This is a genomic window from Pseudonocardia alni, from assembly GCF_002813375.1.
Lineage (GTDB): Bacteria > Actinomycetota > Actinomycetes > Mycobacteriales > Pseudonocardiaceae > Pseudonocardia > Pseudonocardia alni.
The window spans coordinates 2,575,544-3,485,748 of the sequence record NZ_PHUJ01000003.1 but is presented as its reverse complement, the minus strand read 5'-3'; the positions used below and the strand labels follow the sequence as shown (position 1 = coordinate 3,485,748).

The following is a 910,205-nucleotide window of genomic DNA, read 5'->3' as shown; positions in this document are numbered from 1 at the left end:
GTGGCCGACGACCGGGAGAAGCCGTGGGACCCGTACCTGCGGACGTTGCCGGCGCCGCCGTCGGCCCGGGTCCTGGGGCGACTCGCGGTCGGGGCGCTGTTCGCGCTGCTCGGGATGCTGCCGGTGGTCGTGCTGGGGGCACTGCTCACGCCGGCGTACGTGGAACCGGCGCGGCTGCCGTTCGCGTTCGTGACGCTCCTGGTGGCCGGGCTGCCGTTCCTGTTCGGCGGGCTCGCGATCGGCTACTCGCTGCCGACCAAGGCAGCGCTGCCGGTGACCCAGCTGGCGTTCTTCCCGATGGCCTTCGGTGGCGGGCTGCTGCTGCCGCCGGAGCTGTTCCCCGGCTGGCTGGCCCGCGCGACCGAGGTGCTGCCCACCCGCGGGGCGCGTGACCTGCTGCTGTGGTCGCTCGGCGGGCCGGTCCCGAGCAGTCTGGCGCTGGGCGCGTTCGCGGCGTGGACGGTCGGGCTGGCGCTGCTGGTGGGCTGGGCGTACCGCCGCGACGAGGGGCGCCGCTTCCGGTGAGCCCCGGGCCGGCACTCAGAAGTGGCGGCCGGCAAAGGTGTAGCGGGTCCGCACCGTGACCGAGCCGGCGGCCGTCCGGCCGTAGACGCGGAAGTGCGGGCGGCCGTGGACGGCGCGGCTGGGCATCTTCGAGCGGACCGAGCCGTACTGGGAGACGAGGCCGTCGACGTCGGCGGTGGCGTTCTCCGGGACCAGCAGCCGGGCCGACCCGGCGCCGAGCTCCAGCTCCACCTCGACGACGGGCATGGGCAGCTGCGCGTCGCAGAAGTCCAGCAGGACCGCGCCGAGCGAGGTCTGCACCCGCAGCCGGGCCGGGACCGCCCAGTCGCCGCGGCGCTTGACCCCGCCGACGCCGCCACGCAGCACCGTGGGCGGACCGACCGGGGTGGCCAGGACGTCCGCGGACAGGTCCAGCGGGTCCCCGGGCAGGTCGGACAGCACGGGGAGCAGCTCGGAGCCGAACCGGGCGCCGTAGACGACCGACAGCCGCTCCTGCAGCTCCTCGACCGAGATCCGGCCCTCGGCCATCGCACGGTTGAGCCGCGTCGCGGCGCGCTCGCGGTCGGCGTCGGAGATCCTGATCTCCCGACCCTCTCCGGGTAGCCGCGCACCGGTCACCCCACCAGGGTAAACACCTATCCGACGGGTGCGGCGTCCGGCAGCCGGAACAGCCACACCCCGCCGTCGAACCGACCGGGGTCGCCGGTGACCCGCCGGGTCCAGGCCAGCGCACGGGCCTCGTCGCCGCCGGCGAACCCGGGGACGAACGCGACGGCGGTGATCCCCAGGTCGCGCAGCTCGCGGTGGGCGGCGGCGGTGTAGTCGTCGCTGGGGTCGTTCTTGCCGTCGGCGACCCACTGCGCCCCGATCTGGTAGCGGTTCCAGCGGGACTGGATCGCGACGTCGTCCTCCGGGTCGGAGGCGATGAAGTAGCCGCCGCGGATGCGGAACGCGGGGCCGGAGGCGGCCTGCCAGCGCAGGCCCTGCGCGCCGTCGTCCCAGGCCGCGGTGATCCGCGGGTAGATCTCGACGACGTCGGCCGGGCCCAGCGGCGCAGCCCCGGCCGCGAAGAAGGCGGGCACCGGCGCGGGCCGGACCTCCTGGGCGTCGGCGGGCAGCCAGGACACCACCGCCAGCGCGGTCAGGGCGACGGCACCGACCGCCGTCGCCGGGGTGTCGAGCGGCATCCGGTCCACCCACAGCGCGACGACGACGGCGACGCACAGCGCGGTCACCACCTGGATCCGGACCGGCTCGACCTCCGACAGCAACGGGACCTCGGCGAACCCGAGCCAGGGCAGCGGGATCCCCGTGTAGTCGCCCAGCAGCACGACACTCGTGCCGAGCGAGGCGACCCAGGACAGGAACCCGACCGCGGCGACGACCCGCAGCGTCGTCGACCGGACGACCAGCACCGCGACGACGACCAGCGCCAGCACGGCGACGCCGACGTAGCCGCCCTGTTCGCCGATGTGGCCGCCGAGCTCGGTGTCGACGCCGTCGGGCACCGCCCGGACGGCGGTCAGCCACGTCGGGACGAGCAGGTTCGCCAGATCCGCGCCGGTGGCGTGCACGTTGCGGATCGCGCCGCGCGGGCGGTTCGGCCCGGCCAGCACCAGGTACAGCGGGTAGGCGCCGAGCACCACGAACACCCCGACGCAGGCCAGGCCGGCCCGGAGCAGCCCCGGCAGGTGCGCGCGGACCCGTCGTGGGAACCGCAGCGCGAGCACCACCGCGGTGACGACCAGGAGGATCACGCCGATGGCGAGGGTCTGGGTGTAGAGGACGAGCTGCCCGACCAGCGCGAGTCCGGTGAGCGCCCCCACGAGCCACGGGCGACGCAGCGGGCCGCGCGCGAACAGGTGGTGCGCGACGAGCAGCAGCAGCGGCGGCAGCAGCGACCACGTGAGGTTGAGGTGCCCGGCGATCGCGTGCGCCAGATGGAACGGGGAGAACGCGTACAGCGCACCGGCGATCCCGCGGGCGCCCCAGCCACGGGTGCCCGCGCCGACGTAGGGGCCGAGCGCGGCGACCAGGACCAGTCCGGACACGACCGGGCCGAGGACCAGCCCGACGTTGAACGCGGTCACCGAGCCCGCGACCAGGGTCACCGGGGCGAGCGCCAGTGCCAGCAGCGGCACCGCGGTGTTCCACAGCGCGTTGAGCCCGTGAGGCCAGTGCATCCAGTCGGTGACCAGGGGGTTCTCCCCGTGCGCCACGGCGAACGGGAACCGGTGGAGCCACCAGGCGAACATGTCGGCGTCGGCGGTGACGTGCCCGATCAGCAGACCGCCCGGGTCGGCGAGCACCCGGCGCTGCAGCCACAGCGAGACCAGCAGGTAGCCGAGCCCGAGCAGCACGTACAGCCCCGCGGTCGCGCCCCGGCGCCGTGCCGGGGGCAGCGGGAGGCGGACCTGCCGCTCGTCGAGCACCCGCCCAGGGTCGCACCCGTCGTCGTCGGTGGCCCTCGCTACCCTGGCGACGATGACGGACACGACCGTTCCCAGCAGCACCAGGACCGACGCCCCGGCGCGACGGACCGCCTCCCTGCACGGCTGGGGACGGACCGCACCGACGGTCGCCCAGCTCGTCACCCCGCGCGACGCCGAGGACGTGGCCGAGGCCGTCCGCACGGCGGGCGAGCGCGGCGTGATCGCCCGCGGGCTCGGCCGGTCCTACGGCGACCCGGCGCAGAACGCGGGCGGTGTCGTCCTCGACATGCCGGGCCTGAGCCGGATCCACGCCATCGACCCGGACACCGGCGTCGCGGACGTGGACGCGGGCGTCAGCCTGGACCAGCTCATGCGCGCCGCGCTGCCGCTCGGGCTGTGGGTCCCGGTGCTGCCGGGCACCCGCCAGGTCACGATCGGCGGGGCGATCGGCGCCGACGTGCACGGTAAGAACCACCACACCAAGGGCAGCTTCGGCAACCACGTCGAGTGGTTGGCGCTGGTGACCGCGGACGGCTCGGTCCGCGAGCTGACCCCGTCCGGACCGGACTCGGAGCTGTTCTGGGCGACCGTCGGCGGGATGGGCCTGACCGGCGTCATCGTGCGGGCCAGGGTGCGGCTGCACCGGACCGAGTCGGCGTACTTCGTGGTCGACACCGACCGCACCGACGACCTCGACGGCCTGCTGGAGCTGCTCACCGACGGCTCCGACGACACCTACGGCTACTCGGCCGCCTGGTTCGACACCACCGCGACCGGCGCCCGGATGGGCCGATCGGTGCTGACCCGCGGCTCGCTCGCGACCGTCGACCAGCTCCCCGCGAAGCTGCGCTCCGAGCCGCTGAAGTTCGACGCGCCGCAGCTGCTGACCTTCCCGGACGTCTTCCCGAACGGGCTGGCCAACAAGCTGTCGCTGACCGCGTTCTCCGAGCTGTGGTTCCGCAAGGCACCGAAGCACCAGCGCGGCTCGGTGCAGAACATCACGGCCTTCTACCAGGTGCTCGACGTGTTCGGGGACTGGAACCGGGTCTACGGCTCGAAGGGCTTCCTGCAGTACCAGTTCGTCGTCCCGATGGGGGCGGAGACCGAGCTGCGCCGCATCCTCGAGAAGATCGCGGCCTCGCCGCACAAGTCCGGGCTGAACGTGTTCAAGCGCTTCGGCGCGGGCAACGACGCACCGCTGTCGTTCCCGACCGAGGGCTGGACGATCACCGTCGACTTCCCGATCGCGACCGGGCTGTCCCGGTTCTGCACGGAGCTCGACGAGATGGTGCTGGCCGCAGGCGGGCGGCTGTATCTGGCGAAGGAGTCGCGCACGTCGCCGGAGGCCTTCGCCGCCGGCTACCCGCGGTTCGCCGAGTGGAAGGCGATCCGCGACGGCGTCGACCCGGCCGGCGTCTTCGCCTCCGACATGTCCCGCCGCCTCGCACTGACCCTCTGACGTCCGGAGCCAGCACCATCATGATCGACGCAGTCGGCAATCCGCAGAGCATCCTGCTCCTCGGCGGCACCTCCGAGATCGGCCTGGCCACCGTGCGCGCGTTCGCCGCGGACCGCCCGTTGCGGATCGTGCTCGCCGCCCGACCCGGCCCCCGGCTCGACGCCGCCCGCGCCGAGCTCGAGGCGCTCGGGTGCGGCGTGGAGACCATCGAGTTCGACGCCAGGCGCATCGAGACCCACCCCGAGGTCGTGAAGAAGGCCTTCGCGGGCGGGGACATCGACGTCGCCGTCGTCGCGTTCGGGCTGCTCGGCGACAACGAGAAGGCCTGGACCGACGTCGACCACGCCGTCGAGCTGGCGCAGGTCAACTACACCGCGACCGTCTCCACCGGGGTCGCGCTGGCCGAGCGGTTCCGCGAGCAGGGCCACGGCTCGCTCGTCGCGATCTCCTCGGTCGCCGGGGAGCGGGCCCGCCGCTCGAACTTCGTCTACGGCTCCACCAAGGCCGGGATGGACGCGTTCTACACCGGGCTGACCGAGGCGCTGCGCGAGTTCGGCGTGACCGTGACGATCGTCCGGCCCGGCTTCGTGCACTCGAAGATGACCGAGGGCCTCGACGCCGCACCGCTCGCGACCACCCCGCAGGCCGTCGCCGACGTCATCGTCGACGCGGTGCGGACGGGCAAGGAGCTGGTGTGGGCACCGGCGCCGATGCGCTTCGTGATGAGCGCCCTGCGCCACGTGCCCCGGCCGATCTTCCGCAGGCTCCCGATCTGATCCGGGGGCGGCCTACCAGCCGTCGACGTGCAGGACGGTGTCGAGCGGCTGGCGCTTCGCGGGCTTGAACGTGTCGCCGGTGTAGTACGCGACCGGCAGCAGGACGCCCTGCCGCACGTTCTCCGGGATGCCCAGCAGCTCGGCGATCTCCTTCTCGTACTGCAGGTGCAGCGTCGTCCAGGCGCTGCCCAGGCCGCGGGCGCGCAGCGCGAGCTGCAGGCTCCACGCGGCCGGGAGGAGCGACCCCCACATCCCGGCCTGGTTCGACGCCGGCAGCTCGGCCTTCGCGTTCATCGCGCCGATGACCAGCACCGGGACCTCCCCCATCCGGTCCGCGAGGTACTGCGCGCTGTCCGCGACGCGGAGCTGGGTGGCGTCGCGGTCGGCGTCGCCGTGGGAGCGGGTCGTCGGGTACTGCGAGGAGTTCCGGTAGGCGGTGAACGCCTTCCGGTAGTACTCGCCGACGGCCTTGCGCTTCTCGGCGTCGGTGAGCACCAGCCAGTGCCAGCCCTGCTGGTTGGAGCCGCTCGGGGCCTGCAGAGCGACCTCGAGGCTCTCCCGGACCACCTCCAGCGGGACCGGACGCTCCAGGTCCAGGCGCTTGCGGACCGATCGGGTGGTGGTGAGCAGCTCGTCGGGCCCGAGGGGCAGCACATCGCTCATGCCCTGCACGCTACGGCGCCGCCGGTCTCCTCGCGATGATCACCGCGCGCTCCCCCGCGCCCGCCTCGCACGTGAGGCGTCCCGCGGACCGCTGCGCACGGGTCGCGGCCAGACGCGGGTCGGCCCAGGTGGGGACACCGCCGTAGGGGCCGCGGGTCAGCCCGTCGGAGCCCTCCCGGACGATCTCGAACCCGGCGTCGACGAGGATCTCCCGGATCCGCAGGTGCCCGCGCGGGACGCGGGGCGGCACCCAGCGGGCACCGGCCAACTCCCGGCCGCGGCCCTCGGCGTCGGCGGCGACGACGAGTGCGCGCCCGCCCGGCTCGAGCGCCCGGAACCAGCCGCCCGGGCCGAGGTCACCGGCCAGCGCCGCGTCGGGGAGCCGGTCGAGCACCTCCACCGCGGTCAGCGACGCGACCGCCCCCGGCAGGGCATCCGGGGTCAGGTGCACGGGGCATCCCGGCGCGCCCGCACGCATCGCCCCGGCCTCGTCCTCCGAGCCGGCCAGCCCCGAGACCGGGCCGAGCCGGGCCAGGCCGGCGAGCAGGACCCCGCCGGCACCCGCGACGTCGAGGTAGGGGCCGCGGCCCAGGTGGTGGCGGGCCAGGCGCAGGTACCAGTGCAGTGCGGCCCGCTCCGGCGGTGTGGCACCGGCGGGCTCGGGCAGGTCGGCGAGGGGCGGGGTCGTGGGGATCATCGGTCCATCGCGTCGGTGGGCGGGGCCCGTCCTGGTCGCGACGGGCGGGCCCGTCCATTGTCACCGACGCGGCGGGCCGCGGTGTCCGGGCACCTGCGTCACGTCCCGGGCACCGGGATGCGGCGGCACCGGACCACTCCCCGGTGCGTGGACCACCGCAGGGCGGGCACCGCCGGTCTCCCCGTCCCGCGGGACCGGATCCCGCGCGGGTCGGCGGACGCGACCGTGCCCCCGGACCATGGTGGTGGCCCGGGGGCACGGCCGTGTCACCCGCTCCCCAGCGCAGGCTCAGGCCCCGTGAGCCGGCTTCTTCCGGCGGCGACGGGCCGCGGCGGCACCGGAGGCGGCGACGATCGGTGTCGCGGCGCTGGCGTGTGCGTCGTCGCGACGACGGCCGGCCCGCCCGCAGTTCTCGGCGCCGGTCCGCGTGCCGGGCAGCGCCGACGCGGAGCGCATCGCCCGCGGTGCCGGGACGACACCGCGGTCGTCGGCGAGCCCGCGGGCCGCGATGTGCAGCGACCGCAGCCGCTCCATCCGGTCGACACCGGTGGTGGTGCCGGTGCCCTCGACGACCGGGGTGAACAGGTCCCCGCCGGTGCCGGCGCCGCCGCTGCGCATCCGGGCGACGGCGACGAGGTCGGCGGACAGGTCGCTGTGCCCGGCGCCGTCGAAGTCGGCGGCGCGGGCCGCGGCCAGGCGCTCGAGCACCCAGCGGGCCGAACCGGCCGGGGCCGGGACGCCGATCTCGGCCGCGGCGGGCACGTCGGCGGGGTCGGCCTCGGGGCGTCGCGGTGCCCGGGTGGGCAGCGCGGGCGCCGGGACGACGATCGGGTCGGCAGGGGCCGGCTCGGACGCCGGGGCGGTGGGCTCGGGCTCGGCGACCGGCGCGGACGGGGCCGCGACGGGCGGGACGACCGGCATGGCGGCGGTCCGCGCGTCGTCGGCCGGGGCCTGCTCCGGCGCCGTGGTGGGGGTCCAGCCCGACGTCGTGGCGACGGCGGGGCCCGCCGAGCGACGGCGGACCACCGGAAGCGCCTCCGTCACCGAGGGCACGTCGCCCTGCTGGGCCGGCGCGAACGGCTGCGCCGGGGCCGACGGCTGCGACGGCACGGACCGCCGCGCCACCCGCCGGGCGGACACGGCCGCAGCCGCTGCGGCGGGATCGGCGGTGGCCGGGGCGGCGGACACGACCGGCAGCACCGAGGTCACCGGCTCGTCGGTGATCATCGGCAGCACGGAGGTCTCCGGGTCACGGCGCGCCTCGTCGTTGGCCACGACGCGGCGGGCGGGCGGGACCGGGTCGGGGGCGACGACCGCCTCGACGGCCTCGGGGGTGGGCCGGGCCCGGCCCCGCATCCACCGGCGCGCGGGACGTTCGACGAGCGAGTACAGCAGGTGTGCCACGGGCAGAGTCCCCACGAAGACGGTGAGCGCGATCAGGTGCCCCGTTTCCCCGCCGCGGGGGAGGACACCGGAGTCGCTCAGGAACCAGAAGATCTCGAACATCGGGATGTGGACCAGGTAGAGGGCGTAGGAGATCCGCCCTCCGTGCACCATCGGGCCACGGGTCAGCAGGTGGTGCACCGGTCCGCGGTCGGCGAGCGCGAGGGCTCCGACCAGGACCGGGAAGGCGACGACGGCCAGGCCGTGGAGGCCGCCGCCGACGACGGACCCCGCCAGCAGGACGAACGGCACCGCGGCGACGGTGGACGTCGCCGTCGCCGAGGCCGCGGAGCGGACCCGCTCGGTGGCGCGCAGCCGCCGCACGGCCAGCATCGCCAGGACACCGGCGGAGAACCCGCCGAGGATCCGGACCAGCCAGCTGTACGGGTAATACGGCGAGCCGACTACCAGGAACGCGGCCGCCATCGGCGCGGTGCACAGCAGCGACCCCGCCGCCAGCACCGCGAACGGCAGGTTCCGCAGCCGGAAGAATCCGAGCGCCAGCAGCGGGAACAGCAGGTACGCCAGCCACTCGGCGCTGATCGACCACGTCGGGCCGACCCAGGACGCGCCGTCGAGGTACTGCTCGTCCCACATCTGCACCAGGAACAGCTGCTCGAGCCACGCACCGACGCCGAACGACGGCTGCACCGCCTGGTAGGCGACGTCGGTCGTCGACCCGAACAGCAGCCGCGCCACCAGCCACACGCCGAAGAGGTGGAACACCACCGCGTAGGCGGGCCACATCCGCGCCGCTCGGGCCCACACGAACCCGCCCGCGTCCCGGAGTCGGAGCCGCGGACCGAGCTGGTCGAGGTAGGTCCAGGCGATGACGAAGCCGCTGAGGACGAAGAACAGGTCGACGCCCAGCGCACCCTGTGTGATCAGCGGTCCGAGCCACCCGTTCACCGTCTCCACACCCGCCATCGGGGTGAAGTGGAAGTGGAACGCGACGACCCAGAGCGCGGCGACGATACGCAGCCCCGTCAGCGCGAGCACCTCACCGCCACCGTCTCCTCCACATCGGACAGACGAACCCCCCTGTCCGGGAGTGGTTCCGCCGACGGCGGACGCGGCGGTGGCCGGGTCGTCGGCCGTCGCTCGCGAATCGGTGCAGATGCTCACACCGGGACCAACGAGGCGAGATCACCACCGTCACCGGTGACACCCGAACAGTGCCCGAATGTCGCAGCTGATCACTTACCGTGATCGAAACCCGGAGTGACCGACCTTGAGACCCCAGGTGGGTGGACTACGCCGGACGGGTGGACGGTCGGGGTCACGGGGTGATCACAGTTGATCACCGGGTGGCGTCTAGCCTCGGTCGTGTGCTGACCGCCGACACGGAGGCGGATCCCCGTCCGGGATCCGGCCCCACCGACCGCCGGTCGCGTCCGACCGACCGCCTGCTCGCCGCCGCGCTGGGCCTGCTCTCGGCGGTGCTGGCGCTGGCGATCCCGTTCCTGCCGGTCGTGCAGAACACGGCAACCGTCAGCTGGCCGAACGCCACGACCGGCACCGCGCCGCTGAACGCACCCCTGGTCGCGTACCGGCCGGAGAGCCTGACCGCGACGATCGACTGCGACGCGATCCGCAGCCTCGACGACCGCGGGGCCGGCCGCGCGACCGTGCTGTCCACGACACCCACCGGCGCCCCGGACGGCGGCACGGTCGGGCTGCGCATCGCCGTCGCCGACGGGGTGGTCACCCTCGACAACCGCGGTCAGCGCATCGCCACCGCGCCGCTGCCCCCGCCGGGCGCGCCCTGCGCGCTCACGTTCACCTCGGACTTCGACGCGACGACGGCGACCCTGGGCGGGGCCACGCTCTACGAGTTCGCCGGCGACGGCCGTCCGCAGCTCACCGGGATCCACTCCGACCTCGACGCGGCCCGCGACCCGATGGGTGGCACGAGCGTCCGGTTCGACACCGACAACCGCTACGACACCGACGCCTCGACGCTCAAGCTCGTCGCGGGCGGTGTCGCGATCGTCGCGCTGTTCGGCTCGCTGTTCTTCCTGCGCCGGATCGACGACGCCGACGCCCGCCGCGTCGTGCACGGCCGCCGGCTGGCGCGCCGGCTGCGCGGGCAGGACGACCTGCGCGACGCCGTCGTCGTCGGCGTGCTGGTCGTGTGGGCCCTCATCGGGTCGATGACCAGCGACGACGGCTACATCCTCGACATCTCCCGGGGCAACGACACCGCCGGCTACATCGGCAACTACCACCGCTGGTTCGACGTCCCCGAGGCGCCGTTCGGCTGGTTCTACCAGCTGTACTCGCTGTGGAGCGGGGTCTCGGAGTCGGTGCTGTGGCTGCGCGTCCCGGCGCTGGCGATGGGCGTCGCGTCGTGGTTCCTGATCAGCCGGGCGCTGCTGCCGCGCCTCGGCACCCGGGTCCGGCGCAGCCGCTCCGCGAGCTGGGCCGCGGCCGGGGTGTTCCTGTGCTTCTGGCTGCCGTTCAACAACGGGCTCCGCCCGGAGACCGTTGTCGTGATCGCGGCGCTGGTGTCGTTCGTGATGCTGGAGCGCGCCCTGGCCACCCGGCGACTGCTGCCGGTCGCGGGGGCACTCGTCGCGGGGGCGTTCGCCGTCGCGGCGACGCCGACCGGTCTCATCGCGCTGGCACCGTTCCTGGCCGCGGCCCGGCCGCTTCTGCGGCTGTTCACCGAGCGGATCCGCACCACCGGGTGGACCGCCACCCTCGGCCCGCTGCTCGCGGCCGGGCTGATCGTGCTCACCGCCGTCTTCGGCGACCAGACCCTCGCCACCGTCGCCGAGGCCACCCGGGTCCGCCAGGACATCGGCCCGAACCTGCCCTGGTACCAGGAGCTCGCCCGCTACGACCTGCTGTTCAGCGACAGCCGCGACGGCTCGCTGCAACGCCGCTTCCCGGTCCTGCTGCTGTGGCTGTGCATGATCGTCTCGACGATCGTGCTGCTGCGCCGCGGCCGCATCCCGGGCGCCGCGCTCGGGTTCTCCCGACGACTGCTCACCAGCACCGCGCTGTCGTTCGCGGTGCTGGCCCTGACCCCCACGAAGTGGACGCACCACTTCGGCGCGTTCGCCGCGCTCGCCTCGGGCGTCGCGGCGCTGGCCGCGCTGGCGACGAGCACCGGTGTGCTGCGCTCGCGACGCAACCAGGCGCTGTTCCTCGGCGCGGTACTCGCGGTGACCGGTCTGGCGTTCCGCGGCCCGAACACCTGGTGGTACGTCTCGAACTGGGGCGTGCCGTGGTTCGACAAGCCGGTGTCGGTCAGCGGGATCCAGGCGACGACGGTGCTGCTGGTCCTGGCGTTCCTGTCGCTCGTCGTCGCCGGGGTGGAGCACCTGCGCTCGACCTCCGGGGTGCCGCGCCCGGTCCGGCGGACCCTCGGGCGTCGGCGCGGCCGGATCGGGACCGTCCAGGCCGTCCGGCTCGGGTCGGCGCCGATCGCGGTGATCTGCGCGTTCATGGTGCTGTTCCAGGTCGCCTCCCTGGCCAAGGGCATGGAGAAGCAGGCGGGCTCCTACTCCCTGGGCGCCGACGTCCTGACCGACCCGACCGGGTCGCGCTGCGGGCTCGCCGGGCGCATCCAGGTCGAGACCGACCCGGCCGCGAACGTGCTGCCCGTCGCGCCGGAACCGGCCGGTGTCCCCGACCCCGGTCCCCTGGCCGAGGGCGTCACGCCCGACGGCCTGCCCCCCACCGGACCGGGGTCGCTGCGCGACAACAGCGGCGACGGCGACGACCGGCCCGGCGTCACCGGTACCGGCCCGCTGGGTGGGCCGGTCATGGGCAGCTGGTCGCCGGACCCGGAGAACGTCGGCGACTACCGCTCGGTGTGGCACGCGCTGCCCGCCGCGGCCCGCGACGGCTCCGCGCCGCTGGTGCTCGGCGTCGCCGGGACGATCGGCGGCGGCAACACCGTGACCCTGCAGTTCGCCCGCGACGGCGCGGTCGTCGACGAGATCGAGCCCGGTGGGGCCGTCAGCAGCACGTCGGACTACTCCGGCGGCGCCTCGGGCGGCCAGGCGTGGCGGGACCTGCGCGTCGACCTGGCGGGCCGTCCGGCCGCCGACGCCGACCGGGTGCGGGTGATCGTGTCCGACCGCGGCATCGGGGCCGGGTCGTGGATCGCCGTCGCCCAGCCCCGGGTCCCGCGGCTGACCCCGCTGACCACGATCGCCGCCCGCGGCACCGCGTACCTGGACTGGGCGACGTCGTTCGTGCACCCCTGCGTGCAGCGCTTCGGCGTGCACCGGGGCATCGCCGACGTGCCGGTGTTCCGGATGCTCGCCGACCCGCAGCAGCGCACCGTCGCCGACGAGTGGGGCCGCAGCCGGTTCGGCGGCCCCCAGGGCTGGCTGCTCCGGACCGCCGCCCAGCGCTACGTCCCGACCTACCTGCCCGGTGCCTGGGACTTCGACTGGGGCCAGGTCCGGCTCGTCGAGCCCTACGACCCGCGGGCGGTCCCGGCCCCGGTGCAGGAGGGCGACCGGACCCTGTGGGGCTGGCAGCAGGTCGGGCAGGCCGGGGCCCCGTCGCCGGACCCGACGCCGATGCCGGGCTGAGGCCCCGGCAGACTCCGTGAAGCCCGATCCGAGAAGTGAGGCGAGAGCGAGAGCCATGCTGGACACCGCCCGGCCCCTCCGCGGGGGCGAGCCCGCCCCGGCCGACGACCCCGCCGGCGGGACCCGCCCCGGACGGCTGGTCGTGCAGCGTGGCCCCTTCACCGGGCCGACGCACCTGGTGCCCGAGGACCTCTACGCCGAGGTCCTGCGCGGCGCCGCCCGCCGTGAACGGGACCTGATCGAGCTGGTCCCGGCCACCCACGTCACCACCAACACCTACTGGGGGCGGCTGCACGCCACCTACTGGCAGCGCTGGACCGCGGTGCCCGAGGTCCGGGTGACGCTGCGCGCCGCGGGCCGCGGCCGGGTGTGGCTGATGGCCTCGGACACGAACAAGGTCGCCCGTGCCGTCGCCACCACCGGGGTCGACGCCACCGGGAGCACCACGGTCGAGCTGACCGGGGCGATCGACCGTTTCGTCGACGGCGGCGGGCTCTGGCTGGAGTTCGCGACCGACACCGGCACGCTGACCGTGTCCGACGTCGAGTGGACCGTCGCGGTGCCCCGCCCGCCGCGGCCCACCTCGATCACGATCTGCACCTACAACCGCGTCGAGGACTGCCTGAACACGCTGCAGGCGCTGCTCGACGACCCGGCCGCACTGGCCCGCGTCGGATGCGTCCGCGTGGTCGACCAGGGCAGCGACCCGTTGGAGTCGCGCGACCGGTTCGCGACGCTGGCGGCCGCGTTCGGCGACCGGCTCGCCTACCAGCGCCAGCCGAACCTGGGCGGCGCGGGCGGCTTCACCCGCGGCCTGTACGAGGCGACCGCGGGCGACCCGGCCGACGACCACGACGTCCTGCTCATGGACGACGACGTGCTGCTCGACCCGGAGATCGTCGTCCGGCTGACCGGGTTCGCCGCCTGTACCACCGCGCCGACGATCGTCGGTGGGCAGATGCTGAACCTGCTGCACCCGGGCCACGTCCACATCACCGCCGAGTACGCCGAGCCCGAGAAGCTCCGCGTCGGCAGGCCCGTGCCCGGTGCACTGGAGGAGGGCTTCCTCCTCGGCCGCGACGAGCGGCTGCTGCCGATCGTGCAGGAGCAGCGGGTCGACACCGAGTACAACGGCTGGTGGTCCTGCCTGATCCCCGCACCGATCGTGCGGGCCATCGGGTACCCGCTGCCGCTGTTCTTCCAGTGGGACGACGTCGAGTTCGGGTACCGCGCCCGCGAGCGCGGCTTCGCCACGGTGTCGCTGCCCGGGGCCGGCGTGTGGCACGCCGACTTCGGCTGGAAGGACTGGGACGAGTGGCACCGCTACTTCAACCAGCGCAACGGCCTGATCACCGCCGCCCTGCGGACCGGCTTCGACCGGCGCACGGTGTCCGCGACGGTCGTCGAGCTGCTGGCCCAGTACCTGGTCGCGATGCAGTACGGGCTGGCCGCGACGCTGCTGACGGCGGTCGAGGACTTCCTGCGCGGCCCCTCGGTCCTCGACGACGGCTCCGCCTCCGCGGCGGCGGAGATCCGCCGGATCCGCGCCGCCTACCCCGAGACGACAGCCGTGCCGTTGGCGGAGGCCGGGCTCGACGTGCGCGAGTCCGTGGTGCGCCTCGCCGGGGGCAAGCCGTCGAAGATCGTGCGGACCTGGGTGAAGCGCGCCCTGCTGCAGGCCACCGGGCGGGTGCCGTTCCGTTCCGGGATGGTCCCGGCCGGTGAGGCGCACTGGTGGCACGTGTCGCTGTTCGAGCGCGCGATCGTCACCGACATGGCCGAGAACGGCGTCCGCATCCGGACCCGCGACCAGGAGCGGCTGCGCGAGCTCACCACCCGCGGGGTGCACACGGTGCGCCGGCTGTGGAACGAGGGGCCGCAGGTCGCCCGGGAGTGGAAGGCCGCGGAGCCGCGGCTCACCTCCCGCGAGACGTGGGCCCGGCTCTACGACGCGGGCTGAGCGGACTCCGGGAACGTGGCCCACCGAGGGCCCGACATCGGCCGGTAGCCGGGCGGGGTGCGGCCCTCCAACCGGACCAGCAGCCGCAGATGTGACGGGGCCTCCGGTCCGTTCACGTGTTCCACCACCAGCGACGGATCAGCCCTGCGCTGCAGCGCCTCGACGTGCTCGAGCAGCATGTCCGGGATGTAGCCGAGGTCGAGCCCGTCGCCGGTCCGCACGAGCTGAGCCCGTGGATTCCTCGGGTTGCCCGGCTCCGGCCGTGTCCACAGGACCTCGCCGGCCGTCAGCGGCGGCAACGCGCCACCGGTCACATGACGGATGCCGTGGACGAGGAAGGTGCACCGGCTCAGGCCCTCGTCGTCGACGGTCGGCATCGGGAAGACCTGCACGGTGTCCCCGGTGCGGCGCCCCTCCGACCGGGCGAGCTGCTCCCACGGTGTGGCGTCGCTGTCGAGGTGTAGCTGGCGGAGGAACTCGGCGAAGTCCGCCCTACGCGGGCTCATCACACGCTGCGAGAAGAGGGGGAACAGTCGTTCCGAGCGGTAGTCGCGCTCCCAGTCCGGGAAGGTGAGGAACGGGTGGAAGCCCGCCACCTCCGGGGCGGACCGCAGGTAGCGGAACCGGTACTCGGTGCCCGGACCGTGGTCGAGACGCCCGACGGGGCTGATCAGACGGACATCCGGGTGCTGCCAGGCGACGATCAGCGCACCCGGTGACCTGCCCGCCGCGATCGACGGCGCCGGAGCCAGCACGGGCCTGGGGTCAACCGACATCGAGCAGCCTCCTCCGGTTGATCAGCAGCAGTTCCGTCGCGAATGTAGCTGCCGGCGCCGACATTCCCGGTGCCGCGGCGACGACGGCGGCGATCCGGTCCGTGCCGACCGACTCCAGGCGCTCCCACCAGTACGCTGCCGCGGGACGCCCTCGCAGGATCCCACGACAGACGTCGACCAGTGTCGGGATTTCGGACCGGGAGGCCCCCGGGGAGTGCTCGAACCGGTGGGCACGGGCGGCCGCGGCATACGCGGCGACCCCGTTCGTGATCAGTGCCTGCCGACGGGTGTCGCGGAGGTTGAACCCGAGCGAGCTGGCGTGGTCGTACGATGGCGCCATCCTGATCCGTCCGGGATCGGCGGTCTCCCTCAGCACCGCCCAGTTCTGGTCGTGCCGGTCCTGGTTGCCGACCCAGGCGTCCAGCAGCAGATAGCCCGCGAACGTGGTGCCGGCGTCGGGAAGTGCGGTCCCCGGTGGCGCGTCGATTCCGTCCAGCGCCCGGAGAATGGCCTCGGGGCTGTGCCCGGGACGGCCCGGTGGTCGTAGTTCCCCGTCGAGATAGTCGGGGGAACTCGCTCCGAGCAGGAGCGATCCCAGAACGAGGTTCCAGCCGTCCGGGGCCACATTGCGGGAGACGGACCCGGCCCGGCCGTTCCGCACCGCCATCTGGACCTCGGCGCACGGGACTCCGAGCAGCTCCCCGAGCTCGCAGACGATCTTCTCGGCCCAGTCCTCACCCTGCCTGTTCCCGTTCGCCGGGACGATCACGGGCTTGAAGAGCCAGTCGCGCTCCCGGCTGTGCACCGGAGCACCGGGTTCCCGCAGCCAGAGCTTCTCCTCCCGGCCGATGGTCTCCGGCCGCGCGGGCTCCCAACCGGAGACGTCGACGACCGGATACAGCACGGCGGCACCGTAGCGCCGAGTACCGACAGCGAGCGGTCAGCCCAGGAAGTCCCGTCCCGTGTAGGTCCTGTCGGCCAGGGTCGGCAGCCGCTCCCAGCCCCACCGTCGCTGCGTCCCGACGGTGAGGTCCCAGCCGTCGGTCGGGTGCTCGTAGCGCACCCGCTCGACGTGCGCGGGCGCGAACATCGCGCGCCCGCCGGGCGGATCGAGCCGCGAGGGCAGCTCGTCGAAGGTCGCGGTGCGGCCGATCCCGGCGAGCGTCCCGCCGTTCGCCGGGAAGAACGCGGTGGCCTCGGTCGCGCCCTCCAGGTCGTCGCCGGTGCGCAGCCGCCACTGCGGGGCCTGCGCGATGCCGTGGCGCACCGCGATCTGGTCCTGGCAGGGCCACAGCACCGCCGAGGCCTGGTCGGCGAACACCGGGGCGTCGCCGAGCACCGTGCGGGCGGGCAGGTCGCGGGCGGGCCGCGGGGCGCCGACGGCGAGCCAGGTGTCGGGCCCGTCGATCCGGTCGTCCACGACGACCCGGACCCGGTCGGCGGGGCCGGGCAGGGTCACCGCCACGTCCCGCCAGTCGGCGACCTTCGTCCCCGGCAGGTCGACCGTGGCCGTGCCGGCGCCGGACTCGACCCGCACGGCCTGGTCGCCGCGCAGGTCCCCGGTGAGGGGCAGGATCAGCCGGGTGGTCCCGGCCGGGACGGGGAACCAGCCGGCGTCGAGGGTGCCGGTGCCGGCGTCCTCGGTGTGCCAGACGGGGCCGGGGATCGACGGGCGGTCGGGCGGCGGGCCGTCCCGCATCACCCCGGTGAGGCGGGGCGGGTCACTCGGGAGCGCGGGCGTCGCGTCACCGGGGACGGTGACGGTCAGCGCGTCGGCCAGCCCGCAGCCGTCGCCGGTCAGCATGGCGAGGTTCATCGAGGCCACCGACGCGCCGGGGGCCTGTTGCACCGGGGCGACGACGAACACGGCGAGCATCAGCGCGACGCCGCCGGCCGTGGCGACGCGCAGCACCGCCCGGTCCGGCCGGGGCGCGCTCCCCCGCCGCCGGGCCCACCACAGCGCGGCGGCGACCACGAGCAGCCACAGCAGCGGGCTGCGCAGGTACAGCGGCCCGAGGTGCGGGGCGAGGACCTGCTGGTGGATCGGGGCGTCGACGACCGAGTGGTTCCCGAACGGCTGCCCCCAGTCGGAGAACGGACGCCACAGGTTCGGGCCGGCGTAGATCACCGCGGCGACGACGCCGAGCACGGCCGTCCCCACCGCGACGAGCCGGGCCGGGGCGCGCCGCGGCAGCGGGCCGCGGGCGAGCGCGATGCCGAGCAGCAGCGTCGCGGGGGCGGCGACGACGCCGAAGTGGTTGACCCACTTCGTCGGGCTGACGGCGACGGCGACGAGGCCGAGGGCGGTGGCGGCGAGCGCGAACCCGAGCGCCGAGCCGAGCGGGCCGCCGGTGCCGCGGCGCGTCGCGAGCCGCACCGCGCCCAGCGCGACGACGGCGACGGTCAGCAGGACCGGCAGGCGTCGTCCCCAGGTGCCCTGGTCGTCGGGGCCGAGGAGGTTGGCGTAGTGCACGAACTCCTGCCACCACTGGTACTGGAAGTAGTACCAGCGGTGCACGGCGACGGACTCGCGCACGTCGGCGAGGGTCTGGTCGGCCAGCCCGAGCGGCACGACCACGCTGGCGGCGGCGAACGCGACGGCGGCCGTCGCGAGCCGGGTGGCCCACGGCGCGTGCGCGAGGTGCCACCACACCAGCGGTAGCGCGAGCAGCAGCGGCATCGCGGCGACCAGCGCGGTCGGCGCGGTCGTCACCCCCACCACCGCGACGACGACGGCCGGCGCGAGCAGCCCGACCGCCCCGGTGCGGCGGGCGGCGGCGGCGAGCAGCAGCACCCCGGCGGCGGCCGCGGTCCCGGCGGGCTCGGGGCGCAGCGCGATGCCGTAGGGCAGGAACCAGGCCAGGTGCGCGACGGCGAGCGCGGCGACCACCCCGGGCCGGACGCCGGCCCGGCCCGCGAGCGCGGCGAGGGTGTACCGCAGCAGCACCCAGGTCAGCAGACCCAGCACGACCGGCACCACACGCAGCGGCCCGAGGCCCCAGCCGACGAGGCTCCCCCACCACTGCAGCAGGTACTGGCTGGTCGCGAACGGCGCCTCGGTGACGTCGAACTGGTAGATCGCGTTGCCGATCGTCCCCGTCCGCGCCCCCTGGCGGGCCATCAGCGCGTACCAGGAGTCGTCGATGTTGAGCGGCCCGAGCACCGCCCAGGCGCAGCTCACGACCAGCACCACGAGGTCGGCCGGACCGGGGCGGACGGGCGCGTCCAACACCCGGCGGGTGCCGGTCCAGGTCCGCACGGCGACGGCGAGGGTGGCGGCCAGCGCGAGCAGGTGCGCGACGAGCAGCGCGACCTTCAGCGGCGACGGCGACGACGCGTAGCGCGCGTCGGTGTGCAGCGTGACCGCGAGCCCGGCCGCGGCGGACCCGGTGACGTCGGTGGCGAGTTCGGCGACCTGCGGCGGTGCGACGTCGAGGCGCTCGGCGAGGATCGCGCCGTCGCGGGCGACGACGGTGCCCCCGTCCGCGGAGGTCACCTCGAGCACGCAGCCCGACCCGGCGGGCGCGGTGGCGAGCACCCGGTCGCCGGTGCGCAGCGTGAGCGTCCCGCCGGCCACGCTCGCGACGAAGCCCGGCGCGGTCACCGGGTTCTCCTCGGCGGCGGGCATCGTCCGCAGCACGTCGCCCTCGCCCAGGGCGGCCGCCGCGGCGCACGGGACGGTCGCGGAGAACTCCAGCGGCCGGTACGGCGAGAGCGGCAGCACCGTGCTCGCCGGTGCCTGTCCCGCCCGGGGCCAGGTGACGACCGGGTCCTCGGCGTCGACGGGGGCGATCGCGGCGGCGAGACCGAGCAGGCAGGTGACGACGCCGAGCAGGAGCAGCAGCGGCCCCCGGCGGGCGGGACTCACTCGAAGATCTGCTTCCAACCGTCCTTGCCGGTCAGCACGGGCGCCGCCGCCCGGTAGCGGGCACGCAGTCCGTCCCAGTCCGCCGCGACGGCGCGGTGCAGCCGGAACGACTCCGCGACCATCTCCTTGAACATCGCCGGGTCACGACGGCGGAAGGTCACCCCGCGGCCGTCCGGGGTGGACACCGTCGCGGAGTCCAGGCCGGCCAGCACGAACCACTGGGCGTTCTTCCACGGCACGTTGCGCTGCGGGCGCTCGCGCAGCGCCGGGTCCGGGGTGCGCAGGTTGCGCAGCACCCCGCGGGCGAGCCCGACCGCGGCCTTCGCCCGGCCCACCGGGGGCTTCGGGAACAGCTGGGCGCCCAGCGCGTCGAGGTCGGCGAGCGGCACCTCGGTCGCGGAGTCGAGCGGGCGGCCGTCGTCGTACTGCGCCCGCAGGGCCCGGATCTCGTCGAGCACCACGGGCAGCTTCGGGAACAGCGCCTCGGGGCCCGCCAGGAAGTCGGTGAAGCCCTTGATCTGCAGCGCGACCGCCGAGTACTCCATGAGCATCAGGTGGCGCAGGGTCCGCTTGAAGGTCTCCTTCAGCATCGCGCGCGGGTCGTCGGGGCCGTGCAGGGCCGCGGCGACGAGCCGGTTGCGGTAGTGGAAGTAGGCCTGCCAGTCCGAGGAGTCGTCCTTCTCGATGAAGGACATGTGCCAGATCGCGACGCCTGGGACGGTCGCGGTGCGGAACCCGGCGGCGCGGGCGCGCAGGCCGTACTCGGCGTCGTCCCACTTGATGAACAGCGGCAGCGGCAGCCCGAGCTGCTCCGCGGCCCGGCGCGGGATCAGGCACATCCACCAGGCGTTGTAGTCGACGTCGACGCGGCGGTGCAGCCAGCGGGTCTGGCGCAGGGTGCGCGCGGCGAGGTCGTGGTGGGCCTCGGTGTCCGGGGCGGGGCGCCACAGGAACTGGTTGCGGTCGACGACCTCGCCCATGGTGGACAGCTGCGAGCGCGCCTGCAGCGACAACATCTGCCCGCCGACGAGCATCGGCTCGCGGGAGAACCGGCTGAACGCGATCGCGCGGAGCACCGACTCGGGCTCGAGCAGGATGTCGTCGTCCATGTAGAGGACCTGCTCGCAGTCGATCCCGCCCGCGTGCGGGCCGGTGCCGTGCAGGACCTCGTACATGATCCGGGCGTAGCCGCCGGAGCCGCCCAGGTTGGGCTGGTCGATGATCCGCAGCCGGTCCCCGAGCGCGGCCGCGGCCTGCTCGTAGCCGGCCTCGTCGCGGACCTTGCGGGTGCCCTGGTCGGGGAGGATCACCGCGGTGATCGCCTCGAGGACCTGCGGGTCGGAGCCGAGCGCGGTGAGTGTGGCGACGCAGTCGGCCGGGCGGTTGAACGTCGGCATCCCGACGACGACGGCCGCGCGGCCGGGGGCGTCGTGCGGGGCGTGCCAGCCGCCGCCGTGCAGGGTGAGATCGGCATCGTCGGTGGACAGGTCGAACCAGTACCAGCCGCCGTCCTCGAAGGGGCGCAGGTCCAGTTCCAGGGTGACCCGGCGGCGGCCCTCGACCACCTCACCGGCGACGACGATCTGCGACCCGTCGGCCTTGGTGCGGTAGACGTCGACGCGGCCGGAGCCCTCCAGGTCCAGGCGCAGCTCGATGCTGGTGAGCGTCGACCAGGCCCGCCAGTAGCCGGCGGCGAAGGCGTTGAAGTAGGCGCCGAAGGAGACCTCGGTGGCCGCGGGGACGGTCGCGCTGGTGCGGTCGAGGATCCGGGTGCGGCGGCCGCCGATGGTCGAGACGGTCAGCGAGAGCGGGCGCGCGTCCTCGTCGGCCAGCGGCTCGACCGGGGCGAGCGTGGTGCCGGGGCGCTCGTCGAGGTAGAGCGCGCGGACGGCGGTCGGGTCGGCGGGCCGGGGCAGGACCACCCGCTGCAGCAGCGTCTCGCCGCTGGTCGTGGCCGGGGTGGTGGAGGACACCTGACCTCGCTGGTCCGTCGTGGTCATCGCAGGAGCTGCCTCTGTCGTCGCGGGGGCGCGGGGGCCCGGGCGGCGGCGCTGCCGGTCCGCCCGGGTCCGGGTGGAGTCGTGCGCGAGCGTAGCCGCGGGCGGTGCGGGAGCCGGGAGGCGGGCGGGCGCGGCGGGGAAGCGGTGTGGATCGTCCGGTTCCCCGCCGCATCGCGTGCCAGACTGGCGCCATGGACGAACCGGCCCGGCGCGCGGAGGTCGCGGCGGTGCTGCGCGGCGCCGGGGCGCGGTTCGCGTTCATCCACGGCAGCCGGGCGGCCGGTGGCCGCCCGCGAGCGGCCTCCGACCTCGACGTGGCGGCCTGGTGGCGGGACGACGCCCCGGCGTCGTTCGAGGTCGACCTCCCCGACGACGTGGACCTGCTCGTCCTGAACTCCGCACCCCTGGAGCTCGCCGGTCGGGTGGCGATGGACGGCGAGCTGCTCCTCGACGACGACCCGCCCGCACGGGTGCGCTGGGTGGCGACCACCCGCAAGATCTACGCCGACGAGCTGCCGCGGATCACCCGCGCGCACCGGGAGTTCCTCGATGCCGTGCGGGGCGGGCATGGTCGATGAGGCACGGGTGGCCCGGCTGCTCCGGTCGGTCACCGACGACCTGGCCGTCCTGCGGGCGGAGTCGGCCGCGGACCCCGACCGGCGGGCCGACCGGCTGTGGCTCAGCGGGGTCAAGTACCTGTTCGTGACGGCGATCGAGGGCTGCGTCGACGTCGCCCAGCACGTCTGCTCGTCCGAGGGGTGGGGCCCGCCCGCGACGAACGCCGATGCGGTGCGGCTGCTCGGCCGGCACGGTTTCGTCGACGAGGACGTCGCGCAGCGGGTCGCCCGGGCGGTCGGCTTCCGCAACGTGCTCGTGCACGACTACGTGGACGTCGACGACGACATCGTCGTCGCCCGGCTCGCGGACCTGTCGGACCTGGACGCGTTCGTCGCCGCGGTCGCCGCCCGGCTCTGAGGCGCTACCAGGCCGCCTCGAGGATCTCCCGCACGTCGTCCTCGGTGGGGGTGCGCGGCGCGTTGGCCGTCACCGGGTCGACGACGGCGGCGGCCGCCAGCACCGGAAGCAGCCCCCGGTCCACGCCGAGCTCGTGCAGCGGGCGCCGGACGCGGATGCCCTCGACGAGCGCGGCGATCCCGGCGACGGCGTCGGCGGTCCCCAGCGCGGCCCCGGCGCGGGCGTACGCCTCCGCCGCCGCGTCGGCGTTCCAGTGCATGACCTGCTCGTTCACCGACGCGAGCGCGACACCGTGCGGGGTGCCCGTGTGCGCGGTGACCGCGTGCGCGATGCCGTGGACCAGGCCCAGCCCGGACACGGTCAGCGCCTGGCCCGCCAGGTGCGCGCCCAGCAGCAGCTGCGCGCGGGCCTCCAGGTCGGTGCCGTCGTCGACGGCGACCGGCAGCCACCGGCCCACCAGCGCGACGGCCTGGGCGGCGGCGGCCTCGGAGACCGGGTTCGCGCCGCGGGAGGCGAGCGACTCGACGCCGTGGACGAGCGCGTCGAAGCCGGTGGCGGCCGTCGCCGCGGGCGGCAGGCCGACGGTCAGCTCCGGGTCGAGGACGGCGACGCGCGGCCGGACCGAGGCGTGGCCCAGGTAGACCTTCCGCTTGGCGCAGGTGTCCTCGACGACGCCGAACCCGTTGGTCTCCGCGCCGGTCCCGGCGGTGGTGGGGACCGCGATCAGCGGCAGCCCCGCGACGGGGGAGGACCACAGGTCGTCGGTCGCGCGGGCGCCGTGGTGGGTGGCGAGCAGCGCGATGCCCTTGGCCGCGTCGAGCACCGAGCCGCCGCCGATCGCGACGACCACGCAGGAGCCGAACGCGCGCAGCGCCGTCGCGCCGTGCTCGACGGCCGTCGTCGACGGGTTGGCGCCGATCCCGTCGAACACCTCGGTCCACAGACCGGCCGCGGTGAGGTCGCCGACGACCCGGTCGACGATGCCGGTGGCGCGCAGCCCGGCGTCGGTGACGACGAACGCCGCCGCCCGACCGAGGCCGTCGACCAGCGCGGGGACCCGGGCGACCGCGCCGGGACCGAACTCCAGGGCGCAGGTCGCCTCGACCGTGAACCCGTTCACCGGACCCGCCACCGTGCGATCGCCTCCTCGTCGAGGGTGAACCCGAGGCCGGGGGCGCTCGGGACCGCCAGCATGCCGTCGTCGCCGACGGTCAGGGGCTGCGCCAGCGGGAAGTCGCGACGCGCCGGGGTCCAGTCCGGCGGGTCGTAGGGGAACTCGAAGAACGGGCCGCCGCCGACGCCGGCGGAGACGTGCAGGTTCGCGAGCACGCCGATGCCGTTCGTCCAGCTGTGCGGGGTGAACGCGCGGTGGCGCAACAGGGCGAGCTCGGCGAGGGTGCGGACCCGGCTCATCCCGGCCGCGAGGACGACGTCGGGCTGGTGGACGTCGAGGACGTCGTCGTCGAGCAGGCGCAGCAGGTCGCCGAACGAGCGCTGCATCTCCCCCGCGGCGATCCGCAGCCCGGGGTTGTCGGCACGCAGGGTGCGCATGCCGTCGGCGTCGGCGTAGGGCAGCGGCTCCTCGACCCAGAAGACCCCCAGGTCGGCGAGTCGCCGGACGAGGCGCCGGGTCGCGGCGAGGTCGGTGGCGGGGGCGACGTCGCCGGCCATCCGCCACGCCTGGTTGAGATCCACCATGATCGCGAAGTCCTCGCCGAGCGCCTCCCGGACGGCCGCGACCGCGCCGATCCCCTCCTCGACCCGGTCCCGGTCGATCCGGATCTTGACCGCACGGAAGCCCTCCTCCGCGACCCGGTGCGCCACCTCGGCACGCTCCGCGGGCGGGCGCAGCACGCAGAACGACGCGTAGGCGGGCACCGCGTCGAACGTGCCGCCGAACAAGGTCGCGGCGGGCAGCCCGGCGACCGTGCCGGCGAGGTCCCACAGGGCCGCCTCCAGCGGCCAGTAGTGGCCACCGTGCAGGGCACAGGTCTCGATGACGCGCACGTGCCGGGCGATCGCGAGCGGATCGGTGCCGACGAACAGGTGCCGGTAGGCGTCGAAGCCGTCCATGGTGTCGCCGGAGCCGATGCCGACGACGCCGTCGTCGGTGTGGACGCGCACGATCGTCGCGTCGAACACGGTGCGGGGCTCGGGGTCCCAGGCGGCGCGCAGCGGCGGGTCGAGCGGCAGGCGCACCCGGTCCAGCGTGATGTCGGTGATCTTCATCGGGTCCGGGGTGGTGTCGGGAGCTCGTTCCGGCTCGGGGTGCGATCGGGGGCGGTGCACCCCGAGCCGGTTGGTCCCCGAATCTAGGAAGTCGGCACGGCCGCGGCCAGGGGCCACCGGGAATCGAGATCATCGTTGCGCTGAGGGCAACCGGGACTAGCGTCACCGGTGTGCACAACGGCTACGGGCTCGGCCGCGACGTCGCGCTGCTGGAGGCGCTCGCCTCGGACGAGGCCGGGCGCACCGACGGGCTGGGCGTCGCCGCGGTCGCGCGGCTGACCGGGCGGGAGAAGAGCCAGGTCTCGCGCGCGCTGCGGGCCCTCGCCGACGCCGGGCTCGTCGAGCGCGACGAGGACACACTCGTCTACCGCCTGGGGTGGCGGCTGTTCTCGCTCGCCGCTCGGGGCACGGGCGGCCGGCTGACGGCCGTCGCCGAGCCGGTGCTGCACCGGCTGGCCGCCGAGACCGAGGAGACCGTGCACCTGTGCGTGCTCCGCGACGACGCGCTGCTGACCGCGCGGACGGTGTCCGGGCACTCGTTCCGCACGACCGGCTGGGAGGGCAGGCGCGCGCCGCTGCCGTGCACGTCGGCGGGCCGGGTGCTGCTCTCCGACGCGACCCCCGACGAGCTGTTCGTGCGCTTCGGCGCGGTCGAGGACCTGGTGCCGGACTACCCGCACTCCCGGGTCCGGACGGTCCCGCAGCTGTGGCAGGCGATCCAGGAGGCCGCCGAACGCGGCTGGGCGGTGTCCCACGAGGAGTTCGAGCCCGGCGTGGCCGGGGTCTCCGCACCGGTGCGCGACTTCCGCGGCCGGGTCGTCGCGGCGCTCAACGTCTCGGGGCCGACCGCCCGGCTGGACGGCCGGTTCGACGAGACGGGTCGGGCGACGGCGGCCGCCGCGGCCGCGGTGTCGGCGGAGCTGGGGTGGACGCCGGGGCGTTCCGTCCCATGATCCGTGATCAGTCCTCGGCCTCGGTGCCCGACAGCGGGCGCCCCTCGGTGAAGTGCGGGACGAGGCGGTTCTCGTACATCGTCAGCGCCGACCCGATGGCCATGTGCATGTCGAGGTACTTGTAGGTCCCCAGCCGCCCGCCGAACAGCACGTTCCGGTTCGCGGTCTCCTTGCGGGCCAGCTCGCGGTAGCGGTCCAGCTTCGCCCGGTCGTCGGGGGTGTTGATCGGGTAGTACGGCTCGTCCCCGGACTCGGCGAAGCGCGAGTACTCCCGCACGATCACCGTCCTGTCCTTCGGGTAGTCCCGCTCGGGGTGCATGTGGCGGAACTCGAGGATCCGGGTGAAGGGGACCTCGGCGTCGTTGTAGTTGATCACCGAGGTGCCCTGGAAGTCGCCGGTCGGCTCGACCGACATCTCGAAGTCCAGGGTGCGCCAGCCCAGCTCGCCCTCGGCGTGGTCGAAGTAGCGGTCCAGCGGTCCGGTGTAGACGACCGGCGCGTCGGCGGGCAGCTGCTCGCGCACCGCGAAGTAGTCGGTGTCGAGGACGACGTCGATGTTCTCGTGGTCCGCCATCCGCTCCAGCCACGCGGTGTACCCGTCGGTCGGCAGACCCTCGTGGGTGTCGTTGAAGTAGCGGTTGTCGTAGGTGTAGCGGACCGGGAGCCGGGTGATGATCGAGGCGTCCAGCTCGGTGGGGTCGGTCTGCCACTGCTTGGCGGTGTAGCCCTTGACGAAGGCCTCGTAGAGGGGGCGCCCGACCAGCGAGATCGCCTTCTCCTCGAGGTTCGCGGCCTGCCCGGTCTCGACCTCCGCGGACTGCTCGGCGATCAGCGAGCGCGCCTCGTCGGGGGTGTGGGCCTTCCCGAAGAACTGGTTGATCAGCGCGAGGTTCATCGGGAACGCGTAGACCTGCTCGCCGACCCGGGCGAACACGCGGTGCTGGTAGTTCGTGAAGCTCGTGAACCGGTTGACATAGGCCCACACGCGCTCGTTCGAGGTGTGGAACAGGTGCGCGCCGTACCGGTGGATCTCGATCCCGGTCTCCGGCTCGGCCTCGGAGTAGGCGTTGCCGCCGATGTGGTTCCGGCGCTCCAGGACCAGGACGCGCTTCCCGAGGCCGTCGGCGACGCGCTCGGCCACGGTGAGTCCGAAGAACCCGGACCCGACGACGATCAGGTCGTAGCTGCTCAGGTCGTAACCGTTCAGGTCGGCACTGTCGACGCTCACGGCCATCGAGGGTAGGGCAGGCGTGATCCGGGGCACCCGGCGGCTTCGGTACCCTCGCAGGCAGGTCGGAGAAGCGGACGTATCCGGCACCGTCGTGGCCCGAGGAGAAGATGGCGTGAGCTGGCTGTCCGCCGTCCCCCTCGTGCTGCTGGCCGCTGCCTGGGTCACGCTCCCGGGGCTGGTCGTCGGCCTCGCCGCCGGCCTGCGCGGGATCGCCGCCTGGGGCGCCGCCCCGATGCTGTCGGTCGGCGTGATCGCCGGGTCCGCCGTCGGCGCGAGCATGCTCGGCGTGCCCTGGAGCGGGGCCGCACCGGTCACCGCGGCGGCCGCGTTCGCGCTGCTCGTGGTGGGTGTGCGACGGCTGGTGCTGCGCCGCCCGCTGCTGCCGCGGCCCACCGTGGTGCGGGACGCCGCCGGGGAGTCGGTCCGGACACTGCTCCGCGGCGGACCCGACCGGCGCTGGACCGGGCTCGCCGCGCTCGGTGGGCTGACGATCGCCGCGGTGCTGGGCCTGCGGGCCGTGCTGCGCGGGATGGACCGTCCCGACGCGCTGTCCCAGACCTTCGACGCGAACTTCCACTACAACGCCGTCGCCCGGATCCTCGGGACGCACGACGCGTCGTCGCTCACCGTCGGCGGCCTGGTCAACTCCCCCGGTTTCTACCCCGCGGCCTGGCACGACGTCGTCTCGCTGGTGGCGCCGCTGGCCACCGGGCCGGGCGGGATCGTCGTCGCGTCGAACGTGGTCGCGCTGGTCACCACGCTGCTGGTGTGGCCGCTGTCGGTGCTCTTCCTGGTCCGCACCCTGGTCGGGCGCTCGGCCGGTGCCGCGCTGGCCGCGCCGGTGCTCGCGCTCGGGTTCGTCGCGTTCCCGTGGACGCTGGTCACCTACGGCGCGCTGTGGCCGAACCTGCTGGGCGTCTCGCTGGTGCCGGCCGCGCTGGCCGCGACAGCGCTCGCCGCGCGGCCGGGTCTCGGGCCGGACCCGGTGTCACCCGCCCGGCCGGGCCCGTACCCCCCGGGACGGGTGGCGCGCTGGTTCCCGGCGGGGGCCGCCGTCGTCGCGCTGGGGTTCGCGCACCCGAACGCGCTGTTCGGCGCCGTGGTCGTCGCGGTGCCGCCGATCCTGTGGGGCCTCGCGGGCGCGGTGCGCCGCGGGCTGCGCGGCGGCGTGTGGCCCACGGCGCGCGCGGTCGTCGCGGTACCGGTCGTGCTCGCCGCGCTCGGCGGCGTCGCCTGGTTCATGTTCGTCTCCCCCGCCCTCGACGGGATCCGCGGCTACTACTGGGAGCCGGAGGTCTCGGTCACCGACGCCGTGTGGAACGCGGTGCTGCACAACCCCGAGGACAACGCCCCGGCCTGGTCGATCGCGGTCCTCACGGTGGCCGGGGCGGTGTGGGCGCTGCGCCGGGCCCGCACGTCCTGGCTGGTCCCGGCGCACCTGCTCGTCTGCACGCTCTACGTCGTCGGCGCCACCACGTGGTCCTCGGTGTGGACCGGGGTCTGGTACAACGACTCGCCCCGGATCGCCGCGCTCGTCCCGGTGACCGCGGCCCCGCTGGCCGCGCTCGGCCTGGTGGCGCTGTGCTCGCTGGCCCGCACCCTCGCCTGCCTGGTCCGCGACCGCCTCACCCGGGCCGCGCCCGCCGTCGCCGGGCTGCCCCGGCCCCGGGCCGCGGTACTCGTCGCGATCGGGGTGATCGCCGTCGTCGTCACCTCGGGCGGGCTCTACCAGCGCTCGCACATCGACTCGCTCGCCGCGATCTACCAGACCCCGGAGGAGGTGCTGGTCGGCCCGGAGCAGGCCCGATTCCTGCGCGAGGCGGGCGACCTGCTGCCGTCGGACGCGGTGGTGGCGCAGAACCCGTGGGCCGGCACCGCGATGCTGTGGCCGCTCACCGACCGGCAGGTGCTGTTCCCGCACCTCACCGGGGTGTGGTCCCCGGACCAGCGGATCATCGCCGAGCGGCTGCGGGACGCCTCGAACGACCCGGCGGTCTGTGCGGCCGTCGCCGAGACCGGCACCGGCTACGTGATCACGGCGCCGCCCACGTTCTGGCAGCCCGACCCGCTGGCCACGCAGTGGCCGGGGCTTGACGACCTCGCCGACGCCGACGGGTTCGAGCTGCTCGCCCGCGACGGCGACAACGCGTTGTGGCGCATCACCGCCTGCGACGCGGGCCGGGTCGTCGGGTCCTGATCACCCGGTCGGGCACGGGACCGGCGGGGCCGTACGACCGCCGGTAGTCTCCGAGACCGGCCAGCGCCGGGGAATCGGGTCCGGTGGGTCGTCGACGGCTCCGGGTTCGGCGCCGGGAGAGGAGCGCGACCTCGATGGCCGGACCCACCTGGCTGTCCGCGCTGCCCACCGCACTCGTCGCGGTGTTCTGGGTGGTCGGGCCCGGTCTGCTCGTGCTGCGGGCGTGCGGGGTCCGCGGGATCACCGCCGGGGGCCTGTCCCCGCTGGTGTCGACCGCGGTCGTCTCGTCCTCGGCCGTGCTCGCGCCGCTCGTGGGGGTGCGCTGGGGGCCGTGGGTGCCGCTCGGCGTCGCGGTCGTGCTCGCGCTGCTCGGCGGCTTGTTCCGGGCCTTCGTCGCCCGCCGCCCGGCCGGCAGCGCGCTGCACCGGGGCTGGCGGACGGCGCTGCGGTCGTGGACCCCGGGCCGGCGGATCCGGGCCTCGCTGGCCCGCGTCCGCGCCCCGAGGGGCCGGTTCGCGAAGCGCCCCGAACCGATGACGACCGCGATGCCCCAGGTGTGGCGGACCTCCGCCCAGCGCGCGGGCACCGACGGCCGCCGGGCCGGGGTGGCCGCCGCGGCCGGCGTCGTCGTCGCCGCCGGGCTGGCGTGGTGGACGGTGGTGCTGGGGTTCGGCCCGGTGGACGCCCTGTCCTCGACCTACGACGGCGTCTTCCACTACAACGCCGTCGCCCACATCCTGCAGTCCGGCGACGCGTCGTCGCTGACGCTGGGCTCGCTGACGAACCCGTCCTCGGCGGTGGCGCTGTACCCGGCGGGCTGGCACGACCTCGTGTCGCTGGTCGCGATGCTGTCCGGCAGCGGGGTCCCGGTCGCCACCAACCTGACGGCCTGGGTCGTGGCGGGGGTGGTGTTCCCGCTGTCCGTGGCGGCGCTGAGCCGCCAGGTCATGGGCCCCTCGCCCGGTGCCGCCCTGGTCGCGCCGGTGCTGGCCACCGGGTTCACCGCCCTGCCGTGGGCGCTCATGTCGTTCGGGGTGCTGTGGCCGAACCTGCTCGGGGTGGCACTGCTGCCCGGGTACCTGACGTTGCTGCTGGCCGTCGTCGGGGTGGCCGAGCGCAGCGTCATCGGCGCGGCCGGCGCGGCGACCACCCTGGTCCTGACCCTGCCCGCGCTCGGTCTCGCCCACCCGAACGCGCTGTTCAGCCTCGCGGTGCTCGGCCTGTTCCCGGTGCTGTGGGGCATCGGCGTGCTGGCCCGGCGACGGCTGCTCACCCGCCGGTTCTGGCAGCCGGTGCTGGCCACGGTCGGCGTCGCCGGGATCGTCGCCGCCGTCCTGTGGTTCATGACGGCCTCACCGCTGACCGCCGGCGTGCGCAGCTTCGACTGGCCCGCGTTCACCGACGTGCCGACGGCGATCGGTCAGGTGCTGTTCAACTCCTCCAACGGCCGTCCCGACCTCGTCGTGCTGTCGGCTCTGGTCGTGATCGGCGCGGTGGCCGCGCTGCGGCACGTCGCGACGTCGTGGCTGGTTCCCGCGCACGTCGCCTCCGGCGCGCTGTACGTGCTGGCCGCGGCCGACGACGGCACGACCTCCGCCGCCCTCACCGGTGCCTGGTACAACGACTCCTACCGGCTGGCGGCGATGGTGCCCGTCACCGGGGCCGTGCTGGCCGTGGTCGGGCTGTGCGCCGTCGCGTCGGTCCTGCGCCACGTGCTGCTGCGGATCCCGCCCACCGCGGCGCCGGCCCGTCGGCAGGTGGTCGCGCCCGCGCTCGCGGCGGTGCTGCTCGCGGTGGTCGTCGCCACGACCGGCGGGATGTCGGTGGCGACGCACGCCGACGTCCTGGCCGGGCCGTACCAGCGGCCGTCGGACGCCATCCTCGAACCGGGGCAGCGCGAGTTCCTCGACGAGGTCGGGCGGATCGTCGGCCCCGACGACGTCGTGGCCGCGGACCCGTTCACCGGCAACTCCCTGCTGTTCCCGCTCACCGGGCGCCGGGTGCTGTTCCCGCATCTGATCGGGAACTGGACCCCGGAGCAGATCCTGCTGGCCACCCGGTTCCGCGACGTCGGGACCGACCCGACGATCTGCACGGCGGCCGCCGACCTCGGCGTCGACTGGCTCCTGACGGGGCCGATCACGTTCTGGCCGAGCCACGGGGGCGCCCGCTGGTACCCGGGGCTGCACGACATCGCGCCGGTGCCCGGGTTCGAGCTCGTCGCGACGGGCGGGGGCCAGGAGCTGTGGCGGCTCACCGCCTGCGCCCCGGGCGCGCCGGTGCCCCCCGGAGCGCAGGCGTTCGCCCCGCCCGGTCCGGACGGTGCGCCCCCGTCCCCGTACGGTGGGTGACCCCCCGACGCCCTCGACGGAGACCACGTGACCGACCTCCCCGAGTACGAACGCTCCCTGCGCATGGTGGAGCGGCGGACGCTCGCCACCGGGTTCGCCCGGCAGATCGCGATCACCACCGAACCCTTCCTCGACCTGCCGTTCCGTGACGCACGGGTGGTCGATCTCGGCTGCGGCTACGGCTACACCGCACTGGAGCTCGCAGGTCTGTGCCGGGAGGTCGTCGGCATCGAGCCGAACGGTGCGCTGGCCGCCGAGGCGACCCGGCTGGCCGCCGAGGGCGGGGCCGACAACTTCACGTTCCGTGTCCAGGGCATCGGCGAGTTCGGGCACGGCGACGACGCCGGCTCCTTCGACGTCGCCGTGCTCGACAACGTCCTGGAGCACCTCGACGACCAGCCCGACGCGCTGGAGCGGATCGCGTCCTGCCTGCGGCCCGGCGGCGTCGCCTACATCCTGGTGCCGAACCGGTGGTGGCCGATCGAGGCGCACTACGCGCTGCCGTTCCTGGCGTGGCTGCCGCTGCCGCTCGCGACCCGCTACCTGCGCTGGTCCGGGCGCGGCAGCGACTACACCGACGCCAGCTACGCCCCGAGCTACCTGCGGATGCGCCGGCTCCTCGCGCGCCGCCCCGACCTCGACGCCCGGTTCACCGTGCCCGGCGACGTCAGCCTGGCCGAGGGCGGCGGGTCGCGGCTGTACTCGCTGGGCGTCTCGGCGCTGCGCCGCTTCCCGGCGCTGTGGGCGATCTCGAAGGCGTTCCTCGTCGTCGCCGTGAAGAAGCAGCCCTGACCGTGGCGCGACGGCTCCTCGCCGCGGCCGACCTGGTCGTCGGCCCGGTCGTCGCCGTCGGGGTCGTCGCCGCGGGGCTGCTGCTCGCGGACCGGATCACGGTCCCGGCCGGGTCGAACGTCGGGCTGGCCCTCACCGCGACCGGTGGTGCGCTCGTCGCCGCGGTGCTGGCCGCCGCCGCGTGGAACCGGTCGCCGCTCGTCGCCGCGCCGCTGGCGTGGGTGGGGCTGGCGGCGCTGCCCGCGCTGCCGCTCACGCTGTTCCTGGCGAACACCCCGCACTACCTGTTCGGGGTCGGCGGCGACCAGCAGTTCCGGGTCGCGTTCCTGACCCGGTTCGCGGACTCGGCGCGCCTCGCGGACTTCGCCTACGCGGACATGCCGCCGTACTACCCGGCCGCGTGGTTCTGGCTCGGTGGGCGGGCCGCGGCGCTGCTGGGTGTCGACGCCTGGGCGTTCCACAAGCCGTTCTCGATCGCGACGCTGGCGGTCACCGCCGTCCTGACCTACGCCCTGTGGGCACTGGTGACGTCCCGCCCGCGGGCCGTCGGGGCCGCCGTGGCGACCACCCTCGCCGGGTTCGTGACACTCGCCGCGTACTCGCCGTACTCCTGGCTGACCGCGGCGCTCGTCCCGCCGCTGGCCGTGCTCGGGCTGCGGCTGGTGCGCCGGAACGGCGGCTCGTGGGTCCGGACGGCGCTGCTCGTCGGTCTCGTCCTCGGGCTGGCCGCGGTCACCCACACCCAGATCCTGGTGTTCGCCGGGTTCGTGCTCACGGTGCTGGCCGTCGACGGCCTGGTGACGCGGACGACCCGGCCCGCGACGCTCGCCGTGACGATCGTCGTGGTCGTCGCCGCGGCACTACCGACGGCCCTGGTGCACTGGCTGCCGTACCTGCTGGCCTCGGCCGGGCGGCCCACCTACAGCGCGGGCCAGCACTTCCTCGCCGAGGCGGGGTCGCGCTGGCCGCTGCCGATGCTGGAGGCGACCCCGGTCGGGGCGCTGTGCCTGCTGGGCACGGTGTGGATCGTGGCGCGGTTCCGCTCCTCGCCGGTCGCCCGCGGCCTCGGGATCACCGTGGCCTGCGGCTACGCCTGGTACCTGCTGTCGACGGCGGCGCTGGCGTTCGGCAGCACGCTGCTGGCGTTCCGCATCCAGCCGATCCTCACCGCGGCACTGGCCTGTGGTGCGGTGTGGGCGGTCGCCTCACTGGCCGGCGTCCTGCGCGACCGGGGTGTCCGTGCCGGGACCTGCGCGGCCGTGGCAACGGCGCTGGCCGCGGCGGTCGTCGTCGGGCAGGTGCAGTCCGTCCCGCAGGACTACGGGTGGACCGGGACGGCCCAGGACTACCGGCCCGACGGGACGCGGCCCGACGGCTCGCGGGACCCGGCGGACGCGAACGCCTGGCTCGGGGACCTGCGCAGCACGATCGACGGTCTGACCGGCCGTCCGCCGCGGGAGGTCGTCGTCGCGAGCGCGAACGCGACCCTGCTCAGCTACGTGCCGTACTTCGCGTTCCAGGCGTCGCAGCCGCAGTACGCGAACCCGCTCGCGGACTACCCGGCCCGCACCGACGAGGCCCGTCGCTGGGCGGCCGCGGCCGGACCGGCGCAGCTGCTCGACGCGCTGGACCGGGCCCCGGAGCGGGCACCGTCGGTGTTCGTGCTGGACCGGGCCGCCGACGGGACCCTGCGGCTGCCGCTGTCGCAGGACCGGTTCCCCGACCCGCGCCAGGGCGCCGAGCCCGCGGTGTTCGCCCCGCAGCTGTTCGACGACCCGGCCTGGCAGCGACGCGACGTCGGCCCCTACGCGGTGCTGGTCCGGGCCGGGGTGCCCCCGGTGCCCTGACGGCTCAGACCTCGACGACGGTGATCACGTTGCCGTCCGGGTCGCGGAGCATGAACAGTCGCGGCGCGCCGGGGGTGTCCTCGGTGGGCAGCGGCTCCATGTCCGCGACGAGCTCGGCCAGCCGGGCGTGCTCGGCGGCCAGGTCCGGGGTCTCGACACCGATGGCGCTGCCACCGGGCTCGTCGAACATCGGCGGGTTGAGCGCGAGCCGCGCGGTCGAGCCGGGCGGGGCGACCTCCAGCCAGCGGTACTCGTCGTTCTCGCCGAACCGGGTGTCGCCGCGGACCTCGAACCCGAGCACACGGGTGTAGAAGTCCAGGGCGGTGTCCTGGTCGGCGACGGTGAACATGACGACGCCGATGTTGTTCAGGGTGGTGGGGCGCTGCGTGGGTGTGCTCATGCCCGGTACGACCGCGGCGCGGGACGGAACTCATCGGTGCAGGCCACGACCCACGTCCGCGCGTGACTGTGACCGATTCGGGCCACGGCCCGACGCGGTTCGCGGAACACTGGCGGCCATGCTGCGCGCGCGCCGACAGGCTGCGGACCGCGGCCAGGACACGGGCCGGCTCTCCCCGGACCGCAGGATCCTCCTGGCCGCTGCCCTCGCGTCCCTGGCCGTCGGGGTGTGGGCGTGCTGGTCGGTGACCGTCGACGACGCCTACATCACCTACCGGTACAGCGCGAACCTCGCGCACGGGTTCGGGCCGATCTGGAACCCGGGCCGGACTCCGGTGGAGGGTTTCACCAACTTCGCGTGGATGGTGTGGCACGCGCCGTGGGTGTGGCTCGGTGTACCGCTGCCGGTGGTGTCGAAGCTGACCGCCGCCGCCTGTGCGGCGGCGATCGTGTGGGTGCTCGTCACCGAGCCTCGCACCCGCAGCGGCGCCGTGGTGGCCGCGGGGAGCTTCGTGCTGTTCCTCCCGACCTGGGTCCACGTCGACGCGGGGCTGGAGACCGCACCCTTCGCGCTGGTCGTGCTGCGGGCCGTCGTCCTCGCCGCGCGGCTGCTGCGCGACCCGGACGTCGTGGTCAGTTCCTGGGAGATGCCGGCGTTGCTGCTGCTCGCGGGAACCCTCCGCCCCGACGGAGTCCTCGGCGTGGGCCCCGCGCTGCTGGTGTGGCTGTGGCTGCGCCGTTCCCGGAGGTCGACCTGGCTGTGGACCGCGGGGGGCGGCGCACTGGGCGCCGGCTACGTGGCCGCGCGATGGGCTTACTACGGCCATCCGCTGCCGAACACCTTCTACGTGAAGGTCGGGGTGGAGGCCACGACCGACGGCCGGTGGATCGAGCTGACAGCCGCGACCCTGCTGCCGTTGCTCGCGTTCGCAGTCGCCGCGTTGTTCCGGTCGCGCACCGCGGGCCCGGCCGCGCTGGTGCTGGCGAGCTGCACCGCGCTGTGGATCATCCCGGCCCTGTCCGCACCGGCGATGGACTACCTGTCCCGGTTCGCCTGGCACGGGTTCCCGCTGGTGTGCCTGGCCGCGGCGTGGGCGCTGGACACGGTCGACCTGCGCCGGGTCGCAGCCGGAGCGGCGGTGGTCGCCGTCGGTTGGACGACGGTTGCAGGCCTCCTCGCACCGGACGGCCCCAGCATGGTCAACTACGGGGACGACCTCCGGCGCGCGCACATCGCCGTCGGTCTCGCCCTGGCCGACACCGACCTGCCGGCAGACCGACGGACCGTCGCGGTGTCCGATGCCGGGGCCATCCCGTACTTCTCCGGATGGACCGCCACCGACTACATCGGCCTCAACGACGGACGGATCGCGCACGGCGCCGACCCGACCGAGGTCCTGCAGGCCGACGACCCGTCCGTGGTGGTCGTCACCAGTTCCTCGCCCAGGCCGCCGGCCGCGTCGTGGCGGACGGATCTGACTCCGGTCCTCGCCGGCCGCGAGCTCGTCGGCGTCGCGCAGATGCGCCCGGAGTACTTCCAGCTCGTGTTCGCGACGCCGGACGTCGCCCCGCAGGTCCGGACGGCGCTGGACCGGCGCCTCGCCGAGGGCCGCGCGGTCACCGACGCCCGGCTCGACCCCGGCTACTCCCGCTGGCTGGAGCGGGTCCTCGGGCTCAGCTGAGGCGCCCCAGCACGTGCCCGCCGAGGGCGCGCAGCGCGGCGGCGTCGCGACGCAGGACCGCGCCGGGCAGCTGGACGGCGGCGTTGAGCCGCGACGACACATGCGCCCGGGCGGCGCGGGCGGCCCGGGGCAGCCCCCGGGCGTTCATACGGTCCGCCTCCGCCGCGAAGTAGCGGCGCTCCTCGGCGAAGCGATTCCCGGCGACCGCGCCCGACCCCGAGTCGCTGGAGCGGTGGCGCCGGTAGCGGAAGCAGACGTGGTCGTCGACGACCATCGTGCCGCCGTCGGCGATCACCGCGACCGGCAGCGCCAGGTCGAACACGTCCGCGGACTCCGGCATCGCGACCCGCGCCACCGCGTCGGTCCGCCAGCACAGCGACGGGTTGTACAGCCAGTTCCCCCGCAGCAGGCTCACCAGCAGGTCCTCGCCACCGACCGGGCGCGGGCCCGACCCGGACGGTGCGAGCAGCGCCTTGACCCGGTCGGCGAGCGGGCGGACCGGGCGGTCGTCGGCGTCCATCACGGCGACGCCCGGCTGCACCACCGCGGCGTCCGGCCAGCGCTCGTGCAGCGCGAGGACGGTGTCGAGGTAGTCGGGCTCCATGAGGTCGTCGGCGCCCATCATCACGAAGTACGGCAGCTCGACCGCCTCGATGCAGTACCGGTTGTTCGGCTGCGCGCCGAGCCGCTCGGGGTTGCGGTGGTACCGGATCCGGTCGTCGCCCAGGCCCGCGAACCAGGGGCCGATCGTGTCGTCGGGGTAGCCGTCGTCGACGACGGTGAGCCGCCAGTCGGTACGGCGCTGGTCCTGGACGCTGCGGACCGCACGGCGCAGGAGCTCCGGGTCGCCGTAGAAGGGGAGCATCACGTCGACGGGCACGCACCCGACGGTAGCGAGGCGGCCCCTGGCTAGGATCACCCGGCCTCACCAGCCACGACACCAGCCACGACCCGGAGCACGGCGATGGACATCCAGAACCACTACTACGGCCACTCGGCCGTCCTCGCCGCCTACGCCGGACTGTCCCGGCCCCGGCACATCGCCGGTCTGCTGCAGCACGGCTGGACCGCGGTCTCGCCCGTCGCCGCGCACTTCGCGGACTTCCCGAAGGTCGGCACCGACCCCCGGCAGCGACGTCTGCTGGTGTGGTCGCACGGCTGCCGCGGTTGGTCCCCCGCGGACGAGGACCGCACGACCACCCCGGTCGGCGCCCCGGTGCTCTACCTGGAGGCGCTGCTGCGCGCGCAGGGGTGGACGCCGTCGGAGCGGCTCGGGCCGGTGTTCGTCCCGTTCCACGGCACCCGGCTGGTCCGGGTGACCGGCGCGCACGCCGACCTGGCCCGTCAGGTCGCGAAGGTCGACGGCCCGTCGACGGTGTGCCTGCACCACGAGGACATGACCGACCCGGAGATCACCACGGCCTGGCGCGACGCCGGGCACACGCTGGTCACCGCCGGTCGGCGCGACGACCCGCACTTCCTGCTGCGGATCATGCACCTGGTCGGGAACGCGAGCCGGGTCTCGTCGAACCGGCTGTCGACGGCCGTGCTGTACGCGGCCGCCGTCGGCACCCCGGCCGCGGTGTGGGGGGACCCGCTGACGTTCGGGGCCCAGTCGTCGTCGGCGGTGGACGAGCTGCGCGCGACCTGGCCGGAGTTCCACACGGTCGATCCCACCGACGGGGCCCGCCCGGAGACCGGCGCCGCGGAGGCCGACGTCGCCGCGACCGCGCTGGCCCGCCGTGAGCTCGGCGCCGAGCACCTGCTCGACCCCGCTGCGCTGCGCTCCGTGCTCGGCTGGGGCCGCACCCCGGGCGTCGGGCCGGGTCTGCAGTACTACGCGGCGTCGCCGCTGGCGAAGGCCGCGATGGTGCTGGGGCTGACGAAGCGTTCCAAGGCCAGCACGCAGGCCATGTCGGCCGGCAGCTCGAACCCGCTGCTGTGGCTGCGTCACCCGCTGGCCGCGCTGCCGAAGCCGTTGCCGGGCGGTCTGCCCACGCCGGTCACGACCGAGGAGCCCCTCGACGCCTGACCACGCCGGTCAGGCCGGCCGGAAGATCCGGCGCACCAGCACCAGCAGCGCCACCCCGAGCAGCGCGGCCAGCACGAACCGCACCGACAGCCACAGGACGCCCTCGGACGGCAGCAGCACGCCGGCCCCGCACACGACGACGCCGACGGCCAGCGGCCCGGCCAGCACCGCCTCCCGCCAGCGGGTCGGCGACACCCTGCGACGCAGCAGCGACGTCCCGGCCGCCAGGGCCAGATAGATCAGCGGGAACCCGGCGGCGACGGCGGTCAGCGACCCGGTCCGGGCGAGCAGCACCGCCGCGACCACCCCGAGCACCAGGCTGACCGGGCTCGCGAAGGCCAGCCCGCCGCTGCGCCCGGACGCGAACACCAGGTGCACGTTGGCCAGGTAGACGACGCTGACCACGGCGCCGAGCGTCGCGACCGCGGTGACCGGCACCAGCTGCTCGGGGGCGAACGAGGCCGGGGCGAGGATGCGCAGCAGGAACGGCGCGAGCAGCGCGACCCCACCGGCCAGGGCGGCGGTGACGACGCCGACGTCGCGGGCGGTGCGTTCCAGGGCGGCGCCGCGGGCCTCGGGCGGCGTCCGGTAGATCACCGGCGCCCAGGCGTTGTTCAACGCCGAGACGATCATGGCGGGGGCGGAGCCGAGCAGCAGCGCGATCTGCATGCGGCCGCCGTCGGCGACACCGAAGTACCGGTTCACGATCAGCACGAGCGCGTTCTGCACCAGTAGCAGCGCGACCAGGTGCGGGACGGCGGGCAGCCCGATCCGCAGCGCCCGGCCGAAGTCGCCGCGTGCCGTCCGGGGGCGGCCGCCGCGCAGCGCAAGCACGAGCCCGGTCACCGCGGCGGCGAGGTAGCCGAGCAGCAGGCCGAACAGGTAGTCGTCGGCGTCGCTCGCCCGCCAGGCGACGAGCGCGAGCCCGGCGAGCGGGCCGCCGAGCGTCGCCACCCCGGACATGACCACGAACGGCACCGGCCGGTCCTGCACACGCAGGAACGCCTGGGCGTTGAGCACCACGACGAAACCGGCCGCGGCCAGCCCGGCGAAGACCAGCCCGGCCCGCCACGGCACCGACAGCACCGGTCCGCTCCACCACGGCCCGGCCAGCACCGCGAGCACGACCACGACCAGCGACAATGCGCTGCCCTGCAGCACCAGCGCCCGCGCGCCGTCGGCGCCGGAGCTCTCCAGGATCCCGTGCCGGGTGATCGACGACGCCAGGCCGAACCCGACGACCATCGCGCCGACCTGCACCAGGATCAGCCCGACCGCGACGACGCCGTACTCGGCGTCGCCCAGCAGCCGGGTGACGAACGGCGTGACGACGACGTTCGCCAGGATCGGGGCGACGCTGCCCAGGGTGTAGAGCGAGCCGCGCCCGAGTACCTCCCGGCTGGCGTCCACGCTCACGTCTCCCTCACGCGGAGTGCCCGAAGAACTCCCGGACCAGGGCGGAGACCCGGTCCACGTCGGTATCGGTGAGATCGGGGAACAGCGGCAGCGAGAGCTGCTGCGAGTAGTACTCCTCGGCGTTCGGGCACAGGCCGCGGCGGTAGCCGAGGTCGGCGAACACCGGGTGCCAGTAGGCGGGGATGTAGTTGACCTGCACCCCGATGCCCCGCTCGCGCAGGTGGTCGAACAGCGCGCGGCGGCGGCCGTCGAGCACGCGCAGCGGGTAGAGGTGCCAGGCGGGCTCGGCGCCGTCGCGGCGGACCGGGGTGCGGACCTCGGGCACGTCGGCGAGCGCGGCGTCGTAGCGGGCGTGGATCTCCCTGCGCCGCGCGGTGAACGCGGCCAGCCGCGTGAGCTGCGACGACCCGAGTGCGGCGAGCAGGTCGGGCAGCCGGTAGTTCAGCCCGAACGCGTGCACCTCCTGGTGCCACGGCCCCTCGTCGGGGAAACGCTGCGCGTCCCGGTCGCGGACGAGGCCGTGGTTGCGGAACGACCGGGCGCCCGCGACGAGGTCCGAGCTCGGGGACACGACCGCGCCGCCCTCCGCGGTGGTGAGGTTCTTGGTGGGGAAGAAGCTCAGCGTCGTCAGGTCGGCCAGGTCACCGACCGGGCGCCCGTGCCAGGTGCCGCCCACGGAGTGCGCGGCGTCCTCCAGCAGCAGGGCCCCTGCCTCGTGTGCCAGCGACCGCAGCGGTTCCGCGTCGATCGGGTGGCCCGCGTAGTCGACCCCGGCCACGACGGTGGTGTCCGGGGTGAGCGCGGCCTTCGCCGCGTCCGGGTCGAGGTTGCCGGTGTCGGGGCTGACGTCGGCGAACACGACGTTCGCGCCGAGCAGCGCCGCGGCGCTCGCCGTCGCCACGAATGTCAGCGGGGCGACCACGACGTCCTGGCCGGGGCCGACCCCGGCCGCGGCGTAGGCGACGTGCAGCGCCGCGGTCCCGCTGGTCACGGCCACCGCGGGGTTCCCGCAGACCGCGGCGAGGTCGTCCTCGAACCGGGTTACGGCCGGGCCGGTGGTCAACCAGTCGGTCCCGAGGACCGCCGTGACCGCCTCGACGTCGGACGACGAGATCGACTGCCGGCCGTAGGGGAGCATCAGTCGAGCGCCTCGACCATCGCGCGCAGCTGCTCGGGCGAGAGCCACAGGTCGTTGGTGTCCGACCGGTACGCCTGCCCGTCCGGGACCGGCTCCCCGTCGGCCGGGGAGGTGTAGCCCCAGCCGGCGATGTAGGGCTCGACGACGTAGCGGTCGGCCAGCTTGAGGGTCCGCCGCGAGTCGTCGGCGGCGATCATCTCCTCGTGCAGCTTCTCCCCCGGCCGGATCCCGATCTCGTGGGTCGCGGCGCCGGGGGCGATGGCCTCGGCGAGGTCGGTCATCCGCATCGACGGGATCCGTGGCACGTACAGCTCGCCACCCTGCATCGCGTCGAAGGAGTCGATGACGAACTGCACCGCGTCCGGCAGGGTGATCCAGAACCGGGTCATCCGCTTGTCGGTGATCGGCAGCGACTGGCCCTCGGCGGCGAGGCGCTTGAACAGCGGCACCACCGAGCCGCGGCTGCCGAGCACGTTGCCGTAGCGGACCACGGCGAACCGGGTCTCGTAGGCGGCGGCGTAGTGGTTCGCGCTCACGAACAGCCGGTCGGCGCACAGCTTGGTGGCGCCGTAGAGGTTGATCGGGCTCGACGCCTTGTCCGTCGACAGCGCGACGACCTTCTTCACCCCGGCGTCGATCGCGGCCTCGACGACGTTCTGCGAGCCCTCGACGTTGGTCCGGATGAACTCGAACGGGTTGTACTCGGCGGTGTCCACCTGCTTGAGCGCGGCGGCGTGCACGACGTAGTCGACACCGTGCATCGCGCGGCGCAGGCGCGGCTGGTCCCGGACGTCGCCGAGGAACCAGCGCAGCCGCGGGTCGTTCTCGAACAGCGAGCGGCACTCGTACTGCTTCAGCTCGTCACGCGACAGGATCACCAGCCGCCGCGGCTCGTAGCGGTCGAGCAGGGTGCGGACGAAGGCCTTCCCGAAGGACCCCGTCCCGCCCGTGACCAGGACCGACGAGCCCTTGAGTACCGACATCACGCCTCCAGATCTGCGGAATTTCTTCCGCCCGGCATGATGGCACGCGCTCAACCGGACGAATCGAAGCAGGTACGGGTGCGGGTCAACGCGGTCATCCAGGCGCGGACGGGGTCGACGCGGCTCCCGGGCAAGGTGCTCACCGATCTCGGCGGGACACCGGTGCTCGACCGGGTGGTCGCGGCCGCCCGTGCCGCCGAGGGCGTCGACCGGGTGGTCGTCGCGACCTCGACCGCCGCGGGCGACGACGCCGTGGCCGAGCGGGCCGCGGCGCTCGGCGCCCCGGTGGTGCGCGGCTCCGAGGACGACGTGCTCGCCCGCTTCGTCCAGGCCGCCGACGAGCACCCCTGCGACGCCGTGGTGCGCCTGACCGCGGACTGCCCGCTGCTCGACCCGGCGCTGGTGTCGCTGGTCGCCGCGACCTGGCGGGACGCCCCCGGCCACGACTACGTCGCGACCACCCTGGTGCGCACCCTGCCCCGCGGCCTCGACGTCGAGCTGGCGCGCACCGGTGCGCTGCGCGAGCTGGCCGGCACCGCGACCGGCCACGACCGGATCCACGTGACGTCGGGCCTCTACGGCGCCCCGGAGCGGTTCCGCTGCCTCGGGCTCGTCGTCGCCCCGGCGGCCGACGACCTGCGCGTCACCCTCGACACCGCCGACGACCTGCACGCCCTGCAGGGCCTGGTGGAGGCACTGGGCGGCCGGAGCGACTGGCGGTCGGTGGTGGCGGTGCTGCGGTCACGACCCGACCTGGTGGAGCGCAACGCGCACGTCCGCCAGAAGTCCCTCGCCGAGGGCTGACCGTGCGTCTGCTGCTGCGTTGCGACGCCGGGCCGTCGACGGGGGTGGGGCACGCCGTCCGGTGTGCCGCGGTCGCCGAGGCCGCGGCGCTCTCCGGGCACGAGGTGTCCTGGTCGGGACGGCTCGACGGGCTGGACTGGCTGTGGTCCGGGCTGGTCCGGGAGCCCGGACCCGTCCTGCCCCCGGCCGACACCGCCGGCGGACTCGCTGCGCTGGCCCGTGAGCACCGGATCGACGCCGTGCACGTCGACCACTACCTGCTCGGCGACGACCTGCGTCCGGCCCTGCACGACGCCGGGGTCGTGCTGTCCACGGTGGAGGACTTCGCGACCGGCCGGCGTCCCGGCGACGTCGTGGTCGACCCCAACATGGGTGCCGACGACCACGCCCGCCCCGACGACGGCTCCCCCGTCCTGCTCCGCGGCCCCGGCTACGCCCCGCTGCGGCTGGCGGCCCGCCGTGCCCGCGCCCGGCGGGCCCTGCGCACCGCCGACGCCCCCGGCACCGGGCCGCTCCGCGTACTGGTCGTCATGGGCGGGACCGACGCCGCCGGGCTGCTGCCCCGGGTGGTCACCGCCCTCGCCGCCGCGGACGCCCCCGCCGCGGTCGACGTCGTCGTCCCCGGCGGGCGGCCCCTCGACCTGCCCGCCGGCGGGCCCGCCACGTTCCGCGCCGTCCCGCCGCTGTCCGACCTGCCCGCCGCGATGGCCGAGGCCGACCTCGTCGTCAGCGCGGCCGGGACGACGGTGTGGGAGCTGTGCTGCGTGGGCGTCCCGATGGCGCTGGTCCGGGCCGCGGACAACCAGACCGAGGGCTACCGCACCGTCGTCGACGCCGGTGCCGCCGCCGGGCTGGGCGGGCCCGGGGACCTCACCGACCCGGCTGGAGCCGCAGCCGTGTTGCGCGCCCTGCTGACCGGCCCGGACGCCCGCGCCGCGCTCGCCGGCCGGGCCGCGACCGTCGTCGACGGCCAGGGCGCGGGCCGGGTCGTGGACGCCCTGGCCACCGCGGTGGGCACGTCCTCCGGCCGGGAGGCACGCGTCGCCGCCGAGGAGCGGGTGCTCGCCGGGGTGCTCCGCGCCCGCCCCGCCCGGGCGGGCGACGCCGAGCTCCTCCTGGCCTGGCGCAACGACCCCGGCACCCGGCGCTGGTCGCGCAGCCACGACGAGGTCGACCTCGCGACGCACCGCCGCTGGCTCGCCGGGTCGCTGGACCGCGACGACCGGCTGCTCCTGGTCGTCGACGACGCCCGCGGCCCGGTCGGCACCGTCCGCTGGGACCGCGCGGACGCCGCCTGGGAGGTGTCGATCACGGTCGCGCCGGAGCGCCGTGGGGAGGGTCTCGCCGGGCCGCTGCTGCGGGCCGGGGAGGACGCGCTGCGCGCCCGCACCGGCGCCGGGACCCCGGTGACCGCCGTCGTGCACACCGGCAACGACGCCTCGGCCCGGCTGTTCGCCCGTGCGGGCTACGGCGACCCCACCGGACCCGACGCGGACGGCTTCCGGACCCTGCACCGCGTGCTGTGACCGGTCGGGTGTCGTGACGCAACCCGCACGGCACCCCTCCGGCACACCGATGTGACCTACCCTTCGCGCGTGTCCGGATCCCGTCCCGCGCTCCCCGCGGCCGACCTCGCCCGCGTGGTCGTGTTCGCCGCGTTCATCGCCGTCCTCGGGCTGTTCCCCGGCTTCGCCGGAGTGGCCGGGGTCCCGATCGTCCTGCAGAACGTCGGCCCGATCCTGGCCGGTGTGATCCTCGGGTGGCGGCTCGGCACGGCCTCGGTCGCGCTGCTGCTGGTGCTCACCGCGGTCGGGCTGCCGCTGCTGTCCGGCGGCCGCAACGGCGCCGCGTTCTTCGGCCCCAGCGGCGGGTTCCTCGTCGGCTGGCTGTTGTCCGCGCTGGTCGCGGGCCTGGTCGTGGCGCGGTTCCGGTCGCGGTCGCTGCCCGTGCTGCTGCTCGCCTGCCTGGCCGGGCTGCTCGCCGACTACGTGATCGGCATGCCGTGGCTGGGCGTCTACATCGGCGACGTCACCGGCGGGATCGTGCAGTCCCTGGTCTTCGTGCCCGGTGACCTGATCAAGATCGTGCTGGCCGCGCTGATCGCGTCGCTGGTGCACCGGGCCCTGCCGGACCTGCTGCCGGTCCGCTCCGCGTCGTCCGAGCCCCGGGTCCGGTGAGCGGGGCGGAACGCGAGACCGCCGACGACGCGGCCGCGCCCGTCGTCCCCGCCCCCTGGCTCCCGCGCGGTCTCGCCGACGCCGTCGCCGCGGCCGGGGAGCGCCTCGCCCGGCTCGGGGTGCGGGCCGGGGAACGCGTCGTGCTCGACACCCCCACCCGGGCCCGCTGGGCGGTGCTGCCCTACCTGCTCGCCGCGGACCGGCTGGGCGCGGCGTCGCTGCTGGCCGACGCCGGCTGGACCGGCCGCGAACGCGACGCGGTGCTCGCCGACGCCGCGCCGCACCACGTCGTCGGCACCGACGGCCGGGCCGCGACCGCCGACGGCGGAGCGCGGACGCCCGGGCTGTTCCTGCTCCCGACGACCTCGGGCAGCACCGGTGTCCCCACCGTGCTGGCCCGTGACCGGCGCTCCTGGCGGATCGGGTTCGACATCCTCGGTGCGCTGCCCGGACCGGTCCTCGTGCCGGGACCGCCGTCCTCGACGCTGTACCTGTTCGGGGCGCTGCACGCGCTGCACCACGGTCTGGGCCTGGTCACCCGCGGCCGGCTCGACCCGACCGACCTGCCCGACGGCGGCTCGGTCCACCTCGTCCCCGCCCAGCTCAGCGCCCTGCTCGACGAGCGGGAGCGCCGCCCGGGCGGCCCCGCGCCACGGGTCGTGGTGTGCGGTGGCGCGCACGTCGCGCCGGGGATGCGGGAGCGGGTCGCGCGGCTGCTGCCCGGCACCACGCTGCTCGAGTACTACGGCTCGGCCGAGCACTCGCTGATCGCCACCCGCCGCGACGACGGCCCGCTGCGCCCGGTCGAGGACGTGCACCTCACCGTGCGCGACGACGTGCTGTGGGTGGACAGCCCGCAGTCGGTGCACGGCCGGTTCATCCGTGGCGCACTCCTCCCGGCCGGCCCCGGTCCGACGACCGTCGGCGACCGCGCCGAGCTCACCGACGACGGCGGCCTGACCGTCCTCGGCCGCGCCGCCACCACCATCTCCTCCGGCGGCACGCTGGTCGCCGCCGAGGAGGTCGAGCAGGTGCTGCGCGGCGTCGCGGGCGTCGGGGACGTCGTCGTCGCCGGGACCCCGCACGCGTCGCTGGGGATGGTGGTCACGGCGGTCGTCGAGGCCCGCGACGGTGTCCCGGACCGGCGGGCGCTGCGCGCCGCGGCGCGGGCCGGGCTGTCCCCGGCGAAGCGGCCGCGCCGCTGGCTGGTCACCCGGGCGTTGCCGCGGCTGGGCTCGGGCAAGCCCGCCCGCGCCGCCGTCGACGCCGCACTGCGCGACGGGACCCTCGACGCCGTCCCGCTCGGGGACCCCGAGTGACCGGCCCCGGCGGCGACACCACGGCCGACACCCCGGTCGTCGTCGCCGCGCGGCGCACCCCGATCGGCACCGCGGGCGGCGCGCTGCGCGCGGTGACCGTCGACGCGCTCGCCGCGCCCGTCCTCGCGGCGCTGGCCGGGACCCTCGGCGGCCCGGTCGACGACGTGCTGCTCGGCAACGTCTTCGGCCCCGGCGGCAACCCGGCCCGGGTCGCGGCGCTCGCCGCCGGGCTCGGCGACGACGTGCCCGGCCTGACCGTGGACCGGCAGTGCGCGAGCGGGCTGGCCGCGATCCTTCTCGCCGCCGCGGGCATCCGCGCCGGGGACGGCGCCGGCTACCTCGCCGGGGGCGCCGAGTCGCCGTCGACCGCGCCCACGCGGACCTGGGCCGACGGCACCGTCTACACCCGCGCGCCGTTCGCCCCGGCCGGTCACCCGGACCCGGACATGGGGCCCGCCGCCGACGACGTCGCCACCCGGGCGGGCCTCTCCCGCGCGCGGCTCGACGCGTTCGCCGCCCGCAGCCACGCCCGCGCCGTCGACGCGCAGCGCCTCGGCCGCTTCGACGACGAGCTGGTCCCGGTCGGTGCCGTGCTCACCGACGAGCGTCCCCGCGACCGCTTCGCCCCCGAGCGGCTCGCCCGGTTCCGGCCCGCGTTCACTCCCGGCGGCGTGCACACCGCCGCGAACTCCTGCGGGGTGAACGACGGGGCCGCCGCCGTCGCGCTGGTGCCGGAGTGGCGACGCCGGGAGCTGGGCGTGCCCGGCCTCGCGCTGGTCTCGGCCGCCACCCGGGGCTGCCCCCCGGCCGACCTCGGTCTGGGCGCCGTCCCCGCCCTCGCCGCGCTCCGCGACCGGCCGAAGTCCCCGGACGCCGTCGAGTTCACCGAGGCGTTCGCCGGGCAGGCGCTGGCCTGCCTCGACGCGGCCGGGATCGACGAGCAGCGGGTGAGCCCGGACGGCGGCGCGATCGCGCTCGGCCACCCCTGGGGCGCCTCCGGCGCGGTGCTGGTCGTGCGGCTGTTCCACCGGCTCGTCGTGCAGGACCGCGGCGAGACCGGGATCGCGGCGCTGTCCTCCGGCGGCGGCCTCGGCGTCGCGACGAGCTGGCGGGTGGTCCGGTGATCGAGTTCGAGGCGGTCGGGCACCGCTACGGCGAGCGCACCGTCCTCGACGGCGTCACCCTCACCCTCGCCGAGCCCCGGGTCGCGCTGGTCGGCGCGAACGGCTCCGGCAAGTCCACGCTGGCCCGGACCGTGAACGGGCTCGTCGCACCGAGCTCGGGCAGCGTCCGCGTCGACGGCCGCGACCCCGCCCGCGACGGTGCCGCCGTCCGCCGCCGGGTCGGGTTCGTCTTCAGCGACCCGGACTCCCAGATCGTCATGCCGACCGCCGGTGAGGACGTCGCGTTCTCGCTGCGCCGGACCGTGCGCGACCGGGCCGAGCGCGCCCGGCTCGCCGCGGAGACCCTGGCCGGGTTCGGGCTGGGCGACCACGTCGAGCACCCCGCGCACCAGCTCTCCGGTGGGCAGAAGCAGCTGCTCGCGCTGGCCGCGGTGCTCGTGCTGGATCCGGACGTGCTGGTCTGCGACGAGCCGACCACCCTGCTCGACCTGCGCAACAAGCGCGCCTTCGCCGACCGGCTCGCCGGGCTGCGCCAGCAGGTCCTGCTCGCCACGCACGACCTGGACCTGCTGACGGGCTTCGACCGCGTCGTCGTCCTCGACGGCGGGCGGGTCGTCGCCGACGACGAGCCCGGTCCGGCCGTCGCGTACTACCGCAGGCTCTGCGGCTCGTGACCCCGCTGGGGCTCTACGCGCCCGGTGACAGCCTGCTGCACCGGGCGCCCGCCGGGCCGTCGCTGCTCGTGGTGCTGGCCCTCGCGGTCGGGGCGGTGCTCACCGAGGACCCGCGGGTGCTCGGCGGGCTGTGCCTGGCCGTCGCCGCCGGCTACCTGGTCGCCCGGATCCCGTGGCACCGGGCCCGGCCGGTGCTGCGCACGCTGGTGCTGCTGGCCGTGCTGCTCGGGGCGGTCCAGTGGTGGCTGCTCGGGCCGGAACGGACGCTGGTGATCGTGCTCCGGCTGGTCGCCGCGATGGGCGCGGCGGCCCTGTTCACCCTCACCACCCGGGTGGACGACCTGGTCGGCGCCGTGGAGCGGGGACTCGGCCCGCTGCGCCGGTTCGGTCTCGCACCCGAACGCCTCGGCCTTCTCGTCGGGCTGACGGTGCAGTCGATCGGGACGCTGTCCGGCATCGCAGGGCAGGTCCGGGCCGCGGCGAAGGCGCGCGGGGCGGACCGCTCCCCGACGGCGTTCGCGGTGCCGTTCCTGGTGCGGACGCTGCGGCACGCGGACGCGCTCGGGGAGGCACTCGCCGCGCGCGGGTGGGGCGACGAGGAACCCGACGACCGACCCGGATCCCGAGGGATGGACTAACCTGGACCAGGTCCGACGGACGGAGGCACCGTGACCGCCGAGTTCAACATCCACGAGGCCAAGACCCACCTGTCCCGACTGCTGGAGCGCGTCGCCGCGGGCGAACACATCGTCATCTCGCGCGCCGGCACGCCCGTGGCGGACCTGGTGCCGCACCAGCGCCGGACCGTGCGCCTGGGCGGGCTCCGCGACCGCGTCCGTTACGACGACGCCGACTTCGAGGGCGTCGACCAGGACATCCAGGCCATGTTCTACGGCGACGATGCTGCTCCTCGATAGCCAGGCCCTGCTGTGGGTCCTCACCGACAGCGAACGGCTCGGCCCGAAGGCGCGCGAGATCATCGGGACCGCGACCGCGGTCCACGTCTCGGCGGCATCGGTCTGGGAACTCACCATCAAGGCCATGCTGGGAAAGCTCGACGTCCCGGCCGGGCTCCCGGAGCTGCTGGAGGAGCAGGGGTTGGTCGTCCTGGACGTGACGGCCACCCACGCCGAGGGCCTGCGTGCCTTCCCCGAACTCGTCCGCCACGACCCGTTCGACCGGCTCATCATCGCCCAGGCGGACCAGGACGGCATGCAGCTGCTCACCGCGGACCGGGTACTGCTCGGGCTCGGACGGAGCTTCGTCGTCGACGCGACCCGCTGACCGGGAGGACCCGATGACCGCCCTGCGCGACCACGTGATCCCCCGCCCCGAGGGCGACCTGCACGTCCACCTCGCGGGCGAGTCCGGCCCACCGGTGCTGCTGCTGTCCGGCGCCGGCCTCGACAACGCGCTGCTCAGCTGGCACCACCTGATCCCCGACCTCGCCCGCGACCACCGCGTCATCGCCCCCGACTGGCCGAAGCAGGGGCGCAGCCGGCCGTGGCACGGCCGGGCGACCCACGAGGTGCTGTTGCGCACGGTCGTCGACGTGCTGAACGACCTCGGCGTCGAGCGGGCCGCCGTCGTGGGGCTCTCCCAGGGCGGCGCCCTCGCACTGGCCACCGCGATCGAGCACCCGGAGCGGGTGGAACGCGTGGTGGCGCTCGCTCCGGCCGGGACACTGAGCTTCCCGCCGGGGCTGCACCAGCTGTTGTGGCTGACCGCGCGGGTGCCGCTGCTCTCGCGGACCCTGCCGAACCTGGCGTTCCGGAGCCGGGCGGCGGTCACCGCGTTCACCCGGCGCGCGCTCTTCGGCGACGCAGGCCGCGTGGCCGACCTCGACGGGATCGTCGATCAGATCCTGGGCGAGGCCCGGGCCGGGAACGCGGGCAGCTCCGACTGGCAGAACGACTCGATCGGGCTCCGCCGGATGCGGGTCGACCTGCGCCCCCGGCTCCCGGAGATCCGCTGCCCCGCCCTGTTCGTGCAGGGCGACCGAGACGCGGGCGTCCCCGTCGCGACGACGCGCGCGGCGGCCGCGGCCGTCCCGGGCGCCCGGTTCGTGGTGCTGCCCGGCCGTGGCCACTGGTCCAACCGGGAGTCCCCGGACGAGGTGAACGCGCTGGTCAGGGAGTTCCTCGACGGTTAGGGCGCCGCGCGGTCCAGGCCCCGCATCTCGCGCAGCGCGTCGGCGAGGGTCCGGCACCCCAGCGACTGCAGCACCGCCCCCTCCACCTCGACGGTCAGCCGGGCGAAGTACTCCGCGGCGTTCGTCGTCACCGGGCAGACGTGCTCGCTCTCCGGGCGGCACGCCCAGAGCGGCTTCTCCCCCACCGCGCAGCGATAGATCTCGGCCAGGGTGATCTCCCCGGCCGGCCGGGCGAGCCGGGCACCCCCGCTGCGCCCCCTGCTGGACTCGACGAGGCCGTGCACCCCGAGCGGCACCAGCAGCTTGCGCACCACGCTGGCGTTCGTGCCGAGTGCCTCGGCGAGCCGTCCGGAGCTGACGGTCGGACTGTCGCCCTCAGCCGCGGCGGCGAGGTACAGCATCGCCTGCAGGGCGCTGGAGAACCGGATGTCCAGCACGACCTCACCTCCCGTCCCGGGCCGCCAGCGTACCCGTCGCGCCCGAAAAGGTGGTGGTCACTGTTGCAGTTCGCGGAGCCATATGTATCTTTGATCAGAACCATTTGACGCCTCCGCCCGGACCCGCCGACGTGCCTGGACGGCCCACCCCTCAGGAGTGCCTCGTGTCCACCCGCGCCGCACGGCTTCTCGGCCGCCCGTACACCCTCGGCTCCGCGGAGCTGCCCAACCGCATCGTCATGGCCCCGATGACCCGGGCGTTCTCCCCCGGCGGTGTCCCCGGCACCGACGTGGCGGCCTACTACGCGCGCCGTGCCGCCGCCGGTACCGGCCTGATCATCACCGAGGGCACCTACATCGACGACCCCTCCGCAGGCGACGTCGCCGCCGTCCCGCGCTTCCACGGCGAGGCGTCGCTGGCCGGGTGGGCGGACGTCGTCGAGGCGGTGCACGGGGCGGGTGGCCGGATCATGCCGCAGATCTGGCACGTCGGGATCACCCGCGAGGCCGGGAAGCCGCCGTTCCCCGAGGCGCCGTCGGTCGGCCCGTCCGGCATCGCGCTCGACGGCACCGAGGGCGCCGGCACCGCACTGGACCTCGCCGGGATCGACCGGATCATCGGCGCGTTCGCCGAGGCCGCGGCGCAGGCCGAGCGGATCGGTTTCGACGGTGTCGAGCTGCACGGCGCGCACGGCTACCTGATCGACGAGTTCCTGTGGGAGCGGACCAACCGCCGCACCGACGGCTACGCCGGCGGCGCAGCCGAGCGGGCCCGCTTCGCGGCCGAGATCGTCGCCGCCGTCCGCGAGCGCGTCGCCCCCGACTTCCCGGTCGTGTTCCGGTTCTCCCAGTGGAAGGCCGGCGCCTACGACGCGCAGCTCGCCCGGACCCCCGACGAGCTGGCCGACGTGCTGACCCCGCTCGCTGACGCCGGGGTGACCGCGTTCCACGCGTCCGGGCGCCGCTACTGGGAGCCGGAGTTCCCCGAGGCCGACGCCGAGCTGAACATCGCCGGGTGGACGCGCAAGGTCACCGGCCTGCCGACGATCACCGTCGGCTCGGTCGGCCTGGACCAGGTCTTCGCCCCGGAGATGTTCACCGGCGGCGACGCGCACGCCGACGTCAGCGGCGTCGAGAAGCTCCTCGACCGGCTGGAGGACGACGAGTTCGACCTCGTCGCCGTCGGCCGGGCACTGCTGGCCGACCCCGAGTGGGCACGCAAGGTCCTCGACGGCCGCGAGTCCGAGCTGGTGCCCTTCACCAAGGCGGCACTGGGCACCCTGCACTGAGCGGTTCGCTCAGATCAGGTCCCAGGTCAGCGGGGTGCCGCGGGCGACGTCGCGGGTGAAGGTCCGGCCGAGCACGGTGCCGATCGTGTCGGTGTGCAGGCCACCGGCCGGACGGATCGACCGCACGTTGTCCGCGGTGACCTGCTCCCCCGCGGCGACGTCGGCGACCACCCACAGCGACCGGCGCAGCGCGAGGGTGTCCCGCTCGGACTCGCGCGGGCCGAACCGGGCAGGGCCCATCGCGCGTCGTGCCACGTCGGTCTCGGTGACCAGCGACGCCAGCTCGGCGGGTTCCAGGGAGAAGTCGGAGTCGACGCCGCCGTCGGCGCGCTGCAGCGTCACGTGCTTCTCGATCGCGACCGCGCCGAGCGCCACCGCGGCGACCGGTACCCCGATGCCCGGGGTGTGGTCGGAGAGCCCGATCGGGACGCCGAACGCCTCGCGCAGCGCCGGGATCGTCTGCAGGTTCGCGTCGACCGGGTCCGCCGGGTACGAGGCGGTGCAGGCCAGCAGCACGATCTGCGTCGCACCGCCCTCCCGGGCGGCGGCGACGGCGGCGTCGATCTCGGCCAGCGTCGCCATCCCGGTGGAGATCACCATCGGCTTGCCGGTCGCGGCCATCGCCCGGATCAGCGGGAGGTCGACCAGCTCGGCCGAGGCCACCTTGTACGCCGGCGCGTCGAGGGACTCCAGCAGCTCGATCGCCGTCGGGTCGAACGGCGAGGAGAACGGCACGAGCCCGTGCTCACGGGCCCGGGCGAACAGCGGCTCGTGCCACTCCCACGGCGTGTGCGCCTGCTCGTAGAGCTGGTACAGGTTCCGCCCGCCCCACAGGCCGTGGTCGTCGCGGATGCGGAACGCCGGGCCGTCGGCGTCGATGGTGATCGTGTCGGCGCGGTAGGTCTGGAACTTCACCGCCTGCGCCCCGGTGCCGGCGATCGCGTCGACGATCTCCAGCGCCCGCTCCAGCGAGCCGTTGTGGTTGCCGGAGACCTCGGCGATGACGAACGGTCGCTCGCCGGGGCCCACGCGGTGGCCGCCGATCTCGATCGGGTCCGGGGTGCGCATGCGCGCCACCCTACGAGCGCCGCGCGAGCACCATCACCTCGGACACCGTGCCCTCGGAGTCCTGACCGTAGAGCCCGGCGTCGGAGTCGACGAGCTCGAACCGGTCGAACATCTCCAGGTAGCGGTGGCGCAGCATGGGCTCGCGGACTCCTCGCTTGCCGGTCGGGGAGTTGCGCAGCAGCAGCCAGCGGGCGCCCAGGTCGGTGACCAGGCTCGCGTAGTTCGCGACGACGTCGGGCTCCATCTCCTGGAAGGAGATGAAGTTGGCGAACAGGTCGACGGTCCCGGTGAGCCGGGGCAGCTGCCAGGAGCAGAGCACCGTCGCCGGCTGCTCCAGCTCGTCGATCACGATCTTCTCGCGCTCGCGGGTGGCCGCGTAGTCCAGGACCTTCTCCGGCCCGAGCGCCTCGCGCAGGTAGTGCGTGGCGACGGCGGCGACCGGCGGGATGTCGACGTCGATGTAGCGCAGACCGGGGTTGCCCGACAGCAGGATCTCGCCGAGCGTGCCGAACCCGCCGCCGATCTCCAGGACGGTCGAGACGTCGAGGTCCGGCACGGCACGCTTGAGCATGACCAGCCCGCGCAGGTAGTTCAGTGACGACCGGCTGAACCGGCGGCCGTCGAACACCAGCTGCTCGGCCGGGGCGCCGGCGGCCGACTCGCTGAACCCGGCGAGCGACGGCGACCGGTCGGCGGGATCGAGCGCGGTCACCGTGGCGTGGTGGGCCCGGGCGACGGGCACCTGGTCGATCCGCTCGCGCAGCAGCGTCCCGGGGCCGCCCACCAGACCGAACGCCCGCGACAGAGCGGCCGCCGGACGGGACACCGGCGCGTACTGCGGGGCGTAGAAGTAGGTGGCCGAGGGGTGCCTGCGGAACTCCGCGAACCCGCGTTCCCGCAGGTCGGCGACCACCTTCTCCAGACCGGTCCGCCAGAAGTCCGTCGGCCGGTACAGCTCCGGCGCGCTGTCCAGATCGGCCAGCATCAACTCGAGCAGCGTTCTCGGGTCCATGTCACGAACGGTACGGAACATCACCTTCGCGTCGATCGTGACCCACCGTCGAACGGCCCGGGTCCCCGGACCGATAGCCTCTGCGGTGCGGCGGTGGACGGCCGCCGGTCAGTGACGAGGGAGTGGGACGTGGTCGCCGACACCGGCACCTGGGTGGTGGTCCCCGTGTACAACGAGGACACCGTCATCGCCGACGTCGTCGCGGAGATCCGCACGGCCTTCCCGAACGTCGTGTGCGTCGACGACGGCAGCCGGGACTCCTCCGCCGAACGCATCGCCGGCACCGACGCGCACCTGGTGCGGCACCCGATCAACCTCGGGCAGGGCGCGTCGCTGCAGACCGGGATCGACTACGCGCTCCGTGGCGGCGCCGAGCGGATCGTCACCTTCGACGCCGACGGCCAGCACGACGTCGCCGACGCCGTCCGGATGGCCGCGATCCTGCGCAGCGGCGAGGCCGACGTCGTCCTCGGGTCGCGCTTCCTGGAGTCGACCGAGCCGGTGCCGCCGCTCAAGCGGCTGGTGTTGCGCACCGTCGCGGCGCTGTCCCCGGCCAGCCGCAAGCTCAAGCTCACCGACGCCCACAACGGGCTGCGGGCCATGAACCGGGCGGTCGCCGAGGACCTGCGGATCACCATGAACGGGATGGCGCACGCGTCGGAGATCGTCGCGTCGCTGGCCCGGTCGTCGTGGCGGATCCGCGAGGTGCCGGTCACGATCCGCTACACCGAGTACTCACGATCCAAGGGCCAGTCGCTGTTCAACGGGGTGAACATCCTGTTCGACCTGTCGGTACGACAGCGATGACCCAGGAGGCGAACACCGTGATCCTGCAGATCCTGCTCCTGGCCGCCGCGGTCGGCGCACTCGTCTACTTCGTGCGCAGCGGCCAGAGCGTCGGCGTGCGGGCGAGCAAGCGGATCGCCTTCGGCGCGTTCATCGTGCTGAACATCTATGCGGTCCTGCGCCCCGACGACCTGACCTACCTGGCCCGGGCGGTGGGCATCGGCCGTGGCACGGACCTGCTGGTCTACCTGCTCGTCGTCGCGTTCGTGTTCGGCATGCTGAACACCTACCTGCGGGACCGCGAGATCAGCCAGCACCTGACGAACCTGGCCCGCCAGATCGCCGTCCGGGACGCGGAGCTGACCCGGCGGGAGAACGACCTGGAGCAGCGGCTGACCGCGCTGGAGCAGCAGGCGACGACGAACGGCCACCGGCCCGCCGCCACCGAGCCCGCCGCCACCGCATCCGCCGACGAGCTGGGGACGGCCCGCTCCACCGGGAGCTGAGCGACGATCCGCGCGGGTCACGAATCGGTCGCAGACGGTGACACGTCGGCCGCGCGTCACGGCCTGCGGCACGACGCTCGTAGGGTGCGCCGGATGCGGCTGCCGATCGACGACGCGCGGAGCCGGGGATGACGTGGGCCCAGGCCGTCCCCGTGGCACTGGTGACCGCGGCGTGGTGCGTACTGCCCGGGGCACTCGTCACCCGCGCCGCGGGACTGCGCGGAGCGGTCTGCTGGGGCGCCGGGCCGCTGGTGTCGGTCGCGCTGATCGCGACCACCGCGGTGCTGGCCGGCCGGGCCGGGGTGCCGTGGGGACCGTGGCCGGTGCTGGGCGCCACCGCCGTGCTCGCGCTGCTCTGCGCCGCGGTGAGCGCCACCGTCCGGCGGGTGCGCCGGGACCGGGCCGAGCCCGGCGGGGACCCCGGCGACCGTCCGCCGTTCCTGCTGCGCGCGGGACCCGACGGCCCGCTCGGCGGGATCGCCCTGGCGATCGGGACGGCCGTCACCATCGCGATCGGCTGGCTGACCGTGATGCTCGCGTTCGGGCCCGTCGACGCGATCTCCCCGACCTACGACGCGATCTACCACTACAGCGCGGTCGCCCGGATCGTGCAGACCGGCGACGCGTCGTCGCTGACGCTGGGTGAGCTGAACAGCCCGGGGCGGCCCTCGGCCTACCCCGCCGCCTGGCACGACGTCGTCTCGCTCGTCGTGGCGGGCACCGGCGCGTCGATCCCGGCCGCGTCGAACCTCGCCGCGTTCGCCGCGGCGGCCGTCGTGTGGCCGCTGTCGTGCACGCTGCTCGTCCGCCAGGTCGTCGGGCGCCGGGCCGGGGCCCTGCTCGTCACCCCGGTGCTCGCGACGGCGTTCACCGCGATGCCGTGGCTGCTGCTGAACTGGGGCGTCCTGTGGCCCAACCTGCTCGGGCTGGCGCTGGTGCCCGCCGGGCTGGCCGCCGTCGTCACCGTGCTGGGGCTGACCCGCGACAGCGCGGTCGGCCGGTTCCGGGCGCTGCTGCTCGGGGCCGCGGCCGTCCCCGCTCTGGCGCTGGCGCACCCCAACGCCGCGGTCAGCCTGCTCGTGCTGGGCCTGTCCCCCCTGGTGGTCGCGGCCGCGATCACCACGGTCCGGCAGGTCCGCCGGCGCCGCTTCGCCACGGCGGCCCTGGCCCCCGCGGGCGCGCTGGCCGCGGTCGCCGGCACCGTCTGGCTGCTGGCGTGGTCGCCCTACCTCGACGGCGTGCGGGCGTTCGACTGGCAGGCCTCGATGGGGGCGCGCGAGGCGCTGACCGGCGTGCTGTGGAACGGGACGAACAAGCGGCCCGAGCTGGTCGTGGTGTCGGTGCTGGTCGTGGTCGGCGCCGTCCTGGCTCTGCGGCACGCGCGCACCGCGTGGCTGGTGCCGGCGCACCTGACCTCGGCGCTGCTCTACACCCTCGCCGTGGCCCGCGAGGGCGACCTGGTCACCGCGCTGACCGGGGCCTGGTACAACGACTCGCACCGGCTCGCCGCGATGGTCCCGATCACCGGGGTGCCGCTGGCGACGCTGGGCGTGCTCGGCGCTGCCGGCCTGGTGGTCCGGGCGGTGACCGCGCTGCGGCGGGCGGAGACCACCCCGGAGCGACGACGGCTGCTGACCGTCCCGGCCGTCGCCGTCCTCGCCGCGGCGCTGGTCCTGCTCACCGACGGGTTCCGCATCGGGGTGCACGCCGCCGTGATCGCCGACGCCTACCGCTACGAGACCGGCCGGGTGCTGCAGCCCGGCCAGCGCGAGTTCCTGGAGGCGGCGGGCCGGGCGACCGCACCGGGTGCCGTCGTCGCGGCGAACCCGTGGACCGGCAACGGGCTGCTGTACCCGCTGACCGGGCGCCAGGTGCTCTTCCCGCACCTGTCCGGGACCTGGACGCCCGACCAGGAGCTGGTCCGGATGCGGCTGCACGACGTCGCCCGCGACCCCGTCGTCTGTCCCGCCCTGCGGGCCACCGGCGTCGGCTACGTCATCGACGGCCCGGTCACCTGGTGGCCGTGGGACCCGCGGGCCGACACCTACCCCGGACTGTCCGAGATCGACCGTGCACCCGGGTTCGAGCCCGTCCTCTCCGGGGGCGGCAGCACGCTCTACCGGATCACCGCCTGCGGCGCGGGCCCCGCCCGCTCCACCGGCTGAGGCGCCCCGGGCAGCCGCGGTTACCGTGTGCGCGCAGCCGGGTGCACACACCGTCCGCCCCGGAGGAAGGCAGGTATGCGCGCACTCGTCACCGGTGGAGCCGGCTTCATCGGCTCCACCCTGGTCGAGTCCCTGCTCACCCGCGGCGACGACGTCCTCGTCGTCGACGACCTCTCCGCCGGGACCCGGGACAACCTCGCCCCGGGTGTCACGGTGGCCGAGCTCGACGTCCGCGACACCGCCGCGCTCACCGCGCTGGCCGCGGAGTACCGCCCGGACGCGGTGTTCCACCTGGCCGCCCAGATCGACGTACGCCGCTCGATGGCGGACCCGGTGCACGACGCCTCGGTCAACGTCCTCGGCACGCTGAGCGTGCTGCAGGCGGCCCGGGACGCGGGCGCGGGCGCGGTCGTCGTCTGCTCCACCGGCGGCGCCATCTACGGCGACGGCGCCCCCCTGCCGACGACCGAGGCGGAGCCGGCCGAGCCGGAGTCGCCGTACGGGATGAGCAAGCTCGCCGCGGAGCGCTACACCCGGTTCTTCGTGCGGGCGCACGGCCTCCCGGCGCTGGTGCTGCGCTTCGCGAACGTCTACGGGCCGCGCCAGCACCCGGCGGGCGGGGCCGGGGTCGTCTCGCTGTTCTGCGACCGGGCCCGCACCGGGCTGCGGCCGACCGTGTTCGGCGACGGCGGCCAGACCCGCGACTTCCTCTACGTCGGCGACGTCGCCCGGGCGGCGCTCGCCTCGGCCGACCGGCTCGCGGCCGGGGAACTCGCCGGCGAGGTGTTCAACGTCGGCACCGGAACCGAGTCCACGGTCGTCGAGCTGGCCGCGACGATCGGGGAGATCGCCGGGCTCGCCCCGGAGGCGTTCGCGCCGGAGTTCCTCCCGGCCCGGGCCGGGGAGCTGCGCCGCAGCTGCCTCGACCCGTCGCGCGGGATCGCCGCGCTCGGCCTGCCCGCGCCGACACCGCTCGCCGAGGGCCTCGCGCACACCTGGGCCTGGCACACCGGGCGCTGACACGCCGGGCGCCGACACACCGCGGGCCCGGCCCCCGTGCGGGGAGCCGGGCCCGGGTGGCGGCCGGCGTCAGCTGTAGACGGCCAGGGTGAGCATCGCGATCCAGGCCAGCGCCAGGACCTGCAGCGCGCGGTCGCCGAGCGCGATCTCCTCGGGCTCGCCGCCGGTGCCCCGGTCGACGTCCACCGAGTAGCGCAGCACCGCGATCACGAACGGCACGATCGACAGCACCGACCACACCGAGTTGTGGTCCTCGCGGATCTCGAACGCCCACAGCCCGTACATGACGATCATGACGGTGGCCGAGAGCGACCAGATGTAGCGCAGGTAGGACGCCGTGTAGTTCTCCAGCGACTTGCGGATCTTGGCCCCGGTGCGCTCGGCGAGGTTGATCTCGGCGTAGCGCTTGCCGGCGACCATGAACAGCGAGCCGAACCCGGTGACCAGCAGGAACCACTGCGACAGCGGGATGCCGGTGGCCACGCCACCGGCGATGGAGCGCATCAGGAAGCCGGAGGCGACGATGCAGATGTCGAGCACCGGCTGGTGCTTGAGCCACAGGCAGTAGGACAGCTGCACCGCCACGTAGACGGCGAGCACGATGATCAGCTGCCAGGTCACCGCGAACGACAGCGCGATCGCCCCGGCGAACAGCACGCCCGCGGCGACGAAGGCCAGCGGCACCGGGACGATGCCGGACGCGATCGGGCGGCGGCGCTTGGTCGGGTGCGCCCGGTCGGCCTCGACGTCGAGCGCGTCGTTGACCAGGTACACGCCGGACGCGGCCAGCGAGAACGCGACGAACGCGATCAGGCAGTCGATCAGGATCGGCACGTCGAACAGCTGGCCGCTGACGAACGGCGCGGCGAAGACCAGGACGTTCTTCACCCACTGGCGGGGGCGCATCGTCTTGAGCAGGCCGCGGGCGACCATCGCGGTGGTGCGCTCGGACGGGTCCATCGGCACGTGCGGGGCGTGCTCGGCGGCGGGGGCCGCGTCGGCCTCGTGGCCCTCGGGGGCGCCTGCGTCGTCGGGGGCGTCCGGGACGACGGGGGTCTGCGGGTCGGCGGCCCGGGCGACCTTCTCCTTCTCGGAGTCGTCGCGGTCGACCTTCGTCGGGTCGGTACTGGTCATGCGCTCACCCTCCGGTGGTGGGGTTGCGTGAGATCACGCGACGCGCGGTACCGGCGACGGCCGCGCCGAGCGCGGTGCCGGTGGCGACGTCGGTCGGGTAGTGCACGCCGAGGACCAGGCGCGACAGCGCCATCAGGCCCACACCCGCCGCGGCCACCGGGCGGGAGCGCCTGCCCAGCAGGCCGCCGTAGAGCACGGCGGCGGCGGTGGTGGACGTGGCGTGCGAGGACGGGAAGCTCAGCCGGCTCGGGGTGCCCACCAGGACCCGGACCGCGGGGTGGTCGGGGCGGCGGCGCCGGACGACGCGCTTGATCCCGATCGAGGCGCCGTGCGCGAACGCGACGGCCGCGGCGGAGCCGAGCCACTCACGACGGCGGGGGCGGTCCAGCGCGGCACCCACGACGCCGATCGCGAGCCAGCCCGCGGCGTGCTCGCCGAACAGCGACATCCCGCGGGCGACCCGCACGGTGGTGTCGCCTCCGAGAGCGCCCTGCACGGACGCCAGCACGGCGACCTCGCCGGTGGGCGGGACGTCGGCGGGCGGTTGCGGACCGGAACGGTCCAGGGTGTCTGCCGTGTCAGCCACGGGTGGGGGCCTCCTGGCGCGGGCGCTGGCACCCGGCTCGCGGGCGATGACAGCCGGTGATGGTACGCGCGGGCGGGGTCGTGGGCCGGGTCGGGGCGGCCCGTGGGACCGGGCATGACCGCTCGTCGACGGGCGGGTGAACAGCGCCGGGTGCGCTCAGAACCAGCGCTCCAGGATCTCGGCGAGCCCGTCGTGGGTGTGCGGTGCCGTCACCTCGTCGGCGAGCCCGACCAGGTCCGGGTGGGCGTTGCCCATCGCGACGCCGAGCCCGGCCCAGCGCAGCATCTCCCGGTCGTTGGGCATGTCGCCGAACGCCACGGTGTCCGCCGCGGTCACCCCGAGACGGCGGGCGACCTCGGCGAGGCCGGTCGCCTTGGTGACCCCGGGAGCGGAGGCCTCCAGCAGCCCCGACGGGTGCGAGAACGTCAGGTCGGCCAGCCCGCCGGCCTTCGGTGCGAGCGCGTCCATCATCTGCTCGCTGGTCAGCTCCGGGGAGCGGATCAGCACCTTCGTCGCCGGGCGGCCGAGCAGGTCCTCGCGGCTGGTGGAGCCGCCGTCGTGCTCGCCCCAGGCGTGGACGTAGCCGGGGTCGGTGAGGAACTCGTCGACGATCCCCCGCGGGCCGCCGTCGCCCTCGGCGTTCCCGACGCGCTCGACACCGAACCCGCAGCCGGGGAACAGCTCCGCGGCGAGGCCGGCGAGCTCGCGGATCGTGGCGGGCTCGAGGGTGTGCGCGCCGAGCACGGCGTCGTCGGCGGCGTCGTAGAGCACCGCGCCGTTCGCGCACACGCACAGCCGCACCAGGCCCTCGGGCAGCCGCGCGAGCACCGGCGGGATCCAGCGCGGCGGGCGGCCGGTGACCAGCACGAAGCCGGCGCCGGCGGCGACCGCCCGCTCCAGCACGGCGACGGTGCGCGGGGTGACCGCGCCGCCGCCGTCGAGGAGGGTCCCGTCGACGTCGGTGGCGACGAGCCGGGGCGCGTTCTCGACGATCACACCCAGAGCGTACGGAACCGCGCGGAGACCGCCCCCGGACGACCGCGTGGCGGTTACCCTCGAACGGTGCGCGTTCTGGTGGTGGCGGCCCCGCTGTCGGGGCACCTGACACCGCTGTTGCCGCTCGCCCACGCGCTCTGGGACTCCGGGCACGAGGTGCTGCTCGCCGGCGGGGGCGACGCGCACCCGCTCCCCGGGGCGGACCCGCTGCCGTTCATCGACGTCGCCCGCAGCCTGCGGGTGGGCAGGCTGGCCGCGCGTTCGCTCGTCGCGCACCCGGTGACCGCACGGGCCGAGCTGGCCGGGCGCGGCGGCGACGCCGGGGTGCGCTCGCTGTTCGGCCCGGTGAACGAGGAGTTGACCGACGCGCTGGTGACCGTCGCCGAGCAGTGGCGGCCCGACGTCGTGGTGTACGAGCCCCTCGCGGTCGCGGGGGCGCTCGCGGCCGCCCGGCACGACGTCCCGGCGGTGCTGCACGAGAACGGCCTGCTCGACGGGTTCGCGCTGGTCCGCACGTTGCTGGACTCCCGCCCCCTGCAGCGTGCCCGGCTCCGGCACGGGCTGCGCGGGGTCCCGCCGCCGGCGATCGCGCTGACCATCGCCCCGTCGAGCCTCGTCGGGGCGCGCGACGCGCTGGCCGTGCGGCCGGGGCGGACCCGCGGCTCCGGCCGGTCCTCGCTGCCCGCCTGGCTGAGCGGCCCCTCGGTCCGCCCGCGGGTGCTGGTGCTGCGCGGCGGCGGACCGGTGCGCGGGGACCTGCAGTCCTCCGCGGTGCGCGCGCTGCAGGGCGTCCGCGCCGACGGCACGGACTGCGAGCTCGTGCTCGTCCGTCCCCCGGCGCGGCTGCTGCGCCACCACGGGCCGGGGGTGCGCACCGTCGGGCGGGTCCCGCTGGACGAGCTGCTGCCGGCCTGCGCGGCGGTGCTGCACGACGGCAGCGCCGCGCACGTGCTGGCCGCGCTCGCCGCGGGCGTCCCGCAGCTCGCGCTGCCCGGACCCGGCGACCGGCGTCACAACGCCGAGCTGGTCGCCGCCCGCGGCGCCGGACTGGGTGGCCCGTTCACCGCCGACACGCTGCGCAGGCTGCTGCACGACGGCGAACTCGCGGCCGCCGCCCGCGACGTCCGCACCGAGATCGCCACGATGCCGACGCCACAGGCCAGGGTCGAGGTGCTGACCGCCCTGGCCTGAGCGGCGTCGGGACGGTGGGCCTAGAAGACGGCGACCGCGACGATCAGGCCGAGCGCGACGTGCGCGGCCGCGACGACCTTCGCCACCGCCCGCGGCTCGTCGGACTGGATGACCTCGCCGATGTCGATGCCGGTCACCCACTCCAGCAGCCGCACCGCGGCGACCTGGGCGATGATCCCGATCAGGCCGAACACCAGCGACGACACGACGCCCTGCAGCAGCGAGCCGTACGAGCCGTAGATCGCGGTGACGATGATGAACGCCATCGACAGCATTCCGGCCGAGGTGATCGTGACCGCGTTCGGCAGACCGCCGCGGACCATCGCCGGGAGCTTGCCGGGCGTGGTGAGGTCGATGGCCCAGAAGCCGACCAGCATGAGCAGGGTGCCGATCACGGCGTAGAGCAGGATCGCGCCGACACCGCGGCCGAGGAAGCCCCAGTACGTGGCGTCGAACGCCTGGGCGAGGATCACGGGAGGTACCTCCGGGGAGCGGGGGTGTGCAGGAACTGGTGCAGGAACAGGGTCAGGACTCGGGGATGCGGTGCGGCACGAAGGCCGCGCCGTCGTCGGTGATCAGGCCGGCGGTCTCGCGGATGCCGAGCCCGGCGGCGGTGTCACCGACCAGCCAGGCGCCCAGGCAGGGACGGAACCCGTCGAATTCGGGCAGCGGGTCGAACATCTGATAGACGAAGCCCTCGTCGCCGTAGACGCCGCCGGTCGCGGTCTCGTAGCCGGGGGCGACGATCGCGATGTTGGCGCCCTCGCGGCCCAGCAGGGGCTTGCGGACGTACTCGGTGAGGATGCCGGGGTTGCCGAGCGAGGCGGGCAGCAGGTTCGGGTGCCCGGGGTACATCTCCCACAGCACCGCGAGCAGCGCCTTGTTCGACAGCAGGGTCTTCCACAGCGGTTCGAGCCACAGCGTCTCGGGCAGGCTGCGGGTGACGTGCTTGCCGAACTCGTCCGACAGCATCCACTCCCACGGGTAGAGCTTGAACACCGTCGACATCGGAGCTTCCTCGAGGTCGACGAAGCGGTCCAGTGCGGAGTCCCAGCCGATGTCCTCGATGGACAGTCCGACGGTGTCGAGGCCCGCCTCGGCGGCGGTCTCCTGCAGGTAACCGACGGTGATGTGGTCCTCGCCGGTGGACTCGGCGCCGGACCAGGTGACGTGCACCTCCGACGACGGCAGCAGACCCTTCAGCTCGCCCCAGCGTTCGACGAGCTTCTCGTGCAGGGAGTTCCACTGGTCGTCGCCCGGGTGGACGTCGGACAGCCAGTGCCACTGCAGGATCGAGGCCTCCAGCAGCGAGGTGGGGGTGTCCGCGTTGTACTCGAGCAGCTTGGCCGGGCCGGAGCCGTCGTAGCGCAGGTCGAAGCGGCCGTAGAGGTGCGGGTCCGAGCGGCGCCAGGACTGCGCGACCTGCTCCCAACACCACTCGGGCAGCGCGAAGTCCCGGAACCGCTCGGTGGTGACCACGTGGTCGACCGCCGACAGGCACATCGACTGGAGCACCTCGACGTCGGCCTCGAGGGACAGGACCTCGTCCATCTCGAAGACGTAGTGCACCGACTCGTCCCAGTAGGGCCGCTCGTTGCCCGAGCCGTCCCGGCCGGGGGTGCCGAAGGCGAGCCCCTGCTCGGCGACGGTGCGCTGCCAGTCCGGACGGGGGGTGCCGCGTTCGCGTCGCACGCCTCAGCTCCCGCTGGAGAAGCCGGAGCCGCCCGAGGACGACGACGAGCCGCCGCCGACGCCGAGACCGCCGCGGGAGATGGTGCCGCTGCGGCTGGTCGACCCGAGTGTGGATCCGGAGGTGCCGCTGCGGACCGTGGTGCCGCTCGGCGGCGGGGACACGTTCCCGCCGGTCGCGACCTGGCCGACGCCGCCGCTGCCGCCGTAGTTGTAGTGGTACTGCCGGCCGCCGCCGCCCAGGAAGATCGGGACGAAGGCGAAGCCGCCGCCCCCGTTGGACACCTGGCCCTGGCTCTGGGTGCCGCTGCAGTTCTCGTCCGGCACGACGACGCCCTGGTCGTCGACGCAGCGCGCCTCGACCGACTCGCTGCCGCCACCGGACCCGGCGTAGACGGCCGCGATCAGGGCGACGACGCCGACGGTCGCGCCGGCGCCGATCAGCACCCGCTTCGTGGTCTTGGAGCGGGCCTCCTTGAGCCGCACCGCCTCGCGGTCCGCGCGCAGCTTCTGCTCGCGGGCGCGCTTCTCGGCGAGCGTGGGCTCGCGCGGCGCGGTGCTGCCGTCCTGCTGCCGGATCCGGCCGCGCGGGGCCTCGGCGGGCTGCTCGGCGGGCGTGTTCGCCCACGGCGCCGTCGCCGGTCCGTCGGTCTGCGGTGTCGGCGTCGTCGACTGCGGCTCCGGTGTCGCGCCGCCCGGTGTCGCCCTCGGCGTACCGGCGGGCGGCGTGCTGTCGTCCGGGCCGCCGCCGGCGCGCGGTCCGTCGGTCATCGCTGGTCCCCCATCGTCACTCCCGTCCCCCGCGCGCACCGTACCGGGAGCGGCCGACGACCACCGGCCGTTCCCGGATGACGATTCGGCTGCGTTTCACCCACACCCGCCCGGACGAGTGGTCGCGGCACCCCGTCGCACCGGGCGGACCTGCACGTTCACAGCATCCGGCCGACCGACCGCCGCGCCGGGGCACCGGCCGGGTGAAGCCGGGCCTACCCCGGCTGCATGATGGGGGACGTCATGGATTCCCGCTCCTCCGCCGGCTCCGACCGGCCCGACGCGACCGGCCGCACCGCCGTCCACGCCGGGCAGGGGACCACCTCGGTGCTGTCCCGGCCGTCGGCCACGCCGGTGGCCCCGACCCGTCGGCGACGGTCGTCGGAGGCCTCCGGACGCGCGGGCGCAGGGCGGGGCGGGCTCCTCGGGGCCCGCCGGGTCGGGATCGGGATCCTGGTCGGCGCGGTGTTGATGCTGACCGTCGCGTCGGTCGACTCGCTGCTCGGTGCCGAGGTGCCCGTGCTGGGGTCGTTCGCGTCCTCCGGGGTGCCGAAGGTGGAGGAGCCCCCGCCGCTGCCGCCCCCACCGGACACCCCGGGCACCTGCCTGAACTGGACCCGGTCCGACGCGACCGACACCGCCGCCGTCGACTGCGCCCGGCCGCACCTGTTCGAGCAGGCGGGACGGGTCGCGCTGACCGACCAGCCGACGTTCCCGGCCGACGAGGCCTGGCAGAAGCTCGTCGCCGACCGCTGCACCCCGGTGGTCACCACGTACCTGAACGGCAAGTTCGACCCGGACGGGAAGTTCCGGGTGGGCGCGCTCAAGCCGTCGCAGCAGCGCTGGGACAGCGGCGACAAGGGCATGCGCTGCGGCCTGCAGATGGCCTCGCGCAGCGGGGAGATGTTCCCGATCACCGGCAAGGTCGCGGCTCAGGACCAGTCCGCGGTCCAGCCGGTGGGCACCTGCCTCGCCATCGACGGCCGCACCGTCGGCGACCCGACCGACTGCGCCGGGCCGCACGCCGTCGAGGCGGTCGGGCTGGTCGACCTGGGTACCGAGTTCACGGAGGACTGGCCGGCCATCGAGGACCAGGACAAGTTCCTCCAGCCCGCCTGCACCGACGCCGCGAACACGTTCGCCGGCAACGACCAGGTGATCGGCGCCAAGGGCCTCACCGTCTACTGGGGCAACCTCTCCGAGGAGTCCTGGAAGGCCGGCAGCCGCAAGGTCAACTGCAACATCGGCACCCTGCTGCCGGACAACAGCGGCTTCGCCTCGATCACCGGCTCGGTGAAGGGGAACCTGGTCGTCTCCGGGCAGCCCGCCGCCCCGGCACCGTCCGCGCCCGGTGCGCCCGCTCCGGACGGTGCCCCGGCCGACGGGTCGGCCACCCCGGCCCCCGGCTCGCAGGCCCCGGTCGAGCAGCCCGACGGCGAGCAGCCCGCCGCCCCCGACGGCGGCGCCGGACAGCCGGACCTCGACATCCCACCCGGCCTGCCCGGGCTGTCGGGCAACTGACGTGCCGGTGGCGATGCCCGCCGACCGGTTCGACGAGCTGGTCTGCGAGGCGCTCGACCTCGTGCCCGCCGAGCTCGCCGCGGCGATGGACAACGTCGTCGTGCTGGTCGAGCCGTGCCACCCCGACGAGCCGGACCTGCTCGGGCTCTACGAGGGCGTCGCGCTGACCGAGCGCACCGCGGACTACGCAGGCGAGCTGCCGGACCGGATCACCGTGTACCGCGACGCCGTCCTCGACTTCTGCGAGGACGAGGAGCAGGTCGTCGACGAGGTCGCGATCACCGTCGTCCACGAGATCGCGCACCACTTCGGCATCTCCGAGGAGAAGCTGCACGAGCTCGGCTGGGGCTGACCCCTACCGGTGGGTGGCGCGCCGCCCGCCGGGCATCGCGTCCCACAGCTCCGGGACCCAGCCGCCGGGGTCGCGACGCAGCACGACCCGGCCGGTGTTGGGGACCGGGCGCTCGCGGCCGTAGGTGACGTCGGGGTGGCCGGGTCCGGAGCCGTCGTGCCCGCCGAGCAGCGCCAGCGACAGGATCCGGATCGCCGCCCCGTGGCTGACGACGACGACCGCCCCCTCCGTCACGCCGGAGGTCACCGCGGCGAGGTCGGGCAGCGCCCGGCCCCACACGTCGCGGGCGGACTCGCCGCCGGGCATCGCGCGGTCGACGTCACCGTCCCACCAGGCCTCGAAGACCTCGTCGAACGCGGCGCGGGCGTCGTCGCCCTCCTGGCCCTCGAGGTCCCCGACGAACACCTCGTGCAGGCCCTGGAGCAGCTCCACCTCGCGTCCGAGCGCGCGGCCGATCGGGGCGGCGGTCTCCTGCGCCCGGGTCGCCCGTGACGCGTACAGGCCCTGCACGGGCCATCCGGCGAGTAGCCCGGCGACCTCCTCGGCCTGCGCGTGACCCAGCTCGTCCAGCCCGGGGCCCGGCAGCGCGGTGTCGAGGCGGTGCCGCACGTTCGACGGGGTGCGGCCGTGCCGGACCAGCACCAGGCGCAGCGCGCCGTCGTCCGGCGGGACCTGCGCGATCCGGGTGCCGGTGCCGACGGCCGCGAAGGAGGCGGCGCCGTCGTGCTCGTCGTCGGTCTGGTGGCTCACGTGTCGGCTCCCCGTCGGACCGCGGCGAGCCAGCGCTCGGACGCGGCGTAGTCGTCGGCGGTGGCGACACCGAGCGCCGCCACCGGGCTCCCCACCCCGGCCGCCGGGGCGTCCGGTGCGGGATCGGATCGCGGGAACGACCCGAGATAGATCAGCCGGTCGCAGCGACGGTGCAGTGCGGCCAGGGCCTCTCCCATCGCCGGGTCGGCGACGTGGCCCGAGCAGTCCAGGTGGAACCAGTACTCGGCGTGGCGGCCCTTCACCGGGCGGGACTCGATCCGGGTCAGGTCGATGCCGCGGACGGCGATCTCGGTGAGCAGGCCGAGCAGGGTGCCGGGGCGGTTCGTCGTCGTCGCGGCGAGGGTGGTGCGGTCCCAGCCGGTCGGCGCCGGCGGCGGGCCGGGGCGGGTCAGCAGCACGAAGCGGGTGACGGCGCCCGCGTTGTCGGCGATGTCGTCGGCCAGCACCTCCAGGCCGTGCTGCGTGGCTGCGAGCGGGGCGGCGACGGCGGCATCGACCTCACCCCTGGCGGCCTGGGCCGCGGCCTCCGCGGTGGAGGAGCTGACCCGGACCTCGGCGGCCGGCAGGTGCTCGGCGAGCCAGCCGCGGGTCTGGGCGATGCCGTGGCCGTGGGAGGCGACCGAGCGGATCGCGTCACCCGTGGTGCCCGGGCGGCCCATCAGGCAGAACCGGACCGCGATCCGGGCCTCACGGGCGATCACCAGCGGCGGATCGGCGACGAGCCCGTCGAGCACCGGCGGGACGGCGCCCTCGACGGTGTTCTCGATCGGCACGCAGCCGGCGTCGACGGAGCCGTCGCGGACCGCCGCCAGCACCGCGGGGGCGCCGGGCAGCGGCACGAGCTCCGCGCCACGCGACTCGGGCAGGGTCAGCAGGGCCTGCTCGGTGAACGTGGCGTGCGGCCCCAGGAATCCGATCCGCATCCGATCCGTCCTGATCAGTCCAGCAGTCCGAGGGCGACGAGGTCGGCGATCGGGACCGGCTCCGGGTCGACGCCGCAGCGCGGCAGGACGGTGCGGACCTGCTCGACGGCGGCCTCGGGCAGCTCGTCGAGCTCCCGGGCGAGCTTCTCGCCGTCGGTGCAGGCCAGGGCCTCCTCGGCCGGGTCGGGCGAGGCGCTGACCCCGGTCATCCGCGCGACGGCGGCGATCAGGTTCAGCAGGCCGTGGCGGCCGCGGGGCGTCGACGCGGACGGGTCCTCGCGGACGATCCGGTCGATGCCCTGGGCCGAGATCCCGCCGGTGCCGCTCTCCAGGCCCGCCAGCAGGAACTTGTGCACGTCGACGATCTCCGGCACGTCGGAGGCGCGCGGCCCGCCGAGCCGGATCTTCGGGGTGCAGCCGTGCTCGGCGACCCTGCGGACGGCGGCGAGCCAGGCGAGCGTGCCCTCCTCGTCCCCCTCGACGGGGCGGCGCGGCTCCACGACCGGGGTCACCTCGTCCGGCACGAACTCCGAGACGCGTTCGAGCCAGATGCCGTCGACGTCCGGCGGTGCGGCGCACTCGACGGTGCTCGGGGTGAGCAGGCTGGAGCGGGAGAACACGGTCGACAACGCCTTCGGCACCGCACCCAGCCCGGTGTCGACGACGAGGGCCAGCTCCGCCGGCCGGCTCGGCGCGGAACGGGCGAGCTCGGTGACGACGGCGGGCAGCTGCGACGCGGGGCAGACCAGCCGTCCGACGAGGCCTCCGTAGTGGCCGTCGCGGGCGGCGAGATAGCGCGACACGACGGCGTCGACGCCCGGTGCGACGGTCCTCGGCTGCAGCAGGCTGGTGTCATCGACCAGCGCAGCGAGCAGCGGACGGATCGGCCACGGGTCGGCTGAGGAACCCGAGGGCACGGTCATCACGCCGACAGACGCTAACGGTCGGGTCACGGCGCCCCCGCAGAGGGGGTTGCCCCCCCTGCGTCACAGGGCACTGGACAGGCGACACTGCCTACTGCTTAGGTAAGGGTTACCTAATCGGAGGTGAGAGTGGGAACGACCCGAGTGCGCCGCCCCCCGACGCCCGCCGTCGCCGAGCGAGCCCGCAGCCTCGTCACCCGTGGTGGCCGCGCGGCACTCGTCGGCACCGGCGAGCCGGAACCGTGTGCGCCGCTGATGCACCACACCTGGCCGGACGGCACGACCGACCTGCTGCTGCCCGACGACCACGTGCTCCGCGAGCGCGCCCGGCTCACCCTCGACGGGCTCCCGGTGATGCTCGAGCTGACCGGCAGCACGCCGGTGCCGCTCGACGAGCCGGTCCGGGAGCTGCTGTGGCTGGTCGGGACCCTGCAGGAGCCGGACCCGACGACCGGCCGGGAACGGGCGCTGCGGCTCGCCGAGAAGGCCCCGCACCCCAACCTCCTCGACGCCGGGCGCGGCGCCACCCTGCTGCGGCTGCACCCGTCGTCGGCGGTCTACTCCGACGCCGAGGGCTGCGCGCCGGTCTCGCCGACCGAGCTCGCGGCCGCCGAACCCGACCCGTTCTGCCGGGTCGAGCAGGTGTGGCTGGAGCACCTGGACCGGGCGCACCCGGAGATGCTGTGCGCGCTGCGCCGGCACCTGCCCGACGGGCTGGGGTTCACCGGCGGCCGGGTCCGCCCGGTCGGCGTGGACCGCTTCGGGCTCCGCGTGCGGGTGCCCACCGCGACCGGCACCCAGGACGTGCGGCTGGCGTTCTCCGCACCCGCGGACACGCCCGAGGAGCTGCAGCGCCGGTTCGCCGAGCTGGTGGGCTGCCCGGCGGCCGGGGGCCGCTGAGCCGGGCTCAGGGACCGGCGGGTGCCAGGTGCTCGGCCTGCACCTTCCGGGTCACCTTCCGCTCGGCGACGAACGACGCGACCGGGATGGTTCCCGCGGCCAGGATGACCACGGCGAACACCGGCTTCCACCGGCAGCGCTCGGCCAGGATCAGCGTGCACACGATGTAGATCATGTACAGGAAGCCGTGCACCATCCCGATCAGCGCGACCGGCCGCGGGTCGCCGAACAGGTACTTCGCCGGCATCGCGTAGAAGGTCAGCAGCAGCAGGCCGACGCCGGTGACCCAGGCGGAGACCCGGTAGGCCTTCAGAGCGGTCGCGACGGTCACGGGGTGGACTCCTCCCGGTGCCGGGCCGCCAGGCGGGCCAGCTCCTCGTTGTAGGCCCGCAGCTGCGGGTCGGTGCTGCGGGGCGGGGCGGCGTTCGCCGGGCGGGACGTGAACGGCGACGGTCCGGCCGGGGGTGCCGGGACGGCGGGCTCGGCGGTCGACGTCGAGGCCGACGCAGCGGCCGCGGCCGCGGACGGGACGGTCTCCGCGATCGGCGTCCCCGACCCGGCGACGGGTGCCTCCGTAGCCGACGGCGCCCTGTCCGGCTTCCCCGCGGTCCCGCCGGGTCCGGCCGCGCCCGCCGCCCGCAGGTCGGCGATCTCCATGCTCAGGAAGCGCCACCACATGACGCCGAAGAAGACGGCGAACAGCGGCCACTGCAGGCCGTAGCCCACGTTGAGGGCCGAGCCCATCGCCGATCCCGCCCGCCCCCACTGCCAGATGGCCAGCCAGGTGCAGGCGACCATCGCGCCGAGTGTGAGGACGTGCCAGACCATCCACCTCGGGGACAGCAGCAGCCGCATCACGCCGACCAGGGTACGCACCCCGGCATGGCGACGGCCGGGCCCCGACGAGCGCTCGGTCACTCGCCCCTCCGGTGGTCTCCGACCGCCCGGTGGGCTCACCCCTCCGGCGGTCACGCCCACCCCCGCGCGGTGATCCTCGGTCCGCGCGGTGATCCGCGGACCGCGCGTGTCCGGACGCGCGCGAGCCGCGGATCAGCGCGCGCGATGTGGATCACCGGCCGATGAGCACGCTCGGGCCCCGCAGTCCGCCGCCCGCGACGCGGCCCACGGAGCCCTCCGGCACCCGGTGCGATGATCGGCCCATGACGAGCGGACCGGTCCCGGCACGACCGCGTGGGGCCCTGCGGGACTGGCTGAGCCCGGCGCCCCCGTCCTTCCCGGGCGTCGCCACCGACCCCCGCGAGCGACGGCTGATCGGCCTGGAGATCGCCGTCGTCCTGACCGTGACGCTGGGCCTGTCCGCGGTGCGCAGCGCGCTGTCGCTGCTCGAGGCCCTGCTGAACCCCGCCCCGCTGGCCGACCAGCAGGTCACCCTGAACGCGCCCGCGTCCACCGACGCCTGGATCGACCTCGCGTTCCAGCTGGTCCGCGCGCTGCAGCTGGCCGGATGGGGCGCGCTGGCCGCCTACCTGCTGCTGCGGGCGGGCATCGCGCTGCGCCGCGTCGGGCTCGACGGGCGGCGGCCGTGGCGCGACGCGGCGCACTCCGCGGGCCTGGCCGCGCTGATCGGCCTCCCCGGGCTGGGGCTCTACCTGGTCGGACGGCTCGCGGGGATCACCCCGGACGTCGCGCCCAGCACGCTGACCGACCAGTGGTGGCGGATCCCGGTGCTGGTGCTGTCCGCGGCGGCGAACTCCTGGGCGGAGGAGGTCGTCATGATCGGCTACCTGCTCACCCGGCTGCGGCGGCTCGGCTGGTCGGAGAACCGGTCGGCGTTCGCGGCCGCCGTCCTGCGCGGGTGCTACCACCTCTACCAGGGGATCGGCGCGTTCGTCGGCAACCTCGTCATGGGCCTGGTGTTCGCCCGCTACTGGCAGCGGACGAACCGGCTGTGGCCGCTCGTCGGCGCCCATCTGCTGATCGACGTCGTGGCGTTCGTGGGGTACGCACTGCTCGGCGGCGTACTTCCGATCTGACCCGGGAAAGCGGCCCTCACCAGCGGAAAGGTGACCCTGTCCAACTGAGACGGACACCCTTTCTGGAGCCGTTCCAGGGAACGTCGCCAGTCGCTAACCTGGAGGACATGACCGACGAGTCGAAGTTCCACGCCCTGCTCCGCGACCAGGTCCGGAGCGAGTTCACCGCCGCCCAGCAGTACCTCGCGATCGCCGTCTGGCTCGACGACGCCGACCTCCCGCAGCTGGCCGCGCACTTCTACGCGCAGGCCGTCGAGGAGCGCAACCACGCGATGATGATGGTCCAGTACCAGCTGGACAACGACCTCACGGCGACCATCCCCTCGGTCGGCGAGGTGCAGAACGACTTCGCCTCGGTCGAGGAGCTCGTGCAGCTCGCGCTGACCCAGGAGAAGCAGGTCACCGAGCAGATCACCACGCTGGCCCGCACCGCCCGCGACGAGGACGACTACCTCGGCGAGCAGTTCCTGCAGTGGTTCCTGAAGGAGCAGGTGGAGGAGGTCGCCTCGATGACGACGCTGCTCACCATCGTCCGCCGCGCCGGCGACGACCTGTTCCACGTCGAGGACTTCGTGGCCCGCGAGCTCGCGCGCGGCGACGCCGCCGACGCGACCGCCCCGGCCGCCGCGGGCGGCGCCCTGTAGGAACCCCTCGTCGGTCCGACCCGGGGCCCGGCGCTCCTCGCGGGAGCGCCGGGGCCCGCGGCCGTCTAGCGCAGGGTGATCTGCTTGCCCGCGAGCACGTCGCGCGCCCGGTGCTCGGACTCGGTCAGCGGCGTGGCGTCCAGCCCGGCCACCGCCTCGTCGAGCCGCTTCGCGAACTCCGCGGCGGGACCCGCCCACTCCGAGGAGTGCATCTCCCGGTCGACGTCCCAGACCGGCACGAGCAGCCCGTGCGCCCGGAACGACCCGGCGTAGCGGGAACCCTCGCCCAGCTCCAGGCCGCCCTGGCCGGACAGCCGCGCCAGCGCCGCCATCAGCGTCGTCTCGTCCTCGGTCCGCACCCAGCGCACGTGCGCCTTGGACCCGGTGTCGACCCAGTACGCGCCACGCACGCCGTCGGCGGTGACCGCCTCGGTCGGCATGATCACCGAGTTGGCACGCTCCAGCATCGCCTGGGCCTCGGGGTCCGGGCTCTCCGACGGCAGCCACCACGCGAAGTCGGCGTGCACCGTCGGCTCCAGCGGTGTGCCGGGCTCCAGCACGTCCTGCAGCCGCTCGCCGGTGTGCCGCCCGGCGCCGACGACCGGCAGCGACGATCCCGGCTCGGCCGAGCGCGCCCAGGCGAGCGCCCCGGCCAGGTCGGCCGAGAGGTCCCCGGAGCGGGTCTGGACCTGCATGCCGAGCAGGACCTCGCCGTTGTCGCGCACGATCGCGGCGGACGCGCCCGGCAGCACCGAGGCCAGCGTGACCGGACCGCCGGAGCGGACCGGGAGGGCCGCCGTCGCCGAGGGGAGGAACTCCCGCATGGCGACGAGGTCGGGCTCCGCCGCGAGGCCCTCGAACGGCCGGATGACGATCACGTCGTCACCGGCGCCGTGGCAGGCCTTGTACCGCTTGCCGGAGCCGCAGGGGCACGGCCGGCGCGGGTTGTCCCCCGCGTCGGCGGTGCTGGCACGGTTGCGCGTCTTCTTACCCATCGCCGGGCAAGGTAGCGGGTCGTGCATGTCTTCGATCCGGCCGACCCCGGTTTCCTCGCCGACCCCTACCCCGCCTACGCCGCCCTGCGCGCCGCCGGGCCGGTCCACGACCACCCCGGTCTGGGCGTCCCGGTCGCGGTGACGCACGCGGCCTGCTCGGCCGTGCTGCGCGACCGCGGCCTGGGCCGCATCTGGTCCGACGCCGTGCCCGCAGCCGAGCTGGCCGCGTTCAACCTGCTGCACCGCAACTCGCTGCTGGAACGTGAGGGCGAGCCGCACACCCGGCTGCGACGCCTGGTGGCCTCGGCGTTCGCCCGTGGCCACACCGAGCGGCTGGCCCCGCTGGTGCGGGCGCGGGCCGGGGCCCTGGTGGACGACCTGGTGGCCCGCATCCGCGACGGCGTCCCCGCCGACCTGGTGGAGCTCGTCGCCGCACCGCTGCCGGTCGCCGTGATCGCCGACCTGCTCGGCGTGCCGGAGGACCGCCGGGCGCCGCTGCGGGACTGGTCCGACGCGATCGTGCGGATGTACGAGCCCGACCCCGGCGACGACGGCCGTCGCGCGGCCGAGCGGGCGTCGGCCGACTTCACGGCGCTGCTGCGGGAACTGGTCGACGAGCGCCGGTCCGGCCGCGCCGCCCCCGCCGGGGACACCGGCACGGGACCGGACCTGATCACCGACCTGATCGCCGTCCGGGACGCCGGGTCGCCGTCCGTCCGGCTCGACGAGGACGAGCTCGTCGGCACCGCGGTGCTGCTCCTGATGGCCGGGCACGAGGCGACGGTCAACGTCGTCGGGAACGGCGTGCACGCCCTGCTACGGCACCCGGACCAGTGGCAGCGGCTGCTCGATGACCCCGGACTGGTCGGAACGGCCGTCGAGGAGCTGATCCGCTTCGACGCACCGCTGCAGCTGTTCGAGCGGACCGCCGTCGTCGACACCACGGTGGCCGGCCACCCGGTCCCGGCGGGCACCCGGATCGCGACGCTGCTCGGCGCGGCCGGGCGCGACCCGTCCGTCTTCGGCGACGACGCCGACCGCCTCGACGTCGGCCGCTCCCCCAACCCCCACCTGGGCTTCGGGGCCGGGGTGCACTACTGCCTGGGCGCCCCGCTGGCCCGGCTGGAGATCGCCGAGGTGCTGCGCGCACTGCTGGAACGCCTGCCCGACGCCGTCGTCGACGGCGCGCCGGCCCGGCGGCCACGGTTCGTCATGCGCGGCTGGGCGGAGCTGCGGCTGACCGCCCACACCGGCCGATGAACCGAATGCCGCAATGCCCCGAGAGCCGAACGGTCCATTCCTGGGAGCCGTCGGCGAATTGTCGACGGCGCCGCGCAATCATCGACGGAAAAGGGGCGTCAAGAACGACCGGAACCGACGTCGACGACCATCGGACGACATGGTGGAATCGACGACGATGGAATCGTGGTCGGAACTGCTGCGGACCGTTCTCGCCGTGCCGGGGACGGGGTACACCTGCGTCGCCGACCCCACCACGGGCGAGCTCGTCGCGGACGCCGGCGGGCGTGCCGTGCCCGGCCTCGCCGAGGTGCTCGGCTGGGGCGCCGCGCAGGTCGTCGCCGACGGACCGGTGTTCGAGGACGCGGTGATCGCCACCCGGGAGGGCGACCACCATCTCCTGCGGGCGCTGCCCCGCGACGGCGCGGCCCCGCTGCTCGCCTACGCCCACCTCGACCGGTCCGGCAGCCCGGTCGCGCTCCTCCGGCGGGCACTGCGCCCACCCGCGACAGCCCCGGCACGGACGGATCCGCAGGTCGCGACGCCTGCTGTCGACCCGGCCGCAGCCCCGGCACGTCCGATGATGCGGGCCCGGCCGGCCGCGCCCGTGGTGTCGCCGCCCGGGCCCGCGGACACCGCACCGGCGACGATCGCGGTACCGAGGCCGTCGCCGGTACCAGACGCCGAGCGCACCCCGGGACCGGCCGTCCCGCTCCCCCGACGCGCGCCCGGCCCCGCCGAGCCGTCCGAGCCCCCTGCCGCGGCCGAGGGTGACGACGCGCACGCCGGAGCCGTCCCCGAGGGCGGCCGGTGGGCCGACGACCTGGGCACCATGGCTCGGATCCTCGCCGCGCTGCGCCGTCTGGACCCGTCGTCGACCACAGGGTGACGACGGGGTGTTGACGCTCCGGAATTGCGCGTTATCGTTGTCCGCCCCGGCGCCGTAAAGTACTGAGATCAATTTCCGCGGAATGCGGAACGGGATCGCGGCGCGGACTCCCCGAGATCGTCGCGGCGACTGCCGCGCGGAAGGCTCTTGAGATGAACAACATCGATCGTTCCCTGGACATGGCCGCCAACATCAAGGGCGCGTTCGCGGTCGCGATCGTCGACTTCGACAGCGGCATGACCCTGGGGTCGCGCGGGGGCAGCCCCGAGTTCGACCTCGACGTCGCCGCGCCCGGGAACTCCGAGGTCGTCCGGACCAAGCTCGAGGTCATGCAGAAGCTGGGGCTGCGCGAGAACATCGAGGACATCCTGATCACCCTCGACACCCAGTACCACCTGATCCGGATCATCCGCGGCACCGACGAGCAGCTGTTCTTCTACCTCGTGCTCAACCGCGCCCAGGCCAACCTGGCGATGGCCCGCCGCGACCTGCGCGTCATCGAGCAGCAGTTCGCCATGTCCTCGCCGCAGGCCGGTGCGCCGCAGCAGCAGGGCCAGGCGTTCTTCCCCGCCCAGCAGCGCTGAGGCCCCCGCGACCCACACGACCGATGGGACGTCACCGGCACGCCGTCGCCGTACGCACCGACGGGCTGGCCGCCGTACTGGGGCCGCTGTTCTTCGACCCGCGGATCCGCTCGGCGGCCCTGCTCGACGTGGACAGCGGGATGGTCCTCGACGTCTGCGGGCTCGACACCGCCGTCGGACGGACGGGCCGGGGCGTCCCCGCGGCCCACGACCACCGCGACGAGGTCCGCGGCGCGGCGCACGCCGAGCTCGTCCGGATCGCGCTGGCTCTCGCCCCGAACGCGGGCGGGCGGCTCGGGCTCGTCCTGGAGGCGGGACCGGACCGGCACGTGCTGCGCACCGTCGCCGACCCGCACGGCGGGCGGCTGGCCCTGTCGGTGGTCGTGCGCGGCCCCGACCGGGCCGTGCGGCGGGTCCGCAAGCTGCTGGAGGAGGTCTCCGACGCCGCGCTGACCGCGGGCCCGTCGACGGCGGTCCGCCCCGGCTCGGCGGGCTGGGCGGCCACGCCCGTCGCTCCCGCGCCGCCGCCGGCTCCCCCGACACCCGCACCGGCACCCCCACCGGTGGTGCGGCCGGACGCCCCCCGGGTGCCGGCTCCGCCCGGGTTCAGCCCGCCGGGTCCGCCGCCGTGGTCGGGACCCGTGCCGCCGTCGGCGCTGCCTGCGGGTCCGCCGCTCCCACCGGGACCGCCGGCTCCGCGCCGGCCGTACCCGCCGTCGCCGACACCAGCAGCTGCCGGGGACCCTGCGGCCGCGTCGCCAGCAGAGCGGTGAGCAGGCGGACGACCCGGATCGTGCGCCACGCCGTGACCGCGGCGAGCACGTCGGCCCAGGCGTGCAGGACGACCCCGTCGGCCAGCGCCTGGGTGCCGGTGCGGAACCGCCAGACCAGGACGACCGCGCCGAGGACCACGCACGCCGCCCACAGCGCCCACCAGACCAGCAGCTCCCGCGACGGCGACGGCCGCCGTTCCGGCGGCAGGTCCAGCGCGGCGTGCTCGGTCTCGGCCAGCAGCGAACCGGGCGCGACCAGGTTCCAGCCGGGCACCACCCAGCCCGCGACGACCCACCGGCGGCTTCGCCAGGCGCGCGTGCCCGCGCGGTCCGCGGCGGCCCGGTAGGTCCACAGGCTCCACGAGATCATCAGCACCCCGGCGGCGATCGTCGCCACCACCGAGGACCAGCCGCCGAACCACACCAGCGCGTCGGAGACGCCGACGGCCTCCGGGGACAACGCGTCGGACCGGCTGAACAGCAGGAGCACGTACCGCCACACCTCGGCGACGGCGGCGACCCCCGACACGACGACGACCACCCACAGCACGGGCACGAGCTGCGCGGCCAGCGCGCGGGCCCGGTCGACCGGCCGGAGCGGGCCCTCACCAGGGACCGGCGCGATCCGCCAGGGCCCCACCGGGAGGCCCCAGCGCGGGACGGCGCGGTAGCGGGGCGGGCCGGCGTAGCGGTCCCGCCGGGCCGTGGGCTCGGCGGCCGGCCCACCGGGCGTCGTCGCCACCCAGTCCAGGGCGGCCAGGTACCGGCCGCACCACGGGCAGAACGCACCCCCTCCGGGGGGCGCCGTCCGGCCGCAGCGCGGGCACGGCGGGCCCGGCCGTCGGGACGCCGGCGCGGACACGGGTCAGGCGATCCGGGGGGCGCTGCCGTCGTCGGTCACGACCGTGCGGCCCTGGGCGGCCCAGTCCTGCATGCCGCCCTCGACGTTCACCGCCGGGAAGCCCTGCTGGGCGAGGTAGGCGACGACCCGGGCCGACCGGCCACCGGAGCGGCAGACGACGTAGAGCGGGTCGTCGGTGGGGACCTCGCCCATCCGGCCGGCCAGCTCGGACATCGGCAGGTGACGGGCGTGCGGGGCGTGCCCTGCGGTCCACTCGTCGAGCTCGCGGACGTCCAGCATCGGGGCGTCGGCGGGGAGATCGGACACGCTCACGGCGGGAACCGGGTCGGACATGGCGCCATCCTGCCACGCCGCCCCGTCAACCCGCCGTGAGCGGCGCGGGTCAGCGGCCGTCGTCGCGGTAGAGCGACCCGTGCGGGATCGTCACCTCGTTCGGGTCCAGCGGCGGCTGGACGGCCCGGTATCCGCCGGTGCCCTGCGCGGGGCGGTACCCGCCGGTGCCCTGCGGCCCGGGCCTGCGCCCGGTCCCGAACAGGTCCGGACGCCCGTCGGCCCCGACCGCGGGCTGGGTGCCGGTCAGCCCGGTGTTGCCGAACAGCTCGCCGGCCTGGCGGCTGGTCTGCGGACGCTGCTGCCCCGGGTTCGGCCGGGGCTGCGGGCGCGGCTGCGAGCGGTGCCGACCGGAACCCTCGGCCCCGCGCCGGGGGATCCCGATGAGGTCCTCGGCGGGCACGGCGGTCGGCTTCGGCGCCTCCTTCGGCGCGGTGGTCGCGCGCACCGCACCGGCACCGGTGAGCGAGCGGACCTCCATCTCGGCGTAGCGGGCGGCGTTGAACCGTTCGCGGCCACCGAGGAAGGTGCCGATGATCCCCAGGGCGAAGGACACCGGGATCGACACCAGACCGGGGTTGGACAGCGGGAAGAACGCGAAGTCCGCGTTCGGCACCATCGAGGTCGGGGACCCGGACACGGCCGGGGAGATCACGATGAGGCCCACGCAGACGATCACTCCGCCGTAGATGCTGCACAGCGCGCCGGTCGTGTTGAACCGCTTCCAGAACAGCGAGAACAGGATGGTCGGCAGGTTCGCCGACGCGGCGACGGCGAACGCCAGCGCGACCAGGAAGGCGACGTTCTGGCCGTTGGCGACGATCCCGCCGCCGATCGCGACCAGGCCGATGACCAGCGCGGTCGTCCGGGCGACCTTCACCTCGGACTCCGGCGTCGCGTTGCCGCGGCGGAGCACGTTGGCGTAGACGTCGTGGGCGAACGAGGCCGACGCGGTGATCGTCAGACCGGCGACGACCGCGAGGATCGTCGCGAACGCCACCGCCGAGATGAGGCCGAGCATGATCTCGCCGCCGAGCGCGTAGGCCAGCAGCGGCGCGGCGTCGTTCTGGTTGGCGCGGGTGATCGTCCCCGGCGGCAGCAGCGCCGTCGCGCCGTAGCCGAGCACCAGCGTGAACAGGTAGAAGATGCCGATCAGCCAGATCGCCCAGACCACCGAGCGCCGGGCCTCCTTGGCCGAGGGCACCGTGTAGAAGCGCATCAGGATGTGCGGCAGGCCCGCGGTGCCGAGCACCAGCGCCAGCCCCAGCGAGATGAAGTCGATCTTGTTCGTGTACTGCAGGCCCGGGTTGAGGATGGCCTCGCCGCGCTCGGAGTTCTCGGTGGCCTGCTCCAGCACCGCGGACAGGTTGAACCCGTAGCGGCCCAGCACCCAGGTCGTCATGACCGCGGCGCCGGTGAGCAGCAGCCCGGCCTTGATGATCTGCACCCAGGTGGTGCCCTTCATGCCGCCGAACAGCACGTAGACGACCATCAGGCCGCCGACGACGACGATCACCAGCGCCTGCGACAGCGTGTCGGTCTTCGGGATCTGCAGCAGCAGCGAGATCAGCCCGCCGGCCCCGGCCATCTGCGCGATCAGGTAGAAGAGCGAGACGACCAGCGTCGAGGTCGCCGCGGCCGCGCGGACCGGGCGCTGGCGCATCCGGAACGCCAGGACGTCGCCCATCGTGAAGCGGCCGGTGTTGCGCAGCAGCTCCGCGACGAGCAGGAGCGCCATTAGCCAGCCGACGAGGAAGCCGATGGAGTAGAGGAAGCCGTCGTAGCCGTAGAGCGCGATGGCCCCGGCGATGCCGAGGAACGAGGCCGCGGACAGGAAGTCACCGGCGATCGCGGTGCCGTTCTGCGGGCCGGTGAACGCGTGGCCGCCGGTGTAGTAGTCGGCACGCGTGGCGTTCGTGCGGCTGACCCGCAGCACGATCATCAGGGTCACGATCACGAACAGCAGGAAGAACCCGAGGTTCGCGGCGACCGAGCCGACCGACTCGGCCTGGGCCAGTACCGACGTGGTCATGCGCGGACCTCCGCCTGCTCGACCCGGGCGCGCAGCTCGGCGGTCGGGCCGTCGATCTCACGCTCGGCGAACCGGACGTACAGGGTCGTGATCAGGAACGTGGAGACGAACTGGCCGAGGCCGACGAGCAGCCCGACCGTGATCGTCCCGACGACCCGGATGGACATGAAATCTGGGGCGTAGCTGGCGAGACCGACGTACGCGAGGTACCAGGCGAGGAAGATCGCGGTCATCGGGAACACGTAGCGCCGGAGTCGGCTGCGGTACGCCCGGAACTCGGGACTCGCCTGGATCTGCTGGTAGATCGTGCCGGCCGAGCGCTCTGCGGGGCTGCTCATGGCGCCGGTTCCTTTCGGGTCGTGCTGCGGGGAGCCGGGCCGCGTCGTGGCCGGGGGACCGCGGCGCGCCCCCGGGGGACACACTTCACCCGGAACAACGACGGGGTATCGCATCGGGGAACGTCGTTGCGTGCCGTTACCGACGAAGAACCCCGGTCCGGAGGAATCGACCCGTCCGAACGGTCACGCTGTGTAGACCCATTCGGGGGAGACCCGTCAGGCCCTGTCGTCCAATCGGTCCCGCATGAGACCCAGTCGTTCGGGTGCGTGCAGGCGCAGCAGCACCTGGCCGGCGTCGGCGGGGCGGCGCGCGCGGGTGAAGTTGGAGACCAGCGCCATCGTCGCGAACGCCAGCGGCACGCTGACGATCGCCGGCCGGTACAGCAGGACCCCGATCCAGCCGGCCGACGTGCCGAGCCCGGAGACGTCGGCGCCGGCCAGCGCGGCGACGACCGCCCCGGCCGACACCACCCCGCCGACGACGACCCCGGCGATCGCGCCGACGTCGGTCAGCCCGCGCCACCAGATGCCCAGCACCAGCAGCGGGCAGAACGTGGACGCGGCGACGGCGAACACGAGCGCGACGGCCTCGGCGAAGTTCAGGCCGGTCGGCACGAGCGCGACGACGGTCGGCGGCACCCCGGCGAGCACCGTCGCCAGCGGGAAGCGCCGGGTCATCCGGCCGTGGCGGGGCAGCACGTCGGTGGACACGACGCTGGCCAGGCTGACCAGCAGGCCCGACGCCGTCGACAGGAACGCGGCCCACGCCCCCGCGGCGACGAGGCCGCCCACCAGCGCACCGAGCAGCCCGCTGCCCAGGATCGCGGTCGGGAGCAGCAGCACCGCGGCGTCGGTGCGGCCGGTGACCAGCAGCTGCGGGGTGTAGACCCGCGACAGCACGCCGAGCAGGGTCACCAACAGGTAGAAGCCGCCCAGCATCGCCAGGACGAGTACGGCGCTGCGCCGGGCCGCCCGGCCGTCGGAGTTGGTGTAGAAGCGGCCGAGCACGTGCGGCAGGCCCATGGTCCCGAGGAACGTGGCGAGGATCAGGGAGTAGGTCGCGAGCAGCTGGTGCTGCTCGGAGCCGGTGAACGGGCGCAGCCAGCTCTCGTCGTCGGTGGGGGCGCCGCGGGTGACCGGGACCGGGTCGCCCGCCGCGAAGCGCAGCTCGGTCCCGGCGGTGACCTCGTGGGTGGACCCGGCGACCCAGCGGAGCGGGCCGTCGACGGCCTGCCCGTCGACGGTGCCGCGGGCGACGACGTCGACGGCCAGCCGCGCCTCCAGCGTCACCGGCGTGCCGACCGAGACGGTCGTGGGCTCGCGGAACTCCGGCGGCTCGTCGCGGGCGAAGGTGTGGCCGTCGCCGAGCCACACGGCCAGGCCGATCACGGCGGGCACGGCGAGCGCGGTCAGCTTGAACCAGTACTGGAACGCCTGCACGAACGTCACCGACCGCATCCCGCCGAGCGCGACGGTGGCGACCACGATCACCCCGGCCGCGCCGGAGCCGATCCAGTCGGGCAGACCGGTGACGATGCCGACGGTCAGCCCGGCGCCCTGCAGCTGCGGCAGCAGGTAGAGCCAGCAGATGACGATGACGACGGCCGCACACACCTTGCGCAGCACCGGCGAGGCGAGCCGGGCGTCGGCGAAGTCGGGAACGGTGTAGGCGCCCGACCGGCGCAGCGGCGCGGCGACGAACAGCAGCAGGAACAGGTAGCCGGCGGTGTAGCCGACGGCGTACCAGAGCGCGTCGACGCCCTGGACGAGGATCAGCCCCGCGATGCCGAGGAACGACGCCGCGGACAGGTACTCGCCGGAGATCGCGCCGGCGTTGAGCCGAGACGGCACCGACCGGGACGCGACGAGGAAGTCCGAGGTCAGCCGGGTCCGGTGGGCGACGGAGCCGATCACGGCGGACGCCACCGCCACCAGGACGATCGCGACCAGCGACAGGATCGCGGTCAGGCTCATCGATCGGCCACGTCGTCGGCGAAGTCCTGTTCCGCCGCCTCCGCGGAGCTCACGTACCACCAGCCCAGGCCGAGCAGGAACGGGTAGACGAGCACGCCGAGCAGGAGCCAGGGCAACCGGATGCCGAGCACCTCGACCTGACCGATCACCGGGACCGCGATGAACAGCGCGGGCAGCACGCCCAGCCCGATCAGCGCGACGACGCTGACCCGGAGCGCGAGCAGCAGCTGGGTGCGGACCAGTGAGTTGCGCAGCAGGGTGCCGACGGCGCCGGGGTCCTGCACGTCGGACAGCCCGCGCGAGGACTGCGCGGTCGAGCGGCGTTCGGAGAGCACGACGCGGACGCGCCCGGCGCCGGGCCCCGCGCCGTCGGCGTCGTCGAGCTCCTCGACGGCCGCGGGCGGGTCGGTCGGCTCCGCGGAGAACGGGCGCGGGCGGGCCCCGGTGTAGGGCGCCGCGGCGGCCGGGGCGAACGGCTCCGGACCGGGCTCGGCCGAGGGCTCGGGAGCCGGGGCGACGCTGTCGACCTCGGGGGCGCGCCAGATGACCTCGGTGCGTTCGAGGGGGCCGCCGCGCAGCTCGTCGAGCTCCTCGTCGAGCTCGTCCTCGTCGGGGAGGTCGTCGTCCAGCTCGTCGTCGGCACGGTCGGCGGAGTCCGCGAGGCGGTACGGCACCGGTGCGACGGGGCCGCGCCGTCCCGCCGCGGACCAGCGGGTGGGGACCGGACGGGTCTCGGGGGACTCCTCGGGGCGCGGCCGGTCGGCCGGTGCGACGACGGTCGTGTCCCCGGTCCCGGTACGGGCCGGGATCCCGGCGTGGGCCGTGCCGTGGGTGTCGGCCGTGTCCGGGCCGCGGGCCGTGTCGGTGCGGGTCGCACTGTCCGTGACGCCTGCCGTGCCGGTCGCGCCCGCGGTCCCGGGGGCGCCGGTCGTGTCGGTGGTGCCCGCCAGGAGCGCGCTGCGGTCGGGGGACCAGGTGTTCGACCACGACGTCGCGCCCGGGACGCGCTGGGGCAGGCCGGAGCCGCCGCTCGAGGGGGGCCACTGCTTCCCGCTGTCGGCGACGCCCGGTGCCGGGGTCACGCCCGGGGCGGACGGCCAGCCGTCGCCGGGGCGCACACCCTCCGGGGCGTAGGGATCCGGCACGAGGTTCGCGCGGGTCCGGGCCGGGCGGGAGCGGGTGGGGTGGAGCGGCCGGACGTCGCTCTCACGCGCGTCGGGGTCGTCGGGGGCGTCGGAGTCGCGGGCGTCCGGGTCGCGGACGTCGGGGGTGCGGACGTCGGGGGTGCGGACGTCGGGGGTGCGGACGTCGTCGCGCGGGGCGCCGTCGTGCCGGGTGTCGTCCTGCGGGCGCGGGTCGGCCGGGGCAAGGGCGGCGAACGACGGCGCGGCGGCCCCGGCGGTCCCGGCCGGGTTCGCGACGCCACGGGCGGCCGCACCGCGGGGCGGGTCGCCGTGGTCGGGGGCCGGAGCGTCGTGGTGGTCGGGCTGCCCGCTGTCCCGCGGCCGCGTCCCGGCCGGGTCGACGCGGGCGTGCCGGCCGGTCCCCCCGGCCCGGTCCGCGACGCGACGGGCGATCTCGGCCTGGAGCCAGCCGGCGCCGCTGTCGTCGGCGGGTTCCTCGACCGCGCGGCGGGCCCGGCGGGCGGCGCGGCCCCCGGTCGCTGCGGTCGCGTCCCGGTCGGCGACGGTCCGGTCGCCGGACGTCGGGTCGACGGCGGGTGCAGGCGCGGCCGGAGCAGCACCCCCGCTGCGCGCAACGGCCGCCGCGGGCCCCGGTCCAGCGGTCGGTTCCGGGCGGGCGGTCGGTTCCGGGCGGGCGGTCGGTTCCGGGCGGGCGGTCGGTTCCGGGCGGGCGGTCGGTTCCGGGCGGGCGGTCGGCCGGGGGCCGGTTCCCGGCACGGAGCCGCCACCGGCGCGGCCGGACCCGGACCGCTCGGGGCCGGACGCACCGGCGACCGGCCGAGCCGAGCCGGAGGAGGACCCCGGAGCCGGACGGTCGGACGGGGTGCCACCGGCCTCCGACCGCGCCGGCGCGGGCCGCCCCCGGTCGTCGGGCGCACCGGACCCCGGCACCGGGCCGTGCGGCAACGCGGCGGACGCTCCCCCGGACCCGGGCGCGCCGTACCCGCCGACCGGCCGCGGGTGCGGACCGGACGCGAACGAGCCACGCGGCTGCGCCGGGATGGCGTTCCCGGACGGCTCCGGCGCGAGGGCGACACGGCGGTTGCGGTGCTCGAGCGCCGGGTTCCAGGCGTCGAGACCGGCGACGGCACCGTCGGGGTACGGGCGCGACCGTGCGGGGTCCGGACGCCCCTCGGGCGCGGCGGAGGCCTGGTCCGCTCGGGACCCGGCGGCCGTCGCGTCGGGTTCGGTGCCGGGCCGGTCGGACCCGTCGAGATCGTCCGCGGCCCGGTCGGACTGCGGACGCACCGACGGCGAGACGCCGCCGGTGGACCTGCTCACCTCTGGCTCCACGCCTGCTTGGTCGCGCGGACGAGGCGGTCCTTCAGCTCACGGGTGTGCCGACGGCTGACCGGCAGCTCCGCGGTCTCCGGGCCGGATCCGATGCGCACGACGTAGCCGGACCCGGCCAGCCGCAGCTCGGTGACCAGCGGCAGCGCCACCAGGAACGAGCGGTGGATGCGCACGAAGCCGGCGTCGCGCCAGCGGTCCTCGAGCACCGACAGCGGGATCCGGACGAGGTGACTGCCCTCGGTGGTGTGCAGCCGGGCGTAGTCGCCCTGCGCCTCGACGTAGCGTACGGCGGACCGCGGTACCAGCTTCGTGGTGCCGGCCAGCTCGACGGGGATGACCTCGTCGTCGCCGCCGGTCTCCTCGCGCACGGTCTCGACCGGCCCGCTGCGACGGGTCGACAGGATCCGGTCGAGTGCGGCGGAGAGGCGCTCGGTGCGCAGCGGCTTGAGGAGGTAGTCGATCGCACCGACGTCGTAGGCGTCGACCGCGCGGTCGTCGTGCGCGGTGACGAAGACGATCGCCGGCTGCACGGCCATGTTCTGCAGCACCCGGGCCAGCTCCAGGCCGTCGAGACCGGGCATGCGGATGTCGAGGAACACGGCGTCGATGTCGGTCTGCTCGGCGACGTCCGCGCCGCCCCCCGCGCCGGCTCCCGCGGCCGCCCCGGCCCGGCGGCCGTTCAGGATGCGCAGGGCCTCGGTGGACTCGCCGGCCTTGAGGACCGTCGCGACGCGCGGGTCCTCGTCGAGCAGGAAGGCCATCTCCTCGAGCGCGGGCTGCTCGTCGTCCACCGCGAGAACGACCAGTCCGCGAGTGGTGTCGTTGCTGTCCACGATCTCCTCATCCTGCTTCCGGGCCTGCGCCGGGAAGCCCATCCGCTCGATGATCGCCCGGCGCCGCGACCATGGTGACGTGCCGACGCGCGTGATGCCAGGGCACGAACCGGATCGGTGACCGGCCGGACACGGGGTGCAGCGCGGCCGTGGTACGCACGGTCACCGGTGTCACAGCCCGTAACGGGCCCACGCCGCCCGCGTCTCGAGGGCGGAGAACAGCTCGTGCCCGGCCCCGGCGATGCCGCCGGAGAGGCCGGCCCGGGCCGCGGACCCACCCGCGCCGAGGCGGGCGAGCAGCGGCCTGCGCTGCTCCACCGGGCGCTGCTCGGCGTCGGGGAAACGTTCGGTCAGGACGTCGTGGGCACCGCCGATGCCGTCCACCAGGCCCAGCTCGCGGGCCCGCTCACCCAGCCACACCTCGCCGTCGAACAGCTCGGTGTCGGTCGCGAGCCGGTCGCCACGCCGCTCGCGCACCCATCCGGTGAACCGGTCGTGCAGCTGTTCCTGCAGGCCGGTGAGCCAGGCGACGTCCTCGGACCGCTCGGGCAGGAACGGGTCCAGCCGCGACTTCGACCCGCCCGCGGTGTGCAGCCGCCGGGAGACACCCCACCGCTCGATCAGGCCGTCGAGCCCGAACCCGGCGCTGATCACGCCGATCGAGCCGACGATCGAGGTGGAGCAGGCGTAGATCTCGTCGGCGGCGCAGGCCAGCCAGTAGCCACCGGACGCGGCGACGTCCTCGCAGAACGCGAGCACCGGCACGTCCTTCTCCGCCGCCAGCGAGCGGATGCGGTCCCCTATCAGCTGGGACTGGGTCGGCGAGCCGCCCGGGGAGTTGATCACCAGTGCGACGGCGGCGAGCCGCTCGGGCGCGAACGCCCGTTCCAGCACCTTCTCCATCGAGGAGAGGTTCAGCACCTGCCGCGGTACCGGCGCGGCCTGGGCGCTGATGACGCCCTGCATCCGCACGACCGACACCACCGGAGGGCCGACCGACTCACCCAGCCTGCCGGGCAGACGGGAGGTCACCGCCGCGGGAATACGCAGGACGTCCATGCCGTCCCACCGTACGCGCGAGCACAGGGTGACGTGGTGTGACCGGATCGGCACAGCTCGCGACCACTCATGTCACCCGTACGGCCCAGCGGATCGCCGGAGGGTCCCACGGATGCCCGCCGGTCAGGCCCGGATGCCCGCCCGGAACTTCGGGACGCGCAGCGTGATCTTCATACCGGCGCCGATGTTGGTGTCGACGACGAGGCCGAAGTTGTCGCCGAAGGCCGAGCGCATGCGGTCGTCGACGTTGCCGAGGCCGACGTGCGCGCCGGAGAGGTGGGCGTCGTCGAGATCCTCGTTGAGCCGGGCCGGGTCCATGCCGACGCCGTCGTCCTCGACGACGATCACGCACTCCGACCCGGCGTTCTCCGCCCGGATGGTGACGGTGCCGCCGTTGGGCTTGCCGGACAACCCGTGCCGGACCGCGTTCTCCACCAGCGGCTGCAGCGCGAGGAAGGGCAGGACGACGTTCTGCACCTCCTGGTCGATCTGGAGCTTGATGTTGAGCCGGTTCCCGAAGCGGGCCTTCTCCAGCCGGACGTAGCGCTCGATGTTGTTCAGCTCGTCGAGCAGCGTCGTGTACTCACCGGCCGAGCGGAACAAGTACCGGGTGAAGTCGGCGAACTCGATGAGCAGCTCACGGGCGCGCGCCGGGTCGGTGCGGATGAACGAGGCGATCGTGGTGAGCGCGTTGTAGACGAAGTGCGGCGAGATCTGGGCGCGCAGGGCGCGGACCTCGGCGCGGTTGAGCCGCGCCCGGGAGTCGTCGAGCTCGGCGAGCTCCAGCTGGCTGGACACGTAGCGCGCGACCTCGCCGGTGGCCCGCAGCACCGGGGGACCCGCCGTCGACGGGGTGAGCGCGGCGAGCGTGCCGATGATGGTGCCGTCGCTCTCCAGCGGGACGACGACGATCCCCCGCACCTCGCAGCCGGGCTGGTTGCACTTGATGGAGGTGTGGCTCATCAGCTCCATCCGGCCGGTCCGGACGACCGTGTCGGCGAGCGTCTGCACGTCCTGCTGGTGCTGGTCGGCGGTGCCGTCCCAGCCCAGGACCGTCCCGCGGGAGTCGGTCATCGCCATCGCCGTGGTCTCCAGCAGCTGGCGCAGATACGGCAGCGCCTGCGACGCCGAGCGCGACGACAGCCCCTCGCGCAGCACCGGCGCGGCCAGCGCGACCGTGTGCAGCGCGGAGAACGTGGCCTTGGCCAGCGGCGAGACCATCGTGTTGCGCCGGTTGCGCTGCCACAGGAAGAAGAACACCGCGACCACGCCGACGACGACCGCCACCACGAGCAGCAGCGCCATGGACGGGGTGAGCGTGGTGGATCCGTCCACGACTGCGAGCACCCCCGTTCCCGCGCCCGCCACTAGCGCACCAACCGGGACAGGCGGCGGTCGGCGAGCGGTTTCCCCCCGGTCTGGCAGGTCGGACAGTACTGGAACGATCTCTCCGCGAACGACACCTCGCGCACGGTGTCGCCGCAGACCGGGCAGGGCAGTCCGGTGCGGGCGTGCACCCGCAGCCCCGAGCGCTTCTCCCCCTTGAGCTCCGCGGCACCCTGGCCGACCGAGCGGGCCACCGCGTCGGACAGCACGGCGTGCAGCGACTCGAACAGGGTGTCCCGGGCGGCGGCGTCGAGCCGGGACGCCGTGGCGTAGGGCGACAGGCGCGCGGTGTGCAGGATCTCGTCGGAGTAGGCGTTGCCGATGCCGGCGAGCGTGGACTGGTCGACCAGCAGCGTCTTGAGCCTGCGGTTGTCACCGTCGAGCAGCTCGTCGAGACCGGCCCGGCCCAGCTCCAGCGCGTCCGGCCCCAGCTTCGCGATGCCCGGGACCTGCGCCGGGTCCTCCACCAGGTACACGGCGAGCCGCTTCTGGGTGCCCTGCTCGGTGAGGTCGAAGCCCGGCCCGCCGACCTGGTCGAGGTGAACCCGCAGCTGCAACGGGCCGCGGCCCGGCTTGGGCGGGGTGACGCCCGCCGTGGTGTGCCAGCGCAGCCAGCCGGCCCGGGACAGGTGCGTGACCAGGTGCAGCGGGCCGGTGTCGGGGCGGTCGTCGAAGTCGACCGACAGGAACTTCCCGAACCGCGACGCCCCGGTCACCACCCGGCCCACCAGCGCCGACACCGGTGGGTCGAACGTCTTCAGCGCGCTCATCGAGGCCAGGTCCACCCGGGCCACCGGGCGGTACACGGCGTGCTCACGCAGGTGGTGGGCCAGGGCCTCCACCTCGGGCAGTTCGGGCACCGCGACTCCTAGTTGATCGGCTGCAGCGGGCTGTCCGCGTGGCCGGGCGTCGAGCGGTTCTTGAGGCTGCGCACGACCACCTTGGTCTCCTCGCGTGCGGTGGCGAGCCCGCGCACCATGCCCGTCCACTTCTCCGGGGGCAGGTCGTAGCCGCCCTGGGTCTTCGCGGTGATCGTGAACGGCCTGCGCAGCAGCCAGCGGAACGGGAAGAAACCCAGTCCGACGATGACGACGAGCCAGTAGAACCAGGGGAAGACCACCCCGCCGGGCACCCAGACGACGAGGACCAGCCAGAAGAACACCAGCGTGCCGAGGATCAGCACGACCGCGCCGTTACCCGCGTCGACGTCGTGCTCGAACTCGTCACCGACCGCCGGCGTGGTCCACTCGATCCGCCGGCTCACCTGCCATTCACGGTAGTCCGCCGCGATGACCGTCTTCGTCGTCAAGGTGTCCGCTCCCCTGCCCCGGTACCGCCCACGATGTTCCCACAGGGGGCCGACAGAACCGAGTACCCGCGCGCGGGCCACCCGGCGGTGCGGGGCCGCGCGGGGTCTCAGCAGGCGGGTTCGACGGGCTCGCGTTCGGGGGCGCCGGGGGCCAGCAGCTCCGAGCGGGTCAGCACGACCGGGTCCGGGCCGTCGTTGCGCAGCTCGTTGGGCCTGCCGTCCTCCAGGAAGAACGCCTCCCCCGGGCCGAACGGGCGCGGCTCGCAGGAGTCGGCGCGCTGCACGGTCACCGTGCCGGACCGCACGACGGTGATCACCGTGCCGGGGTGGCGGACCCAGCCGCTCGCCTGGCCCGGCTGCAGCACCTCGGTGCGCACGAGAAGCTCGGCGGGACCGGGCGTGGAGATGTCGACGGGGCGGTCCAGGCGGCCCACCGCGTCGGAACCCGCCTGGGCCGCGGTCACACCGGGAACCTCGGGGCCACCGGGGGCGGCCGCGGAGGTGGTCGGCGCCGCGGACCGGTCGGCCGGGACGATCTCGACGGTCGTCCCGTCGGAGGGTGCGGCGTCGGACTCGTGGCCGAGCTGCCCCGGCTGGGCACACCCCGCGAGCAGGGCGGCGGTCGCGACCAGCAGGGCCGGTCCGAGAAGGTGACGGGCGAGCGGCACGGGCGGTGTCCCTCCGGGCGCGATGCGTGATCGCACCGCACGCTAGTGGCCGATCACCACGCGAGCGGCAGCCGGGTCGTCCCGTTGATGAAGTTGGAGGTCAGCCGGCGCACCTCCCCGTCGAGCCGGGCCGGCGGCAGGCGCAGGAACGCGGCGAGGAAGGCCCGCATCTGCATCCGGGCGAAGTGCGCGCCCAGGCACAGGTGCGGCCCCTGCCCGAACGCCAGGTGCTCGTTCGGGGAGCGGGTGATGTCGACGGTGTCCGGGTCGGCGAAGCGGCGCTCGTCGCGGTGCGCCGAGCAGTGGTAGACGACGACCTTGTCCCCCGCCGCGATCTCCGCCCCGTTCAGGACGTGGTCGCGGGTGGCGGTCCGGCGGAACGTCAGCACCGGCGGGTGCCAGCGCAGGATCTCCTCGATCGCCGACGGCAGCAGACCCGGTTCCGCGCGCAGGCGGGTGTAGGCGTCGGGGTGCCCGACGAGCGCGAGCACCCCGCCCGGCAGCGCGCTGCGCACCGTGTCGTTGCCCGCGATGACCAGCAGGAAGAAGAACATGTGCAGCTCAGGGCCGGTGAGTGCGCGGCCGTCGACCTCGGCGTGCACCAGCGCGGTCATGACGTCGTCGTCGGGCTCGGCGCGCTTGCGCTCGGCGAGGGCGTCGGCGTAGCCGAACATGTCGGCCAGCGCGGCCGGGGAGCGCGGGTTCACCGGCGGACCCTCGGCCGCGTGGTCCGGGTCCTGGTAGCCGATCACCCGGTTCGTCCAGTGCAGCAGCATCGGGCGGTCCTCGACCGGCACGCCGAGCAGGTCGGACAGGTTCTGCAGCGGGAACTCGTCGGTGACCTGCCCGACGAGCTCGCAGCCGCCGTCGTCGCGCACGGCGTCCAGGAGCGCGTCGGCGCGGCGCTGCACCGTGGCGGCGAACCCCTCCAGCCGACGACGCGTGAACGCCCCGGTGACCAGCGTCCGCAGCCGGACCTGCTCCGGCGGGTCCATGTTGAGCACCATCCGGCGCAGGAACGGCAGGTCGGCCGGGTCGGGGTCGCGGATCTGCGTCGCCCCGAGCGACGACGAGTAGTCGGCCGGGCTGCGCAGGACGTGCCGGACGTCGTCGTAGCGGGTGACGGCCCAGAACCCGGGTCCGGCCGGCCACGGGCCGACGGCGTGCTCGTCCTGCCAGGAGACGGGCGCGGCGTCGCGCAGCAGCCGCAGCGCATCGTGCGGCACCCCGCGGGCGAACACGCGCGGGTCGAACACATCGGTGTCGATCTCGTCCGGGTCGACCCCATCGGGGCCGCTCACCGGTTCGCCACCTCGATCAGCGTGTCCGCGTGGCAGGGCACGTCCTCGGCGCACCAGCAGCACAGGTCCTTGCCCGCGAGTTCGACCCGGGCCCGTTCGACCAGGTCGGGGCGCTCGTCGAGCAGCCAGCGGCGGTGCGCGGCGATGGCCGGTGCCCGCCCCATCTCACGCACGTCGAAGGGGTTGCCCCACGGTCCGGGCCGGGTGACGAGCACCGCGCCGTCGGGTTTGCGCCACCCCTTCGTGCGACGCAGCCGGATCCGCTGTGGAGTGCTCACGAACCGCACCGTAATCAGGTGGCGCAGCTCACGGCCAATCGCTTTGCATTGCGCAACGCATCGGCGCATGCTTGCGCGAGTCAACTAGTTGCGTGATACATGCACTACCGAGAGGGGGTCCGCGATGAGCACCGCACACGCTGCCGCCGCCGAGCCCGCCGACGCCGACCTGGAGCTCGCCGACTCGATCGTCCGGGAGCTGTTCCTGCTGGTCCGCCAGGTGAAGCGGTCCGGTGAACGGCACCGCCCCGAGATGATCGTCGACATGGCCGCGTACCACGTGCTGGCCCATCTCCACTTCGGCGGCCCGCAACGGGCCGGCGAGGTCGCCGCCACCTTCCACTCCGACCCCTCCACGATCAGCCGACAGGTGTCCGGCCTGGTCAAGGCGGGTCTCATCGAGCGGCGCGCCGACCCCGGCGACGGGCGCGCCTCCCTCCTCGCCGCGACGGACGAGGGCGTCCGCGTGATCGAGACCGAGCGACGCCGTCGCGCGCACGTCATCGCCACCGTGCTGGCCGCGTGGAGCCCCGACGACCGGCAGGCCCTCACCGGACTGCTCGGCCGCTTCCTCGACGACTACCAGACCTTCGAAGCACAGGAGTCCTGAGAATGTCCACCGCTGCCGCCAGTGCGCAGCGCCCCGTCGCCACCTCCGGCGACGGCGAGCTGACGCACCGGCAGATCCTGACCGTCCTGGGTGGACTGATGCTGGGCATGTTCCTGGCCGCCCTGGACCAGACGGTCGTCTCGACCGCGATCCGCACCATCGCCGACGACCTGTCGGGCCTCAACCTGCAGGCGTGGGCGACGACGGCCTTCCTCATCACCAGCACCATCACCACGCCGCTGTACGGCAAGCTCTCCGACATCTTCGGCCGCAAGCCGCTGTTCATGACCGCGATCACGATCTTCCTGATCGGGTCCGTGGCCTGCACCCTGGCCTGGTCGATGTACTCCCTGGCCGCGTTCCGCGCGCTGCAGGGCCTCGGCGCCGGCGGCCTGATGTCGCTGGCGCTGACGATCCTCGGCGACATCGTGCCGCCGCGCGAACGTGCCCGGTACCAGGGCTTCTTCCTGGCCGTGTTCGGCACCTCGAGCGTGATCGGCCCGGTCATCGGCGGCCTGCTGTCCGGTGTGGACACCATCGTCGGCATCGACGGGTGGCGCTGGATCTTCCTGGTCAACGTGCCCATCGGGCTCGTCGCGCTGGTCGTCGTCCAGCGGGTGCTGAACATCCCGCACGTCCCGCGGCCCGCACGGATCGACTGGCCCGGCGCGCTGGCGCTGGCGCTGTGCCTGGTGCCGCTGCTGATCGTCGCCGAGCAGGGCCGCGAGTGGGGCTGGGGCTCCACCTCGTCGATCGTCTGCTACGTCATCGGTGGCGTCGGCCTGCTGCTGTTCCTGCTGGCCGAGCGTGCCTACGGCGACGCCGCGCTGCTGCCGCTGCGGCTGTTCCGCACCGGCATCTTCTCGCTGTCCGCGGTGCTCAACCTGCTCATCGGTATGGCGATGTTCGGCGGCATCGCGCTGCTGCCGCAGTTCCTGCAGATCGTGCACGGCGCGACGCCCATCGAGGCCGGCTTCATGATGCTGCCGCTGGTCGGCGGGATCATGGTCGCGTCGATCCTCTCCGGCCAGCTGACCTCCCGCACCGGCCGCTACAAGATCTTCCCGGTGATCGGCACCGCGTTCATCACGATCGCGATGGTGCTGCTGTGGCAGACCGTCACGCCGTCGATCCCGATCTGGCAGCTCGACCTGACCATGGCCCTGCTGGGTCTCGGCCTGGGTCTGTGCATGCAGACCCTCGTGCTCGCCGTGCAGAACGCGATGCCCGCCCGCGACATGGGTGTCACCACCTCCTCGGTGACGTTCTTCCGGCAGATGGGCGGCACGCTGGGCACCGCGATCTTCCTGTCGGTGGTGTTCTCCACCGCCGGCGACAAGATCGCCGACGCCATCCGCGCCGCGCTCGGCACGAGCTCGTTCCGGGCCGCGCTGACCGACCCCGCCGTCGCGGCCGACCCGGCCAACGCGCAGGTCGTCGGGGCGCTGCAGTCCGGTCAGGCCGGCGGCCTGTCCACCTCGGTGCTGGCCGACTCCTCCTTCCTGCAGCGGATCGACCCGCGGCTGGCCGCACCGTTCCAGGAGGGCTTCACCAGCGCGATGACGCTGGCGTTCTTCATCGCGGCCTGCGTGATCGCGGTGGCCTTCGTCCTGGTGCTGTTCGTCAAGGAGCTGCCGCTGCGCACCATGTCCGGTGCGCAGGCCGCCCGGGCCGAGGCCGCGGGCGAGGGTGCCGCCGCCGCGTCGGTCCCGACAGAGGCGCTCGGGACGGTCGCCCCGGCCCCCGCCCCGGCCGGGCGGGTCGACGGCGGTGGGCGCGGAGCGGACATCGCGCCGCCCACCACGCCGCTGCCCGTCGTCGCCCGGCAGGAGCCGCCGCACCCGGCGCCCCGGCCGAAGCCCCAGCCGCGTCCGCACAACGGCACCGTCGGTGACGCCGCCGCGGCCGCGGGCCTGGACCACCTGCACTCCACGGGCGGCGACGGCCCGGCCGTCACCGGACGGGTCCAGGGCGGCGCCGGCGCGCCGGTCCCCGGGGCGGTCGTCACCGTCACCCGGCTGTCCGGCGACCAGGTCGGTCGCACCACGACCGACGACGACGGCCACTACCGCATCGCCGTCGACCAGCCCGGACGCTTCCTGGTCGTCGCGGCCTCGTCGACGCTGCCGCCGCACGCCGCGACCGTCTCGGTCGGCACCGAGCCGGTCCGCCACGACGTGCGGCTGTCGGTCAGCAGCGGCATCCGCGGCACCGTGCTCGACGCCGCGGGCACCCCGCTGCCCGGGGTCACCGTCTCGCTGATCGACCACGGCGGCGACGTCGCCGCGGCAGGCCGATCCGGTGAGGGCGGCCGCTGGGCGCTCGACGGCGTCCCGGCCGGGCGCTACACGCTCACCGCCGCCGGCGAGGGCGTCGACCCGGTGGCGGTCGGCGTCGAGGTGCCCGGCTCCGGCACGGCGGTCCAGGACCTGCGGCTGCCGCAGCGCTCCCGGCTCACCGGCCGGGTCACCGCGGCGCCCGACGGGCACCCGGTGGCGCACGCACTGGCCACGCTGATCGACGCCGAGGGCGCCGTCGTCGGGTCGCGGCTGTCCGGCCCGGACGGGACCTTCGCGTTCGAGGGCCTGCCCGCGGGCAGCTACACCCTCGCGACCAGTGGCTACGCCCCGGTCGCGAACGTGGTCGCTCTCGAGCCGGGCCGGGTGACCCACTCCGACGTGGAGTTCCCGCTCCCGCTCGACGGGCAGGCGTCCAGGAACGGCGCCGCGTCCCCGACGGTCGACGGCAACGGGCTGCAGAACGGCCGGCACGTCCGGGAGGGCGAGCAGGGTCTGCGGGGCGAGGCGCACCGCTGACCCACCCGTCCGTGTTCCACGTGGAACGCCCCGGCTCCCCCGTCACGGGAGGGCCGGGGCGTTCGGCGTCTACAGCGCGATCGCCGCGCCCACCCCCGACCGCGGGTCGACCGCGGCGTGCAGCGTCCCCCGCCCGCCGCCGCCCGGGACGGCGACCCCGGTCCCGACCGCGCACATCCGGCCCAGGGCCCAGGCACCCGCGTCCTCCACGACGTGCCCGCGACGGGTCAGCCCGGCGAGGGTGCCGGCCCCGAGCCGCGACTCGACGACGAGCCCGTGCGGCTCCCAGCCGCGCGGCGCGAAGGACGCGGGGAACGCCGTCGAGTGCCAGGTCGGTGCGTCGATCGCGGCCTGCAGGTCCAGCCCGCCGTGCATCAGTGCGAGCAGGAAGGCGAGCTGCCACTGGTCCTGCTGGTCCCCACCGGGCGTCCCGAAGGCGAGTGCCGGCTCGCCGTCGCGCAGCGCCAGCGACGGCGACAGCGTCGTGCGCGGCATCCGCCCGGGCGCCAGCGTGCTCGCGAGCCCCTCCTCCAGCCAGAACATCTGGCCGCGGGTGCCGAGGCAGAAGCCCAGCGCCGGGATCGTCGGCGACGACTGCAGCCAGCCCCCCGACGGCGTCACCGAGATCATGTTCCCGGCGGCGTCGACGACGTCGACGTGCACCGTGTCCCCGCGGGCGACGCCGTCCCGCGACACCGTCGGCTCGCCGGTGCCCGGCCCCTCCGTCCCGGAGCCGCGCCCGGCGCCCGGGGTCGCCGCGTAGTCCCCGATCCGGGGCGTGCGTCCGCCCGGCGCACCGGGTCGCAGCCCGCCGTCCGAGGCCGGGCCGATCAGGCCCCGCCGGTCGTCGGTATAGGCGTCGGAGAGCAGATCGGCGAGCAGGTCGGGGGTCGCACCGTCGCCGTACCAGGCCTCCCGGTCGGCGAAGGCGAGCTTCGCGGCCTCGGCGGCGGCGTGCACCGTGTCGAGGGTCGCGACACCGCCGGGCAGCTCCAGGTCCAGGCCCGCCAGCAGCCGCAGCTGCTGCAGCAGGACCGGTCCCTGCGACCACGGGCCGCACTTCGCGACCGACCAGCCGGACCCGGCGTCGGCGACGAGCGCGTCCTCGTAGTGCGCCGACCAGCCGGCCAGGTCGTCGGCGGTGAGCAGGCCGGTGTGGTCGCGCCCGGTCTCGTCCCGGACCGGGGTCGCGGCGAACCGGCCGATCTCCTCGGCGACGAACCCGCGGTACCAGGCGTCGCGGGCGGCGTCGATCCGCGCCTCCCGGCTCGGGCCGACGGCCTCGTCGAGCAGCCGGCGCCAGGTCGCGGCCAGCACGGGCAGCCGCAGCAGCTCGCCCGCGGCGGGGACCCGTCCGTCGGGCAGCCAGGTCGCCGCCGACGACGGCCAGTGCGTGCGGAAGTGGTCGGCGACCGTGCCGATGGCCGCGGGCACCCGCGGGACCAGCGGGAACCCGCCCGCGGCGTAGCCGAGCGCCGGCGCGAGGACATCGGCGAGCTCCCAGGTGCCGTGGTCACGGAGCAGGGTCAGCCAGCCCTCCCAGGCCCCGGGGACCGTCGCCGGGAGCAGGCCGGTGCCGGGGACGATCGTGCAGCCCAGGTCGCGCAGCCGGTCGGCCGTCGCGGCGGCCGGTGCCACGCCCTGGGCGCACAGCACCCGCGGGACGGGGTCGGTCGCGGTGACGAACACGGCGGGCAGCTCACCTCCCGGCCCGCACAGGTGCGGCTCGACCACCTGCAGCACGAACCCGCAGGCGACGGCGGCGTCGAAGGCGTTCCCGCCCCGCGCCAGCACCGTGGCCGCGGCGGCGGTGCCGAGATGGTGGGTGCTGCTGACCGCGCCGTGCGGCCCGATCCGGTCGTGTCCTCTGGGTGCCACGACCCGGATCCTCACACGCTCGCGTGTGCCCCGCGGACCTCAGGCGAGGTCGCGCAGCTCGCTCACCAGCGGAACCTCCAGCACCCGGTCCGAGGACATCCACTCACGCAGCGCCCGGGTGGCCAGCACGTCGTCGGTGTTGTAGCCGAGCAGCCGCTCCCGCTGGACCGGGTCGGGCTCGCCGCCGTCGAGCGCGACGGCGTCGCGGTACCAGCGCATGGAGTTCTCCCCACCCGCCTCCGGGTCCCGCCAGGAGAACCCGGCGGCGGGAGCGATCTTCTTCAGCCCCTTGCCCTGCGAGCACAGGAACCAGGTGGAGACCACGCCGTAGAGGTCCACCCAGCACGGGTCCGCGACGAACGCGCGCACCTCGGCCTCGGTCGGTACCCCGGGCATCCCGGCGAACCGCTGCGCCGAGGCGATCATCCAGCGGTTCTCGGCCTGCTCGTTGTAGCAGTAGGCGGCGAACGTGCGCCCGGACGCGAGCGTGGCGGCGCGCAGGCCCGCGAACCACGTCCAGAACTCCCCGAACGAGCGCCCCTCGTCGCGGGTGGGCAGCGGGTCCCAGGTCGCGAACGCCCGGTAGCCTGGCTCCGGGTCCCCGTCACGCGCACCGCCGGGCAGCGTCAGCAGCGCACCCCACAGGTAGGCCCCGGACTCGCCGAAGCTCTCCATGTCGACGTCGACCTCGACGTCGGCGCGAGTGACCGGCACCCGCGGCACCCGGCGGGCGACGGCGAGTCCCCGGCGGCGCGCACGGGCCAGCGCCACGAGGTCGGTGAACGGCGGCCCGGGCAGGGGGCCGGTCAGCTCGGCGGGCGGGTCCGCCGGGTCCAGCCCGGCCAGCCCCGCGACGGTCGCGACGCCCGACTCCCGCAGCAGCCGCGCCGTCTCGCCGTGGGCGACCAGGCTGACGTCGTCGACCTGCTCCAGCTCGGCCTCGCACGTCGGCCACCAGGGGCAGCGGCGGCACTCGGTGATCCGCGACGGCGCCGCGAGCGCGGGCCCGCCGGTCGCCGCGGCCCGGGCGACGGCGGCCCGGTCGGTGAACCGCGCGTCGTACTCCTCCAGCGTGGACCGGCCGCCGGGCCAGTGCCCGGCCCGCAGGTCGTGCCAGACGACCACGTCGGCGTCGAGCCCGATCACCCCGCCGAGCCGCGGGGCCGACTCCGGCGGCGCCCAGCCCGCGGCCTCGAGCAGCCGGGTCAGCTGGGCCAGGGCCAGCAGGTCGCGCGGCTGGGAGCGGACCTTGCGGTCCGGGTCGTGCCGGGCGCGCTGCGGCCACGGGTCGGTGACGGCGGTGGTGCGCGCACCCTCACCCGGATCGGTGATCCGGCGGCGCACGACGAGCAGCGGGACGTAGCCCCCGGTGGGCGTGCGCACGAGCAGCTCCGCGGTGCCGCGCCGGTCGCCGTCGACGGGCAGTACCGCACCCCAGACCAGCGGTGCACCGGCCGCGACGAGCTCGGCCGTGCGCTCCGCCCGGGCCGCCCGCGGACCGGCGCCGGTCCCCGTCGGCCCGGCCATGCGGTCCGGCCAGGTACTCGCCCAGTCCGCACCCCAGGTGCGCGCGAGCAGCTCGCCGATCCGCACCCGGTGCGCCGCCGCATCGGCCCGTCGCTGTTCGATCGCCGGGTCCGGCAGCGCCCGCGGCCGCTCCGCCGCCGACGGGTCGTGGTCCAGGTGCACCCGGCGGCGGCACCCGCTCAGCGCCGCCGCGTCCAGCAGGACACGGGGTGCGGTACGCGGTCCGGTCGAGGTGCTCACGGCTCCCGAGGGTAGAGACCACCCCCGACAGGAACGGATCCGCGTGACGCCCCGTTCCCCCACCCGGGTGGTGTCGGTCCTGCGCGTGCGGTGGGCGGGGCCCTAGGCTGCGTCGACACGGCGATCATCTGCCGAGCCGACCCGGGAGGACACGACATGGGACTGCTGCGCAGGAAGCCGAGCGCGGGCGAGCGCGCCGCGGCGGCGACCAGGGAGGCGGCGGTCGACGCGTCGGAACGGGTGCAGTCGGCCACGGTCCAGACCCTCGAGTACACCCGCGAGACCGCCGACAGGGCCGCCGAGAAGCTGCACCAGCGCGCGGTGAGGGCCCGGAAGAAGGCCGAGGCGGCGTCGCGGCGGGCGGAGAAGGCCGGCCGCCGGGCCGCGCGCAGCACGCGTCGCGCCGTCGGCGAGGGCACCGCCACCGCGAACAGCCTGCTGAGCTCGGCCGACCTCAAGGCCCGCTCGGCCGACCGGAAGGTCGCCAAGGCGGCGGCGAAGGCCGACGCGGGCGCCCGCAAGGCCGAGGCGAAGGCCGCGCGCGCCGCGGAGAAGGGCAGGCTCAAGAGCGAGAACCTGGCCGCCAAGCAGGCCGAGCGCGACCGCGTCGCCCGCGAGTGGAACGCCAAGAAGGTGCAGCGCTACCTCGGCGTGGCCAAGATCGTCGCGCCGCTGCTGGCGCCGTACGCGATGGCCGCGGCCGGGTCGCTGCGCCACCGTCTCGACGACCACCGGTCCCGCCGACTCGGCGTGTCCCCGGACGAGCTGGGCGGCTACTCCGGCCCCGGCGGACGGCTGCACGCACGGCTGTCCCGGATCGCGCGCACCATCACCGAGCTGCGCGAGGACGGGACCGTCGAGCGAGACCAGGCCGCGAAGCGGTTCGCCGACGAGACCGAGCCGCGGCTGCACGACCTCGCCGCCGCCGTCCGGGCCGCGGAGAACATGCCGGCCGCCCGCCGCAAGGCCGCGTACCGCACGGTGTCCGCCGACCTGGACCGCATCGAGGTCCGCCTGCTCGACCACCTGGGCGTCCGCTCCTGACCCGTCTCCGTGGGCCCGGCCCCGGGCCCACGGAGACGGTCGGCCCGCGCGGTACCGATGCGCGCTCCGCCTGCGCTACGCGCGGTACCGATGCGCGCTCCGCCTGCGCTACGCGCGGTACCGATGCGCGCTCCGCCTGCGCTCCGCGCGGTACCGATGCGCGCTCCGCCTGCGCTACGCGCGGTACCGATGCGCGCTCCGCCTGCGCTCCGCGCGGTACCGATGCGCGCTCCGCCTGCGCTACGCGCGGTACCGATGCGCGCTCCGCCTGCGCTACGCGCGGTAGGTCTCCAGCAGCCGCAGCCACACCTCGCTGATCGTGGGGAACGCGGGCACGGCGTGCCACAGCCGGGCCAGCGGCACCTCACCGACCACGGCGACCGTCGCCGCGTGCAGCAGCTCGGCGACCCCGGGCCCGACGAACGTGACCCCGAGCAGCACCTCCCGCTGCGGGTCGACGACGGCGACCACCCGGCCGGACCAGTCGTCCGCGGTGAGCGAGGACCCGGCGACGGCGATGTCCATGTCGACCACCCGCACGTCGAGCCCCTCGGCGCGGGCGGCCGCGGCGGTCCGGCCCACCCAGGCGACCTCGGGATCGGTGAACACGACCTGGGGCACCGCGTGGTGGTCGGCGGTCGCCGCGTCCTCGCCCCAGGCGGCGTCGTCGAGCGGGCGGCCCGCGGCGCGTGCGGCGATCGCGTGCGCGGCGATCCGGGCCTGGTACTTGCCCTGGTGGGTGAGCGGGGCCCGCCCGTTGACGTCGCCGACGGCGTAGAGCCAGTCCCCCGCGGCGAGCCCCGAGTCGTCGACGACGATCTCGCCGCGCCGCCCGAGGCCCACCCCGGCCGAGCCGAGGTCGAGCCCGTCGGTGGCCGGACGGCGCCCGGTCGCGACGAGCAGCCGGTCCACCTCGACCTCGTCCCCGCCGCCGACCAGCACCGTCGCGTCCCCGTTCCGGCGCACCTCGTCCAGGCCGGTGCCCAGCCGCAGGTCGACGCCGGCCTCCCGCAGCCCGGCCGCGACACGCTCGGAGGCCTGCGGCTCCGCGCCCGGCAGCACCCGGTCGCCGTGGTTGAACAGCGTGACCTGCGCGCCCAGCCGGGCGTGGGCCAGCGCCATCTCGCAGCCGACGACGCCGCCGCCGAGCACGCCGAGCCGGCGCGGGACCTCCCTCGCCGAGGTCGCCTCGCGCGAGCCCCAGTACTCGACCGTGTCCAGCCCCGCGACGTGCGGGACGACCGGCACGCTGCCGGTCGCGACGACGACGGCGTGGCGCGCGGTCACCACGGTCTCGGTGCCGTCGGCCGCGGTCACGACCACGCGCTTCTCCCCGGCCAACCGGCCCCGGCCACGCAGCACGGCGGCACCGGCGCCCTCGGCCCACCGCACCTGGCCGCTGTCGTCCCAGTCGGAGGTGAACGTCGTGCGGCGTTCGAGGACCTTCGCCGGGTCGAACTCGGCCCGCACGCCGGGCAGCCGCCGGGCGTCGGCGACGGCCTGCGGGGTGCGCAGCAGTGCCTTCGACGGGATGCACGCCCAGTACGAGCACTCCCCGCCGACCAGCTCGGCCTCCACCAGTGCGGCGGACAGGCCGGCGTCCACCGCGTAACCCGCAGCGTTCTCACCGACCGGGCCCGCCCCGATCACGACGACGTCGTAGCTCTGCTCGCTCATGGCACCGAGCTTCCCGCTTCGGGGCCTTCCCATGTCACCCCGGCGCCGGGCTGTCACCCCAGGGCGGCGACCGCGTCCCCCAGCTCGGTGTCGCCACCGCGCAGCTCGAGGGTCAGGCCCGCCGACTGCGGAGCCGTGAGCAGCGCGGCGACGGTCGCGGCGGTGTCGTCGCGGGTCACGTCGCCGTACTCCACCGGCGGCGGGGCCAGCACGACCCGGCCGGTGCCCGGGTCGTTCGTGAGCCTCCCCGGCCGCAGGATCGTCGCGTCGAGCCGGCTGTCGGCGCGGACCGCCTCCTCGGCGGCCTTCTTCGCGCGGATGTAGGCGGCCCAGACCTCGCCGCGCTCGGGGTCCGGCTCGGCGTCCACCCCGGTCGAGGAGATCAGCACGTAGCGGCGGATCCCGGCGGTCGCGGCGGCGTCGGCGAGCAGCACGGCGCCGTCGCGGTCGACGGTCTCCTTGCGCTCCACCCCGCTGCCCGGCCCGGCGCCCGCCGCGAAGACGACGGCGTCGGCGCCGGTCAGGTGCCCCGCGAGGTCCGTCGCGGAGATCTTCTCCAGGTCCGCCACGACCGGGCTCGCCCCGGTGGCCGCCACGTCGTCGGTGTGGTCGGGGTTGCGCACGATCGAGCGCACCGTGTGTCCCTGCCCCGTGAGCAGCGTGGACAGTCGCAGCGCGATCTGTCCGTGTCCTCCGGCGATCACCACGTCCATGCGGCCACGCTAGGCCGGACGGCCGCTCACCGCCTGTTCGGCTTGAGCGTCCAGACGATCGTCATGGCCCCGGTCTGCACACCCTGGGCGTCGGTGATGGTGACGTCGACGGCGAACTCCGGGCGCGTCCCGGCGTCGAGCTCGGCGAGCACCTCACCGGCCGGACGGGTCAGCACCGCCTCGGCGCGGAGGTCGCCCTTGGCGAGCTTGAGGTAGCGGATCTCGGACCGGACGACCAGCGGCACGGCCCGGTCCCCGGCCGAGGCGAACGCGGCCAGGCCGACCGCGCCGGAGGCGGTCTCGCCCAGTCCGAACATGACCGCGGCGTGCGGCCCGCCGACGTGGTTGTGCTGGTCGGACCGGTCGGGGAGGAACGCCTCGACCCGGTCGGTCGTGATCGACCCGAAGGTGATCCCGGCGGTGCCCACCCACGGCACCGCCTGCGTCATCGCGTCGGCCACCCAGCTCGCGTCATCAGCCATGACCCGACCCTACTCGCCGGTAACCTCGTAGGAAAGCGACGCCCGGTTCCTCACGATTATCGCTGTGCGAGAACGAACCCCCTTGTCCGTCGTGCACAACGGGGTTGAGATCGGTGTGACAGCAGGCACACCAAGTCCCACCACCACGATGCGCAACGCCGCGCGTCCGAGGCTCGGAGGTACCGCCAGTGAAGGCCGTGCGGGTGCACGCGTACAAGCAGGACCCCCGGATCGACGACATCCCGGAACCGACGATCCAGGGTCCGCTCGACGTCATCGTCAAGATCGGCGGTGCCGGCGTGTGCCGCACCGACCTCCACATCATCGACGGGGACTGGGCCGACATCCAGAACCCCGACCTGCCGTACGTGATCGGCCACGAGAACGCGGGCTGGGTGCACGCGGTCGGCGACGGCGTCACGAACGTCGCGGTCGGCGACACCGTCATCCTGCACCCGCAGCCGTCGTGCGGGCTGTGCACCATGTGCCGCTACGGGCGCGACATGCAGTGCACCGGGGACGCGTTCTTCCCCGGCCTGTCGAACAACGACGGCGGCATGGCCGAGTACCTGCGCACCACCGCGCGGTCCTGCGTGAAGCTGAACCCGGACACCAACCCGGCCGACGTCGCCGCACTCGCCGATGCGGGCATCACCGCCTACCACGCGGTCCGCAAGGCGGTGCCGTTCCTGTATCCGGGCACCACCGCGGTCGTGCAGGGCGCGGGCGGGCTCGGTCACATCGGCATCCAGGCGCTCGCCGCGCTCACCGCCACCAAGATCATCGTCGTCGACAAGAACCCGGACGCGCTCGAGCTGGCGAAGCAGATCGGCGCGGAGGAGACCGTCGTCGCCGACGGGAACCAGGTCGAGGCCGTCCAGGAGCTCACCGGCGGCGGCGCCACGGTGGTCTTCGACTTCGTCGCCGAGCAGGGCGCGGAGAACGACGCCTGGGCGATGACCGGCCCGGCCGGCTACAACTTCGTCCTCGGCTACGGCGGCAACCTCTCCGCCCCCACCCTGGACTTCGTCGCCGGCGAGAAGAACATCATCGGCAACATCGTCGGCACCTACAACGACCTCGCCGAGCTCATGGTCCTGGCCCAGGCCGGGAAGGTCACGCTGCACACCGTCCAGTACAAGCTCGACCAGGCGCTGGAGGCCCTGCACGACCTGGACGCGGGCAAGGTCCGCGGCCGGGCGATCCTCGTTCCGTGACCCAGTCATACGTACGTACAGGACGAACGTTCTTTCCCTGACCCACCACCGATCAGCAGAGCTGCTGACGCAGGAGGAACCACATGTACGAGAAGGACGGCGAGAAGTACTTCATCGTCGACTCCCACAGCCACTTCTGGGACGCCTCCCGGGAGAACTGGGTCGAGGGTCGCGAGCAGTACGCCAAGGGCTGGATCGACTGCTTCTACGGCTACCACCAGCTCGGCCCGCCCGAGACCCACTGGGACTGGGAGCACTACCTCAAGGTCTCGCAGGACGACTTCGAGCGCGACGTCTTCATCGAGGGCCACGTCGACTACTCGATCTTCCAGTCGACCTACCTCAAGGAGTGGTACAAGAACGGCTTCAACACCGCCGACCAGAACGCGGCGCTGCTGGAGAAGTGGGGCGACCGGATCATCGTCAACGGGCGCTTCGACCCGCGTGACGGCGACGAGGGCATGAAGCAGTTCGAGGCGGACTGCGCGAAGTACAAGCACAAGGGCGTGAAGCTCTACACCGCGGAGTGGAACGGCAGCTCCCGCGGCTTCAAGCTCACCGACCCGGAGTGCTACCGCTTCCTGGAGCGGGCCCAGGAGCTGGGCATCAAGAACGTCCACGTCCACAAGGGCCCGACGATCTGGCCGCTGGACAAGGACGCGTTCGACGTCGCCGACGTCGACCACGCGGCCACCGACTTCCAGGGCCTGAACTTCATCGTCGAGCACGTCGGCCTGCCGCGCATCGAGGACTTCTGCTTCATGGCGGTGCAGGAGCCCAACGTCTACGCCGGCCTGTCGGTCGTCGTCGGCGGCCTGATGCACGCCCGCCCGAAGTTCTTCGCCAAGGTGATGGGCGAGCTGCTGTTCTGGGTCGGCGAGGACAAGATGACCTTCGGCAGCGACTACAACATCTGGACACCGAAGTGGCAGGTCGAAGGCCTGGTCGACTGGCAGATGCCCGACGACGACCAGTTCGCCGACTACCCGCGCCTCACCACCGCGTCGAAGAAGAAGATCCTCGGCCTCAACGCGGCGAAGCTCTACGACCTCGAGGTCCCGGCCGACTGCCGGCTGCCCGACACCACGGCCGACGAGCCCATGGCCCCGGGCGAGGAGCTCGTCGACAACAAGGCCGGGGCGCAGGCGTGACCCCGCGGCCTGCTGAGAGCCCGCTCCGGCAGGCCGTGTGGTCCGCGCTGGGGACGGTGCTCGACCCGGAGCTGGACGAGCCGATCACCGAGCTCGACTTCGTCGAGTCGTGGTCGGTCTCGCCCGCCGGTGAGGTCGTCGTCGGGCTCCGGCTGCCGACGTTCTTCTGCGCTCCGAACTTCTCGTTCCTGATGGTCGCCGACGCCTACGACGCGGTGACCGCGGTACCGGGAGTGACGAGGGCGGAGGTGACGCTGGCCGACCACCACGCCTCCGACGAGATCAACGGTGGGGTCGCGGCGCACGCCGGGTTCGTCAAGTCCTTCGAGGGCTCGATCAACGGGCAGGCCGCGGCCGAGCTCGACGAGCTGCGGCACACGTTCCTGGCCAAGGCCGCGCTGGCCGGCCAGGACCGGGTGGCCCGCCCGCTCGTCGACGCCGGCCGGGGACCCGACGAGCTGGCCGGGCTGACGCTCGGCGAGCTGGTCGGGACCGAGGCCGACACCGAGGAGCTGACCCGGATGCGGACCCGCCGCAGGGCGATCGGCCTGCCCGCCGGCGACGACGCACCGCTGCTGGTCCACTCCGACGGCACCGCGGTGACCGTCGAGCAGGTCCCGCTGCACCTGCGTCGCGCGCGGTTGCAGCGGGTCGGGATCGAGACCAACGGGGAGTACTGCAAGGGCCTGCTGAAGATCCGCTACGAGACCGGCCGGACGGCGGCGACCGCCGGCCGCTGACCACCGCACGCCACCTCCGGGCCGCGCCCCTCACCGAGGGACGCGGCCCGGACGTGTGCACACCCCGAGTCCGCGCGCTGATCCGGAGTCCGCGCGCATCCCCGCAGTCCGCGCGTGTCACGGCACGCGCGAACCGCGGATCAGCGCGCGAACCGCGGATCAGCGCGCGGGAGGACCGGCGTCCAGGACACGCACGGTGTCGGTGAGGCGGTAGCCCGCGCCGTGCGCGAACGGGTCCAGGGCCTCCAGCACGGCCGCGCGGACGGCAGCGGGGCCGGCGTGGCGTGCCGCGTGCCGCCCCGGCCCGGACGCGAGCACCCCGGCGACGAGATCGTCCGGGTCGGGGTGCACCACCGGGACCCGGACGACGGCGACCTCCCGCACCACGAGCCCGGCCAGCTCCGCCAGCCGGGTCAGCCGCCGCGGATCGGTCAGCGGGGGCGCACCGACGCCGCTGCGGTCGGGCCCGGGGTTGTTCTGCGGCGGCGCGGGCGCGGCCCCGGTGAGCGGGGCGAGCGCCGCGCCGATGACGGCGGCGTCGCACTCGTCGGGGGTGCCCCAGACCGTGGCCCGCACCGCGCCGCCCGGCGCGCACACCCGGCCCGCCCCGCGCAGCGCGAGCACCGGGTTCGGGAGGTGCTCCAGTACCTGCACCAGCGTGACCAGGTCGAACGCGTCGTCGGCGAAGGGCAGCTCGTGGGCGTCGGCGACCCGCAGGTCCGCCCCGGGCGCGGCCCGCTCCGCCGCGGCGAGCGCGCGGGGTTCGGTGTCGACGCCGGTGACGGCCAGCCCGGCGGCGGCCGCGTCGGCGAGCAGCCGCCCCGCCCCGCAGCCGACGTCCAGCAGCCGCGAGCCCGGTCCGGCACCCGCCAGGACACGGTCGAACAGCGGGGATGCGGCAGCGGTGCTCACGGCTCCGACGCTAGTCCGGCCCGGCGCCGCGGTCACCGCTTCGGTGGGAGTGTCTCCACGACCGCGATCGCCTCGGCGACCCAGCCGGCGAGCTCCGAGCCGTCGAGGTCGTCGACGTCGGGCTCGCCGGTCACCCACAGCCAGCCGGCCATCTCGCGGCCGCCCATCACCATCCGCTCGGTCCGCGGGCGCTCCAGCAGCTCCGCGGAGCGGTCCGCGGCCACCCGCACGAGCAGCCCGCCACGTCCGCTCGCGGCGACGGCCATGTGCCCGTCGACCAGGAAGGCGAGCCCGCCGAACATCGTCTTCTCGGTCACCGGCCGTTCAGCGAGCAGGCTGCGCAGACGGGCGGCGAGACCCTCGTCGTAGGCCACCCGGGCGAGTATGGCCCTCAGCGGCCCCAGACGTCCTCGGCGACCGAGACGATCAGCTCCAGCTTGCGCTTCTGGTCGTCGACGGTGAGCTCGTTGCCCTCGACGGTGGAGGAGAAACCGCACTGCGGCGACAGGCACAGCTGGTCCAGCGGCACGTACCGCGCCGCCTCGTCGATCCGGCGCTTGAGGGCGTCCGGGTCCTCCAGCGCCCCGGACTTGGTCGTGACCAGCCCGAGCACCACCTGCTTGCCCTTCGGGACGAACCGCAGCGGGGCGAACCCACCGGAGCGCTCGTCGTCGAACTCACAGAAGAAGCCGTCGACGCCCAGCGTGCCGAACAGCGCCTCGGCGACGTGGTCGTAGCCGCCCTCCGCGGCCCACGACGACCGGTAGTTGCCCCGGCACATGTGGGTGGTGACGTACATGTCCGACGGCCGGTCGGCGATCGCGGCGTTGATCTGGCGGATGTAGCGCAGGTGCTGGGTCTCCGGGTCGTCACCCTTCTCGGCCAGCTGCGCGCGGTGCGTCGGGTCGTTCAGGTAGGCCAGCGCGGTGTCGTCGAGCTGCAGGTAGCGGCAGCCGCGGTCGTACATCGCGCGGAGCTGGTCGGCGTAGGCGGTCGACAGGTCGGACCAGAATTCTTCGACGTCGGGGTAGACCTCGCCGGAGATGACCGACCGGCCGCCGCGGGCGTAGACCATGCTCGGCGAGGGGATCGTGAGCTTCGGGGTCGCCGTGGTGACCTGCGCGGCCAGGTACTCGAACGCCGAGGCGAAGACGGGTTCGTCGAGGTGCACCCGGCTGTCGACGGCCATCCCGGCGGAGGTGAAGTTGTTCTGGCCCGCCGCGTTGCGCATCGCGACCTCGACCCGGCCGGAGGTCTTCGTGACGCCGCCCAGGGCGTAGATGAAGTCCATGTGCCAGGAGGTGCGGCGGAACTCGCCGTCGGTGGCCGAGCGCAGGCCGACCGACTCCTGCAGCGCGACGACGTCGGTGATCGCGGCGTCCTCGGCCGCGCGCAGGCCCGCGTCGTCGAGCTCGCCCGCGGCGTGCCGCTCCCGGGCGGCGAGCAGGGCGGGCGGCCGCAGCAGCGAGCCGACGTGGTCGGCCCGGAACGGCGGGACGGTGCGGACGAGCGACTCCACTGTCTTCTCCGGCATCGGGCGAACGTATCGCCGTGTCCGCATGTCCGCCGACGTCACTTCCGGAGAATGGAAGGTCTATCGCGCACGCCAGTGCGGGGACCGCTTCTCCCGGGCCGCGGCGGCACCCTCCGCCGCGTCCTCGGTGGTCGCGACGACCTTCCGCAGCGTCTCGCCGAAGCGGATCGCCTCGGTGGTGCCCATCTCCGGCCCGCGCACCGCCATCTCCTTGATCGCGCGCTGGGCCAGCGGCGCCCCCGCGGTGAGCCGCCGGGCGAGGTCCCGGGCGGCGTCGCCCAGCTCCTCGTGCGGCACGACCCACCCGGCGAGGCCGATCTCGTGCGCCCGCCGCGCGTCGATCGTCTCGCCGGTGAGCAGCAGCTCCATCGCGTACTGCCGGTCGATCATCCGGGGCAGCCGCAGCGCACCGACGATCGTCGGGACGCCCAGCCGGGCCTCCGGGAAGGAGAAGGTGGCGCGATCCGAGGCGATCACGAAGTCGCACCAGGTCAGCAGCGTGACGCCGTAGCCGACGGCGGGTCCGTTCACCGCGGCGACGATCGGCTTGAAGATCTCCCAGCCGCTCTCCAGCGAGTTCACCGTCGGCCGCTCGAAGAAGCTGCCCGGGAAGTCGCCCGCCGGGTGGCCGGTGGTCGAGCGCGTGTCCGCCCCGGCACAGAACGCAGGCCCCTCGCCGGTCACGATCGCGACCCACGCCTCCTCGTCGGTGCGGAAGCGGTCCCAGGCGGCGTTGATCGCGCGCCGCATGTCCCCGTCGATCGCGTTGCGCTTCTCCGGGCGGTCGTAGGTGATCGTGACGACGTGTCCGTCGCGTTCGTAGCGCACCCCGTCGGCCATCGGATCATCCTGGGGGGCTCAGCCGGACGCGGCGACCCCCGGCGCCGCGGCCAGGTGCCGGGCCAGCGGCACCGCGGCCTCGCGCACCGCGCGTTCGAGCTCCCAGCGGCGCCCGGTGAAGTCCGCCCGGCTGACGACGACCGACAGCGCGGACCCGCCGCCCGGGTGCGGCACCGCGACCGCGAGCCCGGCCCGTCCGCGGGCGTGCTCCTCCACCTCCACCGCGACCCCCGCCGAGCGGACCCGCAGCAGGTCGCGGTCGAGCAGCCGCCGGTCGGTGAGGGTGTGCGGGGTCAGCGGCGCCAGCGGCCCGTGCCCGACGCCGAGGACGTCGGCCAGCCGTCCGGGGTCGAGCCCGGCGAGCAGTGCCTTGCCCGGCGCGGTCGCGTGCGCGGGCAGCGGCTCCCCGGTCACCGCGCCCGGCCCCGGGTGCGCCGCACAGGTCTCGGTGTGGGCGACGACGACGTCGTCGGACCGCAGCACGGCCAGCACCACCGCCGCGCGGGCCGTGGTGTGCAGCTCGGCGAGCACCTCCCGGGCCGGGGCGGGCGGCACGATCGGGTCGGTCATCCCCCGGTACAGCCCGACGACGCGGTAGCCCAGCCCGTACCCGCGCTCGGCGTGCAGCCGGACCAGGTAGCCCTCCTCGACGAGCGTCCCCAGCAACCGGTAGGCCGTCGGCAACGGCAACTCCAGCCGGCGGGCGAGAGCCTTCGCGCTGACCCCGTCACCCGCCTCGGCGACCGCCTCGAGGACCCGCAGCGCTCGGCGCAGCACCGCTCCCGCGCCGTCGCCGACCATCCGCCTAGTGTCGCTGCGGGACCGAGGGCACGCCAGGACCGGGAGGACGACATGGCAGGGGCGTTCCGGCCCGTCGACCGGGCGGGGCTCGCGGCACACCTGGCGGAACGCGCCGGGGAACCGTCGGGGCGGGTGCGCGTGCTCGTCGACGGCGCCCCGCCCGCGGCCCCGCTGGAGCTGGCCCGGGCGGTCGCGGAGCGGCTGCGCTCCGGCGGCCGACCGGCCCTGGCGGTGGACGCCGACGACTTCCTGCGACCGGCGTCGGTCCGCCTGGAGCTCGGCCGCACCGACCCGGACATGTTCCTCGACGGCTGGCTCGACGAGCCCGCGCTGCGCCGCGAGGTCCTCGCCCCGATGGGTCCCGGCGGCAGCGGCCTGGTGCTGCCCCGGCTGCGCGACACGGCGCGCGACCGTGCCTACCGCGACGAGCCGGTGCCGCTCGGGCCGGACGGGGTGGTGCTGCTCGCCGGCGGGCGGCTGCTGGGCCGGGGCCTGGCCGCCGAGCTGACCGTGCACCTGCGCGTCGGCGGGGCCGCGCTGCGCCGTCTGCTGCCCCCCGACGATGCCTGGACGGCCGCCGCGTACGGCCGCTACGAGAGCGAGGGAGACCCCGGTTCGTTCGCCGATGTGCTCGTGATGGCCGACCATCCCGACCGCCCGGCGCTGCGGGACGCCTGATCGGCGCACGGGGTCCGGGCACGGAGCGTGGCCGGAACCCGTAGAAACGACAAGCGAGACCGGATCGGGCTACACCCGGAACCGATCTCGCGATGGCGGTGGTGACCGCCGGAGGGGGAGAATCCCCGATGAGAGGAGATGGTGGGCGAGGAGGGAGTTGAACCCTCACGTCCTTTCGGACACACGGACCTGAACCGTGCGCGTCTGCCATTCCGCCACTCGCCCGAGCGACACGAGAAAGTTAGCACCCCGCTCGGCAGCCGTTCGCAGGGGGGTCCCCTGCCCGTCGATCACCAGCTGGAGGGGGTCGTGGCGGGTGGGGCACCGGGATGCGCCGCGGCTCCGGGCCGGGTAGATCGGAGGGGAGCACGTCGGTGGCACTGCGGGGCCGGTCGCCCGCTCGTGCCGGGCCCCGCCGTGCCCGGCGGATAACACAGATACGATCGGTCGCACATCACCGACACGCCGATGCGGATGGAGGAGATCTTTTGGGCCGCGTGGACCGCTTCGAGCGCCGACTTCAGGGGTTCGTGGGCGATGCCTTCGCGCGGGTCTTCGGGGGCAGTGTCGTCCCACAGGAAGTCGCACAGGCACTGCTGAGGGAAGCCGAGGACAACGTCGAGCAGCTCGCCGGAGGTCGCCAGCTGGCGCCCAACCGGTACACCGTTCTGCTCAGCCCCAGCGATCTCGACCGGATGGCGGGCGACGAGGACGGGGTCGTCCGATCCCTCTCGTCGCACGTGGCGAAGGAACTCACCGACCAGGGCTGGGACACCTACGGTGAGGTCGTAGTCTTTCTGGAGCGCTCCGAGGCGCTGCACACGGGACAATTCCGCACCCGCTCCGCTGTCGACCCCGACGCTTCCCGTCGGGCCGCCAACCGAGCACGCACCGCAGGAGAAGCACCCATGAGCCAGCAACCGGGCCACCCCGAGGAGAACGGGCAGTACGGATACGACCGGGGCGCACCCGGCGGGTACGGCCAGCAGACCTACGCGCCTCAGGGGTACGACCAGGAGCAGCAGGGCGGCTACGGCCAGCAGCAGGGCGGGTACGACCAGTACGGGCAGCAGCAGGGCGGCTACGGCCAGCCCGGCTACGACCAGTACGGCCAGCCCCAGCAGGGCTACGGCCAGCAGCCCGGGTACGACCAGCAGCAGCCCGGCTACGACCAGTACGGCCAGCAGCAGGGCGGCTACGGCCAGCCCCAGGGCTACGCCCAGCCCCCGCAGGGCGGCTACGACCAGTACGGCCAGCAGGGCTACGGCCAGCCGCAGCAGGGTGGCTACCCCCAGCAGGGCTACGAGCAGGGCTACGACGGCTACGGCCAGCCGCAGCAGGGTGGCTACGGCCAGCCCCAGGGCTACGCCCAGCCCGGCTACCCGCAGCAGGGTGGCTACGAGCAGGGCTACGACGGCGGCTACGGCCAGCAGCAGGGCTACGCCCAGCCGGGCTACCAGCAGGGCGGCTACGACCAGGGCTACGACGGCCAGGGGTACGGCGGCCAGGGCGGCTGGGGCGCTCCGGCGCAGCTGACCGCGATGCTGATCCTGGACGACGGGTCGAACCGCAACTACCAGCTGGCCGAGGGCACCCACGTCATCGGCCGCGGTCAGGACTCCCAGTTCCGGCTCCCGGACACCGGCGTGTCCCGCCGGCACCTGGAGGTCACCTGGGACGGCCAGGTCGCGACCCTGAACGACCTGGGCTCGACCAACGGCACCACGGTGAACAACTCCCCGGTGCAGTCCTGCCAGCTGACCGACGGCGACGTGATCCGCGTGGGTCACTCCAGCCTGGTGTTCCGCACCCAGGGCTGAGCCACACCCGCGGAGCGGAGTCCGCGCAGCGACAGCGGTGCGTCCCCGCCCGCCCGGTGATCCACCGGGCGGGCGGAGCGTGCAGGAACACGAGAAGGGCGAGTAGGACGACGTGCCGGAACTGGTACTGCAACTGACCCGGGGCGGCTTCCTCGCCCTCCTGTGGCTGTTCGTCCTGCTCGCACTCCAGGTGGTCCGCTCCGACCTCTACGCCGCGTCCGGTCTCCGGGCGGCCGCACCCGGCCGCGCGGGCGGGGGCCGGGCCGCCAGGGTCCGCGGCGGTGGCCGCGGCAAGGTGGCCCGCCAGCTGCTCGTCACCCAGGGTCCGCTGGCCGGCAGCCGTATCACCCTCGACTCCCGGCCGATCCTGATCGGCCGCGCCGACGACTCGACCCTCAAGCTCGACGACGACTACGCCTCCACCCGGCACGCACGCATCTCGCAGCAGGGTGACGACTGGTACGTCGAGGATCTCGGGTCGACGAACGGCACCTATCTGGAACGTAATAAGGTCACCGGGCCCACCCGGGTCCCGCTGGGGACACCGGTCCGCATCGGCAAGACGGTGATCGAGCTGCGATCGTGACGGACACGGACCGACCATGAGGTACCGACCGTGAGCCCGGCGCGACCGACCGCTCCCCCGGTGCCGCGGCCGTCCGACCGGTCCCGCGGCGCGGGATCCGCCCGACGTGCCCCGACCGAAGCCGGAGCCGCCCCGTGACACTGGTGCTGCGTTACTCGGCCCGCAGTGACCGCGGACTGGTCCGGCAGAACAACCAGGACGCCGTCTACGCGGGCCCCCGCCTGCTCGCCCTCGCCGACGGCATGGGCGGTCACGCCGCGGGCGAGGTCGCCTCGTCCCTGGTGATCTCCGCACTGGCCCCGCTCGACGACGACGTGCCCGGTGACGACCTGCTCGCCGAACTCCGCGAGGCGACCCACGACGGCAACGAGGCGATCTCCCGCCACGTCGCCGAGGCCCCCGACCTCGAGGGCATGGGGACCACCCTGACCGCGATCCTGTTCGCGGGCTCGCGCCTGGGCATGGTCCACGTCGGCGACTCGCGCTGCTACCTGCTGCGCGACGGCGAGCTCACCCAGATCACGAAGGACGACACGTTCGTCCAGTCGCTGATCGACGAGGGCCGGATCACCGAGGAGGAGGCGCACACGCACCCGCAGCGGTCGCTGCTGCTGCGCGCCATCACCGGGCAGGACGTCGACCCGTCGCTGTCGATCCGCGAGGCCCGCGCCGGGGACCGCTTCCTGCTGTGCTCCGACGGCCTGTCCGGCCCGGTCAGCGACGAGACACTGCACGACACGCTGACCGACTACGCCGACCCCCGCGAGTGCGCCGACCGCCTGATCGAGCTGGCGCTGCGCGGCGGCGGGCCGGACAACATCACCTGCATCGTGGCCGACGTGGTGGACGTCGACTACGCCGACGACGCCCCGATCATCGGGGGCTCCGCGGGCCGCAACCCGCGCGCCGGCGACGGCGACTACCGCCACGACGAGCGGACCCCGCACTCCTCGGCGCAGCGCGCGGCGGCCACCACGCTGCCCCGCACCGAGCCGGTACGGCTGGAGCCCGCCGCCGCGGAGGAGCCGCGCCGCCGGCGCGGCCTGCGCCCGGTGCTCGCCCTGCTGGGCGTGCTCGTGGTGCTCGTGGCGGGAGTGTTCGTCGCCCGGGCGCTGGTGCTGCAGCAGTACTACGTGGCCGTCGACCAGAACCAGGTCGCGATCTACCAGGGTGTGCGCGGCAACGTGCTCGGTGTCCCGTTGCAACGGGTGGCCGAGTCCACCGACATCGGCCTCGACGACCTGCCGCAGGCGGTCCGCAGCCAGGTCACCGACGGCATCGTCTCCGACGAGGGCGAGACCGGTGCCCGGGAGACCGTCGACCGGCTGCGGGAGCGCATGCTCCCGCTCTGCTCCACGCTGAACCCGCCGCAGCCGCCCGCGGTCGTCCAGGTGCCCGGCGCCCCGCCGGTGACGACGACCCCGCTGCCGACCGCGACCCCCGAGCCGGGCCGGAACTGCCGGCTCGACGGCTGATGGCCACGGGCAGCTCCGCTGCGGAGCCGACCACGCCCACCGGCCGCGGCATCGAGCTGTTGATGCTGGGCCTGGCCGCCGTACTCACGACCGGTGCGCTGGTGCTGGTGGAGGCGAACCAGGAGCAGTCGCTGACGACCGACCTGTTGTGGGTGGGTCTGGCGTATCTCGTGCTGTTCGCGGGTGCGCACGTGGCGGTGCGCTTCCTGGCGCCCTACGCCGACCCGCTGATCCTGCCGTCGGTCGCGCTGCTCAACGGCATCGGCCTGGTGATGATCCACCGGCTCGACCTGGCCAAGGCCGCCCGCGCGGAGGCCACCGGGAGCCCGGTGCCGAGCGGGCTGATCGGCGCCCAGGTCACCTGGACCGTCGCCGGCCTGGCGTTGTTCGCGCTGGTGCTGTTCTTCCTCCGGGATCACCGCACACTGGCCCGCTACGGCTACACCGCGGGCTTCGTCGGCCTGGTCTTCCTGGCGATCCCGGCGTTCCTGCCGTCGTCGATCTCCGAGGTCAACGGGGCCAAGCTCTGGATCCGCATCCCGGGCGGCCCCGGCATCCAGCCCGGCGAGTTCTCCAAGATCCTGCTGATCATCTTCTTCGCTGCCTACCTGGTCCAGAAGCGCAACCTGCTCTCCACCGCGGGCCGCCGCTTCCTGGGCATGGAGCTGCCCCGCGCCCGTGACCTGGCTCCACTGCTCGTCGCCTGGGGGCTGTCGGTCGGCGTGCTCGTGCTCCAGCGCGACCTCGGCAGCTCGTTGCTGATCTTCGGCCTGGTCCTGGTCCTGCTCTACACCGCGACCGAACGCGTGTCGTGGATGGTGATCGGGCTGCTGGCGTTCTCCGGCGGTGCCGTCGTCGCCTACAACCTGTTCGACCACGTCCAGACCCGCGTGCGGATCTGGCTGGACCCGTTCGCCGACTTCAGCGGCGGCGGCTACCAGCTCGCGCAGGCGCTGTTCGGGCTCGGCACCGGCGGCGTCGGCGGGACCGGACTGGGTGCCGGACGGCCGGACATCGTGCCGTTCGCCGAGTCCGACTTCATCTTCTCCTCGCTCGGCGAGGAGCTCGGGCTGATCGGGCTGGCCGCGATCCTGCTGGTGTACCTGGTGCTCATCACCCGTGGGCTGCGGTCGGCGCTGGCCGTGCGCGACTCCTACGGCAAGCTGCTCGCGACCGGGCTGTCGTTCTCGGTGGCGCTGCAGATCTTCGTCGTCATCGGCGGGGTGACGAAGCTGATCCCGCTGACCGGTCTGACGCTGCCGTTCCTGTCCTACGGCGGCTCGTCGCTGCTGGCGAACTACGTGCTGGTGGCGATCCTGCTGCGGATCTCACACGTGGCCAGGGCACCGCTTCCCGTCCGGCCCGCGAAGCCGCGGGCGCCGATCGCCGAGGCCAGCACCGAGCTCGTCCAGCGTCCCGGGACGGGCCGTTCCGACACCCGTGACGACAACCGCGCCGACACCGCCGCCCAGAGGAGCGAGACGTGAACCGCCCGGTCCGCCGCGTGGCACTCGCCGTGATGGTGATGATCGTGGTCCTGCTCGGCAACATCACCTACGTGCAGGTGGTCATGGCCGGCCAGTACCGGGACGACTCCCGCAACCAGCGCTCGCAGATCGACGAGTACTCGCGTCAGCGCGGCCAGATCGTCGCCGGCGGGCAGGTCCTCGCGCAGAGCGTCGAGAGCGACGGCCGGCTGCGGTTCGCCCGCCAGTACCCGCAGGGCGAGATGTTCGCGCCGATCACCGGCTTCCTGTCGACCGTCTACGGCAAGACCGCACTCGAGCGGTCCGCCGACGAGGTGCTCAACGGCACCGACGACCGGCTGTTCGTGCGCAGGCTGTCGGACCTGATCACCGGCCGGGACCCGGCGGGCGGCAACGTGGTGACCACCATCGACCCCGAGGTGCAGCGCGCCGCCTACGACGGGCTGGCCTCCCGCGGGTACACCGGCGCCGTCGTCGCGCTGGTGCCGCAGACCGGGGAGATCCTGGCGATGGCCTCGACGCCGTCGTTCGACCCGAACCCGCTGGCCTCGCCGGACCCGGCGCAGCAGCAGGAGGCGTGGAAGCGCTACGGCGCCGCCGACCCGGACCCGATGACCAACCGGGCGATCAACGAGATCGAGCCGCCCGGCTCGACGTTCAAGCTCGTCACCACCGCGGCCGCCCTGCAGAACGGCTACACCCCGGACAGCCAGCTCACGGCCGCCCGCAACATCCAGCTGGCCGACTCCACGACCACCCTGGAGAACTACAACGGCTCGGCCTGCGGCGGCGGGGCGACGGCGTCGCTGCGCGAGGCGCTGGCACGCTCCTGCAACACCGCGTTCGCCCAGCTCGGCGGCGAGCTCGGGCCGGACAAGCTCCGTGCCCAGGCCGAGGCGTTCGGCATCGGCCGCACCGACCTGCAGATCCCGATGCCGGTCACGGCGTCGCAGGTCGGCCCGATGTCCGACACCCCCTCGACCCAGCAGTCCGCGATCGGTCAGCGCGACGTCCGGCTGACCCCGATGCAGCTGGCGATGATCGGCGCCTCGATCGCCAACGGCGGCCAGACGATGGCCCCGCACCTGGTCAAGGAGATCCAGAGCCAGACCCTGGACGTCGTCGACACCACCGACCCGGACCGGATGTCGCGGTCGATGCCGGCCGACGTGGCCCGCACGATGACCGACCTGATGGTCGGCTCGGAGGAGCGGACCTCGGGCGGCGGCAAGATCACCGGCGTCCAGATCGCGTCGAAGACCGGTACCGCCGAGCACGGCACCGACCCGAAGAACACCCCGCCGCACGCCTGGTACGTGGCGTTCGCACCGGCCGACGACCCCAAGGTCGCGGTGGCGGTGCTCGTCGAGAACGGCGGCGACCGGGCGCTGGAGGCGACCGGTGGCTCGGTCGCGGCCCCGATCGGGCGGGCCGTGATCGCCGAGGCGCTGCGGGACGCCCAGTGAGCCCGCGGGACCCGGCCCGGCGCAGGTCCCCGGCGGCCCCGTGAGCGCCCTGTCGGCCGGGCAGCTGATCTCCGAGCGCTACCAGCTGGACCGGCGGATCGCGGTCGGCGGGATGGGCGAGGTCTGGGAGGCCTCGGACACCCGGCTCGGGCGCAGCGTCGCGGTGAAGGTCCTCAAGGCGGAGCTCTCCGACGACCCGGAGTTCCTGCACCGGTTCCGCATCGAGGCCCGCACCGTCGCCTCGCTCGACCACGCCGGGATCGCCGCCGTGCACGACTACGGCGAGGACGACAGCTCCACCGGCGGCGGGCGCACCGCTTACCTGGTGATGGAGCTCGTCCGGGGTGAGCCGCTGTCGTCGCGGATCGGGCGCGGGCCCATCCCCGCCGACGAGGCGCTCGACATCCTCGAGCAGGCGGGCCGGGCGCTGTTCGCCGCGCACGAGCGCGGGTTCGTCCACCGCGACGTCAAGCCCGGCAACATCCTGCTGCGCACCGACGGCGTCGTGAAGCTGACCGACTTCGGCATCGCCAAGGCCGCCGACGCCGTCCCGGTGACCCGGTCCGGGATGGTCATGGGCACCGCCCACTACATCGCTCCGGAGCAGGCCTCCGGCGAGGAGGCCGGGCCGTCGGGCGACGTCTACTCGCTCGGTATCGTCGGCTACGAGTGCCTGGCCGGGGTGCGGCCGTTCCGCGCCGAGAGCGCGGTCGCGGTCGCGATGATGCAGGTCCGCGACGACCCGCCGCCGCTGCCGGACGAGATCCCCGAGCGGGTGCGCGAGCTGGTCTCCTCGGTGCTGGTCAAGGACCCCGAGCAGCGCTACGCCGACGGCGCCGAGTTCGCCGACGCCGTCGCCGCGGTCCGGCGCGGGCACCGGCCGCCGCCGCCCGGCATCCCCGCCCCCGGCGGGTACGCACCCGACTTCCGCGGCGACGACGGCGCCGGCTCGCGACACGCCCTGCAGGGGACCGTGCAGGGGACCGGCGACGACGGCCCGTCGGCGGGCGGTAGCGACACCGCCGACCGCGGCCCGCGCACCGGTGGCCCCGGCCCCGACGGCGCCCGCCGCACCGGACCGGACCAGGGTGTGTCCCGCCCCGTCACCGGTCCCCCCGGTGGCGCGCCGGGCCGGCCGCAGGGCCCGCGCACCCCGGGCGGCACGCCGTCCTGGTCCGGGCCGGTCCCGGTGCCCCCGGGCTCGCCGCCCTACGGTGCCCCGCTGCGGCCGCCGCACACCGGGCCGCACAGCGGCGGTCTCCCGGGGGGCCGTCGTCCGGGCGGGCCGCCCACCGGCACCGGGGTCCCGGGGCAGCAGCGTTCGGCGCCGACGCGTCCGCCGGTGCGCCGCAACGCCTCCGCCGACCGGATGCCCGAGCAGCATCCGTCCGGCCCGCTCGACCTGGGCCCGAAGCGTTCCGGACGGGCGAAGGCGTGGCTGGCCGCCCTGTTCGTGATCCTGACCCTCGCCGCCGTCCTGCTCGCGGTGATGATCTTGAAGGGCCTCTCGCCCGACGACATGCGGCCCGGGTCGCTCGGCGTCGCGCCCGGTACCGTGGCGACCGCGGCCGGCCCCTCGGCCGGGTCCACGGGACCGGCGGTCCCGGCGGAGCCGTTCGCCGTCCCCCGTGCCCAAGATCGACCGGAGGTGCCCGGTGATGTCCCGGTGATCCCACCGAACGGTCGCTCCGGCGCACATGTCGCCCGTACGGGACCGACCGTGAGCGCCGACCGGCATGATGAGCACGCCTCCGACGGACTCGATGAGTACGGGAATCTGAACCGATGACGACACCACGACTGCTCTCCGAGCGCTACGAGCTGGGCGACCCGCTCGGCTACGGCGGCATGTCCGAGGTCCACCGCGGCCTCGACACCCGGCTCGGCCGGGACGTGGCGGTCAAGGTGCTGCGCGCCGACCTGGCCCGCGACCCCCAGTTCCAGCTGCGCTTCCGCCGCGAGGCGCAGAACTCGGCGTCGCTGAACCACCCGGCGATCGTCGCGGTGTACGACACCGGCGAGGTCGAGTCCGAGTTCGGGCCGCTGCCCTACATCGTCATGGAGTTCGTCGACGGGCAGACGCTGCGCGAGATCGTCAAGACGACCGGTCCGATGACCCAGCAGCGGGTCGTCGAGGTGATGGCCGACGTCTGCGCCGCGCTCGACTTCTCGCACCGGCACAACATCATCCACCGCGACGTGAAGCCCGCGAACGTGATGATCAACGGCGTCGGCGCGGTCAAGGTCATGGACTTCGGCATCGCCCGTGCGCTGGGCGAGGGCCAGAACGTCACCCAGACCGCCGCCGTCATCGGCACGGCGCAGTACCTGTCGCCCGAGCAGGCGCGCGGCGAGGCCGTGGACGCCCGCTCGGACGTCTACGCCGCGGGCTGTGTGCTGTTCGAGCTCCTGACCGGCGAGCCGCCGTTCACCGGGGACACCCCGGTCGCGGTCGCCTACCAGCACGTGCGGGAGGACCCCCGGTCCCCGTCCGAGCTCAACCCGTCGGTGCCCCCGGCGCTCGACGCGGTGGTGCTCAAGGCGCTCAGCAAGAACCCGGCCAACCGCTACCAGTCGGCCGCCGAGATGCGGGCGGACCTGGTCCGCGTGCGCAACGGCGAGCCCGTACACGCGCCGCTGGTCATGAGCGAGCACGAGCGCACGCACATGATGGCCCACGACGGCGCGACCCAGGCCATGGCGACGCGCCGGCTCGACGCGGGCGGCCCGCCCACCGGCCGGCACACGATGCCGCCGCACCACCCCGACTACGCCGACGACGAGGGCCGCGGGGGGCGGCGCAAGGCCCTCCTGTGGGTCGCCGCGCTCGCGGTCATCGGCCTGCTCGGCTTCGTCGGCTTCCAGCTGTTCTCCTCCTCGGGCCCGGACCAGGTGTCGGTGCCCGACGTGCTCGGCCAGTCCCCGGACCAGGCACGACAGACCATCACCCAGGCCGGGCTGCTGTTCTCCCAGCAGGACCAGCCGTCGGACGTCGCCCAGGTCGGCAAGGTCGTACGGACCGACCCCGGCGGTGGCAACCAGGTCGCCGAGAACAGCCGGGTGACGGTCTACGTCGGCAGCGGGCCAGCGCAGGTCACGGTGCCGAGCGTGGAGGGCCTGTCCCCGGACGAGGCCGAGGCCAAGCTCCGGGAGGCCGGCCTGCAGGTCGGCGGCCGCACCGAACGCGACACGAGTGACTCAGGCCAGGTCGGCAAGGTCATCACCTCCGACCCGGGGCCGGGCCAGCAGGTCTCGGGCAACACCGCGGTGTCGCTGGTGGTGGGTCGCAAGCAGCAGACCGTCGCCGTGCCGGACGTGGCGGGCCAGTCGGCCGACGCCGCCCGGGCGACTCTGCAGAACGCCGGCTTCCAGTCGATCTCCACGACCGAGGTCGACAGCAGCGGTTCGGCGGGCCAGGCGGTCGGCACGAACCCGTCGGCCGGGACCCGGGTCGCACCCGACCAGACCATCACGATCCAGATCAGCCGTGGGAACCAGAACCAGGTGCCCAACGTCGTCGGCCAGCGCGTCGACAGCGCGATCAGCACACTGCAGGAGGCGGGGCTGAGCCCGTCGATCCGCCAGGTCGACGTCTCGGACTCCTCGCAGAACGGCGTCGTGCTGCAGCAGAGCCCGTCCGGCGGGTCCGAGGCCTCGAGCGGCCAGACCGTCACCCTCACCGTCGGCAGCTACTCCGGTGACAGCAGCAGCGACGGTGAGAACGGCAGCAACGGCTTCCCGTTCAACTGACGATTTTCCCGGGAGGGACCGTGCGCGTACTCGTCGTCGACAACTACGACAGCTTCGTCTACAACCTGGTCCAGTACCTGGCCCAGCTCGGTGCCGACCCGGTGGTCCGGCGCAACGACGAGGTCGAGCTCGACGAGCTCGACGAGGTCGGTGCCGTCCTGGTCAGCCCCGGTCCGGGGACCCCGGAGCGGGCCGGTCGCAGCGTCGAGGTCATCCGCCACGCCGCGGAGCGCGGCACTCCCCTGCTGGGCGTGTGCCTCGGCCATCAGGCGCTGGCCACCGCCTGGGGCGGGGTCGTGGAGCGCGCCCCCGAGCTGCTGCACGGCAAGACCTCGGAGGTCTTCCACGACGACACCGGCGTGCTCACCGGGCTGCCGTCGCCGTTCACGGCCACCCGCTACCACTCGCTGACGATCGCGCCCGACGGTCTGCCGTCGGAGCTGGAGGCGACCGGACACACCGAGACCGGCCTGATCATGTCCGTGCGGCACCGGGAGCTCCCGATCTCCGGCGTGCAGTTCCACCCGGAGTCCGTGCTGACCGAGGGCGGGCACCGGATGCTGGCGAACTGGCTGCGCCAGGCCGGCTACGACGTGCCGGAGGACCTGGTCGTACGGCTGTCCGACGAGATGGCCGGACTGGTCGCCGGGGTCTGATCCCCGCCCCGCACCACCCGACGTCCCCGTGACGTGTGACGCCTGTGTCGCCGGTATGACCCGGACGGCGAGGCGGTCGCGCTACCGTGGTGGCGGATCTGTCCGGGTCGCCACGTTCCCCGACCACGGTGCCCCGTCGCAGGTCCCGCCCCCGGCCGGCGCACCGGCCGGACCCGTGTCCGACTCCGACAGGCGATGAGGTCAGATGCCGAAGTCGAAGGTCCGCAAGAAGGCGGCCTACACCCCGCCCCCGGTCAGCCGCACCCCGCAGAAGGTCGCGGGACCGACACACCCGGCCTACATCGCCGTCATGGTCGCGATGTGGATCCTCGGCCTGGCCTGGCTTGTGATCAACTATCTGGCCGGGCCGTCCATCCCGTTCATGCTGGCGCTGAACAACTGGAACTTCATCATCGGATTCTCACTCATCGTGATCGGCCTGCTGATGACGATGCGGTGGCGCTGAGCAGCGGAAATACACGGATGTGAGTTGTCCACCATGTGGATGGGGCCTGTGGACAACTTCACATGACCACACAGGGTGATCGCCTTCGGTGGTCGACACCGGTGGGCGCGGTCGTCGTGCTCTGGGTGCTGGCGGTCGCCGCGACCGGCTGGTCGGTCGCGGTGCTCGTGTCCGGCGCGGACGCGGCGGGCGCGGTGGTCGCGGGCGTCGCGGCGCTCGGTCTCACCCTGGCCGCGGCATCGGGGACCCGTGCCCGGCCCCGGCTGGAGGCCGGCCCCGAGGGGCTGACCGTCCGCAGGCTGACCTGGACCCGGCACGTGCCCTGGGGGCGGGTGGACGATCTGCGGCTGCTGCGGACCCGCAGGCTGGGTCGCCAGTCGGTGCTGCTGGAACTGGAGCTGCGCGACGTCGACGACCGCGAGCGGCTCGTGATCCTCGGCCGGGCCGAGCTGGGCGCGGACCCGGTGGATGTGTTCGACGACCTCGCCGCCCTGCGCCCGGGCCACCGCCCCGGCGACCCGGGCCCGCCCGGGCTCTGATCCGCCACCCGCACCTCGGCGAGCACCGGATCGGCCACCGACGGCCCGGGTCGGCGGGCAGCCGCCGACATGCACCTCCGGGTCGTCCTGGCTCGGCGTCGAGAACCCCGAGCTGCATCTCGGCGCACGGGCCCGCGGTCCGGCCCGGCCTGCCTCAGACGCCGGCGGCCGCGAGCAGGCCCGCGGCGCGCACCCCGATCAGTACCAGCGCCAGCACGGCCAGCCCGGAGACCGCCAGCAACTGGGTCCGCCTGCGCTGCGGGGATCCCGTCCCGAGGTGAACCAGCGCAGCGGTGACCGCGGCGCCGAAGACGAGCCCGCCGAGGTGCCCCTGCCAGGAGATCCCCTGGATGCTGAGGCTGATCACGGCGTTGATCGCGATGACGGCGACGACCTGCCCGGTCGGCAGCTTCAGCCGCCGCAGCAGGACGAACAGTGCCCCCATCAGCCCGAACACCGCACCGGAGGCGCCCGCGGTCGCCCCGACCGGGGAGCTGAAGAGCATGACCGCGGCCGCACCGCCGAGCATGGACACGCCGTACACGGCGACGAACCGGGCCCGGCCCAGGACCGTCTCGACCTCACGGCCGATGATCCACAGGGCGTACATGTTGAACGCCAGGTGCAGCGGGCCGATGTGCAGGAAGCCCGAGGTGATGATCCGCCAGTACTCGCCGTCGGCGACCAGGAGCGGGACGAGCCCCCCGGCGTCGAACAGCGGCGAGCGGAAGTTGGACATCACGCTGCCCGCCGTGACCGCGGTGAGCACGTAGACCACCACGTTGGCGACGATCAGACCGGGGACGATCACCGGCTTCCCGGTGCGGCTCGCACCGGCGACGTTGCGCCGGCGCGGGGTCGTCCGCGCGCCCTCGGCGAGACAGTCCACGCAGTGCTGGCCGACCGGGGCCGGCCGCAGGCAGTCGGGGCAGGCGGGCCGGTCGCAGCGCGAGCAGGCCAGCCCGGTGGGCCGGTCGGGGTGCCGGACGCAGACCGCGCCGGCCCCGGACCCGGCCCCCGGGACCCCACCGGGCGGGCGACCACCGTGCGGGATGCCGTGCGTGGCGCCGCCGTCCGCGGCTCCGCCGTACGGCGCGCCGGGACCGGCCCAGGGCGGACCGCCCGGCGCGCCCGGCGGCGGCCACTGGGGCTGCGGGTAGCCGGGCGGCGCCGGGTAGTACGGCGTGCCCGCGGGGCCGGGGGAACCCGGCCCGCCCTCGGGCTCGCCGGGTGTCCCGGATCCGCTGTCGTCGGGTCGTCCGTTCACCACGGCCCGTCCACTCGGTGGTCGGAGACCTGCGGGGTCAGGACCGCTCGATCTCGATCTTCTCGATGACCACGTCGGTCAGCGGCCGGTCGGCCTGGCCGGTGGTGGTCTGGGCGATGGCGTCCACGACGGCCCGCGACTCGGCGTCGGCGACCTCACCGAAGATGGTGTGGCGCCGGTTCAGGTGCGGGGTGTTGCCCACCGTGATGAAGAACTGCGAGCCGTTGGTGCCCGGCCCGGCGTTGGCCATGGCCAGCAGGTAGGGCTTGTCGAACTTGAGGTCCGGGTGGAACTCGTCGCCGAACTGGTAGCCCGGGCCACCGCGACCGGTACCGGTCGGGTCGCCGCCCTGGATCATGAAGCCGCTGATCACCCGGTGGAAGATCGAACCGTCGTAGAACGGTCCGGAGTCGCCGCCGCTCGCGTTCGGGCCCGTGTAGTCCTTGCTGCCCTCCGCGAGGCCGACGAAGTTCGCGACCGTCTTCGGCGCGTGGTCGCCGAACAGCACGACGCGGACGACGCCCTCGGAGGTGTGCAGGACGGCCGTCGTGTTGGCGTTTCCTGGTTCCGTCACGGCTACCATCGTGCCAGTAAGCAGCCGCATCCGTGGGAAGCAGGTCCGGAACATGAGTGCCGAGAGGACGCGGGCCCGTGCCCGCAAGGATGCCGCCGAGGCCGTGCACACCTTCGCCGACGCCGGCCGGATCGCCGGTGGCGCGGTCGCCGACGCCGTGGCGGGAGGGGTCTCGTCCCGCCTGTCCGGCCTGTCCGACGTGGTGTCCGGCTCGGTGCACGACGCCCGCCACGCGCTGGCCGAGGTGGTCGAGCCGACCCCGGCGCGGGTGCGCCGGGCCCCGTGGATCGTGGCCGTCCTGCTGCTGACCGCGGCCGCGGTGTGGGGCTGGGCGACGGTCCTGCAGCGCGAGCGCGAGGTGGACCCGGGGACCCCGGTGCCGACGACCCCGCCGACCGACGACCAGATCCACGGCAAGCCGATCGGCCAGGGCCGGTCGCAGGCGAGCGGTCACTGACCCACGGCCGTCCCGGAGCGGACGGGTCAGGCCGGGCGCAGGGTTCGCAGGAAGCCGGTCACGGCGGCCTCGTAGCCGTCGGGATCGGCGTTCCAGCTGCCGGTGTGCTCGGTGCCGGAGAACTCCCGGTAGGTGACCGGCCAGCGGTGCCCGGGGGCGGTCGCGGCCAGGTCCCGGCTCAGCGTGACCGGCACGGCGGTGTCGGCGTCGCTGTGCAGGACGAGCGTCGGCGGGCGGACCGCGGGCGGGCGCCGGACCAGGTCGAACCGGTCGAGGTCGATCCCGATCCGGCGCGCGGTGAACCGGGCCGCGACCCCGGCGAGGGTCGGCGGGAGACCGCGGTTGCGGGCCTGCCTGCGCAGCGTGCGACGCCAGTCGAGCAGCGGTGCGTCCCAGACCACGGCGTCGACGAGGTCGGCGTGCGGGGACCGGTCGAGGAACGCCCCGCCCACCGCGGCCCCCATCGACCAGCCGACCAGCACCAGCCGGCGCGCACCGTGGACCAGGGCGTAGGCCGCGGCGGCGTCGATGTCGCGCCACTCGGTGTCGCCGAGGTGCGAACGCCCATCCGGTGACTCCGGGGCGGTCCCGTCCCCGCGGTAGCTGACGACGAGCTGGGTCAGCCCGGCCGCGTGCAGCGCGGGCAGGATCCGCAGTGCCTCGCGCCGGGTCCCGCCTCGGCCGTGCACGCACAGCGCCCAGGTGTCCGGGTCACCGCCGTCCGGGGCGGGGATGCGCCAGGCCGGGGCGAGGCCGAGGTCGGTGGGCACCCGGACGTCGTCGAAGGGCAGCCCGCGGGCGGACGGGTCCGGGTCGAACGGGCCGGCGTCGAGCACCGCGGGGCCGGTCGCCGGGACCGGGCCGGCGCGCAGCTCCCGGACGACGGTGCGGCGCCCGCGGTCCAGCACCGGACCGACGACGGCGAGTCCGGCCGGGCCTCGCAGCCCCCAGACACCCGGCTGTGCGGACAGCCTGGTCCGCGCCAGCTCGACGGTGCCGTCCCCGGCGGTGACGACCCGCTCGGGCAGTCCCGGGTGCGGCGACGGGTGCAGCAGGATCGTCGAGTAGTGCCAGCCGATCGCGGCCGCGGCGGCGCCGCCCGCCCCGCCCAGGGCCCCGGCCAGCGCTCCCGCGACGGGCGCCGAACGACGGACGGAGTGGCGGACGGAGGAGCTCGGCGCGCGCACAGACTCATCCTGCTCCCCCGCGTACGTGTGCCGCGAGTGGACCACCTGATGCCTGTTGGAGTGACGAGAAGGGGCCGTACGTGCGAGCCCCCTCTCAGGTTGCCACTCGTACGAGTGAAGATCGCCGCCGAGTGACTGCGGAACGCAACCGACCGATGGGGGTCTCGTTGTCCCCCGGCGAGGGTCGTCCGTCGGCCCTCCGCTCCCCCGCTCCCCCTTTGGAAGGACGTGCGCATGACTCCGCTCGCCCGTACCGCCCTGCGGCTGTCCCTCGCCGGCGCCGGCATCGCCGCGCTCGGCGCCGGCGTCGTCGGCCAGGCCTCGGCCGCCGAACTGCCCGAGGCACCCGACGCCCCGGACACCTCCGCCCTGCCGTCCTACGAGGACGGCACCCTGTCGAACGACGCGAACAGCGTCTCCTTCGGTGAGCTGCAGACCCCGCACGGCGAGACCTCCGGTCTGCCGGAGCTGCCGTCGGCCGACTCGCTCCCCGGCCTGCCGAGCACCGACGCGCTCCCCTCGGCCGACTCCCTGCCGAGCACCGACGCGCTCCCCTCCGCGGACTCGCTGCCGGGCGCGGAGGACCTCTCCACCGCCTCGCTGCAGTCCGCGGACGCGCCCGAGGTCCCCTCCGCTCCGGACGCGCCCGAGCTCCCCTCGGCCGACGACGCTCCCGAGCTCCCCTCCGCGGACGACGTCGACCTCCCGTCGGCCGACGACGCCGGCGCGCTGCCCGTGTTCGAGGTCCCGGGCGTGATGTACATCGAGGCTCCGACCGTCTCCTGACGGCGGACCGACGAGCGCCGGACCCCCGACCGGCGCTCGCGACGTCGCCCGTCCGGTGTCCCCACGACCGGGGCACCGGACGGCCGACGCGAACGGGGTCAGGGCCGGCCGTGCCGCGGACGCGGCGGCGGCGCGGGCACCACCGGCGCGCGGACGAGGAGCTCGTAGCGATCGAAGGACCCCTCGTCGTCGACGACGTGGCGCAGGAATCGGAACCCGGCCCGTCGCGCGACCCCGACCGATGCGGTGTTCTGCGGGTCGACGTCGATCGAGATCCATCGCACGTCACCCCGTTCGCCCAGGTAGCGGGCGGCGAGCCGGACCGCGCGCGTCGCGAGGCCGCGACGGCGGTACGCCGCGTAGACGCCGTAGGACAGACCGGCCCGGTCCCCCGCGGGATCCAGGTCGACGTCGATCGTCCCGGCGAGGACGGCGCCGCCGTCGACCCGGATGCCGAAGCTCAGCTTCGGCCCGTCGTCGGCCCAGCGTTCGATCGCGCGGCGGACGTGGGCGCGGGCGGTCGCCGGGGTCGCGGGTGCGCCACCGAGCCAGCGGACGATCTCGGCGTCCTCACCCGCGAGGTGGGCCGTCACGTCGTCCCAGCCGAGCGGACTGAGGACGACGACGCCGTCCGCCAGCATGTTCGAGGGACGCGACACGGCACCATCCTGCCCCAGACGTCGCCGTGCGTGATCGGGACCTCCCCCTCCGGGGTTCCCCGTCAGGACGACGGCGCCTCGCGCACCCGGTAGCGCATGAGGAGCGTGTCGTCCCCCGTGACGACGCTGACGAGCTCGAGACGCGCGGGGTCCATGCCCGCGCCGCGGGCGATCCGGCCTGCCTCGCCGGAGACCAGGAACGGCGCGAGGGTCAGCCGCAGCTCGTCGACCAGGCCCGCCTCGGCCAGGCTGCCGAACAGCGCGGGTCCGCCCATGCAGTTGATCCGGCGCAGCCCGCGCTCCCCCAGCGCGGCGACGGCGACGGCGAGGTCGACCGACTCGTCGCCGGTGAGCACGACCTCGGCGCCGGCATCGGCCCACCGGCCGCGCAGGTCCGCCGGGACCGACTCGCAGGTGAGCACGATCGTGGGGACCACGGTGTCGGTCAGCACCGGCGCCGACGGGTCGAGCGACTTCCCCGACGAGGTGACGACCGCCGTCGACGGCAGCTCCGACAGCCCGAAGCGGCGGCGCCGGTCGTCCATCCGGTCGTTGTGCTTGACGCCGGTGAACCCCTCGGCGGTGGCCGTCCCGGCCGCGACGAGCACAACGTCGGCGAGGTCGGTCCCCAGGTCCAGCACCGCGCGGTCGGGCGGGGTGGACAGCCCGGCCGAGCTGCCCTCGACCTCGACGGCGCCGTCGGCGCTGGACACGAAGTTGACCGACAGCCGGAGGCGGTCGTCCGGGTAGGCGTAGAGCCCTTCGAGCTGCTCGGTCGACAGCGGTCCGGCGTCGGCCGCCGGGAAGATCTGGTGGATCATGCTCACGCGAGCAGTCTCACCGCCCGCGACGGGTTCCGCTCGCCACGGACGGTGGCGACCATCTCGCAGGTCTCGCGGGTGGCCCGGGCCTGGTGGGCGCGCACCATGGCGACGCCGCGGTCCGCGGCCAGCGCCGTCGCGGCGAGGGTGCCGGTCAGCCGCTCCTCCAGCGGCACGGCCAGGGACTCACCGACGACGGTCTTGTTCGACATCGCCAGCAGCACCGGCCAGCCGGTCGCGACCATCTCGTCGATGCCGCGCAGGACCTGGAGGCTGTGCAGCGTGTTCTTGGAGAAGTCGATCGCCGGGTCGATGAGGATCCCCCCGGCGGGCACGCCCGCGGCGACGGCCTTCTCGGCGAGCGCGACGGTCTGGTCGATGACGCTGCGGAGCACGTCGGCGTAGCGGGGCCGGTGCGGCTCGGTGCGCGGGGTGACGTGGTCGGTGTGGGCGCTGACGTAGCCGGCGCCGTACCGGGCGGCGACGTCGAGGATCGCCCCGTCGGCGGCGGCCCAGTTGTCGTTGACCAGGTCGGCCCCGGCGGCGCAGACGGCGTCGGCGGGCCCGGCGCGGAAGGTGTCGACCGAGATCGCGACGTCGGGGAACGTGTGGCGCGCCCACTCCACGGTCGGCACGACCCGGTCGATCTCCTCCTGCTCGGTGACCTCGGTGCCCGGACTGGCCGGGACGCCGCCGATGTCGATGACGTCGGCACCCTCCCGGACGACCGCGGTGATCCGGTCCCGGGCGGCCTGCTCGGCGAAGGTGACGCCGTGGTCGTAGAACGAGTCGGGGGTCCGGTTCACGATCGCCATGACCATCGCCCGGTCCCGGTTCCAGGTACGTCCACGGAACGTCACGCTCGGCACGTGGTCTCCTCACAGCACGGTCCGGGCCCGCTGCAGGACCCGGTGGGATCCCCATCCTCCCCGGGCCCCCGCGGGCACGCCCACCGGTCACCCGCGGGCGTAGTCCCGCAGGGGCGGCTCGACGGCCACCCGCGGCTCGGTCGCGATGCTGGTCGCGACCTGCCCCAGCAGCCGCACCTCGTTCGCCGGGAGCTGCGTCCGGTCGACGGCGGGCATGACGTCGGCCAGGCAGACGGCGCGGTCGATCCGGCCCGCGTCGGCGGGGCCGTCGTGGTGCAGCGCGTCGGCGACGACGGCGTACCCGACCGGGTCGGTGCTGCCCATGGTCAGGTGCTCGGCGACGTGCACCGGGCAGAGCGACTGGACGGGGATGTTCGCGATCCGGCCCGCGCCGTCGCGACGCAGCTCCGAGCTCGCCGCGGGCGGCAGGTTCGGGACCACGACCTCGTCGGTCACGGTGTAGACGACGGTGTAGTCGATCCCGGCGAACGTCTCCGGCCCGTCGTTGAGTGCGGCGAGGAGCCGGGAGCCGGTCTGCTGCTGCCAGAACGCGGGGACACAGCCGGGTCCGCAGACCGGGTAGGCGTCGAGCGTGCCGTGGTTCGACGGGTCGATCCCGATCATGTCGGTGACCATGCCGCGGGTGTCCGGCCAGTACTTCAGCGCCCAGCGCGGGACCATGCCGCCCTGGCTGAACCCGACGACGGAGATCGGGCCGCCGGCCTCGTCGTGCATGGTGCGGATCGCGTGGACGACGTGCTCGGCCGCGACCTGGATGTCCCCGGTCGCGTGCGCGGGCAGCTGCACGAGGCAGTGGGCCCGGCCCTCCTGCGCGAAGGCGCGCGCGTAGTTCCAGTCGAAGTTGACGTCGGGGTCCAGCGTCGTCCCCGGCACCAGCAGGACCGGGGCGCCCGCGGAGCGGGCGAGGTCGCCGTGGCAGGTGAGGCTCTCGTCCAGGCCGGGCGCGGTGAGCGCGGGCCCGGGGTCGGCGGCGCGCTCCGGGGAGGCCGCCGCCACCCCCGCGACGCCGGTCAGGCAGGCCGCGGTGACGGCCAGCGCGAGCAGGGTGGACCTCGTCGTCCGTGCCATGTCTTCCCCCGTTGTCGATCTTCCTGATCGGTGAACGAGGGCGGCGGCCTGCGGTGACGCGTTCTCGTCGGTCCGACGACGACCGGGTGCGCCTCGGACGGACGGAACGCGGTGCCGGTGGTCACCGGATCCCGCGCCAGGTCGGTGTCGTCGGCACAACCGGAACCTGGGAACCAGGTCTCGCCCCGGCGCGGAACCCGGACGGGTGACAGCACTGCCGGGCGGTCGGCCGTCCCGCTGTGGGCGGTCGGGCCTCCGGCCGCGGTACGACCCGCCGGGCGGGACCGGTCCGCCGACCGTCGCAGCCGACCGGCCGCCGGGGTCACGCCAGGTGCTTCCCGGAGATCGCGCGGGCGATGACGAGCTGCTGGATCTGCTCGGTGCCCTCGAAGATGTCGTAGATCTTCGAGTCGCGGTGCATCCGCTCCACCGGGTGCTCGCGCGAGTAGCCCGCACCGCCGAGGATCTGGATGGCGCGCTCGGTGGCCCACACGGCGACCCGGCCGGCCTTGAGCTTGGACATCGACCCCTCGCCCGCGGTGAACGGGACGTTGTTGCGGCCCATCCACGCGGCCCGGTGCACGAGCAGCCGGGCGGCGTCGATCTCGGTCTTCATGTCCGCGAGCATGAACGAGATCGACTGGTTCGCGATGATCGGACGGCCGAAGGCGACGCGGTCCTTGGCGTACTCCAGCGCGTACTCGTAGGCGGCGCGGGCGATGCCGATCGCCTGCGAGCCGACCGTCGGGCGGGACAGCTCGAAGGTCTGCATCGCGGCCGAGCCCTTCGACTTCTCCCCCGACCGGGCGCGGGCGAGCCGCTCGTCGAGCTTCTCCTTGCCGCCGAGCAGGCAGGAGCCGGGGAGCTTCACGTCGTCGAGGAACACGTCCGCGGTGTGCGACGCGCGCAGACCCATCTTCTTGATCTTGCGGGTGGACTCCAGGCCGGGGGTGTTCGGCGGGACGACGAACGCGGCCTGCCCCTTGCTTCCCAGGCCTGCGTCGACGACGGCCTGCACCACGTGGATGTTCGCGATGCCGCCGTTGGTGGCCCAGGCCTTCTGACCGGTCAGGGTCCACTCGTCCTTCGCCTCGTCGTAGACGGCGCGGGTGCGCATCGCCGAGACGTCGGAGCCGGCCTCGGGCTCGGACGAGCAGAACGCGCCGACCTGCGGCTCGGAGGCATCGCCGTAGCACTGCGGGATGAACTCGACCATCTGCTCGGGCGTGCCGGAGGCGAAGATGCCGGCCACCGCGAGGGTGGTGCCGAAGATCGCCATGCCGATGCCGCCGTCGCCCCAGAAGAGCTCCTCGTTGACCAGCGGCATGGACAGCCCGGTCTCGTCACCCCAGAAGGAGGCGAGGGTCTCGAAGTTGTAGAGCTCGATCTTCGCGGCCTCCTGCAGGATCGGCCACGGGGTCTCCTCGCGCTCGTCCCACTCGGCGGCGGCCGGACGTACGACGTCGGCGGCGAAGCCGTGCACCCACTCCTGCAGCTCGCGGTGCTCCTCGGACAGTTCGAAGGAAGTCATCTCAGCTCTCCGCTGGTCGGTCGCGGTTCTCGTCAGGCAGACGGGATCTGGAACATCTTCTGCAGGGCGGTCGCGAAGCCGACGTCGCCGGAGACCTTGAGCTTGCGCGTCATGAACAGGGTCACCGGGTTGGCGTTGTTCGTGGCGACCTTCAGGAACTCGGTGCCCGGCATGGTCAGCGCGGTCCGGGCGTCCTCGTCGGTGCCCTCGGTGACGGTGCAGGTCCCGTTCTGCAGCACGGTCTGGAAGCTGTCGGTCGTCGAGCCGTCCTTGATGTGCCAGTGCACGACCTGCCGGTTCCCGGAGGCACCCTTCGACGAGTAGAACTCGCTCATCCGGCCGAAGATCGCCTCCAGCACCGGCCGGCGGACCTCGGACGACATCACGGTCGCCAGCTGCTGCTTCGACGCGGTCTTGACCAGGCGGGCGAACAGCGACGGGTCGACGTCCTTCGCGTTCCCGTCACGCAGGGCCGTGCCGAGGGTGGAGATCAGCTGCTCGTCGGACAGGGACTTCGGGTCGACGCTGCGACCCAGCTCGTTGATGTCGACCGTGTCGGCCATCGCTCGCTCCACCTCGCCGTGGTTCACACAAGTGTCCGGTACTCACCGTACCGGCTCGGACGGGGCGTACTTTACGCAGCAGTAGCTAAGCTGTCGAGATGGCACCCCCACCCCGCCGCAGGCTCCCGCCCGCACAGCGCGAGAAGCAGGTCCTCGACGCGGCGGTGCGCGTGTTCTCCCGGGACGGGTTCCACGACGCGTCGATGGACGCCGTCGCCGACGAGGCGGGGCTGTCGAAGCCGATGGTCTACACGCACGGCGGGGGTTCGAAGGAGGAGCTGCTGCGGCGGTGCATCCGCCGCGAGTCCGACCGGCTGCTGGAGTCGGTCTCCGGCGCCGCCGCCGGGGCACCGTCCGACGCCGAGATGCGCCTGCACCGCGGCCTCCGGGCGTTCTTCGCCAGCGTGACCACCCACCGCGACGGCTGGTCGGTGCTCTACCGCCAGGCCCGCACCGGGGCACTCGCGGGCGAGGTGCACGCGGCGCGCACCCGCATCGTCGACCGGGTGGCACAGCTGCTGGCCGCCGAGCTGGTCGTCCCCGAGGGGATCGACCCGGCGACGGTCACCACCCCGATCGCGGCGGCGCTGGCGGGTGCAGCCGAGGGTCTGGCCGACTGGGCCGGCGACGGCGGGGACCCCGACGACCTCGCCTCGACGCTGATGGCGCTGGTGTGGCCGGGGCTGGCACTGCTGCGCTCGTAATTCCTTCCACCAGGAAATCGATCATCGTGCAATTGATCACCGGGTCACGGTCATCACCACACAAGAGAGAAATCGGACCGTAACCCCGCCGTGTCCGCGTGCAACGGAATTCACGCGCGTTGTTCGCAGGGCAGACACGAGTCGGATGTCACTCGAAGGGGTGATATCGCGGATTCAACGTTCCAGCAGCTCAGAGCCAAGTTCGTCGACTAGCCGAGAGACCCGGATCGCTACGTGCGACACATCGTCAACGGTTCACCGAGACGGGTGTCGATGACGTCACCCGGTGTCGGCGCGCATTCCGGGAGAACGCCGGTTATCTTTCTCCGCAGTACGTCCCCCGAATTCCGGGGCGTGCAGTCGACAGCAGTGAACATGAAGGGAACGCATTCCATGCGTCAGTCCGTGCGTACTCTGGCCGCCACCGCCATCGCCGTCCCGATGACCCTCGGTGCGGCCGGGATGGCCTTCGCCGACGACACCGTCGAGCAGGGCCAGGCTTCCGAGGCCACCGCATCGTCCGAGCAGGGTGCCGCCACCGAGCAGGGCAACAGCTCGTTCGCCCCGGTCACCCAGGCGAACCCGGCGCTGAACGTGAGCGACGTCCTCGGCCTGAGCGACTTCGCCAACGAGGACTACGACGGCGGTGAGGGGTCCGGGCAGCAGATCGTCCAGGACAACTCGATCGACTCGTCGAACGAGCAGGGCAACAAGGCCTCCACCGAGCAGGCCCAGAAGACAGTCGTCGAGCAGATCGCCGGCCTCGCGGGCTGATCCGCCGCCGTCCCCGGCCGCCGGGGCACGACCCACCGCTCCGGCGCCGACCGCCCGTGCCGGCCCCGACGACCGGGTCGGCCGGGCCCCTTCCCCGAGAGGATCGTCCCCCATGCGCAAGTCCTTCCGCATCGCCGCCGCCGCGGCGCTCGCCGTCCCCATGACCATCGGTGCGGCCGGCATGGCCTTCGCCGACCACGAGCGCGGCGACCGCAGCGAGACCAGCACCCAGGAGACCGCGGGTTCGGCCACCGGCACCCAGTCGTCGGAGAGCACCCAGGGCAACGCCAACGGCGCCCCGGTGACCCAGGCGAACCCGGCGGCGAACGTCGACGGCATCGCCTCGCTGAGCGACTTCGCGAACGAGGACGTCCGCGGCGGCTCCGGCCAGGAGATCGTGCAGGACAACTCGATCGACTCGTCGGACGAGCAGGGCAACAAGGCCTCCACCGAGCAGGCCCAGAAGACCGTCCTGGACCAGGTCGCCGACCAGTCCTGAGACACCCGAGGTCCGGGGGCACAGCCCGGCTTCTCCGGCGAACGGGCCGGTCCGCGGACGGGCGGGCCGGCCCGTTCGTGTGTCCGGGGCGCGCCTGCCGGCCGGCTGGTGGCGCTCTCAGCCCTCCGTCGCCGGACGGGTGACCAGGCGCCGGGTGCGGTCCGGCAGCCGGTCGACGATGCGGCCGATCCGCTCGGTGGTGCCCTGCAGCGGTGCGAGCGCGTCGGCCAGCACCCCGATCTGCCGGTCGAGCGCGTCGATCCGGGCCGCGACCGACCGCAGGTCCGGGGCGACGGCGGTCAGCTGGCTCGCGGCCTGCGCGAGGTTGACGTCCAGCGCGGCCAGCCGCGGGGTGCCGTCCGCGTCGGCGTCCGCGACGGCCGCGGCGATCCGCCGGACGGCGCCCTGGTCGCCGGTGGCGGAGGCCAGCGTCGCAAGGTCCTCCCGCACGGTGGCGAGCACCCGCAGCGGCTCCACCGCGCCCGCGAGGGCGGCGAGGTCGTCGGGGGTGCGGGCCAGCTCCTGCAGCGGTCCGACCGCCTCGGCGAGCCGTGCGAGGTCGGCCCGGGTCGCGGCCAGCTCGTGCACCGCGGGTACGGCACCGGTCAGGCTCTCCAGGTGCTCGCGGGCCGAGGCCAGCTCCCGCAGCGGCTCGACGGCGCCGGCGAGCTGCGCCAGGTCGGCGCGGGTGGCGGCGAGCTCCTGGAGCGGGGCGACGGCGTCGGCGAGGCGCTGCAGCGAGGTGACCGCCCCGGCCAGCGCGGCCAGGTCGCCCGCCGCGGGGGCCAGCTCGCGCAGCGGCGCCGCGGCACCGGCCAGCTCGTGCAGGTCGTCCCGGACCGCGGCCAGCTCGGACAAGGGACCGACGGCCGCGCTGAGCTCCCGCAGCGACTCCACGGCGCCGGCCAGCTCCGACAACGGACCCACGGCGGTGCTGAGCTCGCGCAGCGGCTCGACGGCCGTGCCCAGCTCGCGCAGCGGCTCGACGGCCGTGCCCAGCTCGCGCAGCGGCTCGACCGCCGTGCCCAGCTCGGTCAGCGGACCGACGGCGGTGGCGAGCTCCCGCAGCGCCTCGACCGCGCCGGCGAGTTCCGACAACGGACCGACGGCCGCGGCCAGCTCCCGCAGCGCCTCGACGGCCCCCGCCAGCTCCTGCAGCGACGCCACCGCCCCGCTCAGCTCCCGCAGCGGCCCGACCGCGGCGGCGAGTTCGTGCAGGTCGCCCCGCACCGCGGCCAGCTCCCGCAGGTCCTCCCGCATCCCCGCCAGCTCGTGCAGGTCCCCGCGCACCGCAGCCAGCTCGTGCAGGTCCTCCCGGACGCCGGCCAGCTCGTGCAGGTCGTCGCGCACGCCGGCCAGGTGGTGCAGGTCCTCGCGCAGCCCGGCGAGCTGGTGCAGGTCGTCGCGGGCACCGGCCAGCTCGCGCAGTGGTCCGGCGGCCCCGGCCAGCTCGACCACGGCCGCGGTCAGGCGGTCGATCCGCTCGACGGTCACCGGGTCGTCCCACAGCGTCACGACCCGGCCGAGCACGTCGTCGAGCACCGGGGCGAGGCCGGTCAGGGCGGCGTCGACACCGGCGATGCGCCGCGGCAGCGCGGCGACGTCGGCCGCGACCGACGGCATCGCCTCGACCGCGCGCGGGGCCTCGGCCAGCCAGCCGGGCAGCCGGCGGCCGATCTCCACGGCCGCGCCGACCGTGCCGAGGGCGGCGCCGATCAGGGTCCCGGTGACGCCCGCGGGCGACCAGGAGCTCGGGAGGGGCTGCTTCGCCATCGGTCTCCTCCGGGGCTCACGGGAACGTGCTCGGGTCAGCTTCGCAGATCCGGCGGCCCGGTGTACCGCTCGGTAGCCCCCTCAGTACGACGCGTCGTCCACCCGGGCCGCGGCGTCGGCGCCGGCGTCGCGGGCCGCGGCGTCGTCGAGGATCGTGGCCGTACCGCTGGTGCCGAAGCGGGTGACGCCCGCGGCGTGGAAGGCCAGCACGGTGTCGAGGTCCCGGACCCCGCCGGAGGCCTTGACCTGCACCTGCGGTCCGACGGTGGCGCGCATGAGCGCAAGGTGCTCGGGCGTGGCGCCGCCGCCGGCGAAGCCGGTGGAGGTCTTCACGAACGCCGCGCCCGCCGACTCGGCGGCCCGGCAGCCGGCGACCACCTCGTCGTCGGACAGCAGCGCGGTCTCCAGGATCACCTTCACGACGCGGCCGTCGGCGGCCCCGACGACGGCCGCGATGTCGGCCTCGACGTCGTCGGTCAGGCCGCTCCGCAGCCGGCCGACGTTCAGCACCACGTCCAGCTCGGCGGCACCGTCGGCGATCGCCTGCCGCGCCTCGGCGACCTTGGCCGCGGTGCTGGTCGTGCCGTGCGGGAAGCCGATCACGGTGCCGACGGCGACGCCGGTCCCCGCGAGCCGGGCGGCGGCGTGCGCGACGTCGGACGGGCGTACGCACACGCTGAAGATGCGGTAGCGGGCGGCGAGGTCGAGCTGGGCGTCGACCTCGGTGCGGGTCAGCTCGGGCTTGAGGATCGCGTGGTCGATCATCCCGGCGATCGCGGCGGCGGAGAGGGTCGTAGCGCTCACGGTGGTCCTTCGGGTCCCGGCGGGAGGATCGCCCCCGCGGGTGGTCGGCGGTCGGGTGCGAAGGCTACGCGCCCGGGGCGCCACCGATCAGCACATGCGGTGACGGCCACCCGCTGCAATGCTGCTCGGACGTACCGGAGATCCCGGTGGCCGAAGGGGGTTCCCGACCATGGCGGACGACGACCGCTCCGTGCCGGATGCCGCGCAGGCCGCCGCTTCCGGGCCGACGCTGCGCTTCGAGCAGTCCAGCCATCCGGCGGGCGCCACCGTGCTGCACGCGATCGGCGCCATCGACGACGACACATCCCCCGACCTGTGGGTCGAGATGGGCATCTGGTCCGAGGCGGGTCCCGAACTCATCCTCGACCTGACCGGCGTGGACTTCCTGGGGACGGCGGGGCTGAACTCGCTGCTCCAGTCGCGCGACATGCTGGGCGCCGAGGGCAAACGACTCCGGGTGTACTGCGGGTCGAGCCGTCCCGCCCGACGCGCACTCCAGGTGACCGGCGCGATGGACCTGTTCGACGTCGTCGACCGGATCCCCGAGGAGCCGGCCTCGTCGCGGAACATGCTGTTCGGCGTACCGGACCCGGACGTCCGCCTGGACGGTCAGCGCCGCTCGAACGACGGGTAGCCCGCGGCGGCCTCGTCGTCGCAGGCGCGTAGTACGCCCGCGACCCCGCCGGGCACCGCGTGGGGCGCGACCGGCTCCGCCGGGCACGACAGCGCCTCGATCGTCGACAGGCCGTCGGCGTCGAGGGCGCCGATCGCCCGGTCGACCCACTCGACCTGCCCCTGCAGGCAGGCCGCGTCGTTGCCGTACCCGAGGGTCGGCGCCAGCGGCGCGAACAGATTCGGGAAGCCGGGGTGCGCCATCCCGAACAGGCCCGGCCCGGTGCCGAGCAGCCGCCCGTCGCGGCCGACGACGTCGATCCCGGCCCGGGTCGCGCCCGTGTCGAACCCGGTGGCCAGCACGATCGCGTCCAGCCCGACGACGGTCCCGTCGGCCAGCCCGACCCCCTCCGGCCGGATCCGCGTGAGCGGGTTCCGGGCGACGGGGAGCACCTCGACGTCGTCGCGGTGGAAGCTCTCCAGCCAGCCCTGGTCGGTCGCGACGGGGCGCAGGCCGTAGTCGTCGCCCTCCGGGACCAGCGCCGCCGCGAGGTGGTCGTCGCCCAGCCGCGCCCGCATCCGGTCCCGGACGACGGCGGCCGCCGCGGCCCGCAGTGCCGGGTCGGACGCGAGCCCGGCGAGCCGGGCCGGGTGCAGCGCCAGCGGGTCCTCGTCGTGGACCGTCCCCAGACTGTGGAGTCCTCTGTGGACAGACGGGTGTCCGGTGCCGGACGGTGTGGACCGGACCGCCTCGCGCATCGCGGGCAACCGGTCGCGGTAGGCCGCGCGCTCCGGCCAGCCGAACATCGGGTTGGCCGCAGGCAGCACGAAACGCGGGGTCCGGGCCAGGACGGTGAGCCGGCCGACCCGCCCGGCCAGGGCCGGGACCAGCTGGACCGCGCTCGGCCCGCAGCCGACGACGCCGACCCGCAGCCCGTCGAGCTCGGGTCCCCTGGCCGGCCACGCTCCGGTGTGGACGACCGGCCCGGTGAAGTCCGACCGGCCGGGGACGGCGTCGGTGCGGGGTGCGGTGAACGACCCCGTGCAGCGGACCAGGAACCGCGCGGACAGCTCGTCGTCGCCGGTGCGGACCCGCCAGCGGCCGCCGTCCCAGCGGGCGGCGGTGACCGGTGTGGACAGTCGCAGGTCGCGGTGCAGGTCGAGCCGGTCGGCGACGAACCGCAGCCAGCGCAGCACCTCGTAGCCGGCCGGGAAGCGCTCGCTCCAGCCCCAGTCGCGGTACAGCTCGTCGGAGAACAGGTACTGGTAGGCGGCACCCTCGGTGTCGATGCGGGCACCCGGGAAACGCTGGTGGTGCCACACCCCGCCGGGCTCTGGCGCGGCGTCGACGCAGGTCACCCGCAGACCGCGCCGGCGCAGCAGGTGCAGCGCGTACAGACCCGCGACCCCGGCGCCGACGACCACGACGTCGTGCTCGTCCTCCACCGGCCCAGCGTGGCCGACCCGGGACGTCGCCGGACCGACCTGTCTCAGATCGACACGCGGCGCCCGGTGGGCGAGGCCGACGAACCTGCTGCTCGTGCTCGGTCTGGGTGCGCTGCTGCGACCGGTCGCGTTCGACCGGCGCACGCTGCGCCACGACCTGCCCGCGCGAGGCCGACGCCGGCGACGATCGCGGTCCCGCCGGACGTCGTCGACGCCGACCTGGTGCTGCTGGTCGTCGCGACCCCGGGGCCGGGGCCGACCGGGTCCCGGCTGTCGCGACCCGGGGGCGGGTTGCTGTGCTGGGCTACGCGGCCTGTCTGACCTGGTCGGTCCTCACACGGGTGTGAACGGGTGTCGCACACTGGGCGCATGACAGCATCCGACGACGCATGGTCCTGGCCCGACGCGACGACCGCGGCGCACGACCTCGCCGCGCACCTGGAGGACGCCGCCCGTGCCCTGCGCGACGGTCGCGCGGAGGTCCGCCGGTCCGCGACCGGCACCGCCTCCGACGGTCACCGGCAGCTGGAGGTCGACCTGACCTGGCGCGAGGACGCGTCCTAGGGGGTCAGCGCGCGGCGAGCTCGGCCCACACCCGCTTGCCGCGGCCCCGGGTGTCACAGCCCCAGGCCTGCGTGACGGCCTCGACGAGCTGCAGGCCGCGCCCACGCGCCGCCCGCAGGTCGAGCGGCTGGAGCAGCGGGCTGCCCGCACCCTCGTCGTCGACCTCGATCCGCAGGGCGTCCCGGCCCCGGACCAGGGTCAGACGGAACGCGGTACGGGCGTGGTCGACGACGTTCGCGACGAGCTCCTCGATGACCAGCATCGCGTCGGCGAGGGTGCCGGGGGCGAGGTCCCAACCGACGAGGACGCGTTCCGCGGAACGCCGTGTCTCCCGGCCGACCCCGGCGTGCGGGACGTGCTCGGTGACGACCCGGTCGACGTCGCCGGTGCCGGGCTCCTCGACCTGCACGACGACCACCCCGGCGTCGTCGCTGAGGTGACCGCCGCAGTGCGCGAGGGCGGCCTCGGTGAGGGCGCGCGCGATCGTGTCGGCGTCGGCGCCCGGGTCGAGCGAGGCCAGCGTGCGCCGGGCGCCCTCCTCCCCCAGCTGCTCCCAGTGCCCGCGCACGTGCGCCTCGGTGATGCCGTCGGTGTAGAGCACCAGGCTGTCGCCCGCGGCGAGGATGACGGCCGCGTCGGCCACCATCGGGGTGGTGCCGATGCCGAGGACCAGCCCGCCGCCGCCGTGGAACTCCGCGGTGCCGTCGGCCCGTCGCACGAGGGCGGGCGGGTGACCGGCCGAGGCGAGATCGGCGTGCCAGGTGCCGGAGGGGCCGCGGCGCAGCGACGCGAGCGCGGCGGTGACGAAGCTGATGCGGCCGTCGAACCAGACGTGCAGGACGTCGTTGACGGTGCGGAGCACGGCGGCCGGGGCGTTCTCGACGTGCGCGGCGGTACGGGTGGCCGAGCGGGCCAGCGCGGTCGTCCGGGCGGCACCGGCGCCCTTGCCCTGGACGTCGCCGATCACCACGGCGACGCCGTCCGGGGTGGGGACGGCGTCGTAGAAGTCTCCCATGACCTCCACCCCGGAGCCGCCGGGCAGGAAGCGGGCCGCGATGTCGACCCCGGGCAGCCGCGGGGGCTGCGCGGGCAGCAGCGACTCCTGCAGCGTCCGGGCCAGCGTCTCGATCTCGGCGGCGTCGCGGGCGGCGGCAGCCGCCTGCCGCTCGGTCTCGCGCAGGACCAGACGCAGCGCGATCTCGCCCTCGACGGCGTCGGCCAGGGTGCGGATCGTCTCGCGGTGCAGCGGGGTCCACTCACGGACGACCACGTCCATCGCGCAGAGGTTGCCCACGACCTGGCCCGCGGGGTCGCGCACCGGCACGCCGAGCCAGGCGGCCGCACCGAAGTCGGTCATCAGCGAGAGGTCGCGCAGCCGTGGGTCGGCCCGCACGTCGCCGGCGCAGATCTCCCCGCCCGACTCGATGACGACCTTGCACCCGCTGTCCTCGACGGGCGCCGACCAGACGCCGTCCGCTCCGACGATCTGCGCGGGCTCGGGCGTGCCCTTGAGGAAGGTCCGGACCTCGTCGACGACGGTCAGCATGACCGCCGGGGTGCCGAGGACCACCGAGACCAGCCGGGTCAGGCGGTTGAACGCCTCGTCCGGCCCGGTGTCCAGCAGCTGGGTGGCCTGGACGGCGGCCAGCCGTGCCGGCGACTCCAGCGGCGACGGTGCCGCGACCGCAACGGGATCCGACACCAGGCTCATTCGCATGATCCTTGCACCGCTGCGCGCCGGCGTCCTGTCTGTGTGCCGCGGAGGCCGGGGGATCGTCAATTGTGACGATGCGGTTCAGCCCGCCGACCCGGCGTGGAGACGGGCGGCGCACCGGGTCAGGTGGTCCCGTTCGGCCGTGGAGGACGCCAGTGCCGCGGCCTCGGCGTAGAGACGCGCGGCCGTGGCCCGCTCCCCCGCCCGTTCGTGCAGGTGGGCGCTGACCGCGGTCCAGCGGGGCAGCGCCGGGTCGAGATCGGCGAGAGCCGCCAGCCCGGCCCGTGGCCCGTCGGCCTCCCCGACGGCGACGGCCCGGTTCAGCCGGGCGACCGGGCTGCCGGTGAGCCGGACCAGCTCGTCGTACCACTCGACGATCTGGGGCCAGTCGGTCTCCCCGGCGACCGGCGCGTCGGCGTGCAGGGCGGCGACGGCCGCCTGGGCCTGGAACTCCCCCAGCCGGTCGCGGGCCAGCGCGGCCTGCAGCAGCGCCACCCCCTCGGTGATCAGCGCGGTGTCCCAGCGGCCGCGGTCCTGCTCGACCAGCGGCACCAGCTCGCCGGCCGGTCCGGTGCGGGCGGCGCGGCGGGCGTGGTGCAGCAGCATCAGGGCGAGCAGGCCCGCGACCTCGGGGTGGTCGACCGACGCCGCGAGGCGCCGGGTCAGCCGGATCGCCTCGGCGGCGAGGTCGACGTCGCCGGAGTAGCCCTCGTTGAACACCAGGTAGAGCACCCGCAGGACGGTCGCGACGTCGGCGGGGCGGTCGAACCGCTCCCCCGCGACGGTGCGTTTGGCGCGGCTGATCCGCTGCGCCATCGTCGCCTCGGGCACCAGGTAGGCCGCGGCGATCTGCCGGGTGGTGAGCCCGCCGACCGCGCGCAGGGTGAGCGCGACCGCCGACGACGGCGACAGCGACGGGTGCGCGCACAGGAAGTACAGCTCGAGCGCGTCGTCGCGGTCCGGCGCCGGGCCGGGCGCCGGCTCGGCCCCGGCCCGTTCCTCCCGGCCACGACGCGCGGTCTCCGACCGGGTGGCGTCGAGGAAGCGGCGCCAGGCCACCGTCACGAGCCAGCCCTTCGGGTCCCGCGGCGGGTCCGCGGGCCAGGTCCGCAGGGCCTCGGTGAGCGCGTCCTGCACGGCGTCCTCGGCCGCCGCGAAGCCCGCACCGCGACGGCCGAGGATCCCCAGTACCTCCGGGACGAGGCCGCGCAGCAGCGCGGCGTCGGCACCGGCCACCTCGCCGCTCACTCGGTGACGGTCGGCCGGGCCTCGAGGAACGGCCGCAGCTCGATCCACTCGTGGATCGGCTCCCCACCGGCGCCGGGGGCCGCCGACAGCCCACCGGTCAGCTCGACGGCCCGCTCGTAGCTGTCGACGTCGATGATCATCCAGCCGGCGACGAGGTCCTTGGTCTCCGCGAACGGACCGTCGGTGACCGGCGGGCGGCCCTCGCCGTCGTAGCGGACGAAGGTGCCCTCCGGCGCCAGCGCCTGGGCGTCGACGAACTCACCGGTCTCCTTCAGGGACTCGGCGAAGTCCTGCATGAAGCGGATGTGCGCGGTGACCTCCTCGGGAGCCCAGCGGTCCATCGGGACGTCGTTCTTCGGGGCCGGGGCGCCGCGATAGTGCTTGAGCAGCAGGTACTTGGCCATGGTGGGTCTCCTCGGTGCTCGTCGCGGCCCATCCTGGCCGCGTTCACCCCGGGGACGGAACCGGACGCGCGTTCTCGACATGTCCGCTCGATTTTTCTTCTACCCGTCAGTAAGTTCCGCACATGATCAGAGCGACGTCCGTCCGCACCGTGTCCGCGACGCCCGAGACGGTGTGGTCGGTGCTGTCCGACCACGAGGGCATGTCGGCGTGGGCGCCGGGCCTGAAGGTGGCCGTGACGCGGGCCGGGACGCCGGAGCCCAACGGTGTCGGTACCGTCCGCAAGGTCGGCATCGGCTCGCCCGGTCCGATCGTCGAGGAGGTCACCGCGTTCGAGCCGGGGCGACGCCTCGGGTACCGCGCGCTGGCCGGTGTGCCGCTGAAGAACTACCGCGGCGAGGTCACGCTGCGCCCGGTCGGCACCGGTACCGAGATCACCTACGCGGTCGAGGCCGACAAGCGGCTGCCGGCGGGCGAGACGCTGCTCGCGAAGGGACTGTCGAAGGTGCTGCTGTCCGGCCTGGTCCGCGGGGTCGGCGCCGGTCCGCGCTGACCGGCCCGCCTTCTCGGGTCAGGTCTCGTCCGGCCGCGGGCCGGCCGGCTCGCCGTGCCGGTACCAGGCGGCGGACGGTGCCCCGATGACCGAGAGCAGCTGCAGCTTCTCGTGGGTCTCACTGCCCGGGACGGCGGTGTAGACCAGCAGCAGGTGGGACTGATCGGGGTCGAGCAGCGTCTGGCAGTGCAGCTCCAGTGCGCCGACCTCGGGGTGGAGGAGGCGTTTGACGTCGTCGGTCCGGACGCCGACCTCGTGGGAGTCCCAGAGCGCGCGGAACTCCTCGTTCTCCGGGTACAGGAGGTCGGCGAGGTGGGCCGCGCGGGATCCCGGGCCGCGCCGGGCCGCGACCGCGCGCAGGCCGGAGACGTAGCGCCGCGACAGGAACGCGTGGTCCTCCTGCGGGTGGCGCAGACGGGCGTCGGGATCGGTGAACCAGCGGTAGCCGATGCTCCGCGACGGGCCGGTGAACCCGGTGGTGTCGCCGGTCAACGCGACCCCCAGTGAGGTCTGGCGCAGCGTCTCCCCGAGCTCGGTGACGATCTCGGCGGGTGTGTCGACGAGGCGGTCGAGGATGCGCAGCAGGCCGGGACCGATGTGGTCGCTGGTCGCGCCCCGGGCGGGCGGATGCTGCCCGGCGAGGCGGAACAGGTGGTCGCGCTCGTCGAGCGAGAGGTGCAGCCCCTGGGCGATCGCGGCGACCATCTGCTCCGACGGCCGCGGGCCACGCTCCCGTTCGAGGCGCGCGTAGTAGTCGGTCGACATGTGGCACAGCGCCGCGGCCTCCTCGCGGCGCAGGCCGCTGGTACGACGGCGCTGCCCCCGCGGCAGCCCCACGTCCTCCGGTTGCAGTACCTCACGGCGCCGCCGCAGGAACTGGGCCAAGCCCACCCGGTCGATCATCCGTACCGCCTCTCGGTCGCCTCCGTCCGTTCCTACCGGGACACACGGCGCGGAGCCACGGACGGTCGATCCGCCCCACCCGGTCGGGGCCGCACGGTCCAGGGGCGGATCGGGAGGTCGTGGTTGCGGGCCGACGGAAGGGTGAACGTGGTCGGCACACGGCCACCGACCCGAGGAGCCCACCGTGCCGAACGATCTCTTCCCGCTCGACCCGACCTCCACCGTGCCGCCGGGCCGCCCGGAGGAGCACCGCACCGGGGAGCCGACCCGGGCCGAGGGTGCCGCCACGCTCTCCGCGGCGATGCGGACCAGCCTGGACCGCTCCGGCGGCGCCGTGGGGATCCTCCTCGCCGCCACGCCCGCCGTCGCCTTCGTGGCGGCCGACGCGGCGGGCGGGCTGACCTGGGCGTTCATCGCGCTCGCCGTCGCCGCGCCGGTGACGTTCGGGGTGCGCCTGGCCCGCCGGGAGTCGCTGCGGGCCGCCGTCGTCGGTCTGGCGGTGGCCGGCGTGTGCGCCGCCGTCGCCGCGTTCTCCGGCGAGGCCCGGGCGTTCTTCCTGCTCCCCACCCTGATCCCGGCCGCACTCGGCGTGCTGTTCCTCGGCTCGGTCCTCGTCCGCCGCCCGGTGACCGGGACCCTGTTCAACCGGCTGGTCGGCGGCCCCGAGGACTGGCGCAGGCACCCCCGGCTGATCCGCGTCTACACCGTCAGCACGCTGGCCGGCGTCGTGCTCCACGCGCTCAACCTCACCCTGCGCGCCGTGGCCTACCTCGCGGACCAGCCCGCCGTCCTGGCCGCGCTCGGCGTCGCCGCCGTACCGGCCTTCGCCGCACTCGCCGCGGGCACTCTCGTCGCCGCCCGCCGCGCGACCGGCCCCCGCGTCGCCACCGCCGCCTGACGACCGCCCGGCCTCGAACACCGCACCCACCAGGGAGACACCATGTCCCGCACCCGCGACATCACCATCGGCGACCTCACCGGCCGGCTCGCCGTCGTCACCGGCGCCAGCGACGGCATCGGGCTCGGTATCGCCACCCGGCTCGCCGCCGCAGGAGCCGAGATCGTGCTGCCCGTCCGCAACCGGCGCAAGGGCGAGGCGGCGGCCGACGCGATCCGCACCCGGGCCCCCGGCGCGACCGTGTCCCTGCGCGAGCTCGACCTGTCGTCGTTGGGCTCCGTCGCCGCGCTCGGCGTCATGCTGCGGGGCGAGGGCCGCCCGATCCACATCCTGGTCAACAACGCCGGCGTCATGACCCCGCCCCGGCGGGCGACGACCGTCGACGGCTTCGAGCTGCAGTTCGGCACCAACCACCTCGGTCACGTGGCCCTCGTCGCGCACCTGCTTCCGCTGCTGCGCGCCGGCCGGGCACGGGTGACCTCCCAGCTCAGCGTCGCCGCGCGCCGCGGCCGGATCGCCTGGGACGACCTCCAGGCGCAGGTCGGCTACGGCAACGGCATGGCCGCCTACGCCCGGTCGAAGATCGCGTTCGGGCTGTTCGCCCTCGAGCTCGACCGCCGCAGCCGCGCCGGGCGCTGGGGCGTCACCAGCAACGTGTCCCACCCCGGGATCGCCCCGACCAGCCTGCTCGCCGCGCGTGCCGAGGTCGGTCGTGAGCAGCCCGCGCGGGGACGACGGGTGATCGGCGCGCTCTCGGCCCGCGGCATCCTCGTCGGGACCGCGCAGAGCGCCGGGCTGCCCGCGCTCTACGCCGCGACCTCCCCGGACGCACACGGTGGGCGGTTCTACGGGCCCGCCGGGTTCGGGGGTCTGGGTGGTGCGCCCGCCGAGCTGGGCCTCTACCGGCCCCTGCGCAGCACCGACGACGCCGAGCGCATCTGGCGCGTCTCGCAGGAGCTCACCGGGGTCTCGTTCGACACCACGGACGCCGCAGCGACCGAGGACACGGTCGTCCTGCACCGCGACGCCCGGTGAGCGCGACGGGTCGGGCCCCGGCGGCGGGCCGGTGAAGTACCGCCATCCCGGGTGACGGGTGCGGGTCGGCTCGCGGAGTCGGTCGCCCACCCGCACCACGGCCCGCAGCCACCGGTACGGGGGCGGCCCGCGGAGCGTCGTGTTCCACGTGGAACAGCAGGGCACCCGGGAGAACGGCAGGTGGTGGGTGATCGCCCGCCGGAACACCGCCGAGGCTCCGTCACAGTGGTGACACGAGCCGTCCGGCGGGTCGCCCGACCACCGGCACCGACGGAACGTGCGGAGAAGTGCGTGTCAGCTGGTGGAGACAAGGGGAATCGAACCCCTAACCCCCGCCTTGCAAAGGCGGTGCTCTGCCAATTGAGCTATGTCCCCTGGTGGGTCCCGATCACGGTACCCCGGGAGGCGGGGTCAGCGGGTGGTGGCCTCGTGCCACAGGTCGTCGGACCCGACACCGCGGAAGCGGGACCAGCCGAAGTACGCGGCACCGGCGGCGACGGCCAGCACGAACAGCTTCTTCATCGCAGGTCTCCTCGCGAGTGACTGTCGGAGGGGGAAGGTGTGGGCCTAGCTGGATTTGAACCAGCGACCTCATCGTTATCAGCGATGCGCTCTAACCAACTGAGCTATAGGCCCGTGCAACAGGAGAAACACTACCGCACGGGGTCGAGCGGGTTACGAGGGGGTCCCCCTCCGCCCGACCCCGTGCGGGGTGCGTGACGACGCTCCGGTCAGTCCCGCTCGGAGAGCGTGACCTCGATGCCGCCGACCAGGTCGGCGGCCACGTTGTAGACGAACGCGACCACGGTGATGGCCACCGCGAACAGCAGGCTGTTCACCGCGCCGACGACGGCGGCGAGCCCGAAGACCCGGCCGACGCTGATCAGCGAGCCCCCGGTCTCCTGCTGCGAGGTGACCAGGTCGGCGTACGTGCCGTTGAGCCGGTCCCAGACGCCCATCCCGCCGAGCACGCCGTAGAGGACGCCCGCGGCGACCATCCACACCAGCCACAGCACGACGGCCAGCGCCAGGGCCATCTTCAGCACCGACCACGGGTCGAGCCGCTTGAGCTGCAGCAGCGCCTGGCGCGGGGGCCGGTTGCGGACCGACGCGCGCGGCGTGTCCGCCGGGGCCGTGCCGTTCTCGCGCTGCTCCGGGTCGCGCACGGCGGTCGTCGCGCCGGCCGCACCTGCGCCGGGGGCGGTCATGAACGCGGTCGGGGCCTCGCTCAGCAGCGAGTCCGCGACCGAGCCGCCGTCGCGGTCGTCATGGGTGTCGGGCACCCGGCGCCACGGGGGCGGCGAGGCCGCGGCCGGGTCGGCCGCGGGCTCGGCGTCGTCGCGCGGGCCGGGGACGTGGTCGGCCGGGGCCGCCGTCGTCGACGGGTCGTGGTCGGCGTCGGTGGCGACGGTGCGGGCCTCGTCCTGCGACGGGGTGCGGTCGTCGGTGCTCACGAGTGGGAGCTCTCCTCGCTGGTCGTCGCTCGGTACTGCCCCGGTCCCACGGCGTGTACCGGGTGGCCAGCCCTGCTGGCCGGCCACCCGACGTGCACTACGCCTGCTGGCCCGGGTCCTCCTCGGTCTCCTCCGCGTTGCGGGCGACGGCCAGCAGCGTGGAGCTCTCGCCCAGGTTCATCAGGCGGACTCCCTTCGTCTGCCGGCCGGCCTTCCGCACCTCGCGGGCGGAGGTCCGGATGACCCCGCCGGTGGAGGTGATCGCGTACAGCTCGTCGTCGATGCCGACGATGAGCGCACCGACCAGCGTGCCACGGCGACGGTCGTACTGGAGGGTCAACACTCCCTTCCCGCCACGGCCCTGAACGGGGTAGTCCTCGATCGGGGTGCGCTTGGCGTAGCCACCGGTGGTGGCGACGAGCAGGTAGGTGTCGGAGCGGATCACGCCGAGGGCCAGCAGCTTGTCGCCCTCGTTGAACCGCATCCCCAGGACGCCGGAGGTGGCGCGGCCCATCGGGCGCAGCGCGTCGTCGGACGCGGTGAACCGGATGGACTGGCCCTCGGCGGACACGAGGAGCAGATCGTCATCACCCGAACAGAGGACGGCGCCGACCAGCTCGTCGTCGTCGCGCAGGTTGATGCCGATGAGGCCGCCGGCCCGGTTGGAGTCGAAGTCGGTCAGGCGCGACTTCTTCACCAGGCCGTTGCGGGTGGCCAGGACCAGGTACGGCCGCGCCGAGTAGTCCTTGATCTGCATGACCTGGGCGATCTCCTCCTCCGGCTGGAGGGCCAGGAGGTTCGCCAGGTGCTGGCCACGCGCGGTGCGGTTGGCCTCGGGCAGCTCGTAGGCCTTGAGCCGGTAGACCCGCCCGCGGTTGGTGAAGAACAGCATCCAGTCGTGCGTGGAGCACACGAAGAAGTGGTTGACGATGTCGTCCTGCTTCAGCTGCGCCCCCTGCACGCCCTTCCCGCCGCGCTTCTGGGCGCGGTACAGGTCGGTCTTCGTGCGCTTGGCGTAGCCGGTACGGGTGATCGTGACGACGACGTCCTCGACCGCGATCAGGTCCTCGTCGGTGACGTCGCCGTCGTAGCCGACGATCCGGGTGCGGCGGTCGTCGCCGTGGGCCTCGACCAGCTCGGCCAGCTCGTCGCGGACGATCTGCCGCTGGCGCTCCGGACGGGCCAGGATGTCCTGGTAGTCCGCGATCTCGCGCTCGATCTCGGCGAGCTCGTCGACGATCTTCTGGCGCTCCAGCGCGGCGAGCCGCCGCAGCTGCATGTCCAGGATGGCCTGGGCCTGGATGTCGTCGACGTCGAGCAGGTCGATCAGGCCGGCCCGGGCGACGTCGACCGTGGCCGACGCCCGGATCAGGGCGATGACCTCGTCGAGCGCGTCCAGCGCCTTGACCAGACCACGCAGGATGTGGGCCCGTTCCTCGGCCTTGCGGAGCCGGTAGCGGGTCCGCCGGACGATGACCTCGATCTGGTGCCGGACGTAGTGCCGGATCATCTGGTCGAGGCGCAGGGTGCGCGGCACGCCGTCGACGATCGACAGCATGTTCACACCGAAGCTGTGCTGCAGCTGGGTGTGCTTGTACAGGTTGTTCAGCACGACCTTGGCGACGGCGTCGCGCTTGAGCGTGACCACGATCCGCATGCCGATGCGGTCCGAGGACTCGTCGACGATCTCGGAGATCCCGGCGATCTTGCCGTCGCGGACCATGCCCGCGATCGACTCGATCAGGTTGTCCGGGTTGACCATGTAGGGCAGCTCGGTGACGACCAGGGTGGTGCGACCCTTGGCGTCCTCCTCGACCTCGACGACGGCCCGCATCCGGACCGAGCCGCGCCCGGTCCGGTAGGCGGACTCGATGCCGTCGCGCCCGACGATGAGGCCGTGGGTCGGGAAGTCCGGCCCCTTGATGCGCTCCATGAGCGCTTCGAGCAGCTCGTCGTCGGTGGCGTCGGGGTTCTCCAGGCACCAGGCGACGCCGGCGCCGACCTCGCGCAGGTTGTGCGGCGGGATGTTCGTCGCCATGCCGACCGCGATGCCGGAGCTGCCGTTGATGAGCAGGTTCGGCACCCGCGACGGCAGGACGACCGGTTCCTGGGTCTTGCCGTCGTAGTTGTCCAGGTAGTCGACGGTCTCCTCGTCGATGTCCTGGAGCATCGCCATCGCCAGCGGCGAGAGCCGGCACTCGGTGTACCGCATGGCCGCGGCCGGATCGTTGCCGCGCGAGCCGAAGTTGCCCTGCCCCTGGATCAGCGGGTAGCGCATCGACCAGGGCTGGGCCAGCCGCACGAGGGCGTCGTAGATCGCCGAGTCGCCGTGCGGGTGGTAGTTGCCCATGACGTCGCCGACGACGCGGGCGCACTTGACCGGGGCGCGGTCGGGCCGGAAGCCGTTCTCCCCCATCGAGTAGAGGACGCGGCGGTGGACCGGCTTGAGACCGTCCTCCACCAGCGGCAGCGCCCGCCCGACGATCACGCTCATCGCGTAGTCGATGTACGAGCGCTGCATCTCCTGCTGGATGTCGACCGGTTCGACCCGGCCCCCACCCTCTCCGCCGCCTGCCGCGGGGGCGGCGGGGTCGATCGTGTCCGTCACGAAGTCTCCTCGTGCGTGTTCATACGTGCGTCTGGATCAGATGTGTGGATCAGACGTCCAGGAAGCGCACGTCCTTGGCGTTGCGGGTGATGAAGGACCGGCGGGACTCGACGTCCTCACCCATCAGCACCGAGAACAGCTCGTCGGCGGTGGCGGCGTCGTCCAGGCTCACCTGCAGCAGCAGCCGGTTCGTCGGGTCCATCGTGGTCTCCCACAGCTCCTTGGCGTCCATCTCGCCGAGACCCTTGTAGCGCTGCACGCCCTGGTCCTTGGGGAGCTTCTTGCCCGCGGCCCGGCCGGCCTCGATCAGACCGTCGCGCTCGCGGTCGGAGTAGGCGTACTCCGGCTCGGCCCCGCGACCGGACCACTTGAGCTTGTACAGCGGCGGCTGCGCCAGGAACACGTGCCCGTTCTCGATCAGCGGGCGCATGAAGCGGAACAGCAGCGTGAGCAGCAGCGTCCGGATGTGCTGGCCGTCGACGTCGGCGTCGGCCATCAGCACCAGCTTGTGGTACCGCAGCTTGGCCAGGTCGAAGTCGTCGTGGATGCCGGTGCCCATCGCGGTGATGATCGACTGAACCTCGGTGTTCTTGAGGACGCGGTCGATCCGGGCCTTCTCGACGTTGATGATCTTGCCGCGGATCGGCAGGATCGCCTGGTGCATCGAGTCGCGGCCGGCCTTCGCCGAGCCGCCCGCGGAGTCACCCTCGACGATGTAGAGCTCGCAGCTCTCCGGGTCGCGCGAGCGGCAGTCCGACAGCTTGCCGGGCAGACCGCCGATGTCGCCGGCGCTCTTGCGCCGCACGAGCTCGCGGGCACGGCGCGCGGCCAGGCGGGCCTGGGCCGAGGAGACCGCCTTGGTGACGATCGTCTTCGCCTCGGTGGGGTTGCGCTCGAACCAGTCGGCCAGCCACTCGTTCGACACGCGCTGGACGAACGACTTGACCTCGGTGTTGCCGAGTTTGGTCTTGGTCTGGCCCTCGAACTGCGGCTCGGAGACCTTGACCGAGACGATCGCCGCGAGGCCCTCGCGGATGTCGTCGCCGGACAGCGCCGGGTCCTTCTCCTTGATGAGCTTCTTGTCGCGCGCGTACTTGTTGACCGTCGCGGTCAGCGCGTGGCGGAAGCCCTCCTCGTGGGTGCCGCCCTCGTGCGTGTTGATCGTGTTCGCGAAGGTGTAGACCGACTCGGAGTAGCCCGAGTTCCACTGCATCGCGACCTCGACCTGGTGGCCGGGGCCCTCGCCGGTGTAGCTGACGATCTTGCGGTGGATCGGGTCCTTCGACTTGTTCAGGTGCGCGACGAAGTCCTCCAGCCCGTTCGGGTAGTGGAAGACGTACTCCTTGGGCTTGGCCACGTAGCCCTCGGCGTCGGGCTCGGCGTCCGCGTCGATCTCCGGGACGGGCGCCTCGATCGGGTTGCCGTCGGAGTCGACCGCGTCGGACGACGGGACACCCGCCGGCTTCTCCGGCCGCCGCTCGTCGCGCAGGACCATCGTGAGGCCCTTGTTCAGGAACGTCTGCTCCTGCAGCCGGCGACGGATCGTCTCCAGCGTGTAGCTGGTCGTCTCGAAGATCTTCGGGTCGGCCCAGTAGGTGATCGTGGTGCCGGTGTCGGACTTCTTCGTGGTGCCGGCCTCGACGAGCTCGCCGGGCACGGCGTACTCGTAGTGCTGGCGCCAGATCTGGCCGTCGCGGCGGACCTCGACGTCGAGCGCGGTGGACAGCGCGTTCACGACCGAGACGCCGACACCGTGCAGACCACCGGACACGGCGTAGGACTTGTCGTCGAACTTCCCGCCGGCATGCAGGCTGGTGAGGACGACCTCGAGGGTCGGCTTCTTCTCCACCGGGTGCATCTCGACGGGGATGCCGCGGCCGTCGTCCTCGACGCGGATGCCGCCGTCGGACTGCAGGGTCACGACGACCTTCGTGGCGTGACCGGCCATCGCCTCGTCGACCGAGTTGTCCACCACCTCCCAGATCAGGTGGTGCAGACCCCGCTCACCGGTCGAGCCGATGTACATGCCGGGCCGCTTGCGGACCGCCTCCAGGCCCTTGAGGACCGTGATGGACGACGCGCCGTAGGCGTTGTTCGCTGCCTTGTCGGAAGCCACGGGTAGCTGCTTCTCCTCGCCACGTGAACCGCCCGCGCCACGCGCGCACCACCGGTGCGACGACGACGGAACGGTTCCACCGACCGGGCGCTCTGGTCATGTCTTGGGGAGCCACCCGGGAAACACCTGTCGATCCTACCCGTCGGGACCGACGGAAAGGCGGGAAGGACCCACCCAGAAGCGTCACAGACGGGCGAACGGCGTCCAGTGCGGGATCGAACGTGCCCCTGCGGGGTCGAGCGGACCGGCGGCCGTGTCATCCCGCGCTCACCGCCGACGAGAGGCACGGGGTCGGTGGGGTGCGGCTCCTCACCCGATCCGGCCCTCCACGGCCCCCGGGGCGACGTGACGCGCCCACAACGTGCACCCCGGCGCCCACCACCCGTTCGGCGGCACCCGCCCCCCTGCCCGGTGCCCCCAGGGGAACTTTCGTGGCTTAGAGCGCTACGAGGGTTCCCCTGGGAGCACGCCGGGGCGGTGCCCGGGCGGAGCGGGAGGCAGGGCGCGGGTCAGCCGTAGGTGTCGCGGGGGCCGCGGCCGCGGACGTGCCGCGGACCGTGCCGCCAGCTCGGCCCGCTCGGCCCGACGACCCGGATCCGGCGCACGACGTCCGGCCCGACCGCGGCGGCGAGCCGGGTCAGCAGCTGACGCTGCAGGGTCCGCAGCTGGGTGGCCCACGCCGTGGACTCGGCCTGCAGGGTCAGCTCGCCGTCGCGCAGCGAGACCGGTGTGCAGTGGTCGGCGACGTCCGGCCCGACCAGCTGCGGCCACCGGCCGAGGACGGTCGCGTCGGTCAGCCGGTTCGACCAGCCGCGGTCCACCGACACCCGCGACACCAGACGTCCGAACGGCTGCGGGTCCCGGTCGTCGGGCCCCGCCCCCGACCAGCGACGACGACGCCCCCGCCCGGAGACCACGCGCAGCTTGGGCCGGTCGGCCCGGGCCCGCTCCTCGGCCTTGCGGGCCGACGCCTCGCGGGCCGCGCGCAGCGCCTCGCGCGCGAGGTCGGCTCCGCGCAGGTTCGCGCGGTCGCCGGCGAGCAGGTCACCCTGCTCCCCCGGGACACCGCCGCCCGGGACGTCCCCGCCCGTGACCGCGTCGTGACCGGGACCGGTGTCGCGTCCGTCCCCAGGCTCGGCGCCGTCGGTGCCCGGGCCCCGGCGCCCTGTCCTCCGGTTTCCGGTTCCGGAACGGCGTCCGTCCCCCGGTGCTCCTGAGTTATCCACAGTATCCACAGCCTTGTCCCCAGAATGCCGTGACACGTTCGAGACCTGACGGGGCGATCACGCGGGCACCTCGCCGTCGCGGCTCACCGTCCGGTAGCCGACGGCGAACCGGACCCCGTCGAGCTCCGCGGGCACGTCCTCGGCCACCGCGGCGGTCACCAGGACCTGCTCCGCGCCGGCCACCAGGCCGGCCAGCGCACGGCGGCGGGCCGAGTCCAGCTCGGCGAAGACGTCGTCCAGCACGAGGACCGGCTCGACGTCGTCGGCGTGCAACAGGCGGTAGGACGCCAGCCGCAGCGCCAGCGCGAACGCCCAGGACTCGCCGTGGCTGGCGTAGCCCTTCGCCGGTCCCTCGCCCAGGGCGAGGTCCAGCTCGTCGCGGTGCGGGCCGACCAGGCAGACCCCGCGTTCGACCTCCTGGGACCGCACCTCGGCCAGCCGGTCGAGCAGCAGCGCCTCCAGGTCCCCGGTCGACGACGGCAGCTCCGCGACCCCGGCCGTCCCGAGGCTGGACCGGTAGTCCAGGCCGATCGGGTCCGACGACGGCGCGATCGCCGCGAACGCCTCGCGGGCGTAGGGCGCCAGCGCGACGACGAGCTCGCGCCGCCCGGCCAGCAGCGCCGCGCCGGAACGGGCGAGATGCCCGTCCCAGACCTCCAGCGTCGCCAGGTCGTCGGGCAGCTCCGGGTCCGCGGCCACCGGCGCCCGGGACCGGCCGCGGGCCCCGCGCAGTGCCGGTTTCGCGGACTTCAGCAGGGCCGAGCGCTGGCGCAGGACCTTGTCGTAGTCGGCGCGGACGCCGGCGTAGCGCGGGAACCGCGCGACGAGCAGCTCGTCGAGGAAACGCCGGCGCTCCGACGGGTCGCCCCGCACCAGGGCCAGGTCCTCCGGCGCGAACAGCACGCTGCGCAGGATCCCCAGGACGTCGCGCGGCCGCGAGACCGGTGAGCGGTTGACCCGCGCCCGGTTCTGCTTCCCGTTGTTGATCTCCAGCTCGACGCCGAGTTTCCGGCCGTGGTGGTGCACCTCGCCGCGGACGACGGCCTGCTCGGCCCCGCGCCGGATCAGCGGCGTGTCGGAGGAGACCCGGTGCGAGCCGAGGGTGGCGAGGTAGCCGATCCCCTCGACCAGGTTGGTCTTGCCGACGCCGTTGGACCCGACCAGCACGGTCACGCCGGGGTCGAGCTCCAGCTCGGCCTCCGGCCAGGACCGGAAGTCGGTGACCGAGAACCGCCTGAGGTACACCGCCTGGTCACCCTTCCCGTCCGGCTCGGCGCCGGGTCACTGCTGCGTCGAACCGCCGCCGGACGACGGTCCCGCCTTGTCGCCCGGGGCACCGGCCGGCCCGGACTTCTTCACCGCGTGCCCACCGAACTGCTGGCGCAGCGCGGCGACGGCCTTCATCGCGGGCGACTCGGCCTGCCGGGAGGAGAACCGGGCGAACAGCGCCGCGGAGATGACCGGCAGCGGCACCGCGTGCGCGATGGCCTCCTCGATGGTCCAGCGGCCCTCGCCGGAGTCGTCCACCCAGCCCTCGAGCTGGTCGAGACGGGGGTCCTCCTTGAGCGCGTCGACCAGCAGGTCGAGCAGCCAGGAACGGACGACGGTGCCGCGCGACCAGGCCTGGATCACCCCGGGCACGTCGGTGATCAGCTCGCTGGCCTCCATCAGCTCGAAGCCCTCGGCGTAGGCCTGCATGAGGCCGTACTCGATGCCGTTGTGGACCATCTTCGCGAAGTGGCCCGCGCCCACCGGCCCGGCGTGCGCGAACCCCTCCTCGCGCACGCCCTCGGGGCGCAGCGCGTCGAAGATCGGCATGGCGCGCTCGATGTGCTCGGGCTCGCCGCCCGCCATCAGGCCGTAGCCGTTGTCCTTGCCCCAGATCCCGCCGGAGACGCCGCAGTCGACGTAGCCGATGCCGTGCGCGTCGAGCAGCGCGGCGTTGGGCTGGTCGTCGGTGTAGCGGGAGTTGCCGCCGTCGATGACCAGGTCACCGGGCTCCAGCGTGGTCGCCAGCGTGGCGACGGTGTTCCGGGTCGGCTCGCCGGAGGGCACCATAACCCACACGACGCGCGGCGCGGCCAGCGCACCCGCGAGCTCTGTGAGCGAGGCCACGTCGCTGACATCCGGGCGGGGGTCGTAGCCGACCACCTCGTGCCCGGCGGCCCGCAGCCGCTCCCGCATGTTGCCGCCCATGCGGCCGAGTCCGATCATGCCGATCTGCACGGCAGTGGCCCCCTTCGCGTCCGTGCCGCCGGCATGCCCGCAGGGCACCGGTGGCCCTCGTCGATCACACCGCGGACGAGTCTTCCCCCTCGCCGGGACGCCCGCCCGGCGGGGGGTCAGCCGGGCAGCCGGACCGGCATCAGCAGGTGCAGGTAGCCGGACTTCTCCGGCGACGGAGCCTCGCCGGCGTCGTCGGTGGCGGGCTTGGGCACCGGGCGGACCAGCGCGGGCCGGTTCGGCGTGGTGAACGTCAGCTGGGCGCGGTCGGTGTGCAGCGCGCCGAGGGCGTCGAGCAGGTAGCCCGGGTTGAACGCGATCGTCAGCGGACTGCCGTCGAGCGCGCAGGGCAGCTCCTCCTCGGCGGACCCGACGTCGTCGCCGCCAGCGGCCAGGCGCAGCCCGTCCTCGCCGAACTCCATCCGGATCTGGGCGACCCGGTCCGCGACGAGCGAGACACGCTTGATCGCCTCGACCAGCAGCGCCACGTCGAGTTCGACCGCGGTGGTGTGCTCGGCCGGGATCAGCTGGCGGAAGCGGGGGAACTCGGCGTCGAGCAGCCGACTGGTGGAGCGGCGGCCGCCGCCGGTGAGCCCGAGCATCCCGTCCCCGGCCGACAGCGCGATCTCCACGGTGCCGGACCCGGCGAGGGTCTTGGCGACCTCGGCCAGGGTCTTGGCCGGGATCAGCACCGCGGTCGAGATCGAGGCGTCCTCCGGGGACCACTCGAGCTCGCGGACGGCGAGCCGGAACCGGTCGGTGGCCGCGAGCGTCAGCTGCGAGCCCTCGATCTCGAGCCGGATGCCGGTCAGCATCGGCAGCGTGTCGTCCCGCCCGGACGCGACGGCGACCTGGGCGACGGCGGCGGCGAGCGCGTCGGCGGCGACCGACCCGGCGCGCTGCGGCATGTCGGGCAGCTGCGGGTAGTCCTCGACCGGCATCGTCGGGAGGCTGAACCGGGAGTTGCCGCAGTTGATCGTGGCGCGGGAGCCGTCGACGGTCAGGTCGACCGGCTTGGACGGGAGCGCCCGGGTGATGTCGGCCAGCAGCCGCCCGGAGACGAGCGTGCGGCCCGGCTCCCCGACCGTCGCGTCGAGCTCGACGCGCGCCGAGGTCTCGTAGTCGAAGCCGGAGACGGTCAGCTTCTCGCCGGACTCGCCGTCGGACTGGATGAGGACCCCGCCGAGCACGGGCACCGGCGGACGAGCCGGGAGGCTGCGCGCCACCCAGGCGGCCGCGTCCGCGAGGACGTCGCGTTCGACCCGGAACTTCATCTGGAGACCTTCCCCGGTAGCGCCCGGCTCGGACCACGGCGCGGGGCCGGGTCGTCGACGGGACGGCGGTGCGGCGGCGGGCCGGTTCGTCCTCCGGGTCCGGCCGGCGCCGTGGCCCGGAGGGGCTGCGGAGCGGAGTGGCCGGAACGGGATCGGAAGCCGGGGTTCGCCGGGACGCTCACGGTAGAGCCTCGCCCCGACAGTTTCCACGCCACCCCGGTGCCCGTTCGGTGTCCCCGTCCGTGACCCCCGTCCGGGGGTCGGTCCACACAGGTGTTCTTGGGAAGAAGAGATAGAGAGAGACAAACAGTCGTAGTACTAAGTCCTGTGCACAGTGTGGATGGAGCGCATCCCCGCTGGTCAGCAGGCCGCGTCGGCTGGGGATGCGGCGGTGGGGGCACCCGTTGACAGGTCGGCGGAGCGGTGGACCGACGGCGTCGACCCCCATCCGTCCCCGGTTCATCCCGGGTTCACCACAGAGTTGTCCACGGATCGCGGGCGATCCGTCCACGGGGCTGCGACGATCCATCCACAGAGTTGTCCCCAGATGTGGGTGGAAACGTGGTGGATCGTGGACCCAGGGTGATGGCGGGCACACGCCGTTCGGCACTCCCGCGTTGCACGATGAACCCACAGACGTCCCACCCGTCACAGGAATGTCGACGGAGCGTCACCGGCGGGTGAGCGCAAGCGATCACCGGGACGAGTGGTGAAGCGCCGAGTGCCCACTACCGGACGACGAACGGGAGCGGTGGGACCGACACGCGGGTGACGCCACGCCGGACCCGATCGGCACCACGCCGGACGGTCCCGGTGTCCCGGGCGTCCGCGGCGGCGGGGGTGCCGATCACCCGGGGACGGCCCGCAACGCGCCGCAGCGGCGATCTGGGGGCCGTGGCCCCTGTGGGTTGCACGGGATCGGTCCCGGTGCGCGCGGTGACCGCCGAGAACGCGTCCTGCCTGGTCACGGTGGGGCCTGCCGGAGCTGTGGAGAAGCGGTGCGACCGGTGGACAACCCGCCTCGGCGGGCCACCGACGAAGGTCAGTGCCGGGCGCGCAGCTTGATCCGCGCGGTCAGCTCCTGCACCTGTTCGAAGGTCTTCCGCCGGAGCGAGATCTCGTTGCGGATCTTCTTGTCGGCGTGCATGACGGTCGTGTGGTCCCGGCCGCCGAAGGTCTGCCCGATGCGCGGCAGCGACAGGTCGGTCAGCTCGCGGCACAGGTACATGGCGATCTGGCGGGCCTGGGCGAGCGCCTTCGTCTTGCCGGGCCCGGACAGCTCGTCGAGCGTGAGGCCGAAGAACTCGGCGGTGACCGCCATGATCGTCGGCGCGGTGATCTCCGAGGCCGCGGAGTCCGGGATCAGGTCGCGCAGCACGATCTCGGCGAGCTGGGTGTCGACGGCCTGACGGTTCAGCGACGCGAACGCCGTGACCCGGATCAGCGCGCCCTCGAGCTCGCGGATGTTGCGCTCGATCCGCTCCGCGATGAACTCCAGGACCTCACCGGGGACGGCGAGCCGGTCCTGCGCGGCCTTCTTCCGCAGGATCGCGATCCGCGTCTCCAGCTCGGGCGGCTGGATGTCGGTGATCAGACCCCACTCGAACCGCGTGCGCATCCGGTCCTCGAGGGTCTCGAGGCGCTTGGGCGGCCGGTCGGAGGAGACGACGATCTGCTTGTTCGCGTTGTGGAGGGTGTTGAAGGTGTGGAAGAACTCCTCCTGCGTCCCCTCCTTGCCCTCCAGGAACTGGATGTCGTCGACCAGCAGCACGTCGACGTCCCGGTAGCGGCGCTGGAAGGCGACCTTGCGGTCGTCGCGCAGGGAGTTGATGAAGTCGTTCGTGAACTCCTCGGTACTGACGTACCGGACCCGCATCCCGGGGAACAGCCGCTGGGCGTAGTGCCCGACGGCGTGCAGCAGGTGGGTCTTGCCCAGCCCGGACTCGCCCCAGATGAACAGCGGGTTGTACGCCCGCGCCGGCGCCTCGGCCACCGCGACCGCGGCGGCGTGGCTGAACCGGTTCGAGGCACCGATGACGAAGGTGTCGAAGGTGTAGCGCTCGTTGAGCCGGGTCTGCGACCGCGGCGCGACCGGGTCGCCCGCCTGCGGCGCGGTGTAGGCCGGCCACGAGGTCTGGCCCTCGCGCGGGCCCGGCTCCGGGCGCCCGGTGGGCTGCGGCGCCCACCCCCCGGACGACGACGGCGCCGGCTCGGCCGACCAGCCGCGGTCGATGCCCGACGGGCCGGCGTCGTCGCGGCGGGCCCCGTCGGCGACGCCGTTGCCGTACCCGCCGTCGACGCCCGCCTGCGGCCCGGTGTCCGGGCCGGTGCCGTCGGCGGGGGCGTGCTCGCGCGCGGGGCGGTAGTGTGCGGGACGGGTGCCGTGGTCCCCGTCGGCCGACGCGGCCGGGTCGTCGCCGGCCCGGTCACCGGTGCCGGTGTCGCGGACGCTGTCCCCCGCGGTGACGCCGCGGTGCATGCCGAACCCGGGCGGGTCGGGGACCTCGGTGCCGCCGGACGCCGCGGAGGCGTCGACGACGACGGCGAGGTTGACCGCGACACCGAGGTGGCGGCCGAGGGCGTCGCTGATCGGCCTGCGCAGGATCCGCTCGATGGCGTCCTTCGCGAACTCGCTCGGCGCGGCGAGCAGTGCGGTGCCGTCGAGCAGGCCGAGGGGACGGGTCAGGCGCAGGAACGCGCGCTGCTGCGGGGAGAGGGCGGGTGTGCCGGACTCGGCCGACGCGCCGGAGAGATCGGCGATGACCCGGTTCCAGACCGCGCCGAGATCGCCCGGCTGGTCGGTCATCCGCGTTTCCCCCTCCCGATCGACCGCCGCCGGCGGTCTGCTCCCCCCGGAGCACTGGCGATGAGCCGTCCGGACACGAGGACTCGGCCTCGGGGGCGATGTATCCCCAGAGTTGTCCACACTTGTGCGTAAAGGTACGCAGCAGGTCCCGGCCGACGCGCATCGGGGCACCGGCCGTCGGTCGTGTGGAGGTCTCGGTCGGGGTGCGGGCGGTCGTTACTCCCGCGCCGGTCCCGGGCGGGGTCGGCGACGCTAGCAGCAGCCGTCGTGGCGGGCGTCCGGCGGGGTCGCGGCGCCCGGTGGGGGCGGTTTGACCCCCTCGAAACGCGCTGCGTACCCTTGACGACCGGACACCTGGTCGGATGGGCGTGTCGCGCCCGTCGAACGCGGCTCCCCGCATCTGTCGTTGTGGAGCGTCGTGTGGCCGGTGGCCCGCGAACCCGAGCCAGTGACCGTAGACATCTCGGCGTCGCAGGACGCCTGCGAACCGCCGACCAGGAGCCGACCGTGAGCAAGCGTACTTTCCAGCCGAACAACCGCCGCCGGGCCAAGACGCACGGCTTCCGGCTGCGCATGCGCACCCGCGCCGGCCGCGCGATCCTCGCCGCGCGCCGTCGCAAGGGGCGCGGCAACCTCTCGGCCTGACGGCCGGCGCCCCCACCGGCCCGCGCCGTGCTGCCGGCACACGCCCGGCTCACCCGCCGGCCCGAGTTCGCCTCGACGATCAGGCGCGGACGACGTGCCGGCCGGTCGAGGCTGGTGGTGCATCTCGACCTGACCCGCCCCGGCGGCGTGCCCGAGCACGCCTCGCCGAGGGCGGGTTTCGTCGTGAGCAAGGCCGTCGGCAACGCCGTGGCCCGGCACCGGGTCTCCCGGCGGCTGCGCCATCTGGTCGCGGACCGTCTGGCGGCGCTGCCCGCCGGCGCGGCACTCGTCGTCCGTGCGTTGCCGCCCGCCGGTGACGCCTCGTCCGCCGAGCTGGCGGCCGACCTCGACTCCGCACTGCGCGCGGCGCAGCGGCCGCGCCGTCCGCGCCCGGCCGCGGACGGCCCGCGATGAGCACGACACACGACGCGGCCCCGACGGGTGAGGAGGCTCCGATGGACGACGGAGAGCTCCCCGGCGCACGGCCCGGTGTCGGCGCGCGGGCCGCGATGGCCGCGGTGCGCTGGTACCAGGTGTGGATCTCCCCGAACCTGATGCCGAGCTGCCGGTTCCACCCGAGCTGCAGCGCGTACTCGGTCGAGGCGTTCCGCGAGCACGGCTTCGTGCGCGGTCTCGGCCTCACCGTGTGGCGGTTGCTGAAGTGTGCCCCGTGGCACCCTGGCGGGTGGGATCCGGTGCCGCCGCGCCGGCGGCGCAGCGACGGGGTCCCGCGCAGCGGCACCGAACCCGATCCCGGGCCGGAGCAGACGTCCACCGACCCGCCCCGGACCGAAGGCCTCTCACGCGGTACGGACCGCTGACCCGCGGGCCCCGCCCGAGACCACGAGGAGCAACGCAGCAGTGCTGGACTTCATCTACTACCCCGTCAGCTGGATCATGTGGGTCTGGCACAAGGTCTTCGGCTTCGTCCTGGGCGACGACAACGGGTTCGCCTGGGCGCTGTCGGTCGTCTTCCTCGTCTTCACGCTGCGCGTCATCCTCTACAAGCCGTTCGTCGTGCAGGTCCGCTCCATGCGCAAGATGCAGGAGATGGCCCCGGAGATGCAGAAGCTCCGGAAGAAGTACGCGAACGACCGCCAGAAGCTCGCCACGGAGATGCAGAAGCTCCAGCAGCAGAACGGCGCCAACCCGCTCATGGGCTGTTTGCCGATCCTGGTGCAGATCCCGGTGTTCATCGGTCTGTTCCACGTGCTGCGCGAGTTCAAGCCGGGCAAGACGGAGAACTACGTCTTCAACGCGGCCGAGAACGCCTCGTTCGTCGACTCGAGCCTGTTCGGCGCGAAGCTGGGCTCGGCCGTCTGGCCGCTGCAGAACACCGCGTCCGTCGCCGAGCTCGGTGGCAACCTGGTCTCGCAGTGGATCGTGATGATCCCGCTGATGATCGCGGCCGGCATCTTCACCCACATCACCGCGCGCCACTCGGTCGCCCGCCAGCAGGCGCAGATCGCCGCCGGCACCGTCGCGGCGAACCCGCAGGCCGAGATCATGCAGAAGCTGATGCTCTACGTGTTCCCGATCGGTGTCGTCGTCGGTGCGCCGTTCCTGCCGCTCGCGGTTCTCTTCTACTGGGTCGCCAACAACCTGTGGACCCTCGGCCAGCAGTACGTCGTCTACCGCAAGATCGACGCCGAGGAGTCGGACAAGGCCGAGAAGGCCACCGAGTCCGCCAAGGCCCGCGCCCCCCGCCCCGGCCAGAAGCCGCTCCGCGACGCCCGTCTCGGCTCCGCCGAGGACGTCCGCGAGATCGCCGACGAGCCGATCCAGCCGGCCGAGGAGGAGGCTGCCGAGGCGGCGTCCGAGACCCGCGCCACCGGATCCGACGGTGCCTCCGCCGACACCGGCACGTCCCCCGGCGGGCAGCGCAACGGCACGGCCCGCAACGGGAACGGCAACGGTTCCGGTAACGGCAACGGCCAGAAGAAACCCGGGGCGAAGCCGGTGCAGAAGCGTCCGGGGGCGAAGGCCCGGCGGGGCAAGCGTCGCTGACCGTCCCACCGCACCACCCCGACAGACCCCGGCGCGCCCCGCCGGCCCCGGCGGACCCCACCGCCGCGCGGGCCCGGGCGCGACGGACCGCGAACCGTTGACGAGAGGAGTTGCGCGTGCCCACCACCGCCAAGGAGCCCGCCGAGGGGCCGGACGTGCAGGACAAGCCGTCCGGCGAGAGCCTGCTGATCCAGGAGGGCGACGTCGCAGGTGACTACCTGGAGCGCCTGCTGGACATCCTCGACTACGACGGCGACATCGACCTCGATGTCGAGGGCGGCCGCGCCATCGTCAGCATCGAGGGCGCCGAGGACGACGCCGACCTGCAGAAGCTCGTCGGCGACAAGGGGTCGGTGCTGGAGAGCCTGCAGGAGCTGGCCCGCCTGGCCGTCCAGCAGCAGCTGGGCAGCCGCAGCCGGCTGATGCTCGACATCGCGGGCTGGCGGCGGCACCGCCGCGACGAGCTCACCGAGCTCGGCCTGGAGACCGCCCAGGAGGTCAAGACCAGCGGCGAGTCCGCCCGGCTGCGACCGATGACGCCGTTCGAGCGCAAGGTCGTGCACGACGCCGTCGCCACCGTGAAGGGCGTCGTCTCCGAGAGCGAGGGCGAGGAGCCGCGTCGCCAGGTCGTGGTCCACAAGAAGTGACCACCTCCCCCATCCCGACCCCGGAGGTCGCGGAGAAGGTCTTCGGCGACCGGACCGGGCTGGCCGTCCGCTACGTCGAGCACCTCGCGACCTCCGGGATCGAGCGCGGGCTGATCGGCCCGCGCGAGCGGGACCGGCTGTGGGACCGGCACGTGCTGAACTGTGCGGTCCTCGGTGAGGTCGTGCCCGCCGACGCCCGGGTCGCCGACGTCGGCTCCGGTGCCGGGCTCCCCGGGATCCCGCTCGCCCTGGCCCGGCCGGACCTGCGGATCGTGCTGATCGAGCCGCTGGCCCGCCGGGTGGAGTGGCTGGACGAGGTGCTGGGCGACCTCGGCCTGGACATCGTCGTCGAACGGGGGCGTGCCGAGGAAAAGCCCGTTCTGCGACGATGGGAGGGGGCCGACGTCGTCACCGCCCGGGCCGTCGGACCGCTGGCCCGGCTCGCGGGCATCTGCCTGCCGCTGCTGCGGCAGGGGGGTGCGATGCTGGTGCTGAAGGGCGCCTCCGCCCCGGACGAGATCGCCCGCGACGCCGCAGCGGTCCGTGCGCTCGGAGGGGGCGAGCCCCGGATCCACGAGACCGGAGCCGGTGTGGTCGATCCGCTGACCACGGTGGTCGAGATCCCGCGGACCGGCGCGCCCCGCCGCAACCGGAGGAAGGAACGGCGATGATGGGTGCCGGAGCGCCGTTTCACGTGAAACACCGACCGGGCACGAACCGTCCAGGAAGCGAGGGTCGCGCATGAGTGCCGGATGGACCCCCATCGCGGACGAGGCCGAGCGGGCCGCACGCGTCCTGCACCCCGACCGGCACGGCATGCCCCGCCCGGCCGCGCGCCGTGTCATGGGCGTCGCGAACCAGAAGGGCGGGGTCGGGAAGACGACCAGCACGGTCAACCTCGCCGCGGGCCTGGCCCTGCACGGCATCCGGGTGCTGGTGATCGACCTCGACCCGCAGGGCAACGCGTCCACCGCACTCGGCGTCGAGCACCGCACCGGCACGCCGTCGGTGTACGAGGTGATGCTCGGCGAGATCCCCCTCGAGGAGGCGGTCGCGGTCAGCACCGCGTCGCCGAACCTGCTCTGCCTGCCCGCCACGATCGACCTGGCCGGCGCCGAGATCGAGCTCGTCAGCATGGTCGCCCGGGAGTCCCGGCTGGCCCAGGCGCTGAACGACGAGACGCTGTCCCGGCTCGACGTCGACTACGTGCTCATCGACTGCCCGCCGTCGCTGGGGCTGCTGACGGTCAACGCGCTCGTCGCGGCGTCCGAGGTGCTCATCCCGATCCAGTGCGAGTACTACGCGCTGGAGGGGCTCGGGCAGCTGCTGTCCAACATCGACCTCGTCCGGTCGCACCTGAACACCTCGCTGCACGTGTCGACCATCCTGCTGACCATGTACGACGGCCGCACCAAGCTCGCCGACCAGGTCACCTCCGAGGTCCGCCAGCACTTCGGCCCGACGGCACTGCGCACGGTCATCCCGCGCAGCGTGAAGGTCTCCGAGGCCCCCGGCTACAGCCAGACCGTGCTCGCCTACGACCCCGGCTCCCGCGGCGCGATGAGCTACATCGACGCGGCCCGGGAGATCGCCGAGCACGGGGCGAGCGGCGCCTACCGCCCGGACGGTCGCTGAGATGGCCGAGCGCAAGGGTGGACTGGGCCGCGGTCTCGCCGCGCTCATCCCCACCGGCCCGTCGGAGTCCGGTGACCGGCCCGGGAACAGCGGGCCCGGCGCACCCCTGCACCGCCCGGCCCCGGCCGTCCGGCGCGACGACCACGAGCCCGAGACCCCGGTCGTCGACGGCGGCGCGGAGTACCGCGAGATCCCGCTGCGGCGGATCGTGCCCAACCCCAAGCAGCCGCGGACCCAGTTCGACGACGACCAGCTCGCCGAGCTGGAGCACTCGATCCGTGAGTTCGGGCTGCTGCAGCCGATCGTGGTCCGCCGGGCCGGTGTCGACTACGAGCTGATCATGGGCGAGCGCCGGTGGCGTGCGGCCCAGCGCGCCGGGCTGGAGACGCTGCCCGCGATCGTCCGGCACACCGCCGACGACGTGATGCTCCGCGACGCGCTCCTGGAGAACATCCACCGCGTCCAGCTCAACCCCCTCGAGGAGGCGGCCGCCTACGAGCAGCTGCTCGCCGAGTTCGGCGTCACCCACTCCGAGCTCGCCGACCGGCTCGGCCGCAGCCGGCCCGTCGTCACCAACATGATCCGGCTGCTGAAGCTGCCGGTGTCGGTGCAGCGCCGGGTCGCCGCCGGCGTGCTGTCGGCCGGGCACGCGCGCGCCCTGCTCGGTCTCGAGGACGCCGGGCAACAGGAGGATCTCGCCACCCGCATCGTCGCGGAGGGCATGTCGGTCCGCGCGACCGAGGAGGCCGTCGTGCTGGCGCGGCACTCGGGACCTCCGCAGGAACGCCGGGTCCGCCGTCGCGGCGATCAGCGCCCGGAGTTCGTCGAGCGCGCCGACCGGCTGGCCGACATGTTCGACACCCGCGTGAAGGTCGAGATGGGTCAGCGCAAGGGCCGCATCGTGGTCGAGTTCGGATCGGTGGAGGACCTCGACCGGATCACCGGGCTGATGGGGATCAGCGAGCGCGACTGACCGGACACCACTCCCCTTCCCCGACGGCCGTCGTCCCCGTGGACGGCGGCCGTCGGTCTGTCCGGGCGTGGGGGTGGCGGCGTGATGTGGCGCGCTGGACGGCTTCTGAGGGCGCCCTCAGACGGCCTCTGAGCCTTCAGATGCGTGGCGGTTTGGTGGGGAGGCCGGGGCGGGTCTCAGGAGCCGTGTGGGACCGCTGAGCCATTGGACCTGCCCGATTGGTCGCCTTTCTCGGTCTGTCGATGGGTGCCGGGGTGCGGACTGGCCGGAACACGCCTGATCAGTCGTACGTATGTCTGAACTGGCCCGTCATCGATGGTGGTCGCGCGTGGATCGGCTCGTGGTGGGTCCCGGGCGACGGTCGTACGGGGTGCCCATCGGCCGGGCTCGGCCGACGAGTGGGACGGGGCGTCCGGCCCGGGGTCGCGTGGCTCGTGCGGAGCTGGGGCCCGCGGCTCTCTCCGGCGGTCTCGGTACTGCAGGTGATCGGGTCCGCGGCGGACGGCGTCGATGTTTCACGTGGAACAGCGACGGAGGTCGTGGCGGGCGTCGGACAACGCGTCGGGCTCGGTCTCGCGAGCGGGTGGCCTGCGGATGCGGCAGCCCCGGGGTGGTCCGCCCACGCTGCGGGATCAGCCGCGTCGCGATCCCGTACGCGCCGCACGGACACGGCGACCGGGTCGAGGTCTCCTCCCGCCGAGGGCGGCCTGGGCGGTGCGGGCCTCGTCGCCGTGTACCGGGTGCGCGCGACGCCGACCCGTGCGCCTCCGCGGCGCTGTGGGGCTCGTCCGAGGTGGCAGCCGGAAGCACCCGGTGGGATCGCCGCACCTCGGCATTCCCGGTGGAGTCCGGCCGGTGTCGCCGTCCGGTGACCGTGTCGGGGACGCCCGGCCCGGATGCGCCGACCCGGTGTGCGGCGGCCGGCATCCGGGATGACCGCGCGTGCCGCGGCGTTGAAGCCGGCCACCGCGTCCGGCCCACCGGCGGCAGGTCCACCGATGCCCGGACCGCCGGCGCCCGGCCCAGGAGAGCTCGCCCAGGAGAGCTCGCCCAGGAGCGCTCGCCCGGGATCGCCCGGCCCACGAGTGCCCGGCGGCCTGCGAGTGCTCGGCGCGGGAGTGCTCGGCCCGCCGGCACGACTCCGGGGCGCGAAACCGGACGCGGCCCGGGCCGTGCGGGACCGGACAGTGCGGGACCGGACAGTGCGGAACCGGACAGTGCGGGACCGGACGGCGCAGAGCGGGGCGACCCACTGCGACAGACTCGGGCGCACACCGAGCGGCTCCGACCCCACCCGCCCGAGCGATCCGACCGGCGTCGCGTGCGTGTGTTTCACGTGGAACACCCCGACGCCCCAGGATGGCCCGGTGCTCACCGCCGCCGAGCTTGCCGCTCGCACCGACCGCGCCGTCGACACCGCGGTGTCCGTCACGCTGGACCACGGCTACCGCCCCGGTACACCCCGCGTCCTGCACGACCTGTTCTCGATCGTCGTCGCGCTGGAGCCGGAGCCGGTCGTGGTGCGTGTCCGCACCGGCCTCCCGCCCGGCCTCGATCCGGCGGGACAGGCGGAGCAGTAGCGGCGCGAGCTCGCGGTCTCCCGATGGGTGTCGGACGTCGGGCACCCCGTGGTCCGGCCCGCACATCCCGCGACCCGTCGCCGCCGGGGGCCTGTCCCTCACCTTCCGGGAGCGCCGGACCGTCCGTCGTCCCCGGACGGCCCGCCCGACGCCGGTGCGAGCGGCGCGACGGTGCCCCGGCTGCACACCGCGCTACGACCGTGTCCGGTCGAGCCGGACGGATGTGCCCACCCGACGACTCGGTCACGCCGATGCCCGACGCGCTGCGGCACGACACCTCCCACGTCTCCCCCACCGACCGCGACCGCGGGCTGCGGGAGTGGGCGACGATCCTCCCGGTGCCCGGTGCCCGGTGCCCGGTGCCCGGTGCCCGGTGCCCGGTGCCCGGTGCCCGGCGACGAGGCGGGGCTGCGCCGACCGGTTGCCCGGTACACCCCCGCAGCCGGTGCACGGGGGTTCGCCGGCCTGCAACGTCCTGCGGACCCCGGACGGACCGTACGACGCCGACCTCGAACACGTCTGCGTCGGACCGGTCGAGTGGGACCTGACCTCGCCGGTCCGGAGGTCGTCGCCGCCTCCGAGCGGGCGGCCGACCGCCTCGTCGATGCCGAGCTGCTCGCTCTCTGCGAGGCGGCCCGGCTCGTGTAGCTCGTCGCCTGCGTCGCGATGGTCCGCAGCAAGCAGGTCTCGGGGACGGGGTGAGCCCGCTCCTGGAGGTGTGGCGGGCTCCCGAGCCCTGGGGCGGTGTGCTCGGCTGATGTTCCACGTGGAACCACACCGCTGTGGTTTCACGTGGAACACCGCTCAGTCCTGCCGGGCCGCCGCGCGCTCGACGAGCGCCAGGTAGACCGTCGCGAGGTCGGAACCGTCCGCGGCCACCGCGGTCGGGAGCAGCGAGGTGTCGGTCAGGCCCGGCGACACGTTCATCTCCAGGACGTGCACGTGACCGTCGGCGTCGACGATCGCGTCGGTGCGCGACACGTCGCGCATCCCCAGCAGCCGGTGTGCGGCCAGGGCGGTGTCGGCCAGCGCGTCCAGCACGTCCGACGGCAGCCGCGCCGGGCAGTGGAACGTGGCCGCACCGGGTGTGTAGCGGGACGTGTAGTCGTAGAACCCGGACGGCACCTCCACCTCCACCGGCGGCAGCGCGCGGGGCTCCTCCCCGTCGTGGACGACCGACACTGCGACCTCGGTCCCGGCGACGAACCGCTCGACGAGCACCGTCTCGGCGTAGGCGAAGCAGCTGACCATCGCGGCCGGCAGGTCCGCCGCGTTCCGGACCACCTGCACACCGAGCGCCGAGCCGCCCTGGTCCGGCTTCAGCACCAGCGGCAGCCCGAGGCGCTCGACGATCGCACCGAGCACGCCCTGCGCGCCCAGCTCACGGAAGGTCGAGTGCGGCAGCGCGACCCAGTCCGGCGTCGAGAGGCCCGCGCGGACGAGTTCGGTCTTCACGCTCGGCTTGTCCCACGCCACCCGGCACGCCCCGGACGGCGTCCCCACGAAGGGGATGCCCAGCAGCTCCAGCACCTGCTGCACGGCGCCGTTCTCCCCCTCGCCCCCGTGCAGCGCGACGGCGACCGCGTCCGGCCGGTCGGTCGACAACCGCTCCAGCAGGCGCGCGTCGACGTCCCACTCGCGGACGTCGACACCGTTCGCGCGCAGCGCACCCGCCAGTCGACGACCGGATCGCAGGGACACCTCACGCTCGTGGGACAGGCCTCCGGCCAGCACGGCCACCGTTCGATCGCTCACGCGGGCATTCTGCGCCATGAACGGGAACGCCCCGGACCGGGAGCCGGTCCGGGGCGTTCCACGTGAAACATCGCCGTCGTCGGACGGCGTCAGGTCGTGTCCGGCGACGGGCTCTGGGTGCCCCGGGTCAGCTCGGGGCGGACCGGTGTCCCGAACGTCCGCACGACCTCCATCTCGGCCTCCAGCACCGCCGCCAGCCGCCGCACGCCCTCGGTGATGCGCTCGGGCGTCGGGAAGCAGAACGACAGCCTCAGCTGGCGGCTGCCGAAACCGTCGGCGTAGAAGCCGGTGCCGGACGCGTACGCGACCCGCGCGGTCACCGCGCGGGGCAGCATCGCCTTCGTGTCGACGCCCTCCGGCACGGTCAGCCACACGAAGAACCCGCCGTCGGGGACGTTCCAGGTGCAGCCCTCGGGCAGGTACGTCTCCAGCGCGGCGAGCATCGCGTCGCGGCGCTCGCGGTAGTTCTCGCTGAACGTCTTGATCTGGCTGCGCCAGTCGTGGTGCGACAGGTAGCGCGACACCAGCATCTGCGTGAACGACGGCGGGCACAGCGTCGCCGACTCCGCGGCCAGCACCAGCCGGTCCCGCACCAGCGGCGGTACCAGCGCCCAGCCCACCCGCAGCCCGGACGCGAACGTCTTCGAGAACGACCCCAGGTACAGCACGTCCGGGTCGTACGAGCGCAGCGCCGGGTGCACCTCGCCGTCGAACCCGAGCATCCCGTAGGGGTTGTCCTCGACGACCATCACGCCGTAGCGGCGGCACAGCTCCAGGATCCGCGGGCGCCGCTCGTGCGCCAGCGTCACGCCGGCCGGGTTGTGGAAGTTCGGGATCGTGTACAGGAACTTCGGGACGATCCCCCGCCGCGCCAGCGACTCCAGCGCCTCGTGCAGCAGCTCCGGGACCAGTCCGTGCTCGTCCATCGCGACGTGCACGACCCGCGCCTGGTAGGCGGCGAAGCTGCCCAGCGCGCCGACGTAGGACGGTCCCTCGGCCAGGACGACGTCGCCGGGGTCGACGAAGATCCGGGTCAGCAGGTCGAGGGCCATCTGCGAGCCGACGGTGACGACGACGTCGTTCGAGTCGGCCTCGATGCCCTCCTCCCGCATGACCTCGCAGATCTGCTCGCGCAGCTGCGGGACGCCCTGGGCGGAGCCGTACTGCAGCGCGGACATGCCGTCCACGTCGACGAGCTCGGCCACCTCACGGGCGAGGGACTGCAGCGGCAGCGCCGCCAGGTTCGGCATGCCACCGGCCAGCGAGACGACCTCGGGACGGCTCGCGACGGCGAACAGGGCCCGGATCTCCGACGCCGTCATCCCGGCGGTACGGGTCGCGAAGCGCTCGGTGGGGGCGAGCGGGACCACGGCCCCCTCCCCTGCCGCCGCTGCCTGCGCGGCCGCCGCGGCCGCGGAACGGCGGACGTCGGGCTGCTGCGGGCGGTCGGGCAGGGTCATCGCGTGCTCCTCTGCGAGGGGAAAAGGCTCGCCGAGTGTAACCGCGACGGGTGATCGGCCCGCCCTTCGTCGTGACGTTCGTACCGGTGGGCCCTCTCGGGGTGACGGGATCGCGAGAATCCACCTAGTCTCGGGCTGCGCGGGGTCACCGGACCCGGGGGCAGCCAGGGGGACGGTTGCTCCGGCGCCGGGGTCGGGACCACGCCCCGGACGGGCCGGGCCGTGCAGCAGCGCGTGCATCGCGCGACGACGACATCCGGAGGTCGGATTCCGTGTCCTGGCACGTTGCCGCGCTCAACCTCGACAACCTCGGCGATCTGCCGAAGCGGTGTCGCAACTGCGTCTACTGGGAGCTCTCGCCCCAGCTCGCCGACCAGACCGAGGGGTACGGCACGACCGACCTGGAGAAAGAGGCCTGGCTGTCGGAGGTGCTCCTCGAGTGGGGCTCCTGCGGCCGGGTCGTCTACGTCGGCGGTGCCCCCGCGGGGTACGTGCTGTTCGCGCCGCCGGCGTCGGTCCCCCGTGCCACCGAGATGCCGACCGGACCGGTCAGCGCCGACGCCGTCCTGCTGACCACGATGCAGGTGGCCCCGGAGTTCGCCGGCGAGGGACTGGGCCGGGCGCTCGCCCAGGCCGTCGTGAAGGACCTGACCCGACGCGGGGTGAAGGCAGTGGAGGCGTTCGGCGACGCGCGTCCCGGCACCGAGTCCGACTGCGTCGTCCCGGCGGACTTCCTCCGCTCGGTCGGATTCAAGACCGTCCGCCCGCACCACCGCTGGCCGCGGCTGCGGATGGAGCTGCGCTCGGGTCTGGAGTGGAAGTCCGACGTCGAGGCCGCGCTCGAACAGCTGTTCAACACGGTGACCATCCCGATGCAGACCGCGGCGCCGCGCCCGACGGCGACACCGGCCCGCGCGGGGTCCTGCCAGCTCTCGTTCGTGCCGCCCGCAGAAACGATCTGAGGGCGCTCTGAGCGGGCCGTGGGCGGCCTCGGTGGCCCGACCCCGGGTGAGGGGGCCGGGCGGGGCACTGCGGGCCGTGACGGGCCTCAGACGGCCCGGATCTCGTCCCTCGCGTACTCGCGGGCCAGCACGTCGTTGAAGGTGAACGTGCCGGTGGGCTGGTCGTCCTGCCCGAGCAGGTACAGCCGTTTGACGGCGACGAGGATGCCCTCCGCGACGACGTCGCGGAAGCCCGGGTCGAGCAGCTTGCGGCGGTCCCCGAGGTGGGTCAGATACCCGACCTCGACGCGGACGGCCGGCATCCGGGTCCGGCGCACGAGCTCCCAGGTGCACGTCTGGCTGCGGCAGTCGAGCATCGAGGTCCGGGTGAGCAGCTCGCGCTGGATCAGCCCGGCGAGCGCCTCGCCGACGTTCGACGTGGTGCCCGACCCGTTGCCGAAGTAGTAGGTCGCCAGACCCTGCGCGTGCGGGCTGAAGCTCGCGTCGGTGTGCAGCGACACGACCATGTCGGCACCGACGTCGTTGGCGAACTGCGCGCGCTCGGTGTCCGGCGGGTTGCCGTTCTCCGGGCGGGAGAGCAGTGCCTCCATACCGGTGGCCGACATGCGGCCGACGACCCGGCGGGCGAGGTCCCACATCAGGTCGGCCTCGGTGACCCCGCCGACGTCGACACCGCGGTCGTGCCCGCCGTGCCCCGGGTCGATGACGATGCGCTTGCCGCGCATCCGCGGGCCGGCCCGGCGCAGCAGCTCCTGCTCGCGCATGAGGTGCGGACGCCCGCCGGTGACCTTGCGGCCGAGCTGGCGCAGCGCGCGCAGCGTCTCCGGGCCGCAGACACCGTCGGGGGTCATGCCGTAGTCACGCTGGAAGCGGATCAGGGCCTGCTCGGTCTGATGGTCGAACAACCCGCTCGGCCGGCCCGGGTTGTACCCGAGCTCGAGCAGGCGTTCCTGCAGGTGGGCGACGTCGTCGCCGGTGGTGGGGGTGGAGAGCGTGAACGACAGCATCCGGTCGCCCAGGCTCCAGCCCGCCTCCCGCAGCGCGCGGGCGGTGTCCGGTCCGACGATGCCGTCGGTGATCAGGCCACGGCCCTGCTGGAACATGCGGACGGCGCGGTCCACGCCGTCGTCGAACATGTCCTGGGCGCGCGAGCCCGGCGGAACCGCCGGGAGCAGACCGAGCTGTCCCAGCGTCGTCCGGATCTCGCGTACGGCCGGACCGCAGTCCCCGCGCCGGAGCAGCTGCATGCACCCCTCGCTCGCAGTCGTGAGGCGCCGTGCGACGCCCGTGATCGGTCGGTTTCGCCCGGTGACCGGACGCGTGCCGGACTCATTGTGCCCTGCCCCGCCCCCGGAGGAGTGCAGCGGGGCGGATACGCGCGTGTCCCGGTTGTGATCAACCGGGACACGCAGCGTTATCTCCGTGCGCTATACGGCGCACGGACAGTGATCAGATGTGGTCGGCGAGATCGGCGAGGAGTGCCGCCTTCGGCTTCGCGCCCACGATCTGCTTCACCGGCTTGCCGCCGGAGAACAGGATCATCGTCGGGACCGACATGACCTGGTAGTCGCGGGCGACCTCCGGGTTGGCGTCGATGTCGAGCTTGGCGACGGTCAGCTTCTCGGAGTTCTCACCGGCGATCTCGTCGAGCACCGGGGCGACCATCTTGCACGGGCCGCACCAGGTGGCCCAGAAGTCGACCAGGACGGGCTTGTCGCTCTTCAGGACGTCCTGGTCGAACGAGCTGCTGGTGACGTCGACGGTGTTGTTGCCCATGGGGTTCTCCTTCGGTCGCGGATGCGGGTCTGTCGGGTGCCGGTGGGCGATCAGTGCGCGGCGTCGGCCACGGCGGCCGCCGGGGCGGTCTCCTCCGAGCCGTAGCCGCCGCCGGCCAGCTCGGAGCTGACCTCGTGGCCGGCCAGCCAGCGCTCGGCGTCGATCGCGGCCGAGCAGCCGGAGCCCGCGGCGGTGATCGCCTGGCGGTAGGTGTGGTCGACGAGGTCGCCACAGGCGAAGACGCCCGGGACGTTCGTGTAGGTGGTACGTCCGTCCACCTGCACGTAGCCCTCGTCGTCGACGTCGACCTGGCCCGCCACCAGCGCGCTGCGCGGGTCGTGGCCGATCGCGACGAACATGCCGGTGACGTCGAGCGTGCTGGTCTCACCGGTCACGGTGTCGCGCAGCTGCAGCTGCCTCACCGAGCCCTCGCCGGTCACCTCGGTGACCTCGGAGTTGGTGCGCCAGCGCATCTTCGGGTCGTTCTGCGCCCGCTCGTACATGATCTTCGAGGCGCGGAACTCGTCCCGACGGTGGATGACCGTGACGGTCTCGGCGAAGCGGGTGAGGAACGTGGCCTCCTCCATCGCCGAGTCGCCGCCGCCGATGACGGCGATGTTCTGGTCCCGGAAGAAGAACCCATCGCAGGTGGCGCACGAGCTGACGCCGCGGCCGAGGAGCTCCTGCTCGCCGGGGACGTGCAGGTAGCGCGGGGCGGCACCCATCGCGAGGATCACGGCGCGGGCCCGGAAGGTCTCCTTGCCGACCCGCACCTCCTTGACGTCGCCGTCGAGCTTCACCTCGTCGACGTCCTGCGGGCGCAGGTCCGCACCGAAGCGCTCCGCTTGGCCCCGCATCTGCTGCATGAGCTCGGGGCCCATGATCCCCTCGGTGAAGCCCGGGTAGTTCTCCACCTCGGTCGTGGTCATCAGGGCGCCGCCGAACTGGCTGCCCTCGAACACGAGCGGGGCGAGCTGGGCCCGCGCGGCATACACCGCAGCGGTGTAGCCGGCCGGCCCGGACCCGATGATGATCAGGTTGTGCACCGTGTCGTCGGTGGTCACCGGTACCGATCCCTCCTGGCGCGCCCGGGCGACGGGCGCGATGACGGGGCCTGCGGGTGCCGGCCCGGGTGGCCGGCTCCTGCGTCGTGGCTGCCGTATGGCTCGAACGCGATCCTAGACACGGGCATTCCCGCTCGTCGGTGCCGCCGGACGTGACCCGGGCGTCGCCGGTGCCCGGCCCGGTCAGCCGGTGGTGGTCTCGGCGAGCACCCGCGCGGTGCCCGGCCCGCAGTCCGGCGGTACGGCGACGAGGCGGTAGCGGCCCCGTTCCGGTCCGCCGAGGACGAGCAGGACCGCCGGGCGGCCGTCGACGGAGTGCGGGCGGGCCGTCAGGAACGGAGCATCCGTTCGCGGGTCGCCCGCGGCCGCGAGGCAGGCGCGGACCCGGGCGGGGTCGTCGAGCGCGCCGACGGGGACGTCCGCACCGGCGGCCGCGGACCGGAGCTCCTCCGGGGCGGTCCCGGCGATCGGGACGACGACCGGTGCGGTGGGCACGAGGGCGGCGAGCCCGACCCCGGCGACCACGAGTGCCGCCGCGCCGACGGCGAGCGCACGCCACGGGGTGCGGCGGGCCGGCGGCGGGCCGCCGGCCGCCGGAGCCTCGACCCGCTCCGGTCCGGGATCCGCTCGCGCCACCTCCGCGGCGAGCCGCGCCCGCATCCGCGCGGCCACGTCGTGCGGCATCGCCGCCGGACCGAGCTCCCGGGCCACCCGCGTCCCGACCTCGGTGAAGTGTTCTTCGTCGACATGACATGAAGCAGCTGAACGGTGGTTGTCGTCGTTCCGACGAGTGCTTTCTGGCGAATTGTCGTCGGATCGGTGAGAACTACTCATCCCTCGTCCTCCCGCAACACGGGGGCCAGCCGGGCCCGCGCACGGGCCCGGCGGCTCTTCACCGTCCCCGGCGCCACCGCCAGCATCTCCGCCGCCTCCGCGACGCCGTAGCCGAGCCCGTCCACGAGCACCAGAGCGGCCCGCTGGTCCACCGGCAGCAGGGCCAGCGCGTCGGAGACGGCGAGCCGCACGACGAGCCCGCCCGCGTGGTCCCGGGCCGCGACGACCGTCTCCAGGGCCCGCAGCCGGTCCCGTCGTCGCCCGGCCGCGCGGAGCCGGTCGACGCAGTCGTTCACGAGGATCCGGTGCAGCCACGTCCCCGTCGCGGCGTCACCGCGGAACCCGGGCGAGCGGAGCGCGGACAGGAACGCCTCCTGCACCGCGTCCTCGGCCTCGGTCCGGTCGCCGAGCATCCGCAGGGCCACCGACCAGAGCCGGTCGGCGTACCTGCGGAACATCTCGTCCAGGTCGGGCGGGGCCCGGTCCGGGATCCGGTCGACGGTCGTCACCCGCGCACGGTAGGCAGCGCCGGGCGGTGCTCACGGACGTTGCCGGGCCGGTCCGTCGCGATCGCGAACGGTGCGGCTCAGGGTGCGGTGCGGCGGAACCCGATGTCGTCGATCCGGGTCTGGTTGTCCGGCCCGAGGTTCGTGATCCACAGGAGCACGTGCTGGGTGGGGCGTCCCGGGTCGAGGCCGACCGTCGTCCGTCCCGAGGACAGGGTGACGGTGTCGAGCAGCGTCGTCTCCGCCAGCGTCGGCTCGGCCGACGGGGCCGAGCGGACCTCCACGACCGCGCCCGCGGTCGGCGAGTCGATGGTGAGCCCGGTGAGCGGCTCGGCGGCGTCGAACGAGGCCAGCACGCCGATCCCGGGCTTGAGCGCCGGGAAGGGCTGGAAGTAGCGGCTCGTCGTCCACACGGTGGAGGGGTCGCCGTCGACGGCGTTGCCGACGGTGCCGGCGTTGTCCGCGTCGCCGACCGGGTCGAACACCGTCGCCGACACGTCCGGCACCGCGGTACCCGTCCCGGACGACGCGGCCGGGGCCGCAGGGGCGGGTATCTGCTGCTGCACCGGGGCGCTCGCCGCGGGCGGGACGACCACCGGCGGGGTGCCGCCGCCGCCGAACAGCATGCCCAGCTGCACGGCGACGTACCCGAGCACGATCAGTACGCCGACGGCCAGCACCCCGAGACCGATCCGCAGGTTGCGGCGGCGCCGGGGGTCGTTGCGGGTGTCGGGCAGCCGGTCGGAGTCCTGCCACACGTCGTCGGGCTCGGCGGGCGCGCCGTCGTGCACCGGCGGGAAGAAGGCCTGGTCGGCGTCCTCGGCGACGACGTCGGCCAGCATCCGGTGCATCGCCGCGGCGGTGTGCACCCGGCTGACGCCGTCGCCCTGGCCGAGCGCACCGCTGCACAGCGTGTCCAGCTCCAGCGGCACCCCGGGACGCAGCTGCGACGCCGGGCGCAGCCGGCCCGCGGGCGTGCGGTCGGCGGCGACGAGCCCGGCGCGGGCGGCGTCGGACACCGACAGCGGCCAGCGCCGGGTGAGTAGGCAGTAGAGGATCCCGCCGAGCCCGCGGACGTCGTCGGCGGCGGACACCGACGGGCGCGGGAGCAGGAACGCCAGCATGGCGCGCCCGTCCGGGGTGATCCGGACGCGCTGCGGGTGGTCGCAGCCGAGGACCAGGCCCTGCTGGTGGGCCTCGGTGGCGGCGGCCGAGAGGGTCTCGACGGCCTTGGCGGCCCGCTGCGCGCGGACCGGGCCCTCGGCGACGGTCTCGGCCAGCGAACGCCCGGGCACCCACTCGGCGACGGCGGCGCCCAGCACGTCGGCCGGCAGGCCGTGCGTGCCCGGGGCCAGTACGTCGAGCAGCCGGGCGCTGCCGGAGTGCTCGAAGCAGCCCGAGCGCAGGGCACGCACGATCATCTCGCCGGCGCGGGCGGTGCCCTCCGGGTCGTCGGAACGGTCGTCGGCGGGGAGCCTGCGCAGCAGCGTGACGCCGACCGGGCGGCGCAGCACGGTGTCCTCGGCGCGCCAGAACTCCGCCCCGGCGGCCGGGTCGGACCCGATCCGCTGACGGAGCACGTAGCGCTCGGTGAGCGGCGAGCCCGCGGTGGTGCCCGCGGTCTCGCGGACGGGCGGGATGCGCTCGGTGGGCCGGGCCTGGGCCGGCACCGCGGGCACGGCGGCCGTCGGCTGCTCGTCGGCGGGTACTCCGGCGGTCCCGGGTGCGTCGGCGGTCGCCGTGGCGTCGGTGGGGTCGAGCGACGGGTGCGGACGGGGGGTCGCGTCGTCCTCGACGGGGTGGGGGCCGGTCCGGGCAGTGCGCTCGCCGATCTGCCCGCTCAACGGCCTCGCCCTCCCCTGGCGCTCGGTGTCGTGTCCGGCGTCAGCCTACGGCACTCGGTCGGATGTGGACGAGCCGAGAACACGCCCCGGATCCGTCTCCCCTGTTTTCGGAGACGGGGGACCATCGGTTTGCCTCCTCGCCCTCCGGATTCGCCGGAAAGCACCTGTGATGCGACGAGCGGTCAATACCGGACGGCGAACGACAGCCGTGTTCCTTGTCTCCCCCGGCTCAAGAGCCGTGGACGCGTCCGGACGGCGCCGGTCCCGGTGGCACGGGGACGTCCGGGGACGTGCCGGGCCCTGACCCGGGGCCGGGCCCGGGGCCACCGGACGGCCCGGCTGCGGCGGCCGGACGCAGCCGGCGCAGCACCCGCCGGACCACCAGGACCACGAGGACACCGCCGGCGATCGCGGTCAGCCAGACCGTGACCGTTCCGTAGACCGTCGACCGCACCCGTAGCCGGGTGTCCGGGCCGAGCGCGACGCCGTCGGGGGTGAGCAGGCCCGCGTCGACGCTGAACACCCCGGAGCGGGTGACCTGGGCGCTCACCCGCACCTGGACGCGGCCGCGCGGGGGGACCGCCTGCACCTCGATCGGGGCGACCCGCAGCCCGGTGGTACTCGACAGCACCACCCGCACGTTCATCGTCACCGGCAGCCCGTTGGCGACGGTGATCAGCAGCGGTGCGTCGCTGGTTCCGAGCGAGTACGGGCTGGGCGGCTCCACCACACGCACCGACGCGCGGATCTCGGCGATCCGGTCGGCGACGACGGTCTCCTCCCGCTCGGCGCGGCCCGGGTCGCCCCGCCACCACGACGACACCGCCCGCAGCGTGCCGGTCACCAGCGGGTCGAACACGTCGGCGGGGCTGGCCCCGACCCCGGTGCGGGCCTCGGCCGCAGCCCGTAGCGCCTCGATCGTCCGGACCTGGTCGGCCACCCCGGACACGACCGTCCCCGGGATCTCCGCGCCGCCGGCCTGCGGTGGGTAGAACAGCTGCGTCCCGCCCGCCTGCACGGCGCCGTCGATGAGGGTGGACAGGCCGGTCGGGGCGATCCGGCCGTCGTCGATCAGCGAGGTCAGGGCGGTCAGCACCCCGGCGGCGGCCGGCCCGTCCGCGGCCCAGCGGTGCGGCGGTGCGACGACCAGCGGGCCGCCGGCGTCCCCGGCCCGGAACGCGAGCGCCCCGGCGAGGTCCTGGCCGGCGAGCCCGCCCACGTCCCCCTCCTGCACCTCGACGCCCGCGGGTCCGGTCGCGGCCTCGGTGAGCAGCGGGTCGGTGAGCAGCGCGGAGTCGTCGCCGTCGCGGCCGGTGGCGTCGGAGCCGCCCACGCGCACCCGGCCGGAGGCCGCCGTGCCGGTCACCCCGTCGGCGGAGAGCAGCAGCCGGGTCCCGCCGCCGAGGGCGTCCAGCGTCGCCTCGTCGACGACGCCGTCGGCGGGCCACACGACGCCGTCGAGGGCCGTGGTCCCCAGCTCGGTGGACAGGGTCCGGCGGCCGCGGTCCAGCGCGGTCCGGGCGAGGTCGGCCCGGCCGCCGCGGACCAGGGCGACGAGGTCGGCGTCCGACGGCGGCAGCGCGATCACGCAGGTCCCGCGCGCGGCGGCGGTCAGCGCCGCGAGCCACTGGCCCGCCGCCTCCGCGCCGCGGCCGGGCACGGACTCGTCGGGGCCGGTGACGACGCCGTAGCCGTCGCGCATGGCGGCCGCGGTGGCGACGAGCTCGGGGTCGATCGCCAGGCAGAGCGCGGCCCGGGTCGGGGACCCGGCGGGCGCGGCCGAGCCCAGCGCCTCGACCAGGCCGCGCAGCCGGCCGCCGTCGGCGAAGGAGGTCGCGAGGTCGTCGTCGGTCAGCAGCGGCGGCTCGCCGGGCAGCGGCGGGACGCGGCGCGGGGCGTCGGTGATCGGGTACAGCATCGTCACCGGCGCGGCGGCGACCGGCGACGACGGCGGCGCGGCCCCCGGCAGCGACGACACCGGCAGCATCGTCCGGACCCCGGCCAGCCGCGACGGCGTGCCGTCGACGGTCCCGTTGAGGTTCACCAGCAGCGGGTAGGTGCCCGGGCCGGGGAGCGCCAGCGTCGACTGCGGGGGCCCCGTGAGCGGGACGGCGTAGCGGAACGGGACCGACGCGCCCGGCGCGAGCGGGCCGAGGTCGGCGAACGGCGGCGTCGCGTCGTCGACCGCGGCCTCCCCGCCCAGCGCGGCCCGCAGCGCCGCCTCACCGGCGAGCACCGGCCCGCGCTGCACCCGGACGGCCAGGTCGTCGACGATCCCCGGGCCGGTGTTGGTGACGGTCCCGGTGACGACCAGCTCGTCCGGCCCCGCCGACGTGACCACCCGCGGGGTCATCGTGCCGACGTCGAGCCGGACCGGGGCGACGGGCTGCTGGGCCGGTTGCTGCGCCGGGCGGTCCCGGGCGGCGGCCTGCGGGGCGCCCGCCGGGAACGCCGCAGGCAGGAGCAGTGCCACCACCGCGGTGAGCACGATCGCGACCAGGGCCGCGACCCGGCTCACGCCGTCTCCTCCAGCAGGTTGGCCGCGTGCCGGATCAGCCGACGCTCGTCGGCGTAGGCGAGGCGGCCCTCGAGCTCGTCGAGCGGCACCCAGGCCACCTCGGAGACCTCGACGTCCTCGTCGCAGAGCTCGCCGCCGAGTGCGCGCATCAGGTAGTGGTGGACCGTCTTGTGGACGCGCCGGTCCTCGGCGACGAACCAGAAGTCGATGGTGCCCAGGGGAGCCAGCACCTCACCGATGATGCCGGTCTCCTCCTGCACCTCGCGCACCGCGGCCTGCTCCGCGGTCTCACCGGCCTCGATGTGGCCCTTCGGGAGCGACCACAGCAGCCTGCCCCGGCGGTCCAGCCGGCCGATCAGCGCGGCGGCGCCGGTCTCGGGGTGCACGACGAGCCCACCGGCGGACGTCTCGTCCACCGTGCGCAGCCGGCGACGGCGGTCCGGGGACCGGTCGGCGCGCCCGGCACGGCCGGCGCGTGCGCTCCGGCCCTCACGGCCGGGTTCCGCGCCGCGCCCTGCCGAGGAGCGGCCGCGGGAGGTGGACATGTGGCGATGGTAACGAGGAGGTGGCTCGAAGGGGGGTCGACGAGCCGCCCGCGGCCGTGGCGTCACCCGGTCGCCCTGCCGTCGATCAGCGGTCGAGCGGTACGGAGTGACCGGAGGACCCGTGCCCACCGGCCGGGCGCGTTGCCTAGACTGGCCCGTCGTGTCCTCGTCGTCCCCGTCCTCCACCGCCCGACAGGTGACCCGGCCGACCCGACCTCCGGCCGGATCCGTCCCGGACCCGGACGAGCTGCAGCGAGCACAGGAGAACGCCGTGGTCGCACTGCTCGACGTCCCGGCCGTCGCCGACGAGCTGGCCGCCCGTTTCGCCGCCCGCGGTCACCTGCTCTACCTCGTCGGCGGCAGCGTCCGCGACGCGGTGCTGCGCGGCACCGGCGCGTCGACCCGGGACTCCGGGGACCTCGACTTCACCACCGACGCCCGCCCCGAGCAGATCCTCGCGATCGTGCGCGGCTGGGCCGAGGCCGTCTGGGACACCGGGATCGCGTTCGGGACCGTCGGGCTGCGCCGCGACGGGCAGACCCTCGAGGTGACGACCTTCCGTGCCGACACCTACGACGGCACCTCCCGCAACCCCGAGGTCCGCTTCGGCGACACCGTCGAGGGCGACCTGGTGCGCCGCGACTTCACGGTCAACGCGATGGCGGTCGAGCTGACCGGGTCGCACCGCCGCTTCGTCGACCCGCACGGCGGGTTCGCCGCGCTGGCCCAGGGTGTCCTGGACACCCCGGACACCCCGGAGCGCTCCTTCTCCGACGACCCGCTGCGGATGCTGCGCGCCGCCCGCTTCGTCTCCCAGCTCGGGTTCACCCCCGCCGCGCGGGTCACCGCCGCGATGACGGCGATGGCCGACGAGCTGACCCGGATCACCGCCGAGCGGGTGCAGGCCGAGTTCACCAAGCTGATGATCGGCGACCACCCGCGGCGCGGCCTGGAGCTGCTCTGCGACACCGGCCTGGCCCGGCACGTCGTCCCCGAGGTCCCGGCTATGCAGCTGGAGACCGACGAGCACATGCAGCACAAGGACGTCTACACCCACTCGCTCGTCGTGATGGAGCAGGCGATCGAGCGTGAGACCGACGGGCCGGACCTCACGCTCCGCCTGGCCGCGCTGCTGCACGACATCGGCAAGCCGGCGACCCGGCGCAAGGAGCCGGACGGGCGGGTCTCGTTCCACCACCACGAGGTGGTCGGGGCGAAGATGACCCGCAAGCGGCTGCGTGCGCTCAAGTACCCGAAGGCCCTGGTCGACGACGTGTGCCAGCTCGTCTACCTGCACCTGCGGTTCCACGGCTACGGCAAGGGCGAGTGGACCGACTCGGCCGTGCGCCGCTACGTCGCCGACGCCGGCCCGCTGCTGGAGCGCCTGCACCGGCTGGTGCGCTCGGACTGCACCACCCGCAACCGGCGCCGGGCCTCGGCCCTGCAGCGCAACTACGACGGGCTGGAGGACCGGATCGCCGAGCTGCGCAAGCAGGAGGAGCTCGACGCGATCCGCCCCGACCTCGACGGCAACCGGATCATGGAGCTGCTGGGCATCCCGCCGGGCCCGGCGGTCGGGAAGGCCTACCGGCACATGCTGGCGCTGCGGATGGAGCAGGGGCCGATGGACGCCGAGCAGGCCGAGGTCGCCCTGCGGGCCTGGGCGGCCGAGAACCTCTGAGCTGCACGGGCGTCCCGTACATACGTACACACTGATGTACGTACGTATTGTACGAACGTATGGACGATCATGTCCGGTGTACGACGATGCGGCGAACGGGTGGCGGCATCGCGTCCGTGCCGGAGGTGCGAACATGGACCCGTGCGGGAACACCGCGCCACGCGAGGCGCCGCTCTTCCCCCGGTCACACCGGGGAGTCTGCTCGTCGCCGCCCCCGGTCTGGGCGACCCGAACTTCTCGCGGACGGTCGTCTACATGATCGAGCACCGTCCGCAGGGCAGCCTCGGGGTCGTGCTCAACCGGCCGGGCCAGGCGGCCGTACGGGACGTGCTCCCGCGGTGGGCCGGGCTCACCAGCGACCCCGGGACCATGTTCGTCGGCGGTCCGGTCGAGGCGCGCACCGCGCTCTGCCTGGCCGCCCTGCGGACCGGGGAGACCGGCCGCGGGCTCGGTGGGCTGATGCCGGTCCGGCCACCGGTGCAGCTGGTCGACCTCGACTCCGACCCGGCTCCGCTCGCGCAGCGGCTGCGCGGCCTGCGGATCTTCGCCGGGTACTCCGGCTGGGACGCGGGCCAGCTGGGCGGCGAGATCGCCCGGGGTGACTGGTACGTCGTCCCCGGCCTGCCCGACGACCTGCTGACCACCGTCTACGACCAGCTGTGGGAACGGGTGCTGCGCCGCCAGGGCGTCCCGCTGGCGCTGCTCGCCACGTTCCCGCGGGATCCCGCCTGGAACTGAATCCCCGCGGGCGGACGTGTCTTCCCGGTCGTCGGCTACGACGGGTTCGACCACGCCACGGCCGGTGCCGCGCCGCGCGAGTGCGCCGCGACCGTGCCCGGGGGCCGCTGACCGGCCTACCGTGGGGGTCGTGCTGTTCGACCGTCGTCCCCAGCCCGATCCCGTCGGCCCCGGGCAGGAGTCGGTGTGGGACTACCCGCGCCCGCCCCGGGCGGAGCAGGTGCCCCGCCGCGCGGAGCTGTGGCACGGCGGGACGCTCGTCGCCGCGTCGGACGACCTCGTCCGGGTGCTGGAGACCAGCCACCCGCCGACCTGGTATCTGCCCCGCACCGCCTTCACCGACGGCGTGCTGGTGCCCGGCGAGCACCGCACGTTCTGCGAGTGGAAGGGCGTCGCCCACTACTGCGATGTGCGTGTCCCCGGCGTGCCGCCGCTGACCGACGTCGCCTGGTGGTACCCGCGGCCGGACGCGCGCTACCCGGAGCTGACCGACCGGGTCGCGGTCTACGTGGCGCCGTTCGAGCGGATCACCCTGGACGGGGAGACGGTCCGCCCGCAGCCCGGCGGGTTCTACGGCGGCTGGGTCACCGACGAGGTCGTCGGCCCGTTCAAGGGCGGGCCGGGCTCCCGCGGCTGGTAGCCCGGGGTTGGGGCCCGCGGACCGGGCCCCGCAGGTCAGGCCTCGCGGGTGAGCCCGGTGCGGGCCCCGGGCTCCGAGCCCGGCTCGGTGCCGGTCGCGTCGCGGCAGCCCGCGACCAGGTCGCAGCCGGCGCAGACCCCGCCGCAGCTCGGGGCCGCGGCCTGCGCGGCGATCACCGCCGCCGCGGCCCGGGCCCCGACCGCGCCCCCGAGTCCGGCGAGCACGACCGTCCCGACCAGCGCGATCGCACCCAGCACCCACGGGGCGGCGCCGGTCCGGTCCAGGACCAGCAGCACCGTCCCGCCGACCAGGGCGATCGCCCCCGCGGCGCCGACCGGCGGCGCGGCCACCCGGTTGGCGATCGCGAACGCGTCGGCGGTCCGCAGGCTGTCCGCGGTGCGGACGCCGGCGAAGCGGTTGCGCGGCAGCCGGCCGGTCGCCCCCAGCACGGCGAGGACGACGAGGACCACCCCGGCCAGCAGGAGCAGGGCGGCGAGGAGCAGGCGGAGCGTCGTGGGCACGTGACCAGGGTAGAACCCGGGGGAACGGGGATGCCCGCCCCGGCTACCCTGGTCACATGTGCACGGCCCGCCGACTTCCCGGCGCGGCGTCGTAGCCACAACACGGCGCCGCGACGGCCCCTCCTGCGTGCTGCGCACGAGGGGCCGCGACGTGTTCCGGGCCCCGAGTCGGGCCGTCACGACAGGCATCCCCGAGGTGAGACGGACATGAGCACCGAGACCACGACCGCGTCCGAGCAGCGTGCGGACCGACCGGCGTACCGCTACGACGCCGAGATGGCCGCCCGGATCGAGCGGAAGTGGCAGGACTTCTGGGAGACCGAGCAGACCTTCCACGCCCCCGACCCGGGGCAGCCCGGCTCGGAGAAGCCGAAGGTCTACCTGATGGACATGTTCCCCTACCCCTCCGGGGCGGGGCTGCACGTCGGGCACCCGCTGGGCTTCATCGGCACCGACGTGCTGGGCCGCTACCTGCGGATGAACGGCCACAACGTGCTGCACCCGATGGGCTTCGACGCCTTCGGGCTGCCCGCCGAGCAGTACGCCGTCCAGACCGGGACGCACCCGCGGACGACGACCGAGGCCAACATCGCCCGCTACCGGCAGCAGCTGCGCCAGCTGGGCCTGGGCCACGACCCGCGTCGCTCGGTGTCCACCACCGACATCGGGTTCTACCGCTGGACCCAGTGGATCTTCCGCGAGATCTTCGAGTCCTGGTACGACACCGACGCCGACCGCGCCCGCCCGATCTCCGAGCTGCGCGCCGAGTTCGAGGCCGGCACCCGTCCGACCCCCGACGGCCGACCCTGGGCCGAGCTGTCCGAGGCCGACCGGCGCGCCGCCGTCGACGGGTACCGGCTGGCCTACATCTCCGAGGCGCCGGTCAACTGGTGCCCCGGCCTGGGCACCGTGCTGGCGAACGAGGAGGTCACCCCCGAGGGACGCTCCGAGCGCGGCAACTTCCCCGTCTTCCGCCGCAACCTGAAGCAGTGGATGATGCGGATCACCGCCTACGCCGACCGGCTGGCCGACGACCTGGACCGGGTCGACTGGCCGGAGTCGGTCAAGGCGATGCAGCGCAACTGGATCGGCCGCTCCGAGGGCGCTCGCGTGCGCTTCGCCGTGCCGGGCTCGGACGCGTCGATCGAGGTCTTCACGACCCGCCCGGACACCCTGTTCGGCGCCACCTACATGGTGCTGGCGCCCGAGCACCCGCTGGTCTCCTCGCTGGTCCCGCAGCAGTGGCCGGCCGGTACCGACGCGCGCTGGACCGGCGGTGCCGCGACGCCGGCCGAGGCCGTCGAGGCGTACCGGGCCGAGGCCGCCCGCAAGTCCGAGCTGGACCGCCAGGAGAACAAGGACAAGACCGGTGTGTTCACCGGCGCGTACGCCACCAACCCGGTGAACGGCGCGGCCGTCCCGGTGTTCGTCGCCGACTACGTGCTGATGGGCTACGGCACCGGCGCGATCATGGCGGTGCCCGCCGAGGACACCCGGGACTGGGACTTCGCGGCCGCGTTCGGGCTGCCGCACGTGCGCACGGTGCAGCCGCCGCCGGACTGGGACGGCGGCGCGTACACCGGCGACGGCCCGACCATCAACTCCGCGAACGACGAGATCAGCCTGGACGGGCTGGGCGTCGACGAGGCCAAGCGCACGATCATCGACTGGCTGGCCGCGAAGGGCGCCGGCGAGGGCGTCGTGCAGTACAAGCTGCGCGACTGGCTGTTCTCCCGGCAGCGCTACTGGGGCGAGCCGTTCCCGGTCGTCTGGGACGAGCACGGCCCGATCGCGCTGCCCGAGGACAAGCTGCCCGTCGTCCTGCCCGACGTCGACGACTACTCGCCCAAGACCTACGCCCCGGACGATGCGAACTCCGAGCCGGAGCCGCCGCTCTCCCGGGCGCACGAGTGGGTGGCCGTCGAGCTGGACCTGGGTGACGGCCCGAAGCAGTACCGCCGCGAGACGAACACGATGCCGCAGTGGGCCGGGTCGTGCTGGTACTACCTGCGCTACCTGGACCCGGAGAACACCGAGCGGTTCGTCTCCGCCGAGGCCGAGAAGTACTGGATCGGCAAGGACGCGGCCCGGTCGGTCGCCGACCCGGGCGGCGTGGACCTGTACGTCGGCGGCGTCGAGCACGCCGTGCTGCACCTGCTGTACTCGCGGTTCTGGCACAAGGTCCTGTTCGACCTGGGCCACGTGAGCAGCGAGGAGCCGTTCCGGAAGCTGTTCAACCAGGGCTACATCCAGGCCTGGGCCTACACCGACGCCCGCGGGACCTACGTGCCCGCGGAGGAGGTCGTCGAGGTCGTCGGCGAGGACGGCACGAGCGCCGGTTTCACGTGGAACGGGCAGCCCGTCACCCGGGAGTACGGGAAGATGGGCAAGTCGCTGAAGAACGTCGTGACGCCCGACGACATGTGCGACCGCTACGGCGCCGACACCTTCCGGCTGTACGAGATGTACACCGGCCCGATGGACGCCTCGCGTCCGTGGTCGACGCGGGACGTCGTCGGCCCGCAGCGGTTCCTGCAGCGGGTGTGGCGCAACCTGGTCGACGAGGGCACCGGAGCGGTGACCGTCGTCGAGGACGCGCCGTCGGAGGAGATCCTGCGGTCGCTGCACAAGGCGATCGCCGGTGTCCGCGAGGACTTCCCGGCGCTGCACTACAACACCGCCGCCGCGAAGCTGATCGAGCTGAACAACGCGCTGACCAAGCGTGGGGCGCCGGTGGAGCGCGAGGTCGCGGAGGCGCTGGTGCTGATGCTGGCGCCACTGGCCCCGCACATCGCCGAGGAGCTGTGGCAGAAGCTGGGGCACGAGGACACGCTGACCTACGCGCCGTTCCCGGTCGCCGACGAGCGCTACCTGGTGGCGGACACCGTCGAGTACCCGATCCAGGTCAACGGCAAGGTCCGCTCGCGGGTCACCGTCGCCGCCGACGCCGCCCAGGAGGACATCCGGGCGGCCGCACTGGCCGACGAGAAGGTCGTCGCCGCGCTGGACGGGGCCGAGCCGAAGAAGGTCATCGTCGTGCCGGGGCGCCTGGTCAACGTCGTCCGGTAGGGAACGCAGGCGACCTCCTGCCCGTTGAGCGGGCAGGAGGTCCGTCATGAGCGCAGTCCTGACCCTGATCGTCGTCCTGGCCGTCGTCGCGGCCGTCGTGTGGCTGGTACGGCGGCACAACGCGGACTCCGCCGCCGCTCTGGCGGACGCCCAGGCCGAGTCCCGGCGCTGGGTGGAGCGCCTCGGCGGCCAGGTCCTGGCCCTGACCGGGACCGACGACCCGAGCCGTCAGGCGCTGGCCGACGCCGCCGAGCGCTACACCGCCGCGGGCTCGCAGATGGAGCAGGCGCACACGGCCGCGCAGTGCCGTCAGGTCACCGAGACCGCCTACGAGGGTCTCTACTACATCCGCGCCGCACGCACGGCGATGGGCATGGACCCCGGGCCCGAGCTGCCGCCGCTGCCGGGCCAGTCCCGCGCCGGTGAGGTCACCGAGGACCGCGAGGTCGAGGTGGAGGGCCGCAGTCTGGGCGCGTCGCCGCAGCCGACCGACCGGAACAGCCATTACTACCCCGGCGGGACCGTCGCCGGGCGTCCGGTGCCGCGCGGCTGGTACTCCGAGCCGTGGTGGAAGCCGGCACTCGTCGCCGGGGCCTGGGGCGTCGGTTCGGCGCTGCTGTTCACCTCGCTGTTCAGCGGGATGGCCGGCGCCGACCAGGCCGCCTACGCCGACGGGGCCGCCCTCGACGACCCGGGCTTCGACGGCGGTGCCGACGGCGGCTTCGACGGCGCCGACCAGGGCGGCTTCGAGGGCGGGGGCCTGTTCGACAACGACTCCGACTTCGGCGGGGACTTCTTCTGACCCGCGCGCCGTAACGGCCGGCCCCCGGGCCGCATCCCCTCGTCCGAGCGACCAGCCCGTGGTCGGACGGCGAGAGGGGCCACGTCATGACGTACCACCTGCAGGCGGTGCGCGGATTCTCCGACTTCCGGGGGCGCGCCCGGCGGGCCGGTCCGGCGGGCCGGTCAGGCGCGGGACCCGCGCCTGACCGGCTTCTCCGGCCGCCGGGTCGCCCCGGTCCCCGGGTCCGGTGGCCCGGACAGGGCCGGCTCGGCGAGCCACGCCTCCACGGCGTCGAGCACGAACGCGGCGTCGTCGAGGGCCGCACGCGCCTCCGCCGCCGGGGCGGTCACGTCCGAGTGGTCGGCCAGCGCCCGCCGGTTGTAGAGCGACCGGAGCAGCCGCCCGGCCCGCGGGTCCAGCGACCGTTCCCGCACCACCCGGCGCACGAACGCGCTGACCACCTCGGAGTGCTCGGCGCGGGTCTCCCCCAGCACCAGCAGCGCGGTCTCGGCGGCCCGGAACGCGGCGTGGAACGCGCGGGAGACCGCGGCGTCGCCGAAGCCGTTCTCGGCCAGCACCCGGGCCCCGCCCAGCTCGACCCGGGCCCGGGCGATCCCGCCGTGCACCCGCCGGGTCACCGGATCCGCACCGCCTCGGCGCGGGCACGCACGACCGTCGGGTCGGCGGCGCGGACGAGTTCGCCCTGGCCGACCGGCAGCACGCTGATCGTCAGCCCGGTCCGCCGGGTGTGCTGCCACAGCACGTCGTCCATCGCGCGGACCTCCTCCCAGGGCAGGATCGGGAACCCGTCGTCGTCGAGGACCACGAGCAGGTCGATCGCGGACTCGACCGAGCCCTCCCCGCTCGCCCAGGACCCGAACAGCAGCACCTGGCGCAGCCGGGGGCCGTAGAGCAGACCCAGGTCGTCGGCGACGGCGGCGGGCACGTCGTCGTTGGACGGGTCCGGATCGGGGTGGCGGGCCCTGAGCCGCTCGCCGTCGTCGGCGCCGATCAGGCCGGCCGCGACCAGCCAGTCCGCCGCGCGCCTGCGGGAACGGGCGTCGCGGAAGCGGTACCACTGGTCACGGACCTCGGGGAACTCGAACAGCGTGTTCTTGAACCGGCGGAACGCGCCCCGGCCGTCGATCGCGCGGTCCAGCAGCGCCGCGGCCCGCCGGTGCTGCACGCCCGCGGTGAAGTCGGACATGTCCCGGTAGGACTCCCGGCTGGTCACCGGCCGGATCTCCACCCAGTCCGGACCGGGCCGGCCGTCGCCGGACACGCCGTGCACCTCGGCGTCGGCCGGGTCGAGGTACCAGGTGACCTCCGGCGTGCGGTCCTCGAGCGCGTCCGCGAGCGCGGACAGGTCGAGGCGGGCGGGGTCGAGCACGGGGCGACTCTATGCCCGGTCCGGTGCGCGTGGCAGCCGCCGCGGGACCCTCAGCCGTCCTCCTTCTCCCCGGAGCCGAAGAAGAAGTGCGCGACGAGGACCGCCCCCCAGATCCCGATCGGGAAGATCGGCCAGAAGAACGGGAGGCCCTCCCCGTCGGAGGACGAGGCGAACGCGGTGACCACCCAGATGCCGGTCAGGACGACCGACGTGCCGGCCCACGAGCGCCACTCGGTGAGGTGCTCACGCCTCGCCTCGGCCTTCTCCACCTGCGCCGTCTCGGCACGCACCGACGGCAGCATCGTGCGTTCCACCGCGGGCAGGTCGGTGACCAGCCGGTCGAGGTCCGCGCGGACGGTCGCCGCGTAGGCCTGCTGCAACCGCTCGTCGTACTCGGTCAGCGACAGCCGGCCCTCGTCGTGCGCCAGCTTCAGCCGTTCCGCGGTCTCGCTGCGGTCGGCGTCCGACACCCGCATCACGGACCGCTCGTCGTCCCTGGACTCCCCCATGCCCGTCGAGCGTAGCGACGGGGAGGGACACGGGGGTCTGTCGTTCGGACGATCCGCGGCCCCGGGGCGGGGCCGAACGGGTGGCGACCGCGACGCCGACGAGGCACAGCAGACCGCCGGCGAGCGCGGCCGGTGCCGGCACCTCCCCGAGCAGTGCCCAGGACAGTCCGACCACCACCGGCGGGATCGCGTACGTGGTGGCGGCCAGCCGGCCCGCGGTCGTGCGGGTCAGTGCGTATCCCCAGGTCAGGAACGCGACTCCGGTCGGGAACACCCCCAGGTAGACGACGCCGGCGACGGCCGTCGGCGGTGCGGTGGCGAGCGCGGCGACCAGCGACGGCAGGAACGGCAGCAGCGCGACGGCCCCGGCGACGGCGCCCGTCCAGGTCATCGTCAGGGCGTCGACCCGGGGCAGCAGCCGCTTCTGTGCGACGGCCGCGCCCGCGTAGACCAGTGCGGCGAGCAGCCCCAGCAGCACCCCGGACAGGTCGGCGCCCCCGGCCGACGACGCCGCCGCGATGAGCACCACCCCGGCGAACGCGACGGCCATCCCGGCCAGCAGCCGTGCCGGGAATCCCTCGCCGAGCAGGAGCCCGGCGAGCACGGCGACGACCACCGGTGCCACGTTCACCAGCAACGCGGTCGTGCCCGCGTCGAGGTGCCGCTCGGCCGCGTTCAGCGCGAGGTTGTAGACGCCGAACCAGGCCGCGCCCCAGATCACGACCGCCGCCAGCAACCGTCCGCGGGGCAGGGGTGGGCCGGGGCTGCGTCTGCGGGCGCGGACCACGGTCAGGATCGCGGTCAGGGTCAGGGCCCCGACCGACATCCGTCCCAGGGCCAGCGCGCCCGGCGACAGGTCGTGGCCGACGGCGCGGATGCCCACGAAGGCCGAGGCCCAGAGCACGACGGTGGTGGCCGCGGCGGCGAGCGGCAGCAGTCCCGGCCGGGTCGCGGCGCTCACAGGGTGGGCCGGCGGGTGTCGTAGCCGGTGCGGACGGGCAACCGTCGCGGTCGTTCCCGGAACAACCGGTACAGCGCAGCGAGGGTGGCGGGGGTGGTGAGGGCGAGCAGTCCCAGGTTCACGGTGGTCATGGAGCCATCGTCGGACCACTCACGGTTCAGCACCAGCGACATGTTCTACCTCTGGATTCAGTTCTGCTGTACGTTTGTCCGCGTGCTCGACGCTCACCGTCTGATGATCTTCCGGTCGGTCGTGGCCGGTGGGTCGGTGCAGTCCGCCGCCGCCAACCTGGGGTACACGCCCTCGGCGGTGAGCCAGCACGTCACCGCGCTCGCCCGGGAGACCGGCCTGGTGCTGTTCGAACGGGTGGGGCGCGGGCTGCGGCCGACCGCGGCCGGGCTCCTGCTGGCCGAACAGGCCGACGCGGTGCTGGCCCGGCTCGGTGAGGCCCAGGTGCTCGTCGAGGATCTGCGCACGGGACGCACCGGGTCGCTGGCGGTGGCCTACTTCGCCTCCGTCGGGTCCGCCTGGATGCCGCGGGTGGTGCGCAGGCTGACCGCCGGTTTCCCGGGGGTCCGGCTCGACCTGGCCCTGCGTGAGTGGCTGCCCGACGACCCGGCCGACCGGTCGGACCTGCAGATCGCCGTCGAACGACCGGAGTTCGAGGCCTGGCCCGGGTTCTCGGTGCACCACCTGCTCGACGACCCCTACGTCGTGGTGGTGCCCGAGGGGCACCCGCTGGCCGGGGCGGAGCAGGTCGACCTGGCGGAGCTGGCCGGGCAGCGGTGGGTGGACAACGACTTCGCCCGCGGGTGGTGCCGGCGCAACCTGGTCGAGGCCTGCGCCGCCGCCGGGTTCCGCCCGCCGTTCCACGTCGAGGCCCACGACTACCGCACGGCGTTGGCCTTCGTCGCCGCCGGCATCGGCGTCACCGTGCTCCCCCGGCTCGGCGCCGTCGACCTGCCGGCCGGGACCTGTGCGGTGCCGGTCGTGCGGCCCACGCCGGTGCGGACGATCCTGGCGGTGGTCCGGGACGCCGCGGCGGCGGCGCCACCGCTGCTGGCGGCCCTCGACGAGCTGCGCGAGCAGTCGGCGCTCAGCCCTGCGGGCGCACCACGATCTCGGTGAGGTGGGCGTCGCGGGTCGCGGTCAGCGCGGCCAGGATCGCGGCACCGACCGACTCGGGGCGCAGGAACCGCGAGCCGTCGTACTCCCCGCCCTCGTGGGCGACGACCCGCTCCTGCATCGCCGTGTCCACCCGGCCCGGGTGCACCGAGGTGACCCGGATGCCGTGCCCGGACTCCTCCGCGCGCAGGGCGTCGCCGAACGCGCGCAGTGCGAACTTGCTCGCCGCGTAGGACCCCCAGCCCGCGCGGGCGGTGAGCCCGGACCCGGAGTTGACGAGCACGACGTCGGCACCGGTGTCGGCGCCCGCCGCGCGCAGTGCGGGCAGCAGCAGCCGGGTCGTCTCGGCGACCGCGACGACGTTGACGTCGAACTGGTGGCGCCAGGTCTGCGCGGTGGTCTCCGCGACGGTGCCCAGCTCCCCGACCCCGGCCGAGTGGACCAGCGCGTCGAGCCGGTCGATGCCGTCGAGGGCCGCGGCCAGCGCGTCGTCGTCGGTGAGCTCGATCGCCACGGTGCGGACCGCGACCGGGCCCGCCTCGGTCAGCTCACCGGCCAGGGTCTCCAGCCGCTTCTCGTCCCGGCCGCCCAGGACCAGGTCGTAGCGCGGCGCGAGAAGCCGGGCGGTGGCGGCGCCGATGCCCCGGGAGGCACCGGTGATCAGGGCGAGCGGGCGGCGGGGAGCGGTCACCCGATGAACCTACGACGACCGGCCCCGTCCTGCGCGAGGACGGGGCCGGTCGTCGTACCGGGGAGCGTGCGCGCTCAGACGCGGCGGGCCGAGTTGAACGGCATCCGGTCGATGTCGGAGATCTTCACCGGCTGACCGCTGGTGGAGGCGTGCACGATCTGGCCGTCGCCGATGTAGATGCCGACGTGGCTGACCGGGCTGTAGAAGAACACCAGGTCGCCGGGCTTGAGGTTCGACTTGGACACCTTGGTGCCCACCTGGGCCTGGGCCCGGCTGGTGCGGGGCAGGTCCTTGCCCGCCTTGTCGAACGCGTAGCTGACCAGGCCGGAGCAGTCGAAGGCGCTCGGACCGGTGGCCCCCCAGCGGTAGGGCTTGCCGAGCTGGGCCATCGCGGTGGCCATCGCACCGCTGCGCGCGGCGGCGGCCTGTGCGGCCGGGGCCGCGGCCTGCGCGGCGGACGAGACCGACATCGCGGCCGGGTTCGCGCCGAGCGCCGGCAGGACGTTCGCGGCCGGGGCGACGTCACGGGTCACGGTCTCCGCGGCGGGTGCGGCGGATGCGGTGGCGTCCGTGGGGGCCGCGGTGGCGGCGGGGAGCACGGACAGAACAGCGGCCGCGGCGGCGGTGGTGGCCACGACGGCGACGCGGAGCGCCGGAGCGGAATGACGCTGGGGCACGGTGGGGTCCTCGGGATGTTGCACCACCGGAGGAGCGGTCGGGGCGGGACCCGTGGGCGCCGGTACGAAGGGGGAGTTCCGGTGGGGACACCGGCGGCACTCACGACCCGCCCGCGTCGTCGCCCGGCGGTGACCCTGCACCCCTCACCCCGGATGGGCGGTGGTCGCGCAAGGCCGGACCGCACATTACGAACAGATATCGCTCAAATAAATGACGCAGGGCACATTCATTGCATGACTGCGCTCACGACGAATAACGAGAACATTCCGGATCGGTAATGTCGTCTTCCGGAACGTCTCCGGTACGGCAACGGCCCGGGGATGACCTGCACGGTCGTCCCCGGGCCGTTGTACCGAGAAACGGATCAGCTGTCGATCTCGCCCCGGATGAACGCCTCGACCTTGTCGCGGGCCTCGGAGTCGCGGTACTGCTCCGGCGGCGACTTCATGAAGTAGCTCGACGCCGACAGGATCGGTCCGCCGATGCCGCGGTCCTTCGCGATCTTGGCCGCCCGCACCGCGTCGATGATGATGCCCGCGGAGTTCGGGGAGTCCCAGACCTCGAGCTTGTACTCCAGGTTCAGCGGGACGTCACCGAACGCGCGGCCCTCGAGCCGGACGTAGGCCCACTTGCGGTCGTCCAGCCAGGACACGTAGTCCGACGGGCCGATGTGCACGTTGCCCTTGCCCATGTCCCGGTCCACCTGCGAGGTGACGGCCTGGGTCTTGGAGACCTTCTTGGACTCCAGCCGCTCGAGCTCCTTCATGTTCAGGAAGTCCATGTTCCCGCCCACGTTGAGCTGCATCGTGCGGTCCAGCTGCACGCCGCGGTCCTCGAACAGCTTCGCCAGCACCCGGTGGGTGATGGTCGCGCCGACCTGGGACTTGATGTCGTCGCCGACGATCGGGACGCCGGCGGCGCGGAACTTCTCCGCCCACTCCGGGTCCGAGGCGATGAACACCGGCAGCGCGTTGACGAACGCGACGCCCGCATCCAGTGCGGCCTGCGCATAGAACCGGTCGGCGTCCTCGCTGCCCACCGGCAGGTAGGACACCAGCACGTCGGCCCCGGTGTCGCGCAGCGCCTGTACGACGTCGACGGGCTCGCCGTCGGCCTCGGTGATGGTCTCCCGGTAGAAGCGGCCGAGACCGTCGAGGGTCGGCCCGCGCTGCACGGTCACCCCGAGCGGCGGCACGTCCGCGATCTTGACCGTGTTGTTCTCGCTGGCCGAGATCGCGTCGGCGAGATCCTGACCGACCTTCTTCGCGTCGACGTCGAACGCGGCCACGAAGGTCACGTCCCGGACGTGGTACCCGCCGAAGTCGACGTGCATCAGGCCGGGGACCTGGGTCGACGGATCGGCGTCCGCGTAGTAGTGAACCCCCTGGACCAGCGACGCCGCGCAGTTGCCCACGCCGACGACCGCCACCCGAACCTGGCTCATGTCAGGCTCCTCCTGTTGTCTCGTCCTGTCGTACCCCGCCGGTCGCGGGCCGGGATGGCCCGCCGCCGGGGAAGGTCCTCTCGTCGCGGCCGTCCGCGGCACCCTGCTCGGCCCGTTCGGTCGCGATCAGCTCGTTCAGCCAGCACACCTCGCGCTCGGAGCACTCCAGCCCGAGCCGGTGCAGCTCGCGGGTGTAGCGGTCGACCCCCTCGCAGGGCCTGCCGAGCGCGGTGCGCAGACCGTCCCGGCGTTCCTCGACGGCCCGTCTGCGGCCCTCCAGGATCCGGATCCTGGTCTCCGCCGGTGTCCGCGCGAAGAACGCCAGGTGCACGTCGAAGCTTCCGTCCTCCCACGCCTGGGGGCCGGCCTCGGCGAGCATGGCCGCGAACCGGTCCTGGCCCGCCGGGGTGATGCGGTAGACCCGCCTGCCCCGTCGCAGCCGTCCCGGAGCGCGTCCGTACTGATCACCCGCCTCGTCGGTGGTCTCGGCGATCGACCCGGCCCGGAGCAGCCGGCGCAGGGCCGGGTACAACGAGCCGTAGGAGAACGCGCGGAAGCCGCCGAGCCTGCGGCCGAGCTGCTTGCGCAGCTCGTACCCGTGCAGCGGACCGTCCTGGAGCAGGCCGAGGACCGCGAAGTCCAGCATCGCGACCTCCTCCGTGCGGACCGCCGACCGGTCATCCTATCGGTCCGATACATCGATCCGTCCCCTCCATGATCGTCGTCACAGGTGGTCGCGGACCGGACGAGTACCCCGACCAGGGACGGAACGGTCGTGTCCGCAGGGGCCCGTGCGGGACGGCGATGGGTCCGCGGGTCCGTCCCGCGTACCCTGGTCGGGTGCTCAGCCCGCGACAGGTGGTGGACTACGCCCTGCAGCGCCGTGCTCTGCTGGCCGACGTCCGGGCCGGCCGGGTCGGACGTGAGGAGGTGTGCGATGCGGGTGCCTACCTGCTCCGCGCCGCGCGCTTCCACGGCACGTCCGCCGGTCGGGCCTGTCCGGTCTGCCGCCACGACGAGCTCGCCCAGGTCTCGTGGGTGTTCGGCGAGAGCCTGCGCCACGTCTCCGGCTCGGCCCGCTCCGCGGCGGACCTCGAGCAGCTCGCGGCACAGGTCGCCGACTTCTCCGTGCACGTCGTCGAGGTGTGCACCGAGTGCCGTTGGAACCACCTGGTCCGCTCGTTCGTCCTCGGCACCGGCCGCCCCCGCCGCGGTCGGCGGAGTGCGGGTGGCTGAGTCCGATGGCACGCTGCCCGACGAGCACGACCACCCGGACCGCGCGCACCGCGCCGGTCCGCTGCCGGATCCCCTCCGCCCCGGGCACCCCCGGCCCGGGCCGCTGCGGATCCGGTCCACCGCATCCCACGGAGCCGCCCGGTGAACGACGAGCGTGACCCCCGGCGCACCCCGCCGCCGCCCCCGCCCCCCGGTCCTCCGCGGTCCCGTCCCCCGATGCCCCCGCCGGCACCCCGACCGGGCGTGGGCCCCCGTCCCCCGATGCCCCCGCCCCCCGGTCGTCCACCGGTGGGCGGTCGTCCCGCACCCGCGGGGCCACCGTCGCGCCCGGTCCCCCAGTCCCCTCCGCCGCTGCTGACCCACGACGACTCCGGGGTCGGCCACTTCGACCCCGTCGTCCGGTCGGCCCAGGCCGGTCCGCGCACGGCCGCCCCGCAGCGCACCGGCCCTCCGCCGGCCCGCGGTGCCGCGGCGGCCGCGGCGGCACCGGCCACGGCCGCCCGTCGTGGCGGCGGTGGCGGCCGCCCGCCCGGACCGCCCGGTCGTCCCGACGGTCGCGGTCCCGGGGACGGCGGTGACGGGCGGAAGAAGCCCGGCCGTCGTCGCCGGCTCCGGCGCTGGGTGATCGGGCTCGCCGCGTTCGCGGTGATCGGCCCGCTCGTCGCGTTCGCGATCGGCTGGCTGGTGTTCCCGGTCCCCAACGCCGACGACATCGCCGTCACCCAGGTGGCGACCTTCACCTACACCGACGGCGCCCCGCTGGCGACGGTCCGGCCGGACAACGTCAACCGGATCAGCGTCGACCTGTCCCAGGTGCCGGTGCCGGTCCAGCAGGCCGTGCTGTCCGCGGAGGACCGCACGTTCTTCTCCAACCCCGGCTTCGACATCACCGGCATCGCGCGGGCGGTGATCAACCAGCTCTCCGGCGGGATCGGCGGCGGCTCGACGATCACCCAGCAGTACATCAAGGTGACCACCGGCAACGACCAGTACTCGCTGTTCCGCAAGTTCCGCGAGGTCGTGCTGGCCGCGAAGATGTCCAAGGAGATGACCAAGGAGCAGATCCTCGGCAACTACCTGAACGCGATCTACCTGGGTCGCGGCGCCTACGGCGTCCAGGCCGCCAGCCAGGCGTACTTCGGGAAGAACGTCCAGGACCTGAACGCCTCCGAGGGCGCGATGATCGCCGGGCTGATCCAGTCGCCGTCGCGCTGGGACCCGGCGAAGAACCTCGAGATGTCCCAGCAGCGGTGGAACTTCGTGCTCGACGGCATGGTCGCCCAGGGCTGGATGACGCAGGCCGACCGGGCGCAGCAGAGGTTCCCGCAGTGGCGCGAGGCCTCCGCGGCCGAGGGCGGTGGTATCCCCGGTGACGACAAGGGCCACATCTACAACGCGGCCCGCGCCGAGCTGGAGAAGCTCGGGATCTCCGAGACCGAGATCAACACCCAGGGTCTGACGGTCACCACGACGATCGATCCGAAGGCCCAGGAGGACGCGGCGACGGCCGTCGAGAAGGTCATGGACGGCCAGCCCGGCAACCTGCGGTCCTCGTTGGTGTCGGTGAACCCGAAGACCGGCGCGGTCATCGCCTACTTCGGCGGGGAGAACGGTGTCGGCCTCGACTACGCCTCGGTGCTCAAGCAGCCCGGCTCGTCGTTCAAGCCGTTCGTGCTCGCGGCGGCGCTGCAGGCGAACCCGCCGGTCGGTCTCGGCACGATCTACGACGGCTCCTCCCCCCAGGAGCTCGCCGGCACCACGGTCACCAACTCCGAGGGCGTCAGCTGCGGCCGGTGCTCGGTGAAGGAGGCCATGACCAAGTCGATCAACACGGTCTTCTACCGGATGGGCCTCGACGTCGGCCCGCAGCGGGTCGCCGACGCCGCGCACCAGGCCGGCATCCCCGCCGACCTGTTGCCGAACCCCACCGGCGGCATCTCGCTGGGTGACCGCGAGGTCCACCCCGAGGACATGGCCGCCGCCTACGGCACGTTCGCGGCCGACGGCATGAAGCGCGACCCGTTCCTGATCGCGAAGGTCACCGCCAGCGACGGGCGGGTCATCTACGACCGCGGCAGCACCGACAACGGCCAGCAGGTCATGCCGGCCGAGGTCGCCCGCAACGTCACCGAGTCCATGACCGACGTCGCGAGCTCGTCGCGGATCGGGCTGGACGGGCGTCCGGTCGCCGCGAAGACCGGCACCGTGCAGAGCAGCGTCCAGGGCCAGAACAACGACGCCTGGACCGTCGGCTACACACCGTCGGTGTCCACCGCGGTGTGGGTCGGCACCGACGACAACACCCCGATCAAGAACTCCGCGGGCCGCCCGGTCTACGGGCGGATGCTGCCCGGCTCGATCTGGCAGTCGTTCATGAACGACGTGCTGCAGGGGACGCCGGTGGAGCAGTTCTCCGACTTCGAGCCGATCGGCCAGGCTCCGGCCCGGGCCGTCTCGAACGACTCCGGGCAGGGCGACGACCAGCAGACGACCACCACCCAGGAGCCCGGCGACAACGGCGACCGCGGCGATCGCGGGGACCGGGGTGACCGCGGGAATCGCGGCGACCGGGGTGACTCCTCGGGCGACGGCTCCGGGGACGGGGCCGGCGACGACAGCGGCGGCGACCCCGGCAGCGACGGCAACAGCGACGGTCCGCCCGGCTCCGACGCGGGCCGGGACCGTCCGGGCCGCGGGGGCGACAACTGACCGCAGGCGGCCGGCCCGGAGCCGCACCGCCCGCCCCCCACGACGCGCCGGGGGCGGGCGTCCGGGACCGGGAGGTCCCGACCTGGACCGAGCCGCTGGCGCGCGCCGCCAGCAGGGTCGTCGGAGGCCCGATGGGTCGGCACGCACTCGTCGGACGGTCGCGCTGGTGGACCCCGCTGCGGGTGGTACTGCTGCTCGCCGTCGTCGTGCTGGCGCTGGGCTGGCTGGGCAAGGCGGCCTGTCTGCAGCAGTACCGCACCCCGGACGGTGCACTCGCGCTGGACTGGCGCAACGACCGTCAGTACGTCGCGATGTGCTACTCCGACACCGTCCCGCTCTACGGGCTGGAAGGTCTCGCCGACGACGCAGTCCCCTACCGCGACGCCTGGTTCGAGACCGCCGCCGACGGCTCCCGCACCGCCCGGTACATGGAGTACCCGGTCGTCACCGGGATGTTCCAGTACCTCAATGCGCAGCTGACCGACGGCTGGCAGTGGCTGGCCGAGCGGCTGCCGTTGCCGACCGCGCTCGACGTCGTCGTCTACTTCGACGTCACCGCGATCTGGCTGGCCATGGCCTGGCTGGTGGTGGTGTGGGCGGTGCTGATGCTCCGCCCGGAACGTCCGTGGGACGCCGCGTTGGTCGCGCTGTCCCCGCTGGTGGCGGTGCACGCGTTCACCAACTTCGACACGCTCACCGTCGCGCTCGCGACCGGGGCGCTGCTCGCGCTGCGCCGGGACCGGCCGGTCTGGGCCGGGGTGTTGCTCGGGATCGGCGGCGCGGCGAAGCTCTACCCGCTGCTGCTCCTGCTGCCGGTGCTGCTCGTCGGCTGGCGGCGCCGCGCCGACGGCGGCCTCCCGCGTGCCGCGTGGACGATCGGTGCCGCGGTCCTCGCCTGGGTGGCGGTGAACCTCCCGGTCGCGCTGGCCTGGCCGCGCGGCTGGGTCGAGTTCTTCCTGCTCAACCGCACGCGCCCGGCCGACCCGGACTCGATCTGGTACTCGCTGTACTGGTTCACCGGCTGGTCCGGCTTCGACGGACCGCTCGGCGACGGGCAGTCCCCCACCGTGCTCAACACCGTCACCGCGGTGCTCATGGTGCTGGCGTTCGCCGCGATCGCCTGGTTCGCGCTGCGCGCGCCGCGCCCGCCCGCGGTCGCCGAGCTGGCCTTCCTGACGGTCTCGGCGTTCCTGCTGGTCAACAAGGTGTGGAGCCCGCAGTACTCGCTGTGGCTGGTCCCGCTCGCGGTGCTCGCCCTGCCACGCTGGCGGCTGCTGCTGGCGTGGATGGTCGTCGACGCGCTGGTCTGGGTGCCGCGGATGTTCCAGTACCTCGGCGTCGCGAACAAGGGGCTGCCGCCGGAGCCGTTCCTGGTGACCGTGCTGGTCCGCGACGCCGTGGTGGTCGCGCTGTGCGTGCTCGTCGTCCGGCAGATCCTGCGGCCCGGCACCGACCCCGGCCGGGACCCGGAGCCCGTGTGGCCGGTCGGCCCGCGGGTCTCCCGGTCCGGCGTGCCCGCCGCGACGGCCTCCGCGTCGGCCGTGCCCGCACGGGGCGGGCGACGGCGGAGGGACGGCGGCGGCCCCGGCCCCACCGGTTCCGTCGGCACGCCCCGGTCCGGTGACGCGGCCGGTTCCGCGGGCTCCGGCCGCGCCGGTCGCTCCGATCGCGCGGCCGCACCCGAACCGTGGCCGTCCCGGGCGGCCCGCCCCCGGCGCGACCCCGCGGACTGAACTGCGGCTGCCCCTCGCGCCGCCGCATGTGTCCCGCCGGTCGCAGCACAGGGTGTGGTGGCGCCGCAGCGGGTGTGACGTGTGCGGCGGCGACGGAACCTGTGCGGCGCCCGGGCGGGTGCGACGATCGGGGCATGGCCGACGACGTGGTGGTCCCGGAACCGGTGCAGCGCCAGCTGCGGGAGCGTGTCGAGGCGGCGCTGGCGACGCTCCCCCCGGCCGAGCGCCGGGCCGCGTCGGAGGCGGACCGGGCGGGGAAGCGGGCCGCCGCCGTTACCCTGACGCTGCTGCCGGTCCCCGGTGCCACCGGCGACGGCCGTCTCGCCGACGAGGTCGCGTTCGTCCTGACCCGGCGCGCCCGGTCGCTGCGGGCGCACTCCGGCCAGTGGGCCCTTCCGGGCGGACGGCTCGACCCGGGTGAGACCGCCGAGCAGGCGGGGCGCCGCGAGGTGTCCGAGGAGATCGGGCTCGAGCTCGGCCCGGACCGCGTGCTCGGTCTGCTCGACGACTACCCGACCCGTTCCGGCTACGTCATCACCCCGGTCGTGCTGTGGGGCGGCGGCGCGGGCGAGCCGACGCCCAACCCGGACGAGGTCGCCGAGCTGCACCGCCCGCCGCTGGCCGAGATCGACCACGAGCCCCGGTTCCTCACGATCCCCGAGTCCGACGCCCCGGTGATCCAGGTGCCGCTGTTCGACCGCTACGTCCACGCCCCCACCGGTGCGGTGCTCCACCAGTTCCGCGAGGTCGTCCTGCACGGGCGCGCGACCCGGGTCGCGCACCTGGAGCAGCCGGTCTTCGCCTGGCGCTGAGGACTCCCGGAACCGGGGTCTCAGGCGCGGACGGGCCCGCCGAACACGCCCTCCGGGTCGACGCGGCGGTTCAGCGTGGCCGGCCGGCGCCGGGTGTCGTCGTCCCGGTACGGGCACCTGGTGCAGCTGCCGCGGACCCGGCTGCGGACGCGCTCCGGGCACCGGGTGGTGGCGCACGCGTCGCCGCTGGCCGGGCCGGACGGGGCCTCGGGGCAGGTTGTCGTGACGATCGAGGAGGCCCGCCCGCCGGAGATCGTCCCGCTGGCCACCGCGTCCGCACCAGGCGCGAGCTCACCGCCCGGGTCTACGTCGACCAGTACGCCCCGCGGCTGCAGATCGGGGCGGGGCTCACGCCGCCCGGCTGGCTCGCCGGTACCGCCTGAGGCCGCCTCAGGTGTGCTCCCGCAGGAACGCGATGTCGCGGGCCTGTCCCTCGGCCGGGGTCTCCACCACGACCGGTGCCCCCGCCGCCGCGACGACGGCGGCCAGCTCGTCCGGCGGGATCGTCCCGTCGTCGATGTTGGCGTGCCGGTCGCGGGCGGAGTCGAACGCGTCGCGCGAGTTGTTCAGGTGGATCAGGTCGATCCGCCCGGTGATCCCCCGGACCCGCTCGACGATCCCGGCCAGCTCCTCGCCACCGGCGAAGGCGTGACAGGTGTCCAGGCAGAACCCGACGCCGAACTCGCCCACCGCGTCCCACAGCCGGCCCAGCGCGTCGAACCGGCGGGCCATGGCGTTGTCCCCGCCCGCGGTGTTCTCGATCAGGACGGGCACGTCGAAGCCGTGCTCCCCGGCCTGGCGCTCGACGAACTTGCGCCAGTTGTCGATCCCGACGGCCGGGTCGTCGTCCTTCGTGACGTGGCCGCCGTGCACGACCAGGCCGAACGCGCCGACCTCGGCCGCCCCGGCCAGGTGCTGCTGCACGATCTTGCGGCTCGGGATGCGGATCCGGTTGTTCGTGGACGCGACGTTCGCGGTGTAAGGCGCGTGCACCACCACCGCGACGTCCGACGCGGCCAGCTCCGCCGCCCGTGGGTGCGGCGGCGGCTTCTTCCAGCCCTGCGGGTCGGACAGGAACAGCTGGATCACCTCGGCGCCGACCTCGGCGGCCGCGGCCAGGGGGTCCTCGGCGTCGCGGACGTGTGCTCCGATCTGCATACGGGCACGGTAGCGAGGACCCCCGACAGCCGTGGGCCGCCGGTCAGGCGTCGGTGACGGCGCCGAGCGGCTCGTCGAGGACGGGGCCGGCGTCGGCGACGAACGACAGCCGTCCGTCGGCCGGCGTCTCCGCGGGCACGGCCCGAACCCGTCCCGGCGATCCGGGGAGCCGCGTACCCGCAGGTCGGGGCCGGAACGGCCGTTGCTAGCCTGTACCGGCATCCCCACGGCTCCCGCGCATCCGCCGGAAACTGTCGGGGTGCACTGAGAACCTCCTGTCACGGCCGTCCGGGCCGTGACCGTTTCGAGTCCATAGGAGGTGAGTGGTTCTCATGCGTCATTACGAGGTCATGGTCATCCTCGACGGCGGCCTGGACGAGCGCACTGTGCAGCCGTCCCTGGAGCAGTTCCTCACCGTCGTGAAGAACGACGGCGGATCGATCGAGAAGATCGAGGTCTGGGGCAAGCGCCGCCTGGCCTACGAGATCAAGAAGCAGGGCGAGGCCATCTACGCGGTCCTCGACATCACCGCCGAGCCGGCCACCGTCACCGAGCTGGACCGCCAGCTGGGTCTGAACGAGTCCGTGCTGCGCACCAAGGTCCTGCGCAAGGACGTCACCCGCACGCCGGCGCCCGCCGCCGGCTGATTGGAGCCGTCATGGCCGGCGAGACCGTCATCACCGTCGTGGGCAACCTGACGGCGGATCCCGAGCTGCGGTTCACCCCGTCCGGCGCCGCGGTCGCCAACTTCACCGTGGCGTCCACCCCGCGCACCTTCGACCGCCAGTCCGGCGAGTGGAAGGACGGCGAGGCACTCTTCCTGCGCTGCAACATCTGGCGCCAGGCGGCGGAGAACGTCGCCGAGTCCCTGACCCGCGGCGCGCGCGTCGTGGTCCAGGGTCGCCTGCGCCAGCGGTCGTTCGAGACCAAGGAAGGCGAGAAGCGCACCGTCGTGGAGATGGAGGTCGACGAGGTCGGCCCGTCACTGCGCTACGCGACCGCCAAGGTCAACAAGGTCAGCCGGGGCGGAGGTTCCGGTGGCTTCGGTGGCGGCGGCGGTGGCTACGACGGTGGCGGCGGCGGTGGCGCCCGACAGGGCGGCGGTTCCGGCGGTGGAGGCAACTCCGGCGGCGGCTATGACGACCCCTGGGGTTCGGCCCCGCCCGCGGGCAGTGGCGCCGCGTCCGACGACGAGCCCCCCTTCTGATCCACGTACCTCTCCGCCCGTGACGGGCGGAGGACGATCTCCAGGAGCACCACCATGGCCAAGGCCATCGTGCGCAAGCCGAAGAAGAAGGTCTGCGCTTTCTGCAAGGACAAGGCCCAGCTGATCGACTACAAGGACACCGGTCTGCTGCGGAAGTTCATCTCCGACCGCGGCAAGATCCGTGCCCGTCGGGTCTCCGGCAACTGCCGGCAGCACCAGCGGGACGTCGCCGTCGCGGTGAAGAACTCCCGTGAGGTCGCCCTGCTGCCGTACACCTCGACCGCTCGCTGAGGAAGGGGAGACACATGAAGCTCATCCTCAACGCCGACGTCCCGAACCTGGGTGCCCCGGGTGACATCGTCGAGGTCAAGGACGGCTACGGTCGCAACTACCTGCTGCCGCGCAAGCTCGCGGTCGTCGCCACCCGTGGCGCCGAGAAGCAGGTCGAGCAGATCCGCCGGGCCCAGAAGACCCGCGAGATCCGCGACCTGGGCCACGCCCAGCAGGTCGACTCGCAGCTGCGCAACATCAACGTGACCGTGTCGGCCAAGGCCGGCGACACCGGCCGCTTGTTCGGATCGATCACGCCGGCCCAGGTCGTCGACGCCGTCAAGGCGGCAGGCGGCCCGCTGCTGGACAAGCGCAGCATCGACGTCCCGGGTCACCTCAAGACCCTGGGCAAGCACCAGGTGCAGGTCCGCCTGCACCCGGAGGTCACCACCGAGCTGCCGATCGCGGTCGTCGCGAGCTGAGCGGTCCGGTGGTCGCACGACCACCGACAGTGAACAGGGCGGTGTCCGGAGCCACGTGCTCCGGGCACCGCCCTGTCGTCTGTCCGGGACCGTCCCGAACGGGCGCCGCACACACGGTCCGCAGTCCCGGATGGACGATCGACACCGATCGGACGACCCCGGACGGGATGTCTTGTCACGCAGCCGACACGCCGTCCGGTGACGCTCCACTCGTCGGGCGGGCTTGTGGACGCGCCGGGCGGCGAACGGCCCGCCGGGCGCTCCGACACGCCCGCACGGGGCGTTCGACGACACGCCAGAGCAAAGTTGTCCACAGCTGTGAACATGCCTGTGACCAGGAAAGACTGCCCGATCCTGTGCGCTGTCCCCAGGTTGTCCCCAGCACGGTCCCGGGACGGGCGGCATCCGTGCACAGTTCATCCCCAGATCGATCACCAGGTCGGTTCGCCAGGCGCCGTCCGGCCGACCTACTGTCGTCGTACCGGGACGCGAGCGCCGTGTCCCGCGGGCCGCGTCCGTCGCGGCCCGTCGGGCACCGGGCCGGCCGGTAGATCACCGACGACGGTCGCGGGTGGGCAGGACGCACCACTCGCGCGTCGAACGTGCGTTCGGTACTGTGTCCACCGGGGGTGACGCTGCGTATGGCTCTGACGGACGATCGTCCCGGCAACAAGCCCCGTGCGGTCCGTGACGGCGAGAAGGCCTCCGGACCGGGCGAGGGTGCGACGTTCGACCGTCAGCCCCCGCAGGACCTCACGGCCGAGCAGTCCGTGCTCGGCGGGATGCTGCTGAGCAAGGACGCGATCGCCGACGTCGTGGAGGTGCTGCAGCCGGAGGACTTCTACCGGCCCGCCCACCAGACCGTCTACGAGACGATCCTGGACCTCTACAGCCGCGGCGAACCCGCCGACGCGGTGACGGTCTCGGCGGAGCTGCAGCGGCGCGGTGAGCTCGTCCGCCTCGGCGGCGCGCCCTACCTGCACACCCTGATCGCGACCGTGCCGACGGCGGCGAACGCGGCCTACTACGCCGAGATCGTGGGCGAGAAGGCGGTCCTGCGACGGCTGGTCGAGGCCGGCACCCGGATCGTGCAGCTGGGCTACCACGGCGCCGACGGCGGCGACGTCGACGACGCGGTGGACCGCGCCCAGGCCGCGGTCTACGAGGTCACCGAGCGCACCACCACCGAGGACTACACGGTGCTGGAGGAGCTCCTCCAGCCCACGATGGACGAGATCGACGCGATCGCCTCCCGGGGCGGCCAGTCCACGGGTGTGCCGACCGGCTTCGCCGACCTCGACCAGGTCACCAACGGTCTGCACCCGGGCCAGATGGTCGTCGTCGCGGCCCGGCCGGGTCTGGGCAAGTCGACCCTGGGGCTGGACTTCGCCCGCTCCTGCTCCATCAAGAACGGCATGACCAGCGCGTTCTTCTCGCTGGAGATGAGCAAGTCCGAGATCGTCATGCGTCTGCTGTCCGCGGAGGCCCGGATCCGGCTGGCCGACATGCGCGCCGGCCGGATGTCGGACGAGGACTGGACGCGGATGGCGCGGCGGATGTCGGAGATCTCCGAGGCGCCCCTCTACATCGACGACTCGCCGAACCTGACGCTGATGGAGATCCGGGCCAAGGCGCGCCGGATGAAGCAGCGCTACGACCTGAAGCTGATCATCCTGGACTACCTGCAGCTGATGACCTCGGGCCGCAAGGTCGAGTCCCGTCAGCAGGAGGTCTCGGAGTTCTCCCGGCAGATCAAGCTGCTGGCCAAGGAGCTCGAGGTCCCGGTGGTGGCGATGAGCCAGCTGAACCGTGGTCCCGAGCAGCGCACCGACAAGCGGCCGATGCTGTCCGACCTGCGTGAGTCCGGCTCGATCGAGCAGGACGCGGACATGGTGGTGCTGCTGCACCGCCCCGACGCGTTCGAGCAGGACGACCCGCGCGCCGGTGAGGCCGACCTGATCCTGGCCAAGCACCGTAACGGCCCGACCACGACGATCACCGTCGCCCACCAGCTGCACTACAGCCGGTTCTCCGACCTCGCCCACGGCTGAGGCGGCCGGTCGCGCGCCACGGCCACGCCGTCCGTCCGGGGCGACACCGGTCGCTGGATGGCCACCGTCCGGGGCGGCACCGCGCGGTGCGGGGGTGGCGGGTCAGGCGGTTCCGGGGTGCGCCTGCGGTCCGGTGGTGGCCGCGACGGCCAGGGCGAGGCCGGCCACGAGGATCCCCGCGACGACGACCGGCACGCTCACCAGCACGGCACCGAGCAGCAGCACGACCAGCGCGGTCCCCAGCAGCATCGTCGGGAACGGGCCGGAGCCGTGCACGGTGCGCCGGTCGCGGGCGAAGCCGGCGAGAAGCCGTCCACCGTGGCGGGCCGGGGCGCGCAGTGCGGTGTTCAGCGCGGAGAACCGGCGGACCAGTCGCGGGTCGGTCAGTCGCAGCTGCACCTCGATCTCGTGCAGTCGACGGTTCTCGCGCTCGCTCAGCACCTCGGCAACCCCTCGTGTCCACGTCCCGGCGGACACGGTCGTGCCGCCGTCCGGCGCGGGGCGTCGTCGATCCGGCCTGGTGACGACGTTACGTGACCGATTCGTGATCTCGCCGACCGGGCCGACCGGCTCACATGCGCCCGTCCTCACACCGGGGACGGCGCCCGGGGTCACCAGAGGGAGACGCGGTCCCGGCGGGGGCCCGCGGGAGCCCCGAGGCGGGCGGTCAGCGCGGCCCAGGAGCGTGCCGTGCCCGGTGTCCGGGCCGGCCGGGGGCGGAGCCAGCGGACCGCCAGGTCCGGGTCGTCCGGGTCGACGTCGAAGCGTTCCCGGCGCGGGAGCCGGGTGGCGCTGCGCAGCTCGACGACGGTCCCGCTCGCGACGGACTGGAGGCCGTAGAGGCAGCCCGGCGGGACGAGCAGTCGCTGCGGGCCCCCGAGCAGCGCGACGGCGAGCCGGCCGAAGGTGTCGGCGTCCGGCCGGGCGTCGATGACGACGGCGTAGCCGCTGCCGCGGGGGACGCCGAGCAGCACCGCGTCGCCGGGATGGCCGAACAGGCCGAGCACGGCGTCCCGGGCCGGGCGGCGCCGTCGTCGCACGGTGAAGGCCGTGAGGTCCGGGCCGGATGTGTCGGCGACGGTCGGGTCGAGCAGCAGCGCGCCGGGCACCACGGTTCGTACGACGTCCACTCGACCTCCCTCGGGTCCGGTCACCGCGTGCGACGGGCGCGCGGTGGGCTGCGGTTGGGGTACCGGAGACGACAACGAGCGGACCCGGTCCCGGTGACGCTGCGCGAGTCCACGTTGCTCTGATCGGGTTCACAGCGGGCTTTCAGCCGCCGTATCTACTATCGGCCCTAGTACTGATGCGACGAGGGGTGGCGCATGACCGACGACCCGACGCCGGGTACCCGGTGCCGTGCCTGTGGCGGTGCCGCGGGCACGGTCGTGCTCGACCTGGGCGAGCAGCCGCCGTGGGACCGGATGCCCGCGCGGGACGCCCCGCTGCCCGACCCGGCGGCCCCGCTGCGCATGTGGCTGTGCGCCGGCTGCGGTCTCGCCCAGCTGCAGACCGATGCCGCGGTCACCGAGGAGCTGCACGGCGTCGAACCGCGGGCGATGACCGAACAGAGCGACCGCTCGGTCGGCCGGCTCGCCCGCGCCGGGCTGGTCCGCCCGGGCGGCCGGGTCGCGGAGTTCGGCAGCCCGCACGGCGGCTCGTGGCTCCCGCGGCTGACCGGGCGCGGCATGGCCGCGCTCGATGCGGACGCGGTGTCCGCGGCCGGGCGGGCCGACCTCGTCGTCGACTTCTACGGGCTGCTGCACGAGCCCGACCAGGCCGATGCGCTCGCCCGGCGGGTCGCGCTGCTCGCCCCCGGCGGCACGCTCGCGCTCCAGCTGCTGTCGCTGGGCACCGTGCTGCGTGACGACCAGTGGTTCGACCTGCGCCACGGCCACTACGGCTACTGGTCGCTGCCCGCCCTGGACGCCGCACTGCGCCGGCACGGCCTGGGCGTGCATCGGGCGTGGTGGTACCCGCTGTCCGGTGGGACCGTGCTGGTCACCGCCCGGGCCGGCGCCGAGCCCGACGCCGGGACCCGCCGCCTCGTCGACGAGGAACGCGCCCTCGCCGTCACCGAGCCGTCCGGGTTCGCCCGGCTGCAGGCGGCCGCCGACGACACCCACCTGCTGCTCGACTGGCTGGTCGCCGAGCGGGCGGCCGGACGCACCGTCGCCGCCTACGGCGCGGCGTCCCGCGCGGTGCCGCTGGTGTGCCGCGCCGGGCTGGACGCGTCGCTGCTGGCCGCCGTCGGTGACGCCTCGCCGGCCAAGCAGGGCCACCGCATGCCGGGCAGCGACGTGCCCGTCGTGTCCCCCGACGAGCTCGCCGGCCTGCGCCCGGACCGTGTCCTGCTGTTCCTGCCCGAACTCCTCGACGAGGTCCGCGCCGCGCTGCCCCAGGTGGAGGCCTCGGGTGGTCGCTGGGTGGTGCTCGGCCCGGGACCGCGTGCGGTGGAGCCCGTGCCCGCACTGTCCGGCTGCTGATCCGACGGCCCACCGACCGGGGGAGCATGGGGGGTTGCGGTTACCCTCGGATCCGGGAGGCAACATGCGTGGTCGACTCGGCGAGCTCGAGGCCGCCGTGATGGACGTGCTGTGGGGCGACGCGGGACCGTGTCGGGTGCGCGACGTCCGCGCCCGCCTGGCCCCGGCCCGTCCGCTGGCGTACACGACCGTCATGACGGTGCTCGACAACCTGCACCGCAAGGGCTGGGTGCAGCGGGAGCTGGACGGTCGCGCCTACCTCTACACGCCGGCCGCGAGCCGCGAGGAGGAGACCGCGCGCGCCCTGCGCGACCTGCTCGACGGCCCCGGCGACACCGAGGCCGTGCTCCTGCACTTCGCGCGCTCGGTGTCCGAGCGCGAGTCCGCCGTGCTGCTCGCCGCCCTCTCGGGCCCCGATCGCGGCTGACGCCGCCGCGCGGGCCACCGTGGTCGGGGGAGCGCCGACCCGGAGGCGGTCAGGCCGCCCGGTCGCGGTGCGACCGGGACCGCAGCCATGCCGGACGGCGGCTCGCCGGGGCGGGGACGTCGCCGTCGCGCTCGGCGGTGCGGGTGATGTTGCGGACCATCCCGCCGAAGACGATCCCGTGGAACGGCGCGACCGACCACCAGTACAGGTAGCCGGGGAGGCCGTGCGGGATGAACACCGCCCGCTGGTGGTAGGTCGACCCGCCCGGACGCGGGCGCACCGACATCTCCAGCCAGGCCCGGCCGGGTACCTTCATCTCCGCGCGCAGCCGCAACAGCCCCTCCTCGGGGTCGCGGTCGCTGCCGGCCGGGCGGGCCCCGCCGGGCTCGACCATCCGCTCCACCCGCCACCAGTCCAGCGCGTCGCCGGTGCGCAGGTCGTGCGGGTCGCGACGGCCGCGGGAGAGCCCGACGCCGCCGACCGCGCGGTCCATCCAGCCGCGCACCGACCAGGCCAGCGGGAACGAGTACCAGCCGCGCTCCCCGCCGATGCCCTCGACGACCGTCCACAGCTGTTCCGGGGTGGCGGCGCAGGCCTGCTCGCGCTCGTCGAGGTAGACGTCGCCACCGGCCCACTCCGGGTCACTGGGCAGCGGGTCGGACGGCACGTTCGCCACCGTCGCGCCCGACCAGCGGGTCTCGACCTCGCCGTCGGTGATGCGGGACAGGGCCAGCTCGACGGCGCGGTCGTAGCCGATCAGCCCGCCCGGCGGGTCGGGGATGCGGGCCTTGATGTCGTCCTCGGAGCAGACGACCTCGTGCACCAGGGACTCGATCAGCGGCTTCGCGATCGACTTCGGGACGGGCGTGACGACGTTGATCCAGTGCGCGGACAACGACGGCGACAGCACCGGCACCGGCAGCACCCGGCGCCGGGACAGGCCGGCGACGCGGGCGTAGCGCTGCATCATCTCGTAGTAGGTGAGGACCTCGGGGCCGCCGATGTCGAAGGTCCGGTTCAGCTCGGCGGCCGGCGCGTCGATCTCCGCGACCCGGATCAGGTAGCGCAGCACGTCGCGCACCGCGATCGGCTGGATCCGGTTGTGCACCCAGCGCGGGGTGACCATCAGCGGGAGCCGCTGGGTCAGGTAGCGCAGCATCTCGAAGCTGGCCGAGCCGGAGCCGAGGATCACCGCGGCCTGCAGCACGACCGTCGGTACCCCGGAGCGCAGCAGGGTCTCCCCCACCTCCACCCGCGACGCCAGGTGGGCCGAGAGCTTCCCGGCCCCGGTGTCCGGGTGCAGACCACCCAGGTAGACGATCCGCTTCACGCCGGCCGCGCGCGCCGCCTCCCCGAGGATCAGCGCGGCCCGCCGGTCGGTGGCGGCGAAGTCGGAGTCCGACAGCGAGTGCACGAGGAAGTAGACGACGTCGACGTCCTCGCAGGCCGCGCGGACGCTGTCCGGGTCCAGCAGGTCGCCCTGCACGATCTCGGCGTCGGCGGCCCACGGCACGTCGGCGAGCTTGTCCGGGTTGCGGACCAGGCAGCGCACGCGGACCGGGCCCGTGGACGGGTCCGGGACGAGGTCGGGCTCGGGACCGTGGCCCAGCAGCCGGGGCGCGAGCCGCCCACCGATGTAGCCGGTCGCACCCGTCACGAGATAACGCACGGCGCGATCGTCCCACCGCAGGCACTGCGCGGCAGGGCGTGCGCTCAGCCCGGCAGGGCGGGCGGCGGGTTCGCCTCGCGCGGGCGCAGCGGGTCCACCGCCCGCGGCGCGACCTCGCGCGACGCGACCAGGGAGCGCACCGCGGCGGTCAGTACGGCCAGCAGCGGGACGGCGAGCAGCGCGCCGGCGATCCCGGCGACGACCACCCCGACCGCGACGCCGAGCGCGACCGCCAGCGGGTGCAGCCGGACGGCCCGGCCCATCAGCACCGGCTGGAGCACGTGGCTCTCCAGCTGCTGCACCGCCAGCACGACACCGAGCACGATCAGCGCGGTCACCGGTCCCTCGGTGGCCAGCGCGACCAGCACCGCGACGGCGCCGGTCAGCACCGCCCCGATGATCGGCACGAACGCACCGAGGAACACCAGCGCGGCCAGCGGCAGCACGAACGGCACACCCGTCGCCCACAGGCCCAGGCCGATCCCGAGGGCGTCGACGATCGCGACCAGCACCGTCGCCCGTACGTAGCCGACGAGCGAGGCGAACGCCCGGCGGGCGGCGACGTCGACCCGCGAGCGCCGGGCCCGCGGGGCGAGCAGCCGGACGAACCCCCAGATGCGGCGGCCGTCGTGGAGCATGAAGATCAACGCGAAGAGGCAGAGCGCGAACCCGGCGAGAATCTCCCCGACGGTCGCGGCGGTCGTCACCGCGCCGGAGGTCAGCGTCTGCTGGTTGTCGCGCACCGCCTGCAGCACCTGGTCGCCGAGCACGCCGACGTCGATCCGGAACGGCGTCGCGTCGGCGAGCCCCTGCAGCGAGCCGACGTTGTCGGTGACCTCCGCCACCACCTGGGACGTGCCGTCGACCAGGGTGCTGACGACGGCGGTCAGCAGCCCCCCGAGCGCGGCCAGACCGCCGACCATCACCAGCGCCGTCGCGATGCCGCGGGGCACCCGCCGCTCGTGCAGCCACCGGACCAGCGGGGCGAGCAGTGCGGACAGCAGTACCGCGATCGCCACCGGGACGACCACGACCCGCAGCTCGATCACGAGGAAGACGAGCAGCGCGAATCCGGCGGCGATGACGAGCATCCGGGCACAGGCCTCGGAGGCGATCCGCAGCGGGCGCGGGATCTCCGCCCGCGGCGACGGGCGGGGGCGCGCCCCGGCGGCCCGCGCCGCGGGGTCCGCGACGTGCGGCCCGGTCCGCTGGCCGGCGCCGCGACGGTGGTCGGTGGTGTCGTCGAGGAGGGGCTCGGTGTCGTCGTGCGGGGCGGGGGTGGCCCGGTGGGCGCCGGCCCCGGGACCGGCCGGCCGCGGGGCGACCACACGTGCGTGCCCGGCGCCGGAGTCCTCGTCCGCGGCCTGCGCCGGTTCCGCGTGGTGCCCGTCCGCGGACGCGCGCCCGCGAAGGGCAGGGTCGTCGTCGTGCCGTGGGTGCGGGATGCCGCTCCCGGAAGGAGCGGCGGGCCGCCCGGTCCGCTCCGTCATGGGACGACGGTACGGCGGATCGGCCGGGGTGGCGCGGTGCACGCAACGGTGACGGCCCGGCCCCCGATCACTGCACCCCGGACGGCCCAGCGCCGGGACGGACGGAGCAGTGCTGACAGCCATTCGTGACTGTCCGTCGAACTACACCCGTGTAGTGGACACTCCGTGGGCCGCACCGGCACGAAGGAGTGGCGATGTGGTCACGCACCGCCGCATGGTGGTCGCGACGTGCCGGATCGTGGTCACCTGGGCCGAGGCGAGGATCCGTCGCCGAGGGCTTCCTACGGGCCGGACTCCGAACCGACGTCACCGACTGCTCCAGGAGGAGGCTGGGTGAACACGCTCCGTAGACAACACGGAGAGTCCCGGACCGGTCACGCCACTCGTACGAGGGGACCTCGCAACCAGAACTGTCACCCCCGTTTCCCCTCTCGTGTGTCACCCGTTGACCGGGTGAGTGGGCCGAACGGCGGTACCGGGTGTACGCGATACGGACCAGGCCGTGGGTCCCCACATGTCAGGCGAGCAGGAGGTACGGCGGGTGTACGAGTTCGACAGCGCTGCGGGTGGCCTCGAGTCGTCGATCCGGGCGCGACGCGCCGCGCAGGAGAGCTGGCCGTTCCCCGGCCGGCACGAGTCGCACGACGAGATCCAGGAGGAGACCCCGATCTTCCACGCCCTCACCGTCGGGGGCTGGCGGGACGGCCGGCGGAGCGGGAGCGCCGGCAACGCCGTGCGCCGCGTCCACCGCGGCACCGTCCGCACGACCCGCCGCGGTGGCGCGGTCCGGCCGACCGGGGACACGGTCGCCGCGTTCCACGCCGAGGTCGCACCGGTCCCGGCGCAGCCGCTCGGCCACGCGCCGCAGGAGCAGGACGACGGCGCCTGGAACACACCGGGCGACGCCGCCATGGTGATGCTGCGCCGTCGTCGCGACGCCGAGCGCGCCGCGGACCGGGCCGCGATCGCCGATCTGCTGGGCGGTGCCGGGCGGCACCGGCTGACCCGCACGGCCTGAGCGGCGTCCGAGCGACCGGACGGGCATCCGGCCCGGTCGCTCCGCCGGCACGGGCGGCGCGGTACGGCCGTTCGGCACCCTTTCGGGACCGGATCGGTACGCGAGGCAACCACGACACCCCCGGAGCGTCCCGGGGAGTAGCCGCACGCCACAGGCGTACGGCCGCACGGCAGGACCGGTGGGGACCGGGAGCGCCGAGGATGCACCAGAACATCCCGCGGACACACCTTGGGACCGCGGGATGAGGTGACGACCGGCTGGGGAGCTGGGTCGTCAGCACGCAAGGCGAGGGCCGGGGCGATGGTCGGAGGGAGCCGACCACCGCACCCGGCCCTCGCGCGTGCGGAGGCCACCGGCGTGGCGCGCGCGACACCGGTGACGCCGTCGGCGCCGACCGGAGCCGTGGGGAGCGCGGTTCCGGGCAGGGCGACGGGGCCGAGTGCGGGACATCCTCGTCCCGGACTCGCGTGGCGACATGATCGCCACGGAGTGTGACCGTATCGGGCGGCCGTCCGGGTCACAAGAGGGCATTCGCTGCATGTTTCGCCGTCCCGTCCGGCACACCCGCCACCACGTTCACCGCCGTCCCACCGGACGGCCGTACGACGCGCCGCGACGCGTGCTCGAATCGTTCCGCACGGTGACCCTCGGCGTTCTACCCTGCGAGGGATGAGCACCGATCCCGCCGCGACCGGCCCCCGGCGCACCGACCGCCCGCTCGACGAGGCCGGCGTCGTGACGGCCGTGCGACGGGCCGCGGAACGGGGCGCCACCGTCCGCCCCACCGGTGCCGGCGGCCGCGCCCCGGGACCCCTCGTCCGGACCGATGACGTACTACTCGACGTGTCCGCGCTGACCGGCGTCGTCGAGATCGCCGAGGACACCGTGCGGGTGCGGGCCGGGGAGACCGTCGCGGACCTCTGCGTCGCCCTCGCCGCCGCCGGCCGGGCGCTGGCCACCGTGCCCGACGCGCCCCGCGCCACCATCGGCGGCGCCACCGGGCTGGGCATGTACGGCGGCGCCCCCGCGGAGGGCTCGCTGTCCGGCCAGGTCCGGGCCGTCCGGTTGGTCGACGGCCGCGGCACAGTCCGCGACGTCACCGGACCCGACCTCGACGCCGCCCGCTGCGGGCTCGGCGCACTGGGCATCGCGACCGCGCTGGAGCTCCGCACCGTCCCGCTCACGCGGCTGCAGGTGCACGAGCGCGCCGTCGGCATCGACGAGGTGCTCGGCGAGGACCTGCTCGGCGAGCACGCCTGGACCGAGTGCGACATCGCGGTCAGCCCGTCGGCGCACGCCGGGTCCGCGGTGCTGCGCTGGGCCGAGCCGGAGCCCGAGGCGACCGGTCCGGTCGAGCGCGCCGGCTGGGGGCAGGCGGTGTCGCGGCTGGCGTCGTCGTGGTGGTCCTCCGGGGTGGGGCTGCGCTCCGGGTGGCCGCCGCCGCAGCGCTGGGCGCCCGGCACGGCCGGGCCGCCGCACGAGGTCCTGCCGGACCCGCAGCCGTGGGACCCGGACCTGTCCGAGTGGGCCGTGCCGCGTGCCGCGCTCGGGACGGTCCTGCGCGAGCTGGGGGCCGCCGTCGCCGCGCGGGGGCGGGAGCTGCGTCCCGTGCGGGTGCGCACCGGACGGGCCGAGACCGGTCTGCTGCACCCGGCGTCCGGTCGGGACACCGCCTACCTGCGGCTGCGGACCCGCGGACCGGCGGAGGAGCCGGTCCGCCGGCTCGCGGGCGCGGTCTGCGAGGACGCCGACGGGCGGCCCTGCTGGACCACCCGGCACGCCTGGGGGCCGGACGAGCTCGCCGTCGCCTACCCGGGGTGGGAGGCGTTCCGCGCCGTCCGCGATCGGTTCGACCCCGACCGCCGCTTCACCGACCCGCACCTCGCGGCCGTACTCGGCCGCTGACGGGCGCGGGACCGCTCAGACCTGCCCGCGCAGCCGCGCCGAGATCGACCGCACCGCGGCGAGTGACGCCCGGCGGTCGGCCCGGGTCGGCTCACCGGCGTCGATGACCTGCTCGCCGCCCACCCACACGTCGTGGACCAGGCGGGAGCCGCCTGCCCACACCAGGTTCGACACGAGCTGCGCGTCGTCCGACGGCGCGACGAACGCGGAGTCGTCGGTCTCGACGTGCACCACGTCCGCCCGCCGTCCGGCCTCCAGCGCGCCGAGGTCGTCGCGGCCGATCGCGTGCGCGGCGTCCGCGGTGCCCATGAGCAGCACGTCGGCGGCGGTGAGGGCGGCGGCGTCGTCGGCCCCGACCCGAGCCATCAGCCCGGCGAGCCGCGCCTGGTGCCAGAGGTCCAGGTCGTCGCAGGAGGCGGGACCGTCGGTGCCCAGACCCACCCGGACCCCGGCCCGGCGCAGGTCCAGCAGCCGGGCGGTGCCCGCCGCGAGCTTCGCGTTCGAGCCGGGACAGTGCGCGACGGCGACGCCGTGCCGGGCGTAGACGGCGATGTCGTCGTCGGACAGGTGGACCGAGTGCGCGGCCAGCACCCGCCCGCCGAGCGCGCCGCCCGCGTCGAGCATCGCCGGGACCGAGCCGTGGGCCTCGCGCACGGCGGCGTCCTCGCCGCGGGACTCCGCGACGTGGGTGTGCACCAGCGCGCCGCGCTCGCGGGCGGCCGCGGCGACCGACTCCAGCGCACCCGACGGCAGCGTGTAGGCCGAGTGCGGGCCGTAGCCCAGCTCGATCCGGCCGTCGTCGTCGGGGACCAGGCCATGGGCGTCGATCCGGGCGGAGACGTCGTCGCGCATCTGCTCCCAGGTCCCGAGCCGGTCCCAGCCGGGCGCGGCGATGATCCCCGGGGTGAGCACGGCCCGCGAGCCCGCGGTGCGGACGGCGTCGGCCAGGGCGTCGGTGAAGAAGTACATCTCGACGCTGGTGGTGCAGCCGGTCCGCAGCAGGTCCAGGCAGCCCGCGAGCATCCCGGCGTGGACGTCCTGTTCGGTCAGCAGGCCCTCCGCGGGCCACATGACCTCGGTCAGCCACGGCATCAGCGGCAGGTCGCCGCCCATCCCGCGCAGCAGCGACATGGGGGTGTGGCAGTGCGTGTTGACCATGCCGGGCATGAGGAGCCCGGGCAGCGGCCGCAGCACGGCGTCGGTCGCCGGCGCGTCGGCGGCCGTGCCGAAGAACGCGATCCGGCCGGTGTCGTCGACGTCGAGGACCGCGTCACGCACGACCGGGAAGCCGGGCGTGCAGGGCAGCGCGACCGGGGCGGTGAGCCGCTGGAGGACCGCCATGTCAGCGGCGGTCGAGCAGCGAGCGCAGCGACCGGAACGGCGGCAGCCAGGCGCCCTCGTCGGGCAGGGTCTCCAGCGAGACGCGCGGCAGCGGCTCGCGGAACACGCCGTCGATGTCCTCGAGGTCGAGGAACGACAGCGTCTCCGAGGCCAGCGCGAACCCGGCGTACTCGCGGAAGCCGATCACCGTGACGTCGGTGCCGACCTCGATGAGCTTCTCCAGCGGCTCCCGGAACGCCCGCCCGTCCCCCGAGGCGACGACGACGTGGCGCAGCCTGCCCTCGGCCGAGCGCATGCCGATGTGGGCGAGCATGTCGTCGTCGACGTCGGAGTCCTCGCTGGTCTTCGGCTTGGCGAAGACGGCGAAACCCACGTTGCGCAGGGCCTCGACCCAGGGCCGGACGATGTCGATGCTGCCCGGGGCGACGTTGGTGAATACACACGCCTCGGCCTCGGCCTCGGGGCCGGCGAGGTCGAGCAGCCAGCGGCCGACGGCGTCGAACCGCGGACGGTAGGCCGAGGTGGGGCGGGCGCCGAGCAGCGAACCGAGGCTCATGTCCATGTTGGGCGCGTCCCACACCAGCAGCACGCGCTCCTGCGGGCCCGTCGGAACGCCGCGTCCGTGTTGCCCCGTCCCGCTGCTCATGCCGGGGAGCCTAGCCGCCGTCGCCCCGCCCGCCCGGCCCGGCGCCCACGCGGGTGAGACTGTCCCCATGGAGAACCCACCGACCGGGCCGGAGCAGCTCGCCACCCGGACCGCCGAGATCATGCGCGACGGCGACCGGGCGAGCCGTGCGGCGGGGGTCGACGTCGTCGCGGTCACCCCCGGACGGGCGACGGCGACCATGACCGTCCGCCCCGAGCAGGTCAACGGGCACGGCGTCTGCCACGGCGGCTACCTGTTCCTGTTCGCCGACACCGCGATGGCCTACGCCAGCAACTCCCACGGCGTCTCCGCCCTGGCCAGCGGCGCGGACATCGCGTTCCTGCGCCCGGCGCACGAGGGCGACGTCCTCACCGCCGAGGCGGTCGAGCGGGCCGCGAGCGGCCGGTCCGGGCTCTACGACGTCACCGTCCGCGCCGACGACGGGACGGTCGTCGCCGAGTTCCGGGGCCGCACCCGGCAGGTGCCGGGCCTGAGCCCGGTCACCGCCCGGCCCTGAACGGCCCTCAGCCCTGGTCGTCGCGGGGCCGCAGCCCGTGCGGCTCCAGGAACGCCGGCCGCAGATCCGGGTCGGGCTCGTCGTAGTAGCGGTGGAAGACCGGGGTCTGCGAGCCCGACATCGGCGGCACGATCCAGCTCCAGTCGGCCGGGCAGCGCCGTCCCGCGGCCTCCTCCTTCGCCAGGAAGGTCATGAACCGCTCGGCCTCGCTGTGGTGGTCGGCCATGGTGACGCCGTCGGCGTCGAAGGAGTAGGTGACCGCGCGGACCAGCTCGACCATCGCCCGGTCCCGCCACATCGTGCGCACCGACCGGGTGTCGAGCCCGAGCCGTTTCGCGATCTCGGGCAGCAGGTCGTAGCGGTCGGTGTCGGCGAGGTTGCGGGCGCCGACCTCGGTGTCGAGGTACCAGCCGTTGAACGGGGCGGCCGGGTACACGACCCCGCCGATCTCCAGCGGCATGTTGCTGATGGCGGGCACCGAGTGCCAGCGCAGCCCGAGCCGGGCGAACCAGGGGTGCTCGGGGTGGCGCAGCGGGACCTCGTGCACGGCGTCCGGCGGGACGTCGAACAGCCGGGACCGCCCGTCCGGGCCGGTGATCAGCAGCGGCAGCACGTCGAACCGGCCCGCCGGCTGCGGTCGCGGCCACCCCATCCCGACGACGTGGTCGGTGAAGTCGGCCTGCCCCGGGTCCCCGGTGACGGTGCCGTCGGGGTTGCGGTGCCCGGCGTAGCGGACGAGCTGGTCGTTACGGATCCGCGGGCCGGGACGCCCCGGGGCGTCCGGCGCGAACACCGTCATCGTCGAACGGATCTTCCCGCCGCGGGTGGCGGCGCGCAGGTGCCCGACGCTCTCCTGCGCGATGTCGGCCGGGTCGTTCAGGTGGCGCAGGTCGCGGACCTGCAGCGACTGCCAGTACAGGCGCCCGATGCAGCGCGCGGAGTTCCGCCAGGCCACCCGGGTGCCGAAGACCAGCTCGTGCGTGGTGTGAGTGTAGGTGCCGACCCGGTCGATCTCGGCGCGGACCTGGCGCAGCCGCTCCGGCAGCGGGACGCCCGGCTCGGTCTCGGCGTACACCTGGCGCAGGAACTCCTCGGCCACGGCCGGGTCGACGGGGGCGGGGTCCCGCTCGTCGGCGACGCCGGGGGGCGGCGGGTGTCCGCCGGAGCGTCCGTGCCCGGTGACCGGGCAGCCACCGGTGGCCTCGGCCGGGGGCGCGGTGCGGCTCCCGGCCGACGGCGCGCCACGGCCCTCCACCGGCCGTGCGGTGCGGTACTCCGCCGGGGGCGCGACGCGGACGACCGCGGTCGCGGCGCCCGGGCCGTCGACCCGGTTGAGGACGTGCTCGCGGCTCCCCGCGGCCGGGCGCTGCGATCCCGGGGCCGGGGTGGTTCCGGAGCCGGGGGTGGTTCCGGGGGCCTGGGCCGTTCCCGGGACCGGGGTCGCGACGGTCGTGCGCTCCGGCAGCGGCGTCGCGACCGTGGCCCGCTCGGCCGGAGCCTGCGGGTCCCGCAGCGGCCCGGACCCGCCCGGCCCCTGTTCCCGCGACGGGCCCTGCTCCCGTGGCGGAGCCTGCCGCACCCGCGACCGGTCGACGACGGTCGTCGTCTCCACCCCGGGCCGCGCCACGGCGGTGGTGGCCTGCACGGGGCCCTCGACCGGACCGACCAGCGGGACCATCGACACCGACCGGCCGGACCGCTCCGCGCCGGACTCCCCGGACACCGGGCCGGGCCCCTGACCCGGACCCGACGGGGCGCCCAGCGGCGGGCCCGTCATCGGGCGGGGCGTCGGGCTCGGCCGGAAGCCGGGCGGTCGGTCGACCGGCCGCTTCGGTGCCGCGGGGGCGGGGTGCGAGTTCTTGCCGTGCTCCACCGTCGTCACGGGCGTCCTTCGGGGGTCACTCGGGTGGGGATCCGGATCGGGGGTGCTCCCGACCGTAGTCGGTCACTCTCCGTGTGTCACCGGTGCCGGGGGCGTGGTCGGCGACGTACAGCAGGTCACGAACCGGTCGTCCCTCCAGCCGGGCCCGGTCCTCGAACTTGGTGACCGGACGCCACGACGGACGGTCCTGCCAGCCGTCCGGACGGAGCGGGAAGTGGTCGTCCGGGCGCAGCGACGGCTCCGCGGAGACCACCCGGCGCATCTGCTCGGCGTAGTGCGGCCAGTCGGTGGCCAGGTGGAGCAGCCCGCCCGGGCGCAGCCGTGACGCCGCCAGAGCGGCGAACTCCGGCTGGATCAACCGGCGCTTGTGGTGGCGCCGCTTGGGCCACGGGTCGGGGAAGAAGATGCGCAGCCCGTCCAGCGACGCGGGCGGGACGACCCGGCTCAGGAGCTCGACGGCGTCGCCGCGCAACAGCCGCTGGTTGGTCAGGCCGCCCTGCTCGATCCGCATGAGCAGCTGGGCCAGGCCGGGCTCGAAGACCTCGACGGCCACGTGGTCGATCCCCGGCTCGGCCGTCGCGAGCGACGCCGTCGTCTCGCCCATGCCGGACCCGATCTCCAGCACGAGCGGCGCGGTCCGGCCGAACATCGCCGCCGGGTCCCAGACCCCGGCCGCCACGACGTCGTCGACCTCGGAACCCCACGTCGACCACAGCCGGTCCCAGGCGGACTGCTGGCCCTCGGAGAGCCGGACACGCTGGTGGACGTAGGAGCGGATCCGGGTGTCGTGCGGGTGCGGGGTCTCCGGGGCGGTGGCCCGGTCAGGCACCGGTGTTCCGGCCCGCGGGCAGCCGCACGTGGGCGGTCGCGCCGGGCAGCCGGCCGCGGACGTAGCCGGCGGCGGTGACGCCGAAGCAGGCGACGATCGCGGCGGCGGAGGCGGCGTTGCGCTCCTTCGCCTCGCGGATCACGCCCGCGGGCAGCACCTTCATCGTGTAGCTGCTCTCGGTGGACAGCGAGTCCCCGGTCCCGACGACCTTGGACACGGCGGCCTTGGAGATGCCCTCGGCCCAGCCGCGGCGCAGCAGGTAGCGCCAGGAGACGCGGTCGTCGGACACCCGGTGGTCGACGGCGGCGCGCGGCTCGAACAGGATGCGCGGGTTCCGGCCGTCGGCGACGTAGGCCTGCCGGGCCCGGATGCAGAGCTCGGTCTCCTCGCAGCCCAGCGGGTTCTTGCCGATCCGGCCCATGTCCTCGGCGAACCCGCCGACGCGGGTGAACACCTCGGCGCGCAGGGACATGTTGCAGCCCATGAGGTTGCGCATCTCGGCACGCTCGGTGGGCTGGCCGGTGTAGGTGCAGCCGACGACCCAGTCGAGCTCACCGGTGGCGTTCGGGTCCCCGGGAGCGGCACCGGGCAGCGTCCGCGGACGCCCGTCGGGCCACTTCGGGTGCGCGACCCCGCCGACGCCGATGACGTCCGGGTCCTCGTACGGGGCGAGGAGCGCGTGCAGCCAGCCGGGGCGGGCCGCGGCGTCGTCGTCGAGGAAGACGACGACCTCACCGGAGGCCAGCTCGACCGCGGTGTTGCGGGCGCCGGACAGGCCCTGCTTCTTGTCGTTCGCGACGACGACCACCCCGAGCGGCCCGAACTCGCGTTCGGCCCGCTCGCGCAGGCGTTCGTTGTGGTCGACGACGACGATCGTCTCCAGCGGGGTCACGTCCTGGTCGAGGACCGAGTCGACGGCGGCCTTGATGTCGAACCAGCGCTTCTCGGTGTAGACGCAGACGACCACGGTGGCGGTCGGCAGGGCGCTCACGTGCAATCGCTCCTCATGGGGCTGCGGACCGGCGGGGGCGGCCGGTGGGAGCAGCGTCAGCGGGCGTAGCCGGACGCCTTGCGGCGCTGCTCCATGCGACGGTGCTCGGCCATCAGGGTACGCAGCACGCGCGTGCCGTCGGCGAAGGTCCGCAGGTTGGTCTCGCCGAACATGCGCTCGCGCTCGACCGACGGCACCTCGGTGATCGTCAGGTCGGCGGCCGCGACGCGGCAGTTGAGCACGGTCTCGATCTCGAAACCGTCGCCCCAGAGCATCGAGCCGTCCTCGGGCTGCGGCGCGGCCGGGTCCGGGAGCTCGAGCTGCGGGAGCAGGTCGGCCCAGAAGGCGTTGTAGCCGTAGCAGAGGTCGGAGTACCGCGTGCCGAACAGCCGGTTCGCGACGGTGTTCAGGCCGGCGTTGCCGGACTTGCGCAGCAGCGTGATGTCGTCCGAGCCGCCGCCCTTGCAGAACCGGCTGCCCTTGGCGAAGTCGGCGCCCTTGACCAGCGCGTTCACGAAGGCCGGGATCTCGTTCGGGTCGGCCGAGCCGTCGGCGTCGAACATGACGATGACGTCACCGGTCGCGGCGGTGAAGCCGCAGGCCATCGCGTTGCCCTTGCCCTTGCGGGTCTGGGTGATGACGCGCGCCCAGGGCAGCGTGCGCCGCGCGACGGCGACCGTGTTGTCGGTCGAGTTGCCGTCGACGACGATGACCTCGTGCACGGCCGGGCGCACCGCGGCGATGGCCGGAAGCACGATCTCCAGGTTCCGGGCCTCGTTGCGGGTCGGCACGATCACCGACACCGCCGGGTTCGCGCTGCGGCGCGGAGCCGGGCGGGGCCGCGGGCGGCGGAAGCCCTCGGGTCCCTCCGGCTGCGGCGCCAGCGGAGCGCGCCCGCCGGGTCGGGCAGGGCTCGCCGGGAACGGCGACTGTCCGGCACCGGCACCGTTCTGACGCCCGGGGCGCGCGGGGGCGCTCGCATCGGGCGTGACGGTCGGGCGGGCGGGCGTAACGGCGCTCACACTTCCTCCATACAGGTCCGCTTACTCGTCCAACGACGCGATCACGGCCCGGTTGCGGTTCTGGTGTCGGGCGTCTTCGGTATTGCCCGATCAGTGGACGTCCCTGGAGCCCGTGGGGTTGCCCCGGTCGGCTGATTCGTCCGTGTCCACGCTGCGGTTCAGCCTTGCCCATGAGAAGGGACGACGATTACCCGGGTCCGCTGCGCAGTCCTACGGATCCACCCGGGAGCGGTCCCTCCGACACTGTCCGGCATGGACCGGGAACCGCTGTCGGGCAGCATCGGACCGCCGCTGCGCACCGCGCTCGACCAGGCCCGCGCCGATCTTCTGGCGACGTTGTCGGTGCAGGTCGACGGCCTGACGGCGGACGCGGCCCGGCGCGCGGGGCGGGCCGGCGACGTCCGGTGGTGGACGGCCGCACTCGACGGTCCCGCCCGCACCCTCGACGACGCCTGGGCGCGCCGCAGCGGGCCGGTCCTGCGCCGCCGTGCGGCCGCAGCCGCACTGCGGCATCCGAGCGCGCACGTGACGCATGTCACTCACGGTCCGTCACCGTCGTGTGGCGGGGCTCTCGTCGCCGCGGCGGGCCGGGTGCTCGCCGTCGCACCGGGCCGGGAACGCGGGGCGTGGTCCGGGGCGGTCCTGTCCGGATCGGCGGTATGGGTGGCGTCGGTCCTCGCGGCCGGCGCCCGGGTGCTCCCGGCCGGGGGTCCCGGGGTGCTGCCCGCCCTCGCGGGGCTCGTCCTGCTGGTGGGTGCGCTCGTCGCGGCCCGGGTGCGGGTGGTCCGCTCCGCCCGGGACCGTGCGCTGGCCCGGCGGGTGCGCGACGCGGTGCTGCTCGCCGCGGACCACGAGCTGCTGCGCCGGATCTCCGACGCCGACCGCGGGCTGCCGGAGGCGTCCCGTGCGTGCTGAGCCGCCGGTACCGGCCGGGAGCACGGTCCTGGCGGGTGCGGTGGTCGCGGCGGCGCTGCCCGTCCCCTGGTGGGTGCGGGTGCCGCGGGCCCGGTCCGGCGTCGCGGGATCGGTCCCGGTGTCCGGGCCCGCCGCCCGCGACGCCGACGGCGACGGCGTGGCGGAGACGCTCGTCGTCGACACGGGACGGGGTCCGGAGTTCTGGACCGACCTCGACGGCGACGGTCTCGCCGACGCGGTGGCCGGCCTGCCCGGAGGCCCCGGTTGAGCCCGGGGTCAGTCCTCCGGCTGGTCGGCGGGGGTGCGGCCCTCGCTGTCGGTGTTCGCGCCGCGCCGGAACCGTCCGACGCCGCGGCGCTGCTCGGCGATGGAGCGGTCGATGTCCGCGGACACCTTCTGCTGGCGGCGCCGCTCGCGGATGCGCAGCAGCACGAGCATCGAGACTCCGTAGGCGATCCCGACGATCAGCAGCACGGCTCCGATCTTGAACACGATCTGCTGCACACCGGTGATGCTCTCGATGTCGATCACCGAGATCATGCCGAGGACGCCGAGGGTCAGCAGGTGGAACAGCACCACCAGCAGCCGGTTGATGGAGTGCGACGTCTCCGTGTTCTGGAAGACGTCCTCCAGGAACGGCTGTCCGGTGCGCAGCAGGATCTGGCCCACGACGACCGTGATCGCCACTCCGACCACGACCAGTGCGAGATAGCCGCCGGTTCCCTCCACAGTGGGCCCCTCCCCGTGCGTGTGCAGGGTTGGAGACTACCCCGCGCGACCGGTTCGACGCGCTCTGCGCGCGATGTGTTCATCCGTTTCAGGAACGGGCGGCGAGCAGCTCCCGCAGTGTGTCGAGCAGCTCGTCGGTCGACACCCCGCCGGTGAGCGGTGCCCCGGTCAGGGTGCGCAGGTAGAGGCCGTCCCCGACGAGCTGCACCAGCCAGGCCACGACCGGGTCGTGGATCTCCTCGCCGAGCGCGGCGAGCCCGTCGGCGTCGACGTCGGCCAGCGCGCTCCGTGCGGCCTCCCCGGAGGTGGTGCCGTCGGCGATGCGCAGGGTGGCGAGGTAGGTGCGGGTCAGCCCGACCGGCGAGGTGTTGCCCGGCATCGAGGTGCGCAGGTAGTAGGCCACGGTGCCCGCCGTGTCCGAGCGCATGAGCTCGGCGTCCCGGGCGCTGCGTTCGCGCAGCCGCTCCAGGAGGCCGCCGACCAGCGACTCCTTGGAGTTGAAGTGGTAGAGCAGCCCGCCCTTGGACACCTCGGCCGCCGCCGCCACCGCGTCGAGGGTGGCGCCACCGGGCCCCTGCTCGATCAGCAGCGTCTCGTACGCGTCGAGGACCCGGTCGCGGGCCGAGCCCGGTCCCCGTGTCCCCGCGTTCCGTCGTTCGGAGTGGGACGCCATGGGCGAAGCCTAGTGCCCGTGCCCCGCCTCACAGTCCCGGCCGGGAATGGACTGTACCGTCTGGACGGTATAAAGATGTACCGTCCGGACGGTAAAGCTGCGTCCGGATCCGGGCACCACGGGACGACGAGCACGAGGGAGAACGGCGATGGCACGGCCGGAGGTCGGCGCAGGGGGCGCGGCGATGGACACGGGCGGGCCGGACGTGGCGCCGCGGCCCGGGCCGCGCGCCTGGCTCGCGCTCGCGGTGCTCGCGATCCCCACGCTGCTGGTGTCGATCGACAACACGGTGCTCGGCGTGGCGCTGCCGGAGCTCTCGGCCGCGCTCCGCCCGGACGCGGCGACGCTGCTGTGGGTCGTCGACGTCTACCCGCTGGTGCTCGCCGGGCTGCTGGTCACCATGGGCACCCTCGGCGACCGGATCGGCCGCCGCAGGTTGCTGATGATCGGTGTCGCCGGCTTCGGTGCGGTCTCGCTGCTCGCCACGTTCGCCACCTCGGCCGCCCAGCTCGTCGCGGCGCGCGCCCTGCTCGGCGTGTTCGGCGCGATGCTGATGCCCTCCACGCTGGCGCTGTTGCGGTCGGTGTTCCTCGACCGGACCCACCGCAGGCTCGCGCTGGCGATCTGGGCGACCGGGTTCGCCGCGGGCGCGGCGCTCGGCCCGATCGTCGGCGGGCTGCTGCTCGAGCACTTCTGGTGGGGCTCGATCTTCGTGATGAGCGTGCCGCCGATGGCGCTGTTGCTCGTCGTCGCGCCGCTGGTGGTGCCCGAGTCGCGGGAGACCGAGCCGGGCCGGCTCGACCTGGTCGGCGTGGTGCTGTCGCTGCTGACGATGGGACCGCTGGTCCTGGCCCTCAAGCTGGCGGGGTCCGCGGGCGGGGTGACCCCCGCCGTCGTCGCGTCGGTGCTGGTGGGTGTCGGCTCCGGGGCCGCGTTCGTCACCCACTACCGGCGACGCGTGCGGCGCGGCCTGGACCCGCTGATCGACCTGGAGCTGTTCGCCCGCCCCGTGCTCCGGCACAGCGCGCTGGCCAACGCCACCACCATGTTCGGGCTCACCGGGCTGCTGTTCTTCTCCGCCCAGTACCTCCAGCTGGTCGTCGGGTACTCGCCGCTGCAGGCGGGCCTGCTCCTGCTACCGGGCTTCGTGGTGACGGTCGTGGCCGGGCTCGCCGCCGCGCGGCTGGCCCGCCGGTTCGCGCTGCACCAGCTCGTCGCGACCGGGCTCGCGCTCGTCCTGACCGGCTACGTGGTCTGCCTGTTCCTGCAGGTGGACTCGGCCGTCGTGCTGCTGATGACGGCCGCGGTGCTGATCGGCGCGGGGATCGGGCTGTCCGAGACCGTCACCAACGACGCGATCCTCGCCGCCGCCCCGCCGGAGAAGGCCGGCGCCGCGGCCGCGGTCTCCGAGACCGCCTACGAGGTCGGTGCGGTGCTCGGCACCGCGCTGGTCGGCGGGGTGCTGTCCGCGGTGTACCGGGCGGGTGTCGTGCTCCCCGGCGGGACGCCGTCCTCGGCCGGGGAGACCCTCGGCGGGGCTGCGGACGTCGCGACGACGATGCCCGCCGACACCGCGGCGGCCCTGCTGGCCTCCGCGCGGGAGGCGTTCGTGCACGGGGTGGACGTCGCGTCCGGGGTGGCGGCGGTCGCCGTCGCGGTGGTGCTGGTGACGGCCGGGCTCGGCCTGCGCCGCGCGCACCGGGACGTCCTGGCGGCCGGTGCCTCCGCGGTGGACGCCGACGCCGGACACGCGGTCGCCCGCCGCTGACCGCTCGTCGCGGGGTGTGAGCGCCGGGTGACCACCCGTGACGGTCACGGGTGACCGTCCGGCCGCCCGGACGGGTGGTTCCGGCGACGCGCGGCCCCGTCGGACGCTCGTTCGGCGGATCCGGTGTGCCCCGGCTGGTTCACTACGGCTCGTCCGCGGCGACCGGTGCCGGTCGCCGGTGCCGACTCCACACGGGAGACAGCCGTGCCGTACGAGGTGGTCAGCGCCTACACCCTGGTGCTCGGGGAGCACCCCGGTGATTCCGTGGACGGCGCCGGGAATCCCGGCACCGAGGACCACGACGTCGTCCCGGGCCGCCCGGAGGTCTCGGTCCACACCACCGCCGAGGACGCCTGGCGCGCGCTCGACGCCGGCGTCCGTGAGCGCTGCGGGATGCGGCCCCGGCCGCGCCGGCGGATCGACCCGGACGCCGTCGTCCGGCTCGCCGACGCCTGGCGGGCCGGCGACCCCGGCACGCGCTACTGGCAGGTGACCGCGCACCGTCTCCCGATCATGGTTCCGGAGCTCGCGCGCGCCGTCGCCGCGGTGCGCTGACCGCTTCCGTTTCTGAAAACCCTAAGTGGGTTCCGAGAATGCGTTGAAACGGTCGCTTCCGGCCTGCGGGTGAATTTCCACGGCGCTTCTCCCGGAATGTGCCTGCCGATGTCACGGATCGTCCCCGAATCGGTCACCGGGAACAGGTTGCGTTCGTGTGACATGCCTGTCACCTGGGCGGACATCGCCGTCGTCCGTCGGCTACTGGATCGATTTACATGATCGGTGCTGTGCCTGACCTCTCAACTCCACCCATGGGTGGCGCACTATTTCGCAGGTAGCCTCGGAATCCACCTTTTCCCGTCTGGGCCCGTCACCGACTCCGGTCGCGGGCCCGTCGTAGTTCCCCCGGTGACGGGCCGGGGCCGGCGAGGAGAACAGGACGACATGACTGCAGCGACCGTTCCGGGCACCGACAAGGCACCGACCACCAACCAGGGCGTCGCGGCCTGGGTCCAGGAGATCGCCGAGCTGACCGCCCCGGACCGCGTCGTGTGGTGCGACGGTTCGGACGAGGAGTGGACCCGGCTCACCGACCAGCTGGTCGAGCAGGGCACCATCGTGCGGCTCGACCCGGAGAAGAAGCCGAACTCCTTCTACGCCGCGTCCGACGCCGGCGACGTCGCCCGCGTCGAGGAGCGGACCTTCATCTGTACCGAGACCGAGCGCGGTGCCGGGCCGACCAACAACTGGGTCGCGCCCGCCGAGATGAAGCGGACGATGACCGAGCTGTACCGCGGCAGCATGAAGGGCCGGACCCTCTACGTGGTCCCGTTCTGCATGGGCCCGACCGACGCCGAGGACCCGAAGCTGGGCGTCGAGATCACCGACTCCGAGTACGTCGTGATTTCCATGAAGATCATGACCCGGATGGGCGCGCACATCCTGCCGCTGCTCGACGAGGCCGGTGACCGCTGGGTCAAGGCCCTGCACTCGATCGGTGCCCCCCTGGCCGAGGGTCAGGCGGACGTCCCGTGGCCGCACAACGAGGACAAGTACATCAGCCACTTCCCGGAGACCCGGGAGATCTGGAGCTACGGCTCCGGCTACGGCGGCAACGCCCTGCTGGGCAAGAAGTGCTACGCGCTGCGCATCGCCTCGGCCATGGCGCACGACGAGGGCTGGCTCGCCGAGCACATGCTGATCCTCAAGCTGATCAGCCCGGAGGAGAAGGCCTACTACGTCGCCGCCGCCTTCCCGAGCGCCTGCGGCAAGACCAACCTCGCGATGCTGCAGCCGACCGTGCCCGGCTGGCGCGCCGAGACCGTCGGCGACGACATCGCCTGGATGAAGTTCGGCGAGGACGGCCGGCTCTACGCCACCAACCCCGAGTTCGGGTTCTTCGGCGTCGCGCCGGGCACCAACTGGAAGACCAACCCGAACGCCATGCGCACCATCGAGGCCGGGAACGCGCTGTTCACCAACGTCGCGCTGACCGACGACGGCGACGTGTGGTGGGAGGACCTCGAGGGCGACCCCCAGCACCTGACGGACTGGAAGGGCAACGACTGGACGCCCGACTCGGGCGTCAAGGCCGCACACCCCAACTCCCGCTACACCGTGCCGATCGACCAGTGCCCGGTCGTCGCCCCGGAGTGGAACGACCCCAACGGCGTGCCGATCTCGGCGATCCTGTTCGGCGGCCGTCGCAAGACCACCGTCCCGCTGGTCACCGAGGCCCGCAGCTGGCAGCACGGCACCTTCATGGGCGCGACCATGTCCTCGGAGAAGACCGCGGCCGCGGCCGGCACGGTCGGTGAGGTCCGCCGCGACCCGATGGCGATGCTGCCGTTCCTCGGTTACAACGTCGGCGACTACTTCGCCCACTGGGTCGCCACCGGCAAGGGCGCGGACGCGGACAAGCTGCCGAAGATCTTCTACGTCAACTGGTTCCGCCGCGGCGAGGACGGCCGCTTCCTGTGGCCCGGTTTCGGTGAGAACAGCCGCGTCCTGAAGTGGTGCATCGAGCGCCTGGAGGGCAAGGCCGCCGCCGTCGACACCCCCATCGGGTTCGTGCCGACCGCCGACCAGCTCGACCTCGACGGCGTCGACGCCGAGCGCTCCGACGTCGAGGCCTCGCTGGCCGTCGACGTCGAGGAGTGGAAGGCCGAGATCCCGCTGATCGAGGAGTGGTTCGCCACGATCGGCGAGGACAACCTCCCGACCTCGATCCGCGACGAGTTCGAGGCCCTGAAGCAGCGCCTCGGCGCCTGACCCACCGCGGCCCCGGCCGCGCGGGACCCACGGAGCCCCCGTACACCGCCCGGTGTGCGGGGGCTCCGTGCTGCGTGCCGACCACACCGGAGTCGCCCCGTCCGCCGCCCCCGCGGACGGGACCCCGGGTCGAGACTCGGTAACGGCGGTCCCACGACCGGTGACAGCGAACGTTGCTCGACGTAACGTGCCCGACCGGGTCGACGCCACGACGGCGTCGGTCACGCACGGTGCAGGAGCAGGGGGCGGCATGGTCACGACGGAGCGGCCGGGAGAGCCAGGGGCCGGGGGGACGGGCACGGCCCGTCGTCGCGACCCGAAGCAGATCGCGATCTGGGTCGCGGTGGCGGTGGTGGGGGCGATCGCCTGGTCGATCGTCGCGTTCACCCGCGGCGAGGAGATCTCCGCGGCCTGGCTGGTGTTCGCCGCGGTCGCCTCCTACGCGATCGCCTACCGCTTCTACTCCCGCTTCATCGCCCACCGCGCGCTGCGCGTGGACGACACCCGTGCCACCCCGGCCGAGCGCCTCGACGACGGGCAGGACTTCCAGCCCACCGACCGCCGGGTGCTGTTCGGCCACCACTTCGCGGCCATCGCCGGTGCGGGCCCGCTGGTCGGTCCGGTGCTCGCGGCGCAGATGGGCTACCTGCCCGGCACGATCTGGATCATCGTCGGCGTCGTGTTCGCGGGCGCGGTCCAGGACATGGTCACGCTGTTCTTCTCCACCCGTCGCAGCGGGCGCAGCCTCGGCCAGATGGCCCGCGAGGAGATCGGGCCGGTCGGCGGGACGGCGGCCATCGTCGCCGTCCTCGCGATCATGGTGATCCTGCTGGCGGTGCTGGCGCTGGTCGTCGTGCAGGCCCTGGCCGACTCGCCGTGGGGCACGTTCTCGCTCGCGATGACGATCCCGATCGCCCTCTTCATGGGCTTCTACCTGCGCTACCTGCGACCGGGGAAGATCATCGAGGTCTCGGTGGTCGGCGTCGCGCTGATGCTGCTGGCCATCGTCGGCGGCGGCTGGGTGCAGAACTCGTCCTGGGGCGAGGTCTTCCACCTGACCGCGAACCAGCTGACCCTCGCGCTGGTGGTCTACGGCTTCGCCGCCTCGGTGCTGCCGGTCTGGATGCTGCTCGCGCCGCGCGACTACCTGTCGTCGTTCATGAAGGTCGGCGTGGTCGTGCTGCTCGCGGCCTCGATCCTGCTGGCCTGGCCGTCGCTGCAGATGGACGCGCTGACCCGGTTCGCCTCCGACGGGCAGGGCCCGGTCGCGGCGGGCTCGCTGTTCCCGTTCGTCTTCATCACCATCGCCTGCGGTGCGCTGTCCGGGTTCCACGCCCTGGTCGCCTCGGGAACGACGCCGAAGCTGATCCAGAAGGAGTCCCAGATCCGGGTCATCGGCTACGGCGCGATGCTCACCGAGTCCTTCGTCGCGATCATGGCGCTGGCCGCGGCCTGCATCCTCGACCCCGGCCTCTACTTCGCGATGAACATGCCCGCGACGGTGCTCGGGCCGACGGTCGAGTCCGCCTCCGCCGCGGTGCAGCAGATCGGGTTCACGATCTCCCCCGCCGACCTGACCGCGGCCGCGCAGGCCGTGGAGGAGCAGACCCTGGTCGGGCGCTCCGGCGGGGCGCCGACGCTGGCCGTCGGACTGTCGACGGTGTTCTCCCAGGTCTTCGGCGGCGACGCGATGCGGGCCTTCTGGTACCACTTCGCGATCATGTTCGAGGCGCTGTTCATCCTCACCACGGTGGACGCCGGCACCCGCGTCGGGCGCTTCATCCTGCAGGACACGGTCGGCAACGTCTGGCCGCGCTTCCGCGACACGGGCTGGCGCCCGGGTGCCTGGATCTGCAGCGCGGTCATCGTCGGGGCCTGGGGCTACCTGCTCTACGCCGGCGTCAACGACCCGCTGGGCGGGATCTACCAGCTCTTCCCGCTGTTCGGCATCGCGAACCAGCTGCTCGCGGCGGTCGCGCTGGCCGTCTGCACGACGCTGCTGATCCGCACCGGCCGGGCCCGCTACGCACCGATCACGCTCGTGCCGCTGGTGTTCGACGCCGTCGTCACGCTGACCGCGAGCTACCAGAAGATCTTCTCCGACAACCCCAAGCTCGGGTTCTGGGCCCAGCGCGACCAGTACCAGGCCGCGCTCGACGCCGGGAAGACCAGCCTGGGCACCGCCACGACCGTCGAGGCGATGCAGAAGGTCGTCGTGAACACGACCGTCGACACCGTGCTCACCGCCCTGTTCGCGGTGCTCATCGTGATCGTCCTGGCCGACTCGGTCCGGGTGTGGGTGGCCGCGCTGCGCGGACGCCCGCTGCCCGGCGGCTCCGAGGACCCGTACGTCGAGTCCCGGATCCAGGCGCCGGCCGGACTCGTCGCCACCCGCGAGGAGCGCGAGCTCGCGCGGACCGGGGGCTCCGGATGAGCCGGGTCCGGGCGTTCTGGACGTTCCTGCGCGAACTCGCCGGGGAGCGCGATTACGAGCGGTACCTCGCCCATCGGGCGGCCCACCATCCGGGTGCCCCGGTGCTGGGCGAGCGCGAGTTCTGGCGGGAGCGGACCGACCGTCAGGACCGCGTCCCGTCCGCCCGCTGCTGCTGACTCGGGCATTTCACTCCGATGGAGCAGTGCCCGGACGAACTCGCTAACCCACTGTGGATGGCAAAGGGTGCTGTGGGGGGCGTCGCTGCACGGTGTCGACGAGATCGGCCCAGCGTGGCGCCCCAGCAGGTAGCCTGTCGCGGGGAACCGGGGCCGTCCGAGTGGACGAACCCGCACCCGCCGTGTGCCCCGAAAGGGACCCGGCTCCGTCGCTCCTCGTGACGGTGGCCGACCGGTCCCGGCCGGAAAGTCGCGGCGGAGGCGGAACACCGGGCCGTCCACGGCGATACACACCGTGAACGTCGTCCCCGGGGCGACGACACAGGTACGGCGGAGGTGTGAGGCGAGATGCTGGACGTCCGGGTGTCCGAGGACACGGACATCGACGCGCTCGTCGCGTTCGTCGAACGGCTGGCGTCGGCCGGCCGCGGCGGAGCGGCACCGCGGACGGCGGCGGCGCGGATCACGGGCGACGTGCGCGCCGGCCGGGTGCCCGCCGGTCTGCGGACCCTGTCGACCGCGCTGGGGGCCGCGGCCCCGCCGCGCCCCGAGGAGGACCCCGCCCACCCGTCGACGTTGCTCGGCGTGGTGGCCGAGGAGCCGCTCGTCGTGCTCTCCGACACCAGCCCCGGCGAGCTCGCCAGGGCGCTGGCCGAGCTGACCGGCTACGGCATGCGCGTCCTGCTGACCGGTGCGCCCGCCGAGCGCGTCGCCGCGGTGCACGACGCGCTGCCGGCGAGCGTCGCGGGCCGCGTCGCCACGTCGTTCCCGGAGCTGCCGGTCCCCGAGCTGCAGCGGCTGCGCCGCCTGCTCGCCCGGGTCGGCGCCGACCGCAACGCCCGGCGCGGCCAGCAGCTCCCCGACGTCGACGGCATGCCCGACCCGGCCGACGTCGCGGGCTGCTGCGAGCGGGCCGGACGGGTCGTGGCCGGGGCCGAGACCGGTGAGGCCCGGATCGTCCCCGGCCTGCTGCGCGACCTCGACGCCGACCGGCGCGGCGCCGTCACCCAGGTCGCCCGCTGCGTGCTGCGCTCGCTGGAGACCATCGCCGCGGCCCCGGACGCCGACCGGCTGCGCGAGGTCGTCGGCCGCCTGGTCCACCAGGGCCTGCGCGCCGAGTTCGAGGCGCTCCAGGGGCACTCCGCCCGCCAGCGCGACGACCGCGCCCGCTACGCCGCAGGCCCCGCGATCGAGATCGTGGAGCCGCTGCCCCAGGGCGGCGCCGACGTGATCCGCCGCTACCTGGACTTCCTCGACTCCGGCGGCCGGACCCGGTCCTACTTCCGCCCGCAGGAGCAGAAGGACGCCGAGCCGCACCTGCGCCGCTTCCGCGTCGCCGGTGAGGCCCCGCAGAACCACGACCACGTGGTCGCGATCGTCCACCACCTCGACCTGACCCGCCGCGACGACGAGATCGCGCGGCTGTGCTCGATGCTGGGGCTGCCGATCCCGCGGGACCCCTCCGAGCTGCCCGCGCTCACCGACACCCTGGACCGGGTGGCGGCGACCGCACGGTCGGTCGGCGCGCTCCGCCACGACGTGCTGTTCCTGCAGCAGGACTCCCCGGTCTCGGTGCCGGACCTGGCCGCCGCGGAGCGGGTCGCCCGCGCGATCGTCGACTACGACGAGCACGGCGACCCCGCCGAGGCCGCCGACGAGCTGGAGCGCCTGGCCGCCACCTGCGCCGACCGGGTGCCCGACGGGGCACGGGCCCCGGAGCACGAGGCCGTCGTCGCGGCGCTGCGGGCGCACGACCCGCAGGCCTACACCGACGCGTGCGAGGAGCTCGACCGCGCCCGGCGCGAGGTCGCCGACCGGGACGAGCTGGACCGGCTGCTCGGCGAGCTCGCCGGGACCCACCCACAGCTCGCCGAGACCTGGGCGGCCGACGCCGGCCGCGGCGTCCCGGGCTTCGGCCTGGTCGTCTCCGAGCCCGTCGACGACGTCCTCGGCACGCTGCCCCCGGCGGACACCGCCGACCTGGTGGTCGTGCTGGGTGCGGGTGCGATGCAGGCCGACGGGCTGCTGCTGACCGCGGCGGCGCCGCGGATGCTCGCCGTCGTCGGGGACGAGCCGCGGGCAGCCTCGTCCGGGACGACCCTGCTCGAGGTGCTGAACCAGGCCTCGGCGCGGTTCCTGCGCGGCACCGGGGACCGCACCGCCGCCGTGCGGCCGGACCCCGCGGTCCCGGTCGTCCCGCCGCTGTCGTCGGTGCCCGCCGCCCGTACGGCCGCGGAGGCACCGGAGGTCCCGGTCGCCGTCCCGGCGCAGGCCGGACCGGTCACCGCCCACGAGGCGGTCGAGACGCCGGTGCCCGCACCGCGCCCGGCCCCGCGCGGGTCGGACACGGCGCCGCGCGACGACGAGCCGTCCCGCCCGTCGACGCCGTCGGCCATGGCCCCGGGCCCGCGCCCGGCCGTCACGGGCGGTCGGGAGGACTGAGCGTCAGCTGCTCGCGCGGATCCCGTCGGCGACCTGCGCGAGCAGCACGAACGGGTCGGTGTCCGGCGGTCCCGCCGGCTGCCAGCGCTGCCCCGAGCCGGGGTCGGCGACGCGGTACAGCGTCCAGCTGCCCGGCCCGGGGTCGTCGGCCCGCAGCTGCGCCAGCGCCGTCGACGACCACGCCGTACCCAGTTCCGGGAACGCGGGCGGCCGGCGGTCGAGGATCGTGACGGTGCTGCCGGCCGTGGTGTAGGCGATCCGGCGCCGGTCGCTCTCGCCGTCGGGTACCTGCTCGGTGCACCAGGTCGCGAGCTGCGTGCGGACCTGCTCCGGGACTCCCATGGCGCGACATGGTCCCCGATGGGGCCTCGCGCGGGGAAGGGCGGCCTCCGTCGGAGGTCGTAGGCCGCAGTGCCGACCCGCGCCCGATGTGCCGGGGACGCGTTCCGGCGAGGCTCGACGGCATGATCACCGCATGCCGGACCGGCGGCCCGCCCCGCCGCGGCCCCGCCGCCGTCGCCCTGCTCGTCGTGCTGGTCGCGGCCCTGGTCGGCGGCTGCGGGTCCCCGGCCGCGCCGGCTCCGGACCCGGCCCCGCGGGCGGCCGTCCCGACCGCTCCGCTCGGCCCCGCCGACGTCGGCGCCTGGCTGGACGGCCTCGTCCCCGCCGCGCTCGACCGGACCGGGATCGCCGGGGCCGCGGTCACCGTCGTCCGCGACGGGCAGGTCCTCGCCACCCGCGGCTACGGCTCGGCCGGGCCGGGCAGACCCGTCGACCCCGACCGGACGCTGTTCCGGGTCGGGTCGGTGTCGAAGGTGGCCACCGCGGTCGCCGTGCTGCAGCTCGCCGACCGCGGCCTGGTCGACCTCGACGCCGACGTCCGCCGCTACCTCGACATCGACGTGCCGATGCCCCGAGGCCCGGTGACCCTGCGGAACCTGCTGAGCCACACCGCGGGCTTCGAGGAGCAGATCCGCGGCCTCATCCGCGCCGCGCCGGGCGGCCCGTCGCTGCGGGAGTTCCTCGCCACCGACCCACCCGAGCAGGTCGGCACCCCCGGCACCGTGCCGTCGTACTCCAACTACGGCTACGGCCTGGCCGGGTACGTCGTCGAGCGGGTCACCGGGGAGCCCTTCGAGCGCTACGTGCAGCGCGAGGTGCTCGACCGTGCCGGCATGACGACCGCGACCTTCGACCAGCCGCTGCCCGCGGCCGCCGCCGGGGCGATGTCGGAGGGCTACACCAGCGTCGACGCCCCGCCGGCACCGTTCGAGTTCGTCAGCCCGGCCCCGGCCGGGTCGCTCAGCGCGTCGGCCACCGACATGGGCCGGTTCGCCTCGGCCCTGCTCGGCGCGCCCGGTTCGACCCCACTGCTCTCCCCCGCCGCGTGGGCGCTGATGCAGCGTCCGGCGCTGGGCCCGGACACCCTCGGCGCGCTCGCCGACGGGCCGCGGATGGCACCCGGCCTGTTCGACGAGAGCCGCAACGGCCACCTCGTCCTCGGCCACGGCGGCGACACCCAGTGGTTCCACTCGCACCTGCAGTTGTATCCGGCCGAGCGGATCGGCGTGTTCGTCACGACGAACAGCAGCGGGCGTGGCGGCGCGGACACGCTGGAGCTGCGGCGCGCGGTGACCGAGGGGTTCACCGACCGCTACCTGCCCGGCACGGCGGGCCCGGCGCCCGCCCCGGACGCCGGCACCCCGGCCCGGGCCGCCGCGATCGCGGGCACCTACGAGTCGGCGCGCCGGTCGGCGAGCACCTTCATGGGCGCGATGAACCTGATGGGGCAGATGCGGGTGGCGGCCCGTCCGGACGGCACGCTGCTGGTCTCCCCCGCCCCGAACGACGTCCGTCCGGCCGCCTACGCCGAGGTCCGGCCCGGGCTGTGGCGGGAGGTCGGCGGCCAGCGGCTGCTGACCGTGCGCACCGACGCCGACGGCCGGGTCACCGCGCTGGGCCACGACGCGGCGTTCACCGAGCTGCCGGTCGGCCCGCTGCGCGACGCGGCGCTGCTCGGCACGGTGCTGGCCGGTTCGGTCGTGGTGCTGCTCGGCGCGCTGGTCGCCTGGCCCGCGGGGGCGCTGTGGCGGCGCCGGTACGGCGTCGTCGTCGCGGCCCGGCCGCGGACCGACCGGGTCCTGCACGGCCTCACCCGGGCGGCGGCGGTGGCCGCGCTCGTCGCGCTCGCGGGCTGGGTGGTCTCGGTGCTCGCGATCGCGTCGCTGGGCGACGTGCCGCTCCCGGTCCTGCGCGGGCTCCAGGTGCTCCAGTGGATCGGGCTGGCGGGCGTGCCCGTCGCGGCGGCCGGGGTGGTCACCGCGCTGCGCGCCCGGGCCGGCGGGTGGCCGGTGACCGGCCGGGTGCTGCTGCTGGTCGCGCTGACCGGCGTCGCGGTGGTGGCGGTCGTGGCGGGCCTGCTGCTGCCGAGCCTCACCTACTGAGCCCTACGATCACCCCACCCGAGGCCGGAGACCCCATGCACCCGCACCCCGAACCGCCGCCCCGCACGGGCGCGGACCGGCTCGACGCCCGGCTCACCGCGCTCGGCCTGGCCGGACCGCGACGCCGCGACGCCGCGCTGGCCGTGCTCGTCGCGGCCGGGACGCTCGCGGTGGTCACCCCGGTGGTACTGGCACCGGGCCCGGCCGCGGAGCTGGGCCTGGCGCCGGGCACGGCGGCGCTGGCCCTGGGGGTGGTGACCGTGCAGAACCTGCTGCTGGCGCTGCGCCGCACCGCCCCGGCGGTCTGCCTGGCGCTGACGGTCGGCCTGGAGCTGGTGAACGTCGTCCTGCTGCCGGTGGGTGCGGCCCTGCGGGGCCCGGCGACAGCGGTCGCGGCCGGCACCTGCGGGTCCCGGCTCCCGACGCGACGGGCCGGTGTCCTGGTCGGCGCGGCGGCGGTCGTCGAGACCACCGTGGTGCTCACCGGGATCGCGGTGCGACCGTCCGACAGTGCGCTGCTCGGCGCGGCCGGGCTGGTCGTCGCCCAGGTGCTGTCGGCGGTCCTGGTCTACGGCGGCCCGCTGCTGCTGGGCGTGTACCTGCGGACCCGGCGTCGCTACGCCGAGCTCGACCGGGTGCACACCGCCGGTGTCGTCGCGGCGTACCGGGAACGGGCGGACGCCGCCGTCGCCCGGGAGCGGGCGCGGATGGCCCGCGAGCTGCACGACGTCGCCGCGCACCACCTGTCGGCGATGGTCGTGCAGGCCGCGGTGGTCGAGCGGCTGGTGGACCGGGACCCGGACGAGGCGCGCCGGACGGCGTCCCGGCTGCGGGAGCAGGGTCGCCGCACCCTGCACGACCTGCGTCTGGTCGTCGGAGCGTTGCGGGAGCCGGGGGCGGGCGGCGCCGAGGCCGACGCCCCGGTCCCCGGTCTCGCCGAGCTCGACGGGCTCGTGGAACAGGCCCGGGAGCTGGGCGGGCCGGTGGAGCTGGTCCGGCGCGGGGACCCGGGCGAGCCGTCCCCGGTCGCCGACGTCACCTGCTACCGGGTGGTGCAGGAGGCACTGGCCAACGCCCGTGAGCACGCCGCCGGCGCCCCGGTCCGGGTGACCGTGACCCACGCCGACGGCCGGGTCGCCGTCGAGGTGGTGAACGGCCCCGCGCGCGGTACCCCGCCGGAGTCCGGCAGCGCGCCGGGCACCCGGGGGTTCGGGCTGGCCGGGATGCGTGAGCGTGCACAGCTGGTCGGGGGTGAGTTCGAGGCGGGCCGGACCGGCGACGACGGCTGGCGGGTCCGCCTGGTCGTCCCGCACGATCCCGGCCCGGAGACCGGAGGGGGACGCGCGTGATCAGGGTGGTGCTGGCCGACGACCAGGCGGTGGTCCGGGCCGGGTTCCGGATGTTCCTGGAGCTGGCCGGTGACGTCGAGGTCGTCGGCGAGGCGTCGAGCGGGCCGGAGGCCGTCGCTCTGGTGCGCGCACACCGGCCCGACGTCGTCTGCATGGACGTCCGGATGCCCGGTGGCAACGGGCTCGTCGCGACCCGGGAGATCACCGGCCTCGACGACCCGGTCCCGGCTGTCCTCGTCGTCACCACCTTCGACCTCGACGACTACGTGTTCGGCGCGCTGGAGGCGGGCGCGAGCGGGTTCGTCCTGAAGGACACCCACCCCGACGACCTCGTCGACGCCGTCCGCCGACTCGCCCGCGGCGACGGGCTGATCGACCAGACCGTCACCCGCCGGGTGATCGCCGAGTTCGCGCGTCGCCGCCCCGCCCCGGACGCTGCGCCCGACGGCGGGGTCGCCCCGCTGACCCCGCGCGAGACCGAGATCGTGCAGATGCTGGCCCGCGGGCTGTCCAACGCCGAGATCGCCGACGAGCTGGTCGTCGAGACGTCCACGGTCAAGTCGCACCTGGGCCGGGCGATGGCGAAGATCGGGACCCGGGACCGGCTGCAGACCGTGGTGTGGGCCTACCGGACCGGCGTCGCCGCTCCCGGCTGACGGCCCGGACGGCTAGCGTCCGCGTCATGGCACAGCACGAGGTGAGCAGGTTCGGGCACGTCGACCCCGACGGGCTCCCGCCGGACCTGGCGGAGCGGATCGGCGCGATCGCGGAGCGGTCGGGGTTCGTCCCGAACGTGTTCCGCGCACTGGGGCGGCGCCCGCGGGAGCTGCGGGCGTTCCTGGACTACCACGACGCGCTGATGGACTCCGACGACGGACTGTCCAAGGCCGAGCGCGAACTGGTCGTCGTCGCCACCTCGGGGGCGAACAACTGCACCTACTGCGTCGTCGCGCACGGCGCGATCCTCCGGGTCCGCTACAAGGACCCGGAGATCGCCGACCGCGTCGCGACCAACCCCTACGCCGTGGAGCTGTCGGAGCGCGAGCGCGCGATCGTCGACCTCGCCCTGCTGGTCGCCCGGAACTCCGAGGCCCTCACCGAGGCCGACCTCGACGACGCCCGCGCCGCGGGGCTGTCCGAGGACGAGATCTGGGACGTCGGCGCGATCACCGCGCTGTTCGCGATGTCGAACCGGCTCGCGCACCTGACCGCGCTGCGCCCCAACCCGGAGTTCTTCCTGATGGGGCGCATCCCCCGCGGCTAGAGCACCTTCGACAGGAACGCGCGGGTGCGCTCCTCCTGCGGGTCGGAGAGCACCGCGCGCGGGTCGCCCGACTCGACGATCCGGCCGTCGTCCATGAACACCAGCGCGTCGCCGACCTCGCGGGCGAAGCCGATCTCGTGGGTCACGACGATCATCGTCATGCCCTCGCGGGCCAGCTCGCGCATCACGTCGAGCACCTCGCCGACCAGCTCCGGGTCGAGCGCCGAGGTCGGCTCGTCGAACAGCATCAGCTTGGGCCGCATGGCCAGCGCCCTGGCGATCGCGACCCGCTGCTGCTGCCCGCCGGACAGCTGCGCGGGGTAGGCGTCGGCGCGGTCGCCGAGCCCGACCCGGGTGAGCAGCTCGACGGCCCGCTCGCGCGCGGCCGCCCGGGACTCGCGGCGCACGACGACCGGCGCCTCCATCACGTTCTCCGCCGCGGTGCGGTGCGGGAACAGGTTGAACCGCTGGAACACCATGCCGACCTCGCGGCGCTGCCTGCCGAGCGCGGAGTCACGGAGCCGGTAGAGCCGCCCGTTCTCCTCGCGCAGCCCCATCAGCTCGCCGTCGACCCACAGCCGTCCGGTGTCGATGGTCTCCAGGTGGTTGATGCAGCGCAGCAGGGTCGACTTGCCCGAGCCCGACGGCCCGATCACGCAGCAGACCTGCCCGGGCTCGACGACGAGGTCGACGCCGCGGAGCACCTCGACGTCGCCGAAGCTCTTGCCGACCGTCTCGGCGCGGACCATCGGGGTCACGAGGTCTTCCCTCCCGTCCGGAACGAGAACAGCCGCACCAGCGGGGTCGCCTCGGTGACGGCACCGGCGACTCCGCGGCCGTAGCGACGTTCGATGACCCGCTGACCGGCGGTGAGCAGCGAGGTCAGCAGCAGGTACCAGGCCGCGGCCACGATGAGCAGCGGGATGGTCTGGAAGTTCGTCGAGTAGATCCGCTGCACCGAGGTGAGCAGGTCGGTGTAGCCGATGACGACGACCAGCGACGTCGTCTTCAGCATGCCGATCGTCTCGTTGCCGGTCGGCGGGATGATCACCCGCATCGCCTGCGGCAGGACGACCCGGCGCAGGGTCTGCGCGCGGGTCATGCCCAGCGCCCCGGCGGCCTCGCTCTGGCCCTGGTCGACCGACTGGATGCCCCCGCGCACGATCTCGGCCATGTAGGCGGCCTCGTTCAGCCCGAGGCCCAGCAGACACGCCAGGAACGGCGTGATCAGCGAGTTCGTGTCGAACACGACGAACTCCGGGCCGAACGGGATGCCGAGCGACAGGTTCGGGTAGAGCGAGGACAGGAAGCTCCAGAACAGCAGCTGCGCGATCAGCGGGGTGCCGCGGAACAGCCACAGGTAGACCCCGGACACCCCGGACAGCACCGGGTTCGGCGACAGCCGCATGACCGCCAGCCCGATCCCGCCGACGATGCCGATCAGCATCGACAGCACGGTCAGGACGAGGGTGTTCGCGAGCCCGTTCAGCACCGGTGCGGCGAACAGGTACTCCGCGACGACCGGCCAGCCGAAGTTCTCGTTGGTCAGCAGCGAGTTGACCAGCATCGCGCCCAGGACGGCGAGCACCGCGATCGCGACCCACCGTCCGGGATGCCGGACTCCGATCGCGTCGCGGGGCTCGGGTCGGGCGCCGGTGGTCGCCGGCTCAGCCACCGTTCACCGAGGAGGTGGGGATCGCGCCGTTCGCGACGTTCCACTTGTCGAGGATCTGCCGGTAGGTGCCGTCGTCGATCAGCGACTGGACCGCACCCTGCACGGCCTGGGCGTACTGGCCGTCGTTCTTCTTGAGCGCGATGCCGTACGGCGCGGTGTCGTAGGGCTGCCCGACGACCTCGACCGTGCCGTTCGTGGTGGTCTGCGCGTAGGCGGCGACCGGGGAGTCGGCGAGCATCGCGACGATCCGGTTCGAGTTCAGCGCGAGCGTCACGTCGGTCTGGGCCTGCAGCTCGGTGATCTGGATGGCCGGCTTGCCCTCCGCGGTGCATGCGGCGTTGCGGGCCTGCACGTCCTCGACCTGCACGGTGCCCTGCTGGACGCCGATCGCCCTGCCGCAGAGGTCGTTCGGATCGACGCCGTCCGGGTTGCCCCTGCGGGTGGCGAGGCTGGTGCCCGCGGAGAAGTAGCCGACCATGTCGAGCACCTGCGTGCGCTCGTCGTTGATGGTGAACGACGAGATGCCGGCCTCGTAGCGGCCGCCGGTGATGCCCGGGATGATCCCGGAGAACTGGCTCTGCTCGAACCTCGCGGTCAGCCCCAGCTTCTGGGCGATCGCGGTGCCGAGGTCGACGTCCATCCCGACGATCGTGGTGCCGTCGGGCGCGGTGAACTCGTTCGGCGGGTAGGTCGGGTCGGTGCCGACGACCCACGTGCCGTCCTGCCGCACCTCGGCCGGCACCATCGCCGCGAGCCGGTCGTCCTTGGCGACGGCCGGGATCGGCGCATCGGTGCCGGTGGCCTCGGCGGAGCCGCCTCCCCCGCTGCCGTCGCCGCCGGCGCCACAGCCGGTCAGGACCAGTGCGGTCAGTGCGGACAGTGCGATCCCGGTCAGGGAGCGGACGCTGCGGGTCCTCGCGGTCGTCATGCGGTTGCCTTCCAGGTGAGGCGGGGTCGAACGGCGGGGATCCTGCCACCTGTCGACGGGTCACCGCCGTGCGCACGGCCGATCCGTTACGTGGTCGTCGCACGCCGGTGGAACGCCGCGCCGGTCCGTGCCCGTTCGCCTACTGTTGGTACGACGACCCAGCGCCGCGGTCCGACGCGGTGCCGCATTCGTCACGGAGGTCCTCGACGATGTCGCTGTTCCGCAGACTCACCGTTCTGGCAGGAGCGGTCGAGGCCGCCCGCCGCTACGCCCGGTCCAACCCGGACAAGGCGGGCAAGGCCCTCGACTCCGCCGCCCAGTTCGTCGACAAGCAGACCAAGGGCAAGTACACGAACCAGATCGCCGGCGCCGCCCGCAAGGCGAAGGACGCGGCGGGCATCCCGCAGCCCGGCTACGGCTACGGCGCGCCGGGCACCACCCCGCCCGCCCCGGGCCGCCCCGCCGCCGGGAACCCGCCGTACCCGGCGGGGGGTGCGGACGCGCCGACGCAGCGCACCCCACAGCAGCCCCCGGCGTTCCCGCCGCCGGACCCGGAGCGCCCGCACGGCGCCTGACCGGCTCCCGCGACGGTCCCGGCCGGGTGCCGGGACCGTCGTCTGTGGACGTCCGACGGTCCGTCGTCCACCCGTCGACCTGCGGGGCACCGGTTCTCCTCGGGGCCGGTGACGTGCCAGGATCGGCGGTGACGCGCCTGCGCGTCCCGGGGCCCGCACCACCCGCACGGGCCCGGAGCCGACGCTCCCGGGCGTGACCCCGCCCGGTGCGACCGAGGAGGTCTGCCGTGGACGAACCCCAGGCGTGGATACCGACCGACCCGCGGTCGCGGCCCAGCCACGACCAGGTCGTCGCCGGGCTGAAGGGCGTCGACGAGGGCGGACCGGAGCTCGTCCAGCTGCTCACCCCCGAGGGCGAGCGGGTGCCCGACGAGCGCTTCGACCGCTACGCCGCCGACATCACCGCCGAGGACCTGCGGTCGCTCTACCGGGACCTCGTCCTGGTCCGGCGGGCCGACCGCGAGGGCAACTCCCTGCAGCGCCAGGGCGAACTCGGCCTCTGGGTGCCGCTGCTCGGCCAGGAGGCCGCGCAGGTCGGCTCCGGCCGCGCGCTCGCACCCGAGGACATGTGCTTCCCCAGCTACCGCGAGCACGGCGTCGCCTGGTGCCGTGGGGTCGACCCGACCGAGCTGCTCGGCATCTTCCGCGGCACCGACCACGGCAGCTGGGACCCGGTCGCGACCCGGTTCCACCCGTACACGATCGTCATCGGCAACCAGTGCCTCAACGCCGCCGGCTACGCGATGGGCCAGCGCTTCGAGTCGAAGGTCGGCGGCAGCGCCGCCGGTGTCGGCACCGCCGACGGTGACACCGGAGAGGCCACCATCTGCTACTTCGGCGACGGCGCCACCAGCCAGGGCGACGTCCACGAGGGCTTCGTCTGGGCCGCCGCCTACGACGCGCCGCTGGTTTTCTTCTGCCAGAACAACCAGTGGGCGATCTCGGTGCCGGCCGAGCGCCAGACCCGGGTGCCGCTCTACCAGCGCGCCCGCGGCTACGGCTTCCCCGGCGTCCGGGTGGACGGCAACGACGTCCTCGCCTGCCTCGCCGTCACCCGCTGGGCGCTCGACGAGTGCCGCACCGGCAACGGCCCGGTGCTGATCGAGGCGTTCACCTACCGGATGGACTCCCACACCACCTCCGACGACGCGACCCGCTACCGGCTCGCCGACGAGGTCGAACTGTGGAAGCTCAAGGACCCGATCGAGCGGGTGCGGGTGCACCTGGCCCGGCGGCACGGCGTCGGTGCCGACTTCTTCGACGCCGTCGAGGCCGAGGCGGACGCGCTGGGCGAGCGGATGCGGGCGTTCTGCCGGGCGATGCCCCAGCCGGGTCCGGAGCGGATGTTCTCCCAGGTCTACGCCGAGGCGTCGCCGACGGTGGAGCGCCAGCGCGAGGAGTTCCTGGCCTACCACGCGTCGTTCGCGGACCAGGAGGGCTGAGCTGTGCCGACCACGATGGCGAAGGCGCTCAACGACGGCCTGCGTGCCGCGATGGAGCGCGACCCCAAGGTGCTGGTCATGGGTGAGGACGTCGGCCGGCTCGGCGGTGTCTTCCGCATCACCGACGGGCTGCAGAAGGACTTCGGCGAGCAGCGCGTGCTCGACACCCCGCTGTCGGAGTCCGGGATCATCGGCGCCGCGATCGGGCTCGCGGTGCGCGGGTTCCGGCCGGTCTGCGAGATCCAGTTCGACGGGTTCGTCTTCCCCGGCTACGACCAGATCGTGTCCCAGCTGGCGAAGCTGCGGTACCGGACGCAGGGCCGGGTGCCGGTGCCGGTCGTCGTCCGGATCCCCTACGGCGGCGGGATCGGTGCCGTCGAGCACCACTCCGAGTCGCCCGAGTCGCTGTTCGCGCACGTCGCGGGCCTGAAGGTGGTCACCTGCTCGACCCCGTCGGACGCGCACTGGATGATCCAGCAGGCCATCCTCTCCGACGACCCGGTGATCTTCTTCGAGCCGAAGCGCCGGTACTGGGAGAAGGGCGGGCTCGACGGCGCCGACCTGGCGTCGGCGTACCCGCTGCACGCGTCGCGGGTGGTGCGGACGGGCTCGGCGCTGACCGTCGCCACCTACGGGCCGATGGTGAAGACCTGCCTCGACGCGGCCGCCGCGGCCGCCGAGGAGGGCCGCGAACTCGAGGTGGTCGACCTGCGGTCGCTGTCCCCGCTCGACCTCGGCCCGGTCGCGGACTCGGTGCGCCGCACCGGACGGCTGGTCGTGGTGTCCGAGGCGCCCGCGGAGTCGTCGGTGACCTCCGAGGTCGCCGCCCGGATCCAGCAGGAGTGCTTCTTCTCGCTGGAGGCGCCGGTGCTCCGCGTGACCGGTTTCGACACGCCCTACCCGCCGTCGCGGCTGGAGGACGAGTACCTGCCGGACCTGGACCGGGTGCTCGACGCCGTCGATCGTTGCCTGGCCTGGTGAGGAGGAGCACATGCGTGAGCACTTCACGCTGCCCGACGTCGGCGAGGGGCTGACCGAGGCCGAGATCATCACCTGGCGGGTGGCGCCCGGGGACACGGTCGCGGTGAACGACGTGATCGTGGAGATCGAGACGGCGAAGGCGGCCGTGGAGCTGCCCTCGCCGTGGGCCGGGACGGTCGGGGAGCTGCTGGCCGAACCGGGCGCGACCGTCGCTGTGGGGACGCCGATCATCGCGATCGACACCGGTGGGACCGCGCCCGACGCCGGCGCCGACACCGGCGCGAAGATCGGTGAGGCGGGCAGGGACGGACGGATCGCGACGCTCGTCGGGTACGGGCCGCGGCAGGGCTCCGCCCGGCGACGGCCCCGGCGCGAGCCTACCGCCTCCGCTGCGCCGGCCGGGTCCGTCGCTGCGGGGGACCCCGTCGCCGGGGGCCCGGACGCCTCGGGGCCGGGTGCGGCCCCCGTCCCGTCGCCCCAGCAGTCGCTCGGGTCGCCCGAGCAGGCCGCTCCCGGGACGTCCACCGGAGCCGACCCGGGAGCCGGGGGCTCCGACGGGCAGACCGGGGGCTCCGACGGCCGGGCCGGGGGCGACGCGGTCGGACCGCGTGCCGCCCAGGTCCCGCTCGCTCCGCCGCCGGTCCGGCTGCTCGCACGGGAGCTGGGCGTCGACCTGCGGGCGGTGACGGGGACCGGGCGGGACGGCCGGATCACCCGGGAGGACGTGCACGCCGCCGCGTCGGGTGCCGGGCTCACGGGTGCCGAGCTCACGGGTGCCGGGCTCACGGGTGCCGGGAACGGCGCTGCGGCCGACGGCCGGGGCGCCGGAGCGGGCGCTGCCGGCACGTCCGCCGGGTCGCCGGTCGCCGGGGGTCTCGCCGCGGGGGGTGCCGCTGCCGGGAGTCTCGCCGGCGCCGCGACCTCGGGTGCCGCGCCGGACGGCTCGGGCCCCGGCGACCCGGGGCTCGCCGCCGGGCCGGGCACCGCCGCCGGGCCGGGCACCGCCGCCGGGCCGGGCACCGCGGCCGGGCCGGGCACCGCGGCCGGACCGGGCACGACCACCGCCCGGCCCACCGAGGACCGGCGTGAGCCCATCCGCGGCGTCCGCAAGGCCACCGCCGCGGCGATGGTCGCGAGCGCGTTCACCGCGCCACACGTCACCGAGTTCCTCGACGTCGACGTCACCGAGATGATGGCCCTGCGCGACCGGCTGCGGGCCTCGCGCGAGTTCGCCGGGGTCAAGCTGACCCCGCTGGCGTTCGTCGCGAAGGCCGCCTGCCTCGCCGCCGCGCGGACCCCGGCGGCCAACGCCGGCTGGGACGAGCGCGCCGGCGAGATCGTCTACTACGCCCGCGTCCAGCTCGGCATCGCCGCCGCGACGCCGCGTGGGCTCGTCGTCCCCAAGATCCGCGACGCGGACACACTCACCCTGCGCGGCATGGCCGACGCGCTCACGACGCTCACCGACACCGCCCGGGCGGGCCGGACCGCCCCGGCCGACCTGGTCGGGGGCACGTTCACGATCACCAACGTCGGCGTGCTCGGCGTCGACACCGGGACGCCGATCATCAACCCCGGCGAGGCCGCGATCCTCGCGGTGGGGTCGATCAAGCCCGCCCCCTGGGTCGTCGACGGCGAGCTGGCCGTGCGCACCGTGTGCCGGCTGGCGCTGTCGTTCGACCACCGCCTCGTCGACGGGGCCGAGGGCTCGCGATTCCTCGCCGACGTCGGCGCGCTGCTGCACGACCCCGGGGTCGCCTTCACCTGGTGACCTGGGGAGATCATCCGAGGGCCCGGGGGATCGATCCGGGGAATTCGGGCGATCCGGGAGCAGAACGGCATGCCCGTGCGTTGTACGGGCATGCCGTTCGTGCTGCTCTACGTCGTGCTCGAGATCGTCGCGCTCGCCGGGCTGATCGCGTGGATCGGACTGGGCTGGACCCTGCTGGTCCTGCTCGCCGGGTCCGTGGTCGGACTCCTGCTCGCCCGCCGGGAGGGCGTCCGCGCCGCCCGCGCGCTCGCCACCGCCGTGCAGCGCGGGAAGCTGGCGCACGAGGAGGCGACCGACGGGCTGCTCGTCGCCGCCGGTGGCATCCTCATCTTCCTGCCGGGCCTGATCACCGATGTGCTCGGTCTCGCCCTGGTGTTCCCCCCGACGCGGGCCCTGGTCCGGCGTCGCATGGTGAACGCCGCCGAGCGGGCCGCACCGAGCCTGCGCACCGCACGGATCCGCTACGGCGCCACCGTGGTCGAGGGGGAGACCGTGACCGAGCCGCGCTCGGCGACCGCGTACCCGCGCATCACCGGACCTGCCGCGGGCACCGGCCCGGTCGTCGACGGCGAGGTCGTGGACGGCCCCGACCGCACCTGACCCGTCACCGGGCCTCGCGATACGTGGACGCCCGGCGCACCCCGCACGCGGTCTCCGCACCCCGTGCGGAGGCTGCGACGGCGGCACCAGGGGTGCGACGGCCGGGCGCGGCAGATCCAGGACCGGGTGGTGGACGGCGGGAGCGTTCGGGGGTCGCCCCCGCCGTCCTTCTCACCAGCCGGGGCGCGCTCCTGCGAGCAGGCTGCGCAGGCTCTCCAGCCGTCGGCGACGCAGCGTGATCGGCTTCATCCGCAGCGTCGAGTGATGCATCCGGTCGGCGCGGTGCCGTCCGCGGTGTCGGCCCACAGCGCTCTCCTCCCGGGCGTAGTCACGTGCGACGGGGTGGTGCACGCCTCAGAGTGTTGCTGGTCAACCGCGGTCGCGGAAGGTCACCGGGCGCGGGCCACCGGATCGTGACGACAGCGCCGGCGTTCCTCGGCCCCGCTCGCACGGTGCGTTCGCGGCGGACCGCACGGGCGATGCCGGAACCGGCCCGGACGGGCATCGCGACCACGCTGGGTGACCGACGTCGTCGCTGGGCCGCCCGGGTGGCGGGGCCGCGACACGCCGTCGTCGTCTACGGAATTCCGAAGAGCGGCGGATACCGTCCTCGCATGGACCCGGTGCGCAACCCGTTCGCCCCCGGCGCCGGGCAGCGCCCGCCGGAGCTGGCCGGCCGGGACCGCGAGGTGGACGCCTTCGAGATCGTCCTGGAGCGGGTCGCCCGCGGTCGCCCGGAGCGGAGCCTGGTGCTCACCGGGCTGCGCGGCGTCGGCAAGACGGTGCTGCTCGGCGAGCTGCGCTCGATGGCGATGCACGCCGGCTGGGGCGCCGGGAAGATCGAGGCCCGCCCGGACGCCGACCTGCGCCGTCCGCTGTCCGCGGCGCTGCACCGCGCGATCCGCGACCTCGCCGTCCGGCACCGGGCCCCCGAGCGCATCGACGAGGTGCTGGGCGTGCTCAAGGCGTTCGCGCTGCGGTCGTCGCCGGAGGGCACGAAGCTGCGGGAGCGCTGGCAGCCCGGCATCGACGTCCCGGTGAAGAACGGGCGCGCGGACTCCGGGGACATCGAGATCGACCTCGTCGAGCTGTTCACCGAGGTCGCGGAGCTGGCCCAGGACGTCGGCTCCGGCATCGCGCTGCTGATCGACGAGATGCAGGACCTGCGGCCCGAGGACGTCTCCGCGCTCTGCGCCGCCTGCCACGAGCTGTCCCAGGCCCGGGTGCCGCTCGTCGTCGTCGGGGCGGGGCTGCCGCACCTGCCCGCCGTGCTGTCGGCGTCGAAGTCCTACTCGGAGCGGTTGTTCAAGTACTCACGGATCGACCGGCTGGACCGCAAGGACGCCGACTTCGCGCTGATCGCCCCGGCCGAGCGCGAGGAGGCGACCTTCGACCAGGAGGCCCTCGACGACCTCTACGTCCGCTCGGGCGGTTACCCCTACTTCGTGCAGGCCTACGGCAAGGCCGCGTGGGACGCCGCACCGACCAGCCCGATCGGCGTGAAGGACGTCGAGATGGCCGCCCCCGAGGCCGAGGCCGAGCTCGCGGTCGGCTTCTTCGGCTCGCGCTTCGAGCGGGCGACGCCGGCGGAGCGCGAGTACCTGCGGGCGATGGCCGAGCTGACCGACGGGGAGGACCACCCCGTCGAGACGTCGCTGGTGGCCAAGCACCTGGACCGGCGCGCGTCGTCGCTGTCCCCGGCGCGCGACAGCCTGCTCAAGAAGGGCCTGGTGTTCTCCGCCCAGCGCGGCCAGATCGCCTTCACCGTGCCGCACTTCGGGCGGTACCTGCTCGCCAACACCTGAGCCCCCGCTGCTCCGGACGAGTGAAAACTGTTTGCGGTGTAACAGGTCCTCGGGTCGGCGCGAAACCCCTGCTGAGCCCCGCGGCGCCACCCGACCCCCGACTCGGTAGCGCCGCGGGGCGTTCCACGTTCGGGGCATGCTCTCGCTTGCGCCGGGCGCCGCCGGGGGCGTCAGGGGTCACCCGTAGCATCGGCCCGGTGGCCGAGCCCAAACTCGAGATCCAGATGCTCCATGACCGGGTCATGATCAAGAGGGTCGAGGGTTCCGGCGAGCGACGGAGCTCGGCCGGAATCGTGATCCCGGCAACCGCACAGGTCGCCAAGCGTCTGGTCTGGGGAGAGGTGGTCGGGGTGGGACAGCACGTGCGCACGGTGAAGGCCGGCGACCGCGTCCTGCTCGCCCCGGAGGACCAGTACGAGGTCGAGATCGCCGGCGTCGGGCACCTGGTCATGCGTGAGCGGGACCTGCACGCGGTGGCCTCCGAGGCCACCCAGCACGGGACCGGTCTCTACCTCTGACCCCCCGGGTCGCGCCGGTCCGCACGGACCCGCGGCCCACCCGGTTCGACAGCGGTGTCGACACAGTCGACGACGCCGGTCGCGATGACAGAGTCGATGGCAGTGCGGAAAGGAAGTCCCACGTCATGCCCGAGCGCCCTCCCTCGTCCGACGACGCGGACGAGCAGCCGGTGACGTCCGCGCCGGAGCCGGGAGACCCGCAGAACGGCGACGCCGCCGGTGCCGGTCGCCCCGTGATGCCCGCCCGCCGTCCCTCGCCCGGCCCCGCCGCCGCCCCCGCCGCGCCGCAGGGAACTCCCGCGCCGCAGGGCGCCACCGAGGTCTCCGCCGCCGAGTCCGGTCCCGCCGACCCGGCCGAGGCCGCCGAGCAGGCGCCGCCGGAGTCCCCCGCGGCCCGCACCGTCGTCGGGCAGGCGACCACCGCGGACGGTCCGGCCGCGCCTGCGTCCGCCCCGCACCAGCAGCCCCCCGCGCCGCAGCGGCCGGACGCCGGTGCCCCGCAGCAGCCCGGGACCCCGCCCCGCCCGGAGTCCGGCACGGCCGCCCCGCAGCCGTCCGGCGGCGCCCCGACGCCCGCGGGTCCCGCCGCGTCGCAGCCCGGCCCCCGGCCGGCCGGTGCGCCGGACGCGACCCGCCCGGTCCCCGCCGCCCCCGAGGGGCAGGACCAGGACACCGTCCGCGTCGCTCCGCTCAGCGAGCAGCGCACCCAGATCCTGCCCCGGGTCACCCCGGCCGCGGCCGCGACGCCGCCCGCGGGCGGCGCCGCCGAGCAGACCGCCCGCATCCACACCGGCGGCCCGGCTGCGGGCACCGCGGTCCTCGGTGCCGGTGCGTTCGGCGCCGCGGGAGCGACCGGTCCGGATGGGCCGGGAGGCCCCGGTGGGCCCGGCGGCCCCGGTGGTGGGGACGGCGACGGGCACGGCGACGGCGAGGGCGGTGACGGCCCGCAGCGCAAGCGCCCGGTCGGACTGATCGTCGCGGCCGCCGCGCTCGGTGTGCTCGTCCTCGGCTACGTCGGCGACCTCGCGCTGAGCTCCGGCAGCGTGCCGCGCGGCGTCGTCGTCGCCGGTCAGCAGATCGGCGGCATGTCGCGCGCCCAGGCCACCGAGACGCTGCAGGCCGCGATCGAGCCCCGCTCCTCCGCGCCGGTGCCGGTCCAGGCCGGTGAGGTCAGCTCCGAGATCGACCCGAAGGCCGCGGGCCTGCAGGTCGACTACGCGCGCACTCTCGACGAGGCGGGCGAGCAGCCGCTGAACCCGATCACCCGGATCTCCTCGTTCTTCACCACCCGCGAGGTCGGGGTGGTCAACTCCGCCGACGACCGCGCCGTGCGCACCGCGCTGGAGCAGATGGCCCCGCTGGTCATGAAGGAGCCCAAGGAGGGCTCGGTCGAGTGGCAGGGAGTCACCCCGACCCCGGTCGCGCCGGAGCCCGGCCAGCAGCTCGACGTCGACGCGGCCGTCGGCGTCGTCGAGGAGCAGTGGGCCTCCGGCGAGCCGGTGCAGCTCCCGCTGATCGTCGAGCAGGCCGTCACGACCCCGGCCGACGTGCAGAAGGCCATCGACGAGGTCGCCAAGCCCGCCGTCGCCGGCCCGCTGACGATCACCGGTGAGGGTGCGAACGCGACCATCACCCCGGAGGACATCACGACCGCGCTCCGCTTCACCGCGGACCCGGAGGGGCCCGTGAAGCTGAAGCCGGTGATCGCGAACAAGACCCTCGAGGACATCGCGCAGCCGCAGCTGGCGAGCACCGAGAAGCCCGGCGTCGACGCCCAGCTCGACTTCGCCGCGACGCCGCCGCGGGTCGTCCCGTCGCAGGACGGGCGCGGCATCGACTACGACGCCACCTTCGCGAACGTGCTGCCCATCCTCACCGGCCAGGGCGAGCGCACGGTCGCGGCGGTCTACGCGAACAAGCCGGCCGAGATCACCACGGCCGACCTGGAGTCGCTGGGCAACGCCACCGAGATCTCGACGTTCACCACCGGCGGGTTCGCCGCCGACTCGGGGCAGAACATCAAGCGCGCCGCCGAGGCCATCAACGGCCAGATCGTGCAGCCCGGCGAGACGTTCAGCCTCAACGGCGTCAGCAACCCCCGCAACGCCGCCAACGGCTACGTCGAGGCCGGCATCATCGAGGACGGCCACCCGGCGCGCGGCGTCGGCGGCGGTGTCTCCCAGCTCGCGACGACGCTGTACAACGCGTCGTACTTCGCCGGCATGACCGACATCGAGCACAAGGAGCACAGCTACTACATCAGCCGCTACCCGGTGGCCCGCGAGGCGACGGTCTTCAACGACCTCATCGACGTCAAGTTCCGCAACGACGGCCCGACCCCGGTGCTGATCCGCACGGCGTGGACGCCCAGCAACGTCACCGTCTCGTTCATCGGGCAGAAGATGTACGAGGTCACCTCGGCGACCGGGCCGCGGACGAACCCGACCCAGCCGCAGGTCGTCAACATCCCGGCCGGCCAGCCGTGCAGCGCCAGCAAGGGCTCTCCCGGCTTCACCGCGACCGACACCCGGACCATGCGCAATGTGCAGACCGGGGAGACGACCAGCAAGACGCGGACGGTCAAGTACAACCCTCAGCCGATCGTGCAGTGCGGCGGCTGATCCGGTGATCGTCCCCGTCAGGGGATGACGAGAGCCAGGTCACATTCGTACCCTGATCCCTCCAGCCGTCGGACAGCGAGGGATCGGGGTACCCCATGCGCATCGCGGACGTTCTGAGGAGCAAGGGCAGCGCGGTCAGCACCGTGGCGCCGGAGGACTCGATGGGCGAGGTGCTGCGCGCGATCGCCGAGCGGAACCTCGGCGCACTGCCCGTCGTCGACGGGGACCGGCTGGTCGGCATCGTCTCCGAGCGGGACGTGGTGCGCCGGCTGCACAGCCACGGCGCCGCGCTGCTCGACGCGCGGGTGGCCGAGGTGATGACCACCGAGGTGGTCACCTGCTCGCCCGACGACGGCGTCGGCGACCTCGCCCGGATCATGACCGACCGCCGGGTGCGGCACCTGCCGGTGATCGTCGACGGGGCGCTGGCCGGGATCGTGTCCATCGGCGACCTGGTCAAGGCCCGGATGGACATGCTGGAGCAGGAACGCGAACAGCTGGAGAGCTACATCGCGCAGTAGGGGCACGACGAGGAAGGGCCCCGGGCGGGGAGTCCGCGCCCGGGGCCCTTCGTCATCGCCGACCGGATCAGAACGAGGCCTCGTCGAGCTCCATGAGTTCGTTGTCGGCGTTCGCGATGATCGCCTTGTCCGAGGTCAGGCGGGGCAGCACGGACTTCGCGAAGAAGGTCGCGACGCCGACCTTGCCCTCGTAGAAGGCCCGGTCCTTCGCGGAGACGCCGTCGGTGCCCAGTGCGGCGAGCGCGACGGTGGCCTGGCGCAGCAGCAGCCAGCCGACGAGCAGGTCGCCGACCGCCATCAGCAGCCGCACGGTGTGCTGGCCGACCTTGTACAGCTCGGTGACGTCCTTGGTGGAGCCGTAGAGGTAGCCGGTCAGCGTGCCGAGCATCCCCTGCACGTCGGTCAGCGCGGTGCGCAGGAGCTCACGCTCCTCCTTGAGCCGGCCGTTGCCCGCGTCGGAGTCGATGAACGCCTGGACCTCGCCCGCGACGTGCGCGAGCGCCTGGCCGTTGTCCCGGACGATCTTGCGGAACAGGAAGTCCTGGGACTGGATCGCGGTGGTGCCCTCGTAGAGGGAGTCGATCTTGGCGTCCCGGATGTACTGCTCGATCGGGTAGTCCTGCAGGAAGCCCGACCCGCCCAGGGTCTGCAGCGACTGCACGAGCTGCTCGGTGGCGCGCTCGGAGCCGACGCCCTTGACGATCGGCAGGAGCAGGTCGTTGACCTTCTCCGCGAGCGCGGCGTCCTCGCCACCGAGGCGCACCTTGTCCTGGAAGGTCGCGGTGTAGATGTAGACGGCGCGCATGCCCTCGGCGTAGGCCTTCTGCAGCATCAGGCTGCGGCGCACGTCCGGGTGGTGGGTGATCGTGACCCGCGGCGCGGTCTTGTCGGTCATCTTCGTCAGGTCCGCGCCCTGCACGCGCTCCTTGGCGAACTCGAGCGCGTTCAGGTAGCCGGTCGACAGGGTGCCGATGGCCTTGGTGCCGACCATCATCCGGGCGTACTCGATGACCTGGAACATCTGGGCGATGCCGTCGTGCACGTCGCCCAGCAGCCACCCGACGGCCGGGGTGCCGTGGGCACCGAAGGTCAGCTCGCAGGTGGTGGAGGCCTTGAGGCCCATCTTGTGCTCGACGTTGGTCACGAAGGCGCCGTTGCGCTCGCCCGGCTCGCCGGTCTCGGCGTCGAAGTGGAACTTCGGCACCAGGAACAGCGACAGGCCCTTGGTGCCCGGCTTTCCGCCCTCGGGGCGGGCCAGCACCAGGTGCATGATGTTCTCGGTGAAGTCCTGCTCGGCCGAGGTGATGAAGCGCTTCACACCCTCGATGTGCCAGGTGCCGTCGTCCTGCCGGATCGCCTTGGTGCGGCCGGCGCCGACGTCGGAGCCCGCGTCCGGCTCGGTCAGCACCATGGTGGCGCCCCAGCCGCGGTCGATCATCAGCTGGGCCCAGCGCTTCTGCTCCTCGTTGCCGTTCGCGTGGAGGATCGAGGCGAAGTTCGGGCCGGCCATGTACATGAAGATGGCCGGGTTGGAGCCGCACATCAGCTCGGCGGCGGCCCACTGCACGGACGGCGGGATGCCCATGCCGCCCAGCTCGTTCGGCAGGCCGAGGCGCCACCACTCGCCGTCCCAGAGGACCTTGTAGGCGTCCTTGAGCTCCTGCGGGGTGGTGACCGTGTGGTCCTCGGGGTGGAAGACCGGCGGGTTGCGGTCGATCGTGGCGTAGTGCTCGGCGAGCGGGCCGGTGCAGACGGTCGACAGCTCCGACAGCACGCCCTTGGCGGTGTCGACGTCGACGTCCTCGAACGGTCCCGTCCCGAGGTGGTCCTGTACCTCGAACACCTCGAAGAGGTTGAACTCGAGGTCGCGCACGTTGCTCTTGTAGTGGCCCATCCGTCCTTCACCGCCGTTCGTGCCAGGGCCGATCGACTTACCGGCCGGTAACTGACTCCAGAGTATTACTGACCGGTAACCGGAGCAAGGTGCAGGTGCGTGTTCGGGGACCGCCCACCCGTGTGACGCGCTCGACCGGCGCGCCCGCGCCGTCCTTTTCCCGTGAACCGAGAGAATGCGGAGTCGCACGGGACGTATGTGGCGTGTGTGACGGAGGCGGTGCCGGCGCGGTGCCGCCGAAGGGGGCAGCAGCGATGGGCGAGCCGGGACAGAGCTGGAGCCGCCGCGGGCTGCTGGTCGGGAGTGCGGTCGCCGGCGCGGGCCTGGTCCTTCCCGGCCGGGCGTTCGCCGGGCCGCCGCCGACCACCGACCCCGCTCCGCCCGCCACGGGTCCGGTGCCCGGCCCGTCGGCGGTCCCGGGGCCGGACGGCATGCCCGGCCCGGCCGGTGCCGGTCCGCTCGCCGAGGGCGTGCCGGTCCCGTATGTCGCGCGCTGCTTCGAGTGGGGCGCGCGCAAGCCGAAGTTCCCGCCGAAGGTCTGGGACCGGCGCCCGATCCGGATCCTGGTGCACCACACGGCCGGGGCGAACACGAACGACTACAGCGTCGGCGCCGCGCACCGGATGGCCAGGGCGATCCAGAACTACCACATGGACCGCAACGGCTGGCTCGACTCGGGGCAGCACTTCACGATCTCGCGCGGCGGGCACGTGATGGAGGGCAGGCTCTGGAGCCTCGGCGAGCTCAACGGGGGCCGCCGCGTCGTCGAGGGGGCGCACTCGCCCGGTCAGAACGTCATCGCGATCGGCATCGAGAACGAGGGCACCTACATGGGGGTCGACCCGACCCCGGCGCTGTGGAACTCGCTGCGCGTCACCTGCGCCTACATCTGCCTGCGCTACGGCATCGCCCCGACCGAGCTCTACGGCCACCGCGACTACCGCAACACCCTCTGCCCGGGTGACCGTCTCTACGCCGCGCTGCCCCGGCTGCGCCGCGAGGTGGCGGGGCTGCTGGGCAGGCGGCTCTCGCGCACCGAGTCGACCAAGGCGAGCTGGCCGCTGCTGCGCACCGGCGATCGCGGCCCGATGGTCGAGGCGGCCCAGTACCTGCTGCGCGACGCCGGGTCGCTGACCGGGAAGCCGGACGGCCGGTTCGACGACCGCACCGCAGCTGCGGTGAGCGAGTTCCAGCGCGCGCACCGCGCCGACGACGTCAACGGCCTGCTCGGCGGGGAGACCTGGCCGGAGCTGGCCCGCACGGTGCGCGCGGGCACCGAGGGCGACGCCGCCCGTGCCGTCGAGGTGCTCGCGGCGGCACGACGGGTGGAGAGCGTGCCCGACGTCGTCGACCACCCGCAGTGGCAGAAGCTGCTCGGGACCTCCGGCAGCGCCGTCCCGGACGCGCAGGACCCGCAGGGCGTGCTGAACCGCTGAGGGCCCGGTCCCGGGCGGAGCGCGCGCACGGACGGGTGACGGCCTGCCGCTAGTCTCGCCCGGTGCTGAACCGCTGCCCCGCGTGCGACGCGCCCGCGAGCGACCCGTTCTTCTCCGCGACCGGGCTGCCGGTGCACGGCACCGCGGTGCTTCCCGACCCGGTCTCGGCGCGTTCCGTGGCCACCGGTGACCAGGTGCTCGTGCTGTGCGAGCGCTGCGGGCTGGTGTTCAACCGCGACTTCGACCCGGGGCTGCTCGACTACACCGGCGACCACGAGGAGTCCCAGCACCACTCCCCCCGCTTCGCCGCCTACGCCGCGGAGGTCACCGCGGACTGGGTGGCGCGGTTCGGGCTGGCCGGGCGGCACGTCGTCGAGGTGGGGTGCGGGTCCGGTGACTTCGCCGCCGAGCTGCTCGGCGCCGGCGTCGGCCGGGTGACCGGGATCGACCCGCACTTCGTGCCGCAGCGGATCCGCCCGGAGCTGGCGGACCGGCTCACCGCCGTCCCCGCGGAGTTCGCGCGTGACCAGGTCGAGCCGGACACCGCCGCCCTGGTCTGCCGGCACACCCTGGAGCACATCCCCGACCTCGCCGTCTTCGGCGCGGAGCTGTACGCCGGGCTGCGTCGCGGCGGCGGCCGGGCGCTGCTCGCCGAGGTGCCCGACCTGGGCCGGATCCTCGACGAGGGCGCCTTCTGGGACCTGCAGTACGAGCACTGCTCCTACTTCACCCCGGCGACCATGCGGACGTTCCTGACCGGGGTCGGCTTCTCCGACCCGCAGGTGCGGCTGACCTACGCCGACCAGTACGTCGTCGCCGAGGCGGGGCCGGACGGGACGCCGGGCGCGCCCGAGCTGGAGCCGCACCTGCGCGAGGCGCTGCGCAGCGCCTGCCGGGACTTCGCGACCCGGGTGTCGGACCAGGTCGGACGGTGGCGGGAGTGGCTCGGCGGCCGGGCCGCGACCGGCGACGAGGTGGTCGTCTGGGGTGGCGGGGCGAAGGGGCTGACCTTCCTCAACGTCGTCGAGGGCGGGGCGGAGGGGACCGGCGCGGTCGGCGCGGTCGTCGACATCAACCCCGGCCTGCAGGGGCGCTTCATGGGCGGGCTCGGTCTGCCGATCCGCGCCCCGAAGGACCTGCTGGACTCGCCCCCGCGGTCGGTGCTGCTGATGAACCCGGTCTACACCGGCGAGGTGCGCGCCACGCTCGACGAGCTGGGGCTCGGGTCGACGGAGCTGCTCGCGGTCTGACCGGCCGGGGCCGGCCGCAGCGCGCGGACGGCCCGGACGAGCTCCGCGCGGGCCGCGGCGGCGTCGTCGATGCCGGTACCGGTCAGCACCAGCGTGCCCGCGAGCAGCAGCCGGGCGGTGCGGCGCGCCTCGCCGGTGAGGTCGTCGCCGCAGACCCGGTCGAACCGCTCCTGGAAGTCGGCGACGACCGAGTCCCGGATCCGGCGCGCGTCCGGGTCGTGGCCGAGGAACACCGACCGCAGCGCGGTGTCGAGGTCGCCGCCGCCGTCGAGGGCGGCGACCAGACCGTCGACGTAGCCGGCGAGGCGCTCCTCGACCGGCAGGTCCGCGGCGGGCTCGGCGCCCGGTGCGCTGCGCAGGTGGGCGAGGAACACCGCGGCGAGCAGGTGCTCCTTCGAGGCGAACACCTTGTACGCGGTGGCCGCGGACAGCCCCGCCCGGCGCGCGACCCGGCGCACGGTCAACGTCGCGGCGCCGCTGTCGGCGAGCTCCTCGGCCCCGGCCGTGAGCAGCCGGTCCCGGGTCGCCGGCGCGACCTCGCTCCGCCGGGAGAATGCTCCGTCCACCGGGCCCAGCCTAGCCGTCGACCGCCCCGGTCCCGGGGCGCCGGGCGGTGCCGCTACCGTGATCGACTACGGGTGGACAGGTGTCCAGTCGGGTGTCTTTCCGAGAGGAGCTCCCCGATGCGCTCGATCAGCCGCAGGTCGGTCCTGCTGGGTGCTGCCGGCGTCGCCGGGCTGGGGGTCCTCGGCGCGGGCACCGCGGTCGCCGCCGCGCCGTCCCGGGTGCGCGTGACCCGGGAGGAGCGTCGGGTGGTCGTCGTCGGCTCCGGGTTCGGCGGCGGCGTCACGGCGCTGCGCCTGGCCGAGGCCGGTGTGGACGTGCTCGTCCTCGAACGCGGACGGCGGTGGGTCACCGGGCCGGACGCCGAGACCTTCCCCCGGGTGACGACGAACCCCGACCGCAGGCTGTTCTGGCTCGACACGGTCGCCGACCCCCTGGACGGGCCGCCGAACCCGCTGTCGGTGCTGCTGGGGCGCCCCACCGCGAGCACCCCGGGCGCCGTGCCGCTGTCCCCCGGCCGGTACACCGGGCTGCTGGAGCGTGTCGGCGGCAACGGGATGGACGCGTTCTGCGCGGCCGGGGTCGGCGGGGGCTCGCTGCTCTACCAGGGGATGACGCTCCAGCCCTCGGCCGAGGTGTTCGCCGCGACGATGCCCCGCGAGCTGGAGTACGACGTGCTCGCCCGCGAGCACTACCCGCGGGTCGCCCGGATGCTGCGCCTGGCCACCGCCCCGGACGAGCTGATCGACTCGCCGACGTACCGCGCCCCGCGGGTCTTCCGCGACCGGGCGGAGGCCGCAGGCTACGAGGTCGAGAAGATCCCGATGCCGATCGACTGGGACTACGCGCTGGCCGAGCTGCGTGGCGAGATGAGGCCCGCCTACACGAACGGCGACGCCGCGTTCGGCGTGAACAACGGCGGCAAGCACACCGTCGACGTCACCTACCTCGCCGCCGCCGAGGCGACCGGGCGGGTCACGGTCGCCCCGTTGCACCAGGTCACCGACGTCGTCCGCGCGGCCGACGGGCGCTGGGAGACGCACGTCGACCGGATCGACGAGACCGGCACCGTGCTCGAGAAGAAGATCATCACTACCCCGGCGCTGGTGCTCGCGGCGGGCACCCAGAACACCAACCGGCTGCTGCTGCGGGCCCGCGCGCACGACACGGTCCCGGACCTGCCCGACGCGCTCGGCGAGAACTGGGGCACCAACGGCGACCGGATCTGCACCTGGAACTCCCTGGTCGAGGACTTCGGCGCGATCCAGGGCGGCCCGGTGGTGTTCGGGACGAAGGACTGGGCGGACCCGGCCACGGCCAACACCGTCATCCAGGCGTCGCTGCCGCCGTTGCCGCTCGGCCTCGGCCGCACCACGACGATGCTCGTCGGCTACGGCGTCAGCGCCGGCCGCGGCCGGATGGGCTGGGACCCGGTCCGGCAGGAGGGTGTCGTCGACTGGCCGCTCGACGGCGACGCCACCCTGACCGCGCGCATCCACGAGAGGATGGGGCGCATCACCGGGGTGCGGGGCACCTTCCTCGACACCACCTACGCGGTGCCGACCACCTGGCACCCGCTGGGCGGGGCCTGCATCGGCACGGTCTGCGACGTGGCGGGCCGGGTGCGGGGCCAGCGCGGCCTCTACGTGCTCGACGGGTCGCTGATGCCCGGTACGACGGCCGCCTGCAACCCGTCGATGACGATCGCCGCCGTCGTCGAACGGGCCACCGACGACCTGGTCGCCCAGGACGTCGGCACGCTCATCTGACCAGGCGCCGGACGACGGCCAGGTCCTCCGGGGTTGCGACGTGCAGGTTCGCCGGGTCCCCCGGCACCGTCACCACGCGGTGGCCGAGCGCGGCGAGCATCCCCGAGTTCTCCACCGGCCGGGGCGCGTCGGCGTGCGCGGCACGCAGCACGTCCGCGCGGAACGCCTGCGGCGACTGCGTGACCACCGCGTCCTGCTTGGGGAGGGTGTCGACGACGACGCCGTCGCGCACCCGCTGCACCACCTCCAGCAGCGGGACCACCGGCACCGCCCCGTCGGCGCCCGCCCGCACGGCCTCGACCACCTCGGTGAAGATCCGGTCGGCGGCGAGCGGGTGCGCCGGGTCGGCGAGAACCAGGACCCCCGCCTCGGCGGGCACGACGGCCAGCCCGGCCCGCAGGGACTCCGACTGGTGGTCCCCGCCGACGGCGAGCGCGTCGACCGGCTCGCCGTCCCAGTCCACCCCGGACGGCAGCACCAGCGCGACCCGGTCACAGGTGCGCCGGGCGGCGGCGACGGTGTGGTCGACCAGCCGGGACCCGGCCAGCTTGTCGAGCTGCTTCAGCCGGCCGTAACGGAGCCCCCGGCCGCCCGCCAGCACGATCGCCCACACGTGGTCACGCACTCCGGTGATCCTGCCGGGTCCGGCGGGGGAACCGGACACCGCACCCGATAGCCTCGGCCGTCCCCGATCGGGCGACCCGATCGGGCGACGGGAGGGGCGGACGAGGATGGCGGCACCGACGACGTCCCCCACGCCCGCCGCGTCGACCGGCCCGCTCGCCGGGGCCCCCGCCGCGGTCGCGCTGGTCCGGGCCGTCGCCGAGGAGCCGGACGCACCGCGCCTGGTGGCCGTCACCGGCCCCGCCGGTGCGGGTAAGTCGACCGTGCTGCGCGAGCTGGACCGGGTGTGGACCGAGGCCGGCGCCGGGCAGGACGTGACGGTCGTCGACGACGCCCACGAGCTCGGCGACGACGAGCTCGCCGACCTGCGCGGGCGCGCGGGCCGTCCGGGCGCCCGGCTGGTCGTCGCGTTCCGTCCGTGGCCGCGCAGCCGCGCGCTGGCCCGGCTCGGCGCGACGCTGGCCGCCGCCGCGCCGCCGCTGGTCCTGGGCGCGCTCGACGCCGCCGGGATCGCCGCCCGGGCCGCCCGCGTCGCCGGGGTCCGGATCTCCGACGAGGCCGTCCGGGTCGTCGCCGAGCGCACCGCCGGGGCCCCGGTGCTGGTCGACCGGCTGCTCGCCCACGGACGGGTCGGCGGTCCGGTGCCGCCGCAGCTCGCCGAGCAGATCGGCTACGCCGTCGACGCCGAGGACCCGCGGGTGGTCGAGCTGGTCACCGCGCTCGCGCTCGGCGCCCCCGTCGACGGCGAGGTGCTCGTCCCGCTGCTCGGGATCTCCGACGCGGCCGGCATCGGCGTCGGCGCCGAGGTCGCCGAGCTCGACGAGCTGTCCGGCCGGGCCGTCGCCGCCGGGCTCTGCACCCCCGACGGGCGGGTCGTGCCGCTGGTCGCCGAGGCGATCCGCACCCGGGTCGCGCCGGCCCGGCGGGCCGAGCTGCGCCGCCACCTCGCCGAGATCGAGCTCGACCGTGGCGGGAGCGTGCTCGCCGTCGCCCGCACCCTGCGCGGGTCCGGGGCCACCGGGGAGCGCGCCGCCGCGGTGTTCCGGGCCGCCGCGGCCGAGGCGGGCCGCGCGGAGAGCCCGGATGCGGTCCGGTTCTACGCCGAGGCCGTCGCCGCGGGGACGCCCCCGCTGACCGTCGCCGCGCACCGCGCGCAGGCCCACCTGGTCGCCGGGGACCTCGACGGCGCGCTCGGGCACGCGGACTCGGTGCTGTCCGCGACCGACGCCGTCGAGGCCGAGGACGCCGTCCGCGCCGGGTCGGTCGCGGCCGCCGTCCTCGCCCGGCGGGGGCTGCTGGCACGCAGCGCCGAGCTGTACCGGTGGACCGCGGCGGTGTCCGGGGAGCGCCCGCCCGCGGCGGCCGTGCCCGTGTTGATCGGGACCGGGGCGCTGGAGGAGGCCCGCGCCGTCGTGGGGGTCGACGGCGACGGTTCCGGGTTCGTCGCCGGCCGCGCGCCCACCCTCGTGGACGGCGCCGACGACCTCACCGCCCGCGGCATGCTCGACTCGGTCGAGGGCTCCCCGACCGCCGCGCTGTCCGGCCTGGCCCGCGCCGCCGGTCTGCTGGAGGCCGCGCACGGCGCCGCGCTGCTGCCCGACACCCCGGCCGCGCTGGCCGCGCTGGTGGCCGTGCACACCGGGGAGTTCGACGTCGCCGCGTCCGTGCTGGACCGCGCCCTGCGGACCGGGCTCGGCGGGGCGCCCGCCCGGGCCCGGCACCGGCTGCTGCTCGGCTGGATCGCGCTGCTGCGCGGCGCGACCGGCCCGGCGTCGGAGCGGCTCGCCGCTGTCGACGCGGGCGACGACCCCCTCGAACCGCGTGACGAGTTCCTCGCCGCCGCGCTGCAGGTCGCGATCGCCCGCCGCCAGTCCGACCTCGGGGCCCTGATGCGGTCCTGGACGCGGGCGCGGCAGGCGATCGTCCGGCACCCGGTCGACCTCTACGTGCTGCAGCCGCTCGGGGAGCTGGTGACCGCGGCGTCGCGGCTGCGGGAGGAGAGCTGGGTGGCCCCGCACCTCGCCGAGGCCGACGCGCTGCTCGACCGGCTCGGCCGGCCCGCGCTGTGGGCCGCCCCGCTGCACTGGGCGCGGCTGCAGGCCGCGGTGCTCACCGACGACGTCGAGGCCGCCCGCGCCCGCTCCGAGGAGCTGCAGAGCGCCGCCTGCGGCAGCCGCTTCGCCCACGCCATGGCGACGGCGGCCCCGCACTGGGTGGGCGTGCTGGAGGACCGGGTCGACGCGGCCGAGGTCGAGGCCGCCGCCCGCGGGCTGCACGCCGTCGGCCTGTCCTTCGACGGCGGTCGCCTCGCCGGGCAGGCGGCACTGCGGACCGGGGACCGGCGCGCGGTGTCCGCCCTGCTGGCCTGCGCGCGGGCGCTGCAGGCGGCGGGGACGGACCTGCGCCAGGGGACCCTCCCGCCCCTCGCGGAGGAGCTCGGCCCGGTCACGGAGGAGCCCGCCGCCGCGGCCCCGGCGCCCGTCGAGGCCGCCCCGGAACCGTCCGGGTCGGGTCTGCTGTCCGAGCGCGAGCTGGAGGTCGCCGAGCTCGTCGTGCAGGGGCGCACCCAGCGCGAGATCGGTGAGGCGCTGTTCATCTCGGCGAAGACCGTCGAGCACCACGTGGCCCGGATGCGTCAGCGTCTCGGGGTGGGCGGCCGCAGCGAGCTGCTCGACGAGCTCCGCCGGATCCTGGGCGACCGCGGCTGACCCGCCCGGTCAGGGCAGGATCGAGCCGACGTAGCCGCCGTCCACATCTTTCAGTGGTGCGCGTGCGTGCGGGACGCCTCGGCGAGCAGTCCCTCGCAGGACCGCACCACGATCCGCGCGGCCTCCGCCGACGCCCGCCCGGTCAGCGGACTCTCCGCCCGCCGCCGCCAGCGCCGCAGCGCCTCGGAGGCGGCGTCGTGGACCTCGCGCGGACCCGCGGCACCGTCGAGCCCGAGCCGGGCCGCCGCCGAGCCGCCCTCGCCGCCGAGCAGTCGTTCGGCGTCGGCGAGCGCCTCGGGCGGGAACACGATCTTGCCGGCGCGCAGGTCGGCCAGCGCCCGCAGCTCGACGAACTCGTGCGCCCCGGCCAGGATCCGCTCCACCTCGGCACGCAGCGCGGCCGTCGCCGGGCGGGGCTCGCGGGTCAGCACGAGGTCGACGGCGAGCAGCGCGGAGCGGGCCTTGAGCAGGTCGCGGCGCTCGGAGAACTGGGTGTCGAGCACTGAGCGCAGCTCGTCGAGGCCGGAGCGGCGCACCAGGTCGTCGGCCAGCGCGGTCGGGTCCTTCACGCCCTGCCGGATCAGCGTCGTCCCCAGTCGGACCCCGAAGAGGCCGAACCGCTCCAGCAGCGCGATCCGGGTGGCGGAGTCGGGCCGGTCGAGCTCGGTGCGCCCGAACCGGTCGGCCGAGAGCAACAGCGCCTCGACGTCGGCCCGCGGCAGCGCCGCGAGCTCGGTGAGCGCGACGTACTCGTCCTGCCGCATGGTGCGGGCGGTCTCGGCGAGCAGTCCGGCGACGGCGACGACGGTCTGGCACAGCCCGCGTAGCTTGTCGTCGCCGCGGTAGCGCCGTGCGATCCGGCGCGCGGAGATCAGCGCGTCGAGCCGGCCGACGCCGATCTCGTCGGCGCGGGACAGCACCGCGATGGTGTTCACGGGGGTCGCGCGGGCGACGCCGCGGTCGTGGAAGGCCTCCAGGAACCGCACGTCACCGGCGTGCAGGTGACGCATCAGGTAGACGACGGCGTCGGCGGGCGACGGCGTGTCCTCCGGCGTCAGGAACTCCCCGGCCCGGCCGGCCGCGTCGGCGGTCAGGGACCCGATGCCGGGGGTGTCGATGAGGTTGGTGCGCCGCAGGTGCTGCGACGGCCAGTCGACGTGCAGCCGGTCGACGTCCTCCACCCGGGCGCCCTGCAGGTCGATCTGCAGCGCGCCGTCGCGCCGGGCCAGGGTGAGGGGGCGGTCCGCGCCGGAGCGCAGGTGCATCCGAACGCCCGGGGCGGGCGCGTCCGCGTACCAGGTGACGATGCGGGTGCACTCGCCCGCGTCGGTGGGGGCGATCCGTTCGCCGACCAGGGCGTTGAGCAGTGTGGACTTGCCGGCCTTGACCTTGCCCGCGATCGCGACGCGCAGCGGCTCGTCGAACCGGTCGAGGTGGTGGCGCAGCCACCCGGCGGCCTGCGGCGAGTCCCCGTAGGCGTCCAGGGTGCGGCGCAGCAGCGCGCGGGTTTGGTCGGTCAGCGCACTCACGCGGACGCCTCCGCCCCGGCCGCCGCGGCCAGCGCGCGGGCCCGCTCGGCGAGGCCGGAGACCCGCTTCAGCTCGGCCTCCAGGTCCGCGACGCGCTTCTGCCGCGAGGCGTCGTCCTTCAGGGCGGTCTGGGCGGCCGAGACCGACTCCTTCAACGCGTCGGACAGCTCGTCGGCGACGGTGGTGAAGTGGTCGCGCAGGTCGCGCTGGATCCGGCGCAGGTTGTCCCGCGAGTCCTTGCCGACCTGGAAGGTGACCTCGTCGATGTGGCGGCGCACCGCGTTCTTCGACTCGGCCTGGCGCCGTTGCTTCATGCGCTTCTTCTCGTCGCGCACGGTCTTGGCGCCGAACAGCAGGCCTGCACCGACCGAGACCGGGTTGAGCAGAGCGAACCCGGCGACGGTCGAGGCCAGGCCGAGCATCAGCATGCCGCCGTAGCCACCGCGGGCGCCGACGAAGAGCTTCTGGCCGACGCCGAACTTCTCGTCCGCGGGCATGTCCAGCGGGTCCACCAGGCCGGCCACCGACCCGCCGGCCACGCGGAGTTCGGGCAGCGTGACGTCGACGGCCTCCGCGAAGTGGTCGGCGACCTGCTCGGCCAGCCAGCGGGCCCGCTCGGTGGTCCACACGAAGTTCTGCGCGACGGCGTGGGCGACCTGCTTGTGGAACCACTCGGCGAACTGTTCCCAGATGTCGGCCGGGTCGGCGTCCTCGAGCAGCTGCTCGGCGTCGCGGGAGACCGCCCGCAGCCGGTCGCGCAGGTCGTAGTCGATGTCGGCGATGAGGTCGGCGACGCCGTCGTTCAGCGTGGTCTGCCAGCGTGCGGACCGCTGTCGCAGCCCGTCGACGCGCGAGCGGGCCGACTCCAGCTCACGGGCGAGCTGCCCGGCCTTCTCCGGGTCGTTCTGCGACATGAGCTCGGCACGCATCGTCGACTCGAGCGCCTGGCAGGTGACCAGAACGTCCTGGCTTGTCGAACGGCGGTCCAGGTCGTCGGCGGCGGAGACGACCTTGCGCAGCAGGAAGCTGGTGAGCGCCTGGAAGCCGGACTCCGCGATGAGGTCGAGGTCCTGGGTACGGGCCGCGTGCAGCCGCAGTGCGGAGGAGACCGGCAGCAGCCGGGCGTCGATCCCGGCGGTCCGCAGGTGACCCTCGTCCAGCTCCACGATGCGGCGCCAGTGCGGGTAGAGGTCGGTCTTGGTGACGACGCAGGCGACGTTGGGGCACAGCTTGCGCGCCGCCTGCAGGAACTCCAGCTCCGGAGCGGTGTACTCCTGGCTGGCGTCGGAGACCAGCAGCACGGCGTCCGCCGTGGGCAGGGCCGACATCGTGGCCGCACCGTGGGCCGACCCGAGGCCACCGACCCCGGGGGTGTCCACGAGTGCCAGCCCGCTCTGCAGGAGCTTGCGGGGCAGCGTCACCTCGGCACGGGTCAGGCCGGCGCGGTTGCCCGGGTTGCCGCCCTCGGACACGTGGTCCGCGAGCTCGTCCAACCCGACGACCGTCCGCTCGGCCTTCTCGGCCACGGCCCCGTCGGCGCCGGCGACCTCCCGGACCAGCGTCACCGACGTCTCCTCGCCGAAGCGGACGAGGGTCGGCACGGCGGTGGCGATGTCGTCGTCGACGGGACAGACGGCGGCGTTCACGAGGGCGTTCACGAGCTGGCTCTTGCCCTGCTTGAACTCGCCCACCACGAGGACCCGGACCACCGGGTCCGACAGCCTGGTCCTGGTCTGGCGCAGCCGGGGAGCGAGGTCGGGACGGTCGTAGGCCGTGACCGCCTTGAGGGCGAGGTCGACCAGCGCGACCGCCTCCGGTACCGCCACGTGCGTTGCGCCCCCCATCGCTCCGGAGCGGTGCGGTCACCGCTCGTCGCGTCGCTGTCATGGATACACCAACGTCATCGGCCCCGGTCACCCACGTGAGGGTGGCCGGGGCCGATGGGCCGTGCAGTCGATCCTACTGCTCGCGGGCGGAGCAGGGACGATTTCTCGTCAGGGTGTCGAGGATCAGAGCAGCGAGGCGTTGACGTCGAGGTCGGCGTCGTTGAGCACGTTGACGTTGCCGCTGTCCTCGGTGACGGTCGAGGTCGAGCTGTCGACGTCGGTGTTGAACGAGTCCTCGAACGACGTGGTGGTCTCGTCGGTGGTGGTGGTCTCCGACGAGTTGTAGGAGTCGTTCACCGAGTCGTCACCGGTGGCGTTGCCGCCGCCGATGGCGACGGCGCCGCCGTCGTCGGCGGTGATGTCGCCGTAGGAGTCGGCCGAGGAGCCGTCGCCGAAGGCGACCTGGTTGTCGTCGCCGTTGACCACGGCGTTGCCGTCGCCGACCGCGTTGCCGTCACCGGTGGTGATGGTCGAGTCGCGGATGTCGTCGCCGGCGGCCACCGCACCGTCGCCGGACGCGACGACGGAGTTGGTGTCGATGTCCTGGCGGAAGTCGCCGCCGCCGGTGTCGATGTTCTGGTTGATCGAGTTGTCGACGATGGTGTCGCGGTCGTCGACGTTGTAGGTGTAGTGGTTGTTGGTCACGTACTTGTCGATGTACTTGACCGGGTCCTCGCCGTGGTGCACGGGCGGCGGCGGCGGGGTGTGGTGGTGGCCGCCGCCGTGGCCGCCGCCGGTGTTGTAGTCGCGGTCGAAGGAGACCTCGTCGTTGTCCTGGGCCAGGACGATCGCGTCGCGGACGTCCTCGGCGGAGACGTCGGACAGGCCGCACTGGGCGAGCATGCCCTGGGGGTCGTCCTTGAACTCGGCCAGGAGCTTCGGGTCCTTCAGCAGGTCCAGGATGAACTGGATCAGGGTCTTCTCGGCGGACATGGCGCTCTCCTCAGGGGGTGCCGTCGCGCTCGGGCGGGCGACGGAAGACGGTGGTGGCGGGGTGAGCGGGCCGGAGCCGGTGTCCGGCCCGCTCGGTTGACGACGGGAGTCGGATCAGGCGATGTCGAGGTCGACGTTCGCCTCGAGGCCGTTGCCGATGTTCGTGTTGCCGCTGTCGGTGGTGGTGTTCTCCACCGAGTCGTCGATGGTGGTGTTGAACGAGTCCTCGAAGCTGGTCTCGTTCGTCGTCGTGGTCGTGGTGGTCTCCTCGTTGAAGGAGCCGTTCACCGAGTTGTCGCCGTTGGCGTTGCCGCCGCCGATGGCGACGGCGCCGCCGTCGTCGGCGGTCATGTCGCCGTAGGAGTCGGCCGAGGAGCCGTCGCCGAAGGCGACCTGGTTGTCGTCGCCGTTGACCACGGCGTTGCCGTTGCCGACCGCGTTGCCGTTGCCGGTGGTGATGGTCGAATCCTCGATGTCGCGGCCGGCGGCCACGGCGCCGTCGCCGGAGGCGGTCACCGAGTTGGTCTCGATCGTCTGGCGGAAGTCGCCGCCGTCGGTGTCGACGTTCTGGTTGATCGAGTTGTCGACGACGGTGTCCCGGTCGTTGACGTGGTACTCGTAGAAGTTGTCCTTGACGTGGACCTTCTCGTGCTCCGCGCCGTGCTTGTGGCCGCCCTCGTGGTGGCCCTCGGAGCCGGCCTTCCAGGCCCAGCCGGCGTTGCCGTGGTCCCAGTCGAAGCCGGTGTCGTAGCTGCGGTCGAACGACACGGTGTCGTTGTCCTGGAGCAGGACGGCGGCGTCGCGGACGTCCTCGGCGGTCAGGTTGCCGAGACCGTGGTACTCGAGCGCGGCGTCGGGGTCCTTCAGGAACCAGTCGCGCAGTTCGATGTTCTCGTCCTTGTCCGGGCCGAGCCCGAGGATGATCTTGACGAACTCGACGAGTGAGAGATCGCGGCCGGCCATGGTTGCCTCCGGGGCTGTCAGGTGGGTACCGGTCGCGGTGTCGGCCGGTGATGACGAGAAAGCTAGGGGTGCCGCTGGATCCGGCCATCGGGGATCGCTCCGGGTCCGTAGGGGGGCCGTTAGGGGATCGGTCCCCAACCTCGAACTGCTGCGCCGCACGGGCTAACACCGGGGCGGCCCCCGTCGATGGGTCTCGGAGAGGACCACGCCGGCGTGCCGGTTCGACGAGGGGGGAGCAGTGATGTCGTACCTGCTCGGGATCGACCTGGGGGCGACCTCGGTGACCGCTGCCGTGCTGCGCACGGGCGGTGCCGCGGAGCCCGTGCGGCTGGGGGGCCGCGACGGGAGCGACGTGCTCCCGGCGGTGCTCGTCGCGACGCCCGGGGGTGACCTGCTGTGCGGTGAGCCCGCCCGTCGCCGGGCCCCGGCCGAGCCGGACCGCGTCGCACGCGGCTTCCTCGACCGGGTCGGGGACCCGACCCCGCTGTCGCTGGGCGGCTACGCCTACGCGGCCGAGGACCTGTGCGCCCGGCTGGTGCGTGTCCTGGTCGACGAGGTGTCCACCCGGCACGGCGGCCCGCCGTCGCGGATCGGGGTCACCTGCCCGGTGGGCTGGGGCCGCCACAAGCGCGACCTGCTGGCCGCCGCACTGCGTCGCCGCGGGCTGACCGTCTCCCTGGTGACCGCGCCGCAGGCCGTCGCGCTCGCCCACCGCGCCGTCGTGCCGGCCGGGGGGCCGCTCGCCGTCGTCGACCTGGGGGGCAACGGGACCACCGCGACCGTACTGGCCGCGGCCGCACCCGGGGTGCTGCCCGACGCCGTCGGTCGCACGCTGAGCTGCCGGACCGGTGGCGCCGACGTCGACGACGCGGTGTTCGCCTTCGTCCGGTCCTCCTCCCCGGCCACGGCTGCCGCGTTCGACGCGCTCGACCCCGACGACCCGCGGACCGTCGCCGCTCTGACCGCCCTGCGGGACGAGTGCCGCGCCGCCAAGCAGCTGTTGTCCCGGGACACCGTCGCGACCGTCCGGGTGGAGATGCCCGGCCTGCTGACCGCGGTGAGGATCCATCGCTCCGACCTCGACGAGCTCACCCGCCCGCTGCTCGAGCCGGTCGCCGACCTGGTGCAGGACGTCGTCGCCGCCGCCCCCGACGCCGAGGTGCTGCTCGCCGGCGGTGCCGCGCGGATGCCGGTCGTGGTGCAGGCGGTCTCGGCGGCGCTGGGCCGCCCGGTCGCCGTCGTCGCGGACCCGGTGGCCGACGCCGCCCGCGGTGCCGCACTGGCCGTCGCACCGGGGGCCGGGACCTCCTGGCCCGGTGTGCGGATGGCACCGCTGACCGGTGTCCCCGCGCCCCGCGAGCCCGTCGACCCGGCCGGGCGCAGCCCGTGGGACCGGCCCGGGCCGGAGGCCACCGAGCGCACCGACCGCACCGGCATGACCGACCGCAACGCGCCGGCGTGGCCGACCCGCGGTGAGCGGGAGCGGACCGCGCGGACCGAGCGGCCCGCCGCGGCCGCCACGGCCGTCGCGCTGCTCGACCCGGAGCCGCCGACCGGCCCGCTGACCGCGGTCCCCCGCCCCCGTACGGCGCCGCCCCCCGCCCCCGCACGGACCTCGGTCCTCGGGGCCGGACAGCCGCCCGCGCCGTCCGCCGTCCGCCCGGAGCGGCCCGCCCCGGACACCCTGGTCACCCGGGACGCCCCGGCCACCGCCCGTCGCGCCACGGTCACCCGGCAGCGCCTGGTGGTCGGTGCCGGTGGTCTCGCCGGTGCCGCTGCCATCGCGGGTGCGCTGCTGTTCTGGCCCACGACGAGCCCCGGGATCGGTGAGCTGAGCGCGGCGCCCGTGCTGAGCTCACCCGCCGTCGCGCCGGCCCCGGTCGCCCCGGGCGCCGCCCCGGCCGCCGGCGTCGCCGCCGGTCCGGCCGCGGGCGCCCCCGTGGGCGGGAGGCACGCCGCCGCCGGTGGCGCCGGTGCCTCGGGTGGCGCGGCCACCGGGGGTACGGCGGCCCGCCCCGCCGCCGGTGCCGCCGCTCCGGTCGCGGCCGTCCCCCCGGCTCCCGCTCCGGTGGCTCCGGGCCCGGCTCCGGTTCCGGCGCCGACGACCCCGGTGAAGCCGACCACCCCGGCGCCGACGACCCCGGCGAAGGAGGGCTCGACCAGCACCCCGCCGGTCACCACGCCGCCGGTCACCACCCCGCCCGCCACCGACCCGACCACCCCGGTCCCGGACCCGACGACCACGGCCCCCGCGCCGACGTCGACCACCCCGGCCGCGGGTGCGGTTGCGTGATCTTCCTGTGGGACAGGGAATCGGTCACCGATCACCCTCTGCGCTGCGACGACAGCGCCGAGTGACCCCCACCCCGTCCCGCCCGGACCCCGGGGCGGGATGATTCGGACCGCCGGGCCGGCGTGGACACGGGAGCCCCCACGCCGGCTCGGCCCCATGCACCATGCGATACGGCCGTGCCCGAAGGTGTGACCACCACCGCGTCGCGTCGCCCCTGTCCACCCCCTCCGACGTGGTAAAACACTGGTCGTCCCGGTTCGGGCACGGTGTGAGAGGGGCGCGTGGTGACGCGGTTGGCGGGGGCGGTCATCGGCATGGCGGCGGGTGCATTGGTGCTCGCCTATGTCGTGGTGGGCTGGCCCATCCTGGTGGTCGGAGGGCCGCTGCTGGTGGGGGTGGCCCTCACGGTCGGCATCCTTGTCCTCACCGAGCGCCCGCGGGCCCTGCTGGCGCAGCGCCGTGCGACCCAGGGCGGCACGTCCCCCTGGCAGGCCGCCGCCGGTACACGTGACGAGCAGCCCGGCAGCGGGCTGATGAGCGGCTTCTTCGAGATGCCCGCGGCGCTGCCCGAGCAGCGGCCCGCTCCGTCGGACGCCCGCCCGGCCGGCACCCGGTAGCGGTACGTCACAATCGGCCGGTGTCGATCACCCCGCATGCCGCCCGTGCCCTGACCCGGGCTCGCCCGTGCTGATCGGCATGCTCTTCGCGGTGTTCGCGATGCTCTGCAGCACCGTCGCCGCCATCCTCCAGGCCGACGCGGCCGACCAGGGCGGGCGCACCAGCGCCGTCCTGGCCCGCCCCCGGTTCCTCGGCGGGATCGCGATGGACATCGTCACCTGGCTCTGCATGGTCGTCGCGCTGCAGTTCATCCCCATCTTCGCGGTGCAGGCGACGCTCGCCGGGGCCATCGCGATGACCGCCCTGTACGCCCGCTACTTCCGCGGCGAGTGGCTGCGGCCGGTGCACCGGCTCGCCATCGGCGCCAGCATGCTCGGGCTCGCGTTCGTCGCCGGCAGCGCGGGGACCGAGCGCAAGCAGGCCCTGACCGGCCACGGTACGACCGTCGCCGTCCTGATCGCGGCGCTCGTCGCGATCATGGGGGTGACGCTGGCGATCGCGAACTCGACCAAGCCGTGGCCGTCGGCGGTGCTCGCCGGGCTCGGGCTGGGCGGCGGCTCGGTCTGCATCCGCGCGATGCACGTCTCCGACGGTGTGGACCTGGGGAGCCTGCTGCGCGAGCCGCTCGTGTACATCCTGGTCGGGATGGCCCTGACCGGCCTGTACAACTACGCCCGCGCGCTGCAGCTCGGCGACGTCTCCACGGTCACCGCGCTGTACATGGTCACCCAGGTCGTCGTTCCCGGTCTGGTCGGCATCACCCTGCTCGACGACACCGTCCGCCCCGGTCTGTGGTGGCTGCTGCTGCTCGGGCTGGCACTCGTCGTCTACGGCACCTCGATCCTGGCGCGGCGCCGTCCGGAGAAGCGGACTCCCCCGCGGGTGGCCTAGTTTCGGGCCATGCCCTCCTTCGAGCGCCCCGGTGTGACCCTGCACTACGAGGAGCACGGCACGGGGTTCCCGGTCCTGCTGCTGGCGCCGGGCGGCATGAACTCGACGATCGCGGCCTGGGGCAACGCCCCCTGGGACCCGGTCACCCACCTCGCGCAGCGGTACCGCGTCATCGCGATGGACCAGCGCAACGCCGGGTCCTCGGTCGCCGAGGTCCACGGCAGCGACGGCTGGGACACCTACACCGCCGACCAGCTCGCCCTGCTCGACCACCTCGGCGTCGACGAGTGCGCGGTGCTCGGCATGTGCATCGGCGGCGCCTTCATCGCGAACCTGCTGGTCACCGCGCCGCAACGCGTCCGGGCCGCGGTCGCGCTGCAGCCCATCGGCCGCGCCGACAACCAGCACCTGTTCGAGGGGAAGTTCGACGAGTGGCGCGCCGGGATCGAGGCCGACCACCCCGGGGTCCCCGACGACGACTGGGCCGCGTTCCGCACGAACATGTGGGGCGGCGGCGGGATGCTGTACTCCGTTCCCGACGAGGCGCTCGCCCACGTCGCGACGCCGTGGCTGGTGCTGATGGGGATCGACGACTTCCACCCGGAACCCGTGTCGCGCCGTCTCGCCGGGCTCGCGCCGGGCGCGGAGCTGGTCGAGCAGTGGAAGGTCGAGCCGCACGTCGCCGACGGCCGGGCCGCCGTCGACCGGTTCCTCGCGGCCCACCTGGTCTGATTCCTCCACGACGGGCAGCGCCCGCCGCGGGCACCATGGCCCCATGCCGAGCTGGGACGACGTGGTGCGGATCGGGTCCGGGCTGCCGGAGGTCGAGGAGTCGACCTGGTACCGGACGCCGTCGTTGAAGGTCCGTGGCACGGGCTTCGCCCGGCTGCGCACCGAGGCCGAGGGCGGGCTGGTGCTGATGTGCTCGCTCGAGGAGAAGGAGGCGCTGCTCGCGTCGGGCGACCCGGCGTACTTCACGACCCCGCACTACGACGGCCACGGCTCGATCCTCGTCGACCTCGACCGGGTCGACGCGGGGCAGCTCGCTGAGCTCGTCGAGGAGGCGTGGCGGCGGAAGGCCCCGCCGTCGGTCGTGCGCCGGCGTGACGGCTGAGCCACCATCGTCGTCGTGCGCTACGTGGTGATCGGGGCAGGGGCCGTCGGCGGGACGATCGCGGCGCGACTCCACGCGGCCGGGCGGGAGGTCGTGGTCGTCGCCCGGGGCGCGCACCTCGACGCGATCCGCGAGCGCGGGCTGCGCCTCGACACCCCGGACGGGTCGACCACCCATCCGGTGGAGGCCGTGGGCACGGTCGGCGAGGCCCGGCCCACCCCCGACGACGTCGCTATCCTCGCCGTGAAGTCGCAGGACACCCCGCCGCCGTTGGCCGCGCTGCTCGAGGCGGCCCCCGGTATCACCGTGGTGTGCGCGCAGAACGGCGTCGCCAACGAGCGGCTCGCCGCCCGCCGCACGGACCGGGTGCAGGCGATGCTGGTGATCCTGCCCGCCGAGCACTACGAGCCGGGGGTGGTCGTCGCGTCGTCGTCGCCGGTCCCCGGCGTGCTCGACGTCGGCCGGTTCCCCTCCGGTGTCGACGCCACCACGGAGGCGATCGTCGCCGATCTCACCGTGGCCGGGTTCTCCTCCCGCGCCGACCCGGACGTGATGGCCGCGAAGTACGGCAAGCTGCTCACGAACCTGGCCAACGCCGTCGACGCGGTCTGCGGGCTCGACGACCCCGACGCGCCCCGCCTCGTCGAGGCCGTGACCGCGGAGGGCCGCGCCGTCCTGGACGCGGCCGGGATCACCGCCCGGACCGGCGACGACGACCGCGTCCGCCGGGAGGGCACCATCACCGAGCGGCCGGTCGCAGGGGCGACGCGACGGGGCTCGTCGTCGTGGCAGAGCCTGCAGCGCGGGACCGGCTCCATCGAGGCCCGCTACCTCAACGGCGAGATCGTGGCCCTGGGCGCGGCGCACCGGATCGCGACCCCGGTCAACACCGAGCTGATGCGGGTGGCCGAGGAGATGGCCGCGGCCGGGGAGCAGCCGGCGTCGCGGTCCGGTGCGGACCTGCTGTGACGGCCTACCCGCTCGACGTGGCGCGCCCGGCGTTCCTCGCCGCGCTCGACGGGCTGTCCGCGTTGCTCGACCACGTCGACGACACCGACCTGCACGCCCGCAGCCGCTGTCACGGCTGGCTCGCCGCGGACGTCCTCGCGCACCTGCACCTGGGCCTGGTCGAGATGCTCGCCGGGTTCCCCGCCCGCACCGACCGGCCCGCCGACGCCGACCTCGCGACCTACTGGACCGCGTTTCCCGGGCCCGAGCTGCCGGGCTGGGCGCACGAGCGCTTCGCCCGCGCCGTCGCGGCCGCCTACGCCCGCCCGACCGGGCAGATCGCGCACGTCGCGATGACGCTGCGCGGCCTGCGCCGGCTCGTCGCGGACCTGGACGGGCCGTACCGGCTGGAGTTCCAGGGGCACGTCCTCGACGTCGGGGACTTCGTCGGCACCTGGGTCGTCGAGGTCGTGGTGCACCACCTGGACATGACCGTCGCGTTGCCGCACGCACCGGCCCCGCCCGCGTCGGGGCTCGCGGTGGTGCGGGAGACGGTGACCCGGCTGGCCGGTCCCGACGTCGTCGCGGGGTGGGGGGACGACGCCGCCCTCGCACTCGCCGCCACCGGGCGGGAGCCGGGGATGACGCCCGTCCTGGGTTGGCAGGTGATGCTGACGGGCCCGTCCTCCAGCTGGGCGCGGGAGAACGGCACGCCGCCGGTCGCGCCGCTGCCCACAGCGATCCGGTAGAAGTCGTCCCGGGCGGCGACGTCGTCGATCGAGAACGAGAATGTGCACGTCGAGGAGTAGCCCGACCAGCTCGTCCCCGCGCCGGACGTCCCGTCGCCGAGGACGCCCGCGCCGACGATCTCGCCGTTCGCATCGGTGATCGTCACGGGTGTACCGCCCACGCCGGCGGGCGCCTGCGGCACGCGCAGTGGCGGCCCACCCCACCACGGCTGCTCCGGCCCGATGTTTCCCCGCTCGACGGTGCTGGTCATGTCCCCACGTCCCCGCGACGGCGGGCCCTCGGTGCGCCCACGACGCCCTCCCGTCGGGCCGGTGGGCTGCTCCGTTTCGCCCCGTCATCACAAGAGATGAAGTGCGCCGTTCGGACCAAGATCATCGATAACGACAGGGTGTCGCGTGCGATGAGCAGGCAACACGGTCGGACGGATCCGGCCGCCGTCGTCGGGGAGGGTCGTCATGGTGGAGCGGTGCCGGTGCGGGGCGGAGCTGCTGGGCTCGCTGCACTTCTGCGTGGGGTGCGGACGGCCGCGGGCGCAGGCGCTCGTCCCCCGGCCGCGGACCGGGGCGGTGCCGGTCGGCGCCGGGGCCCGGGCGCCGCAGGGACGGACCGCCGTGCAGCACCCGTCGGCGGCGCAGTACCGCCCCGCCGACCGGTACCGCCCCGCCGCGCCGGCGTCGGCCCCGTCGGCCTGGGCCGGCCCGCAGCCGACCGGCTACGCGCCGGGCTGGGGCGCCCCGGCCGGGTGGGGTCCGGTGGCGCCCGCCCCGTCGCGGACGCCGTGGGTCGTCGCCTCGCTGGTGCTGGTGACGCTGCTGCTGGCGGGGGCGGCGCTGCTCGTCCTGCGCCCCGACCTGCTCCCCGGCACCGCGCCCACCGTGACCCCGGCGGCCGCGCCGGTGCCGGTGGTGGTCGCCCCGGCCGCGGCACCGGTCGTGATTCCGCCGACCACCTACGTGCCGGGCTACAGCCCGTCGCCGACGACGTCGCTCACCGAGCAGGCCGCCGCCGACAGCCCGCGCGTCGCCGCCACGGCCGGCTACTGGGTCCCGCAGCTGTCCTCCAAGCGCGCCGGCACCAGCGACGGCGGCATCACCTACGACGAGCAGGGCATCCTCGACCACTACCGCGGCCTCGCCGCGCAGTACCCGGGCGCCGCGCTGGTCTGGTCCGGCGACTGGCCGGTCTTCCGCAACAGCGACTACTGGGTCGTGGTCGTCGCCCAGCCCTTCACCACCGCGGCCGGCGCGAACGCCTGGTGCGATGCCCAGGGCTTCGGCTCCGACGACTGCTTCGCCAAGAAGATCTCCTGGAGCGACGGCCCCCAGGGATCGACGGTGCACCGGTGAACGCGCCGTACGCGCCGCGTCAGCGGACGCCGCTGCCGGACGGGCCCGTCCTGTTGCGTGGCGGGCGTGGGCGCTGCCCGTCGTCGGACGCCCGTGACCGGAATCCACTCGGCCCCGCCCGCGTCCGCGCCTACCGTCGACCCATGACCTCCGACGCGCACGGCACCGAGATCCGTACCCTCGCCGAGCTGCAGGGGATCACCGGGCAGCCCATCGCGCCCGCGCTGGCGAAGGAACGCGACCACCTCGTGGACGTGCACCGCGCCTGGCTGGCGGCGTCCCGGTTCCTGCTGCTGGCGACGTCGGGCCGCGACGGCACCTGCGACGTCTCGCCGAAGGGTGACCCGGCCGGTTTCGTGCACGTCGTCGACAACCGCACGGTCGCGATCCCCGAGCGCCCCGGCAACGGCCGCGTCGACGGCTGGCGCAACGTCCTGGAGAACCCGCACGTCGGTGTGATCCTCCTGGTGCCGGGCCGCAACGACACGCTGCGCATCAACGGCCGGGCCCGGCTCGTCCGGGACGCGCCGTACTTCGACGAGCTCGCCGTGAAGGGCCGCCGGCCGCTGCTCGCCTGCGAGGTCGCGATCGACCAGATCTACTTCCACTGTCCCAAGGCGTTCCTGCGCTCCGAGCTGTGGGTGACGACGAGCTGGCCCGAGCCGGACGCGCTGCCCTCCACCGCGCAGCTCGCCAAGCGGCTCGCCCGTCCCGACGAGCCACTGGAGAAGATCGAGGAGTACTACGGTGCCGGCTACGCGGCCCGGCTCTATTGAGGGTCGCGCAGGTTACATCGAAACCGCAGGTCAGACCCTGCACAATAGGGAGACGTGACACCCCCCGTACCGCCGCTGCGGCGGTCCCTGCGTGCCCTGCTGTCCGCCGTCCTCACCGCGCTCGCGATCCCGGTCGTGCTCGCGGCGGGTGCTGCGCTGCCACCTGCCGCGGTGGTCGTGGGGATCGTGCTGGCGGTGGTCGTCGCCGGGGTGGCCCGCACGCTGTCCTGGGTGGCCGGGGAGCCGATCGGCGAGCGGGCGACGGCGCTGGCCGTGGCCAGCGGCCTCGGCGCGGGGACCGCGGCGATCGCGCTGGGCGTGGTCGCGGTGTTCGCCGGCCCCGCGGTGCTGGTGCTCGTCCCGTTGCTCACCGGGGCCGGGGTCGCGACCTGGTGGGCCGCCCGCCGGGACGTACCGCCCGCGCTCTGACTCCATGATCACCGGTTGTGGAGTCCGGAGTGCACTCCACGGCCCCCGCGCTCCACAAACGGTGATCATGAGGCCGCACGGCGACTGCCACGCGCCACCGGTCGCGGACCGTCGTCGCACGGAATGGCACGAGGGACTGTTCCCGGAGACGACGAAGGCCCAGGCTCGGGCGGGAAACCTGCCGCTGACCTGGGCCTTCGTGTTCTGAGCGGATGACGGGAATCGAACCCGCGTATTCAGCTTGGGAAGCTGATGTTCTACCATTGAACTACATCCGCATGGCGTGAGATCACCCTAGCACCACGATCCGCGTACCTGTCACGGACCTCCCCTGCCCGGTCGTCGCACGATCCGACCACCGGGCGCGCGTGTCTCGACCCGGCCGCCCGGTCCGCGCACACTCGTCACCGTCGGTCAGACCTCGGCCGGAAGGCGACTGCGATGACGGTGTTCGACCCGACGTCGGGCGACGTGTCCGGGTTCCCCCCGGACCACGAGCACGACGTCCTGCTCATCGCCGGCAGCCGTCCCGAGGTCGCCCGGCTCGCCCCGGTCGCCGGGGCCGTCGCGGCAGCGGACCGCATCCGTGGGATCACCGTCGCCACCGGGCCGGACCCGATGTCCGTCCACGAGGCGTTCGAGGCACTCGGTGTCCCCACCGACATCACGATCCTGCTGCCGCTGGAGACCGGGCCCGGCATGGCCGACGTCGCCGCAGCGCTGTTCACCCGGCTCGACCAGCTGCTCGTCGACCAGGACCCGTCCGCGGTGCTGGTGCACGGTGGTGGGCTGGCGGCCGAGGTCGCGGCGACGGTCGCGTTCTGGCGGCGGATCCCGATCGTGCACATGCAGGCCGGCATGGGTACCGACGACCTGTTGTGCCCGTTCCCGCAGGAGGCGCACCGGCGGGTCATCGGCCAGCTCGCGTCGCTGTTCCTCACCACCAGCGGCTCCGCGCTGGGCAGTCCGCTCGGCCCGAACGTGCTGACGATCGGCGACACGATCAACTCGCTGCCCGGCCCCCGGCACCAGGGCTGTGTCGACGCGCTGGAGCGGATGCACGACCAGCACCGCAGGCTGATCGTCGTCGACCTGGCGAGGGCCTCGTCGTCGCCGGTCCTGCGTGGGATCGCGGACCTGCTGGAGCGGTACCCGCGGATCGAGATCGTGCTGTTCGGCGCACTCGCCGCGGGGGAGGCGGCGCAGTCGCTCGGGACCCACCCGCGGGTGACGGTCGTGGCCGAGCCGGCGCTGCCCGACCAGCTGGCCGTGCTCACCGCGGCGACCGTCCTGGTCAGCGACGACCACGAGCTCGTCGTCGACGCACCGGGTCTCGGTACCCTCGCGGTCCTGGTCGACGGGCCGAACGTGCCGCAGCCCGGCGACTCGATCCGCAGCATCGCCGCGCACGACGCGGCCGCCGCCGTGGCGCAGGTGCTCGACGGCGACCACGGGCGCCGCGCCGCCGCGTCGGACGGGTTCGAGGCCGCCCGCGCAGAGCAGGCCGTCGCCTGGATGTTCGGGCTGACCCGCTCGCCGCAGCTGCCCGACGACCTCGGCGGCGGCGGCCGGCACAGCCCCGGTGAGGTGGAGTCGGACTCCGAGGAGTCCTCCGAGGCGTGACCGGGGGCCCTGGATAGGGTGTCGGCGTGCTGCTCTCCGACGGTGACCTGCGCAAGGACATCGACTCCGGCCGGCTCGTGCTCGACCCGTGGGACGTCGAGATGCTCCAGCCGTCCAGTGTCGACGTCCGGCTGGACCGGTACTTCCGCGTCTTCCAGAACTCGCGCTACACCCACATCGACCCCGCACAGCAGCAGGACGAGCTGACGACCCCGGTGGAGACGCCGGACGGCGAGTCGTTCGTGCTGCACCCCGGCGAGTTCGTGCTGGGCTCCACGTTCGAGCGCGTCGGGCTGCCCGACGACCTGGCCGGACGCCTGGAGGGCAAGAGTTCGCTCGGCCGTCTGGGTCTGCTGACCCACTCCACCGCCGGGTTCATCGATCCGGGCTTCACCGGCCACATCACCCTCGAGCTGTCCAACGTGGCGAACCTGCCGATCACCCTGTGGCCGGGGATGAAGATCGGGCAGCTGTGCCTCTTCCGGCTGTCCAGTCCGGCCGAACGGCCCTACGGCACCGAGGGCGTCGGGTCGCGCTACCAGGGGCAGCGGGGCCCGACGCCGTCGCGCGCGTTCCGCAACTTCCACCGCACCGACACCCGGCGGGCCTGAGCTCGTCGCGCCGTCGGGGGTGACGGCGTCGCTACCCTGGGCGGTGATGGACGCCGACCGCAGCTCCCCGGACCCGTGGGCCACCGGCCGCCGTCGGAGTGGCCGCCCCGACCGCGGCGTCCGCCGCGCCACCCCGCCCCGGTACGACGACGCCGCTCCCGACCCGATCGGGCGTGGCGTCCCCGCCTCCGGCACACCCGCGCCCGGCGCCGCCGGCGAGACCGCGGCCGGTGAGGGCACGGGCCGTTCCGAGCCCGCCACCCCGCCGGACCCCGGTACCGAGCTCGTCGTGTCCCCCGTGGCCCCCCCGGAACCCGACCCCGGCTCACGCGCCCTCACCCGCCGGCCCGCACCCGCCCCCGCGGACCCGCCACAGGCGGACCGCGGGACGGCGGACCGGGACCCCTGGGCCCCGTGGCGCCGCCTGCGCCCCCGCACCGTCCGCGGTGCCACCGCGCTCGGTCTCGCGGGTGCCGCGATCCTGCTCCTGCCCTTCCTCGACGACCCGGGCCGCTGGTGGGTCCCGGTCGGCCTCGGGTTCGGCACCCTGGTCCTGCTGGCCCTGCTGCGGCTGGACCGGCTGCTTCAGGGGTGGGCACCGCACGTCGCCGGGGTCGTGCTCGTCGCGGCCCTGGTGAACGGCACCCGGGAGAACCCGTGGGCGTGGGCGCTGGCCCTGTCGGTGGGGGTGATCGTCGCCGGAGCGCTGCTGCTGCCGCGCTGGACGGTGCTCGCCGCCGGCGTGGTGCTCCTGGTGGTGTCCGGGGTCGGCTACTCGTTCCGCTCGGCCGAGATCCGGCAGGACCAGGCCCGCGTCGACGCGCAGGCCGGCGCGCAGTTCCGCACCGACCTCGGCGTCGCCCGCCCGCAGCTCGCGCTCGTCTCGCTGGACACCGGGGTCGCCTCGCCGAACCCGGCCCGCGTCTGCCGGCTCGTCCAACCCGCCGCGCTCGACCAGCTCCGCGCCGCGACGGGTGCGGCGGGCTGCGAGGACGCCGTCGCCGTCCTGCACGGGCGGATGCCCGCCGGGGCACAGGTCACCGTCCCGGACCGGCGTCCGGACCCGGAGGTGGCGGTCGGCGCCACCACCACCGTCGACGCCTGCCGCTCCGCCTGGGGGGCCGCCGCGCCGCAGCTGGGCCGGGTCGTGCTCACCCGGACCACGCCGTCGACGTTCCAGGTCAGCTCCTTCACCCCCTGCTGACCCCCGTTCCCACGACGACGGCCGGGCACCCCGCGGGGTGCCCGGCCGTCGTGCGTGCGTGCGGTCAGTTCTCGTTCGAGCGCTGTTGCTCGGCCTGCTCCGGCGACGACCCGTTGGTCGAGCCGTTGCCGCTCCCGTTCCCCGACGACGCCGGGGTGCCGGTGCTCGACGCACCGTCCGACCCGGCCGGGGTGGCCGGGTCCTGCTTCGCCGACTCCTCGGCCACCTCGGTCTCCGGAGTGGCGACGGCCGGGGTCTCGGTCGTCGGCGCCTCCTCGGCGGTGGTCTCGGCCGCGACGGGCTCCGGGGCCGGGTCGCCCCGCTTCACCGCGGCGAGCAGCATCTGCGAGACGTCCTGGACCTGAACGGCCTCACCGGCGGTCTGGTTCACGCCGTCGGTCATCATCGTGCGGCAGAACGGGCAGCCGACCGCCAGCGTGCCGGACGGCTCCGAGCCGCCACCGGCCTCGGTGAGGGTCTCGGCGGCCTCCTCGGCGCGGGTGAAGTTGATGCGCTTGCCGATGCGCTCCTCCATCCACATCCGGGCGCCACCGGCACCGCAGCACATCGACCGGTCGCCGTGCCGCGGCATCTCGGTGAGCGTGGTCGTTCCGGCCGCTCCGGTCGCGTTGATCAGCGCGCGGGGCTCCTCGTAGACCTCGTTGTGCCGCCCGAGGTAGCAGGGGTCGTGGTAGGTGACCGGGCCGGTCTCCTCGCCCGCCGGGGCCGACACCGGGACCAGCTTCTTGTCCCGCACCAGCTTGTTGAGCAGCTGGGTGTGGTGCACGACCTCGTAGTGCCCGTCGAGCTGGGGGTACTCCCGGCCCAGGGTGTTGAGGCAGTGCGGGCAGGTCGTGACGATCTTGCGGGTGCCGGCCTCGCGGCCCTCGAACACGGTGTTGAGGGTCTCGACGTTCTGCTGGGCGAGCATCTGGAACACGAACTCGTTGCCCGAGCGGCGCGCGGGGTCACCGGTGCAGGTCTCCCCCGAGCCGAGGACGGCGAAGTTCACCCCGGCGCGGTGCAGCAGCTCCGCGGTGGCCCGGACGGTCTTCTTCTGGCCGTCGTCGAACGCGCCGGCGCAGCCGATCCAGAACAAGTACTCGGTCTCGGCGTCCAGCTCGCTCTCGACGACCGGGACCTCGAAGTCGAGGCCCTTGGTCCACTCGAGGCGGTCCTTGGCGTTCTGGCCCCAGGGGTTGCCCTTGTTCTCCAGGTTCTTGAACAGCGAGTTGAGCTCGGTGGGGAACTCGGTCTCGATGAGGACCTGGTAGCGGCGCATGTCGATGATGTGGTCGACGTGCTCGATGTCGACCGGGCACTGCTCGACGCACGCGCCGCAGGTGGTGCAGGACCACAGGATGTCGGGGTCGATGACTCCGAGGACGTCCTCACCGCCGACCAGCGGCCGGCCCGCGGCCTCCAGGGCGTCGACCGGGATGGCCTTGAGCCGCTCCTCGGCGCCCTCGCCGGTGATGCCGACCTCGTCGCCCGCCATGTCGCGGCTGCCGCCGGCGAGCAGGTAGGGGGCCTTCTCGTAGGCGTGGTCGCGCAGGGCGTTGACCAGCAGCTTCGGCGACAGCGGCTTCTCGGTGTTCCAGGCCGGGCACTGCGACTGGCAGCGCCCGCACTCGGTGCAGGTGGTGAAGTCGAGCAGGCCCTTCCAGGTAAAATCCTCGACCTTGCCGACGCCGAAGGTGTCGGTGTCGGGGTCGGCCTCCTCCAGGTCCAGCGGCTTGCCGTTCGACATCATCGGCCGGGTCGCGCCGAGGGCCTTGTAGCCGTCGTCGTTGCGCTTGAAGTAGATGTTCGGGAACGCGGTGAACCGGTGCCAGGCCACACCCATCGTCGGGGTGAGCGCGATGACGATCAGCCAGACCGTCGCGGACAGCACCTTCACCGCGGCGAAGACGGTGACCAGCGTGGTCGAGGCGGGCAGGACCGCGGACAGCGCGTAGGAGACGGGGGCGGACCAGACCGGCACGTCGAACGCGCCCAGGGAGATCTTCGCGCCGCGCACCACCAGGATGCCCAGCCCCTCGAGGAACACGATCGCCTCGACGAAGTAGGCGCGGCCCATGTTCGAGCCGTAGAACCGCGACATCCGGCCCTGCCGGTTCGGGTTGTTCGCCTGGCGGATGACGATCAGCGCGGCGATGCCGACGACCGTGCCGACGCCGAGGATCTCGACGAACAGCGAGTACACCGACCACTGCCCGATCAGCGGCAGGTGGAAGGTCGGGTTCCAGACCTCGACGAAGGCCTCGACCAGCGCCAGGAACAGGCCGCCGAAGCCGACCATGACCAGCCAGTGGACGATGCCCACCTTGGTCCACTTGAGCATCCTGGTGTGACCCAGGGTCTCCTTGAGCATCGTCGCGAACCGCGGCCCGAACGGGCCGGTGCGCGTCGGGTCGGACTCACCGAGCCGGATGATCTTCACCATCCGGGTCACGGTCATCGCGACGAGGGCCACGGCGACGATCGCCGACAGCACGGTGACGATGCCGAGCGTGTACTGCACCCAGGTCATCTGGAGGAACCTCCCTGTTGAACACCCAGCGGTCCCTGCCGGAGCGTGGTGCTGCCGTGACGGATCGGGACGGGAAACGATGAACCGGTCCGGGGGCGCGCGTCGGCGGGGGCGCGGTCGGCCGCGCACGGAGTACCGTGCCGCCGGGACCGGGCGGGCCTCTCCATCGCAGTGCCTCCTCGGACCTCGTCGCCGCACTGGTGTGGTGGGGTGCGACGACGGTCGGGCGAAGGGTAGTGCGCCCGGCCTGGGGTCGCCCGACCCCGTCATGGTCGGGTCATGCTTGTTACCGAACAGTAGCCAAGTACGACCATGACATCTCGGACCGGGGGCGGTCCTGCGGGGAGACACGAGTCACGCCCGATCGGCGCTGGTCCGACCGTGTCGACCCGATCGCGCAGCGTGGCGCACCCGTGGGCCGGGTGGCTCAGCCCCTAGGATCCCGGACGGGTCTCGTGGTCTACTCGCCTGCGGGAGCGACCGGGACAAGCGGACTGCCGCAAGGAGGAGCTGTGAAGACCTCGTACGAGGCGATCCAGCTGGTACTCGCCCAGGGCGGACAGCTGACCACGGTCAACCTCCGCGACTGGATCACGAACAACATCGTGCCGCTGATCCTGCTCGCGATCGCCGTCATCCTGCTGTGGATCGGTGGTCGTGGTGACAACGCCGGCGTGGCCCGGCGCAGCATCGGGCTGCTGGTGGGTCTGATCGCACTGGGCATCGCCGTGACCGGCAGCGGTCCGGCCATCGGACAGGCGCTGGCCAACCTGCTCGTGACCCCGGGCTGATCCGTGCTCGTTCGCACGGACGACGAGGTCTACCGCGTCGACGCCGTCTGGCTCGGGCCGCCGCGGGCCACCTTCCCCTGGCGTGCCCGCTACGTCAGCTACGGCGTCGGACTCCTCGTCATGATGCTGATCATGTTCGTCCAGCGCCGGCTCGGTATCGGCCTGGACTTCTTCTCCGTGGCCTGGGCGCTCGTCGGCACCGTCGCGATCACCCGCCTGCTCGGCAAGAAGATCGACTATGAGCGGCCGCTGGGTCAGGTCCTCGGCCAGTTCTGGGCCGAGGTGACCGGGCCGCGGGCCGGCCGGAAGGCCGCGGGCGGCTCGGTCCGCGCGGGTCACGTCCGCGTCCACACCACCCGTGCCCACCCCGGCGTCCCGTCGACGGGTGGCCGGTCCCCCGCGCTGTCCACCGCGCAGCGCACCCGGATCGACGCCGCGGGGACGCGGCCGCCGGTCACCGTGGACGCCGTCGTGGACACGCCCGCCACCACCGCCACGGTGGTCCCGGGGCTCGAGGCGCCGGTCGCCGCACCCGCGCGCGTGGTCCCGCCGCTGCCGGAGCCGGGCAGCGCGCCGCGCCGGAGCCGTTTCCGCCGTGCCCGCGGCGGTGGCAGCGGTCGCGGCGCGAGCGTGCCCGCGCGCACCCCCCGTCCCGACCCGTGGCGCCGGAGTGGCCACCGTGGCCGCACCTGAGCGGACCCCCCGGCCGAAGGCCCGGCGCGGCCGGGCCCGTGCCGGCGAGGGCGGTTCGGACTACACCCCGTCGATCGCGCTGCGCTCGATCGACGGGCACATCACGCGTACCAACGGACAGGTCATGGCCTGGTACCGGCTCGCGGCGCAGGCGTGGAGCTTCCGCAGCGACAACCAGCGCGAGGTCCTGATCCGCCAGATCGCCGCGCAGCTCGGCGAGCTGCAGGGGCGCTGGTTGCACCTGCGCGTCACGACCCGGCCCTACCCGGTGCACATGTGGGCGGAGTCGTTCGACCAGAACGCGATCGGCCGCATGCCCGACGTGCCCGGCGCCCTGGGCTGGGACGGCTTCCTGGAGGGCGAGCAGCGCCACCTGATGGGCCTGTCGATGGCCGACAAGGAGGTCTTCCTCGGCATCGAGGTCTCCGGCCGCGGGCTGATCGACCGCTGGGTGGAGCGCGCCGCGCCCGTCCTGGACCGGCTCGTGCCGTCCGCGGTCAAGGCCGAGCTCGCCGCGCTGGAGACCGAGATCAACCACCTGGACGTGCTCGTCGCCGGGTCCGGTCTCGACGCCGTCCCCGCGAGCGCGGAGGACATGGCCTGGCTGATGCACCGCTCGGTCGCCCTCGGGCTGCCCGCCCCGCGCGGGCTGTCCTCGGTGCCGCGCGGGGTGTCGACCTGGGAGCCGGAGGATCTCGCCGCGTTCACCGAGGGCGTCGACCTGCACCAGGAGCCGTACGCGCCGACGGTGCAGGTCGTCGGGCGGATGCGCAGCCAGACCGTCACCCGCAACGTCGCGGTGCTGAGCGTCGGGCTGATGGAGGGTCTGCGGATCCCCGAGATCGACGACCCGTGGATGCAGCACTCCGACCGGCTGCCGTTCCCGGTGGAGTGGTCCGCGCGGATCTACGTGCGCCGCCCGGAGGACGTCACCGGCGAGCTGCAGCGCCAGATGGGCAAGGTGCGCAGCCAGATCCGCCACTACACCCACGACCACGACCTCGACCCGCCCATGTCGCTCGCGCGGCAGGCCGACCGGGTCCTGGAGGTCGAGGACGAGCTCACCACCGGTCTCACCCAGCTCAACACCCGGCTCTACGGCTGGTGGCGGATCGCCGTGTCGGGCCGTGACGAGGCCGAGGCCACCACCCGCGCCCAGCAGGTCGTCGACCTGTACCGGCCCAAGGTGCAGATCGAGCACCCCGAGGCGCAGTACCGCTACGCCCGCGAGTTCATCCCCGGCGAGCCGCTGGCCTCGACGGCCTACCGGCGACGCGGGTCGGTCACCTGGGCGGCCGCCGCGGTCCCGGCCGCGACGGCCAGTGTCGGCGATCGCCGCGGGATCATGCTCGGCGAGACCTGCACCGCGACCCGCCGCCCGGTCGCCTGGGACCCGTGGCTGGCCCAGGAGGTCCGACGCGCCTCCGGCCTCACCGCGATCGTCGGCGGCCTGGGCTCGGGCAAGTCGTTCCTCACCGGGCTGGTCGTCTACAAGACGCTGCGCGCCGGGGCCCGCTGGACGGTGCTCGACCCGTCCGGCCCGCTGGCCGAGCTGACCCGGCTGCCGGAGCTGGCGCCGTTCTCCCGGCACATCAACCTGCTCCGCGCCGACCCCGGCATCCTCAACCCGTACCGGGTGGTCGCCGAGCCGCGGCCGGACCACTTCCTCGACGACGAGGACCCCGAGCGCGCCTGGAAGCGGGAGCGCTCGCTGGCCGCGGCCACCCGCCGCCGGCTGGTGCTCGACGTGCTGTCCGGTCTGCTGCCCTACGAGATCGCCCGCCAGCCGCACACCCGGATCGTGCTGCTCCGCGCGGTCCGCGAGGTCGGCGGCTCGCCCGACCGGCACCCCGGCATGGTCATCGACGCGCTGCGCCGGCACGCCGGTGAGGGCGAGGACCACGCCGGCGTCGTCGCGGACTTCCTCGACGAGCGGCGCGAGCTGCCGCAGGCCGCGCTGCTGTTCCCCGACGAGACCCGCGCCGACCCCTGGCAAGCCGACCGCGACTACCGGCTCACCGTGCTGACGATGCAGGGACTGTCGCTGCCGCGCCCGGGCAGCCCGCGCGAGGAGTGGACCGACAACGAGTCGCTCGGCGTCGAGCTGCTGAACCTGGCGTCCTGGCTGACCCAGCGCACGATCTACGACGCCGACCGCAACCTGCGTAAGGGCGTCGCGCTCGACGAGACGCACTTCCTGTCCCAGGTGCCCACCGGCAAGGTGCTCATCGACCGCCTCGCCCGCGACTCCCGCAAGTTCAACGTCCGCGCCCTGTTCGCCTCCCAGCTGGCCGGTGACCTGCTGCGGGTCTCGGGCTTCGCGTCGCTGGTCAACGCCGTGTTCGTCGGCCGGACCGACGACGAGGAGGCCCAGTCCGAGGCGCTGCGGCTGCTGCGCGTGCCCACCGACGTCGGCTACGAGGAGATGCTCGGGACCCTGTCCCCGCGCCCCCGCCACGACGACCGGCCCGACGACGCGCCCCGCCAGTTCGTCTTCGCCGACGGCCACGGCGGGGTGGAGAAGGTCCGCATCGACCTGGAGGCGCCGCACCTGGAGCACGTCCGCGAGGCGCTCGACACTAACCCCGACGCCGCCCGCGTCGTCGCCCCGCGTCCGCCGGGTGGCCCGGCGATCACCGCACCCGGGCATCCCGAGATGAGCGCACCCGACGAGCCGAGCCCGCTGCCCGCCCGGCGCGCCCCGGCCCCCGTGGTGCTGCCCGACCTCGACGGCGACGAGATCGACCTGCGTACCGACACCCGGATCGGCCCCGGCGACGACGACCCGGTCCTGGCCGGCGGGATCCGTGCCGGTGGGGTGCAGGTCGTGTCGGTCGCCGCGACCGACGCCGCCGTCGGCCGCGCGGAGCTCTACGACGACGAGCAGCTCGACCTGCTCGACGAGCTCGACGACGACTGGGTGGTCGACGAGCCCGCCCCCGCGGACGGCACCGCCTCCACGGACGGCACCGCCTCCACGGACGGCACCGCCTCCACGGACGGCACCGCCCCCGCGGACGGCACCGACCCGTCGAACGGCGCCGGCCCGTCGAATGGGACGGCGGCCACGAACGGCCACCCCACGGCCGCTCCCCCCGACGGGGACGGACGGTGACGGCGGGCCTCGACCCGTCCGGCGGCGCAGGCGTCTGGGTCGTCCTGGGCGTGCTGCTCGCGGCCGTCGTCGTGTCGGTGCGGAAGACCCGCCGCCGTACGCCGCAGACGCTCGCAGTGACCCGCCGCCGTCGTCGTCGGACGGCGGTCCTGGTGGTCACCGCGATCGCCGGCGGCACGCTGCTGCTCGGCTCGCCGGCCATGGCGCAGGCGCTGGACTGCAAGTCCCCGCCGGAACCGGACCGCCCCGGCACCGGGCTGGTCGGCTCGCTGGACCGGCCCTCGGCGCTGCACGGGGAGGCCGGCAGCGTCTACGAGGAGGTCGGCTACGCCGGTCTCGTCTGGCACAACTACGACCTGGGCTGCGCCACGTCGGGGGTGCTGAACCCGTCGGTCACCACCGACACATGGCTGGGCAACCAGGTCTTCAACCTGGCGAAGCTGACCGTCGGTGGGGTGAACTGGGCGCACTACCTCATCGCCGACGGCGGGTCGCTGTTCGCGCCGCTCGACCAGGTCATCACCACCGCGACCCGGGCGATGTACGAGACCGTGTTCACCACCTGGGTGGGCCTCGGCCTGCTCGGGTTCGCGATCATCGTGCTGCTGCTGGCGATGCGCGGGGAGCTCGCGCGCCAGGCCCAGCGCACCGGCATCGCCGTACTCGCGCTGATGCTCGGCTCCGCCGCCTACCTCGCACCGGTCGACTGGTCCCGTGCCGCGGACAACCTGCTGCTCGACGGCGTCACGCAGATGCAGGAGGGCTTCCTCGGTCAGGTCGGGCTGGGCACCCGCGACACCCTCCCGACAGTGCTCGTCGACCAGGTCGCCTACCAGAACTGGCTGCGCGGCACGTTCGGCGCGCCGGACGTCCCGCAGGCCCAGGAGCTGGGCCGGGACCTGCTGCGGGCGCAGGCGTTCACCATCGACGAGATCGACCAGGGACAGGACACGTCCGAGACGGCGGAGCGCAAGAAGGGCGAGTACGCCGCGCTCGCCGATCGCATGGGGGACCGCTACCCGTACTTCACCGGGGCCTCCGGCAGCCGGATCGGGGCCGGGACGCTCGCGCTGATCCAGGCCGCGTGCATCGCGCTGTTCCAGCTGCTGTCCAAGGTCCTGGTGCTGGTCGCACTGCTGGTCATCCGGCTGATGGTGGTGACGGCGCCGGCGATCGCCGTCGTCGCGCTGCTGAAACCGGACGTCATCCCGGCGATCCTGCGCATCGGCGGCGCCGCGATCGTGAACACGCTCGTCGTCGGAGCGCTGGCCGGGCTGCACGCGCTGCTGGTCGTGTCGCTGTTCGCCCCCGGGTCCGGGGTCGACCTGTGGCTCGCGCTGCTGGTCACCGGCGTGGTCACGCTCGTGCTGTGGGCGGTCGCGCGGCCGTTCCGGCGGCTGGTGTCGATGGTGACACTGACTCGTGAGCAGTTCGGCGGGATCGTCCCCGGCATCAACGGCGGCCCGGTGTCGCGGGTGTGGAACCGGATGCGCGGCCCGGACGACGCCGACGAGCGCCAGTCCCGCTGGTGGTCCGAGCGCGGCGGCCCCGGCGGGTCCGGCGACCCGGGTGCGGCGCGACCGGAGGCCGAGACCGCGGCCGGGCCGGGGGCCCGGGTCCGTCGTCGCGCGGCACCGGACGTGTCCTCGCCCCAGGCGGCCAGGATCGCCGAGCCGCGCCGCGGGGCGCTGCCGGTCGGGGCGACCGGGCGGCCCGACACCGGGTTCGGCACGCGGGTCGACCCCGGCGAGGTCGACGACCGCTCCATCTACCGCCGCGACGACGCGGGGCCCCGCCGCCCCGGCGATCCGACCCCGGTGACCCCGGAGCTCGTCGACGGCGTGCCCGTCTACAAGATCTACCGCCCGCGGGCGGCCCGCACCGGCGGTGACCGTGCCGATTAGGTCCTCCCGCGGCCGCGCCGGCGCCTACCGCGCGGTGTGGCAGTGGCCGCTGCGCTCCCCCGCCCGGCTCGCCGTGACGGTGGTGGTCCTGGGTGGGCTCGTGTTCGGACTGGTCTCGCTCGGCGGTTCCGGCGGGGCGGCGTCCGGCGGCCTGATCGCCGGGGGCGGCTCCGGCGGCAACCGGTGGGACAGCGGATCGTCCGGCGTCTCCGCGACGCCCACCCCGACGCTGCTGCCGCCGGTGCCCGAGCTGACGCCCGAGGCGCTGCCGGTGTCGCAGGCCCCGGGGCAGGCGCTGGAGACGGCGCGGGTGTGGGCGGCGGCCTGGGTGAACCACCCCGACGGGATGACCTCCCAGCAGTGGGTCGCCGGGCTGCGGCCGTACACGACCGACGAGTTCCTCGGCGTGCTCGCGGGCGTCGACCCGTCGAACGTGCCCGCCTCCCGGGTCACCGGGCCCGCGACCCCGACCCGGGTCGCGCCGAAGAGCATCGAGGTCACTGTGCCGACCGACACGCTGACCCTGCGGATCCTGGTCGTCGACACCGAGGCGGGCTGGAAGGTGTCCCGCTACGACCGGGCATGAGCACCCCGCTGACGCGTGCGCTGCGGCCGCTGCGGCTGCTGCTGCCGTTCCTCGCGATCGGGATGGCGCTGGTGCTGTTCCTGACCGTCGGCTTCCTCGCGTTCAGCCCCAACCTCGGGGGCGGCCGGTCGAACGCGGCCTGGTGCGACACCGGGATCTCGACCGCGACGGTCGGCCGTGGCGGCGGGGGAGCCACCTTCGAGACGCTGTCCGACGAGCAGAGGCAGAACGCCGCCGCGATCATCTCGGTCGCCAAGGACATGCAGCTCCCGCCGAAGGCGTGGCTGATCGCGCTGGCCACCGCGATGCAGGAGTCGACGCTCCGCAACATCGACTACGGGGACCGGGACTCGCTCGGGCTGTTCCAGCAGCGGCCGTCGCAGGGGTGGGGCACCCCCGCCCAGGTCACCGACCCCGCCTACAGCAGCCGGATCTTCTACGAACGGCTGATGGAGGTGCCGGGCTGGGACTCGATGCCGGTCACCAAGGCCGCGCAGACCGTGCAGCGCTCGGCCTTCCCCGACGCCTACGCCAAGTGGGAGGGCCTGGCCGCGTCGCTGGTCGAGAACATCGGCGATGTCGCCAACCCGACGGGCTGTGCCCCCGGCACGACCGGCGCGCTGCCCCCGGGTGTCGCCGGGGCCGCGATCGGCTTCGCGCTCGGCGAGCTCGGCAAGCCCTACGTGTGGGGCGCGACCGGACCGGACTCCTGGGACTGCTCCAGCCTGCTGCAGGCGTCGTACCGGGCGGCCGGCGTCACGATCCCGCGGGTGTCGCGCGACCAGTACAACTCCGGCGGCCATCTGCCGGTCCGGGACATGCAACCGGGCGACTTCCTCTTCTACGCCCACGACACCTCGGACCCGACCACGATCTACCACGTGATGATGTACCTGGGCGACGGCAGGATGGTCGAGGCACCGAACCGCAACTTCCCCGTCCGCGTGCAGCCGGTGTCGTGGGAGTTCGGCGATCTCGTCCCGCTCGCCACCCGGCCGGGGACCACGCCGAACCCCGCCTGAGCGGGGTCGAGGCGCCATCATGGGCGGCATGCGCTCCCCGCTCTCGGACTATCTCGACTCCGCGGCGCCCGGTGCCTGCCCGGACCACCTCGTCGTGCCGCGGTCACTGGCCCAGTCGATGCCGCTGCGCTGGCAGCAGGTCTTCGTCGGTCTGCTCACCGACCTGCACGACGCCTACCCCGGCGTCGACTGGCCGGAGTACGCCGTGTCCGCGGTGCGGGCCGAACCGTTGACCGAGCTCGACGACGCCCAGCTCGCCACACACGGCTACGTCACCGAGCTGGGGCCCGACGGCGACCTCGAGTACCGCGACGCCGACGACCGCGTCGTCCCCGGGTCGCTGCCCGTCCGGGTGGAGGTGCCCGACACCGTGCCGCCGGCGTCGGCGGGGCAGGTGCCGCGGGGGACCGTCGTCCTGCGCTGACCGCGCCCCCGCTCGCCGCTTCACTGCGCGCGCCGGTCGGGCCCGGCCCGGTGCGCGGGGGCGTCGCCGAGATGCACCACAGCGGGAATCGTCGATCTCCACGGCCCGCTGAGCTGCATCTCGGCGTGCGGCGGGGACACCTCCCCTGCGGAATCCGCTCACCCGGTGAGCGAGTTCCGGCCACCTCTCACCAGGCCCGGTGCGTCCCGACCGGCGCGCGACGGCGTTGCGCCGCGTCGGCGAGCCGGTCCAGCTCACGGACCAGGTACGCGGCGTCGGCCGGGCCGGCGTGCACGACGGCGTCGTCGGGGAGCGGGCCGCCGACGACGTCCGGGGCCGGGCGCCGCTGCACGTAGCAGCCGTCCGCGGTGGCGTGCACCAGCAGGACCCCCGGCGCGCGGCACGGGTCGGGACCCTTCCGGCCGGCGCCGAGCTGGGCGACGCCCTCGACCTGCCCCATCCGCCGCAGCATCTCGGCCTCGGCCGCGCTGCAGCCCCGCCGCAGGAGCTCGTGGACGAGCCGGTCGGCGTCGCCGTCGGCGCGCTCGGCGGCCTCGCCCAGCACCGCGACGGGGATCCGCACCCCGGCCCCGGGGCCGGGCACGACCTCGCCGAGCAGCTCGACCAGGACGGCCGACGCGTCGTCGGGCGGGACGCGGACCAGCGCGACGTCGTCGCCGATCCGGGTGGCCAGCACCGCGCGCCCGGCCCGCCGCGCGACCAGCGCCCGCTGCCACGACGGCGGTGCGACCACGAGGTCGTGCTGGAACTCCGGTGCGACGACCGTGCGCAGGTCGTCGACCAGGTTCGGCTCGAACGCGGTGCCGGTGAACAGGCCGCGCGCGGCGAGGGTGTCGAGACACCCCCGCACGACACGGGCCCGCTCGACGTCGGTGAACCCGGGGCTCAGCAGCTCCAGGACGGCGGGGTTGCGACCGAGGTCGAGCAGGTCCCTGGCGACGTCGAACTCGGCGGCGGTGAGGACGGCGGCGCGGTGCCAGTCGATCATCGATGGGGCTCCTCGGGGGCCAGGACGGCGTCGGTCGCGGCGATCTCGATGGCGAAGACCTCGTCGGTGGGCACGACGTAGCGGTTGCGGTGGTCGCGGGTGTCCCGGCTGCCGGCGCCGCCGGCCATCGGGCCGTAGCCGCCGGGGGCGCCACCGCGTCCGGTGGTCTCGCCGGGGCGGCCGGACCAGGCCGCCTCGGCGGTCCGGGCACCGGGACCGAACGGCTCGTACGGTCGGCCGCCACCGGATCCCGTGCCGCCGGGGAGGCGGTCGCCGTACCCGGGACCACGGGCCGACGGCGGGAGGAGCGGCTGGGCCCGGGTCCGTTCGCCGAACCGGTGTCCGAGGTCGACGCGGGTGGCGAGCGGGTCGGGACCCGGTGTCGTCGTGGGGTACGGGCCCTGGGGCACCATCGGCCGGTGCGGGTCCGGGGTGGGCGTGGCCGGCGGGTCGAGGTGCTGGGGTGCGACGACGTCGACCGGCTCGGGGAGCCCGGTGCCCCGGTCGGCCACGCCGTCGCCGGTGGTCCCGGGAGCACCGGGCCCCGGGGTTCTTCCGACGTCCGGCGTGCCGGGGCCCGATCCGGCGAATCCCGATCCGTCGGTCCCCGGCCCGCCGGGAGCACCGACGCCGTCCGGTCCGGGACGGGCCCCGCCGCCCGGCTGTTCCGGGGCGCCGGCTCCCGGACCGCTTCCGCCGAGAGGGGCGGCTCCGACACCGGCCCCGACACCGGCCCCGACACCGGCCCCGACACCGGCCGGGCCGGGACCGCCGGCCCCGGCCGGGCCCGGTGCCGGCCCCCCCCCGCACCGGTGGACGTCGAGGCCGACGCCGGGTCGACGGTGCGGAAGCGATCGTCGATCGCGGACGCCGTGTCGAGATGCTCCTGGAGGGCGCGGTCGGCCTCCTCGCTGTGCCGCTGGTCGCGTTCGAGCGAGGTGACGTAGTCGGCGACGGTGGCGCTCAGCCCGGTCAACGGCGTGCTCGCCAGCAGGTGGAGGTTGCGGACGCCGCTGGTGAAGATGCCCGGCGGGGTGGGGTCCAGAGCGGCGATGGCGGCCTGGGTGCGGTCGAACGACTGCCCGTAGGCGTCCAGCTGGGTCGCGCCGTTCGCGGTGACGGGGGCGGTGCACAGCATCGAGGTGGTGATGCCGTCGAGGGACTGCTGAGCGGCGGCCGCGGCGGGGCCCTGCCAGGAGATGCCCAGCTCGGCCATGCGCTTCCGGGCCTCGTCCGATGCGGAGCGCAGCTCGGCGTCCGCGGTGCGGAGTGCGGCTGAGGCGTCGGCGACCGCTGTCGAGCCGGGTTTTCCGACCACCCAGGCGTACTTCTCCTGGAGGGTCCTGGCAGCGAAGTTGAAGCCCCGTGAGAACGCCATCGTCTGTACCGGAGTGCCGCGGGCTCAGATCGTGAACGAGCGAGCGATGGCGTCCTCGCCGAGCTCGAAGACGACCGCAGTCGCTCGGAGTCGTCGGACCGCTTCCTCCAACTCGGTCTGATGCTGCGCGTGTGTCGCGATCGTCCGCTCGAACCTGTCCTGGAACGCCGGTGTCGCGACTCCCGAGACCGGGTCGTCCCCGCAGGGACCGACCCGCGTCCTCTGCGCGCTGCGGAGAGATTCGCGAATGGCGATGATCTGGGCGGACAGGGCGCGACCGACCTCGAGCACGTTGTCCGGCGAGATCTGGCTCATCAAGGCGTCCGATGAGCCGCCCACGGTCCCTCGCTGAATCTGTTCCACCGCCGGAACGTAAGTGCGCCAGCGCCCGGAGACAGCAGTTTCCGCAGCTCCCGTCGCGATTGCGAAGTCGCGGCGTCGGATCAGCGATGCAGGAGCGAGGGCAGAGCGGCAGCGGCCACGGCGCGGGCCCTCGTGCACAGGTCGCGGTCGGTGGTTCCGGAACGCTGGAGGTTCGACGACGTCGCCATGGCCTGCGCTCGCAACGACGTCGCATCGTCGATGTCGACACCCACCTCGCACGAGGGGTACGAGCTCGACGGATACACGGTCTCGGCGGCGCGGTATCCCGACACATCGACCGGTGCCGTTCCCGGAACGGACAGGAGCTGAGACGTCGGAACCGGGATGAACTGCAGGTTGACGTCGACCCCCGCCGGGTCTGTGCCCAGGTATCCGCAGGTCGGGGCAGGACGACCTCCGATCGTCGCGTCGTCGACCTTGCCGGCCCCCAGATCGAGGTCCGAGCGCTGTGCGGTGTCGAGCAGCTCGCACGGATGGCGTCCGCTCACATCGATGGCGGCCGGGCGCGCGGGCACGGTGGGGTCCGCTACGAAACCTGGCGGCTGTGGCATGCAGGAGGTGAGCCCGACGATCACAGCGGCGCCCACGACGCCGAGGGCCGTGCGACGCGCAGCCGGTCCGAGCACGGTGATCCTCCGTCGACGATCGAGCGGCCACAGGCTAGCCCGCCCCACCCCCGTCGACGGCCGTTCGGCCCACCCGCGAACGTCGTGGATAAAAGTTGAGTCCCTCGGGAACAAGTCTTCCGGGTCGCCCGTTGACCCCCATGAGAGCAAGTTGAGCAGGACCCACTCAAGGGCGCTGCGCGAGGCGCTCCCCGGCCTGGTACAACTTGAGCCGGACGCACTCACACCCCACACATCTCGGAGGCAGTCACCATGGCTCGTACGGTCGGTATCGACCTCGGGACCACCAACTCCGTCGTCGCCGTCCTCGAGGGTGGCGAGCCGACGGTGATCGCGAACTCGGAGGGTGCCCGCACCACTCCGTCGATCGTCGCGTTCGCGCGCAACGGCGAGGTCCTCACCGGTCAGTCGGCGAAGAACCAGGCGGTCACCAACTCCGACCGCACGTTCCGCTCGGTCAAGCGTCACATCGGCACCGACTGGAAGACGTCGGAGATCGACGGCAAGACCTTCGCGGCGCAGGAGATCAGCGCCCGCGTCCTGCAGAAGCTGAAGCGGGACGCCGAGGCCTACCTGGGCGACGAGGTCACCGACGCCGTCATCACCGTGCCCGCGTACTTCGAGGACGCACAGCGCCAGGCGACCAAGGAGGCCGGCCAGATCGCCGGTCTGAACGTGCTCCGGATCGTCAACGAGCCGACCGCGGCCGCGCTGGCCTACGGCCTCGACAAGGGCGACAAGGAGCAGACCATCCTGGTCTTCGACCTGGGTGGCGGCACGTTCGACGTGTCCCTGCTGGAGATCGCCGAGGGCGTCGTCGAGGTCAAGGCGACCAACGGCGACAACCACCTCGGTGGCGACGACTGGGACGAGCGGATCGTCAGCTGGCTCGTCGACAAGTTCAAGTCCTCCCAGGGCATCGACCTGACCAAGGACAAGATGGCGATGCAGCGGCTCCGCGAGGCCGCGGAGAAGGCGAAGATCGAGCTGTCCAGCTCCTCGTCGACCAGCATCAACCTGCCCTACATCACGGTCGACTCGGACAAGAACCCGCTGTTCCTGGACGAGACGCTGTCCCGCGCGGAGTTCCAGCGGATCACCCAGGACCTCCTGGACCGCACCCGCAACCCGTTCAACCAGGTCATCAAGGACGCCGGCATCTCGGTGAACCAGATCGACCACGTCGTGCTCGTCGGTGGCTCCACCCGGATGCCCGCCGTCACCGAGCTCGTCAAGGAGTTGACCGGCGGCAAGGAGCCGAACAAGGGCGTCAACCCGGACGAGGTCGTCGCCGCGGGTGCCGCGCTGCAGGCCGGTGTGCTCCGCGGTGAGGTCAAGGACGTCCTGCTGCTCGACGTCACCCCGCTGTCCCTGGGCATCGAGACCAAGGGCGGCGTCATGACCAAGCTGATCGAGAAGAACACCACGATCCCGACCAAGCGCTCGGAGATCTTCTCCACCGCGGACGACAACCAGCCGTCGGTGCAGATCCAGGTCTTCCAGGGCGAGCGCGAGATCGCCGCGTACAACAAGAAGCTCGGCATGTTCGAGCTGACCGGCATCGCGCCGGCGCCGCGCGGTGTCCCGCAGATCGAGGTCTCCTTCGACATCGACGCCAACGGCATCGTCAACGTGTCCGCCAAGGACATGGGCACCGGCAAGAGCCAGGAGATGACGATCACCGGCGGCTCGGCGCTGTCCAAGGACGACATCGACCGCATGGTCAAGGAGGCCGAGGCGCACGCCGAGGAGGACGCCAAGCGTCGCGAGGAGGCGGAGACCCGCAACCAGGCGGAGACCCTCGTCTACCAGACGGAGAAGTTCGTCAAGGAGAACGACGAGAAGCTCCCCTCCGACGTCAAGGACGCGGTCAACGCCGCCCTGGGTGAGACCCAGGAGGCGCTGAAGGGCACCGACCACGAGGCCGTCAAGTCCTCGATGGAGAAGCTCGCCACCGAGTCCCAGAAGATGGGGTCCGCCCTGTACTCGCAGCCCGGTGCCGAGGGCGCCGCGGGTGCCGGTGCCGAGGGTGGTGCCGGCGCGGCCGGTGCCTCCGACGCGCAGGACGACGTCGTCGACGCCGAGATCGTGGACGACGACAAGGACGCCAAGGGCGACAAGTGACGGCCGGCGGCCATCCACGGGACGACAGGACGGTCGACATGGCAGACGAGCAGAAGCAGGAGGAGCCGGTGACCTTCCGGGACCGCCGCAAGGTGGACCCGGAGACCGGCGAGGCCCGTCCGGCGACGGACGGTGCGGACACGACCGGGGCCGCCGACACGGCGGCCCCGGCCGGGGACGGCGAGCAGGTCGCAGGCCCGGCCGACGGGGAGGACCCGGAGCGCGAGAAGCTGCGAGCCGAGGTCGCCGAGCGCACCGCGGACCTGCAGCGGGTGAGCGCCGAGTACGCCAACTACCGGCGCCGGGCCGACCGTGACCGCGAGCAGACCCGGGTCGACGCCAAGGTCTCCGTGGCGAGCGACCTGCTGGTCGTGCTCGACGACTTCGAGCGCGCCGAGCAGCACGGCGACCTGACCGGGCCGTTCAAGTCGGCGGCCGACAAGGTCACCGGGGTGCTCTCCAAGCTCGGCCTCGAGCCCTTCGGGGCCGAGGGCGAGGCGTTCGACCCGTCGCTGCACGAGGCCGTGCAGCACGAGCCGGCCGAGGGCTCCGGCCCCACGGTCACCGTGCTGTCCACGGTCCTGCGCCGCGGCTACCGGATCGCCGACCGGGTGCTCCGCCCCGCGATGGTGACCGTGCAGGACCGCCCGGAGGCCGAGGTCTCCGAGCAGGCCCGGGCCGATGCCGCCGACGGCGGCGCGGACGCCGGCGACGGCGAGCCGCAGAACCCGGCCTGACCAGGACGGGCAGGGACGTGGCCGCGCGGTGCGGTGGGAGGCGACCGGCCTCCCACCGCACCGCGGGTCTGATCGGGAAGGAGGCGGAGTGACCCAGCGCGACTGGATCGAGAAGGACTTCTACCGCGAGCTGGGCGTCTCCTCGACGGCGTCCCAGGACGAGATCAAGAAGGCGTACCGCAAGCTCGCCCGCGAGCTGCACCCGGACGCGAACCCCGGTGACGAGAAGGCCGAAACCCGCTTCAAGGCGGTCTCCGAGGCCTACGGCGTGCTGGGCGACGAGTCCAAGCGCAAGGAGTACGACGAGACCCGCGCGATGTTCGCGGGCGGCGGCGGCGGCTTCGGCGGGTTCGGCACCGGCGGTGGCTTCCCCGGTGGTGCGCGCCCCGGTGGCGCCGGCCAGGGCGGCTTCGACATCAACGACCTGTTCGGCCAGGCCGGCCGTTCCGGCGGTGCCGGGGCCGGCGACTTCAGCGACATCCTCGGCGACATCTTCGGCCGCACCGCGCGGAACAACGCCGGCGGTGCGGGCGGGTACGGCACGGCCGGTGCCCGCCGCGGCCAGGACGTCGAGAGCAGCCTGACCATCTCCTTCGACGACGCGGTGCGCGGCGCGACGGTGCCGATCAAGCTGTCCTCGCCGGGGCGCTGCGAGCGCTGCGGCGGCACCGGGTCCCGGCCCGGCAGCACCCCGCGCACCTGCCCGACCTGCTCCGGTCAGGGCCTGGTGAACCGCAGCCAGGGCGCGTTCTCGTTCTCCGAGCCGTGCCGCGACTGCCGCGGGACCGGCCGCATCATCGACGACCCGTGCCCCGAGTGCCACGGCGACGGCGTGTCCACCCGGACCCGGTCGCTGTCCATCCGGGTCCCCGCGGGCGTCGACGACGGCCAGAAGATCCGGCTCGCGGGCCAGGGCGAGCCCGGTCGCGGCGGCGCACCCGCCGGTGACCTCTACGTCACGGTCTCGGTCACCCCGCACCGGATCTTCGGACGGTCGTCGAAGAACTCCGACGACCTGACCCTCACCGTGCCGGTGACCTTCCCCGAGCTGGCCCTGGGTGCGACCCTGACGGTGCCGACGCTCGACAGCACCGTCTCGCTGCGGATCCCGCCGGGGACCGCCAGCGGCCGGACGTTCCGGGTGTCGGGGCGTGGGGTCGAGCGCAAGAACGGGAAGAAGGGCAATCTGCTGGTCACCGTCGAGGTGGCGGTGCCGCAGAAGCTGGACGAGGCTGCCACCAGCGCGCTGGAGGCCTACGCCGAGGCGACGTCGTCGTTCGACCCGCGGGCCGATCTGCTCGGTAGCACCAGGAGGTGATGGCGGTGGCCGGACGACGCACCCCCCGGGACGGGGAGGAACCGCTGACCGTCGACGTGGCACACGACAGCCCGGTGTTCGTCATCTCGGTCGCCGCGCAGCTGTCCGGCCTGCACGCCCAGACCCTGCGCAGCTACGACCGGATCGGCCTGGTCAGCCCGGGCCGGTCCGCGGGCGGCGGGCGTCGCTACTCCCAGCGCGACATCGCACTGCTGCGCGAGGTGCAGCGACTCTCCCAGGAGGAGGGCGTGAACCTCGCGGGCGTCAAGCGGATCATCGAGCTGGAGCAGATGGTCGACGAACTCTCGGCACGCCTCGAGGAGGCCACCGCCGAGCTCGACGCGGTCCGTGCCGCCGCCGCGCAGGCCACGGCGGCGGTGCACCGCTCCTACCGGCGCGACCTCGTGCCGGTGGACCGGCGCCAGGCCGTCGTGCGCTGGCGCCCCGCAGACGACGGCTGAGTCCCCCGGGCGGTGCGGGCCCGGGCGGCTTCAGGCCGCCGTCAGGACCCCGCGGCGGGCCAGCAGCCCGAGCACCACGGCGCCCAGCAGCGGGACCGCGGCCAGCACCGCGAACGGCAGCGCCGGCGGGAACGCCGGGTCCAGCAGCGCGCCGACGCCCGTCGAGCCGACGAGCACCATCAACCCGCCGAACGAGGCCAGCACCCCGAAGTGGGCGCCCAGCCTGCGCTCCCCGGCCAGCCGGGGCACCAGGTCCTGCGCGACCGGCACGGCCAACATCTCGCCGAAGGTCAGCAGCAGCACCATCAGCACCGCGGGTGCGAGCGCCCACCACCCCGGCAGGCCCGGCAGCAGCCGCGCCACCGCGACGACGGTGAACGACGCGGCCATCAGGCAGAACCCGAGCACCACCGAGCGGCCGGCCCCGATCCGGCGGCCCCACGTCGTCACCCTCATCTGCAGGGTGATGACCAGCACCGACATCAGCACGAACAGGAAGCCCAGTGCCGCGGTGCGGCCGATGCGCTCCAGCTCGTCGGGCAGCGCCAGGTACAGCTGGTTGTAGGACAGCAGCCAGCCCGAGTAGCCGGCCGCGAACAGCATGAAGCGGCGGTTGCCCAGCACCTCGCCCCAGCCCGCGAGCATCGGCCGTCCGGCCTGCTCGGCCTCCCGCCACGGCAGCCACCGCCAGTGCGCCAGCCCCACCAGCACGAAGCCGGCGGCGGCGACCAGGCAGGCCAGCTGGAAGTCGACCAGCATGAGCGCGGTGCCGACCAGCGGCCCGGTGACCGTCCCGACCTGACCGGCGACGGCGAACATCGCGAACACCTCGGTCCGCGGCGGACCCTCCCCGGCGCGTTCCCGCTCCCCGGCCTCCCGCGCCAGCGACGACTCGACGGCCGGCGAGAACAGGGCCGCCGCGAACCCGGTCAGCAGCGCCCCGCCGATGACCGCGGGCAGCGTGCCGGCGGCCCCGAGGAGGATGAATCCGGTCACCCGCAGCGCACACCCGGCGAGCACGACCGGCTTCGCACCGAACCGATCGGTCAGGGTCCCGCCGATCACGAACAGCCCCTGCTGACTGAACGTCCGCAGCCCCAGTACGAGCCCGACGGCCGCCGCGGCGAGCCCGAGGTCCTCGGCCAGGTGCGTGGCCAGGTAGGGCAGCACCATGTAGAAGCCCACGTTGAAGGCCAGCTGGGTGCTGATCAGCAGTTTCATGACGGGCGGCAGCCCGCTGAAGTGTGCCCAGCGACCCGTCGTGAGCGGGGCCGCGGGCCGCGGGTCCGACTCGGGATCGGCGGGTCGGCGGAGAAGGCTGCGGAGCACCACGAAGTGGTACCAGGTCGGCCTCTGCAGTCGCGACTCGATGGCAGTAACGACATATGCGCATGCATGAAGATACTTGACCGTGTGTACAGGCTTACCGAAGATCTTCCGGGCGCCGGGTGACACACGGTCGAGGGGCGCCGGAGAGGACAGGTCGCCATGCCCGCCGCGTGCGCCGTCGTAGCACCCCGTCGTTCCCGGTTGCGGGTCGCCGTCGCCGTGGCGGTGAGCGCCGCGGTCCTCACCGCATGCGGGGGCAGCGGCGGCGGGAGCGGCCGGGTCGTCCCGGACGGGCAGGCCACGATCGCGATGGCCTTCGGCCCGTCGGCCGGTTACGGGGTGGACACCGACGACGCGTTCGTCGTCTCCCAGCTGGGTGTGACCGAGTCCCTGGTGGCGTCCGGGCCGGACGGCCGGCCGCGACCCGCCTTGGCGACGGCGTGGGCCCAGCAGTCCGATCCGCGGACCTGGCGGTTCGAGCTGCGCCCCGGCGTGACCTTCCAGAACGGCGAGCCGCTCACCGGGCAGGCCGCCGCGACCGCCCTGAACTGGGTGGCCGGCGTCGCCGCGCCGCCGCGCGCGGTGCGCGGGATCGGCCTGCAGGCCGCCGCGGACGGCGCGGACGCCGTGCGCGTCACGACGACGAAGCCCGACCCGATCCTGCCGCTGCGACTGTCCAGCGCGAACGCCGCGATCCTGGCGCCGTCGGCGTACCGGGCCACCCCGCCGTCGGTCCAGCAGACCGGCACCGGCCCGATGACGATCACCCAGGCGAACGGCACCCAGTCGGTGACCCTCGTCCGCAACGACCGCTACTGGGGCGAGCGCCCGCAGCTGGCCGGTGTCACCGCGAACTTCGTGCCCGACCCGGCCGCCCGCGCCCTGGCGCTGCGCGCCGGCGACGCCGACATCGCCCAGGAGCTCCCCGAGGCCAGCGCCCTGGAGTTCAGCGGCGACGAGTACGTGAACCAGACCGTCGCCGCGCCCCGGACGGCGTCGCTGATCCTCAACCAGTCCCGCAAGCCCTTCGCCGACATCCGGGTGCGTCAGGCCGTCGCCGCCGCGGTGGACCGCACCGCGCTCGGTGAGCAGGCCCTCGCCGGGTCGGCGATCCCGGCGTCGGAGCTGTTCGGCCCGGCGGTGGCATGGGGATCGCAGGACGCCCCGCCGCCCGCCGACCCCGCGCGCGCCCGGCAGCTGCTGACCGAGGCCGGTTACGGCCCGGACAACCCGCTGCGGATCGAGCTGGGTGCCTACGGCGCCCGCCCCGAGCTCCCGACCCTGGCCACCGCCGTCCAGGAGATGCTCCGCGGGGCCGGCATCGAGGCCACCGTCCGTATCGGCGACTACGACGCCCGCGAGCCGCAGCTGCTCGCCGGTGACTTCGACATGTATCTGCTCTCGCGCAGCTATCTGCTCGACGTGCCGGACGCCGGCGCCACGCTGACCACCGACTACACCTGCCAGGGCTCCTACAACCTCAACCACTACTGCTCGCCGGAGTTCGACGCCCTGCTCGCCCCGCTGGCCACCGAGACCGACCCGGCCGCACGTCAGAAGGTCTTCACCGAGGCCGCGGCGAAGCTGACCGCCGACGTCGTCGGGGTCCCGCTGGTGCACACCAACGCGAACGGTGTCGGGCACCGGGTCACCGGCTACACCGTCGACCCGCTGGCCAAGTCGCTCGTCGTCCCCGGGCTGGCGACGACGGAGTGACCGCACTCGTCGCGCGCAGGCTGCTGGCGCTTCCGCTGGTCGCCGTGGCCGCGGCGGTGCTGGTGTTCCTGCTCCCGCGGTTCTCCGGCCAGGACACCGCGCTCGCGATCCTGCGCAGCCGGACCGGGGAGTCCGATCCGGACCCGGCGGTGCTGGCCGCGCTGCGGGAGCAGTACGGCCTCGACGGCTCCTGGTGGGACCAGTTCACCGGCTGGGCCGGCGCGCTGCTGCGCGGCGACCTCGGGATCTCCTGGACCAGCCGTACTCCCGTCTCGGGCCTGCTCTGGCCCGCGCTGGGGGTGTCGCTGACCCTCACCGTCGCCGCGCTGGTGCTCGCGGCCCTGGTGGGCATCCCGCTCGGGGTGCGCGCCGCGCGCCGTCCCGGCGGCCGGCTCGACCGGGTCCTGACCACCGGCTCGGTGCTGGGCGTCGCGATCCCCGAGTTCGTGCTCGGGACGGCCCTGGTGCTCGCCTTCGCCGTCACCGTGCCGGTGCTGCCCGCGACCGGCTGGGGCGACGTGGACCAGGCGGTGCTGCCGGTACTCACCCTCGCCGCCTTCCCGGCCGCACTCGCCGCCCAGCTCGTGCGGGCCGAGACCGTCGACGCGCTGGCCCGTCCGCACGTCGCCGTCGCGCGGTCCAAGGGCATCAGCGACGGACGGGTCCTGTGGCGCCACGGCGGCCGCCTGGCCCTGACCTCGGTCACCTCCCTGTCCGGGCTGTTCCTCGGCGGGCTCCTCGGCGGCTCGGTCGTGGTCGAGGTGCTGTTCGCGATCCCCGGCCTGGGCCGCCTGCTCTACGACGCCGTGCTCGGCCAGGACCTGCCGGTCGTGCAGGCCGGGCTGCTCGCGATCGTGCTGGTCGCCGCCGTCGCCGGGATCCTCGCCGAGCTGCTCGCGCTCGCGCTGGACCCGGTCGCCCGGAGCGCCGTCCGGTGACCGCGTCGGCACTGGCCCGCCCGGCGGACGCACGCGCGCGCGTCGCCCGGCACTCGACGTGGTGGCAGGCGGGGGCGCTGGTCCTGCTCGGGGTGCTCGTCGTGGTCGCCCTGCTGCCGCTCGACCCGGTCGCCAACGACCTGTCCCACCGCTTCGCCGGGCCGTCGGCCGCGCACCCGCTCGGCACCGACCAGCTCGGCCGCGACGTGCTCGCCCGGCTCGCCGTCGGAGCCCGGCTCTCGGTCGGGTTCACCCTGGTCGCGCTCGCGCTGTGCGCGGGGATCGGGACGGTGCTGGGCGTGCTCGCCGCCTGGTGCGGACGGGCGGTCGGGCAGCTGTTCCAGCGCACCATCGACGTGCTCGTCGCGATCCCGGCGGTGCTGATCGGGCTCGTGGTGGTCGCCGCGTCCGGCGGGGCGCCGGGCGTGTGGTCGCTGCTGGTGGCGATCGTCGTCGCCGGGTGGACGCCGTTCGCCCGGCTCACCTACCAGCTCGTGGTCCGCGAACGCGCCCGCGAGTACGTCGAGGGCGCCGTCGCCGTCGGCGCCGGGCCGCTGCGGATCGCGTTCCGGCACGTCCTGCCGAACCTCGCCCGGCCGCTGCTGTCGCACCTGTGCCTGCGCTTCGCGAACGTCCTGCTGACCGTGGCCGGGCTGTCGTTCCTCGGGCTCGGTCCGCAGCCGCCCACCCCGGAGTGGGGGGCGATGCTCGCCGACGGGCGGCAGTTCCTGTTCAACGCCCCGCAGCTCGTCCTGCTGCCCGCGCTGGCCGTCGTCGGTACGGCGCTGCTCGTCACCTCGCTGGGCCGCGGGCTGGAACGCCGGTGGACGACCGGTCCGACCGGACAGTTCTGACATCGCCTCGTTCCTGCCAGACTGCTGCGAGTACGGATGAACGGCAGGAGGAACGTCGTGGCGATGACCGGAACCGACGGACGGCGCAGGGGCGAGGCGCGACCGGAGCTCAAGAGCCTGGTGGACGAGACCGGGGTCGTGCCCCGTGCGGCGGCGCTCGGCGAGGCCCGGGAGGTGCTGGCCCGCGACGGCGTCGTCCGGATCCCCGGTGCCGGCCCGGACCCGGAGGCGATGGTCGTCGCCGCGGCCACCCTGCTCGGCGGGCGGCTGCGCGAGCTGTTCGGCATCCGGCCGCAGGGCGGGACCGACTCGCCGGTCCTCGGCCTGCACAACGACGGCGCGTTCCTCGAGGCCGACGTGCACGGCCGCACCGTGCGGCTGCGCGACCCCGACGAGGACTTCCTGTTCATGCACTGCACCTCCCCGGCGCCGTCCGGGGGCGACTCGGTGCTCGTCGACGGCTATGCGCTCGCCGAGCGGGTCGCCGCGGAGCACCCGTCGCTGCACGGGTTCCTGACCGGTTGCGACGTGGACTTCTTCGGCAGCCGGACGAACCCGCCGCGCGGTGTGCCGCCGACCCCGCTGCTGCGCCGGATGATCGAGCACACCCGTGGTGGCCGGCGTGCTGTCCGAGCGAGCGACTACGCGCTGCCGGTGCCGCGCGAGCCGTACTGGGACACCCACCTCGCGCACATCGAGTCCTACGCCGACGTGCTCGCCACCGCGTTCGAGGCCGCACCGCGGTTCCGGCTGGAGAGCGGGGACCTGCTGGTCCTCGACAACTACCGCTTCCTGCACGGGCGCGACGCGTTCACCGGCAGCCGGGAGCTGCACGTGCTGTCGGTGCGCACCACCGAGGCCTTCTGACCGGCCCCCGCGACGACGACGGCCGCCCTCCCGGTGCGGGAGGGCGGCCGTCGTGGCGTACGGGCCTGCTCAGTCCATCGTGAACGGGTCGTAGGTGATGCGGTCGAGCGGCGTGCCCGCGACCAGCATCCGCGACACCGTGGAGCGGATCATCGACGGCGACCCGCAGACCAGGACGTCGTGGTCGCTCCAGGCGCCGAACCGGGTCACGACGTCGGCCAGGGTGCCGGTCTCGGCCCCGGACGGCTCGTCCTCGTACTCCACGACCGGGATGACGTCGAGCCACGGGTAGTTGTAGGACAGCTTGCGCAGCGAGGTGAAGTCGTACAGGTCGTCCCACGTGCGGCCGCCGACGAACACCTGGGTCCGCGGCGGCTGGGGGCGCCGGCCGACCTCGTCGAGCAGCGCCTTCATCGGGGCGACGCCGGTGCCGCCGGCCACCATCAGCAGCTCGCGACGGGTGTTCTGCGGGACGGCCATCCGGCCCATCGGCGGGCCGATCCGCCAGGTCTCGCCGACCCGGCTGTGCGCGACGATCGCGCGGCTGACCCAGCCGCCCTCGACCGCGCGGACGTGGAACTGGATCGTCCCGTCGCGACGCGGCGCGTTGGCCGGGGACAGGTAGCGCCACAGCCGCGGTCGGTGCGGTGTCTCCACCGAGACGTACTGACCGGCCTGGTAGGGCACCGGCTGGTCGGTCGCGACGGTGACCACGGCCAGGTCCCAGCCGATCCGGCGGTGCTCGACGACCCGGCCCAGCCAGGACGCGGGCCCGCGCTCGGCCGCGGCGGCCTGCTGCATCGCGTCCGCGACGATCCCGTACGCGCCGGTCCAGGCCTTCTCGATCTCCGGGGTCCAGTTCTCGCCCGCGAACGTGGCGATCGCCGAGAGCAGCGCCGCGCCGACCGCGTCGTAGTGCTGGGACAGCACGCCGAACTTGCGGTGGTCGCGGCCGAGCTGCTGCAGGAACGGGACGAGGTCGTCGGGCTGGTCGACCATCTGCACCACGTGCACGAGGGCGCGCAGCAGCCGGCTGCGCTGCACCTCCATGTTCACGGGGAACAGGTCACGCGTCTCGGGCGCCTGACTGAACAGCGTGGCGTAGAAGTGCTTGCCGATGTCCTCGGCCTGCGACTCGACGAGGGCGAAGCTGGTCCGGATGAGCTCGACGGTGCGGTCCGCCTCCGAGGCGGGGCGTCGCGGCGGGGCGACGTCGCCGGCGATCAGCTGGTCAGCAGTCATGCCTGGCGGACACTCTCCTCGGTCGTGCTCCGTGCCGCGGTGACACCGGGCGTCGCCGCCCGCGTTCCGCCGGTTAGGGTACGCGAGAGACTCCATCCGCCGGAACGGCGTACGCCGACCGACTCACCAGTGTGTGGTGAGCGGGTACGCATTGTCACTCATCATCCGTTCGGGGACGGCGGTCACTCGTCATGGCGTGGGTGGCGCCGTGGTCAGGATAGCGCCCATCGCGCGGAATGCCGACGTGGCGGTGTCCCGGGCCGGTCGGAGCCGTGATCGTTTGGTCCTGGCCGCGCCGGATGGCACGGTTGTCCTGTGCCGTTGCGAATCCCCGCCGTCGTCCTGCCCGGACGGGACCGTCCGGCCACGCCGCCGGTGGTGGTCCCCGCGCCCCCGGAGCGCGGCGTGTCCGACGCCCCGCAGGTCCCGGACGGACCGCACCGGCCCGGCTCCGCGGGTGAGCACGTGTTGCAGACCGAGGTGGGCAGCTCCGCCCGTGCCGGCCGGTTCTACGACGACCAGCTCCGCGACCGGCTGCTGCCGCGGATGATCGAGTTCGTCGGACGGATGGAGATGGCCTTCGTCGCGACGTCCGACGCGCACGGCGAGTGCGACAGCTCGCTGCGGGCCGGCCCGCCCGGTTTCCTGCACGTGCTGGACCCGTACACGCTGGCCTACCCCGAGTACCGGGGCAACGGCGTATACGCCAGCCTCGGCAACCTGGTGGAGAACCCGCACGTCGGGATGCTGATGGTCGACTTCACCGAGTCGCTGATCGGGCTGCACGTCAACGGCCGGGCCCGGATCATGGACGACGACGCCTTCCGCACCACCTACCCCGGGCACGCGCGCGACCACGCCGCCGGCCGCCGCGCCGAGCGCTGGGTGGTGGTGGACGTGGAGGAGGCCTACATCCACTGCCGCAAGCACATCCCGCGGATGGAGCGGGTGACGCAGCGGCGCGCCTGGGGGACCGACGACCCGGCCCGCAAGGGCGGCGACTTCTTCGGCGCCAAGGGGACCGAGCCGCGGGTGCCGCGGCCCTCCCGGCGCCGGTTCCCGAGCACGACGCACCTCGGCGCGGGGGCCTCGCGGACGCTCCGGCGCCGCCCGCACGGCCGCTGACCTGGGCGACGGTTGCGCACCAGCTCGGCCAGCGCCCTGGCGCAGGCGCCGATCGCCGGCTCGAACATCGACCAGGCCGGCAACTGCAGCGACGTCCTGAACGACAACGTCCGGGACAACCTGAACGGCGACGTCAGCGACAACGACAACCGCATCACGGTGATCGACGACAGCGAGCGCTGATCGTCGCACCCGATCCACCCGCGGCCCGTCCGGATCACTCCGGGCGGGCCGCTGTCGTTCCCGGCAACTTTCCGGTCTTGAGCGGAATGGACTCAACTTTTCTGCGGTTGACCCTGTCGAGAGGCGCACCGGCCGGGCAGACTGTGGAGCAGCGGCCCGGGGTGCCGCTCCCCATCCACAGACCATCGACCTCAGAAGGACCGGGAGGAACGCGGAGCATGGACTCCTTCAACCCCACCACCCGTACCCAGCAGGCCATCTCCGCCGCCGTCCAGGCCGCGACGCTGGCCGGGAACCCCGACGTCGGGCCCACCCACCTGCTGGGTGCCCTGCTGGCCCAGGGCGACGGCATCGCCGCGCCGCTGCTGGCCGCCGTCGGGGCGGACGCGGCCGCCGTCCGATCCGAGCTGACCGCGCTGGGCGACCGGCTGCCGTCGGCGTCGGGGTCGTCGGTGAGCGCACCGCAGCTGTCCCGGGACGCACTGGCTGCGATCACCGCGGCGCAGCAGCTCGCCACCGAGATGGGCGACGAGTACGTCTCCACCGAGCACCTGCTCGTCGGGCTCGCGCGGTCCGGGGGCCCGGTCGCCCAGCTGCTGGGGCGCCACGGCGCCACGCCGGATGCGCTGCGCGAGGCGTTCGGCAAGGTCCGCGGCTCGGCCAGGGTGACCAGCCCGGACCCCGAGGGCAGCTACCAGGCCCTGGAGAAGTACGGCCAGGACCTGACCGCCCGGGCACGCGAGGGTGAGCTCGACCCGGTCATCGGCCGGGACACCGAGATCCGCCGCGTCGTCCAGGTGCTGTCGCGGCGCACCAAGAACAACCCGGTGCTGATCGGGGAGCCGGGCGTCGGCAAGACCGCGATCGTCGAGGGCCTGGCCCAGCGCATCGTGGCCGGTGACGTCCCCGAGTCGCTGCGCGGCAAGCGCGTCGTCTCCCTCGACCTGGGGTCGATGGTGGCCGGTGCGAAGTACCGCGGCGAGTTCGAGGAGCGTCTCAAGGCGGTCCTGAAGGAGATCACCGACTCCGCGGGCGAGGTCGTCACCTTCATCGACGAGCTGCACACGATCGTCGGTGCGGGCGCGTCCGGCGAGGGCGCGATGGACGCCGGCAACATGATCAAGCCGATGCTCGCCCGCGGTGAGCTGCGGATGGTCGGCGCGACCACGCTCGACGAGTACCGCCAGCACATCGAGAAGGACCCGGCGCTGGAGCGCCGCTTCCAGCAGGTGCTGGTCGGCGAGCCGTCCGTCGAGGACACCGTCGGCATCCTGCGCGGGCTCAAGGAGCGCTACGAGGTGCACCACGGCGTCCGCATCACCGACGCCGCCCTGGTCGCCGCGGCCGCCCTGTCGGACCGCTACATCACCGCCCGGTTCCTCCCGGACAAGGCCATCGACCTCGTCGACGAGGCCGCCTCCCGGCTCCGGATGGAGATCGACTCGCGCCCGGTGGAGATCGACACCGTGGAGCGGGCCGTCCGCCGCCTGGAGATCGAGGAGATGGCGCTCGACAAGGAGGTCGACGCGGCGTCGAAGGACCGACTGGTGGCCCTGCGCGCCGAGCTGGCCGAGAAGCGCGAGGAGCTGGCCGCGCTGACCGCGCGCTGGCAGAACGAGAAGAGCGCCATCGACGTCACCCGCGAGCTCAAGGAGCAGCTGGAGCAGCTGCGCGGCGAGTCCGAGCGGGCCGAGCGCGACGGCGACCTGGGCCGGGCCGCGGAGCTGCGCTACGGGCGCATCCCGCAGCTGGAGAAGGAGCTCGCCGCCGCCACCGAGACGGTCGAGCGGGCCGAGGACGTGATGCTGAAGGAGGAGGTCGGTCCGGACGACGTCGCCGACGTCGTCAGCTCCTGGACCGGCGTGCCGGCCGGCCGGATGCTGGAGGGTGAGACCGCCAAGCTCCTGCGCATGGAGGACGAGCTCGGCCACCGGGTCGTCGGCCAGGCCGAGGCCGTGCGCGTGGTGTCCGACGCGGTGCGCCGGGCGCGTGCCGGCGTCGCGGACGAGAACCGGCCGACCGGCTCGTTCCTGTTCCTCGGGCCCACCGGCGTCGGCAAGACCGAGCTGGCCAAGGCGCTCGCGGAGTTCCTGTTCGACGACGAGCGGGCGATGATCCGCATCGACATGAGCGAGTACTCCGAGAAGCACTCGGTGGCCCGCCTCGTCGGTGCCCCTCCCGGCTACGTCGGCTACGACCAGGGCGGTCAGCTCACCGAGGCGGTGCGGCGGCGGCCCTACAGCGTCGTGCTGCTCGACGAGGTCGAGAAGGCCCACCCGGACGTCTTCGACACGCTCCTGCAGGTGCTCGACGACGGCCGTCTCACCGACGGCCAGGGCCGCACGGTGGACTTCCGCAGCACGATCCTGGTGCTGACGTCCAACCTGGGCAGCCAGGCCATCGCCGACCCGTCCCTGGACGAGAAGGGACGCACGGACGCCGTCATGGCGGTCGTCCGGTCGCACTTCAAGCCGGAATTCCTCAACCGGCTCGACGACGTCGTGGTCTTCCACGCGCTGTCGACCGAGGAGCTGACCCACATCGTCGACATCCAGGTCGGGGTGCTGGGGCGCCGGCTGGCCAAGCGGCGGCTGTCGCTGGAGGTCTCCGACGCGGCCCGCGAGTGGCTCGCCATGAACGGGTTCGACCCCGTCTACGGCGCGCGCCCGCTGCGCAGGCTGGTGCAGTCCGCGATCGGCGACCAGCTCGCCCGCGAGCTGCTGTCCGGCGGCGTCCGCGAGGGCGACACGGTCCGGGTCGACCTGGACCCGTCGGCCGACGGCGGGACCGGCGGCCTGGTCGTGGGCAAGGCGGTCGGGGCGGCCGACCCGGCGGTCACGATCGCGAACTGATCCACCGGTTCGCCCGTGGGCCCCGGCGGTGCACGTCATCGTCGGGGCTCATGGAGCACTTCACCGCCGAGCAGCCGAACGCCGGGCGGACCTGGCTGGACGAGTACCGCACCCGTATCGAGTCGATCCGGGTCCGGGCCGAGCAGGCCCGGGACCGGGTCGCGACGGTGACCGCGACCGCACGCACCCGCGACGGTGCGGTCGTGGTCACCGTCGACGCGTCCGGGATGCTGACCGACCTGCGGCTCGGGGTGCGGGCCGAGGAGCTGCCGCGGGCCCGGCTCGCCGAGACGGTGCTGCGGCTGAGCCGGGAGGCCGCGCTGGACTCGGCCGCGCAGGTGGAGCGGATCATGGCGCCGCTCACGGCGGAGGGCGAGCAGTGACCTCCCCGGGCTTCCGCGTCGTCCCCGACAGGGTCTCGGCCCGTGCCGACGTCCTCGACGGTGCGGGCTCCGCCGTCGCCGGGATGCGGCCCTCCCGGGCCGAGCTCGACACCGGCGCCTACGGCGTCATCGGGGAGTTCTTCTCGGCCGACGCCACCGCGGCCATGCGGGCCGGGGTCGAGGCGCTGGATGTCCTCTCCGCGAGCCTGCACGACCTGGCGGCCTCCGCCCGGAAGGCCGTCGCGGCCTACCTCGACACCGAGCTCCGGACGGCCGCCACGTTCCTCGACGTCGACCCCGCTCCCGCCCCGGCCCCGGTCGACGGGGACCGGTGACGGCCCCGGTGGACGTCGAGGGGCCGGGTCCCCTCGACGGGGCGGGCGTGTTCTCCTCGATCGAGGACGTCGGGAAGGCGGCCGGGGCACAGGACGGCGCCGGCGTCGCTGTCGCCGCCACCGTGGCCGGGCTCGACGCGCTCGGCATGGTCACCGACCCGTTGCAGGAGCTCGGGACGGCCGGGGTCGGATGGGCGATCGAGCACTTCGCCTTCCTGAGCGAGCCCCTCGACCGGCTCTGCGGGGACCCCCGGCAGATCGAGGCCCGGGCGCAGGACTGGCACCAGATCTCCCGCGAGCTGGCCACCCTCCTGCCGGAGATCGAGACCGTCCTGGCGGCCCCGGACGCCTGGACCGGGACCGCGGGGGACGCGTTCCACGGGGCCGCCGTGACCCGGGGCGAGGCCGTGCGACGACTCTCCGAGACCGCCCACGGCGTCGCCGACGTCGTGCTGACCTCGGCGTCCGTCGTCGGCACCGAGCGGGCGATCGTGCGCGACCTGATCGCCGAGTTCGTCGTGTGGCTGGTCCCGAAGCTGCTCGCGTGGACTGCGGGCGCGGCCGTCACCGCGGGGGTCGCCGCCCCGGTCGGCATCGCCGTCCTCGTCCTCGACGCCGTCGACCTCTCCCACACGGTCGTCCGCCGGGTCGAGGAGGTCGTCGGCCTGCTGGAGAAGGCGAGCGCGGTCGCACACAGGCTGGAGGACACCATGCGGACCGGTCTGCTGCCCGGGATCGCGACGTCGCCGGCGCGGGAGGCCGTCGAGCAGACGGTGACCCGGGGGCAGGACGCCGTGCTGGAGTACGGCAAGAACGACGCCGCCCGCCGGGCGACGGCAGCGGAGTGGGACGAGCCGGCCGCCGGCTGAGTCTCCGTGCACGACGAACGTGCACGTCCGGAGCCGTGGCGTTACCACTCCACGGGGCCCGTCGGGACTACGCTGCCCGGCATGTCGGTCTGGTTCGTCATCGCCCTCGTCGCGATCGTCGTCGGTGTCGGTCTGCTGCTGTTCGACCGGTTCCGCGGGGGCGCGACGCGGGACCGCCGTCGCTGGGCGTCCATGCGGGAGTGGGAGTACCTCGAGTCCGATCCCGTCCTGCCCAGCCGCTGGCGCTACGGGACGATCCACCAGGGCGGCCCCGGTGTGGCCCGCAACCTGGTCTCGGGCGACGTCCCCACCCCGGACGGCCCGCGCAAGGCCTACGCGTTCGACCACGAGCAGGCCGGCCGCATCAGCTCGGTGCTCTGCGCGGTGCAGGTGCACGAGTCGCTGCCCGCCGCCGTCGAGCTGCGGCTGCCCTCGGCCCCGCTGCCCGACGACGCCGGTCTCGACCTGCTCGAGCCGGTCGGTGAGCGCTACGCCTTCGTCAGCGACGCCGACGCCGTCCGCCCGCTGCTGACCCCGCGCGTCGCCGACGCCAGCGACGCGGTCGGCGAGGACGTCGAGCTCCTCTGGGCCGAGGACGCCTGGGTGCTGGCCGCCGCGCCCGTCGGCATCTCCGCCGATCGGATGCAGGACCTGCTCGCCGATCTGGCGGAGGTGGCCACCGCTCTGGAGGAGGGGCTGCACGCCCGTCGTCCCGCGATCGAGTCCTGATCTGCGGGTATCTACGCAGCGTTGATCCACCGCAACGCGATGTGACCACCCGAACGCGTTAAGCCGAACGGGTACCGCTAGCCTGATCGTGTGGCTATGGCTCTCATCACCGGCGGCGGTACGGGTCTCGGCGCGGCTCTGGCCGACCGACTGGCCGCGCGCGGACTCGACCTCCTGCTCGTCACCCGCGACCCCGAGCGGGTCGCCCCCACCGCCCGGGAGCTCGCCGTCCGGTACGGGATCCGCGCCGACGTCCTCCTCGCGGACCTCGGCACCCGGCACGGCCTGTTCCGGCTCGAGGCCTTCCTCGCCGGTCCGGAGGCCCCGGCCGTCGACGTGCTGGTGCACGACGCGCTCGCCGACGCGGCCGTCGCCGCACCGGACGCCGGGCGGGCGAGCGTCGACCTCGGCATGACGGCGACGATGCGCCTCACCCACGCCGCGCTGCCCGGCATGCTGCGTCGCGGCACCGGCGGGATCGTCGCGATCGGCGGGAACGAGCGGTCGGCCACGTGGGCGGTCTCGTTCGTCACCTCGCTCGCCCCGACCCTGACCGGCGACGTGCACGTCGTCGCCGTTCGCGGCGACGACCGGCCGGAGTGGACCGCCGACGCCGCCGACGCGGTGCTCGACGACCTCGACGCCGGCCTCGTCGTGAGCGCCCCGCAGAGCGGCCCGGCCCGTCCGGGCCCGGCCCGGCGCGCCGTCGCCGCGGGCGTCCGTGCGGCCCGGCGCGGCGCCGAGCTGTTCGCCGACGCGACCTGGGAGCCCACCGTCGCGGCGGCCGTCGCCACCCCGGCCGCTGCGATCCCGGCCGCCCCGTCCGCCACGCCCGAGGAGCTGCTCGGCGGTGCCGGGCACCGGGAGCCGTCCCGGCTGCCGGACCTGCCCTCCCGCCCGGGCGCGGGGCGCGCCGTCGTCGCCGCCGGGGACTGCGGGCGGCACTGGGCGGCCGGTCCGGTGCGCACCGCGGCGCAGCGCGCCCGCGCGAGCGCCGCGGCCCGTGACCGCTCCCGTGGCCACCAGGTCTCGGCCTACATGACGTCGACGGTCACCAGCTCCTGACCGCGCGGGGCGGCACGGGATGATGTCCCGGTGACGACCACCGGGACCCCGCCGCTGCCGAAGGCCGAGCTGCACCTGCACATCGAGGGCACGCTCGAACCCGAGACCGTGTTCGAGCTGGCCCGGCGGCACGACGTCGCGCTGCCGTACGCCTCGGTGGAGGAGCTGCGGGCGGCCTACGACTTCACCGACCTGCAGTCCTTCCTGGACGTGTACTACGCCAACATGGCCGTCCTGCGGACCCGCGACGACTTCGCCGCGCTCGCGTCGGCGTACCTGCGGACCTGCCCGGAGCAGGGGGTCCGGCACGTCGAGATGTTCTTCGACCCTCAGGCGCACACCGCTCGCGGCGTCGCGATCGGCGACGTGATCGGCGGGCTCACCGACGCGATCGAGCACCACGCCGACGACGTCTCCGCCGGGCTGATCCTCTGTTTCCTGCGCGACCGGTCGGCCGCCGAGGCGGAGGGGACCCTGCGGGCGGCGGAGCCGTACCTGGACCGGATCGTCGGGGTCGGGCTCGACTCGGCCGAGGTCGGGCACCCGCCGTCGAAGTTCACCTCGGTGTTCGAGCGGGCCCGCGGGCTGGGTCTCAAGCCGGTCGCGCACGCGGGGGAGGAGGGCCCGGCGGGCTACGTGACCGAGGCCCTCGACGAGCTGGGCGTGCTGCGCGTCGACCACGGCATCCGCGCGATCGAGGACGACGCCCTCGTCGCCCGCCTGGTCCGTGACCGCACCCCGCTGACGGTCTGCCCGCTGTCCAACGTCCGGCTCGCCTGCGTCCCCGGCATCGGGCTGCACCCGCTGCCGGAGATGCTCGCGGCGGGGCTGAACGTGTCGGTGCACTCCGACGACCCCGCCTACTTCGGCGGCTACGCCGACGCGAACTACGCCGCGGTCCGCGAGGGCCTCGGCTTCACCGACGACCAGCTCCGCACGCTGGCCGCCAACTCGATCACCTCGTCGTTCCTCGACGACGAGGCCGTGCAGCGCCTGCTCGGCGAGGTCGCCGACTGGTGGGCCGCGGCCCGCGGGTGAGTCAGGCCGTCGCGGCGAGCCGGACCGGGCGCAACGGGTGCAGCGGGTGCCCGGCACCGGTCCGTCCCCGCTCGACGTCGAACGGCGACAGCCGGAACCGGCGGGTCCGCAGCTGGTACTCCGCGGTGTTGGCCGGCCACATGACGACGTTGACGCCCTCGTCGTTCTGGTAGTAGCTCGCGCAGCCGCCGGTCTCGTACACGGTGCGCGCCGAGCGGCGCCGGATCCGCCGCGTCCAGCGCTCCTCGACGGCGGGCTTCACGTCGAGCGCGCGGATGCCCTCGGCCGCCATCCGGCACACGGCGTCGGCGACGTAGCGGGCCTGGGCCTCGGAGAACAGCAGCGTCGAGCTGGCCCCGCTGGTCGCGTTCGGACCCTGCATGAGGAACAGGTTCGGGAAGCCGGGGTAGCTCATCCCCAGGTAGGCGCGCGGGTAGGCGCCCCAGTGGTCGTGCAGGGACCTGCCGTGGGCGTCGTGGATGCGGCGCGCGATCGGGGCCGTCGCGCCGACCTCGAACCCGGTGGTCAGCACGATCGCGTCGACCTCTGCGCGGCTTCCGTCGCCGGAGACGACGGTCCGCCCCTCGACCCGGGCGAGCCCACCGGTGTGCAGCGTCGTGTTCGGCGCGCTCATCGCGGGCAGATAGTCGTTCGAGACCAGCGGCCGCTTGCAGGCGTAGTCGAAGTCGGGGGTCAGCCGCGCGCGCAGCTGCGGGTCGGGCGTCTGGGCGGCGAGATGCCTGCGGCCGACCCGGGTGAGTGTCTCGCGCAGCAGCCGCGAGCGACGGGTCGCGGCGAGCAGCTCGGCGCCGACGTAGATGACGTCGAACTGCATCCGGCACAGCAGCGGGTTCGCCGCCAGCGCGCGACGGGTGCGCTCGCCGACGGGCCGCTCGGGCTTGGGCAGGATCCAGGCCGGGGTGCGCTGCAGGACGTGCAGCTCGGTGACGCGCGGCTGCAGCTCGGGGACGAGCTGGATCGCCGTCGCCCCCGTCCCGACGACGGCGACGCGCCGGTCGGCGAGCTCGGCGTCGTGGTCCCAGCGGGCGGAGTGGAACACCGGGCCGGGGAAGTCCGCGAGGCCCTCCACGTCGGGCAGCTTCGGGTCGGCGACCAGCCCGGCCGCGCTGACCAGGACGTCCGCGGTGAACTCACCGGACGGTGTCGCGATCCGCCAGCGGGCGTCCGCGGGGTCCCAGCGGGCGGAGAGCACGTCGGCGTCGAAGCGGACGTGGTCGAGCAGGCCGGTCGAGTGGGCCAGGCGCCGGGCGTAGTCCTGCACCTCGTGGCCGGGCGCGTAGAGGTCGCTCCAGTCCGGGTTGGTCATGGCACGCAGCTGGTACAGCGGCGACGGCGTGTCGACGCCGACACCGGGGTAGGTGTTGTCGCGCCACACCCCGCCGACGTCGTCCGCCCGCTCCAGCAGGACGAAGTCGTGCACACCCCGCCGCAGCAGGGCCAGGCCCACGGCGAGTCCGGTGAACCCCGCCCCCACGACGGCGACCCTCGAATGACGGGGCGACGGGCCGCTCGGCACGTCGGCGGCGCCGGGGGAAGCGGGATCGACCGGCCGCTGGATCGGCAGCGCCTCGGACGTCATGGTCTCGACGGTAAAGGCTTCATGGTGCACCGGCACGCGAGAGCGGCCCGTCTCACGAGGTCGTCGCACACCCCTGTCGCACGGGTCACACCCGACCCGTCGGTAACCGTCGCGCCTGCGCCGGTCGGGTGCGGACGCACTACGCTCCCCGCGTGCCCTCCGTCATGATCACGGGCGCGTCGTCGGGGATCGGGGCCGCGTTCGCCGATCGGCTCGCCGCCGACGGCCGCGACCTCGTGCTCGTGGCGCGCGACGCCGACCGCCTCCAGACCGCCGCGCAGCGCTACCGCGACCTCGGCGTCGCCGTCGAGGTGCTGCCCGCCGACCTGTCGGACCCGGACCAGCGGGCCCGGGTCGTGCGCCGCCTCGCCGACCCCGACCTCGCGCCGGTCGACCTGCTCGTCAACAACGCCGGGCTCGCGCTGGGCGCCTCCTTCCTCGAGAACGACGCCGCCGACCTGGCCCGCCAGCTGCAGGTGAACGTGGCCGCCGTGCTGGAGCTGACCCGGGCCGCGCTGCCCGGGATGGTCGACCGCGGCACCGGCGCGGTGCTGAACGTCGCGAGCGTCGCGGGCTTCCTGGCCGGGCGCGGCTCCACCTACCCGGCCGACAAGGCCTGGGTCATCTCCTTCACCGAGGGCGTCGCGGCGTCGCTGCAGGGCACCGGGGTGCGCGCGATGGTGCTGTGCCCCGGCTACGTGCGCACCGAGTTCCACGAGCGGGCCGGCATCGACGTCGGCGCCCGCCGCGGCCCGCTGTGGCTGGAGGCCTCCCAGGTCGTCGACGAGGCACTCGCCGACCTCGACCGGGGCCGGGTCGTCTCCGTGCCCTCCAGGCAGTACAAGGCGATCGTGGGGGTGACCGGGGTGCTGCCCCGGAGCCTGCTGCGACGCATCACGGCGACGTTCGACAGGGATCGCACATGAGCTCCGCACACACCGACCGCTCCCGCCTCGCCGCGCTGGTCCGGGAGATCGCCGTCGTCCACGAGCGGGTCACGCTCTCCTCCGGCGCGGAGGCCGACTACTACATCGACCTGCGCCGCGTCACGCTGCACCACGAGGCGTCCCCGCTGATCGGACGGTTGCTGCGCGAGCTCACCACGGACTGGACCTACCGATCGGTCGGCGGGCTGACGCTCGGCGCGGACCCGGTCGCGACGGCGGTGCTGCACGCGGCGGCGGCCGAGCCGGACACCGACCCGGTCGACGCCTTCGTCGTCCGCAAGGAGACCAAGAAGCACGGCATGCAGCGGCTCATCGAGGGCCCGGACATCACCGGCCGCCCGGTGCTGGTCGTCGAGGACACCTCCACCACCGGCGGCTCGGTCCTGACCGCGGTCCGGTCGGTGCTCCAGGCCGGCGCCGACGTCGTCGGGGTGTGCACCGTCGTCGACCGTGACACCGGCGCCCGGCAGGCCGTCGAGGCCGAGGGCGTGCCGTACCGCGCGCTGCTGGGGCTGGCGGACCTGCAGCTGGGATGAGCGAGCCCGGGCCCAGCGAGTGGTCGGTCCCCGGCCAGGTCGGGGTCGGCCCGTGGGCCGGGCCGTGGCCGCAGGGCGACCGGTGGGACCCGGAGCTGCTGGAGCACGGTGACCGGCGCAACGTCGTCGACCGCTACCGCTACTGGCGCCGCGACGCCGTCGCGGCGGACCTGGCAGGCCGGGCGCACCCGTTCCACGTGGCGATCGAGAACCTCGGGCACGACCACAACATCGGCACGGTGGTGCGCACGGCGAACGCCTTCGGGGTCGCCGGCGTGCACATCGTCGGGCGACGCCGGTGGAACCGCCGCGGCGCGATGGTCACCGACCGCTACCTGCGGCTGCACCACCACGCCGACTCGCACGGTCTCGTCGCGTTCGCCCGGGAGCACGGCCTGGCCGTGGTGGCGGTGGACAACGTCGCGGGCGCGGTCCGGCTGGAGGCCACGTCGCTGCCGCGGGACTGCGTGCTCGTGTTCGGCGCCGAGGGCCCCGGGCTGTCACCGGAGCTGCGCGACGCCGCGGACCTGGTCGTGTCGATCGCCCAGTTCGGCTCGACGCGCTCGGTCAACGCCGGGGTGGCCTCGGGGATCGTGATGCACGCATGGATCCGCGAGCACGCGGACCTGTCCGACGCCTGGTGATCAGCACGTTTCCGCCCCGGGCAGGGCGGAAACGTGCTGATCGATGCTCAGTTGCCGTGCCGGGGCGGCATGGTGGGGCGACCGGTGGTGTGGCGGTACGGCGGCTCCGTGCCGTCCTGCGGGCGGGGGCCGGGGCCGTGCGGCGGCACCGCGCCACCGTGCCGTGGTGCGGTCCCGCCGTGCTGCGGGGCACGACCGGGCTGGGCGAACGTCGTCTGCCCGTCCCGGGGGCGTCCGGTCCGCGGCGCCGGGCCGCTCCCGACGGCCGGCATCTGCATGGTGACCGCGGCCGGGTCGTCGTCGGCGGAGCGGCCGGTGACGGTGGCGGCGGCCGCACCGGTCGCGGCGCCCGCGACGCCGTCGACCGGGCCGGCGGGGCCCCCGCGCCTGGACGCGGCCCGCGCCCGCAGCACCTCGAACACGATCGGCAGCACCGAGATCAACACGATCGCGATGAGGATCAGGTCGATGTGCTCACGGACGAACGCGAACTGGCCGAGGAAGTAGCCCAGCACCGTCACGCCCGCCGCCCACGCGACGCCGCCGATCAGCGAGTACGTCAGGTAGCGCTTCGGGTCCATCCGCGCGACGCCGGCGCTCACGGTGATGAAGGTCCGCACGATCGGCACGAAGCGGCCGAGGACGATGGCCCGGTTGCCGTACTTCTCGAAGAATTCGTGGGTCTTCTCGACGTGCTGGGGGTTGAACAGCTTCGACTTCGGCTTGTCGAAGATCGCCGGGCCGGCGCGGTAGCCGATGCCGTAGCCGACGGCGTTGCCGGCGAAGGCGGACACCACCAGCACCAGGCAGACCAGCCACAGCGGCACGTCGATCGCGCCCTGCGCGACGAACAGGCCCGCGGTGAACAGCAGCGAGTCGCCGGGGAGGAAGAACCCGAGCAGCAGCCCGCACTCCGCGAAGATGATCGCAGCGACGCCCACCAGGGCCCACGGACCCAGGGACTCGATGATCACCGCCGGGTCGAGCCAGTCGGGACCGAGGGCGAGCGTCTGCGTCGCGGCGAGAACCGTCACGTCGAGAAACGGTACCGGCCGGGTGATGTGGATCGACGTGGCCGTCGCTGTGGGGGTGCTGTGAGCGGCTCAGCCGAGGGCGGGCAGCGCCCCCGGCAGGAGCACCGAGACCAGCGCGAGACCCCCGCCGAGCAGGGCGCCGAGGAGCAGCGCGATCACCGCGGCCCAGACGATCTGGCCGGTCGCCGACCGGGCGGGCTCCGGTGCCGGGGCCTGCTGCGGCCGGCGCTGCGGGGGCGGCCCGGGACGCGGGACCGGCGGCGGGAGCCGGCCGGGGACGCGTGGCGGCACGGGGGCGGGGCCCGCCGCGGGACGCTGCGGCATCGGGCGCCCGCGGGCCTGCGCCTGCAGCGCCTCGCCGATCCGGCGGGCGGCGTCGTCGTGGCCGGGCTGCGGCGGCTGGGGGCCGGTCATCGCAGCTCCCCCGGACGCCGGACGGCCTCGGTACCGGCCCGCTCGGCCATGATCCGGGCGACGGCGTCGAGCGCGCGGCTGGCGGTCGACTTCACCGTGCCCCGGCTCATCCCGGCGGCCTCGGAGATCTCGGACTCGGTCAGCCCGCCGTAGTAGCGCAGGACGAGCACCTCGCGCTGGCGCGGCGGGAGCTGGCCCAGCGCGTCGACGACCGACTGGTGCTCGGCGGACAGCATGGCCAGCGACTCCGCGGAGCGGGCGTTCGCCGCGTGCGGCGGCACGTACTCGCGTGCCGTGCGACGGCGCCGCAGCACCGACCGGGACCCGTTCACCACGGCCGCACGCAGGTAGGCGACGGCGGCCGTCTCGTCCCGCAGGCCGGTCCAGTGCCGGTGCAGCCCGGTGAACGCCTCCTGCACCACGTCCTCCGCGGTGGCCGGGATGTCCACCAGCAGCATCGCGAGGCGCACGAGGCGCAGGCGGTGGTCGCGGTAGAGGTCGGCCAGCGTCAGCGATGTCTCCGGGCCCTGCCGGGCCCCGGAACCACCCGGCCCGTCGACCGGGGCCGACGTGCCCGGGGTGAACGGGTGCGGCCCGGTGCCCGCGGGCGCCGGTCGGCTGTCGATGGCGCGCAACCGGCCCAGCGTCCGGTCGACGGCGTTCTCGGCGCGCTCCTCCTCCACGCCCACCACACTAGCGACCACCACCGACAGGCTCCGCAGCATTACCCGGTGCACCGGGCGACGGCGTCGCCCGCGGTGAGACCAGGCCCATTCCGACGATGGCTCCCCCTTCCCCGCGGGTACGTGATACTCACCCGGAGACAAGGAGCGCTGCGCGGAGCAGCGACCGCCGACGACGAGGAGGCAGGCCCCGTGCCCATCGCCACGCCCGAGATCTACAACCAGATGCTGGACAACGCCAAGAGCGGCGAGTTCGCCTACCCGGCGATCAATGTGACCAGCACCGAGACCCTCAACGCGGCGCTGCGCGGGTTCGCGGAGGCAGGCTCCGACGGCATCGTGCAGGTCTCGACCGGTGGCGCGGAGTTCCTGTCCGGCACCCGGGTCAAGGACATGGTCACCGGTTCGGTCGGCCTCGCAGAGTTCGCGCACGTCGTCGCGGACAAGTACCCGGTCAACATCGCGCTGCACACCGACCACTGCCCCAAGGACAAGCTGGACTCGTTCGTGCGTCCGCTGATCGCGATCAGCCAGGAGCGCGTGGACAAGGGGCAGAATCCGCTGTTCCAGTCGCACATGTGGGACGGCTCCGCGGTCGAGCTCGAGGAGAACCTGAAGATCGCGGCCGAGCTGCTGGAGCAGGCGGCCAAGGCGAAGATCATCCTCGAGGTCGAGATCGGCGTCGTCGGCGGCGAGGAGGACGGTGTCGCGAACGACATCAACGACAAGCTCTACACCGCCCCCGGCGACTACGAGCGCACCGTCGAGGTCCTCGGCTCCGGCGACAAGGGCCGCTACCTGCTGGCCGCGACCTTCGGCAACGTGCACGGCGTCTACAAGCCCGGCAACGTCAAGCTCCGCCCGGAGATCCTCAAGCAGGGCCAGGAGGTGGCCGTGCAGAAGCTGGGGCTCGACGCCGGCGCCAAGCCGTTCGACCTGGTCTTCCACGGCGGGTCCGGCTCGCTGCTCGAGGAGATCCACGAGGCGCTGGGCTACGGCGTCGTGAAGATGAACGTCGACACCGACACCCAGTACGCCTTCACCCGGCCGATCGTGTCGCACATGTTCGCCAACTACGACGGCGTGCTCAAGATCGACGGCGAGGTCGGCAACAAGAAGGTCTACGACCCGCGCTCGTACCTGAAGAAGGCCGAGGTCGGGATGAGCGAGCGCGTCGTCGAGGCGTGCGAGTCGCTGAAGTCCGCCGGCAAGGCCCTCTGAGTCCTCCTCCGGATCCACGTCGTGTGCCCACCGGTTGGCGACGACCGGTGGGCGCGCGCCAGGATGGCGGCATGAGTCTGCACGGCAACCTGCTCGAGCCCGACGACACGCGCCTCCCGGTCGACCCCGCCGCGGCGGACCTGACCGCGGGCAAGGACCCGTCGGAGGTGGCGGCGGGGTCGCCGTCGTCGTCGATCGCCTGGGCGGTGCTCGCCGAGCGCGCCCTCGACGCCGGGGAGAGCGTCGCCGCCTACGCCTACGCCCGCACCGGCTACCACCGCGGCCTGGACCAGTTGCGCCGCAACGGCTGGAAGGGCTTCGGTCCGGTGCCGTGGTCGCACGAGCCGAACCAGGGCTTCCTCCGGTCGTGCGGCGCGCTGCTGCGCGCCGCCACGGCGATCGGGGAGGCCCCCGAGGTCGAGCGCCTGCGCACCCTGATCAACGACTCGGACCCGGAGGCGCTCGCCGCCCTCGGCGTGTCCTGACGCCGGTGGCCGCGTGGGACCGGGTCCGCTCACGCGGCCGGGCCGGAGCCCGGCGCGTCCGCGCGTCGTGGCTGCCGATCCTGCAGTGCTCCATGGCCGCCGGCCTCGCCCTCTGGGTGGCCGGTGACCTGATCGGTCACACGCGGCCGTTCTTCGCGCCGATCGCGGCGGTGCTCAGCCTGGGCATGTCGCTGAACTCGCGGCTGCGCCGCACGGCCGAACTCGTCGTCGGGGTGAGCATCGGCGTCCTGGTCGGCGACCTGCTGATCGCGCAGATCGGCGGCGGACTCTGGCAGCTGGTGCTCGTCGTCGCGCTCGCGCTGGTCATCGCGGTGTTCACCGACGGCGGGACCCTGTTCGTCAACCAGGCCGCGGTGTCCGCGGTGCTGGTGACGACGCTGCTCCCGCCCACCGAGACCGGTGGGATCGACCGCTGCATCGACGCCCTGATCGGCGGCCTCGCCGGGATCCTGGTCGCCGCGGTCATCCCCGCGCATCCGGTCCGGATCGTGCGCCGGGTCGCCCGCCGGGTGCTCGACGACCTCGTCACCGTGCTCACCGAGATCGCGACGGCGCTGCGCGAGGGCGACCGGGAGAGCGCGTCGCGGGCGCTGGCCCGGGCCCGCGACACCCAGGCCGTCATCGACGAGCTGCGCACGGCGGTCAGCTCCGCGGGCGAGGTCGTGACGGTCTCACCGATGCACCGGCCGCGCCGGGCCATGCTGCGCCGCTACCGGACGCTCGCCGAGCGGGCCGACTACGCCCACCGCAACGCCCGGGTGCTCGCCCGGCGCGCGATGACCGCGATCGAGGACGGCGAACCGGTCCCGCCCGGTCTGCCGGACGCGATCACCGAGCTCGCCGCCTCCGTCGAGGCGCTGATCGGGGAACTCGGGCAGGACGGCGACCGCGAGAAGGCGCGCGGCCCGATCCTGGAAGCCGTGCAGCACGCACCGGTCCTCGCCGACCCCGGTGCGGTCGTCGCCCGGCCGGCGGAGGGGCAGCCGGCCGCGGCGCCCGCGGTCTCGGCGCCCGTGCTGGTCGCGCAGGTCCGCTCGATCGCTGTCGACCTGCTGCAGGCGACCGGGATGACCCGCAGCGAGGCGCTGCGTGCGTTGCGCGGGCAGCTCACCGATCCGCACGGGGACTGAACGGGCGGAAGGGCTTCCGTCACGGGCCGGTCACGGAGCAGAATCGGGCCTCGTTCGGCGCCGGGACGTCGGTCCCCCCTGCACGGAGTTGTGGACGTCGCTCACTGATCGGGGTTCACGGTGCAGCTGTTCATCCGCTACGTCCTCGCGCCACTCGTCCGGCTCGTGTGGCGGCCCCGCGTGCGCGGCGCGGACCGCATCCCGGCCACCGGGCCGGTGATCCTCGCGGCGAACCACCGCGCGGCCGTCGACACGGCGTTCATCCCGCTCGTCGCCCCGCGCAAGGTCGCCTTCCTCGGCAAGGCCGAGTACTTCACCGGTCGTGGTCTGCGCGGACGCCTGATGGCCGCGTTCCTGGGGGCGCTCGGCTACATCCCGGTCGACCGGTCCAACGCCCGCGCCGGCCTCGCCGCGCTCGCCGCGGGGCGCAAGGTCCTGGAGTGCGGCGGTGCGTTCGGCATCTACCCGGAGGGCACGCGCTCCCTCGACGGCAAGCTGCACCGCGGGCACACCGGCGTCGCGTCGCTGGCGCTGTCGACGGGGGCGGTCGTCGTGCCCGTCGGCCTGATCGGGACCGAGCACGTGCAGCCGGTCGGACGGCTGATCCCGCGCCTGGCCCGGGTCGAGATCCGCTTCGGGCGGCCGCTGGAGTTCAGCCGCTACGAGGGGCTGGAGGGCGCTCCGGCGATCCGGCGCGCGGTCACCGACGAGATCATGGACGCCATCGCGGACCTGTCCGGGCAGATCTATGTGGACAGTTACCACCGGCGCCCGGACGACTCCGCCGCCGCGGCCTGACCGGAACGGGTCCGGTGGCGACGACGACGGGCTAGCCTGCTGCGGTCCTGTTCCTGTCCGGGGGAGCGTCGCCGGTGGTCCGACTCGTTGTCGTCCTGCTGCTCGTGTGCGGGGTGGTCGTGGGGTGTGGGGCTGCGGAGCCGGAGGGGCCGTTTCCGCCGCGGCCGGCGGAGATCGACGTGAGCAAGACGGACCTCTGCTCTCTGCTGACTCCAGCTCAGCGTGCCCAGCTTTCGGTGGACGAGGGCGAGCCTGGAAACGTGGTTCTCCCCGAGGGCCCCAGCCGTACCTGCACATGGCCCGATAACGACGCGGTCATCTCCTATGCGGTGCAGACCATCAGCGAACCTGCCTCGACTGCAGTGGGTGCTTCGGATTCGTCGTTGGACATCATCGGTGGCTTCGGTGCTGTTCGAGTCACGGCTGATGCCGAATCGACGCCGTTGTGCGAGTTCTACCTGGACGCCGGAGACGCAGACACGCTCCGAGTGCAGGTGCAGGCTGTCGGGTACGGGGATGACGGCAAACCTCTCGCGATGACACGCGTATGCAAACAGGCACGCTCGCTCGCCGGATTCGTGGTCGAGAATGCGAGGGCCGGACACGGGTGACGATGTCGGGCGGTTCGCTTATGCGAACGGTCCGTCCCGATCGACCTCGGACGCCATCTGCAATGGCTAGCGTCCGCACGATGGACGTTCCAGCACGACACCCGCAGGGCCTGGTGTCGGACTCCTTCATGGCCCAGATCGACGTCGACAACGTGCTGCAGGTCAAACGCCTCTTCGACGAGCGTGTGGATGCAGCGAGGCGGACGCTTGCGGACTCAGCGGCTCTGCGTGCCATGCCCCCGTGTGCCGATGACCCGGTATCCAAGGACGCTGTGGTGGTCTTCCAGCCCAAGGTCGATGTCCTCCGTAAGACGCACTCCGACTACGTCAACGAGTTGGTCGAGGCCCGAAACAGGTTGGCCAAAGCCGTCGAGGAATATGGCCTCACGGAGGACGAGAACGCGGCCTCCTTCTCCGGTTCCTCGGGGCTTCAGTATCGCGGCCCTCACGTCACCCGCTGAGGACGACGATGGCGCTGCCGCGTTGTTACGCCTTCGAAGCCTTCGACATCGCCACGAAGGCGGCCTGGATCCTCGACAAGCCCGGCGCCGAGGCCATGCGACAGACTTCCGACGGTCTCCGCAAGCTCGTCGACGACATGGCGACCACCAAGCAGACCCTCGACCGCGGCATGGCCGATCTCGGTATCTCGTGGCAGGGCCCCGCCGCCCGGGCCGCCCAGGAGTCCCTGGACCGCACCGCGACCGGCGTCGACGGCACCGCGAACGTCGCGCGGAACGGCGCCGACCGCATGCTCGACCACGGCAGCGCGTTCGAGCGCATGCGCAACCAGGTCCGGTTCATGGACCCGGCCGAGTTCTCCTGGATCCAGCGCGCGGGCGACAACATCAGCGAGGCCTGGCAGTCCCTCCGGGGCAGGGGCGCCGACCACGTGACCATCGCCGAGCACAACCAGATCAACGACGAGGTCGCGAACCGGGCGCTCCAGAAGTACGAGTCCGAGACCTCCGCGATCGACGACCGCTTCACCACCGAGGCGGCCGCCGCGCCCCCGCCCGCGACATCTCCGGGCGCGACGCCGGGTCCCGGCGGTGCGCCGGGACCGCAGCCCGGCGTCTCCGTCGCGCCGGGTGGAGGCGGACTTCCCGGCCCGACACCGGGACCGGCCGGAGTCGGGCTTCCCCCGGTCGGGTCGGCCTCGCAGCCGGTGTCGGCACCCACCGGCCCGTCGGGCGGCGGCGGTGCGGGCGGCGGCCCCGGTGGTGGCGCGGGTGGCGGCGCCGGAGGCGGTGGCGGGCCCTCGCCCCTCGTCCCGCTGCCGAGCGGACCGGCGTTCTCGTCGGGCGCCGGTGGAGGCGGTACCGGGGCGCAGGGCTCCCGCATCCCGCCTGCTCCGGACCGCGTTCGGACCCCGATTCCGGATGCCGCCCGGGCCCGCGAGGACCTCGCGCGCCGCTTCGGCGATCAGGCACGTCGGCAGCAGCTCGTCCGCCCCCGCACCGAGACCGGCCCCGCCCCGCAGACCCGCCCCGGCAGCGGGACCGGGTCGTACGGAGCCGGTTCCGGAGCGGGCCGCGGCGCCCTCGGCTCCCCGTTCGGCGAGTCCCGCGGCACCGCGCGGCTGCCGGGCGCGGCGACCGAACCGCACGGACCCGGCGGTCGCGGCGGGGCCGGGACGGCGTGGGGCACCGAGCCCCGCACCCCCGGGCCGCGGAGCGCCGGCGCGCCCGAGCCGTGGACCGGCGCCAAGGCGGCGGAGGCTCGCGGCGGGGCCGGCTACGGCCCGATGGCCGGCGGCGTCCCGGGCGGTCGCGGCGAGACCCGGGACCACCGCAACCGCTACGTCGTCCCCACCGACGAGGTGTTCGACGTCGGGATCACCGCGACCGACGCGGTGCTCGCCCCCGAGGACCCCGGGCGTTGATCAGCCCGGCAGCACCGGCCGCCACGGCTCGGTGTGCCGGTACCAGGCCCACCGCTTGATCTCCCGCGGGTGCGCGACGCCGTCGCGGACGGGCGTCGCACCCGTCGTCCCGATCTGGATCGCCCGCCCGGTCGTGCCGGTCACCCCGCGGCCCGCCCGCACGTGCACGCCCTCGGGCCCCGCGTCGACGACGAGCAGCTTCACGCGGCCGTGCAGCACGCGCGTCGCGTCGCAGTAGGCCTCGCCGTAGAGGTCGGGGATCTCCCCGCGGCCGGCGAGGACGCCCCCGTTGTCGTCGCGCACCAGCGGCATCTCGCGTGCGGTGCCGGACCGGGCGAGGGCGACGGCGTCGTCGAACCGGGTCGGGAGGCCCCAGTTCGCGGCGGCCCGCGACCGCCGGGACACGGGCAGGTAGGCGACCTCGGTCGCGAGCGCGTCCCGCCGCAGCAGCCGGAGGAGCACGGCGGCGAGGTCCGCGTCGTCACCGTGGACGATCAGCCGCGGCACCGGGAGCAGGACGTCGACCTCCGCCTTCCCGGGGCGCGGGCCCACGGTGACCGAACGCACCGCGGGATCGGACACCAGCGACGACGGTGGGCGTTCACGTCGCGCGCCGGGCCGGATACCGTGGGAGGGAAGCCGGTGACGCCGCTGCGGCAGGCAGTCGAGGAGAACCGCTTCGGGATCGGTCGGAACCACTGATCGAGTACCCTCCTCGCCGCGGAAACCGGAAATCACGCCCGGTCCCGCGACCGTGACGAGCGTGTGTGAACTGGAGTCTCTTACATGCCCGCAATCGTGTTGATCGGCGCCCAGTGGGGCGACGAGGGCAAGGGCAAGGCGACCGACCTGCTGGGCGGGCAGTTCGGCTGGGTCGTCCGCTACCAGGGCGGCAACAACGCCGGGCACACCGTCGTCACGCCGGACGGCCGCGACTTCGCGCTGAAGCTCATCCCGTCCGGGATCCTGTCCCCGGGCGTGAAGAACGTCATCGGCAACGGGGTCGTCGTGAACCCCGAGGCGCTGATCGAGGAGAAGGCCGGGCTGGAGCGGCGCGGCGTCGACACCTCCGGCCTGCTGATCTCGGCCGACTCGCACCTGATCATGCCGTACCACGTGGCGATCGACCGGGTCACCGAGCGCTACCTGGGCAAGGCCAAGATCGGCACGACCGGCCGCGGCATCGGTCCCGCCTACCAGGACAAGGTGGCCCGGGTCGGCGTCCGCGCCGCGGACCTGCTCGACGAGAAGATCCTGCACCAGAAGGTGGAGGCCGCCCTCGAGCTGAAGAACCAGATCCTGGTCAAGGTCTACAACCGGCGCGCGCTGGACTTCAACGAGGTCGTGGACACCGTCCTGGAGCAGTCGAAGGAGTTCGCCGACAAGATCGTCGACACCCGGCTGCTGCTGAATCAGGCCCTGGAGCGCGGTGAGACGCTGCTGCTGGAGGGCTCGCAGGGCACCCTGCTCGACGTCGACCACGGCACCTACCCCTTCGTGACCAGCTCGAACCCGACCGCGGGCGGCGCGTCGGTCGGTTCGGGCATCGGCCCGAACAAGATCACCCGCGTGATCGGGATCCTGAAGGCCTACACGACCCGCGTCGGGTCCGGCCCGTTCCCGACCGAGCTCCTCGACGAGATGGGCGAATGGCTGCGCAAGACCGGCGGTGAGGTCGGCGTCAACACCGGCCGTGCGCGGCGCTGCGGCTGGTTCGACGCCGTCATCGGCCGGTACGCGGTGCGCGTCAACGGCATCACCGACGTCTTCCTGACCAAGCTGGACGTGCTGTCCGGGCTGGAGTCGGTGCCGATCTGCGTCGGCTACGAGGTCGACGGCCACCGCGTCGACGAGATGCCGATGACCCAGACCGGCTTCCACCACGCCGTCCCGGTCTACGAGGAGATGCCCGGCTGGGTCGAGGACCTCTCCGGTGCCCGCACCTGGGAGGACCTGCCCCCCGCCGCGCAGGCCTACGTGCAGCGGATCGAGGAGCTCACCGGCGCGCCGGTGTCCGCGATCGGCGTCGGCCCCGGGCGGGACCAGACGATCACCCGCTGACCGGCTGCGCCGGCGGCGTCACGACGACCGCCGGCGCTCGTCGCGGACCGGTGTCACCAGGATCGCGGCCAACGGTGCCGCGGCGGCGATCGCGAACGCCGCCGCGTAGCCGGTCGCGCCGACCAGGGCGCCGAGCGCGGCCGGGACCACTGATGCGACGGCGTTCTGGCCGGTGTTCTGCACTCCCAGCGCGCGCCCCGACCAGGCGGGTCCGGCGATCTCGGCGGTGCTGGTGAACGCCAGCCCGTTCGGGGCGACCGTCACCACCGCCCCGACGGCGAGCATCGTCACTGCCAGCCATCCGGCGACGGCGTCGCCGAGCGCGAACAGCAGCAGCACCGCGGCCGCGGCGGCCGCGACCTGGCGCATCGGGCGCAGCCGGGACCCGACCCGGTCCGACCAGACCCCGGTCGCGATCCGGCCGACCGCCCCGGCGATCTGCCCACCGGCGACGAACGCGCCCGCCGCCGCCACGTGCCACCCCTGCTCGCGGACCAGGTACTCGGTCGCGAACGACGCCACCGCGAACTGCGAGACCACCAGCAGTGCACTCGCGCCGTGCACCCGCCACAGGACCGACGTCCCGTAGGGGGAGCGCTCCGGCTCGGCCCCCGCGGGCCGCGGCGCCCGGGGCGGGTCCGGCGCCAGCGTCGCGACCAGCACCGACGCGACGACGCACAGCACCGCGGGCAGCAGCAGCGCCCGGAACGGCCCGACGGCTGCGGCCAGGGTCGGCAGCGTCAGCCCGGCCACGGCGACACCCAGCGGCTGGGACGTCTGCCGGATCCCCATCGCGGTGCCGCGCTCGTGCGCGGCGAACCAGCCCATCACCATCCGGCCGCTGGCGGCGAACACCGACGCCGCGCCCGCGCCGCCCAGGCCGAGAAGCACCAGCAGCAGCGGTCCGGGCCCGATCGGCAGCAGCGCCGCACCCGCGACGGCCGCCGCGCACAGCGCGAGCCCGACCGTCATCACCCCGCGTTCGCCGGACCGGTCGGCGGCGGCGCCCCACAGCACCAGCGTGCACAGCAGACCGACCGTCGGTGCGCCGACGTAGGCGCCGACCTGGGCCAGCGACAGTCCCTCCGTGTCACGCAGCAGCGGCACCACGAACGGCAGCCCGTAGACGAACGAGCAGGCCGCGGTCTGGGCGAACACCCCGACGGCCAGCACCAGCCAGCGACGGCGGGTACGGGTCACGTCGACGGAGGTCATGTACCCACGCTAAGCATCTGTCCCACGATCCGGCCATTCGTTCCCGGATCGTGGGACGGAGTGCGGTGGGTCAGGAGGCGCAGTTCCCGGTGTCGGCGGGGGACGACGCGCCGCTCGCGGCCACGTTCAGCGCCTGCCCGACCTGCTCGGCCGTCAGCACGAAACCGGTCTCGGTGTCGTCCAGCGCGGCGCCGAACACGACGCCGACCACCCGCCCGTCGGGGGTGATCATCGGGCCGCCGGAGTTGCCGGAGCGCACCACCGCGCGGACGGTGTAGACATCGCGCAGCACGCTGCCCTGCTCGTAGATGTCCGGGCCGCGCAGCCGGATCCGCTCGCGGATCTTGCCCGGGGTGACCGTGTACGGGCCGTCCAGCGGGTAGCCCAGGATGATCACGTCGTCGCCGACGCGGGCCGGGTCCGGGCTGAACTGCAGCGGCTGCTCCTCGAGGTCGGGCACGTCGAGCACGGCCACGTCGACCTCGGGGTCGTAGTGGACGACCTGGGCGTCGAGCTGGCGGGCCCGGCCGCTGGACGTCGTCACCTCGACGGTGGTGCTCGACGTCCCGGCGACGACGTGGGCGTTGGTCATCACCCGCTGCGGGGCGACGACGAACCCGGTCCCCTCCAGGGCGCGACGGCAGGACGGGGCGCGCCCGCGGACCTTCAGCACCCGGTCGCGGACCTCGGTGACCACCGGGGACTGCGCGAGCGCGGAGTCCGGCGGGCCGACCGCGGCGACCGGCGTCCGCGAGAACGGGCTGACGACGTCGGGGAAGCCGGAGTCGTCGAGGAGCTGGCGCAGCTCGGCCGGGAGCTTGCGCGCCGCGTCCGGCATCACGTCGTCCACGCCGGCGAGCACCCGCGAGTCGCGCAGGCCGCTGGTCAGGGTGGAGAAGCTCGTCGAGGACAGCGGCAGCGCGATCAGCCAGGCCGCCACCACCACCGCGACCGCCTGCACGCCGGCACCCAGCGTCGAGTCGACCCTGAGGGTGCCCTCGCCGCGGATCCGGTCGCGGATGAACCGTCCGAGGTAGACGCCCGTCGCCTCACCGAGCGCGACGAGCAGCACCACCACGCCGATCCCGAGCAGCACCTTCCCCTGCTGGGACTCCACCTGCCCGGCCAGCAACGGGGCGAGCCGCAGCCCGAGCACCGCGCCGGTCAGTACGCCGGCGAACGACAGCAGCGCCACCGCGACCCCGTGCCGCCAGCCGGACGCCGCGGCCAGCAGGGCGAGGATCACGACGACGACGTCGACCCAGCTGATGCTCACCGGTCCACCACGCCGTGGTCGTCCACCCGGCCTCCTTCCGGTTCGTTCCGCCGGGCGCGGGCCCAGGCGTCGTCGAGATCGAGGACCCGGCCGGCGTCCCAGGGACGCTCCCAGCCGGAACGCTGCAGCAGTGCGGACAGCAGGCCCGCGGTGAAACCCCAGACCATCAGGCCCGCGGCGTCGAAGGCGGGGCCGGTGTGGCCACTGGGGCCGCGCACGGTGAACCGGTTCGCCGGGTCGGTCAGGACCTCCACCGGGACCCGGACGACCCGGGCGACCTCGGCGGTGTCGACCACCCGTACCGGAGACGGCGACGCCCAGTGCGCCAGCACCGGGGTCACCAGGAACCCGGTGGGCGGGATGAACAGGTCCGGCAGGAGGGCCAGCGGTACCACCCCGGACGGGTCCAGTCCGGTCTCCTCCCGGGCCTCCCGCAGCGCGGCGTGCACCGGGCCGGTGTCGGTCGGGTCGAGCCGCCCACCGGGGAAGGCGACCTGCCCGGCGTGCGAGCGCAGCGTCGCCGCGCGCTCGGTGAGCAGCACGTCCGGCCCGCCCGACTCCCCGTCGGTGAACAGCATCAGCACCGACGCCCGGCGCGGCTCGCCGTTGTCGGGCTGCAGCCGTCGCCAGCCGAACCAGGCCGGGTCCAGGCCCAGCGCCCCGTCGACGAGCGGGCGCAGCGACGCCGGCGCCGCCGCGGGGTCGGGGTCGGGCACCTGAGGCACGCCCGCCTGCGCGGTCACCGGAACCGCTCCACGGCGGCCGCGACGTCGTCGGCGGTGCGGAACGGGACGGGCGGGTCCACCATCGCGACGCCACCGTCCGCGCGGGTCACGTAGCTGACCGGGAGCAGCGGCGGGGTGTCCAGCGCGCGGCGCACGGCCCGCTGCGGGTCGGTCACGGCCGGCAGGGTGACCCCCAGCTGCGCGGACAGGGCCAGCGCGGCCACCGGGTCGTCCTGCACGTCGACGGTGAGCACCGGCAGTGCGCCGGGACGCTGTGCGTAGGCCTGCAGCGCGGGCAGCTCGTCGCGGCACGGCACGCACCACGACGCCCAGAAGTTGACCAGCGTCGGACGCCCGGTCAGAGCCGCGCCCAGGTCGGTACTGCCGTCGGCGCCCAGGCACGGCACGGTGATCCCGGCGAGCGGACCGGCCGGGGTGCGGCCGGACGGGGCGGGGCACGGTGCCAGCCGGGCCGAGGCCCGCGCGGCGGCCAGTGCCTGCGGGTCCGCGGCGGCGAGGTCGGTCTCGGGCCGGTCGGCCGGGGCGGCGCTCGCCGCGGGCCCGGCGCCGCCGCTCCCGCCGGGGGCGGGGCCCGAGGGCCACAGCGCCCAGACCGCGATCGCGACCAGGACGACGACGACCACGGTCGAGACGATCTCGGAGCGGGAGGCGCCTGTCCGGGTCACCGGCCGTCCCCGGGCGGCCCCGCGATCCCCGCGAGTGCGAGCAGGTGGTCCCGCTCCGGGCCCTTGACCAGCGCCGCGGCCTCGCCCGGGTCGATGGGGCCGAGCCCGAAGGCGGGACAGTCCGCCGCGAGTGTGCAGGCGCCGCAGGCCGGCTTGCGCGCATGGCAGACCCGGCGGCCGTGGAAGATCACGTGGTGGGACACGATCGTCCAGCCCCGCCGCGGGACGAGCTCGCCGATCGCGTGCTCGACCTTGACCGGGTCCTCCTCGGTCGTCCAGCCCCAGCGGCGCACCAGGCGTCCGAAGTGGGTGTCGACGGTGATCCCGGGGACGCCGAACGCGTTGCCGAGGATGACGTTCGCGGTCTTGCGCCCGATGCCGGGCAGCTTCACCAGCTCGTCCAGCGTCGACGGCAGCTCCCCGCCGTGCCGCTCGACGACGGCGGCGCCCAGCCCGGTCAGCGACGTCGCCTTGTTCCGGTAGAAGCCGGTGGAGCGGATCAGTTCCTCGAGCTCCGTCCGGTCGGCGCCCGCGTAGTCCGCGGCGGTGGGGTACCGGGCGAACAGCGCGGGGGTGACCTGGTTGACCCGCTCGTCGGTGCACTGCGCGGACAGGATCGTCGCGACGGCGAGGTCCAGCGGGGTGGTGAAGTCCAGCTCGCAGTGCGCGTGCGGATAGGCCTCCGCCAGCGACCGGAGGATGCGGTTGACCCGGCGCGCTCGCCCGATCGGGCTCTCCCCGGCCGCGACGCGCGCGGCCAGACCGGCGGCGGCGCGGGGGGTGGGCCGCGACGCCCGCGACGGCCGTCCGGCGGAGGTGCTCACGTGACCGAGCGTACGGGTGGGCACCGACAGTCGTGTCACGGTGTCGCGCCGTGCACCGCTCGCCGCCGGGCGCGGTCCGGTCCACGCCGGTGGTGTTCGACCGGCCGGCGCGGCGACGCGTCCGACGAGCGGTGCGCGCACCCGGCCGGGTGTGCGCCGAACGGGCTACGAGGTCACGGTCGCGTCACGAAGACGTCGACGCGGCCACCCCCGAGCGGCCGGGCTGCGAACCCGTACGGGAGGATCGGAGTTGCCATGACTGCCTGGTTGAGCGTTCTCGTCCCGCTGCTCGTGATGTTCTTCGCGCTCGGTATGGAGCGCGTGGAGTCCCGCATGCGGGAGTCCACCGTGCGCCAGGACGAGCTGGACGAGATGCTCGAACAGCCGCGTCCGGACGAGGTCCGTGCCCTGTTCCGGTCCGGCACGGGCCGCGCGCTGGAGCTGTTCCGGCTGCGTAACCGGCGCCGCCGGGGGGCTCGTCGGAGCCAGGTCCCGTCGGCCTGACAAGATCGCGTACGGGTGCGTGACAGCGCCCCGCGACGAATCGGACCCGATCGGATGTCAATCCGATCGGGCCAGTGGTGCGCACGTGTGTGGCGAAGACCTCTACACTGACGCGCCGACGACCCGCCGTGACGATACGGCCGGTGAACGAGGAGCATTGCAGTGGACGAGGTTCTGATCCGGGCAGGGATCTTCCAAGGTGTGGAGCCCCAGGCCGCCGAGGCGCTGGCCGAAGCTCTGGAGACTGCCGAGTTCTCCCGCGGGCAGGTCATCTTCTCCGAAGGTGAGCCCGGTGACCGCCTCTACATCGTGTCGGGCGGGAAGGTGAAGCTCGGCCGGAAGTCCCCCGACGGCCGGGAGAACCTACTCATGGTGGCCGGCCCGTCGGACATGTTCGGCGAGCTGTCGATCTTCGACCCGGGCCCGCGCACGTCGTCGGCGACCGCGGTCACCGAGGTGCGCTGCTACACCATGGACCGCAGCGCGCTGCGGGAGTGGATCGGCAAGCGTCCGGAGATCGCCGAGCAGCTGCTGCGCGTGCTGGCCCGTCGCCTGCGCCGCACCAACAACATGCTCGCCGACCTGATCTTCACCGACGTGCCGGGCCGTGTGGCGAAGTCGCTCCTGCAGCTCGCGCGCCAGTTCGGCTCCCAGGAGTCGGGGCTGCTGCGGGTCACCCACGACCTCACGCAGGAGGAGATCGCCCAGCTCGTCGGCGCCTCCCGCGAGACCGTGAACAAGGCGCTCGCCGACTTCGCGCACCGTGGCTGGCTGCGTCTCGAGGGCAAGAGCGTGCTGATCCTGGAGCCGGAGCGGCTCGCGCGGCGCGCGCGCTGAATTCTCTGGTACGGGCGTCCCAGATCATGTGATGCTGGGGCGTGCCCGCCGCTCTCTCCGACTACCGCGCCGCCCTGGGCACCCCCGGGGCGGCCGCGCCGGTCTGTGCCTCCGTCCTCGGTCGGTTCCCGATCGCCATGCACAGTCTCGCCACGCTGCTCTACGTCCGTGAGGTCCACGGCTCCTACGCCGTCGCCGGAGCGGTCTCGGCGGCGCTGCTGATCGGGACCGCGGTCGGCACGGTCGTGCAGGGGCGGGTGCTGGACCGGCTGGGCCCGACCCGGCCGATGCTGGTGCTCGTCGCGGTCTACCTGCTGTGCGTCACCGGGCTGGTGCTGAGCATCGAGTACCGGGCGGCGCTGCCGCTCACCGTCGCGGTCGCGGTCGTCACCGGGCTCGCGACGCCGGCGTTCGAGGGATCGTCGCGGGCGCTGTGGTCGGACCTGACCCCGCCCGGGCCGCGCCGCGAGGCCGCCTACACCTACGAGGCGATCAGCCTCGAGATCTTCTTCATCATGGGTCCCGCGCTGGCCGCGGTGCTGGTGGTGGCGACGCCGTGGCCGGGCACCGCGCTCGTCGTCGCGGCGACCGCGGAGATCGTCGGCACCACCTGGTTCGCGCTGACCGCCGCCGTACGACGCCGCTCGGCCCGCATCCGCGCCGAGCGCGCCGACGGGTCGCTGCCGGTCGAGGCCGGGCTGCTCGGGGTGTTCCGGCGCCCCGGGCTGCGGACGGTGGCGCTGGCGTCGCTCGGGTTCGGGCTGGTGGCGGGGACCGCCGAGGTCGGCGTGATCGCCGCGACCGCGTTCGCCGGCTCGCCCGCCGCCGGCGGGGTCCTGCTCTCGCTCTGGTCGGTGGTCTCGGTGCTGACCGGGGTGCTCTACGGGATGCGGCCCTGGCCGCGGCCGTTGCATCTGCGGCTGCCGGTCCTGCTCGCCGGCTTCGCCGTCCTGGTGACGGCGATGGGGCTCGTCTCCCCGCTCGGCTCGCTGGTGCTGCTGGCCGTGGTGATGATGGTCGCCGGCGCGCTGATCACCCCGCAGGTCACCGCGCACTCCCTCGGCGTCGAGCAGACCGCTCCGGCGGGGTCGGCGACCGAGGCGTTCAACTGGATGGTGATGGCCGCGGTGCTCGGGGTCTCGGTCGGGCAGGCCCTGTCCGGCGTCATGATCGACCTCGTCGGGCCGGGCGGATACGCGACGGGCGGCGCCCTGGGGCTGCTCGTCGCGGGGCTGCTGTGGCTGCGCCGCGGATCGGTCGCCGACACCGAGCCCCGCGTCGTCGCGGCCGGGAGCCGGGCGTGAGCGGCGCCGGGGAGCTGCGGCGGCTGCGCGACGTCGTCGCCGGCGACATGGCCGGCGCGGACGTCGCGCACGATCTCGGGCACCTCGACCGGGTCGCCGGGCTGTCGGCCCGGCTCGCGGTGCGGGAGGGCCTGGACGGGTTCGTCGCCGCCGTCGCCGCCTATGTGCACGACCACCACCGGGCCGCCGAGGCCCGGCTCGGCCGCGTCGTCGCCCCCGCGGAGGTCCGCGACGACGCCCGGGACGCGCTGCGTCGCGGCGGGGTCGCCGAGCAGCTGTGGGACCCGGTGCTCGACGCCGTCGAGGCCACCGGCCGGTACTCGTTCTCCGCGGCGGTGTCGGCGCCCACGGCGGACCGGATCGCGGCCTGCCTGCACGACGCCGACATGCTCGACGCGATGGGCGCCACCGGCATCGCCCGCGCGTTCGCCTACGGCGGCGCGATCGGCGAGCCCCTGTGGGACCCGGCCGCGGGCGTCGCGACCGGCGGCTACCGGTCCGGGCCGACCGGCTCGGTCGTCGCCCACTTCCACGAGAAGCTGCTGCGGCTGCGGGGCGAGCTGCGCACCGCCGCCGGCCGCGAGATGGGCGAGCGGCGGCACGCGGCCCTGGAGGAGTTCCTGCGCCGGTTCCGTGAGGAGTGGGTCGACGCCCACGGCGACTCCGACGGCGCCCCGCCCGGGGTCTAGATCGGGTCGAGGATCCGCTTCAGGAACTGCCGGGTGCGGGGTCGTTCCGGCTCGACCAGCACCCGCGACGGCGGACCGGACTCGGCCACCACCCCGCCGTCGACGAAGAGGACCTGGTCGGCGACCTGCTGGGCGAAGCGGATCTCGTGGGTGACGATGACCATCGTCCGGCCCGCCGTCGCCAGGTCCTTGATGACCCGCAGGACGTCGCCGACGAGTTCGGGGTCCAGCGCCGAGGTGGGCTCGTCGAACAGCATCAGCTGCGGGTCGAGGGCCAGCGCGCGGGCGATCCCGACGCGCTGCTGTTGGCCGCCGGAGAGCTGGTAAGGGTACTGGTCGGCCTTCTCGGCCAGCCCCACCTGGTCCAGCAGCCGCCGGGCGTCGGCGGTCGCGTCGGCCCGGGGGCGCCGCTGCACGATCACCGGACCCTCGATGACGTTCTCCAGGACGGTGCGGTGCGGGAACAGGTTGTGCGACTGGAACACCATCGCGGTCCGGGACCGGAACCGGGCCAGCGTGGACCGGTCGACGGGGGCGCCGAAGTCGACGGCCAGGTCGCCGATGGTGATCACCCCGGCGTCGGCCCGGTCCAGCGCGTTCAGGGCACGCAGCACCGTCGTCTTGCCCGAACCGGACGGCCCGATCACCGCGGTGACGGTCCCGGCCGGGACGTCGAACCCGATGTCGCGCAGGACCTCCAGCGTCCCGAAGGACTTCCGCAGGCCCCGGACGGTCAGCAGGTCGCTCATCGCGCCACGTACCTCTCCAGCCGCGTCTCCACCCGTACCTGCACGGACGAGAGGATCAGGCAGACGATCCAGTAGTACACCGCGGCCACGCCGTAGAGGGCGAAGAAGTCGAACGTCGGCGCCGCGGCCAGCTGGGCGACCCGCAGCAGCTCGGTCACCAGGATGGTCGAGGCCAGCGAGGTGTCCTTGACCAGCGAGATCAGCGTGTTCGACAGCGGTGGGACGGCGGTGCGCGCGGCCTGGGGGAGGATCACGCGTCGCAGCGTCGTCGGGTACCCCATGCCGATGGTCTGCGCGGCCTCCCACTGTCCCTTCGGGATGGACAGGATCGCCGCCCGGATGACCTCGGCCGCGTAGCCGCCGACGTTGAGGCTGAACGCGATCACCGCGGACGGGAACGGGTCGATCACCAGCCCGAGCTGCGGGAGCGCGTAGAACACGATGAACAGCTGGACCAGCAGCGGCGTGCCGCGCACCACCGAGATGTAGGCGCGGGCCAGCCAGGACAGCGGTCTGATCGAGGAGATCCGGGCCAGCGCCAGCAACAGGGCCAGGACCAGCCCGATGACGAAGCTGATCGCCGTCAGCGGGATGGTCATCGTGACCGTCGCCCTCAGCATCGGCCACAGGTTGCGGCCGATCAGCTCCCAGGTGGCGGGATCCATCTACTTCCCGCTGACGTCGCTGCCGAAGTACTTCTCGGACAGCTGCGTCAGCGTGCCGTCGGCCCGCAGCTCGGCCAGCGCCCGGTCCACGTCGGGCATCAGGCCGCTGTCCTTGCGGGCGGCGAAGGCCTGCTCGCTGGTGTCCCCGGTGGTGCCGGCGACCTTGATGCCCTTGTCCCCGGTCGACTTCTCGTACTCCCCGACGGCGAGGTTGTCGTTGACGGTGGCGTCGACCCGGCCGTCCTTGACGAGCTGGACGGCCTGCACGAAGCCCTCCACCGCCTCGACGTTCGCGCCGGCGCCGCGGGCGACCTCGGCCCAGTTGCTGGTCGCGGACTGCGCGGTGGTGCGGCCCCGCAGGTCGGCGAGGGTCCGGATCGCGGTGTCGTCGGCGCGGGTGACGATCACGCCCTCGGACACGGTGTAGGGGGTCGAGAGGTCGTACCTCGCCTTCCGCTCGTCGTTGACGGTGACCTGGTTGGCGACCAGGTCGATCCGCTGCGACTCCAGCGCGGCGAAGATCGAGTCCCACGGGGTCTGGACGAACTCGACCTCCTTGCCCAGCTTGGCGCCGACCGCGCGGGCGACCTCGACGTCGTAGCCGGTCAGCTGTCCGTCGGGGCCCTGGAAGCTGAAGGGGCTGTAGGTCCCCTCGGTGCCGACGCGCAGCGTGTCGGACCCGCCGCTGCTGCAGCCGACGAGGGTGGTGAGGGCCAGCAGCGCGGCGGCCAGGGCCAGGATCGTGCGACGCACGGGGTCTCCTTCGGGCGGAACGGGGCCGACGGACGGCGATGCCCCGTCGGGATGCGGGGACCCTAGGCCGGTCGGTCGTGTCGGTTCAACGCTCCGTGCGGTCCCGTTCATCCACGCAGGTGATCCAGCTGTGCGCGCACGGACAGCTCGGCGGCGTCCCACAGCGAGGTGTCGACGTCGGCGTAGACGATCTCGACGACGTCGCGTGCCGAGGCGTCGGGCCCGAGCCGCTCCAGCGCGGCCCGCACCTGCTCCAGCCGCTGCTCGCGGTGGGCGAGGTAGTGCCGCGCGGTGTCGGCGGCGTCCGGGAGCTCCGGACCGTGCCCGGGGAGGACCGGGGTGCCCGCGGGCAGCTCCGCGATCCGGCGCAGCGAGTCCAGGTAGGGCCCGAGGGTGCCGTCGGGGTGGGCGATGACGGTGGTGCCGCGGCCGAGCACGGTGTCGCCGGAGAGCAGCGCGACGCCGTCGGAGCCGGGGCCGCGCAGCAGCAGCGACACCGAGTCCGAGGTGTGGCCGGGGGTGGTCAGCACCTCCAGTTCGACCCCGCCACCGGCGACGACGGCGCCGTCGACCAGCGGGGTGGTCCCCGACGCCAGCGACGGGTCCGCGGCGAACACGGGTGCCCCGGTCAGCTCGACGAACCGGCCGATCCCGCCGGCGTGGTCGTGGTGGCGGTGGGTCAGGACGACCGCGGCCACCGGCGTGCCGTCGGCCAGCGCCTCCAGGTGCGTGCCGTCGTCCTCACCCGGGTCGACGACGATCCGGTCGTGCGCGTCCGACGCCGCGAGGACCCAGGTGTTGGTGCCCTCCAGGGTCATCGGGCCGGGGTTGTCCTGCAGCAGCACCGACGCCAGCGGGTGCGCGGCGCGCAGGGCGCCGTAGAGCGGGTGGCTCACCGGGTCGTCTCCTCGTAGATCCAGTCGGGGTCGCCGGGCAGGGTGATCGTGACGACCCTGCCCTCGCGCCGCACCTCGGGGGTGATCGGCTCGATGTCGCGCGCCGCGGCGGCGGCCAGCACCTCGCCCGCGCTGTCGTGCCGGTGCAGCTCCTGCAGGGTCCGCAGGGTGGGCGGCATCAGCTTCAGGTCGCCGTCGTCGTGGCCGGACAGGGCCTCGGCCGGGCTCCACCAGCGCGCCTCGACGGCCTCGGTGGTGGCGTCGTCGGCGACCTGGCCGTCCGGCACGCGGGCGACGAGGAACGCGGTGTCGTAGCGCTTCGGGTTGCGCGGCGGGGTGATCCAGCGGGACCACGGGACCAGCAGGTCCGCGCGCAGCTCCAGGTCGTGCGCCGCGAGCAGCCCCGGCAGCGTGATCCGGCGGGCGACGAGGTCGTCCCGCCAGGTCGCGGCGGCGTCCAACCGGCCGGGCTCGGTGCCGGCGGGGGCGGCCAGCAGCACGCCGCACTCCTCGAACGTCTCGCGGACGGCGGCCGTCACCAGCGCGGCGGCCAGGTCCGCGGGCTGGGCCAGCCGGGCACCGAACCGTTCCGGCTCCGGTCCGCGCCACCGGGCGGGGTCCGGCTCGTCACCGGCGGAGACCCCGCCGCCGGGGAACACGGTCATGCCGCCGGCGAACGCCATCCCGGCCACCCGCCGCTGCAGGAAGACCTGCAGGTCACCGGTGCCCGGCTCGTCGCGGACCAGCAGTACGGTCGCGGCGGCCCTCGGCTCGACCGGCTGCGCTGCCGGATCATCGCTCATGGCCGCCGACCCTAGGTCATGATCGGGGCCGGTCGGCGGTGAGAATGCCCGCATGCGTATCGGACTGCTCGGCGCCGGGCCGTGGGCGCGCCAGGTGCACGCCCCCGCCATCGCGGCGCATCCCCGCTGGTCGGCGGCCGGGGTGTGGGCGCGACGGCCGGAGGCGGCCGCCGGGATCGCCGCGGTCTCCGGTGGTCCGGTGCACGCCTCGGTCGAGGACCTGCTCGACGCGTGCGACGCCGTCGCGTTCGCCGTCCCGCCCGCCGTGCAGGCCGAGCTGCTGGAGCGGGTGGTGGCCGCCGGGAAGCACGTCGTGCTGGAGAAGCCGCTGGCCGCGGACCTCACCGCCGCGGAACGGGCCGCCGCCGCGGTCGCGGCCTCGGGCGTCCGGTCGGCGACGATGCTGACCCTGCGGTTCGACCCGGCGATCCGGGCCTGGCTCGACGCGGTCCCGGCCGGCGCCGGCGGTCCCGGGACGACCGCGACCGCCCGCTGGCTGTCCGGGGCGCTGCTCGGCGGGCCGTTCGCGGCGTCGTCGTGGCGGGCCGAGCACGGGGCGCTGCTCGACGTCGGCCCGCACGTCGTGGACCTGCTCGACGCGGCGCTGGGCCCGGTCGTCGACGTCGACCACGCCCACCGCGACGAGCCCGACCTGTGGCGGATCGGCCTCGTCCACGACGGCGGCGCCCGCAGCTCGGTGGTGCTGTCGCTGCGTGTCCCGGTGGACCCGACCGAGTTCGAGGTGGCGCTGGTCGGCGGGCTCGGGGAGGACGGCCGCGGCCGGTACGTGCTCGACCGTCGCCCGGCCGACGCGGTCGCCTGCTTCGGCGCGCTGCTCGACGACCTCGCCGACGCGATCGCCTCCGGCGCCGACCTCCCGGTGGACGCCGCACGGGCGTTGCACCTGCAGCGGGTGATCGATCGGATCGTGCGCGGGGTCGGCTGATCCCCGCGCCGGCTCCCGGCCCGGCCGGGCTCAGCCCCGGTCGGTGCGGGCGGTGCCGTTGCGCGGGGTCGGCTCGCCACCGTTCTCGCGGGCCGCGAGCTCCTCGTGGAGGCGCTGCAGCAGGTCCTGTTCGGTGGGGGTGAGCCGGTCGGCCAGGCCCCCGGCGGGGCGGGGTCGCGGCCGCGGCCTCGGCGCGGGCGCGTCCGCGGGCCCCGTCGTGGGGTCCTCCGCCGGACCCGGCGCGGGGTGCTCCGTCGCCCGTGCGGGGGGCTCCGTTGCGGGGGCGACGACGTCGGCCGGTTCCGTGGGGTCCTCCACGGTGCCGTCCCACCCGGTGGTGTCCCGCTCTGTGGCGTCCCACTCGTCCGGCTCGTCGTCGGTGAGCAGGAGGTGCCGGGGGCGGCGCTCCCCGTCGGCCGGGGCCGGGGGTGTCGGGGCGCGCAGGATCGGGACGCCCGGAGGTGGGGTGGGGGCCTCGTCGACGGGGTCGGCCTCGTCGGCCGGGGGCCGGGGGCCGGTGGGCCCGGTTCCGGCCGGTCCGGTGCCTGCGGGGCGGTCGAGTCCGGCCCGGATGTCCGGAGCCGGTCCGGCGTGGGCCGGGTCCGCCGGGGCGTCCGCCGTGGCCGGTGCGGCTCCGTTCGTCTCGGCCCCGGCGGGCGACGTGCCGACGTGGTTCCGGTCGGATCCGGGCCCCGGGTGTGCCGGCCCGGCGGTGGTGCGGGCCGGGTCGTCGCCGGTGGTCACACGGTGGGCGGGATGCGCCGGGCCGTCGCGGCGGTCGTCGTCGACGGTCACGGTGGCGGTCGCGGCGGGGACGACGTGCGGCGTGCCCGGGACGGTCTCCTCGACGTCGCTCCGGTCGGTCCGCGCCGCGGTCTCCGGCGGCGGGATCTCCCCGGCCCAGGCACCGGAGGCCCAGTCGGCGAGCCAGGACGCCTCGTCGGGTCCCGGTGCCGCGGGCGGCCCGACGGGCGGACGCCCGACGACCGGACCGGGCCCGCCGCCCGCGGGCGCGCGGCCCTCCCCGGCCCGCCTGCGGAGCGGCACGCCGAGGTCGCGCGGGGCCGCCCGGGGGCCGGTGGGGGCCGGGTCTGCGGGGACGACCGGCGGGACGGACGCGGCCGGGGACACCCCGGCCGCGGGCGGTGACGAGGTAGCCGGGTGCGCCGGGATCCCGGGAGGTGCGGGGGCGACCGGCGGTGGGGCCGGTTCGTCGGAGGGGGCCGACGGCCGCCCGGCCGGCGTCGTGGCGGGCCCGGCCGGACGCCGCTCCGGCGGCCCCGCCACCGGCCCGCGGACCGCGATCGTGGGGTGCGCGCCGTTCGCGTCGGGGAGGTGGCCGTTGCCGGCGGTTCCGGGGCCGGCGACGAACCGGCGCCGGGGGACCTCGCCGACCCCGCTCGGCGGGGTCGGGTCCGGGCTGTCGCCCTCCGGGGGAGAGTCGAACCAGTCGCCCGCGGAGGCCTCCCGCAGCGCCCGGATCGGCGGCGACGGCCGCGGCGCCGGATGCGCCGTGTCCTCCCCCTCGACGGGTGCCGCGACGTGTCGGGCCGCGGAGCCGCGTGGCCCGGCCGGGCCGGGACCGGCTCCGTCCTGAGTGCCGGTTCCCGGGACCGGAGCGGCTCTGTCGGACGTGTCGGTGCCCGGGGCCCGGTCCGGCCCGATGTCGGGTGCCACCGCTCCCGGGGACGGGGCTGTCGCGGCGACCCCCTCCGTCGTCGGCTCCGGGTCGACCCGGCCGGGCCGGTCCTCCGGGTCCGGGGTCTCCGTGGCGGGGCTCCCGGTGAGTGGCGCGGGGCGGTCGATGCGCACCGGTGCGGGCGGTGGGTCCGAGGCGGGGACGTCCGTGTCGACGGAGGAGTCGACGGTGACGTCGCCGGGGGAGCTGTCGGTGCGGTGCCCGGCCGGTGCGTCCTCGACGGCGTCGGGTCCGGGGACCGCCGTGATCCCGTCCCCGTCGGGCCGCGAAGCCGGGGGCATCGCCGAGGACAGGAGCCCGACCCGGTCGGAGGGCCGGTCGTCGGGAACCCGGTCGGCCGGCGGGCCGGACGTGTCGTCGTCCGCAACCCCGCCCCCGCCCCCGGGTTCCACCAGGGGAGACCGGGACGTGTCGAGGGCGGGCCGTGGTGCGTCGCCGGGGAGGGACACCGACCCGTCCTCCCGGGACGGAGCGGCAGCGTCCTCCCGGGACGGAGCGGCGGCGTCGTCGCGGGACGGAGCGGCGGCGTCGGAGACCGGAGTGGCGGGGAGCCGACGCGCGACCTCGCGGGCGGCGCGGTGATAGCCGGGGTCCGGGCCGTCGTCGCCGACCTCGACCGACACGACCAGCCCGGCCCGGGCCAGCGCCGACTGGGCCTGGTAGGTCAGGACCTCGGGTGCGCCGTGCGACCCGGTGCGGGCCAGCAGCACCGGCTGCGGCAGCGGACCGGGGGCGGCACCGGCGGGCGTCGTGCGCCAGGCCAGCGTCCAGCCCGACTCCGGGACCGGGACGCCGGCGAGCGCGGCCGCGACCGCCTCCGCGGCACCGGGCGGGCCGTCGCCGTCGAACCGGTGCGGACCGGCGGCGACGTCCGCAGCGGGCGGCAGGCAGGCGTCGGCGTCGGGCTGAACCCGGCGGGCTGCGGCCTCGGCGACCAGCTCGGAGCGCACCGCGTGCGGCAGCACCACCCGTCCCGCGACGAGCTCGGCGACCAGCAGCTCCAGCGCGTGCCCCTCCTCGCCGACGGCGACGAGCTCGCGTCCGGTGGCGAGCAGGTCGTCGTCCACCCGGCCGGCCAGTTCCCGCAGCACGCGGTACGTGGGGTCGGACATGGGGCCTCCTTCGCGGTCCCGCGTCAGCCGGTGGGGACCGGCTCGCGGCTCCACAACGACGCCGCCGCGGTGCACGCGGCCTCGTGGTACTCGGTCGGGGCGTCGCCGCTGAGGGCCTCGACGCGCGGGACACGGTCACCGTGGACGCGCAGCAGCCGCGCGACCGCGGCGGCGAGCAGGTGCGGCCGCTGCGCGTCACGCACGAGCAGCACGCGGGCGCCGTCGTCGCGCACGGCCAGCAGCAGCGCGGACGCCTCGTCGCGCACGACCGACAGCGCCGACCACGCGGCCAGGTCCGGCTCGCCCGCCGTGAACGCGGGCGGAGCGGGCGGCGTGCCGGGCAGCACCGCCTCGACCAGGCGCCGTGACGGCGCGTCCGGCCCGACGACCTCGGCGAGCAGCGTGCGCTCGTGCCCGGTCAGCCCGATCCGGTGCCGCAACAGCGTGCGCGGCAGGACCGCGCCCAGCGCCGCGGTGTCCCCGGCGGCCAGCCAGTCGCGCAGCCGCCAGAGCAGCTCGTCGGGGAACCGGCCGGCGAGCCGCAGCAGCAGCTCGTGACCGGCCGGGACCCCGGCGAGCCGATCCATGTCAGCCGCCGACCTCGACCGTCAGCTCCACCTCGACCGGCACGTCCAGCGGCAACACCGCGACGCCGACGGCCGACCGGGCGTGTGCCCCGGCCTCGCCGAACACCTCGCCGAGCAGGTCCGACGCGCCGTTGATCACGCCGGGCTGGCCGGAGAACGAGGGGTCCGACGCGACGAACCCGACGACCTTCGCGACGCCGGTGACGCTGTCGAGGCCGACCAGCCCGTCGATCGCGGCGAGCGCGTTCAGCGTGCAGATCCGGGCCAGGTCGTACGCCTGCTCGGCGGTGACCGTGGCGCCGACCTTGCCGGTCGCGGCGACCTTCCCGTCCACGAACGGGACCTGCCCGGCGGTGAACACGAGGTTCCCGCTGCGCCGGGCCGGGATGTAGGCGCCGGCCGGTGCGGCCACCGCGGGCAGGGTCAGCCCCAGCTCCTTCAGCCGGGCGAGTGCGCTCACTGCTGCACCGGCCGCTTGAAGAACGCCACCAGCTGCTCGGCGTTCGCGCCGCTCGTCACCGTGACCAGTTCCCAGCCGTCCTGGCCGAAGTTGTCCAGGATCGCCTTGGTGTTGTGGATCAGCAGGGGGGCGGTCAGGTATTCCCACTTCACGACCGGGGAGCTCATGGGCGGGACTGTAACCCGGGCACCCGACACCGAACCGTCGTGGCGCGACGGATGGCCGTCCCCCTGCGACGGACGCCCACCGCCGGAGCGTGGGACGCGCCCCGTCCGTTGTGGGACGCACCTCGCCGACGGGCCGCTGTCGGTGGGCGCTCGTAGGCTGGATCCGTGACCACGACCGTCCGGCCCGAGCCCGGAACCCGCCCCGCCCCGTGGCCCGACGCGCTCTCCCGCGCGCGGTTCCACGTGGTGTCCGGCAAGGGGGGCACCGGCAAGACCACCGTGGCCGCCGCCCTCGCGCTGGCCCTCGCCGGCGGCGGGAAGCGGGTGCTGCTCGTCGAGGTGGAAGGCCGCCAGGGCATCGCCCAGGTCTTCGACACCGCCCCGCTCCCGTACGAGGAGCGCCGGATCGCCGTCGCGCCCGGCGGGGGCGAGGTGCGGGCGCTGGCCGTCGACGCCGAGGCCGCCCTGCTGGAGTACTTCGAGATGTTCTACCGGCTGGGCGTGGCCGGGCGGACGCTGCGCCGGATGGGCGCGATCGAGTTCGCGACGACGCTCGCCCCCGGCCTGCGCGACGTGCTGCTCACCGGCAAGGCCAAGGAGTGCGTCACCCGCACGGAGTCCGACGGTCTCCCCGCCTACGACGCGGTGGTCCTCGACGCGCCACCCACCGGCCGTCTCGTGTCGTTCCTCGACGTCACCAGGGCGATGGCCGACCTGGCCAAGGCCGGGCCGATCCACGGGCAGGCCAAGGGCGTCGAGGCGCTCATCCACTCCCCGCTCACCGCGGTGCACCTGGTCACGCTGCTGTCGGACCTGCCCGTCACCGAGACGCTCGACGCCGCCGCCGAGCTCGACGCCGCCGGGATCCCGCTGGGCTCGGTCGTGGTGAACCGGATGCGCGAGCAGTGGCTGCCCGACCGCTCGGTCACCGCCGCCGCGGGCGGGCGGGTCGACGCGACCCGGATCCGCAACGGCCTGCAGAGCGCCGGGATCGAGCTGGCCCCCACCGAGATCGACGGCCTGGTCGCCGAGACCGTGGAGCACGCCGTCGCCGTCGAGGGGGAGACCGCCGCGCTGCGCCGCCTGGAGACCGAGCCGACCCCGCCGCTGCCGCGGCTCACGCTGCCCGCGCTGCTCGGCGGGGTGGACCTCGGCTCGCTCTACGAGCTGGCCGAGTCGATGACCGCGCAGGGTGTGCACCTGGAGGCCCGCCGATGACCGCCCCGCTGGACGTGGACGCCCTGATCGACGACCCGGGCACCCGGGTCATCGTGTGCTGCGGCTCGGGTGGCGTCGGCAAGACGACCACCTCCGCCGCGCTCGCGGTGCGCGCCGCCGAGCGCGGTCGTCAGGTCGTCGTGCTCACCATCGACCCGGCGCGCCGGCTGGCGCAGGCCCTCGGGGTGGACGAGCTGTCCAACGACCCCGCCCCGGTGAAGGCCGTCGACGGCGAACTCGCCGCGATGATGCTGGACATGCGCCGCACCTTCGACGAGATGGTGGAGTCGCACGCCCCGCCCGAACGGGCGCAGAAGATCATCGAGAACCCCTTCTACCAGACGATCTCCTCCTCCTTCTCCGGGACGCAGGAGTACATGGCGATGGAGAAGCTGGGCCAGCTGGCCGGTGCCGGGACGTGGGACCTCGTCGTCGTCGACACGCCGCCGTCGCGCTCGGCGCTGGACTTCCTCGACGCCCCGCAGCGCATGTCCCGCTTCCTCGACGGCCGCATGATCCGGCTGCTCGCCGCGCCCGCCCGGGCCGGTGGCCGCGGGCTGCGCCGGATCGTCGAGGCCGGGTTCGGGCTGTTCGCCAAGGCCGTCGGGTCGATCATCGGCGGGCAGATGCTGCAGGACGCGTCGGCGTTCGTACAGGCCTTCGACACCCTGTTCGGCGGGTTCGCCGAGCGGGCCGAGAAGACCTACGCGCTGCTGCGCTCGGAGGGGACGGCGTTCCTCGTCGTCGCCGCGCCGGAGCCGGACGCGCTGCGCGAGGCGGCGTACTTCACCGAGCGGCTGTCGTCGGAGGACATGCCGCTGGCCGGGCTGGTGCTGAACCGGACCCACCCGGTGCTCGCACCGGTCTCCGCGGCGCGCGCGCGGGCCGCGGCCGAGCAGGTCGGAGGGCCGGGCTCGCAGATCGCGGCCGCGGTGCTGCGGCTGCACGCCGACCGCGTCGACCTGCACGAACGGGAGGAGCACCTGCTCACCCGGTTCTCCGCCGCCCACCCCGGCGTGTCGGTGACGCGGGTCCCCGCGCTGGCCGGCGACATCGCCGACCTCGACGGGCTGCGCCGGGTCGGCGCGCTGCTGGCCGGCGAGGCCGAGACCGGCGCCGCGGCGACGGCGGGCTGAGGCTCAGGACACGCCGAGCACCGCCCGCAGCCGGGCCGAGCGGGGCGCGAACACCTCGAGCACCCCGACCGCGCGCAGGCCGGGCAGCAGGTCCCGCAGGTGCGCGGCCAGACCGGCCTCGGCCGGGTCCCCTGCGGGCAGCGCCTCCAGGGACCGCGCCGTCGCGACGAACGCGGCGACCGTCCCCGTGCGTACCTGCGCTCCACCCAGCTCCTCCAGGCGGCACTGGACCGTGCGGAGGCCGACCGGTTCGCCACCGTCCTCGACGGTCTCGTCGAGGGCCTGCGCGATCCCGGTCGCTGACCTCAGGGCATCGAGAAGAAGATCATCGGGTTGCGCGAGGTCCCGCGGACGCCGGTGATCCCCAGCTCGGCCCGGACGGCGTCGAGCGCGCGCAGGTTCCGCGGCGCCGCCGCGCGCGAGGAGGTGAACCAGCCGGTGCCGCTGCGTTCCAGGTGCCGCAGCACCTCGGACCCCTCGGTGAACGGGCGCGCCCGGGGCAGGTGGAACACGTCGTGCACGCTGGTCGGGGTGCCCGTCGCGATCCGCCCGAACAGGTGCTCCAGGTACCAGCGGGCGAAGCGGCGCCCGTGGTCGGCGTCCACGAAGAGGTAGCCCGTGTCGGCCGGGACCTTCTCGACGGTCTCGCGCAGGTCCCCGCGGTGGAACGTCCAGCGCCCGGTCGACAGCTCCTCGGGCACGGTGCCGCACACGTGGTCGACCAGGTCGAACGACTGCAGGTGACCGGACCCGTTGTCGCGCAGCGCGGACAGGATCCAGGTGGTGGACCAGCCGTAGTAGGTGCCGACCTCCACCACCTGCGACGGCCGGTGGTGGCGCAGCAACAGGTAGGTCAGCTCGGCCTCGACGTCGTCGAGCTGCGGGGTGATCGTGCCGTCGGCGAGGAGTTCCCGCTGCCGGTCGATCACCATGGCGAGGTCGTCGGCGTGCGTCCGGTAGAGGCCGGCCAGGAACTCGAGCACGCGCCTGACGCTATCGGGTCAGGCGCTCCTGCTGCGTCCGGCGTAGTGGTCGGAGCGCGCGCGCCCGAGCAGCGCGGCCCAGTCGCGCACGTCCGGGCGCCGGCGCAGGAGCGCGCGGCGCTCCCGCTCGGTCATCCCGCCCCACACGCCGAACTCGACCCGGTGGTCCAGGGCGTGTGCCAGGCACTCGGTGCGGACCGGGCAGGACAGGCAGAACTCGCGGGCCTCGCGCTGGTCGGCACCGGTGACGAACAGGTTCTCGGCGTCGGAGGTGCGGCAGCGTGCGGCCGCACGCCAGTTCCAGACCGCGGTGCAGGCGCGGACGACGACGGCGGGGCGCAGGCGGGGCCTGCCGGTGACGGGACGCAGGGTGTCGAGCATCGGGTCGCCTCTCGGGCCGGGGCGGGCCCGGTGGCCCGCGACGTGATGCCTCGATCCTGGGACGCGGAGGGTGCCCGGGTCAGCGCGCAAAACTACGCAACCTGGGGACACGAGCCTGACCGTGTCCTGACCTCCCGGCCCGTAGGCTTGTCCCTGTGAGGTTCCCCCGGCGTCTGCTCCGCCCGCTCGGCGTCCTCGCCGGCCTGTGCGTCCTGCTCGGTGTGGTCACGGCGGGCATGGCCTTCCCACTGGTCGGTGGCCTCGGCGTGCTGTCCAACGAGGCGGGTGACAGCGTCACGTCGAGCTCGGCGGACCTGGTCGGCACCCGCCCGCCGCTGACGACGACGCTCACCGACTCCGACGGCCGCCCGATCGCCTACCTGTTCGACCAGAACCGCACCGAGGTCACGAACGACCAGATCTCGACCGCGATGAAGGGCGCGATGCTGGCGATCGAGGACCGCCGGTTCTACGAGCACGACGGCGTCGACTGGCAGGGCACGCTGCGCGCGGTCGTCGCGAACTCGGCGTCCGGCGACGTCGTCCAGGGTGCCTCGACGATCACCCAGCAGTACGTCAAGAACTACATGCTCTACGTCGACGCGACGAGTGAGGCCGAGCGGCTCAAGGCCACCGAGCAGACCCCGGCCCGCAAGCTCAAGGAGGCGCGGATCGCCCTGCAGCTGGAGCGCCAGCTGTCCAAGGACGAGATCCTCAACCGCTACCTCAACATCGTCTTCCTGGGCAACGGGTCCTACGGCGTCGCCGCCGGGGCGCGCACCTACTTCAACACCACGCCGGACAAGCTGACCGTCCCGCAGGCCGCGATGCTCGCCGGGATGGTCCGCTCGACCACCCAGTTCGACCCGGTGCAGAACCCGCAGACCGCGCTGCAGCGGCGCAACGTCGTCATCGACCAGATGCGCCAGCAGCAGATGATCGACGACGCCCAGGCGAAGCAGGCGATGGCCGCTCCGCTCGGCGTCGCGAACCCGCTGGTCCGCGTGCCGAACGGCTGCAACGGCGCCGGCGACATGGGCTTCTTCTGCAAGTACGTGACGCAGTACCTCACCGAGGCCGGTTTCACCGAGGAGCAGATCCAGCGCGGCGGCTACACCATCCGCACCACCCTGGACCGCCGCGCGATGACCGAGGTCAAGCGCTCCCTGGACAAGGAGGTGCCGCCGGACACCCCCAACGTCGCGAACGTGATGTCGCTGGTCCAGCCCGGCCAGGACAAGCACCGCGTGCTCGCGATGGGGTCGAGCCGCACGTTCGGCCTGAACGCCGACGCCGAGGAGACCAGCTACGGCCTGCCGTACCAGCCGGTCAACCTCGGGGCCGGGTCCACGTACAAGATCTTCACCGCGGCCACCGCGCTGGAGAAGGGCCTCGGCATCAACTACTCGATGCAGGTGCCGCCCTCGGGCTACGCCTCCCCGATCTACGTCGACGGCAGCGGGCGACCCGTCCCGGTCGCGAACGCCGGCAACTACCCCGGCCGGATGAGCCTGACGGACGCGCTCGCGCAGTCGCCGAACACCGCGTTCATCAAGCTCGAGGAGTTCACCGGGGTGCCGGACGTGGTCGACATGGCCGTCCGCCTCGGCATGAAGTCCCTGGCCACGACGCCGTTCGTCGACCCGGGCACCGGCAAGCGCACCGACCGCTCGATCGCCGAGGTGATCAAGGACCAGCGGCTCGCGTCGTTCACGCTCGGCGTCACCCCGACGTCGGTGCTGGAGCTGGCCAACGTCGGCGCCACCCTGTTCTCCCAGGGCAGGTGGTGCCCGCCGACGCCGATCGACTCGATCACCGATGCCGAGGGCAAGCCCGTCCCGATCACCGAGGAGCCCTGCCAGCAGGCCGTCGAGCCCGCCCTGGCGAACACCCTCGTCACCGGCCTGAGCAAGGACGACATCGCAGGCACCTCCGCCGCCGCCGCGAAGGCCGCCGGCTGGACCCGGCCGATGGCGGGCAAGACCGGGACGACCCAGCAGCACAAGTCGGCCGCGTTCATGGGCGCGATCCCGGAGATGGCCGGAGCGGTCATCACCTTCGACAACTCCAACCGCCCGCAACCCCTCTGCGACGGCGGCGGCGCCCCCTTCGCCTGCGGGAACGGCAACATCTTCGGCGGCAAGACCCCGGCCCGGACGTGGTACGGCGCGGTGACCCCGCTGGTGGCGAACACCCCGCCGACGCCCCTGCCCGCGACCGACCCCCGCTACCTCGACGGCGGCGCCGAGTCCCGCATCCCGGACGTCGTCGGCCGGTCGGCCGGCGCCGCCCGCGGTGAGCTGGAGGGCGCCGGCTGGCAGGTCACCACCCGCACCGTCGACAACAACGCTCCGGAGGGGACGGTCGTCGGGCAGGAGCCCCGCGGCGCCGCGCTCCCGGGTGAGCAGGTGACCTTGCAGGTCAGCAGTGGGTCGGTGCCGGCCCCGCCGCCGCCCCCGGGCACCCCGACGCCCGGCCCGGCCCCGGGGCAGGACGGCGGCCCGCCGGCGGACCGTCCCGACGGGAACCGGCCGCCCGACGGCGGGTGACGCTCCGTCCGGCCGGGTCACCCGGCCGGGCGGCACCGCGCGCCATACCCCGTCGGAACGAGGCATCACCGCTGGTCGCGGCCTAGCATGCCGTCATGGCCGTGCGGTGGAGGAGCAGGCGTCCCGCGCCGGCGCCCGCCGACGACGGGCGCTGGGGCGTGGCGCGGCTGGTCGCCGAGCGCGAGGCGGACCGGCTCGCCCGGGAGCGGGGTGACCGCCCCGCGGGTTCCGCCGTGTCACGGCCCACGTCCGACGGGATCCGGCCCGCGTCCGGCGTGGAGCAGGGGCCCGGTGCTCCGGCTGCCCGACCGGCCGCTGTGGACGGCACCGCCGTCCCCGAGCGGGTCGCCCCCGTGGAGGCCCCCGACCCGTCGGCGGAGGAGGAGCGGCCCGCTGCGCGCGAGCCCGACATCGACGGCCCCACCCAGCGGACCCTGACCGCGGTCCGGCGCCGCAGGCCCGGCCCTACCGCCATCCCCACCCCGGACGACGACGCGGGCGACCCGGTCCCCGGCCCCCGCCGCCCGGTGACGCCCACCCCGTCGTCGCCGGTCCCGCCCGCGCCCCGGCGGTCGCCGACCGGCCCGGTGCCCCGGCTGCCCGCCCCGCGTCGCCCCCGCGCGGACGGCGACGAGCCCGTCGGCACGGTCTACCGGCCGCCCGCGGTGTCCGCCCGGCCCCCGGTCGACCTCGACAACGGCCTGCTCGGCTTCTCGCGGCTGACCCGCGGCCGGGTCGGGGCCCGGGTGTTCACGATCGTCTTCGTCCTGATCTACCTGGTGATCCTCGTCCAGACGCTGTCGACCATCGTCTGAGGCAGCACGTCGGCTGTCGGTGCCCCGGTCTAGCCTGAAGATCCGCACGCCGCGCCGGGCGAGGAGGAGGTGAACCGCGATCACGACCCCGTCGTCGACGTCGTCGCACCGCCTGACGTCGGTCCTCGCGATCCCCGCCTTCCGCAGGCTCTGGTCGGTCACCGCGGTGACCGCGACCGGCGAGTGGCTGGCGCTGCTGGCGCTCACCTCGCTGGCCACCCACCTCACCGCGGGCGCCGGGTTCACCGCGCAGAGCTTCGCGCTCGGCGGCGTCGTCGCGACCAAACTGGTGCCGTCGCTGCTGTTCGGGCCGCTCGCCGGGGTGCTCGCCGACCGCTTCGACCGGCGCAAGGTCATGGTGACCTGTGACCTCACGAAGTTCGTGCTGCTGCTGTCGATCCCGTTCGTCGGGCAGCTGTGGTGGCTGCTGGTCGTGACCCTGCTCCTCGAGCTGTGCACCATGTTCTGGATCCCGGCGAAGGACGCAGCGGTCCCGAACCTGCTGCGGAGCCCGGCCCAGATGGAGAGTGCGGCGCAGCTGAGCCTGCTGGTGACCTACGGCGTCGCCGTCGTCGGGGGTGCGGGGCTCTTCGCGCTGGTCAGCAAGGTCGGCCCGCTGTTCGGCGCGGACCAGGCGACCACCGTCTACGCGGCGCTGTGCGTCAACGGGTTCGCGTTCCTGGTCTCGGCGCTGGTCGTGTACTTCGCGATCCCGGAGATCTCCGGCCGGGCCACCGAGGCCGAGCGGCGGCACGCCCCGCCGTCGATGCTGTTCCTGCTGCGCGACGGCTACACCTTCGTCGTCCGCACCCCCCTCGTGCGCGGGCTGGTCGTCGGGATCGTCGGCGCGTTCACCGCGGGCGGCGCCGTGATCGCGACGGCCAAGCTCTACGCGTCGAGCCTCGGCGGCGGGGATGCGGCGTACTCGATCCTGTTCGCGTCGGTGTTCGCCGGTCTCGCCGCGGGCATGGCCGTCGGTCCGGTGCTGGCCCGGCGGGTGCCGCACCGGCGGCTGTTCGGCAGCGCGATCATCGGGGCCGGGGGGTCGTTGGTCGTCGTGGCGATGGCGGTGCACCTGTTCATGGCGATCGCCGCGGTGCTGTGCGTAGGTGCGTTCGCCGGGGTCGCGTTCCTGACCGGGCTCACGGTCATCGGCACCGAGGTCGCCGACGGGATCCGTGGTCGGGTCAACGCGTTCGTCCAGTCCCTGGTGCGGCTGGTGCTGCTGGGGGCGATGTCGGTGGTGCCGATCGTCGTCGGCGTCGTGGCGACGCGGACGGTGACCGTGGGCGACACCGCGCTGCTGGTCGACGGCACGCGGTTCGTCCTCGCCGGAGGCGGCATCCTGGCGGCGGTGGTCGGCGTCGTCGCACGCCGGCAGATGACGGAGGAGGGGGCGTCGTGAGCGTGTGGGACGACGTGGTGGGCCAGCCCGCCGCCGTCGCCGAGCTGGACGGGGCGGCGTCGGACCCGACGGCGATGACCCACGCCTGGCTGTTCACCGGTCCGCCCGGCTCCGGCCGGTCGAACGCCGCACGCGCCTTCGCGGCCGCGCTGCAGTGCCGCTACCACGGCTGCGGTGAGTGCGCGGCCTGCCGGACCGTCATGGCGGGCACCCACTCCGACGTCCGCGAGATCGTCCCCGAGGGGCTGTCCATCTCGGTCGCCGAGATGCGCTCGCTCGTCCAGCTCGCCGCCCGGAAGCCCGCCACCGGGACCTGGCAGATCGTGATCATCGCCGACGCCGACCGGCTCACCGAGGGCGCGTCGAACGCGCTGCTCAAGGCGGTCGAGGAGCCGGCGCCCGAGACGGTGTTCCTGCTGTGCGCGCCGTCGGACCACCCCGACGACGTGCCCGTCACGATCCGGTCGCGCTGCCGGATGGTGCACCTGCGCAGTCCGGCGCCCGAGGCCGTCGCCGGGGTGCTGCGCGACCGCGACGGCATCGACCCGGACCAGGCGCAGTGGGCGGCGTCGGTGTGCGGCGGCCACGTCGGCCGCGCACGGCGCCTCGCCCGCGACCCGCAGGCCCGCGCCCGGCGCGAGGAGATCCTCGGCGTGCCCACGAAGCTCCGCCGCCTCGGCGACGCGTTCTTCCACGCCGACGTGCTGATCCGCGCGGCCGAGGCCGAGGCCGACGAGCTGCGGTCCTCCCGCGACGAGTCCGAGCGCGAGGAGCTGGCCGTCGCGATGGGCGCCGGCGGCACGGGCAAGGGCGCCGCGTCGGCGGCGCGCTCGGCGAAGGCGGCCGAGCGGGACCTGGAGAAGCGGCAGAAGAGCCGGGCCACCCGTACCCAGCGGGACGCGCTCGACCGCGCACTGGTCGACCTCGCCGGCTTCTACCGGGACGCGATCGTCGCCGCGACCGGTGCGACGGTGCCGCTGACCAACCCGGACCGCGACCGCGAGATCCGGGTGGCCGCCGCCGAGTGGGGCCCGGAGTCGAGCCTGCGTCGCCTGGAGGCGGTGCTCGCCTGCCGCGACGCGCTGGAGCAGAACGTGAAGCCGCGGATCGCCGTCGAGGCCATGATGACGGCCCTGCACCGTGGATGACCGGCCGCTGATCCTCACGGCCCTGCTCGACGACGCCACGCAGGCCCGGTTCGACGACCTGCGCGAACGGCACTTCCCGGCCGGGCGCAACCACCTCGCCGCGCACCTGACCCTGTTCCACGCCCTGCCCGGCGCCGCCGCCGCCGAGCTCGCCGCCGACCTGACCGCCGCGACCGACCGCGCCCCGATGACCGCCCTCGTCACCGGCCTGCGGCTCCTCGGCCGCGGGGTCGCGTTCACCCTCGACTGCCCCGAGCTGATCGCGCTGCGCCGCGGCGTCGCCGAGCGGTGGCGGCCGCGCCTCACCCGGCAGGACGCCGGGAAGGCCGACCTGCACGTGACCGTCCAGAACAAGGTCACCCCGGCCGCGGCCCGGGCGCTGCACGACGACCTGGCCGCCGGGTTCGCCCCGTGGGACGCCGGCGTCCCCGGCCTCGCGCTCTGGCGCTACGACGGCGGGCCGTGGGAGCCGGGGCCGCGTTTCCCCTTCTCCGGATGACCGGTGGGGGCTTGTGAGGGGGCGGGAGCGCGGTCGCTACACTTGCCTCGCACCACGCCGCCTTAGCTCAGTCGGTTAGAGCGACGCACTCGTAATGCGTAGGTCTGGGGTTCGACTCCCCAAGGCGGCTCCATTCCACCTGGTCAGAAGCTTGTCCTGGATGTCTTCCGCTCTGTTGGGCAGTGCCGTGGCCTCCTTGCACGGTATTTGTGCCGCTCAGGGTCCTTCTTCGTGGCCTCCCTACGTGTGCGTAGCTCGCTGGTCGGTCGGATGCTCGTGGAGTGGCTTCGGAACTTGTCTGTCTCCGGTTGTCGTGGATGCCGTCCGAGGACGCCGTAGTCGCCCCGTGCCGGCTCGGCGACGCCCCGGGCCACTGGCCATCGGCCAGGGGCGGACGCGTCGCGAGTTCCTGATGGTGTTCGAGGTAGGCGTCCTCAGCTGCCGAAGTCGAAGCGCGTCCGAAGGACCCCGGTGCGCCGGATGAGCTGACGACGCAGCACCACGACCGCCCGGTCCTGGTCGACCGCGACCGCCGCGTCGCCTCCCTCTCGTTGCGCGTCTCCGGCCCCGTCGCCCTGACCCTCCGACGCGGCTCGGCAACGGGGCCCGCCCCATGTGTCTGCCCAGCATCGCCGGTTGCGCGGGCGCCGACTCCAGCACACGGGCCAGGCGAGTGCGCTTCGCACCTCCTTCTGCTGCTCAGGGTCGAGCCAGTAGGCGCCGTGGCCGCGCGCGTCCCGCCCATCCGTACGGGATCGGGAATCAGCCGATCGTCCGCGAGCCCCTCGATCGGGGCGCGACGGGTCCGAGCTGCGCGTGAGGTCGACCCAGGTCAGCATCGGGCCGCCGGGGGACCAGGCGCGCAGGGATCGCGAGCACAGCGGGTCGGTCACAGGGAGATGGCTCCCGTGGCGACCACGAAGCCGATCATCGCCAGCGACACGACGGTGACCCGGAGGAGGGCGAAGCGCTGGAATTCGCCGAGGTCCTTGCCGAGGAGGCCGAGCAGCACCCACAGCGGCGCTGAGGCCGGTCCGATGGAGTGCAGCATCTGGCCCGCGACGCCGGCCCGGGCGATCTCGTAGCCGCTGATGCCGTGCTGGGCGGCGGACTCGGCGAGTACGGGCAGTACGCCGAAGAAGTAGGCGTCGTTGGACATGAAGAAGCTCAGCGGGAGCCCGATCAACGCGGTGAACAGCGGGATCAGGTTGCCCATGCCCTCCGGCACGACCGACAGGGCGGCCTGCGCCATGGCCTCGACCATCCCGGTGCCCGAGAGGATGCCGGTGAAGATGCCGGCGGCGAGCACCAGCATGACCACCGGCACCGCTGAGGCGGCGTGCCGCTTCACGACCTCGCCCTGGTCGGCGAGGTCGGGGTGGTTGACCACAAGGGCGATCACGAAGCCGCCCATGAACAGCGTGACCAGGGGCGCGGCGCCGGAGACGAGCAGGACCAGGAGCAGGACGGTCAGGCCGGCGTTGAACCAGAACCTCCACTGTCGCATCTCGCCGCCGGCGCGCTGCTCGCGGATCTCCTCGGCGAGGTCGGCAACGACCGTCTCGCTGACCCGCTTGCGCTGGCCGCGGCCGAGCAGGTAAGCCATCGCGACGATGGCCAGCGACGTCAGGCCCAGTGCCGGCAGCAGTGGGACGAGATACTCGGTCGCGTCGAGCCCGAGCACGGAGATGGCACGGGTGGCGGCTCCACCCCACGGGGTGGAGCCGGAGATCGCGCCCAGGCTCATCGTGGCGATGGCGGCGATGACGAGCGGGGTTCATGCCGAGTCGCCGGTAGATCGGCAGGAACGCCGAGCAGATGATCATGTAGCTGGTGGTGCCGTCACCGTCGAGCGCGACCAGGAGCGACAGCACCGCGGTCCCGACGCAGATGCGGACGGGGTCTCCCTTGGACAGTCTGATGATGCCGCGGGATACGGGCTCGAACAGCTTGGCGTCCATCATCACGCCGAAGTAGAGGACGGCGAACAGCAGCAGTACGCCGGTCGGGGCGACGGTCTCGATGCCCTCGACGGCCATGTCGCCCAGGTCGGCGCCGCGGCCGGCGATGATCGCGTACAGCACCGGTGCGGCGATGATGGCGACGAACGCGGTCGTGTACTTGCGCATCACGAGCACCATGAAGGTGCCCAGTGTCATGAAGCCGAGTGCGGCAAGCATCGTTGCTCTCTCCACGGTCTCGTGTCGGGACCGGTCCCGGCGGCATGCGGGCACGGCTCGGTGCCGGGGCGGCCACGGTCGGTGGCCGCCCCGGTCTGGGGTGGGAAGGGATCTGTGTGCAGGGTGGTCAGCGCTGGGCGTGCTCGGCGTCGACGCGGGTGGTCACACCGGTCTCGACGATGGTGCGGCTGGCCTCGACCGAGGCGTAGGTCCACAGGATGCGCAGGGGCGCGGTGTCGGAGGCGTTGCGGAAGCGGTGCGGGACGCCGGAGTCGACGTAGGACGTGTCGAAGGTGGTGACCTCGTACTCCCGACCGTCGATCTCGACGATGGCGTCGCCCTCGAGGATGACGACGCTCTCGGGACAGTTGTGGGTGTGCAGGGGGATCCCCGCGCCGCCCTGGAACAGGGTCTGGCCGTTGAGGAAGACCGCGGCACCGCGGGCCGTGGTGACCAGGGGGATGGTCCTGACGCCGCCGCCGCGAGGGAAGGCCACCAGCTCGGCGGGACGCAGGACCGACGGAGGGAACGTGCCGCAGAAGGGGGCGTCGTCGCGCCCGGGCTGGTCGCCGGTCCTGTCGGGAGGGGAACCGGTCACGATTCCAGCGCCCCGATGACGGCGCGGGTCACGGCGTCGGTGCCGTCCTTCGGTGAGCCGCTGGGCAGGATGACGATGTCACCGCGGGCGAAACCGGTCCGGACCGCGGCCCGGATCCGGTCGCCGACCGGGCGCTCGCCGAGGTGGTCGGCGAGCATAGCGGCCGCGAGGATCTGCGAGACCGGGTTGGCCAGGTCGCGGCCCGCGATGGCCGGGGCGCTGCCGTGGATCGGCTCGAAGTAGGCGTGCGCGTCGCCGATGTTGCCACCCGGGCACATCCCCAGACCGCCGACGGTCGCGGCGGCGACGTCGGACAGGATGTCGCCGAGGAAGTTCTCCATCACGAGCACGTCGAAGTGCTCCGGGTCGACCACCAGGTCGTGACCGGCGGCGTCCGCGTAGCGGTGATCGGTCTGGACATCCGGGTACTCCTCGGCGATCTCGTCGAAGATTCGTCGGAAGAAGGCGAAGCTGCGCAGCACGTTCGCCTTGTCCACGCAGGTCACGCGGTGTACGCCGTCGGCGGGCGCGCCGGGCCTGCGGCGGGCGAGCTCGAAGGCGTAGCGCACGACCCGCTCGACCCCCTCCCGGGTCATCAGCAGCTGGTCGACCACCGCCCGCTCGTTGCCGACGCCGAGGCCGCGGGCCAGGTACAGGCCCTCGGTGTTCTCCCGGACGATCACATGGTCGATCCGGCGCTCGCCGCGCAGCGGACCGTCGACGCCGGGCAGGAGGCTGATGGGGCGCTCGTTGACATAGGTGTCGAGGCCTCCGCGCAGCAGGCCGCCGAGCAGACCACCCTCGGTCCCGTCCGGCCTGCGGACGCCGGGCAGCCCGACCGGTCCCTTGAGGATTCCGTCGTAGGAGCGCAACCGGTCGAACGTCTCGTCGCTGCACGCGGTCCCGGTGCGGCGGTAGGTGTCGGCCCCCGCGTCCTCGACGTGGAACCGCACCTCGACGCCGTCGCCCGCGGCGGCGGTGAGTACCTCCTGTGCGCTCCCCACGAGCTCGGGCCCGATGCCGTCGCCCGGGACCACCCCGATGTCGTATCCGCCGGTGTGCACTGCGACCTCCTCGCCACGGGGGCGTCGTCCGTCGGGTCGCGGCGATCCCGTGGACATCGTCCGCGACGGTGACGACTGTGCAGAGCGAATCAACTGTTGTCAACGTGCATGCATCAACGTTGACGTCATGCGTGACGGGCTCTACCGTCCGCCGGTACGGATCGACGGGAGGGCTGCTGTGATGACGGCATGACCGAGGCGCGGGACGGGACGGACGCGGAGCTGCTGACCGTCGACGAGGTCGCGGACCTGCTCGGGGTCCAGCGGCGTACGGTGTACGCCTATGTCAGTCGCGGTCAGCTGGCCCGGAACCAGCGTCCGGGCAGTAGGCAGAGCTGGTTTCGGCGCTCCGACATCGAGGCGATGGTCCGCGGCGACCGGGCTCAGCAGCCCGGCCGTGGTGCCCCGCGTGAGCGCACCGAGCTCACCTCGATCGTCGACGGCCGCCTGCTCTACCGCGGCCGCGACGCCGTCGACCTGGCCGGCGAGGTCGGGTTCGAGCAGGTCGCCGAGTGGTTGTGGACCGGGGTCGACGCCGCGCCCGCTCCGTGGCGTCAGATCGCGTCGGTGCCGGACGACGTCGCCGGGTTCGCGCTACCGCCCGGGCACCTCCCGTTGGACCGGCTCAAGCTCACGGTGAGCGGGCTCTCCGCAGCCGACCCGCTGCGGTTCGACCTGTCGACGGCCGGTGTCATCTCGGTGGCGCGCTCGTTGCTCGCCGGGCTCGCCCGGTGCCTGCCGGTGGCGCCCGGTGTGACCCTGCCGTCGGCGGACGCTCCGATCGCCGCCCAGCTGTGGTCCCGGCTCGCTCCCGGGAGATCCCGTCCGCGGGCCGTCGGTCTGCTCGACCGCGCGCTCGTCCTGGTGGCGGACCACGGGCTGGCGCCGTCCACCCGTGCCGCCCGGCTGGCCGCGTCGGTCGCGGCCGACCCGTACTCGGTCGTGCTGACCGGCATGGGTGTGGCGAGCGGGCTACGCCACGGTGGCTCGTCGACCGGTGTGCACAGCCTGCTGGAGGAGATCGCCGGTCCGGAGCGGGTCGCAGACGTGCTCGCCGGCAGGCTCGCGCTCGGTGGTGTGCTGCCCGGCTTCGGTCAGGCCCGCTACGAAGGGGCCGATCCACGCGCCGGCCACCTGCTCGACGAGCTGCTCGCCGACGACACGGCCGATCCGGTGCGGCGCCGCGTCGTGTGCGACGTCCTCGAACTCGTGGCCCGCCGCAGCGGTGAGTCCCCCAACGTCGAGTTCGCCCTCGGCGCTCTCTGTCACGTGCACGGGTTGGTCCACGGTGCGGGGGAGGTCCTGTTCCACCTCGGACGGTCGGCCGGGTGGCTCGCCCACGCGCTGGAGGAACGCGATGGTCGTACCTGACCAGGGCGCCCGCACCGCGCAGGGTCTGTCAGCCGATCGTCCCGGCCGCGTTCGTCGTGGTGACCGCGATGGTTAGCACGGTCGCTGCGCTGCTGATGCGGGAGATCGTCGGCCGGCAACTGCCGACCTGACCCCGCGGACGTGCGGAGCGAGCAGCGCTGCCGTGACCGAGGACGGCGGGTAGGGAGCCGACCGTCACAGCGTCATGTCGGCGCCTGATGCCCTGAACTGGGACTGGGCACCGAATGATGTCGTGGCCTCCTTCAAGGCCTCCAAGGGTGTCCACCGATGGTGCTGGATGGGCACCGTGTTCTGCATGACGTGCATGAATGGACGGCCTGCGCACGGGTGTTTCCACGACGGAAGAACTCGTAATGCATAGGTCTGGGGTTCGACTCCCCAGGCGGCTCCACACCAGCCAGTGACTCAGGATGCGCGACGGTCCTCCTGGCTGAACGCGACGAAATCAGACATCGCCGGTTGGTCCATCCCTGCTCCGCAGCTGACCGTCGCAGACTTCGTGTGTGACTCCGAGGATCCACCGAGTCGACGCTCTGACGGCCGTACCTCCACGATCCTCGTCGTCCGGGCGAGCGGCTGCTGTCCGGAGAAGGTCGAACCCGCCGGGGAAGCAGCAGGCTCCAGGTGGCGCGCCCCCGCCGAGGTGTCCCACGACACCGGTCCCCGGGCCTGTGGCTCAGGCGATCCCCGAGCGGGCGACGCCTGGCCGGGGCGTCTCCTCACAACCGATGACCTGTCCACTGCTGCGCTAACCGGACCAAGGCGGGTTGCGACATGCCGGATATCGCACTCGGCCATGAACCTCTGGAGCACACTGTGACCACGCAGCAGCCGTCGTTTCCGCCGCAGCCCCCGTTCCACCCGGGGCAGCCCCAGCCGTCCCCGCCGGGCTGGCAGGCGTGGCAGCAGTTCCAGGCGTGGCAGTCCAGGTGCAGGCCGAGCCGAAGGCGAGGTCAGCGGGCAGCCTCGCCACGGCCGGCGCGGCCTGCGGCCTGATCGGGCTGTTCCTGTTCGGCGTCGTCCTCGGCCCGATGGCATTCGTGCTCGGGTTGCTTGCCGCGAACCGGCTCGAGCCCGGGCAGCCGGGCCGGGGCAACGCCATCACCGCGATCGTGCTCGGCGTCGTCGACGTGTTCGCGTTCTTCACCATGCTCGGCTGAGCCGCACGCACACGCCCGCGGATCGGTGTCCGCCCTGTTCGCCGACGTCCACGAAGCGCCGACATCGTGTCCGACGACCGGTCCTCGCTGCGGCGGGCCCGAGCGGGACCACGCCGGCGTCTGCCCGTTCCGGGCCGGCTCACGCGGCCGGACCCACGGTGATCGTCGTGCGAGCCCGCCTCGTGCTCCCGACGGTCCGCGACCCATCACTCGATGGGGTGGTAACTGGCGTGGGTGGTGTGTCGTTGACGGTTCAGGTGCGCCGGTGTGGCGCCCGTTCCGAGCCCGATCTCGGAGGCACGGCCCCGGACCCGGCCGTCCTCTCGGGCCGACACGAGGAGTTCTCGTGTTCCACGGATTCAGCAAGAAGTTCCTGAACGACTCCATCGAGCGCAGCACCGACAACGCGATGGACCGCCGGCGGTTCCTGCGCGCGGCGGGTCTGACCGGAGCGGGGGTGGCCGGCCTCGGCGTCCTCGGCAGCGGTATCGCCTCGGCGAGCGAGGGCGGCCTGCTCGGCGGCCTCGGCCTGGGCGGGAGCGACAGCGAGGACGGCGGCGTCTCCGACGCCGCCGTACTGAACTTCGCCCTCAACCTCGAGTACCTGGAGGCCGAGTTCTACCTGCGCGCCGTCACGGGCAACGGTCTGAAGGACTCCCAGATCGACGGGAAGGGCGACCTGGGCGGCGTCACCGGGGGCTACAAGGTCTCGTTCGAGACCAAGCTCGGCCGCCAGTACGCCGAGGAGATCGCCCAGGACGAGCGGGCCCACGTCGACTTCCTGCGCGCGGCGCTCGGCGACGCGAAGGTCGCCCGGCCCGAGATCGACCTGCAGGAGGCGTTCACCGCCGCGGCGCAGGCGGCCGGGGTCGTGGGCAAGAACGAGACGTTCGACCCGTTCAAGGACGAGACCAGCTTCCTGCTGGGCGCCTTCATCTTCGAGGACGTCGGCGTGACCGCCTACAAGGGTGCGGCGCCGCTCGTGTCGAACAAGACCTTCCTGGAGGCCGCGGCCGGGATCCTCGCGGTCGAGGCCTACCACGCCGGCCTCGTGCGGACGCTGCTGCTGCAGAGCGGCGCCGCCGACACCGTCGGCAAGATCTCCGACGCTCGCGACTCGCTCGACGGCCCCTCCGACCTCGACCAGGGCATCGTCGACCGGTCGGGGAACGCGAACATCGTCCCGGCCGACGAGAACTCGATCGCCTTCTCCCGTACGCCCGGCCAGGTCCTGAACATCGTCTACCTCGACCCCCGCGCGGTGACCCGCGGTGGGTTCTTCCCGCAGGGCGTGAACGGTGACGTCGACACCAGCGACGCCAACGGCTGACCCTGCGCTCCGCCGTCGGCGGACACCGGCCTGACGCACGACGAACGGGGCCGGGCCACTCCCGCAGGTGGCCCGGCCCCGTTCTTCGTGTCCGGTGGTCCGGTCAGCCCCCGAGGCCCGCGGCCTGGTCGAGCACGCTCTTCTGCGCCTGCTCGGTAGAGGCCGAGGACCCCTGCTCGGTCGTCGAGTCGATCGAGTTGTCCTGGACGACGGACTGGCCGTCGCCGCCCTCGGAGTCCTCGTTGGCGAAGTCGCTCAGGCCGAGGACGTCGGAGACGTTGAACGCCGGGTTGAGCTGTGTGACCGGGGCGAAGCTGGAGTTGTCCTGCTCGGTGGAGGCGCCTTGCTCGCCCGAGACGGTGCCCTCGGTGGACTGGGTCTGCTCGCGGGTGGAGTCGCCCTCGTCGGCGAAGGCCATCCCGGCCACGCCGAGGGTCATCGGAACGGCCATCGCGGACGCGATGACGGTACGCATGGACTTGCGCATGTTTATTCTCCTTCATTCGGTGATGCACACCCGGGGGAGCGCCGGGGTGCTGATGTCGACGTTATCGGTTCATCCCCTCTCGGCATTCGCCGGAGTGGTGACGAGAATCGCGTGTCAGTGGTGAACGGACGGGGTTGAGACCATGGACAGTCGACTCCAGCAGGGCTTTGAGCAGCGGTTTCAGTAATCCGTGTGGAATCGGTGTTATGTTGCATTGTGCATCGGAGTGGCGATACACGATCGAGTGAAAACCGAATCGAGCGCCGTTGCGAACAAGCGCGGTGTCGTGTGGAAATGGCGGTCAGTGGCGTCTGAGAATAATCGCGGGGTCGGTGTCGCCACGGATCAGCGCCGTCGCCACCTCGCCGAGCGGGCGTCCGTTCCGGCGCGCATGACCGCGCAGCAGTTCGAACGCCGTACCCACGTCGACACCGGCGTGCGCCGCGAGCATCCCCTTCGCCTGCTCGACGACCACGCGGCTCGCCAGCGCCGTCCGGAGCTGGTCCAGCTCCGTCGCGGTGCGGTCCGATGCCGCGGAGCGGAGGAGCGCGACCGCGGCCGCCTCGGCGAACAGGCCCAGCACCTGCGGGTCGGGCCCGGCGTCCGCGGTCCCCAGCACGAGCAGCGCGCCGACGGTGTCCGGCCCGTGCCTCAGCGGGAACGCCCAGGCGGCGTCGACCCCGGCGGCGAGCGCCCGCGCGGCGAACACGAGCCACCGGGAACGCTCGCGGCCGAGGTCCGGACAGTGCACGGGACGACCGGTCCGGGCGCTCTCCCCACCGGGCCCCTGGCCGAACCCTGCGGCCAACGCCGCGCGCGGACCCGCGGGCCCGGCCGCCACGACCCCGCCGACCGCCCCGTCCGACAGCAGGGCCGCGCCGGCGGTGAGCCCGGCGAGGCGCTCGACCGATCCGACGAGGCCGGTCAGTACCGCCGCCGGGTCGCCGCTCCCAGCCTCGACGAGCCTGAGTACCGCCGCGCCGACCTCAGCTGAGTTCTCCATCGCACGGTGTTCGAAAGCTCCCGGTCATCCGGTTCCCCTTTCCCGCCGGACGCGTGCTCCGGGCGCCTCCGCGCAGTTCCACGATGTCACCGCGGCCCGGCCGAGCGGACCGCCGGTCGACGACGGCGAGCCCCAGACGTGCCGCGATGTCCTCGAGGGCACGGGCGCCGACACGGGCCCACATCGTGGACGACACGCCGTCGCCGTCCGCGATCGGGAGGGCTCCGGTCCAGCAGAGGCCGGGGTCGTGGTCGGTCTCGACCAGCAGGGTGCCCCCGGGCGCCGTGAGTGCGGCCGCGCGCGCCAGCAGCCGGACGGGATCCCCACCGACGCCGACGTTGCCGTCGAGGAGCAGGACGTGACGCCAGCGACCCTCCCGGGGGAGCGTGGCGAACACGTCCCGGTGCAGGACCGGCGCCCCCCGGCTCCGGCACAGCTCCACGGCGACGGCTGAGCTGTCGACCCCCCAGGCCACGACGCCGTGGTCGCGCAGCGCCCGTACGAGTCGGCCCGGTCCGCACCCGAGGTCCAGGGTCGGTCCGGTGCACCGCCGCACCACGTCGATGTCCGTGGGGTCGGGGCCGGCCCGCCAGCGCGCCGGATCGAGCAGCTGTACCGACCCGGTGGGGTGGCGGATCTCGAGGGCCTCCCCGCTCAGCAGGTCGTCGACGAGGGTGGCCCGCGGTGCGGGGCGCATCACCGGTCCCCGGTCAGCGCCGCGTGTGCCGAGCGGAGGACGTAGACCAGGGCGGACGTGCCGGCGAACACGGCGACCAGCAGGAGCCAGGCCGTGGCGTAGGGCTGCTGGTCGAAGCCGGTCGCGGCCAGATGGGTCTCCTCGCCCTGGCGGATGATGCCGGGGAGGAAGACGAGCAGCGTGAGCCCGGACGCCAGGAGCGGCAGCCGGACGTGGTTGACGATCGGGATCCGTCCGTGGCGGCGCAGCCGTCCGGAGACGGTGGTCAGCGCGCGGTCCACAGCGGAGTAGAGCGGGAACAGGACGACGTCGTGCACGAGGGCCACCCCGACGAACCAGACGAGGATGCGGAGCGCGGAGGGGTCGTCGAGCAGCAGCAGCGCTGCGTAGCCGGCCACCGCGAAGCCCGCGACGAGCAGGAGCAGGTGGCCCGGCCCGGCACCGTAGACGGTCGTGAAACGCGTCATCAGACCCTCCGGAACTCGATGGAGCGGACCCACTTCGTGCAGTGCACGCCGGGGGTGGAGGGGGTGATGATCCGAGCGGGGAAGCCGTGGTCGAGCGACAGGTCGTGGCCGTCCACCCGTAGGGCCAGCAGGCTGTCGGGGTGGAGCACCCGGGCCCCCGGCACCGCCGCCCGGCCGAACCCGCCCGGGTCGAAGGAGGTCACCACCGCCGACGCCGGGGTGGGGACGCCCGCCAGCGCGGCCAGGTCCCGCAGCCGCACCCCGGTCCACGTGCGCACGGCCGACCAGCCCTCCACGCACGCCAGCGGCAGGGTCGCGGTGTGCAGCGGCAGCTCCGCACCGCCGTCGAGGAGCCGGGCCCGGTCGAGGACGACCGGTGCCGGGCCGCCGGCGAGCTCCAGACGCCAGACCTCCGGGTCGACGGCGGACCGGTCGATCCCCGCCGCGGCCGCGGTCCGGTTGATCGGGAAGTCGTTGCCGGGAGGGCCGTCCGGCACCCGTCCCCGCGGCAGCAGGAACGCGAGCGGACGCAGCGGCTCCACGGTCTGCCCGACCGTGAGCGCGGCGATCAGCAGTGAGCCGCCGCCCACCACGGCCAGGGCGCCCCGCCTGCTCATGGTCGGTTCGGCCGGGCGTTCCGCGACGAGATCGCCGCCGGTCTCCTCCGGACGTGTCCGGGACAGCGGTGTGCGCAGCTCGGCCCGCAGCGACCGGGACCGCAGGGCGCGGACCGCCGCGGGGAGCTTCAGGACCACGTGGACGGCGAAGGCCGCCATGAACACCCAGGCACCCAGGTAGTGCGCGGTGTAGAAGCTGAAGCCGAACACGTAGTCGTACTGGATGTTGAGAATACCGGTGACGCTCTCGAACAGGATGCTCCCCACCAGCAGCAGCAGCGACAGCCGCTCCAGCAGGTGGGCGACGCTGCGGACCGGCGGGAACACGAACAGGGCCGGCAGGACCGACCACAGCTTCGCCAGCACGACCGGGATCAGGACGAGTCCGAGTCCGACATGGACGCCCTGGGTGAGCCGGAACAGCCACGGCGGGTCCGACGGGAACACGATGCCGGGTGGGCGCAGCAGCCCGACGTCGCCCGGAATCTGCTGGCCGGGGCCGTAGGCGACGTAGTCGAGCAGCCCGGTCACCGCGACGACCGGAAGCCCCACCAGCAGCACCACACCGAGGACGGCGGTGAGCCACGGACCCCGGATGGGGCTGCGGAAGCGGGGACCCGGTGGACGGGCCCCTCGGGGCGGTGGGGCGGTGCCCGTCTCGGTCATACCGGCTCCTTCGTCGTGGACGGAGCCGAACGTAGGGAGCGGATGCCCGGGGGTGGGGGCTTCGCCGGGGTCCGTAAGAAACCCCTAACAACTGGCCGCCGGGCAGTTCTTACCGATCGGTGACGGATCCCCCGGGATCACCGCGCGACGGCCTAGGGTCACCGCGGTGGCTGCCGCGCGGGTCCTGCTCGTGGAGGACGACGAGAACGTCCGGGAGGTCGTCCGGCGCTACCTCGGCGACGGTGGGCACGAGGTGCTCGAGGCCGCGGACGGTGTGACCGGTCTGCGGACGGCGCTGGAGCGGGCGCCCGATGTGGTCGTCCTCGACCTCATGCTGCCCGGCCGGCACGGCCTGTCGGTCTGCCGGGAGCTGAAGGCGCAGCGGCCGGACCTCCCGGTCGTGCTGCTCACCGCGCTCGGCGAGGAGCACGACCGCGTCCGCGGGCTCGAGCTCGGCGCCGACGACTACGTCACCAAGCCGTTCAGCCCGCGCGAGCTGACCCTGCGGGTCGCCTCCGTGCTCCGCAGGGCCGCCCCGGCGGTGGGCTCCGGCATCCTCGTCGACGGCGACCTGCACCTGGACCGCGGCGCCCGCCGGGCCGTCCTCGCCGGTGCACCGTTGAGCCTGACCGGTCGCGAGTACGACCTGCTCGAGTACCTGCTGCTGCATCCGGGCCGGGCCTTCACCCGGCCCGAGCTGCTGGCCGGTGTCTGGGGATGGGAGTTCGGTGACCAGTCCACGGTCACCGTCCACGTGCGACGGCTCCGGGAGAAGGTCGAACGCGACCCGACCCGTCCCCGCCGGATCGCCACGGTCTGGGGCGTCGGCTATCGCTACGACCGGACGGCGTCACCGTGCTGAGCGAGGTCCTGCTGGCCGCGCTGCCCGCCGTCCTCATCACGCTGGCGGTGACCGGGCTCGGTGTGGCGCTGCTGCAGCGGCTCCGGCGCCGTTCCCTGTCCGCGGCGACGGCGGCGCTGGTGATCCTGCCCCTGGTCGCCGCGTTCTCCGGCGTCCTCGTCGTGTCCGGGTTCATGTACACGCCCCAGCTGCTGGGGACCCTCGTCGCCTGTCTGGTCGCCGCGGTCGTGACCGTGCCCGCCGCTCTGCTGCTGGGCCGCACCCTGGCCCGCGAGGCGTTGTGGCAGCACGAGGCGCGCGCCGCCGAGCGACAGGCCGAGCAGTCCCGCCGGGACCTGGTGGCCGGGATGAGCCACGACCTCCGCTCGCCGCTGGCCGGGGTCCGCGCGATGACCGACGCCGTGCTCGACCAGGTGGTCAGCGACCCGGCCGAGGTCCGTGAGTACGTCAGCCGGATCCGCCACGAGACCCTGCGGATGTCGGGCATGGTCGACGACCTGTTCCAGCTCTCGCGGGCCACCTCCGGAACCCTGCAGCTCAACCTGCAACGCGTGTCCCTGGCCGAGGTGGCCTCCGAGGCCGTCGCCGCCGGGGCGGAGGTCGCGCGGGCCGCCGGGGTCACTGTGGATGCCGACCGGCCCGGGGACTGGCCGCACGCCCTGGGCAGCGAGACCGACCTGCTCCGGGTCCTGGGCAACCTGCTCGGCAACGCCGTCCGGCACACCCCGGCCGGCGGCTCCGTCCTGCTCACCGCAGGTGCGGCGGAGGGTACGGTGTGGATCCGTGTCGAGGACGGCTGCGGCGGCATCCCCGACGCCGAGCTCCCCCGCATCTTCGAGGTCGGGTTCCGCGGGACCGGCGCCCGCACGCCCACCGATCGGGCCGGAGCGGGACTGGGCCTCGCGGTCGCCCGTGGCCTCGTGCACGCCCAGGGCGGCAGCCTCTCGATCGCCAACCACGGGCCCGGGTGCCGGGCGGAGATCCGGCTGTCGCCGCCCGACGCGACCGGTGCGCGACCGCAGGCCCCGGCTCACGCGGGCGACCCGAGATCCCGTCGCTGCTGACCTTCGATTGTTGGCCGGCCGGTCCGGGTGCACCCCTGCTCGTCCGGGCCCTCCGGCCCGACGGGGCCGCATCCTGACCGGCGGTCCCGCCGGACGGCGTCGAGGTCCGCGACCGATTGCGCGGCCGATCCGGGTTGGCCCGTACGCGTCCTAGCCTCGTCCCCACGGCCGACGCGACCGGCGGGCCGCGCGTACCCGAACACCCTGGAGCACACCTGATGATCACCGTGTCCGACCATCGGGCCGCGAACCGGTTCGAGGCCCACGAGGGCGAGACGCTCGCAGGGTTCGCCACCTACACCCGCACCGCTGAGCTCGTCGCCTTCCTCCACACCGAGGTCGACCCGGCGTTCGAGGGCCGCGGGGTGGGCTCCGTGCTGGCCCGCGGCGCGATCGAGGCGGTGCAGGCCGAGGGCCTGCGGGTACTCGCGGTGTGCCCCTTCGTCTCCGGTTGGCTGGCCCGCCACCCCCAGTACTCCCACCTGGAGTACCGCTCCAGCAGCCGGGTCACGGACTGACCGCATCGAAGGGGTCCCCGCGGCGCGCGTCCCCTGCGGTTGACCCGGCCGCGACGGCACGGAGTGCACTGTGGTCGTCCGCCGGGAACGAGGAGATGCCGGTATGGGTGACCGTCGAACCAGTCACCGTCCTTCCGCCTGGATCGCGGGGGCGGCCGCGCTGGCGCTGCTCGCCCTCCTGATCCCGGCCGCGGTCGCCGAGGCCCGGGAGCCGGCGGGCGGTCAGGACCGGCCCGGCAGCTACTCGAGCTCCGAGGGCCGGGTCGCCTACCAGGTCCACCTGCCGCCGTCCTGGCGGGCGGACCGGCCGATGCCGGTCGTCGTCGCCGTGCACGGCTGCGGCATGACCGGGTCCGGGCTGAACTCGATGCGGGCCATGACCCGGTTCGACGACCTGGCCGACGCCGAGGGGTTCATCGTCGTCTACCCGACCCAGTCGATCCTGCGGAACGTGCAGCTGTGCTGGAACTCGTTGTCGCCCGAGCACCAGCAGCGGGGCCGGGGTGAGCCCGAGCTGCTGGCCGGTGCGATCCGCCAGGTCGTGGCCACCTACGGGGCGGACCCGGCCCGGGTGCACGTGGCCGGGGCGTCATCGGGTGCGGGTACAGCGGTGATCCTGGGTGTCACCTACCCCGACCTGGTCGCGACCGTGACGTCGGTGGCGGGCGGGGAGTACCGGTTCCACCGGTTCGCGGAGGACCCTGCGCTGACGCCGGTCGACACGGCCCGTCTCGCGCCGGCCGAGATGGGCCCGCGGGCCCGGCAGGTCCCGTTGCTCGTGGTGCAGGGCGATCAGGACGAGGTGGTGCGCCCGTTCATGGCCGAGCGCCTGGTGGCGCAGTGGCGGGCCCTCGGTGGGCTCATCGCCACCGGGCGGCCCGACGCAGGCGCCGCCCCCGACTCGGTCGCACGCGTCGAGCCGCCCGGTGGCCACGCCTGGACCCGCACCAGCTACCGCGACCGCGACCGCGGCCGGGCGGCCGTCGACTCCTACCTGGTGGAGGGGATGGGGCACTCCTGGTCGGGGCCCCGGGCCGACGGCCTGTTCGCCGACCGGGCCGGGCCCGACCTGTCGGCCATCATGTGGGAGTTCGCCTCGGCGAGGCCCAGGGAGTGACGGCGGTGCCGCCCGTGGCCCCGGTGCCTCAGCCGGTGTCGTGCGGGATCGTGAACGGTGCGGTGATCCCACCGTCGACGGGCAGCGCCACCCCGGTCACGTAACGGGCCTCCTCGGAGGCGAGCCACACGACGGCGTTGCTGATGTCGACCGGGTCCACGAACGGGATCGGCAGTGCGTGCATCGTCTTCATGGCCTGGGCGGCCATGGCCCGGTCGGCGCCGGGCGCGCCCCCGGTGAACAGGCTGTGGATCGCCGGGTTCTGGATCATGTCGGTGTCGACGTGGGTGGGGTGCACGGTGTTGACCCGGATGCTGTGCGGGGCGAGCTCGACCGCGAGCACCTTCATCAGGCCCACCAGGCCGTGCTTGGCCGCGCAGTAGTGGGCGAGGTTCGGGAACCCCATCAGCCCGGCGACGGAGCTGGTGAGCACGACCGCCCCGCCGCGGCCGCCGTCGACGATCGCGGGCGCGGCGGCGCGGACGGTCTTCCACGCCCCGGTGAGGTTGATGTCGATCATCTCCTGCCAGGCGTCCTCGGCCATCTCCAGCGCGGGCGCATAGCTCGCGATGCCGGCGTTGGCCACGACGATGTCGAGGCGGCCGAGCTCGGCGACGGTGTCGGTCACCGCAGCCTGCAGCGCGGACAGGTCGCGGACGTCGGCGCGGACCGCCAGGACCCGCCGGTCGAGCTCCTCGACGAGCTTCACCGTCTGTTCGAGGTCCGCCGGCTCGGCGGTCGGGTACGGCGCCGTGGCGACCGGGGCGCAGTGGTCGACGAGGACGATGTCGGCGCCCTCCTCGGCGAGGCGGACGGCGTGCGACCGTCCCTGCCCGCGCGCTCCGCCGGTGATCAGCGCGACCTTCCCGGCCAGACGGCCGCCGGATGCTGCGCTCACGGCAGGACCCGGTCGATCTCGGGCGCGAGCAGCTCGGCGGCACGGGCGGCGGTGATGACGTCGACCGGGTCCGGCTCGATGATCTCGCGGGACGCCCCGTCCTCGTAGACGTGCTCGCCGATGAGCCGGGAGCGCTCGTCGTAGGGCCAGACGAAGGCGAGGGTGCGGCGCAGCAGGTACATCTCGCCCGGGTCGCCGGCCCGGATGTCGGAGAAGGCGCTCTCGCCGAGCATCGGCGCGGGGACGAACGCGTTGAAGACGACCTCGCCGGAGAAGCCGTGGTCGTTGACCGCGATGTCCTGGTCGGCCACCCACATGACGAGCGCGTTCGCGGCCACCAGCGACTCGTAGAACCCGAGGACCTGCTCCATGCCGTCGAGGACGATCGACTGGCCGCCTTCGTGCAGTCGGTACTGCGGGTGCTCGACGGTCATGTCCGGGGCGAGGAGCTCGTGGTAGCGCCCGGCGACCTCCAGCAGTCCGTGCCGCCGGTAGTTCTTGAGGATCGCGCGGTGGCGCGGGTTGTCGATGCTCTCGAGCTGCTTCTCCAGCCCGGCGAACATCGTCACGAACTCCTGTTCGTAGCGGCTCATGGGTACTCCTCCGTCGGTGGTGGGACGGGACGGAGCCTCGCCGGGGGCGGCCGGGTGCGTCCATGACATGTCCCGGCCCGGCCGTGAACCATCCGGTTATCACCGCAGCTCCGTGCTCCTTGCCGACGGTGTCGTGGGACACTGCGTCACGGAGGGAGTCGACGTGGACCTCAACCTGCACCTCGTGCGGTATCTCGTGGCCGTCGTCGACGAGGGGCACCTCGGTCGGGCGGCGGCCCGGCTGTACGTCAGCGGGCCCGCGCTGAGCAAGCAGATCCGGACGCTGGAGCACAAGCTCGGCGTCGAGCTGCTCGACCGCAGCACGCACCCCCTCGTCCCCACCGAGGCGGGCCGCCGGTTCCTCGCCGAGGCCCGCGTGGCCCTCGACGCCGCGGACCGGGCCGTCGCGGCGGTCGAGGCACACCGGCGCGCCGCCGCCGGCGTCGTCCGCCTCGGGTTCATGACCGCGGCGACCGGTACCCACACCCGGCGCATCGTCGAGCTGGTCCAGCGCGACGTCCCCGCCGCGTCCGTCCAGCTCGTGCAGCTGCCGTGGCCCGACCAGGCCGACGCCGTCCGCGCCGGGACCGTCGACGCCTCGCTCGTCCGGCCGCCCGTGGCCGACACCGACGGGCTCCGGCTCGACGTGGTCCGGCTCGAACCCCGCGTCGTCGCGCTCCCGCGCGGCCACCGGCTGGCGGCCCGCGCCGTCGTCGAGCTGGCCGACCTCGACGGCGAACCCCACGCGAACGACGACCGGACCGACGAGCAGTGGGTGCGCTGGTGGGCCTGCGACCCGCGGCCCAGCGGCGTCCCCGTCACCTACGGGCCCACCGTGCACACCATGGACGAGCTGCTGGAGGTCGTCGCCGCCGGTGCGGCCGTCGCGATCACCGGGAGATCCGTGGTCGACAGCGTCCGGCACCCGGAGGTCGTCTTCGTCCCGATCGCCGACGTCGAGCCCTGCCCGATCTCACTCTGCACCCGCAGCGCGGACCGGTCGCCGCTGGTCGAGGCGCTCCGCCGGGCGGTGCACGCGGTCCGGACGGCGATCGAGGCCGAGGCGCTCGTCGACGGCTGAGCGGCGCCGGGGCCATCTCGGGCGACGAGCGCGGGGGAGGCGGGGTCGCCAGGCGCCGCCGCCGGCCGGGAGCTCGCAGACCCCGCCCGTCCCGGTGCCGCGCCGCGGCATGTGGGCATCCGCGGCGACCAGGGACGAAGGGTCGGTCCGGCTCGATGGACAGGCGAATCGTCGGTACGGCGGGGACAGGGGCATGCGTGCTCGGCCGGGGTCAGGCGAGCGACAGGAACAGGCGCTCCATCTCGGCCATGTCGACCGACTGCTCGCCCTCGGCGCTCTCGGTCACGCACTGCCGGAGCCCGGTGGCGATGATCTTGAAGCCGGCCTTGTCGAGGGCGCGGGACGCCGCCGCCAGCTGGGTCACGACGTCCTTGCAGTCGCGGCCGTCCTCGATCATGCGGATGACGCCGGCGATCTGACCCTCCACGCGACGCAGGCGGCTGACCACGTCGGTGAGTTCTGTGGCTTTGACCTGCATGGAGGCTCCCTCGTCTCGTGCCGGCCCGCGGGCGGCGTGGTCCCTGTGTGGACCACGGTACCCCCAGGGGTACCTCGGCGGATGTCATCCCGGCACAGGTGCTCAGTGCAACAGCGTGAGCAGTCCTTCGAGTCCGCGGTGGAACGCGTCGCCGACGTGGGTCGTCCCGTCGATGTCGGCGCCGGACATCGCCCCGTCGCGCATCATCAGGAAGTGCTGGGCCGCGTGGTCCGGCCGCCCGCGTCGCGGCGAGGAGCCGAAGACCTGCGCGAACAGGTCGGTGAGGGTGGCGACGTACCAGGCGCGGTGCTCGGCGACGACCCGGCGGACGGGGTCCTCGGGATCGGGGAACTCGGCGGCGGCCTTCAGGAACGCGCATCCCCGGAATTCCGGCCGGGACAGGTCGTCGACCAGGGCGGTGCCGATCGCGCGGACGGCGCCGTCCGGGGTGGCCGCGGACCCGGCGGCCTCCTGCAGGGCGGCGCGGGTGTGGGCGTCGACGCCGCGCAGGTAGGCGACGACGAGCGCCTCCTTCGACGGGAAGTGCCGGTAGAACGTGGCGCGCGTCGTCGGGGTCTCGGCGACGATCCGCTCGACCCCGACCGCCCGGATGCCCTCGCGGTAGAACAGCCCGCCGGCCGTCGCGAGCAGCCGCTCACGCGCCTCGGATCGCCCCGGACCGGTCGACGCCGGGGCAGTGCCGGTGCTGTCCGCGGTGGTGTCGGACGTCGTGCGGATCACCTGTGCAGGCTAGCAGAAAGAACGATCGGTCTTGCAGATCGTGATGCCCACTGCCATGCTCCACATAGCAAGGAAGAACGGTCTTTCTACTTGGAGGCGTCATGGCCGGCACCCACACCACCGACCGGACGGCGAACGGTCCGTCCTCCGCGCAGGGCGACGCGCCCGCCCTGCGGCGGCTCTACCTGGTGCGTTCCGGGTTCGCGTCGGTCTGGGCGGTCCTGCTGTTCCTGAACGCGTCGGACATCGGCCCGTCGACCGCGGCGCTGCTCGTGCTCTACCCGCTGTTCGACGTGGCCGCCGCCGTGGTCGACGCCCGCTCGTCCCGGGCGACCGGAGCGGCCCCGGGCCTGTACGTCAACGTCGTCCTGAGTGCGCTCGCCGCGGCCGGACTCGCCGTCGCCCTCGCCTCGGGCGTGCCGGCGGTGCTGCGGGTGTGGGGCGCCTGGGCGGTCGTCGCGGGGATCGTGCAGCTCGTCGTCGCGCTGCGGCGCCGACGGCTGGGCGGGCAGGGCGCGATGATCGCCAGCGGGTCCCTGTCGGTGGTCGCGGGCACCTCGTTCGTCGTCATGGCGTCGGGTGCGGGGGCGTCGCTGTCGGGTGTCGCCGGCTACGCCCTGCTGGGCGGCGTCTTCTTCCTCGCCTCGGCGCTGCGGCTCGGCCGCGTGGCGGGGAGCCGCTGACCGGGTCCCCGGCGACCACGACGTCGAGCGGGCCGGAGCCGACGAGGAGAACCGTCGGTGTGTCTGATGCCGACGACCGGGACGACCCGGTCGCTCTCGGTCGTCCCGGCCGTCGGCGGGCTGCTGGTCTCGCGCCGGACGCGGACGCCCGCCGCCTGATCCGCCCGGTGCGCCCGGGCTGCCGTCGGTCCGCCCCGGCGTGTGCGCGGAGGAGGCCGTCGGGGCGCTGGTGACGCCCGCGTGACGGTGTCACACCCGACGAACGGGCCGTCCGCGTTAGACTCGGCATCATGTCATCGGATCCTGACGCGTCGGCCGGGGCCGTCCGGGACGCCGGCCCCGCCTTCGACGCGCTCGCCGATCCCGTCCGCCGCCGCATCCTGGCCGTGCTCTCCGAGCACGACGAGGTCAGCGCGGGCGACCTGGCCGACCACATCACCTCGGTCGGCCGGACGGCCGTCTCCACCCATCTGCGGGTGCTCCGCGTCGCGGGGCTCATCACCGAGCGCCGTTCCGGCCGGTACCGCTACTACTCCATCGAGCCCGGTGGTGCGGCCGCCGACGTCATCGCGCTGCTGCGCACCCTGTTCCAGTCCTCGCTCGGCGAGGTGGGCTCCGCCGTGGAGAGCCGTCCCGCGACGGACCGGGAGGGCGCGACCGGATGACCGGACCCTCCGTGCCGGGAGACTGACCCCCATGGGGACGATCGCGCTCGCGGTGGAGGAGTTCGTCGCCGCCGACCCGGCGGTCGTCTTCGGACGTTTCGGGCGCGACTCCGGCGCAGGCTGGCTGTTCGGTGCGGCGTGCGACCGGGTCGCGGTGGGCGAGCCGGTCACCCTGCGGGCGCCCATCGCCGGCGGGCCGCCGGTCGACGTGCTCGGCCGGATCAGCGAGCTCCGCGGACCGCGCACCATCACGATCACCCACGACCAGCCCTGGCGGGGCCGCATCCGGCTGCGGTTCACCCCCGCACCCGGCGGCACCCGGATCCGGCTCGACGCCGGGATCGACGAGCGCGGTCTGGAGTGGCTGATGCGCCGGCGCGGTCACCCGGTCCGCGACCACGCCGTCACGGGGCCGCGCATCGGGGTCCTCACCAGCCGGTCCGGCTCGGGTGGGCTGTTCGCCTCCGCGGTGGCGAACGTGGCCACGCTCGCCGTCGAGGAGATCAACGCGGCGGGCGGGGTCGGCGGCAGGCCGGTGGACCTGCTGGAGGCCGACGACGCCACCGACCCCGGCACCGGGGCGCTGGAGGCGCTGCGGCTGGCCCGGGCCGGCTGCCGGACGATCTTCCTGACGACGACGTCGGCCACCTACCACGCCGTGTCGACCGCCCTGACCGGCCGCGACGTGCTCGTCGTGCACACCAACATGAACGAGGGCGGCGGCGAGTCCCGGCTGCGGATCCGGCTGGGCGAGCGGCCCGCGACCCAGCTCGTGACGGCGGCGGGACCGGTCATGCGGGCGGCCGGTGGACGTCGCTGGTTCCTGGCGGGCAACGACTACGTGTGGCCCCGTGCGGTCAACGCCGCCGCGCGGGAGGTGCTCCCGGCGCACGGCGCGGTGCTGGTCGGCGAGGGCTACGCCACGCTCGGGGCCCGGGACTTCGCCCCGCTGGTCGAGCGGATCGCCGCCTCGGGCGCCGACATCGTGCTCAACACGTTCGTGGGCGCCGACGCCGCCGCGTTCGAGCGTCAGTGCCACGCAATGGGTCTGCGCGACCGGACCGTCAGCCTCGGCCCCGCGATGGACGAGGCCACCCTGGAGCGGATCGGACTGCACGCTTCCCAGGGGATCCACGGTGTCTCCGGCTACTTCCAGCACCTGCAGACCGAGCGCAACGGGTCGCTCCTGAAGCGCTACCGGGCCCGCTTCGGCCAGTGGGCGGCGCCGCTGTCGTCGTTGTCGGAGTCGATGTTCGAGGCGATCCACGTGTGGGCCGCCGCGGCCCGCGCCGTCCGCTCGACCGAGCCGGTGCCCGTCGCCGACGAGATCCGGTCCGGCCGCTACGACCTCCCGCGGGGCACCCTGGCGCTCGACGGCCACCACCACGTCGAGCAGCCGCTACACCTCGCGGCCGCCCGCGGCGCGACCTTCGGCTCGATGAACGACAGCGAGGGACGGTCGTGAATACGCGCGTGTAACAGAGGTGGGACGGGTGTGTCAGACCTCGTGTCAATGCGTCTGTATTGATTGACATGTGCAGGCATGAACCCTAGCTTTCTCGCATCCCCCGATGTGAGGAGCACCACCTGATGGCGATTCCACCTCCTGATGCCGCTCGTCTGGCGGCGTTGAACGAGCACTACGCGTTCGGTCTGTCCGAGGCGGAGTTGGCCGAGTTCGGTCCGGCGGTGGCTGCGACGCTGGCGTCCTCGGAGCGGGTCGAGGAGCTCTACCGGGCGTCGGCGCCGCAGGCGCCGCAGCGGGAGTGGTCCGAGCCGGCGGACAACCCGCTGGGTGGCTGGTACGTGACCACGTCGGTGACCGGTGCGGCGGAGGGCCCGTTGGCCGGGCGGACCGTGGCGCTCAAGGACAACATCGCGCTGGCCGGGGTCCCGATGACCAACGGGTCGGCCACGGTCGAGGGGTTCGTGCCCTCCCGTGACGCGACGGTCGCGACCCGGCTGCTGGCCGCCGGGGCGACGATCACCGGTAAGGCGATGTGTGAGGACCTGTGTTTCTCCGGGGGCAGTTTCACCTCCCGGCCGTGGCCGGTGGGCAACCCCTGGGACCCGACCCGTATCTCGGGTGGGTCCTCGTCGGGTAGTGCGGCGCTGGTCGGGTCCGGGGCGGTCGACATGGCCGTGGGTGGTGACCAGGGCGGCTCGATCCGTATGCCGTCGGCGTTCTCGGGCACGGTCGGGCACAAGCCCACCCACGGCCTGGTGCCCTACACCGGTGCGTTCCCCATCGAGGCCACGATCGACCATCTGGGCCCCATCACGCGCACGGTGTCCGACGCCGCACTGATGCTGGGTGTGATCGCCGGGGTCGACGGGCTCGATGTGCGTCAGCCCACCGAGCTCGAGCCGGTCGACTACCTGGCGGCGTTGGAGACCTCGGCGGGTGGGTTGCGGGTCGGGATCGTGACCGAGGGTTTCGCCCGCCCGGAGAGCGACCCGGCCGTGGACGAGGCGGTGCGTGCGGCGATCGGGACGCTGACCGATGCGGGTCTGGTAGCCGAGGAGGTCTCGATCCCCTGGCACCTGGACGCGATGGCGGTCTGGAACGTCATCGGGACCGAGGGCGCCGCGCACCAGATGATCGACGGCAACGCCTACGGCATGAACTACCCGGGTCTCTACGACCCGGAGCTGATCGCGCACTACCACCGCGGGCGTCACGCCCGCGGGTCGGAGCTGTCCAAGACCGTCAAGCTCGTCGGCCTCTCGGGTGGTTACACCTTCGCCCACGCGGGAGGTGCCTACTACGGGATGGCCCGCAACCTGGCCTTCGAGGTGCGAGCCGCCTACGACGCGGCCCTGACCGGCTACGACGTGCTGGTCATGCCGACCGTGCCCTACACCGCGCCCGAGCTGCTCGGGCTCGACGCCGATCTGGACAGCTACCTGCCGACCGCACTGGGGATGATCGGCAACTGTGCCCCGTTCGACGTGTCCGGGCACCCGGCCGCGTCGGTCCCGGCCGGGCTCGTGAACGGGCTCCCGACCGGTCTGATGATCGTGGGCCGGCGATTCGACGACGCGACCGTGTTGCGGGTCGCGCACACCTTCGAGCAGGCCGTCGGCGGCTTCCCCGCTCCGCCTGCCCTCACCACCGTGGGAGGACGGCAGTGAACGGAGTCTTCGATCTCGGCGGCACCGACGGGCTGGGCAAGGTCGAGAACGACCACATGTCCGAGCCCGTGTTCCGTGCCGACTGGGAGAAGCGCGCCTTCTCCATGTTCGCGCAGAGCGCCCGCGCCGGGCTGTTCAACGTGGACCAGTTCCGGCACGGCATCGAGAAGATGGACCCTGCCGAGTACCTGATCTCGAACTACTACGAGCACTGGGTTCACACGGTCGAGCACTACGCCGAGGCCGCGGGCGTGCTGGACCCGGCCGAGCTGGAGGCGCGGACCCAGCACTACCTGGAGAACCCCGACGCCCCGCTGCCCGAGCGGGCGACCGACACCGAGATCGTCGAGTTCGTCGACTGGGCGGTCACCAACGGGTTCCCGGCTCACCGCGAGTCGGACAAGGTCGCGCAGTTCTCCGTCGGCGACGAGGTCGTCATCTCCTCCGAGAGCCCCTACGGCCACACCCGCCGGGCCCGCTACATCCGCGGCCGCCGCGGCGTGATCAGCGCGGCCCACGGCACCTACCTCTACCCCGACACCGCCGGCAACGGGCTCGGCGACTGCCCCGAGCACCTCTACACCGTCCGCTTCGACGCCACCGAGCTGTGGGGCGCCGAGTACGCGGACCCGAACGGCGTCAACTACTTCGACGTGTGGGAGCCGTACCTCTCGCCCGTCCCTGCCACCCAGGGAGCCTGACCCATGACCGCGAAGCCCACCGACACCCCGCTCCGCACGCAGGAGGAGATCACCGCCCGGGTCAAGGCCCTGGAGTCGCTGCTGATCGAGAAGGGCGTGATGACCACCGCGGCGGTCGACCGCCTCGCCGAGGTCTACGAGAACGAGGTCGGCCCGCAGCTGGGGGCGAAGGTCGTCGCCAAGGCGTGGACCGACCCGGAGTTCAAGGCGCGCCTGCTGGAGGACGCCTCCGCCGCCTGCCGCGAGCTCGGGGTCGGCGGCCTGCAGGGCGAGGAGATGGTCGCCGTCGAGAACACCGACGACGTCCACCACGTCATCGTCTGCACGCTGTGCTCGTGCTACCCGTGGCCGGTACTCGGGCTGCCCCCGAACTGGTACAAGGCGCCGCCGTTCCGTGCCCGCATCGTGCGTGAGCCCCGGAAGGTGCTGGCCGAGGACTTCGACCTGCCGCTGCCGGACAGTGTCGAGATCCGGGTGTGGGACTCCAGCTCCGAGCTGCGGTACTGGGTGCTGCCACAGCGCCCGGCCGGCAGCGAGCACCTCTCCGAGGACGAGCTGGCCGCGCTGGTCACCCGGGACTCGATGATCGGCGTCGGCACGGCGAAGCCGGTCGTCACCCAGGCGGCACGCGGATGAGCGCCGGGGTCCGGACGGACGCCACCGAGCTGGGCGACGCCCGCCGCCGGATCGAGAAGCTCGTCTGCGACATGCCCGGGGCGGACAAGCCGTTCACCGAGCCGTGGGAGCTGCGGGCCTTCGCCATGGCGGTCGCCGCGTACCACGAGGGCCACTACGAGTGGAGCGAGTTCCAGCTCTCCCTGGTCGAGGCGATCAAGGCCTGGGAGAACGGCGACGGCGGCGAGCCCTGGAGCTACTACCAGCACTGGCTGGACGCGCTCGAGCACACGCTCGCCGCGAGCGGGGCCCTGTCCGACTCCGTCGCGCTCGACGACCGCACCCGCCAGGTGCTGGCCACGCCGCGCAACGCGAACCACCACGAGGCACGACGCGAGCCGGTCGCGATCGACCCGGCCCGCTGAACGATGCGTGCGGGACCGGTCCGCGCTCCCCGCGGGCCGGTCCCGCACGTCCTTCCCGACGCCCCGATCGGAGGCGGCACCGTGGACCTGCTGGTCGACCTGGCGAACGCGCGGTGCTCCGGCACGGCCTCGCCACCGCCGCCACGATCGACCGCTGGTAGGACCACCACGCCGACGAGGTCGGCCCTCGCGCCGGTGCCCGTGCGGTCGCCCGGTTCTGGACCGGCACGGGGCAGCCGGACATCGCGGACGCGGCCGGTGCCCGGCTCGGCCGCTGTGGGTGCGGCCGGGTCTGGCGTACCCACCGCGACACCCCCGGTGTCCGCAACGTGGTGCTCCCCGCCGCGACCGGGTGCAGCGGCTGGCCGGTGCTCGGGGTGCCCCCGAGCTGGTACCGGCCCCGGGGTCCGCACCGCGATCTGGTCGGACTCGGCCCGCGTCCACCACCTGGTTGTCCCGGGGGCGCCGGCGCGGTGCACCGACGGCCCGGCCGACCTGGAGGGGCGTGTCAGCCGGGCGGCGCTGCGGGGTCTCGACCCCGCCCCGTCCCCGGCGCCGCCGGACGCCCGATGGGCCCGCGGCCTGCCCGGTTACGACCTCGACGAGCGGCTGCTCGACCGGCCGTGGCAGCTCCGCGCGGTGGCACTCGTCCTCGCCGTCGGGACCGACCGCCCGGACCTGCGCCCGCTGCTCGCCGCCACGGTCGCCGCCGCCCCGTCGGCCGAGGTCTACGCCGCCTGGCCCGCCGCGGCGGCCGCGGCCGTGCGGACCGTCACGACACCGCGCTGACCCGGCGCGTCACAGCGCCGCCAGGAGCATGACGACCATCGCGGCGTCCATCACCCCGTGTGGCACCGCAGCCACCCGCACCGCGGCCAGGTCACGTCCGACCGGTGCCCCGACGCCCGCCGGGAGCACCCGGGCCGGCGGCCCGAACAGCGCGACGACGACCGTCACGACCAGGTCGAACGCGAACCACGCCGCCAGCGCCACCACGACGACCGCGACCGGGGTGCCGCCGGGCGGGCCGTGGCCGTGGCCGTGGCCGTGGGTGGGGTCGTGCCCGAGGAGCACGACCAGCCCCATCGTGGCGAAGGCGAGCAGGTGGTGGACGAGCGCGGCCCGTCGCCCGGGACCGGTCGGCGGGCGGAGCACACCCAGGCCGGCCGCGAGGACGCCCACCGTCATGACGGCCAGGACCCACGACCGGGTCGACGGCCCCCACAGCGGTCCGTGCATCGCGGCCATCGACAGGTTCATGACCACGTGCGCGGCGTCGGACTCCCGGGTCGTCCACACCGAGTCGACCCGCCTGCCGTCGCCCAGACGTGCGACCCCGACGAGCGACGCCGCGAGCAGCGCCACGACGAGCACCGTCTCGAACGACCCCGTCCCGGACACGGATCGGAGCATAGTTGACACGGCGCCGTATCAACATGACGCTGTCCCCGTCACCCGGTCGACGTCGAGGAGGACGTGATGGCGTGTTGTGTCGCCCTGGCGCTGGTGGTCGCCCACGTACGTGAGCTGTGGTTCCGGCTGCGTCCGTCGGCGGCGCCGCCACCCGTCCCGTTCGCGCCGCCCGCCCGGCGTGCCGCGCCCGGAGCGGTCGCCGGGATGACCCGATGAGCGCCACGGCCCACCCGGCCGGTCCCGCGCCGAGCCGGGGGGACGGCGGCGGGGTCACCGTCCTGCTGCCCGACGTGCCCGCGTTCGGCCCGGTGACCGCGCGCCGGATGCGACGGGCGCTGGCGGTCTACGCGGTGGTGTGGCTCGCCGGCTCGTTGCCCGGGTGGCTCGGCGCCGGCCCGGCGCTCACCGCGTTCGGCCACGGCCTGGTCCTGCCGGGCGGGGGCTTCCTGCTCGACGGGTCGTCCGTGGCGGCGGCCGTCGCGCTCGTGACGTTCGTCGTGTCGCTGGCCCTGTGGTGGTACGCGGGCCCGGTCGTGCTCCCGCCGCTGGTCTGGACGGCTGCGGCGGTCGTCGCGGCGCTGACGGTCGCACCGCGGACCGGGCCGGGCGCGGCGGCCGCCGTGGTCCCCGCGATCCCGGTCGTCCTGCTGGTCCTCGCGGTCGTCGTCCACCTCGCGCGGCACCGTGTGCAGCACCGGCGGCGGGCGGCACTGAACGCCGAGCTCGCCGCGACACCGTTCGTGATCAGCGGCCCGCCGGACCTCGACACCGGCCCGCCGGTGGCGGAGAGCTCCCCGGAGGACCTGGCGCACCTGCGCTACGCGCTGGACATCGCCCTGCAGCCGCTCGACCGGTTCGACGGGTTCATCGTCCTGGAGCAGTACCGCGAGGGCGCCTTGCGCTACCAGCTCACCTCGCTGGGGACCGGTCTCGGGATGTCGCAGTACACCCGGACCCCCGCCTTCTCCGGCTACCTGGCCGAGGCCCAGCGCAACGCGATCGAGAAGATGCTCGACCGTCGCGTGTGGGGCTACTGGCGGACCGAGAACCTCTGGGGCAACCTCTCGACCTGCCGGGACCCGCTGGCCACCGACGAGAACATCATGCTGACCGGCTGGCACGGCACCATGCTGGGCTTCTACGCACTGCTGAACGACCGGCGCTACGCCGAGCCGGGCGCGCTGACCTTCCGCTGGTCGTCCGAGGAGGCCTACCCGCACGACCACCACGCCGTCGCGCGGCAGATCCACGACGGCATGGACCGCTCGGACTACACGCTGATCCCCTGCGAGCCGAACTGGGTCTACACCGTCTGCAACGCGTTCGGCATCAACGCGATGCTCGGCCACGACCGGGCGCACGGGAGCACCTACGTCGAGGACCTCTGCGAGCGGCTCCGGTGGTCCTACGAGCACGAGTTCCTGCGTCCCGACGGCCGCATCGTCGGCGTGCGGGCCCGGCACCTCGGCCTGTCGTGGAACTTCTGGACCGGTGCCGCGGTGCAGCTCAACACCGTCTACTGGATGCACCCCGCGTTCCCCGACCTGGCGCAGCGGGCGTGGTGGCAGCTGCGTCGCAACGAGCTCTCGCTGCGCGACGGTCGCCCCGTCCTGCCGCCCCGGGCGTCGAACCGGGTGGACGTCGGCTCCTACCGGCTCGGCCGGGACACCTTCGCCCAGGTCGCGATCACGATGGCCGCTCGGGAGATCGGCGACGACGAGATGGCCGATGCCGCGGCCGCGCTGCTCGCGGAGCGGGAGACGGTGGAGGAGCGCGACGGGGCCCGCCGCTACGCCGGCGCGTCGCCGATGGTGAACTTCTATGCCGTCCTCGGCCGTTTCGGGCGGCGGCACGCGCTGCGTGACCTGCTGGGCCACGGAGGAGTCCCGCAGGCGTGGCGCACCGGCCCGCGGCTGGCCGACGTGGCCTACCCGGACGTGCTGGTGGCCCGCGCGGTGACCGACGGCCGCGCGCTCGACCTGGTGCTGCGCCCGGGCGCGGGGCCGGTGCGGACGGTGCTCGCCGTCGATCGTCTCGTGCCCGGTGCCGTCCACCGGGTGACCGGGGCGAGGACGGACGAGGTCGTCGCCGACGGGGACGGACGTGCCCTGGTCGAGGTCGACCTCGGCGACCGTCTCGCGGTGCGGCTCTACCCGGTCTGACCTCCGTCCGCGGCGCCGGGGCGCAGCGGGGCGCACGCGGCCACGCCGATCAGCACGAGCTGGTCGACCAGCGCGTCGTCGCCGATGTCCAGGTCGTCCTGCAGCCGTCGCTCGACGAGTTCGGTGACCCCGGCGACCAGGACCAGCAGAGTCGTCGCGGGATCCTGCCGCCTGGTGCCGGGGGCCGTCAGCTCGGCGGACAGGGCGGCGACGAACCCGTCGAGCGCGGCGTGGCGCCGGGCCCGCAGGGCCGGGTGGGCCTGCGCCTCGGCCCACAGACGGGACCAGCCCCGGTCGGCGGACAGGGTGTCGAGCACCGTGCGCACGGCGGTCCGCACCCGCAGCTCGAAGTCCGGCGGTGCGACGGTCAGCGCCTCGCCCAGCGCGCCTCCGAGTGCCGAGACCGCCTCGTCGAACAGTGCCACCAGCAGGCCGTCCAGACCGTCGAAGCTCTCGTAGAAGTAGCGCTTCGTCAGCCCGGCCCGCCGGCAGACGGCGTCGATCGACGCGCCGGCGATACCGCCGTCGGCGATCTGTTCCCGGCCCGCGACGAGCAGGCGTCCCCGCCGCGCGGCCGTCCGGTCCGCGGCACTGACGCCACGATGCGGTCGGGTCACGCTGTGGGCCATCACCACATCTTGACACGGAGCGGTGTCCGGAAGCATCGTTGAAGTTGACACGAAGCAGTGTCAACTTTCAGGAACGGAGACCGTCCGATGAGCAGTGCGTCCGGAAGTCCGTCGGCCCCGGCCGGGTCGCGGTGGACGATCGGTGGCGTCGAGCGCCGGCGCATCGCGCGGCTGGACCCGGCGACCGACCACACCGAGATCGCGCGGTCCAGCCTGCAGACCCTGCACGGCGACCGGCGGCTGGTGCTCGGGCTGTTCACCGTGGCGTTCATGAAGCAGGTCGCGGTGCCGGCCATGGCCCGCATCCTGTGGCGGCGCGGCACGGGCGACATCGTGCGCGACACCGCGCTGCGCAACGACGACACCATCCTGTTCTTCGGCCGCTTCCTCGACCTCGGGCCGGACTCGCCGGAGGGCATCGCCTGGATCGAGCGGATGAACGAGATCCACGCGCACTTCCCGATCCGCGACGACGACGCGCTCTACACGCTGAGCACCCTGGCGCTCGACCCGGCCGACATCGCCACGGAGCTGGGGGCGAGTCCCTTCACTCCGGTCGAGCTCGAGGCCCACTGGAGGTTCTGGCGGGCGGTCGCGCAGCGCCAGCGGCTGCGTGACATCCCCGGTTCGCGGGAGCAGATGCGGGCCTGGGCGCGCGACTACGAGCGCCGGGAGTTCGCTCCGAGCGAGGCGGGCCGGGCCGTCGCCGACGCACTGGCCGACGACTTCGCCGCCCGGGTGCTGCCGGCCCCGCTCCGGCCCCACGGGCGCGAGATCCTGGGGGTCCTCGCCCCGGCGAACTTGCGGGAGACCCACGGTCTGCCCCGCCCGCGGCCCGCGGTCCGGGCGGCGGTGCGCGCGATCGGGCGCGCCTACCTCGACGGCGTCGTGGTGCGTCCGGTGCGGCTCGACCGGTCCCTGAGCCGGACCTTCGGGCGGCACAGGTCCGCCGGGACCGACGGGCCCGCGGAGGTCGGCTACCGCAGGTCCGGCGGCCGGGACGACGACACGGGGTGACGGGCTGCCGACGGTCCCCGTCGCGCAGCCGCGCCACGGCACCCGTCGTCGGTCGCGGAGGCCCCGGGACGCGCGGGGTGGCGGGTGGCCGGGGTGTGGAGCGGGCGGACCCGGGTAGGCGGGGCCTGACGGCTTCAACCCCGCAGGCCGTGTCCACGACCCCGCGAGGGGGTCGCACCCCACAGCCCGGCGAGGTGTCATTCCGTGTTCCTGCACGTCCAGCGACTGTTGAACGAGATCGTCCCCGACGAGCCCGACCCCGCCGCGGCGAATGCGCTGCAGGAGGGGCTGGGCGGCCAGTTCGGCGAGATGCGCACGATGATGCAGTACCTGTTCCAGAGCTTCAACTTCCGCGGTCCGGACGGGAAACCCTTCCGTGACCTGCTCTACGGCGTCGGCACCGAGGAGATCGGGCACGTCGAGCTGATCGCCACCACGATCGCCCGGCTCACCGACGGCTCGCCCCGCTACCAGGGCAGCGCGACCGACGACATGGACACGCCCGGTGCAGGCGGGGCGACCCCGCTGAGCGCGGCCCTGACCGAGGGCAACATCCACCACTACCTGGTGGGGGCCCAGGGGGCACTGCCGGTCGACGCGCAGGGTGACCCGTGGACGGGCAAGTACGTCTACGACAGCGGCAACCTGCCGCTCAACCTGCTCTACAACCTCATGCTCGAGTCGACCGGCCGGCTGCAGAAGTGCCGGCTCTACGAGATGACGGCGAACAAGACGGCGCGCTCGACGATCGCGTACCTGATCGTGCGGGACCAGGCCCACGAGAACGCCTACGCCAAGGCGCTCGAGGCGCTCGGGGTCAACTGGAACACGTTGCTGCCGATCCCGAAGACGAACGCCGAGAAGTTCCCCGAGGTGGCGACGCTGCTGGAGCAGGGTCTGCAGAGCAAGCAGTACACGTTCAGCCTCGACCAGCTCTCCGAGGCCGGGAAGCTCTACCGCGGCCCGTCGCCGTCGAACGACGGGACGACGCTGTCGACCGCGCAGGCGCCCGACGGCGTCCCGATGGACATCGCCGTCGAGCGGCCCGAGGAGTTCGGACCGGGACTCGACCCGGAGCTGCTGGCGATGGTCCAGGCCGTCGCCGAGATGGAGGCCGACGAGCCCGCAGGCCAGTGGGGTCGCGTCGGCTGACGCACGTCCGAGCGGACGGGGCGGGGCCGGGCGCGGTTCCGCCCCGTCGTCGTGCAGAATCGCCGACTCGGCGACGACACCATATCGTGTGAATATCTGACGCTCGGTGATTGTTCCCCACGATGGTGTTCTGAGCTTGATGGGCACCTTTCCCGCCATTACGGTTCTTCTCAGCCGGTTCGGGCTCCCCCCTTTGTCGTCGGGCCGGCACGTGCCCGGATCCGAATGGATCCGTGACTCACCAGGAGAAGACTGTGCAGAAGAAGAAGGCCGGTTTCGTCGCCGCCGTGTCCGCCGTTGCCCTGATCGGCCTGTCGCCGCTGGCGTTCGCCGGCTCGGACAGCGTCATCGACAAGGACGCCAAGGGCCTCGTCGCGGGTGCCAACGGCAACAACGCCCAGGTCCCGGTCCAGGCGTGCAACAACAACGTGCCGGTCAACGTCCTGGGTGTCCAGGTTCCGGTCGAGGACGCCGCTGCGGGCAACGGCCTGACCGGTGCCGCCGGCATCGCGGGCAAGGGCAAGGCCGTGTCGGGCGACTCCGCCACCGACCAGTCCGACACCTGCGGCCAGGAGGCCGGCGCGGGCGACTCGGTCAACTGACCGACTCCTCGTCGCTGACGTGCCCCGGGACCCTCGCGGTCCCGGGGCACGTCCGTGTCCGGGGCAGGGTCGCATGACCACCCGCCGTGGTCGTCGTCGACGGTCCCGGCGCGGCTCCGGGTGGTTCGCCCCGATCGCATTCGACCCGATCGTGGGAGTATCCGAACGGAAAGTAATTCGGCCACCCGATGGTGGTAGAGGAATTGTTCGGGCTCTCCCGCGCAGCTAGATTCGCAGCCAGTCGGCACGGGCTCCCCCTTTTTTGTCAGCGTGCCGTCATGGAACGGGGCCTTCACCACGGCCCTGACACCTCATCAGGAGAAGAACTGTGCTGAAGAAGGCCGGAATCATCGTCGCGGCGTCCGCCGCGTCCCTGCTCGCCGTCTCCCCGCTGGCCTTCGCCGGCGACTACGCGGGCGACTCCGCCAAGGACGGCAAGCACCACGGCAACCACGAGTCGGGCCACATCGACAAGGACGCGAAGGGCCTGCTCGCGGGTGGCCTGAGCGGCAACAACGTCAACGTGCCGATCCAGGTCTGCAACAACAACATCCCGGTCAACGTGCTGGGCGTGCAGGTCCCGGTCGAGGACGCGAACCTCCTGAGCGGCGTCACCGGCGCCCTCGGCCTGGGTGGCAAGGCCAAGGCGGTCTCCGGCGACTCGGCCACCGACCAGTCCGACAGCTGCGGCCAGACCTCCGGCGCGGGCGACTCGGTCAACTGACCTCCCCGTACCTCGACGTGCCCCGGGACCGTGTGGTCCCGGGGCACCGTCGTGTCCGGGGTCAGCCGCCGGCCCGGCGCGCCTCGCGACGCCTGCGCGCCCCGTCCCGGCGACGGCGCTCGGTGTCGGTCGACGGGACCAGCTCCGGGACCGGGACCGGACGCCGGTGCTCGTCCATCGCGACCATCGTGAAGTAGCAGCTGTTGGCGTGCCGCTGGGTCCGCTCGGTGATGTTCTCCGTGGTGACCCGGATGCCGATCTCCATCGAGCTGCGCCCGGTGTCGTTCACCGACGCCAGGAAGGTCACGAGCTCGCCGATGTAGATCGGTTCGCGGAAGCGGACCCGGTCGACCGAGAGCGTCACGACGTAGGTCCCGGCCCAGCGGCTCGCACAGGAGAACGCGACCTGGTCGAGCAGCTTCAGGATCGCACCGCCGTGGACGTTGCCGGAGAAGTTCGCCATGTCCGGGGTCATCAGCACGGTCATCGTGAGCTGGTGGCGGGGCAGGCCACCGGGCGCGGTCACGTCGCCGCCGCCAGGATCTCCCGGGTCACCGTCTCCCAGGCCGCCGACAGCGGGTCGACCACCGCGAAGTGGTCGCAGCCGGGCAGCTCGACCAGCCGCACCGACGGGTGCCGGCCGGCGTAGGAGCGGGAGACGCCCAGCGGGACGCGGTCGTCGGCGTCGCCGTGCACGATCGTCACCGGCCCGGGCGGGGTCGGGCCCGCCGCCGGGTCCAGGTCGGTGCGCCCGGCCGCCGGGCCGCCGAGGTAGGCGCGGACCGCGCCGTCGCCGAGGTGCTCCGCGTCGGCCAGTGCCAGGTCCGCGACCGGGGCGAGCGGCACCGTCGCCCGCAGCAGCGACGGCTCGACGGCCGCGGCGTGCAGTACCAGGTGCCCGCCCGCGGAGTGCCCCACCGCGACGACCGGACCGGCGACGGCGCGGGCGGCCCGCAGACCGGCGAGCACGTCGGCGACCGTCGCGTCCGGGTCGCCGGGCACCCGGCGGTACTCCAGCGAGGCCACCGGCAGCCCCAGCGCGTTCAGTGCGGCCGCCATCGACCGCAGGTGCGTCCGGTCGATCGGGGGCCGCCAGAACCCGCCGTGCACCAGCACGACCAGCGGGCGGCCGGGCCCGCCGTCCGGCCACAGGTCCATGACCTGGTCGGGGTCGTCGCCGACGGCGACGGTGCGGGGCGGCTCGGGGGCCGGGCGGGACAGGACCGATCCGTTCACGACCGGTGGTCTAGCACGGATCACCCCGACGGGCGCCCCGTGGCGGCCCGCCGTCGCCCGGCCTTGCGCAGCTCCAGCACCGCGACCGCGGCCACCGGCACCAGCACCGCCGCCGTCCACTGCGGACCGGTCAGCGGGGTGAGCCGCAGCGTCTCCCGCAGCACCGGCACGGTCGTGACCACCCACACCGCCACGGCGGTCACCACCGTCCACCACGGCAGGAACCGGTTCGCGAACAGCCCCGCCCGCAGCACCGGCGTCCGCTCGGTACGCATCACCCAGGCCAGCGCCAGGTGCCCGGACAGCCAGCCCACGAACGCGACCGTCTGCGAGGCGGTCACCAGGTACAGCCCGCCGACGGCGACGAACAACGCCGCCGCCCCCGCGGCGAGGTCGCCGAGCAGGGCCCGGTCCAGGAAGCGTGCACCCGGGGCGCGCGGTGGGCGGGTCATGGCGTCGCGCTCGGCGGGTTCCGCGGCGAAGGTCGCGCTCCCCGCGATGTCCATGAACATCTCCAGCACCACGATCTGGATCGGGGTGAACGGTACGGCCATCCCGGTGAGCACCCCGGCGGCGACGGTCGCGACCAGCCCGGCCTTGCAGGCCAGGTAGTAGGCGACGCCCTTGCGCAGGTTCCCGTGCAGCGTGCGGCCCTCGTGCAGGGCCCGGGTGAGGGTGGAGACGTCGTCGTCGGCCAGGACCAGCCCGGCCGCCTCGCGCGCCACATCGGTTCCCGACGAGCCCATGGCCACGCCGACGTCGGCCCGGGCGAGCGCGGGGGCGTCGTTCACGCCGTCCCCGGTCACCGCCACCACCTCCCCGCCGGCCTGCAGCGCCGTGACCAGGCGCAGCTTGTGTGCGGGTGAGACACGGGCGAACACCGGCGTCGACGCGACGGCGGCGGCCAGCGTCGCGTCGTCGAGACCGTCGAGGTCGCGGCCGGTCAGCACCGGGTCCGGGTCGATCCCGACCTCCGCGGCGACGGCCCGGGCGCAGGCGGGGTGGTCGCCGGTCACCATCACCACCCGCACCCCGGCCCGCCGCGCGGCGGCGACGGCCTCGGCGGCGCCCGGGCGCGGCGGGTCGGACAGCGCCACGACCCCCGCGAGGACGAGGTCGCGCTCGGCGTCGCCGACGGTCGCCGGGACCTGCGACGCCGGCCTGCTCGCCACCGCGATCACCCGCAGGCCGCGGGCGGCGAGCGCGGCGACCCGGCCCGCGGTCTCCGGCGACGGCGCCGCGCAGCGGGCCAGCACCGACTCCGGCGAGCCGGTGGTCACCACCGTGGCGGTGCCGGACGCGCCGGCGGGCAGGACGACCGTCATCGTCTCCCGGCCGGGATCGAACGGGAACCGGGCGACCGGTTCGGCGGGCGTCGGCAGGCCCCGGTCGCGGGCCGCGACGAGGAACGCGACGTCGGTCGGGTCACCGGACCAGCCGCCGTCGGGCTCGGGGGCGGTCTCGGTGCAGGCCGCGCCGAGGCCCAGCAGGGTGTCGTCGTCGACGCCCGGGGCCGGTTCGACCCGCGCGACGGCCATCCGGTTGCGGGTGAGCGTGCCTGTCTTGTCGGTGGCGAGCACCGTCACCAGCCCGAGGGCCTCCGCCGCGCGCAGCCGCCGGACCAGCCCGCGCCGCCGCGACAGCCGGTGCGCGCCGAGCCCGAGCACCAGGCTGACGATGATCGGCAGCTCCTCCGGGACCGTCGCGAAGGCCAGGGTGAGCCCGGTCAGCACCATCTCCCGCCACGGCCGCCCGGTCAGCACCCCGATCAGCGGGACGAGCACGCTGAACGCGATCGCCAGTGTCGCGAGGCTGCCGGCGAGCTCGCGCATGGCCTGCTGGAGTGCCGTACGGGGCGGCCGCGCGGCGGCGACGAGCCCGGTGAGTGTGCCGAGCTCGGTGGCCGTCCCCGTCGCGACGACGACGCCGCGGGCCCACCCGGCGACGACCGTCGTCCCGGCGAACACCAGGTTCGCCCGCTCGGCCAACGCGGTGTCGCCGGAGAGCACCCGGGCGGCATCCTTGGGGGCGGCGACGGGTTCCCCGGTGAGGGTCGACTCGTCGACGCGCAGCCCCCAGGTCTCGACCAGGCGCAGGTCGGCGGGCACCCGCGAGCCCGCGGCCAGCGGCACGAGGTCGCCGGGCACGATGTCGTCGACCCCGACCGAGACGGTGCTCCCGTCGCGCACCACCGGCGTCGTCGGGGCGGTGAGCTCGCCGAGCGAGGCGATGACCGACTTCGCGCGGAACTCGGCGAACACCTCGACACCGACGACCGCCGCGATGATCACGACGACGGCGACGGTGTCGTCGAGCCGCCCCCAGACGCCGTAGAGCACCGCGATCGCCGCGAGCAGCAGCATCATCGGCTCGGTGACCTCGTCGGCGAGCACCCGCAGGAAGGTGACCCGACGCGGGACGACCCACCGGTTGGGACCGTGCCGCCCCCGCCGCGCCGCGGCCTCGGCGCCGGTGAGGCCCCGCAGTGCGTCCGTACCGAGGCCGTCGACCACGGCCGCGCCGGTCGTGGCGTGCGCCCCGCTGCTCACGGGCTGCTCACGGGCTCAGTCCGTACGCGGCGGCAGGTCGGGGGCCACGCCCTCGGCGCGGTAGACGGCGGCGGTGAACGCGTCGAGCGCGCGCCGGCAGCGGTCCAGGAGGGCCTCGGCGTCCTTGCCGCGCTCGTCGGGGAAGAAGTCCCGGGACGAGATCGTGGCCAGCCAGCGGGTGAGCCGCTCCAGGTCCTGCTCGTTCTCCTCCAGCTCGGCGAAGGAGTAGTTGTCCCGGGCGGACTCCTTCTCCAGCTCCGCCAGCAGCGCGTCGCCGCGCTCGGTGAACTCACCGAACTCCTTGCCGCGCTCGGCGCGGATCCGGGCGACGATGCCGTCGTCGCTGGTCCCGGCGGCGACGTCGAGGGCGTACGCGGTCCCGCCGGACTCGCGGACGTAGGCCGCGAGCCCCTCCAGGAACGTGCGGTGCTCGTCGGTCGCCGGCAGCACCCACGCGCCGTTCTGCAGGCCGACCGCGCCCGCGGCGCGGGCCCGGCGCCACAGCGTGACCCGGGGGCTCGAGGGGGAGGCGGGCAGCTGCGCGAGCAGTAGGACCCAGCCACCGGACGGCGCGTCGGTCATGCCCAGGACGGTACCGGCCGACACCGGCATGCAACAGGTGTTTCGTCGAGTGCGGCACCGCCGTCGGGTGCGGCAGGCTGGGGCCATGCCCGCCCCCGCCCACCGCCTCGGCCTCGGCCTGGCCGCGATCGCCCGCCCCGCCTACATCACCTCCGGCCGCGCCGGCGAGCTCGGCGACGACCGCGACGTCGCCACCCTGCGCGACCGCTCCCGCGCACTGCTCGACGCCGCGTACGCCGCGGGCGTCCGCTACCTCGACGTCGCCCGCTCCTACGGCCGCGCCGAGGAGTTCCTCGCCGGCTGGCTCGCCGACCGGCCCGGGGTCACCGGCGGTGAGGACCCCGTCGAGATCGGCTCGAAGTGGGGCTACCGCTACGTGGGCGGGTGGCGGACCGACGCCGACACCCACGAGGTCAAGGACCACTCGCTCGACGCCTTCACCGAGCAGTACGCGCTGAGCCGCGAGCTGCTCGGCGACCACCTCGGGACCTACCACGTGCACTCCGCGACGCTCGACACCGGCGTCCTCGACGACGGGCGCGTCCACCGCGCGATGGCTCACCTGCGCGACCGGGGGATCCGGGTCGGCATCTCCACCTCCGGCCCCGCCCAGGCCGACGCGGTGCGCCGGGCGCTCGACGTCCGGGTGGACGGCGAACCGCTGTTCACCTCGTTCCAGAGCACCTGGAATCCGCTCGAACCCTCGGTGGGCCCGGCGCTGGCCGAGGCCGCCGACGCCGGGGCCCGGGTGATCGTGAAGGAGGTCTTCGCGAACGGCAGGCTCCTCCCCGGCGGCGAGGACGGCACCGAGGGTGCCCGCGCGGCGGCGGCGCTGGCGGTACGCACGGGGGTGCCGCTGGACCGGATCGCCGTCGCCGCGGCGCTGGCGAACCCGTGGGCGTGGCGGGTGCTCCTCGGCCCGGTCGGGACCGACCAGCTCGCGTCGAACCTCGCGGGCGCGGAGCTCACGCTGCCCGCGGACGTGGCCGAGGAGCTCACCGCGCTGGCCGAGCCGGCCGAGCAGTACTGGGCCACCCGCTCCGCGCGCCCCTGGAGCTGACCCCGCGTTTCCCGGCGGACATACGCTCGTTTACCTTCCAGCCACCTGGCGGTCGGAGTCGACGTCGTCCACCGATGCCGCCCGGCCGCGTGGTGAGGAGGAGGGGACATGACCGCCCAGGACCATCTCGCCCGGGGCCACGGCGCCCAGGGCCGCGGCGCGCACAGCGCCGACGACGACCCGGCCACGGTCGTCATCCCGCGCTACACCGAGGACACCGGGGCCGGTCCGCGGCCCGCGGCGGCGCCCGGGGCCGCGAGCCCGTCCCGCGCGGAGCCGTCGCCCGAGGCCCAGGCCGCCGCGCCCGGCGCACCGCACCTGGCGCTGCTGCGTCGCGGGCCGGTCGTCGGCACCGCCGCCGCGATCGTCGCCGTGCTGGCGCTGGCCCACTACGGCGCCGCCGTCTACGGCATCGGGCGGCCCGGGTTCGAGATCCCCGCCCCGATCCGGCTGGGCACCGAGCTGAACATCTCGACCTGGTTCAGCTCGGCGATGCACCTGACCAACGCGGCGCTGCTCGCGCTGATCGCGGCGAACTCGGTGCGCCGCGAGCGGTGGCGCTGGATCCTGCTCAGCCTGTCCTGCGCGGTCGTCGCGATGGACGAGACCGCGGCCAACCACGAGCAGGTCGGCTGGATCATCCACACCACGTTCGGCACGAGCGGCTTCCTGACCTACGCCTGGATCATCCCGGCCGTGGTGCTCGTCGCGGTCGTCGCGGCGCTGTGCCTGCCGATGGTGCTGCGTCGGCCGGGGGCCTGGCTCGTCGTCGCCGGGGCGGCGGTGTTCCTGCTCGGCGCGGTCGGGCTGGAGTCGGCCGGTGGGGCCCTGTTCGAGCAGACCGGTGACGTGCAGTCCTTCGCCTACAACGTCCTGGCCGGGACCGAGGAGACCTTCGAGATGGCCGGTCTGGTCATCGCGATGGCCGGGCTGCTGCGCATGGCGGGCGGCAGCGGCCTGCGGATCGCCGGCGCCGGGTTCGTCGACCGGTCCCGCTGACCCACCCGCACACGACGACGGGGCCCCGGTGATCCGGGGCCCCGTCGTGTGTCCGTGCGGTGTTCAGCCCACCCGCGAGTGCTCCTTCTCCTCGGCCAGGCGCAGCACCAGATCGGCGCGCCCGGACTCGATGTCCAGTGCGGACCGCAGCCGCGGCAGCGCGTGGTCGGTGATCCGGGTGCGCAGCGCGGCGAGGTCGGCACCGTCGTCCGCGGTCACGTCCAGGTGGATCTCCGGACGGCGGCGGTCCCCGACGAGCGCGGCGGCGGCGCGCTGTACGCCGTCGTAGCTCTCGATGTCGGCGGCCAGTGCGTCCGCGGCGTGGTCGGAGTGGATCCGGGTCGTCCCGGCGTCCCGGCCCGCCACCTGCGCGGACGGCAGTGTCCACGCCGAGGTGCGCGGCCTGCGCCGGGCCTGGGCGAGCAGCCAGCGCAGCGCCAGCAGCCCGACCACGACGGCGACGGCGAGCGTCACCCACGGCGCCCACTCGGGCAGCGTGAGACCGGCGGGCAACAGCGGGACCGACGGGTCGATCCCGGGAAGCACCTGGCGCAGGACGCCCGTGCCGAACAGCAGCCCGAACACGCCCGCGGCGAGCAGGACGAGCCCGATCAGGAACAGCAGGGTCCGGTTGAGCCGGACCGGTGGGGTCGCGCTGGCCATCACGCCTCCTGCTGCTTCGTGCCGGTCACGGACACCGTGACCTTCGGGCTGCGGGCCGGTCCGACGGCGTCGAGCCGTTGCGCGACCGCGCTGCGGACCCGGTCGCGCAGGTCCGCACGCTCGCCGAACGCGGCGTGCGCGGTGACGGCGGCGCGACGCCCGGTGCTCTTCACCGACGCCTTGGTGATGCCGTCGACACCGGTGGCGGCGTCGGCCAGCGTCCGGTTCAGGCTGCGCCGGGTGACGCCGGAGTCGAGGTGCTCGGCACCGCCGGCCGGGGTCAGCGGGAACACGGTGGGGGTGCCGGGACGCAGTGCGACCACGACGAGCACCAGCCCGACCAGCGCGACCAGACCGGACACGACGAGCACGGGCACGTCGGCACCGGTGAACCCGGCGATGCTGGACCCCAGCACGCCGAAGTCGACGATCGGCTGCTGTCCGAGGAGCAGCTGCACGACCGCGACGGCGACGACGACGCAGAGCGCGAGCAGGACCAACGCCACGATGCCCGCGGCGAGGGACTTGCGGGGGCGGCGGATCATTCGAGTTCCCTCGCGGCCGGCCGGGCGGCGCCCGGGAGGGTGAGTGCGGTGACGACGACGTCGACCCGCGCGACGGACAACCCGGTCAGCGCCTCGACCTGCCGCACGACGTGCGCGCGGGCGCGGTCGCAGACCGCGGCCACCGGGGACGGGTAGGCGACGGAGATCCGCGCGTCGATCCGGGTCGACTGCCCGGAGACGGTCGCCTCGACGCGGGGGTGGCCGCCGGAGTCGTCGCGGCCGAGCATCCGCCCGACCGTGCCGGTGGTGCCACCGACACCCTCGGTCTCCTCCAGGGCCCCGAGCGCGATCTTCTGTACGACCTGGTCGGCGATGTCGACCCGGCCGCGGTCCTCCGGGGCCGTGCCGCCGGAGCCGTCGGCACCTGCGGAGCCGGTGCCGGTGTCGATCGTGCGGGTCGGGGTGTCGTCCGGCGGGGGAGGGGCGAGGCGGGTGGCCCGGATCGTGTCCGGGTCCCCGGTCGCCGTCCCCGTCGGCTCGACGGTGCTCACCGGGTTCACCGGACCTTGTCGCGGCCGCGCCCGGACAGCCCCGACCGCTCGGAGAGCTCGGACAGGTCGAGGTCGCCGTCGAGCCAGCGGCCGACGGCGAGGCCGATCGCGCCGAGGATCAGGGCGAGGACGAACCCGCCGAAGCCGCCGACGATGCCGGCGATGGCCAGGAGGAGGCCGGCGATCAGGCCGATCTGGGTGTTCGTGGACAGGGACATCACAGTCACGTCCTTCGAGACGAGAAGGTACCGGACGTCCGGGGATGTGGGCGGGCGTCCGGGCGGGTCAGGGGGTGGCCGCGGGAGGGACCGGGAGCTCGCCGGTGGCGGGTGCCGAGTCGGACGGCCGGATCGGCGTCGATTCGGTGGGGCCGGCGTAGTCGCCGACCACCACGTCCACCCGCGCGCCCCCGACGACCGGGAGCAGTGCGGTGCGGACCTGGCGGTCGATCTCGGCCACGGAGGCCGGGTAGCGGCCGACCACGTGCACCTCGACGGCCGGGGCCGTGGGGTCCACGCGGATGCCGCTCACCCGGCGCCCGGGCAGGTAGGTGGCGATCTCACCGAACCGGCCGCCGTGCAGCTGCGCGACGCCGGGGCAACCCAGCACCGCGTCGGCGATCCGGTCGGTGTCGACCGCACCCGTGGCGACGATCCCGTCGCCGTCCGCGGCGACGCGGGCGCTCACGCCACCCGCGAGGTGGACTCGATCTTCTTCGGCTCCTCGTCCTTGCCGTCGTCCTCGGACGGCAGGTGGACGTCGTCGACCGAGATGTTGACCTCGACGACCTCGAGTCCGGTCATCCGCTCCAGGGCGGAGATGACGTTGCGGCGGACGGCCTTCGCCAGGTCGGCGATGGAGACGCCGTACTCGACGACGACGTTGATGTCGACGGCGGCCTGCTTCTCGCCGACCTCGACCGACACACCCTGCGAGGCGTTGGTGGTGCCACCCGGGATGCGCTCGCGCAGCGCGCCGAACGCGCGGGCCGCGCCGCCGCCGAGGGCGTAGATGCCGCTGACCTCGCGGGCCGCCAGACCGGCGATCTTCGAGACGACCGTCTCGGCGATGCGGGTGCTGCCGTGCTCGGACTGCAGGGCGGACGGGGTGCCGGTGACGGCCGGGGTCTTGGTCTCGGTGGTGCTCATGTGCGCCTCCAGGTCGTGGCCCGGTATCGGGCCTCACAGTGGTCCGGATCGGGGGGCCGGTTCGTTCCGGTGGTGCCCCGTCGATCCGCTCGACACACATAGGAGGTCCCGGGGCGGCACATCCTCACGGGCGACTTCACGTGGTCGTCGTCACACCGTGGTCGGGGCTGCGGGCCGCTGACCTGGGCTGGAACCCTGTGACCTGCGACGGGAGGTCCGGGCGGGGGGTCGGGCCGACCGGTTTGCGATCACCCGATCAGATGATCATCGGACGTGGCGCTCAGCCGGGCGGGAGGCCGATCGTCCAGCCGGTGACATCGCGCAGTGCCACCTGCCAGCAGGCCGGCTCGACGTAGTTCGGCCCGCCGGCGGCGGTCGGGACCACGAGCGCGTCGGTGAAGTAGATCCAGTGGATGTCCTTCACCGGGATGTCCCGGCCGGGGTGCTCGTCGCCGCGGCCGTCGGCCATGTCGTCGAACATGTCGGCCATCGACGCCGCGGACTCGTTGCCCGGGTCGCCCGCGGTGAGCCGGCGCAGCTGGTCCCCGAGCCCGCGCAGCCAGGCCGAGGGGTGCACGGCGTTGCCGAACACGAGCCCGGCCGGTGTGGCGACGGTGAGCGGGACGCTGTTGCGCTCGTCGCGGTAGGCGATCGACAGCACCGCCTGCAGGTAGCTCGGTGCGCTCAGCTCGGGGATCGTGACCACGCGCTGCGCATCGGCCATTCCGGCGGGTCCGTCGGCGTCGACCGTCATGACTCCGGACGGTAACCAGGAACCGCCCGGTCACGACAGGTCCACGTCGACCTGACGAGAACGACCGGACGGTCCAACGGTCGCACCGCCACCCGGCCCAGCCGACCCCTCAGGAACGGCGTGCGCGCGCTGCGACGCCCGGCTCCGGGCGGCGTGGGGACGGCACCGCCACCTCGGGGCGGACCACGACGTCGAACCGGGCCCCGGCGCGGTCGGGGCCGACGCCGTCGACGGTCTCGTGCGCCCGGCCCGTCAGTCCGCGGGCGGCCGCCGCGGCGGCGAGCGCCTCGTGTACCCGGTCGGCCGTCGCGGCCTGTCCGAACGCCCCGCGGTAGTGGTAGGCGAGCAGCGTCCCGCCCGGCCGGAGGCGGTCCAGCAGGGCGGCCAGGCCGACCTGCAGCGTGACCGTCTCCCAGTAGTAGAGGACGTCGGAGCAGACGATCAGGTCGAAGTCGCCCTCGGGCATCTCGTGCGGGAGCGTGCGGCGGACGAAGGTCCCCGACGGCACCCGGGCGGCGGCCCGCTGGACCGCGGCCGAGCAGATGTCGACCCCGAGCAGTGCCGCGGTGTGCCCGGCGAGGCGGACCGACAGGTCACCCTCGCCGCAGCCGACCTCCAGTACCCGGTCGAAGCGGCGGCCGGCGAGCGCATCCATGACGGTGCCGTACTTCTGCTGCTCGTAGGCCGACAGCCCGATCGAGTACGGGTCCGGGCTGCGGTAGAGCCGGTCGTGCGTGCGCCGGCCCCAGCCCGGCTGCCACAGCCAGGTCTGGCCGGTCCAGCGCGGGTCGCGCTCGTCGCGGCCGAGCCGGGCCAGGCCGCGCACCGGGACCGCGGCGGCACGCGCGCCGCCGCTCAGGGAGAGCCGCGCGATCCGCCGGGCGTGGTCGAGCGGCGTGCGACGGGCGGGTCGGCTCGCGGCCATCGGGCGCTCCCGGGGACGGACGGGTGATACGCCCGGTGTGTCGCCGGACGACCATCTCCGCGTTACGCCGGATGCCCGAGCACTCCCCGATGCGGTGACTCCGCGCTCACTGCCCCTGACGGGCCGCGGTCTCCTCGGACGCCTTCACGACCTGCACCTGGTCGCCGATCTGCAGGTAGTCGAAGTACGCCTTGGCCTCGTCCGGCGGGACGTGGATGCAGCCGGCCGAGGAGCGGTCCGGGTCGCCGCTGTGGAAGGCGATGCCGCCGTCGTTGAAGAACACCGACCAGGGCATCGGGGCCGGGTCGCCGTTCGGCAGCCGCGACTCCTCGCTCTTGTGGGTCGCGTCCTTGCGGTAGACGCGCAGGGAGTGGCCGACCGGGGTCTCCTGGCCGTTGCCGCCCGAGGAGATGCCGATCGGGCCTCGGACGACCTTGCCGTCCTGGATGAGCCAGGACTTCTGCGAGTCCAGGTCGACGCAGGCCTTGGCGGTGACCGAGCACGGGGTGCCCGGGACGAGCGGCTGTGCGCGGGCCTGCTCGGCGGCGGGGGATCCGGCCAGTGCCGTCCCGGCGACGGCGACACCCGCGATGGTGGCCAGTCCGAGGCCCAGTGCGACGAGGCGGCGGGGCCGCTGCCGGACGGTGTCCATGGGGTGCTCCTGTTCGTCCGCGTCGCTCGGGGTGGCGACGCCACGTGATCGTTCCGTCACCGTGGGAGACGCGCGGGGAGCGCCCAGGTTGCGTGACGAAAAGCTCTGCCGTGCGCAGCCAGTCTGCACCCCGGCCCCGACCGGCCCGGACGCGGTGCGCTCCCGTCCCGATCACCCGGAAGGACCGTCTCGGTTCCGATGTCCGGTCCGCCCGGCTCCGTCCGTCCGGCGCAGGGGGACACCTGCTCACGGCACCGGTGGACGCGACGATGCCGACGCCCCGTGGGGTCGCCGGCATCGTCGGGAGGGAGGGGGATCAGCGCGGGTTGACCTCGCCCATCTCGACCCAGACGTCCTTGCCGTCCTCGCTCTGGAAGTTGATGAGCGGCTTCTCCGGCACGACCGAGCCCATGAAGTCGAAGAACTTCTGCGCGTGGTCGGTCTTGACGTGCGCGTCGCCGGCCGCGCTGTCCTTGAAGACCTCCACGATCACGAACTCGTTCTGCTTCTCGTAGTTCTCGTGGTAGTCGAAGGAGATGTTGCCCGGCTCGGAGTTCACGTCCTTCTTGTACTGCGCGATGCCGGACAGCCACTCCTCGCGCTTGTCCGGGCGGATCTGGGCCTTGAGCACGATGAGGATCACATGAGCCTCCGGTTCACTTCTGGTCGGCAACGTCGCCGGGATCGTTCCACGGATCGCCGCACCGCGGGCGTCTCGAAGTGCGACGCCGCGGGCTTGACGAACCCTCAGCCGAAGGTCGCGGTGTCGATCACGAAGCGGTAGCGCACGTCGCCCCGCACGACCCGCTCCCAGGCCTCGTCGACCTGGTCGCAGGAGATCGTCTCGATGTCGGCGCCGAGCCCGTGCTCGGCGCAGAAGTCCAGCATCTCCTGGGTCTCGCGGATGCCACCGATCTTCGAGCCGGACAGGCTCTTGCGGCCTGCGACCAGCGAGAACCCGTGGTAGGACAGCTTCTCCTCGGGCACGCCGACGTTGACCATCGAGCCGTCGAGCTTCAGCAGCCCGAGGTAGTCGTCGACCGGGATCACCGCGGCGACGGTGTTGACGATCAGGTCGAAGGATCCGGCCAGCTCGGTGAAGGTGGACTCGTCCTCGGTCGCGTAGTAGTGCGCGGCCCCGAGCCGCTTGCCGTCCTGCTCCTTGGACAGCGTGCGGGAGAGCACCGTGACCTCGGCGCCCATCGCCGCGGCGATCTTCACGCCCATGTGGCCGAGACCGCCCATGCCGACGATCGCCACCTTCTTCCCGGGGCCCGCGCCCCAGTGGTGGAGCGGGGAGTAGAGGGTGATGCCGGCACAGAGCAGCGGCGCGGCGACGTCGAGCTCGACGCCGTCCGGGATGCGCAGCACGTAGTTCTCGTCGACGACGATCTGCGTGGAGTAGCCGCCGTAGGTGGGCTCGCCGTCGTACTCCTTCGCGTTGTAGGTCTGCACCTCGCCCTCGAGGCAGTACTGCTCCTCGCCGGCCCTGCAGTTCTCGCACTCGCGGCAGGAGTCGACGAAGCAGCCGACGCCGACGGTGTCGCCCACGGCGTAGCGGGTCACGTCGTCGCCGACCGCGGAGACGACGCCGGCGATCTCGTGGCCGGGGACCATCGGGTAGATGCCCTCGCCCCACTCGTCGCGGGCCTGGTGGATGTCGGAGTGGCAGATCCCGGCGTACCGGATGTCGATGACGACGTCGTGCGGCTTCGGGTCGCGACGGGTCACGGTCCCGCGCTCGAACGGTTTGTTCGGGCCGGCGGTGGTCATGGCGGGCACGGTCGTGGGCACGTTTCCTCCTGGTCGGCGTCGCGTGTGGACGTCGTGTCTGGGGTGGCCGGGCTCCGGCGCCGCGGCGGGGACGGGCGGCCGTCGTGCAGCCGCATCGCCATGTGGCTACCCGTTGATGGTTGTGCACAATGCATCGGCGGGCTGTGGTTCACGTCTCCCACCCGCGGAGGAGCGCAGGATCCGTCGGAGGAGGGATCCGCGACCGCGCCACCGTCCCTACCGTCGTGTCATGACCGGGACGAGGGGGACCGCCGCGGTGCGGCGGGAGGACGGGGCCGTGGTCACGACGGCCGTGCGGCCGTGGTGGAACCGGGTGGGCTGGGTGCTGCACGCGCTGCTGCGGTTCGTCCTGATCATGGTCATGCAGGCCTACGTGTGGTCGAAGCTCAACCTGACCCAGATGGGCCGGGCCGACTACTCCGACGCGCTGGCCATGACCGGCGAGAAGAGCCCGATGGGCCTGCTGTGGGGGCTCATGGCCTACTCCCCGGTGATCCAGTTCCTCGCCGGGTTCGCCGAGCTCGTCGTCGTGCTGCTGCTGGTGTTCCGGCGCACGGCGTGGATCGGCGGCCTGCTCGGCACCGTCGCGCTCGGCACCGTCTTCCTGCTGAACATGACCTACGACGTGCCGGTCAAGCAGATCGCCCTCGCCCTGACGCTCGGGTTCGCGCTCGTCGCGGCCCCGGAGCTGCCGCGGGTGGTGCGGTTCCTGGCCGGGCGCCCGACGGCCGCGACCGAGGGGGCCCCGCGGCTGCTGCCGTGGCCGAGGGTCCGCCGGGTCACCCGGTGGCTCGTCCCGGTGCTCGGGCTGGTCCTGGTCGCCGCGCAGGGCGTGCTGTTCCAGCAGTTCCAGCCCGCCCTCCAGCGGGGTGACCTCGCGCTCGCCGGGGTCTACCGGGTGGTGGAGGACCCCACGGCCCCGGCCGCGCGGCTGGCCGACGACCGGCGCTGGCAGCACGTGGCCGTCGGGCAGTGGACCTACGTCGGGCCGTCGGTCCCGCTCCCCGGCTACCCGCAGTCCGGGTCCGCCGGGATCGCGATCCGGCTCGCCGACAGCACCTTCGTCCGCGGGACGTGGCGGCCCGTGGGGGACCGGACGATCCGGGTCGAGTGGAACCCGCCGCAGTCCGGGGCCGCCCCGATGTTCGAGCCCGCCGTCCGGACGGTCGAACTCACCTGGGCGGTCCGGCCCGACGGCCGGGTGGAACTGGCCGGGGACGGGCAGCGGCTCGTGCTGGAGAGCGATCCGGAGCTGCGCTTCCTCTACGACCGCGGCTTCTCCTGGGCGGAGGGCAACGGGGCGGCCGTCAACCGGTGAGGCCCTACGCTGGCCCGATGCTTCCACGGCTCGGGCTCGCCGAGTGGGTCGTCCTGGCCGTGGCCGGTGAGCGCCCGGTGCACGGTTTCGCCGTCGCCGCGCTCACCGCCGCCGACGGCGAGCTGGGCCGGGTCTGGCAGATCCCGCGCCCGGTCGTCTACCGGGCCATCGGCAGGTTGGTCGACGCCGGCCTGATCACCGCCGAGGCCGTCGAGACGAAGGGCGGCCCGCCCCGGACCCTCTACGCCGCCACCCCGACCGGTCGGGGTCACGTGGACGCCTGGCTGGGCACTCCGGTCCCGCACGTGCGGGACCTGCGGTCGGAGTTCCTGCTGAAGCTGGCGGTGCTGCACCGGCACGGCCGGGATGCGACCGCGCTGGTCGACGCCCAGCGTCGCGAGCTGGCCCCGATCGTCGCGGCGCTGCGGGCCGAGCAGGACCGGGCCGGACGGGCGGGGGACGGCGGCGCCGACGAGTTCGACCGGATGCTGGCCGCCTGGCGGCGCACCTCGGCGGAGGCGGCGCTGGCCTTCCTCGACGAGCTCTGACTTGTGCCCCCGGCACGGATAGTGGAGAGTCTTGGTATCCGATCAGGAGGGTGGCCATGATGGACGTACGCATCGGTGACGCCGAGCGGGAGCGCGCACTGGAGCGGCTCGGCAGGCACGTGGGGGACGGGCGGCTCGACCTCGCCGAGTTCTCCACCCGCAGCGAGCAGGTGACCGCGGCGCGCACGGCGTCGGAGCTCGCCGCCGTCGAGGCGGACCTGCCCCGGCTGCCGCGACCCGCCGACCCGGAGCGTGAGCGCCGGGTCCGCCGGACCGTCCTGGCTGCGACCTGGGGGCCGTGGGCGCTGACCGCGGTGGTCGTCCTGACGGTCTGGGCCGCCGTCGCGCTCGGCGGGGGCGGGGGCTACTTCTGGCCGATCTGGGTGATCGGGCCGTGGGGTGCGGTGCTCGCGCTCGGCACGCTCACCGGCCGCTCGGTCGCCGGTCCGTGCGGGTGGGCGAGAACCGGCGCGGAACGGGTACACCGGGTACATGCGCCGTCGTGACCTGACCTGGATCCCCCGCCTGCTGGGCGCCGCCACCGCCGCCTACGGCGCGGCCGTCGCCGCGAAGCCGGACGTGCTGCTGTCGCCGACGAAGCTGTCCGGCGGCGGCCGGACCCCGTCCGCGGGGACCACGCTGCTCGCGCGGGCGGTCGGCGGGCGGGACCTCGCGTCCGGCCTGGCCATGGCGCTGGCTCCGGCCGGTACCCCGCTCAAGGCCGCCGTCGCGGTGCGGGTCGGCGCCGACATCGTCGACCTCGTGGTGCTGGGCTCGCAGCTCCCCGACCGCGACGCCCGGGAGAAGGCGACCATGGTCGCCGCCGGCTGGGGCGCGCTGTGCGCGCTCTCGCTGCTCGCCGCCGACCCGCCGCGCCGGGGGTTGCTCGGGCGCGCATGACAGCCCGCGGGCCGTCCACCATGATCGGGCGATGGCCACGAGTACCGGGGGCGACCCCCACCTGGAACGCGCCTACTCGCTGAGCGGCCCGGCCGACGCCCGGGCCCTCTACGACGAGTGGGCCCCCACCTACGACGCCGACCTCACCGGCGAGGCCCAGGGCTACGTCGCGCCCGCGGTCACCGCGGACGCCGTCGTCGCGGCCGCGGGCCCCGGCGGGGAGATCCTCGACGCCGGTTGCGGCACGGGACTGGTCGGCGTCGCGCTCCGTGAGCGCGGCGCGACCACCGTCGACGGGATCGACCTGTCGACCGGGATGCTGGAGCGGGCCCGCGCCACCGGCGCCTACCGGGACCTGCGCGAGGCCGACCTCACCGCCGCGCTGGTGCTGCCCGACGACTCCTACGACGTCGTCGTCTGCGTCGGGACGCTCACCCACGCCCACGTCGGGCCCTCGGCGCTGGCGGAGTTCACCCGGGTCGTGCGGCCGGGCGGCTACCTGGTCGCGACCGTCCTCGACGACGTCTGGGAGTCCGGTGGCTACCGTGCCGAGGTCGACCGGCTCGCCGCCGCCGACGTGTTCGAGGCCGTCTCGATCGAGGTCGCGCCCTACCGGTCCGGGCAGCAGGTCGACTGCCGCCTCCTGGTGCTGCGGGTGCGGTAGGTGAGGATGGACCCATGAGCGACGACCGCGGCCCGGTGACCGGGCGCCGGATCCTGACCGTGCTGCTGGTGCTCTCCGCCGCCGTGCACGTCCGGCTCGCGTTCGGCGCCGTGGGACCGGTCCTGGCCGGGCTGGACGGGCTCGTCGCCGCGGCCGCCGTCGTGTCGCTGCTCCTGCTGCTGCGCCGGGCCGACGGCCCGGCGCTGCTCGCCTGTGCCGTCGCCGGCGGGCTCGGTGTCGCGCTGTTCCTCGTGCCCGGGCTCCTCGCCGTCGCGCAGGGGAGGAACTGGACCGCCTGGCTCGACGCGTGGGCGTTCGGCGGTCTGCTGCTCGACGCGATGGTCGTGCGGATCGCGGTGTTCGCCCTGCGCCGGGCCGAGGGCGCGCCGCGCCGCTGATGCCGGTGGAACATCTCCGGATCGAAAGCATCGGTCAGTTCCCTGTTAGTTCCGTGATCGTGAAAATGTGCTCCTGAGCTGCGACGACGTATCCCGTCGTTATCTCCGTGTGATACGTCACCGGTCGTCCGCTTGACCTGATCTCGGCCGGTCGGCGACCTTCGTGGTCGCTCCGGTCCACACGGCCGGGGCACGCACCGAAGCGCCGGAACCGCCACGCCACCACGGCCCCGTCCCGCGGTCCCCGGCCAGTCGACTTGCACGGACCGAGACGGGGCCGCGGGCCGCGAGTCCCCTCGCGACGACACCGGCACAGCGCTCCCCGCGCGACCGGCCCGCCCGGAAAGCCGTGGGTCCGGACCTCAGGTGATCACACAATGAGCAGCACGCGTATGTCCATCCGTGGGCGTTTCGTCGGAACTCTCGTCGCCGGTGTCCTGGCGTTCGGCGCTCCGCTCGCCCTCGCCGGGCCCGCGACGGCCGCCCCCGAGACCTCCGCCGCGGTCGCCCCCGCCGCCGTCGCGGTCCCCACGCAGTCCGTCGCGACCTCGACGTGGGACAAGCTCGCCCAGTGCGAGTCCAGCGGGAACTGGAACACCAACACCGGTAACGGCTTCTCCGGCGGCCTGCAGTTCACGCAGTCCACCTGGAAGGCCTTCGGCGGGTCGGGCAAGGCGCACAACGCCAGCAAGTCCGAGCAGATCCGCGTCGCCGAGAACGTCCTGGACGGCCAGGGCTGGAAGGCGTGGCCGGCCTGCTCCAAGAAGCTGGGCCTGCGGTAGTACGCGGCACGTACGGCGGCCGGTGACCCGGGCGGGTCACCGGCCGCCGTCGTGTGTCAGTAGCTGCGGGGCAGCCCGAGCACGTGCTCGGCGACGTGGTTGAGCACCATCTCCTGCGGCAGGGGCGCCAGGCGCATCAGGCGGGCCTCGGTGAAGTAGCGGCTCACGTCGTACTCGGTGGCGTAGCCGAACCCGCCGAGGGTCTGCACCGCCCGGTCCGCGGCGAAGAACGCGGCCTCGGCGGCCAGGAACTTCGCGGTGTTGGCCTGCTCGCCGCACGCCTCGCCCGCGTCGTAGCGGGCGGCGGCGTCGGCGATCACCAGCGCCGCCGCGTGCAGCCGCATGTGCGCCTCGGCCAGCGGGAACGCGATGCCCTGGTTCTGCCCGATCGGCCGCCCGAACACGGTGCGCTCCTTCGCGTAGGCGACGGCGGCGGCCAGCGCGGCCCGCCCGGTGCCCAGCGCCTCGGCGGCGATCAGGATCCGTTCCGGGTTGAGCCCGTCGAGGATCAGCCGGAAGCCGCGGCCCTCCTCGCCGACCAGGTCGGCGGCGTCGACGGGCAGGTCGTCGTAGACGACCTCGCAGGACACCACCGCGTTGCGGCCCAGCTTGTCGATCGGGGTGATCGTGACCTCGGGGCGCTGCAGGTCGGCGAGCAGCAGCGACAGCCCGTCGGTCCGCGTCGCCACCTCCGCGCGCGGGGTGGTGCGCACCAGCAGCAGGACCTTGTCGCAGAACGGCGCCTTCGACGTCCACACCTTGCGCCCGCGGACCAGGTACCGGTCGCCGTCGCGGCGGGCGGTCGTGGTGATCGCGGTGGTGTCGAGTCCGGCGTCGGGCTCGGTGACGCCGAACGCGACCTGCAGCGACCCGTCGGCGACCCGGGGCAGGTAGCGCCGCCGCATCTCCTCCGAGCCGTGCCGGACGACCGGGTTCATCCCGAACACCGACAGGTGGATCGCCGACGCCCCGTTCATCGCCGCCCCGGACGCGGCGACCTCCTCCATCACCGCGGCGGCCTCGGAGATCCCGGCGCCCCCGCCGCCGTAGGCCTCGGGGACGGCGACGCCGATCCAGCCGCCGGCGGCCATCGCGTCGTGGAACTCCTGCGGGAACCGGTGTTCGCGGTCGCAGGTGCGCCAGTACTCCGCCCCGAAGCCGGAGCAGACCGCGCGGACCCCCTCCCGGATCTCCGGATGCGTGCTCACGCCGCGCGCAGCCGGGTGGCGACGTCGAGCACCAGGGCGGGGTCGGCGTCGTAGGGGGTGTTGAGCGAGACCCGGTCGACGAGGCCGCGGTAGCGGTCCGCGATCCCGGACGCCACCCCGGCCGGGTCGCCCGCGACGGCGAACAGGGCCAGCAGGTCGTCGTCGACCAGGCCGGTCATCTCGTCCCAGGCCTGCCGGCGCGACAGTCCGTTGAGCTCGTCGGCGAGCGCGCCGCGGCCGTGGTGCTCCAGCACCGGCCTGTACGGCGGGGTGGAGGCGTAGAAGGCGATCTGGCGTCGCACCCCGGCCTCGGCGACGGCCCGGGCCTCGGCGTCGGCGCCCAGGACCGCGAAGACCGGGAGGCACACGTCGAAGCCGGTGAGGTCGTCGCGGCCACGTCCGCGGCGCAGCGCGGGCAGCGTCACCTCCGCCAGGTACGACGGCGAGGTCAGCGAGTGCGCCAGTAGGCCGTCGGTGACCCGGCCCGCGACCTCGGTCATCCGCTCGCCGACCGCGGCCAGCATCACCGGCGGGATCCCGTGCGGGTTCGGACCCGGTGAGAAGAACTCGGTCATCAGGGTGTGGGAGTAGAACTCGCCGCGGTGATGCAGCCGGCCCCCGGTGGCCCAGGCGTCGAAGATCGCCCGCAGGGCGGAGACGAAGTCCTCCATCCGGGCCGCGGGGCGGCTCCACGGCATCCCGAACCGGCGCTCGATGTGCGGGCGGACCTGCGAGCCGAGCCCCAGGTCGAACCGGCCGCCGGAGAGCAGCTGCACGTCGTTGGCCTGGTAGGCCAGCGTCATCGGGTTGCGGGCGAAGGCGACCGCGATCGCCGACTGCAGCCGGATCCGGCTGGTCGCCCGGGCGGCCAGTGCCAGCGACACGAACGCGTCGTGCGAGGTCTCGGGGACCGACAGGGCGTCGTAGCCCTCGGCCTCCGCGGCGACGGCCGCCGCCTCGGTCTCGAGCGGGGAGGCGGAGAAGCCGCCGGTGGTGTCGACGCGCACCTCAGGCGCCCCGCTGCTCGGGGACGACACGGTCGAGCCAGGACAGCAGGTCCGCGACGATCTCCTCGCGGTTGGTCTCGTTGAACACCTCGTGCCGGGCACCCGGCCAGATCGTCAGCGTGACGTCGTGCAGCCCGGCCTCGGCGTAGCGCTCGGTCAGCGGCCGCACCAGGGCCAGCCCGGCGTTGACCGGGTCCTCGTCGCCGACGACGACGTACACCGGCAGTCCGCCCGCGATCCGCTTCAGAGTGGCGGCCTCGCCGAGCGGCCGGGCGGCGGCGAACATCGCCTGCGTGCCGGGCAGGTCCAGGCCGAAGCCGCAGCGGGCGTCGGCGACGTAGGCGTCGACCTGCGCGGGGTCGCGGCTGAGCCACTCGAAACCGGTGCGCTGCTCGAACGGCGCGTTGAACGACGACAGGTCCAGCGGCGCGGACAGGTCCAGGCCCTGCTCCATCAGGTCGAGCAACGCGGTGCCGGACAGCACGACCGCGTCCGGCGGCGGCGCGTCGGCGACGAGGAACTGCTGCACGGCGAACGAGCCCATGCTGTGACCGAGCAGCACCAGCGGGGCGCCCGGGTGCTCGGCGCGGGCGTGCGCGGACAGCAGCCCGATGTCGCCGACCAGCTGCTCCCAGCCGTCGTCGCCGAGGACGCCGAAGTTCTCGGGCCCGCCCGCGGTGGCTCCGTGACCGCGGTGGTCCTGGGCGTAGACGGCGAAGCCGCGGGCGGTCAGCGCGTCGGCGAGGGCGACGTAGCGCAGGGCGTGCTCGCCCATGCCGTGGGTGATCTGGACGATCCCGCGCACCGGGTCGTCCGCGGCGGCGGGGAGCCAGCGGTAGGCGGTGACGGCGGCGCCGTCGCGGCCGGAGAAGGTGAACGTGTCGGACATGGGGGGCACCGCCAGTGGTGAGGGGTCGATCTCGATCGGATCGTGCGTCACGGGGCCGAGGGGGTCAATGCCCGGGTTCGATCTCCGGTTCGATCTCGGTCAGGTCGGCGACCATCGCGGTGAGTACCCGCAGCGTCGCGTCGACGTCGGCGGGGTCGAGGTGTCCGGCGACCGCGCGCAGCCGCGCGTGCTCCCGCCCGACGACCTCGTCGATCACCGCGCGCCCGGCCGGCGTCGGCACGATCAGGGGGGACCGCCGGTGCCGCGGGTTGTCCGCCCGCTCGACGAGCCCGGCGGCCAGCGCGTCGTCGACCATCCGCTGCACGAACTGCCGGCTGAGCGACTGCGACCGCCCGATCCCGGGCACGGTCATCGGGCCGTGCCGCCGGAGCTGGTCGAGCACCGCGCGCACGCCTGCCGAGACCCGGTTGTCCGGCGCGGACTCCTCGACCTCGCGCAGCACCCGCCGGTAGAGGGGGCCCACGAGTACGTAGACCTCGGCCAGCTTCTCGGCGGTGTCGTCGATGTCGGGCACCCTCCGAGTATGACACCTGGGTTGTCATGGTGTCCGAATGATGACACCTTGGTTGTCATGACGCTCGCCCTCGCCCAGGTCACCGTCCCGACGTTCCTGCCCGTGGAGGACGGCCGGATCGCCTACCGCGACACCGGCCCGCACCCGGACGGGCGCCCGACGCTGGTGTTGCTGCACGGGGGTGCCGTCGACGGGCGGATGTGGTCGCGTCAGATCGGGCCGCTGTCCGCCCGGCACCGGGTCGTGGTGCCGGACGCCCGCGGGCACGGCGCGTCGTCGACGCCCGGCCCGCAGGGCTACCGGCCGCACGCCGACCTCGCCGCGCTGCTGGAGCACCTCGACGCCGGGCCGGTCGCGCTCGTCGGACTGTCGATGGGGGCGCGGGTCGCGTTCGACACCGCGCTGGAACGCCCGGACCTCGTCGACCGGGTCGTGCTGTGCGGCGCCGGGGCGGGCGAGCCGGTGTGGACCGACCCGTGGACGGTCGACACCATGGCGCGCTGGGAGCAGGCGCGCCTGGACCTCGACGCCGAGCGCTGGGTCCGGGTGTTCCTGGAGTTCGTGCCCGGCCCGTTCCGCACGGAGGCCGACGTGGACCCGGCCGTCCTCGCCGAGATCCGGCTGATGGCGGTCGACCTGCTGTCCCACCACCTGCCCGCGGACCCGGCCGCGCCCCCGGGCCCGATCGGCTTCCTCGACGACGCCGCCGAGCGCGCCGGCGCGTTCCCGGTGCCGCTGCTCGGTCTCGTCGGCGCCCTCGATTCCGACGACCACCGGCGGATCGTCGCCGACACGGTCGCCGCCGTCCCGGACGGCAGCCCCGGCGAGATCGGTGGGACCGCGCACTACCCGAACATGGAGCGTCCGCCGGAGTTCGAGCGGGCGGTGCTGGACTTCGTCAGCCGGTAGGGGTGCGGGCCCACACCGCGTACAGCGGGTCCCCGGGTGCGCCGCAGTCACGGGCCGCCGGGGTGTCGAACGCGCCGCTGCGCCGGAAGTACTCGCCGACGATCGCGACCCGCGTCCTGTCGTCTGAGGCGAGCCAGCCGCGGACCGCCTTGGTCGGGAAGCAGCGGTTCGAGAACGTGGCGGCGAACACCCCGCCCGGCACCAGCACCCGTCCCACCTCGGCGAACACCGCGACCGGGTCGGTCAGGTAGTCGACCGAGACGGTGCAGACGCAGGCGTCGAACGCGGCGTCGGCGAAGGGGAGCACCGGGTCGGCGTTGAGGTCGTGGCGGACGGCCTCGTGGGCCATCTCGTTGGCGGCGAGCTCGGCCCGGTTCATGCCCAGCACGGTCAGGTGCTCCGGGCGGTGCGGCAGGTGCGACACCCACGACGACATCAGGTCCAGCACCCGGCCGGTGGTGCCGATCTCGTCGTAGAACGCCGACGCGGCGGCGATCGCGCCCTCGTCGATGTGCTGGACGAAGCGCGGGGGCAGGTAGAACTCGCGGTCGTCGACTTGGTCGGCGCGGTCGAAGAAGCCGTCGGGGAAATCGCTCATCGTCGTGGAAGTCTGCCGTCATGACGACGTTCGTGCTGGTCCACGGCGCCTGGGGCGGCGCCCACTCCTTCCACCTGGTGCGTCCGCTGCTGCGCGCGGCCGGCCACGACGTGGTGACGCCCGCGCTCACCGGCATCGGGGAGCGCTCGCACCTGGCCGGGCCGTGGATCGACCTGTCCGTCCATGTGCGCGACGTGGTCGACGCCGTGCTCTACGAGGACCTGCGCGACATCGTCCTGCTCGGGTTCTCCTACGGCGGCATGGTCGTCACCGGGGCGCTCGACGAGATCGGCGACCGGGTCCGCGAGCTGGTCTACCTCGACGCGTTCGTCCCCGCCGACGGCGAGTCCGCGCTGGACCTGGCGCCCGGCCTCGCCGGCGCGGTGCCGGCGCCGGGCGCACCGGGACTGGGGTCGTCGTGGGGTCGTCGTGGCTGGTCCCGGGCCCGGAGCGGCACTACGACGACCCGGCCGAGGCCGCGTGGTCGGCGCCGCGGCGCTCCCCGCAGCCGGTCCGCACGTTCACCGAGCCGGTGCGGCTGTCCCGGCCGCTGGAGCAGTGGCCGTGCGGCCGGACGTTCGTACGGGCCACCCGGGAGGACGTCGCGGGCGGGGCGTTCACCGCGGCCGCCGACCGTGCCCGGACCTCCGACGCCTGGTGCTACGCCGAGATCGACACCCACCACCTGGTGCCGCAGAACCGGCCCCGCGAGCTGGTCGCGCTGCTGCTGGACCTGGCCGGGTGATCAGCTGCCGAGCGCGCGGCGCAGCCAGGCGACCGAGCGCCCGGTGAAGTCGTCGGCGATCGCGACGCCCTTGCCCCAGCCGTCGAAGCCGTGCGGGGCGCCGGGCACGACGTCGAGCTCGACCGGCACCCCGGCCTCGCGCAGCCGCCGCGCGTAGGTGATGTCCTCGTCGTGGAACAGGTCGACGTCGCCGACGCCGATCCACGCGGGCGGCAGCCCGGACAGGTCGGCGCGACGGGCGGGCACCGCGTACGGGGCGGGCTCGCCGGTCCCGGGCGGGCGCCCCAGGTAGGCGCGCCAGCCGACCTCGTTGTTGCGGTTGTTCCACACCCGGTGCGGGGGCCGGTCGAGCTCGCGACGGGCGGCGGTGCGGTCGTCGAGCATCGGGTAGACCAGCCACTGCGCGACCGGCTGCGGTCCGCCCTCGTCGTGCAGGCGCTGGACCAGCGCGGCGGCCAGGCAGCCCCCGGCGCTCGCCCCGCCGACGGCGATCCGCGCCGGGTCGACCTCCAGCCGGCCGGCGGCGTCCCGCAGCCAGGTCCAGCCGGCGTGGCAGTCGTCGAGCGCGGCCGGGAACGGGTCACCGGGCGCGAGCCGGTAGTCCACCGAGACGACGACGATCCCCAGGTCCGCGGCGAGCTCGCCGCACCGCACGTCGTCGATCATGGGGGAGCCCAGTACGAGGCCGCCGCCGTGGAACCACAGCAGCGCCGCGGGGGTCGTGCGGTGGTCGGGGACGTGCACGCGCAGCAGCGGCGGGCCCGCGTGGGTGGTGGACCGGACCCCGTCGACGGTGGCGGGCCTGCCGCGCCGGGACAGCCGCTGCAGCAGGCGCAGCAGCCGGGGGCGGTGCAGCGGGATCGGTGGGACCCACCGCAGGGGGCGACGCAGCTCGGCGGCGATCCGGTCGGTGCTCACGACCCGATCCTGCCGGTGCGGGCCGACCTCGCACACCTCGAGGACCTCGCGCCGTCTGTACGGGCTGCGAGGTGCGGGGAACCGGTGCGAGGTCGTGCGGTCCGTGGCCGACGGGGCGCTGACGGTCGCGCCGCCGGTCGCGGTTCCGCGGCCCGGTGCCGGGCGGGGACCGCGGGGCGGCACCGGCGGTTGCCCGGGGGTGTGGTGGCGCGACGCCCGGTCAGCGCGACAGCGCCGCGGCGAGACGGCGGGTCAGCGGGTCCGGGGCGGTCCAGGCGGCGACGGTGTGGCCGTCGTCCTCGACCCGGCGCACCCACTGCACCCCGCGCAGCGCGTTGACCAGCAGGAACCCGTCGGCCCCGGTGAGCGCGGCCAGCGGCAGCGAGGCGATCCGCGCGGCGCCGGGGCCCAGCAGGTCGAGCAGCGCGCGGCGGCCGGTGCCGGGCAGGATGCGGCCGTCGAGCGGGGGGACCCACAGCCGCCCCCGGTGCACGGCGGCGACGGCGGAACGCGTCGTCTCCAGCACCAGGCCCGCCGGGTCGCACAGCAGCGGCGAACCGTCGCCGACCTCGGCCTCGTGGGCGTCGAGCCAGCGGCGGTCGACGAACTTGTGGGACTCGCCGTCGGTGCCGCGCCGGACGACGGCCACCACCCCGCCCTGGGCGTCGAGCGGGACCGGTCCGGACCAGGGGACCGCGCGCACGGTGACCCGCAACGGGTCGTCCGGCGTCGCCTCGACCCGGACCCGGTGGTGCCCGGCCGCCCCCGCGACGGCCGCGGCGACGTCGGTCTCGACCCGCGCGTCGAGGGGGCGGTCGGTGACCGCGAGGTAGGAGCGGCGCAGCCGAGCGGCGTGCTCGCCGACCCGGCGGGCCCGGCCGTCGACGCAGGCCAGCGTCTCGAACAGGCCCGCGGCCCGGTCGGCGGGCCGGGCGACGGGCGGCCGGACCGGCCGGGGCGGGCCGTCCAGCGCGGCCAGGACCGGGGCGGCCTTGGTCAGGACCTCGCCGAACTCCTCCGCCGGGTCGGAGTCGACGGTGATGCCCCCGCCGACGCCGAGCCGGCCGCTTCGGCTGCCGTCGGGCCCGGCGGGGCCGAGGTCGAGGGTGCGGATCGCGACGTTCAGCTCCAGTCCGGCCAGCGGGCTCACCCCGCCGACGGCGCCGGTGAACAGCCCACGGTCGCCGTCCTCGCAGTCGGCGATCACCTCGCAGGCCCGGATCTTCGGCGCGCCGGTGACCGAGCCCGGCGGGAACGTGGCGATGAGCAGGTCGGCGTCGGTGACGTCGTCGCGCAGCGTCGCGTGCACCCGCGACACCAGGTGCCACACCCCCGGATGCGGTTCGACGGCGAGCAGCCGCCCCGGCCGCACCCCGCCGGGCCGTGCGACCCGGGCCAGGTCGTTGCGCATCAGGTCGACGATCATCACGTTCTCGGCCGCGTCCTTCACCGATGCGCCGAGCCGCGCGCGTTCGGCGTCGTCGGCGTCGCCACCGGTGCGCGGCCGGGTGCCCTTGATCGGCGCGGTGGTGACCCGGTCCCCGGCACGGTGCAGGAACAGCTCCGGGCTCGCGCCCACCGCGGCCCGCTCCGGCGTCACGACGAGCGCGGCGCGGGCCGGTGCGACCGGCTCGACCAGCCGGGCCCACGCCTCGTGCGGGTCGCCGTCGAGCCGCACCTCCAGCCGGGTCGCGATGTTGGCCTGGAAGATCTCGCCGCGGCGGATCTCGGTGACGCACCGCTCGACCGCGGCCAGGTGCGCGTCGCGGTCGGGCCACCGGGTGACCGCGATCCGGGCCGTCCGGTCCGGCGCCGGGCGGGCGAGGTCGGCGCACAGCTGCGTGTACCGGCGCTCGGCCGAGCCGGTGTCGGGGTGCACCGCACCGGGGTCGTCCGGCAGGCCCGGCAGCGGGGCTCCGCCGGCGACCAGCGCCTCGAACCACCAGCGCTCGCCGTCGTGCCGCAGCACGTCGCGGTACCAGGACAGCACCGCCGTCGGCCGCACACCGGGCGGGGCATGGTCCAGGAGCCCGAACCAGCCGCCTCCGACGGCCCCGGCGGTCCCGGCGCCCGGGCTCGCCGCCGGGCCCGCGGACCGTGGCGGCGCGTCCAGCACGGCGAACGGGTCGGCCCCGTCCGGTGCGGTGAGCACCGGCTCGGTGGCGACCAGTGCCCCCCACGACCAGCTCCCGCCGAAGGCGACCAGCCACGGCCGGTGGGCGAGCCGGCGCACCGCCGCCGCCACCCCGGACGGTGCGACACCGTCCGGGACCGGGACACGGTGCAGCCCGGTCCGGGCCGGGGCGGTCGAGGTCACCGGGAGAGCATGCTGATCCGGCCCCGCGCGGGGAAGGCACCGTGACCCGGCGCACGCCTCACCCCCAGCTCTCCGGGCGCCGGGCGACGGCGTGGATCCGCTCCACCTCCCGCGGGCCGAGCACCGGGGTCAGCCCGCGCAGGGCGTACACCAGCGCGCCCTCGGTGGCGACCACGACGTCGTCGGGCCAACGGCGCACCCGGAGCGGGGCCCCGACCAGCGCGATCACCGGGCGGACCGGCGTCGACGCGGCGGCCCCGAGCCGGGGGAGCAACAGCTCGCGGACCCGCTGCGCCTCGGCCCGGGCCCGCGGCACCGCGTCCGTGGCCGTCCCCGCGACGACCAGCCGATCGCCGTCGAGGAGCAGGGAGCGGCCGCGGTGGTGGCGGGTGTCGACGACGCAGATGCCGGGTGGCCCGATCAGGACGTGGTCGAGGTCGGCGGCGCCGCCGTCGAGCGGGACCGAGTGCAGGACCTGCCATGCCGGGGGCCTGCCGAGCAGCCGGTCCCGTCGGGTCCGCCCGGTGAGCGCGGTCAGCAGGTGCGCGGTGCGCTGCTCGCCGTCGGCGCCGAGGCGCCAGTTGCGGTCGGGGAATCCCGCCCTCCGCTGCTGCGCGGCGACGTGCCCCACCCGCCGGCCGGGGTAGTGGCGCGCCAGGTCCAGCGCGCGGGAACGGTCGGTGGTGGGGGTCGTCGCGGGTGTCGTCGTCATGGCGCGGAGTGTGCACCCGACCACCGACAGGAAAGGGCGGTCGCCGGTAACCTCGCGACGGGGTGGTGCAGCCATGAACGGTGTGGACCCGCGGTTCGAGTCACCGGTCGACCGGACGATCCGGGAGGCCGTCGAGCGGGGCGACTTCGACGACCTGCCCGGCAAGGGCAAGCCGTTGCCCGGCGCGGGACGGATCGGCCCGGTCGACGAGAACTGGTGGATCCGCGGCTACCTGGAGCGGGAGGGCGTCCCGGGCGACGCGATGCTGCCGCCGTCGCTCCAGCTGCGCAGGGAGCTGGACCGGATCGACGAGACCGTCACCCGCTTCGTCGACGAGCGCCGCGTGCGCGAGCACGTCGAGGAGGTCAACTCCCGGGTCGTCGACCACATGCGCCATCCGATGGGCCCGCGCGTGCCGATCCGCAGACTCGACGCCGACGAGGTCGTCGCGCGCTGGCACGCGGCCCGGGAGCGGCGACGGGCCGCCGCCCGGCCCGCCGCGCCGCCGCCCGCCACCGCGGAGACCGCGCCGGGGTCCCGCCGTGGCTGGTGGGCACGCCTGTTCGGCCGCTGAGCCGTCGGGCCTCGCCCCGGAGACCACCGGGGCGACAGGTCCGCGTGCGGACTCACCGGGCGGGCGTCGCCGGTGTCCGTGGCGCGAAGTGACCGGGGGAGGCCAGCGGCCGGTCGGTCTCCAGCAGCGTCTTGAGCGCGGACAGGATCGCGGGCCAGCCCTCGCCCACGTCGCGGGCGTCCTGCGCGCCCTGCTCGTCGTCGGTGAAACCGGTGTGGACGACCTGCAGCTTCACCGCCTCCTCGCCGAACGGGGAGAGCCTGAACTCGACGACGGTCGGCGGCCGTCCCGCGGCCTGTTCCGCCGGCCCGGTGAAGGTGTAGGACAGCCGGTGCGGCGGCTCGACGGCGAGGATCTCGCCGATGAAGTCGTCGCGGTCGGGGTGGACCGCCTCCAGCGGGCTCCCGACCCGCCAGTCCGAGGTCAGCTCCGCGCCGCCCCAGTACTGCATGGTGAACGCGGGCGTGGTCAGCGCCCGGAACACCTGCTCGGCGGTGCTGCGGATGTAGGTCGTGTAGACGAACCTGCGCTCACTGCTCATCGTGCTCCTCCAGCGCCGCGCGCAGGGCGGTGACCGCCTGCACCCGGCTGCGCTCGAACTTCCCGATCCACCGGTCGTGGATCTCCTGGATGGGGACCGGGTCGAGGTGGTGGAGCTTCTCCCGGCCGCGACGCAGGGTCGTCACCAGCCCGGCCGCCTCCAGCTGAGCGAGGTGCTTGGACACGGCCTGCCGGCTCATGTCCAGTCCCTCGCACAGCGCGCCGAGCGTCGACTCGCCCTGCTCGTGCAACCGGTCGAGGATGCGCCGTCGCGTCGGGTCCGCGAGTGCGCGGAAGACGGCGTCCACGTCGGTCACGCGGCCAATTATGCAACCAATCAGTTGCCTGTCAACCGCTGCCGGGACAGTCGTCCGCCGGGCTTCTCCACCGACAGCACCGTCGCGCCCAGCAGCATCACCTGGTGCAGCACCGACGCCGCGACCAGCAGCGGCAGGACCGACCGGTCCCCGACCGCGGCGGCGTCGACCCACCCGGTGGTGAGCGCGACCGACGAGACGATCACCGCCAGCGCCAGCACGGTCTTCGCGACGACCCAGCGGTACCGGAACAGCCCCCACGCCGTTCCGAGGCCGAGGGCCGCCCCGCTGAGGACGGTGCCGACGGCGAGGAACGGGATCATCCCGTTCCCGACGGTGCCCATCACCGCGACGGCGAACCCGGCGTCGCTGCCCCGCAGCAGCACCGCCACGGGCAGCACCAGCATCACCAGCGACGCGCCGGTCCAGGCCACCGCGACCAGCACGTGCACCGTCCGCAGCGCGGCCCGCGGGCGCCGGGCGAGCCGCCGTGGTGCGGTCCGTCCGGCCCGCTCGGCGACGGCGGTCACCGCAGCTCCTCGGGCAGCTCCTCGTCCGGCGACGCCTCGCGCTCGGCCCGCCGGGAGTGCACGAACAGGATCAGGCCCAGCCAGAACGCCGGCCCGATCGGGACGAACAGCGGCGCCGGGCCGAGCACAGCGCCCAGGACCAGCAGGAGCAGCACAGCGACGGTCACCCCGGCGTGGATCCGCAGGTTGCGCTGCGCGCGGGGGGTGAGCGGACCGCGCCGGGGGCGACGCGGCCGCGGCGGGCGGGGCAGCCCGGCGAGCAGCGGGACGAGCTCGTCGCGGGTGCGGGCGGCGTAGGCGGCGGCCTGCCGCTCGTCGGACTCGGCGAGGGTCAGGCGCCCCTCGGCGGCGGCCGTCCGCAGCCGGGCGGTGACGTACTCGCGCTCGGCGTCCGAGGCGAGCACGGCGTCGGACCGGGGCGGGAGACCGCCTGCGGTCGTCGCCGTGGGCGCGGTCGCGGCCGGGATCGCGTCGGCCGGGGTCGGGGTGGCGGGGGACGGTGTGGCCGGTGCCGGGGCGGTGGCCGGTCCGGGTGCGGGACGGGTGTCCGGAGTCGCTGTCATGACGGCCAGCGTCGTGGTGCCGGGGGGTCGCGCGCGTCCGTCCGCGGTCGCCGATCCCGCTGCCGCCCCCGGGGAAGGAGCGGCCGCCCCTGTACTCCCGCGGGTGTACGGCACCGGTCACCGTCCGGACGACGACCGCTGTCGGTGCCCCGGTCTACGGTGTCCCGCGTGCCCGCCGACCGACGTCCGAGGTGGGGCGGGATCGCGCGGATCATCGTCCCCGCGCTGGTCGTCGGCCTGTTCACCGTGGGCGGGACGGCGTTCTACGCCGTCCGCAGCGCGCAGTACCCGGACCCGGACGCGACGGCACTCCCGCTCGACGGGCTCGCCGCCGCACTGCTCGCGATGGGGCCGGTCGCGCTGCTGTTCCGGCACCTGAACCGGGTCGTGGCGCTCGCGGTGTGCGCGGCCGCGGTCGTCGTCTACCTGGGCCTGGGGTACCCGCCGATCGGGCCGCTCGGGTTCGCGTTCGCCGTGGCGCTGGTGTCGGCGGTCGCCGCGGGGCGCCACCACCGCGCGCTCGCGGTGGTGGCCGTCGCGCCGGCCGTGCTGACCGGGTGGCTGCTCGTGACCGGGCGGCCGATCCCGTGGCCGGCGACCGCGCCGGTCCTGGCCTGGCTGGCGGCGCTCGTCGCGGGCGGCGCCCTCTGGCGGGTCCGGCGCGAGCGCACGGCGCAGGCCCGGCGGGCCGCCGAGGCCGAGCGTCGGCGCAGCGCCGACGCCGAGCGGCTGCGCATCGCCCAGGAGCTGCACGACGTACTGGGCCACCACGTCTCCCTGATCAACGTGCAGGCCGGGGTCGCGCTCTACCTGATGGACGACGACCCGGAGCAGGCCCGCAGCGCGCTCACCGAGATCAAGCGGGCCAGCCGCGACCTGCTGCGCGAGATGCGCTCCACCCTCGGCGTGCTGCGTGGGGTCGACGAGCAGGCCCCGCGGGCGCCCACCCCCGGCCTGGACCGGCTCGACGCGCTGCTCGACGAGGTGCGCGCCGCGGGGCTGCCGGTGCGCCGCGGCACCGGGGGGACCCCGCGACCGTTGCCGACCGGGGTCGACCTGGCGGCGTACCGGATCGTGCAGGAGTCGCTGACCAACACGCGTCGGCACGCCGGGGCCGGCGGCGCGGTGGTCACCCTGCGCTTCGGCGACGACGCGCTGGACCTGACCGTCGACGACGACGGTGCCGGCCCGGCGCCCGGCGCGGTGGACGGCACGGGGCTGACCGGCATGCGCGAGCGTGCGCGCTCGGTCGGCGGGACCCTGGAGGCGGGGCCGGGCCCGGAGCGGGGCTTCCGGGTGCGCGCCCACCTGCCCGCGCCGCCGGCCGACCCTGCCGCCCCGGACCCTGCCGCCCCGGACCCTGCCGCCCCGGACCCTGTGGCCCCGGACCCTGCCGCCCCGGACCCTGTGGCCCCGGGCTCCGCCGCCCCGGGCTCCGCCCCGGCCGGGCGCTCCCCCGCGCAACCCGCTCCGGCCGACCCGACCGGACGGGCCGGGGCCCCCGGGGCGACCGACCGCCCCGGGCGGGCCCACGTCCCCGACCGCCCCGCGACCCCGGGAGCCGACAGGTGATCCGCGTCCTGCTCGCCGACGACCAGGCGCTCGTCCGCTCCGGGTTCCGCGCCCTGCTCGGCTCCCAGCCCGACCTGGACGTGGTCGCCGAGGCCGCCGACGGCGCACAGGCCGTCACCGCGGCTCGCGAGCATCACCCGGACGTCGTCCTCATGGACATCCGCATGCCCGGCACCGACGGCATCACCGCGACCCGGGAGATCACCGACGACCCGGACCTCGCCGACACCCGGGTGGTCGTCCTGACCACCTTCACCGACGACTCCTACGTCTTCGACGCGATCCGCGGCGGCGCCAGCGGGTTCCTGGTCAAGGACTCCGAACCGGCCGACCTCATCCACGCCATCCGGGTCGTCCACAGCGGGGAGGCTCTGCTCGCCCCGGCGGTCACCCGCACCCTGATCGCCGAGTTCGCGGCGCGCTCCCGGGGCGGCCCCGACGGCGCGGTCCGGCTCGGCGAGCTCACCGACCGCGAGCGGGAGGTCCTCGCCGAGGTCGCGGCCGGGCTGTCCAACGACGAGATCGCCGCCCGCCTGCACATGAGCCCGACGACGGCGAAGACCCACGTCAGCCGCACGATGACCAAGCTCGGCGCCCGGGACCGCGCGCAGCTGGTCGTGCTGGCCTACGAGTCGGGCCTGGTCCGCCCCGGCTGGCGCGGCTGAGAGGATCGCGGGCGTGACCACCGTCTTCGTGTTCAACGGCCCGAACCTCAACCTGCTCGGGACCCGCAAGCCGGAGGTGTACGGGACGACCGTGCTCACCGACGTCGAGGCGCTGTGCCGGGAGTCGGCCGCCGCGCACCACCTCGAGCTGGACTTCCGCCAGACCAACCACGAGGGCGTCCTCGTCGACTGGATCCACGAGGCCGGCGCCGCGGTGAAGCGCGCCGACGCGGTCGGCCTGGTCCTCAACGCCGCCGCCTACACCCACACCTCGGTCGCGCTGCACGACGCGATCGAGGGCGCCGAGCTCCCCACGGTCGAGGTGCACATCTCCAACGTGCACGGCCGCGAGACCTTCCGGCACCACTCGTTCGTCTCGCCGGTGGCGGCCGGGATCGTCGTCGGATTCGGCGTCGACGGCTACGCGCTCGCCATCGACGGGCTGGTCCGCAAGGTGCGCCCGCTGCGCGCCGTCTGAACCGCCCGTCGCCGCTGTGCTGCCCGGCCGGTGCGCCGCCGGATCCTGCGCCGTCCGACCGGACGCCGACCGGGGCCGGCGCCGATCGGCCCGGTCCGTCGCTGCACCCCTCGGACGGCGGTGACGGACCGGGCGGGGATCACTCCCCGGCGAGGGCCGCGGCGTCCATCCAGACGAACTCGAGGTGGTGCCCGTCCGGGTCGTCGATGCCGCGGCCGTACATGAAGCCGTGGTCCTCGGTCTTACCGGAAAGCGTCCCGCCCGCGGCCAGACCGGCGTCGATCAGCCGGTCGACGTCGTCGCGGCTCTCGACGCCGAAGGCGTTGATGACCTCGCGAGCGGTCCGCGGGTCGGCGACACCGGGCTGCTCGGTGAACTCCCGGAACCGGTCCTCCGCCATCACCATGACGACGATGGCGTCGCTGACGACGAACGAGGCGGTGCGCTCGTCGGAGAACTGCTCGTTCAGGGTGAAGCCGAGCGCGGAGTAGAACGCCTTCGCGGCGTCCAGGTCGCTGACCGGCAGGTTCACGAAGATCATGTTCGGCATCGGGGGCTCCTGTGGACGGTGGCGCCGGGGTCCCGGTGCCGTTCGAAGGGGTGGACCGGGGGCGGTGACCGGACTCATCGGTCGTGCGCCGGGAACTTCGGCCGGGCTCCGGGCAGGATCGGGGCATGACCGTGAAGTGGGGAATCATCGGGCCCGGCCGCATCGCCGACGCCGTCGCACCGGACTTCGCGCACGTGCCCGGCGCCGAGCTCGTCGCCGTCGCGTCGCGTTCCGCGGAACGCGGTGCCGACTTCGCCCGCCGGCACGGCGTCGACCGGGTGCACACCGGCTACCGCGCGATCCTCGACGACCCGGACGTCGACGTCCTCTACGTCGCCACCCCGCACCCGCAGCACCGCGCGATCGCGCTGGCCGCGATCGAGGCGGGCAAGGCCCTGATGATCGAGAAGGCGTTCACGGTCAGCTCCGTCGCGACCCGCGAGATCGCCGCGGCCGCCCGCAACCGCGGCGTGTTCGTGATGGAGGCGATGTGGACGCGGTTCTTCCCGGCCGTCGTCCGGCTGCGCGAGCTCGTCGCCGAGGGCGCGATCGGGGAGGTCCGCTCCGTGCAGGCCGATCTCGGCGTGCGCAACCGCTCCGGGGCCGACGACCGGTTCTTCTCCCCGGAGCTCGGCGGCGGCGCCCTGTTCGACCTCGGCGTCTACGTGGTCTCCTTCGCCCAGATGCTGCTCGGCAGTCCGGGCACGGTCGCGGCGAGCGGTGCGCTGACGCCGTCCGGTGTGGACCTGGAGGAGTCGATCCTGCTCGGCTGGCCCGACGGCCGCAGCGCCGCACTGCAGGTCAGCCTGCAGTGCGCGATGCCCGGCTCGGCCCGGGTGATCGGCACCGAGGGCTGGATCGAGGTGCCGCCGCGCTTCCACCACCCGGACCGGATCGTGGTGCGCCGGCACGGCGCCGACCCCGAGGAGATCGTGCTGCCGGCCACCGGGCGCGGCTACGCGCACGAGATCGAGGAGGTGACCCGCCGGGTCGCGGCGGGAGAGACGGAGAGCCCGGTCATGCCGCTCGCGGACACCGTCGCCGTCCAGGACGTCATGGCCGCCGTCGCCGACCGGGTCGGGATGGTCCCGGAGGAGGGACCGGCGGATCTCAGGTGATCCGCTGACCAGCATGCGGACGGGATCCTGTCGGTCCATTCACGGTGACATCGATGTCATTCAATAGAAAGACACAGATTCATTCGATGGTGTCCCAGCGGGTCTCGTGATTGCGGGTCGACATGGTGGGCCCCTAGCGTCGGGGGCGAGTCGTCGTCGAGGTGAAAGTGGTTGCCATGGCTCCCGTCCATTTCTTCCTTGCATTTGACTCGTCGTGCGGTCGCTGCGCCAGGATCAGTGAAGTAGTCTCGAACGAGATTGCGTCAGAGATCGAAGTCGTGCCGCTCGCGGATCCGATGGTCAAGGACCTGCGAAGCGCGTTCTACGGCAAGAATCCCCCATGGAGACCGACTCTCATCCAGGTCGATGAAGAAGGGGTTCGGTGTCATATCGGCGCCGGGATGGTGGCGACTCTGACTCGTCTTCTTGGATTTCGTCGTGCCGGGCGAGTTGTTCTTGCCCTCGGTGAGCGAACGAGTCGCCGCTCTGATCAGGCCGGCCTGTCCAGAGTAGGCTTCCTCAGGGCCGCCTGTGTAGGCGGAGCGGTAGCGGTGACGGCCGTGGCCTCGCCGAGACTGATCAACTCGACGGCGGGTGCTCCTGTTCGCCGACTTGCAGCCGGAACCACCGCACTGCAGTCCGCCGGATACCACGATCTCCCGTCCGGCTACCTCTCCGGTGCAATGGATCGCCTCGCGGTCGATTCCGACTTCCGACTGCTGATGACGCGCGCTGGAATGGACTCGTTCACCTTTCAGCCCGTGGCGGTGCAGGGGGCACGTCATAGGCTCCGAGGCGGTGGAGAGATGACGGTGACTGCGCTCGCGGCGGACGACGCCCGTGTGCTAGTGGCGCGAGAATTCTCAGGAGTTCAGGGTGCGGGCCATCGAGATTATGCGATGTGGCAGAAGCAGGGCAATGACGTCCTCGTGATGAAAGCGATGGCGGTGAGCGGGGCTGGGCTCGTTGAACTGCATCCGGCAGAAGTGCAGGGAAAGTGTGGAACGTGTAGTACGACAACGATGTACGACGGCCCCGGGTGTGGTGCGATCGACCTCAAGGTGTGTGCGGGGTGCGCCAGCTGTGCCTCGTGCAAGAATGCAAAAGGAAAAGCAGGCTATATCGCCTGTGCGGCGTGCATCGCGGGCTGCGCCGCAACAGTCGACGGCTGTTGCACGAAGCCGATCACGGTCTGCATGCCGTGCAAGGCTGTGCCATGACCGGGTAGCTCGCCGGCGGCGTACCCGCGGCGGTGGTAGGGGACCTCGGGTGGCTGTGAGGCATCAGTCGGGTGTTCGATCTTTACCTGATGAAACTCCGAGGGTAGACCGGGCGGGTGTCCGACACCACGACCAACCCTCAGCGCCGGGAGAGGACCTTTCTCGGTCACCCCGTTCAGCTCGCGACGCTCTTCGGCGTCGAGATGTTCGAACGGTTCTCCTTCTACGGCATGCAGGCGATCCTGCTGTACTACATGTACTACGAGGTCACCGCCGGTGGCCTCGGCTACGACCAGGGAGTCGCGGCCGGAGTCGTCGGAGCCTACGGCGGAACCGTCTACCTCTCGACGATCCTCGCCGCGTGGCTCGGCGATCGGCTGTTCGGTCCGGAGCATGTCCTCTTCGGCAGCGCGGTGGCGGTCATGGCCGGGCACATCGCGCTGGCGCTCCTGCCGGGCGGAGCAGGGCTGGCCTGTGGTCTCGTCCTCGTCGCGCTCGGCAGCGGCGGGATCAAGGCGAACGCGTCGACGATCGTCGCGATGCTCTACGGCGAGGGTGACGACCGCCGCGACGCCGGGTTCTCGATCTTCTATCTGGGCGTCAACATCGGCGCTCTGCTCGGACAGATCCTCACCCCGGTCGTGCAGACCCGGGCGGAGAGCTTCCACATCGGGTTCGGTCTCGCCGCGCTCGGCATGGCGATCGGTCTGGCCCAGTACGCGTTCTTCCGCCGGAGCCTTCCGGCGGAGGGCAAGCTCCCGCCCAACCCGCTCCCGGCCTCGCAGCGGACCCGCGCCGGGCTGATCGGCGCGGCCGTCGTCGTCGTGCTGCTGGTCCTCACGGTCACCGGGGTGATCACGGCGGGTCGCCTGGACTACATCGTCACCGGGGTCGTCGCGGTCGCCACGATCGCCTACTTCTCCGTGATGCTGACCAGCTCCAGGGTGAACCGGGTCGAGCGCCGCCGTGTGCTGGCCTTCCTGCCGATGTGGATCGCCAGCGCTGTCTTCTGGGCGATCTTCCAGCAGATCTTCACCGTACTGACGATCTACGCGGACGAACGACTGAACCGCTCGGTATTCGGTCTGTTCGAGATCCCGGCCGGCTCCGTCCAGGCGATCGAACCACTGTTCGTCGTGCTGCTGGCCGGAGTGTTCGCCGCGGTGTGGACCAAGCTCGGCCCGCGTCAGCCGGCGTCGCCGGCGAAGATGGCGCTCGGCACGATCATCATCGGTGTCGGCTTCCTGTTGTTCGTGCCACTGGCCGGTACCGGGGCCAACGGCACCCCGATGCTGGCCGTCGCCGGGATCCTGCTGGTGTTCTGCATCGGAGAGCTCTTCACCTCTCCAGTCGGTCAATCGCTGTCGACGAAGCTGGCTCCGGCCGCGTTCCGCACCCAGATGGTGGCCCTGTTCTTCCTGTCGGTCTCGATGGGATCGGTGCTCGCCGGAGTCCTGGCCGACTTCTACAGCGAGGAGAACGAAGCCGCGTACTTCGGCATCACCGGGGCCGCTGCGATCGTCGTCGGCATCGGGGTGCTCGTGCTCGTGCCGAAGCTGAAGGTCCTGATGGAGGGCGTCCGCTAGGCCCCGGTCGAACACCGGTTCGATCCGTCCCCAGCTGTGCACACACCTGTGGACAACTCCGGTGGATCACCGACGACGGGTGCGCCGGATCGTCGGTGAGTCCATCGTGTCGCCGGCCATCTCCCGGGCGATCCGCACGACGTGCGCGCGGACGTCCGGGGGTTGGTCGGCGATCCGCATCGCCAGCATCTCCAGCACCGAGGCCAGCCCGAACGCGATCTCGGGGCGGCTGAGCCCGGCGTAGCGCGCCTGCACGGCCTCGTGCCGCAGCGCGGCCGCGGCGGCGAGCACCGTCTCGCGGTCGGTGCGCAGGGCGGCCAGCCGCCGTCGTTCGTGGGTGTTCATGCTCCCCCGGTCGTCGCTGCGGAGCCGTCGCGGGCGACGGCCGGTCCGCACCCGGGGGAGCGGGCGCGGCGACCAGCGTGCCCCGCCCGCACCGGCAGGCGCCAGGCGGGTCCCCGAGATGTCGCACACACGTTCGACTCAGGGCAGCAGCAGGACCACACCGAGTGCCGAGAACGCCCCCCGGAGGTGGTTCGCGACGCTCCACCGCGGGGCGAACGCGGCCCAGTCGCCGTCGCGCTCCAGGGCGTTGTTGAGCGGGATGTTCACCGCGGCGGTCACGGCGAAGCCGGCCAGCACCGCGACCCCGCCCGCGATCCGCAGGGGCTGCCCGCCGAGTGCCCCGGCCACCGTCACCGCGCCGGCGAGCAGTGCGGTGCCGGCGAACAGTGTCCCGAACACCGGGTTCACGATCACCCGGTTCACCCCGCGCATCACCGTGACCGCCTCCGCGGCGGGGCGACGACGCAGGGCGGGGAGCACTGCGACCGAGAACGCCAGGTAGACCCCGCCGAGCAGGCCCGCCCCGGTGAGAGCGGCTCCGTCGAGGACGCCGGTCATCCCGCCACCCCCGCCGCCCACTCCTCGACGGTCAGCACGCCGTCGGCGGCGCCCCGCGGGCCGTGCGCCCGGACCCGGCCCTCGTTGAACGCCCGGTTCATCGCGACGTGCAGCCGCGCCCCGTCGGCGGACAGTCCGGCCCCGCGCAGCAGCCGCTCCATCTCCCCGTCCGGGACGCGCACGTAGGCCAGGTCCGGCAGGCCCAACGCGGGCCCGAGCGCGGCGACGACGTCGGGCACCGTCCGGTCCGCCGCACCCTGCACCTCCACGACGTCCGGTGCGTCCGGGTCGAGCAGGGCCGCGGCGGCGGCCCGGCCGACGTCGCGGGTGGCGACCATCGGCAGCGCGACGTCCGGGTCGACCGAGTCGGCGTGCACCCCGTGCGCCCGCATGGCGTCGGCCGACCACAGGAACGACTCCAGGAACAGGCCCGGCCGGACCCGGGTGACGTGCGCGTCGAGCGTCGCCAGCCGGGCCTCCTGGTCGTGCAGGCTGCCCAGGTACCCGGTCGCGGCGAGGCCGGGGCCGCCCGGGACCTCCGCCCCGAGCGAGCTCAGCGCGACGACCCGGGTCACGGCCGCGTCCCGCAGCGCGGCGACGACCGACTCCCCGAGCCGGGCCTGGTGAGCGGCGTGGTCGGGTCCGGTGACGTCGAACGGCAGCAGGACGAACGCGGCGGCCGCGCCGTCGAACGCCCGGCGCAGGAACGCCCGGTCGCCCAGGTCGCCGGGCCACGGCCGCACGCCCGGCGCGGCGACGGCCGGGCGGCGCGCGACGGCGCGGACGTCCACCCCGGCCGCGGTCAGCTCCCGGACGACCTGCGATCCCACGTTCCCGGTCGCACCCAGCACGGTGATCATGTCGAACCTCTCTCGTCGGTGTCCGTCCACGATCACCGCCATCGGCCGGACGCAGAATGGCTGTGAATCCATAACTGATGCTCATCCGTCCACAGGTGGGGATGAGCTGTGGACGGACTGTCATGCTGTGCACCGTGTCCACCGCCCCTCCGTTCCCGGCCGCCGACCCGCTCGGGGAGGCGCTGCACGTGCTGCGGATGGACGGCGTCTTCTACTGCCGCTCCGAGCTCGGCGAGCCGTGGGGGATGACGCTGCCGCCGACGCCGGGCTGCCTCTGGTTCCACGTCGTCACCTCCGGCGGGTGCCGGCTCACCGTCGACGGCGCCGGCGGCCGGGACGGGGCCGGGGACGGAGCCGACCGCGAGCTGCGCCCCGGCGAGCTCGTCGTCGTGCCGCGGGGGACCGGGCACGCGCTGCGCAGTGCGCCCGGTGTGTCCGCCCCGGACATCCGGTCGATCCCGCACCCGATGCTCGACGGGCGCTACGCCCTGCTCCGGCACGGCGGCGACGGTCCGGTGACCCGGATGGTGTGCGGCGCGGTCCGGTTCTCCCACCCCGCCGCGGGCGACCTCGTCGCGAGCCTGCCCGACCTCGTCCGGGTCGAGCCGTCCCCGATCGGGGACCGGGTGCAGGACACGCTGCGGCTGCTGGCCGAGGAGGTCGAGCACGGCGGCCCCGGCAGCGACGCGGTGATCACCCGGCTGGCCGACGTGCTGGTCCTGCAGGCGGTGCGCGGCCGGCTGCAGGCCGACGCGGCCACCCGTACCGGCTGGCTCGGCGCGCTCGCCGACGACCGGATCGGCCGCGCGCTCGCCGCGGTGCACCGCGAGCCGGAGCGGGACTGGACCGTCGCCGCGCTCGCCGCGACGGCGGCCATGTCGCGGTCGGCGTTCTCCGCCCGGTTCACCGAACTCGTCGGCGAGTCCGCGATGGGCTATGTGACCCGGTGGCGGATGCACGCCGCCGCCGAGTTCCTGTCAGGGGGGAGTGGGACGGTGGCGCAGGCGGCCCACCGGTTCGGTTACCGGTCCGAGGCGGCGTTCGCACGGGCCTTCTCGCGGGTCGTCGGGGAGCCCGCCGGACGGGTGCGCCGGCACGGGCTCGCGGGCACGGCCGACGCCCTCGCCGCCTTCCGGAGCTGACTCCGGGCCCTCGCACACACGTTCGACACAGGGCTGCTACGCTGCGACGACGCGACCGGGAGAGGAGCAGAGCATCAGGTCGATCGTCCCGTATCCGGATCTCTCGCGACCGTTCTAGACGGCGGTATGCGACGGCATGCTCGTGTGTCGATGCTGTCGTATGACGGTGTCTAGTGTTCGTGAGAGAAAGCGGTACAGAGACGGATCGACGATCGATGTACTCGTCTGCGCTTCTCTCGGAACGACCCGAGACAGGGCTAGAGGGTGCTACGCGCGCCTGCTCGCTCGGGTGGTCTGCGCTTCTCTAGCGTGCGCGCGAGACGGCCGGAGAGAGCCCGAGGCGCCGTCGGCCTGCGCCCCGGGCCCAGGTGCTCACAGGTGGGCGAGCTTCTCCGGGTTGCGCACCGCGTAGACCGCGGTGACCAGGTCGGCCCCGTCCACCTCGGACACCTCGACGAGCACGACGCTGTCGACGCCGTCCGGCCCGCGCACCACCACCGCGGGGAGCCCGTTGAACTCCGCGGCGCCGGTCAGCGCGCCCGGCAGCGGCCGCGCCGCCAGCCCGACGAGGAACCGGGCGACCTTCTCCGCCCCGCGGATCGGGCGCCGGGCCGCCGACACCGCGCCGCCGCCGTCGGCGAGCGAGACGACCTCGGGGGCCAGCAACGCGGTCAGCGCCGCGACGTCGCCGCCCAGCGCCGCCCCGACGAACGCCTCCGCCACCCGCCGGGCCCGGTCCGGGGGCACGGTGAAGCGCGGCCGGCGGGCCCGCACGTGCTCGCGCGCCCGGTACGCGATCTGCCGGACCGTGGCGACCGGGCGCCCGGTCGCGGCGGCGATCTCGTCGTAGCCGGTGCCGAAGGCCTCCCGCAGCACGAACACCGCACGCTCCTCCGGGGCGAGGGTCTCCAGCACGAGCAGCATCGCGACGGTCACGTCGTCGGTGCGCAGGGCGCGGTCGGCGGCGCCGTCGTCGCCGGTCGGCAGCGGGTCGGGCAGCCACGGTCCGGGGTAGGTCTCCCGGGCCCGGGCGACGGTGCGCAGCCGGTTCAGCGCCTGCCGCGACACCACCCGCGCCAGGTACGCCCGCGGGTTCCCCACCTCGTCGTGCGCCGTGGCCGACCAGCGCAGCCAGCTGTCCTGCAGCACGTCCTCGGCATCGGCGACGCTCCCGAGGATCTCGTAGGCGACGGCGAACAGCAGGCCGCGGTGGCGGTCGAACTCGGCGAGCGGGTCCACCTCAGGCCACCCGCCCCCGGGCCCGGCGCAGCGCGTAGCGGCACACCTGCTCCTTCACCACGGCCGCCGCGCCGCCGCCGAGCGCGACCGGCCGGGGCACGTCGTGGCGGTCCACGAGCTGGATCAGCGCGGCGTCCGGCCCGAGCGCCAGGCACTGCGCGGCGTAGGACACCGAGGCCGCCGGTGCGGGGCGTCCGCGCAGGCCCGCGAGCACGGTGCGCGCCGCGGCGACCCCGAGCGGGAGGGCGGCCTGGCAGCTCGCGCGGACCAGCCCGACCTCCGGTGGGGCGGCGACGGCGTCGCCCGCGCCGACGATCCGGGCGTCGCCGGTGCAGGTGAGCGTGGCGTCGGTGCGCAGGCGGCCGTCGTCGTCGACGGGCAGGCCGGAGTCCCGGGCCAGCCCCGGGACCGCGGGCGTCGTGGTCCACACGACCAGGCCGGCGCCGAGCGTCGCCGGGTCGGTCACCGTGACGCCCTCGCCGACCTCCACCCCCAGCGACGCCAGCCGGGCGCGGACCCGGTCCCGGCTGCGGGCGGGCAGCTCCGCGGCGACCGGGCCCGCCGACAGCAGCCGCACGCGCAGGCCGGGCCGGGCGGCGGCGAGCTCGGTGGCCGTCTCCAGCCCGGTCAGCCCCGCCCCGACGGCGGCGACGACCGCCCCGTCGGGCAGGGCCGCGGCGGCGTCGTGCACCCGGCGGGCGCTCTCCAGGGTGTCCACCCGCAGCGCGCCGTCCGGGGCCGTCCCCGCCCCGCTGCCGACCGCGTACACGAGCCGATCGAACCGCAGCACGTCGCCGTCGTCGAGGGTCGCCGTGCCGTCCCCGATCCGGTGACCCGCGCCGCGCGGGTGCGGACCCGCCGGTGCAGGACCTCGCGCAGCGGGACCGTCGCCGCCCCGGTGCCCGCGGCGAGCCGGTGCAGCCGCACCCGCTCGACGAACTCCTCCCGCGGGTCGACGACCGTGACCGCCGCCCCGCCTGCCGCGATGCGGTTCGCCGCCGCGACCCCCGCGTACCCCGCTCCGACCACCAGCACCGTCGCGTCCATGTCGCTCTCCTCCCGTGTGTGCGCTGTCGGGATACCGACACCGCACGGGGCCAGGCGCGTGACGATCTGTGTCCGGGGTCACGGACGGCGCGTGGCAGGGTGGGCCCATGAGCGGTGTGGCGGTGGTGACCGGGGCCGGGTCGGGCATCGGCGAGGCGGTGACCCGCGGCCTGCTCGACGCCGGCTGGCGGGTCGCACTGGCCGGGCGCCGGCGCGAGCCCCTGACCAGGGCCGCGGCGGGACGCGACGGGACGCTCACCGTCCCCACCGACGTCACCGATCCCAGGTCGGTCGACGCCCTGTTCGCCGCGGTGCACGAGCGCTGGGCCCGGGTCGACCTGCTGGTCAACAACGCCGGCACGTTCGGCGCGGGCGGCACCGTCGACGAGATCTCCGTCGAGGACTGGGACGCGGCCGTCGCGGTCAACCTCACCGGCTCGTTCCTCTGCGCCCGCGCCGCGTTCGCGGCGATGCGCCACCAGGACCCGCAGGGCGGGCGGATCATCAACAACGGCTCGATCTCCGCGCACGTCCCCCGGCCGGGCAGCGCGCCCTACACCGCCACCAAGCACGCGATCACCGGGCTGACCAAGTCGCTCTCGCTCGACGGCCGCGGGTTCGGCATCGCCTGCGGTCAGATCGACATCGGCAACGCCGCCACCGAGATGACCGCGGGCATCGCGACCGGCGCGAGGCAGGCCGACGGTTCGGTGCGTCCGGAGGCCACCTTCGACGTCCGGCACGTCGCCGACGCCGTCGTCTACATGGCCGGGCTGCCGCCGGAGGCGAACGTGCAGTTCCTGACCGTCGCGGCGACGACGATGCCCTGGCTCGCCCGGGGCTGAGGGGGCGTCTCTTTCTGAGACTTCCGTCACCTGCCGTCGCGGGGGACACTGTGCGAATGACTCGGAGGATGCACGTCCTTCGCCTGATCGTGCATGCCCGGTCACGCCAGCCGGTGCTGCTGCTCGGCGAGGCCGACGGCGACCGCTGCGTGCCGGTGTTCCTGCGGCCGCCGCAGGCCGAGGTCATCGCCGTGGGCCCGCGCGACGACGAGGGCACCCCGCTCACCCAGGACGTGCTGCTCCCGGTCGTGGAGGCGCTGGGCCGCACCCTGGAGCAGGTCGAGATCTCCGACCTCGTCGACGGTGTCTACACCGCCGAGCTGGTCTTCGACGGCGGCACCCGGCTGGCCGTGCGCCCGTCGGACGCGTTGTCGCTGGCCGTCCGGGAGGGGTTGCCGATCGGGATGGCCGAGCACGTGCTCGACGAGGTCGGCCAGGCCGTCGACGACGTCCTGCCCCCCGACGGCGACGACACCACCGGCGCCGCCGCGCAGGCCCGCGCGGCCACCGCCGGCCCGGCGGACGTCCCGCCGGAGCAGCAGATGCAGGAGTTCCGCGAGTTCATCGACGAGGTGTCGCCGGAGGACTTCCGCTAGGCCGCGGCCGGCGCCCCGGCCCACAGCTCGGCGTAGCGCCCGCCCCGGGCCAGCAGCCCGGTGTGGTCCCCGCGCTCGACGATCCGGCCCTGTTCGAGCACGAGGATCTCGTCGGCGTGGCGGACGGTGGACAGCCGGTGTGCGATGACGAGTGCGGTCCGCCCGTCCAGCGCCTCGGCCAGCGCCGCCTGCACCGCGGCCTCCGAGGTGGTGTCCAGGCTGGCCGTGGCCTCGTCCAGGACCACGATCCGCGGCCGGGCCAGCAGCACCCGCGCGATCGTCATCCGCTGGCGCTCCCCGCCGGACAGCCGGTACCCCCGCTCCCCGACGACGGTCGCGAGCCCGTCCGGCAGGGCCGCCACCAGGCCGTCGAGCCGGGCCCGGCGCAGCGCCGCCCACAGCTCGGCGTCCGTGGCCTCCGGTGCCCCGATCCGCAGATTCGCCGCCACCGTGTCGTGCAGCAGGTGCCCGTCCTGGGTCACGAACCCGACCGCGCGGTGCACCGAGGCGGTCGTCAGCTCGCGCACGTCCACCCCGCCGATCCGGACCGCGCCGTCGCCGACGTCGTAGAGCCGGGCGAGCAGCTGGGCGACCGTGGACTTCCCGGCCCCCGACGACCCGACGACCGCCACCACGGCGCCGGGCGGGGCGCTGAACGACACCTCGTGCAGCACCTGCTCCCCGCCGCGGGTGTCGAGCGTCGCCACCTCCTCCAGCGACGCCAGCGACACCTGCTCGGCGGTCGGGTAGGCGAACGACACCCGGTCGAACTCGACGCCGACCGGCCCGTCGGGCACCGGGCGCGCCCCCGGGGCGTCGGTGATCATCGGCTCCAGGTCGAGGACCTCGAGCACCCGCTCGAAGCTGACCAGCACCGTCATGATCTCCATCCGGGCGCCGGCCAGCGCGGTCAGCGGCTGGTAGAGCCGGGTCAGCAGCAGCGCGAGCGCCACGACGTTCCCCGCCGACAGCGCCCCGGCCAGCGCGAAGCCGCCCCCGACCCCGTAGACGACGGCGACGGCCAGCGACGACGCGAGCGTCAGCGCCGTCACGAACGTCCACTGCAGCATCGCCGATCGCACCCCGATCGCGCGGACCCGGTCGGCCCGCTCGGCGAACTCCGCGGACTCGCGCTCCGGGCGACCGAACAGCGTGATCAGGGTGGCGCCGGGCGCGGAGAACCGTTCGGTCATCCGGGTGCTCATCGCCGCGTTGTGGTCCGCGGCCGCCCGTTCCAGTGCGGCGAGCCGCCGCCCCATCAGCCGGGCCGGGACCAGGAACGCCGGCAGCAGCAGCGTCACCAGCAGGGTCACCGGCCAGGAGATCACCAGCATGGCGGCGAGGGTCAGCACCAGGACGACGACGTTGGACACCACTCCGGCGAGGGTGTCGGAGAACGCCCGCTGCGCCCCGAGCACGTCGGAGTTCAGCCGCGACACCAGGGCGCCGGTGCGGGTGCGGGTGAAGAACGCGACCGGCATCCGCTGCACGTGGTCGAACACGGTGGTCCGGAGCTGGTGGATCAGGCTCTCGCCGAGGTTCGCCGAGTACCAGCGGGTCAGCATCGACAGCGCCGCCTCGACCAGCGCGACGGCCGCCATCAGCCCGGCCAGCAGCGCGAGCACCGAGAGCCGCTCGCCGCGGGTCACCGCGTCGGTGGCCCGCCCGGCCAGCAGCGGCACCGCCACCGTCAGCACGGCGGCGACGGTGCTCACGGCGAGGAACGCCGCGATCCGCCGCCGGTGCGGCCGGGCGAAGTCCAGGATCCGGTGGGCCGTCTCCCCGGCCGGGCGGGTGCGCCTGCCGGGCTCGGTGCTCGCGTTGCGCAGGGCCGTCCAGGTGCTCGCGTCCATGGTTCCCGACGCTATGACGTGAAGCTGACTTCAGGTCAAATGCGAGCCCTCACGCGGCCGCGAGCTCGGGCTCCTCGTTCAGGTCCGGCAGCGTCCACGGCCGTGCGACGGCGACCAGCGCGATCCCGGCGAGCGCGATCGCGCCGAACATGGCGGTGCCCATCGCGGCCGCGTCGTTGCCGAGCAGTCCGACCACGGGCGAGGTCGCGGCGCCGATCCCGAACTGCAGCGACCCCAGCAGTGCCGACGCCGTCCCGGCGGACTCGCCGTGCCGGGCCAGGGCCAGCGCGGGCGCGTTCGGAAGGACGAAGCCACAGGCCAGCAGCAGTGCCCACACCCCGGCGAGCACGGCGGGCAGGCCGCCGGTGCCGGTCACGGTGAGCACGGCCAGCACGAGCCCGACGAGCACCCCGGCGGCGACGGCGGTCGACATCACCTGGCGGGGCTCGAAGCGGCGCAGCACCACCGGGTTGAGCTGGGTGCCGACGACCAGCCAGATCGCGCCGGCTCCGAAGGCGATGCCGAACGTCTGCTGGTCCATCCCGAACTGCTGCTGGTAGACGTACGCGGCGCCGGAGACGTAGCTGAACAGCGCGCCCATCGCGAGCCCGGCGACGAGCACCAGCCCGACGAAGGTCCGGTCGCGCAGCAGCCCGCCATAGGTCCGCAGGGTGGGGCCGAACCGGGCCGACCGGCGCCGGGAGACGGGGAGGGTCTCGGGCAGCCCCGAGGTGACCACGGCCAGCATGACCAGGCCGTAGCCGGCCAGGAACAGGAAGACCCCGCGCCAGGAGACCCAGTTGAGCAGGGCGGCGCCGAGGGTCGGGGCGAGCACCGGGAAGGCGCCCATCACCAGGATCAGCCGCGAGAGCATGGTCGCCGCGGCCCGGCCGGTGAACAGGTCGCGCACCACGGCGAGGCCGATCACCGCGCCCGCCGAGGCGCCGACACCCTGCAGCACCCGCAGCACCGCCAGCACCTCGATGCTCGGGGCGAGGGCGACCAGCGCGGAGGCCAGCACGTGCACGGCGGTGCCGGCGAGCAGGAGCCTGCGACGGCCGTAGGCGTCGGACAGCGGGCCGATCACCAGCTGGCCGAGCGCGAGACCGGCGAGTGTGCCGGTCAGCGTCAGCTGCACGACCGGCTCGGACGCGACGAGGTCGCGCCCGACGTCCGGCAGCGCGGGCAGGTAGGTGTCGATCGTCAGTGGACCGAGCGCGATCAACGCGCCCAGGATCAGCGCGATCCGTAACCGGCTCGGCGCGGTGACTGCAGTGGTGGTCACTCGGACGTCCCCCCTCGTGTGGCCGAACGGTGCAACCTCACGAGGGGTGACGCCGATTCCGTCCGGACATCACCGGACGGGTGAGCGCGCTCACACGTCGATCACCGGGTGGCGGGCTCCAGCCGGACCTGCACCCACTTCGAGGTCGGGCAGCGCGAGCCGTCCGCGTACGACTCGAGCGGGATCAGCGGGTTCGTCTCCGGGTAGTACGCGGCGACGCAGCCCTTCGGCGTCGAGTACGACACCAGCCGGAAGTCGTCCGCGCGCCGCTCGCTGCCGTCGGTCCACTCGCTGACCAGATTCACCCGGTCACCGTCGGCGAAGCCCAGCTCACGCAGGTCGGCGTCGGAGATGAACACGACCCGGCGGCCGGAGTGGATGCCGCGGTAGCGGTCGTCCAGGCCGTAGATCGTGGTGTTGAACTGGTCGTGGCTGCGCAGGCTCTGCAGGACCAGGCGCCCCTCGGGGAGCGTCAGCACCTCCAGTGGGCTGACGGTGAACTCCGCCTTGCCCGACGCCGTCGGGAAGGTGCGGCTGTCCCGCGGCGGGTGGGCGAGGGTGAACCCGCCGGAGCGGGCGACCTTCTCGGTGTAGGCCTCACAGCCCGGGACGACCCGGCCGATCCGGTCGCGGATGCGGTCGTAGTCGGCCGCGAACTCGGCCCACGGGACGAGGTGGTCCGCGCCGAGGGTGGCCCGCGCGATCCCGCACAGGATGTCGACCTCGGAACGCAGCAGCTCACCGGCCGGCTCGGAGCGGCCGTGCGAGGCGTGCACCGCCGACATCGAGTCCTCGACGGTGACCCGCTGGGCCCGGCCGCCGGTCAGGTCCTTCTCGGTGCGGCCCAGCGCGGGCAGGATCAGCGCGTCGGTCCCGGCGACGACGTGCGACCGGTTCAGCTTGGTCGAGATCTGGACGGTCAGCGCGCAGCGCTCCAGCGCCGGCTCGGTGACGCCGGTGTCTGACATCGCCTGGGAGAAGTTGCCGCCCAGGCCGACGAACACGCTCGCCCGCCCGTCGGCCATCGCCTGCACGGCCGCGACCGAGTCGTGGCCGTGCTCGCGGGGCGGCTCGAAGCCGAACTCGTCGCGGATCGCGTCGAGGAAGCTGTCCGCGACCCGCTCCCAGATGCCCATCGTGCGGTCGCCCTGCACGTTCGAGTGGCCACGGACCGGGCACAGGCCCGCGCCCGGCTTGCCGATCATGCCCTGGAGCAGGGCGACGTTCACCATCTCCTTGATGGTGGCCACGGCGTTGCGGTGCTGGGTGATGCCCATCGCCCAGCAGTTCACGATCCGCTTCGAGGTCGCGAGCATCTCCGCGGCCTTCTCGATCTCGCCCCAGGTGAGCCCGGTCGCGGCGACGACGGCGTCGCGGTCCAGGTCCTTCACGTGCGCGGCGTAGGCCTCGAAGCCGTTCGTGTGCCGCTCGATGAAGTCGCGGTCCAGCACGTTGCCCGGGTCGCGGTCCTCGGCGGCGAGCAGCAGGTGCCCGAACGCCTGCCACAGCGCGAGGTCGCCGTTGCTGCGGATCTGCAGGAACTCGTCGGCCAGGTGGGTGCCGATGCCGGACATGCCGCGCGGGGTCTGCGGGTTGTCGAACTTGAACAGCCCGGCCTCGGGCAGCGGGTTGACCGCGAGGATCCGCGCGCCGTTCTTCTTGGCCGTCTCCAGCGCCGACAGCATGCGCGGGTGGTTGGTGCCCGGGTTCTGTCCGGAGATGACGATCAGGTCGGCGTCGTGCAGATCCTGCAGCGAGACCGATCCCTTGCCGACGCCGATCGCCTCGGCCAGGCCGACCGAGGTCGACTCGTGGCACATGTTGGAGCAGTCGGGCAGGTTGTTCGTGCCGTAGGCGCGGGCGAACAGCTGGTAGACGAACGCGGCCTCGTTCGAGGCCCGGCCGGAGGTGTAGAACAGCGCCTCGTCCGGGCTCGACAGGGCGCGCAGGTGGGTCCCGACCAGGTCGAACGCGTCGTCCCACGAGATGGGCTCGTAGTGCGTGCCGCCGGCCCGGCGGACCATCGGGTGGGTCAGCCTGCCCTGGCTCTCCAGCCAGTGCGCGCTGCGGTCACGCAGGTCGGCGATGGAGTGCTCGGCGAAGAACTCCGGGGTGACCCGGCGGCGGTCGCCCTCCCAGGACACGGCCTTCGCGCCGTTCTCGCAGAACTCGGCGGTGTGCCGCTCGCCCGGGGCCGGGTCCGGCCAGGCACAGCTCATGCAGTCGAAGCCGTCGACCTGGTTCATCGTGAGCAGGTTCTTGGCGGTCTTCACCACGCCCTGTTCGGCGAGGGAGCGCTTCATGGAGATCGCAACAGCCTTCGCCCCGGCGGCGGAGGTCTTCCGCTCCGAGACGCGCAGATCGGACTCCTCGGTGTCGACCGGGGGGTGGATCGGGGCGCTGTTGACCGGGGTGGGGGACACGGGCACCTCATCTGGAACACGACGACGGCAGAACGGGGCAGATCACCCACGCGTACGGGGCACGGGAACGATGTTGCCCCAGCGTGCGACGTCGTGCCCAGCCGGTCCGCCGTTGCGCGGGGAAGGTCACGGACGTCCCGCGGCCGCAGCGCGCCGGTGGCTTCCCGCGATCTGCCGGGTGGCGACGCTGATCCGGTTCCAGGCGTTGATCGTCGCGACCGTGGTGACCAGCAGGGTCAGGGCCCGCTCGTCGAACACCGCGGCGGCCTCGTCCCACACCGCGTCCGGGACGGCATCGGGTCGGTCGGCCAGCCGGGTCACCTCCTCGGTGAGGGCCAGCGCGGCCCGCTCCTGGCGGGTGAACCACGGGGCCTCCCGCCAGGCGGCCACGGAGAACAGGCGCTCGACGGCCTCGCCGGAGTCCAGTGCGTCGTGCGAGTGCATGTCCACGCAGAAGCCGCAGCCGTTGATCTGCGACGCCCGCAGTCGTACGAGCTCCTGCACGGTGCGGGGGAGGACGGCGTCGTCGCGGGTGGAGGCCTCCAGCGCCGTCAGGGCGCGGTAGCCGTCCGGGACGTGGCGGTAGGGCCGGGAGATGCGCGGTTCCATGACGGTCCCCTTCGGGGCGGTGGCGTTCGTGGACGGTGTCGTGGGTGGTGCGATCACGGTGCGAGCGCGGCCCGGACGTGCTGCGGCGCGTCCGGGGCGGTGCGGACGACGTCCGCGGCGACCTCGGCGAGCGAGCGGCCGGCCAGCTCGCGGCGCCAGGCGAGCTCGGCCGAGCGCATGGACAGCGAGATCGCGCAGTGGCCGGAGTAGTCGAGCGACGGGTCCCCGCCCGGCGCCGCGCCGAGGATCGAGGTGCAGCGGAACGCGTCCTCCGGTCCCTCGACCGCGACGACGACGTCGAGCAGGGACACCTCGTCCGCGGGCCGGGCGAGCCGGAACCCGCCCCGCGGGCCGGGCACGGACTCGCACACCCCGGCCCGGACCAGGGCCTGGAGCTGCTTGTTGAGGTACGCGGGCGGGAGGTCGTAGAACCCGGCGAGCCGGGCGCCGGGGACGGCGTCGCCGACCCAGGCCAGGTTCAGGCAGCAGTGCAGCGCCCACTCGACGCCCTGTCCCATCCGCATGATCTGGATACTACATATCCAGGATATTTGTTGTCCAGGTTTTGCGGGTGATCACCGTCTCCGTCGTTGTGTCCGACAGGTGACGGCACACGCATCGATGTAAGCCGTCGGTTACAGGTACCGCCGGAACCTGGAAATCGGAAGCTCCGGTCTCCCACCCTCGGGGCGTACGGAAGCTCCCCCGAAGGAAGGAACCACCATGGACAAGCGTCGTATCGCCGGTCTGGCCACCGCGGCCGTCGCCGCCCCGCTGGTGATGCTGGGTCTCACCGGTACCGCCAACGCCGCCGAGATCACCCCGATCGCCGAGGTCGTCGACGGCACCGTCGCCGACCTGTCGTCGACCATCGGCGCGGTCGTCGACGCCCTGGGCTTCGAGGCCTGACCCACGCCCGACGACAAACGGCCGGCCCCGGATCTCCGGGGCCGGCCGTCCGTCGTGGCCGGGACGTGTGGTCCGGGTCAGCCCGTCTCGACCTGGTCGGTGAGCGGCTCGGCCGGACGGCCGGGAGCCGGGGCCCACGCCTCGTCGTCGAGCATCGGGCAGGCCAGCCACTCGTCCGGGACGCCGAAGCCGTCGACCAGGGTCCGGGCGTGCGGACGCAGCTCGGCGCACAGCGCGTTGACCAGCGGCCGGATCGAGCGGGACTCGGCGGCGGTGAGCCGGCCGGTCTCCAGGTACCAGGCCCGCTCGCGGTCGATCACGGTGAGCACGTGCAGGTCGTAGACCCGCTCCAGCAGCGCGCGCACCGCCGGGTCGTCGACGGTCACGAGCTTGTCCGCGAACGACGCCTCCACCAGCGTGTCCACGTGCGCGCGGGCCGCGGTGAGCAGCAGGTCCTGGGCGGAGTTGAAGACGGCGAACTCGTCGTTGCCCGTGCGCATGGCCGGAGCAAGGTTGCGGATCGCGGCGGCCAGGGTGTCCTCGCGACGGACGGCCAGCAGCTCCCGGCGGCGCGTGCGGTCGGTCAGGTCGATCCCGCGGAACGGGAGCCGCCGGGTGAGCGACGCGGCCCCGGTCCGCTCGGCCAGTACCCCGGCGAGCTGACGGCCCAGCAGCGGCGCGATCTCGAGCGGGTTGCCCTTCTTGATCGTGCGGCCGTAGTCCGACAGCAGCTCCTTGGCCAGCAGCTGGAGCAGGACCGTGTTGTCGCCCTCGAACGTGGTGAACACGTCGGTGTCCGCCTTGAGGGCGGGCAGCAGGTTCTCCTCCAGGTAGCCCGCGCCGCCGCAGGCCTCCCGGCAGGTCTGGATGGTGTGTGTGGCGTGCCAGGTCGCGATCGCCTTGATCCCGGCGGCGGACTGCTCCAGCGTGCGCTGCTCGCGTGCGCCGACCGGTCCGGCGCCCGGGGCCTGGATGTCGTGCATCCGCTGGACCAGGTCGTCCTGGGTGAAGTGCAGGGCGAACGTCGTCGCCAGCGCGGGCAGCAGCTTCTGCTGGTGGGCGAGGTAGTCGAGAACGGCGATCTCCTCGCCGGTCGCCGGGTTGGCGAACTGGCGACGGCGCTGGCCGAAGCGCACGGCCAGGGTGAGCGCCTTCTCGGTCGCCGCGCCGGCACCGCCCGCCACCGAGATGCGGCCGCGGACCAGCGTGCCGAGCATGGAGAAGAACCGCGCCGTCTCGTTCTCGATCGACGACGAGTACGTCCCGTCCGGGGCGACGTCGGCGAAGCGGTTGAGCAGGTTCTCCCGCGGGATGCGGACGTGGTCGAAGGCCAGCCGTCCGTTGTCGACGCCGTTGAGGCCGGCCTTGCGGCCGTCGTCGCCGATCTGCACGCCGGGCAGGGCCTTGCCGTCGCTGTCGCGCAGCGGCACGAGGAAGGCGTGCACGCCGGGCTTCTCGTCGCCGGTGATCAGCTGAGCGAACACGACCGCCATCCGGCCGTCCCGCGCGGCGTTGCCGATGTACTCCTTGCGGGCCTGCGGGTACGGGGTGTGGACGACGAACTCGCCCGCCTCGCGGTCGTAGGTCGCGGTGGTGTGCAGGTGCTGGACGTCGGAGCCGTGCCCGGTCTCGGTCATGGCGAAGCAGCCGAGCAGCTCGCCGTCGATGATCGCGCGGAGGTACCGCTCGTGGTGGCGCTCGGTACCGAGCACCTGCACGGCACCGCCGAACAGGCCCCACTGCACACCGGCCTTGACCAGCAGCGACAGGTCGCCGTAGGCGAGCATCGCGAACGCGGCGACGACGCCGCCGACGTCGCCCTGCCCGCCGACCGACGGGTCGAACCCGGTGTGCGGACGGCCCGAGGACGTCAGGAACTTCAGCGAGTCGGTGATCCACTCGCGGTACTGCGCCGAGGTCAGGTCGGGGTCCGCGCGCATCTCGGCGTTGGCCGCCAGCTGCTCGCGGGTCTCCTGCCGGGCCCGGGCCCAGCGCCCGTCGACGACGGTGCGGAGCGCCTCGGCGGAGACGGCGTCGGGGCTCGGAAGGGTGCTGCGGGTCATGACTGAACCTCCTGCTGCACGTGCGATGCCAGGCCGGACAGTCCGGACCAGGCCAGGTCGGTGAGATGGGTGGCGATCCGCTCGCGGGGGGTGCCGTCGGGGCGGGCGAGCCAGTCGTCGGCCGCTCCCCGGACGAGGCCGACGATCGCGTGGCCCCAGATGCGGGCCGCGGCCCGCGGGCCGGTGCCGGTCCCCGCCGCGGTGCCGAGGTTGCCGGCGATGACCGCGGCCACCTCGTCGCCGATCACGGTCACGAGGTCGTTGACCGGGTCGCTCGTCCCGGTACGGCCGGTGTCGGCGGTGGGGGCGCGCCGGGTGGTGCCCTGGGTGAGCAGCGGTCGCTGTACCACGAACCGGTACAGCTCCGGGTCGATCTCGATCAGCCTGAGGTAGGCGTCGATGCCGGCCGCGACGGCCGCCCGCGGCCCGCGGCCCGCGTCGGACAGGGCCTCGGCGGTGGCCCGCCGGACCTCGGCCAGCAGGACGCCGGCCACCGACTCGCAGATCGCGGTGTAGAGGCCGGCCCGGTCGCCGAAGTGCCGGTAGATCACGGTCTTGCTGGTCCCGGCGGACGCAGCGATCTCATCCATCCCGATGCCGGCGCCGTGCCGGCGGATGGCCCCGATCGCGGACCCGACGAGTGCCACCCGCCGCTGCTCGCGGTGGGCGTCCCATCGGCTGTCGCGTCTGTCCCGTCCGACCTTCACGAAACCCATAGTACCGTGTACCTTGAGTACCGGCTACCCCGTGGTAACGACGACCACGCACCGATGCTCCGCCCGCCGGGGTCCGCGCGCAGCGCGGCGACCTCGATCGGGTGGGGCGGGACCCGATCCAGGAGGACGACCCCCATGCCAGCCAGCACCCGGCGCGCCGCCGTCATCGGCGGCAACCGCATCCCGTTCGCGCGGGCCAACGGTGCCTACGCCTCCGCCTCGAACCTCGACATGCTCACCACGACGCTCGACGGTCTGGTGGCCCGCTTCGGGCTGGCCGGCGAGCGCCTGGGTGAGGTCGTGGCCGGCGCCGTGCTCAAGCACTCCCGCGACTTCAACCTGACCCGCGAGGCGGTCCTCGGCTCCCGGCTGAACCCCGCCACCGCGGCCTACGACGTGCAGCAGGCCTGCGGCACCGGCCTGGAGGCGACGATCGCCGTCGCCAACAAGATCGCGCTCGGCCAGATCGAGTCCGGCGTCGCCGGCGGTGTGGACACCGCGTCCGACGCGCCGATCGCGCTGAACGACGACCTGCGTCGCGTGCTGGTCAAGCTCAACGCCGCGAGGACGGCGGTGGACCGGCTCAAGCTGGTCGGGCAGCTGCGGCCGGGCCAGATCGTCCCGGACATCCCGGAGAACTCCGAGCCGCGCACCGGCCTGTCGATGGGCGAGCACGCCGCGCGCACCGCGCTGGAGTGGGGCATCGGCCGCACCGAGCAGGACGAGCTGACCGCGCGCAGCCACCACAACCTGGCCGCCGCCTACGACCGCGGCTTCTTCGACGACCTCGTCACGCCCTACCTGAAGCTGACCCGCGACAACAACCTGCGCGCGGACTCCTCGGTGGAGAAGCTCGCGAAGCTCAAGCCGGTCTTCGGGAAGGGCCCGGACGCCACGATGACGGCGGGCAACTCGACCCCGCTGACCGACGGCGCCGCGCTCGTCCTGCTCGGCTCCGACGAGTGGGCCGCCGAGCACAAGCTGCCGGTGCTGGCCCACGTCGTCGACGCCGAGACCTCGGCCGTGGACTACGTGCACGGCCCGGACGGGCTGCTCACCGCGCCGGTGTTCGCCGTCCCGCGGATGCTCGAGCGCAACGGTCTGTCCCTGCAGGACTTCGACCTGTACGAGATCCACGAGGCGTTCGCCTCGGTCGTGCTCGTGCAGCGCAAGGCCTGGGAGGACCCGCGCTTCTGCAAGGAGCGCCTGGGCCTCGACGCGCCGCTGGGCGCCGTCGACGACGCGAAGCTCAACGTCGCGGGCTCCTCGCTCGCCGCGGGGCACCCGTTCGCCGCGACCGGCGGGCGGATCGTCGCCACCCTGGCGAAGCTCCTGCGGGAGAAGGCCGACACGGAGAAGAAGGACCAGCGCGGCCTGATCTCGATCTGCGCCGCGGGCGGCCAGGGCGTCGTCGCGATCCTGGAGGCGAAGAAGGCATGAGCGACCTGCTCGCGACCCTGTCCAACACCGGCATCGCCAAGCAGCTGGGGCTGCCCACGGTGCCGACGCTGCGCCGGCACCGCCTCGGGGACCCGCTGCTGGCCGGCCCCGTGCTCGTCGCGTCGGTCGGCGAGTCGCGCTTCGCGAAGGCCGTCACCGCCTTCGTCGAGGAGCAGGGGGTCCCCGCGCTCACGGCGGTCGGTGAGGACCGGCTGCACGGCGTCGTCGTCGACCTGTCGGGAGCGCGGACGCTGGCCGACCTCGCCGCCGCCCAGCAGATCCTCACCCCCGCGGTGAAGCGGCTCGGGCCATCGGGCCGGGTGCTGCTGATCGGCGCCGAGCCCGCCGAGGCGTCCGGGGCCGAGGCGGCCGCCGTCGCCCAGTCGCTCGACGGCCTGGTCCGCTCGATCGGCAAGGAGCTGCGGTTCGGCGCGACGGCGAACCTGCTCGTGGTGACCTCCGACGTGACCCCCGCGGCGATCGACTCGTCGGTCCGGTTCTTCCTGTCGGCCCGCTCCGCCTACGTCGACGGCCAGGTCGCGCACGTCGCCGCCCCGGTCGGGAACCCGCGGGAGCCGGCCGAGGTCGACGACCCGCGCGCCGAGGAGCAGCCGCTCGCCGGGCGCGTCGCGGTGGTGACCGGGGCGGCACGGGGCATCGGCGCGGCCATCGCCGACACCCTGGCCCGCGACGGCGCGACGATCGTCGCCGTCGACATCCCGGCGGCCGGGGAGGGCCTGGCCCGCACCGCGAACCGCACCGGCGGCACCGCGCTGCAGCTGGACATCACCGCGTCGGACGCGGCGGACCGGCTGCTCTCGCACCTCGCCGACCGGCACGACGGCGTCGACATCGTGGTGCACAACGCGGGTATCACCCGCGACAAGCTGCTCGCGAACATGACCTCCGACCGCTGGGACTCGGTGCTCGGGGTCAACCTGGGCGCCCAGCTGACGATCAACGAGGCGCTGCTGGCGAAGGGCTCCCCGCTGCACGAGGCCGGCCGCGTGGTCTGCGTGTCGTCGCAGTCGGGCATCGCGGGCAACCGCGGCCAGACCAACTACGCCGCCTCGAAGGCCGGTGTGATCGGGATGGTCCGGGCGCTCGCCCCGCGGTTCGCCGAGCGCGGCGCGACGATCAACGCCGTCGCACCCGGGTTCATCGAGACCGACATGACCGCGACGATGCCGCTCGCCACCCGCGAGGGCGGCCGCCGGATCAACTCGCTCAAGCAGGGCGGGCTGCCGGTCGACGTCGCCGAGGCCATCGGCTGGTTCGGCCGCGCCGAGTCCGGCGGGCTCAACGGGCAGGTCGTGCGGGTCTGCGGCCAGTCGATGCTGGGGGCCTGATGACCGTGGCCGAGGACCGGAAGGTCACCGAGCTGCCCGGCCCGCCGTCGCTGGGGCAGTACTACGCCTCCGCGGCCGCCCGGGCGGCGCTGCCCGGCGGCTCCGGCCGGTCGCTCCCCGCGACCGAGCTGGTCCGCCGCGGCGTCACCGTCGAGCAGGGGCACCTCGCCGACTACGCCCGGGTCTGCGGGTTCCGGGTCGGCAACGCCCTGCCGGTGACCTACCCGCACATGCTCACCTTCCCGCTGCAGGTCGTGCTGATGGCGGGCCGGTCGTTCCCGCTGCCGCTGCCCGGACTGGTGCACATCGCCAACCGGATCACCGTGCACCGGGCGATCGCCCCGACCGAGACGCTCGACGTCCGGGTGTGGGCCGAGCGGTTCACCCGCCACCCCAAGGGTGCGCAGGTGGACCTGATCGGCGAGGTCTCCGCGGGTGGGGCGACCGTCTGGTCCGGGCGAAGCACCTACCTGGCCCGCGGGGCGAAGGCGCCCGAGGGCGCGGCGGGCCAGGACATCGCCGAGCCCCCGGTCCCGACCGGTCCGGCGAACGCGCTGTGGCGGGTCCCGGGCGACATCGGGCGCCGCTACGCGGCCGTCTCCGGTGACGTGAACCCGATCCACCTGCACCCGCTCACCGCGAGGGCGATGGGCTTCCCGCGGGCGATCGCGCACGGCATGTGGACCGCGGCGCACGCCGCCGCGGCGCTGGAGGGCCGGGTCCCCGACGCCTGCACCTACGACGTCGTCTTCCGCAAGCCGGTGCTGCTCCCGGCGAAGGCCGAGCTCGTGACCGAGCAGGCCGCAGGCGGCGCGTGGGGACTGGCCCTGCGCAGCGTCAAGGACGCGCACAAGCTCCACCTGGTCGGCCGCATCGGCGGGTAGACCTGGCGCATGGACGAGGAACGATCCCGACCGGGTGGGCAGGTCCGCTCACCCGGTCGGGTGATTCTGGATCGGTCCACAGGCCGGTACAGCAACGTTGTCCCGATGACGGACGTCTTCCCCTGTGTCCATCATTCGTCATCCGACATCCGTGAGGAGGCCATGCGATGAACGAGGACATCTCGATCGAGACCGACGAGCAGCACGACGACGAGTCCCACATCGTCCGCGGACTCGACTAGGTCGGGCGGAGGAGCTCGTCCCGGCGCGGTGGAACCCACCGGCGTCCGCGGACCGGCACGGGTTCGCGCAGACCCTCGATCAGGAGCTGCGCCACCCGCCCACCCGGATAGTGTCGGGCCCATGCTGGTCGAGCGCATGCGCCCGTTCACCTCGACGATCTTCACCGAGATCTCCCGCCTCGCGGTCGAGACCGGTGCGATCAACCTCGGCCAGGGCTTCCCGGACACCGACGGTCCGGCCTCCCTGCTCGCCGACGCCGCCGCCAACATCACCGAGCGCGGCCTGAACCAGTACCCGCCCGGCCCGGGCGTACCCGCGCTGCGCGAGGCCGTCGCCGCGCACCAGCACCGCTGGTACGGCCTCGACGTCGACCCGGCCGACGTCGTCGTCACCACGGGGGCGACCGAGGCGATCGCCGCGACCCTGCTCGGGCTCTGCGGCCCCGGCGACGAGGTCGTCGCCTTCGAGCCCGCCTACGACTCCTACGCCGCCGCCGTCGCGCTGGCCGGCGCCACGCTGCGGACCGTGCCGCTGCTCCCGCCCGACTTCGGCTTCGACGACGACGCGCTGGCCGGCGCGTTCTCCGACCGCACCCGGGTGGTGCTGGTCAACACCCCGCACAACCCGACCGGCGCCGTGCTCACCCGCGACCAGCTGACCCGGGTCGGGGAGCTCGCCGTCGCGCACGACGCCGTCGTCGTCACCGACGAGGTGTACGAGCACATGGTCTTCGACGACGCCCGGCACGTGCCGATGGCGTCGCTGCCCGGACTCGCCGACCGCACCCTCACGATCTCCTCGGCGGGCAAGACGTTCTCGGTGACCGGCTGGAAGGTCGGCTGGGTGCACGGCCCGCCGGAGCTCGTCGCCGCGCCGCGGGCGGTCAAACAGTTCCTCACCTTCCACGGCGGCGCCCCGCTGCAGCCCGCCGTCGCGCACGCGCTGGCCCTGGGCGACGACTTCTACACCGGCCTCACCGCGGACCTGGCCCGCAAGCGGGACCTGCTGTCCGCCGGGCTGCGGGCGGCCGGGTTCGACGTGCTCACCCCGCGCGGGACGTACTTCGTGGTCGCCGACCCGCGCCCCCTCGGGTTCGACGACGGCGTCGACCTGGCGTGGAAGCTGCCCGGGCTGTGCGGGGTCGCCGCCGTCCCGGTGTCGGTGTTCTGCCCGTCGCCCGACGCGGCGCGGGCGTACCGGCCGTTCGTGCGGTTCGCGTTCTGCAAGCGCGACGACGTGCTGGAGAAGGCGGCCGGGCGGCTCGCGGGGCTGCGTGCGTGACCGCGGTGCCGGGCCCGGGCGCGAGCCGGGTGTCGGTCGTCGTCGGCGCCGACCGGGGGCGGCTGCGGGACCTGCTGGAGGTCACCGGCCCGCCCGCGCCGCCCGCTTGACACTGACGACCAGCAGCGCCGACAGCGCCCCCCACACCACGATCGACTGCACCGACAGGATCGGCAGCGCCACCACCGGGGCCAGCGCGTAGGCCAGAGTGATCCGCAGCGCCGCCTCCAGCGCCATCACGCACGCGGCGACGCCCGTCGCGCAGCGCAGCGTCCGCCGGAACGCCGGATTGGCCGCCCACTGGCGCTCCATCAGCTCCGGCAGGTCGGGACGCCGGGCACTGCGGAAGAACCGGCACACGTGGAACACCAGCGGACGGCGCCCGACCACCAGCGACCCGGCGAGCAGCAGCCCGAACGCGACGCTCTGGATCGCGTCGCGGGCCACGGCGAAGCGGGCGTCGCCGCTGAGCAGCGACGTCGCCAGACCGGCCGCGATGGTGACCAGCACGATCATCCCGACCGGGTTGACCCTGCGGCGCCGCACCGCCTGCACCAGCACGTTCAGCGCGGGCGGCAGCGCGGACCAGGCCAGCGCCGCGACATCGGACATGCCCTGCCCGGTCAGCACGACGTAGACGAGGTAGGGCAGCGCCGCGTCCACCAGCAACGAGCCCACGGTCTGCCGCAGCACGGCGCCGCGGCCCGCGGGGGCGGTGGCCGACGGTGCGGCGGTCGGTGTGGTGGTCGGGGTCATCGGTGCCTCCGGAGTACGGCGGGTCGGTCCCGACGACGGTCCCGCGCGCGGACCCCCTCCCGGATCCACCCGGGGACCGACCCCGGGTGGAGATCGGCTCTCCACCCACCGGTCCCGATCTCCGGCGGCCCGGCTCACTCGATCGGCCTAGACTCCGGCCCATGGATGCGCAGCGACCCGCGACGCGGCCGGGCCGTCAGGTCGTCGGGCTGCCGGTACGGGCCCTGCTCGCCCTCGTCGTGGCGTCGGCGAACGTCATCGGCGGCGGTGTGGTGCTGGTCATCGCGGCCTTCGTGCTGCCCCGCGAGCAGCTGCTCGACGCCGTCGAGATCCGGCTGGTCAACCTCGTCGTGTTCGGCATCTACCTGCTCGTCGCGGTCCCGGTCGGGATCTGGTTCGGCCGCCGGAAGCTGACCCTGCGCCGCTCCTCCCGCGACCCGCAGGCCGACGAGCGAGCGCTGGTCCTGCGGGCGCCCGCCCGCATATCGTCGATGGTCGCGCTGCTGTGGATGGTCGCCGCGGTCCTGTTCTGTTTCCTGAACCTGCGCTACTCCGGCCGGCTGAGCTTCTCGGTCACCGCCACCGTGCTGATCGGCGGCGTGACGACGTCGTCGCTGTCCTACCTGCTGGTCGAGCGGATGCTGCGCCGTGCCGCGGCCCGGGTGCTGTCCGGACGGCCGCCGAAGCGGCGTCGCCTGGTCACCGGGGTCATGCTGCGCTCGGTCGGGTTCTGGGCGCTCGGCACCGCGGTCCCGATCTCCGGGATCATGCTGGCCGGGCTCGTCGCGCTGGTGTTCGGCGACTCCTCACCCACCCAGCTCGCGGTCACCATGCTCGCGCTGGGCGGCACCGCGATCGGGGTCGGGCTGATCACGACGCTCGGGGCCGCCCGCGCCATCGCCGACCCCGTGCTGGCCGTGCGCCGCGCGCTGGCCCGGGTGCAGGACGGTGACCTCGACGTCCGCCTGCCCGTCTACGACAACACCGAGCTCGGCCAGCTCCAGGCCGGGACGAACAGCATGGTCGAGGGCCTGCGCGAGCGGGAGCGGATCCGCGACCTGTTCGGCCGCCACGTCGGTCGCGACGTCGCCGAGGCCGCCTCGGCGCGCGGCGACGGCATCCGGCTCGGTGGCGAGGTGCGCCCGGTCGCCGTCCTGTTCGTCGACCTCGTCGGCTCGACGACGATGGCCGCCCGCCGCCCGCCCGAGGAGGTCGTGGCGATGCTGAACCGCTTCTTCGGTGTGGTCGTCGAGTGCGTCGAGCAGGCCGGCGGGTGGATCAACAAGTTCGAGGGCGACGCCGCGCTCGCGGTCTTCGGTGCCCCGCTCGACCTCGACGACGCCCCCGGAGCCGCGCTGAGTGCCGCCCGCTGCCTGGGTGCCCGCCTGGCCGAGGAGATGCCCGAGGCCGAGGCCGGGATCGGCGTGTCCGCGGGCGACGCCGTGGCCGGCAACATCGGGGATCCGCGCCGCTACGAGTACACCGTCATCGGCGACCCGGTGAACGAGGCCGCCCGGCTCACCGAGCTGGCGAAGTCCGTGCCGGGGATGGTCGTCGCGTCCGCGCGGGCCGTCGACGCCGCCGGTGCGGAGGCTGCGCGGTGGCGGGCCGGGGAGTCGGTGACGCTGCGCGGACGGGATGAGCCGACCGGCGTCTGCGTGCCGGCCGAGCACGCCCAGGACACCGCCGCGCCCGTCGGATCCGGGGAGAACAGTCGTACGTGACTGTGGGGGTGTCCTCGGGCAGGATGCCGCCATGGGCAACGGCGCTACCGGGTTCAGTGAGCAGACCGCCGCGGCGATCCAGCGGGCGCGACGGCACTCGCTCGGGGACCTCCTGCACCGCACGGCCGTCCGGTATCCGGGCAAGACCGCGGTCGTCGACGGCGACACCCGCTGGACGTTCGCCGAGTTCGACGCGGCGGTGAACCGGTGCGCCGCCGCCCTGGCGGAGCAGGGGCTGGCCAAGGGCGACCGGCTCGCGCTGCTCTCGCACAACTGCCGCCAGTTCGCGGTGCTCGTCTACGCCACCGCGCGGCTCGGCGTCGTGCTCGTGCCGATCAACTTCATGCTGAACGCCGAGGAGATCGCGTTCATCCTCGACCACTCCGGGGCGACGGCGTTCGTCGTCGAGGACGCCCTGGCCGCGACCGGGGAGAAGGCGCTCGCGCAGTCGTCGGCGCCGGCGTCGGTCCGGGCCCGGATCGGGCTGTCCGGGCAGGCGCCGACCGGCGACTGGGCCGACCTGGACGCCTGGATCGAAGGCGACGGCGACCCCGGCGAGCCCGACGTGCACATCGCCGACGACGACCCGCTGCGCCTCATGTACACCTCCGGCACCGAGTCGCGGCCCAAGGGCGTCATGCTGCCGAGCCGGTCGCTGATCACCCAGTACGTGTCGTGCGTCGTCGACGGCGGGATGGAGCACGACGACGTCGAGCTGCACTCGCTGCCGCTCTACCACTGCGCGCAGCTGGACTGCTTCCTGTCCGTCGACGTCTACCTGGGCGCGACCAGCATCATCCTCCCGTCGCCGGACCCGGCCCGGCTGCTGGAGACCATCGAGCGGGAGAGGGTCACCAAGCTCTTCTGCCCGCCGACGGTGTGGATCTCGCTGCTGCGCCACCCGGACTTCGACACCCGGGACCTGTCGAGCCTGCGCAAGGGCTACTACGGCGCCGCGGCCATGCCGGTCGAGGTGCTGCAGGAGCTGTCCCGGCGACTGCCCGACGTGCGGCTGTGGAACTTCTACGGCCAGACCGAGACCTCGCCGCTGGCGACCCTGCTGGGTCCGGACGAGCAGCTCAGCCACGCCGGGTCGGCCGGGCGGGCGTCGCTGAACGTCGAGACCCGGGTCGTCGACGACGCCGGGAACGAGGTCCCGCCGGGTGAGGTCGGCGAGATCGTGCACCGCAGCCCGCACGTGACGCTGGGGTACTACGAGAACGAGGAGAAGACCGCCGAGGCGTTCGCCGGCGGCTGGTTCCACTCCGGCGACCTGGGCGTGATGACGGCCGACGGGTACCTGTCCGTCGTCGACCGCAAGAAGGACATGATCAAGACCGGTGGGGAGAACGTGGCCTCCCGCGAGGTGGAGGAGGCGCTCTACCTGCTCGACGGGGTCGCCGAGGTCGCCGTGTTCGGCGTCAGCCACCCGCACTGGATCGAGGCCGTCACCGCGGTCGTCGTCCCGAGGCAGGGGGTGACGCTGACCCGCGAGCAGGTCGACGCGCACGCGAAGGAGAAGCTCGCCGGCTACAAGCGGCCCAAGTACGTCGTGTTCGCCGACGCCCTCCCCAAGAACCCCAGCGGCAAGATCCTCAAGCGGGAGCTGCGCACCGAGCACGGCGAGATCGCCGCCCGGGAGGGCTGAGCCCGCCCCGGGCGTCAGCAGCCCGGCCGGACCACGAACTCGGCCTCCACCTCGGCCCGGACGGTGATGTCGTCCGGGGCGAGCAGCGTCCCGAGCACGCCGTCGGCGGACTCGGCGCCCCAGCCGCCGGGCGCGCTGACGGCCCGGGCGCTCATCGCGACCGCCCGGGTGCCGAGCAGCCCGGTGTCGGCGACCGAGCGCGGGGCGACGGTGCCCAGGTCCAGGGCGTCGGCGTAGTCCTGGGCGCGTTCGACGGCCTGGCGCAGCGCGTCCTGCCGGGCCGCGCGCTCGACCCCGCGGCGGTGGTCGCGGGCCAGGTCCCAGGTGATCCCCTGGACCTGCGCACCGGTGAACCGGCCCACACCGGACAGCCACGCGCCGAGCCGGGCGACGTCGTCGAACTCCACCGACACCGACACCGACGCGTGGTGCACCGGCGGCTGCGGGCGCCCCTCGAAGGAGGGCTGCTCGACCCAGCTGCGGGCCTGGTCGACGACGTAGCGCCGGACCGGCCCGGCGTCGGGGTCGTGCAGGCCGCGCACGTCGGCGACGAGCGCCGCGGTGCCGCGCTCGACCTCCGCCCGCACCGGGGCGGCCTCGGGCCCCTGCGCCTCCACGACGACGAGCGCGGTGCCGCGCTCGGCGGGCACCTGCCGCTCGTGCTCGCCCCGCACCCTGATCACGACGTCGCTCATGCCAGCTTCTCCCACAGGAATCCGTAGGCCAGTGCGGCCATCCTCGCGGCCTGCGCGTTGTCCGCGGCGCCGCCGTGCCCGCCCTCGATGTTCTCGTAGTAGGTCACGTCGTGACCGGCGGCCTCCAGCGCGGCGGTGAACTTGCGGGCGTGGCCGGGGTGCACCCGGTCGTCGCGGGTGGAGGTCAGCAGGATCGTCGGCGGGTAGTCGGCCGCGTCGTCGATCAGGTGGTACGGCGAGAACGTCCGGATGAACTCCCAGTCGTCGGTGTCCGGGTCGCCGTACTCGGCCATCCAGGAGGCACCGGCGAGCAGGTGGCTGTAGCGCTTCATGTCCAGCAGCGGCACCTGGATGACCACCGCGCCGAACAGCTCCGGGTAGCGGACCAGCATGTTCCCGGCCATCAGGCCGCCGTTGCTGCCGCCCTGCACGGCGAGGTGTGCCCGCGAGGTGACGCCGCGGTCGATCAGGTCCCGGGCGACGGCGGCCATGTCCTCGTAGGCCCGTGGCCGCTTCTCGCGCAGCGCAGCCCGGTGCCAGCGCGGCCCGTACTCGCCGCCGCCGCGCAGGTTCGCGACCGCGTACACCCCGCCGCGCTCCAGCCAGGACCGGCCCGTGCCACCGGAGTAGCCGGGGGTCATGGGGATCTCGAAGCCGCCGTAGCCGTAGAGCAGGGTGGGGGCGGAGCCGTCGAAAGGCAGGTCGTTGCGCCGGACCAGGAAGTACGGGACCCGGGTGCCGTCCTCGCTGGACACGAAGTGCTGCTCGATGACGTGGCGGGACGCGTCGAAGAACGCGGGCGCGCTGCGCAGCGGGCGGGGCTGTTCGCCGACCGTCGCGATCGACAGCGTCGACGGGGTCAGGTAGTCGGTGACGATCAGCCAGACGTCGTCGCTCTCGTCGGCGTCGACCGCGGCGACGGTGACGCTGCCGAACTCCGGTGCCCCGGTGAACGGCGCGCGGGTCCAGCCCTGCTCGCCCGGGGTGAGCACGACGAGCCGGTCGACGACGTGTTCCAGCACGTCGAGCACGAGGTGGTGGCGGGTCCAGGCGTACCCGGCGAGCGAGGAGGAGTCGGTGGGCTCGAACAGCACCTCCCACGAGGGAGCGCCGGCCAGGACGTCGTCGAAGCGGGCGGCGAGCAGGGAGCCCGCGGTGAACGAGCCCCAGTCCTCGCGCAGCTCGACGGTGCACCACTCGCGGTGCACGTCGGTCATCGCGGAGTCCGGTACGTCGATCTTGGTGAGGGTGCCGTCCGCGCCGATCAGCTGCAGCTCGTCGGCGTAGAAGGCCAGCGCCCGGCGCAGGAAGTCCCGCTCGAAGCCGGGGGTGTGGTCACGGAACGCCGAGATGCTGAGGTCGGTCTCCTCGCCGGCGTAGACCAGCTCGGCGGACTCCAGGGCCTCGCCGCGGCGCAGCCGCCGCACCGTGCGCGGGTAGCCCGAGGTCGTCATGGTGCCCGGACCGAGGTCGGTCGACAGGTAGACGGTGTCGCGGTCGATCCAGCTCATCCCGCCCTTCGCCTCGGGCCGGGAGAACCCGCCGTCGACGAAGCTGCGGGTCGGGAGGTCGAACTCGCGCGTGACGTCGGCGTCGGCGCCACCGCGGGACAGGTCGACCAGCGCGCGGTCGAGGTCCGGGCGCAGGAAACGGGCACCGTGCCAGACCCAGTTCTCGCCCTCGGCCGCGTTGAGCGCGTCGACGTCGAGCAGCACCTCCCACTCGGTGTCGGCGCTCCGGTAGGACTCCGGGGTGGTGCGCCGCCACAGGCCGCGCGGGTGCTGCTCGTCGGTCCAGAAGTTGTAGTAGTGCCCGCCGCGGGCGGTGACGAACGGGATCCGGTCGCGGGAGTCGAGGACCTCGCGGATCCCCGACTCCAGCTCGGCGAACAGCGGGGTGCCGGTCAGCCGCGCCTCGGTGCGGGCGTTGCGCTGCGACACCCATTCCAGGGCCTCGGTGCCGGTGACGTCCTCGAGCCAGGCGTGCGGGTCGTTCGTCATGACCCGATCATCGCTCACACGAACGGAGCGACGGTGATCCCGGCCCGGGCGAGCTCGTCACGGACCCGTCGGGCGGTCGCGACGGCGCCGGGGGAGTCGCCGTGCAGGCAGGCGGACTCGGCACGGACCGCGACGTCGCTGCCGTCGACCGCGCGCACCGTCCCCGTCCCGACCACGCGGACGAGCCGTTCGGCCGCCTCCGCGGGGTCGTCGAGCAGCGCACCCGGTTCGCCGCGCGGCACGAGCCCGCCCTCACCGGTGTAGCCGCGGTCGACGAAGAACTCGCCCACCGCGCGCAGCCCGGCCCGCTCGGCCTCCGCGAGCAGCTCGGACCCGGGCAGCCCGAGCACCGGCAGCGACGGGTCGTACGCCCGCACCGCCCGGACCACCGCACGCGCCTGCGCGGTGTGCGTCCGCGTGGCGTTGTAGAGCGCGCCGTGCGGCTTGACGTAGCGGACCCGGGTGCCCGCGGCCCGGCACAGGGCCTCGAGGCCGCCGATCTGGTAGAGCACGTCGTCGGTCAGCGCGTCGGGCTCGATGTCGAGGAACCGGCGCCCGAATCCGCGCAGGTCCGGGTACGACACCTGCGCCCCGACGACGACCCCCGCCCCGGCCGCCCCCGTAGTCGTGACCCGCAGCGTCGAGGGGTCCCCGGCGTGGAACCCGCACGCGACGTTCGCCGAGGTGACGAGCCCGAGCATCGCCTCGTCGTCGCCGAGGGTCCACCGGCCCCAGGACTCACCGAGGTCGGCGTTCAGGTCGATCGTGCTCACGGGCGTGTCCTCGGTGTCTGCGGCGGCGTCGGTGTCCGTGTCGGTCCGGGACCCAGTGTGACCGGTATCGGCTCGCCCGGAGATCGGAGCTCGGCGCTGCCGGGCCCCGCGGCTCGGGATCGGGCCACCTCGCCCGGACCCGGTGCACGGCAGGGTGCTGGCTCTGTTCGCTTACCCGGTAAGCGAACTCGGAGAGGAGGAGCGTCCGGGCGCCCGGTCCGTGCCGGCGTGGCGGCACGTCGCCCCGCAGCACCCCTGTGCCGGGACGAACAGTTCGTCCCGTGAACGCTTCTGCGGGGATCGGGCCTCCCCGGAATTCGAGGGAGTCGGCGCGGGACACCGGCGGGGATCGATCGGCCCTGCCCCGGCACGAGGGTGGCGAGCACCCCTACCCCTCAGCCGTCCTGCAGCGCGCCCGCCCGCACCAGGACGGCGGCCCGGTGCCCCACGCGGACCCGCTCGAGGGGCCGGGCCCCGCCCGGCAGCGGCACCGTCCGCCCACGCCCGACGGCCACGACCACGGCGTCCGGACGGAGCGCGGTCGCGACCGCGCGCAGGAACTCGACCCCGGGGTCCTGGTCGTCGGCGGCGGCGCGGACGGGCCCGGCGTCGGGGGCCGGGGTGCCGGCCGCGCCGCCGGGCCGGGTGGGGGAGGCGGCCCAGGTCGTCCGGTGCCCGTGCGGCAGATCGGCCAGGACCAGGTCCGGGCCGGTCCCGTACGGGCCCGCCCCGGCCAGTGCGTTGCGGACGGCGGCGGTGTCGCGGGCGTCGGCGAGGGTGACGGACCAGGCCGGGGTACTCGCCGGGACCAGGGCCCGGGCGGCGGTCGCGGCGTCGGCGTAGGACGGCTTGTCGTGCCGGGCCGCGAGGGCCTCGAGGTCCGCGGCGCGGGCGGTGAGGCCGCCCGGGTCGAGCAGGGCGAGGTTGCGCCGGGCCAGGTCGAGCGGCTCGGGGTCGGCGTCGGTGCCCACCAACCGCGCGAGGCCGGGGACGAGCAGGCCCAGCACGGCGAGCGTCCCCCCGGCGCCGCAGCACGGGTCCCACACGGTGAGCGGGACGTCGGCGGGCAGGTGGACGCGGGCGCGGCCGGCGAGCTCGACGGTCAGTCGTACCGGGAGGGTCGGGCGGCCCGGCGCCGACGCCAGCACCGCGTCGAGCGCCGCGTGGTTCGCGGCCGGGGCGTGGCGGTACTGCACCCGGGCAGTCCAGCAGCCCGCGGCCGCACCGGTTCCGGCGGGTGGCCGGTCAGCGGGTGCGGCGGTGCAGCCAGAACGCCACACCGCCGACCAGCAGCGCGACGACCACCAGCGCGCCGACGATCTGCGGGCCCGCGGTCCCGGCCAGGTAGCTGAGCGGGAGCCCGGCCAGCGCGATGATCAGCACCCAGGCGACCACCCGGCGGGTCGCGGGGCCCTCCGGGCCGGGTGTGTTCCGATCGTGCTCCATGTCCGGAACGTACCGGTCGGGCGTCGCGGTGGTGCCGCCCCGGGTCCGGTCCCGCTCCGGCCCGGCCCGGCCCGGTACCGGGGCTCAGCCGGTGTTCTTCATCCCGGCCGCGATCCCGTTGATGGTCAGCAGCAGGGCGCGTTCCAGGTCGGGGTCCGGGTCGTCGCCCGCGGCGCGGCGCTGGGCGAGCAGCTCGACCTGCAGGTGGTGCAGTGGCTCGAGATAGGTGTCGCGCACCGACAGCGTGCCCCGCAGCACCGGGTGCCGGGCGAGCAGCTGGTCCTCCCCGGTCACCGCGAGCAGCTCGCGGCGGGTCAGTTCGTGCTCGGCCCGGATCTGCGCGAACAGCCCCTGCTGCTCCGGCTCCACCAGGGTCGCGACGTAGTTCGACGCGATCCGCAGGTCGGTCTTCGCCAGCGTCATCTCGACGTTGCCGATCAGGTTCCGGAAGAACGCCCACTCCCGCATCTCGGCGAGCTCGTCGGCGAAGCCGGCCTCGCGGGCGGCCTTCAGACCCGAGCCCAGGCCGTACCAGCCGGGCACGACCATCCGGGTCTGCGTCCAGCCGAACACCCACGGGATCGCCCGCAGGTCGTCCAGCGTCGGCTCGCCCTGTCCCGGCCGCTTCGACGGCCGCGACCCCACGTTGAGCCGCCCCAGCTCCTCCACCGGCGTCGCCGCGGTGAAGAACAACGGCAGGCCGGGGTCGTCGACGAGTGTCCGGTAGGTCGTGGTGGCCGCCTCGGAGACGCAGTCCATGACCTCGTCCCAGCGCTTCAGGGTGTCCGCGGGCCAGCGGGAGGCCTGGTGCAGCAGCGACGCGTCCAGCATCGACGCTAGCAGGATCTCCAGGTTGTCGTGCGCCAGGCTGGGCAGCGAGTACTTGTCGGAGATGACCTCGCCCTGCTCGGTGAGCTTCATCGTGGCGTCGACCGACCCGAACGGCGCCGACGCGATGGCCTCACCGGCCGGACCGCCACCGCGCCCGACCGACCCGCCGCGGCCGTGGAACAGCCGCAGCCGCACCCCGTGCTCGGCGGCCACGTCGCGCAGCTGGCGCTGCGCCCGGTGGATCTGCCACTGCGACGCGGTGATCCCTGCGCCCTTGTTGGAGTCGGAGTACCCCAGCATGATCTCCTGCAGGTCACCGCGGTTGCGGACCTGCTGCCGGTACCCCGGGTCCGACAACAGCCCCTCCAGCAGCTCCCCGGCCCGGGACAGCTCCTCCACGGTCTCGAACAGCGGCACGAGGTCGATCGAGGAGCGCGGGTCGTCGCCGATCTCGACCATGTACGCCTCGCGGGCCAGCACGGCGACGGCGAGCAGGTCGTCGACGTCGCGGGCCATCGAGACGATGTAGGTCCGCACGACATCGTCGCCGAACTCGTGCTGCAGCGCGTGCACCGTGTCGAACAGGTCCAGCACCGGCGCGGCGGCCTCGGGCACGCCGTAGTGGCGGCGGAACAGCGGCCGCTTGCTGCGCAGCTCCGCCGAGAGCAGCTCCCGGCGCTCGTCGCGGGTCAGCTCGGCGTAGGGCTTCTCCAGCTCGCCGAGCCCGTCGAACACCGCGCCGAGCGCGTCGTGGTGCTTCTGCGAGTGCTCGCGCACGTCCATCTCGACCAGGTGCAGGCCCAGCGCGCGGGCCGAGCGGATCGCCCGGGCCAGGGTGCCGCCGGCGATCCGGGCGCCGTGGTGGCCGCGCAGCGACCGGTCGACGACCAGCAGGTCCTCCAGGTAGCCGGCCGACCCCAGGTAGTCGACGCCCGGCTCGTGCGCGGCGCCGGCCGCGATCCGCCGGCGGGTGTTCTCCAGCCGGGCCGCGACGTAGGACAGCTTGAGCCGGTACGGCTCGTGCGCGTTGAGCCGGATGTAGCGGTCGTGCACCGCGGGCAGTGCGCGGCGGTCCCGGGCCAGCGAGCCGCGCAGCTCCTCCGACACCCCCATCACCCGCGTCGACACCGACAGCTCGAAGACCAGCTTCTCCACCAGCGCGGTGTGGATCCGGATCGCCCGGTCGGCGTTCAGCTCCAGCACCTCGCGGGTCACCGCGGGGGTGACGTTGGGGTTGCCGTCGCGGTCGCCGCCGACCCACGACCCCAGTACGAGCGGACGCGCGTCGTCGGGGATCTCCAGCCCCGCCTCGGCGGCCTCCCGGGCGAACTCGCCCAGCAGGTCGGGGACGGTCCGCTCGCCGAGCCGGGCCGCGAACCAGGCGACGTTGCGGGCCTCGTCGATCACCATCGGCTTGCCGGGGCGGATGTCGTCGGTCTGCCAGAGCAGGTCGACCAGCGCGGCGAGCTCCTCGTCGGGCGCCCGGTCGTCGAGGGCGTCGACGATCCGGCGCAGGATGCCCAGCACCGACTGCCGGGTCGACTCGGTCGGGTGCGCGGTGAACACGGGGCGCAGCTCGGCCCGGGCCAGTACGTCGGCGACCTCGTCCGGGTCGGCCTCGGTGGCCAGGCGGCGCAGCACCGTCCGCAGCGGTCGCGCATCGACCGGTCGTAGTTCCCGCAGCTCACGGGACCGGTGCAGCTGCTCGGCGACGTTGGCCAGCTGGAAGTACTGGGAGAACGCCCGCGCCAGCAGTACCGCGGTGCCGGTGTCGATCCCGTCGAGCAGGGCCGCGACGACGTCCGGCCCGGCCTCGCCGCGCGCCGAGTCCCGGGCCGCCCGGCGCACCTGCTCGACCAGCTCCAGGACCTCGGGACCGGACTCGTCGGACAGCGTCCGCCCGAGCATCGTCGACAACCGCCGGATGTCGGCGCGCAGCGCCTTCTGCTCGCTCTCGCTGACGACGCCCGAGTGCGCGGTCAGCGAGTCGGGGGCGAGGGCGGTGGTCTCCGAGGGGCTCACGCAGGCTCTCCGGTTCTCCGCGCGGTGGCGCGGGTCGGGACGGGCCGCTCGCGTCGTCGGGAACGGGGTTCGGGCAGCGGCATCGTCCCCCGCCGGCGCGGGGCGGGGCCATCGCTGGCGCCGCCCGTAACCCCGGGGAAACCTGATCCGCACGAACTCGGACACATCCGCACGACATCGCACATCATCGCGGCCACACTGGGCGCATGACCCGCTGGTTGCGTCGCACCCCCGGTGCCTCCCGTCCCCGCATCGAGTTCGGGGCCGACTACAACCCCGAGCAGTGGCCGCGCGCGGTGTGGGAGTCCGACGTCGCGCTCATGCGCGAGGCAGGCGTGACGGTCGCGACCGTGGGCGTCTTCTCCTGGGCGCTGCTCCAGCCCGCGCCGGACCGCTGGGACCTCGGGTGGCTCGACGACGTGCTGGACCTGCTGCACGCGGGCGGGATCGCCGTCGACCTCGCGACGGGCACGGCGTCACCCCCGCCGTGGCTGCATCACCGGCACCCGGAGATCCTCGCCGTCGACGTCGGCGGCCGGACCTTGGCGCCGGGCGGGCGCCAGCACCACCGCCCGACCTCCCCGGTGTTCCGCCGCCACGCCCTCGCCCTGGTCGAGCGGCTCGCCCGCCGCTACGGCGACCACCCCGCGCTCGCCGCCTGGCACGTGTCCAACGAGCTGGGCTGCCACGACGTCCACGACCACTCCGACGACGCCCAGGTCGCGTTCCGGGCCTGGCTGCAGCGCCGCTACGGCGACCTCGACCGGCTCAACCACGCCTGGGGCACCGCGTTCTGGTCCCAGCACTACGGCGACTGGGACGAGATCGGCACCCCGCGCCGCACCGGCCCGGGCACCCACCCGAACCCGACCCAGCAGCTCGACTTCGCCCGCTTCTCCTCCGACGCCCTGCTCGACCACCTGCGCGCGGAGCGGGACCTGCTGCGCGCACTCACCCCGGACGTGCCCGTGACCACCAACTTCATGGTGATGGGCGAGACCAGCGGCATGGACTACGCGACCTGGGCGCCCGAGGTCGACATCGTCGCCAACGACCACTACGTGTTCCCCGGTCCGGACGCCCGCGACGAGCTGTCGTTCTCGGCCAACCTCACCGGCAACCTCGCCTGCGGGCACCCGTGGTGGCTGATGGAGCACTCGACGTCGGCGGTGAACTGGCAGCCGGTCAACCGCGCCAAGCGCCCCGGTGAGCTCGCCCGCGACGCGCTCACCCACCTCGCGCACGGCGCCGACGCGCTCTGCTTCTTCCAGTGGCGCCAGTCCGCGGCGGGCGCGGAGAAGTTCCACTCGGCGATGGTGCCGCACGCCGGCCCGGCCTCGGCGTTGTTCCGCGACGTCACCGCGCTCGGGGCGACACTGCGCGACCTGGCCCCGGTCGCCGGGGCGCGGCGGGTCCCCGCGCCGGCCGCGGTGCTGTGGGACTGGCCGTCGTGGTGGGCGGCCGAGCAGCCGTTCACCCCGACCACCGAGCTGCGCTACAAGGCCGAGGCACTCGGCTGGTACCGGGCGTTCCTCGACGCCGGGGTGCGGGCCGACGTCACGTCCGCCGACGCGGACCTGTCCGGCTACGGGCTGGTCGTCGCCCCGGTGCTGCACGTGGTCGGCCCGGACCGGGCGGCCGCGCTGACCGCCTACGTCGCGGCCGGTGGGCACCTGGTCACCACCTACTTCTCCGGCACCGTCGACGACGACGCGCACGCCGTCCTCGGCGGCTACCCGGGCGCGCTGCGCGACCTGCTGGGCATCCGGGTCGAGGAGTTCGCGCCGCTCGACCCGGGCGCCGTCGTCGAGCTCGACGACGGCTCCACCGGTGACCTGTGGAGCGAGGCCGTGCAGGTGGTGGACCCGGCCGTGGAGGTGCTCGCCCGCTGGACCGGCGGCGGTACCGACCCGGGCGCGGGGGACCTCGCCGGGCTGCCCGCGGTGACCCGCCGCCCGGTCGGGGACGGGTCGGCGACCTACGTCCCGACCCGCCTCGCCGACCGCGCCCCGCTGCTGCGACGTCTGCTGGCCGCCGCCGGGATCGCCCCCGAGCTGCCCGGCGAGCTGGTGGGCCGGGTGGAGCTGGTCCGCCGCGACGGCTTCCGGTTCGTCGTCAACCGGACCGACGCCCCCGTCGACCTGGGGCCCCTCGGCGCGGCGGAGGTGCTCGCCGGCCCGGCAGGCACCCTGCCCCCGCGCGGGGTGGCCGTCCTGCGGGACTGATCCGCAGGATCGAGATGCACGTCTCCGCCCCCGGGAGGGCGGAAACGTGCATCTCGGCAGCGGCGGCAGGATCGGGGTGCGGACGGCCGGACGCCCCGCCGCGCGGGAGGCGCGGCGGGGCGTCGGGGTCGTACCGGGTGACGCGGGGTCAGCTCGCGTCGAGGTCCTGCTCCAGCAGCTCGGCCAGGGCCGCGACGGCGGCCTCGCCCTGCTCGTCGTCGGAGGAGGTCAGCACGACCTCCTCGCCGGACTTCACTCCCAGGCCCATCACCGACAGGATCGAGGCGGCGTCGACCGGGCCACGCTCGCCGTCGGCGGTCCCGATCCTCACCTTGACCCCCTGCTCCTTGGCGGCGGTCACGAACAGGTTGGCGGGGCGGGCGTGCAGCCCGACCGACGAACCGACCTTCACACGGCGCTCGGCCATGGTGGGTGCTCCTTCTCTCGGGTGGGTCAGCCCGCGACCGGCGCGGCGGCCGGGGCGGTGGCGGTCTGCTCGGCGGCGGCCGGAGCCGGGGTGCGGCGGGCCGACTTCAGGCCGACGACCAGGGCGGCGGAGACCAGGGTGCCCGCGATGATCGCCAGCAGGTAGGCGAACGGGTTGCCGATCAGCGGGACCACGAAGATGCCGCCGTGCGGGGCCCGCAGGGTCGCGCCGAAGGCCATCGACAGCGAACCGGCGACCGCGGAGCCCGCCATCAGCGACGGGATGACCCGCAGCGGGTCGGCCGCGGCGAACGGGATCGCGCCCTCGGTGATGAAGGAGGCGCCCAGCAGCCAGGCGGCCCGGCCGTTCTCCTGCTCGACCTTGGTGAACAGGTTCTTGCGGACGGCGGTGGCCAGGGCCAGCGCCAGCGGCGGCGTCATGCCCGCGGCCATCACCGCGGCCATGATCATCAGCGCGGTCTCCGAACCGGTGGACAGCCCGGCGACGGCGAAGGCGTAGGCGGCCTTGTTGACCGGGCCGCCCATGTCGAAGGCCATCATCAGGCCGAGCAGCGCGCCGAGCAGGATCGCGTTGGTGCCGGACAGGCCGTTGAGCCAGTTGGTCAGGCCGGTCGTGGCCGCCGCGAGCGGCGTGCCGACGACCAGGAACATGATCGCGCCGACGACCGCGGTGCCGATCAGCGGCAGCACCAGCACCGGCATGATCCCGGCCAGGGCGCGGGGCGGCTGCCACAACTTGAGGCCGTAGACGACCGCACCGGCGAGCAGACCGGCGACCAGGCCGCCGAGGAACCCCGCCTGGGTCTGGACGGCGATCATGCCGCCGACGAAGCCGGGCACCAGGGCCGGGCGGTCGGCGATGGCGTAGGCGATGAAGCCGGCCAGGACCGGGACCAGGAAGCCGAACGCCAGGCCACCGACCTGGAAGAACAGCGCGGCCCAGGACTGCAGTGCACCCGGGTCGAACGCGACCGAGGCGACGCCGTCGTCACCGAAGGAGACGACGTCGGGCGCCTCGGTGATCTGGTAGCCGCCGAGCGCGAAGCCCAGCGCGATCAGCAGACCGCCGGCGGCGACGAACGGGATGACGTAGGAGACGCCGGTCATCAGCCAGCCGCGCAGGCGCGACCCGAAGCCGGAGCCGAAGTTCTTGGTGTCCATCTCCGCGCCGTCGCGCTGGGCCGGGGCCGCCGCGGCGGCCGTGCCCTTCGGCTGGGCGGTGGCCTTGGCGACGGCCTGCTCGATCAGGCCCGGCGCGCCGCCGATGGCCTTCTTGACCGGCGAGGTCACCGTGGGCAGGTGCGCGAAGCGCTCCTTGTCCCGGACCTCGACGTCGGCGGCGAGGATGATGGCCTCGGCCTCGTCGAGCTGGGCCTGGGTGAACGGCGTCGAGCCGGCCGAGCCCTGGGTCTCGACCACGATCTCGTGGCCCGACTCCTCGGCGGCGACCTCGAGGGCCTCGGCGGCCATGTAGGTGTGCGCGATGCCCGTGGGGCACGCGGTGACGGCGAGGAGCTTCATGCTCCCACCTCCTGCTGGATGAAGGTCGCGACGGCGGCCGGGTCGGTGGCGTTGCGGAGCTCGTTCTTGAACGAGGCACGGACCAGGCGACGGGCCAGCGCGGCGAGCACCGTCATGTGGTCGGTGTTCCCGCCCTCGGGGGCGGCGATCATGAAGATGAGGTCGGCGGGGCCGTCCTCGGCGCCGAAGTCGACACCCGACGGCGCCCGGCCGAAGGCCAGGGTCGGCTCGGTGACGGCCGCGGAGCGGCAGTGCGGGATGCCGATGCCGCCCTCCAGGCCGGTCGGCATCTGGGCCTCGCGGGCCTCGATGTCGGCGAGGAACCGGTCGAGATCGGTGACCCGGCCGGCCTTCACCAGGCGCTCGGCGAGCGCGGTGACGGCGGTCTTCCGGTCGGCCGACGGCACGTCGAGGTCGACCAGATCAGCGGTGATCAGGGCAGTCATGCGGCATCTCCGGTGAGGGCGAGGGTGACGTCCGGCGTGGGGGCCAGTTCGACGTCGTCGATTCGGATGTCGGCCGGACCCGGCGTGGCGGAACCGGGCAGTCGGCAGGCGGCGGCGCCGTAGGCCACGGCCTGCCGCAGGGCGTCGGGTCCCTCCCCACCCGCGGCCAGGAACCCGGCCAGGGTGGAGTCACCGGCGCCCACCGTGCTGAGCACGGTGATCGGAGGGGTCCGGGCGTGGTACTCGCCGGACCGGTCGACCAGCAGGGCACCACCGGCACCCAGGCTGACCAGGACCGCGCCGATCCCGCGGGCACGCAGCTCGCGGGCGGCCAGCAGCACGTCGCCGAGGCTGCCCAGGGGGCGCCCGACGAGCTCGGCCAGCTCGGCGTGGTTGGGCTTCACGAGGTCGGGGGCCGCCGCGACGGCGTGGTGCAGCGGCGCGTCCGAGGTGTCGATCGCGACCTTCAGGCCGGGACGGCGGCAGCGCCGGGTCAGCTCGGCGTGGAAGTCGTCGCCGACCCCCGGGGGGAGTGACCCGCAGCTGACCAGCCAGGTGGCGCCGGCGCCGAGGGCGCAGGCGCGCTGGAACAGCGCCTCGACCTCGTCGGCGGACAGTCGCGGGCCCGGCTCGTTGATCTTGGTGGTGACGCCGTCCGGCTCGACCAGGGTGATGTTGACCCGGGTGGCCTCGGCGACGGGGACGGCGACGGTCGTGACGTCGGTCGGCTCCAGCAGCGCCGCGAGGCGCTCACCGGGGGTGGCGCCCGACGGCATCAGGGCCACCGCCCGGTGCCCGGCCGAGGCCAGCGCACGGGCGACGTTGACGCCCTTGCCGCCGGGGTCGACCCGGACGGACCCGGCGCGGTGCACCTCGCCGCGCACCAGGTGCGGCAGCGCGATCGTCCGGTCCAGGCTCGGGTTCGGGGTGACCGTCACGAACATGGGCGGGGTCGGGAGCGTGCGGGGGGTCATGCGCGTACCACCTTCGGGCCGGCGGCCTCCAACTCGGCGGCGTCCGCCGGGTCGAGGCCGGTGTCGGTGATCAGCGTGTCGACCTCGGCCAGCGTGCCGAAGCGGACGAACTGGTCGGAGCCGAACTTGCTGGCGTCGGCGAGGACGACGGTGCGGCGGGCGGCGCGCAGCATCGCCCGCTTGGTCGCCCCCTCGCCGGTGTCGGGTGTGGTGAGGCCGCGCGCCACGGAGAAGCCGTTGGTCCCGATGAAGGCGACGTCGATCGTGAGACCGGCCAGCACCTCGGTGCCCCAGTCGTCGACGGTGGCGAGCGTCGTCCCGCGGACCCGGCCGCCGAGCAGCCGCAGGTCCACGTTCGGGCGCCCGGCCAGCGAGGACGCGATCGGCAGCGAGTTGGTGACGACGGTGACGTCGCGCTCGCGGGGCAGGGTGCTCGCGAGCCGGGAGGTCGTGGTCCCGGCGTCGAGCAGGACGGTCGCGGCGGTGCCCAGCTCGGCGAGGGCGGCCTTGGCGATCCGCTCCTTCTCCGCGCCGAACTGGCTGTCGCGCTGGCCGACCCCGGGCTCGAAGTTCAGCAGGTCCGACGGGATCGCCCCGCCGTGCACCCGCCGGACGAGGGCCTGGCGCTCCAGTGCCCCGAGGTCCCGGCGGATGGTCTCGGGGGTGACATCGAGCTCCTCGGCGACAGCGGCCACGTCGACCCGGCCCCGGTCCCGGGTCCGGTCGAGCAGCCACTGCTGACGCTCCGCTGCGTACATCTTTGTTCGCTCCCGCTTCGATGCTTGCTTGTGTCTGAGTATGTGGGTTTTACTGTGTTTGTCAACGGGTCACGTCGAAGTAACCGCGGGAGCCACTCATGCCGAGCACGATCGCCCTCACCGGAATCCCCGCCAGCCCCGGCCGCGCCGGCGGCCGCGTCGTCCGCGTCGCCGAGCCGCCGGGCGAGCCGGCCGCCGGCCCCGCCCCGGCCGACGCCGCCGCCGAGGCCGCGCGGATCGCGCCGGCCGTGGAGCTGGTGTCGCAGCGCCTGACCGCGCGCGCCGCGACCGTCACCGGCGACGCCCGCGAGGTGCTGGAGGCGACCGTGACGATGGTCGGCGACCCGGCGCTGCTGGAGAGCGCGCAGGCGCTGGTCACCGAGCAGGGGCGGCCCGCCGCGCGCGCGGTGTGGGAGGCCGCGAACTCCTTCGCCGAGATGCTGTCGTCGATGGGCGGCTACATGGCCGAGCGCGCCCGCGACATCCACGACGTGCGCGACCGGATCGTCGCGGAGCTGCTGGGGCTGCCCGCGCCGGGCGTCGCCGACCTGGACGCGCCCGCCGTGCTCGTCGCGACCGACCTGGCCCCGGCCGACACCGCCGGGCTGAAGCCGGGCGTCGCGCTCGCCCTGGTCACCGAGCAGGGCGGCCCGACCAGCCACACCGCGATCCTCGCGCGTTCGCTGGGGATCCCCGCGGTCGTCGGCTGCGCGGGTGCGACCCGGATCGCCGAGGGCGCCGCGCTGACCGTCGACGGCGGCACCGGTGAGGTCGTCGAGGTCGCCACCCTCGACGAGGCCACCGCGTTCGCCGCCGCCGCCTCGGTCACCGCCGAGTGGGACGGCGTCGGCCGCACCGCCGACGGCCGTGTCGTGCCGGTCCTGGCCAATGTCGGCGACGGCCCCGGCGCGGCGAAGGCCGCGGAGGCCCGGGCCGAGGGGGTCGGCCTGTTCCGCACCGAGCTCGCGTTCCTCTCCGCGGCCGAGGAGCCGACCGAGGCCGCCCAGCGCGAGGTCTACACCGCGGTGCTGTCCGCGTTCGCCGGCAAGCCGGTCACCGCCCGCACCCTCGACGCCGGCGCGGACAAGCCGCTGCCGTTCCTGTCGCTCGACGGCGAGCCCAACCCGGCGCTGGGCGTGCGCGGCCTGCGGATCGCCCGCGTCCCCGGCAACGGCGACGGCGTGCTGGAGCGCCAGCTCGCCGCGCTCGCCGCCGCGGCGAAGGAGACCGGCGTCGCGCTCAAGGTGATGGCGCCGATGGTCGCCACCGCCGAGGAGGCGCGCTGGTTCGTGCAGCGCTGCCGGGCGCACGGCATCTCCCAGGCCGGCGTGATGATCGAGATCCCGGCCGCGGTGCTCACCGCCGACGAGATCATGGCCGAGGTCGACTTCGTCTCGGTCGGCACCAACGACCTGGCCCAGTACCTGTTCGCCGCGGACCGCCAGTCCGGGCCGGTGGCCGCGCTCAACGACCCGTGGCAGCCGGCGCTGCTGCGGCTGCTCGGGCTGCTCGGCGAGGCGTCGGCGCGCACCGGCACCCCGGTCGGGGTGTGCGGCGAGGCCGCGGCCGACCCGGGGCTGGCCGCGGTACTGGTGGGTCTGGGGGTCGCGAGCCTGTCGATGGGGTCCGGCGCGCTCGCCGCGGTCGGGGCGACCCTGGCCGGGCTGACGGTGGAGCAGTGCCGGGAGCGGGCCCGCGCGGCCTGCGCCGCGGCCGACCCGGTCGCAGCCCGCCGCGCCGTCGCCGCTCTCGACGGCTGATCGCCGTTCGTCGCGTTCGTCCTCCCGCTCGGCTGCGCGGGGGGTGGACCGGCGGCGTCACGCCGCTGGTCGCAGTGGCCTGTGGTCCCACCGGACGTACCCGGCCACCGGTTGCCCTCGGCGACCCGCGGTTGTTGGGTCGACACACGGCGTGATCCCGTGTCGCGAACCGGGCGCCGTCCGACGACCGGAGGTCACCCATGTCCGAGGGACCGCTTGCCCACGCCGTCCGGGTGGCCTCGGAGCAGGCCTACGTCGACGGGCTGTCCGAGGGCCGCCGCGAGGCCTGGGAGCGCGCCTCGGGCGCGCGCCCGGAGCCGGCGTCGAAGCGGCTGCTCGTGCACCTGTCGCACTCCATCGAGCGCGCGGTGATGTCCGGGCCGCGGGAGGACCCGACGGTCGTCGTCGCGCTGTTCCAGCAACTGCGCTTCTTCGACCGCGAGCGCGAGGTCTACGCGCGGATGGCCCAGGCCGGGATGCACGTCGTCGTCGCGTTCGCCGACGGCGGGGTGCACGACGTGCCGGACGGCGTCCACCTCGTGGTGCTGGATCCGGACGAGCCGCTGGCGTCGGAGTGGAGTGTCGTCGCGCTCGGGCGCGGGGCGGGCGCGTTCCTGGTCGCGACCGACCAGTACGCCCGCGACCCGCGCGAACGGGGCGAGGCCGGGCGGGTGTTCCTCGGACGCTGGGGCTACGCCCGTGCCCAGGCCGGGACCGAGCTCGCGCGGCTGCGGTTCGCGCTGGGGGACCGGCTGCCGACCTCGGTGCGGCGCACGGTCGACGAGCTGCTCGGCTCCTCGATGCCGACCGGCGGCGACCCGGCGGCCTCGGCGGGCACCACCGGAGAGGCCTGGGCGACGACCTCGCTCAACCACATGATCGACCGGCTGCTGTCGGCCCGGGCCGGCACCCGTGAGCTGCGATCCCAGCTGGCCGACGCCCAGCGCGCCGCGGCCGCCCGTGCCGCCGCCGCGGTCGACCCGGCGAGCGGTCTGCCCACCGCCGAGGCCCTGGACCGCTTCGCCGGACCGGCGGGGCCGGAGACGCTGCCCGTCGGCGTCGCGCTGTTCGACCTGCCCGGCCTCGACGGCTCCGTCGTGCACGACGACGACCGCGCCGCCTGGTTCGCCGCCCACCAGGTCGCGGCGGCGATGACCCAGCCGCTCGGCCCGGTCGACGCGGCCCTGCGGCTGTCCGAGCGCGAGTTCGCGCTGGTCGTGCCCGGTGCCTCGGACCGGCACCTGGCCGGTCTCTGCGACCGGGTCGGCGAGCGCCTGGCGCTGGCCTCGCAGGGCTGGCCGGGCATCGCGCTGGCCGGGCGGGTCGCGTTCGCGGTCACGGCGACCCGGCCGCTGCCGCTGGCCGACCTGCGCGAGGCGCTGGCCCACCTTCCCGAGGAGCCGGGCGACGCCGGCCCGGTCGACGCCGGCCGGAACCCGGCCGGGGACCGCATCGTCGTCGCCGCGACCGGGCGGGAGGGCGCCCCGCCGCGTCCGTCCCCGGAGCCGTCGGCCGCGGCCCGGCACCGCGGTCCCGACGACGTCGCTCCGCGCCCGCGCCCGGCCGGGAACGGCGGCGGGTCCGGCGACCCGGTCGCGCCCCCGCCCGACGCGCACGCCCCGCCGCCGCGGCCCGCACCGGCCCCGCCGCCGTCGCGGCCCCGGCCCTACCTCGACGCGTCCTCGACCGGCCCGCAGCCGGTCACCGGTGACGCGGCCGCCGACCCGCGGGCCGCGGCGCAGGAGGCGCTGCGCCGCCTGGTCCAGGGCGACCGGGGTGCCGACTACGACGTGTTCGCCGACCGGCACCGCGACAACGGCGGTCACCCCGGCTGACCGGCGCGTTCGCCCTGGGCGGAGCTGCCCGGGGCAGAACCGGGCGCGGACCGGGCCGTCCCCCGGCCACGGTGGGGTCATGAGCGACTCACCGCGCACCCCGCGCTTCGACGACCGCGCCCGCCGCGACCTCTACGACCAGCGCGTCGTGGTGCTCGACGGCCCCCTCGACGACGACAACGGCACCCTGCTCGCCACCCAGGTCGTGGCACTGGCCGCCCGTGACCCGGCCGCCGACATCGCCTTCTGGATCCACTCGCCCGGCGGGTCGGTGCCGGCGATGCTGGCGCTGCGGGACCTGTTCCGGCTGGTGCCCTGCGACGTCGCGACGCTCGTGCTCGGCATCGCCTACAGCGCCGGCCAGTTCCTGCTCTCGGCGGGCACCCCGGGCAAGCGCCGTGCGCTGCCGCACTCGCGGGTGCTGATGCACCAGGGCTCGTCGGGGATCGGCGGGACGGCCGTCGACATCGAGCTGCAGGCCGACGACCTGCGCCACACCCGCGACACCGTGCTCGGCCTCATCGCCCAGGACACCGGGCAGCCGGTGGACCGGATCTTCACCGACTCGCTGCACGACCGCTGGTACTCCGCGGCCGAGGCGCTCGACTACGGCTTCGTCGACGCCGTCGTCGACCGGTTCGACCAGGTGGTGCCGCGCCGCGGTGCCGTCCCGACCGGCTTCGGCGTGGGGCGGTGACGGCGGTGAGCACCTACACGATCCCGAACGTCATCGCCCGCACCCCGGGCGGCGAGCGGGTCCTCGACGTCTACTCCCACCTGCTCACCGAGCGGGTCGTCTACCTGGGCACCGAGATCGACGCGGGCGTGGCGAACGCGTTGATCGCCCAGCTGCTGTTCCTGGAGGCCGACGACCCCGACCGCGAGGTGCAGCTGTACGTCAACTGCGGGGGCGGCGACCCCAGCGCGATGCTCGGCATCTACGACACGCTGCGCCACGTCCGCTGCCCGGTCGCGACGACGTGCGTCGGGCAGGCCGTCTCGGTGGGTGCGGTGCTGCTCGCCGCCGGGACCGAGGGCCGTCGCGGCGCGCTGCCGCACGCCCGGGTCGTGCTGCACCAGCCGGCGGCGCAGGGCCGCGGGTCCATCCCGGACCTGATCCTGCAGGCCGACGAGCTGGTCCGGATCCGCGCCGACATCGAGGAGATCCTGGCCCGGCACACCGGGCAGACCGTCGAACGGTTGCGCGCCGACACCGACCACGACCGCGTGTTCACCGCGTCCGCGGCCCGGGACTACGGCCTGCTCGACACCGTGCTCGAACCGCAGCCGCCGCGCACCCGCGAGCGTCGCTGAGCGGCGCCGGGTCAGGCCGCCAGCGCGTAGGCGCACTGCGGCCCGCGTGCCCGCGGGGCCGTCGCGAGACCGTCGGCGACGCCGCGGGTCAGCGCGGCCAGGTCGGTCCCGAGCGCCCCGGCGACGGCGGCGATCATCTCGCTGGAGGGCTCCTTGCGGCCCCGCTCCACCTCCGAGAGGTACTGCGGGGACACCCCGGCGCGCCCGGCCGTCGCGTGCAGGGTCTCACCGCGGGCGTGCCGCCGTCGTCGCAGCTCACGACCGAGTGCGTGCCGCCAGAGGGGTTCGCTCATGGGGGCACGGTAGGCCGGACGGCGGCCGCGGTCCCCGGGTTCCGCCCACAGCGGAACCCGGGGTGGGCGCTCAGGCCTTCAGGAAGTCGAGCAGGGCGGCGTTGAACTCGTCGGGGTGGGTGGCGTTGAGACCGTGCGGGCCACCCTCGATCAGCGCGAGCCGCGAGCCCTCGATCGACTCGTGGGAGCGCTTGCCGGACACCTCGAACGGGACGATCGCGTCGGCGTCGCCGTGGATGACCAGGGTCGGGATGCCGGCGTCGGAGACCTTCTGCACGTCGTCGCGGAAGTCGGTGCGTCCGAACGCGGTGATGCAGTCCAGGGTGCCCTTCGGCGACGCGAACTCGGCGATCGCGCGGTGGTAGGCCCGGTTCGGCTCGCTGATCAGGTCGGTCCGGTCGCCCGCGGCGAAGAAGTTCGACGTGAACTCCTCCAGGAAGGCGATCCGGTCACCGGTGACGCCGCCCTGGAACTGCTCGATCGTGGCGTCGTCGAGACCGCCGTCGGGGTTGTCGTCGGACTTGTAGAGGTACGGCGGGACGGCCGCGGCCAGCACGACACGGGCGACCCGGTCGGTGCCGTGCTTCGCGACGTAGCGGACGACCTCGCCGCCGCCCATCGAGAACCCGACGAGGGTGGCCTCGCGCAGGTCGAGGTGCACGAGCAGGGCGTGCAGGTCGTCCGCGAAGGTGTCGTACTCGTAGCCGTCCCAGGGCTGGGAGGACTGGCCGAAGCCGCGACGGTCGTAGGTCACGACCCGGTGGCCGGCGTCGACCAGCGCGGGGACCTGCTTCTCCCAGGACCTCCCCGACAGCGGCCAGCCGTGGATCAGCACGACGGGTGCGCCGGAGCCCTGGTCGGTGTAGTGCAGCTCGACCGGGCTGCCGTTCTCGGTACCGATGCTGAGCTGGGGCATGGGGTGTACTCCTCCGGGAAGATCGGTTGCGTCCTCCCGATCCGCGTACCCGCCCCGCCGCGGACCTACCCGTCGACGACCGTGCCCTGCCCGAGCATCCGCTCCAGCACGGCGCGGACGGTCGCGTCCTCCACGGTGTAGTACACGTAGGTCCCCTCGCGCCGGTTCTCGACCAGGCCCGACAGTCGCAGCTTCGACAGGTGCTGGCTCACCGCGGTGGGGGCGGCGCCGACCAGGTCGGCGAGGCAGGCCACCGAGGACTCGCCCTGCAGCAGCGCCCAGAGGATCTTGACCCGGGTCGGGTCGGACAGCATGCGCATCGCGTCCGCCACCCGGCGGACCTCGTCCTCGGGCGGCATCGCGAAGCCGTGGATGGACTCGTGCACGATGCCGAGGATACCTGCGTGACTGCGCGGATGGTCCACCGTCTCACCATGTGGATGGCTGACTGCGTATCTTCGTGTATACGCAGGTACGGTTCCACGCATGCGATCCGCACTGACCCTGCCCGAGGTCCGCTGGGCCGGGGCCTCCCTGCTGGCCTTCCTGGCGGCGCTGGGGGCCGACCTGCTCGGCGCGCCGTCCGCGGTGGTCGTCGGCCTGTACCTGGCCTGCTACGTCCTCGGCGGCTGGGAGCCCGCGCTCGAGGGCCTGCGTGCGCTCGGGGAGAAGCGGCTCGACGTCGACCTGCTGATGATCGTCGCCGCGGTGGCCGCGGCCGCGATCGGGCAGTGGTTCGACGGCGGCCTGCTCATCGTCATCTTCGCGACGTCCGGGGCGCTGGAGTCGGTCATGACCGCCCGCACCCGGGCCAGCATCGACGCGCTGCTCGACCTCGCCCCCGAGACCGCGACCGTCGTCGCCGACGACGGCACCGAGCGCACCGTCCCGGCGGCGCAGCTGGCCGCGGGGCAGGTGGTCGTGGTGCGGCCGGGGGAGCGGGTCCCCGGGGACGGCGCCGTGCTCGACGGGGTGTCGGAGGTCGACACCTCCGCGCTGACCGGTGAGCCGGTCCCGGCCCGCACCGGTCCGGGCGACGCGGTGCTCGCGGGCACCGTGAACGGCACCGGCGTACTGCGGGTCCGGGTCTCGCGCGACGCCGCGGACACCGTCGTCGCGGGGGTCGCCGCGCAGGTCGAGCGGGCCGCCGAGACCAAGGCGGGCCGCCAGCTGTTCATCGAGCGCGTCGAGCAGCGCTACTCGGTGCTGGTCGTCGCGGGGACGGTGCTGCTGCTCGCTGTGCCGCTGCTGCTCGGCGCCCCGTTCACCGAGACGCTGCTGCGCGCGATCGTCTTCATGATCGTGGCCTCGCCGTGCGCGATCGTGCTCGCGACGATGCCGCCGCTGCTCGCCGCGGTCGCGGTGTCCGGCCGGCGCGGGACCCTGGTCAAGGACGTCACCGTGCTGGAGGCGCTCGCCGAGGTCGACACCGTGGTGCTCGACAAGACCGGCACGCTGACCTCCGGCCGCCCGCAGGTGGTGTCGGTGACCCCGCTCGGGTCCCGTCGCGCCGACGAGCTGCTCGCCCTGGCCGGGGCCGCCGAGTCCGGCAGCGAGCACGTACTGGGCCGGGCGGTGCGCGCGCACGCCCTGGAGCGCGGCCTGCACCTGCCCCACGCCGAGGGGTTCACCGCGGTCCCGGGCGAGGGTGTGCGGGCGGTCGTCGGCGGGCGGACCGTCGCCGTCGGGCGCCCGGAGCTCGCCGGTGACGTGGAGGTCCCCGGGGTCGCCGCACTGCAGGAGGCGGGGCGGACCGCCGTCGTCGTGCTGGTGGACGGCGAGCCCGCCGGGGTGGTCGGGCTGTCCGACGAGCCGCGTCCGGGTGCCGCGGCCGCGCTGGCCGCGCTGCGCCGCGAGGTCGGCGGCGAGCCGCAGGTCCTCACCGGCGACGCCGAGCGTCCCGCCCGGGTGCTCGCCGACCGGCTCGGCCTGACCCGGGTGCGGGCCGGGCTGCTGCCCGACGGCAAGGTCGAGGTCGTCCGCGCGGAGCAGGCCCGGGGCCGCCGGGTGCTCGCCGCGGGCGACGGCATCAACGACGCGCCGCTGCTCGCGTCGGCCGACGTCGGCCTCGTGGTCTCGGAGGGGGCGGGGGCGCTGTCCCTGGAGGCCGCCGACGGCGTGCTCACCCGTGACCCGCTCGGCTCGCTGGCCCCGCTGGTCGTGCTGGCCCGGCGGGCTCGGCGGATCGCGCGGGCGAACCTGGCCTTCGCCGCCACGGTGATCGTGGTCCTGGTCGGGTGGGACCTGATCGGGACGTTGCCGCTGGTCGTCGGCGTCGCCGGGCACGAGCTGTCCACGGTGCTGGTGTGCTTGAACGGGCTGCGGCTGCTCGTCGTCGCGCGCCGGGAGGACCGGCGGGGCCGGGCCGCCGTCGCGCCGGTCGCCGTGGATCCCGAACGGGAGCGCGTCGGGGCCTGACGGGGGCTCTGACCGGTGCTGCTCAGGCCGGGGCGACCGCCAGCGCGGCCAGCGCCATCCGGCGCAGCACCGCGGCCCGGGCGTCCGCCCCGCGCGGTGACGGCTGCTCGGCCCGCGGTGCGTACGGCGTGGAGTTGAGCAGGCCGAACACCCCGTGGGCGACGGTGCGGGCCTCGGCCGGGGCGACGTCGGGGTGCGCCCGGCGCAGCGTGTCCACCCACAGCTCGACGTAGGTGCGCTGCAGCCGCCGCACGGTGCGGCGCGGCTCCTCGGGCAGGTTCGCCAGGTCCCGGTCCTGCACGACGATCAGCTCCGGCTCCCGGGTCGCGAACGCGACGTGGAAGTCGACGAGGTCGGCCAGCGCGGCACGGGGGTCGTCGTGGTGCACGCGGGCGCGGCCGCCGTCGAGCAGTCGCTCGGAGATGTCGATGAGCAGCTCGGCGAGCAGCGCCTCCTTGCCGGGGAAGTGCCGGTAGAGGGCGGGGCCGCTGACGCCGACCGCGGCGCCCAGGTCGGCGATGCTCACCCCGTGGAAGCCGTGTCGGGCGAACAGCCGGGCCGCCTCGGTCAGGATCTGCTCGCGCCGCGACGGAGCCTCCGTGCGCGCGCCCGCGCCGTCCGCGGGGGAGGGTCCTGCTGCGGCCATCGGGCGATCGTAGCGTCGTCGGTTAACGATTGTTAACGCGCCGTGCGGTCCGTCTCAGGCTCCGCACAGGTCGGCGGCGATACCCTCGTGAGCGTGATGAGGACCCTGCGCCGGATGCGCGAGCGTCTCGGCGTCCGCGCCGCGTCCGCCCTCGCGGCGGCGACCGCGGTCGCGATGGTGCTCGTCGTCGCCGGTGTGTCGCTGGTGCTGGTCCTCGAGAGCCAGCTGAAGCGCAACACCGAGGAGGCACTGCTGGCCAACGCCCAGCAGGTGGCCGAGCGCATCCAGGCCAACTTCGCCGACTACCGCCCCGGCGACCCGGCCAAGGAGAACGCGGTGGTGACCACCGCCCGCCGCACCGACCTGGTGCAGGTCGTCACGGCCTGGAGCGACCGGACCGGCGCGCCGGACGACCGGGTCGGGTCGAACGGCGAGGGCCGCAACATCGAGGTGTTCGCCTCGTCCGAGCCGCTGGACGGGCAGCCGAAGCTGGTGGACTGGGTTCTCGCCCCGCACGAGACGCGCTCCCAGATGGACGTGCCGGTCACCTTCCACGAGGCGGGCGGCCCGGAGCCCGACGCCGGCCCGCTGCAGACCGAGGCCATGATGGTCGTCGGGCTCGGCGTGCGTGCCTTCGACCGGCCGATCACGATCTACTCCGCCCAGCCGACCGACCAGATGCACAGCGCCGTCGACCTCGTCACCTGGCTCGTCGCGGGCGGGGTCCCGCTGCTGGTGCTGGTCGCGGGCGGCTTCACCTATCTGTTCGCCGGCCGTGCACTGCGCCCGGTGGAGGACATGCGGTCCCGGGTCGCCGGGATGGGCGACAAGGACCTCTCCCAGCGCGTCGACGAGCCGGCCGCCCGCGACGAGGTCGGCCGTCTCGCCCGCACCATGAACCAGATGCTCGGGCGGATCGAGTCCTCCCAGGCGACCCAGCGCCGCTTCGTCGCCGACGCCAGCCACGAGCTGCGCAGCCCGCTCGCGACCGTGTCGACCGGCCTGGAGCTGCTCGGCGCGGGCATGCCGGAGGCGTCCGCGGACCGGGCCACCGTCGACGTGCTGCGCGGGGAGGCCTCCCGGCTGACCGGCCTGGTCGAGAACCTGCTGTTCCTCGCCCGTGCCGACGAGCGCGGCATCGCGCCGCGCCGCGAGGAGGTCGACCTCGACGAGATCGCCGACGCCGAGCGGGAGCGTCCGTCGGCCGAGACCGCCGTCGCGGTCCGGGTGACCAGTGAGCCCGTCCGGGTGGTCGGCGACCGCGGGCAGCTGGTCCGGGTACTGCGCAACCTGGTCGACAACGCCAAGCGGCACGCGTCGTCGACGGTCGCGGTGTCGGTCCGGGCCGAGGGCGACCTCGCGGTGATCGAGGTCGACGACGACGGCAACGGCGTCGCCGAGGCCGACCGCGCCCGGGTCTTCGAGCGCTTCGTGCGGCTCGACGAGGCCCGTTCCCGCGGTGACGGCGGCTCCGGGCTCGGCCTGGCGATCGTCGCCGAGCTGGTCGCGGCGCACGGCGGGACCGTGGAGGCGGCCTCGTCGCCCGAGCTGGGCGGGGCCCGGTTCCGGGTCACCGTGCCCGCCGTGACGGCGCCGCTGCCCGAGGAGGAGACCCCCGGACCGGTGGACGCCGACCACGCCGGGGCCGGGTTCGACGGCGAGCCGGCCGCGGAGCTGTGCGACGACCGGCCCTCCGGTCCGATCCCGCGGGTGACCACACGGTCGCCGTGGGCGCGGGCCGAGGAGCCTGCCGACTTCGGTCCGGCCGCGTGGCTGGGGCAGGGCGGCGCCGACCAGGGGACACCGCAGAACGGCACGGCGCAGAACGGCACGGCCTCGGGCGGCACCGCTCCGGTCCGCCCGGTCATGGGCTCCGCGGTCGCTCCCGAGGCCCCGGCCCGCCCGGTGTCGGCGGGCCCCGTGGGGGCGGGCGCGTCGGCACGCGGGACCGCCGCTCCGGATGGCATGATGCGCACGCCCGGTGACCCGGCCGTCACCCACGGCTCGGGCACGGACGGTCGGACCCCGGACAGCGGTCCGGTGACGACCCCGCCCGACCCGGAGGACGACGTGTCCGCACCACCCGCCCACAGTCGCCTCGACCCGCCGACCGGGCCGCTGCCGATCCGGCCGGACACCGTCGGCAGCCCGTTCGACGAGAACGCCACCCGGCCGTTGCCGGTCGTCACGCCGCGTGGGCAGCGGGGACGTGGCGGCACCGCCGTCGCCAGCCGGGAGACGTCCCGTGACACCCGGGACACCGGGCGCGAGCCCGCCCGGGCCGAGCGGGAGCCGGTCGGGGCGCCGTCGCCGCGGCGGCCGTCCGACCGTCGTCGCTGAGCGGGTCCCCGCGGGTCAGCGGGGCGGCGCGGGCGCGGGCTCGGACATCCGGTAGCCGACGCCGCGCAGCGTCTCGATGCTGTGCGTCCCGAACGGTGCGTCGATCTTGCGGCGCAGGTAGCCGACGTAGACCTCGACGACGTTGACCTCGCCGTCGTAGTGGGCGTCCCAGACCGAGCGCAGGATGTCGGTCTTGGTCACGACCTGCCCGGTGTTCTGCATCAGGTGCTCGAGCACGCCGAACTCGCGCGGGGTCAGCGGGATCTCGGTCTCGCCGCGGTGCACCCGGTGCGTACCCGGGTCCAGGCTGAGGTCCCCGACCCGCAGCACGGTCGGTGCGGCCTCGCCGGCCCGGCGCAGCAGCGCGCGCAGCCGCGCCTGCAGCACGACGAACGAGAACGGCTTGGTCAGGTAGTCGTCCGCGCCGAGGTCGAAGGCGTCGGCCTCGTCGTACTCGCCGTCCTTGGCGGTCAGCATGAGCACCGGGGTCCACACGCCGCGGTCGCGCAGGTGCTGCAGGATCCGGTAGCCCGACAGGCCCGGCAGCATGATGTCGAGGATGACCACGTCGTGCCGGCCGGTCAGCGCGAGCTGCAGCCCGGTGGGCCCGTCGTGTGCGACCTCCACCTCGTGACCCTCCCCGGCGAGGCCGCGGCGGACCAGCTCGGCGAGCGGCTTCTCGTCCTCGACCAGTAGCAGGCGCACGCACCCCAGCGTAGTCCGCGGGATGCCCGCTCTGGACGCCACGTGTTAACAACCGCTAACCTGTTAACGGTCATTAACAGGCAGCGTTCCCCGGGAGGTCCGATGACGGCACCGCAGGCCCCACCCGCGCCGGCCCCGGAGGCCCCGCGGCTCGGCACGGCGGTGGATCCGGCCGACGCGCGCGCCGCGGAGAACGACACCGCGCACCGCGCCCTGGTCGCCGATCTGCGTGATCGGCTGGAGCGGACCCGGCTCGGTGGGCCGGAGCGGTCGCGGGTCCGGCACGTCGAGCGCGGGAAGCTGCTGCCGCGCGACCGGGTGGATGCGCTGGTGGATCCGTCGTCGCCGTTCCTGGAGCTGTCCCCGCTGGCCGCGAACGGCATGTACGACGACCAGGCCCCCGGCGCCGGGATGATCACCGGGGTCGGGCGGGTCGCCGGCCGGGAGGTCGTGATCGTGGCCAACGACGCGACGGTCAAGGGCGGCACCTACTACCCGATGACGGTCAAGAAGCACCTGCGCGCGCAGGAGGTGGCGCTGCACAACCGGCTGCCGTGTGTGTACCTGGTGGACTCCGGGGGCGCGTACCTGCCCGAGCAGGACGACGTGTTCCCCGACCGCGAGCACTTCGGCCGGATCTTCTACAACCAGGCGCAGATGTCCGGGCAGGGCATCCCGCAGATCGCCGCCGTCCTCGGCTCGTGCACCGCGGGCGGGGCGTACGTGCCGGCGATGAGCGACGAGGCCGTGATCGTCCGTAACCAGGGCACGATCTTCCTGGGCGGCCCGCCGCTGGTGAAGGCCGCGACGGGCGAGGTCGTCACCGCCGAGGAGCTGGGCGGCGGGGACCTGCACGCGAAGGTCTCCGGTGTGACCGACCACCTCGCCGTCGACGACGCCGATGCGCTCGCCCGGGTCCGCGCGATCGTCGCGACGCTCGGCCCGCGTGCTCCGCGGCCGTGGGAGGTGCGCCCCACCGAGGAGCCCGCCGTCGACCCCGCCGGGCTCTACGCCGCGGTGCCGACCGACACCCGCACCCCCTACGACGTGCGTGAGGTCATCGCCCGGGTCGTCGACGGCTCGCGGTTCGCCGAGTTCAAGTCCGAGTACGGCACCACCCTGGTCACCGGGTTCGCCCGGATCCACGGCCACCCGGTCGGGATCGTCGCCAACAACGGGATCCTGTTCTCCGAGTCCGCGACCAAGGGCGCGCACTTCGTGGAGCTGTGCGACCAGCGCGGTATCCCGCTGGTGTTCCTGCAGAACATCTCCGGGTTCATGGTCGGCCGCGAGTACGAGGCCGGTGGCATCGCCCGCAACGGCGCGAAGATGGTCACCGCCGTGGCCTCCACCCGGGTGCCGAAGCTGACCGTCGTCATCGGTGGCTCGTTCGGTGCGGGGAACTACGCGATGTGCGGACGGGCGTACTCGCCGCGGTTCCTGTTCATGTGGCCCAACGCCCGGATCTCGGTCATGGGCGGCGAGCAGGCCGCCACCGTGCTCGGCACCGTCGGCAACGCCGACCCGGACGCGATCCGCGCCCAGTACGAGGAGCAGGGACACCCCCTCTACTCCACCGCCCGGCTGTGGGACGACGGCGTCATCGACCCCGCCGACACCCGCACCGTCCTCGGGCTGTCCCTGTCCGTCGCCGCCAACGCGCCCCTGGCCGACCCGGCCTTCGGCGTCTTCCGGATGTGAGGGCCCCCATGGGATCGGCACTGTTCGACACCGTCCTGGTCGCGAACCGCGGCGAGATCGCGGTCCGCGTCATCCGCACCCTGCGCTCGCTGGGCGTCCGGTCGGTCGCCGTGTACTCCGACGCCGACGCCGCGGCCCCGCACGTCCGCGCCGCCGACGAGGCCGTCCGGATCGGCCCGGCCGCCGCCGGCGAGTCCTACCTGTCGGTGGAGAACGTGATCGCCGCCGCCCGGGCGACCGGTGCGCAGGCGATCCACCCCGGCTACGGCTTCCTGTCCGAGAACACCGCGTTCGCCGCCGCCTGCGAACAGGCGGGGATCGCCTTCGTCGGGCCGCCGTCGTCGGCGATCGAGGCGATGGGCGACAAGATCCGCGCCAAGCAGACCGTCGCCAAGGCCGGGGTCCCGGTCGTGCCCGGCTCCGACGGCTCCGGCCTCACCGACGACCTGGCCTCCGTCGTCGCCGACATCGGCTACCCGGTGCTGCTCAAGCCGTCCGCGGGCGGCGGGGGCAAGGGCATGCGCGAGGTGCACTCCCCGGAGCAGCTGGCCGACGCGATCGCCGGTGCGCGCCGCGAGGCCCGCGGCTCCTTCGGCGACGACACCCTGCTCGTCGAGCGGCTGGTCACCACGCCGCGGCACATCGAGATCCAGGTGATGGCCGACGCGCACGGCGCCGTCGTGCACCTCGGCGAGCGCGAGTGCTCGCTGCAGCGCCGCCACCAGAAGATCATCGAAGAGGCGCCGTCGGCTCTGCTCACCCCCGCGCAGCGCGACGAGATGGGCCGCGCCGCCTGCGAGGCCGCCCGCAGCGTCGGTTACACCGGCGCCGGGACCGTCGAGTTCATCGTGAGCTCGGACCGTCCCGACGAGTTCTTCTTCCTCGAGATGAACACCCGCCTGCAGGTCGAGCACCCGGTCACCGAGGAGGTCACCGGTCTGGACCTGGTCGAGCTGCAGCTGCGGGTCGCCGCGGGGGAGCCGCTGCCGATCACCCAGGACGACGTGGTGCTCACCGGGCACGCGATGGAGGCCCGGGTGTACGCCGAGGCCGCCGCCGTGTCCGGTGACGCGCTCACCTTCCTCCCCTCCGGCGGGCCGGTGCTGGACTGGACGCCGCCGCCCGGGGTGCGGGTCGACGCCGGGATCGAGACCGGCACCGTCGTCGGGTCCGACTACGACCCGATGCTGGCCAAGGTCATCGCCCACGGCGCCACCCGCGACGAGGCGCTGCGCCGGCTCGACGCCGCGCTGCGCGACACGGTGCTGCTCGGGCTCGACTCCAACATCGGGTTCCTGCGGGCCCTGCTCGCCGACGACGACGTCCGCGCCGGTGACCTCGACACCGGGCTGATCGCCCGGCGCGGTGCCGCGCTCGTCGACGACACGGTGCCCGCCGACGTCCTCGGTGCGGTCGCGGGTCTCGGGCTGCTGCGCCGGGAGCCGGCCGGGCCCGTGGTGGACCCCTTCGACGTCCCCGGTGGCTGGCGGGTCGGGGAGCCCGCCTGGACGGTGAGCCGCCTGGTCACCGGTGGCGCCGACGGCGCCGTGGAGATCCGGGCCCGCGGGCGGGCCGCCGGGTTCGACCTGGCGCTGCCCGGCAGTGGGGACCCGGGCAGCGTGCCCGCGTCCGTCGCACCCGAGGCGGCGGCCGTGCGGTGCCGCACCGTCGCCGTCGCACCGGGGGTCGTGGAGCACACCCAGAACGGCCGCACCCGCCGGTTCGCCGTCGCCGAGGGTGCCGACGGGGTCGTCTGGATCGGCCGTGACGGGCAGGCCTGGGGCGTGCGCGAGCAGGCACCGACGGAGGCCGCCGCGGCCGCAGGCGGTGCGGGCGGGCCGATCGTCTCGCCGATGCCCGGGACGGTGACGGTCGTCGAGGTCGCCGACGGGGACGCCGTCGTCGCAGGTCAGAAGCTGGTCGTCGTCGAGGCCATGAAGATGGAACACGTGCTCACCGCCCCCGTCGACGGGACGGTGCGCGAGCTGAGGGCCCGGGCCGGAGCCACCGTCGCGAAGGACGCGGTGCTGCTCGTGGTCGAGCCCGCCACGCAGGAGGAGCAGGCATGACCACCGCCCAGGACACCACCACCGCCGAGGAGTACGAGGCGCTGCGCGCCTCGGTCGAGGAGTTCGCGCGCAAGGAGGTCGCGCCCGTCATCGGCGACCTCTACATCCGCGAGGAGTTCCCCTACGACATCACCGCCAAGATGGGCGAGATGGGCCTGTTCGGCCTGCCCGTCCCCGAGTCCTACGGCGGCATGGGCGGCGACTACCACGCCCTCTGCCTCGCCCTGGAGGAGCTGGCCCGGGTCGACTCCTCGGTCGCGATCACCGTGGAGGCCGGCGTCGGGCTCGGTGCCATGCCGATCCTGCGCTTCGGCACCGACGAGCAGAAGGCGCGCTGGCTGCCCGACCTGGCCGCGGGCCGCACGCTCGGCGCGTTCGGCCTCACCGAGCCCGGCGGTGGCTCCGACGCCGGCGCCACCCGCACCACCGCCCGGCTCGACGGCGACGAGTGGGTGATCAACGGGTCGAAGTGCTTCATCACCAACTCCGGCACCGACATCACCTCGGTCGTCACCGTCACCGCCGTGACGGGCGAGAAGCCCGACGGTCGCAAGGAGATCTCGGCGATCCTCGTCCCGGCGGGCACACCCGGGTTCACGGTGAGCGAGAAGTACTCCAAGGTCGGCTGGAACTGCTCCGACACCCGCGAGCTCTTCTTCGACGACGTCCGCGTCCCCGCGGCGAACCTGCTCGGCGAGCGCGGCCGCGGCTACGCCCAGTTCCTGTCCATCCTCGACGAGGGCCGGGTCGCGATCGCGGCGCTGGCGACCGGGCTGGCCCAGGGCTGCGTCGACGAGTCCGTCCGCTACGCCGGTGAGCGCGAGGCGTTCGGGAACACCATCGGCTCCTACCAGGCGATCCAGTTCAAGATCGCCGACATGGAGGCCCGCGCGCACACCGCGCGGCTGGCCTGGCAGCACGCCGCGCGGCTGCTCGTCGCGGGGGAGCCGTTCAAGAAGGAGGCGGCGATCGCCAAGCTCGTCTCGTCGAACGCCGCGATGGACAACGCGCGCGATGCCACCCAGATCTTCGGCGGCTACGGCTTCATGAACGAGTACCCGGTCGGGCGGTTCTACCGCGACGCGAAGATCCTCGAGGTCGGCGAGGGCACCTCCGAGGTGCAGAAGATGCTGATCGCGCGGCACCTGGGCCTGTAGCGACGATCCGTTCGGTCCCCGAACGACATTCCCGTCACGCGCGTGACGACCGTGATGCGGTGCCGCGCGCGTGACGGGGGTAGACCGGTGTCATGAGCAACGAGGTCAACCACCAGGTACGGCTCGCCGCACGCCCGCAGGGCACCCCCGGCCCGGAGGTGTGGGAGCACACCACCGAGCCGGTGCCCGAGCCCGGCGAGGGCCGCATCGTCGTCCGGGTCAGCCACATCTCGCTGGATCCGGCGATGCGCGGCTGGATGAACGAGGGCCGTTCGTACGCGCCCCCGGTCGGGATCGGCGAGGTGATGCGCGCGCTCGGCCTCGGTGAGGTCGTCGCCTCCAGGAACGCGGACTTCGCCGTCGGCGACACCGTCACCGGTGTGCTCGGCGTGCAGGAGTACGTGGAGAGCGACGGCCGCGGCCTCCAGAAGGTCTCCCCGACCGCGGACGTGCCGCCGGAGCGCTACCTCGCGCTGCTCGGCATGACCGGCATGACCGCCTACTTCGGGCTGTTCGACGTCGGTGCGCTGAAGGAGGGCGACACGGTCGTCGTCTCCGGTGCGGCCGGCGCCGTCGGGTCGGTGGTCGGGCAGCTCGCGAAGGTCAAGGGCGCCCGGGTCGTCGGCATCGCGGGCGGCCCCGAGAAGTGCGCGTGGATCACCGGCGAGCTCGGGTTCGACGCCGCGATCGACTACCGCTCCGAGAACGTGTCGCAGCGCCTGAAGGAGCTCGCCCCCGAGGGCGTCGACGTGTACTTCGACAACGTCGGCGGGGACATCCTCGACGCCGTGCTCGGCAGGCTCGCGATGCACGCCCGCGTCGTCATCTGCGGTGCGATCAGCCAGTACAACGCCGAGGGCGGCATGACCGGCCCGAAGAACTACATGAATCTGCTGGTCAACCGGGCCCGCATGGAGGGCTTCCTGGTCGGCGACTACCTCCCCCGCTGGGGCGAGGCGGGCACGGAGCTCGCCGGCTGGCTCGCCGAGGGCCGCCTGCGCAGCCGTGAGGACGTCGTCGACGGCACGGTCGCGGACTTCCCGGAGGTCTTCCTCAAGCTCTTCCGTGGCGAGAACACCGGCAAGCTCGTGCTCCGCCTGAAGCGGGCCTGACCCCGGCGGGCACCATGGCGGGGTGCGCCCCGCCATGGCCCGGACCGCCGTCGTCGTCTCGGGGGCGGCGATCCTCGTCGTCGAGACCCTCGCGACCCGGCTCGTCGCGCCCTACGTCGGACTGACGCTCGAGTCGACCACCGCCGTGATCGGGGTGGCCCTCGCCGGGATCGCGGCGGGCGCCTCGCTGGGTGGGCGGTGGGCCGACGAGCGCGACCCGGTGGCGGTCGCCGCGCTGATGATGGTCGTCGGCGGGCTCGGCACGCTGGCCGTACGGCCGGTGGTCCGGCTGCTCGGGCCGCTGCTCGGCGCGGGGCCGTACGCCGCCGTGGTGCTCGTCGCCGCGTCCACCCTGGTCTCGGTGACGGCGCTCGCCGCGGTCACCCCGGCCGTCACCAAGGCCCGGCTGACCGGGCTGGACCGTTCGGGCGAGGTCGTCGGCGGGCTGTCCGCGGCGGGCACCCTCGGGTCGCTCGCCGGGACCTTCCTCACCGGGTTCGTTCTGGTCGCGCTCCTGCCGGTGAGCGCGATCCTGTTGGTCACCGCGGCCGCCTGCCTCGTGCTCGGGCTCGTCCTGGCGCCCCGGCGGCGGCGCTCGGACATCGCGAAGGGTGGTGCCGCGGCACTGCTGCTGGCCGTCGCGCTCGTCGCGCTGCCGGGGCGCTGCGACGCCGACACCACCTACTACTGCGCCGCCGTCCGGACCGACCCCGCGGACCCGGCCGGTCGTTATCTGGTGCTCGACGACCTGCGCCACTCCTACGTCCGCCTCGGCGACCCCGCGCACCTGGAGTTCGCCTACACGAAGCGGTTCGCCGCGGCCGTCGACACCGCGTTCGGTCAGGGGCGCCCGGTCGACGCGGTGCACATCGGTGGCGGCGCGCTGACCATGCCGCGCTGGCTCGCCGCGACCCGCCCCGGCAGCACCTCGACCGTGCTGGAGCTGGACCAGGGCGTGATCGACCTCGGCGTCCGCTCCCTGGACGCGGGCGGGATCCCCGGCACCACCGTGCGCACCGGCGACGCCCGGGTGAACCTCGCCGCGCTGCCCGACGACTCCGCCGACCTCGTCGTCGGCGACGCCTTCGGTGCCCGCTCGGTGCCCTGGCACCTGTCCACCGCGGAGTTCCTCGACGAGGTGGCGCGGGTGCTGCGCCCGGGCGGGATCTACGTCCTCAACGTGATCGACCGGTACCCGCTCGACCTGGTGAAGGCCGCCACCGCGACCGCCGGGTCCCGGTTCGCGACGACGATGCTCCTCGCCCTCCCCGACGAGTTCGCCCCCGGCGGCGGCGGGAACGTCGTGGTCGTCGCCTCGGACCGGCCGCTCGACCCGGCCGCTCTCGGCGCCGCCGTCGCCCGCTCCGAACCGGCCGGCACGGTCCTCGACCCGGCCCGCACCGCCGCGTTCACCGCGGGGACGCCGGTCCTGACCGACGACCGCGCCCCGGTGGACCAGCTGATCACCACCGGGCTGACGGGGTAGGTCACCGGCCCACCCGCCGGGGCGCTGTGCCCCCGCCCTGCACGCCGTGGCCGCTGTGCCGCGCCGGGGCGCCTGCGCCGTCCCACTGCTCGGAACCGCGGTGCGCCGAGATGCAGCTCAGCGGGGTCTGCCGATCTCCGGCGCCCGCTGAGCTGCATCTCGACGCAGATGGTCCGGCGGTCCGGCGGGCCCCGTGCGTCGAGATGCAGCTCAGGGCGCTCGGCAGGCCGGGGCGGCGGCCCTCGGCTGCATCTCGGCGACATCGGCCCGGGCGCGGACGGTCAGGCGGGCCGGCGCGGGCTCCGCCCGACCGGGAGGCGAGGCCCGGCCGCGCGGGGTCCGGATCACGCTAGGGTCGGCGACGGGGTCCGGTGGGCCCCGTCGGACGATCGAGGGGGAGACGGGCGTGGCGACCTGGGAGGACCTGAAGGCCTACGTCGTGGTCCGGTACGAGATCGTCCGCCAGGGCGCGGACGAGCTGCGGTTCCGGCTGCCGACGACCGAGGACCGGGACCAGCTCGTCGTCGTGAAGCGGGTGCGGGAGGGTGCGGGCCGCCCCGGCGTCGAGGTCACCGATGCGGCGGCCGCGGTCGCCGACCCGGACCAGGAGTGGGTGCAGATCGAGTCCCCGGTCGCGCGGCTCGGCGAGGTCGACCTCGGCCGCGCCCTGGAGCTCGCGGGGCCGTCGGTGGTCGGTGGGCTGGCCGCGGAGGAGGGCGTCGTGGTGTTCCGGCACTCGATCCCGCTCGGCCCGGCCGCGCTGGACGGGTTCGAGTTCCCGTTCCGCCAGGTCGTCCACCTCGCCGACGAGCTGGAGCACGCGCTCACCGGGCGCGACGACCACTGAGGTCGGGCCGTGCGGCCGCCGTCACACTTGACCTGAAGTCCGGTTCAGCTATCAGGCTGCGGGCATGGCCGACTACACGCTTCCGGACCTGCCCTACGACTACTCCGCGCTCGCCCCGCACATCGCGCCCGAGATCATGGAGCTGCACCACTCCCAGCACCACAACACCTACGTCCAGGGCCTCAACACCACCCTCGACAAGCTCGCCGAGGCCCGCGACAAGAACGACTTCGGCGCCGTCGTCGGACTCGAGAAGACCCTCGCGTTCAACCTCGGCGGCCACGTCAACCACTCCGCCTTCTGGAACAACCTCTCCCCCGACGGCGGCGACAAGCCCACCGGCGACCTCGCCGCCGCCATCGACGCCGACTTCGGCTCCTTCGACGGCTTCCAGGCCCACTTCACCGCCGCCGCCACCACCATCCAGGGCTCCGGCTGGGCCGTCCTCGGCCACGACCGGCTCGGCGACCGCCTGCTCATCCACCAGCTCTACGACCAGCAGTCCCAGCTCCCCGCCGGCCAGACCCCCATCGTCCTGCTCGACATGTGGGAGCACGCCTTCTACCTGCAGTACAAGAACGTCAAGCCCGACTACGTCAAGGCCTGGTGGAACGTCGTCGACTGGGCCGACGCCGCCGAGCGGTTCGCCCGGGCGCGGGCGTGACGGTCGCCGATCCGGCCGGGGGCCTGCGGGCGGCGTTCCGTGGGCACCCCGCCGGAGTCGCCGTGCTCACCGCGACCGGGCCCGACGGGCCGGTCGGTATGACGGCGTCGTCGGTCGCCTCGGTCGGGGTGGACCCGCCCGCGGTGTCGTTCTCGACCGCCCGTGACTCGCGGCTGGCCGGTGCGCTCGCCGGGGGCGGGACGGTCGTCGTGCACCTGCTCGACGACACCGACACCGGTCTCGCGGCGGCGTTCGCCGTCCCGGGCGCGGAACGGTTCGGAGCGGGTGTCCGGTGGATGGCCCTGCCGTCCGGGGAGCCGTGGCTGGTCGACGTGGGCACCGCGCTGCGCTGCCGGGTCCTGTCGGTCTCCGAGGTCGGCGCGTCGCTGCTGGTCGCGGCCGAGGTCGTCGAGCTGCTCGGGCTGCGCCGTCGCGGCCGACCCCTGGTGTGGGTGGGACGGGCCTACCGCGGCGTCCCCGTCGAGGACACGGACGCGGTCACAGCGGCTGCGGATGCACGTCCAGCGCCTGGTCGATGACCGTGCGCAGGCGGTTGAGCAGCTCGTCGGCCTCGCTCCAGGTGACCGCGCCGGTCGCGACGCCGTGACGCAGCTCCTCGGCGATGGTGCGGGCGAATCCGGTGGACCAGGCGTGACGAGGGTCGATGCTCCGCATGGACGAATTTTGCCCTACGCGACGTGCGGCGTTCACCCCGGGTGCTCGTTTCGTTCACAGTGCGTGTGCGACAGGGTGGGCGAAACCGGTGACGTCCGGCGATGCACACCGCAAGGACGCGGGGCGGTCCGCGGGCCGGCCGGTGACGCATCGGCGACGACGATGGTCCGATCGGCGGGACCCGGCGCACCCGCGGGTGGTCCCGCGGCGTCGTTCCCGGGGGTCGGATCGACGATTCGCCCGGTGTGCGTCACGATGATCGCCCGGCCCCCGGGCGAATCGATCCAGACGGAGTGTGCGCGTGACCACCTCGGAGTACAGCAGCATCACGCCCGGGGACCTGGCCATCGACACGCTCGGCCCGGCCCGCATCACCTCGCCGCTGGCGCCGCTGCTCGACGCCCGCCGCACCACCGAGCACTACGTGGACGCCGGTGACCGGGTCCTGCTCGACGACACCGCCGCCGGGATCCGCGCTCGCGGCGTCGAACCGGAGGAGCTGCCGGGCCTGGAACCGTGCGGGCCGCGTCGGCAGATCTACTTCGACCCGTCGAAGACCCGCGCCGGGATCGTCACCTGCGGCGGCCTGTGCCCGGGGCTCAACGACGTCATCTCCGGCCTGGTCCGCACCCTGACCTACCACTACGGCGTGCGCCGGGTCGTCGGGTTCCGCAACGGCTACCGCGGTTTCGTCTCCTCCTACGGTCACGACGTCGTCGAGCTGAGCCCGGAGTCGGTGCGCGACATCCCGGTCGACGGCGGCACCTTCCTCGGCACCTCACGCGGCCCGCAGGACCCCGAGGAGATCGTCGACTGCCTCGAGCAGATGCACCTCAACGTGCTGTTCGTGATCGGCGGCGACGGCACCATGCGTGGCGCGATGGAGATCGCCAGGGTGGTGGGGGAGCGGGGCCTGCGGATCGCCGTCGTCGGGATCCCGAAGACGATCGACAACGACATCCCGTTCATCGACCAGTCCTTCGGCTTCCAGACGGCGTTCTCCCAGGCCAGCGAGGCCATCCGGTCGGTCACGGTGGAGGCCAAGTCCACCCCCGGCGGCGTCGGCCTGGTCAAGCTGATGGGCCGGCACTCCGGCTTCATCGCCTGCTACGCCTCGCTCGTGCGTTCCGACGCCGACGCCGTCCTGATCCCCGAGGTGCCCTTCGAGCTGGACGGCGAGACCGGTCTGCTGAACCACCTGCGACGACGGGTGTCCCAGCGCGGGCACGCGGTCGTCGTCGTCGCGGAGGGGGCCGGGCAGGAGATGCTGCCGCCGGTCGGGCGCACCGACGCCTCCGGCAACGCGAAGCTCTCCGACGTCGGCCCCTGGCTCAAGGATCGCATCGCCGACTCCTTCGCCGACGCCGGGATGGAGACCACCGTCCGCTACGTCGACCCGAGCTACATCATCCGTAGCGTCCCCGCGAACCCCTATGACAGCGTCTACACCGTCCGGCTGTCCCAGGCGGCGGTGCACGCCGCCATGTCCGGGCGCACCGCGATGGTGGTCGGACGGGTGCGGCGTCGGTTCGTGCACATCCCGATGAGCCTGGCCGTCAGCCGTCGCAACCAGGTGGACCCGCACGGTGACCTGTGGATGGCCGTGCTGGAGTCGACCGGCCAGCCGTGGCGCTTCGGCGAGGACTCCGGCGCGCCGACCCGGGCCCCGCACACCTGACCGACGTCCTAGTTGAGGTGGGCCCGGTGCTTCATCGCCTCGGTGCGCACCTCGTCCAGCACCTCGGCGCCCGAGCGCGACCCGCGCCCCGGACCGTCCACCCAGGACTCCATCAGCCGGGCCGCCTCGTCCCAGCGGGCCTGCGCGGCGAGCACCTCGCCGAGCTCGCGGATGAGCTCCGGGCCCTGGTGGCGCAGGCCCAGCCGCATCCGGAGCACCCACTCCAGGCCGTCGTGGTCGCGGGAGCGGCCGTAGGTCGCCCGCAGGTTCTCCAGCATCCGGGCGAGGATCTGGCGGGTCGAGGTGCGCGGCAGCATGCCCGAGTCGAAGGGCACCTCCGGGCCGGCGCCCGTCGTCGCGCGGAAGAGCTCCTCGCAGCCCGCCGGGTCGAGCCGCCTGCCGCCGCCGAAGGCGTCGACGAGGCGCTGGGTGCCGGGCACCCGCACCAGGAAGTGCCCGGGCATGCCGACGCCCTCCAGCGGCACCCTGGCCCGGCGGCCCACCTCGATCGCGACGACCGACAGGGTGATCGGGATGCCGGTGCGGCGTTCGAGGACGTCGGGCAGGAAGGAGTTGCGCGGGTCGGCGTAGTCGGTGGAGTTGCCGCGGAACCCGGCCTCGGTGAACAGCCGGTGCAGCAGCGACTCGAACCCGGTGACACCCTCGGCGAGTTCGTCGAGCGTCGCGCGGGCCCGTGCGGTGGACACCGCCGCGACCTCCGGATCCGGGGCGGCGCCGGCGGCGATCGCCAGTGCGGCCTCGTCGAGCGGCGGTTCGGGCCCGGTCACCATCCGTAGGAAGCGGGTCACCGGGTCGGCGCGGTCGTGCCGGGTCACCCCGGGACCGTACCGGGATTCACGGGGGCGACATCGTGACGCGCACGACCGTGCCCGTCACCTGACCGGGATCGTCCTCCGCGGTCCACACCTGCAGCACGTCCGACAGCTCCGAGGCCAGCCACATCCCCCGGCCACGGTTCCCGGCGACCGGTGGCGCGGCGAGCCCGGGGAACGCGAGCCGGCACGTCGCGGCGTCGCTCATCTCGGAGACCAGCCCCGCCTCGGTGCGCCACATCCGCAGGACCGGGTGACCCGACCCGTGCTCGACGCCGTTGCTGATCAGCTCGTTGACCGCCAGCACGAGGTCGGAGATCCGGCTGGGCCCCAGCCCGGACAGCTCGGCCTGCCGCTCGACGACGCGCCGCATCGACCCGAGGTCGTCCAGGGTCACCGGCAGCGTCACGATCGCCGGCCCCAGCTCATCCGGCGGGCACTGCGGGTTCTCGGCCAGCAGATCGTGGTCGTCGCGCCGGCAGCCGCTCGGGACCGGGGCGCCGTCGACGAGGAACTCGTCGTGCAGGGCCCCGGCGTGCGCGCGGTCGGGCTCGACGTCGGGGAAGCAGCACAGCAGCTCGACGGGGAGTTCACGCAGGGCGTGCGAGAGGGCGAGATCGAGGCGGGTCCAGTAGGCGGCGTCCGCGCCGGGCAGCTCGACCGGCTGGCCGACCGTGCACACCCCGGACGCGCCGTCGGCCAGCGCCCCGCGCACCGCGCGGCTCCAGCGTCCCGCGACCGTGAACGGCGGGGCCGAGTGCATCCTGTCCGGCGTGCGGAACTCCACCCCGGCGTCGTGGCCGAGGGAGCGGCGCAGCACCGCGGCACACCGCGGGTCGACCACCACGAGCGCACGACGGCCCGCCTCCAGTGCCCCGGCCACCGGTGCGGTGAGGGCGGCGGCCTGGTGTTCGGGATCCCGGTACGGCACGGCCCGGTGGACGAGGCCGTCCGGGTCGGGACGCGAGGTGGTGGTGGCGGTCATCGGCGGTCGGGGGCGGTCGGGGTCATGGGGCGTAGGCCTTCCACGTCGAAGCTGTGCCCATCTGCTCAAGGCGGCTCCTGACGAGGTGACCTTAACCAAGCCGCACCGGTCGTGTGGTGCGGGGCGTGTGTGTTCGACGACGTCGCACCCCCCGGCGGCCCGCGGTGCGGTAGGGAAAGCTGGAAACGGATCACCCATCACGCACCACGAACGGAGTGACAGATGCGCGTCTTCGACGGAGTGGACGAGCTGCGGGCGGCCAAGGGGACCGAGATCGGGACCTCGCCCTGGCTGACCGTCACGCAGGAGCGGATCGACGGTTTCGCCGACGCCACCGACGACCACCAGTGGATCCACGTCGACGCCGAGCGGGCCGCGTCCGGACCGTTCGGCGCCACGATCGCCCACGGCTTCCTGTCGCTGTCGCTGCTGCCCAAGCTGGTCCAGTCCGTCTACAAGGTGGACGGGGTCAAGATGGGCGTGAACTACGGCCTCAACAAGGTCCGGTTCACCAGCCCGCTGCCGGTGGGCAGCCGGATCCGCGCCCGGGTCGAGCTGACCGACGTCAGCGACGTCTCCGGTGGCGTCCAGCTCACCATCGGCGTGACCGTCGAGGTCGAGGGATCCGAGAAGCCCGCCCTGGTCGCCGAATGGCTGACCCGGCAGTTCGTCTAGGAGGAGAGAACCCATGCGTGATGCGGTGATCTGCGAGCCGCTGCGGACCCCGGTCGGCGGGTTCGGGGGGTCGCTGCGCGACGTCCCGGCCCACACCCTCGCCGCGACCGTGATCCGCGCCCTGATGGAGCGGACCGGGCTGGACCCCGACGTCGTCGAGGACGTCGTGCTGGGCCACTGCTACCCGACGATGGACGCCCCGGCGATCGGACGGGTCGCCGCGCTCGACGCCGGCCTGCCGGTGACCGCGGGCGGCATCCAGATCGACCGCCGCTGCGGCTCGGGCCTGCAGGCCGTGCTCTACGCGGCCGGCCAGGTCCGGACGGGCGCGGCGGAGGTCGTGCTGGCCGGTGGCGCCGAGTCGATGTCGGGCGCGTCGTTCTACTCCACCGGGATGCGCTGGGGGGTCAAGGGCGGCGGGGTGATGCTGAACGATTCGCTGGCGCGCGGCCGCGTCACCGCCGGCGGGAAGAACTTCCCGGTGCCGGGCGGGATGCTGGAGACCGCGGAGAACCTGCGCCGCGACTACGCGATCGGTCGCGCCGAGCAGGACGAGTACGCCGTCCGCTCGCACCACCGGGCCGCGGCCGCGCAGGAGTCCGGGGTGTTCGCCGAGGAGATCGTCCCGGTGACCGTGCCCGGCCGGAAGGGCGACACCGTCGTCGAGCGCGACGAGCACGTCCGCCCCGACTCGACGGTCGAGAAGCTGGCGACGCTGCGCCCGATCCTGGGCAAGGACGACCCGGACGCCACCGTGACCGCGGGCAACGCGTCGGGCCAGAACGACGGCGCCGCGATCTGCGTGGTGACCAGCCCGGAGAAGGCCGCCGAGCTGGGACTGCGCCCGCTGGCGAAGGTCGTGTCCTGGGGCCTGGGCGGGGTCCCGCCCACGACGATGGGCATCGGCCCGGTCCCGGCGACGGCCAAGGCCCTGGACGTGGCCGGGCTGACCCTGGCCGACATCGACCTGATCGAGCTGAACGAGGCGTTCGCCGCGCAGGTGCTGGCCTGCACGCGGGAGTGGAAGTTCACCGACGCCGACTTCGAGCGCACCAATGTGCACGGCTCGGGGATCTCGATGGGGCACCCGGTCGGTGCCACCGGCGGCCGCATCCTGGCCACCCTCACCCGCGAGATGGCGCGTCGCGACGCCCGTTACGGGCTGGAGACGATGTGCATCGGCGGCGGCCAGGGCCTCGCCGCGGTGTTCGAGAAGGTGTGACCCGTAGCCGGGGCGGCCGTGCACGGCCGCCCCGGCGAGATCGGTCAGTGCCCGGCGTTCTTCGCGCGCTCGTAGGACGCCTTGATCTCGCGCTCGGCGTCGGCCCGGCCGACCCAGGACGCACCCTCGACGCTCTTGCCCGGCTCGAGGGTCTTGTAGATCTCGAAGAAGTGCTGGATCTCCGCCCGGTCGAACTCGGCCAGGTGGTGGATGTCGCGCAGGTGCTCCTGGCGGGGGTCGTCCGAGGGGACGCAGAGGACCTTGTCGTCGCCGCCCTTCTCGTCCTTCATCCGGAACATGCCGATCGCGCGGGAGCGGATGACGCACCCGGGGAAGGTCGGCTCCTGCACCAGGACCAGGGCGTCCAGCGGGTCCCCGTCCTCGCCCAGGGTGTCGTCGATGAACCCGTAGTCGGCGGGGTACTGGGTGGCGGTGAACAGGGTGCGGTCGAGCCGGATACGTCCGGTCTCGTGATCGACCTCGTACTTGTTCCGGCCGCCCTTGGGGATTTCGATGGTGACGTCGAAGTCCACGGTTCGTTGCTCCTTGAAGAGGGTCAGCGGTCTTGTGTCACGGCTCCACCGGATCCGGGGCGGGGCCGCTGGCCCGCCCGCTCCGGCGGTGTCGGTGCTGCCCCCTAGTGTGAGGGACCGGGTGGGCACGGGTGCACGCCGGTGAGGGCGGAGCGGGCCGATGTGGCCCGCGTCGCACCACCGTGCGGGCAGGTCGGTCGCCGGACGAGCAGGTACAGGAGGGTCCGTGGGACGCAGGCATCGCCGGCCGGAGCGCAGCTACCGGCGGTTCGCCGTGGTCGCGGTCGCGGTGATGGCACTGGCCTCGCTGTTCGGCGCCGTCGCCCTGGCCGGGCCGGACGCCCGCAGCTCGTTCGGACTCGGCACCACCGCCACCCAGTACCCGCCGGTCCCGATGCCCGCGCTGCGCCCCCTCACGCCGACGGCGCCGGTGCCGAGCGCCGCCGGGATCACCCAGGCCCTGTCCTCCCAGCTCGACGCGCCCGAGCTCGGCGAGGTCACCGGGGTCGTCATGGACTCCGCGGCCCCGCGCGGGGTGAAGCCGATCTGGGAGCGTGACGGCGACCGCGGCATGGTCCCCGGCTCCACGACGAAGCTGCTCACCGCCGCGGCCGCGCTGCTGTCGCTGAACCCGACCGACCGGCTCGCGACCCGGGTCGTGCCCGGTCCGTCCCCGGACTCGGTCGTCCTCGTCGGGTCCGGCGACCCGTCGCTGACCGCGCTGCCCGACGGGCAGGACGGGCTCTACCCGGAGCCCGCGCGGATCGCCGACCTCGCCGAGCAGGTGAAGAAGGCCGTCGGCCGCCCGATCACGACGGTCTACACCGACGCGAGCCTCTGGACGGGCCCGGCCGAGTCCCCGGGCTGGGGGCCCACCGATGTCGCGGACGGCTACGTCGCCCCGATGTCGGCGCTGATGCTCGACGGCGGCCGCACCGACCCGCTGCAGCAGGACGGCCCGCGCAGCACCGACCCCGCCGCGGCCGCCGGGAAGGCGCTGGCCCGCGCGCTCGGCGCCTCCGACGTCCTCGAGGGCGTCGCCGCTGCGAACGCGCCGGTGCTGGGCAGCGTGTCCTCCCCGCCGATCGCGAGCCTGATCGAGTACATGCTCACCGCCTCGGACAACGTCACCGCCGAGGCGATGGCCCGCCAGGTCGCGGTGTCCAAGGACGGCGAGGCCTCGTTCGACGGGGCCTCGAAGGCCGTCACCGAGGCGCTGGTCCAGGCCGGTTACGACGTGTCCGGGCTGGAGCTCGCCGACGGCAGCGGCCTGTCCCGGGACAACCTGATCCCGGCCCGGCTGCTCGGCGCGGTGCTGTCCTCGGCCGCCGCCCAGTCCGACAGCCCGACCGACGTGCAGTTCCTGCGCCCGATCCTCACCGGGCTCCCGGTCGCCGGCGGTGGCGGGACGCTCGCCGACCGGTTCGGCGACCCGCGGTCGGTCGCCGGGCGCGGTGTCGTGCGCGCCAAGACCGGCACGCTGTCCGGCGCCTCCAGCCTCGCCGGGGTCGTCACCGACGTCGACGGCAGGCTGCTGGTGTTCGCGCTGCTGTCCAACGGCACCTCGCCCGCCGACGCCCGGCCCGCGCTGGACCGCATCGCGGCGACGCTGTCGCGCTGCGGCTGCCGCGGCTGACCCGGTCTCGCGCACCCGTCGTCGCGGGTAGCGTGGGACGCATGGAGACCGACACGACCGGCCCGGTCACCGGCCGCCCCCGGCCCGACCGCACCGGCGCCGGACTGCCGGTGAACTGGTCCCTGGCCGCGTCGACGGCGGCATCGCTGATGCCCGCCGGGCCCCGCACCACCCCCGCGGTGGCGGGCGCGCTGGTGGAGCGCCTGCGCACCGACTCCGCCCGCGCCGAGGGACACGTCCGCGAGGTCACCGGCCTCGGGGCGGACCTGCCGCTGCTGCCCGCCGACGTGCTGGACCGGCCCGCCTGGGCGCGTGCCGCCGTCGGAGGGATGGAGGCGCTGACCTCCGGCGCCCGGCTGCCCGACTCGCCGTGGCCGCTGCGCACGGTCACCGCGGCGGGCTCGGGGGTGCAGCTCGGCGCGCTGCTCGCCTACATGGGCGCCCGCGTGCTCGGCCAGTACGACCCGTTCGGCGGGCCCGGCGGGGAGGGGCGGCTCATCGTCGTCGCCCCGAACGTCTACGCCGCCTCGCGCTCGCTCGACGTCGACGGCGACCAGTTCGGCCTCTGGGTCTGCCTGCACGAGGCCACCCACCGGCTCCAGTTCACCGCGGTGCCGTGGCTGCGCGACCACTTCGCCGGGCTGGTGACCGAGCTGCTGTCGCTGCAGGAACCGGACACCGCGCGGCTCGCCCGGCTGCCCGACGCCATCCGCGCGCTGCGCGGCGAGGACGGCCGCAAGGCCGACGTGCTCGCGCTGGTCGAGCTGCTGCAGGGCCCCGAGCAGCGGGCCGTGCTCGACCGGCTGCTCGCCCTGTCGACCCTGTTGGAGGGGCACGCCGACCACGTCATGGACGCCGTCGGGCCGGACGTGGTCCCCGACGTCGCGCTCATCCGGCGCCGGTTCACCGAGCGCCGCCGCGGCGGCGGGCTGATCGACCGGATCCTGCGCGCGCTCCTCGGGGTCGAGGCCAAGATGCGCCAGTACGCCGTCGGCGCCGCGTTCTGCCGGGCCGTCGAGCGCGAGGCCGGGATGGCCGGGATCAACCGGGTCTGGGAGTCGCCGGAGACGCTGCCGACCCGCGCCGAGCTGGACGACCCCGCCGCGTGGCTGCGCCGCGTCGCCTGACGGGTCACGGGCTCGCCGCGGCCGGCCGGGTCCGGCGTGCCGTGCGGGCTGCACTGGACCGACTGCCCGGCGACGTGGCGGCCGCCCCGCCGCTGGTCGCCTGCTCCGGCGGGGCCGACTCCACCGCGCTGGTGCTCGCCGTCCGGGAGGCGGTCGAGGGGCCGGTGCACGCCGCCGTCGTCGACCACGGGCTGCAGGACGGGTCCGCGGAGCGCTCGGCGGGGCTCGCCACGCTGTTGCGCGGACTCGGGGTGACGGCGACGGTGCACCCGGTCGTCGTCAGCGCCGCGGGCGGCCCCGAGGCCGCGGCCCGGGCCGCCCGGTACACGGCGCTGCGGGCGGCGCGGCCGATGCCGTCGTCGCCGGTGCTGCTCGGGCACACCCTCGACGACCAGGCCGAGACGGTCCTGCTGGGCCTCGGCCGGGGCTCCGGGGCCCGGTCGCTGTCCGGGATGCGCGAGTGGACCGAGCCGTGGCTGCGCCCGCTGCTCGGGGTGCGCCGGGCCGACACCGTCGCCGCCTGCGCGGCCGCCGGCGTCGCGGCCTGGGCCGACCCGCACAACGCCGACCCCCGCTTCGTCCGCTCCCGGCTGCGCCACGAGGTGCTGCCGCTGCTGGAGGACGTCCTGGGCGGCGGGGTCGCGGCCGCGCTCGCCCGCACCGCGGACCAGCTCCACGACGACGACGCCGCCCTCTCCGTCGCCGCGGCCCGGCTGCTGTCCGCGGCCCGCGTGGCCACGGACGGTGAGCGGGGTGCACCGGCGGGGGGGACCGGGCCGGGTGATTCCGGCGACAACGGCTCACCACCGGGTACCGCCGCGACCGACCCGACCGGGGCCACGGCGGGGGTCGGGGAGGCCCTCGGCACCGCGCTCGACACCGGAGTCCTGGCCGCTGCCGAGCCCGCCGTACGGCGCCGGGTCCTGCGGGAATGGCTCGCCGGAGCGGGCGCGCGGGCCCTCACCGACGCGCAGCTGCGGGCGGCCGACGACCTCGTCGGAGCCTGGCGCGGGCAGGGCGGACCGGCGGTGGGCGGCGGCTTGGTGCTGACCCGCGCCCGTGGCAGGCTCGTGCTGCGCCGCCGCAGCCGGCCGCGTGACCGGGCGTGACCGCGGGTCCGGTGGAGGCGTCGACCGGGCCGTCACACGGTCCGTGCGAGGGGGTCGGGTGTACGACGGGGACATCTCCTCGGTGCTGGTCACCGAGGAGCAGGTGCGCGAGAAGACCGCGGAGCTGGCGCAGCAGGTCGCCGGTGACTACACCGGCCTCGTGCGCGACGGCCGCGAGTCCGACCTCGTGCTGATCGGCGTCCTCAAGGGCGCCGTCATGTTCATGACCGACTTCGCCCGCGCGCTGCCCATCCCGGCCCAGCTCGAGTTCATGGCGGTCAGCTCCTACGGCTCCTCGACGTCGTCGTCGGGCGTCGTGCGGATCCTCAAGGACCTCGACCGCGACATCGCCGGGCGGCACGTTCTGATCGTCGAGGACATCATCGACTCGGGGCTGACCCTGAACTGGCTGCTGGGCAACCTGCAGACCCGCTCGCCCGCGTCGCTGGAGGTCGTGACGCTCCTCCGCAAGCCGGACGCGGTGAAGGTCGACGTCCCGGTCCGGTACGTCGGCTTCGACATCCCGAACGAGTTCGTCGTCGGCTACGGCCTCGACTACGCCGAGCGCTACCGCGACCTGCCCTACATCGGCACCCTCGACCCGTCGGTCTACGCCTGAGCCCGGCTCAGCCGAGCCCGGGCCCGGCGGGTGTGGCCAGCGCGCGCGGATCCACCCCGGCCGGGGCCGCGGTGAACGCGGGCCCGCCGGCGAGCGTCAGACCGGCCGGACCGTCGGTGCGGGCTGCGTAGTCCAACGCCCTCGCCAGGTCGGTGTACTCGATGCTGGGCAGGTCCTCGGTGGTGGTGAGGCTGGACAGCACGCCGATCGCGCGGCCCTGCGCGTCGAGCAGCGGGCTGCCCGACTCCCCGGCGACGCCGTCCTGCACGGCGAACACCGCGTGCCCCCAGCCGCCACCGACCTCGGCGGCGGCCGCACCGGCGCGCACCCCGACCGTGCGGACGCCGCCGGCGCCGGGTGGGTTGGTCAGGCCGTAGACCGGGGTGCCGGCGGGCAGCGGCGCGGTGCGGACCGCGCCGGGACCTCCGAAGAACGGCACCGCGGCACCCACCGACGGGCGGGCGCCCGCGGGCAGCTCGACGAGTGCGAGGTCGTTGTAGGCGCAGACGTCGGGGTCGCGCTCCCCGCGGGCCTGCATGGTGTTCCACGAGCTCCACGCCAGCGTCCCGGTGACCGTGCCGTCGCGGCCGTGCACCAGCACCGGGGTGCCCAGCGGCACCGCGTCGGAGGTGCAGCCGTCGGTCTCGGTCTCGCCGCCGGTGCCGCCGCAGTGCGCGGCCTGCCCGAGGAAGGTGCGCTCGCCCGCGGTGAACACGAACCCGGCCGTGCACAGGCCCGCGCCGGTGGTCTCGGTGACGGTCCCCGGACCGATCGACCCCGGCCCCGCGACGACGGCCGGGTGCGGCACGAGGTCGCCCGCCTCGGCCCGGGCGGTGGTCGCCGGCGGCGCGGTCACGACCGGCGGCGTCGGTGCGGCGGCCACGGGCGCCGGGATCACGGGCACGGCGACGGCCGTCCCCACCGGCACGGTGAACACCGCCAGTGCCGCCGCGGCGGCGAGACCGGCGGCGAGCACCGACACCGTCCGCCGGGGTCCGGCCACCGCGTGCAGCGCCATCCGATCGTCCCTCCCGACCCGCAGACCATCGCCGCTGGACCGGACGGAGCAGGGCGCCGCTGCCCTCCGCCGCCGTCCGGGTACCGAGCGTGCTGCACAGTTGTCCCACACCACGGTGTCGAGGTGTGCGTCGGGACACCCCTGTGGGGGAACCGGGCAGGTCGCCGGTTCGTTCTCGGATCGGCCGCCCGCTCACCGGGCGGTCCGGCCAGGTCCGTCCGGAGCACTCCACCCACCGTGGGGCTATCCTGGCGGGTCAGGGCCCTCCGGCGGGGCGGTACACCGTCCGCCGCCGCTGCCGAGAACCACTCCCGGGAAGGTGAAGGCCACCCAGGCCGACGTTGCATGGACCGCAAGCGCCTGCTCCGCAACCCGCTGATCTGGATCCTCGTCGCACTCCTGATCTATCTCGGGTTCAGCCAGCTGTTCGACGACACCCGCGGATACACCGAGGTCACGACGTCGGTCGCGCTCTCCCAGGTGCAGTCGGGGAACGTCAAGGACGCCCTCGTCGAGGACCGTGAGCAGCAGCTCCGCCTCACGCTGGACCGCCCGATCGAGGTCGACGGCAACGAGACGACCCAGATCCTCACCCAGTACCCCGCGCAGATCTCCGGTCAGATCTTCGACCAGGTCCGCCAGGTCCCCGGGATCGCCGAGTACGACACCGTCGTCCGCCAGGACTCCTTCCTCTCCACGCTGCTGATCACGATGATCCCGCTGGCGCTGGTCCTGATCCTGCTGTTCTGGTTCCTGAACAACGCCCAGGGCGGCGGGAACCGGGTCATGAGCTTCGGCAAGTCCAAGGCCAAGCAGCTGAACAAGGACATGCCGAAGAACACGTTCGCGGACGTGGCGGGCGCCGACGAGGCGGTCGAGGAGCTCTACGAGATCAAGGACTTCCTGCAGAACCCGGGCCGTTACCAGGCCCTGGGCGCGAAGATCCCCAAGGGTGTGCTGCTCTACGGCCCGCCCGGCACCGGCAAGACGCTGCTGGCCCGTGCGGTCGCCGGTGAGGCGGGCGTGCCGTTCTACACGATCTCCGGGTCCGACTTCGTCGAGATGTTCGTCGGTGTCGGTGCCTCCCGGGTGCGCGACCTGTTCGAGCAGGCCAAGCAGAACGCGCCCTGCATCATCTTCGTCGACGAGATCGACGCGGTCGGCCGCCAGCGCGGCGCCGGCCTCGGTGGCGGGCACGACGAGCGCGAGCAGACCCTGAACCAGCTGCTCGTCGAGATGGACGGCTTCGACGCCCGCGGCGGCATCATCCTGATCGCCGCGACGAACCGGCCGGACATCCTCGACCCGGCGCTGCTGCGCCCGGGCCGGTTCGACCGGCAGATCCCGGTCGGCGCCCCCGACCTGGCGGGTCGCCGCGCGATCCTGTCGGTGCACTCCAAGGGCAAGCCCTTCGCCGACGACGTCGACCTCGAGTCGCTGGCCAAACGCACCGTGGGCATGTCCGGCGCCGACCTGGCCAACGTGATCAACGAGGCCGCGCTGCTGACCGCCCGCGAGCACGGGACGCTGATCAACGGCGCCGCGCTGGAGGAGTCGGTCGACCGCGTCGTCGGCGGCCCCCGGCGCAAGTCGAAGATCGTCTCCGAGCGCGAGAAGAAGATCACCGCGTACCACGAGGGCGGGCACGCGCTGGCCGCGTGGGCGATGCCGGACCTGGAGCCGGTCTACAAGCTCACGATCCTGCCGCGCGGGCGCACCGGCGGGCACGCGCTCGTCGTCCCGGAGGACGACAAGGGCCTCATGACCCGCGCCGAGATGATCGCGAGGCTGGTGTTCGCGATGGGTGGGCGTTCGGCCGAGGAGCTCGTCTTCCACGAGCCCACGACGGGCGCGTCCTCCGACATCGACCAGGCCACCAAGATCGCCCGCGCGATGGTCACCGAGTACGGCATGAGCGCCAAGCTCGGCGCCGTCCGCTACGGCCGCGAGCAGGGCGACCCGTTCCTCGGCCGCTCGATGGGCAACCAGGCCGACTACTCGCTCGAGGTCGCCCACGAGATCGACGAGGAGGTGCGCAAGCTCATCGAGGCCGCGCACACCGAGGCGTGGGAGATCCTCAACACCTACCGCGACGTGCTCGACGAGCTGGTGCTCGAGCTCCTGGACAAGGAGACCCTGAACCGCAAGGACCTCGAGCGGATCTTCGGGTCGGTGGAGAAGCGGCCGCGGATCACCGCGTTCGACGACTTCGGCGTGCGCACGCCCTCGGAGAAGCCGCCGATCAAGACCCGGCGCGAGCTGGCGCACGAGCGCGGTGAGGTCCTGCCGCCCGAGGAGGACGAGCGCACCCCGGCCGAGGTCGGCTCGGGCGTCGCCAACGGCTACGGCGACGCGCCCGGCACCCCCGGCGCCTCCCCGTTCCCGGCGGGCGGCTCGGTCCCGAGCCGCCCGGACGCCCCCAACGACGGCGGCTACGCCCCCGGCGACGGCGGCCCGGGCCACGGCGGCGGCAACGGCGGGAACGGGAACGGGAACGGCTACGGCGCGCCCGGCAACGGGCACGGCGCCCCGGTCCACGGCCACGGCCGGGCCGGGTCCTACGGCGGACCGGGACAGCCCCCGCCGCCCGCCGTCGCCCCGAACTACGGCGCCCCGCCGGACTGGCGGCCCGCGACGACCCCGCCGGGCCAGAGCTGGCCGCCGCCGAACTGGGCGCAGCCGCCGCAGCAGGGCGGGCCGCAGGGCCCCGCCCAGGGCGGTCCCTGGCCCGGTCGCGGACCGGGCGGCGGCAACGGCAACGGCGCGCACGGCAACGGCGCGCCGGGCGGTGCGAACGACCCCGGCGCCGGCGAGCAGCGACGCGGACACGACCCGGAGGCAGGACACTGAGCACGTCGACGACGGACGGACGCTCCGGACCGGTGGAGTCCGCCGCGGTGGCGGCCGGGGTGACTCGGGCCGTACCCGGCGGGATCGACCTGGACCGTGCGGAGCGCGCCGTCCGCGAGCTGCTGATCGCGGTCGGGGAGGACCCGGACCGCGAGGGTCTCAAGGAGACCCCGGCCCGGGTCGCGCGCGCCTACGGCGAGATCTTCGCCGGGCTGTTCGTCGACCCGGACACGGTGCTGGAGAAGACCTTCGACGAGGGCCACGGCGAGCTCGTGCTGGTCAAGGACATCCCGATGTTCTCCACCTGCGAGCACCACCTCGTGCCCTTCCACGGGGTGGCCCACGTCGGCTACATCCCGGCCGTCGACGGCCAGGTCACCGGCCTGTCCAAGCTGGCCCGGGTGGTCGACCTGTACGCCAAGCGACCGCAGGTCCAGGAGCGGCTGACCGCGCAGATCGCCGACGCCCTGGTGCGCAAGCTGAACCCGCGCGCGGTGATCGTCGTGCTGGAGGCCGAGCACCTGTGCATGGCCATGCGCGGCATCCGCAAGCCGGGGTCGCGCACCACCACCTCGGCGGTGCGCGGGCTGTTCAAGAGCTCGGCGACCTCCCGCGCGGAGGCGCTCTCGCTGATCAGGGGGCGGTGACGTGGTCGCCCCCGGAGGGGCGTTGCCGGAGCTCGGCCGCTGCGCGGTCATGGGGATCCTGAACGTCACCCCCGACTCGTTCTCCGACGGCGGCCGCTACGTCGACCGGTCGCACGCCGTCGCGCACGGTGTCGCGATGCGCGACGCCGGGGCCGACCTCGTCGACGTCGGCGGGGAGTCGACCCGGCCCGGCGCGCAGCGGATCGACGCCGCGACCGAGCGGGACCGCGTCCTGCCGGTGGTGCGCGACCTCGTCGCCGCGGGCGTGCGGGTCAGCGTCGACACGACCCGGTCCGCGGTCGCCGAGGCCTGCGTCGAGGCCGGTGCGGCGATGGTCAACGACGTCTCCGGCGGCCTGGCCGACCCGCGGATGGCCGCGGTCGTCGCCGAGTCGCGGACGCCCTGGGTGATCATGCACTGGCGCGGGCACAGCGCCGGCATGCAGCACCTCGCGGGCTACGAGGACGTGATCGGCGAGGTCCGGTCCGAGCTCGTCGCCCGGGTCGACCACGCCGTGATGGCCGGGGTCGACCCCGGCCGCATCGTGCTCGACCCCGGTCTCGGGTTCGCCAAGAACGCCTCGCACAACTGGGCGCTGCTGCGCCGGCTCGACGTGTTCGTCGATTTGGGCTTCCCGGTGCTGGTCGGGGCCTCGCGCAAGCGGTTCCTCGGCGAGCTCCTGGCCTCGGCCGAGGGCGAGCCGCGCACCCCGCCGGGCCGCGACATCGCGACCGCCGCGGTCAGCGCGCTCGCCGCCAACGCGGGCGCCTGGGGCGTGCGGGTGCACGACGTCGAGTCCACGATGGACGCCATCGCGGTCGCCGCCGCCTGCCGGCTCGGCGCCTCGCGCCCCCGCACCCCGCGGGAGACCGGGCGGTGAGCGACCGGATCGAGCTACGGGGTCTGCGCGTCCGCGGGAACCACGGCGTGTTCGACCACGAGCGTCGCGACGGCCAGGAGTTCGTCGTCGACCTGGTGGTGCACGCCGACCTCGCGCCCGCCGCCGCCTCGGACGACCTGGCCGACACGCTGCACTACGGCGAGCTCGCCGAGCTGGCCGCGGGCATCGTCGGCGGTCCGGCCCGGGATCTCATCGAGGCCGTCGCCGGGGAGATCGCGCAGGCCGTACTGGACTCCGACGCCCGGGTCGCCGCCGTCGAGGTGACGCTGCACAAGCCGTCGGCGCCGATCCCGCTGACCTTCGACGACGTCGCGGTCGTCCTGACCCGGAGCCGGGCGTGACCCGCGCGATCCTGTCCCTCGGCTCCAACCTGGGCGACCGGGCCGCGCACCTGCGCACGGTCGTCGCGGACCTGGGGGCGGCCGTCGTGGCGGTGTCGCCGGTGTTCGAGACGGCGCCGTGGGGCGTGACCGACCAGCCGGACTTCCTCAACGCGGTGCTGGTCGCGGACGACCCGGCGCTCGATGCGTGGGGCTGGCTGCGCCGTGGGCAGGCACTCGAGGACGCCTCGGGCCGGGTCCGCGAGCAGCGGTGGGGGCCGCGCACCCTCGACGTCGACGTCGTCCAGGTGACCGACGACGGCGCCCCGGTCACCTCGGACGACCCGGAGCTGCTCCTGCCGCACCCGGGCACCCCCGACCGGGCCACCGTGCTGCTGCCGTGGCTGCTCGCCGAGCCCGGGGCCGTCCTGCACGGGCGCGGGCCGGTCGCCGACCTGCTGGACCGGCTCGGCCCGGACGGCCGTGCCGGCGTGCACCGCCGCGACGACGTCGTCCTGCGGGACCCGGCATGACCGCGCCCGGACCGGGCGGACGGCGCTCGGGCCGCGGCCCGGACGACGACCCGCGCCCGACCGTGCGCCCGACCCGGGGCCGCGACGTCGCCGCGATCGCCGTGGTCGCGGCCCTGCTCGGCAACATTCTCGTCCAGCTGACCTACGGGTCGCTGCCGACGCTGCCGGTCGCCGCGGCGGTCGTCGTCGCGGTCCTCGCCGCCGCCGAGGCCGCGGGCGGGGTCGTGCTGCGGCGCCGGGTCGAGCGCCGGAACGGCGCCGTCCCGGTACCGCCGCTCGTCGCGGCCCGGGCGGTGCTGCTGGCCAAGGCCTCCGCGGTCGGCGGCGCCGTGGTCGCCGGGCTGTGGGTGGCCGTGCTGATGCACACGCTGCCGCGGGCCGCGGTCGTGGTGGCCGCGTTCCGGGACAGCGTCGTCGCCGGGATCGGTGTGGTCAGCGCGCTGCTGCTGGTCGGCGCCGCGCTCTGGCTGGAGTACTGCTGCCGGGCCCCCGACGACCCGGACGACACCGACGGTGGGATCCGCTCGACCTGAGGCGCGTCCCCCGCGCGGACGGGGCCGGTTCTCTACGCTGGACCGTCATGACGTCCCCGACGCTCGGCCGCCCGTACACACCGGTGCCGGCGCCGTCGGCCAAGCGACGGGGCGTGCTGCTGCCGGTCGTCGGCCTGGTGGTGCTGGCCCTGCTCGCGGTGATCACGATCGGGGTGCTGCAACGCGCGATCGGGACGCCGGGGGTGATCGTCGGGACCCTGGCCGCGCTGCTGCCGGTCGTGCCGGTGGTGGCGGCGTTCCTCTGGGTGGACCGCTGGGAGCCCGAGCCGCCGCGGATGCTGATGGGCGCGTTCCTCTGGGGCGCCGGGTTCGCCGCGCTGGTCGCCCTGCTGATCAACACGAGCGCCTCGGCGGTGCTCGACGCGGCCGCCGGGCGCGGCGCGGGCGACCTGTTCGGCCCGGTCGTGGTCGCCCCGGTCGTCGAGGAGTTCACCAAGGGCCTGTTCCTGGTCGGGCTGCTGCTGTTCCGGCGCCGTGAGTTCGACGGGATCGTCGACGGCGTCGTCTACGCCGGGATCGTCGCCGCCGGGTTCGCGTTCAGCGAGAACATCCTCTACCTCGGCCGCGCGGTGTCCGAGCCGGAGTCGGCCGGCGTGCTCGCGACGCTGTTCGTCCGCGGCATCGCCTCGCCGTTCGCGCATCCACTGTTCACCTGCATGATCGGCATCGCCGCCGGGATCGCGGTGGCCAGCCGCAGCATCGGGGTGCGGGTGCTGGCGATGATCGCCGGCTACGTCGCCGCGGTGGTGCTGCACGCGTTGTGGAACGGCGCGTCGGTGCTGGCCGCGACGCCCGGCGGCTTCTTCCAGATCTACCTGTTCGTGATGGTCCCGATCTTCGTCGGGCTGATCCTGCTCGTGGTGTTCGCCCGTCGCCGCGAGGCGCGGATCGTCGCCGCGCAGCTGCCCGGCTTCGCCGCCGCGGGCTGGATCGCGCCGAGCGAGGTGACCCTGCTGGCCCGGCTGTCCCGGCGGAAGGGCTGGCGCACGCTGGTGCGGCGCCGCTCCGGCCCGGCCGCGGCGAAGGCCGTCGCCGAGTACCAGTCCGCGGTCACCGAGCTGGCGTTCATGCGGAACCGGATCGCGCGCGGCGCGGTGAAGGAGAGCGCCCACGCCCTGCACGACGAGAAGCTGGCCGCGGTGCTGCGGGCCCGTGCCGTCGCCGTCGGGGTGCCGGAGGCGCTGGTCGCGGCCTGGGCGCGGAAGCGTCCGTCGGACTGGGAGCCGCCGCCCCCGGCCGCGCCGGACGGCAGCTTCTCCGGCCAGTTCCGGATCCCGACCTTCCCCGACGGCGGCGGCGCGTCCGCCTCCGCGGGGCCCGCCGTGCCGCCGCTGCCGCCCGGCCCGGACACACTCATGACCGCGGCGCCCTGGGGGCGCCCCGAGGGACCGCGGGTCGCTCCGTGGTCGGGCGCGCGGCGCACCCCGGCGCCGCAGCCCCCTGCTCCGCCGACACCCGCCCAGCACTCCCCGGCCCCGCAGGCCTCCGCCGCGCCCGAGAGCGGTGCCCGTCCCGCCGGCCCCCGGGGACCCGGGGAGCCCCGGGTGGCCGATGCCCGTTCCGGTGGTCCGGGCGTGGCCGCCCGCCCGGAGACCCCGGCCCGACGTCCCGGCCCCGCTCAGGGCCCCGGCCCCTCGGGTTCGGGGCCCGGGGCGGTCCCCGGCGGCCGGGCGGCGGGCTCGCCTGCGCCCGGCCGCCCGCCGTTCGGCACCCCGGTGCCCGGCCCCGCCCCCGGGGGAGGCGACGAGCACCTCACGCGTGCCGTCCGCCGTCCGGACCCGCCCGCCGGCGGGACCCACGGCCGCCACCACGACGACCCGTCGGACCCCGGCCCCACCCGCCCGATGCTCCGCCCGGACGACGACCCGGACCACCCCGCCACCCGGTGATCACCGGTTGTGGAGCGCAGCGTCCGCCCGGCGGGCGACGGACTCCACAACCGGTGATCGTGGTCGTCGCGGGACGGGTGAGGCCGGTCTCAGGACCACCCGTCGCCACCCGGCGCGCGTCTACCCTCGCGTCCGGCGCGCGGCCACCGGAGGTCGCGCCACCCGCGGATTGCCCGACCGGTACCCCACCAGGACCGGAACGGGAGGAAACGGATTCTCGTGATGGACTCTGCGATCGATGGCGGTCGCCCCGCGCGGCTCGCGGTCGGGGTGGTCTCGGCCGGTCGGGTCGGTGCGGTGCTGGGCGCCGCGCTCGCCCGCGCGGGCCACCACGTCGTCGCCGCCTCCGGGGTCTCGCAGGCCTCGGTGCGGCGGGCGGAGACCCTGCTCCCCGACGTCCCCCTGCTCCCGCCGGACGAGGTCTGCTCGCGCGCCGACCTGGTCCTGCTCGCCGTCCCCGACGACGTGCTGCCCGGCCTGGTCCGTGGCCTCGCCGCCGCCGGGTGCTTCCGCCCGGGCCAGATCGCCGTCCACACGGCGGGGTCGCGCGGCGTCGCGGTGCTGGACCCGGCGACGGAGCAGGGTGTGTTGCCGCTGGCGCTGCACCCGGCGATGACGGTGACCGGCCGCCCCGAGGACGTCGACCGGCTCGCCGCCTGCTGCATCGGCGTCACCGCCCCCGGCGACCCGGAGCACGGCGACCCGCGCGACGCCGTCGGCTGGAGCGTCGCCGAGGCACTCGTGCTGGAGATGTCGGCCGAGCCCGTCCGCATCCCCGAGGCGATGCGCCCGCTCTACCACGCCGCGCTCGCCCACGGCGCCAACCATCTGACCACCCTGGTCGGGGACTGCGTGCAGTTGCTGGAGACCGCCGGCATCCGGCCCGCGGAGCGGCTCGTCGCGCCGCTGCTGTCGGCCGCGCTGGACAACGCGCTGCGCCACGGCGACCGCGCGCTGACCGGACCGGTCGCCCGCGGCGACGCCGGCACCGTCCGGACCCACCTGGAGCACATCGCCGACGCCGACGCCGACCTGGCCGCCATCTACCGGGCGCTGGCCGGGCGCACCGCCCACCGCGCCGCCGCCGCCGGGCTCCTCGGCCCCGACGGCGTCCGCGACATCGAGACCGCACTGGAGGAGAAGTGAGCACCCCCGGCTCCACCCGGAACGGCTACGGCACCGGCCGGCTGACCGTGCACGCCGACCCCGCGAAGCTCGCCGCGGTCACCCGCGCGCTGCGCGGGGCGGGCCGCAAGGTCGTCCTCATCCCCACGATGGGCGCCCTGCACGAGGGCCACCGCGAGCTGATCCGGCATGCGAAGCGGATCCCCGGCGCCGTCGTCCCGGTCGTGTCGATCTTCGTGAACCCGCTGCAGTTCGGCGCGGGCGAGGACCTCGACCGCTACCCGCGCCCGATCGAGGCCGACCTCGACGCCTGCCGCGAGGAGGGCGTCGAGCTGGTGTTCACCCCGCAGGTCGAGCACATGTACCCGCCGGGCTCGCAGACCCGCGTCACCGCCGGGCCGCTCGGTGACGAGCTGGAGGGTGCCTCCCGGAGGGGCCACTTCGACGGCGTCCTGACCGTCGTGTCCAAGCTGTTCCACATCGTCGGCCCGGACGTCGCGCTGTTCGGCGAGAAGGACTACCAGCAGCTGACGCTGATCCGCCGGATGGTGCGCGACCTGGACTTCCCGACCCGGGTCGTCGGCGTCCCGACCGTCCGCGAGGACGACGGCCTGGCCCTGTCCTCGCGCAACGTCTACCTCGACCCCGGGCAGCGCCGCGCCGCCGCCGTGCTGTCGCGCGCGCTCGCGGCCGGGGCCGCGGTGTCGGTCCGCGGGCACGACGCCGTGCTGGACGCCGCCCGCGCCGAGCTGGCGACCGAGCCGGAGGTCGACGTCGACTACCTCGAGCTGCGCGACACCGACCTCGGACCGGCCCCCGCCCCGGGCGCCGGGGACGGCCGCCTGCTCGTCGCCGCCCGGGTCGGCGCCACCCGCCTGATCGACAACGCCCCCATCGCGTTCTGACCGCGTCCCGAGGAGAACCGCCGTGAACCGCACGATGATGAAGTCCAAGATCCACCGCGCCACCGTGACGCAGGCCGACCTGCACTACGTCGGCTCGGTCACCGTCGACGCCGACCTGATGGCGGCCGCCGACCTGCTCGAGGGCGAGCAGGTCAGCATCGTCGACATCACCAACGGCGCCCGCCTGGAGACCTACGTGATCACCGGCGAGCCCGGCTCCGGGGTGATCGGCATCAACGGCGCCGCCGCGCACCTGGTGCACCCCGGTGACCTGGTCATCCTGATCTCCTACGGCTCCTACGACGAGGCCGAGCTGCGCGACTACAGCCCGCGCGTCGTCTTCGTCGACGCCGACAACCGGATCGCCGACCTGGGCGCCGACCCGGGGCACGCCCCGGAGGGTTCGGGCCTGCTGACCAGCGCGGCCCGCTGAGGACGACACGGTGCTGCTCTGCATCGATGTGGGGAACACCCACGTCTCGCTGGGGCTCTACCCCGACACCGGGACGGGTGCGGAGGCGCTCGACCCGGAGCCGGAGCGGCGCTGGCGGCTGCGCACCGACACCAGTGCCACCGCCGACGAGCTGGACCTGACCGTCACCGGGATGCTCGGCGCCCACTTCCCCGAGGTCACCGCGGTCGCCGCGCTGTCCACGGTGCCCGGGCCCTCGCGGGAGCTGCGCACGCTGCTCTCGCGCTGGTCGGACCGGATGCGGACGCTCGTCGTCGGGCCGGGGGTACGGACGGGCGTGCCGCTGCTGGTGGACCACCCGCGCGAGGTGGGCGCGGACCGGGTCGTGAACTCGCTCGCCGCGCACCACCTGTTCGGCACCACCTGCGTCTGCGTCGACCTCGGGACCTGCACGAACATCGACGTGGTCACCGCGAAGGGTGAGTTCCTCGGCGGAGCGCTGGCCCCGGGCATCGACATCGCGATGCAGGCGCTGGCCGAGCGGGCGTCGTCGCTGCGGCCGGTGGACCTGGTCGAGCCGCGCTCGGTGATCGGCCGGACGACGGTCGAGGCCGTCCAGGCCGGGGTGCTCTACGGCGCCGCCGGGCAGGTCGACGGGCTGGTCCGCCGGATCCTCGCCGAGCTGGGCCCGGACGCGCTGCCGGTCACCGTGATCGTCACCGGTGGGCTCGCGGAGCTCGTCCACGGCCGTGCCGACACCGTCACCCACCACGTCCCGGACCTGACGCTGCACGGGCTGCGGCTGACCCACCTGCGCCACCACCGGCCCCGCTGACCGGGCCCGTGGACCGCGCCCGCCGGCCGGGCTCAGAGCTTGCGGGACCGCCGCACGATCGTGCGCATCGGCATGGTGAAGCGGCCGTCGGCGTCGGCGACCCGCCCGGTCAGGAACTCCCGGGCGGCGGCGGACACCGCGTCCCGGTCCTGCGGGGCGCTCCGCAGCGCCCAGGAGTGCGTGGCGATGTCGGCGAGGTGCTCGTCGACGGTGGTCGGGCGGTCCCAGGTGACGCGGTCCTCCCCGTCGTCGACGAACCAGGGGGAGCCCGGGTGCGGCGTCGCGTCGCCGCCACCGGCCGGGTTGTCGGGCACCCGCCGACCGCGCACGGTGAGCTCGCCGAACTCGCGGATCCAGGCGACGTCGTCGTCCCCGCCGTTCCACAGCCCGGCCAGCACCCCGCCGGGCCGCAGCACCCGCGCCATCTCCGGGGCGGCCCGGTCGAGGTCGAACCAGTGCAGCGCCTGCCCGACCAGGACGGCATCGACGTGGCCGTCGGGCAGCGGGATGCGTTCCGCGGACCCGGTCCGGGCCTCGACGCCGGGGGAGCGCTCGCGCAGCACCGCGAGCATCGCCGGGTCCGGCTCCACCGCGACGACGTCGAGCCCGCGGGCGGTCAGGACGCGCGTCAGCTTCCCGGTCCCCGCGCCCAGGTCGAGCACGCGGGGCCGTTCCGGGGTCCCGGCCAGCGCCGCGTCGACGGCGGCGTCGGGGTAGGCGGGGCGGTGGTCGTCGTAGGCGCGTGCGACGTCACCGAACGTGCGGCCGCGGTCCACCTCGTCGTCGGGCACCTCCGCACGGTAGGCCGGTGGCCGACCACCGCGCGCGGCCTCGCCGCGGAGGTGGGGGGTGACGACGGGCGCTCCCGGGTACCGCCGATAGCCTGACCTGCCGTGAACACTCCCGGCACACCGTCCGACCCGGCGACCGAGGCCGACCTCCCCGAGCAGATGCGGGTGCGCCGGGCCAAGCGCGCGGAGCTGATCGCCGCGGGCACCGACCCGTACCCCGTCGAGGTCCCCCGCACGCACTCGCTGCGCCAGGTCCGCGACGCCCACCCGGACCTGCCCGCGGACACCGCGACGGGCGAGACCGTCGCCGTCGCCGGCCGGGTGATCTTCGTGCGGAACACCGGCAAGCTGTGCTTCGCGACGCTGCGCGAGGGCGACGGCACCGAGCTGCAGGCCATGCTCTCGCTCGACCGGGTCGGGGCCGAGGCGCTGGCCGGCTGGAAGTCCGTCGTCGACATGGGTGACTTCGTCGCGGTGCGCGGTGAGGTCATCACCTCGCGACGGGGCGAGCTCTCGGTGATGGTCGACGAGTGGTCGGTCGCCGCGAAGTCGGTCCGGCCGCTGCCGACCGCGCACAAGGAGCTCTCGGAGGAGAACCGGGTCCGGCAGCGCTACGTCGACCTCATCCTGCGCCCGCAGGCCCGCGAGACCGTGCGCGCGCGGTCCACCGTGCTGCGGACCGTCCGCGAGTCGCTCACCGGCCGCGACTTCATCGAGGTCGAGACGCCGATGCTGCAGAACCTGCACGGCGGTGCCACTGCGCGTCCGTTCGTGACGCACGCGAACGCACTCGACTCCGATCTGTATCTGCGGATCGCACCGGAGCTGTTCCTGAAGCGTTGCGTGGTCGGTGGTATCGAGCGCGTCTTCGAGCTGAACCGGGTGTTCCGGAACGAGGGCATCGACTCCACGCATTCCCCGGAGTTCGCGATGCTGGAGGCCTACCAGGCCTACGCGACCTACGACGACATGGCGGTCCTGACCCGGGAGCTGATCCAGTCCTCGGCGCAGGCGCTGTTCGGTTCCACCACGGTGCGCCACCACGACGGCACCGAGCACGATCTCGGTGGCGAGTGGCGATCGGTGACCATCTACGGATCGGTGTCCGAGGCCGTCGGGCGGGACGTGACGCCGGACACGGAACTGTCGGAACTGCAGCGGATCGCGCACGCCCACGACGTCGACATCACCGATTACCCGACGGCCGCACAGATCGTGCTGGAGTTGTTCGAGAAGCTGGTCGAGCACACCCTGCACGAGCCGACCTTCGTGCGCGACTTCCCGGTCGAGGTGCGGCCGCTGACCCGTGCGCACCGCGACGACCCGCGGCTGTCGGAGTCCTGGGACCTCATCGTCTTCGGCGTGGAGCTGGCCACGGCCTACTCCGAGCTGGTGGACCCGGTCGAGCAGCGGGAACGCCTGCACGCCCAGTCGCTCAAGGCCGCGGCGGGCGACCCGGAGGCCATGCAGCTCGACGAGGACTTCCTGCGCGCCATGGAGTACGGCATGCCGCCCACCGGTGGGATGGGAATGGGTATCGACCGTCTCCTGATGACCCTGACCGGCCTCGGAATCCGCGAGACGATCCTGTTCCCGCTGGTCCGCGGCGAGTCCTGAACCGGTTCCGAACGCACATCCGACGACGTCCCCGGCCGCGAAGAGCGACCGGGGGCGTCGTGTTTGGCGGACCCGTACGAGTGGTGTCGAACTCGGTTCGCCGTATTTCGCCGTACCCAGGTCGACGACACGAACATTTCTCGGATACTCTCGGATTCGAGTCGGAACCGGTACCCGGTGGCCTCATATTGCGTCCTGCTATTGCATCGCGCAGTCGCCGATGTCCGCCCCGGTCCCTCATCATGAACGTGTTCGGCCATTCAGGGAGGCTGCGGAGATGGCGCAGATCAAGGAAGTCCGGCTCGTCGACGATCTGACCGGTGACGCGGCGGACGAGACGATCGAGTTCGGTCTCGACGGACGTAACTACGAGATCGACCTGTCCGACGGGAATGCGAAGAAGCTGCGCGACGTGCTCGCCGACTACGTCGCGGCCGCCCGTCGCGCCGGTGGCGCGGCCCGCCGGCGCAGCAGCGGCTCGTCGGGCGGGGCGGCCCGCCGCCCGTCGGTCGACCGCGAGCAGAACCAGGCGATCCGCGAGTGGGCCCGCAACCGCGGGATGAAGGTCTCGGACCGCGGCCGCATCCCGGCCGAGGTGCTCGAGGCCTACCACCAGGAGAACTAAGGTCTGCCTTACCCGGCGGGGCGGGGGAGGGGTACCGTCGCGACGGCCCCTTCCCCTCTCGTCGTTGGGAGGCAGCCTGATGGCCCGCCCCGTCACCGATCTCAGGGTGCTCCGCACCGAACGTCTGAGCCCGCACATGGTGCGCGTCGTCGCCGGTGGCGACGGCCTGGCGGCGTTCCCCGTCACGGAGCACACCGACCGTTACGTCAAGCTCCTCTTCCCGCTCCCCGGCGTCGAGTACCCCGAGCCGCTGGACATGGACCGGGTGCATGCCGAGCTGCCGCGCGACCGGTGGCCCGCCCAGCGGACCTACACCGTCCGCTCGCTCGACCACGCCGCAGGCGAGCTCGTCATCGACTTCGTCCACCACGGCGACACCGGCCTCGCCGGCCCGTGGGCGGCCGCCGCCCGCCCGGGCGACCGGCTGCGGATGCTCGGCCCCGGCGGCGCCTACGCCCCGGACCCGGACGCCGACTGGCACCTGCTCGTCGGCGACGAGGCCGCGCTGCCCGCGATCTGCGCCGCGCTCGAGCGGATCCCGGCCGGGCGACCGGTCGTCGCCGTCCTGCAGGTGGACGGTCCCGGCGACGAGATCGACGTGCCGACGGGCCCCGGGGTGGACGTGCGGTGGCTGTACCGCATCGACGCCGGGGGCGACCCGGACTCGGAGCAGCTGCCCGCCGTCGTCGCGGATCTGGAGTTCCTCCCCGGGCGCGTGCACGCCTTCGTGCACGGTGAGGCGATCGCCGTGCGCGAACTCCGCAGGCACCTCACCCGCGGGCGCGGCGTCGCCAAGCACGACCTGTCGATCTCCGGGTACTGGCGCCGCGGGCGCGACGAGGAGGGGTTCCGGCAGTTCAAGGCGGCCGAGCGGGAGCGCGAGGAGGCCACTGCCGCGACCGGCTGACGTCCGTCGGGAACACGGCAGGTGCCACCCGTGTTACTGCGGGCACGTACCCCGGTGCACGTCAGGTGGAGGCGCCGGGGCCCCTTCGACCGATACAGTGGTATGTGGTCTCCCGTGAGGGTGGCCTGGCGCGGTGTCACGCGAGGGCGCAGTGTCGGTTCGGGCGAGCCCGGACCGTACGGAGATGCTGGTCGCGCCGTCAGTGAGGCGCAGCAGGCAAGGAGTGCGAATTGTTCGAGAGGTTCACCGACCGAGCGCGACGTGTTGTCGTCCTGGCCCAGGAAGAGGCCCGGATGCTCAACCACAACTACATCGGGACCGAGCACATCCTCCTTGGCCTGATCCACGAGGGAGAGGGCGTCGCCGCGAAGGCGCTCGAGTCCCTCGGTATCGCTCTGGAGGGCGTGCGACAGCAGGTCGAGGAGATCATCGGCCAGGGGCAGCAGGCCCCGTCCGGGCACATCCCCTTCACCCCCCGGGCGAAGAAGGTGCTGGAGCTGTCGCTGCGCGAGGCGCTGCAGCTCGGCCACAACTACATCGGGACCGAGCACATCCTGCTCGGCCTCATCCGCGAGGGCGAGGGCGTCGCGGCCCAGGTGCTGGTCAAGCTGGGCGCCGACCTCAACCGTGTCCGTCAGCAGGTGCTCCAGCTGCTGTCCGGGTACCAGGGCAAGGAGCCGCAGGAGAGCGGCACCGGTGGCCGTGGCGAGGGCACGCCGTCCTCGTCGCTGGTGCTGGACCAGTTCGGTCGCAACCTCACCCAGCAGGCCCGTGAGGGCAAGCTGGACCCGGTCATCGGCCGGGAGAAGGAGATCGAGCGGATCATGCAGGTCCTCTCGCGGAGGACCAAGAACAACCCGGTGCTGATCGGCGAGGCCGGCGTCGGCAAGACCGCCGCCGTCGAGGGCCTCGGCCAGGCGATCGTCAAGGGCGAGGTCCCGGAGACGCTGAAGGACAAGCAGCTCTACACCCTCGACCTGGGCTCGCTGGTCGCCGGTTCCCGCTACCGCGGTGACTTCGAGGAGCGCCTCAAGAAGGTGCTCAAGGAGATCCGCACCCGCGGTGACATCATCCTGTTCATCGACGAGATCCACACCCTGGTGGGTGCGGGTGCCGCCGAGGGCGCGATCGACGCCGCCTCGATCCTCAAGCCGATGCTGGCCCGCGGCGAGCTGCAGACCATCGGTGCGACGACGCTCGACGAGTACCGCAAGTACGTCGAGAAGGACCCCGCGCTGGAGCGCCGCTTCCAGCCGATCCAGGTGTCCGAGCCGTCGGTCGAGCACACGATCGAGATCCTTCGTGGTCTGCGTGACCGGTACGAGGCGCACCACCGCGTCACGATCACCGACGACGCACTGGCCTCGGCCGCGACGCTGGCCGACCGCTACATCAACGACCGCTTCCTGCCGGACAAGGCGATCGACCTGATCGACGAGGCCGGCGCCCGGATGCGCATCCGCCGGATGACGGCTCCGCCGGACCTGCGGGAGTTCGACGAGAAGATCGCGAACGTCCGCCGGGACAAGGAGTCGGCGATCGACGCGCAGGACTTCGAGCGGGCCGCGCACCTGCGCGACCAGGAGAAGACCCTGCTCGGCGAGAAGGCCGAGCGCGAGAAGCAGTGGAAGTCGGGCGACCTCGACGTCGTCGCGGAGGTCGACGGCGAGCAGATCGCCGAGGTGCTGGGGAACTGGACCGGCATCCCGGTGTTCAAGCTGACCGAGGAGGAGACGACCCGTCTGCTCAAGATGGAGGACGAGGTCCACAAGCGGATCATCGGCCAGGAGGACGCGGTCCGCTCCGTCTCGCAGGCGATCCGTCGTACCCGCGCCGGTCTGAAGGACCCGAAGCGGCCGTCCGGCTCGTTCATCTTCGCCGGCCCGTCCGGTGTCGGTAAGACCGAGCTGTCCAAGGCCCTCGCGAACTTCCTGTTCGGCGAGGACGACGCCCTCATCCAGATCGACATGGGTGAGTTCCACGACCGCTACACCGCCTCGCGGCTGTTCGGTGCCCCTCCCGGGTACGTCGGCTACGAGGAGGGCGGTCAGCTCACCGAGAAGGTGCGGCGCAAGCCGTTCTCGGTGGTGCTGTTCGACGAGATCGAGAAGGCGCACCAGGAGATCTACAACACGCTCCTGCAGGTGCTCGAGGACGGCCGTCTCACCGACGGTCAGGGCCGCACGGTCGATTTCAAGAACACCGTGCTGATCTTCACCTCGAACCTGGGCACCCAGGACATCTCGAAGGCCGTGGGACTGGGCTTCTCCTCCGGTGGCGACGAGAAGTCGAACTACGAGCGGATGAAGACGAAGGTCAACGACGAGCTGAAGAAGCACTTCAGGCCGGAGTTCCTCAACCGCATCGACGACATCATCGTCTTCCACCAGCTCAACCAGGAACAGATCATCCAGATGGTCGACCTGATGATCGGGCGGGTGGAGAAGCAGCTGGCGAACAAGGACATGGGCATCGAGCTCACCGACAACGCCAAGAAGCTGCTGGCCCACCGCGGGTTCGACCCGGTCCTGGGCGCCCGGCCGCTGCGCCGGACGATCCAGCGGGAGATCGAGGACCAGCTGTCGGAGAAGATCCTGTTCGGCGAGATCGAGGCCGGGCAGATCGTCATCGTCGACGTCGAGGGCCTCGACACCTCCGCGGAGGAGGGCTCCAACGCCTGGTCGGACAAGGCCAAGTTCACCTTCCGCGGTGAGCGCAAGCCGTCCGAGCCGGTGCCGGACACCCCGCCCACCGCGCTGGCCGGCGAGGAGTGAGACAGACCCACGCATGACGACGGCGGGCCGTCCCGGGAGTTCCCGGGGCGGCCCGCCGTCGTCGGTCCGGAGCCCGGTTCCGACCCCGGCCCGGTGGCCCCCAGGGGAACTTTCGAGGCGTAGAGCGCTACGAAGGTTCCCCTGGGAGCGGGCCGGGGGCGTGGTCGGGCAGCGCGACGACCAGGTCGGCCCGGTGCCGGGACGCCTCGACGAGGCGGGCGTTGGGCTCGTCGGTGCGCTCGACCCACACCCGGGCCGCCTCCAGGGTCTTGCCGAAGCGCACGTGCCGCGCCACCAGGCGCTCCAGCCGGAGCGCCTCGTCGGTCTCGTGGAACCACACGGCGTCGAACCCTGCCCGCACCGCCCGCCAGCGGGGGGTGTCGAGGAGCAGGTAGTTGCCCTCGCTGACCACGAGCCGGCACTGCGGGTGCACCGGGACCGACCCGGCGACGGGCTGCTCGATCTCCCGGTCGAACGCCGGGGCGTACACCGGGCCGGCGTCGTCGCCGGGGGTGAGCCGCAGCCGGGCCAGCAGCGCGGCGTAGCCGTCGGCGTCGAAGGTGTCCGGGGCGCCCTTGCGATGACGTCGGCCCAGCCGGTCCAGCTCGACGTCGGCGAGATGGAAGCCGTCCATCGGGACATGGGCGACCCAGCCGGGGCCGAGACCGTCCGGGGGCGTGGCGGCGAGCGCCCGGACCAGGGCCAGCGCGACGGTCGTCTTCCCGGCCCCGGGGGCCCCCGCGATGCCGAGCACCGCCCGTCGTCGTCCGGCGGCGAGCGCCCGGGCGCGCTCCACCAGCTCGTCGAAGCGGTCGGTCCGTGCCGGGGTGTCCACGAGCGTCATTCTTTCCGCCTGCGGCTAGGTTCTGCGCATGAGCTCGGTGCGCCCGGTCCCCGAGACCCGGCTGATGACCGGCGAGGAGCTCTCCGCCGACGACGCCGCCCACACGCTGCGCCGCTACGGCCTCGGGCACCTGCTGTCCGCGGGCTTCCTGCGCTTCCGCTACGGCGACGGCTTCTCCCACGCCCGCGCGTTCGGCCTGCAGCTGGCGCTCGCCGCCGTCCCGCTGATCATCGCCGGGGTCGGGCTGTCCGCCGCGGCGGGCGCCGAGGGCGCCTCGGAGGTCGTCGCCCGCACGGTGCTGGCGCTGTCCCCCGGGACCAGCGACGAGCTGGTCGCCGAGGCCGTCCGCGGTGCCGGAGCGGGGGAGGCCGACCCGGATGACCCCGGTGAGCAGGCCGAGCGTGACGACACCCCCACCGGGGAACGCGGTGAGCTGGTCCTCGCGCTCGGCCTGCTCACCGCGTTCGCCGCGGCGACCTCGGCGTTCGCGCAGCTGGAGCGGGGCGCGAACCGGATCTACGGCACCGAGCGGGACCGGCCCGCGCTCGCCAAGTACGCGCGTGCCGCGGCGCTGACCGCCACCGCGGGCGTCGCCATGGCGACCGGGCTGCTGCTGATCGTGGCGGGGGAGCCGTTCGGGGACGCGGTGCGCGAGGTGTACCGGTGGGGTGCGGTCGCCGAGACGGTGTGGGACGTCGTGCGCTGGCCGGTCGGGCTCGCGCTGCTCGTCGTCGCGGTGACGGTGCTGCTGCGGTTCGCGCCGCGCCGTCGCCAGCCGGGACTGTCCTGGCTGGGCGCCGGGGCCGCGGTCACGGTGCTGCTGTGGCTGGTCGCGTCCGGACTGCTGGGTCTCTACGTCGCCGTCGCGGACACCTTCGGTGAGACCTACGGGCCGCTGACGGCGGTGATGGCCCTGCTGATCTGGGCGAACATCAGCGGGGTCGCGTTGCTGGCCGGGGTGGCGCTGTCCGCGCAGCTGGAGGCGGTGCGTGCCGGTGAGGAGGACCCGCGGCTGCCCGACTCCGACGACGACGGCATCCCCGACCACACCGACCCGGACTGAGCGCTCAGCGGAGCTCGTCGTGCCGCGGGTCCGACGACGGCAGCAGCGCTCGCAGCCGGTGGCGCAGCTCCTCGTCGTCGGTGCCGTCGCCCCGGCCGGCCCGGACCAGGGTCCACAGCGCGTCCGGGTCGTCGGCCCGCAGCAGCGCCGACCGGACGGCGACGGCGAGCTGCTCGCGGGCCCGGCGGATCTCCGGTGCGTCGGAGGTCGGCAGCAGCGGCCCACGGGCGGCCTCGGCCGCGGCGTCGCGGACCCGACCCTCCCGCAGCGCCGCGCGCAGCCGGAGGAAGTCGGCGTCGACGTCGGCGACGAGCCGGTAGGGCTGGGTCCGGACGGTGTCCTCGCCGACGGCCCGGCGCAGCCGGTGCACCTCGGCGCGCACGGTGATGGCGCGACCGCCGTCGCCGTAGAGGGCGGCGGCGAGCTGGTCGGCGGTCAGCCCCTCCGGGTGCAGCGCCAGCAGCGCGAGGACCTCGGCGTGCCGCAGGCCCAGGCGCACCGGGCGCCCGTCCCGGCGGGCGACGACGGGGGTACGCGCCCCGAGCAGCGGCAGCGTCAGGGCCGTCCGGACGGGTCCGCCCGGGGGCAGCCGCAGCAGCCAGCCCTCGCCGAGCGGCTCCAGCACCCCGGCGACGGGGCCGCCGCCCAGCGGCACCCCGCCGACCGCGACGCCGTCGACGACGACCCGGTCCCCGCCGTCGGGCAGGGCGATCCGCTCCGGGAACTCGCTGCCCGGCGACGCGGCCAACACCCGCCCGTGCGCGGACAACAGCGCGCCCGGGGTGCCGCTGAGCCGGGTCAGGTGCGGCCAGTACTCCTCGCGCAGCCGCCGGTCATGGGCCTCGGCGATGGCCAGCAGCCGGTGCTCGGCCAGCCGCGCGGCCGCGGTGACCAGCGCCAGCGTCGTCGGGTGGAAGCTCTCCTCCGGCCCGGTGACGTCGACGGTGCCCACCACGCGTCCGGTCGCCGGGTCGCGCACCGGGGCGGCCGCGCAGGTCCACGGGTGGTAGGCGCTGACCAGGTGCTCGGCGGAGTGGATGCGGACCGGCGCGGCGCCGGCCAGCGCGGTGCCCATCGCGTTGGTCCCGACGGTGTCCTCGCTCCACCGGGTGCCCTCCACCAGGTCGACCCGCTCGGCCCGGGTCAGCACCGCGCGGGCGCCCTCGCGCCACAGGATCCGGCCCTTCCCGTCGGTCACGATCATCATGTGCCGGGCCTGCTCGGCGGCGTCGGTCAGCGTGTCGCGCAGCACCGGCAGCACGGACGCGAGGGGGTGCGCCGCCCGCCGGTCGGTGAGCTCGGCGCGGTCGTAGTCGTGCGGGGGACGGGCGCGTTCCGGGTCGACCGCCGCGGCCAGCGAGCGGGCCCAGGAGGCGCGGACCTCGGGCCGGACCCCGGCGCCGCGCGCACCGGGGGAGCCGCCGAGCACGGCGTCCCGTGCCTGCTCGTACACCCGGCGATCCGCGTGCTGCGCTGCCACGTCCTCACCATACGGTCAGCTTTGCCTTACCTGAATCGAATCCGCGTCATCGGCACTCACCGGAGGGTCAGGTTCCGCATCTGCGTGCAACTTCCGTGCAACCCCCACCTTCCTAGTGTCGGCAGTCACGCGCAACGTGCGTTCCGCACCGCGCCCTCGGTTCGACGAAGCACCTCAGGGAAGGACCATTCATGGCCGTCTACGCCAACCCCGGTCAGCCGGGCAGCGTCGTCTCCTTCAAGCCGCGCTACGAGCACTTCATCGGCGGCGAGTACGTCGCTCCGGTGAAGGGTCAGTACTTCGAGAACCCCACCCCGATCACCGGTGAGAACTTCACCGAGGTCGCCCGGGGCACCGCGGAGGACGTCGAGAAGGCGCTCGACGCCGCGCACGCCGCCGCACCGGCGTGGGGGAAGACCTCCGCGGGTGAGCGGGCGAACATCCTGAACAAGATCGCCGACCGGGTCGAGGCCAACCTCGAGCTGATCGCGATCGCCGAGTCCTGGGACAACGGCAAGGCCTGCCGCGAGACCCTCGCCGCCGACATCCCGCTCGCCGTCGACCACCTGCGCTACTTCGCCGGTGCGATCCGGGCGCAGGAGGGCACGTCGTCGGAGATCGACGCCGACACCATCGCCTACCACTTCCACGAGCCGCTGGGCGTCGTCGGCCAGATCATCCCGTGGAACTTCCCGATCCTGATGGCGATCTGGAAGCTCGCCCCCGCGCTCGCCGCCGGCAACGCGATCGTCCTGAAGCCCGCCGAGCAGACCCCGGTCTCGATCCACGTGCTGCTCGAGCTGGTCGCCGACCTGCTCCCGCCGGGCGTGCTGAACGTCGTCAACGGCTTCGGCGTCGAGGCCGGCAAGCCGCTGGCGTCGAACAAGCGCATCCGCAAGATCGCCTTCACCGGTGAGACCACCACCGGCCGGCTGATCATGCAGTACGCCTCGGAGAACCTGATCCCGGTCACCCTGGAGCTGGGTGGCAAGAGCCCCAACATCTTCTTCGACGACGTCGCCTCGCAGCAGGACGCCTTCTACGACAAGGCGCTCGAGGGCTTCGCGATGTTCGCCCTCAACCAGGGCGAGGTCTGCACCTGCCCGTCGCGCGCCCTCGTCCAGGGCGGCATCTACGACGAGTTCATCGAGCAGGCCGTCAAGCGCGTCGAGCAGATCAAGCAGGGCAACCCGCTCGACACCGACGTCATGATGGGTGCGCAGGCCTCGAACGACCAGTTCGAGAAGATCCTCTCCTACATCGACATCGGCCGGCAGGAGGGCGCCAAGGTCCTCGCCGGTGGCGAGAAGGCCGAGCTGGGCGGCGACCTCGCGGGTGGCTACTACATCAAGCCGACCGTGTTCGAGGGCAACAACCAGATGCGGATCTTCCAGGAGGAGATCTTCGGCCCGGTCGTGTCGGTCGCGCGCTTCAGCGACTACGACGACGCCATGAAGATCGCCAACGACACGCTCTACGGCCTCGGCGCCGGCGTGTGGAGCCGTGACGCGAACACCGCCTACCGCGCGGGCCGCGAGATCCAGGCCGGCCGGGTGTGGGTGAACAACTACCACGCCTACCCGGCGCACGCGGCCTTCGGCGGCTACAAGCAGTCCGGCATCGGGCGCGAGAACCACAAGATGATGCTGGATCACTACCAGCAGACCAAGAACATCCTGCAGAGCTACTCGCCGAACGCGCTGGGCTTCTTCTGATGGGTGAGCCGGACGTCGGCGCCACCCCGACCGAGCGGGTGACGCTGACGCCGGCCGCCGCCGATCTGCTGGTCAGGCTCACCGACCTGCACGGTCCGCTGATGTTCCACCAGTCCGGTGGGTGCTGCGACGGCAGCGCCCCGATGTGCTACCCGGACGGGGACTTCCGGACGGGCGGGTCGGACGTCCACCTCGGCGACCTGGTCGTCGAGGGTGTGGACCGGCCGATCGGATTCTGGATGTCGGCGTCGCAGTACGAGTACTGGAAGCACACGCATCTCACGGTCGATGTCGTCAAAGGACGCGGCAGCGGGTTCTCGGTCGAGGCGCCGGAGGGCGTCCGGTTCCTGATCCGCTCGCGGCTGTTCACCGACGACGAGTACCGGGCGATGCAGGACTGACCACCCCACCACGGCCCGGGACGACCGTCCCGGGCCGTGGTCGTCCCGGCCGAGGAGCACCGATGACGCACACCCTGCGCGGACTGATGGGCCTGCCGGCGGAACCGGCCCCGTTGTCCCGCTCCGCACTCATCATGATCGACCTGCAGAACACCTACACCGAGGGCGTGATGCGGCTGGAGAACGTCGAGCCGGCCCTCGGGGAGGCGGCCGAGCTGCTCGACCGCGCCCGCTCCGCCGGGTCCCGGATCATCCACATCCGGCACGATGCCGGCGAGGGGAGCCCCTACGACGTCACCGCGTCGATCGGCGCCATCCACGACTCGGTCGCCCCGCGCGACGGCGAGGCCCTGGTGACCAAGAACTTCCCCAGCGCGTTCGTCCACACCGGGCTGGCGGAGCTGCTGGAGGGCTACCAGGACCTGGTGCTCGCCGGGTTCATGACGCACATGTGCGTGAACTCCACCGCGCGCAGCGCGTTCTCCGGCGGCTACGTGCCGACCGTCGTCGCGGCGGCCACGGCCACCCGGGCCCTGCCCGGCGTGCACGGCACCGTCCCGGCGTCCGAGGTCCACGACGCGGCGCTGGCCGGCCTCGCCGACCTGCCCGCGATCGTCGTCCCGGACCAGAAGGCCGTCCCCTCCTGAGCCCTGCCCCCGCCCCGCGGCACGCAGGTGCGCGGGGCGGGTGGGTCAGAGGGCGGCGTCGATCGCGGCGAGGGTCGCGGCCGCGGGGGCCGCGATGCCGACGCCGCGGCCGTGGCGCACCTGCGGCTCGCGGACGTTGATCCGCACCAGCGCGCCGGTCGCGGCCGAGGCGAGCTCCGAGCGGCGACGCACCGTGGGCAGGGCACCGCCCGCCCCCAGCTCGACGACGACCACACCGGTCCGGTGCGCCGCCAGCCAGTCCACGTGCCGCTGCAGCGCCGTCGCGGCGTGCGCGTCGTCCCAGCCGCCGTCGCCGAACATCAGGATCGCCGGACGGGCGGTGCCGCCGCAGCCCGGGCAGCGGGGCAGCTCGCCGATGGCACGCATGGTGGCCTCGTCGATCGGCACCTCGACGCCGTCGGCGGGCCACACGCCGTGACCGCAGAGCCGCAGGCACTGCAGGTGGTGGATGGAGCCGTGCACCTCGGCGACGTCGTCCGGGGCGAAGCCGGCCCGCTGGAACTGGCCGTCGACGTTCGAGGTGAACACGTTCGAGGGCACCCGGCCGGCCCAGCGGCGCAGCACCGCGAACCCGGGGTGCGGCACGGTGTCCCGGTAGAGGTGCAGGCGGTGGCCGTAGAAGCCCCAGGCCAGCGCCGGGTCGTCGGCGAAGTGCTCCGGGTCGGCGAGCTCCTCGAAACGCAGGCCGAGCCGCGCGTAGGGCGGGTAGGCCCGCCAGAAGCCCTCGCCGCCGCGGAAGTCCGGCAGCCCGGAGTCGACACCCATCCCGGCGCCGGCGGTGATCAGCAGCGCGCCCGCGTCGCGGACCAGGTGGGCCGCCGCGGCGATCTCGTCGGAGAAGGCCGCAGCGACCTCGCGGGCGTCGATCAGGACCCCGCCGCGATCTGCTGCAGGTCGACGACCTCGAACTCCAGCAGTGACGCGCCCGTGGCGACCGGCTGCGGCGAGCGCTGACCGGCGTGCGCCTCGGCGGCCGGGCCCGCGCGCCACGCCTGGAAGTCGGCCTCGGTCTCCCAGCGGGTCACGACGAAGTACCGGTCGTCGCCGGAGACGGGGCGCAGCAGCTCGAACCCGAGGAACCCGGGCTGCCCGTCGACGGCGTGCAGGCGGTTCGCGAACCGCTTCTCCAGCTCGGGGCCCGCGTTCTCCGGGACCTCGATCGCGTTGATCTTCACAATGGCCATGTCCGCCACGTTATCCCTGCCCGGCGTCGTCGATGCGCATGCGCCGGGCGTCGCCGACCAGTTCGGCGAGGCGGGCCTCGTCCACCGCGTCCAGGCGGAGGAGCACCAGGGGCCACGGCGCGTGCCCGGGGTCGGTGAAGAACAGGTCGGGCTCGCCGAGCAGCAGGGCCTGCTTCTCCGCCTCGTCGCCGACGTACAGCACGGCGACGTCGGTCCTGATCACCCGTCGCCTGCCGGGCACCCGCTCCGGCCAGGACCACACGAAGCCCTTGCCGCGCACCCGGAAGTCGAACCCCTCACCCGGGTTCTCGACGACGCCGTCGAAGGCGAGCGCGATCCGCCGCACGTCCTGTTCGTCCGCCACGGGGCGAGCCTAGGCGCGGCGAGCGCCACAGAGGTCGTGCCGGACAGGTCGACCGCGACCCGGCGGCCGGCGGAATGGATCGAGCGGGGCCGCGACGGCGGGGGTCCGACCCGGCCACCGACCCGGACGTCGCCGCCGCCCTCCTGTTCGACGGCTACCTCGGGCCGTCCGGCGCTGGTGTGCGATCCCGGCCGACCGCCGCGGCGCGCTCACCCCCATGGTGGAGGGGCTGGTCGAGCAGGCCCTCGCGGGGCTCAGCCCGCGCTGAGGGCCACCGTCTCCCCGGTGCGCGAGTCGTGCAGCTCGACGGCGGTGATCCGCGCCCGCACCGGTTCGACCGGGTGCAGCAACGCGAACGCCTCGGCGGGCCGCCCGGTCGCCAGCACCACGTGCGGCAGCCAGGATCCCGGCAGGTACGCGGCGTGCGCGCCCCGCACCCGTCCGGCCAGCGCGTCGTGCGCCGCCGTGTGCACGGCCAGCACCTCGGGGTCGGTGACGGCGGTCAGCGCCAGCACGTCCGGCGCGTCCGGGCCGACCGAGCCGAGACCGGCCAGCCACAGCACCGGCAGCGCGACCAGGCGCAGCTGGGCGGTCAGCTCCCGCACGGCGGGCGGCGGGACCGTGCCCGCCGCGGCGACGGTCACGTGCGGCGTCCCGGCCGCGACCGGGATCCCGGCCGCGGCGAGCCGGTCGCGCAGCGCGGTGAGCGCGGCGGCGCCGTCGTCGTCGAGCCGGAAGCGGACGGTGCTGGGCATCGGTCCCCCGCTCAGACGGGGAGGGCGAAGCGGCCGTCGTCGGTCTGCTCGGCCAGGCCGTCGACCAGCAGCGAGTGCAGGCACCGGTCCCGCTGGCCCGCGTCGGACCAGACGGCGTCCAGCGCGGCCCGCTCGACCGGTCCGGGCGCGGTGCGCAGCACGTCCATGAGCTTGCCGCGTACCTGCCGGTCGGTGCCGGCGAAGCCCTGGACCGGCTTGCGCGGGCCGTCGTAGGCGGGTCTGCCGGCCGCCACCCAGGCGCAGCGGGCCGCGACCGGGCAGTCCGCGCAGCGCGGCGAGCGGGCGGTGCAGACGACCGCGCCCAGCTCCATCAGCCCGGCCGAGACGACGGCGGCCTCGGCGTCGTCGTCGGGCAGCAGTGCGTCCACGTCGGCCAGATCCGCCCGGGTGCGGGCCGGTCCGGCGTCGCCCTGACCGTGCACCGCGCGGGCCACGACCCGGCGGACGTTGGTGTCGACGACGGCGGCGCGCAGCCCGAAGCCGAACGCCGCCACCGCCCGCGCCGTGTAGGAGCCGACACCGGGCAGGGCCTCGAGCGCCTCGACGTCGGAGGGGACGGCGTCGCCGTGCCGGGCGGCGATCGCCGCGGCCGCGTCGTGCAGCCGGATCGCGCGGCGCGGGTAGCCGAGCTTGCCCCAGGCCCGCAGCACGTCCGCGCGCGGCGCGGCGGCCAGCGACGACGGCGCCGGCCAGCGCTCCATCCAGTCCCGCCAGACCGGTTCGACCCGGGCGACCGGGGTCTGCTGGAGCATGAACTCGCTGACCAGCACGCCCCACGGGGTGGTCTCCGGGCGCCGCCACGGCAGGTCGCGGGCATGCGCCCGGAACCACGGGAAGATCAGGTCGGCCACCACCGTCCCAGTGTCCCGCGCCCCGGCCGGGCCCCCGGCGACGGCCCCGCCGTGATCACGGACCGGGCACCGTCGGCGTCGCCCGCGGCCGTCCCGTGGATCACGGTCCCTACCGCGCCCGCCACCGGGGCGCGCGCCACGACCGGGGTGGTTCCCGTCCGCGGGTGACCGGGCGGGCCCTGTCACCGGACGACGCCGGTCACCGCGGGTCGGTGCGCCACTCGCCCGGGGGTCGGGCGATCCGGGTCGTCGACCCCGTCCGGGCCGGCCCGGGGGCGCGCGGGCGGCCGTTCCGCCACTGCACTCACCCGGTCGGGACGCGCGGGTCGCCCCGCCGGGTGGACCTCGCCGGACATGTCCGTTCCCGGCGCGGCGGCGGCGACTTCGTGTAACCGGAGATCTACCGTCGGTGACATGCACCCGGTGGGTCCCCTGCCGGCGTCGGTCTACTGGCGTCGGCGCGCGTGCGCGGTCGGCGTCGCGCTGCTCGCGCTCTTCGCGCTGCTGTGGCTCACCACCTGGCTGCTGATCCCACGGGGCTCCGACGAGCCCGCCGGGACGGCCGCACGGACGACCTCCCAGTCGTCGCAGACCACACCGGACACAGGGACGGCCGCACCCGCGGCGCCCCCGGGGTCCCCGTCCCCGGCATCCCCAGCCCCGGGGACGGGGACACCCGCGTCCGTGCCGCTCCCCGACCCCGCCGTGCCCGGACCCCCGCCGGCCGCCGCGACGGGGACGTCCGCCGGGCCCGCGACCCCGAACGCGGGCCCGGCGGACGAGACGGTCCGCCCCGACGACACACCACGCCCGTCCGTCCAGGTGCCGCAGGCCGCACCCTCCCCGCCGACCGGTCCGGTGCCCTGCACCGACGCGATGATCGAGGTGCGCGCCGAGACCGGGCAGCCGACCTACCCCTCCGGCGCGCGGCCCGAGCTGCGGCTGGTCGTCACCAACGTCTCCGGCCAGCCCTGCGTGCGCGACCTCGACGGCGCCCAGCAGGAGATCGCCGTCTGGAGCGGCGACGGGGCGACCAAGCTCTGGTCGTCCAACGACTGCTCCAACCCGTCGTCGGACGACCTGCGCACCCTGGTGCCCGGCCAGCCGGTGGCCTTCGCCGTGACCTGGACCGGGCTCGCCTCGGAGCCCGGCTGTGCGGGCGAGCGCACCCGGGTGGGCCCGGGGGGCTACCGGGTGCTGGCCCGGCTCGACCGGGTCGTGAGCGAGCCCGCCCCGCTGCTCATGAGCTGAGGCTCAGCGGATGCGGGCCATGATCTCGCGCAGCGACGACGCCTCGGTGATCTGCATCCCGGTCCGCCCGACCTCGGCCCCGGTGGGGACGATCGCCCGGGTGAAGCCCAGCCGTGCGGCCTCCGCGAGGCGCCGGTCGACCCCGTGCACCCGGCGCAGCTCGCCGGCCAGCCCGAGCTCGCCCAGCACGACGAGGTCCGCGGGCAGCGCCGCGTCCCGCTTCGCCGAGACGACCGCCAGCGCGATGGCGAGGTCGGCCGCGGGCTCGGTGATCCGCATCCCGCCGACGGTGGCGGTGTAGACCTCGGCGTCGTGCAGCTTGAGCCCGCCCCGCCGTTCGACGACGGCGAGCAGCATCGGCACCCGCGACGAGTCCAGCCCGGTCACCGCACGGCGCGGGCTCGGGATGTTCGCCCCTGCGACGAGCGCCTGCACCTCGGCCAGCAGTGGCCGTCGCCCGTCCATCACGACGGTCACCGCGGTCCCCGGCTGCACCGTGTCGGCGCCTTGGCCGAACCGGCCGAGGAACAGCCCCGAGGGGTCGGCGAGACCGACGATGCCGGAGTCGCGCAGCTCGAAGCAGCCGACCTCGTCGGCCGGACCGAACCGGTTCTTCACCCCGCGGACCATCCGCAGCGCCGAGTGCTTGTCGCCCTCGAAGTGCAGCACCACGTCGACCAGGTGCTCCAGCACCCGCGGGCCCGCGATGCCGCCGTCCTTGGTGACGTGGCCGACGAGCAGCACGGCCAGGCCGCGTTCCTTCGCCAGCGCGGTCAGCCCCACGGTGACGGCGCGGGTCTGGGTCACCCCGCCGGGGCTGCCGTCGACCGAGGCGGTGGACATGGTCTGGATCGAGTCCACCACCAGCAGCGACGGCCGCAGCGCGTCGACATGGCCGAGCACCGACTCGAGGTCGGACTCGGCGGCGAGGTAGAGCTCGTCGTGGACGCCGCCGGTGCGCTCGGCCCGCAACCGGACCTGGCCCGCGGACTCCTCACCGGAGACGTAGAGGACCCGGGACCGGGCCGCGGCCTGTGCGGCGACCTCCAGGAGCAGCGTGGACTTGCCGACGCCCGGCTCACCGGCCAGCAGCACCACCGCGCCCGGGACGAGCCCGCCACCGAGGACCCGGTCCAGCTCGTCGACGCCGGTCGGCCGGGCCCGGGCGGAGTCCAGCTCCACCTCGGCGATCCGCCGGGCCGGGGTGCTGGGCGCCCCGGCGACGACGGTCCGGCCGCCCCCGCCGGTGCGCACCGGCTCGACCTGCTCGAGCGACCCCCAGGCCTGGCAGCCCGGACAGCGCCCCACCCACTGCGCCGTGCGGTGGTCGCACTCGGTGCAGCGGTAGCCGCCCGAGCGGGCGGCGCGGGACCGGGGGGTCAGTTGCCGGCGGCGCCACCGGCGCCGCTGCCCTCGTTGCCGGGCGCGACCTCGGCGCCCTCACCGGCCGGGACCGGGTTCGGCTGGTCCACCGACGGGGCCTCGGCCTGACCGCCGGTCTCGGAGTTGACGCCGGTCTCGGCGCCGTTGGCGCCCTCCTCGCCGTCGGCGAACGACGCGCGCTCCGGGGCGTGCCCCGGGGAACCCTCGACGGTCGGCACGCCGGTCGGGACGGTGAGGGTCACCGAGCCGGCCTTCTCGAACACGAACGTCATCGGGACCTGCGCGCCGGCCGGGACCGGACGGGTCAGGCCCTCGGCGACGAGCTGCACGCGCTTGGCGTTGGTCGGGGTCAGCTGCAGGTTGCCCGGCGAGACCAGCGCGATGTCCTGCGGCATGGTCGCGTCGCCCTGGATCTGCACCGACGCGGCGGCCGGCGAGGTGACCGACACCAGACGGTCGGCGACCGAGCCGGTGTTGACCAGGGTGGCGACGAGCGGTGCGGCGCCGCCCTGGCGGTAGAGCGCGTCCGGGCCCGCGGGCGTGGTCGGGTAGGCGACCTGGACGTCACGCAGGTCGACCGAGCCGACCGTGGCGTTGGCGCCGTTGACGGCGGCGACCTGCTCTGCGGTCTGCGCGATCTGCCCGGCTCCACAGCCGCTGATCAGCAGGCCGGTCAGGGCGACGGCGCCGGCGACCCCGGCCAGGGTCCGGGCGGGACGGCGGGTGCGGCTCACGGTCGTCGTGTCCTTCCTTGCCGGTGCCCCGAAGTGCCCCCGGCGCACATGCTGGGTCTGTCGGGAGGCAGCCTAGTCGCGCGCTCCGGCGCGTTGCGCGGTCGGGCACCCGGGTGTGACGACCGCGTCCCCGCCGGACGGTGGGGCGGCAGACCCGGTGGTCCGGGACGTGACGCGGCGGCGACCGGCACGCGGCCGGGCCGGTCCGGATGGGCGCCACGCCCGCGGGGAACACGTTCCTCCGCTGTTGTCAACCCCCTGACCTGCGACGACGGTGAAAGCCGGTCACCGTCCCGCCCGGGCGACGTGTTAATCTGGACTCAGCGAAAGGGGCCAGAGGACACATGGTTTTCAAGGTCGGAGAGACCGTCGTCTACCCGCACCACGGTGCCGCGCTCATCGAGGCGATCGAGACCCGGACGATCAAGGGCGAGGAAGTGCAGTACCTCGTCCTGAAGGTCCAGCAGGGCGATCTGACGGTGCGCATCCCCGCCGACAACGTCGAGGTGGTCGGTGTGCGTGACGTCGTGGGCCAGGAGGGGCTGGATCGGGTCTTCGAGGTGTTGCGCGCGCCGCACACCGAGGAGCCCACGAACTGGTCGCGCCGGTACAAGGCGAACTGGGAGAAGCTCACGTCCGGTGACGTGAACAAGGTCGCCGAGGTCGTCCGCGACCTCTGGCGGCGGGAGAAGGACCGGGGCCTGTCCGCCGGTGAGAAGCGGATGCTGGCCAAGGCGAGGCAGATACTGGTCAGCGAGCTCGCGCTGGCCGAGGGCACCGACGAGGAGCGGGCCGAGGTCCTGCTCGACGAGGTGCTCGCCACCGCGAACGCCTGACCGGCGTGCACGGACCGTCCTCCGGGGCGGGTGTCGTCGCGGTGCTTCCCGCAGCCGGTTCCGGGGTGCGTCTGGGTGCAGGTGCGCCCAAGGCGTTCGTCGGACTGGCCGGGGTTCCCATGCTGGTACGCGCGGTCGACGGCCTTCTCGCGTCCGACGTCGTCGGGCACGTGGTGGTCGTCGTCCCCGCGGACCAGGTGGACGCCGCCGCCGCCATCCTGCCCGGACGCCCGGCGACCGTCGTCGCCGGTGGTGCCGACCGCACCGCCTCCGTCGCGGCGGGTCTCGCTGCGACCGGGACGGACGCCGAGGTCGTGCTGGTGCACGACGCCGCGCGCCCGCTCACCCCACCCGACGTCGTCCGCCGGGTGGTCGACGCCGTGCGCGCGGGCGCGCCCGCGGTGATCCCGGTGCTCCCTGTGGCCGACACGGTCAAACGGGTCGACGGCGCCGGGACCGTCGTGTCCACCGTGGACCGCTCCGAGCTGCGTGCGGTGCAGACGCCGCAGGGGTTCCGCGCGGCCGACCTGCGCCGCGCCCACGCGGGAACACCCGACCCCCGTACTGACGACGCCGGGCTGGTCGAGGCGCTCGGCGACCCGGTCACCACCGTCGCCGGGGACCCGCGCGCGTTCAAGATCACCACCGCGTGGGACCTGCGCATCGCCGAACTGCTGCTCGCCGGGGCGGGCCGCGTCACCGAGCACGAGGAACACGCATGAGGGTCGGGATCGGTACCGACGTGCACCCGGTCGAGCCGGGCCGCGACTGCTGGGTCGCGGGTCTGCTGTGGCCCGGGGCCGACGGCTGCGCCGGGCACTCCGACGGCGACGTCGCCGCACACGCGCTGTGCGACGCCCTGCTGTCCGCGGCGGGGCTGGGCGACCTGGGCGCGGTGTTCGGCACCGGCCGTCCGGAGTGGACGGGTGCGAGCGGGGCGACCCTGCTCGCCGAGGTCCGCCGCCTGCTCACCCGCGACGGCTGGACCGTCGGCAACGCCGCCGTCCAGGTGATCGGGAACGACCCGAAGATCGGGAAGCGCCGGGCCGAGGCCGAACGGGTGCTCTCGGAGGTGGTGGGCGGCCCGGTGTCGGTGTCCGGTACGACGACCGACGGGCTGGGGCTGACCGGGCGCGGCGAGGGCCGCGCCTCCGTCGCGACGGCGCTGTTGCTGCCCGCGGGCTAGAGACGCCCGGTCCGTTCCTGGATCTGCTCCGGGGTGAGGTCGTCGGCGTGGGCCGCCACCATCCAGGCGTGGCCGAACGGGTCGGTGAGCCGGCCGCCGCGCTGCCCGTAGTCGTGGTCGGTCACCGGGAACAGCACCCGGCCGCCGTGCTCCACCATCGCCGTGGCGACCGCGTCCGGGTCGTCGACCTCCAGGGCCAGGATCACCCCGCCGGGCCCCGACGGCGGGGGGTCGACGTCGTCGCCGTCCTTGACGGCCCACTCCGCGCCGCCGGCCCGCAGCAGGGCGTGCACCACGGCGCCGGAGCCGCCGGTGTAGCGCTCCACGAGCTCCGCGCCGAACACGGCGCGGTAGAAGTCGATCGCGGCGTCGGCGTCGTGCACGACCAGCCGCGGGTACATCCGCTGAACAGCCATGCCGGACACCTTGCCGCAGCCCCACCGCGCGTGTAGTGGACGAATCGGAGGCCCGTACCCTGGTGACGTGAGCCTCAGACTTCTCGACTCAGCGACCAGGGAGCAGCGTGCGTTCACGCCGCTGCGGGCCGGAGCAGTGTCGATGTACGTCTGTGGGGCGACGGTGCAGGGCCTGCCGCACATCGGCCACGTCCGCTCGGGCCTGAACTACGACGTGCTGCGCCGCTGGCTGGCCCGGTCCGGGTACGACGTCACGCTGGTCCGCAACGTCACCGACATCGACGACAAGATCCTGCGCAAGGCGCAGGCCGCGGGCCGTCCGTGGTGGGAGTGGGCGGCCACGCACGAGCGGGCCTTCACCGCCGCGTACGACGCGCTGGGCTGCCTGCCGCCGTCGGTGGAGCCCCGGGCGACCGGGCACATCACGCAGATGGTCGAGCTGATCGAGCGGCTGATCGAGCGCGGCCACGCCTACGCCGCGGGCGGAGACGTGTACTTCGCCGTGCGCACCCTGCCCGACTACGGCGCGCTGTCCGGTCAGCGCGTCGACGACGTCCACCAGGGTGAGGGCGAGGGCGGCGCCAAGCGCGACGCCCTGGACTTCACGCTGTGGAAGGCCGCCAAGCCCGGCGAGCCCAGCTGGCCCACCCCCTGGGGGAACGGGCGTCCCGGCTGGCACCTGGAGTGCTCGGCGATGGCGACCGCCTACCTCGGCCCGGAGTTCGACATCCACGGCGGCGGCCTGGACCTGGTGTTCCCGCACCACGAGAACGAGCGCGCCCAGAGTCACGCGGCCGGGGACGGGTTCGCCCGGTTCTGGCTGCACAACGCCTGGGTGACCATGGGCGGGGAGAAGATGTCGAAGTCGCTGGGGAACACCCTGGCGATCGAGAACCTGCTCGAGCGGGTCCGCCCGGCCGAGCTGCGCTACTACCTGGTCGGCCCGCACTACCGGTCGGCGATCGAGTACTCCGACGCCGCGCTGGACGAGGCCGTCGCCGCGTACCGGCGGATCGAGTCGTTCGTGCACCGGGTGCGCGAGCGGCACGGCCTGCCCGAGGTCGCGGCGGAGCTGCCCGGCGCGTTCACCGCCGCACTCGACGACGACCTGGGCACCCCGCTCGCGCTCGGCACCGTGCACACCCTGGTGCGCGAGGGCAACACCGCCCTCGACGCCGGGGACGTCACCGGCGCGCTGCGGGCCGCGTCCGCGGTCCGTGCGACGACCGAGGTGCTCGGCCTGGACCCGCTGGCAGCCGGCGGCGTGGCCGAGGAGTCGGGCGACGCCGCCCGGCAGGCACTGGGCACCCTGGTGGAGACGATGCTCGAGCGCCGCCGGGCCGCGCGCGCCGAGCGCGACTTCGCCACCGCGGACCGGCTCCGCGACGAGCTGCTCGCCGCCGGGATCGCCGTCGAGGACGGCGCCGACGGCTCCACCTGGACTCTCAAAGACAACTAGGACTCGTAGAACTCATGGCAGGCAATTCCAAGCGCCGCGGTGCGATCCGTAAGGAAGGCACCAAGAAGGGCATGGTCGTCGGATCCGGCGGCCAGCCCCGGCGCGCACTGAAGGGCAAGGGCCCGACCCCGCCCGGCGAGATGCGACCCGGCCACCCGAAGGCGAGGGCGGCCGCGCGCCGCGCCGCCCAGGACCAGCAGCAGCGCCGACGCCCGGTCGCGGGCCGTCGCGGTGACGGGGAGACCCCGGAGACCGTGCTCGGCCGCAACCCGGTCGTCGAGTGCCTGCGGGCCGGCGTACCGGCGACGGCGCTGCAGGTGGCCACCGGCATGTCCGCCGACGACCGCGTCACCGAGGCCGTCGCGCTGGCCGCGGAGCGGGGCATCTCCATCCTGGAGGTGCCGCGCAACGATCTCGACCGGATCAGCGGGGGAGCGCTGCACCAGGGCCTCGCCCTGCAGGTGCCGCCGTACGCCTACGCCCACCCCGACGAGGTGCTGGAGGCCGCGTCGCACTCCGGGCGCCCGGCACTGGCCGTCGCCCTGGACGGGGTGACCGACCCGCGCAACCTGGGTGCGGTCGTCCGGTCGGTGGGGGCGTTCGGCGGGCACGGCGTCGTCGTGCCGCAGCGGCGCGCCGCGGGCATGACCGCGGTGGCCTGGCGGACCTCGGCGGGCACCGCGGCCCGGGTCCCGGTCGCGCGCGCGACGAACCTGACCCGCACCCTGCAGGAGTACGCCTCCGCAGGGCTGATGGTCGCCGGTCTGGCCGCCGACGGCGACGTCTCCCTCGACGACTTCGACCTGGCCTCCGGGCCGCTGGTGATCGTCACCGGGTCGGAGGGGAAGGGCCTGTCCCGGCTGGTCCGCGAGACCTGCGACGTGACCGTCTCGATCCCCCTGGCCGGTCGCGTGGAGTCCCTGAACGCCTCGGTCGCCACCGGCGTCGTTCTGGCCGAGGTGGCCCGCCGCCGTCGCGTCGGCCGCTGACCCGACGCGTGATCGCCGCGACGCGCGGTGATCCGCTCCCCGCGCGCGTCCGGACGCACGCGACGGGCGGATCACCGCGCGGACAGCGGATCACCGCCGGCGGACCCGGGGGTCAGGCGCGGACCGGGCCCCGGCCGCGCAGCCGGCCCACCAGCCGGCAGAGCAGGTAGGCGACGAACCCGATGGTCGCCACGTAGGCCGAGATCGGCAGCCCCGGCGCCAGCGACAGGATCGTCCCGCCGACCAGCGCGACCTCCGCGATGACGATCGCGAGGACGGTCGCCAGCAGCGGGTTCGCGGTGACCCGGTTCGCCGCGGCGCCGGGCACGATCAGCACCGACAGCACCAGGATCGCCCCGACGATCGGCACGGCCAGCGCCGTCACCAGACCGATCAGCACGCCGAACACCAGGGTCAGCGCGCGGACGGGCACACCGCGCGCCAGCGCGACGTCGGGGTCGGTGCTGGCGAACAGCAGCGGCCGGTAGAGCAGCGCCAGGGTCGCGAGCACGACGACGGCGACGACCCCCAGCACCCACAGGTTCTGCTGGTCGACCGACACGATGGAGCCGGTCAGCAGGCCGAACCGGTTGGAGGAGCGGCCGTCGTAGAGGGCCAGGAACAGCACGCCCAGGCCGAGCCCGAACGCCATCACCACACCGATCGCGGAGTCCCGCTCGCGTTGGCGCAGGCCCAGCACACCGAAGATCACTGCGGCGACGACGGCGCCCACCACCGCCCCCACCCCGACGGCGACGCCGAGCAGCAGCCCGGCTGCGGCCCCGGTGAAGGCCAGCTCGGCGGTGCCGTGCACGGCGAAGGCCATCCCGCGGCTGACGACCAGCGGGGCGAGCAGCCCGGCGACCAGCCCGAGCACCGCGCAGGCGATGAGCGCGTTGCGGACGAACGGGTAGCCCAGCAGCGTGCCGGTGCCGGACAGGTCGAGGATCCGGGCCAGGAACTCGGTCACGCGCCACCCCCGACCGCGACGCCGTGCTCGGCGTGCTCGTCCCGGGTGACCGGGGAGTCCTCGGCCCCGACGACGACCAGCCGGTCGCGGACCCGCAGCACGTCGACGTCGGTGCGGTAGAGCCGCGACAGCGTCTCCGAGGTCATGACCTCGTCGGTGGTGCCGATCGAGAACCGGCCGTCCACGAGGTAGAGGACCCGGTCCACCAGCGGCAGCACCGGGTTGATCTCGTGGGTCACGAACAGCACCGCGGTGCCCGCGGCGCGGCGGCGCTCGTCGATCAGTCGGGTCACGATCCGCTGGTGGGACAGGTCCAGGCTGAGCAGGGGTTCGTCGCACAGCAGCACCGCCGGGTCCCCGACGAGTGCCTGCGCGACCCGCAGCCGCTGCTGCTCGCCGCCGGACAGCCGCCCGACGGGGGCGTCGGCGTACCCGGTGCCGCCGACCTGGGCGAGCGCGCGGTCGACGCGCTCGCGCCGCTCGCGTCGCCGGCCCAGGCCGAGACCGAAGCGGTGCCCGTCGAGCCCGAGGCCGACGAGGTCGCGCCCGCGCAGCGGCAGGTCCGGGTCGAGCGGCTGCTGCTGCGGGACGTAGCCGATCTCCGGGCTGCCGCGCCGCGGGGTGTGCCCGCCGACGGTCACGGTGCCGTCGGAGAGCGGGAGCAGCCCCAGCAGGACGCGCATCAGCGTCGTCTTGCCGGAGCCGTTCGGGCCGAGGACGGCGACGAACTCGCCGGGTGCGACGTCCAGGTCGAGGCCGGACCACAGGGTCCGGGCCCCGAACCGGAGGCCCGCCCCGCGCAGCGACAGCGCGGACTGGTGCGAAGAACCCATGTCAGCGGTTCAGCGCCGCGGAGAGCTCGTCCAGGTTGGCGTTCATCCACTGCACCCAGTCGGTGGTGCCCGCGGGCAGCGTCTCCGACATCTGGACCACCGGGACGCCTCCCTTCTGGGCGGCGTCGCGGACCTGGTCGGTGGTCGGCGAGGTCGTCTGGCTGTTGAGGATCAGCGCGTCGACCGGCGGCTGCGCGGTGAACAGCCCCAGCATCTGCGCGACGACGGCGGCCGGCGGGTCGGTGCCCTCCTCGACCGCCGAGGAGAACTCCTGCGGGGTCGCGTTCGCGACCCCGGCGGCCTGCAGCAGGTAGGCGGGCACCGGCTCGGTGACGGCGACCCGTGCCCCCGGGTGCGCGCGGCCGATCTCGGTGGCCTTCGACGTCAGCTGGGCGACGCCGCCCTCGAGGGTCTGCGCGTTGGTGCGGAAGTACTCCGCGGCGCTCGGGTCGATGCGGCCGAGCTGGTCGGCGAGCTGCTCGGCGACGCGGCCGACCGCGGCCGGGTCGTACCAGACGTGCTCGTTGAACGAGCCGTGCTCGTGCTCGTGGTCCGCCTCGCCTGCGGGCTCGGGGGTGGCCCCGGCGTCGTGGTCGTGGCCGTGGTCGTCGGCGGGGGCCTCCTGGGCCCCCTCGATGCCGGAGACCTCGACGGCGTCGACCAGCGGTGCCGTGTTGCCGGACGCGGCGACGAGATCGGTCATGAACGCGTCGTAGCCGCCGCCGTTCATGACCAGCAGCTGGGCCTCGCCGACGGTCGCCGCGTTCTGCGGGGTCGGCTCGTAGCCGTGCGGATCGACGTCGGGGGAGCTGATGATCGACTCGACCCTGGCGTAGTTGCCGCCCACGGCGCGGGCGACCGCGCCCCAGGCGTCGGTGGAGGTGACGATCTTCACCTGCGGGGTGTCGGCGCTGGTGGGGGCGTCGACCTGGCCGGAGCCGCAGGCGGTCAGACCCAGGGCGAGTGCGGCCAGCCCGGCCACGAGCGCGGCCGGGCGGAGCGGGGATCGGGACACGGACGGAACTCCCATCAACATATCGGCATACATTTATTGGAAATCATTCTCAGATTCACTCTACCGCTGTACGGAGAGCCGGGAACGCGCGCGGCGTGTGATCCCGTCGTGGCCGGTCGGGGCGGACTTTCACGTGCGTGACCGCGCCGCTACCGTTCGGGGAATGACCGGCCCCCAGCACCCGCGGCGTCCGGCGACGCTCGCGTCGCTGGCCGCCGAACTCGGGGTCTCCCGGACGACCGTGTCGAACGCCTACAACCGCCCCGACCAGCTGTCCGCGCCGCTGCGCGAGCGTGTCCTGGAGGCGGCCCGGCGGCTCGGCTACCCGGGCCCGGACCCGGTCGCCCGCTCGCTGCGCACCCGGCGCGCCGGAGCGGTGGGCCTGCTGCTCACCGAGGCGCTCAGCTACGCCTTCCGCGACCCGGGCGCCACCGGCTTCCTGGAGGGGCTCGCGCTGGCCTGTGAGAAGGCGGGCACCGGCCTGCTGCTGATCCCGGTCAGCCCCGAGCACTCCGACGTCGACTCCGTCTACCAGGCCGGGGTCGACGGCTTCGTCGTCTACTCGGTCAGTGAGGACGACCCGCACTTCCGGGCCGTCCTGCAGCGCCCGGTGCCGACGGTCGTCTGCGACCAGCCCACCGGGATCACCGGGGTGGACCGCGTCGGCGTCGACGACCGCGCCGGGACCCTCGCGCTCGGGCGGCACCTCGTCGAGCTCGGCCACCGCCGCGTCGGTGTGCTCTGCATGCGCCTGTCCTCGCACCGGCACGACGGCAGGGCCGACGTCGCCCGGCAGGAGGGCAGCTCCTACGCCGTGCAGCGGGAGCGCCTCGCCGGGCTGCGCGCGGCGCTCGCCGAGGCCGGTGTCGACTGGGCCGACGTCCCGGTCATCGAGCGGTTCGAGCACTCCCTCGACGCCGGCGCGGACGGCGCCGCCACCCTGCTGGACTCCCACCCCGGGATCACCGCGCTGGTGTGCACCTCCGACATCCTCGCCCTCGGCGCGCTGCGCGAGGCCCGCGACCGCGGCCTGCGGGTGCCCGAGGACCTCTCGGTCGCCGGGTTCGACGGCGTGCCCGAGGCCGAGCGCGTCGGCCTGACCACGGTCCGCCAGCCGTTCCGGGAGAAGGGCCTCGAGGCCGGACGGCTGCTGCTCGAACGCGGCGACCGCCACGTCCCCGAGCACGTCAACCTCCCGACGGAGCTGATCGTCGGGGCGACCACCCGCGGGCTGCGCCAGTCCGGGGAGTTCTTCTCCGGATGGTGAGCCTGACCGGGCTGCGCCGCTACCCGGTCAAGTCCTGCCGGGGCGCGGACGTCGCCCGCTCGGTCGTCGAACGGGCCGGTCTCGCCGGGGACCGGCGCTGGATGCTGGTCCGCGACGACGGCGCCGTGGTCACCGCGCGCACCCACCCGCGGCTCGTGCTCGTCGCGCCCACCCCCGCCGACGACGGGCTCCGCCTGACCGGACCGGGGCTGCCGCCGTTCACCGTCCCCGTGCCCGACGGCGAGCCGGTGCCGGTCCGCGTGCACCGCTGGGACACCGCCGGCGTCCCGGCCGGCCCGGCGGCCGACGCCTGGTTCTCCGAGCTGCTCGGCGACCCGGTGCGACTGATCCACCTCGACGACCCGGCCCGACGCCGTCCCGACCCCGACTTCTCCCACGACGAGGACCGCGTCTCCTACGCCGACGGCTACCCGCTGCTGCTCGCCTCCACGGCCTCGCTGCACGCGCTGGACGCGCTGGTCGCCGCCGGCCCGGACGCGGCCGAGGCGCCGCTGCCGATGACCCGGTTCCGGCCGAACGCCTTCGTCGACGGCGCACCGGCCTGGGCCGAGGACGGCTGGCGGCGCATCCGGATCGGCGCCGCGGAGTTCCGGGTGGCCAAGGGCTGCGCCCGCTGCGTGCTCACCACCGTCGACCCGGACACGGCCGTCACGGGCCGCGAGCCGATGGCCACCCTGGCCCGGCACCGGCGGTTCGACGGCAAGGTGTGGTTCGGGGTCAACCTGATCCCGGACGCCCCGGGCGCGGAGATCGCCGTCGGCGACGAGGTCGAGGTGCTCGACGCCGTCGACCCGGCCTGCGGTCCGCCGCGCTGACCCGTACCGGCCACGGTTCCTCCCGCCCCGTCGGTATCGTCGGGTTCGGGTCGCCCGTCCGGGTGGCCGGACCGGGGCGAGGGGGAGGTTGCGCTGAACGACGAGCGCGACCCACGTCGCCGTCCGCCACCACCGCCCCCGGGCCCCGCCGGGCGGCGCCCCCCGATGCCGCCTCCCGCGCCGCGTCCCGGGGCCGGGCCGCCACGTGTCGGGCCGCCCCCGCCTCCCGGACGTCCGCCGGCGGGCGGGCGGCCGGCCCGCGCCGTGCCACCCCCGCCGGCCCCGCGGCCCTCCGCGCCGCCCGACCGCCCCGACGGCCTGCGTCGGGCCCCGCGCCCCGCACCGTCCGATTCCCCGGACGCCCTGCGCCCGATCCCGCGCCCCGTGGCGTCCGACCGCCCGGACGTGCTCCACCCGGCCCAGCGGCCACTGCCCACGCGTCGCGGCGCCCGCCGGACCGGCCCCCCGCCGCGTCGCGGAGCGGCCCCCGTGCCCCGTCCCGAGGAGCCCCGCGCTCCGCGTCGCCCGATCGGGCCGCAGGTCGCGGCGCTGCGGGAACGACTGCGCGGGCTGCGGCCGCAGCGGCCCCCGGGGACCCCGCCGCCGTCGACCCGGGTCCGGCTGCGCAGGCTGCTGCGCTGGGCCCTGGTCGCCCAGGCCGTCCCGCTGGTCCTGGTGCTGCTGTTCACGCTGGTCAACCCGCCGTACACGATGTTCCGGCTGTGGAACTTCGGGCCGACCGTCGCGCAGTGGACCGACGCCGAGCACGTGTCGCGCAACTTCCTGATCGTGGTGATGGGGCAGGAGGACCAGCAGTTCCCGGAGCGCACCCTCGCCGTCGACTACGGGATGCAGTGGGCGCGCGTGCAGGCGTACATGGACGGCACCGACGACCCGTCCGGGTCGACCATCACCCAGCAGACGTCGAAGAACCTGTTCCTGTGGGCCGGGCGCTATCCGCCGCTGGAACCGGTGCGCAAGGCGCTGGAGATCCCGCCGGCGGAGACGATGGAGCTCGTCATGTCCAAGCGCCGGATCCTGGAGATCTACGTCAACGTCGCGCAGTTCGCGCCGCGCGTCTACGGCGTCTGCGCCGCCTCCTGGTACTACTTCGGCAAGTCCAGCCGCTCGCTCAGCGTGGACGAGTCCGCGCAGCTCATCGGGCTGCTGCCGTCCCCGCTGCACGTCGAACGCGCCCCCGGCGGCGGCATGCGCTTCCTCGGCGACTCCAACGGCAACGGTGTCGCCGACCCCGGCGAACGCGGCTGGATCAGCGCGAAGGGCTACTGGCACGCCCGCGAGCGCGCCCCGCGCTGGTACACCCAGATGGGCGGGCTCGCCGCCACCGAGGGCCTCGGGATCCCCGGCAACGCCTCCGACCTGCCCGCCGCCGACGACCCGTGCCGCGAGCCCCCGGCCGCGCTGGCCGACCTCGACTGAGCTGTCGGGACCTGGTCAGGACCCGCAGCGCAGCGCGGCCAGCCGCTCCAGGACCCCGGCCATCTCCTGCGGGTCGGCGACCCGGAAGCGGGCCGCGGTGTCGCCGTCGCCGACCTTGATACCGACGTCGCCGTCGCCCAGCACCCGGAACGCGGTCTCGTCGGTGACGTCGTCCCCGGCGAACAGCACCGCGTCCGCGTGCAGGGCCGACCGCAGCGCCTCCACCGCGGAGCCCTTGGTGGTCTCGACGACGGCCAGGTCCAGCACGTCCTTGCCCGCGACGGCGTCGACGCCGTCACCGGCCCACTCGGCGTCGACCCGCTCCAGCAGCGCCGCCCCGGCGGCCGGGTCCATGCCGCGCACGTGCACCGCTCCGCCCGCGGGCTTGGTCTCCAGGCGCGCCCCGGGGGTCCCGTCGACCAGGGTGCGCAGGCCGTCGAGCAGCGCGGTCCGCCGGCGCTCCTGCGCAGGCGTCAGCAGGCCGCCGCGCCCGAGCAGGGCGGCGAGCCCGTCGTCGTACTCGGCGCCGTGGCTGCCCACCAGCCCGACCGGCGGGACGAACCCGGAGACGGTTGCGAGGTCGTCGCGGCCCCGGCCGGACAGCATCACGACGGTCGTCGCGTCGTGCGCCGCGAGGCGCCGGACGGCGTCGGCCGAGGCGGGCAGCGGCCGCGACGTCGACGGGTCGTCGACCAGCGGGGCCAGTACGCCGTCGAAGTCGAGGGCGACGAGCAGCCGCCCCACGCCGGCGAGCTGCTCCACGGCGGCGTCGGGGCTCACTGCTCGACCCGGATGCCGAGCGCCTCCAGGAACCCGGTGGCCCAGCGGTCGACGTCGTGGTCGAGGACCTGGCGGCGCAGCGTGCGCATCCGTTTGCGCCCCTCCTCGGCGTTCATGGTCAGCGCCGCGTAGAGCGCCTCCTTGACGCCGTCGGTGTCGTGCGGGTTGACCAGCAGAGCGCTGGTCAGCTCGATCGCGGCACCGGCGAACTCGGACAGCACGAGACAGCCGCCGTCGTCGGGGCGGCAGGCGACGTACTCCTTGGCGACGAGGTTCATGCCGTCGCGCAGCGGGGTCACGAGCATGACGTCGGCGGCGAGGAAGAACGCGGCGAGCTCCTCGCGCGGCAGCGACCGGTGCAGATAGTGCACCGCCGGGTGCCCGACGCGGGCGAACTCGCCGTTGATCCGGCCGACGGCCTGCTCGATGTCGGCGCGCATCTGCTGGTAGTGCTCGACCCGCTCCCGCGACGGCGTCGCCAGCTGGATCATCACCGCGTCGTCGACGGACACCCGCTCCTCCTCGAGGAGCTCGTGGAACGCGCGGAGCCGGACGTCGATGCCCTTGGTGTAGTCGAGCCGGTCGACACCCAGCACGATCTTCTCCGGGCTGCCGAGCTCCGTCCGGATCTCGGCGGCACGCTTCTCGACCTCGGGGGTCCGGGCCAGCTCGTCGAGCCGGTGCGAGTCGATCGAGATCGGGAACGCGCCGAGCCGGATCCGCCGTCCGCCGTGGTGGAGCACCTCCGGGTCGCGGTCGGTGGAGGCCCCGGCGAGCTCCTGGGCGAGCCAGTGGAAGTTGCGGACGCCGCCGTCGGTGTGGAAACCGACGAGGTCCGCGCCGAGCAGGCCCTCCATGATCCGGGTCCGCCACGGGAGCTGGCGGAACAGTTCGACCGGCGGGAACGGGATGTGCAGGAAGAAGCCGATCCGCAGGTCCGGGCGCAGCTCGCGCAGCTTCCCCGGGACGAGCTGGAGCTGGTAGTCCTGCACCCAGACCGTCGCGCCCTGGGCGGCGACCTTCGCGACCTCCTCGGCGAAGCGCTGGTTCACCGCGGTGTAGGCGCGCCACCAGTGCCGGTGGAACTGCGGCGGTGCGACGACGTCGTGGTAGAGCGGCCAGAGCGTGCCGTTGGAGAAGCCCTCGTAGTAGTCGGTGACCTCCTGCGCGGTCAGCATCACCGGGAACAGCGACAGGCCGTCCTCGGCGAAGGGCTCGACCTCGGCGTCGGGGACGCCGGGCCAGCCGACCCAGGCACCCTCCCGGGCCCGCAGGGTCGGCTCCAGCGCCGTGACCAGGCCGCCCGGGCTGCGACGCCAGGTGGTGCTGCCGTCCGGATGCCGCTCCAGGTCCACGGGGAGCCTGTTGGCCACCACCACCAGATCCGCTGCGGTCACCGGTTCCCCTGTGGACACATGCCCTCCTCGACGCTCGCCCCGTGGCGACCCTACTTCGGATCGGCCCCGTCGGCCGTGGTGTCGGGCACCGGGGCGCCGACGGCCGCGGCGCCGGTGGGGGAGCTCTCGGCCCCGCCGGGCCGGTCCTCGGGACGGCGGCGCGGGCTGGCCACGAACTGCCCCAGGGCGACGCCCGCGGCCAGCGCCAGACCGACGGCCAGCGCGATCGTGATCGTCACCAATCCCTCGGACGGCCCCTCGATCGCCAGCTGGTAGAAGCCGCGGTAGGCGGCCAGACCGGGCAGCAGCGGGGTGACCCCGGCGAGGGTGACGACCATCGGCGGGGTCTGGGTGCCCCGGCGCAGCAGGCCCGCCGCCAGGCCGACGACGAGCGCCGCGGCCCCGGTCGCGGGCACCTGGCCGAGCCCGGCGTTCTGCGTGAGCAGGCCGTAGACCAGCCAGCTCGACGCGCCGACCGCGCCGGCGATCGGCAACGACCGCAACGGTGCGTACCCGGCGAGCGCGTAGAACGCCGCCGCCAGCGCACCGGCGACCAGCGAGAGCCCGAACTGGCCCGGTCCCGACGGCAGGTCCCCGGACACCTCGATCTGGGTCCCCATCGCGAGCCCGAGCTGCAGGCCGAGCACGACGCCGGTCAGAAGCCCCGCCGACAGCAACGAGATCTCGACCATGCGGGCGGCCGCGGTCAGGTAGTAGCCGGTCAGGGCGTCCTGCACGGTGGAGACCACGCTCAGCCCGGACAGCAGCACCGTGATGCCCGCGGCGACGATGTAGGACGCCCGGGTGCCCGGCGGGAACACCTCCAGCTGCACCAGGGCGACCGTCGAGGCGGTGACGAGGAAGCCACCGACCACCTGCTGGAAGAACGCTGCGACCCCGCGCCGGGCCAGTACCCGGCCGATCCGGTCGATGATCGCGGTGGTGACGAACGCCGTCGTCGCGGTCAGCGGGCCGCCACCGAGCAGCAGGGCGATCGACGCGGCCAGCGCGGCCCAGCCGAACGTCGCCACCCAGCGGGGGTAGGGGTGCGGGTGCCGCACGACCTCGGAGACCTTCGACGACGCCGCCCGCACGTCGAGCCGACCCGCCTCGACGTCGCGGATGATCGCCTCGGTCTCGGCGAGGCGGGACAGGTCGAGCGTGCGGTAGCGGACCAGCCGCATCGTCGTCACCGGCTGGGCGGCGTTGCCGCGGTGGCAGCACATCGTGATCGAGGTGAACGTGATGTCCACGTCGACCGCCGGCAGACCCGCCAGGTTGGCCAGCCGCAGCATCGTCGCCGTGACCTCGTCGACCGATTCGCCGGAGGACAGCTCGATCTCACCGATCCGCATGCAGAGGTCCAGGACCTCCTGCACACGGGCGTCGTCGGGGACCTGCGGGCCGAGCATGAGCATCGGCACCGTCGACGGACCCGGGGTGAGCAGCCGTTTCGCGTCACGCCGCAGCGCGCCGCGCAGTCGCCGTGCGAACCGGTCGGCCGGCGGCGTCTCCTCGGCCACGATCCCTCCATTCCGTCGTGCGGGTCTGGCGTCGCCCACCAGGCTAGGGGCGGGCCGCCGACCGGCGTCGGGGCGTCGGCCTACCTCACACCGTCCGACGGCCGGGCGGGGTGAGCGGTTGCGACGGAGGGGCGGGTTAGGCTGGGGCCTGCCCGCCGGTGTAGCTCAGTGGTAGAGCAACCGCCTTGTAAGCGGTAGGTCGTCGGTTCGATCCCGACCTCCGGCTCCACGTCCGATCAGCGGTCCGCTCCGGAACGTCTCCGGCAGGACCGCTCGCACGGCTCCCCGTGGTCGAGGCCGTGCCGGCCGGCCGACAGCGTGACGCAGGGCTACGGACGATTCGCGAGACGCCGGGTGGCAGGACGACCCTCCACTCTCGCCGGCACCGGTCTCCCCCGGTCACGAGGACCGACCGCTCGGCGATGGCTCACATCACAGCACCGCCGCGTGAGGATCCTGTCCCGATCGTGTCCCACGGCTGTGGAACGGAACGAGACCTTCCGGCAACGGAGGCCTCCTCCGCCGCAGAGGCCCCGGCACACCAGGCGGCCGGGCCCGCGGCACGAAGGGAGACAGGACATGACCACCCCGAACACCCCCACGGCGACGACCCCGGGCCCGGCGGTGTCGGGCGCGCTGTCCTCCGGCTGGGGCAGTACCCGGATCGCCGAGGCAGTCGTCGCCGAGATCGCAGGTCCGGCGGCCCGCGAGGTCCGCGGCGTGTACACCCTCGGCGGCGGAGCGGCCCGCATCGCGTGACGTCCACACCGGGCCGGCCCTCGCCCCGGCCGCGACCCGGGCGCTGAGCTGCGCTGCCGGAGGGAACCCGCACCCGGGCCCTGCGGCGAGGTCGACGGCCACCTTCCCCGGCCGTCGGACGGGCGCGGACGCTCGACGCTCCACGCATGTCGACGTCCACGTCGTCGGTCGCTACCCCCATCCGATCGCCGAGATCGCCGACCAGGTCAGAGCCGCTGTCCGCGGTGTCATCCCCGACGCGGGAATCACCGTCACCGTCGAGGACTACAGGTGACCCCCGCCCGTTGCGCGCGTGGGCGCACTGCTCCGCCGGGCGGGATGTTCGTGTCTACGCAACGATCGTCCGCATGTCCGTCGCTCCTGTCGACGGCTCGGGGGCGTCGGCGCACTCGGCACCGCAGCAACGAGTTCCCGAGGCCGACAGGTCGGCGTCGACCATCCCGCCGGAGGTACGGAGCCACGTGGCGCACGACAGCCGGCCCCGCCCCGTCCCGGCGCGGCGTGGGCCCCGTCCCGAGCGGCTCGACCACCAGGCCGACGACTGGCTCGTCGGCAAGGCCCAGGAGGGTTCGCTCGACGCCTACGAGGCGCTCGTACGGCGACACCGCGACCGCATCTACCGGATCGCCCTGCGCATGCTCGGCAACCCCGACGACGCCGAGGACGTAGCCCAGGAGGTCGTCATCCAGCTGTGGACGGCGCTGGCCGGATTCGCGGGCACGAGCCTGTTCACCACGTGGCTCTACCGCATCGTGGTGAACCGTTGTCTGGGCACGATCAGGCGTCGCCGTGAGGACACACCCCTGACCGATCCCGACATCGTCAGTTCGCCGGGCGCCGACGCCCAGGTGATGGCCAGGAACAGGCTCTCGGCGGTGCTGGCGGCGGTCACCGGTCTCCCACCTGAACAGCGGGCCCCCGTCGTGCTGGTGGACATCGAGCAGCTGGGCTACGACGAGGCCGCCGCCATCCTCGGCGTCTCCGAACCGACCCTGCGCGGCCGTCTGTACCGAGCCCGCCGCCGGCTCGCCGACACCATGCGGGAGTGGGCATGACCGAGCACGACCAGCCCGACCACACCGACCGTCGGGACCGGGACACCCTCACCTGCGGCAGGTCGGTCGACACGCTGCTCACCCAGGTCGCCGACGGCCGCGGTGCCGACCGTGACGTGCACCAGCAGGGCTGCGTGCACTGCCAGGCGGCTCTCGCGGAGTACGACCGGCTGTTGTCACCCCTGCGCGACCTGGCCGCCGAGCAGGTGATCGCGCCCGAGGGGCCGATGGAGGAGGCGCTCGCGCGCATCCGCAGCGCGATCGACGACAGCGACTACGCCACCGTCCGCACTGCCGACGGGCTCACCCGCGTCGCCGCGCGGGTGGTCGTCGCCGCTGCGCGGCACTCCGCCGAAGGTGTTCCCGGTGTCCGCGTCGCCCTGAGCCGTGACCTGTCCGGCCGCCGCGACTCGGACTCCGAGGTCACCGCAGGCGTCGCCGGGGCGAGCACGGCCCTGGAGATCACCCTCGCCGCGGACTTCGGACGCCCGCTGCACCAGCTCGCCGACGACGTCCGACGGGCCGTGGTCGCCACGGTCCGCCACCTCACGGACCTCGAACCCGTCCAGGTCACCGTGCTCATCGACGACGTGTTCACCGAACCCTGAGGATCGCGGTGACGTACGCCGCCCGCCCGATCGCGGGATCCCCGGTGAGCTGTTCACCGGGGAGCGGACGGTCACGTCGTCGTCGCAGGTTCTGCTCACGGGGGTACGGGATCGAGCGAACGGCCCAGCCGAGGAGATCCCCCCTCCCACACAGGGGGGCCAGCCGGACTGTGCCGGCGCCGGTCACCCGATGTAGTGGAGCCATGACAACACTCGACGCCGCGCCGGCTCCCACGAAGAGCGGGCCCGCACCCGTCCTGGACGGGAAGCGCCCGCAGGGGGAGATGTTCCTGGTGGGGCTCTTCGTCGTCCTGCCGACCCTGGCGCTGCTCGCGGCCGTCCCCCTCGCCTGGAGCGTGGGCTTCCTCGGCTGGACCGACGTCGTGCTGGCTGTCGTCTTCTACTACGTGAGCTGCCTCGGCGTCACGGTCGGGTTCCACCGGTACTTCACCCACGGCGCGTTCAAGGCGAAGCGCCCGCTGCGGATCGCGCTGGCGATCGCGGGCAGCCTGTCGCTGCAGGGCAGCGTGCTCGACTGGGTCGGCGACCACCGCCGGCACCACGCGTTCTCCGACAAGGAGGGCGACCCGCACTCGCCGTGGCTCTACGGCACCGGCCCGATGGCCCTGGTCAAGGGCTTCTGGCACGCCCACCTGGGCTGGCTGTTCCAGCGCGACCTGACCAATATGAAGCGGTTCGCCCCGGACCTGCTGGAGGACCGCGACATCGCCCGAGTCGACAAGGCGTTCCCGCTGATCGTCGTCGCGAGCCTGCTCGGCCCGGCACTGCTCGGCGGTCTGATCACGATGTCCTGGTGGGGTGCGCTGACCGCGCTGTTCTGGGCGGGCTTCGTCCGCGTCGCGGTGCTGCACCACGTCACCTGGTCGATCAACTCGATCTGCCACATCTGGGGCGAGCGCCCGTTCGCGGCGCGTGACCGGTCCGCCAACGTCTGGTGGCTGGCCCTGCTGTCCTGCGGCGAGTCCTGGCACAACCTGCACCACGCCGACCCGACCTGCGCCCGGCACGGCGTGAAGAAGGGCCAGATCGACATCTCCGCCGTGGTCATCCGCGGTTTCGAGAAGGCGGGCTGGGCGACGAACGTCCGCTGGCCCACCACCCGTCGCCTGGAGCGCCTCGCGGCGAAGTGACGACGGACGGCGACGCCGACGGTGGCCCGTCGGCGTCGTCGCGTGCGAGGATCGCGGTGTGGCCACGACTTTCGCACTGATCTACACCTACACCGACGACACGGAGCTCCGGGACGCCACGCGTCCGGCCCACCGTGACTACCTGCGCCCCCTCGCCGAGGACGGGACGATGCTCGTCGCCGGCGCCTGGGCCCCGGGTGAGGCCCCGGGCGGCCTGCTGATCTTCCGCGTCGAGGACCGGGCCGCCGTGCAGGCGATCGTCGATGCGGACCCGTTCTCCACGGCCGGCGTCGTGGCCCGCGCCGAGATCCGCGAGTGGGCGCCGCCGCTGGGCCCGCTGGCCGGGGCACTGACCGGGCAGGCGTAGGCACCACCCCCCGCACCACGACGGCGGACGGACCGGGACCACTCCCGGGCCGTCCGCCGTCGGCGTTCCCCACCCCGGTCGGGCAGGAATTCTTGACAACTGTCCAGATTCCCGCCACGGTCGTCGCTGTCCGCAACGGTGCAGATCCGGGGAGCCGCGATGTCGCTGACCTTCTACCTCGACAAGGGCGCCTCCCTCGATCCCGCGGCCCCCTGTCTGACCCTCGACGGCACGACGCTGTCCTACGGCGACGTCGTCGAGCTCTCGCACTCCGTCGCGCGGGCGCTGCGCCGCTCCGGCGTCGCGCCGGGGGACAAGGTCGGCATCCTCTCGGCGAACGACCCGACCGCGTTCTCCTGCGTGTTCGGCATCGCCCGCGCCGGCGCGGTGTGGTGCCCGATCAACCCGCGCAACGCGGCGGGCGAGACCGCCGAGCTGCTCGACCTGTTCGACTGCACCACGCTGATCTACCAGCCCTCCTTCGACGGCCTGGTCGCCGAGATCGCCCCGGACCTCCCGCAGCTGACCACCCTCGTGCGTCTCGGTGACCCCGGCCCCGACGGTCGTGCCGAGGCCTTCGACGCCTGGCTCGACGCCGCCCGCGACGACCCGTCCGCCGAGGCGGCACCGCCCGACGAGATCGTGGCGCTGGTCGGCACCGGCGGCACCACCGGGCGTCCCAAGGGTGTGCTGCTGACCGACCGCAACGTCGAGACGATGTCGGCGATCACGCTGATGAGCTATCCGTTCGGCGAGCGGCCCGTGTACCTCGCGCTGGCGCCCCTGACCCACGCCGCGGGCGTCCTGTGCTTCCCGGTGATGGCTCGCGGCGGCGAGGTCGTGATCATGGCGAAGCCCGACGTCGGCCGGTTCCTGGAGCTGATCGAGGCGCACCGGGTCACGCACACGTTCCTGCCGCCCACGCTGATCTACATGGTCCTCGGCCACGAGGCTCTCGACGCGACGGACCTGTCGTCGCTGCAGTGCTTCTGGTACGGCGCGGCCCCGATGTCGGTGGCCCGGCTGACCGAGGCGCTGGACCGGATCGGGCCGATGGCGCAGCTGTTCGGCCAGTCCGAGGCCCCCATGATGATCTCGACGATGTCGCCCGCCGAGCACCGCCGCGCCGACGGGAGCGTCGCCACCGAACGGCTGGCCTCGGCCGGGCGGCCGTCGCCGCTGGTCACCGTCGCGATCCTGGACCAGCAGGGCCACCCGGTCCCGCGTGGTGAGCGCGGCGAGATCTGTGTGCGCGGTTCGCTGGTGATGGCGGGCTACCACCGCAACCCCGAGGCGACCGCGGAGGTGTCGGCGCACGGCTGGCACCACACCGGCGACATCGGCCTGCTCGACGACGACGGGTTCCTGCACATCGTCGACCGGGCCAAGGACATGGTCATCTCCGGTGGGTTCAACGTGTACTCCGCCGAGGTGGAGCAGGCCCTGATGGCGCACGACGCCGTCCGGGACTGCGCGGTCGTCGGGCTGCCCGACGAGAAGTGGGGCGAACGGGTCACCGCGGTGGTCCAGCCCCAGCCCGGTGCCGAGATCGACACCGAGGAACTGGTCGCGTTCGTCAAGGCGCGCATCGGCTCCGTGAAGGCCCCCAAGCAGGTCGAGCTCTGGGCCGATCTTCCGCGCTCGACCGTGGGTAAGGTTCTCAAGAACGAGATCCGCGTCATACTCTCCCGTTAGCGACCCTGGCATGCCGCAAGGAGGCAGCATCACATGAAGCTCGCTCTGTACCTCCCCAACTTCCGCGACCTCGTCACGGTCAAGGAGCTGGAGGACCTCACCGCGCTCGCCGAGGAGCTCGACTTCGACTCGGTCTGGACGCTCGACCGGATCGTCGTCCCCGAGAAGTCCGACCGGCAGGAGCTGCAGTACTCCTTCGGCATGATGGACGGGCTGCCGAACGGGCTGCCGGTGTCCTCGCGCGGTCGGTGGTTCCAGGGCTACCCGCTGATCCCGTGGCTCGCCGCGAAGACCACCAAGGTCCGCATCGGCATGAGCATCATCGACACGCCGTTCCGCTCGCCCGGCGTCCTCGCCGCGGAGCTGGCGACCATCGACCACCTCGCCGGCGGCCGGCTCAACGTCGGCGTCGGCTCCGGCTGGATGCCCGAGGAGTTCGCCGCGGCGAGCGCCACGGACATCTTCCCGAGGCGCCACAAGCACGTGCGCGAGTCGATCGAGATCATGCAGGGCATCTGGGACAAGGGCGCCGACCACTACGAGTTCCACGGCGAGTTCGCCGACTTCGACGCCTGCGGCTTCGGGCACAAGCCGCTGCAGGACCCGCGCCCGCCGATCTTCATGAGCGGCCTCAAGGACCCGCTGCGCTCGGCGCGCCGGATCACCAAGTACGACCTCGACGGCTGGATCGGCATCCAGGACTCGCCCGAGCGCCTCGCCCAGTGGATCACCGCCATCGACGAGCAGTTCGAGGAGATCGGCAGCCCGAAGCGGGCCAAGGACCTGGAGATCTGCTCGATGATCTGGACGGTCATCACCGACGAGGAGGTCGACCAGACCGTCAACGGTGTCGCGTCGAACCTGCTGGTGGGCACCGAGAAGCAGCTCACCGACCGGCTCAAGGCGTACAAGGAGGCGGGCATGACCATGCCGCTGATCTGGCCGCCGTTCGCCGACGTCCCGGTGTCCAAGACGCTCGACGACCTCAAGCGGATCAAGAACGACATCATGCCGAAGGTGCTCGCCTCCTGAGCACCCCGAGCCGGGTGTCCCTCGGCGACCCCGCCGTGGGCTGACCGCGGCACCGCACCGCGTCCCACGGAGGAGACACCGATGACCGACGTCCTCTGGAGCCCGTCGGCGGAGCGCATCGAGCAGTCCGCGCTGCGCGCCTACCTGGACTGGCTGGCCGAGCGGGAGGGCCGTCCGTTCGACGACCACGACGCCCTGCACACGTGGTCGGTCGCCGACGTCGACCGGTTCTGGCGCTCGGTCGTCGACTACTACGACGTCGCGTTCTCGACGTCGTGGGAACAGGTCCGCACCGCGGACGACATGCCGCACACCCGGTGGTTCACCGGGGCCCGGCTGAACTGGGCCGAGCACGCGCTGCGCCGCGGCGCCGACGACGACCCCGCCCTGGTGTGCGTGCAGGAGGGCGGGGCGCCCGCCCGGGAGATCACCCGTGGCGGGCTCCGCCGGTCGGTCGCGGCCGCCGCCGGCTGGCTGCGCCGGGCCGGGGTGCGCCCCGGGGACCGGGTCTGCGCCTACCTGCCCAACACCGAGCACGCCGTGATCGGGCTGCTGGCCGCGGCAGCGGTCGGCGCGGTCTGGTCGTGCTGCTCACCGGACTTCGGTGCCGAGGGCACCATCGGCCGGCTCGCCCAGCTCGAACCGACCGTGCTCGTCGTCGCCGACGGCTACCACTGGAACGGCCACGCGGTCGACCGCGCCGACGTCGTCGCGCGGCTGCGGGCCGAGCTGCCGACGGTGCGCCACGTCGTGGCCGTCCCCTCCGTGTTCGACCGGCCGGTGCCGGAGGGCGCGACGCCGTGGGCCGAGCTGCTCGCCGTCGACGCCGAGCCGGAGTTCGCGCAGGTCGAGTTCTCGCACCCGCTGTGGGTGCTGTTCACCTCCGGCACCACCGGCCTGCCGAAGGGTCTCGTGCACGGCCACGGCGGCATCACCCTCGAGGGCCTGAAGTGGTCCGGGCTGTACTGCGGCCTGCGGCCCGGCGAGCGCATGTTCACCTACACCTCCACCGGCTGGGCGCTGTGGAACATGCAGCTCGGGGCGCTCACCCAGGGCGCGAGCATCGTGCTCTACGAGGGCAGCCCCGGCCACCCGCCGGGTGCGGTCTGGGAGGTCGCGGCCCGGACCGGCGCCGACGTCGTCCTGATGGGGGCGGCGGTCGTCACGGCGACGGCGAACACCGGGGTGTCCCCGCGCACCGAGCACGACCTGTCCCGGCTGCGGCACGTCATGGTCAGCGGCTCGGCGCTGCCGCCCGCCGGCTACGACTGGCTGTACTCCCACGTCCGCTCGGACATGCGGATCGACTCGACCAGCGGCGGCACCGACGTCTCCGGCTCCTTCGTCGGCGCGAACGAGTACTCGCCGGTGCGGGCCGGGCGGATCGGCGGTCGCCTGGCCGGCGTCGACTGCGCGGCCTGGGACGACGACGGGAACCCCGTCGTCGACGAGGTCGGTGACCTGGTGGTCCTCCAGCCGATGCCGTCGATGCCGGTGCACCTGTGGAACGACCCGGACGCCGAGCGCTACACCGACTCCTACTTCGACACCTGGCCCGGCGTGTGGCGGCACGGGGACTGGGTGACCCTGCACGCCGACGGCAGCGTCGCCATCCACGGCCGCTCGGACTCCACGCTCAACCGGCAGGGCGTCCGGCTGGGCAGCGGCGACTTCTACGACGTCCTCGACACGATGGAGGAGATCGACGAGGCGCTGGTCGTCGGCGTCGATCTCCCCGACGACGAGTACTGGCTGGGCCTGTTCGTCGTCCCCGCGCAGGGTCACACCCTCGACGACGACCTGCGGGCCACGATCGTGTCCGCCCTGCGGTCCCGGCTGACGCCGCGGCACGTCCCGGATGAGATCGTCGAGGCGCCCGCGGTGCCGCACACGCTGAGCGGGAAGCGGCTGGAGGTCCCGATCAAGAAGCTGATGGCGGGCCGTCCGCTGGAGAGGGCCGCGAACCTGGCCTCGGTCGACGATCCGGACGCACTGCGCTGGTACGCCCGGTTCGCCGCGGACCGGCGGGCGTAACGGTGCGCCTCGGCGCGACGCTCGCGCACCTGTCCGACGCGCCGCCGTACCCGGTCGCCGGGTGGGCCCGGCGACTCGCCGGTGCCGGTTTCGCGCACCTGTGGGCGCCGGAGATCATCGGCCGTGGACGGCTGGTGCCCGACCCGTTCGTCGCGCTGGCCGTCGCGGCCGGGGCCACCGACGGCGTCGGCCTGTCGACGGGCACGGTGCAGGTCCCGCTGCACCACCCGGTCGAACTGGCCCACCGGATGCTGTCGCTGCAGGCGGTCTGCGGGGACCGGCTCGCGTTCGGCATCAGCCCCGGCTCCACCCGCGCCGACTACGCCGCCCTCGGCCGCGACCACCGCGGTCGTTTCCGGATGTTCGACGAGAACGTGGTCCGGCTCCGTGACCTGCTGGAACGTGGTGGTGATGCCGACGCCCGGCTCGCCGACCCGCCGGCCACCCGGCCGCCGCTGCTGCTCGGCTCCTGGGGTGCGAACGTGGAGAAGGCCGCCCGCGGCTTCGACGGTTGGCTCGCCTCCGGCTACCGCACCACGCCCGACGAGATGGTCGAGGCCCTCGGCCGCTTCCGGGCCGCCGGGGGGCGACGTGCGGTCGCCTACGCCCTGCCGGTGCCCGCGGGTGCCGACCTCGGTCGCCTCCGCGACGACCTGGAGCGCTACGCCGATGCGGGGTTCGACGACGCCGTCGTGGTGATCGGGTCGGGCGGCCCGGACCCCGACGAGGTCCGGGCGCTGCTGCCATAGCGCGGTGCCCGCTCAGGCCGACGGCCTGCCGCGGCCCACCTCGTCGAGCCTGCGCTCGCGGACCGCCTGCTCGAACGGGGTGTCGCCCCGTGCCCGCCGGTCGCCGAGCTCGGAGTACAGGCGCGCGATGCGGGCGCTGTCGTGGTGCGAGGCCAGCTCGGCGAGACCCGGGTCGACCTCGGCGAGTACCTGCCGGAACCGGTGCTCCGCCAACGGCCCGAGCCGGTCGTAGACCTCGATGAACAGCCGTTGCGCCTCCGGCCGTGCCCACCCCGCCGGGAGCATGACCGCGGGGAGGTCGGGGTCGCGCTCGGGGAAGGTGCGCCACGCCACCCGCAGCTCGGTGCGGATCCGCAGCGCCTCGGCCGGGCCGATCCGGCCCGCGGCGAGGCCGTCGCGCAGCGGTGCGTAGATCCGGACGAACTCCGCGTACTCGGCGGCCAGGCCCTCCACGTCGAACGCCGACGCGGGCCCCCCGCCGTGCGGGCCGCCGGGCACCTCGGTCGCCCGCAGGACGGTCGCCCGACCGATGCCGAGCTCGGCGACGAGGTCGCGGGCGGGCCCGGCGAGGTCGTGCGGCGAGACCCACAGGCCGTCGTACAGGGCGGCGAGCCCGAGTACCCGCAGCCGGGAGCGCAGCGCCGTGCGGATCTCGCGTTCCTGTTCGGGCACCGAGAACGCGACGACGGTCCACCGGCCGTCCCAGGGCGGCGCGGACGCGCCGAAGACCAGCATCCGGTGGGTCCGGTGCACGATGACGTCGCTGGTCCGGGGCGGGATGCCGTAGGCCGTGGTCCGGCCGGCGCGCGAGGTCGTCAGCAGCCCCTTGGCGGCGAGCCGCCGCATCGCCGCACGGGCGTTCTCCCGGCCGATCCCGAACTCGGCGAGCAGCCGGACCAGCGCGGCGGACGGGATGTGCTCGTCACGCCAGTACCAGTAGTCGCCGAGCAGCGAGGTCAGCAGCAGCTGTGGCTCCGCCCGTGTGCGCCCGTCGTCCGGCATCGACATCCCTCCCGCGGGGGAGCGTACGTGTCGCCCGTCGGTCTTCCGCAGAGCGGAAAGGAGGTGTTGTCATAGGCGACACCTCGTGCGACGCTCGTCGCTGTCGACGTCGGCAATGATCGTGAACCGCCGACCGGCCCACACATGGCACGACCCAACGCAGGGAGTACCTCGCCATGCGCCACACCCGCCCACGCCGTCCCCGTGTCCTGGGCCTCGGCGTCCTGTCCGCCTCGGTGCTGCTGCTCGCCGGCTGTGGGATCGGGGGCTCGGGGGACCCCGCGGAGACCCCGCTGCCACCCGGCGCGAACGCCGAGCTGCACGCCGCACTGCCCGACGCGGTCAAGGAGGCGGGTGTCATCCGGTTCGCCGGCGACTCGCATCCGCCGTACCGCACGGTCGCCGGTGACGGCAGCATCACCGGTATCGACCGGGACTTCCAGGACGCCCTGGCCCGGGTGCTCGGCGTTCGTACCGAGACCGTGGTCGTCGACAGCCTCCCGGCCGCGCTGCAGGGGATGCTGGCGGGCCGCTACGACGCCTTCAACGGACCCGTGAAGGTCACCGCCGAGCGCGAGCGGCAGTTCGACACGGTCACCTGGATGACCACCAGGACCTCCTACGTGGTTCCCGCCGACTCGACCCTGGACGTGCAGGCCGCCGACGACCTGTGCGGCCGGCGGGTCGCCGTGACGACCGCGAGCGTCGTGGAGGAGCAGCTGCGGCTGCTCTCCGGGTACTGCACCCGTACCGGCAGGCCGGAGGTCACCTCGATCGGGCTGGCCGACACCAACGCCACCCTGCTCGCCGCCCGGTCCGGCCGGGCGGACGCCGCCGGGATGACCCAGGCGGCCGCGATCGACGTGACCGCACAACAGCAGGGCGTCTACACCTACGTCACGCAGACCGAGGAGCAGGGCGCCACCGTCGACAAGCTCGCGCTCTACGTCCCGAAGTCCGAGGAGCTCGGGCCGGTGATGCAGCGGGCGTTCGAGGAGCTGTTCCGGGACGGCACCTACGCCGGGATCATGTCCCGCTGGGGCCTCGACGACGTGACCGTCCCGGCGCCGGAGCTGAACGCGGGGACCACGCCGTGACCGTCACCGCGCCGCCGTCGACCAGCGGCCCCGGAACGCACGACGTCGCGACCGCCCGTCCCCGGTCCCGCCCGTGGCGCTGGGTCGCCTCGCTGCTGCTGGCGCTGGTCGTCGTCCGCATCGTCGTCTTCCTGGTCGGCAACGAGCGGTTCCAGTGGGACGTCGTCGCCGCGAACCTGTTCGCTCCCGCGGTGCTCCGGGGCCTGGTCACGACCTTGTTGCTGGCGGTCGCCGCGATGGTGATCGGGTCGTTGCTGGGCGGCCTGCTCGCCGCCGCGCAGCTGTCGGACCTGGGGCCGGTCCGCTGGGCCGCCACCGTCTACGTCGGCGTGTTCCGGGGCATCCCGCCGCTGGTCCAGCTGATCTTCTGGTTCAACCTGGCCTACCTGGTGCCGCGGATCTCGATCGGCCTGCCGTTCGGCCCGACCCTGGTGTCCTGGGACGCCAACGACGTCATCACCCCGCTGACCGCGGCGGTCATCGGGCTCTCGCTCGTCCAGTCCGCCTACATGGCCGAGATCGTGCGCGCCGGGATCCTCGGCGTCGACCACGGGCAGCGCGAGGCCGCGGCCGCGATGGGCTTCACCCCGGCCCAGACGTTCTTCCGGATCGTCCTGCCGCAGGCGATGCGGGTCATCATCCCGCCGTCGGGGAGCCAGTTCATCACGGTCGTGAAGGGCACCGCGCTGGTGTCGGTGATCGCGATGAACGACCTGCTCAACGCGGTGCAGATCATCTACAACCAGACCTACGAGATCGTCCCCAACCTGCTCGTGGCCTGCATCTGGTACCTGGCCGTCGTCACGCTGCTCACGGTGGCGCAGCGACGGCTGGAGCGCCGGTTCGCCCGCGGGCACGTCCGGACGGCCGCGGCCGGAGGTGCCTCGTGAGCCCCGTCCTGCACCTGCACCGTGTGACCAAGCGGTTCGGGTCGCACGCCGCGCTCGACGGCGTCGACCTCGACGTGGCCGAGGGGGAGGTCGTCGTCGTGATCGGACCCTCGGGGTCGGGCAAGTCGACGCTGGTCCGCTGCGTCCACCAGCTCGAGTCCCTCGACGCCGGCGGGATGTACCTCGACGGCGAACTCCTCGGCTACGCCGAGCAGCGCGGGGGGCTGCGCCCGCTCAGCCCGAAGGGCGTCGCCGCCCAGCGCCGCCGGATCGGCATGGTGTTCCAGCAGTTCAACCTGTTCCCGCACTTCGACGCGCTGCGCAACGTCACCGAGGCGCCGCGGCGGGTGCACGGCCGGTCTGCCGCCCGGGCCCACGAGGAGGCGGTCGCGCTGCTGGAGCGGGTCGGTCTCGGCGACCGGTTGCACCACTACCCGCGCCAGCTCTCCGGGGGGCAGCAGCAGCGCGTGGCGATCGCCCGTGCGCTGGCGACCCGGCCGCGGATCCTGCTGTTCGACGAGCCCACCTCCGCGCTCGACCCGGAGCTGGTGGAGGAGGTCCTGGGCGTCCTGCGGACGCTGGCCGCCGACGGCCTGACGATGGTCGTGGTCACCCACGAGATGGCCTTCGCCCGCGAGGTCGCGGACCGCGTCGTGTTCATGGAGGCCGGTCGCGTCGTCGAGATCGGGCCGCCCGCGCAGGTCTTCGGGAACCCGTCGAGCGAACGGCTGCGCGCCTTCCTGTCCCGCCACACCCGGGAGGTCCCCGCATGAGCACACCGGTCACCGTCGCCGCGGTCGGGGACCTGATCCTCGACGAGCCCGACCCCGCGTCGTTCCTCGCGCCGGCCGCCGCGCTGCTCCGCGCCGCCGACCTGACTGTCGGCCACGTCGAGGTCCCGCACTCCACGACCACGGCGCAGGTGTCCACCGACGTCCCGGCCCCGCCGGCCGACCCGGCGGCGCTCGGTGCGCTGGCCGACGCCGGGTTCGACGTCGTCACCCTGGCCGGCAACCACGTGTTCGACGCGGGCGAGGTCGGTGTGACCGACACCGTCGCCCACGCACGCCGGGCCGGGCTGCTCACCGCCGGCGCGGGAGCCGACCTCGCCGAGGCCCGCGCGCCCGCCGTCGTCGAGCGCGGCGGCCTGCGGATCGGGGTGCTGTCCTACAACTGTGTGGGTCCGCGCGAGTCCTGGGCGACCTCCCGCAAGGCGGGCTGCGCCCCGGTGCGGGTGCTCACCCACTACGAGCTCGACCACGCCAGCCCGGGCGGGCCGCCGCGCGTCTACACCTTCGCCGACCCCGACTCGCTGGCGGAGATGACCGACGACGTCGCCCGGCTGCGTGCCGAGGTCGACGTCGTGCTGGTCGCGCTGCACAAGGGCGTCGGCCACACCCCGGCGGCGGTCGCGATGTACGAGTCGCCCGTCGCCAGGGCTGCCGTCGACGCCGGTGCCGACGCCGTGTTCGGCCACCACGCGCACATCCTGCGCGGCATCGAGGTCTGGCGCGGGAAGCCCATCTTCCACGGACTCGGCAACTTCGTGACCGTCACCCACGCGCTGACCCCGGCGTCCGGCGGGGACAGCGCCGAGCGGGACGAGTGGGCCCGGCGCCGCACGGAGCTGTACGGCTTCGCCCCCGACCCGGACATGCCCTTCTACCCCTTCCACCCCGAGAGCCGCGACACCGTCGTCGCGACCTGCCGGTTCGACCGCGGCGGGCTCGTCGAGGCGGGGATCGTCCCCTGCCGGATCGACGACGCCGGTCGTCCCGTCCCGCAGGGACCGGACTCCCCCGTCGTGGACTACGTCCGCGACATCACCACCCGTGCCCGGCTGAATGCCCGCCTGGTCCGCCGGGGCGACGACTGGCTCGTCGCCGGGGCGGGCTCGTCCGAGGAGACAGCGTGACCGAGAACGCGACCGCCCAGCCGCTCGCCGGCCGCACCGTCATCGATCTGACCACCGCACTCGCCGGCCCCTACGCCACCCTGCTGCTCGCCGGGCTGGGCGCGACCGTGATCAAGGTGGAGAACCCCGCCACCGGCGGCGACACCTCCCGCAACAACGCCCCCTACCTCGGCCGGGACGGCCTGGCGCTGTCCCGCCTGCACGACGACGACATGTCGGTGTCCATGCTGCTGCGCGGCCGCGGCAAGCTCAGCGTGACGCTGAACCTGAAGGACCCGCGGTCCAAGACGGTGTTCACCGACCTCGTCCGGCACGCCGACGTGCTGGTCGAGAACTACTCCCCGGGGGTCACCTCGCGGCTGGGGATCGACTACGCCGCGGTCCGCGAGATCAACCCGGCTCTGGTGTACACCTCGATCAGCGGGTTCGGCGCCCAGGGCGGTCCGGGGTCGGGCAAGGCGATGGACGCGATCATCCAGGCCCTGTCCGGGGTGATGATGACCGCGGGCGAGCCCGGCGGTGACCCGGTGCGGTTCGGGCTCCCGGTCGGGGACCTGCTCGCCCCGCTGTACGCCGTGGTCGGGACGGTGTCGGCGCTGCTGCAGACCGAGCGCACCGGACAGGGCCAGCACGTCGACGTGTCCATGCTGGGCGCCCTCACCTCGCTCGTGGCCTGCGAACCCTTCGACGCCTACGACGCCGTCGGGCTGGAGCAGCGCACCGGTGCGATGGTCCCGCGGCTCGCCCCGTTCGGCATCCTCCCCGCCGCGGACGGCCACGTCGCGCTCTGCGCGCCCACCGACGCCTTCGCCCGCGGCGTGCTGCGCGCGATGGGGCGCGCGGACCTCGTCGACGACGAGCGCTACCGCACGCGGGACCGCCGGGTGGAGCGCGCCGACGAGCTGCACGCGCTGATCGCCGCCTGGTGCCGGGACCTGCCCCGGGCCGAGGTGATCGCGCGGCTCACCGCCCAGGGCGTGCCCGCGGCGGAGGTGCGCGACCCCCTGGAGGCCGTCCGGGACCCGCTCGTGCGCGAGCGCCGGGAGGTCGTCCCACTCACCCACCCGCGGCACGGCGCGGTGGCCGACCTGTCCGCCACCGGGATGCCCATCGTGTTCTCCGGCTCCGACGTCGGGCTCGACGGCCCCGCGCCGGAACTCGGCCAGCACAACGACCGCGTGTACCGCGAGCTCCTCGGCTACGACGCCGACGACGTCGCCGCACTCACCGCCGACGCCGTCATCTGACCCGGAGGTTCCCATGTCCGCAGCCCTCGCTGCGTTGCCGGCCCCTGCCCGCCCGGAGGCGGGCGACACCCGCCCGGTCGCCGGCCACGTCGGTGCCGACGTGCCGGTCGAGCTGCTCACCGCCGCCGGCTACCGCCCGCTGCGGCTGTCCGGTTCGCCGGAGGAGGACGCCTCGGCCGGACGACGCCTGCTCGGCGGCGGACTCGACCCGGTCGCCCACTCGGTGCTGACCCGGCTGCTCGACGGGGCGTACGGCCCGCTCGACGTGCTCGTCGTCTCGCGGGACTGCGAGGCCTCGCTGCGGCTGTTCTACGTGCTCCGCGAACTGCGCCGGGTCGAGCCGTCGGTCGCGCTGCCCCCGGTGCACCTGGTCGACGTCCTGCACCTGCCGCACCGCACGACGACCCGCTACGTCCTGGCCAAGGTCCGCGGTCTGCGGACCTGGCTGGGCGAGCGCTCCGGGCGCCCCGTCGGTGACGACGCGCTCGCCGCCGCCGTCGTGGCGCACGACCGGGTACGCGGCCTGCTGCGCGCCGTGGGGGACCTGCGCTCCGCCCGCCGGCTCACGGGCACCGAGTTCCTCCGGGTCGTCGACGCGGCCTGCGCCCTGCCCCCCGGCCGCGCCGCGGAGCTGCTGACGACGCTGGTCGAGGAGCTGCCCACGCGCGACCCGCGCCCCGGGCACCCCGTCCACCTCACCGGGTCCTCCCACGACGGGACCTCGGTCTATGCGGCGCTGGAGTCCGCCGGGCTGGTCGTCGTCGGCGAGGACCACGACCGCGGCGACCTGCTCGTCTCCCGTGACGTCGGCGCTCCCGGCCACCCGGCCGGCCTGGAGCTCGCGCTCGCCGAGCGGTACCAGGCCAACGGGCCGTCGGCGGCACGGTCCTCGATCGCGGAACGGGCCACGCACACCGCCGCCCGGCTCCACGCCCGGGGTGCGGCCGGCCTGCTCGGCTACGTCCGCGAGCACGACGACGCGCCGCCCTGGGACTGGCCCGCGCAACGCGCCGCCGCCGGCGTCCCGGCGGCGCTGCTGGAACGCCAGCCCTACGGCCGGATCGACCCGGAGGACCTCGACCGGGCCCTCGCCGACCTGCGCCGACCGGCGGACGCGGCGTGAGCGCCCCGGCCCGGGCGGACCGGCTTCCCAGCGCGGCCGAGGCGACGGCGTACCAGCGCCGGTGGTTCGCGGAGCTGCAGCGCGACCACCTCCCCGGGGCCCCGATGGCCCTGGTCAACGCGGACGCCCCGCAGGAGGTGTTCCGTGCGATGGGGATCCCGTACGTGGTCAACCAGTGGTGGGCGTCGATCGTGTCCGCCAAGCGGCGCACCCAGGAGCACCTGGCCCGCCTGCGCGAGCGCGGCTATCCGGACTACACCGAGCAGTACAGCTCCACCGCGCTCGGCAGCGCCTTCGACCCGGACCCGGCGAGCGCGCCCTGGGGCGGGCTCCCGATGCCCTCGATCGTGCTCGCCGAGACCACCGGCGACGCATCGCGGAAGATCTTCGACGTCTGGGGCTCCCGGCCCGGCGTCACGTTCTTCCCGTTGGAGAGCGCGGCCGCCGACACCGTCCCGGAGCGCTGGTGGGAGCTGATGCCGCACCGCTGGGAGGAGGCGGTCGGGACCGACCGCCTGGACCTCATGGTCGGTGAGCTGGAGGGACTGATCCGGTTCCTGGAGCAGACCACCGGGCGGCGGTTCTCCGAGCGGCGCTTCGCCGAGGTTCTGGCGCTCACCAACGAGCAGGAGGAGTGGAACCGGCGCACCCGGGACCTGATCGCCGCGGCGCGGCCCTGCCCGGTCGCGGTCACCGACTCCATCCCGGCCGTGATGGTGCCCCAGTGGCACCGGGGCACGGTGTGGGCGCGGGACGCGGCCCGCCGCCTGCACGACGAGGTCGCGGACCGGATCGCCGCCGGGTCGGCCGTCGCCGACCACGAGCGCGCACGGCTCATGTGGGTCGGCCGCGGCCTCTGGTTCGACCTGGACCTGTTCCGCCGGATCCAGGAGCGGTACGGCGCGGTCTTCGTGTGGTCGATGTACCTGGCCATCGCCGCCGACGGCTACCTCCGCTACGGCGACGACCCGCTGCGCACCCTCGCTGCCCGGTTCGCGGCGTTCTCCGACCAGCTCTACACGCCACCCTGGTCGGCCGAGTGGTACGTCAAGGAGGCCCGCGCGCACGGTGTCGACGGGGTCGTCCACCTGGTGTCCGACGACGCCCGGGGCAGCTGGGCGACCACCCGGGCACTGCGCGCGGCCGGGATCCCGGTGCTGGAGTTGCACGCCGACAACGTCGACGACCGCGGCACCGGGCCCGGTCACCTCGACGCGGCGGTCGGCGGGTGGCTGCAGGACGAGGTGCTGCCCCGGACCGATGGCTGAGGCGCCGGCCCCCGCGGCGGCGGGCGTCCGCCGCCCGTCCACCCCCGCGGTGCTCGCCGGCGCCCTGGTCGCGCTGTTCACCGGCTCACTCACGAACACGATCATCGGGATCGCGCTGCCCACGATCGCCGGCGAGCTGGGCGGGCAGGACCGTGCCGCCTGGGTCGCCGCGGCCGCACTGCTCACCATGGCCGCGGCGACGCCGGTGTGGGGCAAGCTCGCGGACCGGCGCGGTCCGCGCCCGGTGCTGCTGGCGGCGATCGCGCTGTTCGTCGTCGCGTCGCTGGCGGCCGGCCTCGCCCCGTCCATGGGGTGGCTGATCGCCGGGCGCGCCGTCCAGGGGGCGGCCTCCGGGGGCATCCTCGCCTGCGCGAACGCACTCGTCGCGGTGCTGGTCCCGGCGCGGGAGCGGGGCCGCTACACCGGCTGGTTCGGGCTGTCGTTCGGCACGGCGTCGGTCGCCGGGCCGCTGCTCGGCGGGCTGCTGGTCGGCCCGGGCGGGCCGGGTTGGCGGTGGTGCTTCCTCGGTGTCGTGCCGGTGACGATCGCCGCCGCGGCCCTCGTCCGCCTCGCGCCGGACCGCCGACCGGCGCGTCGCGAGGCGCCGCTGGACCACCTGGGCGCGGTCCTGCTGGCCGTGACCGCGGGCGGGCTCGTACTGCTCCTGTCGGCCGGCGGGGTGGCCTGGCCGTGGACGTCCCCGGCGACCGCGGTGCTCGGCCTCGCCGTCGTGGCGGCCGGTGCGCTCGCGATGCTGCGCGAGCGCCGCGCCGCCGACCCGATCCTGCCGCCGCGGCTGTTCGGCAGCCGCACGTTCACCCTCGCCTGCGCCGCCAGCCTGCTGGTCGGCACGGTCATGTTCGGCGGCATCATCTACCTGCCCCAGTTCCTGCAGGTCGTCCACGGCCACGACGCCATGACCGCGGGTCTGCTGATGCTGCCCCAGGTCGGGACCATGATCGTCGCCTCGGCCGTGGTCGGGCGGCTCGTCGTCCGCAGCGGCCGGTGGAAACGGTATCCCGCGGCGGGGTGCGCGCTGCTCGTCCTGGGCCTGGCCGTGCTCGCGCCGCTGACCCCGGCGACCCCGGCCTGGCAGGTGGTGACCGGGATGGCGCTGCTCGGCGCCGGGACCGGCCTGACCCAGCAGGTGCTGATGCTGGCCGCACAGGACGCCGTGGGCCCCGGTGACGTGGGGGTCGCCGGGTCCTCGGCCACGTTCGCCCGCACGCTCGGCGGCGCCGTCGGCGTCGCCGCGTTCGGTGCGGTGCTCACCGCCCGGCTGCGCACCGACCTGCCCACCGCGCTCGCGGCCGCGGGCCTGCCCACCGGGGACGACGCGGTCCGCCGGCTGCTCGGTACGCCCGCCGAGGTCGCCGCCCTTCCCGCGCCGCTGGCCGAGGCCGTCCGCGCGTCCTACACCCACGGGCTCCAGCTGGTCGTGCTGGCGACCCTGCCGGTCGCGGTGCTGGCCCTGGCCGCCGTGGCCGGGATCCGCGAGACCCCGCTCGGCGAGGCCGCGCCCGACCCCTGAGCCGCACCGCGTACGCCGCACCCACCACCCGTTGCACCACCGACCGCTGCACGGAGGCCCGTCATGCCCGGACGATCCCGCCGCACCCTGCTCGTGTCCGTACTCGTCGCTCTCGGCCTGGTGGCCGCCGTCGCCCTCGCGGTGCTCGTCGTCCCGCGGCCGGGCGGCAATGCCACGGCGTCCTCGCTCGGCTCCTACCGCCCGGACCCCGGATTCACCGAGCAGGTCAGTGAGTCCTTCCTCCTGCCGATGCGCGACGGGACCCGGCTCGCCGTCCGGCTCGACCGGCCCGCGGTGGACGGCCGCCCGGCGCCGGGACCGTTCCCGGTGCTGTGGCAGCACAGCCTGTCGACCGAGCGCAAGCCGGAGGACGGTGCGGGCCCCGCGACGGGCGGGATCCAGACGATGCCCTCGCTCACCGGGCACGGCTACGTCGTCGCCCAGGTCGCCCGGCGCGGCAACGGCCAGTCCTTCGGGGTGCGCCGCGGCTACAACGACCGGCTGGAGGCCGGCGACGCCTACGAGATCACCGAGTGGCTGGCGGCGCAGCCCTGGTCGGACGGCAACGTCGGGGTCTACGGCTGCTCCAACACCGGCGACGCCGCGATGCACGCCCTGACCGTGCGCCCGCCGCACCTGCGTGCGGTGCTCGCGGGGTGCTTCTCCTGGGGCAAGTACGACGCCTGGCGGGTCGGTGGCATCTCCGCGCAGTGGGGCTTCGGCCCGTCGCGCACCGTCGAGCAGGACCTGGCGAACGCGCCGGTCGACGGGGACGAGGACAAGGTGCTGCTGCGCGAGGCGGCGGTCGAGCACCAGAAGGCCGTACCGCTCGCCGACATGTGGCGCGGCATGCCGTACCGGGACAGCTGGACCGCGGCCACGCAGTCGCGCTTCTGGTCCGAGGGCAGCGTCGGCACCTATGACGACGAGATCCGCTCCACCGGCGTGCCGGTCTACGTCATCGGCGGGTGGCGCGACGAGCTGCGCGGCCAGGGTGTCGCCGCGCTGCTGAACGTGCCCGGCTCGCGGTTGCTGATCGGCCCCTGGAAGCACTGCGAGAACGCCGGGTTCGCGCTGGTCGAACAGGCCCACCGGTTCTTCGACCAGCATCTCAAGGGCATCGACACCGGCATCGCCGACGAGCCGCCGGTGCACTGGGCCACCCCCTCGTCGGACACCGCCGACGCGACCGGCCTGGAGTGGGAGTCCGCGCCGAGCTGGCCGCCCGCCGGGATCACCGCACGGCCCGCCGCCCTCGGCGGGGACGGTGTCCTCGGCTCCGCGGCGCACGGCGTCCGGGGCGTCACGGTCGACACGACCGTCGAGTGCCCCACCGATCCCGGTTCCGGGGCGACCATCCAGCCCTGCCACGTCCCCGGGAGCGGGACGAGCTGGACCGGGCCGGTGCTGGACCGCGACACGGTGTTCACCGGCGCGCCGGTCGCCGACCTCACCGTGCGCACCGACCGGGCCGACGGCGACGTGTTCGCCTACCTGGAGGAGATCGGCCCGGACGGGCGCACGACGGTGATCACCGAGGGCCGGCAGCGGATGTCCCTGCGCGCCGAGCACCCGCCCGCCTACGCGCTGCCCGACGGTGTGCCGTGGCACCGCGCGTACGCCGCCGACGCCGCCCCGGTGGAGCCGGGGGAGGCCGTGCGGCTGCACTTCGCGATGCTGCCGACCTCCTACCGCGTGCCGGCGGGGCACCGGGTCCAGGTCACGGTCACCGGCCACGACCCCCGGGCCACCGGCCCCGTTCCCGGTGCCGACGGTGCGCGGATGGAGGTGCTGTCCGGGCCGGGCACGCCGTCGTCGGTGACCCTGCCACAGCGCTGACGGTGCCCCGGTCATCCGGTGACGCGGGCCGACCCGGGCGGCGGGTCGCGGCCGCGTCACCGGACGGCCGGTAGCGGTGCCCGTGTGTCTCAGGCGCGTTCGACGTGTGCGCGCACCGCCGTGCCGTCGTCGGAGAGCCAGCCCTTGCTCCGGGCGTACCCGAGCATCCCGGCCAGGTCGTCCTCCCAGCCCGGGCCGACCCGACCGGCGGCGAGCCTGCGGACGGCGTCCACCCGGACCAGGACGTGCTCGCCGTCGTCGGAGAGCTCGCCGAGCCCGGTGCGGCGCACGGTGTCGGCGAGCTCCCCCTCGGTCGCTCCCTCGGTGACGACGACGTGGAACGCGCGCACGTCGCCCGGATCGACGAGCTCGACCCCGCCGGGGGTGATCCGGAAGTACATCCGACGAGGCTAACCCGTGCGGGCGTGCGATGGCCGGGTCCGTGCCGCCGCGACCGCGGTCAGCCCGCGAGCTTCCCGGCGACGGTGACCACGCGGGTGGCGAGGTGGTCGAGAGCCGCGTTGTCGGCGTCGCCGAGCGGGGCGTCGTTGTCCGCCCCGGTCACGTGCGAGGCGCCGTAGGGGTTGCCGTCGACGAACTTGGTCGGGTCGGTGTACCCGGGCGCGACGACGATCCCGCCGAAGTGGTGGATCGTGTTGTACAGCGCGAGCAGCGTGGACTCCTGGCCGCCGTGCAGGGTCTGGCTGGCGGTGAACCCGGCGTAGACCTTGTCGGCGAGCAGGCCCTGGCCCCACTGCGGGCCGAGCGAGTCGATGAAGGTCTTGAGCTGGCCCGCGATGTTGCCGTAGCGGGTGGGCGAGCCGAACAGGACGGCGTCGGCCCACACGATGTCGTCGGCGGTCGCGGCGGTGACCTCGGGGGCGGCCTCGGCGTGCGCGGCCTGCGCGTCGGTGGCCTCGCGCTCACCGGTGGTCGCCTCGCGGGCGACGCGGCGCAGGCGCACCTCGGCGCCCGCCTTCTCGCCGGCCTGCGCGGCCCGGTGGGCCATCGCGTCGACGGTGCCGGTGGCGGAGTAGTAGACGACGGCGAGCTTGACGGTGCTCATGGTTCCTCCGGTACATGTGAGGGGAGGAGCCCGGTACGGCACTGGACCCGGCTCGGTACCTCCGTCGCGTTCCCGGTGGGGGCGACCGGCATGCGTCCCGGTCACCCCCGTCACGCCGTCGGCGGACTCAGTCCTTCGAACCGCCGAACGCGTCCTTCACGTTGCCCGCGGCGTCCTTCAGCTTCTCGCCGGCGTCCTTCAGCGACGCCTTCGACTGCTCGGCCTTGCCCTCGGCCTGGAGCTCCCGGTCGCCGGTGGCCGCGCCGGCCTTCTCCTTGGCGACGCCCACGGCGTTCTCGGCCTTGTTCTTGACCTTGTCGGTGAACGACATCGACTGCCTCCTCGATGGACTGGTCGTTCGAGGATGTTCGCCCCGCCGTCCTCACGCGGACGTGACACACGTCACTCAGGACGCGATGCGGTCCACCCGGTCGGGCACCGGGCCGATCCGGCCCCGTCCGTCGGTCCGGTGCAGCGCGGCGACGGCGTCGAGGTCGGCCCCGTCGAGGGTGAACCCGGCGAGATCGCGGTTGGCGGCGATGCGCCCCGCGTCGTCGGACTTCGGAACGGCGACGGTGCCCTGCTGCAGGTGCCAGCGCAGGACCACCTGGGCGGGGGTGACGCCGTGCCGGTCGGCGATCCGGGCCAGGACCGGCTCGCCGAGGACCGCGCCGCGGCCCAGCGGGCTCCAGGCGCCGGTGACGATGCCCAGCGCGGCGTGCACCGCGCGCAGCTCCGGCTGCTGGTGGTGCGGGTGCAGCTCGACCTGGTTGAGCGCCGGGAGCCGACCGCCGAGCGAGCGGAGCCTGCGCAGGTGCGACGGTCGGAAGTTCGACACCCCGACCGCGCGGGTGCGGCCCTCGGCCAGCAGCTGCTCCATCGCCTCCCAGGTCGACAGGCAGTGCCCGAGGTCGTCGTTGGGCCAGTGCACGAGCAGCAGGTCGACGTGGTCGAGCCCCAGCCGGTCCAGGCTGCGCCGTGCCGCGCCCAGCGCGTCGGGGCGGTCGCCGTCGACGTTCCAGACCTTGGTGGTCACGAACAGCTCGGAGCGGGGCAGGCCGGAACCGGCCAGCGCGGCGCCGACGCCGGTCTCGTTCTCGTAGACGGCGGCGGTGTCGATGCTGCGGTAGCCCTGCGCGAGCGCCTCGGCGACGGCGGCGTGGGCGTCGCGGGACTCGGACACACCGAACCCGAGACGGGGCATGGCGACGCCCCCGTCCAGGAGCACGGTGTCGTCGGTGTGGGTCACCGGGAGGGTCCTCTCGACTGCGGATGGCGACGGCGGCGTCGGAGGTGGTCACCCCGTCCAGCGTCCGGCCCGGCGCCGGTGTTCCCCGCGGTGGGCCGCCTCACGGCCCGTCCGGGGCCGCCGCGCGCTCGTCGATCCGGGCCTGGATGCCCGCGTCGGAGCAGAACCCGCGACCGTGCCGCTTGAGGCAGAGCAGCCCGAGCAGCCGGCCGGCGTCGTCGACGACGGCGACCCGCCGCCGCCCGGCGTCGGCCATCGCCGCCCAGGTCGACGCCAGGTCGTCGCCGGCGTGGGCCACCCGCCCGCCGAGCGTCCCGAGGGGCGCGGCGGGCTCGTCCGGTCCGGCCCCGGTCAGGTCGGCCCGGTCGACCACCGCGAGCAGCCGTCCCGCGTCGAGGACCAGCAGCGAGTGCACCTTGGGTCGCTCGAATGCCGCCCACGCCTGCGCGACGGTCGTCGCCGGTCCACAGGTCTTGGGGAAGGTGTGCATGGCCGCGGCCACGCGCACCCCGTCCGGTGCGGTGCTCGGTGCGGTGCTCATCGCGTCCCTCCCCTCTCCGCGCGGGTTACCCGGCCTCACTCCGGCCGGAACACGGCGAGTGCCGTGGCCAGCATCGAGTAGTACCCGGTCAGCCACACCAGCGCCGCGAGGGTGTCCCGTCCCAGCACCCGCAGCGCGGTGGCGAAGGCGTCGTCGCCCAGGTCGTGCCGGGTGAGCAGGGCCCGCACGGTGGTCAGCGCGACCCGCTCGGCCTCGTCGAGGCCGTCGGGGACGCCGCCGTCGAGCAGGGCCTGCAGCTGCGCCCCGGACAGTCCGGTGTCGCGGGCGAGGCCCTCGTGCGCGGACCACTCGAAGGCCGACCCGTGGTGCACGGCGACGGCGAGAACGGCCAGCTCGCGCAGCCGGGGCGGGAGGTCGTCGTCGGTGCGCAGGGCCGCGCCGACCTGCTGCACGGCGTCGCCGATGCGCGGGGAGAACAGCATCGTCGTGAACGGGCCGAGTAGGCGGCCGGCGCCGTCGACCAGCGGGACCCGGGCCTGCGCTCCGCGCGGGCCGGTCGCGATGCGGGCGTGCAGCGCGGCGCGCTCGGGGTCCAGCCCGGCCGGGTCCGACGGCGCGGTCCGCGGGTGGACCGGCGGTCGCGGCCTGCCGCGCAGGTCGGCGGGCGTCGTGGCGTCGCTGGTCGTCACCGGTCCAGGTTACGGACGCCGGCGGCGGGCCCCGGGAGTGACGCCGATCTCCTGGACGATCCGTCCAGGTGGACCGGCACCGCGACCGGGTGACCTGCCGCCGCTGTGCAGCTCGTGATGGGCCGGTTGCGCAGATACCGGGATCGACGGTGTCCTCCCTGCACACCAGCGAGAGGCGATGGAGGCGCGGGATGGCTCTGCCCGAGTGGGACGGCGAACTGACCTCGGTCCGGTACGACCGGGGGACGGGCGCGTGGTTCGTGATCGGGGTGCACTCGACCCGTCTCGGCCCGGCGTCGGGCGGGACCCGCGCGATGGTCTACCCCTCGCCCGGCGACGCCGTCGCCGACGCCCGCCGCCTCGCCGGGGCGATGACGCTGAAGATGGCCGTCGCCGGCCTGCCGATGGGCGGCGGCAAGTCGGTGATCGCGCTCCCGGCGCCGCGCGCCGAGCTCGGCGAGGCGACCTGGCGCCGCATCCTCGAGATCCACGCGGCCAACCTGGAGCTGCTCGGCGGGAACTACACCACCGGCCCGGACGTCGGGACCTGCTCGGCCGACATGGACGTGCTGGCCGGCCTGACCCCGCACGTGTTCGGCCGGTCGGTCGCGGCGGGCGGGCCCGGCTCGTCCGGACCGATGACCGCCCTCGGGGTGTTCGCCGCGATCCGCGCGGGAGTCGCGGAGGCCGGGTTCGACGGCATCGACGGGCTGCGGGTGCTGGTCCAGGGGCTCGGCGCCGTCGGCGCCGACGTCGCCCGGCTCGCCGCCGACGCCGGGGCCAAGCTGATCGTCACCGACGTCGACCCGGCCCGCTGCGCCGCGGTCGCCGACGAGCTGGGCGCCGAGGTGGTCGGCACCGGCGCGGTGACCACCCGCGAGTGCGACGTGCTGGTGCCGTGCGCCACCGGCGGTCTGATCACCGCCGAGGTCGCCGAGACCCTCCCCACCGCGGTCGTCGCAGGCGCGGCGAACAACCTGCTCGCCGACCCGTACGCGGCCGAGGTCCTGCGCCGGCGCGGCATCGTCCACGCCCCGGACTTCGTCGCCAACGCCGGCGGCGCCATCCACCTGGTCGGCCGCGAGGTCCTCGGCTGGAGCGCCGACGCCGTCGCCGACCGGACCCGCGCGATCGGCGACACCCTGACCGGCGTCTTCGCCGACGCCCGCACGCACGGCACCACCACGGTCACCGCGGCGCAGGAGCTGGCCGCCCGCACACTGACGGGAGAGCACTGATGGACATCCTCACCGACTCCGAGAAGCTCGCCGACCTCGACGCCGCCGCCCTGCGACGCCTGGTCGGCCTCGTCGAGCACGACGACTCCGCCGACCCGTTCCCGGTCACCGGCTGGGACGCCGTGGTGTGGGCGGTCGGCAACGCCACCCAGGCCGCGCAGCTCTACCAGGTCGTCTACGGCATGGAGCTCGTCGCGTACTCCGGGCCGGAGACCGGCAACCGCGACCACCACTCCTACGTGCTGCGCTCGGGCGCGGTCCGGTTCGAGCTGCGTGGCGCCGTCGACCCGGACAGCCCGGTCGCCGACCACCACCGCCGGCACGGCGACGGCATCGTCGACATCGCCCTCGAGGTCCCCGACGTCGACCGCTGCCTCGCCCACGCCCGCGCCCAGGGGGCCACCGTGCTGGTCGAGCCGCACGACACGGCCGACGAGCACGGCACCGTGCGCTCCGCCGCGATCGCCACCTACGGCGACACCCGGCACACCCTCGTCGACCGGTCCCGCTACACCGGCCCGTACCTGCCCGGCCACGTCGCCCGCAGCTCCTCGGTGGACCGGCCCGCGGACGCGCCGCGCCGGCTGTTCCAGGCGCTCGACCACGTCGTCGGGAACGTCGAGTACGGGCGCATGGACTCCTGGGTGGACTTCTACCACCGGATCATGGGCTTCACGAACATGGCCGAGTTCATCGGCGACGACATCGCCACCGACTACTCGGCGCTGATGAGCAAGGTCGTCGCGTCGGGCAACCACCGGGTGAAGTTCCCGCTCAACGAGCCCAGCCCCGGTCGTCGGAAATCCCAGATCGACGAGTACCTGGACTTCCACCGCGGCCCCGGCGCCCAGCACCTCGCGCTGGCGACGAACGACATCCTCACCACCGTCGACGTGCTGCGCGCCCGGGGTGTCGAGTTCCTCGACACCCCGGACGCCTACTACTCCGACCCGGAGCTGCGGGCCCGGATCGGGTCGGTGCGGGTGCCGATCGCCGAGCTGGCGTCCCGCGGGATCCTCGTCGACCGGGACGAGGACGGCTATCTGCTGCAGATCTTCACCAAGCCGGTCGGGGACCGGCCCACGGTGTTCTTCGAGCTCATCGAGCGGCACGGCTCGCTCGGCTTCGGCAAGGGCAACTTCAAGGCGCTGTTCGAGGCGATCGAGCGGGAGCAGGAGCGGCGCGGCAACGTCTGAGCGGTGCGTGTCCGGGCCGGGTCAGTCCCGGATCCGCCGCCAGGGGCGGTCGGCCTCGATCGCGTACGCCAGCTCCAGCAGCGTCCGTTCGTCGCCGACCGTGCCCTCCAGGTGCACCCCCACCGGCAGCCCGCCGGCCGTCGCCCCGGCGGGCAGCGCGATGGCGGGCGCCCCGGCGACGTTGGCCAGCGGGGTGAACGCCACGTAGTCGAGCAGCCGGGCGGTGAGCTGCTCGATCGGCACCGTCGGCGCGAGCCACCCGATCTCCGGCGGGGTGTGCGCGAGCACCGGGGAGAGCAGCACGTCGTGCCGGGTGAACAGCTCGGCGTGGGTGGCCGCGACCCTGCGCAGGCGGTGCAGGAACACCGGGGTGCGGGCCAGCGCGCGACGGTAGTGGTCGGCCAGGCCGTGGGTCAGGCCGTCGAGACGGTGCGGGGCGAAGGTGCGCCCGTGCAGCAGCCGGCCACCGGTGACCACGGAGAACGCGAGCAGCCCCCAGTAGTCGAGGAAGTCGTCGACGAACCGGGTCCCCACCCCGGTGACGGCGTCGGACACCTCGTGTCCCTGCTTGGCGAGCAGCTCGGCGACGGCGGTGACGGTCTCGCGGGTGTCGGCGTCGACGGCGGCGCCGGTGGGGGACTCCAGCAGCAGCCCGACCCGCAGGCGTCGCCGGGCGGGGCCCTCGACCAGGCCCAGCGGTGGCAGCGCCGGGTTGCGGCGCCCGCGGTCGGCGGCGCCGAGGAACACCGCGGTGTCGCGGACCGAGCGGGACACCACGCCGTCGGCGACGAGGTCGATCGGCATCCGGGCGCCGGTCGCGTTCGGCGCGAGCCGCCCGCGCGACGGCTTGAGCCCGACCAGCCCGCAGGCCGCGGCCGGGATGCGGATCGAGCCGCCGCCGTCGTTGGCGTGGGCCAGCGGCACCACGCCGGCGGCCACGAGCGCGGCCGCCCCGCCCGACGACGCCCCGGCCGAGAAGCGCGGGTCCCACGGGTTGCGGGTCGGCTCGGCGTCGGCGAACTCGGTGGAGGCGTTCAGCCCGTACTCCGGCATCCGGGTCGTGCCCAGCAGGTCCAGCCCGCACGCGAGCAGCTGCCGGGTCACCTCGGCGTGCTCGCGCGACGGGGCGGGGACGAACGCCCGGGTGCCGTGGCCCGCGGGCCAGCCCCGGACCTCGACGTTGTCCTTGACCAGCGTCGGCACCCCGGCCAGCGGACCGTCGGCGTCCCCGGTGACGGGGTCGGCGGTGCGGTCCAGGGCGAGGCCGTGCAGGTGCGGCTCGACCCGGGCGGCGCGCGCGGCGACGGCGGCGCGCAGCTCGGGGGGCGCGACCTCACGGCGGCGCAGCCGCTCGGCGAGGGCGACGGCGTCGTCGTCGCCCAGGGCGTCGTCGGTGAACGCGTGCACGCGTCGGTCCATGTCGGACGATCCTGCACCCCGCCCGCCCGCGCACGACCGGGGACCCGGCCGGGCGCGGGTAGTGTCGCCTCCGTCACCACGGTCACGGAAGGTGTGCGCCATGGGTTCCGACGGAGCCGTCGGCCGATCCGCCCCGGGGGGCGTGCGCGAGCACATCGCCTCGTCCTGGCGGCGTGCGCGGCTGGCGGGCATCGACCCGGACGGCGCCGACCGGCCGGAGGTCACGGAGGTCGATCGGGTCGGCCGGCTCGCCGTCGCCGCGGAGCCGGTGCTGCGGGCGCTGGCGGCCGAGCTCGCCGGTGAGCCGTTCTCGGTGCAGCTCGCCGACCGCGACTGCCGGATCCTCGACATCTGGTGCGACGACCGCACCCTCGCCTCGGCCTTCGACGACATCGGCCTGGTGGTCGGGGCGGCCGCCGACGAGCAGGTGCTGGGGACCAACGGGATCGGCACGGCCGCCGAGACCGGCCGCGGCATCGCGGTCCACGGCGAGGAGCACTTCCTGGCCGGGCTCAAGGGCGTCAGCTGCTTCGGCCACCCGATCCGGCACCCGCTGCGAGGCCGCACCGAGGGCGTCCTCGACATCACCGTCGCCGGCGGGCGTGCGCACCCGCTGTTCGCACCGCTGCTGTCGCGGGCCGCCCGGGACATCGAGGAGCGGATCGTCGAGACCGCCCGCGACGGCGACCGCAGGCTGTTCCTCGCCTTCCAGGAGGCCACCCGTCGGCGCTCGTCGCCGATCGCGGTCCTCGGCTCGGACGTGGTGCTGACCAACCGCAGCGCCGTCACCGTGCTGGGCGAGGGCGGGATGGACCTGCTCGCGACGCTGCGGACCGAGGTCGTCGAGAACGGCCCGCTGACCCGGGTGCTGGAGGCGCCCGACGGCGCCGGGATCCGGGTACGGGCCGAGACCGTCGCGGACACCGCGGACGGGGTGCTGTTCCACCTCGTCCCGGTCCGTGCGGCGCCGCGCGAGCCGGTCCGCCGCACCGCGCGTCCGGTTCCCACCGGGCGCTCGGTGCTGGTCGCGGGTGAGCCCGGGACGGGGCGCAGCACCGAGGCGGCCCGGCTGCTCGGCACCGCCGACCCGGTCGTGCTGGCGGCCACCGACGCCCTCACCGGACCGTCCCGGCACTGGGCGGCCCGGCTGTCCGCGCTGGTCGGGAAGGGGGCGCCCGCGGTCGTCGTCGACGACGTGGACGTCCTGCCCGACGAGCTCTGCACCGTGCTCCGCCCGCTGCTCGACGCCGGCCCGACCCGTCTCGTGCTCACCTGCGGCCCGGTCGAGGAGCTGTCCGTCCCGGCGGCGCGGCTGGTCGCCCGGTGCGCGAGCCGCGTCGAGCTCGCGCCGCTGCGCGAACGCCGCGACGAGCTGCCCGGGCTGGTCGCCGACATCGCCGCACGGGTCCGGCCGGGCCGGGAGCTGATCCTGACCCGGTCCGCGGTCGCGGCGCTGTCCGCGTACGCCTGGCCGGGCAACCTGACCGAGCTGACCCGGGTCGTGACCGAGCTGGCGCACCTGCCCGGGACCCGCCGGATCGACGTCGACGATCTGCCGGAGCACCTGCGGCCCGGTCCGCGGACCACCCGGCTCGGCGGCCGGGAGCGCGCCGAACGGGTCGCGATCCAGCACGCCCTGACGGTCGCGGGCGGCAACAAGCGCGAGGCCGCACGGGCGCTCGGGATCAGCCGCACCACCCTGTACCGCCGGATGCGCGCGCTCGACGTGGCGGAGACGTAGCCCGCCCGGTATGAGCCAGTGCGCACGTGTCCACATGTGGAACACGCCACACCCCCGGGGGTGGGACAGGATCCGGGTCGACACCGACGTCACCAGCGCAGAGGAGCGTGCCCGTGAAGACCACGGCAGCAGTCGTCTACGAGGCCGGCAAGCCGATCGAGATCGAGGAGCTCGAGCTCGACGGGCCGCAGCAGGGTGAGGTCCTCATCCGCTACACCCACGCCGGGCTGTGCCACTCCGACGTCCACATCGCGCACGGCGACCTCGAGGCGCGCCTGCCGATGGTCCTCGGGCACGAGGGCGCCGGGATCATCGAGGACGTCGGCCCGGGTGTCACCCGGGTGAAGCCGGGCGACCACGTCGTCTGCTCGTTCATCCCCAACTGCGGGGTCTGCCGCTGGTGCGCGACCGGGCAGCAGGCCATCTGCGACATGGGCGCGACCATCCTCGAGGGCTACCTGCCGGGCGAGCGCTTCCCCTTCACCGGGCCGAAGGGCCAGTACGGCGCGATGTGCATGCTGGGCACGTTCTCCCAGTACTCCACGATCCACCAGAACTCGGTGGTGAAGGTCGACGACGACCTCCCGCTGGACAAGGCCGTGCTCGTCGGCTGCGGCGTGCCCACCGGGTGGGGCTCCGCGGTCAACGCGGCGAAGGTCGAGCCGGGCGACACGGTGATCGTCGCCGGCGTCGGCGGCATCGGCATCAACGCCGTCCAGGGCGCCCGCTATGCCGGCGCGAAGAACCTCATCGCCGTCGACCCGCTGGCCAACAAGCGCGAGAAGGCGATGGAGCTCGGCGCCACGCACGCCGTCGCCACCGCCGCCGAGGCCGGTGACCTGGCCCGCGCGATGACCAACGGCAACGGCGCGGACAAGACGATCGTCACCGCGGGCATCGTGACCGAGGAGATCGTCACCGGCGCGTTCGAGAACACCGGCAAGGGCGGCACCGTCGTGCTGACCGGCCTGAACAAGCTCTCGACGACCAATGTCCAGCTGCCGGGCTCGATCCTGACCCTGTTCAAGAAGACGGTGAAGGGCTCGCTGTTCGGCGACTGCAACCCGACCGTCGACATCCCGAAGATCCTCGGCCTCTACCAGAGCGGGGACCTGAAGCTCGACGAGATCATCACGCGGACCTACACCCTCGACCAGGTCAACGAGGGCTACGACGACCTGCTCAACGGCAAGAACGTCCGCGGCGTCCTCGTGCACGAGCACTGATGGGGTCTGTCACGAACCCCGCGGGACCGGCTGCCGCCGGTCCCGCGGGGACCCCCGTCGTCGGCCGCGGCCGGGAGGTCGAGCTCCTCGTCGCGGCGCTGGAGGCCGGCGCCCACGTCGTCCTGGAGGGCCCGCCGGGCACCGGGAAGACGACGCTGCTGCGGTCGGTGGCCGAGGAGGCCGAGCTCCCGTTCGTGTTCGTCGAGGGCAACGCCGAGCTCACCCCGGCCCGGCTGGTCGGGCACTTCGACCCGGCCCAGGTCCTGGAGCGGGGCTACAACCCCGAGACCTTCGTCGACGGCCCGCTGGCCGAGGCGCTGCGCTCCGGGGCGCTGCTCTACGTCGAGGAGATCAACCGGATCCCGGAGGAGACCCTCAACGTCCTCATCACCGTGATGAGCGAGGGCGAGCTGCACGTGCCCCGGCTGGGCCGGATCACCGCGCACGGGGGATTCCGGTTGGTCGCCGCGATGAATCCGTTCGACGCCGTCGGCACCGCCCGGATCTCCTCTGCCGTCTACGACCGGGTCTGTCGGATCGCGATGGGCTACCAGACCGCCGGGGACGAGACCGCGGTCGTCGCGCTGCGCGGCCCCGAGGTCGACGAGCAGTGGCGCGCCAAGGTCGTCTCCCTGGTCCGGCGCACCCGCGAGCACCCGGACGTGCACGTCGGCTCCTCGGTCCGCGGCGCGATCGACATCGTCCGCATCACCACCGCGCTGGCGGCCCGCCGCGGCCGGAAGACCACCGACTGGCGCGCCGGGCTGGACGCGGCGCTGGTCGCGTTGTCCGGCCGCATCCGGCTCGCCGAGTCCGGCTCCCGCAGCGCCGAGGACATCGTCCGCGAGCTGTACACGGCCGAGTTCGGCCGGGAACCCGCCGACGATGCCGACGAGGCCCCGGACGGCGGTGATGCGTCGGGGGGAGCCTGAGCCCGCCACCGGCGGGCGGTCCCCGGCCCGCGGACGGCTCCTCCCGTCCGTCCCGGCCGCGTGCGCGCCCGGAGGACCGCACGGTGGCCCGCAGCTCCCTGGCGGGCCACCCGGGGTTCACCGAGATCTCGCCCGAGGTCGGGGTGCTCGACCCCGACGCGTTCGACGCCGCGCTGGCCGAGCGTCCCGACGAGACGCTGACGCTGCTCGTCGACATGGGCAAGGCCACCGACGAGAAGCTGCGGGCGGCGGCCCGCAGGCTCGCCGGCCGGGTCGTGCTGGAGATCGGCCGCTCCGGCCGGGTCACCCGGCGCGGGATCGGCAGGCTGCGTGCGGTCCCGGCCGACCGCGGCGGTGACCTGGACCTGGACGCCTCGCTGGGCGCGGTCGCCGAGGCCCGCGCGGCGCGGCGACCGGTCGGGCTCGACGAGCTGACCGCGCGCACCTGGGCGCGGCCCGCGCTCGCGTTGTGCCTGGTGGTGGACGCGTCCGGGTCGATGGGCGGGGACCGGCTCGCCGCGGCGGCGCTGACCGCCGCGGCCTGCGCGTTCCGGGCGCCCGGTGACTACGCGGTGCTGTCGTTCGCGGCCGAGACCCGGGTCCTGCGCGACATCGGGTCCACCCGTCCGCCGTCGGCGGTCGTCGACCGGGTGCTGGGTCTGCGCGGGCACGGGGTGACCGCGCTGTCCGGTGCGTTGCGGGCGGCCACCGCGCAGCTGGAACGGACGCGGGCGGAGCGGCGGATCGTCGTGCTGCTCTCGGACTGCCGGGCCACCGACGACCACGACCCGGTCCCGGCGGCGCGGCGGGTCCCGGAGCTGCTGATCCTGGCCCCGGAGTCCGACCACGAGCAGGCGGCCGAGCTGGCCGCGCGCAGCAACGCGCGGTGGGCGCCGGTCGCCGGCCCGTCGGACGCACCGGGGGTGCTGCGGTCCCTCCTGGGTGGCTGAGTTCCGCCCGGGACCCAGCCACCCAGGACGTTCACGGCCCGGGAGACGACGAGCGCGATCGTCACCAGCGACACCAGCGCCTGGACGAGCATCAGCATCGTCGTCCACCGGCTCAGCGGCATCACGTCGGTGGGGCTGAACGCGGTGGCGTTGGTGGACGACAGGTCCAGGTAGTCGGCGAAGCGGGGCTCCCGGGCGGCCTCGTGCAGGAGGCCCTCGAGCAGCCCGGCCGTCATCGCGGACCCGGACCGGCTGATCCCCGGGGCGGGCGCGGCGATCCGGGCCGCGCCGACCGTCACCACGTCACGCGCCCGCGGCGATCGCCTCGGCCCAGGTCGACGTGCTCACCGCGTGGTCCTCTCCCGTGGTCCGGCCGCCCGGGCCGGACGGTGCTCGCCGCGGGTGCCCCGGCGGGTGCCGACACGCCGGAGGTGCCCCGGGACGTCGGGGACGTTCGGCGCGAGGGGATCGACGCGGTCAGGACCGGGCGTCGGCGCGACGTCGCGAGCCGGTGGCCCGCACGATCGCGGTGCGCCCGAGGACCAGGGTCAGCCCGACGGCGATCCCGCCGACGACGAGCAGCCAGGGCCGCGACTCCAGGTCGGTGGCGAGCCGGTCCCCGGCCGCGTAGCCGATCCCGACGAGCACCGCGGCGCGCACCGCGCTGGTCGGGATGATCCAGGCCAGGAAGCGGCGGTAGCCGACCTTGGACAGCCCGGCGGCCAGGTAGGCCGGGATCGCGCCGATGTCGACGAGCTTGGCGCCGATGACGATCCGCGGCAGGTGCGTGTGGACCTCGCGGGTCAGCACCTCGCGGCGCTCCTCGGTCAGGCCCAGCCGGTTCAGCACGCGGGCGATGGCCGGCCGGTCGCCGTTGCGGCCCAGCGCGTAGAGCGCGGTGTCCCCGACGACGTCGGCGACCAGCGCGGCCAGCCACACCCCCCACCAGGGGAGCTGCCCGGCCCCGGCGAGCGCGGCGGCGGCGACGGTGACGATCGGACCCTCGAGGAACGCCCCGACCCCGATCACGAGGAGCGACCGGACGGGCGCAGCAGGGATCGCGGCCAGCAGTGCGGCCACGGTGTCCGCGAGTCCGAACACGATCGCCTCCCATCAGGTCCTACACCGAATGGTGCCCTGTGTGCCGCACGAGGCGGCGGGCGGCCCGTCGTCGTCGCACGACGCGGGGTCCTCGTCACCGGGCGTGACGGCGTCGTCCGGTGGCGGTGTCGAGTCCCGTGGCCGGGCCGGCCGCCGGGTCTCCCGGGGCGTCGTTGCCCGGCACATCGATCGTCCCACCGTCGACGGGGATCGGCAGGGCCGGAGGACCCGCCACGGCCGTGAGCACGGCCACCGGTAGTACCGGTCCGGTGAGCGCGTCCCCCGTCCGGGTGGTGCAGGTCGGGACGGACGGCGGGTGGGCATCCGTTCATCGGGCCGGGGACTCCCGGATCGCGCGGTCGTCGTCGGCGACGAGGACCGTCTGCGGCACGGCACCGATGATGCCGCAGCCGCTCAGCGCGGGGTGGTGATCCCGTACCGCTGCACCCGCCGGTACGCCGTCGCCCGGCTGATCCCGAGCGTCTCGGCGGCCCGGGTGACGCTCATGCCGTGCTCGGTGAGACAGCGGACCAGCTCGTCGCGTTCCAGCGACTCGATGCGGGTCAGCGATCCGGATCGGGTGGCGAGCAGCTCCGGGGGCAGGTGCCGGACGTCGACGAGGCTGCTGCGGGCCGAGGCGTCGCGCACGGTGCGGCGCAGCTGCTCGACGTTGCCCGGCCAGGAGTAGGTGCGCAGGGCGCGGGCGGCGGCGTCGGTGAAGGCCACCCCGTCGCGGGCGAAGTGCGCGGCCAGCACCGGTACGTCCTCGGGACGGTGCCGCAGCGCCGGCACCTCCACGACGACGTCGAGCAGCCCCGAGAGTGCGTCCGGAACCCCGTCGACGCCGCCGGCGGTGACGGCCAACGTCGCCCCCGGCAGCGACCGCACCAGCGCGGCCAGCCGGGTCGCGACGGGCGTGGGCAGCTCGTGCACCCGGCCCGCGATCACCGCGGTGTCGTCCTTGCCCAGCTCCGGGGACCACAGCGACAGCCAGGACACCGCGTCCTCGGCGGCCGGCGGACGGGCGTGCAGCACGCGGTGCCGCGGGCGGACGGTGCGCAGGGCCGCGGCGAGCAGCGCGGACTTGCCGGCGCCGGGCTCGCCGACCACCCCGACCCGGGCGCCGTCGCGCAGCGCGTCGCGGACCTCGTCGAGCGCGGCGGCCCAGGCCGGGCCGAGCGCCGCGGTCCCGCCGACGGGCTGCGGGGCGACCCGGAAGACCTCGCCGCGCGGCGCGCGCCGGGGGCTCGCGCCGCGCCCGTGCGCCAGCATCAGCGCGGACGTCTGCCCGGCCGCGGTGCGCGCCAGCGCGAGCAGCAGCCCGTCGGAGCGCTGCGACCAGGTGGTGAGGTTGATGCTGCCGAGCAGCGATCCGTCGACCGGGTCGAGGACGGGCGCGGCGGCGCAGGTGTAGCCCCACAGCCCGGTGCAGTAGTGCTCGTCGCCGCGGACCAGCGAGGGGACCCGGTCGGCCAGGGCCAGCCCGAGCCCGGTGGTCCCGGCCTCCCGCTCGCCGAAGGCGAACCCGGGGGCGAGGTAGGTGCGGTCCAGCGCGTCGGTCAGGCCGCGCTCGTCGCAGAGCCGGGAGACGACGATGCCGTCGGCGTCGGTCAGCATCAGCGAGATCGGCTCGCCCGGCAGGCCCTCGTGCAGCCCGGCGAGCACCTCGCCGCCGCACCGGGCGAACAGCGAGCCGTCGTCGACGGCGCCGGTGAACGCCGGGTCGACCGCCTCGGTGGGGGCGCCGTAGGTCTCGCTGCGCGCCCAGGACGCCGAGATCCGGGCCGGAGCCAGTGACTGCCCCATCGCGCGTACCTCCTCGTACCTGCTGCTCACGACCGTGTCATATCCGCGACGCCGTCGCGACGCCGTCTCGTCTCAGGTTGAGACGGTGATCACGACCGCCGGGGCGCCGTCGTTCCTACCTTCGGCCCTCGACGCGGGATCCCCACCGGCCCGCGCAGTCGCGGGGTGCCCACCACCTCGCCGCGACCGAGAGGACAACGATGTACTCGAAGAACGGCGAATCCTATTTCATCGTGGACGCCCACGTGGCGCTGTGGGACGCACGCCCGGAGAACCAGCGCAACATCCACGGCAAGCAGTTCATCGACTGCTTCTACGACTACCACCGCAACCTGAGCCCCGAGTCCGAGGTCTGGCCCTACGAGGACTACCTCTACCAGGGCGGCGAGCGGCTGATGAAGGACCTGTTCACCGACGGCCACGTCGACCATGCCGTCTTCCAGCCCGCCTACCTGGGCGAGTTCTACGACAACGGGTTCGGCCAGACCGAGGAGGCCTTCGCCCTCGCCCAGGCCCACCCGGACAAGCTGACCTACAACCACCACTGGGACCCCCGCAACGGCGAGCAGGGCCTGCGGCAGCTGCGCGAGGACGCGAAGCGCTTCGGCCTGAAGGGCGCGAAGCTCTACACCGCGGAGTGGCACGGTGAGTCCCGCGGCTGGAAGCTCGACGACCACTGGTCCTACAAGTACCTCGAGGCGGCCCAGGAGCTGGGCATCCGCAACATCCACATCCACAAGGGCCCCACCATCCGCCCGCTGGACCGCGACGCGTTCGACGTCGCCGACGTGGACAAGGTCGCCACCGACTTCACCGATCTGAACTTCGTCGTCGAGCACTGCGGCCTGCCGCGCCTCGAGGACTTCTGCTGGATCGCCACCCAGGAGCCGAACGTGCACGCCGGCCTGGCCGTCGCGATGCCGTTCATCCACACCCGGCCCAAGTACTTCGGCCAGATCATCGGCGAGCTCCTGTACTGGCTGGGCGAGGACCGCATCCAGTTCTCCAGCGACTACGCGATCTGGACCCCGCGCTGGCTGGTCGAGCGCTTCGTCGACTTCGAGATCCCGGACGAGCTGTCCGAGTACGCGCCGCTGACCACCGCCCAGAAGAAGAAGATCCTGGGTCTCAACGCCGCGGCGATGTACGACATCGAGGTCCCCGCCGAGCTGCAGCTGCGCGACGAGACCCCGACCGAGGTCCCGGTGGCCTCGTGAGCGCCCCCGCCCTCGCCCGCACCTCGCGTACGGACCAGGCGTTCCGGGCGCTCGACGCCGTCGTCGACCCCGAGCTGGACGAGCCGATCACCGACCTGGAGTTCGTCCGTTCCCTCGACGTCGACGGCGACCGGGTCACCGTGCACCTGCGCCTGCCCACCGCGTTCTGCGCGCCGAACTTCGCCTACCTGATGTGCTCGGACGCGAAGGACGTGCTCACCGCGCTGGACTGGACCGGCGAGGTCGTGGTCGAGCTCGACGACCACCACGACTCCGACCTCATCAACGCCGGGCTGGCCGCCGACGCCGGCTACAAGGGCACCTTCCGGCACGAGGCCGAGTCCGACCTCGACGAGCTGCGCGAGACCTTCCGGCGCAAGGCGCACACCGCCGCGATGGAGCGCTCGCTCACCGGGCTGCTGCGGGTCGACCCGGACCGGACGCCCGAGTCGCTGCACGGCGTCACCCTGGCCGACCTGCCCGCGGGCCCGGCCACCGACGCCCTGCTGCGCCGCCGCGCGGCGATCGGCCTGCCCACCGGCGGCGACCGGCCGGTCCTGGTCGGCCACGACGGCGTCCCGTACCCGGCCGAGCAGGTCCCGCTGAAGCTGCGGATGGCCCGCTCGGTGCGGATCTCCATCGAGGGCAACGCCCACTTCTGCCGCGGGCTCCTGAAGACCCGCTACCCCGAGTCCGTGAAGGGATCCGTGTCGTGAGAGCAGTACAGGTGGTCGGCTACCACCGGCCGATGGAGCTGACCGAGGTCCCGAAGCCGGAGGTCGTCGACCCGTTCGACGTCGTCGTCCGGATCGGCGGGGCCGGGGTCTGCCGCACCGACCTGCACGTCCTCGAGGGGCAGTGGGCGGAGAAGTCCCAGGTGACGCTGCCCTACACGATCGGCCACGAGAACGCGGGCTGGGTCGAGTCCGTGGGGTCGGCCGTGACCCACGTCCGTGAGGGCGACGGCGTCATCCTGCACCCGCTCGCCACCTGCGGCCTGTGCCGCGCCTGCCGCTCCGGCGACGACGTGCACTGCACCGCCTCGGCGTTCCCGGGCATCGACACCCACGGCGGCTACGCCGAGTACCTGCGCACCTCGGCGCGCAGCGTCGTCAAGCTGGACCCGTCGCTGCAGCCCGCCGACGTCGCCGCCCTCGCCGACGCCGGTCTCACCGCCTACCACGCCGCGGCCAAGGCCTCACGCCGGCTGGGTCCGCGCGACACCTGCGTCGTCATCGGGGCGGGCGGGCTCGGCCACATCGGCATCCAGGTGCTGAAGGCGCTGACCCCGGCCCGGCTGGTCGTGCTCGACCGCAACCCGGACGCGGTGAAGCTGGCGCTGGAGATCGGCGCCGACGACGGGATCGTCGCCGACGGCGGGCAGGTCGACGAGGTCCTGTCGCTCACCGGCGGGAACGGCGCCGAGGCCGTCATCGACTTCGTCGGCGAGGGCGGCTCCACCGCCCAGGGCCTGGCGATGACCCGGCGCGCCGGGGACTACCACGTGGTCGGCTACGGCGAGAACGTCGACGTCCCGACGATCGATCTGATCTCGGCCGAGGTGAACGTGGTCGGCAACCTGGTCGGGTCCTACAACGATCTCTGCGACCTGATGGAGCTGGCCGCCCGCGGCCGGGTCACCCTGCACACCAGCACCTACGCCCTGGACGAATTCCAGTCCGCGCTCGACGACCTCGACGCCGGGAAGGTCAGGGGCCGCGCCATCCTGGTGCCCTGACCTGCTGTTCTGATCGCGGTCCCGCTCACGACGGCCCGTACCGGCGACGCCCGGTGCGGGCCGTCGCGCGTTCCGCGGAACGCGGTCAGCGGGGGTCGCGACCGTCGAGCCGGGCCTGCACGGCCGCGGTGATCCGGGTCAGGGCGGCCACGTCGTCGTCGGAGAGGGCGTCGAAGACCAGCTCCCGCACGGTCTCCACGTGCCCCGGTGCCGCGGCCTCGATCGCCGCGCGGCCCTGCTCGGTGAGCACGACGTAGTTGCCGCGGCCGTCGTCGTCGCACTCCTCGCGGGCGACGAGGCCGCGTTTCTGCATCCGGGCCAGGTGGTGGGAGAGCCTGCTCTTCTCCCACTCCAGCAGCGTCGCCAGCTCCAGCACCCGGCACCGCTCGTCGGGCCGGTCGGTCAGGGCCACCAGCACGTCGAAGTCGGTGAGCGAGAGCCCCGACCCGGTCTGCAGCCGCCGGTGCAGCTCGCCCTGCAGGCGTGCCTGCATCCGGAGCAGCCCTCGCCAGGCCACCTGCTCGCGCTCGTCCAGCCACCGTGTCACGGCACCATCGTAGCGGAATAGTTGACTCATCATCTATGTTGCCGCAGGATGTAGATGACGGATCAACCAATGAGCCGTCGACGAGCAGAGGAGGAAGTCGTGCAGTTCGGAGTCTTCACGGTCAGCGACGTCACGCCGGACCCGACGACCGGCCGCACGCCGACCGAGGCCCAGCGGATCCAGGACGTCCTGACCATCGCGAAGCACGCGGAGCAGGTCGGTCTCGACGTCTTCGCGATCGGCGAGCACCACAACCCGCCGTTCTTCTCCTCGTCGCCGACCACCACGCTCGGCTACCTCGCCGGCGTCACCGAGACCCTGCAGCTGTCGACCTCGACCACGCTGATCACCACGAACGACCCGGTGAAGATCGCCGAGGACTTCGCGATGCTGCAGCACGTGGCGGGCGGCCGCGTCGACCTCATGCTCGGCCGCGGCAACACCGGCCCGGTCTACCCGTGGTTCGGCCAGGACATCCGGCAGGGCCTGAACCTGGCGGTCGAGAACTACGCGCTGCTGCGCAAGCTGTGGGACACCGAGGTCGTCGACTGGGAGGGGCACTTCCGTACCCCGCTGCAGGGCTTCACCTCGACCCCGCGCCCGCTCGACGGCGTCGCGCCGTTCGTGTGGCACGGCTCGATCCGCAGCCCCGAGATCGCCGAGCAGGCCGCCTACTACGGCGACGGCTTCTTCCACAACCACATCTTCTGGCCGGCGTCGCACACGAAGCGGATGGTCGAGTTCTACCGCACGCGCTGGGAGCACCACGGTCACGGACCGGCCGACCGCGCCATCGTCGGCCTCGGTGGGCAGGTGTTCATGCGCCGCAACAGCCAGGACGCGGTGCGCGAGTTCCGGCCGTACTTCGACAACGCCCCGGTCTACGGGCACGGGCCCTCGCTGGAGGACTTCACCCGCGAGACCCCGCTGACCGTCGGCAGCCCGCAGCAGGTCATCGAGCGGACGCTGGGCTTCCGCGACTACGTCGGTGACTACCAGCGCCAGCTGTTCCTCATCGACCACGCCGGCCTGCCGCTGAAGACCGTGCTGGAGCAGCTCGACCTGCTGGGCGAGGAGGTCGTGCCGGTGCTGCGCAAGGAGTTCGCCGCGCTGCGCGCGCCGGGCGTCCCGGACGCGCCGACCCACGCCTCGCTGGTCGCCGCCCGCGACGCCGCGGGCACCGGCAGCACCGACAGCACCGGGACGCAGGAGAAGGAGGTCGCGTGATGACCACCCGCAGGATCGTCGTGCTCAGCGCCGGGCTGTCGACGCCGTCGTCGACCCGGCTGCTGGCCGACCGCCTCGCCGCCGCGGTCACGGCCGCACTGGCCGACCGGGGCGAGCGGGCCGAGGTGCAGGTCGTGGAGCTGCGCGAGCACGCCCGCGACCTCGCCGACCACCTGGTCGCCGGCTTCCCGAACACCGCGCTGGCGCCGGTGCTGGAGTCGGTGGCCGCGGCGGACGCCGTCGTCGCCGTGACGCCGATCTTCTCGGCGTCCTACAGCGGGCTGTTCAAGACCTTCGTCGACGTCCTGGACCGCGACGCACTCACCGGCACCCCGGTGCTGCTCGCCGCGACCGGCGGCACGGCGCGGCACTCGCTGGCCCTGGAGCACGCGATGCGCCCGCTGTTCGCGTACCTGCGGGCCGCGACGGTCCCGACCGCGGTGTTCGCCGCACCCGAGGACTGGGGCGCGACCGAGGTGGGCACCACACTGGACGGCCGTGTCGGGCGCGCCGCGGGCGAGCTGGCCGACGCCGTCGCGGCCCGGCCGCCGGCCACCCGCACCGACCTGTTCGCCGACGTCCCCGACTTCACCTCACTGCTGAAGGGCTGACCGCCATGACCGACACCGGCACCCCCACCGACACCACCGCCCTCGACGCCGCCCGCGACCGGATCCGTTCCGCCCACCTGAAGCCGGCGGGGGAGCGGCCGGCCTCGACCGCCCGCGGCCTGCACCACACCGCCCTGGTGAGCTCGGACGTCGAGCGGACCGTGCGCTTCTACCAGGACGTCCTCGGCTTCCCGCTCACCGAGCTGATCGAGAACCGGGACTACCCGGGGTCCTCGCACTTCTTCTTCGACATCGGCAACGGGAACCTGCTCGCGTTCTTCGACTTCCCGGGCCTCGACGTCGGCCCCTACGCCGAGGTCCTCGGCGGGCTGCACCACATGGCGATCAGCGTCGAGCCGCAGCGGTGGGACGAGCTCGTCGCGCGGCTCGCCGAGGCCGGGGTGGAGCACGAGGTGCACTCCGGTGTCTCGGTCTACTTCCGCGACCCCGACGGTGCGCGCATCGAGCTCATCGCCGACCCGCTGGGGGAGATGTACGGCCAGCACGTGCTGTGAGCGGGGTGCTCACCGGCGGACGCTGACGTGGACGTGGTCGTAGTGCCCGCCGGTGGCGTCCTCCGGGTCGTACACCCCGCCGCCGTCGTAGGGCCGGCCCCAGTTCTCCCGGCCCTCCCCGGAGTCCCCGGTGCCGCGGTACCAGATCCGGCCCTGCCAGATCACGTAGCGGACCCGCAGCTCGGCGGCGTTGTCGCGCGCCCAGTTCGCGACCGCCCAGCCGTCCTCCAGGTCCTGCCCGGCGGGGAACTCGCCGTAGCGGGCGGGGAACGCGTCGCACGCCCGGCCCGCGGGGTGGTCGCTCGACGGGTTCCACGCGTGCTCCGACCAGCACGTGACCGCCCGCACCGGCGCCCCCGGACCCGGCTCGCCGAACCGCCCGACGAGGGCGTCGTGCAGGCGCAGCGCGGACGGGGTGAGACAGCCCGACGTCGTCGGGTCCGGCTGGTCGCACTGCTCCGGCGGCGGCGGGTCGACCAGCTCGCGCAGGTCGTCGGGGGTGAACCCGCGGCTTCCGGCGAACCAGGCCAGACCGCCGACGAGCAGGGCCAGCACGAGGAGCACGCCCAGCACCGGGGCGACGCGGGTCTTCACGGGGGCTTCGTCCGTTCTGTCGGAGTGCCTCCCACGGTACGGCGAGGAGTCCGGTGCCCGTCGACGGTCGACACCGCGACACCGCCCGCGAGGGGGCACCGTCGTGACCACGGATCTGCTGGACCGCCCGGACGCCCGCATCACCTTCGACGTCCGTGGCACCGGCCCGCTGCTCGTGCTCGTCGGCTCGCCGATGGGTGCCGAGGGCTTCGGCCCGCTCGCCGACGCGATGGCCGCCGACCACACCGTCGTGACGTTCGACCCGCGCGGCACCGGCCGCAGCCCCACCGACGACCCGGACGCCGACTCCACCGTCGCGCTGCGGGCGGCCCGGCCGGTTCCGTCGCCCGGCTGCGGCAGGTGCCGGCGCGCACCTGACAGCGGCGGCGCCGTTCGGCAGGATGGCGCGGTGATCAGCACGACCGCTGCGGGCGACGCCGTCCGCGCCCGGCCCGACTCGGAGCGTCGCCGCCGGGCCCGGGCCGCCCTGCACGACCTGCTCCCGCAGCTGTCCCGGGAGGCGGTCGCCGCGCTCGGCGCGGTCGAGGCGGCGGGGTTCCTCGCCCGCACCGAACGTTGGTACGCCGATGCGCACCTGCCGCTGGAGGCCCTCTACGGCGCCGTCGCCGACCCGGGCGGGCTGACCGCCCGGCTGGTGCGCGCCGCGCTGGCCGCCGCGGCCGCCCGCCCGCAGGCGCTGCGCGAGCTCGACCGCCGCCGCGAGGTCGACGGCGACTGGTTCCAGGACCCCCGCACCGTCGGCTACGTCGCCTACACCGACCGCTTCGCGGGCACCCTGCGCGGCATCCGCACCCGCCTGGACCACCTGTCCGACCTGGGCGTGCGGTACCTGCACCTGATGCCGCTGCTCAGGCCGCGCGACGGCGAGAACGACGGCGGCTACGCCGTCGCCGACTACACCGCCGTCGACCCGCGGCTGGGCACGATGGACGACCTGGAGTCCCTCGCCGGGGCGCTGCGCGAGCGCGGCATGAGCCTGTGCGTGGACCTCGTCCTCAACCACACCGCCGCCGAGCACCCGTGGGCGCGCGGCTGGCTCGCCGGCGACCCGCGCTACGCCGGCTTCTACACCGCCTACCCGGACCGGGAGATGCCCGACGCCTGGGAGGCGACGATCCCCGACGTCTTCCCCGACCGCGCCCCCGGATCGTTCAGCTGGGTGCCCGGGGCGAACGGCGGCGACGGCGGCTGGGTGTGGACGACGTTCTGGGACTACCAGTGGGACCTGGACTGGACCTGTCCCGAGGTGTTCGCCGCGATGCTCGGCACCGTGTTCACCCTGGCCGGGCGCGGGGTCGAGGTCCTGCGGATGGACGCGGCACCGTTCCTCGGCAAGCGGCTCGGCACGAACTGCCAGAACCAGCCCGAGGCCCACGACGTGCTGCAGGCGCTGCACGCGCTCACCCGGATCGCGGCCCCGGCCGTGGTCTTCAAGGCGGAGGCGATCGTCGCGCCCGACGACCTCGTCGGCTACCTCGGCGCGCACGACCGCTACCGCCCCGAGTGCGAGCTGGCCTACCACAACCAGCTCATGGTGATGGTGTGGTCGAGCCTGGCCACCCGCGACGCCCGCCTCGCCGCGCACGCGCTGCGCCGCATGACCCCCGCCCCGCCGACGACGGCGTGGGCGACCTACGTCCGCTGCCACGACGACATCGGCTGGGCCGTCTCCGACGTCGACGCCGCCGCCGTCGGCTGGGACGGCCCGTCGCACCGGCGGTTCCTCAACGACTTCTTCGCCGGACGCTTCCCGGGCAGCTTCGCCCGCGGCGCCCTGTTCCAGGAGGACCCGGACACCGGGGACGCCCGCATCTCCGGCAGCGCCGCCGCGCTCTGCGGCATCGACGACGCCCGCGCCCGCCACGACCCCGCCGCCCTCGACGCGGGAGTGCGACGCCTGCTGCTCGCGCACGCCGTCGTCTACGGCTGGGGCGGCATCCCCCTGCTCTACATGGGCGACGAGCTGGCCCTGGCCAACGACACCGGCTACCGCGCCGACCCCGAGCGCGCCGCGGACAACCGCTGGATGCACCGGCCCCCGATGGACGAGGCCGCGTTCGCCCGCCGCTACGACCCGGACACCGTCGAGGGGCGGGTGTTCGGTGCGCTGACCGGGTTCGCCGCGGTGCGGGCCGAGCTGCCCGCGCTGCACGCGTCGGCGCCGGTGGAGGTGCCCGTGCTCGACGACCCGGCGGTGCTCGGGTGGACGCGGCGGCACCCGCGCGGCGGCCGCTTCGTCGGGCTGGTCAACGTCGCCGACCGGCCCGCCTCGGTCGACGCCGCCCTGGTCACCGGCCTGGACACGGTGCTGTCCTCGGACGGGCCGGTCCGCACCGAGGGCGGGCGGGCCCACCTCCCGCCGCTGTCCTGGGCGTGGCTCGCGGAGCCGTGAGCCACGCCCGGCGCCCTCACCAGCTCCCGAACGGCGTGCCGCCCCCGAACAGCGGTGACGTGCCCAGCGCCGAGCGCAACTCCAGGTACACCACGAGCCCGTAGACCACCCCGGCCAGGAAGACCAGGCAGGACAGCGACACCAGCACGTAGGTGAGGACCCGCAGCACGGTGAGCGCGGTCGGGTCCTTCGCGACCCGCACCGGCGCGGCGGCCGTGGCGGGGGCGGCCGCGCGTGGCGTCGTGGTCACCGGCCCGGTCGCCTCGACGGCCGGTGCGGCCGCCGCCGTGTCGGCGGACCGTCCGGTCGCACCGAACCGGGCCGCGGCGGCCTCGGCCACCGTCGCCGGACGACGGCCGCCGGACTCCGACGGCGGACGCGGCGCGGGCACCGCCCCGGCGCCGGTCCCGACGGCGGAGCGCTCGACGACCGCGGTCCCGCCGCCCTCGCCGTACCCGGGCCGTTCGTGCCCGGCCCGGTCGTCGCCGGAGTCGTGGCCGGACGTGGCGGCGGCGAGCGGCCCGGCCCCGACGACCTCGTCCCGGGGCAGGTCCTCGTGGTCCGCGACGTGGTCCGGGTCGTCGTACGGGACGGCCGGGCGGACCGGCTCGTCCTCCTCCGGGGCCCGCGCGCGCCCGTACCCGGAGCCGGTGGGGCGGGGGTAGGGCGGGCCGCCGTCGATCGCGGTCCCGCCGCGGGACCCGGGGTCGCCGTACTCGCCGTAGGCGGCCCGGGTCGGGGTGACCGGCTCCTCGGACTGGCGGTGCGCGGCCCGGCCGTACGGGCCGTACCCGCCGTCGTCGAGGTCGTCGCCGCCCGGCTGCGACCCGCCCGCCGGCACGGGGGCGCCGTAGCCCTCGTAGCGCATCGGTGCGGCGTACCCGCCCCGCCCCACGGTCGGCTGCGGACCGGTCCCGCCGTACAGCTCGCCGAAGCCCTCCGGGTCGGTGGGCGTCGCCCGCTCCACCGGCCGCGACGGCCGCAGGTCCGGGTAGCCGCCCTGGTAGGAGTCCTCGGGGAACTCGTGGTCGTCGAACCCGTGCCGCGGTCGCGGCGACGGCCGGGCGCGGTCGGCGTCGGCACCGCGCGGGCCGGGGCTGGGTCGGTGCTGCGGGCCGGTCATGGCAGGACCTCCGGGGTACGGCGTCACGGTCGGCGACACGTGCTGTGTCACCTCTACCGCCGGTCGTACCCACGGCGTTAGCCCTGACGACCTACAGTCACCCGGTCCGGCGAGGTGAAATCACCGGGTGTACACCCCGGTCGGGGAATCGTGGTACCCCTTCGCCCCGACGGCGTCGGCCAGCGGGCTGCGCGGCGGCCCGCCGTCACGCACCCGCGCGACGACGGCGTCGACGTCCCAGACCGGGGTCCAGCCGAGCTCGGCGACCGCCCGGCCCGGGCAGTACACCCGGTCCACCGGCGGGACCGGCCGGCCGCGGTCGGCCAGCAGCGCGGCCAGCGCCGGGGCCCGCCGCTCCAGCACCGCGGCCGGGTCGCGGCCCAGCTCGGCGAGATCGGACCGGTGGAACGGCGGCGGTGCGCTGACCACGTAGCGGGCGAACCCGAGCCCGGGCGCCCGCCGGGCCGCGGCCAGGTGCGCGGACACGACGTCGGCGACGTCGACCCGCCGGTGGCAGAACTCCACCAGCTTGAGCGTGGTGTCGTCGTGGGCGGCGCGGACCTCGTCGCGGTCGTCGGCCTCGGGGAAGAACCGCGAGGTCCGCAGCACCACCACCGGCAGCCCCGGGTCCAGCGCGGCCAGCTCGCACAGGTCCTCGGCGGCGGTCTTGGTGGCGCCGTAGACGTTGCGGACCCGGGGCACCACGGTCTCGTCGATCCAGGTCGCGGGCCCGCCCGGCACCGGGGTCAGCGCGCGGCCGAAGGCGCTGGTCGAAGACGTGAACACCACGCCCTGCACCCCCGCCGCGGCGGACTCCTCCAGCACCGCGAGGGTGCCCGACACGTTCGTGCCGACGAAGTCCTGCCTGCTGTGCGAGCCGACGTGCGGCTTGTGCAGCGTCGCGGTGTGCAGCACGTGGCTGACCCCGCGCAGCGCCGACCGCAGGGCGTCGCGGTCGGTCAGCGACGCGATGACCGCGGTCCACGGCGAGGGCCGCCGGTCCAGACCGACGACGGGCACCCCGTCGCCGGCCAGCGTGCGGACCAGCGCCTCACCGAGGTGGCCGGAACTGCCGGTGACGAGGACGCGCTCCATCCCACCAGTGAACCCGCTCAGGCAAGCAGGTTCCGCAGCTCGGTCACCGCCGTCCGCAGCTCCCGGGCGAAGGCGTGCATCCCCTCGGCCTGGTCGGCCGGCGTGGACAGGTGCACGTGGAAGCGGTCGGGCAGCAGCACGTAGGCCACCCCGATGCAGCGCGAGCTGGTCGAGCCGAACCCGAAGTACCGGATGTTGTCCGACGGCGCGGAGCTGGTCGACAGCCAGTCGTCGCGCATGATCGTCCAGCCGGGGGAGTCGAACACCGCGAGCTGCTCGGTGACGCCCAGCTCCGCCCCGCGACGGCGCCGGATCCAGTCCAGCTCCCACAGGTGCTGCTCGGGCGCGTCGCCCTGCTGGCACTGCTTCGCGCGGGCGCCGTGCGCCGCGGCGGCGGCCCGGAAGGTGTCGACCTTGTCGGCGTCGGAGGCCTGCGGGTCCCCCATGGTGTCGACGAAGGTCACCATCTCCGGCGTGATCACCCGCATCGCCTCGGTGCGTCCACGCCGGAACTGCCGGGTCGCGATCGACTCGTAGGTGGCCCCGGTGACGCCCTTCGCCCGCCGGTGCGCGACCTGGTAGCAGGCCTGCACGAAGGCGTCCGGGGAGCACTTCAGAGCCTTCGCGTCGCGTGCGCCGAAGTCGTCGAAGGCGACGAGCTCGGTGGCGGTGGCGTCGAGGAACGCGGAGAACTCGTCGTGCGCGCGGGCCACGGTGGCGCGCAGGTCGTCGTCGAGGACGAACCGCAGCTCGGCGTGCGACGGGACGCCCTGCGGGCGGGCCCCGATCCGCTCGGCGTGCACCTGCAGCGGGTCGGCGAACATCGCGTCGACCAGGGTGAGGACGGTGGTGCCGTCGAGCTCGCAGTGCTCGATGTTGACCCCGGCGGTGCCGTCGGCGAGCACGACGATCGACAGCGCCTTGTCGAACCACCGGTCACCGGCGTCCCCGGCCAGCAGGGTCCGCGCGGCGGACTCCTCGTCGGCGGGGTCGGTCTCGTCGAGACAGATCGCGAGCAGCGCCCGCTCCACGAGGTCGACGGCCTCGGCGTTGGCCGGGTCCAGCCCGGTCAGCCGGTCCCGCACCGCGGCCCACTCGGCGCGGGCCAGGGTGGTCAGCGCGCCGACCGCGTCACCGGTGGCGGCCCGCTCGGGGTGGGACTCCCGGATCTCCCGCAGGGCGCCGGCGATCTCCTCGGCGGGGTGCGCGGCGCCGTCGGCGCCGACCACGTCGAGGCGGTGGATCCGGCCACGGTGCAGCACCACGACGTGCCGCTCGGTGGACGGGCCCGGCCAGTCGTCGCTGTAGGGGGTGCGGACGGTGTCCTGGGGGTCGCCCGGGATGCGGGTGGTGGAGAAGATGTGGCGGCTCTGGTCCATCGACTGCGCCACGTCGCGGTTGACCAGCGGCGGGAACGTCCCGGCGTCGAGTTCGGTCTTGTGCCCGAGGGCGGCGACGGTGAGCTGCGCGGCCCGCTCGCACGGGTCCGTGGTCGATCCCGGCCCGAACAGGAAGAAGAAGTTCGCGTTGAGCGCGATCCGGTCGCGCCGGCCCAGGTAGCGCGACGGCCAGAACGCGTCCAGCCAGCTGTGGGCACGGGCGTCGAAGCGCTCGAGATCGGCCTGGAGCACCGACGCGGGGCCGCCCTCGGCGAGCAGCTCTCGGGCGGCGGACTCGGTGCGGGCGTACTCGTCGGGGGTGAGCAGCGGCGCGCACCACTCGAGGAAGCGGTCGACCGAGGCGGACAGGGTCGGGAGCGGCACCTTCGGCAGGTCGTCGTCGGCCGCGAACGTGGTGGTCACGGCCATCAGTCCAGCAGCCCGTCGACACGCACGGCGCGCGACCCCCCGTGTTCGGACAGTGTCCTGCCGAACAGCTGGCGGGTGCGGACCGCGCTGCCGACCACCCCGGTGCGCGTGCTGTAGGAGAAGATCGCCGTGTGCCGGGCGGTGTCGCCGCGCACCTCGGTCACCCGGTGCAGCGAGTACCGGCCGCGGAACAGCTGCAGGTCGCCGGGACGCAGCACCAGCCGTCGGACGCGGTCGCCGCCCCTGCCGTGCAGGACCTCGGCGACGTCGGCGGTGTTCTCCGAGGAGGAGCTGCGGATGTCCGGGCAGTACTCGAAGACCCCGCCGGCCTCCGGCGCGCGGGTGAGCAGGCTGATCGCGATCTCGTTGGTGTCGAAGTGCCAGGGGTGCGACCGGCCGTCGCCGACGACGTTCAGGCACAGCCCGGCCAGTGGGTCGGCCAGCTCGTGCAGCTCGGGTACGCCGGTGCAGGCGGCGAGGAAGGCGCGGAAGGCGGGCTGCGGGTACAGGCGGTGGATCACCGCGGCCGCCGGGATCCGGTCGCGGGCGACGAAGGCGTTGCCCCGCTCCATCGGCACCCGCGCCGGGTGGTCGGCGGGCAGCGAGGGGTCGGGGTCGGTGTTGTAGACGTTGACCACGGCGGTCTCGTAGTGCGCCAGCGGAGCGACCGCCTCGCCCTCGGTCCGCAGCCGGTCCCGCCACGACGCCCGGACGAACCCGGGGAGCACCGCGCAGCCGTCGGCGGCGAGCTGGGCGCGGGCCCGGCGCACCGCGTCCTCCCACCCGGACGAGCCCGGTTCGTGCACCGGATAGCGGGTCAGGTCGACCGGGTCGAGCTCCTGCGGGGCCGCGAGTGCGGTCGGCTGCACGGATCAGCTCCTTCGTCCCCGGGCAGCGCCGGTGCCGCCCACGGTGTCACCGTCATCCAAACCCGTTCGAGGTCGCCGGATCAACGGTGAGTGACCGAGCGATCAGTTTCCGTGTGCCGTGGGAGGCTGTTCTTGCGCGGGAGAACCCCGGCGGAGGATGGTTCGTTGATCCGGTCGACGAGCGAGGAGGCTGTCATGGGCGCTATGAGCCCCACCCACTGGTTGATCGTGCTGGTCGTGCTGGTCCTGCTCTTCGGCGCGAAGAAGCTGCCGGAGATGGCGCGGTCGGTCGGCCGGTCCAGCCGGATCCTGAAGAGCGAGATGCGCGGCCTGCGCGACGACGAGCGCCCCGGGGAGATCGGCCCCGGCGGCGCCCCCCGTGCCGACACCGAGGTCCGTGACCCCGGTACCCGGCAGCCGGGGACGCCGGAGGGCACCGCTCGTCCGGAGCCCGGTCCCGAGGCCCACCGGGCCTGACACCGCAGGACGGACGACGCATGACGGTGCTCGTGACGGGGGCCAGCCGCGGGGTCGGCGCGGCCACCGCCCGGCTGCTGGCTGCCCGCGGCCAGGACGTCCTCGTCGGGCACCGGGCCTCACCGCAGGACGCCGCGGCCGTCGTCGCGGAGTGCCGGGCGGCCGGGGTGCACGCCGACGCGGTCGCAGCGGACGTCACCCGCACCGAGGGCGTCGAGCGCCTGTTCGACGCTGCGGCGGCCATGCCCTCGCCGCTGACGGGCGTGGTCGCGAACGCCGGCGGAGCTCCCTCGCGGCAGCGTCTCGAGGACATGAGCGACGCCCGGATCGACGAGGTCGTCGCGCTCAACCTGCGCGCGGCCCTGCTCTGCTCACGCGAGGCGGTGCACCGCATGTCGACCCGCTACGGCGGGGCGGGTGGTGTGCTCGTGCACGTCAGCTCCCGCGCGGCGGTGCTGGGCTCGCCCGACGAGTGGAACGACTACGCGGCGGCGAAGGCCGGGGTGGAGGCGCTCGTCGTCGGGCTCGCGAAGGAGGTCGCCGCGGACGGGATCCGGGTGGCGGCCGTACGACCGGGCCTGCTCGACACCGACTTCCACGCCCGGGCCGGTGAGCCGGGGCGGATCGAGCGGATGGCGCCGTCGATCCCGATGGGCCGTGCCGGCCACCCCGACGAGGTGGCGACGGCGATCGCCTGGCTCCTGTCGGACGAGGCCAGTTACGTCACCGGCGCCGTGCTGGACGTGTCCGGCGGGCGCTGATCCGCCGGCGGGACCGGACCGGTGGCAGGCGAGGGAGCCACCGGCGCGGGTCGGGGCCCGGCCGGCGGTGGGGGAACGGACCGGCTGTGTGGTCGGCGGTCGGCGGCGGCGCTCAGGAGGCGGCGCGGGCCGAGCGCCCGAAACCGATCCGTCCGCGGCGGCGGGCGCGGCGCCCGGCCCCGGAGGTCTCGGCACACAGCAGGCAGCCGTCCCCGGGTGGGGAGGCCAGCGACGCCGGCAGCACCACGTGCCCGCAGAGCGCGGTGCAGTGTCCGGTTCCGGCGGTGAGCGAGTCGGCCAGCACCGCCTGCGCCACGACGTGGCTGCGGCTGTCGCGGGCGCAGGTGACCGTGACGGTCTGCTCCTCGTCCGGCGCGGTCACCACGGCCACGGGGCGCGTACTGGCGGGTGTCACCGACACGGCAGCTCCTCCGGGCACGATTCGACGGAATAACCATCCTCACCCCGCAGCGGTGCAGATGCAAGTGCATCCGCACGATTGGCCGAACGTGCGGGCGGGTGGTCGCGGAGCGTGGCGAGGGCCACGTCCGTGCCCCCGACGGGTCCGGCCGGTCCGTTCCGGGACCCGCCGGACGGCCGGTGATCACGGTGTCTTCCTGGGCGGACACCCGGTCGCATGGTTCCGGATCATCCTGTGGCACCGGTCACGTCGATCGTGGCGTCGAGGTCGGCCGCCGGTCGTCAGCGGCTGCGACCCGCGCCGGGCGGCACTAACCTTGCCAGCCATGACCGCTCCCGAACAGGCTCCTCCTCGGGCGTCCACGGCTCCGGACGGGGACGCCGCGACCGGCGCGCCCGCCCCGGCGGCCGACGCCGACGGTGACCATTCGTACGAGATCGGCTCCCCGGTCCCGGCCGACGGGGTGGACATGTGGCGGCTGGCGGTGGAGGCGCGGACGCTGGACGCGAACTCCCGCTACGCCTACGTCCTGTGGTGCCGCGACTTCGCGCGCACCTCGGTCATCGCCCGGCGCGACGATGGCCGCGCCGTCGGCTACGTGACCGGCTACCTGCGCCCCGAGAACGGCGCCCTGCTCATCTGGCAGGTGTGCGTCGATCCGGTGGCACGCGGTGCGGGGCTCGCCGGCCGGATGCTGGACGCCGTCTGGGACCAGGCGGGCGCCGAGCGGATGGAGACCACCATCACGCCGGACAACGCCTCCTCGATCCGCCTGTTCACGAAGTTCGCGGAGCGCCACGACATGACGATCGAGCGGGAGGACCTCTTCGGTCCGGACCTGCTCGGTGACGAGCACGAGCCGGAGAACCTCTATCTCATCGGCCCGATCGCAGCAGACAAGGGTGGGAACACATGACCGTTTTCGAGGATCTCGAGTCCCAGGTCCGGAGCTACTGCCGCAACTGGCCCGTCGTCTTCGACACGGCGAAGGGCAGCCGTCTGACCGACGTCGACGGCCACTCCTACCTCGACTTCTTCGGTGGCGCAGGAGCCCTGAACTACGGGCACAACCCCGAGGTGCTCAAGAAGCCGCTGATCGAGTACCTGACCCGTGACGGCATCACCCACGGGCTGGACATGTACACCTCGGCCAAGGGCGAGTTCCTGACCACGTTCGAGGACGTCATCCTCAAGCCGCGTGGCCTGGAGTACAAGGTGCAGTTCCCCGGCCCGACCGGCGCCAACGCCGTCGAGTCGGCGCTGAAGCTCGCGCGCAAGATCAGCGGCCGGGAGGCGCTGATCAACTTCACGAACGCCTTCCACGGCATGACACTGGGCGCCCTGTCGGTCACCGGCAACTCGATGAAGCGCGGCGGTGCCGGCATCCCGCTGGTCCACTCGACGCCGATGCCGTTCGACAACTACTTCGACGGCAAGATGCCCGACTTCCTGTGGTTCGAGAAGGTCCTCGACGACACCGGCTCCAGCCTCAACGAGCCGGCCGCGGTGATCGTCGAGACCGTGCAGGGCGAGGGCGGCCTCAACCCGGCGCGCATCGAGTGGCTGCAGGGTCTGCGGGACCTGTGCACCCGCAAGGGCATCCTGATGATCGTCGACGACGTGCAGATGGGCTGCGGCCGGACCGGCCCGTTCTTCTCCTTCGAGATCGCGGGCATCGAGCCCGACATCGTCACGATCTCGAAGTCCATCTCCGGCTACGGCCTCCCGATGGCGCTCGTGCTGATCAAGCCCGAGTACGACCAGTGGGGCCCGGGCGAGCACAACGGCACCTTCCGCGGCAACAACCCCGCGTTCGTCACCGCCACGCACACGCTGCGCAACTGGTGGACCGACGACACGCTGGAGAAGGAGACGCTGCGCAAGGGTGAGAAGGTCGAGGAGGCCTTCAACAAGATCATCGGTGACAACCAGGGCACCGAGATGTTCACCAAGGGTCGTGGGATGGCGCGGGGCATCCAGTTCGAGGGGGAGGGGTTCGCCGAGAAGGTGGCCTCGAAGGCCTTCGAGCAGCGGCTGCTGCTGGAGACCGCCGGTCCGAACGACGAGGTGCTCAAGCTCCTGGCGCCGCTCACGACCACCGACGACGAACTCGACGAAGGTCTTGCGATCATCGGCGAGTCCGTCAAGACCGTCATCGGGAGCTGATCCACAACCATGATCGTCCGCACCATCGACGAGATCACCGACACCGAGCGTGACGTGGTCTCCGAGGACCAGCAGTGGCGCAGCAAGCGCATCGTCCTGGCCAACGACAAGGTGGGGTTCTCGGTCCACGAGACCACGCTGAAGGCCGGGACGATCAACGACTTCTGGTACGCGAACCACATCGAGGCCGTCTTCATCACCTCCGGTGAGGGCGAGCTGTACGACAAGGACAACGACGTCACGTACCAGCTCAAGCCGGGCTCGATCTACGTGCTGAACGGCAACGAGAAGCACCAGCTCCGCCCGAAGACCGAGATCACCTGCGTGTGCGTGTTCAACCCGCCGGTGACCGGTCGTGAGGTGCACGACGAGAACGGCGTGTACCCGCTGGTCACGGAGGACTGAGGGCTCCGTACCGGGATCGACACCGCGAGGGGTGTTTCCGCTGTGTGACAGCGGGAACGCCCCTCGCGGTCGTTCACACGACGTCCATCCGAAGGGACACCGAACCCACAGCGACTCACAGGAGGGTCCATGACCGCACTGGTCGGTAACGACGAACCGCGTCTCGTGCGTGCAGCCGGGGACCGCTACCCGACGCGCGTCTCGAACACCCCCGCCTTCATCGACCGCGCCGAGCCCACCGTGTGGGGCTCGAGGGCGAGCACCGGCATGTTCGGCGCCCAGGAACTGGAGGCGCACGAGCGCGACGGCTTCGTGCAGGTGCCGGGGCTGCTGACGGCCGACGAGATCGTGGAGTACCAGGCCGAGCTGGACCGGCTCGCCCACGATCCCGAGGTCCGCGCCGACGAGCGCTGCATCGTCGAGAAGTCCTCGGACGAGGTCCGCTCGATCTTCGAGGTCCACCGGATGTCCGAGGCGATCGGCCGGCTGGTGCGCGACGAGCGGGTGCTCTCCCGGGCCCGCCAGATCCTCGGCTCCGACGTGTACGTGCACCAGAGCCGGATCAACTACAAGCCCGGGCTCGGTGGCGGGGGGTTCTTCTGGCACTCCGACTTCGAGACCTGGCACGCCGAGGACGGGATGCCCGGCCCGCGTGCGGTCAGCTGCTCGATCTCGCTGACCGACAACCACCCGTTCAACGGCTGCCTGATGATCATGCCGGGGTCGCACCGGACCTTCGTGTCGTGTGTCGGGGAGACCCCGGAGGACTACCACCTGACGTCGCTGAAGGAGCAGGAGATCGGCACCCCGGACGCGGAGTCCATCTCGAAGCTGGCCCAGCGGCACGGCATCGAGATGATGACCGGCGAGGCGGGCGGCGCCACGTTCTTCGACTCCAACTGCATGCACGGGTCGGGCGACAACATCACCCCGTACCCGCGGTCGAACATCTTCCTGGTGTTCAACAGCGTCGAGAACGAATGCGTGGCGCCGTTCTCGGCCCCGCGGCCACGTCCGTCCCACATCGCGGCCCGGGACCGGTCCCCGGTCCGCTGAGCGTCCGCGCTCAGGCGTCCTGGAGGGGTAAGAGCTCCGGGCGCTTGGGCCGGTAGCCGTCCCACGTGTGCGTGCCGCGCAGCCGCTTGCGCAGGTACGGCATCACGTGGTGGGTGACCCACCGCAGGTCCTCGGCCTGGCGCGCGGTCCAGGGGGTCGGCCCGCCCTCGGGCTCCGGCCACGGCCCGCGCCAGTCCGGGGCCTGCTCGCCGAGGGTCTCCAGCACCCGCCAGGCGACCCGTTCGTGCGCGTGCGGGACCAGGTGCAGCCGGTCCGGCCCCCAGGCCCGGGGGTCGGCGAGGCACTCCATCGCCCACAGGTCGACGACGCGGCAGCCGTGCCGTTCGGCGGCGGCCCGCATGTCCTCGTTGTAGCAGGCGATCCGGCCGCGCAGCCTGCGGATGAACGGGTGCATCCGGCGCAGGTCGAAGCCGGTGAAGATGAGCACCTCGGCGCCGGTTGCGACCAGCCTGCCGAGCGCGGCGTCGAAGCGGGCGGCGAGGTCGTCGACGTCGCACGACCAGCCGATGATGTCGTTGCCGCCCGCGCAGAAGGTGATCAGGTCGGGGCGCATCCGTTCGGCGACCGGGAGTTGCTCGGCGACGATCTCGTCGAGGATCTTCCCGCGCACGGCGAGGTTGGCGTAGCCGAAGCCCGGGCGGCGGTGGGCGAGGGTCTCGGCGACGCGGTCGGCCCAGCCGCGGGCCCGGCCGTCGGGGGTGAGGTCGTCGAGCCCCTCGGTGAAACTGTCGCCGATCGCGACGTAGCTCCGGTGCTGTGCGTGCGTCTGCTGGTGCATCGGCACGGCCCCCTCTCGTCCCCGGTCCTCCGCGTGCCTTGTCTGTTGTTCACCGCAACGATGTCCGATGTTACGCCGATGATCACCCTGTTCCGGGCTGTCCGCCAACCGGATCCCGTCGACCCGGCGTGCGGGATAGGGCACCCTCAGCGGGGTGACGTCCGATCGCGCCCCGCACACCGCATCCCGGGAGGACCCGAAGCTCGCCGAACTGCTCGGTGGCCGGGCCGGTGCCGTGGACGCCTCGATACCGGTGGTCGCGTTCGTGCTCGCCTGGGTGGTCGCGGGGGCGGCGGGGTCGGCGTTCCCGATCAACTGGGGGGCCGGCGCGGCGATCGTCGCGGGGGCCGCGGTGGCAGGGTGGCGGCTGTACCGGGGCCGCCGGCCGCGGGCGGTGCTGTTCGGGCTGGCCGGGGTCGTCGTCGCGGCCGGGATCGCGCTGGCGACCGGGCGGGCGTCGGACTTCTTCCTGGTCCAGATCGTGTCCAACGCCGGCAGCGCGCTGGCCTGGGCGATCTCGATCGTCGTGCGGTGGCCGTTGCTGGGGGTCGTCGTCGGCGGGCTGCTGGGACAGCGCACGAGGTGGCGGCGCGACCCGGACCTGCTCCGCGGGTACCAGCGGGCGTCCTGGGCGTGGGTGACGCAGTACGTCCTACGACTGTCGGTGTTCCTCCCGTTGTGGGCGGCCGACCAGGTCGTGCTCCTGGGTGTCGCGCGGACCGTGCTGAGCCCGGTGCTGGTCGGGCTGAGCGTGCTCGTGTCGTGGCCGTTGCTGCGTACGGCGCTGCCGGCCGATCACCCGGGCATCCGTCACCCCCGGTGACAGGGTCTGACACCTCGTAGCGCTAGAATCGTGATCTTCCCGTGACCTTTGCTCGGTCGTGTGAAGGTCACCACTTCGGGTGATCGTCCGGCGCAATCGTGGCCTCCCGGACGTTCCCCCGGGGCGAGCCGCCGCACCGACGATCACTGCAAGGAGCCATGCCACACCAGCGCCCCCCGGAGCCCGGCTTCGGCGACGCCCCCCGTGGCGTCCCCGGCCCGGCCCGTCCCCCCGCCCAGCCGTCCGCTCCCCGACCCGGCGCCGGTCGCCCGGTGGCCGCCCCCGACGCTCCGCGGCTGCCCCGGCAGCGCACCGCGCATCCGCCCCGCACGCACGGCGGCCGGGACCCGCAGCCGCCGTCGGGCACCGTCCGCGGCCGGACCACGCAGACCCCGCCCGGTGGCCGTCCGGTGAGCCCGTTCGTACCCGGGCCGGGCGTGCCGGACGGGACCCCGCCCGGCGGGCGTCCGCGCACCCGGGTGCTGCCCGCGTCGGACACGACCCGCGCGGCCGGTCCCGGCGGTCCGGTGGGCCCGGTCGGCGGCGGACCGAACGGACCCGGTGGGGCCGGGGGCTCGGGCGGGTCCGGTGACGGCTCGTCGGACACCACGAAGGCGAGCGGCCTCAAGGCCGACCTCAGCCCGACGAAGATCGCAGCCGGCGCCGGCGCGGCGATCGTCACGGCGGTGCTCGGCTCGTTCCTCGGCGCGGTCGGCACGGTGATCGGCGCGGCGCTCGGCTCGATCATCTCGACGCTGGCCACCACGCTGTTCACCCGCTCGCTCGAGGTCAGCAAGGACAAGGCACTCGAGCTGAAGGACAAGGCGACCCGGCGCGGCAAGGGCGTCGCCGAGGGCACCGCGGTCGCCGCGCAGAACGGTGCCGGCCACGGTCTCGCCGGGCCCACCGGCGAGGAGACGGTGCTGCTGGACCCGTGGCAGACACCCGGCGGCACCACCCGCGCTGCCGGAGCGGGCCGCAGCCGGTTCCGCCGGGTCCGGGTCACCCGCAAGACGGTCATCGTGTCCGCGGTGCTCGGCGTCGTCACCTTCGCGGTGTCGATGTTCCTGATCTCGGGCATCGAGTTCGTGAAGGGCTCGTCGCTGTCCGGTTCGTCCGGGACCTCGGTGAGCAACGTCGTCCGCGGCGGTGCTCCCGCCACCCAACAGGAGAACGACCGGGGCGAGGGCTCCGGAGGCGACGCGTCGACGTCGTCGTCGAGCTCGACCTCCACCGAGGAGTCGGGCACCAGCACGTCGGAGTCGTCGACCGGCACCCGTGACCGGGACTCCGGTCAGGACGGCTCGGGCTCGTCGAACCCGCTGCAGGACGGGCTGAACCGGGTCCTGCCGACCCAGCAGCCGGGCTCCGGCCAGTCGGGCCAGGACTCGGGCGGGCAGGACCCCGGCGGCCAGGGCTCGGGCGACCAGGGTTCCGGCACGCAGAACTGACCTGCGCGCCGCGGCGCCGGAACCCGGCGCCGCGGGGCCGGTCCGAGCGCGGCCGGCCCGAGCGCGGCCGGTCCGAGCGCGGCCGGTTCGAGCGCGGGCGGTTCGAGCGCGGGCGGGGCCCGGCGCGGGCGGGCTCAGCGCAGGCGGGCCCGCAGCGCCCCCGCGGCCGCACGCGGGTCCTCGGCCTCGGTGATCGCCCGGACGACGACGATCCGGTCCGCACCGGCGTCGAGGACCTCGTCCAGGCGGTCGCCGTCGATGCCCCCGATCGCGAACCACGGCCGCGCCGGGGCCCGTCCGGCGACCGTGCGCACCAGGTCCAGGCCGGGGGCCGGACGTCCCGGCTTGGTCGGGGTCGGCCAGCACGGGCCCACGCAGAAGTAGTCCACGCCGTCCTCGTCGGCGGCGCTCAGGGTCTCGGCGGGGCTGTGCGAGGACCGGCCGATGAGCACGTCGTCGCCGACGACCCGGCGCGCCCACGCCACCGGCAGGTCGTCCTGCCCGAGGTGCAGCACGTCGGCGCCCGCGGCGAGCGCGACGTCGGCGCGGTCGTTCACCGCGAGCAGCGCGCCGTGCCGGCGGCAGGCGTCGGCGAGCACCTCCAGTGCGGCGAGCTCGGCGCTCGCCTCCAGCGGCCCGTCGGGCCCGCCCTTGTCCCGCAGCTGGACGATGTCGACCCCGCCGGCGAGCGCGGCGTCGGCGAACTCCGCCAGGTCACCGCGCGCGGTGCGGGCGTCGGTGCACAGGTAGAGACGGGCGTCGGTGAGGCCGTCGAGCCGGGCGCGACGGGTGTCGCCGGTGCCGGGACGGGTATCGGTGTCGGACACGGCTCGCAGGCTACGGCGTAGCCTGGGCCCCGGACGACGACGAACCACGGGAGCCCGGGCAGCGGGCTGAGAGGGGACCCGCGACGCGGTCCCGACCGTCGAACCTGATCCGGGTCATGCCGGCGCAGGGAGTGAGGTGGATCCCATGAGCGCGAGTGCCGGAAAGCTGGTCGTCGCGGGTGCGGGGGCCGTCGGCCTGTCCGTCGCCCGCGCGGCGGCCCGCGACGGCTGGTCGGTGACGGTGTTCGACCCGGCCCCCGGTCGCGGCGCGTCCTGGGTGGCCGGCGGGATGCTCGCCCCGGTCACCGAGGCCTGGCCCGGCGAGGAGGATCTCCTCGCCCTCGGGCTGGACTCGGTCGCACGCTGGCCGGAGTTCGCCGCGGCCCTGTCCGCCGACGCCGGCACCGACGCCGGGCTGCACCCGGAGGGCACCGTCGTCGCCGCGACCGGGTCGGGGGACCGCGCCGAGCTGACCGCGCTCGCGGACTACCTGGAGTCCCTCGGCCGGGACGTGCACCGGCTGACCGGTTGCGAGCTGCGCCGGCTCGAACCCGCGCTGGGCCCGGAGGTCCGTGGCGGCCTCTCGGTGCCCGACGACCCGTCGGTGGACAACCGGCGGCTGCTCGCCGCACTGGCGACCGCGGCCGGACGGGCCGGGGTCGTCGTCTCCGACCGCGGGGTCGCGCGCGTGCTCGACGACGGCGCCCGTGTCACCGGCGTGCGGCTCGCGGACGGGACCGAGATCGCGGCGGACGCGGTCGTCGTCGCGGCGGGGGCGCACTCGTCGTCGCTGCACCCGGTGCTCGACGGGCTGGTCCGCCCGGTGAAGGGCGAGATCCTGCGGCTGACCCGCCGCGCCGGTGCCCTGCCGCCGCCGTCGCGGACGGTGCGGGCGCTCGTCGACGGGCGCCCGGTGTACGCCGTGCCGCGGACGCTGCCCGGGTACGGCGACCTCGTGATCGGCGCGACGACCGCCGAGAACGGCTTCGACACCGACGTCACCGTCGGTGGGGTGCGCGACCTGCTGCGCGACGCGGAGCGGATCCTGCCCGGCATCGCCGAGTACGCCCTGACCGAGACCGCCGCCGGACTGCGGCCGGGCAGCCGGGACAACCTGCCGCTGATCGGGCGCACCGGGCCCGACGGGCTGGTCGCGGCCACCGGGCACGGCCGCAACGGGATGCTGCTGGTACCGGTGACCGCGGCGGCCGTCGCGGCGGTGCTGCGCGGCGACGACGTACCGGGACCGGTCCGCGCGGCGGATCCGCGACGGTTCGCCCCGGCCGCCGCCGGGGCACGCGAGGAGGGGAACCACTGATGCGGATCGTGCTGAACGGCGAGCACCGCGACGTCGATGACGGCGCCGACCTCGCCCGGATCCTGGCCGAGGCCGGGCTGCCGGAGCGGGGGATCGCCGTCGCTGTGGACGGGGAGGTCGTGCCGCGCACGTCGTGGGCGGGGCACCGCCCCGCCGACGGCGCGCGGGTCGAGGTACTGACCGCGGTACAGGGAGGATGAGCATGGCAGTGCAGACCGACAAGCTCGCGTTCGGGGACCACCTGTTCGACTCGCGGCTGGTGATGGGCACCGGTGGTGCCGCGAACCTGGAGATCCTGGAGCGGGCGCTGGTCGCGTCCGGCACCGAGCTGACGACGGTGGCGCTGCGCCGTGTCGACGTCGCGGGCGGGACCGGGCTGCTGGACCTGCTGCGCCGCCTCGGGATCGCCGTGCTGCCCAACACTGCCGGCTGCCGGACCGCCGCCGAGGCGGTGCTCACGGCGCGGATCGCGCGCGAGGCGATGGAGACCGACCTGGTGAAGCTGGAGGTCGTCGCCGACGAGACGACGCTGCTGCCCGACCCGGTCGAGCTCCTCGACGCCGCCGAGCAGCTCGTCGACGACGGCTTCACCGTGCTGCCCTACACCAACGACGACCCGGTCCTCGCCCGTCGCCTGGAGCAGATCGGGTGCGCCGCGGTCATGCCGCTCGGCTCGCCGATCGGGACCGGGCTGGGCATCCGCAACCCGCACAACATCGAGATGATCGTGGCCGCCGCGGGCGTGCCGGTCGTGCTCGACGCCGGGATCGGCACCGCCTCGGAGGCGGCGCTGGCGATGGAGCTGGGCTGCGACGCGGTCCTGCTCGCCACCGCCGTCACCCGTGCCGCCGACCCGGAGCGGATGGCCCGCGCGATGCGCCGCGGGGTGGAGGCGGGCTGGGACGCCCGGCACGCCGGTCGGATCCCGCGCCGCTACCGGGCACAGGCGAGCTCGCCCGACCGCGAGGACTGAGGACCGATGTCCGGGTGCGTTCCGCGGAACGCACCGGACCGTATCGGGAGGGCTCAGGCGGGGGCGACGCCGTCGGCGTGCCGCCGGGCCAGGGCGCGGTAGAAGTCCGGGTTGGTCCGCACCCACCAGCGGGCCTGCTCGGTCAGCTCGCCGTGCTCCTTCGCCGCGGAGCCGAGCATCAGCCGGTCGGCGGCCAGCTCGGAGTTCGGCGCGACCGTCGACCCGGCGGCGACCATCGCGCCCTGGCCGATCCGGGCACCGTCCTGCACGGTGCTGCCGTTCCCGACGACCGCGCGCGCCCCGATCACGGCGCCGTGCACCACGCACAGGTGCCCGATCGTGGCGCCCTCGCCGATCTCGGTGACCGGGTCGTCGCCGCCGTGCAGCACCGACCCGTCCTGCACGTTGGCGCCGGCGCGCACGACGATCGGCCCCAGGTCGGCGCGGAGCACGGCGTTGTACCAGATCGAGGCGCCCTCCTCGACGCGCACGTCCCCGACGAGCGTCGCGGTCGGAGCGACGAAGGCGTCCGGGTGCACGGTGGGGGAGAGGCCCTCCAGAGCGAACAGCGGCATGAGCGACAGCTTCGCACCCCGTTCCGCCCACCGGCCGCCACACCCGCGCGACCGCGACCGCGGGCGCCGCATCGCTCAGTCGTGCGGACGGGCGTGCAGACCCAGGTCCGACAGCTCCAGCGCGGCCAGCGCCGCGACGACCGCCGGGTCCCCCGACCGCCAGGCCGTCGCCGGGTCCGGCGCGACCCGGACCAGCCGTGACACCGGCACCCGGGACAGCGCCCGCACGGCCAGCAGGTCCGGCGCGGCGGTCCGCGCCGCGACGGCGGCACCGGCCCGCCGGGCGTAGCGCAGCCGCAGCGGCAGCCAGCCGAGCAGCACCGGCAGCAGCATCACCAGCGGGACGACGACCAGCGCCCCCGTCGCGAGGGTGCCGACGGCGTCGCCGAACTCCCGCCCCGCCGCGACGAGCTCGGTGCCCGCCCCCGCGGCCGGATCCAGCGCGCGGGCCAGGTCGGACCCGATGAACGGGATCGAACCGACCGCCCCGGCGACGCCGGTGAAGGTGTCGGAGACCCGTCCGCCCGCGGCGACCAGCGAGTCTCCGGGCCCACGCAGCGCGGACAGCCCGTCGTGCACGGCCACGCCGGCGGTGACGGCGAGGACCGTCCACAGCAGCGCGACGACGTCGGCGACGACCTGGCGGGCGATCCGGTCGGGGCGTTCGGCGTACCAGCGCATCGGCCCTGTCTACCGGGGCCGGAAACCGGTCGTCCCCGCGGCCCGCCCGTGCTCTGCTGGGCGGGCGGACCGTTCGCTCTCCCTCGACCGCGCCTCCTGGGACGACCGCGCCCCGCTGCGCGCGCAGAGCCCCGACTACGGCGTGGACGCACTCGTCGCCGATCCCACGAGTGGAACCACGGCCTCGGGGAGGTCGTCACCGCGCTCCTCGACCAGTGACCGACGCTGTCCGGTCTCACCGAGCACCGGGCCGTCCCCTGGGAGGCCCTGCCCGGCCGGATGGCCGAGGACGACGACGGCGAGTGGCACGTGACCGACGGCCTCCCCGATGTGCCACTGGGCGTCACCGTCCAGGCGACGCGCTGACCGGGCCGGTCACGAAGGCGCAGGCCCGGTCCGGGCGTGGATGCCGGGTGGGCGGGCCGACGTCGCGTTCCGCGGAACGCGGTCCGTCCTCCCGCCCACCGGTTCCGCGCCGGTCTCCCGCGGTCTCCACCGGCCGGTGCGCTGCGGCCCGCGTCCTCTTCCGGCCGTGTGGGTGCTCGGTCGCCCGGCGGAGGACCTGCGGGGTTCAGGCCGCGGCGGCCGTCGTGCCGGGCGGGAGCAGGGCGTCGAGGATCGGCTCGGGGTCGAGCCGGTCGCCGTACCAGTCCGGGGTGAGGGTGCTGCGATCGATCCGCAGCCGGGCCCGCGTGTTCCGTTCGACGAGGGACTCGGCGCTGCCGTCCAGCGGTCTGCCGGTGGCCTCGACGGCAGTGCCGTCGGGCCGGTGGAACAGCCAGTCCTCGCCGGGTGGGCGCAGGACCAGGTAGCCGTGATCGTGCACCAGCCGGTGGTGGAACGAGCAGAGCAGGACCAGGTTGTCGACGTCCGTCGGCCCGCCCCGCAGCCAGTGCCGGACGTGGTGGGCGTGCAGGTGGCGTGTGTGGTGGCACCCCGGGAACCGGCAGGAACCGCCGCCGTCGGCGGTCAGGGCGGCGATCTGCGCCGGGCTCGCCAGGCGCCTGCTCCGGCCGAGGTACATCCGGTTCGCGGCGCGGTCGGTGAGCAGCACCCGGGCCCGGGCGTCGCAGGCCAGGCGCTCGGCGGTGCTCGCGGCGATCTCGGGGCCGCCGGCGAGGCGCGCGGTGCCGGTCCCCGCGTCGACGACGACCGTCACCCGCGCCGCACCCCGCTCGACGACCGCGGCTCCGGCCGCTCCCGGCCCGCGGACGACCAGGCCCAGCAGGGCGTCGACCCGCCGGGCGGCCAGGGTGTCGACGACGGCGCCCGGTGTCTGTTCCTCCGTGCGGCGGGCCTGTTCGTGCGGATCGGGCCCGTCCCATCCCGACCGTCGCCCCTCACGTGCGGCCGGATCGTCGGTGTCCTCGTCGCCGGGCGGGGCGGTGTGGCCGGCGGGAGCCGGGCGTGCGGTGGCGACCCCGGCCTCGATCGCGGCGACCAGGAGGGCGCCGTCCTCGGGAGTGAGCCGGGCCCGTACGACCAGGGACCCGTCGACGTCGTGGTGCCAGCTCACCCCGCGCCGGGCGGCGACGTCGCGCGGCGGCGCGCAGCGGCGGCGGACCGCGCGGACGACGGTCTCGACATGGCTCGCGGTCCCGCCGAGCGCCAGGTCCAGGAGCACCTGCTCGGCGTCCGGCCCGGCTGCGGCCAGCGGATGATCGTCCGGCTCGGTGTCCCCGAGCGGCTCCGGAGCGGCAACGGCGACCGGCCGGCTCCCCGCGCCGTCCCACGGACCGGTGTCCCCGCGTCCGGCGGGTGACGTGGTGGCTCTTTCCGCCCTCCCGGCGTCCGACAGGTCGGATCCGGCGCCCGTTCCGGGGCCGTCGACGTCTCCGGCGCTGCGGTCCGTGCCCGTGTCGGACGCGTCTCCCGCTCCCCGGACGGTGTCGTCAGGCCCTCCTTGTGATGCGCAGTCGACCGATGCCCCGCCGGAGTCGTCGTCGGGGTCGCGACCTGGGCGCCGGAGCGGCTCCGTGGCGGTGGCCGGCGGAGCAGCGGCGGCCATGCGGTCGAGGACCGCGTCGTCCGCGCCGACGAGGCGGGTGACGGCCCGGACCTTGGAGTAGGAGATCCGGCCGGCCGCGAGCGCCTCGGTGATCCGGGGCAGCCGGGTCAGTGCGTGCGCGACCCGCAGGTGCTCGGTCGCGGTGCGCAGGCTCATCCCCGCCCGCCAGGTCAGCCAGTGGGCGCAGGACCGGACGCCGACGCCGCACCAGCCGCCGCGGTCGTCGAACTCGGCGAGCAGGCGCAGGAACCGGCACTCGGCGGCGGCGATGTGGCCGGCGAGACCGAGGAGTTCGGACTCGAGATCCGGCAGGCTCAGTTCACCGGCGGGCGTGGTCGTGGGGGTGGAGGTCGGCACGGCGCTCTCTCTTTCATCGAACGTGTGTTCGACAGGAGTGTGCCGGATGGGTCCGACAGTTCCGGTCCAGACCGACGGTGGGATCGGCGCGGACCGGGGCGATCGCGTTCCGCGGAACGCGATCCGGAATCAACGACGACGCCCCCTCGCCTCGCACACACCCTCCCGCCGTGCCGCCGTGCCACCCTTCCGCCGTGCCGGGCGGAGAGGCGTGGCCGGGGACATCGAGGTCAGAGGAGGCCGAGCTTGGTGGCCGCGTAGACCGCCTCGGCGCGACGCGACACCATCAGCTTGCGCATCAGGTTGCCGACGTGGAACTTGACCGTCGTCTCGGAGATGAACAGCTCGGCGCCGATCGCGCGGTTGGACAGCCCCCGGGCCAGCAGGCGGAGCACGTCCAGCTCACGGTCGGTCAGCCGTTCCCGGTCGGGCATCCCGCCGGACAGCGATCGCACCATCGCCGACGCGGACCGGGCGTCGAACGCGCTCTCCCCGCGGGACACCGCGCGGATGGCACGGACGAGCTCGGTGGTGTCGACGTCCTTCACCACGTAGCCGCGGGCGCCTGCCTGCACCGACTCGACGACGAGGCGGTCCTCGGCGAAGGTCGTCAGCACCAGCACCCCGATGCCGGGGTGGTCGGCGCACAGCTTGCGGCAGACCTCGAGACCGTCGGTCTGCGGGCCGGACGCCAGCTTGAGGTCGAGCAGCACCACCTGCGGCCGGCCGGTCGCGACGGCGGCGAACGCCTCCGGTGCGCTGCCCGCCTCGCCCACGATGCGCAGGTCGTCCTCGCGCTCCAGTACCGCGCGCAGCCCCTGGCGCATGATCGAGTGGTCGTCGACCAGCACGATCCGGATCGGCCGCGCCGCGACTCCCGCGGGACCGGGACCGGTGCGGGTCGCGGCGGCCCCACCGGACCCGTGCATCCCGCCGCCCGGCGCGTTCCCGCCGCCCTGCCCGGGGCCCGCTTGACCGGGGATGCCGTGACCGCCGCCGTGGCCGGGGCCGCGCGCGCCGACACCGGCTCCGCCGCGGGCATCCGGTCCGCCGCCGCTGCGGGCGTCCGTGACGACGCGGCCCCGGGCGGTGCCGCCGGTGACGTGCCCGGGGCCACCCGGGGCGGTCCGTGTGCCGCTGCTCATCCGAGCTCCTTCCCCGGCGTCCCGATCGGGACGTCCACCTGCACCTGCAGCCCACCGATCCGCGAGCGGCGGAACCGCAGGGTCCCGCTCATCTCGCGGGCGCGGGCGTCCATGTTCACGAGGCCGCGGTGCTCCCCGGAGGGGCCGCGGACCGACGCCGCACGCAGCGTGCGGCGGATCTGCTCGGGGGAGGCGCCGCCGTCGTCGGAGATCGACAGGCGGACGCGGCCGTCGGCGTAGGCCAGTCGCACCACCGCCCGCGAGGCCGACGCGTGCATCGCCGTGTTGAACAACGCCTCGCCGGCGATCCGGAACAGCGACTGCTCGTGCTCGTGCGGCAGCGGCACCGGGGCCCCGCCGATCGTCACCTCGACCCGCAGCTCGTCGGGCATGTGCACGGTGGACAGCTGCCGCAGCATCGAGGGCAGGTCCTTGTCGGCGTGGTCGTCGTCGTTGAGCGCGTAGATCGCCGACCGCAGCTGCTCGACGGCGCGCCGGGTCAGGTCCTTGGCCGTGTCGAGGTGCTGGAGCAGGACCGGCTCGGTGATCTCCGACCGGCACAGCTCGATGTGCATCCCGGCCGACAGGGCGTACTGGGTGACGCTGTCGTGCAGCTCGCGGGCGATGCGGTGCCGCTCGTTGTCGAGGACCTCCCGCTGGCGGGCCGCTCCGAGAGCCTGCTGGGTGAGCATCAGCTCGTCGTTGCGGACGCGCAGGTCCTCGGCCTGGGCCGCGGTGCGCGCGTGCAGCCGCTCGGCCCGCTCCAGCAGCGCGCAGTTCTGCAATGCCGACGCCGTCTGACCGGCCAGGATGCGCAGCACCGAGTGGTCGGTGTCGTCGATGTGCCGTTCCGGCGGCGTCCACGCGACGAACCCGCCGACGGTGCGTCCGTCGAGCCGGATCGGGACGTGCAGGTGCCGGGGACGCGGGTCGTCCTCGTGGTGGTGATGATGGCCGTCACCGGCGTGCAGCCGCTCCACGTGCCGGCGCACGCGCTCGGGCACCGACCCCAGGTCGGCCCACTCGACCCCGTCCGGCCCGAGAACGATGTGCCGCGGCGCGGCGTCGGGCAGCTCGCCGTCGACGAGCCCGAGCACCACCCAGTCCGCCGACAGGTGGTCGGCGGCCGCGTCGGCGACCGCGCGGACCAGCGCCTCGGAACCCTCCATCGTGCGGACCAGCGCGGCCGAGATCCGGTCCAGCGCGAGGATGACCCGGCGCAGCCGCTCGGCCCCCTCACGGTACTCCGGGTAGAACGACGGCTTGCCCGTCCGCAGGCCGGTGAGCTGGTCGAGATCGGGGCGGGCCCGGCCCCCGGCGGCCGGCGACGAGGGCGGTGCGGGTGTGCGGCGGCGCGGGAAGCGGGCGGCGGCGGTCACCGCGGGGGCCTCCGTGCGGGCGTCACAGCGCTTCCCGGAACAGGTTCTCGATCTGCTCCACGCTCGCCGTGCGCGGGTTGGTGGTCAGGCAGGCGTCGCCGAGGGTGAGCCGGGACAGCCGCGGGACGTCGGCCTCGCGCACCCCGATCGCGGCGAGCCCGGTCGGGACGCCGACCTCGTCGGCCAGCTTGCGGACCTCGGTCGCGACCATGTCCACGGCCTCGTCGCCGGGCATCCCCGGCCGGGCGGGCAGCCCCATGGCCTGGGCGATCGGGACGAAGCGCGCCGCGTCGGCGTCGGAGGCCGAACCGTTGAACCGGATCACGTGTGGCAGCAGCACCCCGTTGATCAGGCCGTGCGGCAGATCGAGCATGCCGCCGACCTGGTGGCTCATGGCGTGGGTGGCGCCGAGGATCGCGTTCGTGAACGCCAGGCCCGCCTCGAGCGCGGCCTGCGCCATCGCGGTGCGGGGGCCGTCGTCGTGGCGGCGGATCATCGTGGTCGGCAGGTTGGCGTGGACGAGCGCGACCGCGTGCAGCGCGTGGGTGTCGGTCAGCGGGCCGTGGGCCAGCGACACGAACGCCTCGATGCCGTGGGTGAGCGCGTCCAGGCCGGTCGCGGCGTTGAGCCAGTCCGGCATGGTGACGAGCAGCCGCGGGTCGATCACCGAGACGTCCGGGACCAGGGCCCGGCCCATGATGGTGATCTTGGTCAGGCGAGCCGTGTCGGTGATGATGCAGAACTGGGAGACGTCGGCGCCGGTGCCCGAGGTCGACGGCACCATCACCAGCGGCGGGATCGGGTTGGCGATGCGGTCGATGCCCTCGTAGTCGAGGATCGTGCCGCCGTTGGCCGCGAGCAGGGCGACGCCCTTCGCGGCGTCGATCACCGAGCCGCCGCCGACGCCGATCACCACGTCGCAGCCGGAGCTCTCGTAGCGCTCGAACCCGCCCTGGATCTCGTGGTCCTTCGGATTCGGGGTGATCTCGTTCCACAGCTGCGGGCGCAGGCCCGCGGCGCGCAGGTGGCGCAGGAGTTCGGCGGGCCACCCGGCCTCGGTCACCCCCGGGTCGGTGACGACGAACGGCCGGCGCGCACCGAGCCGTAGTGCGGCGTGCGCGGTCTCCGGCAGCGAGTCCGGCCCGAAGACGATCTCCGGGGCGTGGAACTTGGACAGCCGCGGCCGCTCCCGCGGGCGGTGCGCCGCGCGGACGGTGTAGCCCTCGTCGGTGCCGGACGTGCCGGTCTCCCCGTCGAGGACGAGAACGGTCTCCCGTCGCACGGTCCCGCGCGGCCCGTGGTCAGGGGCGACGGAACCGGCGGAACCGGTGAGGACCACGTTGCCCTCCTCCTGCTGCTGCGCGTTGTCGACTCACCACTCGCCGACGGCGAGCGGATCTGTCACGAGCGTGTGGCCCACGGTACAGGGACACCCTGTCCCGCGACCCCCTCGATCGGCGGACGGCGCGCCGATCCGCAGGTCGGAGCCGGGGCGTCGACCGGCTCCGGCCTGGCCGAAAGCGGAGGAGGTCAGGACGCGTGGATGGGCCCCTCGCGTTCGGCCAACCGGATGCCCTCGCCGCCCCAGTGCTGGGCGATCATCTCCGCGGCGATCGACACCGCGGTCTCCTCCGGGGTACGCGCCCCCAGGTCCAGCCCGATCGGCGACGACATCTTCGCGATCTCGGTCTCGGTCACGCCCCGCTCGCGCAGACGCTCGAGCCGGTCGTCGTGGGTGCGCCGCGAGCCCATCGCCCCGATGTAGCCGACCTCGGGCAGCCGCAGCGCGACCTCCAGCAGCGGCACGTCGAACTTCGGGTCGTGGGTGAGCACGCACAGCGCGGTGCGCTGGTCGATCCGGCCCGCGTCGGCCTCGGCCTGCAGGTACCGGTGCGGCCACTCGACCACGACCTCGTTGGCCCCCGGGAAGCGGCTCGCGGTCGCGAACACCGGACGGGCGTCGCAGACGGTCACCCGGAAACCGAGGAAGGTGCCCATCCGGGCCACCGCGGCGGCGAAGTCGATCGCCCCGAACACGATCATGCGGGGCGGCGGCGCGAACGACTCGACGAAGATCTGCAGACCCTCCCCGCGTCGCTCGCCGTGGACGCCGTAGGTCAGCGTCGCGTTGCGGCCGGAGTCGAGCAGACCGCGGACGTCGTCGCGCACGGCGTCGTCGATCCGGTCCGAGCCGGTGCCACCCTCGGTCCGGTCCGGCCAGACGATCAGGCGCCTGCCGAGCAGCTCCGAGGGGCCCGCGACGACCGTGGCCACCGCGACCGGGTCCTCGTCGCGGATCGCCTCGGCGATCCGGCCGAGCTGTGCGTAGGTCTCCGGGGTCACCTTCTCCACGAAGATGTCGAGGATGCCGCCGCAGGTCAGGCCGACGGCGAACGCGTCGTCGTCGGAGACGCCGTAGCGCTGCAGCACCGGTCGTTCCTCGGACAGCACCTGCTGCCCGAGCTCGTAGACCGCGCCCTCGACGCAGCCGCCCGAGACCGAGCCGACGGCCTCGCCCGCCGGGCCGACGAGCATCGATGCCCCCGGCTGGCGCGGTGCGGACCGGAAGGTCCCGACCACCGTCGCGAGCGCGGCCGGCTCGCCGTTCTTCCACCAGCCTTCGAGCTGGTCGATCACGTCACGCATTGCGCACCACCTCGAGCAGTTTCTCCAGCGTGTCCAGGCTGTGCCCGGCCAGCAGGTCGTCCAAGTGCGGAAGGGCCGCGACTATTCCCCCCTGGACCGGGGCGTAGCCGTCCTTGCCCGCGTGCGGGTTGACCCAGATCAGCCGGTGGGCCAGCCGGGACAGCTGCTCGGCCTGGGTGCCGAGCAGCTCGGTGCCGCCGCGCTCCCAGCCGTCGGAGAAGACGACCACGACCGCCCGCCGGGCCGCACCGCGGCGTCCCCAGCGGTCGACGAAGGCCTGCAGCACCTCGCCCAGCCGGGTGCCGCCCGACCAGTCCGGGATGGCCTTGCCCGCGGCGCGCAGCGCGTGCTCGGGGTCGCGCAGCCGCAGCTCACGGGTGATGCGGGTGAGCCGGGTACCCAGGGTGAACGCCTCGACCGAGCGCGGCGAGCGACGGACGACGACGTGGGCGAAGCGCATCAGCGCGTCCGCGTAGGGCTCCATCGACCCCGAGACGTCGATCAGCAGCACGACCTTGCGCGGCCGGCGCGAGGTGTCGCGCCGGGCCAGCCGGAAGATCTCGCCCTGGTTGCGCAGCGCCGCGCGCAACGTGCGCTGCGGGTCGGCCTCACCGTGCCGGTTGCGCCTGCGGCGCCGCGACGCCCGGGTCGGCGGCTCCGGCTTCAGCAGGGTCATCAGCCGGCGCAGGTGCTCGCGCTCGGCGGGGGAGAGCTCCCCGAGGTCGCGGTTGCGCAGGATCTCCGCGCCGGTCGCGGCGGCCTTGATCTGCGGGCCGTCGGAGTCGTCCTCCCCGCCCTCGCTGCCGGGCAGCAGCGCGGCCAGCTTCGGCGGTGCGGGCGGGCGGTCGTCGCGGTTGCTCGACGGGCGGTTGCTGGTCGGCTCGAACCAGGACGGGAACGCCAGGTCGTACCGGACGATGTCGTCGGGGTCGGCGCACAGCGTCAGCCGGCCGGCCCAGTACGCCTGGTCCCGGTCGGTGACCTCCAGGGTGTCGAGCGCCTGCAGGTAGGCGGTCACCCGGTCCTGGGTGACCGGGACCCCCGCCGCGCGCAGGACCTCGGTGAACCCGACGAATCCGGTCAACAGCTCGTCGGTGGTGCCGGTGGGCTCCGCCGCGGGCGGCCGTGGCGGGGCCGCCGGGGACGGGCTCGGGGGGACGGTCATCGCGGCCGGGTCAGGACGCCAGCAGGGTGTCGAGCTGCTTGTGGACCCGGTCGGCGTCCTCCCGGTACTTGAGGACGGCGCCGAGGGTGCGCGCCGCCGACTCCGGATCCAGGTGCCGGGCACCGATCAGCTGCAACGCCCGGGCCCAGTCCAGGGTCTCCGCGACACCCGGCGGCTTGATCAGGTCGGCGTGGCGCAGCTTCTGCACGGCCCGCGCGACCGACGCGGCGAGGCGCTCGGGCACCTCGGGCAGCCTGCTGTGCAGGATCTCGATCTCGCGCTCGATGTTCGGGTGCTCCAGCCAGAGATAGAGGCAGCGCCGCTTGAGCGCGTCGTGCACCTCGCGCGTCCGGTTCGAGGTGAGGACGACGACCGGCGGCGTCGTGGCGCGCACCTCCCCGAGCTCGGGGATGGTCACCGCGTGCTCGGTGAGGACCTCCAGCAGGAAGGCCTCGAACTCGTCGTCGGCGCGGTCGATCTCGTCGATGAGCAGCACCGACGGGCTGGTGCGCAGCGCCTGCAGGATCGGGCGGGACAGCAGGAAGCGCTCGTCGTAGAGGCCGGCCTCGACGGTGTCCGGATCGAACCCGTCGCGCCCGCTCGCGGCCTCCAGGGTGCGCAGGTGCAGCAGCTGGCGGGGGAAGTCCCAGTCGTACAGGGCCTGACCGGCGTCGATTCCGTCGTGACACTGCAGGCGGATGAGCGGTGCGTCCAGCGTGGCGGCCAGTGCCTGGGCCAGCGCGGTCTTGCCGGTCCCCGGCTCGCCCTCGCAGAAGAGCGGACGGTTCATGCGCAGGGCGAGGAAGGCCGCCGTCGCGAGACCGTCGTCGGCGAGGTAGCCGGTCGCGCGCAGCGCGTCGGCGAGCTCGGCCGGGCTCCCGGGGCCGGGTGCAGGTTCGTTCACCGAACCAGCATGCAGGACGAGCGGTGAACGCGGCCACAGCAGGAGGGTCCCTCCTCCCCGCGCGGGCGGGTCCGGGACCTCCCCGTGACGACGAACGAGGCCCCCGGAAGGTTCGAGTTGCTTCCGGATCAGAAATGTTCACGACCACGTGATAGGTCCGTGATGTGACGTCGTTGACCAGTGCGTTTAGGGCGAATCTGATAATTACATCGTTGTCACAGTGATTCCGCTCACGGGTCCCTTCATTGACGAATTCTTTCCGCGCATTCACCTTTCTCGTCGGCCGGTCCACCGGAGCGGCCGCCTGAACGAGTCACACATCCGGACCCGCCGCGCCGAACCACCCCCGTCCCGCGGCTGTCCGGTCCGTCGAGGAAACGGAACGGGACGGGGACGAGAGAGACCACCTCCGCGGGCGTCATGGACGTCGCTCCCCGGTCCCGATCGACGCACCCGCGACGACACGGTGGGCACACCTGTGCCCTGGGGACCTCCTGCGCGGAGTGTGCGTGTCCTCGGGACGGCGCGGTGGGAGCGGAACAATGACCAAGGGACCCAAGGGCCGAAGTCTCCTGCGCATGGCTGCGGCGGGTGTCGTCGCGGTCGGCGCGACGGCTGCGATCGCCGGTACCGCCAACGCCGCCCCGGACAGCGTCTGGGACCAGCTCGCCGAGTGCGAGAGCGGCGGGAACTGGTCGATCAACACGGGTAACGGGTACCACGGTGGGCTGCAGTTCTCGCCGTCCACCTGGTCCGCCTACGGCGGCCAGGGCTCGGCGTACAACGCGAGTCGCGCCGAGCAGATCGCCGTCGCCGAGAAGGTGCTGGCCGCTCAGGGCTGGGGCGCTTGGCCGTCCTGCTCGAAGAAGCTGGGCATCACCGGCCACTCGGCCGACACCAGCAAGCGTGTGAAGGCGTCGGCCCCGGCCGCTTCGGCGCCGAAGAAGAAGGCGGCCGCCCCGGCCGCCGGCGGTTACACGGTGAAGTCGGGCGACACCCTCGGGAAGATCGCCGCCGCGAACGGCACCTCCGTCGCCGCGCTGGCCGCCGCGAACGGCATCGGCAACGTGAACGTGATCAGCGTCGGCCAGGTCCTGAACCTCGGCTGATCCCGCCGACCGTCCCCGGACCGCCATCCGGGACGGACGGCACGGGGTGCGCGGTGTCCCCAGCACCCGCCCCGGCGGACGACGGCCCGGGTCCGCCTCCCCTCGCGGGGAGGCGGACCCGGGCCGTTCCGTCGTTCCGGGGGTGCGCGGCCGGGCTCAGGTCGAGTTGACCCACTCGTCGGAGCCGTCGGCGAACCGCTGGTGCTTCCAGACCGGCAGCAGCCGCTTCACCTCGTCGACGAGCTCGGCGCAGGCGGTGAACGCCTCACGGCGGTGCTCGGCGGCGACGGCGCAGGCGAGGGCCACCTCGCCGATGTCGAGCGGGCCGACCCGGTGGCTGACCGCGAGCGCCCGGACGCCGGGGGAGCGTGCGGCCACCTGCTCGGCGACCTCGGTGACGATCCGGGCGGCCGTCGGGTGCGCGCTGTACTCCAGCCCGTGCACCGACTTCCCGTCGTCGTGGTCGCGCACGACGCCGGCGAAGGTGACGACCGCGCCGGCCGCGGCGTGCTCGACCAGGCGGGCGTGCTCGTCGACGTCGAGCGGCTCCTCGCCGACGGCCGCACGCAGGACCGTCGCGGTCCGCGTGGTCGCGGGATCGGTCATCGGTGGTCTCCTCCGTGCAGCTGGTCGACCGCGTGGTCGAGGACCCCGGCGAGCACGCCGAGGCCGTCCTTCACCCCGCCCGGGGAGCCGGGCAGGTTGACGATCAGGGTGCGGCCCGCGACCCCGGCCAGGCCGCGGGAGAGCACTGCGGTGGGCACTTTCTCCTCCCCGGCGCGGCGGATCGCGTCCGCCAGGCCCGGGATCTCGTGGTCGAGCACGGCCCGGGTGACCTCGGGGGTGGCGTCGGTGGGGGAGATGCCGGTGCCCCCGGTGGTGACGACGACCGCGACCCCGTCGGCGACGGCCGTCCGCAGCGCCTGCCCGACCGGCTCGCCGTCCGGCACGACGACCGGGTCCGGGGTGTCGTAGCCGCGCTCGCGCAGCCAGGCGACGATCGGCGGCCCGCCGCGGTCGGTGTAGACGCCCGCCGCGGCCCGGTTGGACGCGGTGACGACCCGGGCGGTGCGCGCGGCGGTCATGCCCCGCGCTCCCACAGCCCGGTCTTGCCGCCCTCCTTGCGCTCGACGCGCACGGCGTCGAGCACTGCGGCCGGGTCCACGGCCTTGATCATGTCGTGCAGGGTGAGCCCGGCGACGGCGACCGCGGTCAGCGCCTCCATCTCCACCCCGGTGCGGTCGGTGGTGCGGACCTCGGCGCGGATGGCGACCCGGCCGGCGTCGCCGTCGGTGGCCGGGGTCAGGTCCAGCGTCACCCCGCTGATCGCGATCGGGTGGCAGAGCGGGACGAGGTCCGGGGTGCGCTTGGCGCCCATGATCCCGGCGATGCGGGCGGTGGCGAGCGCGTCGCCCTTGGGGAGGCCGTCGGTCTCCAGCAGGTGCACGACCTCGGCCGTGGTGTGCACGGTCCCGGTCGCGACGGCGGCGCGGCGGCCGGGCGGCTTGTCGGAGACGTCGACCATCCGGGCCGCCCCGGCGTCGTCGACGTGGCTGAGCGCGGGGCCGGGCCGGTTGTGCTCGGTGGTCACGACCCCGACAGTACGGGGGCGCCGGTAGGGCGGCCCCCGCCACTCCGTGTGCACGGGCCGGGGCCCCCGGATGGCCCAGCCGCTGTGATCTGTATCACGTTTGCGGAACCGATCGTACTGTTTGCACGAACGTTTCCCGTTCGTGATCGGGGCTCGTCACCTGGGCAAACGCAAGGCCCGAACATCATGTGTCCGGTACGTCCGACGCCACGCCGTGTCGCCGTCGACTTTCGCGTCGTCCTGACGTGACCTACCTTCGGTCCCGGCTCGGCCGACTCCCCCATGCGGCCGGGCTCCGGTGCCGCAACGCTCCCTGTCCGGCGGTCCACCGGCCCCCGAGGTATCGGTGTGGGACAGGGCCGATCGTCAGACGGATCGGTGGCCGCTCCCCCGGCCGCCGGAACGGGCACCCACTCCCCGGGTGCGGTTCGGGTCGCGTCACGCGGGAGACCTGCCATGCCTCGTTACCGTGGGAAACACCGTAAACCGAGCACCGCCGGCCGCACGATCGCCCGGACCGCCGTCGCGGGTGCTGTCCTCGGCGCCCCGATGCTGGCCGTCGTGGGCACCGCGAACGCCGCGACCGACTCCACCTGGGACTCGCTCGCGCACTGCGAGAGCACCGGGAACTGGGCCGCGAACACCGGCAACGGCTACTACGGCGGCCTGCAGTTCAGCCCGAGCACCTGGAAGGCCTATGGCGGCGGCGAGTACGCCACGTCGGCGCACCAGGCCACCCGGGCCCAGCAGATCGCCGTCGCCGAGAAGGTCCTGGCCGCCCAGGGCTGGAACGCCTGGCCGTCGTGCTCGTCCAAGACCGGCGCGTCCGGGTCCGCCACGCCGCGGACCCTGGAGACCGACTCCGGCACCCGGGCCCCGGAGCGTGTGAAGGCCAGCGCCCCCGCGGCGTCGTCCGGCGGCACCTACACGGTGAAGTCCGGTGACACGCTGGGACAGATCGCGGCCACGCACGGTATCGCGAACTGGAAGGACCTGCTGTCCAAGAACCCGGGCCTCGGCGCCGGGCACCTGATCACCCCCGGCCAGGTCATCAACACCTGATCCCGGCACGACGACGCCCCGGTCCCTCCGTGAGGGACCGGGGCGCACGTGTGTCGGGGTCGGTGCGGTGGTTCAGGTACCGGCGAGGCGGCGCAGCTGCCCGGGGGTGTCGACGTCGTCCGGGACGGCGACGTCGCCGCACTCGACCAGCTCCACGTCGGAGCGGCCCGCCAGGTAGTCACGGGCGCCGGAGTCCCCGGAGGACAGCGCGACGACCCCGGACCAGTGGTCCCGGCCGAGCAGGACCGGATGCCCGGGGACGCCGTCGAACGCGGCGCGCCGCAGCGACGACGGCCCGGCGCCGTCGACGACCCGGCGGATCGCCTCCGGCCCGATGCCCGGCAGGTCGACCAGGTGCACCAGCGCCGCACCGGTGCCGGGCAGGTGGGTCAGCGACCCGAGCCCGCGCCGCAGCGACGCGCCCATGCCCTCGTCCCAGTCCTCGGCGACCACGACACCGACGTCACTGCCGTCGGTGCCGAGGCCGGCGCCGCGCAGCACGTCGGTGACGTCGTCGGCGCGGGCGCCGAGCACGACGGTGACCGGGCCGCACCCACCCGCCTGCAGCGCCTTCACCGCCCGCACCGCGAGCGGCTCACCGTGCAGTCGGACCAGCGCCTTCGGGGTGCCCATGCGGCGCCCGGCGCCGCCCGCGAGCAACAGGCCGGCGACCACGGTCAGCGGTTGATCTCGGTGACCGGGTGCTCGTAGGGCACGCTGGCGACCGGGAACTCGATGTCGCCGAACGGCGACATGTTTCCCTGGACGCTGCCCAGGAGCTCGGTGACCGGGTGGTCGCCCTCGTCGGAGTGCGGCCACTCCGGGTGGATCCGGTCCTGCTTCGCGGGCTTGGCGGCCATCGCGTCCTCCAGCGTCGTCGTCCGGTCCCGGGCGGGACCGCGGCAGTCTCCTGTGCCCAGTATCGCGGACGCGGGCGCGGCTGTCCGCCCCGGTGCGCCCGCGATCGTCCGACTACCCTGGCGATGATGCAGACGTCCCTGGTCGAGTGGTTGCGCGGGCAGGACGACGGGTTCCTCGCCGCGCTGCTGCGCGCGCGTCCGGACCTCGCCGTCCCGCCCCCCGGCGACCTCACCGTGCTCGCGACCCGCGCCTCGATCCGGGCGTCGGTGCAGCGCGCCTGCGAGGACCTGGGCACCGTCGCGCTGACCGTGCTGGACGCGCTGGTGCTGGCGACGGCCTGGCGGACCCCGGCCGACGCGACGACGCCCGGCGCGGGCCTGCGCGGCTGGCTCGGCGCCGACGTCGACGCGGCCACCGTCGCCGAGGGACTCGCCGCGCTGCGCGACCGCGCGCTGGCCTGGGGCCCGGACGATGCGGTGTCGCTGGTCCCTGCGGCCGCCGACGTCGTCGGGCCGTGGCCCGCCGGGCTCGGCGCCCCCGCCACCGGTGCGGCGGCGGGACCCGAGCTCGACACGCTGCTCGCCGGGGTGGGCGACGACGAGCGCAAGGTCCTCGAGGTGCTCGCCCAGGGCCCGCCGGTCGGCCGCTCCCGCAACGCGAACGGCTCGACCGGGCCGGTCGGGTCGCTCGTCGACAAGGGACTGCTCACGCGCCGCGACGCCGACACCGTCGAGCTGCCCCGCCAGGTCGCGCTCGCCCTGCGCGGCGACCGTCCGATGGGGCCGCTGGACCTGTCCCGGCCGGACGTCCCGCTGCGCGTGCGGGAGACCCCGCTGGTCGACGGCACCGGCGCGGGGGCCGCGCTGGAGTTCCTGCGTCGCACCGACCTGCTGCTGGAGTGGCTGGCGCGGGAGTCGGTGCCGGTGCTGCGCTCGGGCGGGTTCGGCGTGCGCGAGCTCAAGCGTGCGGCGAAGGCGGCCGACACCGACGAGCCGACCGCCGCGCTGGTCCTGGAGATCCTGCACGCCGCGGACCTGGTCGGGGCGACCGAGTCGGTGGCACCCGAGTGGCTGCCGACCACCACGTGGGACGTCTGGGGGACCGGCCCGGAGGAGTCCCGCTGGGCGGTGCTGGCCCAGGCCTGGCTGGAGCTGCCGCGCCTGCCCGGGCTGGTGGGGCGCCGCGACGAGACCGGCAAGCCGATCACCGCCCTGTCCGACGGGCCGCGCCGTCCCCCGGCCGCCCGGGACCGCCGTCGGGTCCTGGACGCGCTCGCCGACCTCTCGCCCGGCACCTCGGTGGGGTCGCCGGAGGACCTGGCGCGGCTGCTGGCCTGGCACGCCCCGCGCCGCGGCGGACGGCTGCGCGACGAGACGGTCGGCTGGACCGTCGCCGAGGCCACCGCGATCGGCGTGGTCGCCCTCGACGCGCTCACCACGGCCGGGCGGGTGCTGCTCGACCCGGCCCTGCGCCCGGACCCGGCGCACCCCACCCGGCACCCCACCGAGCTGGCCGCGACGCTGCACGCGGCGCTGCCCACCCCGGTCGAGGAGATCCTGCTCCAGGCCGACCTGACCGCCGTCGCGCCCGGGCGGCTGTCGGCGGACCTCGCGCACGAGCTCGCGATCCTGGCCGAGGTCGAGTCCGCGGGCGGCGCCACGGTGTACCGCTTCACCGAGCGCAGCCTGCGCCGGGCGCTGGACACCGGCCGCACCGCCGACGACGTCCGCGAGATCCTCGAGGCCCGTTCCCGCACCCCGGTCCCGCAGACCCTGACCTACCTCGTGGACGACGTCGCCCGCCGGCACGGCAGGCTGCGCGGCGGCGCGGTCAGCTGCTTCCTGCGCTCCGACGACGAGGTGCTCCTGTCCGAGGTGCTCGCGCACTCCGCGGCCGAGGAGCTGGGGCTGCGCCGGATCGCCCCGACCGTCGTGGTCAGCTCGCTGCCGCTGGCCGAGGTGCTCGACGGGCTGCGGGCGGCCGGCTTCAGTCCGGCCGCGGAGGACGCGGTCGGCGCCGTCGTCGACCTCGGGCCGAAGGGGCGGCGCACCGAGCCGCGGCTGCGTCGCGGCACCCGGGACGCCGGCCGGGTCGTCGACCGGTCCCCGACGGACCGGGCCGAGGAACTCGTCGAGCGGCTGCGGGCGGGGGACCGCCTGGCCGGGGTACGCGACAGTGTCGCCGGGCGGCGTGAACTCACCGGCGCGACCGGGAACCTGGCCTCGCTGCAGGAGGCGGTGCGCGAGGGCCGGACCGTGTGGATCGGCTACGTCGACGCGCACGGCGTCGCCGGGGACCGGGTGCTCGCGCCGGTCTCGGTCGGCGGCGGGTACGTGGAGGGCCGTGACGCGCTCGACGGCGAGCTGCGCCGCATCCAGCTGCACCGGATCACCTCGATCGCCCCGGTGGACGCCGGATCGGAGCAGCCGGCCGGACGCGACTAGCCCCGGACGCGGTACCGCGGCGGCGCCGGCACACGATGTGCCGGCGCCGCCGCGGTGTCCGGGTCGGTCGGGTACGGGTCAGCGCGCGCCGGCGGCCATCCGCTGGTGCATCGCGTGCTGCACCAGCGCGATCAGGGTCTCCTTGGTCGACTGCCGGTGCCGGGCGTCGCACACGACCATCGGGACGGCCGGGTCGATCGACATCGCCTCGCGCACGTCATCGAGGGTGTGTTGCAGCTGCCCGTCGAAGGCGTTGACCCCGACGACGTAGGGCAGGCCACGGTCCTCGAAGAAGTCGATCGCGGCGAAGGAGTCGGCCAGGCGCCGGGTGTCGACGAGGACGACGGCGCCGATCGCGCCGCGGACCAGGTCGTCCCACATGAACCAGAACCGCTGCTGGCCCGGCGTTCCGAACAGGTAGAGCACCAGGTCGGTGTCCAGCGAGACGCGACCGAAGTCCATCGCGACGGTCGTGGACCGCTTGTTGGGGGTGGCGGAGAGGTCGTCGTGCGACGCGCTCGCCTCGGTCATCACCGCCTCGGTGGTCAGCGGCATGATCTCCGAGACCGATCCGACGAAGGTGGTCTTCCCGACGCCGAACCCACCGGCCACCACGATCTTGGCCGACATCGTCGCGGCACGGGCCATCCCGGCCGCGGGCTGGGGCGGCTGTGGCCTAGAGCCGACGGAGTCCACTCAACACCCTTTCCATCAGCGCGAGGTCCGGCGCGTTGCCGGGGGTGCTCGCGGTCTGGTGAACGGTCACCGTGCCGTTCGAGGCCATGTCCCCGAGCAGCACCCGGGCCACGCCCAGGGGGAGCGACAGCAGCGCCGCGACCTCGGCCACCGAGCGGGTCTGCTCGAGCAGCAGGTCGGCGACGGAGCGGTGCTCCATCGGCAGCCGTTCCAGCTGGCTGCGGGCTCGGTTGCTGACCGAGACGAGGGTCTCGACGGCCAGCTCGTAGCCCGACTTGGTCCGTCCCCGCGTCCAGGCGTAGGGCCGGACGAAGGCGGCGCCACCCGCGGACGGGGGCACCGGCGGCGGCGCTGCCACTGGGTCGTGCGCGGGGCCGGGCCCCGTGTTCTGTGCCGGGTACGGCGACGGCCGGTCCGGCCGGTCACCGGTCCGCTGGGCCTCCAGCTCGGCCGGGGTGGGCGGCAGCCCGTAGGCCGCCGATCCGCCGATGGGGCCGGTCACCTCGGCCGGGTTCGGCGGCGGGACCGGGCGCCCGGGGGCGGCGACCTCCGGCTCGACGTCGTCCTCCGGACGGTTGCGCCCCCATCGGCGCTTCTTCGGCTTGCGCTTGGAGTCCAGGCTGAACCCGTTCATGACGTCGGCGAACGTCGGCTCGGGGCCGTGTCCGCCCGGGTCCTGGGTCATCGGATCTCACCCGCTCTGGTCGATCCTGGGATGGGGTGCATGACGGTAACGCGTCCTGGGGGTCCGGAGTCGCGGCCTCAGGGCCCGAACGAACCCTGCAGCTCGGCGCGCAGCTCCGGGGTGAGCAGCTGGCCGACCCGGTCGACCAGCAGCGTCATCTCGTAGCCGACGAGGCCGATGTCGCAGCTCGGCGAGGCGAGCACGGCCAGGCAGGAGCCGTCGCTGATCGACATGAGCAGCACGATCCCGCGGTCCATCTCGACGACGGTCTGCACGACGCCACCGGCGTCGAAGCAGCGCGCGGCGCCCTGGGTCAGGCTGACCAGACCGGATGCGACGGCGGCGAGCTGGTCGGCCCGGTCGCGCGGCAGCCGGTCGGATGCGGTCAGCAGCAGCCCGTCGGTCGACACCACGATGGCGTGCGCGACACCCGGGACGCGCTCCGCGAAGTTGGTGACCAGCCAGCCGAAACGGCTCTGGCTCGGCTGTGCCTGCGGTGCCCTCACTGGTTCTCCTCGGGGTCGGACGAGTTCGGTCGGTCCGCGGCGGGCTCGGGGGTGCCGGTCGCGGTGGTGCCCTGCGGGGCACGGGTGCCCTGCCGGTCGTGCTGGTCCTGCGGGTCGTGCTGCTCGGAGTCGCCGTCGACGGTGTCCGTCGTGCCGGCCAGTGCGTTGCGACGGACACCGGAGGCGCTCTCCCGGCCCTGACGCACGCCCTGCTGGTAGCTGGCGAGACGGCCACGGACGCTCTCGGCGTCCCTCGGCTCCGCCGGAGCGGGGCTGAGCACGGTCGATCCTGCCGCACTGCCCGGGAGCAGTCGCGCCCGCGGGCGTCGCTTGGGCAGTCCGGCGGTCGTCAGGTCGTCACCGGCGGTCTCCGACTCGTCGCCGTCGGTGGCCTCGCGGGCCTGACGCCAGACGTCGTCGGCGGGGGAGGCGAAGCCCGACGGGGGCGCCGGGGCGTCGGCCGCGGCGGGGGCCGCGGGTGCCGCGGCACCCGCCGGGGCGCCGTCGTTCGGGCCGGCGCCGTCCTGCCAGCGGACCGGCACCGAGCGGTTCGAGCGGAACCAGGCCGAGGCGATGTCGTCGAAGATCGGGGTGGTCTGACCCATGTCGAACCCGGTCTGGGCCCGGGCCGACTCGACCGCCCCGGGGCGCCGGAGCTGACCCCGGTCGCCCTCGACGGGCACCTTCGGTGCGAACAGCGCGTCCTGCGAGGAACCGGCGGCGTTCGCGGCCAGGCCCGCCGGGCCCGCGGCCCGGCCACCCTCCCGCTTCGGCAGCGGTGCGGGCGCCTGCCGGCCCGGCGCCTGCTGCACCGGACGCTCCTGCGGAGCCTCCGGGTGCTGCGCCTGCTGGACCGGCTGCGCCTGCTGGGGGGCGGGCTGCTGCGGTCCGCGGGCCGGTGCCGGGGGCGGGCCCTGGCGGCCGGGCCCACGGGTGGGCAGCGCCGGTCCGGCGCCGCGGGCCGGCATGACCGGGCGTCGCGACGGGGAGGGACGGGACCCGTTGGTGCGGGCCGGGAGCGGCCCGCCCATCGGTGTACGGCCGGACGGGCGGATCGTCGGGAGTGCCGCGGTCTCGGGTTCGGTACCGGCGGAGCCGCCGTCCCCGGATCCGGTTTCCCCGGAGCCGTTGTCCGCGGCTGCGCCGTCCACGGACGCGGTGTCCGCGGGACGGTCGCCGTCGGCGCCGGTCCCGGGGGCGTCCGTGGACGCGGCCGTGCCGGTGGTGTCGTCCTCGGCGGGGTCGGTCGCGGTGCTGCCCGCCCCGGTGTTGCCGACACCACCGGCGTCGACCCCGGTGGTGTCGACCCCGGTGGCGTCGACGTCGGTGTCGTCGGACGGGGTGTGGCCGGACGGGGCGCTCACGTCGGTGCCGGCCGCGTCCGCGGCTCCGGTCCCGTCGTGGGCGTGACCGTCGGTCCTGCGGGCGTCGGCGCGGTCGCCCGGGGCCGGAGGGAACGGCGCGATGCCGTTCGTCCGGGCCGCGAGCGGTGTCTCCTCCGGGGCGGTCCCATCGGTGTCCCGGTCGGTGTCCCCGTCGGTGGCCCGGGAGTCCACGGAGCCGTCGGTGTCCGGGGCGGTCCCGTCCGGACCGTCCTCGGTGACGGCGTCGGCGTCGGTCTCCCCGGAGCCCTCGTCGCCGGCCGGGGTCCGCCGGTGGTCCTCGGGGCCGTCACCGATCGCCCGGTCCAGGACGACGGTGTCGTCCATGTCGCGGTCGGCGCGGGCCCGGGCCGCGGCGGCCGCCGCAGCGGCACCCGCCAGCCCGAGCGCGGCGGCGGCCGACGGGGCTGCGGTGCCGCCGGAGCGGTCCGCGTCACCGTCGGTGTCGGTGTGGTCGGTTCCCTCGGCGGGGACCGCGGCCTCCGTGTCCTCGGTGTCCGTGAGGGATCCGGCGCCGGTGCCCGTGTCGTCGGACGGGCCGTCACCGTCGCCGGACGGGGCCGGGCCGGTGCCCCGGAACGCCTCGGCGCCGTGCGGGGCGTCGCCGTCGGCGGGACCGGAGCCGGCCTCGTCGGCCGGGGTGAAGACGTCGGCCGGGGTCCGCCCGTCGTGTGCGCCGTCCTGCGACGGCGCGAAGGCCGACAGACCCTGTGGGGCGGACCCGTTGAGGGTCGGGGCCGACCCGTCGGCGGTCTGCCCGCCGGCGTCGCCGGGGGCCGCGTTCTTCGTCAGCGACGACCCCGGACGGCGCGTCGGCAGGCTCGAGGCCGAGCCGTTGCGCGCGGTCGTGGACGAGGGCGTGCCGGCTTCGAAGGTGGGGGTCATCGGGCCGTCGGAGCCCGCGACCATCGACGGCAGCGACCCACCGCGACCGTTCCCGTTCACCGCGACCGGGGAGTCCGGCCGGGGTCCGTCGGGCGCTCCGCCGCCGGTCAGCGCCGGGGCCTGCTGCGAGGCGGCCTGCTGCCCGCCACCCTGGGGCGGCACGCCGCCCCAGCTGCCCGGGTCGCCGTCGCGGCGCTGTTCGGGCAGCTGCGCGGAGGGCACCAGCTGCGGCGGGACGGTCACCGAGGCGCTCAGCCCACCCGAGCCGCCGCCGACGGCCGCCGAGGCGAGCCGGACGCTGACGCGGTGCCGTGCGGCCAGCCGGCCGACCACGAACAGGCCCATCCGCCGGGAGGCCGACACGTCGACCTCGGCCGGGCCGGACAGACGCTGGTTGGCGTCGACCAGCTCGGAGTCGGTCATGCCGACACCGCGGTCGGAGATCTCGACCAGCAGCGACTCGTCGGCGGTGCGGGTCGTCGACATGACGACCTGCGAGTCCGGCGGCGAGAAGTTCGTCGCGTTGTCCAGCAGCTCGGCGAGCAGGTGGACGAGGTCGTTCGCGGCGCGACCGGCGATCGTCGCGTTCGGCGGGGTCTGCACGACGACCCGCTGGTACTGCTCGACCTCCGACACCGCGGCCCGCAGGACGTCGACGACCTGCACCGGCGCAACGTTCCGCTTCGCCAGGTCGGTGCCCGCGAGGACCAGCAGGTTCTCGCTGTTGCGGCGCATACGTGTCGCGAGGTGGTCCAGCTGGAACAGGTTCGACAGCTGGTCCGGGTCCTGCTCGTTGCTCTCCAGCTGTTCGATCAGCTGCAGCTGGCGCTCGACGAGCGCCTGCGAACGGCGGGAGAGGTTGACGAACATCGAGTTGACGTTCTGCTGCAGCGCGGCCTGGTCGGCGGCGAGGCGGATCGCCTGGCCGTGCACGGCGTCGAACGCCCGCGCCACCTGGCCGATCTCGTCGCGGCTGTCCAGCGGGACCGGCTCGACGAGCGCGTTCGGTGCCTGCCCGGAGCGCATGCTCTGCACCGCCGCGGGCAGCTTCTGCTCCGCGACCTCGAGCGCCGAGCTGCGCAGCAGACGCAGCGAACGGACCATCTGACGGCCCAGCAGCAGGATGATGCCCGCGGTCAGCAGGATCGTGAGCATCAGCAGCACGGAGTTGAGGCCCGCGGTGTTGCCCGCCTGCTCGGCGGCCGCGGCCCGGCCGTCGACGAACGCCTGCTCGGCGGCGGCGGTGGACTGGTCCACCGCGGTGACGGACCGGTCGACGGCGGCGTTCCACGCGTTCGGGTCGACCGGCGGCGCGACCCCCGGCGGGACCGAGAGTGCCTGGTCACGCAGCGCGTTGCGCTCGCCGTTCGCCTGGCCCGCGCCGAAGTTCCCGAAGGACTCGGCCTGCTCCGGGGTCAGCGACGACTGGAAGTCACCGGCCGCGGCCTGGAACGAGGCCTCGGCCCCGGTGACCTGCGCGCGCTGCTGCTCCTCCAGCGTCCCCGCGGCGAGCGCGCCACCGATCACGGTGCGCTCGAGCTGCAGGGCCTCGCGGGCGCTCGACCCGGCGGCGATCGCCGTGGTCAGACCGGCCGTGTCGGCGGTCTGCAGCCGCCCCACCAGCGCCCGGTCCAGCCCCAGCGTGCGCTGGACGACCGCGGTGTAGCGGCCGGTGAGGTCGGCGGCCGCGGTCGGCCCCTCGGCGACCTGCGACCGGATGACCGGCAGCTGACCCAGCGTGGTGTCCGCCTGCCGGCGGGCCGTGGCCAGGTCGGGGGCCTGCTGCTCGGCGGCGTCGAGCCCCGCCGTGGAGGCCTGCAGCGCCTGGTCGGTCGTGGCCTGCGCCCGGTCGACGGCGGCCCGGTCACCGAGCCGGTTCCCCGCCACGAAGCGGACCGCGGCGTCGCGCTCGGTCTGCAGTGCGCCGGTCAGCGTCTCGATCTGGCGGTGCACGTCGACCAGGCCGCTGCCGCGGCCGAGCTCCTCGGCCACGTTGGCCTGGTCGACGACGCGGACGGCGCCGATGGACAGGGCGAGGACCGTGGGCACCAGACCGACGACCGCCAGCTTGGCGACCAGGCTCCAGTTCCGCGGGTCGAGTCGCTCCGACCACGTGCTCGGGCGTTCCGTGCTGGTCACGGTGGTCACGGCGAGATCTCCCTGTCGGTCTCCGGTCCGGGGACGGGCGGCGCGGCGGGCACGAGGTCGGGGAGCATCAGCTGGTCCGGTGCGCCTTTCGGGGTCACGACGGGAACCGCTCGACCACACCACGACCGACACGGGGCGGCGGTTGCCGCGTCCCGGGGGAGTCGGACGGATATGATCGTGCCGGGTCCCGTCTGTGCGTGACGGACGGCTGCCGAGTCTAGCCCCCGGAACCCTCGTCTCCCGAGTGGCGTAGGGCCGGTTGCCTCATGGTCACGTGACGTGACACACGCCGACCGCTCGTCTCCGCTCGGCGTCCGGCGGACCCGTACAGCTCCGTCCCCCGGCCTCGAGAGGATTCGTTCCGTGACCGACGGCCCCCTGATCGTCCAGTCCGACAAGACACTGCTGCTCGAGGTCGACCACCCCGACTCCGCGGCGGCCCGCGCCGCCATCGCGCCCTTCGCCGAGCTGGAGCGGGCACCCGAACACGTCCACACCTACCGGGTCACCCCGCTGGCCCTCTGGAACGCGCGCGCCGCCGGGCACGACGCCGAGCAGGTCGTCGACGCGCTGGTCCGCTGGGCCCGCTACCCGGTCCCGCAGCCGCTCCTGGTCGACGTCGTCGACACGATGGGGCGCTACGGGCGGCTGCAGCTGTCCAACCACCCCGCGCACGGCCTCGTCCTCACCGCGCTGGACCGCGCCGTGCTGGAGGAGATCCTCCGGCAGAAGAAGATCAGCCCGATGCTGGGCGCGCGGCTCGACGACGACACCGTCGTCGTGCACCCGTCCGAGCGCGGGCACCTCAAGCAGGCACTGCTCAAGGTCGGCTGGCCCGCCGAGGACCTCGCCGGGTACGTCGACGGCGAGGCCCACCCCATCGAGCTGGAGCAGGACGGCTGGACGCTGCGGGACTACCAGCAACAGGCGGTCGACGGGTTCTGGGAGGGCGGCTCCGGGGTGGTCGTGCTGCCCTGCGGCGCGGGCAAGACCCTCGTCGGTGCGGCCGCGATGGCCAAGGCGGGCGCGACGACCCTGATCCTGGTGACCAACACCGTCTCCGGGCGGCAGTGGAAGCGCGAGCTGATCGCGCGGACGTCGCTGACCGAGGAGGAGATCGGCGAGTACTCGGGCGAGAAGAAGGAGATCCGCCCGGTCACCATCGCCACGTACCAGGTCGTCACCCGCAAGACCAAGGGCGAGTACAAGCACCTGGAGCTGTTCGACTCCCGGGACTGGGGCCTGGTCGTCTACGACGAGGTGCACCTCCTCCCGGCGCCGGTCTTCCGGATGACGGCGGACCTGCAGTCCCGCCGCAGGCTCGGCCTCACCGCGACCCTGGTCCGCGAGGACGGCCGCGAGGGCGACGTGTTCTCCCTGATCGGCCCGAAGCGCTACGACGCCCCGTGGCGCGACATCGAGGCGCAGGGCTGGATCGCGCCCGCCGAGTGCATCGAGGTGCGGGTCACGCTGACCGACGCCGAGCGCATGTCCTACGCGACGGCGGACTCCGAGGAGCGCTACCGGACGGCGTCGACGGCGAACACCAAGCTCAACGTCGTGCAGGCGATCCTCGACCGGCACTCCGGGGAGCAGACGCTCGTCATCGGGGCCTACCTGGAGCAGCTCGACGCGCTGGGGGAGAAGCTCGGTGCCCCGGTCATCCAGGGCTCCACCCGCAACAAGGAGCGGGAGAAGCTGTTCGACGCGTTCCGCCGCGGCGAGATCGCGACGCTGGTCGTCTCGAAGGTCGCGAACTTCTCCATCGACCTGCCCGAGGCGACGATCGCGGTGCAGGTCAGCGGCACGTTCGGGTCCCGGCAGGAGGAGGCCCAGCGGCTCGGACGTCTGCTGCGCCCGAAGAACGACGGCCGCCAGGCGCACTTCTACTCGGTGGTGTCCCGCGACACCGTGGACACCGACTACGCCGCGCACCGGCAGCGTTTCCTCGCCGAACAGGGCTACGCCTACCGGATCGTCGACGCCGACGACCTCCTCGGCCCCGCCCTGCCCGACGCCGGCTGAGCCCGCCCCCCGGATCGGGGGCCTCCGTACGGCGCCGATCACGGGCACACCGGTGCGGTCCGCGACGCCCGGGGAGGGCACATGTCGCCGCCGCCCGGCCACCCACCGCCCGGTTCCGGCCCGCCCGGGCCCCGCTCGCCGGGCTGAGCCGCACCGCGACCCCGGGACGCGCGGGGCCGTGCCCCTGAGGCGGGGCGGCCCCGGTTCCGGGTCGGTCTCCGGGCTCGTCCCGAGTCCCGGCGCTCGCCGGGGCGACAGCCTGGAGCCATGGAGAACAACGCGAGCACGACCGGTACGGCACCGACCGGGACCGACGTCCACGACGCCTCGACGGAGGTCGTCGGGGCCGACGACGCCGCGGTGACCGACCGGGTGCCGGTCGCCGCGACGGCCACCGGTCCCGACGCGACCGACCCCGGACCGCTCGGCGCCGCCACCTCCGGCATGCCGGAGGGCGCCGGTACCGCGGGCGCCGGTACCGCGGGCGTCGGTGCAGCGGGACCGGAGGCCCCGCCCACCGGCGCCGGTCCCTCCGACGCGGGCCCGGACGCCGCTGCGGACCCCGGGACCGCCCACCCCGGTCCGGGCGCCGGGGCGCCTTCCACCGCGGGCGCGCCGTACGGCGGAGCCGGGACCCGGACGACGGCGCAGGGGATCGGCGACCGCGTCGCCGCGTTCCGGCTCCGGCGCAGCAGCACCGACCGGATGCTCGGCGGTGTCTGCGGCGGTCTCGCCGCCGACCTGGGTGCGGACGCCGCGCTGCTGCGCATCGCGGTCCTCGTCCTGACCCTGGTCACCGGTGGCGCGGCGGCACTGGTCTACCTCGCCGCCTGGCTGATCGCACCGGCCGCCTGAGCCGGTGGGGTGGGCGCAGGGCTCCGGCGTCGCGGCTCACGAGGGGGAGCCGCGACGCCGGAGCCCGTCGGTCCGCCCGGCCCGCCCGGTCCGCCCGGCCCGTCAGCCCACCCAGCCCGTCGACACCCGGCCCGACCAGTTCGCCAGCCGCTCGGTCGGCCCCGCCTCCGGGCGGTGCTCCACGACCGGGCCGAACGGCACCGGGCCGCCACGCCGCTCGGCGGGCAGGTACGCGTGGGCGGTGGCGAGCGCCGTCGTCGCCAGCTCCCGGTCGGCCTCCGGGTCCTGCCCGGTGGCGACGGCCAGGTCCCACCCGTGCACCAGCGTCTCGTTCAGGTACACGGCCAGCGCGGCCCGCGCCGGGACCTCGCCGAACGGCAGCCGCGCGACCCGGTCGAGCAGTGCCTCGCCGTCCGGGCCGGACCAGACGGCCTGCAGCGCCGCCGCCTCGTCGACGTAGGCCGACACCGGGTCGTCGAGGACGTCGTCGCTGACCAGCGGGGCGGCCATCGGGTCGGTGCCGGCGGCGAGCGCCGCCGGTCTGCGCAGTGTCGTGACCAGGTGCGCGAGCAGGGTGCGGACGTCGAAGTCGTCGCAGGGGGTGGGGTCGGCCATCCGGTCGGCGGGCACGGCCCGGGCGAGGTCGGCGACCCAGTCGAGGGCGGCCAGGTAGGCGGGGCGGGGATCGGTGGTGAGCGTCGGGTTCGTCATGGGCGCCAGCGTGCCCGCGATACCCGACATCTCCTGTCGTGATTCCATGACATTCTCCGGGACGTGCGCGCCGACCGGCTCCTGTCCCTCGTGCTCCTGCTGCGCCACCGCGGCCGGACCACCGCCGCCGTGCTCGCGCGCGAGCTGGAGGTCTCCGAGCGCACCGTGCTGCGCGACGTCGAGGCGCTGTCGGCCGCGGGCATCCCGGTCTACGCCGAACGCGGCAGGCACGGCGGCTTCGCACTGCTGCCGGGCTTCACCACCGACCTCACCGGTCTGACCCCGGGGGAGGCGGTCGCGCTGCTCGGCTCCGGCGCGACGTCGACGCCCGGCGCGCTCGGGCTGGGGCCGGAGTTCGCCTCGGCCATGCGCAAGATCGTCACCGCGCTGCCGGACGCCGCCCGGGAACAGGCCACCGACGCCGCCGGACGGGTGCTGGTCCGGCGCGGCGGCTGGCTGCGCGACACCGACGACGGCGCGACCACCGACGTGCTCACCGCCGTCCAGCGCGCGGTGTTCGGCGGGGTCCGGCTCCGCATCCGCTACCGGACCGGGACCCGGCCGGGCGCGGAGCCCGGGCCCGCCGCCGAACGCGTCGTCGACCCGGTCGGGCTGGTCCAGGCGTCGGGGCGCTGGTACCTGCTGGCGCTGCGCGACGGGGACGACCGCACCTACCGGGTGTCGCGGATCGAGGAGGCCGAGCCGCTGGCCGAGCCCGCATACCGGCCCGAGGGAGTCGACCTGGAGGAGCTGTGGTTGCGCCGCCGGGAGGACTTCCGGGCGCGGCGGCCCGGGATCCGGGTCCGCCTCGCGCTGCCCGCCGACCGTCGCGACGCGCTGTCCGCCGTCACCGTCGACGAGGAGCGGACACGGGACGGGACGACCGAGGTCGTCGCCGCGTTCGGGGACCTCTTCCACGCCGGGCGGGCGCTGTGGCCGCTGCTGCCGGACGTGCGGGTGCTGGACCCGCCGGAGCTGGTGACGGCGCTGCGGGAGCGGGCCCGCGCGGCCGTCGTCGCCCTGGGGTGACGGCGGCCCCCGGACGCGCCGCGGGGGCGGCACCGGCGAACCGGTACCGCCCCCGCGGGGTGGTGCTGTGTGCCTGGTGAGGCAGGACCGATCAGAAGTCCATGCCACCCATGCCACCGGTCGGGTCGGCGGGGGCGCCGCCACCCTTCTCCGGCTTGTCGGCGATGACCGCCTCGGTGGTGAGGAACAGGGCCGCGATGGAGGCCGCGTTCTGCAGCGCCGAGCGGGTCACCTTGGCGGGGTCGATGATCCCGGCCTTGATGAGGTCCTTGTACTCGCCGGTGGCGGCGTCGAGGCCCTCACCGGTGGGGAGGTTGCGGACCTTCTCCGCGACGACGCCGCCCTCGAGGCCGGCGTTGACCGCGATCTGCTTGAGCGGGGCCTCCAGCGCGACCTTGACGATGTTCGCGCCGGTGGCCTCGTCACCGTCCAGGCCGAGACCCTCGAACAGGCCGGCACCGGCCTGGATGAGCGCCACGCCGCCGCCGGCGACGATGCCCTCCTCGACGGCCGCCTTCGCGTTGCGGACGGCGTCCTCGATGCGGTGCTTGCGCTCCTTGAGCTCGACCTCGGTCGCCGCGCCGGCCTTGATGACGGCGACGCCGCCGGCCAGCTTGGCGAGGCGCTCCTGGAGCTTCTCGCGGTCGTAGTCGGAGTCGGTGCGGTCGATCTCGGCGCGGATCTGGTTGACCCGGCCGGCGATCTGGTCGGCGTCACCGGCGCCGTCGACGATGGTGGTCTCGTCCTTGGTCACGACGACCTTGCGGGCGGTGCCCAGCAGGGACAGGTCGGCGGTGTCGAGCTTGAGGCCGACCTTCTCCGAGATGACCTCGCCACCGGTCAGGATGGCCATGTCGGCCAGCATCGCCTCGCGGCGGTCACCGAAGCCCGGGGCCTTGACGGCGACGGACTTGAAGGTGCCGCGGATCTTGTTGACGACCAGGGTGGCCAGGGCCTCGCCCTCGACGTCCTCGGCGATGATGGCGAGCGGCTTGCCCGACTGCATGACCTTCTCCAGCAGCGGGAGCAGGTCCTTGACGGTCGAGATCTTGGAGGAGACGAGGAGGACGTACGGGTCCTCCAGCTCGACCTCCATGCGCTCGGCGTCGGTCACGAAGTAGGGCGAGATGTAGCCCTTGTCGAAGCGCATGCCCTCGGTGAGCTCGAGCTCGAGCCCGAAGGTCTGCGACTCCTCGACCGTGATGACGCCTTCCTTGCCGACCTTGTCCATCGCCTCGGCGATGAGCTCACCGATCTGCGGGTCGGCGGCCGAGATGGAGGCCGTGGCAGCGATCTGCTCCTTGGTCTCGATCTCCTTGGCCGACTTCAGCAGCGCCTGGGAGACGGCCTCGGTGGCCTTCTCGATGCCGCGCTTGAGCGACATCGGGTTCGCGCCGGCGGCCACGTTGCGCAGGCCCTCACGGACCAGCGCCTGGGCCAGCACGGTGGCGGTGGTGGTGCCGTCGCCCGCGATGTCGTCGGTCTTCTTGGCGACCTCCTTCACCAGCTCGGCGCCGATCTTCTCCCAGGAGTCCTCGAGCTCGATCTCCTTGGCGATCGACACACCGTCGTTGGTGATGGTCGGCGCGCCCCACTTCTTCTCGAGCACGACGTTGCGGCCCTTCGGGCCCAGCGTCACCTTGACGGCGTCGGCGAGGGTGTTCATGCCCCGCTCGAGGCCCCGACGGGCCTCCTCGTCGAACGCGATCTGCTTCGCCATGGGGGTGTTGCCCTCCGATAGAGGTGAGTCGAGTGATCGGATGCGGTGCCCGCGACGGACGCCCGGCAACCCTGCGCCGGACTCACCGACCCGACCTTGGCACTCCACGGACACGAGTGCCAGTGGATGCTGAGCCCGTTTCTAGCACTCGCCCGTGGTGAGTGCAAGCGGACCCCGCCGGGCTGCGGGCCGTCCGCGACGGCGGGCAGGATGGGGCCATGAGCACCTGGTCGCAGGCTGGTCCGCGCAGCGTCTCCGAGCACGCCGCGGCGGTCGCGGCCCTGCTGCCGCCGACCGGGACCGAGCCGGTCGCGCTGGCCGCCGCGAGCGGCCGGGTACTGGCCGAGGACCTGACGGCGGGCGTCGCGCTGCCGCCCTTCGACAACTCCGCGATGGACGGCTACGCGGTCCGCGCGGCCGACCTCGCCGGCGCCTCGGCGGAATCGCCGGTGGAGCTCCCGGTCGCGGCCGACATCCCGGCCGGGCGCACCGACGTCCCCGCGCTGGCGCCGGGCACCGGGGCCAGGATCATGACGGGCGCCCCCGTCCCCGAGGGCGCGGACGCGATCGTGCCGGTCGAGCAGACCGACGCCGGTCCCGGCGGCGGGCTCGACCGCGTCCGGATCCACGAGGCCCCGCAGCCGGGCGCGTTCGTCCGCCGGGCCGGTGAGGACGCCGCGTCGGGTGCCGTCGTACTGCGGGCCGGGACGGTGCTGGCCGCGCCCCAGATCGGGCTCGCCGCCGCCGTGGGCCGGGCGGAGCTGCCGGTCCGTCGTCGCCCGCACGTGCTCGTGCTGTCCACCGGCTCGGAACTCGTCGCCCCGGGTGGCACGCTGGCGCCCGGGCAGATCTACGAGTCCAACGGCACGATGCTCGCCGTCGCGGTCCGGGAGGCGGGCGCGACGGCCGAGCAGCTGTCCTTCGTCCCCGACGACGTCGAGCGGTTCCGTGCGGTGCTCGCGGAGAAGGTCGGCGACGGCGTCGACCTCGTCCTCACCTCCGGCGGCGTGAGCGCCGGCGCCTACGAGGTCGTCAAGGTCGCCATGACCGGCCACGGCGTGGAGTTCGGCAAGGTCGCGATGCAGCCCGGCGGTCCGCAGGGCTGCGGCCGGCTCGAGCTGGGCGGGACCGAGGTCGCCACCGTCACCCTGCCCGGGAACCCGGTGAGCTCCCAGGTCTCGTTCGAGGTGTTCGTCCGGCCCGCGCTCCGGGCGGCGGCCGGGCACCCCGCACCGGCGCGGCCGGTGGTGACCGCCCGGCTGTCCGGGACGCTGTCCTCGCCCGCGGGGCGCCGCCAGTTCCGGCGCGGCCTGCTCGACGCCGCCGCCGGGACCGTGTCCGAGGTGGGGTCCACCGGGTCGCACCTGATCGCGGCGCTCGCCCGGGCCGACTGCCTGATCGACCTGCCCGCCGACACCACCTCCGTCGCCGACGGCGAGCAGGTCGCGGTCTGGCTGCTCGACGCCCCGTGACCCGGCGTCCGGTGGTCGCGGCCCGGCGCCGGGCGGTGACACGCGGAGCCGGGCGGGCGGTCAGGGCGTCCGGGCGTCGCGAGCAGGATCGCGCTCTGCGACGGACCCACCACTCGCGCGGACGTGCGGCTGCGCCGAAAGTGTGAGCTGGTTCATAGGCAGTCGGGGCAACGATCTCATCGCGCGCGACGTCCTAGGGGGTGTCCGTTCGGCCGAAAGAGGTAGATCACGGCGGACATCCGTCGTGATCTGGACTGCCGGTCGTCGGAGAGGAATACTTTCCGGTGTGGAGGGGTAGACCCTTTACAGCACAAGACCCACCGCCCGTCGCTGGGGAGCGGACGAGCGGTTCCAAGGCCGGGGTCGTCGTCTCGGGGGACGACGGCCCCGGCCCTTTGTGCTGCCCCCGACCGGCCCGCGGGGTCGCGCACCGCGGGCGGACGGCGTCGGGCACGAACCGACGATCCTGCCACCGGTTCCGTCCCGGCACGGGGACCCCCGGATCCTCGGCGTGTCCCGGTCGTCCCGCCGGACGGCCGTCCGCGGCGCCCGCGTAGCGTTGGTGATCCCCCACCGGAGCATCAGGAGCCGACGACCCACCATGGCCGAAGGAACCGGGACCTCCCCGACCCACATCGCCCGACTGGTCCGGGACGCGATCCCCCCGATGCACCCGGGCGGGCGTCCGATCGTCGCCGGTGTGGCGCTCGCTGCGGCGGGGGTGCGTGCCCTCACCGGCCGCGGCACCCTGCCGGGCCTGCTCGCCACCGCGGCCACCGCGCTGTTCTTCCGCGACCCCGTCCGGACCCCGCCGCTGCGCACCGACGCGGTGCTGGCCCCCGCCGACGGCGCGGTCGCCACCGTGACCGAGACGGTCCCGCCCGCCGAGCTCGACCTGCCGCGGGTCCCGCACACCCGGGTCTCGATCTTCCTGACCGTGCTGGACGTGCACGTCCAGTGGGTCCCGGTGCACGGCCGCGTCGCGCGGGTCCAGTACTCGCCCGGCACGTTCCTGTCCGCGGACCTGGACAAGGCGAGCGAGGACAACGAGCGCAACGCGATCACCGTGGTCCGCGCCGACGGCGTCGGGGTCGGGGTCGTGCAGATCGCCGGTCTGCTGGCCCGCCGGATCGTCTGCGCCCTGCGCGCCGGCGACGAGGTCGCCGCGGGCGAGCGGTTCGGCCTCATCCGGTTCGGCTCGCGCGTGGACACCTACCTCCCGCCCGGGACGACCGCGCTGGTCCGCCCCGGCCAGCGGACCGTGGGCGGGGAGACCGTGCTCGGCCTGGTGGCCGGGCCGGCGGAGCGCTGAGGTCGTGGGGATGTCCCGCCCCGCCGGCGGTTATCCCGCCGGCGTGCGGCTGCTGCCGAACGCGGTCACCGTCCTCAACCTCTGTGCGGGCCTGACCGCGGTCTACTTCGCGCTCCAGTCGCGCTTCGACTTCGCGATCATCGCCGTCCTGGTGGCCGCGCTCTGCGACGCCCTCGACGGAGGCCTGGCCCGGCTGCTCGACGCCTCCAGCCGGATCGGCGCCGAGCTCGACTCGCTGGCCGACCTGGTGTCCTTCGGTGTCGCCCCCGCCCTGGTCATCTACATCTGGGCGTTCGAGGGCACCCGGGCCGGCTGGATGGTGGCCCTGGTGTTCGCGGTGTGCATGGCGCTGCGCCTGGCACGCTTCAACACCCTGATCGACGACGACAGCGCCCCGCCGTTCGCCCGTGAGTTCTTCGTCGGCGTCCCGGCACCCGCGGCCGCGCTGACCGCGGGCATCCCGATCTATCTGTGGCTGCACTTCGGTCAGGGCTGGTGGTCGGAGCGGCCACTGGTCGCGGTGTGGGCGCTGGTCACGGCCGGGCTCATGGTCAGCCGCATCCCGACGCTGTCGCTCAAGACGGTCCGGGTCTCCCCCCGCGCCACCCGATGGCTGCTCGTCGGGGTGGCCGCGGTCGTCGCGATCCTGATCACGATCCCGTTCCTCGGGATCGCCGTCGCCGGACTCGCCTACCTGCTGCTCATGCCCTGGACGGCCTACCGCTACCGCTGGCTGTCGCGCCACCCCGAGGCGTGGGACGTGCCGACCCGCCAGCGCCGCGCCGTCGCCCGCGCGGCCCGGTCCGCCCGTCGGCTCGGTCTGCGCCCGCCGCTGCGCCGCCGGGTCGCCGGCCGTGCCGGTGCGGTGGCCCGCGGTGTCCGGCGCCGGCTCGACCCGGAGGGCGAGGCCCGCCGGGACGGCATGCGCGACACCGGTGCCGTCCGCGACCCGCGCGGTCCGGGCGTCGCCGCCGCGCCCCGCGGTTCCGGCCGCCGCCTCGGCCTGCGTCGTCGCTGACCCGATCCCCCGGAGGACCTCCCGTGCTGGAGCTCGTCGCCCGACTGGCCCCCGCGGCCGCCGACGCCCGCCGCGGCGTCGTCCGGCTGCACCCCGAGGTGCTCGCCGCGCTCGGCCTGCGCTCCTGGGACGCGGTGACCCTCACCGGGGCCCGGGTCACCGCGGCGCTCGCCGTCGCCGGGGAGCGGGGCGATCCACACGGTCAGGCCCGCTTCGACGACGTCACCCTGTCCAACGCCGGGCTGACCGACGGCGCGACCGTCGTCGTCGCGCCGGCGTCGGTCACCGCGGCCCGCGAGGTGCGCCTGGTCGGGTCCGCGCTGACCACCGCGACGGTCGCCCCGGCGACGCTGCGGCTCGCCCTGACGGGCAAGGTCCTGGTCCGCGGCGACGCCGTGTCCCTGCTCCCGCAGGACATCGCCCCGGCGGCCGGGGCCGACGTCCGCTCGGTGCGCCGTGCGCTGGCCGCGGCCGTCGGCGGGACGTGGACCTCGGAGCTGCTGACCGTCGCGGTCGCCGACCCGGCGGGGCCGGTCACGGTGACGCCGTCGACGGTCGTGGGCTGGCAGGGCGGCCGCGACACCGGCGACCCCGCCCCGGCCGCAGCCGGTGCGCTCCGCATCCCCGGTCCCGGCGTCCCCGGGAACGGCGGCCCGGCCCTCGCGGGACCGGCGGCGCCCGGGCCCGGTGTCCCCGGCCCGGGCGGGGCCGGGCGCGGCTCCGCCGCCCCCTCCGCCGTGGGGGCCACGGGAGCCGCGGCCGGAGCCGACGCGTCCGCCGGGCCCGCCGAGCCCGTGTTGCCGCTGGAGGACCTCGCCGCGAACGAGGCCGTCGCCCGCCGCCTGCTGGACTGGTTCGAGCTCATGTTCCGGCGCCCGGAGCTGCTGACCCGGCTCGGCGGCGACGCCCGGCTCGGCGTGCTCGTCTCCGGGCCGGAGGGCGCGGGCAAGGCGACGCTGGTGCGCAGCGCGGCCGCGGCGGCGGGCGCCCGGTGCGTCGAGCTCGTGGCCCCGGCGGTCGCCGCCGTCGAGCCGGCCGCCGCGGCTGAGCGGGTCCGGGCGGCGATCGCGCAGGCCCGCACCGGTGGGACCGGCACCGGCGCACCCGCGGTGCTGCTCGTACACGACGCGCACTCCCTGCTCCCCGCCACCGATCCGCCGCCGCTGGCCACGCTGGTGCTCGACGAGCTGCGCGCGGCGACCGCGCCCGGCGGGCCCGCGCTCGTCGTCACCAGTGCCGAGCCGGAGGCCCTGGACCCGCGGCTGCGGGCGCCGGAGCTGGTCGACCGCGAGCTGTCGGTCGGCCTGCCCGACGCCGCGACCCGGCGTGCGCTGCTGGAGCGGCTGCTGGCCGACGTACCCCGGGCCGACGACGTCGACCTGGGCGCGGTCGCCGCCCGCACACCGGGCTTCGTCGTCGCCGACCTCGCGGCGGTCCGCCGGGAGGCCGCGGTGAGCGCGGCGCTGCGCGGCACCGGCTCCGATCCCTCCGAGCAGGTCCATCAGTCCGACCTGCTCGACGCCGTCGGCTCGGTCCGCCCGATCTCGCTGTCCGGTGGCGGCACGCTGGGCAGCGGCGGCCTCACCCTCGACGACGTCGGTGACATGACCGAGGTCAAGGCGGCCCTCACCGAGGCCGTGCTGTGGCCACTGCGCCACCCGGACTCGTTCGCCCGGCTCGGGGTCGACGCCCCGCGCGGGGTGCTGCTCTACGGCCCGCCGGGCGGCGGAAAGACCTTCCTGCTGCGTGCGCTCGCCGGCTCCGGTGACCTCAACGTGTTCGCGGTGAAGGGCGCCGAGCTGCTCGACAAGTACGTCGGCGAGTCCGAGCGCGCGGTCCGCGAGCTGTTCCGCCGGGCGGCCGAGGCCGCCCCCGCACTGATCTTCCTCGACGAGGTCGACGCGCTCGCCCCGCGACGCGGCGGCTCCACCGACGCCGGGGTCGCCGACCGCGTCGTCGCCGCGCTGCTGACCGAGCTGGACGGCGCGACGCCGCTGCGCGAGGTCGTCGTGGTCGGGGCGACGAACCGGCCCGAGCTGATCGACCCGGCGATGCTGCGCCCGGGCCGCCTGGAGCGGCTGGTGTTCGTCCCGCCGCCGGACGCCGCCGCGCGGGCGGACATCCTGCTGGCGGCCGGCCGCGACGTCCCGCTGGCCGACGACGTGGACCTCGACGCGCTCGCGTCCGATCTGGACGGTTATTCGGCCGCGGACTGTGCGGCGCTGCTGCGCGAGGCCGCGCTGACCGCGATGCGCGAGTCCCTCGACGCGGGCGAGGTGACCGCCGCGCACCTGGCGACGGCACGTCGCGCGGTGCGGGCGTCGCTGGACCCGGCACAGGTCGCCGAGCTGGAGGCCTACGCCCGTCGCCGCAGCGACGGCTGAGTCCGGCACACGGACGGCCCCGGAACGCCGACGGCCCCGGACGCGGAGGCGTCCGGGGCCGTCGTGCGTACGGCGCGTCAGGCGGCGGAGAAGTCCCGCGTCACGATGACGATGACGCCGGGCGTCGCGTCCTGGATGCCGTCGAAGCGGGGCTCGGAACGGATGCCGAACTTCTTCGCGATCTCCTCGGCGGCGGCCTTCTCGCCGGTGCCCTGCCGGTAGTAGACGGTCGTGGCCGGGATGACGCCCTGGGAGTAGTTCTGCACCTGGGACACGGTCCAACCGTTGGTGCGGAACTCCCCGGCCGCCTTCTCGGCGAGACCGCGGATGGTCGAGTTGTTGTAGATCCGCACGACCGGGCGGGCCGCGACGGCGGACCCCTCACCGGCGGCGGAGCCGGAGCCGCCCTGGCCCGCGGAGCCGGAGCCCGCGGCGGGCGGCGCGGCGACGGCCGGGCCCGCGCCGTCGTACCCGGGGGAGCCCGGCGTGCCGGGCGCTCCGGGGGTGAACGGCGAGGTCTCCCCGGGGGTGCCCGGGGCGGGGGTGTCACCGGTGCCGGGCGCGGCGCCGTCGCCGGTGCCGTCCCCCGGAGCGGGGGCCGGGGCCGGGGCGGGCTCGGCCGACGCCGACGGGGGCGCGGCCTGGTTGCCGCCGTCCTCACCGCCGCCGGTGAGGCCGATCAGGCCGACGACAGCGGCGACCACACCGACGCCGATCAGCGCGATACCGGCGATCTTCAGCGGTGACTGCCCGCCGGACGCGGGTGCGGTCATCGTGACCTCCTGGCTGTCAGGGCTCGAGGCCGAGGCGACGGGCGGCGCGGGTGCGCTGCCTGCTGGAACGCAGCCGGCGCAGACGCTTGACCAGCAGCGGGTCCACCGCCAGCGCCTCGGGCTTGTCGACCAGGGCGTTCAGCACCTGGTAGTAGCGGGTGGCCGACATGTCGAAAAGCTCGCGGATCGCCTGTTCCTTGGCGCCCGCGTACTTCCACCACTGGGCCTCGAACGCGAGGATCTCGCGTTCGCGACGGTCGAGCTCGCGGGGGGACGCGGCAGCGGTGCGCCGGTGCGCTCCGCGGCGTTCCGGCAGGGACCCGGCGGACTCCATCACGCTCCTCGAGCGGACGACGATCTCGTGCTGCGGCGGCCCCGCCCGGGCGCCGCGACGACGAACGACACGTCTGTCATTCGCGGTGCGGATTCAACCACAGGGGACCGACGGTCCCGGGCTGCGACGCGCCTGGAGGGCGGGTCGGACGACACCGAAACCGCCCGGCCGGGTCACGTCCGGCGGCGACCGTAGGCTGCTCCGGTGACGGTTCTGCGCATCCGCATGGTCGGCGACCCCGTGCTCCACACCCCCACCCGCCCCGTCGGCACGGTCGACGACACGGTCCGGACGCTGGTCGAGGACATGTTCGAGACGATGGCCGCGGCGAACGGCGTCGGGCTGGCGGCCAACCAGGTGGGAGTGGACCTGCGGCTGTTCGTCTTCGACTGCCCCGACGAGGAGACGCGCACGATGCGGCGCGGTGTCGTGGTCGACCCGGTGCTGGAGACCGACGGGATCCCGGAGGTCATGCCCGACCCGGACGACGACCAGGAGGGCTGCCTGTCGGTACCCGGCGAGAACTTCGCGACCGGCCGGGCGGAGTGGGCCCGGGTCACCGGCACCGACCTCGACGGTGAGCCGGTCTCCTACGAGGGGCGCGGGTTCTTCGCCCGGTGCCTGCAGCACGAGACCGACCACCTCGACGGTCACCTGTACCTGGACCGGCTGATGGGCCGCCACCAGCGCGCGGCGAAGAAGATGCTCAAGCGCAACGGCTGGGGCTCGCCGTCGGACTCGTGGGACCCGTCGGCCGTCGAGGCAGAGGACGTCCCGCGGGGCTGAGCCCCGGGGACTACCCCGAGGTCGGACCGGGGTCTCATACCCGGGTACTAGGGGTCGACCTGGGAGAACCGGCCCCGCGGCCGATGTGGGGACCCGCCCCGGGCGGGCAGCGTGGACGCCATGGTGCTCACGATCCTCGCCGTCGTCCCGGTCCTCGCCGTGCTGCTCGTCATGGCCGCGCAGCCACTGTTCGAGCTGTGGGACGCCCGCGCGTCCGAGCGCGACGCCGCCCGCCCCGGCGCGGGTGTCCCGGCGTCCCCGGACGACGCGGTCGCGCCGCTGCCGGTCGCGCCCGCCGCGTACCCGGAGGCGCTGGGCGACGTCGCCGCGGCGCTGCGGGTCCCGGCGCCGCGACGCCCGCTCGTCCCGGTCGCCCGGCCCGCTGCGCGGGCCTGACCCCCGCTACTCGACCAGCCGGTTCTCCCAGGCCCACGCCGCGATCTCCACCCGGTTGCGGGCGTCCAGCTTGGACCCGATGTTGGCGATGTGGGTCTTCACCGTGGACAGCGAGACGAACAGGTCCCCGGCGATCTCGGAGTTCGTCCGGCCCCGGGCGACCGCCTTCACCACCTCCAGCTCGCGCGGTGAGAGCGTGGCGTGGACGTCGGCGCGGGCCGGTTCCGGCTCGGTGAGCCGCGACAGCAGCCGCACGGTGACCGACGGCGACACCAGGGCGTCGCCCGCCGCGGCGGCCCGGACGGCCTCGACGAGCAGCCGCGGGCCCGCCGTCTTCAACAGGAACCCGCAGGCGCCCGAGCGCAGCGCGCCGTAGACGTACTCGTCGAGGTCGAAGGTCGTCACCACCACGATCCGCGGGGGGAACGGGTCCGCGGTCAGCGCGCGGGTCGCGGCGATGCCGTCCATGCCGGGCATCCGGACGTCCATGAGCACGACGTCCGGGCGCAGCTCGCGAGCCATGGCGACGGCGTCGGTGCCGGTGGCGGCCTCGCCGACCACCTCGATGCCGTCCTCGGCGGACAGGATCAGCCCGAAGCCGGTGCGCACCATCTCCTGGTCGTCGGCGAGCAGGACGCGGACCGCGGTCATCGACCCGCCCCGGCGGGCACCTCGGCGACGACGATCCACCGGCCGGGCCCGTCCGGCCCGGCGTGCAGCGAGCCGTCGAGGGCCTCCACCCGCTCACGCATCCCGGCCAGCCCGAACCCGCCCGGGTCGCGCAGCGGGTTCTCGGTCCCGGTCCCGTCGTTGTGCACCACGGTCACCAGTCTCCCGGCCTGCAGGTGCACGCCGACCGACACCGTCGTCGCGCCGGGGGCGTGCCGGTGCACGTTGGTCAGGGCCTCGCGCACCACCCGGAACGCGGTCGCCGCGACAGCCGGGCCGAGCCGCGCCGCCCGCACCTCGGGAGCGATCTCCAGCCGGGCCCGGCCGCCGTCGGGGTCGAAGCGGGCGACGACGTCGTCGATGTCGTCGAGGCCGTGCCCGGGGGCGCGCTCGGCGCCGTCCCCGGTGTCGTCCCCGGCGCCGGAGCGCAGCACACCGACCATGCGGCGCATCCCGTCGAGGGCCTCGGCGCCCGCCCGCTCGATCGCCTCCAGTGCCCGGCCCGCCTCCTCCGGGCGGCTGCCCGCCACGACCACCCCGGCCTGCGCCGCCACCACGATCGCGGTGACGTGGTGGGCGACCGTGTCGTGCAGCTCGCGGGCCAGCTCCAGGCGCTCGTCGTTGCGGGCCCGGTCGAGCCGGGCGGAGCGGCGCTGCCACAGCTCGCGCGCCGCGGTCGCGACGACCATCGTCCCGGCCCAGCCGACCACGGTCAGGCTGGCGAACACCTCGCGGTCGATGTCCGGCACACGCAGCAGCGGCATGCCCACGATGAGGCACAGCGACACCACCGCCGTCGCGAGCACGACCCGGACCGGTGCGGTCCGCACGACCGACACCGTGACCACGGCCAGCGCGAACAGCTCGGTCAGCGACACGAACGGGATCCCGCCGGTCACCACCCCCGCGACCGAGCCGCACGCGGACAGCCCGAAGGCGACCACCGCCACCGGGAGCGTCCCGGTCCCCGTCCGGTACCGCAGGAGCACGACGCCCGCCACGAGCAGGCCGTACACCGCACCGCTCGGCACCGCCGCCGGCCCGACGCCCAGACCCAGCAGGGCGTCGCACCCCGCCCAGAACAGGTAGGCGAGCACCTCGAACCCGGCCAGGAGGGGGCGGCCGCGACGGGGTGCGGAACTCATGGGACACACGGTAGGACGGGCTGCGCCCGGTCGACCTCGGCCGGAAGTACGACGACCCGGACGGGGAACCCCCTACCACGGGCCGATGCCCCGGGCACCCTCCCGGCGGCACCGTGACCGTCATGATCGAGGGGTTGAGGAGTCCGGCCGACGTGCCTGCACGGATCGCCGCCGCGACGGTGAACCTGGTCCGCACCTACGGGACGGGACGGGCCGCGGTCCGCGCGTTGGACGGGATCACGCTGTGGCTTCCCGCCGGCCGGTTCACCGCGGTGATGGGGCCGAGCGGCTCGGGCAAGTCCACGCTGCTGCACTGCCTGGCCGGGCTCGACCGGCCGACGTCGGGGCAGGTGGTGCTGGGCGGGACCGACCTGGGGAGCCTGAACGACACCGCGCTGACCCGGGTGCGCCGCGACCGGATGGGCTTCGTGTTCCAGGACGGCAACCTGCTCGGGCACCTCACGGCCGGGGAGAACATCGACCTCGCCGCCTCGCTGGCCGGACGCAGGCCCAACCACGCGTGGCGGGCCGAGCTCGTCGAGCGGCTCGGCATCGCCGACCGGCTCACCCACCTGCCCTCGGAGCTGTCCGGCGGGCAGCGCCAGCGCGTCGCGGTGGCCCGGGCGCTGCTGGGCCGCCCGGAGATCGTCGTCGCCGACGAGCCGACCGGCGCGCTCGACACCCGCTCCGGACGCGAGCTGCTGGGTCTGCTGCGCGCCTGCGTCGACGACTACGGCCAGACCGTTGTCATGGTCACCCACGACCCACTGGCCGCCGCCGCGTCGGACCAGGTCCTGCTGCTGCGCGACGGCCGCGCCGCCGGCCGGCTGGACCGGCCCACCCCGGACCGGGTGCTGTCCGCGATGGGCGCCCTGACCGGCGCCGACGACCCGGCGACCGCCGACGTCACGATCACCGGCCCGGTGGCGCGGTGAACCCGGCGACCCGCGCGGCCGTCGCCGGCGCCCGGCGCAGCCCGCGACGGCTGCTGCTGACCGGGCTCGCCGTGCTGGTGGCGACGGTGTTCGCCGCCGGCGCGGTGATCCTCACCGCGACCCTGCGCGGCGAGGTCACCGGCAGCCTGTCCTCGGTGCCCGCCGGAGCGGCCTACAGCCTCGAGACCGGCGGTCCGTCCGACGGCGCGGACCCCGCCGCGGTCGTCGACCGGCTGCGGGCGGTTCCCGGGGTCGACGCGGTGTCGGAGTCGCGCTCCGGTCCCTCCTCGGTCGAGGCGGGTGCCGCGAGCGGCAGCTGGACGCTCTCCACCGACCCGATGACCGGGCCGCTGAGCACCCTGGACCCGCTGACGGCGGGCCGGCTGCCGTCGGGGCCCGGTGAGGTGCTGGTCGGCGCGGGCACCGCGGAGCGCACCGGTCTCGCACCCGGCGCGCTCGTCGGCATCGGCGGCCGGACGCTGACCGTCACCGGGGTCGTGCCGCTGCGCTCCGGGAACGGGGACGCACTGGTGGTGCCCGACGGCGACCCGGCCGCGACCGCGCTGTACGGCGGCCGGATCGCCGTCGCGGGCTCCCCGGACCCGGCCGCGCTGGCCGCCGTGCCGGGGGTCGGCGCGGTGGCGACCGCCGACGAGCAGCGCGACGCGGACCTCGCGTCGGCCTCCGCGTCGGCGGACGCGCTGCTGGCGGGGCTGTCAGTGTTCGTGGGGCTCGCGCTGGTCGCCGCGGCGGTGGTCGTGGCCTCCACGTTCCGGATCGTGCTGGCGCGCCGTACCCGGGAGCTGGCGCTGCTGCGGTGCGTCGGGGCGAGCCGCGGGCAGGTGGCGCGCTCGGTGCTGGCCGAGGCGGTGCTGACCGGTGTCGTCGCCGGGGCCGGGGGAGCGGCCCTCGCCGTCGCCGGGGGGTGGGCGGTGTCGGCCGTGGTGGGCGCGACCGGGACGGAGGTCCCGGAGCTCGTGGTGCCGTGGGGACGGCTCGCGGGCTGCGTGCTGCTCGCCGTCGTCGTGACGGTGCTGGCCGCGCTGTCCCCCGCACTGGCCGCCGGGCGGACCCCGCCGGTGGTCGCGCTGGGTGCCGCCGACGCGACCGGCGCCCGCGGCCCGCGGGCCCGGGTCCGGGTGACGCTCGCCGCGCTCGCGCTGCTCGCCGCCGGGGCACTCGCCGCCCTCGCGGTGGAGCTCGGCGATGCGCTGACCGGGACCGCGCTGGCCGCGCTGTCCGGGATGAGCGTGTTCGCCGCGCTCGTGGTGGCGGGCCCGTTCGTGGTGTCCGGTGCGGCGGCACTGCTCGCGCCCCTGGTCGCGCGGTGGGCGCCGGGGCGGATCGCGGTCGGCAACGCCCGGCGTATGTCGCGGCGGACCGCGGCGATGACCACGGTCCTGTCGCTGGGCGTGGGGCTGACCGCCGCGCTGCTGGTCGCGGTGGCCGGGGCGTCCGCCGACGCGCGGGCGTCGATCGACCGCAACTACCCGGCCGACGTCGTCGTGTTCCCCGGGACCGTGGACCGGGACACGGACGCGCTCGCGGCCCGGCTGGATGCGGCCCCGGAGCTGACCGCCCGGGTGTCCGACGGCATCGTGCTCGTCGACCCGGTGCCGGGCGCGGACCCGGTCGCGGTGCGCTCCGCGGTGGCGCGGGGCGCGGGTGACGCGTCGGCCGCCTTCGTCGCGGACATGCGGGAACAGACCGAGAGGGCGGTCGGTGCCGTGCGCGGGATCGGACTCGGTCTGGTCGGGGTGACGTTGCTGGTGGCCGTCGTCGGGGTCGGCGTGACCCTGGCGCTGTCGGTCAGCGAACGGACCCGGGAGATCGCGCTGCTGCGCACCCTCGGGCTGTCGCGCGCCGCGTCCCGGCGCGCGGTGGCGGCCGAGGCGGCGCTGGCCGGGGCGGTCGCGGCAGTGCTGGGGGTGGTGATCGGCGGCGCCTACGGGGTACTGGCGCTCGCTGCGACCGGGATCGGTGCGCCCACCTCCGGTATCCCGCTGGGGCAGCTCGCCGCGCTGGCCGCGGCCGTCGTCGCGGTCGCGGTGGCCGCCTCGGTGGGGCCGGTGCGCCGAGCCGGGCGGATCGAGCCCGCGCACGGCGTCGTCGCGGCGTGAGGGCGCACCCGCGCGCCCGGACCGGGGGGTCGGGCGCGCGGGTGGCCGCGGCGGGTCAGCGCGCGGGCTCCAGGACGAAGACCGGGATGGTCCGGGAGGTCTTCTCCTGGTACTCCGCATAGGGCGGGTACGCCGCGACGGAGCGGTCCCACCACTCCTGGCGCTCGTCCCCGGTGACCTCGCGGGCGACGAAGGTGCCGGTCTGCGTGCCGTCCTGCACCTGGACCTGCGGGTTCGCGACCACGTTGTGGTACCAGGCCGGGTGCTCCGGGGTACCGCCCTTGGACGCGATCATCGCGTAGGAGCCGTCGTGCTCGACGCGCATCACCGGCACGTAGCGCTGCTTGCCGGACTTCGCGCCGGTCGTCGTGACCAGGATGATCGGACGGTCCATGACCGTGACGCCCTCGGTGGTGCCGTTCTCGAGGATCTTCTCGGTCTGCTCGCGGACCCAGTCGGTCGGGGAGAGCTCAGCGTTCTGCGTCATACCGGTGGAGAACCCGATACCTCCTGTGATCATTCCTCGCAGCCGGGTGAGGGGCTGGTGCGGGGCGCCGGACGGTGCCTACGGTGCCGGTGCACGACCAACTGAACACGCGGGAGCTCCGTCGCGCGGGGCTGAGAGGGCGACTCGCCGGTCGCCGACCGCAGAACCGGCCGGGTAATGCCGGCCAGGGAGGACTGTCATGACAACGGCACCAGTGCGCCCGCAGCAGGTCACCACCGGCCCGATCCAGGGGTCGGCCAAGGCCTGGATCTCCGGACCCGACGGCATCACCGTCCCGGTCCGGCGGATCTCGCTCTCCAACGGCGAGCACCACGACGTCTACGACACCTCCGGCCCGTACACCGACTCCGACGCGACCGTCGACCTGCACGCCGGGTTGCCCCGGCTGCGGGAGCCGTGGGTCGGGTCGCGGGAGCCGGGGACCCAGATGTCCTGGGCGCGGGCCGGGATCGTCACCCCGGAGATGGCCTACATCGCCGTCCGCGAGCGGTGCGACGCGGAGCTCGTCCGCGCCGAGCTCGCCCGCGGCCGGGCCGTGATCCCGGCCAACCGCAACCACCCCGAGTGCGAGCCGATGATCATCGGCAAGCGGTTCCTCACCAAGGTCAACGCCAACATCGGCAACTCCGCGGTGACCTCCTCGATCGCCGAGGAGGTGGAGAAGATGGTGTGGGCGACGCGGTGGGGTGCCGACACCGTGATGGACCTGTCGACGGGCCGGGACATCCACGAGACCCGCGAGTGGATCCTGCGCAACTCGCCGGTCCCCATCGGCACCGTCCCGATCTACCAGGCCCTGGAGAAGGTGAACGGCGACCCCGCCGCCCTGAGCTGGGAGGTCTACCGCGACACCGTGCTCGAGCAGTGCGAGCAGGGCGTGGACTACATGACCGTGCACGCCGGCGTGCTGCTGCGCCACGTGCCGCTCACCGCGAAGCGGGTCACCGGGATCGTCTCCCGCGGCGGGTCGATCATGGCCGCGTGGTGCCTGGCGCACCACGCCGAGTCGTTCCTCTACACCCACTTCGACGAGCTGTGCGAGATCCTGCGCCGCTACGACGTCACGTTCTCCCTCGGCGACGGCCTGCGCCCCGGCTCGATCGCCGACGCGAACGACGAGGCCCAGCTCGCCGAGCTCGCCACGCTCGGCGAGCTGACGAGGATCGCCCGCGGCCACGACGTGCAGGTCATGATCGAGGGTCCCGGCCACGTCCCGATGGACAAGATCGTCGAGAACGTGCGGCTGGAGGAGGAGTGGTGCGACGAGGCGCCGTTCTACACCCTCGGCCCGCTCGCCACCGACATCGCGCCCGGCTACGACCACATCACCTCCGCGATCGGCGCCGCCCGCATCGCCGAGGCCGGCACCGCGATGCTCTGCTACGTCACCCCGAAGGAACACCTGGGCCTGCCGAACCGCGACGACGTCAAGGTCGGCGTGATCAGCTACAAGATCGCCGCGCACGCCGCGGACCTGGCCAAGGGGCACCCGCACGCCCAGGCCCGCGACGACGCGCTCTCGCAGGCCCGGTTCGAGTTCCGCTGGCGTGACCAGTTCGCGCTGTCGCTCGACCCGGACACCGCGACCGCCTACCACGACGAGACGTTGCCGGCCGAGCCCGCGAAGACGGCGCACTTCTGCTCGATGTGCGGGCCGAAGTTCTGCTCGATGAAGATCACCCAGGACGTCCGGGACTACGCCGAGGCGCACGGGCTGACCAGCGTGGAGGCGATCGAGGCCGGGATGGCGGAGAAGTCCGGGGAGTTCCGCGACGAGGGCGGCCGGGTGTACCTGCCGATCTCCGCGACGGACTGACGCCCGGACCGGGACGTGCACTGCCGGGGCCGCGGGGATCCCACCCGCGGCCCCGGCACCGTCTACCGTCGTCGGCGACCACGCACGACGCGGGAGCTCGCGGAGCAGGCGGGCTGAGAGGGCGGCCGGGTCCCACCGGACCGGCGCCGCCGACCGCGGACCGGCCGGGTAATGCCGGCCAGGGAGGACACGTCCATGGAACCCACCGTCGGCACCACACCCCCGCGGGTCATGACGATCGCCGGAACCGACTCCGGCGGCGGCGCGGGCATCGCCGCGGACCTGCGCACCTTCGCCGCCTGCGGGGTGCACGGCTGCCTCGCCGTCTGCGCGGTGACCGTGCAGAACTCGGTGGGCGTCACCGGCGTCCACACGATCCCGGTCGACACGATCGCCGGGCAGATCGCGACGGTCGCCTCCGACATCGGGCTGCAGGCCGCGAAGACCGGGATGCTCGCGAACGCCGAGATCATCGAGACCGTCGCGCGGGCCTGCGACGGATGCGGCATCGGCGCCGGTCTGGCCACGCCGTTCGTCGTCGACCCGGTCGCGGCCTCGATGCACGGGGACCCGCTGCTGGCCGCCGAGGCGCTGGACGCCTACCGGCACACGCTGTTCCCGCGGGCCACGCTGGTCACCCCGAACCTCGACGAGATCCGGCTGCTCGTCGAGCACGACGTCCACGACCGCGCGGGCCAGTACGCCGCGGCGAAGGCGCTGCACGCGCTCGGCCCGCGCGCGGTCCTGGTGAAGGGCGGCCACCTCGCCGAGGACACCGACGGTTGCCTGGACCTGCTCTACGACGGCGAGACCGCCGTCGAGCTGCCCGGCCCGCGCTTCGACACCGGCCACACCCACGGCGGCGGGGACTCCCTGGCCGCCGCGATCGCGTCCGGGCTCGCCCGCGGGATGGAGCTGGAGGCGGCGGTCCGGTTCGGGAAGCGCTACATCGTCGAGGCGGTCCGCCACGCCTACCCGCTGGGTGCCGGGCACGGACCGGTCTCGGCGCTGTGGGCCGGACGGCCGTGGTGGGACGAACGCGACTGACCCTCGCCGGTCCTTGGATACGAGATGGATGCGATCTCAACAGATCCGAGGTCGGGGACGACCGGCCCCCGGCGTGCCGCAGATGCGGTGATCTGCCCGCGCGTCGCTCCGCGAAGGGTGCCCTGACCTGGGGATCGGGCGCTGTGGTCTGCATCGCACAGGGCGGTGGAGATGTATACGCTCGCGTCCGATGAGCATCTTGGGCACCCGCGTCGTCCGCACCGAGGATCCGGTCTTCCTCACGCGCGGCGCGACCTACACCGACGACCTGACCGAGGAGCGGCTGACCGGGGCGTTGCACCTGACGCTCGTCCGCTCCCCGCTCGCCCACGCGACGATCACGTCGATCGACACCTCGGCGGCGCTCGCGTCGCCCGGCGTCGTCGCCGTCGTCACCGGGGCCGACCTCGACATCGCACCGGCACTGCTGTTCCCGGGCGCGAACAAGGTCATGACCCGCCCGTTCCTCGCGACCGACCGCGTGCGGTTCGTCGGCGAGCCGGTCGCCGCGGTCCTCACCGAGGAGTTCTACCAGGGTGAGGACGCGGCCGAGCTGGTCGACGTCGAGTACGAGCCCCTGGACGTGGTGATCGACCCGCTGGCCGCCGCCCGCGACGAGACGCTGCTGTTCCCCGAGGCCGGGACCAACACCGCGGCCGCCTACGGGCACGACGAGGAGCAGGACGCCTCGTTCTTCGACGGCTGCGAGGTCGTCGTCACCCGGGACCTGGTGAACCAGCGCCTGGCCGCGGCCCCGCTGGAGACCCGGGCCGCGAGCGCCTTCTGGGAGGGCGACCGCGTCACCGTCTACATGTCCAACCAGAACGCCCAGGGCGGCCGCGACGAGATCGCCGGCTGGCTGGGCCTGGACAAGGAGAAGGTGCGGGTCGTCCTGCCGGACGTCGGCGGCGGCTTCGGCGCGAAGATCGGGTCCGACCCCGAGTTCGCCCTCGTCGCGTGGCTCGCCCGGCAGCAGGGCCGTCCGGTCCGCTGGAACGAGTCCCGCTCCGAGAACATGACCGGCATGGTGCAGGGCCGGGCCCAGCGCCAGACCGTCACGATCGGCGGCACCCGCGCGGGCAAGGTCACCCACTACCGGCTCGACGTCGTGCAGGACCTCGGCGCCTACCCGCGCCTGGGCACCTTCCTGCCGATGTTCACGCGGATGATGGCGCCCGGCACCTACGATATCGAGCACGTCGACTCCCGCGCGAAGGCCGTCGTCACCAACACGACCTCGGTCGCCGCCTACCGCGGCGCCGGCCGCCCCGAGGCGACCGCCGCGATCGAGCGCGCGATGGACCTGTTCGCGGCCGAGATCGGCAAGGACCCGGCCGAGGTCCGCAAGCTCAACGTCGTCGCGCCGGACCGGTTCCCGTTCCAGACCAAGGGCGGGGTGGAGTACGACTCCGGCGAGTACGCCAAGGCGATCGACCTCGCCCTGGAGAACGCCGGCTACGACCGGCTGCGCGCCGAGCAGAAGGCCCGCCGCGAGTCCGGCGACGCCCGCCAGATCGGCATCGGCGTGTCCTCCTACGTCGAGATCACCGGTGGTGGCGCGTTCGCCGAGGACGCCTCGGTCGAGGTGCACCCGGACGGCTCGGTGACCGTGCTGACCGGCACCTCCCCGCACGGCCAGGGGCACGCGACGGCGTGGGCGATGCTCGCGTCCGACCAGCTCGGCGTCCCGATCGAGAAGATCACCGTCAAGCACGGCGACACCGACCTCGTCCCGCGCGGCGGCGGCACCATGGGGTCGCGGTCGCTGCAGACCGGCGGCGTCGCGGTGCACCAGGCCTCGGCCGAGCTGATCGACCTCGCCAAGCAGCGCGCGGCCGAGCTGCTCGAGGCGGGTGTCGACGACCTGGAGCTCGACCCGGCGAACGCCGCGATCACCGTCAAGGGCGTCCCCGGCGCGAAGTCGGTGACCCTGGCGGAGCTGGCGGCCGCCGAGCAGCTCAAGGTCGACACCACCTGGGACGGCAAGAAGCCGACCTTCCCGTTCGGCGCGCACGTCTGCGTCGTCGAGGTCGACACCGAGTCCGGCAAGGTGACGGTCGAGAAGATCATCGCCGTCGACGACGCGGGTCCCATCCTCAACCCGCTGCTCTGCGACGGGCAGCGGCACGGCGGGATCGCCCAGGGCATCGCGCAGGCGCTGCTCGAGGAGGTCATCTACGACGAGGAGGGCCAGCCGCTCACCGGGACCTTCGCCGACTACGGCATCCCGTCGGCGGCCGAGCTGCCCAGCTTCGACCTGGTCGAGATGACGACCCCGACGCCGGTCAACCCGATGGGCTACAAGGGCATCGGCGAGGCCGGGACGATCGGCTCCACCCCCGCCACCCAGAGCGCGGTCATCGACGCCCTGTCCCACCTCGGCGTCACGCACATCGACATGCCCCTGACCCCGATGCGGGTCTGGGAAGCCATCCAGGAGGCCTCCAAGTGAAGGTCGAGATCACCGTCAACGGTGAGCCCACCAGCGCCGACGTGGAGCCCCGCCAGCTGCTCGCGCACTACCTGCGGGAGACCGTCGGGCTGAAGGCCACCAACATCGGCTGCGACACCACGTCCTGCGGTGCGTGCACCGTGCTGCTCGACGGCGACGCGGTCAAGTCGTGCACCGTGCTGTCGGTGCAGGCCGACCAGCAGTCGGTCACCACCATGGAGGGGCTCGACGGCGCGTCCGAGGGCCGCCCCGAGCACCCGGTCACCGCGGCGTTCCGGTCCGAGCACGGGCTGCAGTGCGGCTTCTGCACCCCGGGCATGGTCATGTCCGCGGTGTCGCTGATCAGCCACGACGACGACCTGGACGAGCGGAAGGTCCGTGAGGGCCTGGAGGGCAACCTCTGCCGCTGCACCGGCTACCACAACATCGTGCGCGCCGTGCTCGTCGCCGCGGGCAAGGACCCGGACGCCGCGCAGAAGTCCGAGGCCGAGTCCGACGCGCTGCGTACCGCGCCCGCCTTCTCCCGTGGGGAGGCCGGCGCATGATCCCCCTCGCGTTCGACTACGCCCGCCCCGACACCCTCGACGACGCCATCGCGCTGCTCGCCGAGAAGGGTGAGGACGCCAGCGTCCTGGCCGGCGGACACTCCCTGATCCCGGTCATGAAGGTGCGCCTCGGCGCGCCGGAGTTCCTGATCGACATCGGCCGGCTGCCGGAGCTGAGCTACATCCGCGTCGAGGGCGACGAGCTCGCCGTCGGTGCGGCGACCAAGCACCGCGACGTGGTCGACTCGGCCGAGGTCGCGACGGAGGTCCCGCTGCTCGGGGCCGTCGCCCGCACCGTCGGCGACCCGCAGATCCGGGCCCGGGGCACGCTGGGCGGCACCGTCGCCCACGCCGACCCGGCCGCGGACCTGCCCGCCGCGCTGCTCGCGCTGGACGCCACCGTCGTCCTGCAGGGGCCGCGCGGGAGGCGGACCGTGCCGATCGGCGAGTTCTACACCGGCGTGTTCACCACGGTCCGCGAGCCCGACGAGCTGATCGTCGAGATCCGGATCCCGCGCTGCGGGGACAAGGGCTGGGCGTACGAGAAGTTCACCCGTCGCAGCAACGACTGGGCGATCGTCGCCGTCGCCGTGTCCGACGACCGCATCGGCCTGGTCAACATGGGCTCGACCGCGCTGCGGGCGTCCGCCACCGAGCGGGCGCTGGCGGAGGGGAAGAGCATCGCCGAGGCGGCCGCGCTGGCCGCCGAGGGTGCCGAGCCGCCCGCCGACACCCACGGGTCGGTCGCGTACCGCACCCACCTGGTGCAGGTGCTGACCCGCCGCGCCCTGGAGACCGCGCACGGCGCGCGCTGACCCGCGCACCCGCGGCCCGCGTCCCTCCCCGGGGCGCGGGCCGTGGTCGTGTCAGGGCCCGGGACGGACCAGCCCCGCCTCCTGGGCGGCGATCGCGGCCTGGGTGCGGGAGCGCAGGCCCAGCTTCGCCAGGACACGCGAGACGTGCGTCTTCGTCGTCCCCTCCGAGATCACCAGCTCCGCGGACAGCTCCGCGTTCGAGAGCCCGCGGCCCAGCCCGGCGAGCACGTCGGTCTCGCGTGCGGTGAGCCTCTCCAGCCCCGGCACCGACGACGGCCGCGGCGCCCCCGCGTAGCGGCGGATCACCCGCCGGGTCACCTCCGGCGCCAGCACGCCCTCGCCGCGGGCGACCGCCCGGACCCCGTCGGTGAGCCGGGCCGCGTCGACCGACTTGAGCAGGAACCCGCCGGCGCCCGCCGCGAGCGCGCCGTCGACGAGCTCGTCGAGGTCGAACGTGGTCAGGACCAGGACCTGCGCGGACCCCGCCGCGGTGCCGATGCTCGTTCCGGTGGGCCTGCTCCCGGTGATCCGCCGGGTGGCCTCGATGCCGTCGATGCCGGGCATCCGGATGTCCATCAGCACGACGTCGGGCCGGTGCTCGGCGGCGGCCCGCACCGCGGCGAGCCCGTCGGCGACCTCGGCGACGACGTCGATGTCCGGTGCCGAGCCGAGGATCAGCACCAGCCCGGTGCGGACGGCCTCCTGGTCGTCGGCGACGACCACCCGGATGGTCACCGCTCCACCTCCGCCGGGCCCAGGGGCAGGTCGGCCCGGACCAGCCAGCCGTCGTCGTCGGGGCCCGCGTCCAGGGTGCCGCCGATGGCCCGGGCCCGCTCGCGCAGACCGTCGAGCCCGGTGCCGCCGTGCAGCCCGGGGCCCGCCGCGGGGCGCCGGCCGGGGCCGTTGCGCACCTCGACGAGCAGTCGGCGCGGGGTGTCGGGGGTGACGGCGAGGCGCACCGCCACGTCCGAGCCGGGCGCGTGCTTCGCCGCGTTGGTCAGCGACTCCTGCACGATCCGGTACCCGGCGAGGTCGACCGGGGCGGGCAGCGGGGCCGCACCGCGCCCGTCGCGCAGGACGGGGGACAGGCCGGCGGAGCGGGCCTCGTCCAGCAGGGTGTCGACCTCGGACAGCCGGGCGGGCGCTCCGGGCGGGTCGGCGGTGTCGTCGTCGCGCAGCAGCCCGATCATCGTGCGCATCTCCCCGAGCGCGGCGACGCCGGAGGACCGCACCGTCCTCAGCACCCGCCGGACCAGCGCGGGGTCGGCGCCGGGCTGCAGTGCCGCCTCGGACTGCAGCGCGATCGCCGACAGCCGCCCGGCGACGACGTCGTGCAGGTCGCGGGCCATCCGGGCACGTTCCGCGGCGACGGCGGCGTCCCGCTCCCGGGCCGCCGTCCGCTCCACGGCGACGGCCCGTTCCCGCTCGACGGCCGCCAGGTCCCGGAACCGGCGCACCTCCAGCCCCCAGACCAGCGGGAGCCCGGCCACCAGCGTCAGGTTGAGCACGGCGTAGGTGCCGGTGCGGGTGCCCGCCACGAGCAGCGCGGCGACACCGAGGACGGTGGCGACCCCACCGGCGGCGACGGCCACCGCCCGCGCGGTGCGCCGTGGCGGGAACACCACGGCGCAGTAGAGCAGGTCGGTGAACACGAGCACCGTCCCGATCTCGGTGCGGCCGCCCAGGACGGGGCCCGCGACCAGGGCCGCCGTGCCGACCAGCAGGCCGGCGGGCACCGCGATCCGGCGCACCGCCGACGCGGCGCAGCCCAGCCCCATGACCAGCAGCGACACCGTCGTCGCCCCGGTGTCCGCGCCCCACCAGGTGATCCCTGCGTCGGGCAGCGCCCAGATCAGCAGCAGCCCGACCACGAACCACACCACGCCGGTACCGGCGTCCCGCAGCACCGACGGTGCGCCGCCGTCGCGGTTCACCAGGTACGTGATCACACCCCATCCCAGCACGCCCGGCGCCCGCGCGGCGTCCGTCGAAGGTGGTACGCGCGGATCGGTCGCACGCCGGACGCGTCACCGCGGCCGGGTCGGCACGATCACCGGCCATGGGGGAGTCCTTGTTCGCCGAGCCGCTGCTGTGGCTGATCGTCGGTGCCGAGATCGGGTTCTGGGTGTTCCTGCTGGCCGGGCTGGGGGCACGCTACGTGCTGCGCCGCCGGGGCCTGGGGGCGGTGCTGCTGCTGGGGGTGCCGCTGATGGACCTCGTGCTGGTCACCGCCTCGACGGTGGACCTCGCGACCGGCGGCGCACCGTCGCGGGTGCACGGGCTGGCCGCGCTCTACCTCGGGATCACCGTCGCGTTCGGGCACTCGCTGGTGCGGTGGGCCGACGTCCGGGGCGCCCACCGCTTCGCGGGCGGCCCGGCACCGGTGCGCCCGCCCCGGGGCGGGGTCGCCCGGACGCGGTACGAGTGGCGCGAGTACGGCAAGGTCGTCGCCGCCTGGGTGGTCACGGCGGCGGTGCTGGTCCTGCTGTCGGTGGCCGGCGGCCGCGCGTTCCCGGCGCCGGGCGCCTGGCCGGAGGACCCGATGTGGTCCTGGCTCGCGACGGCGTCGCTGGCCGCCGGGATCTGGTTCGTCGTGGGGCCGCTGTGGGCGACCGTCTTCCCCGGCAGCGGGGACCGGGAGCGCACCGGTGTCCGGTGACCGCCTCGCCGCCCCGGACGTGCTCCGTGGCCTCGCGATCGCCGGGACCTTCGCGACGAACGTCTGGGTGTTCGCCGATCCGCGCGGGCCGGGCGCGGTGTTCGCCGGGTTCGCCGGGGGCTGGTGGCTCGACACCGCGCTCCGCGCCGTCGCGAACGGGAAGTTCCTCGCGCTGCTCACGCTGCTGTTCGGGATCGGGATGGAGCTGCAGTACCGCTCGGCGGTGCGCCGCGGCCTGCGGTGGCCGGGCCGCCACCTCGCCCGCGCCGCGATCCTGTTCACCGAGGGACTGCTGCACTACGTGCTGGTCTTCGAGTTCGACGTGCTGATGGGCTACGCGACCGCCTCGGTGCTCGTCGCGTGGCTGGTGGGGCGGTCGGCGCGGGTGCGGGTGGCGGCCGCCTGCGTCGCCGGGGCGGTCACGGTGCTGCTGGTGGGCGGTGCGACCGCCGTGACGGCCGGGAGCACCGGCGCAGACGTGCCGCTCCCGCCGTACCCGGCGACCTGGACCGGGCAGGTGGCCGCACGGCTGGCCGACCCGCTGCTGTACCGGGTCGAGCTGGCGCTGATCGTCCCGTCGGCGGTGGTGCTGTTCCTGGCCGGGTCCGCGCTGCTGCGCGCCGGGCTGTTCGACGCCGGTGCGACCACCCTGCGCCGACGGATGATCGGCACCGGGGTGGCCGGCGCGCTGCTCACGGTGCTCACCACGCTGGGCGGTGACCCGTGGTTCCTCGTCGAGCGCTACCTGATCGCCCCGCTGGTCGCGCTGGGGCTGCTCGGCCTGGTCCCGGAGGTCCTGGCTCGGCTGCGCGGCCCGGCCGGTCCGGTGCGGTGCGGGCTCATCGCGCTCGGCCGGACCGCGATGAGCTGCTACGTCGGCCAGAACGTCGTGGCCGCGGTGCTGTTCGGCGCCTGGGGGCTCGGCGTGGCCGGGGCGCTCGCCGGTGTCGCGGCGCCGCTGCGGACCGGGGCGGCGGTCGGGGTGTGGGTCCTCGTCGTCGCCGGGTCGGCCGCGGCGGCGGGGTGGTGGCTGCGCCGCCACGACCGCGGGCCGCTGGAGGCACTCACCCAGGCCCTGCTCAGAGGTCGATCACCAGCCAGCCGCCGTGGTGCTCGGACACCGTGAACGGATGGCCGGTGCGCTCCCCGATCCGGGTCAGGACGCGCTCGTCGAAGACCCGGACGTGACCCCAGGCGGGGTTCGGCTCGTTCTCGAACGGGACGGCGACGACCACCCGTCGCCGGGCCAGGCGCAGCATCTCGACGACGACCTCGTCGCCGTCGGACTCGGACAGGTGCTCGACGAGGTGCACGGCGAACACGGTGTCCGCGCAGCCGTCGGGCAGGGCGACGGCACGCGCGTCGGCGACGTGGGTCTCGACGTCGGCGCCGAGCTGCGGCGCCATCCGGGTCAGCAGCTCGACGGTGCCGCCGGTCAGGTCGGTGGCGGTGACGCGATGGCCGTCGCGGGCCAGCTGCAGCGACAGGAAGCCGAAGCAGCAGCCGAGCTCCAGCACCTCCTCGCCCAGCACGAGGGAGCGGGCGCGGGCGTGCACCGGCGCCATCTCGGCGTTGGTGCCGCCGGGCTCGGGCTCACCGGCCAGCGCGTCGAGGGTGTTGCGGTAGAAGGCGAGCCACGCGTCGTCCGGGAGTTCGGGGTCCTTCGCGGCGCTCGCGACGCAGGCGACGAACGCCTCCTCGAAACGCTCGGCCGGCAGGATCCCGGGCTGCACCAGGGTGCGGTCCAGCCAGCCGGCGAGGTCGTTGGAGAGCCGGTCGGTTCCGATCATGGATCGCTCCTGTGCGTGCGGGGGCCCGCTCCACGCTAGGCGGTCGCGGGCACGCCGCACCACGTCCGACGGCCGGGTCCCTCCCCGTCCGGACGGTGGGGGCGGGCTCCGGTGCCGGTCCGGGATGCTCAGGCGCCCTGGGCGGCGAGCAGCCGGGCCTTCAGCGCGGCGTCCTTGTTGACCGGGTCGTGGGCGCCGTCCGGGGTCGTCCCCGCGGCGACGGCGATCGCGTTCATGGTGCCGACCATCCGGCACAGGTGGGCGATGCGGCGCTCGTCGGCGTCGACGGGCGGGGCGCCGTCGAGCAGGGCCAGGGTGCGGTTCACCCAGATCACCTCGGCGTGCATCCCGGCCTCCTCGAGCACACCGCGCAGCCGCAGCCCGATCTCGCGGCGGGACAGCCCGTTCCAGCTCTCGAGGGTGCGGGCATCGAGCGGGAACAGCAGGTCCCGGTCGCGCAGGTGGATCAGCTCCAGGGCGTGCGCACGACCGTAGGCGCAGTACATGCACCCGTTCACCAGGGAGATCGTGAGCCCGGCGAGGTGGGTGCGTACGGGGCCCAGCACGCGCAGGGTGACCAGGAAGCGCGGGAAGTTGGCCGCGAACCAGCGCAGCGCGGGCCCGCTGCCCATCGTGGTGACCATGGCCGGGATCACCCCCGGCGTGTAGCCCCACAGCGCGGTGCACACGCGACCGACGATCCGGAGGACCGCTCCGCCACCGTCCGACATCCGGCCCTCCTTTCCGAAGGGGACGCCCGATCGTACTCCGGGCGGCCCCTGCAGCGGCGCGAGATCGGCCGATCGGCCCAGCCGGGGGCATCGGTGCGTCGGGCGGCGGCCCGGTGGGGCGGATAGCGTCCGGTCATGGCTTCCGCACCCGCCGTCGTGGCGCCCCGACCGCTGCCCGTCGACGACCCCGAGTGCCTCGTCGACGCCGAGATCGAGGTCGGTGCGCCCGGCCCGCACGACCTGCTCGTCGACGTCCGCGCCGTCTCGGTGAACCCGGTGGACGGCAAGGTCCGTTCGTCGTTCGACCCGGCCGACGGGCCGAAGGTCCTCGGCTTCGACGCCGCGGGCGTCGTCGTCGAGGTGGGCGACCGGGTGCAGGGGTACGCCCCCGGCGACGAGGTCTACTACGCCGGCGCGATCGACCGGCCCGGCAGCAACGCCCACCGCCAGCTCGTCGACTCCCGCATCGTCGGGCGCAAGCCGTCGACCCTGGACTTCGCCGCCGCGGCCGCGCTGCCGCTGACCTCGATCACCGCGTGGGAGTGCCTGCACGACCACCTGCGCGTCACCGCCGACACCACCGGGACGCTGCTCGTCGTGTCCGCCGCGGGCGGGGTCGGGTCGATGGTCCTGCAGCTCGGCCGGCGCACCGGGCTGACGCTGGTCGGCACCGCCTCCCGCACGGAGTCCGCGGACTGGGCGCGGCAGATGGGTGCGCACGCGGTCGCCGACCACCACGACCTCGTCGGCACGGTGCGCGAGGTCGCCCCGGACGGCGTGCAGTACGTGTTCTCGCCGGTGTCTGCGGGCAACGTCGAGGCCTACGCCGAGCTGATGACCCCGCGCGGGACCGTCGTCGCCATCGACGAGCCGGAGGGCCTGGACACGCTCCCGCTGAAGACGAAGTCGCAGGCCTGGCACTGGGAGCTGATGTTCACCCGGCCGCTGTCGGAACCGGGCTCGACGGTGCAGCGGGAGATCCTGGACGAGGTGTCCCGGCTCGTGGACGCCGGGGAGCTGCGGACCACCGAGACGCGGCGCCTGCAGGGGCTGACCGCGGCGTCACTGCGGGAGGCGCACCGGCTCATCGAGTCCGGCGGCACCGTCGGGAAGATCGTGGTCGAGCGGTAGGCGGACCCCGGCGGGTGGCCCCGGTGCGGACACCGGCACCACCCACCGGCGGGGTCAGCGGCCGATCAGCTCGCCGGCCATCTCGTTCGTGGTCGCCTCGAAACCGGACAGGTCCCGGACCACGCGGACGCGGTCGCAGTACTCGGCGTAGGCGGGCAGGTCGCAGCGGCCGAGCCCCCACGAGTACCGCGGCTCCGGGGTCAGCCAGATCGTCTCCCGGGCCCGCCGGGTGATCTCGACGAACGCCTCCATGTTGGGGTCGTTGCCGTTCCCGCGGCCGTCGCCGAGCACCAGCACCGTCGTCCGGCGGGTGACCGCCGAGCCGTGGTCCTCCAGGAACTGGCCGAAGGCCAGGCCGTAGTTGGAGTTGGCGTCGACGTCGAGCTGGTCGCCCCCGAAGATCAGCCCGAGGGCGTGCTCGACGGGGTGGTCGGCGAACAGGTCGGTCACCTCGACCAGGTCGGCCACGAACGCGAACGAGCGGACCTGGCCGAACAGGTCCTGCAGACCGTGCACCAGGTGCAGGGTGAACCGCGCGGTGGCCCGGACCGACAGCGACACGTCGGCCAGCACCACCAGGCGCGGCTTGTCCTCCTGGCGCTGCACGGTGACCGGGGAGAACGGGACGCCGTCGTAGCGCATGTTCTTGCGCATGGTGCGGGCCGAGTCGATCCGGCCCCGCGGTGAGACCCGCCTGCGGTGTGTGAGGGCACCGTGCAGCGACTTGGCCAGCCGCCGCAACGAGTCCTCCAGCTGCATGCGCTCGGTCTCGCTCGCCCGGTCGACCTCGGCGACGCGTTCGGCGTCGTCGTGGCCCTCGACGATCCGCTGCTCGATCGCGAGCAGCTTCTCCAGGTGCGCCTTGAGCAGCTCCGGGAGGTTGTCGAGCACTCCGGTGAGGCGCCGGCGCAGCGCAGCGGCGTCGTCCTCGGTGCCCTGCTCCTCCTCCGACAGCCGGTCCTCCTCGGAGTTCAGCCAGCCCAGCAGCGCGTCCTGCTGGGCGACCGAGAGGTCGGCGTCGACCTTGGTGCCCTGCTGCTGGGAGATGTCCCCCGGCTGCCCGCCGCCGGAGAACCGGTCGGTCTCGATCTGCACGCGCTGGCCCTCGGTGGCGTCGCCCGCCTGCTCCTTGGACAGCACGATCTCGTCCGTCATCGAGGCCATGTCGATCTTGTTGGCCTCCTGGTGCAGGTTGTACTGCTCGGCCAGGTCCTCGGGGTCGAAGAACTCCTTGATGTCGACCGGGGCGCCGTGGTCGTGACCCTCCTGAGGGGTCTCCGACGGCTCCTCGGACAGCGTGAAGTTCTCCAGCGGGGTGTCGTCGGACAGATCGCCGTGTCCGTGGCCGTGCCCGTGGCCGGTGTCCGCCTCGCCCACCCTGACCAGGGCGAAGAACAGGTCGAAGACCTCGTCGAAGGTCGCCTCGTCACGCCGGTCCTTGATCAGCGCGATGCGCAGCGCCTCCTTGAGCACCGACTTGTCGGACAGCACCCCGGGCTGGGCGGCGCAGGCCATCGCGTCGAGCGCCTCGGACACCGAGATGCGCACCGACCGGATCCGCAGCAGCCGGACGAAACGGTGGATGCTCGCTTCCACTCCGGGCCCCGATCAGACCGGGCGCTTGCGGGAGCCGCCGAAGGAACGGGTGCCCTGGCCGGGCGAGACCTTCCGGATCGCCGACGGCGGCGGCGCGACCCCGCCGGGCAGGCCGCCGTAGATACCGCCGTGCCGTCCCGCCTGGTCCTTCGCGGCCCGCTTGGCGCGGCCGTCGACGTCGCCGTCGTCGTGCTCGTCGTCCACGCGGGCGGCCGGAGTACTCGGGGTCCGGGCCGCGGGCTCGTCGTGGTCGTGGTCCCCGTCGTGCCCGTGCCCGTGCCCGTGCCCGTGTCCGTGGCCGTGCTCGGTGACCACGGCGTTCGGGTCGACCAGCCGCGGCAGGGCGTCCAGGGCCTTCTTGACGTCCTTGTCGTACTTGACGACGACCGACACGGTGTCGGACAGGATCTGTGAGTTCAGCTCGTCGACCCCCAGCACAGCCAGGGTGCGGGCCCAGTCGATGGTCTCCGAGATCGACGGCGACTTGCGCAGCTCCAGCTCGCGCAGCCCGCGCACGACGTTGACGAGCTCCTCGGCCAGCTGGTCCGACAGCCCGGTCTTCTTCGACCTGACGATCTCCAGCTCGCGGGAGGCCGACGGGTAGTCGAGGAACAGGTGCAGGCAGCGGCGCTTGAGCGCGGCGGCGAGGTCGCGGGTGTTGTTGGAGGTCAGCAGCACGTACGGGCGCTGCTCGGCGACGAAGGTGCCGATCTCGGGCACGGAGATCTGGAACTCGCCCAGGGTCTCCAGCAGGACGGCCTCCAGGGCCTCGTCGGCGCGGTCGACCTCGTCGATCAGCAGCACGACGGGCTGTTCGGAGCGGATGGCCTCCAGCAGCGGGCGCGGGGCGAGGAAGCGCTCGGAGAAGAACACGCTCTCCTGGGACCCGATGCGGTCGACCGCGGAGGCGAGGTCGGGTGCGTCCTCGACGAGCTGCCCGATCTTCTCGCGGAGGATCTGGGTGTACATGAGCTGCTTGCCGTAGTCCCACTCGTACAGGGCCTTGGTCTCGTCCTGGCCCTCGTAGCACTGCAGGCGCAGCAGCCGGCGCCCGGTGGCGACGGCGAGCATCTTCGCCAGCTCGGTCTTGCCGACCCCGGCGGGCCCCTCCAGCAGCAGCGGCTTGTCCAGCCGGGTCAGCAGGAACACCGTCGTGGCCAGGCGGGTGTCGGCGATGTAGCCCTGCTCCCGCAGGGTCTCGATCACCTGGTCGACGGACTCGAACGGACCGGTCGAGGCGACGGCGTCCGCCGCCTCGGTCACAGTGGGGACGACAGCCTCGGACACGCGGATATCTCCTTCGCGGGCCGCACCGGCTCTGGTGCGGAGAAGAGCGGGGCCGCAGCCAGCGGGCCCACCCACCCGAGTATCACCTCGGATGGCTGGGCCCGCTGGTGCGACGGTGGACGTACTGACCTGCGGATCAGGTCAGCAGGTCGTCCAGGTCACCGTTGATGGAGTGGTCGACGACCGGGCGGACGGTCTCGAACGTGCACTCCTTCGGGTTGCCCGGGGTGCAGGCGTCGCCGAGGACGTGGTTGGTGATCCGGTCGACGTCGGCCGCGTCACCGACGATGGTGGGCGCGTTCTCGTAGAACTTGGTCGGGCCGGTGCCCAGCCGGTTCTTCGAGTAGGTGTCCTGCTTGACGTCGGCGAACTTCTCCGGGATGCCCACGTCGCGCAGCAGCCGGATGGAGGCGGCGAGCGCGGCGTCGGCGGCCTGCGGCTTGGTCATGCCGCGGGTGTCGACCCCCATCGCCTCGGCGATGTCGGCGAAGCGCTCGTAGACGACCGGCATGTTGAACGCCCACACGCGGGGCAGCGCGATGGCGTTGTTCAGGCCGTGGTGGGTGTCGTAGAACGCCGACACCGCGTGGCTGATCGAGTGGATGATGCCGAGGCCACCGGAGTTGAACGCCTGGGCGGCGATGTACTGCGCGTACATCATGCCCTCGCGGCCGGAGAGCTCCTGGCCGTTCCAGACGGCCTTGCGCAGGTTCTGCGAGGTCAGCTTGATGGCGTGCAGGGCGTTGCCCAGCGACGGCTGGAAGTCCAGACGCGAGACGTAGGGCTCCGAGGCGTGCGCGAGCACGTCGAACCCGCACTGCGCGGTGTAGTCGATCGGGCAGTCGTAGTACAGCACCGGGTCGTCGATCGCGAGGGTGGTGACCGACTGGTCGTCGAACGCGACGTACTTGTGCGGGTTGTCGGGGTCGGTCGTGGTGTCGGTGATGACGTAGGCCCACGAGGTCTCCGAGCCGGTGCCGGCCGTGGTGGAGACCGCGATGTGCGGCGGGTTGGAGGGGTTCTCGGACTTGTTGAAGCCCTCGAACTCGTTGACGTTGCGGCCGTCGTGCGCGACCGAGATGCGCGCGCCCTTGCAGGCGTCGTGCGAGGAACCGCCGCCGATGGAGACGAAGGAGTCGCAGTTGTTCTGCTGGTAGAGGCCCACAGCGTCCATGACGTTGTAGTCCTTGGGGTTCGACTCGACCTTGTCGTACAGCACGACCTCGAGGCCGTGGTACTTCATCGACTCGACGATCTTGTTGACGATGTCGGTGCCGCGCAGGCCCGACGTCATGACCAGGGTCTTCTTGAAGCCCAGCTTCAGGGCCTCCGGGCCGATGAGCTCGTGCGACCCCGGACCCATGAGCGCACGGGGGAACGGGTGGAACTCCTTGATGGGGAACGGCTTGAGCAGCTCGTCTACCTGCATGTCAGCCCTTTCTGAGGCAGGTGGATGGGTCGAGACCGCACGCTATGACCCCTGTGGCCGCGGGCACAGGGGTGATCGCCATTACCCCTCGGGAGACCGGGCAGGTTCCCCCTCCGAACGGAGGGGCGCAGGGTGAGGTCGCCCTCGACCCGGGTGACGGGAAGGGCTTGGCAGTACTGCCAATCTATGGCAACAAGGACCGTTCGGCAACAGTTCGGCCGCCGGGCCCGGGGTAGTGTCGGGTCGCCGACGGTTCGTGCCGGCCCGGGAACGGGGCGTCACGAGGCAAGAGGGAACCCGGTGGGAATCCGGGACTGCCCCGCAGCGGTGAACGGGAACGACCGCCGTCAACAGCACTGGGAGCTCTTCCCGGGAAGCGACGGCCAGTAGGTCTGAGCAGTGCGCCCGTGAGTCCGAAGACCTGCCGCCGGTGCGCGTGCCGACCGGTGCGCGCGGATCCGTGGCCTCGCGGGAGGGCCGGGCGGACGACCGGGCACCGTCGTGCCCGGCGGTCGCAGGCGCCCCGTGCCGGCGACGGGTCCTCCACCGCACTCGCGAGGAGAGAGGGCCGTGAGCATTCCTTCCAGCAGCACCATCGGCAGCACCGTCCTGGGGTACCCCAGGATCGGACCGGACCGGGAGCTCAAGCGGGCGACCGAGTCGTACTGGGCCGGGCGGACCGACGCGTCCGCACTGCACGACGTCGCCGCCGGGCTGCGCCGCGACACCTGGACCGGGCTGCGCGACGCCGGGCTCGGCTCGGTGCCGGGCAACACGTTCTCGTTCTACGACCACGTCGGAGACACCGCGCTGGCGGTCGGGGCGGTGCCGGAGCGCTTCGCCCGCGTCACCGACCCGCTGGAGCGGCTGTTCGCGATGGCCCGCGGCCGCACCGGCGCCCCGGCCTGCGAGATGACCAAGTGGTTCGACACGAACTACCACTACCTGGTCCCCGAGGTCGGCCCGGACACCCGGCTCGCGCCGGGCAGTCGCAAGGCCCTCGACGAGTTCCGCGAGGCCCTGCGCAGCGGGATCACCACCCGTCCGGTGCTGGTCGGGCCGGTGACCTTCCTGCTGCTGTCCAAGCCGGCCGGCGGCGCACCGGAGGGCTTCCGCCCGCTGGACCTGCTCGGGCCGCTGGTCGAGGTCTACCGCGACCTGCTCGCCGAGCTCGCCGAGGCGGGTGCGGAATGGGTGCAGCTCGACGAGCCCGCCTTCGCCGCCGACCGGACGCCGGAGGAGGTCGCGGCGCTGCGCCGGGCCTACGACCGGCTCGCCTCGGCGACCCGGCGGCCCAAGATCCTCGTCGCGTCGTACTTCGGGGAGCTGGGACCCGCCCTGCCTGCGCTCGCCGCCACGGCCGTCGAGGGGCTGGCGCTCGACCTCGTCGCGGGGGCCACCGACCTGGACGCCCTCGATGCGGGAGACCCGGCGGTCCCGGGGCTGGACCGGAAGGTGGTGCTGGCCGGCGTCGTCGACGGGCGCAACGTGTGGCGCACCGACCTGGACCGGGCACTGGCGACGGCGCAGCGGCTGGTCGGCGTCGCGGGGCGGGTCGAGGTCTCGACGTCGTGCTCGTTGCTGCACGTCCCCTACGACCTGACCGCTGAGACGGCTCTGCCCGGCGACGTCGTCGACATGCTGGCGTTCGCCCGGCAGAAGGTCACCGAGGTCGTGCTGCTCGGGCGGGCCCTGCACGAGGGACCCGACGCGGTCGCGGCGGAGCTCGACGCCGCACGGGCCGTCCGGGAGCGGGTCGCCGCCACCGCGCGCCGCGACGAGCGGGTGCGGTCCCGGCTCGACGCGCTCGGCCCCGACCACTACCGGCGCAGTCACGGCGACGTCCGGGCGACGGTCCAGCGCGCGGCGCTCGGCCTGCCCGTCGTTCCCACGACGACGATCGGTTCCTTCCCGCAGACCGCGCAGATCCGGCGCGATCGGGCCGCGCACCGCTCCGGTGTGATCGACACCGGCACCTACGCCGAGCGGATGCGCCAGGAGATCGTCCGCGTGGTGCGGCTGCAGGAGGACATCGGGCTCGACGTCCTGGTGCACGGTGAGCCCGAGCGCAACGACATGGTCCAGTACTTCGCCGAGCACCTCGACGGCTTCGCCACCACCGAGCACGGCTGGGTGCAGTCCTACGGCTCGCGGTGCGTGCGCCCGCCGATCCTGCACTCGGACGTGTCCCGGCCCCGGCCGATCACGGTGGAGTGGGCGCGGTTCGCCCAGTCGCTGTCCGACGCGCTGGTCAAGGGGATGCTGACCGGCCCGGTGACGATCCTGGCCTGGTCGTTCGTGCGTGACGACCAGCCGCTGGGTGACACCGCCCGGCAGGTGGGGCTGGCCCTGCGCGACGAGGTAGGAGACCTGGAGGCCGCCGGGATCCGGATCATCCAGGTCGACGAGCCCGCGCTGCGCGAGCTGCTGCCCCTGCACGAGCGGGACCGGCCCGGGTACCTGGACTGGGCGGTGGACGCGTTCCGGCTGGCCGTCGGGGCCGTCGCCGACGCCACCCAGATCCACACCCACCTCTGCTACTCCGAGTTCGGCGAGGTGGTGGGGGCGATCGACGGGCTCGACGCCGACGTCACCACCGTCGAGGCGGCCCGGTCGCGGATGGAGGTGCTGGCCGACCTCGGACCGGGGGTCCCGCGCGGGCTCGGCCCGGGCGTCTACGACGTCCACTCACCCGAGGTGCCCGGCACCGACGAGCTGGTCGAGCAGCTCGGCGCGGCCCTGCGCCACATCGGACCGGACCGGCTGTGGGCCAACCCGGACTGCGGGCTGAAGACCCGCGGTGAGGCGGAGACGGTGGCGGCCCTGACCAACCTGGTCGCCGCGGCCCGCCTGGTCCGGGACTCGGCGACGACCGGCTGAGCCCGCGTCGCGACGCCCCGCGGCTCCCCGGCCGCGGGGCGTTGCTCACGCGCCATTGATTGAACAGATGATCAGATGTAGTCATATGGAGTGATCGCACGAAAGATGGCCGCGCTGCTCGCGGCCGCCGCCCTGGTGCTGACCGGCTGTGGTGCCGGCACCGGCGGCGCCGGGACCCCGGACCCGGCCGGTGAGCTGACCGTGGCCCTGCAGTTCCCGCCGCGCGCCGACTACGCCTTCGACGCCGACGACGGCGCCCGGCTGCAGTCCCTCGGCGTCGCCGAGACCCTGACCACTGTCGACGCCGACGCCCGCCCGGCGCCGATGCTCGCGACGGGCTGGGAGCAGCAGGGCAACGCCTGGCGGGTCACCCTGCGCCAGGACGTGCGGTTCCACGACGGCACCCCGCTCACCCCGGACGCCGTCGTCACGGCGTTGCGCTACGTCGCGGGCGTCGAGGCCCCGCCGCGGGCGATCCGGGGCATCGGCTTCGCCGTCGCCCCCGACGGCGCCGACGCCGTGCGGATCACCACCACCGAGCCCGACCCGGTGATGCCGCTGCGCCTGTCCAGCGGCAACCTCGGCATCCTCGCGCCCGCCGCCTACGCCGGCGGCGGGGCGCCGCGCTACCTGCGCACCGGGACCGGCCCGTTCGTGCTGGACTCGGTCAGCGGTGCCGACTCCGCGCAGCTGGTCCGCAACGACGACTACTGGGGCGAGCCGGCGGGTGCCGCCCGGGTCACCGTCCGCTACGTCGAGGACCCGCAGGCCCGTGCGCTGGCGGTCCGGTCCGGCGACGTCCAGTTCGCCGAGGGCCTGCCCCAGGCCCAGCTCGACCAGGTCCGCTCGGCCGGGGCCGAGGTCGTCGAGTACCCCAATGCGCGCACCGTTCTGCTGCAGCTCAACCAGTCCGCGGCGCCGTTCTCGGACCTGCGGGTCCGCCAGGCCGTCACCGCGGCGATCGACCGCCCGGTGCTGGCCGAGCAGGTCCTCGCCGGGGGCGCCGCACCCGCGGCCGACCTGTTCGGTGCGGCCGTGCCCTGGGGCGAGACCGCGCCGCCGCCCGGGGCCGACGTCGCCCGCGCCCGGCAGCTGCTCGCCGAGGCCGGCTACACCGAGCAGAACCCGCTCACCGTGCGGCTGTGGACCTTCCCGAACCGGCCCGAGCTGCCCGCGCTGGCGAACGCGATCCAGGCGATGCTCGGTGCCGCCGGGGTGAAGGTCGACATCACCGTCGGGAACTACGAGGCCCAGGAGCCGAAGGTCCTCGCCGGTGACTACGACATGTTCCTCAACTCGCGCAGCTACCTGTCCGACTTCCCGGACGCGGCGAGCACGCTGACCTCGGACTACACCTGCGACGGCAGCTACGCCGTCGACCAGTACTGCAGCCCCGCCTACGACGCGCTGGTCGACCGGCTCAACTCCACCGAGGACCCGGCGGCCCGCCAACAGCTGTTCCGCGAGGCCGCCGCGATGCTGACCCGCGACGCCGTCGGCGTCATGGTCGTGCACCCGCGCAACACCGCCGTGCTGCGCGGCGCCACGGGCTTCGTCCCCGATCCGCTGCAGATCCGCCCGGTGCTGCCGCAGCTCTCCCCGACCACGGGGTGATCGGGCTCCTGCTGCGCCGGCTCGTCGTCGTCGGGCCGGTGCTGCTGGCCGCGTCGGTGCTGGTGTTCGCGCTGCCGCGGCTGGCCGGCGTCGACCCGGCGCGGGCGGTCCTGCGGGCCCGCAGCGCCGAGGCGGTGCCGGACCCGGTGACCGAGGCGCGGCTGCGGTCCTCGCTGGGGCTGGACGCGCCGGTCACCGAGCAGTACCTGCGCTGGCTGGGCGGGGTGCTGCGCGGCGACCTCGGCCACGGCTACGTCGCCCGGACCCCGGTCGCCGGGCAGATCGCCGACGCCGCGGCGGTCTCCGGGCTGCTCGCGGTGCTCGCGCTCGCCCTCGCGGCGGTCGTCGGCATCCCCGCCGGGGTCTACGCGGCGCGCCGGCCCGGCGGATTGCTCGACCGGTTCCTCGGGCTGGGCACGGTCGCCGGGGTCGCGGTGCCGGAGTTCGTGCTCGCCCCCTGGCTGGTGCTCGTGTTCGCGGTGTGGGCCGGGGCGCTGCCGGCGCTCGGCTGGGGCGACCCCGCCCACCTGGTCCTGCCGGTGCTGACCCTCGCCGCCTACCCGGGGGCCCTGGCCGCGCAGCTCGTCCGCGCCGAGACCGCCGGGGTGCTGACCCGGCCGCACGTGCTCGTCGCCCGGGCCAAGGGCCTCGGTGCGCACCGGGTCCTGTGGCGGCACGGCGCCCGGCTCGCGACGACGTCGGTGACCGCGCTGGCCGGGATGTTCGTCGCCGGGCTGCTGGGCGGCTCGGTGGTGGTCGAGGTCGTGTTCGGCATCCCGGGGCTGGGGCGGCTGCTGCACCGGGCCGTCGTCGCGCAGGACCTGCCGGTGGTGCAGGCGGGCACGCTGCTCGTCGTCGCGGTCGCGGTGGTCGCGGGGGTGCTGGTCGAGGTGCTGGCGACGGCGCTGGACCCGGTGCTGCGCTCGGCGGGGTCACGGTGAGGCCCCGGGTGCGGACGGCGTGGTGGGTCGCGGCCGGGGTGGCCGCCCTGGCCCTGGCCGCGCCGGTGCCGATGCTCGTTCCGGCGGGCCTGCTCTCGGTACTCCTGCCCGACCCCGACGCCGTCGACTTCGCCGGGATGCTCGCCGGGCCGTCCGCGGCGCACCCGCTGGGCACCGACCAGCTGGGCCGGGACCTGCTCGCGCGCACCGTCCACGGCGGACGGCTGACGGTCGGGCTGGCGCTGTCCGCGGTGCTGGTCACCGGGGTGTCCGGGGTGGCCGTCGGGTCGCTCGCCGCGGTCGCGGGCCCGGTCGGGCGGGCGGCGATGCGGGTGGTCGACGTCCTGGCCGCGATCCCGGTGGTGCTGTTCGGGCTGCTCGCCGCGGTCGCGCTGGGTCCGGGTGTCGGGTCGCTGCTGGTGGCGGTCACGGTGATCGCCTGGACCCCGTTCGCCCGGCAGGCCTACCTGCTCGCGCTCGCCGAGCGGCAGCGGGAGTACGTGACGGCGGCGGTCGCCCTGGGCGCAGGGCCCGGGCGGGTCCTGACCCGCCACGTCGCGCGGAACCTCGTCCCGCCGCTGGCCGCGCACGCCTGCGTCCGGTTCGCGAGCACCCTGCTCACCGTCTCCGGGCTGTCGTTCCTCGGGCTCGGTGTCCAGCCGCCGACCGCGGAGTGGGGCGCGATGGTGGCCGAGGGCCGCGAGTACCTGTTCGGCGCGCCGCAGGTGGTGCTCGTGCCCTCGCTGGCGGTCGTGCTGACGGCCGGGACGGCCCTGTGGTGGGGGCGCCGGTGGGAACGGGTGGGTGCCCGGTGAGCTCAGGCCGCGTGGCCCTGCCCGCCCGCGGGTTCGAGGGGCCTGCCCAGCTCGGGGAACCAGCGGAACGCCTCCGGCCTGCCCTCCCAGTCGCAGCCGGCGCACTCCGGGCCGGCGTGCGGGTGCTCGTCCACGATGCCTCCCGATCGTTGTTGCCATCACTGTGCAGCAGAGTGTGTCGGGGTGTGAACCCTCCGGTCGGAGGGGCAGGGTGAGGGACGTGGGCGATGGGGACGACGTGGCCGGGCTGCTGAGCGCGTACCTGGCCGACCCGTACGCGGGCTGGAGCATGGGGGCGCCCGGCGCGATCGCGGAGTTCGTGCGGACCCCCGACGAGCCCGTCGGGCCGTCCGGGCCGGGTGCGGTCGTCACCGCGCGCGGCGGGATCCGGATCGAGCCGCACCCGTCGACCCGGCCGCTGGCCTACCGGACCCCGGTCGGCCCGCGCCAGCACTGGAACCACGCGGTCGCGCTCTGTCTGCCCGCGCCCGCGGCCCGCGGGTCCGCGCGGAGGGTCGTCACCGTGCTCGGGCCCGACCGCTCCGCGCTGCGGCGGGCCGACCGCGACGCCGTGCTCGTCGACCTCGGGCTGGGCACGACCACGGTGGACGCCTGCGTGCGCACGGCCGATCCCGACCTGCTCGGGCTGCTGCACCGTGCCGCGGGCGGCCCGCTCGACGGCGGGCTGACCGCCGCACTGGTCGCGGCGGGCCCGCACCGCGTGTTCACCACCGCGCTCGGCCGGGTCGAGGTGTACGCCGCGATCCCGCCGCCCGAGGGCCGCTCCCCGGACGGACCGCACACCCACCTGCTCCCGCACGTGCTGCGCGAGGGCCGCACGCACGCGGCGACCGTGCCCGTGCCCGCCGGTCACCTGCCCTGCGCGCACCTCTACCCGGCGCACCCGCTGACCGACCTCACCGGGGGTCCGATCCCGTTCGACCCGACGCGGGCGGCCGCCTTCGACGGCCTGCTGGAGCGGTTCGGCGACCCGGGCCAGTGGGCGGTGACCGCCGGGGTGGTCCGGGCGGTCGCGGCGGGGGAGGCGCCCGGGCCGCGTCCGGCGACGGCGCCCGGCCGGGCCGCGCAGGCGGTCGCGCTGCGGGTGCTCGCCGTCGCCGGTGGGGCGGACCCGGCCGTGCTCGACGCCTGGCGCGGCCGGACCGGTTCGGACGGGCTCCTCGACCCGAGCGGCGACCGCAACGCCGGCTGACGGCCCTCAGACCTCCGCGGCCGGTTCGGTCGAGCGGGACGTCGGCGATCGCGACGAGCGGCCCGGAGGTGCTGCCGGGCCGGTCACCCGGCCCGGCCCACCCCCTCAGTCCCAGTCCAGCGACCCACCCGTCCGGTACTCAGTCACCCGCGTCTCGAAGAAGTTCTTCTCCTTCCGCAGGTCCATGGCCTCGCTCATCCACGGGAACGGGTTCTCCGGCTCCCCGAACAGCGGGGCGAGCCCGATCTGCTCGGCCCGCCGGTCGGTGATGAACCGCAGGTAGCGCTCGCAGGACTCGGCGGTCAGCCCGAGCATCCCGCGCGGCATGGTGTCGCGGGCGTAGGCGACCTCCAGCTCACACGCCTCGTGCAGCATCGTCCGGATCTCTGCGGCGAAGTCGGCCGTCCAGAGGTGCGGGTTCTCGATCGTGATCTGGTTGATGCAGTCGATGCCGAAGTTCAGGTGGATCGACTCGTCCCGCAGGATGTACTGGTACTGCTCGGCGATGCCCACCATCTTGTTGCGCCGGCCGAGCGCGAGGATCTGCGCGAACCCGGTGTAGAACCACATGCCCTCGAACACCACGTAGAACGCGACGAGGTCACGCAGGAACGCGCGGTCGTTCTCCGGGGTGCCGGTCCGGAAGTCCGGGTCGGACAGGGCCCGGGTCCAGCGCAGCGCCCAGGCGTCCTTCTCGGTGATCGAGGGGACCTCGCGGTACGCGTTGAACAGCGCCCCCTCGTCGAGCCCGAGCGACTCGCACACGTACTGGAACGTGTGGGTGTGCACGGCCTCCTCGAACGACTGCCGCAGCAGGTACTGCCGGCACTCGGGGTTGGTGAGGTGCCGGTACACCGCGAGCACGATGTTGTTCGCGACCAGCGACTCCGCGGTGGCGAAGAACCCGAGGTTGCGGGTGAGCATGAGGCGCTCGTCGTCGGTGAGCCCGCCGGGGGAGCGCCACAGCGCGATGTCGGCCTGCATGGCGACCTCGGTCGGCATCCAGTGGTTGGCGCAGCCGGCCAGGTACTTCTCCCAGGCCCAGGTGTACTTCAGCGGCAGGAGCTGATTGACGTCGGCGCGGGCGTTGATCATGCGCTTGTCGTCGGCGGCGACGGGGGCGGCGCCGCGTGCGATCTCGCCGAGCCCGCTGGTGTCGGCGCCGGTGCGACGGTAGGTGGTCGGGGTGCTCACTGGCAGGCCTCGCAGTCGGGGTCGTCGACCGAGCAGGCGGCGCCCGGGTCGAGGTCGGGGGCTGTGGCGGGCACGGCGGTCGCCGGGAGCGCGGGCACGGCCGCCGCGGGCGACGCGGCAGGGGCGGCCGGGGTGCTCGGCACGCCGGTCAGCCGGCCGTCGGTGCCGGTGAGGGTGGACTTCTCCACCGACGTCGCCGCGCGGGTGCGCAGGTAGTAGGTGGTCTTGAGCCCGGAGCGCCAGGCGAGGCGGTAGAGCTCGTCGAGCGCCCGGCCGCTGGGGGCGGCGAGGTAGAGGTTCAGCGACTGCGCCTGGTCCAGCCACTTCTGCCGGCGCGAGGCGGCGGCCACGAGCCGGCGCGGCTCGATCTCGAACGCGGTCGCGTAGAGCTCCTTCAGGTCGGCGGGGACCCGGTCGATCTCGGCCAGCGACCCGTCGAAGTACTTGAGGTCGGCGACCATCACCTCGTCCCACAGCCCGCGGTCCTTGAGGTCGCGGACCAGGTGCGGGTTGATCACCGTGAAGTCGCCGGACATGTTCGACTTCACGTAGAGGTTGAGGTGGATCGGCTCGATCGACTGCCCGACCCCGCAGATGTTCGAGATCGTCGCGGTGGGCGCGATCGCGAGGACGTTGGAGTTGCGCATCCCCTGTGCGACGACCTTCTCCCGCAGCGACGCCCAGTCCAGCGTGGACGACCGGTCGACGTCGAGCTCGCCGTCGCCGCGGGCCGCGGCCAGCAGCTCGAGCGAGTCCAGCGGCAGGATCCCGCGGCTCCACAGCGACCCGTCGAAGCTGGCGTAGCGGCCGCGCTCGACCGCCAGGTCCGACGAGGCGGTGATCGCGTGGAACGACAGCGCCTCCGCGCTGCGGTCGGCGAACTGCACCGCCGCGTCGCTGCCGGGCGCGATGCGCTGGGTGAACAGCGCGTCGGAGAAGCCCATCATGCCCAGGCCGACCGGGCGGTGACGCAGGTTGGACCGGCGGGCCTCTCCGATCGTGTAGAAGTTGATGTCCACCACGTTGTCGAGCATCCGCACCGCGGTGGTCACCGTGCGGCGCAGCTTGTCCGCGTCGAGCCCGTCCGGCGTGACGTGCGCGGCCAGGTTCACCGAGCCGAGGTTGCAGACCGCGACCTCGCCCTCGTCGCCGGCGCGGGTGTTGAGGGTGATCTCGGTGCACAGGTTCGACGAGTGCACCACGCCCGCGTGCTGCTGCGGGCTGCGCAGGTTGCACGGGTCCTTGAACGTGATCCACGGGTGCCCGGTCTCGAAGAGCATGGTCAGCATCCGCCGCCACAGCTCGACCGCGCGCACCGTGCGGTGCACCCGGATCTCGCCGCGCGCCGCGGCCGCCTCGTACTCGCGGTACCGCTGCGCGAACGCGGTGCCGTAGAGGTCGTGCAGGTCGGGGACCTCGTCCGGGGAGAACAGGGTCCACTCGCCGTCGGCCTGCACGCGGCGCAGGAACTCGTCGGGCACCCAGTTCGCGGTGTTCATGTCGTGGGTGCGGCGACGGTCGTCCCCGGTGTTCTTGCGCAGGTCGAGGAACTCCTCGATGTCGACGTGCCAGGTCTCCAGGTAGGCGCACGCGGCGCCCTTGCGCTTGCCGCCCTGGTTCACCGCGACAGCGGTGTCCCCGGCGATCTTGAGGAACGGCACCACACCCTGGGAGACGCCGTTCGTACCCCGGATGTGCGCGCCGAGTCCCCGGACCGGGGTCCAGTCGTTGCCCAGCCCGCCGGAGTACTTCGCCAGCAGCGCGTTGTTGCGGTAGCCGCCGAAGATCGACTCCAGGTCGTCGTCGACGGTGGTGAGGAAGCACGACGACAGCTGCGGGCGGGTGGTGCCGGAGTTGAACAGCGTGGGAGTGGAGGCCATGAAGTCGAAGCGCGACAGCAGCTCGTAGAACTCGACCGCCCGCGCCTCGCGGTCGACCTCGCGCACCGCCAGGCCCATCGCGACCCGCAGGAAGAACGCCTGCGGCAGCTCGAAGCGCACGCCGCGCTCGTGCAGGAAGTAGCGGTCGTAGAGGGTCTGCAGGCCGAGAAAGCCGATCTGCAGGTCGCGCTCCGGGCGGATCGCGGTGGTGACCCGGTCCAGGTCGAAGGTCGCGAGCTCGGGGTCGACCAGGCCGATCGCGATGGCGTGGCGCAGGTAGTCCTTCGTGTAGGCCGCGTACCGCTCGGCCATCGTCGCGTGGTCCGGGGTCTCCCGGGCGCCCGACAGGTGCGACACGGCCTCGGCGCGCAGCCGGTCCAGCAGCAGCCGCGAGGCCACCAGGGAGTACGCGGGCTCGCGCTCGACCAGCGTGCGCGCGGCCAGGACGAGGGCCTGGGCCAGCTCGTCGGCGGTGATGCCGTCGTAGACGGTGCGGTCCAGCTCGGCGAGCACCCTGTCCGGGGTCACGTCCTCGACGCCGGCGCAGGCCTCGTCGAGCACCGCGGCGACGCGGATCCGGTCCAGCGGGGCCCGGCTGCCGTCGGGGTGGGTGACGTGCACGACCGGGGCGTCCGCGGCGGCGGTGTCCCCGCCGTCGTGCGCGCGGGCCCGGGCCTGCTGCTCGCGGTAGAGCACGTAGGAGCGGGCGACCTTGTGGTGGCCTCCGCGCATCAGGGCGAGCTCGACCTGGTCCTGGATCTGCTCGACGTGCACGGCGTGCGCCGGGTGCCGGGTCAGCGCCGCGACGACCTGGTCGGTCAGTCCGGCCACGAGGTGGTGCAGCCGCGACGACGCCGCGCCCGAGTCCCCCTCGACCGCCAGGAACGCCTTGGTCGTCGCCACCGAGATCTTCGTGGCGTCGAACCCGGTCTCGGACCCGTCGCGCCGGATGACGCGCAGGGCCGGTGGTGCTGCTGCCGGTGCAGCGGTGGAAGCCGTCACGGGCTCTCTCCTCGCGAGTCGCCGTTCCTCCGGGGGCGGGCGCGGTACGAGGAGGCGGTGGGTCCCGTGTCGTCGGCGGCCCACCACACCCTGGCGCCGTCCCACGAGGCCCCGGAGCAGCGCACGCCGGTCGGCGCGCGCACCGGCGGCAGGTCTTCGGACTCACGGGCGCACTGCACGCTCCTACTGGCCGTCGCTTCCCGGGATCGCTCCCAGTGCTGTTGACGGCGGTCGTTCCCGTTCACCGCTGCGGGGCAGTCCCGGATTCCCACCGGGTTCCCTCTTGCCTCACCGGCCCGTGCGGACCGGTGAACCACCAGCGCTCCGGACACTACATCTGGGGTCCGCACACGATCGACCCCCCTATCGGTTCCGGTTTCGACGACCGTCGAGTCACGCACGGTGAACGTCGCCGGTCACGGGCCCGGCGGTCCCTTCCGTTCGACGGGTCCGCGCGGATACCGTCGGTCGCACTGTTGCCACCGTTGTGCAGGAGAGTGCGATGACCGCCGGGACGGACCTCGACGCCGAGCACTGGCTGCGCCGGTGGGACGCGCAGCAGGAGCGCTACATCCCCGACCGGGAGGCGCTGTTCGCGCTGGCGCTCGACGTCGTCGACCGGCTCGCCGGCACCCCCGCCCGGCTGCTCGACCTCGCCTGTGGGCCCGGGTCGTTCGCGGCCCGCGCGGCGGCGCGCTGGACCGGGGCCGAGGTGGTCGGCGTCGACGTCGACCCGGTCATGCTGGAGCTGGCCCGGCGGACCACCGGCGAGCGCGTCCGCTGGGTCGACGCGGACCTCTCACGTCCCGGGTGGACCGACGCCGTCGGCGGCGGGCCGTTCGACGCGGCCGTCTCGGCCACCGCCCTGCACTGGCTGCCCGAGCACGCGCTGCCCGGGCTCGCGCAGCGCCTCGCGTCCGTGCTGCGCCCCGGCGGGGTGTTCGTGAACGTCGACACCCTGCTCGCCGACCCCGCCCGGCCGCGCCTGGCCGAGCTGACCCGGACCCTGCGGGTCGAGCGCACCGACCGGGGACTGGCGACCGGCGAGGACTTCCGGACCTGGTGGGACGCGCTCGCCGACGAGCCCGCCCTGGCCGACGGGTTCGTCGAGCGGGAGCGCCGCTTCGCCGGCCGGGTCACCGGCGGGTCGTCGCTGCCGGCCTGGGAGCAGGCGCTGTCCGGCGCCGGGTTCGCCGAGGTCGGGACGCTCACCCAGACCTTCGACCGGCGGACCCTGGTCGCGATCCGCTGATCACCCGAGCCGGGCGCGCGCGAAGTTCGCCCAGGCGAGCGTGTTCGGCCGGGCCGCCTCCAGCCCGGTGAGCCCGGTCGCCACGCCGACGTTCCAGTCCCGCACACCCCACACCAGGGCGCCCGAGTCGGCGCGCAGCAGACCGAGGATCCGGGCGAACGCGTCGGTGCGCGCGGCGTCGTCGGTGGTGGCGACGGCGGAGTGGTAGAGGCGGTCGATCTCCGGGCTGCGGTAGCCGGTGAAGTCGTAGGTCGGGGTGCTGGTCAGCATCCGGCGTCCGATGTAGTCCGGGATCGGCAGCGAGCCGGTGCTGTTCTGGGAGAACACGCCTTGCTTCCGGATGGCCCGGAAGTAGCCCGACGACGGCAGCGGCCGCGCCGTGACCCGCAGCCCGACCTCGCCGAGCTGGCGCGCGACGAGTGCGGTGGCGGCGTCGAAGGTCGGGTCGGCGCCGCTGGTCTGCAGCTCGATCGCCGCCCCCTGCGCCCCGGCCTCGGTGACGAGCGCGCGGGCCCGCGCGACGTCCCGTGCCACCGGGCCCACCCCCGCCGGGTGGTAGCGCAGTCCCTGGCCGAACATGTCGTCGCCGACCCGGCCGCGCCCGAGCAGCACGACCCGCACGAGCTCCTCGCGGTCGATGCCCAGCCGCACCGCCTCGCGCAGCCGCGGGTCGGAGAACGGTGCCCGGTCCACCCGCATCACCAGGAACTGGCTCGCCGAAGCCGGCGCGGACAGCGCCGAGGTGCGCTGCTCGCCCCCCAGCCGGGCGGCGCCGGTGGGGGTGAGGTCGTGGGCGTAGTGCACCTGGCCGGACAGCAGGGCGCCGATCCGGGCGGCCTCGTCGTCGACGGGCAGGAACTCCAGCTCACGCACGCCGGGCGCGCCGTCCCAGTGGTCCTCCGACGCGGTGTAGACGGTGGACCCGCCCGGGGTGAACGACGCGAGCCGGAACGGCCCGGTCCCGTTCGGACGGTCGGACGACGTCGTCCCGGCCTTGACGATCTCGGTACCGGGCGCGCCCCAGGCCAGCGGGAACAGCGTGTTCGGCCGGGTCAGCACCAGCTCGACCTCGGTCGGCGACACCGCCCGCGAGGCGGCCGCGTCGAGGTCGCGGAACAGGGTCGCGGCGATCGCGGTGGTCGCCGGGTCGGTGATGCGGGCCAGGGTGGCGAGCACGTCGTCGGCGGTGAGCGGGGAACCGTCGTGGAAGCGGGCGGCGCGCAGCCGGATCCGCCACCGCCGCCCGGTCGCGTCGCTCTCCCAGGACTCGGCCAGCCGCGGCTCGGGGGTCATGTCCTGCGACCACCCGGTGAGGGTGTCGAAGCACGCCTTGGCCCGGGCCTGGTCGACGTAGAGCGGCAGGACGTGCGGGTCCAGCGACTCGCGCGAGCCGCCGGTCGCGAAGGCGACCCGCAGCCGCTCCTCGCCCGTCCCGCCGCCGGAGCAGCCGGTGAGGGCGAGCGCGGCGACGCCGAGCGCGCCGGTCAGCACCCGGCGCCGGGACAGCTCGGGCGGGGTCATCCGGCGGCCCGCCCGGTGTCCGAGGCGCGCAGGCCGGGGGTGAACACGTGCCCGTCGAGGACGGCCGGGCGGGGCGCCGTACCCGGTCCGCCCGCGCGGACCCAGTCGGCGACGGCGTCGGTCGTCGCAGCGTCCAGGACCGCACGCAGCCACACGGGCCGCGCACCGGCCCGTCGCGCGGCCGGAGTGGGTCCGACCACGACGACGTCGGAGTCGGCGCACGGGCCGAGGCACTCGCTGGTCCGCAGCCGCGCGTGGCCCTCGATGCCCCGGGTGAGCCGGTCGAGCAGCCTGTCGTGGTGGGGCCGGTCCAGGCCGGGGTGCTTGCGACCGGAGCCGCAGCAGCAGCCGCGGCAGACGATGACGGCGGGGAGCGCGACCATTCCGCGACACTACGTCACATCTGACCAGATGTTCAGGTGTTGCCGACGGTGGCGGTCGCCACCAGGAACTCCGCGTCCAGTCGTACCGGCCACCCCGCCGGGCCGGTCATCTCCTCGACCTCGGTGAACATCTCCGCCGCGCGGGCCCCGCCGAGACCGGCCGCCGCGGCGGCGTGCACGGGCGAGTGGGCGAGCAGGAACGCCGTCATCGCCGCGGGGGAGTCGAAGTGCCACGGCAGTGTCCGGGTGACGACGCCGACGTCGGTGAAGGCGGCCAGGCGGTCGCGCACCATCTCGGGGCGGCCCCAGTCGAGCGGATCGGCGAGCCCGGGCGGGGCGGGGGAGTGCCGGCGCATGACGCGGGTCATCCGCCCCATGAAGCCGTCCGGGGTCCACGCGGTCAGGCCGAAGCGTCCGGCCGGGGTGAGTGCCCTGCGTACCTGGGCCAGGGCCACCGCTGGGCGCGGGGCGAAGATCAGGCCGAAGCTCGAGAGCACGATGTCGGCGCAGGTCGGGGGCAGGGGCAGGTCCTCCACGTCGGCCTCCAGCCACACGACGCCGGAACCCGCGGTCCGGCCCCGGCCGAGCGCGACCATCCGCGGGGACAGGTCGGTCGCGAGGACTGCGGCACCCCGCTCCCGCGCGAGGGCGGCGGCCGATCCCGTACCGGCCGCGACGTCGAGCACCTGGTCGTGTGGACCGGGCGCGAGTGCGTCGACGAGGTCGTGGGCGGCGGGTGCGAAGCGGTCCGCCAGGGCGGGGTAGTCGGCGTCGCCCCACATCCCGCGTACGGCGTCGGTGTACCCGGAGATGTCGTCCATGGGCGGACTGTAACGACAATCGTTCCCGACAGATAGGCGGTGTGCGTCCCGGGAACGCCCGGTCCGGGACCGCCGTACCGTCCGCGGCGCCCTGCACCGAGGAGAGGAACAGCAATGAGCCACCACGTCCTGGAGGCCGCCGGCGTCACCACGCCGGCGTCGATCGTCGAGAAGCTGCACGACGCGGAGCGTGCGAGCACCGCCTGCGCCTCGGCGATGGCTGCCACCGGAGGTATGGAGCGCGAGGTCCTGCTCGCCCTGGACTGTGCGGACCTGTGCTCGGCGGCGGCCCGGGTGCTGGGCCGTCGCACCGGGGACGAGGCGGTCGCGGAGGCCGCCGCGTCGGCCGCCGCCGTCGCCTGCGAGGCCAGCTCGGCCGCCTGCGGTTCGCACGCCGACCACCACGAGCACTGCCGGCTGCACGCCGAGGCCACCGCGGAGACGGCGGCCCTGCTGCGCGAGCACGCCGGAGCCTGACCGGCGCATCGCCGGGGCGCGGCCGTTGTCGGGGGGCGGGACGGGGTCAGACGGCCGGCACCGGCTCCGGGGGCACGGTCGTCCGCCCGTCGGCCAGGGCGAGTGTCCGGTCGGCGTCGGCGATCGTGACCGGGTCGTGGCTGACCAGGACGAGGGCGAGGCCGTCCTCCCGGCGGGCGTGGCCCAGCTCGTCGAGCAGCAGTCGCCGGTGCTCACCGTCCTGCGCCGAGGTCGGCTCGTCGGCCACCAGCACCGACGGCCGGGCCAGCAGTGCGCGCGCGACCGAGGCCCGCTGCAGCTGTCCGCCGGACAGTCCGCCCGGACGGCGGGCGACCGTCTCCCCGGGCAGCCCCAGCCGGTCGAGCAGAGCGAGTGCTTCGGTGTGGGCGTCCGCGTGGGAGGACCCGCGCAGCAGCACCGCGGGCCGGGCGACCTGGTCCAGGACCGAGCGGTGGTCCAGGAACGCCGACCGGCAGTCCTGGTGGACGTACTGCACCGTCCCGCGGCCGGGCTCCGTTCCGTCGACCAGTACCCGTCCGGAGTGCGGGACGAGTCCGGCGAGCGCACGGCCCAGTGTGGTCTTGCCCGCGCCGGACGGCCCGACGACGGCAAGGCACCGGCCCCGCTCCAGCGTCAGATCCACATCGGACAGCAGGGTCACCCCGGATCCCGTCCGGACCGTGAGGCCGCGCACCGCGAGCAGGGCAGCACCGACCCCGGCCGGCCGGCCCCGCGCCGGGGTGACCTCGGCCGGCGCCCCCGCCGGGCCACGGCGGACGACCCGGCCGCCGTGGAGCTCGAGCACCTCGACCGTGGGCCCGGCGGCGGCGATCCGGCGGATCGCGTCCAGGTCGTGGGTGAGCAGCACCAGCGCGGTGCCGGACCCGGCGAGGGTGCACAGCCGGTCGAGGACGGCACCACGGGTGACGGGGTCCAGGCCGGTGGTCGGCTCGTCGAGCACCACCGCACCGGGCCCGGTGACGAGCGTCTGGGCCAGCGCCATCCGCTGCTGCTGCCCGCCGGAGAGCTGGTGCGGGAAACGGCGCAGCAGCCCGGGTTCCGCGCCGAGCCCGGCCCGTTCCAGGGCGGAGGCCACCGCGGTGTCCCGGGCCGCCCGGTGCGCACGGCCGCGGCCGTGCGCGGTCGCGGCGAGTTCGTCGAGCACCGGTCCGGTCCGGCGCACCGGGTCCAGCACGACGCCCGGGTGCTGGGGCAGGTGGCCCACCCGTCCCGCGCGGGCCGTGCGGAGTCCGGCCGGGTCGTGGCCGAGCAGCTCGGTGCCGCCGGCGCGCACCGAGCCGGCCAGACCGATCCCGGGATTCGCCTCGCCGAGCAGAGCGAGTCCCAGGGTGGACTTGCCCGCCCCGGACGGCCCGACGACCGCGAGCACCGCGCCCGCGGCCAGCTCCAGGTCCACCCCGTCGAGCAGGACGGCGCCGTCCGCGGTGTGTGCGGACAGCCCCGCGGCCCGCAGGACCGGGGTCACGCTGACGCCCCCGTCCGGTCGGCGACCCGGTCGACGAGCAGGTTCGCACCGGCGGCCAGCGAGATCAGCAGGGACGCGGGCGCCAGCAGTGCGGCCGGGGCCAGGAAGAGCGACGCGGTGTTCTGCTCGATCACCACGGCCCAGTCGACGGTGTCCGGGGGCAGCCCGACGCCGAGGAAGTTCGCGCTCGCGAGCAGCGTCAGCACCAGGACGGCGCGTGTCCCGGCGTCGACGAGCACCGCTCCGGAGACGAACCGTCCGGTCTCCAGCAGGTGGATCCGCCACCACGGTTCGCCGGAGAGCGCCATCGTCTCCAGCGCGACCCGGCGGGCCGGGGCGGCGGCCGCGCCGCGGACGAGCCGGACCACCGCCGGGAGCTGGACGAGCGCGGCGGCGGCCAGTAGCCAGCCGATCCCGCGCCGCCCGGTCCCGGCGAGCACCAGCAGCACCAGCAGCGAGGGCAGGACCAGCAGGAGGTCCAGCACCCACTGGGACAGCGCAGCCATCCGGCGCCGGGTCGTGGCGGCGAGCGCGAGGCCGAGCGGCACACCGACCAGATAGGTCAGGGCGAGCGCCCCCGCGGTCAGCAGCACCACCGTCGTCCCGCCGGTGAGGGCGAGCCCGAGCACGTCGCGGCCCAGGGCGTCGGTCCCCAGCGGGTGGCCGGGGCCCGGGGGCAGCAGCGCCCCGGGCGACGGCAGGTCCCCGCGCAGCGCCGGCGCGAGCAGCGGCCCGGCCAGGGCGAGGAGGAGCGGGACGCCGACCAGGAGCAGGGCGAGCACGGTCACGGGGCCTCCTCGCGGGTGGGTGTGAGCCGTGCGGCCACGACGTCGACGACGAGGTTGACCCCGATCGTCGTGGCCGCGAACAGCAGCGCGTACCCCTGGATCATCGGCAGGTCGCGCAACTGCACGGCCTGCACGAAGCCGGCGCCGACGCCGGGCAGCGCGAACAGCGCCTCGACCACCACGACGCCGCCGAGCATCCCGTCCACGACCCGGGCCAGCTGCTGCAGCGACGGCGACACCGCGCCGGGCAGTACGTGCCGGGTCAGGACCACACCCTCGGGCAGCCCGAGTCGCCGCAGGTGCGCGACGTGCGGTGACCGGTCGGTCTGCACCACGCCCAGCCGGATCTGCCGGGACAGCCGGCCGAGCTGCGAGGACACCAGCACCGCGACCGGGAGCACCAGGACCGCCGGCGTGAGCAGCGAGCCGCCGCCCGCCGTGGCCGGCAGCCAGCCGAGCTGCAGCGAGAACACCCCGACCAGCAGCAGGCCGAGCGCGAACTCCGGTGCCGCCTGCAGCGCGGCGACGACGCCGGTGGAGGCCCGGTCACCGGCACCGCCGGGCCGGCGCCCGGCGACCACGCCGACCGCGACCGCGAGCGGAACCGTCACCAGCAGGGCGAGGCCGCCGAGCAGGGCCGTGGCGCCGAGCCGGTCGACGAGCTCGCCGACGACCGGTCGACCGGTCACCAGGGAGTCGCCCAGGTCGCCCCGCAGCAGGCCGCCCGCCCAGCCGCCGAGGCGTTCGAGCGGCGGCCGGTCGGTCCCCAGCGTGGTCCGCAGCCGTTCGACCTGGTCGTCGGTCGCGTCCGGGCCGAGCACGATCTCGGCGGTGTCCCCGGGCAGCAGAGTCGTGAGGGTGAACACCAGCAGCGAGGCGGCGACCAGCTGCACCGCGGCCACCCCGGCCCGGCGGGCGGCACGCGCACCGCGGGCCGGGGCGGCCGGGGGCCGGGCGGGGGCGGTGGTGCTCACCCGGCGGCGGCCTTGTCGAAACGGGCCCAGAGCAGGCTGTTCGGGCGGGCGTTCTCGACGCCCGTCACGCCGTCGGCGATCCCGACGTTCCAGTTGCTGGTGCCCCAGACCAGCGCACCCGAGTCGGCGCGCAGGGTGGTCTGGATCCGCTCCAGGAGGGTGGTCCGTGCGGCCTCGTCGGGCGTCGCGACCGCGGCGGCGTAGAGCCGGTCGATCTCCGGTTCGCGGTAGCCGGTGTACTGGTTCTCGTTGGATCCGGTGAGCCGCCGCCGTCCGATGTAGTCGGGGATCGGCAGGGTGCCGGTCCGGGTGAACGACGAGACCCCCTCCTGCCGGACGGTCACGAAGTAGGTCTGCGAGTCCAGGGTCCGCGGGGTGGCGCGCAACCCGATCTCGGTCAGCTGCTCGGCGACGAGCGTCGCGGCCGGACCGAAGTTGGCGTCGCTGCCCGAGGTCTGCAGCTCGACGGCGACGTTCTCCGCGCCCGCCTCGCGGAGCAGGGCGCGGGCGCGGGCGACGTCCCGGGTGACCTGGGGGACCCCGGTGGGGAAGTACTGCAGGTCGGGCCCGCCGAACAGGTCGTTGCCGGGGCGCCCGGTGTCGAGCAGCACGATCCGGACCAGTGCCTCGCGATCGATGCCGATCCGGACGGCCTCGCGCACCCGCGGGTCGGAGAACGGGGGCCGGTCGACCCGCAGGTTGAGGAACTGGGTGGTCGACTGCGGGGCCGAGAGCAGTACGGCGCGCCCGGCCTGCTGCTCGACCTGGCGGGCGCTGGCGGGCCGCAGGTCGTGGGCGTAGGCGACCTGCCCGGACAGCAGTGCACCCAGGCGGGCCTGTTCGTCGTCGATGGGGGTGAACTCCAGCTCCGGGGCGGGCGGTGCTCCGTCCCAGTAGGCGTCGTTGCGGGCGTAGACGGCGGGACCGCCCGGCTCGAACGAGACGAACCGGAACGGCCCGGTGCCGATCGGGTTCCCGAAGGACGTGGTGCCGGCCGGGACGATCTCGGTTCCCGGGGCTCCCAGCGACAGCGGGAACAGGAAGTTCGGGGCCGAGAGCACGATCTCGGCGTCCCGCCCGCGTGCGGTGCTCGCGGTGTGGTCGACCGTGGCGAACAGCGAGGCCGCGGTCGCGGAGGTCGCGTCGTCGGCGAGTCGGCGCAGTGTGAACAGGACGTCCTCGCCGGTCAGCGGCCTGCCGTCGTGCCAGGTGGTGTCGCGCAGCCGGATCCGCCAGCGGGTGCCGGTCGCATCGGGCCCGATCGACTCGGCCAGCCGCGGCTGCGCGGTCATCTGCTGCGACCAGCCGGTGAGGGTGTCGAAGCAGGCCCTGGCCCGGGCCTGGTCGACGAACTGCGGGACGACGTGCGGGTCGAGGGACTCGCGCGTGCCCCCACCGGGGAAGGCGACGCGCATCCGCGCACCACCCCCGCCCGTCCCGCCGCCGCACGCGGCGAGGGCGGGGGCGGCGGCGAGCGCGGCGGCGGCGCCCAGGAGATGACGACGGCTGACCGGCACGGTGGTTCCTCAGGGGGTGGGGACGGGACGGGGTTCGAGCCGGCCGGTGCGCTGCATCCCGGCGACGACCGCGCCGCCCGCGACGCCGATCGCGAGCAGGACGGCGAACGGGACCCAGCGGCCGGGGCCGTCGGGGAAGCGGTCGAGCAGCTCACCGACGGCGGTGTTGGTGATCGCGACGACGACGGCGGAGACGAGGTAGTACCAGCCGTAGTAGGTGCCGGCGAGCTGCTCGCTGCCCACCCGGGGCAGCAGCGACAGCGAGAACGGGCTGGTCATCGCCATCCCCACGGTGAACACGACGGTGCCGACCAGGACGGGGGCGACGGCGAGCAGCCCGGCCGAGGTCCACTCCCCGGCGGGTGCGGTGGGGACGAACGGGGCGGCCACGCCGATCGGGACGAAGCCGGCGCCCATCAGCAGCAGGCCGACGGCCATCGACCGGCCCTCGGACCAGCGGGCCCGGCACCACGCGGTGATCCGGACCTGCCCGGCGATCCCCACCAGGGTGGAGACGACGAACACCGCGCTCACGGCCCCCGCGACCCCGGACACCCGCTGGGCCTCGACAGGCAGCACCAGGTAGAGCTGGTTGAACAGCGCGAAGTAGCCCGCGCCCCCGAGTGCGAACAGCATGAAGCGCCGGTTCGACACGACCTCCCCCCAGCTGCCCAGCACGCCGCGGTCCTGCGGCTCGACCGGCCGCGCGGGCAGGACGAACAGCTGGGCGACGGTGAGCACGGTGAACACCGCGCACGCGACGCCGGCGACCAGTCGGAAGTCCACGGCCAGCAGCGCGGCGCCGAGCAGCGGGCCGGCCAGCGCGCCGGCGTGCCCGAAGACGTTGAAGACCGAGAACACCTCGGCGCGCCGGTCCCCGGCCTCGTGCATCAGGTAGGCCCGGACCGCCGGGTTGAAGAACGCCCCGGCGAGCCCGGTGAGGACGGCGGCGACGATCAGCCCGGGCAGGTCGTCCACGACGACGAACAGCCCGAACGCGACAATCCGCAGCGCGCAGCCGAGGATGATCATGGGCCGGCAGCCGATCCGGTCCGCGGCCGACCCGCCGACCAGGAACATGCCCTGCTGCGAGAGGTTCCGCAGCGCCAGGACCAGACCGATGGTCGCGGCGGCGTAGCCGAGGCTGCCCATGTACGTCGCCAGGAACGGCAGCACCAGGTAGAAGCCCAGGTTGATGCCGAACTGGTTCACGACCAGCATCCGGCTCGGCACGGTCAGCCCACCGAACGCGCGCAGCACGTCATTCCCCCCGAAGTCACATGATCACTTGAACGGGACCACGGATGAGCGGGAGTTTCAAGACAGATGGCTGCATCTGCATCGTTATGGCAACAAGGAGACTGCCCGGGAAGTCAGCCGATCCGGGCCCGGTGGAACCGGGCCCAGGTCCCGGTGTCCGGCCGCGCGGGTTCGATCCCGGTGAGGTCGGCCGAGATCCCGACGTGCTCGTCCCCGACCGACCAGGCGGTGGCGTCGGTGCGCAGCAGGAGCTGGGCGCGGCGCAGGGCGTCGGTCCGGCGGGCCTCGTCCGGTGCCCGGGCGGCGACGGCGAGCAGCGCCCGCACGTCGGGGCGGCCCCCCGCGGCATCCCCGCTCCCGGTGGCACCGCCGGTCCCTGGACCGGCCGCGTCGTCGGTCGCGGTGTCGTCGCCGGTGTCGCCCGCGGTGTCGTCCCCGGGGACCCGGGGTGCCGCGGCCACGGCCTGCAGGTAGAGCGGGATCGGCTGCGCCGCGGCACGGCGGAACCGGATGCCCGGGGTCGGCTCGACGTCCGGCGGCTCCGGCTCACGCGGCTCGCACCGCAGCCCGACCGCCGCCAGCTGCTCCACGACGAGGTCGGCGGTCGGCCGCGACATCGGGTCGAACGGGTCGAAGAACAGCGGCACCCGCGCCCCGTCCGCCCCCGCCGCGACGACCAGCTCCCGGGCCCGCGCGACGTCGCGCACCACCGGCGCGAGCCCGTCCGGGTGGTGGGCCAGCCCCGCCCCGAACAGGTCGTCACCGGGTTGCGCGAGGTCCAGCAGGATCTGGCGCACCAGCTCCACCCGGTCGATCCCGAGCCGCACCGCCTCGCGCAGTCGCGGTTCGGCGAGCGGGCCGGGCCCGGTGTCGAGGAAGCGGGTCACCGAGCCCGGTGCGGACAGCACGGTCGTCCCGGTCCGCCCGAGCAGCCGTCGTGCGCTGTGCGGGAACAGGTCGTGTGCCCAGTGCACGTAGCCGTCCACCAGGGACTGGTAGCGGTTCTCCTCGTCGTCGTCGACCAGGAACTCCACCGCGGGGGCGGGCGGGCGGCCGGCCCAGTGGCCGTCGTGCCGGTAGAGGGCGTCCGGCGAGCCGGGCAGGAAGCGGAACGCGCCGGTCCCGACGGGCACGTCCCCCCGCCCGCCGCGCACGATGCCGGTTCCCGGCGCGGCCAGGGCCAGGGCGAACAGGAAGTCGGGTCGGCCCAGCACGAGCTCCACCTCGGTCGCCGACACCGCGCGGCTGGCGGTCAGGTCCAGGTGCGCGAGCAGCGGCGCGGCCGTCGCCCCGGTCGCGGGGTCGAGTACCCGGCGCAGCGACGCGAGCACGTCGGCCGGGGCCAGCGGCCGCCCGTCGTGGGCGACGGCGTCGCGCAACCGGATCCGCCACCGCGTCCCCGTCCGGTCGGGTGCCGCGGAGGCCGCCAGGTGCGGACGCGGGGTCATGTCCTGGTCCCACACCAGCAGCGTGTCGGCGACGGCGGCGGCCCGCGCCCGGTCCACCGGCCGCCACACCCGGTGCGGGTCGGGTGCCCCGAGCGGGCCGGCCCCGGCGAACGAGGTGACCAGCCGCGGCGACGCCGCGTCGGCCGGCGCGCCGCACGCCGCGAGAGCCGGGATCCCCGCGAGCGCCGCGGACGCACCGGCGGCCCGCAGGAACGAACGACGGCTCAGCTGCACGACACCAGGGTGCCGGGTCGGGTGACGGTTAGGGTCGCCGGGATGGACCTCCTCGCGATCTCCGGCAGCCCGTCCGACCCGTCGAAGACCGCGCTGCTGCTGGAACTGGCGGTGGCCAGGGCGGCCGCGCACGACGATGTGTCGGCTGAGCTGCTCGCCCTGCGCGACCACGACGTCGTCTTCTCCGACGGCCGCGACCCCGCCGACTACACCGGCGACACCCGCGCGGTGATCGACCGGGTCGTCGCGGCGGACGCGCTCGTCGTCGGCACCCCGATGTACCGCGGCAGCTACACCGGCCGGCTGAAGAACCTGTTCGACGTGCTCCCCAACGACGCACTGGCGGGCAAGCCCGTCGGGCTCGTCGCGACGGGGGGCACCGACCACCACTTCCTCGCGGTCGAGCACGAGCTCAAGCCGCTCGTCGGGTTCTTCCGGGCCTGGGCGGTCCCCGGCGCGGTGTACGCGAACAACACCCACTTCGACGGCGGCGCGCTCGTCGACGACGGCGTCCGCGACCGGCTCGACGCGCTGACCGACGCCGTGGTCACGTTCGCACGGCGGATGCCCCGCGACGCCGCGGGCGCGGCCGCCCCGGACATCCCGCGCCGGTCGCTGCGCGAGGGCTGAGCACCGCTCAGGACAGGGCGTGCCCCAGCTCGCCCGCCCCGGCGAGCAGCTCGTCGGCGTCCCGGGCGACCAGCACGTGGTCGAGGACCTCCTCGTACTCGCCCATGGCGCAGGACGCCTGGTCCCAGTAGCGGCGCTGCTCCGGGGTGATCCACCCGACCCGGTACGCGCGGCGGGCGAGGCGGCGCAGCTCGTCGGTCCCGGGCGGGAGGCCGTTGGACCGGCCGTCCCCGACGAACAGGACGGCGGTCCGGGAGTCGACGGCGTCGGCGAAGTCCTCGTTCAGGATCCGGAGCACCCGCCCGTAGTCGCTGGTGGCGTCCAGGTCGATGCCGGGCGCCGCGAGCACAGCGGCCAGTGCGTGGTCGTCGTGCGCGGCCATCAGCAGGTCGGTGACCTCGACCGGGGTGTCGACGTAGGCGAGCACCCGGCAGCGGAACGCCTGCCGGTGCAGGGTGCGGGCGAGCCGGAGCACGAACGCGGTGATCGACCGCACCGACAGCGACACGTCCGCGACGACCAGCAGCCGCACCCGGTCGGGGACCTTCGCGCGGTGGTGCAGGTGGAACGGGACGCCGTCGCTGCGCATGCTGCGCCGGACCGTGTGCCGCACGTCGAGCGGACCGTGCGCGTGCTCGCGGGGCACCCGGCGCGGCGCGCCGCGCATCCGGTGCAGCAGCTCGTGGCAGGCCTGTGCCATGTCCGCGGAGTCCAGCGTGTTCCCGCCGGCCCCGGTCTCCGGGCCCTCGGCCCCGGTGGTCGCGACCCGCTCGGCCAGCTGGGCGACGAAGTCGGTGATCGCGTCGACGAGCCGGTCGAGCTGGATCTCCGAGAGGTCCTCGCCGTCGGGGCCGTCGGCGTAGACGGCGTGCGGGTCGTACTCCGCGAGCCAGGCCAGGATCGCCTCCGGGTCGTCGAAGGCGATCTCACCCGACGCCTGCGTGGTGGACCCCGAGGTGAGCTCGCGGCCGACCGCGGCCCCGGCGCGTTCGAGGTCGACGGTGTAGGTCGTGCCGCGCCGGCCCCGGTCCTCGCCGGAGGAGACCGACAGGTCCTTGTCCGAGCCGCCCAGCGAGGCGTCGTCGTCGTCGCGGTGGGGGTCGAACCCCTTCTCCTGCTCCGGCGCGTCGAGCAGGTCGCCCACCTCGGCGGCGCTCGGGTCGTAGCCGGCGTAGCGGCCCAGCGGGTCGTCGTCCTCGGTGAGGTCCAGGTCCCCGGGCAGGCCGTCGCCGCCGGGCTCGCGCAGGGCGGGCCCCGAGCCGCCGGCCGCGCCGGGACCGTCCCCGGCGACGAGGCCGAAGAACGCGTCGAAGGCACGCTCGAACCCGGGCCGCTCGTGGGCGTACTTCACCGTCACGGCGCGCAGCCCTGCGCGCAGCCGCCCGGTGTCCGCCGCGCCGAGCAGCGCCAGCACCCGGCGGACCTCGATCGCCTCCGCGGGGGACACCGCCACCCGCTGCGACCGCAGCACCCGGGTGAACGCGGCGGCCAGCACCGACAGCAGCCGCGTGCCGGGGTCGCCGGACGCGGACGCCGTCATCGCCGCATCCGCCGGGCCCGGTCGGCCTCGGCGCGCGTCGCACCGGAGCTCGCCCGGCCCTTCCCGAAGGCGCCGGAGGTGGTGTCGGCGGGCCGGGAGGACCGGCGGACCCAGCCCTCGTCGCTCGCGACGTCCACCTCGGCCGCCGGCTCGCCCTCGTCGAGACGGCGCACGGCGAGCTCGCGGTCCGAGCCGTACTTGAGCAGCGCGGACAGCAGCGCCGAGCGCACCTTCTCGACCTCGCCGGTGGTGGCGAGCCCGAGCACGGCCGCGGCGCGGGCGGCGTCGATGACCTCCGAGATCGACGGGGACTTGCGCAGCGGGAACCCCCGCAGCCTGCGGGCCAGCTCCACGACGTCGGCGACGACGTCGGCGGCCACCTCGGGCGCCCGCCGGGACACGATCTCGGTCTCGCGCTCGGGGGTCGGGAAGTCGACCTGGTAGTGCAGGCAGCGGCGCTTGAGGGCGGGGGAGAGCTCCCGGGTGTCGTTGGAGGTCAGCACCACCCACGGGGTGGAGCGCGCGGTGAAGGTGCCGATCTCGGGCACGGTGACCTGCCGCTCTGCCAGCACCTCGAGCAGCAGGGCCTCCATCGACTCCTCGGTGCGGTCGACCTCGTCGACGAGCAGCACCACCGGGTCGTCGGACAGGACCGCCTCGAGCAGCGGGCGGGCGGAGAGGAAGTACTCGGTGTAGAGCCCGGTGTCCTGCTCCTGGAGCCGCGCGGTGGCCTCGGCCATCGTCGTGGTCCCCGACAGCAGCTCCCCGATCCGGTCGCGGAGCATCTGGACGTGCATCAGCTGCTTGCCGTAGTCCCACTCGTAGAGGGCGCGGCCGTCGTCGAGGCCCTCGTAGCACTGGAGCCGGACCAGCCGGCGCCCGCTCGCCGCGGCCAGGGACTTCGCCAGCTCGGTCTTGCCGACGCCGGCGGGGCCCTCCAGCAGCAGCGGGCGTTCGAGTGCCGTGGCGAGGTGCACCACCACGGCGAACCCGGGGTCGATGACGTAGTCCTGACCGGACAGCGCCTCGGTGAGCGCCTCCGCGCTCTCGAAGGCCGGCGGGCCGGACGCCGCGCCGCCGGACCGTGCCTTGCCGAACTCCGTGCTGTCGGACACCGTTCTCCTCGACTGCTGAGCCGCACGCAGCGGTGCGGCGGACGGACGGCCGCCGCCGCGCCCGGGGGCTGATCCGGGCGCGACGGCGGGTGGGCGGTACGTCCTAGTAGGACTTGTTGAACGCGTGGTCCACCATCGGGACCAGCGCCTCGACCGTGCACTCGCGGGGGTTGCCCGGGGTGCAGTAGTCGCCCATCATGTGCTCCGCGATCCGGTGGACGGTGTCGCCGTCGGTGGGGATCGTGTCGCCGACACCGGAGTACTTGCCGGTGTTCATCCGGTTCTTGTCGTAGCTGTCGGACCGCAGCGCGCCGAAGTTGTCCGGGATCCCGACGTCCTTGGAGAGTCGGATGGCCTCCTCGACCGCGGCGTCCGCGGCCTGCACGGTCGTCATGTTGCGGGTGTCCACACCGAGCGCGGTGGCGATCTTCGCGTAGCGCTCGTAGCGCGACGGCAGGTTGTACTCCCACACACGCGGCAGGGCGATGGCGTTGTTCAGGCCGTGGTGGGTGTCGAAGAACGCCGAGACCGCGTGCGACGCGGAGTGCACCAGGCCGAGGCCGCCGGAGTTGAACGCCTGGGCCGCGATGTACTGCGCGTGCATCATCTTCGACCGCGCCTCGAGGTTGCGCGGCTCGTACACCGCCTCGCGCAGGTAGCGCCCGACGAGCTCGATCGAGTAGATCGCGTTCCCCAGCGAGGGCTCGAAGTCCAGCCGCGAGACGTACGGCTCGGACCCGTGGGCGAGGACGTCGAACCCGCAGAAGGCGGTGAAGTGCTGCGGGCAGCTGTAGTAGAGCAGCGGGTCGTCCAGCGCCAGGGTGGCGACCACGGCGTCGTCGAACCCGACCCACTTCTTCGGGTTGTCCATGTCGCTGGTGTTGGTGATGACGTACGCCCACGAGGTCTCGGACCCGGTGCCTGCGGTGGTGGAGACCGCGATGTGCTTCGGGTTCTCCATGTTCGTGGACTTCGAGAAGCCCTCGAACTCGTTGATGTTGCGGCCGTCGTGGGCGATGACGACGCGGGCGCCCTTGGCGGCGTCGTGCGAGGAGCCGCCGCCGATCGAGATGATGCCGTCGCACTTCTCGCTCGTGTAGAGCGCGGCGGCGTCCATGCAGTTGTAGTCCTTGGGGTTGGACTCGACCTGGTCGTAGACGACCACGTCGACGCCCTGGTACTCGACCTTGCCCTTGAGCTCCTCCACGATCCCGGAGCCGCGCAGGCCCGAGGTGACGAACAGGGCGCGGGTCATCCCCATGTTCTTCGCCTCGACGCCGAGGATGTCGTGGGCGCCGACGCCCAGCAGGGCTCGCGGGAACGGGTGGAACTCCTTGATCGGGAAGTCCCAGATCTGGTTGAGCTCGATGGCCATGACTCTCCTCGACGGCTTCGTCGGCTGACGGACGAGCACAACCTTGGTTGTTGCGAAGTACTGGCAACAGCTACAGATGGGTACCTGACCACCCGGTCGTTCGCCGGGGCAGGTCCACCCTCCGTCCGGAGGGGTCACCGGCGTGGGGCGGAGGCCTCGAGGTGGGTGCCGACCGGGGTGAAACCGCTGCGCCGGTACCAGTCCCGCGGCCAGTCGGCGGCGTCCGCGCCCAGCGCGAGCAGGTCGCAACCGTGCTCGGCGGCGAGCTCGCGGGAGCGGGCCAGCAGCGCCCGGCCGTGCCCGCGGCCGCGGTGGGCCGGATCGGTCTCCACGGCGTCGAGCCAGGCCGTGGCCCCGTCGCGACGCAGCGTCGCGGCCGCCACCACCCGGTCGTCGGCGACGACGGCGAGGCGGTGCAGGGCCAGTACCCGGTCGTCGCCGGTGTCGCGGTCGACCAGCTGGTCGAGGTCCCCGGGTCCGGCGCCGGGGAGGTCCCGGGCCCAGCAGGCGCGCCGGAACCCGCGGAGCTCGTGGTGGTCCAGCTCGGTGACCGCCGCCGCGCCGGCACCCGTGGCCGCGCCGGTCGCGGTGGGGGCGGTCATGGCCTCGTTCGCCGAGACCGACCACCCGGCGGCGCGGAGGCCGTCGGCGAGCTCGTCCGCCCCCGGGCCCCACAGCAGCGCCCCCGGGTGCAGGCCGTGCGCGGTGAGCGCCCGGTCGGCCTCGGCGACCACGGTGGCCGGGTCGGTGCGGTCCGGTCGGCCGAGCAGCAGCTGGTTGTGCATCCGCGACACCGGCCAGGCGTCGGTCCGGACCGCGACGCCGCCGGTCACCGGTTCCTCCGCGGTCGCGCCGCGCCGCAGCATCGACGGCTCGAACCCCATCGCTCGCGCCGCCGCGCCGGGGTCGGGGACCTCCGGTGCGGCGAAGCCGTCCGGGCCGGGGCGGTAGGGCAGCACCATCAGCACCGCCGACGCCGGCACCGCCCCGTAGGCGTGCGGGAACCGCATCGACGCCGGGTCGGTCGGCACCCCCGGCTCCCACCGGACGTCGACCCCGGCGACGTCGATCCGGGCCGGGTCGAGGACGAGCAGGGCCAGGTCGGTCCGGCCCGCGAACAGGCGTTGCGCGGGCAGGGCGACCTGGTCGGGCGTCGACAGGTGCACGAACCCGACCTCGTCCAGGGAGGAGGGCGCCACGGCTCCGGTGCCGAGCCACCTCCGCCACTCACCAGGGGTGCACAGGTGCAGCAGGACCGTCCCGACCGTCATGGGAGACAGCCTGCACGCCCGTCCGATCGGACGGGCGTGGACATCGAGTATTGATTTCCGGCACCGGGTGCCAATAGCGTCCGATCTGCTGCCACCGCCGGCCGGCGGGGCGGTTCACCACCTCTCTCGCCGAGAGTCGGATCCAGCGGAGGTTGCGCATGAGCGAGCACCAGAACGAGGACGCCCTGACCGAGGAGACCCTCGTCGAGGAGGTCTCCATCGACGGCATGTGCGGTGTCTACTAAGCCCCTCGACACCACGGTTCCGGACGGCGCCGCGGGGGCCTTCGACCCCGCGGCGCCGTACCGGCTCAGCGAGAGCGTCTCGCTGCGTCCGGAGCCCTTCGGCGCCCTGGTGTACGACTTCGTGACCCGCAAGCTCTCCTTCCTCAAGACGCCCCAGCTGGTCTCGGTCGTGCGCGACCTGGAGAACCAGCCGGACGCCCGCTCGGCGGTCCGTGCCGCCGGCGTCGAGGAGCCCCAGCACGACGCCTACCTGCGTGCCCTCGCCGGACTGCTGAAGTCCCGCACGATCGTCGCCCGCTAGTCCCGCCCGCCCCGCCGACCACCACAGTGAGGTGCCCGTGAAGCTGGTCGACCACTTCCAGTACGGCCTGAACTCGCCCATCTGCCTGACCTGGGAGCTCACCTACGCGTGCAACCTCGCGTGCGTGCACTGCCTGTCCAGCTCCGGGCGGCGTGACCCGCGCGAGCTGAGCACCGCCGAGGCCAAGGCCGTCATCGACGAGCTGCAGCGCATGCAGGTCTTCTACATCAACATCGGCGGTGGCGAGCCGACCGTGCGCCCGGACTTCTGGGAGCTGCTGGACTACGCCATCGCCCACGACGTCGGCGTCAAGTTCTCCACCAACGGCGTCAAGCTCGACAAGCAGCGGGCCGCGCAGCTCGCCGCGACCGACTACGTCGACATCCAGATCTCGATGGACGGCGCGACGGCCGAGGTCAACGACTACGTCCGTGGCCCGGGCTCGTTCGACACCGCGATCACCGCGCTGGAGAACCTCGCCGAGGCCGGGTTCAAGCATCCCAAGATCTCGGTCGTGATGACCCGGGAGAACGTCGACCAGCTCGACGAGTTCAAGGCCATCGCCGACAAGTACGGCGCCCAGCTGCGCATCACCCGGCTGCGCCCGTCCGGTCGCGGTGCCGACGTCTGGGACGAGCTGCACCCGACCCAGGCCCAGCAGAAGCAGCTCTACGACTGGCTGGTCGCGCACGGCGACCAGGTCCTGACCGGTGACTCGTTCTTCCACCTGTCCGCCTACGGCGAGGCCCTGCCCGGGCTGAACCTGTGCGGCGCGGGCCGCGTGGTCTGCCTGATCGACCCGGTGGGTGACGTCTACGCCTGCCCGTTCGCCATCCACGAGAACTTCCTGGCCGGCAACGTCCGCGACGAGGGCGGCTTCAAGGAGGTGTGGGAGCACTCCGAGCTTTTCACCGAGCTGCGCCAGCCGCAGACCGGCGGGGCGTGCGCGTCGTGCCCGCACTACGACACCTGCCAGGGCGGGTGCATGGCCGCGAAGTTCTTCACCGGCCTGCCGCTCGACGGCCCGGACCCGGAGTGCGTGCAGGGCTACGGCGAGGCGATGCTGGCCGCGCGCGACGGCGGGACGGTCATCCCGAAGTCCGACGTCGACCACTCGCGCTCCGCGCCGCGCAACACCCGTGCGCCGAAGCAGCCGACGATGCTCTCGCTCACCCCGCCGCCGCGCCGGCCGGACCGGGCCTGCGACGAGAACCCGCTCGCCGGGTTCGCGCCGGACGCCGTGCCCGTGGCGCAGCCGGTCGCCGGGAGCTGACCACGGACCTGTTGCTGACGGGGCCCGTCGACCTGCGTGGTCGGCGGGCCCCGTCGCGTGTGCTGTTCGGGCCGCACGAGACCAACCTCGGCGACGCCGCACGCGGGATCACGGCCGACCACGTCGCCTACTACGCGGCGCGGGCCGCCGGGGGTGCGGGGATCGTCGTGGTCGAGCCGGCGTCGGTGCACGCCTCGGACCACCCCTACGCCTACGCCCCCGCCGCGTTCCCCGCCGCGTCGCCCGTCCCTGCCGTGTCGCCCGGTCCTGCCGCGTCGTCCGGCCCGGCAGCGGCGTCGGGGCGCGTCGAGATGCAGCTCAGCGGGAGTCGTGGATCTTCCGGGCCCGCTGAGCTGCATCTCGGCGACCGGGACGGCGCGCGGGTGCCCGCCGCGGCCGGGTGGGCGGCGGTCGTCGCGGCGTGCCGGCCGCACGGGACGCTCGTGCTGGCCGGGCTCGCGCACGCCGGTGGGCAGGGCAGCTCCGCGCACTCCGGGCACCCGCTGTGGGCGCCGTCGCCGGTCCCGGACGTCGTGTCCCGCGAGGTCCCGGTCGCGATGGGGTCCGCGGAGATCGGCGCCGTGGTCCGCGGCTTCGCCGACGCCGCCCGCGCGGCTGTGGACAGCGGTGTGGACGGTGTGGAGATCTCCGCCGGGCAGCACTCGGTGCTGCGCCAGTTCTGCTCCGGCCTGACCAACCACCGCGACGACGCGTACGGCCGCGACCGCACCCTGCTGCTGCGCGAGGTCCTCGACGCCGTGCGGGCGGCGATCGGGCCGGACCCCCTGCTGGCACTGCGCCTGTGCGTCGACGAGCTCGCCCCCTGGGCCGGTATCACCCCCGGCGACGGCCTCGCCCTCGCCCGGTCCGTCGCCGACCGGGTGGACCTGCTCGTCCCCGTCGTCGGGAGCGCGCTGTCGGTCGCCGCGACCCGGCCGGACCTGCACACGCCCGAGGCGTTCCTGCGGGCCCGGTGCGGCGAGCTGCGGCGTGCCCTCGGCGGCGCGACGACGGTCGTCCTGGCCGGCAGCGTCGTCACCCCGGCCCTCGCCGACGACGCCCTGAGCAGCGGCGACGCGGATATCGTCGAGATGACGAGAGCGCAGGTCGCGGACCCGCGGCTCGTCGCGCTGACCCGGGCCGGGACGCCGGAGCGCATCCGGCCGTGCCTGCTGACGAACGCCCTCGCCGCGGCCCGCGACCCGCGCAACCCCGTGGTCGGGGACGAGCTGGAACCGCGGTCGGGGCACGAACGGACCGACCCGGACCCGGACCCGGACCCGGACCCGGACGCGGAGCCGGAGGCGGAGCCGGAGCCGGTTCCGCCGCGTTCCGCGGAACGTGGTCCGGACGCTGCGGCGGGCCCCGGACACCTCGATGCGGAACGAGCGCTGCGTTCCGCGGAACGCGGCGCAGGGGCGCGACGGCCGGTGCTCGTCGTCGGCGGCGGGCCCGCGGGGCTGGAGGCGGCCCGGACGCTGGCGCTGCGCGGGCACCCGGTGACGCTGCACGAGCGCACCGACCGGCTCGGCGGTCTGCTGCCCGCGGCCGCGGTGCTGCCCGGCCGGGACCGGCTCGCGCTGCCGGTCCCGTGGTGGGCCGCGGAGCTCGACCGGCTCGGCGTCGACGTGCGGCTGGGGTCGGAGGTGGACCCCGCGGTGCTCGGCGCCGCCCGGGCACGGGGGGAGGCGGTGGTGCTCGCGACCGGGTCCCGGCCGTCGCCGCCGGTGGTCGACGCGGACGTCCCGGTGCTCACCGCGGCGGAACTCTGCGTGGGGGTGGCGCGGTCAGCCCGTGTCGTCGTCCCGGCCGCCGCCGGGCGCGGTGTCGGTGCGGCTGAGGGCGTCGGCGATCCCGGCGCGGACCGCGCGACGCACCACGTGGTGGAGGACGTAGAAGAACGCGAACGCGATCACCAGCCAGAACAGGACGACGACGACCGCCGTGGCGGGCACCGTAACGCAGTCGTCGCGGTGCTCGCCGCCGCGCGCGTTCCGCGGAACGCGCCGGTGCTCGTCGCCGACCCCCTCGGGGACTGGACCGGGCCGGGGGTCGCGGAGCTGCTCGCCGGCGCCGGGTACCGGGTGGTGCTGTCCACCCCGGACGCCGTCGCCGGACACCAGCTCGGCCGCTGCGGAGACATGGCCGCGGCGAACGCGCGGCTGGAACGGGCCGGTGTCCGGCGGGCGTTGTTCACCCGGCCGGGAGCGGTGCGCGGCGGTGTCGCGGAGCTGGTGGACGTCCACACCGCTGCGGTGACGACGGTGCCGTGCGCGGCCGTCGTCGACTGTGGACCGCGACTGCCGCAGGACACGCTCCCGGCGCTGCCCGGCTGTCACCTCGCGGGGGACCGGGTCGCGCCGCGGACGCTCGCCGAGGCGGTGCGGGAGGGGCGGCGGGCCGCGTTCGCCCTCGCGGACGCCGACGCGACGGCGGGGGGCACGGCCCGCGCCGTGACCGGGCTGGATCCCGGACCCGGCCCGGTGGTCCTGCCCGGATCCGGGGCACGTGACACGGTCGGGGCCGGTGGGGCCGCGTCGCCGCCCACGGCCGCCGCGTCCCCGGGGCCCGCGCTCCCCGCGCCCGTGTCCGAGGGGGCGGAGGTCCCGCGGCCCCGGCTCGGCGACCCCCTGCGCCTCGGCCGCGCCATGTTGCGCAACCGGATCGTCTTCACCGCCCACCTCACCGGCTTCGCCGAGAACGGCATGCCGACCGACCGGCACACCGCCTACTACGCGGCCCGTGCCGCGGGCGGCGCCGCACTGGTGATCACCGAGGAGCACGCCGTCCGCCCCGGCGACCGGCCCTACGAGCGGCTGATCCGTGGCCACGACCCGGCCGTGCTGCCCGGCTACCGCGCCCTCACCGACGCGGTGCACGCCCACGGCGCCCTCGTGCTCGCCCAGCTCAACCACAACGGCGCGCAGGGGTCGGGGATGTACTCGCGTACGGCCGTCGTCGGGCCCTCGCCGGTGCCCGACCCGATGTTCCGCGAGGTCCCCGCCGAGCTCGACGCGGCCGGGATCGGCGCGATCGTCGACGCCTTCGCCGACGTCGCCGCACGCTGCGTCGAGGGTGGGTTCGACGGCGTCGAGCTGCAGTGCTCGCACGCCTCGCTGCTGCGGCTGTTCCTGTCCCCGGCCACCAACCGTCGCACCGACGCCTGGGGGCGAGACCGGGCGAAGCTGGTGCTCGACGTCGTCGCCGCCGTCCGCGCGGCGATCGGCCCGGACCCGGTGCTGGGCCTGCGGATCGGCGTCGACGAGCGCATCGAGGGCGGCATCACCCCCGCCGACGGCGCCGACCTCGCCCGCCGTCTCGCCGCGACCGGTCAGGTGGACCACCTGAACACCTCGATCGGCGTCGCCACCTCGACGCTGCACCTGATCGAGCCGTCCATGCACACCCCGCCGGGCTACGCCGGGCACCTCGCGGCGACCCTGCGCCGCGCCGTCCGTGCCGCCGGGGCGGACCTCCCGGTGATCGGGGTCGGCCGGTTCACCACGCCCGCCGAGGCCGCCGCGGCGCTGGACCGCGGGGAGTGCGACCTCGTCGGCGTCGCCCGCGGGCAGATCGCCGACCCCGGCTTCGCGAACAAGGCCCTCACCGGACGCCCGGTACGCCGGTGCGTCGGGTGCAACCAGGACTGCATCGGCCGGGTCGGGCTGAACCTGCCGCTGGGCTGCGCGGTCGACCCGGCCGCCGGGCGCGAACGGCTCGTCCCGCCCACCCGGGCCGCCGGTCCCGGCGCGGGGCGGGTGCTCGTCGTCGGGGCCGGGCCGGCCGGGCTCGCCGCGGCCGCCGCGCTCGCCGGGCGCGGGCACCGGGTGCTGCTCGCCGAACGCGCCGGCACCCCCGGTGGACGGCTCGCCCTCGCGGCGACCGCGCCCGGGCGGGCCGAGCTCGGCCACGTCGTCGCCGACCTGCTGCGCGAGGCGCACGCGGCCGGGGCCGAGATCCGGTACGGCACGACCGTCGACCGCGGGTTCGTCGAGGAGCTGGACCCCGCGGCTGTCGTCGTCGCCACCGGGTCGGTGCCCGCCGTCCCGTCGTGGGACCCGGAGCGGTTGACCGTCCCCGTCGACGACGTGCTGGCCGGGGTGCGCCTGCCTCCGGGCCCGGTGCTCGTCGTCGACGAGCTCGGGTTCCACCAGGCCACCTCGGTCGCCGAGCTGCTCGCCGCCCGCGGGCACGCCGTCGAGGTCGTCACCCCCGCGCTGGTCGTCGGGCAGGACCTCGGGCTCACCCTGGACCGCGAGGGGTTCCGCCGCCGCGCGCACGCCGCCGGGATCCGCTGCCGCACCGACCTCGCCGTGCTGGGGGTGCTGCGCAGGGGTGAGCAGAGCCGTGGTGAGCAGAGCTGCGCCGAGCCCGACTGCACCGTGGAGCTCCTGCACCACCCGACCGGCCGCACCGAGCGGCGCGACGTCGGCGCCGTCGTCGCGGCGACGGCCACCGTCCCCGCCACCCGCCTGTGGTCCGCGCTGGCCGGCGGGCCGTGGCCGGTGCACCGGATCGGCGACGCGCTGGCCCCGCGCCGGTTCGACGCCGCGATCCGTGAGGGCCGCCTCGTCGACCTCGCGCCGACCGCGCCGCGCCGGACCGGGGCCCGAGCGGGCAGGCTGGGGCCGTGCTCCTCGCGGATCTGACCTGGCCCGACCTCGACCCGGCCGCGGCGTACACGCTGCTCGTGCCGGTCGGCTCCACCGAGCAGCACGGCCCGCACCTGCCGCTGGGCACCGACACCGCCGTGGCGTCGGCGGTCGCGTCGGCGCTGCACGACGCCGACCCGGGGCTCGTCCTCGCCCCCGCCCTGCCCTACGGCGCCGCCGGTGAGCACGAGGGCTTCCCCGGCACCGTGTCGATCGGGGAGGACGCGCTGCGCACCGTCCTCGTCGAGTACGGCCGCTCGGCGTGCCGGTGGGCCTCGCGGCTGGTGCTGCTCAACGGGCACGGCGGCAACGTCGCCGCGCTCCGCTCGGCGGTGACCCAGCTGCGCCACGAGGGCCGCGACGCCGGCTGGCTGTCCTGCGTCGCCGACGTCCCCGGGGTGCCGCTGGACGCGCACGCCGGGCGCTACGAGACCTCGCTGCTCGCCCACCTGCATCCCGGCCTGGTCCGCACCGACCGCGCCGAGGCGGGCGACACCCGGCCGCTGCGCGAGGTCATCGGGGAGCTGCGGGCCGGGGGGATCGCCGCGGTCAGCCCGAACGGCGTGCTCGGTGACCCGGCCGGCGCGTCGGCCGGGGAGGGGCTGCGGCTGCTCGCGGCGATCACGGCGACGGCGTCCGCGGCGGTCACCGCGTGGGACCCCGACCCCGGCACCGGACGCCTCCGCCCGCCGCCGGCGTAGCGCGGGGTCACGCCGCGGGGTGCACCAGCAGGGGCACGAGCTGCTCGGCCGTGGTGAACGAGCCGTGCTGGCCGGGCAGCGTGGACAGGAACGGCTCCGCCTCGCTCCGGACCACCGCCGCCGTCCCGTGCAGCGCGGCGACGACGTCGCCGACCCGGTCGAGCACCCGGTCGGTGACCGGTCCGAACCAGCCCCGGGCCACCGCCTCCTCCCGGCTGACGACGGCGGCGTCGTCGCCGAGCACCGCCTGCCAGGCTGCCAGCGCGTCGGCCGCGGCCCCGGGCTCGGTGTAGACGTGCCGGGCGCGCGGGTCCCCGCCGAGCAGCGCCACGCCGTCGGACAGCGCCGGGGTGGTGTCGGCGTCGACGGTCCGATCGACGGTGACCATGCCGTGGTCGCCGGTGACCGCCAGCAGTGTCCCCGCGGGCAGTGCCTCCAGCAGCATCGCGAGCAGCGCGTCGACCTGGCGCAGCTGCCAGCGCCACGCCGGGCTCCCGGGGCCGTACAGGTGGCCGACCTTGTCCAGGTCGGCGTGGTAGCCGTAGACGAGCCGCGGGCCGGGGCCCTCCACCCCGGCGAGGATCTCCACGGCCAGGTCGCCCAGCGCGGCGACCCCGCGGTACTCGCCGCCGCGCAGCCCCGACCGGGTCAGCCCGGAGATCCGGAACTCCGACGGTGACACCGACCGGACCGCGACGCCCGCCGCCGCGGCCCGCTCCAGCACGGTCGGCTCCGGCTGCACCCGCTCCGGGACGAGCCGCTCCCGCAGGTCCCGGCGGCCCGAGGACCAGCCCAGCGCGTCGAGCAGCTCGCCGTCGACGCGGAACCGCAGCCCGAGGGTGCCGTGCGCGCCCGGCGGCAGCCCGGTGCCGAGCGAGGTCAGGCTGATCGGGGTGGTCGAGGGGAACCCGACGGTGAGCGGTCCGGCGTCGGCGAGCCCGGCCAGCACCGGCGCGTCGGCGGCGTGGGCGTGCAGCAGCTCGTGGCCCAGCCCGTCGACGAGCAGCAGCACCGCCGCCCCTGCCCGCGGGAGCCCGAACGCGGCCGGCCGGTCGTCGAGCGGGGCGCCGATCGCGTGCAGCAGCGCGGGGAGGACGTCGGCCAGCGTCGCCGAGCCGTAGCGGGGGAGGACCTCGGGCATGCTCCGGAGTCTGCCCGGCGGGACCCGTGCGGACCACGCCGATCGGGCAGGTGCGGGTGTCGACCCGCGACGGCCGGGGATGGAAGGCTCCCGCAGGTGACCGCCGCCCGGACCGACCCCGACCGTCCCTCCGCCACGACCCCCTCGGGCCCGGCGGACCGGCGGCTCCCGGACGGCTTCCGGGTGGTGCTCGACCGTCGCACCCGGCGGCTCGACGGCGGCGCGGCGCTGCTCGGTGGCGCCCCGCCCCGGCTGGTGCACCTGTCCGCGCGGGCCCGCGCGCTGCTGCCCGCCCCCGGACGGCCGCTGGTCGTCACCGGTCCCACCGAGCGGTCCCTGGCCCGCACCCTGCTCGACGCCGGGCTCGCCCACCCCGTCCCCGATTCCCCGGCCGGGATCACCGCGGCCGAGGTCACCGTCGTCGTCCCGGTGAAGGACCGGCCGCTGGACCGGCTCCTCGCCGCGCTGGCCGGGACCGGGGTGGCCGGCCCGGTCGTCGTCGACGACGGGTCCGTCGACCCGGCACCGCTGCGCCGTGCCGTCGAGCGGGCCGGGGGGACGGTCCTGCGGCACGCCACCCCGCGCGGCCCGGCGGCCGCCCGGAACGCCGGCCTCGCCGTCGCGACCACCCCGTTCGTGGTGTTCCTCGACTCCGACGTCGTCCCCGAACCCGGTTGGCTGCCCCCGCTGCTCGCCCACCTCGCCGACCCGGCGGTCGGTCTCGTCGCGCCGCGGATCGTGGCGTCGGAGCCGGAGCGGGGCGGCGGGCTGCGCGGGGCGGTCGGGCGCTACGAGGCGGTGCGGTCGTCGCTGGACCTGGGGCCCGACCCGGCGCTGATCGTGCCGCGGTCCCGTGTCGCCTACGTGCCGAGCGCGGCGATGCTCGTCCGGGTGTCGGCGGTCGGGCCGGTCGCGTTCGACCCGGGGATGCACGTCGCCGAGGACGTCGACCTCGTCCTGCGCCTGCACGCGGCCGGCTGGGCGATGCGCTTCGAACCCGTGGCGCGGGTCGCGCACGACCACCGCACCCGGCCGGGGGAGTGGCTGCGGCGCAAGGCGTTCTACGGCACCGGGGCGGCGCCGCTGGCGCGCAGGCACCCCGGCGCGGTGCCGCCGGTGATCCTCTCCCCCTGGACGGCGGCGGTCTGCCTGCTCCTGCTGGCCCAGCGTCGGGGGGCGACGGCGCTCGCCGCCGTCGTCACCGGGGTCGCGACCGAGCGGCTGTCCCGGAAGCTGCCCCGGCTCGACCACCCGCGGCGCGGTGCGGCCCTGCTCACCGCGCTCGGCCTGTCCGGGGCGCTGTGGCAGACGGCGTCGGCGCTGACCCGGCACTTCTGGCCGGTCGCCGCGCTCGCCTGTCTGGTGTCGCGCCGGGCCCGCCGCGCGGTCGTCGCGGCGGCGCTGGCGGAGGGGCTGACCGACTGGTGGCGCCACCGCGACCGCGACCCGCGGGTCCGGACCGGGCCGCTGCTGCACCTGCTCGCGCACCGGCTCGACGACCTCGCCTACGGCGCCGGTCTGTGGTGGGGGGCCGTCGAGCACCGGACCTCCGCCCCGCTGCGGCCGACCGGTCCTGGCGCGCGACGCTGACGCAGGTTAGGCTTCCCTGACCTTCGGTGTCGTACCACTCCGTCAGGACTGGTCTGAACGGGTGATTCGTGTTGCGTCGCGGATCCGATTCTGAGGGCGGCTCTCGCCCACCTTCTCCGCGCCTGCGGTTGCGCACGACAGGCTGTCGCCGTGACGTCGGCAACACGCCAGCCGACCTCCGGTCGCCCCGTCCCCGGCTCCTTGCACCCCAGGAAGATCGGGAGTGTGATGTGGGCGCTGCCACACGAGACGTGCGGCAACTTTTCCGGGCGCGCAGGCGTGGTCGCGAGACAGGCGACGGCGATCGGCGCTCCTCGGACGAAGTCCCCGGTCAGACCCCGCGCTTCGGAGCGTGCGTGGTCGCGTACGAGGAGTGAGAGTTCATGACAGAGGTCCGGGTCACCGTCGACGGCGTGAACTACGCCGACGACGTCGAGCCCCGCATGTTGCTCGCGCAGTACCTGAGGGAGACGCTGGGCAAGACGGGGACGCTGATCGGCTGCGACACCAGCAACTGTGGTGCCTGCACGGTTCATCTCAACGGGCAGAGCGTGAAGTCCTGCTCGGTGCTCGCGGTCCAGGCGGACGGCGCCGAGGTCACCACCATCGAGGGTCTCGCCCGCGACGGTCAGCTGCACCCGGTGCAGGAGGCCTTCCGCGAGTGCCACGGTCTGCAGTGCGGGTACTGCACGCCGGGAATGATCATGGCTGCGGTGGACCTGCTCGGGGACAACCCCGACCCGTCCGAGCAGGAGGTCCGTGAGGGCATCGAGGGCAACCTCTGCCGCTGCACGGGCTACCAGAACATCGTGCGCGCCGTGCAGACCGCGGCGAAGAACATGAAGCCGGGAGCCGCTCAGCCCTCCGGCCAGGCCGCCCCGGTTGCGGGAGGTAACTGACGTGACGACGACCGCCGAACCCACCACGACCGGCGAGATCGGCAAGGCCCGGGTCCGCAAGGAGGACCAGCGCCTCATCACCGGCCGGTCCCGCTACACCGACTCCATCACCCCTCCGGGAACCGTCCACATCGCCGTCGTCCGGTCGACGATCGCGCGGGCGACCATCACCTCGATCGACAAGTCCGAGGCCGAGAAGGCCCCGGGTGTGTTCGGCGTCTACACCGCGGCCGACCTCGGTGCGGAGGAGGTCGGCATGCCCTGCGCGTGGCCGATCACCCCGGACCAGAAGGCCCCGCAGCGCCCGGTGCTCGCCGTCGGCCGCGTCAACTTCTCCGGTGAGGGCGTCGCCGTCGTCGTCGCCCGGTCGGCCGCCGCCGCGCGCGACGCCGCCGAGCTCGTCGAGGTCGACTACGAGCCGCTCGACCCGGTCCTCGACATGGAGGCCGCCGCGCAGGACGGCGCCGAGCTGGTCCACCCGGACCTCGGCACCAACGTCTCCGCGACCTGGGTGTTCGACTCCGCCGCCGCCGGCACCGGTGCCGACGTGGCCGAGGCCATCAAGGCCGCCGAGGCCGACAGCGACTCCGTCGTCGTCCGCCGCCGCTTCCGCCAGCAGCGCCTGATCCCCGCGTTCATGGAGCCCCGCTCCTGCGTGGTGGACCCGACCGGTGAGCAGCTGACCATCTGGGCCGCGACCCAGGTGCCGCACATCCTGCGCACCATGACCACGGTGACCCTCGGGGTGCCGGAGTCCAAGCTGCGTGTCATCGCCCCCGACGTGGGCGGCGGCTTCGGCGGCAAGATCGGCGTCCTGCCCGAGGAGATGCTCTGCGTGCTGCTCGCGCAGAAGCTGGGCAAGCCGGTCAAGTGGACCGAGACCCGCAGCGAGTGCATGCTCACCGCGCACCACGCCCGGGACCAGATCCAGGACCTCGTGATGACCGCCAAGAAGGACGGCACCATCACCGGGTTCGACGTCCACCTCTACGCCGACATGGGTGCCTACCTGGGCCTCGTCGGGCCGGGTGTGCCGATCCTCGGCGCGTTCATGTTCAACGCGATCTACAAGATCCCCGCGCTGAAGTTCACCTGCTCCAACGTCTTCACCAACAAGGCGCTGACCGACGCCTACCGCGGCGCCGGCCGCCCCGAGGCGACCTTCGCCGTCGAGCGCATGCTCGACGAGCTGGCCGTCGAGCTCGGCCGCGACCCGATGGAGCTGCGCGAGCAGAACTGGATCAAGCACGAGGAGTTCCCCTTCACGACCGTCGTGGGCCTGACCTACGACACCGGCAACTACGAGCAGGCCACGCAGCGCGCGATGGAGCTGTTCGACTACGCCGGTCTGCGCCGTGAGCAGGAGGAGCGCCGCCGCTCCGGTGACCCGGTCCAGCTGGGCATCGGCATCTCGACCTTCACCGAGATGTGCGGCCTCGCCCCGTCCCGCGTGCTCGGCTCGCTGGACTACGGCGCCGGCGGCTGGGAGGCCGCCAGCATCCGGATGCTGGCCACCGGCAAGGTCGAGGTCACCACCGGTGCCTCCGCCCACGGCCAGGGCCACGAGACGGCGTTCTCGCAGATCGTCGCGGACAAGCTGGGCGTCGCGTTCGAGGACGTCGAGATCCTGCACGGCGACACCCAGGTGGCGCCGAAGGGCCTCGACACCTACGGCTCGCGCTCGCTGGTCGTCGGCGGTGTGGCCATCGTCAACGCCGCGGACAAGGTGATCGAGAAGGCGACGAAGATCGCCGCGCACCTGCTCGAGGCCTCCGAGGACGACATCGAGTTCGCGAACGGCCAGTTCACGGTCAAGGGCACCGACAAGGGCAAGGCCATCCAGGAGATCGCGTTCGCCGCGTTCATGGCGCACGACTACCCGGAGGGTATGGAGCCCTCGCTGGACTCCGACGCCGTCTTCGACCCGGAGAACTTCTCCTACCCGCACGGCACCCACCTGGCCGCGATCGAGGTCGACACCGACACCGGCCGGGTGAACCTGCGCAAGTACGTCTGCGTCGACGACATCGGCAACGTCATCAACCCGCTGATCGTCGAGGGCCAGGTGCACGGCGGTCTCGCCCAGGGCATCGCGCAGGCCCTGTTCGAGGAGGCGAACTACGACGACCAGGGCACCCTGGTCAACGCCACGTTCGTCGACTACACGATCCCGTCCGCGGCGGACCTGCCGAGCTTCACCACCGAGACGGTCTCCACCCCGGCGACGAGCAACCCGCTCGGCGTCAAGGGCGTCGGCGAGGCGGGCACCATCGCCTCGACCCCGGCGATCCTCAACGGCGTGCTGGACGCGGTGCGGCACCTCGGCGTCGACGAGATCGAGATGCCGACCACCTCGCAGCGCGTGTGGCGTGCGCTCCAGGTCGCCAAGGGCAAGAACCCGCAGGAGACCCCGAGCGACACCCACGCGCCCGGTGCCGGCCTCGGTTCCATCGACCCGAACAACCCCAAGGGAGAGGTCCAGTGATCCCGGCGAAGTTCGACTACGTCCGGCCCTCCTCGGTCGAGGAGGCCGTGTCGGCCCTGCAGTCGGCCGGTGAGGACGCGAAGATCCTGGCGGGCGGGCAGAGCCTGCTGCCGGTGCTGCGCCTGCGGATGGCCGCGCCGAGCACCGTCATCGACCTCGGGGGCATCCCCGAGCTCAAGCGGATCGGCGAGGACGACCAGTACGTCATGGTCGGCGCGATGGCCACCCACCACGAGGTCATGCGCAACGACCTGGTGAACTCCCACGTGGAGCTGATCGCCCGGGCGACCGAGACCGTCGCGGACCCGCAGGTCCGCCACCGCGGCACCCTGGGCGGCGCGCTCGCGCACGCCGACCCGGCCGGTGACCTGGGCGCGGCCGCCCTGGCGATGGACGCCGAGTTCGTCATCCTGGGTGCCGGTGGCACCCGCCTGGTGACCGCGGCGGACTTCTTCCAGGACTACTTCACGACCGCGATCGGCGAGGGCGAGATCCTCACCATGATCCGGTTCCCGAAGCGGTCCGGCTGGAAGAGCCACTACGAGAAGTTCAACCGGGTCGCCCAGGCGTGGTCGATGGTGGCCGTCGCCGTGGCGCTGAAGGTGGACGGCGGGACCATCACCGAGGCCCGCGTCGGCCTGACCAACATGGGCAACGTGCCGATCCGGGCGACCGGTGTCGAGGCGGCCCTGGTGGGCAAGGCCGCGGGTCCGGACGTCGCGAAGGCGGCCGCCGAGCACGCGCTCGAGGGCACGTCCGCTCCGAGTGACGCGGACGCCGCCGCCGACTACCGTGAGCACCTGGCGAAGGTTCTCACCGGTCGTGCGGTGCTGGCCGCGGCCGGCTGACGTACCCGAGGAACACACCGACGCCGGCGCCGGCCCCGGAACCCCCGGGACCGGCGCCGGCGTTCGTTCGAGGAGGCTGGGCAGAGAAGATGCAACTGGAGAACAAGTTCACGATCGCGGCGCCGATCGAGGACGCGTGGAAGGCCCTCAACGACCCGGAGCTCATCGCTCCGTGCTTCCCCGGGGCGACCCTGACCGAGTACGAGGGCGACTCGTTCCAGGGCACCGTCAAGGTCAAGCTCGGCCCGATCTCGCTCACGTACAAGGGCAAGGGCACCTACATCGAGCGTGACGACGCGAACCACAAGGTGGTCATCGACGCGTCCGGCCGCGACGCCCGCGGCAACGGCACCGCCAAGGCCGTCGTGACCGGCACGATGGTCGCCGACGGTGCGGACAAGACCTCGGTCACGATGGTCACCGACATGACCGTCACCGGTCGTCCGGCGCAGTTCGGCCGGGGTGTCATCTCCGACGTCGCCGACAAGATCATCGGGCAGTTCTCGAGCTGCGTCGCGGACAAGCTGACCGGCCCCGGTGCGGCGACCTCCAACGGCGCGGGCCCGAAGCACGCGGCCGACCAGACCAGTCCGATCCCGGCCGTCCCGCCGGGCCCGGGTGAGCAGGCCGCGCCCGCCCCGGTGAAGCGGACCTACCAGCCGCAGAGCAGCCCGGTCGAGGCCATCGACCTGCTCGACTCGGCGGGTGCCCCGGTGCTCAAGCGCCTCGGGCCGGTGCTGGGCGGCGTGGGCGCGCTCGTGCTGCTGGTCGTGCTGATCCGGCGTCTGCGTGGCGCGAAGGGCTGAGTCCCCCGCACGTCCCTCCGGGCCGGTACCGCGTTCCGCGGTGCCGGCCCGTGGCGTTGCGGGGCAGGATGGAGCGGTGCGAGCGGGCGAGCGGAACGGGCTGACCGACGTCGAGGGCCTGCGGGTCGGGCACGCGGCGGTGAACGGGCCGGGTGCCCGCAGCGGGACGACGGTCGTGCTGGCCCCGCCGGGCGGCGCGGTCGCCGGCGTGGACGTGCGCGGCGCCGCGCCCGGCACCCGGGAGACCGACCTGCTCGACCCGGTCGCGACGGTCCAGCGCGTGCACGCCGTCACCCTGTCCGGGGGCAGCGCCTTCGGTCTCGACGCCGCGTCCGGCGTGATGGCCCGGCTGGAGCGCGACGGCGAGGGGTTCCCGGTGCCGGGCGCCGTCGTGCCGATCGTGCCGGCCGCCGTGGTGTTCGACCTCGGTCGCGGCGGTGACCCCCGGGCCCGCCCGACCGCGGTGACCGGCACGGCCGCCTACGACGACGCACACGCCGGCCCGGTCGTCCAGGGTTCGGTCGGGGCGGGCACCGGCGCGGTGTCCGGCGGGCTTCGCGGCGGGATCGGGTCGGCGTCCGCGGTGCTCACCGAGGGCTCTGCCGCCGGGACGACGATCGCGGCCCTGGTCGTCCTCAACTCCGCCGGTGCGGCCGCGGACCCGGCCACCGGTGAGGTGTACGGCGCCCGGCACGGTCTGCCGGGCGAGTTCGCCGCCGGGGTGGCCCCGGCCCTCGCCCCGCCGGAGCGGCTCGCCGCGCTGTACGCAGGGCACGTGAACCCGCTGGGGACGGCGACGACGCTGGTGGTCGTCGGCACCGACGCGGCCCTGGACAAGGTCGGCTGCACCCGGCTGGCGACGATGGCGCACGACGGCCTGGCCCGGTCGATCTCGCCGGTGCACACGATCCGCGACGGCGACTGCGCGTTCGCGCTGGCCACGGGCACCCGGGCCGCACCGGACGTCGCCGGGGTGTTCGCGCTGCAGGCGGCCGCGGCGGAGGTGACGGCGCGGGCGGTGGCGCACGCGCTGCTGGCGGCGGAACCGGCGCCGGACCGGCCGTCGTACTCGTCGCTCCTGGTGGGCCCGTGAGCGCGCCGAACCCGTGGCTGGGGCGCCCGCGTGCCCCGCGCCCGCCGCCCGCGCCGGACCCGGATGCGGTGCGTCTGGTGGGGCTGCCCCGGCGGCGGGCCGCGGCCCGGGCGGTGAACGACGTGGTGCGGGGGGTGGACGTGCGCGCGTTCGACGACGGGTGGACCGTCTCGTTCCTCAGCGGCTACTACACGCTCTGCCACACCCTCGACCAGCTGCTCGACGCCGTCGCCCCGGCCGGGGAGCGGGAGCTGCTGCGGGCGACGGTGCTGGCCGCGGCCGACGGGTCCGCGAGCCGCGGCTGACCGCCCGATCGGCGGGGCCCCGTGACCCGGGCCCCGCCGACCTCCGGTCCCGGGCCGGCTCAGTCGTCGTCGCGGTCGTGCCGGTCGTCGTCGCCGTCGTGCCGGTCGACGTCGTGGTCGAGGACCTGGCCGGTGGCGGCGTCGATGTCGAGATCGTGCTCGGTGGTGCCGTTCACGACCTCGACCTCCCAGTGGTCCCGGCCGTCGCTGCGGTCGTCGTCGCGGTCGTCGTCGTGCCGGTCGTCGTCGCTGTCGGCCCGGTCGAACTCGACCTCGGTGACCCGCCCGCCGCCCGCGGCGGCGAGGGCGGCGCGCTCGGCGGCGGCGCGGTCGACCGCCGGCGCGGCGGGGGTGGGGGCTGCGGGCGCGGTGGCGGCCGCGGGTGCCGTGGGCGCGGCGGTACGGGGCAGCTCCGGGGGCAGGAGGTCGGCGGTGCGCGCGATCGCGGCGCCGGTCGGGACGACGGTGAGCTCGTCCGGGGCGCCGCCCGCGCCGAGCGCGAGGGCGGTGCCCCCGCCGACGAGCAGGAGACCGGTGGCGGCGACGGCGGCGACGGTGAGCGGGGTACGCACGGTGATCTTCCTCCGAGAGGTTCCGGCTGGTCCGGGTCGGTGCGACCCGGATGCTGGTGGGAACTGTGCCGCCGCCCGCCCCAAGGTCGCGCTGCGTGAGCCCTAAGGCGGCGTTAGGGCCCGGAGCGGCCGAACTACAGTCGTCGGGGTGTCGACCATCAGCCCGGACGAGGGAGTGGCGCGCCGGCTGAAGGCCCTGGCCTGCACGGCGCCGCTGCACGATCTCGACGCCCGCAAGGGGCGGCTCGACTGGGACGCGACCGGCTACCAGATGGCCGAGATCGGCCTGCAGGCGATCGACCAGGTCACCCTGGCCATGGACTTCGACCACGGTGCCGACCACGCGGAGGTCGTCCGGCGGCTGCTGCCGTTCGTGGGCGCGCAGGTGCCGGGGGCGCCGCGGTCGGAGTACGTCCGCGTCGCACAGTGGGTGATCGACAACCTGATCAACGTGGGGTCGATCGACCGCGGGTTCGCCGTGGAGTACGGCACGACCGACGACGACGGGCGCTACGTGCGTCGCCGATTCGACTTCAAGCTGCTCGTCGAGGTGGCCGCCCCGGACGGCGGGATCTACCTGCGCGCCTCGGACGAGGCGATCAACGTGCTGGTCGGGGCGCTGGACACCGACGTCGAGTCGGCCCAGGAGGCGGCCGAGACGAAGCTGGAGACGCTGATCGTCCGCGGTCGTCTCGGCGACGCCCGGCTGGCGGCCGAGCAGGCCCGCTACCGGACCGTGCAGTACGCGGAGTCGTTGCGGCGCAAGCTGGAGGCGACCCGGCGCGACGTCCGCTCGGTGGACTGGCTCGACGCCGTCCCGCAGCTGCTCGACGAGGCACTGACCCATATCGAGTCCCGCTACCGCGCCGAGACGATGATCAAGGCGAACATCGCCGACGCCCGTGACGAGGCCACCGAGCCCGGGCGCCGCAGGCAGGCCGCGGAGCTGGTGACCGTCGTCGACGACTGCATCCAGCGACACACCCAGCTGCAGGCACGGTTGCAGGAGGCGGGCGCGTCGTTCCGCGCCGAGCAGGACCGCCAGCAGTTCTCCGGGAAGCCGAAGCGGGCCGCCGTCGACGTGTTCGGGCAGCTGCTGCGGCCGTCGCTGGCGCTGACCGTCGAGGCGGCGCACGACCCGGTGACCGGCTACTTCGGTGCCGGGGCCGGGGTGCGGAACCCGTCGGTGCCGAGCCTGGGCGGGCTGGTCGAGACGTTGCTGACACCGCCGAGCGACCGTGACCCGTTCGGCGCCGAGGTTCCCGAGCCGGAGCTGGCGCCGCAGCCGCGCGAGCGGTTCGGGGTGGATACGTGGGCGGCCGCCGACGCGGTGCTGCCCGCCGACGTCGAGCACCCGGTGCGGCTGTCCGCGGCGCTCGCGGCGGCCCGCGCGGCCGGGGCGGACCTGCCGCAGCTGGTCGCGTTGCGGGCGATGCACGCCGTCGGGACGGCGGTGGCCACGGCACGGACCCAGGGCGACCCGTCGGTGCTGGTCGCCGTCGACGACGGGACGGTCCTCGACGACCCCGAGTTCGGCGGCGCGGACCTGCTGCTGGCGCGGGCCGGGGTGCAGGGCGGACAGACGAACCGACGGACGGCGCAGACATGAGTGACACCGAGACCGCGGCCCGCCTGGTCGGCTACGGCATGCGCCCCAAGGCGCTGCCCGGCCGTGACCCCGACTACGCCGACCTGGTCCGGCGCTACCGCGAGGACGACGAGTTCCGCACGACCGTGCAGCGCGTCGCGTCCGGTCTGGGCCTGGTGGTGCTGGCCGTCGACACCGGCCCGGGCATCGTGCTCGCCGCGACCGAGGGCTCGGTGTTCGAGATCCGGATGGACGAGTACGCCCGCCGCACCGCCCTGGCCAACCGGGGCGCCGACAAGGTCCTGCACGGGATCGCCCACCTCGCCGTCGCCGCGCTGGCCTTCCCCCGCCCCGACGACCTCGGCGACGACTCCTACGTCGGCCGGGTCTCGGTGGAGCTCGTCGACGGCGCCGTCCGCGAGGCCTGCCGGGTGCTGAACGAGCGTGCCGCGGGTCCCGCCGACCCCGAGTCCGACGCTCCGCAGCTCGAGGAGGTCTGGCGGGTCTGGCAGCGTCGCCCGGAGGCCACCGCGACCAAGGACGGCCGCGTCGGGGAGTCCACCACCCGCGGGATCGTCGGCAAGGCGCTGCGGTTCCTCGCCGACCAGGGCTTCCTCGTCCCGGTCGGCGCGGAGGGCGCCTACCGGACGACGCCGCGCTACCAGGTGCAGGTGCGCGAGCTCGCGGCCCAGCGGGCCTTCGACGAGCTGCTGGCCCTGAACGTCCTGCCCGCCGCGACCGCCGCCGGGACCCTGGTGACCGAGCACGACGGCGTGTTCGACGCGCCCGGGTCCGGTGCTCAGGGCGCGGCCGGGACGGGAAGCGCGCCCGACCTCGACGATCCGCCGGGGTCGGGGGAGACGGCCGGGCCGTCGTCGGCACTCGATCCGGCACCCGCGGCGAGGCAGCCTGTGGGGGAGAGCTCCTCGGACATCGTTCATCCGGTGAACGGCGCGAACGGTGCCGGGACCGACGGCTCGGTCGGCTCGGTCGGCTCGGACACCGTGCCCGTGGAACTCGCTTACCCGGTAAGCGAGTTCGTGCAGAGCGGTGTCGGGGGTGACGGCGTGGCCGGTGACCCGATGGGCGTTGTCGATCCCGTCGGCGGGGCTGTGCCGGGGGAACCCGCTGACCCGGTAAGCGAGTTCGCACAGGACGGTGCCGGGGGTGGCGACACGGCCGGGGACCGACACCCTGCCGATACGGGTACGGAGCGTGCGGATCCGGCCGGCCCGCCGGACACCCCGCCGACCGACCACCGCACGGAGGACCGCGATGTATGAGCTGACCCGGGTCCGCCTGTTCTCCGTCGGTCCGACCGCCGCGCGCTACCAGGACGTCGCACTCGACCTGCGGGGCGTCGGGGCCCCGGTGAAGGTCGCCGTCCAGGAGGACCTGTTCGCCCCGGACGCGCTCGACCGCACGACGCCGCGTCGGCCGTCGCCGGCGTCGGTGCTGTTCCTGGAGAACGGCGGCGGCAAGTCCGTCCTGCTCAAGCTGATCTTCTCGGTCCTGCTGCCCGGGCGGCGCCAGGTCGTCGGGACCACCAGCACCACGGTGCTGGAGAACTTCGTGCTGGCCGAGGACGTGGCGCACGTCGTCTGCGAGTGGATGCACGTCGGTACCGGGCGGCTGCTGGTCACCGGGAAGGTGTCGGAGTGGCGCGGGCACGTCGCCTCCAGCGACCCGGAGAAGCTGGCCGACGCCTGGTTCTCCTTCCGGCCGGTCCCCGGGATGGGCCTCGACGACCTGCCGTTCACCCACGACGGGCGCCGGGTCACCCTGGCCGCCTTCCGGGAGCGCCTGCAGACCGCGCACCGCGAGCACCCCGACGCCGAGCTCGCCTGGGAGACCGGGCACCGGGACTGGACCCGCCACCTCGTCGAGGTCGGCCTGGACCCGGAGCTGTTCCGCTACCAGCGCGCGATGAACGCCGGCGAGGGCGAGGCCGCCGAGGCGTTCTCGTTCTCCTCCGACGAGGCGTTCGTCGACTTCCTGCTGCGCGCGGTGCTCGACCCGGCGGAGCCGCAGAACGTCGCCGAGCTCGTCGCCGGCTACGCCGACCGGCTCGCCCAGCGCGAGGAGCTGGAGACCGAGCGGGAGTTCGTCGACGGCACGCTGTCCCGGCTCGAGCCGATGGTCGACGCCGAGGCCACCGCGACCGCCGCCCGCGACACCGAGACGGCTGCGCGGACCGAGCTGGCGGCGACCGCGTCGCGGATCGCGGCCCGCCGGATCGCCGAGGAGGCCCGCTCGGTGACCGCCGCCGAGGAGGCCACCGGCGCGGTCGAGGCCGAGCAGTCCGCGGCCCGGACGGCGGAGCGGCTGCAGGACACCGTCGGTGAACTGCGCAGACTCACCGCGGGGCTCGCCGTCGAGGCCGCCGAGCGGACCGCGGCCGAGGCGACCCGCGAGCGCGACGCGGCGTCGGCCGTCTCGATGGCCCGCGACGCCGTCGAACCGGTCCTGGCGCACCGCGTCGCCGCCGCCGAGGCCGCGCGGCTGCGCGCCCGCGTCGAGGAGGAGGAGCAGAAGGCCCGGCCCGCGCTCGCCGCGCGGCAGGACGCCGCCCGCGCGCTCGCGGTCGCGCTGGCCCGGGTCGCCGCGGAGGCCGACGCCGCCGCCGACGCGGCGGAGGAGCACCGCGCCGACGCCGAGGAGCGCGCGGCGGCCGCCCGTCGCGAGCAGGTCGCCCGCACCGCCGACGCCGCCCGCGCCGAGAGCGCCGCCGCCACCGCCCGCGAGGCCCTCGACGACCTCGACACCCGGGTCGCCGCCGCCGTCTCCGCCGGGCACCTGAAGGCGGGCTCGACCGCCGCCGACGTCGAGGACTCCGCGGCCGCCGCCCGGACCGAGGCGGAGCGGTGCGCCACCGCGCTCGCCGACGCCGACACCGCGGCCGCCACGATCCGCGAGGAGCGACGGGCCGCCGAGGCCCGCCGCACCGCCGCCCAGGACGCGGCGGCCGCCGCCCGCGCCGACGCCGCGACCGCCGAGGCCGCGCGCTCCGCCGCGGAGGCCGACGCCGTCGCGCTCGCCGCGGAGGTCCGGCCCGCGGAGCTGCTCGGACTCGACGAGACCCGCCCGGACACCGACGCGGGCCTCGTCGTCGACACCCTGACCACCGCGATCCGCGGCGCCGAGCGGGAGCGGACGACCCTGCACGGCGACCAGCGCCGCGACGAACGCGCGCTCGCCGCGCTCGGCGACGGCGGCCTGCTGCCCGACCCGACGGAGATCGAGGACGTCCTCGCGGCGCTGGAGGCCGCCGGGATCACCGCCTGGTCCGGCCGTCGCTACCTGGCGAAGCTGCCCGCCCCCGACCGGGAGACCGTGCTGGCGCGGCTACCGCACCTGGCGGGCGGGGTGCTGCTCAACGACGCGCGCGACGCCGAGCGGGCCCGCGCCGAGCTGGACGCGGCGCGGCTGCTGCCGGCCTGCCTGGTCGCGGTCGGCACCACCGCCGCGCTGCGCGCCGACGCCGACGCGGCGCCCGGGATCGACTTCGTCGTGCCGCCCAACCCGGCCCTGCACGACGAGGAGGCCGCCGAACAGGTCCGGGTCCGGCTCGTCGCCGAGACCACCGAGCGCGCCGCCCGGCTCGCCGAGCTGGAGACCGTCCTCGACGACGACCGCAGGCTGCGGGACCGGTTCGCCGCGCTGCGCGACCGTCGTCCCACCCTCGCCGACCTCACCGAGGCCGCCGAGGCCGCCGAGGCCGCACGGGCCGCGGCCGTCGCCGAGTACGAGGCGACCCGCGCCGAGGTCGAGGACCTCGACGAGCGCGCCGACCGGCTCACCGTCGACCGGCCCGGCCTGGAGCGCACCGCCGGGGACACCCGTCGCCGGGCGGACGCGCTCGCCGCGCTGCGCACCGAGCTCGCCCGCCGGGCGACGCACGAGGAGCGGATGCGCACCGGGGAGGCCGACGCCGCGCGGGCCCGCCAGGAGGCCGACGCCGCCGGGACCACCGCCGACCGCGCCGGTCGCGAGGCCGCCGACGCGCAGCAGACGCGCGACCGGCAGCGCGGCATCGGCACGACCCTGCGCGACGAGGCCGCGGCGCTCCCGGTCTCCACCGACGAGGTCGGCGGGCAGGACGGGGAGCCGGAGGGGGCCCCCGAGGGGTCGCTGGCCGAGCTGCGCGAGGAGTTCCAGCGGGCCCGCGACGCCTACGCCTCGGCCTCCGTCGACACCGACCTGCAGGGTGCGCTGGAGCGGGCCGAGGCCGATGCGCGGGAGCGGCGGGTCGCCGTCGACGGGCTGCCGCGCACCGTCGTCGAGGCCGCGACGGCGTTCCTGCACACCCCCGACGGCGCCGACGCAGCCAGCCGCCGCGCCGCCGCCGAGCAGGCCCGGACCGCCTACGACGAGGCCGAGGGCCGCCGCGCCGACGCCGCGACCGAGCTGGCCGTCGCCCGCCGCGAGCTGGAGCGGTTCACCGGCGGCGAGCGGCCGATCGACCACGGTGCCGAGGGTCGCTCCGCCCGCTGCGCGCCGTACGACCCGCCCCGCGACGCCGAGCACGGCCGCGAGCTGGTCGCCCGCGCCACGGCCGACCTGGACGCGGCGGGCAAGGACCTGGAACGCCGTCGTCGGGCCCGGACCGACGCCGAGGACGCCCACCGCACCGCCACCGACCTCGCCCGCGGGTTCGGGCTGGTCGTGTCCTCGCTGGACGAGCCGCCCGAGCCGTCCGGGGTGCCGTTCGACGGTGACGTCGAGGCCGCCCAGGCTGCGCTCAAGCGCCACCAGAACGCCGTCCGCGACGCGGCGGGGGAGCGGACGCGGGCCGAGAAGAAGGTCCGCGAGGGGGTCGACGCCGTCGCCCGCTTCGCGCAGGACCCGCGGTTCGCGACCCTGAGCTCCCCGGTGCACCGCCACATCGGCGGCGTCGACCGGTCGGAGATGCCCGGCCTCGCCGCGGAGTGGATCGCCGCGCTGCGCCCGCGGCTGCGCTCCCTCGACGACGACCTCGGCAACATCGAGCGGCACCGCTCCGGGATCGTCACCCGGCTGTCCGGGATGGTCGGCGAAGCGCTGCGCACGGTGCGCCTCGCGCAACGGCTCTCCCAGCTGCCCGAGGGCCTCGGCGACTGGTCGGGCCAGCAGTTCCTGCGGATCCGGTTCGAGGAGCTGCCCGACGCGGCGCTGCGCCACGAGCTCGGCGCCGTCGTCGACCGCACCGCCACCGGCATGGCGGGCGGGAAGGCGAAGGACCGGCGCGACGGCACGTCCATGCTGCTGCGCGGGGTCCGGGCGGCGATGCCGAAGGGCGTCCGGGTCGAGATGCTCAAGCCCGACGCCGTGCTGCGCACCGAGCGGCTGCGTGTCTCCGCGATCAAGGACGTGTTCTCCGGCGGGCAGCAGCTGACCGCGGCGATCGTCCTGTACTGCACGATGGCGGCGCTGCGGGCGCACCAGCGCGGGCAGGGCAGGCGGGCGCACGCGGGCGTGCTGTTCCTCGACAACCCGATCGGGCGGGCGTCGGCGGGGTACCTGCTGGAGCTGCAGTTCGGTGTCGCACAGGCCCTCGGCGTGCAGCTGGTCTACACGACCGGGCTGTTCGACGCCGGCGCGCTGTCGTCGTTCCCGCTGCTCGTGCGGCTGCGCAACGACGCCGACCTGCGTGCCGGACGCAAGTACCTGTCCGTCGACGAGCGGGTCACCCGGTCGGTGCCCGACGCCGACGCCCCCGGCGGCCGGATCACCGCCGCCCGCGTCTACCGGCGCCCCGAGGCCGCGGTGGCCGCCGGCACCGGCGACGACGGCGCGGGGTCGGCCGGATGACCCCGCCCGGGCCGGTCGCGGAGCGGCTCGCGGAGCTGCTGGCGGCCTCCGGGCGGACCCGGATCCCGCGCTCGGCGGTGCGCGCGGCGTTCCTGCAGGCGGACCCCACGATGGTCGGCAGCGTCGACGCCCGGCGGAACCTCGCCGGGGTACTGGCCGAGCTGGCCGCCGCGGGCGTGCTGGAGCCGACCGGCCGGACCGACGACGGGGTGCCGCCGCTGCCGAACTCGGTACGGCTGGTCCGGCCGTGCACGGACGCCGCCCCGGCCGTGGACCGGGGGCCGTGGCATCCCGCGCTGTCGGGGGCCGCGGACCTGCGGCGGCCGTCGCGGGTGCTGCTGCAGGTCAACGACTGGCTGTTCGCCCACGCGTCCCGGGCGGTGGAGGTCCCGCTGCGCGAGCGCGCGCTGGAGATCACCGGCGACGAGAAGGCCTTCGACGGCCCGCTGCCCGGCGGGCTGACGCCGGAGGTCCTGCGGGCCCGCCGGGTCGTCCCGCCGCTGCACCGCGAGCGCCTGCCCGGCGGCGGGCCGGTGCTGCTCGTCGTCGAGAACGCCGACACCCTGGACTCGCTGCGCCGTGCCCTGGCGCCCGAGCCCGGCCCGGTCGGTGGCCTCGCCTGGGGCGCGGGGAACGCGTTCACCGCGTCGGTGCTCGCCCTGCGCGACGACCCGCCCGCGGCGGTCCGCTACTTCGGCGACCTCGACGCCGCCGGGCTGCGGATCCCGCGTGCCGCCTCCGATCTCGCCGAGGCGCACGGCCTGCCGCCGGTGCGGCCCGCGACCGGGCTGTACCGGGCGCTGCTGCGACACGGGCGCCCGGCCTCGGCGCGGACGGTGGACCACAGCGAGGTCGAGTGGCTCGACGCCGGACTGCGCGGCCCCGTCCGCGACCTCTTCGCGGCCGGGGCGCGCCTGGCCCAGGAGGCCGTCGGGGTCACGGTCCTGGCCGGCGACCCGGACTGGCGCGACGGGCTCGCCCCGGCCTGAGGGCTCACCCGGTCCGGGTCAGCTGTCGTCGCGGTCGTCGTCGGTGCGGTCGTTCCGGTCGACGTCGTGGTCGAGGACCTCACCGGTCGCGGCGTCGACGTCGACGTCGTGCTCGGCGTCGGCGGTGCGGACCTCGACCTCCCAGTGGTCGCGGTCGTCGGAGCGGGAGTCGTCGTCCCGGTCGTCGTCGCGGTCGTCGTCGGCGCGGTCGAACTCGACCGTCACGACCTGTCCGCCCCCGGCCCGCTCGACGGCGATCCGCTCGGCCGCGGCACGGTCCACGGCGGCACCGGCGCCCGGTGCGGGGGCGGTGTCGGCGGCGCTCTGCGCGGCGGGGGTCACGGCGACCTCGGCCGGCGAGGCGCACGCGGCACCGCCGCCGACGAGCAGGAGGCCGGTGGCGGCGAGGGCGGCGAGGGAGAGCGTCGAGGGCATCGGGATGTCCTTCCGGGAGGGGTCGTGCTGACACCGGTGACGATGCCGCGCTGTCGATCAACGGCGCGCTGCACGACTCCTAACGGCACCCCAAGATCGGTACCCGCTCAGCCCGCGGGCGGCCCCAGCTCCAGCTCCACCCGCAGCCCGCCCCCGGCCGGGGAGAGCACCGTCAGTGCCCCGCCGCCCTGGTCGGCGGTGCGCCGGGCGATGTCGAGGCCCAGCCCCGTCGAGCCGCCGCCGCTGACCCCGCGGGAGGTCGGGTCGGTCCCGGGCGGCAGCCCCGGACCGTCGTCGTGCACGACGATCCGGGCGCCCCCGCCGGCCCGGGCCGACAGCTCGACGTCGAAGGCCGTGCCGTCCGGGGTGTGCGCGAAGACGTTGCCCAGCAGCGCGTCCACACACGCCTCCAGGTCGCCGGGTGCGCAGGCCACGGGCAGCGGGCCGTCGGCCAGGTGCAGGGTCACCGAGCGGTCGGTGTCCTCGGCCAGCACCCGCCAGAACTCCACCCGCTCCCGGACGACGGCCGCCGCGTCCGCGCTGCGGGTCGTGCCGCCGCGTCGCCGGGCCTGCTCGATCGCGCCCGTGACCGCGCGCCGGACGCCGTCGACCCCGGCCGACAGCCGTGCGGACTCGTCCGGGTCGCGCAGGGCCTCGGCGTCGAGCTGCAGGGCGGTCAGCGGGGTGCGGACCCGGTGTGCCAGGTCCGCGACGTTCTCCCGCTCCTCGCGCAGCAGCTCCGAGATCCGCCCGGCCAGCCCGTTCAGCGCGCTCGCGACGACACCGAGCTCGGCCGGGGCGCCGGGGTCGGCGCGCGCGGACAGGTCGCCGGCCGCGAGCCGCTCCGACACCCCGGACAGGTCGGTGGTGGCGTCGACGAGGGTGCGGGCCAGCCGGTCCGCGAGCAGCAGCCCTCCGGCGAGCAGCACCAGCGACAGCCCGCCCAGCAGCAGCCAGGAGCGGGTCACCCCGCGGGTGAGCTCGGCGTCGGGGACGAACACGCGGATCGCGGCGTTGCCGCCCGCGGCGCCGGTCACCGCGAACACCAGCTCGCGCCCGCCGGCCGCCTCGGTCGACGCGCTCGTCCCGAGCAGACCCAGCCGGACGACCGGGCTGCGCGGTGCGGGCGCGCCGAGCACGGTGCCGTCGGGCAGGAACACCGAGACGTCGGAGGCGTCGCGGCCGTCGGCGTTCTGTACGGCGGGGACCAGCACCGACCGGTCCCCGCCCGCGACGGCCGGGGTCAGCACCTGGGCCTGGACGGTCGCCGCGGACACCGCCGAGCTCTCCGCGACCGAGCGGATCAGCGTCGCGAGCGGGACCGCGAACGCGACCAGCACCAGCAGCACGGTCGCCCCGACGAGGACGAGGATGCGCCGGCGCATCAGGCGGTGCCCTCCCCGGTCCCCGGCGGCGCCGGCGGCGCGGACAGCCGGACCCCGACGCCGCGCACCGAGTGCAGGTAGCGCGGGGCCTGCGCGGTCTCGCCGAGCTTGCGGCGCAGCCACGACAGGTGCACGTCGACGGTCTTGTCGGCGCCGCCGTAGGGCTGCTGCCAGACCTCGGTCACCAGCTCCCGCTTGCTGACGACCTGGTCGGCACGGGCGGCGAGGTGGTGCAGCAGGTCGAACTCGCGCGGGGTCAGCTCCAGCTCGGTGCCGTCGAGCACCGCGCGCCGCGAACGGGGGTCCACCGACAGCCCGCCGACGACGACGGTGGGGTCGCCCGCCCCGTCGCCGAGCCGGCGCAGCACCGCCCGGATCCGGGCGTCGAGCTGGGCGGCGGCGAACGGTTTGACCAGGTAGTCGTCGGCTCCCGCGTCGAGCACGGAGACGATCTCGGTCTCGTCGTCGCGTGCGGTCGCGACGATCACCGGCACCGTGCTGGCGCCACGCAGCATCCGCAGCATGGTGGTGCCGTCCATGTCGGGCAGGCCGAGGTCGAGCACCACGAGGTCGGGCCGCTTCCCGACGGCGTGCTCCAGCCCGGCCATCGCGGTCGGTGCGGAGTCGACGGCGTGCCCCCGCTCGGTCAGCCCGCGGATGAGCGCTCCGCGGATGCCGGGGTCGTCCTCGACGATCAGGATCTGGGCCACGGAGGGAGAACCTATCCGCCGCGACCCCGACCGCGGTGGGGCACAGCCGTCGCTTGTGTCGCGTTTAGGGATCCGTTAACCGGGTCCGGGGCATGCTGTGCGCGTGGAACGACCGACGCGCCCCGTCCTGCAGATCGCGCTCTGGACCGCCGCGGCCGCGGGTGCCCTGCTCCTGGGCCTGACGGCCGTCGGGAGCATCGGCAGCGACCTCGCGGGCACACAGACGCAGCCGCTCAGCGCCGAGCAGGTGGACGCCCGCCTGGCCCAGCAGGCCGCCACCGCCGCGCCACCGGCACCCGCGCCCGTCCCGACGACGGCGCCCGCCTCCGCCCCGCCCGCGGTGGTGCAGGCCGGGACGGCGGGGAACATCCTGGTCCGGTGCGACGGCGCGGCCCCGCGGATCGTGTCGGTCAACCCCGCGCAGGGCTGGGAGCGCGAGGACGACACGGACATCGGCCCGGCCGAGGTCGTCTTCGACGGCGACGACGTCCCGGACGTCCGGGTCACGCTGAGCTGCGCCGGTGGGGTGCCGACCGGCCGGGTCGCGACCGTCCCCGAGGACTGACCGACCGTCCCCGAGGACTGACCGACCGTCCCCGTGGACCGAGCGACCGTCCCCGAGGACCGAGCGACCGTCCCCGAGGACCGAGCCGCGCGGACGGACCGGGCCGCCCCGCCGGAGGCGCCGGGTCTCAGCCGCCGGCGAACGGCGGGAGCACGTCGAGCGTGGCCGCCCCGCCGACCGCGGTGGAGCGGTCGCGCACCGCCACCTCGTCGAGCAGGAAGCTGCAGCGCAGCAACACCTGCTCCAGCTCCGGGCCGTGCGCGGTGCCGAGTGCGGCGACGGCGTCGGCCACCGTCGCGCCGCCGGGGATCTCGACGGTCTCCTCACCGGTGCCGGCGGCCGCCTTGGCGGCGGCGAAGTAGCGGACGGTCAGCGTGCGGGTCACCAGGGGCGTGGTGAGCGAGGGGGTCATGCTCATCCTCCGATCGCGCTCATGGGGCGCGCGGGCTGCAGGAATCCGGGGTCGTCGATGCCATGGCCCGCCTTCTTGCCCCACATCGCGTCGCGCCAGACGTCGGCGATCTCGGCGTCGGTCGCGCCGCCGCGGAGCATGGCGCGCAGGTCGGTCTCGCCGGTGGCGAACAGGCAGGTGCGGACCTGGCCGTCGGCGGTGAGACGGGTCCGGTCGCAGGCCCCGCAGAACGGGCGGGTCACCGAGGCGATCACCCCGACGGTGGCGGGGCCCCCGTCCACCACGAACCGCTCGGCGGGCGCGCCGCCACGGTCCTCGTCGGACGGGGTGAGCACGAAGCGCTCCTCGAGCCGCGCCAGGATCTCCTCGGCGGTGATCATCTCGGTGCGGCGCCAGCCGTGCTGGGCGTCGAGCGGCATCTGCTCGATGAAACGCAGCTGGTAGCCGTGGGTCAGCGCGAACTCCAGCAGGTCCGCGGCCTCGTCGTCGTTCACGCCGCGCAGCAGCACCGCGTTGATCTTCACCGGGGACAGGCCCGCGGCGTGCGCGGCGGCCATCCCGTCGATGACGTCCGACAGGCGGTCGCGCCGGGTGATCTGCGCGAACCGCTCCGGACGCAGGGTGTCCATCGAGACGTTGAGCCGGTTCACCCCGGAGGCCGCGAGGGCCCCGGCGCGGCGGGCGAGCCCGATGCCGTTGGTGGTCAGCGAGATGTCCGGGCGGGGCTCCAGCGCCGACGCCGCGGAGAAGATCTCCTCCAGGCCCTTGCGCAGCAGCGGTTCACCGCCGGTGAACCGCAGCTCCTCGATCCCGAGGTCGCGCACCGCCAGCGCGATCAGCCGGTTCAGCTCCGCGTCGGTCAGCTGCTCCTCGCGCGGCATCCAGTCCAGGCCCTCGGCGGGCATGCAGTAGGTGCAGCGCAGGTTGCAGCGGTCGGTGAGCGAGATCCGCAGGTCGGTCGCGACCCGGCCGAACCCGTCGACGAGACGGGGGTCGGCCGGTCGGGCCGGGTCCCGGGACGCGCCGCCCCGCAGCGACGGCAGGCCGAGCTCGGTGGTCATGGGCCCGAGGCTAACCCCCGCCGTGCGGGCCCGCCCAGGGCGGGTTTCCGCAGCTCAGAACCGTGATCCGCACCCGCGGACGTGGCTGGGGTCACGCCGTCGCAGGTGCGGAACTAGTCATTGTGTACCTAGTCGAAAGGACAGGGACACGATTACTTCTGGTGGGCCTTCAGCTCCTGCCTGGCGACCGAGCGGATGTGCACCTCGTCCGGTCCGTCGGCGAAGCGCAGGGCGCGCGCCCAGGCGTAGAAGTAGGCCAGCGGGGTGTCGTCGCTCATCGCGGCCCCGCCGTGCACCTGCATCGCCCGGTCGATCACGGTGCACGCCATCCGCGGCACGACGACCTTGATCGCGGCGATCTCGGTGGCCGCGCCCTTCGCGCCGTGGTTGTCGATCAACCACGCCGTCTTGAGCGTCAGCAGCCGGGCCTGCTCGATCTCCATCCGGCACAGCGCGATCTGCTCGCGCACCACGCCCTGCTCGGCCAGCGGCTTGCCGAACGCGACCCGCGCCTGCGCGCGCTCGGTCATCAGGTGCAGCGCGCGCTCGGCCATGCCGATCAGCCGCATGCAGTGGTGGATGCGGCCGGGGCCGAGCCGGGCCTGCGCGATGGCGAACCCGCCGCCCTCCTCGCCGAGCAGGTTCGACGCCGGCACCCGCACGCCCTCGAGGTGCAGCTCGGAGTGCCCGTGCTGGTCCTGGAAACCGAACGTCGGCAGGTGCCGCTCGATCGTCAGTCCGGGGGTGTCGCGCGGGACGAGGATCATCGACTGCCGGCGGTGCGTCGACACGGTGTCGTCGCTGTCGTCGGCGGTCTTGCCCATGACGATGAAGATCCGGCAGCGCTCGTCCGCGGCACCGGAGATCCACCACTTGCGGCCGTCGACGACGTAGTCGTCGCCGTCGCGCCGGATCCGGGTCTCGATGTTCGTGGCGTCCGACGACGCGACGTCCGGCTCGGTCATCGCGAACGCCGAGCGGATCTCGCCGTCGAGCAGGGGCTCCAGCCACTGCTGCTTCTGCTCGTCGGTGCCGAACAGGTGGAGCGTCTCCATGTTCCCGGTGTCCGGGGCCTGGCAGTTGATCACCTCCGGCGCGATGACCGGGGACCAGCCGGAGACCTCGGCGACCGGCGCGTACTCCAGGTTCGACAGCCCCGAGACGTCCGGCAGGAACAGGTTCCACAGGCCGCGCCCGCGGGCCTTCGCCTTCAGCTCCTCGACCACCGGGGGCAGGGCCCACTCCTCCGGGGTGCCGCGCCGCTCGGCCCGGAACGCGTCGTAGGAGGCCTCGGCCGGGAGGACCTCCTCGTCGAGGAAGGCGCGCATGCGCGCGGTGTAGTCGGCCGCCACGGCGCTGGGTGCGAAGTCCACGCCACCGATCAGATCACAGGTCCGCAGGCCCCGGCAGTGCGCGATCCCGACATCGTGCGGGGTATCCACCGTGGCACCCCCGCAGGCGCGACCATAGTATCCGGGTCGTGCCGCACTTCAGGATCTCCGAGGCCGCCCGACTGCTCGGCGTCAGCGACGACACCGTCCGCCGCTGGGTGGACGCGGGGACGCTGCCGGTGCAGGCGGACGCCTCGAACCGCAAGGTCATCGACGGTGCTGCGCTCGCCGCGTTCGCCCGGGATCACGCGTCCGCCCCGCCGGACCCCTCGGTGGTGCAGCGCTCGGCCCGCAACCGCATGGTCGGCCTGGTCACCTCGGTGCTGGCCGACACGGTGATGGCGCAGGTCGAGATGCAGTGCGGCCCGCACCGCGTGGTGTCGCTGATGAGCAGCGAGGCCGTGCGCGACCTCGGTCTCGAGCCCGGGGCGCTCGCGGTGGCGGTGATCAAGTCGACGAACGTGGTGGTGGAGACGCCGGGCGGGCACCTGTGACCCCCGGGGCCGGCACCGCCCCCGCGCCGGCCCCGACCCGGCGCCGCGAGGGCGCCGCCGACCGCCACGGCACGGGCGTCGGACTGCCGGTCTGGATGTGGGTCCCGGCCGGCATCGGATTCCTGGTCATCGCGCTCCCCGTGCTCGGGCTGCTGTGGGAGGCCGACTGGGCGGAGACCCCCCGCCTGCTCACCAGCGACGCCGCGCTGTCGGCGCTGCGCCTGTCGCTGCTCACCGCGGCGATCTCCACGACGCTGTGCCTGCTGCTCGGCGGGCCGCTCGCGGTGGTCCTGGCCCGCGGCCGGATCAACCGGCTGCCCCGCCTGATGCGCGGGGTCCGCTCGGTCGTCCTGCTCCCGCTGGTGCTGCCGCCGGTCGTCGGCGGGCTCTCGCTGCTGTTCCTGCTCGGTGCGAACGGCCTGGTCGGGCGGGGCCTGGACACCGCGTTCGGGATCTTCATCCCGTTCTCGACGGCCGCGGTGGTCCTGGCGCAGACCTTCGTCGCCATGCCGTTCCTCATCGTGTCGCTGGAGGGCGCCCTGCGGACCGCGGGAGAGCGCTACGAGGCGACCGCGGCCACCCTCGGCGCGTCGCCGGGTCTGGCCTTCCGCCGGGTCACCGTGCCGCTCGTGCTGCCCGGACTGGCGTCCGGGCTGGTGCTGGCCTTCGCCCGCTGCATGGGCGAGTTCGGGGCGACGATCGCGTTCGCCGGCAGCCTGGAGGGCACCACCCGGACCCTGCCGCTGCTGGTCTACCTGCAGGGCGAGACCGACGTCGCGGGAGCGGTCGCGCTGTCGCTGCTGCTGGTCGTCGTGTCGCTGGTCGTGATCGTCGTCGGGCGTCCGCGCGGGCTGGACGGCCGCGGATGAGCGGCGGCGGCGACACGGTGGAGCCCGGTGTGTACATGAGGGCGCGGCTGGACCGGGACGGGTTCGCCCTGGACCTGGAGCTGTCGGTCGCCGCGGGCGAGGTGCTCGCGGTGCTCGGACCGAACGGGGCGGGCAAGTCCACGATGCTCGGCATCCTGTCCGGGCTGCTGCGCCCGGACTCCGGGCACCTGCGCGTCGACGGCCGGACCCTGCTCGACACCGCCGACGGGACCTTCGTGCCTCCGCACCGGCGCGGTGTCGGGCTGCTCGCCCAGGAGCCGCTGCTGTTCCCGCACCTGTCGGCGCTGGCGAACGTCGCGTTCGGGCCGCGTGCCCAGGGCACGCCCCGCGCCGCGGCCGACTCCCGGGCCCGCGAGCTGCTCGACGCCGTCGGTGTCGGCGGGCTCGCCGCCCGCCGCCCCGCGCAGTTGTCCGGCGGACAGCAGCAGCGGGTCGCGCTGGCCCGCGCGCTGGCCCCCGGGCCGGGGCTGCTGCTGCTCGACGAGCCGCTCGCCGCCCTCGACGTCGACGCCACCCCCGCGATGCGCACCCTGCTGCGCCGGGTCATCGCCGACGGCAAGCAGACCGCCCTGCTGGTCACCCACGACGCGCTCGACGCGCTCGTGCTCGCCGACCGCGTCGTCGTGCTGGACCGGGGCCGGATCGTCGAGTCCGGCCCCGCACGGGACGTCCTGGCCCGGCCGCGGAGCGCGTTCTCCGCCCGCATCGCCGGTCTGGACCTGGTGCCGGGCGTGGCCGAGGGCTCCGGGGTGCGTACCGCGGACGGGACCGAGATCCGGGGCCGGGTCGTCGAGGTCGCCGAGGGGGAGCCCGCCGTCGCGGTGTTCCCGCCGTCCGCGGTCGCGGTGCACGCGAGCAGGCCCGAGGGCAGCCCGCGCAACGTCGTCCCGGTCCGGATCGCCGCGCTGGAGCCGCGCGGGGACACCGTGCGGCTGCGGGCCGCACCCGTCGCCGGGGGGCCGGACTGGGTGTCCGGGCTGGCCGCCGACGTCACCCCGGCCGCCGTCGCCGAACTGGGTGTCGAACCCGGTCACGAGGTGTGGTTCGCGGTGAAGGCGACCGAGGTCGCCGTGCACGGCCGGCACGCCTGAGGGCCACGGCCGATCCGCTGATCGTGCAGCTCGGAGCCCTGCCGGGCCCCGGTCGGCAGGCATCCCCGGCACCGCCGGTACCGAAACGCTCCGTCACCCGGGTGGTCCCAGGTGTCACCCGGGCCACCATCGTGTCTCTCGCACCAGGCGTCACAGGTGCATAGCGTCGCTGTCCGTGAGATCCATGCGTCCCCGCGCCGCCCGTCTGGTCACTGCCGGTGTCCTGGCGGTCGCACTCGGTGTTCCTCTCGCGCCGACGGCGTCCGCCGCCGAGACGGCGCCGTCGGCACCTGCCGGGTACCTGGTGCAGACGGCGACCGACGGGCAGACGCGGGCCGCCGCGGAGTCCGTCGGCGTCGAGCCGAAGGTCACCTTCGACAGCGTGGTGCACGGCTTCGCCGCGGACCTCACCCCCGCCCAGGCGACCGAGCTGCGCGACCGGCCCGGCGTCGTCGGGGTGGAGGAGGACCGCACGATCTCCCCGCTCGACCCGCAGGCCGCCCACCAGGACGCGCCGGTCGGCCCGCCCGCGGGTGCCGAGCAGGCGCCGGGCAACTGGGGGCTCGACCGCATCGACCAGCCGAACCTGCCGCTGGACGGGCAGTACCGGCACACCGCCACCGGCGCCGGGGTGGACGTGTTCGTCCTCGACACCGGCGTCGACGCGAGCCACCCGCAGTTCGGCGGCCGGGCCGGGCTCGAGCTCAACACGATCGACCGGACGGACACCGACTGCGACGGGCACGGCACCGTCGTCGCCGGGATCGCCGCGTCGAAGGACTACGGCGTGGCCCCGGGCGCGACCGTGCGCGCCGTGAAGGTGCTCGACTGCAACGGCACCGGGACGCTGTCGTCGCTGATCTCCGGTCTGGACTGGGTGACGAAGAACAAGCGCGGCCCCGCGGTCGCGGTGATGTCGTGGAGCTACGGCGGCTCGCCGATGCTCCAGCAGGCCGTACAGCGCATGATCGACTCCGGGGTGTTCGCGACCTCGTCGGCCGGCAACACCGGCGGCGACGACTGCACCGCGCTGCCCCGAGCGATCGGTGACGTGCTGGTCGTCGCGAACTCGACGATCGACGACAAGCGCTCGTCGAACTCCTCGACCGGCCGTTGCGTCTCGCTCTACGCACCGGGCACCCGGATCGTCGCGCCGGTCCCCGGGGGCGGCACCGCCTCCTACAGCGGGACCTCGATGGCTGCGCCCTTCGCGGCCGGGGTGGCAGCGCTGTACAAGCAGGCCCGCGGCGACGCGCCGGCCACCACCGTCACGAAGTGGATCGTCGACAACGCGGTGCCGGGGAAGGTCGACGGCGGCGGCACCGGCGGTACCCCGAACCGGCTGCTGCAGACCGGCGGGCTCTAGCCCCGGGCCTCGTCGGCCCACTCCCACAGCTCGTACACGGGCTGGTCGAGCAGGTCGTTCAGCTCGGCCGGCGACACCGACGGCGTCGCGAGCCACAGCACCTGGTCGGTCCACAGCCAGGCGATCCGAGGCGCGCCGCGGTCGCGCAGGGCACGGGCGGCGGCGGCGAGCGGGCCGGGGTCGAGGGCCTTCGGGTGGCCGGTGGTCACGACCGCGACGACCGTGCCGTCCACCTCGACCGACGCTCCGGCGACGGCGACCCGGTGGTCCGGGCCGGCGAGCCGGTCGAGCGCGGCGGCGTGCTCGGCGGGGTCCTGCTCGGCCCAGGTCGGGAGGAGGGCCAGCAACGCGTCCCAGCCGTCCGGTCCGGCCTCGCCCAGCGCGCCCAGCACGGCCCCGGCCGTGACCGGCTCGCCGTGGTCGGCGACCCCACCGGCCAGCGCATCGGGCTCGACGACGCCGGACGGCAGCACCCCCGCGCGCTCGAGTACCGCGACCGTGTGCCCCAGCCGGTCCCGGCCCTCGGCCGACAGGTCCGGGACGACCCGCACCGCGACGGGCGACGCCGGGGTCGTCGGCGCCCCGGGCGGCGGCGTCGGCAGCACCACCGGCGCCGGGACCGGGGGTGCGGCCGCGTCCGCGCGGTCCGCCGCCCGCCACGAGCGCCACGCCATCAGCCCGAACACCGCGACCGCGGTCGCGGCCAGCAGGAACGGGAACGCACGGTCCAGTGGTCCCCGGCCCGGCGCCCCCACCATCTCGATCTGCACCCCGGTCACGACGAACCAGCCGCCGACCACCACCGCGCCCGCCGCCGCGACGGCCGCGGAGACCCGGTCCAGCGTTCCCGGACGTGCCATGCCCGCAGAGTAGGCGCGACCCCCGACGCGCCGGATAGCGTCCGGGCATGCCCGGCTCCCCGCCCGCCGACCTGGCGTCGCTGACCCGTCGCTACCTGGCCCCCGCCACCCCGGACTGCCCCACGTTCGTCGAGGACACCGGGTGGGAGCCGATCGTCGACGGCGTCGACTACTTCGCCCGGCTGCGCGCGCTGTTCGACCGGGCCGGGCCGGGGGACACGGTGCTGGTCACCGGTCTGAACCTGGAACCGGACATGGATCTGAACGGTCTCGACCCCGACGAGGACGGCTACGAGGCCCTCGCCGACCGTTTCGCCCGTCTGGTCGACGCCGGCGTGGACGTGCGGGTGCTGCTCACCGCGGCGCTGTTCTCCGGATCGGTGCCCGGCGTGGCGATCGGCCCGTTCCGGGCCAACGCGTTCGCCGCGCTGGAGCTGCGCCGCCGCCCGCAGCTCGCCGGGCGGGTGCTGCTGGACTGGTCCGGCTCGGGCATCGGCTGCCACCACCAGAAGGTGGTGCTCGCCCACGTCGGCGGGGAGCTGACCGCGTTCGTCGGCGGGCTGGACCTGTCGGCCAACCGGTTCGACGCCGAGCCGCACGACCGGCTCTCGATCGGCGAGGAGCGCTGGGGCTGGCACGACGGCGCCGCCGCGCTGCACGGGCCGGGCGCGGCCCGGGTGTGGGAGGTGTACCGGGGCCGGTGGACCGAGGCCGCGACGCTGCCGCCGCGCCGGTTCATGGTCACCCCCACCGACTGGGAGCCGATGAACCCCGAGCCGTTCCGGCGCGACCTGCCGCCGTCGCCGCCCGCCCCGCCGCGGTCCGCCCCGGGGACCGCGGTGCAGGTGCTGCGCTCGCTGCGGCCATGGAAGATCGACCACTTCGGGATGCTCTACCGGCGGCACTGGACGGTGCTGCCCCGCAACGGCACCCAGGAGGTCTTCCACACGCTGTCCACCGCGATCCGCGGTGCGCGCCGCTACGTCTACCTGGAGGACCAGTACTTCTTCGAGGTCCCGGGCGGCCGCCGGGCGTTCCGGCTCTACGGGCTGCTGCGCGACGCCGCCGCCCGCGGGGTGAAGGTCGTGCTCGTGTGCTCGGGGCGCAAGGACCCGGTCGACGCCGGGGTGAACAAGTTCCGCCGTCGCGTCACCGGTGACGTGCAGCGTGGTGTCATCGACCAGCTCGACCCGGCCGACCGCGGCAACGTGATCATGCACCGGATCGAGGACCTCACCGTCCACACCAAGCTGGCGCTGGTCGACGACGTCTTCGCCTCCATCGGGTCGGCCAACTTCTTCTCCCGCTCGATGCGCGGCACCGACACCGAGCTCTCGACGGCGTTCGTCACCACCGGCGACCAGGTGCGCGACCTGCGGGTACGGCTGTGGGCCGAGCACCTGCGCACCGAGCTGACCGACGAGCTCGCGCCCCGGCTGGCCGATCTGGACCTCGCGCTGGGCATGTGGCGCCCGGAATGGCTGCCACCGGACGCACCGGCCGGGACCTGGCGGGTGCCCGGCTACCCCGCCGGGTTCGCCCCGGCCGAACGGGTGCTGGTGCCGGTCGGTCCGTGGCCCGAGCCGTCGCCGCGGCCGTTGCGCCGCGCGGCCCACGGGGCGCGGCGCGGGGCGGCGAAGGTCGCCGACTCGGGGCGGCGGCGCCTGTCCTCGTCCTGACCGACGGGTGTTGGCAACCGCGTCGTCCGGGGGCGAGGATGTGACGACCCGCACCGAACCGCCCGAGGAGTACGACGTCGTGACCTCAGCCGCCGCAACCCCCGCCGTCCCGTCCTACGCGTCCGGGACCTCGGACACGCCGTTGCTCGGCGACACCATCGGTGACGACCTCGACCGCACCGTCGCCCGCGTCCCCGACAACGACGCGCTCGTCGAGGTGCAGACCGGACGCCGCTGGACCTACCGCGAGCTGCAGAAGGCCGTCGACGACCTGGCCACCGGGCTGCTCGCCGCCGGTCTCACCGTGGGGGACCGGGTCGGTATCTGGTCGCCGAACACCGCGGAGTGGACGCTGACCCAGTTCGCGACGGCCAAGATCGGCGTCGTCCTGGTCAACATCAACCCGTCCTACCGGACCCACGAGCTGGAGTTCGTGCTCAAGCAGGCCGGGATCTCGACGCTGGTGTCGGCGTCGTCGTTCAAGACCTCCGACTACGAGAAGATGATCGCCGAGGTCCGGGCGAACTGCCCCGACCTGCAGCGCGTCGTGATCACCGGTTCCCCCGAGTGGGACGCGCTGGCCGCGGGCGACGCCTCCCGCCGCGACGAGCTGGCGCAGGTGCAGGCGTCGCTGACGGCCGACGACCCGATCAACATCCAGTACACGTCCGGGACGACCGGGTTCCCGAAGGGCGCGACGCTGTCGCACCACAACATCCTCAACAACGGCTACTACGTCGGCCGGACCTGCGGGTACACCGAGGCCGACCGGGTCTGCATCCCGGTGCCCTTCTACCACTGCTTCGGCATGGTCATGGGCAACCTCGCCTGCTCCACCAGCGGCGCGACGATGGTCATCCCGGCGCAGGGCTTCGACCCGAAGGCGACCCTGCACGCCGTGCAGCAGGAGCGCTGTACCTCGCTCTACGGGGTGCCGACGATGTTCATCGCCGAGCTCAACGACCCCGGCTTCGGCGACTACGACCTGTCCAGCCTGCGCACCGGGATCATGGCCGGCTCGCCGTGCCCGGTCGAGGTGATGAAGCAGGTCGTCGACCGGATGGGCATGACCGAGGTGACCATCGCCTACGGCATGACCGAGACCAGCCCGGTGTCCACCCAGACCCGCGCCGACGACTCCGTCGAGCGCCGGGTGTCCACGGTCGGGCGGGTGCACCCGCACCTGGAGGTCAAGGTCGTCGACCCGGAGACCGGCCGGACGCTGCCGCGCGGCGAGCCGGGCGAGCTGTGCACCCGCGGCTACTCGGTGATGCTGGGCTACTGGGAGCAGCCGGAGAAGACCGCCGAGGTCATCGACCGCGCCCGCTGGATGCACACCGGCGACCTCGCCGTGATGGACGACGAGGGCTACCTCAACATCACCGGCCGGATCAAGGACATGGTCATCCGCGGCGGCGAGAACGTGTACCCGCGCGAGATCGAGGAGTTCCTCTACACCCACCCCGACGTCGTCGACGCCCAGGTCATCGGTGTCCCCGACGAGCGCTACGGCGAGGAGCTCTGCGCCTGGGTGGTGCTGCGCGAGGGCGCCGCGCCCCTGACCGCCGACACGCTGCGCGAGTTCGCCACCGGGAAGCTGGCGCACTACAAGATCCCGCGCTACGTGCTCGTCGTCGACGAGTTCCCGATGACGGTCACCGGCAAGGTCCGCAAGGTCGAGATGCGGGAGAAGTCGGTCGGGCTGCTGGACCTGGAGGGTGCGGCGAACGTCCGAAACGCCTGACCCCCGGACGGGTCCCAGGCGTACCATCGGTGACGGCGCGTCCGGCGAGCCCGGGCGCGTTTGTCGTGCACGCAGCAACACAGCAAGCAGGAATCGAGGACGACGGTGCCCACCGGCAGGGTGAAGTGGTACGACGCGGAGAAGGGCTTCGGCTTCCTCTCCCAGGACGGCGGTGAGGACGTCTACGTGCGCAAGGCGGCGCTGCCGTCCGGCGTGGAGGCGCTCAAGTCCGGCCAGCGGGTCGAGTTCGGGATGGCCGAGGGCCGTCGCGGGCCGCAGGCGCTCTCCGTGCGCATCGTCGAGAAGCAGGCGTCCGCGGTGGAGAACGCGCGCCGCCCCGCCGAGGAGCTGCACGGTCTGATCGAGGACATGATGGGTCTGCTGGAGAACAAGATCCAGCCGGCGTTGCGGCACGGGCGCTACCCGGACCGCAAGACCTGCAAGCTGGCCGCCGAGGTCGTGCGGGCCGTCGCCCGCGACCTGGACGGCTGACCGCTCGCCGCCGGGCGCCCGGACCCGCGGTGGCACCCGGGTGCGGCGGAATGGCGGCGGGTGCGCGCGGTGTTGGGGCGAACGTGCGCCTGTCGATGTTGGACCGCTCGCGGACGCGGGCCGGGGAGCCCGACGCCGCCGCGGTCCGTGGCACGGTGGCGCGGGCCGTCCGCGCCGAGCAGCTCGGCTACCACCGGTTCTGGGTGGCCGAGCACCACGCCGTGCCCGGGATCGCGTCGGGCAGCCCGCCGGTCCTGATGGCCGCGGTGGGCGCGGCGACCTCGCGGATCCGGGTCGGTTCGGGCGGGATCATGCTGCCCAACCACCAGCCGCTCGTCGTCGCGGAGCAGGTGGCGCTGCTGGAGGCGCTGCACCCCGGGCGGATCGACCTGGGCATCGGCCGCTCGCCCGGGTTCACCGAGCCGGTCCGCCGCGCCCTGCGCGCCGGCGGGGCCGACGACGCGCAGTTCCGTGCCGCCCTCGACGAGCTCCGCTCCTTCCTCGACGGCAGCGGCCCGGTGACGGCCCGGCCGCGGCTGGAGCACGCCGTCCCCCTGTTCCTGCTCGCCACCGGCGCGGGACTGCGGCTGGCCGGGGACCTGGGGCTGCCGGCCGTCGTCGGCGGCCCGGTACTCGACGACCCGGCGGCGCTGGCGGACTACCGCGAGCGGGCCGGGGACGCGGCGCACCTGGTGGTGTCCGTCGACGTGCTCGTCGGGGACCCGCAGCTGGCGCTGTCCGAGGCGTGGGCGCACGCCGCGGCCCGCACCACCGGGGAGTTCCCGCCGCTGGAGCCGCCGGACCCGCACCGCGTGACGACCCGGCGCCAGCGCGAGACCGTGGACCGGGCGCTGGCGAACGCGATCGCCGGCGACTCCGACACCGTCGCCGAGCGGCTCGACGACCTCGTGGCCCGCACCGGCGCCGACGAGCTGCTGGTGTTCTCCTCGACCCACGACCGCGACGCGCAGGCCGACTCCGACGCCGCGCTGGCCCGGCTGCTCGGCGCGGGCCGCTGAGATCCGGGTCGCGCCCGCTCAGCCCTGCTCGCCGACCAGCACCCAGGTCGCCCGGACCGGGAACTGGATGTCGGTGCTCGCCGGGTCGATCGACGGCGGCGCCCCGAACACCTGCACCTGCGCGGTCACGAGCCGGTCGCCCGGCTCGGGCAGGGAGAGCGTGAAGTCGGTGCGGGTGTCCGGCGCGGCGATCGCGCTGCGCTGCTGGACCGGGGTCGGGTCGGTGCCGCGGGTGAACGCGTAGGCGACCTGCCAGGGCGCGGAGGAGACCTCCTCGGGCACCGTGATGCGGACCTCCGTCCCGGGCGGGACCTGTGCGGTCACCCGGGCGTTCGGGGCGTCCTGGCAGTTCTGCAGGCTGGTGTCGCAGAACTGGGTGGGCGCGGCGGTCAGCGAGGTGCCGCCGACGTCGAACGTCACCGTCGGGGCCTCGCCGCCGCACCCGGCGAGGACGAGGGCGGCCGCGGCCAGGGTCCCGGCCAGCACGCCGGCGGACCGGCGGGGGCGCGGTCGGGGGCGGGTGATCACGCCGACCAGCGTACGGATCCGGGCCCGGCGCGCGGGTGGGCCCTCAGCGGGCGACGGCCGGGCGCGGCCCCAGGCCGGGCACCAGCGAGGTGCCGCGGCGCACCAGCGCGGCCTGCAGCGCGAACACCGCCACCACCCCGGTCACGATCACGAACCCGGTCCGGAAGGTGTCGTGCGGGGCGAGCACCCCGATCGCGCCGCCCAGCACCCAGGCCAGCTGCAGGACCGTCTCCGACCGCCCGAACGCCGACGCCCGCGCGTCCTCGGGCAGGTCGCGCTGCACCACCGCGTCGAGGCAGACCTTCGCCAGCGCGCTCGCCGTCGACGCGACCAGGGCCGCGACCACCGCCGTCGGGACGCCCGGCAGCAGCGCCACCGCCGCCGCGGCGAGCACGGCCGCCGCGGCCGCCGCGAGCACCACCGGCTCGACCCGGGAGAAGCGGCTGCGTGCCCCCACCGCGTTGCCGGCGAACAGCCCGACGCCGGCGGCCGCGCCGACCATCCCGATCACCAGCAGCTGGCCCGCGGGATCGCCGTCGGGGGACTGCTCGGCCCCGGCCTTCACCACGAACGCGACGAACAGCGTGAGGAACCCGGTCAGCACCCGCACCGTGCTCGTGCCCCACAGCGCGACGAGCACCGCCCGCGTCGCGGGGGCGCGGGACCGGCGCTTGCCCGGCCGGGCGGCGGGCACCGCCGCGGTCACCTCGCCCGCGGTGGACTCGACCCGGCGGGGGATCCGCAGGCAGAGCACGGCACCGGCGACGCCGAGCACCGCCGTCCACCACAGCGGCCCGGCGCCGCCGACGGCCAGCGCCGCGGCACCCGCGACGGCCCCGGCGACCCCGCCCGCGGCCATCCCGAACGTCGTGAGCCGGGAGTTCGTCGTCGCCAGGGTGATCGTCGACGGCAGCACCCGCGGGGTCACGGCCGCCTTGAGCACCAGGAACGACTTGGACAGCACCATGATCCCCAGCGCGGCCGGGTAGAGCAGCCAGTCGTCGAGGTGGAACACGAGCACCACGGCGAGCACCGCGCGGCCGGCGCAGGACACCGCCATCGCGATCCGCCTGCCCCGCTGCAACCGGTCCAGCGCGGGACCGATCACCGGCGCCACCAGCGCGAACGGCGCGACGGTGATCGCCAGGTAGAGCGCCACGTTCGCGGTGGACTCCGCCGTCGCCGCCGCGAAGAACAAGGTGTTCGCCAGCGCGACGGCGACCGCCGCGTCGAGCGCGTAGGTCAGCATCGTGGCGTAGGTCAGCGCCGTCAGCCCGGACCGGTCGGCGCCGTCGGCGGTCGCGGCGCGCCGGAACAGCGCGACCGCGCGCCCGCCCAGCTCGCGGGTGCGGTGCACGGCGACCCGGGTGACCGTCAGCCTGCGGGGGACCGTGGCCGGGCCGGGGCGGGGCAGCTCGTCGGTGGCGGCACCGGCGGAGCACGCACGGCGCAGCGCCGGGTCCGAGGCGATCGGGGTGGTGATCGGGGCGGTGGTCGGGGTGGTGGTCGGGGTGGTGCGCGGGGCCGGGCCACGTCTCGACCCGGCCGCCCGGCGGCGGCTGCGGAACGGGTTCGGTGCCACGCGGTCATTGTGCAGGCGGGCACCGACGGTTCCGGCGATCCCGCCGGGTGGTGTCACCCGCCCGGCGCAGCGCCGGTCAGGCCGGGGGCAGCGGGACCCGCACCCGGAACGTCGCCGGCCACAGCTTTCCGGTGAGCAGGTACTCGTCGCCGTCGACGTGGGCGATGCCGTTGAGCACGTCGGCCCCGGCCCGCTGCCCGGCCGGCAGCAGCCCGGTCGCGTCGACGACGGCGTCGACCACCCCGGTCGACGGGTCGATCCGCACCAGGTCGTCGGTCTGCCAGACGTTGGCCCACACCCGGTCACCGACGCACTCCAGCTCGTTGAGCCGGGTCACCGGGGCGCCGTCCAGGGTGACGGCCACCGAGCCGGTCCCCGCCAGGTCGGCCGGGTCGTGGAAGAACAGCCGGTCGGTGCCGTCCGAGCGCACCACGCGGTCGCCCAGCAGGCACAGCCCCCAGCCCTCGCCGTCGACGGGCACCTCGCGCAGCGGCCGCAGCGTCGCCCGGTCCCACTCGACCGCCACCCCGTCCTGCCAGGTCAGCTGCCAGATCCGGTCCCCGACGACGGTGATGCCCTCCCCGAAGTACGCCGGCGGCAGCGGGCTCGCCGCCCGCACCGCGCCCGTCGCCGGGTCCAGCGCGCGCAGCTGCGAGCGCCCCACCCGGCCGGTGCCCTCGTAGAGGGTCCCGTCGCGCAGCTCCAGGCCCTGGGTGAACGCCTGCGGGTCGTGCGGGATCTCGGCGAGGATCTGCGGACGGACCACCGGAACGGGGCCCGGGTCGGGCAGCCCCGTCGCCGGGGCTGCGGCCCCGCAGGCCGCCAGGGCCAGCAGGAGGGGGAGCAGCCCCGTCACGGAGGGGCGGCGGAGCAGCGCTCGGGCGGGCACCCGCCCAGGATGCCCGGGCACGGGTGGCACACTGGTGAGGTGAGCACTGGTGAGGTGGGTGTCGAGGTCGGGGACTCCGGTGACGAGCGGGCGGAGACGCCGCAGCCCCGGGTGACACCCGCGCCGTCGCACCTGTTCGACGCGGTGGACGAGGCGCGGGCCGCGGCCGTCGAGGAGGCGGCCGACGAGCTGGGTGACGAGGCGGCCGTGGCCGCCGTCGGCGCGCACCTGGGCACGACCGTCGAGGACGACGGCTCGGTCACCCATTCCTTCGCCGCACACCTGCCCGGCTACCGCGGCTGGCGGTGGGCGGTCACCGTCGCCGCCGCGGCCGGTGACGGGCCGGTGACGGTCTCGGAGTCGGTGCTGCTGCCCGGCTCGACCGCGCTCGTCGCGCCCGACTGGGTGCCGTGGGACCAGCGCGTGCGCCCCGGTGACCTCAAGCCCGGCGACCTGCTGCCCACCCCGGCCGACGACCCCCGCCTGGTGCCGGGTCACGTCGACTCCGGGGACCCGGCCGTCGACGCGCTGGCCCGCGAGGTCGGCCTCGGCCGCGAGCGGGTGCTGTCGTTCGAGGGCCGCGTCGCCGCCGCCGAGCGCTGGCAGGACGGGGAGCGCGGCCCGGCCGCCGACCTCGCCCGGTCCGCCCCCGCGTCCTGCGGGACCTGCGGGTTCCTGGTGCCGCTCGCCGGGTCGCTGCAGGGCGTGTTCGGGGTCTGCGCGAACGGCTCCTCCCCGGCCGACGCCCAGGTCGTCGCCGTCGGCTTCGGCTGCGGTGCGCACTCCTCGGTCGCCGAGCCGTCCGGCTCCCCGGTCCACGTCTCGGCCCTGGTCTACGACGACGGCGTCGACCTCGAGCCGGTCGGGTCCTGAGCCCTCCCGGCGTCGCGGACGGCACCGACCCGTTCGGCACGGCGGCGCTGCGGGACGGGGTCCTGGCGGCCTGGTCGTCGTCGCCGACCCGGTTCCGTGAGGACGTCAACGCCGAGGACGACCTGCGCCGCGGCGGGTACGCCGACACCTGGGTCGCCGAGCTGCTCCAGAACGCCGCCGACGCCGCGCTGGCCGCGGACCTGCCCGGCCGGGTCCGGGCCGTCGTGGTGGACGGTGAGCTGCGCGTCGCCAACACCGGTGCCCCGCTCGACGCCCCCGGGGTCGCCGCGCTCGCCGCGCTGCGGGCCTCGGCCAAGCGGGACGCCGCCGGAGCGACCGGCCGGTTCGGCGTCGGGTTCGCCGCCGTGCTCGCCGTCTGTACGGCCCCCCGGCTGGTGACGGCGGCCGGGGCCGTCGCGTTCTCGGCCGCGCGGACCGCGGTCGAGGTGGCCGGGCTGGGCGGTGCCGCGGCCGCCGAGCTGGCCCGCGACGCCCGGGTGCCGGTGCTGCGGCTGGCCTGGCCCGCGCCGGAGGAGGAACCGCCGCCGCCCGGGTTCGCCACCGAGGTCCGGCTGCGCCCGGCGCCCGGCACCGACCCGCACCACCTGCTCGACGAGCTCGCCCGCACCGCCGGGGACCTGCTGCTGGCCCTGCCCGGCCTGGAGTCGGTCACGGCGGGCCCGGTGACCGTCGCCCGCACCGACCTCGGCGACGGCCGGGTGCGCGTCGGCGACGCCGGGTACCTGCTGGTCACCGGGGACGCGGGCGTCCGGTGGGCGCTGCCGCTGCACGGCGACCGGCCCGCCCCGTACGGACCCGACGACGGCGAGGTCCTGCACGCCCCCACCCGCAGCGCCGAGCAGCTGTCGCTGCCCGCCCGGCTGGTCGCACCGCTCCCGCTCGACCCGGACCGCCGCCGGATCCGTGCCGACGACCCGGGCGTCGACGTGCTGGTCGACGCCGCGGCGGCCGCCTACGCCGACCTCGTCCGGCGCGTCGGCCCCGCCGACCGCACCGCCCTGGTGCCGGAGCCGGGCTTCCCGCGCTCACCGCTCGACGGCCGGCTGCGCGAGGCGGTCACCGCGGCGCTGACCCGCACCCCGTGGCTCCCCGCCGCCACGGGCGACGCGGACGTGCTCGCACCGGAGCGGGCCGAGTGGCTCGACGTGCCCGCCGACGGGCTGCCCGAGCTGCTCGCCGCGACCGGTCCGGCGTTCGCCCGGCTCGTCGCGTCCGGGGTCCTCCCGCCCGCCGGGCTCGGCGTGGACCGGATCGGCCCCGCCGCGCTGGCGGAGCGGCTCACCGGCCTCGAGGCGGATCCGGGCCGGTGGCGGGAGCTGTACGCGGCGCTCGCCCCGGCCGCCGACACCGTCCCGGGGCTGGCCGCCGAGCTGGGCGCGCTGCCCGTCCCGCTCGTCGACGGCCGCCTGGTGCCCGGGCCCGCCTCGGTGCTGCTCCCCGTCGGGGGCGACCCGGCAGGGGCGGCGGCGCTCCCCGAGCTGCGGATCGCCCACCCCGGCGCCGTCCACCCGCTGCTGCGCCGCCTCGGCGCCGCCGACGCCGACCGCGACACCCTGCTCGACGCGCCCGCGCTGCACGCCGCCGTCGAGCGGTCCGTCGACGACGCCGAGGCGGGCCTGGACACCACCGCGGCGGCCCGCGCCGTCCTCGCCCTGCTCGACACCCCCGGCGCCGCGCCGGACCCGCGGTTCGGGGCCCTCGCCCTCACCGACGAGGACGGCCGCCCCGCCCGCGCCGACGAGCTCGTCCTGCCCGACGCCGCCCTCCGGGACCTGCTCGACCCGGACGCCCCCGTCGGGGTGCTGGGGCCGGAGTGGGCCGACGTGCCCCGCGACGCCCTGGTCGCCGCCGGCGTGCTGGACCGGTTCACGGTCGTCGCGTTCGACCCCGACGTGCTGCACGACGCCGAGCACTACCCCGGCGACGGCGACCCTCCGCCCGCCGTACGCGACCTCGACCTCGTCGCCGACGACCGCTGGCCCGCGGCGCTGGCCCTGCTCGCCGGCGACCGCGACACCCGGGCCGCGCTGCTCACCGGGTACACCGCCTGGTGGCTGTCGCGCCACGTCCGCCTCGGCGGCCGGCTGGCCGGCACGTGGCGGCTGCGCTCGGCGACCGGGCTGGCCGGGCTCTACGACGAGGTCAGGGCCCTGCCCGGCGTCGACGACGCGGTGCTCGCCGCCGCCGGCGTCCGGGACCGGGTCGTCGTCGACGGGCCGGACGAGGTCACCGAGCTGCTCGACCGGCTGGCCGACCCGGCGCGCGCGGTGACCGGGGAGGTCGCCGCGGCCGCCTACTCCGCGCTCGCCGCGGCCGTCGCCGACGGCCGGGTGGACCTCGACGACGTCGACCCACCGGACCGGGTCCGCACGGTGACCGGGTCGGTCGCGCCGACCGACCGCGCCGTCGTCCTCGACGCGCCGTGGGTGCTGCCCGCGCTGGACGCGCTGCCCGCCGTCCCCGGCGGGCCCGACCCCGCCGCCCTCGCGGAGCTGCTCGACGTGCCGCTGGCCTCGGACCGGGTCGCCGGGACCGCCCGCGGCACCGGCACCCCCGGCCCGTGGACGGCCGACCCCGAGGTCGTCCTGGCGCTGGCCGCGCTGGGGGAGACCGCGCCCCCGGGGCGGCTGCACCGGCACGACGAGCTGGTCGTCGACCTCGACGACGGCGGGACGGTGACCGTCCCGGCCTGGCCCGGCCGCGGCGACGACTGGCACGCCGCGGACCCGCTGCGGGCGCTGGTGGCTGCGCTGGCGCTCCGGCGCCGTGTCAGGATGCTCGGGTGAGTGAGCGACTGCCCCGACGGGTCGCGGTGCTGTCGGTGCACACCTCCCCGACCGAGCAGCCCGGCACCGGCGACGCCGGTGGGATGAACGTCTACGTCGCGCAGACGGCGATCCGGATGGCCCGCCGCGGCGTCCAGGCGGAGATCTTCACCCGCGCCACGTCGTCGGAGCAGCCACCGACGGTCGAGCTGGAGCCCGGCGCGACGGTCCGGTTCGTCGCCGCGGGCCCCTTCGAGGGCCTCGGCAAGGACGACCTGCCGAGCCAGCTGTGCGCCTTCACCGCGGGGGTGCTGCGGGCCGAGGCCCGCCACGACCCGGGCTGGTACGACGTCGTGCACTCCCACTACTGGCTGTCCGGTCAGGTCGGCTGGCTGGCCCGGGACCGCTGGGGGGTGCCGCTGGTGCACTCCGCGCACACCCTGGCCAAGGTCAAGAACGCCGCGCTCGCCGCCGGGGACACCCCCGAGCCGCGGGTGCGGGTGATCGGCGAGGACCAGGTCGTCGCCGAGGCCGACCGGCTGGTGGCGAACACCGAGATCGAGTCCAAGCAGCTGCTGGACCTCTACGACGCCGACCCGCGCCGCACCGTCACCATCCCGCCCGGGGTGGACACCGACCGCTTCCGGCCCGGGGACCGCGCCGCGGCCCGCGCCGAGCTGGGCCTGCCCGCCGGGGCGATGGTGCTGGCGTTCGTCGGACGCATCCAGCGGCTCAAGGCCCCCGACGTGCTGCTGCGCGCCGCGGCCGAGCTGGCCGCGCGCGCACCGGGTCTGCGGGAGCGCCTCGTCGTGCTCGTCGCGGGCGGGCCGTCCGGGTCGGGGCTGGCCGAGCCGACGTCGCTGCACGAGCTGGCGGCCGAGCTGGGGATCACCGACCTCGTCCGGTTCCTGCCGCCCCGGGCCGGCGACGAGCTGGTGACGGTCTACCGGGCGGCCGACGTCGTCGCCGTCCCGAGCCACAACGAGTCCTTCGGGCTGGTCGCGCTGGAGGCCCAGGCGTGCGGGACGCCGGTGGTGGCGACCCGGGTGGGCGGGCTGCCGGTCGCCGTCGCCGAGGGCCGGTCCGGGCTGCTCGTCACCGGGCACGACATCTCCGACTGGGCCGACGCGCTGGGCGAGCTCGCGCTCGACCCGGGCCGTCGCGAGCAGATGGGGCGGACCGCGGCGACGCACGCGCACCGCTTCTCCTGGGACCGCACGACCGACGCCCTGCTGGGCGCCTACGACGAGGCCCGCACCGAGTTCGCGGCGCGGCGACGGGGGGACGTATGAGCGACCTGGAGCAGCGGATCGGGGCCGCGCTGGCCGACTCCGGCGCCGAGCACGTCCACCGCGGGCCCGGGCAGTGGCTGGTCACCCTCCCCGGCGAGGCCCGGCTCCAGACCCAGACCTGGCTGATCCTGCGCGAGCAGACCCTCGCGGTGCAGGCGTTCGTGTGCCGCAGGCCCGATGAGAACCACGAGGGCGTCTACCGGTTCATGCTGCTGCGCAACGCCAAGCTCTACGGCGTGCACTACTGCCTGGACCGGGTCGGGGACATCCACCTCGTCGGGCGGCTGGCGCGCCACGCCGTCACCGCGGACGAGCTCGACCGTGTCCTCGGCTCGGTGCTGGAGGCCGCCGACGGCGACTTCAACACCTTCCTGGAGCTCGGCTTCGCCTCCTCGATCCGCCGCGAGTACGCCTGGCGCAGCGAGAACGGCGAGTCGACCGCGAACCTGACCGCGTTCGAGCACCTCTTCCGGTGACCCGCGGGTAACTTTTCACCGCGCCACGACGACGGTACGGGCGCGGTGCCTCTAGCATGACGCCGAACCCGGCCGGATCTCCGCGCCGTCCGTCCCCCGCAGGACCTCGCGAAGGAGCGAACCTTGTCGTTGCGCAGCCCGTACCCGGACGTCGAGATCCCTGACGTCTCTCTCACCGAGTTCCTGTTCGTCGACGGGTTCGGCGACCGGGCGGACGCGCCGGCGATCGTCGACGGCACCACCGGTGACCAGCTGACCTACACCGAGTTCCACGGCCTGGTCGAGAAGATCGCCGGCGGGCTCGCCGCCCGCGGCATCGGCACCGGCGACGTCGTCGCGCTGTTCGCGCCGAACCTGCCGCAGTGGGCGGCGCTGTTCCACGGCATCCTGCGCGCCAACGGCATCGTGACCAGCGCGAACTCGATGTACACCGGCGGCGAGCTGGCCCACCAGCTGAAGGACTCCGGCGCGAAGATGGTCATCACCGTCTCGCCGTTCCTCGACCGGGCCGTGGCCGGGGCGAAGGAGGCGGGACTGTCCGAGGACGTCGTGCTCACCATCGACGCCACCGAGGGCCACGACTCGCTCCGCGATCTCGTCGGCTCCGGCGCCCCGGCCCCCGAGCTGACGACCACCGCGACCGACACCGCGGTGCTGCCGTACTCGTCGGGCACCACCGGCCTGGCCAAGGGCGTGGTGCTGACCCACCGCAACCTGGTGGCGAACCTGCTCCAGATCCAGGCCATGGGCGACGTGACCAGCGAGACCAAGATCATGGCGTTCCTGCCGTTCTTCCACATCTACGGCATGACCGTGATGATGAACCAGGGTCTGCACGCGCGCGCCACCGTCGTCACCATGCCGAAGTTCGACCTCGAGCAGTTCCTGACCATCACCCAGGACCTGCAGGTCGACCGGCTCTACATCGCCCCGCCGGTCGCCGTCGCGCTGGCCAAGCACCCGATCATCGACAAGTTCGACCTGTCCTGCGTGAAGACGGTCTTCTCCGGTGCCGCCCCGCTGGACGGCGAGCTCGGCCGCGCCGTCGCCAAGCGGCTGGACTGCACCGTGCTGCAGGGCTACGGCATGACCGAGCTGTCCCCGGTCAGCCACTGCATGCCCGACGACCGCGGCGACCTCGACCTGAACTCGTCGGGCTTCGCGCTGCCGAACATCGAGTGCAAGCTGGTCGACCCGGAGTCCGGCAAGGAGGTCGGCGTCGGCGAGCGCGGCGAGCTATGGGTGAAGGGCCCGAACGTGATGGTCGGGTACCTCAACAACTCCGAGGCGACCGACGCCACCAAGGACGCCGACGGCTTCCTGCACACCGGTGACATCGCCGTCGTCGACGACGAGGGCGTCTACTCGATCGTCGACCGGGTCAAGGAGCTCATCAAGTACAAGGGCTACCAGGTGCCGCCCGCCGAGCTGGAGGCGCTGCTGCTGACCCACGACAAGATCGCCGACACCGCGGTCATCGGGGTCAAGGACGCCGACGGCGAGGAGGTCCCGAAGGCGTTCGTGGTGAAGCAGGCCTCGGGTGCGGACCTGACCGAGGACGACGTCATGGGCTTCGTCGCCGAGAAGGTCGCGCCGCACAAGAAGGTGCGCGTGGTCGAGTTCATCGACCAGATCCCGAAGTCGGCCTCGGGCAAGATCCTGCGCAAGGACCTGCGGGCCCGGGAGAACGAGAAGGCCTGACCCGCACGACCGGCCGTTCCGTCGTCGGCACCCCCTTCCCCGGGGCTCCGCACCCGAGCTGCCGGCACGGATCCGGGACGTCGATCAGTACATCAGCGCTGTCGTGGGCCTGCCGGACAGCACTCAGGTACTGATCGACGTGGTCGGGGCGGTGCGTCCGGTCGGCCCGACGTCGGACAGGCGGCTCGATCCACCTCCGGCGTCCGAACCCGGCGGGGCGGGCGCGGTGATCCGCGGGGCGGCGGCGCCGTCGTGCTGTCCTGTACCCATGACCGCCGACGCCCCCGCCCCCGTGCGACTCGGCCCGTCCGATGCGGGCGAGGTCCTCACGCTGCAGCGGGCCGCCTACGTCACCGAGGCCCGGGCGCACGACGACCTGTCCCTCCCACCGTTGACCGAGGAGCTGCCCGCGGTCCGCGAGGAGCTCGGCCGCGCCTCGGTGACGGCCTGGGGCGTCCGCGACGACCGGGGCCGGCTCGGCGACGCCGTGACGACCGTCGCGCTGTTCACCGGCGAGCACAGCGCGGGCAACCTCCGCCTGTACCGGCGGGCCGGCTACGTCGAGACGCACCGGGCGGGCGCCGGCACCTACGAGCTGGTCCACCTGACCAAGGCCCGCACGTCGGGAAGTACCTGAGCACTTCTCGGCGGGACGAGTGCGCGTCAGCGGCCCGCGGTCTGCTCGGGGGGCTCGCCGAAGGCGCGCGTGTAGGCCACGCGGAACCCGCCTGGACGCAGGAAGCCCCAGCGGCCCGCGATGCGGCCGACCGACGTCGCGTCGCCGGAGGCGCGGAGGTCGGCGCGCACACCGTCGAGCCGGGCCCGCCACAGCACGGCGGCCGGGTCCGTCCCGGCCCGCCGCAGCCCGGCGACGGCGGCCCGGGCCGGGCCCCCGGTCAGCCGGGCCAGCTCCGCGGGGTCGAACGGCCGGTGCGCGTGGGTGCGCAGGTGCTCGGTCACGCTGCGGACCAGACGGGAGGGCAGGGCCGGGGTGCGTGCGCTCCCGCGCCGGCCGGCCTCGTCGAGCACGGTGTTCGGGAACGTCTCCAGGAACCGCGAGGCCAGCAGCCCGAACGCCTCGTCGAGGGCGACGGACCCGTCCAGCAGCATCGGGTTGCCGAGCACCCGGTCGCGCACGTGCACCACGGTCGTGGCCCAGCGCCGCGCGTGCGCCCCGCTCAGCGGGGTGATCCCGGACAGTCGCACCCGGTCGACCGCGACGCCGTGCACCTGCCCGGCCCAGCGGGTCAGGGCCGCTGTGTCGAGGGCGACGACGTCGAGGTCGATGTCCTCGGCGAGGTCCCGGAAGCGGCCCTCGGGCGGGAGCACGCCGACGTCGCCGGGCTGCAGCAGCACGGTGCCGTACGCCTCGGTGTCCAGGCGCATGCGTCCGCCCTGCACCAGGTCGATCATGAAGGCGTTCTCGACCGGGTCGACCGTCGCGTCGATCTCGGCGGTGACCCACAGAGCGCTCAGCGAGAACCCCGGGGCGGCGACGGTCTCGTTCCCCATTTCGAAGTCGCGGCCGTCGCCCACCGGCCGTACGACCGCGCCTGCGTAGAACTCCGCGGCGAACCGTTCGACGTCGGCCGCCGACCCCATGCGCAGGCTCAGCCGTCGCACTCCGTTGCCGGGCGGTTGTCCGTTCACTCGCCCTCCACCGGTGCACCGGGTGATCGGATGCGGAAAGCTACCCCGTGACCGGGCGTCGGCGCGACCCGCGCCACCGCGGAACGGTCGGGGCCCGGCCGTAGCCTCCACCCATGGCGACCCCCTGGACGATCACCGTCGACTGTGCCGACGCACGCCTGCTCGCGGAGTTCTGGAGTGCCGCGCTCGGCTACGCCCCCGCCCCTCCGCCGACCGGGTTCGAGAGCTGGGAGGCGTGGATGGTCCACCACGAGGTGCCCGCCGACGAGTGGGGTGACGTCGCCGCGATCAGCGACCCGGACGGCGCGGGCCCGCGGATCTCGTTCCTGCGGGTCGACGAGCCCCGCACGGTGAAGAACCGGTTGCACCCGGACCTGCAGGTCTCCGGCGGCCGGCACCTGCCCGCCGAGCTGCGCGGCGAGCGCCTGGCGGCGGAGGCACGACGGCTGTGCGCGCTCGGCGCCCGGGTCGTCGAGGAGCACCTGTCCCCGGGTTCTCCACATGTGGACCACCTGTGGATGGCCGACCCGGAGGGCAACGACTTCTGCATCGTGTGAGCCCACCCCGGGTATCCGCCGATCATGGGAACGAAGGACGGCACGGTCGCGATCGTCACCGGAGCGGGCTCGGGCATCGGCGCCGCCACCGCGCGGCGGTTCGCGGCGGACGGGGCCACGGTCGTGCTGACCGGGCGGACGAAGGAGAAGCTCGACGACGTGGTGGCCGGCGCCGACCCGGCGGTCGCCGAACGGATGCACGTGCTGGTCGCCGACTCGTCCGACGAGGAGGCGATCACCCACCTCGTCGACGAGGTCGCGTCCGGCTTCGGGCGGCTGGACACGCTGGTCAACAACGCCGCGGTCGCCCGGCCGGGCACCGCGGAGCAGACCTCGACCGAACAGTGGCGGTTCGTGCACGCCGTCGACGTCGACGGGGTCTTCTTCGCCTCTCGCGCCGCGGTGCCGCACCTGCGCACGACCCGGGGGTCGATCGTGAACGTGACCTCGGTGTCCGGGCTGGGCGGGGACTGGGCGAACGTCGCCTACAACTCGGCGAAGGGCGCCGTCGTCAACCTCACCCGGGCGATGGCGCTCGACCACGGCGGCGAGGGGGTCCGGGTCAACGCGGTCAGCCCGTCGCTGACCCACACGGAGATGACCGAGGGCATGACCGGCGACGAGGACCTGATGGCCCGCTTCGCCGACCGCATCCCGATGGGCCGCGGCGGCGACCCCGGCGAGGTCGCCGACGTGATCGCCTTCCTCGCCGGGCCCGACGCGCGGTTCGTCACCGGGGTCAACCTGCCCGTCGACGGCGGGCTGTCCGCGTCGAACGGGCAGCCGCGGATGTCCTGACCGGGTCAGGGGGCGTCGGCGAGGTCCGCGACGTCGCCGGCGCAGCCCCAGGACAGGGTGATGCCGGAACCGCCGTGCCCGTAGTCGTGGATCACCCGCGGCCGGGTCGCGGTGGCGGGCTCGGCCTCCAGCCGCACCTCCGGGCGGGCCGGGCGCAGGCCCGCGAGGTGCTCCAGGACCTCGGCGTCACCCAGGGCGGGGACGATGTCGCGGCAGCGTCGCAGGATCGCCTCGCCGGCGGCCGGGTCCGGCGTCGCGTCCCAGACGCCGTCGTCGAGGGTGCCGCCGAGAACGCAGTCGTGCGCGCGGGGGTGCACGTACGCGCGTCCGCCGGGGTGCGCCTCGTCGCGGACCGACATCGTCAGGCCGGGGTTGGTGACGCGCACGATCTGTCCCCGCACCGGGGTCACCGCGGTGTCACCGACCAGGGTGCGCGCGCCCATCCCTGAGCAGTGCACGACGAGGTCGGCGTCCCGGCCGGCCTCGTCGAGCAAGGTGACGCGGCGGCGTTCCAGGACGATCCCGCGGCGCCCGGCCTCGGCGGCCAGCCAGGGCAGGTGCACCGGCATCTCGACCAGCGGCACCGCGAAACGCAGGCCGTGGGCGTAGCCGGGCGGCAGCTCGCCGGGCCGGGCCGGGCGGACCTCGCCGACGGCGTCGGCCCACCACTGCGGCTCCGGCTCGGTCCGGTAGAGGGTCAGCGACTCCCGCATCACGACGCCGGGGACGCCGTCGGCGGCCTGCCTGGCCAGCTCGGTGAAGGTGCGCCGGCCCCAGTCGAGGACCTTGTCCCGCGGCCCGGCGCGGGTCGGGAACCACACCGCCGCGGCCAGGTGCGACGTCGACGCCTCCACCGGCGCGTCGGCCAGCACCCGCACCGACCAGCCCCGCTCCCGCAGCCGGACCGCGCAGCTCAGGCCCGCGATCCCGGCGCCGACCACCACCGCCCGTCGGTTGCCTCCCATGCCGGCGATCCTCGCAGCCACCGGCCCCGGATCGTCATCCGGACGTCGACGCCCGGTCACCCCCGGGGCGCACACTCGGCCCGGTGACCGCACCGCTGCTGACCGGCCCGGCGCTGGCCCGCCGCGCCGCGCTCGTCCTCGCCGTCCCGCTGCAGGCCGCGCTGGGCGCCCGGCTGCTCGACGACGCCGACCCGGCCGCCGGGGTCGCGTTCACCGTCGACGAGCTCGCCGACGGCGGTGCGGGCGGCGCGCACGCCGGTGCGCTGGCCGTCGGGCTGGAGGTGGCCGCGCTGCTCGCGGCCCTGCCGCACCTCACCGAGGCCGAGCACGCGGTGTCGGTGTCCACCGCGGTCACGCTGCCCGCGCAGGCCCGGCGGGGCCGGGAGGTCGCGTTCCGCGGAACGCTCGACCGGCGCACCGGCCGGTCCGCGTTCACGTCGGTGACGGCCGTCTGCGACGGCGTCGTGGTCGCCCGGGCCCAGGTCGTGAAGGCCGTCGTCGGCCTTCAGCCGGGGTAGGCGGCGTCGAAGAACGCCAGCTCCAGGTCCACCGCGCGCACGAACAGCGCCGCCACCCGCTCCCGGTGGGTGGGGTCGAGGCGGTCGGCGGCGCGGTCGAGCTCGTCGCGCAGGAACGCGACCCACTCCTCGAACTCGACGCCGCGGTGCAGCTCGATCCACTCACGGGAGATCCGGTCGTCGGGGGTGGTGGCGCCCGGCCGTGTCGCCCAGTCCAGGTACAGCCACTCGGCGACGACCAGCACGGCCAGCGTCTCGGCGTACCCGGCGTCGCGCGCGGAGTCCATCAGGTCGACGAACCCGACGGTCGGCGCGGTCCGCTCCGGCTCGGTGTTCCCGTCCAGCTCACCGAGCGAGCGCTCGAAGTAGTCGTTCTCCGGGCCCGCGACCAGCCCCAGCTGACGGGCCAGCCGGACCCGCGGACCAGGCCGGTCGGCCGTCGCGACGGCGGCGCCGAGCAGCGCGAGGAACGAGTCGACGAACTGCAGGTCCTGCTCCAGGTAGTGCCGCAGCACGCCGCGGTCCAGGCTGCCGGACCACAGCTCGTCGACGAACCGGTGTCCGACCGCCGCGTCCCAGGTCGCGGCCGTCGACTCGCGCAGCTGCACGCTGAATCCCATGCCGCCCAGGCTAGGCGCAGCCCCCGGACGCGGCCCGGGGTGTGACAACGGGCGACGCCCGGGTGACCATTGCGCAACGCACCGGCCGCCGCCGGCTGTGGCACCGAGGAGGGGAGGCGCCATGACGGAGACCGCGAACCGGACGGAGGCCGGTGGCGAGCTGAAGGCGGGGCTGCGCGACCGGCACGTCACGATGATCAGCATCGCCGGGGTGATCGGCGCCGGGCTGTTCATCGGCTCCGGCAGCGCGATCGCCACCGCGGGCCCCGCGGTGCTGCTGGCCTACCTCTTCGCCGGGACGCTGGTCGTGCTGGTGATGCGGATGCTCGGCGAGATGGCGGCCGCGCAGCCGGACTCCGGCTCGTTCTCCACCTACGCCGACCGGGCGATCGGGCCGTGGGCCGGGTTCACCGTCGGCTGGCTGTACTGGTGGTTCTGGGTCCTCGTGATCCCGGTGGAGGCCACCGCGGCCGCGGTCATCCTCAACTCGTGGCTGCCGGGGGTGCCGCAGTGGGGCTGGGCGCTGGCCGTCACCGTGCTGCTGACGGTGACCAACCTGTTCTCCGTCGCCAACTACGGCGAGTTCGAGTTCTGGTTCGCACTCCTCAAGGTGGTCGCGATCATCGCGTTCATCGTCGTCGGGGTGCTCGCGGTGCTGGGCCTGTTGCCCGGCTTCGTCGGCGACGACTCGTCGGTGTCGGGGCTGTCCCGGCTGGTGTCCGAGGGCGGGTTCCTGCCGAACGGGCCGGGCGCGGTGGTCGCCGCGGTGCTGGTGACGATGTTCAGCTTCATGGGCACCGAGATCGTCACGATCGCGGCCGCGGAATCCGGCGACCCGGCCCGCGGGATCGGCCGGGCCACCCGCTCGGTGATCTGGCGGATCGCGGTGTTCTACCTGGCCTCGATCCTGCTCGTCGTCGCGATCGTGCCGTGGAACGACCCGCGGCTGCCCGAGGTCGGCTCCTACCAGGCGGCCCTGGAGGCGCTGGGCGTCCCGTCGGCCAAGCTGATCGTCGACGTCGTGGTGCTCGTCGCCGTCGCCAGCTGCCTGAACTCGGCGCTGTACACGGCGTCGCGGATGCTGTTCTCCCTCGGTCGCCGCGGGCAGGCCCCGGACCTGGTCAACCGGACCACCGGGCAGGGCGTGCCGCGGTTCGCGGTGCTCGGGTCGACGCTGGTCGGGTTCGTCGCGGTGATCGCGAACTACGCCTTCCCGGAGGAGGTCTTCGCCGCGCTGCTCGCGACCTCCGGCGCGATCGCGCTGCTGGTCTACCTGGTCATCGCGGTGTCCCAGCTGCGGATGCGCCGGGTGCTGGAGCGCGACGGCGTCGCGATGCCGGTGCGGATGTGGGGCTACCCGGTGCTCACCTGGTCGGTGATCGTCGTGATCCCGGTGGTGCTCGTCTACATGGCCACCCGCGAGGGCTCGCGCTTCGAGCTGGGCATGACCGCGCTCATCGCGGCCGGCGTCGTGGGTGTCGGCGTGCTGCTCACCCGGCGTCGCGCGCGGGCCGTCGTGCGGTGACCCCACGGCGCTCGCCTACGGTGATCACGCGCGAGGGGGTGGGGCGATGACGGCGCGAGCACTGGTCCGCGACGGGACCATGCCGCTGTGGCAGCAGCTGCTCGCGGACCTGCGCCGCCGGCTGTCCGACGGCGAGTTCGACGAGGCCCTGCCCGGCGAGTTCGCGCTGGCCGCCGACTACGGGGTCAGCAGGCACACCGTGCGCGAGGCGCTGCGCCGGCTGCGGGAGGACGGCGCCGTCGTCGCCGGGCGGGGGCGGGTCGCCCGCCCGACCGTGCGCTCGGAGATCGAGCAGCCGCTCGACGAGCCGTACTCGCTCTACGTGGCGGTCGAGTCCGCCGGGCGCACCCAGCGCAGCGTGGTGCGGACCTTCGAGGTCCGCGCCGACGGCGTGGTCGCGGCCCGGATGGGGCTGGAGGAGTCCACGCCGCTGGTGCACCTGGAGCGGCTGCGTCTCGCCGACGCCGAGCCGCTCGCCGTCGACCGGGTGTGGCTGCCCGGGGAGCTGGCGGCGCCGCTGCTCGACGTCGACTTCACCCACACCGGCATCTACCCCGAATACCGGCGCCGCTGCGGGATCCGCGTCGACGGCGGCATGGAGAACATCCGGGCCGTGCTGCCCGGGCGCGGCGAGCGGGAGCTGCTCGGCATCGACGAGGGCGTCGCCGCCCTGTCGATCGAGCGGCTCGGCCTGTCCGCCGGGCGCCCCGTGGAGTGGCGACACACCCTGGTCCGCGGCGACCGGTTCTCGGTCACCGCCCGGTTCTCGTCCCGCTCGGGTTACCGGGTAAACCTCAACGAGCCCGGCTGAGGCGGGCTCAGGCCGGGACCGAGACGCCGATCCCGCCGCGGGTGTCCGCGCCGTAGCGGGCGATCTCGGCCGCGATGTCGAGCGGCTCGATGCGCATGTCGTGGTCGTCGCCGTCGATCAGGGCCGCCGGGACCAGCCAGCACACCTCGAACTCCAGGCCGTCGGGGTCCTTCGCGTAGAGCGCCTTGGTCGTGCCGTGGTCCGAGGCGCCGACCAGCGCCCCGGCCGCCTGCAGCCGCTCGCCGATCCGGGCGAGCTCGCCGAGCGTGTCGACCTCCCACGCCAGGTGGTAGAGCCCGACGGTGCCGCGGCCCGCCTGCGAGGCCCCGGCCTGCGCGCCGATCCCGAACAGGGCGAGGTCGTGGTCGTTGGTCGAGCCCTCGGCTTGCAGGAACGCGCCGCGCCCGCCCGGGAGCTCGACGACCGGGCGGAAGCCGAGGGTGTCGCGATAGAAGCCGACGCTGCGCGGGACGTCGCGGACGTAGAGGACGGCGTGGTTGAGACGCTGGACGGGCACGACTGCTCCTTTGATTGAACTCTCAACCGACTACCGTACGCGGTGACCCGTGAGAGTTCAACGAGTCACCAGCCAGGTCAGGACGACGGCCGAGCGGGTGTGGTCGACGTTCGCGGCGAGCCGCAGCCGCTCCAGAGCGTCCTCCAGGGACCGCACGTCGCGCGAGCGCAGCAGGACCAGTGCGTCGGCCTCCCCGGTGACCGTCCCCGCCGTGACGACCTCCGGCACCGCCGACAGCATCCGCTGCAGCTCGGCCGGGGCGACCGTGCCGCGGCAGAACAGCTCGACGTAGGCCTCCACACCCGGGGTCCGTTCGGCGTCCGGGTCCACCTGCACGGTGAAGCCCCGCACCACGCCGCGGGCGGTCAGCCGGTCCACCCGGCGCCGCACCGCCGACGCCGACAGACCCACCCGCTCGCCCAGCTCGGCCCAGCCGGCCCGCCCGTCGACCCGGAGGAGGTCCAGCAGTCTGCGGTCGATCGCGTCGATCCCGTCCACGACGCCGGATGCTAGACCGGAGCGCGCGGAACCGGCGCCGAACCGGTACAGCACGCCCAGATCGTGCGCCCGAAGCCGGGAAACGCACGGGGTAAGCGCGCCATGCTGTGCCCATGACCTCTGTGCTGATGTGCCGCCCCGAGCACTTCACGGTGAGCTACCGGATCAACCCGTGGATGCGTCCGGAGCAGGCGACCGACACCCGGCTCGCGCTGGCGCAGTGGGAGACCCTGCACGCGGTCTACCGCGACCTCGGGTTCGACGTCCGGCTCGTCGACCCGCTGCCCGGGTACCCGGACATGGTCTACGCCGCCAACGGCGGCACCGTGATCGACGGGACCGCGCTCACCGCCCGGTTCCGGCACACCGAACGCGCCGCCGAGGGGCCCGCGTACGGCGCGTGGTTCCGGGCCGCCGGGTTCGCCGTGCACGAGGCCCGCCACGTCAACGAGGGCGAGGGCGACCTGCTGCTCGTCGGCGACACCGTCTACGCCGGCACCGGGTTCCGCACCGACCCGCGTGCGCACGGCGAGGCCGCGGAGGTGTTCGGCCGCGAGGTCGTGTCCCTGCAGCTGATCGACCCGCGCTACTACCACCTCGACACCGCGTTCGCGGTGCTCGACCCGGCCGGCGGGCCGGGCGCGGTCGCCTACCTGCCCGGCGCGTTCGACGACGCCTCCCAGGAGGTGCTGCGGTTCCGCTTCCCCGACGCGGTGGTCGTCTCCGACGACGACGCGGCCGTACTGGGCCTGAACTGCTTCTCCGACGGGCGCACCGTCGTCCACGCGCCCCAGGCCGAGAAGTTCGCCGCCGACCTGGCCGAGCGCGGGTTCGGCACCGTCGGCGTCGACACCTCGGAGCTGCGCCGGGGCGGCGGCGGGATCAAGTGCGCCACGCTGGAGCTGCGGTCGTGACCGCCGTGGTCCCGGGCACCGACCCGCAGATCGCCCTCGCCGAGGAGTTCGGCACGGCGAACTACGCACCGTTGCCGGTGGTGCTGTCCCACGGCGACGGCGCCTGGGTCACCGACGTCGACGGCGTCCGCTACCTCGACGCTCTCGCGGGCTACTCCGCGCTCAACTTCGGGCACCGCCACCCCGCGCTCACCGCGGCCGCGCACGCCCAGCTCGACACGCTCACCCTGACCGCGCGGGCGTTCCACAACGACCGGCTGCCGGCGTTCCAGCGCGATCTCGCCGCGCTGACCGGCACCGAGGCCGTCCTGCCGATGAACACCGGCGCGGAGGCCGTCGAGTCCGCGGTGAAGGTCGCCCGCGCCTGGGGGTACCGGGTGAAGGGCGTGCGGCCGGGGGCGGCGCGGATCGTCGTCGCCGGGGGGAACTTCCACGGCCGCACGACGACGGTGGTCTCGTTCTCCGACGACCCGGTCGCCCGCGACGACTTCGGCCCGTTCACCCCCGGCTTCGACCGCGTCCCCTTCGGCGACGCCGACGCGCTGGCCGCCGCGCTCACCGACGACACCGTCGCGGTGCTGCTCGAACCGGTCCAGGGCGAGGCGGGGGTGCTCGTGCCGCCACCCGGCTACCTGCGCGCGGTCCGTGAGCTCACCGAGCAGCGGGGTGTGCTGCTGGTCTGCGACGAGATCCAGTCCGGGCTGGGCCGGGCCGGGGCCACGCTGTGCACCGACCTGTCGGGGGTCCGCGCCGACCTCTACACCCTCGGCAAGGCGCTCGGCGGTGGGATCGTGCCGGTCAGCGCCGTCGTCGGGCGGCGCGACGTGCTCGGCGTGCTGCGCCCCGGCGAGCACGGCTCCACCTTCGGCGGCAACCCGCTCGCCGCCGCTGTCGGGTCCGCGGTGTGCGCGCTGCTGGCGACGGGGGAGTACCAGGCGCGGGCCCGTGAGCTCGGCGCGCACCTGGACGCGCGGCTGCGCGCGCTGCCCGGGCTCACCGCCGTGCGCGGGGTGGGGCTGTGGTCCGGCGTCGACGTCGACCCGCGGATCGGCACCGGCCGCGACGTGTGCGTCGCACTCGCCCGGCGGGGTGTGCTGGCCAAGGAGACCCACGGCGTGACCGTGCGGTTGTCCCCGCCGCTGGTGGTCACCCACGACGAGGTCGACGTGCTGGTGGACACGTTCGGGGCCGCGCTCGGGGACCTTTCCCACGGGTAGGTGGCAGGCTGTCGGCCATGCCGACCCTCGTACTGCTGCGTCACGGTCAGAGCGACTGGAACGCGAAGAACCTGTTCACCGGCTGGGTGGACGTGCCGCTCTCCTCCCAGGGCGAGGCGGAGGCCCGCCGGGGCGGCGAGCTGCTGGCCGAGGCGGGCGTCGCGCCCGACGTCGTGCACACCTCGCTGCTGCGCCGGGCCATCTCCACCGCGAACATCGCCCTCGACGCCGCCGACCGGCACTGGATCCCGGTCAAGCGCGACTGGCGCCTCAACGAGCGCCACTACGGCGCGCTGCAGGGCAAGGACAAGAAGCAGACCCTGGAGCAGTACGGCGAGGAGCAGTTCATGCTCTGGCGCCGCTCCTACGACACCCCGCCGCCCGCGATCGAGAAGGGCTCGGAGTTCTCCCAGGACGCCGACCCGCGCTACGCCGGCGTCGACGCCCCGCTGACCGAGTGCCTGGCCGACGTCGTCGACCGGTTCCTGCCCTACTGGACCGAGGCCGTGGTGCCGGACCTGCGCGAGGGGAAGGTCGTGCTGCTCGCCGCGCACGGCAACTCGCTGCGCGCGCTGGTGAAGTACCTCGACGGCATCTCCGACGCCGACATCGCCGGCCTGAACATCCCCACCGGCATCCCGCTGGTCTACGACCTCGACGACGACCTGACGCCGACGAACCCGGGCGGGCGCTACCTCGACCCGGCCGCGGCGCAGGAGGCCATCGCCGGGGTGGCGAACCAGGGCCGCTGACCCCACCGCCCCCGCCCGCTGCACCCCCGGGGATGTCCCCAGGGTCACTTTCGTGGCTTAGAGCGCTACGAGAGTGACCCTGGGGGCACCCCGGGGCGGGTGGGGGAGGGGTTCGCTGAACCCACGGTGAACGGGGACCGAACAGTGTCGCGCGGAGGGGTCGCGGGCGTCACCATCCGGTGTCCGGCGCTGGTCAGGGGGTACCCCCGGCTGCCTACCATGCACCCGTGACCACGCTCGCGTGGCTGATCACGGCCCTCGCCCTGCTCCTCGGTCTCACCGCCGGGGCCGCACTGGCGCGACGGTCGTCGCACGGCCGACCCAGCCCCGGCACCGGCCGCCCCCCGGCGGACCCCGTGGCCGCCGACGGACCCACCCTCGGCGAGCTGCTGCACCGCACGTTCCGCCAGTCGAGCTCCGGGCTCGCCGTGGTCGGGGCCGGCGGCGAGGTGCTCCTGCACAACCCGCGGGCCGCCGCGCTCGGCGCCGTCGCCGGTGAGCGGCTCGACCCGCGCGCGCTCGCCGCCTGCCGGCGCGTGCAGGGCAGGGACCGGCTGCTCGCCTCCGGCGACTACACCGTCGATCTCTCGCCGCTGGACCGCACGCCCCGCGGCCCGGTCGCGGTGCAGGCCAGCGTCCGCTCCCTCGGCGACGGCTTCGCGCTGGTCGAGGCCGTCGACACCTCCGAGGTGGCCCGGCTGGAGGCGACCCGGCGCGACTTCGTCGCCAACGTCTCGCACGAGCTCAAGACCCCGGTCGGCGCGGTCGCGCTGCTGGCCGAGGCCCTGCTCGACAGCCTCGACGGCCTGGAGCCCGCCGACGGCGGTGAGCCCGACCCCGACGCCGTCTGCGAGGTCCGCCGGTTCGGCGACAAGCTGCTGCGCGAGGCCACCCGGATGGGGAACCTGGTCTCGGAGCTGATCGCGCTGTCCCGGCTGACCGGCGCCGAACGGCTCCCCGCGCTGGCCGCCGTCGACGTCGACGAGGTCGTCTCCGAGGCGCTGGCCCGCAGCCGCACCTCCGCCGAGTCGCACGCCGTCGAGATCACCGCCGACGAGACCTCGGGGCTGGTCGTCGACGGCGACCGCACGCTGCTCGTCACCGCGCTGACGAACCTGCTGGAGAACGCGATCGCCTACTCCGCGGCGGACTCGTCGGTGTCGGTGAGCCGCCGCTCGGTCGACGGCTCGATCGAGATCGCGGTGACCGACCGCGGCATCGGCATCGCCCCCGAGCACCAGCAGCGGGTCTTCGAGCGCTTCTTCCGGGTCGACCCGGCCCGCTCGCGGGCCACCGGCGGCACCGGTCTCGGCCTGGCGATCGTCAAGCACGTCTGCGCCAACCACGGTGGCGAGGTGCGGCTGTGGAGCCGTCCCGGCACCGGATCGACCTTCACCATGCGCCTGCCCGCCCGGATGGGCATCGGCGGCGCCCCCCACGGTGAGGCTGCCGCCGGCAGCTCCCCCCAGACCGCCGGAACCGGAGGATGAGATGACCAGGGTGCTGATCGTCGAGGACGAGGAGTCCTTCGCCGACCCGCTCGCGTTCATGCTGCGCAAGGAGGGGTTCACCACCGCCGTCGCGGCCAACGGCAACGACGCGTTGAGCGAGTTCGACCGCAACGGCGCCGACATCGTGCTGCTGGACCTGATGCTGCCCGGCATGAGCGGTACCGACGTCTGCAAGGCGCTGCGTTCCCGCTCCGCCGTGCCGGTGATCATGGTGACCGCCCGCGACAGCGAGATCGACAAGGTCGTCGGGCTGGAGCTCGGCGCCGACGACTACGTCACCAAGCCCTACTCGGCGCGCGAGCTCATCGCCCGCGTCCGCGCGGTGCTGCGCCGCGGGGGCGAGACCGGCGGCGAGACCGAGGGCGGCACCGGTGTGCTGGAGGCAGGCCCGGTGCGGATGGACGTCGAGCGGCACGTCGTGTCGGTCAACGGCGACGAGGTCGCGCTCCCGCTCAAGGAGTTCGACCTGCTGGAGTACCTGCTGCGCAACGTCGGGCGGGTGCTCACCCGCGCCCAGCTGATCGACCGGGTGTGGGGCGCGGACTACGTCGGCGACACCAAGACCCTCGACGTGCACGTCAAGCGGCTGCGGTCCAAGGTCGAGGGCGACCCCTCGACGCCCAAGCACCTGGTCACGGTGCGCGGGCTCGGCTACAAGTTCGACGTGTGAGCCAGGGGTTGCCCGACCGTCGATAACGGCTCGGTAACCTGATCGGGTGCGCCTGGCCGTTCTCGACGTGGGGTCCAACACCGTTCACCTCCTGGTGGTGGACGCCCACCGGGGTGCTCACCCGAAGCCCATGTCGTCGGAGAAGGACCAGCTGCGCCTGGCCGAGCACCTCGACCGCAGGGGAGCGCTGGGCCGCGACGGTGTGAAGGCGCTGCTGGAGAGCGTGCACCGGGCCCGGGACACCGCCCGGGCCGCCGGCTGCGACGACCTCCTGGCGTTCGCCACGTCCGCGCTGCGCGACGCGACGAACTCCGCCGAGGTCCTCGCCCGGGTGCAGCGCGAGACCGGGGTGGCGCTGGAGGTCCTGCCCGGCGAGGACGAGGCCCGCTGGACCTTCCTCGCCGTCCGCCGCTGGTGCGGCTGGTCGGCCGGGCGGCTGCTCGTGCTCGACATCGGCGGCGGCTCGCTGGAGCTGGCCGTCGGGCGCGACGAGACCCCCGACGTCGCCGCGTCGGTGCCGCTGGGTGCGGGCCGGCTGACCCGCGACGCGTTCACCTCCGACCCGCCGTCGCGGGCGGAGGTCGCCGCGCTGACCGAGCGTGTCCGCGACGAGATCGCCCCCGTCGCCGGACGGCTGCGTGCCGCGGGGCGCCCGGACCGGGCCGTCGGCACCTCCAAGACCTTCCGGACGCTGGCCCGGCTCGCCGGTGCCGCGCCGTCCAGCGCCGGGCCGGGCGCCCGCCGCACGCTGACCGCGCAGGGCCTGCGCCAGCTGTCGGCGTTCATCACCCGGATGTCGGGTCCCGACCTCGCCGAGCTCGACGGTGTGAGCGCCAGCCGGGCGCACCAGCTCGTCGCCGGGGCGGTCGTCGCGCAGGCCGCGATGGACGCCCTCGGCGTGACCGAACTCGAGATCTGTCCGTGGGCGTTGCGCGAGGGAGTGATCCTCCGGCGCTTCGACATGCTCGATGGGACGAACGGGGACGACCGCTCGGCGCAGACATCCCCGGGCGGGCTTGGACCCTTGACAACACACAGGGCACGGTGGTCGTGATGAGTGTGGACAGCGGAGAGCCTCGCCAGCGGACGGTCGCGGAGCTCCTGGCCGCCAACGGCGGCCAGCAGCCCGGACGACGCCGCCGTCGTCGCGCCGCGGAGGACGACGAGGGGCCCGGCGCCCCGTCGCCCGCGGCACCCGCGCGGACGGACGTGGCGGCCCCGCCGCGACGCCCCGCGGCCGCCGACCGTGTCCGCCCGCCCGAGGGCGCGGGCGGGTTCGCCCCGCGCGGCGGCGACGGCCCGCCCCCCATCGAGCACCCCTCGTTCCCGCCCGCGCGCCGCCCCGACCCCTCCGAGGGGCAGGCCGGGCGCGCACCGGAGCCGTTCGTGCCGAACGGCAACGCCCCGAACGGTGGCGCCCCTCACGGTGGCGCTCCGAACGGCGGCAGCCCGAACGGTGCTGCGCCCCACGGGGCCACGGCCTTCGGTGGCGCCCCGAACGGTGCCCCGCCCCGCAGGCCGCAGGGCCCGCCCCCCGGTCAGTGGTCCGCGGGTCCCGGTCCGGCCCCGCAGGCCCGTCCGCTCCCGCCCGAGCCGCAGGGCCCGCCGAACGGCCGCCCCCACGGTCACGACGACGGACCCGCCACCCAGGCCTGGGGTCCCCGCGACGCCCCGCGCCCGGGCGGTCCGTACGGCCCCCCGCCCGGCGCGGCCGACGACGGCCCCGACGAGATCCCCACCAGCCGGCTCGGCGCCCGCCGCCCGGCCCCCGCGGCCGACGACGACGGCGGCCCGCCCACCCAGTTCGGCGCCCCGCCGCTGGACGACGAGCACGACGGCCCTCGTCCGCATCCGGCCGACGCGGGCCCGCCGACCGGCGCCTACGACCCGTACACCGACGACTACGACGACCGGCAGGGTGACGACGACCTGGGCCGTGACGACCGGGGCTACGAGAGCCGGGGCTACGAGAGCTGGGGCTACGACGCCGACCCCCGCTACGACGCCGACCCCCGCTACGACGCCGACCCCCGCTACGACGACCGCCACGGCCCCGCCGGGTACGACGACGGACCCGGCTCCGCCGACGGCGGCCGCACCGGCGTGCTCGCCCCCGAGCGCCCGCAGGACGACGACTACGACGACTACGAGGACCACGGCGAGCTCGCCGCCGGCGCCGTCGAGGAGGACGAGCCCCCGCGTCGCCGCTCCGGACGCCGCGGTGCCGTCACCGACAGCGGTGCGCAGCCGCCCGCGGGCCTCGACGGCGACACCCCGGCCGGTGCGGCCGGAACCGGCCAGGCCTGGGCGGTCGTCATCGCCCAGTGGATCGGCGGCGCCGTCGCCGGTGCGGCGATCTGGGTGCTGTTCCGCTACCTGTGGACCTCGCTGCCGATCGTGGCGCTGTCGCTCGCGGTCGTGCTGACCGTCGGGCTCGTGCTCGGCGTGCGGGCCCTGCTGCGCAACGACGACCTGAGGACCACGTTGTTCGCGGTGCTCGTCGGGCTGCTGCTGACCGTGTCCCCGGCGATCCTGGTGTTGTTGGACCGGTAACGATGAGCGACGGTGCGACGACTCCACGATTCGTGACACCGTCGCGCCCGTCCACCGCCGACCTGCCCGGGGCGGCACCCGTCGCGCTGTCCACGGCCTCGGTCTACCCGGAGGGCGTCGCCGCCGGGTTCGAGATCGCCGGTGAGCTGGGCTACGACGGCGTCGAGCTCATGATCTGGACCGACCCGGTCAGCCAGGACCCGCGCGCGGTCGAGCGCCTCGCGCACCGCCACGGGGTGCCGATCCTCGCCGTGCACGCCCCCTGTCTCGCCGTCACCCAGCGCGTCTGGGGGGCTGACCCGGTGCACCGGCTGCGGCGCACCGTCGAGGTCGCGGCCCGGCTCGGCGCGCGCACCGTGGTGGTGCACCCGCCGTTCCGCTGGCAGCGCCGCTACGCCGGCGTCTTCGCCGACGAGGTCGTCCGCGCCCACGAGGTCCACGACGTCACGCTGCCGGTGGAGAACATGTTCCCGGTGACCCGCGGCGCGATCAGCACCGTGCCCTACGCGCTCGGCCACGACCCGACCGAGGTCGGGTTCGGCGCGTACACCCTCGACCTGTCGCACACCGCCGCGGCCGGCGTCGACGCCCTCGACCTCGCCGGGCGGATGGGGGACCGGCTCACCCACCTGCACCTCACCGACGGCTCCGGCGCCCCGCGCGACGAGCACCTGGTCCCCGGCCGCGGGGCGCAACCGTGCGCCGAGGTGTGCCAGCGCCTGGCGGACTCCCGGTTCGCCGCGGACGGCGGCACGGTCGTCCTGGAGGTGTCGACCCGGCGCTGCCGGACCCGGCAGGAGCGCACGGCGCTGCTCGCCGAGTCGCTGCTGTTCGCCCGGCTGCACCTCACACCGACGATGTCCGCCGCCGCCCCTACCCGTGGGTAACATGCCCGCATGAGCAGTACGACGGTCCGGCCCTTCGCCGACTCGCACGTGATCGAGCACCTCGGGGACGGCCGGTTCCGCGCCCGGCTCGACGAGACCTGGGCGATCGGGGACAAGGCCTTCGGCGGCCTGCTGATGGTGCTCATGGCCAAGTCCGGGCTGGCCCGCCTCGCGGCCGACGACGCCCCCGCGCCCGACCCGCTGGCCGTCGCCGTGGACTTCCTGCGCGCGCCCGACCTGGGCCCGGTCGAGATCACGACCGACCCGCTCAAGATCGGGCGGACGGTGTCCACGGTCGCCGTGCGGCTGCACCAGGAGGGCAGGCTCATGCTGCACTCCACCGTCACCGCCGGCGTGCTGCCGACCGAGGCCCCACGCCTGGACGACGGCTCCGCGCTCGCCGTCGAACCGGATCCGGACGCGCTCGATCCGGCGTCGGCCGAGGGCGGCGCGCGCGGCCTGGCCGCCGCCTGCGAGCTGCGCTACCCGCGCGGCGCGCTGCCGTTCCTGCGCGGCGAGACCGGTCCGCCGGAGATGACCGGCTGGGTCCGCCCGCGCGGCGAGGAGCCGGACGTGTTGTTCGCGCTGATGGCCGGCGACATCCTGCCCCCGACCGTGTTCAACCTCGGCGGGACGTTCGGCTGGGCGCCGACGGTGCAGCTCACCGCGCTGCTGCGGGCCCGCCCCGCCCCGGGCTGGCTGCGGGTCGGGTCCCGGTCCCGCGCGGTGTCGAGCCCGCCCGCCGGCGGCGGGGTGTCGAGCGCGCAGTTCGACGAGGACGTCACCGTCGTCGACGCGCGCGGCCGCACCGTCTGCCAGGCCCGCCAGCTCGCCCTGGCCCCGCTGGCCCGCTGAGGGGTTCCTACGCTGCCCCCATGACGAGGATCGCGGTACTGGGCGGGGGACGGATCGGCGAGGCGCTGCTCGGCGGGCTGCTGGCGGCCGGGCGGGACGCCGGTGACCTGGTGGTCGCCGAGCGGTACCCGGCGCGGGCGCAGGAGCTGACCGCGTCGCTGGGGGTCACCGCGGCCCCGGTCGACGAGGCGGTGCGCGGGGCCGGGACGGTCGTCGTCGCCGTCAAGCCGCAGGACGTCGTCACGCTGCTCGGCGAGGTCGCCGGGGCGCTGGAGCCGGGCGCGCTCGTCGTGTCGCTGTGCGCGGGCCTGCCGACCTCGCTGTTCGAGGGCGCCCTGCCCGACGGCACGCCGGTCGTGCGGGTCATGCCGAACACCCCGATGCTGCTCGGCGCGGCGATGTGCGCGATCTCCCCGGGTGCGCACGCGACCCCCGCGCACCTCGACGAGACCGAGGCACTGCTGTCCACCGTCGGTGCGGTGCTGCGCCTGGACGAGGCGAAGCAGGACGCCGCGACCGCGCTGTCCGGCTCCGGGCCCGCGTACTTCTTCCTCGTCGCCGAGGCGATGATCGAGGCGGGCGTCGGGCTGGGCCTGACCCGCCCCGACGCGACCGAGCTGACCGTGCAGACCGCGCTCGGTGCCGCGCGGATGCTGCGCGAGACCGGCGAGCACCCCGCGGTGCTGCGGGAGAACGTCACCTCGCCGGCCGGGACGACGGCGGCCGCCCTGCGCGAGCTGGAGCGGCACGGGCTGCGTGCGGCCCTGGCCGACGCGGTCACCGCGGCGCACGACCGCTCGGTGGCGCTCGGTCGCGGCTGACCCGGGCCGTCGGTCCCTCGTTCAGCTCATCGTATGACGCAAAGTCACACGGACGCGCCGTGCTGTAGCACGATCGGGCCCCCTCTGGCGGACCGATCGTCACATCCGCCCCGGTAGACTGCATCTGCATCCCCCACCACCGGGCGAACCGGGGAACCCGTCTCGGGGGAGGAAGGCGGTGCCCCATGGCGGCGGAACGTCCCGAGCCCCTACGGCCGTCCCAGGTCCAGTTCCTGACGGTGGCCGAGGTCGCGTCGATGATGCGCGTCTCGAAGATGACCGTGTACCGGCTCGTGCACTCCGGCGAGCTGCCCGCCGCGCGGGTCGGTCGTTCGTTCCGCGTGCCGCAGCGCGCGGTCGAGGACTACCTGCGCAACGCCTACTTCGACGCGGGCTGATCCCCGGTGGGGTGAAGGCCGGTACGCCCGGGTAGACTGGTGAACCGGCTGCCGACCCCCACCGGTCGCATCGCGTCGTCGCTCCGCTCCGGCGGGCGTCGCCCGGCCCGCGCCTCGTGTCCACGTGCACGGATCGTGCGGGCGGCCCACTCCGAGGTCACCCGGTGGAGCGGTCGCTGACGATCTGCGTCGACACAGGAGGAGCACCCACATGGGCTCGGTCATCAAGAAGCGCCGCAAGCGGATGTCGAAGAAGAAGCACCGCAAGCTGCTGCGCAAGACCCGGGTGCAGCGCCGCAAGCTCGGTAAGTGACTCGCGCACCGGCCGCGCCCCCGCTCCCCGCGGGTGCGCGGCCGGTGTCGTTGTGGCGGTCCGTCCCCCCGGACGGACGCGTCGCGCACCTCACGTGCCGAACCTGCCCGGTGTGACGGGGCGGGACTACGATCGGCACGATCTCGCGTCAGCACCCGGTGAACGGAGCTCCCATGGACCGGCCGACCCCGAACGTCGTGCTGGTCACCGGGGTCAGCGGCTTCCTCGGCGGGCACCTCGCGGCCCGGCTGGCGGCCGACCCGGCCATCGACCGGGTGCTGGGCGTGGACACCGTCCCCCCGCCCCGGGATCTGCTGAAGCGGATGGGGCGCGCCGAGTTCGTGCGCGCCGACATCCGCAACCCGCTCATCGCGAAGGTCATCTCCTCGGCGAACGTCGACACCGTCGTGCACGCGTCGCTCTCGGCCAGCCCCGCCTCGGCGGGCGGCCGCGCGACGATGAAGGAGATGAACGTCATCGGCACGATGCAGCTCCTCGCCGCGTGCCAGAAGGCGACCAGCGTGCGCCGGGTCGTGCTCAAGTCGACGACCGCGGTCTACGGCTCCAGCTCCCGCGACCCCGCCGTGTTCGACGAGGCCATCGGGGCCAAGGACCTGCCCTCGGGCGGGTACGCCAAGGACGCCGCGGAGATCGAGGGCTACCTGCGCGGGTTCAGCCGTCGCCGCCCGGACGTCACCACCACGGTCCTGCGGTTCGCCAACTTCATCGGCCCGCGGATGGACACCGTGCTGTCGCGCTACTTCGCGCTGCCGGTCGTCCCCACCGTGCTGGGCTACGACGCCCGTATCCAGCTGCTGCACGAGGAGGACGGCCTCGCCGTGCTCGAGCGTGCCGCCACCCACGAGCTGCCGGGCGTGTTCAACGTCGCCGCGCACGGGGTGCTGATGCTGTCCCAGGCCATCCGGCGCGCGGGCAAGATCGCCGTCCCGGTGCCGAGCGGCGCGGTCGGCCCGGTCAGCCGGGTGCTGCGCGGCGCGCGCGTCGTCGACTTCTCTCCCGAGCAGATGCGCTTCCTCAACTTCGGCCGGGTCGTGGACCTCACCCGGCTGATCGACGACTTCGGCTTCGAGCCGCGGTGGACGACCACCCAGGCGTTCGACGACTTCGTGCGCGGCAAGGCGCTGGCGCCGGTGCTCGGCCCGGAGCGGATCGCCTCGCTCGAACGGGGCGTGCTCGGTCTGGCCCGGTCGCTGCGGTGACGGGTCGGGACGGCGGCATGCGGGCACGCGAGCAGGGACGGCCGGGCGGCCGCGGTGGTACGACGAAGGGCGACGGCATGGCCGAGGCGCGGGTGATCCCGATCCGGGGCAACCGGGGGCCTGCCCGGCCCGCGCGGACGGAGGAGCCGGCGCGGCCCGCGCCGGTCGCCTCCGCACCCGAGCCCGAGGACGACGAGGGCCCGGCCTGGGAGGCCGCGCTGGAGCAGGTCCTGGAGTTCCTGCGCCGCCGGCTCGCGGGCGACTACCCGATCGACGAGTTCGGATTCGACCGCGAGCTCACCGACGCGATGGTGCTGCCCGCCCTGCGCCCGCTCTACAAGCGCTGGTTCCGCGTCGAGACCATCGGCACCCACCACATCCCCGAGACCGGTGGCGCGCTGATCGTCGCCAACCACTCCGGGACGCTGCCGCTCGACGCGGTGATGACGACCGTCGCGGTGCACGACGACCACCCGTCGCACCGGCACCTGCGGCTGCTCGGCGCCGACCTCATGTTCACCATGCCGGTCTCCGGCTCGCTGGCCCGCAAGGCCGGCGCGACGCTGGCCTGCAACCCCGACGCCGAGCGGCTCATGACCTCCGGCGAGCTCGTCGGGGTGTTCCCCGAGGGGTTCAAGGGCATCGGCAAGCCGTTCCGGGACCGCTACAAGCTGCAGCGGTTCGGCCGCGGCGGGTTCGTCTCCGCCGCGCTCCGCACCGGGGTCCCGATCATCCCGTGCTCGATCGTCGGCGCCGAGGAGATCTACCCCAAGATCGGCGACCTCGCACCGCTGGCCCGGCTGTTCGGCGCGCCGTACTTCCCGGTCACGCCGACCTTCCCGCTGCTCGGCCCGGCGGGGCTGATCCCGCTGCCGTCGAAGTGGTACATCGAGTTCGGCGAGCCGATCCGCACCGACGACCACACCCCGGCCGACGCCGACGACCCGATGCTCGTGTTCAACCTGACCGACCAGGTCCGGGAGACCATCCAGCACACGCTGTACCGGCTGCTGTCCCAGCGGCGCAACGTGTTCCTGGGATGATCCGGCGGCCGGACCCGCTGCGGTGGCTCTGGTACGCAGTCGGCGGACGGCTGCGGTGTCGCTGCAGTACGCGCTGTTCGTGATGGAGGAGTCCGTCGAGCACCGCGTGACGAAGGCCGGCTACCCCGTGGGCACCGCCCGCGCCGCGACGGGAGGCCACCGCCGACGGGCGGGCCGAGGCCGCCCGCCGCTACGACGAGCGCTACCGCGGGGCCCCGCCGCCCTGAGCGGCCGGGCGGGTCAGCGCTTGCGGTAGGCCATCCCGGCCGCCACCGCCCCGGCGACGGCGCCCGCGCCGAGCACCGAGGGCACCCCGATCCGGGCGGCCTTGCGCCCGGTCCGGAAGTCGCGGATCTGCCAGTTGCGGGCCTTCGCGACGTCACGCAGCTCGGAGTCCGGGTTCACCGCGACCGCGGTGCCGACCGCCGAGAGCATCGGGACGTCGTTCACCGAGTCCGAGTACGCGGTGCAGCGACGCAGGTCCAGCCCCTCCGACGCGGCCAGTGCGCGGACAGCGTGCGCCTTCGCCGGGCCGTGCAGGATCTCGCCGACCAGCCGTCCGGTGTAGAGCCCGTCGACGGACTCCGCGACGGTGCCCAGCGCCCCGGTCAGTCCGAGCCGCCGCGCGATGATGCGGGCCAGCTCGATCGGCGTCGCGGTGACCAGCCAGACCCGCTGGCCGGCGTCGAGGTGCATCTGGGCCAGCGCCCGGGTCCCCGCCCAGATCCGGTCCGACATCAGCTCGTCGTAGATCTCCTCGCCGAGGGCGACGACCTCGTCGACCGGACGGCCCGCGACGAACGACAGCGCGGTGTCGCGGTGCCCCGCGATGCCGCCCTTGTCCTCCCGGCCGCCGACCCGGAACTTGATCTGCTGCCAGGCGAAGCCGGCCATGTCGGAGGTGGTGAAGAACTTGCGCGCGGCCAGGCCGCGGGCGAAGTGGAAGATCGACGCGCCGACCATCATCGTGTTGTCGCAGTCGAAGAAGGCGGCGGCGGTGAGGTCGGGCGGCGCGCCGTCCCCACCCTCCGGACCGTCGGGGTGGTCGTCGGCCTCGGCGGCGACGGCCGCGGCGGCGGAGGCCTGACCGGCCCGCTGCGCGGAGTCCAGCGCGGTCGCCCGCTCCAGCACCCCCGGCTCCTCGGAGAACCCGGTGTGGGTGGGCGGGTGAGACTCGCGGGTCCCGCTCTGGTCGAGAGGGGGGACGGACCCGGGATCACTCACCACGGCGGCCTTCCTGGTGCGACGGCGTCTCGCGTCCCGAGGGGATCGGGGCGCGGCCCCAGCCTACTGCCGGAACGCGGGAGCGGGCCCGGCCTCCGGTACGTGACACATGTCGACGCACCGGGGACCGGGCCCGTACCCGTGGTGTCCGGAGCGGATCAGCCGAGGGTGACCGGGCCGAGGCCCGGCAGCAGCGGCGGGATGGTGATCGGCGGCAGCAGACGGTCCTGCTCCGACGACGACTCCGACGAGCTGCCCGACCCGCTGTCGGAGGTGGTCGACCCACCACCGTTCAGCAGCGGCAACCCGCCGTCCTGCTGCGAGGACCCCGAGGTGGTCGGGGCCTGCGAGGTCGAGGTCGCCGGACCGGAGGTCGGCGACGGCGACGGCGTGCCGGTCGCGGTCTCCGACGGCGTCACCGGCGCGGACTGCTCGACGGCCTGCGCCGAGGACGGCCCGCCCGCGGTGCGGCACTCGCCGGGCACCGGGCCGAGGTCGTCGACGGTGCCGCCGCTGTCCGCGGCGCAGCCGGTGCCGGCCCGCAGCGCCTCGGCCCGGGAGAGCACCCGGTCCAGCAGGCGGATCGCCTCCGAGGTCTCCCCGCGGCTCTCGGCGGGCAGATCGGACTGCAGACGGGTGATGCGCCCGGACTGGGCGGCCGCCCAGGTCCGCAGCTCGGCCAGGCGGGAGGTGTCCGCGCCGTCGGTCCCGGCGCCGGTGAGCATCAGCCTGCTGCCGGTGCTGGTGGCCCGGTCGAAGTCACCCATCGCGGACGCGACCGCGTCCGGCGACGGCGGTGTGGACCGCGCGACCAGGCTCTCCAGCTCGTCGACCCGGGAGCGGGCCAGGTCGAGCTGGCGGGCGGCCTCGGCCTGCTGCCCGACGGTGAACACCCCGCCGACGCTCTCGCTGGCGCGCTTCATGCCGTACATCGCGTCGCCGGGCAGGGCGTCGCGGCTGGCGGTCGAGGTCACGCCGGCGATCACCGCGAGCGCGGCGAACCCGCCGACGACGACGCCGAAGCGCTTGCGCACGCTCGGACGGCGGCGGTCCAGCATCCGGGCGCCGGCCTGCGCCGGGCGGGCGGAGTCGTCGCGGCCGGGGCCGGCCTCGGCGTCGCGGGCCGGTCCGGCCGGGGCACCCACCTGCTCCGGATGGTCCGGGTGGTCCGACGGCAGCACGTGGCGGCCGCGGCGCGGACGGCTGCTGCGTCCGGTCGGGTCGTCCGCGGCCGGGGCGTGCTCGCCGGCGGCGCGGCGGTTGGACACCGCGTCCCAGTCGAGGTCGTCGGCGATCGGAGGGCCGATCGGCGCGGTGAGGTCGGCCTGGTCGACGCGGTCGAACCGGTCGCCGAACGGGGACCCGCCGGACTGCTGTCCGACGCCCTCCTGGGCCAGCACCTCGAACAGCCGCGCCCGCATCCGGGCCGAGGAGTGCGGATCGGGCGAGAGATCACGCCGCGAACGGTCCAGCGCGGCGGCCAGCGCGATCTCGTGCGCCAGCTCCTCCGATGCAGGGGCACCCGCCGGCGCACGGTCGAAACCGTCGTCGCCGGGGTACCCGTCGTCCCATGCCCTGGGCATGCCGTCCGTCCTCACTGCAGTCTCGCGCTGCTCGTCGGCGCGTGTGGCGCCGTCAGTGCACGCCGGTCTGTACAACGACCGACTGCGGACGAGGTTACGGCCTTCAAACCGTTCACCGCATCGAGTAGTGCGTTCGGCGCAGTGATCGACACACCCTCTCGCGTTCCGGCTGATCCGGCGGCAGACCCGCTCACCGCAGACCGTCCGGGAGGAGCTGCGCCAGACGACGCACCGCGCGGTGCTGCAGCGCCTTGACCGCACCCTCGTTGCGGTCCATCAGCTCGGCGGTCTCGGCGACCGACAGGCCCTTGAGGAACCGGTACTGGATGCATTCGCGCTGGTCGGAGTTGAGCTTGGCGATCGAGGCCAGCAGCTCGTCGTTGGTGGCCATGTCGAGCACCTGCTGCTCGGGACCACCGGTGCTGGGCGACAGCTCGACGATCTCCGAGGTCGTCTGCTCCAGCCGGAACCGGCTGGACTTGACGTAGTCGAAGATCAGGTTTCGGGCGATGGTGACGAACCAGGCCCCGATGTCACGGCCCTGGTAGCTGACCGAGGAGATCCGGCGCAGTGCCCGGACGAAGGTCTCCTGTGTCACGTCCTCGGCGAAGGACCGGTCGCCCATCCGGAACAGCACGTACCGGTAGACCACGTCGTGGTAGCGCTCGTAGAGCTCGCCGAACGCGGCCGCGTCGCCGGCCTGGCAGGCCTCGACCAGGGCCCAGGAGCTGTTCGCGTCCTCGACGGCGCGGGCGGCCTCGTCGGCCGGGTCGGCCTCCGGGCGCTGCAGCTCCTGCGAGATCTGCGGTGCCTGTCGTGGCATCGGCATGTCCTGCTCGGTACGGCCGGGCGGACCCGACCGGGTGGTCCGGCCGTCCGGGCGGTGTAGGGCGGGGCCTGCGGGGTACGTGGGGGGAGCGTCGACCAGGGGAGCGGACGCGATCGGCCCCGTCGGCTGGGACGGTGCAGAGGTCGCTGAAGTCACGGACACCTCCCCGTCCGGCTGGGGGCGGACGGTGTCGGGTCTGTCCTGGCCGGGTTCGGGGGCCCGGTTCGGACGGACGGTCTCGGGGATGGTCTCGGAGCGCTGCTGTCGGAGCAGGCGGTGCGGTCGCATCGGCCGGGTCATGGATCCCGGGGGGTCGGACGGGGTACGGCTCGGCGGGCGACCCGGCCGGCGGGGACCGCCGGCGCGTCCCGCGCGGCGCGGCGCGGTGTGCGCCGTGGCGCGCTGGCGTCGAGCTGCATGCCACTCCCTCGGGTGAGTCGCGCGACGAACCGGCGGTTCACGCGTTGAACTTCATGTAGCGGCGGAGCATAGACGTCTGTCGAGTGGCGCAACGCACTCGCCGCCTCTCGTCGCGTGCCGTTCCGGCGAGCGGCCCGATACGCGCGGTGGACGAACCGTGCGCGAAGCGTGTCCGAATCGACACGTGGCGTACACAGCGGTGAGCGGTCCCTCGGGACACGACGGTCGTGGCCGGGTTTGGAACACTGACGGCGACGCGTGCCGATGAGCCGACCCCGCCCCGGCGGGTCCGAGGATGGAGACCGCCGTGCCGAGTTCCGACCCCGTGCCGGGCCACCGTCCCGACCGGCCCACCCACCTCGCCGACCTGGTGGCGCGCAACGCCTCCGAGCGTCCGGGCCACGACGCCGTCCGTGACCTGTCCGGCGCGGCGCCGCTCACGCTGACCTGGTCGGCGTTCGACGCCGCGGTCTCCGCCGAGGCCGCCCGGCTGCGTGCGGCGGGCGTCCGCCACGGCGACCGGGTCGCGATCGGGCTGCCCGACGGCGCCGGCTACTGCGTGGCCCTGTTCGGCGCGCTGCGGGCCGACGCGGTCGTCGTACCGTTCGGCGCGGGCTCGGTGACCCGCGAGCTCGAGGTCGTGCTCGACCAGGCCCGGCCGGTCGCGGTCGTCGCCCGGCCCGACGACGCCGTCGCGGCCGGCTGCGCCGAGGGCGTCGGCGCGACGCTGCTGGGCCCGCCGGACCTGGCCGCCCCGGTCCCGGACGCCCCGGTCGGCCGGGCTCCCGCCGACCCCGAGCGCATCGCGCTGGTCGTGTTCACCTCCGGCACCACCGGGCGCCCGCGCGGGGTACAGCTGTCGCACCGCGCGCTGCTGGCCAACCGCGAGCAGGCGGGTGCGCTCCGCCCGGCGCCGGTGAACGGCGTCGACCGGGTCCTGCTGGCGCTGCCCCTGTTCCACGTCTACGGCCTCGCCGCCGGGCTGCTGCAGGTCTGCTGGACCGGCGCGACCGTCGTGCTGCCCGGCCGGTTCTCCCCGGACCGGCTGGTCGAGACGGTCGTCGAGGAGCGGGTCAGCGTCGTCGCCGGGGTGCCGTCGATGTTCCGGATGCTGCTCGACCTCGGCCCGGAGCGGCTGCGCGCCGCGATGGCCGGGGTACGGCTGTGCACCTCCGGCGGGGCGCCGCTGCCCGCGGGCTGGCTCGCGGACTTCCGCGCGGCGAGCGGGCTGGACCTGCACGAGGGTTACGGCCTCACCGAGGGCGGGCCCGTCGTCACCAGCAACGACCTGGGCCGGCCGGCCAAGCCCGGCTCGGTCGGGCAGGTGCTGCCCGGCGTCGAGCTGCGCCTGGTCGATGCCGACGGGCAGGCGATGGAGCGCAGGCCCGCGCCGGAGCCCGAGCCGCGCGGTGCGGACCCGCTGGACGACTTGGACTACGACGACGGCTCCGACCCGTCCGACGACACCGGACTGATCGCGGTGCGCGGGCCGAACCTGTTCTCCGGCTACTGGCCCGACGGCTCCGGCGGCCCGGGCGAGGACGGCTGGTTCGTCACCGCCGACGTCGGCTACCTCGACACCGACGGCGACCTGCACCTCGTCGACCGGTCCTCGGACCTGGTCATCGTCAACGGCTTCAACGTCTACCCGCGCGAGGTGGAGCAGGTCGTCGCCGAGCTGGACGCGGTGGCCGAGGTCGCCGTCGTCGGGGTGCCCGACGACCGGACCGGCGCCGCGGTCAAGGCCGTGATCGTGCCGGTCGCGGGCGCCGAGCTCACCGAGGAGACGGTCGCCGCGCACTGCGCGGCCCGGCTCGCCCGGTTCAAGCGGCCCGCGGTCGTCGCCTTCGCCGACGAGCTGCCCCGCACCCCGACGGGCAAGATCGCCCGAAGGACACTGGCGAGGATGTGAGATGCGCGTACGACTGCTGACCCGGGTGGGCTGCCACCTGTGCGACGACGCCGCCGAGGTGCTGGCCCGGGTGTGCGCCGAGACCGGCACCGGCTGGGACACCGTCGACGTCGACTCCGACGACGAGCTGCGCGCCGAGTACGGCGACCAGGTGCCGGTGGTGCTGCTCGACGGTCGTGAGCACGACTCGTTCCGGGTGGACGAGGAGCGCCTGCGCGCGGACCTGGCCCGGCCGTGAGCCCGGACCCCGACGGTCCGGTCGCGGCCTCGGACGGTCCGGCCGGCGGGGCCCCGGACGCGGTCCGCCCGCCGGTCCGCACCGCACCGGCTGCCCGCACCGCCCTGGCCGGGCTCGCCGCGGCCGCCCTGGGCGTCGGTGCGGGGCAGGCGCTCGCGCTGCTGGTCGCCCCGGCCGCCGGGCCGGTGAACGCCGTCGCCGAGCAGGTCGTGGCGCTCACCCCGCCCGCGCTGGCCGGCGCGGCGACCGTCGGGGCCGGGATCGGCAGCCGTCACACCGTCGTCGCCGGGGTGCTGGTGGTCCTGGCCCTGGCCGCGGCCGGGCTCGGCGCGCTGTCGCGCCGCTCGCCGTGGCCGGGGGCGTGGGGGCTCGCGGCGCTCGGGCTGCTGGGTGTCGTCGCCGCGGCGACGGCGTCGGGCGCCGGTCAGCTCGACATGGTGCCGGCGGGTGCCGCGGCCGTCGTCGCGGTGACGGTCTTCCGGAGGCTGCACGCGCTGGCGGCCCGGATCCCCGCCCCGACCGCGGACGGGACGCTGCCCGACGGGCGGCCCGTCCGGTCGTCGCTGACCCGGCGGCGGTTCCTGCGCACCACCGCGCTGGCGGGGGCGGGCGGGGTCGTGCTGGGCACCGGGGCCGCGGTCGCCGCGCCCCTGCTGCCCTCGGGCCGGATCGGGCCCGAACGCGACGCGCTCACCGCCCGGATCCGGACGCTCGCCGCGCAGGGCCGCATCGCGCCCGCCCCGGCGCTGCCCGCCGGAGCGCAGGTGCCGGGCGCGGCCGCGTTCACCACCGCCGTCGACGACTTCTACCGGATCGACACCGCGCTGCGGGTCCCGTCGGTCGACCCGGCGTCGTGGAGCCTGCGGGTGCACGGGCGGGTCGGGCGCGAGCTCACCCTCACCCTCGACGACCTGCTGGCCCGCCCGCTCGTCGAACGCTGGGTGACGATGGCGTGCGTCTCCAACGACGTCGGCGGGGACCTCGTGTCCACCACCCGGTTCACCGGGGTGGAGCTCGCGCCGCTGCTCGCGGCCGCCGCGCCCGACCCGGCGACGGACCAGGCGCTGTCCACCTCCACCGACGGCTGGACGGCGGGCAGCCCGTCGTCGCTGCTGCTCGACCCCGCCCGCGGTGCGCTGCTCGCGGTCGCGATGGCCGGACCGGACGGCCCGGTCGCGCTGCCGCCCGAGCACGGCTTCCCGGTGCGGATCGTCGTCCCCGGGCTCTACGGCTACGTCTCGGCCACCAAGTGGGTCACCGACATCGAGTTCACCACCTTCGCCGCCCGCGCCGACTACTGGCGCGACCGCGGGTGGGCGCCGCCCGGGCCGATGGAGACCGCCGCGCGGATCGAGTCGCCCGCCTCGTACGCGAGCGTGCCCGCCGGCCGGGTCGTGGTCACCGGCTCCGCCTGGGCGGTGCCCCGGGGGATCCGCCGGGTCGAGGTCGGGGTGCAGGACGGGGGCGCGGCCGGGTCCTGGGTCACCGCGGAGCTCGCGCCGGTCCCGTCCGGCGGGGCCACCTGGCGGCAGTGGCGCGCCGAGCTGGACCTGCCGCCGGGCGGGTACACCCTGGTGTGCCGCGCCACCGACGGCGACGGCGTCGTCCAGACCGCCGAGCGCCGCTCCCCGCTGCCGGGCGCGGCGACCGGCCGGCCGACCCGCACCGTCACGGTGACCTGAACGGCGGTCACCTGAGAAGCGGTGACCCGAGGGACCGTGACCTGGGCCTCGTCGCGCCGTCCCGGGCGGAGAGGTGCGTCACGGGTGGTCGCACGGTATGCGTGACGGTGGTGTCGTGGAGAACGACGTGGCACTCGTCGCACGATGAGCGGTTCCTGCCCGTCGATCACCGGTAGTTCCAGGTCAGGGGCCCGGGCCGAGCACGGAGAGGACCAAGATCGCAACTTTGTGCGTGCCTTCACAAGCGGCTACCGTGGGTTCCCGTCGCCGGACCCGGTGGCACGGTGCCTCCGCGGCGCCGGGAACGCCGGGCCTCGTCCGTCCGCAGCCCGACCGGCCCGTCCGGCCGGTGAGCGGGCGTGCCACGAGCGCGCCGGTGACCGGCACCTGCACACCCCCGACCGGAGCACGCCCGGTTTCGATGACCGACCGCCCGCGGATCAAGCCCCCGCGAGCAGGAGCGGGCACCGGGACCCGGCCGCCCGCGACCGACGCCCGAGGAGGACGGCCCGTGACCCTGCCGCCCGAGTCCGGTGCCGCCGCGCCCGACGGCAACGGCGAGCGCCCCGCGCGCCCGGTGCCGGAGGCCACCGTGTCCCGGCTCGCGGTGTACCTGCGGGTGCTCGGCGAGCTGCGCGAGGCCGGCGTCGAGACGGTGTCGTCCGAGGAGCTCGCCGGTGCCTCCGGGGTCAACTCGGCCAAGCTCCGCAAGGACCTGTCCTACCTGGGTTCCTACGGGGTGCGCGGCGTCGGCTACGACGTCACCTCGCTGCAGGGACGGCTGCAGGGCGAGCTGGGCATGGACCACCGGCAGTCGGTCGCGCTGGTCGGCGTCGGCAACCTGGGCCACGCCCTGGCCGGCTACACCGGCTTCGCCGGCCGCGGCTTCCCGGTCAGCACCCTGTTCGACGTCGACGACGACCTCGTCGGCAGCGAGATCAACGGCATCCGGGTGCGGCACGTGCGCGAGATCCCCGAGGTGTGCGCCGGTGGCGGCGTCACCATCGGGATGATCGCGACGCCGGGCCCGGCGGCCCAGAAGGTCTGCGACCTGCTCGTGGCGGCCGGTGTGCAGTCCATCCTCAACTTCGCTCCGGTGCTGCTGACGGTCCCGGACGACGTCGAGGTCCGCAAGGTGGACCTGTCGGTCGAACTGCAGGTCCTCGCGTTCCACGTGGCGCGACGGCACACCGGTGCCGCCGCGGTGACGGACAAGACGAACGAATCGGTGGTGTCGTAGAGCCATGAGCGTCCTCGTGGTCGGCCTGTCGCACCGCAGCGCGCCGGTCGAGGTGCTGGAGCGCCTCGCGGTCGCTCCGGGTGACGTGTCCAAGCTTCTCGAGGAGATGCTCGACCGCACGCACGTCGAGGAGGCGGTCGTCCTCTCCACGTGCAACCGGATCGAGATCTGCGCGGTCGTGGACGCGTTCCACGGCGGCCTCGGCGACGTCACCGACGTCCTCGGCACCCACGCCGGGTTCCCCATCGGCGAGCTGTCCGAGCACCTGTTCGTGCACTATGCGGGCTCCGCGGTCCAGCACCTGTTCGCGCTGGCGGCGGGCCTGGACTCGATGGTGGTCGGCGAGTCGCAGATCCTCGGCCAGCTGCGCGGCGCCTACGCGGCCGCGGACGCCGCGGGCGCCGTCGGCAAGGTCCTGCACGAGCTGGTGCAGCAGGCTCTGCGCGTCGGCAAGCGGGTGCACGCCGGGACCGGCATCGACGAGGCGGGCGCCTCGGTGGTGTCCGAGGCACTGCGCGACGCCGACCGTGAGCTCGGCGGCGTCGGCCTGGGCGGCACCCGCGCCGTGATCGTCGGCGCCGGGGCGATGGGCGCGCTGGCCGCCGCGCACCTGCGTCGTGCCGGGGCGGGCGAGATCGTCGTGCTGAACCGCTCGGCCGAGCGCGGCGAGCGGCTCGTGGAGAAGGTCCTCGAGCACGCCGAGCAGGGCACCACCGCGCGCTACGCGCCGATGGACTCCCTGGCCGACGAGCTGCGCGACGCCGACCTGATGCTGGCCTGTACCGGCGCCATCGGGCACGTCGTCGACGTGGCCCCGGTCGCCGAGGCGCTGACCGGTCGCACCTCACCCCTGGTCGTGTGCGACCTGGGCCTGCCGCGTGACGTCGACCCGGCCGTCGGTGAGCTGGCCGGCGTGCGCATGGTCGACCTCATCACCCTGCAGCGTCGGCTGCTCGACACCGCCGACGGCGGCTCCGTCGCCGCGGCCCAGACGATGGTCGACGCCGAGGCCCAGCAGTACCTGGCCGGGCAGCGCTCGGCCGAGGTCACGCCGACGGTCACCGCCCTGCGCCGGCGCGCCTCGGAGGTCGTCGACGCCGAGCTGCTGCGCCTGGACTCCCGGCTGCCCGATCTGGACGGCCACGTCCGCGAGGAGCTCTCGAGGACCGTCCGCCGCGTCGTCGACAAGCTGCTGCACACGCCCACGGTCCAGGTGAAGCGCCTGGCCGAGGGCCCGGACGGGGACAGCTACGCCGCGGCGCTGCGCACCCTGTTCGAGCTCGACCCGCAGGCCGCCGCCGCGGTCGCCGCCCCGGTCCGGGGCTCCGACGCGAGCGTCGACGGCGGCGACGTGACCGCAGCCCTGAACGCCCCGCTCGGCCCCACGCCGTCGATCGGGTCCCGTCCCCCGGAGCAGATCCCGTGAGCGTCCTGAAGATCGGCACGCGGCCGTCGAAGCTGGCGGTCGCGCAGTCCACGACCGTCGCCGACCGGCTGACCGCCGCCGGGCACCCGAGCGAGCTCGTCACCATCTCGACCAGCGGCGACCGGTCGTCGGCGCCGATCCCGCAGATCGGGGTGGGGGTGTTCGTCTCGCAGCTGCGCGACGCGCTGTACGCGGGCGAGATCGACGTCGCGGTGCACTCGTACAAGGACCTCCCGAGCGCACAGCCCGACGGGCTGACGATCGCGGCGATCCCGGAGCGCGAGGACGTCCGCGACGCGCTGGTCACCGGCGGTGCGGTGCTCGGCGAGCTGGGCCGTGGTGCCCGGGTCGGCACCGGGTCCCCGCGCCGGACGGTGCAGCTGCACGCGCTCGGTCAGGGCCTGGAGGTGCTGCCGATCCGCGGGAACGTGGACACCCGGATCGGGAAGGTCCGCTCCGGCGAGCTGGACGCCGTGGTGATCGCGGCGGCCGGGCTGCGCCGGCTGGGCCGGGTCGACGAGGCGGACGAGCTGATCGACCCGCTGCAGATGCTGCCCGCCCCCGCCCAGGGTGCGCTGGCGATCGAGTGCCGCACCGCCGACACCGATCTGGTGTCGGTGCTGGCCGCGGTGCTGGACGACAGCGGCGTGCGCTTCGCCGTCACCGCCGAGCGTGCGGTGCTGGCGGGCCTGGAGGCCGAGTGCACGACCCCCGTCGGGGCGCTCGCCGAGGTCGTCTCCGACCTCGACGACGACGGCCGCGCGGTCGACCGGCTGTCGCTGCGCGGCGCGCTGGGGATCGGGGACATCGCGGGGGGCGACGTGGTGCGCGCCTCCGCCACCGGAGACATGGACGACGCAGAGAAGATCGGGGCCGCGGTCGCCCTCGAACTTCTCGACCTGGGAGCCGAGGACCTGCCCCCCGCAGGTCCCGGTGGTCCCGCCAACCGCTGATTCGGGAGTTTCTTCAATGACAGGACCTGCCAACCCCTCGGGGCGGATCGCCTTCGTGGGCAGCGGACCGGGGGACCCGGCGCTGCTCACCGTGCGCGCCCGGGACGTGCTCGCCGGCTCGCCGCTGGTCATCACCGACCCGGACGTGCCCGAGGGCATCCTCGCCCTGGCCGCCGACGGCGCCGAGGTGCGCCCGGCCGTCGGCCAGCCCGCCGACATCGCGAGCGACCTGCTCACCGAGGCGGGCCAGGGCCGCTCGGTGGCCCGGCTGGTCTCCGGTGACCCCCTGACCAACGACGCCGTCGTCGCCGAGGCGATGGCCGTGTCCGCCTCGGGCACGCCGTTCGACGTCGTCCCCGGCGTCCCGTCCTCGACCGCGGTCCCGGCCTACGCCGGTGTCGCGCTCGGGTCGGCGCACGTCGAGGCCGACGTCCGCGCGGGCGTCGACTGGGCCGCGCTGGCCGCGAGCCCGGGCCCGGTCGTGCTGCACGCGACGAGCGCGCTGCTCGGTGATGTCGCCGCCGGTCTGAGCGCCCAGGGCGTCCCGGACGAGACGCCGGTCGCGATCACCGCGGGCGGCACCACCTCCACCCAGCGGACCATCTCGTCGTCGGTCGGGCGGATCGCCGCCGACGGCGGCGACCTCGAGGGCGCGCTCGTCCTGACCGTCGGCGAGGCCGCCGGTCGTCGCGGCGAGCTGTCCTGGTGGGAGTCGCGCGCGCTCTACGGCTGGCGGGTCCTGGTGCCGCGCACCAAGGACCAGGCCGGCGTGATGAGCGAGCGGCTGCGGATGCACGGCGCCATCCCGGAGGAGGTGCCGACGATCGCCGTCGAGCCGCCCCGGTCGCCCGCGCAGATGGAGCGCTCGGTCAAGGGTCTCGTCGACGGCCGCTACCAGTGGGTCGTGTTCACCTCGACCAACGCGGTCAAGGCCGTCTGGGAGAAGTTCGGTGAGTTCGGCCTCGACGCCCGCGCCTTCTCCGGTGTGAAGATCGCCTGCGTCGGCCGCTCGACCGCGGAGAAGGTCCGCGAGTTCGGTATCGAGCCCGAGCTCGTCCCGGACATCGACGAGTCCCAGTCCTCGACGTCCGAGGGCCTGCTGGACATCTTCCCGCCGCACGACGACGTGCTCGACCCGGTCGACCGGGTGCTGCTCCCGCGCGCCGACATCGCCACCGAGACGCTGTCGGCCGGGCTGCAGGAGCGCGGCTGGGAGGTCGACGACGTGACGGCGTACCGGACCGTCCGGGCCGCCCCGCCGCCCGCGCCGATCCGTGAGGCGATCAAGACCGGCGGCTTCGACGCGGTGTGCTTCACCTCGTCGTCGACGGTGCGGAACCTGGTCGGCATCGCCGGCAAGCCGCACGCCCGGACCCTGGTCGCCTGCATCGGTCCGGCCACCGCGGAGACCGCGCGCGAGTTCGGCCTGCGGGTCGACGTGCAGCCGGAGGAGGCCCGCGTCCCGACCCTGGTCGACGCGCTGGCCAGCCACACCGCGAAGCTGCGCGCCGAGGGCAACCTGCCGCCGCCGAAGAAGGTGAAGGCGCGCCGCCGCTGAGCTGCTCCCGTCGGGCCCCGTACCGCCTCCCGAGGTGGTGCGGGGCCGACGTGTGTCCGGGGCGGTCGTAGCCTGGTCCGCATGGGTTTCCCGGCGCAGCGTCCCCGACGGTTGCGGACCACCCCCGCGATGCGGCGGCTGGTCTCCGAGACCGAGGTCCGTCCGCGGCAGCTGGTGCTGCCGATGTTCGTCCGTGAGGGCGCGACGGAACCGGTCCCGATCGGGTCGATGCCGGGGGTCGTCCAGCACACCCGCGACTCGCTGCGCAAGGCGGTCGCGGAGGCGGCGGCCGCGGGCGTCGGCGGTGTGATGCTGTTCGGGGTCCCCGAGCACCACGACGCGACCGGCTCCGGCGCCGTCGACCCGGACGGGATCCTCAACGTCGGCCTGCGCGACGTGCGCTCCGAGGTCGGCGACGACCTGGTCGTCATGTCCGACCTGTGCCTCGACGAATTCACCGACCACGGGCACTGCGGCGTGCTGGACGCCGACGGCGGCGTCGACAACGACGCGACGCTGGAGATCTACGCCCGGATGGGCGTGGAGCAGGCCCGTGCGGGCGCCCACCTCGTCGGCCCCAGCGGGATGATGGACGGCCAGGTCGGTGTCATCCGCACCGCGCTCGACGAGGCCGGGTTCACCGACACCGGCATCCTCGCCTACACCGCCAAGTACGCCTCGGCGTTCTACGGCCCGTTCCGTGAGGCGGTGAACTCGCAGCTCAGGGGCGACCGCAAGACCTACCAGCAGGACGGCGGCAACGCCCGCGAGGCGCTGCGCGAGCTGGCACTCGACCTCGACGAGGGCGCCGACATGGTGATGGTGAAGCCCGCCCTGGCCTACCTGGACATCCTGGCCCGGGTGGCCGACGTCGCCGACGTGCCCGTCGCGGCGTACCAGATCTCCGGTGAGTACGCGATGGTCGAGGCCGCCGTCGCCCGGGGCTGGCTCGAGCGTGAGCGGACCATCATGGAGACGCTGACCTCGATCCGCCGCGCCGGTGCGGACGTGATCCTGACCTACTGGGCCACCGAGGCCGCGACCTGGCTCGACCGGGGCTGACCCCGCCCACCTGGGGCGCGTCGCCGGTCGGACCCGACCGGCGCTGCTCGGCTCGGCCGCCCGGCGCCATTCGTGCCGACCGGCCGGCGACCCCCGGGGCCATCTGTCCGTGAATTCGCTTACCGGGTAAGCGACTTCGCCGCACTCCCTGTGGAGACCTCGACGAGACCCGGGCCCGACGCCGCGTCCGGGTTCCGGTTCCGGAGGAACGGCATCGCAGGGCCCCGGCGGCCGGCCGGTGGTGCCGGATCCCGCCGGGCGGTGCCGGGCGGTCGCTCGGTGAGGGGTGAATCGCGGCGCCGGGTACCGCCGAACGTGGCAAACCGGACACCGGCACGGCTACCGTGGACATCGTGAGCAGCAACCCGGGACAGCACGACGCCCCGCAGTACTACCGGCCCGGGCCGTCGACGGGGCGCTACCCGCAGTACCCGCAGAACCCGTACCCCCACGGCTGGCACGGCGGCGCCACACCGCCGCCGGCCCCGCAGCAGGCACCCGCCGCGCCCGCGCCGCAGCCGGGCACCACCGCGCAGCCGGGCGCCGCGCCGCAGCCGGGGCCCGGGCAGCAGGCCGGGCAGGGCCCGCAGTGGAACACCGCGTCGGGCTGGGGGCCGCCCCCGGCGGGGCTCGGCAGCGGGCCGCAGGGACGTCCGGCCCGGCCGCGTCAGGTGGTCACCGCGCTGGTCGCACTGGTCGCGGCGGCGCTGCCGTTCGTCGTCATGGGCATCGGCGCGATGTTCGCGACGATCAACGACGCGGTCCTCAACGACACCGGGCTCCCGCGTGCCGACATCGACGCCGCGCTGGCCCAGACCGGTCTGACGATGGATCAGCTCACCCAGTTCGTGCGGGTGATGGGCGGGGTCTTCCTCGTCCTGGCGCTGGTGTGGATCGCGCTGGCCGTCGTCGCGTTCCTCGGGGCCGGTGGCGCCCGGATCGCGCTGGCCGTGCTGGCCGGCGTCTACGGGATCCCGCTCCTGCTGCTCATGGCGCCGACGATCCCGCTGTTCGCGGTACTCGTCGTGGCGCTGTCCGTCGCCGGGGTCGCGCTGCTGTTCGGGCGCCCGGCGAAGGAGTGGTACGCCACCCGCAAGCTCGGGGCCGCGAGCCGGTCCTGACACCGGCTGCGAGACTGGGGATGTGAGCACCGGAAGCGCAGGGACCGCCGTGAGCAACCCGGAACCCGAGGAGTCCGCCCGCCTCTTCGAGCGGGCGACCGAGCTGATCCCCGGCGGGGTGAACTCCCCGGTACGGGCGTTCAACTCGGTCGGCGGCACCCCGCGGTTCATGGTCTCGGGTGAGGGCTGCCGCCTCACCGACGCCGACGGCGCCACCTACGTCGACCTCGTCTCCTCCTGGGGGCCGATGATCCTGGGGCACGCGCACCCGGCCGTCGTCGAGGCGGTGCGGTCCGCGGCGTCGCAGGGGCTGTCGTTCGGCACCCCGACCCCGGGCGAGATCGACCTCGCGGCCGAGATCGTCGACCGGACCCCGGTCGAGCAGGTCCGTCTGGTCAATTCGGGCACCGAGGCGACGATGAGCGCCATCCGGCTCGCCCGCGGCATCACCGGCCGCACGGTGATCGTGAAGTTCTCCGGCTGCTACCACGGCCACGTCGACGCGCTGCTCGCCGACGCCGGCTCCGGGATCGCCACCCTCGGCCTGCCGACCAGCCCGGGCGTCACCGGCGCCCAGGCCGCCGACACCGTGGTGCTGCCCTACAACGACCTCGACGCCGTCCGCCAGGTCTTCGAGCAGCGCGGCGCCGACATCGCCTGCGTGATCACCGAGGCCGCCGCGGGCAACATGGGCGTGGTACCGCCGGTCGAGGGCTTCAACGCCGGGCTGCGCGACCTGTGCCACGCGCACGGCGCGCTGCTGGTGATCGACGAGGTGATGACCGGGTTCCGCGCGTCGCGGCAGGGCTGGTTCGGCTGCGACGGCGTCGCGGGCGACCTCTACACCTTCGGCAAGGTCATGTCCGGCGGGCTGCCCGCGGCCGCGTTCGGCGGGTCGGCGCAGCACATGTCGTACCTGGCCCCGGCCGGGCCGGTCTACCAGGCGGGCACGCTGGCCGGGAACCCGGTCGCCGTCGCCGCCGGGCTCACCACGCTGCGCCACGCCGACGACGCCGCCTACGCCACCCTGCAGTCCCACGCCGACCGGATCGGCGCGCTGGTCACCGCCGCGCTGGACCGGGAGGGCGTCGCCCACACGATCCAGTACGCGGGCACCATGTTCTCCCCGTTCTTCACCGCCGACCCGGTCACCGACTACGCAGGTGCGAAGGCCGCCGAGACCTGGCGCTACCCGGCGTTCTTCCACGCGATGCTCGACCACGGCGTCTACCTGCCCCCGAGCGCCTTCGAGGGCTGGTTCGTCTCCACCGCGCTGGACGACGAGGCGTTCGAGCGGATCGAGATCGGCCTGGCCGCCGCCGCGCGGGCCGCGGCCGCCGCCACCCGTCCGGACGGGGCCTGAGCATGGGCGACCGGACCAGCCCGCCCGCATCGGGACCGGTGACCGTGGTGCACGTGCTGCGCCACGGCGAGGTGCACAACCCCGAGGGCGTCCTCTACGGCCGCATCCCCGGCTACCACCTGTCCGACCACGGCCGGGCCCAGGCCAAGACCGTCGCCGCGTACCTCGACGGCAACGACGTCGCCGCCGTCGTCGCGTCGCCGCTGCAGCGCGCCCAGGAGACCGCCCGCCCGATCGCGGACGCCCACGGCGTCGACATCCACACCGAGGAGGGCCTGATCGAGTCCGGCAACCTCTTCGAGGGCAAGCGGTTCGGAGTCGGCGACGGCGCGCTCAAGCGCCCGCAGGTGTGGCGGCTGCTGCGCGACCCGTTCACCCCGTCCTGGGGCGAGCCGTACCTCGCGATCGCGCACCGGATGCTCGGCGCCGTGCACGCCGCGCGGGCGCTCGCACCCGGCCGCGAGGTCGTGTGCGTGTCCCACCAGCTGCCGATCTGGACGCTGCGCCGCTACCTGACGGGCCGGCAGCTCTGGCACGACCCGCGCCGCCGCCAGTGCGCGCTCGCCTCGCTGACCAGCATCGAGTTCACCGGCACCCGGATGACCGGGCTGCGCTACGCGGAGCCGGCCGGCCCGAGCGGCGCGATGGTGACCGGGGCATGAGACGTCTGCTGCCCGCCCTGCTCGGGCTGCTGCTGCTCGTCGCCGGGTGCGGCGTCGGCCGCGACGCCGCGGGCGGGGGACCCGGCCAGGACTTCCAGTTCGTCGCCCCGGGCGGCCAGGTGCGCATCACCTACGACCCGCCGGAGAGCCGTCAGCCGATCACCGACCTGCGCGGCGAGAGCCTGCTGCGCGAGGGCACCCAGGTCGGCATCGGCGACTTCCCCGACACGGTGCGGGTCATCAACATCTGGGGCTCCTGGTGCGGCCCGTGCCGGACCGAGGCCCCCGAGCTGCAGGCCGTGGCCGAGGCGGCCCGGGGCAAGGCCGTCGTCCTCGGGATCGACGTCCGCGACGACCGGCAGGCCGCCCTGGACTTCGTGACCGACCGCGGCATCACCTACGACTCGATCTACGACGCGCCCGGCCGCACCCTGGCCCGGCTCGACGGCTACCCGCGCAACGTCGTGCCCTCGACGATCGTGCTCGACCGCGACGCCCGGGTGGCCGCGGTGTTCCTGGTCCCGGTCGGGAGCTCGGACCTGCTGCCGCTCATCACCCGGCTCGCCGCCGAGCCGAGGTCCGGTTCGTCCGCTGACCCCGGGTGACCGCGCGGGCGCGCCCCGCCCGGTGAACTACACGCTGTAGAACCCGCCGCGCGGCACCGCGAGCAGGGCTTCTACCCTGGGATGCGATGGACGCGACGACGACGCTGGCGATCTCGGGGCCGCTGCTGCTCGCAGTGCTGGTCTCGGTCGCCGCGGGGCTGGTGAGCTTCGCGTCGCCGTGCGTCGTCCCGCTGGTCCCCGGCTACCTGGCCTACCTCGCCGGGCTCGTCGGCGCGCAGTCCCCGCCGGTCACCCCGGCCGAGGCCACCGAGCGCGCCGCCGCCCGCCGGGGCGGGACCGCGACCGCGCCCGCGGACGGTGTGCAGGACGGCGTCGCGGGGGCCGCCGCCGTGACCGCCGCGCCGGCCCGGGACGACGGCCGCTGGCGGGTCGCCGGGGCCGCACTGCTGTTCGTCGGCGGGTTCACCGTCGTGTTCGGCGCGATCATGGTCGGCGTCGTGTGGCTGTCCGACGTCCTCATCGACAACGAGGCGCTGCTGCAGCGCATCGGCGGCGTCGTGATGATCGTGATGGGGCTGGCGTTCGCCGGTGCCATCCCCGCGCTGCAGCGCGAGTACCGCTCGCACTGGACGCCGCGGGCCGGTCTCGTGGGCGCCCCGCTGCTGGGCGCGGTCTTCGGCCTGGGCTGGGTGCCCTGCATCGGGCCGACGCTGGCCGGGGTGGTGGCCGTCGCCGCCGGTACCGGGGGCGGCTCGGTGCGCGGGATCGTGCTGATCCTGGCCTACTGCGCCGGGCTCGGTATCCCGTTCGTGCTGATCGCGCTGGGCGCGACCCGGGCGGTCCGCGCGCTGGGCTGGCTGCGCCGCCACACCCGGGCGGTGCAGATCGCCGGGGGAGTGCTGCTGGTACTCGTCGGGGCGCTGCTGGTGTCCGGTCTGTGGTCCCAGTGGCTGGTCAAGCTGCAGGTCTCGATCGCCGGATTCACCCCGCCGATCTGATGAGCTCCCCGCCCGACGCCCCGCCGCAGCCGTCCGTGTCGACACCGGACGGCGTGCCCCCGTCGTCGCCGCGGCCCGGGCCGCTCGCCCGCGCGCTGGCGTTCCTGCGCAACACCTGGCGCGGGCTGACCAGCATGCGCACCGCGCTGGTCCTGCTGTTCCTCCTCGCGCTGGCCGCGATGCCCGGGGCCCTGCTGCCGCAGCGGTCGCTGAACGCGTTCCTCGTCGAGGACTTCTACCGCGACAACCCCGCCGTCGCGCCGGTGATCGACGCGGTCGGCGGGTTCGAGGTGTTCGCGAGCCCGTGGTTCGCCGCCATCTACCTGCTGCTGATGATCTCGCTGGTCGGCTGCGTGCTCCCGCGCACCGGCGAGTACCTGCGCTCGATCCGCCAGCCCCCGGTCATGACCCCGCGCAACCTGGCACGGCTGCCGCACCACGCCGAGGGCGACACGACCGCGGGCGTCGACGACGAGCTGGCCAGGGCGCGGCGGCTGCTGCGCGGCTGGCGCACCGTGGAGCGCACCGAGGACGACGGCTCCCGCACGATCTCGGCGGAGAAGGGGTTCCTGCGCGAGACCGGCAACCTCGTCTTCCACCTCAGCCTGATCGGCATCCTGCTCGGCCTGGCCGGCGGCAAGATGTACGGCTACGAGGGCGACGTCATCGTCCGCGCCGACGGCAGCGAGTTCTGCAACAGCTCCATCCTCGGCTACGACAGCTTCCGCGCCGGGCTGCGCGTCGACGGCACCGACCTCAACAACTTCTGCGTGAAGGTCGACCGGTTCGACGGCACCTGGCTGCCGAACGGCCAGCCGTCGACCTTCGGCGCCTCGGTCGGGTTCCAGACCGGGCAGGACGTCCGCGACGGCGTCAGCACCTGGCGCCCCGACGAGATCGCTGTCAACCACCCGCTGCGCACCGACGGCGACCGGGTCTACCTGACCGGCTACGGCTACGCACCGGAGTTCACGGTGACCTGGCCGGACGGGCAGAGCCGCACCGGTGAGGTGCAGTGGCGCCCGGTCGACCAGTCCGGCACCCAGCTGTCGGAGGGGGCGACGAAGTTCGAGCGCCCCGGCATCACCGACCCGGAGCAGCGGCGCACCACGCAGCTCGCCGTCACCGGGACGTTCGCACCGACCGGCGCGGTCGACCCCGAGGGCACGCTGGTGTCGGTGCACCCGGACCTGCGCTCGCCGACCGCCGACGTCGACGTGCTCCTCGGTGACCTCGGCATCGACGACGGCCGAGGCCAGTCGATCTTCAGCGTCGACCAGAGCAAGATCGACGACGGCGAGCTGCGCTCCGTCGCGACGGCGCGGCTCGGGATCGGCGACACCACACGGCTGCCGGACGGCACGGTCGTCCGGTTCGACGGTGTGACCCCGTGGGTGAACCTGCAGGTGGGCCACGACCCCGGCCAGTCCTGGGTGCTGGCAGCGGCGGTGCTGATGGTCGGCGGCCTCGCGCTGTCGTTGTCGGTCACGCGTCGCCGGTTCTGGGTGCGGGTGTCCCCGCGCGACGGCGGGGGCGGTCACATCGCCCTCGGTGGTCTGGCCCGGACCGACCGGGCAGGCTACGGCGAGGAGTTCGACCGGCTCGCGACCGAGCTGCTCGACCCGACGGACAAGAAGGACGGTTAACCCGAGATGCTCGTCGACCCGACCACCGCGATGTGGAGCGACCGCCTGTTCCAGGCGACGCTCGTCGTGCTGCTGCTGGCGCTGGTGTTCGCGTCGCTGGAGTACGCGGCCCGGCGCGTCGCGCGGGCCGCCGCCCGGCACGAGGAGCCCGCCCCGGTGGGGGCCGGGTCCACGGCGGTCGCGGCGCCCGAGGAGCCCCCGTCCGACGACGGCCGCCGCTCCCGTGCCGACCGCTACGGCCGGATCGGCATCTCGCTGATGGTGCTGGCGGCCCTGACCCACCTCGGGTCGATCGTGCTGCGCGGCTTCGCCGCCTACCGGTGGCCGCTGGGCAACATGTACGAGTTCACCTCGGCGCTGTGTCTGATGGCCGTCGGGGCGTGGCTGGTGCTCGTGCGCCGGCACCCGGGTCTGCGCCCGGCCGGGGTGTTCGTGCTGACGCCGGTCGTGCTGCTCATGTTCGTCACCGGCACCGTGCTCTACCTCGACGCGGCGCCCGTCGTCCCGGCCCTGCAGTCGTACTGGATCATCATCCACGTCACGACGATCACGCTGGCGTCGGGCCTGCTGCTCGTGCCCGGTGTGGCGAGCCTCCTGTTCCTGGTCAAGCGGAACGGGAAGCCGGCGTCGTGGGCCGCGAAGCTGCCGTCGGCGGAGTCGCTCGACCGGCTGGCGTACCGCGTGACGGTGCTCGCGTTCCCGCTCTACACCTTCGGCATTATCACCGGAGCGGTGTGGGCCGAGGCGGCCTGGGGCCGGTTCTGGGGCTGGGACCCGAAGGAGACCGTGGCCTTCGTCGCGTGGGTGCTCTACGCCGCCTACCTGCACGCCCGGGCCACCGCGGGGTGGAAGAACTCCGGTGCCGCGGCCTGGATCAACACGGCCGGCTTCGCCACGATCGTGTTCAACCTGTTCTTCATCAACATGGTGGTGGCCGGACTGCACTCGTACGCGGGGGTGTGAGGCGCCTCGACCACCGGGTTCCGCGCGGCTACCGTCGTTTCCCGTGAGTGAGAACGGTTCCGGCGAGCAGCCCGACGGGTCGGTGGGCCGCTACGTGCGGGAGCGCTGGGCCACGACGGAGTCCCCCGGCCGGTCCTTCGGACGGCGCAGGCGGTCCGGCGGTGACGACGCTGCGGAGCCGGTTCCGGAGGCCGGCGCCACGCCGCCGCGGACCCCGTCGGCCGCCGAACGCGCCGCGTCGGCGCCCGCCCCGGGCCGCGCGGCCATCGGGACGCAGACCCCGCCGGCGGGCTCGGCGTGGGGCAGCGAGCTGCCCGAGATCGACGACGACCTGGTCGACGAGATCGACCCGTCCACCCCGCCGCACGGGATGGACCTGTCCGCCCTGCGCGAGCCCCCGCGCCCGGCCTCCTCCGGCACCGCGACCGTCGCCGACCCCGACGACGAGCCCACCCCGGCCTCCGCGGGCGACCCCCGGCACCGCCGCGACGACGCGGCCCCGGACCCGGCCGTGCAGGACCACGGCCCCGACGACACCGGTCTCTACCGCGCCGCGGGTGCCGACCCCGAGCCGTGGTGGGCCGTGCCCGCCTCCGCGGTGCCCGACGACGACCCCGACGCGGACCTCATCTGGCGCGCCGCGGGCCGCGCGGCCGACGACACCGGCGACCGCGACACGACCCCCGGGTACTCCCCGGCCGGCGACGCGGCCCCCGGGTACTCCCCGGACGGTGACGCCCCGGCCCCCGGGCACCCGCCGGACGGCGGCGCCGTGGGCCTGGACCTCCCGGACCGCGCCACGGCCTGCGGCGACGACTCCCCGGGGCGCACCGCGACCGCCGGGTACGACGACGCGCCCGTGTCCGCCGATCCGCCGCACTCCGACCCCGCCGCTCCGGCGCCCACGGATCCTGCGGGGCCGGTGCACGCGGGTCACGGCGGTCGCGCGGTGCGGGACGGGTACCCGTCCTCCGCCGATCCGGCCCCGGAACCGTCGCCGGGCGAGGGCTCCGGGTACACGGGACCGGCACGGCCCGCCGAGGCCGCACGGCACCCGGCGGCCGCGCGGGAGGACGGGACCGCCGTCGCCGGGCCCTCCGCACCCGGCAGTGGCCCCGGCCGGGGGGCCCGGACCGGCACCCCCCGGACGGAGCGCTCCCGCGACGACCGTTCCCGCGACGACCGGCGCCCCCGCCAGGGGGACCGTCCCTGGCGCGCGGCCTGGGACGACGAGTCCGCGGAGACCGGGCCCCAGCGCACCCTCACCCCGCCGCGCGGCCGCCCGCAGACGGGGGTGAAGCGGCCCCGCTGGACGGCCCCCGAGGCGATCGAGGCCCGGGCCGCTCAGCACCGCCGCGGCGACGAGCCGCACGGCGGGCTGGACCTCGCGCCCTCGCGCACGGGGCACGGCAGCGCGGGCCGTCCGCCGGCGAGCGGGTGGCGTCGCTGGGTCTACGTGCTCACCGGTGGCCTGGTGAACCCGGGGGAGAGCCCCGCGGAGCTGCGCCGGCGCGACCTCGTGGCCCGCGCGAACCGGCCGCTGATCAGCTCGCACAAGATCGCGATGCTGAGCCTCAAGGGCGGGGTCGGGAAGACGACGGTCACCGCGACCCTCGGGGCCACGTTCGCGTCGCACCGTGGCGACCGGGTCGTGGCCGTCGACGCCAACCCCGACCGCGGCACGCTGAGCCAGAAGATCCCGCTGGAGACCACCGCGACCGTCCGCCACCTGCTGCGCGACGCCGACCGGGTCCGCCGCTACAGCGACGTCCGCGCCTACACCTCGCAGGGCGTGTCCCGGCTCGAGGTGCTCGCCAGCGAGCAGGACCCGGCGGTGTCGGAGGCGTTCAGCGAGGACGACTACCGGCGCGCGGTCGACCTGCTGGAGCACTTCTACAACCTGGTCCTGACCGACTGCGGTACCGGCCTGATGCACTCCGCGATGTACGGCGTGCTGGGGATGGCCGACCAGATCGTCGTCGTGTCGTCGGGCTCGATCGACGGCGCCCGCAGCGCCTCGGCCACCCTGGACTGGCTCGACGCCCACGGCTACGGGGCGCTGGTCCGCAACGCGGTCGTCGTCATCAACACCGTCTACCGGCGTGCCGGTGGCGGGGTGGACCTCGACCGCGTCGCCGAGCACTTCTCGGGACGGTGCCGGGCAGTGGTCAAGGTGCCGTTCGACCCGCACCTGGAGGAGGGCGCGGAGATCGACCTGGAGCGCCTGGAGGAGACGACCCGGACGGCGTTGCTGGAGCTGGCGGCGGCCGTCGCCGACGGCTTCCCGGTCTGATCCCGGGCCGCGACGGTCCCCGTCGCCGCCCCGGACGTGACCGGAGACACCGAAGGGCGGTCCGCCCGGTGGGTGGACCGCCCTTCGGTCAAGGCGTGTCGGGGAGGTGCCGGCCGGCGCGACCCGCTCAGGAACGCTCGGGCGGGTCCTCCTGGTCACGCACCTTCTCGTCGAGTTCGCGCAGGAAGTCGGGATCGTCGTCGGGGCCGGTCGCGCGCGGCTTCTCGGCCCGCTGGCCCGACGACCAGGGGAACTCCGCGCGTGGGATGCGGTCGGAGACCACCTGTTCGGACCGCAGGGTCCGCACGAGCAGCACCGCGACCACGGCCGCGCCGACGAGAAGGATCAGGAAGAACAACATCAGGCCACCTCCGCTGTCCAGCGTAGCGAAGGTGGCCTGACGTACGGGTGAAGTCGAGACCCTCACCCCATGTGTGCCCTCCGGATCAGCGGAGACCGGTGTTCGCCTCGCTGGTCAGGTCGGCCAGCAGGCCACGGACCTCGGACTCGCGGAACCGACGGTGGCCGCCCGGCGTACGGATCGAGCCGATCCGCCCGGCCGAGGCCCAGCGGGTCACGGTCTTGGGGTCGACGCGGAAGAGCGTGGCCACCTCACCCGGGGTGAGGAGACGCTCGGGTGCCTGAGTCGGAGCTGCCATGGGGATCCTCCCGAAGTGCACGTGGAGTATGTGTCACGGTGCTCGCCGGAGGCATCCGGCCGGGTACCGCTCTCGGTTTCCGGGCCATCGTGACACCTCAGACCCCGGGTACTCGAACGGTGTTGTGTGAGTAAAGGGTTCTTAAAGGGCAAAGCCGGTGAACGCCTCGAACCGGACAGTCGGGGACGTCCGGGGAGGGACCGCCGCCCGGCCGGGTGGTCGCGATCCGGACGTCCGGGACGGGGGCGGGTGGAACCGGGCAGCCGTGATCCGGCCGGTCCGGCCCGTACCCTGGAGGCCATGACGTCTCCGACCCCGCCGCAGGCCGCGGCGCGGGAGCGCGCCGGTGAGCCCGGGCTGGCCACCACGGTGGCGCTCTACACGCTCGCGCGGCTCGGTCTGCTCGCCGTGCTGACGGTCGTGCTCGCGCTGATCGGCGTGCCGTGGCTCGTCGCGCTGCTCGTGGCGCTCGTCGTCGCACTGCCGCTGTCGATGGTGCTGTTCCGCGGGCTGCGGGAGCGGCTGGACCGGGCGATCGCCGCGTCGACGGCCCGCCGGTCGTCCGAGCGGGCGTCGCTGCGGGCCCAGCTGCGCGGCGACGTCGGCCCGCCGCCGTCCCCGGACACGCCCGCCGCGCCCGCGTCCCCGGGCGTCCCCGCCGCGCCCGCGTCCCCGGGCGCCCCCGCCGCGCCGTCCGCGTCGTCGACCGTCGCGTCCCCGCCTGCCGCGGCCGGTGCGGACGGCGCCGAGGTGCCGGCCGGGTCCGACCCGGTCCCGTCGGAGGGCGACGGCCCGACCCGCTGACGGTCCGGGCCCGGCCCGACGTGGGGCGGGGCGGATCGCCCAGGGGCGCGTCGGCGGGAGGTGCGCGGTGACGGGAGCGCTCAGCCGAACGCGAGCCCGACCGCCGCCGCGACGCCCCAGGCCAGCAGGAGCAGGCCGGTGTCCTTGAGGACCGGGATGAGCGCGGGGCCCTGTGCCCCGCCGAGCACGATCCGCACCGGCCGCACGGCGGCGGGCAGCGCGAGCAGCGCCACCAGCAGGCCCGGCCGGTCGAACGCGGCACCGACCGCGACGACGAACGGCACCAGCACCAGCGCGAGGTAGAGCACCCGGGTGCCGTGGTCCCCGAGCCGCACCGCGAGGGTCCGCTTGCCGACGACCCGGTCGCCCGGGATGTCCCGCAGGTTGTTCGCGACCAGCACCGCGCACGTCAGCAGCCCGACACCGGCCGCGGCCCCGACGGCGGCGGCGTCGACGCGCCCGGCCTGGGTCAGCATGGTGCCCAGCACCGCGACCGGGCCGAAGAACACGAACACCGCGACCTCGCCGAGCCCGGCGTAGCCGTAGGGCCGCGAGCCGCCGGTGTAGTACCAGGCGCCGACGATGCACAGCGCCCCGACGAGCAGCAGCCACCACTGGCCGGAGACCGCCGTGAGCACCAGCCCGGCGACGGCGGCGACCCCGAAGCAGGCGAACGCCGCGGCCTTCACCGTGGCCGGTTCGGCGGCCCGGGAGCCGACCAGACGCTGGGGGCCGACACGGTCGTCGTCGGTGCCGCGGATGCCGTCGGAGTAGTCGTTGGCGAAGTTCACCCCGATCACCAGCGCGACCGCCACCAGGAGGGCGAGCAGCGCGGAACCGGGGGCGAGGGCGCCCGCGCCGAGCGCGGCGCCGGTCCCGACGAGGACGGGGGAGATCGCGGTGGGGAGGGTGCGCGGCCGCGCACCCTCGACCCACTCTGCCGTGGTGGCCACCCCGGCAACCTATCCCGCCGCGCCGCCGTGCGACGGAACCGTCCCACGGCACGGCCACACCCCTGCGCCGGTCGGCACACCCGTTGCAACAGGTGTGAGGACCGGCAAAGGGGTGTGGTTGTCCATGCCAGGTCCGGGGACGCACCTGTGCTGCGGTGCGACGGGGCCGGGAGGGCGGTCAGGAGGTGCCGGAGGGGGCGCGCTGGGCGGAGCCGGGGCTCACCCGGGCGGCCTGGCTGTCGCCGTCGGGGGCCTCGGCCGCGGGTGTGGGCGCGGCGGTGGACCCGGGTGAGGGGGTGCCCGCCGTGGCCCCGCCGGCGGTCGGTGTTCCGGCTCCCGGCCCCGTCGCCGCGGACGGCGTCGGGGAGGACGGTGCCGGCGCGGACGGGGCGGCACCGGACGGTGCGGTGGGGGCGGCCGGGACCGGAGCCGGCGAGCTGCCGACCGCGGCGGAGGCGTCGGGCCCCGCGGGAGCCGCGGAGGTGTCGGGCGCCGGGGGAGCCGCGGGAGTGCCGGGCGCCGACGGAGCGGCGGAGGCGTCGGGCGCGGTGGGCGCAGCGGGCGAGGGTGCGGTGGGTGCGGACGGGGCCGCCGCGTCGCAGGCCGGGACGTCGCCCGGCAACCCGGTGAACGCCGTCGCCGGCAGGTACTGGCCGTCGCCGATCCGGACGAACGCGCCGGAGGTGCACTGCACCGGCACCTCGGTGGCGTCGACGGCGATCCCGACCGACTCCGCGCCGGCCTCGGGCCGGGCAAGGATCGGGATGTCCGGGGTGCCCTCGGTGCGGATCGCGGACAGCCGCTGCGACCCGGTCCACAGGTAGTCGACCTGGACCTGCGAGTTGTCCTTCAGGCCGAGGACGTCCCAGAAGATGCCGTCGCCCAGGTCGATGCCCGCCGGGTTGGCGACCCGGCGCCCGAACTGGTCCTTGCCGCCGTTGTGCCCGTTGCGTGCGGCCGCGGCCTGCGGCACGCCCTGGGGCAGGTCCTTCCACATCTCCCGCTGGTTCGACGGGTTCCAGTAGTCGTCCTTGGTGTTCCACGGGCCGATGTCCCAGACCGGGGCGATCGCGCAGCGTCCGTTGGGGGCGCAGACCTTGACCGAGTAGTCGGTCTTGCCGTTGGCCGAGAGCGCCCGGCGCGAGGGCAGCGCGACGAAGCGGTCCCGGTTGACGATCTTGTGGCCGTTCGCGGTGGTGCCGCCGACGAGCCCCTCGCGGGTGGCGAACACCGAGTAGCTGCGCGGAGCGGCCTCGGTGACCGGCTCGCTCTCGGCGCCGGAGCCGGGCGTCGCGGTGAGGGTGAGCTCCCGGACGGTCGGGTCGGCCGCGCCGGTGGCGGTGAGGATCAGGCGTCCCTGCACCTCGGTGACGGCCTCCGGCAGCTCGGTGCGGGAGTCCTGGGCGGGGATCCACTCGGTCCAGCCGCCGCCCGCCCGCTTCCCGCGGACGTCGACCGACGCCGTCGAGCCGGGCGGGGTGTCCGCGAGGAGCCGGGAGTCGATCTCCCGGGTCGGGGTGTCCAGGGTGCGCGGCGCGAGGGTCAGCAGCCCGGTCGGGACCACCTCGGCCGGGTCGGCGGAGGACTCCGTGGCCCCCTCGTCGGCCGGGGCCCCGAAGGCCGTCGACCGGTCGAACCGGGCCCCGTCGGGCGAGACGACGACACCGTTGCCGCTGCCCTCGCTCAGCTCCGGCTGCCACGTCGTGCCCGGCTCGTCGGCCATCGCCGGGACCGTGGCGGCGGCACAGAGCGCGCCGGTCGCGGCGAGCAGACCGATGGCCCGCAGCCCGGCCCGCGTGATGCTGCGCATGGACAACCCCCGCTGATCGCTGTGACTCGTGTGACGACGGGGAGCCCTGTGATGGGTGAGGGCTCTGTGCCGCCAGTGGTCGAAGCACACTCGATCTCCGGGGCGGGCGCAACGCACGCTGCGTGAACCAACTCCAAGGTGTGTACACGGATCGGGTGGTGGAGACCGTGACGCAACGCCGTGATCCGACTGCCCACCGTGACCGACAACTCCGCTGGGTGAGCGGTCAGGTGCGGCGCGCCCCCGCCAGGATCTCCGCGACGGCGGTGCGGTCGGGCTTGCCGATCCCGCGCTCGGGCACGGTGTCGGCCCGCAGCAGCAGCCGCGGCACGGCGGCCCGGCCGCACGCCGCGCGGACCGCGGCACACAGAGCGTGATCGTCCGGCGCGGCCCCGGAGGACACCACGAGCGCGGCCACGATCTGGCCCCACTCGTCGTCGGGGAGGCCGACGACGCACGCCGCGCGGACGCCGTCGACCGCCAGGAGCGCCCGCTCCACCGCGGCCGGCGCGACCTTCTCGCCCCCGGTGTTGATGACGTCGTCGACCCGGCCCAGGACGGTCAGCGTCCCGTCCGGTGCGAGCGCGCCGAGGTCCCCGGTCCGGAACCGGCGGACGTCCCCGTCGGACACGAAGGCCTCCGCGGTCGCCTCCGGCGCCCCCAGGTACCCGCCGGCGACGACCGGGCCGCCGAGCACCACCCGCCCGTCGGCCGGGTCGAGGGTGACCTCGACGCCGTCGAGCGGGACCCCGTCGTAGACGCAGCCGCCGCAGGTCTCGCTCATCCCGTAGGTGGTGACCACCCGGATCCCCTCGGCGAGCGCGCGCCCGCGCAGCCGCGGGTCCAGCGCGGCCCCGCCGACGAGCACGGCGTCGTACCCGGCCAGGGCGTACAGCGGGGCACCGCCGTGGTCGAGGATCCGCGCCAGCTGGGTCGGGACGAGGCTGGTGTAGCGGCGGGTGCCGTGCGCCATCCGCCCGGTGGCGCGGGCCAGGCCGTCGGGCCGGAAGCCGTCGCGGACGTCCTGGACCACGCAGGCCGTGTCCGCGAGCAGGGCGCGCAGCACCACCTGGACCCCGGCGACGTGCTCGGCGGGCAGCGTGAGCAGCCATGACCCCGGGCCGCCGAGGCGGGCGTGCGTCGCCGTGGCCGAGGCCCGCAGCGCGTCCGCGGTGAGCGCGACGTACTTGGGCTCCCCGGTCGACCCCGAGGTGGCGACGACGGCGGCGAGCCCGTGGGGCAGCTCCCCGGCCGCGGCGGCCCGCGCCACCGGCCCGGGCAGCGGATCCGGTCCGGCGGTGTCCGGCCCGGCGTCGCCCGGCGCCGCGGCACCCGGACCCGGGCCCGGCTCGGCCCGGACGGGCAGCACCGCGGGACCCGTGCCGTCCACGGCGGCCCGCAGCGCGGCCGCCAGCCGGGTCACCGACTCCGCGGAGCCGTCCACCGGAAGTGCACGCACAGTCATGCTGTCAACCCTGTCTGTCGTGACGCACGCAACCGGGAGCGGCGTCCGAACGGCGTCTTTCATCAGATTCGGGGAACGGTGTAGGGCAGGTGCAACGCGGGGGGCCTCCCACCCGACTCAGGGGGTGAGAGCGGCGGCGCACCCGCCCGCCGGTCACGGGTTCGAAGGAGCTCACCATGCCGTACACCGCCACCGCCGACGCGTCCCCGACCGGCAGCCCGCGCTCGCTGCGCTGCCGCCGGCCCGCCGGCTCCGGGCACCGTGCGGTCGCCGGCGAGCTCGCGGCCCTGGCCTTCGACGTGCCGTCCGGCCGGGTGGCCCCGGCCGCGGCGGCGCAGCGCCCGGCGGTCGCCGTCCCGCAGCAGAGCGGCCCGCGGGCCGTCGTCGCGGCGCGGCCGGTCCCCGTGCCCCGGCCGCGCCCCGCCGCGGAGTGACGACCTAGTAGTGCCAGGGGAACGGCGACCAGTCCGGGTCCCGCTTCTCCAGGAACGAGTCCCGGCCCTCCACCGCCTCGTCGGTCATGTAGGCCAGCCGGGTCGCCTCACCGGCGAAGAGCTGCTGGCCGACCAGGCCGTCGTCGGCGAGGTTGAAGGCGTACTTCAGCATCCGCTGGGCCTGCGGTGACTTGCCGTTGATCTCCGTCGCCCACTGCAGGGCCTCGGTCTCCAGGTCCGCGTGGTCGACCACCGCGTTGACCGCGCCCATGTGGTGCATCTGCTCGGCGCTGTAGGTGCGGCCGAGGAAGAAGATCTCCCGGGCGAACTTCTGCCCCACCTGGCGGGCCAGGTACGCCGAGCCGTAGCCGCCGTCGAACGAGCCGACGTCGGCGTCGGTCTGCTTGAAGCGGGCGTGCTCGCGGGAGGCGATCGTGAGGTCGGCGACGGCGTGCAGCGAGTGCCCGCCGCCGGCGGCCCAGCCGTTCACCACGGCGATGACGACCTTCGGCATGAACCGGATCAGCCGCTGGCACTCCAGGATGTGCAGCCGCCCGGCCCGGCCCTGCTCGACGGTCTCCGCGGTGTCCCCGGAGGCGTACTGGTAGCCGGTGCGGCCACGGATGCGCTGGTCGCCGCCGGAGCAGAAGGCGCGCTTGCCGTCCTTCGGGGAGGGGCCGTTCCCGGTCAGCAGCACCGCGCCCACGTCGGCGCTGGTCCGGGCGTGCTCCAGGGCGCGGTAGAGCTCGTCGACGGTGCCCGGCCGGAACGCGTTGAGGACCTCAGGACGGTCGAACGCGATCCGCACGGCGCCGGTGGCGCGGGCACGGTGGTAGGTGATGTCGCGGAAGTCGAACCCGTCGACCGGCGTCCAGGCGTCCGGGTCGAAGGTCTCGGAGACGGTCATGGCCGAACCCTAAGGACTCACTCCGCGACGAGCGGCGCCAGCCGTCGGGCCGCGGCCGGTGCGGGGCCCGGGCCGGGCCACCCGGTGTCGCCGCCGGCGTCCCACACCGCGGACAGCACGCACACCGCGTACCCCCACGCGACGGCGCGGTCCCACCCGATCCCGACGGCGATCCGGATCACCGCAACCGCGTTCCCGTCGACGGGAGGGGCCCGGGGACCGCGGGGTAGCGTCATCTCCCAGCCCCGGGCCGTCGCAGGTGCCGGAGTCTGCGCCGAGAGGAGCCCCGTGACCACCGACAGCGCCGCGCGTCCCACCACCGCGAGGAGCGAAGGCGGATCGCGTTCGACCACCGCGTACCGCGCCCTGGAGAACGACCTGCGTGCCGCCATCGGCGGTGAGGTCCGGTTCGACGCGGGCAGCCGCGCGATGTGGTCGGCGGACGCCTCGAACTACCGGGGCGTCCCGATCGGCGTGATCTCCCCGCGCGACGCCGCCGACGTCGAGGCCGCCGTCGCCGTGTGCCGCACCCACGACGTGCCGGTGCTGCCGGTCGGGTCGCGCACCTCCATCGCGGGCCAGGCCGTCAACACCGCGGTCGCGATGGACTTCCGCACGCACATGGACGCGATCCTGTCCGTGGACCCCGACGCCCGGACCGCGACCGTGCAGCCCGGCGCCGTCTGCGACGCCGTGCGCGACGCCGGCAAGCCGCACGGCCTGACGTTCGGCCCGGACCCGTCGACGCACAACCGCTGCTCGATCGGCGGGATGATCGGCAACAACGCCTGCGGCTCGCACTCGGTGGCCTGGGGCAAGACCGTCGACAACGTCGCATCGCTGGAGGTCCTCACCTACCGCGGCGAGCGGCTCGTGCTCGGCGGCGACGGCACCGAGACCGGCGCGATCCCGGACGCGCTGCGTGCGCTGGGCGCGCGGGTCGCCGACGACGTCGAGAAGCACGTTCCCGAGCTGACCCGGCGGGTGTCGGGCTACAACCTCGACCAGCTCGTCCCGGGCAACGTGAACCTGGCCAAGGCGCTGGTCGGCACCGAGGGCACCTGCGCGACGATCCTGTCCGCGACCGTCGACCTCGTCGAGTCCCCGCCCGCACGGGCGCTGGCCGTGCTCGGCTTCCCCGACGCCTACCACGCCGCGGACAACGTGATGATCGTCCGCGAGCACTCGCCGTTGACGATCGAGGGCATGGACGCCGGGCTGATCGCCTCGCTGCGCGCCCTGCGCCCGAACGAGACGACGAGCCGGATGCTCCCCGAGGGCAAGGGCTGGCTCTACGTCGAGACCGGCGGGGCCACCCGCGCCGAGGCCGAGGCGGCCGCGCAGGCCGTCGCCGACGCCATGAGGGCGTACACGACCGGTGCGGTCGTCGTCGGCGAGCCGGCCCGGATGGCCGCGCTGTGGAAGATCCGCGAGGAGGGCGCCGGCCTGCTGACCCGCTCGCCCGAGGGCGGCGAGGCCTGGCCCGGCTGGGAGGACGCCGCCGTCCCGCCGGAGCGCTTCGGCGCCTACCTGCGCGAGTTCGACAAGGTCCTGGAGGACCACGGCCGCAAGGGCATCTACTACGGGCACTTCGGCGACGGCTGCCTGCACGTCCGGATCGACTTCGACCTGCTCAGCAAGCCCGGCGTGCAGAACTTCCGGGACTTCATGACCGCGGCCGCGGACCTCGTCGTCGCGCACGGCGGGTCGCTGTCCGGTGAGCACGGCGACGGCCAGGCCCGCGCCGAGCTGCTCCCGCGGATGTACCCGCCGCAGATCATCACCGCGTTCGAGGACTTCAAGGGGATCTGGGACCCGGACGACCGGATGAACCCCGGCCGCGTCGTGCGCCCGGCGACGATGGACGAGAACCTGCGCGTCCAGCTCGGCATGCCGACCATGCCCGACGAGCCGAAGCTGGCCTTCGGCCACGACCGCGGCTCCTTCCACCGGGCCACCCGCCGCTGCCTGGGCGTCGGCAAGTGCGCCGTCGACACCGGATCGGGGGTCATGTGCCCCAGCTGGAACGTGACCAAGGAGGAGAAGCACTCCACCCGCGGACGCGCCCGGCTGCTGTTCGAGATGGCGAACGGCGAGATCATCACCGACGGCTGGCAGTCCGACGAGGTCGCCGAGTCCCTCGACCTGTGCCTGTCCTGCAAGGGCTGCAAGTCCGACTGCCCGGTCGGGGTCGACATGGCCTCGTACAAGACCGAGTTCCTCGCGAACCGCTACCACCGGAAGCTGCGGCCGCGGTCGCACTACTCGATGGGCGCGCTCCCGCGCTGGCTGCGCGCGGTCGGGGTGCTGCCGGCCGCCGCCGTTGACGGGGTGAACCGGCTCGCGCAGGTGCCGTTGCTGGCGAAGGTCGCGAAGAAGGCGGGCGGGATCGACGCCCGTCGCGCCATCCCGCCGATCGCCCGGGAGACCTACACCGCCCGTGCCGCCCGCGGGCTGCCGATGTCGACGGTGCCGGACCTCGGCGTCGCACCCGGCAGCCGCGGCCCGCTGCTGCTGTGGACCGACACCTTCACCGACCACTTCGACCCGGAGATCGCGGCCGACGCCGTCGCGGTCCTCACCGGGCTCGGGTACCGGGTCGAGCTGCCCCCGAAGAACGTGTGCTGCGGGCTGACCTGGACCTCCACCGGCCAGGTCACCGCGGCCCGCCGGGTGCTGGCCCGCAGCCTGCGCGCGATCGGGCCGGCGCTCGACGCCGGCATCCCGGTCGTCGGGCTGGAGCCGTCCTGCACCGCCGCGCTGCGCAGCGACGCCGCGGAGCTGCTGCCCGACGACCCGCGGGTGCCGCTGCTGGCGCGGCAGGTGTCGACCTTCGCCGAGCTGCTGGCCCGGCACGCCGACGAGCTGTCGGCCGTCGCGGGGACCGGGAACGGTGCCGCGCTGGTGCAGATCCACTGCCACCAGCACGCCGAGCTGGGCTCCGAGCCCGACCGGGCGGTGCTCGCCGCGCTCGGCGTCGACGCCACCGTGCTCGATTCCGGCTGCTGCGGCCTGGCCGGCAACTTCGGGTTCGAGGACGGCCACTACGACGTGTCGATGGCGTGCGCCGAGCGGGCCCTGCTGCCCGCGCTGCGCGCCGCCGACGAGACCGTGGACCTGCTCGCCGACGGCTACTCCTGCCGCACCCAGGTCCGCCAGGCCGGGGAACGGGAACCGGTGCACCTGGCCCAGATCGCCTACCGCTCCCTGCGAGGGTGATCGCCGGCGGCGAGGGGGCCGGTGCCGGATCCGGCACCGGACCCCTCGCCCGTGGTGATCGTGCAGGGCGACGACGAGGAGGACCCATGGCCGACGACCGACGGGCGCTGGTGCTGGGCGGCGGCGGGCTGACCGGCATCGCCTGGATGTACGGGCTGCTGGCCGGGCTCCTCGCCGACGGCGTCGACCTGCGCGACGCCGACCTCGTCGTCGGGACCTCGGCGGGGTCGGTGGTGGGCACCAACCTGGCCGTCGGGCGTGACCCGGCGGCGCTCGCCGCGACCCAGCTCGCCCCGCCGTCCGGGGAGATCGCCGCGACCCTCGGGCTGCGGCTCGCGGTCCGCTACGGCGTCGCCGCGCTCTCCGGACCGCGCGACGCGACCCGGGTCCGGGCCCGGATCGGCCGCCTCGCCCTCGACACCGACACGGTCGACGAGGCCGAGCGGATCGCGGTGATCCGTTCGCGGCTCGACGGCGCGGACTGGCCCGCCGACCGCGACCTGCGGGTCACCGCCGTCGACGCGCACACCGGCGGGTTCCGGGTCTTCGGCCGCGACGACGGCGTCGAGCTCGCCACCGCGGTCGCCGCCAGCTGCGCGGTGCCCGGCGTCTGGCCGCCGGTCACGGCCGCGGGCACCCGGTGGATCGACGGCGGGGTCCGCTCGATGGCCAACGCCGACCTCGCCGCCGGCTACGGCCGTGTCGTCGTCCTGGCGCCGCTGTCCGGCGGGCTCGGCGGTGCCGTGGCGCCGCGGGTCCAGGCCGAGGCGCTCGGCGCGCTGGCCCGGGTCGTGGTCGTCGAGCCGGACCGGCGGTCGCGCCGGGCGTTCGGGCGCAACATGCTCGACCCGGCGCGGCGCCCCGCGTCGGTGCGGGCCGGCCGCGCGCAGGCGGCGATCGTCGCCGCCGAGGTCGCACGGGTCTGGGGCTGAGCTCGGCCTGTATTCCCGCCGGAGACCGATCCCACGGGGTCGCATGAGCGCGCAACGGCCCGGGTAGCCGAGGGCCATGACTGTTCCCACGATCAAGCTGAACGACGGCCGCGAGATCCCCCAGCTCGGCTTCGGCGTCTTCCAGATCGAGCCCGGTGACACCGCGGAGAAGGTCAGGGCGGCCCTCGATGTCGGTTACCGCCACATCGACACCGCGCAGATGTACGGCAACGAGGAGGGCGTCGGCAAGGCCATCGCCGACTCCGGCATCCCGCGCGACGAGCTGTGGATCACCACCAAGCTCAACAACGACGGGCACGGCCGGGAGTCGGCGGTGAGCAAGCTCGACGAGAGCCTCACCAAGCTGGGCCTCGACCACGTGGACCTGTACCTGATCCACTGGCCGCGGCCGAAGGAGAACCGCTACGTCGAGACCTGGCAGGGCCTCGAGGACGCGCAGAAGGCGGGCAAGGCGCTGTCGATCGGCGTGTCGAACTTCCAGCCCGGCCACCTCGACCGGCTGGCGGCGGAGACCTCCACGGTCCCCGCGATCAACCAGATCGAGTTCCACCCGCACCTGGTGCAGCGCGAGCTCCGCGAGTACCTCCAGCAGCACGACATCGCGCTGGAGGCGTGGAGCCCGATCGGCCAGGGCAAGGGCCTGCTCGACGCGCCCGAGTTGAAGGAGATCGCCGAGCGGGTCGGAAAGTCCGCCGCGCAGGTCGTGCTCCGCTGGCACATCCAGCTCGGGAACATCGTGTTCCCCAAGTCGAACAACCCGGAGCGGATCAAGGAGAACTCCGAGATCTTCGACTTCGCCCTGAGCGAGGACGACATCGCCGCCGTCGAGAAGCTCCACACCGGCGAGCGCATCGGCCCGGACCCCGACGACTTCGGCTGATCCGCATCCCGCGCGCCACGGCCCGGCACCCCTTTCCGTGAGGGGCGCCGGGCCGTCGTCGTCGGTGGGAGTGACGGGTGTCACCGTGCGGCATGTGCGGAGGGCACAGCGCCACGGATCACCCGACAGGGGACGCGGACGGGCCGGCGCGGTGGACGTCCGCGCGTGCGTCCGTACGGTGGGGACGATGTTGGCGATCACCGAGAACGCCGCCGAGGCGATCAAGACCCTGAGCACCGACGCGGAGCTGCCCGACGACGGCGGCCTGCGCATCTCCGCGACCGACCCGGCGCAGGGCCTCGAACTGGCCCTCGCGCAGGAGGCCGACGCGCAGGACACCGTGCTGCGCGGGGAGGGCATCACCGTCTTCCTCGAGCCGGCCGCGGCGGAGCTCCTGGACGACAAGGTCCTCGACGTCCAGCCCGTGGCGACCGAGCAGGGCGAGCAGGAGCTGCGCTTCGCGATCGTCGAGCAGCCCGAGGCCCCGGACACCGTCCAGGCCTGACCCACCCGACGCACTGCGTGGCCCCGCCGGACACCCGGTGGGGCCACGGCCGTCTCAGAGCTCGGTGACGGTCCCGTCGCGGACGTCCCAGCGGCGGGTGGCGCGCACCGTGTCGAGCATCCGCCGGTCGTGGGTCACCAGCAGGACGGTCCCGTCGAAGTCCTCGACCGCCTGCTCCAGCTGCTCGATGGCGGGCAGGTCGAGGTGGTTGGTCGGCTCGTCGAGCACCAGCAGGTTCACCCCGCGCGCCTGCAGCAGCGCCAGCGCGGCGCGGGTCCGCTCGCCCGGCGAGAGCGACGACGCCGTCCGCAGCACCTGGTCCGCGCCGAGGGAGAACTTCGCGAGCAGCGTCCGCACCTCGGACTCGGGCCAGTCCGGCACCTGCTCGCCGAACGCGCGCAACAGCGTCGCGTCCCCGAGGAAGGCGCCGCGGGCCTGGTCGATCTCGCCGACCAGGACCCCCGACCCGAGCCCCGCCGAGCCCGAGTCCGGGGCGATCCGGCCGAGCAGCAGCCCGAGCAGCGTCGACTTGCCCGCCCCGTTCGCGCCGGTGACGACGACCCGGTCCGCCCAGCCCACCTGCACCGTGGCCGGGCCGAACGCGAAGTCCCCGCGCCGCACGGCGGCGGCGTCGGCCCGCGCGACGACCGACCCGGACCGGGGTGCGGAGGCGATCTCCATCCGCAGCTCCCACTCCTTGCGGGGCTCCTCCACGACCTCCAGCCGCTCGATCGCCCGCTCGGTCTGCCGGGCCTTCGCGGCCTGCTTCTCGCTGGACTCCTGGCGCTGCGCGCGGACGTTCTTGTCCGGGTCCTTCGTCTTGCGCCGGGCGTTGCGCACGCCCTGGGCCATCCAGTTGCGCTGCATGACGGCGCGCTGCTTGAGGCCACCCAGCTTGTCGGCGTACTCCTCGTAGTCCTCGCGGGCGTGCCGGCGGGCGACCTCGCGCTCGGCGAGGTAGGACTCGTAGCCGCCGTCGTATACGTCGATCCGCTGCTGGACCAGGTCCAGCTCGACGATCCGGTTCACCGTGCGTGCGAGGAACTCCCGGTCGTGGCTGACCAGCACCGTCGGCGTGCCCTGCCGGGCGAGGCCGCCCACGAACCGCTCCAGCCGCTCCAGGCCGTCGAGGTCGAGGTCGTTGGTGGGCTCGTCGAGCAGCAGCAGGTCGTAGCGGGACAGCAGCAGCGCCGCGAGGTTGGCCCGGGCTGCCTGCCCGCCGGACAGCCCGGTCATCGGGGCGTCCGGGCCGACCGCCAGCCCGACCTCGCGCAGCACCTCGCCGGAGCGCTCGTCGAGGTCGGCGCCGCCGAGGGCCAGCCAGCGGTCGAGCGCGGCGGCGTAGCGGTCGTCAGCGCCCGGGGTGCCCGACGCGAGCCCCTCCGCCTCGGCGTCCATCGTCGCCTGCGCGTCGGCGACGCCGGTCCGGCGCGCCAGGAACCCGGCGACCGTCTCCCCGGGACGCCGGTCGGGCTCCTGCGGCAGGTGCCCGACGGTCGCGTCGGGCGGGGCGAGGGTCAGCGACCCGTCGTCCGGGGGCCGCGAGCCGGCCAGCACCGTCAGCAGGGTGGACTTGCCGGCGCCGTTGGCACCGACCAGCCCGATGACGTCGCCGGGCGCGACGACGAGGTCCAGCCCGGAGAACAGGGGTCGGTCGCCGTGGCCGGCGGCCAGGCCCGTCACGTGAAGGGTCGCGCTCATCTCGAGCGCAGACGCTACCCCTACAGGTTCGCCCCGAAGAGCCGGTGCAGGGCGTCCCAGTGCCGCTGCTCGGCGTCGTCGTCGTGGGTGGGGGCGTCCGGCACCGCGAAACCGTGCGCCGCCGGGTAGGTCTCCAGGGTCGCCGACACCCCGGCCGCGGACAGCGCGTCGCCGAGGCGCTGCTTCTGCTCGTCGGGGAAGGAGTCGTCGTCGGTGGCACCGGCCACGTACACCTCGGCCCGGATGCGGTCGGCGAGCCGGTGCACGCTGGCCGGGTCGTCGGTGGCGAGGTTGCCCCCGTGGAACGACGCCGCGGCCGCGACCCGCTCCGGCTGCGTCGCGGCGGTGCGCAGGCTCATCACCCCGCCCATGCAGTAGCCGGTGGTGCCGACCGTGCTGCCGCCGACCTCGGGCCGTTCCAGCAGTGCGGTCACCCACGCCTCGGCGTCGACGGCGACGAACTCGGGCGTCAGCGAGCCCACCATCCCCATCAGCCGGGCCCGCTCGGGCCGGTCGGAGAACACGGTGGCGAAGTCGAACGGGGACCAGTCGCCGTGCCGGTGGTAGACGTCGGGCAGCAGCACCGCGTAGCCGAGCGACGCCAGGTGCGCGGCCATGTCGTGGATGGCCGTCCGGACACCGCCGGCGTCGGGGTAGAGGAGCACACCCGGCCACGGGCCGTCGCCGTCCGGGGTGTGCAGGGTGGCGGCGGCGTCGCCGTCGGGGGTGCTGATCGTGAAGTCGGTGCGCGGCACGGGTCCGGCCTCCCGGGGGTGATCGACGGGTCGCACCCGTTCTACGCCCCCGGGAGGCGTTCCGCCGGACCGCCGGCGCGGTTCGGGTGGTACGTACCGGATCAGGTCCTGGTCAGCGCGCCGTCGTCGTCGAGGCGCCGGGTGCGGGTCTCCGAGTAGCTCGCCACGGCGATGATCGTGACCACCGACGCGACCGCGATGTACACCGCGATCGAGTAGCCGGTACCCGTCGCGACCAGCAGCGACGCCGCGATCAGCGGGGCCAGGCCGCCCGCGAACACCGACGCCAGCTGGTAGCCGATCGAGATGCCCGAGTAGCGCACCCTGGTACCGAACAGCTCGGACAGGAACGCCGCCTGCGGGCCGTACATCGCGCCGTGCAGCACCAGCCCGACCGTCACCGCGACGGCGGTGAGGGCGAAGCTCTGCGTGTCCACCAGGAGGAAGAACACGAACGCCCAGATGCCGACGCCGGCGGCGCCGAACAGGTAGACCGGCTTGCGGCCGACCCGGTCGGAGACCGCACCCCACATCGGGGTGGTCACCAGGTGCACCGCGGCACCGATCAGCACCGCGCCCAGCACGAACGACGACGGCAGCCCGAACTGCTCCTTCACGTACGTCGAGATGACGATCGTGAAGATGTAGTACGAGACGTTCTCCGCGAACCGGGCGCCCATCGCGGTGAGGACCTCGCGTGGGTAGAGCCGCAGGACGTCCAGGATCGGCATGGTGTCCTTCTCGCCGGCCGCGGCCCGCGCGGCGGCCCTGGCCTGCGCCTCCCGGAAGACCGGCGACTCCTCGACGGCGAGGCGGACGTAGAGGCCGATCAGGACCAGCACCGCGGACAGCAGGAACGGGATCCGCCAGCCCCAGGCCAGGAACGCCTCCTCGGACTGCACCAGCGCCATGATCGCGAGCAGGCCGTTGGCCAGCAGCTGCCCGGCCGGGGCACCGGCCTGCGGCCAGCTCGCCCAGAACCCACGGTGCTCGGGCTTCCCGTGCTCGGACACGATGAGGACCGCGCCGCCCCACTCACCGCCCAGCGCGAAGCCCTGGACCAGCCGCAGCACGACGAGCAGCAGCGGCGCGGCGATCCCGATCGTGGCGTAGGCCGGCAGCAGGCCGATCGCGAACGTCGAGGCGCCCATCATCATCAGCGACAGGACCAGCAGCTTCTTGCGGCCGATCTTGTCGCCGTAGTGGCCGAAGACCAGGCCGCCCACCGGGCGCGCGATGAACCCGACCGCGAACGTGCCGAGCGAGAGCAGGGTCCCGGTCGCGCCGTCGGACTCGGGGAAGAACACCGCCGGGAACACCAGGGCGGCGGCGACGCCGTAGAGGAAGTAGTCGTACCACTCGACGGTCGTGCCCAGCATGCTCCCCGCGACGACCTTCGCGATCGGCGTGCGCGGCTGGTCGGACGCCGGTGGCGTCGGTGATCCCGGCGCGGTGGCGCCGGCGTGCGTGTCGGACACGGTCCCTCCCCGTCGACGGACATCTGCGGTGGCGTCACGGTAGGGCCGTGGTGCGCCGTTTTCACCGGTTCCGGCCACATCGGTACCCCGACCGTGACGTGCCCCGGCCACACCCGGTCGCGACTGCGCGGCAGACTGGGCCACATGGCGGACCTGCTGCCCCTGCCGGAGGACTTCGCCCGGGCGGGGATCGCGGGCAGTACGCCGGTACCGTCGTCGTGAGGGGTGATGGGGTGAACGGCTCGACCGCGCAGGCGCGCGTACTCGTCGACGAGCTGGCGCGGGCCGGTGTCACCGACGCGGTCCTGTGCCCCGGCTCCCGCAACGCGCCACCCGCGTTCGCGCTGGCCCGGGCCGACGAGCGGGGCACGGTCCGGCTGCACGTGCGCATCGACGAACGTGCCGCGGGCTTCCTCGCGCTCGGCCTGTCGCTGGCGTCGGGGCGCCCGGTCCCGGTCGTCGTCACGTCCGGGACGGCCGCGGCGAACCTGCACCCCGCGGTGCTGGAGGCGTCGCACTCGGGGGTCCCGCTGCTGGTCCTGACCGCGGACCGGCCGCCGGAGCTGGTCGGCACCGGCGCCAGCCAGACCGTCGACCAGGCCGGTCTGTACGGCGGCGCCGTGCGCTGGGCGGGCGCGCTGCCGGTGCCCGTGGGCACCACCGAGCCGGAGGCGCGGCGCTGGCGGGCGGTCGTCGCGCGGATGTTCGCCGCGGCCGCCGGTGCCGGCGCGGGCGCGCCCGGTCCGGTGCACCTGGACCTGCCCTACACCGACCCGCTCGTGCCCGACGACGACCCGGCCGGGCCGGACACCGGGCACCACGACGCCGGTCTCCCGGGCGCGGACCTCCCCGCCGGACGGCCCGGCGGTGCGCCGTGGACCGCGGTGTCCCGCCCGGTCCGCGCGCTGCCCCCGCTGGAGCTCGACCCGGGGGCGCGCACGCTCGTCGTCGCCGGGGCGGGCGGGCCCGCCGCGGACCCCGGCCTGCTCGGCGGGGCCCCACTGGTCGCGGAGCCGTCGTCGTGCTGGTGGGCGCACGCGCTGCGCACCGGGCCGTGGCTGCTCGACCGGCCGGAGCTGCGCCCCACCCAGGTCGTCGTGCTCGGCAGGCCCACCCTGCACCGGGGCGTCGCCGCGCTGCTCGCCGACCCGTCGGTGGCGGTGTTCGCCGACCCCGGTCCGGACGGCGCCCCGTGGACCGACGTCGCCGGCACGGTCCGGGCCGTCGGTGCGCTGCCCGCGCTGTCCCCGCCCGAGGACTGGGTGCGGTCCTGGCGCGACGCGGACCGGGCCGCGGCCACGTCCCTCGACACCGCGCTCGACGACGGCACCGCCGCCGGCGCACCCGGCCTGCGGCTGGCCCGCGACCTCGTCGCCGCCCAGCCCGACGGCGGCCAGCTCGTCCTCGGCTCGTCGAACCCGGTACGCGACGTCGCGCTGGCCGCCGTGCCCCGCTCCGGGCTCACCGTGCGGTCGAACCGCGGGGTCGCGGGCATCGACGGGACGGTGTCGACCGCCCTCGGCGCCGCGCTCGCCCACCCGGGCCCGACGGCGCTGCTGCTCGGCGACCTCACGCTGCTGCACGACACCACCGGACTGGTCGTCGGCCCGGGGGAGCCGTCCCCGGACCTGACCGTCACCGTCCTCGACGACGACGGCGGCGGCATCTTCCACCTGCTCGAACAGGGCGGTCCGTCGCACGCCCACGCCTTCGAGCGCATCTTCGGCACGCCGACCGGCGTCGACCTCGTGGCCCTGGCCCGGGCGGCGGGCTGGCGGGCGACCGACTGGGGCGGCGACGCGGGCGAACTCGCGGCCCGCCCCGGCTCGGGACGTCGGCTGGTCCGGGTCGCGGCTCACCGTGCCGGGCTGCGCGACGCGCACGCCGAGCTCCGCCGGGTGGTCGTCGCGGCGCTGGACTGAGCCGGTCCCGCCCGCGTCCGCGCCGCGGCAGGTGGTGCGGACGCCCCGGCGGACACGGCGTCCGTCCGGACCGTGCCGGGCTCAGCCCTCCAGGGACTCGCGGACCGCGCGCATCTTGGCGGCGGCCTCGCGCACCTCGCCGTCGGGCTCGGAGTCGGCGACGATCCCGCATCCGGCGAACAGCCGCGCCGTGCGTCCCTGCAGCTCGGCGCAGCGCAGCGCGATGCCCATCTCGCCCGCGCCCTCGGCGTCGACCCAGCCGACCGGGCCCGCGTAGCGGCCGCGGTCGAGACCCTCGATCTCGGAGATCAGCGCCGTCGCGTCCGGGGTCGGGGTGCCGCCCACGGCGGCCGTCGGGTGCACCGCCCCGATCAGCGTCAGCAGCGACGCGGGCCGGGCCGGGTCGAGGCGGGCGTGCACGTCGCTGGACAGGTGCGACACGTTCGGCAGGGTCAGCACCGACGGCGCGTCCGGCACGTGCAGCTCGGCCACCAGCGGGCGCAGCGACGCAGCGAGGGAGTCCACGGCGTAGGCGTGCTCGCGGCGGTCCTTCGACGAGCCGATCAGCGCGCCCGCGGTGTCGCCGTCCGGTCCGGAGCCGGGCCACATCGTGCCCGCCAGCACCCGCGACTCCACGGTCCGCCCACGCAGCCGCAACAGCAGCTCGGGGGTGGCGCCGACCAGGCCGTCGACGGCGTAGCTCCAGCACGTCGGGTAGCGCCGGGCGAGCCCGCGGAGCAGGAACCGGGGGTCCAGCGGGCGGTCGGCGACGGCGAGCAGGTCGTGCGCGAGCACCACCTTCTCCAGCTCCCCGTCGCGCATCCGCCCGACCGCCGCTGCGACGGCGGCCCGGTACCGGTGCGCGGACACCTGGCCGTCGGCGTAGCGCAGCCGTCCGCTCGGGCGCACCGGCGACGGGACCGGCAGCCTGCCCGGGGTCTCCGGGGCGTCGGCGGGGGTGATCTCGGTGATCCAGGCGCGGTGCCCGCGCCGCCCGACGATCACCTGCGGCACGACGAGCACCGAGCCCGGGCAGCCGTCGGCGAAGGTGAACGAGGCGAACGCGAGGGCGCCGGTACCGGGGAGGCGGACGTCGTCGTAGCCGGCGCCGGCGTCGAGCCGGTCGACCACGCGGCGCCACCAGCGGTCGGCCTCGGCGAAGCGCTCGGGTCCCGACGCGGTGAACCGCGCGACCTCGCCCCAGCCGACCACGCCCTCGCCGTCGCGCACCCAGGACAGCGCCCCGGCGTCGGCGGGCAGCACGTCCAGCAGCCGCCCGTCGAGCCGCAGCGGGCGTGTCCGGACGCGCAACGCGGTGCTGGCCGGTGCGACGGTCACCCTTCGAGAGTAGGCAACTTCCTCGGCCGGGGCGGGCGCCAGGGTGGGAGGCACCGGACACACCCGGGTGCCGGAGCGCTCCTAGAATCGGGTCCCGTGACCAGTCCGAGCGGCCGTCCCACCGGCGATGTGCTGACCGAGACCTCGGCCGTCGCGGCCCGTCTCATCGGCCGGACGCGGTACCACCTGCCCGAGATCGTCCTGGCCGTCGCACTGGCGTGGACGCTGGTCGCGCTGGTGGCCCTGGGCGGTGCGTTCCTGGAGGACGCGGCGATCGACGGCAACCGCGGCACCACCGCCGCGACCGTCCTCGACGGCTCGGACTACTGGCGCACCCTGGTCAGGTTCGTCGACGACGAGGGCCGGCTGCAGACCCCGGCCGCGGGCATCTCCTACCCGGTCGGGCTCACCCCGGGCGAGAACATCTACGTCGAGTACGACACCGCCGACCCGACGCACGTGCGCGTCGCGGGCCGCACCGCCGTCGACGGGATCCTCCCGGTCGCCGGGCTGATCGCGGGCGGCTGGGTGCTCCTCGGGCCGCTGTACGTGTGGCTGCGCCGCCGCCGGGCCCGCACCGGCACCGTCTGACGGCGCCCGGGCCGGACCGCACCGGACCGCGCCGCCCCGCACCGGGCTCAGCCCCGCCAGAGCGCCCCGACCTCGGCGGCGACCTGCGGTGCGGCGACGAGCAGCCCGCCCTCGGGCAGCGGCGTCGACCGGCCGTCGCGGCCCAGCACCAGCGCGCCGGCCTCGGTGGCCAGGCAGAGCGCCCCGGCGACGTCCCACTCGTGGTAACGGGTCAGCACCGCGGCGACGGCGTTGCCCAGCGCGACCTGGGTGATCGCCAGCGCGGCCGAGCCGAGCACCCGCACGCCGACGTGCGCGGCGCGGGCGCGTTCGACGAACCCGGGGTCGGGGTCCTCGGCGCAGATCAGCGACCCGGCAACCCGGGCGGTGCGCCGCGACGGCACCGGCACGCCGTTGGCCCGGAAGCCGCGCCCGCGGGCGGCGGCGTAGATCTGCCCACGGCCCGGGTCGGCGACGACACCCACGGCCGGGCCGTCGCCGTCGACCAGGGCCAGGCTGTAGGCGCACCACGGCAGGCCCGCGACGTAGTTCGCGGTCCCGTCGACCGGGTCGACGACCCAGCGCAGCGGTGCGGTGTCGGCACCGGCGTCGGCGCCGAACTCCTCGCCGACGACCGGGCAGCCGGGGAACTCCGCGGCCAGTACCCGGCGGGTGTGCCGCTCCAGGGTGCGGTCGGTGTCGGTGACCCAGTCGAACGGGTTGGCCTTGGCCGACGCGTCGAGCGATCCGGTGTGCTCGCGACCCAGCGTCGCGGTGATCACCTCGGCGGCGTCGTTGGCCAGCCGGCCCGCGGTCTCGAGCGCGCGGGAGAGCAGCGCCGGGTCCACCGGCCGGGGGGACGGCACCGGGGGTGGCGCCGTGTGTGGCGGGGTGTGGGGCACGGCCGTCATGCGACCCGAGTGTCCGGGCGGGTGATGTCCCGGCGACGACGTGCGGGTGTCCACCTTGTGCCGGACGTGCCAACTCGTGATCCGCCCACCCGATGTTCGCCCAGGGTTGGGTGGTTGATCACGCCAGGGACCCGGCCCGCTGTCCCGCCCCCGTCACCGTTCCGGCCGTGCGCGTCGCAATCGTCTCGGAATGCTTCCTGCCGGTGGTCAACGGCGTCACCAACTCGGTGCTGCGGGTGTGCGAGCACCTGCGGGCAGGGGGTCACGACGTCGTGGTGATCGCGCCGGGCACCGGGGAGCCGGACTCCCACGAGGGGATCCCGGTCGTGCGGATCCCGGCCGTCGAGCTGCCGGTGGTGAACTCGATGCCGGTCGGGGTGCCCAGCAGGCGGATCCTGACCGCGCTGCGCCGGTTCCGGCCGGACGTGGTGCACCTGGCGGCGCCGTTCGTCGTCGGGGCGCGGGGGCTGGCGGCGGCGCGGCGCCTCGGCGTGCCGACGGTCGCGATCTACCAGACCGACGTCGCCGGGTTCGCCTCCGCGTACGGGCTCGGGCTGACCGCGCGGGCCGCGTGGCGCTGGACCTGCCGGCTGCACGGCCTGGCCGACCGGACCCTCGCGCCGTCGAGCTGGGCGACCGGGGCCCTGCGCGAGCGCGGCGTCCCGCGGGTGCACCAGTGGGCGCGCGGCGTCGACACCCGCCGGTTCACCCCGTCCAGGCGCAGCGACGCACTGCGCGGCCGGCTCGCCCCGAACGGCGAGCGGCTCGTCGGCTTCGTCGGCCGCCTCGCCCCGGAGAAGCAGGTCGAGCGGCTCGCCGTGCTGGGGGAGCTGCCCGGGACACGGCTGGTCGTCGTCGGCGACGGCCCCAGCGCCGACGGGCTGCGCGAGCGGCTGCCCTCGGCGGCGTTCCTCGGGCACCGCGGCGGCGACGAGCTCGCGCAGATCTACGCCAGCCTCGACGTGTTCGTCCACACCGGCCAGGCCGAGACGTTCTGCCAGGCCGTGCAGGAGGCACTCGCCTCGGGCGTCCCGGTGGTCGCGCCCGACGCGGGCGGCCCGCGCGACCTCGTGCTGCCCGACCGCACCGGTTACCTCGTGGCACCCCGCCCCGACGGCGGGGAGCCCGGCGACCCGGCCACCGACGCCGCCGACCGCGAGCTGGTCGGGGCGGTCGCCGCACTGTGCGAGCCGCAGCGCAACCGGGAGTTCGGCCTGGCCGCCCGCCAGTCGGTGCTGCGCCGCACCTGGACCGCGGTCGGCGACGAGCTGCTCGCTCACTACGGCGACGTGCTCCGCGCCGCGGCCCCGGAGCGCCTCGCGGCCTGACCGGCCCGCCGCCGCCCTGCCGGACCCCCGCCCTGCCGGACCCCCGCCCTGCCGGACCTCCGCCCGACCGGACCTCCGCCCGACCGGACCCCCGCCTGGTCGGGCCGGTGCCCGGCCGGGCCGACGCGGCCGGGGAGGGTGCCTGCGTAGTCGTGCGGATCCGTGACCGCGGCCCGGCGGCGACGGTGGTCCCATGAGCCGCACCGTCGTCGTCGCGCCCCGTGGTGAGCTCGCCACGGTCGACACCTCCGCCACCGTCCGCCTGATGTCCCGGCTGCTCGACCCCGCGCCCGCGGCCCGTGCCGCCGCCCGTGCCGAGGTCCTCGACGCCCCGCACCGGCAGATGCCGCCGGTGCTGTTCGCGCTGTCGGAGAACCTCGTCGCCGACGGCGCGATGCCCGACGCCGCCCGCTGGTTCTACGCGGGCCAGCTGCGGGCCCGCTACGACGCCTGCCGCTGCACCGACACCACCGCCGCCCAGGCGCTGGCCGTGCTGCGCGACCGGTTCGGCGAGCCGGTGAACCGGTGGGCCTTCGCCGACCCGGCCCGGGTCCGCCGGGCCGCGGTCCGCGCCGTCGCCTGGGACCGGGCGGCGCCGTACGACTACGACCACCGCTGGATCGCCCTGCACGGCATGGGCGCCTTCACCGGCGACGGCAACGGCGTCAGCACGCCGCCGGCCGAGTGGGCGGGCGTCGCCGCCCGGGTCCGTGCCGACTACCTGAGCGGCCTGCGTGAGGTGCTGCGCGAGCAGTTCGGACAGCGGTTCGGACAGCAGTTCGGACAGCGGTTCGGACAGCGGTGAGCCGGCCGCCGGGTCGCCTAAGCTGTGTTCGTGTCCCGCGCCGAGCTCGACAAGAACCCGACCGACGTCGCCCGCATGTTCGACGGCGTCGCCCGGCGCTACGACCTGACCAACACCGCGCTGTCGGGCGGCCAGGACCGCTACTGGCGGATCCAGACCCGCCGGGCCCTCGGCCTGCGCCCGGGCGAGAAGGTCCTCGACCTCGCCGCGGGGACCGCGGTCTCGACCGTCGAGCTGGCGAAGGACGGCGCCTGGTGCGTCGCTGCGGACTTCTCCCTCGGCATGCTGCGTGCGGGCGCCCGCCGCGACGTCCCGAAGGCCGCCGCCGACGCGCTGCACCTGCCCTTCGCCGACGGCAGCTTCGACGCCGTCACCATCTCCTTCGGCCTGCGCAACGTGAACGACACCGTCGCCGGCCTGCGTGAGATGGCCCGCGTGACCCGCCCCGGCGGCCGCCTGGTGGTCTGCGAGTTCTCGACGCCGACCTGGGCCCCCTTCCGCGTGCTCTACCAGAACGCGGTGCTCGGCCACGCCCTCCCGGCGATCGCCCGGACGGTCTCCTCGAACCCCGAGGCCTACCTGTACCTGGCCGAGTCGATCCGGGACTGGCCCGACCAGCCCGCACTCGCCGGGAAGATCGCCGACGCCGGCTGGGAGCGCCCCGCCTGGCGGAACCTGACCTTCGGCGCCGTCGCGCTGCACCGGGCGTACAAGCCGGCCTGAGCCCCCGCCGCCCCGTCCCGCCACGGGTCCTCGTGGACGGGCCCTGCGGAGGCGGCCTGTGCCACAGGGGCCGACGCCGTGGCGGAGCCGCACGCGCTGCACGTGTGCGGTCTTCCTGCGCCGGGCCCGGCATCACCACACGACGACGTGGTCCCTTCTCGGAATTCGCTTACCGGGTAAGCGGATTCGGAGAAGGGAGGGTCCGGGGTCGCGCCCCTCATGCCACACGGCGATCAGCGGTGCAGCGGTCGGCGCTGTGGCGGTCGGTCACCCTGCGCCCGGTGGCCGGTGGCCGACTGCGTGGGAGGTCGACTGCGGGGTCGGCTGCGCGAGGGGTCGACGCCGCGATGCGCAACCCGGCACCAGCCGTCACCACCCCCTGACCCTGCGTCGAAGCGCGTTGCGCCGCAAGGACTCCCGCGTCGTCGCCCGATCCGCCCACGCGATCACGGCGGCGTCGTCCTACACTGCTCGCGCAGTTCGTGAACTTTTTCACAAGGGTGGCGGGAGACACGCGACCCGGAGCGCGCCGACCTGCACGGATGCGGATCACATGTGACCCGCGCCCCGTCACAGGTAAGGCTCGCCTGGGTTCTTGGTCACAGGGGACCGGACATAGGGTCGCCGCGACCGGCTCGTCGATCACCACCAACGACGGTGGCGCCGCGACAACGAAGGTGTAGGAATGCTCGATCCCTATCTCCCGCTCGTCCTGCTGTTCGTGTTGGCGGCGGGTTTCGCGGTGTTCTCGGTCGCCTCCGCGCCGTTGATCGGTCCGCGCCGGTTCAACCGGGCCAAGCTGGACTCCTACGAGTGCGGCATCGAGCCCTCGCCGCAGCCGGTCGTCGGCGGCGGTCGCGTGCCGGTCGCCTACTACCTCACGGCGATGCTGTTCATCCTGTTCGACATCGAGCTGGTGTTCATGTACCCGTACGCCGTCGTCGCCGATGCGGTCGGCGTCTTCGGGTTCGTGGCCATCACGCTCTACATCGCCACGATCGCCTTCGCGTACGCCTACGAATGGCGTCGCGGCGGGCTCGAGTGGAGCTGAGGCCGTCATGGGACTCGAGGAGAACCTGCCCAGCGGCGTCCTGCTGACCAATGTGGAGAAACTGGTCAACTGGACCCGGAAGTCGTCGCTCTGGCCTGCCACGTTCGGCCTGGCCTGCTGCGCCATCGAGATGATGACCACCGGCGCCCCGCGCTACGACCTCGCCCGGTTCGGCATGGAGGTCTTCCGGGCCTCGCCGCGCCAGGCGGACCTGATGATCGTCGCGGGCCGCGTGAGCAACAAGATGGCGCCGGTCCTGCGCCAGATCTACGACCAGATGCCCGAGCCGCGCTGGGTGCTCGCGATGGGCGTGTGCGCCAGCTCCGGCGGCATGTTCAACAACTACGCGATCGTCCAGGGCGTGGACCACGTCGTCCCGGTCGACATGTACCTGCCCGGCTGCCCGCCGCGGCCGGAGATGCTGATCGACGCGATCCTGAAGATCCACGCCAAGATCATGGACGAGCCGCTCGGCCCGAAGCGGGCCGCCGAGCTCGCCGAGTCCGGGTACCGCACGCCGATGGTGCCGTCGTCGGTCAAGTACGCGCCGAAGCACAAGCAGCTCGGTGCGCTGAAGACCACGCACACCCCCGACGTACCGAACTACCTGGAGCCGGGCTCGCAGCCCAGGCCGGCCCCGAACGCGCTCGCGCCGGGGGAGACCCTGGAGCTGCCGTCGCTGGCCGACGCGGCCCGCGGAGGTGACGCGAAGTGACCGAGCCGACCGGCACCTCCAAGGACGGGTCCGAGCCCACCGGCGGTGCGCACTCGTCGTCGCAGGAGAGCGGCGCCGCTGCCGAGGAGCAGCGGATGGCGGGCGGCGAGGCCCCCGGCGACCTGGCCGCTCCCGGGGACGCGGCCACCCCCTCCGACGCGCTGGGCGGCGCCCGCCCCGCGCAGAGGATGACCGAGACCCGTACGCGCTCGGGCATGTTCGGCGTCCGCGGCTCCGGCGACACCTCCGGCTACGGCGGCCTGCGCCTGCAGGGCTGGGCCCCGGCCCCGGCCGAGCGGCCCTTCGGCGGCTGGTTCGACGAGTTCGCCGACGAGCTCGGCGCGGCCCTCGACGAGCGCGGCATCCCGCGCGCTGCGATCGAGCAGGTCACGATCGACCGCGACGAGATGACCCTCTACGTCGAGCCCGCCCGCCTGCACGAGGTCGCCCGCACCCTGCGCGACGACCCGGGCCTGCGCTTCGAGTTCTGCTCCGGCGTGTCCGGTGTGGACTACTCGGCGCCGGACGGCGCTCCGGTCGACCGGCCGCTGCACGTCGTCTACCACCTGCTGTCGATGACCTATCGGCGCCGGGTGCGCCTGGAGGTCGCGCTCGACATCGAGAACCCGCACGTCATGAGCGTCGTCGACGTCTACCCGACGGCCGACTGGCACGAGCGCGAGACCTGGGACATGTACGGCGTCGTCTTCGACGGCCACCCGGCGCTGACCCGGATCCTCATGCCGGACGACTGGGACGGCCACCCCCAGCGCAAGAGCTACCCGCTGGGCGGCATCCCCGTGGAGTACAAGGGCGCGGAGATCCCCCCGCCCGATGAGCGGAGGGCCTACTCGTGACGACTGACGCCGACCCCACCACCGCCGACGCCACCGCCGACCCGTACGCCGCGCCCGGCCGGGAGACCACCGAGGGCACGGTCTACACCGTCACCGGCGGCGACTGGGACGACCTGCTCGAGGTCGAGCACGACGACCGCATCGTCATCAACATGGGCCCGCAGCACCCGTCGACGCACGGGGTGCTGCGCCTGGTCCTGGAGCTGGAGGGCGAGACCGTCACCCAGGGCCGCGCGGTCATCGGCTACCTGCACACCGGTATCGAGAAGAACTGCGAGTACCGGACCTGGACCCAGGGCGTCACCTTCGTGACCCGCGCGGACTACCTGGCCCCGCTGTTCAACGAGGGCGCCTACTGCATGGCCGTCGAGAAGCTGCTGGGCGTCGAGGTCCCGCAGCGGGCCGAGCACCTGCGGGTGCTGCTCTGGGAGCTGAACCGGATCGGCTCGCACCTGGTCGCGCTGGCGACCGGCGGCATGGAGCTGGGCGCGCTGACCGGCATGACCTCCGGCTTCCGCGAGCGCGAGGAGGTGCTCCACCTACTGGAGTTCCTCACCGGCCTGCGGATGAACCACGCGTTCATCCGGCCCGGCGGCCTCGCCCAGGACATGCCCGAGGGCTGGCAGGACAAGGTCCGCGACTTCCTGAAGGTCATGAACTCCCGGCTGCCGGACTACGACCGGCTGCTCACCGGGCAGCCGATCTGGCGCCAGCGCCTGGAGGGCGTCGGCTACCTGCCCGTCGACGGCTGCCTGGCCCTCGGCGCGTCCGGCCCGATCCTGCGCTCGGCGGGTCTGGCCTGGGACCTGCGCAAGCACATGCCGTACTCGGTCTACGACCAGTACGACTTCGAGGTCCCGACGGCCACCGAGGCCGACTGCTTCGCCCGCTACCGGATGCGCGTCGCCGAGATCCACGAGTCGCTCAAGATCATGGATCAGGCGGTGACGAAGCTCGACGAGCTCGGCCCGGGCCGCGTCATGGTCGACGACCCGAAGGTCGCCTGGCCGGCGCAGCTGTCGGTCGGCAGCGACGGCATGGGCAACACCCTCGAGCACGTCCGCAAGATCATGGGTCAGTCGATGGAGTCGCTGATCCACCACTTCAAGCTGGTCACCGAGGGTTTCCACGTCCCGCCGGGGCAGGCCTACGCGGCCGTCGAGTCCCCGCGCGGCGAGCTCGCGGTGCACGCCGTGTCCGACGGCGGCACCCGCCCGGTCCGCATCCACGTCCGGGACCCCAGCTTCGTGAACCTGCAGACGATGCCCGCGATGAGCGAGGGCGGCCAGGTCGCCGACGTCATCGCGGCCGTCGCCTCGATCGATCCCGTGATGGGAGGTTGCGACCGATGACGGTCCCCCCGCAGGAGAAGAGCCCCGTCTCGCCGGTGTTCGACGAGCTGACCCGGCAGCGCACCACGGAGATCATCTCCCTCTACCCGGAGCCCCGGTCGGCGCTGCTGCCGCTGCTGCACCTGGTCCAGTCGGTCGAGGGGTACGTCAGCCCCGACGGCATCCGCTACTGCGCGGAGGCGCTGGAGCTGACCACCGCCGAGGTGTCGGCGGTCGCGACGTTCTACACGATGTACAAGCGCACCCCGTGCGGTGAGCACCTGGTCAGCGTGTGCACCAACACGCTGTGCGCGGCGCTGGGCGGCGACGACATCTACGCCCGCCTGCGCACACAGCTGGGTACCGAGGACCGTCCGCTGGGCCACGAGGAGACGGCGGGGGAGCCCGGCAGCACCGGCTCGGTCACCCTCGAGCACGCCGAGTGCCTCGCGGCCTGCGACCTCGCCCCGGTGCTGCAGGTCAACTACGAGTACTTCGACAACCAGACCGTCGAGTCCGCGGTGGAACTCGTCGACGCCCTGCGTCGCGGCGAGCGCCCGCAGCCGACCCGCGGGGCGCCGCTGACCGATCTGCGGACCGTCGAGCTGGAGCTGGCCGGGTTCACCGACGACGCCGGAGGCGTCGACACGACCGCCCGCGTCGAGGGCCCGTCCGGTGCGATCGAGTCGGTGCGCGGGGCCCGGATGGCGCAGGAGAACGGCTGGACCGCCCCGGCGCTGCCCGACGAGCCGCCGGCGATGCCCGCGCTACCGGAGAAGAAGTGATCGCATGAGCACCACAGAGCCTGTGCGCAAGCCGGACCCGATCACGCCCGTCCTGACCAGGCGCTGGCTGTCGCCGCGGTCCTGGTCGATCGACACCTACGAGCAGCTGGAGGGCTACACCTCCCTGCGTACCGCGTTCGCCGCCCACCCCGACCAGCTCATCCAGCTGGTGAAGGACTCCGGGCTGCGCGGCCGCGGCGGTGCCGGGTTCCCCACCGGCATGAAGTGGGGGTTCATCCCGCAGGACGACGGCAGCGGCACGGGCCCCGGCGCGAAGCCGAAGTACCTGGTCATCAACGCCGACGAGGGCGAGCCGGGTACCTGCAAGGACATCCCGACGATGATGGCCGACCCGCACGCGCTCATCGAGGGCTGCATCGTCACCAGCTACGCGATCCGCGCCAACTTCTGCGCGATCTACGTCCGCGGCGAGGCGCTGCACTGCATCCGCAGGCTGCGCGCCGCCGTCCGCGAGGCGAAGGCGAAGGGCTACCTCGGCCGCGACATCCTCGGCTCCGGGTTCGATCTGGAGATCGTGGTGCACGCCGGTGCGGGCGCCTACATCTGCGGCGAGGAGACGGCGCTGCTCGACTCGCTCGAGGGCCGTCGCGGTCAACCCCGGCTCAAGCCGCCGTTCCCGGCGACCGCCGGGCTCTACGCCTGCCCGACCGTCGTCAACAACGTCGAGACCATCGCCAGCGTCCCCGCCATCGTCAACGGCGGGGCGGCCTGGTTCCGCTCGATGGGGCGCGAGAAGTCGCCCGGCCCGAAGATCTACTCGGTCTCCGGGCACGTCGAGCGTCCCGGCCAGTACGAGGCGCCGCTGGGCATCACGCTGCGGGAGCTCCTGGAGCTCGCCGGCGGGATGAAGGACGGGATCCCGCTGAAGTTCTGGACCCCGGGCGGCTCGTCGACACCGCTGTTCACCGCCGAGCACCTCGACGTCCCGCTGGACTTCGAGGGCGCGGCCGAGGCCGGCTCCATGCTGGGGACGACCGCGGTGCAGGTCTTCAACGAGACCGTCTCGGTGCCGTGGGCGGTCATGAAGTGGACCGAGTTCTACAAGCACGAGAGCTGCGGCAAGTGCACCCCGTGCCGCGAGGGCACGTACTGGCTGGTCCAGGTGCTGCAGCGGATGGTGCGCGGCGAGGGCACCTCGACCGACATCGACACCCTGGTCGACGTCTGCGACAACATCCTCGGCCGTTCCTTCTGCGCCCTCGGCGACGGCGCGACGAGCCCGATCACCAGCGCCGTGAAGTACTTCCGCCAGGAGTTCCTGGACCTGATCGCCGACCAGCCGGACGTCGAGCGCCCGGAGCAGCTGGCCGCACTCACCGGAGCGAGCGCATGACCCTCACACCGGAGCGGAACGCCACCGAGGACACACCCGTCCCCGAGGGGCACGTCCGCCTCACCATCGACGGCCAGGTCGTCGACGCCCCCAAGGGCGAGCTGCTGATCCGCACCTGCGAGCGCCTCGGCATCGTGATCCCGCGGTTCTGCGACCACCCGCTCCTCGACCCGGCGGGCGCCTGCCGCCAGTGCCTGGTCGAGGTGGAGATGGGCGGCCGGCCGATGCCGAAGCCGCAGGCCAGCTGCACCATGACCGTCGCCGACGGGATGGTGGTGAAGACCCAGCACACCTCCGAGCGGGCCGACAAGGCGCAGCAGGGTGTCATGGAGCTGCTGCTCATCAACCACCCGCTGGACTGCCCGATCTGCGACAAGGGCGGCGAGTGCCCGCTGCAGAACCAGGCGATGGCGCACGGCCGGTCGGACTCCCGCTTCGTCGAGACCAAGCGCACCTTCCCGAAGCCGCTGCCGATCTCCAGCCAGGTGCTGCTCGACCGCGAGCGCTGCGTGCTCTGCCAGCGCTGCACCCGGTTCTCCGAGGAGATCGCAGGGGACCCGTTCATCGATCTGCTCGAACGCGGCGCGAACCAGCAGATCGGGATCGCCGAGGACCAGCCGTTCCAGTCCTACTTCTCCGGCAACACGATCCAGATCTGTCCGGTCGGCGCACTGACCAGCGCCGCGTACCGGTTCCGGTCGCGCCCGTTCGACCTGCGCTCGACCCCGGGCGTGTGCGAGCACTGCAGCTCCGGCTGCGCCTCGCGTACCGACTCCCGTCGCGGGACCGTGCTGCGCCGGCTCGCCGGCAACGACCCGGAGGTCAACGAGGAGTGGCTCTGCGACAAGGGCCGGTTCGCGTTCCGCTACACCGGTAGCCAGGGCCGCATCACGCGGCCGCTGGTCCGGCGCGCGGACGGCACGCTGGAGGAGGCCTCCTGGACCGAGGCGCTGCAGGTCGCCGCGGACGGGCTGCTCGCGGCCCGTGCCGGAGGCGGTATCGGCGTCCTGCCCGGGGGACGGCTGACCGTCGAGGACGCGTACGCCTACGCCAAGTTCGCCCGCGTCGTCGCCGGCACCAACGACATCGATTTCCGCGCCCGCCCGCACTCGGGGGAGGAGCTGGAGTTCCTCGCCGCGCACGTCGCCGGCGGGACGGTCGAGGACTCGGTGACGTTCGAGCGGGTCGAGAACGCCCCGGCGGTGCTCACCGCCGGCACCGACCCCGAGGAGGAGTCGGGCATCGTCTTCCTCCGTCTGCGCAAGGCGTACCGGAAGCGCGGGCTGCGCCACTTCCAGGTCGGCCCGTTCACCAGCTACGGCGCCGAGAAGACCGGCGCCACCGTGCTGCACGCGGTGCCCGGTGCGGAGGCCGCGGTCGTCGCCGACCCGGGCGCCGACGTCGTCGCCGCGCTGGAGCAGCCGGGCGCGGTGATCCTGGTGGGGGACCGGGCCGCGGAGTCGCCGGGCCTGTACTCGGCGGTGTCCGCGCTCGCCGCCCGCACCGGTGCGGCGATCGGCTGGCTGCCGCGCCGGGCCGGGGACCGCGGTGCTGTCGAGGCGGGCGCGCTGCCCACCCTGCTGCCCGGCGGCCGGCTCGTCACCGATGCCGCCGCCCGCGCCGAGCTCGAGCAGGTCTGGGGCGCCCCCGTCCCGGCCGCCCCGGGCCGCGACGGCGACGCGATCCTCGCCGCCGCCGCGTCCGGCGAGCTGGCCGCACTGGTCGTGGGCGGGGTCGACCCGCAGGACATGGCCGACCCGACCGCGGCGATCACCGCGCTGCGGGAGGTGGGGTTCCTGGTCAGCCTGGAGATCCACACCTCGGCGGTCACCGAGCTCGCCGACGTCGTGCTCCCGGTCGCCCCGGACGCCCAGCGCTCCGGCGCCTACGTCAACTGGGAGGGCCGCCGCCGCGAGTTCGGCGTCGCGCTCGACGCGACCGGCGTGCTCCCGGACTGCCGGGTGCTCGACACCCTCGGCGTCGAGATGGACGCGGACCTGTTCACCCAGACCCCGGCCGCCGCGGCCGGGGAGCTGGAGCGGCTCGGCTCGCGTCGCGCCGGCGGCGTCGCACCGGACCACACGGCGGGCCGGGCCCGGCGTCCCGGCCACGGCCAGGCGGTCCTCGCCACCTCGCGCCAGATGATCGACGACGGCAGTCTCCAGATCGACGAGCCCGCGCTCGCCGGCACGGCACGGCGGCCCTACGTCAAGGTCAACGCGGCCACCGCGGAGCGGCTCGCGCTGGTCGAGGGCGCCGAGGCGACGGTCCGCACCGACCGCGGGGCGATCACCCTGCCGGTCGCGCTGACCGACCTGCCCGACGGCGTCGTCTGGCTGCCGACCTGCTCGCCCGGCTCGCACGTCCGCCCCACACTCGGAGTGGGCCACGGTGACCTCGTGACGGTCGGTCCGGCCGGGAACGGAAGCGCGTCGTGAACCTGTCCCAGGTCCCGCCCACCCCGGTGGACCAGCTGACGCACACCCAGGCGCTGCTCGCCGACGACCCGATCTGGCTGATCCTGATCAAGGTCGTCGGGCTGTTCGCGCTCGGTGTCGTGCTGACCCTGTTCATGATCAACTGGGAGCGCAAGGTCGTCGGCCGGATGCAGCACCGTCCGGGCCCGAACCGGACCGGCCCCGGCGGCTGGCTGCAGAGCCTCGCCGACGGTCTGAAGCTGGCGTTCAAGGAAGACATCATGCCGGCGATGGCCGACAAGAAGGTCTACTTCATCGCCCCTGTCATCTCGACGATCCCGGCGTTCGTCGCCTTCTCCGTCATCCCGTTCGGCGGCGAGGTCACGATCTTCGGCGAGCAGACGGCGCTCCAGCTCGTCGACGTCCCGGTCGGCGTGCTCGTCGTGCTGGCCTGCTCCTCGATCGGCGTCTACGGCATCGTGCTCGGCGGCTGGGCCTCGGGCTCGCCGTACTCCCTGCTCGGCGCGCTGCGCTCGGCCGCCCAGGTCATCTCCTACGAGATCGCGCTGGGCCTGGCCGTCGTCGGCGTCGTCCTCTACTCCGGCTCGCTGTCCACCGCGACGATCGTCGGGGCGCAGGCGTCGGGCTGGTACTTCTGGCTCCTGCTGCCGAGCTTCGTGGTCTTCGTGATCGCGATGGTCGGCGAGACCAACCGGGCCCCGTTCGACCTCCCCGAGGCCGAGTCGGAGCTGGTCGGCGGGTTCCACACCGAGTACTCGTCGCTGAAGTTCGCGCTGTTCTTCCTCGCCGAGTACGTGAACATGGTGACCGTCTCGGCGATGGCGGTGACGCTGTTCCTCGGCGGCGGCATGTGGCCGTGGCCGCTGAGCTTCCTCAACGAGTACGGCTGGCTGCAGTTCGTCGCCTTCATCATCAAGGTGCTGCTGTTCCTGTTCGTGTTCATCTGGCTGCGCGGGACGCTGCCGCGGTTCCGCTACGACCAGTTCATGAAGCTGGGCTGGAAGGTCCTGGTCCCGGTCATGCTGGTCTGGATCGTCGCGATCTTCGGCATCCGGGCGTTCGTGAACACCGGCTCGGACAACTACGTGCTGCTGCTGTCGCTGATCGGGTTCGCGCTCGCCGTCGTGCTCGCGGTGGCGTTCCTGCTGCCCGACCGGCAGACCGAGCCGCCACCGGTCGAGCCGGCGTCGGACTATCCCGTGCCGCCGCTGGACCTGGTGGTCCCCGACTCACCCCCGAAGCGTCGGAAGGCCGTCACGGCCGGAAAGGACGCGCGCTAGATGTTCGACTTCTTCAAGGGATTCGGCGTCACCTTCTCGACGATGTTCAAGAAGGTCGTCACCGAGGAGTACCCCGAGGACTTCCCGCCCGCCGCGCCGCGCTACCACGGGCGCCACCAGCTCAACCGGCACCCGGACGGGCTCGAGAAGTGCGTCGGCTGCGAGCTGTGCGCCTGGGCCTGCCCGGCCGACGCCATCTACGTCGAGGGCGGGGACAACACCGAGGAGGCGCGGTACTCGCCCGGTGAGCGCTACGGCGCGATCTATCAGATCAACTACCTGCGGTGCATCGGCTGCGGCCTGTGCATCGAGGCCTGCCCGACGCGCTCGCTCACGATGACGAACTTCTACGAGCTGGCCGACGACAACCGGCAGGACCTCATCTACACCAAGGAGCAGCTGATGGCCCCGCTGCTGCCGGGCATGGAGCAGCCGCCGCACCCGATGCGCCTGGGCTCCGACGAGCAGGACTACTACGTCTCCGGTCCGACGCTCGCGAAGGTGTCCGCCCAGGACCAGACCAAGGAGCAGGCCCGATGACCACGGCCGCGGTCCTGGCCCAGGCGGCCGGGGAGGTGAGCACCGGCGAGGCGGTCGCGTTCTGGATCCTCGGACCGGTGGCGCTGGCCGGTGCGCTCGGCCTGGTCTTCGCCCGGCACGCGGTGCACGCCGCGCTGCTGCTGGTCCTGACGATGTTCTCGATCGCGGTGCTGTACCTGGTGCAGTCCGCCCCGTTCCTCGGGTTCGTGCAGATCATCGTCTACACCGGTGCCGTGATGATGCTGTTCCTGTTCGTCCTCATGCTGGTCGGACGGGACTCCAAGGACTCGGTGATCGAGGTCCTGCGCGGGCAGCGGGCCGCGGCGCTGGTGTTCGGCGTCGCGCTGGCCGCGCTGCTGGTCGGCGGGCTGGCCCGCGGCCTGACCAGCGTCACCCCCGCGGGGCTGGCGCAGGGCGGGCTCGGGTGGAACGGCAACGTCCCCGGCCTCGGCCGGCTGATCTTCACCGACTACCTGCTGGCGTTCGAGCTGACCGCGGCCCTGCTGATGGTCGCCGCGCTCGGCGCGATGGTGCTGTCCGGCTCGCAGAGCAGCCAGCACACCAAGATCGGCCAGCGCGCGACGGTGCTGAAGCGGCTGCGCGGCGAGCACGCCCGCATCTCCCCGCTGCCCGGCCCCGGCGTCTACGCGACGGCGAACTCGGTCGCGGTCCCGGCGATCCTGCCCGACGGCTCGATCGCCCCGGAGTCGCTGTCGGAGATCATCGAGTCGGTCGCGGTCGACGTGCCGGACACGACGACGCCGGACGCGCACGCGCTGACCGGCCGCCCGGCACCCGACCGGACCGCCGCCTCCGGTGAGGCCGCCGACACCGGGGAGCACCGATGAGGCCCGAGTACTACCTGCTGCTCTCGGCGCTGCTGTTCACCATCGGCGCCGTCGGCGTCCTGGTGCGGCGCAACGCCGTGGTCGTGTTCATGTGCATCGAGCTCATGCTGAACGCGGTGAACCTGACCCTGGTCACGTTCTCGCGCATCAACGGCAACCTCGACGGCCAGGTGATGGCCCTGTTCGTGATGGTCGTCGCGGCCTGTGAGGTCGTCGTCGGGCTCGCGATCATCACGGCGATCTTCCGCACCCGCCAGTCGTCGTCGGTGGACGACGCGAACCTCTTGAAGTACTAGGAGCGCGCTGGTGACCGTCCTTCTCGCACAGGCCGCCCCGCAGGCGACCGGCGCCGCCTCGCTGGCCTGGTTGCTGATCGCGCTCCCCGCGGCCGGTGCACTCGTGCTCTTCCTCGCCGGACGGCGGGCCGACGCCTGGGGCCACTGGCTCGGCGTCGCGACCGTCGTCGGCGCGTTCGTCGTCGGTGTGACGATATTCCTGCAGACCCTCGGTCTGCCCGCCGACGAGCGGCTGCGCGAGCAGTCGCTGTGGTCCTGGATGTCCTCCGGCGCGCTGGAGGTCGACTTCGGGCTCCGGATCGACACGCTGTCGCTGACGTTCGTACTGCTGATCACCGGGGTCGGGGCGCTCATCCACCTCTACTCGGTCGGCTACATGAGCCACGACCCGAACCGGCGGCGGTTCTTCGCGCAGCTGAACCTGTTCGTCGCCGCGATGCTGGTGCTGGTCCTCGGCAACAACTTCGTGATGCTCTACCTCGGCTGGGAGGGCGTCGGTCTGGCGTCGTACCTGCTGATCGGCTTCTACCAGGACCGGCCCTCCGCGGCGACGGCGGCGAAGAAGGCCTTCCTGATGAACCGGGTCGGCGACGTCGGCCTGGCGATCGCGATCTTCCTGCTCTGGCTGGAGCTCGGGACCCTGCAGTACACCGAGGTCTTCGCCCGCATCGGCGAGGTCGGCGGCGGCACGGTCCTCGCGATCACGCTGCTGCTCCTGCTCGGCGCCTGCGGAAAGTCCGGCCAGTTCCCGCTGCAGTCCTGGCTCCCGGACGCGATGGAGGGCCCGACCCCGGTCTCGGCCCTCATCCACGCGGCCACGATGGTCACCGCGGGCGTCTACCTCATCGCCCGGGCCTCGCCGATCTACAACCTGTCCGAGACCGGACGGCTGGTCGTCGCGATCATCGGTGTCATCACGCTGATGATCGGCGCGATCATCGGTTGCGCCTACGACGACATCAAGAAGGTCCTGGCCTACTCCACGGTCAGCCAGATCGGCTACATGATCCTCGCCGTCGGGCTCGGGCCGGCCGGCTACGCGCTGGGCATCCTGCACCTGCTGACGCACGGCTTCTTCAAGGCCGGGCTCTTCCTCGGCGCCGGTTCGGTCATGCACGCCATGAACGACGACGTCGACATGCGCCGCTTCGGCGGCCTGTGGCGGAAGATGCCGGTCACCTTCGTGACCTTCGGCCTCGGCTACCTCGCGCTGATCGGCTTCCCGTTCCTGTCCGGCTACTTCTCCAAGGACGCGATCATCGAGGCCGCGTTCGCCCAGGAGGGCTGGCAGGGCTGGGTGTTCGGCGGGCTCGCGACGCTCGCGGCCGGTCTGACCGCCTTCTACATGACCCGCCTGATGATCATGACGTTCTTCGGTGCGGAGCGCTGGCGCACGGTGCAGTCCACCGACGGCCGCGACTACCACCCGCACGAGTCCCCGGCGACGATGACCGTCCCGATGATCGTGCTGGCCGTCGGCTCCGTCTTCGGCGGGGGCGTGCTCTACGGGATGGTCCCGGAGTGGCTCGCCCCGGTCGTGGGGGAGCGCGTCGAGCTCGAGGGCGGCGCCCTGCCGCACGCGGTGATCCCGTGGCTGGTCGTCGGCGTCTCGCTGCTCGGCGTGCTGGCGGGCTACCTGTTCGTCGGCCGCTCCCCGGTGCAGGTGGAGCGCCCGCAGCGGGTGTCGCCGGTCGTCGCCGCGGCCCGTGCCGACCTCGGCGCGAACGCCTTCAACGAGGCGTTCATCGAGCGGCCCGGCATCGTCCTCACGCGGGCGCTCGCCTGGTTCGACGACCGCGGGATCGACGGGGCCGTCAACGGCACCGCGTCGGCGTTCGGCGGCGGTTCCAGCCGCCTGCGCCGGCTCCAGACCGGCTTCGTCCGGTCCTACGCACTCTCGATGCTCGGCGGGGCGGTCATCGTCGTCGCCGCGATGCTGGCGGTGAGGTTCGTCTCATGACCCCCCTGGACACGGCTCCCATCGTCCCCGGCTCCGGGGGCAACCCGTTCCTGATCGTCCTGCTGCTGGTGCCGGTCGTCGGCGCGCTGGTCATGTACCCGCTGCGCGCCAACACCGGGCTCGCGAAGGCGGTCGCGATGGCGACGGCGCTGCTGGAGCTGGTACTCGTCGTCGTCGCGTGGGCGCTCTACTCCATCCCCGCGGCGCAGGCCGGCGCCCGGTTCCAGCTCGAGTTCTCGATGTCCTGGATCCCCGCGTTCGGTACGCACATCGCGTTCGGCGTCGACGGCATCGCGCTGGCGCTGATCGGGCTCACCGCGTTCCTGGTGCCCGGCCTGATGCTGTTCGCGTGGGCGGAGAAGCTGCCCGAGGGCCGCTCGGCCGCCGGATACTTCGCGCTGCTGCTGGCGACCCAGGCGACGCTGGTCGGTGTCTTCGCCGCCACCGACGTCTTCCTGTTCTACGTGTTCTTCGAGGCCATGCTGGTCCCGATGTACTTCCTGATCGGCCGCTTCGGCGGGCCGCGCCGGCAGTACGCGGCGGTGAAGTTCTTCCTGTACTCGCTGCTCGGCGGCCTCATCATGCTGGCGTCGCTGATCGGGCTGTTCGTGGTCAGCGAGCAGCAGCTGGGCCAGGGCACGTTCACCTGGGCCGACCTGCAGGCGATGGCGTCGAGCGTGCCGGAGTCGACCCAGATCTGGCTGTTCCTCGGCTTCTTCGTCGCGTTCGCGATCAAGGCGCCGCTCGTGCCGTTCCACACCTGGCTGCCCGACGCCGGTGCCGAGGCCCCGATCGTCGGCGCGGTGCTGCTGGTCGGCGTGCTGGACAAGGTCGGTACCTACGGCTTCCTGCGCTACCTGCTGCCGCTGTTCCCGCAGGCGTCGCAGACCCTGGCGCCGCTGGTGCTGGTGCTCGCCGTCGCCGGGATCGTCTACGCCGCGCTGCTCGCGGTCGCCCAGACCGACATGGGCCGGTTCGTCGCCTACACCTCGGTGGCGCACTTCGGCTTCATCGCGCTCGGGGTGTTCGCGTTCTCCTCGCAGGCCTTCGCCGGCGCGACGCTCTACATGGTCAACCACGGTCTCTCGACCGGCATGCTGTTCGTCATGGTCGGCGTGCTGATCAGCCGCGGCGGCTCGCGCCTGATCGCCGACTACGGCGGCGTCGCGAAGCTCGCCCCGGTGATGGCGGGCTGTCTGCTGCTGGCCGGGATGAGCTCGCTGGCGCTGCCCGGCACGAACTCGTTCGTCTCGGAGTTCCTGGTGCTGGTCGGCTCGTTCCCGAACCGGCCGGTGTTCACCGTGATCGCGACGATCGGCATCATCTTCGCCGCGCTCTACGTGCTGTGGTTCTACCAGCGCACGATGCAGGGCCCGGTGCGCGGCACCGCGGTCATGGCGGCGCTGGAGCGGGGCGGCGCGGGCGGCCCGGGGTCGATGATCGACCCGGCGGTCGCCGCGCAGCGCAAGGGCTCCGGCTTCCCCGACCTCACGGGTCGCGAGATCGGCGTGCTCGTGCCGCTGATCGTCGCGATCGTGGTGCTCGGCTTCTACCCGGGCCCGGTGCTCGACCTGATCAACCCGTCGGTGACGGCGACGATGACCGAGCTCGGCCTGCCCGACCCGGTCGTCGCTGGAGGGATCGCTCGATGAGCTCGTTGGTTCTCCCCGCCCAGGTGGCTCCGATCGAGATGCCCGCGGTCGACTGGGCGGCCACCGCGCCGCTGTGGATCGTGTTCGCGGGTGCCTGCGTGTCGGTGCTGCTGGAGGCGTTCCTCCCGCGGCACCAGCGCTGGCCGGTCCAGGTCGTGCTGACCGGGCTGACCCTGGTCGCGGCGCTCGTCGCGCTGGCCGGGTACGCGCTCGGGTCCCCGGCGGCGGTGCTGACCTTCGGCACCGCGCTGTCGGTGGACGCGCCGTCGCTGTTCCTGTGGGGCACCCTGATCGTCCTCGCGATCCCCAGCCTGCTGCTGATCGCGGACCGGTCGGTGGAGCCGGGCGGGGTGTTCGTGGCCTCGGCCGCCGAGCGGGCCGCGGTCCGCTCCGGCGGCGGCCCGGCCACCCCGGCCGGCGGCGAGCACGTCGACCGCTCCTACGGGGCGCCCGACGAGACACCGACGATGCAGACCGAGCCGTTCCCGTTCGTGCTGTTCGCGCTCGGCGGCATGATGGCGTTCGTCGCGGCGAACGACCTGCTCACGATGTTCATCGCCCTCGAGGTCCTGTCGCTGCCGCTGTACCTGATGTGCGGGCTGGCGCGGCGCCGCCGGCTGCTGTCGCAGGAGTCCGCGGTCAAGTACTTCCTGCTCGGCGCGTTCGGCTCGGCGTTCTTCCTCTACGGCATCGCGCTGCTCTACGGCTACGCGGGCTCGGTGCGGCTCTCGGCGATCTCCCAGGCCGCCGCGGGCACCCTGGCGTCGGACACGCTGCTGTTCGCGGGCCTGGCGCTGCTGCTGGTGGGGCTGCTGTTCAAGGGCTCGGTCGCCCCGTTCCACACCTGGACCCCGGACGTCTACCAGGGCGCCCCGACGCCGGTCACGGCGTTCATGGCGGCCTGCACGAAGGTCGCCGCGTTCGGTGCGATCGCCCGGGTGCTCTACGTCGGCTTCGGCAGCACCGTCTGGGAGTGGCGCGGCGTGCTGTGGGTGGTCGCGGTCGTCTCGATGGTCGTCGGCGCGGTGCTGGGGCTCACCCAGACCGACGTGAAGCGCATGATCGCCTACTCCTCGATCGCGCACGCCGGGTTCATCCTGCTCGGCGCCATGGCGCTGACGCCGCAGGGCACGTCCGGGCTGATGTTCTACCTGCTGGCCTACGGCTTCACGACGGTCGCGGTCTTCGGGATCATCTCGCTGGTCCGCACCGGTGACGGCGAGGCCTCGGACCTGGCGGCCTGGGCGGGCCTGGCGAAGAGGTCGCCGCTCGTCGCCGGGATCATGACGTTCCTGCTGCTCGCGCTCGCCGGCATCCCGCTGACCAGCGGGTTCACCGCCAAGTTCGCGGTGTTCTCGGCGGCGTCGGCGGACGGCATGGTGCCGCTGGTGGTGATCGCGCTGGTCGCGTCCGCGGTGGCCGCGTTCTTCTACCTGCGCATCGTGGTGCTCATGTACTTCCGGGAGCCCGCCGAGGACGGTCCGGCCGTCGTCGTGCCCGGGGCGTTCACCACCGTGGCCATCACCCTGGGCACGCTGGCGACCCTCGTTCTCGGGATTCTTCCCACACCCGTCCTCGAATGGGCCGCCAGCGGCGCGTTCTCGGGCTGACGTTCGTAGGCTGTGGGGGTGGAGACACAGAGTGTGGCCGGGATCCGGATGGCCGATCCGGTCCTGGCCGAGGCCACCGCTGACGGGCTCAAGCGGGTCGAGGACCTGCTGCACCGCGAGGTGCACAGCGACTACGAGTTCGTCACCGAGACCTCGTTGCACCTGATCGACGCGGGGGGCAAGCGGTTCCGTCCGCTGTTCACGCTGCTCGCGGCGCAGGTGGGACCGCATCCCGAACGCGACGAGGTGATCACGGCGGCCGCCGTGGTGGAGCTGATCCACCTGGCGACGCTGTACCACGACGACGTGATGGACGAGGCGTCCATGCGGCGGGGCGCGGAGTCCGCGAACTCGCGCTGGGACAACTCGATCGCGATCCTGACCGGGGACTTCCTGTTCGCGCACGCGTCGCGGCTGGTCGCCGACCTGGGGCCGGACGCGGTGCGGATCATCGCCGAGACGTTCGCGCTGCTCGTGACCGGTCAGATGCGCGAGACCCGCGGCCCCAAGGCGTCCGACGACCCGGTGCAGCACTACCTGCGGGTGGTCGCGGAGAAGACCGGGTCGCTCATCGCGACCTCGGGCCGCTACGGCGGCATGTTCTCCGGCGCACCCGCCGAGCACGTCGAGGCGCTGCGGACCTTCGGCGAGGTCATCGGGGCGGCGTTCCAGATCTCCGACGACATCATCGACATCGCGTCGCCGTCGGACGACTCGGGCAAGACGCCCGGCACCGACCTGCGCGAGGGCGTGCACACCCTGCCGATGCTCTACGCCCTGCGCGACGGCGACGACTCCGCCGACGCGCGCAGGCTGCGTCAGCTGCTGGCCGCTCCGATCAGCGACGACGACGAGGTGGCCGAGGCGCTGGAGCTGCTCCGCTCCGGTGACGCGCTGGTCAAGGCCCGCGAGACCGTCGCCGGGTACGCCGACCGGGCGCGCGCCGAGCTGGCCGTACTGCCGCCGTGCCCGGCGATCGAGGCGCTGCGGACGCTGACCGACTACACGGTGGAGCGGGTGGGCTGAGGTGCCGGTGGACGTCGCCGTCGCAGCAGGTCGACGGTGAAGACCACCAGCGCCAGCCAGACGAGGGCGAACCCGGCCCAGCGGGCCGGGGCCATCGTCTGGCCGACCACCAGCACGCCCCACAGGAACTGCAGCGTGGGGTTGATGTAGAGCAGCACCCCGAGGGTCGTGAGCGGCAGCCGTCGCGCCGCGGAGCCGTAGAGCAGCAGCGGCAGCGCCGTCGCCGGGCCCGCGGACAGCATGAGCAGCAGGTGCCACGGGCCGTGCCCGGTGAACGTGCCGCCGCCGGAGAGCGCCACGACGACCAGGAACACCGCGGCCGGCACGACGAGCACGAGGCCCTCCGCGGTCAGCCCGGCTGCGGCGGGCAGCGGCGCGGTCGCCTTGAACAGTCCGTAGATCCCGAACGAACAGGCCAGCGCCATCGACAGCCACGGCACCGTCCCGTTCCCGACGGCGATGACGACGACCGCCGTCGCCGCCAGCCCCAGCGCCACCCACTGCGCGGGCCGCAGCCGCTCCCGCAGGACGAGGACGCCGAACAGCACCCCGACCAGCGGGGTCATGTAGTAGCCGAGCGCGGACTCGACGATCAGCCCCACCGACACGCCCCAGATGAACAGGCCCCAGTTCACCGCGATGAACACCGCGGCGGCGGCGGTCGCGAGCCATCCCCGGACACCGAGCCCGCGGACGTCGCCCCAGCCGCGCAGCACGGTCAGCACCAGCGACATCAGCACCGCGGTCCACAGCACGCGGTGGGCGAGCACCTCCAGCGGCGCCGCGGGGTCCAGCAGCGGCCAGAACGCCGGGAACAGGCCCCACAGGACGTACGCGCCGACGCCCGCGGTGAGCCCGGCGGGGTTCCGCTCACTCCGTTCGGGTGTGGTTCGTTCGGGGGAACGAGCGGTGGTCATGGTCGCTTCGGGTGGTCGGTCACGGGCACGATGATCCGATACGGGTGGGCTCCCGCGCGAGACGACGGCGGGGCGGGCACGATCCGTGATACCAAGCACGGCGACAGCGGTCCGGGACGGTCCCGGGTGGACGGAGGTCCGGCATGGGCTGGATGTGGGTACTGCTGGCGGTGCTCGTGGTCCTGATGGTGGCGGGGGTACTGGTGTCCCGTCGCCGCGGAGGGACCGTCGAGGGCGGTCCGGAGGCCACGGGGACGCCCGACACGGCTGAGGTGCCCGACGGGCCGGACCCGGGGCGCGACCCCGGGACCGTGGGGCTGTTCGACACCGCGGGGGCGGTCGACCCGTCCGCCACGGCGGCCGGGGCGCACACGCCGTCGCCGGACGTCGCACCGTCGCCCTCCTCGGCGGACGGTGCGGGAGAGTGGTCCGGCCCCGGGGCGACGTCGGGCGGGCCCACCCGGAACCGCGATGCACCGGGCGGGCACGGGCTGTCCGGCGGGACGGAGGCCGATCCGGCGCCCGGGACCCGGCCGGCGGACGTCGCGCCCGGAGTCACGGCGACGGCCCCGGACCTGTCCGGTCCGGAGGCGTCGGGTCGCGGTGCCGCCGGGGACGGAGCCGACGGGGACGGCGGCACCGCGGGCGGGACCGGCCCGGGCGACGACGACAGAACCACGACCGACGGTGTCGCTGCCCTGTCCCAGGACGGTGAGTCCCACGACGGCGCAGCCGCGGACGGTGCGGTCCACGACGGTCCGGCGGATGACGGTGCTGCCGGCTCCGTCCCGGTCCCGTTGGAGCCGAGCAGTGCCGCCACGACCACGGACGTCGCCACGACCGCGGACGTCGCCACGACCGCGGACGTCGCCACGACCGCGGACGCCGCCACGACCGCGGACGCCGCCACGACCGCGGACGCGGCCACGGCCCCCGCGGTCCCCCTCCCGCGCCCCGAGAGCGACCCTGCGCCGCCGGACGGGCCGGCCGAGGACGACGAGCCGGCCGGCCGCCACGCCCTGCGCGACGACGTCGAACCGGCCCCGCTGCCCGAGCCGGGCCCCGCGCCGGCCGACGACGGCCCGCCCGCACCGCTGTCGATCCCGTCGCGGCCGCGACAGGACGCCGGTGGCTCGGCGCTGGCGGCGCTCGATTCCATGATCATCGGCCCGTCCGCGGCGTCCGCGCCGCTGCCCCCGGGGGTGCGTCCGGGGCCGTACCCGGACTCGGTGCTCGCCCCCACCGACGGTGGTGACCCGCCCGAGACGCACCGGGTGAAGGTGCACAGCGGTTCGCGGAGGTTCCACCCGCCCGAGTCGCCGTACTACGTCCGCACCCGCGCGGACCTGTACTTCACCGCGGAGGGCGCGGCGCGGGCGGCCGGGTTCATCGCCTGGCACGAACGCCCCGGGGCCCGCTGAGCCCCAGCGCCTCCGGACACACGACGGCCCCGGTACTCCTCGTCGGAGTACCGGGGCCGCGGTGTGGCGCGGGCGGGACCTAGACGATGGTCCAGGTGTCGCGGCCGTTGAGCAGGGCCTGCAGGTCCGCGTCGGGCTTGGCGTCGCGGGCGGCCTGCACCTGGGCGCGGGCGGCGTCGTCGTAGGTGGTGCGGTCGGTGTTGCGGAAGACCCCGGTGACGGTGTGGGTGAGGTCCTGGTCCGAGAGCCGGGACAGGGCGAAGGCCAGCTCGTGGTCGGCGGCGTCGTGCACGACGATCTGTGCGGCGTCCACCGAGGCGGTCTCGACGACCTTGAGCTTGAACCCGTCCTGCACCACGGCGTGCGAGCCCTCGGCGCCGAAGACGATCGGCTCACCGTCGACGACGGGGATGAGCCGGTTGTCGGTGTCGCCCTTGCGGAGCACGTCGAAGCTGCCGTCGTTGAAGATGGGGCAGTCCTGGAAGATCTCGACCAGGGCGGAGCCGCGGTGCTCGGCGGCGGCCTGGAGCACGGCGGTGAGGCTCTTGCGGTCGGAGTCCAGGGCCCGTCCGACGAAGCTCGCCTCGGCCCCGAGGGCCAGCGAGATCGGGTTGAACGGGTGGTCCAGTGATCCCATCGGGGTGGACTTGGTGACCTTCCCGACCTCGGAGGTCGGGGAGTACTGGCCCTTGGTCAGCCCGTAGATCCGGTTGTTGAACAGCAGGATCTTGATGTTGACGTTGCGGCGCAGCGCGTGGATCAGGTGGTTGCCACCGATGGAGAGCGCGTCGCCGTCGCCGGTCACGACCCAGACGCTGAGGTCCTCGCGGCTGGTCGCGAGACCGGTCGCGATGGTCGGGGCGCGGCCGTGGATGGAGTGCATCCCATAGGTGTTGAGGTAGTACGGGAATCGCGAGCTGCAGCCGATGCCGGACACGAACACGGTGTTCTCGCGCTTGATGCCCAGGGTGGGGAGGAACTGGCGGACGGCGGCGAGGACGGCGTAGTCGCCGCAGCCGGGGCACCAGCGGACCTCCTGGTCGGAGGTGTAGTCCTTCGCGGTCTGCTTCGCGTCCGTGGTCGGGACGCCGTCGAGGCCGCCGATGGACGGCAGGCCCAGGTCGGTGGCGGTCATGCCTGCGCTCCAGTGGTCTCGTTGGCGATGTCGGACGCCGACTCCGGGTGCTTGCCGGTGAGGTAGTCCAGGAACACGTCCTGGAGCTCCTCGGCGCCGAACGGGAGCCCGGCGACCTTGGTGTAGCTCTTGACGTCGACCAGGTGCTCGGCGCGCAGCAGCATGGCGAGCTGACCGAGGTTCATCTCGGGGCAGAGCACCGTGCGGTAGCCGCCCAGGATCTCGCCGAGGTTGGCCGGCATCGGGTTGAGGTTGCGCAGGTGCACCGTGGCGACCGAGTGGCCCAGCTTGCGCACGCGCCGCGCCGCCGCGTTGATCGGGCCGTAGGTCGAGCCCCAGCCGATGACGAGGAAGTCCGCGTCGCCGTCGGGGTCGTCGACCACGAGGTCGGGGACGTCGATGCCGTCGATCTTGGCCTGGCGCAGCCGGACCATGCGGTCGTGGTTGTCGGGGTCGTAGGAGATCGAGCCGCGCCCGTCGGCCTTCTCCAGTCCACCGACCCGGTGCTCCAGCCCGGCGGTGCCCGGGATCGCCCACGGCCGGGCCAGGGTCTCGGGGTCACGCAGATACGGCCAGAACTCGCCGGACCCGTCGGGGGCGTTGGGTTCGGTCGCGAACCCCGGGTCCACCGTCGGCAACGACTCGACGTCGGGGATCTTCCACGGCTCGGAGCCGTTGGCCAGCGCCCCGTCGGAGAGCAGCATGACCGGGGTGCGGTACTCGACCGCGATCGCGGCGGCCTCGACCGCGGCGATGAAGCAGTCCCCCGGCGTGCAGGGGGCGATCACCGGCAGCGGTGCCTCCCCGTTGCGCCCGTGCAGGGCCTGGAGCAGGTCGGCCTGCTCGGTCTTGGTCGGCAACCCCGTCGAGGGCCCACCACGCTGCACGTCGATGACCAGCAGCGGCAGTTCCAGGGCGACGGCCAGGCCGACGGTCTCGGCCTTGAGCGCGATCCCCGGCCCCGACGTGGTGGTCACGCCGAGTGCCCCGCCGAAGGCTGCGCCGAGGGCGGCGCCGACACCGGAGATCTCGTCCTCGGCCTGGAACGTGGTCACGCCGAAGGCCTTGTGCTTGGACAGCTCGTGGAGGATGTCCGAAGCCGGGGTGATCGGGTAGGTCCCCAGGAACACCGGCAGGCTCGTCGTCCGCCCCGCGGCGATGAGCCCGTAGGCCAGGGCGACGTTCCCGGTGATCTGCCGGTAGGTTCCCGGCGCCAGGCGGGCCGGCGCGACCTCGTAGGTCACCGCGAACGCCTCGGTCGTCTCCCCGTAGGCGTGCCCCGCACGGAACGCCAGGATGTTGGCCTCGGCGATGTCGGGCTTCTTCGCGAACTTCTCCCGCAGGAACCGCTCGGTCGACTCGCTGGGGCGGTGGTACATCCAGGACAGCAGACCCAGGGCGAACATGTTCTTCGCCCGCTCGGCGTCCTTCTTCGACAGCCCGGTCTCCTCCAGGGCGCCGCGGGTCAGGGTCGCCATCGCGACCCCGTGTACCGCGTAGGGCTCCAGCGAGCCGTCCTCCAGCGGGTTCGCCGCGTAACCGACCTTGGTCAGGTTCCGCTTCGTGAACTCGTCGGTGTTGACGATCAACACCCCGCCCTGGGGCAGGTCGCCGATATTGGCCTTCAGTGCCGCCGGGTTCATCGCCACCAGCACGTCGGGGCGGTCACCGGGGGTGAGGATGTCGTAGTTCGCGAAGTGCAGCTGGAACGACGAGACGCCCGGCAGCGTCCCGGCAGGTGCCCGGATCTCCGCGGGGAAGTTCGGCAGTGTCGACAGGTCGTTGCCGAAGTTCGCGGTCTCGGAGGTGAAGCGGTCCCCGGTCAGCTGCATGCCGTCACCGGAGTCGCCGGCGAACCGGATGACCACCCGGTCGCGCTGGACGACCTCGGAGTCGCGTGCCTCGACGGGGGTGTCGCTGGTCGTCATGGGCTGATGGTCCCCAGTTCGGCGTCGAAATGTGCCTCGATACGTCGAGGTTAACTCCCGGTTCGGGCCCCTGTCCGGAGACCCGGAGCCACGTCACATAACCTGGGTTACGTTCGTGGTGACGGTCACTTCCTGCTGATCTTCTTCTGCAGTGCGGCGACACGTTCCGCGAACGCCTCGGAGTGCACCGTCTCGGCCTGCGCGCGGACCTCGACGTCGGTGGCGTCGGCGTGCGCGGCGAGCCGCGAGGTGATCCGCATCGTCGCCTTGGTGGTGACGATCAGGTCCCGCGGCGCGGCGGCCGCCCGGCCCGCGAGCTCGCGGGCGCCGGCCATCAGGTCCTCGTCGCTGTCGTAGGCACGCCAGGCCAGGCCGACGCGCTCGGCCTCGCGGGCGTCGAGGACGTCGCCGAACAGGGTCATCGCCGCGGTGCCCTGGGCGCCGAGAGCGCGCTGGGCCATCCACGTGTAGCCGCCGCCGGGGTGCAGGCCCAGCTGCATGAAGCGGACGTCGAACCTCGCGCTCGGGCCGGCCAGCCGGACGTCGCAGGCCAGGGCCAGGTTGATCCCGGCGCCGACGGCGGCGCCGTTGACCGCGGCCAGGGTCGGCAGCGGGGACGAGGCGATGGCGAGGAATCCGGAGTAGACGCGCTTGAGTGTGGCCGGGTCGGCCTCCTGCAGTTCGGCGAGGTCACCGCCCGCGCAGAAGGCGGGTGCCTGCCCGGTGACGACGATCGCGCCGACCGAGTCGTCGGCGTTCGCGGCCTCGACGGCGGCGACCAGCTTCTGCGAGAGGTCCAGGTTCAGCGCGTTGCGTCGTGCCGGGTTGGACACGGTGAGCACCGCGACACCGTTGGTGACCTCGGTGCGGACCTCTGTCGTGACATCGCCGTCGCTCATGGGCCCGACTCTTCCACGCCGGGTTAGCCTCACGCACGTGACGGGTGCACAGGTGACCGGGCGGGCCGAGCTGCCCCGCCACCACGCCGGCTGCTTCGCCTGCGGTGACGGTCCCGGCGGGCTGCGGATGCGCTTCGACGACCCGGGCCCCGACTCCGACGGGCGGGCCCGGGTGACGGGGGCGGTCGTCGTCGGCGACGCACACGAGGGCGCGCCCGGGCTGGCGCACGGCGACGTACTGGCCACGGCGATGGACGAGCTGTTCGGCGCGCTCCAGCACCACCTCGACGGCCACTTCGTGACCGCGGAGCTGACCACCCGCTACCGGGCGCCGGTGCCGCTCGGCACGACGCTGCACCTCGACGCGGTGATCGAGTCGGTCGACGGGCGCAAGCTGCGGGTCCGCGGCACGGGCAGGCTCGACGCCCCGGACGGCACCGTCGCGGTGTCGGCGACGGCGCTCTTCCTCGGCGTCACGCTCGACCACTTCCGCCGCTACGCCCCCGAGGGCACCCGCTTCCGGGAGCGGCACGCGCGCTGAGCCGCGGTCGGGGCGGGTCACACCCGGGAACGCACTGCCCGGTTCGTCCGTTGACCCGGATGACCCCCGAAGGACCGCACGGAAAGGCGACCCCGGCGTGCACAGCCACATGAACGGTCTGAAGACGGCCGTCCTCCTCGGCGCGATGAGCGCCCTGATCCTCGCGATCGGCGGGGTCCTGGGCGGGCGCGGCGGACTGGTCATCGCGCTCGTCATCGCGTTCGCGGTGAACGGGTGGGCCTACTTCAACTCGGCGAAGACGGCGCTGCGGTCCATGCACGCCCAGCCGATCACCGAGGCCGAGTACCCGCAGCTGTTCCGGATCGTCCGCGAGCTCAGCCAGCGGGCCCGCCAGCCCATGCCGTCGCTGCACATCAGCCCGACCGACGCGCCGAACGCGTTCGCCACGGGCCGCAACCCGCGGCACGCCGCGGTCTGCGTGACCACCGGTCTGCTGCACCTGCTCGACGAGCGCGAGCTGCGCGCCGTCATCGGCCACGAGCTCAGCCACGTCTACAACCGCGACATCCTGATCTCCTCGATCGCCGGTGCGCTCGCCTCGGCGGTGTCGTTCCTCGCGAACTTCGCGATGTTCGCCTCGATCTTCGGCGGCGGCGACGAGGACCGCCCGAACCCGATCGCGATCATCCTGGTCGCGCTGCTGGGGCCGATCGCGGCCGGCGTCGTGCAGATGGCCGTCAGCCGGTCCCGGGAGTACCAGGCCGATGCGTCGGGCGCCGAGCTCACCGGGGACCCGCTGGGCCTGGCCTCGGCGCTGCACAAGCTCAAGTACGGCACCGCGGCCGCTCCGCTGCCCCCGGACCCGCGGCTCACCGCGCAGTCGCACCTGATGATCGCCAACCCGTTCCGGCCCGGGGAGAAGATGGCGAGGTGGTTCTCCACCCACCCGCCGATCGAGGACCGGATCGCGCGGCTCCAGCAGATGGCCCGCCGCTGACCGGACCGTTCCGGGGGTGGTTGCGTGTCCCCGGGTCGCTGTTCCGTAACGGTTCGGGGTACCGCGAGCGATGGAACTCTCAGAGCAGAGCTCCCCCTGCGGAAGAGGACCCATGAGCGAGACCCCGTCCCAGAAGCCCCGCCACGCACTCACCGACACCGGTGGGACGCCGTCGGTGCCGCTCCGGGACGGCCCGGTCGAGGTGCCGTCACCGGCGCGCCCGGGGGACGACGTGGTCACCTGGGCCGGCCCGGGGGAGCAGGTCGCGCTGCCGACGGCCCGGTCGTCCTCGGACGCCGACGCACCGGTCGCGCCGACCGCCGATGCGGACGTCCCGGCCCCCTCCGCCCCGGACGCCGACACGGACACACCGGTCGCGCCCACCCCGGACACGGAGCCGCGGCCCCGTGCCCCTCGGGCGGCCGCGCCGGACACGATGCCCGACGGCGGGTCCTCCGACGACGCGCCCACCACCGCGCTGCCCGTCGTCCCGCGTCCCCGCGACGCGGCCGGTCCCGGTCGGCAGCGGCCGGTCGGCGGCCCGTCCCGGCAGGCCCCGGGCGCCTACGTCCCCGGGCAGTACGCCGCGGCGGCCCCGCGACACCCGTCCCGACCGATGGCGCCCCGGCACCCCGCGGCGGGCCGGCCCCCGGCGATGCGGCGCCGGCCGGAGCGAATCCCCTCGGGACCCGCAGCACAGGCGCCGGCCGTCCAGCGGCTCCCCGAGCCGTTCCGCGCGGCCCCGCTGCCCGAGGGCGGCGGTACCCGGACCTCCGGTGGCTTCCGGCTGCCCGACTTCCCGGCCCGCGCCCGACCGGTACTGCCCGCCGTCCTGGGCGCGGCGGCCGCGGTCGTCCTGGCCCTCGGTGTCGTCGCCGGGGTCACCGGCACGTCGGACGCGTCGCCGGCGCCCGCGCCCGCCCCCGTGTCCACTCCCTGACCGATCTGCTTGTATCCCCGCCGTGGGGATCTCCTGGGACGACTACCGCAGCCACGACGCCGTCGGGCTGGCCGCACTCGTCGCCGCGGGTGAGGTGAGCGCGGCCGACCTGCTGGAGGCCGCCGTCGCCCGCGCCGACGCCGTCGAGCCGGGCCTCAACGCCATCCGACTGCGCCTCGACGACGCCGCCCGCTCCCGCGCACGCGGCCCGCTGACCGGGCCGTTCGCGGGCGTCCCGTTCCTGGTGAAGGACCTCGCCCAGCACCTCGCCGGGGTCCCGACGGCGTCCGGCTCCCGTCCGCTCGCCGACCATCCGCGCCCCGAGACGTCGACGGTGGTCCGGCGCTGGACCGAGGCCGGTCTCGTCGTGTTCGGACGGACCGCCACCCCCGAGTTCGGTGCCCGCGCCGTCACCGAGCCCGCGCTCGGCGGACCGACCCGCAACCCGTGGGACCCCGGCCGCACTCCCGGCGGCAGCTCCGGCGGGTCCGCCGCGGCCGTCGCCGCCGGGATCGTCCCCGCGGCCGGCGCGAGCGACGGCGGCGGCTCCATCCGCATCCCGGCCGCCGCCTGCGGGCTGTTCGGGCTCAAGCCGGGCCGCGGCGTGACGCCGTCCGGGCCGGACGTCGCCGAGGGTTTCCACGGCGCGGCGGTGCAGGGCGTGCTGTCGCGGACCGTGCGGGACTCGGCGGCCCTGCTCGACGTGTCGGCCGGGCCGGAGCCGGAGGGCCCCTACATCGTGCGTCCGCCGGAGCGCCCCTACGCCGACGCCGTCCGGGACGACCCGGCGCCGCTGCGGATCGGGCTGGCCACCGCCTCGCCGCTGGGCACCGACGTCGACCCCGAGGCGGTCGCCGCGGCCACCGACGCCGCCGAGTTGCTGACCTCCCTCGGGCACGTCGTGGAGGAGTCCGCCCCCGCCCTCGACGGCCGGGCGCTGGCCACCGACTTCCTCACCACCTGGTTCTCCACGATCTCGGCCCAGGTGGCGGCGGCGCGGGCGCTGACCGGCTGCGGCGACGACGCCTTCGAGATCGAGACCCGGGTCATGGCCGCGATCGGCCGCGCCACCCCCGCGCCGGACTACCTCGCCGCGCTCGCCCGCCGCCAGGACCACACCCGCGCGCTGGCCGCATTCCACGAGCGCTACGACCTGCTCCTCACCCCGACCCTGGCCCGGCCGCCGTGGCCGATCGGGGAGCTGGCGCTGCCCGCCCCGGCCCGGATCGGCGCGCAGGCGCTGCTGCGGGCCGGCGCGTCCGGCCTGTTCGGACGGCTCGGCCTGGTCGAGAGCCTGGTCGACGCCAACTTCGCCCCGGTGCCCTACACCCAGCTGGCGAACCTGACCGGGCGGCCCGCGTCGTCGGTGCCGCTGTACCGGACGGCGTCCGGGCTGCCGCTGGGCGTGCAGTTCGTCGGGCGGCCGGGGTCCGAGCCGCTGCTGCTCGCCCTGGCGGCGCAGCTGGAGCGGGCGCGGCCGTGGGCGCACCTGCGGCCCGCGGTCTAGGGGCCGACGAGCCGCGCGAGCTCCCGCACCCGTTCCCGCTGCACCCCGGCCGCGGCCGGGGCGTGGTGCAGCAGACCGTCGACGGCGTGCACCAGGGTTCGCGGGAGCCCCTCCTGGTCCGCCGTGCCGGGAGCCCGCCCGCTCGCCCGACCACCACGATCGGCGACAGCCTGTCGATCGTGGGCGTATGGCGTGGCGGGCGGGAGGTGTCCGGCCGCGCCGGGGTCGGCCCGGCTACCGATAGTTGGTGAACTGCAGCGCGATGCCGAAGTCCTTGGACTTGAGCAGCGCGATGACGGCCTGCAGGTCGTCCTTCTTCTTGCCCGAGACGCGCAGCTGGTCGCCCTGGATCTGGGCCTGGACGCCCTTGAGCTTCTCGTCGCGGATGGCCTTGCTGATCTCCTTGGCCTTGTCCTGCGCGATGCCCTGCAGGATCTTGCCGCCGGCCTTGTAGGCCTTGCCCGACAGCTGGGGCTCGTCCACCTCGAGGGCCTTCAGGCTGATCGAGCGCTTGATCAGCTTCTCCTTGAACACCTCGATCCCGGCGAGCAGCCGCTCCTCGGTGTCGGACTCGAAGGTCACGGCCTCCTCGCCGGCCCATGCGACCGTCGTGTTGGTGCCGCGGAAGTCGAAGCGCTGCGACAGCTCCTTGGCGGCCTGGTTCAGCGCGTTGTCCACCTCCTGGCGCTCCACCTTGCTCACGACGTCGAACGACGGGTCGGCCATCGGTCACTCCCTCGGGTCGGTCGGGGCCCCCTCGTCGGGGGCCGTCGGTCGTGTCGTATCCTCGTTCACGCACTCAGCAAGAGCGACGTGCACCCCGGCTGGTTGCCCGAGCGGCCAAAGGGAGCGGACTGTAAATCCGTCGGCGTAGCCTTCCCAGGTTCGAATCCTGGACCAGCCACAGCAGGTGAAAGAGGCCCCCGACCAGCGGAAACGCTGGGACCGGGGGTCTTTTTCGTTGTCCCGGTGTGTCCGGCCCAGGACGGGACCTGCGGGGCGGGGACACCGCCGTCGAACCAGGTGGACACCGCGGCGTGCGGGCCACCCCGGGCACCGCGGAACAGCCGGCCTTCGGTGGTGGTGTCGTGCTCGTCGCGGCGGCGCGGGGCCGGCCACGCCTGCCCCGTCGCTCGCCCACCACACCCCCGGCCCGTTCGCCGCGCCGTGACCGGCCACCCGGCCCCTCAGCGCGGAGTGGGGGCTCTCTCCCATGGAGGAGCAACGGCATCCGATGCGACCGCTGGGGCCGGGGCGTCGAAGTGGATCGCGAGTGCGACGGCGTCGTCGTGGGCGGGGTCGGAGAGCGTCGCCATCACGGCATCGACGATGTCATCGGGTGTCCCAGGAGATACCTGCTCGATGGTGGCGAGCAGTGCGTCGGTGGCGGTGTCGACATCGAGGCCGGGGCCGTCGACCAGGCCGTCGGTGTGCAGCAGCAGTGTGGAGCCGGGCTCGACGACGCGTTCGTGGTCCGCGCGCTCCTGGCCGATGGTGAAGTCGAACCCGAACAGGGCGTCGTGGTCGGTGAGGAGTTCGGTGCTGCCGTCGGGGTGGATCAGGATCGGCGGCGGGTGGCCGGCGTTGGTCCAGCGCAGGAGCCACCGGCCGTCGGCGGTGCGGTGGGTGTAGGCGAGCACGGCGGTGCCTGCGGCGCCGAGGCGGAGTTCGTGGTTCGCGGTCTCGAAGGCCGAGAGCACGGTCGAGGGCGGTCGGCCGGAGTGGTCCCACGCTGCTTGGCGCAGCATGGACCGGGTCTGTCCCATCAGCGTGACGGCGGGGAGGTCGTGGCCGACGATGTCGCCCACCGAGATCCCGACCATCGGGACGTCCGGGCGCCCGGGGTGGGTCATCACGGTGGCGTCGTACCAGTCCCCGCCGACGTTGAGTCGGGCGTCGGCCGGGATGTAGCGGGCGGCCATGGTGAGTCCGTCGATGTCGGGGAGCACCGTCAGCATGGCGTTCTGCATCTCGTGGGCCACGGAGGTGCGGTGGTGCAGGTCCCGGGCACGTTCGAGTGCCTGCCCGGCGTAACCGGCGATGGTGGCGATCGTGAGCAGGTCCGCGGTCTCCACCGCATCGGGCCGGTCCCAGCCGAGCAGGATCGCACCGGCGGGAGCACCGCGGCCCGGGACCGGGGCAGCGACGACGGTGTGCACGCCACGGCGTCGCATCGCCTCGGCCGCCTCGGCCGGGTGTGCTGCGGCGAGGTCGTCCTGGTTCCCGTAGTGCACGACGCGCTGCTCCCGGATCGCGATCGCCGCTGGGGTGCGCACGCGGAGCGTCGTGGTCAGTCGCTGGTCCACAGTCGGATCGATGTCGACGGCACCATCGAGATCCCCGGCTTCTGCCGGTGAACGGGCATCGGCAGGCAGGCTGTGCAGACGACCTGTCCTGTCGCGCAGGACGGTCTCGACGTAGGAGGGGGCCAGCTCGCCCCCGAGCAGTTCGTCGATGCGCGCTCGGACGTCGGGCACGGTGCTCGTGTCGGTGAAGGACTGCGAGGCTCGCAACAGCATCTGGCCACGCAGGTGCGCACGCCGTTGGACGGAATCGGCCTCGGCGCGGAGGATGGTCTCGGTGCTGGTGTCGTACCGGGCCAGGCGGAGGCGCAGCTCGGTCGAGCACGATCGGGCGATCTCGCCGAGGGCGATGGTCTCCTCCGCCGTCCACCGGCGGGGCTCGTTGTCGATGGCGCAGAGCGATCCGAGGACACGGCCGTGCTCGTCGGTCAGCGGCATCCCGGCGTAGGCGATGACGCCGAGGTCCGGGATCGCCAGGTTGTCCCTGAACCGAGGGTCCATCCGGGCGTCAGCGATGACCAGGGACTGCCCTGAGGTGACCACGTACTGGCAGAACGAGTGCGTCAACGGGGTCGACCGGGCGATGGCGGCAGGCCCGGTCAACCCCGCCATCCCGGGGAACACCTGCCGGTCGGGCTGCACCAGAGTCACCAGAGCGATCGGGGTCGCCAGCGCGCGACGGACCCAGGCGGCGAAGCGTTCCATCTCCGGATCCGACTCCGACCCGAGCCCCGAGCGCCGTAGAGCCGTCAGCCGCTCCGGGCTGTAGAGGGCAGCGCACTCGGGAGCCGGCCCCATCGTGCCGCTCGTGATGTCCTCGGGCATCCTGCTCCTGGGCGTCCGGCTCACACCAGTCGTCGGGTGGTCTGCGAATGATGACGCAGGGTCGTGGGTACTGCTTACCGATGGTCGGATCGGACGTCCAGTTCGTGACACTCGACCGAGGGGGCAGGATGACCCGGTCGTTGTCCCACCCCTACCTCGATCACTCGTGCCTGCCGTTGTTGCGCCGGTGGATCCGGGAGCACCTCCCTGCGGTCGACGACCTGGTGTTCCGCGCCGAGGTGGTCTGCACGGAGCTGGTGGCCAACGCGGTCGATCACGTCGGTGGTGGCGGCGACGTCCGGATCCGCCCCACGCCGGGTGGATGGCTGATCGAGGTCGACGACACCGACCCCGAGGGTGTGCTCACCCCAGGACGATCCCGCCTCGGCAGCAATCGCGGTAGGGGGCTGACGCTCATCAGCGCCTTCTCCTCGTGGGGCGTGCGACGGACCCGCGACGGGAAGACAGTGTGGGCTGTCATCGACGTCGCGGAGTGACTCTCGGCCGGGAAGGTCCGCGCCGCGGCGCAGGCCGCACGGGCGCCTACGGCGACGCTCCGCGATGGCTGCGCCCCCTTTCCGTACGTGCGCTGACGGAGTCCACCACGCGCCGACCCGGCCCGCCGGCCGCGGGTTGCGGCGAGGCGCAGGCGCGCCCCACGGTGATCGACCAGGGCCCGCGCGCGCACCGCTCTCACGGCGTGCGCCGGTGCCACCGGTGACGAGATCCGCCGAACGGCTCTAGCCACGGTCGGGCACGGCGGTCACGCTCGTTCGACTGCCCTGGAACCCGGAGGCGACCCGTTCGCGACTGTGCGAGTGCGCCGTTCCGCTGGAGTGGCGGTGGCATTCCGGCTCCGGCCCCGGGACACACTCCGATCGAGCAAGGAGCCCAACCCTCCATGCCGGGTATCGCCGTCAAGGCCTCGTCGGACCGGCCCGTCACATCGGCATTCGACCCCGAGGGATCGACGCATCGCCGGTTGTGGTCCATCTACGTGGCCGGTCGGCTCGATGCGGGCCTCGCAGTTCGGGTCCTGCGCCTGCTCGACGCCCAGCTGGAACCCATCCAGGCCGTCGGCGCGGGTCCAGTGGTCGTTGTTCCGGGCGAGGTGACCGAGCAGCGCGCCACGGTCGGGGTCGTGGCCGGCCGCAGCATCGACCAGCCGCGGCGCGACGCGGCGAACGCGTCGTCGAGACCGGTGGCTTCCGGCGGCATCCACACGGTGACGGCGTCGAGCCCGTCCCGGTTGCGTCGACGACGTGCACCAGGCCGTGCGGGACGCCGACCTCGCGCAGCAGCAGCTCCCGGCTCGCGCCCAGGCGTCGTGGGTGCTCGACCGCATCGATCGTGTGACGGGTGAACGGGTGGTCGAGGAACGCCGCGGTGAGCGGTTCCGCGGCGGCGGGGGCGTCGCAGGTCGTGGCGATCCGGGCGGTGCGTGTCATCGGCGTCGACAGCAGACGGCGGCACGCCGCTGCTCGAGCGGGTTCCAGCCCACTCTTCCGGGGTGGATCCGTCCGGCGGAGGGTGCGATCCGGTGTCGCGATACCCCGCATGTCACTACGACAGGGTGACGCGGCGACACGGCCGTGCGGATGGTGCATCACGGAGCGTGTTCCGGGAAAAGGGTACGCGTCCGTTCGGGTCCACTGTGGTGACGATCCGTCGCGGACGGCGTCCGGAAGCGACGCCCACGCCGATTCCTGGCTGCCGGAAGAGAGCAATAACCTCGCGGTCAGTAATGCCCATCGTCCGATAGTGGTAGAAAGTTCGTTGGATCGGGGACGGACCGGATAGCGTTCTGTGCATCGGCGGGGCTCCCGAACCCACGCCGAACACGCCGGTCCGACATCGGACCCCGTACACAACGGAGAAATAACTGTGCTGAAGAAGGCTGGAATCCTGACCGCCGGCGTCACCGCTGGTCTGCTCGCCATCTCCCCGCTCGCCTTCGCGGGTGACGGCGGCTGGGACAAGGGCCACGGGCACGGCCACGGCGGCGACCGCATCAACGCCGACCAGATCAACAACCTGGAGAACGACCGCAACAGCGTCCAGTCCGGTCTGGTCAACGTCGGCGACGTCAACGCCCTGAACAACGCCAACGTGCTCAGCTGCTCGCTGAACAGCGCCGACGTCGCCGCCAGCGTCCTCGGCATCCTGGGTGGCCAGGCCACCAACGGTGAGGACGCCCCGTCCTTCAGCGACTGCTCGCAGGGCGACAGCCAGACCAACATCCAGGACTGAGTGCACCTGCACCACCGGGCACGATGACGGGACCGTCTTCCCGTCATCCGTGACTCTGCACTTCCGGAGATCCCCCGCTCTTCCGACCGGAGCGGGGGATCTCCGCATTTCCGGGGGCGGCCGGAAAAGGTGGATGGTGGACCTCGAATTCAGGGGTGGTGCGGCAACACCACGTGCGAGGGATGCTCGGAATCGTGCAGGAGCTCGTAGGAGATCCGTTCCCCGTCGACCGCGGTCGCCGTCCGCTCTCCCGTTCCCGGGTTGCGGGCGAAGCGCGGGAACGCCGCGCCGGCGACCTGCACCCGGAGCCGGTGCCCGGCCCGCACGCGGTACCCGGTCGGGCTCAGCGTCATCCGGACGACCGTCGTGCCGTCCGGGGCGGTCGCCTCGCGGTCGGGCACCAGCCGGTGCATCGCGTCGGTGATGTTCATCGAGGTCCCGTCGGGGCCGACATCGCACAGGCGTACGAACACGTCGCCGATCCCCGTCCCGGTACGCACATAGACCACGGCCGACACCGGACCGAGCAGATCCAGGTCGGACTCCAGCGGCGGGCCGGTCCAGACGCGCACGTCGTCGCGGGCCTCCACGCCGCGGTTGTCCAGCTGCTTGGACGGCGGCTGGAGCATCGGGCCCCCGACCGTCGGTGTCGGGTCGGCGGGGTCGTAGACGAACCGTGACGGCGGGGGTGCCCCGGCCGGCCGGTCCGGGCCCAGCCCGCCGTCGGCGTCGAGGTACCACTCGGTCGGGCGGGCCTCCGGCGGCGGCCAGCACGGCAGGTCGGTCCAGCGGTCGGCGTGCTGCACGTACACCCGGACCGGCGCGCGCTCGTCGTGCTCGCCGTCGTGCAGGTGCACGTCCAGCCAGTGGACCATCTCGTGGGCGATGGTCGACAGCGAGCCGCGGTCGCCGTGGGTCCACGGGCCGATCGTGATCCGCGCCGTCGCCCCGCCGCGCTGCAGCGCGGTGAAGTCCACCAGCTGACGGTCCAGGAACAGGTCCCACCAGCCGGTCACCATGCAGACCGGCGGCATCGCGGCGGCGTCGAAACCGTCGTGCTCGGCGGGCGCCCAGAACTCGCGCGGCTGCTCGGCGTGCTCGACGAAGTCCCGCCAGAACACCACCGGCGCCCCGGTCAGCGCGACGTCCGCGGCCTGCAGCGGCTGGGAGGTCACCGCGCGGCGCTTGCGACGGCTGAACACCGGCGTCGCGAGGAAACCGGTGACCGCGCCGATGCGCTCCTGGCGGCCGATCTGGTTCACCCAGGTCGCGAGGTTGAGCAGGCCGGGCGCGCCGCCCGGGTAGAAGGTACTGGTGAACTCCGACGCGGTGATGTCGGCGTTCATCGAGCACAGACCCGGGTCGGCGTAGGGGGCGACCGCCCACTGGGTGTGCCCGACGTAGCTGGGGCCGACCATCGAGACGCGGCCGTCGCACCAGGTCTGCCCGCGCACCCAGGCGAGCGTGTCCAGACCGTCGGAGCTCTCGTGCAGGAACGGGCGGAACTGCCCGCCCGAGCCGAAGGTGCCGCGGGTGGACTGCACCAGCACCTGGAACCCGCGGCGCGCCAGCAGCGAACCGATGATCGACCCGAGGCCGTCGCGGCCGTAGGGGGTGCGCATCAGCACCGTCGGACGCGGCCGGAGCGGGCCGGGGGCCCGGTAGAGGTCGGCGAGCAGGACGACGCCGTCGGAGAGCGGGACCCGCAGGTCACGCTCGCGCACGTACGGCTCGCCGGCACCGAAGCCCAGCCTGCGGTCGACCAGTCGCTCCGTGAGCGCGGCCATGACACCTCCCCCTCGCCCGCCCCCTGCGGACAGGTCCGATCGTAGGAGAACCCGGTTGCCCCGACCGGGCGTGGCCGGTGACGGTGTCGCCGTGACCGCCCCTCCCGTACTCACCGACGGGGTCGTGACCCTGCGCGCGCACACCGATGCCGACGTCCCCGGGATGCTCGAGGTGTACCGCGACCCCGTCGTGCACCGCTGGACCTCGCTCGGCCCGGCCTCCGGAGAACCCCGGGCCCGGGAGTGGATCGACCTCGCCCGGCGTCGGTGGGCCACCGGCCGTCACCACGTGTGGGCGGTGGAGGCCGCGTGCGACGGCCGCCCGCGCTACGCGGGCTCGATCGACCTGCGCCGCGACTCGCTGCCGTCGGTCGGCTACCTGCTCGCGCCGTGGGCGCGCGGACGGGGGTTCGCGAGCCGTGCGCTGCGGCTGGCCGCCGACTGGGGCTTCGACGTCGCCGGGTTCGCCGCGCTGCACTGGGACTGCCGAGCCGGGCACGTCGCGTCCTGGCGGGTGGCACACGCCTGCGGGTTCCGGTTCGAGGGTGTCCGCACCCGGGCGCTGCGGGCCGGCGACGACCTCGTCGACGCCTGGACCGCCGTGCTGCTGCCCGGCACACCCGTCGCCGACCGGCCCCCGGCGACGACGTGGTGGCCGCACCCGGTGCTCGACGGCGAGAGCGTCCGGCTCCGCCCGCCCACCGGGGCCGACCTCGCCCGGCACGTCGAGGCGTGCAACGACCCCCTCGCCCGCTGGTGGAGCGCCACCCTCCCGGTGCCCTACACCGACGACGACGCACGTCGCTGGCTGCGCGACCACCCGCTGGAACGCTCCCTGGGCTCCGGTGTCGGCTGGGTGATCGCCGACCCGGACGACGACCGCTACCTCGGCACCGTCTCGGTGTTCGGCACCGACCGGGCCTACACCCCGACCGGTGGCGAGGTCGGCTACCGCGCCCACCCCGACGCCCGCGGCCGCGGCGCGGTGTCCGCCGCGGTCCGACGGGTCGTGCGGCACGCGTTCACCCCGGTCGCCGACGGCGGGATGGGCCGGCACCGGCTGCAGCTCGGCGCCGCTGCGGACAACACCGCCAGCCGCCGCGTCGCCGAGCGCGCCGGGTTCCGGCTGTGGGGCCGCCCGCGGGCCGACGGTGTGCACGGCACGGAGAACGAGATCGTCGACGACGGGGTCTGGTACGACCTGCTCGCCACCGACCCGATCCCGCCGCCCACCGGAACTGTCGGGGGTGCCCCGTAGCCTGCCCGCCGTGCGGATCATGCGGATGTCCTGTTGCGGTACCGAGTGGGTGGGACCGGACCGGGCGCACTGCTGCCGCCGGTTCGGCGGCTGCGGAGCCGTCTTCGACGACGCGCAGCTGTGGGACACCCACCGCCCCCGTGGCGTGTGCGTGACCGACCCGCGCGAGCTCGGCCTCGTCGCCACGCGCAACGGGATCTGGCAGCGGGCGCTGGACGCGGCGGGCTGACCCGAGGCGGCGGGCACTCGACACGGCGGGCCGGCTCGACACGGCGGGCCGGCTCGACACGGCGGGCCGGCTCGACGCGGCGGGCCGAGGGGACCGGGGTCAGGGCGGCCCGCGGGTGATGCCGCGGAACACCGCCTCGTCCCGCCCGGGGTTGCGGACCCGGACCAGGTTCAGCCCGGTGAACCACAGCACCGACCCGGTACCGAAGGTCCGGCTCCCGCCCGCGGCGCAGCAGAGCTCGATCCGGCCGGCGTCGACCACGACGACGGCGCCCCGCCACTCGTCCTCGACGTGCGGGCGGACCTCGCCGGGGGCGAGCACGACGGTGCGGGTCCGCACCCGCGACGGCGCGTCGTCGCGCATGGGCCACCCCCCGGGTCCGGTACGGGCACGGTGCCCACACCAGCTCCGACCGCCCGGCCGCGCCGAAGTCATCGGCGCACGGGCGGGAGGGGGCTCAGGCCGCGGCGGCCGGGGCCGTCGCGGACAGCACCGTCTCGTAGCCGATCCGGGCCGCGGCGGCGACCCGCCCGGGGTCGGTGGACAGGCCGTGGACGCCGGCGGGGGAGTGCGGACTCAGCGTCAGCAGGTGCGCCCCGGCCCGGTCCGGGTGCGCGGCGTCGGCGAGCAGGGGCAGGCACTCGCCGTGCCGGGCGGCGTCCTGCGCCATCCGGCCCAGGCCCGGCGCGAGCCGGTCCAGTGAGCGGGCCCACAGCGGGGTGCGGGCGTCCGGCGGGATGCCGGTGAGGTCGTCGGCGGTGCGCGTGAGCAGGGCCAGGACGTGCGTGGCGCCGTCGCGCAGGGCCCGTGCGACCGGGAGCGGGTCGCCGACCGAGCCGTCGATGAAGTCCTCGGCGTCCTCGCCCGTGCCGACCCGTACCGGGGGGCCCGCCAGCAGCGGGATCGCGGCCGTCGCCCGCATCGCGGCCCTCCACGTGGCCCCGTCGGGCAGCGCGGTCAGCACCCGCGGGCGCAGGTCGACCGCACCGGTGACCACGACGTTCAGCGGGACCGGCGGGTCCACCAGCCGCGACCAGTCGGTGGGGAGGGAGTCGACCAGGATCCGGTCGAACAGGTGGTCCAACGACACCATCGGGCGACGGGTGCCGAACCGGCGCGGGTCGATGAACTCGCGGCACGCCATGTCCCGTTCGAACACCCGGGACACCTCGGCTCCGTGCCCCATGACCAGCGCCGTCCCGACGAACGCCCCGGCCGAGCTGCCCCACACCTCGTCGACGCCGGCGGCGAGCCCGAGGTCGGACAGCGCGTGCACCATCCCGGCCGCGTAGGAGCCGCGCATCCCGCCCCCGCCGACGACCAGCGCGATCCGTGCCCCGTCGGCGTGCCGGCCGGGGCGGCGCCCGGTGTCGCGGCGGCGCTCGAGCAGGCGCAGGACCTCGGTGTCGCCGTGCGCGGCGGAGGTGAGGAGGGCGGGAGGCACGCCCCCCATCATGGAGGTCCGCGGCCCCGCGGCCCCGCGGCGGCGGCGCCCCGGTGTCCGGGGACCGCTCACGAGCCACCGACCGCGGACCGTCCACCGCCCGCGGACCGTCCACCGCCCGGCGCCTCCCGGCTCGGGTGCCTCGTCGCGCAACTAGTACGTTCGCGCGACCAGCGCCGACGCCCTCGCGGAGGCCCGCTGGAGGGGGGAAGGACACCGTGACGCAACGACGCCGTCCGCGGTTGCAGGCGCTCGAGGCGACGTCGCTGCCCGCGGCACACGCCAGGGCCCGCGACGCCCGTCGCCGCCATCCGGTGGTCGGGGACCACGCCGCCGCCGTCGTCGCGGACGACCTCGACCTGGGCTCGGCGCCCGGGCGGGCCGACACGCTCTCCACGCTGCTGCGGGTCGCGGTCCTCGACGAGTGGGTGCGCGGATTCGCACGACGGCACCCGGGCGGGACCGTCGTCGAGCTGGGACCGGGGCTGGGTGACCGCGCGGGACGGCTCGGCGACGACGGCCCGGCGCACTGGGTCGACGTCGAGTTGCCCGGGGTGGCCGAGCTGCGCCGCGAGCTGCTGGCGGGCCCGGCGCACCTGGTGGCCGGGTCCGCGCTCGACGAGGACTGGCTGGAGCTGGCCCGCGACCTGCCCGGCCCGCACCTGGTCGTCTCCGACCGGGTGCTGACGCTGCTGCCCGAGCAGGGCGTGCAGCGGATCGTGTTCACCGCCGCGCGGATGCTCCCGGGCGCCGAGCTCGTCACCGACCTGCTGTCCCGGGGCGCGGCCGGGCGGCTCGCCGCGGGCCCGCTGCGCGAGCTGGAGGTCGACTGGACCTGCGAGGACCCGCGCGAGCTGGAGCCGTGGGGGCTGCGCCTGGCCGCCTCCTGCGACGCCGCGACCCCACCCGCCGAGATCGCGGCCCGGCTGCCGCGGGCGTCGCGGGCACTGGCCGCGGCGCTGCGGGCGACCGCGCTGCGCGGCGAGCGCCTGGCCCGCTACGAGATCGTGCCGGTCTGAGCCGCTCGGGTCCGCGTCGCTCCGGCCCGGCCGCGCCGTGGCCCGCCCGGGCTCCCCGTTCGGACCGGCCACGACGCGTGGGCGGGCACCGGCCCCCGCCGGTGTCCGCGTGCCCCGCAGGGCACTTCCGGTAGTACGAGCGGGCGTCCGCCGGGTGACGCGCCGGGCCGCAGGATCGTCAGAACTGTGGACGCGGCCCGCGGGTAGGGTCGTGATCGTGACCTCCCCGACCTTCGGCACGCTCGAGGCGGACCCGGCGGAGGTCGGCCTCGACCCCGCCCGGCTGGCCCGGATCGACAGCCACTTCCGCCGCTACGTCGACGACGGCCGCCTCGCCGGCGCGACGATCGCCGTCGCCCGGCACGACCGGCTCGCGCACCTGACCCACCTCGGCGTCCGCGACCTCGACTCCGCCGCTCCGGTGACCGACGACACGCTCTGGCGCATCTACTCGATGACCAAGCCGATCACCTCGGTCGCGGTCCTGATGCTCGCCGAGCGAGGCGCCCTGGAGCTCACCGACCCGGTGTCGCGCTACATCCCGGCGTTCGCCGAGCAGCGCGTCTACCGCGGCGGCTCGGCGCTCAATCCGGGGACCGACGCGGCCGTCGAGCCGATGCGGGTGCACCATCTGCTGACCCACACCGCGGGCCTGACCTACGGCTTCCACCACGCCCACCCCGTCGACGAGATGTACCGCTCCAAGGGCTTCGAGTTCGGCGCCCCGTCCGGGATGGACCTCGCGGCCGCGAGCGAGCACTTCGCGTCGTTTCCGCTGCTGTTCCAGCCGGGCCGCGAGTGGAACTACTCGGTGGCCACCGACGTGCTCGGCCGTATCGTCGAGGTCGCGTCCGGACGCCGGCTCGACGAGTTCCTCCGCGAGGAGATCACCGGCCCGCTCGGGATGACCGACACCGCGTTCTGGGTGCCGGAGGGGTCCGCGCAGGCCGGCAGGCTCGCGACGCTCTACAACGCCCGCCCCGGCGGCGGTCTGGTCGAGAACAAGGTGCTCGCCCGGTCCGCGACCCGCGAGCCCACCTTCCTCTCCGGCGGCGGCGGACTGCTGTCCACCACCGGCGACTACCTGCGGTTCGCCCGGATGCTCGCCCGCGGCGGCGAGCTCGACGGCGCTCGCATCCTCGGCCCGCGCACCCTGGCCCGGGCCACCCGCAACCACCTGCCCGGCGGCGCCGACCTCGACACCGTCGGGCGGCCCATCTTCTCCGAGTCGGCGTTCGCCGGTGTCGGTTTCGGGCTCGGCTTCTCCGTCGTCGTCGACGGGGCGGCGACGAAGGGCTTCGCCAACGAGGGCACCTTCGCCTGGGGCGGGCTGGCCTCCACCGCGTTCTGGGTGGACCCCGTCGACGACCTGGTGGTCGTCTTCATGACCCAGCTCGTCCCCTCCAGCACCTATCCGATCCGATCCCAGCTCCAGACGCTGGTCCAGCAGGCGGTGACCGACCGATGACCCCACCGAGCCCCGTGCTCACCTTCACCATCCGCACGCTCGTCGTCGCCGCCTCGTTGTGGGTGGCGACGGTGCTGGTCGGCGGCATCCGGCTGGACAGCGCCGGCACCTCCACCTCGATCCTCACGTTGATCGGCGTGGCCCTGGTGTTCGGCCTGGTCAACGCCGTGGTCAAGCCGATCGTGGCGACGCTGGGCTGCCCGCTCTACATCCTCACGCTGGGTCTGTTCGCGCTCGTGGTGAACGCGCTCATGTTCCTGCTGACGGGCTGGCTGTCGTCGGTGCTGAACCTGCCGTTCACCGTCGACGGGTTCTGGGCGGCGTTCTGGGGCGCGATCGTCGTCGGGATCGTGTCGTTCTTCCTGCACCTGGTGATCCCGGACCGGCTCGACAACCGCTGAGGCGACCGGCCGGGCTCAGACCGGCCAGGTCTCCCGGCGGTACGCGCCGTCCCAGAACATCCACTCGTAGCGCGAGGTCGTCGTGAAGTGCTCGCGCATGCGGGCGAACTCCCCCGTCGACGCGGCGGCGCCGACCCGGTCGGTCGCGTCCAGCACGGCCTCGACGACGGCGTGGTACTCCTCGCCCGCGTACATGTCGATCCAGCGCTGGTAGACCGGGTCGGGGGATCCGGCGCCGACCAGGTGCTCGCCGACCCGGCCGTAGATCCAGTAGCAGGGCAGCACCGCGGCGACGCCCTCGGCGTAGGACCCGCCGTAGGCGGCCGCCAGCAGGTAGCTGACGTAGGCGCGGGTGGCCGGGGCGACCGGCAGCTCGCGGGCCTGCTCCGAGGTGAGGCCGAGCGCGCCCAGCAGGTCGGCGTGCAGCTCCCGCTCGGCGGCGATCGCGCCGGCGGTGTGCTCGGCGAACATGAGGGTGTCGTCGTCGGTCGGAGCCTTCGCCGCGCACACGGCGAGCGCCGTGGCGTAGCCGCGCAGGTAGTGCGCGTCCTGGACGATGTAGTGCCGGAACGTCTCGTGCGGAAGCGAGCCGTCGGTCAGCCCGGTGACGAACGGGTGGGCGAGGATCGCCCCGTACAGGGTGTCGACGTCGGACCAGAGCAGGTCCCGGGTGCGGTCGGCCATGCGGCCACGGTATCCACCGGGGCCCGGCCGGTCGTGTGATCGACCCCGCAACGCCGGCGTGACCGGCGGGGAACACCCCGGTGACACGGTGCCTGAGATCCTGCGCACGTCGCCCGGTACTGCGGCGTGGGGGTGTCACCATGGAACGCAGGCGAGCCGCTCAGTGTGGAGGACGCGCCACGTCCAGTCCCCCTGACGTGGAGGTGAGGGTATGAGCGACCCGCAACCCATGGATCACCACGAGAAGATGCGGATCCGCGCGGCCGCGTTCCGTGCGACCCGGATCTACCCCGGGCCGGTCGGCGAGCTGATCTCGCGCGAGCTGCTCGGCTGGGAGGACTTCGGGTACCGCCTCGGCGGGAACCGCATGGTCCTGGACCTGGTCGACCACGTCATGAAGGCGGTGCCGCCGGACCGGGCGGCGCGCTCCGACGCGGCCTGACCCCGCTCAGCGCAGGGTCGCCACGGCGACCTCGGCGGCCGCACCGCTCGGCGGGGTGCCGTCGGCGAGCCCGGCCAGTGCGGCGGACAGGACCAGCATCGCGGCGATCGTGGTGATGCTTCCGACCCGGCCGAGGACGTCCAGGGTGCGTGCGACGGCCGACGGCCCGCCGGTGCGTACGGCGCCGGTCCGGACCCCGCGGGGAGCGGTGCCGGTAGCCGGGGTCTCGGTGGTGTGTCCTCGCGCCCCGGCGGTGGAGTGCTGCGCCGCCGCACCCGGCCGCGACGCCGACGACCCCGGCGACGCCGGTCGCGGTGCGGGGATGCCCGGCGTCAGCGGCGAGGTCGACCGCGGACGCTCCCGGCGGGGCGCCGGCAGGTCGACGTGGTCCTCGCGACGGCGGTGCCGCCCCTCGACCCGGTCCGCACGACCGGTCCCACCGGCCCGCGGTGCGGGGACCGACGGGGAGAGGGGGACGGCGCCCAGGGGGCGGCGCGGGCTGGGGATGTGGACGGCGGGCGCGGACATGACGATCACCACGATCTCGGGGGAGTCGAAACGGGGTTCTTCGGGATCCGGTGCGCGCCGCCGGCTCCTGCTTCCACCCGTCTGTCGTGTCGTACGACCAGCCTGTTATCCGGTCATCCCCTACGCCAACCGTCGGAGTGACTACTCCACCCATCGGACGTACCTGCCCACCCGTGCAGGCCCCTCTTCCTCACGAGGAGTGACTGTTCGTCACTCCTTCGCCACGTCCGGGGACAGGGTCGGCAGCTGCTCGCGGAGGTCCCGCTTGAGCACCTTCCCCGCCGCCGAGACCGGGATCGCCCCGACCAGGTGCACCTCCCGCAGCCGCTGGTAGGGCAGCAGGCGCTCGTTCAGGCCGTCGACGGCGGCGCGGACCGCGGCCCCGTCGGCGCCGGTCGCGGTGGTCAGGAACGCGACCGGGTGCTCGCCGTCGACCCCCACCGGGCGCCCGACGACGGCCGCACCGGTCACGCCCGGCAGCGCCAGCAGCCGCTCCTCCAGGTCGCGCGGGTACACGTTGTAGCCCTTGTGGAGCAGCATGTCCTTGAGCCGGTCCACGATGCGCAGGTAGCCGTCGCCGTCGAGGACGCCGACATCGCCGGTGTGCAGCCACCCGTCGCCGTCGAAGGCGGCCGCGGTCTCGGCCGGGCGCCGGTGGTAGCCGCCGGTGACCTGCGGCCCGCGGATCCACACCTCGCCCTCGGCGCCGGCGTCGAGCTCCTCGCCGTCCGGTCCGGAGATGCGGATCTCGGTGCCCGCGATCGGCAACCCGACGGTGCCCGGGCGCCGGTCCGCGGACCGGGCGGCGGGGCCGAGGGTGGCGGCCATCGTGACCTCGGTCAGGCCGTAGCCCTCGGAGATGACCAGGTCCTCGCCGAACCAGTCGCGCAGCGCCCGGATGATCTCGACCGGCAGCGGTGCCGCGCCCGAGGTCAGCGACCGCACCGAGGACAGGTCCCCGGCGGCCTCGCGGTGGGCGAGCAGCGCCGCGTACACCGGTGGCGCGCCGGACAGCGAGGTCACGGCGAACCGGGTGGCGTCGGCCAGATAGGCGCGCGGGTCGAAGCGGGCGTGCACGATCGTCGTCGTCCCGGTGAGCAGCGGGACGTTGAGCCCGCCGATCGTGCCCATGGCGTGGAACCAGGGGGCGATCCCGATCGCCCGCCCGGTGCCGATCGGGGTCGGGAACTCCGTCGCCGGACCGGGATCGGCCAGGACGACGCCGGGCCCGTGCGCGGTGGCGGTCACGTCCGGCCGGGCGCCGGTGCCCCAGCAGGCGGCCTGCAGCGCGTTGGTGAGCACGTGCCGGTGGGTGACCCGCACGCCCTTGGACCGGCCGGTGGTGCCGCCGGTGTAGGCCAGGTGGGCGAGGTCGCGGTCCGGGTCCACCTCCAGGTCGGTGCCCGGCGGGGTGGCCGGCCTGCCGTCGAGGTGCGCCCGGAGCCCGGTCACCTCCGGGGGCAGCTGCTCCGGGTCGCCGTGGGCGCCGGTGACGAGCACGCGCTTCAGCGACGTCGCCGGCCGCGCGGCGAGCACCGCGGGCAGCGCCGCCTCCCAGCTGACGACGACGGCCGCCCCCGCGTCCGCGAGCTGCGCGCCCAGGTCGTCCGGGGCGAGCAGCGGGTTCGCCGGGGTGACGGTCGCCCCGGCCAGCAGCGTCCCCCAGTAACCGATCGCGTACTGCGGGCAGTTCGGCAGGTGCAGTGCGACGACGTCGCCGCGGCCGACCCCGTCGGCGTGCAGCGCGTGCGCGAACGCCGAGGCGCGGGCCAGCAGCCCGTGGAAGGTGACCTCGTGCCCGGCCTGGTGCAGGACCGTCGCGTCGCCGAACCGGTCGGCCGCGCCGCGGAGCGTCGCGGAGGCGGGCAGGGCGGGCACGTCCAGGTCCGGGGCGGGCGAACGGGCGATCATGCGGTCACCCCCGCCCCGCTGCCGGTCCGGGACGACGGGACGAGCCCGTGGACGACCATGCGACCTCCATCGGTCTGCCGGTGACGTGCGGCACGACCGACCCTAGGCACGGCGGGTGGCACACGTCTCGGCCCGCACGGGCCCGGTCCGGTCCGGAGGGGACAGACCGGCGTGCCCCGGTCCTCAGTCGCGGGGGGTGAGCAGACCCCGGGAGTGCGCGAGGGCGACCGCCTCGGCACGGCCGGAGGCGCCGAGCTTCGCCATCGCCCGGGACAGGTGCACGCTCACGGTCTTCTCGGAGATGAACAGCCGCTCGCCGACGGCCCGGTTGGTCAGCCCGTGCGCGACCAGCTCCAGCACCGCGTGCTCGCGCGGGGTGAGCGGGGAACCACCGGCGCCCGACGGCGGTGCGGGCCGGGGACCGCCGTCGCCGGCCCGCAGCCGCAGCGCGGCGACGGCCTCGGCGAGCGGGCGCGCCCCGAGCCGGTCGGCCCCGGTGGCGGCGACGGCCAGGTCCTCGGCGGCGGCGCGGCGGTCGGCCTCGCCGTCGGTGCCGGGGCCACCGCGGTGCGCCCGTCCGAGCAGGGCCTCGGCCCGCCGCCACCGGGCCTCCGCGGCGCGGTAGCCGTCGCCGTACCCGGCGAAGGTCTCCACGACGGCGTCCCAGACCTGTGGTGCCGCCTCGCCGTGGGCCCGGGCGGCCTCGGCCCGGGCCCGGGCCAGCCACGCCCGGCCCTCCGGCCCGACCGCGGTCCCGCGGGGCAGGCCGCGCTCGGCGGTGAGCGCGGCCTCGTCGGCGAGGCCGGCCGCCGCCCCGGCGTGCGCCTCGGCCCCCGCCGGGTCGCCCGCGGTACGGGCGGCCTCTGCGAGGTCGGCACGGGCCGCTGCGCCCAGTGCGCACAGCGCCAGCTCGCCGAGGTGGTGCGGGTACTCCGCCCGCAGCACCCCGAGCGCGGTGGCGACGCGGTCCACGGCCAGGGCCGCGTCGCCCCGCCAGCGCGCCGACTCGGCCCCGACGACGCCCTGCAGCAGCGCGGCCTGGTCGTGCACCGGTGGCTCGGTGGCCAGCACGGAGAGCAGCTCCTCGGCGCCGTCGAGGTCGCCGCGGGCCACGCCGACCAGCGCCCCCGCCACCGCCAGCTGCCCGGTGACGCGCAGCGGGAGCGTGGGGTCGACATCCGCGGCGGTCCGGACGGCGGCGTCCCACTCCCCGCGCTGGACGTCGACGCGGACCTGCGCGATCCGGAACTCCAGGCCGTACCCGCCCCAGAGCAGGCCGTACGCGGCGGCCCGGCGGGCCCCCTCGGCGAGCTCGTCCGCGGCGGCGTCGAGCAGGCCGTCCTCGATGAACGACACCCCGCGGTTCCACACCGTCCGCAGCTCGACGACCCGGTTCCCGGACGCGGCGGCCAGCGAGGACGCCCCGGCGAGCCGGTCCCGGGCCGCCTGCGGGTCCCCCTCCATCCGGGCGCAGAAGGCCAGGGTGATCAGCGCGTCCGCGCAGACCGCGCTGAGGTCGCGGTACGCGGCCGACCCCTCCGCGGGCGGTGCGGTGTCGTGGACGGCACGGGCCACCGCCAGCGACGCGCGGGCGTGCGACCAGGCGGGCTCGGCGTGGTCGGCGTTGAGGTGCGCCCGCGCGAGCACGGCGTGCGCCCAGGCCGGCTCCGTGCCGGGTGGGCCCCCGGCCAGCAGCTCGACGGCCTCGGTGGCCGCGGCCACCGCCGCGTCCACCCGGGCCCCGCTGTCGAGCAGCCGCATCGCGTAGTGCCGGCGCGCCCCGGCCCTGGCGTGCGGATCCTCGCCGAGGTCGGCGACCCGGACCGCGCGGGCCCCGAGGGCGATGCCCCGTTCCGGGTCGCCCGAGGCGCTCGCCGCCCAGGCGGCCTCCCGGGTCAGCGCGCTCTCGGAGACCCCGGTGAGCCGCTCGGGGTCCTCGACGGCGGACCACAGCTCCAGTGCCCGCTCGGCGTGGGCCAGCATCTCGGCCGGTCCGTGCCGCCGGTGGGCCTCCTCGGCAGCACGCACCGACGCCGCGAGCGCCCGCGGCAGGTCGTGCGCGGCCAGCGCGTGCCGGGCGAGCGCGGCGGCCACCCCGGGGTCGTCGTCCCGGCCGGCGAGCAGCGCGGTGAGCCGGGCGTGCAGCCGGACCCGTTCGGCCGGGAGCAGGTCGTCGTGGACGGCCTCGCGGAGCAGGGCGTGCCGGAAGGCGTAGGACTCCGCGCCCGGCGCCGGGTCCGGGACGAGCAGGTGGTGCGAGACCGCCTCCCGCAGCCCCGCCTCCAGCTCGGCCGCGGACAGCTCGGACGCGTCGCGCAGCAGGTCGTGGGGGATGCTCCGCTCGGCCAGCGAGGCCACCCGCAGCACCTCCCGCGCCGGTCCGCCGAGCCGGTCCAGCCGGGTGAGCAGCACGTCGGCCAGGCCGCCCGGCAGGCCGTCGGACCCCGCCGCGACCAGCTCCTCGGCGTAGAAGGCGTTGCCCTCGCTGCGGGCGGCGATCCGGCGCAGGGTGGCCTCGTCGACACCCCCGGTGGCCGCCCGGGCCCGGACCAGGGCCAGCACGGCGTCGGGTGTGAGCGGGCCCAGCTCGACCCGGCGGACGGCGGGCAGCCGGATGAGCTCGGCCAGCGACGCGCGCAGCGGGTGCCTGCGGTGCAGGTCGTCGGAGCGGTAGGTGCCCAGCACCAGCAGCCGCTGCGAGCCCAGCCGGGCGAGCAGGAACGCGAGCAGCTCGCGGGTGGAGCGGTCCGCCCAGTGCAGGTCCTCCAGCACGACCAGCAGCGGCGCCGTCGCGGCCGCGTCGCGCACGGCACCGGCCACCGCGTCGAACACCTGCAGGCGCCCGGAGTCCCCGTCACCCGTCGCGGGACGGGGTGCCTCCGCCGCGCCGGGCAGCAGCCCGTGCAGCACCGGCCGCAGCGCGGTGCCCGCCCGGGCCAGCGCGTCGAGCACCTCGGAGAAGGGCAGGTAGGGGAGTGCGGCGCCGCCCGCGTCGAGACACCGCCCGACGACGACCTGCGCGCCCGCCCCCGCGGCGGCCCGGCCGAGTGCGGTGGCGAGCCGGGACTTGCCGATCCCCGCCTCTCCGGCGAGCAGCACGGCGCGGGCCCGCCCTGCCCGGGCGGCGTCGAGGTCGCGGAGCAGACCGGCGAGCTCGTCCGCGCGGCCCACCAGTTCGTCCGGGTCCGGGCCGGGCGCGCCGTCCCCGTGGGTCGCTCCCGCGGTCATGGAGCGCATCGTGGCACGGGCCACCGACACTCCCGGGGGCGCGACGGCGGCACCCGCCCGTCCGCGCGGCTCAGGCACGCGGCCCGGCCGGGACCTGCCCGTCCGGTGCCGCCGGGTGGGGTGTCCGGTCCGGTGCCGGTCCGGCGACGGTGGTCCCGCGGGGGACCGGCCGCCGGGCGGCGGTGAGCCGGGCCCGCAGCCGCAGCCACAGCCGCCCCATCGCCGACGGGCCGGCCGCGCCGCGCGCCAGCCGCTCCGTGCGGTACCGGTCCGCCTCCTCCCGCAGCCGGGCCTGCCGCTGCTCGGCGAGGGCGACGAGATGGTCCATCGGGATGTGCGTCATCAGCATGACGACGACACTGCGGCTGAGGGGCCGCCCGGGGCATCGGGCGATCACGCCGTCCCGCGGGCCGCCCGGGGCCCGCGGGTAAGGGGTGCCCTCAGCCCCGTCCGGCGGGCGGGGGCAGCAGGCCCCGGCGGTAGGCCGGGACGAGGGCGCGCGGCACCAGGTGACGGCGTCCCTCCAGGGTGAGCGGCACCAGGTCGGGTGTGGTCGCCTTCCACTGCGACCGGCGGTGCCGGGTGTTCGATCGCGACGTCCGTCGCTTGGGAACGGCCATCAGAGGTCTCCTTCTCGGTCGGAACGGACGGTGGGGTCGTCCAGGGCGGCGGGCCCCACGGGCTCGGACTCGGCGCAGGGCTCGTCGTGGGCCCAGCCGAACGGGTCGGGCAGGGCGGACCAGGCGTCCTCGCCCGCGGCGATCTCGGCGTCGGTGAGCAGCGCGGAGCGCAGGGCGGCGTCGATCTCGTCGGGGTCGGCGTCGTGGCAGATCGCGACGAGGTCCTGGGCGCGGTCGCCCCAGCGCGGGTGCCAGGCCAGGGCGGCCAGCGCCCGGCGCTGGTCGCCGGCCTCGGCCCACGCCTGCTCGTCGGCGCCGGCCAGCCAGTCGCCGGCGTGGCCGATCCGCATGCCGCCGCCCGCGCTCTCCACCCACAGCACCGCGTCGGGACGGGTGGCGAGCCAGGCCCGGCCGCGGGCCCGCACGACGCCGTCGAGCAGGCTGTCGATCGCGTCGTGCAGCCGGTCCGGGTGGAACGGGCGTCGGGCGGAGAACAGCAGGGTGCGGACGCCGCTGGCGGCGTCCAGCGGGGGTGTCCCGCGCAGCAGCGGGTCGTGCACGCCACCCGGGACGCCTCGGCGGGACGCGGGGTCGAGCCCGTCGCAGAAGACCCGGTGGTCGGCCCGTCCGGCGAGCAGCCGGGGTGCGGTCGGGCACAGCCGGTCCAGGACGGCGGCGGTCCGGTCCGCGCCCCCGGGCCCGACCGCGCGGGTCAGCACCAGGACGTCGGCGAACTCGGCCTGCCCGACGGCGAGCTGGGCGACGGTCCGCTCGTCGTCGGGCAGCGTGGACAGCCCGCGCTCGGGCAGGGTCGCGTCCCCGGTGGCGTCGTCCAGCCAGCGGTCCGGGTCGAGCACGGCCACCACCCCGCGCAGGTCGACGAGGTCGGTCGCGGTGCAGGCCTCGCCGCCACCCGGCGGCTCGAACACCACCGCCCCCAGCGCCCAGCACACCGGCTCCGGCTCCAGGCGCGGGTCCAGGTGCAGCACCACCCGGTCCACCGTCCCGGCCAGCGCGGCCAGGGTCGGCAGCACGTCCTCGCGGATGGTGCAGCTCACACAGCCGTGGGCGAGCTCCAGCACGGTGCGCTCGTCGCGGCCCGCGTCGCGCAGTCGCCGGTGCACCACACCGCGGCCCAGGTCGCGCAGGTCGTGGTGGAGCACGACGACACCCGGGTCCAGCTCGCGCATCCGCGTGATCGTCCGCCCCACCCCGTCGGGCTCGGTCCCGCACAGGACCACCAGCTCGGTCATGTCTTCCTCCCGGAGTCGGACGTGGTCACGGTCCGGTGTAGCGTAAACGAAAACGATTCCCATGTTGAGAGGAGGGGCGCGATGGCCAAGTCGACCGACGTCCGGCCGATCGTGAAGCTGCGCTCGACGGCGGGGACGGGCACGACCTACGTGACCCGCAAGAACCGCCGCAACGACCCGGACCGCCTGGTCCTGCGCAAGTACGACCCGAAGGTGCGCAGGCACGTCGAGTTCAAGGAGGAGCGCTGATGCCCGCACGTCCCAAGCCGGTGCGCGCGCCGCGACGCAAGCCCAACCCGCTGAAGCAGCGGGGGATCGAGCACGTGGACTGGAAGGACGCCGCGCTGCTGCGCACGTTCATCTCTGACCGCGGCAAGATCCGCGCCCGCCGGGTGACCGGACTCACCGGCCAGCAGCAGCGGCAGGTGGCCACCGCGATCCGCAACGCGCGGGAGATGGCCCTGCTGCCCTACCCGCACGCGGGACGGTGAGCGATGGCGAAGCGCTGTGACCTGACCGGCCGCGAGCCGGGCTTCGGCAAGTCGGTCTCGCACTCCCACCGGCGCACCAGCCGGCGCTGGGACCCCAACGTGCAGACCCGCCGCTACTGGCTGGCCGAGGAGAACCGCTGGGTGCGGCTCACGCTCTCGGTGAAGGGGATCAGGACGGTGGACCGGATCGGCGTCTCCGCCGCGGTGGCGAGGATCCGGGCGAACGGGGTGAAGGTCTGATGGCCACGACCGGGCAGATCGCGAAGAACGAGCGGCGGAAGGAGATCGTCGCCCGCTACGCCGAGCGGCGGGCCGAGCTCAAGGCGCTCATCGCCCGCCCGTCGACGCCGGAGCCGGAGCGGGCCGCCGCGGTCGCCGAGCTGCGCCGCCAGCCGCGCGACGCCAGCGCGACCCGGGTCCGCAACCGCGACTCGGTCGACGGACGCCCCCGCGGGCACCTCCGCAAGTTCGGGGTGTCCCGGGTCCGGCTGCGCGAGCTCGCACACGACGGCGCACTGCCGGGTGTCCGCAAGTCGAGCTGGTGACGAACGGCGGTTGACCTGCAGGAACCGGGTTCCGGGACCCCCCGTTCGGGGGCCCGGGACCCCGGTGTAAAGTTCTTCCCGTCGGTGAGAGCGAGGCCCTCGGGCCCGCGGGACACCGGTGCTGCCGCCCCCTTAGCTCAGTCGGCAGAGCGTCTCCATGGTAAGGAGAAGGTCTACGGTTCGATTCCGTAAGGGGGCTCTACAAGGGGCCTCGCCGCATGCGGCGGGGCTTCTTGTATGACGGTGTAGCTCAGTTGGTAGAGCAAGCGGCTCATAATCGCTGTGTCGCCGGTTCAAGTCCGGCCATCGTCACCACGTTGGCGCATCATTCACGAGACATGCTGGGAGGCACCCGCGATGGCCAAGGCCACGGACGTGCGGCCGAAGATCACTCTGGCCTGCGAGGAGTGCAAGCACCGCAACTACATCACCAAGAAGAACCGGCGGAACGACCCCGACCGGCTCGAGATCAAGAAGTTCTGCCCGAACTGCGGCACCCACCGGGCGCACCGCGAGACCCGCTGAGTGCGTAGCGAGTCCCGGAGCTGACAGTGGTCGACCAGTCCTGGGTCGGGCACAGCTCGGACCCGGTCGGGCCGTACCAGGTCGGTCGCGAGAAGATCCGCGAGTTCGCCGTCGCCATCGGTGACGGCGATCCGCTCTTCCGTGACGTGGACGCGGCACGTGCCGCGGGTCACGCCGACCTGGTGGCCCCGCCGACGTTCCCGACCTGCTTCACGATGCCGGTCATCGAGGGCTTCCTCCGGGAGCCCGCGTTCGGGTGGGACTACACCCGCATGGTCCACGGCGACCAGCGGATCACCTTCCGCAGACCGGTCGTCGCCGGCGACGAGCTCACCACGGTGCTGCACGTCGACGAGCTGCGCACCCGGGCCGGCAACCACATGTTGACGCTGCGCTGCGAGGTCACCGACGCGGCGGGCGAGCCGGTGGCGACCACGCACTCGATGCTGGTCAGTCCCGCCGGTGAGGACGCGGGCAGCGAGGGGGACGCGTGAGTGCACCGCTGACCCCGCTGACCCCGCAGACCGCCGCCGCCTGCGCCAAGGGCGACGCGCTGCCGTCGCTGACCGTGCAGGTCACCCGCGCCGACCTGGTGCGCTACGCCGGTGCCTCCGGCGACCTCAACCCGATCCACTGGAGCGACCGCGTCGCCGCGGTCGCCGGGCTGCCCGGTGTGATCGCGCACGGCATGCTCTCGATGGCCCTCGCCGGCCGCGTGCTGACCGCGTGGACCGGGGATCCGGCCGCGATCCGCAGCTACGGCACCCGCTTCACGCGGCCCGTCGTCGTCCCGGACGACGACGCCGGCGCCACGGTCGAGCTCTCCGGCACCGTCGCCGAGGTGCGCGAGGAGGGCGGGGAGCGGATCGCCGTCGTCGATCTCAAGGCGGCCTTCGAGGGGAAGACGGTGCTCGGCCGGGCCCGCGCCGAGGTCGTCCTCCCGGGGTGAGGCGACCCGGGGTACGGGCCCGCGGAAGCGGGTGCGTACACTCGTTCCAGCCGGACGCACCGGACGATCCGTTGCGTCCGCCCCGCCGCTACGTGGCGGATCGGGGCAAAGGGGTGTAGCTCAATTGGCAGAGCAGCGGTCTCCAAAACCGCAGGTTGCAGGTTCAAGTCCTGTCACCCCTGCCACGACGCCGCAGGCCGCCGGAGATCACGGCGGCGCGGCCGACGGCACGGACGGCGAAGCGACGAGGGTTCTCCCGAAGCGGAGGACGTGACCGAGGGCGGGCGGACGCCCGCCACGTGCGGAGGGCGACACGCGTGAGCGACGAGCACGAGTCGGAGCGGCCCGGGCGGGAGCGCCCGAGCAACGCCGCCGACCGTCGTGGGCGGCGGGCCTCCGGCTCCGCGAGCACCCCCGGCAAGGGCCGTGCCACTCCGACCCGCGCCACCGCGGCGACGAAGGAGAAGAAGCCGTCGCTCTTCGCCCGGCTCGCCCGGTTCCTGCGCGAGGTCGTCGCCGAGCTCCGCAAGGTGATCTGGCCCGACCGCGGCCAGATGGTGAAGTACACCATCGCGGTCCTGATCTTCGTGTCGATCATGGTGGCGCTGGTGTTCGTGCTGGACTCGGCGTTCGCCGAGGGCGTCGCCCTGCTGTTCGGCAACTGACGCGAGTACGAACGCCGACCGGCTCCGACCGACACCGAACAATGGAAGCGAGTAGGACGTGACCTCCGACAGCAAGGCGTACGACGAGGCGGCCGACGAGGCCGCGATCGACGCCGTCGCCGAGAACGCGGCCGACGAGACGCTGCCCGAGCAGTCCGTCCAGGACGCCGACGTCGAGGCGGCGCACGGTGAGGACGCCGTCTCCGGCGACTACACCGAGGCCGACGACGACAGCACCCCCGGCGCCGAGGCGGAGACGCTGGACGGCGAGGGCGAGACGGTCCCGACCGCCGAGGACGCGGACGACGCCGTCGCCGGCGACTCCGGGGACGCCGACACCGGGGACGCCGACACCGACGGTGCGGACGCCGCCGCGGAGGAGCCGGCCGAGGACGTGGATCCGGAGGAGGAGCTGCGCGCCGCACTGCGTCGCGCGCCCGGCGACTGGTACGTCGTCCACTCCTACGCGGGCTACGAGAACAAGGTGAAGTCGAACCTCGAGACCCGGGCGCAGACCCTGGACGTCGAGGACTACATCTTCCAGGTCGAGGTGCCCACCGAGGAGGTCACCGAGATCAAGAACGGGCAGCGCAAGAAGGTCCAGCGCAAGGTGCTGCCCGGCTACATCCTGGTGCGGATGGAGCTCAACGACCAGTCCTGGGGCGCGGTGCGGAACACGCCGGGCGTCACCGGTTTCGTCGGCGCGACGTCCAAGCCGTCGCCGCTGACGATCAACGAGGTCGTGAAGTTCCTGCTGCCGAAGGTCGAGGCCCCCAAGAAGGAGGCCGAGGCCGGCAGGACCGCGTCCGGCGGCGGCTCCGGCTCGTCCGGCGGCGCCCCCACCATCGAGGTCGACTTCGAGGTCGGCGAGTCGGTCACCGTCATGGACGGCCCGTTCGCCACGCTCCCCGCGAGCATCTCCGAGGTCAACGTCGACGCCCAGAAGCTCAAGGTGCTGGTCTCGATCTTCGGCCGGGAGACCCCGGTCGAGCTCGGGTTCAACCAGGTCTCCAAGATCTGATCGCACCCGTGAGGAACGTCCGCGGCATGGCAGGGCCGCGCGGCGTGCACATCGATCACTGAGGAACGGACATGCCCCCCAAGAAGCGGAAGCTCTCCGCGATCATCAAGCTCCAGATCCAGGCAGGCGCAGCGACGCCGGCCCCGCCGGTCGGCCCCGCACTGGGCCAGCACGGCGTCAACATCATGGAGTTCTGCAAGGCCTACAACGCGGCGACCGAGGCCCAGCGCGGCAACATCGTGCCGGTCGAGATCTCGGTCTTCGAGGACCGGTCGTTCTCCTTCGAGCTGAAGACCCCGCCCGCGGCGCGGCTCCTGCTCAAGGCGGCCGGTGTCGAGAAGGGCTCCGGCGAGCCGCACAAGACCAAGGTCGCCAGCGTGACCATGGCCCAGGTCCGGGAGATCGCCCAGGTCAAGATGAACGACCTGAACGCGAACGACCTCGACCAGGCCGCCAAGATCATCGCCGGCACCGCCCGGTCGATGGGCATCACGGTCGACGGCTGAGCGAGCCCCCCACACCACCCGTACGCGTGGGAGAGCCGGGCGCGGCTCCGACCACGACCTGACCTCTCTAAGGAGACGAGGACAGATGGCACAGCGCAGCAAGGCCTACCGAGAGGCCGCCGCGAAGATCGACGCGGACCGCCTCTACTCGCCGCTCTCGGCGGCGAAGCTGGCCCAGGACACGTCCAGCAAGAACACCGACGCGACCGTCGAGGTCGCGATGCGGCTGGGCGTCGACCCCCGCAAGGCGGACCAGATGGTCCGCGGCACCGTGAACCTGCCGCACGGTACCGGCAAGACCGCCCGGGTGATCGTGTTCGCCACCGGTGACAAGGCCGCCGAGGCTGAGGCCGCCGGCGCCGACGCCGTGGGCGCCGAGGACCTCATCGAGCGGATCCAGGGCGGGTGGCTCGACTTCGACGCCGCCATCGCGACCCCGGACCAGATGGCCAAGGTCGGCCGCATCGCCCGCATCCTCGGCCCGCGTGGCCTGATGCCGAACCCGAAGACGGGCACCGTGACGCCGGACGTCACGAAGGCCATCAACGAGATCAAGGGCGGCAAGGTCAACTTCCGGGTCGACAAGCAGGCCAACCTGCACCTCGTCATCGGCAAGGCCTCGTTCGACACCGAGAAGCTGGTGGAGAACTACGGCGCCGCCTACGACGAGATCCTGCGGCTCAAGCCGTCGGCCGCCAAGGGCCGCTACGTCAAGAAGATCACCGTCTCCACCACCACCGGGCCGGGCATCCCGGTGGACCCGAACCGCACCCGCAACCTGCTGGTCGCGGACGAGGAGACCGACTGATCGACTGATCAGCGCCTGACACGACGACGCCCCCGGTTCCCTGCGGAGCCGGGGGCGTCGTCGTGTGCGGGTCAGGCCCAGTCGCGCAGGACGTCCTCGACGCTCTCCGGGCCGGTGCCGCGACCGGCGGTCTCGGTGACCGTGCGGGAGAAGCGCGGTGCCGGGGCGGCCTGGGGCACGCCGTCGGAGGTGACGATCGTGCCGCGCGCGGTCAGGTGCGCGTTCTCGCGGGCCTCGGCGAACGACAGCACCGGGGTGGTGCAGGCGTCGGTGCCCTCGAAGACCGCGGCCCACTCGTCGCGGGGCTTGGAGGCGAACACCTCGGTGAACCGGGCCCGCATGGCCGGCCAGCCGCCGCGGTCGTACTGCGGGCCGAGGTCGTCCTCGGTGAGCCCCAGGCCGGCGATGAGCTGGGCGTAGAACTGCGGCTCCAGCGCCCCGACGGCCATGTGCCCGCCGTCGGCGCAGGTGTAGGTGTCGTAGAACGGGGCGTGCCCGTCGAGCAGGTTGGAGTCGCGCTCGTCGACCCAGGCGTCCTGGGACAGGAAGCCCCAGAACATCTGGTTCAGCACGCTGACGCCGTCGACCATGGCGGCGTCGACGACCTGGCCCTGCCCGGAGGCCTTCGCCTCCCAGATCGCGGCCAGCACGCCGACGACGAGCAGCATCGACCCGCCGCCGAAGTCCCCGACCAGGTTCAGGGGCGGGACCGGACGCTCCCCGGCGCGGCCGATCGCGTGCAGCGCACCGGTCAGCGAGATGTAGTTCAGGTCGTGCCCGGCGCGCGGCGCCATCGGGCCGTCCTGGCCCCAGCCGGTCATCCGCCCGTAGACCAGGCGCGGGTTGCGGGCGTGGCAGTCCTCGGGGCCGACGCCGAGGCGCTCGGTGACGCCCGGCCGGTAGCCCTCCAGGAGGACGTCGGCGGACTCGACCAGCCGCAGCACGGTCTCCAGGCCCGCCGGGTCCTTCAGGTCTGCGGTGACCGACCGCCGGCCGCGCGCCGTCGGGTCGGGTACCGCGTCGGACCCGAGCTTCAGCCCGCCCGACGGCCGGTCGACGCGGACGACGTCCGCCCCGAGATCGCCCAGGATCATCGCCGCGTGCGGCCCCGGCCCGATCCCGGCCAGCTCGATCACCTTCAGTCCGGCCAGCGGACCCTTGCCCCGTGTCACCGTGGACCTCCTCGTCGCGCGATCGGTTCCCGGCGACGGTAGCGACCCGGCGCCGGTGCTCAGCCGGTCGACTCGCGAGCCGGCTCCTCGTAGTCCCAGATGTCCTTGCCGATCTCACGGACGGGATGGTCGGTCGCGTCCCGTTCCTGGATCGTGTAGGCGTAGCGGCCGTGCTGCCAGCCGTCCCGCGTCGCGACCTCCAGCAGGCAGGCCTCGGCCCAGCCGTGCCACTCGTCGAAGTCGCGGGGCAGCGGGTCGGGTGCGTCGCACTCGATCTCGGTCATCCGGTGCAGCACGCCCCGCAGGGGCTGCCAGGCGTGCACGTCCAGCCAGATGTTGTCCATCGCCGGCGCCTCCGTCGGGTGGGGTCGACCCCCAGTCTCGCCGGGCGCCGTCGTGGCGGGCCGGACGGCCGGGGGTCTTCACCCGATCGTGGTCAGGCCTTCAGCAGGTCCTCGCGGCCCTCGGCCTCGAGCTTCGCCTTGTACGGGCCGAAGAGCTGCTTGGCGATCGGCAGCAGCTTGAGGACCTTCGAGACCGGGCCCTTGGCGCGGACGTCGCCCTTGGCCATCGCGACCGGGAGGATGACCTTGCCCAGCCAGAACCGGTTGCCGGTGTCGGCGGACATGAACAGCTCGATGTTCGGGTCGGGGCCCTGCCCGGCGCCGGTGTGGATCTCGGAGTTCGGCATGTCCACGGTCAGGACGGCGTCCGGGTTCGTGTATGTGATCCGCAGGACGACCCCGGACGGCTGCAGCTTCGCCACCAGGTCCGGGTCGGCCATCCCGATCCGGAACACCCCGCCCAGGTACTCGTAGACCTCGGCCTCGTCGGCGAACACGGCCATCAGCGCCTCCTCGCGAGATGTGGCCGGGCAGGATGCCGCCCGGCACGTCGCCGCGAGTCTGTCCCGCGCCGTCCGGGGCGCGCAGCCGATCACCGGGCCAGGCTTGGCCCGTCCGGGCCGTGCGGCGTGCCGTCGCGGACCTCAGCGGCCGGCCGGGTGCTCGTCGAGCAGCCCGCAGCGCCCCGCCAGCGCGGCCGCCTCGATCCGGTTCGCCGCGCCCAGCTTGTGCAGCAGCGAGGCGATCATGCGCTTGGCGGTGCGCTCGCTGACCAGCATCGGGCGGGCGATGTCGGCGGTCTCCAGGCCCCGCGCCAGCAGCGTCCACAGTTCGATGTCGCGCTCACCGAGCCGGTCGAGCAGGCCGTCGGCGGTGCGGTCGGCCGCGTCGAGCAGCGCGTCGAGCAGCTCCGCACGCAGTACCCGCACCCCGGCCGCGATCGACAGCAGCGGCGCGACCAGTACCTCCGGGTCGGCGGACTTGCCCAGGTAGCCGTCGGCGCCGGCGCGCATCGCGGCGGCGGCGAGGTCCAGGTCCTCGGTGCCCGACAGCGCCAGCACCCGGGTGGCGGGGTAGGCGGCCTTGACCCGGCGGATCGTCTCCACCCCGCCCAGCGGGGGGAGCGCGAGGTCGACGATCGCGATCCCGGCCCGGTGCCTCCCGACCAGCGCGACGGCGTCCTCCCCGGCGGTGGTCGAGCCCGCGACCCGGAAGGTGTCCCCGGCGCGGGACTCCAGCAGCAGGGCGAGGCCCTGTGCGAACAGGGCGTGGTCGTCGACGATGACGACCACGTGCGGCGCTGTCGGCACGGGCGGCATGGTCGGTGAGCCTAGTGTGGCCGCCGACCCCGTCCGCTCCCGAGAGGCCTCGACCGTGACCGCGCACGCCGGTGAACTGCCCGAACGCACCCGGGAGGAGCGCCAGGCCGTCGTCCTGAGGATCTGCGTCGTGCTCGGCGCTGTCGGCCTGCTGGTGGCCCGGCCGGACCTCACCGGAGCCCGGCCGGTCGTCGCCGCCGTCCTGATCGGGCTGAGCGCGGTCTACGCGGCCGCGCTCGGCGTCGTCTCGGTGCTCCGCGGGCGGCTGCCCGTCCCGCCGGCCGTGCTGACCGGGATCGACGGTCTGCTCGCCCTGCTCGCCTGCGGACTCACCGGCGGGGTGGCGAGCCCGATGGTGGCCGCGCTGCCGCTGGTCGTCATCGCGATCGCGCTCCGCGGCGGGCACCGGCTCGGGCAGCTCGTCGCGCTCGGTCTCGGCGTCGGCTACACCGTGGCGGCGCTACTCGGCTCCGACCCGGGGGTCACGGTCGGCGCCGCGGTCGTCGCGGGACTGTGGTGGACCGGTTTCCTGTTCGCGACGGCGGTGCTCACCGGGGTGCTCGTGCGCCTGCTGGAACGCCAGCTCGCCGACATCGCCACCACCCGGGCCCGGGCCGAGAGCGAGCACGAGCGTTACCTGTCCGAGCGCGCGCTGCGGGACCGGATCGTGTCCCAGAGCCGGGCCCGGCTGGACGGGGCCCGCGTCGTGCTGCACGAGTTCCGGACCCCGGTCGCCTCGCTGACCGCGCTGTCGGCCGACCTCGCCGCGGGCAGGCTGGGCGGGGACGCCGCCCGGCGGGCGTCGCGGCTGCTCGCCGACCACGCCGCCCACCTCCAGGACATGCTCGACGGGCTGGCCGACCTGGCCGTCGCCGACGGCAGCCCGCTCGGGCGCGACCGGCCCCGCCGCGTCGCGCTCGCCGAGCTGGCCGACGCCGTGCTCGACGCCGCCGGGATCGCCGCGCACCGGCGGCACCCGGTCGTCGAACCGGCCGGGGCCGCGGTCCACTGCGACCCGCAGCGGCTGCGCCGGATGCTCACCAACCTGGCCGAGAACGCCGCCCGGCACTCCGGTGACGAGGTCGTGGAGCTGCACCTGGCCCACGACGGCGCCGTGCTCACCGCCGAGGTCCGCGACCGCGGGCCCGGGCTTCCCGCGGGTCAGGAGGGCGTCGTGACGGCCAAGGGCGTCGCGCTGGGGGAGCGTCGCGGTACCGCCGGGCTGGGCCTGTGGATCGCCGAGGCGCTCGCGTCCGCGATGGACGGTGAGCTGAGCCTGCTCCCGCGTGAGGGCGGCGGCCTCGTCGCCCGGCTCACCCTGCCGCTCGCCGGCACCTGAGGACCTCCCCTGGCACCCGGGGGCCAGCGCTGGCGCGGGCGACGGCTGTGCCGGAGGTCTCCGCGCGGCCAGGATCGACCGCCATGCGTACGACGGCAGCGGTGCTGTGGGAACCCGGTGGCAAGTGGGAGATCGAGGAGGTCGAGCTCGACTCCCCGAACGCCGGGGAGGTCATGGTCGAGCTGACCGCATCGGGGCTGTGCCACTCCGACGAGCACCTCGTGACCGGTGACCTGCCCGCGGTCCTGCCGATGGTCGGCGGCCACGAGGGCGCGGGCCGGGTCATCGAGGTCGGCCCGGGCGTCACCGAACTCGAGGTCGGCGACCCGGTCGTCATGACCTTCCTGCCCTCCTGCGGGCGCTGCCCGTACTGCTCCAAGGGCCAGCCGAACCTCTGCAACGACGGCGCCGGCGCCACCCTCGGCCCGCAGCTCGACGGCACCTACCGGTTCCACGCCCGTGGCGAGGACCTGGGCCAGATGTGCCTGCTCGGCACGTTCGCCCGGCACACCGTGGTCCCGGTGAAGTCCGCCGTGAAGATCGACGAGGGCTTCCCGCTGGACCTGGCCGCGCTGGTCGGCTGCGGCGTCACCACCGGCTTCGGCTCCTCGGTGCGCACCGCGGACCTGCGGGCCGGGGACACCGCCGTGGTCATCGGGATCGGCGGCATCGGCGCGAACGCGGTGCAGGGCGCCCGGGCGGCGGGCTGCCGGTACGTCGTGGCCGTCGACCCGGTCGAGCACAAGCGGGAGCGCTCCCGCGAGCTGGGCGCCACGCACGTCGCCGCGAGCATCGACGAGGCCTGGGAGATCGTCAGCGAGCTGACCCGCGGGCAGATGGCCGAGGCGGCGGTCCTGTGCACGGGCGTCGCGATGGGCGAGGACCTGCAGCCCGCGCTGCAGCTGGTCGGCAAGCGCGGCCGGGTCGTCGTCACCGCGCTGGCCCGGGCCGAGGAGGAGACGGCGTCGCTGTCGCTGCTCGACCTCACGCTCTACGAGAAGCAGATCCGCGGCGCGCTGTTCGGCAGCTCCGCGGCCCAGTTCGACATCCCGCGGCTGCTGGAGATGCACAACCTCGGCCACCTCAAGCTCCGTGAGCTGATCACCAAGGAGTACACCCTCGACCAGGTCAACGAGGGCTATGAGGACATGCGTTCCGGACGCAACATCCGCGGCCTGATCCGCTACTGACCGCCCCCGGCGCGCATCGACGGCCCCGGCCCGCACGAGCGGGACCGGGGCCGTCGGTGTGGGGAGCGGGTCAGCCGTCGACGAGCTCGCGCACGGTGCGCAGGTGCTCCGGGCTGCCGTCGACGACCATCGTCGTGATCAGCGAGTCGCGGAACACCGGCAGCTCCTCGGCGATCTTCGCCTTCGGGCCGATCAGGGCCACCTGCTCGACCATCGAGGTCGGGATGGCCGTCGCGGCCGCGTCCTTGTCCCCGCCCAGGTAGAGCTCCTGGATGCGGGCGCACTCGTCGTCGTAGCCCATGCGGGCGAAGACCTCGTAGTGGAAGTTCGCGCCCGTGGCGCCCATCCCGCCGATGTAGAGCGCGAGGAACGGGCGGATCCGGTCCGCGGCGGCCTCGACGTCGTCGTCGACCGCGGCCGGGGTCCCGGCTCATGACCGAGGAGATCTTCGGCCCGATCCTGCCGGTGCTGACCGTCGACGGTGTCGACGCCGCGATCGCGCACGTCAACGCCGGTCCGAAGCCCCTGGCCGCCTACGTGTTCACCAGCTCGTCGCGCACCGCGGAGCGGGTCACCCGCGAGGTCCCCGCCGGGGCGACCGTCGTCAACCACCTGATGTTCCACCTACTGGTGCCCCGGCTGCCCTTCGGGGGAGTGGGGCGCAGCGGCTCCGGCGCCTACCACGGGCGGTTCGGGTTCGAGAACTTGTCGCACCGGCGGGCGGTGCTGCGCAAGCCGGCCCGGCCCGATCCCGGCATCGTCTACCCGCCCTGCGATGGGCGGACCGAACGCCTGCTGCGCAGGATCTTCTGATCGGACACGCGTCCGGCGTGGCACCCTGGTGGGTCGGCACGGGTCGTGGAGAGGGGGCGGGCGGGGTGGCCAGGAGAGCGGGTCGGCAGATAGCTGCCGAGCAGTACTACGACGCCGCGTTGTCGATCCTCGCGCGCGAGGGCGCGGCCGGGCTCAAGATCGGTCCGTTGTGCCGGTCGCTCGGCGTGACCAGCGGGTCGTTCTACCACCACTTCGGCGGCTGGGCGGGCTTCGTCCGTGGCCTGCTGCGCTACTGGGAGGCCGGGCAGACCGACCGGATCGTCGAGCTGGCCCGGGTGACCGCGGACCCGGTCGAGCGGATCGACGTGGTCAAGCAGCTCACGGCGGGCCTGCGGCACGACGCCGAGGCCGCGATCCGGGCGTGGGCCCAGATCGACCCCGAGGTCGGCCGCGCCCAGGCGCGGGTGGACGTGCAGCGCCGGATCGCGCTGGAGCAGGTGGTGGCCGACGTCGTGCCCGACCCGGACGACGCCCGCAGGCTCGCCGTCTTCGGCATCTCGCTGATGGCCGGCTACCAGCAGACCTGCGACCCCCGCGACCGGGATCTCCTGCGTGCCCTGTTCGACGACTACCAGCGCCTCATCCTGTCGCACGCCCCGCACGTGACGCCGCCGATCGGGTGATCCTCCGTGCGGGTGGGGGCGTGGTCGCCGACTCGGTCGTACCGCGGCAATCGGGCCGTTCGGACCAGCCCTGCTACCCGGCCGGGAGCACTGTTACCCACGGTCCGCAACATTGCACGGTAATCTGTAACCCACGGTAACCATAACGTAGATTACGGCATGGTCACCGATCGGCAACCCCGCCGACCCGCCAGTAACCCCCGACGCGCAGACTCGTTGTGCCGTTCAGCACCGACGACTGGCCCCCGCTCCCCAGCGTTCCCGGGCCCCGGTGCGGTTCGTCGGTCTATTGCGCGAGGAGGCGACACGTGACCGGTGTCGAGGTGAAGGTCGAGGGACTGACGAAGTCCTTCGGTCGGGCCAACATCTGGTCGGACGTGACCCTGACGCTGCCCGCGGGTGAGGTGTCGGTGCTGCTCGGGCCGTCGGGTACCGGTAAGTCGGTGTTCCTGAAGTCCCTGATCGGGCTGCTGAAGCCGGAGCGGGGGTCGATCGTGATCGAGGGCGTCGACCTGTGCAAGTGCTCGGAGTCCGAGCTGTACGAGATCCGGAAGCTGTTCGGGGTGTTGTTCCAGGACGGTGCGTTGTTCGGGTCGATGAACCTGTTCGACAACATCGCGTTCCCGTTGCGGGAGCACACGCGTAAGTCGGAGTCGGCGATCCGCGACATCGTCATGGAGAAGATCGACATGGTCGGTCTGGTCGGTGCCGAGGGCAAGCTGCCGGGTGAGATCTCGGGTGGTATGCGTAAGCGGGCGGGGCTGGCGCGGGCGTTGGTGCTGGATCCGAAGATCATTCTGTTCGACGAGCCGGACTCGGGTCTGGATCCGGTGCGTACGGCGTATCTGAACCAGCTGATCATCGATCTGAACGCGATGACGGACTCGACGTTCCTGATCGTCACCCACGACATCAACTCGGCGCAGACGGTGCCGGACAACATCGGGCTGCTCTATCGCAAGCATCTGTCGATGTTCGGTCCGCGGGAGGTGCTGCTGACCTCCGACGAGCCGGTGGTGGCGCAGTTCCTGAACGGTCGTCGTGAGGGGCCGATCGGGATGTCGGAGGAGAAGGACGCCGCCCAGGCCGCCCGTGAGATGGAGGAGGCGGGTGGTGAGCTGGAGGGGCGTCCGGAGATGAAGCCGCAGCTCGTCGCGTCGACCGGGATGCCGGACCGGCAGGCGGTGCATCGCCGCCGTGAGCGGGTGCAGGCGATGCTGCACGAGTTGCCGGAGTCGGCGCAGGAGGCGATCCGGGAGCAGTACGCCGACAGCGACGCGCAGGCGGGCGGCCCGTCCCGAAACGGCACCACCCGCCAGACGGCCCGCAGCGGCGCGACGGTGAGCGACGACCGTCCCACCGACATCCACCCGCGCATCACCGACGACACCCCCGACCCGGGCGGCCGTCACCAGCTCTCCGGCGGTGAGCGGTGAGCACCCCCAGCCCCGTCACGCGGGCGCTCACCCCGGTCGGCAAGTTCTTCGGCCTGTTCGCCGAGATCGGCCGCCAGGGACTGCGCCGGCCGTTCCAGTGGCGCGAGCTCGTCGAGCAGACGTGGTTCGTCACCAAGGTCTCCGCGCTGCCGACCGCCCTGTTCACGATCCCGTTCGGCGCGACGATCGCGCTGCTGCTCGGTGAGCTGACCCGCCAGTTCGGCGCCCAGTCCCAGACCGGCGCCGGCGCGGTCCTCGCGATCGTGCAGCAGGCCGCCCCCATCGTCACCGCACTGCTGATCTCCGGCGCCGGTGGCTCCGCGGTCTGCGCGGACCTCGGAGCCCGGACCATCCGCGAGGAGATCGCGGCGATGGAGGTGCTCGGCATCTCGCCGATCCAGCGCCTGGTCGTGCCGCGGGTGCTCGCCATGGGCATCACCGCGCTGGTCCTGAACGGGCTCGCGACCTGCGTCGGCGTCGCGGGCGGCTACTTCTTCAACGTGATCATCCAGGGCGGGTCGCCCGGTGCGTACATCAACAGCTTCTCGGCGATCGCGCAGGTCAGCGACATCGTCGTGTCGGAGCTGAAGGCGTTCCTGTTCGGCATCGTCGCCGGTGTCGTCGCCGCTTTCCGCGGCCTCAACCCGCCGCCCGGTGCGAAGGGCGTCGGTGACGCGGTGAACCAGGCCGTCGTCATCTCCTTCGTGCTCGTCTTCCTGATCAACCTCGTGCTCACCGCCCTGTACCTCGAGCTCGTCCCGCCGAAGGGCTTCTGATCCATGGCCACCCCACTCGGAACGCGGGCCCGACGGGCCGCCCAGGCGCCGCTGAACCAGCTCGAGGAGCTCGGCGACCAGCTGTCGCTCTACGTCCGGTCGATCCTCTGGATCCCGAAGACGCTGACCCGGTACAAGAAGGAGGTCGCCCGGCTGCTCGCCGAGGTCTCCTTCGGCTCCGGCGCGCTGATCGTCATCCTCGGGACCGTCGGCGTGATGGCGTCGTTGTCGCTGTTCGTCGGCTCGCTGGTCGGCCTGCAGGGCTTCCGCGCCCTGGACGCCCTGGGCGTCGAGGCGCTGACCGGCTTCATCACCGCCTACTTCAACACCCGCTCGATCGCCCCGCTGGTCGCCGCCTCGGCGCTGACCGCGACGCTCGGCGCGGGCTTCACCGCCCAGCTGGGCGCCATGCGGATCTCCGAGGAGATCGACGCGCTGGAGGTCATGGCGGTGCCCTCGGTGCCCTACCTGGTGACCACCCGGATGGTCGCCGGCATCGTCGCGATCATCCCGATCTACACGCTCGGCCTGCTCGCCAGCTACGCCGCCTCGCGGATCAACGTCACGCTGATCAACGGTCTGCCCGGTGGTACCTACGACCACTACTTCGACCTGTTCCTGCCGGTCAGTGACGTACTGCTGTCCTACCTCAAGGTGATCGTGTTCGCGACGGTGATCATCCTGATCCACTGCCACTACGGCTACTCCGCCAAGGGCGGCCCCGCCGGCGTCGGCGTCGCGGTCGGTCGCGCGGTGCGGCTGTCGATCGTGAGCACCGCCATCCTGGACTTCTTCCTGACGCTGGTCATGTTCGGCACCTCGACCTCGGTGCGGGTGGCCGGATGAGGTCCCCGAAGCGAGTGCTGCAGGGCCTGGCCTTCGTCACGGTCATCGTCGTCCTGCTCGGGCTGGCCGTCGCCCAGTACGTCGGCGTCTTCTCCTCCGGTGTCCCGGTGACCCTGAACGTCGCCCGGGTCGGCACCCAGATGCAGGAGCGTTCCGACGTCAAGGTCAACGGCCTGATCGTCGGGCAGGTCGACCAGGTCGTCTCGAACGGCACGAACACCAGCATCGAGATGTCGATGGACCCGCAGTTCCTCGACCAGATCCCGGAGAACGTCACCGCCCAGCTGCTGCCCAAGACGCTGTTCGGCGAGAAGTTCGTGTCGCTGGTCCCGCCGGCCGCGCCGTCGACAGCCCGGCTCGCCGCGGGCGACGTCATCCCCGAGGACCGCAGCCAGGCCGCGCTGGAGGTCGAGCGGGTGCTCGACGAGCTGCTGCCGCTGCTGCAGACCGTCCGTCCGCAGGACCTGGCGACCACGCTCGGCTCGCTCTCCCAGGCCCTGCAGGGCCGGGGCAACCAGCTCGGCGAGACCCTGACCCAGCTGAACACGCTGGTCGAGGGCCTGAACCCGGCCGTGCCGGACCTGCAGGAGGACATCCGCCAGCTGGCGACCTTCTCCGACAACCTGAACCAGGCCGCGCCCGACCTGCTCGACGCGCTCGACAACCTCACGGTCACCAGCCGCACGATCGTCGAGAAGCGCGAGGGGCTGCGGAACCTCTACCGCTCCATCACCGGCGCGTCGGACGACCTGCGGTCCTTCCTCGACGCGAACGGCGAGAACATCATCGGGCTGTCGGCGGCCAGCCGGCCGACGCTGGAGACGCTCGCGCGCTACTCGCCCGAGTTCCCCTGCCTGACCCGCCAGCTCGTCGAGCTGATCCCGAAGATCAACGACGCGGTCCGGCCGGGCACCGACCGGGTCGGCTTCAACTTCACCGTCGAGATCGTGGCGAGCAAGGGCAAGTACCTGCCGAACCAGGACGAGCCCGAGTACGGCGAGGACCGCGGGCCGCGCTGCTACCCGATCCCGGTCCCGACCGGCACCCAGTACCCCCCGGACGGCCCGTTCCGGGACGGCTCCGTCCCGGGCCCGGCCCCGGCCGGGCAGCCGATGGGCAACCCCGAGGACTTCGGGGTCGACACCTTCGGCACCTACGACGGCACCGACAGCTTCGGTCTCATCCAGGACCAGAGCGCGCAGAACGGCGCGGGCGTGCTCCCCCCGCTGACCACCACGCTCGGCCAGGCGGGCATCCAGCCGTCGTCCTACGACGGGACGCACCAGAGCGGCTCGGTCGACATGGGCGTCGCGAACTCCGCCGGCGAGCAGGACGTCGTCGCGCAGCTGCTGGCCGCCCACCAGGGCGGCTCCCCGCAGGCCGTGCCGGCCTGGAGCAGCACGATGGTCGGCCCGCTCCTGCGCGGCACGGAGGTGACGCTGACGTGAGTAGGCTCCCGATCTCGGCGCTGGTCAAGTTCCTGGTCTTCGCGCTGGTCACAGCGCTGGGCACCACGCTGCTCGGCCTGACCATCGCGAACGCCCGGGGCGGCCAGGTCACCGAGTACACCGCCCGGTTCAGCGACGCGACCGGCCTGCTGGCCGGCGACGACGTCCGCATCGCCGGCGTCGTCGTCGGATCGATCAAGGACGTCCGCATCGTCGACCAGCGGGTCGCCGAGGTGGCGTTCGACGTCGACTCGTCCACCCCGCTGCCGTCGACGGTCAGCGCGACCCTGAAGTACAAGAACCTCATCGGCCAGCGGTACATGGCGCTGGACCAGGGCGCGGGCCCGACCGGGGAGGACCTCCCCGCCGGCGGCCAGATCCCGATCGACCGGACCCGCCCCGCGGTCAACCTGACCGTGCTGTTCAACGGCTTCCAGCCGCTGTTCCAGGGCCTGGACCCGGACCAGATCAACAAGCTGTCGATGGAGATCGTCCAGGTCCTGCAGGGCGAGGGCGGCACGGTGCAGAGCCTGCTGGCCTCGACGTCGTCGCTGACCAACTCGATCGCCGACCGCGACCAGGTCATCGGCCAGGTCATCGACAACCTCAACCTGACCCTCGACACCGTCAACCGCAACGACGAGGGCCTCAACGAGCTGATCAGCTCGCTGCAGGCGCTGGTGTCCGGGCTGGCCCAGGACCGCGAGCCCATCGGCAACGCGATCCAGTCCATCGGCGAGCTGACCCAGGTCACGGGGTCGTTCCTGGAGGACGCCCGACCGCCGCTGCGCGACGACATCCGCAACCTCGGCGACCTCGCGACCCAACTCGACCAGGGCCGACCCGCGATCGAGCGGTTCCTGCAGTACACGCCGTTCAAGCTGAACCGGATCGCCCGCGTCGGCTCCCACGGCAGCTGGTTCAACTTCTACCTCTGCGGCCTCGACGGCCAGATCGGCATCTCGCCGATCCTGCAGCAGACCTCGCTGGAGGACCTGGGCATCGGCCCGGTCCGCAACCCCGAGCGGCGCTGCGGCCCGGACCCGTCCGGGCTCGGGGCCGGCAACACCGTCCCGACCGACGGCTCGCAGCCCGGCGACCCCGCGGACAACCGCGCCCAGGACAACCCGTCGATGCGTGAGCCGACCACCGAGTCGGTCGGCGGCCTGCTGGACCAGGCAGCCGGCCGTGGCCCGGTCGACTCCAGCAGCGACCCGACCGCAGCGCTGCAGCCGGGAGGCAACTGATGGCACAGGCAGGGCAGAAGCGCCCCGTCCTGACGGCGGTGATCGGGCTCGTGCTGATCGCGGCGCTGACACTGGCCGCGTTCAACTACGAGGCCATCTTCTCCGGGGCCACCCGCTACACCGCGGAGTTCCCCGAGGCGGCGGGTCTGCAGGCCAACGACCGCGTCACAGTGGCCGGGGTCGAGGCGGGCCGGGTGCAGGACGTCTCCCTCGACGGCGACCACGTGAAGATCGAGTTCACCGTCGAGGACGCCTGGGTCGGCAACCGGACCACGGCGTCGATCGAGATCGCCACGCTGCTCGGCTCCAAGTTCCTCGCCCTCGACCCGCGCGGCGACGCCGAGCAGGACCCCGACCAGCCGATCGGCCGGGACCGGACCAAGTCCCCGTTCGACGTCGTCGACGCCTTCAACGGCCTCTCCGGCACGATCGACCAGCTCGACACCACGCAGCTCGCGTCGAGCCTCACCACGCTCTCGGACACCTTCCGCGACACCCCACCGGAGATCCGCGGGGCCTTGGACGGGCTGTCCCGCCTGTCGAACACGATCTCCAGCCGCGACGGCGAGCTGAAGAAGCTGCTCGCCAACACCCGGCAGCTGTCGACCACGCTGGCCGACCGCCGTGGCGACGTCGTGAAGCTGGTGAACGACGGCAACCTGCTGCTCGGTGAGCTGCAGCGGCGCAAGGACGCGATCGCCAACCTGCTCGACGGCGTGCAGCGCCTGTCGATCCAGCTGCGCGGCCTCGTCGCCGACAACCAGGCGCAGCTGCGCCCGGCCCTGGAGACCCTCGACCGCGTGCTGGCGGTGCTCGAGGAGAACCGCGACAACCTCGGCGAGATCCTCGACAAGGAAGCGGTGTTCATCCGCGTGTTCGGCAACGCCCTCGGCAACGGCCGTTGGTTCGACAACTACCTGTGCGGCCTGCTGCCGCCGGTCGTGCCGCTCGGGGGTGACTGCTGATGGGCTCCTGGGCCAACGACCGGCGCCAGATCCAGTTCGGTGCCCTGATCGCCGTCGTCGCGGTCCTGGTGGCGAGCGCGATCTGGCTGATCACCTCCGGCGGCGGCCGCCAGGTCACCGCCTACTTCACCAGCTCCGCCGCGCTGTTCCAGGACAACGACGTCCGGGTGCTCGGTGTCCCGGTCGGCAAGATCGACCGGATCACGCCGGAGGGCGACCGGGTGCGGGTCGACATGACCATCACCGACGACGAGGTGCGCCTGCCCGCCGACGTCAAGGCCGCCGTCGTCTCGCCGAGCCTGGTCACCGGCCGCTACGTGCAGCTGACCCCGGTGTGGACCGGCGGTCCGGAGTGGAACGGCGAGCCGATCCCGCTGGAGCGCACCGCGTTCCCGCTCGGCGTCGACGACCTCACCCGGACCGCGACCGAGCTCTCCCGGGCGCTCGGGCCGCAGGGGGCCAACAAGGACGGCGCGCTCAACGACGTCCTGGACGTCACCGCACAGAACCTCGACGGCAACGGCCGCGCGCTCAACGACACCATCCGCAACCTCGGCGGGCTCTCGGCGACGTTGAACGGGTCCAGCGGCGACCTGTTCGGCACCATCACCGAGCTGCAGAAGTTCGTCGGGACGCTGCGGGAGAACGACCCCGGCATCCGCGAGCTCAACGGGAAGCTGGCCGACGTGACCGGATTCCTCGCGAGCCAGCGCGGCGAGCTCGGCGGGGCGCTGAACCAGCTGTCCTACGCGCTCGGGGAGGTCGCCGACTTCGTGCAGGACAACCGGTCGACGCTGCGGTCGAACGTGGACAAGCTCGCGAGCGTCTCGCAGGAGGTCGTCGACCACCAGCGGGCGCTGTCCGAGATCGCCGACCTCGCCCCGGCGGCGCTGAACAACCTCACCAACATCTACAACGGCTCCTCGGAGACCCTCGACACCCGGGCCAACATCAACGAGCTGGCCTACCCGCTGCCGGTCGCGATCTGCGAGATCCTCCGCCGCGGCGCGGGTGCGATCCCGGGTGGCCTGGACCAGCCCACCGCCGCGCTCTGCGACGGCCTGGCCCCGATCCTCGATGGCGCCGTGCCGCTGCCGACCCCGCAGCAGGTGCTCGAGCAGCTCCAGGCAGGCGGCTCCGGGGTCAACCCGGCCGTGCCCCAGCTGATGCCGGGCTCGCCGCTGTCGCTGACCGACCCGGGCTCGCAGCTGCGCGCCCCGGCCGACCCGCAGGCTCCCGCCCCCGGTGGGCAGCCCGCACCGGGCGCCACCGGCGCCCCGGCCACCCCGGCGCCGTCGACGACGACGGCCCCGCAGGCCACTCCCACCCCGGTCCCCGAGACCGAGGAGCGCGGGGGCGGCGGACTGTTCGGCCTGTTCGGAGGTGGATCGTGATCGGCTCCAGCGGCCGTGTCGGCCGGGTGTCGGCGCTGCTGACGGCCGTGGCGCTGTTCGCGGGCGGCTGCGGTGCGGTGGACGGCGGCCTGCGGGGCATCCCGCTGCCCGGTGGCGCGAACCTGGGCGACGACCCGTACTTGGTGCAGATCGAGTTCGCCGACGTCGTCGACCTCGTCCCGCAGTCGATCGTGCGCGTCGGTGACGTGCCGGTCGGCGCGGTCGAGACCGTCGCCGTCGAGCCGGGGTCGTGGAACGCGCTGGTCACCGTCGCGGTGAACCGCGGCGTCACGCTCCCGGCCAACGCCACCGCGCGGGTCCGCACGACCTCTCTGCTCGGTGAGAAGTTCGTCGAGCTGTCCCAGCCGACCGTTCCCGCCGAGGGCGACCTCGCGCGGAGCGGGAGGATCGGGCTGCAGGCCAGCGGTCGCGCGGCCGAGGTCGAGGAGGTCCTCGGGGCCCTGTCGCTGCTGCTCAACGGCGGTGGCGTGGCCCAGATCCGGACCATCTCCACCGAGCTGAACAACGCGCTGTCCGGGCGCGAGCCGCAGGTGCGGGCGCTGCTGGACAACCTCGACCGGCTCGTCGGCTCGCTCGACAGCTCCAAGGACGACATCAACCGGGCGCTCGACGGGCTCAACCGCCTGTCGGCCACCCTCGCCGAGCGTCGCCCGCAGATCGAGAACGCCTTGCAGAACGTCAGCCCCGGCCTGCGCGAGCTCGAGTCCCAGCGCAGGCAGCTGGTCGGCATGCTGCAGGCGCTCGACCGGCTGTCCGGTGTCGCGACGAACGTCGTCAACCGGTCGCGCGACGACCTGCTGGCCGACCTGGAGGCGCTGCGCCCGGTGCTGCGGAACCTGGCCGACTCCGGCCAGAACCTGCCGGACTCGCTGCAGCTGCTGCTGTCGATCCCGTTCACCGACGCGGCCACCGACGCCGTCGCCGGTGACTACGCCAACCTGTACGTGAAGCTGGACCTGGACCTGGGTTCGGTCCTGCGCAACATCCTGAACTCCAACCAGCTCGGGCTGCCGCTCGACCCGACGCAGCTGGCCCAGCTGCCGCCCACCGCGCAGCTGCTGACGCCGCTGCTCGGCGCGACACCGCGGCAGCCGGACCCGGCGGTCCCGGGTGCGCCCGCGCTGCCGTTGCTCGGGGCCGAGCAGCCCACCACCGCACCGCCGCCGCCCGCCTCGGGCACTGAGCCGGCCACCCCGGCACCGTCGGCGACCCCGGCACCGAGCCCGACGCCGGAGCAGGGCTCCGGTGGCGGCGGCCTGCTCGGCGGACTCTTCGGAGGCGGATCGTGATCACCAAGACCGTCCGCTGGCAGCTGACCGCGCTGGTGCTCGTCACCATCGTGGCGGTCGGCTACGCGGGCTTCCGCTACGCCGGTCTCGACCGCATCTTCGGGGCGACGACGTACCCGGTCACGGTGGAGCTCGCCGACTCCGGCGGGATCTTCAGCGGCGCCGACGTCACCTACCGCGGCGTGAGTGTCGGACGGGTCGGGCCGCTGTCGCTGACCGCCCGCGGCGTCGACGTCCAGCTCGACATCGATAACTCCGCGCCGGCCATCCCGGCCGACGCCCGGGCCGTCGTCGGGAACCTGTCGCCGATCGGTGAGCAGTACGTCGACCTCCAGCCGGTGGCCGACGGCGGCGAGGCGCTCGCCTCCGGCTCGGTCATCCCGCAGGACCGCACCCGGACCCCGGTCCAGATCAACACCTTCCTGACCGAGCTGGACCAGCTCGTGTCGACGGTGCCGAAGGACTCGCTGCAGACCGTCGTCCGCGAGCTCGGCCAGGGCTTCGAGGGCACCGCGCAGCCGCTGCAGCAGCTGCTCGACACCACCGGGGAGTTCACCCGGGCCGCCACCGACGCGCTGCCGCAGACGACCGCGCTGATCCGCGACGCCCGCCCGGTGCTCACCACGCAGAACGAGGTGGCCCCGCAGTTCCAGGAGTTCAGCCGCGGCCTGCGCGAGGTCACCGAGCAGCTCAAGCAGTCCGACCCGGACCTGCGCCGGATCATCGACGACGGCCCGCGCCTGGGCGACCAGGTCAGCGGCCTGCTCCGGGAGAGCGGCCCCGGGCTCGGCGAGTCGATCGCGAACCTGCGGACGGTGACCGAGCTGCTGGCCCCGCGCCAGGCGGGCCTGCGCCAGCTGCTCGTGACCTACCCCGGCCTGGTGGCCGTCGCGCCGAAGGTCGTGCCCGGCGACGGGACCGCGCACCTCGGTCTGGTCGTCAACATCGCCGACCCGCCGGTCTGCACCCGGGGCTACGAGGGCACGCCCAACCGCGGTGGCCTCGACGTCTCCGAGCGACCGGTGAACGAGGACGCCCGCTGCACCGAGCCCCCCGGAAGCCCCACCAACGTGCGCGGAATGCAGAATGTGCCGAGGCCCCAGCCGCTCGAGGTGCCGGACTACTCCGGCAACTCGGGGTTCGGCGGCCACGGTGACGGTCACCACGGCGGCGACACCGCCGACGGACCGGCCCCGCGGCCGAACGCCGGGTCGCTCGGCGACAACCGTGCCGAGCGGGTCGCGACGCCGGGCCTGGTGACGAGCTTCGCCCAGATCCTGGGCGGTTGAGCACGACGGTCGCGCCCCGTCCGGGGCGTGACCGGCACGACGGCCGGGTCACACCCGGGCCCGGCCGGCACGACGACCGCGGGGGACCGCCGTCCGCCGGACGGCGCGGACCCCCACGGCCGGCCCACGGCCGCCCGGTGCGGTCGCCGAGCGGCTGTGCCCCCGCAGCCGGGAGGAGGAACGCTCCCCGATGAACACCGACGTTGCCGGCTCCGACGCCGACACGAAGGCCGACCCGACGGCCGACACCCCCGACGGTTCCGCGCCCGTGGAGCCTGCCACCGGTCCGGACGGCGGCCAGACCCCGCCCGGACCGCTCGCCAGGGCCCTGCCCGTGGCCGCCGTCGTCGCGGCGGTGCTCGCGCTCGTGCTGGGCGGCCTGTGGCTGTTCGCGCTGAACAGCGACGCCACCCAGGTCGCCCAGGCCCGCGACGAGGCGCTCCGTGACGCCCGCCAGGCCGTGATCAACCTGAACACCCTGGACCACTCCGACGCCCAGAAGGGCCTGGACCTGTGGATCCAGTCCTCGGCCGGGTCGGTCCGCGACGAGTTCGTGTCCAACCGCGACGCCTACGCCAAGCTGGTGACCGACCAGAAGCGCACCACCGCCGCGACCGTCACCGACGCCGCGGTGACCGAGGTCGACCCGCGCGCCGGGACCGCCCGGGTGCTCGCCGGCGTCGACGTGACCGTCACGCCCGAGGGCGGTCAGCCCGCCGTGACCCGCCAGCGCATCGAGCTCGGCATGGTCCGCACCGACGACGGCTGGAAGGTCGACGCACTGGAGCCGCTGGTCACCCCGGGTACGGGCTGACCCTCCGGCCCGACCCCCGGCCCCCCGGCGGTGCCCCGCACCGCCCCGCTCCCAGGTCGACCACCCCAGGAGGTCACCGCATGTCCACCCCCCGCCGCCGCCCTGCGGGCGGCATTCGCAGGCCCCAGGTCGCGGGCCGCCCGCGCACCCGCGCCGACGAGCCCGACGAGGAGGAGACCGGCACCGGCGGTGTCGCCCTCGACGAGCGCTCCGGTGACGCGGTCCCGTCCGTCGCACCGGTCCGCTCCGGCGACGCCGGGCGCACCGACGCCCCCGGCACGGCCGACGACGACGACGCCGACGGCACCCCGGCCGGCGCCGACGGCACGCCGCGTCGCCGGTCGTTGCTGTCCCCCCCGACGACCCGGCGCGCGACCGGCCTGCTGCTCGCCGTCACGGTGCTGCTCGTCGCGGCCGCCGCGTTCTTCGGCGCCGAGTGGTACCGCACGACCTTCACCGGGTCGGCGTCCAACACCGCGCTCACCGACGTCGGCACCACCGCGCAGGTCGGCGAGCAGGTCGGTGAGGCGATCACGAAGGTCTACTCCTTCGACTACGCCCGCCTCCAGCAGGCCGAGGACGACGCCCGCGGCGTCATCACCCCGGGCTTCCAGCCGGAATTCGACAAGATCTTCGGCAGCGTGAAGGACCTCGCACCGCAACAGAAGGCCGTGGTCACCGCGACGATCCCGAAGCTCGCCGTGGCGAGCATCGACGGCGACCGCGCGACCGTCTACGCCTTCGTCAACCAGGTCATCCGCCGTCAGGCCGACGGCGGCGCCCCGCAGGAGGGCTCCGCGGCGGCCCGGCTGCGGGTCGACGCCCAGTTCGTCGACGGCCGCTGGAAGATCTCCGCGATGACGCCGGCCTGAGCAGGCCCGCCCCGCCGTACCCCCGGGTGAACCGGGGGTACGGCGAGGAGCTACAGTTGGTCCCGATCCACCGAAGACCGCAGGTCCGCGTCCTTCCCGAAGGGCGTACGAAGGTTCCGGGAACGTCCGGACGGCCCGCGCAGGAGGACGAGGCGACACCGGGCGCGCGAGTGCCCCACGAACTTCCGACGCCCCGTGCTGCTGCGCACGGGGCGTTCGTCGTCTCCGGGGTCGGAGTGGGAACTGCGTCGGTGGCACCCCCAAGCACGTCCCACGTGCACGAGACCGACCCCCGAGAGGAGGGCAGCGATGGCAGCACCTGACAAGGTCGCAGCGGTCGAGGAGATCACCAACCGCTTCCGCGAGTCGGACGCCTCGGTCGTGACCGAGTACCGCGGGCTCAGCGTCGCCAAGCTGACCCAGCTGCGCCGGGACCTGGGTTCGGACGCGAACTTCCGCGTCGCGAAGAACACCCTGGTCAAGCGCGCGGCGGCGGAGGCCGGGGTCCAGGGCCTGGACGACCTGCTCGCCGGCCCGACGGCCATCACCTTCATCAAGGGTGAGCCCGTCGAGGCCGCGAAGGCGATCAAGCAGTTCGCGAAGGACAACCCCGGTCTGACGATCAAGGGCGGGTACATGGACGGGCGCGCCCTGTCCACCGCCGAGATCGAGCAGCTGGCGGACCTCGAGACCCGTGAGGTCCTGCTGGCCAAGCTGGCCGGCGCGATGAAGGCCAACCTGTCCAAGGCCGCGGGGCTGTTCAACGCCCCGGCCTCGCAGGTCGCCCGCCTCGCGCAGGCACTGGCCGACAAGAAGGCCGAGTCCGGCGAGTCCGCCGCTCCGGCCGATGCCGACGGCGACTCCGCCGAGAGCTGATCACCACCCCCATCTGTCTTTCGTAGAGAAAGGACCGCCACCATGGCGAAGCTGTCCACCGACGAGCTGCTCGACGCCTTCAAGGAGCTCACCCTGCTCGAGCTCTCGGACTTCGTGAAGAAGTTCGAGGAGACCTTCGAGGTCACCGCGGCCGCCCCGGTCGCCGTCGCCGCCGCGGGTGCCCCCGCCGCCGGTGCCGCCCCCGCCGAGGAGGAGAAGGACGAGTTCGACGTCGTCCTCGAGGCCGCCGGTGACAAGAAGATCCAGGTCATCAAGGTCGTCCGCGAGGTCGTCTCGGGCCTGGGCCTGAAGGAGGCGAAGGACCTCGTCGAGTCCGCGCCGAAGTCGCTGCTCGAGGGTGTCGCCAAGGAGGCCGCCGAGGCCGCCAAGACGAAGCTCGAGGAGGCCGGCGCCAAGGTCTCGCTCAAGTGACCTGAGCACCGCTCGCACGACGGGGCGCCGACCCACCGGGTCGGCGCCCCGTCGTCGTCTCCGGGTCAGGTCTGCTCGCGGGCCCGCAGCTCGCGGCGCAGCACCTTGCCCGTGACGGTCTTGGGCACCTCGTCGAGCAGCTCCACCTGCCGCGGGTACTTGTAGGCCGCCATCCGTTCCCGGGTGAACGCGATCAGCTCCTCCGGGGTGGCCGAGGCACCGGCCCGCAGTGACACGAACGCCTTGACCGTCTCGCCCCGGTACTCGTCGGCGACGCCGACCACCGCGGCCTCCCGCACCGCGGGGTGCTCGTAGAGGACGTCCTCCACCTCGCGCGGCCACACCTTGTAGCCGCCCGCGTTGATCTGGTCCTTCTTGCGGTCGACGATGTAGAACCAGCCGTCGGCGTCCATGTAGCCGACGTCCCCCGTTCTGAGTTCGGGCTGCGCGAGCTCCCCGGTGGGGAACGCGTGGGCCGTCTCCTCGGGCTTGCCCCAGTAGCCCGCGACGACCTGTGGCCCGGACGTGCAGATCTCCCCGATCTCGCCGGGCGGGAGCTCCGCGCCGTCGTCGTCGAGGATGCGCACGACGGTGCCGTAGATCGGAACGCCCACCGACAGCGCCCCGGACGCGGAGTCCACCGGCCCCTGGGTGCCGATCGGCGTCGCGTGCGACGGCGAGGTGGTCTCGGTCAGCCCGTAGATGTTGTGGATCCACAGCCCGAACGCCTCGTGGAACGCGGTGACCGTCGACGGCGGGATCGGCGCCCCGCCCGAGCAGATCGTGCGCAGCGACGCGAGCGCCTCCCGGTCGGCGTTCGGGGCGTTCATCAGCGCGATGAACACGGTGATCGCCCCGACGGTCAGGGTCGGCCGGTGCTCCCGGATGACGTCGACGCCCAGCGACGGCTCGAACCGGTGGAACAGCACCAGCGGCGCGGCCAGGTACTGGGCGAGGGTCACGTGCGCGATCAGACCGGTGATGTGGAACAGCGGGGCGATGCCGAGGACGACCTCGTCGTCGCCGAGGCCGCACCACGTGGCGTAGGCCTGGCTGGTGAAGACGACGTTGCCGTGGGTGTTCATCGCGCCCTTGGGCGGCCCGGTGGTCCCCGAGGTGTAGGTGAGGAACGCGGTGTCGCCGGCGGTGAACGACACCGGCGGGGGAGTGCCGCCCCGGTGCGTCTCCAGGAACGCGCCGAGGTCGGTGACGTCGTCGCCGGACAGGTCCGGCCGCGCGGTGTCGGGGAGCGCACGCCGGTCGTCGCGGGTCTGGAACTCGCGCTCGGAGGTGGTGAGCACGGTGCGCACGCCCGGCTGCCCGGCCAGCACGGTCCGCGCGACGCCGTCGTAGAGCGACTCCAGGCACAGCAGCACCGACGACCCGGAGTCGCGCAGCAGCAGCTCCAGCTCCCGCTCCCGGTTCATCGGGTTGATCGACACCGCGACGCCGCCGGCCTTCCAGGTGCCGACCAGGCCGAGGACGAACTGCGGCACGTTCTGCAGGTACATCGCGACCCGCTCGCCCGCGGTGAACCCGCCGGCGAGCAGCCCGGCGGCGAAGGCGTCGGTGAGCCCGTCGAGCTCGCGGTAGGTGAGCGCGCCGTCGAAGTAGCGGATCGCGTCGCCGTCGGGGTTCCGCGCCACCGCGGCGCGGAACATCGACAACGCGTCCGGGAAGTCCGGGGTGATGTCGTGCGGCTGGCCCTCGGCGTAGCGGGCCAGCCAGGGGCGGTCGGCGGAGGACATCAGCGGATCACGATCGGGTTCACCGGTGCCCCCGTGCCGTTGACGACCTTCAGCGGTGCCGCGGCGTAGAGGAAGCTCCACCGTCCGTCGGCGGCGCAGGCGTCGGCGAGGTCGTCGAGCCAGGCGATCTCGGTGAGGGCGACGCCGAGGTTGCGCATCAGCGCGCAGTGCAGCGGGAGCGCGACGCCGGTGTGCGGCTCGCTGGTCACCTCGTTGGCGATCGTGTCGGTGACGAGGTTCGGGATCTCCTTGCGCTGGAACCACTCCACGAGCTCGCGTGAGTAGGTGAGCCCGGGCTCGGTGAAGTCGGTGTAGAAGGTGGCCGGGTCGTTGAGCTCGTACCAGTACTTCATCCATCCGGTGCGGATGACGAGCACGTCGTGCGGCTCGATGTCGACTCCCTGTGCCTGCGCGGCGGCCTCGAGGTCGGTGTGGTCGAAGGTCTCGCCCTTGTCGAGCCACTCCTTGCCGCGGTGCCGGGCCATGTCGATGAGCACGCCCCGCCCGACGACGCCCTTCTCCGCGATCGGCAGCACCGAGGCCCGGTCCATCGCGTCGACGGTGGAGCGCGCGTCGTAGCCGTTCCAGAGCTTGCCGTCGTACCAGACGTGGCCGAGCGCGTCGTACTGCGTGGAGCCCTGCAGGAAGATGAGGGCGGTGTCGTCGGCGTAGTGCAGACCGCCGGGGAACTGCGGTGCGTCGGCCGAGTCCCAGGTGCCCTCGTCCATGACGTTCTGGCGCTTGATGCCCTCGCGGCCCGGCCACAGCGGGTCGCCCGGCGCCTCGGTGCGTCCCATGTGGATCTGCAGGGTGAACACCTCGCCGGAACGGACGTGCTGCACGCCCCGCAGGACCTCGCCCGCGTCCAGGTAGTTCAGGCAGCCGAGCTCGTCGTCGGGACCCCACTTGCCCCAGTTGCTGGGGGCGTCGTCACCGAGGAGCTCGCGCATGGGAGGAGTGCTGTCGGACATCGTCGTCCTTTCGTCGCCGCCGGCCGTCACCGACCTGTGACCGATCGTTGGCGTCCCGACGACACCGTGTCAACCGTCACGCGGATCGACCCGGACGGGCGTCGGCGGACCGGTCGTCCCGGCAGGATGACCGCTCGTCGACGAAGTGGGACTTGACTCGGTGCGGCGTGCAGGTCACCCTTGGGCAACGGTGGTTGCCTGAATGCTGGAATCGGCGACCTGTCTCGACAGCTGCGCTCGCAGCGTCTATAGTCATTCTTTGCGCTGTCTGCGTCCAGGCTCACGCACTCATGACCGGGGAAGACTTCCGGACCGATCCGTCGGCCGCCGGAGAGGGTTCGGCGGACATGGGTGCGGGGGTTCGTTCGTCCGTCAGCGCCCGACAACAGACGGCGTGCGACGTGGCCGGCTACCGGCTTCTCGATCCGGGGGGACCCCGATCGGATCGAGGGAGACGGTAGCGCCCGCCACCGGCGCACGCCAGACGAGAAGCGCAGTTCTCGGAAGGACGCATCTTGGCTGTCTCCCGCGCCGCCGCGACCACCTCGACCCTCTCCGCTTCGGCGAACCCGAACTACCCCGGCGCACCCACCCGGGTCACCTTCGCGAAGATCGCCCAGCCGTTGGAGGTCCCCGACCTTCTCGACCTGCAGATCCAGTCGTACGAGTGGCTGGTCGGCAGCGAGGCCTGGTTCCAGCGCCGGATCGAGGCCGGTGACGATCTCCCGGTGAGCGGTCTGGAGGAGATCCTCACCGAGATCTCGCCGATCGAGGACTTCTCGGGCTCGATGTCGCTGTCCTTCTCCGACCCCCGCTTCGACGAGGTCAAGGCCTCCGTCGAGGAGTGCCGGGACAAGGACATGACCTACGGTGCCCCGCTGTTCGTGACGGCGGAGTTCACGAACAACACCACCGGTGAGATCAAGTCCCAGACGGTCTTCATGGGCGAGTTCCCCGTGATGACCGACAAGGGCACCTTCATCATCAACGGCACCGAGCGCGTCGTCGTGTCGCAGCTCGTCCGTTCGCCGGGTGTCTACTTCGACCACGCGATCGACAAGACGACCGAGAAGGACGTCTACTCGGTCAAGATCATCCCGAGCCGGGGTGCGTGGCTGGAGTTCGACGTCGACAAGCGCGACACCGTCGGTGTCCGCATCGACCGCAAGCGCCGTCAGCCGGTCACCGTGCTGCTGAAGGCCCTGGGGTGGACCGCCGAGCAGATCGGTGAGCGTTTCGGGTTCTCCGAGACGATCATGACGACGCTCGAGAAGGACAACACCGCGGGCCAGGACGAGGCGCTGCTCGACATCTACCGCAAGCTGCGCCCCGGCGAGCCGCCGACGCGCGAGTCGGCCCAGGCGCTCCTGGAGAACCTGTTCTTCAAGGACAAGCGCTACGACATGGCCAAGGTCGGTCGTTACAAGGCCAACAAGAAGCTCGGCCTCGACATCGAGAACTCGGTCGGCACGCTGACCGAGGAGGATGTCGCCACCACCATCGAGTACCTCGTCCGGCTGCACGCCGGCGAGACCACGATGGCCGTGGGTTCCGGTGACTCCGCGCGGGAGATCCCGGTCGAGACCGACGACATCGACCACTTCGGCAACCGGCGCCTGCGCACCGTCGGCGAGCTGATCCAGAACCAGGTCCGGGTCGGTCTGTCCCGCACCGAGCGGGTCGTCCGCGAGCGGATGACCACCCAGGACGTCGAGGCCATCACGCCGCAGACCCTGATCAACACCCGGCCGATCACGGCCGCGATCCGGGAGTTCTTCGGCACCTCGCAGCTGTCGCAGTTCATGGACCAGCACAACCCGCTGGCCGGACTGACCCACAAGCGCCGCCTGTCGGCGCTCGGTCCGGGCGGTCTGTCCCGTGAGCGTGCCGGCATGGAGGTCCGTGACGTCCACCCGTCGCACTACGGCCGCATGTGCCCGATCGAGACCCCCGAGGGTCCGAACATCGGTCTGATCGGCTCGCTGGCCTCGTTCGCGAGGGTCAACCCGTTCGGCTTCATCGAGACGCCGTACCGCAAGGTCGTCGACGGTGTCGTCACCTCGCAGATCGACTACCTGACCGCCGACGAGGAGGACCGCTTCGTCGTCGCCCAGGCCAACGCCCAGCTCAACGAGGACGGCTCGTTCGCCGAGGAGCGCGTCCTGGTCCGCCGCAAGGGCGGCGAGGTCGACCTGATCTCGCCCTCGGGCGTCGAGTACATCGACGTCTCGCCGCGCCAGATGGTGTCGGTCGCGACGGCGATGATCCCGTTCCTCGAGCACGACGACGCGAACCGCGCGCTGATGGGCGCGAACATGCAGCGCCAGTCGGTGCCGCTGCTGCGCTCGGAGTCGCCGCTGGTCGGTACCGGCATGGAGCTGCGTGCCGCCGTCGACGCCGGTGACGTCGTCACCGCCGAGTCCGCCGGTGTGGTCGAGGAGCTGTGCGCCGACTACATCACCGTCATGGACGACGAGGGGCAGCGTCAGACCTACCGTCTGAACAAGTTCCGCCGCTCGAACCAGGGCACTTGCAACAACCAGAAGCCCATCGTCGACGAGGGCGCGCGGGTCGAGGTGGGCCAGGTGCTCGCCGACGGTCCCTGCACCGAGAACGGCGAGATGGCGCTGGGCAAGAACCTGCTCGTGGCGATCATGCCGTGGGAGGGCCACAACTACGAGGACGCGATCATCCTGTCGCAGCGCCTCGTGCAGGACGACGTGCTCACCTCGATCCACATCGAGGAGCACGAGATCGACGCGCGCGACACGAAGCTGGGCGCCGAGGAGATCACCCGGGACATCCCGAACGTCTCCGAGGACGTGCTGGCCGACCTCGACGAGCGCGGCATCATCCGGATCGGCGCCGAGGTCCAGCCCGGCGACATCCTGGTCGGCAAGGTCACGCCCAAGGGCGAGACCGAGCTGACCCCGGAGGAGCGCCTGCTCCGCGCGATCTTCGGTGAGAAGGCGCGCGAGGTCCGCGACACCTCGCTGAAGGTGCCGCACGGCGAGAACGGCAAGGTCATCGGCATCCGGGTCTTCTCCCGCGACGACGACGACGAGCTGGCCCCGGGCGTCAACGAGCTGGTCCGCGTCTACGTGGCCCAGAAGCGCAAGATCTCCGACGGCGACAAGCTCGCCGGCCGGCACGGCAACAAGGGCGTCATCGGCAAGATCCTCCCGCAGGAGGACATGCCGTTCCTCCCGGACGGCACGCCGGTCGACATCATCCTGAACACCCACGGTGTGCCGCGTCGTATGAACATCGGCCAGATCCTGGAGACCCACCTCGGGTGGATCGCCAAGTCCGGCTGGGAGATCGAGGGCACGCCCGAGTGGGCGGCGCAGATGCCCGAGGAGCTCTACTCGGTGCCCGCCGACACGAACACCGCGACGCCGGTGTTCGACGGTGCGCGCGAGCACGAGATCACGGGTCTGCTGGGCTCGACCCGTCCCAACCGGGACGGTGAGCGGATGGTCGGTCCGGACGGCAAGGCGCAGCTGCTCGACGGCCGCTCCGGTGAGCCGTACCCGTTCCCGGTCGCGGTCGGCTACATGTACATCCTGAAGCTGGCCCACCTGGTGGACGACAAGATCCACGCGCGGTCGACGGGCCCCTACTCGATGATCACCCAGCAGCCGCTGGGCGGTAAGGCGCAGTTCGGTGGCCAGCGCTTCGGTGAGATGGAGTGCTGGGCGATGCAGGCGTACGGCGCCGCCTACACCCTGCAGGAGCTGCTGACGATCAAGTCCGACGACGTCGTGGGCCGCGTGAAGGTCTACGAGGCGATCGTCAAGGGCGAGAACATCCCGGAGCCGGGGATCCCCGAGTCGTTCAAGGTGCTCCTCAAGGAGCTGCAGTCGCTCTGCCTGAACGTCGAGGTGCTCTCCAGCGACGGTGCGGCGATCGAGATGCGGGACGCCGACGACGAGGACCTCGAGCGTGCCGCGGCGAACCTGGGCATCAACCTGTCCAGCCGCCCGGGCTCGGAGTCGATGACCGTCGACGACGTCGTCAACTGACCCCCGTCCGACCAGCCGCCCTTTAAACGAAGAAACAGAGGACATACGTGCTCGACGTCAACTTCTTCGACGAACTGCGCATCGGCCTGGCCACCGCCGAGGGCATCCGCCAGTGGTCGCACGGTGAGGTCAAGAAGCCCGAGACCATCAACTACCGCACCCTGAAGCCGGAGAAGGACGGGCTCTTCTGCGAGAAGATCTTCGGTCCGACCCGGGACTGGGAGTGCTACTGCGGCAAGTACAAGCGCGTCCGGTTCAAGGGCATCATCTGCGAGCGCTGCGGCGTGGAGGTCACGCGCGCCAAGGTGCGTCGTGAGCGGATGGGCCACATCGAGCTGGCCGCCCCGGTCACGCACATCTGGTACTTCAAGGGCGTCCCGAGCCGGCTGGGCTACCTGCTCGACCTGGCCCCCAAGGACCTCGAGAAGATCATCTACTTCGCGGCGTACGTGATCACCTCGGTGAACACCGAGCTGCGGCACAACGACATGTCCACGCTCGAGAACGAGATGAGCGTGGAGCGCCGTCGGGTCGAGCAGACCCGCGACGCCGACCTCGAGGCCCGCGCCCAGAAGCTCGAGGCCGACATCGCCGAGCTCGAGGCCGAGGGTGCCAAGGGCGACGTCCGCCGCAAGGTCAAGGACGGCGGCGAGCGCGAGATGCGTCAGCTGCGCGACCGTGCCCAGCGCGAGCTGGACCGGCTCGACGAGATCTGGACGACGTTCACCAAGCTCGACGTCCAGCAGCTCATCGCGGACGAGTCCATCTACCGCGAGCTCTACGACCGCTACGGCGACTACTTCACCGGCGCCATGGGTGCCGAGGCGATCCAGAAGCTGCTGGAGAACTTCGACATCCCCGCCGAGGCCGAGAAGCTGCGCGAGATCATCCGGTCCGGCAAGGGCCAGAAGAAGCTGCGTGCGCTCAAGCGCCTGAAGGTCGTCGCGGCGTTCCAGACCACCGGCAACTCGCCGATGGGCATGGTGCTCGACTGCGTGCCGGTCATCCCGCCGGACCTGCGCCCGATGGTGCAGCTCGACGGTGGCCGCTTCGCGACCTCGGACCTGAACGACCTGTACCGCCGGGTCATCAACCGGAACAACCGCCTCAAGCGACTGATCGACCTCGGCGCGCCCGAGATCATCGTCAACAACGAGAAGCGGATGCTCCAGGAGTCCGTCGACGCGCTGTTCGACAACGGCCGTCGTGGCCGGCCGGTGACCGGTCCGGGCAACCGCCCGCTCAAGTCGCTGTCCGACCTGCTGAAGGGCAAGCAGGGCCGGTTCCGCCAGAACCTGCTCGGCAAGCGCGTCGACTACTCGGGCCGTTCGGTCATCGTCGTCGGCCCGCAGCTGAAGCTGCACCAGTGCGGTCTGCCCAAGCAGATGGCGCTGGAGCTGTTCAAGCCGTTCGTGATGAAGCGCCTGGTGGACCTCAACCACGCGCAGAACATCAAGTCCGCCAAGCGGATGGTCGAGCGCGGCCGCTCGCAGGTGTGGGACGTGCTCGAGGAGGTCATCTCCGAGCACCCCGTGCTGCTGAACCGTGCGCCCACGCTGCACCGTCTCGGCATCCAGGCCTTCGAGCCGCAGCTGGTGGAGGGCAAGGCCATCCAGCTGCACCCGCTGGTCTGCGAGGCGTTCAACGCGGACTTCGACGGTGACCAGATGGCGGTGCACCTGCCGCTGTCGGCCGAGGCGCAGTCCGAGGCCCGCGTGCTGATGCTGTCGTCGAACAACATCCTGTCCCCGGCGTCGGGCCGCCCGCTGGCGATGCCGCGTCTGGACATGGTCACGGGTCTGTACCACCTGACCCGTCTCCGGGAGGACGCCCACGGCGCCGGGAACCACTACGGCTCCGCGGCCGAGGCGATCATGGCCTACGACCGCAAGGTCCTCCACCTGCAGGCGCCGATCAAGATCCGGCTCCCGCAGGTCACCCCGACCCCGGGCTCGGACGCCGGGACCGTGACCGAGGACGGCGTCTGGACCGCGGAGACCACGCTCGGGCGGGTGCTGTTCAACGAGCTCCTGCCGGCGGACTACCCGTTCGTCAACGAGCCGCTGCCGAAGAAGCGCCAGGCCACGATCGTCAACGAGCTGGCCGAGCGCTACTCGATGACCGAGGTCGCGCAGGTCCTGGACCGGCTGAAGGACGCGGGCTTCTACTGGGCCACGCGCTCCGGCGTCACGATCTCGATCGCGGACGTGCTGGTCCCGCCGGCCAAGGCGGGCATCCTCGAGGAGTACGAGGCGAAGGCCGACCAGATCAACAAGCGCTACCAGCGTGGTGCCCTGTCGCACCAGGAGCGCAACGACGAGATGGTCAAGATCTGGAGCCGGGCGACCGAGGAGGTCGCCAAGGCGATGGAGCAGAACTTCCCCGAGGACAACCCGATCCCGACGATCGTCCAGTCCGGGGCCGCGGGCAACATGACCCAGATCCGCCAGCTGGCGGGTATGAAGGGTCTGGTCGCGAACCCCAAGGGCGAGTTCATCCCGCGTCCGATCAAGGCCTCGTACCGCGAGGGCCTGTCGGTGCTGGAGTACTTCATCTCCACGCACGGCACCCGTAAGGGTCTGGCGGACACCGCGCTGCGGACCGCGGACTCCGGGTACCTGACCCGTCGTCTGGTCGACGTGTCGCAGGACGTCATCGTCCGCGAGGTCGACTGCGGCACCGAGCGTGCCATCCCGATGGCGGTCACCGAGGAGACGAGCGACGGTCGGTTCATCCCGCACCGTTACCTGCGTACCTCGGTGTACGCCCGGACCTCCGGCGAGGAGATCACCGCGGCGGACGGCACCGTGCTGGTGCGCAAGGGCGACGACCTCGGCGACGCCGTGCTGGACGCGCTCGTCGCGGCCGGCGTCAAGACGGTCCGGGTCCGCTCCGCGCTGACCTGCGCCTCGGCCACCGGTATCTGCGGCATGTGCTACGGCCGCTCGATGGCCACCGGCAAGCTGGTGGACGTCGGCGAGGCCGTCGGCATCGTCGCCGCGCAGTCCATCGGTGAGCCCGGCACCCAGCTGACGATGCGTACGTTCAAGCAGGGTGGCGTCGCGGGTGACGACATCACGACCGGTCTGCCGCGTGTCACCGAGCTGTTCGAGGCCCGGGTCCCGCGCGGTAAGGCGCCGATCGCCGACGTCGACGGCCGCATCCGCATCGAGGACGGCGACCGGTTCTGGAAGATCACGCTGATCCCGGACGACGGCGGCGAGGAGATCGTCTACGAGAAGCTGTCCAAGCGGCAGTGGCTCGGGATGACCACCGTCGACGGCACCGAGCGTCCGCTTGCGGACGGCGACCACGTGACGGTCGGCCAGCTGCTCCTCGAGGGCATGGCGGACCCGCACGAGGTGCTGCGTGTCATGGGCCCGCGTGAGGTGCAGTTGCACCTCGTGCGTGAGGTGCAGAAGGTGTACCGCACGCAGAGCGTGGACATCCACGACAAGCACATCGAGGTCATCGTCCGGCAGATGCTGCGCCGGGTCACGATCATCGACTCGGGTGCGACCGAGTTCCTGCCCGGCGCACTGGCCGAGCGGGGCGAGTTCGAGTCCGAGAACCGCCGGGTCGTCGCCGAGGGGCTGGAGCCGGCCTCCGGCCGTCCGGTCCTGATGGGGATCACCAAGGCCTCGCTGGCGACGGAGTCGTGGCTGTCCGCGGCCTCGTTCCAGGAGACCACCCGCATCCTCACCGATGCCGCGATCAACGGAAAGCGCGACAAGCTCGTCGGGCTCAAGGAGAACGTGATCATCGGTAAGCTGATCCCGGCCGGTACCGGCATCAACCGGTACCGCAACATCCAGGTCCAGCCGACCGAGGAGGCCCGCGCGGCCGCCTACGCACTGCCGAGCTACGACGACGGCTACTACAGCCCCGACGTCTTCGGCACGGGCACCGGTGCCGCGGTGCCGCTGGACGACTACGACTTCGGTCGCGACTACCGCTGAGGTAGTTGTCCGGTCCGGACCCACGACGGTGGGTCCGGACCGTGACCGGACAGGTCCCGGACGGGGCCGGACACCGCGCTCCCGTGGCGGTGCCCGGCCCCGTTCGTGCGTTCCGGGGCTGTACGCGGGGTGCGGGCCTCAGCGCAGGCAGTCCGCCCGCAGGGCCAGGCCCAGGGTGCGCAGCGAGGCGTCGGCCTCCGCTAACAGCCCGGCCAGCGTCGGGAAGGCGTGCCACATGCCGGGCGCGCGCTCGTAGGTGACCGGTGTCCCGGCCGCGCGGGCGCGCTCGACGAGGGTGTCGGCGTCGTCGACGAGGATCTCGTCGGCACCGGCGACGACGTGGAGCGGCGGCAGCCCGGCCAGGTCCGCGTCGAGAGGCAGGAGCTCGGGGGCACCGGTGTGCGGGCCCGCGTAGTCGGTGACGGCGTCGGGCAGCCACGACGGATCCAGCATCGCGTCGGAGGCGACGTTGCGGGTGAGCGCGTCCGCGGTGCAGGACAGGTCCAGCCAGGGCGAGATCAGTCCGATGGAGCCCGGGAGATCCTCGCCGGTCGCACGCAGTCGCAGCAGCAGCGACATGGTCAGCCCGCCGCCCGCGGAGTCGCCGGCCACCGCGATGTGCCGGGCCGGGATCCCCGCGGCGCGCAGGGCGGCCCAGGCGGCGTACGCGTCGTCGAGGGCGGCCGGGAACGGGTGCTCCGGGGCGAGCCGGTAGTGCGGAGCGAGGACCGCGCTGCCGGTGGCGTGCGCGAGCCCGGCGAGCAGCGGCCGGTGCGACGCCGAGGACCCCACGAGGTACCCGCCGCCGTGCAGGTAGAGCACCCGGTGCGGGGCCAGCGGCCCGGGAGGTGCGACGACCGCGGTGGGCACGCCGCCCAGCGTCCCGAGGTCGCGGCGGGTGCCGCGGGGGAGCGGGAGCGAGGCGCCGACGAGGTCGAGTCCACGCCGTCTCAGGGCGACGGGTAGTGTCGGGGCGAGCAAGGGCGCGATGAGTGCGCGCGTGGCGAGGCGGTTGACGGCCGTCGGCAGGTGCATACCGGACCGTAACCGTCCCTCCGTCGCCACCGTCCACAGGGTGATCCACACCGTGATCGACACGGCGGGATCGTGCTGTGGCGCAGTCATCGCCCACACCGATCCGACCGCGACGAGCGGCCGTCGATCTGCGACGAGCGGGTGAGTCCGCTTGCCAGTGACGGCGTCGTACGGCATCGTCGGGTCATCTCAGGTCTCCTCCGGGGCGTCGTCCCGGGGGATCCGAGGACCATCGAAGCCCCCGATGGTCCCGAAGGCAGGTCCGAGGCGAACGCCCGGAACGGACCCGCTTTGACCGTGTCGAAGAGGGCCGGGTATTCTCATGTCCTGTGCTCGGCTCCGGTCGGGCAGGTCCGCGTGTCCCGTGGTGTGCACCGATCCGTTGGTTCCGACCCTCAGATCTGTGGTTGCGCCCCGGAGCAGGGCACGCCGGACGTCCCGACAGCCTCCGCGGGGCCCTTCCGGCCCCGAGCGTGCCCGGGACGACACGCCCGACCTCGGGGTCCGGCGCGACGGTGGCGGAGTCCGGCGAGAGCCGGCAGCCACGCCGGCGCCCGGAGCCCGGGACACCGAACGAAGATCACCAGTGTCACGGCGAGCGAGACAGTCGAGCCACGTCGACGGGAAGAAGTAGACGGTTCATGCCCACGATCCAGCAGCTGGTCCGCAAGGGCCGCGAGGACAAGGTCTCCAAGACCAAGACCGCCGCGCTGAAGGGAAGCCCCCAGCGCCGCGGGGTCTGCACCCGCGTGTACACCACCACGCCCAAGAAGCCGAACTCGGCGCTGCGCAAGGTCGCCCGTGTGCGCCTGTCCAGCGGCATCGAGGTCACCGCGTACATCCCCGGTGAGGGCCACAACCTGCAGGAGCACAGCATCGTGCTCGTGCGCGGTGGTCGTGTGAAGGACCTCCCCGGCGTGCGCTACAAGGTCATCCGTGGGTCGCTGGACACCCAGGGCGTGAAGAACCGCAAGCAGTCCCGCAGCCGCTACGGCGCGAAGAAGGAGAAGAGCTGATGCCCCGCAAGGGCCCCGCCCCGAAGCGTCCGCTGGTCTCGGACCCGGTCTACGGCTCGCCGCTGGTCACCCAGCTGGTGAACAAGGTCCTCAAGGACGGGAAGCGGTCGCTCGCCGAGCGCATCGTCTACGCCGCCCTCGAGGGCACCCGTGACAAGACCGGCACCGACCCGGTCGTCACGCTGAAGCGCGCTCTCGACAACGTGAAGCCGGCCCTCGAGGTCCGCAGCCGCCGCGTCGGTGGCGCGACCTACCAGGTCCCCGTCGAGGTCCGTGCCGTCCGGCAGACCACCCTGGGGCTGCGTTGGCTGGTCACCTACTCCGGCCAGCGCCGTGAGAAGACCATGGTCGAGCGCCTCATGAACGAGCTGCTCGACGCCAGCAACGGCCTCGGCGCCAGCGTCAAGCGGCGCGAGGACATGCACAAGATGGCGGAGTCGAACCGCGCCTTCGCCCACTACCGCTGGTGACCGGCCGACCGTCGGGCGCCAACTCGCGATCCAGGGAGAGCTGAGCAGTGGCAGCACAGGACGTGCTGACGGACCTCACCAAGGTCCGCAACATCGGCATCATGGCCCACATCGACGCCGGTAAGACGACCACGACCGAGCGGATCCTGTACTACACGGGGATCAACTACAAGCTCGGCGAGGTGCACGACGGCGCCGCCACCATGGACTGGATGGAGGAGGAGCAGAAGCGCGGCATCACGATCACGTCGGCCGCGACGACCTGCTTCTGGAAGAACCACCAGATCAACATCATCGACACCCCCGGGCACGTCGACTTCACCGTCGAGGTGGAGCGTTCGCTGCGGGTGCTCGACGGCGCGGTCGCGGTCTTCGACGGCAAGGAGGGGGTCGAGCCGCAGTCCGAGCAGGTCTGGCGGCAGGCCACCAAGTACGACGTCCCCCGCATCTGCTTCGTCAACAAGATGGACAAGCTGGGCGCGGACTTCTACTTCACCGTTCAGACGATCAAGGACCGCCTGAACGCGACCCCGCTGCCGCTGCAGATCCCGATCGGCTCCGAGAACGACTTCATCGGTGTCATCGACCTGGTCGAGATGCGCGCGCTCACGTGGCGTGGCGAGGTCGCCAAGGGCGAGGACTACACCGTCGAGGAGATCCCGGCGGACCTCCAGGCCAAGGCCGAGGAGTACCGCACGGCGCTCGTCGAGGCCGTCGCCGAGACCGACGACGAGCTCATGGAGCTCTACCTCGGTGGCGAGGACCTGACGACCGAGCAGATCAAGACCGGTGTCCGCGCGCTGGTGACCAACCGCGCCGCCTACCCGGTCCTCTGTGGCTCGGCCTTCAAGAACAAGGGCGTGCAGCCGATGCTGGACGCGGTGATCGACTACCTGCCGTCGCCGTACGACGTGCCGCCGGTCGAGGGTTTCCTCACCGACGGCGAGACGCCGGCGAGCCGCAAGCCTGCGAAGGACGAGCCGTTCTCGGCCCTCGCCTTCAAGATCGCCGCGCACCCGTTCTTCGGCAAGCTGACCTACATCCGGGTGTACTCGGGTCAGGTCGCCGCCGGCGCCCAGGTCATCAACTCGACCAAGGACCGGAAGGAGCGCATCGGGAAGCTCTTCCAGATGCACTCCAACAAGGAGAACCCGGTCGACGAGGCCGTGGCCGGCCACATCTACGCGGTCATCGGTCTGAAGGACACGACCACCGGCGACACGCTCTGCGACCCGCAGAACCCGATCGTCCTCGAGT

860 protein-coding genes, 10 tRNA genes, 8 pseudogenes and 3 riboswitches (2 of these 881 running past the window's edge) are annotated in these 910,205 nt (G+C 74.3%); of the genes and pseudogenes, 500 read left to right on the top strand and 378 right to left on the bottom strand.

Features of this window, described 5'->3' with window-relative positions; translation table 11 throughout:
- A protein-coding gene (locus ATL51_RS17235) for an ABC transporter permease (protein WP_100879195.1) crosses the window boundary here: on the top strand, nt 1-525 show its 3' portion. It extends 216 nt beyond the left edge of the window; 525 of the gene's 741 nt are visible here — the last part of the coding sequence; the start codon falls outside the window, past its left edge; it ends in the stop codon at nt 523-525.
- Between the two features lie 15 nt (nt 526-540).
- Here ATL51_RS17235 and ATL51_RS17230 read toward each other — a convergent pair whose 3' ends face one another.
- Both ATL51_RS17230 and ATL51_RS17225 read right to left on the bottom strand, forming a co-directional pair.
- On the bottom strand, nt 541-1,143 hold the full coding sequence (locus tag ATL51_RS17230; protein ID WP_062399264.1) for a DUF1707 SHOCT-like domain-containing protein: 603 nt from the start codon (nt 1,141-1,143) through the stop codon (nt 541-543).
- 17 nt (nt 1,144-1,160) lie between these two features.
- Nucleotides 1,161-2,957: a hypothetical protein gene (locus ATL51_RS17225; protein ID WP_157818407.1), complete on the bottom strand. Its 1,797-nt coding sequence runs from the start codon at nt 2,955-2,957 to the stop codon at nt 1,161-1,163.
- 52 nt (nt 2,958-3,009) lie between these two features.
- Here ATL51_RS17225 and ATL51_RS17220 point away from each other — a divergent pair, with 52 nt between their 5' ends.
- Together ATL51_RS17220 and ATL51_RS17215 are read left to right on the top strand one after the other, a co-directional pair.
- Entirely contained in the window at nt 3,010-4,416 is a 1,407-nt protein-coding gene (locus ATL51_RS17220) for an FAD-binding oxidoreductase (RefSeq protein WP_167410011.1), read from the top strand.
- 20 nt (nt 4,417-4,436) lie between these two features.
- Entirely contained in the window at nt 4,437-5,192 is a 756-nt protein-coding gene (locus ATL51_RS17215; RefSeq protein WP_100879193.1) for a decaprenylphospho-beta-D-erythro-pentofuranosid-2-ulose 2-reductase, read from the top strand.
- Between the two features lie 12 nt (nt 5,193-5,204).
- Here the strand turns inward: ATL51_RS17215 and ATL51_RS17210 are convergent, their stop codons facing one another.
- From ATL51_RS17210 to ATL51_RS17200, 3 genes are all read right to left on the bottom strand, one after another.
- Entirely contained in the window at nt 5,205-5,855 is a 651-nt protein-coding gene (locus ATL51_RS17210; RefSeq protein ID WP_062404007.1) for a nitroreductase family protein, read from the bottom strand.
- A 10-nt stretch (nt 5,856-5,865) separates the two neighbouring features.
- Complete coding sequence (locus ATL51_RS17205; protein WP_100879192.1) at nt 5,866-6,552, bottom strand: class I SAM-dependent methyltransferase; 687 nt, start codon at nt 6,550-6,552, stop codon at nt 5,866-5,868.
- 288 nt (nt 6,553-6,840) lie between these two features.
- Nucleotides 6,841-8,994, bottom strand: coding sequence for an acyltransferase (locus ATL51_RS17200; RefSeq protein ID WP_167410010.1), 2,154 nt, complete (start codon nt 8,992-8,994; stop codon nt 6,841-6,843).
- 329 nt (nt 8,995-9,323) lie between these two features.
- Here ATL51_RS17200 and ATL51_RS17195 point away from each other — a divergent pair, with 329 nt between their 5' ends.
- Nucleotides 9,324-12,548 carry an arabinosyltransferase domain-containing protein gene (locus tag ATL51_RS17195; protein ID WP_167410009.1) on the top strand — a complete coding sequence of 1,075 codons (3,225 nt, stop codon included), beginning with the start codon at nt 9,324-9,326 and terminating at the stop codon, nt 12,546-12,548.
- A gap of 55 nt (nt 12,549-12,603) precedes the next feature.
- The gene (locus tag ATL51_RS17190) at nt 12,604-14,508 is read left to right on the top strand and encodes a glycosyltransferase (RefSeq protein ID WP_100879189.1); all 1,905 of its coding nucleotides are present in this window, start codon (nt 12,604-12,606) and stop codon (nt 14,506-14,508) included.
- Here ATL51_RS17190 and ATL51_RS17185 read toward each other — a convergent pair.
- The 4 genes from ATL51_RS17185 to ATL51_RS17170 are packed head-to-tail and all read right to left on the bottom strand — an operon-like array spanning nt 14,493 to nt 21,152.
- The gene (locus tag ATL51_RS17185; RefSeq protein WP_157818406.1) at nt 14,493-15,284 is read right to left on the bottom strand and encodes a hypothetical protein; all 792 of its coding nucleotides are present in this window, start codon (nt 15,282-15,284) and stop codon (nt 14,493-14,495) included. The genes ATL51_RS17190 and ATL51_RS17185 overlap by 16 nt on opposite strands.
- Entirely contained in the window at nt 15,274-16,188 is a 915-nt protein-coding gene (locus ATL51_RS17180) for a HipA domain-containing protein (RefSeq protein ID WP_100879187.1), read from the bottom strand. The genes ATL51_RS17185 and ATL51_RS17180 overlap by 11 nt, the downstream gene beginning before the upstream one ends.
- A 36-nt stretch (nt 16,189-16,224) precedes the next feature.
- Entirely contained in the window at nt 16,225-19,152 is a 2,928-nt protein-coding gene (locus ATL51_RS17175) for an arabinosyltransferase domain-containing protein (RefSeq protein ID WP_157818405.1), read from the bottom strand.
- Nucleotides 19,149-21,152, bottom strand: a complete 2,004-nt coding sequence (locus ATL51_RS17170) for a glycosyltransferase (RefSeq protein WP_100879185.1) — start codon at nt 21,150-21,152, stop codon at nt 19,149-19,151. The genes ATL51_RS17175 and ATL51_RS17170 overlap by 4 nt, the downstream gene beginning before the upstream one ends.
- A gap of 191 nt (nt 21,153-21,343) precedes the next feature.
- Here ATL51_RS17170 and ATL51_RS17165 point away from each other — a divergent pair, with 191 nt between their 5' ends.
- Together ATL51_RS17165 and hepT are read left to right on the top strand one after the other, a co-directional pair.
- Entirely contained in the window at nt 21,344-21,730 is a 387-nt protein-coding gene (locus ATL51_RS17165; RefSeq protein WP_100879184.1) for a nucleotidyltransferase domain-containing protein, read from the top strand.
- Nucleotides 21,731-21,737: 7 nt separating this feature from the next.
- Nucleotides 21,738-22,127, top strand: a complete 390-nt coding sequence (hepT, locus tag ATL51_RS17160; protein WP_202968063.1) for a type VII toxin-antitoxin system HepT family RNase toxin — start codon at nt 21,738-21,740, stop codon at nt 22,125-22,127.
- Between the two features lie 4 nt (nt 22,128-22,131).
- Here the strand turns inward: hepT and ATL51_RS17155 are convergent, their stop codons facing one another.
- Together ATL51_RS17155 and ATL51_RS17150 are read right to left on the bottom strand one after the other, a co-directional pair.
- A complete protein-coding gene (locus tag ATL51_RS17155) occupies nt 22,132-23,247 on the bottom strand; it encodes an iron-containing alcohol dehydrogenase family protein (protein ID WP_100880766.1) in 1,116 nt (371 codons plus the stop codon).
- Nucleotides 23,244-24,356 carry a mandelate racemase/muconate lactonizing enzyme family protein gene (locus tag ATL51_RS17150; protein ID WP_100879183.1) on the bottom strand — a complete coding sequence of 371 codons (1,113 nt, stop codon included), beginning with the start codon at nt 24,354-24,356 and terminating at the stop codon, nt 23,244-23,246. Before ATL51_RS17150 ends, ATL51_RS17155 begins: the two co-directional genes overlap by 4 nt.
- A 170-nt stretch (nt 24,357-24,526) precedes the next feature.
- Between ATL51_RS17150 and ATL51_RS17145 the strand changes: the two genes are divergently transcribed.
- On the top strand, nt 24,527-25,309 hold the full coding sequence (locus ATL51_RS17145; RefSeq protein WP_100879182.1) for an IclR family transcriptional regulator: 783 nt from the start codon (nt 24,527-24,529) through the stop codon (nt 25,307-25,309).
- 7 nt (nt 25,310-25,316) lie between these two features.
- Here ATL51_RS17145 and glf read toward each other — a convergent pair whose 3' ends face one another.
- Complete coding sequence (gene glf, locus ATL51_RS17140; RefSeq protein ID WP_100879181.1) at nt 25,317-26,543, bottom strand: UDP-galactopyranose mutase; 1,227 nt, start codon at nt 26,541-26,543, stop codon at nt 25,317-25,319.
- Nucleotides 26,544-26,652: 109 nt separating this feature from the next.
- Here glf and ATL51_RS17135 point away from each other — a divergent pair, with 109 nt between their 5' ends.
- The 4 genes from ATL51_RS17135 to ATL51_RS28305 all read left to right on the top strand — a co-directional run bounded on the left by ATL51_RS17135 (nt 26,653) and on the right by ATL51_RS28305 (nt 33,727).
- Complete coding sequence (locus tag ATL51_RS17135) at nt 26,653-28,737, top strand: DUF6541 family protein (RefSeq protein WP_100879180.1); 2,085 nt, start codon at nt 26,653-26,655, stop codon at nt 28,735-28,737.
- Between the two features lie 134 nt (nt 28,738-28,871).
- The gene (locus ATL51_RS17130; RefSeq protein WP_100879179.1) at nt 28,872-31,088 is read left to right on the top strand and encodes a DUF6541 family protein; all 2,217 of its coding nucleotides are present in this window, start codon (nt 28,872-28,874) and stop codon (nt 31,086-31,088) included.
- Nucleotides 31,089-31,115: 27 nt separating this feature from the next.
- The gene (locus tag ATL51_RS28690; RefSeq protein WP_073573795.1) at nt 31,116-31,880 is read left to right on the top strand and encodes a class I SAM-dependent methyltransferase; all 765 of its coding nucleotides are present in this window, start codon (nt 31,116-31,118) and stop codon (nt 31,878-31,880) included.
- A 2-nt stretch (nt 31,881-31,882) separates the two neighbouring features.
- A complete protein-coding gene (locus ATL51_RS28305; RefSeq protein WP_167410008.1) occupies nt 31,883-33,727 on the top strand; it encodes an arabinofuranosyltransferase in 1,845 nt (614 codons plus the stop codon).
- A 4-nt stretch (nt 33,728-33,731) separates the two neighbouring features.
- Here ATL51_RS28305 and ATL51_RS17110 read toward each other — a convergent pair whose 3' ends face one another.
- Entirely contained in the window at nt 33,732-34,127 is a 396-nt protein-coding gene (locus tag ATL51_RS17110; protein WP_073573793.1) for a VOC family protein, read from the bottom strand.
- A 118-nt stretch (nt 34,128-34,245) separates the two neighbouring features.
- Here ATL51_RS17110 and ATL51_RS17100 point away from each other — a divergent pair, with 118 nt between their 5' ends.
- A complete protein-coding gene (locus tag ATL51_RS17100) occupies nt 34,246-35,808 on the top strand; it encodes a hypothetical protein (protein ID WP_157818403.1) in 1,563 nt (520 codons plus the stop codon).
- Here the strand turns inward: ATL51_RS17100 and ATL51_RS17095 are convergent.
- Complete coding sequence (locus ATL51_RS17095) at nt 35,801-36,688, bottom strand: glycosyltransferase family 2 protein (protein ID WP_100879175.1); 888 nt, start codon at nt 36,686-36,688, stop codon at nt 35,801-35,803. The two genes, ATL51_RS17100 and ATL51_RS17095, sit on opposite strands and share 8 nt — an antisense overlap.
- Nucleotides 36,689-36,772: 84 nt before the next feature.
- Here ATL51_RS17095 and ATL51_RS17090 point away from each other — a divergent pair, with 84 nt between their 5' ends.
- Complete coding sequence (locus ATL51_RS17090) at nt 36,773-37,840, top strand: hypothetical protein (RefSeq protein ID WP_100879174.1); 1,068 nt, start codon at nt 36,773-36,775, stop codon at nt 37,838-37,840.
- 9 nt (nt 37,841-37,849) lie between these two features.
- On the opposite strand, the gene ATL51_RS17085 is transcribed toward ATL51_RS17090, so the two are convergent.
- The 3 genes from ATL51_RS17085 to pseB are packed head-to-tail and all read right to left on the bottom strand — an operon-like array spanning nt 37,850 to nt 41,377.
- Complete coding sequence (locus ATL51_RS17085) at nt 37,850-39,250, bottom strand: lipopolysaccharide biosynthesis protein (RefSeq protein WP_157818402.1); 1,401 nt, start codon at nt 39,248-39,250, stop codon at nt 37,850-37,852.
- A gap of 13 nt (nt 39,251-39,263) precedes the next feature.
- A complete protein-coding gene (locus ATL51_RS17080) occupies nt 39,264-40,394 on the bottom strand; it encodes a DegT/DnrJ/EryC1/StrS family aminotransferase (protein ID WP_100879172.1) in 1,131 nt (376 codons plus the stop codon).
- The gene (gene pseB / locus ATL51_RS17075) at nt 40,394-41,377 is read right to left on the bottom strand and encodes a UDP-N-acetylglucosamine 4,6-dehydratase (inverting) (protein WP_100879171.1); all 984 of its coding nucleotides are present in this window, start codon (nt 41,375-41,377) and stop codon (nt 40,394-40,396) included. Before pseB ends, ATL51_RS17080 begins: the two co-directional genes overlap by 1 nt.
- 78 nt (nt 41,378-41,455) lie before the next feature.
- Between pseB and ATL51_RS17070 the strand changes: the two genes are divergently transcribed.
- The 10 genes from ATL51_RS17070 (at nt 41,456) to ATL51_RS17025 (ending at nt 49,627) form a co-directional block, all read left to right on the top strand.
- A complete protein-coding gene (locus ATL51_RS17070; protein WP_301549061.1) occupies nt 41,456-42,181 on the top strand; it encodes a glycosyltransferase family protein in 726 nt (241 codons plus the stop codon).
- 2 nt (nt 42,182-42,183) lie between these two features.
- Nucleotides 42,184-43,707, top strand: a complete 1,524-nt coding sequence (locus ATL51_RS29475) for a bifunctional UDP-2,4-diacetamido-2,4,6-trideoxy-beta-L-altropyranose hydrolase/GNAT family N-acetyltransferase (RefSeq protein ID WP_100879170.1) — start codon at nt 42,184-42,186, stop codon at nt 43,705-43,707.
- A 69-nt stretch (nt 43,708-43,776) separates the two neighbouring features.
- Nucleotides 43,777-44,358 (top strand): biotin transporter BioY, encoded by a 582-nt coding sequence (locus ATL51_RS17060; protein ID WP_073573787.1) that lies wholly within the window; start codon nt 43,777-43,779, stop codon nt 44,356-44,358.
- Nucleotides 44,355-45,677, top strand: a complete 1,323-nt coding sequence (locus ATL51_RS17055; protein ID WP_100879169.1) for an AMP-binding enzyme — start codon at nt 44,355-44,357, stop codon at nt 45,675-45,677. The genes ATL51_RS17060 and ATL51_RS17055 overlap by 4 nt, the downstream gene beginning before the upstream one ends.
- A complete protein-coding gene (locus ATL51_RS17050; RefSeq protein WP_100879168.1) occupies nt 45,674-46,801 on the top strand; it encodes a thiolase family protein in 1,128 nt (375 codons plus the stop codon). The genes ATL51_RS17055 and ATL51_RS17050 overlap by 4 nt, the downstream gene beginning before the upstream one ends.
- Nucleotides 46,798-47,475, top strand: coding sequence for an energy-coupling factor ABC transporter ATP-binding protein (locus ATL51_RS17045; protein WP_073573784.1), 678 nt, complete (start codon nt 46,798-46,800; stop codon nt 47,473-47,475). The genes ATL51_RS17050 and ATL51_RS17045 overlap by 4 nt, the downstream gene beginning before the upstream one ends.
- Nucleotides 47,472-48,113, top strand: a complete 642-nt coding sequence (locus ATL51_RS17040; protein WP_100879167.1) for an energy-coupling factor transporter transmembrane component T family protein — start codon at nt 47,472-47,474, stop codon at nt 48,111-48,113. The genes ATL51_RS17045 and ATL51_RS17040 overlap by 4 nt, the downstream gene beginning before the upstream one ends.
- 30 nt (nt 48,114-48,143) lie before the next feature.
- Nucleotides 48,144-48,392 (top strand): type II toxin-antitoxin system Phd/YefM family antitoxin, encoded by a 249-nt coding sequence (locus tag ATL51_RS17035; RefSeq protein ID WP_100879166.1) that lies wholly within the window; start codon nt 48,144-48,146, stop codon nt 48,390-48,392.
- The gene (locus ATL51_RS17030; protein WP_100879165.1) at nt 48,376-48,759 is read left to right on the top strand and encodes a type II toxin-antitoxin system VapC family toxin; all 384 of its coding nucleotides are present in this window, start codon (nt 48,376-48,378) and stop codon (nt 48,757-48,759) included. Before ATL51_RS17035 ends, ATL51_RS17030 begins: the two co-directional genes overlap by 17 nt.
- Before the next feature lie 13 nt (nt 48,760-48,772).
- Complete coding sequence (locus ATL51_RS17025; protein ID WP_100879164.1) at nt 48,773-49,627, top strand: alpha/beta fold hydrolase; 855 nt, start codon at nt 48,773-48,775, stop codon at nt 49,625-49,627.
- On the opposite strand, the gene ATL51_RS17020 is transcribed toward ATL51_RS17025, so the two are convergent.
- A complete protein-coding gene (locus tag ATL51_RS17020; RefSeq protein ID WP_100879163.1) occupies nt 49,624-50,064 on the bottom strand; it encodes an RrF2 family transcriptional regulator in 441 nt (146 codons plus the stop codon). The two genes, ATL51_RS17025 and ATL51_RS17020, sit on opposite strands and share 4 nt — an antisense overlap.
- A 164-nt stretch (nt 50,065-50,228) precedes the next feature.
- Here ATL51_RS17020 and ATL51_RS17015 point away from each other — a divergent pair, with 164 nt between their 5' ends.
- Nucleotides 50,229-51,353 carry an oxidoreductase gene (locus ATL51_RS17015; protein WP_100879162.1) on the top strand — a complete coding sequence of 375 codons (1,125 nt, stop codon included), beginning with the start codon at nt 50,229-50,231 and terminating at the stop codon, nt 51,351-51,353.
- Between the two features lie 9 nt (nt 51,354-51,362).
- Here the strand turns inward: ATL51_RS17015 and pseI are convergent, their stop codons facing one another.
- Both pseI and ATL51_RS17005 read right to left on the bottom strand, forming a co-directional pair.
- Nucleotides 51,363-52,421: a pseudaminic acid synthase gene (pseI, locus tag ATL51_RS17010; protein WP_100880763.1), complete on the bottom strand. Its 1,059-nt coding sequence runs from the start codon at nt 52,419-52,421 to the stop codon at nt 51,363-51,365.
- A gap of 10 nt (nt 52,422-52,431) precedes the next feature.
- Complete coding sequence (locus tag ATL51_RS17005; protein ID WP_157818401.1) at nt 52,432-53,433, bottom strand: putative sugar O-methyltransferase; 1,002 nt, start codon at nt 53,431-53,433, stop codon at nt 52,432-52,434.
- 129 nt (nt 53,434-53,562) lie between these two features.
- Here ATL51_RS17005 and ATL51_RS17000 point away from each other — a divergent pair, with 129 nt between their 5' ends.
- The 4 genes from ATL51_RS17000 to ATL51_RS16985 all read left to right on the top strand — a co-directional run bounded on the left by ATL51_RS17000 (nt 53,563) and on the right by ATL51_RS16985 (nt 57,910).
- Nucleotides 53,563-54,240 (top strand): glycosyltransferase family 2 protein, encoded by a 678-nt coding sequence (locus ATL51_RS17000; RefSeq protein ID WP_100879160.1) that lies wholly within the window; start codon nt 53,563-53,565, stop codon nt 54,238-54,240.
- Between the two features lie 17 nt (nt 54,241-54,257).
- The gene (locus ATL51_RS16995; RefSeq protein WP_301549060.1) at nt 54,258-54,725 is read left to right on the top strand and encodes a DUF2304 domain-containing protein; all 468 of its coding nucleotides are present in this window, start codon (nt 54,258-54,260) and stop codon (nt 54,723-54,725) included.
- Nucleotides 54,726-54,853: 128 nt separating this feature from the next.
- Nucleotides 54,854-56,890 carry a DUF6541 family protein gene (locus tag ATL51_RS16990; RefSeq protein WP_100879158.1) on the top strand — a complete coding sequence of 679 codons (2,037 nt, stop codon included), beginning with the start codon at nt 54,854-54,856 and terminating at the stop codon, nt 56,888-56,890.
- 75 nt (nt 56,891-56,965) lie between these two features.
- Nucleotides 56,966-57,910, top strand: a complete 945-nt coding sequence (locus ATL51_RS16985; protein WP_100879157.1) for an NAD-dependent epimerase/dehydratase family protein — start codon at nt 56,966-56,968, stop codon at nt 57,908-57,910.
- 69 nt (nt 57,911-57,979) lie between these two features.
- Here ATL51_RS16985 and ATL51_RS16980 read toward each other — a convergent pair whose 3' ends face one another.
- From ATL51_RS16980 to ATL51_RS16970, 3 genes are all read right to left on the bottom strand, one after another.
- Nucleotides 57,980-59,044, bottom strand: coding sequence for a decaprenyl-phosphate phosphoribosyltransferase (locus ATL51_RS16980; protein ID WP_100879156.1), 1,065 nt, complete (start codon nt 59,042-59,044; stop codon nt 57,980-57,982).
- A 4-nt stretch (nt 59,045-59,048) separates the two neighbouring features.
- Nucleotides 59,049-59,630, bottom strand: a complete 582-nt coding sequence (locus tag ATL51_RS16975; RefSeq protein ID WP_301549059.1) for a phosphatase PAP2 family protein — start codon at nt 59,628-59,630, stop codon at nt 59,049-59,051.
- 156 nt (nt 59,631-59,786) lie between these two features.
- Nucleotides 59,787-60,626, bottom strand: a complete 840-nt coding sequence (locus tag ATL51_RS16970) for an HAD family hydrolase (protein WP_100879155.1) — start codon at nt 60,624-60,626, stop codon at nt 59,787-59,789.
- Between the two features lie 66 nt (nt 60,627-60,692).
- On the opposite strand from ATL51_RS16970, the gene ATL51_RS16965 reads away from it, so the two are divergent.
- Nucleotides 60,693-61,817 carry a nucleotide disphospho-sugar-binding domain-containing protein gene (locus ATL51_RS16965; protein WP_100879154.1) on the top strand — a complete coding sequence of 375 codons (1,125 nt, stop codon included), beginning with the start codon at nt 60,693-60,695 and terminating at the stop codon, nt 61,815-61,817.
- Nucleotides 61,818-61,837: 20 nt separating this feature from the next.
- On the opposite strand, the gene ATL51_RS16960 is transcribed toward ATL51_RS16965, so the two are convergent.
- Genes ATL51_RS16960 through ATL51_RS16950 form a run of 3 tightly spaced genes read right to left on the bottom strand, consistent with a single transcriptional unit; the run spans nt 61,838 to nt 64,277 of the window.
- On the bottom strand, nt 61,838-62,290 hold the full coding sequence (locus tag ATL51_RS16960) for a DUF350 domain-containing protein (RefSeq protein ID WP_083474448.1): 453 nt from the start codon (nt 62,288-62,290) through the stop codon (nt 61,838-61,840).
- A gap of 52 nt (nt 62,291-62,342) precedes the next feature.
- Nucleotides 62,343-63,509, bottom strand: coding sequence for a glutathionylspermidine synthase family protein (locus ATL51_RS16955; RefSeq protein ID WP_100879153.1), 1,167 nt, complete (start codon nt 63,507-63,509; stop codon nt 62,343-62,345).
- Between the two features lie 3 nt (nt 63,510-63,512).
- Entirely contained in the window at nt 63,513-64,277 is a 765-nt protein-coding gene (locus ATL51_RS16950; RefSeq protein ID WP_301549058.1) for a hypothetical protein, read from the bottom strand.
- A 243-nt stretch (nt 64,278-64,520) separates the two neighbouring features.
- Here ATL51_RS16950 and ATL51_RS16945 point away from each other — a divergent pair, with 243 nt between their 5' ends.
- The gene (locus ATL51_RS16945) at nt 64,521-65,798 is read left to right on the top strand and encodes a septum formation family protein (RefSeq protein ID WP_157818400.1); all 1,278 of its coding nucleotides are present in this window, start codon (nt 64,521-64,523) and stop codon (nt 65,796-65,798) included.
- Between the two features lies 1 nt (nt 65,799).
- Nucleotides 65,800-66,150: a metallopeptidase family protein gene (locus ATL51_RS16940; protein ID WP_208623007.1), complete on the top strand. Its 351-nt coding sequence runs from the start codon at nt 65,800-65,802 to the stop codon at nt 66,148-66,150.
- Nucleotides 66,151-66,153: 3 nt separating this feature from the next.
- Here ATL51_RS16940 and ATL51_RS16935 read toward each other — a convergent pair whose 3' ends face one another.
- The 3 genes from ATL51_RS16935 to ATL51_RS16925 are packed head-to-tail and all read right to left on the bottom strand — an operon-like array spanning nt 66,154 to nt 68,767.
- Nucleotides 66,154-66,900, bottom strand: a complete 747-nt coding sequence (locus tag ATL51_RS16935; RefSeq protein WP_157818399.1) for a histidine phosphatase family protein — start codon at nt 66,898-66,900, stop codon at nt 66,154-66,156.
- On the bottom strand, nt 66,897-67,844 hold the full coding sequence (gene pheA, locus ATL51_RS16930) for a prephenate dehydratase (protein WP_100879150.1): 948 nt from the start codon (nt 67,842-67,844) through the stop codon (nt 66,897-66,899). Before pheA ends, ATL51_RS16935 begins: the two co-directional genes overlap by 4 nt.
- 14 nt (nt 67,845-67,858) lie before the next feature.
- The gene (locus tag ATL51_RS16925) at nt 67,859-68,767 is read right to left on the bottom strand and encodes a hypothetical protein (RefSeq protein WP_083657987.1); all 909 of its coding nucleotides are present in this window, start codon (nt 68,765-68,767) and stop codon (nt 67,859-67,861) included.
- Between the two features lie 129 nt (nt 68,768-68,896).
- Here ATL51_RS16925 and ATL51_RS16920 point away from each other — a divergent pair, with 129 nt between their 5' ends.
- Complete coding sequence (locus ATL51_RS16920) at nt 68,897-69,667, top strand: DUF2470 domain-containing protein (protein WP_073573767.1); 771 nt, start codon at nt 68,897-68,899, stop codon at nt 69,665-69,667.
- Between the two features lie 7 nt (nt 69,668-69,674).
- Here the strand turns inward: ATL51_RS16920 and ATL51_RS16915 are convergent, their stop codons facing one another.
- The gene (locus tag ATL51_RS16915) at nt 69,675-69,998 is read right to left on the bottom strand and encodes a DUF3817 domain-containing protein (RefSeq protein WP_073573766.1); all 324 of its coding nucleotides are present in this window, start codon (nt 69,996-69,998) and stop codon (nt 69,675-69,677) included.
- Entirely contained in the window at nt 69,995-70,522 is a 528-nt protein-coding gene (locus tag ATL51_RS16910; RefSeq protein ID WP_301549259.1) for a hypothetical protein, read from the bottom strand. The genes ATL51_RS16915 and ATL51_RS16910 overlap by 4 nt, the downstream gene beginning before the upstream one ends.
- A gap of 305 nt (nt 70,523-70,827) precedes the next feature.
- On the opposite strand from ATL51_RS16910, the gene ATL51_RS16905 reads away from it, so the two are divergent.
- Nucleotides 70,828-71,661 carry a CPBP family intramembrane glutamic endopeptidase gene (locus ATL51_RS16905; protein WP_100879148.1) on the top strand — a complete coding sequence of 278 codons (834 nt, stop codon included), beginning with the start codon at nt 70,828-70,830 and terminating at the stop codon, nt 71,659-71,661.
- 107 nt (nt 71,662-71,768) lie between these two features.
- Nucleotides 71,769-72,305: a ferritin gene (locus ATL51_RS16900; protein WP_083657986.1), complete on the top strand. Its 537-nt coding sequence runs from the start codon at nt 71,769-71,771 to the stop codon at nt 72,303-72,305.
- 65 nt (nt 72,306-72,370) lie between these two features.
- Here ATL51_RS16900 and ATL51_RS16895 read toward each other — a convergent pair whose 3' ends face one another.
- Nucleotides 72,371-73,300 (bottom strand): DUF5926 family protein, encoded by a 930-nt coding sequence (locus ATL51_RS16895; RefSeq protein WP_100879147.1) that lies wholly within the window; start codon nt 73,298-73,300, stop codon nt 72,371-72,373.
- Nucleotides 73,301-73,321: 21 nt separating this feature from the next.
- Here ATL51_RS16895 and ATL51_RS16890 point away from each other — a divergent pair, with 21 nt between their 5' ends.
- The 3 genes from ATL51_RS16890 to ATL51_RS16880 all read left to right on the top strand — a co-directional run bounded on the left by ATL51_RS16890 (nt 73,322) and on the right by ATL51_RS16880 (nt 76,012).
- The gene (locus tag ATL51_RS16890) at nt 73,322-74,560 is read left to right on the top strand and encodes a cytochrome P450 (RefSeq protein ID WP_100879146.1); all 1,239 of its coding nucleotides are present in this window, start codon (nt 73,322-73,324) and stop codon (nt 74,558-74,560) included.
- 157 nt (nt 74,561-74,717) lie between these two features.
- On the top strand, nt 74,718-75,428 hold the full coding sequence (locus tag ATL51_RS16885) for a hypothetical protein (protein WP_100879145.1): 711 nt from the start codon (nt 74,718-74,720) through the stop codon (nt 75,426-75,428).
- Nucleotides 75,429-75,580: 152 nt separating this feature from the next.
- Complete coding sequence (locus ATL51_RS16880; protein WP_073573761.1) at nt 75,581-76,012, top strand: hypothetical protein; 432 nt, start codon at nt 75,581-75,583, stop codon at nt 76,010-76,012.
- A 606-nt stretch (nt 76,013-76,618) separates the two neighbouring features.
- Here the strand turns inward: ATL51_RS16880 and ATL51_RS16870 are convergent.
- From ATL51_RS16870 to ATL51_RS16805, 14 genes and pseudogenes are all read right to left on the bottom strand, one after another.
- Nucleotides 76,619-77,527, bottom strand: a complete 909-nt coding sequence (locus ATL51_RS16870) for a DUF4328 domain-containing protein (RefSeq protein ID WP_157818396.1) — start codon at nt 77,525-77,527, stop codon at nt 76,619-76,621.
- Nucleotides 77,528-77,650: 123 nt separating this feature from the next.
- Nucleotides 77,651-77,980: a rhodanese-like domain-containing protein gene (locus tag ATL51_RS16865; protein ID WP_062399145.1), complete on the bottom strand. Its 330-nt coding sequence runs from the start codon at nt 77,978-77,980 to the stop codon at nt 77,651-77,653.
- 436 nt (nt 77,981-78,416) lie between these two features.
- Nucleotides 78,417-80,009, bottom strand: a pseudogene (locus ATL51_RS16860) (solute symporter family protein); the annotation flags it as partial.
- Nucleotides 80,006-80,347 (bottom strand): DUF485 domain-containing protein, encoded by a 342-nt coding sequence (locus ATL51_RS16855; protein WP_100879141.1) that lies wholly within the window; start codon nt 80,345-80,347, stop codon nt 80,006-80,008. The pseudogene ATL51_RS16860 and the gene ATL51_RS16855, both read right to left, overlap by 4 nt.
- Before the next feature lie 216 nt (nt 80,348-80,563).
- The gene (locus ATL51_RS16850) at nt 80,564-82,321 is read right to left on the bottom strand and encodes a sodium/solute symporter (RefSeq protein ID WP_100879140.1); all 1,758 of its coding nucleotides are present in this window, start codon (nt 82,319-82,321) and stop codon (nt 80,564-80,566) included.
- On the bottom strand, nt 82,318-84,786 hold the full coding sequence (locus tag ATL51_RS29065) for a DUF485 domain-containing protein (RefSeq protein WP_208623006.1): 2,469 nt from the start codon (nt 84,784-84,786) through the stop codon (nt 82,318-82,320). The genes ATL51_RS16850 and ATL51_RS29065 overlap by 4 nt, the downstream gene beginning before the upstream one ends.
- Nucleotides 84,783-85,631: a LytR/AlgR family response regulator transcription factor gene (locus ATL51_RS16840; RefSeq protein WP_174525578.1), complete on the bottom strand. Its 849-nt coding sequence runs from the start codon at nt 85,629-85,631 to the stop codon at nt 84,783-84,785. The genes ATL51_RS29065 and ATL51_RS16840 overlap by 4 nt, the downstream gene beginning before the upstream one ends.
- 171 nt (nt 85,632-85,802) lie before the next feature.
- Complete coding sequence (locus ATL51_RS16835; RefSeq protein WP_073573836.1) at nt 85,803-86,690, bottom strand: S49 family peptidase; 888 nt, start codon at nt 86,688-86,690, stop codon at nt 85,803-85,805.
- Nucleotides 86,691-86,813: 123 nt separating this feature from the next.
- Entirely contained in the window at nt 86,814-88,025 is a 1,212-nt protein-coding gene (locus ATL51_RS16830) for a sensor histidine kinase (protein ID WP_301549057.1), read from the bottom strand.
- A 32-nt stretch (nt 88,026-88,057) separates the two neighbouring features.
- Nucleotides 88,058-88,936, bottom strand: a complete 879-nt coding sequence (locus ATL51_RS16825; protein ID WP_100879139.1) for a DNA-formamidopyrimidine glycosylase family protein — start codon at nt 88,934-88,936, stop codon at nt 88,058-88,060.
- A gap of 8 nt (nt 88,937-88,944) precedes the next feature.
- Nucleotides 88,945-89,340, bottom strand: a complete 396-nt coding sequence (locus ATL51_RS16820; protein ID WP_301549056.1) for a hypothetical protein — start codon at nt 89,338-89,340, stop codon at nt 88,945-88,947.
- A gap of 152 nt (nt 89,341-89,492) precedes the next feature.
- The gene (locus ATL51_RS16815; protein WP_100879138.1) at nt 89,493-90,053 is read right to left on the bottom strand and encodes a cupin domain-containing protein; all 561 of its coding nucleotides are present in this window, start codon (nt 90,051-90,053) and stop codon (nt 89,493-89,495) included.
- A gap of 53 nt (nt 90,054-90,106) precedes the next feature.
- Nucleotides 90,107-91,354 (bottom strand): cytochrome P450, encoded by a 1,248-nt coding sequence (locus tag ATL51_RS16810; protein ID WP_253068946.1) that lies wholly within the window; start codon nt 91,352-91,354, stop codon nt 90,107-90,109.
- Nucleotides 91,351-91,632, bottom strand: coding sequence for a DUF4326 domain-containing protein (locus ATL51_RS16805; RefSeq protein WP_073573834.1), 282 nt, complete (start codon nt 91,630-91,632; stop codon nt 91,351-91,353). Before ATL51_RS16805 ends, ATL51_RS16810 begins: the two co-directional genes overlap by 4 nt.
- A 124-nt stretch (nt 91,633-91,756) precedes the next feature.
- Here ATL51_RS16805 and ATL51_RS16800 point away from each other — a divergent pair, with 124 nt between their 5' ends.
- Both ATL51_RS16800 and ATL51_RS16795 read left to right on the top strand, forming a co-directional pair.
- Complete coding sequence (locus tag ATL51_RS16800; RefSeq protein ID WP_073573755.1) at nt 91,757-92,242, top strand: MarR family winged helix-turn-helix transcriptional regulator; 486 nt, start codon at nt 91,757-91,759, stop codon at nt 92,240-92,242.
- A gap of 2 nt (nt 92,243-92,244) precedes the next feature.
- A complete protein-coding gene (locus ATL51_RS16795; RefSeq protein WP_100879137.1) occupies nt 92,245-95,058 on the top strand; it encodes an MFS transporter in 2,814 nt (937 codons plus the stop codon).
- Nucleotides 95,059-95,127: 69 nt separating this feature from the next.
- On the opposite strand, the gene ATL51_RS16790 is transcribed toward ATL51_RS16795, so the two are convergent.
- Both ATL51_RS16790 and ATL51_RS16785 read right to left on the bottom strand, forming a co-directional pair.
- Complete coding sequence (locus ATL51_RS16790; RefSeq protein WP_100879136.1) at nt 95,128-96,936, bottom strand: gamma-glutamyltransferase family protein; 1,809 nt, start codon at nt 96,934-96,936, stop codon at nt 95,128-95,130.
- A 39-nt stretch (nt 96,937-96,975) separates the two neighbouring features.
- The gene (locus ATL51_RS16785; RefSeq protein ID WP_100879135.1) at nt 96,976-98,703 is read right to left on the bottom strand and encodes a TM0106 family RecB-like putative nuclease; all 1,728 of its coding nucleotides are present in this window, start codon (nt 98,701-98,703) and stop codon (nt 96,976-96,978) included.
- A 156-nt stretch (nt 98,704-98,859) separates the two neighbouring features.
- On the opposite strand from ATL51_RS16785, the gene ATL51_RS29470 reads away from it, so the two are divergent.
- A complete protein-coding gene (locus ATL51_RS29470) occupies nt 98,860-99,747 on the top strand; it encodes a DUF6474 family protein (protein ID WP_100879134.1) in 888 nt (295 codons plus the stop codon).
- A 273-nt stretch (nt 99,748-100,020) separates the two neighbouring features.
- On the opposite strand, the gene ATL51_RS16775 is transcribed toward ATL51_RS29470, so the two are convergent.
- Genes ATL51_RS16775 through ATL51_RS16765 form a run of 3 tightly spaced genes read right to left on the bottom strand, consistent with a single transcriptional unit; the run spans nt 100,021 to nt 102,619 of the window.
- A complete protein-coding gene (locus ATL51_RS16775; protein WP_100879133.1) occupies nt 100,021-101,424 on the bottom strand; it encodes a dihydrolipoyl dehydrogenase family protein in 1,404 nt (467 codons plus the stop codon).
- Between the two features lie 53 nt (nt 101,425-101,477).
- Entirely contained in the window at nt 101,478-102,137 is a 660-nt protein-coding gene (locus ATL51_RS16770; protein ID WP_100879132.1) for an SDR family oxidoreductase, read from the bottom strand.
- A gap of 26 nt (nt 102,138-102,163) precedes the next feature.
- Nucleotides 102,164-102,619 carry a DUF4442 domain-containing protein gene (locus tag ATL51_RS16765; protein ID WP_073573749.1) on the bottom strand — a complete coding sequence of 152 codons (456 nt, stop codon included), beginning with the start codon at nt 102,617-102,619 and terminating at the stop codon, nt 102,164-102,166.
- A 188-nt stretch (nt 102,620-102,807) separates the two neighbouring features.
- Here ATL51_RS16765 and ATL51_RS16760 point away from each other — a divergent pair, with 188 nt between their 5' ends.
- The 3 genes from ATL51_RS16760 to ATL51_RS16750 all read left to right on the top strand — a co-directional run bounded on the left by ATL51_RS16760 (nt 102,808) and on the right by ATL51_RS16750 (nt 105,727).
- Nucleotides 102,808-103,836, top strand: coding sequence for an NAD(P)-dependent alcohol dehydrogenase (locus tag ATL51_RS16760; protein ID WP_073573748.1), 1,029 nt, complete (start codon nt 102,808-102,810; stop codon nt 103,834-103,836).
- Between the two features lie 83 nt (nt 103,837-103,919).
- A complete protein-coding gene (locus ATL51_RS16755) occupies nt 103,920-104,987 on the top strand; it encodes an amidohydrolase family protein (protein WP_062399120.1) in 1,068 nt (355 codons plus the stop codon).
- Nucleotides 104,984-105,727 (top strand): iron-sulfur cluster assembly protein, encoded by a 744-nt coding sequence (locus tag ATL51_RS16750; RefSeq protein ID WP_062399118.1) that lies wholly within the window; start codon nt 104,984-104,986, stop codon nt 105,725-105,727. The genes ATL51_RS16755 and ATL51_RS16750 overlap by 4 nt, the downstream gene beginning before the upstream one ends.
- Nucleotides 105,728-105,886: 159 nt before the next feature.
- Here ATL51_RS16750 and ATL51_RS16740 read toward each other — a convergent pair whose 3' ends face one another.
- Genes ATL51_RS16740 through ATL51_RS16720 form a run of 5 tightly spaced genes read right to left on the bottom strand, consistent with a single transcriptional unit; the run spans nt 105,887 to nt 109,814 of the window.
- A complete protein-coding gene (locus tag ATL51_RS16740) occupies nt 105,887-106,639 on the bottom strand; it encodes a class I SAM-dependent methyltransferase (RefSeq protein WP_157818395.1) in 753 nt (250 codons plus the stop codon).
- 32 nt (nt 106,640-106,671) lie between these two features.
- The gene (locus tag ATL51_RS16735) at nt 106,672-107,013 is read right to left on the bottom strand and encodes a TfoX/Sxy family protein (RefSeq protein WP_100879130.1); all 342 of its coding nucleotides are present in this window, start codon (nt 107,011-107,013) and stop codon (nt 106,672-106,674) included.
- Between the two features lie 17 nt (nt 107,014-107,030).
- Nucleotides 107,031-108,173 (bottom strand): 5-methyltetrahydropteroyltriglutamate--homocysteine S-methyltransferase, encoded by a 1,143-nt coding sequence (locus tag ATL51_RS16730; protein WP_100879129.1) that lies wholly within the window; start codon nt 108,171-108,173, stop codon nt 107,031-107,033.
- A 60-nt stretch (nt 108,174-108,233) separates the two neighbouring features.
- Nucleotides 108,234-109,013, bottom strand: a complete 780-nt coding sequence (locus ATL51_RS16725; protein WP_100879128.1) for an enoyl-CoA hydratase/isomerase family protein — start codon at nt 109,011-109,013, stop codon at nt 108,234-108,236.
- A gap of 18 nt (nt 109,014-109,031) precedes the next feature.
- Nucleotides 109,032-109,814 carry an IclR family transcriptional regulator gene (locus tag ATL51_RS16720; protein ID WP_073573742.1) on the bottom strand — a complete coding sequence of 261 codons (783 nt, stop codon included), beginning with the start codon at nt 109,812-109,814 and terminating at the stop codon, nt 109,032-109,034.
- Between the two features lie 51 nt (nt 109,815-109,865).
- Here ATL51_RS16720 and ATL51_RS16715 point away from each other — a divergent pair, with 51 nt between their 5' ends.
- Nucleotides 109,866-110,492, top strand: coding sequence for a nucleoside/nucleotide kinase family protein (locus ATL51_RS16715; RefSeq protein WP_100879127.1), 627 nt, complete (start codon nt 109,866-109,868; stop codon nt 110,490-110,492).
- Between the two features lie 139 nt (nt 110,493-110,631).
- Here ATL51_RS16715 and ATL51_RS16710 read toward each other — a convergent pair.
- Nucleotides 110,632-110,717, bottom strand: a tRNA-Leu gene (locus tag ATL51_RS16710).
- A gap of 263 nt (nt 110,718-110,980) precedes the next feature.
- Here ATL51_RS16710 and ATL51_RS16705 point away from each other — a divergent pair.
- The 10 genes from ATL51_RS16705 (at nt 110,981) to ATL51_RS16655 (ending at nt 122,737) form a co-directional block, all read left to right on the top strand.
- Nucleotides 110,981-112,312 carry a DUF3662 and FHA domain-containing protein gene (locus ATL51_RS16705; protein ID WP_100879126.1) on the top strand — a complete coding sequence of 444 codons (1,332 nt, stop codon included), beginning with the start codon at nt 110,981-110,983 and terminating at the stop codon, nt 112,310-112,312.
- 112 nt (nt 112,313-112,424) lie between these two features.
- Nucleotides 112,425-112,898: an FHA domain-containing protein FhaB/FipA gene (locus ATL51_RS16700; protein ID WP_073573739.1), complete on the top strand. Its 474-nt coding sequence runs from the start codon at nt 112,425-112,427 to the stop codon at nt 112,896-112,898.
- A gap of 134 nt (nt 112,899-113,032) precedes the next feature.
- On the top strand, nt 113,033-114,373 hold the full coding sequence (locus tag ATL51_RS16695; protein ID WP_073573738.1) for a PP2C family protein-serine/threonine phosphatase: 1,341 nt from the start codon (nt 113,033-113,035) through the stop codon (nt 114,371-114,373).
- Nucleotides 114,373-115,860 (top strand): FtsW/RodA/SpoVE family cell cycle protein, encoded by a 1,488-nt coding sequence (locus ATL51_RS16690; protein WP_083474438.1) that lies wholly within the window; start codon nt 114,373-114,375, stop codon nt 115,858-115,860. The genes ATL51_RS16695 and ATL51_RS16690 overlap by 1 nt, the downstream gene beginning before the upstream one ends.
- A complete protein-coding gene (locus tag ATL51_RS16685) occupies nt 115,857-117,326 on the top strand; it encodes a peptidoglycan D,D-transpeptidase FtsI family protein (protein ID WP_100879125.1) in 1,470 nt (489 codons plus the stop codon). Before ATL51_RS16690 ends, ATL51_RS16685 begins: the two co-directional genes overlap by 4 nt.
- A 40-nt stretch (nt 117,327-117,366) precedes the next feature.
- Nucleotides 117,367-119,115, top strand: a complete 1,749-nt coding sequence (locus tag ATL51_RS29900; protein ID WP_392567374.1) for a serine/threonine-protein kinase — start codon at nt 117,367-117,369, stop codon at nt 119,113-119,115.
- Nucleotides 119,112-121,076, top strand: coding sequence for a Stk1 family PASTA domain-containing Ser/Thr kinase (gene pknB / locus ATL51_RS16670; protein WP_100879123.1), 1,965 nt, complete (start codon nt 119,112-119,114; stop codon nt 121,074-121,076). Before ATL51_RS29900 ends, pknB begins: the two co-directional genes overlap by 4 nt.
- A 20-nt stretch (nt 121,077-121,096) precedes the next feature.
- Nucleotides 121,097-121,732: an aminodeoxychorismate/anthranilate synthase component II gene (locus tag ATL51_RS16665; protein ID WP_100879122.1), complete on the top strand. Its 636-nt coding sequence runs from the start codon at nt 121,097-121,099 to the stop codon at nt 121,730-121,732.
- Between the two features lie 205 nt (nt 121,733-121,937).
- Nucleotides 121,938-122,198 (top strand): cell division protein CrgA, encoded by a 261-nt coding sequence (gene crgA, locus ATL51_RS16660; RefSeq protein WP_100879121.1) that lies wholly within the window; start codon nt 121,938-121,940, stop codon nt 122,196-122,198.
- 101 nt (nt 122,199-122,299) lie between these two features.
- A complete protein-coding gene (locus tag ATL51_RS16655) occupies nt 122,300-122,737 on the top strand; it encodes a PH domain-containing protein (RefSeq protein WP_100879120.1) in 438 nt (145 codons plus the stop codon).
- A 154-nt stretch (nt 122,738-122,891) separates the two neighbouring features.
- Here ATL51_RS16655 and ATL51_RS16650 read toward each other — a convergent pair whose 3' ends face one another.
- Both ATL51_RS16650 and ATL51_RS16645 read right to left on the bottom strand, forming a co-directional pair.
- A complete protein-coding gene (locus ATL51_RS16650; protein WP_301549055.1) occupies nt 122,892-124,004 on the bottom strand; it encodes a rhomboid family intramembrane serine protease in 1,113 nt (370 codons plus the stop codon).
- Between the two features lie 37 nt (nt 124,005-124,041).
- Nucleotides 124,042-124,587, bottom strand: a complete 546-nt coding sequence (locus tag ATL51_RS16645; RefSeq protein WP_062399093.1) for a peptidylprolyl isomerase — start codon at nt 124,585-124,587, stop codon at nt 124,042-124,044.
- 43 nt (nt 124,588-124,630) lie between these two features.
- On the opposite strand from ATL51_RS16645, the gene ATL51_RS16640 reads away from it, so the two are divergent.
- Nucleotides 124,631-125,035: a hypothetical protein gene (locus ATL51_RS16640; protein ID WP_073573733.1), complete on the top strand. Its 405-nt coding sequence runs from the start codon at nt 124,631-124,633 to the stop codon at nt 125,033-125,035.
- A 26-nt stretch (nt 125,036-125,061) separates the two neighbouring features.
- Here the strand turns inward: ATL51_RS16640 and ATL51_RS16635 are convergent, their stop codons facing one another.
- Nucleotides 125,062-126,222, bottom strand: a complete 1,161-nt coding sequence (locus tag ATL51_RS16635; RefSeq protein WP_100879119.1) for an alpha/beta hydrolase family protein — start codon at nt 126,220-126,222, stop codon at nt 125,062-125,064.
- A gap of 234 nt (nt 126,223-126,456) precedes the next feature.
- Between ATL51_RS16635 and ATL51_RS28300 the strand changes: the two genes are divergently transcribed.
- Entirely contained in the window at nt 126,457-127,008 is a 552-nt protein-coding gene (locus ATL51_RS28300; RefSeq protein WP_157818394.1) for a hypothetical protein, read from the top strand.
- Between the two features lie 98 nt (nt 127,009-127,106).
- Here ATL51_RS28300 and ATL51_RS16625 read toward each other — a convergent pair whose 3' ends face one another.
- The 6 genes from ATL51_RS16625 to ATL51_RS16600 form a co-directional block, all read right to left on the bottom strand.
- Nucleotides 127,107-127,667: a GNAT family N-acetyltransferase gene (locus tag ATL51_RS16625; protein ID WP_062399087.1), complete on the bottom strand. Its 561-nt coding sequence runs from the start codon at nt 127,665-127,667 to the stop codon at nt 127,107-127,109.
- Nucleotides 127,668-127,729: 62 nt separating this feature from the next.
- Entirely contained in the window at nt 127,730-128,488 is a 759-nt protein-coding gene (locus ATL51_RS16620) for a dihydrofolate reductase family protein (RefSeq protein ID WP_167410082.1), read from the bottom strand.
- A gap of 2 nt (nt 128,489-128,490) precedes the next feature.
- Nucleotides 128,491-129,357 (bottom strand): dihydropteroate synthase, encoded by an 867-nt coding sequence (folP, locus tag ATL51_RS16615; RefSeq protein ID WP_083657976.1) that lies wholly within the window; start codon nt 129,355-129,357, stop codon nt 128,491-128,493.
- An 87-nt stretch (nt 129,358-129,444) separates the two neighbouring features.
- The gene (locus ATL51_RS16610; protein ID WP_100879117.1) at nt 129,445-130,446 is read right to left on the bottom strand and encodes an esterase/lipase family protein; all 1,002 of its coding nucleotides are present in this window, start codon (nt 130,444-130,446) and stop codon (nt 129,445-129,447) included.
- 322 nt (nt 130,447-130,768) lie between these two features.
- Nucleotides 130,769-131,977 carry an acyl-CoA dehydrogenase family protein gene (locus tag ATL51_RS16605; protein WP_100879116.1) on the bottom strand — a complete coding sequence of 403 codons (1,209 nt, stop codon included), beginning with the start codon at nt 131,975-131,977 and terminating at the stop codon, nt 130,769-130,771.
- A 32-nt stretch (nt 131,978-132,009) separates the two neighbouring features.
- On the bottom strand, nt 132,010-132,540 hold the full coding sequence (locus tag ATL51_RS16600; RefSeq protein ID WP_062403970.1) for an SCP2 sterol-binding domain-containing protein: 531 nt from the start codon (nt 132,538-132,540) through the stop codon (nt 132,010-132,012).
- Between the two features lie 98 nt (nt 132,541-132,638).
- Between ATL51_RS16600 and ATL51_RS16595 the strand changes: the two genes are divergently transcribed.
- From ATL51_RS16595 to ATL51_RS16585, 3 genes are all read left to right on the top strand, one after another.
- Complete coding sequence (locus ATL51_RS16595) at nt 132,639-133,244, top strand: TetR/AcrR family transcriptional regulator (protein WP_073573728.1); 606 nt, start codon at nt 132,639-132,641, stop codon at nt 133,242-133,244.
- Nucleotides 133,245-133,637: 393 nt separating this feature from the next.
- Entirely contained in the window at nt 133,638-134,018 is a 381-nt protein-coding gene (locus ATL51_RS16590) for a hypothetical protein (RefSeq protein WP_073573727.1), read from the top strand.
- Between the two features lie 112 nt (nt 134,019-134,130).
- Nucleotides 134,131-134,517, top strand: a complete 387-nt coding sequence (locus tag ATL51_RS16585; protein ID WP_100879115.1) for a hypothetical protein — start codon at nt 134,131-134,133, stop codon at nt 134,515-134,517.
- A 117-nt stretch (nt 134,518-134,634) separates the two neighbouring features.
- Here ATL51_RS16585 and ATL51_RS16580 read toward each other — a convergent pair whose 3' ends face one another.
- Both ATL51_RS16580 and deoC read right to left on the bottom strand, forming a co-directional pair.
- On the bottom strand, nt 134,635-136,290 hold the full coding sequence (locus ATL51_RS16580) for a hypothetical protein (protein ID WP_100879114.1): 1,656 nt from the start codon (nt 136,288-136,290) through the stop codon (nt 134,635-134,637).
- Nucleotides 136,291-136,371: 81 nt separating this feature from the next.
- Complete coding sequence (deoC, locus tag ATL51_RS16575; RefSeq protein WP_100879113.1) at nt 136,372-137,094, bottom strand: deoxyribose-phosphate aldolase; 723 nt, start codon at nt 137,092-137,094, stop codon at nt 136,372-136,374.
- A gap of 169 nt (nt 137,095-137,263) precedes the next feature.
- On the opposite strand from deoC, the gene ATL51_RS16570 reads away from it, so the two are divergent.
- Nucleotides 137,264-137,728: an STAS domain-containing protein gene (locus ATL51_RS16570; RefSeq protein ID WP_100879112.1), complete on the top strand. Its 465-nt coding sequence runs from the start codon at nt 137,264-137,266 to the stop codon at nt 137,726-137,728.
- On the opposite strand, the gene ATL51_RS16565 is transcribed toward ATL51_RS16570, so the two are convergent.
- Entirely contained in the window at nt 137,704-139,152 is a 1,449-nt protein-coding gene (locus tag ATL51_RS16565) for a flavin-containing monooxygenase (RefSeq protein ID WP_167410007.1), read from the bottom strand. The two genes, ATL51_RS16570 and ATL51_RS16565, sit on opposite strands and share 25 nt — an antisense overlap.
- 369 nt (nt 139,153-139,521) lie before the next feature.
- Between ATL51_RS16565 and ATL51_RS16560 the strand changes: the two genes are divergently transcribed.
- Nucleotides 139,522-139,716: a hypothetical protein gene (locus tag ATL51_RS16560; RefSeq protein WP_073573721.1), complete on the top strand. Its 195-nt coding sequence runs from the start codon at nt 139,522-139,524 to the stop codon at nt 139,714-139,716.
- Nucleotides 139,717-139,720: 4 nt separating this feature from the next.
- Here ATL51_RS16560 and ATL51_RS16555 read toward each other — a convergent pair whose 3' ends face one another.
- The 3 genes from ATL51_RS16555 to ATL51_RS16545 form a co-directional block, all read right to left on the bottom strand.
- Nucleotides 139,721-141,427, bottom strand: a complete 1,707-nt coding sequence (locus ATL51_RS16555; protein WP_167410006.1) for an ATP-binding SpoIIE family protein phosphatase — start codon at nt 141,425-141,427, stop codon at nt 139,721-139,723.
- 84 nt (nt 141,428-141,511) lie between these two features.
- Nucleotides 141,512-142,678: an RNA polymerase sigma factor gene (locus ATL51_RS16550; RefSeq protein ID WP_208623004.1), complete on the bottom strand. Its 1,167-nt coding sequence runs from the start codon at nt 142,676-142,678 to the stop codon at nt 141,512-141,514.
- Nucleotides 142,675-143,082 (bottom strand): YciI family protein, encoded by a 408-nt coding sequence (locus tag ATL51_RS16545; RefSeq protein ID WP_073573719.1) that lies wholly within the window; start codon nt 143,080-143,082, stop codon nt 142,675-142,677. The genes ATL51_RS16550 and ATL51_RS16545 overlap by 4 nt, the downstream gene beginning before the upstream one ends.
- Nucleotides 143,083-143,204: 122 nt before the next feature.
- Here ATL51_RS16545 and ATL51_RS16540 point away from each other — a divergent pair, with 122 nt between their 5' ends.
- Nucleotides 143,205-143,633, top strand: coding sequence for an SRPBCC family protein (locus tag ATL51_RS16540; RefSeq protein ID WP_100879109.1), 429 nt, complete (start codon nt 143,205-143,207; stop codon nt 143,631-143,633).
- A gap of 18 nt (nt 143,634-143,651) precedes the next feature.
- Here ATL51_RS16540 and ATL51_RS16535 read toward each other — a convergent pair whose 3' ends face one another.
- A complete protein-coding gene (locus ATL51_RS16535; protein ID WP_100879108.1) occupies nt 143,652-144,536 on the bottom strand; it encodes a helix-turn-helix transcriptional regulator in 885 nt (294 codons plus the stop codon).
- 184 nt (nt 144,537-144,720) lie between these two features.
- On the opposite strand from ATL51_RS16535, the gene ATL51_RS16530 reads away from it, so the two are divergent.
- Entirely contained in the window at nt 144,721-145,434 is a 714-nt protein-coding gene (locus ATL51_RS16530) for a DUF3159 domain-containing protein (RefSeq protein WP_083657975.1), read from the top strand.
- 42 nt (nt 145,435-145,476) lie between these two features.
- On the top strand, nt 145,477-146,469 hold the full coding sequence (locus ATL51_RS16525; RefSeq protein WP_100879107.1) for an SDR family oxidoreductase: 993 nt from the start codon (nt 145,477-145,479) through the stop codon (nt 146,467-146,469).
- Nucleotides 146,470-146,768: 299 nt separating this feature from the next.
- Here ATL51_RS16525 and ATL51_RS16520 read toward each other — a convergent pair.
- The 11 genes from ATL51_RS16520 to dnaA all read right to left on the bottom strand — a co-directional run bounded on the left by ATL51_RS16520 (nt 146,769) and on the right by dnaA (nt 160,176).
- Nucleotides 146,769-146,844: transfer RNA gene (locus tag ATL51_RS16520), tRNA-Ala, on the bottom strand.
- A gap of 36 nt (nt 146,845-146,880) precedes the next feature.
- On the bottom strand, nt 146,881-146,991 hold the full coding sequence (locus ATL51_RS29460; RefSeq protein ID WP_208820446.1) for a DLW-39 family protein: 111 nt from the start codon (nt 146,989-146,991) through the stop codon (nt 146,881-146,883).
- 40 nt (nt 146,992-147,031) lie between these two features.
- Nucleotides 147,032-147,105 (bottom strand) — tRNA-Ile (locus ATL51_RS16515).
- A gap of 95 nt (nt 147,106-147,200) precedes the next feature.
- On the bottom strand, nt 147,201-147,923 hold the full coding sequence (locus ATL51_RS16510) for a DUF3566 domain-containing protein (RefSeq protein WP_224401041.1): 723 nt from the start codon (nt 147,921-147,923) through the stop codon (nt 147,201-147,203).
- A 97-nt stretch (nt 147,924-148,020) separates the two neighbouring features.
- Nucleotides 148,021-150,531, bottom strand: coding sequence for a DNA gyrase subunit A (gene gyrA / locus ATL51_RS16505; protein WP_073573716.1), 2,511 nt, complete (start codon nt 150,529-150,531; stop codon nt 148,021-148,023).
- Nucleotides 150,532-150,580: 49 nt separating this feature from the next.
- Nucleotides 150,581-152,647, bottom strand: a complete 2,067-nt coding sequence (gyrB, locus tag ATL51_RS16500) for a DNA topoisomerase (ATP-hydrolyzing) subunit B (RefSeq protein WP_073573715.1) — start codon at nt 152,645-152,647, stop codon at nt 150,581-150,583.
- Nucleotides 152,648-153,156: 509 nt separating this feature from the next.
- Nucleotides 153,157-153,873: a DUF721 domain-containing protein gene (locus ATL51_RS16495; RefSeq protein WP_322789684.1), complete on the bottom strand. Its 717-nt coding sequence runs from the start codon at nt 153,871-153,873 to the stop codon at nt 153,157-153,159.
- Between the two features lie 57 nt (nt 153,874-153,930).
- Nucleotides 153,931-155,118 carry a DNA replication/repair protein RecF gene (gene recF, locus ATL51_RS16490; protein WP_100879106.1) on the bottom strand — a complete coding sequence of 396 codons (1,188 nt, stop codon included), beginning with the start codon at nt 155,116-155,118 and terminating at the stop codon, nt 153,931-153,933.
- 36 nt (nt 155,119-155,154) lie between these two features.
- The gene (gene gnd, locus ATL51_RS16485; protein WP_100879105.1) at nt 155,155-156,099 is read right to left on the bottom strand and encodes a phosphogluconate dehydrogenase (NAD(+)-dependent, decarboxylating); all 945 of its coding nucleotides are present in this window, start codon (nt 156,097-156,099) and stop codon (nt 155,155-155,157) included.
- A gap of 116 nt (nt 156,100-156,215) precedes the next feature.
- Nucleotides 156,216-157,370, bottom strand: coding sequence for a DNA polymerase III subunit beta (gene dnaN / locus ATL51_RS16480; RefSeq protein ID WP_020628488.1), 1,155 nt, complete (start codon nt 157,368-157,370; stop codon nt 156,216-156,218).
- A 1,042-nt stretch (nt 157,371-158,412) separates the two neighbouring features.
- Complete coding sequence (gene dnaA, locus ATL51_RS16475; protein ID WP_100879104.1) at nt 158,413-160,176, bottom strand: chromosomal replication initiator protein DnaA; 1,764 nt, start codon at nt 160,174-160,176, stop codon at nt 158,413-158,415.
- Nucleotides 160,177-160,683: 507 nt separating this feature from the next.
- On the opposite strand from dnaA, the gene rpmH reads away from it, so the two are divergent.
- The 9 genes from rpmH to ATL51_RS16430 all read left to right on the top strand — a co-directional run bounded on the left by rpmH (nt 160,684) and on the right by ATL51_RS16430 (nt 167,663).
- Nucleotides 160,684-160,821 (top strand): 50S ribosomal protein L34, encoded by a 138-nt coding sequence (gene rpmH / locus ATL51_RS16470; protein ID WP_020622600.1) that lies wholly within the window; start codon nt 160,684-160,686, stop codon nt 160,819-160,821.
- 27 nt (nt 160,822-160,848) lie between these two features.
- Complete coding sequence (gene rnpA, locus ATL51_RS16465; RefSeq protein ID WP_100879103.1) at nt 160,849-161,235, top strand: ribonuclease P protein component; 387 nt, start codon at nt 160,849-160,851, stop codon at nt 161,233-161,235.
- Between the two features lie 41 nt (nt 161,236-161,276).
- Nucleotides 161,277-161,642, top strand: a complete 366-nt coding sequence (yidD, locus tag ATL51_RS16460) for a membrane protein insertion efficiency factor YidD (protein ID WP_073573709.1) — start codon at nt 161,277-161,279, stop codon at nt 161,640-161,642.
- Nucleotides 161,643-161,682: 40 nt separating this feature from the next.
- Nucleotides 161,683-162,828, top strand: a complete 1,146-nt coding sequence (gene yidC / locus ATL51_RS16455) for a membrane protein insertase YidC (protein WP_073573708.1) — start codon at nt 161,683-161,685, stop codon at nt 162,826-162,828.
- Between the two features lie 155 nt (nt 162,829-162,983).
- A complete protein-coding gene (locus ATL51_RS16450) occupies nt 162,984-163,475 on the top strand; it encodes a Jag family protein (protein ID WP_100880756.1) in 492 nt (163 codons plus the stop codon).
- Nucleotides 163,472-164,146: a 16S rRNA (guanine(527)-N(7))-methyltransferase RsmG gene (rsmG, locus tag ATL51_RS16445; RefSeq protein WP_062399027.1), complete on the top strand. Its 675-nt coding sequence runs from the start codon at nt 163,472-163,474 to the stop codon at nt 164,144-164,146. The genes ATL51_RS16450 and rsmG overlap by 4 nt, the downstream gene beginning before the upstream one ends.
- A 70-nt stretch (nt 164,147-164,216) precedes the next feature.
- Nucleotides 164,217-165,110, top strand: coding sequence for a ParA family protein (locus ATL51_RS16440; RefSeq protein ID WP_100879102.1), 894 nt, complete (start codon nt 164,217-164,219; stop codon nt 165,108-165,110).
- A 1-nt stretch (nt 165,111) separates the two neighbouring features.
- Nucleotides 165,112-166,083, top strand: a complete 972-nt coding sequence (locus tag ATL51_RS16435) for a ParB/RepB/Spo0J family partition protein (protein WP_100879101.1) — start codon at nt 165,112-165,114, stop codon at nt 166,081-166,083.
- Between the two features lie 1,367 nt (nt 166,084-167,450).
- Nucleotides 167,451-167,663 (top strand): hypothetical protein, encoded by a 213-nt coding sequence (locus ATL51_RS16430; RefSeq protein WP_100879100.1) that lies wholly within the window; start codon nt 167,451-167,453, stop codon nt 167,661-167,663.
- A gap of 804 nt (nt 167,664-168,467) precedes the next feature.
- On the opposite strand, the gene ATL51_RS16420 is transcribed toward ATL51_RS16430, so the two are convergent.
- Both ATL51_RS16420 and ATL51_RS16415 read right to left on the bottom strand, forming a co-directional pair.
- Nucleotides 168,468-169,418, bottom strand: a complete 951-nt coding sequence (locus tag ATL51_RS16420; protein ID WP_100879099.1) for a D-alanine--D-alanine ligase family protein — start codon at nt 169,416-169,418, stop codon at nt 168,468-168,470.
- A gap of 89 nt (nt 169,419-169,507) precedes the next feature.
- A complete protein-coding gene (locus ATL51_RS16415; protein ID WP_301549054.1) occupies nt 169,508-170,878 on the bottom strand; it encodes an aminotransferase-like domain-containing protein in 1,371 nt (456 codons plus the stop codon).
- 272 nt (nt 170,879-171,150) lie between these two features.
- On the opposite strand from ATL51_RS16415, the gene ATL51_RS16410 reads away from it, so the two are divergent.
- On the top strand, nt 171,151-171,840 hold the full coding sequence (locus tag ATL51_RS16410) for a GNAT family N-acetyltransferase (protein ID WP_253068370.1): 690 nt from the start codon (nt 171,151-171,153) through the stop codon (nt 171,838-171,840).
- Nucleotides 171,841-171,926: 86 nt separating this feature from the next.
- Here the strand turns inward: ATL51_RS16410 and ATL51_RS16405 are convergent, their stop codons facing one another.
- From ATL51_RS16405 to ATL51_RS16370, 8 genes are all read right to left on the bottom strand, one after another.
- Nucleotides 171,927-173,087 carry an N-acetylmuramoyl-L-alanine amidase gene (locus ATL51_RS16405; protein ID WP_100879098.1) on the bottom strand — a complete coding sequence of 387 codons (1,161 nt, stop codon included), beginning with the start codon at nt 173,085-173,087 and terminating at the stop codon, nt 171,927-171,929.
- 202 nt (nt 173,088-173,289) lie between these two features.
- Nucleotides 173,290-173,616, bottom strand: a complete 327-nt coding sequence (gene trxA, locus ATL51_RS16400; RefSeq protein WP_020622767.1) for a thioredoxin — start codon at nt 173,614-173,616, stop codon at nt 173,290-173,292.
- 50 nt (nt 173,617-173,666) lie between these two features.
- Nucleotides 173,667-174,680, bottom strand: coding sequence for a thioredoxin-disulfide reductase (gene trxB, locus ATL51_RS16395; protein WP_100879097.1), 1,014 nt, complete (start codon nt 174,678-174,680; stop codon nt 173,667-173,669).
- Nucleotides 174,681-174,863: 183 nt separating this feature from the next.
- Complete coding sequence (locus tag ATL51_RS16390; protein ID WP_100879096.1) at nt 174,864-175,391, bottom strand: hypothetical protein; 528 nt, start codon at nt 175,389-175,391, stop codon at nt 174,864-174,866.
- A 119-nt stretch (nt 175,392-175,510) separates the two neighbouring features.
- Entirely contained in the window at nt 175,511-176,023 is a 513-nt protein-coding gene (locus tag ATL51_RS16385) for a sigma-70 family RNA polymerase sigma factor (protein ID WP_073573699.1), read from the bottom strand.
- Nucleotides 176,024-176,100: 77 nt separating this feature from the next.
- Nucleotides 176,101-177,864 carry a protein kinase family protein gene (locus tag ATL51_RS16380; RefSeq protein WP_100879095.1) on the bottom strand — a complete coding sequence of 588 codons (1,764 nt, stop codon included), beginning with the start codon at nt 177,862-177,864 and terminating at the stop codon, nt 176,101-176,103.
- A 229-nt stretch (nt 177,865-178,093) separates the two neighbouring features.
- Nucleotides 178,094-180,382: a DUF6049 family protein gene (locus tag ATL51_RS16375; RefSeq protein WP_100879094.1), complete on the bottom strand. Its 2,289-nt coding sequence runs from the start codon at nt 180,380-180,382 to the stop codon at nt 178,094-178,096.
- Nucleotides 180,379-180,927, bottom strand: a complete 549-nt coding sequence (locus ATL51_RS16370) for an NUDIX hydrolase (protein WP_202417219.1) — start codon at nt 180,925-180,927, stop codon at nt 180,379-180,381. Before ATL51_RS16370 ends, ATL51_RS16375 begins: the two co-directional genes overlap by 4 nt.
- Before the next feature lie 196 nt (nt 180,928-181,123).
- On the opposite strand from ATL51_RS16370, the gene ATL51_RS16365 reads away from it, so the two are divergent.
- From ATL51_RS16365 to ATL51_RS16355, 3 genes are all read left to right on the top strand, one after another.
- On the top strand, nt 181,124-182,608 hold the full coding sequence (locus ATL51_RS16365; RefSeq protein ID WP_100879093.1) for a CCA tRNA nucleotidyltransferase: 1,485 nt from the start codon (nt 181,124-181,126) through the stop codon (nt 182,606-182,608).
- Between the two features lie 141 nt (nt 182,609-182,749).
- A complete protein-coding gene (locus ATL51_RS16360) occupies nt 182,750-183,346 on the top strand; it encodes a YqgE/AlgH family protein (protein ID WP_073573695.1) in 597 nt (198 codons plus the stop codon).
- A gap of 130 nt (nt 183,347-183,476) precedes the next feature.
- Nucleotides 183,477-183,986: a DUF427 domain-containing protein gene (locus tag ATL51_RS16355; RefSeq protein ID WP_253069407.1), complete on the top strand. Its 510-nt coding sequence runs from the start codon at nt 183,477-183,479 to the stop codon at nt 183,984-183,986.
- Nucleotides 183,987-184,021: 35 nt separating this feature from the next.
- Here the strand turns inward: ATL51_RS16355 and ATL51_RS16350 are convergent, their stop codons facing one another.
- A complete protein-coding gene (locus ATL51_RS16350) occupies nt 184,022-184,507 on the bottom strand; it encodes an SdpI family protein (protein WP_100879092.1) in 486 nt (161 codons plus the stop codon).
- Between the two features lie 207 nt (nt 184,508-184,714).
- On the opposite strand from ATL51_RS16350, the gene leuS reads away from it, so the two are divergent.
- Together leuS and ATL51_RS16340 are read left to right on the top strand one after the other, a co-directional pair.
- Nucleotides 184,715-187,576 (top strand): leucine--tRNA ligase, encoded by a 2,862-nt coding sequence (gene leuS / locus ATL51_RS16345; RefSeq protein WP_073573694.1) that lies wholly within the window; start codon nt 184,715-184,717, stop codon nt 187,574-187,576.
- 46 nt (nt 187,577-187,622) lie between these two features.
- The gene (locus tag ATL51_RS16340) at nt 187,623-188,378 is read left to right on the top strand and encodes a hypothetical protein (protein ID WP_100879091.1); all 756 of its coding nucleotides are present in this window, start codon (nt 187,623-187,625) and stop codon (nt 188,376-188,378) included.
- Between the two features lie 164 nt (nt 188,379-188,542).
- Here ATL51_RS16340 and ATL51_RS16335 read toward each other — a convergent pair whose 3' ends face one another.
- The 6 genes and pseudogenes from ATL51_RS16335 to ATL51_RS29445 all read right to left on the bottom strand — a co-directional run bounded on the left by ATL51_RS16335 (nt 188,543) and on the right by ATL51_RS29445 (nt 191,351).
- Nucleotides 188,543-188,998: a HEPN domain-containing protein gene (locus ATL51_RS16335; RefSeq protein WP_073573692.1), complete on the bottom strand. Its 456-nt coding sequence runs from the start codon at nt 188,996-188,998 to the stop codon at nt 188,543-188,545.
- On the bottom strand, nt 188,995-189,750 hold the full coding sequence (locus ATL51_RS16330; protein ID WP_073573691.1) for a UPF0158 family protein: 756 nt from the start codon (nt 189,748-189,750) through the stop codon (nt 188,995-188,997). Before ATL51_RS16330 ends, ATL51_RS16335 begins: the two co-directional genes overlap by 4 nt.
- 50 nt (nt 189,751-189,800) lie before the next feature.
- The gene (locus tag ATL51_RS29455; RefSeq protein ID WP_301549282.1) at nt 189,801-190,040 is read right to left on the bottom strand and encodes a hypothetical protein; all 240 of its coding nucleotides are present in this window, start codon (nt 190,038-190,040) and stop codon (nt 189,801-189,803) included.
- Nucleotides 190,041-190,127: 87 nt separating this feature from the next.
- Nucleotides 190,128-190,226: pseudogene (locus ATL51_RS29450) on the bottom strand (DUF1707 SHOCT-like domain-containing protein); the annotation flags it as partial.
- A gap of 175 nt (nt 190,227-190,401) precedes the next feature.
- A pseudogene (locus ATL51_RS16320) lies at nt 190,402-191,142 on the bottom strand (DMT family transporter); the annotation flags it as partial.
- 74 nt (nt 191,143-191,216) lie between these two features.
- Nucleotides 191,217-191,351 (bottom strand): hypothetical protein, encoded by a 135-nt coding sequence (locus ATL51_RS29445; protein WP_255497419.1) that lies wholly within the window; start codon nt 191,349-191,351, stop codon nt 191,217-191,219.
- A gap of 82 nt (nt 191,352-191,433) precedes the next feature.
- Here ATL51_RS29445 and ATL51_RS16315 point away from each other — a divergent pair, with 82 nt between their 5' ends.
- A complete protein-coding gene (locus ATL51_RS16315) occupies nt 191,434-192,348 on the top strand; it encodes a LysR family transcriptional regulator (protein WP_073573689.1) in 915 nt (304 codons plus the stop codon).
- Here ATL51_RS16315 and ATL51_RS16310 read toward each other — a convergent pair.
- The 4 genes from ATL51_RS16310 to ATL51_RS16295 all read right to left on the bottom strand — a co-directional run bounded on the left by ATL51_RS16310 (nt 192,317) and on the right by ATL51_RS16295 (nt 195,804).
- On the bottom strand, nt 192,317-193,036 hold the full coding sequence (locus ATL51_RS16310) for an SDR family oxidoreductase (protein WP_100879089.1): 720 nt from the start codon (nt 193,034-193,036) through the stop codon (nt 192,317-192,319). The genes ATL51_RS16315 and ATL51_RS16310 overlap by 32 nt on opposite strands.
- A 74-nt stretch (nt 193,037-193,110) precedes the next feature.
- A complete protein-coding gene (locus ATL51_RS16305) occupies nt 193,111-193,713 on the bottom strand; it encodes a C40 family peptidase (protein ID WP_073573687.1) in 603 nt (200 codons plus the stop codon).
- Nucleotides 193,714-194,078: 365 nt separating this feature from the next.
- Nucleotides 194,079-195,158: an inositol-3-phosphate synthase gene (locus ATL51_RS16300; RefSeq protein WP_073573686.1), complete on the bottom strand. Its 1,080-nt coding sequence runs from the start codon at nt 195,156-195,158 to the stop codon at nt 194,079-194,081.
- A 1-nt stretch (nt 195,159) separates the two neighbouring features.
- The gene (locus tag ATL51_RS16295; protein ID WP_073573685.1) at nt 195,160-195,804 is read right to left on the bottom strand and encodes a PadR family transcriptional regulator; all 645 of its coding nucleotides are present in this window, start codon (nt 195,802-195,804) and stop codon (nt 195,160-195,162) included.
- Nucleotides 195,805-195,998: 194 nt separating this feature from the next.
- On the opposite strand from ATL51_RS16295, the gene ATL51_RS16290 reads away from it, so the two are divergent.
- The 5 genes from ATL51_RS16290 (at nt 195,999) to ATL51_RS16275 (ending at nt 201,648) form a co-directional block, all read left to right on the top strand.
- Nucleotides 195,999-196,394, top strand: a complete 396-nt coding sequence (locus tag ATL51_RS16290) for a DUF5318 family protein (protein ID WP_062403958.1) — start codon at nt 195,999-196,001, stop codon at nt 196,392-196,394.
- Nucleotides 196,387-196,539, top strand: a complete 153-nt coding sequence (locus tag ATL51_RS28295) for a hypothetical protein (protein ID WP_157818392.1) — start codon at nt 196,387-196,389, stop codon at nt 196,537-196,539. Before ATL51_RS16290 ends, ATL51_RS28295 begins: the two co-directional genes overlap by 8 nt.
- 143 nt (nt 196,540-196,682) lie before the next feature.
- On the top strand, nt 196,683-199,103 hold the full coding sequence (locus ATL51_RS16285) for a transglycosylase domain-containing protein (protein WP_301549053.1): 2,421 nt from the start codon (nt 196,683-196,685) through the stop codon (nt 199,101-199,103).
- A gap of 131 nt (nt 199,104-199,234) precedes the next feature.
- Nucleotides 199,235-200,836, top strand: a complete 1,602-nt coding sequence (locus ATL51_RS16280; RefSeq protein WP_100879087.1) for a glycosyltransferase family 87 protein — start codon at nt 199,235-199,237, stop codon at nt 200,834-200,836.
- Between the two features lie 134 nt (nt 200,837-200,970).
- The gene (locus tag ATL51_RS16275; protein WP_073576122.1) at nt 200,971-201,648 is read left to right on the top strand and encodes an NUDIX hydrolase; all 678 of its coding nucleotides are present in this window, start codon (nt 200,971-200,973) and stop codon (nt 201,646-201,648) included.
- Nucleotides 201,649-201,668: 20 nt separating this feature from the next.
- Here the strand turns inward: ATL51_RS16275 and ATL51_RS28290 are convergent, their stop codons facing one another.
- Both ATL51_RS28290 and ATL51_RS16265 read right to left on the bottom strand, forming a co-directional pair.
- Nucleotides 201,669-201,917: a hypothetical protein gene (locus ATL51_RS28290; protein WP_157818391.1), complete on the bottom strand. Its 249-nt coding sequence runs from the start codon at nt 201,915-201,917 to the stop codon at nt 201,669-201,671.
- A 121-nt stretch (nt 201,918-202,038) separates the two neighbouring features.
- Nucleotides 202,039-202,806: a deoxyribonuclease IV gene (locus ATL51_RS16265; RefSeq protein WP_062398963.1), complete on the bottom strand. Its 768-nt coding sequence runs from the start codon at nt 202,804-202,806 to the stop codon at nt 202,039-202,041.
- A 332-nt stretch (nt 202,807-203,138) separates the two neighbouring features.
- Between ATL51_RS16265 and rpsF the strand changes: the two genes are divergently transcribed.
- The 5 genes from rpsF (at nt 203,139) to dnaB (ending at nt 206,816) form a co-directional block, all read left to right on the top strand.
- The gene (rpsF, locus tag ATL51_RS16260; RefSeq protein ID WP_073576120.1) at nt 203,139-203,453 is read left to right on the top strand and encodes a 30S ribosomal protein S6; all 315 of its coding nucleotides are present in this window, start codon (nt 203,139-203,141) and stop codon (nt 203,451-203,453) included.
- Nucleotides 203,454-203,464: 11 nt separating this feature from the next.
- Nucleotides 203,465-204,013, top strand: a complete 549-nt coding sequence (locus ATL51_RS16255; RefSeq protein WP_073576119.1) for a single-stranded DNA-binding protein — start codon at nt 203,465-203,467, stop codon at nt 204,011-204,013.
- A 54-nt stretch (nt 204,014-204,067) separates the two neighbouring features.
- Nucleotides 204,068-204,304 (top strand): 30S ribosomal protein S18, encoded by a 237-nt coding sequence (gene rpsR / locus ATL51_RS16250; RefSeq protein ID WP_020623471.1) that lies wholly within the window; start codon nt 204,068-204,070, stop codon nt 204,302-204,304.
- Between the two features lie 14 nt (nt 204,305-204,318).
- Nucleotides 204,319-204,765: a 50S ribosomal protein L9 gene (gene rplI, locus ATL51_RS16245; protein WP_073576118.1), complete on the top strand. Its 447-nt coding sequence runs from the start codon at nt 204,319-204,321 to the stop codon at nt 204,763-204,765.
- Between the two features lie 641 nt (nt 204,766-205,406).
- The gene (gene dnaB / locus ATL51_RS16240; RefSeq protein WP_062403954.1) at nt 205,407-206,816 is read left to right on the top strand and encodes a replicative DNA helicase; all 1,410 of its coding nucleotides are present in this window, start codon (nt 205,407-205,409) and stop codon (nt 206,814-206,816) included.
- 102 nt (nt 206,817-206,918) lie between these two features.
- Here the strand turns inward: dnaB and ATL51_RS28285 are convergent, their stop codons facing one another.
- Both ATL51_RS28285 and ATL51_RS16230 read right to left on the bottom strand, forming a co-directional pair.
- Nucleotides 206,919-207,257, bottom strand: a complete 339-nt coding sequence (locus tag ATL51_RS28285) for a DUF3040 domain-containing protein (RefSeq protein WP_073576117.1) — start codon at nt 207,255-207,257, stop codon at nt 206,919-206,921.
- Nucleotides 207,258-207,427: 170 nt separating this feature from the next.
- Nucleotides 207,428-207,946 (bottom strand): dTDP-4-dehydrorhamnose 3,5-epimerase family protein, encoded by a 519-nt coding sequence (locus ATL51_RS16230; RefSeq protein WP_157818390.1) that lies wholly within the window; start codon nt 207,944-207,946, stop codon nt 207,428-207,430.
- Nucleotides 207,947-208,141: 195 nt separating this feature from the next.
- On the opposite strand from ATL51_RS16230, the gene ATL51_RS16225 reads away from it, so the two are divergent.
- Nucleotides 208,142-209,302 (top strand): class I SAM-dependent methyltransferase, encoded by a 1,161-nt coding sequence (locus tag ATL51_RS16225; RefSeq protein WP_100879085.1) that lies wholly within the window; start codon nt 208,142-208,144, stop codon nt 209,300-209,302.
- A gap of 64 nt (nt 209,303-209,366) precedes the next feature.
- On the top strand, nt 209,367-209,729 hold the full coding sequence (locus ATL51_RS16220; RefSeq protein WP_062398947.1) for a BlaI/MecI/CopY family transcriptional regulator: 363 nt from the start codon (nt 209,367-209,369) through the stop codon (nt 209,727-209,729).
- 49 nt (nt 209,730-209,778) lie between these two features.
- Here ATL51_RS16220 and ATL51_RS16215 read toward each other — a convergent pair whose 3' ends face one another.
- Nucleotides 209,779-211,398, bottom strand: a complete 1,620-nt coding sequence (locus ATL51_RS16215; RefSeq protein ID WP_100879084.1) for an SDR family oxidoreductase — start codon at nt 211,396-211,398, stop codon at nt 209,779-209,781.
- Between the two features lie 44 nt (nt 211,399-211,442).
- Nucleotides 211,443-212,888, bottom strand: coding sequence for an AI-2E family transporter (locus tag ATL51_RS16210; protein ID WP_301549052.1), 1,446 nt, complete (start codon nt 212,886-212,888; stop codon nt 211,443-211,445).
- A gap of 541 nt (nt 212,889-213,429) precedes the next feature.
- Here ATL51_RS16210 and ATL51_RS16205 point away from each other — a divergent pair.
- Nucleotides 213,430-213,906 carry a hypothetical protein gene (locus ATL51_RS16205; RefSeq protein ID WP_073576113.1) on the top strand — a complete coding sequence of 159 codons (477 nt, stop codon included), beginning with the start codon at nt 213,430-213,432 and terminating at the stop codon, nt 213,904-213,906.
- A 669-nt stretch (nt 213,907-214,575) separates the two neighbouring features.
- Nucleotides 214,576-215,811, top strand: coding sequence for a D-arabinono-1,4-lactone oxidase (locus ATL51_RS16200; RefSeq protein WP_100879082.1), 1,236 nt, complete (start codon nt 214,576-214,578; stop codon nt 215,809-215,811).
- Between the two features lie 15 nt (nt 215,812-215,826).
- Here the strand turns inward: ATL51_RS16200 and ATL51_RS16195 are convergent, their stop codons facing one another.
- Entirely contained in the window at nt 215,827-217,152 is a 1,326-nt protein-coding gene (locus ATL51_RS16195) for an amidohydrolase family protein (RefSeq protein WP_100879081.1), read from the bottom strand.
- Between the two features lies 1 nt (nt 217,153).
- Nucleotides 217,154-217,798 (bottom strand): NYN domain-containing protein, encoded by a 645-nt coding sequence (locus tag ATL51_RS16190; RefSeq protein WP_073576110.1) that lies wholly within the window; start codon nt 217,796-217,798, stop codon nt 217,154-217,156.
- Nucleotides 217,799-217,865: 67 nt separating this feature from the next.
- Here ATL51_RS16190 and paaI point away from each other — a divergent pair, with 67 nt between their 5' ends.
- Nucleotides 217,866-218,315, top strand: coding sequence for a hydroxyphenylacetyl-CoA thioesterase PaaI (paaI, locus tag ATL51_RS16185; protein ID WP_100879080.1), 450 nt, complete (start codon nt 217,866-217,868; stop codon nt 218,313-218,315).
- A gap of 7 nt (nt 218,316-218,322) precedes the next feature.
- Here the strand turns inward: paaI and ATL51_RS16180 are convergent, their stop codons facing one another.
- From ATL51_RS16180 to ATL51_RS16165, 4 genes are all read right to left on the bottom strand, one after another.
- Nucleotides 218,323-219,414, bottom strand: coding sequence for a nitric oxide synthase oxygenase (locus tag ATL51_RS16180; RefSeq protein WP_301549258.1), 1,092 nt, complete (start codon nt 219,412-219,414; stop codon nt 218,323-218,325).
- Nucleotides 219,415-220,213: 799 nt separating this feature from the next.
- Nucleotides 220,214-221,026 carry a tRNA (guanosine(46)-N7)-methyltransferase TrmB gene (gene trmB, locus ATL51_RS16175; RefSeq protein ID WP_073576108.1) on the bottom strand — a complete coding sequence of 271 codons (813 nt, stop codon included), beginning with the start codon at nt 221,024-221,026 and terminating at the stop codon, nt 220,214-220,216.
- Nucleotides 221,019-222,017, bottom strand: coding sequence for a glycosyltransferase family 2 protein (locus ATL51_RS16170; RefSeq protein WP_202417942.1), 999 nt, complete (start codon nt 222,015-222,017; stop codon nt 221,019-221,021). Before ATL51_RS16170 ends, trmB begins: the two co-directional genes overlap by 8 nt.
- A 56-nt stretch (nt 222,018-222,073) precedes the next feature.
- A complete protein-coding gene (locus ATL51_RS16165) occupies nt 222,074-223,039 on the bottom strand; it encodes a glycosyltransferase family 2 protein (RefSeq protein WP_226354421.1) in 966 nt (321 codons plus the stop codon).
- A 252-nt stretch (nt 223,040-223,291) separates the two neighbouring features.
- On the opposite strand from ATL51_RS16165, the gene ATL51_RS16160 reads away from it, so the two are divergent.
- Both ATL51_RS16160 and ATL51_RS16155 read left to right on the top strand, forming a co-directional pair.
- Nucleotides 223,292-223,954, top strand: a complete 663-nt coding sequence (locus ATL51_RS16160; protein ID WP_100879079.1) for a hypothetical protein — start codon at nt 223,292-223,294, stop codon at nt 223,952-223,954.
- A complete protein-coding gene (locus tag ATL51_RS16155) occupies nt 223,944-224,222 on the top strand; it encodes a DUF6802 family protein (RefSeq protein ID WP_100879078.1) in 279 nt (92 codons plus the stop codon). Before ATL51_RS16160 ends, ATL51_RS16155 begins: the two co-directional genes overlap by 11 nt.
- An 8-nt stretch (nt 224,223-224,230) precedes the next feature.
- Here the strand turns inward: ATL51_RS16155 and ATL51_RS16150 are convergent, their stop codons facing one another.
- Together ATL51_RS16150 and ATL51_RS16145 are read right to left on the bottom strand one after the other, a co-directional pair.
- Nucleotides 224,231-224,683: a hypothetical protein gene (locus tag ATL51_RS16150; RefSeq protein ID WP_073576104.1), complete on the bottom strand. Its 453-nt coding sequence runs from the start codon at nt 224,681-224,683 to the stop codon at nt 224,231-224,233.
- A gap of 88 nt (nt 224,684-224,771) precedes the next feature.
- Complete coding sequence (locus ATL51_RS16145) at nt 224,772-225,356, bottom strand: TetR/AcrR family transcriptional regulator (RefSeq protein WP_073576103.1); 585 nt, start codon at nt 225,354-225,356, stop codon at nt 224,772-224,774.
- A gap of 148 nt (nt 225,357-225,504) precedes the next feature.
- Here ATL51_RS16145 and ATL51_RS16140 point away from each other — a divergent pair, with 148 nt between their 5' ends.
- The 6 genes from ATL51_RS16140 (at nt 225,505) to ATL51_RS16115 (ending at nt 234,945) form a co-directional block, all read left to right on the top strand.
- Nucleotides 225,505-227,124, top strand: a complete 1,620-nt coding sequence (locus tag ATL51_RS16140) for an MFS transporter (protein ID WP_301549051.1) — start codon at nt 225,505-225,507, stop codon at nt 227,122-227,124.
- Between the two features lie 204 nt (nt 227,125-227,328).
- Nucleotides 227,329-227,679, top strand: a complete 351-nt coding sequence (locus ATL51_RS16135) for a hypothetical protein (RefSeq protein WP_100880750.1) — start codon at nt 227,329-227,331, stop codon at nt 227,677-227,679.
- Between the two features lie 387 nt (nt 227,680-228,066).
- On the top strand, nt 228,067-229,893 hold the full coding sequence (locus tag ATL51_RS16130; protein ID WP_062398923.1) for a phosphoenolpyruvate carboxykinase (GTP): 1,827 nt from the start codon (nt 228,067-228,069) through the stop codon (nt 229,891-229,893).
- 250 nt (nt 229,894-230,143) lie between these two features.
- Entirely contained in the window at nt 230,144-232,327 is a 2,184-nt protein-coding gene (locus ATL51_RS16125; RefSeq protein WP_301549050.1) for a carbon starvation CstA family protein, read from the top strand.
- Nucleotides 232,324-232,503: a YbdD/YjiX family protein gene (locus ATL51_RS16120; RefSeq protein WP_073576102.1), complete on the top strand. Its 180-nt coding sequence runs from the start codon at nt 232,324-232,326 to the stop codon at nt 232,501-232,503. The genes ATL51_RS16125 and ATL51_RS16120 overlap by 4 nt, the downstream gene beginning before the upstream one ends.
- Before the next feature lie 348 nt (nt 232,504-232,851).
- Entirely contained in the window at nt 232,852-234,945 is a 2,094-nt protein-coding gene (locus ATL51_RS16115; protein ID WP_073576101.1) for a hypothetical protein, read from the top strand.
- Nucleotides 234,946-234,948: 3 nt separating this feature from the next.
- Here the strand turns inward: ATL51_RS16115 and ATL51_RS16110 are convergent, their stop codons facing one another.
- Nucleotides 234,949-235,287, bottom strand: coding sequence for a DUF3024 domain-containing protein (locus ATL51_RS16110; protein ID WP_073576100.1), 339 nt, complete (start codon nt 235,285-235,287; stop codon nt 234,949-234,951).
- Nucleotides 235,288-235,409: 122 nt separating this feature from the next.
- Here ATL51_RS16110 and ATL51_RS16105 point away from each other — a divergent pair, with 122 nt between their 5' ends.
- Genes ATL51_RS16105 through ATL51_RS16090 form a run of 4 tightly spaced genes read left to right on the top strand, consistent with a single transcriptional unit; the run spans nt 235,410 to nt 240,002 of the window.
- A complete protein-coding gene (locus ATL51_RS16105; protein WP_073576099.1) occupies nt 235,410-237,389 on the top strand; it encodes a serine hydrolase domain-containing protein in 1,980 nt (659 codons plus the stop codon).
- Nucleotides 237,390-237,424: 35 nt separating this feature from the next.
- A complete protein-coding gene (locus tag ATL51_RS16100) occupies nt 237,425-238,738 on the top strand; it encodes a sensor histidine kinase (protein ID WP_100879077.1) in 1,314 nt (437 codons plus the stop codon).
- Complete coding sequence (locus tag ATL51_RS16095; RefSeq protein WP_100879076.1) at nt 238,735-239,394, top strand: response regulator transcription factor; 660 nt, start codon at nt 238,735-238,737, stop codon at nt 239,392-239,394. The genes ATL51_RS16100 and ATL51_RS16095 overlap by 4 nt, the downstream gene beginning before the upstream one ends.
- 26 nt (nt 239,395-239,420) lie before the next feature.
- Nucleotides 239,421-240,002, top strand: coding sequence for a peroxidase-related enzyme (locus tag ATL51_RS16090; RefSeq protein WP_073576096.1), 582 nt, complete (start codon nt 239,421-239,423; stop codon nt 240,000-240,002).
- On the opposite strand, the gene ATL51_RS16085 is transcribed toward ATL51_RS16090, so the two are convergent.
- The 3 genes from ATL51_RS16085 to ATL51_RS16075 are packed head-to-tail and all read right to left on the bottom strand — an operon-like array spanning nt 239,999 to nt 242,605.
- A complete protein-coding gene (locus ATL51_RS16085) occupies nt 239,999-240,760 on the bottom strand; it encodes an amino acid ABC transporter ATP-binding protein (protein WP_301549049.1) in 762 nt (253 codons plus the stop codon). The two genes, ATL51_RS16090 and ATL51_RS16085, sit on opposite strands and share 4 nt — an antisense overlap.
- The gene (locus ATL51_RS16080; protein ID WP_073576095.1) at nt 240,757-241,677 is read right to left on the bottom strand and encodes an amino acid ABC transporter permease; all 921 of its coding nucleotides are present in this window, start codon (nt 241,675-241,677) and stop codon (nt 240,757-240,759) included. The genes ATL51_RS16085 and ATL51_RS16080 overlap by 4 nt, the downstream gene beginning before the upstream one ends.
- A complete protein-coding gene (locus ATL51_RS16075) occupies nt 241,670-242,605 on the bottom strand; it encodes an ABC transporter substrate-binding protein (protein WP_083658709.1) in 936 nt (311 codons plus the stop codon). The genes ATL51_RS16080 and ATL51_RS16075 overlap by 8 nt, the downstream gene beginning before the upstream one ends.
- Before the next feature lie 209 nt (nt 242,606-242,814).
- Between ATL51_RS16075 and ATL51_RS29715 the strand changes: the two genes are divergently transcribed.
- The 5 genes from ATL51_RS29715 (at nt 242,815) to ATL51_RS16050 (ending at nt 247,974) form a co-directional block, all read left to right on the top strand.
- On the top strand, nt 242,815-243,180 hold the full coding sequence (locus tag ATL51_RS29715; RefSeq protein WP_073576094.1) for an antitoxin: 366 nt from the start codon (nt 242,815-242,817) through the stop codon (nt 243,178-243,180).
- Nucleotides 243,181-243,407: 227 nt separating this feature from the next.
- Nucleotides 243,408-244,622: a pyruvate dehydrogenase (acetyl-transferring) E1 component subunit alpha gene (gene pdhA, locus ATL51_RS16065; protein WP_208623003.1), complete on the top strand. Its 1,215-nt coding sequence runs from the start codon at nt 243,408-243,410 to the stop codon at nt 244,620-244,622.
- Nucleotides 244,623-244,637: 15 nt separating this feature from the next.
- A complete protein-coding gene (locus ATL51_RS16060; protein WP_100880748.1) occupies nt 244,638-245,603 on the top strand; it encodes an alpha-ketoacid dehydrogenase subunit beta in 966 nt (321 codons plus the stop codon).
- 10 nt (nt 245,604-245,613) lie between these two features.
- On the top strand, nt 245,614-247,374 hold the full coding sequence (locus tag ATL51_RS16055) for a dihydrolipoamide acetyltransferase family protein (RefSeq protein ID WP_100879074.1): 1,761 nt from the start codon (nt 245,614-245,616) through the stop codon (nt 247,372-247,374).
- Between the two features lie 69 nt (nt 247,375-247,443).
- On the top strand, nt 247,444-247,974 hold the full coding sequence (locus tag ATL51_RS16050) for an FxsA family protein (RefSeq protein WP_083658707.1): 531 nt from the start codon (nt 247,444-247,446) through the stop codon (nt 247,972-247,974).
- Nucleotides 247,975-248,145: 171 nt separating this feature from the next.
- Here ATL51_RS16050 and ATL51_RS29435 read toward each other — a convergent pair whose 3' ends face one another.
- Complete coding sequence (locus ATL51_RS29435) at nt 248,146-248,280, bottom strand: hypothetical protein (RefSeq protein WP_255497807.1); 135 nt, start codon at nt 248,278-248,280, stop codon at nt 248,146-248,148.
- 308 nt (nt 248,281-248,588) lie between these two features.
- On the opposite strand from ATL51_RS29435, the gene ATL51_RS16045 reads away from it, so the two are divergent.
- The 4 genes from ATL51_RS16045 to ATL51_RS16030 all read left to right on the top strand — a co-directional run bounded on the left by ATL51_RS16045 (nt 248,589) and on the right by ATL51_RS16030 (nt 253,439).
- On the top strand, nt 248,589-249,779 hold the full coding sequence (locus ATL51_RS16045; RefSeq protein WP_062398897.1) for an ATP-binding protein: 1,191 nt from the start codon (nt 248,589-248,591) through the stop codon (nt 249,777-249,779).
- Between the two features lie 197 nt (nt 249,780-249,976).
- Nucleotides 249,977-250,297: a GroES family chaperonin gene (locus ATL51_RS16040; protein WP_043276256.1), complete on the top strand. Its 321-nt coding sequence runs from the start codon at nt 249,977-249,979 to the stop codon at nt 250,295-250,297.
- 125 nt (nt 250,298-250,422) lie between these two features.
- On the top strand, nt 250,423-252,918 hold the full coding sequence (locus tag ATL51_RS16035; RefSeq protein ID WP_208623002.1) for a VanW family protein: 2,496 nt from the start codon (nt 250,423-250,425) through the stop codon (nt 252,916-252,918).
- Nucleotides 252,919-253,013: 95 nt separating this feature from the next.
- On the top strand, nt 253,014-253,439 hold the full coding sequence (locus tag ATL51_RS16030) for a CBS domain-containing protein (protein WP_073576089.1): 426 nt from the start codon (nt 253,014-253,016) through the stop codon (nt 253,437-253,439).
- Nucleotides 253,440-253,506: 67 nt separating this feature from the next.
- Here the strand turns inward: ATL51_RS16030 and ATL51_RS16025 are convergent, their stop codons facing one another.
- Nucleotides 253,507-255,333, bottom strand: a complete 1,827-nt coding sequence (locus tag ATL51_RS16025; protein WP_100879073.1) for an acyl-CoA dehydrogenase — start codon at nt 255,331-255,333, stop codon at nt 253,507-253,509.
- 254 nt (nt 255,334-255,587) lie between these two features.
- On the opposite strand from ATL51_RS16025, the gene ATL51_RS16020 reads away from it, so the two are divergent.
- Both ATL51_RS16020 and ATL51_RS16015 read left to right on the top strand, forming a co-directional pair.
- Nucleotides 255,588-256,769 (top strand): peptidoglycan recognition protein family protein, encoded by a 1,182-nt coding sequence (locus tag ATL51_RS16020; protein WP_100879072.1) that lies wholly within the window; start codon nt 255,588-255,590, stop codon nt 256,767-256,769.
- A gap of 62 nt (nt 256,770-256,831) precedes the next feature.
- Nucleotides 256,832-258,019, top strand: a complete 1,188-nt coding sequence (locus tag ATL51_RS16015) for a class I SAM-dependent methyltransferase (RefSeq protein WP_100879071.1) — start codon at nt 256,832-256,834, stop codon at nt 258,017-258,019.
- Here the strand turns inward: ATL51_RS16015 and ATL51_RS29430 are convergent.
- A complete protein-coding gene (locus ATL51_RS29430; protein ID WP_073576085.1) occupies nt 257,950-258,585 on the bottom strand; it encodes a TetR/AcrR family transcriptional regulator in 636 nt (211 codons plus the stop codon). The two genes, ATL51_RS16015 and ATL51_RS29430, sit on opposite strands and share 70 nt — an antisense overlap.
- 117 nt (nt 258,586-258,702) lie before the next feature.
- On the opposite strand from ATL51_RS29430, the gene ATL51_RS16005 reads away from it, so the two are divergent.
- Complete coding sequence (locus ATL51_RS16005; RefSeq protein ID WP_100879069.1) at nt 258,703-260,352, top strand: GMC oxidoreductase; 1,650 nt, start codon at nt 258,703-258,705, stop codon at nt 260,350-260,352.
- Here ATL51_RS16005 and ATL51_RS16000 read toward each other — a convergent pair.
- Entirely contained in the window at nt 260,345-260,977 is a 633-nt protein-coding gene (locus tag ATL51_RS16000; RefSeq protein ID WP_208623001.1) for an IspD/TarI family cytidylyltransferase, read from the bottom strand. The two genes, ATL51_RS16005 and ATL51_RS16000, sit on opposite strands and share 8 nt — an antisense overlap.
- Nucleotides 260,978-261,083: 106 nt before the next feature.
- On the opposite strand from ATL51_RS16000, the gene ATL51_RS15995 reads away from it, so the two are divergent.
- Nucleotides 261,084-263,684, top strand: a complete 2,601-nt coding sequence (locus ATL51_RS15995; RefSeq protein ID WP_100879068.1) for a helix-turn-helix transcriptional regulator — start codon at nt 261,084-261,086, stop codon at nt 263,682-263,684.
- A 50-nt stretch (nt 263,685-263,734) separates the two neighbouring features.
- On the opposite strand, the gene ATL51_RS15990 is transcribed toward ATL51_RS15995, so the two are convergent.
- The 4 genes from ATL51_RS15990 to ATL51_RS28280 all read right to left on the bottom strand — a co-directional run bounded on the left by ATL51_RS15990 (nt 263,735) and on the right by ATL51_RS28280 (nt 268,995).
- Complete coding sequence (locus tag ATL51_RS15990; RefSeq protein WP_100879067.1) at nt 263,735-265,213, bottom strand: dynamin family protein; 1,479 nt, start codon at nt 265,211-265,213, stop codon at nt 263,735-263,737.
- A complete protein-coding gene (locus tag ATL51_RS15985) occupies nt 265,210-267,039 on the bottom strand; it encodes a dynamin family protein (protein ID WP_100879066.1) in 1,830 nt (609 codons plus the stop codon). Before ATL51_RS15985 ends, ATL51_RS15990 begins: the two co-directional genes overlap by 4 nt.
- Nucleotides 267,040-267,222: 183 nt before the next feature.
- A complete protein-coding gene (locus ATL51_RS15980; RefSeq protein WP_208623000.1) occupies nt 267,223-268,032 on the bottom strand; it encodes an IniB N-terminal domain-containing protein in 810 nt (269 codons plus the stop codon).
- 114 nt (nt 268,033-268,146) lie between these two features.
- A complete protein-coding gene (locus ATL51_RS28280; RefSeq protein WP_157818389.1) occupies nt 268,147-268,995 on the bottom strand; it encodes a hypothetical protein in 849 nt (282 codons plus the stop codon).
- Nucleotides 268,996-269,236: 241 nt separating this feature from the next.
- Between ATL51_RS28280 and ATL51_RS15970 the strand changes: the two genes are divergently transcribed.
- The 11 genes from ATL51_RS15970 to ATL51_RS28270 all read left to right on the top strand — a co-directional run bounded on the left by ATL51_RS15970 (nt 269,237) and on the right by ATL51_RS28270 (nt 278,368).
- Nucleotides 269,237-271,288, top strand: coding sequence for an Hsp70 family protein (locus ATL51_RS15970; protein WP_157818388.1), 2,052 nt, complete (start codon nt 269,237-269,239; stop codon nt 271,286-271,288).
- A gap of 284 nt (nt 271,289-271,572) precedes the next feature.
- Nucleotides 271,573-271,905: a hypothetical protein gene (locus tag ATL51_RS15965; RefSeq protein ID WP_167410005.1), complete on the top strand. Its 333-nt coding sequence runs from the start codon at nt 271,573-271,575 to the stop codon at nt 271,903-271,905.
- Nucleotides 271,906-271,972: 67 nt separating this feature from the next.
- Nucleotides 271,973-272,797, top strand: coding sequence for a hypothetical protein (locus ATL51_RS15960; protein ID WP_073576075.1), 825 nt, complete (start codon nt 271,973-271,975; stop codon nt 272,795-272,797).
- Nucleotides 272,798-272,806: 9 nt separating this feature from the next.
- The gene (locus ATL51_RS15955) at nt 272,807-273,529 is read left to right on the top strand and encodes an alpha/beta fold hydrolase (protein ID WP_100879063.1); all 723 of its coding nucleotides are present in this window, start codon (nt 272,807-272,809) and stop codon (nt 273,527-273,529) included.
- Between the two features lie 43 nt (nt 273,530-273,572).
- The gene (locus ATL51_RS15950; RefSeq protein ID WP_073576074.1) at nt 273,573-273,911 is read left to right on the top strand and encodes an MmcQ/YjbR family DNA-binding protein; all 339 of its coding nucleotides are present in this window, start codon (nt 273,573-273,575) and stop codon (nt 273,909-273,911) included.
- Nucleotides 273,912-273,926: 15 nt separating this feature from the next.
- Nucleotides 273,927-274,880 (top strand): ketopantoate reductase family protein, encoded by a 954-nt coding sequence (locus ATL51_RS15945; protein ID WP_100879062.1) that lies wholly within the window; start codon nt 273,927-273,929, stop codon nt 274,878-274,880.
- Nucleotides 274,877-275,608 (top strand): maleylpyruvate isomerase N-terminal domain-containing protein, encoded by a 732-nt coding sequence (locus ATL51_RS15940; RefSeq protein WP_100879061.1) that lies wholly within the window; start codon nt 274,877-274,879, stop codon nt 275,606-275,608. The genes ATL51_RS15945 and ATL51_RS15940 overlap by 4 nt, the downstream gene beginning before the upstream one ends.
- A gap of 456 nt (nt 275,609-276,064) precedes the next feature.
- Nucleotides 276,065-276,955 (top strand): hypothetical protein, encoded by an 891-nt coding sequence (locus tag ATL51_RS28275; RefSeq protein WP_157818387.1) that lies wholly within the window; start codon nt 276,065-276,067, stop codon nt 276,953-276,955.
- A 143-nt stretch (nt 276,956-277,098) separates the two neighbouring features.
- Nucleotides 277,099-277,731, top strand: a complete 633-nt coding sequence (locus ATL51_RS15930) for a pyridoxamine 5'-phosphate oxidase family protein (RefSeq protein ID WP_100880745.1) — start codon at nt 277,099-277,101, stop codon at nt 277,729-277,731.
- Nucleotides 277,732-277,785: 54 nt separating this feature from the next.
- The gene (locus ATL51_RS15925) at nt 277,786-278,160 is read left to right on the top strand and encodes a hypothetical protein (RefSeq protein WP_100879060.1); all 375 of its coding nucleotides are present in this window, start codon (nt 277,786-277,788) and stop codon (nt 278,158-278,160) included.
- Nucleotides 278,161-278,227: 67 nt separating this feature from the next.
- Nucleotides 278,228-278,368 (top strand): hypothetical protein, encoded by a 141-nt coding sequence (locus ATL51_RS28270; RefSeq protein WP_157818386.1) that lies wholly within the window; start codon nt 278,228-278,230, stop codon nt 278,366-278,368.
- Here the strand turns inward: ATL51_RS28270 and ATL51_RS15920 are convergent.
- Nucleotides 278,368-278,438: transfer RNA gene (locus ATL51_RS15920), tRNA-Gly, on the bottom strand. The two genes, ATL51_RS28270 and ATL51_RS15920, sit on opposite strands and share 1 nt — an antisense overlap.
- 163 nt (nt 278,439-278,601) lie before the next feature.
- Between ATL51_RS15920 and ATL51_RS15915 the strand changes: the two genes are divergently transcribed.
- From ATL51_RS15915 to ATL51_RS15905, 3 genes are read left to right on the top strand one after another with little or no spacing between them, the layout of a single operon-like run.
- Nucleotides 278,602-279,783 carry a UDP-N-acetylglucosamine 2-epimerase gene (locus ATL51_RS15915; RefSeq protein ID WP_100879059.1) on the top strand — a complete coding sequence of 394 codons (1,182 nt, stop codon included), beginning with the start codon at nt 278,602-278,604 and terminating at the stop codon, nt 279,781-279,783.
- Nucleotides 279,784-279,809: 26 nt separating this feature from the next.
- The gene (gene dcd / locus ATL51_RS15910) at nt 279,810-280,394 is read left to right on the top strand and encodes a dCTP deaminase (protein ID WP_100879058.1); all 585 of its coding nucleotides are present in this window, start codon (nt 279,810-279,812) and stop codon (nt 280,392-280,394) included.
- Nucleotides 280,395-280,440: 46 nt separating this feature from the next.
- Nucleotides 280,441-281,598 (top strand): hypothetical protein, encoded by a 1,158-nt coding sequence (locus tag ATL51_RS15905; RefSeq protein ID WP_100879057.1) that lies wholly within the window; start codon nt 280,441-280,443, stop codon nt 281,596-281,598.
- A 64-nt stretch (nt 281,599-281,662) separates the two neighbouring features.
- Here ATL51_RS15905 and ATL51_RS15900 read toward each other — a convergent pair whose 3' ends face one another.
- On the bottom strand, nt 281,663-284,131 hold the full coding sequence (locus ATL51_RS15900) for a heterodisulfide reductase-related iron-sulfur binding cluster (protein ID WP_100879056.1): 2,469 nt from the start codon (nt 284,129-284,131) through the stop codon (nt 281,663-281,665).
- 512 nt (nt 284,132-284,643) lie between these two features.
- Between ATL51_RS15900 and ATL51_RS15895 the strand changes: the two genes are divergently transcribed.
- Genes ATL51_RS15895 through ATL51_RS15865 form a run of 7 tightly spaced genes read left to right on the top strand, consistent with a single transcriptional unit; the run spans nt 284,644 to nt 292,666 of the window.
- Nucleotides 284,644-284,922: a hypothetical protein gene (locus ATL51_RS15895; RefSeq protein WP_020622502.1), complete on the top strand. Its 279-nt coding sequence runs from the start codon at nt 284,644-284,646 to the stop codon at nt 284,920-284,922.
- 3 nt (nt 284,923-284,925) lie between these two features.
- Entirely contained in the window at nt 284,926-285,615 is a 690-nt protein-coding gene (locus ATL51_RS15890) for a hypothetical protein (protein WP_100879055.1), read from the top strand.
- Nucleotides 285,602-288,730, top strand: coding sequence for an ATP-binding protein (locus ATL51_RS15885; protein WP_301549048.1), 3,129 nt, complete (start codon nt 285,602-285,604; stop codon nt 288,728-288,730). Before ATL51_RS15890 ends, ATL51_RS15885 begins: the two co-directional genes overlap by 14 nt.
- Nucleotides 288,727-290,634: a hypothetical protein gene (locus tag ATL51_RS15880; protein WP_100879053.1), complete on the top strand. Its 1,908-nt coding sequence runs from the start codon at nt 288,727-288,729 to the stop codon at nt 290,632-290,634. The genes ATL51_RS15885 and ATL51_RS15880 overlap by 4 nt, the downstream gene beginning before the upstream one ends.
- On the top strand, nt 290,618-291,220 hold the full coding sequence (locus ATL51_RS15875) for a hypothetical protein (protein WP_100879052.1): 603 nt from the start codon (nt 290,618-290,620) through the stop codon (nt 291,218-291,220). Before ATL51_RS15880 ends, ATL51_RS15875 begins: the two co-directional genes overlap by 17 nt.
- Nucleotides 291,217-292,242 carry a C40 family peptidase gene (locus tag ATL51_RS15870; protein WP_073576062.1) on the top strand — a complete coding sequence of 342 codons (1,026 nt, stop codon included), beginning with the start codon at nt 291,217-291,219 and terminating at the stop codon, nt 292,240-292,242. The genes ATL51_RS15875 and ATL51_RS15870 overlap by 4 nt, the downstream gene beginning before the upstream one ends.
- Before the next feature lie 28 nt (nt 292,243-292,270).
- Complete coding sequence (locus tag ATL51_RS15865) at nt 292,271-292,666, top strand: hypothetical protein (protein WP_226367990.1); 396 nt, start codon at nt 292,271-292,273, stop codon at nt 292,664-292,666.
- 187 nt (nt 292,667-292,853) lie between these two features.
- Here ATL51_RS15865 and ATL51_RS15860 read toward each other — a convergent pair whose 3' ends face one another.
- From ATL51_RS15860 to ATL51_RS15840, 4 genes are all read right to left on the bottom strand, one after another.
- Nucleotides 292,854-293,675 carry an ESX secretion-associated protein EspG gene (locus ATL51_RS15860; RefSeq protein ID WP_100879051.1) on the bottom strand — a complete coding sequence of 274 codons (822 nt, stop codon included), beginning with the start codon at nt 293,673-293,675 and terminating at the stop codon, nt 292,854-292,856.
- On the bottom strand, nt 293,672-294,187 hold the full coding sequence (locus tag ATL51_RS15855; protein ID WP_157818385.1) for a hypothetical protein: 516 nt from the start codon (nt 294,185-294,187) through the stop codon (nt 293,672-293,674). Before ATL51_RS15855 ends, ATL51_RS15860 begins: the two co-directional genes overlap by 4 nt.
- Nucleotides 294,188-295,077: 890 nt before the next feature.
- Nucleotides 295,078-295,416: a PE domain-containing protein gene (locus tag ATL51_RS15845; protein WP_100879048.1), complete on the bottom strand. Its 339-nt coding sequence runs from the start codon at nt 295,414-295,416 to the stop codon at nt 295,078-295,080.
- 80 nt (nt 295,417-295,496) lie between these two features.
- The gene (locus ATL51_RS15840; protein ID WP_157818384.1) at nt 295,497-296,063 is read right to left on the bottom strand and encodes a DUF3558 family protein; all 567 of its coding nucleotides are present in this window, start codon (nt 296,061-296,063) and stop codon (nt 295,497-295,499) included.
- Nucleotides 296,064-296,315: 252 nt separating this feature from the next.
- Between ATL51_RS15840 and dnaK the strand changes: the two genes are divergently transcribed.
- The 4 genes from dnaK (at nt 296,316) to ATL51_RS15820 (ending at nt 300,703) form a co-directional block, all read left to right on the top strand.
- The gene (dnaK, locus tag ATL51_RS15835; RefSeq protein WP_100879046.1) at nt 296,316-298,187 is read left to right on the top strand and encodes a molecular chaperone DnaK; all 1,872 of its coding nucleotides are present in this window, start codon (nt 296,316-296,318) and stop codon (nt 298,185-298,187) included.
- A 38-nt stretch (nt 298,188-298,225) separates the two neighbouring features.
- Nucleotides 298,226-298,924 carry a nucleotide exchange factor GrpE gene (gene grpE / locus ATL51_RS15830; RefSeq protein WP_100880744.1) on the top strand — a complete coding sequence of 233 codons (699 nt, stop codon included), beginning with the start codon at nt 298,226-298,228 and terminating at the stop codon, nt 298,922-298,924.
- Nucleotides 298,925-299,012: 88 nt separating this feature from the next.
- A complete protein-coding gene (dnaJ, locus tag ATL51_RS15825; protein WP_100879045.1) occupies nt 299,013-300,242 on the top strand; it encodes a molecular chaperone DnaJ in 1,230 nt (409 codons plus the stop codon).
- 5 nt (nt 300,243-300,247) lie between these two features.
- Nucleotides 300,248-300,703: a heat shock protein transcriptional repressor HspR gene (locus ATL51_RS15820; RefSeq protein WP_301549047.1), complete on the top strand. Its 456-nt coding sequence runs from the start codon at nt 300,248-300,250 to the stop codon at nt 300,701-300,703.
- A 30-nt stretch (nt 300,704-300,733) separates the two neighbouring features.
- On the opposite strand, the gene ATL51_RS15815 is transcribed toward ATL51_RS15820, so the two are convergent.
- Nucleotides 300,734-301,924: an MDR family MFS transporter gene (locus ATL51_RS15815; RefSeq protein ID WP_301549046.1), complete on the bottom strand. Its 1,191-nt coding sequence runs from the start codon at nt 301,922-301,924 to the stop codon at nt 300,734-300,736.
- Between the two features lie 267 nt (nt 301,925-302,191).
- Here ATL51_RS15815 and ATL51_RS15810 point away from each other — a divergent pair, with 267 nt between their 5' ends.
- The 4 genes from ATL51_RS15810 (at nt 302,192) to ATL51_RS15795 (ending at nt 306,407) form a co-directional block, all read left to right on the top strand.
- Complete coding sequence (locus tag ATL51_RS15810) at nt 302,192-303,748, top strand: ABC transporter substrate-binding protein (RefSeq protein ID WP_100879043.1); 1,557 nt, start codon at nt 302,192-302,194, stop codon at nt 303,746-303,748.
- Nucleotides 303,745-304,686: an ABC transporter permease gene (locus tag ATL51_RS15805; protein WP_100879042.1), complete on the top strand. Its 942-nt coding sequence runs from the start codon at nt 303,745-303,747 to the stop codon at nt 304,684-304,686. Before ATL51_RS15810 ends, ATL51_RS15805 begins: the two co-directional genes overlap by 4 nt.
- Nucleotides 304,683-305,540 (top strand): ABC transporter permease, encoded by an 858-nt coding sequence (locus ATL51_RS15800; protein WP_100879041.1) that lies wholly within the window; start codon nt 304,683-304,685, stop codon nt 305,538-305,540. The genes ATL51_RS15805 and ATL51_RS15800 overlap by 4 nt, the downstream gene beginning before the upstream one ends.
- 63 nt (nt 305,541-305,603) lie before the next feature.
- Nucleotides 305,604-306,407 (top strand): TauD/TfdA family dioxygenase, encoded by an 804-nt coding sequence (locus ATL51_RS15795; RefSeq protein WP_157818383.1) that lies wholly within the window; start codon nt 305,604-305,606, stop codon nt 306,405-306,407.
- 69 nt (nt 306,408-306,476) lie between these two features.
- Here the strand turns inward: ATL51_RS15795 and ATL51_RS15790 are convergent, their stop codons facing one another.
- Nucleotides 306,477-307,649 (bottom strand): globin domain-containing protein, encoded by a 1,173-nt coding sequence (locus tag ATL51_RS15790; RefSeq protein ID WP_179761538.1) that lies wholly within the window; start codon nt 307,647-307,649, stop codon nt 306,477-306,479.
- 315 nt (nt 307,650-307,964) lie between these two features.
- Here ATL51_RS15790 and ATL51_RS15785 point away from each other — a divergent pair, with 315 nt between their 5' ends.
- The 9 genes from ATL51_RS15785 to ATL51_RS15750 all read left to right on the top strand — a co-directional run bounded on the left by ATL51_RS15785 (nt 307,965) and on the right by ATL51_RS15750 (nt 316,228).
- A complete protein-coding gene (locus tag ATL51_RS15785; protein WP_100879039.1) occupies nt 307,965-308,774 on the top strand; it encodes a pyridoxamine 5'-phosphate oxidase family protein in 810 nt (269 codons plus the stop codon).
- Nucleotides 308,775-308,786: 12 nt separating this feature from the next.
- Entirely contained in the window at nt 308,787-308,957 is a 171-nt protein-coding gene (locus ATL51_RS28265) for a hypothetical protein (protein ID WP_157818382.1), read from the top strand.
- Between the two features lie 218 nt (nt 308,958-309,175).
- Entirely contained in the window at nt 309,176-311,809 is a 2,634-nt protein-coding gene (gene clpB / locus ATL51_RS15780; RefSeq protein WP_100879038.1) for an ATP-dependent chaperone ClpB, read from the top strand.
- A gap of 50 nt (nt 311,810-311,859) precedes the next feature.
- Nucleotides 311,860-312,192 (top strand): YbaB/EbfC family nucleoid-associated protein, encoded by a 333-nt coding sequence (locus ATL51_RS15775; protein ID WP_100879037.1) that lies wholly within the window; start codon nt 311,860-311,862, stop codon nt 312,190-312,192.
- Nucleotides 312,189-312,527: a type VII secretion target gene (locus ATL51_RS15770; protein ID WP_073576047.1), complete on the top strand. Its 339-nt coding sequence runs from the start codon at nt 312,189-312,191 to the stop codon at nt 312,525-312,527. The genes ATL51_RS15775 and ATL51_RS15770 overlap by 4 nt, the downstream gene beginning before the upstream one ends.
- Nucleotides 312,524-313,396 carry a WXG100 family type VII secretion target gene (locus tag ATL51_RS15765; protein WP_073576046.1) on the top strand — a complete coding sequence of 291 codons (873 nt, stop codon included), beginning with the start codon at nt 312,524-312,526 and terminating at the stop codon, nt 313,394-313,396. The genes ATL51_RS15770 and ATL51_RS15765 overlap by 4 nt, the downstream gene beginning before the upstream one ends.
- Nucleotides 313,397-313,477: 81 nt before the next feature.
- On the top strand, nt 313,478-314,125 hold the full coding sequence (locus tag ATL51_RS15760; protein WP_062403935.1) for a type III secretion system chaperone family protein: 648 nt from the start codon (nt 313,478-313,480) through the stop codon (nt 314,123-314,125).
- Between the two features lie 96 nt (nt 314,126-314,221).
- Nucleotides 314,222-315,190, top strand: coding sequence for an SDR family NAD(P)-dependent oxidoreductase (locus ATL51_RS15755; RefSeq protein WP_100879036.1), 969 nt, complete (start codon nt 314,222-314,224; stop codon nt 315,188-315,190).
- 30 nt (nt 315,191-315,220) lie between these two features.
- A complete protein-coding gene (locus tag ATL51_RS15750) occupies nt 315,221-316,228 on the top strand; it encodes an adenosine deaminase (RefSeq protein ID WP_100879035.1) in 1,008 nt (335 codons plus the stop codon).
- A 1-nt stretch (nt 316,229) separates the two neighbouring features.
- On the opposite strand, the gene ATL51_RS15745 is transcribed toward ATL51_RS15750, so the two are convergent.
- Complete coding sequence (locus ATL51_RS15745; RefSeq protein ID WP_083658700.1) at nt 316,230-317,828, bottom strand: flavin-containing monooxygenase; 1,599 nt, start codon at nt 317,826-317,828, stop codon at nt 316,230-316,232.
- Nucleotides 317,829-317,980: 152 nt separating this feature from the next.
- Here ATL51_RS15745 and ATL51_RS15740 point away from each other — a divergent pair, with 152 nt between their 5' ends.
- The 3 genes from ATL51_RS15740 to ATL51_RS15730 are packed head-to-tail and all read left to right on the top strand — an operon-like array spanning nt 317,981 to nt 319,955.
- Nucleotides 317,981-318,754: an SDR family NAD(P)-dependent oxidoreductase gene (locus tag ATL51_RS15740; RefSeq protein WP_073576043.1), complete on the top strand. Its 774-nt coding sequence runs from the start codon at nt 317,981-317,983 to the stop codon at nt 318,752-318,754.
- Nucleotides 318,751-319,311, top strand: coding sequence for an orotate phosphoribosyltransferase (pyrE, locus tag ATL51_RS15735; RefSeq protein WP_073576042.1), 561 nt, complete (start codon nt 318,751-318,753; stop codon nt 319,309-319,311). The genes ATL51_RS15740 and pyrE overlap by 4 nt, the downstream gene beginning before the upstream one ends.
- Complete coding sequence (locus ATL51_RS15730; RefSeq protein WP_100879034.1) at nt 319,308-319,955, top strand: TrmH family RNA methyltransferase; 648 nt, start codon at nt 319,308-319,310, stop codon at nt 319,953-319,955. The genes pyrE and ATL51_RS15730 overlap by 4 nt, the downstream gene beginning before the upstream one ends.
- Nucleotides 319,956-320,002: 47 nt before the next feature.
- On the opposite strand, the gene ATL51_RS29710 is transcribed toward ATL51_RS15730, so the two are convergent.
- The 3 genes from ATL51_RS29710 to ATL51_RS15715 all read right to left on the bottom strand — a co-directional run bounded on the left by ATL51_RS29710 (nt 320,003) and on the right by ATL51_RS15715 (nt 322,128).
- Nucleotides 320,003-320,989: a DedA family protein gene (locus tag ATL51_RS29710; protein ID WP_100879033.1), complete on the bottom strand. Its 987-nt coding sequence runs from the start codon at nt 320,987-320,989 to the stop codon at nt 320,003-320,005.
- 69 nt (nt 320,990-321,058) lie between these two features.
- The gene (locus tag ATL51_RS15720) at nt 321,059-321,403 is read right to left on the bottom strand and encodes a hypothetical protein (protein ID WP_073576040.1); all 345 of its coding nucleotides are present in this window, start codon (nt 321,401-321,403) and stop codon (nt 321,059-321,061) included.
- Nucleotides 321,400-322,128 (bottom strand): RNA polymerase sigma factor, encoded by a 729-nt coding sequence (locus tag ATL51_RS15715; protein WP_100879032.1) that lies wholly within the window; start codon nt 322,126-322,128, stop codon nt 321,400-321,402. The genes ATL51_RS15720 and ATL51_RS15715 overlap by 4 nt, the downstream gene beginning before the upstream one ends.
- 150 nt (nt 322,129-322,278) lie before the next feature.
- Between ATL51_RS15715 and fbaA the strand changes: the two genes are divergently transcribed.
- From fbaA to ATL51_RS15680, 7 genes are all read left to right on the top strand, one after another.
- Nucleotides 322,279-323,307: a class II fructose-bisphosphate aldolase gene (gene fbaA, locus ATL51_RS15710; protein WP_100879031.1), complete on the top strand. Its 1,029-nt coding sequence runs from the start codon at nt 322,279-322,281 to the stop codon at nt 323,305-323,307.
- A gap of 71 nt (nt 323,308-323,378) precedes the next feature.
- Entirely contained in the window at nt 323,379-323,792 is a 414-nt protein-coding gene (locus ATL51_RS15705; protein ID WP_073576038.1) for a DUF3151 domain-containing protein, read from the top strand.
- A 5-nt stretch (nt 323,793-323,797) separates the two neighbouring features.
- Nucleotides 323,798-324,943, top strand: coding sequence for an FUSC family protein (locus ATL51_RS15700; protein ID WP_301549045.1), 1,146 nt, complete (start codon nt 323,798-323,800; stop codon nt 324,941-324,943).
- Nucleotides 324,944-325,063: 120 nt separating this feature from the next.
- Nucleotides 325,064-325,741 (top strand): lysophospholipid acyltransferase family protein, encoded by a 678-nt coding sequence (locus ATL51_RS15695; protein WP_100879030.1) that lies wholly within the window; start codon nt 325,064-325,066, stop codon nt 325,739-325,741.
- A 74-nt stretch (nt 325,742-325,815) separates the two neighbouring features.
- Nucleotides 325,816-326,352, top strand: a complete 537-nt coding sequence (locus ATL51_RS15690) for a DUF3558 family protein (RefSeq protein ID WP_157818381.1) — start codon at nt 325,816-325,818, stop codon at nt 326,350-326,352.
- Nucleotides 326,353-326,432: 80 nt separating this feature from the next.
- On the top strand, nt 326,433-326,813 hold the full coding sequence (locus ATL51_RS15685) for a hypothetical protein (RefSeq protein WP_157818380.1): 381 nt from the start codon (nt 326,433-326,435) through the stop codon (nt 326,811-326,813).
- An 8-nt stretch (nt 326,814-326,821) separates the two neighbouring features.
- On the top strand, nt 326,822-328,237 hold the full coding sequence (locus ATL51_RS15680; RefSeq protein ID WP_100879027.1) for a WXG100 family type VII secretion target: 1,416 nt from the start codon (nt 326,822-326,824) through the stop codon (nt 328,235-328,237).
- Here ATL51_RS15680 and ATL51_RS15675 read toward each other — a convergent pair whose 3' ends face one another.
- The gene (locus ATL51_RS15675; protein ID WP_301549044.1) at nt 328,238-328,819 is read right to left on the bottom strand and encodes a hypothetical protein; all 582 of its coding nucleotides are present in this window, start codon (nt 328,817-328,819) and stop codon (nt 328,238-328,240) included.
- 204 nt (nt 328,820-329,023) lie between these two features.
- On the opposite strand from ATL51_RS15675, the gene ATL51_RS15670 reads away from it, so the two are divergent.
- Nucleotides 329,024-330,298 carry an adenylosuccinate synthase gene (locus ATL51_RS15670; RefSeq protein WP_100879026.1) on the top strand — a complete coding sequence of 425 codons (1,275 nt, stop codon included), beginning with the start codon at nt 329,024-329,026 and terminating at the stop codon, nt 330,296-330,298.
- Between the two features lie 18 nt (nt 330,299-330,316).
- Here ATL51_RS15670 and ATL51_RS15665 read toward each other — a convergent pair whose 3' ends face one another.
- The 5 genes from ATL51_RS15665 to nth all read right to left on the bottom strand — a co-directional run bounded on the left by ATL51_RS15665 (nt 330,317) and on the right by nth (nt 334,928).
- On the bottom strand, nt 330,317-331,513 hold the full coding sequence (locus tag ATL51_RS15665) for an MFS transporter (protein ID WP_100879025.1): 1,197 nt from the start codon (nt 331,511-331,513) through the stop codon (nt 330,317-330,319).
- A gap of 70 nt (nt 331,514-331,583) precedes the next feature.
- Complete coding sequence (locus tag ATL51_RS15660; RefSeq protein ID WP_073576140.1) at nt 331,584-332,783, bottom strand: MarP family serine protease; 1,200 nt, start codon at nt 332,781-332,783, stop codon at nt 331,584-331,586.
- Nucleotides 332,784-332,785: 2 nt separating this feature from the next.
- The gene (locus tag ATL51_RS15655) at nt 332,786-333,532 is read right to left on the bottom strand and encodes an NUDIX hydrolase (RefSeq protein WP_167379074.1); all 747 of its coding nucleotides are present in this window, start codon (nt 333,530-333,532) and stop codon (nt 332,786-332,788) included.
- Nucleotides 333,529-334,200 carry a TlpA family protein disulfide reductase gene (locus ATL51_RS15650; protein ID WP_208622998.1) on the bottom strand — a complete coding sequence of 224 codons (672 nt, stop codon included), beginning with the start codon at nt 334,198-334,200 and terminating at the stop codon, nt 333,529-333,531. The genes ATL51_RS15655 and ATL51_RS15650 overlap by 4 nt, the downstream gene beginning before the upstream one ends.
- Nucleotides 334,197-334,928: an endonuclease III gene (gene nth, locus ATL51_RS15645; RefSeq protein WP_301549256.1), complete on the bottom strand. Its 732-nt coding sequence runs from the start codon at nt 334,926-334,928 to the stop codon at nt 334,197-334,199. The genes ATL51_RS15650 and nth overlap by 4 nt, the downstream gene beginning before the upstream one ends.
- A gap of 351 nt (nt 334,929-335,279) precedes the next feature.
- Here nth and ATL51_RS15640 point away from each other — a divergent pair, with 351 nt between their 5' ends.
- From ATL51_RS15640 to ATL51_RS15625, 4 genes are all read left to right on the top strand, one after another.
- The gene (locus tag ATL51_RS15640; RefSeq protein ID WP_043282623.1) at nt 335,280-335,528 is read left to right on the top strand and encodes a hypothetical protein; all 249 of its coding nucleotides are present in this window, start codon (nt 335,280-335,282) and stop codon (nt 335,526-335,528) included.
- 162 nt (nt 335,529-335,690) lie between these two features.
- Entirely contained in the window at nt 335,691-336,365 is a 675-nt protein-coding gene (locus ATL51_RS15635) for a Crp/Fnr family transcriptional regulator (protein ID WP_020628211.1), read from the top strand.
- A 41-nt stretch (nt 336,366-336,406) separates the two neighbouring features.
- Nucleotides 336,407-337,669 (top strand): MFS transporter, encoded by a 1,263-nt coding sequence (locus ATL51_RS15630; protein ID WP_301549043.1) that lies wholly within the window; start codon nt 336,407-336,409, stop codon nt 337,667-337,669.
- Nucleotides 337,666-338,358, top strand: coding sequence for an HD domain-containing protein (locus ATL51_RS15625; RefSeq protein ID WP_100879023.1), 693 nt, complete (start codon nt 337,666-337,668; stop codon nt 338,356-338,358). Before ATL51_RS15630 ends, ATL51_RS15625 begins: the two co-directional genes overlap by 4 nt.
- On the opposite strand, the gene ATL51_RS15620 is transcribed toward ATL51_RS15625, so the two are convergent.
- The 5 genes from ATL51_RS15620 to ATL51_RS15600 all read right to left on the bottom strand — a co-directional run bounded on the left by ATL51_RS15620 (nt 338,355) and on the right by ATL51_RS15600 (nt 342,224).
- Complete coding sequence (locus ATL51_RS15620; RefSeq protein WP_073576029.1) at nt 338,355-339,107, bottom strand: amino acid ABC transporter ATP-binding protein; 753 nt, start codon at nt 339,105-339,107, stop codon at nt 338,355-338,357. The two genes, ATL51_RS15625 and ATL51_RS15620, sit on opposite strands and share 4 nt — an antisense overlap.
- On the bottom strand, nt 339,104-339,772 hold the full coding sequence (locus ATL51_RS15615) for an amino acid ABC transporter permease (protein ID WP_062398750.1): 669 nt from the start codon (nt 339,770-339,772) through the stop codon (nt 339,104-339,106). Before ATL51_RS15615 ends, ATL51_RS15620 begins: the two co-directional genes overlap by 4 nt.
- Nucleotides 339,773-340,525: an amino acid ABC transporter substrate-binding protein gene (locus tag ATL51_RS15610; protein ID WP_100879022.1), complete on the bottom strand. Its 753-nt coding sequence runs from the start codon at nt 340,523-340,525 to the stop codon at nt 339,773-339,775.
- Nucleotides 340,526-340,632: 107 nt separating this feature from the next.
- Nucleotides 340,633-341,421: an MBL fold metallo-hydrolase gene (locus tag ATL51_RS15605; protein ID WP_100879021.1), complete on the bottom strand. Its 789-nt coding sequence runs from the start codon at nt 341,419-341,421 to the stop codon at nt 340,633-340,635.
- Nucleotides 341,418-342,224, bottom strand: coding sequence for an NUDIX hydrolase (locus ATL51_RS15600; protein WP_100879020.1), 807 nt, complete (start codon nt 342,222-342,224; stop codon nt 341,418-341,420). The genes ATL51_RS15605 and ATL51_RS15600 overlap by 4 nt, the downstream gene beginning before the upstream one ends.
- Nucleotides 342,225-342,276: 52 nt before the next feature.
- Between ATL51_RS15600 and ATL51_RS15595 the strand changes: the two genes are divergently transcribed.
- Nucleotides 342,277-343,170 (top strand): Gfo/Idh/MocA family protein, encoded by an 894-nt coding sequence (locus ATL51_RS15595; RefSeq protein ID WP_100879019.1) that lies wholly within the window; start codon nt 342,277-342,279, stop codon nt 343,168-343,170.
- A 30-nt stretch (nt 343,171-343,200) separates the two neighbouring features.
- Here ATL51_RS15595 and ATL51_RS15590 read toward each other — a convergent pair whose 3' ends face one another.
- The 4 genes from ATL51_RS15590 to ATL51_RS28260 are packed head-to-tail and all read right to left on the bottom strand — an operon-like array spanning nt 343,201 to nt 347,195.
- Nucleotides 343,201-345,981, bottom strand: coding sequence for a hypothetical protein (locus ATL51_RS15590; RefSeq protein ID WP_100879018.1), 2,781 nt, complete (start codon nt 345,979-345,981; stop codon nt 343,201-343,203).
- Nucleotides 345,982-346,004: 23 nt separating this feature from the next.
- Nucleotides 346,005-346,568 (bottom strand): hypothetical protein, encoded by a 564-nt coding sequence (locus tag ATL51_RS15585; protein ID WP_100879017.1) that lies wholly within the window; start codon nt 346,566-346,568, stop codon nt 346,005-346,007.
- 1 nt (nt 346,569) lies between these two features.
- Nucleotides 346,570-347,028, bottom strand: a complete 459-nt coding sequence (locus ATL51_RS15580; protein WP_100879016.1) for a RidA family protein — start codon at nt 347,026-347,028, stop codon at nt 346,570-346,572.
- On the bottom strand, nt 347,025-347,195 hold the full coding sequence (locus ATL51_RS28260) for a DUF4177 domain-containing protein (protein ID WP_139282840.1): 171 nt from the start codon (nt 347,193-347,195) through the stop codon (nt 347,025-347,027). The genes ATL51_RS15580 and ATL51_RS28260 overlap by 4 nt, the downstream gene beginning before the upstream one ends.
- A 165-nt stretch (nt 347,196-347,360) precedes the next feature.
- Between ATL51_RS28260 and ATL51_RS15575 the strand changes: the two genes are divergently transcribed.
- From ATL51_RS15575 to ATL51_RS28255, 3 genes are all read left to right on the top strand, one after another.
- Nucleotides 347,361-348,413, top strand: a complete 1,053-nt coding sequence (locus tag ATL51_RS15575; RefSeq protein ID WP_100879015.1) for an ArsA-related P-loop ATPase — start codon at nt 347,361-347,363, stop codon at nt 348,411-348,413.
- A complete protein-coding gene (locus ATL51_RS15570; protein WP_100879014.1) occupies nt 348,410-349,549 on the top strand; it encodes an ArsA family ATPase in 1,140 nt (379 codons plus the stop codon). Before ATL51_RS15575 ends, ATL51_RS15570 begins: the two co-directional genes overlap by 4 nt.
- A 99-nt stretch (nt 349,550-349,648) precedes the next feature.
- Nucleotides 349,649-349,852, top strand: coding sequence for a hypothetical protein (locus tag ATL51_RS28255; protein ID WP_157818379.1), 204 nt, complete (start codon nt 349,649-349,651; stop codon nt 349,850-349,852).
- A gap of 2 nt (nt 349,853-349,854) precedes the next feature.
- On the opposite strand, the gene ATL51_RS15560 is transcribed toward ATL51_RS28255, so the two are convergent.
- On the bottom strand, nt 349,855-350,532 hold the full coding sequence (locus ATL51_RS15560; protein ID WP_253069165.1) for a class I SAM-dependent methyltransferase: 678 nt from the start codon (nt 350,530-350,532) through the stop codon (nt 349,855-349,857).
- Nucleotides 350,533-350,550: 18 nt separating this feature from the next.
- The gene (locus tag ATL51_RS15555; RefSeq protein ID WP_100879013.1) at nt 350,551-350,913 is read right to left on the bottom strand and encodes a WhiB family transcriptional regulator; all 363 of its coding nucleotides are present in this window, start codon (nt 350,911-350,913) and stop codon (nt 350,551-350,553) included.
- Between the two features lie 155 nt (nt 350,914-351,068).
- On the opposite strand from ATL51_RS15555, the gene ATL51_RS15550 reads away from it, so the two are divergent.
- The 6 genes from ATL51_RS15550 (at nt 351,069) to ATL51_RS15525 (ending at nt 357,462) form a co-directional block, all read left to right on the top strand.
- Nucleotides 351,069-353,462 (top strand): penicillin-binding protein, encoded by a 2,394-nt coding sequence (locus ATL51_RS15550; RefSeq protein WP_301549042.1) that lies wholly within the window; start codon nt 351,069-351,071, stop codon nt 353,460-353,462.
- Nucleotides 353,463-353,557: 95 nt separating this feature from the next.
- Nucleotides 353,558-354,277, top strand: coding sequence for a hypothetical protein (locus tag ATL51_RS15545; protein WP_157818378.1), 720 nt, complete (start codon nt 353,558-353,560; stop codon nt 354,275-354,277).
- 79 nt (nt 354,278-354,356) lie between these two features.
- Nucleotides 354,357-355,682: an MFS transporter gene (locus ATL51_RS15540; RefSeq protein ID WP_100879011.1), complete on the top strand. Its 1,326-nt coding sequence runs from the start codon at nt 354,357-354,359 to the stop codon at nt 355,680-355,682.
- Complete coding sequence (locus tag ATL51_RS15535) at nt 355,679-356,830, top strand: DNA polymerase III subunit delta' (protein ID WP_073576015.1); 1,152 nt, start codon at nt 355,679-355,681, stop codon at nt 356,828-356,830. The genes ATL51_RS15540 and ATL51_RS15535 overlap by 4 nt, the downstream gene beginning before the upstream one ends.
- The gene (locus ATL51_RS15530) at nt 356,823-357,329 is read left to right on the top strand and encodes a 2'-5' RNA ligase family protein (protein WP_100879010.1); all 507 of its coding nucleotides are present in this window, start codon (nt 356,823-356,825) and stop codon (nt 357,327-357,329) included. The genes ATL51_RS15535 and ATL51_RS15530 overlap by 8 nt, the downstream gene beginning before the upstream one ends.
- Nucleotides 357,330-357,385: 56 nt before the next feature.
- A tRNA-Thr gene (locus ATL51_RS15525) sits at nt 357,386-357,462 on the top strand.
- 756 nt (nt 357,463-358,218) lie between these two features.
- Here the strand turns inward: ATL51_RS15525 and ATL51_RS29420 are convergent.
- The 4 genes and pseudogenes from ATL51_RS29420 to ATL51_RS15510 form a co-directional block, all read right to left on the bottom strand.
- Nucleotides 358,219-359,094 carry a citrate:proton symporter gene (locus tag ATL51_RS29420; RefSeq protein WP_301549254.1) on the bottom strand — a complete coding sequence of 292 codons (876 nt, stop codon included), beginning with the start codon at nt 359,092-359,094 and terminating at the stop codon, nt 358,219-358,221.
- Between the two features lie 19 nt (nt 359,095-359,113).
- Nucleotides 359,114-359,488 (bottom strand): annotated as a pseudogene (locus ATL51_RS29895) (SLC13 family permease); the annotation flags it as partial.
- Nucleotides 359,489-359,636: 148 nt separating this feature from the next.
- Nucleotides 359,637-360,107: a cupin domain-containing protein gene (locus tag ATL51_RS15515; protein ID WP_100879009.1), complete on the bottom strand. Its 471-nt coding sequence runs from the start codon at nt 360,105-360,107 to the stop codon at nt 359,637-359,639.
- A complete protein-coding gene (locus tag ATL51_RS15510) occupies nt 360,104-361,171 on the bottom strand; it encodes an isocitrate/isopropylmalate dehydrogenase family protein (RefSeq protein WP_301549041.1) in 1,068 nt (355 codons plus the stop codon). The genes ATL51_RS15515 and ATL51_RS15510 overlap by 4 nt, the downstream gene beginning before the upstream one ends.
- 189 nt (nt 361,172-361,360) lie before the next feature.
- Here ATL51_RS15510 and ATL51_RS15505 point away from each other — a divergent pair, with 189 nt between their 5' ends.
- The 3 genes from ATL51_RS15505 (at nt 361,361) to ATL51_RS15495 (ending at nt 365,053) form a co-directional block, all read left to right on the top strand.
- A complete protein-coding gene (locus ATL51_RS15505; RefSeq protein WP_100879007.1) occupies nt 361,361-362,542 on the top strand; it encodes a citrate/2-methylcitrate synthase in 1,182 nt (393 codons plus the stop codon).
- A gap of 938 nt (nt 362,543-363,480) precedes the next feature.
- Complete coding sequence (locus ATL51_RS15500; RefSeq protein ID WP_157818377.1) at nt 363,481-363,723, top strand: DUF4190 domain-containing protein; 243 nt, start codon at nt 363,481-363,483, stop codon at nt 363,721-363,723.
- A gap of 346 nt (nt 363,724-364,069) precedes the next feature.
- A complete protein-coding gene (locus tag ATL51_RS15495) occupies nt 364,070-365,053 on the top strand; it encodes a ferritin-like domain-containing protein (protein ID WP_301549040.1) in 984 nt (327 codons plus the stop codon).
- Nucleotides 365,054-365,156: 103 nt separating this feature from the next.
- On the opposite strand, the gene ATL51_RS15490 is transcribed toward ATL51_RS15495, so the two are convergent.
- The 5 genes from ATL51_RS15490 to ATL51_RS15470 form a co-directional block, all read right to left on the bottom strand.
- On the bottom strand, nt 365,157-365,540 hold the full coding sequence (locus tag ATL51_RS15490) for a hypothetical protein (protein WP_100879005.1): 384 nt from the start codon (nt 365,538-365,540) through the stop codon (nt 365,157-365,159).
- Between the two features lie 301 nt (nt 365,541-365,841).
- Complete coding sequence (locus tag ATL51_RS15485; RefSeq protein ID WP_100879004.1) at nt 365,842-366,543, bottom strand: GAF and ANTAR domain-containing protein; 702 nt, start codon at nt 366,541-366,543, stop codon at nt 365,842-365,844.
- Nucleotides 366,527-367,240, bottom strand: coding sequence for a class I SAM-dependent methyltransferase (locus ATL51_RS15480; RefSeq protein ID WP_100880735.1), 714 nt, complete (start codon nt 367,238-367,240; stop codon nt 366,527-366,529). Before ATL51_RS15480 ends, ATL51_RS15485 begins: the two co-directional genes overlap by 17 nt.
- A complete protein-coding gene (locus ATL51_RS15475; protein WP_100879003.1) occupies nt 367,240-367,707 on the bottom strand; it encodes a hypothetical protein in 468 nt (155 codons plus the stop codon). The genes ATL51_RS15480 and ATL51_RS15475 overlap by 1 nt, the downstream gene beginning before the upstream one ends.
- Nucleotides 367,707-368,990: a molybdopterin-dependent oxidoreductase gene (locus ATL51_RS15470; protein ID WP_100879002.1), complete on the bottom strand. Its 1,284-nt coding sequence runs from the start codon at nt 368,988-368,990 to the stop codon at nt 367,707-367,709. The genes ATL51_RS15475 and ATL51_RS15470 overlap by 1 nt, the downstream gene beginning before the upstream one ends.
- Before the next feature lie 166 nt (nt 368,991-369,156).
- Between ATL51_RS15470 and ATL51_RS15465 the strand changes: the two genes are divergently transcribed.
- The 4 genes from ATL51_RS15465 (at nt 369,157) to ATL51_RS15450 (ending at nt 372,551) form a co-directional block, all read left to right on the top strand.
- On the top strand, nt 369,157-369,852 hold the full coding sequence (locus tag ATL51_RS15465; RefSeq protein WP_208622997.1) for a response regulator transcription factor: 696 nt from the start codon (nt 369,157-369,159) through the stop codon (nt 369,850-369,852).
- Nucleotides 369,846-370,916, top strand: coding sequence for a sensor histidine kinase (locus ATL51_RS15460; RefSeq protein ID WP_100879000.1), 1,071 nt, complete (start codon nt 369,846-369,848; stop codon nt 370,914-370,916). Before ATL51_RS15465 ends, ATL51_RS15460 begins: the two co-directional genes overlap by 7 nt.
- A gap of 218 nt (nt 370,917-371,134) precedes the next feature.
- Nucleotides 371,135-371,434 carry a GNAT family N-acetyltransferase gene (locus ATL51_RS15455; RefSeq protein WP_208622996.1) on the top strand — a complete coding sequence of 100 codons (300 nt, stop codon included), beginning with the start codon at nt 371,135-371,137 and terminating at the stop codon, nt 371,432-371,434.
- Nucleotides 371,435-371,537: 103 nt separating this feature from the next.
- On the top strand, nt 371,538-372,551 hold the full coding sequence (locus ATL51_RS15450) for an extracellular catalytic domain type 1 short-chain-length polyhydroxyalkanoate depolymerase (protein WP_100878999.1): 1,014 nt from the start codon (nt 371,538-371,540) through the stop codon (nt 372,549-372,551).
- Nucleotides 372,552-372,579: 28 nt separating this feature from the next.
- Here the strand turns inward: ATL51_RS15450 and ATL51_RS15445 are convergent, their stop codons facing one another.
- Nucleotides 372,580-373,449, bottom strand: coding sequence for a mycofactocin-coupled SDR family oxidoreductase (locus tag ATL51_RS15445; protein WP_100878998.1), 870 nt, complete (start codon nt 373,447-373,449; stop codon nt 372,580-372,582).
- Nucleotides 373,446-374,042, bottom strand: a complete 597-nt coding sequence (locus ATL51_RS15440; protein ID WP_100878997.1) for a hypothetical protein — start codon at nt 374,040-374,042, stop codon at nt 373,446-373,448. The genes ATL51_RS15445 and ATL51_RS15440 overlap by 4 nt, the downstream gene beginning before the upstream one ends.
- Before the next feature lie 163 nt (nt 374,043-374,205).
- Between ATL51_RS15440 and ATL51_RS15435 the strand changes: the two genes are divergently transcribed.
- Nucleotides 374,206-375,123 carry a LysR family transcriptional regulator gene (locus ATL51_RS15435; RefSeq protein WP_208622995.1) on the top strand — a complete coding sequence of 306 codons (918 nt, stop codon included), beginning with the start codon at nt 374,206-374,208 and terminating at the stop codon, nt 375,121-375,123.
- 211 nt (nt 375,124-375,334) lie between these two features.
- Here the strand turns inward: ATL51_RS15435 and ATL51_RS15430 are convergent, their stop codons facing one another.
- The gene (locus ATL51_RS15430) at nt 375,335-375,601 is read right to left on the bottom strand and encodes a metal-sensitive transcriptional regulator (protein ID WP_073576004.1); all 267 of its coding nucleotides are present in this window, start codon (nt 375,599-375,601) and stop codon (nt 375,335-375,337) included.
- Nucleotides 375,602-375,703: 102 nt separating this feature from the next.
- Nucleotides 375,704-376,342 (bottom strand): TetR/AcrR family transcriptional regulator, encoded by a 639-nt coding sequence (locus tag ATL51_RS15425; protein ID WP_301549039.1) that lies wholly within the window; start codon nt 376,340-376,342, stop codon nt 375,704-375,706.
- A gap of 101 nt (nt 376,343-376,443) precedes the next feature.
- On the opposite strand from ATL51_RS15425, the gene ATL51_RS15420 reads away from it, so the two are divergent.
- The 8 genes and pseudogenes from ATL51_RS15420 to ATL51_RS15385 form a co-directional block, all read left to right on the top strand.
- The gene (locus ATL51_RS15420; protein ID WP_100878995.1) at nt 376,444-377,025 is read left to right on the top strand and encodes a hypothetical protein; all 582 of its coding nucleotides are present in this window, start codon (nt 376,444-376,446) and stop codon (nt 377,023-377,025) included.
- 290 nt (nt 377,026-377,315) lie between these two features.
- The gene (locus ATL51_RS15415) at nt 377,316-377,690 is read left to right on the top strand and encodes an ArsR/SmtB family transcription factor (protein ID WP_073576002.1); all 375 of its coding nucleotides are present in this window, start codon (nt 377,316-377,318) and stop codon (nt 377,688-377,690) included.
- Between the two features lie 31 nt (nt 377,691-377,721).
- Nucleotides 377,722-379,155 carry a substrate-binding protein gene (locus ATL51_RS15410; RefSeq protein WP_100878994.1) on the top strand — a complete coding sequence of 478 codons (1,434 nt, stop codon included), beginning with the start codon at nt 377,722-377,724 and terminating at the stop codon, nt 379,153-379,155.
- Nucleotides 379,156-379,280: 125 nt separating this feature from the next.
- Nucleotides 379,281-380,825, top strand: a complete 1,545-nt coding sequence (locus ATL51_RS15405; protein WP_100878993.1) for an amidase — start codon at nt 379,281-379,283, stop codon at nt 380,823-380,825.
- On the top strand, nt 380,822-381,526 hold the full coding sequence (nthB, locus tag ATL51_RS15400; protein WP_100878992.1) for a nitrile hydratase subunit beta: 705 nt from the start codon (nt 380,822-380,824) through the stop codon (nt 381,524-381,526). The genes ATL51_RS15405 and nthB overlap by 4 nt, the downstream gene beginning before the upstream one ends.
- A 3-nt stretch (nt 381,527-381,529) precedes the next feature.
- Entirely contained in the window at nt 381,530-382,162 is a 633-nt protein-coding gene (gene nthA, locus ATL51_RS15395) for a nitrile hydratase subunit alpha (protein ID WP_100878991.1), read from the top strand.
- Nucleotides 382,159-382,566, top strand: coding sequence for a nitrile hydratase accessory protein (locus tag ATL51_RS15390; protein WP_062398650.1), 408 nt, complete (start codon nt 382,159-382,161; stop codon nt 382,564-382,566). The genes nthA and ATL51_RS15390 overlap by 4 nt, the downstream gene beginning before the upstream one ends.
- Before the next feature lie 230 nt (nt 382,567-382,796).
- Nucleotides 382,797-383,387 (top strand): annotated as a pseudogene (locus ATL51_RS15385) (hypothetical protein); the annotation flags it as partial.
- Here the strand turns inward: ATL51_RS15385 and ATL51_RS15380 are convergent.
- A complete protein-coding gene (locus ATL51_RS15380) occupies nt 383,365-383,967 on the bottom strand; it encodes a DUF5134 domain-containing protein (RefSeq protein ID WP_157818375.1) in 603 nt (200 codons plus the stop codon). The pseudogene ATL51_RS15385 and the gene ATL51_RS15380 overlap by 23 nt on opposite strands.
- A 78-nt stretch (nt 383,968-384,045) precedes the next feature.
- Here ATL51_RS15380 and ATL51_RS28245 point away from each other — a divergent pair, with 78 nt between their 5' ends.
- The gene (locus tag ATL51_RS28245; protein ID WP_157818374.1) at nt 384,046-384,195 is read left to right on the top strand and encodes a hypothetical protein; all 150 of its coding nucleotides are present in this window, start codon (nt 384,046-384,048) and stop codon (nt 384,193-384,195) included.
- On the top strand, nt 384,192-386,141 hold the full coding sequence (locus ATL51_RS15375) for a linalool dehydratase/isomerase domain-containing protein (protein ID WP_100878988.1): 1,950 nt from the start codon (nt 384,192-384,194) through the stop codon (nt 386,139-386,141). The genes ATL51_RS28245 and ATL51_RS15375 overlap by 4 nt, the downstream gene beginning before the upstream one ends.
- Here ATL51_RS15375 and ATL51_RS15370 read toward each other — a convergent pair.
- The gene (locus ATL51_RS15370; RefSeq protein ID WP_157818373.1) at nt 386,129-386,758 is read right to left on the bottom strand and encodes a TetR/AcrR family transcriptional regulator; all 630 of its coding nucleotides are present in this window, start codon (nt 386,756-386,758) and stop codon (nt 386,129-386,131) included. The genes ATL51_RS15375 and ATL51_RS15370 overlap by 13 nt on opposite strands.
- 99 nt (nt 386,759-386,857) lie before the next feature.
- Here ATL51_RS15370 and ATL51_RS15365 point away from each other — a divergent pair, with 99 nt between their 5' ends.
- The 4 genes from ATL51_RS15365 (at nt 386,858) to ATL51_RS15350 (ending at nt 390,265) form a co-directional block, all read left to right on the top strand.
- Complete coding sequence (locus ATL51_RS15365; protein ID WP_100878986.1) at nt 386,858-387,787, top strand: oxygenase MpaB family protein; 930 nt, start codon at nt 386,858-386,860, stop codon at nt 387,785-387,787.
- 204 nt (nt 387,788-387,991) lie between these two features.
- Nucleotides 387,992-388,939 carry a manganese catalase family protein gene (locus tag ATL51_RS15360; RefSeq protein ID WP_073575997.1) on the top strand — a complete coding sequence of 316 codons (948 nt, stop codon included), beginning with the start codon at nt 387,992-387,994 and terminating at the stop codon, nt 388,937-388,939.
- Nucleotides 388,940-389,193: 254 nt separating this feature from the next.
- Nucleotides 389,194-389,541, top strand: a complete 348-nt coding sequence (locus ATL51_RS15355; RefSeq protein ID WP_062398646.1) for a hypothetical protein — start codon at nt 389,194-389,196, stop codon at nt 389,539-389,541.
- Nucleotides 389,542-389,869: 328 nt separating this feature from the next.
- Nucleotides 389,870-390,265, top strand: coding sequence for a hypothetical protein (locus tag ATL51_RS15350; protein ID WP_073575996.1), 396 nt, complete (start codon nt 389,870-389,872; stop codon nt 390,263-390,265).
- Between the two features lie 61 nt (nt 390,266-390,326).
- On the opposite strand, the gene ATL51_RS15345 is transcribed toward ATL51_RS15350, so the two are convergent.
- The 4 genes from ATL51_RS15345 to ATL51_RS15330 are packed head-to-tail and all read right to left on the bottom strand — an operon-like array spanning nt 390,327 to nt 394,632.
- Nucleotides 390,327-390,791: an acyl-CoA thioesterase gene (locus tag ATL51_RS15345; RefSeq protein WP_301549038.1), complete on the bottom strand. Its 465-nt coding sequence runs from the start codon at nt 390,789-390,791 to the stop codon at nt 390,327-390,329.
- Nucleotides 390,788-391,501 carry an alpha/beta hydrolase family protein gene (locus tag ATL51_RS15340; protein WP_083658690.1) on the bottom strand — a complete coding sequence of 238 codons (714 nt, stop codon included), beginning with the start codon at nt 391,499-391,501 and terminating at the stop codon, nt 390,788-390,790. Before ATL51_RS15340 ends, ATL51_RS15345 begins: the two co-directional genes overlap by 4 nt.
- Before the next feature lie 20 nt (nt 391,502-391,521).
- On the bottom strand, nt 391,522-394,050 hold the full coding sequence (locus ATL51_RS15335) for a cation-translocating P-type ATPase (RefSeq protein WP_100878985.1): 2,529 nt from the start codon (nt 394,048-394,050) through the stop codon (nt 391,522-391,524).
- 15 nt (nt 394,051-394,065) lie between these two features.
- Complete coding sequence (locus ATL51_RS15330) at nt 394,066-394,632, bottom strand: Chromate resistance protein ChrB (protein ID WP_139282838.1); 567 nt, start codon at nt 394,630-394,632, stop codon at nt 394,066-394,068.
- A gap of 85 nt (nt 394,633-394,717) precedes the next feature.
- On the opposite strand from ATL51_RS15330, the gene ATL51_RS15325 reads away from it, so the two are divergent.
- Together ATL51_RS15325 and ATL51_RS15320 are read left to right on the top strand one after the other, a co-directional pair.
- Nucleotides 394,718-395,692, top strand: coding sequence for an aldo/keto reductase (locus ATL51_RS15325; RefSeq protein WP_100878983.1), 975 nt, complete (start codon nt 394,718-394,720; stop codon nt 395,690-395,692).
- Nucleotides 395,693-395,800: 108 nt separating this feature from the next.
- Entirely contained in the window at nt 395,801-396,691 is an 891-nt protein-coding gene (locus ATL51_RS15320) for a hypothetical protein (RefSeq protein WP_100878982.1), read from the top strand.
- Nucleotides 396,692-396,754: 63 nt separating this feature from the next.
- On the opposite strand, the gene ATL51_RS15315 is transcribed toward ATL51_RS15320, so the two are convergent.
- The 11 genes from ATL51_RS15315 to ATL51_RS15265 form a co-directional block, all read right to left on the bottom strand.
- Nucleotides 396,755-397,354 carry an Asp23/Gls24 family envelope stress response protein gene (locus ATL51_RS15315; protein WP_100878981.1) on the bottom strand — a complete coding sequence of 200 codons (600 nt, stop codon included), beginning with the start codon at nt 397,352-397,354 and terminating at the stop codon, nt 396,755-396,757.
- Nucleotides 397,354-397,899 (bottom strand): DUF6286 domain-containing protein, encoded by a 546-nt coding sequence (locus ATL51_RS15310; RefSeq protein ID WP_100878980.1) that lies wholly within the window; start codon nt 397,897-397,899, stop codon nt 397,354-397,356. The genes ATL51_RS15315 and ATL51_RS15310 overlap by 1 nt, the downstream gene beginning before the upstream one ends.
- Nucleotides 397,896-398,411: an Asp23/Gls24 family envelope stress response protein gene (locus ATL51_RS15305; RefSeq protein ID WP_301549037.1), complete on the bottom strand. Its 516-nt coding sequence runs from the start codon at nt 398,409-398,411 to the stop codon at nt 397,896-397,898. The genes ATL51_RS15310 and ATL51_RS15305 overlap by 4 nt, the downstream gene beginning before the upstream one ends.
- A 5-nt stretch (nt 398,412-398,416) precedes the next feature.
- Complete coding sequence (locus ATL51_RS15300; RefSeq protein ID WP_062398628.1) at nt 398,417-398,629, bottom strand: hypothetical protein; 213 nt, start codon at nt 398,627-398,629, stop codon at nt 398,417-398,419.
- A gap of 67 nt (nt 398,630-398,696) precedes the next feature.
- Entirely contained in the window at nt 398,697-399,098 is a 402-nt protein-coding gene (locus tag ATL51_RS15295) for a hypothetical protein (RefSeq protein WP_073575989.1), read from the bottom strand.
- Nucleotides 399,095-399,559: an Asp23/Gls24 family envelope stress response protein gene (locus ATL51_RS15290; protein ID WP_073575988.1), complete on the bottom strand. Its 465-nt coding sequence runs from the start codon at nt 399,557-399,559 to the stop codon at nt 399,095-399,097. The genes ATL51_RS15295 and ATL51_RS15290 overlap by 4 nt, the downstream gene beginning before the upstream one ends.
- Before the next feature lie 280 nt (nt 399,560-399,839).
- Nucleotides 399,840-400,313 (bottom strand): hypothetical protein, encoded by a 474-nt coding sequence (locus tag ATL51_RS15285; protein WP_100878979.1) that lies wholly within the window; start codon nt 400,311-400,313, stop codon nt 399,840-399,842.
- A gap of 109 nt (nt 400,314-400,422) precedes the next feature.
- Nucleotides 400,423-401,238, bottom strand: a complete 816-nt coding sequence (locus ATL51_RS15280; RefSeq protein WP_100878978.1) for a class I SAM-dependent methyltransferase — start codon at nt 401,236-401,238, stop codon at nt 400,423-400,425.
- A 106-nt stretch (nt 401,239-401,344) separates the two neighbouring features.
- Nucleotides 401,345-401,890 (bottom strand): L,D-transpeptidase, encoded by a 546-nt coding sequence (locus tag ATL51_RS15275; RefSeq protein ID WP_100878977.1) that lies wholly within the window; start codon nt 401,888-401,890, stop codon nt 401,345-401,347.
- Nucleotides 401,891-402,206: 316 nt separating this feature from the next.
- Complete coding sequence (locus ATL51_RS15270) at nt 402,207-402,533, bottom strand: putative quinol monooxygenase (RefSeq protein WP_100878976.1); 327 nt, start codon at nt 402,531-402,533, stop codon at nt 402,207-402,209.
- Nucleotides 402,534-402,637: 104 nt separating this feature from the next.
- Entirely contained in the window at nt 402,638-403,684 is a 1,047-nt protein-coding gene (locus tag ATL51_RS15265; protein ID WP_392567373.1) for an NAD(P)-dependent alcohol dehydrogenase, read from the bottom strand.
- Nucleotides 403,685-403,913: 229 nt separating this feature from the next.
- Here ATL51_RS15265 and ATL51_RS15260 point away from each other — a divergent pair, with 229 nt between their 5' ends.
- The 7 genes from ATL51_RS15260 (at nt 403,914) to ATL51_RS15230 (ending at nt 408,294) form a co-directional block, all read left to right on the top strand.
- Entirely contained in the window at nt 403,914-405,002 is a 1,089-nt protein-coding gene (locus tag ATL51_RS15260; protein ID WP_100878975.1) for a hypothetical protein, read from the top strand.
- A gap of 17 nt (nt 405,003-405,019) precedes the next feature.
- Nucleotides 405,020-405,550: a PadR family transcriptional regulator gene (locus ATL51_RS15255; RefSeq protein ID WP_100878974.1), complete on the top strand. Its 531-nt coding sequence runs from the start codon at nt 405,020-405,022 to the stop codon at nt 405,548-405,550.
- A 56-nt stretch (nt 405,551-405,606) separates the two neighbouring features.
- Nucleotides 405,607-406,056 carry a DUF1707 SHOCT-like domain-containing protein gene (locus tag ATL51_RS15250; RefSeq protein WP_208622994.1) on the top strand — a complete coding sequence of 150 codons (450 nt, stop codon included), beginning with the start codon at nt 405,607-405,609 and terminating at the stop codon, nt 406,054-406,056.
- Entirely contained in the window at nt 406,043-406,450 is a 408-nt protein-coding gene (locus tag ATL51_RS15245) for a hypothetical protein (protein ID WP_100878973.1), read from the top strand. Before ATL51_RS15250 ends, ATL51_RS15245 begins: the two co-directional genes overlap by 14 nt.
- A gap of 31 nt (nt 406,451-406,481) precedes the next feature.
- Nucleotides 406,482-407,114, top strand: coding sequence for a class I SAM-dependent DNA methyltransferase (locus ATL51_RS15240; RefSeq protein ID WP_073575978.1), 633 nt, complete (start codon nt 406,482-406,484; stop codon nt 407,112-407,114).
- 14 nt (nt 407,115-407,128) lie between these two features.
- Complete coding sequence (locus ATL51_RS15235) at nt 407,129-407,512, top strand: hypothetical protein (protein WP_100878972.1); 384 nt, start codon at nt 407,129-407,131, stop codon at nt 407,510-407,512.
- Between the two features lie 377 nt (nt 407,513-407,889).
- Nucleotides 407,890-408,294, top strand: a complete 405-nt coding sequence (locus tag ATL51_RS15230; RefSeq protein ID WP_392567372.1) for a transglycosylase family protein — start codon at nt 407,890-407,892, stop codon at nt 408,292-408,294.
- Nucleotides 408,295-408,350: 56 nt separating this feature from the next.
- Here ATL51_RS15230 and ATL51_RS15225 read toward each other — a convergent pair whose 3' ends face one another.
- The 4 genes from ATL51_RS15225 to ATL51_RS15210 form a co-directional block, all read right to left on the bottom strand.
- Nucleotides 408,351-409,502, bottom strand: coding sequence for an acyl-CoA dehydrogenase family protein (locus ATL51_RS15225; RefSeq protein WP_100878970.1), 1,152 nt, complete (start codon nt 409,500-409,502; stop codon nt 408,351-408,353).
- Nucleotides 409,499-410,509, bottom strand: coding sequence for a TIGR03617 family F420-dependent LLM class oxidoreductase (locus ATL51_RS15220; protein WP_100878969.1), 1,011 nt, complete (start codon nt 410,507-410,509; stop codon nt 409,499-409,501). The genes ATL51_RS15225 and ATL51_RS15220 overlap by 4 nt, the downstream gene beginning before the upstream one ends.
- A gap of 1 nt (nt 410,510) precedes the next feature.
- The gene (locus ATL51_RS15215) at nt 410,511-411,398 is read right to left on the bottom strand and encodes an alpha/beta fold hydrolase (protein ID WP_100880729.1); all 888 of its coding nucleotides are present in this window, start codon (nt 411,396-411,398) and stop codon (nt 410,511-410,513) included.
- A 64-nt stretch (nt 411,399-411,462) separates the two neighbouring features.
- Nucleotides 411,463-411,933, bottom strand: a complete 471-nt coding sequence (locus ATL51_RS15210; RefSeq protein ID WP_100878968.1) for a MarR family winged helix-turn-helix transcriptional regulator — start codon at nt 411,931-411,933, stop codon at nt 411,463-411,465.
- 57 nt (nt 411,934-411,990) lie between these two features.
- Between ATL51_RS15210 and ATL51_RS15205 the strand changes: the two genes are divergently transcribed.
- A complete protein-coding gene (locus tag ATL51_RS15205; RefSeq protein ID WP_100878967.1) occupies nt 411,991-412,842 on the top strand; it encodes an alpha/beta fold hydrolase in 852 nt (283 codons plus the stop codon).
- On the opposite strand, the gene ATL51_RS15200 is transcribed toward ATL51_RS15205, so the two are convergent.
- A complete protein-coding gene (locus ATL51_RS15200) occupies nt 412,832-413,440 on the bottom strand; it encodes a class I SAM-dependent methyltransferase (protein WP_100878966.1) in 609 nt (202 codons plus the stop codon). The genes ATL51_RS15205 and ATL51_RS15200 overlap by 11 nt on opposite strands.
- Nucleotides 413,441-413,460: 20 nt before the next feature.
- Here ATL51_RS15200 and ATL51_RS29890 point away from each other — a divergent pair.
- Both ATL51_RS29890 and ATL51_RS29045 read left to right on the top strand, forming a co-directional pair.
- Nucleotides 413,461-413,892: pseudogene (locus ATL51_RS29890) on the top strand (alpha/beta fold hydrolase); the annotation flags it as partial.
- A complete protein-coding gene (locus ATL51_RS29045; protein WP_208623221.1) occupies nt 413,859-414,185 on the top strand; it encodes a hypothetical protein in 327 nt (108 codons plus the stop codon). The pseudogene ATL51_RS29890 and the gene ATL51_RS29045, both read left to right, overlap by 34 nt.
- Here ATL51_RS29045 and ATL51_RS15190 read toward each other — a convergent pair whose 3' ends face one another.
- The 3 genes from ATL51_RS15190 to ATL51_RS15180 all read right to left on the bottom strand — a co-directional run bounded on the left by ATL51_RS15190 (nt 414,186) and on the right by ATL51_RS15180 (nt 418,132).
- Nucleotides 414,186-415,103, bottom strand: a complete 918-nt coding sequence (locus ATL51_RS15190) for an alpha/beta hydrolase (protein ID WP_100880728.1) — start codon at nt 415,101-415,103, stop codon at nt 414,186-414,188.
- 220 nt (nt 415,104-415,323) lie between these two features.
- The gene (locus ATL51_RS15185; protein ID WP_100878965.1) at nt 415,324-417,420 is read right to left on the bottom strand and encodes a chorismate-binding protein; all 2,097 of its coding nucleotides are present in this window, start codon (nt 417,418-417,420) and stop codon (nt 415,324-415,326) included.
- A gap of 58 nt (nt 417,421-417,478) precedes the next feature.
- Nucleotides 417,479-418,132, bottom strand: a complete 654-nt coding sequence (locus ATL51_RS15180) for a nuclease-related domain-containing protein (RefSeq protein ID WP_157818372.1) — start codon at nt 418,130-418,132, stop codon at nt 417,479-417,481.
- A gap of 73 nt (nt 418,133-418,205) precedes the next feature.
- Between ATL51_RS15180 and ATL51_RS15175 the strand changes: the two genes are divergently transcribed.
- Complete coding sequence (locus ATL51_RS15175; protein WP_073575966.1) at nt 418,206-418,706, top strand: DnaJ family domain-containing protein; 501 nt, start codon at nt 418,206-418,208, stop codon at nt 418,704-418,706.
- 52 nt (nt 418,707-418,758) lie between these two features.
- Here the strand turns inward: ATL51_RS15175 and ATL51_RS29705 are convergent, their stop codons facing one another.
- The 4 genes from ATL51_RS29705 to ATL51_RS15155 are packed head-to-tail and all read right to left on the bottom strand — an operon-like array spanning nt 418,759 to nt 420,656.
- The gene (locus tag ATL51_RS29705) at nt 418,759-419,247 is read right to left on the bottom strand and encodes an SRPBCC family protein (protein WP_100878963.1); all 489 of its coding nucleotides are present in this window, start codon (nt 419,245-419,247) and stop codon (nt 418,759-418,761) included.
- Nucleotides 419,237-419,563, bottom strand: coding sequence for an ArsR/SmtB family transcription factor (locus tag ATL51_RS29700; RefSeq protein ID WP_073575964.1), 327 nt, complete (start codon nt 419,561-419,563; stop codon nt 419,237-419,239). Before ATL51_RS29700 ends, ATL51_RS29705 begins: the two co-directional genes overlap by 11 nt.
- 20 nt (nt 419,564-419,583) lie before the next feature.
- A complete protein-coding gene (locus ATL51_RS15160) occupies nt 419,584-420,093 on the bottom strand; it encodes a hypothetical protein (protein ID WP_100878962.1) in 510 nt (169 codons plus the stop codon).
- Nucleotides 420,090-420,656, bottom strand: coding sequence for a DUF1707 SHOCT-like domain-containing protein (locus tag ATL51_RS15155; RefSeq protein WP_083658687.1), 567 nt, complete (start codon nt 420,654-420,656; stop codon nt 420,090-420,092). The genes ATL51_RS15160 and ATL51_RS15155 overlap by 4 nt, the downstream gene beginning before the upstream one ends.
- 168 nt (nt 420,657-420,824) lie before the next feature.
- Here ATL51_RS15155 and ATL51_RS15150 point away from each other — a divergent pair, with 168 nt between their 5' ends.
- Genes ATL51_RS15150 through aroQ form a run of 3 tightly spaced genes read left to right on the top strand, consistent with a single transcriptional unit; the run spans nt 420,825 to nt 423,371 of the window.
- Nucleotides 420,825-422,228, top strand: coding sequence for a sensor histidine kinase (locus ATL51_RS15150; RefSeq protein ID WP_208622992.1), 1,404 nt, complete (start codon nt 420,825-420,827; stop codon nt 422,226-422,228).
- Complete coding sequence (locus ATL51_RS15145; protein ID WP_073575961.1) at nt 422,225-422,893, top strand: response regulator transcription factor; 669 nt, start codon at nt 422,225-422,227, stop codon at nt 422,891-422,893. Before ATL51_RS15150 ends, ATL51_RS15145 begins: the two co-directional genes overlap by 4 nt.
- Nucleotides 422,894-422,897: 4 nt before the next feature.
- A complete protein-coding gene (aroQ, locus tag ATL51_RS15140; RefSeq protein WP_208623158.1) occupies nt 422,898-423,371 on the top strand; it encodes a type II 3-dehydroquinate dehydratase in 474 nt (157 codons plus the stop codon).
- A gap of 139 nt (nt 423,372-423,510) precedes the next feature.
- On the opposite strand, the gene ATL51_RS15135 is transcribed toward aroQ, so the two are convergent.
- Nucleotides 423,511-423,921 carry a VOC family protein gene (locus tag ATL51_RS15135; protein ID WP_073575959.1) on the bottom strand — a complete coding sequence of 137 codons (411 nt, stop codon included), beginning with the start codon at nt 423,919-423,921 and terminating at the stop codon, nt 423,511-423,513.
- A gap of 125 nt (nt 423,922-424,046) precedes the next feature.
- Here ATL51_RS15135 and ATL51_RS15130 point away from each other — a divergent pair, with 125 nt between their 5' ends.
- The 3 genes from ATL51_RS15130 to ATL51_RS15125 all read left to right on the top strand — a co-directional run bounded on the left by ATL51_RS15130 (nt 424,047) and on the right by ATL51_RS15125 (nt 427,845).
- Nucleotides 424,047-425,039 carry a Gfo/Idh/MocA family protein gene (locus ATL51_RS15130; protein ID WP_100878960.1) on the top strand — a complete coding sequence of 331 codons (993 nt, stop codon included), beginning with the start codon at nt 424,047-424,049 and terminating at the stop codon, nt 425,037-425,039.
- 176 nt (nt 425,040-425,215) lie between these two features.
- Nucleotides 425,216-426,259 carry a hypothetical protein gene (locus ATL51_RS28240; RefSeq protein WP_157818371.1) on the top strand — a complete coding sequence of 348 codons (1,044 nt, stop codon included), beginning with the start codon at nt 425,216-425,218 and terminating at the stop codon, nt 426,257-426,259.
- A 116-nt stretch (nt 426,260-426,375) separates the two neighbouring features.
- The gene (locus ATL51_RS15125) at nt 426,376-427,845 is read left to right on the top strand and encodes a peptide MFS transporter (RefSeq protein ID WP_100878959.1); all 1,470 of its coding nucleotides are present in this window, start codon (nt 426,376-426,378) and stop codon (nt 427,843-427,845) included.
- Nucleotides 427,846-427,911: 66 nt separating this feature from the next.
- On the opposite strand, the gene ATL51_RS15120 is transcribed toward ATL51_RS15125, so the two are convergent.
- The 3 genes from ATL51_RS15120 to ATL51_RS15110 all read right to left on the bottom strand — a co-directional run bounded on the left by ATL51_RS15120 (nt 427,912) and on the right by ATL51_RS15110 (nt 429,608).
- Nucleotides 427,912-428,190: a hypothetical protein gene (locus ATL51_RS15120; RefSeq protein WP_062398562.1), complete on the bottom strand. Its 279-nt coding sequence runs from the start codon at nt 428,188-428,190 to the stop codon at nt 427,912-427,914.
- Nucleotides 428,191-428,328: 138 nt separating this feature from the next.
- Nucleotides 428,329-428,748, bottom strand: a complete 420-nt coding sequence (locus tag ATL51_RS15115; protein WP_100880726.1) for an anthrone oxygenase family protein — start codon at nt 428,746-428,748, stop codon at nt 428,329-428,331.
- Nucleotides 428,745-429,608, bottom strand: a complete 864-nt coding sequence (locus ATL51_RS15110; protein ID WP_157818370.1) for an NmrA family NAD(P)-binding protein — start codon at nt 429,606-429,608, stop codon at nt 428,745-428,747. The genes ATL51_RS15115 and ATL51_RS15110 overlap by 4 nt, the downstream gene beginning before the upstream one ends.
- 134 nt (nt 429,609-429,742) lie before the next feature.
- Between ATL51_RS15110 and ATL51_RS15105 the strand changes: the two genes are divergently transcribed.
- Complete coding sequence (locus ATL51_RS15105) at nt 429,743-430,750, top strand: AraC family transcriptional regulator (protein WP_100880725.1); 1,008 nt, start codon at nt 429,743-429,745, stop codon at nt 430,748-430,750.
- Nucleotides 430,751-431,122: 372 nt separating this feature from the next.
- Here ATL51_RS15105 and sigJ read toward each other — a convergent pair whose 3' ends face one another.
- The 3 genes and pseudogenes from sigJ to ATL51_RS29035 all read right to left on the bottom strand — a co-directional run.
- The gene (gene sigJ / locus ATL51_RS15100) at nt 431,123-431,989 is read right to left on the bottom strand and encodes an RNA polymerase sigma factor SigJ (protein WP_100878957.1); all 867 of its coding nucleotides are present in this window, start codon (nt 431,987-431,989) and stop codon (nt 431,123-431,125) included.
- Between the two features lies 1 nt (nt 431,990).
- Entirely contained in the window at nt 431,991-432,779 is a 789-nt protein-coding gene (locus tag ATL51_RS28235; RefSeq protein ID WP_301549036.1) for an FAD-dependent oxidoreductase, read from the bottom strand.
- 143 nt (nt 432,780-432,922) lie between these two features.
- Nucleotides 432,923-433,036: pseudogene (locus tag ATL51_RS29035) on the bottom strand (NAD-binding protein); the annotation flags it as partial.
- Between the two features lie 107 nt (nt 433,037-433,143).
- Between ATL51_RS29035 and ATL51_RS15090 the strand changes: the two are divergent.
- A complete protein-coding gene (locus tag ATL51_RS15090; protein ID WP_100878955.1) occupies nt 433,144-433,881 on the top strand; it encodes an SDR family oxidoreductase in 738 nt (245 codons plus the stop codon).
- A gap of 68 nt (nt 433,882-433,949) precedes the next feature.
- Nucleotides 433,950-434,477 (top strand): bifunctional nuclease family protein, encoded by a 528-nt coding sequence (locus tag ATL51_RS15085; RefSeq protein ID WP_224401208.1) that lies wholly within the window; start codon nt 433,950-433,952, stop codon nt 434,475-434,477.
- Here ATL51_RS15085 and ATL51_RS15080 read toward each other — a convergent pair.
- From ATL51_RS15080 to ATL51_RS15060, 5 genes are all read right to left on the bottom strand, one after another.
- Nucleotides 434,474-436,330, bottom strand: a complete 1,857-nt coding sequence (locus ATL51_RS15080) for an ABC transporter ATP-binding protein (RefSeq protein ID WP_100878954.1) — start codon at nt 436,328-436,330, stop codon at nt 434,474-434,476. The genes ATL51_RS15085 and ATL51_RS15080 overlap by 4 nt on opposite strands.
- A gap of 49 nt (nt 436,331-436,379) precedes the next feature.
- Nucleotides 436,380-437,615 carry a multidrug effflux MFS transporter gene (locus tag ATL51_RS15075; protein WP_100878953.1) on the bottom strand — a complete coding sequence of 412 codons (1,236 nt, stop codon included), beginning with the start codon at nt 437,613-437,615 and terminating at the stop codon, nt 436,380-436,382.
- A 101-nt stretch (nt 437,616-437,716) separates the two neighbouring features.
- The gene (locus tag ATL51_RS15070) at nt 437,717-440,038 is read right to left on the bottom strand and encodes an FdhF/YdeP family oxidoreductase (RefSeq protein ID WP_301549035.1); all 2,322 of its coding nucleotides are present in this window, start codon (nt 440,036-440,038) and stop codon (nt 437,717-437,719) included.
- A 126-nt stretch (nt 440,039-440,164) separates the two neighbouring features.
- Entirely contained in the window at nt 440,165-440,647 is a 483-nt protein-coding gene (locus tag ATL51_RS15065) for a carboxymuconolactone decarboxylase family protein (protein ID WP_073576936.1), read from the bottom strand.
- Between the two features lie 53 nt (nt 440,648-440,700).
- A complete protein-coding gene (locus ATL51_RS15060; RefSeq protein WP_073576818.1) occupies nt 440,701-441,171 on the bottom strand; it encodes an RrF2 family transcriptional regulator in 471 nt (156 codons plus the stop codon).
- 199 nt (nt 441,172-441,370) lie between these two features.
- On the opposite strand from ATL51_RS15060, the gene ATL51_RS15055 reads away from it, so the two are divergent.
- Complete coding sequence (locus tag ATL51_RS15055; RefSeq protein WP_073576817.1) at nt 441,371-441,556, top strand: hypothetical protein; 186 nt, start codon at nt 441,371-441,373, stop codon at nt 441,554-441,556.
- A gap of 77 nt (nt 441,557-441,633) precedes the next feature.
- Here ATL51_RS15055 and ATL51_RS15050 read toward each other — a convergent pair whose 3' ends face one another.
- A complete protein-coding gene (locus ATL51_RS15050; RefSeq protein ID WP_100878951.1) occupies nt 441,634-443,619 on the bottom strand; it encodes an acyl-CoA dehydrogenase family protein in 1,986 nt (661 codons plus the stop codon).
- A complete protein-coding gene (locus ATL51_RS15045; RefSeq protein ID WP_100878950.1) occupies nt 443,616-444,335 on the bottom strand; it encodes a TetR family transcriptional regulator in 720 nt (239 codons plus the stop codon). The genes ATL51_RS15050 and ATL51_RS15045 overlap by 4 nt, the downstream gene beginning before the upstream one ends.
- A gap of 135 nt (nt 444,336-444,470) precedes the next feature.
- Between ATL51_RS15045 and ATL51_RS15040 the strand changes: the two genes are divergently transcribed.
- The 4 genes from ATL51_RS15040 (at nt 444,471) to ATL51_RS15025 (ending at nt 449,532) form a co-directional block, all read left to right on the top strand.
- Complete coding sequence (locus ATL51_RS15040; RefSeq protein ID WP_100878949.1) at nt 444,471-445,775, top strand: acetyl-CoA C-acetyltransferase; 1,305 nt, start codon at nt 444,471-444,473, stop codon at nt 445,773-445,775.
- Nucleotides 445,772-447,124, top strand: a complete 1,353-nt coding sequence (locus tag ATL51_RS15035; protein ID WP_100878948.1) for a 3-oxoacyl-ACP reductase — start codon at nt 445,772-445,774, stop codon at nt 447,122-447,124. Before ATL51_RS15040 ends, ATL51_RS15035 begins: the two co-directional genes overlap by 4 nt.
- Nucleotides 447,124-448,008, top strand: coding sequence for a MaoC/PaaZ C-terminal domain-containing protein (locus ATL51_RS15030; protein ID WP_100878947.1), 885 nt, complete (start codon nt 447,124-447,126; stop codon nt 448,006-448,008). Before ATL51_RS15035 ends, ATL51_RS15030 begins: the two co-directional genes overlap by 1 nt.
- A 363-nt stretch (nt 448,009-448,371) precedes the next feature.
- Nucleotides 448,372-449,532 (top strand): pyridoxal phosphate-dependent aminotransferase, encoded by a 1,161-nt coding sequence (locus tag ATL51_RS15025; RefSeq protein WP_100878946.1) that lies wholly within the window; start codon nt 448,372-448,374, stop codon nt 449,530-449,532.
- Nucleotides 449,533-449,613: 81 nt separating this feature from the next.
- Here ATL51_RS15025 and ATL51_RS15020 read toward each other — a convergent pair whose 3' ends face one another.
- Nucleotides 449,614-450,288, bottom strand: coding sequence for a VC0807 family protein (locus ATL51_RS15020; RefSeq protein ID WP_100878945.1), 675 nt, complete (start codon nt 450,286-450,288; stop codon nt 449,614-449,616).
- Between the two features lie 161 nt (nt 450,289-450,449).
- Here ATL51_RS15020 and ATL51_RS15015 point away from each other — a divergent pair, with 161 nt between their 5' ends.
- Complete coding sequence (locus ATL51_RS15015) at nt 450,450-452,012, top strand: adenylate/guanylate cyclase domain-containing protein (RefSeq protein ID WP_100878944.1); 1,563 nt, start codon at nt 450,450-450,452, stop codon at nt 452,010-452,012.
- Nucleotides 452,013-452,043: 31 nt separating this feature from the next.
- Nucleotides 452,044-453,660, top strand: a complete 1,617-nt coding sequence (locus tag ATL51_RS15010; protein WP_100878943.1) for an acyl-CoA synthetase — start codon at nt 452,044-452,046, stop codon at nt 453,658-453,660.
- Between the two features lie 14 nt (nt 453,661-453,674).
- Here the strand turns inward: ATL51_RS15010 and ATL51_RS15005 are convergent, their stop codons facing one another.
- From ATL51_RS15005 to ppc, 6 genes are all read right to left on the bottom strand, one after another.
- The gene (locus ATL51_RS15005; RefSeq protein ID WP_100878942.1) at nt 453,675-454,355 is read right to left on the bottom strand and encodes an SIMPL domain-containing protein; all 681 of its coding nucleotides are present in this window, start codon (nt 454,353-454,355) and stop codon (nt 453,675-453,677) included.
- Entirely contained in the window at nt 454,352-456,355 is a 2,004-nt protein-coding gene (locus ATL51_RS15000) for a prolyl oligopeptidase family serine peptidase (protein WP_100878941.1), read from the bottom strand. Before ATL51_RS15000 ends, ATL51_RS15005 begins: the two co-directional genes overlap by 4 nt.
- A gap of 14 nt (nt 456,356-456,369) precedes the next feature.
- Nucleotides 456,370-457,128 carry a LamB/YcsF family protein gene (locus tag ATL51_RS14995; RefSeq protein WP_100878940.1) on the bottom strand — a complete coding sequence of 253 codons (759 nt, stop codon included), beginning with the start codon at nt 457,126-457,128 and terminating at the stop codon, nt 456,370-456,372.
- 395 nt (nt 457,129-457,523) lie between these two features.
- Nucleotides 457,524-458,324, bottom strand: a complete 801-nt coding sequence (locus ATL51_RS14990) for an rRNA methyltransferase (protein ID WP_100878939.1) — start codon at nt 458,322-458,324, stop codon at nt 457,524-457,526.
- A gap of 49 nt (nt 458,325-458,373) precedes the next feature.
- Entirely contained in the window at nt 458,374-458,574 is a 201-nt protein-coding gene (locus ATL51_RS14985; RefSeq protein ID WP_062398523.1) for a hypothetical protein, read from the bottom strand.
- Nucleotides 458,575-458,658: 84 nt separating this feature from the next.
- A complete protein-coding gene (gene ppc, locus ATL51_RS14980) occupies nt 458,659-461,427 on the bottom strand; it encodes a phosphoenolpyruvate carboxylase (protein WP_157818367.1) in 2,769 nt (922 codons plus the stop codon).
- Between the two features lie 206 nt (nt 461,428-461,633).
- On the opposite strand from ppc, the gene ATL51_RS14975 reads away from it, so the two are divergent.
- On the top strand, nt 461,634-463,652 hold the full coding sequence (locus ATL51_RS14975) for a beta-galactosidase (RefSeq protein ID WP_100878938.1): 2,019 nt from the start codon (nt 461,634-461,636) through the stop codon (nt 463,650-463,652).
- A 148-nt stretch (nt 463,653-463,800) separates the two neighbouring features.
- Here the strand turns inward: ATL51_RS14975 and ATL51_RS14970 are convergent, their stop codons facing one another.
- The 5 genes from ATL51_RS14970 to ATL51_RS14950 are packed head-to-tail and all read right to left on the bottom strand — an operon-like array spanning nt 463,801 to nt 467,798.
- Nucleotides 463,801-464,079, bottom strand: coding sequence for an HPr family phosphocarrier protein (locus ATL51_RS14970; protein WP_062398519.1), 279 nt, complete (start codon nt 464,077-464,079; stop codon nt 463,801-463,803).
- A 26-nt stretch (nt 464,080-464,105) separates the two neighbouring features.
- Complete coding sequence (locus ATL51_RS14965; protein ID WP_073576801.1) at nt 464,106-465,620, bottom strand: PTS fructose transporter subunit IIC; 1,515 nt, start codon at nt 465,618-465,620, stop codon at nt 464,106-464,108.
- Nucleotides 465,617-466,066: a PTS sugar transporter subunit IIA gene (locus ATL51_RS14960; RefSeq protein ID WP_062398515.1), complete on the bottom strand. Its 450-nt coding sequence runs from the start codon at nt 466,064-466,066 to the stop codon at nt 465,617-465,619. Before ATL51_RS14960 ends, ATL51_RS14965 begins: the two co-directional genes overlap by 4 nt.
- On the bottom strand, nt 466,063-467,010 hold the full coding sequence (gene pfkB / locus ATL51_RS14955) for a 1-phosphofructokinase (RefSeq protein WP_073576934.1): 948 nt from the start codon (nt 467,008-467,010) through the stop codon (nt 466,063-466,065). Before pfkB ends, ATL51_RS14960 begins: the two co-directional genes overlap by 4 nt.
- Before the next feature lie 26 nt (nt 467,011-467,036).
- A complete protein-coding gene (locus ATL51_RS14950) occupies nt 467,037-467,798 on the bottom strand; it encodes a DeoR/GlpR family DNA-binding transcription regulator (RefSeq protein ID WP_100878937.1) in 762 nt (253 codons plus the stop codon).
- 98 nt (nt 467,799-467,896) lie between these two features.
- Between ATL51_RS14950 and ATL51_RS14945 the strand changes: the two genes are divergently transcribed.
- The 4 genes from ATL51_RS14945 (at nt 467,897) to ATL51_RS14930 (ending at nt 472,707) form a co-directional block, all read left to right on the top strand.
- A complete protein-coding gene (locus tag ATL51_RS14945) occupies nt 467,897-469,558 on the top strand; it encodes a putative PEP-binding protein (RefSeq protein WP_100878936.1) in 1,662 nt (553 codons plus the stop codon).
- Between the two features lie 200 nt (nt 469,559-469,758).
- On the top strand, nt 469,759-471,393 hold the full coding sequence (locus ATL51_RS14940; RefSeq protein ID WP_100878935.1) for a DICT sensory domain-containing protein: 1,635 nt from the start codon (nt 469,759-469,761) through the stop codon (nt 471,391-471,393).
- Between the two features lie 79 nt (nt 471,394-471,472).
- Entirely contained in the window at nt 471,473-472,090 is a 618-nt protein-coding gene (locus ATL51_RS14935; protein WP_100878934.1) for a ClpP family protease, read from the top strand.
- 5 nt (nt 472,091-472,095) lie between these two features.
- Complete coding sequence (locus tag ATL51_RS14930; RefSeq protein ID WP_062403890.1) at nt 472,096-472,707, top strand: ClpP family protease; 612 nt, start codon at nt 472,096-472,098, stop codon at nt 472,705-472,707.
- Between the two features lie 11 nt (nt 472,708-472,718).
- On the opposite strand, the gene ATL51_RS14925 is transcribed toward ATL51_RS14930, so the two are convergent.
- The 3 genes from ATL51_RS14925 to ATL51_RS14915 all read right to left on the bottom strand — a co-directional run bounded on the left by ATL51_RS14925 (nt 472,719) and on the right by ATL51_RS14915 (nt 474,302).
- On the bottom strand, nt 472,719-473,000 hold the full coding sequence (locus ATL51_RS14925; protein WP_100878933.1) for a helix-turn-helix domain-containing protein: 282 nt from the start codon (nt 472,998-473,000) through the stop codon (nt 472,719-472,721).
- Between the two features lie 70 nt (nt 473,001-473,070).
- Nucleotides 473,071-473,916 carry an alpha/beta fold hydrolase gene (locus ATL51_RS14920; RefSeq protein ID WP_100878932.1) on the bottom strand — a complete coding sequence of 282 codons (846 nt, stop codon included), beginning with the start codon at nt 473,914-473,916 and terminating at the stop codon, nt 473,071-473,073.
- A 65-nt stretch (nt 473,917-473,981) separates the two neighbouring features.
- Nucleotides 473,982-474,302 carry an ArsR/SmtB family transcription factor gene (locus ATL51_RS14915; RefSeq protein WP_062398503.1) on the bottom strand — a complete coding sequence of 107 codons (321 nt, stop codon included), beginning with the start codon at nt 474,300-474,302 and terminating at the stop codon, nt 473,982-473,984.
- A gap of 100 nt (nt 474,303-474,402) precedes the next feature.
- On the opposite strand from ATL51_RS14915, the gene ATL51_RS14910 reads away from it, so the two are divergent.
- Nucleotides 474,403-476,334 (top strand): heavy metal translocating P-type ATPase, encoded by a 1,932-nt coding sequence (locus ATL51_RS14910; protein WP_100878931.1) that lies wholly within the window; start codon nt 474,403-474,405, stop codon nt 476,332-476,334.
- A gap of 22 nt (nt 476,335-476,356) precedes the next feature.
- On the opposite strand, the gene ATL51_RS14905 is transcribed toward ATL51_RS14910, so the two are convergent.
- Complete coding sequence (locus tag ATL51_RS14905) at nt 476,357-476,980, bottom strand: SACE_7040 family transcriptional regulator (RefSeq protein ID WP_073576794.1); 624 nt, start codon at nt 476,978-476,980, stop codon at nt 476,357-476,359.
- A 96-nt stretch (nt 476,981-477,076) separates the two neighbouring features.
- On the opposite strand from ATL51_RS14905, the gene ATL51_RS14900 reads away from it, so the two are divergent.
- On the top strand, nt 477,077-479,320 hold the full coding sequence (locus ATL51_RS14900; RefSeq protein WP_301549253.1) for a sensor histidine kinase: 2,244 nt from the start codon (nt 477,077-477,079) through the stop codon (nt 479,318-479,320).
- A gap of 15 nt (nt 479,321-479,335) precedes the next feature.
- On the opposite strand, the gene ATL51_RS14895 is transcribed toward ATL51_RS14900, so the two are convergent.
- A complete protein-coding gene (locus ATL51_RS14895; RefSeq protein WP_073576792.1) occupies nt 479,336-480,025 on the bottom strand; it encodes a response regulator transcription factor in 690 nt (229 codons plus the stop codon).
- Between the two features lie 102 nt (nt 480,026-480,127).
- Between ATL51_RS14895 and ATL51_RS14890 the strand changes: the two genes are divergently transcribed.
- From ATL51_RS14890 to ATL51_RS14855, 8 genes are all read left to right on the top strand, one after another.
- A complete protein-coding gene (locus tag ATL51_RS14890; RefSeq protein ID WP_301549034.1) occupies nt 480,128-481,726 on the top strand; it encodes a carboxyl transferase domain-containing protein in 1,599 nt (532 codons plus the stop codon).
- Nucleotides 481,727-481,734: 8 nt separating this feature from the next.
- The gene (locus tag ATL51_RS14885; RefSeq protein ID WP_167410004.1) at nt 481,735-483,795 is read left to right on the top strand and encodes an ATP-binding protein; all 2,061 of its coding nucleotides are present in this window, start codon (nt 481,735-481,737) and stop codon (nt 483,793-483,795) included.
- A complete protein-coding gene (locus tag ATL51_RS14880; protein ID WP_100878929.1) occupies nt 483,792-484,952 on the top strand; it encodes an acyl-CoA dehydrogenase family protein in 1,161 nt (386 codons plus the stop codon). The genes ATL51_RS14885 and ATL51_RS14880 overlap by 4 nt, the downstream gene beginning before the upstream one ends.
- Before the next feature lie 92 nt (nt 484,953-485,044).
- Entirely contained in the window at nt 485,045-486,064 is a 1,020-nt protein-coding gene (locus ATL51_RS14875; protein WP_100878928.1) for an NADP-dependent oxidoreductase, read from the top strand.
- 22 nt (nt 486,065-486,086) lie between these two features.
- Nucleotides 486,087-487,550, top strand: a complete 1,464-nt coding sequence (locus ATL51_RS14870; protein ID WP_208622990.1) for a fused MFS/spermidine synthase — start codon at nt 486,087-486,089, stop codon at nt 487,548-487,550.
- A gap of 406 nt (nt 487,551-487,956) precedes the next feature.
- Nucleotides 487,957-488,397, top strand: coding sequence for a hypothetical protein (locus ATL51_RS14865; RefSeq protein WP_020627019.1), 441 nt, complete (start codon nt 487,957-487,959; stop codon nt 488,395-488,397).
- Between the two features lie 64 nt (nt 488,398-488,461).
- Complete coding sequence (locus ATL51_RS14860) at nt 488,462-489,061, top strand: superoxide dismutase (RefSeq protein ID WP_100878926.1); 600 nt, start codon at nt 488,462-488,464, stop codon at nt 489,059-489,061.
- Nucleotides 489,058-489,600, top strand: a complete 543-nt coding sequence (locus tag ATL51_RS14855) for a flavin reductase family protein (protein ID WP_100878925.1) — start codon at nt 489,058-489,060, stop codon at nt 489,598-489,600. Before ATL51_RS14860 ends, ATL51_RS14855 begins: the two co-directional genes overlap by 4 nt.
- Here ATL51_RS14855 and ATL51_RS28225 read toward each other — a convergent pair.
- The gene (locus tag ATL51_RS28225; protein WP_157818365.1) at nt 489,560-489,736 is read right to left on the bottom strand and encodes a hypothetical protein; all 177 of its coding nucleotides are present in this window, start codon (nt 489,734-489,736) and stop codon (nt 489,560-489,562) included. The two genes, ATL51_RS14855 and ATL51_RS28225, sit on opposite strands and share 41 nt — an antisense overlap.
- Before the next feature lie 301 nt (nt 489,737-490,037).
- Between ATL51_RS28225 and ATL51_RS14850 the strand changes: the two genes are divergently transcribed.
- Entirely contained in the window at nt 490,038-491,414 is a 1,377-nt protein-coding gene (locus ATL51_RS14850) for an ATP-dependent 6-phosphofructokinase (protein ID WP_073576776.1), read from the top strand.
- A gap of 8 nt (nt 491,415-491,422) precedes the next feature.
- On the opposite strand, the gene ATL51_RS29030 is transcribed toward ATL51_RS14850, so the two are convergent.
- Nucleotides 491,423-492,250 (bottom strand): SirB1 family protein, encoded by an 828-nt coding sequence (locus ATL51_RS29030; RefSeq protein WP_208622989.1) that lies wholly within the window; start codon nt 492,248-492,250, stop codon nt 491,423-491,425.
- A 19-nt stretch (nt 492,251-492,269) separates the two neighbouring features.
- A complete protein-coding gene (locus tag ATL51_RS14840; protein ID WP_073576774.1) occupies nt 492,270-493,232 on the bottom strand; it encodes an ATP-binding protein in 963 nt (320 codons plus the stop codon).
- A gap of 222 nt (nt 493,233-493,454) precedes the next feature.
- Here ATL51_RS14840 and ATL51_RS14835 point away from each other — a divergent pair, with 222 nt between their 5' ends.
- Nucleotides 493,455-493,907, top strand: coding sequence for a MaoC family dehydratase (locus ATL51_RS14835; protein ID WP_073576773.1), 453 nt, complete (start codon nt 493,455-493,457; stop codon nt 493,905-493,907).
- Nucleotides 493,908-493,920: 13 nt separating this feature from the next.
- On the top strand, nt 493,921-495,129 hold the full coding sequence (locus tag ATL51_RS14830; RefSeq protein WP_100878924.1) for an acetyl-CoA C-acetyltransferase: 1,209 nt from the start codon (nt 493,921-493,923) through the stop codon (nt 495,127-495,129).
- 44 nt (nt 495,130-495,173) lie between these two features.
- On the opposite strand, the gene ATL51_RS14825 is transcribed toward ATL51_RS14830, so the two are convergent.
- On the bottom strand, nt 495,174-495,662 hold the full coding sequence (locus ATL51_RS14825; protein WP_073576771.1) for an inorganic diphosphatase: 489 nt from the start codon (nt 495,660-495,662) through the stop codon (nt 495,174-495,176).
- Between the two features lie 226 nt (nt 495,663-495,888).
- Between ATL51_RS14825 and dacB the strand changes: the two genes are divergently transcribed.
- From dacB to hpt, 4 genes are all read left to right on the top strand, one after another.
- Nucleotides 495,889-497,298 (top strand): D-alanyl-D-alanine carboxypeptidase/D-alanyl-D-alanine endopeptidase, encoded by a 1,410-nt coding sequence (gene dacB, locus ATL51_RS14820; protein WP_167410003.1) that lies wholly within the window; start codon nt 495,889-495,891, stop codon nt 497,296-497,298.
- Between the two features lie 149 nt (nt 497,299-497,447).
- On the top strand, nt 497,448-498,425 hold the full coding sequence (locus ATL51_RS14815; protein ID WP_237453441.1) for a zinc-dependent metalloprotease: 978 nt from the start codon (nt 497,448-497,450) through the stop codon (nt 498,423-498,425).
- Nucleotides 498,404-499,534, top strand: coding sequence for a tRNA lysidine(34) synthetase TilS (tilS, locus tag ATL51_RS29415; protein WP_392567371.1), 1,131 nt, complete (start codon nt 498,404-498,406; stop codon nt 499,532-499,534). The genes ATL51_RS14815 and tilS overlap by 22 nt, the downstream gene beginning before the upstream one ends.
- Nucleotides 499,535-499,592: 58 nt before the next feature.
- Nucleotides 499,593-500,153, top strand: coding sequence for a hypoxanthine phosphoribosyltransferase (gene hpt, locus ATL51_RS14805; RefSeq protein ID WP_062398476.1), 561 nt, complete (start codon nt 499,593-499,595; stop codon nt 500,151-500,153).
- 7 nt (nt 500,154-500,160) lie between these two features.
- Here the strand turns inward: hpt and ATL51_RS14800 are convergent, their stop codons facing one another.
- Nucleotides 500,161-501,171, bottom strand: coding sequence for a serine protease family protein (locus ATL51_RS14800; protein WP_100878922.1), 1,011 nt, complete (start codon nt 501,169-501,171; stop codon nt 500,161-500,163).
- A gap of 345 nt (nt 501,172-501,516) precedes the next feature.
- Here ATL51_RS14800 and ftsH point away from each other — a divergent pair, with 345 nt between their 5' ends.
- From ftsH to ATL51_RS14745, 11 genes are all read left to right on the top strand, one after another.
- Nucleotides 501,517-504,021 carry an ATP-dependent zinc metalloprotease FtsH gene (gene ftsH, locus ATL51_RS14795; RefSeq protein WP_301549033.1) on the top strand — a complete coding sequence of 835 codons (2,505 nt, stop codon included), beginning with the start codon at nt 501,517-501,519 and terminating at the stop codon, nt 504,019-504,021.
- 32 nt (nt 504,022-504,053) lie between these two features.
- Nucleotides 504,054-504,668 (top strand): GTP cyclohydrolase I FolE, encoded by a 615-nt coding sequence (folE, locus tag ATL51_RS14790; RefSeq protein ID WP_374210252.1) that lies wholly within the window; start codon nt 504,054-504,056, stop codon nt 504,666-504,668.
- A gap of 49 nt (nt 504,669-504,717) precedes the next feature.
- Nucleotides 504,718-505,548 (top strand): dihydropteroate synthase, encoded by an 831-nt coding sequence (folP, locus tag ATL51_RS14785; RefSeq protein WP_100880720.1) that lies wholly within the window; start codon nt 504,718-504,720, stop codon nt 505,546-505,548.
- Complete coding sequence (gene folB / locus ATL51_RS14780) at nt 505,545-505,910, top strand: dihydroneopterin aldolase (RefSeq protein ID WP_073576766.1); 366 nt, start codon at nt 505,545-505,547, stop codon at nt 505,908-505,910. Before folP (ATL51_RS14785) ends, folB begins: the two co-directional genes overlap by 4 nt.
- Nucleotides 505,907-506,422 (top strand): 2-amino-4-hydroxy-6-hydroxymethyldihydropteridine diphosphokinase, encoded by a 516-nt coding sequence (folK, locus tag ATL51_RS14775; protein WP_100878921.1) that lies wholly within the window; start codon nt 505,907-505,909, stop codon nt 506,420-506,422. The genes folB and folK overlap by 4 nt, the downstream gene beginning before the upstream one ends.
- Complete coding sequence (locus tag ATL51_RS14770) at nt 506,419-506,955, top strand: DUF3180 domain-containing protein (RefSeq protein WP_100878920.1); 537 nt, start codon at nt 506,419-506,421, stop codon at nt 506,953-506,955. Before folK ends, ATL51_RS14770 begins: the two co-directional genes overlap by 4 nt.
- Before the next feature lie 47 nt (nt 506,956-507,002).
- Nucleotides 507,003-508,865 carry a PrsW family intramembrane metalloprotease gene (locus tag ATL51_RS29020; RefSeq protein WP_208622988.1) on the top strand — a complete coding sequence of 621 codons (1,863 nt, stop codon included), beginning with the start codon at nt 507,003-507,005 and terminating at the stop codon, nt 508,863-508,865.
- A gap of 222 nt (nt 508,866-509,087) precedes the next feature.
- Entirely contained in the window at nt 509,088-510,011 is a 924-nt protein-coding gene (locus ATL51_RS14760) for a Rossmann-like and DUF2520 domain-containing protein (protein ID WP_100878919.1), read from the top strand.
- Nucleotides 510,008-510,895 carry a pantoate--beta-alanine ligase gene (gene panC / locus ATL51_RS14755; protein ID WP_100878918.1) on the top strand — a complete coding sequence of 296 codons (888 nt, stop codon included), beginning with the start codon at nt 510,008-510,010 and terminating at the stop codon, nt 510,893-510,895. The genes ATL51_RS14760 and panC overlap by 4 nt, the downstream gene beginning before the upstream one ends.
- A gap of 22 nt (nt 510,896-510,917) precedes the next feature.
- Nucleotides 510,918-511,328, top strand: a complete 411-nt coding sequence (panD, locus tag ATL51_RS14750; RefSeq protein ID WP_073576761.1) for an aspartate 1-decarboxylase — start codon at nt 510,918-510,920, stop codon at nt 511,326-511,328.
- 10 nt (nt 511,329-511,338) lie between these two features.
- A complete protein-coding gene (locus ATL51_RS14745) occupies nt 511,339-512,142 on the top strand; it encodes a type III pantothenate kinase (protein ID WP_100878917.1) in 804 nt (267 codons plus the stop codon).
- Between the two features lie 32 nt (nt 512,143-512,174).
- On the opposite strand, the gene ATL51_RS14740 is transcribed toward ATL51_RS14745, so the two are convergent.
- Nucleotides 512,175-512,933: a class I SAM-dependent methyltransferase gene (locus ATL51_RS14740; RefSeq protein WP_100878916.1), complete on the bottom strand. Its 759-nt coding sequence runs from the start codon at nt 512,931-512,933 to the stop codon at nt 512,175-512,177.
- 159 nt (nt 512,934-513,092) lie between these two features.
- Here ATL51_RS14740 and lysS point away from each other — a divergent pair, with 159 nt between their 5' ends.
- From lysS to ATL51_RS14720, 4 genes are all read left to right on the top strand, one after another.
- Nucleotides 513,093-514,550 carry a lysine--tRNA ligase gene (lysS, locus tag ATL51_RS14735; protein ID WP_073576925.1) on the top strand — a complete coding sequence of 486 codons (1,458 nt, stop codon included), beginning with the start codon at nt 513,093-513,095 and terminating at the stop codon, nt 514,548-514,550.
- 277 nt (nt 514,551-514,827) lie between these two features.
- Entirely contained in the window at nt 514,828-515,175 is a 348-nt protein-coding gene (locus ATL51_RS14730) for a histone-like nucleoid-structuring protein Lsr2 (RefSeq protein ID WP_073576759.1), read from the top strand.
- 79 nt (nt 515,176-515,254) lie between these two features.
- On the top strand, nt 515,255-516,082 hold the full coding sequence (locus ATL51_RS14725; protein WP_100878915.1) for a siderophore-interacting protein: 828 nt from the start codon (nt 515,255-515,257) through the stop codon (nt 516,080-516,082).
- A gap of 230 nt (nt 516,083-516,312) precedes the next feature.
- A complete protein-coding gene (locus ATL51_RS14720; RefSeq protein WP_073576757.1) occupies nt 516,313-518,856 on the top strand; it encodes an ATP-dependent Clp protease ATP-binding subunit in 2,544 nt (847 codons plus the stop codon).
- 127 nt (nt 518,857-518,983) lie between these two features.
- Here the strand turns inward: ATL51_RS14720 and ATL51_RS14715 are convergent, their stop codons facing one another.
- On the bottom strand, nt 518,984-519,700 hold the full coding sequence (locus tag ATL51_RS14715) for a nucleoside/nucleotide kinase family protein (RefSeq protein ID WP_100878914.1): 717 nt from the start codon (nt 519,698-519,700) through the stop codon (nt 518,984-518,986).
- A gap of 28 nt (nt 519,701-519,728) precedes the next feature.
- On the opposite strand from ATL51_RS14715, the gene ATL51_RS14710 reads away from it, so the two are divergent.
- A complete protein-coding gene (locus tag ATL51_RS14710; protein WP_073576755.1) occupies nt 519,729-520,763 on the top strand; it encodes a YihY/virulence factor BrkB family protein in 1,035 nt (344 codons plus the stop codon).
- A 4-nt stretch (nt 520,764-520,767) separates the two neighbouring features.
- Here the strand turns inward: ATL51_RS14710 and ATL51_RS14705 are convergent, their stop codons facing one another.
- Nucleotides 520,768-522,243 (bottom strand): helix-turn-helix domain-containing protein, encoded by a 1,476-nt coding sequence (locus tag ATL51_RS14705; protein WP_301549032.1) that lies wholly within the window; start codon nt 522,241-522,243, stop codon nt 520,768-520,770.
- Nucleotides 522,244-522,434: 191 nt separating this feature from the next.
- On the opposite strand from ATL51_RS14705, the gene exaC reads away from it, so the two are divergent.
- The 3 genes from exaC to ATL51_RS14690 all read left to right on the top strand — a co-directional run bounded on the left by exaC (nt 522,435) and on the right by ATL51_RS14690 (nt 525,006).
- A complete protein-coding gene (gene exaC / locus ATL51_RS14700; RefSeq protein WP_100878912.1) occupies nt 522,435-523,958 on the top strand; it encodes an acetaldehyde dehydrogenase ExaC in 1,524 nt (507 codons plus the stop codon).
- Entirely contained in the window at nt 523,958-524,359 is a 402-nt protein-coding gene (locus ATL51_RS14695; protein ID WP_100878911.1) for a DUF779 domain-containing protein, read from the top strand. Before exaC ends, ATL51_RS14695 begins: the two co-directional genes overlap by 1 nt.
- A gap of 62 nt (nt 524,360-524,421) precedes the next feature.
- Nucleotides 524,422-525,006 (top strand): cysteine hydrolase family protein, encoded by a 585-nt coding sequence (locus tag ATL51_RS14690; protein WP_100878910.1) that lies wholly within the window; start codon nt 524,422-524,424, stop codon nt 525,004-525,006.
- A 45-nt stretch (nt 525,007-525,051) separates the two neighbouring features.
- On the opposite strand, the gene ATL51_RS14685 is transcribed toward ATL51_RS14690, so the two are convergent.
- The 5 genes from ATL51_RS14685 to ATL51_RS14665 form a co-directional block, all read right to left on the bottom strand.
- Entirely contained in the window at nt 525,052-525,792 is a 741-nt protein-coding gene (locus ATL51_RS14685) for an SIR2 family NAD-dependent protein deacylase (RefSeq protein WP_301549031.1), read from the bottom strand.
- A gap of 101 nt (nt 525,793-525,893) precedes the next feature.
- On the bottom strand, nt 525,894-526,211 hold the full coding sequence (locus tag ATL51_RS14680) for an antibiotic biosynthesis monooxygenase family protein (RefSeq protein ID WP_100880718.1): 318 nt from the start codon (nt 526,209-526,211) through the stop codon (nt 525,894-525,896).
- 10 nt (nt 526,212-526,221) lie between these two features.
- Complete coding sequence (locus tag ATL51_RS14675) at nt 526,222-526,575, bottom strand: MmcQ/YjbR family DNA-binding protein (protein WP_100878909.1); 354 nt, start codon at nt 526,573-526,575, stop codon at nt 526,222-526,224.
- A 254-nt stretch (nt 526,576-526,829) separates the two neighbouring features.
- Nucleotides 526,830-527,330 (bottom strand): 2'-5' RNA ligase family protein, encoded by a 501-nt coding sequence (locus ATL51_RS14670; RefSeq protein WP_100878908.1) that lies wholly within the window; start codon nt 527,328-527,330, stop codon nt 526,830-526,832.
- 11 nt (nt 527,331-527,341) lie between these two features.
- Nucleotides 527,342-528,205, bottom strand: coding sequence for an HhH-GPD family protein (locus tag ATL51_RS14665; protein ID WP_100878907.1), 864 nt, complete (start codon nt 528,203-528,205; stop codon nt 527,342-527,344).
- Nucleotides 528,206-528,616: 411 nt separating this feature from the next.
- On the opposite strand from ATL51_RS14665, the gene ATL51_RS14655 reads away from it, so the two are divergent.
- Entirely contained in the window at nt 528,617-529,453 is an 837-nt protein-coding gene (locus ATL51_RS14655) for a hypothetical protein (protein WP_100878905.1), read from the top strand.
- 3 nt (nt 529,454-529,456) lie between these two features.
- Here ATL51_RS14655 and radA read toward each other — a convergent pair whose 3' ends face one another.
- Together radA and ATL51_RS14645 are read right to left on the bottom strand one after the other, a co-directional pair.
- The gene (gene radA / locus ATL51_RS14650; RefSeq protein ID WP_073576745.1) at nt 529,457-530,836 is read right to left on the bottom strand and encodes a DNA repair protein RadA; all 1,380 of its coding nucleotides are present in this window, start codon (nt 530,834-530,836) and stop codon (nt 529,457-529,459) included.
- Nucleotides 530,833-531,570 (bottom strand): copper chaperone PCu(A)C, encoded by a 738-nt coding sequence (locus ATL51_RS14645; protein WP_157818364.1) that lies wholly within the window; start codon nt 531,568-531,570, stop codon nt 530,833-530,835. The genes radA and ATL51_RS14645 overlap by 4 nt, the downstream gene beginning before the upstream one ends.
- A gap of 344 nt (nt 531,571-531,914) precedes the next feature.
- Here ATL51_RS14645 and ATL51_RS14640 point away from each other — a divergent pair, with 344 nt between their 5' ends.
- The 3 genes from ATL51_RS14640 to ispF are packed head-to-tail and all read left to right on the top strand — an operon-like array spanning nt 531,915 to nt 533,592.
- Complete coding sequence (locus ATL51_RS14640) at nt 531,915-532,406, top strand: CarD family transcriptional regulator (RefSeq protein WP_020625956.1); 492 nt, start codon at nt 531,915-531,917, stop codon at nt 532,404-532,406.
- A gap of 5 nt (nt 532,407-532,411) precedes the next feature.
- Nucleotides 532,412-533,128, top strand: coding sequence for a 2-C-methyl-D-erythritol 4-phosphate cytidylyltransferase (gene ispD / locus ATL51_RS14635; protein ID WP_100878903.1), 717 nt, complete (start codon nt 532,412-532,414; stop codon nt 533,126-533,128).
- Nucleotides 533,125-533,592 carry a 2-C-methyl-D-erythritol 2,4-cyclodiphosphate synthase gene (ispF, locus tag ATL51_RS14630; RefSeq protein ID WP_073576742.1) on the top strand — a complete coding sequence of 156 codons (468 nt, stop codon included), beginning with the start codon at nt 533,125-533,127 and terminating at the stop codon, nt 533,590-533,592. Before ispD ends, ispF begins: the two co-directional genes overlap by 4 nt.
- On the opposite strand, the gene ATL51_RS14625 is transcribed toward ispF, so the two are convergent.
- A complete protein-coding gene (locus ATL51_RS14625) occupies nt 533,589-534,008 on the bottom strand; it encodes a VOC family protein (protein ID WP_301549030.1) in 420 nt (139 codons plus the stop codon). The genes ispF and ATL51_RS14625 overlap by 4 nt on opposite strands.
- Nucleotides 534,009-534,075: 67 nt before the next feature.
- Between ATL51_RS14625 and cysS the strand changes: the two genes are divergently transcribed.
- Together cysS and rlmB are read left to right on the top strand one after the other, a co-directional pair.
- Nucleotides 534,076-535,467 (top strand): cysteine--tRNA ligase, encoded by a 1,392-nt coding sequence (gene cysS / locus ATL51_RS14620; protein ID WP_100878902.1) that lies wholly within the window; start codon nt 534,076-534,078, stop codon nt 535,465-535,467.
- Between the two features lie 14 nt (nt 535,468-535,481).
- Nucleotides 535,482-536,456: a 23S rRNA (guanosine(2251)-2'-O)-methyltransferase RlmB gene (gene rlmB, locus ATL51_RS14615; protein ID WP_062398410.1), complete on the top strand. Its 975-nt coding sequence runs from the start codon at nt 535,482-535,484 to the stop codon at nt 536,454-536,456.
- A 112-nt stretch (nt 536,457-536,568) separates the two neighbouring features.
- On the opposite strand, the gene ATL51_RS14610 is transcribed toward rlmB, so the two are convergent.
- From ATL51_RS14610 to ATL51_RS14600, 3 genes are read right to left on the bottom strand one after another with little or no spacing between them, the layout of a single operon-like run.
- Nucleotides 536,569-537,414 (bottom strand): metal ABC transporter permease, encoded by an 846-nt coding sequence (locus ATL51_RS14610; RefSeq protein WP_073576922.1) that lies wholly within the window; start codon nt 537,412-537,414, stop codon nt 536,569-536,571.
- Nucleotides 537,415-537,422: 8 nt separating this feature from the next.
- Nucleotides 537,423-538,259 carry a metal ABC transporter ATP-binding protein gene (locus ATL51_RS14605; protein WP_100878901.1) on the bottom strand — a complete coding sequence of 279 codons (837 nt, stop codon included), beginning with the start codon at nt 538,257-538,259 and terminating at the stop codon, nt 537,423-537,425.
- A gap of 1 nt (nt 538,260) precedes the next feature.
- Nucleotides 538,261-539,274: a metal ABC transporter solute-binding protein, Zn/Mn family gene (locus tag ATL51_RS14600; RefSeq protein ID WP_301549029.1), complete on the bottom strand. Its 1,014-nt coding sequence runs from the start codon at nt 539,272-539,274 to the stop codon at nt 538,261-538,263.
- Between the two features lie 163 nt (nt 539,275-539,437).
- On the opposite strand from ATL51_RS14600, the gene ATL51_RS14595 reads away from it, so the two are divergent.
- The 3 genes from ATL51_RS14595 (at nt 539,438) to ATL51_RS14585 (ending at nt 542,817) form a co-directional block, all read left to right on the top strand.
- Nucleotides 539,438-540,541 carry a LacI family DNA-binding transcriptional regulator gene (locus ATL51_RS14595; RefSeq protein ID WP_100878899.1) on the top strand — a complete coding sequence of 368 codons (1,104 nt, stop codon included), beginning with the start codon at nt 539,438-539,440 and terminating at the stop codon, nt 540,539-540,541.
- Nucleotides 540,535-541,377, top strand: a complete 843-nt coding sequence (locus ATL51_RS14590; RefSeq protein ID WP_100878898.1) for an MOSC domain-containing protein — start codon at nt 540,535-540,537, stop codon at nt 541,375-541,377. The genes ATL51_RS14595 and ATL51_RS14590 overlap by 7 nt, the downstream gene beginning before the upstream one ends.
- Before the next feature lie 489 nt (nt 541,378-541,866).
- Complete coding sequence (locus tag ATL51_RS14585; protein WP_208622987.1) at nt 541,867-542,817, top strand: transglycosylase domain-containing protein; 951 nt, start codon at nt 541,867-541,869, stop codon at nt 542,815-542,817.
- A gap of 15 nt (nt 542,818-542,832) precedes the next feature.
- Here the strand turns inward: ATL51_RS14585 and otsB are convergent, their stop codons facing one another.
- Genes otsB through ATL51_RS14570 form a run of 3 tightly spaced genes read right to left on the bottom strand, consistent with a single transcriptional unit; the run spans nt 542,833 to nt 546,517 of the window.
- On the bottom strand, nt 542,833-543,597 hold the full coding sequence (gene otsB, locus ATL51_RS14580; RefSeq protein WP_100878897.1) for a trehalose-phosphatase: 765 nt from the start codon (nt 543,595-543,597) through the stop codon (nt 542,833-542,835).
- On the bottom strand, nt 543,594-545,012 hold the full coding sequence (locus ATL51_RS14575) for an alpha,alpha-trehalose-phosphate synthase (UDP-forming) (RefSeq protein ID WP_100878896.1): 1,419 nt from the start codon (nt 545,010-545,012) through the stop codon (nt 543,594-543,596). Before ATL51_RS14575 ends, otsB begins: the two co-directional genes overlap by 4 nt.
- A gap of 32 nt (nt 545,013-545,044) precedes the next feature.
- On the bottom strand, nt 545,045-546,517 hold the full coding sequence (locus tag ATL51_RS14570; protein ID WP_100878895.1) for a threonine/serine exporter family protein: 1,473 nt from the start codon (nt 546,515-546,517) through the stop codon (nt 545,045-545,047).
- A 154-nt stretch (nt 546,518-546,671) separates the two neighbouring features.
- On the opposite strand from ATL51_RS14570, the gene ATL51_RS14565 reads away from it, so the two are divergent.
- The 10 genes from ATL51_RS14565 to ATL51_RS14520 all read left to right on the top strand — a co-directional run bounded on the left by ATL51_RS14565 (nt 546,672) and on the right by ATL51_RS14520 (nt 555,967).
- Nucleotides 546,672-546,746, top strand: a tRNA-Thr gene (locus tag ATL51_RS14565).
- A 350-nt stretch (nt 546,747-547,096) separates the two neighbouring features.
- Nucleotides 547,097-547,276, top strand: coding sequence for an Asp23/Gls24 family envelope stress response protein (locus tag ATL51_RS14560; protein WP_322789683.1), 180 nt, complete (start codon nt 547,097-547,099; stop codon nt 547,274-547,276).
- 347 nt (nt 547,277-547,623) lie between these two features.
- Complete coding sequence (locus ATL51_RS14555) at nt 547,624-548,331, top strand: RNA polymerase sigma factor (RefSeq protein WP_100878894.1); 708 nt, start codon at nt 547,624-547,626, stop codon at nt 548,329-548,331.
- Nucleotides 548,328-548,939 (top strand): Asp23/Gls24 family envelope stress response protein, encoded by a 612-nt coding sequence (locus ATL51_RS14550; RefSeq protein ID WP_157818363.1) that lies wholly within the window; start codon nt 548,328-548,330, stop codon nt 548,937-548,939. Before ATL51_RS14555 ends, ATL51_RS14550 begins: the two co-directional genes overlap by 4 nt.
- A 203-nt stretch (nt 548,940-549,142) precedes the next feature.
- Nucleotides 549,143-550,090, top strand: a complete 948-nt coding sequence (locus ATL51_RS14545; protein ID WP_100878892.1) for an acyl-CoA desaturase — start codon at nt 549,143-549,145, stop codon at nt 550,088-550,090.
- Between the two features lie 58 nt (nt 550,091-550,148).
- Nucleotides 550,149-550,457, top strand: coding sequence for a YciI family protein (locus ATL51_RS14540; protein WP_073576920.1), 309 nt, complete (start codon nt 550,149-550,151; stop codon nt 550,455-550,457).
- 159 nt (nt 550,458-550,616) lie between these two features.
- Entirely contained in the window at nt 550,617-552,152 is a 1,536-nt protein-coding gene (locus ATL51_RS14535) for an acyl-CoA synthetase (protein ID WP_100880715.1), read from the top strand.
- Between the two features lie 33 nt (nt 552,153-552,185).
- A complete protein-coding gene (locus ATL51_RS14530; protein WP_073576727.1) occupies nt 552,186-553,184 on the top strand; it encodes an LLM class flavin-dependent oxidoreductase in 999 nt (332 codons plus the stop codon).
- A gap of 81 nt (nt 553,185-553,265) precedes the next feature.
- A complete protein-coding gene (locus tag ATL51_RS14525; protein WP_100878891.1) occupies nt 553,266-555,218 on the top strand; it encodes an acetoacetate--CoA ligase in 1,953 nt (650 codons plus the stop codon).
- A gap of 2 nt (nt 555,219-555,220) precedes the next feature.
- Nucleotides 555,221-555,967 (top strand): LLM class flavin-dependent oxidoreductase, encoded by a 747-nt coding sequence (locus ATL51_RS14520; protein ID WP_100878890.1) that lies wholly within the window; start codon nt 555,221-555,223, stop codon nt 555,965-555,967.
- 12 nt (nt 555,968-555,979) lie between these two features.
- Here ATL51_RS14520 and ATL51_RS14515 read toward each other — a convergent pair whose 3' ends face one another.
- On the bottom strand, nt 555,980-556,975 hold the full coding sequence (locus ATL51_RS14515) for a PaaX family transcriptional regulator (protein WP_073576724.1): 996 nt from the start codon (nt 556,973-556,975) through the stop codon (nt 555,980-555,982).
- 170 nt (nt 556,976-557,145) lie between these two features.
- On the opposite strand from ATL51_RS14515, the gene ATL51_RS14510 reads away from it, so the two are divergent.
- The 9 genes from ATL51_RS14510 (at nt 557,146) to ATL51_RS14470 (ending at nt 567,879) form a co-directional block, all read left to right on the top strand.
- Nucleotides 557,146-558,066, top strand: a complete 921-nt coding sequence (locus tag ATL51_RS14510; RefSeq protein WP_073576723.1) for a transporter substrate-binding domain-containing protein — start codon at nt 557,146-557,148, stop codon at nt 558,064-558,066.
- A complete protein-coding gene (locus tag ATL51_RS14505; protein WP_073576722.1) occupies nt 558,063-558,956 on the top strand; it encodes an amino acid ABC transporter permease in 894 nt (297 codons plus the stop codon). The genes ATL51_RS14510 and ATL51_RS14505 overlap by 4 nt, the downstream gene beginning before the upstream one ends.
- Nucleotides 558,953-559,729 carry an amino acid ABC transporter ATP-binding protein gene (locus ATL51_RS14500; RefSeq protein ID WP_100878889.1) on the top strand — a complete coding sequence of 259 codons (777 nt, stop codon included), beginning with the start codon at nt 558,953-558,955 and terminating at the stop codon, nt 559,727-559,729. The genes ATL51_RS14505 and ATL51_RS14500 overlap by 4 nt, the downstream gene beginning before the upstream one ends.
- Nucleotides 559,726-560,871, top strand: a complete 1,146-nt coding sequence (locus tag ATL51_RS14495; RefSeq protein ID WP_073576720.1) for a CapA family protein — start codon at nt 559,726-559,728, stop codon at nt 560,869-560,871. The genes ATL51_RS14500 and ATL51_RS14495 overlap by 4 nt, the downstream gene beginning before the upstream one ends.
- A complete protein-coding gene (locus tag ATL51_RS14490) occupies nt 560,868-562,118 on the top strand; it encodes a CaiB/BaiF CoA transferase family protein (RefSeq protein ID WP_073576719.1) in 1,251 nt (416 codons plus the stop codon). Before ATL51_RS14495 ends, ATL51_RS14490 begins: the two co-directional genes overlap by 4 nt.
- A gap of 13 nt (nt 562,119-562,131) precedes the next feature.
- Nucleotides 562,132-563,241, top strand: coding sequence for a 2-hydroxyacyl-CoA dehydratase family protein (locus tag ATL51_RS14485; protein WP_073576718.1), 1,110 nt, complete (start codon nt 562,132-562,134; stop codon nt 563,239-563,241).
- Entirely contained in the window at nt 563,238-564,509 is a 1,272-nt protein-coding gene (locus ATL51_RS14480; RefSeq protein WP_073576717.1) for a 2-hydroxyacyl-CoA dehydratase family protein, read from the top strand. Before ATL51_RS14485 ends, ATL51_RS14480 begins: the two co-directional genes overlap by 4 nt.
- Nucleotides 564,502-566,040 (top strand): MFS transporter, encoded by a 1,539-nt coding sequence (locus ATL51_RS14475; protein WP_073576716.1) that lies wholly within the window; start codon nt 564,502-564,504, stop codon nt 566,038-566,040. Before ATL51_RS14480 ends, ATL51_RS14475 begins: the two co-directional genes overlap by 8 nt.
- A 63-nt stretch (nt 566,041-566,103) precedes the next feature.
- Nucleotides 566,104-567,879: a CocE/NonD family hydrolase gene (locus ATL51_RS14470; protein ID WP_100878888.1), complete on the top strand. Its 1,776-nt coding sequence runs from the start codon at nt 566,104-566,106 to the stop codon at nt 567,877-567,879.
- Between the two features lie 89 nt (nt 567,880-567,968).
- On the opposite strand, the gene ATL51_RS14465 is transcribed toward ATL51_RS14470, so the two are convergent.
- From ATL51_RS14465 to ATL51_RS14440, 6 genes are all read right to left on the bottom strand, one after another.
- Entirely contained in the window at nt 567,969-568,280 is a 312-nt protein-coding gene (locus ATL51_RS14465) for a hypothetical protein (protein ID WP_073576714.1), read from the bottom strand.
- 59 nt (nt 568,281-568,339) lie between these two features.
- Nucleotides 568,340-568,945 carry an NAD(P)H-dependent oxidoreductase gene (locus tag ATL51_RS14460; RefSeq protein ID WP_073576713.1) on the bottom strand — a complete coding sequence of 202 codons (606 nt, stop codon included), beginning with the start codon at nt 568,943-568,945 and terminating at the stop codon, nt 568,340-568,342.
- A gap of 127 nt (nt 568,946-569,072) precedes the next feature.
- Nucleotides 569,073-569,276, bottom strand: a complete 204-nt coding sequence (locus ATL51_RS14455; RefSeq protein WP_073576712.1) for a CsbD family protein — start codon at nt 569,274-569,276, stop codon at nt 569,073-569,075.
- Between the two features lie 75 nt (nt 569,277-569,351).
- Nucleotides 569,352-570,149 carry an aldo/keto reductase gene (locus ATL51_RS14450; RefSeq protein ID WP_073576918.1) on the bottom strand — a complete coding sequence of 266 codons (798 nt, stop codon included), beginning with the start codon at nt 570,147-570,149 and terminating at the stop codon, nt 569,352-569,354.
- Between the two features lie 145 nt (nt 570,150-570,294).
- The gene (locus ATL51_RS14445) at nt 570,295-570,735 is read right to left on the bottom strand and encodes a CBS domain-containing protein (protein ID WP_073576711.1); all 441 of its coding nucleotides are present in this window, start codon (nt 570,733-570,735) and stop codon (nt 570,295-570,297) included.
- A gap of 35 nt (nt 570,736-570,770) precedes the next feature.
- Entirely contained in the window at nt 570,771-571,385 is a 615-nt protein-coding gene (locus ATL51_RS14440; RefSeq protein WP_083658817.1) for a carboxymuconolactone decarboxylase family protein, read from the bottom strand.
- 191 nt (nt 571,386-571,576) lie between these two features.
- Here ATL51_RS14440 and ATL51_RS14435 point away from each other — a divergent pair, with 191 nt between their 5' ends.
- Both ATL51_RS14435 and hppD read left to right on the top strand, forming a co-directional pair.
- Nucleotides 571,577-572,623 (top strand): Glu/Leu/Phe/Val dehydrogenase dimerization domain-containing protein, encoded by a 1,047-nt coding sequence (locus ATL51_RS14435; protein WP_073576710.1) that lies wholly within the window; start codon nt 571,577-571,579, stop codon nt 572,621-572,623.
- Nucleotides 572,623-573,819, top strand: a complete 1,197-nt coding sequence (gene hppD / locus ATL51_RS14430) for a 4-hydroxyphenylpyruvate dioxygenase (RefSeq protein ID WP_100878887.1) — start codon at nt 572,623-572,625, stop codon at nt 573,817-573,819. The genes ATL51_RS14435 and hppD overlap by 1 nt, the downstream gene beginning before the upstream one ends.
- Nucleotides 573,820-573,840: 21 nt before the next feature.
- On the opposite strand, the gene ATL51_RS14425 is transcribed toward hppD, so the two are convergent.
- Nucleotides 573,841-575,238, bottom strand: a complete 1,398-nt coding sequence (locus ATL51_RS14425; protein WP_100878886.1) for an amidase — start codon at nt 575,236-575,238, stop codon at nt 573,841-573,843.
- Between the two features lie 100 nt (nt 575,239-575,338).
- On the opposite strand from ATL51_RS14425, the gene ATL51_RS14420 reads away from it, so the two are divergent.
- From ATL51_RS14420 to ATL51_RS14405, 4 genes are all read left to right on the top strand, one after another.
- Nucleotides 575,339-576,979 (top strand): sigma-54-dependent Fis family transcriptional regulator, encoded by a 1,641-nt coding sequence (locus tag ATL51_RS14420; RefSeq protein ID WP_157818362.1) that lies wholly within the window; start codon nt 575,339-575,341, stop codon nt 576,977-576,979.
- 113 nt (nt 576,980-577,092) lie between these two features.
- Complete coding sequence (locus tag ATL51_RS14415) at nt 577,093-578,205, top strand: NDMA-dependent alcohol dehydrogenase (RefSeq protein WP_073576706.1); 1,113 nt, start codon at nt 577,093-577,095, stop codon at nt 578,203-578,205.
- The gene (locus tag ATL51_RS14410; protein WP_100878884.1) at nt 578,205-579,137 is read left to right on the top strand and encodes an AAA family ATPase; all 933 of its coding nucleotides are present in this window, start codon (nt 578,205-578,207) and stop codon (nt 579,135-579,137) included. The genes ATL51_RS14415 and ATL51_RS14410 overlap by 1 nt, the downstream gene beginning before the upstream one ends.
- An 83-nt stretch (nt 579,138-579,220) precedes the next feature.
- Entirely contained in the window at nt 579,221-580,087 is an 867-nt protein-coding gene (locus tag ATL51_RS14405; RefSeq protein ID WP_301549027.1) for a vWA domain-containing protein, read from the top strand.
- Nucleotides 580,088-580,564: 477 nt separating this feature from the next.
- Here ATL51_RS14405 and ATL51_RS14400 read toward each other — a convergent pair whose 3' ends face one another.
- Nucleotides 580,565-581,188 (bottom strand): DedA family protein, encoded by a 624-nt coding sequence (locus ATL51_RS14400; protein ID WP_100878883.1) that lies wholly within the window; start codon nt 581,186-581,188, stop codon nt 580,565-580,567.
- Between the two features lie 414 nt (nt 581,189-581,602).
- Nucleotides 581,603-583,024: a helix-turn-helix domain-containing protein gene (locus ATL51_RS14390; protein WP_301549026.1), complete on the bottom strand. Its 1,422-nt coding sequence runs from the start codon at nt 583,022-583,024 to the stop codon at nt 581,603-581,605.
- 170 nt (nt 583,025-583,194) lie between these two features.
- Between ATL51_RS14390 and ATL51_RS14385 the strand changes: the two genes are divergently transcribed.
- From ATL51_RS14385 to ATL51_RS14375, 3 genes are read left to right on the top strand one after another with little or no spacing between them, the layout of a single operon-like run.
- On the top strand, nt 583,195-584,211 hold the full coding sequence (locus tag ATL51_RS14385) for an amidohydrolase family protein (protein ID WP_073576701.1): 1,017 nt from the start codon (nt 583,195-583,197) through the stop codon (nt 584,209-584,211).
- Nucleotides 584,208-584,927: an iron-sulfur cluster assembly protein gene (locus tag ATL51_RS14380; RefSeq protein ID WP_073576700.1), complete on the top strand. Its 720-nt coding sequence runs from the start codon at nt 584,208-584,210 to the stop codon at nt 584,925-584,927. Before ATL51_RS14385 ends, ATL51_RS14380 begins: the two co-directional genes overlap by 4 nt.
- The gene (locus ATL51_RS14375) at nt 584,924-585,949 is read left to right on the top strand and encodes an NAD(P)-dependent alcohol dehydrogenase (protein WP_100878881.1); all 1,026 of its coding nucleotides are present in this window, start codon (nt 584,924-584,926) and stop codon (nt 585,947-585,949) included. Before ATL51_RS14380 ends, ATL51_RS14375 begins: the two co-directional genes overlap by 4 nt.
- 85 nt (nt 585,950-586,034) lie before the next feature.
- Here ATL51_RS14375 and ATL51_RS14370 read toward each other — a convergent pair whose 3' ends face one another.
- Complete coding sequence (locus ATL51_RS14370; protein ID WP_073576698.1) at nt 586,035-586,496, bottom strand: MarR family winged helix-turn-helix transcriptional regulator; 462 nt, start codon at nt 586,494-586,496, stop codon at nt 586,035-586,037.
- 99 nt (nt 586,497-586,595) lie between these two features.
- Here ATL51_RS14370 and ATL51_RS14365 point away from each other — a divergent pair, with 99 nt between their 5' ends.
- From ATL51_RS14365 to ATL51_RS14355, 3 genes are read left to right on the top strand one after another with little or no spacing between them, the layout of a single operon-like run.
- Nucleotides 586,596-587,723: an LLM class flavin-dependent oxidoreductase gene (locus ATL51_RS14365; RefSeq protein WP_100878880.1), complete on the top strand. Its 1,128-nt coding sequence runs from the start codon at nt 586,596-586,598 to the stop codon at nt 587,721-587,723.
- Nucleotides 587,723-588,334 (top strand): CE1759 family FMN reductase, encoded by a 612-nt coding sequence (locus tag ATL51_RS14360; protein ID WP_073576696.1) that lies wholly within the window; start codon nt 587,723-587,725, stop codon nt 588,332-588,334. The genes ATL51_RS14365 and ATL51_RS14360 overlap by 1 nt, the downstream gene beginning before the upstream one ends.
- A 5-nt stretch (nt 588,335-588,339) precedes the next feature.
- Nucleotides 588,340-588,849 (top strand): VOC family protein, encoded by a 510-nt coding sequence (locus tag ATL51_RS14355; protein WP_100878879.1) that lies wholly within the window; start codon nt 588,340-588,342, stop codon nt 588,847-588,849.
- Nucleotides 588,850-588,858: 9 nt separating this feature from the next.
- On the opposite strand, the gene ATL51_RS14350 is transcribed toward ATL51_RS14355, so the two are convergent.
- Nucleotides 588,859-589,443, bottom strand: a complete 585-nt coding sequence (locus ATL51_RS14350) for a hypothetical protein (RefSeq protein ID WP_100878878.1) — start codon at nt 589,441-589,443, stop codon at nt 588,859-588,861.
- 103 nt (nt 589,444-589,546) lie between these two features.
- Here ATL51_RS14350 and ATL51_RS14345 point away from each other — a divergent pair, with 103 nt between their 5' ends.
- Nucleotides 589,547-591,856 (top strand): alpha-amylase family protein, encoded by a 2,310-nt coding sequence (locus ATL51_RS14345; protein WP_208622986.1) that lies wholly within the window; start codon nt 589,547-589,549, stop codon nt 591,854-591,856.
- Nucleotides 591,857-591,872: 16 nt separating this feature from the next.
- On the opposite strand, the gene ATL51_RS14340 is transcribed toward ATL51_RS14345, so the two are convergent.
- The 4 genes from ATL51_RS14340 to ATL51_RS14325 form a co-directional block, all read right to left on the bottom strand.
- Nucleotides 591,873-592,979: a hypothetical protein gene (locus tag ATL51_RS14340; protein WP_100878877.1), complete on the bottom strand. Its 1,107-nt coding sequence runs from the start codon at nt 592,977-592,979 to the stop codon at nt 591,873-591,875.
- Nucleotides 592,980-593,099: 120 nt separating this feature from the next.
- A complete protein-coding gene (locus ATL51_RS14335; protein WP_100878876.1) occupies nt 593,100-594,074 on the bottom strand; it encodes an NAD-dependent epimerase/dehydratase family protein in 975 nt (324 codons plus the stop codon).
- 17 nt (nt 594,075-594,091) lie between these two features.
- Entirely contained in the window at nt 594,092-595,882 is a 1,791-nt protein-coding gene (locus tag ATL51_RS14330; RefSeq protein WP_100878875.1) for a choline/carnitine O-acyltransferase, read from the bottom strand.
- Nucleotides 595,882-596,751: a HalD/BesD family halogenase gene (locus ATL51_RS14325; RefSeq protein WP_100878874.1), complete on the bottom strand. Its 870-nt coding sequence runs from the start codon at nt 596,749-596,751 to the stop codon at nt 595,882-595,884. Before ATL51_RS14325 ends, ATL51_RS14330 begins: the two co-directional genes overlap by 1 nt.
- Before the next feature lie 195 nt (nt 596,752-596,946).
- Here ATL51_RS14325 and tatA point away from each other — a divergent pair, with 195 nt between their 5' ends.
- Nucleotides 596,947-597,228, top strand: coding sequence for a Sec-independent protein translocase subunit TatA (gene tatA, locus ATL51_RS14320; RefSeq protein ID WP_100878873.1), 282 nt, complete (start codon nt 596,947-596,949; stop codon nt 597,226-597,228).
- 20 nt (nt 597,229-597,248) lie between these two features.
- Nucleotides 597,249-597,989, top strand: coding sequence for an SDR family oxidoreductase (locus ATL51_RS14315; RefSeq protein WP_100878872.1), 741 nt, complete (start codon nt 597,249-597,251; stop codon nt 597,987-597,989).
- Nucleotides 597,990-598,101: 112 nt separating this feature from the next.
- On the opposite strand, the gene ATL51_RS14310 is transcribed toward ATL51_RS14315, so the two are convergent.
- Nucleotides 598,102-598,410 (bottom strand): hypothetical protein, encoded by a 309-nt coding sequence (locus tag ATL51_RS14310; RefSeq protein ID WP_157818361.1) that lies wholly within the window; start codon nt 598,408-598,410, stop codon nt 598,102-598,104.
- Between the two features lie 325 nt (nt 598,411-598,735).
- Here ATL51_RS14310 and ectA point away from each other — a divergent pair, with 325 nt between their 5' ends.
- The 4 genes from ectA to thpD all read left to right on the top strand — a co-directional run bounded on the left by ectA (nt 598,736) and on the right by thpD (nt 602,037).
- On the top strand, nt 598,736-599,326 hold the full coding sequence (ectA, locus tag ATL51_RS14305) for a diaminobutyrate acetyltransferase (RefSeq protein WP_100878870.1): 591 nt from the start codon (nt 598,736-598,738) through the stop codon (nt 599,324-599,326).
- Nucleotides 599,323-600,576, top strand: coding sequence for a diaminobutyrate--2-oxoglutarate transaminase (gene ectB / locus ATL51_RS14300; RefSeq protein ID WP_100878869.1), 1,254 nt, complete (start codon nt 599,323-599,325; stop codon nt 600,574-600,576). Before ectA ends, ectB begins: the two co-directional genes overlap by 4 nt.
- Nucleotides 600,577-600,585: 9 nt before the next feature.
- Nucleotides 600,586-600,981, top strand: coding sequence for an ectoine synthase (locus ATL51_RS14295; RefSeq protein ID WP_062398314.1), 396 nt, complete (start codon nt 600,586-600,588; stop codon nt 600,979-600,981).
- Between the two features lie 129 nt (nt 600,982-601,110).
- A complete protein-coding gene (thpD, locus tag ATL51_RS14290; RefSeq protein WP_100878868.1) occupies nt 601,111-602,037 on the top strand; it encodes an ectoine hydroxylase in 927 nt (308 codons plus the stop codon).
- Between the two features lie 10 nt (nt 602,038-602,047).
- Here the strand turns inward: thpD and ATL51_RS14285 are convergent, their stop codons facing one another.
- Entirely contained in the window at nt 602,048-602,836 is a 789-nt protein-coding gene (locus tag ATL51_RS14285) for an SGNH/GDSL hydrolase family protein (RefSeq protein WP_100880712.1), read from the bottom strand.
- Nucleotides 602,837-602,990: 154 nt separating this feature from the next.
- Here ATL51_RS14285 and ATL51_RS14280 point away from each other — a divergent pair, with 154 nt between their 5' ends.
- Both ATL51_RS14280 and ATL51_RS14275 read left to right on the top strand, forming a co-directional pair.
- Complete coding sequence (locus tag ATL51_RS14280; protein ID WP_100878867.1) at nt 602,991-603,659, top strand: DUF3159 domain-containing protein; 669 nt, start codon at nt 602,991-602,993, stop codon at nt 603,657-603,659.
- Nucleotides 603,660-603,817: 158 nt separating this feature from the next.
- Complete coding sequence (locus ATL51_RS14275) at nt 603,818-605,110, top strand: hypothetical protein (RefSeq protein WP_167410002.1); 1,293 nt, start codon at nt 603,818-603,820, stop codon at nt 605,108-605,110.
- A 134-nt stretch (nt 605,111-605,244) separates the two neighbouring features.
- Here ATL51_RS14275 and thiE read toward each other — a convergent pair whose 3' ends face one another.
- The gene (gene thiE, locus ATL51_RS14270) at nt 605,245-605,946 is read right to left on the bottom strand and encodes a thiamine phosphate synthase (RefSeq protein ID WP_392567402.1); all 702 of its coding nucleotides are present in this window, start codon (nt 605,944-605,946) and stop codon (nt 605,245-605,247) included.
- 30 nt (nt 605,947-605,976) lie between these two features.
- A riboswitch (TPP riboswitch) is annotated at nt 605,977-606,085 on the top strand.
- Here thiE and thiO point away from each other — a divergent pair.
- The 3 genes from thiO (at nt 606,083) to thiG (ending at nt 608,228) form a co-directional block, all read left to right on the top strand.
- Nucleotides 606,083-607,255 carry a glycine oxidase ThiO gene (gene thiO / locus ATL51_RS14265; protein ID WP_100878864.1) on the top strand — a complete coding sequence of 391 codons (1,173 nt, stop codon included), beginning with the start codon at nt 606,083-606,085 and terminating at the stop codon, nt 607,253-607,255. (Overlaps the previous riboswitch by 3 nt.)
- Complete coding sequence (gene thiS / locus ATL51_RS14260) at nt 607,255-607,455, top strand: sulfur carrier protein ThiS (protein ID WP_062398305.1); 201 nt, start codon at nt 607,255-607,257, stop codon at nt 607,453-607,455. Before thiO ends, thiS begins: the two co-directional genes overlap by 1 nt.
- A 2-nt stretch (nt 607,456-607,457) precedes the next feature.
- On the top strand, nt 607,458-608,228 hold the full coding sequence (thiG, locus tag ATL51_RS14255; RefSeq protein WP_100878863.1) for a thiazole synthase: 771 nt from the start codon (nt 607,458-607,460) through the stop codon (nt 608,226-608,228).
- 53 nt (nt 608,229-608,281) lie between these two features.
- On the opposite strand, the gene ATL51_RS14250 is transcribed toward thiG, so the two are convergent.
- From ATL51_RS14250 to ATL51_RS14210, 9 genes are all read right to left on the bottom strand, one after another.
- Complete coding sequence (locus ATL51_RS14250) at nt 608,282-608,803, bottom strand: gamma carbonic anhydrase family protein (protein WP_100880711.1); 522 nt, start codon at nt 608,801-608,803, stop codon at nt 608,282-608,284.
- Between the two features lie 75 nt (nt 608,804-608,878).
- Nucleotides 608,879-609,484 carry a hypothetical protein gene (locus tag ATL51_RS14245; RefSeq protein ID WP_100878862.1) on the bottom strand — a complete coding sequence of 202 codons (606 nt, stop codon included), beginning with the start codon at nt 609,482-609,484 and terminating at the stop codon, nt 608,879-608,881.
- A 571-nt stretch (nt 609,485-610,055) separates the two neighbouring features.
- Complete coding sequence (locus tag ATL51_RS14240) at nt 610,056-611,849, bottom strand: HNH endonuclease signature motif containing protein (RefSeq protein WP_100878861.1); 1,794 nt, start codon at nt 611,847-611,849, stop codon at nt 610,056-610,058.
- Nucleotides 611,850-612,079: 230 nt separating this feature from the next.
- Nucleotides 612,080-612,994 (bottom strand): MadR family response regulator transcription factor, encoded by a 915-nt coding sequence (locus tag ATL51_RS14235; RefSeq protein ID WP_322789682.1) that lies wholly within the window; start codon nt 612,992-612,994, stop codon nt 612,080-612,082.
- Complete coding sequence (locus ATL51_RS14230; RefSeq protein WP_100878860.1) at nt 612,991-614,373, bottom strand: MadS family sensor histidine kinase; 1,383 nt, start codon at nt 614,371-614,373, stop codon at nt 612,991-612,993. The genes ATL51_RS14235 and ATL51_RS14230 overlap by 4 nt, the downstream gene beginning before the upstream one ends.
- A gap of 22 nt (nt 614,374-614,395) precedes the next feature.
- The gene (locus ATL51_RS14225) at nt 614,396-615,712 is read right to left on the bottom strand and encodes an iron-containing alcohol dehydrogenase (RefSeq protein WP_100878859.1); all 1,317 of its coding nucleotides are present in this window, start codon (nt 615,710-615,712) and stop codon (nt 614,396-614,398) included.
- Nucleotides 615,713-615,903: 191 nt separating this feature from the next.
- Nucleotides 615,904-617,019 (bottom strand): XdhC family protein, encoded by a 1,116-nt coding sequence (locus ATL51_RS14220; protein ID WP_073576677.1) that lies wholly within the window; start codon nt 617,017-617,019, stop codon nt 615,904-615,906.
- On the bottom strand, nt 617,012-618,184 hold the full coding sequence (locus ATL51_RS14215) for a vWA domain-containing protein (RefSeq protein ID WP_100878858.1): 1,173 nt from the start codon (nt 618,182-618,184) through the stop codon (nt 617,012-617,014). The genes ATL51_RS14220 and ATL51_RS14215 overlap by 8 nt, the downstream gene beginning before the upstream one ends.
- 10 nt (nt 618,185-618,194) lie before the next feature.
- Nucleotides 618,195-619,088 (bottom strand): AAA family ATPase, encoded by an 894-nt coding sequence (locus ATL51_RS14210; protein WP_073576676.1) that lies wholly within the window; start codon nt 619,086-619,088, stop codon nt 618,195-618,197.
- A gap of 542 nt (nt 619,089-619,630) precedes the next feature.
- On the opposite strand from ATL51_RS14210, the gene ATL51_RS14205 reads away from it, so the two are divergent.
- The gene (locus ATL51_RS14205; RefSeq protein WP_073576675.1) at nt 619,631-620,197 is read left to right on the top strand and encodes a LysM peptidoglycan-binding domain-containing protein; all 567 of its coding nucleotides are present in this window, start codon (nt 619,631-619,633) and stop codon (nt 620,195-620,197) included.
- Nucleotides 620,198-620,353: 156 nt separating this feature from the next.
- Here ATL51_RS14205 and ATL51_RS14200 read toward each other — a convergent pair whose 3' ends face one another.
- From ATL51_RS14200 to moaC, 3 genes are read right to left on the bottom strand one after another with little or no spacing between them, the layout of a single operon-like run.
- Nucleotides 620,354-620,803 (bottom strand): molybdenum cofactor biosynthesis protein MoaE, encoded by a 450-nt coding sequence (locus ATL51_RS14200; RefSeq protein ID WP_100878857.1) that lies wholly within the window; start codon nt 620,801-620,803, stop codon nt 620,354-620,356.
- Entirely contained in the window at nt 620,800-621,282 is a 483-nt protein-coding gene (locus ATL51_RS14195) for a MogA/MoaB family molybdenum cofactor biosynthesis protein (protein ID WP_073576673.1), read from the bottom strand. Before ATL51_RS14195 ends, ATL51_RS14200 begins: the two co-directional genes overlap by 4 nt.
- Complete coding sequence (gene moaC, locus ATL51_RS14190) at nt 621,279-621,788, bottom strand: cyclic pyranopterin monophosphate synthase MoaC (RefSeq protein ID WP_073576672.1); 510 nt, start codon at nt 621,786-621,788, stop codon at nt 621,279-621,281. The genes ATL51_RS14195 and moaC overlap by 4 nt, the downstream gene beginning before the upstream one ends.
- 456 nt (nt 621,789-622,244) lie before the next feature.
- Here moaC and ATL51_RS14185 point away from each other — a divergent pair, with 456 nt between their 5' ends.
- Nucleotides 622,245-622,850 (top strand): LysM peptidoglycan-binding domain-containing protein, encoded by a 606-nt coding sequence (locus ATL51_RS14185; protein WP_100878856.1) that lies wholly within the window; start codon nt 622,245-622,247, stop codon nt 622,848-622,850.
- Between the two features lie 72 nt (nt 622,851-622,922).
- Here the strand turns inward: ATL51_RS14185 and ATL51_RS14180 are convergent, their stop codons facing one another.
- Both ATL51_RS14180 and ATL51_RS14175 read right to left on the bottom strand, forming a co-directional pair.
- The gene (locus ATL51_RS14180; protein WP_073576670.1) at nt 622,923-623,525 is read right to left on the bottom strand and encodes a nucleotidyltransferase family protein; all 603 of its coding nucleotides are present in this window, start codon (nt 623,523-623,525) and stop codon (nt 622,923-622,925) included.
- Nucleotides 623,526-623,527: 2 nt separating this feature from the next.
- A complete protein-coding gene (locus tag ATL51_RS14175) occupies nt 623,528-623,710 on the bottom strand; it encodes a hypothetical protein (protein WP_073576669.1) in 183 nt (60 codons plus the stop codon).
- 123 nt (nt 623,711-623,833) lie between these two features.
- Here ATL51_RS14175 and ATL51_RS14170 point away from each other — a divergent pair, with 123 nt between their 5' ends.
- A complete protein-coding gene (locus ATL51_RS14170; RefSeq protein ID WP_100878855.1) occupies nt 623,834-626,155 on the top strand; it encodes a helicase-associated domain-containing protein in 2,322 nt (773 codons plus the stop codon).
- 78 nt (nt 626,156-626,233) lie between these two features.
- Here ATL51_RS14170 and ATL51_RS14165 read toward each other — a convergent pair whose 3' ends face one another.
- The 4 genes from ATL51_RS14165 to ATL51_RS29010 all read right to left on the bottom strand — a co-directional run bounded on the left by ATL51_RS14165 (nt 626,234) and on the right by ATL51_RS29010 (nt 632,457).
- A complete protein-coding gene (locus ATL51_RS14165) occupies nt 626,234-626,803 on the bottom strand; it encodes a GTP-binding protein (RefSeq protein WP_100878854.1) in 570 nt (189 codons plus the stop codon).
- Between the two features lie 28 nt (nt 626,804-626,831).
- Nucleotides 626,832-627,536 carry a DUF742 domain-containing protein gene (locus tag ATL51_RS14160; protein WP_301549025.1) on the bottom strand — a complete coding sequence of 235 codons (705 nt, stop codon included), beginning with the start codon at nt 627,534-627,536 and terminating at the stop codon, nt 626,832-626,834.
- Between the two features lie 77 nt (nt 627,537-627,613).
- Nucleotides 627,614-628,042: a roadblock/LC7 domain-containing protein gene (locus ATL51_RS14155; RefSeq protein ID WP_020623626.1), complete on the bottom strand. Its 429-nt coding sequence runs from the start codon at nt 628,040-628,042 to the stop codon at nt 627,614-627,616.
- Complete coding sequence (locus tag ATL51_RS29010; protein WP_157818360.1) at nt 628,039-632,457, bottom strand: nitrate- and nitrite sensing domain-containing protein; 4,419 nt, start codon at nt 632,455-632,457, stop codon at nt 628,039-628,041. Before ATL51_RS29010 ends, ATL51_RS14155 begins: the two co-directional genes overlap by 4 nt.
- 363 nt (nt 632,458-632,820) lie before the next feature.
- Here ATL51_RS29010 and ATL51_RS14145 point away from each other — a divergent pair, with 363 nt between their 5' ends.
- Nucleotides 632,821-634,482: a DNA repair helicase XPB gene (locus tag ATL51_RS14145; protein ID WP_100878852.1), complete on the top strand. Its 1,662-nt coding sequence runs from the start codon at nt 632,821-632,823 to the stop codon at nt 634,480-634,482.
- Between the two features lie 267 nt (nt 634,483-634,749).
- The gene (locus ATL51_RS29695) at nt 634,750-635,337 is read left to right on the top strand and encodes a PspC domain-containing protein (protein WP_322789680.1); all 588 of its coding nucleotides are present in this window, start codon (nt 634,750-634,752) and stop codon (nt 635,335-635,337) included.
- 102 nt (nt 635,338-635,439) lie between these two features.
- Here ATL51_RS29695 and ATL51_RS14135 read toward each other — a convergent pair whose 3' ends face one another.
- Nucleotides 635,440-636,048: a TIGR03086 family metal-binding protein gene (locus tag ATL51_RS14135; protein ID WP_100880707.1), complete on the bottom strand. Its 609-nt coding sequence runs from the start codon at nt 636,046-636,048 to the stop codon at nt 635,440-635,442.
- Between the two features lie 63 nt (nt 636,049-636,111).
- Here ATL51_RS14135 and ATL51_RS14130 point away from each other — a divergent pair, with 63 nt between their 5' ends.
- Nucleotides 636,112-637,077 (top strand): helix-turn-helix transcriptional regulator, encoded by a 966-nt coding sequence (locus tag ATL51_RS14130; protein WP_100878851.1) that lies wholly within the window; start codon nt 636,112-636,114, stop codon nt 637,075-637,077.
- Nucleotides 637,078-637,168: 91 nt separating this feature from the next.
- On the opposite strand, the gene groL is transcribed toward ATL51_RS14130, so the two are convergent.
- The gene (gene groL / locus ATL51_RS14125) at nt 637,169-638,797 is read right to left on the bottom strand and encodes a chaperonin GroEL (protein ID WP_020622657.1); all 1,629 of its coding nucleotides are present in this window, start codon (nt 638,795-638,797) and stop codon (nt 637,169-637,171) included.
- A gap of 218 nt (nt 638,798-639,015) precedes the next feature.
- Between groL and moeA the strand changes: the two genes are divergently transcribed.
- From moeA to ATL51_RS14105, 4 genes are all read left to right on the top strand, one after another.
- Nucleotides 639,016-640,269, top strand: a complete 1,254-nt coding sequence (gene moeA / locus ATL51_RS14120) for a molybdopterin molybdotransferase MoeA (RefSeq protein ID WP_100878850.1) — start codon at nt 639,016-639,018, stop codon at nt 640,267-640,269.
- 601 nt (nt 640,270-640,870) lie between these two features.
- Nucleotides 640,871-641,581 (top strand): phosphatidylserine decarboxylase, encoded by a 711-nt coding sequence (locus ATL51_RS14115; RefSeq protein WP_073576661.1) that lies wholly within the window; start codon nt 640,871-640,873, stop codon nt 641,579-641,581.
- Between the two features lie 10 nt (nt 641,582-641,591).
- Nucleotides 641,592-642,599 (top strand): CDP-diacylglycerol--serine O-phosphatidyltransferase, encoded by a 1,008-nt coding sequence (gene pssA / locus ATL51_RS14110; RefSeq protein ID WP_073576660.1) that lies wholly within the window; start codon nt 641,592-641,594, stop codon nt 642,597-642,599.
- A gap of 23 nt (nt 642,600-642,622) precedes the next feature.
- The gene (locus ATL51_RS14105; protein ID WP_100878849.1) at nt 642,623-644,983 is read left to right on the top strand and encodes an AAA family ATPase; all 2,361 of its coding nucleotides are present in this window, start codon (nt 642,623-642,625) and stop codon (nt 644,981-644,983) included.
- Between the two features lie 77 nt (nt 644,984-645,060).
- On the opposite strand, the gene ATL51_RS14100 is transcribed toward ATL51_RS14105, so the two are convergent.
- Together ATL51_RS14100 and ATL51_RS14095 are read right to left on the bottom strand one after the other, a co-directional pair.
- Entirely contained in the window at nt 645,061-645,756 is a 696-nt protein-coding gene (locus ATL51_RS14100) for a LytR C-terminal domain-containing protein (protein ID WP_100878848.1), read from the bottom strand.
- Nucleotides 645,757-645,772: 16 nt separating this feature from the next.
- The gene (locus ATL51_RS14095; RefSeq protein ID WP_100878847.1) at nt 645,773-646,090 is read right to left on the bottom strand and encodes a DUF3263 domain-containing protein; all 318 of its coding nucleotides are present in this window, start codon (nt 646,088-646,090) and stop codon (nt 645,773-645,775) included.
- A 204-nt stretch (nt 646,091-646,294) separates the two neighbouring features.
- Between ATL51_RS14095 and ATL51_RS14090 the strand changes: the two genes are divergently transcribed.
- Nucleotides 646,295-646,876, top strand: a complete 582-nt coding sequence (locus ATL51_RS14090; RefSeq protein WP_100878846.1) for a peptide deformylase — start codon at nt 646,295-646,297, stop codon at nt 646,874-646,876.
- A 120-nt stretch (nt 646,877-646,996) separates the two neighbouring features.
- Complete coding sequence (locus ATL51_RS14085; RefSeq protein WP_139282892.1) at nt 646,997-647,272, top strand: hypothetical protein; 276 nt, start codon at nt 646,997-646,999, stop codon at nt 647,270-647,272.
- Nucleotides 647,273-647,278: 6 nt separating this feature from the next.
- Here ATL51_RS14085 and ATL51_RS14080 read toward each other — a convergent pair whose 3' ends face one another.
- Both ATL51_RS14080 and ATL51_RS14075 read right to left on the bottom strand, forming a co-directional pair.
- Complete coding sequence (locus ATL51_RS14080; protein ID WP_073576656.1) at nt 647,279-647,923, bottom strand: response regulator; 645 nt, start codon at nt 647,921-647,923, stop codon at nt 647,279-647,281.
- Nucleotides 647,920-649,086: a sensor histidine kinase gene (locus ATL51_RS14075; RefSeq protein WP_100878845.1), complete on the bottom strand. Its 1,167-nt coding sequence runs from the start codon at nt 649,084-649,086 to the stop codon at nt 647,920-647,922. The genes ATL51_RS14080 and ATL51_RS14075 overlap by 4 nt, the downstream gene beginning before the upstream one ends.
- A gap of 122 nt (nt 649,087-649,208) precedes the next feature.
- Here ATL51_RS14075 and ATL51_RS14070 point away from each other — a divergent pair, with 122 nt between their 5' ends.
- Both ATL51_RS14070 and ATL51_RS14065 read left to right on the top strand, forming a co-directional pair.
- Entirely contained in the window at nt 649,209-650,021 is an 813-nt protein-coding gene (locus tag ATL51_RS14070) for an ABC transporter ATP-binding protein (RefSeq protein WP_100880706.1), read from the top strand.
- A complete protein-coding gene (locus ATL51_RS14065) occupies nt 650,018-652,141 on the top strand; it encodes an FtsX-like permease family protein (protein ID WP_100878844.1) in 2,124 nt (707 codons plus the stop codon). The genes ATL51_RS14070 and ATL51_RS14065 overlap by 4 nt, the downstream gene beginning before the upstream one ends.
- A 55-nt stretch (nt 652,142-652,196) precedes the next feature.
- Here the strand turns inward: ATL51_RS14065 and ATL51_RS14060 are convergent, their stop codons facing one another.
- Nucleotides 652,197-652,628 carry a nitroreductase family deazaflavin-dependent oxidoreductase gene (locus ATL51_RS14060; protein ID WP_073576653.1) on the bottom strand — a complete coding sequence of 144 codons (432 nt, stop codon included), beginning with the start codon at nt 652,626-652,628 and terminating at the stop codon, nt 652,197-652,199.
- Nucleotides 652,629-652,827: 199 nt separating this feature from the next.
- Here ATL51_RS14060 and thiC point away from each other — a divergent pair, with 199 nt between their 5' ends.
- From thiC to ATL51_RS14035, 5 genes are all read left to right on the top strand, one after another.
- The gene (thiC, locus tag ATL51_RS14055) at nt 652,828-654,465 is read left to right on the top strand and encodes a phosphomethylpyrimidine synthase ThiC (RefSeq protein ID WP_100878843.1); all 1,638 of its coding nucleotides are present in this window, start codon (nt 652,828-652,830) and stop codon (nt 654,463-654,465) included.
- Nucleotides 654,466-654,660: 195 nt separating this feature from the next.
- Nucleotides 654,661-655,512 carry a bifunctional hydroxymethylpyrimidine kinase/phosphomethylpyrimidine kinase gene (gene thiD, locus ATL51_RS14050; protein WP_174565890.1) on the top strand — a complete coding sequence of 284 codons (852 nt, stop codon included), beginning with the start codon at nt 654,661-654,663 and terminating at the stop codon, nt 655,510-655,512.
- Between the two features lie 190 nt (nt 655,513-655,702).
- Nucleotides 655,703-657,964, top strand: a complete 2,262-nt coding sequence (locus tag ATL51_RS14045; protein WP_073576650.1) for a xanthine dehydrogenase family protein molybdopterin-binding subunit — start codon at nt 655,703-655,705, stop codon at nt 657,962-657,964.
- Complete coding sequence (locus ATL51_RS14040; RefSeq protein ID WP_100878842.1) at nt 657,961-658,509, top strand: (2Fe-2S)-binding protein; 549 nt, start codon at nt 657,961-657,963, stop codon at nt 658,507-658,509. Before ATL51_RS14045 ends, ATL51_RS14040 begins: the two co-directional genes overlap by 4 nt.
- On the top strand, nt 658,506-659,324 hold the full coding sequence (locus ATL51_RS14035) for an FAD binding domain-containing protein (RefSeq protein WP_100878841.1): 819 nt from the start codon (nt 658,506-658,508) through the stop codon (nt 659,322-659,324). Before ATL51_RS14040 ends, ATL51_RS14035 begins: the two co-directional genes overlap by 4 nt.
- Nucleotides 659,325-659,375: 51 nt before the next feature.
- Here ATL51_RS14035 and ATL51_RS14030 read toward each other — a convergent pair whose 3' ends face one another.
- Nucleotides 659,376-660,059 carry a response regulator transcription factor gene (locus ATL51_RS14030; protein WP_100878840.1) on the bottom strand — a complete coding sequence of 228 codons (684 nt, stop codon included), beginning with the start codon at nt 660,057-660,059 and terminating at the stop codon, nt 659,376-659,378.
- Entirely contained in the window at nt 660,056-661,273 is a 1,218-nt protein-coding gene (locus ATL51_RS14025; RefSeq protein ID WP_100878839.1) for a sensor histidine kinase, read from the bottom strand. Before ATL51_RS14025 ends, ATL51_RS14030 begins: the two co-directional genes overlap by 4 nt.
- A gap of 110 nt (nt 661,274-661,383) precedes the next feature.
- On the opposite strand from ATL51_RS14025, the gene ATL51_RS14020 reads away from it, so the two are divergent.
- The gene (locus ATL51_RS14020; protein ID WP_100878838.1) at nt 661,384-661,983 is read left to right on the top strand and encodes a hypothetical protein; all 600 of its coding nucleotides are present in this window, start codon (nt 661,384-661,386) and stop codon (nt 661,981-661,983) included.
- Nucleotides 661,973-663,109, top strand: a complete 1,137-nt coding sequence (locus ATL51_RS14015) for a DUF418 domain-containing protein (protein WP_100878837.1) — start codon at nt 661,973-661,975, stop codon at nt 663,107-663,109. Before ATL51_RS14020 ends, ATL51_RS14015 begins: the two co-directional genes overlap by 11 nt.
- On the opposite strand, the gene mftM is transcribed toward ATL51_RS14015, so the two are convergent.
- Together mftM and ATL51_RS28210 are read right to left on the bottom strand one after the other, a co-directional pair.
- Nucleotides 663,063-663,773: a mycofactocin oligosaccharide methyltransferase MftM gene (gene mftM / locus ATL51_RS28215; protein ID WP_157818359.1), complete on the bottom strand. Its 711-nt coding sequence runs from the start codon at nt 663,771-663,773 to the stop codon at nt 663,063-663,065. The genes ATL51_RS14015 and mftM overlap by 47 nt on opposite strands.
- A gap of 128 nt (nt 663,774-663,901) precedes the next feature.
- A complete protein-coding gene (locus tag ATL51_RS28210) occupies nt 663,902-664,462 on the bottom strand; it encodes a hypothetical protein (RefSeq protein WP_157818358.1) in 561 nt (186 codons plus the stop codon).
- A 177-nt stretch (nt 664,463-664,639) separates the two neighbouring features.
- Between ATL51_RS28210 and ATL51_RS14005 the strand changes: the two genes are divergently transcribed.
- Nucleotides 664,640-665,635 (top strand): zinc-binding alcohol dehydrogenase family protein, encoded by a 996-nt coding sequence (locus ATL51_RS14005; RefSeq protein ID WP_100878836.1) that lies wholly within the window; start codon nt 664,640-664,642, stop codon nt 665,633-665,635.
- A 54-nt stretch (nt 665,636-665,689) separates the two neighbouring features.
- On the opposite strand, the gene ATL51_RS14000 is transcribed toward ATL51_RS14005, so the two are convergent.
- The 3 genes from ATL51_RS14000 to mdo (ATL51_RS13990) form a co-directional block, all read right to left on the bottom strand.
- Entirely contained in the window at nt 665,690-667,231 is a 1,542-nt protein-coding gene (locus ATL51_RS14000) for a VWA domain-containing protein (protein ID WP_100878835.1), read from the bottom strand.
- 12 nt (nt 667,232-667,243) lie between these two features.
- A complete protein-coding gene (locus ATL51_RS13995) occupies nt 667,244-668,518 on the bottom strand; it encodes an AAA family ATPase (protein ID WP_100878834.1) in 1,275 nt (424 codons plus the stop codon).
- A 136-nt stretch (nt 668,519-668,654) separates the two neighbouring features.
- Nucleotides 668,655-669,947, bottom strand: a complete 1,293-nt coding sequence (mdo, locus tag ATL51_RS13990; RefSeq protein WP_100878833.1) for an NDMA-dependent methanol dehydrogenase — start codon at nt 669,945-669,947, stop codon at nt 668,655-668,657.
- Between the two features lie 233 nt (nt 669,948-670,180).
- A riboswitch (cobalamin riboswitch) is annotated at nt 670,181-670,390 on the top strand.
- Between the two features lie 127 nt (nt 670,391-670,517).
- Between mdo (ATL51_RS13990) and metE the strand changes: the two genes are divergently transcribed.
- From metE to ATL51_RS13970, 4 genes are all read left to right on the top strand, one after another.
- Nucleotides 670,518-672,827 carry a 5-methyltetrahydropteroyltriglutamate--homocysteine S-methyltransferase gene (gene metE, locus ATL51_RS13985; RefSeq protein ID WP_301549024.1) on the top strand — a complete coding sequence of 770 codons (2,310 nt, stop codon included), beginning with the start codon at nt 670,518-670,520 and terminating at the stop codon, nt 672,825-672,827.
- Nucleotides 672,828-672,917: 90 nt separating this feature from the next.
- Entirely contained in the window at nt 672,918-674,441 is a 1,524-nt protein-coding gene (locus tag ATL51_RS13980) for an ABC transporter substrate-binding protein (RefSeq protein ID WP_100878832.1), read from the top strand.
- On the top strand, nt 674,438-675,382 hold the full coding sequence (locus tag ATL51_RS13975; protein ID WP_100878831.1) for an ABC transporter permease: 945 nt from the start codon (nt 674,438-674,440) through the stop codon (nt 675,380-675,382). Before ATL51_RS13980 ends, ATL51_RS13975 begins: the two co-directional genes overlap by 4 nt.
- Before the next feature lie 8 nt (nt 675,383-675,390).
- Nucleotides 675,391-676,197 carry an ABC transporter permease gene (locus tag ATL51_RS13970; protein WP_157818357.1) on the top strand — a complete coding sequence of 269 codons (807 nt, stop codon included), beginning with the start codon at nt 675,391-675,393 and terminating at the stop codon, nt 676,195-676,197.
- A gap of 2 nt (nt 676,198-676,199) precedes the next feature.
- On the opposite strand, the gene ATL51_RS29405 is transcribed toward ATL51_RS13970, so the two are convergent.
- Nucleotides 676,200-676,331, bottom strand: coding sequence for a hypothetical protein (locus ATL51_RS29405; protein WP_301549023.1), 132 nt, complete (start codon nt 676,329-676,331; stop codon nt 676,200-676,202).
- A gap of 86 nt (nt 676,332-676,417) precedes the next feature.
- On the opposite strand from ATL51_RS29405, the gene ATL51_RS13965 reads away from it, so the two are divergent.
- Nucleotides 676,418-677,410 carry a DUF6925 family protein gene (locus ATL51_RS13965; protein WP_208622985.1) on the top strand — a complete coding sequence of 331 codons (993 nt, stop codon included), beginning with the start codon at nt 676,418-676,420 and terminating at the stop codon, nt 677,408-677,410.
- Nucleotides 677,411-677,515: 105 nt separating this feature from the next.
- Here ATL51_RS13965 and ATL51_RS13960 read toward each other — a convergent pair whose 3' ends face one another.
- Both ATL51_RS13960 and ATL51_RS13955 read right to left on the bottom strand, forming a co-directional pair.
- On the bottom strand, nt 677,516-678,604 hold the full coding sequence (locus ATL51_RS13960) for a ribonucleotide-diphosphate reductase subunit beta (protein WP_100878829.1): 1,089 nt from the start codon (nt 678,602-678,604) through the stop codon (nt 677,516-677,518).
- Nucleotides 678,601-681,486 carry a ribonucleoside-diphosphate reductase subunit alpha gene (locus tag ATL51_RS13955; protein WP_100878828.1) on the bottom strand — a complete coding sequence of 962 codons (2,886 nt, stop codon included), beginning with the start codon at nt 681,484-681,486 and terminating at the stop codon, nt 678,601-678,603. Before ATL51_RS13955 ends, ATL51_RS13960 begins: the two co-directional genes overlap by 4 nt.
- A gap of 130 nt (nt 681,487-681,616) precedes the next feature.
- Nucleotides 681,617-681,819, bottom strand: a riboswitch (cobalamin riboswitch).
- A 169-nt stretch (nt 681,820-681,988) separates the two neighbouring features.
- Here ATL51_RS13955 and ATL51_RS13950 point away from each other — a divergent pair.
- Nucleotides 681,989-682,738, top strand: a complete 750-nt coding sequence (locus tag ATL51_RS13950; protein WP_100878827.1) for a class I SAM-dependent methyltransferase — start codon at nt 681,989-681,991, stop codon at nt 682,736-682,738.
- Here the strand turns inward: ATL51_RS13950 and ATL51_RS13945 are convergent, their stop codons facing one another.
- Genes ATL51_RS13945 through ATL51_RS13935 form a run of 3 tightly spaced genes read right to left on the bottom strand, consistent with a single transcriptional unit; the run spans nt 682,739 to nt 685,463 of the window.
- Nucleotides 682,739-684,259 (bottom strand): ABC transporter substrate-binding protein, encoded by a 1,521-nt coding sequence (locus ATL51_RS13945; protein ID WP_100878826.1) that lies wholly within the window; start codon nt 684,257-684,259, stop codon nt 682,739-682,741. It abuts the gene before it with no gap.
- Entirely contained in the window at nt 684,256-684,642 is a 387-nt protein-coding gene (locus tag ATL51_RS13940; protein ID WP_100878825.1) for a hypothetical protein, read from the bottom strand. The genes ATL51_RS13945 and ATL51_RS13940 overlap by 4 nt, the downstream gene beginning before the upstream one ends.
- 32 nt (nt 684,643-684,674) lie before the next feature.
- A complete protein-coding gene (locus ATL51_RS13935; protein WP_100878824.1) occupies nt 684,675-685,463 on the bottom strand; it encodes a class I SAM-dependent methyltransferase in 789 nt (262 codons plus the stop codon).
- A 114-nt stretch (nt 685,464-685,577) separates the two neighbouring features.
- On the opposite strand from ATL51_RS13935, the gene ATL51_RS13930 reads away from it, so the two are divergent.
- The gene (locus tag ATL51_RS13930; RefSeq protein WP_100878823.1) at nt 685,578-685,940 is read left to right on the top strand and encodes a four-helix bundle copper-binding protein; all 363 of its coding nucleotides are present in this window, start codon (nt 685,578-685,580) and stop codon (nt 685,938-685,940) included.
- A gap of 46 nt (nt 685,941-685,986) precedes the next feature.
- Here the strand turns inward: ATL51_RS13930 and ATL51_RS13925 are convergent, their stop codons facing one another.
- From ATL51_RS13925 to ATL51_RS13905, 6 genes are all read right to left on the bottom strand, one after another.
- A complete protein-coding gene (locus tag ATL51_RS13925; RefSeq protein ID WP_100878822.1) occupies nt 685,987-687,426 on the bottom strand; it encodes an ABC transporter ATP-binding protein in 1,440 nt (479 codons plus the stop codon).
- Entirely contained in the window at nt 687,423-688,214 is a 792-nt protein-coding gene (locus ATL51_RS13920; protein WP_301549022.1) for an ABC transporter permease subunit, read from the bottom strand. Before ATL51_RS13920 ends, ATL51_RS13925 begins: the two co-directional genes overlap by 4 nt.
- Nucleotides 688,211-689,188, bottom strand: coding sequence for an ABC transporter permease (locus tag ATL51_RS13915; RefSeq protein ID WP_301549021.1), 978 nt, complete (start codon nt 689,186-689,188; stop codon nt 688,211-688,213). The genes ATL51_RS13920 and ATL51_RS13915 overlap by 4 nt, the downstream gene beginning before the upstream one ends.
- Nucleotides 689,185-690,705 carry an ABC transporter substrate-binding protein gene (locus tag ATL51_RS29005; protein ID WP_322789679.1) on the bottom strand — a complete coding sequence of 507 codons (1,521 nt, stop codon included), beginning with the start codon at nt 690,703-690,705 and terminating at the stop codon, nt 689,185-689,187. Before ATL51_RS29005 ends, ATL51_RS13915 begins: the two co-directional genes overlap by 4 nt.
- Nucleotides 690,706-690,714: 9 nt before the next feature.
- Nucleotides 690,715-691,965 (bottom strand): MFS transporter, encoded by a 1,251-nt coding sequence (locus tag ATL51_RS29000; protein WP_208622984.1) that lies wholly within the window; start codon nt 691,963-691,965, stop codon nt 690,715-690,717.
- A 113-nt stretch (nt 691,966-692,078) separates the two neighbouring features.
- Complete coding sequence (locus ATL51_RS13905; protein ID WP_100878821.1) at nt 692,079-693,647, bottom strand: ABC transporter substrate-binding protein; 1,569 nt, start codon at nt 693,645-693,647, stop codon at nt 692,079-692,081.
- 42 nt (nt 693,648-693,689) lie between these two features.
- Here ATL51_RS13905 and ATL51_RS13900 point away from each other — a divergent pair, with 42 nt between their 5' ends.
- Nucleotides 693,690-694,277, top strand: coding sequence for an NADPH-dependent FMN reductase (locus ATL51_RS13900; RefSeq protein ID WP_073576623.1), 588 nt, complete (start codon nt 693,690-693,692; stop codon nt 694,275-694,277).
- A 7-nt stretch (nt 694,278-694,284) separates the two neighbouring features.
- Here ATL51_RS13900 and madC read toward each other — a convergent pair whose 3' ends face one another.
- The 4 genes from madC to ATL51_RS13880 all read right to left on the bottom strand — a co-directional run bounded on the left by madC (nt 694,285) and on the right by ATL51_RS13880 (nt 699,578).
- Nucleotides 694,285-695,817: a MadC family VWA domain-containing protein gene (madC, locus tag ATL51_RS13895; protein WP_100878820.1), complete on the bottom strand. Its 1,533-nt coding sequence runs from the start codon at nt 695,815-695,817 to the stop codon at nt 694,285-694,287.
- Nucleotides 695,814-696,932: a MadB family AAA-type ATPase gene (locus ATL51_RS13890; protein ID WP_208622983.1), complete on the bottom strand. Its 1,119-nt coding sequence runs from the start codon at nt 696,930-696,932 to the stop codon at nt 695,814-695,816. The genes madC and ATL51_RS13890 overlap by 4 nt, the downstream gene beginning before the upstream one ends.
- Nucleotides 696,933-697,035: 103 nt before the next feature.
- Nucleotides 697,036-698,307 (bottom strand): NDMA-dependent methanol dehydrogenase, encoded by a 1,272-nt coding sequence (gene mdo / locus ATL51_RS13885; protein ID WP_100878819.1) that lies wholly within the window; start codon nt 698,305-698,307, stop codon nt 697,036-697,038.
- A gap of 134 nt (nt 698,308-698,441) precedes the next feature.
- A complete protein-coding gene (locus ATL51_RS13880) occupies nt 698,442-699,578 on the bottom strand; it encodes a GNAT family N-acetyltransferase (protein WP_100878818.1) in 1,137 nt (378 codons plus the stop codon).
- A 158-nt stretch (nt 699,579-699,736) separates the two neighbouring features.
- Here ATL51_RS13880 and mftA point away from each other — a divergent pair, with 158 nt between their 5' ends.
- Genes mftA through mftE form a run of 5 tightly spaced genes read left to right on the top strand, consistent with a single transcriptional unit; the run spans nt 699,737 to nt 706,750 of the window.
- Nucleotides 699,737-699,823 carry a mycofactocin precursor MftA gene (mftA, locus tag ATL51_RS13875; RefSeq protein ID WP_060710386.1) on the top strand — a complete coding sequence of 29 codons (87 nt, stop codon included), beginning with the start codon at nt 699,737-699,739 and terminating at the stop codon, nt 699,821-699,823.
- A complete protein-coding gene (gene mftB / locus ATL51_RS13870; RefSeq protein WP_062398180.1) occupies nt 699,813-700,124 on the top strand; it encodes a mycofactocin biosynthesis chaperone MftB in 312 nt (103 codons plus the stop codon). Before mftA ends, mftB begins: the two co-directional genes overlap by 11 nt.
- A gap of 37 nt (nt 700,125-700,161) precedes the next feature.
- Nucleotides 700,162-701,397, top strand: coding sequence for a mycofactocin radical SAM maturase (mftC, locus tag ATL51_RS13865; protein ID WP_100878817.1), 1,236 nt, complete (start codon nt 700,162-700,164; stop codon nt 701,395-701,397).
- Between the two features lie 11 nt (nt 701,398-701,408).
- Nucleotides 701,409-706,046: an oxidoreductase gene (locus tag ATL51_RS29400; protein WP_301549020.1), complete on the top strand. Its 4,638-nt coding sequence runs from the start codon at nt 701,409-701,411 to the stop codon at nt 706,044-706,046.
- A complete protein-coding gene (gene mftE, locus ATL51_RS13850) occupies nt 706,028-706,750 on the top strand; it encodes a mycofactocin biosynthesis peptidyl-dipeptidase MftE (RefSeq protein WP_100878816.1) in 723 nt (240 codons plus the stop codon). Before ATL51_RS29400 ends, mftE begins: the two co-directional genes overlap by 19 nt.
- A 7-nt stretch (nt 706,751-706,757) precedes the next feature.
- On the opposite strand, the gene ATL51_RS13845 is transcribed toward mftE, so the two are convergent.
- A complete protein-coding gene (locus ATL51_RS13845) occupies nt 706,758-707,891 on the bottom strand; it encodes an alkaline phosphatase family protein (protein WP_100878815.1) in 1,134 nt (377 codons plus the stop codon).
- Between the two features lie 96 nt (nt 707,892-707,987).
- Here ATL51_RS13845 and mftF point away from each other — a divergent pair, with 96 nt between their 5' ends.
- The 7 genes from mftF (at nt 707,988) to ATL51_RS13810 (ending at nt 715,917) form a co-directional block, all read left to right on the top strand.
- Nucleotides 707,988-709,481: a mycofactocin biosynthesis glycosyltransferase MftF gene (gene mftF / locus ATL51_RS13840; RefSeq protein WP_100878814.1), complete on the top strand. Its 1,494-nt coding sequence runs from the start codon at nt 707,988-707,990 to the stop codon at nt 709,479-709,481.
- A 383-nt stretch (nt 709,482-709,864) separates the two neighbouring features.
- Complete coding sequence (locus ATL51_RS13835; RefSeq protein WP_100878813.1) at nt 709,865-710,380, top strand: (2Fe-2S)-binding protein; 516 nt, start codon at nt 709,865-709,867, stop codon at nt 710,378-710,380.
- A gap of 1 nt (nt 710,381) precedes the next feature.
- On the top strand, nt 710,382-712,865 hold the full coding sequence (locus ATL51_RS13830; protein WP_100878812.1) for a xanthine dehydrogenase family protein molybdopterin-binding subunit: 2,484 nt from the start codon (nt 710,382-710,384) through the stop codon (nt 712,863-712,865).
- Nucleotides 712,862-713,713, top strand: coding sequence for an FAD binding domain-containing protein (locus ATL51_RS13825; RefSeq protein ID WP_073576614.1), 852 nt, complete (start codon nt 712,862-712,864; stop codon nt 713,711-713,713). Before ATL51_RS13830 ends, ATL51_RS13825 begins: the two co-directional genes overlap by 4 nt.
- Nucleotides 713,714-713,802: 89 nt before the next feature.
- A complete protein-coding gene (locus ATL51_RS13820) occupies nt 713,803-714,519 on the top strand; it encodes an SRPBCC family protein (RefSeq protein WP_073576613.1) in 717 nt (238 codons plus the stop codon).
- A gap of 76 nt (nt 714,520-714,595) precedes the next feature.
- Nucleotides 714,596-715,612, top strand: a complete 1,017-nt coding sequence (locus ATL51_RS13815; protein ID WP_100878811.1) for a P1 family peptidase — start codon at nt 714,596-714,598, stop codon at nt 715,610-715,612.
- The gene (locus ATL51_RS13810) at nt 715,609-715,917 is read left to right on the top strand and encodes a hypothetical protein (protein WP_100878810.1); all 309 of its coding nucleotides are present in this window, start codon (nt 715,609-715,611) and stop codon (nt 715,915-715,917) included. Before ATL51_RS13815 ends, ATL51_RS13810 begins: the two co-directional genes overlap by 4 nt.
- A 59-nt stretch (nt 715,918-715,976) precedes the next feature.
- Here ATL51_RS13810 and ATL51_RS13805 read toward each other — a convergent pair whose 3' ends face one another.
- The gene (locus ATL51_RS13805; protein WP_208622982.1) at nt 715,977-716,489 is read right to left on the bottom strand and encodes a PepSY domain-containing protein; all 513 of its coding nucleotides are present in this window, start codon (nt 716,487-716,489) and stop codon (nt 715,977-715,979) included.
- Nucleotides 716,490-716,637: 148 nt separating this feature from the next.
- Here ATL51_RS13805 and ATL51_RS13800 point away from each other — a divergent pair, with 148 nt between their 5' ends.
- The 4 genes and pseudogenes from ATL51_RS13800 (at nt 716,638) to ATL51_RS13785 (ending at nt 724,856) form a co-directional block, all read left to right on the top strand.
- Nucleotides 716,638-718,098, top strand: coding sequence for a hypothetical protein (locus tag ATL51_RS13800; RefSeq protein ID WP_073576609.1), 1,461 nt, complete (start codon nt 716,638-716,640; stop codon nt 718,096-718,098).
- Nucleotides 718,095-718,832 (top strand): annotated as a pseudogene (locus ATL51_RS13795) (hypothetical protein); the annotation flags it as partial. The gene ATL51_RS13800 and the pseudogene ATL51_RS13795, both read left to right, overlap by 4 nt.
- Nucleotides 718,833-719,352: 520 nt before the next feature.
- On the top strand, nt 719,353-723,867 hold the full coding sequence (locus ATL51_RS13790; protein ID WP_157818356.1) for a hypothetical protein: 4,515 nt from the start codon (nt 719,353-719,355) through the stop codon (nt 723,865-723,867).
- On the top strand, nt 723,864-724,856 hold the full coding sequence (locus tag ATL51_RS13785) for a DUF2399 domain-containing protein (RefSeq protein WP_100878808.1): 993 nt from the start codon (nt 723,864-723,866) through the stop codon (nt 724,854-724,856). Before ATL51_RS13790 ends, ATL51_RS13785 begins: the two co-directional genes overlap by 4 nt.
- 18 nt (nt 724,857-724,874) lie before the next feature.
- Here ATL51_RS13785 and ATL51_RS13780 read toward each other — a convergent pair whose 3' ends face one another.
- The 3 genes from ATL51_RS13780 to ATL51_RS13770 all read right to left on the bottom strand — a co-directional run bounded on the left by ATL51_RS13780 (nt 724,875) and on the right by ATL51_RS13770 (nt 727,386).
- Entirely contained in the window at nt 724,875-725,291 is a 417-nt protein-coding gene (locus tag ATL51_RS13780; protein WP_100878807.1) for a PepSY domain-containing protein, read from the bottom strand.
- Between the two features lie 107 nt (nt 725,292-725,398).
- Nucleotides 725,399-726,676: a HAMP domain-containing sensor histidine kinase gene (locus ATL51_RS13775; RefSeq protein WP_100878806.1), complete on the bottom strand. Its 1,278-nt coding sequence runs from the start codon at nt 726,674-726,676 to the stop codon at nt 725,399-725,401.
- Nucleotides 726,676-727,386, bottom strand: a complete 711-nt coding sequence (locus ATL51_RS13770; protein ID WP_062398145.1) for a response regulator transcription factor — start codon at nt 727,384-727,386, stop codon at nt 726,676-726,678. The genes ATL51_RS13775 and ATL51_RS13770 overlap by 1 nt, the downstream gene beginning before the upstream one ends.
- A 103-nt stretch (nt 727,387-727,489) precedes the next feature.
- Between ATL51_RS13770 and ATL51_RS13765 the strand changes: the two genes are divergently transcribed.
- On the top strand, nt 727,490-727,951 hold the full coding sequence (locus tag ATL51_RS13765; RefSeq protein WP_100878805.1) for a hypothetical protein: 462 nt from the start codon (nt 727,490-727,492) through the stop codon (nt 727,949-727,951).
- A 127-nt stretch (nt 727,952-728,078) separates the two neighbouring features.
- Here ATL51_RS13765 and ATL51_RS13760 read toward each other — a convergent pair whose 3' ends face one another.
- The 3 genes from ATL51_RS13760 to ATL51_RS13750 form a co-directional block, all read right to left on the bottom strand.
- Nucleotides 728,079-728,363 (bottom strand): MoaD/ThiS family protein, encoded by a 285-nt coding sequence (locus ATL51_RS13760; RefSeq protein ID WP_083658803.1) that lies wholly within the window; start codon nt 728,361-728,363, stop codon nt 728,079-728,081.
- A 2-nt stretch (nt 728,364-728,365) separates the two neighbouring features.
- Entirely contained in the window at nt 728,366-729,424 is a 1,059-nt protein-coding gene (gene moaA, locus ATL51_RS13755; RefSeq protein ID WP_073576602.1) for a GTP 3',8-cyclase MoaA, read from the bottom strand.
- Between the two features lie 152 nt (nt 729,425-729,576).
- Nucleotides 729,577-730,797 carry an acyl-CoA dehydrogenase family protein gene (locus tag ATL51_RS13750; protein ID WP_100878804.1) on the bottom strand — a complete coding sequence of 407 codons (1,221 nt, stop codon included), beginning with the start codon at nt 730,795-730,797 and terminating at the stop codon, nt 729,577-729,579.
- Between the two features lie 107 nt (nt 730,798-730,904).
- Here ATL51_RS13750 and ATL51_RS13745 point away from each other — a divergent pair, with 107 nt between their 5' ends.
- The 4 genes from ATL51_RS13745 to ATL51_RS13730 all read left to right on the top strand — a co-directional run bounded on the left by ATL51_RS13745 (nt 730,905) and on the right by ATL51_RS13730 (nt 734,656).
- Nucleotides 730,905-731,309, top strand: coding sequence for a TOBE domain-containing protein (locus ATL51_RS13745; RefSeq protein ID WP_062398137.1), 405 nt, complete (start codon nt 730,905-730,907; stop codon nt 731,307-731,309).
- Nucleotides 731,310-731,404: 95 nt separating this feature from the next.
- On the top strand, nt 731,405-732,178 hold the full coding sequence (locus tag ATL51_RS13740; RefSeq protein WP_100880697.1) for an ABC transporter permease: 774 nt from the start codon (nt 731,405-731,407) through the stop codon (nt 732,176-732,178).
- A gap of 35 nt (nt 732,179-732,213) precedes the next feature.
- The gene (locus ATL51_RS13735) at nt 732,214-733,290 is read left to right on the top strand and encodes a sulfate/molybdate ABC transporter ATP-binding protein (protein WP_208622981.1); all 1,077 of its coding nucleotides are present in this window, start codon (nt 732,214-732,216) and stop codon (nt 733,288-733,290) included.
- Nucleotides 733,291-733,474: 184 nt separating this feature from the next.
- Complete coding sequence (locus tag ATL51_RS13730; RefSeq protein WP_301549251.1) at nt 733,475-734,656, top strand: S8 family peptidase; 1,182 nt, start codon at nt 733,475-733,477, stop codon at nt 734,654-734,656.
- Here ATL51_RS13730 and ATL51_RS13725 read toward each other — a convergent pair.
- The gene (locus ATL51_RS13725; protein ID WP_100878802.1) at nt 734,653-735,516 is read right to left on the bottom strand and encodes a hypothetical protein; all 864 of its coding nucleotides are present in this window, start codon (nt 735,514-735,516) and stop codon (nt 734,653-734,655) included. The genes ATL51_RS13730 and ATL51_RS13725 overlap by 4 nt on opposite strands.
- Before the next feature lie 47 nt (nt 735,517-735,563).
- Here ATL51_RS13725 and ATL51_RS13720 point away from each other — a divergent pair, with 47 nt between their 5' ends.
- From ATL51_RS13720 to ATL51_RS13705, 4 genes are all read left to right on the top strand, one after another.
- A complete protein-coding gene (locus ATL51_RS13720; RefSeq protein WP_073576597.1) occupies nt 735,564-737,195 on the top strand; it encodes a phospholipase D-like domain-containing protein in 1,632 nt (543 codons plus the stop codon).
- A gap of 79 nt (nt 737,196-737,274) precedes the next feature.
- A complete protein-coding gene (locus ATL51_RS13715; RefSeq protein ID WP_100880696.1) occupies nt 737,275-738,939 on the top strand; it encodes an AMP-binding protein in 1,665 nt (554 codons plus the stop codon).
- A gap of 105 nt (nt 738,940-739,044) precedes the next feature.
- Nucleotides 739,045-739,431 (top strand): cold-shock protein, encoded by a 387-nt coding sequence (locus tag ATL51_RS13710; RefSeq protein WP_062398128.1) that lies wholly within the window; start codon nt 739,045-739,047, stop codon nt 739,429-739,431.
- 95 nt (nt 739,432-739,526) lie between these two features.
- Complete coding sequence (locus ATL51_RS13705) at nt 739,527-740,450, top strand: MsnO8 family LLM class oxidoreductase (protein WP_301549019.1); 924 nt, start codon at nt 739,527-739,529, stop codon at nt 740,448-740,450.
- A gap of 18 nt (nt 740,451-740,468) precedes the next feature.
- Here the strand turns inward: ATL51_RS13705 and ATL51_RS13700 are convergent, their stop codons facing one another.
- The 3 genes from ATL51_RS13700 to ATL51_RS13690 form a co-directional block, all read right to left on the bottom strand.
- Entirely contained in the window at nt 740,469-740,978 is a 510-nt protein-coding gene (locus ATL51_RS13700; RefSeq protein WP_073576595.1) for a DUF2771 family protein, read from the bottom strand.
- Between the two features lie 43 nt (nt 740,979-741,021).
- Nucleotides 741,022-742,560 (bottom strand): MFS transporter, encoded by a 1,539-nt coding sequence (locus tag ATL51_RS13695; protein ID WP_208622980.1) that lies wholly within the window; start codon nt 742,558-742,560, stop codon nt 741,022-741,024.
- A gap of 76 nt (nt 742,561-742,636) precedes the next feature.
- A complete protein-coding gene (locus ATL51_RS13690) occupies nt 742,637-743,449 on the bottom strand; it encodes a glutaminyl-peptide cyclotransferase (RefSeq protein ID WP_301549018.1) in 813 nt (270 codons plus the stop codon).
- 39 nt (nt 743,450-743,488) lie between these two features.
- Between ATL51_RS13690 and ATL51_RS13685 the strand changes: the two genes are divergently transcribed.
- From ATL51_RS13685 to ATL51_RS13660, 6 genes are all read left to right on the top strand, one after another.
- The gene (locus ATL51_RS13685) at nt 743,489-744,322 is read left to right on the top strand and encodes a DUF3027 domain-containing protein (RefSeq protein WP_322789678.1); all 834 of its coding nucleotides are present in this window, start codon (nt 743,489-743,491) and stop codon (nt 744,320-744,322) included.
- The gene (locus tag ATL51_RS13680; RefSeq protein WP_392567401.1) at nt 744,220-747,129 is read left to right on the top strand and encodes a sacsin N-terminal ATP-binding-like domain-containing protein; all 2,910 of its coding nucleotides are present in this window, start codon (nt 744,220-744,222) and stop codon (nt 747,127-747,129) included. Before ATL51_RS13685 ends, ATL51_RS13680 begins: the two co-directional genes overlap by 103 nt.
- On the top strand, nt 747,126-748,400 hold the full coding sequence (gene mshA / locus ATL51_RS13675; protein WP_100878798.1) for a D-inositol-3-phosphate glycosyltransferase: 1,275 nt from the start codon (nt 747,126-747,128) through the stop codon (nt 748,398-748,400). Before ATL51_RS13680 ends, mshA begins: the two co-directional genes overlap by 4 nt.
- On the top strand, nt 748,397-748,876 hold the full coding sequence (locus ATL51_RS13670) for a type III secretion system chaperone family protein (RefSeq protein WP_073576590.1): 480 nt from the start codon (nt 748,397-748,399) through the stop codon (nt 748,874-748,876). The genes mshA and ATL51_RS13670 overlap by 4 nt, the downstream gene beginning before the upstream one ends.
- A gap of 123 nt (nt 748,877-748,999) precedes the next feature.
- A complete protein-coding gene (locus ATL51_RS13665; protein ID WP_100878797.1) occupies nt 749,000-750,577 on the top strand; it encodes an AMP-binding protein in 1,578 nt (525 codons plus the stop codon).
- A 268-nt stretch (nt 750,578-750,845) separates the two neighbouring features.
- Nucleotides 750,846-751,214 (top strand): GNAT family N-acetyltransferase, encoded by a 369-nt coding sequence (locus tag ATL51_RS13660; protein ID WP_100878796.1) that lies wholly within the window; start codon nt 750,846-750,848, stop codon nt 751,212-751,214.
- Nucleotides 751,215-751,240: 26 nt separating this feature from the next.
- Here ATL51_RS13660 and ATL51_RS13655 read toward each other — a convergent pair whose 3' ends face one another.
- Complete coding sequence (locus ATL51_RS13655; RefSeq protein WP_157818354.1) at nt 751,241-752,227, bottom strand: helix-turn-helix domain-containing protein; 987 nt, start codon at nt 752,225-752,227, stop codon at nt 751,241-751,243.
- Nucleotides 752,228-752,340: 113 nt separating this feature from the next.
- Here ATL51_RS13655 and ATL51_RS13650 point away from each other — a divergent pair, with 113 nt between their 5' ends.
- Both ATL51_RS13650 and ATL51_RS13645 read left to right on the top strand, forming a co-directional pair.
- Complete coding sequence (locus ATL51_RS13650; protein ID WP_100878794.1) at nt 752,341-752,784, top strand: VOC family protein; 444 nt, start codon at nt 752,341-752,343, stop codon at nt 752,782-752,784.
- A gap of 24 nt (nt 752,785-752,808) precedes the next feature.
- Nucleotides 752,809-753,582 carry an SDR family NAD(P)-dependent oxidoreductase gene (locus tag ATL51_RS13645; RefSeq protein ID WP_100878793.1) on the top strand — a complete coding sequence of 258 codons (774 nt, stop codon included), beginning with the start codon at nt 752,809-752,811 and terminating at the stop codon, nt 753,580-753,582.
- A gap of 5 nt (nt 753,583-753,587) precedes the next feature.
- On the opposite strand, the gene ATL51_RS13640 is transcribed toward ATL51_RS13645, so the two are convergent.
- On the bottom strand, nt 753,588-754,547 hold the full coding sequence (locus tag ATL51_RS13640) for an FAD-dependent oxidoreductase (protein WP_167409999.1): 960 nt from the start codon (nt 754,545-754,547) through the stop codon (nt 753,588-753,590).
- Between the two features lie 83 nt (nt 754,548-754,630).
- Here ATL51_RS13640 and ATL51_RS13635 point away from each other — a divergent pair, with 83 nt between their 5' ends.
- The gene (locus ATL51_RS13635; protein WP_100878792.1) at nt 754,631-755,065 is read left to right on the top strand and encodes a PaaI family thioesterase; all 435 of its coding nucleotides are present in this window, start codon (nt 754,631-754,633) and stop codon (nt 755,063-755,065) included.
- Here ATL51_RS13635 and ATL51_RS13630 read toward each other — a convergent pair.
- The gene (locus tag ATL51_RS13630; RefSeq protein WP_100878791.1) at nt 755,053-755,685 is read right to left on the bottom strand and encodes a TenA family protein; all 633 of its coding nucleotides are present in this window, start codon (nt 755,683-755,685) and stop codon (nt 755,053-755,055) included. The two genes, ATL51_RS13635 and ATL51_RS13630, sit on opposite strands and share 13 nt — an antisense overlap.
- A gap of 121 nt (nt 755,686-755,806) precedes the next feature.
- Between ATL51_RS13630 and gabP the strand changes: the two genes are divergently transcribed.
- Complete coding sequence (gene gabP, locus ATL51_RS13625) at nt 755,807-757,210, top strand: GABA permease (RefSeq protein WP_073576582.1); 1,404 nt, start codon at nt 755,807-755,809, stop codon at nt 757,208-757,210.
- Nucleotides 757,211-757,256: 46 nt separating this feature from the next.
- Entirely contained in the window at nt 757,257-758,021 is a 765-nt protein-coding gene (locus tag ATL51_RS13620; RefSeq protein ID WP_100880693.1) for a GntR family transcriptional regulator, read from the top strand.
- Between the two features lie 7 nt (nt 758,022-758,028).
- Here the strand turns inward: ATL51_RS13620 and ATL51_RS13615 are convergent, their stop codons facing one another.
- Complete coding sequence (locus tag ATL51_RS13615) at nt 758,029-758,538, bottom strand: VOC family protein (protein ID WP_100878790.1); 510 nt, start codon at nt 758,536-758,538, stop codon at nt 758,029-758,031.
- Nucleotides 758,539-758,595: 57 nt separating this feature from the next.
- Nucleotides 758,596-759,027 (bottom strand): Lrp/AsnC family transcriptional regulator, encoded by a 432-nt coding sequence (locus ATL51_RS13610; protein ID WP_100880692.1) that lies wholly within the window; start codon nt 759,025-759,027, stop codon nt 758,596-758,598.
- A 122-nt stretch (nt 759,028-759,149) separates the two neighbouring features.
- On the opposite strand from ATL51_RS13610, the gene ddaH reads away from it, so the two are divergent.
- From ddaH to ATL51_RS13540, 14 genes are all read left to right on the top strand, one after another.
- Nucleotides 759,150-759,950 carry a dimethylargininase gene (ddaH, locus tag ATL51_RS13605; RefSeq protein ID WP_100878789.1) on the top strand — a complete coding sequence of 267 codons (801 nt, stop codon included), beginning with the start codon at nt 759,150-759,152 and terminating at the stop codon, nt 759,948-759,950.
- Nucleotides 759,947-761,167 carry an ornithine--oxo-acid transaminase gene (rocD, locus tag ATL51_RS13600; RefSeq protein WP_100878788.1) on the top strand — a complete coding sequence of 407 codons (1,221 nt, stop codon included), beginning with the start codon at nt 759,947-759,949 and terminating at the stop codon, nt 761,165-761,167. Before ddaH ends, rocD begins: the two co-directional genes overlap by 4 nt.
- A 17-nt stretch (nt 761,168-761,184) precedes the next feature.
- A complete protein-coding gene (locus ATL51_RS13595; RefSeq protein WP_167409998.1) occupies nt 761,185-761,919 on the top strand; it encodes a phosphoglyceromutase in 735 nt (244 codons plus the stop codon).
- 227 nt (nt 761,920-762,146) lie between these two features.
- Nucleotides 762,147-763,409 (top strand): sensor histidine kinase, encoded by a 1,263-nt coding sequence (locus tag ATL51_RS13590; RefSeq protein ID WP_100878787.1) that lies wholly within the window; start codon nt 762,147-762,149, stop codon nt 763,407-763,409.
- A 1-nt stretch (nt 763,410) separates the two neighbouring features.
- A complete protein-coding gene (locus ATL51_RS13585; protein WP_062398072.1) occupies nt 763,411-764,100 on the top strand; it encodes a response regulator transcription factor in 690 nt (229 codons plus the stop codon).
- Between the two features lie 46 nt (nt 764,101-764,146).
- Nucleotides 764,147-765,154, top strand: a complete 1,008-nt coding sequence (locus ATL51_RS13580) for a Ppx/GppA phosphatase family protein (protein ID WP_100878786.1) — start codon at nt 764,147-764,149, stop codon at nt 765,152-765,154.
- Entirely contained in the window at nt 765,154-766,653 is a 1,500-nt protein-coding gene (locus ATL51_RS13575) for a hypothetical protein (protein ID WP_157818353.1), read from the top strand. Before ATL51_RS13580 ends, ATL51_RS13575 begins: the two co-directional genes overlap by 1 nt.
- 32 nt (nt 766,654-766,685) lie before the next feature.
- Nucleotides 766,686-767,540, top strand: a complete 855-nt coding sequence (locus ATL51_RS13570; RefSeq protein WP_100878784.1) for a sugar phosphate isomerase/epimerase family protein — start codon at nt 766,686-766,688, stop codon at nt 767,538-767,540.
- Nucleotides 767,541-767,549: 9 nt separating this feature from the next.
- Nucleotides 767,550-768,395: a thioesterase family protein gene (locus ATL51_RS13565; RefSeq protein ID WP_100878783.1), complete on the top strand. Its 846-nt coding sequence runs from the start codon at nt 767,550-767,552 to the stop codon at nt 768,393-768,395.
- Between the two features lie 20 nt (nt 768,396-768,415).
- Nucleotides 768,416-769,216, top strand: coding sequence for a pyrroline-5-carboxylate reductase (gene proC / locus ATL51_RS13560; RefSeq protein WP_100878782.1), 801 nt, complete (start codon nt 768,416-768,418; stop codon nt 769,214-769,216).
- Nucleotides 769,217-769,401: 185 nt separating this feature from the next.
- On the top strand, nt 769,402-769,614 hold the full coding sequence (locus ATL51_RS13555) for a helix-turn-helix domain-containing protein (protein WP_062398062.1): 213 nt from the start codon (nt 769,402-769,404) through the stop codon (nt 769,612-769,614).
- A gap of 211 nt (nt 769,615-769,825) precedes the next feature.
- Nucleotides 769,826-769,927, top strand: a complete 102-nt coding sequence (locus tag ATL51_RS13550) for a 30S ribosomal protein bS22 (protein ID WP_010241351.1) — start codon at nt 769,826-769,828, stop codon at nt 769,925-769,927.
- A 173-nt stretch (nt 769,928-770,100) separates the two neighbouring features.
- Nucleotides 770,101-771,147, top strand: coding sequence for an NAD-dependent epimerase/dehydratase family protein (locus ATL51_RS13545; RefSeq protein WP_062398059.1), 1,047 nt, complete (start codon nt 770,101-770,103; stop codon nt 771,145-771,147).
- 77 nt (nt 771,148-771,224) lie between these two features.
- Entirely contained in the window at nt 771,225-772,190 is a 966-nt protein-coding gene (locus ATL51_RS13540; protein ID WP_100878781.1) for a lysophospholipid acyltransferase family protein, read from the top strand.
- 240 nt (nt 772,191-772,430) lie between these two features.
- Here the strand turns inward: ATL51_RS13540 and ATL51_RS13535 are convergent, their stop codons facing one another.
- From ATL51_RS13535 to ATL51_RS13525, 3 genes are all read right to left on the bottom strand, one after another.
- Complete coding sequence (locus tag ATL51_RS13535) at nt 772,431-773,321, bottom strand: HAD family hydrolase (protein WP_062398055.1); 891 nt, start codon at nt 773,319-773,321, stop codon at nt 772,431-772,433.
- Nucleotides 773,322-773,572: 251 nt separating this feature from the next.
- On the bottom strand, nt 773,573-774,997 hold the full coding sequence (locus tag ATL51_RS13530; RefSeq protein ID WP_073576572.1) for a DUF5667 domain-containing protein: 1,425 nt from the start codon (nt 774,995-774,997) through the stop codon (nt 773,573-773,575).
- Between the two features lie 190 nt (nt 774,998-775,187).
- The gene (locus ATL51_RS13525; RefSeq protein ID WP_062398051.1) at nt 775,188-775,826 is read right to left on the bottom strand and encodes a sigma-70 family RNA polymerase sigma factor; all 639 of its coding nucleotides are present in this window, start codon (nt 775,824-775,826) and stop codon (nt 775,188-775,190) included.
- A 727-nt stretch (nt 775,827-776,553) separates the two neighbouring features.
- Here ATL51_RS13525 and ATL51_RS13520 point away from each other — a divergent pair.
- The 16 genes from ATL51_RS13520 to ATL51_RS29885 all read left to right on the top strand — a co-directional run bounded on the left by ATL51_RS13520 (nt 776,554) and on the right by ATL51_RS29885 (nt 795,929).
- Entirely contained in the window at nt 776,554-778,158 is a 1,605-nt protein-coding gene (locus ATL51_RS13520) for an AMP-binding protein (protein ID WP_301549015.1), read from the top strand.
- 1 nt (nt 778,159) lies between these two features.
- The gene (locus ATL51_RS13515) at nt 778,160-778,396 is read left to right on the top strand and encodes a glutaredoxin family protein (RefSeq protein WP_073576570.1); all 237 of its coding nucleotides are present in this window, start codon (nt 778,160-778,162) and stop codon (nt 778,394-778,396) included.
- Nucleotides 778,393-780,078: a molybdopterin-dependent oxidoreductase gene (locus ATL51_RS13510; protein WP_301549014.1), complete on the top strand. Its 1,686-nt coding sequence runs from the start codon at nt 778,393-778,395 to the stop codon at nt 780,076-780,078. Before ATL51_RS13515 ends, ATL51_RS13510 begins: the two co-directional genes overlap by 4 nt.
- Nucleotides 780,079-780,589: 511 nt before the next feature.
- Nucleotides 780,590-781,318: a redox-sensing transcriptional repressor Rex gene (locus ATL51_RS13505; protein WP_062403813.1), complete on the top strand. Its 729-nt coding sequence runs from the start codon at nt 780,590-780,592 to the stop codon at nt 781,316-781,318.
- A 4-nt stretch (nt 781,319-781,322) separates the two neighbouring features.
- Nucleotides 781,323-782,744: a glutamyl-tRNA reductase gene (locus ATL51_RS13500; RefSeq protein ID WP_100878779.1), complete on the top strand. Its 1,422-nt coding sequence runs from the start codon at nt 781,323-781,325 to the stop codon at nt 782,742-782,744.
- Nucleotides 782,741-783,697, top strand: a complete 957-nt coding sequence (gene hemC / locus ATL51_RS13495) for a hydroxymethylbilane synthase (RefSeq protein ID WP_100878778.1) — start codon at nt 782,741-782,743, stop codon at nt 783,695-783,697. Before ATL51_RS13500 ends, hemC begins: the two co-directional genes overlap by 4 nt.
- Nucleotides 783,698-783,713: 16 nt before the next feature.
- Nucleotides 783,714-785,255, top strand: a complete 1,542-nt coding sequence (locus ATL51_RS13490) for a bifunctional uroporphyrinogen-III C-methyltransferase/uroporphyrinogen-III synthase (RefSeq protein WP_073576567.1) — start codon at nt 783,714-783,716, stop codon at nt 785,253-785,255.
- An 81-nt stretch (nt 785,256-785,336) separates the two neighbouring features.
- Nucleotides 785,337-786,317 (top strand): porphobilinogen synthase, encoded by a 981-nt coding sequence (gene hemB / locus ATL51_RS13485; RefSeq protein WP_073576566.1) that lies wholly within the window; start codon nt 785,337-785,339, stop codon nt 786,315-786,317.
- 353 nt (nt 786,318-786,670) lie between these two features.
- The gene (locus ATL51_RS13480; RefSeq protein ID WP_139282885.1) at nt 786,671-787,438 is read left to right on the top strand and encodes a hypothetical protein; all 768 of its coding nucleotides are present in this window, start codon (nt 786,671-786,673) and stop codon (nt 787,436-787,438) included.
- Between the two features lie 49 nt (nt 787,439-787,487).
- Complete coding sequence (hemL, locus tag ATL51_RS13475) at nt 787,488-788,801, top strand: glutamate-1-semialdehyde 2,1-aminomutase (RefSeq protein WP_100878776.1); 1,314 nt, start codon at nt 787,488-787,490, stop codon at nt 788,799-788,801.
- Nucleotides 788,802-788,803: 2 nt separating this feature from the next.
- Nucleotides 788,804-789,463: a histidine phosphatase family protein gene (locus ATL51_RS13470; protein ID WP_073576563.1), complete on the top strand. Its 660-nt coding sequence runs from the start codon at nt 788,804-788,806 to the stop codon at nt 789,461-789,463.
- Entirely contained in the window at nt 789,460-790,068 is a 609-nt protein-coding gene (locus tag ATL51_RS13465; protein WP_073576562.1) for a TlpA family protein disulfide reductase, read from the top strand. Before ATL51_RS13470 ends, ATL51_RS13465 begins: the two co-directional genes overlap by 4 nt.
- An 86-nt stretch (nt 790,069-790,154) precedes the next feature.
- Nucleotides 790,155-791,027: a cytochrome c biogenesis CcdA family protein gene (locus ATL51_RS13460; RefSeq protein WP_100878775.1), complete on the top strand. Its 873-nt coding sequence runs from the start codon at nt 790,155-790,157 to the stop codon at nt 791,025-791,027.
- Nucleotides 791,027-792,673, top strand: a complete 1,647-nt coding sequence (resB, locus tag ATL51_RS13455) for a cytochrome c biogenesis protein ResB (RefSeq protein WP_100878774.1) — start codon at nt 791,027-791,029, stop codon at nt 792,671-792,673. The genes ATL51_RS13460 and resB overlap by 1 nt, the downstream gene beginning before the upstream one ends.
- A 6-nt stretch (nt 792,674-792,679) precedes the next feature.
- Nucleotides 792,680-793,636 carry a c-type cytochrome biogenesis protein CcsB gene (gene ccsB, locus ATL51_RS13450; protein ID WP_100878773.1) on the top strand — a complete coding sequence of 319 codons (957 nt, stop codon included), beginning with the start codon at nt 792,680-792,682 and terminating at the stop codon, nt 793,634-793,636.
- 43 nt (nt 793,637-793,679) lie between these two features.
- Nucleotides 793,680-795,929, top strand: coding sequence for a MinD/ParA family ATP-binding protein (locus tag ATL51_RS29885; protein ID WP_392567370.1), 2,250 nt, complete (start codon nt 793,680-793,682; stop codon nt 795,927-795,929).
- A 127-nt stretch (nt 795,930-796,056) separates the two neighbouring features.
- Here ATL51_RS29885 and ATL51_RS13440 read toward each other — a convergent pair whose 3' ends face one another.
- A complete protein-coding gene (locus ATL51_RS13440; protein ID WP_073576558.1) occupies nt 796,057-796,290 on the bottom strand; it encodes a hypothetical protein in 234 nt (77 codons plus the stop codon).
- Between the two features lie 85 nt (nt 796,291-796,375).
- Complete coding sequence (locus ATL51_RS13435) at nt 796,376-796,588, bottom strand: BldC family transcriptional regulator (RefSeq protein WP_073576557.1); 213 nt, start codon at nt 796,586-796,588, stop codon at nt 796,376-796,378.
- Between the two features lie 300 nt (nt 796,589-796,888).
- Here ATL51_RS13435 and ATL51_RS28205 point away from each other — a divergent pair, with 300 nt between their 5' ends.
- A complete protein-coding gene (locus ATL51_RS28205) occupies nt 796,889-797,392 on the top strand; it encodes a DUF4229 domain-containing protein (protein ID WP_157818352.1) in 504 nt (167 codons plus the stop codon).
- An 80-nt stretch (nt 797,393-797,472) separates the two neighbouring features.
- On the opposite strand, the gene ATL51_RS13425 is transcribed toward ATL51_RS28205, so the two are convergent.
- From ATL51_RS13425 to menE, 3 genes are all read right to left on the bottom strand, one after another.
- On the bottom strand, nt 797,473-798,345 hold the full coding sequence (locus ATL51_RS13425) for a 1,4-dihydroxy-2-naphthoate polyprenyltransferase (RefSeq protein WP_100878772.1): 873 nt from the start codon (nt 798,343-798,345) through the stop codon (nt 797,473-797,475).
- A gap of 178 nt (nt 798,346-798,523) precedes the next feature.
- On the bottom strand, nt 798,524-800,155 hold the full coding sequence (locus ATL51_RS13420; RefSeq protein ID WP_100878771.1) for a hypothetical protein: 1,632 nt from the start codon (nt 800,153-800,155) through the stop codon (nt 798,524-798,526).
- A gap of 226 nt (nt 800,156-800,381) precedes the next feature.
- Nucleotides 800,382-801,620: an o-succinylbenzoate--CoA ligase gene (gene menE, locus ATL51_RS13415; RefSeq protein ID WP_218899329.1), complete on the bottom strand. Its 1,239-nt coding sequence runs from the start codon at nt 801,618-801,620 to the stop codon at nt 800,382-800,384.
- 176 nt (nt 801,621-801,796) lie between these two features.
- Between menE and ATL51_RS13410 the strand changes: the two genes are divergently transcribed.
- Complete coding sequence (locus ATL51_RS13410) at nt 801,797-802,054, top strand: hypothetical protein (protein WP_073576552.1); 258 nt, start codon at nt 801,797-801,799, stop codon at nt 802,052-802,054.
- A 4-nt stretch (nt 802,055-802,058) separates the two neighbouring features.
- Here ATL51_RS13410 and ATL51_RS13405 read toward each other — a convergent pair whose 3' ends face one another.
- A complete protein-coding gene (locus ATL51_RS13405) occupies nt 802,059-802,961 on the bottom strand; it encodes a 1,4-dihydroxy-2-naphthoyl-CoA synthase (protein ID WP_073576551.1) in 903 nt (300 codons plus the stop codon).
- A gap of 17 nt (nt 802,962-802,978) precedes the next feature.
- Nucleotides 802,979-803,143, bottom strand: a complete 165-nt coding sequence (locus ATL51_RS28200; RefSeq protein ID WP_157818351.1) for a hypothetical protein — start codon at nt 803,141-803,143, stop codon at nt 802,979-802,981.
- Between the two features lie 184 nt (nt 803,144-803,327).
- Between ATL51_RS28200 and ATL51_RS13400 the strand changes: the two genes are divergently transcribed.
- From ATL51_RS13400 to ATL51_RS13385, 4 genes are all read left to right on the top strand, one after another.
- The gene (locus ATL51_RS13400; protein WP_073576882.1) at nt 803,328-806,180 is read left to right on the top strand and encodes an FAD-binding and (Fe-S)-binding domain-containing protein; all 2,853 of its coding nucleotides are present in this window, start codon (nt 803,328-803,330) and stop codon (nt 806,178-806,180) included.
- Nucleotides 806,181-806,266: 86 nt separating this feature from the next.
- The gene (locus ATL51_RS13395; protein WP_073576550.1) at nt 806,267-807,112 is read left to right on the top strand and encodes a patatin-like phospholipase family protein; all 846 of its coding nucleotides are present in this window, start codon (nt 806,267-806,269) and stop codon (nt 807,110-807,112) included.
- A gap of 76 nt (nt 807,113-807,188) precedes the next feature.
- Nucleotides 807,189-808,013 (top strand): aldo/keto reductase, encoded by an 825-nt coding sequence (locus tag ATL51_RS13390; protein WP_073576549.1) that lies wholly within the window; start codon nt 807,189-807,191, stop codon nt 808,011-808,013.
- A 187-nt stretch (nt 808,014-808,200) separates the two neighbouring features.
- Nucleotides 808,201-808,518: an adhesin gene (locus ATL51_RS13385; protein WP_073576881.1), complete on the top strand. Its 318-nt coding sequence runs from the start codon at nt 808,201-808,203 to the stop codon at nt 808,516-808,518.
- Between the two features lie 54 nt (nt 808,519-808,572).
- On the opposite strand, the gene ATL51_RS13380 is transcribed toward ATL51_RS13385, so the two are convergent.
- From ATL51_RS13380 to ATL51_RS13370, 3 genes are all read right to left on the bottom strand, one after another.
- Nucleotides 808,573-810,219 (bottom strand): ABC-F family ATP-binding cassette domain-containing protein, encoded by a 1,647-nt coding sequence (locus ATL51_RS13380; protein WP_062398000.1) that lies wholly within the window; start codon nt 810,217-810,219, stop codon nt 808,573-808,575.
- Between the two features lie 20 nt (nt 810,220-810,239).
- Nucleotides 810,240-810,974, bottom strand: coding sequence for a dienelactone hydrolase family protein (locus ATL51_RS13375; RefSeq protein ID WP_073576548.1), 735 nt, complete (start codon nt 810,972-810,974; stop codon nt 810,240-810,242).
- Between the two features lie 101 nt (nt 810,975-811,075).
- A complete protein-coding gene (locus tag ATL51_RS13370; RefSeq protein WP_167379090.1) occupies nt 811,076-812,353 on the bottom strand; it encodes an MFS transporter in 1,278 nt (425 codons plus the stop codon).
- A gap of 332 nt (nt 812,354-812,685) precedes the next feature.
- Between ATL51_RS13370 and menD the strand changes: the two genes are divergently transcribed.
- Nucleotides 812,686-814,374, top strand: a complete 1,689-nt coding sequence (menD, locus tag ATL51_RS13365) for a 2-succinyl-5-enolpyruvyl-6-hydroxy-3-cyclohexene-1-carboxylic-acid synthase (protein WP_073576546.1) — start codon at nt 812,686-812,688, stop codon at nt 814,372-814,374.
- Between the two features lie 81 nt (nt 814,375-814,455).
- Here menD and ATL51_RS13360 read toward each other — a convergent pair whose 3' ends face one another.
- On the bottom strand, nt 814,456-815,712 hold the full coding sequence (locus tag ATL51_RS13360; protein WP_073576545.1) for an isochorismate synthase: 1,257 nt from the start codon (nt 815,710-815,712) through the stop codon (nt 814,456-814,458).
- 96 nt (nt 815,713-815,808) lie between these two features.
- Here ATL51_RS13360 and ATL51_RS13355 point away from each other — a divergent pair, with 96 nt between their 5' ends.
- Complete coding sequence (locus ATL51_RS13355; protein WP_139282884.1) at nt 815,809-816,303, top strand: DUF3592 domain-containing protein; 495 nt, start codon at nt 815,809-815,811, stop codon at nt 816,301-816,303.
- Nucleotides 816,304-816,350: 47 nt separating this feature from the next.
- Here the strand turns inward: ATL51_RS13355 and ATL51_RS13350 are convergent, their stop codons facing one another.
- Nucleotides 816,351-817,193: an inositol monophosphatase family protein gene (locus tag ATL51_RS13350; protein ID WP_073576544.1), complete on the bottom strand. Its 843-nt coding sequence runs from the start codon at nt 817,191-817,193 to the stop codon at nt 816,351-816,353.
- Between the two features lie 167 nt (nt 817,194-817,360).
- On the opposite strand from ATL51_RS13350, the gene ATL51_RS13345 reads away from it, so the two are divergent.
- The 18 genes from ATL51_RS13345 (at nt 817,361) to ATL51_RS13260 (ending at nt 837,792) form a co-directional block, all read left to right on the top strand.
- Nucleotides 817,361-818,521 (top strand): glycosyltransferase family 4 protein, encoded by a 1,161-nt coding sequence (locus tag ATL51_RS13345; protein ID WP_073576543.1) that lies wholly within the window; start codon nt 817,361-817,363, stop codon nt 818,519-818,521.
- A gap of 193 nt (nt 818,522-818,714) precedes the next feature.
- Entirely contained in the window at nt 818,715-819,326 is a 612-nt protein-coding gene (locus ATL51_RS13340; protein ID WP_100878770.1) for a hypothetical protein, read from the top strand.
- A gap of 30 nt (nt 819,327-819,356) precedes the next feature.
- Nucleotides 819,357-820,049 carry a demethylmenaquinone methyltransferase gene (locus ATL51_RS13335; RefSeq protein WP_062403809.1) on the top strand — a complete coding sequence of 231 codons (693 nt, stop codon included), beginning with the start codon at nt 819,357-819,359 and terminating at the stop codon, nt 820,047-820,049.
- Between the two features lie 685 nt (nt 820,050-820,734).
- The gene (locus tag ATL51_RS13330; protein WP_062397987.1) at nt 820,735-821,100 is read left to right on the top strand and encodes an NADH-quinone oxidoreductase subunit A; all 366 of its coding nucleotides are present in this window, start codon (nt 820,735-820,737) and stop codon (nt 821,098-821,100) included.
- Nucleotides 821,101-821,107: 7 nt separating this feature from the next.
- Nucleotides 821,108-821,815, top strand: a complete 708-nt coding sequence (locus ATL51_RS13325) for a NuoB/complex I 20 kDa subunit family protein (RefSeq protein ID WP_100878769.1) — start codon at nt 821,108-821,110, stop codon at nt 821,813-821,815.
- The gene (locus ATL51_RS13320; RefSeq protein WP_374210206.1) at nt 821,812-822,672 is read left to right on the top strand and encodes an NADH-quinone oxidoreductase subunit C; all 861 of its coding nucleotides are present in this window, start codon (nt 821,812-821,814) and stop codon (nt 822,670-822,672) included. Before ATL51_RS13325 ends, ATL51_RS13320 begins: the two co-directional genes overlap by 4 nt.
- Nucleotides 822,669-824,024 (top strand): NADH-quinone oxidoreductase subunit D, encoded by a 1,356-nt coding sequence (locus ATL51_RS13315; RefSeq protein WP_100878768.1) that lies wholly within the window; start codon nt 822,669-822,671, stop codon nt 824,022-824,024. The genes ATL51_RS13320 and ATL51_RS13315 overlap by 4 nt, the downstream gene beginning before the upstream one ends.
- On the top strand, nt 824,021-824,788 hold the full coding sequence (gene nuoE, locus ATL51_RS13310; RefSeq protein WP_073576540.1) for an NADH-quinone oxidoreductase subunit NuoE: 768 nt from the start codon (nt 824,021-824,023) through the stop codon (nt 824,786-824,788). The genes ATL51_RS13315 and nuoE overlap by 4 nt, the downstream gene beginning before the upstream one ends.
- A gap of 4 nt (nt 824,789-824,792) precedes the next feature.
- Entirely contained in the window at nt 824,793-826,142 is a 1,350-nt protein-coding gene (gene nuoF, locus ATL51_RS13305) for an NADH-quinone oxidoreductase subunit NuoF (RefSeq protein WP_073576539.1), read from the top strand.
- Nucleotides 826,139-828,580, top strand: coding sequence for an NADH-quinone oxidoreductase subunit G (locus tag ATL51_RS13300; RefSeq protein WP_100878767.1), 2,442 nt, complete (start codon nt 826,139-826,141; stop codon nt 828,578-828,580). Before nuoF ends, ATL51_RS13300 begins: the two co-directional genes overlap by 4 nt.
- A 35-nt stretch (nt 828,581-828,615) precedes the next feature.
- Nucleotides 828,616-829,860: an NADH-quinone oxidoreductase subunit NuoH gene (nuoH, locus tag ATL51_RS13295; protein WP_100880687.1), complete on the top strand. Its 1,245-nt coding sequence runs from the start codon at nt 828,616-828,618 to the stop codon at nt 829,858-829,860.
- On the top strand, nt 829,861-830,400 hold the full coding sequence (nuoI, locus tag ATL51_RS13290; RefSeq protein ID WP_100878766.1) for an NADH-quinone oxidoreductase subunit NuoI: 540 nt from the start codon (nt 829,861-829,863) through the stop codon (nt 830,398-830,400).
- Nucleotides 830,397-831,248 carry an NADH-quinone oxidoreductase subunit J gene (locus ATL51_RS13285; RefSeq protein ID WP_062397973.1) on the top strand — a complete coding sequence of 284 codons (852 nt, stop codon included), beginning with the start codon at nt 830,397-830,399 and terminating at the stop codon, nt 831,246-831,248. Before nuoI ends, ATL51_RS13285 begins: the two co-directional genes overlap by 4 nt.
- Nucleotides 831,245-831,544 carry an NADH-quinone oxidoreductase subunit NuoK gene (gene nuoK, locus ATL51_RS13280; protein WP_060710483.1) on the top strand — a complete coding sequence of 100 codons (300 nt, stop codon included), beginning with the start codon at nt 831,245-831,247 and terminating at the stop codon, nt 831,542-831,544. The genes ATL51_RS13285 and nuoK overlap by 4 nt, the downstream gene beginning before the upstream one ends.
- A 7-nt stretch (nt 831,545-831,551) precedes the next feature.
- Entirely contained in the window at nt 831,552-833,504 is a 1,953-nt protein-coding gene (gene nuoL / locus ATL51_RS13275; protein ID WP_392567400.1) for an NADH-quinone oxidoreductase subunit L, read from the top strand.
- Nucleotides 833,501-835,156 carry an NADH-quinone oxidoreductase subunit M gene (locus ATL51_RS13270; protein ID WP_073576536.1) on the top strand — a complete coding sequence of 552 codons (1,656 nt, stop codon included), beginning with the start codon at nt 833,501-833,503 and terminating at the stop codon, nt 835,154-835,156. Before nuoL ends, ATL51_RS13270 begins: the two co-directional genes overlap by 4 nt.
- Complete coding sequence (gene nuoN, locus ATL51_RS13265; RefSeq protein ID WP_073576535.1) at nt 835,153-836,766, top strand: NADH-quinone oxidoreductase subunit NuoN; 1,614 nt, start codon at nt 835,153-835,155, stop codon at nt 836,764-836,766. The genes ATL51_RS13270 and nuoN overlap by 4 nt, the downstream gene beginning before the upstream one ends.
- A 48-nt stretch (nt 836,767-836,814) precedes the next feature.
- Nucleotides 836,815-837,792, top strand: a complete 978-nt coding sequence (locus tag ATL51_RS13260) for a polyprenyl synthetase family protein (protein ID WP_062403804.1) — start codon at nt 836,815-836,817, stop codon at nt 837,790-837,792.
- On the opposite strand, the gene rarD is transcribed toward ATL51_RS13260, so the two are convergent.
- On the bottom strand, nt 837,768-838,709 hold the full coding sequence (gene rarD / locus ATL51_RS13255; RefSeq protein ID WP_100878764.1) for an EamA family transporter RarD: 942 nt from the start codon (nt 838,707-838,709) through the stop codon (nt 837,768-837,770). The two genes, ATL51_RS13260 and rarD, sit on opposite strands and share 25 nt — an antisense overlap.
- Before the next feature lie 143 nt (nt 838,710-838,852).
- Between rarD and ATL51_RS13250 the strand changes: the two genes are divergently transcribed.
- Nucleotides 838,853-840,130 (top strand): sunset domain-containing protein, encoded by a 1,278-nt coding sequence (locus tag ATL51_RS13250; RefSeq protein ID WP_100878763.1) that lies wholly within the window; start codon nt 838,853-838,855, stop codon nt 840,128-840,130.
- A gap of 79 nt (nt 840,131-840,209) precedes the next feature.
- Here the strand turns inward: ATL51_RS13250 and ATL51_RS13245 are convergent, their stop codons facing one another.
- The 3 genes from ATL51_RS13245 to ATL51_RS13235 form a co-directional block, all read right to left on the bottom strand.
- Complete coding sequence (locus ATL51_RS13245) at nt 840,210-841,265, bottom strand: 2-oxoacid:ferredoxin oxidoreductase subunit beta (RefSeq protein ID WP_100878762.1); 1,056 nt, start codon at nt 841,263-841,265, stop codon at nt 840,210-840,212.
- Nucleotides 841,262-843,193 carry a 2-oxoacid:acceptor oxidoreductase subunit alpha gene (locus ATL51_RS13240; protein ID WP_100878761.1) on the bottom strand — a complete coding sequence of 644 codons (1,932 nt, stop codon included), beginning with the start codon at nt 843,191-843,193 and terminating at the stop codon, nt 841,262-841,264. Before ATL51_RS13240 ends, ATL51_RS13245 begins: the two co-directional genes overlap by 4 nt.
- A gap of 125 nt (nt 843,194-843,318) precedes the next feature.
- Complete coding sequence (locus tag ATL51_RS13235) at nt 843,319-844,092, bottom strand: enoyl-CoA hydratase (protein ID WP_100878760.1); 774 nt, start codon at nt 844,090-844,092, stop codon at nt 843,319-843,321.
- 37 nt (nt 844,093-844,129) lie between these two features.
- Here ATL51_RS13235 and ATL51_RS13230 point away from each other — a divergent pair, with 37 nt between their 5' ends.
- From ATL51_RS13230 to ATL51_RS13215, 4 genes are all read left to right on the top strand, one after another.
- Nucleotides 844,130-844,633 carry a PaaI family thioesterase gene (locus ATL51_RS13230; RefSeq protein WP_157818350.1) on the top strand — a complete coding sequence of 168 codons (504 nt, stop codon included), beginning with the start codon at nt 844,130-844,132 and terminating at the stop codon, nt 844,631-844,633.
- A 97-nt stretch (nt 844,634-844,730) separates the two neighbouring features.
- Nucleotides 844,731-845,591 (top strand): zinc metalloprotease HtpX, encoded by an 861-nt coding sequence (htpX, locus tag ATL51_RS13225; RefSeq protein WP_100878758.1) that lies wholly within the window; start codon nt 844,731-844,733, stop codon nt 845,589-845,591.
- A 112-nt stretch (nt 845,592-845,703) separates the two neighbouring features.
- Nucleotides 845,704-846,531, top strand: coding sequence for a hypothetical protein (locus ATL51_RS13220; protein WP_100878757.1), 828 nt, complete (start codon nt 845,704-845,706; stop codon nt 846,529-846,531).
- Between the two features lie 28 nt (nt 846,532-846,559).
- On the top strand, nt 846,560-848,038 hold the full coding sequence (locus ATL51_RS13215; protein ID WP_100880686.1) for an amidase: 1,479 nt from the start codon (nt 846,560-846,562) through the stop codon (nt 848,036-848,038).
- Nucleotides 848,039-848,272: 234 nt separating this feature from the next.
- Here ATL51_RS13215 and ATL51_RS13210 read toward each other — a convergent pair whose 3' ends face one another.
- On the bottom strand, nt 848,273-848,764 hold the full coding sequence (locus ATL51_RS13210) for a YajQ family cyclic di-GMP-binding protein (protein ID WP_062397949.1): 492 nt from the start codon (nt 848,762-848,764) through the stop codon (nt 848,273-848,275).
- A 96-nt stretch (nt 848,765-848,860) separates the two neighbouring features.
- Between ATL51_RS13210 and ATL51_RS13205 the strand changes: the two genes are divergently transcribed.
- Nucleotides 848,861-848,942 (top strand) — tRNA-Tyr (locus ATL51_RS13205).
- Between the two features lie 283 nt (nt 848,943-849,225).
- Here the strand turns inward: ATL51_RS13205 and ATL51_RS13200 are convergent.
- Complete coding sequence (locus ATL51_RS13200) at nt 849,226-851,046, bottom strand: GAF domain-containing SpoIIE family protein phosphatase (RefSeq protein ID WP_167409997.1); 1,821 nt, start codon at nt 851,044-851,046, stop codon at nt 849,226-849,228.
- A 248-nt stretch (nt 851,047-851,294) separates the two neighbouring features.
- Here ATL51_RS13200 and ATL51_RS13195 point away from each other — a divergent pair, with 248 nt between their 5' ends.
- Both ATL51_RS13195 and ATL51_RS13190 read left to right on the top strand, forming a co-directional pair.
- Nucleotides 851,295-851,663, top strand: coding sequence for an ATP-binding protein (locus tag ATL51_RS13195; protein WP_157818349.1), 369 nt, complete (start codon nt 851,295-851,297; stop codon nt 851,661-851,663).
- Nucleotides 851,664-853,050: 1,387 nt separating this feature from the next.
- Nucleotides 853,051-853,416, top strand: coding sequence for a hypothetical protein (locus ATL51_RS13190; protein WP_073576513.1), 366 nt, complete (start codon nt 853,051-853,053; stop codon nt 853,414-853,416).
- A 149-nt stretch (nt 853,417-853,565) separates the two neighbouring features.
- Here ATL51_RS13190 and ATL51_RS13185 read toward each other — a convergent pair whose 3' ends face one another.
- Nucleotides 853,566-855,203, bottom strand: coding sequence for a CocE/NonD family hydrolase (locus tag ATL51_RS13185; RefSeq protein WP_100878754.1), 1,638 nt, complete (start codon nt 855,201-855,203; stop codon nt 853,566-853,568).
- A 91-nt stretch (nt 855,204-855,294) separates the two neighbouring features.
- Here ATL51_RS13185 and ATL51_RS13180 point away from each other — a divergent pair, with 91 nt between their 5' ends.
- Nucleotides 855,295-856,461 (top strand): GNAT family N-acetyltransferase, encoded by a 1,167-nt coding sequence (locus ATL51_RS13180; RefSeq protein ID WP_167409996.1) that lies wholly within the window; start codon nt 855,295-855,297, stop codon nt 856,459-856,461.
- Between the two features lie 19 nt (nt 856,462-856,480).
- The gene (locus ATL51_RS13175; protein ID WP_202417011.1) at nt 856,481-856,690 is read left to right on the top strand and encodes an FDXHR family putative zinc-binding protein; all 210 of its coding nucleotides are present in this window, start codon (nt 856,481-856,483) and stop codon (nt 856,688-856,690) included.
- Between the two features lie 99 nt (nt 856,691-856,789).
- Here ATL51_RS13175 and ATL51_RS13170 read toward each other — a convergent pair whose 3' ends face one another.
- Entirely contained in the window at nt 856,790-857,053 is a 264-nt protein-coding gene (locus tag ATL51_RS13170) for a hypothetical protein (RefSeq protein ID WP_073576511.1), read from the bottom strand.
- A gap of 94 nt (nt 857,054-857,147) precedes the next feature.
- A complete protein-coding gene (locus ATL51_RS13165; RefSeq protein ID WP_100878752.1) occupies nt 857,148-858,143 on the bottom strand; it encodes a patatin-like phospholipase family protein in 996 nt (331 codons plus the stop codon).
- Between the two features lie 209 nt (nt 858,144-858,352).
- Between ATL51_RS13165 and ATL51_RS13160 the strand changes: the two genes are divergently transcribed.
- The 3 genes from ATL51_RS13160 to ATL51_RS13150 all read left to right on the top strand — a co-directional run bounded on the left by ATL51_RS13160 (nt 858,353) and on the right by ATL51_RS13150 (nt 861,022).
- Entirely contained in the window at nt 858,353-859,153 is an 801-nt protein-coding gene (locus ATL51_RS13160) for a class I SAM-dependent methyltransferase (protein ID WP_157818348.1), read from the top strand.
- Nucleotides 859,154-859,370: 217 nt separating this feature from the next.
- Nucleotides 859,371-860,621 carry a serine hydrolase domain-containing protein gene (locus ATL51_RS13155; RefSeq protein ID WP_100880685.1) on the top strand — a complete coding sequence of 417 codons (1,251 nt, stop codon included), beginning with the start codon at nt 859,371-859,373 and terminating at the stop codon, nt 860,619-860,621.
- Nucleotides 860,618-861,022 (top strand): phage holin family protein, encoded by a 405-nt coding sequence (locus tag ATL51_RS13150; protein ID WP_073576508.1) that lies wholly within the window; start codon nt 860,618-860,620, stop codon nt 861,020-861,022. Before ATL51_RS13155 ends, ATL51_RS13150 begins: the two co-directional genes overlap by 4 nt.
- 15 nt (nt 861,023-861,037) lie before the next feature.
- Here ATL51_RS13150 and tenA read toward each other — a convergent pair whose 3' ends face one another.
- Nucleotides 861,038-861,706, bottom strand: coding sequence for a thiaminase II (tenA, locus tag ATL51_RS13145; RefSeq protein ID WP_100878750.1), 669 nt, complete (start codon nt 861,704-861,706; stop codon nt 861,038-861,040).
- Nucleotides 861,707-861,917: 211 nt separating this feature from the next.
- On the opposite strand from tenA, the gene ATL51_RS13140 reads away from it, so the two are divergent.
- Nucleotides 861,918-862,148, top strand: a complete 231-nt coding sequence (locus ATL51_RS13140; RefSeq protein WP_224401401.1) for a hypothetical protein — start codon at nt 861,918-861,920, stop codon at nt 862,146-862,148.
- Nucleotides 862,149-862,154: 6 nt separating this feature from the next.
- Here ATL51_RS13140 and ATL51_RS13135 read toward each other — a convergent pair whose 3' ends face one another.
- From ATL51_RS13135 to mrf, 6 genes are all read right to left on the bottom strand, one after another.
- Nucleotides 862,155-862,676 (bottom strand): hypothetical protein, encoded by a 522-nt coding sequence (locus tag ATL51_RS13135; protein WP_157818347.1) that lies wholly within the window; start codon nt 862,674-862,676, stop codon nt 862,155-862,157.
- Nucleotides 862,677-862,886: 210 nt separating this feature from the next.
- Nucleotides 862,887-864,587 (bottom strand): class I adenylate-forming enzyme family protein, encoded by a 1,701-nt coding sequence (locus tag ATL51_RS13130; RefSeq protein WP_073576505.1) that lies wholly within the window; start codon nt 864,585-864,587, stop codon nt 862,887-862,889.
- 183 nt (nt 864,588-864,770) lie between these two features.
- Nucleotides 864,771-867,815, bottom strand: a complete 3,045-nt coding sequence (locus ATL51_RS13125) for a helix-turn-helix transcriptional regulator (RefSeq protein WP_167409995.1) — start codon at nt 867,813-867,815, stop codon at nt 864,771-864,773.
- Nucleotides 867,816-867,885: 70 nt separating this feature from the next.
- Nucleotides 867,886-868,164 (bottom strand): hypothetical protein, encoded by a 279-nt coding sequence (locus tag ATL51_RS13120; RefSeq protein ID WP_100878747.1) that lies wholly within the window; start codon nt 868,162-868,164, stop codon nt 867,886-867,888.
- 91 nt (nt 868,165-868,255) lie between these two features.
- On the bottom strand, nt 868,256-868,435 hold the full coding sequence (gene rpmF, locus ATL51_RS13115; protein ID WP_073576503.1) for a 50S ribosomal protein L32: 180 nt from the start codon (nt 868,433-868,435) through the stop codon (nt 868,256-868,258).
- The gene (gene mrf / locus ATL51_RS13110) at nt 868,435-869,688 is read right to left on the bottom strand and encodes a ribosome hibernation factor-recruiting GTPase MRF (protein ID WP_100878746.1); all 1,254 of its coding nucleotides are present in this window, start codon (nt 869,686-869,688) and stop codon (nt 868,435-868,437) included. Before mrf ends, rpmF begins: the two co-directional genes overlap by 1 nt.
- 81 nt (nt 869,689-869,769) lie before the next feature.
- On the opposite strand from mrf, the gene rpmG (ATL51_RS13105) reads away from it, so the two are divergent.
- From rpmG (ATL51_RS13105) to rplA, 14 genes are all read left to right on the top strand, one after another.
- Nucleotides 869,770-869,937 carry a 50S ribosomal protein L33 gene (gene rpmG / locus ATL51_RS13105; RefSeq protein ID WP_020623297.1) on the top strand — a complete coding sequence of 56 codons (168 nt, stop codon included), beginning with the start codon at nt 869,770-869,772 and terminating at the stop codon, nt 869,935-869,937.
- A complete protein-coding gene (gene rpsR, locus ATL51_RS13100) occupies nt 869,937-870,179 on the top strand; it encodes a 30S ribosomal protein S18 (protein WP_073576501.1) in 243 nt (80 codons plus the stop codon). The genes rpmG (ATL51_RS13105) and rpsR (ATL51_RS13100) overlap by 1 nt, the downstream gene beginning before the upstream one ends.
- A gap of 3 nt (nt 870,180-870,182) precedes the next feature.
- Nucleotides 870,183-870,419, top strand: coding sequence for a 50S ribosomal protein L28 (rpmB, locus tag ATL51_RS13095; RefSeq protein WP_073576500.1), 237 nt, complete (start codon nt 870,183-870,185; stop codon nt 870,417-870,419).
- Nucleotides 870,419-870,724: a 30S ribosomal protein S14 gene (gene rpsN, locus ATL51_RS13090; protein WP_073576499.1), complete on the top strand. Its 306-nt coding sequence runs from the start codon at nt 870,419-870,421 to the stop codon at nt 870,722-870,724. The genes rpmB and rpsN overlap by 1 nt, the downstream gene beginning before the upstream one ends.
- A 126-nt stretch (nt 870,725-870,850) precedes the next feature.
- Nucleotides 870,851-870,923, top strand: a tRNA-Thr gene (locus tag ATL51_RS13085).
- A gap of 40 nt (nt 870,924-870,963) precedes the next feature.
- Nucleotides 870,964-871,039 (top strand) — tRNA-Met (locus ATL51_RS13080).
- A 42-nt stretch (nt 871,040-871,081) separates the two neighbouring features.
- Entirely contained in the window at nt 871,082-871,249 is a 168-nt protein-coding gene (gene rpmG, locus ATL51_RS13075; RefSeq protein WP_020623293.1) for a 50S ribosomal protein L33, read from the top strand.
- A 26-nt stretch (nt 871,250-871,275) separates the two neighbouring features.
- Nucleotides 871,276-871,743, top strand: a complete 468-nt coding sequence (locus ATL51_RS13070) for a MaoC family dehydratase N-terminal domain-containing protein (RefSeq protein WP_100878745.1) — start codon at nt 871,276-871,278, stop codon at nt 871,741-871,743.
- Complete coding sequence (locus ATL51_RS13065; protein ID WP_301549012.1) at nt 871,740-872,198, top strand: MaoC family dehydratase; 459 nt, start codon at nt 871,740-871,742, stop codon at nt 872,196-872,198. Before ATL51_RS13070 ends, ATL51_RS13065 begins: the two co-directional genes overlap by 4 nt.
- 109 nt (nt 872,199-872,307) lie before the next feature.
- Nucleotides 872,308-872,383: transfer RNA gene (locus ATL51_RS13060), tRNA-Trp, on the top strand.
- 132 nt (nt 872,384-872,515) lie between these two features.
- Nucleotides 872,516-872,863, top strand: coding sequence for a preprotein translocase subunit SecE (gene secE, locus ATL51_RS13055; RefSeq protein WP_062397901.1), 348 nt, complete (start codon nt 872,516-872,518; stop codon nt 872,861-872,863).
- Between the two features lie 58 nt (nt 872,864-872,921).
- Nucleotides 872,922-873,884, top strand: coding sequence for a transcription termination/antitermination protein NusG (nusG, locus tag ATL51_RS13050; RefSeq protein WP_073576497.1), 963 nt, complete (start codon nt 872,922-872,924; stop codon nt 873,882-873,884).
- 71 nt (nt 873,885-873,955) lie between these two features.
- Complete coding sequence (rplK, locus tag ATL51_RS13045; protein ID WP_073576496.1) at nt 873,956-874,390, top strand: 50S ribosomal protein L11; 435 nt, start codon at nt 873,956-873,958, stop codon at nt 874,388-874,390.
- Between the two features lie 85 nt (nt 874,391-874,475).
- Nucleotides 874,476-875,198, top strand: coding sequence for a 50S ribosomal protein L1 (gene rplA, locus ATL51_RS13040; protein ID WP_073576495.1), 723 nt, complete (start codon nt 874,476-874,478; stop codon nt 875,196-875,198).
- A 71-nt stretch (nt 875,199-875,269) separates the two neighbouring features.
- On the opposite strand, the gene ATL51_RS13035 is transcribed toward rplA, so the two are convergent.
- The 4 genes from ATL51_RS13035 to ATL51_RS13020 form a co-directional block, all read right to left on the bottom strand.
- Nucleotides 875,270-876,370, bottom strand: a complete 1,101-nt coding sequence (locus ATL51_RS13035; protein ID WP_073576494.1) for a CaiB/BaiF CoA transferase family protein — start codon at nt 876,368-876,370, stop codon at nt 875,270-875,272.
- A 59-nt stretch (nt 876,371-876,429) separates the two neighbouring features.
- Nucleotides 876,430-876,714, bottom strand: a complete 285-nt coding sequence (locus ATL51_RS13030) for a hypothetical protein (RefSeq protein WP_073576493.1) — start codon at nt 876,712-876,714, stop codon at nt 876,430-876,432.
- A gap of 92 nt (nt 876,715-876,806) precedes the next feature.
- Nucleotides 876,807-877,217: a sterol carrier protein gene (locus ATL51_RS13025; RefSeq protein WP_062397890.1), complete on the bottom strand. Its 411-nt coding sequence runs from the start codon at nt 877,215-877,217 to the stop codon at nt 876,807-876,809.
- 141 nt (nt 877,218-877,358) lie between these two features.
- A complete protein-coding gene (locus ATL51_RS13020) occupies nt 877,359-878,024 on the bottom strand; it encodes a response regulator (protein WP_301549011.1) in 666 nt (221 codons plus the stop codon).
- A 64-nt stretch (nt 878,025-878,088) separates the two neighbouring features.
- On the opposite strand from ATL51_RS13020, the gene ATL51_RS13015 reads away from it, so the two are divergent.
- Nucleotides 878,089-879,372: a sensor histidine kinase gene (locus ATL51_RS13015; protein ID WP_301549010.1), complete on the top strand. Its 1,284-nt coding sequence runs from the start codon at nt 878,089-878,091 to the stop codon at nt 879,370-879,372.
- 83 nt (nt 879,373-879,455) lie between these two features.
- Nucleotides 879,456-880,562: an NDMA-dependent alcohol dehydrogenase gene (locus ATL51_RS13010; protein ID WP_073576491.1), complete on the top strand. Its 1,107-nt coding sequence runs from the start codon at nt 879,456-879,458 to the stop codon at nt 880,560-880,562.
- Between the two features lie 70 nt (nt 880,563-880,632).
- Here ATL51_RS13010 and ATL51_RS13005 read toward each other — a convergent pair whose 3' ends face one another.
- Nucleotides 880,633-880,941, bottom strand: a complete 309-nt coding sequence (locus ATL51_RS13005) for an LLM class oxidoreductase (protein ID WP_301549249.1) — start codon at nt 880,939-880,941, stop codon at nt 880,633-880,635.
- 53 nt (nt 880,942-880,994) lie between these two features.
- Between ATL51_RS13005 and ATL51_RS13000 the strand changes: the two genes are divergently transcribed.
- From ATL51_RS13000 to rplL, 15 genes are all read left to right on the top strand, one after another.
- Nucleotides 880,995-881,375, top strand: coding sequence for an aldehyde dehydrogenase family protein (locus tag ATL51_RS13000; RefSeq protein WP_073576490.1), 381 nt, complete (start codon nt 880,995-880,997; stop codon nt 881,373-881,375).
- Nucleotides 881,376-881,440: 65 nt separating this feature from the next.
- Nucleotides 881,441-882,019 (top strand): TetR/AcrR family transcriptional regulator, encoded by a 579-nt coding sequence (locus ATL51_RS28670; protein WP_139282877.1) that lies wholly within the window; start codon nt 881,441-881,443, stop codon nt 882,017-882,019.
- Nucleotides 882,020-882,327: 308 nt separating this feature from the next.
- On the top strand, nt 882,328-883,455 hold the full coding sequence (locus tag ATL51_RS12990) for an ABC transporter ATP-binding protein (RefSeq protein WP_073576489.1): 1,128 nt from the start codon (nt 882,328-882,330) through the stop codon (nt 883,453-883,455).
- Nucleotides 883,452-884,231 carry an MlaE family ABC transporter permease gene (locus tag ATL51_RS12985; protein ID WP_073576488.1) on the top strand — a complete coding sequence of 260 codons (780 nt, stop codon included), beginning with the start codon at nt 883,452-883,454 and terminating at the stop codon, nt 884,229-884,231. The genes ATL51_RS12990 and ATL51_RS12985 overlap by 4 nt, the downstream gene beginning before the upstream one ends.
- A gap of 3 nt (nt 884,232-884,234) precedes the next feature.
- Complete coding sequence (locus ATL51_RS12980) at nt 884,235-885,077, top strand: MlaE family ABC transporter permease (protein WP_073576487.1); 843 nt, start codon at nt 884,235-884,237, stop codon at nt 885,075-885,077.
- Nucleotides 885,074-886,525: an MCE family protein gene (locus ATL51_RS12975; RefSeq protein WP_073576486.1), complete on the top strand. Its 1,452-nt coding sequence runs from the start codon at nt 885,074-885,076 to the stop codon at nt 886,523-886,525. Before ATL51_RS12980 ends, ATL51_RS12975 begins: the two co-directional genes overlap by 4 nt.
- A complete protein-coding gene (locus ATL51_RS12970; RefSeq protein ID WP_073576485.1) occupies nt 886,522-887,772 on the top strand; it encodes an MCE family protein in 1,251 nt (416 codons plus the stop codon). Before ATL51_RS12975 ends, ATL51_RS12970 begins: the two co-directional genes overlap by 4 nt.
- A complete protein-coding gene (locus tag ATL51_RS12965; protein ID WP_073576484.1) occupies nt 887,772-888,737 on the top strand; it encodes an MCE family protein in 966 nt (321 codons plus the stop codon). The genes ATL51_RS12970 and ATL51_RS12965 overlap by 1 nt, the downstream gene beginning before the upstream one ends.
- On the top strand, nt 888,737-890,131 hold the full coding sequence (locus ATL51_RS12960) for an MCE family protein (RefSeq protein WP_073576483.1): 1,395 nt from the start codon (nt 888,737-888,739) through the stop codon (nt 890,129-890,131). The genes ATL51_RS12965 and ATL51_RS12960 overlap by 1 nt, the downstream gene beginning before the upstream one ends.
- The gene (locus ATL51_RS12955; protein WP_073576482.1) at nt 890,128-891,441 is read left to right on the top strand and encodes an MCE family protein; all 1,314 of its coding nucleotides are present in this window, start codon (nt 890,128-890,130) and stop codon (nt 891,439-891,441) included. Before ATL51_RS12960 ends, ATL51_RS12955 begins: the two co-directional genes overlap by 4 nt.
- Nucleotides 891,438-892,730, top strand: coding sequence for an MCE family protein (locus ATL51_RS12950; RefSeq protein ID WP_073576481.1), 1,293 nt, complete (start codon nt 891,438-891,440; stop codon nt 892,728-892,730). The genes ATL51_RS12955 and ATL51_RS12950 overlap by 4 nt, the downstream gene beginning before the upstream one ends.
- Before the next feature lie 190 nt (nt 892,731-892,920).
- A complete protein-coding gene (locus tag ATL51_RS12945) occupies nt 892,921-893,544 on the top strand; it encodes a hypothetical protein (protein WP_083658784.1) in 624 nt (207 codons plus the stop codon).
- 80 nt (nt 893,545-893,624) lie between these two features.
- Nucleotides 893,625-894,416, top strand: a complete 792-nt coding sequence (locus ATL51_RS12940) for a nuclear transport factor 2 family protein (RefSeq protein ID WP_100878743.1) — start codon at nt 893,625-893,627, stop codon at nt 894,414-894,416.
- Nucleotides 894,417-894,725: 309 nt separating this feature from the next.
- Entirely contained in the window at nt 894,726-895,292 is a 567-nt protein-coding gene (gene rplJ / locus ATL51_RS12935) for a 50S ribosomal protein L10 (protein ID WP_073576479.1), read from the top strand.
- 42 nt (nt 895,293-895,334) lie between these two features.
- Nucleotides 895,335-895,724 (top strand): 50S ribosomal protein L7/L12, encoded by a 390-nt coding sequence (gene rplL, locus ATL51_RS12930; RefSeq protein WP_073576478.1) that lies wholly within the window; start codon nt 895,335-895,337, stop codon nt 895,722-895,724.
- A 65-nt stretch (nt 895,725-895,789) separates the two neighbouring features.
- Here rplL and ATL51_RS12925 read toward each other — a convergent pair whose 3' ends face one another.
- Entirely contained in the window at nt 895,790-897,472 is a 1,683-nt protein-coding gene (locus ATL51_RS12925; protein ID WP_100878742.1) for an AMP-binding protein, read from the bottom strand.
- Complete coding sequence (locus tag ATL51_RS12920; RefSeq protein WP_073576476.1) at nt 897,472-898,443, bottom strand: cyclase family protein; 972 nt, start codon at nt 898,441-898,443, stop codon at nt 897,472-897,474. The genes ATL51_RS12925 and ATL51_RS12920 overlap by 1 nt, the downstream gene beginning before the upstream one ends.
- A gap of 515 nt (nt 898,444-898,958) precedes the next feature.
- Between ATL51_RS12920 and rpoB the strand changes: the two genes are divergently transcribed.
- Together rpoB and ATL51_RS12910 are read left to right on the top strand one after the other, a co-directional pair.
- Complete coding sequence (gene rpoB, locus ATL51_RS12915) at nt 898,959-902,468, top strand: DNA-directed RNA polymerase subunit beta (protein WP_073576475.1); 3,510 nt, start codon at nt 898,959-898,961, stop codon at nt 902,466-902,468.
- 47 nt (nt 902,469-902,515) lie between these two features.
- A complete protein-coding gene (locus tag ATL51_RS12910) occupies nt 902,516-906,427 on the top strand; it encodes a DNA-directed RNA polymerase subunit beta' (RefSeq protein ID WP_073576474.1) in 3,912 nt (1,303 codons plus the stop codon).
- 138 nt (nt 906,428-906,565) lie between these two features.
- Here the strand turns inward: ATL51_RS12910 and ATL51_RS12905 are convergent, their stop codons facing one another.
- A complete protein-coding gene (locus ATL51_RS12905; RefSeq protein WP_157818345.1) occupies nt 906,566-907,462 on the bottom strand; it encodes an alpha/beta hydrolase in 897 nt (298 codons plus the stop codon).
- A 641-nt stretch (nt 907,463-908,103) separates the two neighbouring features.
- On the opposite strand from ATL51_RS12905, the gene rpsL reads away from it, so the two are divergent.
- The 3 genes in view from rpsL to fusA are tightly spaced (at most 47 nt apart) and all read left to right on the top strand, a layout consistent with a single transcriptional unit that may run on beyond the window.
- Entirely contained in the window at nt 908,104-908,478 is a 375-nt protein-coding gene (rpsL, locus tag ATL51_RS12900; protein ID WP_020622943.1) for a 30S ribosomal protein S12, read from the top strand.
- Nucleotides 908,478-908,948: a 30S ribosomal protein S7 gene (rpsG, locus tag ATL51_RS12895; protein ID WP_020622942.1), complete on the top strand. Its 471-nt coding sequence runs from the start codon at nt 908,478-908,480 to the stop codon at nt 908,946-908,948. Before rpsL ends, rpsG begins: the two co-directional genes overlap by 1 nt.
- A 47-nt stretch (nt 908,949-908,995) precedes the next feature.
- Nucleotides 908,996-910,205: the 5' portion of an elongation factor G gene (gene fusA / locus ATL51_RS12890; RefSeq protein ID WP_100878740.1), read on the top strand. It continues 893 nt past the right edge of the window; the window shows 1,210 of its 2,103 coding nt (coding positions 1-1,210); the start codon lies at nt 908,996-908,998; its stop codon lies off the right edge, out of view.

Bases quoted from the DNA above. Each gene is read 5' to 3' on its own strand.
- ATL51_RS16255 (WP_073576119.1), top strand. From the start codon at position 203,465: ATGGCCGGCGAGACCGTCATCACCGTCGTGGGCAACCTGACGGCGGAT.
- tatA (WP_100878873.1), top strand. From the start codon at position 596,947: ATGGGCGCTATGAGCCCCACCCACTGGTTGATCGTGCTGGTCGTGCTG.
- ATL51_RS16945 (WP_157818400.1), top strand. From the start codon at position 64,521: ATGGATTCCCGCTCCTCCGCCGGCTCCGACCGGCCCGACGCGACCGGC.
- ccsB (WP_100878773.1), top strand. From the start codon at position 792,680: ATGCTCGTCGACCCGACCACCGCGATGTGGAGCGACCGCCTGTTCCAG.
- mftM (WP_157818359.1), bottom strand. From the start codon at position 663,773: ATGATCGGAACCGACCGGCTCTCCAACGACCTCGCCGGCTGGCTGGAC.
- ATL51_RS16045 (WP_062398897.1), top strand. From the start codon at position 248,589: ATGGACCCGGTGCGCAACCCGTTCGCCCCCGGCGCCGGGCAGCGCCCG.
- ATL51_RS16020 (WP_100879072.1), top strand. From the start codon at position 255,588: ATGGGCGAGCCGGGACAGAGCTGGAGCCGCCGCGGGCTGCTGGTCGGG.
- ATL51_RS15970 (WP_157818388.1), top strand. From the start codon at position 269,237: ATGTCGTACCTGCTCGGGATCGACCTGGGGGCGACCTCGGTGACCGCT.
- ATL51_RS15555 (WP_100879013.1), bottom strand. From the start codon at position 350,913: ATGCTCGACACCCTGCGTCCCGTCACCGGCAGGCCCCGCCTGCGCCCC.
- ATL51_RS13405 (WP_073576551.1), bottom strand. From the start codon at position 802,961: ATGACCGTCTCCGAGACCTTCGACCCGGACGCCTGGACGCCGGTCGAC.
- ATL51_RS28280 (WP_157818389.1), bottom strand. From the start codon at position 268,995: ATGGCCGGCCGCGATCTCTCACTCGTCGAGTTCGTCAAGATCATCCTC.
- dnaN (WP_020628488.1), bottom strand. From the start codon at position 157,370: ATGAAGTTCCGGGTCGAACGCGACGTCCTCGCGGACGCGGCCGCCTGG.
- rplI (WP_073576118.1), top strand. From the start codon at position 204,319: ATGAAGCTCATCCTCAACGCCGACGTCCCGAACCTGGGTGCCCCGGGT.
- ATL51_RS28270 (WP_157818386.1), top strand. From the start codon at position 278,228: ATGAGGCCGCACGGCGACTGCCACGCGCCACCGGTCGCGGACCGTCGT.
- rpsG (WP_020622942.1), top strand. From the start codon at position 908,478: ATGCCCCGCAAGGGCCCCGCCCCGAAGCGTCCGCTGGTCTCGGACCCG.
- ATL51_RS13500 (WP_100878779.1), top strand. From the start codon at position 781,323: ATGAGCGTCCTCGTGGTCGGCCTGTCGCACCGCAGCGCGCCGGTCGAG.
- ATL51_RS15155 (WP_083658687.1), bottom strand. From the start codon at position 420,656: ATGACAGCGACTCCGGACACCCGTCCCGCACCCGGACCGGCCACCGCC.
- ATL51_RS16005 (WP_100879069.1), top strand. From the start codon at position 258,703: ATGCGCTCGATCAGCCGCAGGTCGGTCCTGCTGGGTGCTGCCGGCGTC.
- ATL51_RS14595 (WP_100878899.1), top strand. From the start codon at position 539,438: ATGACCGGCCCCCAGCACCCGCGGCGTCCGGCGACGCTCGCGTCGCTG.
- ATL51_RS14525 (WP_100878891.1), top strand. From the start codon at position 553,266: ATGACCGACGTCCTCTGGAGCCCGTCGGCGGAGCGCATCGAGCAGTCC.
- menE (WP_218899329.1), bottom strand. From the start codon at position 801,620: ATGACTGTGCGTGCACTTCCGGTGGACGGCTCCGCGGAGTCGGTGACC.
- ATL51_RS16590 (WP_073573727.1), top strand. From the start codon at position 133,638: ATGCGTCAGTCCGTGCGTACTCTGGCCGCCACCGCCATCGCCGTCCCG.
- ATL51_RS13330 (WP_062397987.1), top strand. From the start codon at position 820,735: ATGCTCGATCCCTATCTCCCGCTCGTCCTGCTGTTCGTGTTGGCGGCG.
- ATL51_RS14835 (WP_073576773.1), top strand. From the start codon at position 493,455: ATGCGCGTCTTCGACGGAGTGGACGAGCTGCGGGCGGCCAAGGGGACC.
- thiC (WP_100878843.1), top strand. From the start codon at position 652,828: ATGACAACGGCACCAGTGCGCCCGCAGCAGGTCACCACCGGCCCGATC.
- resB (WP_100878774.1), top strand. From the start codon at position 791,027: ATGAGCTCCCCGCCCGACGCCCCGCCGCAGCCGTCCGTGTCGACACCG.
- ATL51_RS16210 (WP_301549052.1), bottom strand. From the start codon at position 212,888: ATGACGGAGCGGACCGGGCGGCCCGCCGCTCCTTCCGGGAGCGGCATC.
- ATL51_RS14550 (WP_157818363.1), top strand. From the start codon at position 548,328: ATGACCGAGCACGACCAGCCCGACCACACCGACCGTCGGGACCGGGAC.
- ATL51_RS16050 (WP_083658707.1), top strand. From the start codon at position 247,444: ATGCCCGTGCGTTGTACGGGCATGCCGTTCGTGCTGCTCTACGTCGTG.
- ATL51_RS14730 (WP_073576759.1), top strand. From the start codon at position 514,828: ATGGCGCAGATCAAGGAAGTCCGGCTCGTCGACGATCTGACCGGTGAC.
- ATL51_RS16895 (WP_100879147.1), bottom strand. From the start codon at position 73,300: ATGGGTAAGAAGACGCGCAACCGTGCCAGCACCGCCGACGCGGGGGAC.
- ATL51_RS14285 (WP_100880712.1), bottom strand. From the start codon at position 602,836: ATGCACCAGCAGACGCACGCACAGCACCGGAGCTACGTCGCGATCGGC.
- ATL51_RS14425 (WP_100878886.1), bottom strand. From the start codon at position 575,238: ATGGACCGACGCGTGCACGCGTTCACCGACGACGCCCTGGGCGACGAC.
- ATL51_RS17025 (WP_100879164.1), top strand. From the start codon at position 48,773: ATGACCGCCCTGCGCGACCACGTGATCCCCCGCCCCGAGGGCGACCTG.
- ATL51_RS16540 (WP_100879109.1), top strand. From the start codon at position 143,205: ATGATCAGAGCGACGTCCGTCCGCACCGTGTCCGCGACGCCCGAGACG.
- ATL51_RS14470 (WP_100878888.1), top strand. From the start codon at position 566,104: ATGCCCGGACGATCCCGCCGCACCCTGCTCGTGTCCGTACTCGTCGCT.
- ATL51_RS15795 (WP_157818383.1), top strand. From the start codon at position 305,604: ATGACCGGAACCGACGGACGGCGCAGGGGCGAGGCGCGACCGGAGCTC.
- ATL51_RS14670 (WP_100878908.1), bottom strand. From the start codon at position 527,330: ATGCCCAGCACCGTCCGCTTCCGGCTCGACGACGACGGCGCCGCCGCG.
- ATL51_RS14070 (WP_100880706.1), top strand. From the start codon at position 649,209: ATGATCGAGGGGTTGAGGAGTCCGGCCGACGTGCCTGCACGGATCGCC.
- leuS (WP_073573694.1), top strand. From the start codon at position 184,715: ATGAGCACCGAGACCACGACCGCGTCCGAGCAGCGTGCGGACCGACCG.
- ATL51_RS13650 (WP_100878794.1), top strand. From the start codon at position 752,341: ATGGCGACCCCCTGGACGATCACCGTCGACTGTGCCGACGCACGCCTG.
- ATL51_RS17080 (WP_100879172.1), bottom strand. From the start codon at position 40,394: ATGCTCCCCTACGGCCGGCAGTCGATCTCGTCGTCCGACGTCGAGGCG.
- ATL51_RS12965 (WP_073576484.1), top strand. From the start codon at position 887,772: ATGGCACAGGCAGGGCAGAAGCGCCCCGTCCTGACGGCGGTGATCGGG.
- tenA (WP_100878750.1), bottom strand. From the start codon at position 861,706: ATGGCCGACCGCACCCGGGACCTGCTCTGGTCCGACGTCGACACCCTG.
- ATL51_RS14945 (WP_100878936.1), top strand. From the start codon at position 467,897: ATGCCGAGCACGATCGCCCTCACCGGAATCCCCGCCAGCCCCGGCCGC.
- ATL51_RS13785 (WP_100878808.1), top strand. From the start codon at position 723,864: ATGACCCCGCCCGGGCCGGTCGCGGAGCGGCTCGCGGAGCTGCTGGCG.
- ATL51_RS16835 (WP_073573836.1), bottom strand. From the start codon at position 86,690: ATGGACGTCCTGCGTATTCCCGCGGCGGTGACCTCCCGTCTGCCCGGC.
- ATL51_RS15420 (WP_100878995.1), top strand. From the start codon at position 376,444: ATGGCCGGCACCCACACCACCGACCGGACGGCGAACGGTCCGTCCTCC.
- ATL51_RS14160 (WP_301549025.1), bottom strand. From the start codon at position 627,536: ATGACCCAGGACCCGGGCGGACACGGCCCCGAGCCGACGTTCGCCGAC.
- ATL51_RS14465 (WP_073576714.1), bottom strand. From the start codon at position 568,280: ATGTACTTCCGGATCACCCCCGGCGGGGTCGAGCTCGTCGATCCGGGC.
- ATL51_RS14215 (WP_100878858.1), bottom strand. From the start codon at position 618,184: ATGACCGTCCCCCCGAGCCCGTCCCCGGCGGCCCCGCCACGGCCGCCC.
- ATL51_RS14335 (WP_100878876.1), bottom strand. From the start codon at position 594,074: ATGGAGCGCGTCCTCGTCACCGGCAGTTCCGGCCACCTCGGTGAGGCG.
- ATL51_RS15870 (WP_073576062.1), top strand. From the start codon at position 291,217: ATGAGCACCCCGCTGACGCGTGCGCTGCGGCCGCTGCGGCTGCTGCTG.
- ATL51_RS13135 (WP_157818347.1), bottom strand. From the start codon at position 862,676: ATGTCCGCGCCCGCCGTCCACATCCCCAGCCCGCGCCGCCCCCTGGGC.
- ATL51_RS14560 (WP_322789683.1), top strand. From the start codon at position 547,097: ATGACCACCCCGAACACCCCCACGGCGACGACCCCGGGCCCGGCGGTG.
- ATL51_RS14185 (WP_100878856.1), top strand. From the start codon at position 622,245: ATGCCTCGTTACCGTGGGAAACACCGTAAACCGAGCACCGCCGGCCGC.
- rpmF (WP_073576503.1), bottom strand. From the start codon at position 868,435: ATGGCCGTTCCCAAGCGACGGACGTCGCGATCGAACACCCGGCACCGC.
- ftsH (WP_301549033.1), top strand. From the start codon at position 501,517: ATGGACCGCAAGCGCCTGCTCCGCAACCCGCTGATCTGGATCCTCGTC.
- folP (WP_100880720.1), top strand. From the start codon at position 504,718: ATGGGGATCCTGAACGTCACCCCCGACTCGTTCTCCGACGGCGGCCGC.
- ATL51_RS16115 (WP_073576101.1), top strand. From the start codon at position 232,852: ATGCTGGACGTCCGGGTGTCCGAGGACACGGACATCGACGCGCTCGTC.
- ATL51_RS13940 (WP_100878825.1), bottom strand. From the start codon at position 684,642: ATGGTCGCGCTCCCCGCCGTCATCGTCTGCCGCGGCTGCTGCTGCGGC.
- ATL51_RS15120 (WP_062398562.1), bottom strand. From the start codon at position 428,190: ATGAACACCCACGAACGACGGCGGCTGGCCGCCCTGCGCACCGACCGC.
- ATL51_RS13390 (WP_073576549.1), top strand. From the start codon at position 807,189: ATGACTGTTCCCACGATCAAGCTGAACGACGGCCGCGAGATCCCCCAG.
- ATL51_RS15440 (WP_100878997.1), bottom strand. From the start codon at position 374,042: ATGAGCCGCTACGAACAGGAGTTCGTGACGATGTTCGCCGGGCTGGAG.
- lysS (WP_073576925.1), top strand. From the start codon at position 513,093: ATGCGGGTGCGCCGGGCCAAGCGCGCGGAGCTGATCGCCGCGGGCACC.
- ATL51_RS14860 (WP_100878926.1), top strand. From the start codon at position 488,462: ATGGCCGACTACACGCTTCCGGACCTGCCCTACGACTACTCCGCGCTC.
- ATL51_RS13370 (WP_167379090.1), bottom strand. From the start codon at position 812,353: ATGCTGGGCACGACCGTCGAGTGGTACGACTACTTCCTCTACGGCGTC.
- ATL51_RS15455 (WP_208622996.1), top strand. From the start codon at position 371,135: ATGATCACCGTGTCCGACCATCGGGCCGCGAACCGGTTCGAGGCCCAC.
- ATL51_RS14250 (WP_100880711.1), bottom strand. From the start codon at position 608,803: ATGCCGCTGTTCGCTCTGGAGGGCCTCTCCCCCACCGTGCACCCGGAC.
- ATL51_RS14515 (WP_073576724.1), bottom strand. From the start codon at position 556,975: ATGTCGATGCCGGACGACGGGCGCACACGGGCGGAGCCACAGCTGCTG.
- ATL51_RS15245 (WP_100878973.1), top strand. From the start codon at position 406,043: ATGCGCCGTCGTGACCTGACCTGGATCCCCCGCCTGCTGGGCGCCGCC.
- ATL51_RS13380 (WP_062398000.1), bottom strand. From the start codon at position 810,219: ATGAGCGCGACCCTTCACGTGACGGGCCTGGCCGCCGGCCACGGCGAC.
- ATL51_RS16110 (WP_073576100.1), bottom strand. From the start codon at position 235,287: ATGGGAGTCCCGGAGCAGGTCCGCACGCAGCTCGCGACCTGGTGCACC.
- ATL51_RS16620 (WP_167410082.1), bottom strand. From the start codon at position 128,488: ATGATCCACCAGATCTTCCCGGCGGCCGACGCCGGACCGCTGTCGACC.
- ATL51_RS29445 (WP_255497419.1), bottom strand. From the start codon at position 191,351: ATGACCACCGTGAACCTGGGACTGCTCGCCCTCACCACCCCCGCCACC.
- ATL51_RS13200 (WP_167409997.1), bottom strand. From the start codon at position 851,046: ATGGAACGCTTCGCCGCCTGGGTCCGTCGCGCGCTGGCGACCCCGATC.
- rpmG (WP_020623297.1), top strand. From the start codon at position 869,770: ATGGCCAAGTCGACCGACGTCCGGCCGATCGTGAAGCTGCGCTCGACG.
- ATL51_RS16885 (WP_100879145.1), top strand. From the start codon at position 74,718: ATGGAATCGTGGTCGGAACTGCTGCGGACCGTTCTCGCCGTGCCGGGG.
- ATL51_RS15285 (WP_100878979.1), bottom strand. From the start codon at position 400,313: ATGACGGTCGACGCCGACGGACCCGCCGGAATGGCCGATGCGCAGCGC.
- ATL51_RS13130 (WP_073576505.1), bottom strand. From the start codon at position 864,587: ATGATCGCCCGTTCGCCCGCCCCGGACCTGGACGTGCCCGCCCTGCCC.
- exaC (WP_100878912.1), top strand. From the start codon at position 522,435: ATGGCCGTCTACGCCAACCCCGGTCAGCCGGGCAGCGTCGTCTCCTTC.
- ATL51_RS28245 (WP_157818374.1), top strand. From the start codon at position 384,046: ATGGCGTGTTGTGTCGCCCTGGCGCTGGTGGTCGCCCACGTACGTGAG.
- ATL51_RS12905 (WP_157818345.1), bottom strand. From the start codon at position 907,462: ATGCACCTGCCGACGGCCGTCAACCGCCTCGCCACGCGCGCACTCATC.
- ATL51_RS14075 (WP_100878845.1), bottom strand. From the start codon at position 649,086: ATGAGTTCCGCACCCCGTCGCGGCCGCCCCCTCCTGGCCGGGTTCGAG.
- ATL51_RS16765 (WP_073573749.1), bottom strand. From the start codon at position 102,619: ATGGCTGATGACGCGAGCTGGGTGGCCGACGCGATGACGCAGGCGGTG.
- gabP (WP_073576582.1), top strand. From the start codon at position 755,807: ATGACGGAGACCGCGAACCGGACGGAGGCCGGTGGCGAGCTGAAGGCG.
- ATL51_RS14985 (WP_062398523.1), bottom strand. From the start codon at position 458,574: ATGGAGCACGATCGGAACACACCCGGCCCGGAGGGCCCCGCGACCCGC.
- mdo (WP_100878819.1), bottom strand. From the start codon at position 698,307: ATGGCCATCGAGCTCAACCAGATCTGGGACTTCCCGATCAAGGAGTTC.
- ATL51_RS14545 (WP_100878892.1), top strand. From the start codon at position 549,143: ATGACAACACTCGACGCCGCGCCGGCTCCCACGAAGAGCGGGCCCGCA.
- grpE (WP_100880744.1), top strand. From the start codon at position 298,226: ATGGCAGACGAGCAGAAGCAGGAGGAGCCGGTGACCTTCCGGGACCGC.
- ATL51_RS15915 (WP_100879059.1), top strand. From the start codon at position 278,602: ATGACGGTGTTCGACCCGACGTCGGGCGACGTGTCCGGGTTCCCCCCG.
- ATL51_RS17205 (WP_100879192.1), bottom strand. From the start codon at position 6,552: ATGATCCCCACGACCCCGCCCCTCGCCGACCTGCCCGAGCCCGCCGGT.
- moaA (WP_073576602.1), bottom strand. From the start codon at position 729,424: ATGACCACCGAGCTCGGCCTGCCGTCGCTGCGGGGCGGCGCGTCCCGG.
- ATL51_RS14950 (WP_100878937.1), bottom strand. From the start codon at position 467,798: ATGTACGCAGCGGAGCGTCAGCAGTGGCTGCTCGACCGGACCCGGGAC.
- ATL51_RS13720 (WP_073576597.1), top strand. From the start codon at position 735,564: ATGCCCGGCTCCCCGCCCGCCGACCTGGCGTCGCTGACCCGTCGCTAC.
- clpB (WP_100879038.1), top strand. From the start codon at position 309,176: ATGGACTCCTTCAACCCCACCACCCGTACCCAGCAGGCCATCTCCGCC.
- ATL51_RS13950 (WP_100878827.1), top strand. From the start codon at position 681,989: ATGACCGCCGGGACGGACCTCGACGCCGAGCACTGGCTGCGCCGGTGG.
- ATL51_RS16300 (WP_073573686.1), bottom strand. From the start codon at position 195,158: ATGAGCCAGGTTCGGGTGGCGGTCGTCGGCGTGGGCAACTGCGCGGCG.
- ATL51_RS16105 (WP_073576099.1), top strand. From the start codon at position 235,410: ATGATCACCGCATGCCGGACCGGCGGCCCGCCCCGCCGCGGCCCCGCC.
- ATL51_RS29705 (WP_100878963.1), bottom strand. From the start codon at position 419,247: ATGAGCAGTGAGCGCAGGTTCGTCTACACGACCTACATCCGCAGCACC.
- pheA (WP_100879150.1), bottom strand. From the start codon at position 67,844: ATGCGGATCGGATTCCTGGGGCCGCACGCCACGTTCACCGAGCAGGCC.
- ATL51_RS16220 (WP_062398947.1), top strand. From the start codon at position 209,367: ATGCGTGGTCGACTCGGCGAGCTCGAGGCCGCCGTGATGGACGTGCTG.
- ATL51_RS13185 (WP_100878754.1), bottom strand. From the start codon at position 855,203: ATGGCCGCGCTCACGGAGCGACTGGTCGACCGCAGGCTGGGCTTCGGT.
- ATL51_RS16075 (WP_083658709.1), bottom strand. From the start codon at position 242,605: ATGACGACCGCGAGGACCCGCAGCGTCCGCTCCCTGACCGGGATCGCA.
- ATL51_RS16770 (WP_100879132.1), bottom strand. From the start codon at position 102,137: ATGGACGTGGTGATCGCCGGAGGACACGGACAGATCGCGCTGCGACTG.
- ATL51_RS17100 (WP_157818403.1), top strand. From the start codon at position 34,246: ATGCTGCGCGCGCGCCGACAGGCTGCGGACCGCGGCCAGGACACGGGC.
- ATL51_RS13420 (WP_100878771.1), bottom strand. From the start codon at position 800,155: ATGCGCAGCATCACGCGGGCCGGGCTGCGGGCCATCGGTCTGCTCGCC.
- ATL51_RS13440 (WP_073576558.1), bottom strand. From the start codon at position 796,290: ATGTTGTTCTTCCTGATCCTTCTCGTCGGCGCGGCCGTGGTCGCGGTG.
- ATL51_RS15665 (WP_100879025.1), bottom strand. From the start codon at position 331,513: ATGACCTCCGTCGACGTGACCCGTACCCGCCGTCGCTGGCTGGTGCTG.
- ATL51_RS13235 (WP_100878760.1), bottom strand. From the start codon at position 844,092: ATGAGCGACGGCGATGTCACGACAGAGGTCCGCACCGAGGTCACCAAC.
- ATL51_RS14495 (WP_073576720.1), top strand. From the start codon at position 559,726: ATGAGCACACCGGTCACCGTCGCCGCGGTCGGGGACCTGATCCTCGAC.
- ATL51_RS15060 (WP_073576818.1), bottom strand. From the start codon at position 441,171: ATGCGGATGGGACAGGGCGTCGAGTGGGCGCTGCACTGCTGCCTGAAC.
- ATL51_RS15485 (WP_100879004.1), bottom strand. From the start codon at position 366,543: ATGGAGAACTCAGCTGAGGTCGGCGCGGCGGTACTCAGGCTCGTCGAG.
- pyrE (WP_073576042.1), top strand. From the start codon at position 318,751: ATGAGCTCCGCACACACCGACCGCTCCCGCCTCGCCGCGCTGGTCCGG.
- ATL51_RS15000 (WP_100878941.1), bottom strand. From the start codon at position 456,355: ATGACGAACGACCCGCACGCCTGGCTCGAGGACGTCACCGGCACCGAG.
- ATL51_RS15250 (WP_208622994.1), top strand. From the start codon at position 405,607: ATGATGGACGTACGCATCGGTGACGCCGAGCGGGAGCGCGCACTGGAG.
- ATL51_RS29715 (WP_073576094.1), top strand. From the start codon at position 242,815: ATGTCGCTGTTCCGCAGACTCACCGTTCTGGCAGGAGCGGTCGAGGCC.
- ATL51_RS15215 (WP_100880729.1), bottom strand. From the start codon at position 411,398: ATGTCCGACACGTTCACCTTCTCCGGCCGCGACGGCGCCGCCGTCACC.
- ATL51_RS15235 (WP_100878972.1), top strand. From the start codon at position 407,129: ATGAGCGACGACCGCGGCCCGGTGACCGGGCGCCGGATCCTGACCGTG.
- ATL51_RS15310 (WP_100878980.1), bottom strand. From the start codon at position 397,899: ATGATCCGCCGCCCCCGCAAGTCCCTCGCCGCGGGCATCGTGGCGTTG.
- ATL51_RS29470 (WP_100879134.1), top strand. From the start codon at position 98,860: ATGGGACTGCTGCGCAGGAAGCCGAGCGCGGGCGAGCGCGCCGCGGCG.
- ATL51_RS13575 (WP_157818353.1), top strand. From the start codon at position 765,154: ATGAGTGTGGACAGCGGAGAGCCTCGCCAGCGGACGGTCGCGGAGCTC.
- ATL51_RS13515 (WP_073576570.1), top strand. From the start codon at position 778,160: ATGCGCGTACGACTGCTGACCCGGGTGGGCTGCCACCTGTGCGACGAC.
- ATL51_RS15050 (WP_100878951.1), bottom strand. From the start codon at position 443,619: ATGACCCGCAGCACCCTTCCGAGCCCCGACGCCGTCTCCGCCGAGGCG.
- ATL51_RS14830 (WP_100878924.1), top strand. From the start codon at position 493,921: ATGCGTGATGCGGTGATCTGCGAGCCGCTGCGGACCCCGGTCGGCGGG.
- ATL51_RS13260 (WP_062403804.1), top strand. From the start codon at position 836,815: ATGGCCGATCCGGTCCTGGCCGAGGCCACCGCTGACGGGCTCAAGCGG.
- ATL51_RS15005 (WP_100878942.1), bottom strand. From the start codon at position 454,355: ATGAGCGACGTCGTGATCAGGGTGCGGGGCGAGCACGAGCGGCAGGTG.
- nuoF (WP_073576539.1), top strand. From the start codon at position 824,793: ATGAGCACCACAGAGCCTGTGCGCAAGCCGGACCCGATCACGCCCGTC.
- ATL51_RS16030 (WP_073576089.1), top strand. From the start codon at position 253,014: ATGCGCATCGCGGACGTTCTGAGGAGCAAGGGCAGCGCGGTCAGCACC.
- ATL51_RS15280 (WP_100878978.1), bottom strand. From the start codon at position 401,238: ATGGCCGCGAGCCGACCCGCCCGTCGCACGCCGCTCGACCACGCCCGG.
- rplL (WP_073576478.1), top strand. From the start codon at position 895,335: ATGGCGAAGCTGTCCACCGACGAGCTGCTCGACGCCTTCAAGGAGCTC.
- ATL51_RS16570 (WP_100879112.1), top strand. From the start codon at position 137,264: ATGGCGGACGACGACCGCTCCGTGCCGGATGCCGCGCAGGCCGCCGCT.
- ATL51_RS28300 (WP_157818394.1), top strand. From the start codon at position 126,457: ATGACTCCGCTCGCCCGTACCGCCCTGCGGCTGTCCCTCGCCGGCGCC.
- ATL51_RS17190 (WP_100879189.1), top strand. From the start codon at position 12,604: ATGCTGGACACCGCCCGGCCCCTCCGCGGGGGCGAGCCCGCCCCGGCC.
- nuoI (WP_100878766.1), top strand. From the start codon at position 829,861: ATGTTCGACTTCTTCAAGGGATTCGGCGTCACCTTCTCGACGATGTTC.
- ATL51_RS14970 (WP_062398519.1), bottom strand. From the start codon at position 464,079: ATGGCCGAGCGCCGTGTGAAGGTCGGTTCGTCGGTCGGGCTGCACGCC.
- ATL51_RS13325 (WP_100878769.1), top strand. From the start codon at position 821,108: ATGGGACTCGAGGAGAACCTGCCCAGCGGCGTCCTGCTGACCAATGTG.
- pseB (WP_100879171.1), bottom strand. From the start codon at position 41,377: ATGTCGGTACTCAAGGGCTCGTCGGTCCTGGTCACGGGCGGGACGGGG.
- ATL51_RS16990 (WP_100879158.1), top strand. From the start codon at position 54,854: ATGACGTGGGCCCAGGCCGTCCCCGTGGCACTGGTGACCGCGGCGTGG.
- ATL51_RS14760 (WP_100878919.1), top strand. From the start codon at position 509,088: ATGGACTCTGCGATCGATGGCGGTCGCCCCGCGCGGCTCGCGGTCGGG.
- ATL51_RS16585 (WP_100879115.1), top strand. From the start codon at position 134,131: ATGCGCAAGTCCTTCCGCATCGCCGCCGCCGCGGCGCTCGCCGTCCCC.
- ATL51_RS14685 (WP_301549031.1), bottom strand. From the start codon at position 525,792: ATGGGTGTCGACTCCGGGCTGCCGGACTTCCGCGGCGGCGAGGGCTTC.
- ATL51_RS14275 (WP_167410002.1), top strand. From the start codon at position 603,818: ATGCCACACCAGCGCCCCCCGGAGCCCGGCTTCGGCGACGCCCCCCGT.
- ATL51_RS14935 (WP_100878934.1), top strand. From the start codon at position 471,473: ATGAGCGACTCACCGCGCACCCCGCGCTTCGACGACCGCGCCCGCCGC.
- ATL51_RS15055 (WP_073576817.1), top strand. From the start codon at position 441,371: ATGGACAAGCGTCGTATCGCCGGTCTGGCCACCGCGGCCGTCGCCGCC.
- rpmB (WP_073576500.1), top strand. From the start codon at position 870,183: ATGGCGAAGCGCTGTGACCTGACCGGCCGCGAGCCGGGCTTCGGCAAG.
- ATL51_RS16060 (WP_100880748.1), top strand. From the start codon at position 244,638: ATGGCGAAGGCGCTCAACGACGGCCTGCGTGCCGCGATGGAGCGCGAC.
- ATL51_RS15490 (WP_100879005.1), bottom strand. From the start codon at position 365,540: ATGCGCAAGTCCATGCGTACCGTCATCGCGTCCGCGATGGCCGTTCCG.
- ATL51_RS15730 (WP_100879034.1), top strand. From the start codon at position 319,308: ATGAGCGAGCCCGGGCCCAGCGAGTGGTCGGTCCCCGGCCAGGTCGGG.
- ATL51_RS13670 (WP_073576590.1), top strand. From the start codon at position 748,397: ATGAGCGACCTGGAGCAGCGGATCGGGGCCGCGCTGGCCGACTCCGGC.
- ATL51_RS13935 (WP_100878824.1), bottom strand. From the start codon at position 685,463: ATGGACGACATCTCCGGGTACACCGACGCCGTACGCGGGATGTGGGGC.
- ATL51_RS14315 (WP_100878872.1), top strand. From the start codon at position 597,249: ATGACGGTGCTCGTGACGGGGGCCAGCCGCGGGGTCGGCGCGGCCACC.
- ATL51_RS14715 (WP_100878914.1), bottom strand. From the start codon at position 519,700: ATGACGCTCGTGGACACCCCGGCACGGACCGACCGCTTCGACGAGCTG.
- ATL51_RS15415 (WP_073576002.1), top strand. From the start codon at position 377,316: ATGTCATCGGATCCTGACGCGTCGGCCGGGGCCGTCCGGGACGCCGGC.
- rpsR (WP_020623471.1), top strand. From the start codon at position 204,068: ATGGCCAAGGCCATCGTGCGCAAGCCGAAGAAGAAGGTCTGCGCTTTC.
- ATL51_RS14800 (WP_100878922.1), bottom strand. From the start codon at position 501,171: ATGGCGCTGCACGCGGTGGCCGGACCCCGGCGGACGGTGTCGGTGCTC.
- ATL51_RS14485 (WP_073576718.1), top strand. From the start codon at position 562,132: ATGTCCGCAGCCCTCGCTGCGTTGCCGGCCCCTGCCCGCCCGGAGGCG.
- ATL51_RS16865 (WP_062399145.1), bottom strand. From the start codon at position 77,980: ATGTCCGACCCGGTTCCCGCCGTGAGCGTGTCCGATCTCCCCGCCGAC.
- ATL51_RS15240 (WP_073575978.1), top strand. From the start codon at position 406,482: ATGGCCACGAGTACCGGGGGCGACCCCCACCTGGAACGCGCCTACTCG.
- ATL51_RS17130 (WP_100879179.1), top strand. From the start codon at position 28,872: ATGGCCGGACCCACCTGGCTGTCCGCGCTGCCCACCGCACTCGTCGCG.
- ATL51_RS13350 (WP_073576544.1), bottom strand. From the start codon at position 817,193: ATGACGGCCGTGCCCCACACCCCGCCACACACGGCGCCACCCCCGGTG.
- ATL51_RS13000 (WP_073576490.1), top strand. From the start codon at position 880,995: ATGACCGAGGAGATCTTCGGCCCGATCCTGCCGGTGCTGACCGTCGAC.
- rlmB (WP_062398410.1), top strand. From the start codon at position 535,482: ATGGCAGGCAATTCCAAGCGCCGCGGTGCGATCCGTAAGGAAGGCACC.
- ATL51_RS16605 (WP_100879116.1), bottom strand. From the start codon at position 131,977: ATGACTTCCTTCGAACTGTCCGAGGAGCACCGCGAGCTGCAGGAGTGG.
- ATL51_RS14445 (WP_073576711.1), bottom strand. From the start codon at position 570,735: ATGAGCACCGCACCGAGCACCGCACCGGACGGGGTGCGCGTGGCCGCG.
- ATL51_RS16055 (WP_100879074.1), top strand. From the start codon at position 245,614: ATGCGTGAGCACTTCACGCTGCCCGACGTCGGCGAGGGGCTGACCGAG.
- ATL51_RS13640 (WP_167409999.1), bottom strand. From the start codon at position 754,547: ATGGGAGGCAACCGACGGGCGGTGGTGGTCGGCGCCGGGATCGCGGGC.
- ATL51_RS13545 (WP_062398059.1), top strand. From the start codon at position 770,101: ATGGACCGGCCGACCCCGAACGTCGTGCTGGTCACCGGGGTCAGCGGC.
- ATL51_RS13775 (WP_100878806.1), bottom strand. From the start codon at position 726,676: ATGCGCCGGCGCATCCTCGTCCTCGTCGGGGCGACCGTGCTGCTGGTG.
- ATL51_RS13150 (WP_073576508.1), top strand. From the start codon at position 860,618: ATGACCCCACCGAGCCCCGTGCTCACCTTCACCATCCGCACGCTCGTC.
- ATL51_RS15715 (WP_100879032.1), bottom strand. From the start codon at position 322,128: ATGCTGCGGAGCCTGTCGGTGGTGGTCGCTAGTGTGGTGGGCGTGGAG.
- ATL51_RS29695 (WP_322789680.1), top strand. From the start codon at position 634,750: ATGGAGAACAACGCGAGCACGACCGGTACGGCACCGACCGGGACCGAC.
- ATL51_RS14695 (WP_100878911.1), top strand. From the start codon at position 523,958: ATGGGTGAGCCGGACGTCGGCGCCACCCCGACCGAGCGGGTGACGCTG.
- ATL51_RS13195 (WP_157818349.1), top strand. From the start codon at position 851,295: ATGACCCGGTCGTTGTCCCACCCCTACCTCGATCACTCGTGCCTGCCG.
- yidD (WP_073573709.1), top strand. From the start codon at position 161,277: ATGGACGACGGAGAGCTCCCCGGCGCACGGCCCGGTGTCGGCGCGCGG.
- ATL51_RS16950 (WP_301549058.1), bottom strand. From the start codon at position 64,277: ATGACCGACGGACCGCGCGCCGGCGGCGGCCCGGACGACAGCACGCCG.
- ATL51_RS14475 (WP_073576716.1), top strand. From the start codon at position 564,502: ATGGCTGAGGCGCCGGCCCCCGCGGCGGCGGGCGTCCGCCGCCCGTCC.
- proC (WP_100878782.1), top strand. From the start codon at position 768,416: ATGACGAGGATCGCGGTACTGGGCGGGGGACGGATCGGCGAGGCGCTG.
- rpmG (WP_020623293.1), top strand. From the start codon at position 871,082: ATGGCCAAGGCCACGGACGTGCGGCCGAAGATCACTCTGGCCTGCGAG.
- ATL51_RS15640 (WP_043282623.1), top strand. From the start codon at position 335,280: ATGACTGCCTGGTTGAGCGTTCTCGTCCCGCTGCTCGTGATGTTCTTC.
- ATL51_RS16225 (WP_100879085.1), top strand. From the start codon at position 208,142: ATGACCGACGACCCGACGCCGGGTACCCGGTGCCGTGCCTGTGGCGGT.
- ATL51_RS13705 (WP_301549019.1), top strand. From the start codon at position 739,527: ATGTTGGACCGCTCGCGGACGCGGGCCGGGGAGCCCGACGCCGCCGCG.
- ATL51_RS15470 (WP_100879002.1), bottom strand. From the start codon at position 368,990: ATGACCGAGACGGGCACCGCCCCACCGCCCCGAGGGGCCCGTCCACCG.
- ATL51_RS16440 (WP_100879102.1), top strand. From the start codon at position 164,217: ATGAGTGCCGGATGGACCCCCATCGCGGACGAGGCCGAGCGGGCCGCA.
- ATL51_RS15315 (WP_100878981.1), bottom strand. From the start codon at position 397,354: ATGGCCAGCGCGACCCCACCGGTCCGGCTCAACCGGACCCTGCTGTTC.
- ATL51_RS14880 (WP_100878929.1), top strand. From the start codon at position 483,792: ATGACCACCGCCCAGGACACCACCACCGCCGAGGAGTACGAGGCGCTG.
- rpsF (WP_073576120.1), top strand. From the start codon at position 203,139: ATGCGTCATTACGAGGTCATGGTCATCCTCGACGGCGGCCTGGACGAG.
- ATL51_RS13460 (WP_100878775.1), top strand. From the start codon at position 790,155: ATGGACGCGACGACGACGCTGGCGATCTCGGGGCCGCTGCTGCTCGCA.
- glf (WP_100879181.1), bottom strand. From the start codon at position 26,543: ATGGCCGTGAGCGTCGACAGTGCCGACCTGAACGGTTACGACCTGAGC.
- ATL51_RS17030 (WP_100879165.1), top strand. From the start codon at position 48,376: ATGCTGCTCCTCGATAGCCAGGCCCTGCTGTGGGTCCTCACCGACAGC.
- groL (WP_020622657.1), bottom strand. From the start codon at position 638,797: ATGGCGAAGCAGATCGCGTTCGACGAGGAGGCCCGTCGGGGCCTCGAG.
- thiO (WP_100878864.1), top strand. From the start codon at position 606,083: ATGAGCGCGAGTGCCGGAAAGCTGGTCGTCGCGGGTGCGGGGGCCGTC.
- ATL51_RS16775 (WP_100879133.1), bottom strand. From the start codon at position 101,424: ATGAGCGAGCAGAGCTACGACGTCGTCGTGATCGGGGCGGGCCCGGTC.
- trxA (WP_020622767.1), bottom strand. From the start codon at position 173,616: ATGGGCAACAACACCGTCGACGTCACCAGCAGCTCGTTCGACCAGGAC.
- rpsR (WP_073576501.1), top strand. From the start codon at position 869,937: ATGCCCGCACGTCCCAAGCCGGTGCGCGCGCCGCGACGCAAGCCCAAC.
- ATL51_RS15175 (WP_073575966.1), top strand. From the start codon at position 418,206: ATGAACGGTGTGGACCCGCGGTTCGAGTCACCGGTCGACCGGACGATC.
- ATL51_RS13340 (WP_100878770.1), top strand. From the start codon at position 818,715: ATGAGCCGCACCGTCGTCGTCGCGCCCCGTGGTGAGCTCGCCACGGTC.
- ATL51_RS16925 (WP_083657987.1), bottom strand. From the start codon at position 68,767: ATGACCGTGCCCTCGGGTTCCTCAGCCGACCCGTGGCCGATCCGTCCG.
- ATL51_RS13620 (WP_100880693.1), top strand. From the start codon at position 757,257: ATGACGGCGCGAGCACTGGTCCGCGACGGGACCATGCCGCTGTGGCAG.
- ATL51_RS28240 (WP_157818371.1), top strand. From the start codon at position 425,216: ATGGCTCCCGTCCATTTCTTCCTTGCATTTGACTCGTCGTGCGGTCGC.
- ATL51_RS13175 (WP_202417011.1), top strand. From the start codon at position 856,481: ATGCGGATGTCCTGTTGCGGTACCGAGTGGGTGGGACCGGACCGGGCG.
- mdo (WP_100878833.1), bottom strand. From the start codon at position 669,947: ATGCAGGTAGACGAGCTGCTCAAGCCGTTCCCCATCAAGGAGTTCCAC.
- ATL51_RS13120 (WP_100878747.1), bottom strand. From the start codon at position 868,164: ATGCTGATGACGCACATCCCGATGGACCATCTCGTCGCCCTCGCCGAG.
- ATL51_RS14815 (WP_237453441.1), top strand. From the start codon at position 497,448: ATGCCCGCCGGGCCCCGCACCACCCCCGCGGTGGCGGGCGCGCTGGTG.
- ATL51_RS16595 (WP_073573728.1), top strand. From the start codon at position 132,639: ATGGCACCCCCACCCCGCCGCAGGCTCCCGCCCGCACAGCGCGAGAAG.
- thiS (WP_062398305.1), top strand. From the start codon at position 607,255: ATGCGGATCGTGCTGAACGGCGAGCACCGCGACGTCGATGACGGCGCC.
- ATL51_RS16535 (WP_100879108.1), bottom strand. From the start codon at position 144,536: ATGATCGACCGGGTGGGCTTGGCCCAGTTCCTGCGGCGGCGCCGTGAG.
- ATL51_RS13165 (WP_100878752.1), bottom strand. From the start codon at position 858,143: ATGGGGGGCGTGCCTCCCGCCCTCCTCACCTCCGCCGCGCACGGCGAC.
- ATL51_RS15615 (WP_062398750.1), bottom strand. From the start codon at position 339,772: ATGGATCCCGCCACCTGGGAGCTGATCGGCCGCAACCTGTGGCCGATG.
- ATL51_RS13125 (WP_167409995.1), bottom strand. From the start codon at position 867,815: ATGACCGCGGGAGCGACCCACGGGGACGGCGCGCCCGGCCCGGACCCG.
- ATL51_RS16370 (WP_202417219.1), bottom strand. From the start codon at position 180,927: ATGTCCACCTCCCGCGGCCGCTCCTCGGCAGGGCGCGGCGCGGAACCC.
- ATL51_RS15900 (WP_100879056.1), bottom strand. From the start codon at position 284,131: ATGACCTGGGTGCAGTACACGCTCGGCATCGTCACCGTGCTGTCGGCG.
- ATL51_RS13240 (WP_100878761.1), bottom strand. From the start codon at position 843,193: ATGACGACCAGCGACACCCCCGTCGAGGCACGCGACTCCGAGGTCGTC.
- ATL51_RS15760 (WP_062403935.1), top strand. From the start codon at position 313,478: ATGTCGGTCTGGTTCGTCATCGCCCTCGTCGCGATCGTCGTCGGTGTC.
- ATL51_RS13525 (WP_062398051.1), bottom strand. From the start codon at position 775,826: ATGCCGATGCCACGACAGGCACCGCAGATCTCGCAGGAGCTGCAGCGC.
- ATL51_RS15375 (WP_100878988.1), top strand. From the start codon at position 384,192: ATGAGCGCCACGGCCCACCCGGCCGGTCCCGCGCCGAGCCGGGGGGAC.
- ATL51_RS17215 (WP_100879193.1), top strand. From the start codon at position 4,437: ATGATCGACGCAGTCGGCAATCCGCAGAGCATCCTGCTCCTCGGCGGC.
- ATL51_RS17150 (WP_100879183.1), bottom strand. From the start codon at position 24,356: ATGAAGATCACCGACATCACGCTGGACCGGGTGCGCCTGCCGCTCGAC.
- ATL51_RS14170 (WP_100878855.1), top strand. From the start codon at position 623,834: ATGATGCAGACGTCCCTGGTCGAGTGGTTGCGCGGGCAGGACGACGGG.
- ATL51_RS14925 (WP_100878933.1), bottom strand. From the start codon at position 473,000: ATGAGCGAACCCCTCTGGCGGCACGCACTCGGTCGTGAGCTGCGACGA.
- ATL51_RS28260 (WP_139282840.1), bottom strand. From the start codon at position 347,195: ATGAGCTCCCCGGTCGTGAAGTGGGAATACCTGACCGCCCCCCTGCTG.
- ATL51_RS14960 (WP_062398515.1), bottom strand. From the start codon at position 466,066: ATGACTGCCCTGATCACCGCTGATCTGGTCGACCTCGACGTGCCGTCG.
- ATL51_RS17185 (WP_157818406.1), bottom strand. From the start codon at position 15,284: ATGTCGGTTGACCCCAGGCCCGTGCTGGCTCCGGCGCCGTCGATCGCG.
- ATL51_RS14905 (WP_073576794.1), bottom strand. From the start codon at position 476,980: ATGGCCGCAGCAGGACCCTCCCCCGCGGACGGCGCGGGCGCGCGCACG.
- ATL51_RS14100 (WP_100878848.1), bottom strand. From the start codon at position 645,756: ATGACCGCACCCGCGTCCGGCGGGCAGTCACCGCTGAAGATCGCCGGT.
- ATL51_RS15290 (WP_073575988.1), bottom strand. From the start codon at position 399,559: ATGAGCACCACCGAGACCAAGACCCCGGCCGTCACCGGCACCCCGTCC.
- ATL51_RS15255 (WP_100878974.1), top strand. From the start codon at position 405,020: ATGCTTCCACGGCTCGGGCTCGCCGAGTGGGTCGTCCTGGCCGTGGCC.
- ATL51_RS13820 (WP_073576613.1), top strand. From the start codon at position 713,803: ATGCAACTGGAGAACAAGTTCACGATCGCGGCGCCGATCGAGGACGCG.
- ATL51_RS12960 (WP_073576483.1), top strand. From the start codon at position 888,737: ATGGGCTCCTGGGCCAACGACCGGCGCCAGATCCAGTTCGGTGCCCTG.
- ATL51_RS14725 (WP_100878915.1), top strand. From the start codon at position 515,255: ATGGCCCGCCCCGTCACCGATCTCAGGGTGCTCCGCACCGAACGTCTG.
- ATL51_RS14655 (WP_100878905.1), top strand. From the start codon at position 528,617: ATGCACCCGGTGGGTCCCCTGCCGGCGTCGGTCTACTGGCGTCGGCGC.
- ATL51_RS14060 (WP_073576653.1), bottom strand. From the start codon at position 652,628: ATGACGCAGAACGCTGAGCTCTCCCCGACCGACTGGGTCCGCGAGCAG.
- ATL51_RS14195 (WP_073576673.1), bottom strand. From the start codon at position 621,282: ATGACCGCCGCGCGCACCGCCCGGGTCGTCACCGCGTCCAACCGGGCC.
- hppD (WP_100878887.1), top strand. From the start codon at position 572,623: ATGGACATCCTCACCGACTCCGAGAAGCTCGCCGACCTCGACGCCGCC.
- ATL51_RS14605 (WP_100878901.1), bottom strand. From the start codon at position 538,259: ATGGGTTCTTCGCACCAGTCCGCGCTGTCGCTGCGCGGGGCGGGCCTC.
- ATL51_RS14710 (WP_073576755.1), top strand. From the start codon at position 519,729: ATGAGCTCGGTGCGCCCGGTCCCCGAGACCCGGCTGATGACCGGCGAG.
- ATL51_RS14910 (WP_100878931.1), top strand. From the start codon at position 474,403: ATGCGATCCGCACTGACCCTGCCCGAGGTCCGCTGGGCCGGGGCCTCC.
- ATL51_RS14625 (WP_301549030.1), bottom strand. From the start codon at position 534,008: ATGGCTGTTCAGCGGATGTACCCGCGGCTGGTCGTGCACGACGCCGAC.
- ATL51_RS13395 (WP_073576550.1), top strand. From the start codon at position 806,267: ATGGCCGACGACCGACGGGCGCTGGTGCTGGGCGGCGGCGGGCTGACC.
- moeA (WP_100878850.1), top strand. From the start codon at position 639,016: ATGAGCACCTGGTCGCAGGCTGGTCCGCGCAGCGTCTCCGAGCACGCC.
- ATL51_RS15450 (WP_100878999.1), top strand. From the start codon at position 371,538: ATGGGTGACCGTCGAACCAGTCACCGTCCTTCCGCCTGGATCGCGGGG.
- ATL51_RS15775 (WP_100879037.1), top strand. From the start codon at position 311,860: ATGGAGCACTTCACCGCCGAGCAGCCGAACGCCGGGCGGACCTGGCTG.
- ATL51_RS15670 (WP_100879026.1), top strand. From the start codon at position 329,024: ATGCCCGCAATCGTGTTGATCGGCGCCCAGTGGGGCGACGAGGGCAAG.
- ATL51_RS15275 (WP_100878977.1), bottom strand. From the start codon at position 401,890: ATGGACACCGTCCGGCAGCGGCCCCGCCGCCTCGTCGCACTGGGCCTC.
- ATL51_RS12940 (WP_100878743.1), top strand. From the start codon at position 893,625: ATGTCCACCCCCCGCCGCCGCCCTGCGGGCGGCATTCGCAGGCCCCAG.
- ATL51_RS13930 (WP_100878823.1), top strand. From the start codon at position 685,578: ATGAGCCACCACGTCCTGGAGGCCGCCGGCGTCACCACGCCGGCGTCG.
- ATL51_RS15810 (WP_100879043.1), top strand. From the start codon at position 302,192: ATGCCCGCCGCGTGCGCCGTCGTAGCACCCCGTCGTTCCCGGTTGCGG.
- ATL51_RS15085 (WP_224401208.1), top strand. From the start codon at position 433,950: ATGCACGTCCTTCGCCTGATCGTGCATGCCCGGTCACGCCAGCCGGTG.
- ATL51_RS14115 (WP_073576661.1), top strand. From the start codon at position 640,871: ATGGCCGAAGGAACCGGGACCTCCCCGACCCACATCGCCCGACTGGTC.
- ATL51_RS13555 (WP_062398062.1), top strand. From the start codon at position 769,402: ATGGCGGCGGAACGTCCCGAGCCCCTACGGCCGTCCCAGGTCCAGTTC.
- ATL51_RS14555 (WP_100878894.1), top strand. From the start codon at position 547,624: ATGTCCGTCGCTCCTGTCGACGGCTCGGGGGCGTCGGCGCACTCGGCA.
- ATL51_RS16200 (WP_100879082.1), top strand. From the start codon at position 214,576: ATGAGCACCGATCCCGCCGCGACCGGCCCCCGGCGCACCGACCGCCCG.
- hemB (WP_073576566.1), top strand. From the start codon at position 785,337: ATGGGTTTCCCGGCGCAGCGTCCCCGACGGTTGCGGACCACCCCCGCG.
- ATL51_RS13660 (WP_100878796.1), top strand. From the start codon at position 750,846: ATGACCGCCGACGCCCCCGCCCCCGTGCGACTCGGCCCGTCCGATGCG.
- ATL51_RS15590 (WP_100879018.1), bottom strand. From the start codon at position 345,981: ATGTCCGACCCCACGTACCGCGTGCTGCGGGAACTGGCCGGCCGGGTG.
- ATL51_RS15865 (WP_226367990.1), top strand. From the start codon at position 292,271: ATGCGCTCCCCGCTCTCGGACTATCTCGACTCCGCGGCGCCCGGTGCC.
- ATL51_RS14640 (WP_020625956.1), top strand. From the start codon at position 531,915: ATGGTTTTCAAGGTCGGAGAGACCGTCGTCTACCCGCACCACGGTGCC.
- ATL51_RS15980 (WP_208623000.1), bottom strand. From the start codon at position 268,032: ATGTCCGCCGAGAAGACCCTGATCCAGTTCATCCTGGACCTGCTGAAG.
- ATL51_RS15205 (WP_100878967.1), top strand. From the start codon at position 411,991: ATGACGCTCGCCCTCGCCCAGGTCACCGTCCCGACGTTCCTGCCCGTG.
- nuoK (WP_060710483.1), top strand. From the start codon at position 831,245: ATGAGGCCCGAGTACTACCTGCTGCTCTCGGCGCTGCTGTTCACCATC.
- ATL51_RS13245 (WP_100878762.1), bottom strand. From the start codon at position 841,265: ATGACCGCCACCGACCTGGGCCTGCCGTCCATCGGCGGCCTCGACGGC.
- ATL51_RS16025 (WP_100879073.1), bottom strand. From the start codon at position 255,333: ATGGGCCACTACAAGAGCAACGTGCGCGACCTCGAGTTCAACCTCTTC.
- ATL51_RS14340 (WP_100878877.1), bottom strand. From the start codon at position 592,979: ATGACCGGCCCGCAGCACCGACCCAGCCCCGGCCCGCGCGGTGCCGAC.
- thpD (WP_100878868.1), top strand. From the start codon at position 601,111: ATGACCGCACTGGTCGGTAACGACGAACCGCGTCTCGTGCGTGCAGCC.
- crgA (WP_100879121.1), top strand. From the start codon at position 121,938: ATGCCGAAGTCGAAGGTCCGCAAGAAGGCGGCCTACACCCCGCCCCCG.
- ATL51_RS17090 (WP_100879174.1), top strand. From the start codon at position 36,773: ATGGACATCCAGAACCACTACTACGGCCACTCGGCCGTCCTCGCCGCC.
- ATL51_RS13300 (WP_100878767.1), top strand. From the start codon at position 826,139: ATGACCCTCACACCGGAGCGGAACGCCACCGAGGACACACCCGTCCCC.
- ATL51_RS16125 (WP_301549050.1), top strand. From the start codon at position 230,144: ATGGTCACGACGGAGCGGCCGGGAGAGCCAGGGGCCGGGGGGACGGGC.
- ATL51_RS13585 (WP_062398072.1), top strand. From the start codon at position 763,411: ATGACCAGGGTGCTGATCGTCGAGGACGAGGAGTCCTTCGCCGACCCG.
- ATL51_RS16190 (WP_073576110.1), bottom strand. From the start codon at position 217,798: ATGAGCAGCGGGACGGGGCAACACGGACGCGGCGTTCCGACGGGCCCG.
- ATL51_RS14885 (WP_167410004.1), top strand. From the start codon at position 481,735: ATGGGATCGGCACTGTTCGACACCGTCCTGGTCGCGAACCGCGGCGAG.
- ATL51_RS13010 (WP_073576491.1), top strand. From the start codon at position 879,456: ATGCGTACGACGGCAGCGGTGCTGTGGGAACCCGGTGGCAAGTGGGAG.
- ATL51_RS14135 (WP_100880707.1), bottom strand. From the start codon at position 636,048: ATGACGAACCCGACGCTCACCACCGATCCCCGCCCCGCCTACCTGGCC.
- ATL51_RS16880 (WP_073573761.1), top strand. From the start codon at position 75,581: ATGAACAACATCGATCGTTCCCTGGACATGGCCGCCAACATCAAGGGC.
- ATL51_RS15110 (WP_157818370.1), bottom strand. From the start codon at position 429,608: ATGATCACCGTGCTGGGTGCGACCGGGAACGTGGGATCGCAGGTCGTC.
- ATL51_RS13410 (WP_073576552.1), top strand. From the start codon at position 801,797: ATGCCGTACACCGCCACCGCCGACGCGTCCCCGACCGGCAGCCCGCGC.
- ATL51_RS15115 (WP_100880726.1), bottom strand. From the start codon at position 428,748: ATGACCGGCGTCCTCGACGGAGCCGCTCTCACCGGGGCGGGCCTGCTC.
- ATL51_RS16120 (WP_073576102.1), top strand. From the start codon at position 232,324: ATGAGCCGGGTCCGGGCGTTCTGGACGTTCCTGCGCGAACTCGCCGGG.
- ATL51_RS15405 (WP_100878993.1), top strand. From the start codon at position 379,281: ATGGCGATTCCACCTCCTGATGCCGCTCGTCTGGCGGCGTTGAACGAG.
- ATL51_RS14530 (WP_073576727.1), top strand. From the start codon at position 552,186: ATGAAGCTCGCTCTGTACCTCCCCAACTTCCGCGACCTCGTCACGGTC.
- ATL51_RS16405 (WP_100879098.1), bottom strand. From the start codon at position 173,087: ATGCAGCTGCTCCGGCGCGGGGACTGCGGTCCGGCCGTACGCGAGATC.
- ATL51_RS15595 (WP_100879019.1), top strand. From the start codon at position 342,277: ATGCGTATCGGACTGCTCGGCGCCGGGCCGTGGGCGCGCCAGGTGCAC.
- ATL51_RS16130 (WP_062398923.1), top strand. From the start codon at position 228,067: ATGACTGCAGCGACCGTTCCGGGCACCGACAAGGCACCGACCACCAAC.
- ATL51_RS16435 (WP_100879101.1), top strand. From the start codon at position 165,112: ATGGCCGAGCGCAAGGGTGGACTGGGCCGCGGTCTCGCCGCGCTCATC.
- rplA (WP_073576495.1), top strand. From the start codon at position 874,476: ATGGCACAGCGCAGCAAGGCCTACCGAGAGGCCGCCGCGAAGATCGAC.
- ATL51_RS17170 (WP_100879185.1), bottom strand. From the start codon at position 21,152: ATGACCACGACGGACCAGCGAGGTCAGGTGTCCTCCACCACCCCGGCC.
- ATL51_RS15955 (WP_100879063.1), top strand. From the start codon at position 272,807: ATGCCCTCCTTCGAGCGCCCCGGTGTGACCCTGCACTACGAGGAGCAC.
- ATL51_RS15410 (WP_100878994.1), top strand. From the start codon at position 377,722: ATGGGGACGATCGCGCTCGCGGTGGAGGAGTTCGTCGCCGCCGACCCG.
- pfkB (WP_073576934.1), bottom strand. From the start codon at position 467,010: ATGTTCGTGACGGTCACCCCGAACCCGAGCCTGGACCGGACGATCGCG.
- nuoN (WP_073576535.1), top strand. From the start codon at position 835,153: ATGAGCTCGTTGGTTCTCCCCGCCCAGGTGGCTCCGATCGAGATGCCC.
- ATL51_RS15430 (WP_073576004.1), bottom strand. From the start codon at position 375,601: ATGCAGGTCAAAGCCACAGAACTCACCGACGTGGTCAGCCGCCTGCGT.
- dnaK (WP_100879046.1), top strand. From the start codon at position 296,316: ATGGCTCGTACGGTCGGTATCGACCTCGGGACCACCAACTCCGTCGTC.
- ATL51_RS16195 (WP_100879081.1), bottom strand. From the start codon at position 217,152: ATGGCGGTCCTCCAGCGGCTCACCGCCCCGGTCGCGCTGCCCTGCACG.
- ATL51_RS16145 (WP_073576103.1), bottom strand. From the start codon at position 225,356: ATGGCGTCCCACTCCGAACGACGGAACGCGGGGACACGGGGACCGGGC.
- ATL51_RS15950 (WP_073576074.1), top strand. From the start codon at position 273,573: ATGCCGAGCTGGGACGACGTGGTGCGGATCGGGTCCGGGCTGCCGGAG.
- ATL51_RS16295 (WP_073573685.1), bottom strand. From the start codon at position 195,804: ATGCTGGACTTCGCGGTCCTCGGCCTGCTCCAGGACGGTCCGCTGCAC.
- ATL51_RS16140 (WP_301549051.1), top strand. From the start codon at position 225,505: ATGGCACGGCCGGAGGTCGGCGCAGGGGGCGCGGCGATGGACACGGGC.
- ATL51_RS13220 (WP_100878757.1), top strand. From the start codon at position 845,704: ATGAGCGAGACCCCGTCCCAGAAGCCCCGCCACGCACTCACCGACACC.
- ATL51_RS15930 (WP_100880745.1), top strand. From the start codon at position 277,099: ATGACCTCCGACGCGCACGGCACCGAGATCCGTACCCTCGCCGAGCTG.
- ATL51_RS15135 (WP_073575959.1), bottom strand. From the start codon at position 423,921: ATGCCGAACATGATCTTCGTGAACCTGCCGGTCAGCGACCTGGACGCC.
- ATL51_RS15200 (WP_100878966.1), bottom strand. From the start codon at position 413,440: ATGAGCGATTTCCCCGACGGCTTCTTCGACCGCGCCGACCAAGTCGAC.
- ATL51_RS14535 (WP_100880715.1), top strand. From the start codon at position 550,617: ATGTCGCTGACCTTCTACCTCGACAAGGGCGCCTCCCTCGATCCCGCG.
- ATL51_RS15330 (WP_139282838.1), bottom strand. From the start codon at position 394,632: ATGACCGACGCGCCGTCCGGTGGCTGGGTCCTACTGCTCGCGCAGCTG.
- ATL51_RS12980 (WP_073576487.1), top strand. From the start codon at position 884,235: ATGGCCACCCCACTCGGAACGCGGGCCCGACGGGCCGCCCAGGCGCCG.
- ATL51_RS12975 (WP_073576486.1), top strand. From the start codon at position 885,074: ATGAGGTCCCCGAAGCGAGTGCTGCAGGGCCTGGCCTTCGTCACGGTC.
- ATL51_RS15720 (WP_073576040.1), bottom strand. From the start codon at position 321,403: ATGACCGGCCCCCAGCCGCCGCAGCCCGGCCACGACGACGCCGCCCGC.
- ATL51_RS15685 (WP_157818380.1), top strand. From the start codon at position 326,433: ATGGACGTTCCAGCACGACACCCGCAGGGCCTGGTGTCGGACTCCTTC.
- ATL51_RS14235 (WP_322789682.1), bottom strand. From the start codon at position 612,994: ATGAGCAGCGGCACACGGACCGCCCCGGGTGGCCCCGGGCACGTCACC.
- ATL51_RS15025 (WP_100878946.1), top strand. From the start codon at position 448,372: ATGCTGGTCGAGCGCATGCGCCCGTTCACCTCGACGATCTTCACCGAG.
- ATL51_RS16795 (WP_100879137.1), top strand. From the start codon at position 92,245: ATGTCCACCGCTGCCGCCAGTGCGCAGCGCCCCGTCGCCACCTCCGGC.
- ATL51_RS13250 (WP_100878763.1), top strand. From the start codon at position 838,853: ATGGGCTGGATGTGGGTACTGCTGGCGGTGCTCGTGGTCCTGATGGTG.
- ATL51_RS13565 (WP_100878783.1), top strand. From the start codon at position 767,550: ATGAGCAGTACGACGGTCCGGCCCTTCGCCGACTCGCACGTGATCGAG.
- ATL51_RS16715 (WP_100879127.1), top strand. From the start codon at position 109,866: ATGGCAGGGGCGTTCCGGCCCGTCGACCGGGCGGGGCTCGCGGCACAC.
- ATL51_RS13550 (WP_010241351.1), top strand. From the start codon at position 769,826: ATGGGCTCGGTCATCAAGAAGCGCCGCAAGCGGATGTCGAAGAAGAAG.
- ATL51_RS15365 (WP_100878986.1), top strand. From the start codon at position 386,858: ATGAGCAGTGCGTCCGGAAGTCCGTCGGCCCCGGCCGGGTCGCGGTGG.
- ATL51_RS16160 (WP_100879079.1), top strand. From the start codon at position 223,292: ATGGACCGGGAACCGCTGTCGGGCAGCATCGGACCGCCGCTGCGCACC.
- ATL51_RS13760 (WP_083658803.1), bottom strand. From the start codon at position 728,363: ATGACCCCCTCGCTCACCACGCCCCTGGTGACCCGCACGCTGACCGTC.
- ATL51_RS14680 (WP_100880718.1), bottom strand. From the start codon at position 526,211: ATGGCCATTGTGAAGATCAACGCGATCGAGGTCCCGGAGAACGCGGGC.
- pssA (WP_073576660.1), top strand. From the start codon at position 641,592: ATGTCCCGCCCCGCCGGCGGTTATCCCGCCGGCGTGCGGCTGCTGCCG.
- ATL51_RS13465 (WP_073576562.1), top strand. From the start codon at position 789,460: ATGAGACGTCTGCTGCCCGCCCTGCTCGGGCTGCTGCTGCTCGTCGCC.
- ATL51_RS16560 (WP_073573721.1), top strand. From the start codon at position 139,522: ATGACAGCATCCGACGACGCATGGTCCTGGCCCGACGCGACGACCGCG.
- ATL51_RS15090 (WP_100878955.1), top strand. From the start codon at position 433,144: ATGAGCGGTGTGGCGGTGGTGACCGGGGCCGGGTCGGGCATCGGCGAG.
- ATL51_RS16580 (WP_100879114.1), bottom strand. From the start codon at position 136,290: ATGGCGAAGCAGCCCCTCCCGAGCTCCTGGTCGCCCGCGGGCGTCACC.
- ATL51_RS16850 (WP_100879140.1), bottom strand. From the start codon at position 82,321: ATGAGCCTGACCGCGATCCTGTCGCTGGTCGCGATCGTCCTGGTGGCG.
- ATL51_RS16900 (WP_083657986.1), top strand. From the start codon at position 71,769: ATGACCGACGAGTCGAAGTTCCACGCCCTGCTCCGCGACCAGGTCCGG.
- ATL51_RS14940 (WP_100878935.1), top strand. From the start codon at position 469,759: ATGTCCGAGGGACCGCTTGCCCACGCCGTCCGGGTGGCCTCGGAGCAG.
- ATL51_RS16980 (WP_100879156.1), bottom strand. From the start codon at position 59,044: ATGACCAGTACCGACCCGACGAAGGTCGACCGCGACGACTCCGAGAAG.
- ATL51_RS15815 (WP_301549046.1), bottom strand. From the start codon at position 301,924: ATGAAACTGCTGATCAGCACCCAGCTGGCCTTCAACGTGGGCTTCTAC.
- ATL51_RS15570 (WP_100879014.1), top strand. From the start codon at position 348,410: ATGACCGCCCCGCTGGACGTGGACGCCCTGATCGACGACCCGGGCACC.
- ATL51_RS16035 (WP_208623002.1), top strand. From the start codon at position 250,423: ATGCCCGAGCGCCCTCCCTCGTCCGACGACGCGGACGAGCAGCCGGTG.
- ATL51_RS14035 (WP_100878841.1), top strand. From the start codon at position 658,506: ATGATCCCCCTCGCGTTCGACTACGCCCGCCCCGACACCCTCGACGAC.
- ATL51_RS13540 (WP_100878781.1), top strand. From the start codon at position 771,225: ATGGCCGAGGCGCGGGTGATCCCGATCCGGGGCAACCGGGGGCCTGCC.
- ATL51_RS15020 (WP_100878945.1), bottom strand. From the start codon at position 450,288: ATGACCCCGACCACCACACCGACCGCCGCACCGTCGGCCACCGCCCCC.
- ATL51_RS15545 (WP_157818378.1), top strand. From the start codon at position 353,558: ATGGCCGTGCGGTGGAGGAGCAGGCGTCCCGCGCCGGCGCCCGCCGAC.
- ATL51_RS16800 (WP_073573755.1), top strand. From the start codon at position 91,757: ATGAGCACCGCACACGCTGCCGCCGCCGAGCCCGCCGACGCCGACCTG.
- ATL51_RS14420 (WP_157818362.1), top strand. From the start codon at position 575,339: ATGGGTTCCGACGGAGCCGTCGGCCGATCCGCCCCGGGGGGCGTGCGC.
- ATL51_RS16855 (WP_100879141.1), bottom strand. From the start codon at position 80,347: ATGAGCAGCCCCGCAGAGCGCTCGGCCGGCACGATCTACCAGCAGATC.
- ATL51_RS14460 (WP_073576713.1), bottom strand. From the start codon at position 568,945: ATGAGCACCGTCAAGCTCGCCGTCGTCTACTACTCCGCCACCGGCACC.
- ectA (WP_100878870.1), top strand. From the start codon at position 598,736: ATGACCGCTCCCGAACAGGCTCCTCCTCGGGCGTCCACGGCTCCGGAC.
- ATL51_RS15015 (WP_100878944.1), top strand. From the start codon at position 450,450: ATGGATGCGCAGCGACCCGCGACGCGGCCGGGCCGTCAGGTCGTCGGG.
- ATL51_RS15080 (WP_100878954.1), bottom strand. From the start codon at position 436,330: ATGGACGCGAGCACCTGGACGGCCCTGCGCAACGCGAGCACCGAGCCC.
- ATL51_RS15480 (WP_100880735.1), bottom strand. From the start codon at position 367,240: ATGCGCCCCGCACCGCGGGCCACCCTCGTCGACGACCTGCTGAGCGGG.
- rarD (WP_100878764.1), bottom strand. From the start codon at position 838,709: ATGACCACCGCTCGTTCCCCCGAACGAACCACACCCGAACGGAGTGAG.
- ATL51_RS14450 (WP_073576918.1), bottom strand. From the start codon at position 570,149: ATGCCCCGTCTCGGGTTCGGTGTGTCCGAGTCCCGCGACGCCCACGCC.
- ATL51_RS16600 (WP_062403970.1), bottom strand. From the start codon at position 132,540: ATGGCCGACACGGTCGACATCAACGAGCTGGGTCGCAGCGTCGACCCG.
- ATL51_RS13385 (WP_073576881.1), top strand. From the start codon at position 808,201: ATGTTGGCGATCACCGAGAACGCCGCCGAGGCGATCAAGACCCTGAGC.
- ATL51_RS14360 (WP_073576696.1), top strand. From the start codon at position 587,723: ATGACCACCCGCAGGATCGTCGTGCTCAGCGCCGGGCTGTCGACGCCG.
- paaI (WP_100879080.1), top strand. From the start codon at position 217,866: ATGGAGAACCCACCGACCGGGCCGGAGCAGCTCGCCACCCGGACCGCC.
- ATL51_RS14920 (WP_100878932.1), bottom strand. From the start codon at position 473,916: ATGCCCCAGCTCAGCATCGGTACCGAGAACGGCAGCCCGGTCGAGCTG.
- ATL51_RS16525 (WP_100879107.1), top strand. From the start codon at position 145,477: ATGTCCCGCACCCGCGACATCACCATCGGCGACCTCACCGGCCGGCTC.
- ATL51_RS15035 (WP_100878948.1), top strand. From the start codon at position 445,772: ATGAGCGACCTGCTCGCGACCCTGTCCAACACCGGCATCGCCAAGCAG.
- ATL51_RS14900 (WP_301549253.1), top strand. From the start codon at position 477,077: ATGAGGACCCTGCGCCGGATGCGCGAGCGTCTCGGCGTCCGCGCCGCG.
- ATL51_RS15680 (WP_100879027.1), top strand. From the start codon at position 326,822: ATGGCGCTGCCGCGTTGTTACGCCTTCGAAGCCTTCGACATCGCCACG.
- ATL51_RS14295 (WP_062398314.1), top strand. From the start codon at position 600,586: ATGATCGTCCGCACCATCGACGAGATCACCGACACCGAGCGTGACGTG.
- ATL51_RS16725 (WP_100879128.1), bottom strand. From the start codon at position 109,013: ATGGCCGACGGGGTGCGCTACGAACGCGACGGACACGTCGTCACGATC.
- nthA (WP_100878991.1), top strand. From the start codon at position 381,530: ATGACCGCGAAGCCCACCGACACCCCGCTCCGCACGCAGGAGGAGATC.
- ATL51_RS15030 (WP_100878947.1), top strand. From the start codon at position 447,124: ATGACCGTGGCCGAGGACCGGAAGGTCACCGAGCTGCCCGGCCCGCCG.
- ATL51_RS14095 (WP_100878847.1), bottom strand. From the start codon at position 646,090: ATGGAGTCCGCCGGGTCCCTGCCGGAACGCCGCGGAGCGCACCGGCGC.
- ATL51_RS16755 (WP_062399120.1), top strand. From the start codon at position 103,920: ATGTACGAGAAGGACGGCGAGAAGTACTTCATCGTCGACTCCCACAGC.
- rplK (WP_073576496.1), top strand. From the start codon at position 873,956: ATGCCCCCCAAGAAGCGGAAGCTCTCCGCGATCATCAAGCTCCAGATC.
- ATL51_RS14165 (WP_100878854.1), bottom strand. From the start codon at position 626,803: ATGGCCCGTGCCGCGACGATGTCGGCCAAGATCGTGGTGGCCGGTGGG.
- ATL51_RS16690 (WP_083474438.1), top strand. From the start codon at position 114,373: ATGGCCACGGGCAGCTCCGCTGCGGAGCCGACCACGCCCACCGGCCGC.
- ATL51_RS15010 (WP_100878943.1), top strand. From the start codon at position 452,044: ATGGGCAACGGCGCTACCGGGTTCAGTGAGCAGACCGCCGCGGCGATC.
- ATL51_RS13170 (WP_073576511.1), bottom strand. From the start codon at position 857,053: ATGCGCGACGACGCGCCGTCGCGGGTGCGGACCCGCACCGTCGTGCTC.
- ATL51_RS12920 (WP_073576476.1), bottom strand. From the start codon at position 898,443: ATGTCCGACAGCACTCCTCCCATGCGCGAGCTCCTCGGTGACGACGCC.
- ATL51_RS15320 (WP_100878982.1), top strand. From the start codon at position 395,801: ATGACCGCCCAGGACCATCTCGCCCGGGGCCACGGCGCCCAGGGCCGC.
- ATL51_RS14020 (WP_100878838.1), top strand. From the start codon at position 661,384: ATGGGGGAGTCCTTGTTCGCCGAGCCGCTGCTGTGGCTGATCGTCGGT.
- ATL51_RS13790 (WP_157818356.1), top strand. From the start codon at position 719,353: ATGTATGAGCTGACCCGGGTCCGCCTGTTCTCCGTCGGTCCGACCGCC.
- ATL51_RS17220 (WP_167410011.1), top strand. From the start codon at position 3,010: ATGACGGACACGACCGTTCCCAGCAGCACCAGGACCGACGCCCCGGCG.
- ATL51_RS13900 (WP_073576623.1), top strand. From the start codon at position 693,690: ATGGACCTCCTCGCGATCTCCGGCAGCCCGTCCGACCCGTCGAAGACC.
- ATL51_RS13030 (WP_073576493.1), bottom strand. From the start codon at position 876,714: ATGGACAACATCTGGCTGGACGTGCACGCCTGGCAGCCCCTGCGGGGC.
- mrf (WP_100878746.1), bottom strand. From the start codon at position 869,688: ATGACCGAGCTGGTGGTCCTGTGCGGGACCGAGCCCGACGGGGTGGGG.
- ATL51_RS28275 (WP_157818387.1), top strand. From the start codon at position 276,065: ATGGTGGAGCGGTGCCGGTGCGGGGCGGAGCTGCTGGGCTCGCTGCAC.
- ATL51_RS15065 (WP_073576936.1), bottom strand. From the start codon at position 440,647: ATGGAACCGCGCATCTCCCGGCCCTACCGCCACGTCCCGGACGGCTAC.
- ATL51_RS14975 (WP_100878938.1), top strand. From the start codon at position 461,634: ATGACCCGCTGGTTGCGTCGCACCCCCGGTGCCTCCCGTCCCCGCATC.
- ATL51_RS13645 (WP_100878793.1), top strand. From the start codon at position 752,809: ATGGGAACGAAGGACGGCACGGTCGCGATCGTCACCGGAGCGGGCTCG.
- ATL51_RS15620 (WP_073576029.1), bottom strand. From the start codon at position 339,107: ATGAGCGACCTGCTGACCGTCCGGGGCCTGCGGAAGTCCTTCGGGACG.
- madC (WP_100878820.1), bottom strand. From the start codon at position 695,817: ATGACGGCGTCCGCGTCCGGCGACCCCGGCACGCGGCTGCTGTCGGTG.
- ATL51_RS15995 (WP_100879068.1), top strand. From the start codon at position 261,084: ATGGCGGCACCGACGACGTCCCCCACGCCCGCCGCGTCGACCGGCCCG.
- ATL51_RS15180 (WP_157818372.1), bottom strand. From the start codon at position 418,132: ATGACGACGACACCCGCGACGACCCCCACCACCGACCGTTCCCGCGCG.
- ATL51_RS13780 (WP_100878807.1), bottom strand. From the start codon at position 725,291: ATGCCCTCGACGCTCTCCCTCGCCGCCCTCGCCGCCACCGGCCTCCTG.
- ATL51_RS15745 (WP_083658700.1), bottom strand. From the start codon at position 317,828: ATGACGTCCGAGGCGCTGCCGATCCAGCGGCCGGTCGATCCCGCTTCC.
- ATL51_RS14175 (WP_073576669.1), bottom strand. From the start codon at position 623,710: ATGGCCGCCAAGCCCGCGAAGCAGGACCGGATCCACCCGGAGTGGCCG.
- ATL51_RS16555 (WP_167410006.1), bottom strand. From the start codon at position 141,427: ATGAGCCTGGTGTCGGATCCCGTTGCGGTCGCGGCACCGTCGCCGCTG.
- ATL51_RS13270 (WP_073576536.1), top strand. From the start codon at position 833,501: ATGACCCCCCTGGACACGGCTCCCATCGTCCCCGGCTCCGGGGGCAAC.
- ATL51_RS16905 (WP_100879148.1), top strand. From the start codon at position 70,828: ATGACGAGCGGACCGGTCCCGGCACGACCGCGTGGGGCCCTGCGGGAC.
- ATL51_RS14410 (WP_100878884.1), top strand. From the start codon at position 578,205: ATGGGGTCTGTCACGAACCCCGCGGGACCGGCTGCCGCCGGTCCCGCG.
- ATL51_RS29020 (WP_208622988.1), top strand. From the start codon at position 507,003: ATGACGTCCCCGACGCTCGGCCGCCCGTACACACCGGTGCCGGCGCCG.
- thiG (WP_100878863.1), top strand. From the start codon at position 607,458: ATGGCAGTGCAGACCGACAAGCTCGCGTTCGGGGACCACCTGTTCGAC.
- ATL51_RS14245 (WP_100878862.1), bottom strand. From the start codon at position 609,484: ATGCGCTGGTACGCCGAACGCCCCGACCGGATCGCCCGCCAGGTCGTC.
- rplJ (WP_073576479.1), top strand. From the start codon at position 894,726: ATGGCAGCACCTGACAAGGTCGCAGCGGTCGAGGAGATCACCAACCGC.
- ATL51_RS15045 (WP_100878950.1), bottom strand. From the start codon at position 444,335: ATGGGTTTCGTGAAGGTCGGACGGGACAGACGCGACAGCCGATGGGAC.
- ATL51_RS13835 (WP_100878813.1), top strand. From the start codon at position 709,865: ATGACAGAGGTCCGGGTCACCGTCGACGGCGTGAACTACGCCGACGAC.
- ATL51_RS15475 (WP_100879003.1), bottom strand. From the start codon at position 367,707: ATGACGCGTTTCACGACCGTCTACGGTGCCGGGCCGGGCCACCTGCTC.
- ddaH (WP_100878789.1), top strand. From the start codon at position 759,150: ATGACCTCTGTGCTGATGTGCCGCCCCGAGCACTTCACGGTGAGCTAC.
- ATL51_RS28205 (WP_157818352.1), top strand. From the start codon at position 796,889: ATGACGTCTCCGACCCCGCCGCAGGCCGCGGCGCGGGAGCGCGCCGGT.
- ATL51_RS14355 (WP_100878879.1), top strand. From the start codon at position 588,340: ATGACCGACACCGGCACCCCCACCGACACCACCGCCCTCGACGCCGCC.
- ATL51_RS16415 (WP_301549054.1), bottom strand. From the start codon at position 170,878: ATGACCCTGCCCGACCGCCCGCAGCAGCCCGACGTCCGCCGTTCCGCG.
- ATL51_RS14085 (WP_139282892.1), top strand. From the start codon at position 646,997: ATGGTGCTCACGATCCTCGCCGTCGTCCCGGTCCTCGCCGTGCTGCTC.
- ATL51_RS13025 (WP_062397890.1), bottom strand. From the start codon at position 877,217: ATGGCCGTGTTCGCCGACGAGGCCGAGGTCTACGAGTACCTGGGCGGG.
- ATL51_RS15325 (WP_100878983.1), top strand. From the start codon at position 394,718: ATGCCCGCCCCCGCCCACCGCCTCGGCCTCGGCCTGGCCGCGATCGCC.
- ATL51_RS14590 (WP_100878898.1), top strand. From the start codon at position 540,535: ATGGTGAGCCTGACCGGGCTGCGCCGCTACCCGGTCAAGTCCTGCCGG.
- dnaB (WP_062403954.1), top strand. From the start codon at position 205,407: ATGGCTCTGACGGACGATCGTCCCGGCAACAAGCCCCGTGCGGTCCGT.
- ATL51_RS14435 (WP_073576710.1), top strand. From the start codon at position 571,577: ATGGCTCTGCCCGAGTGGGACGGCGAACTGACCTCGGTCCGGTACGAC.
- ATL51_RS15585 (WP_100879017.1), bottom strand. From the start codon at position 346,568: ATGGATCGGCTCGCCGGGGTCCCGGCCGGTCACGAGCTGCTGCTGCGG.
- ATL51_RS17005 (WP_157818401.1), bottom strand. From the start codon at position 53,433: ATGGACCCGAGAACGCTGCTCGAGTTGATGCTGGCCGATCTGGACAGC.
- ATL51_RS14840 (WP_073576774.1), bottom strand. From the start codon at position 493,232: ATGACCGCCACCACCACCTCGCGTCCCGACCCGGACGGCCTCGTCCAC.
- ATL51_RS13945 (WP_100878826.1), bottom strand. From the start codon at position 684,259: ATGACCCCGCCCGAGCTGTCCCGGCGCCGGGTGCTGACCGGCGCGCTC.
- ATL51_RS16985 (WP_100879157.1), top strand. From the start codon at position 56,966: ATGCGCGCACTCGTCACCGGTGGAGCCGGCTTCATCGGCTCCACCCTG.
- ATL51_RS16545 (WP_073573719.1), bottom strand. From the start codon at position 143,082: ATGGCCAAGTACCTGCTGCTCAAGCACTATCGCGGCGCCCCGGCCCCG.
- ATL51_RS13470 (WP_073576563.1), top strand. From the start codon at position 788,804: ATGGGCGACCGGACCAGCCCGCCCGCATCGGGACCGGTGACCGTGGTG.
- ATL51_RS15260 (WP_100878975.1), top strand. From the start codon at position 403,914: ATGACCGGGACGAGGGGGACCGCCGCGGTGCGGCGGGAGGACGGGGCC.
- ATL51_RS15705 (WP_073576038.1), top strand. From the start codon at position 323,379: ATGAGTCTGCACGGCAACCTGCTCGAGCCCGACGACACGCGCCTCCCG.
- ATL51_RS17210 (WP_062404007.1), bottom strand. From the start codon at position 5,855: ATGAGCGATGTGCTGCCCCTCGGGCCCGACGAGCTGCTCACCACCACC.
- ATL51_RS16720 (WP_073573742.1), bottom strand. From the start codon at position 109,814: ATGGTCGGCGACGGCGCGGGAGCGGTGCTGCGCCGAGCGCTGCGGGTC.
- ATL51_RS13595 (WP_167409998.1), top strand. From the start codon at position 761,185: ATGCCGACCCTCGTACTGCTGCGTCACGGTCAGAGCGACTGGAACGCG.
- pseI (WP_100880763.1), bottom strand. From the start codon at position 52,421: ATGCGCACCCCGGACCCGATCGAGATCGGCGGCCACCGCGTGGGCCCC.
- ATL51_RS13285 (WP_062397973.1), top strand. From the start codon at position 830,397: ATGACCACGGCCGCGGTCCTGGCCCAGGCGGCCGGGGAGGTGAGCACC.
- ATL51_RS13845 (WP_100878815.1), bottom strand. From the start codon at position 707,891: ATGCCCGAGGTCCTCCCCCGCTACGGCTCGGCGACGCTGGCCGACGTC.
- ATL51_RS14510 (WP_073576723.1), top strand. From the start codon at position 557,146: ATGCGCCACACCCGCCCACGCCGTCCCCGTGTCCTGGGCCTCGGCGTC.
- ATL51_RS14045 (WP_073576650.1), top strand. From the start codon at position 655,703: ATGAGCATCTTGGGCACCCGCGTCGTCCGCACCGAGGATCCGGTCTTC.
- ATL51_RS15755 (WP_100879036.1), top strand. From the start codon at position 314,222: ATGGCTCTCATCACCGGCGGCGGTACGGGTCTCGGCGCGGCTCTGGCC.
- ATL51_RS14875 (WP_100878928.1), top strand. From the start codon at position 485,045: ATGAGCAACGAGGTCAACCACCAGGTACGGCTCGCCGCACGCCCGCAG.
- ATL51_RS16910 (WP_301549259.1), bottom strand. From the start codon at position 70,522: ATGCGGCTGCTGCTGTCCCCGAGGTGGATGGTCTGGCACGTCCTCACA.
- ATL51_RS12925 (WP_100878742.1), bottom strand. From the start codon at position 897,472: ATGTCCTCCGCCGACCGCCCCTGGCTGGCCCGCTACGCCGAGGGCCAG.
- ATL51_RS16265 (WP_062398963.1), bottom strand. From the start codon at position 202,806: ATGCAGATCGGAGCACACGTCCGCGACGCCGAGGACCCCCTGGCCGCG.
- ATL51_RS15230 (WP_392567372.1), top strand. From the start codon at position 407,890: ATGAGCAGCACGCGTATGTCCATCCGTGGGCGTTTCGTCGGAACTCTC.
- ATL51_RS16640 (WP_073573733.1), top strand. From the start codon at position 124,631: ATGAGTGCCGAGAGGACGCGGGCCCGTGCCCGCAAGGATGCCGCCGAG.
- ATL51_RS14890 (WP_301549034.1), top strand. From the start codon at position 480,128: ATGACGGCACCGCAGGCCCCACCCGCGCCGGCCCCGGAGGCCCCGCGG.
- ATL51_RS16280 (WP_100879087.1), top strand. From the start codon at position 199,235: ATGGGTCGGCACGCACTCGTCGGACGGTCGCGCTGGTGGACCCCGCTG.
- ispF (WP_073576742.1), top strand. From the start codon at position 533,125: ATGAGGGTCGGGATCGGTACCGACGTGCACCCGGTCGAGCCGGGCCGC.
- ATL51_RS14330 (WP_100878875.1), bottom strand. From the start codon at position 595,882: ATGGCCGTGACCACCACGTTCGCGGCCGACGACGACCTGCCGAAGGTG.
- ATL51_RS13735 (WP_208622981.1), top strand. From the start codon at position 732,214: ATGAGGGCGCGGCTGGACCGGGACGGGTTCGCCCTGGACCTGGAGCTG.
- ATL51_RS15905 (WP_100879057.1), top strand. From the start codon at position 280,441: ATGGACGCCGACCGCAGCTCCCCGGACCCGTGGGCCACCGGCCGCCGT.
- ATL51_RS17110 (WP_073573793.1), bottom strand. From the start codon at position 34,127: ATGAGCACACCCACGCAGCGCCCCACCACCCTGAACAACATCGGCGTC.
- mftA (WP_060710386.1), top strand. From the start codon at position 699,737: ATGAGCGAGCACCAGAACGAGGACGCCCTGACCGAGGAGACCCTCGTC.
- ATL51_RS14965 (WP_073576801.1), bottom strand. From the start codon at position 465,620: ATGAAGCTCCTCGCCGTCACCGCGTGCCCCACGGGCATCGCGCACACC.
- ATL51_RS14200 (WP_100878857.1), bottom strand. From the start codon at position 620,803: ATGACCGATCCCGCGACCACGCGGACCGCGACGGTCCTGCGTGCGGCC.
- ATL51_RS15860 (WP_100879051.1), bottom strand. From the start codon at position 293,675: ATGATCGACTGGCACCGCGCCGCCGTCCTCACCGCCGCCGAGTTCGAC.
- ATL51_RS29460 (WP_208820446.1), bottom strand. From the start codon at position 146,991: ATGAAGAAGCTGTTCGTGCTGGCCGTCGCCGCCGGTGCCGCGTACTTC.
- ATL51_RS15790 (WP_179761538.1), bottom strand. From the start codon at position 307,649: ATGACTGCTGACCAGCTGATCGCCGGCGACGTCGCCCCGCCGCGACGC.
- ATL51_RS16275 (WP_073576122.1), top strand. From the start codon at position 200,971: ATGGCCGACGACGTGGTGGTCCCGGAACCGGTGCAGCGCCAGCTGCGG.
- ATL51_RS13490 (WP_073576567.1), top strand. From the start codon at position 783,714: ATGACAGGACCTGCCAACCCCTCGGGGCGGATCGCCTTCGTGGGCAGC.
- ATL51_RS14205 (WP_073576675.1), top strand. From the start codon at position 619,631: ATGACCAAGGGACCCAAGGGCCGAAGTCTCCTGCGCATGGCTGCGGCG.
- ectB (WP_100878869.1), top strand. From the start codon at position 599,323: ATGACCGTTTTCGAGGATCTCGAGTCCCAGGTCCGGAGCTACTGCCGC.
- nuoE (WP_073576540.1), top strand. From the start codon at position 824,021: ATGACGGTCCCCCCGCAGGAGAAGAGCCCCGTCTCGCCGGTGTTCGAC.
- ATL51_RS16610 (WP_100879117.1), bottom strand. From the start codon at position 130,446: ATGGCACGGACGACGAGGTCCACCCTGCTCGCGCTGGCCGTCACCGCG.
- ATL51_RS16100 (WP_100879077.1), top strand. From the start codon at position 237,425: ATGCACCCGCACCCCGAACCGCCGCCCCGCACGGGCGCGGACCGGCTC.
- ATL51_RS12945 (WP_083658784.1), top strand. From the start codon at position 892,921: ATGAACACCGACGTTGCCGGCTCCGACGCCGACACGAAGGCCGACCCG.
- ATL51_RS13730 (WP_301549251.1), top strand. From the start codon at position 733,475: ATGCGTCCCCGCGCCGCCCGTCTGGTCACTGCCGGTGTCCTGGCGGTC.
- ATL51_RS15040 (WP_100878949.1), top strand. From the start codon at position 444,471: ATGCCAGCCAGCACCCGGCGCGCCGCCGTCATCGGCGGCAACCGCATC.
- ATL51_RS28225 (WP_157818365.1), bottom strand. From the start codon at position 489,736: ATGCGGAGCATCGACCCTCGTCACGCCTGGTCCACCGGATTCGCCCGC.
- ATL51_RS13435 (WP_073576557.1), bottom strand. From the start codon at position 796,588: ATGGCAGCTCCGACTCAGGCACCCGAGCGTCTCCTCACCCCGGGTGAG.
- ATL51_RS14770 (WP_100878920.1), top strand. From the start codon at position 506,419: ATGACCGCGCCCGGACCGGGCGGACGGCGCTCGGGCCGCGGCCCGGAC.
- ATL51_RS17165 (WP_100879184.1), top strand. From the start codon at position 21,344: ATGGACGAACCGGCCCGGCGCGCGGAGGTCGCGGCGGTGCTGCGCGGC.
- ATL51_RS13880 (WP_100878818.1), bottom strand. From the start codon at position 699,578: ATGACGGTCGGGACGGTCCTGCTGCACCTGTGCACCCCTGGTGAGTGG.
- ATL51_RS14005 (WP_100878836.1), top strand. From the start codon at position 664,640: ATGGCTTCCGCACCCGCCGTCGTGGCGCCCCGACCGCTGCCCGTCGAC.
- pknB (WP_100879123.1), top strand. From the start codon at position 119,112: ATGACGACACCACGACTGCTCTCCGAGCGCTACGAGCTGGGCGACCCG.
- ATL51_RS15130 (WP_100878960.1), top strand. From the start codon at position 424,047: ATGACCGTGAAGTGGGGAATCATCGGGCCCGGCCGCATCGCCGACGCC.
- ATL51_RS13630 (WP_100878791.1), bottom strand. From the start codon at position 755,685: ATGGGATTCAGCGTGCAGCTGCGCGAGTCGACGGCCGCGACCTGGGAC.
- ATL51_RS14080 (WP_073576656.1), bottom strand. From the start codon at position 647,923: ATGACCGCGGTCCGCGTCCTGCTCGCCGACGACCAGGAGATGGTGCGC.
- ATL51_RS14455 (WP_073576712.1), bottom strand. From the start codon at position 569,276: ATGTCGTTCACCGACAAGGTCAAGAACAAGGCCGAGAACGCCGTGGGC.
- ATL51_RS15505 (WP_100879007.1), top strand. From the start codon at position 361,361: ATGACCGAGGCGCGGGACGGGACGGACGCGGAGCTGCTGACCGTCGAC.
- ATL51_RS14385 (WP_073576701.1), top strand. From the start codon at position 583,195: ATGTACTCGAAGAACGGCGAATCCTATTTCATCGTGGACGCCCACGTG.
- ATL51_RS16340 (WP_100879091.1), top strand. From the start codon at position 187,623: ATGAGCGCAGTCCTGACCCTGATCGTCGTCCTGGCCGTCGTCGCGGCC.
- ATL51_RS13725 (WP_100878802.1), bottom strand. From the start codon at position 735,516: ATGGCACGTCCGGGAACGCTGGACCGGGTCTCCGCGGCCGTCGCGGCG.
- ATL51_RS16645 (WP_062399093.1), bottom strand. From the start codon at position 124,587: ATGGTAGCCGTGACGGAACCAGGAAACGCCAACACGACGGCCGTCCTG.
- ATL51_RS14690 (WP_100878910.1), top strand. From the start codon at position 524,422: ATGACGCACACCCTGCGCGGACTGATGGGCCTGCCGGCGGAACCGGCC.
- ATL51_RS15600 (WP_100879020.1), bottom strand. From the start codon at position 342,224: ATGAGCGATGATCCGGCAGCGCAGCCGGTCGAGCCGAGGGCCGCCGCG.
- ATL51_RS16730 (WP_100879129.1), bottom strand. From the start codon at position 108,173: ATGCCGGAGAAGACAGTGGAGTCGCTCGTCCGCACCGTCCCGCCGTTC.
- ATL51_RS13530 (WP_073576572.1), bottom strand. From the start codon at position 774,997: ATGCCCAGGGCATGGGACGACGGGTACCCCGGCGACGACGGTTTCGAC.
- ATL51_RS13140 (WP_224401401.1), top strand. From the start codon at position 861,918: ATGAGCGACCCGCAACCCATGGATCACCACGAGAAGATGCGGATCCGC.
- thiD (WP_174565890.1), top strand. From the start codon at position 654,661: ATGGAACCCACCGTCGGCACCACACCCCCGCGGGTCATGACGATCGCC.
- ATL51_RS16090 (WP_073576096.1), top strand. From the start codon at position 239,421: ATGGCACAGCACGAGGTGAGCAGGTTCGGGCACGTCGACCCCGACGGG.
- ATL51_RS14220 (WP_073576677.1), bottom strand. From the start codon at position 617,019: ATGCGTGACGTGATCGACCAGCTCGAAGGCTGGTGGAAGAACGGCGAG.
- rpsL (WP_020622943.1), top strand. From the start codon at position 908,104: ATGCCCACGATCCAGCAGCTGGTCCGCAAGGGCCGCGAGGACAAGGTC.
- ATL51_RS15390 (WP_062398650.1), top strand. From the start codon at position 382,159: ATGAGCGCCGGGGTCCGGACGGACGCCACCGAGCTGGGCGACGCCCGC.
- ATL51_RS13210 (WP_062397949.1), bottom strand. From the start codon at position 848,764: ATGGCCGACCCGTCGTTCGACGTCGTGAGCAAGGTGGAGCGCCAGGAG.
- ATL51_RS15300 (WP_062398628.1), bottom strand. From the start codon at position 398,629: ATGTCCCTGTCCACGAACACCCAGATCGGCCTGATCGCCGGCCTCCTC.
- dnaA (WP_100879104.1), bottom strand. From the start codon at position 160,176: ATGACCGACCAGCCGGGCGATCTCGGCGCGGTCTGGAACCGGGTCATC.
- rpsN (WP_073576499.1), top strand. From the start codon at position 870,419: ATGGCCACGACCGGGCAGATCGCGAAGAACGAGCGGCGGAAGGAGATC.
- ATL51_RS13740 (WP_100880697.1), top strand. From the start codon at position 731,405: ATGTGGGTCCCGGCCGGCATCGGATTCCTGGTCATCGCGCTCCCCGTG.